The sequence below is a fragment of the Enterococcus avium genome (assembly GCF_002891025.1).
Taxonomy (GTDB): Bacteria; Bacillota; Bacilli; order Lactobacillales; family Enterococcaceae; genus Enterococcus_A; species Enterococcus_A avium.
Genome location: NZ_NBSL01000003.1, coordinates 346029 through 1268774, shown reverse-complemented (window position 1 = coordinate 1268774; position 922746 = coordinate 346029). Strand labels below are relative to the sequence as shown.

Annotated in this window: 875 protein-coding genes, 3 tRNA genes, 11 pseudogenes, 2 riboswitches and 2 other annotated features (1 of these 893 cut by a window edge); of the genes and pseudogenes, 341 read left to right on the top strand and 548 right to left on the bottom strand. The window is 39.0% G+C overall.

Annotated features, from left to right (window positions below):
• From AUF14_RS21705 to AUF14_RS21655, 11 genes are all read left to right on the top strand, one after another.
• Positions 1-741, top strand: partial view of a BglG family transcription antiterminator gene (locus tag AUF14_RS21705; RefSeq protein WP_070504754.1) — the end only. It extends 750 nt beyond the left edge of the window; the window shows 741 of its 1491 coding nt (coding positions 751-1491); its start codon lies off the left edge, out of view; the stop codon is at positions 739-741.
• Positions 723-1187: a fructose PTS transporter subunit IIA gene (locus tag AUF14_RS21700; protein WP_070504756.1), complete on the top strand. Its 465-nt coding sequence runs from the start codon at positions 723-725 to the stop codon at positions 1185-1187. The genes AUF14_RS21705 and AUF14_RS21700 overlap by 19 nt, the downstream gene beginning before the upstream one ends.
• A 26-nt stretch (positions 1188-1213) precedes the next feature.
• A complete protein-coding gene (locus AUF14_RS21695; RefSeq protein WP_070504759.1) occupies positions 1214-2080 on the top strand; it encodes a ketose-bisphosphate aldolase in 867 nt (288 codons plus the stop codon).
• Positions 2081-2101: 21 nt separating this feature from the next.
• Positions 2102-2410, top strand: a complete 309-nt coding sequence (locus tag AUF14_RS21690; protein WP_070504762.1) for a PTS fructose transporter subunit IIB — start codon at positions 2102-2104, stop codon at positions 2408-2410.
• Positions 2411-2420: 10 nt separating this feature from the next.
• Complete coding sequence (locus AUF14_RS21685; protein WP_070504766.1) at positions 2421-3518, top strand: PTS fructose transporter subunit IIC; 1098 nt, start codon at positions 2421-2423, stop codon at positions 3516-3518.
• A gap of 16 nt (positions 3519-3534) precedes the next feature.
• Positions 3535-4050 (top strand): D-lyxose/D-mannose family sugar isomerase, encoded by a 516-nt coding sequence (locus AUF14_RS21680; protein WP_070504769.1) that lies wholly within the window; start codon positions 3535-3537, stop codon positions 4048-4050.
• Positions 4051-4111: 61 nt separating this feature from the next.
• Complete coding sequence (locus AUF14_RS21675; RefSeq protein ID WP_070504772.1) at positions 4112-5074, top strand: aldose epimerase family protein; 963 nt, start codon at positions 4112-4114, stop codon at positions 5072-5074.
• A gap of 11 nt (positions 5075-5085) precedes the next feature.
• On the top strand, positions 5086-6588 hold the full coding sequence (gene xylB, locus AUF14_RS21670; protein WP_070504775.1) for a xylulokinase: 1503 nt from the start codon (positions 5086-5088) through the stop codon (positions 6586-6588).
• 30 nt (positions 6589-6618) lie between these two features.
• Positions 6619-8118, top strand: a complete 1500-nt coding sequence (gene xylB, locus AUF14_RS21665; RefSeq protein WP_070504778.1) for a xylulokinase — start codon at positions 6619-6621, stop codon at positions 8116-8118.
• 221 nt (positions 8119-8339) lie between these two features.
• A complete protein-coding gene (locus AUF14_RS21660) occupies positions 8340-8615 on the top strand; it encodes a DUF2187 domain-containing protein (protein WP_070504781.1) in 276 nt (91 codons plus the stop codon).
• On the top strand, positions 8602-8808 hold the full coding sequence (locus tag AUF14_RS21655; RefSeq protein WP_070504784.1) for a hypothetical protein: 207 nt from the start codon (positions 8602-8604) through the stop codon (positions 8806-8808). Before AUF14_RS21660 ends, AUF14_RS21655 begins: the two co-directional genes overlap by 14 nt.
• A 125-nt stretch (positions 8809-8933) precedes the next feature.
• On the opposite strand, the gene AUF14_RS21650 is transcribed toward AUF14_RS21655, so the two are convergent.
• The 3 genes from AUF14_RS21650 to AUF14_RS21640 all read right to left on the bottom strand — a co-directional run bounded on the left by AUF14_RS21650 (position 8934) and on the right by AUF14_RS21640 (position 10782).
• Positions 8934-9389 carry a pyridoxamine 5'-phosphate oxidase family protein gene (locus AUF14_RS21650; RefSeq protein ID WP_070504787.1) on the bottom strand — a complete coding sequence of 152 codons (456 nt, stop codon included), beginning with the start codon at positions 9387-9389 and terminating at the stop codon, positions 8934-8936.
• On the bottom strand, positions 9390-9989 hold the full coding sequence (locus tag AUF14_RS21645; protein ID WP_070504788.1) for an ECF transporter S component: 600 nt from the start codon (positions 9987-9989) through the stop codon (positions 9390-9392).
• 129 nt (positions 9990-10118) lie between these two features.
• Positions 10119-10233: riboswitch (FMN riboswitch) on the bottom strand.
• Between the two features lie 120 nt (positions 10234-10353).
• Positions 10354-10782: a GNAT family N-acetyltransferase gene (locus AUF14_RS21640; RefSeq protein ID WP_227656422.1), complete on the bottom strand. Its 429-nt coding sequence runs from the start codon at positions 10780-10782 to the stop codon at positions 10354-10356.
• A gap of 282 nt (positions 10783-11064) precedes the next feature.
• Between AUF14_RS21640 and AUF14_RS21635 the strand changes: the two genes are divergently transcribed.
• The 5 genes from AUF14_RS21635 (at position 11065) to AUF14_RS21615 (ending at position 16747) form a co-directional block, all read left to right on the top strand.
• The gene (locus AUF14_RS21635) at positions 11065-11346 is read left to right on the top strand and encodes a PspC domain-containing protein (RefSeq protein WP_102866641.1); all 282 of its coding nucleotides are present in this window, start codon (positions 11065-11067) and stop codon (positions 11344-11346) included.
• A 522-nt stretch (positions 11347-11868) separates the two neighbouring features.
• Positions 11869-13677: a daptomycin-sensing surface protein LiaX gene (liaX, locus tag AUF14_RS21630; RefSeq protein ID WP_070504793.1), complete on the top strand. Its 1809-nt coding sequence runs from the start codon at positions 11869-11871 to the stop codon at positions 13675-13677.
• 14 nt (positions 13678-13691) lie between these two features.
• Positions 13692-13988 (top strand): PspC domain-containing protein, encoded by a 297-nt coding sequence (locus tag AUF14_RS21625; RefSeq protein WP_070504796.1) that lies wholly within the window; start codon positions 13692-13694, stop codon positions 13986-13988.
• Positions 13989-14333: 345 nt separating this feature from the next.
• On the top strand, positions 14334-15872 hold the full coding sequence (locus AUF14_RS21620) for a helix-turn-helix domain-containing protein (protein ID WP_070504800.1): 1539 nt from the start codon (positions 14334-14336) through the stop codon (positions 15870-15872).
• Positions 15873-16315: 443 nt separating this feature from the next.
• The gene (locus AUF14_RS21615) at positions 16316-16747 is read left to right on the top strand and encodes an Hsp20/alpha crystallin family protein (protein ID WP_070504849.1); all 432 of its coding nucleotides are present in this window, start codon (positions 16316-16318) and stop codon (positions 16745-16747) included.
• Positions 16748-17166: 419 nt separating this feature from the next.
• On the opposite strand, the gene AUF14_RS21610 is transcribed toward AUF14_RS21615, so the two are convergent.
• Genes AUF14_RS21610 through AUF14_RS21600 form a run of 3 tightly spaced genes read right to left on the bottom strand, consistent with a single transcriptional unit; the run spans position 17167 to position 18889 of the window.
• Positions 17167-17688, bottom strand: a complete 522-nt coding sequence (locus tag AUF14_RS21610) for a hypothetical protein (RefSeq protein WP_102866640.1) — start codon at positions 17686-17688, stop codon at positions 17167-17169.
• Between the two features lie 48 nt (positions 17689-17736).
• Positions 17737-18555, bottom strand: a complete 819-nt coding sequence (locus AUF14_RS21605) for a DUF1129 domain-containing protein (protein ID WP_070504806.1) — start codon at positions 18553-18555, stop codon at positions 17737-17739.
• A 1-nt stretch (position 18556) separates the two neighbouring features.
• Positions 18557-18889 carry a PadR family transcriptional regulator gene (locus AUF14_RS21600; protein ID WP_070504809.1) on the bottom strand — a complete coding sequence of 111 codons (333 nt, stop codon included), beginning with the start codon at positions 18887-18889 and terminating at the stop codon, positions 18557-18559.
• Positions 18890-19143: 254 nt separating this feature from the next.
• Here AUF14_RS21600 and AUF14_RS21595 point away from each other — a divergent pair, with 254 nt between their 5' ends.
• The 9 genes and pseudogenes from AUF14_RS21595 to AUF14_RS21555 all read left to right on the top strand — a co-directional run bounded on the left by AUF14_RS21595 (position 19144) and on the right by AUF14_RS21555 (position 30056).
• Positions 19144-19524, top strand: coding sequence for a hypothetical protein (locus AUF14_RS21595; protein ID WP_227656421.1), 381 nt, complete (start codon positions 19144-19146; stop codon positions 19522-19524).
• A gap of 471 nt (positions 19525-19995) precedes the next feature.
• Positions 19996-21072, top strand: coding sequence for a GntR family transcriptional regulator (locus AUF14_RS21590; protein ID WP_070504812.1), 1077 nt, complete (start codon positions 19996-19998; stop codon positions 21070-21072).
• A 161-nt stretch (positions 21073-21233) separates the two neighbouring features.
• The gene (locus AUF14_RS21585) at positions 21234-22823 is read left to right on the top strand and encodes a xylulokinase (RefSeq protein WP_193756258.1); all 1590 of its coding nucleotides are present in this window, start codon (positions 21234-21236) and stop codon (positions 22821-22823) included.
• Between the two features lie 132 nt (positions 22824-22955).
• Positions 22956-23654, top strand: coding sequence for an L-ribulose-5-phosphate 4-epimerase (locus tag AUF14_RS21580; RefSeq protein ID WP_070504819.1), 699 nt, complete (start codon positions 22956-22958; stop codon positions 23652-23654).
• 30 nt (positions 23655-23684) lie between these two features.
• On the top strand, positions 23685-25109 hold the full coding sequence (gene araA / locus AUF14_RS21575) for an L-arabinose isomerase (RefSeq protein WP_070504821.1): 1425 nt from the start codon (positions 23685-23687) through the stop codon (positions 25107-25109).
• 164 nt (positions 25110-25273) lie between these two features.
• On the top strand, positions 25274-27658 hold the full coding sequence (locus AUF14_RS21570) for a phosphoketolase family protein (protein ID WP_070504824.1): 2385 nt from the start codon (positions 25274-25276) through the stop codon (positions 27656-27658).
• 162 nt (positions 27659-27820) lie between these two features.
• Positions 27821-28186, top strand: a pseudogene (locus tag AUF14_RS21565) (ABC transporter permease subunit); the annotation flags it as partial.
• A gap of 13 nt (positions 28187-28199) precedes the next feature.
• Positions 28200-28526 (top strand): PTS sugar transporter subunit IIB, encoded by a 327-nt coding sequence (locus AUF14_RS21560; protein ID WP_070504831.1) that lies wholly within the window; start codon positions 28200-28202, stop codon positions 28524-28526.
• 232 nt (positions 28527-28758) lie between these two features.
• A pseudogene (locus tag AUF14_RS21555) lies at positions 28759-30056 on the top strand (ISL3 family transposase).
• 81 nt (positions 30057-30137) lie between these two features.
• Here the strand turns inward: AUF14_RS21555 and AUF14_RS21550 are convergent.
• From AUF14_RS21550 to AUF14_RS21535, 4 genes are read right to left on the bottom strand one after another with little or no spacing between them, the layout of a single operon-like run.
• Positions 30138-31682, bottom strand: coding sequence for a glycoside hydrolase family 43 protein (locus AUF14_RS21550; RefSeq protein ID WP_070504326.1), 1545 nt, complete (start codon positions 31680-31682; stop codon positions 30138-30140).
• Positions 31683-31698: 16 nt separating this feature from the next.
• Positions 31699-32355 (bottom strand): beta-phosphoglucomutase, encoded by a 657-nt coding sequence (gene pgmB, locus AUF14_RS21545; RefSeq protein ID WP_070504330.1) that lies wholly within the window; start codon positions 32353-32355, stop codon positions 31699-31701.
• Positions 32348-35173, bottom strand: coding sequence for an alpha-L-rhamnosidase (locus AUF14_RS21540; protein ID WP_070504333.1), 2826 nt, complete (start codon positions 35171-35173; stop codon positions 32348-32350). The genes pgmB and AUF14_RS21540 overlap by 8 nt, the downstream gene beginning before the upstream one ends.
• 19 nt (positions 35174-35192) lie before the next feature.
• Complete coding sequence (locus AUF14_RS21535; protein WP_070558472.1) at positions 35193-36878, bottom strand: glycoside hydrolase family 3 protein; 1686 nt, start codon at positions 36876-36878, stop codon at positions 35193-35195.
• A gap of 277 nt (positions 36879-37155) precedes the next feature.
• Between AUF14_RS21535 and AUF14_RS21530 the strand changes: the two genes are divergently transcribed.
• Positions 37156-38172 carry an AraC family transcriptional regulator gene (locus tag AUF14_RS21530; protein ID WP_070504339.1) on the top strand — a complete coding sequence of 339 codons (1017 nt, stop codon included), beginning with the start codon at positions 37156-37158 and terminating at the stop codon, positions 38170-38172.
• Between the two features lie 198 nt (positions 38173-38370).
• Here AUF14_RS21530 and AUF14_RS21525 read toward each other — a convergent pair whose 3' ends face one another.
• Positions 38371-39333 carry a helix-turn-helix domain-containing protein gene (locus AUF14_RS21525; RefSeq protein ID WP_016178125.1) on the bottom strand — a complete coding sequence of 321 codons (963 nt, stop codon included), beginning with the start codon at positions 39331-39333 and terminating at the stop codon, positions 38371-38373.
• Positions 39334-39449: 116 nt separating this feature from the next.
• Here AUF14_RS21525 and AUF14_RS21520 point away from each other — a divergent pair, with 116 nt between their 5' ends.
• From AUF14_RS21520 to AUF14_RS21410, 22 genes are all read left to right on the top strand, one after another.
• A complete protein-coding gene (locus tag AUF14_RS21520) occupies positions 39450-41843 on the top strand; it encodes a sugar-binding domain-containing protein (protein ID WP_070504342.1) in 2394 nt (797 codons plus the stop codon).
• Positions 41844-41979: 136 nt separating this feature from the next.
• Positions 41980-43203, top strand: a complete 1224-nt coding sequence (locus tag AUF14_RS21515; protein ID WP_016178127.1) for an MFS transporter — start codon at positions 41980-41982, stop codon at positions 43201-43203.
• Between the two features lie 215 nt (positions 43204-43418).
• A complete protein-coding gene (locus tag AUF14_RS21510) occupies positions 43419-45728 on the top strand; it encodes a GH39 family glycosyl hydrolase (protein WP_016178128.1) in 2310 nt (769 codons plus the stop codon).
• A 163-nt stretch (positions 45729-45891) separates the two neighbouring features.
• A complete protein-coding gene (locus AUF14_RS21505; RefSeq protein WP_016178129.1) occupies positions 45892-46806 on the top strand; it encodes a sugar phosphate isomerase/epimerase family protein in 915 nt (304 codons plus the stop codon).
• A gap of 18 nt (positions 46807-46824) precedes the next feature.
• The gene (locus tag AUF14_RS21500) at positions 46825-47256 is read left to right on the top strand and encodes a C-glycoside deglycosidase beta subunit domain-containing protein (protein ID WP_016178130.1); all 432 of its coding nucleotides are present in this window, start codon (positions 46825-46827) and stop codon (positions 47254-47256) included.
• 1 nt (position 47257) lies between these two features.
• A complete protein-coding gene (locus AUF14_RS21495; RefSeq protein ID WP_070504345.1) occupies positions 47258-48244 on the top strand; it encodes a sugar phosphate isomerase/epimerase family protein in 987 nt (328 codons plus the stop codon).
• 11 nt (positions 48245-48255) lie between these two features.
• Entirely contained in the window at positions 48256-48603 is a 348-nt protein-coding gene (locus AUF14_RS21490) for a nuclear transport factor 2 family protein (RefSeq protein ID WP_016178132.1), read from the top strand.
• A complete protein-coding gene (locus AUF14_RS21485; protein WP_016178133.1) occupies positions 48600-49682 on the top strand; it encodes a Gfo/Idh/MocA family protein in 1083 nt (360 codons plus the stop codon). Before AUF14_RS21490 ends, AUF14_RS21485 begins: the two co-directional genes overlap by 4 nt.
• Positions 49683-49710: 28 nt before the next feature.
• Entirely contained in the window at positions 49711-50814 is a 1104-nt protein-coding gene (locus tag AUF14_RS21480) for a Gfo/Idh/MocA family protein (RefSeq protein ID WP_016178134.1), read from the top strand.
• Positions 50815-50871: 57 nt separating this feature from the next.
• Entirely contained in the window at positions 50872-51264 is a 393-nt protein-coding gene (locus tag AUF14_RS21475; protein WP_016178135.1) for a C-glycoside deglycosidase beta subunit domain-containing protein, read from the top strand.
• 13 nt (positions 51265-51277) lie between these two features.
• The gene (locus AUF14_RS21470) at positions 51278-52255 is read left to right on the top strand and encodes a sugar phosphate isomerase/epimerase family protein (protein WP_227131897.1); all 978 of its coding nucleotides are present in this window, start codon (positions 51278-51280) and stop codon (positions 52253-52255) included.
• Positions 52256-52266: 11 nt separating this feature from the next.
• Positions 52267-53124: a Cof-type HAD-IIB family hydrolase gene (locus tag AUF14_RS21465; RefSeq protein WP_070504350.1), complete on the top strand. Its 858-nt coding sequence runs from the start codon at positions 52267-52269 to the stop codon at positions 53122-53124.
• 29 nt (positions 53125-53153) lie between these two features.
• Complete coding sequence (locus AUF14_RS21460; RefSeq protein WP_016178138.1) at positions 53154-54500, top strand: PTS sugar transporter subunit IIC; 1347 nt, start codon at positions 53154-53156, stop codon at positions 54498-54500.
• A gap of 18 nt (positions 54501-54518) precedes the next feature.
• Positions 54519-54830 (top strand): PTS sugar transporter subunit IIB, encoded by a 312-nt coding sequence (locus AUF14_RS21455; protein ID WP_016178139.1) that lies wholly within the window; start codon positions 54519-54521, stop codon positions 54828-54830.
• A gap of 101 nt (positions 54831-54931) precedes the next feature.
• Complete coding sequence (locus AUF14_RS21450; RefSeq protein WP_016178140.1) at positions 54932-56359, top strand: DHA2 family efflux MFS transporter permease subunit; 1428 nt, start codon at positions 54932-54934, stop codon at positions 56357-56359.
• Positions 56360-56381: 22 nt separating this feature from the next.
• Positions 56382-57314, top strand: a complete 933-nt coding sequence (locus AUF14_RS21445) for an ROK family protein (protein ID WP_016178141.1) — start codon at positions 56382-56384, stop codon at positions 57312-57314.
• A 51-nt stretch (positions 57315-57365) separates the two neighbouring features.
• Positions 57366-57686, top strand: coding sequence for a PTS lactose/cellobiose transporter subunit IIA (locus AUF14_RS21440; RefSeq protein WP_016178142.1), 321 nt, complete (start codon positions 57366-57368; stop codon positions 57684-57686).
• A gap of 667 nt (positions 57687-58353) precedes the next feature.
• On the top strand, positions 58354-58761 hold the full coding sequence (locus AUF14_RS21435; RefSeq protein WP_016178143.1) for a DUF4430 domain-containing protein: 408 nt from the start codon (positions 58354-58356) through the stop codon (positions 58759-58761).
• Positions 58748-59308: an ECF transporter S component gene (locus AUF14_RS21430; RefSeq protein WP_016178144.1), complete on the top strand. Its 561-nt coding sequence runs from the start codon at positions 58748-58750 to the stop codon at positions 59306-59308. Before AUF14_RS21435 ends, AUF14_RS21430 begins: the two co-directional genes overlap by 14 nt.
• Before the next feature lie 178 nt (positions 59309-59486).
• Positions 59487-60845 carry an FAD-dependent oxidoreductase gene (locus tag AUF14_RS21420; protein WP_227131901.1) on the top strand — a complete coding sequence of 453 codons (1359 nt, stop codon included), beginning with the start codon at positions 59487-59489 and terminating at the stop codon, positions 60843-60845.
• A 504-nt stretch (positions 60846-61349) separates the two neighbouring features.
• Positions 61350-61775, top strand: a complete 426-nt coding sequence (gene spx / locus AUF14_RS21415; protein WP_016178147.1) for a transcriptional regulator Spx — start codon at positions 61350-61352, stop codon at positions 61773-61775.
• A gap of 191 nt (positions 61776-61966) precedes the next feature.
• On the top strand, positions 61967-62578 hold the full coding sequence (locus AUF14_RS21410) for a hypothetical protein (RefSeq protein WP_016178148.1): 612 nt from the start codon (positions 61967-61969) through the stop codon (positions 62576-62578).
• A gap of 43 nt (positions 62579-62621) precedes the next feature.
• Here AUF14_RS21410 and AUF14_RS21405 read toward each other — a convergent pair whose 3' ends face one another.
• Positions 62622-63254 (bottom strand): pentapeptide repeat-containing protein, encoded by a 633-nt coding sequence (locus tag AUF14_RS21405; RefSeq protein ID WP_016178149.1) that lies wholly within the window; start codon positions 63252-63254, stop codon positions 62622-62624.
• A gap of 86 nt (positions 63255-63340) precedes the next feature.
• Positions 63341-63868, bottom strand: coding sequence for a GNAT family N-acetyltransferase (locus tag AUF14_RS21400; protein ID WP_016178150.1), 528 nt, complete (start codon positions 63866-63868; stop codon positions 63341-63343).
• A 138-nt stretch (positions 63869-64006) separates the two neighbouring features.
• Between AUF14_RS21400 and AUF14_RS21395 the strand changes: the two genes are divergently transcribed.
• Together AUF14_RS21395 and AUF14_RS21390 are read left to right on the top strand one after the other, a co-directional pair.
• Complete coding sequence (locus AUF14_RS21395) at positions 64007-64435, top strand: MerR family transcriptional regulator (RefSeq protein WP_016178151.1); 429 nt, start codon at positions 64007-64009, stop codon at positions 64433-64435.
• A gap of 31 nt (positions 64436-64466) precedes the next feature.
• Positions 64467-64847, top strand: coding sequence for an FMN-binding protein (locus AUF14_RS21390; RefSeq protein ID WP_227656420.1), 381 nt, complete (start codon positions 64467-64469; stop codon positions 64845-64847).
• 89 nt (positions 64848-64936) lie between these two features.
• Here AUF14_RS21390 and AUF14_RS22665 read toward each other — a convergent pair whose 3' ends face one another.
• From AUF14_RS22665 to AUF14_RS21375, 4 genes are all read right to left on the bottom strand, one after another.
• On the bottom strand, positions 64937-65101 hold the full coding sequence (locus AUF14_RS22665; RefSeq protein WP_016178153.1) for a hypothetical protein: 165 nt from the start codon (positions 65099-65101) through the stop codon (positions 64937-64939).
• Positions 65098-65682 carry a DUF1700 domain-containing protein gene (locus tag AUF14_RS21385; RefSeq protein WP_016178154.1) on the bottom strand — a complete coding sequence of 195 codons (585 nt, stop codon included), beginning with the start codon at positions 65680-65682 and terminating at the stop codon, positions 65098-65100. Before AUF14_RS21385 ends, AUF14_RS22665 begins: the two co-directional genes overlap by 4 nt.
• The gene (locus AUF14_RS21380) at positions 65679-65993 is read right to left on the bottom strand and encodes a PadR family transcriptional regulator (RefSeq protein WP_016178155.1); all 315 of its coding nucleotides are present in this window, start codon (positions 65991-65993) and stop codon (positions 65679-65681) included. The genes AUF14_RS21385 and AUF14_RS21380 overlap by 4 nt, the downstream gene beginning before the upstream one ends.
• Before the next feature lie 137 nt (positions 65994-66130).
• Positions 66131-66499: a DUF6713 family protein gene (locus AUF14_RS21375; protein ID WP_016178156.1), complete on the bottom strand. Its 369-nt coding sequence runs from the start codon at positions 66497-66499 to the stop codon at positions 66131-66133.
• Between the two features lie 180 nt (positions 66500-66679).
• On the opposite strand from AUF14_RS21375, the gene AUF14_RS21370 reads away from it, so the two are divergent.
• From AUF14_RS21370 to AUF14_RS21350, 5 genes are all read left to right on the top strand, one after another.
• Entirely contained in the window at positions 66680-67360 is a 681-nt protein-coding gene (locus AUF14_RS21370) for a response regulator transcription factor (protein ID WP_016178157.1), read from the top strand.
• Positions 67353-68342 carry a sensor histidine kinase gene (locus tag AUF14_RS21365; protein ID WP_016178158.1) on the top strand — a complete coding sequence of 330 codons (990 nt, stop codon included), beginning with the start codon at positions 67353-67355 and terminating at the stop codon, positions 68340-68342. Before AUF14_RS21370 ends, AUF14_RS21365 begins: the two co-directional genes overlap by 8 nt.
• A gap of 82 nt (positions 68343-68424) precedes the next feature.
• On the top strand, positions 68425-69111 hold the full coding sequence (locus AUF14_RS21360) for an ABC transporter ATP-binding protein (protein WP_016178159.1): 687 nt from the start codon (positions 68425-68427) through the stop codon (positions 69109-69111).
• Positions 69108-71675: an ABC transporter permease gene (locus AUF14_RS21355; protein WP_016178160.1), complete on the top strand. Its 2568-nt coding sequence runs from the start codon at positions 69108-69110 to the stop codon at positions 71673-71675. The genes AUF14_RS21360 and AUF14_RS21355 overlap by 4 nt, the downstream gene beginning before the upstream one ends.
• A 44-nt stretch (positions 71676-71719) precedes the next feature.
• Positions 71720-72028 (top strand): carboxymuconolactone decarboxylase family protein, encoded by a 309-nt coding sequence (locus tag AUF14_RS21350; protein ID WP_016178161.1) that lies wholly within the window; start codon positions 71720-71722, stop codon positions 72026-72028.
• 33 nt (positions 72029-72061) lie between these two features.
• Here the strand turns inward: AUF14_RS21350 and AUF14_RS21345 are convergent, their stop codons facing one another.
• The gene (locus AUF14_RS21345; protein ID WP_016178162.1) at positions 72062-72433 is read right to left on the bottom strand and encodes a YxeA family protein; all 372 of its coding nucleotides are present in this window, start codon (positions 72431-72433) and stop codon (positions 72062-72064) included.
• Positions 72434-72650: 217 nt separating this feature from the next.
• Between AUF14_RS21345 and fsa the strand changes: the two genes are divergently transcribed.
• Positions 72651-73304, top strand: coding sequence for a fructose-6-phosphate aldolase (gene fsa, locus AUF14_RS21340; RefSeq protein WP_016178163.1), 654 nt, complete (start codon positions 72651-72653; stop codon positions 73302-73304).
• 50 nt (positions 73305-73354) lie between these two features.
• Here fsa and AUF14_RS21335 read toward each other — a convergent pair whose 3' ends face one another.
• From AUF14_RS21335 to AUF14_RS21325, 3 genes are all read right to left on the bottom strand, one after another.
• On the bottom strand, positions 73355-74374 hold the full coding sequence (locus tag AUF14_RS21335) for an LPXTG cell wall anchor domain-containing protein (RefSeq protein ID WP_227656419.1): 1020 nt from the start codon (positions 74372-74374) through the stop codon (positions 73355-73357).
• Between the two features lie 84 nt (positions 74375-74458).
• Entirely contained in the window at positions 74459-75382 is a 924-nt protein-coding gene (locus AUF14_RS21330) for a DNA/RNA non-specific endonuclease (RefSeq protein WP_016178165.1), read from the bottom strand.
• Positions 75383-75428: 46 nt separating this feature from the next.
• Entirely contained in the window at positions 75429-75698 is a 270-nt protein-coding gene (locus AUF14_RS21325; RefSeq protein ID WP_016178166.1) for a hypothetical protein, read from the bottom strand.
• Positions 75699-75903: 205 nt separating this feature from the next.
• Between AUF14_RS21325 and AUF14_RS21320 the strand changes: the two genes are divergently transcribed.
• The 5 genes from AUF14_RS21320 (at position 75904) to AUF14_RS21300 (ending at position 81025) form a co-directional block, all read left to right on the top strand.
• Positions 75904-77943 (top strand): BglG family transcription antiterminator, encoded by a 2040-nt coding sequence (locus tag AUF14_RS21320; RefSeq protein WP_070504357.1) that lies wholly within the window; start codon positions 75904-75906, stop codon positions 77941-77943.
• A complete protein-coding gene (locus AUF14_RS21315) occupies positions 77937-78209 on the top strand; it encodes a PTS sugar transporter subunit IIB (RefSeq protein ID WP_016178168.1) in 273 nt (90 codons plus the stop codon). Before AUF14_RS21320 ends, AUF14_RS21315 begins: the two co-directional genes overlap by 7 nt.
• 11 nt (positions 78210-78220) lie before the next feature.
• Complete coding sequence (locus AUF14_RS21310; RefSeq protein ID WP_016178169.1) at positions 78221-79501, top strand: PTS ascorbate transporter subunit IIC; 1281 nt, start codon at positions 78221-78223, stop codon at positions 79499-79501.
• Entirely contained in the window at positions 79501-80193 is a 693-nt protein-coding gene (locus tag AUF14_RS21305) for a tryptophan synthase subunit alpha (protein WP_016178170.1), read from the top strand. The genes AUF14_RS21310 and AUF14_RS21305 overlap by 1 nt, the downstream gene beginning before the upstream one ends.
• 115 nt (positions 80194-80308) lie before the next feature.
• On the top strand, positions 80309-81025 hold the full coding sequence (locus tag AUF14_RS21300; RefSeq protein WP_016178171.1) for a DUF5131 family protein: 717 nt from the start codon (positions 80309-80311) through the stop codon (positions 81023-81025).
• 35 nt (positions 81026-81060) lie between these two features.
• On the opposite strand, the gene AUF14_RS21295 is transcribed toward AUF14_RS21300, so the two are convergent.
• Positions 81061-82632: an Nramp family divalent metal transporter gene (locus AUF14_RS21295; protein ID WP_016178172.1), complete on the bottom strand. Its 1572-nt coding sequence runs from the start codon at positions 82630-82632 to the stop codon at positions 81061-81063.
• 163 nt (positions 82633-82795) lie between these two features.
• On the opposite strand from AUF14_RS21295, the gene AUF14_RS21290 reads away from it, so the two are divergent.
• On the top strand, positions 82796-83236 hold the full coding sequence (locus AUF14_RS21290; RefSeq protein WP_016178173.1) for a hypothetical protein: 441 nt from the start codon (positions 82796-82798) through the stop codon (positions 83234-83236).
• A gap of 105 nt (positions 83237-83341) precedes the next feature.
• Here the strand turns inward: AUF14_RS21290 and AUF14_RS21285 are convergent, their stop codons facing one another.
• Both AUF14_RS21285 and AUF14_RS22660 read right to left on the bottom strand, forming a co-directional pair.
• Positions 83342-84871: an ABC-F family ATP-binding cassette domain-containing protein gene (locus AUF14_RS21285; RefSeq protein ID WP_016178174.1), complete on the bottom strand. Its 1530-nt coding sequence runs from the start codon at positions 84869-84871 to the stop codon at positions 83342-83344.
• Positions 84872-85375: 504 nt separating this feature from the next.
• Entirely contained in the window at positions 85376-85522 is a 147-nt protein-coding gene (locus AUF14_RS22660) for a hypothetical protein (RefSeq protein WP_016178177.1), read from the bottom strand.
• 175 nt (positions 85523-85697) lie between these two features.
• Between AUF14_RS22660 and AUF14_RS21280 the strand changes: the two genes are divergently transcribed.
• Positions 85698-85991: a nuclear transport factor 2 family protein gene (locus AUF14_RS21280; protein WP_315984518.1), complete on the top strand. Its 294-nt coding sequence runs from the start codon at positions 85698-85700 to the stop codon at positions 85989-85991.
• A 167-nt stretch (positions 85992-86158) separates the two neighbouring features.
• Entirely contained in the window at positions 86159-86824 is a 666-nt protein-coding gene (locus tag AUF14_RS21275; protein WP_102866639.1) for a helix-turn-helix domain-containing protein, read from the top strand.
• 84 nt (positions 86825-86908) lie between these two features.
• Here the strand turns inward: AUF14_RS21275 and AUF14_RS21270 are convergent, their stop codons facing one another.
• The 3 genes from AUF14_RS21270 to AUF14_RS21260 all read right to left on the bottom strand — a co-directional run bounded on the left by AUF14_RS21270 (position 86909) and on the right by AUF14_RS21260 (position 88911).
• Positions 86909-87457, bottom strand: coding sequence for an ECF transporter S component (locus AUF14_RS21270; RefSeq protein ID WP_016178180.1), 549 nt, complete (start codon positions 87455-87457; stop codon positions 86909-86911).
• Positions 87447-88265 (bottom strand): bifunctional hydroxymethylpyrimidine kinase/phosphomethylpyrimidine kinase, encoded by an 819-nt coding sequence (thiD, locus tag AUF14_RS21265; RefSeq protein WP_070505127.1) that lies wholly within the window; start codon positions 88263-88265, stop codon positions 87447-87449. The genes AUF14_RS21270 and thiD overlap by 11 nt, the downstream gene beginning before the upstream one ends.
• Positions 88266-88374: 109 nt before the next feature.
• Complete coding sequence (locus AUF14_RS21260; RefSeq protein WP_034876033.1) at positions 88375-88911, bottom strand: PadR family transcriptional regulator; 537 nt, start codon at positions 88909-88911, stop codon at positions 88375-88377.
• 107 nt (positions 88912-89018) lie between these two features.
• On the opposite strand from AUF14_RS21260, the gene AUF14_RS21255 reads away from it, so the two are divergent.
• Both AUF14_RS21255 and tnpA (AUF14_RS21250) read left to right on the top strand, forming a co-directional pair.
• Complete coding sequence (locus AUF14_RS21255; protein WP_016178183.1) at positions 89019-89552, top strand: phenolic acid decarboxylase; 534 nt, start codon at positions 89019-89021, stop codon at positions 89550-89552.
• A gap of 203 nt (positions 89553-89755) precedes the next feature.
• Positions 89756-90223: an IS200/IS605 family transposase gene (tnpA, locus tag AUF14_RS21250; RefSeq protein WP_028020983.1), complete on the top strand. Its 468-nt coding sequence runs from the start codon at positions 89756-89758 to the stop codon at positions 90221-90223.
• Positions 90224-90341: 118 nt separating this feature from the next.
• On the opposite strand, the pseudogene aspD reads toward tnpA (AUF14_RS21250), so the two are convergent.
• Positions 90342-91928: pseudogene (aspD, locus tag AUF14_RS21245) on the bottom strand (aspartate 4-decarboxylase); the annotation flags it as partial.
• Positions 91929-92263: 335 nt separating this feature from the next.
• On the opposite strand from aspD, the gene AUF14_RS21240 reads away from it, so the two are divergent.
• The gene (locus AUF14_RS21240) at positions 92264-92518 is read left to right on the top strand and encodes a hypothetical protein (RefSeq protein ID WP_016178185.1); all 255 of its coding nucleotides are present in this window, start codon (positions 92264-92266) and stop codon (positions 92516-92518) included.
• Positions 92519-92678: 160 nt separating this feature from the next.
• On the opposite strand, the gene AUF14_RS21235 is transcribed toward AUF14_RS21240, so the two are convergent.
• The gene (locus tag AUF14_RS21235) at positions 92679-93413 is read right to left on the bottom strand and encodes a YdcF family protein (protein WP_016178186.1); all 735 of its coding nucleotides are present in this window, start codon (positions 93411-93413) and stop codon (positions 92679-92681) included.
• Between the two features lie 99 nt (positions 93414-93512).
• The gene (locus AUF14_RS21230; protein WP_070505128.1) at positions 93513-93773 is read right to left on the bottom strand and encodes a DUF6442 family protein; all 261 of its coding nucleotides are present in this window, start codon (positions 93771-93773) and stop codon (positions 93513-93515) included.
• 327 nt (positions 93774-94100) lie between these two features.
• On the opposite strand from AUF14_RS21230, the gene AUF14_RS21225 reads away from it, so the two are divergent.
• Entirely contained in the window at positions 94101-94715 is a 615-nt protein-coding gene (locus AUF14_RS21225; protein ID WP_227131908.1) for a histidine phosphatase family protein, read from the top strand.
• A 503-nt stretch (positions 94716-95218) separates the two neighbouring features.
• Here the strand turns inward: AUF14_RS21225 and AUF14_RS21220 are convergent.
• Together AUF14_RS21220 and AUF14_RS21215 are read right to left on the bottom strand one after the other, a co-directional pair.
• The gene (locus AUF14_RS21220; RefSeq protein WP_016178190.1) at positions 95219-95713 is read right to left on the bottom strand and encodes a GyrI-like domain-containing protein; all 495 of its coding nucleotides are present in this window, start codon (positions 95711-95713) and stop codon (positions 95219-95221) included.
• A gap of 76 nt (positions 95714-95789) precedes the next feature.
• Entirely contained in the window at positions 95790-96746 is a 957-nt protein-coding gene (locus AUF14_RS21215; RefSeq protein ID WP_016178191.1) for a GIY-YIG nuclease family protein, read from the bottom strand.
• A 244-nt stretch (positions 96747-96990) separates the two neighbouring features.
• Here AUF14_RS21215 and AUF14_RS21210 point away from each other — a divergent pair, with 244 nt between their 5' ends.
• The 5 genes from AUF14_RS21210 to AUF14_RS21190 all read left to right on the top strand — a co-directional run bounded on the left by AUF14_RS21210 (position 96991) and on the right by AUF14_RS21190 (position 101282).
• A complete protein-coding gene (locus AUF14_RS21210; RefSeq protein WP_016178192.1) occupies positions 96991-98580 on the top strand; it encodes an NlpC/P60 family protein in 1590 nt (529 codons plus the stop codon).
• 130 nt (positions 98581-98710) lie between these two features.
• Positions 98711-99238: a GNAT family N-acetyltransferase gene (locus tag AUF14_RS21205; RefSeq protein ID WP_070505129.1), complete on the top strand. Its 528-nt coding sequence runs from the start codon at positions 98711-98713 to the stop codon at positions 99236-99238.
• A 404-nt stretch (positions 99239-99642) separates the two neighbouring features.
• The gene (locus AUF14_RS21200) at positions 99643-100209 is read left to right on the top strand and encodes a TetR/AcrR family transcriptional regulator (protein WP_016178194.1); all 567 of its coding nucleotides are present in this window, start codon (positions 99643-99645) and stop codon (positions 100207-100209) included.
• 21 nt (positions 100210-100230) lie between these two features.
• Positions 100231-100656: a flavodoxin domain-containing protein gene (locus tag AUF14_RS21195; protein ID WP_016178195.1), complete on the top strand. Its 426-nt coding sequence runs from the start codon at positions 100231-100233 to the stop codon at positions 100654-100656.
• 20 nt (positions 100657-100676) lie between these two features.
• Complete coding sequence (locus AUF14_RS21190) at positions 100677-101282, top strand: DUF975 family protein (RefSeq protein ID WP_070505130.1); 606 nt, start codon at positions 100677-100679, stop codon at positions 101280-101282.
• Between the two features lie 352 nt (positions 101283-101634).
• On the opposite strand, the gene AUF14_RS21185 is transcribed toward AUF14_RS21190, so the two are convergent.
• The 4 genes from AUF14_RS21185 to AUF14_RS21170 are packed head-to-tail and all read right to left on the bottom strand — an operon-like array spanning position 101635 to position 105332.
• Positions 101635-103089 (bottom strand): sensor histidine kinase, encoded by a 1455-nt coding sequence (locus tag AUF14_RS21185; protein ID WP_016178197.1) that lies wholly within the window; start codon positions 103087-103089, stop codon positions 101635-101637.
• Positions 103086-103775 carry a response regulator transcription factor gene (locus AUF14_RS21180; protein WP_016178198.1) on the bottom strand — a complete coding sequence of 230 codons (690 nt, stop codon included), beginning with the start codon at positions 103773-103775 and terminating at the stop codon, positions 103086-103088. The genes AUF14_RS21185 and AUF14_RS21180 overlap by 4 nt, the downstream gene beginning before the upstream one ends.
• Positions 103776-103827: 52 nt before the next feature.
• Complete coding sequence (locus tag AUF14_RS21175) at positions 103828-104607, bottom strand: ABC transporter permease (protein ID WP_070505131.1); 780 nt, start codon at positions 104605-104607, stop codon at positions 103828-103830.
• An 11-nt stretch (positions 104608-104618) separates the two neighbouring features.
• On the bottom strand, positions 104619-105332 hold the full coding sequence (locus AUF14_RS21170; protein ID WP_016178200.1) for an ABC transporter ATP-binding protein: 714 nt from the start codon (positions 105330-105332) through the stop codon (positions 104619-104621).
• A 283-nt stretch (positions 105333-105615) separates the two neighbouring features.
• Here AUF14_RS21170 and AUF14_RS21165 point away from each other — a divergent pair, with 283 nt between their 5' ends.
• Positions 105616-105930 carry a hypothetical protein gene (locus tag AUF14_RS21165; RefSeq protein ID WP_016252558.1) on the top strand — a complete coding sequence of 105 codons (315 nt, stop codon included), beginning with the start codon at positions 105616-105618 and terminating at the stop codon, positions 105928-105930.
• A gap of 46 nt (positions 105931-105976) precedes the next feature.
• Here the strand turns inward: AUF14_RS21165 and AUF14_RS21160 are convergent, their stop codons facing one another.
• Positions 105977-106264: a hypothetical protein gene (locus tag AUF14_RS21160; protein ID WP_016178202.1), complete on the bottom strand. Its 288-nt coding sequence runs from the start codon at positions 106262-106264 to the stop codon at positions 105977-105979.
• A 247-nt stretch (positions 106265-106511) separates the two neighbouring features.
• On the opposite strand from AUF14_RS21160, the gene AUF14_RS21155 reads away from it, so the two are divergent.
• A protein-coding gene (locus AUF14_RS21155; protein ID WP_227656418.1) for an IS3 family transposase occupies positions 106512-107932 on the top strand; the annotation gives its coding sequence in 2 pieces (ribosomal slippage) (positions 106512-106989 and positions 106989-107932; 1422 coding nt in all).
• A 134-nt stretch (positions 107933-108066) separates the two neighbouring features.
• Here AUF14_RS21155 and AUF14_RS21150 read toward each other — a convergent pair.
• On the bottom strand, positions 108067-109851 hold the full coding sequence (locus AUF14_RS21150) for a sigma-54-dependent Fis family transcriptional regulator (protein WP_016178205.1): 1785 nt from the start codon (positions 109849-109851) through the stop codon (positions 108067-108069).
• 168 nt (positions 109852-110019) lie between these two features.
• Here AUF14_RS21150 and AUF14_RS21145 point away from each other — a divergent pair, with 168 nt between their 5' ends.
• The 8 genes from AUF14_RS21145 (at position 110020) to AUF14_RS21110 (ending at position 120539) form a co-directional block, all read left to right on the top strand.
• A complete protein-coding gene (locus AUF14_RS21145) occupies positions 110020-111255 on the top strand; it encodes a four-carbon acid sugar kinase family protein (RefSeq protein ID WP_016178206.1) in 1236 nt (411 codons plus the stop codon).
• Positions 111256-111278: 23 nt separating this feature from the next.
• Complete coding sequence (locus tag AUF14_RS21140; RefSeq protein WP_070503231.1) at positions 111279-112436, top strand: iron-containing alcohol dehydrogenase; 1158 nt, start codon at positions 111279-111281, stop codon at positions 112434-112436.
• Positions 112437-112457: 21 nt separating this feature from the next.
• Entirely contained in the window at positions 112458-113354 is an 897-nt protein-coding gene (gene dapA / locus AUF14_RS21135; protein ID WP_016178208.1) for a 4-hydroxy-tetrahydrodipicolinate synthase, read from the top strand.
• A 39-nt stretch (positions 113355-113393) separates the two neighbouring features.
• Entirely contained in the window at positions 113394-114395 is a 1002-nt protein-coding gene (pdxA, locus tag AUF14_RS21130; RefSeq protein WP_071879953.1) for a 4-hydroxythreonine-4-phosphate dehydrogenase PdxA, read from the top strand.
• A gap of 11 nt (positions 114396-114406) precedes the next feature.
• Entirely contained in the window at positions 114407-114853 is a 447-nt protein-coding gene (locus tag AUF14_RS21125; RefSeq protein ID WP_016178210.1) for a YhcH/YjgK/YiaL family protein, read from the top strand.
• Positions 114854-114989: 136 nt separating this feature from the next.
• Positions 114990-116153, top strand: coding sequence for a sialidase family protein (locus AUF14_RS21120; protein ID WP_016178211.1), 1164 nt, complete (start codon positions 114990-114992; stop codon positions 116151-116153).
• Between the two features lie 172 nt (positions 116154-116325).
• Positions 116326-117603, top strand: a complete 1278-nt coding sequence (locus AUF14_RS21115) for an SLC13 family permease (protein ID WP_016178212.1) — start codon at positions 116326-116328, stop codon at positions 117601-117603.
• A 203-nt stretch (positions 117604-117806) separates the two neighbouring features.
• Positions 117807-120539, top strand: coding sequence for a cation-translocating P-type ATPase (locus tag AUF14_RS21110; protein WP_070503234.1), 2733 nt, complete (start codon positions 117807-117809; stop codon positions 120537-120539).
• A gap of 55 nt (positions 120540-120594) precedes the next feature.
• On the opposite strand, the gene AUF14_RS22655 is transcribed toward AUF14_RS21110, so the two are convergent.
• Positions 120595-120732 (bottom strand): hypothetical protein, encoded by a 138-nt coding sequence (locus AUF14_RS22655; RefSeq protein WP_016178214.1) that lies wholly within the window; start codon positions 120730-120732, stop codon positions 120595-120597.
• 368 nt (positions 120733-121100) lie between these two features.
• On the opposite strand from AUF14_RS22655, the gene AUF14_RS21105 reads away from it, so the two are divergent.
• A complete protein-coding gene (locus AUF14_RS21105; protein ID WP_016178215.1) occupies positions 121101-122798 on the top strand; it encodes a metallophosphoesterase family protein in 1698 nt (565 codons plus the stop codon).
• Positions 122799-123218: 420 nt separating this feature from the next.
• Here AUF14_RS21105 and AUF14_RS21100 read toward each other — a convergent pair whose 3' ends face one another.
• Positions 123219-123686: an Rrf2 family transcriptional regulator gene (locus AUF14_RS21100; protein ID WP_070503238.1), complete on the bottom strand. Its 468-nt coding sequence runs from the start codon at positions 123684-123686 to the stop codon at positions 123219-123221.
• Positions 123687-123792: 106 nt separating this feature from the next.
• Here AUF14_RS21100 and AUF14_RS21095 point away from each other — a divergent pair, with 106 nt between their 5' ends.
• Positions 123793-124638, top strand: a complete 846-nt coding sequence (locus AUF14_RS21095) for an SDR family oxidoreductase (protein ID WP_016178217.1) — start codon at positions 123793-123795, stop codon at positions 124636-124638.
• Between the two features lie 113 nt (positions 124639-124751).
• Here the strand turns inward: AUF14_RS21095 and AUF14_RS21090 are convergent, their stop codons facing one another.
• Positions 124752-125348, bottom strand: coding sequence for a uracil-DNA glycosylase family protein (locus AUF14_RS21090; protein ID WP_016178218.1), 597 nt, complete (start codon positions 125346-125348; stop codon positions 124752-124754).
• Positions 125349-125541: 193 nt separating this feature from the next.
• On the opposite strand from AUF14_RS21090, the gene AUF14_RS21085 reads away from it, so the two are divergent.
• The 3 genes from AUF14_RS21085 to AUF14_RS21075 are packed head-to-tail and all read left to right on the top strand — an operon-like array spanning position 125542 to position 127884.
• Positions 125542-126603 carry an ABC transporter permease gene (locus AUF14_RS21085; RefSeq protein ID WP_016178219.1) on the top strand — a complete coding sequence of 354 codons (1062 nt, stop codon included), beginning with the start codon at positions 125542-125544 and terminating at the stop codon, positions 126601-126603.
• An 11-nt stretch (positions 126604-126614) separates the two neighbouring features.
• The gene (locus AUF14_RS21080) at positions 126615-127301 is read left to right on the top strand and encodes an ABC transporter ATP-binding protein (RefSeq protein WP_016178220.1); all 687 of its coding nucleotides are present in this window, start codon (positions 126615-126617) and stop codon (positions 127299-127301) included.
• A gap of 46 nt (positions 127302-127347) precedes the next feature.
• On the top strand, positions 127348-127884 hold the full coding sequence (locus AUF14_RS21075; protein WP_016178221.1) for a TetR/AcrR family transcriptional regulator: 537 nt from the start codon (positions 127348-127350) through the stop codon (positions 127882-127884).
• A 41-nt stretch (positions 127885-127925) separates the two neighbouring features.
• Here the strand turns inward: AUF14_RS21075 and AUF14_RS21070 are convergent, their stop codons facing one another.
• From AUF14_RS21070 to AUF14_RS21045, 6 genes are all read right to left on the bottom strand, one after another.
• Positions 127926-128501: a hypothetical protein gene (locus tag AUF14_RS21070; protein WP_227132234.1), complete on the bottom strand. Its 576-nt coding sequence runs from the start codon at positions 128499-128501 to the stop codon at positions 127926-127928.
• Positions 128502-128831: 330 nt separating this feature from the next.
• The gene (dapD, locus tag AUF14_RS21065) at positions 128832-129533 is read right to left on the bottom strand and encodes a 2,3,4,5-tetrahydropyridine-2,6-dicarboxylate N-acetyltransferase (RefSeq protein ID WP_016178223.1); all 702 of its coding nucleotides are present in this window, start codon (positions 129531-129533) and stop codon (positions 128832-128834) included.
• A gap of 202 nt (positions 129534-129735) precedes the next feature.
• Positions 129736-130491, bottom strand: a complete 756-nt coding sequence (gene dapB / locus AUF14_RS21060) for a 4-hydroxy-tetrahydrodipicolinate reductase (protein WP_016178224.1) — start codon at positions 130489-130491, stop codon at positions 129736-129738.
• On the bottom strand, positions 130488-131378 hold the full coding sequence (gene dapA, locus AUF14_RS21055) for a 4-hydroxy-tetrahydrodipicolinate synthase (RefSeq protein WP_016178225.1): 891 nt from the start codon (positions 131376-131378) through the stop codon (positions 130488-130490). The genes dapB and dapA (AUF14_RS21055) overlap by 4 nt, the downstream gene beginning before the upstream one ends.
• A gap of 140 nt (positions 131379-131518) precedes the next feature.
• Complete coding sequence (locus AUF14_RS21050; protein WP_102866637.1) at positions 131519-131851, bottom strand: DUF2568 domain-containing protein; 333 nt, start codon at positions 131849-131851, stop codon at positions 131519-131521.
• A gap of 87 nt (positions 131852-131938) precedes the next feature.
• Positions 131939-132574 carry a hypothetical protein gene (locus AUF14_RS21045; protein ID WP_016178227.1) on the bottom strand — a complete coding sequence of 212 codons (636 nt, stop codon included), beginning with the start codon at positions 132572-132574 and terminating at the stop codon, positions 131939-131941.
• A 295-nt stretch (positions 132575-132869) separates the two neighbouring features.
• Here AUF14_RS21045 and AUF14_RS21040 point away from each other — a divergent pair, with 295 nt between their 5' ends.
• The 5 genes from AUF14_RS21040 (at position 132870) to AUF14_RS22650 (ending at position 137622) form a co-directional block, all read left to right on the top strand.
• Positions 132870-134024 carry a M20 metallopeptidase family protein gene (locus AUF14_RS21040; protein ID WP_171030586.1) on the top strand — a complete coding sequence of 385 codons (1155 nt, stop codon included), beginning with the start codon at positions 132870-132872 and terminating at the stop codon, positions 134022-134024.
• A 15-nt stretch (positions 134025-134039) separates the two neighbouring features.
• Positions 134040-135338, top strand: coding sequence for a diaminopimelate decarboxylase (gene lysA, locus AUF14_RS21035; protein ID WP_016178230.1), 1299 nt, complete (start codon positions 134040-134042; stop codon positions 135336-135338).
• 24 nt (positions 135339-135362) lie between these two features.
• Complete coding sequence (gene dapF / locus AUF14_RS21030) at positions 135363-136190, top strand: diaminopimelate epimerase (protein WP_070503241.1); 828 nt, start codon at positions 135363-135365, stop codon at positions 136188-136190.
• 155 nt (positions 136191-136345) lie between these two features.
• Positions 136346-137245, top strand: coding sequence for an NAD(P)-dependent oxidoreductase (locus AUF14_RS21025; protein ID WP_016178232.1), 900 nt, complete (start codon positions 136346-136348; stop codon positions 137243-137245).
• 212 nt (positions 137246-137457) lie between these two features.
• The gene (locus AUF14_RS22650) at positions 137458-137622 is read left to right on the top strand and encodes a hypothetical protein (protein ID WP_016178233.1); all 165 of its coding nucleotides are present in this window, start codon (positions 137458-137460) and stop codon (positions 137620-137622) included.
• A 57-nt stretch (positions 137623-137679) separates the two neighbouring features.
• Here the strand turns inward: AUF14_RS22650 and rarD are convergent, their stop codons facing one another.
• The 7 genes from rarD to AUF14_RS20995 all read right to left on the bottom strand — a co-directional run bounded on the left by rarD (position 137680) and on the right by AUF14_RS20995 (position 142758).
• Positions 137680-138570 (bottom strand): EamA family transporter RarD, encoded by an 891-nt coding sequence (gene rarD / locus AUF14_RS21020; RefSeq protein WP_016178234.1) that lies wholly within the window; start codon positions 138568-138570, stop codon positions 137680-137682.
• 112 nt (positions 138571-138682) lie between these two features.
• Entirely contained in the window at positions 138683-138856 is a 174-nt protein-coding gene (locus tag AUF14_RS22645) for a hypothetical protein (RefSeq protein ID WP_155856972.1), read from the bottom strand.
• 251 nt (positions 138857-139107) lie between these two features.
• Positions 139108-139539, bottom strand: coding sequence for a GNAT family N-acetyltransferase (locus AUF14_RS21015; protein WP_016178235.1), 432 nt, complete (start codon positions 139537-139539; stop codon positions 139108-139110).
• Positions 139540-139577: 38 nt separating this feature from the next.
• Entirely contained in the window at positions 139578-139763 is a 186-nt protein-coding gene (locus tag AUF14_RS21010; protein WP_016178236.1) for a hypothetical protein, read from the bottom strand.
• Between the two features lie 117 nt (positions 139764-139880).
• Positions 139881-141050: a galactokinase gene (locus tag AUF14_RS21005; RefSeq protein ID WP_016178237.1), complete on the bottom strand. Its 1170-nt coding sequence runs from the start codon at positions 141048-141050 to the stop codon at positions 139881-139883.
• Positions 141040-142083, bottom strand: a complete 1044-nt coding sequence (locus tag AUF14_RS21000; protein WP_016178238.1) for an aldose epimerase family protein — start codon at positions 142081-142083, stop codon at positions 141040-141042. Before AUF14_RS21000 ends, AUF14_RS21005 begins: the two co-directional genes overlap by 11 nt.
• Positions 142084-142290: 207 nt before the next feature.
• The gene (locus tag AUF14_RS20995; RefSeq protein ID WP_070503243.1) at positions 142291-142758 is read right to left on the bottom strand and encodes a hypothetical protein; all 468 of its coding nucleotides are present in this window, start codon (positions 142756-142758) and stop codon (positions 142291-142293) included.
• Between the two features lie 294 nt (positions 142759-143052).
• Here AUF14_RS20995 and AUF14_RS20990 point away from each other — a divergent pair, with 294 nt between their 5' ends.
• From AUF14_RS20990 to AUF14_RS20980, 3 genes are all read left to right on the top strand, one after another.
• Positions 143053-143958 carry an AraC family transcriptional regulator gene (locus AUF14_RS20990; protein ID WP_016178240.1) on the top strand — a complete coding sequence of 302 codons (906 nt, stop codon included), beginning with the start codon at positions 143053-143055 and terminating at the stop codon, positions 143956-143958.
• Positions 143959-144120: 162 nt separating this feature from the next.
• Complete coding sequence (gene deoC, locus AUF14_RS20985; RefSeq protein WP_016178241.1) at positions 144121-144822, top strand: deoxyribose-phosphate aldolase; 702 nt, start codon at positions 144121-144123, stop codon at positions 144820-144822.
• 1 nt (position 144823) lies between these two features.
• A complete protein-coding gene (locus tag AUF14_RS20980) occupies positions 144824-145387 on the top strand; it encodes a YdeI/OmpD-associated family protein (protein WP_070503245.1) in 564 nt (187 codons plus the stop codon).
• A gap of 15 nt (positions 145388-145402) precedes the next feature.
• On the opposite strand, the gene AUF14_RS20975 is transcribed toward AUF14_RS20980, so the two are convergent.
• Positions 145403-146512, bottom strand: a complete 1110-nt coding sequence (locus tag AUF14_RS20975) for an NAD(P)/FAD-dependent oxidoreductase (RefSeq protein WP_070503247.1) — start codon at positions 146510-146512, stop codon at positions 145403-145405.
• 239 nt (positions 146513-146751) lie between these two features.
• On the opposite strand from AUF14_RS20975, the gene AUF14_RS20970 reads away from it, so the two are divergent.
• The 6 genes from AUF14_RS20970 to AUF14_RS20945 all read left to right on the top strand — a co-directional run bounded on the left by AUF14_RS20970 (position 146752) and on the right by AUF14_RS20945 (position 151559).
• The gene (locus AUF14_RS20970) at positions 146752-147078 is read left to right on the top strand and encodes a PadR family transcriptional regulator (protein ID WP_070503248.1); all 327 of its coding nucleotides are present in this window, start codon (positions 146752-146754) and stop codon (positions 147076-147078) included.
• Positions 147079-147081: 3 nt separating this feature from the next.
• A complete protein-coding gene (locus tag AUF14_RS20965) occupies positions 147082-148026 on the top strand; it encodes a permease prefix domain 1-containing protein (protein ID WP_070503251.1) in 945 nt (314 codons plus the stop codon).
• 193 nt (positions 148027-148219) lie between these two features.
• The gene (locus AUF14_RS20960) at positions 148220-149518 is read left to right on the top strand and encodes a Y-family DNA polymerase (RefSeq protein WP_070503253.1); all 1299 of its coding nucleotides are present in this window, start codon (positions 148220-148222) and stop codon (positions 149516-149518) included.
• Positions 149519-149520: 2 nt separating this feature from the next.
• Positions 149521-149940, top strand: a complete 420-nt coding sequence (locus AUF14_RS20955; RefSeq protein ID WP_070503255.1) for a hypothetical protein — start codon at positions 149521-149523, stop codon at positions 149938-149940.
• Between the two features lie 136 nt (positions 149941-150076).
• Positions 150077-151381, top strand: coding sequence for an IS91 family transposase (locus tag AUF14_RS20950; RefSeq protein WP_102866636.1), 1305 nt, complete (start codon positions 150077-150079; stop codon positions 151379-151381).
• On the top strand, positions 151359-151559 hold the full coding sequence (locus AUF14_RS20945; RefSeq protein ID WP_040005624.1) for a hypothetical protein: 201 nt from the start codon (positions 151359-151361) through the stop codon (positions 151557-151559). Before AUF14_RS20950 ends, AUF14_RS20945 begins: the two co-directional genes overlap by 23 nt.
• A gap of 64 nt (positions 151560-151623) precedes the next feature.
• Here the strand turns inward: AUF14_RS20945 and lepB are convergent, their stop codons facing one another.
• Positions 151624-152193: a signal peptidase I gene (gene lepB / locus AUF14_RS20940; protein ID WP_070504978.1), complete on the bottom strand. Its 570-nt coding sequence runs from the start codon at positions 152191-152193 to the stop codon at positions 151624-151626.
• 370 nt (positions 152194-152563) lie between these two features.
• Here lepB and AUF14_RS20935 point away from each other — a divergent pair, with 370 nt between their 5' ends.
• From AUF14_RS20935 to AUF14_RS20900, 8 genes are all read left to right on the top strand, one after another.
• Positions 152564-153199: a pentapeptide repeat-containing protein gene (locus AUF14_RS20935; RefSeq protein ID WP_070504977.1), complete on the top strand. Its 636-nt coding sequence runs from the start codon at positions 152564-152566 to the stop codon at positions 153197-153199.
• Positions 153200-153895 carry an alpha/beta hydrolase gene (locus AUF14_RS20930; protein ID WP_070504976.1) on the top strand — a complete coding sequence of 232 codons (696 nt, stop codon included), beginning with the start codon at positions 153200-153202 and terminating at the stop codon, positions 153893-153895.
• Positions 153896-154081: 186 nt separating this feature from the next.
• A riboswitch (M-box (ykoK) riboswitch) is annotated at positions 154082-154250 on the top strand.
• A gap of 112 nt (positions 154251-154362) precedes the next feature.
• Positions 154363-155511 carry an FtsW/RodA/SpoVE family cell cycle protein gene (locus AUF14_RS20925; protein ID WP_070504975.1) on the top strand — a complete coding sequence of 383 codons (1149 nt, stop codon included), beginning with the start codon at positions 154363-154365 and terminating at the stop codon, positions 155509-155511.
• On the top strand, positions 155483-156622 hold the full coding sequence (locus AUF14_RS20920) for an FtsW/RodA/SpoVE family cell cycle protein (RefSeq protein WP_083291852.1): 1140 nt from the start codon (positions 155483-155485) through the stop codon (positions 156620-156622). Before AUF14_RS20925 ends, AUF14_RS20920 begins: the two co-directional genes overlap by 29 nt.
• 14 nt (positions 156623-156636) lie before the next feature.
• Positions 156637-158214: a phosphatase PAP2/LCP family protein gene (locus tag AUF14_RS20915; RefSeq protein WP_070504974.1), complete on the top strand. Its 1578-nt coding sequence runs from the start codon at positions 156637-156639 to the stop codon at positions 158212-158214.
• 103 nt (positions 158215-158317) lie between these two features.
• Positions 158318-159166: a sulfite exporter TauE/SafE family protein gene (locus AUF14_RS20910; RefSeq protein ID WP_102866635.1), complete on the top strand. Its 849-nt coding sequence runs from the start codon at positions 158318-158320 to the stop codon at positions 159164-159166.
• The gene (locus tag AUF14_RS20905) at positions 159166-159522 is read left to right on the top strand and encodes a DUF1634 domain-containing protein (RefSeq protein ID WP_070504973.1); all 357 of its coding nucleotides are present in this window, start codon (positions 159166-159168) and stop codon (positions 159520-159522) included. The genes AUF14_RS20910 and AUF14_RS20905 overlap by 1 nt, the downstream gene beginning before the upstream one ends.
• Before the next feature lie 165 nt (positions 159523-159687).
• Positions 159688-161004 (top strand): ISL3 family transposase, encoded by a 1317-nt coding sequence (locus AUF14_RS20900; RefSeq protein WP_102866634.1) that lies wholly within the window; start codon positions 159688-159690, stop codon positions 161002-161004.
• 86 nt (positions 161005-161090) lie between these two features.
• Here the strand turns inward: AUF14_RS20900 and AUF14_RS20895 are convergent, their stop codons facing one another.
• The 4 genes from AUF14_RS20895 to AUF14_RS20880 form a co-directional block, all read right to left on the bottom strand.
• A complete protein-coding gene (locus AUF14_RS20895) occupies positions 161091-162077 on the bottom strand; it encodes a polyprenyl synthetase family protein (RefSeq protein ID WP_048721799.1) in 987 nt (328 codons plus the stop codon).
• A gap of 13 nt (positions 162078-162090) precedes the next feature.
• A complete protein-coding gene (locus tag AUF14_RS20890) occupies positions 162091-162639 on the bottom strand; it encodes a Gx transporter family protein (protein ID WP_016178261.1) in 549 nt (182 codons plus the stop codon).
• 11 nt (positions 162640-162650) lie between these two features.
• Entirely contained in the window at positions 162651-163064 is a 414-nt protein-coding gene (locus tag AUF14_RS20885; protein WP_034875886.1) for a NusG domain II-containing protein, read from the bottom strand.
• 139 nt (positions 163065-163203) lie between these two features.
• Positions 163204-165150 carry an FAD-dependent oxidoreductase gene (locus tag AUF14_RS20880; protein ID WP_070503384.1) on the bottom strand — a complete coding sequence of 649 codons (1947 nt, stop codon included), beginning with the start codon at positions 165148-165150 and terminating at the stop codon, positions 163204-163206.
• Between the two features lie 255 nt (positions 165151-165405).
• Between AUF14_RS20880 and pplA the strand changes: the two genes are divergently transcribed.
• From pplA to menA (AUF14_RS20860), 4 genes and pseudogenes are all read left to right on the top strand, one after another.
• A complete protein-coding gene (gene pplA, locus AUF14_RS20875; RefSeq protein WP_070503380.1) occupies positions 165406-166302 on the top strand; it encodes an extracellular electron transfer flavoprotein PplA in 897 nt (298 codons plus the stop codon).
• A gap of 543 nt (positions 166303-166845) precedes the next feature.
• Positions 166846-167871, top strand: coding sequence for an FAD:protein FMN transferase (locus tag AUF14_RS20870; protein WP_369906299.1), 1026 nt, complete (start codon positions 166846-166848; stop codon positions 167869-167871).
• A gap of 1 nt (position 167872) precedes the next feature.
• On the top strand, positions 167873-168820 hold the full coding sequence (gene menA / locus AUF14_RS20865; protein ID WP_070503375.1) for a 1,4-dihydroxy-2-naphthoate polyprenyltransferase: 948 nt from the start codon (positions 167873-167875) through the stop codon (positions 168818-168820).
• A 73-nt stretch (positions 168821-168893) separates the two neighbouring features.
• A pseudogene (gene menA, locus AUF14_RS20860) lies at positions 168894-169879 on the top strand (1,4-dihydroxy-2-naphthoate polyprenyltransferase).
• Between the two features lie 37 nt (positions 169880-169916).
• Here the strand turns inward: menA (AUF14_RS20860) and AUF14_RS20855 are convergent.
• Together AUF14_RS20855 and AUF14_RS20850 are read right to left on the bottom strand one after the other, a co-directional pair.
• A complete protein-coding gene (locus AUF14_RS20855) occupies positions 169917-171347 on the bottom strand; it encodes a basic amino acid/polyamine antiporter (protein ID WP_016178268.1) in 1431 nt (476 codons plus the stop codon).
• A 503-nt stretch (positions 171348-171850) separates the two neighbouring features.
• Entirely contained in the window at positions 171851-173038 is a 1188-nt protein-coding gene (locus AUF14_RS20850) for an IS110 family RNA-guided transposase (RefSeq protein ID WP_002297293.1), read from the bottom strand.
• Between the two features lie 364 nt (positions 173039-173402).
• On the opposite strand from AUF14_RS20850, the gene AUF14_RS20845 reads away from it, so the two are divergent.
• Positions 173403-173939, top strand: a complete 537-nt coding sequence (locus AUF14_RS20845; protein ID WP_065422889.1) for a GNAT family N-acetyltransferase — start codon at positions 173403-173405, stop codon at positions 173937-173939.
• Positions 173936-175741 (top strand): hypothetical protein, encoded by a 1806-nt coding sequence (locus AUF14_RS20840; RefSeq protein ID WP_102866633.1) that lies wholly within the window; start codon positions 173936-173938, stop codon positions 175739-175741. Before AUF14_RS20845 ends, AUF14_RS20840 begins: the two co-directional genes overlap by 4 nt.
• Before the next feature lie 346 nt (positions 175742-176087).
• Here the strand turns inward: AUF14_RS20840 and AUF14_RS20835 are convergent, their stop codons facing one another.
• On the bottom strand, positions 176088-177170 hold the full coding sequence (locus AUF14_RS20835) for an iron-containing alcohol dehydrogenase family protein (protein WP_070503371.1): 1083 nt from the start codon (positions 177168-177170) through the stop codon (positions 176088-176090).
• A 140-nt stretch (positions 177171-177310) separates the two neighbouring features.
• On the opposite strand from AUF14_RS20835, the gene AUF14_RS20830 reads away from it, so the two are divergent.
• From AUF14_RS20830 to AUF14_RS20785, 10 genes are all read left to right on the top strand, one after another.
• Positions 177311-178762 carry an ABC transporter substrate-binding protein/permease gene (locus AUF14_RS20830; RefSeq protein WP_016178272.1) on the top strand — a complete coding sequence of 484 codons (1452 nt, stop codon included), beginning with the start codon at positions 177311-177313 and terminating at the stop codon, positions 178760-178762.
• Positions 178755-179477, top strand: coding sequence for an amino acid ABC transporter ATP-binding protein (locus AUF14_RS20825; RefSeq protein WP_016178273.1), 723 nt, complete (start codon positions 178755-178757; stop codon positions 179475-179477). Before AUF14_RS20830 ends, AUF14_RS20825 begins: the two co-directional genes overlap by 8 nt.
• Before the next feature lie 20 nt (positions 179478-179497).
• Complete coding sequence (locus tag AUF14_RS20820; RefSeq protein WP_070503369.1) at positions 179498-180649, top strand: pyridoxal phosphate-dependent aminotransferase; 1152 nt, start codon at positions 179498-179500, stop codon at positions 180647-180649.
• Between the two features lie 73 nt (positions 180650-180722).
• A complete protein-coding gene (locus tag AUF14_RS20815; RefSeq protein WP_070503366.1) occupies positions 180723-181574 on the top strand; it encodes an AraC family transcriptional regulator in 852 nt (283 codons plus the stop codon).
• Positions 181575-181658: 84 nt separating this feature from the next.
• On the top strand, positions 181659-182225 hold the full coding sequence (locus tag AUF14_RS20810) for an NUDIX hydrolase (protein ID WP_070503364.1): 567 nt from the start codon (positions 181659-181661) through the stop codon (positions 182223-182225).
• A 72-nt stretch (positions 182226-182297) separates the two neighbouring features.
• Positions 182298-183182, top strand: coding sequence for a LysR family transcriptional regulator (locus AUF14_RS20805; RefSeq protein ID WP_070503362.1), 885 nt, complete (start codon positions 182298-182300; stop codon positions 183180-183182).
• An 84-nt stretch (positions 183183-183266) separates the two neighbouring features.
• Positions 183267-184739, top strand: coding sequence for a UbiD family decarboxylase (locus AUF14_RS20800; RefSeq protein ID WP_102866632.1), 1473 nt, complete (start codon positions 183267-183269; stop codon positions 184737-184739).
• Positions 184740-184748: 9 nt separating this feature from the next.
• A complete protein-coding gene (locus tag AUF14_RS20795) occupies positions 184749-185318 on the top strand; it encodes a UbiX family flavin prenyltransferase (RefSeq protein ID WP_070503358.1) in 570 nt (189 codons plus the stop codon).
• Entirely contained in the window at positions 185311-185694 is a 384-nt protein-coding gene (gene lpdD, locus AUF14_RS20790) for a prenylated flavin chaperone LpdD (RefSeq protein ID WP_102866631.1), read from the top strand. Before AUF14_RS20795 ends, lpdD begins: the two co-directional genes overlap by 8 nt.
• 248 nt (positions 185695-185942) lie before the next feature.
• A complete protein-coding gene (locus AUF14_RS20785; RefSeq protein ID WP_016178281.1) occupies positions 185943-186152 on the top strand; it encodes a hypothetical protein in 210 nt (69 codons plus the stop codon).
• A gap of 2 nt (positions 186153-186154) precedes the next feature.
• Here AUF14_RS20785 and AUF14_RS23000 read toward each other — a convergent pair whose 3' ends face one another.
• Together AUF14_RS23000 and AUF14_RS20780 are read right to left on the bottom strand one after the other, a co-directional pair.
• Positions 186155-186298 carry a hypothetical protein gene (locus AUF14_RS23000; protein ID WP_227656417.1) on the bottom strand — a complete coding sequence of 48 codons (144 nt, stop codon included), beginning with the start codon at positions 186296-186298 and terminating at the stop codon, positions 186155-186157.
• Positions 186299-186323: 25 nt separating this feature from the next.
• Positions 186324-186818, bottom strand: coding sequence for a Crp/Fnr family transcriptional regulator (locus tag AUF14_RS20780; RefSeq protein ID WP_227656416.1), 495 nt, complete (start codon positions 186816-186818; stop codon positions 186324-186326).
• Positions 186819-186973: 155 nt separating this feature from the next.
• Here AUF14_RS20780 and AUF14_RS20775 point away from each other — a divergent pair, with 155 nt between their 5' ends.
• The 5 genes from AUF14_RS20775 (at position 186974) to yjeM (ending at position 192738) form a co-directional block, all read left to right on the top strand.
• Entirely contained in the window at positions 186974-187447 is a 474-nt protein-coding gene (locus AUF14_RS20775) for a GyrI-like domain-containing protein (RefSeq protein WP_102866630.1), read from the top strand.
• A gap of 100 nt (positions 187448-187547) precedes the next feature.
• Positions 187548-188036: a prolyl-tRNA synthetase associated domain-containing protein gene (locus AUF14_RS20770; RefSeq protein WP_049218291.1), complete on the top strand. Its 489-nt coding sequence runs from the start codon at positions 187548-187550 to the stop codon at positions 188034-188036.
• A 213-nt stretch (positions 188037-188249) separates the two neighbouring features.
• On the top strand, positions 188250-189008 hold the full coding sequence (locus tag AUF14_RS20765; RefSeq protein ID WP_102866629.1) for an ABC transporter ATP-binding protein: 759 nt from the start codon (positions 188250-188252) through the stop codon (positions 189006-189008).
• Positions 189001-190599 (top strand): ABC transporter, encoded by a 1599-nt coding sequence (locus tag AUF14_RS20760; RefSeq protein WP_102866628.1) that lies wholly within the window; start codon positions 189001-189003, stop codon positions 190597-190599. The genes AUF14_RS20765 and AUF14_RS20760 overlap by 8 nt, the downstream gene beginning before the upstream one ends.
• A gap of 651 nt (positions 190600-191250) precedes the next feature.
• Positions 191251-192738 (top strand): glutamate/gamma-aminobutyrate family transporter YjeM, encoded by a 1488-nt coding sequence (yjeM, locus tag AUF14_RS20755; RefSeq protein ID WP_016178287.1) that lies wholly within the window; start codon positions 191251-191253, stop codon positions 192736-192738.
• 43 nt (positions 192739-192781) lie between these two features.
• Here yjeM and AUF14_RS20750 read toward each other — a convergent pair whose 3' ends face one another.
• Positions 192782-195034 carry an FtsX-like permease family protein gene (locus tag AUF14_RS20750; RefSeq protein WP_102866627.1) on the bottom strand — a complete coding sequence of 751 codons (2253 nt, stop codon included), beginning with the start codon at positions 195032-195034 and terminating at the stop codon, positions 192782-192784.
• Positions 195034-195735 carry an ABC transporter ATP-binding protein gene (locus AUF14_RS20745; RefSeq protein WP_102866626.1) on the bottom strand — a complete coding sequence of 234 codons (702 nt, stop codon included), beginning with the start codon at positions 195733-195735 and terminating at the stop codon, positions 195034-195036. The genes AUF14_RS20750 and AUF14_RS20745 overlap by 1 nt, the downstream gene beginning before the upstream one ends.
• A gap of 167 nt (positions 195736-195902) precedes the next feature.
• On the opposite strand from AUF14_RS20745, the gene AUF14_RS20740 reads away from it, so the two are divergent.
• The 13 genes from AUF14_RS20740 to AUF14_RS20680 all read left to right on the top strand — a co-directional run bounded on the left by AUF14_RS20740 (position 195903) and on the right by AUF14_RS20680 (position 209577).
• The gene (locus AUF14_RS20740; protein WP_016178290.1) at positions 195903-196529 is read left to right on the top strand and encodes a TetR/AcrR family transcriptional regulator; all 627 of its coding nucleotides are present in this window, start codon (positions 195903-195905) and stop codon (positions 196527-196529) included.
• A 336-nt stretch (positions 196530-196865) separates the two neighbouring features.
• Positions 196866-197156 (top strand): CPBP family intramembrane glutamic endopeptidase, encoded by a 291-nt coding sequence (locus AUF14_RS22995; RefSeq protein WP_227656415.1) that lies wholly within the window; start codon positions 196866-196868, stop codon positions 197154-197156.
• A 219-nt stretch (positions 197157-197375) separates the two neighbouring features.
• A complete protein-coding gene (locus tag AUF14_RS20730; protein ID WP_102866625.1) occupies positions 197376-197948 on the top strand; it encodes a helix-turn-helix domain-containing protein in 573 nt (190 codons plus the stop codon).
• Positions 197949-198129: 181 nt separating this feature from the next.
• Positions 198130-199260, top strand: a complete 1131-nt coding sequence (locus tag AUF14_RS20725) for a hypothetical protein (RefSeq protein WP_227656414.1) — start codon at positions 198130-198132, stop codon at positions 199258-199260.
• A 684-nt stretch (positions 199261-199944) separates the two neighbouring features.
• Positions 199945-201027 carry a 3-phosphoserine/phosphohydroxythreonine transaminase gene (gene serC, locus AUF14_RS20720; RefSeq protein ID WP_102866624.1) on the top strand — a complete coding sequence of 361 codons (1083 nt, stop codon included), beginning with the start codon at positions 199945-199947 and terminating at the stop codon, positions 201025-201027.
• Positions 201028-202215, top strand: a complete 1188-nt coding sequence (locus AUF14_RS20715) for a 3-phosphoglycerate dehydrogenase family protein (protein WP_016178294.1) — start codon at positions 201028-201030, stop codon at positions 202213-202215.
• The gene (locus AUF14_RS20710; protein ID WP_102866623.1) at positions 202215-203441 is read left to right on the top strand and encodes a DUF1015 domain-containing protein; all 1227 of its coding nucleotides are present in this window, start codon (positions 202215-202217) and stop codon (positions 203439-203441) included. Before AUF14_RS20715 ends, AUF14_RS20710 begins: the two co-directional genes overlap by 1 nt.
• Before the next feature lie 108 nt (positions 203442-203549).
• Positions 203550-203885, top strand: a complete 336-nt coding sequence (locus AUF14_RS20705; RefSeq protein WP_016178296.1) for a PadR family transcriptional regulator — start codon at positions 203550-203552, stop codon at positions 203883-203885.
• A 2-nt stretch (positions 203886-203887) separates the two neighbouring features.
• Positions 203888-204931, top strand: coding sequence for an HAAS signaling domain-containing protein (locus AUF14_RS20700; protein ID WP_102866622.1), 1044 nt, complete (start codon positions 203888-203890; stop codon positions 204929-204931).
• Positions 204932-205210: 279 nt separating this feature from the next.
• Positions 205211-206350 carry an IS200/IS605 family element RNA-guided endonuclease TnpB gene (gene tnpB / locus AUF14_RS20695; RefSeq protein ID WP_102866621.1) on the top strand — a complete coding sequence of 380 codons (1140 nt, stop codon included), beginning with the start codon at positions 205211-205213 and terminating at the stop codon, positions 206348-206350.
• A 238-nt stretch (positions 206351-206588) separates the two neighbouring features.
• On the top strand, positions 206589-207689 hold the full coding sequence (locus tag AUF14_RS20690; protein WP_102866620.1) for an SLC13 family permease: 1101 nt from the start codon (positions 206589-206591) through the stop codon (positions 207687-207689).
• A gap of 121 nt (positions 207690-207810) precedes the next feature.
• Complete coding sequence (locus tag AUF14_RS20685; protein ID WP_102866619.1) at positions 207811-208965, top strand: trans-sulfuration enzyme family protein; 1155 nt, start codon at positions 207811-207813, stop codon at positions 208963-208965.
• A gap of 153 nt (positions 208966-209118) precedes the next feature.
• Complete coding sequence (locus AUF14_RS20680; RefSeq protein ID WP_102866618.1) at positions 209119-209577, top strand: hypothetical protein; 459 nt, start codon at positions 209119-209121, stop codon at positions 209575-209577.
• A 92-nt stretch (positions 209578-209669) separates the two neighbouring features.
• Here AUF14_RS20680 and AUF14_RS20675 read toward each other — a convergent pair whose 3' ends face one another.
• On the bottom strand, positions 209670-211439 hold the full coding sequence (locus AUF14_RS20675; protein ID WP_102866617.1) for a putative polysaccharide biosynthesis protein: 1770 nt from the start codon (positions 211437-211439) through the stop codon (positions 209670-209672).
• Positions 211440-211516: 77 nt separating this feature from the next.
• Positions 211517-212212, bottom strand: coding sequence for a TIGR00266 family protein (locus tag AUF14_RS20670; protein ID WP_016178303.1), 696 nt, complete (start codon positions 212210-212212; stop codon positions 211517-211519).
• Between the two features lie 105 nt (positions 212213-212317).
• Here AUF14_RS20670 and AUF14_RS20665 point away from each other — a divergent pair, with 105 nt between their 5' ends.
• A complete protein-coding gene (locus tag AUF14_RS20665; RefSeq protein ID WP_048719733.1) occupies positions 212318-213097 on the top strand; it encodes an ABC transporter ATP-binding protein in 780 nt (259 codons plus the stop codon).
• A 313-nt stretch (positions 213098-213410) separates the two neighbouring features.
• On the opposite strand, the gene AUF14_RS20660 is transcribed toward AUF14_RS20665, so the two are convergent.
• The gene (locus tag AUF14_RS20660; protein WP_102866616.1) at positions 213411-215111 is read right to left on the bottom strand and encodes a M3 family oligoendopeptidase; all 1701 of its coding nucleotides are present in this window, start codon (positions 215109-215111) and stop codon (positions 213411-213413) included.
• Between the two features lie 80 nt (positions 215112-215191).
• Complete coding sequence (gene ald / locus AUF14_RS20655) at positions 215192-216328, bottom strand: alanine dehydrogenase (protein WP_049219394.1); 1137 nt, start codon at positions 216326-216328, stop codon at positions 215192-215194.
• A 296-nt stretch (positions 216329-216624) separates the two neighbouring features.
• On the opposite strand from ald (AUF14_RS20655), the gene AUF14_RS20650 reads away from it, so the two are divergent.
• The gene (locus AUF14_RS20650) at positions 216625-217017 is read left to right on the top strand and encodes a zinc ribbon domain-containing protein (protein ID WP_102866615.1); all 393 of its coding nucleotides are present in this window, start codon (positions 216625-216627) and stop codon (positions 217015-217017) included.
• Positions 217018-217036: 19 nt separating this feature from the next.
• Here AUF14_RS20650 and AUF14_RS20645 read toward each other — a convergent pair whose 3' ends face one another.
• Entirely contained in the window at positions 217037-218551 is a 1515-nt protein-coding gene (locus AUF14_RS20645; protein WP_102866614.1) for a helix-turn-helix domain-containing protein, read from the bottom strand.
• Positions 218520-220052 (bottom strand): helix-turn-helix domain-containing protein, encoded by a 1533-nt coding sequence (locus AUF14_RS20640; RefSeq protein ID WP_070503342.1) that lies wholly within the window; start codon positions 220050-220052, stop codon positions 218520-218522. Before AUF14_RS20640 ends, AUF14_RS20645 begins: the two co-directional genes overlap by 32 nt.
• A 327-nt stretch (positions 220053-220379) precedes the next feature.
• Here AUF14_RS20640 and AUF14_RS20635 point away from each other — a divergent pair, with 327 nt between their 5' ends.
• Entirely contained in the window at positions 220380-220655 is a 276-nt protein-coding gene (locus AUF14_RS20635) for an HU family DNA-binding protein (protein ID WP_010743624.1), read from the top strand.
• Between the two features lie 99 nt (positions 220656-220754).
• On the opposite strand, the gene AUF14_RS20630 is transcribed toward AUF14_RS20635, so the two are convergent.
• Positions 220755-221897: a tyrosine-type recombinase/integrase gene (locus AUF14_RS20630; protein ID WP_010743623.1), complete on the bottom strand. Its 1143-nt coding sequence runs from the start codon at positions 221895-221897 to the stop codon at positions 220755-220757.
• A 212-nt stretch (positions 221898-222109) separates the two neighbouring features.
• Here AUF14_RS20630 and AUF14_RS22640 point away from each other — a divergent pair, with 212 nt between their 5' ends.
• On the top strand, positions 222110-222280 hold the full coding sequence (locus AUF14_RS22640) for a hypothetical protein (RefSeq protein WP_010743622.1): 171 nt from the start codon (positions 222110-222112) through the stop codon (positions 222278-222280).
• A 3-nt stretch (positions 222281-222283) separates the two neighbouring features.
• Here AUF14_RS22640 and AUF14_RS20625 read toward each other — a convergent pair whose 3' ends face one another.
• The 3 genes from AUF14_RS20625 to AUF14_RS20615 all read right to left on the bottom strand — a co-directional run bounded on the left by AUF14_RS20625 (position 222284) and on the right by AUF14_RS20615 (position 224891).
• Entirely contained in the window at positions 222284-223477 is a 1194-nt protein-coding gene (locus AUF14_RS20625; RefSeq protein ID WP_010743621.1) for a hypothetical protein, read from the bottom strand.
• A gap of 109 nt (positions 223478-223586) precedes the next feature.
• Positions 223587-224534 carry an ImmA/IrrE family metallo-endopeptidase gene (locus tag AUF14_RS20620; RefSeq protein WP_070509089.1) on the bottom strand — a complete coding sequence of 316 codons (948 nt, stop codon included), beginning with the start codon at positions 224532-224534 and terminating at the stop codon, positions 223587-223589.
• A 15-nt stretch (positions 224535-224549) separates the two neighbouring features.
• Positions 224550-224891, bottom strand: a complete 342-nt coding sequence (locus AUF14_RS20615; protein ID WP_249024452.1) for a helix-turn-helix domain-containing protein — start codon at positions 224889-224891, stop codon at positions 224550-224552.
• A gap of 316 nt (positions 224892-225207) precedes the next feature.
• On the opposite strand from AUF14_RS20615, the gene AUF14_RS20610 reads away from it, so the two are divergent.
• From AUF14_RS20610 to AUF14_RS22630, 15 genes and pseudogenes are all read left to right on the top strand, one after another.
• Positions 225208-225399, top strand: a complete 192-nt coding sequence (locus AUF14_RS20610; RefSeq protein ID WP_060789306.1) for a hypothetical protein — start codon at positions 225208-225210, stop codon at positions 225397-225399.
• A gap of 11 nt (positions 225400-225410) precedes the next feature.
• Positions 225411-226031 carry a BRO-N domain-containing protein gene (locus tag AUF14_RS20605; RefSeq protein WP_060789307.1) on the top strand — a complete coding sequence of 207 codons (621 nt, stop codon included), beginning with the start codon at positions 225411-225413 and terminating at the stop codon, positions 226029-226031.
• 12 nt (positions 226032-226043) lie between these two features.
• The gene (locus AUF14_RS20600) at positions 226044-226343 is read left to right on the top strand and encodes a hypothetical protein (RefSeq protein WP_060789308.1); all 300 of its coding nucleotides are present in this window, start codon (positions 226044-226046) and stop codon (positions 226341-226343) included.
• Positions 226343-227269, top strand: a complete 927-nt coding sequence (locus AUF14_RS20595; RefSeq protein WP_070509087.1) for a DUF3102 domain-containing protein — start codon at positions 226343-226345, stop codon at positions 227267-227269. The genes AUF14_RS20600 and AUF14_RS20595 overlap by 1 nt, the downstream gene beginning before the upstream one ends.
• The gene (locus AUF14_RS20590; RefSeq protein ID WP_060789309.1) at positions 227262-227804 is read left to right on the top strand and encodes an ORF6C domain-containing protein; all 543 of its coding nucleotides are present in this window, start codon (positions 227262-227264) and stop codon (positions 227802-227804) included. Before AUF14_RS20595 ends, AUF14_RS20590 begins: the two co-directional genes overlap by 8 nt.
• Positions 227797-228207: a hypothetical protein gene (locus AUF14_RS20585; protein WP_060789310.1), complete on the top strand. Its 411-nt coding sequence runs from the start codon at positions 227797-227799 to the stop codon at positions 228205-228207. The genes AUF14_RS20590 and AUF14_RS20585 overlap by 8 nt, the downstream gene beginning before the upstream one ends.
• A complete protein-coding gene (locus AUF14_RS22635; RefSeq protein WP_169794376.1) occupies positions 228200-228373 on the top strand; it encodes a hypothetical protein in 174 nt (57 codons plus the stop codon). The genes AUF14_RS20585 and AUF14_RS22635 overlap by 8 nt, the downstream gene beginning before the upstream one ends.
• Entirely contained in the window at positions 228366-228800 is a 435-nt protein-coding gene (locus AUF14_RS20580; RefSeq protein ID WP_102866613.1) for a hypothetical protein, read from the top strand. Before AUF14_RS22635 ends, AUF14_RS20580 begins: the two co-directional genes overlap by 8 nt.
• A 154-nt stretch (positions 228801-228954) precedes the next feature.
• Positions 228955-229692: a conserved phage C-terminal domain-containing protein gene (locus AUF14_RS20575; RefSeq protein ID WP_060789312.1), complete on the top strand. Its 738-nt coding sequence runs from the start codon at positions 228955-228957 to the stop codon at positions 229690-229692.
• Entirely contained in the window at positions 229693-230583 is an 891-nt protein-coding gene (locus AUF14_RS20570; RefSeq protein ID WP_060789313.1) for an ATP-binding protein, read from the top strand.
• 15 nt (positions 230584-230598) lie between these two features.
• Positions 230599-230865 (top strand): hypothetical protein, encoded by a 267-nt coding sequence (locus AUF14_RS20565; RefSeq protein ID WP_060789314.1) that lies wholly within the window; start codon positions 230599-230601, stop codon positions 230863-230865.
• 65 nt (positions 230866-230930) lie between these two features.
• On the top strand, positions 230931-231350 hold the full coding sequence (locus AUF14_RS20560) for a hypothetical protein (protein WP_060789315.1): 420 nt from the start codon (positions 230931-230933) through the stop codon (positions 231348-231350).
• A 156-nt stretch (positions 231351-231506) separates the two neighbouring features.
• Complete coding sequence (locus AUF14_RS23200; protein ID WP_255212362.1) at positions 231507-231635, top strand: hypothetical protein; 129 nt, start codon at positions 231507-231509, stop codon at positions 231633-231635.
• A gap of 123 nt (positions 231636-231758) precedes the next feature.
• Positions 231759-231953 (top strand): annotated as a pseudogene (locus AUF14_RS22990) (MazG-like family protein); the annotation flags it as partial.
• A gap of 161 nt (positions 231954-232114) precedes the next feature.
• Positions 232115-232282 (top strand): hypothetical protein, encoded by a 168-nt coding sequence (locus tag AUF14_RS22630; RefSeq protein ID WP_016178315.1) that lies wholly within the window; start codon positions 232115-232117, stop codon positions 232280-232282.
• A gap of 52 nt (positions 232283-232334) precedes the next feature.
• Here AUF14_RS22630 and AUF14_RS20550 read toward each other — a convergent pair whose 3' ends face one another.
• Entirely contained in the window at positions 232335-232853 is a 519-nt protein-coding gene (locus AUF14_RS20550; protein ID WP_016178316.1) for an HdeD family acid-resistance protein, read from the bottom strand.
• A 111-nt stretch (positions 232854-232964) separates the two neighbouring features.
• On the opposite strand from AUF14_RS20550, the gene AUF14_RS20545 reads away from it, so the two are divergent.
• The 25 genes from AUF14_RS20545 to AUF14_RS23195 all read left to right on the top strand — a co-directional run bounded on the left by AUF14_RS20545 (position 232965) and on the right by AUF14_RS23195 (position 254107).
• Positions 232965-233465 (top strand): hypothetical protein, encoded by a 501-nt coding sequence (locus tag AUF14_RS20545; protein WP_227131886.1) that lies wholly within the window; start codon positions 232965-232967, stop codon positions 233463-233465.
• 2 nt (positions 233466-233467) lie between these two features.
• Positions 233468-233854, top strand: a complete 387-nt coding sequence (locus AUF14_RS20540; RefSeq protein ID WP_028020968.1) for a hypothetical protein — start codon at positions 233468-233470, stop codon at positions 233852-233854.
• Between the two features lie 1091 nt (positions 233855-234945).
• Positions 234946-235425, top strand: a complete 480-nt coding sequence (locus AUF14_RS20535; protein ID WP_010743598.1) for an RNA polymerase sigma factor sigma-70 region 4 domain-containing protein — start codon at positions 234946-234948, stop codon at positions 235423-235425.
• Between the two features lie 581 nt (positions 235426-236006).
• Entirely contained in the window at positions 236007-236090 is an 84-nt protein-coding gene (locus AUF14_RS22985) for a putative holin-like toxin (protein WP_219924597.1), read from the top strand.
• Positions 236091-236278: 188 nt separating this feature from the next.
• The gene (locus tag AUF14_RS20530) at positions 236279-236461 is read left to right on the top strand and encodes a hypothetical protein (protein WP_010743597.1); all 183 of its coding nucleotides are present in this window, start codon (positions 236279-236281) and stop codon (positions 236459-236461) included.
• A 330-nt stretch (positions 236462-236791) separates the two neighbouring features.
• Positions 236792-237016: a hypothetical protein gene (locus AUF14_RS20525; RefSeq protein ID WP_010743596.1), complete on the top strand. Its 225-nt coding sequence runs from the start codon at positions 236792-236794 to the stop codon at positions 237014-237016.
• 25 nt (positions 237017-237041) lie between these two features.
• The gene (locus AUF14_RS20520) at positions 237042-237398 is read left to right on the top strand and encodes a phBC6A51 family helix-turn-helix protein (protein ID WP_010743595.1); all 357 of its coding nucleotides are present in this window, start codon (positions 237042-237044) and stop codon (positions 237396-237398) included.
• Entirely contained in the window at positions 237391-238671 is a 1281-nt protein-coding gene (locus tag AUF14_RS20515) for a PBSX family phage terminase large subunit (protein ID WP_227131890.1), read from the top strand. The genes AUF14_RS20520 and AUF14_RS20515 overlap by 8 nt, the downstream gene beginning before the upstream one ends.
• A 17-nt stretch (positions 238672-238688) precedes the next feature.
• Complete coding sequence (locus AUF14_RS20510) at positions 238689-240107, top strand: phage portal protein (protein WP_010743593.1); 1419 nt, start codon at positions 238689-238691, stop codon at positions 240105-240107.
• The gene (locus tag AUF14_RS20505) at positions 240079-240555 is read left to right on the top strand and encodes a ribosomal-processing cysteine protease Prp (RefSeq protein ID WP_010743592.1); all 477 of its coding nucleotides are present in this window, start codon (positions 240079-240081) and stop codon (positions 240553-240555) included. Before AUF14_RS20510 ends, AUF14_RS20505 begins: the two co-directional genes overlap by 29 nt.
• Complete coding sequence (locus tag AUF14_RS20500) at positions 240536-241774, top strand: minor capsid protein (protein ID WP_010743591.1); 1239 nt, start codon at positions 240536-240538, stop codon at positions 241772-241774. The genes AUF14_RS20505 and AUF14_RS20500 overlap by 20 nt, the downstream gene beginning before the upstream one ends.
• A 143-nt stretch (positions 241775-241917) precedes the next feature.
• Complete coding sequence (locus AUF14_RS20495; protein WP_010743590.1) at positions 241918-242574, top strand: DUF4355 domain-containing protein; 657 nt, start codon at positions 241918-241920, stop codon at positions 242572-242574.
• Positions 242575-242591: 17 nt separating this feature from the next.
• Entirely contained in the window at positions 242592-243626 is a 1035-nt protein-coding gene (locus AUF14_RS20490; protein WP_010743589.1) for a major capsid protein, read from the top strand.
• Between the two features lie 15 nt (positions 243627-243641).
• Positions 243642-243989, top strand: coding sequence for a phage head-tail connector protein (locus AUF14_RS20485; RefSeq protein WP_010743588.1), 348 nt, complete (start codon positions 243642-243644; stop codon positions 243987-243989).
• Positions 243970-244323, top strand: a complete 354-nt coding sequence (locus tag AUF14_RS20480; protein ID WP_010743587.1) for a hypothetical protein — start codon at positions 243970-243972, stop codon at positions 244321-244323. Before AUF14_RS20485 ends, AUF14_RS20480 begins: the two co-directional genes overlap by 20 nt.
• Positions 244313-244852, top strand: a complete 540-nt coding sequence (locus AUF14_RS20475) for a hypothetical protein (RefSeq protein ID WP_028020433.1) — start codon at positions 244313-244315, stop codon at positions 244850-244852. The genes AUF14_RS20480 and AUF14_RS20475 overlap by 11 nt, the downstream gene beginning before the upstream one ends.
• The gene (locus AUF14_RS20470; RefSeq protein WP_010743585.1) at positions 244849-245214 is read left to right on the top strand and encodes a hypothetical protein; all 366 of its coding nucleotides are present in this window, start codon (positions 244849-244851) and stop codon (positions 245212-245214) included. Before AUF14_RS20475 ends, AUF14_RS20470 begins: the two co-directional genes overlap by 4 nt.
• 15 nt (positions 245215-245229) lie before the next feature.
• A complete protein-coding gene (locus tag AUF14_RS20465) occupies positions 245230-245667 on the top strand; it encodes a phage tail tube protein (protein ID WP_010743584.1) in 438 nt (145 codons plus the stop codon).
• Between the two features lie 71 nt (positions 245668-245738).
• Complete coding sequence (locus AUF14_RS20460) at positions 245739-246110, top strand: DUF6096 family protein (protein ID WP_028020432.1); 372 nt, start codon at positions 245739-245741, stop codon at positions 246108-246110.
• 32 nt (positions 246111-246142) lie between these two features.
• On the top strand, positions 246143-246490 hold the full coding sequence (locus AUF14_RS20455; RefSeq protein WP_010743582.1) for a hypothetical protein: 348 nt from the start codon (positions 246143-246145) through the stop codon (positions 246488-246490).
• Positions 246491-246493: 3 nt separating this feature from the next.
• A complete protein-coding gene (locus AUF14_RS20450) occupies positions 246494-251134 on the top strand; it encodes a hypothetical protein (protein ID WP_028020431.1) in 4641 nt (1546 codons plus the stop codon).
• A 12-nt stretch (positions 251135-251146) separates the two neighbouring features.
• Positions 251147-251506, top strand: a complete 360-nt coding sequence (locus AUF14_RS20445; protein ID WP_010743580.1) for a DUF6711 family protein — start codon at positions 251147-251149, stop codon at positions 251504-251506.
• Between the two features lie 8 nt (positions 251507-251514).
• A complete protein-coding gene (locus AUF14_RS20440) occupies positions 251515-253632 on the top strand; it encodes a hypothetical protein (RefSeq protein WP_127478977.1) in 2118 nt (705 codons plus the stop codon).
• A complete protein-coding gene (locus AUF14_RS20435; RefSeq protein WP_193756257.1) occupies positions 253629-253985 on the top strand; it encodes a hypothetical protein in 357 nt (118 codons plus the stop codon). Before AUF14_RS20440 ends, AUF14_RS20435 begins: the two co-directional genes overlap by 4 nt.
• Positions 253982-254107 carry a hypothetical protein gene (locus AUF14_RS23195; RefSeq protein ID WP_010743578.1) on the top strand — a complete coding sequence of 42 codons (126 nt, stop codon included), beginning with the start codon at positions 253982-253984 and terminating at the stop codon, positions 254105-254107. Before AUF14_RS20435 ends, AUF14_RS23195 begins: the two co-directional genes overlap by 4 nt.
• Before the next feature lie 131 nt (positions 254108-254238).
• Here AUF14_RS23195 and AUF14_RS20430 read toward each other — a convergent pair whose 3' ends face one another.
• On the bottom strand, positions 254239-255489 hold the full coding sequence (locus AUF14_RS20430; RefSeq protein ID WP_102866591.1) for an IS110 family RNA-guided transposase: 1251 nt from the start codon (positions 255487-255489) through the stop codon (positions 254239-254241).
• Between the two features lie 395 nt (positions 255490-255884).
• Between AUF14_RS20430 and AUF14_RS20425 the strand changes: the two genes are divergently transcribed.
• The 7 genes from AUF14_RS20425 (at position 255885) to AUF14_RS20395 (ending at position 261550) form a co-directional block, all read left to right on the top strand.
• Positions 255885-256919, top strand: a complete 1035-nt coding sequence (locus AUF14_RS20425; protein WP_010743577.1) for a hypothetical protein — start codon at positions 255885-255887, stop codon at positions 256917-256919.
• A 70-nt stretch (positions 256920-256989) separates the two neighbouring features.
• The gene (locus AUF14_RS20420) at positions 256990-257328 is read left to right on the top strand and encodes a hypothetical protein (RefSeq protein ID WP_010743576.1); all 339 of its coding nucleotides are present in this window, start codon (positions 256990-256992) and stop codon (positions 257326-257328) included.
• Positions 257329-257330: 2 nt separating this feature from the next.
• Positions 257331-257600: a phage holin family protein gene (locus tag AUF14_RS20415; RefSeq protein ID WP_010743575.1), complete on the top strand. Its 270-nt coding sequence runs from the start codon at positions 257331-257333 to the stop codon at positions 257598-257600.
• A gap of 117 nt (positions 257601-257717) precedes the next feature.
• A complete protein-coding gene (locus AUF14_RS20410; RefSeq protein ID WP_070505065.1) occupies positions 257718-258731 on the top strand; it encodes a peptidoglycan amidohydrolase family protein in 1014 nt (337 codons plus the stop codon).
• A 271-nt stretch (positions 258732-259002) separates the two neighbouring features.
• Positions 259003-259076, top strand: a tRNA-Ile gene (locus AUF14_RS20405).
• Between the two features lie 123 nt (positions 259077-259199).
• Positions 259200-260174: a choloylglycine hydrolase gene (gene bsh / locus AUF14_RS20400; RefSeq protein WP_010743572.1), complete on the top strand. Its 975-nt coding sequence runs from the start codon at positions 259200-259202 to the stop codon at positions 260172-260174.
• Between the two features lie 689 nt (positions 260175-260863).
• Positions 260864-261550 (top strand): hypothetical protein, encoded by a 687-nt coding sequence (locus tag AUF14_RS20395; protein ID WP_010743569.1) that lies wholly within the window; start codon positions 260864-260866, stop codon positions 261548-261550.
• Between the two features lie 289 nt (positions 261551-261839).
• Here the strand turns inward: AUF14_RS20395 and AUF14_RS20390 are convergent, their stop codons facing one another.
• Entirely contained in the window at positions 261840-262094 is a 255-nt protein-coding gene (locus AUF14_RS20390; RefSeq protein ID WP_010743567.1) for a hypothetical protein, read from the bottom strand.
• Positions 262095-262484: 390 nt separating this feature from the next.
• On the opposite strand from AUF14_RS20390, the gene AUF14_RS20385 reads away from it, so the two are divergent.
• The 6 genes from AUF14_RS20385 (at position 262485) to AUF14_RS20360 (ending at position 268979) form a co-directional block, all read left to right on the top strand.
• A complete protein-coding gene (locus tag AUF14_RS20385; RefSeq protein ID WP_102866612.1) occupies positions 262485-263381 on the top strand; it encodes a permease in 897 nt (298 codons plus the stop codon).
• 15 nt (positions 263382-263396) lie between these two features.
• Positions 263397-264236: a TIGR03943 family putative permease subunit gene (locus tag AUF14_RS20380; protein ID WP_049221422.1), complete on the top strand. Its 840-nt coding sequence runs from the start codon at positions 263397-263399 to the stop codon at positions 264234-264236.
• A gap of 183 nt (positions 264237-264419) precedes the next feature.
• Positions 264420-265097: a response regulator transcription factor gene (locus AUF14_RS20375; RefSeq protein ID WP_102866611.1), complete on the top strand. Its 678-nt coding sequence runs from the start codon at positions 264420-264422 to the stop codon at positions 265095-265097.
• Positions 265097-266086 carry a sensor histidine kinase gene (locus tag AUF14_RS20370; protein ID WP_102866610.1) on the top strand — a complete coding sequence of 330 codons (990 nt, stop codon included), beginning with the start codon at positions 265097-265099 and terminating at the stop codon, positions 266084-266086. The genes AUF14_RS20375 and AUF14_RS20370 overlap by 1 nt, the downstream gene beginning before the upstream one ends.
• A gap of 140 nt (positions 266087-266226) precedes the next feature.
• The gene (locus tag AUF14_RS20365; RefSeq protein ID WP_048720073.1) at positions 266227-266988 is read left to right on the top strand and encodes an ABC transporter ATP-binding protein; all 762 of its coding nucleotides are present in this window, start codon (positions 266227-266229) and stop codon (positions 266986-266988) included.
• A gap of 2 nt (positions 266989-266990) precedes the next feature.
• Positions 266991-268979: an ABC transporter permease gene (locus AUF14_RS20360; protein ID WP_102866609.1), complete on the top strand. Its 1989-nt coding sequence runs from the start codon at positions 266991-266993 to the stop codon at positions 268977-268979.
• A 224-nt stretch (positions 268980-269203) separates the two neighbouring features.
• Here AUF14_RS20360 and AUF14_RS20355 read toward each other — a convergent pair whose 3' ends face one another.
• A complete protein-coding gene (locus tag AUF14_RS20355) occupies positions 269204-270364 on the bottom strand; it encodes a cation diffusion facilitator family transporter (RefSeq protein ID WP_102866608.1) in 1161 nt (386 codons plus the stop codon).
• Positions 270365-270596: 232 nt separating this feature from the next.
• Here AUF14_RS20355 and AUF14_RS20350 point away from each other — a divergent pair, with 232 nt between their 5' ends.
• The 9 genes from AUF14_RS20350 to AUF14_RS20310 all read left to right on the top strand — a co-directional run bounded on the left by AUF14_RS20350 (position 270597) and on the right by AUF14_RS20310 (position 280547).
• On the top strand, positions 270597-270950 hold the full coding sequence (locus AUF14_RS20350) for a hypothetical protein (RefSeq protein WP_016178342.1): 354 nt from the start codon (positions 270597-270599) through the stop codon (positions 270948-270950).
• Between the two features lie 562 nt (positions 270951-271512).
• Complete coding sequence (locus AUF14_RS20345; RefSeq protein WP_102866607.1) at positions 271513-273459, top strand: glucosaminidase domain-containing protein; 1947 nt, start codon at positions 271513-271515, stop codon at positions 273457-273459.
• A gap of 226 nt (positions 273460-273685) precedes the next feature.
• On the top strand, positions 273686-274264 hold the full coding sequence (locus AUF14_RS20340; protein WP_048719097.1) for a TetR/AcrR family transcriptional regulator: 579 nt from the start codon (positions 273686-273688) through the stop codon (positions 274262-274264).
• A 142-nt stretch (positions 274265-274406) separates the two neighbouring features.
• Positions 274407-275747, top strand: a complete 1341-nt coding sequence (locus AUF14_RS20335) for an aldehyde dehydrogenase family protein (protein ID WP_102866606.1) — start codon at positions 274407-274409, stop codon at positions 275745-275747.
• A gap of 9 nt (positions 275748-275756) precedes the next feature.
• A complete protein-coding gene (locus AUF14_RS20330; protein ID WP_102866605.1) occupies positions 275757-276647 on the top strand; it encodes a phosphate acyltransferase in 891 nt (296 codons plus the stop codon).
• Between the two features lie 5 nt (positions 276648-276652).
• Positions 276653-277723 (top strand): butyrate kinase, encoded by a 1071-nt coding sequence (gene buk / locus AUF14_RS20325; RefSeq protein ID WP_102866604.1) that lies wholly within the window; start codon positions 276653-276655, stop codon positions 277721-277723.
• 42 nt (positions 277724-277765) lie between these two features.
• Positions 277766-278884: an NAD(P)-dependent alcohol dehydrogenase gene (locus tag AUF14_RS20320; protein WP_102866603.1), complete on the top strand. Its 1119-nt coding sequence runs from the start codon at positions 277766-277768 to the stop codon at positions 278882-278884.
• A 14-nt stretch (positions 278885-278898) separates the two neighbouring features.
• The gene (locus AUF14_RS20315; RefSeq protein WP_102866602.1) at positions 278899-279573 is read left to right on the top strand and encodes an Mpv17/PMP22 family protein; all 675 of its coding nucleotides are present in this window, start codon (positions 278899-278901) and stop codon (positions 279571-279573) included.
• A 137-nt stretch (positions 279574-279710) separates the two neighbouring features.
• On the top strand, positions 279711-280547 hold the full coding sequence (locus tag AUF14_RS20310; RefSeq protein ID WP_102866601.1) for a GNAT family N-acetyltransferase: 837 nt from the start codon (positions 279711-279713) through the stop codon (positions 280545-280547).
• A gap of 73 nt (positions 280548-280620) precedes the next feature.
• Here the strand turns inward: AUF14_RS20310 and AUF14_RS20305 are convergent, their stop codons facing one another.
• On the bottom strand, positions 280621-281055 hold the full coding sequence (locus tag AUF14_RS20305) for an OsmC family protein (RefSeq protein ID WP_102866600.1): 435 nt from the start codon (positions 281053-281055) through the stop codon (positions 280621-280623).
• A 171-nt stretch (positions 281056-281226) separates the two neighbouring features.
• On the opposite strand from AUF14_RS20305, the gene AUF14_RS20300 reads away from it, so the two are divergent.
• Both AUF14_RS20300 and AUF14_RS20295 read left to right on the top strand, forming a co-directional pair.
• Positions 281227-282084 (top strand): formate/nitrite transporter family protein, encoded by an 858-nt coding sequence (locus tag AUF14_RS20300; protein WP_016178352.1) that lies wholly within the window; start codon positions 281227-281229, stop codon positions 282082-282084.
• Positions 282085-282180: 96 nt separating this feature from the next.
• Positions 282181-282894: a nitroreductase family protein gene (locus AUF14_RS20295; protein WP_102866599.1), complete on the top strand. Its 714-nt coding sequence runs from the start codon at positions 282181-282183 to the stop codon at positions 282892-282894.
• A gap of 292 nt (positions 282895-283186) precedes the next feature.
• Here AUF14_RS20295 and AUF14_RS20290 read toward each other — a convergent pair whose 3' ends face one another.
• Positions 283187-284155 (bottom strand): YncE family protein, encoded by a 969-nt coding sequence (locus AUF14_RS20290; RefSeq protein WP_102866598.1) that lies wholly within the window; start codon positions 284153-284155, stop codon positions 283187-283189.
• Positions 284156-284285: 130 nt separating this feature from the next.
• Positions 284286-284516 (top strand) — a binding site (T-box leader).
• A gap of 83 nt (positions 284517-284599) precedes the next feature.
• Positions 284600-284828: a binding site (T-box leader), on the top strand.
• Positions 284829-284923: 95 nt separating this feature from the next.
• Here AUF14_RS20290 and trpE point away from each other — a divergent pair.
• From trpE to AUF14_RS20250, 8 genes are all read left to right on the top strand, one after another.
• Positions 284924-286273: an anthranilate synthase component I gene (gene trpE, locus AUF14_RS20285; RefSeq protein ID WP_102866597.1), complete on the top strand. Its 1350-nt coding sequence runs from the start codon at positions 284924-284926 to the stop codon at positions 286271-286273.
• Positions 286270-286800, top strand: coding sequence for an anthranilate synthase component II (locus AUF14_RS20280; protein WP_102866596.1), 531 nt, complete (start codon positions 286270-286272; stop codon positions 286798-286800). The genes trpE and AUF14_RS20280 overlap by 4 nt, the downstream gene beginning before the upstream one ends.
• Positions 286801-287814: an anthranilate phosphoribosyltransferase gene (trpD, locus tag AUF14_RS20275; protein ID WP_102866595.1), complete on the top strand. Its 1014-nt coding sequence runs from the start codon at positions 286801-286803 to the stop codon at positions 287812-287814.
• Positions 287815-288573, top strand: a complete 759-nt coding sequence (gene trpC, locus AUF14_RS20270) for an indole-3-glycerol phosphate synthase TrpC (protein WP_102866594.1) — start codon at positions 287815-287817, stop codon at positions 288571-288573.
• Positions 288570-289184: a phosphoribosylanthranilate isomerase gene (locus AUF14_RS20265; protein WP_049218624.1), complete on the top strand. Its 615-nt coding sequence runs from the start codon at positions 288570-288572 to the stop codon at positions 289182-289184. The genes trpC and AUF14_RS20265 overlap by 4 nt, the downstream gene beginning before the upstream one ends.
• Before the next feature lie 23 nt (positions 289185-289207).
• Positions 289208-290401: a tryptophan synthase subunit beta gene (gene trpB / locus AUF14_RS20260; RefSeq protein WP_102866593.1), complete on the top strand. Its 1194-nt coding sequence runs from the start codon at positions 289208-289210 to the stop codon at positions 290399-290401.
• The gene (gene trpA, locus AUF14_RS20255) at positions 290398-291153 is read left to right on the top strand and encodes a tryptophan synthase subunit alpha (RefSeq protein WP_102866592.1); all 756 of its coding nucleotides are present in this window, start codon (positions 290398-290400) and stop codon (positions 291151-291153) included. Before trpB ends, trpA begins: the two co-directional genes overlap by 4 nt.
• 70 nt (positions 291154-291223) lie before the next feature.
• Complete coding sequence (locus AUF14_RS20250) at positions 291224-292630, top strand: C69 family dipeptidase (protein ID WP_049218618.1); 1407 nt, start codon at positions 291224-291226, stop codon at positions 292628-292630.
• A gap of 132 nt (positions 292631-292762) precedes the next feature.
• Here AUF14_RS20250 and tnpA (AUF14_RS20245) read toward each other — a convergent pair whose 3' ends face one another.
• A complete protein-coding gene (gene tnpA / locus AUF14_RS20245) occupies positions 292763-293236 on the bottom strand; it encodes an IS200/IS605 family transposase (RefSeq protein ID WP_048720443.1) in 474 nt (157 codons plus the stop codon).
• Positions 293237-293631: 395 nt separating this feature from the next.
• Between tnpA (AUF14_RS20245) and AUF14_RS20240 the strand changes: the two genes are divergently transcribed.
• Together AUF14_RS20240 and AUF14_RS20235 are read left to right on the top strand one after the other, a co-directional pair.
• Entirely contained in the window at positions 293632-294882 is a 1251-nt protein-coding gene (locus AUF14_RS20240) for an IS110 family RNA-guided transposase (RefSeq protein WP_102866591.1), read from the top strand.
• A 430-nt stretch (positions 294883-295312) separates the two neighbouring features.
• Positions 295313-296206 carry a diacylglycerol/lipid kinase family protein gene (locus tag AUF14_RS20235; RefSeq protein WP_102866590.1) on the top strand — a complete coding sequence of 298 codons (894 nt, stop codon included), beginning with the start codon at positions 295313-295315 and terminating at the stop codon, positions 296204-296206.
• Between the two features lie 123 nt (positions 296207-296329).
• Here AUF14_RS20235 and AUF14_RS22360 read toward each other — a convergent pair whose 3' ends face one another.
• Positions 296330-298120 (bottom strand): ISL3 family transposase, encoded by a 1791-nt coding sequence (locus AUF14_RS22360; protein WP_127478976.1) that lies wholly within the window; start codon positions 298118-298120, stop codon positions 296330-296332.
• 417 nt (positions 298121-298537) lie between these two features.
• On the opposite strand from AUF14_RS22360, the gene AUF14_RS20220 reads away from it, so the two are divergent.
• The 9 genes from AUF14_RS20220 (at position 298538) to AUF14_RS20180 (ending at position 309281) form a co-directional block, all read left to right on the top strand.
• Positions 298538-299953, top strand: a complete 1416-nt coding sequence (locus AUF14_RS20220; RefSeq protein ID WP_048718661.1) for a cytochrome ubiquinol oxidase subunit I — start codon at positions 298538-298540, stop codon at positions 299951-299953.
• Positions 299946-300968 carry a cytochrome d ubiquinol oxidase subunit II gene (gene cydB, locus AUF14_RS20215; protein WP_016178365.1) on the top strand — a complete coding sequence of 341 codons (1023 nt, stop codon included), beginning with the start codon at positions 299946-299948 and terminating at the stop codon, positions 300966-300968. The genes AUF14_RS20220 and cydB overlap by 8 nt, the downstream gene beginning before the upstream one ends.
• A 44-nt stretch (positions 300969-301012) precedes the next feature.
• The gene (cydD, locus tag AUF14_RS20210) at positions 301013-302725 is read left to right on the top strand and encodes a thiol reductant ABC exporter subunit CydD (protein WP_102866589.1); all 1713 of its coding nucleotides are present in this window, start codon (positions 301013-301015) and stop codon (positions 302723-302725) included.
• A complete protein-coding gene (gene cydC, locus AUF14_RS20205; RefSeq protein ID WP_102866588.1) occupies positions 302722-304470 on the top strand; it encodes a thiol reductant ABC exporter subunit CydC in 1749 nt (582 codons plus the stop codon). Before cydD ends, cydC begins: the two co-directional genes overlap by 4 nt.
• 164 nt (positions 304471-304634) lie before the next feature.
• Positions 304635-305165, top strand: a complete 531-nt coding sequence (locus AUF14_RS20200) for a ClbS/DfsB family four-helix bundle protein (RefSeq protein ID WP_016178368.1) — start codon at positions 304635-304637, stop codon at positions 305163-305165.
• Between the two features lie 140 nt (positions 305166-305305).
• A complete protein-coding gene (locus tag AUF14_RS20195; RefSeq protein ID WP_102866587.1) occupies positions 305306-306331 on the top strand; it encodes a peptidylprolyl isomerase in 1026 nt (341 codons plus the stop codon).
• 280 nt (positions 306332-306611) lie between these two features.
• Positions 306612-307043 (top strand): DUF6323 family protein, encoded by a 432-nt coding sequence (locus AUF14_RS20190; RefSeq protein WP_102866586.1) that lies wholly within the window; start codon positions 306612-306614, stop codon positions 307041-307043.
• Positions 307040-308230 (top strand): DUF6179 domain-containing protein, encoded by a 1191-nt coding sequence (locus AUF14_RS20185; protein ID WP_102866585.1) that lies wholly within the window; start codon positions 307040-307042, stop codon positions 308228-308230. The genes AUF14_RS20190 and AUF14_RS20185 overlap by 4 nt, the downstream gene beginning before the upstream one ends.
• Before the next feature lie 226 nt (positions 308231-308456).
• Entirely contained in the window at positions 308457-309281 is an 825-nt protein-coding gene (locus AUF14_RS20180; RefSeq protein ID WP_102866584.1) for a class F sortase, read from the top strand.
• Between the two features lie 47 nt (positions 309282-309328).
• On the opposite strand, the gene AUF14_RS20175 is transcribed toward AUF14_RS20180, so the two are convergent.
• Positions 309329-310882, bottom strand: coding sequence for a helix-turn-helix domain-containing protein (locus tag AUF14_RS20175; protein WP_048718648.1), 1554 nt, complete (start codon positions 310880-310882; stop codon positions 309329-309331).
• A gap of 122 nt (positions 310883-311004) precedes the next feature.
• Between AUF14_RS20175 and AUF14_RS20170 the strand changes: the two genes are divergently transcribed.
• From AUF14_RS20170 to AUF14_RS20145, 6 genes are all read left to right on the top strand, one after another.
• Positions 311005-312378: a M24 family metallopeptidase gene (locus tag AUF14_RS20170; RefSeq protein ID WP_102866583.1), complete on the top strand. Its 1374-nt coding sequence runs from the start codon at positions 311005-311007 to the stop codon at positions 312376-312378.
• A 147-nt stretch (positions 312379-312525) separates the two neighbouring features.
• Positions 312526-313359, top strand: a complete 834-nt coding sequence (locus tag AUF14_RS20165; RefSeq protein WP_102866582.1) for a Rossmann-like and DUF2520 domain-containing protein — start codon at positions 312526-312528, stop codon at positions 313357-313359.
• Positions 313356-314198: a 3-methyl-2-oxobutanoate hydroxymethyltransferase gene (gene panB, locus AUF14_RS20160; protein WP_102866581.1), complete on the top strand. Its 843-nt coding sequence runs from the start codon at positions 313356-313358 to the stop codon at positions 314196-314198. Before AUF14_RS20165 ends, panB begins: the two co-directional genes overlap by 4 nt.
• Complete coding sequence (gene panC, locus AUF14_RS20155) at positions 314195-315040, top strand: pantoate--beta-alanine ligase (protein WP_102866580.1); 846 nt, start codon at positions 314195-314197, stop codon at positions 315038-315040. The genes panB and panC overlap by 4 nt, the downstream gene beginning before the upstream one ends.
• Positions 315041-315198: 158 nt before the next feature.
• A complete protein-coding gene (locus AUF14_RS20150; RefSeq protein WP_102866579.1) occupies positions 315199-316092 on the top strand; it encodes a helix-turn-helix transcriptional regulator in 894 nt (297 codons plus the stop codon).
• Between the two features lie 52 nt (positions 316093-316144).
• Positions 316145-316561 carry a DUF3788 family protein gene (locus AUF14_RS20145; protein WP_102866578.1) on the top strand — a complete coding sequence of 139 codons (417 nt, stop codon included), beginning with the start codon at positions 316145-316147 and terminating at the stop codon, positions 316559-316561.
• A gap of 129 nt (positions 316562-316690) precedes the next feature.
• On the opposite strand, the gene AUF14_RS20140 is transcribed toward AUF14_RS20145, so the two are convergent.
• On the bottom strand, positions 316691-317134 hold the full coding sequence (locus AUF14_RS20140; protein ID WP_102866577.1) for an Lrp/AsnC family transcriptional regulator: 444 nt from the start codon (positions 317132-317134) through the stop codon (positions 316691-316693).
• Positions 317135-317339: 205 nt separating this feature from the next.
• On the opposite strand from AUF14_RS20140, the gene AUF14_RS20135 reads away from it, so the two are divergent.
• From AUF14_RS20135 to ald (AUF14_RS20125), 3 genes are read left to right on the top strand one after another with little or no spacing between them, the layout of a single operon-like run.
• A complete protein-coding gene (locus tag AUF14_RS20135; protein ID WP_102866576.1) occupies positions 317340-318524 on the top strand; it encodes an MFS transporter in 1185 nt (394 codons plus the stop codon).
• 11 nt (positions 318525-318535) lie between these two features.
• On the top strand, positions 318536-319807 hold the full coding sequence (gene kynU / locus AUF14_RS20130) for a kynureninase (RefSeq protein WP_102866575.1): 1272 nt from the start codon (positions 318536-318538) through the stop codon (positions 319805-319807).
• Between the two features lie 19 nt (positions 319808-319826).
• Entirely contained in the window at positions 319827-320945 is a 1119-nt protein-coding gene (gene ald / locus AUF14_RS20125; protein WP_048719250.1) for an alanine dehydrogenase, read from the top strand.
• A 72-nt stretch (positions 320946-321017) separates the two neighbouring features.
• Here the strand turns inward: ald (AUF14_RS20125) and AUF14_RS20120 are convergent, their stop codons facing one another.
• Positions 321018-321956, bottom strand: coding sequence for a helix-turn-helix transcriptional regulator (locus tag AUF14_RS20120; protein ID WP_102866574.1), 939 nt, complete (start codon positions 321954-321956; stop codon positions 321018-321020).
• Positions 321957-322035: 79 nt separating this feature from the next.
• Here AUF14_RS20120 and AUF14_RS20115 point away from each other — a divergent pair, with 79 nt between their 5' ends.
• Together AUF14_RS20115 and xerS (AUF14_RS20110) are read left to right on the top strand one after the other, a co-directional pair.
• Positions 322036-322653, top strand: coding sequence for a Type 1 glutamine amidotransferase-like domain-containing protein (locus AUF14_RS20115; RefSeq protein ID WP_102866573.1), 618 nt, complete (start codon positions 322036-322038; stop codon positions 322651-322653).
• A 1206-nt stretch (positions 322654-323859) separates the two neighbouring features.
• Positions 323860-325002 carry a tyrosine recombinase XerS gene (gene xerS / locus AUF14_RS20110; RefSeq protein WP_016178386.1) on the top strand — a complete coding sequence of 381 codons (1143 nt, stop codon included), beginning with the start codon at positions 323860-323862 and terminating at the stop codon, positions 325000-325002.
• Between the two features lie 91 nt (positions 325003-325093).
• On the opposite strand, the gene AUF14_RS20105 is transcribed toward xerS (AUF14_RS20110), so the two are convergent.
• From AUF14_RS20105 to AUF14_RS20090, 4 genes are all read right to left on the bottom strand, one after another.
• Positions 325094-325273, bottom strand: coding sequence for a type II toxin-antitoxin system RelE family toxin (locus AUF14_RS20105; protein WP_081638465.1), 180 nt, complete (start codon positions 325271-325273; stop codon positions 325094-325096).
• A 115-nt stretch (positions 325274-325388) separates the two neighbouring features.
• Positions 325389-326144, bottom strand: coding sequence for an alpha/beta fold hydrolase (locus tag AUF14_RS20100; protein ID WP_070503988.1), 756 nt, complete (start codon positions 326142-326144; stop codon positions 325389-325391).
• A 140-nt stretch (positions 326145-326284) separates the two neighbouring features.
• The gene (locus AUF14_RS20095; protein WP_016178388.1) at positions 326285-327523 is read right to left on the bottom strand and encodes an MFS transporter; all 1239 of its coding nucleotides are present in this window, start codon (positions 327521-327523) and stop codon (positions 326285-326287) included.
• 103 nt (positions 327524-327626) lie between these two features.
• A complete protein-coding gene (locus AUF14_RS20090; protein ID WP_016178389.1) occupies positions 327627-328271 on the bottom strand; it encodes a TetR/AcrR family transcriptional regulator in 645 nt (214 codons plus the stop codon).
• A gap of 241 nt (positions 328272-328512) precedes the next feature.
• Here AUF14_RS20090 and AUF14_RS20085 point away from each other — a divergent pair, with 241 nt between their 5' ends.
• Entirely contained in the window at positions 328513-328911 is a 399-nt protein-coding gene (locus AUF14_RS20085; protein WP_016178390.1) for a helix-turn-helix domain-containing protein, read from the top strand.
• A gap of 12 nt (positions 328912-328923) precedes the next feature.
• Positions 328924-329250: a hypothetical protein gene (locus tag AUF14_RS20080; RefSeq protein ID WP_016178391.1), complete on the top strand. Its 327-nt coding sequence runs from the start codon at positions 328924-328926 to the stop codon at positions 329248-329250.
• 25 nt (positions 329251-329275) lie between these two features.
• Here AUF14_RS20080 and AUF14_RS20075 read toward each other — a convergent pair whose 3' ends face one another.
• Positions 329276-330322 (bottom strand): bifunctional transcriptional activator/DNA repair enzyme AdaA, encoded by a 1047-nt coding sequence (locus tag AUF14_RS20075; protein ID WP_016178392.1) that lies wholly within the window; start codon positions 330320-330322, stop codon positions 329276-329278.
• A gap of 205 nt (positions 330323-330527) precedes the next feature.
• On the opposite strand from AUF14_RS20075, the gene xerS (AUF14_RS20070) reads away from it, so the two are divergent.
• Complete coding sequence (xerS, locus tag AUF14_RS20070) at positions 330528-331637, top strand: tyrosine recombinase XerS (protein ID WP_016178393.1); 1110 nt, start codon at positions 330528-330530, stop codon at positions 331635-331637.
• Positions 331638-331928: 291 nt separating this feature from the next.
• Here xerS (AUF14_RS20070) and AUF14_RS23315 read toward each other — a convergent pair whose 3' ends face one another.
• The 10 genes from AUF14_RS23315 to AUF14_RS20030 all read right to left on the bottom strand — a co-directional run bounded on the left by AUF14_RS23315 (position 331929) and on the right by AUF14_RS20030 (position 343660).
• Positions 331929-332057, bottom strand: a complete 129-nt coding sequence (locus AUF14_RS23315; protein WP_456151924.1) for a hypothetical protein — start codon at positions 332055-332057, stop codon at positions 331929-331931.
• 12 nt (positions 332058-332069) lie between these two features.
• A complete protein-coding gene (locus AUF14_RS20065; protein ID WP_227656412.1) occupies positions 332070-336275 on the bottom strand; it encodes a zinc-ribbon domain-containing protein in 4206 nt (1401 codons plus the stop codon).
• 4 nt (positions 336276-336279) lie between these two features.
• Positions 336280-336975, bottom strand: a complete 696-nt coding sequence (locus tag AUF14_RS20060; protein ID WP_016178395.1) for a hypothetical protein — start codon at positions 336973-336975, stop codon at positions 336280-336282.
• Positions 336957-337844, bottom strand: a complete 888-nt coding sequence (locus tag AUF14_RS22980; RefSeq protein ID WP_227656411.1) for a hypothetical protein — start codon at positions 337842-337844, stop codon at positions 336957-336959. The genes AUF14_RS20060 and AUF14_RS22980 overlap by 19 nt, the downstream gene beginning before the upstream one ends.
• Positions 337845-337952: 108 nt before the next feature.
• Entirely contained in the window at positions 337953-338654 is a 702-nt protein-coding gene (locus AUF14_RS22975; protein WP_227656410.1) for a hypothetical protein, read from the bottom strand.
• Positions 338654-340528 (bottom strand): hypothetical protein, encoded by a 1875-nt coding sequence (locus AUF14_RS20050; RefSeq protein ID WP_016178397.1) that lies wholly within the window; start codon positions 340526-340528, stop codon positions 338654-338656. The genes AUF14_RS22975 and AUF14_RS20050 overlap by 1 nt, the downstream gene beginning before the upstream one ends.
• The gene (locus tag AUF14_RS20045; RefSeq protein ID WP_227132048.1) at positions 340503-341591 is read right to left on the bottom strand and encodes a site-specific integrase; all 1089 of its coding nucleotides are present in this window, start codon (positions 341589-341591) and stop codon (positions 340503-340505) included. The genes AUF14_RS20050 and AUF14_RS20045 overlap by 26 nt, the downstream gene beginning before the upstream one ends.
• An 820-nt stretch (positions 341592-342411) precedes the next feature.
• Positions 342412-342933, bottom strand: a complete 522-nt coding sequence (locus AUF14_RS20040; RefSeq protein ID WP_016178399.1) for a hypothetical protein — start codon at positions 342931-342933, stop codon at positions 342412-342414.
• Between the two features lie 35 nt (positions 342934-342968).
• On the bottom strand, positions 342969-343418 hold the full coding sequence (locus AUF14_RS20035) for a hypothetical protein (protein WP_016178400.1): 450 nt from the start codon (positions 343416-343418) through the stop codon (positions 342969-342971).
• A gap of 20 nt (positions 343419-343438) precedes the next feature.
• Positions 343439-343660 carry a helix-turn-helix transcriptional regulator gene (locus AUF14_RS20030; RefSeq protein WP_070503993.1) on the bottom strand — a complete coding sequence of 74 codons (222 nt, stop codon included), beginning with the start codon at positions 343658-343660 and terminating at the stop codon, positions 343439-343441.
• A 174-nt stretch (positions 343661-343834) separates the two neighbouring features.
• On the opposite strand from AUF14_RS20030, the gene AUF14_RS20025 reads away from it, so the two are divergent.
• Positions 343835-344083, top strand: a complete 249-nt coding sequence (locus AUF14_RS20025; protein ID WP_070503996.1) for a helix-turn-helix domain-containing protein — start codon at positions 343835-343837, stop codon at positions 344081-344083.
• A 121-nt stretch (positions 344084-344204) separates the two neighbouring features.
• On the opposite strand, the gene tnpA (AUF14_RS20020) is transcribed toward AUF14_RS20025, so the two are convergent.
• The 11 genes from tnpA (AUF14_RS20020) to AUF14_RS19970 form a co-directional block, all read right to left on the bottom strand.
• Complete coding sequence (tnpA, locus tag AUF14_RS20020) at positions 344205-344672, bottom strand: IS200/IS605 family transposase (protein ID WP_028020983.1); 468 nt, start codon at positions 344670-344672, stop codon at positions 344205-344207.
• A 385-nt stretch (positions 344673-345057) separates the two neighbouring features.
• Positions 345058-345321 (bottom strand): type II toxin-antitoxin system Phd/YefM family antitoxin, encoded by a 264-nt coding sequence (locus AUF14_RS20015; RefSeq protein WP_016178404.1) that lies wholly within the window; start codon positions 345319-345321, stop codon positions 345058-345060.
• Positions 345322-345341: 20 nt separating this feature from the next.
• Positions 345342-347015 (bottom strand): hypothetical protein, encoded by a 1674-nt coding sequence (locus tag AUF14_RS20010; RefSeq protein ID WP_227656409.1) that lies wholly within the window; start codon positions 347013-347015, stop codon positions 345342-345344.
• A 567-nt stretch (positions 347016-347582) separates the two neighbouring features.
• Complete coding sequence (locus AUF14_RS20005) at positions 347583-348089, bottom strand: GNAT family N-acetyltransferase (protein WP_016178406.1); 507 nt, start codon at positions 348087-348089, stop codon at positions 347583-347585.
• Between the two features lie 133 nt (positions 348090-348222).
• A complete protein-coding gene (gene arsC / locus AUF14_RS20000; protein ID WP_016178407.1) occupies positions 348223-348633 on the bottom strand; it encodes an arsenate reductase (thioredoxin) in 411 nt (136 codons plus the stop codon).
• A 134-nt stretch (positions 348634-348767) separates the two neighbouring features.
• Positions 348768-349538, bottom strand: coding sequence for an ABC transporter permease (locus AUF14_RS19995; RefSeq protein ID WP_016178408.1), 771 nt, complete (start codon positions 349536-349538; stop codon positions 348768-348770).
• On the bottom strand, positions 349531-350466 hold the full coding sequence (locus AUF14_RS19990; protein ID WP_102866571.1) for an ABC transporter ATP-binding protein: 936 nt from the start codon (positions 350464-350466) through the stop codon (positions 349531-349533). The genes AUF14_RS19995 and AUF14_RS19990 overlap by 8 nt, the downstream gene beginning before the upstream one ends.
• A 329-nt stretch (positions 350467-350795) precedes the next feature.
• On the bottom strand, positions 350796-351881 hold the full coding sequence (gene arsB / locus AUF14_RS19985) for an ACR3 family arsenite efflux transporter (RefSeq protein ID WP_016178411.1): 1086 nt from the start codon (positions 351879-351881) through the stop codon (positions 350796-350798).
• Between the two features lie 278 nt (positions 351882-352159).
• The gene (gene arsA / locus AUF14_RS19980; RefSeq protein WP_016178412.1) at positions 352160-353887 is read right to left on the bottom strand and encodes an arsenical pump-driving ATPase; all 1728 of its coding nucleotides are present in this window, start codon (positions 353885-353887) and stop codon (positions 352160-352162) included.
• 35 nt (positions 353888-353922) lie between these two features.
• The gene (arsD, locus tag AUF14_RS19975) at positions 353923-354300 is read right to left on the bottom strand and encodes an arsenite efflux transporter metallochaperone ArsD (protein WP_016178413.1); all 378 of its coding nucleotides are present in this window, start codon (positions 354298-354300) and stop codon (positions 353923-353925) included.
• Positions 354278-354625: an ArsR/SmtB family transcription factor gene (locus AUF14_RS19970; protein ID WP_016178414.1), complete on the bottom strand. Its 348-nt coding sequence runs from the start codon at positions 354623-354625 to the stop codon at positions 354278-354280. Before AUF14_RS19970 ends, arsD begins: the two co-directional genes overlap by 23 nt.
• Positions 354626-355118: 493 nt before the next feature.
• Here AUF14_RS19970 and AUF14_RS19965 point away from each other — a divergent pair, with 493 nt between their 5' ends.
• Entirely contained in the window at positions 355119-356048 is a 930-nt protein-coding gene (locus AUF14_RS19965) for a sulfurtransferase (protein WP_016178415.1), read from the top strand.
• On the top strand, positions 356048-356758 hold the full coding sequence (locus tag AUF14_RS19960) for a TVP38/TMEM64 family protein (RefSeq protein ID WP_016178416.1): 711 nt from the start codon (positions 356048-356050) through the stop codon (positions 356756-356758). Before AUF14_RS19965 ends, AUF14_RS19960 begins: the two co-directional genes overlap by 1 nt.
• A gap of 507 nt (positions 356759-357265) precedes the next feature.
• Here AUF14_RS19960 and AUF14_RS19950 read toward each other — a convergent pair.
• The 4 genes from AUF14_RS19950 to AUF14_RS19935 all read right to left on the bottom strand — a co-directional run bounded on the left by AUF14_RS19950 (position 357266) and on the right by AUF14_RS19935 (position 364410).
• Complete coding sequence (locus AUF14_RS19950; RefSeq protein WP_016178417.1) at positions 357266-358726, bottom strand: SMODS domain-containing nucleotidyltransferase; 1461 nt, start codon at positions 358724-358726, stop codon at positions 357266-357268.
• Between the two features lie 4 nt (positions 358727-358730).
• On the bottom strand, positions 358731-359459 hold the full coding sequence (locus AUF14_RS19945) for a DUF6602 domain-containing protein (protein WP_227132322.1): 729 nt from the start codon (positions 359457-359459) through the stop codon (positions 358731-358733).
• Between the two features lie 253 nt (positions 359460-359712).
• Entirely contained in the window at positions 359713-362616 is a 2904-nt protein-coding gene (locus AUF14_RS19940) for an SIR2 family protein (RefSeq protein ID WP_016178419.1), read from the bottom strand.
• A gap of 450 nt (positions 362617-363066) precedes the next feature.
• Positions 363067-364410 (bottom strand): MFS transporter, encoded by a 1344-nt coding sequence (locus AUF14_RS19935; protein ID WP_227656408.1) that lies wholly within the window; start codon positions 364408-364410, stop codon positions 363067-363069.
• A gap of 324 nt (positions 364411-364734) precedes the next feature.
• Here AUF14_RS19935 and AUF14_RS19930 point away from each other — a divergent pair, with 324 nt between their 5' ends.
• Positions 364735-365922, top strand: coding sequence for an IS110 family RNA-guided transposase (locus AUF14_RS19930; protein ID WP_002297293.1), 1188 nt, complete (start codon positions 364735-364737; stop codon positions 365920-365922).
• 145 nt (positions 365923-366067) lie between these two features.
• On the opposite strand, the gene AUF14_RS19925 is transcribed toward AUF14_RS19930, so the two are convergent.
• Positions 366068-368062: an alpha-L-rhamnosidase-related protein gene (locus AUF14_RS19925; protein WP_102866569.1), complete on the bottom strand. Its 1995-nt coding sequence runs from the start codon at positions 368060-368062 to the stop codon at positions 366068-366070.
• A gap of 11 nt (positions 368063-368073) precedes the next feature.
• Positions 368074-369399 (bottom strand): MFS transporter, encoded by a 1326-nt coding sequence (locus AUF14_RS19920; protein WP_102866568.1) that lies wholly within the window; start codon positions 369397-369399, stop codon positions 368074-368076.
• Positions 369400-369566: 167 nt separating this feature from the next.
• Between AUF14_RS19920 and AUF14_RS19915 the strand changes: the two genes are divergently transcribed.
• Positions 369567-370535 (top strand): AraC family transcriptional regulator, encoded by a 969-nt coding sequence (locus tag AUF14_RS19915; protein ID WP_102866567.1) that lies wholly within the window; start codon positions 369567-369569, stop codon positions 370533-370535.
• Between the two features lie 260 nt (positions 370536-370795).
• Here the strand turns inward: AUF14_RS19915 and AUF14_RS19910 are convergent, their stop codons facing one another.
• From AUF14_RS19910 to metF, 7 genes and pseudogenes are all read right to left on the bottom strand, one after another.
• Positions 370796-371476, bottom strand: a complete 681-nt coding sequence (locus AUF14_RS19910) for a DUF2922 family protein (protein WP_102866566.1) — start codon at positions 371474-371476, stop codon at positions 370796-370798.
• Positions 371477-371534: 58 nt separating this feature from the next.
• The gene (locus AUF14_RS19905) at positions 371535-371918 is read right to left on the bottom strand and encodes a hypothetical protein (protein ID WP_102866565.1); all 384 of its coding nucleotides are present in this window, start codon (positions 371916-371918) and stop codon (positions 371535-371537) included.
• Positions 371919-372418: 500 nt separating this feature from the next.
• Positions 372419-373135, bottom strand: coding sequence for an alpha/beta hydrolase (locus AUF14_RS19900; RefSeq protein ID WP_102866564.1), 717 nt, complete (start codon positions 373133-373135; stop codon positions 372419-372421).
• A gap of 188 nt (positions 373136-373323) precedes the next feature.
• A complete protein-coding gene (locus tag AUF14_RS19895; RefSeq protein WP_102866563.1) occupies positions 373324-374235 on the bottom strand; it encodes a LysR family transcriptional regulator in 912 nt (303 codons plus the stop codon).
• A gap of 22 nt (positions 374236-374257) precedes the next feature.
• Positions 374258-375355 carry an aminotransferase class I/II-fold pyridoxal phosphate-dependent enzyme gene (locus AUF14_RS19890; protein ID WP_102866562.1) on the bottom strand — a complete coding sequence of 366 codons (1098 nt, stop codon included), beginning with the start codon at positions 375353-375355 and terminating at the stop codon, positions 374258-374260.
• A complete protein-coding gene (locus AUF14_RS19885) occupies positions 375306-376559 on the bottom strand; it encodes a MalY/PatB family protein (RefSeq protein WP_016178431.1) in 1254 nt (417 codons plus the stop codon). The genes AUF14_RS19890 and AUF14_RS19885 overlap by 50 nt, the downstream gene beginning before the upstream one ends.
• Before the next feature lie 288 nt (positions 376560-376847).
• Positions 376848-377705: pseudogene (metF, locus tag AUF14_RS19880) on the bottom strand (methylenetetrahydrofolate reductase [NAD(P)H]).
• 164 nt (positions 377706-377869) lie between these two features.
• Between metF and AUF14_RS19875 the strand changes: the two are divergent.
• Entirely contained in the window at positions 377870-378793 is a 924-nt protein-coding gene (locus AUF14_RS19875; protein ID WP_102866561.1) for a LysR family transcriptional regulator, read from the top strand.
• 64 nt (positions 378794-378857) lie between these two features.
• Here AUF14_RS19875 and AUF14_RS19870 read toward each other — a convergent pair whose 3' ends face one another.
• Positions 378858-379442, bottom strand: a complete 585-nt coding sequence (locus AUF14_RS19870; protein WP_102866560.1) for a phosphatase PAP2 family protein — start codon at positions 379440-379442, stop codon at positions 378858-378860.
• 269 nt (positions 379443-379711) lie between these two features.
• Here AUF14_RS19870 and AUF14_RS19865 point away from each other — a divergent pair, with 269 nt between their 5' ends.
• Both AUF14_RS19865 and AUF14_RS19860 read left to right on the top strand, forming a co-directional pair.
• The gene (locus tag AUF14_RS19865; RefSeq protein ID WP_102866559.1) at positions 379712-381343 is read left to right on the top strand and encodes a malolactic enzyme; all 1632 of its coding nucleotides are present in this window, start codon (positions 379712-379714) and stop codon (positions 381341-381343) included.
• A gap of 133 nt (positions 381344-381476) precedes the next feature.
• Positions 381477-382799 (top strand): 2-hydroxycarboxylate transporter family protein, encoded by a 1323-nt coding sequence (locus AUF14_RS19860; protein ID WP_102866558.1) that lies wholly within the window; start codon positions 381477-381479, stop codon positions 382797-382799.
• A 92-nt stretch (positions 382800-382891) separates the two neighbouring features.
• Here AUF14_RS19860 and AUF14_RS19855 read toward each other — a convergent pair whose 3' ends face one another.
• The 8 genes from AUF14_RS19855 to AUF14_RS19820 all read right to left on the bottom strand — a co-directional run bounded on the left by AUF14_RS19855 (position 382892) and on the right by AUF14_RS19820 (position 392260).
• Positions 382892-383131 carry a hypothetical protein gene (locus tag AUF14_RS19855; protein ID WP_127478975.1) on the bottom strand — a complete coding sequence of 80 codons (240 nt, stop codon included), beginning with the start codon at positions 383129-383131 and terminating at the stop codon, positions 382892-382894.
• A gap of 267 nt (positions 383132-383398) precedes the next feature.
• Complete coding sequence (locus tag AUF14_RS19850) at positions 383399-383638, bottom strand: hypothetical protein (protein WP_070504883.1); 240 nt, start codon at positions 383636-383638, stop codon at positions 383399-383401.
• Positions 383632-385320: a hypothetical protein gene (locus tag AUF14_RS19845; RefSeq protein WP_102866557.1), complete on the bottom strand. Its 1689-nt coding sequence runs from the start codon at positions 385318-385320 to the stop codon at positions 383632-383634. The genes AUF14_RS19850 and AUF14_RS19845 overlap by 7 nt, the downstream gene beginning before the upstream one ends.
• Before the next feature lie 57 nt (positions 385321-385377).
• Complete coding sequence (locus AUF14_RS19840) at positions 385378-387453, bottom strand: adhesive domain-containing protein (RefSeq protein WP_227656407.1); 2076 nt, start codon at positions 387451-387453, stop codon at positions 385378-385380.
• A gap of 694 nt (positions 387454-388147) precedes the next feature.
• Positions 388148-389452, bottom strand: a complete 1305-nt coding sequence (locus tag AUF14_RS19835; RefSeq protein ID WP_102866667.1) for an MATE family efflux transporter — start codon at positions 389450-389452, stop codon at positions 388148-388150.
• Between the two features lie 148 nt (positions 389453-389600).
• A complete protein-coding gene (locus tag AUF14_RS19830) occupies positions 389601-390047 on the bottom strand; it encodes a GNAT family N-acetyltransferase (RefSeq protein WP_102866555.1) in 447 nt (148 codons plus the stop codon).
• Between the two features lie 92 nt (positions 390048-390139).
• Positions 390140-391675, bottom strand: a complete 1536-nt coding sequence (locus tag AUF14_RS19825) for an MFS transporter (RefSeq protein ID WP_102866554.1) — start codon at positions 391673-391675, stop codon at positions 390140-390142.
• Between the two features lie 51 nt (positions 391676-391726).
• On the bottom strand, positions 391727-392260 hold the full coding sequence (locus AUF14_RS19820; protein ID WP_102866553.1) for a PadR family transcriptional regulator: 534 nt from the start codon (positions 392258-392260) through the stop codon (positions 391727-391729).
• 310 nt (positions 392261-392570) lie between these two features.
• On the opposite strand from AUF14_RS19820, the gene AUF14_RS19815 reads away from it, so the two are divergent.
• Positions 392571-393284: a sugar isomerase domain-containing protein gene (locus AUF14_RS19815; protein ID WP_070504901.1), complete on the top strand. Its 714-nt coding sequence runs from the start codon at positions 392571-392573 to the stop codon at positions 393282-393284.
• Positions 393285-393390: 106 nt separating this feature from the next.
• On the opposite strand, the gene AUF14_RS19810 is transcribed toward AUF14_RS19815, so the two are convergent.
• Positions 393391-394305: an alpha/beta fold hydrolase gene (locus tag AUF14_RS19810; RefSeq protein ID WP_102866552.1), complete on the bottom strand. Its 915-nt coding sequence runs from the start codon at positions 394303-394305 to the stop codon at positions 393391-393393.
• A gap of 178 nt (positions 394306-394483) precedes the next feature.
• On the opposite strand from AUF14_RS19810, the gene AUF14_RS19805 reads away from it, so the two are divergent.
• Positions 394484-395395, top strand: coding sequence for a hypothetical protein (locus AUF14_RS19805; RefSeq protein WP_102866551.1), 912 nt, complete (start codon positions 394484-394486; stop codon positions 395393-395395).
• A gap of 81 nt (positions 395396-395476) precedes the next feature.
• Here AUF14_RS19805 and AUF14_RS19800 read toward each other — a convergent pair whose 3' ends face one another.
• From AUF14_RS19800 to AUF14_RS19750, 11 genes are all read right to left on the bottom strand, one after another.
• Complete coding sequence (locus AUF14_RS19800) at positions 395477-395791, bottom strand: type II toxin-antitoxin system RelE/ParE family toxin (protein ID WP_102866550.1); 315 nt, start codon at positions 395789-395791, stop codon at positions 395477-395479.
• Positions 395778-396029 carry a type II toxin-antitoxin system Phd/YefM family antitoxin gene (locus AUF14_RS19795; RefSeq protein ID WP_102866549.1) on the bottom strand — a complete coding sequence of 84 codons (252 nt, stop codon included), beginning with the start codon at positions 396027-396029 and terminating at the stop codon, positions 395778-395780. The genes AUF14_RS19800 and AUF14_RS19795 overlap by 14 nt, the downstream gene beginning before the upstream one ends.
• A 200-nt stretch (positions 396030-396229) precedes the next feature.
• A complete protein-coding gene (gene pnuC, locus AUF14_RS19790) occupies positions 396230-396973 on the bottom strand; it encodes a nicotinamide riboside transporter PnuC (RefSeq protein WP_016178450.1) in 744 nt (247 codons plus the stop codon).
• A gap of 94 nt (positions 396974-397067) precedes the next feature.
• Positions 397068-397775 (bottom strand): deoxynucleoside kinase, encoded by a 708-nt coding sequence (locus tag AUF14_RS19785; RefSeq protein ID WP_016178451.1) that lies wholly within the window; start codon positions 397773-397775, stop codon positions 397068-397070.
• 545 nt (positions 397776-398320) lie between these two features.
• Complete coding sequence (locus AUF14_RS19780) at positions 398321-399325, bottom strand: SIS domain-containing protein (RefSeq protein WP_102866548.1); 1005 nt, start codon at positions 399323-399325, stop codon at positions 398321-398323.
• 18 nt (positions 399326-399343) lie between these two features.
• Positions 399344-400399 (bottom strand): SIS domain-containing protein, encoded by a 1056-nt coding sequence (locus tag AUF14_RS19775; RefSeq protein ID WP_102866547.1) that lies wholly within the window; start codon positions 400397-400399, stop codon positions 399344-399346.
• Between the two features lie 15 nt (positions 400400-400414).
• The gene (locus AUF14_RS19770; protein ID WP_016178454.1) at positions 400415-401242 is read right to left on the bottom strand and encodes a PTS system mannose/fructose/sorbose family transporter subunit IID; all 828 of its coding nucleotides are present in this window, start codon (positions 401240-401242) and stop codon (positions 400415-400417) included.
• Positions 401226-402017, bottom strand: coding sequence for a PTS mannose/fructose/sorbose/N-acetylgalactosamine transporter subunit IIC (locus tag AUF14_RS19765; protein ID WP_016178455.1), 792 nt, complete (start codon positions 402015-402017; stop codon positions 401226-401228). Before AUF14_RS19765 ends, AUF14_RS19770 begins: the two co-directional genes overlap by 17 nt.
• 20 nt (positions 402018-402037) lie before the next feature.
• Complete coding sequence (locus tag AUF14_RS19760) at positions 402038-402508, bottom strand: PTS sugar transporter subunit IIB (protein WP_102866546.1); 471 nt, start codon at positions 402506-402508, stop codon at positions 402038-402040.
• Positions 402509-402527: 19 nt separating this feature from the next.
• Positions 402528-402947 (bottom strand): PTS sugar transporter subunit IIA, encoded by a 420-nt coding sequence (locus tag AUF14_RS19755; RefSeq protein ID WP_102866545.1) that lies wholly within the window; start codon positions 402945-402947, stop codon positions 402528-402530.
• An 80-nt stretch (positions 402948-403027) separates the two neighbouring features.
• Positions 403028-405799 (bottom strand): sigma 54-interacting transcriptional regulator, encoded by a 2772-nt coding sequence (locus AUF14_RS19750; RefSeq protein ID WP_102866544.1) that lies wholly within the window; start codon positions 405797-405799, stop codon positions 403028-403030.
• 427 nt (positions 405800-406226) lie between these two features.
• Between AUF14_RS19750 and AUF14_RS19745 the strand changes: the two genes are divergently transcribed.
• Positions 406227-407081, top strand: a complete 855-nt coding sequence (locus AUF14_RS19745) for an RNA polymerase sigma factor (RefSeq protein WP_102866543.1) — start codon at positions 406227-406229, stop codon at positions 407079-407081.
• Complete coding sequence (locus AUF14_RS19740) at positions 407071-407763, top strand: DUF2461 domain-containing protein (protein ID WP_102866542.1); 693 nt, start codon at positions 407071-407073, stop codon at positions 407761-407763. The genes AUF14_RS19745 and AUF14_RS19740 overlap by 11 nt, the downstream gene beginning before the upstream one ends.
• A 61-nt stretch (positions 407764-407824) precedes the next feature.
• Here AUF14_RS19740 and AUF14_RS19735 read toward each other — a convergent pair whose 3' ends face one another.
• The 9 genes from AUF14_RS19735 to glpO all read right to left on the bottom strand — a co-directional run bounded on the left by AUF14_RS19735 (position 407825) and on the right by glpO (position 417266).
• Complete coding sequence (locus AUF14_RS19735) at positions 407825-409039, bottom strand: MFS transporter (protein ID WP_102866541.1); 1215 nt, start codon at positions 409037-409039, stop codon at positions 407825-407827.
• Between the two features lie 3 nt (positions 409040-409042).
• Positions 409043-410218: a M20 metallopeptidase family protein gene (locus AUF14_RS19730; RefSeq protein WP_102866540.1), complete on the bottom strand. Its 1176-nt coding sequence runs from the start codon at positions 410216-410218 to the stop codon at positions 409043-409045.
• Between the two features lie 148 nt (positions 410219-410366).
• A complete protein-coding gene (dhaM, locus tag AUF14_RS19725; protein WP_016178468.1) occupies positions 410367-410735 on the bottom strand; it encodes a dihydroxyacetone kinase phosphoryl donor subunit DhaM in 369 nt (122 codons plus the stop codon).
• Positions 410728-411306 carry a dihydroxyacetone kinase subunit DhaL gene (dhaL, locus tag AUF14_RS19720; protein WP_016178469.1) on the bottom strand — a complete coding sequence of 193 codons (579 nt, stop codon included), beginning with the start codon at positions 411304-411306 and terminating at the stop codon, positions 410728-410730. Before dhaL ends, dhaM begins: the two co-directional genes overlap by 8 nt.
• A 188-nt stretch (positions 411307-411494) precedes the next feature.
• Positions 411495-412478 (bottom strand): dihydroxyacetone kinase subunit DhaK, encoded by a 984-nt coding sequence (dhaK, locus tag AUF14_RS19715; RefSeq protein WP_070504953.1) that lies wholly within the window; start codon positions 412476-412478, stop codon positions 411495-411497.
• A 40-nt stretch (positions 412479-412518) separates the two neighbouring features.
• Positions 412519-413046 (bottom strand): GNAT family N-acetyltransferase, encoded by a 528-nt coding sequence (locus AUF14_RS19710; protein WP_083291847.1) that lies wholly within the window; start codon positions 413044-413046, stop codon positions 412519-412521.
• A 61-nt stretch (positions 413047-413107) separates the two neighbouring features.
• Positions 413108-413830 (bottom strand): MIP/aquaporin family protein, encoded by a 723-nt coding sequence (locus AUF14_RS19705; protein ID WP_016178472.1) that lies wholly within the window; start codon positions 413828-413830, stop codon positions 413108-413110.
• A gap of 96 nt (positions 413831-413926) precedes the next feature.
• Positions 413927-415435, bottom strand: coding sequence for a glycerol kinase GlpK (glpK, locus tag AUF14_RS19700; protein WP_102866539.1), 1509 nt, complete (start codon positions 415433-415435; stop codon positions 413927-413929).
• Positions 415436-415460: 25 nt separating this feature from the next.
• Positions 415461-417266, bottom strand: coding sequence for a type 1 glycerol-3-phosphate oxidase (glpO, locus tag AUF14_RS19695; RefSeq protein ID WP_102866538.1), 1806 nt, complete (start codon positions 417264-417266; stop codon positions 415461-415463).
• Positions 417267-417573: 307 nt separating this feature from the next.
• On the opposite strand from glpO, the gene AUF14_RS19690 reads away from it, so the two are divergent.
• The 3 genes from AUF14_RS19690 to AUF14_RS19680 are packed head-to-tail and all read left to right on the top strand — an operon-like array spanning position 417574 to position 420404.
• Positions 417574-418257 carry a response regulator transcription factor gene (locus AUF14_RS19690; RefSeq protein ID WP_070504928.1) on the top strand — a complete coding sequence of 228 codons (684 nt, stop codon included), beginning with the start codon at positions 417574-417576 and terminating at the stop codon, positions 418255-418257.
• Positions 418254-419690, top strand: a complete 1437-nt coding sequence (locus AUF14_RS19685; protein WP_102866537.1) for a sensor histidine kinase — start codon at positions 418254-418256, stop codon at positions 419688-419690. Before AUF14_RS19690 ends, AUF14_RS19685 begins: the two co-directional genes overlap by 4 nt.
• A 57-nt stretch (positions 419691-419747) precedes the next feature.
• A complete protein-coding gene (locus tag AUF14_RS19680; protein WP_102866536.1) occupies positions 419748-420404 on the top strand; it encodes a hypothetical protein in 657 nt (218 codons plus the stop codon).
• A 284-nt stretch (positions 420405-420688) separates the two neighbouring features.
• Here the strand turns inward: AUF14_RS19680 and AUF14_RS19675 are convergent, their stop codons facing one another.
• From AUF14_RS19675 to AUF14_RS19570, 21 genes are all read right to left on the bottom strand, one after another.
• Entirely contained in the window at positions 420689-421906 is a 1218-nt protein-coding gene (locus tag AUF14_RS19675; protein ID WP_102866535.1) for an IS110 family RNA-guided transposase, read from the bottom strand.
• Positions 421907-422174: 268 nt separating this feature from the next.
• Positions 422175-423971: a heavy metal translocating P-type ATPase gene (locus tag AUF14_RS19670; RefSeq protein ID WP_016178478.1), complete on the bottom strand. Its 1797-nt coding sequence runs from the start codon at positions 423969-423971 to the stop codon at positions 422175-422177.
• Positions 423972-424237: 266 nt separating this feature from the next.
• Positions 424238-424927 carry a response regulator transcription factor gene (locus tag AUF14_RS19665; RefSeq protein ID WP_102866534.1) on the bottom strand — a complete coding sequence of 230 codons (690 nt, stop codon included), beginning with the start codon at positions 424925-424927 and terminating at the stop codon, positions 424238-424240.
• Between the two features lie 9 nt (positions 424928-424936).
• Entirely contained in the window at positions 424937-427498 is a 2562-nt protein-coding gene (locus tag AUF14_RS19660) for a sensor histidine kinase (RefSeq protein WP_102866533.1), read from the bottom strand.
• 65 nt (positions 427499-427563) lie between these two features.
• Positions 427564-428094 (bottom strand): potassium-transporting ATPase subunit C, encoded by a 531-nt coding sequence (locus tag AUF14_RS19655; protein WP_102866532.1) that lies wholly within the window; start codon positions 428092-428094, stop codon positions 427564-427566.
• A 16-nt stretch (positions 428095-428110) separates the two neighbouring features.
• Positions 428111-430141 carry a potassium-transporting ATPase subunit KdpB gene (gene kdpB, locus AUF14_RS19650; protein ID WP_102866531.1) on the bottom strand — a complete coding sequence of 677 codons (2031 nt, stop codon included), beginning with the start codon at positions 430139-430141 and terminating at the stop codon, positions 428111-428113.
• A gap of 15 nt (positions 430142-430156) precedes the next feature.
• Positions 430157-431833, bottom strand: coding sequence for a potassium-transporting ATPase subunit KdpA (gene kdpA, locus AUF14_RS19645; RefSeq protein ID WP_102866530.1), 1677 nt, complete (start codon positions 431831-431833; stop codon positions 430157-430159).
• 225 nt (positions 431834-432058) lie between these two features.
• A complete protein-coding gene (locus AUF14_RS19635) occupies positions 432059-432463 on the bottom strand; it encodes a pyridoxamine 5'-phosphate oxidase family protein (protein ID WP_102866528.1) in 405 nt (134 codons plus the stop codon).
• Between the two features lie 198 nt (positions 432464-432661).
• The gene (locus tag AUF14_RS19630) at positions 432662-433906 is read right to left on the bottom strand and encodes an MFS transporter (protein ID WP_102866527.1); all 1245 of its coding nucleotides are present in this window, start codon (positions 433904-433906) and stop codon (positions 432662-432664) included.
• A 103-nt stretch (positions 433907-434009) separates the two neighbouring features.
• Positions 434010-434780, bottom strand: a complete 771-nt coding sequence (locus AUF14_RS19625; protein WP_102866526.1) for a Cof-type HAD-IIB family hydrolase — start codon at positions 434778-434780, stop codon at positions 434010-434012.
• Between the two features lie 531 nt (positions 434781-435311).
• Positions 435312-441461, bottom strand: coding sequence for a SpaA isopeptide-forming pilin-related protein (locus AUF14_RS19620; RefSeq protein ID WP_102866525.1), 6150 nt, complete (start codon positions 441459-441461; stop codon positions 435312-435314).
• 108 nt (positions 441462-441569) lie between these two features.
• A complete protein-coding gene (locus AUF14_RS19615) occupies positions 441570-443102 on the bottom strand; it encodes a helix-turn-helix domain-containing protein (RefSeq protein ID WP_102866524.1) in 1533 nt (510 codons plus the stop codon).
• Positions 443103-443214: 112 nt separating this feature from the next.
• Positions 443215-443616, bottom strand: a complete 402-nt coding sequence (locus AUF14_RS19610) for a VOC family protein (RefSeq protein ID WP_102866523.1) — start codon at positions 443614-443616, stop codon at positions 443215-443217.
• Positions 443617-443792: 176 nt separating this feature from the next.
• Entirely contained in the window at positions 443793-445877 is a 2085-nt protein-coding gene (locus AUF14_RS19605) for a BglG family transcription antiterminator (protein WP_227656406.1), read from the bottom strand.
• 18 nt (positions 445878-445895) lie between these two features.
• Positions 445896-446519, bottom strand: coding sequence for a bifunctional 2-keto-4-hydroxyglutarate aldolase/2-keto-3-deoxy-6-phosphogluconate aldolase (locus AUF14_RS19600; RefSeq protein ID WP_016178493.1), 624 nt, complete (start codon positions 446517-446519; stop codon positions 445896-445898).
• Entirely contained in the window at positions 446507-447415 is a 909-nt protein-coding gene (gene dapA / locus AUF14_RS19595; RefSeq protein WP_016178494.1) for a 4-hydroxy-tetrahydrodipicolinate synthase, read from the bottom strand. The genes AUF14_RS19600 and dapA (AUF14_RS19595) overlap by 13 nt, the downstream gene beginning before the upstream one ends.
• On the bottom strand, positions 447415-448035 hold the full coding sequence (locus AUF14_RS19590) for an SIS domain-containing protein (RefSeq protein ID WP_102866521.1): 621 nt from the start codon (positions 448033-448035) through the stop codon (positions 447415-447417). The genes dapA (AUF14_RS19595) and AUF14_RS19590 overlap by 1 nt, the downstream gene beginning before the upstream one ends.
• Before the next feature lie 60 nt (positions 448036-448095).
• Entirely contained in the window at positions 448096-449358 is a 1263-nt protein-coding gene (locus AUF14_RS19585) for a PTS ascorbate transporter subunit IIC (protein WP_048720883.1), read from the bottom strand.
• 25 nt (positions 449359-449383) lie between these two features.
• Positions 449384-449668 (bottom strand): PTS sugar transporter subunit IIB, encoded by a 285-nt coding sequence (locus AUF14_RS19580; RefSeq protein ID WP_016178497.1) that lies wholly within the window; start codon positions 449666-449668, stop codon positions 449384-449386.
• Between the two features lie 97 nt (positions 449669-449765).
• Positions 449766-450209: a PTS sugar transporter subunit IIA gene (locus AUF14_RS19575; protein WP_102866520.1), complete on the bottom strand. Its 444-nt coding sequence runs from the start codon at positions 450207-450209 to the stop codon at positions 449766-449768.
• 317 nt (positions 450210-450526) lie between these two features.
• Positions 450527-451510 carry a helix-turn-helix domain-containing protein gene (locus AUF14_RS19570; protein ID WP_102866519.1) on the bottom strand — a complete coding sequence of 328 codons (984 nt, stop codon included), beginning with the start codon at positions 451508-451510 and terminating at the stop codon, positions 450527-450529.
• A 179-nt stretch (positions 451511-451689) separates the two neighbouring features.
• Here AUF14_RS19570 and AUF14_RS19565 point away from each other — a divergent pair, with 179 nt between their 5' ends.
• Positions 451690-452310 carry a GNAT family N-acetyltransferase gene (locus AUF14_RS19565; protein ID WP_102866518.1) on the top strand — a complete coding sequence of 207 codons (621 nt, stop codon included), beginning with the start codon at positions 451690-451692 and terminating at the stop codon, positions 452308-452310.
• A gap of 53 nt (positions 452311-452363) precedes the next feature.
• Here AUF14_RS19565 and AUF14_RS19560 read toward each other — a convergent pair whose 3' ends face one another.
• A complete protein-coding gene (locus AUF14_RS19560) occupies positions 452364-453332 on the bottom strand; it encodes a helix-turn-helix transcriptional regulator (protein WP_227656405.1) in 969 nt (322 codons plus the stop codon).
• 218 nt (positions 453333-453550) lie between these two features.
• Here AUF14_RS19560 and AUF14_RS19555 point away from each other — a divergent pair, with 218 nt between their 5' ends.
• Positions 453551-455587 carry an FAD-dependent oxidoreductase gene (locus AUF14_RS19555; protein WP_102866516.1) on the top strand — a complete coding sequence of 679 codons (2037 nt, stop codon included), beginning with the start codon at positions 453551-453553 and terminating at the stop codon, positions 455585-455587.
• A gap of 43 nt (positions 455588-455630) precedes the next feature.
• Here AUF14_RS19555 and AUF14_RS19550 read toward each other — a convergent pair whose 3' ends face one another.
• Positions 455631-456449 (bottom strand): histidine phosphatase family protein, encoded by an 819-nt coding sequence (locus AUF14_RS19550; RefSeq protein WP_102866515.1) that lies wholly within the window; start codon positions 456447-456449, stop codon positions 455631-455633.
• 391 nt (positions 456450-456840) lie between these two features.
• On the opposite strand from AUF14_RS19550, the gene AUF14_RS19545 reads away from it, so the two are divergent.
• Complete coding sequence (locus tag AUF14_RS19545; protein WP_002297293.1) at positions 456841-458028, top strand: IS110 family RNA-guided transposase; 1188 nt, start codon at positions 456841-456843, stop codon at positions 458026-458028.
• 268 nt (positions 458029-458296) lie between these two features.
• Here the strand turns inward: AUF14_RS19545 and AUF14_RS19540 are convergent, their stop codons facing one another.
• The 4 genes from AUF14_RS19540 to AUF14_RS19525 all read right to left on the bottom strand — a co-directional run bounded on the left by AUF14_RS19540 (position 458297) and on the right by AUF14_RS19525 (position 463730).
• Positions 458297-459715: a glycoside hydrolase family 1 protein gene (locus AUF14_RS19540; RefSeq protein ID WP_102866514.1), complete on the bottom strand. Its 1419-nt coding sequence runs from the start codon at positions 459713-459715 to the stop codon at positions 458297-458299.
• A gap of 196 nt (positions 459716-459911) precedes the next feature.
• The gene (locus AUF14_RS19535) at positions 459912-460658 is read right to left on the bottom strand and encodes a MerR family transcriptional regulator (protein WP_102866513.1); all 747 of its coding nucleotides are present in this window, start codon (positions 460656-460658) and stop codon (positions 459912-459914) included.
• A complete protein-coding gene (locus AUF14_RS19530; protein ID WP_102866512.1) occupies positions 460655-462640 on the bottom strand; it encodes a HelD family protein in 1986 nt (661 codons plus the stop codon). Before AUF14_RS19530 ends, AUF14_RS19535 begins: the two co-directional genes overlap by 4 nt.
• 454 nt (positions 462641-463094) lie before the next feature.
• Positions 463095-463730, bottom strand: a complete 636-nt coding sequence (locus AUF14_RS19525; RefSeq protein ID WP_102866511.1) for a DUF2922 domain-containing protein — start codon at positions 463728-463730, stop codon at positions 463095-463097.
• 527 nt (positions 463731-464257) lie between these two features.
• On the opposite strand from AUF14_RS19525, the pseudogene AUF14_RS19520 reads away from it, so the two are divergent.
• Positions 464258-464875: pseudogene (locus AUF14_RS19520) on the top strand (histidine phosphatase family protein).
• Between the two features lie 312 nt (positions 464876-465187).
• Here AUF14_RS19520 and AUF14_RS19510 read toward each other — a convergent pair.
• From AUF14_RS19510 to AUF14_RS19495, 4 genes are all read right to left on the bottom strand, one after another.
• Positions 465188-466621 carry a family 1 glycosylhydrolase gene (locus AUF14_RS19510; protein WP_102866666.1) on the bottom strand — a complete coding sequence of 478 codons (1434 nt, stop codon included), beginning with the start codon at positions 466619-466621 and terminating at the stop codon, positions 465188-465190.
• 16 nt (positions 466622-466637) lie between these two features.
• Complete coding sequence (locus tag AUF14_RS19505; protein ID WP_102866510.1) at positions 466638-468482, bottom strand: beta-glucoside-specific PTS transporter subunit IIABC; 1845 nt, start codon at positions 468480-468482, stop codon at positions 466638-466640.
• A gap of 1 nt (position 468483) precedes the next feature.
• Positions 468484-469344 carry a PRD domain-containing protein gene (locus tag AUF14_RS19500; RefSeq protein ID WP_102866509.1) on the bottom strand — a complete coding sequence of 287 codons (861 nt, stop codon included), beginning with the start codon at positions 469342-469344 and terminating at the stop codon, positions 468484-468486.
• A gap of 214 nt (positions 469345-469558) precedes the next feature.
• The gene (locus AUF14_RS19495; RefSeq protein WP_102866508.1) at positions 469559-470440 is read right to left on the bottom strand and encodes a DMT family transporter; all 882 of its coding nucleotides are present in this window, start codon (positions 470438-470440) and stop codon (positions 469559-469561) included.
• A gap of 113 nt (positions 470441-470553) precedes the next feature.
• Between AUF14_RS19495 and pdxR the strand changes: the two genes are divergently transcribed.
• The gene (pdxR, locus tag AUF14_RS19490) at positions 470554-471966 is read left to right on the top strand and encodes a MocR-like pyridoxine biosynthesis transcription factor PdxR (protein ID WP_070503583.1); all 1413 of its coding nucleotides are present in this window, start codon (positions 470554-470556) and stop codon (positions 471964-471966) included.
• 5 nt (positions 471967-471971) lie between these two features.
• On the opposite strand, the gene AUF14_RS19485 is transcribed toward pdxR, so the two are convergent.
• The 13 genes from AUF14_RS19485 to AUF14_RS19420 form a co-directional block, all read right to left on the bottom strand.
• A complete protein-coding gene (locus AUF14_RS19485) occupies positions 471972-472352 on the bottom strand; it encodes a hypothetical protein (protein WP_070503581.1) in 381 nt (126 codons plus the stop codon).
• A 199-nt stretch (positions 472353-472551) separates the two neighbouring features.
• A complete protein-coding gene (locus tag AUF14_RS19480) occupies positions 472552-473988 on the bottom strand; it encodes a PASTA domain-containing protein (protein WP_070503579.1) in 1437 nt (478 codons plus the stop codon).
• Entirely contained in the window at positions 473981-474655 is a 675-nt protein-coding gene (locus AUF14_RS19475) for an ABC transporter ATP-binding protein (protein WP_070503577.1), read from the bottom strand. The genes AUF14_RS19480 and AUF14_RS19475 overlap by 8 nt, the downstream gene beginning before the upstream one ends.
• Before the next feature lie 12 nt (positions 474656-474667).
• Positions 474668-476143 carry an FtsX-like permease family protein gene (locus tag AUF14_RS19470; protein WP_070503575.1) on the bottom strand — a complete coding sequence of 492 codons (1476 nt, stop codon included), beginning with the start codon at positions 476141-476143 and terminating at the stop codon, positions 474668-474670.
• Between the two features lie 51 nt (positions 476144-476194).
• The gene (locus AUF14_RS19465) at positions 476195-476869 is read right to left on the bottom strand and encodes an ATP-binding cassette domain-containing protein (RefSeq protein ID WP_070503573.1); all 675 of its coding nucleotides are present in this window, start codon (positions 476867-476869) and stop codon (positions 476195-476197) included.
• Positions 476866-478119 carry an ABC transporter permease family protein gene (locus AUF14_RS22970; RefSeq protein WP_227656404.1) on the bottom strand — a complete coding sequence of 418 codons (1254 nt, stop codon included), beginning with the start codon at positions 478117-478119 and terminating at the stop codon, positions 476866-476868. Before AUF14_RS22970 ends, AUF14_RS19465 begins: the two co-directional genes overlap by 4 nt.
• 54 nt (positions 478120-478173) lie before the next feature.
• A complete protein-coding gene (locus AUF14_RS19450) occupies positions 478174-479268 on the bottom strand; it encodes a sensor histidine kinase (protein ID WP_070503569.1) in 1095 nt (364 codons plus the stop codon).
• Positions 479259-479927 (bottom strand): response regulator transcription factor, encoded by a 669-nt coding sequence (locus AUF14_RS19445; RefSeq protein ID WP_016178523.1) that lies wholly within the window; start codon positions 479925-479927, stop codon positions 479259-479261. The genes AUF14_RS19450 and AUF14_RS19445 overlap by 10 nt, the downstream gene beginning before the upstream one ends.
• A gap of 453 nt (positions 479928-480380) precedes the next feature.
• On the bottom strand, positions 480381-481367 hold the full coding sequence (gene lacD / locus AUF14_RS19440; RefSeq protein WP_070503568.1) for a tagatose-bisphosphate aldolase: 987 nt from the start codon (positions 481365-481367) through the stop codon (positions 480381-480383).
• A gap of 12 nt (positions 481368-481379) precedes the next feature.
• Complete coding sequence (gene lacC, locus AUF14_RS19435) at positions 481380-482306, bottom strand: tagatose-6-phosphate kinase (RefSeq protein ID WP_070503567.1); 927 nt, start codon at positions 482304-482306, stop codon at positions 481380-481382.
• Between the two features lie 12 nt (positions 482307-482318).
• The gene (gene lacB, locus AUF14_RS19430) at positions 482319-482834 is read right to left on the bottom strand and encodes a galactose-6-phosphate isomerase subunit LacB (protein ID WP_010731482.1); all 516 of its coding nucleotides are present in this window, start codon (positions 482832-482834) and stop codon (positions 482319-482321) included.
• Positions 482835-482852: 18 nt separating this feature from the next.
• Positions 482853-483281 carry a galactose-6-phosphate isomerase subunit LacA gene (gene lacA / locus AUF14_RS19425; protein ID WP_070503563.1) on the bottom strand — a complete coding sequence of 143 codons (429 nt, stop codon included), beginning with the start codon at positions 483279-483281 and terminating at the stop codon, positions 482853-482855.
• Between the two features lie 19 nt (positions 483282-483300).
• Positions 483301-484074 carry a DeoR/GlpR family DNA-binding transcription regulator gene (locus AUF14_RS19420; RefSeq protein WP_070503561.1) on the bottom strand — a complete coding sequence of 258 codons (774 nt, stop codon included), beginning with the start codon at positions 484072-484074 and terminating at the stop codon, positions 483301-483303.
• Positions 484075-484238: 164 nt separating this feature from the next.
• On the opposite strand from AUF14_RS19420, the gene AUF14_RS19415 reads away from it, so the two are divergent.
• Genes AUF14_RS19415 through AUF14_RS19405 form a run of 3 tightly spaced genes read left to right on the top strand, consistent with a single transcriptional unit; the run spans position 484239 to position 486554 of the window.
• Complete coding sequence (locus AUF14_RS19415) at positions 484239-484730, top strand: PTS sugar transporter subunit IIA (RefSeq protein WP_070503559.1); 492 nt, start codon at positions 484239-484241, stop codon at positions 484728-484730.
• A 42-nt stretch (positions 484731-484772) separates the two neighbouring features.
• The gene (locus AUF14_RS19410; RefSeq protein ID WP_070503558.1) at positions 484773-485075 is read left to right on the top strand and encodes a PTS sugar transporter subunit IIB; all 303 of its coding nucleotides are present in this window, start codon (positions 484773-484775) and stop codon (positions 485073-485075) included.
• A 21-nt stretch (positions 485076-485096) separates the two neighbouring features.
• Positions 485097-486554 carry a PTS galactitol transporter subunit IIC gene (locus tag AUF14_RS19405; RefSeq protein ID WP_102866507.1) on the top strand — a complete coding sequence of 486 codons (1458 nt, stop codon included), beginning with the start codon at positions 485097-485099 and terminating at the stop codon, positions 486552-486554.
• Positions 486555-487146: 592 nt separating this feature from the next.
• Here the strand turns inward: AUF14_RS19405 and AUF14_RS19400 are convergent.
• The 7 genes from AUF14_RS19400 to AUF14_RS19370 all read right to left on the bottom strand — a co-directional run bounded on the left by AUF14_RS19400 (position 487147) and on the right by AUF14_RS19370 (position 492514).
• Positions 487147-487899 carry a DeoR/GlpR family DNA-binding transcription regulator gene (locus AUF14_RS19400; RefSeq protein WP_002350442.1) on the bottom strand — a complete coding sequence of 251 codons (753 nt, stop codon included), beginning with the start codon at positions 487897-487899 and terminating at the stop codon, positions 487147-487149.
• Between the two features lie 215 nt (positions 487900-488114).
• The gene (locus AUF14_RS19395) at positions 488115-488825 is read right to left on the bottom strand and encodes a GntR family transcriptional regulator (RefSeq protein ID WP_016178530.1); all 711 of its coding nucleotides are present in this window, start codon (positions 488823-488825) and stop codon (positions 488115-488117) included.
• Between the two features lie 42 nt (positions 488826-488867).
• Entirely contained in the window at positions 488868-489770 is a 903-nt protein-coding gene (locus AUF14_RS19390; protein ID WP_070503556.1) for a class I mannose-6-phosphate isomerase, read from the bottom strand.
• A gap of 70 nt (positions 489771-489840) precedes the next feature.
• Positions 489841-490650 (bottom strand): PTS system mannose/fructose/sorbose family transporter subunit IID, encoded by an 810-nt coding sequence (locus AUF14_RS19385; protein ID WP_048718883.1) that lies wholly within the window; start codon positions 490648-490650, stop codon positions 489841-489843.
• 15 nt (positions 490651-490665) lie between these two features.
• Positions 490666-491511, bottom strand: a complete 846-nt coding sequence (locus tag AUF14_RS19380) for a PTS mannose/fructose/sorbose/N-acetylgalactosamine transporter subunit IIC (RefSeq protein WP_048718882.1) — start codon at positions 491509-491511, stop codon at positions 490666-490668.
• Between the two features lie 31 nt (positions 491512-491542).
• Positions 491543-492040: a PTS system mannose/fructose/N-acetylgalactosamine-transporter subunit IIB gene (locus AUF14_RS19375; RefSeq protein ID WP_016178534.1), complete on the bottom strand. Its 498-nt coding sequence runs from the start codon at positions 492038-492040 to the stop codon at positions 491543-491545.
• 60 nt (positions 492041-492100) lie between these two features.
• Positions 492101-492514, bottom strand: coding sequence for a PTS sugar transporter subunit IIA (locus AUF14_RS19370; RefSeq protein ID WP_070503554.1), 414 nt, complete (start codon positions 492512-492514; stop codon positions 492101-492103).
• Between the two features lie 155 nt (positions 492515-492669).
• Between AUF14_RS19370 and deoC (AUF14_RS19365) the strand changes: the two genes are divergently transcribed.
• Both deoC (AUF14_RS19365) and AUF14_RS19360 read left to right on the top strand, forming a co-directional pair.
• Complete coding sequence (gene deoC, locus AUF14_RS19365; RefSeq protein ID WP_070503552.1) at positions 492670-493371, top strand: deoxyribose-phosphate aldolase; 702 nt, start codon at positions 492670-492672, stop codon at positions 493369-493371.
• Between the two features lie 8 nt (positions 493372-493379).
• A complete protein-coding gene (locus tag AUF14_RS19360) occupies positions 493380-494249 on the top strand; it encodes an SDR family oxidoreductase (protein WP_070503550.1) in 870 nt (289 codons plus the stop codon).
• 122 nt (positions 494250-494371) lie between these two features.
• Here AUF14_RS19360 and AUF14_RS19355 read toward each other — a convergent pair whose 3' ends face one another.
• The 5 genes from AUF14_RS19355 to AUF14_RS19335 are packed head-to-tail and all read right to left on the bottom strand — an operon-like array spanning position 494372 to position 497657.
• Positions 494372-495124, bottom strand: a complete 753-nt coding sequence (locus AUF14_RS19355) for a class II aldolase/adducin family protein (protein WP_016178538.1) — start codon at positions 495122-495124, stop codon at positions 494372-494374.
• Positions 495125-495142: 18 nt separating this feature from the next.
• Positions 495143-495406, bottom strand: a complete 264-nt coding sequence (locus AUF14_RS19350; protein ID WP_070503548.1) for a hypothetical protein — start codon at positions 495404-495406, stop codon at positions 495143-495145.
• A gap of 22 nt (positions 495407-495428) precedes the next feature.
• Entirely contained in the window at positions 495429-496820 is a 1392-nt protein-coding gene (locus AUF14_RS19345) for a PTS galactitol transporter subunit IIC (RefSeq protein WP_034875825.1), read from the bottom strand.
• 33 nt (positions 496821-496853) lie between these two features.
• Positions 496854-497153, bottom strand: coding sequence for a PTS sugar transporter subunit IIB (locus AUF14_RS19340; RefSeq protein WP_034875821.1), 300 nt, complete (start codon positions 497151-497153; stop codon positions 496854-496856).
• 45 nt (positions 497154-497198) lie between these two features.
• Positions 497199-497657 carry a PTS sugar transporter subunit IIA gene (locus tag AUF14_RS19335; protein ID WP_070503547.1) on the bottom strand — a complete coding sequence of 153 codons (459 nt, stop codon included), beginning with the start codon at positions 497655-497657 and terminating at the stop codon, positions 497199-497201.
• Between the two features lie 292 nt (positions 497658-497949).
• Between AUF14_RS19335 and AUF14_RS19330 the strand changes: the two genes are divergently transcribed.
• Both AUF14_RS19330 and AUF14_RS19325 read left to right on the top strand, forming a co-directional pair.
• On the top strand, positions 497950-498711 hold the full coding sequence (locus tag AUF14_RS19330; RefSeq protein ID WP_070503545.1) for a DeoR/GlpR family DNA-binding transcription regulator: 762 nt from the start codon (positions 497950-497952) through the stop codon (positions 498709-498711).
• The gene (locus AUF14_RS19325) at positions 498708-499679 is read left to right on the top strand and encodes a 1-phosphofructokinase family hexose kinase (RefSeq protein ID WP_070503543.1); all 972 of its coding nucleotides are present in this window, start codon (positions 498708-498710) and stop codon (positions 499677-499679) included. Before AUF14_RS19330 ends, AUF14_RS19325 begins: the two co-directional genes overlap by 4 nt.
• Before the next feature lie 60 nt (positions 499680-499739).
• Here the strand turns inward: AUF14_RS19325 and AUF14_RS19320 are convergent, their stop codons facing one another.
• Positions 499740-500600 carry an AraC family transcriptional regulator gene (locus AUF14_RS19320; RefSeq protein ID WP_070503541.1) on the bottom strand — a complete coding sequence of 287 codons (861 nt, stop codon included), beginning with the start codon at positions 500598-500600 and terminating at the stop codon, positions 499740-499742.
• Positions 500601-500741: 141 nt separating this feature from the next.
• Positions 500742-501107: a MoaF-related domain-containing protein gene (locus AUF14_RS19315; RefSeq protein ID WP_070503539.1), complete on the bottom strand. Its 366-nt coding sequence runs from the start codon at positions 501105-501107 to the stop codon at positions 500742-500744.
• Between the two features lie 150 nt (positions 501108-501257).
• On the opposite strand from AUF14_RS19315, the gene AUF14_RS19310 reads away from it, so the two are divergent.
• Complete coding sequence (locus AUF14_RS19310; RefSeq protein ID WP_070503537.1) at positions 501258-502133, top strand: hypothetical protein; 876 nt, start codon at positions 501258-501260, stop codon at positions 502131-502133.
• Positions 502134-502157: 24 nt separating this feature from the next.
• On the opposite strand, the gene AUF14_RS19305 is transcribed toward AUF14_RS19310, so the two are convergent.
• From AUF14_RS19305 to AUF14_RS19295, 3 genes are all read right to left on the bottom strand, one after another.
• Positions 502158-502688: a 5' nucleotidase, NT5C type gene (locus AUF14_RS19305; RefSeq protein ID WP_070503535.1), complete on the bottom strand. Its 531-nt coding sequence runs from the start codon at positions 502686-502688 to the stop codon at positions 502158-502160.
• A 243-nt stretch (positions 502689-502931) separates the two neighbouring features.
• Positions 502932-503405, bottom strand: coding sequence for a VOC family protein (locus AUF14_RS19300; RefSeq protein ID WP_070503534.1), 474 nt, complete (start codon positions 503403-503405; stop codon positions 502932-502934).
• A gap of 10 nt (positions 503406-503415) precedes the next feature.
• Complete coding sequence (locus AUF14_RS19295; RefSeq protein WP_070503532.1) at positions 503416-503832, bottom strand: GNAT family N-acetyltransferase; 417 nt, start codon at positions 503830-503832, stop codon at positions 503416-503418.
• A gap of 424 nt (positions 503833-504256) precedes the next feature.
• On the opposite strand from AUF14_RS19295, the gene AUF14_RS19290 reads away from it, so the two are divergent.
• The 3 genes from AUF14_RS19290 (at position 504257) to AUF14_RS19280 (ending at position 506155) form a co-directional block, all read left to right on the top strand.
• Entirely contained in the window at positions 504257-504682 is a 426-nt protein-coding gene (locus AUF14_RS19290) for a hypothetical protein (RefSeq protein ID WP_227656403.1), read from the top strand.
• Between the two features lie 393 nt (positions 504683-505075).
• A complete protein-coding gene (locus AUF14_RS19285; protein ID WP_070503530.1) occupies positions 505076-505732 on the top strand; it encodes a dehydroquinate synthase/iron-containing alcohol dehydrogenase family protein in 657 nt (218 codons plus the stop codon).
• 42 nt (positions 505733-505774) lie between these two features.
• Positions 505775-506155 carry a MerR family transcriptional regulator gene (locus AUF14_RS19280; RefSeq protein ID WP_102866506.1) on the top strand — a complete coding sequence of 127 codons (381 nt, stop codon included), beginning with the start codon at positions 505775-505777 and terminating at the stop codon, positions 506153-506155.
• Between the two features lie 41 nt (positions 506156-506196).
• On the opposite strand, the gene AUF14_RS19275 is transcribed toward AUF14_RS19280, so the two are convergent.
• The 15 genes from AUF14_RS19275 to AUF14_RS19205 form a co-directional block, all read right to left on the bottom strand.
• Complete coding sequence (locus tag AUF14_RS19275) at positions 506197-507657, bottom strand: sucrose-6-phosphate hydrolase (RefSeq protein WP_070503526.1); 1461 nt, start codon at positions 507655-507657, stop codon at positions 506197-506199.
• A gap of 9 nt (positions 507658-507666) precedes the next feature.
• The gene (locus AUF14_RS19270; RefSeq protein WP_070503524.1) at positions 507667-509529 is read right to left on the bottom strand and encodes a PTS beta-glucoside transporter subunit IIBCA; all 1863 of its coding nucleotides are present in this window, start codon (positions 509527-509529) and stop codon (positions 507667-507669) included.
• A complete protein-coding gene (locus AUF14_RS19265; protein WP_070503522.1) occupies positions 509522-511237 on the bottom strand; it encodes an alpha-glucosidase in 1716 nt (571 codons plus the stop codon). The genes AUF14_RS19270 and AUF14_RS19265 overlap by 8 nt, the downstream gene beginning before the upstream one ends.
• A gap of 55 nt (positions 511238-511292) precedes the next feature.
• Positions 511293-512291 (bottom strand): LacI family DNA-binding transcriptional regulator, encoded by a 999-nt coding sequence (locus AUF14_RS19260; RefSeq protein WP_016178562.1) that lies wholly within the window; start codon positions 512289-512291, stop codon positions 511293-511295.
• Positions 512292-512500: 209 nt separating this feature from the next.
• Positions 512501-513787: a 6-phospho-beta-glucosidase gene (locus tag AUF14_RS19255; RefSeq protein WP_070503520.1), complete on the bottom strand. Its 1287-nt coding sequence runs from the start codon at positions 513785-513787 to the stop codon at positions 512501-512503.
• A gap of 12 nt (positions 513788-513799) precedes the next feature.
• A complete protein-coding gene (locus AUF14_RS19250; protein ID WP_227656401.1) occupies positions 513800-514837 on the bottom strand; it encodes an SIS domain-containing protein in 1038 nt (345 codons plus the stop codon).
• Between the two features lies 1 nt (position 514838).
• Complete coding sequence (locus AUF14_RS19245; protein ID WP_070503518.1) at positions 514839-516125, bottom strand: PTS sugar transporter subunit IIC; 1287 nt, start codon at positions 516123-516125, stop codon at positions 514839-514841.
• A gap of 50 nt (positions 516126-516175) precedes the next feature.
• Entirely contained in the window at positions 516176-517999 is a 1824-nt protein-coding gene (locus tag AUF14_RS19240) for a BglG family transcription antiterminator (RefSeq protein WP_070503516.1), read from the bottom strand.
• A gap of 358 nt (positions 518000-518357) precedes the next feature.
• A complete protein-coding gene (locus AUF14_RS19235) occupies positions 518358-518975 on the bottom strand; it encodes an AAA family ATPase (protein WP_070503514.1) in 618 nt (205 codons plus the stop codon).
• Position 518976: 1 nt separating this feature from the next.
• Positions 518977-519843, bottom strand: coding sequence for a class II fructose-bisphosphate aldolase (locus AUF14_RS19230; protein WP_016178564.1), 867 nt, complete (start codon positions 519841-519843; stop codon positions 518977-518979).
• Positions 519844-519873: 30 nt separating this feature from the next.
• Positions 519874-520266 (bottom strand): hypothetical protein, encoded by a 393-nt coding sequence (locus AUF14_RS19225; RefSeq protein WP_016178565.1) that lies wholly within the window; start codon positions 520264-520266, stop codon positions 519874-519876.
• 73 nt (positions 520267-520339) lie between these two features.
• Entirely contained in the window at positions 520340-521623 is a 1284-nt protein-coding gene (locus AUF14_RS19220; RefSeq protein WP_070503512.1) for a PTS sugar transporter subunit IIC, read from the bottom strand.
• Between the two features lie 408 nt (positions 521624-522031).
• Positions 522032-522340 carry a PTS sugar transporter subunit IIB gene (locus AUF14_RS19215; RefSeq protein ID WP_016178567.1) on the bottom strand — a complete coding sequence of 103 codons (309 nt, stop codon included), beginning with the start codon at positions 522338-522340 and terminating at the stop codon, positions 522032-522034.
• Between the two features lie 47 nt (positions 522341-522387).
• Complete coding sequence (locus AUF14_RS19210) at positions 522388-524457, bottom strand: BglG family transcription antiterminator (RefSeq protein ID WP_102866505.1); 2070 nt, start codon at positions 524455-524457, stop codon at positions 522388-522390.
• A gap of 592 nt (positions 524458-525049) precedes the next feature.
• Entirely contained in the window at positions 525050-526300 is a 1251-nt protein-coding gene (locus AUF14_RS19205) for an IS110 family RNA-guided transposase (protein ID WP_102866504.1), read from the bottom strand.
• A 395-nt stretch (positions 526301-526695) separates the two neighbouring features.
• Here AUF14_RS19205 and AUF14_RS22620 point away from each other — a divergent pair, with 395 nt between their 5' ends.
• On the top strand, positions 526696-526845 hold the full coding sequence (locus AUF14_RS22620; RefSeq protein ID WP_016178569.1) for a hypothetical protein: 150 nt from the start codon (positions 526696-526698) through the stop codon (positions 526843-526845).
• A 390-nt stretch (positions 526846-527235) separates the two neighbouring features.
• Here AUF14_RS22620 and AUF14_RS19200 read toward each other — a convergent pair whose 3' ends face one another.
• From AUF14_RS19200 to AUF14_RS19155, 9 genes are all read right to left on the bottom strand, one after another.
• Entirely contained in the window at positions 527236-527547 is a 312-nt protein-coding gene (locus AUF14_RS19200; protein ID WP_070503933.1) for a carboxymuconolactone decarboxylase family protein, read from the bottom strand.
• 12 nt (positions 527548-527559) lie between these two features.
• Positions 527560-527973, bottom strand: coding sequence for a cupin domain-containing protein (locus tag AUF14_RS19195; protein ID WP_070503930.1), 414 nt, complete (start codon positions 527971-527973; stop codon positions 527560-527562).
• 20 nt (positions 527974-527993) lie between these two features.
• The gene (locus AUF14_RS19190; protein WP_070503927.1) at positions 527994-528509 is read right to left on the bottom strand and encodes a flavodoxin; all 516 of its coding nucleotides are present in this window, start codon (positions 528507-528509) and stop codon (positions 527994-527996) included.
• Positions 528510-528702: 193 nt separating this feature from the next.
• Positions 528703-529584 (bottom strand): LysR family transcriptional regulator, encoded by an 882-nt coding sequence (locus AUF14_RS19185; RefSeq protein WP_102866503.1) that lies wholly within the window; start codon positions 529582-529584, stop codon positions 528703-528705.
• Between the two features lie 105 nt (positions 529585-529689).
• Entirely contained in the window at positions 529690-531135 is a 1446-nt protein-coding gene (locus tag AUF14_RS19180) for a PTS mannitol transporter subunit IICB (RefSeq protein ID WP_102866502.1), read from the bottom strand.
• A 328-nt stretch (positions 531136-531463) separates the two neighbouring features.
• Positions 531464-531895, bottom strand: a complete 432-nt coding sequence (locus AUF14_RS19170; protein WP_016178576.1) for a PTS sugar transporter subunit IIA — start codon at positions 531893-531895, stop codon at positions 531464-531466.
• A gap of 9 nt (positions 531896-531904) precedes the next feature.
• Positions 531905-533044 (bottom strand): mannitol-1-phosphate 5-dehydrogenase, encoded by a 1140-nt coding sequence (locus tag AUF14_RS19165; protein WP_102866500.1) that lies wholly within the window; start codon positions 533042-533044, stop codon positions 531905-531907.
• A 9-nt stretch (positions 533045-533053) separates the two neighbouring features.
• Complete coding sequence (gene hxlB, locus AUF14_RS19160; protein ID WP_070503915.1) at positions 533054-533611, bottom strand: 6-phospho-3-hexuloisomerase; 558 nt, start codon at positions 533609-533611, stop codon at positions 533054-533056.
• 12 nt (positions 533612-533623) lie between these two features.
• Positions 533624-534319: a ribulose-phosphate 3-epimerase gene (locus AUF14_RS19155; protein WP_102866499.1), complete on the bottom strand. Its 696-nt coding sequence runs from the start codon at positions 534317-534319 to the stop codon at positions 533624-533626.
• 243 nt (positions 534320-534562) lie between these two features.
• Between AUF14_RS19155 and AUF14_RS19150 the strand changes: the two genes are divergently transcribed.
• Positions 534563-535312, top strand: a complete 750-nt coding sequence (locus tag AUF14_RS19150) for a DeoR/GlpR family DNA-binding transcription regulator (RefSeq protein ID WP_070503909.1) — start codon at positions 534563-534565, stop codon at positions 535310-535312.
• Between the two features lie 95 nt (positions 535313-535407).
• On the opposite strand, the gene AUF14_RS19145 is transcribed toward AUF14_RS19150, so the two are convergent.
• The 12 genes from AUF14_RS19145 to AUF14_RS19090 form a co-directional block, all read right to left on the bottom strand.
• Entirely contained in the window at positions 535408-535815 is a 408-nt protein-coding gene (locus AUF14_RS19145; protein WP_070503906.1) for a MerR family transcriptional regulator, read from the bottom strand.
• A gap of 91 nt (positions 535816-535906) precedes the next feature.
• Complete coding sequence (locus tag AUF14_RS19140; protein WP_070503903.1) at positions 535907-536524, bottom strand: flavodoxin; 618 nt, start codon at positions 536522-536524, stop codon at positions 535907-535909.
• 116 nt (positions 536525-536640) lie between these two features.
• Entirely contained in the window at positions 536641-537621 is a 981-nt protein-coding gene (locus AUF14_RS19135; protein ID WP_070503900.1) for an aldo/keto reductase, read from the bottom strand.
• 219 nt (positions 537622-537840) lie between these two features.
• Positions 537841-538509, bottom strand: a complete 669-nt coding sequence (locus tag AUF14_RS19130) for an HAD family hydrolase (protein WP_070503898.1) — start codon at positions 538507-538509, stop codon at positions 537841-537843.
• Positions 538510-538595: 86 nt separating this feature from the next.
• The gene (gene deoC, locus AUF14_RS19125) at positions 538596-539282 is read right to left on the bottom strand and encodes a deoxyribose-phosphate aldolase (RefSeq protein WP_227656400.1); all 687 of its coding nucleotides are present in this window, start codon (positions 539280-539282) and stop codon (positions 538596-538598) included.
• Between the two features lie 4 nt (positions 539283-539286).
• Positions 539287-540180 carry an aldo/keto reductase gene (locus tag AUF14_RS19120; RefSeq protein WP_070503895.1) on the bottom strand — a complete coding sequence of 298 codons (894 nt, stop codon included), beginning with the start codon at positions 540178-540180 and terminating at the stop codon, positions 539287-539289.
• A gap of 179 nt (positions 540181-540359) precedes the next feature.
• Positions 540360-541289 carry a sugar-binding transcriptional regulator gene (locus tag AUF14_RS19115; protein ID WP_070503893.1) on the bottom strand — a complete coding sequence of 310 codons (930 nt, stop codon included), beginning with the start codon at positions 541287-541289 and terminating at the stop codon, positions 540360-540362.
• A gap of 113 nt (positions 541290-541402) precedes the next feature.
• Positions 541403-541867, bottom strand: a complete 465-nt coding sequence (locus tag AUF14_RS19110; RefSeq protein WP_070503890.1) for a PTS sugar transporter subunit IIA — start codon at positions 541865-541867, stop codon at positions 541403-541405.
• Positions 541868-541885: 18 nt separating this feature from the next.
• Entirely contained in the window at positions 541886-543130 is a 1245-nt protein-coding gene (locus AUF14_RS19105; RefSeq protein WP_070503888.1) for a PTS galactitol transporter subunit IIC, read from the bottom strand.
• 9 nt (positions 543131-543139) lie between these two features.
• Positions 543140-543436, bottom strand: a complete 297-nt coding sequence (locus AUF14_RS19100; protein ID WP_070503886.1) for a PTS sugar transporter subunit IIB — start codon at positions 543434-543436, stop codon at positions 543140-543142.
• Between the two features lie 239 nt (positions 543437-543675).
• On the bottom strand, positions 543676-544653 hold the full coding sequence (locus AUF14_RS19095; RefSeq protein WP_070503883.1) for a Gfo/Idh/MocA family protein: 978 nt from the start codon (positions 544651-544653) through the stop codon (positions 543676-543678).
• 20 nt (positions 544654-544673) lie between these two features.
• Positions 544674-545693 carry a Gfo/Idh/MocA family oxidoreductase gene (locus tag AUF14_RS19090; RefSeq protein WP_070503880.1) on the bottom strand — a complete coding sequence of 340 codons (1020 nt, stop codon included), beginning with the start codon at positions 545691-545693 and terminating at the stop codon, positions 544674-544676.
• A gap of 230 nt (positions 545694-545923) precedes the next feature.
• On the opposite strand from AUF14_RS19090, the gene AUF14_RS19085 reads away from it, so the two are divergent.
• Complete coding sequence (locus tag AUF14_RS19085) at positions 545924-546790, top strand: MurR/RpiR family transcriptional regulator (protein ID WP_070503878.1); 867 nt, start codon at positions 545924-545926, stop codon at positions 546788-546790.
• Positions 546791-547003: 213 nt separating this feature from the next.
• Here AUF14_RS19085 and AUF14_RS19080 read toward each other — a convergent pair whose 3' ends face one another.
• From AUF14_RS19080 to AUF14_RS19050, 7 genes are all read right to left on the bottom strand, one after another.
• On the bottom strand, positions 547004-547603 hold the full coding sequence (locus tag AUF14_RS19080; protein ID WP_070503875.1) for an acetate and sugar kinases/Hsc70/actin family protein: 600 nt from the start codon (positions 547601-547603) through the stop codon (positions 547004-547006).
• 1 nt (position 547604) lies between these two features.
• Positions 547605-547823 carry a hypothetical protein gene (locus AUF14_RS19075; protein WP_083291815.1) on the bottom strand — a complete coding sequence of 73 codons (219 nt, stop codon included), beginning with the start codon at positions 547821-547823 and terminating at the stop codon, positions 547605-547607.
• 10 nt (positions 547824-547833) lie between these two features.
• Positions 547834-549180, bottom strand: a complete 1347-nt coding sequence (locus tag AUF14_RS19070; protein WP_070503873.1) for a TRAP transporter large permease subunit — start codon at positions 549178-549180, stop codon at positions 547834-547836.
• 96 nt (positions 549181-549276) lie between these two features.
• Positions 549277-549975, bottom strand: a complete 699-nt coding sequence (locus AUF14_RS19065; protein ID WP_070503871.1) for an RraA family protein — start codon at positions 549973-549975, stop codon at positions 549277-549279.
• A gap of 65 nt (positions 549976-550040) precedes the next feature.
• Entirely contained in the window at positions 550041-550280 is a 240-nt protein-coding gene (locus AUF14_RS19060; protein ID WP_070503868.1) for a hypothetical protein, read from the bottom strand.
• Between the two features lie 16 nt (positions 550281-550296).
• On the bottom strand, positions 550297-551646 hold the full coding sequence (locus AUF14_RS19055; RefSeq protein ID WP_070503865.1) for a TRAP transporter large permease subunit: 1350 nt from the start codon (positions 551644-551646) through the stop codon (positions 550297-550299).
• A 59-nt stretch (positions 551647-551705) separates the two neighbouring features.
• Positions 551706-552680: a hydroxyacid dehydrogenase gene (locus tag AUF14_RS19050; protein ID WP_070503862.1), complete on the bottom strand. Its 975-nt coding sequence runs from the start codon at positions 552678-552680 to the stop codon at positions 551706-551708.
• 195 nt (positions 552681-552875) lie between these two features.
• Here AUF14_RS19050 and AUF14_RS19045 point away from each other — a divergent pair, with 195 nt between their 5' ends.
• Positions 552876-554744, top strand: coding sequence for a sigma 54-interacting transcriptional regulator (locus tag AUF14_RS19045; protein ID WP_171030558.1), 1869 nt, complete (start codon positions 552876-552878; stop codon positions 554742-554744).
• A gap of 290 nt (positions 554745-555034) precedes the next feature.
• On the opposite strand, the gene AUF14_RS19040 is transcribed toward AUF14_RS19045, so the two are convergent.
• From AUF14_RS19040 to AUF14_RS18955, 18 genes and pseudogenes are all read right to left on the bottom strand, one after another.
• On the bottom strand, positions 555035-555526 hold the full coding sequence (locus AUF14_RS19040; protein ID WP_048720000.1) for an isochorismatase family cysteine hydrolase: 492 nt from the start codon (positions 555524-555526) through the stop codon (positions 555035-555037).
• 10 nt (positions 555527-555536) lie between these two features.
• Positions 555537-555785, bottom strand: coding sequence for a GlsB/YeaQ/YmgE family stress response membrane protein (locus tag AUF14_RS19035; protein WP_016178588.1), 249 nt, complete (start codon positions 555783-555785; stop codon positions 555537-555539).
• A gap of 23 nt (positions 555786-555808) precedes the next feature.
• Complete coding sequence (locus AUF14_RS19030; protein ID WP_070503857.1) at positions 555809-556402, bottom strand: Asp23/Gls24 family envelope stress response protein; 594 nt, start codon at positions 556400-556402, stop codon at positions 555809-555811.
• 511 nt (positions 556403-556913) lie between these two features.
• Positions 556914-558240: pseudogene (locus AUF14_RS19025) on the bottom strand (glycosyltransferase family 2 protein).
• Positions 558237-558746 carry a cell division protein gene (locus AUF14_RS22965; RefSeq protein WP_227656399.1) on the bottom strand — a complete coding sequence of 170 codons (510 nt, stop codon included), beginning with the start codon at positions 558744-558746 and terminating at the stop codon, positions 558237-558239. The pseudogene AUF14_RS19025 and the gene AUF14_RS22965 overlap by 4 nt, the downstream one beginning before the upstream one ends.
• A gap of 310 nt (positions 558747-559056) precedes the next feature.
• Positions 559057-559746 carry a helix-turn-helix domain-containing protein gene (locus AUF14_RS19015; RefSeq protein WP_102866498.1) on the bottom strand — a complete coding sequence of 230 codons (690 nt, stop codon included), beginning with the start codon at positions 559744-559746 and terminating at the stop codon, positions 559057-559059.
• Between the two features lie 88 nt (positions 559747-559834).
• A complete protein-coding gene (locus AUF14_RS19010; protein WP_016178595.1) occupies positions 559835-560155 on the bottom strand; it encodes a bacteriocin immunity protein in 321 nt (106 codons plus the stop codon).
• A gap of 319 nt (positions 560156-560474) precedes the next feature.
• Positions 560475-562562: a hypothetical protein gene (locus AUF14_RS19005; protein WP_070503856.1), complete on the bottom strand. Its 2088-nt coding sequence runs from the start codon at positions 562560-562562 to the stop codon at positions 560475-560477.
• Complete coding sequence (locus AUF14_RS19000; RefSeq protein WP_016178597.1) at positions 562549-562896, bottom strand: LPXTG cell wall anchor domain-containing protein; 348 nt, start codon at positions 562894-562896, stop codon at positions 562549-562551. The genes AUF14_RS19005 and AUF14_RS19000 overlap by 14 nt, the downstream gene beginning before the upstream one ends.
• Before the next feature lie 14 nt (positions 562897-562910).
• On the bottom strand, positions 562911-563960 hold the full coding sequence (locus tag AUF14_RS18995) for a DUF916 and DUF3324 domain-containing protein (RefSeq protein ID WP_070503855.1): 1050 nt from the start codon (positions 563958-563960) through the stop codon (positions 562911-562913).
• The gene (locus tag AUF14_RS18990; RefSeq protein ID WP_070503852.1) at positions 563947-564609 is read right to left on the bottom strand and encodes a WxL domain-containing protein; all 663 of its coding nucleotides are present in this window, start codon (positions 564607-564609) and stop codon (positions 563947-563949) included. The genes AUF14_RS18995 and AUF14_RS18990 overlap by 14 nt, the downstream gene beginning before the upstream one ends.
• 148 nt (positions 564610-564757) lie before the next feature.
• Positions 564758-566233 (bottom strand): helix-turn-helix domain-containing protein, encoded by a 1476-nt coding sequence (locus AUF14_RS18985; RefSeq protein ID WP_070503849.1) that lies wholly within the window; start codon positions 566231-566233, stop codon positions 564758-564760.
• Positions 566234-566338: 105 nt separating this feature from the next.
• Positions 566339-567169 (bottom strand): CPBP family intramembrane glutamic endopeptidase, encoded by an 831-nt coding sequence (locus tag AUF14_RS18980; RefSeq protein ID WP_016178601.1) that lies wholly within the window; start codon positions 567167-567169, stop codon positions 566339-566341.
• Between the two features lie 144 nt (positions 567170-567313).
• Positions 567314-568816, bottom strand: coding sequence for a helix-turn-helix domain-containing protein (locus AUF14_RS18975; protein WP_070503847.1), 1503 nt, complete (start codon positions 568814-568816; stop codon positions 567314-567316).
• A gap of 216 nt (positions 568817-569032) precedes the next feature.
• Entirely contained in the window at positions 569033-569734 is a 702-nt protein-coding gene (locus AUF14_RS18970) for a helix-turn-helix domain-containing protein (RefSeq protein ID WP_048719687.1), read from the bottom strand.
• Between the two features lie 24 nt (positions 569735-569758).
• A complete protein-coding gene (locus AUF14_RS18965) occupies positions 569759-574582 on the bottom strand; it encodes a Spy0128 family protein (RefSeq protein ID WP_102866497.1) in 4824 nt (1607 codons plus the stop codon).
• A gap of 705 nt (positions 574583-575287) precedes the next feature.
• Positions 575288-575926 (bottom strand): YczE/YyaS/YitT family protein, encoded by a 639-nt coding sequence (locus AUF14_RS18960; protein WP_016178605.1) that lies wholly within the window; start codon positions 575924-575926, stop codon positions 575288-575290.
• 14 nt (positions 575927-575940) lie between these two features.
• Entirely contained in the window at positions 575941-576489 is a 549-nt protein-coding gene (locus AUF14_RS18955; protein WP_016178606.1) for a helix-turn-helix domain-containing protein, read from the bottom strand.
• Between the two features lie 488 nt (positions 576490-576977).
• On the opposite strand from AUF14_RS18955, the gene AUF14_RS18950 reads away from it, so the two are divergent.
• Positions 576978-577805, top strand: a complete 828-nt coding sequence (locus AUF14_RS18950; protein ID WP_048719534.1) for a manganese catalase family protein — start codon at positions 576978-576980, stop codon at positions 577803-577805.
• Positions 577806-577897: 92 nt separating this feature from the next.
• Here the strand turns inward: AUF14_RS18950 and AUF14_RS18945 are convergent, their stop codons facing one another.
• The 4 genes from AUF14_RS18945 to AUF14_RS18930 all read right to left on the bottom strand — a co-directional run bounded on the left by AUF14_RS18945 (position 577898) and on the right by AUF14_RS18930 (position 584469).
• Positions 577898-578692: an SDR family NAD(P)-dependent oxidoreductase gene (locus tag AUF14_RS18945; RefSeq protein WP_016178608.1), complete on the bottom strand. Its 795-nt coding sequence runs from the start codon at positions 578690-578692 to the stop codon at positions 577898-577900.
• A 153-nt stretch (positions 578693-578845) separates the two neighbouring features.
• On the bottom strand, positions 578846-580783 hold the full coding sequence (locus AUF14_RS18940; protein ID WP_102866496.1) for a heavy metal translocating P-type ATPase: 1938 nt from the start codon (positions 580781-580783) through the stop codon (positions 578846-578848).
• Between the two features lie 179 nt (positions 580784-580962).
• The gene (locus AUF14_RS18935; RefSeq protein ID WP_016178610.1) at positions 580963-583758 is read right to left on the bottom strand and encodes an FtsX-like permease family protein; all 2796 of its coding nucleotides are present in this window, start codon (positions 583756-583758) and stop codon (positions 580963-580965) included.
• Between the two features lie 9 nt (positions 583759-583767).
• Positions 583768-584469, bottom strand: a complete 702-nt coding sequence (locus AUF14_RS18930; protein ID WP_102866495.1) for an ABC transporter ATP-binding protein — start codon at positions 584467-584469, stop codon at positions 583768-583770.
• A 116-nt stretch (positions 584470-584585) separates the two neighbouring features.
• Here AUF14_RS18930 and AUF14_RS18925 point away from each other — a divergent pair, with 116 nt between their 5' ends.
• Positions 584586-585173, top strand: coding sequence for a TetR/AcrR family transcriptional regulator (locus tag AUF14_RS18925; RefSeq protein ID WP_016178612.1), 588 nt, complete (start codon positions 584586-584588; stop codon positions 585171-585173).
• Between the two features lie 120 nt (positions 585174-585293).
• Here the strand turns inward: AUF14_RS18925 and AUF14_RS18920 are convergent, their stop codons facing one another.
• The 6 genes and pseudogenes from AUF14_RS18920 to AUF14_RS18895 form a co-directional block, all read right to left on the bottom strand.
• Complete coding sequence (locus AUF14_RS18920) at positions 585294-586133, bottom strand: NADH:flavin oxidoreductase (RefSeq protein WP_227656398.1); 840 nt, start codon at positions 586131-586133, stop codon at positions 585294-585296.
• Positions 586134-586200: 67 nt separating this feature from the next.
• A complete protein-coding gene (locus AUF14_RS18915; RefSeq protein ID WP_040005624.1) occupies positions 586201-586401 on the bottom strand; it encodes a hypothetical protein in 201 nt (66 codons plus the stop codon).
• A pseudogene (locus AUF14_RS18910) lies at positions 586379-587682 on the bottom strand (IS91 family transposase). Before AUF14_RS18910 ends, AUF14_RS18915 begins: the two are co-directional and overlap by 23 nt.
• Before the next feature lie 71 nt (positions 587683-587753).
• Positions 587754-587936 carry an oxidoreductase gene (locus AUF14_RS18905; RefSeq protein ID WP_227656395.1) on the bottom strand — a complete coding sequence of 61 codons (183 nt, stop codon included), beginning with the start codon at positions 587934-587936 and terminating at the stop codon, positions 587754-587756.
• A gap of 148 nt (positions 587937-588084) precedes the next feature.
• Positions 588085-588579, bottom strand: coding sequence for a GNAT family N-acetyltransferase (locus AUF14_RS18900; RefSeq protein ID WP_016178614.1), 495 nt, complete (start codon positions 588577-588579; stop codon positions 588085-588087).
• Between the two features lie 106 nt (positions 588580-588685).
• Complete coding sequence (locus AUF14_RS18895; RefSeq protein ID WP_016178615.1) at positions 588686-589132, bottom strand: MarR family winged helix-turn-helix transcriptional regulator; 447 nt, start codon at positions 589130-589132, stop codon at positions 588686-588688.
• Between the two features lie 316 nt (positions 589133-589448).
• Between AUF14_RS18895 and AUF14_RS18890 the strand changes: the two genes are divergently transcribed.
• Positions 589449-590096, top strand: a complete 648-nt coding sequence (locus AUF14_RS18890; RefSeq protein WP_016178616.1) for a FusB/FusC family EF-G-binding protein — start codon at positions 589449-589451, stop codon at positions 590094-590096.
• Between the two features lie 136 nt (positions 590097-590232).
• Here AUF14_RS18890 and AUF14_RS18885 read toward each other — a convergent pair whose 3' ends face one another.
• The 34 genes from AUF14_RS18885 to AUF14_RS18715 all read right to left on the bottom strand — a co-directional run bounded on the left by AUF14_RS18885 (position 590233) and on the right by AUF14_RS18715 (position 626410).
• Positions 590233-591663: a DUF2142 domain-containing protein gene (locus tag AUF14_RS18885; protein WP_016178617.1), complete on the bottom strand. Its 1431-nt coding sequence runs from the start codon at positions 591661-591663 to the stop codon at positions 590233-590235.
• A gap of 486 nt (positions 591664-592149) precedes the next feature.
• Positions 592150-593586, bottom strand: coding sequence for a cryptochrome/photolyase family protein (locus AUF14_RS18880; RefSeq protein WP_102866494.1), 1437 nt, complete (start codon positions 593584-593586; stop codon positions 592150-592152).
• Positions 593587-593855: 269 nt separating this feature from the next.
• Complete coding sequence (locus AUF14_RS18875; RefSeq protein WP_070557917.1) at positions 593856-595340, bottom strand: glycoside hydrolase family 1 protein; 1485 nt, start codon at positions 595338-595340, stop codon at positions 593856-593858.
• Positions 595330-597138: a beta-glucoside-specific PTS transporter subunit IIABC gene (locus AUF14_RS18870; protein ID WP_102866493.1), complete on the bottom strand. Its 1809-nt coding sequence runs from the start codon at positions 597136-597138 to the stop codon at positions 595330-595332. Before AUF14_RS18870 ends, AUF14_RS18875 begins: the two co-directional genes overlap by 11 nt.
• Before the next feature lie 187 nt (positions 597139-597325).
• Entirely contained in the window at positions 597326-599563 is a 2238-nt protein-coding gene (locus AUF14_RS18865; protein ID WP_070503839.1) for a helix-turn-helix domain-containing protein, read from the bottom strand.
• A 203-nt stretch (positions 599564-599766) separates the two neighbouring features.
• On the bottom strand, positions 599767-600714 hold the full coding sequence (locus tag AUF14_RS18860; protein ID WP_102866492.1) for an ROK family protein: 948 nt from the start codon (positions 600712-600714) through the stop codon (positions 599767-599769).
• An 8-nt stretch (positions 600715-600722) separates the two neighbouring features.
• On the bottom strand, positions 600723-601634 hold the full coding sequence (locus AUF14_RS18855; RefSeq protein WP_016178623.1) for a sugar phosphate isomerase/epimerase family protein: 912 nt from the start codon (positions 601632-601634) through the stop codon (positions 600723-600725).
• 15 nt (positions 601635-601649) lie between these two features.
• The gene (locus AUF14_RS18850; protein ID WP_102866491.1) at positions 601650-602705 is read right to left on the bottom strand and encodes a Gfo/Idh/MocA family protein; all 1056 of its coding nucleotides are present in this window, start codon (positions 602703-602705) and stop codon (positions 601650-601652) included.
• Positions 602706-602844: 139 nt separating this feature from the next.
• Positions 602845-603234 (bottom strand): C-glycoside deglycosidase beta subunit domain-containing protein, encoded by a 390-nt coding sequence (locus tag AUF14_RS18845; protein ID WP_102866490.1) that lies wholly within the window; start codon positions 603232-603234, stop codon positions 602845-602847.
• A gap of 12 nt (positions 603235-603246) precedes the next feature.
• A complete protein-coding gene (locus AUF14_RS18840) occupies positions 603247-604257 on the bottom strand; it encodes a sugar phosphate isomerase/epimerase family protein (RefSeq protein WP_102866489.1) in 1011 nt (336 codons plus the stop codon).
• A gap of 79 nt (positions 604258-604336) precedes the next feature.
• Entirely contained in the window at positions 604337-605431 is a 1095-nt protein-coding gene (locus tag AUF14_RS18835) for a Gfo/Idh/MocA family protein (RefSeq protein WP_102866488.1), read from the bottom strand.
• A 217-nt stretch (positions 605432-605648) separates the two neighbouring features.
• On the bottom strand, positions 605649-607043 hold the full coding sequence (locus AUF14_RS18830; RefSeq protein WP_016178628.1) for an MFS transporter: 1395 nt from the start codon (positions 607041-607043) through the stop codon (positions 605649-605651).
• A 160-nt stretch (positions 607044-607203) separates the two neighbouring features.
• Positions 607204-609633 carry a GH39 family glycosyl hydrolase gene (locus AUF14_RS18825; protein WP_102866487.1) on the bottom strand — a complete coding sequence of 810 codons (2430 nt, stop codon included), beginning with the start codon at positions 609631-609633 and terminating at the stop codon, positions 607204-607206.
• Positions 609634-609915: 282 nt separating this feature from the next.
• Positions 609916-610197, bottom strand: a complete 282-nt coding sequence (locus AUF14_RS18820; RefSeq protein WP_016178630.1) for a BMC domain-containing protein — start codon at positions 610195-610197, stop codon at positions 609916-609918.
• An 18-nt stretch (positions 610198-610215) separates the two neighbouring features.
• Positions 610216-610851, bottom strand: a complete 636-nt coding sequence (locus tag AUF14_RS18815) for a phosphate propanoyltransferase (protein ID WP_102866486.1) — start codon at positions 610849-610851, stop codon at positions 610216-610218.
• Between the two features lie 32 nt (positions 610852-610883).
• The gene (locus AUF14_RS18810) at positions 610884-612440 is read right to left on the bottom strand and encodes an acetaldehyde dehydrogenase (acetylating) (RefSeq protein WP_102866485.1); all 1557 of its coding nucleotides are present in this window, start codon (positions 612438-612440) and stop codon (positions 610884-610886) included.
• Between the two features lie 85 nt (positions 612441-612525).
• Positions 612526-613143, bottom strand: coding sequence for a BMC domain-containing protein (locus AUF14_RS23245; RefSeq protein WP_102866484.1), 618 nt, complete (start codon positions 613141-613143; stop codon positions 612526-612528).
• A 40-nt stretch (positions 613144-613183) separates the two neighbouring features.
• Positions 613184-613789 (bottom strand): cupin domain-containing protein, encoded by a 606-nt coding sequence (locus AUF14_RS18800; RefSeq protein ID WP_102866483.1) that lies wholly within the window; start codon positions 613787-613789, stop codon positions 613184-613186.
• A gap of 15 nt (positions 613790-613804) precedes the next feature.
• Positions 613805-614068 carry a EutN/CcmL family microcompartment protein gene (locus tag AUF14_RS18795; RefSeq protein ID WP_102866482.1) on the bottom strand — a complete coding sequence of 88 codons (264 nt, stop codon included), beginning with the start codon at positions 614066-614068 and terminating at the stop codon, positions 613805-613807.
• Positions 614062-614361: a BMC domain-containing protein gene (locus tag AUF14_RS18790; RefSeq protein WP_016178636.1), complete on the bottom strand. Its 300-nt coding sequence runs from the start codon at positions 614359-614361 to the stop codon at positions 614062-614064. Before AUF14_RS18790 ends, AUF14_RS18795 begins: the two co-directional genes overlap by 7 nt.
• 99 nt (positions 614362-614460) lie before the next feature.
• Complete coding sequence (eutJ, locus tag AUF14_RS18785) at positions 614461-615297, bottom strand: ethanolamine utilization protein EutJ (protein ID WP_102866481.1); 837 nt, start codon at positions 615295-615297, stop codon at positions 614461-614463.
• A gap of 29 nt (positions 615298-615326) precedes the next feature.
• On the bottom strand, positions 615327-615893 hold the full coding sequence (locus AUF14_RS18780; RefSeq protein ID WP_102866480.1) for a hypothetical protein: 567 nt from the start codon (positions 615891-615893) through the stop codon (positions 615327-615329).
• Entirely contained in the window at positions 615893-617032 is a 1140-nt protein-coding gene (locus AUF14_RS18775) for a 1-propanol dehydrogenase PduQ (RefSeq protein ID WP_102866479.1), read from the bottom strand. The genes AUF14_RS18780 and AUF14_RS18775 overlap by 1 nt, the downstream gene beginning before the upstream one ends.
• Entirely contained in the window at positions 617019-617471 is a 453-nt protein-coding gene (locus AUF14_RS18770; RefSeq protein WP_102866478.1) for a EutP/PduV family microcompartment system protein, read from the bottom strand. Before AUF14_RS18770 ends, AUF14_RS18775 begins: the two co-directional genes overlap by 14 nt.
• Positions 617468-617812, bottom strand: coding sequence for a BMC domain-containing protein (locus tag AUF14_RS18765; protein ID WP_016178641.1), 345 nt, complete (start codon positions 617810-617812; stop codon positions 617468-617470). The genes AUF14_RS18770 and AUF14_RS18765 overlap by 4 nt, the downstream gene beginning before the upstream one ends.
• 12 nt (positions 617813-617824) lie before the next feature.
• Positions 617825-618775: a choline TMA-lyase-activating enzyme gene (cutD, locus tag AUF14_RS18760; RefSeq protein ID WP_102866477.1), complete on the bottom strand. Its 951-nt coding sequence runs from the start codon at positions 618773-618775 to the stop codon at positions 617825-617827.
• A 24-nt stretch (positions 618776-618799) separates the two neighbouring features.
• Positions 618800-621340, bottom strand: coding sequence for a choline trimethylamine-lyase (gene cutC, locus AUF14_RS18755; RefSeq protein ID WP_102866476.1), 2541 nt, complete (start codon positions 621338-621340; stop codon positions 618800-618802).
• 14 nt (positions 621341-621354) lie between these two features.
• The gene (locus tag AUF14_RS18750; RefSeq protein ID WP_102866475.1) at positions 621355-622773 is read right to left on the bottom strand and encodes an aldehyde dehydrogenase family protein; all 1419 of its coding nucleotides are present in this window, start codon (positions 622771-622773) and stop codon (positions 621355-621357) included.
• Positions 622774-622786: 13 nt separating this feature from the next.
• Positions 622787-623092 (bottom strand): BMC domain-containing protein, encoded by a 306-nt coding sequence (locus AUF14_RS18745; protein WP_102866474.1) that lies wholly within the window; start codon positions 623090-623092, stop codon positions 622787-622789.
• Positions 623093-623107: 15 nt separating this feature from the next.
• Positions 623108-623404 carry a BMC domain-containing protein gene (locus AUF14_RS18740; protein ID WP_102866473.1) on the bottom strand — a complete coding sequence of 99 codons (297 nt, stop codon included), beginning with the start codon at positions 623402-623404 and terminating at the stop codon, positions 623108-623110.
• Between the two features lie 12 nt (positions 623405-623416).
• Positions 623417-623701 carry a hypothetical protein gene (locus AUF14_RS18735; RefSeq protein ID WP_102866472.1) on the bottom strand — a complete coding sequence of 95 codons (285 nt, stop codon included), beginning with the start codon at positions 623699-623701 and terminating at the stop codon, positions 623417-623419.
• Between the two features lies 1 nt (position 623702).
• Positions 623703-624713, bottom strand: a complete 1011-nt coding sequence (locus AUF14_RS18730; RefSeq protein ID WP_102866471.1) for a DMT family transporter — start codon at positions 624711-624713, stop codon at positions 623703-623705.
• 11 nt (positions 624714-624724) lie between these two features.
• Positions 624725-625009 carry an ethanolamine utilization microcompartment protein EutM gene (gene eutM / locus AUF14_RS18725; RefSeq protein WP_016178649.1) on the bottom strand — a complete coding sequence of 95 codons (285 nt, stop codon included), beginning with the start codon at positions 625007-625009 and terminating at the stop codon, positions 624725-624727.
• Between the two features lie 555 nt (positions 625010-625564).
• A complete protein-coding gene (locus AUF14_RS18715) occupies positions 625565-626410 on the bottom strand; it encodes a MerR family transcriptional regulator (protein ID WP_102866469.1) in 846 nt (281 codons plus the stop codon).
• 624 nt (positions 626411-627034) lie between these two features.
• Here AUF14_RS18715 and AUF14_RS22950 point away from each other — a divergent pair.
• Entirely contained in the window at positions 627035-627250 is a 216-nt protein-coding gene (locus AUF14_RS22950) for a hypothetical protein (protein ID WP_227656394.1), read from the top strand.
• Between the two features lie 263 nt (positions 627251-627513).
• Here AUF14_RS22950 and AUF14_RS18705 read toward each other — a convergent pair whose 3' ends face one another.
• Entirely contained in the window at positions 627514-628491 is a 978-nt protein-coding gene (locus AUF14_RS18705; protein ID WP_227656393.1) for a Gfo/Idh/MocA family protein, read from the bottom strand.
• Complete coding sequence (locus tag AUF14_RS18700) at positions 628488-629531, bottom strand: zinc-dependent alcohol dehydrogenase (protein WP_227656392.1); 1044 nt, start codon at positions 629529-629531, stop codon at positions 628488-628490. Before AUF14_RS18700 ends, AUF14_RS18705 begins: the two co-directional genes overlap by 4 nt.
• A 147-nt stretch (positions 629532-629678) precedes the next feature.
• Here AUF14_RS18700 and AUF14_RS18695 point away from each other — a divergent pair, with 147 nt between their 5' ends.
• The gene (locus tag AUF14_RS18695) at positions 629679-630437 is read left to right on the top strand and encodes a GntR family transcriptional regulator (protein WP_102866467.1); all 759 of its coding nucleotides are present in this window, start codon (positions 629679-629681) and stop codon (positions 630435-630437) included.
• A 156-nt stretch (positions 630438-630593) separates the two neighbouring features.
• Here the strand turns inward: AUF14_RS18695 and AUF14_RS18690 are convergent, their stop codons facing one another.
• From AUF14_RS18690 to cysK, 4 genes are all read right to left on the bottom strand, one after another.
• Positions 630594-631364 carry a MurR/RpiR family transcriptional regulator gene (locus tag AUF14_RS18690; protein ID WP_102866466.1) on the bottom strand — a complete coding sequence of 257 codons (771 nt, stop codon included), beginning with the start codon at positions 631362-631364 and terminating at the stop codon, positions 630594-630596.
• Between the two features lie 104 nt (positions 631365-631468).
• A complete protein-coding gene (locus tag AUF14_RS18685) occupies positions 631469-632806 on the bottom strand; it encodes a 6-phospho-alpha-glucosidase (protein WP_102866465.1) in 1338 nt (445 codons plus the stop codon).
• A 35-nt stretch (positions 632807-632841) separates the two neighbouring features.
• A complete protein-coding gene (locus AUF14_RS18680; RefSeq protein ID WP_102866464.1) occupies positions 632842-634395 on the bottom strand; it encodes a PTS transporter subunit EIIC in 1554 nt (517 codons plus the stop codon).
• Between the two features lie 292 nt (positions 634396-634687).
• Positions 634688-635617 carry a cysteine synthase A gene (cysK, locus tag AUF14_RS18675; RefSeq protein ID WP_048719562.1) on the bottom strand — a complete coding sequence of 310 codons (930 nt, stop codon included), beginning with the start codon at positions 635615-635617 and terminating at the stop codon, positions 634688-634690.
• 330 nt (positions 635618-635947) lie between these two features.
• Between cysK and AUF14_RS18670 the strand changes: the two genes are divergently transcribed.
• From AUF14_RS18670 to AUF14_RS18660, 3 genes are all read left to right on the top strand, one after another.
• Entirely contained in the window at positions 635948-636655 is a 708-nt protein-coding gene (locus tag AUF14_RS18670; RefSeq protein WP_102866463.1) for a response regulator transcription factor, read from the top strand.
• Entirely contained in the window at positions 636645-637997 is a 1353-nt protein-coding gene (locus AUF14_RS18665) for a sensor histidine kinase (protein ID WP_048719564.1), read from the top strand. The genes AUF14_RS18670 and AUF14_RS18665 overlap by 11 nt, the downstream gene beginning before the upstream one ends.
• 116 nt (positions 637998-638113) lie before the next feature.
• Positions 638114-638749, top strand: coding sequence for a PepSY domain-containing protein (locus AUF14_RS18660; RefSeq protein WP_102866462.1), 636 nt, complete (start codon positions 638114-638116; stop codon positions 638747-638749).
• A 278-nt stretch (positions 638750-639027) separates the two neighbouring features.
• On the opposite strand, the gene AUF14_RS18655 is transcribed toward AUF14_RS18660, so the two are convergent.
• Together AUF14_RS18655 and AUF14_RS18650 are read right to left on the bottom strand one after the other, a co-directional pair.
• Positions 639028-640353: a replication-associated recombination protein A gene (locus AUF14_RS18655; protein ID WP_102866461.1), complete on the bottom strand. Its 1326-nt coding sequence runs from the start codon at positions 640351-640353 to the stop codon at positions 639028-639030.
• Positions 640354-640511: 158 nt separating this feature from the next.
• Positions 640512-641231 (bottom strand): hypothetical protein, encoded by a 720-nt coding sequence (locus AUF14_RS18650; RefSeq protein ID WP_102866460.1) that lies wholly within the window; start codon positions 641229-641231, stop codon positions 640512-640514.
• A 196-nt stretch (positions 641232-641427) separates the two neighbouring features.
• Here AUF14_RS18650 and AUF14_RS18645 point away from each other — a divergent pair, with 196 nt between their 5' ends.
• Positions 641428-642375: an alpha/beta hydrolase gene (locus AUF14_RS18645; protein WP_102866459.1), complete on the top strand. Its 948-nt coding sequence runs from the start codon at positions 641428-641430 to the stop codon at positions 642373-642375.
• 401 nt (positions 642376-642776) lie between these two features.
• Here AUF14_RS18645 and AUF14_RS18640 read toward each other — a convergent pair whose 3' ends face one another.
• Positions 642777-643217 carry a PRD domain-containing protein gene (locus AUF14_RS18640; protein WP_227656391.1) on the bottom strand — a complete coding sequence of 147 codons (441 nt, stop codon included), beginning with the start codon at positions 643215-643217 and terminating at the stop codon, positions 642777-642779.
• Positions 643218-643328: 111 nt separating this feature from the next.
• Between AUF14_RS18640 and AUF14_RS18635 the strand changes: the two genes are divergently transcribed.
• Complete coding sequence (locus AUF14_RS18635; protein ID WP_048719584.1) at positions 643329-643544, top strand: DUF3955 domain-containing protein; 216 nt, start codon at positions 643329-643331, stop codon at positions 643542-643544.
• Between the two features lie 129 nt (positions 643545-643673).
• On the opposite strand, the gene AUF14_RS18630 is transcribed toward AUF14_RS18635, so the two are convergent.
• The 25 genes from AUF14_RS18630 to rhaB all read right to left on the bottom strand — a co-directional run bounded on the left by AUF14_RS18630 (position 643674) and on the right by rhaB (position 670647).
• On the bottom strand, positions 643674-643889 hold the full coding sequence (locus tag AUF14_RS18630) for a hypothetical protein (RefSeq protein ID WP_102866457.1): 216 nt from the start codon (positions 643887-643889) through the stop codon (positions 643674-643676).
• A complete protein-coding gene (locus AUF14_RS18625) occupies positions 643882-644151 on the bottom strand; it encodes a DUF2187 family protein (protein ID WP_016178668.1) in 270 nt (89 codons plus the stop codon). The genes AUF14_RS18630 and AUF14_RS18625 overlap by 8 nt, the downstream gene beginning before the upstream one ends.
• A gap of 359 nt (positions 644152-644510) precedes the next feature.
• Entirely contained in the window at positions 644511-644978 is a 468-nt protein-coding gene (tnpA, locus tag AUF14_RS18620; protein ID WP_028020983.1) for an IS200/IS605 family transposase, read from the bottom strand.
• A gap of 251 nt (positions 644979-645229) precedes the next feature.
• Complete coding sequence (locus AUF14_RS18615; RefSeq protein ID WP_102866456.1) at positions 645230-646285, bottom strand: SIS domain-containing protein; 1056 nt, start codon at positions 646283-646285, stop codon at positions 645230-645232.
• Positions 646286-646301: 16 nt separating this feature from the next.
• Positions 646302-647099 carry a PTS system mannose/fructose/sorbose family transporter subunit IID gene (locus AUF14_RS18610; RefSeq protein ID WP_102866455.1) on the bottom strand — a complete coding sequence of 266 codons (798 nt, stop codon included), beginning with the start codon at positions 647097-647099 and terminating at the stop codon, positions 646302-646304.
• A complete protein-coding gene (locus tag AUF14_RS18605) occupies positions 647092-647877 on the bottom strand; it encodes a PTS mannose/fructose/sorbose/N-acetylgalactosamine transporter subunit IIC (protein ID WP_102866454.1) in 786 nt (261 codons plus the stop codon). The genes AUF14_RS18610 and AUF14_RS18605 overlap by 8 nt, the downstream gene beginning before the upstream one ends.
• Before the next feature lie 15 nt (positions 647878-647892).
• Entirely contained in the window at positions 647893-648375 is a 483-nt protein-coding gene (locus AUF14_RS18600; RefSeq protein ID WP_102866453.1) for a PTS sugar transporter subunit IIB, read from the bottom strand.
• On the bottom strand, positions 648350-648778 hold the full coding sequence (locus tag AUF14_RS18595) for a PTS sugar transporter subunit IIA (protein WP_102866452.1): 429 nt from the start codon (positions 648776-648778) through the stop codon (positions 648350-648352). Before AUF14_RS18595 ends, AUF14_RS18600 begins: the two co-directional genes overlap by 26 nt.
• A gap of 55 nt (positions 648779-648833) precedes the next feature.
• Positions 648834-651566: a sigma 54-interacting transcriptional regulator gene (locus AUF14_RS18590; protein ID WP_102866451.1), complete on the bottom strand. Its 2733-nt coding sequence runs from the start codon at positions 651564-651566 to the stop codon at positions 648834-648836.
• A 190-nt stretch (positions 651567-651756) separates the two neighbouring features.
• Positions 651757-652545 (bottom strand): DUF4931 domain-containing protein, encoded by a 789-nt coding sequence (locus AUF14_RS18585; RefSeq protein ID WP_102866450.1) that lies wholly within the window; start codon positions 652543-652545, stop codon positions 651757-651759.
• 250 nt (positions 652546-652795) lie between these two features.
• Positions 652796-653743, bottom strand: a complete 948-nt coding sequence (locus AUF14_RS18580) for a transketolase family protein (protein ID WP_102866449.1) — start codon at positions 653741-653743, stop codon at positions 652796-652798.
• On the bottom strand, positions 653744-654595 hold the full coding sequence (locus tag AUF14_RS18575) for a transketolase (RefSeq protein WP_102866448.1): 852 nt from the start codon (positions 654593-654595) through the stop codon (positions 653744-653746).
• Between the two features lie 18 nt (positions 654596-654613).
• Entirely contained in the window at positions 654614-655978 is a 1365-nt protein-coding gene (locus AUF14_RS18570; protein WP_016178674.1) for a PTS ascorbate transporter subunit IIC, read from the bottom strand.
• Between the two features lie 43 nt (positions 655979-656021).
• Positions 656022-656303 carry a PTS sugar transporter subunit IIB gene (locus AUF14_RS18565; protein WP_016178675.1) on the bottom strand — a complete coding sequence of 94 codons (282 nt, stop codon included), beginning with the start codon at positions 656301-656303 and terminating at the stop codon, positions 656022-656024.
• Positions 656303-658354: a BglG family transcription antiterminator gene (locus AUF14_RS18560; protein ID WP_102866447.1), complete on the bottom strand. Its 2052-nt coding sequence runs from the start codon at positions 658352-658354 to the stop codon at positions 656303-656305. The genes AUF14_RS18565 and AUF14_RS18560 overlap by 1 nt, the downstream gene beginning before the upstream one ends.
• Before the next feature lie 509 nt (positions 658355-658863).
• Complete coding sequence (gene pcp, locus AUF14_RS18555; RefSeq protein WP_102866446.1) at positions 658864-659508, bottom strand: pyroglutamyl-peptidase I; 645 nt, start codon at positions 659506-659508, stop codon at positions 658864-658866.
• A gap of 23 nt (positions 659509-659531) precedes the next feature.
• Positions 659532-660476 carry a DUF979 domain-containing protein gene (locus AUF14_RS18550; RefSeq protein ID WP_016178679.1) on the bottom strand — a complete coding sequence of 315 codons (945 nt, stop codon included), beginning with the start codon at positions 660474-660476 and terminating at the stop codon, positions 659532-659534.
• Between the two features lie 12 nt (positions 660477-660488).
• The gene (locus tag AUF14_RS18545; protein WP_048719851.1) at positions 660489-661169 is read right to left on the bottom strand and encodes a 5-oxoproline transporter, DUF969 family subunit; all 681 of its coding nucleotides are present in this window, start codon (positions 661167-661169) and stop codon (positions 660489-660491) included.
• A 126-nt stretch (positions 661170-661295) separates the two neighbouring features.
• Positions 661296-664535: a M14 family metallopeptidase gene (locus AUF14_RS18540; RefSeq protein WP_102866445.1), complete on the bottom strand. Its 3240-nt coding sequence runs from the start codon at positions 664533-664535 to the stop codon at positions 661296-661298.
• Positions 664536-664547: 12 nt separating this feature from the next.
• Positions 664548-664769, bottom strand: a complete 222-nt coding sequence (locus AUF14_RS22945; protein ID WP_227656390.1) for an amino acid kinase family protein — start codon at positions 664767-664769, stop codon at positions 664548-664550.
• A 30-nt stretch (positions 664770-664799) separates the two neighbouring features.
• Positions 664800-665330 (bottom strand): amino acid kinase family protein, encoded by a 531-nt coding sequence (locus tag AUF14_RS18535; RefSeq protein WP_227656389.1) that lies wholly within the window; start codon positions 665328-665330, stop codon positions 664800-664802.
• Positions 665331-665867: 537 nt separating this feature from the next.
• A complete protein-coding gene (gene fucO / locus AUF14_RS18530) occupies positions 665868-667022 on the bottom strand; it encodes a lactaldehyde reductase (protein ID WP_102866444.1) in 1155 nt (384 codons plus the stop codon).
• Positions 667023-667096: 74 nt separating this feature from the next.
• Complete coding sequence (gene rhaD, locus AUF14_RS18525; protein WP_102866665.1) at positions 667097-667921, bottom strand: rhamnulose-1-phosphate aldolase; 825 nt, start codon at positions 667919-667921, stop codon at positions 667097-667099.
• Positions 667922-667931: 10 nt separating this feature from the next.
• A complete protein-coding gene (gene rhaA / locus AUF14_RS18520) occupies positions 667932-669185 on the bottom strand; it encodes an L-rhamnose isomerase (RefSeq protein WP_102866443.1) in 1254 nt (417 codons plus the stop codon).
• Positions 669178-670647 (bottom strand): rhamnulokinase, encoded by a 1470-nt coding sequence (gene rhaB, locus AUF14_RS18515; RefSeq protein ID WP_102866442.1) that lies wholly within the window; start codon positions 670645-670647, stop codon positions 669178-669180. The genes rhaA and rhaB overlap by 8 nt, the downstream gene beginning before the upstream one ends.
• A 161-nt stretch (positions 670648-670808) precedes the next feature.
• On the opposite strand from rhaB, the gene AUF14_RS18510 reads away from it, so the two are divergent.
• Positions 670809-671696, top strand: a complete 888-nt coding sequence (locus tag AUF14_RS18510) for an AraC family transcriptional regulator (RefSeq protein ID WP_102866441.1) — start codon at positions 670809-670811, stop codon at positions 671694-671696.
• Positions 671697-671762: 66 nt separating this feature from the next.
• Here the strand turns inward: AUF14_RS18510 and AUF14_RS18505 are convergent, their stop codons facing one another.
• Positions 671763-674402 carry a glycosyl hydrolase gene (locus AUF14_RS18505; RefSeq protein WP_127478974.1) on the bottom strand — a complete coding sequence of 880 codons (2640 nt, stop codon included), beginning with the start codon at positions 674400-674402 and terminating at the stop codon, positions 671763-671765.
• Between the two features lie 4 nt (positions 674403-674406).
• A complete protein-coding gene (locus tag AUF14_RS18500) occupies positions 674407-675594 on the bottom strand; it encodes an MFS transporter (RefSeq protein WP_102866439.1) in 1188 nt (395 codons plus the stop codon).
• A gap of 121 nt (positions 675595-675715) precedes the next feature.
• Here AUF14_RS18500 and AUF14_RS18495 point away from each other — a divergent pair, with 121 nt between their 5' ends.
• Positions 675716-676690, top strand: a complete 975-nt coding sequence (locus tag AUF14_RS18495; RefSeq protein ID WP_102866438.1) for a helix-turn-helix domain-containing protein — start codon at positions 675716-675718, stop codon at positions 676688-676690.
• 83 nt (positions 676691-676773) lie between these two features.
• On the opposite strand, the gene AUF14_RS18490 is transcribed toward AUF14_RS18495, so the two are convergent.
• From AUF14_RS18490 to AUF14_RS18475, 4 genes are all read right to left on the bottom strand, one after another.
• Positions 676774-678000, bottom strand: a complete 1227-nt coding sequence (locus AUF14_RS18490) for an L-lactate MFS transporter (protein WP_102866437.1) — start codon at positions 677998-678000, stop codon at positions 676774-676776.
• An 11-nt stretch (positions 678001-678011) separates the two neighbouring features.
• Positions 678012-679958: an oxidoreductase gene (locus AUF14_RS18485; protein ID WP_102866436.1), complete on the bottom strand. Its 1947-nt coding sequence runs from the start codon at positions 679956-679958 to the stop codon at positions 678012-678014.
• Between the two features lie 85 nt (positions 679959-680043).
• Positions 680044-680925 (bottom strand): LysR family transcriptional regulator, encoded by an 882-nt coding sequence (locus AUF14_RS18480; RefSeq protein ID WP_102866435.1) that lies wholly within the window; start codon positions 680923-680925, stop codon positions 680044-680046.
• A 331-nt stretch (positions 680926-681256) separates the two neighbouring features.
• Entirely contained in the window at positions 681257-682123 is an 867-nt protein-coding gene (locus AUF14_RS18475) for a LysR family transcriptional regulator (protein ID WP_102866434.1), read from the bottom strand.
• A 108-nt stretch (positions 682124-682231) separates the two neighbouring features.
• Between AUF14_RS18475 and AUF14_RS18470 the strand changes: the two genes are divergently transcribed.
• Complete coding sequence (locus AUF14_RS18470) at positions 682232-683098, top strand: aldo/keto reductase (RefSeq protein WP_070504166.1); 867 nt, start codon at positions 682232-682234, stop codon at positions 683096-683098.
• Positions 683099-683117: 19 nt separating this feature from the next.
• Positions 683118-683987 carry an aldo/keto reductase gene (locus tag AUF14_RS18465; RefSeq protein WP_070557995.1) on the top strand — a complete coding sequence of 290 codons (870 nt, stop codon included), beginning with the start codon at positions 683118-683120 and terminating at the stop codon, positions 683985-683987.
• A gap of 213 nt (positions 683988-684200) precedes the next feature.
• Here the strand turns inward: AUF14_RS18465 and AUF14_RS18460 are convergent, their stop codons facing one another.
• From AUF14_RS18460 to AUF14_RS18430, 8 genes are all read right to left on the bottom strand, one after another.
• Positions 684201-684686, bottom strand: a complete 486-nt coding sequence (locus AUF14_RS18460) for a flavodoxin (protein ID WP_102866433.1) — start codon at positions 684684-684686, stop codon at positions 684201-684203.
• A gap of 34 nt (positions 684687-684720) precedes the next feature.
• Complete coding sequence (locus AUF14_RS18455; protein ID WP_102866432.1) at positions 684721-685587, bottom strand: aldo/keto reductase; 867 nt, start codon at positions 685585-685587, stop codon at positions 684721-684723.
• A 331-nt stretch (positions 685588-685918) separates the two neighbouring features.
• Positions 685919-687214: an MFS transporter gene (locus AUF14_RS18450; RefSeq protein WP_102866431.1), complete on the bottom strand. Its 1296-nt coding sequence runs from the start codon at positions 687212-687214 to the stop codon at positions 685919-685921.
• Between the two features lie 351 nt (positions 687215-687565).
• Positions 687566-688780, bottom strand: coding sequence for an MFS transporter (locus tag AUF14_RS18445; RefSeq protein ID WP_016178699.1), 1215 nt, complete (start codon positions 688778-688780; stop codon positions 687566-687568).
• 147 nt (positions 688781-688927) lie between these two features.
• Positions 688928-689941: a serine hydrolase domain-containing protein gene (locus tag AUF14_RS18440; RefSeq protein WP_016178700.1), complete on the bottom strand. Its 1014-nt coding sequence runs from the start codon at positions 689939-689941 to the stop codon at positions 688928-688930.
• A gap of 303 nt (positions 689942-690244) precedes the next feature.
• A complete protein-coding gene (locus tag AUF14_RS22940; RefSeq protein ID WP_227656388.1) occupies positions 690245-690730 on the bottom strand; it encodes an RpnC/YadD family protein in 486 nt (161 codons plus the stop codon).
• Positions 690718-691167, bottom strand: coding sequence for an Rpn family recombination-promoting nuclease/putative transposase (locus AUF14_RS22935; protein ID WP_016178702.1), 450 nt, complete (start codon positions 691165-691167; stop codon positions 690718-690720). The genes AUF14_RS22940 and AUF14_RS22935 overlap by 13 nt, the downstream gene beginning before the upstream one ends.
• A 268-nt stretch (positions 691168-691435) precedes the next feature.
• Positions 691436-692482 (bottom strand): zinc-binding dehydrogenase, encoded by a 1047-nt coding sequence (locus AUF14_RS18430; RefSeq protein ID WP_102866430.1) that lies wholly within the window; start codon positions 692480-692482, stop codon positions 691436-691438.
• 629 nt (positions 692483-693111) lie between these two features.
• On the opposite strand from AUF14_RS18430, the gene AUF14_RS18425 reads away from it, so the two are divergent.
• On the top strand, positions 693112-693486 hold the full coding sequence (locus tag AUF14_RS18425; protein WP_016178704.1) for a YxeA family protein: 375 nt from the start codon (positions 693112-693114) through the stop codon (positions 693484-693486).
• A gap of 185 nt (positions 693487-693671) precedes the next feature.
• On the opposite strand, the gene AUF14_RS18420 is transcribed toward AUF14_RS18425, so the two are convergent.
• From AUF14_RS18420 to AUF14_RS18385, 8 genes are all read right to left on the bottom strand, one after another.
• Positions 693672-694112, bottom strand: a complete 441-nt coding sequence (locus tag AUF14_RS18420) for a hypothetical protein (RefSeq protein WP_227656387.1) — start codon at positions 694110-694112, stop codon at positions 693672-693674.
• 376 nt (positions 694113-694488) lie between these two features.
• The gene (locus AUF14_RS18415) at positions 694489-694731 is read right to left on the bottom strand and encodes a hypothetical protein (protein WP_016178706.1); all 243 of its coding nucleotides are present in this window, start codon (positions 694729-694731) and stop codon (positions 694489-694491) included.
• Between the two features lie 506 nt (positions 694732-695237).
• Positions 695238-696920: a PTS lactose transporter subunit IIBC gene (locus AUF14_RS18410; protein ID WP_102866429.1), complete on the bottom strand. Its 1683-nt coding sequence runs from the start codon at positions 696918-696920 to the stop codon at positions 695238-695240.
• Between the two features lie 15 nt (positions 696921-696935).
• Positions 696936-697256 (bottom strand): PTS lactose/cellobiose transporter subunit IIA, encoded by a 321-nt coding sequence (locus tag AUF14_RS18405; RefSeq protein ID WP_102866428.1) that lies wholly within the window; start codon positions 697254-697256, stop codon positions 696936-696938.
• An 84-nt stretch (positions 697257-697340) separates the two neighbouring features.
• A complete protein-coding gene (gene lacG / locus AUF14_RS18400) occupies positions 697341-698741 on the bottom strand; it encodes a 6-phospho-beta-galactosidase (RefSeq protein ID WP_102866427.1) in 1401 nt (466 codons plus the stop codon).
• A gap of 15 nt (positions 698742-698756) precedes the next feature.
• The gene (locus tag AUF14_RS18395) at positions 698757-699593 is read right to left on the bottom strand and encodes a PRD domain-containing protein (protein ID WP_102866426.1); all 837 of its coding nucleotides are present in this window, start codon (positions 699591-699593) and stop codon (positions 698757-698759) included.
• Positions 699594-699824: 231 nt separating this feature from the next.
• Positions 699825-701219: an MFS transporter gene (locus AUF14_RS18390; RefSeq protein WP_102866425.1), complete on the bottom strand. Its 1395-nt coding sequence runs from the start codon at positions 701217-701219 to the stop codon at positions 699825-699827.
• A 33-nt stretch (positions 701220-701252) separates the two neighbouring features.
• Positions 701253-704531, bottom strand: a complete 3279-nt coding sequence (locus AUF14_RS18385; RefSeq protein ID WP_102866424.1) for a DUF5107 domain-containing protein — start codon at positions 704529-704531, stop codon at positions 701253-701255.
• Between the two features lie 137 nt (positions 704532-704668).
• Here AUF14_RS18385 and AUF14_RS22930 point away from each other — a divergent pair, with 137 nt between their 5' ends.
• The 3 genes and pseudogenes from AUF14_RS22930 to AUF14_RS22920 all read left to right on the top strand — a co-directional run bounded on the left by AUF14_RS22930 (position 704669) and on the right by AUF14_RS22920 (position 705582).
• On the top strand, positions 704669-704893 hold the full coding sequence (locus AUF14_RS22930; protein ID WP_227656386.1) for a hypothetical protein: 225 nt from the start codon (positions 704669-704671) through the stop codon (positions 704891-704893).
• Positions 704878-704997: pseudogene (locus AUF14_RS23190) on the top strand (AraC family transcriptional regulator); the annotation flags it as partial. The gene AUF14_RS22930 and the pseudogene AUF14_RS23190, both read left to right, overlap by 16 nt.
• Positions 704998-705063: 66 nt before the next feature.
• Positions 705064-705582: a helix-turn-helix domain-containing protein gene (locus AUF14_RS22920; RefSeq protein ID WP_227656385.1), complete on the top strand. Its 519-nt coding sequence runs from the start codon at positions 705064-705066 to the stop codon at positions 705580-705582.
• 599 nt (positions 705583-706181) lie between these two features.
• Here AUF14_RS22920 and AUF14_RS18375 read toward each other — a convergent pair.
• Positions 706182-707369, bottom strand: coding sequence for an IS110 family RNA-guided transposase (locus AUF14_RS18375; RefSeq protein ID WP_002297293.1), 1188 nt, complete (start codon positions 707367-707369; stop codon positions 706182-706184).
• Between the two features lie 323 nt (positions 707370-707692).
• Here AUF14_RS18375 and AUF14_RS18370 point away from each other — a divergent pair, with 323 nt between their 5' ends.
• Complete coding sequence (locus AUF14_RS18370; protein WP_102866423.1) at positions 707693-708076, top strand: hypothetical protein; 384 nt, start codon at positions 707693-707695, stop codon at positions 708074-708076.
• A 58-nt stretch (positions 708077-708134) separates the two neighbouring features.
• The gene (locus AUF14_RS18365; protein WP_102866422.1) at positions 708135-708815 is read left to right on the top strand and encodes a DUF2922 family protein; all 681 of its coding nucleotides are present in this window, start codon (positions 708135-708137) and stop codon (positions 708813-708815) included.
• A 251-nt stretch (positions 708816-709066) separates the two neighbouring features.
• Here AUF14_RS18365 and AUF14_RS18360 read toward each other — a convergent pair whose 3' ends face one another.
• From AUF14_RS18360 to AUF14_RS18350, 3 genes are all read right to left on the bottom strand, one after another.
• Positions 709067-709792, bottom strand: coding sequence for a DUF1361 domain-containing protein (locus AUF14_RS18360; RefSeq protein ID WP_102866421.1), 726 nt, complete (start codon positions 709790-709792; stop codon positions 709067-709069).
• Positions 709793-710168: 376 nt separating this feature from the next.
• The gene (locus AUF14_RS18355; protein WP_102866420.1) at positions 710169-711497 is read right to left on the bottom strand and encodes an FAD-containing oxidoreductase; all 1329 of its coding nucleotides are present in this window, start codon (positions 711495-711497) and stop codon (positions 710169-710171) included.
• Positions 711498-711664: 167 nt separating this feature from the next.
• Complete coding sequence (locus tag AUF14_RS18350) at positions 711665-712015, bottom strand: MerR family transcriptional regulator (RefSeq protein ID WP_193756256.1); 351 nt, start codon at positions 712013-712015, stop codon at positions 711665-711667.
• 73 nt (positions 712016-712088) lie between these two features.
• Between AUF14_RS18350 and AUF14_RS18345 the strand changes: the two genes are divergently transcribed.
• From AUF14_RS18345 to AUF14_RS18335, 3 genes are all read left to right on the top strand, one after another.
• Positions 712089-712820, top strand: a complete 732-nt coding sequence (locus tag AUF14_RS18345) for an SDR family NAD(P)-dependent oxidoreductase (RefSeq protein WP_102866418.1) — start codon at positions 712089-712091, stop codon at positions 712818-712820.
• A 156-nt stretch (positions 712821-712976) separates the two neighbouring features.
• Positions 712977-713372, top strand: a complete 396-nt coding sequence (locus AUF14_RS18340) for a MerR family transcriptional regulator (RefSeq protein WP_102866417.1) — start codon at positions 712977-712979, stop codon at positions 713370-713372.
• Positions 713373-713440: 68 nt separating this feature from the next.
• Positions 713441-714385 carry an NADP-dependent oxidoreductase gene (locus tag AUF14_RS18335; protein ID WP_102866416.1) on the top strand — a complete coding sequence of 315 codons (945 nt, stop codon included), beginning with the start codon at positions 713441-713443 and terminating at the stop codon, positions 714383-714385.
• A 220-nt stretch (positions 714386-714605) separates the two neighbouring features.
• On the opposite strand, the gene AUF14_RS18330 is transcribed toward AUF14_RS18335, so the two are convergent.
• From AUF14_RS18330 to AUF14_RS18300, 7 genes are all read right to left on the bottom strand, one after another.
• The gene (locus AUF14_RS18330; protein ID WP_102866415.1) at positions 714606-716951 is read right to left on the bottom strand and encodes a VWA domain-containing protein; all 2346 of its coding nucleotides are present in this window, start codon (positions 716949-716951) and stop codon (positions 714606-714608) included.
• Positions 716952-717222: 271 nt separating this feature from the next.
• The gene (locus tag AUF14_RS18325) at positions 717223-718659 is read right to left on the bottom strand and encodes a glycoside hydrolase family 32 protein (protein ID WP_102866414.1); all 1437 of its coding nucleotides are present in this window, start codon (positions 718657-718659) and stop codon (positions 717223-717225) included.
• Positions 718659-720110, bottom strand: coding sequence for a PTS transporter subunit EIIC (locus AUF14_RS18320; protein WP_102866413.1), 1452 nt, complete (start codon positions 720108-720110; stop codon positions 718659-718661). Before AUF14_RS18320 ends, AUF14_RS18325 begins: the two co-directional genes overlap by 1 nt.
• Positions 720111-720214: 104 nt before the next feature.
• Entirely contained in the window at positions 720215-721204 is a 990-nt protein-coding gene (locus tag AUF14_RS18315) for a LacI family DNA-binding transcriptional regulator (RefSeq protein ID WP_102866412.1), read from the bottom strand.
• A 274-nt stretch (positions 721205-721478) separates the two neighbouring features.
• On the bottom strand, positions 721479-722462 hold the full coding sequence (locus AUF14_RS18310) for a choloylglycine hydrolase family protein (RefSeq protein ID WP_102866411.1): 984 nt from the start codon (positions 722460-722462) through the stop codon (positions 721479-721481).
• A gap of 49 nt (positions 722463-722511) precedes the next feature.
• Positions 722512-722700: a hypothetical protein gene (locus AUF14_RS18305; RefSeq protein WP_102866410.1), complete on the bottom strand. Its 189-nt coding sequence runs from the start codon at positions 722698-722700 to the stop codon at positions 722512-722514.
• Positions 722701-722711: 11 nt separating this feature from the next.
• Entirely contained in the window at positions 722712-723191 is a 480-nt protein-coding gene (locus tag AUF14_RS18300) for an Rrf2 family transcriptional regulator (RefSeq protein ID WP_193756255.1), read from the bottom strand.
• A 394-nt stretch (positions 723192-723585) separates the two neighbouring features.
• On the opposite strand from AUF14_RS18300, the gene AUF14_RS18295 reads away from it, so the two are divergent.
• Entirely contained in the window at positions 723586-724836 is a 1251-nt protein-coding gene (locus AUF14_RS18295) for an IS110 family RNA-guided transposase (RefSeq protein ID WP_002346915.1), read from the top strand.
• A 256-nt stretch (positions 724837-725092) separates the two neighbouring features.
• On the opposite strand, the gene AUF14_RS18290 is transcribed toward AUF14_RS18295, so the two are convergent.
• The 9 genes from AUF14_RS18290 to AUF14_RS18245 all read right to left on the bottom strand — a co-directional run bounded on the left by AUF14_RS18290 (position 725093) and on the right by AUF14_RS18245 (position 735667).
• Positions 725093-726043, bottom strand: coding sequence for an LCP family glycopolymer transferase (locus tag AUF14_RS18290; protein WP_102866408.1), 951 nt, complete (start codon positions 726041-726043; stop codon positions 725093-725095).
• The gene (gene wecB, locus AUF14_RS18285) at positions 726033-727190 is read right to left on the bottom strand and encodes a non-hydrolyzing UDP-N-acetylglucosamine 2-epimerase (protein WP_102866407.1); all 1158 of its coding nucleotides are present in this window, start codon (positions 727188-727190) and stop codon (positions 726033-726035) included. The genes AUF14_RS18290 and wecB overlap by 11 nt, the downstream gene beginning before the upstream one ends.
• 1795 nt (positions 727191-728985) lie before the next feature.
• Complete coding sequence (locus AUF14_RS18275) at positions 728986-729756, bottom strand: helix-turn-helix domain-containing protein (protein WP_102866405.1); 771 nt, start codon at positions 729754-729756, stop codon at positions 728986-728988.
• Between the two features lie 21 nt (positions 729757-729777).
• Positions 729778-730857 carry a glycosyltransferase family 4 protein gene (locus AUF14_RS18270; RefSeq protein ID WP_227656384.1) on the bottom strand — a complete coding sequence of 360 codons (1080 nt, stop codon included), beginning with the start codon at positions 730855-730857 and terminating at the stop codon, positions 729778-729780.
• A gap of 201 nt (positions 730858-731058) precedes the next feature.
• Entirely contained in the window at positions 731059-731421 is a 363-nt protein-coding gene (locus tag AUF14_RS18265; protein WP_227656383.1) for a WecB/TagA/CpsF family glycosyltransferase, read from the bottom strand.
• Entirely contained in the window at positions 731414-732028 is a 615-nt protein-coding gene (locus tag AUF14_RS18260) for a polysaccharide biosynthesis C-terminal domain-containing protein (protein WP_227656382.1), read from the bottom strand. Before AUF14_RS18260 ends, AUF14_RS18265 begins: the two co-directional genes overlap by 8 nt.
• A 584-nt stretch (positions 732029-732612) precedes the next feature.
• A complete protein-coding gene (locus AUF14_RS18255) occupies positions 732613-732825 on the bottom strand; it encodes a hypothetical protein (RefSeq protein WP_102866404.1) in 213 nt (70 codons plus the stop codon).
• A 1067-nt stretch (positions 732826-733892) separates the two neighbouring features.
• Positions 733893-734423: a glycosyltransferase gene (locus AUF14_RS18250; protein ID WP_227656381.1), complete on the bottom strand. Its 531-nt coding sequence runs from the start codon at positions 734421-734423 to the stop codon at positions 733893-733895.
• Complete coding sequence (locus AUF14_RS18245; RefSeq protein ID WP_102866403.1) at positions 734420-735667, bottom strand: O-antigen ligase family protein; 1248 nt, start codon at positions 735665-735667, stop codon at positions 734420-734422. The genes AUF14_RS18250 and AUF14_RS18245 overlap by 4 nt, the downstream gene beginning before the upstream one ends.
• A gap of 278 nt (positions 735668-735945) precedes the next feature.
• On the opposite strand from AUF14_RS18245, the gene AUF14_RS18240 reads away from it, so the two are divergent.
• Positions 735946-737484: a helix-turn-helix domain-containing protein gene (locus AUF14_RS18240; protein WP_102866402.1), complete on the top strand. Its 1539-nt coding sequence runs from the start codon at positions 735946-735948 to the stop codon at positions 737482-737484.
• Between the two features lie 19 nt (positions 737485-737503).
• Here AUF14_RS18240 and AUF14_RS18235 read toward each other — a convergent pair whose 3' ends face one another.
• The 7 genes from AUF14_RS18235 to AUF14_RS18205 all read right to left on the bottom strand — a co-directional run bounded on the left by AUF14_RS18235 (position 737504) and on the right by AUF14_RS18205 (position 745575).
• Positions 737504-738265 carry a tyrosine-protein phosphatase gene (locus AUF14_RS18235; protein ID WP_102866401.1) on the bottom strand — a complete coding sequence of 254 codons (762 nt, stop codon included), beginning with the start codon at positions 738263-738265 and terminating at the stop codon, positions 737504-737506.
• A gap of 239 nt (positions 738266-738504) precedes the next feature.
• Positions 738505-739872: a glycoside hydrolase family 1 protein gene (locus AUF14_RS18230; protein WP_102866400.1), complete on the bottom strand. Its 1368-nt coding sequence runs from the start codon at positions 739870-739872 to the stop codon at positions 738505-738507.
• A 58-nt stretch (positions 739873-739930) separates the two neighbouring features.
• Positions 739931-741271 carry a PTS sugar transporter subunit IIC gene (locus AUF14_RS18225; protein ID WP_102866399.1) on the bottom strand — a complete coding sequence of 447 codons (1341 nt, stop codon included), beginning with the start codon at positions 741269-741271 and terminating at the stop codon, positions 739931-739933.
• Between the two features lie 156 nt (positions 741272-741427).
• Positions 741428-742132, bottom strand: coding sequence for a GntR family transcriptional regulator (locus AUF14_RS18220; protein ID WP_102866398.1), 705 nt, complete (start codon positions 742130-742132; stop codon positions 741428-741430).
• 288 nt (positions 742133-742420) lie between these two features.
• Positions 742421-743284, bottom strand: coding sequence for an ROK family protein (locus AUF14_RS18215; RefSeq protein ID WP_102866397.1), 864 nt, complete (start codon positions 743282-743284; stop codon positions 742421-742423).
• Positions 743285-743344: 60 nt separating this feature from the next.
• Complete coding sequence (gene celB, locus AUF14_RS18210) at positions 743345-744610, bottom strand: PTS cellobiose transporter subunit IIC (RefSeq protein ID WP_102866396.1); 1266 nt, start codon at positions 744608-744610, stop codon at positions 743345-743347.
• A 254-nt stretch (positions 744611-744864) separates the two neighbouring features.
• Positions 744865-745575 carry a GntR family transcriptional regulator gene (locus tag AUF14_RS18205; RefSeq protein WP_016178743.1) on the bottom strand — a complete coding sequence of 237 codons (711 nt, stop codon included), beginning with the start codon at positions 745573-745575 and terminating at the stop codon, positions 744865-744867.
• A 267-nt stretch (positions 745576-745842) separates the two neighbouring features.
• On the opposite strand from AUF14_RS18205, the pseudogene AUF14_RS18200 reads away from it, so the two are divergent.
• A pseudogene (locus AUF14_RS18200) lies at positions 745843-746270 on the top strand (IS30 family transposase); the annotation flags it as partial.
• Positions 746271-746325: 55 nt separating this feature from the next.
• On the opposite strand, the gene AUF14_RS18195 reads toward AUF14_RS18200, so the two are convergent.
• The 7 genes from AUF14_RS18195 to AUF14_RS18165 form a co-directional block, all read right to left on the bottom strand.
• Positions 746326-746637, bottom strand: a complete 312-nt coding sequence (locus tag AUF14_RS18195) for a PTS lactose/cellobiose transporter subunit IIA (protein WP_102866394.1) — start codon at positions 746635-746637, stop codon at positions 746326-746328.
• A 12-nt stretch (positions 746638-746649) separates the two neighbouring features.
• Positions 746650-746964 carry a PTS sugar transporter subunit IIB gene (locus tag AUF14_RS18190; protein WP_102866393.1) on the bottom strand — a complete coding sequence of 105 codons (315 nt, stop codon included), beginning with the start codon at positions 746962-746964 and terminating at the stop codon, positions 746650-746652.
• A gap of 14 nt (positions 746965-746978) precedes the next feature.
• On the bottom strand, positions 746979-748406 hold the full coding sequence (locus tag AUF14_RS18185; protein ID WP_102866392.1) for a glycoside hydrolase family 1 protein: 1428 nt from the start codon (positions 748404-748406) through the stop codon (positions 746979-746981).
• A 410-nt stretch (positions 748407-748816) separates the two neighbouring features.
• Complete coding sequence (locus tag AUF14_RS18180) at positions 748817-751048, bottom strand: alpha-galactosidase (protein WP_102866391.1); 2232 nt, start codon at positions 751046-751048, stop codon at positions 748817-748819.
• Positions 751045-751503 (bottom strand): hypothetical protein, encoded by a 459-nt coding sequence (locus AUF14_RS18175; RefSeq protein ID WP_102866390.1) that lies wholly within the window; start codon positions 751501-751503, stop codon positions 751045-751047. The genes AUF14_RS18180 and AUF14_RS18175 overlap by 4 nt, the downstream gene beginning before the upstream one ends.
• Before the next feature lie 16 nt (positions 751504-751519).
• A complete protein-coding gene (locus AUF14_RS18170) occupies positions 751520-752815 on the bottom strand; it encodes a PTS sugar transporter subunit IIC (protein ID WP_102866389.1) in 1296 nt (431 codons plus the stop codon).
• A gap of 101 nt (positions 752816-752916) precedes the next feature.
• Positions 752917-753957 (bottom strand): LacI family DNA-binding transcriptional regulator, encoded by a 1041-nt coding sequence (locus AUF14_RS18165; RefSeq protein ID WP_102866388.1) that lies wholly within the window; start codon positions 753955-753957, stop codon positions 752917-752919.
• Between the two features lie 263 nt (positions 753958-754220).
• Between AUF14_RS18165 and AUF14_RS18160 the strand changes: the two genes are divergently transcribed.
• Positions 754221-754631: a YjdF family protein gene (locus AUF14_RS18160; RefSeq protein WP_102866387.1), complete on the top strand. Its 411-nt coding sequence runs from the start codon at positions 754221-754223 to the stop codon at positions 754629-754631.
• Between the two features lie 51 nt (positions 754632-754682).
• Here the strand turns inward: AUF14_RS18160 and AUF14_RS18155 are convergent, their stop codons facing one another.
• Entirely contained in the window at positions 754683-755315 is a 633-nt protein-coding gene (locus tag AUF14_RS18155; RefSeq protein ID WP_102866386.1) for a type 1 glutamine amidotransferase family protein, read from the bottom strand.
• Positions 755316-755428: 113 nt separating this feature from the next.
• Between AUF14_RS18155 and AUF14_RS18150 the strand changes: the two genes are divergently transcribed.
• The gene (locus tag AUF14_RS18150) at positions 755429-756358 is read left to right on the top strand and encodes a helix-turn-helix transcriptional regulator (RefSeq protein WP_102866385.1); all 930 of its coding nucleotides are present in this window, start codon (positions 755429-755431) and stop codon (positions 756356-756358) included.
• A 66-nt stretch (positions 756359-756424) separates the two neighbouring features.
• Here the strand turns inward: AUF14_RS18150 and AUF14_RS18145 are convergent, their stop codons facing one another.
• From AUF14_RS18145 to AUF14_RS18135, 4 genes are all read right to left on the bottom strand, one after another.
• A complete protein-coding gene (locus AUF14_RS18145; RefSeq protein WP_227656380.1) occupies positions 756425-757324 on the bottom strand; it encodes a DUF6544 family protein in 900 nt (299 codons plus the stop codon).
• Positions 757325-757773: 449 nt separating this feature from the next.
• Complete coding sequence (locus AUF14_RS22615) at positions 757774-757950, bottom strand: hypothetical protein (RefSeq protein WP_193756254.1); 177 nt, start codon at positions 757948-757950, stop codon at positions 757774-757776.
• A 44-nt stretch (positions 757951-757994) separates the two neighbouring features.
• On the bottom strand, positions 757995-758876 hold the full coding sequence (locus AUF14_RS18140) for a glycosyltransferase family 8 protein (RefSeq protein ID WP_102866383.1): 882 nt from the start codon (positions 758874-758876) through the stop codon (positions 757995-757997).
• Positions 758873-759727, bottom strand: a complete 855-nt coding sequence (locus AUF14_RS18135; RefSeq protein ID WP_049221096.1) for a glycosyltransferase family 8 protein — start codon at positions 759725-759727, stop codon at positions 758873-758875. Before AUF14_RS18135 ends, AUF14_RS18140 begins: the two co-directional genes overlap by 4 nt.
• A 295-nt stretch (positions 759728-760022) precedes the next feature.
• On the opposite strand from AUF14_RS18135, the gene AUF14_RS18130 reads away from it, so the two are divergent.
• Positions 760023-760835, top strand: a complete 813-nt coding sequence (locus tag AUF14_RS18130) for a Cof-type HAD-IIB family hydrolase (protein WP_016178757.1) — start codon at positions 760023-760025, stop codon at positions 760833-760835.
• Between the two features lie 43 nt (positions 760836-760878).
• On the opposite strand, the gene AUF14_RS18125 is transcribed toward AUF14_RS18130, so the two are convergent.
• Together AUF14_RS18125 and AUF14_RS18120 are read right to left on the bottom strand one after the other, a co-directional pair.
• A complete protein-coding gene (locus AUF14_RS18125; protein WP_016178758.1) occupies positions 760879-761523 on the bottom strand; it encodes a carbonic anhydrase family protein in 645 nt (214 codons plus the stop codon).
• A 36-nt stretch (positions 761524-761559) separates the two neighbouring features.
• Positions 761560-762489, bottom strand: a complete 930-nt coding sequence (locus AUF14_RS18120; protein WP_102866382.1) for an alpha/beta fold hydrolase — start codon at positions 762487-762489, stop codon at positions 761560-761562.
• Positions 762490-762630: 141 nt separating this feature from the next.
• Between AUF14_RS18120 and AUF14_RS18115 the strand changes: the two genes are divergently transcribed.
• The gene (locus tag AUF14_RS18115) at positions 762631-762999 is read left to right on the top strand and encodes a YccF domain-containing protein (protein WP_016178760.1); all 369 of its coding nucleotides are present in this window, start codon (positions 762631-762633) and stop codon (positions 762997-762999) included.
• A 60-nt stretch (positions 763000-763059) separates the two neighbouring features.
• On the opposite strand, the gene AUF14_RS22610 is transcribed toward AUF14_RS18115, so the two are convergent.
• Together AUF14_RS22610 and AUF14_RS18110 are read right to left on the bottom strand one after the other, a co-directional pair.
• Positions 763060-763230: a hypothetical protein gene (locus AUF14_RS22610; RefSeq protein ID WP_164872487.1), complete on the bottom strand. Its 171-nt coding sequence runs from the start codon at positions 763228-763230 to the stop codon at positions 763060-763062.
• Between the two features lie 69 nt (positions 763231-763299).
• Entirely contained in the window at positions 763300-763554 is a 255-nt protein-coding gene (locus AUF14_RS18110) for a TfoX/Sxy family DNA transformation protein (protein WP_048719243.1), read from the bottom strand.
• Positions 763555-763939: 385 nt separating this feature from the next.
• Here AUF14_RS18110 and AUF14_RS18105 point away from each other — a divergent pair, with 385 nt between their 5' ends.
• Entirely contained in the window at positions 763940-765400 is a 1461-nt protein-coding gene (locus AUF14_RS18105; RefSeq protein ID WP_102866381.1) for a helix-turn-helix domain-containing protein, read from the top strand.
• A 61-nt stretch (positions 765401-765461) separates the two neighbouring features.
• Positions 765462-765998, top strand: a complete 537-nt coding sequence (locus AUF14_RS18100) for a prolyl-tRNA synthetase associated domain-containing protein (RefSeq protein ID WP_016178763.1) — start codon at positions 765462-765464, stop codon at positions 765996-765998.
• Positions 765999-766143: 145 nt separating this feature from the next.
• Here the strand turns inward: AUF14_RS18100 and AUF14_RS18095 are convergent, their stop codons facing one another.
• Both AUF14_RS18095 and AUF14_RS18090 read right to left on the bottom strand, forming a co-directional pair.
• The gene (locus tag AUF14_RS18095; RefSeq protein WP_102866380.1) at positions 766144-768018 is read right to left on the bottom strand and encodes a fibronectin type III domain-containing protein; all 1875 of its coding nucleotides are present in this window, start codon (positions 768016-768018) and stop codon (positions 766144-766146) included.
• Between the two features lie 610 nt (positions 768019-768628).
• Positions 768629-769582, bottom strand: coding sequence for a hypothetical protein (locus tag AUF14_RS18090; protein WP_102866379.1), 954 nt, complete (start codon positions 769580-769582; stop codon positions 768629-768631).
• A gap of 324 nt (positions 769583-769906) precedes the next feature.
• Here AUF14_RS18090 and AUF14_RS18085 point away from each other — a divergent pair, with 324 nt between their 5' ends.
• Positions 769907-772483 carry a transglycosylase domain-containing protein gene (locus tag AUF14_RS18085; RefSeq protein ID WP_102866378.1) on the top strand — a complete coding sequence of 859 codons (2577 nt, stop codon included), beginning with the start codon at positions 769907-769909 and terminating at the stop codon, positions 772481-772483.
• 49 nt (positions 772484-772532) lie between these two features.
• Positions 772533-772967, top strand: a complete 435-nt coding sequence (locus AUF14_RS18080; RefSeq protein WP_102866377.1) for a hypothetical protein — start codon at positions 772533-772535, stop codon at positions 772965-772967.
• Positions 772968-773108: 141 nt separating this feature from the next.
• Here AUF14_RS18080 and arcC read toward each other — a convergent pair whose 3' ends face one another.
• From arcC to ptcA, 4 genes are all read right to left on the bottom strand, one after another.
• On the bottom strand, positions 773109-774038 hold the full coding sequence (arcC, locus tag AUF14_RS18075) for a carbamate kinase (protein WP_102866376.1): 930 nt from the start codon (positions 774036-774038) through the stop codon (positions 773109-773111).
• Positions 774039-774047: 9 nt separating this feature from the next.
• Positions 774048-775145 carry an agmatine deiminase gene (gene aguA / locus AUF14_RS18070; protein WP_102866375.1) on the bottom strand — a complete coding sequence of 366 codons (1098 nt, stop codon included), beginning with the start codon at positions 775143-775145 and terminating at the stop codon, positions 774048-774050.
• A complete protein-coding gene (locus AUF14_RS18065) occupies positions 775099-776520 on the bottom strand; it encodes an APC family permease (RefSeq protein WP_102866374.1) in 1422 nt (473 codons plus the stop codon). Before AUF14_RS18065 ends, aguA begins: the two co-directional genes overlap by 47 nt.
• 122 nt (positions 776521-776642) lie before the next feature.
• Positions 776643-777662 carry a putrescine carbamoyltransferase gene (ptcA, locus tag AUF14_RS18060; RefSeq protein ID WP_016178771.1) on the bottom strand — a complete coding sequence of 340 codons (1020 nt, stop codon included), beginning with the start codon at positions 777660-777662 and terminating at the stop codon, positions 776643-776645.
• A 271-nt stretch (positions 777663-777933) separates the two neighbouring features.
• Between ptcA and AUF14_RS23240 the strand changes: the two genes are divergently transcribed.
• A complete protein-coding gene (locus tag AUF14_RS23240; RefSeq protein ID WP_016178772.1) occupies positions 777934-778899 on the top strand; it encodes a response regulator transcription factor in 966 nt (321 codons plus the stop codon).
• A gap of 19 nt (positions 778900-778918) precedes the next feature.
• On the opposite strand, the gene AUF14_RS18050 is transcribed toward AUF14_RS23240, so the two are convergent.
• Entirely contained in the window at positions 778919-779890 is a 972-nt protein-coding gene (locus AUF14_RS18050) for a hypothetical protein (protein ID WP_102866373.1), read from the bottom strand.
• Between the two features lie 281 nt (positions 779891-780171).
• On the opposite strand from AUF14_RS18050, the gene AUF14_RS18045 reads away from it, so the two are divergent.
• Positions 780172-781572: an amino acid permease gene (locus tag AUF14_RS18045; protein WP_102866372.1), complete on the top strand. Its 1401-nt coding sequence runs from the start codon at positions 780172-780174 to the stop codon at positions 781570-781572.
• Between the two features lie 78 nt (positions 781573-781650).
• Here the strand turns inward: AUF14_RS18045 and AUF14_RS18040 are convergent, their stop codons facing one another.
• The 3 genes from AUF14_RS18040 to AUF14_RS18030 all read right to left on the bottom strand — a co-directional run bounded on the left by AUF14_RS18040 (position 781651) and on the right by AUF14_RS18030 (position 784605).
• The gene (locus AUF14_RS18040) at positions 781651-782769 is read right to left on the bottom strand and encodes an AI-2E family transporter (RefSeq protein WP_016178775.1); all 1119 of its coding nucleotides are present in this window, start codon (positions 782767-782769) and stop codon (positions 781651-781653) included.
• A gap of 181 nt (positions 782770-782950) precedes the next feature.
• The gene (locus tag AUF14_RS18035) at positions 782951-784114 is read right to left on the bottom strand and encodes an aminotransferase class I/II-fold pyridoxal phosphate-dependent enzyme (protein WP_102866371.1); all 1164 of its coding nucleotides are present in this window, start codon (positions 784112-784114) and stop codon (positions 782951-782953) included.
• Positions 784111-784605 carry an Lrp/AsnC family transcriptional regulator gene (locus tag AUF14_RS18030; protein ID WP_016178777.1) on the bottom strand — a complete coding sequence of 165 codons (495 nt, stop codon included), beginning with the start codon at positions 784603-784605 and terminating at the stop codon, positions 784111-784113. Before AUF14_RS18030 ends, AUF14_RS18035 begins: the two co-directional genes overlap by 4 nt.
• A gap of 236 nt (positions 784606-784841) precedes the next feature.
• Here AUF14_RS18030 and AUF14_RS18025 point away from each other — a divergent pair, with 236 nt between their 5' ends.
• Entirely contained in the window at positions 784842-785171 is a 330-nt protein-coding gene (locus AUF14_RS18025; protein ID WP_049222245.1) for a hypothetical protein, read from the top strand.
• A 434-nt stretch (positions 785172-785605) separates the two neighbouring features.
• Here AUF14_RS18025 and AUF14_RS18020 read toward each other — a convergent pair whose 3' ends face one another.
• Genes AUF14_RS18020 through AUF14_RS18000 form a run of 6 tightly spaced genes read right to left on the bottom strand, consistent with a single transcriptional unit; the run spans position 785606 to position 788398 of the window.
• Positions 785606-785851, bottom strand: a complete 246-nt coding sequence (locus AUF14_RS18020; RefSeq protein WP_016178779.1) for a GlsB/YeaQ/YmgE family stress response membrane protein — start codon at positions 785849-785851, stop codon at positions 785606-785608.
• A gap of 18 nt (positions 785852-785869) precedes the next feature.
• Positions 785870-786445: an Asp23/Gls24 family envelope stress response protein gene (locus AUF14_RS18015; RefSeq protein WP_016178780.1), complete on the bottom strand. Its 576-nt coding sequence runs from the start codon at positions 786443-786445 to the stop codon at positions 785870-785872.
• A gap of 44 nt (positions 786446-786489) precedes the next feature.
• Positions 786490-786690, bottom strand: coding sequence for a DUF2273 domain-containing protein (locus AUF14_RS18010; RefSeq protein ID WP_102866370.1), 201 nt, complete (start codon positions 786688-786690; stop codon positions 786490-786492).
• A 57-nt stretch (positions 786691-786747) separates the two neighbouring features.
• Positions 786748-787320, bottom strand: a complete 573-nt coding sequence (gene amaP / locus AUF14_RS18005; RefSeq protein WP_016178782.1) for an alkaline shock response membrane anchor protein AmaP — start codon at positions 787318-787320, stop codon at positions 786748-786750.
• Between the two features lie 42 nt (positions 787321-787362).
• The gene (locus AUF14_RS23185; RefSeq protein WP_016178783.1) at positions 787363-787494 is read right to left on the bottom strand and encodes a hypothetical protein; all 132 of its coding nucleotides are present in this window, start codon (positions 787492-787494) and stop codon (positions 787363-787365) included.
• 13 nt (positions 787495-787507) lie between these two features.
• Entirely contained in the window at positions 787508-788398 is an 891-nt protein-coding gene (locus tag AUF14_RS18000) for an SDR family oxidoreductase (protein ID WP_016178784.1), read from the bottom strand.
• A 230-nt stretch (positions 788399-788628) separates the two neighbouring features.
• Between AUF14_RS18000 and AUF14_RS17995 the strand changes: the two genes are divergently transcribed.
• A complete protein-coding gene (locus AUF14_RS17995; RefSeq protein ID WP_016178785.1) occupies positions 788629-789570 on the top strand; it encodes a magnesium transporter CorA family protein in 942 nt (313 codons plus the stop codon).
• Between the two features lie 258 nt (positions 789571-789828).
• Here the strand turns inward: AUF14_RS17995 and AUF14_RS17990 are convergent, their stop codons facing one another.
• From AUF14_RS17990 to AUF14_RS17980, 3 genes are all read right to left on the bottom strand, one after another.
• Positions 789829-790365 carry a hypothetical protein gene (locus AUF14_RS17990; protein ID WP_102866664.1) on the bottom strand — a complete coding sequence of 179 codons (537 nt, stop codon included), beginning with the start codon at positions 790363-790365 and terminating at the stop codon, positions 789829-789831.
• 110 nt (positions 790366-790475) lie between these two features.
• Positions 790476-791411 carry a TMEM175 family protein gene (locus tag AUF14_RS17985; protein WP_102866369.1) on the bottom strand — a complete coding sequence of 312 codons (936 nt, stop codon included), beginning with the start codon at positions 791409-791411 and terminating at the stop codon, positions 790476-790478.
• A 143-nt stretch (positions 791412-791554) separates the two neighbouring features.
• Entirely contained in the window at positions 791555-793945 is a 2391-nt protein-coding gene (locus AUF14_RS17980) for a Xaa-Pro dipeptidyl-peptidase (RefSeq protein WP_102866368.1), read from the bottom strand.
• 255 nt (positions 793946-794200) lie between these two features.
• Here AUF14_RS17980 and AUF14_RS17975 point away from each other — a divergent pair, with 255 nt between their 5' ends.
• The gene (locus AUF14_RS17975) at positions 794201-794479 is read left to right on the top strand and encodes a zinc ribbon domain-containing protein (protein ID WP_102866367.1); all 279 of its coding nucleotides are present in this window, start codon (positions 794201-794203) and stop codon (positions 794477-794479) included.
• 10 nt (positions 794480-794489) lie between these two features.
• Here the strand turns inward: AUF14_RS17975 and AUF14_RS17970 are convergent, their stop codons facing one another.
• The 10 genes from AUF14_RS17970 to AUF14_RS17925 all read right to left on the bottom strand — a co-directional run bounded on the left by AUF14_RS17970 (position 794490) and on the right by AUF14_RS17925 (position 808073).
• Positions 794490-795935 (bottom strand): IS1182 family transposase, encoded by a 1446-nt coding sequence (locus AUF14_RS17970; protein WP_456151923.1) that lies wholly within the window; start codon positions 795933-795935, stop codon positions 794490-794492.
• A 217-nt stretch (positions 795936-796152) separates the two neighbouring features.
• Positions 796153-797073: a nucleotidyl transferase AbiEii/AbiGii toxin family protein gene (locus tag AUF14_RS17965; protein WP_102866365.1), complete on the bottom strand. Its 921-nt coding sequence runs from the start codon at positions 797071-797073 to the stop codon at positions 796153-796155.
• Positions 797054-797737: a DUF6088 family protein gene (locus AUF14_RS17960; RefSeq protein WP_102866364.1), complete on the bottom strand. Its 684-nt coding sequence runs from the start codon at positions 797735-797737 to the stop codon at positions 797054-797056. Before AUF14_RS17960 ends, AUF14_RS17965 begins: the two co-directional genes overlap by 20 nt.
• A gap of 290 nt (positions 797738-798027) precedes the next feature.
• Positions 798028-798393 carry a PqqD family protein gene (locus AUF14_RS17955; RefSeq protein WP_049219628.1) on the bottom strand — a complete coding sequence of 122 codons (366 nt, stop codon included), beginning with the start codon at positions 798391-798393 and terminating at the stop codon, positions 798028-798030.
• A complete protein-coding gene (locus AUF14_RS17950; protein WP_048718185.1) occupies positions 798386-800305 on the bottom strand; it encodes an OPT/YSL family transporter in 1920 nt (639 codons plus the stop codon). Before AUF14_RS17950 ends, AUF14_RS17955 begins: the two co-directional genes overlap by 8 nt.
• Positions 800306-800390: 85 nt before the next feature.
• Positions 800391-801809 (bottom strand): dipeptidase PepV, encoded by a 1419-nt coding sequence (gene pepV / locus AUF14_RS17945; protein WP_016178794.1) that lies wholly within the window; start codon positions 801807-801809, stop codon positions 800391-800393.
• Positions 801810-802441: 632 nt separating this feature from the next.
• On the bottom strand, positions 802442-805051 hold the full coding sequence (ppdK, locus tag AUF14_RS17940) for a pyruvate, phosphate dikinase (protein ID WP_102866363.1): 2610 nt from the start codon (positions 805049-805051) through the stop codon (positions 802442-802444).
• A 159-nt stretch (positions 805052-805210) separates the two neighbouring features.
• Complete coding sequence (locus tag AUF14_RS17935; RefSeq protein WP_102866362.1) at positions 805211-805723, bottom strand: YehS family protein; 513 nt, start codon at positions 805721-805723, stop codon at positions 805211-805213.
• Between the two features lie 120 nt (positions 805724-805843).
• Positions 805844-806215, bottom strand: coding sequence for a DUF1304 family protein (locus AUF14_RS17930; RefSeq protein ID WP_102866361.1), 372 nt, complete (start codon positions 806213-806215; stop codon positions 805844-805846).
• Between the two features lie 109 nt (positions 806216-806324).
• Positions 806325-808073, bottom strand: coding sequence for a glycoside hydrolase family 13 protein (locus AUF14_RS17925; protein ID WP_102866360.1), 1749 nt, complete (start codon positions 808071-808073; stop codon positions 806325-806327).
• Between the two features lie 645 nt (positions 808074-808718).
• On the opposite strand from AUF14_RS17925, the gene abc-f reads away from it, so the two are divergent.
• Entirely contained in the window at positions 808719-810212 is a 1494-nt protein-coding gene (gene abc-f / locus AUF14_RS17920; RefSeq protein WP_102866359.1) for a ribosomal protection-like ABC-F family protein, read from the top strand.
• Between the two features lie 32 nt (positions 810213-810244).
• Here abc-f and AUF14_RS17915 read toward each other — a convergent pair whose 3' ends face one another.
• The 13 genes from AUF14_RS17915 to AUF14_RS17855 all read right to left on the bottom strand — a co-directional run bounded on the left by AUF14_RS17915 (position 810245) and on the right by AUF14_RS17855 (position 825214).
• Positions 810245-810856 carry a DUF3841 domain-containing protein gene (locus AUF14_RS17915; RefSeq protein ID WP_016178800.1) on the bottom strand — a complete coding sequence of 204 codons (612 nt, stop codon included), beginning with the start codon at positions 810854-810856 and terminating at the stop codon, positions 810245-810247.
• The gene (locus AUF14_RS17910; RefSeq protein WP_102866358.1) at positions 810814-811371 is read right to left on the bottom strand and encodes a DUF3841 domain-containing protein; all 558 of its coding nucleotides are present in this window, start codon (positions 811369-811371) and stop codon (positions 810814-810816) included. Before AUF14_RS17910 ends, AUF14_RS17915 begins: the two co-directional genes overlap by 43 nt.
• Before the next feature lie 39 nt (positions 811372-811410).
• Positions 811411-812109, bottom strand: coding sequence for a GntR family transcriptional regulator (locus AUF14_RS17905; RefSeq protein WP_016178802.1), 699 nt, complete (start codon positions 812107-812109; stop codon positions 811411-811413).
• A 165-nt stretch (positions 812110-812274) separates the two neighbouring features.
• Positions 812275-813762, bottom strand: a complete 1488-nt coding sequence (locus AUF14_RS17900) for a glycine betaine uptake BCCT transporter (RefSeq protein ID WP_102866357.1) — start codon at positions 813760-813762, stop codon at positions 812275-812277.
• A 67-nt stretch (positions 813763-813829) separates the two neighbouring features.
• Positions 813830-815149 carry a betaine reductase selenoprotein B gene (grdH, locus tag AUF14_RS17895; RefSeq protein WP_102866356.1) on the bottom strand — a complete coding sequence of 440 codons (1320 nt, stop codon included), beginning with the start codon at positions 815147-815149 and terminating at the stop codon, positions 813830-813832.
• A 92-nt stretch (positions 815150-815241) separates the two neighbouring features.
• Entirely contained in the window at positions 815242-816567 is a 1326-nt protein-coding gene (locus AUF14_RS17890; protein WP_102866355.1) for a glycine/sarcosine/betaine reductase component B subunit, read from the bottom strand.
• Positions 816568-816662: 95 nt separating this feature from the next.
• A complete protein-coding gene (grdD, locus tag AUF14_RS17885; RefSeq protein ID WP_102866354.1) occupies positions 816663-817820 on the bottom strand; it encodes a glycine/sarcosine/betaine reductase complex component C subunit alpha in 1158 nt (385 codons plus the stop codon).
• 4 nt (positions 817821-817824) lie between these two features.
• Positions 817825-819360, bottom strand: coding sequence for a glycine/sarcosine/betaine reductase complex component C subunit beta (grdC, locus tag AUF14_RS17880; RefSeq protein ID WP_102866353.1), 1536 nt, complete (start codon positions 819358-819360; stop codon positions 817825-817827).
• 83 nt (positions 819361-819443) lie between these two features.
• A complete protein-coding gene (grdA, locus tag AUF14_RS17875; RefSeq protein ID WP_102866352.1) occupies positions 819444-819908 on the bottom strand; it encodes a glycine/sarcosine/betaine reductase complex selenoprotein A in 465 nt (154 codons plus the stop codon).
• A gap of 41 nt (positions 819909-819949) precedes the next feature.
• On the bottom strand, positions 819950-820267 hold the full coding sequence (trxA, locus tag AUF14_RS17870) for a thioredoxin TrxA (RefSeq protein WP_048718598.1): 318 nt from the start codon (positions 820265-820267) through the stop codon (positions 819950-819952).
• Positions 820268-820445: 178 nt separating this feature from the next.
• Positions 820446-821375 carry a thioredoxin-disulfide reductase gene (gene trxB, locus AUF14_RS17865; RefSeq protein WP_102866351.1) on the bottom strand — a complete coding sequence of 310 codons (930 nt, stop codon included), beginning with the start codon at positions 821373-821375 and terminating at the stop codon, positions 820446-820448.
• A 615-nt stretch (positions 821376-821990) separates the two neighbouring features.
• The gene (hypD, locus tag AUF14_RS17860; RefSeq protein ID WP_102866350.1) at positions 821991-824393 is read right to left on the bottom strand and encodes a trans-4-hydroxy-L-proline dehydratase; all 2403 of its coding nucleotides are present in this window, start codon (positions 824391-824393) and stop codon (positions 821991-821993) included.
• 41 nt (positions 824394-824434) lie between these two features.
• The gene (locus tag AUF14_RS17855) at positions 824435-825214 is read right to left on the bottom strand and encodes a glycyl-radical enzyme activating protein (protein ID WP_016178813.1); all 780 of its coding nucleotides are present in this window, start codon (positions 825212-825214) and stop codon (positions 824435-824437) included.
• Positions 825215-825388: 174 nt separating this feature from the next.
• Here AUF14_RS17855 and AUF14_RS17850 point away from each other — a divergent pair, with 174 nt between their 5' ends.
• On the top strand, positions 825389-825931 hold the full coding sequence (locus AUF14_RS17850) for a helix-turn-helix domain-containing protein (RefSeq protein WP_102866349.1): 543 nt from the start codon (positions 825389-825391) through the stop codon (positions 825929-825931).
• A 58-nt stretch (positions 825932-825989) separates the two neighbouring features.
• Here the strand turns inward: AUF14_RS17850 and AUF14_RS17845 are convergent, their stop codons facing one another.
• From AUF14_RS17845 to AUF14_RS17815, 7 genes are all read right to left on the bottom strand, one after another.
• On the bottom strand, positions 825990-826784 hold the full coding sequence (locus AUF14_RS17845; protein WP_102866348.1) for an N-formylglutamate amidohydrolase: 795 nt from the start codon (positions 826782-826784) through the stop codon (positions 825990-825992).
• A 106-nt stretch (positions 826785-826890) separates the two neighbouring features.
• On the bottom strand, positions 826891-827217 hold the full coding sequence (locus AUF14_RS17840; RefSeq protein ID WP_102866347.1) for a PTS lactose/cellobiose transporter subunit IIA: 327 nt from the start codon (positions 827215-827217) through the stop codon (positions 826891-826893).
• Positions 827218-827237: 20 nt separating this feature from the next.
• On the bottom strand, positions 827238-828593 hold the full coding sequence (gene celB, locus AUF14_RS17835; RefSeq protein WP_102866346.1) for a PTS cellobiose transporter subunit IIC: 1356 nt from the start codon (positions 828591-828593) through the stop codon (positions 827238-827240).
• Positions 828594-828619: 26 nt separating this feature from the next.
• Positions 828620-828949 carry a PTS sugar transporter subunit IIB gene (locus AUF14_RS17830; protein WP_048718593.1) on the bottom strand — a complete coding sequence of 110 codons (330 nt, stop codon included), beginning with the start codon at positions 828947-828949 and terminating at the stop codon, positions 828620-828622.
• Between the two features lie 20 nt (positions 828950-828969).
• On the bottom strand, positions 828970-829923 hold the full coding sequence (locus AUF14_RS17825) for a N(4)-(beta-N-acetylglucosaminyl)-L-asparaginase (protein ID WP_193756253.1): 954 nt from the start codon (positions 829921-829923) through the stop codon (positions 828970-828972).
• Between the two features lie 180 nt (positions 829924-830103).
• Entirely contained in the window at positions 830104-831405 is a 1302-nt protein-coding gene (locus AUF14_RS17820; RefSeq protein WP_102866345.1) for a Sapep family Mn(2+)-dependent dipeptidase, read from the bottom strand.
• A 25-nt stretch (positions 831406-831430) separates the two neighbouring features.
• On the bottom strand, positions 831431-832162 hold the full coding sequence (locus AUF14_RS17815; protein ID WP_048718589.1) for a GntR family transcriptional regulator, LSA1692 subfamily: 732 nt from the start codon (positions 832160-832162) through the stop codon (positions 831431-831433).
• A 262-nt stretch (positions 832163-832424) separates the two neighbouring features.
• Here AUF14_RS17815 and AUF14_RS17810 point away from each other — a divergent pair, with 262 nt between their 5' ends.
• The gene (locus AUF14_RS17810; RefSeq protein WP_193756252.1) at positions 832425-833168 is read left to right on the top strand and encodes an epoxyqueuosine reductase QueH; all 744 of its coding nucleotides are present in this window, start codon (positions 832425-832427) and stop codon (positions 833166-833168) included.
• Between the two features lie 306 nt (positions 833169-833474).
• Here AUF14_RS17810 and AUF14_RS17805 read toward each other — a convergent pair whose 3' ends face one another.
• Complete coding sequence (locus tag AUF14_RS17805) at positions 833475-834662, bottom strand: IS110 family RNA-guided transposase (protein ID WP_002297293.1); 1188 nt, start codon at positions 834660-834662, stop codon at positions 833475-833477.
• Positions 834663-834981: 319 nt separating this feature from the next.
• Between AUF14_RS17805 and AUF14_RS17800 the strand changes: the two genes are divergently transcribed.
• Positions 834982-837075, top strand: coding sequence for an LTA synthase family protein (locus AUF14_RS17800; RefSeq protein ID WP_102866344.1), 2094 nt, complete (start codon positions 834982-834984; stop codon positions 837073-837075).
• Positions 837076-837314: 239 nt separating this feature from the next.
• On the opposite strand, the gene AUF14_RS17795 is transcribed toward AUF14_RS17800, so the two are convergent.
• From AUF14_RS17795 to AUF14_RS17770, 6 genes are all read right to left on the bottom strand, one after another.
• The gene (locus tag AUF14_RS17795; protein WP_102866343.1) at positions 837315-837914 is read right to left on the bottom strand and encodes a short chain dehydrogenase; all 600 of its coding nucleotides are present in this window, start codon (positions 837912-837914) and stop codon (positions 837315-837317) included.
• A 15-nt stretch (positions 837915-837929) separates the two neighbouring features.
• The gene (locus AUF14_RS17790) at positions 837930-838397 is read right to left on the bottom strand and encodes a cysteine hydrolase family protein (protein ID WP_102866342.1); all 468 of its coding nucleotides are present in this window, start codon (positions 838395-838397) and stop codon (positions 837930-837932) included.
• Positions 838398-838596: 199 nt separating this feature from the next.
• Positions 838597-838797: a hypothetical protein gene (locus tag AUF14_RS17785; RefSeq protein WP_040005624.1), complete on the bottom strand. Its 201-nt coding sequence runs from the start codon at positions 838795-838797 to the stop codon at positions 838597-838599.
• Positions 838775-840079, bottom strand: coding sequence for an IS91 family transposase (locus AUF14_RS17780; RefSeq protein WP_071879978.1), 1305 nt, complete (start codon positions 840077-840079; stop codon positions 838775-838777). Before AUF14_RS17780 ends, AUF14_RS17785 begins: the two co-directional genes overlap by 23 nt.
• Positions 840080-840210: 131 nt before the next feature.
• A complete protein-coding gene (locus AUF14_RS17775; RefSeq protein ID WP_102866341.1) occupies positions 840211-840399 on the bottom strand; it encodes a CsbD family protein in 189 nt (62 codons plus the stop codon).
• Between the two features lie 75 nt (positions 840400-840474).
• A complete protein-coding gene (locus AUF14_RS17770; protein WP_102866340.1) occupies positions 840475-840654 on the bottom strand; it encodes a hypothetical protein in 180 nt (59 codons plus the stop codon).
• Between the two features lie 74 nt (positions 840655-840728).
• On the opposite strand from AUF14_RS17770, the gene AUF14_RS17765 reads away from it, so the two are divergent.
• Positions 840729-840908 (top strand): basic helix-loop-helix domain-containing protein, encoded by a 180-nt coding sequence (locus tag AUF14_RS17765; RefSeq protein WP_016178828.1) that lies wholly within the window; start codon positions 840729-840731, stop codon positions 840906-840908.
• Positions 840909-840945: 37 nt separating this feature from the next.
• On the opposite strand, the gene AUF14_RS17760 is transcribed toward AUF14_RS17765, so the two are convergent.
• The 10 genes from AUF14_RS17760 to AUF14_RS17715 all read right to left on the bottom strand — a co-directional run bounded on the left by AUF14_RS17760 (position 840946) and on the right by AUF14_RS17715 (position 850945).
• Entirely contained in the window at positions 840946-841524 is a 579-nt protein-coding gene (locus AUF14_RS17760; protein ID WP_102866339.1) for a dienelactone hydrolase family protein, read from the bottom strand.
• Positions 841525-841563: 39 nt separating this feature from the next.
• Entirely contained in the window at positions 841564-842754 is a 1191-nt protein-coding gene (locus AUF14_RS17755; RefSeq protein ID WP_102866338.1) for a MalY/PatB family protein, read from the bottom strand.
• Positions 842741-843787: a M42 family metallopeptidase gene (locus AUF14_RS17750; protein ID WP_102866337.1), complete on the bottom strand. Its 1047-nt coding sequence runs from the start codon at positions 843785-843787 to the stop codon at positions 842741-842743. The genes AUF14_RS17755 and AUF14_RS17750 overlap by 14 nt, the downstream gene beginning before the upstream one ends.
• Entirely contained in the window at positions 843771-844853 is a 1083-nt protein-coding gene (locus tag AUF14_RS17745; RefSeq protein WP_102866336.1) for a M24 family metallopeptidase, read from the bottom strand. The genes AUF14_RS17750 and AUF14_RS17745 overlap by 17 nt, the downstream gene beginning before the upstream one ends.
• A gap of 49 nt (positions 844854-844902) precedes the next feature.
• On the bottom strand, positions 844903-846252 hold the full coding sequence (locus AUF14_RS17740) for a PTS sugar transporter subunit IIC (RefSeq protein WP_102866335.1): 1350 nt from the start codon (positions 846250-846252) through the stop codon (positions 844903-844905).
• Between the two features lie 15 nt (positions 846253-846267).
• Positions 846268-846606 carry a PTS sugar transporter subunit IIB gene (locus AUF14_RS17735; protein ID WP_016178834.1) on the bottom strand — a complete coding sequence of 113 codons (339 nt, stop codon included), beginning with the start codon at positions 846604-846606 and terminating at the stop codon, positions 846268-846270.
• Between the two features lie 29 nt (positions 846607-846635).
• Positions 846636-846962: a PTS lactose/cellobiose transporter subunit IIA gene (locus AUF14_RS17730; RefSeq protein ID WP_048718802.1), complete on the bottom strand. Its 327-nt coding sequence runs from the start codon at positions 846960-846962 to the stop codon at positions 846636-846638.
• Positions 846963-846966: 4 nt separating this feature from the next.
• Entirely contained in the window at positions 846967-848892 is a 1926-nt protein-coding gene (locus tag AUF14_RS17725) for a BglG family transcription antiterminator (protein WP_102866334.1), read from the bottom strand.
• Between the two features lie 311 nt (positions 848893-849203).
• Positions 849204-849521, bottom strand: a complete 318-nt coding sequence (locus tag AUF14_RS17720; RefSeq protein ID WP_016178837.1) for a DsrE family protein — start codon at positions 849519-849521, stop codon at positions 849204-849206.
• Positions 849522-849544: 23 nt separating this feature from the next.
• Positions 849545-850945, bottom strand: coding sequence for a glutamate decarboxylase (locus AUF14_RS17715; protein WP_102866333.1), 1401 nt, complete (start codon positions 850943-850945; stop codon positions 849545-849547).
• 267 nt (positions 850946-851212) lie between these two features.
• Here AUF14_RS17715 and AUF14_RS17710 point away from each other — a divergent pair, with 267 nt between their 5' ends.
• On the top strand, positions 851213-852982 hold the full coding sequence (locus AUF14_RS17710; RefSeq protein WP_048718307.1) for a Na/Pi cotransporter family protein: 1770 nt from the start codon (positions 851213-851215) through the stop codon (positions 852980-852982).
• A gap of 185 nt (positions 852983-853167) precedes the next feature.
• A complete protein-coding gene (locus AUF14_RS17705) occupies positions 853168-853425 on the top strand; it encodes a hypothetical protein (RefSeq protein WP_102866332.1) in 258 nt (85 codons plus the stop codon).
• A 43-nt stretch (positions 853426-853468) separates the two neighbouring features.
• Here the strand turns inward: AUF14_RS17705 and ade are convergent, their stop codons facing one another.
• The 6 genes from ade to AUF14_RS17675 form a co-directional block, all read right to left on the bottom strand.
• Entirely contained in the window at positions 853469-855208 is a 1740-nt protein-coding gene (ade, locus tag AUF14_RS17700; RefSeq protein ID WP_102866331.1) for an adenine deaminase, read from the bottom strand.
• Between the two features lie 242 nt (positions 855209-855450).
• On the bottom strand, positions 855451-856896 hold the full coding sequence (locus AUF14_RS17695; RefSeq protein ID WP_102866330.1) for an FGGY-family carbohydrate kinase: 1446 nt from the start codon (positions 856894-856896) through the stop codon (positions 855451-855453).
• A 40-nt stretch (positions 856897-856936) separates the two neighbouring features.
• Positions 856937-857713 carry an SDR family oxidoreductase gene (locus AUF14_RS17690; protein WP_102866329.1) on the bottom strand — a complete coding sequence of 259 codons (777 nt, stop codon included), beginning with the start codon at positions 857711-857713 and terminating at the stop codon, positions 856937-856939.
• Positions 857714-857755: 42 nt separating this feature from the next.
• The gene (locus AUF14_RS17685; protein ID WP_102866328.1) at positions 857756-858682 is read right to left on the bottom strand and encodes an electron transfer flavoprotein subunit alpha/FixB family protein; all 927 of its coding nucleotides are present in this window, start codon (positions 858680-858682) and stop codon (positions 857756-857758) included.
• On the bottom strand, positions 858682-859470 hold the full coding sequence (locus tag AUF14_RS17680) for an electron transfer flavoprotein subunit beta/FixA family protein (RefSeq protein WP_102866327.1): 789 nt from the start codon (positions 859468-859470) through the stop codon (positions 858682-858684). Before AUF14_RS17680 ends, AUF14_RS17685 begins: the two co-directional genes overlap by 1 nt.
• A 221-nt stretch (positions 859471-859691) precedes the next feature.
• A complete protein-coding gene (locus tag AUF14_RS17675) occupies positions 859692-861179 on the bottom strand; it encodes an FAD-binding oxidoreductase (protein ID WP_102866326.1) in 1488 nt (495 codons plus the stop codon).
• 213 nt (positions 861180-861392) lie between these two features.
• Here AUF14_RS17675 and AUF14_RS17670 point away from each other — a divergent pair, with 213 nt between their 5' ends.
• A complete protein-coding gene (locus AUF14_RS17670; protein ID WP_102866325.1) occupies positions 861393-862109 on the top strand; it encodes a MurR/RpiR family transcriptional regulator in 717 nt (238 codons plus the stop codon).
• Between the two features lie 19 nt (positions 862110-862128).
• On the opposite strand, the gene AUF14_RS17665 is transcribed toward AUF14_RS17670, so the two are convergent.
• The 6 genes from AUF14_RS17665 to AUF14_RS17640 form a co-directional block, all read right to left on the bottom strand.
• Positions 862129-862746, bottom strand: coding sequence for an ABC transporter permease (locus AUF14_RS17665; protein WP_016178848.1), 618 nt, complete (start codon positions 862744-862746; stop codon positions 862129-862131).
• A complete protein-coding gene (locus tag AUF14_RS17660; protein ID WP_016178849.1) occupies positions 862746-863654 on the bottom strand; it encodes an osmoprotectant ABC transporter substrate-binding protein in 909 nt (302 codons plus the stop codon). Before AUF14_RS17660 ends, AUF14_RS17665 begins: the two co-directional genes overlap by 1 nt.
• A gap of 4 nt (positions 863655-863658) precedes the next feature.
• The gene (locus AUF14_RS17655) at positions 863659-864279 is read right to left on the bottom strand and encodes an ABC transporter permease (protein ID WP_102866324.1); all 621 of its coding nucleotides are present in this window, start codon (positions 864277-864279) and stop codon (positions 863659-863661) included.
• A gap of 11 nt (positions 864280-864290) precedes the next feature.
• Complete coding sequence (locus AUF14_RS17650; RefSeq protein ID WP_102866323.1) at positions 864291-865412, bottom strand: ABC transporter ATP-binding protein; 1122 nt, start codon at positions 865410-865412, stop codon at positions 864291-864293.
• Between the two features lie 77 nt (positions 865413-865489).
• Positions 865490-866266 carry an SDR family oxidoreductase gene (locus AUF14_RS17645; RefSeq protein WP_102866322.1) on the bottom strand — a complete coding sequence of 259 codons (777 nt, stop codon included), beginning with the start codon at positions 866264-866266 and terminating at the stop codon, positions 865490-865492.
• A gap of 106 nt (positions 866267-866372) precedes the next feature.
• A complete protein-coding gene (locus AUF14_RS17640) occupies positions 866373-866945 on the bottom strand; it encodes a glycerol-3-phosphate responsive antiterminator (protein ID WP_227656379.1) in 573 nt (190 codons plus the stop codon).
• Between the two features lie 424 nt (positions 866946-867369).
• Here AUF14_RS17640 and AUF14_RS17635 point away from each other — a divergent pair, with 424 nt between their 5' ends.
• A complete protein-coding gene (locus AUF14_RS17635) occupies positions 867370-868629 on the top strand; it encodes an MFS transporter (protein WP_049220290.1) in 1260 nt (419 codons plus the stop codon).
• A gap of 44 nt (positions 868630-868673) precedes the next feature.
• Here the strand turns inward: AUF14_RS17635 and AUF14_RS17630 are convergent, their stop codons facing one another.
• The 3 genes from AUF14_RS17630 to AUF14_RS17620 all read right to left on the bottom strand — a co-directional run bounded on the left by AUF14_RS17630 (position 868674) and on the right by AUF14_RS17620 (position 871478).
• Complete coding sequence (locus AUF14_RS17630) at positions 868674-869081, bottom strand: pyridoxamine 5'-phosphate oxidase family protein (protein WP_102866321.1); 408 nt, start codon at positions 869079-869081, stop codon at positions 868674-868676.
• A gap of 20 nt (positions 869082-869101) precedes the next feature.
• Positions 869102-869989 carry a diacylglycerol/lipid kinase family protein gene (locus tag AUF14_RS17625; protein WP_102866320.1) on the bottom strand — a complete coding sequence of 296 codons (888 nt, stop codon included), beginning with the start codon at positions 869987-869989 and terminating at the stop codon, positions 869102-869104.
• A 301-nt stretch (positions 869990-870290) separates the two neighbouring features.
• The gene (locus AUF14_RS17620; protein ID WP_002297293.1) at positions 870291-871478 is read right to left on the bottom strand and encodes an IS110 family RNA-guided transposase; all 1188 of its coding nucleotides are present in this window, start codon (positions 871476-871478) and stop codon (positions 870291-870293) included.
• 322 nt (positions 871479-871800) lie between these two features.
• Between AUF14_RS17620 and AUF14_RS17615 the strand changes: the two genes are divergently transcribed.
• A complete protein-coding gene (locus AUF14_RS17615; RefSeq protein WP_016178857.1) occupies positions 871801-872124 on the top strand; it encodes a DUF960 family protein in 324 nt (107 codons plus the stop codon).
• Between the two features lie 19 nt (positions 872125-872143).
• Here AUF14_RS17615 and AUF14_RS17610 read toward each other — a convergent pair whose 3' ends face one another.
• The gene (locus AUF14_RS17610) at positions 872144-872581 is read right to left on the bottom strand and encodes a universal stress protein (RefSeq protein WP_048719820.1); all 438 of its coding nucleotides are present in this window, start codon (positions 872579-872581) and stop codon (positions 872144-872146) included.
• A 206-nt stretch (positions 872582-872787) separates the two neighbouring features.
• Here AUF14_RS17610 and AUF14_RS17605 point away from each other — a divergent pair, with 206 nt between their 5' ends.
• The 6 genes from AUF14_RS17605 (at position 872788) to AUF14_RS17585 (ending at position 877392) form a co-directional block, all read left to right on the top strand.
• Entirely contained in the window at positions 872788-873159 is a 372-nt protein-coding gene (locus AUF14_RS17605) for a hypothetical protein (protein ID WP_102866319.1), read from the top strand.
• A gap of 62 nt (positions 873160-873221) precedes the next feature.
• A tRNA-OTHER gene (locus AUF14_RS22380) sits at positions 873222-873304 on the top strand.
• A 124-nt stretch (positions 873305-873428) separates the two neighbouring features.
• Positions 873429-875141, top strand: a complete 1713-nt coding sequence (locus AUF14_RS17600; RefSeq protein WP_102866318.1) for an autotransporter outer membrane beta-barrel domain-containing protein — start codon at positions 873429-873431, stop codon at positions 875139-875141.
• Positions 875142-875329: 188 nt separating this feature from the next.
• Positions 875330-875584 carry a DUF5960 family protein gene (locus tag AUF14_RS17595; RefSeq protein ID WP_016178861.1) on the top strand — a complete coding sequence of 85 codons (255 nt, stop codon included), beginning with the start codon at positions 875330-875332 and terminating at the stop codon, positions 875582-875584.
• On the top strand, positions 875571-875831 hold the full coding sequence (locus AUF14_RS17590; protein WP_102866317.1) for a hypothetical protein: 261 nt from the start codon (positions 875571-875573) through the stop codon (positions 875829-875831). Before AUF14_RS17595 ends, AUF14_RS17590 begins: the two co-directional genes overlap by 14 nt.
• A gap of 115 nt (positions 875832-875946) precedes the next feature.
• Positions 875947-877392: an IS1182-like element ISEfa7 family transposase gene (locus AUF14_RS17585; RefSeq protein ID WP_456151922.1), complete on the top strand. Its 1446-nt coding sequence runs from the start codon at positions 875947-875949 to the stop codon at positions 877390-877392.
• Between the two features lie 28 nt (positions 877393-877420).
• Here AUF14_RS17585 and AUF14_RS17580 read toward each other — a convergent pair whose 3' ends face one another.
• Together AUF14_RS17580 and AUF14_RS17575 are read right to left on the bottom strand one after the other, a co-directional pair.
• Positions 877421-877846 (bottom strand): universal stress protein, encoded by a 426-nt coding sequence (locus tag AUF14_RS17580; protein WP_102866315.1) that lies wholly within the window; start codon positions 877844-877846, stop codon positions 877421-877423.
• Between the two features lie 626 nt (positions 877847-878472).
• Positions 878473-878733 (bottom strand): hypothetical protein, encoded by a 261-nt coding sequence (locus AUF14_RS17575; protein ID WP_048718478.1) that lies wholly within the window; start codon positions 878731-878733, stop codon positions 878473-878475.
• 59 nt (positions 878734-878792) lie between these two features.
• On the opposite strand from AUF14_RS17575, the gene AUF14_RS17570 reads away from it, so the two are divergent.
• A complete protein-coding gene (locus AUF14_RS17570) occupies positions 878793-879542 on the top strand; it encodes a hypothetical protein (protein WP_227656378.1) in 750 nt (249 codons plus the stop codon).
• Between the two features lie 60 nt (positions 879543-879602).
• Here the strand turns inward: AUF14_RS17570 and AUF14_RS17565 are convergent, their stop codons facing one another.
• On the bottom strand, positions 879603-879965 hold the full coding sequence (locus AUF14_RS17565) for a universal stress protein (protein ID WP_102866314.1): 363 nt from the start codon (positions 879963-879965) through the stop codon (positions 879603-879605).
• A 227-nt stretch (positions 879966-880192) separates the two neighbouring features.
• Positions 880193-880930 (bottom strand): C39 family peptidase, encoded by a 738-nt coding sequence (locus tag AUF14_RS17560; RefSeq protein ID WP_176675404.1) that lies wholly within the window; start codon positions 880928-880930, stop codon positions 880193-880195.
• A 183-nt stretch (positions 880931-881113) separates the two neighbouring features.
• On the opposite strand from AUF14_RS17560, the gene AUF14_RS17555 reads away from it, so the two are divergent.
• The gene (locus AUF14_RS17555) at positions 881114-881674 is read left to right on the top strand and encodes a GNAT family N-acetyltransferase (protein WP_016178868.1); all 561 of its coding nucleotides are present in this window, start codon (positions 881114-881116) and stop codon (positions 881672-881674) included.
• 21 nt (positions 881675-881695) lie between these two features.
• Here AUF14_RS17555 and AUF14_RS17550 read toward each other — a convergent pair whose 3' ends face one another.
• Positions 881696-882124, bottom strand: a complete 429-nt coding sequence (locus AUF14_RS17550; protein WP_016178869.1) for a universal stress protein — start codon at positions 882122-882124, stop codon at positions 881696-881698.
• 66 nt (positions 882125-882190) lie between these two features.
• The gene (locus AUF14_RS17545) at positions 882191-882622 is read right to left on the bottom strand and encodes a universal stress protein (RefSeq protein WP_016178870.1); all 432 of its coding nucleotides are present in this window, start codon (positions 882620-882622) and stop codon (positions 882191-882193) included.
• A gap of 616 nt (positions 882623-883238) precedes the next feature.
• Between AUF14_RS17545 and AUF14_RS17540 the strand changes: the two genes are divergently transcribed.
• Together AUF14_RS17540 and AUF14_RS17535 are read left to right on the top strand one after the other, a co-directional pair.
• Complete coding sequence (locus tag AUF14_RS17540; RefSeq protein ID WP_016178871.1) at positions 883239-883454, top strand: hypothetical protein; 216 nt, start codon at positions 883239-883241, stop codon at positions 883452-883454.
• Positions 883455-883540: 86 nt separating this feature from the next.
• Positions 883541-884269, top strand: coding sequence for a class I SAM-dependent methyltransferase (locus AUF14_RS17535; RefSeq protein WP_102866312.1), 729 nt, complete (start codon positions 883541-883543; stop codon positions 884267-884269).
• A 27-nt stretch (positions 884270-884296) separates the two neighbouring features.
• Here the strand turns inward: AUF14_RS17535 and AUF14_RS17530 are convergent, their stop codons facing one another.
• From AUF14_RS17530 to AUF14_RS17520, 3 genes are all read right to left on the bottom strand, one after another.
• Positions 884297-884572 (bottom strand): holin, encoded by a 276-nt coding sequence (locus AUF14_RS17530; RefSeq protein WP_102866311.1) that lies wholly within the window; start codon positions 884570-884572, stop codon positions 884297-884299.
• Positions 884565-884780 carry a BhlA/UviB family holin-like peptide gene (locus AUF14_RS17525; protein ID WP_016178874.1) on the bottom strand — a complete coding sequence of 72 codons (216 nt, stop codon included), beginning with the start codon at positions 884778-884780 and terminating at the stop codon, positions 884565-884567. Before AUF14_RS17525 ends, AUF14_RS17530 begins: the two co-directional genes overlap by 8 nt.
• 270 nt (positions 884781-885050) lie before the next feature.
• Entirely contained in the window at positions 885051-885440 is a 390-nt protein-coding gene (locus tag AUF14_RS17520; protein ID WP_016178875.1) for a hypothetical protein, read from the bottom strand.
• A 207-nt stretch (positions 885441-885647) separates the two neighbouring features.
• On the opposite strand from AUF14_RS17520, the gene AUF14_RS17515 reads away from it, so the two are divergent.
• Together AUF14_RS17515 and AUF14_RS17510 are read left to right on the top strand one after the other, a co-directional pair.
• On the top strand, positions 885648-885974 hold the full coding sequence (locus tag AUF14_RS17515) for a helix-turn-helix domain-containing protein (protein WP_102866310.1): 327 nt from the start codon (positions 885648-885650) through the stop codon (positions 885972-885974).
• Between the two features lie 4 nt (positions 885975-885978).
• Complete coding sequence (locus tag AUF14_RS17510) at positions 885979-886446, top strand: ImmA/IrrE family metallo-endopeptidase (protein WP_102866309.1); 468 nt, start codon at positions 885979-885981, stop codon at positions 886444-886446.
• A gap of 100 nt (positions 886447-886546) precedes the next feature.
• Here the strand turns inward: AUF14_RS17510 and AUF14_RS17505 are convergent, their stop codons facing one another.
• From AUF14_RS17505 to AUF14_RS17340, 35 genes are all read right to left on the bottom strand, one after another.
• Entirely contained in the window at positions 886547-886780 is a 234-nt protein-coding gene (locus tag AUF14_RS17505) for a hypothetical protein (protein ID WP_048721315.1), read from the bottom strand.
• Positions 886781-886854: 74 nt separating this feature from the next.
• Positions 886855-887055, bottom strand: a complete 201-nt coding sequence (locus AUF14_RS17500; protein ID WP_016178879.1) for a cold-shock protein — start codon at positions 887053-887055, stop codon at positions 886855-886857.
• Between the two features lie 437 nt (positions 887056-887492).
• Positions 887493-887774, bottom strand: coding sequence for a DUF1905 domain-containing protein (locus tag AUF14_RS17495; protein ID WP_016178880.1), 282 nt, complete (start codon positions 887772-887774; stop codon positions 887493-887495).
• Positions 887775-887897: 123 nt separating this feature from the next.
• Positions 887898-887994: transfer RNA gene (locus AUF14_RS22375), tRNA-Sec, on the bottom strand.
• A 152-nt stretch (positions 887995-888146) separates the two neighbouring features.
• Entirely contained in the window at positions 888147-888500 is a 354-nt protein-coding gene (locus tag AUF14_RS17490) for a DUF1622 domain-containing protein (protein WP_048721322.1), read from the bottom strand.
• Positions 888501-888964: 464 nt separating this feature from the next.
• Entirely contained in the window at positions 888965-891031 is a 2067-nt protein-coding gene (locus AUF14_RS17485) for an LTA synthase family protein (protein WP_102866308.1), read from the bottom strand.
• A 265-nt stretch (positions 891032-891296) separates the two neighbouring features.
• A complete protein-coding gene (locus AUF14_RS17480; RefSeq protein ID WP_102866307.1) occupies positions 891297-893099 on the bottom strand; it encodes an FtsX-like permease family protein in 1803 nt (600 codons plus the stop codon).
• An 11-nt stretch (positions 893100-893110) separates the two neighbouring features.
• Positions 893111-893863 (bottom strand): ABC transporter ATP-binding protein, encoded by a 753-nt coding sequence (locus tag AUF14_RS17475; protein ID WP_102866306.1) that lies wholly within the window; start codon positions 893861-893863, stop codon positions 893111-893113.
• Between the two features lie 80 nt (positions 893864-893943).
• Entirely contained in the window at positions 893944-894303 is a 360-nt protein-coding gene (locus AUF14_RS17470) for a YxeA family protein (protein ID WP_049220010.1), read from the bottom strand.
• A gap of 483 nt (positions 894304-894786) precedes the next feature.
• Positions 894787-895332, bottom strand: coding sequence for a CD3073 family putative ECF transporter S component (locus tag AUF14_RS17465; protein ID WP_016178886.1), 546 nt, complete (start codon positions 895330-895332; stop codon positions 894787-894789).
• On the bottom strand, positions 895325-895825 hold the full coding sequence (locus tag AUF14_RS17460; RefSeq protein WP_369420945.1) for a CD3072 family TudS-related putative desulfidase: 501 nt from the start codon (positions 895823-895825) through the stop codon (positions 895325-895327). The genes AUF14_RS17465 and AUF14_RS17460 overlap by 8 nt, the downstream gene beginning before the upstream one ends.
• Positions 895826-895844: 19 nt before the next feature.
• Entirely contained in the window at positions 895845-897221 is a 1377-nt protein-coding gene (gene selA, locus AUF14_RS17455) for an L-seryl-tRNA(Sec) selenium transferase (protein WP_102866304.1), read from the bottom strand.
• A gap of 15 nt (positions 897222-897236) precedes the next feature.
• Positions 897237-898361, bottom strand: coding sequence for an aminotransferase class V-fold PLP-dependent enzyme (locus AUF14_RS17450; protein ID WP_102866303.1), 1125 nt, complete (start codon positions 898359-898361; stop codon positions 897237-897239).
• The gene (selB, locus tag AUF14_RS17445; RefSeq protein WP_102866302.1) at positions 898362-900251 is read right to left on the bottom strand and encodes a selenocysteine-specific translation elongation factor; all 1890 of its coding nucleotides are present in this window, start codon (positions 900249-900251) and stop codon (positions 898362-898364) included.
• Positions 900252-900255: 4 nt separating this feature from the next.
• On the bottom strand, positions 900256-900522 hold the full coding sequence (locus tag AUF14_RS17440; RefSeq protein ID WP_016178891.1) for a DUF3343 domain-containing protein: 267 nt from the start codon (positions 900520-900522) through the stop codon (positions 900256-900258).
• 82 nt (positions 900523-900604) lie between these two features.
• Positions 900605-901195, bottom strand: coding sequence for a sulfurtransferase-like selenium metabolism protein YedF (gene yedF / locus AUF14_RS17435; RefSeq protein ID WP_048721347.1), 591 nt, complete (start codon positions 901193-901195; stop codon positions 900605-900607).
• A gap of 42 nt (positions 901196-901237) precedes the next feature.
• Positions 901238-902260 (bottom strand): selenide, water dikinase SelD, encoded by a 1023-nt coding sequence (gene selD / locus AUF14_RS17430; protein WP_102866301.1) that lies wholly within the window; start codon positions 902258-902260, stop codon positions 901238-901240.
• 210 nt (positions 902261-902470) lie between these two features.
• Entirely contained in the window at positions 902471-904039 is a 1569-nt protein-coding gene (locus AUF14_RS17425; RefSeq protein WP_102866300.1) for a hydantoinase/oxoprolinase family protein, read from the bottom strand.
• Positions 904027-905124, bottom strand: coding sequence for a DUF917 domain-containing protein (locus AUF14_RS17420; RefSeq protein ID WP_102866299.1), 1098 nt, complete (start codon positions 905122-905124; stop codon positions 904027-904029). Before AUF14_RS17420 ends, AUF14_RS17425 begins: the two co-directional genes overlap by 13 nt.
• A 3-nt stretch (positions 905125-905127) precedes the next feature.
• Positions 905128-906420 (bottom strand): cytosine permease, encoded by a 1293-nt coding sequence (locus AUF14_RS17415; RefSeq protein ID WP_049219983.1) that lies wholly within the window; start codon positions 906418-906420, stop codon positions 905128-905130.
• A 133-nt stretch (positions 906421-906553) separates the two neighbouring features.
• A complete protein-coding gene (locus AUF14_RS17410; protein WP_102866298.1) occupies positions 906554-908044 on the bottom strand; it encodes a PucR family transcriptional regulator in 1491 nt (496 codons plus the stop codon).
• 180 nt (positions 908045-908224) lie between these two features.
• Entirely contained in the window at positions 908225-909103 is an 879-nt protein-coding gene (locus AUF14_RS17405; RefSeq protein WP_102866297.1) for a sulfite exporter TauE/SafE family protein, read from the bottom strand.
• Between the two features lie 18 nt (positions 909104-909121).
• Complete coding sequence (locus AUF14_RS17400; protein WP_016178899.1) at positions 909122-910138, bottom strand: proline racemase family protein; 1017 nt, start codon at positions 910136-910138, stop codon at positions 909122-909124.
• Positions 910139-910210: 72 nt separating this feature from the next.
• Entirely contained in the window at positions 910211-910690 is a 480-nt protein-coding gene (locus tag AUF14_RS17395; RefSeq protein WP_102866296.1) for a glycine/sarcosine/betaine reductase component B subunit, read from the bottom strand.
• Positions 910691-910717: 27 nt separating this feature from the next.
• On the bottom strand, positions 910718-911455 hold the full coding sequence (prdD, locus tag AUF14_RS17390) for a proline reductase cluster protein PrdD (RefSeq protein ID WP_049219995.1): 738 nt from the start codon (positions 911453-911455) through the stop codon (positions 910718-910720).
• A gap of 16 nt (positions 911456-911471) precedes the next feature.
• On the bottom strand, positions 911472-912197 hold the full coding sequence (gene prdB / locus AUF14_RS23180) for a D-proline reductase (dithiol) protein PrdB (protein ID WP_081638471.1): 726 nt from the start codon (positions 912195-912197) through the stop codon (positions 911472-911474).
• 3 nt (positions 912198-912200) lie between these two features.
• Positions 912201-912506, bottom strand: a complete 306-nt coding sequence (locus AUF14_RS17380) for a CBO2463/CBO2479 domain-containing protein (protein ID WP_016178903.1) — start codon at positions 912504-912506, stop codon at positions 912201-912203.
• Positions 912507-912515: 9 nt separating this feature from the next.
• Positions 912516-914420, bottom strand: a complete 1905-nt coding sequence (gene prdA / locus AUF14_RS17375; RefSeq protein WP_102866295.1) for a D-proline reductase (dithiol) proprotein PrdA — start codon at positions 914418-914420, stop codon at positions 912516-912518.
• Between the two features lie 27 nt (positions 914421-914447).
• Positions 914448-915737 carry a proline reductase-associated electron transfer protein PrdC gene (gene prdC, locus AUF14_RS17370; protein ID WP_171030557.1) on the bottom strand — a complete coding sequence of 430 codons (1290 nt, stop codon included), beginning with the start codon at positions 915735-915737 and terminating at the stop codon, positions 914448-914450.
• Between the two features lie 544 nt (positions 915738-916281).
• Complete coding sequence (locus AUF14_RS17365; RefSeq protein WP_016178906.1) at positions 916282-917637, bottom strand: peptide MFS transporter; 1356 nt, start codon at positions 917635-917637, stop codon at positions 916282-916284.
• Positions 917638-917662: 25 nt separating this feature from the next.
• The gene (gene pepI, locus AUF14_RS17360) at positions 917663-918544 is read right to left on the bottom strand and encodes a proline iminopeptidase (RefSeq protein WP_048721253.1); all 882 of its coding nucleotides are present in this window, start codon (positions 918542-918544) and stop codon (positions 917663-917665) included.
• A gap of 15 nt (positions 918545-918559) precedes the next feature.
• Positions 918560-919636, bottom strand: coding sequence for a M24 family metallopeptidase (locus AUF14_RS17355; protein ID WP_049220006.1), 1077 nt, complete (start codon positions 919634-919636; stop codon positions 918560-918562).
• 512 nt (positions 919637-920148) lie between these two features.
• On the bottom strand, positions 920149-920625 hold the full coding sequence (locus AUF14_RS17350; RefSeq protein WP_227655729.1) for a threonine/serine exporter family protein: 477 nt from the start codon (positions 920623-920625) through the stop codon (positions 920149-920151).
• 21 nt (positions 920626-920646) lie between these two features.
• On the bottom strand, positions 920647-921399 hold the full coding sequence (locus tag AUF14_RS17345) for a threonine/serine exporter family protein (protein ID WP_016178910.1): 753 nt from the start codon (positions 921397-921399) through the stop codon (positions 920647-920649).
• Between the two features lie 134 nt (positions 921400-921533).
• The gene (locus tag AUF14_RS17340) at positions 921534-922604 is read right to left on the bottom strand and encodes a M24 family metallopeptidase (RefSeq protein ID WP_048721259.1); all 1071 of its coding nucleotides are present in this window, start codon (positions 922602-922604) and stop codon (positions 921534-921536) included.
• Positions 922605-922746: the final 142 nt, after the last annotated feature.

The following is a 922746-nucleotide window of genomic DNA, read 5'->3' as shown; positions in this document are numbered from 1 at the left end:
GAGATTATTCGCAATATTGAAAGCTACCTATCAGTGAAGATGGATAGTTTGGAAATCTATTTTGTTTTTCAAAATATTTATTCGATCAACAGCCAAAAAAGAGAAAGCAGCAATGTGGATAAAAAACTTGCCGAAGAGATTACTAAAAAATTCATCACCGATTACTTTTTGATCTCAGATGTAACCCTCTTACCAGCGAGTCGTTCTTTATATGAAGATTTGTATTTACATATCTTGCCAATGCTTAGTCGTTTACGTTTAGGGATCAAGGTCGAGAACAATCTGCTAGATAGCTTGCTGCTCGAATACCGAGCAACCTTTCTAAAAGTAAAAAAAATCGCAGAGGAAATCAATCATGAATTGATGTTCGATACCAAAATGAACGATGCCGAAATTGGTTATCTTACGTTGTACTTCGAGAAATACAAAATCCATCGTCAAGAAAATAAGAATGTCTTATTGATTTGTTCAACGGGTGTAGGGACTTCAGAGCTTTTGAAAGTTCGTATCCAGCAAAATTTTTCTAGTTTGAACATTATCGCCACAATGAGTCAGCGGCAAGTCAAAAAAAATCAGGCGTTTATCAAAGAAAATGTAGATTTGATATTTTCGACGATCCGTGTACCGCTAAAAATTGAAAAAATCCCTGTATTGCTCATAAGTCCATTATTGACGGACAAAGATATTCAAAACATCAATCATACAATGAAGGAGCTAGAAGAATGGAAAAAATTGAATTAAGTAAGGTGATCCATAAGGAGCTGCTTATGGTTGGCTCAAAAGCAACAACAAAAGCGGCGATTATCACTGAGTTAGCTAAAATGCTGGAAGAGCAAAATTTCATCAGTTCAGCCGAACACTTTATCACCGATGTTTATTTACGGGAAGAAGAAGGGGAAACAGGCATTGGTCAAGGTGTGGCAATCCCCCATGGAAAGTCAGCAGCAGTAAAAGAGACAACAGTCGCAATCGCGGTTTTAGATAAGGAAATTGAGTGGGAAACATTAGACGGAGAGGGGGTCAAAGTCGTCATTATGTTTGCAGTGAAAGATTCTGATGCAAATACCACTCACGTTTTACTCTTGCAACAGGTCGCGATCTTATTGGCAAACAACACATTTATTGAAGCAGTAAAAAATGTTGAGTCTGTCGATGCGTTGTATGATTTAATTTTGGAATTCCAATAAATGGCTATTATAAAGGAGAAGATAAGATGTTAGTAACTGGAAAAGAAATTTTGAGTGTCGCAAAAGAACAAGGATTTGCAGTCCCCGCTTTTAATGCAGGGTCAGGTCAATTATTAAACGCAGTAATGGAAGCGTGTGAAGAGGCGCAATCGCCAGTTATGATTGCGATTCATCCAGACGAATTAAGCTTTTTGACAGATAGTTTTGTTGCACAAGCCACCTATTTAGCGAATCATTCAAAAGTTCCAGTATGTATTCATTTAGATCATGGGGCAAGTTTTGAACAAGTGATTCACGCGATTAGTATTGGGTTTACCTCGGTCATGATTGATGCCTCTCATTTATCGTTTGAAGACAATGTCGCGATTTCTCAAAAAGTGGTTGAAGCAGCGCATGCAGCAGGTGTTTCGGTGGAAGCCGAACTAGGGACGATTGGCGATACTGGTAACACTGTTGAAGGCGGGGTTAGTGAAATTATTTACACCGATCCTAAAGTTGCGCAAGACTTTATTGAAAAAACAGGCGTGGATAGCTTGGCTGTCGCTATTGGAACTGCTCATGGAATTTATCCAAAAGATGTCGATCCAAAATTACGATTAGATATTTTAGAGGAGATCGAAGCATTGACGGATATTCCGCTAGTTCTTCATGGGGGCTCAAGTAATCCAGACGATGAAATCAGTAAAGCAGTCACGATGGGTGTCAATAAAATCAATATCTCTAGTGACATCAAAATTGTTTTCGCAAATAAATTGCGTGAGGTGCTGAATGCTGGAAACAACGAGATCAGAGAACCAAATGTGTTGTTCCCTGAATGTATGGAAGAAACGAAAAAAGTCGCGTTGGAGAAAATCCGTTTATTCAAATCAGATGACAAGGTTAAATACTATTAAAAATGAAAGGATGAAATCTATATGAAAATCGTTGGAATTGCAGCCTGCACGGCGGGAATCGCCCACACTTATATTGCTAAAGAAAAATTGATGCAGGCAGGTGTTGATCGTGGACATCAGATTCACATTGAAACGCAAGGCTTAGCTGGCACGCAAGATGCACTGACACAACAAGAAATCGATGAAGCAGATGTGGTGATTATTGCAGCTGATATCAAAGTCAATGGGCGAGACCGTTTCAAAAATAAAAAAGTGGTAGAAGTGCCAACAGGATTAGTTGTGAAGTCGCCAAACAAGCTAGTAGAGAAGTTGGAAGAAGTCAAAGTTTAGGGGGACAAAAATGGAAAAAATCAAGCAGATTGGATTTAAAAAACACTTAATGACAGCCATTTCGTTTTTCTTGCCAATTATTGTTGCTTCGGGTTTTTTGTTAGCGATCGGAAACATGATGGGTGGTGCATCGATTGAGAATTTCCGTGATGGCTTCAGCTTTGCGGATACTATGACAACAATGGGTGGTTACGGATTAGGATTCTTGCCGATGATCGTTTCAACTGCTATTGCTTATTCTATTGGGGATAAACCGGGGATTGCTCCTGGTTTGATTGTTGGATTCGTGGCTCATGGTATCGGAACTGGTTTCTTGGGCGGTGTTGTTGGTGGCTACGTTGCCGGGTACACGGTCGCTTTATTGATGGCGGTCATCAAGGTTCCAAAATGGATGGAAGGACTTCTACCCACATTAGTCTTACCATTTCTGAGTGCTTTCATTGCTGGCATGGTGATGTATTACGTTGTTGGCACGCCAATCATTTGGTTTACTGATCTGATCACCGCTTATCTTGGGAATCTGAATACTTCTTCACTATTCCTATACGGCGCGATCATTGGGGTGCTGGCTTCCATTGATTACGGTGGAGCAATCAATAAAGTTGTCTTTGCGTTTGTTTTCGCCTTATTCTCAGAAGGCATCTATGAACCGATCACGGTATTAATCTTAGTATCAATGACAACGCCATTTGGCTTAACGATGGCTTACTTCATTGGAAAAGTCATCAAGAAGAACATCTTCAACCGTCAGGAAATTGAAACATTAAAAACCGCTTTTCCTATGGGGATTTGTCAAATCACTGAAGGCTGTTTCCCAATCGTGCTGAATGATTTAGTTCGTAATGTGATCGCCACAGGTGTGGGCGGAGCTATTGGTGGAGGTCTAAGTATGCTTTGGGGAGCCGACAGTCATATTCCAGCTTCAGGAATGTTTGCAATTCCGACAATGACTCGTCCTTGGGCTTTCGTAGCGGCCTTATTTATCGGTTCTCTAGCGACGGCAATCACTATTTTATTGTTGAAAAAACGAGTAGATCCAAACGCAGAAGTCATCGTAGAAGAAAAAGAAGAAGAGGATATTTCTTGGGATGATTTGACGATCAATTAGGGGGAAAGAAGCATTTATGGATTATTACGAACGTATTAAAAGAATGTTTACTGATTCAGGGATTATTTTTACTAATGAAGAGTTAGCAGCCATTGATTATGCCGATTTTGGTTTAGGAAGAATTGAATCAGAAGGCTTAAACTTGATCGTTTATGAAAATAATGACCGCTATTGTGCAAAGGAAATGGTTTTGCTTCCTGGACAGACTTGCCCTGAACATCGCCATCCCCCTCGTAATGGGGAAGAAGGGAAGCGTGAAACCTTCCGTTGCCGTAAAGGAAAAGTCTATCTATATGTCGAGGGTGAAGCGGTGAAGTCAATTCAAAGTAAGATCCCTGAGGGGCAAGAAAAATACTATACTGTCAAACATGAAATTGTTTTAAACGCAGGGGAACAGTATACGATTGAACCTGACATTAAGCATTGGTTTCAAGCTGGGACAGAGGGAGCTGTAATCTCAGAATTCTCCTCTCCAAGTGATGATGCGAGTGACATTTTTACAAATCCTGAGATCCAACGAGTTGCTGAATAAAATAATAAGAATCAGACTAGGTGTTTTCCATGCCTAGTCTGTTTTTTGAAAGGATAAAGAGATGAAAAAGTATCAATTAGAAAATGAAAACGTGTTGATCGAGTTTTTGAGCTATGGTGGTATCTTAACAAAAATGGTGAATAAAAAAACAAATCAAAATTATCTGTTAGCATATGAAAAAGAAGAGGACTATTTAACCAATCCGTACTTCTTCGGTGCTACGATTGGTCGGAATGCAGGAAGAACGTATCCGCCCTTTTATATCAATCATCAGGGAGAAAAAGTGGAGTTGGATACCAATGAAGGAAAGGTGCATTTGCATGGTGGAAAAAATGGACTCCATCAAGTTGAATGGCAGGTAGAAAAAATAAATTCGACTGGCTATCTCCTTACTTTCGAAGATGATGCGTCACTTTATGAACCGATGAAATTAGAATTGGTCTACACGTTGAAAGATAATTGCTTCAAAATTGAAATGAAGGGCTCTGCAAACGACCCGACGATTTGTAATCTGACAAATCACAGCTATTTTAATTTAAGTCAAGAGGAGACGATCAACGAGCACTTTCTTAAAACAGCACCAGCGACCATTCAGTTAATTGATCAACAGTTTGTTCCGACAGAAGAATATTCAAGGATGCAAGAAGTCGAATATCGCTCGTTCGATTTTTCTCAAGAAAAAAAGCTCCAAACGGCGCTAAAGCAAAACACTGATTTGTCGAAACTATGTGCGGAGGGGATAGATTTGGCCTATTACTTTAATCAAAAAGAGTGTAACACGGCCAAAATTGAATTATCAGATGCTGAAAGAAAAAATAGGCTGACGATCTATTCCGATCAAGGGGCTTGTGTTATCTACACGTTGAATAAGCTTTCTACTGAAGAAAATACAAATAAAGGAACGAAGGTAAAAAAATTTGGTGGTATAACGTTTGAAATGCAACGTAAACCTAACTATGTGCACACGGAAAAAAATTATTTAACCAATGATTATCATAGTTGCACTGTATACGAAATAGAATAGGAGGAACTAAGATGAGATTTTTTTTAGGTGTTGATTTAGGCACAAGCTCATTAAAAATAATTTTAGGGAATGAGAAAGGAAGGATTTTAGGAAGTACTAGCAGCTCATTTTCAATTTCTTCACCTCGCGAAGGATACAGTGAAGAGAATCCACAAGAATGGGTTGCTGCGTTTGAAATCGCGTTAATGGAGTTGATTCATAGATTTCCTGAAATAAAAGACGCGCCACTAACGATGGGATTTTCCGGTCAAATGCACTCATTAGTCCTGATCGACAAAGCAGGTAATGTACTCAGACCAGCGATATTATGGAATGATGGACGAACAACTGAAGAAGTGAAAGAACTCCAGCAGCTAGTTGGCGAACATTTGTTGAAGGTAGAGAAAAACATTCCGTTAGAAGGCTTCACGCTGCCTAAAATTTTATGGGTTCAAAAGCATCAACCTGAATTGTGGGAGAAAACCTGGAAGTTCTTACTCCCCAAAGATTACTTGGTCTATTATTTGACAGGTAAAGCATTGACTGAGCCTTCAGATGCAGCAGGAACAATCATGCTAGACATTGAAAAACAAAGCTGGGACACAGAACTGCTGAAAGGGTTATCGATACCATTAGATAAATGTCCGGAAATTTGTCCTTCGACAGAAATAATTGGAGAAATGACCTCTGACTTAAAAAAGAATTTTGGATTAACAGGCACAGTATCATTAGTACTAGGTGGAGCCGATAATGCGTGTGGCGCCTTTGGTAATATTTCAAATCCTAAGATTCAAGGGCTTATTTCTGTAGGGACGTCCGGTGTAGTTTTGGTTTACGAAACTGAAAATAATACGGATAATTTAGGGAAGTATCATTATTTCACGTCCGTCCTTAACGACATAAATTATAAAATGGGTGTTACATTAGCAGCCGGGTATTCTTTGGATTGGATCAAGAGATTATTAGGATCAGAAGATTCTTTCGTGACCTTCACAAAATACGCAGAAGAAAGTCCAATTGGAAGTTTAGGTGTGACATATCTCCCTTACTTGTTTGGTGAGCGGAGCCCCTACTTCGATCCTTCATTAAGTGGGGGGCTCTTTGGATTAAAAGCTCATCATCAGCAGAGTGACATTATTCGAGCAGTTATGGAGGGAATTGCTTTTTCACTTAGGAATGTTTATGAAAGCATGGAAATCGAGAAAAATAAAATTGAAAAATTTCGCATTACTGGTGGAGTGGTAAAGAATCCATTCTGGCTCCAAATGTTTGCAGACATCTTTGAAGCAGAGATCGAGGTGTTAAGCTTTGATGAAGGTCCTGCATATGGAGCGATGCTTTGTGCAGTCGCAGGAATACAGGAAGATGATTTACTTATTAAATGGCAGCAAGCAAACAAAGTAAAAGCAATATATAAACCAACCAAACAAGCGTCTTTATATGAACAAGCCTATGAAAAATTTGTTGGACTGAGTATATCCCAAATAGAAAACACCTTTCCTTCTATAAAGAGAAAAGAGATAATAAGTAAGTAAGATGTTATCTGTTAGTAGGAGGTAGAAAAGATGTATCTACTAGGTATTGATATTGGTACTTCATCTTGTAAGGTAGCTGTATTTACTGAGAATGGAGAGGCTGTGGCTCAAGCAACCAAAACCTATCCTGTTTTTCATCTGCAAGAGGGATGGGTCGAGCAAGACCCTGATGATTGGTGGCAAGGGGTCTGTCAATCAATAAAGGAGCTATTGGACAAGTCAAAAATTCAACCAGAAAAAATCGTCGGCATCGGGGTCGACGGACAAAGCTGGTCAGCGATTCCCATTTCAAATGATGGGACGCTTTTGCGTAATACCCCAATCTGGATGGACACACGAGCGCAGGAAATATGTGAAAATTTGAAGTGTACGATCGGAGAAGAAACACTATTCAATCTCAGCGGAAATCCGCTTCAACCTTCTTATACATTGCCAAAGGTTCTATGGTATCGTGATCATTTGCCTGAGCTATACCAACAAACCGCAAAGATTTTACAATCCAACAGCTATATCGTATATAAATTGACTGGAGAAATCACCCAAGATATCTCTCAAGGTTATGGCTATCAATGTTTTGATATGAAAAAAGGAGCTTGGGATAGAGAGCTATGTAAAGAAATGAATTTACGCGAGGATATCTTGCCAGAAATCGCTGCCTGCCATGAAATCGTTGGTAGAGTCACCAAGGAAGCCGCGCAACAAAGTGGCTTGCCAGCGGGAATTCCTGTGGTTGCTGGCGGTTTGGATTCTGCTTGCGGAACGCTTGGTGTCGGTGTGATCGCTAATGGAGAAACGCAAGAGCAGGGTGGTCAAGCAGGCGGGATGAGCATCTGTACGGACAAGTATCGTGCCGACAAACGCTTGATTCTGAGCTACCATGTCACTTCTAAAAACTGGCTGCTGCAAGGCGGAACAGTCGGAGGAGGCGGTGTTCTGAAATGGGTTGAAGAACAATTTGGGCAAACAGAACGGATCAACGCTGAAAAAAATGGAACGACTAGTTTTGAAGAAATGAATCTATTAGCTGAAAACATTAAAGCTGGGTCTGAAGGACTTGTTTTTCTGCCTTACATGGCGGGAGAACGATCGCCTATTTGGAATCCCAAAGCCAAAGGCGTTTACTACGGATTAGATTACAGCAAAACAAAAGATCATATGATTCGCGCAAGTATGGAAGGTGTCGCCTTTTCATTGAAGCATAATTTGGATGTCGCTGAGCAAGCGGGTACTGAAGTGAGTCGTTTGCGGGCGATGGGCGGCTCAGCCAATAGCCAGCTTTGGACTCAGATCAAGAGCGATGTGACCAATAAACCAATTGATGTACTTAATTCCGATACAGCGACTACTCTTGGCGCGGCGATGCTAGCGGGTGTGGCGGTGGGTGTTTATAAAGATTTTGAAGATGCTGTCGCAAAAACAGTACAAGTCAGAAGAAGCCATACCCCCAATTCCAATAATTCAGAAATTTATCGGAAGAATTATGAGTTATATCTGAAGCTGTATGAGCAGTTAAAGGGTGTCATGAAGTAATCGAAAAGAAGCAAACTGTAAACGCAGTTTGCTTCTTTTTTGTGGGTAATCAGTAATGCCATTCACAGTGTTCCTTGTATAAATAAAAGATTAATTTTTCATTAAATTTCCCTGAGTACACGCTTATCTATCGGTTAGAATAATAGTTAAGTAATGAATTGAAAGAGGCATTTATAGGCTGGAATTGGCTTCTTTTGAAAAGGCGAGGAGGACAGAGGTGGATGAGTTATGGTCAAACAATGGTGCCGAATAGTTTAATGGAGATTCGCGAAAATGAGTATAATTTGCAATTTAGTATAGGAGATAGAATTGATTTTCTTTTTAATGAAGATCGCTTCTTTTTATCTGGCACGATCATCAAGAAATATACGAATAGCTGTCTCGTTGATATCAGCAAGACGGTTGTGCTGTCGGAGAAGGAATTGGAATTTTATAATGGAAAAGTCGTGATCAATTACAAGAAAATCGAAGGAGTTAAATGGAATGAAAGAGCTTAGCTTTGAGGAATTAGAGTTACAGGTCCAAACGCTCTCATTTCAGATTGAAAGCTTGAAGAAGAATAGTGGGGTAAATAAAAAAACACTAAACGTTTTAGAAGCGGACTATCGACAGTATAAGAGCTTGTATGATGAAGCCGTGGGTAATCTAGCAGAAACGGTTTATCAAAATAACAGTTTTGGGGATTGGTAATGATCAACAATTTGCTGGTAAAGTCTTTTTGAATAATACTTAACGAACGTAAAGCCAAAAGACCATTTTACTTTCAAAATTGATAGTAAATAGTCATTTGGCTTTATTTTTGGATATATCAGTAACTAATCATACTGTTCAATCTCTGCTGTTTTCTGTTCAAAATCGATAAACAACTGGAATCCACGATCATCCTCATCCTGATCCCAGATCTCAACGAGTTTTGGCACGACTTCGATCAGGATTTCACTGTCTTTATGAGGATAAGCGTTGTAGCTTTTTTCCCAATATTTTTGATACAACGCTCGAAAGGAGTCATCCTCCTGATCAGCGACTAATCCATGATTAACCGCGATGCCTTCGATCTGAACACCCCAGTAGCAAATCGCCACCTGTGGATTCTCGATGAGTTGTTTGGTTTTACGAAAATTCTGATCGGTTTTAAACAAGATTTTGCCTTCATGAATAATGACACTGACGTTTCGTACCATGACGTGATCATTCAAACTGGTTGCTAAGGCCATAATCTTTTTTCGACCAAGTTTTTGATAAAATTGTTCAACAGCTGCTTGAAATTCCATTTATAAATACTCCCGTCTAAGAAAAATCGCACGCAAACGGTCTAGTGAGAAGTAGACGATTGCGGTCGTAACTCCGTATTTGAACAAGTTGAAGGGAACGATCCCGATAATTACAAGCTTCCAAACACTATCCACCATCGGATTGACTGCTTGCGTCATCGCGATGATCGCTTCCATCGACATCCCGTAAAGTTTGGTGTAAAAAGGAATGATGAAATACACATTTGAGAGGCACGCCACAAAGGTCACTAAGGCTGTTCCGGCCAGCATCCCTTTTAGAGCTGTTTTCTTGTTGGTCGACCGTTGATAAATCAAGCTGGCAGGCAAAATAAAACTAAGACTCAAAATAAAGTTTTGAATCTCGCCGGTGAACATTGAAGCAGTTCCGACTGTCGCCAGCTTGATCAAGAGCTTGATCAGCACGATAAAGATCCCCGAAACAGGCCCTAACAAAAATGTTCCTAACAATTCTGGAATACCTGCCAAATCAAAATCCATAAAGGGCGGCATAAACGGCAGCGGGAACTTGAAGAGCATCAGTACATAAGAGAGAGCACCAAAAATTGCGATCATGACTAGTTTTCTTGCAGTAAATTTCATTTCAACACACCTTTCTTAAAACATAAAAAAGAACCTTACAACAACATTTGCAAGGCACAGTCAAAGTAGAAAAAGGTGTAGTTGATTGATTCAAATAGGGTTTGTCATCTGAAGGATCAACAAACACACGCTTTTCTTCTTCCATCCAGACTGTACTGTCGGTCCCAGAATTGCACTGAGTCAGCCAAAAGGCTCGCGGACTATCACCGCCGGTCGGGAATTAAACCCTGCCCTGAAGAACTTATTGTGTTTATTTTCACATGGTTTCAGTGGAAATGCAAGCCTTTTTTTGGAATTCAAAGTAACTAGCTGAAGCCTGCATTACATAAGTTTTAGAAAAGTATCATACAAGAACGGATCTAAATCATTGATATATCATGTTCCAATAAGCATCTGGCACATTTATTTCTCGAACTTTTTTCCAGCCTTCCTTTTCATAAAAAGCCAATGCGGAAGTGTTCCGTGACAAACATTTCAGTTTCATTGGTAACTCTAAGTGGTGCTTCGCTTCTTCCAAAAGCAGATGACCAGCTCCTTGTCCTTTGTAGTGGACATCAACAAATAGGCAATGAATGAAGTTATCTGGAACATATAAAGAAATAAAGCCAATGACTGTTTCTTCGACTTCTGCAACGAAGACAAGTTCAGCCTCCGTGTCACGATCGAAATCTTCTAAATGCATCAACTCGGGATCATCCCAATAAAAGGTTGTACGCCGACTTTCTAGATATAATTGTCTAAGTCTTGGCTTATCTTGAAGGGTCATTTCACGAATGTGAATCAAGTACATCATCCTTTCTATAAACTATCTTGAAAATAAGAAATTCCCAAACTTACTTTAGCATATTATAGTGGAAAGTTTGAATGATTTTGGTCTCTAATTGCTGATAAATAGAAGAACTAGAAAAACTCCGACCAAATAACTAGATGAAAAATACACCTTTCGCCCTATGACGAATCAAAGAAGATTGAGCATAATATAGACATAAGATAAAAACACATCGCGAGTGGGAAAAACAAAATACATTCAAATCGGGTTCCAAAAAAGTGTTTTTGGGAAAAGGAGAAAATTAAAATGGAAAAATTGACGAAATCACAAAACAATCGAGTATTAACAGGGACGTTAGCCGGAATTGCGGACTATTTTGGAATTGATCCTACGACTGTACGTGTCATCTTTGTCTTCCTAAGCTTTTTCTTAGAAGGCGCACCAATTCTACTTTATCTATTGCTTATGCTGCTTGTTCCTAAAGCAGAAACTGAGAGCCGAGCGTACCAACAACCCTATGAATCTTCAACTGGTAATCAAGCCAAACAAGCCGAAACAGTTGCAGACGATACATGGAGCGATTTCTAATTAGAAAAACAACGCTTAAATCTTAAGCTTAAAATATAAATCCGAAGAGTGAACTGACAAAAACAGTTCACTCTTTTTGTCAGTCCGACTTTTCGCAGTTTATTAGGTGTAAAAAAGGATCAAGAATTTTATTCTAAAACGTTTGAAAATGTGTAGTCGGAGGATATGCGAAGCGAAAATATCCTCATTTTTCTGGTTTTTAGAAAAATGAAGTCACTAAAATGAGCTAGCTGCGAGTCAAACTTTTGCAGTTTGTTTGGTTCAAGTGAAGAACAGACATCTCACTTGAATTATTGATTGAGTAATATAGTTTGAACGTATGCGTGACGAGAATAAAATGAATTTTTTCAATTGAAACGAATTAGCTACGAGTCAAATTTTTTGCAATTTCTACTTTTTAGAAAACGAACTAACAGCAATAATGAAAATTATTCTTTGAAATATAGTCCTTTCGACCCATGACGTGGTGACGAGGGTTGTGCATAATAGACTCATAGAACATTTCGTCGAGGAGAGATTATCATGAACGAACGACAAAAAATTTTAGAATCTATCAAAAAAGGAATATTATCGCCAGAGGAAGGCTTGGATTTATTAGAGAGTCTTGGTTTAAATGAAGAAACAACATCAGAAACAGCATCAAAGACTGAAGAAAAACCAATAGTTGAAGAGTCATCAGAAACTGAAATATTAGAAGAACCCGTAAATAAACCAGAACACGAAGAAACATTCCAGCAAGAGATTGAGCCTGAACCAGAACTCGAATCAGACGGCTTTATGGAATCTGTTGAAGATGAAAAAAACACAGAGATGGAAGAGAACTCAGAATTCGAGAACGAAGAAACAATTAATGAAGGATCTGAACGGGAGCTAACAGACGACGAATATCTGGATCAGTCAGCATTCGAAGAGCTAGCAGAGGCCGAAACGGAATTGGAGCTAGAACTAGAACCAGAAACACCAGATGTAGAAATATCAGAAAAGCCGCAGCCTTCTGACAGTGTATCCAGCATGATTGATGAATGGGAAAATAAGGAGCCAGAACCAAAAGAAAAAGATCCAGTACGATCAAAAATTGATGAGTTCGATGAAGCGTTGCAGACAAAAATAGAAGCATTGCGGGAGAAAAAAGAAGAATTTAGAGAACTGAATCTTGAAGCTGAGCTGGGGATCATTTCAGCAGAAAATGAAGTGATCTATAATCAAATGAAGATCGAGCTGAAGGAACTGGAAGAAGAAATCGAATTATTGAAGCATGAGCGTCGAGCGATTGACGCAGATATGTTTACTTCACCGGAAGGGCCTTATGTATCGGATGGATTTTTTGAAGTTCCGGATGATTTTGAAGAACAAAAATATCGTCCAATGGATCGTCCCCATGAAGAACCCACTGATTTGGCCAGCCGTATCGCCCGGATGGTAACAAGAACAACCGAGAGAGTTTCGGACAAGGTAGCAAATGATTTCGACTGGAAAAAGATGAATCCAAAATTTTATGGAACAGCAAAAACACATTTCAGTCATCAATTTACCTTTGAAGACATAGACGCCAAAACTATCGATATCAAGTTGGCGAAGGGAAAAGTAATTTTGAAAACTTGGGAAGACGAGACGATCAATGATATAAAGGTTGAGGCAACAGTCGCTCTTCTAGGTAATATGGATGAGCCAGATCCAATCGACGCCTTTCTAGAACGCAGCCATATTGATATTAATAACTATCAAATACTTTTTCATGTACCAAATAAACGGGTTGACGCCAAATTGACCTTCTATTTACCAAAACGTCAATACAATCATCTTTCTGTTCGATTACTGACAGGTGACTTGATGATTGAAGAACTTGTAGCTAAGAATGCTTCGATTAAAGCAACGAATGGAACAATGTTGATTAAAGAACTTGATGCGTCGATGTTGGAATTTGAAGGAACCAATAATGATGTAGAAATTCGCGAAGGTAAGATTACGAACGCGTTGATCGAGACAGTGACTGGCACGATCATTTCAAAAGCAGCTGTTGTGCGGTCAGAATATTCCTTGATCAATGGAGATATCAAAATAACCGCAGGCAATGAGAATTTGAAAAAAATCGAAGCCCAATCCGTCAATGGCAATGTCAAAGTATCATTGCCGCAAACTGTGGGTATCGAGGGTGTAGCGAAAACAGGAATTGGTACGATTAATTATCGTTTCGCCAATTGTGAAACTGTACAGAAAAGAAATGGAAATACCCAGAAAGTATTGCATTTTCAACGAGCTGCAGGAGAGACGGCCGAAATAGAGGTTTCTTCAAAAGCTGGTAATATCTTCCTGAAGGACTATGACAACTAGAGGAGAAAACTTATATGAGAAAAAGAATGACAAAATCACAGACAAACCGAATGCTCACTGGAACAATCGGAGGGATTGCTGAATATTTTGGGATTGATCCGACCATTGCACGGGTAATCTTTGTTTTTATCAGTGTAATCCTGGTAGGTGCACCAGTATTTCTCTATATACTACTGGCATTAATCATTCCAAGAGCTGACAGTAGCAGAGGAAATAATTACCAACAATACAATTATGAACGTCCGAAACAGTCGAAAAAGCAGCGTAAAAAAGCTGAAGTAGTCGATGAAGAAAATTGGAGTGACTTTTAGTCGCTAAAAAAAAAATTACTTGATCCAACAAGACATTTCTTGATTTTTGAGAAATGTCTTTTTTTGACGTCACAATTAGATATCCGCTGTTATTTTATCGCTGTTTTATAGGTGGCTATAGTATTAAGAGCTGAGATGTGAGAGAAAAATCCTTTTTTATTGTAATCTGATAAAAATGGTCAAAAATACTACATCCATTCGTTGAAAAAGAGTAAAATAAAAAGAGCAAAATTTTAAAATCAAAAAACGTTATTTAATTTAAAATTTTTGAATTCACGCTTTAGGATTGTTAGAAGTATGATACCGTACAAAAGTATCATTGTTAACGAAGTTGGAGGAGATAGGATGGATTTTCGACAGGTTTTAGGAACAAGCAACAGACGTCGATTAGAACTAATCGAACTGTTGTATTATAACCGACAAGGGGTGTCGAGCGATGCAATTCTCAACGAATTAGATTGTTCGTTACCGATTTTATTGAATGATATTAGTCTCATCAATGACTTGCAGGACGATTTTATTGTTGAGAAGTCTAAAGGATTGCATCGGGTGAAGCTTAAGGAAGGGATCAGCATTGGAAAACTATATGCTGAGGCATTGACCCATTCTCTTGAATTCAAGATTCTTGAACATTTGTTATACGAGAGCAGTGATAACATCGAAGGATTATCAAAACACTTATATTTGAGTTCTTCCAATACTCAACGTTACTTAAAAAAAATAGAGAACGATTTAAAACGTGTAGGTATTCAACTATGCTATCGCCCCTTGCGTATTGTGGGGAAAGAAAGTGTGATTCGGCATTTTTACTACCGTTATTTTATTGAGAAACACTATACGTTAAAGACAGTCTTGCCAGATTTGAGTGAGGGCCATCTGAAAACGATCAAAAATTTCGTTTTAGAGTTTATTAAGACAAATGATATGAAAAATCAACATATTTTTCAAAAGCGCTTGGCTTATAATTTTTTTATCAGTTTGTGGCGAATAAAAAATAAACATCATTATCCTCAAGAAGAACTCCGAACGAAACCTTTAGTATTGCCAGAAGGAAAAACAGTGGAAGAACTCAGCTTAATGATTAAGGAAGTTTTTCAGTTATCTATATCAGATGAACTGTTGCGGGATTGCTTATGGTTGTCTTTCACGGATTCACTTATTTTCAGCGAGAAGCATAGAAAGGCAGCGTTAAAGGACAATCCTAGATATAAACAGCTTTTTAAAATGCACATGGAGTTGACAGAAGAGTTTGCAAAGTTGCTGGGAGGCACATTGGACAAAGAACGAAAAATTGAGTTAACCACTGTTCTGTTGAATGCCACGTATCTTCTTGACGAAAAAGGCGACTTTCTATCCATTTTACGAAAAAATCGCACCATTTTTCTAGATATGGTCACTATTATGCATCAGCATGCGGTAGAGAAGGTAACGGACATTGTGGAAGCTTTTGTCAATAAGTACGCTATTTATCAGACGCAAGATTTTATTACAACTTACGTCTATCTTTTACTGACAGAGGAAGAAAAAAGTCTGGAGCTGCTGGCTTCTCAGGATGAGCCGCATCATCTATTATTAGTTTCCGATCTTACGCCAACAGAAGAAAAGTTTATTTCACGGGTGATTACCCAAATCGTTTACGGAAATTTTGAAATACACCATTTGGACGAATTATGGGATAGCCATGATGAGATGGTCGAGAAGGTCCTGTCTTATGACGGACTGATCACAACGGGGCCAAGAGAAGGCCTCCCCGAGGATTTTCCCTTCGTTTCAATGGACCCTTACGTAACACCGCAAGCAATTGTGGCAATTCAAAATCTCGTCAATGATTTATCCGAAAGAAAGCGACATGTTCAACTTTCTGGAAATAGTATCAATGAATAGTAAAAATCAGGTATCACTCAAAAAAAGGGGTACCTGAATTTTTTTATAGAAAGAATCTGTTTTTGAGAAGCTAGTCGCATTGAAGAAGGGCAAGCCAATATTTTTTATACGGATTCAGATTCTATTTATCAGTTCTATTGTCATCTTGGATTCGAAATTTTAGACAAAAAGCTATTTGTATGGCGATAAACAAAAGAGAAATCACATTGACCAGTTTTTGTCGTATAAGAAACTGCAATCTAGAATAGATTAGTTTTAAAATAACGATTAATTTTTTTAATCGATTCATTTTGGAAGTCTTTTACTGATTTTTATAGTTAAATGAATAACTAAAAAATTTTCACAATGAACCTTCATTTTCCGTTACTTTTCGCTTGAAAAATTAGTTATCGTGAGTAAAATTATAAGTGAAGGAAGATAAAAAAAAGAAAGGAATGGTCAAAATGGCTAACAACATGATTCCTCGTCGCTCTGATTTATTCGACATGACACCTTTCAATTTTTTTGAGGACTTTGGACGGAATTTTTTTGAAGGGTTCAAGGGCAATATGGTCAAGACGGATATCCACGAAACAGACACTGAGTATTTGTTGGAGGCAGAATTACCTGGAATTCCTAAGGAAAACATTCAAATCAATTATGAAAATGGTGTGTTGACGATTGAAGGAAAACACCAAACAGATACTCAAACAGAAGATGACAAAGGAAATTTGGTTAGAAGCGAACGAAGCTTCAGCAGTGTTCGCCGACAATTTGCGATTAGAAATGTGAGAGAAGAAGATATTAAAGCTGAGTATAAGGACGGTATTTTGAAAGTTACTTTGCCAAAATCAGCGGAAAAATTGGAGCGGAAGACCGCTATTCCAATTGAGTAGAATGATGAATAGCCTTCAGATTCCAGTTATCGGAATCTGAGGGCTATTTTACTACTTATGCTTAATCCTGTTTGAACGATATTCACATCAATCAAAAAAGTATCATCAGATTTTTTCTCAGCCGGTTGAGTAATGTGAGTCAACTGGCAGATTTAATTGCGTAAAAGGCTTCTAGTGAAGCAACTGGAACGGTTCTTAACTAAATATTGCATTGATAAAATCTGCAAAGATCTCGAATGGAATGTAGGCAAATGAAATGATCATGTCAATAAAACCGGTGATCATATCTATAAAAAATTGAAAGAAAGCATCGAGCATAGTATTCTCCTCCTTTAGAAAATCATATCAGAAAAGAAGCGAGAATATAGCGATCTGACAATACTGTTAGTCAACTGTAAGAAGCGGTAAGAAGGCCTCAATTAAAAAGTGCTCCAGCAAATTTGCTGATTTAAATATGGAAGAGCATCAGTATATGGTTGGAAAACGAGAAGCATATCACATTCATCATTGATAAGAATTTCGTTATCGACATCCTTAAATAAATAACTAGTGACAGCATAGCTGCCATTCTCAAGCTCAATTTTGAACTGAGCACAATCCTGATCAGGGATAAACTCATCTGAAAATTGAGCAGCCATCGTTAGATTTGTATAATCGATCAAATAAAGTGAGCCATCTGTAACCGTGATGTAATTCACGGTTTTCTTTAGATACTTTTTGACAGTAACAGAATCATGAGTGATAGCGATTCTCCAATCAGCTTCGATTCCTTCACCAGTCATTTGATACATCAAGATATTCCCTTTTTGCTGTTGCGTGATGACATGAGGAATTAAATCGGAAATTAAATCCCAGTCTTCATCAATAAAGCTCTCATAAGATTGAGCATTGACTAGACTGATAAAATTCGTATCTCCAATAGTAAAATCAAAATTTTGCATATTTCCGACTCCTTTTCATTAATTGTGACGGCCAGTATTGGTCATGATTTACTCATGCCTTCTATTTTTCATTCCTTTGTTTAATAAGATATAAAAACTGATAAGACTTAGAATCATACAGATTGCCACAATTATTTTCCCAAAATTACTTATCAAAAATCCCTGAGAAAAAGGGATTCTGTAGAGAATACCAATTATCGCTGCCGTAAGCAGAACAGGAATAAAAGGAATTAAGTCTTTTTTGTCTGTTTGGCGGAGAAAGAAAACACCACAGATCACAGTAATAACACTGATTATTGTGATTCCGACTAGACCTTCAGTGTTGAAGGTCAGACTGGTATCTAGAAAGATTGATAGACTGATTCCAAGAATCGCAAAAAAAATCGTTAGAAAGATTGCCAGATATTTCTTGAAGGTTCGTTTAGTCGTATACGCATCATTTCCGATTTGCCATACAATTATTATTGCAAGGATAGTCCAATAGATGCCGCCGATCACTAATTTTCCCACATCAAATAATGCATCTGGAGAAGCAAGTGTCGGAATCACAGTAATAAGAGCGTAAACAAATAAAACAGCGACAACCAAGTGAACCCCATCTTTAATACTGGTGGGGACTTCTTTTAGCAGATCATCAGCGATTTCTTTAGGCTGCTTGCCGAAATAATCTTCAGCCGTTTCTCCATTTTCCTGAGCATCGAGAATATCCTGAAGGATTTCTAATAGTGCTTCTTCTAATACGTTTTCGTCTTTGAGAAAGGATCTGCTTCTAACGTAGAGCAATAAGTTTCCATAATAGTCGTCATTGACTGGATTTAAAAATTCTTGTAATTTCGCGTTTTCTTTTATAGGCGATGACTTTTTCATTTTATTCATTCTCCTCTAATAGCTTTGCAACGTTCCCCGACAAAAATACCCACTGCTTGATAAACGATTCCTTTTCGTTGAGACCATTTTCTGTCAAATGGTAATACTTTCTTTGCGGCCCCTCGTCAGAAGCACGCATTTCACCGACAATTAATCCTTTTTTATCCATATTCATTAATAGGGGATAGATGGTTCCTTTAGGGATACTGTCAAATCCGAAGTGTTGCAGCTCTTCACTAATTTTGTAGCCATATAACTCCTTTTTGGACAGAATAATCAAAATACAGCCCATCAAAATTCCTTTAAGCATTTGAGATGAAACCTGTTGATTCATGCGTGTCCCTCTTTCTACTAGTTTGCTTAACAATATAGTAAAGTATTTTCAACTATATTGCAATGCAAACTAGCAGAATAATCTTTACGTTCAGGACAGAAAAATAACCGTTTAGGATAGTTTGAACTTATTGCATCGAAATTCCTTTATAGTGTTAGCTATAGGAGAAGGCGTATTTTAGAAAGAAGGGAAGAGATCTTTTGGTAAGGGAAACAAGTAGAATAAAGCAGCTAAATCATAAAGTATTGCGGAGTTTGCAAAATCTTACAAAGAAACGGAAACGTTTGCTATTTTGTCTGCTGATTTTATGTGTATTCTGTTTATTTGGCTTTCTCAATGCCTATGCTGTCAATAACCCGACTTGGTTAGAAGGAACTTGGTCAAATCAGTCGGTGAAATATTCAATCAAAGCAAAAAGTAATGACCACAGATGTTGGAATATCAGACAAAATGGTTACATTCTAATGAAAGATGCGAAAATCACAGCAAACTCTTCAAAGAGAAATATTATCCTAACCAGAGAAGATAGCCAAACAGAATACCATATCGTCAAGCTGGAAAAAGACCGATTAGAATTGCAAATTTTTAACAATCAAAAGAAAATTAAAGCAATCAAGCTGAAAAAAGTTAAATGATATTTTTACTTTATTAAAATTATGGGATAAAAATATTGCATTCTATCTTTTCTTTTCTTCAAATTTGTTTACAATAAAGAATGTGAGAATGAAACTGCCTCTTAACATCTAAACTCTCTTTCTAACCCGGTAGTTTTATTTTTATAGGTAGTTTTTTTGAGGTATTTGAGAAATGCTGGACTTGCAATAAGCAGTCTCCAACAAAATGACACCTTGCCCTACGAAGAGCAGTGAGGAGCCATTTACTTCTCGCTACGAAGTCGATTGATTCGTCACTCTCTAGTAAGACAAAAGTATAAGCTATTCACAGCCTTGGACTTTCAAATAAGAAAGTCCAAGGTTTTTACTATTAAGCGAAGAAATATGTCTGGCTAACAGAAAAAAATTGCAAGTTGTTCGGACATATATAGTAATCCTTGATCCTTTCTGTTAATCTGTATACAAAGACTAACGGAAAAGAAAGGAGAAACTATGAATCAATCAAAATATCAAACAATCGCCGATGAATTGAAATCAAAAATTCTTTCAGGCGAATATCCAGAAAATACAACAATCCCTCCCGAACTACAATTGCAAAAGGATTATCAGGTCAGCCGACATACGATTCGGCAAGCAATTGCCTTATTAGCGAATGAAGGCTTTCTTAGAAAGGAGAAGGGTTCAGGAACCTATGTAGACGTGAAATATAGGCGTGGGGAAAATACAAACTCCGCTCACAAGACCATCGGCGTGGTCACCACCTACTTATCAGATTACATATTTCCTTCGATCATTCGTGGTATCGAAAAAACATTACGGGAAAAAGGTTATTCGTTATTATTAGCCAGCACCAACAATGATTTTCAGCAGGAGAAGGAATGTATTGAGAAGATGATTACCCAAGGAGTGGAAGGGTTGATTGTTGAACCAACAAAAAGTAATCAATACAATCCAAATTTGGCTTTGTATGTTCGATTAAAGGAACAGGGAATTCCAATGGTGATGATCAATGCGGTCTATGAAGAAATCAGCGCGCCATATATTTGTGTCAATGATGTCGCCAGCGGGTATCTAGCAACAGAGTACCTAATTAAAAAGAATCATAAAAAACTGTTGCTAATAACGAAGATCGATGACCTACAAGGGAAATATAGGATGAAAGGATTTATCAAAGCCTGCGAAGAGTACGGCATCCAATTTTCTCCAGAGGATATTATTACCTATGAGACCGAAACGAGAAAGGACGTCTATGAGCAGGTAATAGCACGTCTAGAGTCAGAATTACTTACAGGCATTGTGTGTTATAACGACCAGATCGCTAGTGGATTAGTAGATCAGCTAACCGCAGCTAAGTTCAAGATTCCAGAGGAGCTATCGATTGTCGGGAATGATGATTCAGCTTTAAGCAAGCTCGGAAATGTTAAGCTGACTACATTGAATCATCCGAAAGACCAAATGGGACATGATGCGGCAAACTGGATCATTGAGGCGATTGAAGAAGGACACGATCCAGAGAATATTCTATATGAACCTACATTGATCGAACGTGATTCAGTGAAACAATTATAATAAGTTGGGAAAAACAGCTCATTTCGGTGAGTTGTTTTTTTGTTGACCGGAATATTTGTACGAACAAAACATAAGATTTTAATTGACGTGTACGTACACAAAATGTATGATAACGGTAACAAAAGAGAAAAAAGGAGGAGATTCCTATCGATACGAAGGAAATGATTGCAAAAACCAAGCTGGATATTATGGATGGCCGGACAGCTTTAGGGATTGAGTTTGGTTCAACTAGAATCAAAGCAGTCTTAATCGGTTCCGATTTGGTTCCGATTGCTGCTGGGGGCTTCGAATGGGAAAATACGCTGGAGAACGGAATTTGGACTTATTCACTTGAAGACATTTGGAAGGGCTTACGAGTAAGCTATCGCAAAATGGCGACCGAAGTATTTGAGAAGTACGGTGAAACCCTAACAACAATCGGTTCAATCGGCTTTAGTGCAATGATGCATGGTTACATGGCGTTTGATAAAAATGATGAGTTGCTAGTGCCTTTTAGAACGTGGCGGAATTCGATTACAGAAGAGGCAGAAAAGCAGTTAACGGAAATTTTCCAGTATAATATCCCGCAACGCTGGAGCATCGCTCATTTGTATCAAGCGATTTTGAACAAAGAGGAGCACGTAAGTGAAGTTCGATTTTTGACTACTTTGGCAGGTTATATTCATTGGCAGATGACCGGACAAAAGGTTTTGGGTGTAGGTGATGCGTCTGGAATGTTCCCAATCGAGACTGAAACAAAGAATTATGATCAAAAGATGCTGAAGCAATTTAGCGACTTGACTAAAGGTACCGCCTTCAAGCAAGAGCTGAATCAAGTGCTGCCGAAGGTCTTACTAGCTGGGGAATCAGCTGGCAACTTGACGAAAGAAGGAGCATATTTACTCGATCCGACAGGTACTTTGCAGGAGGGAATTCCTCTTTGTCCGCCAGAGGGCGATGCGGGGGCCGGCATGGTGGCAACCAACAGTGTCCGCCAAAGAACTGGGAATGTGTCGGCTGGAACCTCAGCTTTTGCCATGATCGTTCTTGAAGAAAAACTCAAACAGGTTCATCCGGAAATCGATTTGGTCACTACACCCGTAGGCGATTTAGTAGCAATGGTTCATACAAATAATTGTTCTTCAGAAATCAACGCCTGGGTCAATTTGTTCAAGGAATTTTCTGACGCACTAGGTTTAGAAATCAGTGGAGACAAACTGTATCATACGCTATTTGAAAAAGCATTGGAAGGCACATCTGATTGCGGCGGGATGCTTTCTTACGGTTACTATTCAGGCGAAAATATCACCGGAATGAATGAAGGACGTCCATTATTTGTCCGAACACTTGAAAGTAAGTTTGATTTAGCCAACTTTATGCGTCTGCATTTATCTAGTGCCTTTGGTGCAATGCGCATCGGAATGGAGATTTTGAAAAAGGAAAATATCAAGATCGATAAGCTCGTCGGGCATGGCGGAATTTTCAAGACACCTGTAGTGGGCCAAAGAATCTTGGCTTCAGCGATGGAAGCTCCGGTGACGGTAATGGAGACAGCGGGTGAGGGGGGCGCTTGGGGCATCGCTTTACTTGCTGCTTACCAATTAGAAGAAAATCTTTCTCTGTCAGATTTTCTAGAACAAAAAGTATTTGCGACGAGTGAAGGAGTGACCATCGAACCGACGACAGAAGATCTACAAGGATATAGTCAATTTATTGATCGCTACGAGAAAGGTTTATCGATCGAAGCCGAAGCGATCACTTCATTAAAATAAGGATTTCAGTTTGTCGTACATACATGACAAAAAAGAACCATTTGCCTAATCATGCAGCAACTGCATGATTAGGCAAGAGAAAAAATGAATATTTTAATACGAATTACGAAACGAATGAGGAGCGAAGTTGAAATGTTAGAGCATTTAAAGGAAGAGGTTTTTCAGGCCAATTTGGAATTACCCAAGCAAGGCTTGATTAAATATACTTGGGGAAATGTCAGTGCATTTGACAAAGAGACCGGCTATTTTGTCATCAAACCAAGCGGCGTAAGCTATGAACAAATGCAAGCATCCGATATGGTCGTTGTCGATTTAGACAACAATATAATTGAGGGGGATTTGAATCCTTCTTCAGATACACCGACACATGCGGTGTTGTACAAAGCCTTTCCTGAAATCGGCGGGATTTGCCACACCCATTCCACTTGGGCAACCATTTGGGCACAGGCCGGACTGGATTTACCGGCAATGGGGACGACCCATGCAGATACTTTCTATGGCAAAGTTCCATGTGCAAGATTTTTAACTCAAGAAGAGATTGACGTTGGCTATGAGCACGAAACAGGAAATGTCATCATTGAAACTTTTAAAGAATGCGGGATTGATGTTATGGAGATACCTGGTGTGCTATTACATGGACATGGACCATTTACTTGGGGAAAAGATGCAGATAGCGCCGTCATGAACGCGGTGGTTTTAGATGAGGTTGCCAAAATGAATCTTTTTGCACGTCAATTGAACAGTTTTGCCGAAGAATTGCCACAGCGTATTTTAGATAAGCATTATTTAAGAAAACACGGAAAAAATGCCTATTATGGGCAAGGTAAATAAAACATCAATGTTAAAAAGGAGCGAATAGCTATGTTAGAAGTGAGCAAAAAAGAATTTTGGTTTGTCGTAGGATCGCAGCATTTATATGGAGAAGAAGCGCTGAAAAGTGTAAAAGCTGATGCAGAAGCGATCGTAAAAGGACTGAATGATAGCGGAAAAATGAACTATCCCATCGTGTTAAAGGAATTAGCGGTAACTTCTGATACGATTACAAAAATTATGAAGGAAGTCAATTATCGTGATGAGGTGGCAGGTGTAATCACCTGGATGCACACCTTCTCACCAGCAAAAATGTGGATTCGTGGGACCAAATTATTACAAAAACCCTTGCTGCATTTAGCGACACAGTTCAATGAAAGTATTCCTTGGGAAACTATCGACATGGACTTTATGAATTTGAATCAATCGGCTCATGGGGACCGTGAGTATGGCTTTATTAATGCCCGCTTGAAAAAGCAAAATCAAATCGTTGTTGGCTATTGGCAAACAGAAAGCGTCCAAAAACAAATTGCTGACTGGATGGACGTTGCAGTAGCATATAATGAAAGCTTTAACATCAAGGTGGCTCGTTTTGGTGATAATATGCGCAATGTTGCCGTGACAGAAGGTGATAAGGTTGAAGCGCAGATTCAGTTCGGCTGGGTCGTTGATTACTTCGGTATTGGTGATTTGGTGCAGTATGTTGATGCAGTCAAGGATGAAGAAGTGGATGCTCTGTTTGCCGAATACAAAGAATTATATGATTTTGATTATGGCGATTATGATCGGGCGACTTGGGAAGCCCACGTTAAGGTGCAAGCGAAACAAGAAATCGGCATTCGCCGTTTCTTAGAAGCAGGTGATTACAATGCCTTTACTTCAAACTTTGAAGACCTTTATGGTATGCAGCAATTACCTGGACTAGCGGTGCAACGCTTGATGGCAGAAGGATATGGTTTTGCTGGAGAAGGCGACTGGAAAACAGCCGCTTTGGATCGTTTGATGAAAGTCATGGCGCATAATCAAAACACTGGATTTATGGAAGATTACACGTATGAATTAGCTGCTGGAAAAGAAGCCATCCTGCAATCCCATATGATGGAAGTTGATCCAACATTGGCTGTTAATAAACCTAAGATTGTTGTCTCACCATTATCAATGGGCGACCGTGAAGATCCGGCTCGTTTGGTATTTGATGGAAAAGCTGGTGACGGCGTGGTAGTCTCAATGGCAGACTTTGGAACGCATTATAAATTATTAATCAATGAGGTTGAAGCGTTTGAACCAACAGAAGAAGCACCAAAATTACCAGTGGCTCGTGTGCTTTGGAAGGTAAAACCAAACTTCCATGAAGGGGTAGGTAAATGGATCGAAGTCGGCGGCGGACACCATACGGTTGTATCTTTGAATCTTACGACTGAACAAATCATTACATGGGCGAAGTTGGTTGATTTAGAATATGTGACAATCAAGTAGAAGATAAAATATTGGCTTGGAAATGATCAAGTCAATATTTTATTAAACCAATAAAAGTAAAAAATACTATTAATTTGAGCGTAAAGGTTTACTTTTAAGCTAATTAAAGGTATATTGTACTAAAATAATAAAAGTAAAAAAAACTATAAAGGGGTTCTCATTGTATGAACAGCAATTATGATTCAAAGGAATATATTGAAAAGGTAGATGCATGGTGGCGTGCAGCAAACTATATTTCCGTTGCGCAAATGTATTTGAAGGACAATCCTTTGTTAAGAAAGCCATTGAAAAAAGAAGATGTTAAGACGCATCCGATCGGCCACTGGGGAACGATTGCAGGTCAAAACTTTCTCTATGCTCATTTAAATCGGGTAATCAATAAATATGATTTAAATATGTTTTATATTGAAGGTCCCGGTCATGGTGGTCAAGTCATGGTGTCAAATTCCTATATCGATGGCAGCTACAGTGAAATTTATCCAGAAGTCACTGAAGATGAAGCTGGATTGAAAAAATTATTTAAGATGTTCTCATTCCCAGGCGGAATCGCCTCACATGCGGCACCAGAAACACCTGGCTCTATCCACGAAGGCGGAGAGCTTGGCTACTCACTCTCGCATGCGACAGGTGCAATCTTAGACAATCCAGATGTGATTGCCGCAACTGTTGTAGGTGATGGCGAAGCGGAAACCGGTCCTTTAGCTGGCGGTTGGTTCTCAAATGTGTTTATCAATCCAGTGAATGATGGTGCAGTATTACCGATTGTTTATTTAAATGGCGGAAAAATTTCAAATCCAACAATTCTTTCTCGCAAGAGCGATGAAGATTTGCAAAAATATTTCGAAGGTCTTGGCTGGAAGCCTTATTTTGTGGAAGGGACTGATCCTGAAAAAGTTCATCCAGTAATGGCCGAAACATTGGATAAAGTAATCACAGAAATCAAAACGATTCAATCAGAGGCTCGTAAAGGTAAAGCAGAAGATGCTGCGATGCCGCAATGGCCAGTCATCTTATTCCGTACACCAAAAGGCTGGACTGGTCCGCAAACTTGGGATGGCGAACAATTAGAAGGAACCTTCCGTGCGCATCAAGTGCCAATCCCAGTAAGTTCAGAAGATATGGAACATGCTGATAAATTAGTAGATTGGTTGAAATCGTATCGTCCAGAAGAATTATTTGATGAAAACGGAAAAATCGTCGATGAATTGAAAGAAATCTCACCAAAAGGCGATCGTCGGATGTCTACCAATCCAATCACCAATGGCGGAATTGATCCAAAACCAATGACTATGCCAAATTGGAAACAATATGCGATTGATACGACAACACCAGGTGCGGTAATGGCACAAGACATGATCGTCTTTGGTCAACAAGCTCGGGATATGATCACTGAAAATCCAACCAATTTCCGCATCTTTGGACCAGATGAAACGAAATCTAACCGTTTGAACAAAGTCTTTGATGTGACGAATCGTCAATGGATGGAACCAAAAAACAGTACCGACGAATGGCAATCATCGGTTGGTCGTGTGATTGATGGTCAATTATCAGAACATCAAGCAGAAGGATTTTTAGAAGGTTATGTATTAACTGGTCGGCATGGTTTCTTTGCCAGCTACGAATCATTCTTGCGTGTGGTTGACTCGATGTTAACGCAACATTTCAAATGGATGCGTAAAGCCAGCGCGCATGCTTGGCGCAAAGAATATCCAGCGTTAAATCTGATTGCAACTTCTACGGTCTTCCAGCAAGATCATAATGGATATACCCATCAAGACCCAGGTGTATTGACCCATTTAGCTGAGAAGAAACCAGAATTTATTCGTGAATATCTGCCTGCAGACGCAAACAGCCTAATGGCAGTTATGGATAAAGCGATGCAAGACAAACAAGTGATTAACTTGATCGTTTCAAGTAAACACCCACGTCCACAATTCTATTCTGCGAAGGAAGCAGAAGAATTGGTCGAAAAAGGCTTGAAGGTCATTGATTGGGCAAGTACTGATAATGGGGATGAACCAGATGTTGTGATTGCGGCAGCCGGAACAGAACCTAACTTGGAAGCTTTAGCGGCTGTATCGATTCTGAATGAACAGTTTTCTGATTTGAAGATTCGTTTTGTCAATGTCGTGGATATCTTGAAACTACGTCATCCTGATATTGATCCTCGTGGATTGACTGACGAAGAGTTCGATGAAATCTTTACTACGGATAAACCAATCGTCTTTGCTTTCCATGGATACGAAGGTATGGTTCGTGACATCTTCTTTGATCGTCACAATCATAATCTGCATATTCATGGTTATCGTGAAAATGGTGATATTACAACGCCATTTGATATGCGTGTCTTCAGTGAGTTGGACCGCTTCCATTTAGCTCAAGAAGCAGCGAATGCAGTTTATGCAGAAGATGCAAAAGACTTCTCAGTACAAATGGATGAAACATTGGCAAAACATCATGACTTTATTCGAACAGAAGGTCGTGATCTTCCGGAAGTAGAAAACTGGAAATGGCAAGAACTGAAGAGAAAAGGGTATCATTTTAGTTAAGACTGTGTGGCGCTAAGAAACTGAATCACCTAAATAAAGACCTGTAAACAGAGCCAATTATGGCATGTTTACAGGTCTTTTTATGAATTAGCTGAGAACACTCGCGACTTTAGTCGTGAGTGTTCTCGGCTACGGTCGTGGCATGGCTTTAGCTATGTTAAACGACCAACATATCAACTTTCAGGGATCAAAACCAAGAAAATTACTTTCTGGGTCTTTGTCAATATGGGCATGATGGCCGCTTTAGCGGGCTTAATCTTGGCCGCTCGTCTGAATGCGGCGACACCACAAGCTGGAACTTCTTTAGAATTAGATGCGATGGCTTCTGTATACTTCGGTGGCGCTTCTACTTCAGGTGGTATCGGAACCATTACTGGAGCGATCGTCGGTGGCTTGGTTATGGGGGTCTTGAACAATGGGATGTCGATTCTTGGTGTCGGTGTTGACTGGCAGCAGGCAATCAAAGGTCTGATCTTACTTTTGGCAGTCGTATTAGATATCTATAATAAGAAACGTAAAATCTCGTAAGGTGGTAGACAATATGACAGAAGAAAACGAAAAACGTATTTTGCTGATTTGTACAGCTGGTATCACCTCCGGCTTATTAGTAAAAAACATCCAAACAGCAGCAGACGAGCAGAACATTCCCATTCGCGTGTATTCTGCTCCAGCAATTATCGCAGAACAGGCCATCCAAAATCAACAAATCGATGGTCTGATGATCGGTCCCCAATCAGAATACGAAGTGAACCGTTTGAAGGATTTTTTGAACTACAAAGCGGTGAGCTACAAGATGATCAAGAAAGAAGATTACGAAACGTTAGATGGAGAGGCGGTGCTTAAGGAAATACTCGCGAGCTTTATGTAATTAATACATGGAAAATACCATTTGATAGACATGTTCAAGTAACAAATGGAATAGTTTCAATAATAATTAAGATTAAGGCACTGTCTGCATATGGACAGTGCCTTAAATGGCGCTATAATTTCTAGGACTGATAGAAAATCATTCTATCGGTCCTTTTGAGTATAAAAAAACAAAACATACAGAAGCTCCGTTAGAATTGAATCACCACAACACAATCAAAGGAGCGTTCTGTATGTCTGACCTTCATCTTATCAAACTATTACTAGGAATCAAAGATGAAAACATTCAAATCACTCATGTCGAGAAGAAAAAAATACATTCAATCAACAGTATCGTTGTTTCTGCCACGCTTATTAAAACGATTCAGCGCTGTCCTCAGTGTAAACAGGTGAATCAACATGGGCTGATCGTTAAGAACGGAAAGAAAAAATCGCTGGTTCTTCTCAATAAGTGTGCGAATCAACGGACTTATCTTGCTTTGGCAAAGCAACGGTACCTCTGTCGTGGCTGTCACACCTATTTTACGGCGAATACCTACATTGTTGAAAAAAACTGTTTTATCGCCAAACAAGTACATTATAAAATATTGGAGGAATTGACTGAAAAACAAGCAATGACGACGATTTCTAAACATTGCGGCGTTTCTTGGTCAACCGTTTCGCGAACACTCGCTTCTCTGCTCCCCATGACAAACGTGAAAAGGAATTGGTTGCCTCGCTGTTTATTGGTGGATGAATTTCGTTCATTGAAAAATCAAGTCGGTCCCTATTCTTTTTCTTGTATGGATGGCGATACTGGGAAATTACTGGATATTCTTCCTTCACGTAAGAAGAAAGACTTGGTTTCTTATTTTATGCAATTTGAACGACGTGCACGTTTAAACGTAAAAATACTCGTAACGGATATGAACGCTTCTTATGCTTCGTTGATAAAAGAGTGCTTTCCTCATGCCAAACTCGTTGTGGATCGCTAGCACCTCATTCGCAGTTTTGAGGATATTCGACTACGAGTCATGAAAAGCTTCGACCGAAACGATCCAATACAAGCCAAACACTATCGACAAGTGAAGGCTTTATCTCGACTTCTGATTAAACGACAGGACATGCTTGTTTATGATAAATGGACAAAATGGCGTAATTATGGTTGGGCCTATCTAACCGAAAGTGAAGTCGTAGAACGTCTGCTTTCTACTTCTGATGAACTACGAATAGCTTATGCTTACTATCAAGAAATTCTTCAAGCTTTTCATGACAAAGAAGCGGACATCTTCTTTCAGCTTGTAAAAACAATGCCCAAGTCGGTTCCAAGAGAACTGCATCATATAAAAAAAGCGTTTATAAACTATGAATCAGGCATTCGTTTAGCCTTAGAGTTGCCTTACTCAAATGCCAAAATAGAGAATCTGCATACCCACATCAAAGCATTGAAACGAATAGCTTACGGGTTTAGAAGCTTTCGTAGGATGAGAACCAGAATTTTCTTAATCAATCATCTGATCACTTACTAAACATAAAAAAACATCTAAAGTAGAAAATCAATTCTACCTTAGATGTTCTTATATCACTCTATCAGTCCTATTTGACAAAGAGCCCCTTAAATGTATTATTTATCTTATTCAACATCAACCGCTTGACGTTGTATCTCTTTAACAACGAATGATGCATCACCCAAAGCATAGATGCCCTGCACATCTCCTGTATTTAGGGCAGCGATGGCTTCATTAGAAAAATGCAGCGAGCTAGTTTCAAAGCTTAGAACTTTTTTACCGTCAGTGACGATGAATGTCTTCGTTGCTGGTTGATTGATCAGTTCAAACTTCGTTGGCAATGACTCAAGGCTTCCCAAATCTTCCTCAACAGTTAAATCTTCTACTTTTTGAGAACGAGATACAATAAATTTTCCTTTTTCTTCTCGAACTAAAAGAGCAGCAAAATGGGTATCGTTGATCATGCTGGTGATACCGATCTTTCCATGATTGCAAGTAGTGGATTTTTCGACTGTAACAGTGAATGTTTCTGATTTTTCAGTTTGTCTGACTCCGAGAAATGAGGGGGTTGTGCCTTGTTCAATTGTTGTTGAGCAGCCTTTTAAAGTTAAGGTAGAGTTTTGCAAAAGAATATTTTCCTTAAGGCTATCCCGTAAGCTAAGCCACTCAGGATTTAAAGTGGGCTGATTAAATTCATCAACAAAAGGCACTATTTTTTGTTCATTTACAAGTACCTTTTGATGTTTCGGAAACTGCTTCATATCGACCACTTCACTAGGGATTCCCTGATTAACTTCCGGCCATTCTTTCTCCCAATTGACTGGATAGAGCAGGGTTTCTCGTCCCATATTGGTAATTTGCTTGAAATCAATTGTAGATGGGCGCGTTCCTAAACAGATCAACCACCAATTTCCTTTTGTATCTTGGAAGAGATCGGCGTGACCAATATTTTGTAAAGGTTCATTTGCGCGATCACGATTTGTAAAAATTGGATTGGCGGTCGAGTGATCCTCAAAAGGTCCCCAAAGATTGTCCGACTTGAACATCGTAATCATATGTCCCACACCCGTTCCGCCTTCAGCAGCCAGTAGGTAATAAGTGTTATCTCGCTTAATTATGTGAGGACCTTCAACATCGCGACCACCTGTTCCGAGACTGATTACTTCTGGCCCGCGTAAAATGGCTCCAGTTGTAAGCTCAATTTCCGCTTGTTGAATGGCTTTGGTTCCCTTATCATCGATATAGCCTGTGAAGGTGACATAGGTACGTCCATTTTCATGGTAAAGATCCGGATCAATTCCCATAATGTCGATTTCTAACCGTTGTTGTTCCCAAAGAATTTCTCCATTCTCATTCAATTTGCCTTTGATAATAAAGTTTTTGAACTCCGCAAAATTAGTAGTGATCACATAGAAATGATCATTGAAAAAGCGAATACAAACCGCGAAGATTCCTTCATTAGATTTCGCCTTTGATAGGTCCGCTTGTTCCGTTGTTACGACGATTCCAGGAAGTTTTGTCCAGTTTAATAAATCTGTACTTTTACTTAAGGCGATCCCCGGGTAGTACTCAAAAGTACTGTTGACCATATAATAAGTATCTTTTACCAAAACGATGCTCGGATCAGGATACATACCGCGTAGAATTGGATTTTGATAAGATTCCACCATATAATTCACTCCTTTTCTATTGATGATAGGCTGTACGAACAGCAGCAAACGTTAGTTCAGCGGTAGTTGAAAGGTGAAGATCCGCTGTCTTCAGATCACTATTTGTTCCTATTGCTACAGAGAAAGCGCCACTTTCTTTAATGGCTTTAAGTCCAGCAATCGAATCTTCAATACCGATGCATTCTAAAGGCTGAAGATTCAATGACTGAGCCGCAGCGATGAAAATATCTGGTGCCGGTTTGCCATTTTCCACTTTACTTGGATCGACGATGGTGTCAAATGTCTCTGCCAATGTTAACTTTTCTAAAATAAGCGGTCCGTTTAAGCTAGAAGAGGCTAAAGCAAGCTTCACCTTCTGCTGTTTCAGTTCAGAGATGAATGTTGCAACCCCTGGCAAGATATTGTCAGGGGATAGCTGCTTAAGCGACTCCTTATACTGTTCATTTTTTTCAAACAAAAGCTGTTGAAACATATTCTCAGAGACAGAAACCTCTAAATAGTTTAAAATCACCTTCAAAGATTCCGCTCGACTCACGCCCTTTGTCTTTTCTTCCAAGTCACTGGGAAGTTTCGCAGCAAAGTAATTGTCTGTAAGTTTTTTCCAAGCTTCAAAATGCAGGGTAGAGGTGTCGGCGATGACCCCATCTAAATCAAATAATGCACCTTTAAACAAATGAGATTTCCTCCCGTTCACTTAGAATAGGCGTTGATGCTAGTGCGTCATTGATTTTTGCCAGATTCTCTGATGTGATTTGAATAAAAGGCAATAGTGTATTCAATTTGCTCAAGGACATAGTTCCTAAACCGCCCTTAATGGCTGCTGGATCTGCTCTGAAAAAATCTAACACAGGATCAATCGCATCAATTTTTTGAACTAACAGTTCATCTGCCATAATTTCGGCTGCAGGTGTTTCGCTATTATAGTGTTCTACGTAATTTTCGCTGGGAACATAGGCGATTTCATAGGTGCCGCAGGTAAGTGAGAAGCGACCGTTATTTTTTTCCTGATTGTTGACTGTTACCGGACCATTTTCTCCTCGTGGTAAATCGACATGTACGGTCGTTCCAAAAGGCACAGTCAAGTTGAGCTTAATGGTGTGCTCGCTGTCCGCTTCGATTTGATAACTTACAGCGAAAGTTCCGTATGGTGTATCGAAATGTCCATTAACTTGTTTTAAGCGATAATCAAATAGCGGCGAAAAGTTGATTTCCTGATAGCCAGGGTGAGCTGGTTTAATTCCTAGAAGATAGCTATAGGCCCATTCCATAATTGCACCAAAGCTATAATGATTTAATGAATTCATTCCTTCTGGGTTCATGGAACCATCAGGAAGAACAGAGTTCCAGCGTTCCCAGACAGTTGTTGCGCCAAGATTTACTGCATAGAGCCAGCTTGGAAAATCTTCTAAAAGGAAAATTTTCGTGGCTAGTTTATGATAGCCATAATTAGATAAAACCTGACAGATGAAGGGAGTACCGACAAATCCGGTTTTAAGATGGTCATTGTCCTTTTTCAAGCGGGTTACTAAATCCTTAGCGACTCGCGAACGTTGTGATTGAGGAACCAATTCAAAATATAGCGCGATTGCATAAGCCGTCTGAGTATCAATTGCTAAACGGCCATTTGCAGTAATATATTCCTTAACAATAGCCTCTTTGATCCGTTGAGCTTGTTCACGATAATAAGTTGCATCGTTAGCAAAATTCAAAATTTCAGCTGTTTTAGCAATGATGTCATTAGAATAATAGTAGTAGACAGAGGCAATAAAATCTTCTTCAGTTTTTCCAGTTGGTAACGCGGGATTTTCTCCATCAAGAGCGAGCCAATCGCCAAATTGAAAGGTTCCAGTCCATAAATCACTGCTCTTACTGTTTTTTTGAATCCATGCTACCCAATCCTTCATTGCTGTGTAGTTTTGACGTAAAATCGCTGAATCACCATAAATCTGATACATGTTCCATGGGATGATCGTTGCTGCATCGCCCCAAACCGCAGCACCGCCATCAGAATTCCCCATTGCAGGAGCATACATTGGAACCATACCATCATGCAATTGTTGCTCGATAGCGATGTCTTTTCCATATTTTTTAAAGAATGGAAAAACGTTCATATTTAAAGCAGCTGTTTTAGAAAAGACTTCAGCATCGCCTGTCCAGCCAAGTCGTTCGTCCCGCTGCGGGCAATCAGTCGGAATATCTAAGAAGTTACTTTTTTGTCCCCACAGAATATTTTGAAAAAGCCGATTAACCTTTGAATTAGTGGTTTTGATTTCGCCTGTGGTTGCCATTTCAGAATAAAGGACCGCCGCTTGATAATCTTCTTTTCTCAGTGCTTGAGTGTTTCCTTCGACTTTTACATAACGATAGCCGTAGAAAGTGAAATGGGGGCGAACCCATTTTTCTTCACCGTCAGAAATATAGACAAAAGAGGCTCTTGCTTCACGTAAATTTTCGCGATAAAAGTTACCCTCCTGTAGGATTTCTCCCATTTGAAAAACAAGTTTTGTGCCTTTGGGTTCGCGGTTGTAAAATTCCATCCAACCAGTCTGATTTTGACCAAAATCAAGGACCTGTTCACCTGCCGGAGTTTCAAGGATTTCTTGAATAGGCAATCGTTCCATAATTTTTATCGGCAGACTCAATCGGTCTTGAAGTAGTGCCTTATTCTGATCTAGTAAGATCACGGACTGCCAATCGGAAGGGGTTAATGTATCATTCAAGTCTTCTCCATAATAAATCTCTGATTTAGTTACTTTTCCGCTGGTTGTTACCCATGAGCTATCAGTGGAAATGATCTCTGTTTGACCATCTTCATACGTCACGTGGAATTCTCCAATGACACATTGCTGGTCGCCGTAAATGTTTTTCATTCCGCCATCGAAGCCTAAAGTTCCTTTATACCAGCCGTCACCAGTAGTGAAGAGCAGCTCATGATCCGCTGCTTTTTGGAAGGCTGCTGTGACATCGTAGGTTTGGACTTGGATCCATTGATCGTATGCCGTAACCCCTGGCGTTAAATACTCATCACCAACTTTTTCACCATTAATATATGCTTCATAAATCCCCAATCCAGTAGCGTATAAACGCGCTTTTGCTACTTGGGACTTCACGCTGATCTTTTTTTGAAAAAGTGTATTTTGAATAGCTTTATCTGGATGAGCAATCCAATCTGCTTGGAAAGGTTCATCCATTTTACCAGTTTCAAAAAAGCTTTCTTTGGTAAGAAGTTCATGATTGGTGTCTCGAATCGCAATTTCTACGTGGTAACGAGTACGTGGAATCAGTGTCAACGGAACATCAAAATAGTTAGTTTCAAATGGTTCCTGCTTGCTTTGGTAAACGGGGGCTTCATAATTATCTGTCCAGATGGTTAATTGCTTCGTTATTTCTGTGAATTGTTCTGCTTCCACTGTAAACTCAATTCGCAGATCATCTAACTGAAAGCCAATAGGTTCTGTCATATGATTGATCAAAATTTTTGAAATTCTCATTTTTTGTACACTCCTAATTTTATAGTTTAGCGGAAAAGTCACCGCAAAATGGATCGACCGGATTAACCCCTTCAAAGGCTTCTTTACCAGTCATTTTTCTAAGTACTGCGTCAATGCTTTCCTTATTCCCAGTATACGTATTGATGTAGGTAGATACTGCTGGGATATCAAATAAATGATAGGGATTTGCTGTTGAGATAAAGATCGTCGGAATAGCCTTCATAAACCAAGGAGCGTCCGCCGCCATTAAATGAATCCAATCGAGGCGAGTGGTGGTTTGATTGCTAGCTGTTTCGATATTTGCAATATAGAGTGCTAGATCAAATTTTTCCTTCATTTCAGCTATGCCTTCTTCAAAAATCTCATGAAAATCTAGCCGCTTTCGGTCAAACAGAGTCACCTGAAAGCCCAGTATCTCCAGCTGTTTTTGGAAAAGGTCGGAAACTTGGCCGCCCTCTTTAAAACCTCCGTCATCTGAGTCACCTAAAACAACCAATCGAATTCGTGGATAACGTTCGACTGTCAAAGGCAAAAGGTGATCCCGATCCTTGACTAAAGTAACGGCCTTTTTAGCTGCCGCGGCTGCTTTTTTTGCATGTTCAGCAGTATTTAAATTCAACGTTTCTGGCATCGTCGCTTCAAATAAACCATGTACCATTTTTGTCGCGAGAATTCGTAAAACAGCTTCATTGATTCGTGCCAGCTTCAATGTGCCATTTTCAACCGCTTTTTTGATAAACATATAATCCTCATCAATGTTTTTATTAAAAAGAATCATATCGATTCCGGCATTAATTGTTGCAGGTAACAGTTCTTCTCGCGGAAGAATCGAATTGTAACCAATCATTGGTGTAGCATCGGTAATCGTCAAGCCGTTAAATCCAAGTTCGTCACGTAATAGCCCATCAATTAGCCGTTTTGAAGCCGAGGCAGGTCTCAATTCTGAATCCTTTATATCCGGCGACAGCTGTTTCTCCCAAGCCGGTAGCATGATATGTCCGATCATGATACTGCTAATTCCCTGATCAATAAAGGTTTGGTAGATTTTTCCATAAGAGTTTATCCAATCATCAACCGATAAGGAATTGACCGTGCTTAACAGGTGCTGATCTCGTTCGTCGACGCCGTCACCCGGAAAGTGCTTGATAACAGGCAAGATGCTGTTCTTTTCCAACCCCTTAATTTGAGCCGATGCCATTTGGATCACACGCTTTGGATCGCTGCCGAAGGTTCGAGTGTTGGTGATCGGATTCCGAAAATTCAGATCGATATCAACAATTGGGGAAAAGGACATGTTGCAGCCTACTTGAGCGGCTTCATTTCCAGCGACATTTCCTAATTCGTAAGCTTGTTCAGGATCATCTGTCGCAGCTATTTGCAGCGGCATTCCGAACCAGGTTCCTTCTGTAATAATCCCATTTCCGCCAGATTCCAAATTCGCCGAAAAGAATAGAGGGATATCGCTGGCTGCCTGAGCAGTTGTTAATTGTCGTTTGATCTTTTCCGCTGAGGCGGGACGATACATCATACCGCCAGGGCGATAAGTTTTGATAAACTCTTTAATGTCTACTTGATCCTCGTCCTGTCCAATAACAAAAAAGAGCTGGCCAATTTTTTCATCCAAAGTCATAGTTTGGACTTTGCTTTGCAGCTGTTGAATTTGTTCATCTGCTAAGTAATAAGGTTTTTTTGATAAATCTAACATGCTTTTTGCGCCTCCAATGATTTAAAGATACTTGTTCACGCTTTCATTTTAGTCTGGAGAAATTGTATAAACCATTGCGAAAAAACAGCTTAAGTGTGTCCATTTCATTGCTCCTTTCATTTATCTAAAATTGAGTCTTGCTTGAATGATTTATTCATGAGATAGTTTAGGCGAAGTAATGAAAGAATATCATTCAAAAAAACAACTTAAAGATTAAAATCCTATAATTACTCGACTTATTACACAGATAGTAGCTTTTTTGAGGGGAGCTGAAGGAATGGAAGAAGAAGTTTTAACCATATTACAGGAGAAAAATCATCCTCGTAATTGGAATGAGTTGGGTTCAGAAATGAGACCAAAACAAACAGGTGTGTTGAAAAACGAGCCTATTTATGAATTTTTTCATACGTTGGACGACTCATTAGAGGTAAATCCGCAATCAATCGCCATTTCGTTACAGCCAGTGAGCTCCTTCATTCCATTTCATGTCCATAATTATGTGGAGATAATCGTACCTCTGGTAGGTGAATGTACCGTTATTACGAAAAACGATGAGTTAAAGCTGAAGCAAAATGACTTGATCATCATTGGCAACCATACGATTCACCGTGTAGAACCAATTGAAACCGATGCTATCGTAGTCAATCTGACCCTAAAGGACACAGCTTTCAATTTAAACGATTATCATTTTATGTATGAGGATCGAGCAACCAAAAAAGTCTCCTCCTTGCTTTTTTCACTGCTCTCAAATGAAACGCAGGGGGAGAATATCTATCGCTTGTTTCGGACGCATCAAGATACAAAGATTCATTTTCTGTTAGAGGACATTATCCAGGAATACTATTATCCAGACACCCAATCGAATCAGATCATCCGATTAGAATTATTAACACTCTTCGGTCGGTTGATTCGTTCAGCTGCTAATGAACAAACAGTGATTGCTGGAGAAGATGATGGCTCAGTTAATTTATTATCGTTACTTTTATATATTGAAAAGAATTATGCGCACATTACGTTAGAGGAAATGGCTCAGCACTTTGGCTTCAATCCGAATTATTTATCTTCTTATTTGAAAAAACACACCGGATTAACCTTTATCAAATTGGTTCATCTGCAACGGGTGAATGTTGCAGCAGAGTACTTAACGTATACCAATGCGCCGATTGAACAGATTGCCCTAAAGGTAGGGTATGAAAATCCCTCCTATTTTTATAAAATGTTTCGAAAACATTTAAAGATTTTACCAACTGAATATCGTGAAAAGCATTCTTTCAATGCTAAAAAAACCGATTGAGTCTCAATCGGTTTTTTTAACTATGAAGAAAGTATAAAATTTTCACATGAATAAATCGTTTTACAACAGGCATATCCATGTCCGGCTTCACGAACTAGCTTTTTCGGCAATAAGCAAAAATATTTCGAAATTTGAGAAGCAATTTAGAAATATTTTGGTCTTATTGCTCAAAAGCTGAGCGAGTTCGCGAAGCCTTTCTTAGAGCTTAAATTTTTGTCGATACTGATTGGGTGAACATCCAGTTTGCTTTTTAAAGAAATGATAGAAATATGCCTCACTAGAAAAGCCTAGTCGTTCTGCAATAAGCTGAATGGTCAAATCAGTCGTATTTAATAGCTGTTGAGCTTTCTGAGTTCGAATCATTTGAGCATAATTGGCCAGAGTCATTTTTGTTTGCCGTTTTAAGAGTCGATTCAGGTATTCAGGATTGTAGTGCAGTGTGGCTTCGATTTCTTTTCGAGAAATATTACCAAAGCGGCTTTCAATCAGATGAATCACGCGATTAACAAGATAATCTTCTTTGGATAAATCCAGATCAATCCGCTGAAGTGAAAATTGGTTGGTGTTTTCCAATGCATCCAACAGGCGTAAAATCAATCCTCGTTGAAAATAAGCACGACCGATTTTGGAGGTAGCTACCTCCAGCTGCAAAGAATCAATAATGACATGAAAGCCTTCGCTTTGATAAGGCAAGCAGGGAGTAAACTCAATATAGCTGCGTTTCCACTGCGCATCAGATTGAAGATTTTGCTGTAAAAATTGAAAGATCGGACCTTCGCCAGAATCAATAGACAGTAATTCCTGAAGCAGCGCAGGCGATAAATTTAGAAAGACGACATTGCAGCCATCTGAAAGAATCTCCCGATGCAGAATCTGTGTATTCAATAGACAGCCTTCTCCTGCTTGAAAAGTGTATTCCTTCTCCTCAATATAATTTGTTAGTTCTCCCTTTAAAACATACATTAATTCAAAGTTTTGATTTTTATGCAACGCTTGATATTCTTCATTTTCAAAGGCGATGATTTTACCATCCTGCACTTTGGTATAAAGAATTTTTTCACCGATTTTTTGTTTATAGAAGATGGCGATTGGTGAATGGGTTCTGATTTGCGGAATGTCGGCATCGCCAGAATGGAGCTCAGAAAAAGGATCTTTTGCCATAAAGTACCTCCGAAAGGTCGGGAAATTGTAGTAAACGGTTTCTTGAAGTCGGTATTTTTCATTATATCACAGAGACAAACGAACTAGAATAATGGATATCAGAGGAGGAAAGGCAGATGCGAGAAAAGAAAAAAATAAATCAGCAATGGCTGTTTCATTATGGAGAAATCGGTATGCCTAAAAAAACAGCTAAAAAAGCCCACGCTTTAGGTGGATTGACCGCACCGCTAATAGAAGAGGCTGGAGAATCTGTAACATACGGTGCAGGAGGTGAGCATTTTTTAAAACTGATTGCTAGAGGAGATGAGATTCAAGGATTAAAAAATTTAGCCGGAACCGATTTTGATTCTGGATTGGATCAAGAATGGCAAACTATTACGATTCCCCACGACTGGAAAATCAGCCAACCCTATAAACAAGCTCCAGAATTACTTATGTCTGGATCAAAGGAAGATGGAGTTGGTTATTATCGGAAAACATTTTCTTTAAACGATGAGCTGATGAATCAAAAGCGCGTTATTCTACATTTCGATGGAGTGATGAGTTCAGCAGATGTTTGGCTAAATGGTGCCTATCTAGGTCAGAACACTAGTGGATACACAAGTTTTTCTTATGATATCTCTGAGATGGCTAGATATGGCAATGAAGGAACTAATGTATTGCTGGTAAGAGTGGATACAACGACAGGAGCAGAAGGCTGGTGGTATGAAGGCGCTGGAATTTATCGTGACGTTTGGTTAGAGTTTGTACCATTGATTGCTTTTGATAGAGAAAATGCTTACGTCTATACACAGGAGCTTCAAGAAACACAAGCAGTTATGGGAGCTGAGGTTTGTATCGAGAATTACTCACAGGAGATAGTCGAGGTCTCGCCAGTAATCAGAATCAGTGAACAGCTGATCACGTTAGAAAAACAAACGTTACAGCCTTTTGAAAAGCGTGTTCTTAAAGAAACATTTATTTTTCCTGCTCCAATACCCTGGTCACCTGAAAATCCTCATTTGTATGAAGCAGTTTTTCAAATGGAAACGGATGAGTGCCGTAAAAGTTTTGGCATTCGAACGTTCGCTTATGATTCACAAGGTTTTTATTTAAATGGGAATTTGTATGAACTGCGAGGTGTTTGCGAGCATCAAGATTTTGCTGGAGTAGGTGTAGCACTGAATCAGGATATCGTTGATTATAAAATTAAAACGATGAAGGAAATGGGTGTCAATGCCTGGCGCAGTGCTCATCATTATGCTTCTGAGGAACTTATGGAGGCTTGCGATCGTTTTGGCATTCTTTTAATGAATGAGAATCGGTTGTTAGAGAGCACACCTTGGCGAATTGCTGATTTGGAAAAAATGGTTCGAAAAAGCAGGATGCATGCTTCGATTGCGTTTTGGTCAGTAGCGAATGAGGAGGTCATCGGGAATACCAATCTCGGGAGCCGCATCGCTTATAAATTAGTTCGGTGTATCAAACAAAATAACTATGAATGTCTAGTTGTTTCAGCAGAACTACTAAATCCTGATGGTATAGTTAATGAAAGCTATCTAGCAAATTATGACGTGCTTGGAGTAAACTATCCAGAAGCGGATGCAATGGGACCTGGTGCGATTAAAATCAAAGAGCAGTATCCAGAGCTTGCGATCATGAGTACGGAAAGTGCCTCTTATTTTTCAACACGAGGAATTTACAAAGATAATGAAGAAAATTGTCAGTGCTCCAATTTTGGTTCGTTATTTTCAATGATTTTACCTGGAAAGCGTCAACCTGGTGATCCCGGAGCAGGAGGTACCGCAACACCTGAAAAAGTTTTAAATTATTTGACTAAGCACCAGTATATGGGGGGAGTTTTTCTTTGGACAGCGTTTGATTACTATGGCGAACCTTCTCCTTTTGGTTGGCCAGCTATTTCTTCTCAATTCGGTATCGCTGATTTGTGCGGCTTTCCTAAGGATTATTATTACTATTATCAAGCGAATTGGAAAAAAGAACCTGTACTTCATATCCTGCCTCATTGGAATGAAGAAGGCCTCGAAATCAATACGGATGGGATGATTGCTGTTCGTGTCTTCAGTAATGCCGATGAAGTTGAGATTTTTGTCAATGGAATAAGTTTTGGTAAGAAAATTATTATTGGTTGTATCGCTAATTGGGAAATTCCGTATCAAGCTGGGGAATTAAAGGCTGTAGCCTATGATGGAAACCAAATCATTACCGAAGCCAAGCATCAAACCAGTTCAACGATTCACGCGATTCGAAGTAAAAGAATTTTTGAAGGAAAAGAATACAGTCTTTTTGCCCTAGAAGCAGTCGATGATCATCAACGATTTGTTCCTACGGCAAATAATCAGGTAACAATTTCTGTCGAAAATGGAGAAATCGTTGGATTAGCAAATGGAAATCCAACGAATCAAGCTGCGTACAGTCTAGATCATGTTCGATTGTTCCAAGGAAAAGCATTGGCTATCGTTCGAACAAGTGAAGCAAGTGTTCAAATCAAAGTGATCATTCAAAAATAAAGTCAAGGCAGAAAAAGTATCTATGAAAAGACCACAAAGCGCATGAATTTTGCATATGGCTGTAGTACTTTTTCTAGCCTATACTTTAACTATCATTTGAAAGCGGAAACAAAAAATATAAAGGAGCGCAATTATTATGAATAAGAAAAAATTATCTCTAGCCTTAGGTATTTTAAGTATGAATCTTTTGTTGATGTCAGGCTCGGTTGTGGGTGCAGCAATTGCCGCAATTTCAAAATCATTCCCTCAAGAACCTATTTCTAAGGTACAAATGCTTAGTTCCATTCCTCAGCTTGGTCAGCTGATAGCCACGTTACTTTTTACTTGGTTAACCTATAAAATGACCAGAAAAAATATTGGGGTCGTTTCAGTAGCTATCGTAGCAATCAGCGGTTTACTGCCAGTTTTTTATAACAGCAGTCTGAATATTATTTTAGCATGTATGATCGCTCTAGGTTTTGGGTTAGGATTAATCAGTAATGTTGGACCAGTTTTACTGCAAGAACATTTTGATGGTGAAGAGCGTGCGGCGGTCATGGGTTGGGCGGTAGGCTTTAACAATTTAGGAATGATGGGCTTTACTGCGATCGGCGGTGTGTTAGGCAGTACGAATTGGCAAAATCTATTCTGGGTTTATGGGGCAGCGATTCTTATTTTAGTCGTTGTGTTAGTTTTAGTGCCCAAAGATCGAAAATTATCTGAAGAGGAAGTCTCTAACCAACGTTCAATCAGTTTTGGTAAAACGGTAAAAAGCTTGAATGGCTATGTTTATGTGATGCTGATCGTGACTTTTGTGACTTCGCTTTGCTTAATGATCTTTATGGCAAATCAATCAATTCTGCTAGCTTCAAAAGGGAACGGTACAGCGTATACGGCAATGGTCACAGCATTAGGAAATGTCGGAGGAATTTGTACCGCTTTTGGATTGAAATATATCCGCAAAATTACTAAAACAGATACGATGGCCTGGGGCTTTGTGGCTTTCGCTTTATCTTATATTTGTATCGTCTTTTTCAATAATCCTGCGTTGCATATTGCTGGAAATATGTTCTCAGGAATGGGGATTGTTATGGTCAATGCGACGATTCCATTTGAATTATCCATTTTAGCTAATCATCAACAATTTCCGGTCGCTATTGCGATGAATACACTGATTTCTTCTTTAGCCGGTTTCGCAGCACCGATGCTGCTTGCGGCAACCAAGATTTCAGCAGGGGCAAACTCTTATCTGGCTGGGATTGCCATCAGCGGCTTGATGGCTATCGTATTATTGATTACTCGCTTAGGAAACCGCATCGAAAAAAAGTCCGGTGAGGCAACAGTAAGCAATGTACAAAATGAAGGGGTGCAAGAAGCTTAAAAATATTTGTTCTCAAAATAAGTATAAGAATAAACAGACTTTATTCGTAAGAAGAGGTCTGTTTTTTTAGTGTCTAAAATACTGATCAAAATCCAAGAAAGAGCGCAAAACAGATTTTTTAAAAAATATAGGCTCTCTTTTTGTGGTACCATCAAAAGAAAGGGCTATCAATAAAGCTATTGTTCTTAAAAACGACTATAAGGAGGGATGTTGTTATGGGAAAAATAATCAATTATCTGGATACGCAAAGTGATATTCAGTTGGTGACTACTTTGCACTTTTTTAATAATGATTTGAGAACAATTGAACTGTTTTTCTTGCTTAAAGGAAAGGCAGAGGTTCGAATAGATGACCAATCATACATAATGAAAAGAGACGATATTCTTGTTGTTAATAAGCATGAATGCTGTTTTATCGAAACAACAGGAAATGAAGACTTGCTTTTTCATTTTTCAATTTCTGATTTTTTACTATCTCAGGCACTCGAGGCTGAATATGTTGGATTTAATTGCAATTCAGTTGCGAATCCGAATATGAATTATAGTCCACTTCGGCAAATTATTATTGAGATTATTGATTTATTTTTATTTGAAAATGCTAAAACGAACTTTTTACAGATAAGCAAAGTCTATCAACTATTAAACGAACTGAGCAGTTTTTATCTTGAGCAGAGTGCACAAATGAGGAATCAGGATGAACGAATCCGAGACATTACAAGAGAAATAAAAGAACGCTATTATGAAAATATCACATTGTCAGAAATGGCGGATTTGGTTCATATGGATACGGCTTATTTTTCCAAATTTTTTAAAAAGAATTTAGGGATGAATTTTAAAGACTATTTAAGTGAGATAAGAATGAACCACGCAATCCGTGATCTGTTGACTTCAGACAAAACGATTACAAGAATCGCGGTGGATAATGGTTTCTTTAATACGAATAGTTTCAATAAAAAATTCAAAGAGAATTATGCTATGACACCATCAGTGTATCGAAAACAAAATAGTATGGAGAAAACTGAAAGGAATAGCCAGTCGACTTCTCACGTGAAAGCTACCTTTACGAAATATAAGGAGAATCAATCGGAACAAGAGGTATCAAAAAGGACTTCTCTTCAAATAGATGTAAGTAAAAAAGAAGTGATCCCAATCAAGGAAACTTGGAATGCAATATTAAATGTCGGAGAAGCTGAGATTGTTTTGAACAATAATCTCAGGCAGCACCTTACCTATTTGCAAGAAAACCTTGATTTTAAGTATGGCAGGATTTGGGGAGTCTTTACGAAAGGAATTCTCGAGGACTCTTTGATGGAATACGAAGCAATAGATGAAATTCTTGATTTTCTGTTGGAGATAGGTGTGCTTCCATGGATTAGTGTGAATAAGCTGATTGGTAAATTTAAGGAAAGTCATTATTCCATAGAGGATTGGGAAAAAATTATTGAAGGCTTTTGTCGCCATATTTTAAATCGGTACGGAAAACAAAATGTGGAGCAGTGGAAGATCGAGCTTGTCGCAAATGATCTAAAAGATTCTGAGCTGGTTACTAGATACATCACTTTTTACAAATCTACTTATGCGATCTTGAAGCGAATGATTCCCAATATTTCAGTTGGTGGTGGGAACTTTGTGGTTACAAATGAAATGGATCTGGCATCCTTTTTTCACAACGAACTTGCTGAATGTAAGTTTGATTTCTATTCCTTTGTTCTGTTTCCTTATTCTGATCGATTAGTTCGAGAAAAGCGAAATTTTCAACGTGTGACTGACGCGCATTTTTTAATAAATCAATTAAAAAATATAAAAAAAATCGGTATTTCAAAGCCTTTATACATTTCTGAATGGAGTAATACAGTTTCGCGAAGCAATCTCCTAAATGACACGTTGTACAAAGGAGCGTTTATTATAAAAAGTTTGAAGGATCTTTTTGACCAAGTAGATGGATTAGGATATTGGTTAGGAACGGATCTTTCGCAAAAAGGCCCGAAGCATCACGCATTTTTGAGTGGGGGAAATGGGCTGATCAACAAAAACGGTTTGTCGAAGCCGGCCATGCATGCGATGAAGTTTTTTAATCAATTAAAAGGATTGGACATGCTCTTTAAAGATGAGCGGCACCTCGTTGCTTTTTCAACGAATGATGAATTTTTTATCTTGGGTCATCAGTATGTACATCCGAATAGTCTTTATTTTTTAAAAGATGAAGCACATTTAAAATTAGTAGAGGTGGATAATTTTTTTGAAGAGCATGACTCTGAAGAACAACTGATTCTTTCTGGAATTTCTAACGGTGATTACGAGTTGAGAGTATTTTCTTGTTTGGAGGGCTATGGCGATCTCTTTAACGAATGGAAAAAGTTCTTTTTCACAAAGCATCTTCGTGATTCAGATTTAGTTTATTTAAATAAACGGAATACACCGCTCCAAAATTTGGAGGAAATCCATGTCTCCAATCATCAGCTTAAGATCAAGAAGAAGCTGACAACAAACGAATTCTATGTGATAAACATTAAAAAAAGGCAGTAATAATTCTATCGGAAGACAAAAATGAACTTATCATTTTTGTCTTTTTTTGTTTGGTAATTTCTAAACAGCAAAAAGAGACAGAGAAGTTCACAAATATTTGAAGTTTTATTTTCAGAAAGCGCTTTATACTGCAAGTGTAGATAAAAGAAATAGAGGTGGAATCATGAAACTAGGAATTGTTAGTGCAATTTTGGATCAAAGCGATTTTAAAGAAATGATCGATATCGTCGCAGATAACGGGTTAGATTGCGTGGAAGTGGCATGTTGGCCAAAGGAAAAAGCGGCTCGCAGATATGCGGGAGTTTCCCATATTGATGTAAACAATCTAAACCAAGAAAGTGCGCAAGAAATTCTTTCCTATGCAGCGAGCAAACAAATTGAGATTTCCGCACTGGCGTATTATCCGAATCCATTAGATGAGGATTTGGAAAAAAGAGAAAAAGCTATTAAGCATTTGTATCGGCTGATTGATGCTGCCAAATTATTGAAGGTGAATCTAGTAACCACTTTTATTGGACGGATGCAGACAAAATCTCTTTCAGAAAATCTCGAGGAGATGGAAATTGTCTGGAAACCGATTTTAGCCTATGCGGAAGAAGCTGGTGTAAGGATTGGGATTGAAAATTGTCCCATGCTATTTACCGATGATGAATGGCCCGGCGGTCAAAATCTAATGACTACTCCTGCTGTTTGGCGAGAAGTTTTCAAACGCTTAGACAGTAAAGCGCTAGGGTTGAATTATGATCCTTCTCATTTTGTCTGGCAGCAGATTGATTACATCAGTCCACTTTACGAATTTAAAGACAAAATTTTTCATGTTCATTATAAGGACATCAAGTTGTATCCAGAAAAGCTGAAGGACGTAGGAGTAATGGCTACACCTTTGCAATATATGTCGCCTAAACTTCCAGGTCTAGGAGATGTTGATTGGAGTAAATACGTTTCTGCTTTGACCGACATTGGGTTTGGGGGATATAGCTGCATCGAAGTAGAAGATAAATCTTTTGAAGAAACATACGAAGACGTAAAAAAATCAGTGAGTTTAAGTACCAGATATTTGAGAAATTACGTTATTTAGGTGAAGGAGAAAAAGAAAATGTTTGCAATGCGAATGAAGCTCAACGACCAAATAATTAAAAAAGATTCTATTAAAGAGATCTACATCAATGGGAAAAAGAACGGTTTTAGCTTTGAGGTTCAACTGGCTTATTATCGTGGCCATTATTTGTCTGATATTGACTTGCTTGAAGTCTATGTAGATGGCGAGAAAATTTCTGATGAATCAGTGACCTTTGAGTTACATGGAAAAGAGCTGCCGATTTACAAATTGAAACATGCGATCACAGAATTTTGGAGTCAAGTTGATTTAGCAAAAGTCCATGTGTTGAAGCCAGGTGGTTTAATCGGAGAGCATGAGGTTGAGTTGAAATTATTGCTTCGCATTCCTTACATGCAGATCGGACCGGAACATGACTTTATGCCGTTGGATTCAGGTGAGAAAGTTACAATCAGCTTTGGAGGAGAGTAAGATGGGCAACTTAAAATTAGGCGCAACATTATTTTGTTACGGAACGGAATATGCACGGTATCAGTATGATTTTGAGGAGTGTGTGAAGCAGGCATACTTAGCTGGAGCTGAAGGATATGAGATTGTCGGTACTCAAATGATTCCGTCATATCCTAACGTCAGTGATGATTTTCTAGGATTGATTCAGCGATTAAAAGCCAAATATGGGATTGGACCTGTTGGGTATGGGGCTAACAACGACAAAGGGATGATGCATGATCGAAATCTATCCGACAATGAGATGCTGGCAGACGCCGTCATTGATTTAAAAGCAGCTCATAAATTGGGCTGTAAGGTTATGCGTGTTCAATATATGCTATCACCGGCTGCATTTGAAAAACTCGCATTCTATGCAGAACTTTTCGATATCAAAGTTGGCATTGAGATCCATAATCCAGAGTCACCCGCGTCACCGTTGATGCAAGATTATCTGGAAGTAATTAAAAAGACTGGTTCAAAACATCTTGGATTTATTCCCGATTTTGGCTGTTTCGCAATTGCTCCGAATAAACCCCATTGGATGAAAGCTTTAAAGGCAGGAGTAGAGGAAAGTCATTTAGAATTGGCGGCGCATTTGCGCAGACAAGGAGTTCCATTGGAAAAAGCACGTGAAGAATTATTGAGCTTAGGTGCTCATCCAGCGATCAATGCTACTTTGCAAGGAATGTATGGCTTTGTTCAATTTAAATCAAAAGATGAGTTGCCGAAAATGTTGGAAGAATTGAAAACGATTCTGCCTTATTGCTTCGAATTTCATGGGAAGTTCCATTATTTAGATGAGGATCTAGTGGAGCCTAGTATTCCATATGCGGAAATATTATCAATTATTAAAAATTCAGATTTCGATGGTTACTTAATTAGTGAATATGAAGATGAATTGTATTGCGGCGGTACAGAATTTACTCGAAGACAGCTCCAAATGACTAAGCAGCTACTAGGGAAAGAATAGAAGGGAAAACAATGGCTATTACCAAACAACAGATAGTTGATTTCTATGAGGGATTTTTTAATCAGCAGCAGTTAGAAAGAGCAAATCAATTAATCGCAGTTGATTATTGTCAACACAATCCTGGCGTTGAGCAGGGGAGAAACGGATTGGTGAAAGCCTTTTCTGCAAAATTCTCTTCGGATGAGTATTTTCGATTAGCTGTTGATCGCGTCGTTCTAGATGAAGAATACGCAGTAGTCTTTTCACGAAGCATTGATAGCAAAGAAGAAACAAAGGCTCATGTTGTTGATTTGTATCGGATAAAGGATGAACAATTTGTAGAGCATTGGGATTATTTTGATAGGAGGAAACTAGGATGAGCAAGAAATTAACTATTGGAATTCTTGGGTTCGGCTTTATGGGTCAGACCCATGCAGAAACCATCAAGAAACTTGATTATGCGCAGTTAGCAGCAGTTTGTGATGTGAATGAAGCGCAATTGAAATACGCTCCGCAAGGGGTCAGCACATACCTAATAGCCGAGGAGCTATTAGCAGATACTTCGATTGATACGGTTATTATCGCGGTTCCAAATCAACTTCATTTGGAAATGGTAACTAAAGCAGCCGAAGCAAAGAAGGATATTATCTGTGAGAAGCCTCTTGCTATGAACGCCGCTGAAGTAGAGCAGATGTTAGAAATCGTAGAAAAAGAACAGGTTCGTTTTACCGTCCATCATCAACGTCGTTGGGATCACGACTATCGTGTAGCCAAGGAAGTCTATGATCAAAAACTGATAGGAGAGATGTATACCATCAAAAGCTCTCTTTACGGCTTTAATGGAAATATGCATGATTGGCATATTTATCCGGAATTTGGCGGTGGAATGCTTTATGACTGGGGTGTTCATTTGATTGACCAGATTCTGTGGATGGTATCCTCACCATTAAAAACTGTTTATGCCAATGTGCGTAACGTCATTAACGAGCAGGTGGATGATTATTTTAACATCCAGCTGTATTTTGAAAATGGTGTAAACGCTCAGATTGAATTAGGAACGTATTTTTTAAATAGTTCAGAAAACTGGTTTGAGCGTCATTGGTTTATTGGTGGCAATCAAGGAAGTGCCAAAATAGACGGTTTCAATCCTAAAGGCGAAATCACCAGAACATCGGCCTTGTTGAGCAATGTGCCAGGGCAGATCACAATGACTCATGCCGGACCGACGCGCAGTTTTGGACCGGCTCCAGAAGGCAGAATTTTGAAGGAAGAATTACCTGAGGTTTCTGTCAACCATCAAATGTTTTTCGATAACTACTATCAATATGTTCAAGGAAAAGCGGAATTAGTGGTTCAGCCGGAGCAAATTTTCGACTTGATGAAGGTCTTAGATGCCATCCGTATTTCAGCGAGATATCACCAAAGTGTCAACTTGGATATTGATTATTCAAGTAACTAATAGAAAGAAATGGAGAGGAAGAACAGACATGAAAAAAGTAAGAATCGGAATTATCGGGTGCGGTGGGATTGCGAACAATAAACATTTTCCAGCACTAAAAAGTCAAAGTGATAAATGCGAGATTGTCGCATTTTGTGACACTAAGATAGATCGGGCAAAAAAAGCGGCGGAAGAGTTCGGCTCTGCTGATGCAAAATATTATGAAGATTACAATGAGCTGTTGAAAGACGGATCAATCGATATCGTACATGTTTGTACCCCAAATGTCAGTCACAGTCCTATTACTGTAGCAGCTTTTGAAGCTGGTAAGCACGTGCTTTGTGAAAAACCAATGGCTCATACACCAGAAGCCGCACAATTAATGATGGATGCCTGGAAAAAATCCGGCAAGAAATTTACCATCGGCTATCAAAATCGTTTTAGAAGTGAAGTTACAGCCCTTCACGAAGCCTGTGCAAATGGCGAACTAGGAGAAATCTATTTTGCCAAAGCCCATGCGATCAGACGAAAAGCAGTTCCTACTTGGGGTGTTTTCCCAGATAAGTCACAGCAGGGCGGTGGTCCATTAATTGATATCGGGACTCATGCGCTAGATATTACCTTGTGGATGATGGACAACTATGAGGTTGAATCGGTAACTGGTTCTGTCTTCAATAAATTAGGAAACCTTCCTGGCGCAGAGGCAGGGAACTTGTTTGGACCTTGGGATACTGAAAGCTTTGAAGTAGAAGATTCGGCTTTTGGGTTCATTAAGATGAAGGACGGTTCGACAATTTTCCTAGAAGCCTCTTGGGCATTAAATGTCTTGGAATCAAAGGAAGCGGCAACAACCTTATGCGGAACCAAAGCCGGTGCACAAATCGACGCGGGTATGAGTTATCCAGTTAATCAATTGACCTACAATCGTTCGAAAAATGGCTTGTTGACGGAAGAAAATATCAGTACTGCCGGCAACATCGCATTCTTTGAAGGCGGCGACTCTGATCCAGAAAAAATCGAAGCCAAACAATGGTTGGAGGCGGTCATCAATGATACTGAACCATTGGTAAAACCGGAACAAGCATTTAAAGTAACGCAGATTTTAGATGCCATCTATAAAGCTGCTGAAACAGGCAACGAAGTAAAACTATAAATCAAATGTCCTGCTGTAAGACCAATTTACGGCAGGACTTATAAAGGAGGCAAAAGAATGTTTGAAAAATATTTAGTGAATCCTGAAGGGTTTCGAAACGTGCGCGAGAATAATCAAATCACCGGGTACGAGGTTCAATTAAGAGTTCCTTATTACCGAGGGATTCCCATGAGTTGTGTGGAAGTTTTGGATCTAACAGTTGATGATGAAAAAGTCGCTAACGAAGATATGCTGATTACAGTAAAAGGTGAAACCTTTACATTTGAAGAATTGCCGACGGTCATCAATCATCGTTGGGAAATGATTGAGACGATCACTGTTTTTGTGAAAAAGCCCGGTGGTTTATCGGAGGGCGAGCACAAGGTACATGCCTTTGTAAGTTTGAGGATTTCTTACTTACCATTTAATAATACCGGCGATGATGAAAAAGTATTGGTGCTAGAAGCATAGAGGAGATGAAATGATGAGTACAATCAAACGCGGAGTATCACTTTACAGTTACCAAGATGAGTTTTATACCGGCAAAATGACCCTTGAGGATTGTATCCGGGAAGCCGCAAAAACAGGTGCTACAGGAATTGAATTTTTGCCAGAACAAATGCTGCCGACTTTCCCGAATATTTCTGATGATTTTGTCAAACAATGGCACGAATGGCTTGAAAAGTACGGAGTAGAGCCGGTCGCCTATGATGCTTTTTTAGATAATAAATTATTTGCCAATCGGATGTTGACGACTTCGGAAAATGTTGACATGATGAAGAGAGACTTAAAAATTGCGAATCGTTTAGGCTGTAAAATACTAAGAACCTTAGTATCAACTCCTTTAGAAGTGGTAAAACAAAGCTTGCCTTATGCAGAGGAAGCCAATGTCAAGATTGCCTTAGAGGTTCACGCACCCTTTACCTTTGGCACTCCTTGGTTTGAAGAACGCTTGGATTACATTAAGGAAAGCGGAACGAAATGGTTCAGCATTATGCCGGACTTTGGCATCTTCACGAAACGGATCGGATCGATTTTCCAAGATGCTTATATTCGTAAAGGCGGGACACCAGAAATTATCAAATTAGTGAGCGATAACTATGAAAAAGGTATTAATCGCGATGAAACTTTTGAAAGCGTATCAAAAATGAAAAATGCGACGGAAGCTGACAAAGCCTTCGCAGAGTTCTGCCGACACTTTGTATATACAGACCCAGAAATTCTAGTGAACAATATGCCATATATTTCTCACATTCACGGAAAATTCTACGATATTACAGAGGACCTTCAAGAAACTAGCATTCCTTACCATGACGTAATTACTACATTGAAAAATGCCGGGTATAACGGCTATATCTGCAGCGAGTATGAAGGCAATCGTCACATTCAGGATTACATGGAAGTGGACAGTATCGAACAGGTCAAAAGACATCAAGCATTATTAAAGAATGTGATCGGATAGCAGGTGAGAAGATGATTAAACTGATCGCATCTGATATGGATGGCACACTGGTCAGCAACGATCACGCTATTTCTGAAGCTAATTCTAAAGCAATCAAAATGGCTCAGAATAAAGGGATCGAGTTCATCATCACTACAGGAAGGTCCTACGAGGATGCGCATTCGCAAGTAGCAGAGGCAGGAATTGAGTGCAACTACCTGGTGATGAACGGTAGCGAGTTGCGAAATGCTCAAGGAGAAATCGTTCAGAGCTTGTATCTTGATAATTTCGTCGTAAAACAGATTGTTGAAGAATTGATGAGTAATGGATTATTTGTCGAATTATACACAACAGGCGGCTCTTTTTCCTTAAGTGATGAAGAAATATGTAAAGATGCAGTAGCGACAAAAATCATTAATTTTCATCCTGAGATTTCCTATGAAGAAGCTTATGCAAGTGCAGAGGATCATTTCCTATACAAAGAAATAAAACGTATTGAATCAGTAGATGATTTAATTGAGAAAAACTACAAGGTTGGAAAAATCATCAGTTTTTCAACGGAGAGAGAACTCATTGCAGACCTGCGGATGAAGCTGGGAAAAAAATATCCAGTGAATGCTACCGGTTCTTTTGATATTAATCTGGAGATTACTAATCCACTAGCTGACAAGGGAAAAGCAATTATGCAGTATGCCACTAGTAAGGGAATCAATTTGGATGAAGTGATGACAATCGGAGATAGCTACAATGATTTGGGAATGTTGAGTGATTCGTTTGGCTATACAGTTGCAATGGGGAACGCGATTGAAGCAGTAAAGGCACAAGCGAAATATATGACAGACACGAATGACGCAAATGGTGTTGGGAAGGCAATCGTACGCTTTGTATAGGACAAACTAAATGAAAAGGAGACTTGATTATGAGTTTTATCGACAACCTTGGGAAATTACAGTTGGCAGCTGAAAAGGTTTCTGATAATCGCTATTTGAAAGCAGTAAGTAAAGGGATGGTTATGACAATCCCTGCAAGTATCACTGGCGCAATGTGCACACTAATCGCTAATTTACCCTTTGCTGGGTATCAAAGCTTCATTGAAGGTAATGGATTGAAGACATTGTTGTTACTACCGGGAGTATTCACAAGCAATATCATGGGGTTAATCGTCGTTTACTTTATTGCTTACAATTTGGCGAAATCCTACGATATTGAGGGCATGTTTCCAGGAGTATTAGGAATCATCTCATTCCTATTGTTGACTCCGCTTTCGACAATTGAGCAGCAGGTTCATGATACTGTTCGTCCCGTTGATTTTATTAGTTTCGATTATATTGGTTCCAAGGGAATGTTTGTTGGGATTATTGTTGGGCTGCTAGTAGCGAAAATTTATAGTTGGTTTATTAAAAATAATATCACTATTCATATGCCGGACAGTGTTCCTAGCTTTGTAGAAAAATCTTTTAGTTCTATTATTCCATTTTTTGTTATTACTTTTATTATGTCATTGATTTCATGGGGCTTTACCTTCACTAGTTTTGGTAGCGTTCATAATTTAGTTTATAGTGTTCTCCAGGTACCGATCCAACAAATCGGCGGTTCTGTTGGAGGAGTCATGCTGGCATATGCCTTGATCGGTTTATTCTGGTGGTTCGGTATCCACGGCAAGGCGATCATTTTCGGAGTGTATGCACCAATCCTTCAGACAATGACGATTGAGAATATGAATGCCGCAGCAGCGGGAACAACACCGCCTAATTTGGTTGATTTTGGTTTTACTTCTGTCTTTTTAGAAATTGGTGGGGGCGGCTGCGTCTTAGGACTCGCTATCTGCTTTATCTTTTTCGCTAAGAGCGATCAGTACAAGAATATTGGTCGAATTACAAGTGTACCGACCTTTTTTGGAATCAATGAGCCAATTACTTTTGGAACGCCGATTTGTTTGAATCCAACTTTCTTGATTCCAACAGTTGTGACACCTTTGGTTACAGGATTAATAGGTTATTTAGCGATTACAACTGGATTTGTTCCACGCATGATTGGCGCGCAGCTACCAACGGGAACACCGACTTTTGTTAACGCAATTATTGCAGGTGGTTGGCGTATGATGCTGGCGCAACTTCTGTGTGTCGTTGTAGCCACAGGTATTTATTTCCCATTCTTCAAAATGGCTGACAATCTTGAATATAAACGCGAACAAGAAACGCTTCAAGCCAAAGAAGAGCATGTAGAAGAAATCGATATCGAGAACCAAACTTCGATTGTAGAATAGTGTAAAGGAGAACGAATAATGAAGAAAATCAATATTCTGTTAGTTTGTAATGCTGGAATGAGTACAAGTCTTCTAATTGAAAAAATTGAAAAGGCCGGTGCTGAGCAAGCAATCGAAGCAACCGTGGATGCGCGACCTGTAGATGATCTGAAAAATCATCTAGCAGACAAAGATGTGGTTTTATTAGGTCCTCAAGTCCGTTTCAAGGAAAAGCAGGTGAAAGAAATGGTTGAGGGGAAAATTCCTGTTTCCATTATTGATATGTCGGCTTATGGAACAATGAACGGTGTGAAAGTGCTGCAGCAGGCAATTTCATTAGTGGAAAATTAAGTAAAGCGGCGACTGGATCAGTCGTCGTTTTTATAAACGTATTTTTTAGTAAGCTATCTTTCAAATAGATGTTTTACTGATTTTTAGAAATGGAGAAAAAAATGAAACAACAGAAATTAACAGCAAAAGTCGTTGGTGCTGTCATCTCTACAGGAATTTTATCCTTTTGCGGGGTTTTGGTAGAAACTGCAATGAATGTGTCGTTTCCAACATTAAGTCGAGAGTTCAACGTAAATACTGCGACAGTTCAATGGATGATTACTATTTACTTATTAGTTCTTGCTATCGTCATTCCCTTATCTGGATTTTTGAAGCGCTCCTTCAAAAATAGAACTTTATTTTTAATGGCCCTTTGCTTTTTTACGGTTGGGATAATCATTGATGCGGCAGCACCAACTTTCTCAGTATTGCTGATCGGACGTGTGCTGCAAGGAATTGGTACAGGAATCGGCTTACCATTAATGTTCAATATTATTTTGGAGCAAGTTCCAGCTTCAAGAATGGGCACGATGATGGGCGTAGGCACGATGATTCCGGCAATTGCACCAGCGATTGGCCCTACGTTTGGCGGTTTAGTCGTTACAGGACTAGGTTGGCGATTTATTTTTATCCTGATCATTCCCGTTATGATTCTCACTCTTATTGTAGGAATAATGACAATCGAACAAAAAAGCGAAGTCAGACGATCTTCTTTTGATTTTTTCAGTTTGATCGCGATTGCAGTCTTCTTTATCGGTTCAATTCTCGGTTTTAGCAATATGGGAAATTACAGCTTCTTAACTATTCAAGTTATCGGAGCCTTCATTATGAGTATTTGCGGCTTAACTGGTTTAATTATACGCTCGAGAAAAATTACGAATCCGATTTTGGATTTTAGTTTACTTAATAATCTGTCTTATTCTATGCATGTCATCTGTTTTTTCATTATGCAATTAGTATTGATGGGCTTAGTCTTTATTTTGCCTAATTATATACAAGTGGTAAATGGAAGTAGTGCACAGGTTTCCGGCTTTGTTGTTTTTCCAGGAGCGATCCTAGGTTCATTATTCACCCCTTTAGGCGGACGCCTTTTAGACAGATTCGGGCCAAAAAAACCAATTTTATTTGGATGTATCATTATTACTTTGTCTTTGATACTCTTTACAGTTCTTTGTGACTCGCTGAGTAATTTGGCAATCGGCGGACTTTATTTTCTTTTTACGATCGGAATTGGCTTTTCATTTGGCAATCTGATGACAAATGGGCTGAGACAGTTAAGTGATGATTATCAAGCAAATGGCAATGCCATCATTATGACGTTTCAACAATTTGCCGGAGCCGCAGGAACTTCGATTATTGCTGCGATTATCTCAAAAAGTCAATCTCAATATTCTGATGATATTGTCCGAGCAGTAATAAATGGATCGAAATCCGGGTTCATTTTCTTGTTGGCTCTATTTTTAGTCGAAATGGTCTTGATCACACGGTTGTTTTTGTTCAACCGGAAGACAGAAGCTGATTACAAAATCAGTAACGAAATTGATTCATAAAAAAGATATAGGAGGATGTCCCATGCCGAATAAAATAATTGGTATTGATATTGGTGGAACAGCAATAAAATTAGCTTTATTGGATATGGCAGGAGTTCTAATTGAAAAATGGTCGATTTCCACGAATATTAGTGATAACGGTAGTCATATTCCTTATGAAATAGTGAATAGTATAAAAGGTAAGTTCAGCCAAGCAGGAGAATCACTTGAAAATCTCATGGGGATTGGTATAGGTGTTCCTGGCCCAGTAGATGATGTTCATGTAAAACGCGCGGTAAATTTAGGCTGGAGCAATTTTCCGCTAAAAAACATCATTGAACAAGCGTTACATGTACCTGTCGTTTTACTGAATGATGCGAATGCGGCCGCACTAGGAGAATTTTGGAAAGGCACAGATGTGCCATTGAATGATATCGTATTTATCACGATTGGAACAGGGGTTGGTGGCGGGATTATAGTTAATGGGCAAATCATCAATGGTCATCACTCTTCTGGAGGTGAAATCGGGCATATTCCAGTTGTTTCCACTGAAAAAAGAGTTTGCGGGTGCGGAAATGTCAACTGTCTCGAGTGCTATGGGTCAGCCAATGGTATGGTAAAAACCTTCAATCAATTAGCAAATAGAACAATTGTTAGCAACGCAAAGGAAATTTTTGAATTGCTTGAAACAGGAGATCAATTTGCTCAAGAAACACTGAAAATAACAATCAATTATTTAGCTAAAGCTATTTCAGGTATCGTAAATACGTTGGACCCAGAAGAAATAGTAATTGGAGGCGGTGTTTCTGAAGCAGATCAGCTCTTTATTGTTCCTTTAAGAGAAGCCCTTGAGAAATCTGTTTTTCCTCAGATCAGAGAGTCCATTCAGATTAGAAAGGCGAGTCTAGGAAATGATGCAGGGATATATGGTGCAGCTTATCAAGTAATCGAAGTATTAAAAATGATGACAGTTTGACAGCTCTTACCGATATTGTCTAAATGAAATAATGGATGGAGGAAAAACAAAATGAACAACCAGGAGCAATTGGAAACGGTAATGAACTTAATTATTCATAGCGGGAATGCCAAAAGTGATGCGATGGAAGCGATCCAAGCAGCAAAAGCAGGGAATATGAGTCAAGCAGAGTCAAAGATTCACGATGCCGAGCAAGCCATCGTTGAAGCGCATCATTCTCAAACAGACATGTTAACGAAAGAAGCTCAAGGAGAAAAAACAGAGATCACATTGTTGACTGTACATAGTCAGGATCATTTAATGACCTCTATTGCTTTTTGTGATTTGGCTAAAGAGGTTATTGGACTGTATGATTATTTGCAAAGAAGCTAAAAATGAGTAATTTAGTAAACGATTTTTGAAGCTAAGGAAATAGTTTAAAAAAACAGGGAACTGAGTCAGAAGTCTTTAAACTTTTGACTCAGTTCCCTTTTCATGAATAAACGACGACTCTCATAAATAGCTAAGAGTTTCTTCTAAAGGAGTAATGATACAGATTGATATAGGCACTTGTTATCTCTTTTAACTGGACGTGGAGTAAGTCACTTCCAATTATAGTTATTGTTCTAGAAAGCAATTTTGTCCTATTTAGTATTACTTATTTGTTTTGTCTTCAAATAGCAGTTATAGATTGTCCCAATAGTGTTTATTTTATAGGAGAAATCTGTTATTTTGAATATAGAAGACAATGCTTTTTTATTTGTTCAGAATGGTTTTTTAGTATTTTTTAATGCTTGGGAAATAAATTTGATAAGCAGCCATGAAGAATCAATTAAAAAGAATAATCGACTTTTAAAACTTAATATCCTTCAATCAACAACTAGGAAAAAGGTGAAATTCCTTTACAGTCCCTTTCTACTGTAATGCGCAATGCAAAGTCAGACACTAGTGTGGATTGATTCGAACAAGCAATATCAGGGTCGTTTGTTTCATTTGTTTTTTTGGACACCCATGCTTTCCGGGTGTCTTTTTATTTAATAAAGTCAAGGGGGATATGGAAATGAAGAAAAGAAATTTATTTTTTGCACTTTTTGTAAGTTTAATGCTGTTTAGCGGATGTACAACGAAACAAGCAGAGTCTACAGATAGCAGTGTGGCGGAAGAAAAAGTGTCAAGCAGCGAAAGATCAGAAGCAAAAGCAAGTATCACTTTATTAGATGGTGACAAAGAATTATCTAAAAAGGACGTTTCATTCAAGGAGGGTCAAAGCTTATTTGACGTCTTAAAAGAGAATTACTCAGTAGAAGATGATGATGGGATGATTACTTCACTTGACGGACATTCACAGGATGCTAAAAATAATAAGTATTGGGTTTTTACAATTAATGATGAACAAGTAAATTCAGGAGCAAAGGACGTTACGCTGAAAAAAGACGATCGAGTGGTGTTCAAGCTTGAACAATTCTAGTCGAACTGTTTACTCCGTATTTTCACTAGGGGTAAAGGAATTAAGCCTGCTATCTATGCTTGTCGCATTGTGTGTCGTCAGTCGTACTTTTTTTCAATTCATTGTCAATGTACAGCCAGTCACGGCGATATTATTAATTATCACTATTTATTGGGGAACCTATCAAGGATTATTAGTCAGCTTGCTTTCTATTCTCATTACAAATTTTTATATGGGGATGGGGGTATGGACAATTGCTCAAGTAGTGACCTACTTTTTAATTATTTTATTGACAGGTTTACTAAAAAAAGTTCCTCAATTTAAAAAGAGCATTTTATTACAAGCAGTTTATGCAGGAATCACAGGAATACTGTTTGGTTTTTTCATATCGGCAGTTCAAGCGCCATTTTTAGGCATTTCAGCGTTTTTACCTTATTATTTAGCTGGAATTCCGGTTGATACAATGCATGCTGTTGGAAATGTTGTTTTCTATGTACTACTAACACCTATTTTGAAAAAATTATTAACACAAACGATTCAAAAATGGCATAGAGTGAATAACAAATGAATGAGATAACTACAAAAGGATAAATCTATGATGATTCATCAGCATAGATTTATCCTTTTTGCACTTTAGAGACTTGCAAGATCCTTACTGTATAATCGTGAGCTAAATGATGTCTTTATCTATAGAGAGTGAGCTACAATGTAAGTGTATCAAATAAATTATACAGGAGGGATTTTTGATGAAGGTTATTGTTTTAGGATCTTCACACGGCGGCTATGAAGCAGTCGAAGAGTTACTGTTGACTCATCCCAAAGCGGAAGTGCAATGGTACGAAAAAGGTGACTTTATCTCATTTATGGGCTGAGGCACACAAATGTATCTCGAAGGAGTCGTGAAAGACGTAAATTCAATTCGTTACATGACAGCCGAAGAGATGGAACAACGCGGGGTTCGCGTTTTTACCAATACTGAAATTACCAAAGTAATACCTGACAAGCATGAAGTTGAAGTGTTGGATCACGTTAGCGGTCAAACACGTAAGGAAACCTATGATAAATTGATTTTAAGCCCGGGGGCAAATCCATTTATTTTGCCGGTTCCTGGTCATGAGTTGCAGAATATAGAAACCATGCGCGGTCGTCAAGATACGATTGATTTGAAGCTTCATTCTGTTGATCCCGATATTCAAAATGTCGTGGTTGTCGGTGGCGGATATATCGGAATAGAAGCGGCAGAAGCCTTTGTGAAGGCTGGAAAAAATGTAACGCTGGTGGATATTATCACTCGACCATTAGGACTCTATCTTGATCAAGAATTTACCGATATTTTAGAAAAAGAAATGACGAATAATGGTATGAATTTAGCAATGGAAGAAAAGGTCGTTGAATTTGTCGGTAAGGATGGAAAAGTCAGCAAAGTTGTGACCGATAAGGGAGAATACCCAGCTGAGTTAGTTGTAATGTCTGCAGGTGTTAGACCGAATACCGCTTGGTTACAAGGGGCTGTGGATATGCATTCAAATGGCATGATCAAAACCGATGAGTACATGCGAACAAGCGCTGAGGATGTTTTTGCGGTGGGAGATGCGACTTTGATTCAGTACAATCCAGGTCAAACAACAGTCAATATTGCTCTTGCAACCAATGCGCGTCGTCAAGGTCGCTATGCAGTGAAAAACTTAGAGGAAGCAAACTATCCATTCCCTGGTGTGCAGGGCTCATCGGCCTTGCGTGTATTTGATTACAAGTTCGCATCAACTGGATTGAATGATCAAATGGCGGATCGCCTGAAGATCGAGACGAAATCTGTCTTACTAGATCAAGACACCCTGATGGACTTTGTGCCAGCAAATATGAAAGACCGGATGCTGTTTAAATTGGTTTATGATCCAAAGACGCATGCGATTCTAGGTGCACAAATTATGTCTAAAAAAGACTTAACTGCAAACATCAATGCGATTTCGATCGCAATCCAAACAAAATTTACGATCGAGCAGTTAGCTTATGCGGATTTCTTCTTCCAACCAGAGTTTGATACGCCTTGGAACTTACTTAATATGGCGGGCTTAAAAGCTCTTCATCAGGAAAATGAATCGTAATGTACAGGTATTTTTTTAAATAGATATCCTATAAAATAGGTCACTGAAAAGATGGGAAATCATTTTTTCAGTGGCTTTTTTTCTGTACAAGAGAGAATTTCTTCAACTGTTTATAACTATTGCTCGGTAACCAAGCAAGAAAATTTATGTGCAGATGGATCAAAACAAAAAACAAATGAGAGTTCGAAAAGCATATTATCATATTTTGCTTTTAAGAAGAAATAAATGATTTAACCTTCGAGTGCGAATTACTTGTGTTTTTTAAACAGATGATTTTTTGGTTGAATAAATCAAACAAACAATGAGGATTACTAGGGTTTTATAGACGAATCCTAATAATAATTATTCTATTTTAGAGTTATTATATGTGGTTTTTTTGAATATTACAAAGTCATATTTTTAAGCACTTTTAAAAATTATATTAACAACAAATGATATGTCCTGTATCGTAATAGGTGTAGATAACAGTGGATAGAAAATATTTTTCAGAAAGGTGTTTATAATATGATTAAATTATTTAGCTCATCTAGTTGTGCTTCTTGTAGAAAAGCAAAGACTTGGTTGAAGAATCAAGGATTGGAGTTTGAAGAGAGGAATATCTTGACTGAACCATTAACGAGAGATGAAATCAAAGAAATTTTATCTCTAACAGAAACGGGTACAGAAGACATTATTTCGACACGTTCAAAAGTTTATTCAAAATTAGATATTGATTTTGATACTATCACCTTTAATGAGTTGGTAGCAATCGTTGAGAAACATCCTAGTTTATTAAGACGTCCAATTATCACGGATGGCTTGAGGCTGCAAATCGGCTTCAATGAAGATGAAATTCATCAGTTTATTCCACGCGAAGTTCGAAGAGTCGCATCGAGAAGAATGACTGAGACCTTAATTCAGATGGATTTAGAAAACAAACGTTACGCATAGACAACTGTTTTTCATAAATGAGTCAACTTAACTGGCACCTGCGACTGTAATTGTTGTGGGTGTTATCATTTCATTCTTATCTTATTTGAACTTGAGATTTCTGAATTCAGTGTAGTTTTAACTAAATGAGAATAATAAGAAGCTGATTATAAAGTGATAAAATAATTTTTCCAATGTAGGGGAGGGTAGAGATGACTACAAATTTTGAAGAAAAGGCGATTAATCGTATGTTGAAAGCTGGAATTAGTTTACAGCACATCCAATTGCAAAAGAGAAATTTCTTTCAAGATACGGAAATAGAAAATTATTACGATAAAGTAGAAAATAGTGAGAACTTAAGCAAAAATATTCCCGTACAAAAAATTGTCGCGATAAAATCAAATTGGACCATCGAAGGAACATCCGTTTATGATTTTTTTATGGGAATAGCGACTGAGGGTAGAGAAAGTGAGAAGATTGAGGAGAACTTACGATCTTTAGAAGAACATGGGCTCGAATCCCAACAAGCTTTTTATTCTGGACAAGTTAATCTTGAGGGCACTGATCGTATAAAATTTAACCATTATCAGGAAGATGATTGTTATATTCTCCAAAATGATGGGATTCATCGAGTAGTCTCTGCTAAGATGTTTAACGCTCCGATTATGTCAGGGATTGTTACCACCTATAAGTTGAATGAAGAAAAGAAAAAATTGTATGACGAGTATAATTCTTTAAAAGATATCCTGCGACTTACAGATATTAAAGGATTTACCCTCGATTTATTTCAAGAAAAAAAGAATCCTAAAAAGAAAAATGAATGAAGAAGCCGATCTTACCATTAGAACAATGGCGAGATCGGCTTTTTTACATATAACCCTCGGCTTCTTTTCGTGTCAGCCAAAAATGAATGCCGCCAGTGGAATCAGCCCAGCGATTGGGGTTGAAATTTTCAGCAACTACGTACTCTCCAACTCGATAAACAAAATTTCCATCCACATATGAGACAGCTTCATCATAATCTTCGTTCGTATACATATCCTTAATTGTCAGCACCTTAGCCTTATCGCAGCGGCAGCAGGTATTTGTCGCAGAGGTCCTGCGGGCATCAGCGGGGATCAGTAATTGAACGATCCGAAAATCAAAGCACTTTTTGTAGCCGATGAATGGTCCTTCTGCGGGACAATAAAGGTCAAAAAATTTTGTCCGTTTATCATGAATGATACCAGTCAAATCTGCGTGCTCCAACATCGCAAAGTAGAGATTCGCACCAGAAATATCCGCTTCGCATAAACGGCTGTTTTGAAAATCGGTTCCTTGTAAAGACGCATCTTTCAGAATGGCTTCTGAAAAATCACAATCAATGCATAAACAGTTGCTCAAATTTGCGCCAGTCAGATCTGCGTTTGAAAAATCTACTTGTTCAAAGGTCATGTCATGAAAATTAGCCTGTTGCAGCTTACGAAATGAGTAATCATGATTTTTCAGCGTAGCATTCATGAAAATCCCGTCCTTTCTCAGCGGTCGTGTCTATCACTATTCTAGCATCTCCTCAGATTGGAGACTATCGATTCAAACCGATTCTTTTATAAATTGATCCAATATACTTGGATTTCTTTTCCATCATCGTGAATAAATTCTCTCTCCAAAACACCGCCATTTTTTCGAATGGTTTTGGCTGAAGGGGTATTCTCTTTGTAGCAGGCGATCATCACTTTTTCAAGTCCTAATATTTTGCAGTATTTTAACCCTAGGCGCAAAATTTCTGTAGCATAGCCTTTTCCACGTTCGGTAGGTCGTACACCAAAGCCGATATGTCCGCCAAATTCGCGTAGAAATTCATTTAGTTCATGACGAATATCGATCGTTCCTATGATTTTTTGATCATTTTCTCGTATGGCAATCAAGGTAGTCGAGACAACCCAATCGGAAGTAACCGTAGCTTTGTCGGATTGCTTAGCTAAATGAGTTAACCAGGCACTATAACTTTCCATTTCTGTTAGCAATGACGAACCATGTAGTGAATCTTCGCCAACCGAAAGATGTTCTTCTACATATTTTTGAATAGCTGTTTCATGCTCTTTTTGTGGTTGGATCAACTTAATTTTTTCCATGAACTTCACCTCTTTAGCTTTGTTGCTTGTGGTTAGTGTAGCATGATTCAGCGGTCTGAAATAGTCCATTTTATAATGAAAATCACTTGACCTTCACCTGAAGTTGAATGTTAGGATGATATAAAAGGAGGGAGCGGCATGTGGACGATTAAGGAATTTTCAAAACTGACTGGAGTTTCACCAGTTGCACTGCGTTATTATGACAAAAAAGGAATTTTGTCCTCTCGACGTATGGAGAATGGGTATCGTTATTACGATCAAGAGGATTTGCTGATCGTAAAAAATTTAGTTTTACTGAAGTTTGCAGATTTTTCATTAGAGGATATCCGAATAGTCACTTCCTTATATAACGAACCTGAAGGGCAAGAGTGCAATGATAAGGCGAATGAGGTGTTGCAACGCAATTTGAAAGAAATGAAGGAACGAATCAGACTGACTCACCAAATTATCGAAATCTTGGAGGATGTTATGCCGCTTTTCGAAAATCACGAACTGTATAAACTAAATCAAGCAGTGCTCAATCAAAGAATTGAACTGATTTTTGAACAAATCCAGACTAGGAAATAAGGAGAGGGAGCCAATGTCAAAGAAGGTGAGAATGATACTGTTGATAGGTTTAGTCGTACTTGTGCTAGTAGGCGGGTTTGGTATATTCTATTACAAGCGATTTCTTGATTATAAGCAGGCTATACAAGCAATCACCATCCGTGAACCTGATCTGACTCAGCTTGAGGACGGCGAGTACGTCGGAATACACGATGTAGATTTTATTCGCGCCAAGGTTAAAGTCGAAGTGAAGGATCATCGTTTTCAAACGATAAAGATCCTGGAGCATTACAATGACCGTGGAAAAAAGGCAGATGTATTACCAGAAAAAATAGTGGAACAGCAGAGGGTCACAATCGATGCTGTTTCTGGAGCGACCAACTCGAGCAAAGTCATTCAGAAGGCAGTTGAAAAAGCATTAAACAATAACTAAAAAGATCGAATCCAGGCGGATTCGATCTTTCAGACTGTAGACAAAATCCATTTTATGGATGCTGTCTATACAGTCTTTTCTTTTATAATTTAATCAATATTGAAGCCTACGACATTGTACCAATGACGATCATCATAATCTATATGATAGCGGTCATAGGAAAATCCGGATAACGCATAGCCTAGCATCATTAATATAATACCGGCACCTATCAGATAAGTAGCAAGCTTTGGAATTAAGTGCTTAGATTTCATACTTGGACCACCTTTCTTTGGAAAATGTTGCGGCGAATGATCCGCATTAAGCTGCGATGCATGTTCATGAACACAGCACTAAATTTGTAGGTCAACCACATGCACAATAGACCAAAGCCAAATAGGAACATTCCTGCACCAAGCTGAGTAACACCCATAAAGAATGAATCGAAAAGAACAAATGGACTAGTGAAAGCCGCAGCGACACCACCAATGATCGTTCCGCCTGCTAAACAAGCTCCTGTAAAGGGAATACACCAGATAACGATATCGATACTTAAAAGTATAAGAAATGCTGCGAGTGCCAAACTGCCCCATAATGGAAATCCCAGGACTAACAAAGTGATCCATAGCCAATTAAATTTACGAGGAACGTGAACTTCTGTCGGAATACCGGCCGCTTCGTAAGCTAGTTGCTTAGGATCGCCCAATTTTTTGACAGCGGCTCGTTCAGAGTACCCATCCTCCATTAAATCCAAAATCATTTCATCGTAATATTCAATCAAGCGATGGACTTCGCTAGGTCTGACTTCATAAGCTAAATGATTGCTCAATTCCTTTATAAATTCCACTCGATTCATTCTTCAACACTCCTTTTAATATAGTTGTGAACGGCTTCTACGTCGTTCCATTCCTGTAAAAATTTCTGAATACTAGCAAAACCTAGATCTGTTAAGTGGTAATACTTTCTCAAACGTCCATTATGGACTTTTGAATAAGTCGATACTTTTTTATTCGTTTCCAGCCTTTTCAAGATTGGGTAAAGCGTCGATTCGGTAATCTCAAGCTGTGGATGGATCTCCTTAACGATTTGATAGCCGTAGGAATCAATCTCCACTAATGAGGCCAAAACACAATACTCAATCAAACCTTTTTTCAATTGACTATCCATCAACAACACCTCTCTATACGTTATACTATACATTACATAGTATAGAGGGACTATAGGACTTTAGGCGTATTTTGTAAAAAATTAATACAAAAAATTGAAATGCTAGGTTAAATGAAAGTCTCATGGGAATAGAGGTTTTAACGTTCAGCCGCCATCAAAATCAAATGAACCGCAGCGATGATTCCGGCTAAGTTAATTATTACTAATGACCAAAAGCCAGTCAGCTGATTATTCGGGTGCCTCCTAAAAATGAAATGTATAAAAAGGTGGCAAATGACGAAAATATCAACAACATACAGAATAGTTATATTATTTAATAGAAGAAAAAAGAGTACGAGTGCATACAGCAGAATGTGGGGCAAGGTAAAGACCAAATAGGCAGTATTTTCAGGAAGATCTTTTAAAAAGATAAACATTTCCCATTCTTTATGACGAATGGCATCCATTTCATGGGTTAGCAACAAACCTAGTTCAAGTGCAAAAAAACCATTTATTAAGTTTGTCATGATTTTACCTCGTTTTCATTTCTTATACTTTGTCTTTATCACTATAGCATAAAGGTGACCGGGAAAAAGAAAGAAAATAAATCCAAGTTATAGCTCTTCCAAGTATTTAAGGTAAAATAAATGAAACGAAAGAGCATTTAGCTTCACTTATTTCCGAGGCTGTTAGAAAGGGATGTTCAAATGACACATTTATTTTTAGTTGAAGATGATCAGGCAATCGCCAAAAATTTAATGATTCTGCTGCAGATGGAAGGATTTATTGTGACTCATGCTGTAAATAAAAGAGAAGCATTCACTTTGTTGAGTAAAAATAAGTTTGACGTAGCCTTAGTGGATATTTCATTACCAGATGGCAATGGGTTTACTGTTTGTACAGAAATCAAATCGAAGCAAGCAATACCCGTCATATTTTTAACGGCTTCAGACGATGAAGCTAGTGTGGTGACTGGATTGGATATGGGGGCAGACGATTACGTTATCAAACCGTTTCGTCCGAGGGAATTATTAGCACGCATAAGAAATGCGCTGAGAAAAAGCGGGCATGGGCAAACCACTTTTGAGGTTTCAGGACTTTATGTAGATATCGCAGGTGGAGTGGTACGCAAGAACGGCAAAGAAGTTTTTCTGTCGGCTTTAGAATACCGTCTTTTGCTGGTATTTGTGAACAATCCTAAAAACATTCTCACTCGAGAACGCTTGTTGGATGAACTATGGGATGCGGCAGGAGAATTTGTAAATGATAATACTCTGACCGTTTATATCAAACGTTTACGAGAAAAAATAGAGGAAGATCCGACACATCCAGAGATGATTTTAACAGTTCGAGGCATAGGTTACCGATTAGGAGGCAGTAATGTTTAGAAATCCAGAATTTCGTAGGCCTTCTTGGCTTTTTTCAGCAGTCACGGTCATTTTGACAGTTGTTGGCTTCAGCTTGAGCCAGACATCAGGTATATTAGTCTTCCTTTCTGCAATAATTTTTGCTGGAATTTTCTATTTTTCTACAAAGGTTCGTTATCAGAAAATTGCACAACTAACTGATCAAATTGACTTGGTTTTGCATAATGAGGAGCATCTGATTATTGAGGAGCTGGAGGAAGGCGAGTTGTCGATCTTGCAAAGTGAGATCGCTAAAATGACTTTACGTATTCGTGAACAAAATGTAGCTTTGAAAAAGGAAAAAGAGAATCTGGCGGATTCATTAGCGGATATTGCTCATCAGCTGCGAACTCCCTTGACTTCAGTCAATCTGCTTCTTTCACTAGCAAAAGCAACACCAGATGAAAAGGAGTGTAAGAAAAATTTACGAGAAATAGAGGAGATGCTTCAGCAGATGGACAGCCTAATTACGGCCCTATTGAAATTATCACGTCTAGATGCTGGAGTCGTAGATTTTAAAAATGTTCCGATCAGCGTTGAAGAACTGATAGCTACTTCCCTACGGCCATTCTCGATATCTTTGGAGTTACATGATATTCAGGTAGAAACAACTATTTCTCCAAGTACAACGATCCAAGGCGATAGAATTTGGCTTTCAGAAGCTCTGCAAAATATTCTAAGAAATTGTATCGAGAGCATTGGTGAAAAAGGGAAAATCGAGGTTCAAGGAGAGGACAATCCTTTGTTCACGGAAATAACTATTCATGATAGTGGGAAGGGATTTGAAGAGACAGAGCTTCCTCGGTTGTTTGAACGGTTTTATCGGGGGATAAATAGTAGTACGACGGGTTTTGGGATTGGAATGTCATTGAGTCAATCAATCATTCACCGTCAAGGGGGAACAATTGTAGCCAGAAATCATCCAAATGGGGGCGCATTATTTGTTATTCGTTTTCCAAAGTGACGAATCTCTCACTTAGAAGTCACCGAGCTGAAAGGTAAAGCTTCTATTATAGAGGTGAACCATTAGGAAGGGGGCTCATATAATGGAGCTGTTGAAAATCGAGCATCTTAGTAAGGTTTATGGAAAAGGAGAGAATAAGGTCGTTGCTCTAAATGATGTGTCGTTGACGATTGAAAAAGGCGAATTTACGGCGATTATTGGGGCGTCTGGCTCAGGAAAATCAACTCTTCTGCATATGATCGGCGGTGTGGATGTGCCTACGAGTGGAAAAGTGTATTTAGATGGGCAGGATGTGTATGCTCAAAATAATGAGAAGTTGGCAATTTTTCGCCGGCGTCAGGTCGGGCTGATTTATCAATTTCACAATTTGATTCCGACATTGAATGTAGTGGAAAACATCACACTGCCGGTTTTGATGGATAAGCGCAAGGTTAACCAAGAGTGGTTGAGTGAATTGTTAGAGCTTTTAGGACTGAACCAGCGAAAAAATCATTTACCAAATCAATTGTCCGGTGGTCAACAGCAGCGGGTCTCAGTTGGGCGAGCCTTAATGAATGCTCCAGCAGTTTTGTTGGCGGATGAGCCAACGGGTAGTTTAGATAGTAAAAATGGACATGAAATCATCAAACTGTTGAAAATGAGCAATCGCAAATATGGACAAACGTTGATTGTCGTGACCCATGATGAGGATATTGCTTTGCAAGCGGATCGGATCATTGGTATTTCTGATGGGCGTGTGACTCGTGATGAGAGGATGATTCAATCATGAACATCTTCCATAAAGTAACAATGCAAAATATGTTGAAAAATCGTACACGAACACTAGTTACAATTATTGGCGTCATTTTGTCGACTGCGATGATTATGGCGGTCGCAACCTTTGCTATTTCGTTGCAAAATTTTATGGTGAAAGGCTCTGAACAAAAATATGGGGATTGGCATGTTGCAGTTTTGGATGCCCCTTCTGGTTTTGCTGAAAAACAAAGCAAGAATAAGGATGTATCAGAAACGACTAAATTTTCCAATATTGGTTACGGAAGGTTATCTGGTGGGAAGAATCCTAATAAACCTTATCTTTTTGTTGCTGGCTTCAACCAAAAGACCTTTGAAACATTACCGGTCAAGCTGCTTTCTGGGAGATTGCCGAAAAATAGTCATGAGGTCGTCATTCCTGCACACATTGCTGCAAATGGCGGAGTAAAGTATACGATTGGCGAGACGCTTTCATTATCGCTGGGTGAACGAATGCAGGGAAGGAAGCAGCTTAATCAACATGACGGTTATGATCACACACAGAATAATCAAGAAAGTTTAACTGAGGAAAAGAAAAAAAGCTATACGATTGTTGGGATTTGTGAGCGCCCAGGTTTTGAAGAGCAAAGCTCTCCGGGCTACACCTTGATAACATGTGCTGATAACACTGAAAAAATAAATACCTTCAGTGTCTTTGTTACACTAAAAAATCCAAGAAAGGCGAGAAGCTATGCCAATGACATAGCAAAAAATCGATCATATAGCTTAAATGACGATGTCTTACGTTTTCTGGGAGCATCTGATGATAAGGTATTTAATCTGTTATTGTATTCGATAGGGACGATTTTGGTTGCCTTGATCATGTTGGGATCGATCTTCTTAATTTACAATTCCTTTACGATTTCATTGAATGAACGAATGCAACAATTTGGAATTCTTTCATCTGTGGGAGCGACACCGAAGCAGTTGAAAAATTCTGTTTTGTTTGAAGGCTTATGTATCGGGGTGTTGGGTATTCCGTTCGGGATCTTGTTGGGGATTGGAAGTATCAAACTCATCATTGCAATTGTGGCAAAAAACTTCAGCAATCTTCTTTATGGAAATACTCCGTTAGTTTTAGTGTTTTCTCTACCGGTGATGTTTGCTGCCATAATGATTAGTTTAATCACGATTTTGATCTCAGCTTCAATTCCAGCGAAAAAAGCGGCTAATACACCAGTGATGGAAAGTATTCGTCAATCGAATGAGATTAAAATTGTCTCAAAGGATGTGCGAATAACGCAATTTTCTAAACGAATTTATGGCTTGGAAGGGACATTGGCTTTAAAAAATTTTAAACGGAATAAGAAGCGTTATCGGACAATCATTTTTTCGCTGGCTTTAAGCGTGGTTTTGTTCGTCTCGGCACGTGCATTTGGCAGCTATTTGCAGGATATAGCAAAACAATCGGTGGTTGATACGGATTATGACATCGTTTTTTCTAGCTCAGAAATGGGTGAGGATGAGTTATTCCGACTTTACGAGAGGTTTCAAAAGGTTGAGGGCATTACCAGTAGCTCTTACCAAGCAATTATCCAGTATGCCACCCAAGTGAGAATAAATGATTTTTCTTCTCACTATCAGAAGCTGTTAAGTCCGAAATCCACTAAGAAACAACTATTTATGGATATCCAATTTATTGAGGATAAAGAATACTTGAAATTTATCAAAAGTCTGAATTTGCCGGTCGAGGAATATACGGGCGAAAACGGTAAACTGATCGCAGTGGCAAAACAGCGAGTTAAGAAGGTAGATGGGAAAAAAGAGCTGATTGATTTGTTTGCTAAGGATGATTTGACATTGACTGCTGCACCAGAAATTTCTGGAAAACCTGCTTGGGATCAGCAGCGAAATATTAAGGTAACTTTTGCAGATACTTATCCAATGGACACCTTGCCTAGACAATCATCCGAAACGAAATCTTACGTTTTTATGCTGGTTGCACCCTATCAAATGAAAAGCCGATTTTCTACAAAGGGGATTACTCAAGACCTCGGTTTAACTTTTCTGTCTAAAAAATCTACACGGTCAACCACTGAAATGAAAGAAATCATTGAACAGGAGGGAATTACCACCCAATATGATCTTTATAACGTCAATGAAATCTTTGAACAGAACCGTAATACTATTTTTGTAGTGAATATTTTTAGCTATGTTTTTATAGCAATGATTTCATTAATCGCAATCGCAAATGTTTTTAATACCATTTCGACAAATATTAAACTGCGAAGAAGAGAACTAGCGATGCTACGCTCAGTAGGAATGACAGATCGAGAATTTAATAAAATGATGATTTTTGAGTGTATCTTTTATGGCTCACGTTCATTGCTACTAGGAATTCCAATAGCGAGCATTCTTTCATGGCTAATCTATCAAGGTATGACGAAAGGCGGGGCGGAAATTGCTTTTTATTTTCCCTGGGGAAGCCTGTGGATCAGTATCTTGGGTGTATTTCTGATCGTTGTAATTACGATGTTTTACGCTATCGAGAAAATAAAAAAAGAAAATATAATCGAAGCATTACGAGATGACCTAACCTAAGAGCATCAGAATTTGATACACTTATAAAAAAGGAGTGTGCCTAGATGACAATAAGTAATTCTTTTGAAACATTTGCCAAAGAAGCAACAGAATATCAAAAAGCTTTTAATGAAATGATCCATTCATGGGGCGAAATCAGTGTATTAGATGATAAAACACAGCATTTATCGTATCTCGCAGTTTTAGCAGCGACAGGGAAAACTAGTGGATTGCCGTTTCATGTCATGCTTGCCAAAAAAGCAGGAGCATCACGAGAAGAAATAATCAGTGCAATTATGGTTGGCTTACCAGCAGTAGGAAATGAAGTGATCAATGCTTTGCCCGCAGCACTGGAAGCATTTGACAAAAATTAGAAAAACTGGGATGGCAAATGCCTTCCCAGTTTTTTATCGAGGATCAATTTCCTTTAATGCTTTTTCTGGAACCTGATCACGGCGCACTTCTTCATAGGTTTCAACATGAGCGCCTTTATTGGTCAATTTCAAGTAGCGATTTATTTTTAACTCGGAGATTCCATTAAATTGAATCGTTCGTGTTTTTCCGTTTTTGTCCGCTGCGAGTTGTTCATAGCTGGCTGTTCCATAATCATTGACAGAGTGAGGTTTTGTTGTTTTCACATAAAGCTCACTTTTAGGAACTAAAGGATTTAACTGGTCAAGGGTACCAGCAACTTCGCTGGAAGAATTCTTTGAGTAAAGCATCGCCCCAAATAAAAGAATGAAGATTCCTATAATAATTCCAAGTAATTTTTTTATCATAAATTGATTGATCGTCCTTTCAAACTTGATACATTTAGCTTATCAAGTTTTTCAGATACAAAAATCAGACGAGGGACCTATCTGGAACTAACAAAATTGTCACAACAGTCGAAGATTGAAGAAGTTCGATTGAGTGAGTATACTTAAGTAAAGAAGAAATGTCGGTAAAAGTTCAAGTGCTGTTGCGATGGAATACACAATTAATTAGGAGGATAAGATGAAGTTTTTTCTAGACACAGCGAATATTGAAGAGATTGAACGGATCAATCAGCTCGGCTTGGTAGACGGTGTCACAACGAATCCCACGATCATTGCAAAAGAGGGGAAAGATTTCGAAACGGTCATCAAAGAAATTTGCAAAATTGTCAGCGGACCAGTCAGCGCAGAAGTTACCTCGTTGGATAGCGAAGGAATGATTAACGAAGCATGTGAAATCCATCAATGGGCAGAAAACATTGTTGTAAAAATTCCAATGACAGAAGCTGGACTAAAGGCTGTTCACACGATTTCGCAGGAAGGGATTAAAACCAACGTTACCCTGATCTTCTCAGCGGCTCAAGGATTGATAGCTGCCAAAGCAGGCGCTACCTATGTTAGTCCTTTCATCGGTCGGTTAGATGATATTGCTTCTGACGGCATTCAGCTAGTGAGTGATTTAAGAGAAATTTTTGATAATTATGATTTTGATACGGAGATCATCGCAGCCAGCGTTCGAAATCTTGGACACGTTGAAGCGGCTGCCTTAGCAGGCTCAGACATTGCGACGATTCCTGGAAATCTGTTTCCAAAGTTATGGAGCCATCCATTAACAACGAATGGGATTGCACAGTTTGAAGCTGATTGGCAAGCGTATCAGGAAAAACAAAATTAAAAAAATCAGTGAGCGGAAGAATGTTGAATTTCTCGCTCACTGATTTTTTATTATTTTTTACGATTGCGGCGAATCATGATAAACGCGATGATTACCAAGATGATGACACCGGCTACAGTAAGCCAGGTCCTTCTTTCTTCACCAGTTTTTGGTAAGAAACCGCCCTTATCGTCTTTTTTGTCGTTATCGTTTTTTGCTGGGGCGTTGTTTTCAGCACTTTGCGTTGTTGAAGTAGTTGTTGAACTCTCTGTCGTTGATGTTTCAGTTGTACTAGAGCTGGTTGCCCCATTACGCACATCATCTTTTTCTGCATATCGACTGATCCAAGCGATGATACCTGGGAAGAAGTCGCCTTCAGTACCGATCATTTTTTCTTGGATTGGTGAAATGTATTTTAAGACATTCGTCAATTCCTGATTGCTCATTTGGCGAATCGGCATGAAAGAACTATTGCTAGGATACAATGCTGCTAAATAGGCTTGCAGACTGTCAATCTGATCGATCATTTCAAGAGCATTCGTGTAATTACTCGGATTGTAATTCATAATATTTTCGATTTTATCCCAAGACAGGCTTTTATCCTTATACAAAGCTTGCAGGATACGTGCATAGCCACCAACATCTAACCCGTAAGTATCGGTACCAATTCGATCACAAAGTGTCATGGCATTCAATAGCTGCTGATCGGTGTAACCATCTACTTCACTAGATGAGATGATGCTTTTCATTGATTCACCTTTTAACATTTCACGAATCTTATTAGTATCGTGCTCGCTGCCAATCGGATCACTGCTTTTCTTTACGCCCGTTTCTTTTTCAATTTGGTCAATCGTATCATCTTTCGCTTGCTGAATATCTTTTACCTCACTGTTTTCAGTGGCACTAGCCGAAGTTGATTCTGTAGCATTTTCAGAGTCGACCGTTGCACTATTTTCAGCGGGAGTTGTTTGCTCAGTTGCAGCTGCTGGGGTGTTGTCCGCTGCAGTAGTACTTTCAGTTTCGGTATTTGCACTAATGGGGAAGAGAATGAATAACGATAAAGCAAAAAAAAGTTTTTTCAAAGTGATCACTCCTAATAATTTGTCTATATTTCGTAATATTATTGTAACATAAGAAATATATCTGTAAAGAAAAAGTTCGGAACTTTGGCAAATTTATTTTGCAGGGCGATAACCTGCCTTTTTCGCTTCTTCGATGGTTTTAAACCAAGCTCGTGGATTGGTTGTATTGTCATAATATTTACTGCCAGGTAGGTGATAGACACCACTTTTCGAACCTTTGATCAGGCCTTTTCCATTTTTATCGACATATTCCTTAGCGGTAGAGACGCTTGTTGATGTTGAGGATTGTGATTTTCCTTCTATGGTACTGGTTCCGTCTGCGTAATTTAGAGATACACCATTTTGTACATTAAAAATATAAACATTGAAGCGCACCTCATCGCTACCGATTGATTGAGCCATCATGTGAACGCCGCGGGCTAAAAGTTCATCACCGCGAAAAACGGGAATGACGGAATAGCGGATATAATTCTTGTTGCTTTTTTCTAAATAGTATTTGATATCCATCTCGAAACGCAGCATTTCCGGGCTGTTCAATTGGCGCGTTCCGGTAATCAAATTTTTCCAGTTGGCATTTTGTCCAGTCAGTTGATAACCGATTAAATGTGACCGATTGAATAGGTATTGACCATTGATTTTTTTGTTATGCCAACCGGTGGGTGTTACACTGGAGATTTCACCGCGTTTCTCCGTTGGCATCAGTTTCTTGTTTAGTAATGCCTCAGCATCTGTTGCACGATTTAAATGATCTAAGTCGCCATATCTTTCCCATGGTCCATTTTCGATCGAGAGCTCCTCTTTAGAAAAGGTTGGATTATTTTGATTGATCTCGATTGTCTGAGTGCCTTCATAATTAAGCTGAGCCAAATCCTGCTGAGGCGGAACAACTTGAGTTTGCTTTTGTGTTGTTTGTGGGGGATTCGATGTTGGTTGTTGAAGCTGTTCTTTTGCGCTGTACACAGCGAAACTAGCTGCCGCAATCACGATCGCAGCAACTAGTTTAGTTTTCTTTGACAAGGGAATTGCTCCTATTCTTTCTGTAAATTAAGTAATGTAGCTTTGCTTATTCAGGTGCACCGATGATTTTAATGTATTCATCCGGATTCATAATCTCAAAATGTTTGGCAACAAGTTGATTCCGTTTATTGCGGCGGCCTTCAATGTGGATCATATATTTATTTTCCGGTAAACGAAAAACGTAACTGGATAGATAACGATCTTTGATTAAAACTTCCGTCTTGTTTTCACCATCGCTCATAATCAATAAGGACATCATGATCGGCTTTTCTTGCAGTAAAATCGTCTTTTCTAATAAGCCACGATATTCTTCCAAAAAATCACTTCCTTTTTATTTAATTGGATAATCTGATTTTAGCATTTTTAAGCAATTAATGCTTTGATAACGAAATGATTAAAAGTGAAGAGAGTCAAAAGCTTTTTTAGTTCACTCCAGAACAGTTTGCTTCAAAAATTCTGAAGTGAACTGTTCTTTTTCATGATGCTTGTGATACCTTATACTAAATTTAGGAGGAATACTTATGGATAATCGATTATCAAATTTATATTCTTTGCTGGCAAAACAAGGAAAAACTTTTGAAATCCCCTATTTGGCCAAAAGATTTCAAGTGAGTACCCGAACAATCTACAACGATATAAAAAAACTGAATGAAACACTCATGGCGGCCTCTGAAGAGATAATCGCCATTGAAAAGGGGCGTGTCTATTATAGCGTTGATAATCCTGTAGAGATTGAAAAATTATTGCTCAAAAATAGTGATTTTATTAGTGGTGATAAAAGCATCAGAAGAGTTCGTCTATTAGAGACAATTTTATTGTTACCTGATTATTTCAGTTCAGAAGAGCTATTACGAAAAACACTAGTTTCAAAAAATACTTTATTGAGTGATCTGCAAGAAGTGCGCAAAATTCTACAGAAAAATAAAATTACGCTAGAATCTTTACCATTTCGCGGTTATCGAGTGATCGGAGATGAAATAGATATTCGTAATTTATTAGCCGCTACACTTGAACAGGACCCATTATTATTTGAGACGGAGCATTATGAAATGGAACAGCCGTTATTAGCAGAAATCGAGTCATTCATTGAAAAAATCTGTGGGCAGTTGGGGATTCAATTGAGTGATGAATCCTTCCAAAAGGTAATATTGCACTTTTGGATCACTAAAAAAAGGAGCGCATTAGGAAAGACACTTGCTGCTTCAAATAAAGAGGATATTTTGAGCAAAGAGGAAAAAGCTCTACATGAGCGGTGTAGAGAATTGACTGAATTATTCAGACAGTCAATTAACTTGGCGGAACAATTATACTTGGCAAATAAAATATCTGAGGCGTCTATTACTAAATACCAAGAATTACTTTCAGATAAATGGGTAACTTTTAACTTAGTTATTGAAAGATTTATTTCAGCGGTGAATATGCAACTTCCAGAATTGGATTTTAAAGGGGACAAAAAGCTATATGAAGGATTAATCAATCATTTACGACCAGCATATAAACGAGCTTTAGCGAATGAGACGTTGGAAAACCCTATGTATGAGCATGTTTTAGAGCATTATCGTGAGTTGCATTTGATTGTTCAGAAACAAATTTCGGTGATTGAAAGAATGCTTGAGATTGAATTTACTGATCATGAAACAAGTTTTTTCACACTTTTCTTTGCAGCTTCAGTGGAACGAAGTAAGTTTTATGTTCCCCATAAAGCAAAAGTTGTTATTATATGCAATGCAGGAATTAGCACTTCTGAAATTTTAAAAAGTAAAATAAAAAGCATTTTTAGTGTAGATGTTATCGGAACCTTTGGAGCTAGAGAAGGTGTTCGTTGGATAGCAGAGCATAAAGTAGATTTAGTAATCACTACAATACCCTTAGATTTAAAGCGAGTACCGTTTGTTCAAGTAAATCCATATTTATCAGAAGAAGACATTCAAATTATTAGTGAATTCATTAAACCAGTTTTCCATGAAATTAATGTAGATGACTTGTTGCGAATGGTAAATAAGTATGTGAAGTTATCTACGCAGCAAATTCACAACTTAACAGAAGAATTTAAAGAGTATTTGAATATTAGATCGAGTGAAAATTTAAAAAGGGAGTATCAGCCTATGCTTAAGGAAATATTATCAGAAGATTTAATTGATCTTCACTATCATGCTGAAAATCGTGATGAAGCCGTTAAACGTAGTGGGGAACTATTAGTAAATAAAGGTCTAGCTTCAGCGAATTATATTGAGGGGATGATTAGGAATGTTGAGATTAATGGAACTTATATTGTGATTGCACCTGGAATCGCTATGCCACATGCACGCCCTGAAGAAGGTGCTTTGGCTATTGGTTTCAGCATTGTTACTTTAGAAGAACCCGTTGTATTCGGTCATCCTAAGAATGATCCGGTAAATATTGTTATCGGGTTATGTGCGGTGGATCATCAAACCCATTTAAAGGCATTAGCCGAATTAGTAGAAATACTTTCTCATGAACAAAATGTAGAAAATTTTTTGAAGGCCACAAATGCTTCGGAAATATTAGCAATGGTAAAAGGAGGAAATGAATCATGTTAAAAATTGTAACGGTTTGCGGTGCAGGGGTTGGTAGCAGCATGATGATGCGATTATTCACACAACAAATTTTGGATGATGAGCACATTGAAGCAACTGTTGATGCGGCGGATATTGGTTCTGTTGATCCAAATAGTTTTGACATTTTAATCACAACATCAGATTTTGCCGATACACTGCGTGATTCATCAGCTAAGATTATTCGGATTGACAATATGATGGATAAAGAATATTTGAAAGAACAACTATTAAAGACAATCAATGAATAGGAGGCAAAAACATGGCAATCTTTTTATATATTGTAAATAATGTACTGAGCCAGGCAGTATTTATTATTGGAATGGTAGTCGTTGTTGGGATGGTTGCTCAAAAGAAAAGCTGGGATCAAATTTTGCCTAGTACACTTAAAACAATGATTGGTTTTACTATGATCAATGTTGGTGGTCAAACATTAGGTGGAGCTTTATTGCCGCTTCAACAAATGATCTCTAAAATATTTGATATGAAGGCATTTTCTTCAGATATTGGAGCTGCTCAGGCTGAAAGCTTTGCAGATATTGGAACAGAAATGGCGTTGATTTTTGCTTTTGGTTTTTTAATTAATTTGTTGTTAGCACGTTTTACCCGCTTTAAATATGTTCATTTATCGGCGCATGTTTCATTTTTCTTCGCAGGATTGATCGCTGCATTACTAAAGTTCAATACAACATTGCCCTTTACAGGGATTGTTACGGTGGGTTCCATTATGTTAGGGCTATATATGACGCTTAGTTGTGCTTATGTAGCAGTATGCATAAAAGGAGTTAAAGGAGGCGAAGGATTTACTTTAGCACACTCCAGTTCTTCGGGATTATTGGTAGCGACACTGTTAGCAAAAGTATTTGGAAATAAAGAACATGATCTTGAGAATATGGAGATTCCTAAGAAATTGAATTTTCTTAGAGAAATGACGATCGCATTGACTTTGGTGATGACTGTTCTATTTTTACTAGTGAGTCTTTTTGCGACACCTAGTTGGACAATGGAGAATATTACTGGTGGTCAGGATATTATCGTCTTTTCACTATTACGAGGTGTTGAGTTCGGAATGTGGATCACAGTAATTATCACCGGCGTGCGCATGATGCTGTCAGAGATCATACCAGCATTTCATGGGATTGCAAATAAAATTATTCCTAATTCGAAACCTGGTTTGGATATCCCGTTACTATTTCCAAATTATCCTACTTCAGTGATCGTCGGTTTCCTATGTAGTTTAGTCGCTGGTTTAGCAGGTATGCTGATTCTTGGTGCGTTAAATTATCCAGTTGTTGTTTTTCCAGCATTAATTCCGACTTTCTTCACTGGAGCTGCTACTGCTATTTTCGGTAATGCACATGGTGGGCGTAGAGGAGCAATATTGGGATCATTGACAAATGGTTTTCTATTGATTTTTGGTCAAGCATTATTGCTTCCAATGGTTGGAAGCTATGCTCCTATTATGCGAATCCTAAGTGAAACAGATTATACCGTATACGGTCCCATTTTAGGTTGGATTTTACAATTACTTGGAGGTGCTTAATGAAAAATCTAGTTCTGTATTTGACTATCAACTATCCAACAAGAGAAAAATTTTTTGAGATCTTAGATATTGTCGAAGAATTTCAAATAGGGTACGTTGAAATTGGTATTCCAGTTTCTGATCCATATATTGATGGTTCAATAGTTAGAGAATCACAAGAAAAAGTTTTTTCAACACTGAGTATCAAGGAAATTGATTCTGTCCTGCAAGAGATACGCGAACGGTACACCTTTAAAGTGATCCTGATGACTTATAATGAGGGTGTTGAAGAATTTAAATTAGGACAGCTTTCCAAAACGCGTTATGATGCCATTTTGTGTGTTGATAAAAAATTGCCTGAAGATAACTTCTCTGGTCTTGTTCATACATTTACGAAAAATATGGATAAGGAAGCGATAAACAATCAATTAGCCAAAAGTTCTCAGTTTGTTTATTTGGTTTCTGGGGAAGGAAAAACAGGTGAGTTTATACAACTTCCTAAAGATTATGTAGATATTGTTCCTTATTTGAAAGCTAATACGCAGCTGCCAGTTTTTGTTGGTTTTGGAGTTAAAAATTCAACTGATATTGCCAGCATTTTAGCAAATGGTGCGGATGGAGCTATTATTGGTTCTGAATTTATCAAAAGATTTAATGAGGGAGGAATTTCTAGCATCAAAGAGTATTTATCAAAAATCCGTTCGGTTTACTAAAACAGGATTCGCTTCATTCATTCGTGAAGCGAATCCTGTTTTTATTTTTATAACGAAATAGCTCGCATTACCCTCAGCAAATTTGATAAGATAAAAGAAAAAAGCAGGTGAATAAATGGGGATGTGGAATCCGTGGCGTGGCTGTCGTCGTGTCAGCGAGGGTTGTAAATATTGCTTTATTCATGAGGGGGATAAAAAGCGAGCAGTAGATACAAGCAAGATTGAAAAGACAGCTCAATTTGACGCGCCTATTAAAAAAACAAAGAATGGTTATAAAATGAAGGGCGGACAGCTCGTCTTTGTTTGTTTTTCTAGTGATTTTTTAATTGAAGAGGCAGATTCTTGGCGCGCTGAGTGCTGGCAAATGATCAAAGAGCGCAGTGATTTGCATTTTATGTTCTTAACTAAGCGGATCGAGCGTTTAATGGATTGTGTGCCCGAGGATTGGGGCGACGGGTACGATAATGTTACGATTGGTGTTTCAGTTGAAAATCAGGTCCGAGCGGATCAACGATTATCGTTATTACAAGCGTTACCAATCAAGCATAAAAAAATTGCTTGTCAGCCACTAATTGAAGAAATTTCCATTGCTGAGTATCTGACGGACATCGAGTCAGTTGTTGCGGGTGGGGAATACCATAAAAATGCGCGCCCGTTAAATTATGAATGGATCTTGAAGCTGCGGGAAGAAGCAATCTCGCAAGGAGTTGCATTTGAATTTCGTCAATGTGGGACGCATTTTATTAAGGATCAGCAGGAGTATCAATTGAGTTACCGCCAATTATTTTCACAAGCAAAAAAAGCGGGGATCAATTGGTATCCAAGTAAATAAAGAAGCAGAAATCACTCGGATTTCTGCTTCTTTATTTATTCGGATAAATCTTCATTTAGTTCTTTCGCAGCAAGTGCCACACGCTTATTCCCTTGATGCAGTTCAACGATTGTCCAGACTAACAAAGCAAGAACAGCAACAATCAAAACATAAGCGATACTATCGGCTGTTGTGATTTCCCATGCAGAAGGACTGTCTCCAAAGAAGCCTTCGATTTGACTAGGCAAACCAATTAAGTTCAAATAAGTCAGACCAATAACTGAGATCCAACCCAACAGTTGAATGATTCGTTTATTTTTGAATCGTTCCCCCATTTCTGCGCTGCTATTTGTCATCATTAATAAGGGAAGCATAGAAAATGGTAAGGCAAAGGCCAAGAAAACTTGCGAATTATTCATCAAATTATTTAATGCTTCATGTTCTTCAACGACTGTATCGCCGCGCGTTAGCAGGACGCAAATCAATACTGGAACAACCGAAATCAACCGAGTGACTAGACGACGCAACCAGATCGGCATCCGCATGTGAACAAAGCCCTCCATAATTACTTGCCCAGTCAAAGTACCAGTAATTGTAGAGTTTTGACCAGAAGCTAGAAGCGCTACAGCGAATAAGGTTGATAGAGCACCAGTTTTTGCGACATTCATCAGGATTCCGTTGCTCATCGTAGCTGGATTTGATAAGGCTTCATACAGTCCAAAGAAGGATGGGTCTTTGACAGTGCCTGTTTTAAAGACGGCAACACCCATAATCAAAAGTAGTGCATTAACAAGAAAGGCTAATGACAATTGAATATTTGAATCCCAAGTTGTAAAGCGGACGGCATTTGCGACATCCTCTTCATCATCATGATCAACTTCGCGAGTTTGAGAAACCGCAGAATGAAGGTAAAGATTATGCGGCATTACCGTTGCACCAATGATTCCAAGCGCACCAGTCAGCGGTGTTTGACCACCAATGGCAGGACTATTTGCGAACGTTTCGCTAGTTGGAACAAATCCTTTTAAAACGTCACCCCAATTAGGATCGGACAAAGCAACTTGGTAAATAAAGACGAAGAGAATCACAAAAATTAAACAAACAACAATGGCTTCGATTTTACGGAATCCGACTTTGGTTAATAATAATAGTAGAAAGACATCGAATACAGTAATGAAAACAGCGATAACCAAGGGAATATTAAACAATAGATACAAAGCGATGGCTGCACCGATGACTTCCGCAATATCGGTTGCCATGATGGCTAATTCAGTCAAGATCCAAAGGACGATCCCCAAGGATTTACTTGTCCTAGCACGAATAGCTTGTGCCAAATCCATTCGAGTAACAATTCCCAGCTTTGCTGCCATATATTGTAAAAGCATAGCTACTAAGCTGGAAATTAAGATGATGGACATTAATAAATATTGGAAATTTTGTCCGCCAGTGATGGAGGTCGACCAGTTTCCTGGGTCCATATATCCGACAGCGACTAATGCTCCCGGACCTGAATAGGCGAGGAGTGTTCGCCAGAAGCTTTTTCCTTTTGGTACTTTAATCGTACCGTTGACTTCCTCTAAAGAAAGTCCATTTGTATGTTCTAAAATGGGATGTTTATTCGTACTCAAGAAGCTTCCACCTTTCTGTAAACTTTTCTACGATGCAATCATACACCTAAAATCAGGAAATGAAAAGAAAAAGATTCGGTATGCCTAAAATTTTCAAAAAGCATATTTCTTTGGCATAATTCGAATTTGTTTTACACTAAATAGAAGAAAATGAGGTGAGCGTATGGTCGATTGGTACACACAATTAGATGGTACGTGGGAAATCAAAGGAACGAATTTTCCAATGTGGTTGACAGATAAAAGAAAAAATCCCCGAATTACCTATAAGAGAACAGAGAAAAATGCTGTGGAATTACTCGATTTGGTAGAATATGAAGCAAACGGCAAAACCAAGCAAATCAGAGGAATGGACCGTTTAGTCGGTGGACAGTTTATCTGGCGAGGAATAGGAATAATGAAAATTTTGAGTAGTCGTTGGCAGGTAGTGACAATCAAAGGGGATGTATTAGTGATTCGTTTTGAAAAAACCTTCGTCACACCAGCTGGGGTAGATATTTTAATAAGAAGGGGATCTCGGAGTCCTAATTTGCGCGAACGTGTCTTAGAACATTACAAAAGTTTTGGTTTGACGGATAAAGAAAGAGATACACTTCAATGGAAGTAGAGCCATCAAGTAAAGCTAAAAATATTTTATAAAAGAAAAGCCAAATGGGCACTTGCTTTCTTGATGCAAAGCAGCTAACCAGTTGGCTTTTTTAGTGTTTTTCGTTTATTGACTAATCTCAATTACTCGATCAGTCCAGTCTTGATAAAAGCTCTCTTCGTGAGAAACGACGATGACAGTTCCAGCGAAATTAGCTAAACTTTCACGTAAGCTGTCTTTTGTTGCCTGATCGATGTGATTTGTTGGTTCATCGAGAATCAGCAAATTTCCCTTTTGCATTGTCATTTGACAAAGCTTAACTTTGGTTTGCTCACCACCACTTAAGGTACTAAGTGGTTCTTGAGCTAATTGATTCGGCAACCCTGCTTTAGCGAGATGTTTCCGCAGCTCCTTAACAGTTTCTTTCGGAAAATGTTCACTCAAATACTGTAGGGGAGTCTGATAGGGATTTTCCCATTGCAGATCTTGCTCGAAATAATTAATTTTCGTATTTGCAGGAAAGTGAAATTCACCTGCAATTTTAGGAATCGCCTCGATCAAGGTCTTCAGTAAGGTTGATTTACCGATGCCGTTGAACCCACGAATAGCGACTTTTTCGCCATATCGTAATGTGATATTGATTGGCGGAAGCAGTGGTCGTTGATAACCAATTTCCAAATCTGTTGTCTCCATTGCTAACGTTGTAACGATCGGTGCATATGGGAACTCAAAGTGAGCGACCGCATTAGAAGAAGGCGGCGTTAAGCGTTCTACTTTGTCTAGCTGCTTTTGACGGCTTTTCGCCATAGTCGAACGTGAGCCTGCTTTGTATTTACGAATGTAGGCTTCTGTTTTCTCAATCTGACGTTTTTGAGCAGCATATTGCTTCATATATGTTTCCTGGAATTGTTCCTTTTGTTTCAAGGCCTTTGTCAAATTACCAGTATACTTGGTCAATTTCCCAAACTCGATATCAGCGATGTGGGTGGTAATTTGGTTCAAGAAATCGCGATCATGAGAAATGACTACGAAAGTGCCGGAAAAATCCTGCAAAAATTGACTCAACCAGGCTACGTGTTCATCATCCAAATGATTCGTCGGTTCATCCAAAATCAGCACGTCCGGTTTTTCTAATAATAATTTTGCCAAAATTAATTTTGAACGCTGGCCACCGCTTAAATCCTCCAATGGCGTATCCATACCCAAAACATCTAATCCCAAACCACTGCTCATTTCAGCAATTAACGTATCAATCTGATAAAAATCACCTTGATCTAATTCTGTCTGTAGCTTTCCAGCCTTATCTAGCAATTTATCATCCATCGATTCACTGTATTCCATATACAGTTCGCCAATTTTCGCTTCTTTAACAAAATCTGCGGCATAGGCAGTTTTTAGAAAATCTTTGATAGATAAGGTTGGATCGACTTCGACATACTGATCCAAATAGCCCACGTGGATATTCTTCTGCCAAGCAATCGTGCCTTCATCCGGTAATTGTTCGCCGGTGATAATTTTTATTAGGGTACTTTTTCCAGCGCCATTTTGTCCGATCAGGCCTAGGTGTTCCCCTTTGTTCAAATGTAATTCTAAATCTTCATACAGGATTTTATCGCCAAATTGTTGCGCGATTCCTGTTAAATCTAAGATACTCATGTTTCTCCTACTTTCTTACTCAAATTCCCATCATCTAACAAAAGAAGCGGATAGTCAAGAAAAAAAGAGCCCTTTTTCAGGACTCTTCAATTTATTATAGTTGAGCAGAGAACAAATAAAGAACAATGTCAGCAATCACATCAATGACCTGACAGAACAAATCTGTTAGATTTTTAAAGAATTGTATGATTATTTCAAGCATATTTTACCTCCGCTTAGTTAAATAAACCGGACAACCAGTCGATTGGATAAAGAGACAGATGTAAGGTGATATGGGCTAGCAAATAACTTATTGCGAAGAATGGAAATAACACTTTTTTCATAAAACTTCTACCTCCATATTTTTCGTTTCTTCAGTATAACGTAAAATTCATAGAGGAAGACATGGATTTACCTTATCTTTAACGAACAAATATGTAAGCTGAGTATATAAAAAAGCCTCTGCTTTCTAATTCTAAGCAGAGGCTTTTAATTATAGGCTTCATTCATTGAGATACACGCTCCTTAGGCAGATTTTTTGAAGTCGTAGATCGCTTGTTCAATGGTGATTCCAGTTCCTTGTTGACCAGTGATTGTTGAGTAAACAACAAAAACATTTTGTTCTAAATCAAAAGTCACACGATAAGGTTTTTCTTGATCATAAAAAGTCATTCTATTTCCTCCTTTCATTTAATAACATCATTGTAAATAAAAGTATAACACATTAAAACAAAATAATAAAACAATTTTGCATTCATAAAGTATTCTAATTATTTAAAATTTGGAGTATGAAGATTTTCTCTTGTTATACCTAAGAAAATAAACTTCCGGGAGGAATAAAAAAAGAATCATCAAGCAATTTGTTAAAGCTATTAATCAGCAAAATTTACCAAAGATTATCCAAATGATGTCAGAGGATTTCCAGTTCATTGATACGTATGGCAACTGTGAAAATAAAGAAGCGATGAAGACTGGTTGGCAGGGGTATTTTGATTGGTTTCCTGATTATTTTGTTGAAGTTGAAGAATGGATTGGAAATGATGATTTTACGATGATTATTGGCAAAGTAAGTGGATCTTATTTAGGAAAAATGGACAAGCATTGGGAAATTCCAGCTGCTTGGAAAGTAGTTGTCGGGTAAGGTCGGCAGATAGCGATTTGGCAGGTTTTCTGCAATTCAAAAAAGCAGCTAGATTCATTGAAATAGCGATTCTACAAAATATAGACCTTAATATAGAGGGATTCTACAATGTTTAGGTAGAAAAATCATTTCTTTCATTTATGATGAAATTAAAAGGAGGACGTAAAGTGGAGATCGGAAAGCAAATCAAAGAACACCGAAAAAGAATGGAATGGACACAAAAGGGACTAGCAGCAAAGCTCAATGTTTCTGACAAAACAATATCGAGTTGGGAAACAGGCAGAACCTATCCGGAATTGTCGCTTCTGGTGGAATTAAGCGAACTGTTTAACACATCGCTGGATGAGCTTTTAAAAGGAGATGAAGAGGTTGTGAAACGGATCGATAAAGATGTCAAATTGAAAAAGGTATATAAATATGGATTGATCGCGACTTTACTAATCGTTTTCTCCGGAATCATCTTTCTTACCCAATACCAGAACCAAAATCAATGGGTGGATCGTTTCAATCCATTTATGGAAATGAAGATCGGCTACGCGACACTACCAACTTCGGTTACTTATAATGATGGAAAAAAATACAAAGAGGATGGGAAGAAAGAACAGTATCCTGATCCATATAAGAATATTTGGGTAGCAGATGATCCATTTGGAGAGGGGATGCTGCTGGATTTTCAAGGTGGACAGGCTCCAGAAGGCAAGAATTATGCGTTGGTGCAGCACAAAGGCACCTATGTAAGAAGAATCTCATTCATTTCATGGAAATCCATTCCAGGGGGTTATCGTGATATTATGAGTAAAGACTATTTTGAAGTACCATCAATGAAAGAATAAAAGAGAGATCAACAAATCAATTGATTTGTTGGTCTCTCTTTTATAAGCTTTCGCCCCTGCCAAGGACGTTTATTATAGCACAACTTAAGCGGGTTGATTATGAAAAATTATCTGCATTGCATGTCTTAGTGGAAAATAGACCAGGCTGACGATCAAAATTGTTGAAAAAATATTGATTACCGTTGCGGGCATTGTAGCTAAAGCCGCGAAGAAAGCGGGTTTCAATTGAGCACCAGCGATCATTGACATAACGGTTGCTTTGATTACAGACATAATAAACTTGGCAATGCCAGCACAGATTCCGATAATGATGATTTGACGAATCCGAGTTGGCTTGCGCTTGAAAAATGAGAAGGCGAGATAGGCAGCGGCACCCACAATAAAGCTTTCGACTAAAAAGTAGGGGGCTTCAGCAGCAAAGCCATTTAGGATGTCAAAAATAAAGAAGCCAATTCCACCAGCTAAGGCTCCTTGCCAATAACCAATCAACAGCACTGCTAGAAGAACCACCGCATTTCCAAAATGTAGAAAGGCACCGGTTGGCAAAGGGATCTTGATCATTGTTCCCATTAAGGTAAGTGCTGCAAATAAGGCAATTAATACCAGGTTTTGAATTCGTTTATTACTTTTCATCTGAATACTCCAATCGTTTTTCTCCGTGGGTGTAGGCACCGTGCCAGACATGACCAACATACGGGTTGATTTGTTCTCCCATAGAAATGGCTGCCTGAACAAAATCAATCGCTAATTTGATAGCTTGTTCCACCGGATAATTTTTTGCCACTGCCGCAGTAATGGCTGCTGCAAAGGTGCATCCGGCCCCATGATTGTAAGGAGTATCAATTACAGGATGCGGATAGCTTTGGAAGCTTTTTCCATCATAATGAAGGTCGAGTGTCTCTTTCGTATCTAACCGTGCGCCGCCTTTGATGACTACATGTTTCACACCTAGCAGAGCGATCTTTTTAGCAGCTTCCTGCATTTGCTTTTTAGAAGTCAGTTCTCCTAGTTCAGATAAAATACCCGCTTCTCGTAGATTCGGTGTTACGATCATCGCGCGAGGAATTAATTTTTCTCGCAAGTCTCGAACTTGATTGCTTTTGATGAAATCTTGGGTTCCTTTGCCACCAATCACTGGGTCAACGATCAGCGGAATCCCTTTAGGAATTAGTGTACTAACCAATTCGATCATTTCTTGAGAAGGTAACAATCCTGTTTTTAAGGCATCGATTGTTCCTGCGAAGATTGACACAAGTTGTTCCTGCAGTATTTCCAAAGGAAGTATCCGTAAATGGTGAGAGCCATTATTCGGATCTAAATTAACGATCGAAGTAATTGCGGCAAACCCAAACGTTCCGAATTCTTGAAAGGTTTTCAAATCAGCTTCTAATCCACCGCCGCCAGTCGCATCTGAACCGGCGATTGTTGCAACTTTTTTCATATAGTAATGCTCCATTTGTTTTTTATTAGCATATCTTTTTGTCTTACCTATGAAAACAGCCAATTGGATTTGTTTTCCCTCATCCAATTTTTATTTGGAGATTGAATACTCAGGCTCTTTTTGTCAAGCTTTCCAGCCAGCTTAAATATTCCTCCTCGCGATGAATCGCATGCATCAGGATAAGGTAATGGCCATAGTTTTCTTTAATCTTTTTATCAGGAAAAACGGCTATTTTTCTGTCTTCTAGATGCTCCAATTTTTTTTGATGCAAGTCGATTTGCTGTTGAATCATTTCCGGTAGGCGCTCATCATCAATACTTTTTATAAAATATAATTTCAAAACAAACTCGTCTTTATTGGTTGGTAATTCTGTTAAGGGTTCATTAATCCATTCGAGTAAGGCCATTCTTCCTGTTTTTGTCAAGGAGTAAACTTTCTTTTCAAGTTTTGTTCCCACAATCTCAGTTTGAAAATCAATCCAGCCTTTTTTTGTAAGCTTAGATAACTCAGGATAAATTTGACTGTGCTTCGCTTGCCAAAATTCACCAATTTCTGTAGTAAACGCCGTTTTTATATCGTATCCAGTTTTTTTATCGTCTTGCAGCATTCCTAGAATAATGTATTGTAATGTATTTTTTTGTGCGATGTTAAACATCTCCCTTGACAATTGAATAAAATCATTTTATCATAATCACGTAATCTAAAACATGTAAATAATTACATGTTGTCAATTGACTGTTTGGAGGGATTAATTTGAAACAATTTAAAACATTGGAAGATTTTGTCGGCACACACTTTATTTATACGTATGATAATGGTTGGGAATACGAATGGTACGCTAAAAATGACCACACTGTGGATTATCGGATTCATGGAGGAATGGTCGCAGGACGCTGGGTGAAAGATCAAGAGGTGCAAATGGATCTTTTAACTGAAGGTGTTTATAAAATTACTTGGACAGAACCAACTGGAACTGACGTAGCGCTTGATTTTGTGCCAAACGAAAAGAAACTTCATGGTACCATTTTCTTCCCAAAATGGGTAGAGGAACATCCAGAAATCACTGTTACATTCCAAAATGAACACATCGATGAAATGCTGGAAGCTAGAGAGAAATATGAAACCTATCCTAAGCTAGTTGTTCCAGAATTTGCGAACATTACTTATATTGGTGAGGCAGGGGAAGACAACGAAGATGTGATCAGTGAAACGCCTTATGAAGGAATGCCAGATGATATCCGAAATGGCAAATATTTTGATGAAAACTATCACCGAATCAATAAATAGCAAAAAAAGTTCAACATTCTAAAAGAGTGTTGAACTTTTTTGCTATTTTGTTAATGACTTTAGTCAGTTTCGTTCGCGGAGCGTACGAAACAAGAAAACCGCGCGCTTCTACGCGTGGATGGAATAGCTTTAGCGATAAAAACTCCTTTCGATATACTAATAAGTGGCTACCAACCGCTTATTTTATCGAAAGGAGTTTTTCTATGTCTAAAGACGACAAAAGTTTATCACATACTAGATGGAATTGTAAGTATCACATAGTCTTCACCCCAAAATATAGAAGAAAAGTAATCTATGGGGAATTAAGAAAAGATATTGGAAGAATTTTGAGGAAGCTTTGCGAGATGAAAGAGGTAGAAATAATCGAAGCACACGCAATGCCAGATCATATTCACATGTTGGTAAAAGTACCACCAAAAATAAGTATCTCGCAGTTCATGGGCTACTTGAAAGGAAGAAGTGCGACGCTTATCCATGAGCAGCATGGAAACTTAGTCTATAAATATGGAAATAAAAGTTTCTGGTCAAAGGGGTATTACGTGAGCACAGTCGGTCTGAACCAGAAAACAATTGAAAAATATATACGAGAGCAAGAATCAGATGATCGAATCCGAGATAGTATAAGTAAACGAGAATACGTTGATCCATTCAAAATGAAGAAAAAGAAATAAAGTAGCGAGCGAAGAGCGGTTGGTGGTCTTTTAGAAAGCTCCATTTATGGAGTAGGCGAGTAGTGACCTCTTCTAGAGGTGTTAAAAAGCCACCCGTTCTCACGGGTGGATGTGTTACTTTCATCCATTGGTCGCGAATTTCATCGGTCAAGCGGATGATTCGTTTTCCAACTTCGGGGTATTGATTCGTGGCTAGGTTAGCTAAGGAAACGCGTACCGCCCACTCGCCGCTGCCAAAGGCGTTAGCCTTCAGTAACATCAATTGTTCTTTTTCAGCTAGAGAAGTTAGAACTTTTGTGACTGTCCACTTATTTTTTAGATAATCAGCAAAGGCATTACCGTACCGCTTACGGGTCCAATCTTCGTAATTGATCTCGCAGTAATAAGCAGTGTCTAGATCTTCAAGTGGTTCCTGCAGACCTAAAGTATTGAAGAGCAGCTTTTCCCGTTGGCGGCAAATATCCATTACTTCGGCTTTATAAGCTTTTCCTTCATCTAATAAGCTGTACAAACTGAACATCACCATCATCACTTGTTGTGGAGCGGACAAACCAGCAGCATGATTTAAAGCAACGTCACGGCTGTCAGCTACAATTCGATCAATAAAGGTGATTGTTGTCGGATCAGCGGTCAGTGAAGCGTAACGTTCATTTAATTTTTCAAGCTTTTCTTGTGGCAAGTTAGCAATCAGTTCGTCAAATAAATTATGTTTAGCAACGGCGATTGTTCCTACACGCCAGCCTGTTGCGCCAAAATATTTCGAATAAGAATAAATGCAGGCTGTATTGTATGGAATCTCCGAAAACAGGGAAGTGAAGACAGGGACGAATGTGCCATACACATCATCAGTTAAAATCATTAATTCAGGATTATCGGTTGCAACAATTTCTTTCAGCAAATCAATAGTCGGTTGAGCTAGGGCATTTGCTGTCGGGTTGCTTGGATTTACTACAAAGACTGCTTTGATATCGGAATCACGCAGTTTATTGATTTCTTCATCTGGATATTGATACGTCATTTTGCCATCAATCATCGTTTGTTTGGCTTGAACTTTAACAATCTCAAACGCATATTTTGGCAATTCGGGAATTTCTAAATAAGGTGCGAAAGTTGGTAACATCAATGCGATCTTATCACCATGATTCAATAAAAAATTATTAAACAAAGTATCAAAAATATAACAGATCCCCGCAGTTCCACCTTCCACAGCGAAAATATCAAAGGGAATGGTGCTGTCAGAAAATAGCTCTTGATTTAGGTAAGCTTTGATCGGACCTTCGCAGGCACTTAAACAGCGTACTGGATTTGGGTAGTTATCTCCGATGATATGATCCAACATATCCGTTAACCAAGCTTCTTTTGGCATTCCTAAATAATTGTTGTCAGAAAACCAGATTTTTTTTAAGAAGTTGGCTCCTTTTCCCGGATGAGATTCTAAGAAATTAGTAAACCGTTGTCCACGTCCAGTATCTGATTGGATCATTCCCGCGGTTAATTCACCAGTACCATAAAGTGTTTCCTGTGTGGCAAATTGACCAAGTAAAAAGAAGGCTTCCCGCGGAGTAGGAGCGGTCCAGTTAGGATTTCCGCGTCCAGCATTCAGTAGGTTGGTAACATTTTTATTTTCATGAATCTTTTGTTCCAAAAAGAGACTTAATTCAAAGGGACTTAATTCTTCTAAGGCTTGTTCAGTAATTGTTGACACAAATACGACTCCTTCTACACTGTATTTTGATTCTATAGTAACGAGAATTGTTTTTAAAACAGCGTAAATACGCTTAGAGTTTATGAGAAAGTTTCTGTTAAAACACAAAGAAATAAAGTATGTTTTTTCTTCGAATTATCTTTTAAGGCTGGTATAATAGATAAGTTAACGCTTACGAAAATATTGGGATAATTTTCACGGTTTTCCCGATCAGATATCAGTCTTTCGCCCCATGTAAAACGGTAAAAAAAGAGGCATACTATTCCTATAAGTTAATTGTCGTGCAAATTGATGGATAATGAAGTATATATAAAGAGATTAAGGAGGGATCAGAGATGGATCAATTAATAGCTATTGCGTTCATCGCATTATTGGTTTTCTTTGTCGTAAAGGTGGGGTCAATCTTGTGGCGTATCGCTGGCGTATTGTTTTTACTATTTATCATTTACATGTATAAAGACCAAGTCATCACGCAAGTTCAGAATTTTATTGCTGACCCCAATTTTGGTGGATTATGGCAGAGTGTTTCAAGTTTCTTCGGAGATTTGTTTGATAAAGTCGCAGGATTTGTAAGTACAGTAATTGAATAGACTGAAAGAAGTTCTCAAGGTGAGGGCTTCTTTTTATTTTGGATTTAAATTTTTTAAAGATCGGATGGATCGAATCGAAAAAAATATTTGAAATTTTAAATCAGCTAAACAAGCTAGAACGAGTCTCTGCTTCCTAATGAAAGTAGAGACTCGTTCTAGCTTATTTTCTATCCACGTGAATTAAATACTTTTGACATCTTCGATAACTTGCTAAAACATTTTCGGGTACCTCGACATGAGGAATAAAATTCGTACCATTCGGACCGTAACCATGCTCATCATCATTTAATCGACGAATCTCACCAATGACTAGAGATAAGAAATAATCTGGCTTCCACCATGTGTCCATTAGCGGATTTTCGAAATGGGGGTAAGTATCAAAGTCTATCAGTTTTGGTTGCTCAAAGAAAAGCGGTTGAATCGCAGACAATTGTAGCTCCCATTCCTTACAAAAGGTAACATGGCTGCGCTTTTGTACCATAGGGTCTTGTACTAGCCAAAAGCTTTTCGGAGCATTCTGTTTAAATAGGTCACGAGAAAAGCGAGCATTTTCACCAGTATTTGTTGATTTCTTTTCTAATAGCAGCTCTAAATCACGTGAACAATAATGTAAGAAAATTTCTTGAGTGATCTCTGCTTCAGACAGATGTCGCCATTCTGGACGAACAAATTCTGGATACATTTTTTTGCAATTTTCAATCAAGGGTGCGGTACCGTGACCGATCCCGCCTACAAAAACGACACGTTGAATTGCAAGTTCCTCTTCACAAAACTTCGCAGCGGAAACAATCAAATGGGGCAAACTATTGCCGGCGATAATGAGAGTATCAGATTCAAAACGCGGATTATCTTGGATTGTTGTGAGAAAATTTACGAGTGTAGCAAAATCAGACATGGTGTCCTCCTTAATATTTCGTTGAATAATAGCTTATATAATAGTAGCAAAAAATTAGACAGAAAAAAACTGTTGGTGAATTTTACCAACAGCGAATAGCTAAAATAGATAGCGGATGAAAAAGAAAATACATAAAGCAAACAGGATGACGGATAAGGTCAACCATGATTTTTGCTTGATCCAAAGAAATTTTCCGTAACAAAATGACGCTGCAGCTCCTGTGACAAGACTGACTAGGTCCATTATTTCACTATCTTCGATAATACGGGCCATTAGTAAAATACTAAAAAGTATCATGCTAAATATCCCTGCCGTCGCTAGAGCTAAATCTGTACTCGTTTGTTTTCGATTTTTTTCCATCCGTTTCCCTCCAATCTATGGGGTTCATCTATCAAATTAATTTATTCGTTATTTTCGAGTTGAAATCATAGTTTATATAAGCTTTTTTAGGTCTAAATAAAGTGTAACTGAGGCGAAATGATGAGTATTGTTCTTTTTATTATAATTGAAGCCGATTACAATGTCACGTGTTTAAGAATTTACTATTTGATAAAAGAGCTGTTTTTTGATTTTATTGACGACGAATAAGTTTTTTGGTATCAAATACTGTATAGTAGTGTATACTTGATGGGTGAAATAGAACTAGATATATTAATGGAGAGTTATTAATGAATGGGGTGTGAACGCGTGACAACTTTTTATTTTGTAAGACATGGGAAAACTGAAAACAATGCGGAAGGACTTTTTAACGGGGGAACCGTTGATTCGCCCTTGATTCCGTCTGGAGTAGAAGCGACAAAGCGAATGGGGAAGCATTTAAAAACTGTTCAGTTTGATGTGGCGTTGTCCTCTCCGCAAAAACGTGCACAGACAACAGCGAAGCTTATTCTTGAGGAAAATCAAAATCCACCAGAGATGAAGATTATTGAGGATTTGCGAGAAATGCGTTTGGGAGATTGGGATGGCAAAAAGATTGATAAAATTACTGCTGCCTATCCTGAGGATTTGAAAAATTATCGCACCCGACCTGATTTGTTCGATGCGAAAAAATTTCATGCAGAATCTTATATTGATTTGATTGCGCGAAGTACAAGGGTAATCGAAGATGCAAAAAATGCGTTGCCTGATGGAAATGTTTTAGTAGTAAGTCATGGGATTTTATTGATGGCTTTACTAAATACGTTAAAAGGGGTACCTTTAGCAAAAATCCGCGAAAGTGGAATCGTAGATAACTCCAGCTTGACCATTCTAAATTATACGAATAACAACGTTCTTTTTGAGTTGTGGGGCCAATCATTTTAAATGAACAAATAATGAATAAGTAGCTTAGCAAAATCATTTCTAGCTTGCTATATACATTTTTTCAATATTTTGTTTATATGGAATATTTTCTGAGTAGAATTTGTTAATTGTTGATAGATGTGTTCGTTAAAAGTCTAAATGATAAAAACAGTTATTTGTGGCTTTTTTAATTGACATAAAATATGAGAAAATAACAGGGGTTTTTCAGGGATTTTCGAGATAAAACACTTAGTTTTTACTTATAAGTGATCACGTTAAGTATATTTTAGTAAAAAAATAGTTTGGACTCTCTCGTATTGAAGTATGAACATTAAAAATAACTTTTAAAAAACTCTTTAGCGTTCTATGCTAGAGTGTTTTTTTAATTTCAGTAGGAGTCATTCTTTTGTGGGTAAAAAAATGTTCTGTTAAACCTCGAGGAATTAAAAATATCAGAAAGAAAACCAAAAATCCCTTCGAAATTTTATTCGAAAGGATTCTCATTTAATTTTAATGTATAGAGTTTAATTAGTTAATAGGTCTTTTCGTTTTAGACGATAAGTCAACTCGATCATCGTTTCCTGGTCTTCCAACGGAACAGAAGCATCGGTCAAAAAGTACTCATAACTACGGAAGGTAAAGATGCCGTTTTCCTGCTTAATCGCTTCGATCAATTCTTTATAGGAATCTGTCAGATCGTCGTAGTCTCCCACATACAATGTACGAACGGCCTGATAGCTAGGTAATTCGTAGCTTTGAAATTTTTCAGTAGAGGGAATTTCCTTATTTATTGGAAAGCCGATTTCTACATCTAGCAGTTCGTCCTTCGGCTGTCCATCACTGTCGAGATTCAAATAGGAGATAAACGGTGTGCCTACCAGTTCGGCCCCATTTTTTTTGATGTATTCTAATAAATCTACAAAAGAAGTTCCGATGTAATTTGGCAAGTGCTCATGCGAAATGTGTGTAGACATCGAAACGATTGTTTTTGCTGGTTTGGTAATCTTCTCAATTTGCATTTTTATCCCCCGTTTCATAACACTTACGATGATTGTAACAAGGATTGAAATCGAATACAAATGGGAACTATCTATTTTACGCTTCAAAACCCAAAACTTGTCCGTGTTGATTTAAATAATTAAAGAAAATAGGGAACAGGTCTACATCCGCCTTTTCTAACCGTTCTTTAGAAGCAAGACGTTGCCAGGTTTTCTTTGAAATATCTTTTTCCAATCTTTTTTTCGCTTGTTGAAAGGTCGGTTTACGGTGATAGACCACTCGATTCAACAACTCTCCTTTAGCGTAGAGATAACAATAATAGACGCCATCTTCTTGTAGTATCCCAACAAACGTCTGATTTTGCATAATCTGGATCAGCTGCTTATTACGTCGCAAAAAGCGTTGTACAGTTAGATAATAATTCCACCATTGAGCAGAGGCTTCATAATCCTGTCGTTCACTCGCCGCTTGTACTCGCTGATCAATGCGGGTCAGTAAAGCAGTAGATTGACCTAAAAGAGTCTGTTTGATCTCCTGAATACGCAATTCAAATTCCGCCTCTGGTGTCATATCATCGTAGTTTTTAACGATTCCCGCTACGTATTTTAATGGGCCATCTAAACGATAGGTACTATTAATAATTTGCTTCAATTCTTGGATTTTGCTTTGTTTAAAAAAAGGACCGATGACTAAGCCATCTTCAGACCATTCACTTAAGACTTTCAGATACGGAGCTTTATCAATAAATTGAAAGTAGCCGTAACCTTCATAGTAATTCATCATTCGATTATAACGAGGGCGAATTTGATGAATTAAATGGCATTCTAATAAGAGAGCATCAAATTCTGTATCGACCGTTTTGTAATCAAAATCATCGATCCAACGAATCATTTCTAAAACTTTTCGTGAGTGCTGCCTATTTTGAATAAAGTAAGAATTGACTCGTTGTTTCAAATTTTTTGCTTTTCCCACATAGATAATATCTCCGTGCGTGTTTTTCATCTTATAAATTCCAGGTGATTTTGGTAAATTCTTAATTTTCTCTTTTAGCATCGTTTCACTCCGTTTGTTCGATTTGACAAAAAGACTTTTAATAAATCGTTTAAAAGACTATTCCAGAATCAATTTTTTAAGAAATTTGAAAATAATTGAAAAGTAGGCGTTTTTGGTCTATTCTCTGAAAAAATAATCTAAAATATCAAAAAATGCAGTTGTTAAACAATGACCATCCATTTCTATTGTGTTATAATTAATTACGTTAAGAAAGCAATGAGAGAGAGAAATGGAGAGATGTTAAATGTCAAATAAGGTTTTGACCAGACGTGAATTGCGTCAACAAAAGCGACAGAAGACCATCAATTACCGTAACATTAAAAAAGGTTCTGCTGTAGTAGGTACGGCACTAGTAGCGGTTTCAGTAGCGGCACCACTACTAAACACTAACGAAGTAGAAGCTGTTGAAGGAAAAACAACCGCCACCACGTCAAATGTTGATAAGAAGGCTTTCATTAATGAGATTTCAAATGAAATCAAACCGTTAGCCGAAAAACATGACCTGTATGCTTCAATTATGATCGCTCAAGCCATCGTTGAAAGTGATTGGGGACAAAATGAATTTGCGAAAGCCCCTTATTACAATCTCTTTGGTTTAGAAGGTCAATACAAAGGTCAATCTGCAATGTTGGATAAAACGAACCAAGAAACTGGTGCTACTGAAAAGAAAGAAATGAAGCACTACGGTTCTTATAAAGAAGCAATCCAAGATTATATTGAGATCATTAAGACAACTTCACGCGATGGCAACGAAAATTATTTCAGCGGCACATGGCGCAGTAACGCTAAAGATTATCAAACAGCTGCTGAAGCACTAAAGGGACGTTTTAATGACGATGAAAGTTATGTTCAAAAATTGGTTTCAGTGATTCAAGAAAATGATTTAACTAGCTATGACGCAACTGAACCAGTGACACCGCCAGTAGCACAGCCTGCTATGGAAACTCCGGCACAACCACAAGAGTATACAGTTCAAACTGGTGACACGATTAATTCTATCACGGATCAATTCGGAATTGGTGTTGATGAGTTTACTGAATGGAACAAGATTGATAATAACATCATTTATGAAGGACAAAGAGTGGTCGTTGGCAATGGAACAGCAAGTGAAGAAACAGCTCCGGTTGTTTCAACTACTCCTGTAGAAACAGCAACACCAGTCGAAAACACCACTCCAGTAGTTAATGAACCGATTATTGATAATACACCGGTACTAGAAAATACACAAGTACAAGAGGAAACAAATAAAGTACCAGAAGCATCAGTTGTAACACCAGATGCAGTACAGCCAACGCCAGAAACGCCAGTTCAAGAAGAACAAGCACCGGCTGAAGTACAAACACCAGAGCAACAACCTGAACAAACGCAACCTGAACAAGTACAGCCAGAACAAACAACACCTGAACAACAACCAGCACCAGAAACACCGGCAACTTCAGGTGAGCAGCAACAAACAGCTCCAGAACAAACAACTGATTCTCGGGGTCAGCAAATTGTTAATGAAGCGGAAAAATATATTGGCACACCTTACGTATGGGGTGGAAAAGATACTAGCGGCTTTGACTGCTCAGGTCTTACTCAATATGTTTATAAGCAAGTAACGGGGAAAGATATCGGTGTTTGGACTGTGGCACAAGAATCATCAGGCACAACAATTGATGTTAGCCAAGCACAACAAGGTGACCTATTATTCTGGGGTGACCAAGGATCAAGTTATCATGTGGCAATCTCAGCAGGAGGCGATCAGTACATTCATGCTCCTCAACCAGGTGAAAACGTGAAGTATGGTTCGACTCAATATTACGCACCAGATTTCGGAGTTCGCGTATACTAAAATTAACTTAAAAATAATATCCAAGCAGGCTTAATTCACATTAATCTGCTTGGATATTTTTTGATTGATTAATAGAAATAATATCCGCTAAATTAAGTGACGACATTTTTGAAAATGATAGGAGAGTAACTTGCGAGAAAAACTATTGAAAACAGAGCGTCTTTACTTTTCGTTTTGGTCAGAAATCGACATAGCTTTAGCAGAACAATTATGGGAGAACAAAAAGGTAACGCATTTTATTGCTAAGAACGGCTGCCTTACAAAAGATCAGGTGATTCAACGATTATCTTTAGAAATTCAGAGTCAAGAGGAGTTTGGTTTTCAGTATTGGCCGCTCTTTTTTAAGCAAAACGATAAGTTTGTTGGTTGTTGTGGGTTGCATCATTACGATTTAGAAAACCGAATTTCCGAACTTGGCTTTCATTTAGTTCCTGAAGCATGGGGAAAAGGCTTGGCTGCTGAAGCTGCTAGAGCAGTAATTTCTTATGCGGAGGCTCAAACAGATTTGAAGGCATTATTTGCGGGACATCATCCGGAGAATCATGCCTCTAAGAAGTTATTGCAAAAATTAGGGTTCGAATTTCAAAGGAAGGAATATTATGAACCAACTGGATTGGAGCATCCATCATATTTGTTGAAATTAACTTTGAAGGAATAGCTGATGAGATCTAGGAATCTTGTCAGCTTTTTTTTGCTTCCCCTTATTGAAAATGGTTCGAATGTAGTAAAAAAAATGATTATGTTTTCTTTTGGGATATCCCTCGATCTGGAAATCTTTAAGTACGTGGCTAGTTTGGTCAAATAATTTATCAAAATGTTGGATCGACAATATTTGGCTGATGAAATAGAGTTAGAAGAACCGGAAGCATCGGTTGGCATAGAAAAAAATCTGTAAGTGTAAAGCATAATACTTTAGTTTGCTTCTAATTAAAATGGTTGGTCATTTAGTTGACTGACCTTTTTTTGATTTTCTATTGACTGGACTAAATAGGCGTGCTATAGTTTAATCAAGGATTAATCATGATTAAACCATGGTTAATGAATCGTCAGGAGGTATAAAAAATGGAACAATCAGATGCACAGAAAAAGATCTTAGATACTGTTGTTACAGCGATGCAGGAAAATCAAAATATTGAAAAATTGACGAACCGTCAAATCGCAGAAAGAGCTGGAGTGAATAGTGCATTAATCAATTACTATTTCAAGTCAAAGGAAAATCTTTTACTGGAAGCAGTCAATATCTGTATGGGGAATCTATTTGAAGATATTATCCAAAGAACTTCTACAGAAGCAGATCCGTTACGTCGACTGAAGGAAATGATCCAAGGAATCGTCAGCTTAGGCTACCAACATTATCCCTTAGTCAAAATTTCTATTCTGAATGAAATGAATGATGGCGGAATTGGCACAAACAAAATGATTCAGCCAATTTTGAAGGAGATTTTTCAAGCAGAAAAATCAGAATACGAGCTTAAACTTATTGCGGCTCAGCTGCTACTGCCATTGCAGGTGATATTTTTAAACGCAGACAGCTATCAAAACTATTTGCAGAAGGATTTAAAATCAGTCGAAGAAGAGCAGGAAATGTTGGTGGAGACGATTTTCAAAAATTTATCACTAGTCCAGTAATTTGAGAAAGGGTGTAACAAAATGAAGAAGGTTGCAGTTGTTTATAGTTCCAAATCAGGTACGACAAAAATTTGTGCAGAGTACATCGCTGCACAGATCGTTGGTAGTCAGTTAATCAATTTAAACGAGGTAATACCGGATATTTCAGCATATGATGCGGTGCTAATCGGGTCAGGCATTCGCATGGCGAAAATGTATAAACCGGTCAAGAAATTTCTAGCAAAGAATTCACAGCTATTAAATTCTAAAAAAACGATTCTGTTCCTCAGCAACTTTTATCCGGAAACGATCGATAAAACACTTGAAAAGAATCTCCCTAAAAATCTCGTAGATCAACTAGATGTAGTAGAGTGCGGAGGGTTGGCACCGTTCACTAAAGTAACAGATTGTGCGTGGCTAAAATCTGAGGAGATCGATGCGTCACTGGCAAAGCATGGATTGATTTAAAAATGAAAGGGTGAATTAAGATGTTTTATCGAGCAGAATATAAACTGGTCGCCAAAGAACGTTTGCAGGGTAGTTGGAAATATATGGCTGGAATCTATGGGATCATCTTTGGATTGATTCTATTTTATGGACTATTCAGTCATGTTCCGATTTTAGGGATCAGTCTCAGTGTAGTTTGCGGAAGTTGTTTATTATTTAGCAGTATCCGGATGAATCGAAAACTGCACCATGATGAGAAAGTGCAGCTTGCTGATTTACTCAGTGGATTTAGTCATTGTTTTAAATGTGTCGGGTTGTCTTTATGGATTGGAATTTGGGTCACTTTATGGTCTTGCTTATTGGTTATTCCTGGGATCGTTAAATTATACAGCTATAGCATGGCCTTCTATTTTTTAGAAGAAAATCCGAGGATCAGCATTCGAGAAGCATTAAATAGAAGTAAAAAACTCACCAATGGAAGAAAGTCTCATCTATTCGTTTTACAGTTGTCTTGGTTAGGTTGGATCACACTGTCGATTTTGACCTTTGGTCTCTCTTTACTGTGGTTGATGCCATACATGGGTGTGACAGAGTACGCGGCGTTTGCAGATATGCAGAGTCAAGAATCTCATGTTTTTGAAGGATAGTTTCTCTGCTTTCCAAAAGAATAGTCACTAATTAATTCCATAAATAGAATATTCGCTGACCGAGAAAAGTCAATCCTATATGTCGATTTTTCAGCATATTTGTGAATGGTTGGGAGCCTTTCACAAGGTCGATAATGATAAAACACTAGTGAGCTTCTCATCGATTGGAAGAAGTTCGCTAGCGTTTTAGTTTGTCATAAAGCGACAGAGTAAATTTTGATTTTTGGGTCTTTCAACCATAAGGGATAATTCAAAAGCCTATTGAGTCGATTCGATAGCAGAAAATGAATTTATTTTTCTGATCTAGTCTTTATCGCAAATTATCTTTTTTGTTCAGCCTTATTCACTTATTTTACAAAATTACTCGAAACATTTTCTCGTGCTCGTTTAATTCAACAAAGGAAATTTTGCCCCCGTGCTTCTCAACGATCTTCTTGCTGATTGCTAGACCTAAGCCACTGCCATTTTTTGTGGTGCGAGAACTGTCTCCGCTGACAAAGGGTTCAAATAAATGTTCTTGTAATTCTTTTGGAATGGGATTGCCATTATCCTTAATCTCTAAAATCACTTGATGATTTAATGGATAGAGTCGAATTTGAACAGTCGTATTCGCTGAATTATGCTGGATACTATTACCAATCAGGTTGTCAAATACACGACGTAGTTCAATTGGATCGCCAAAGATTTCCAATGGATCATCTGTCAGATCAATAATCATGTCAATCTGATTTTTTTCAGCTAAATCTAGATGTTCCAATAATACTTCGCGAAGTAGCTCAGATAGATCAATTTTTTGTTGCTGAAGGTGATAGTCAGGACTTTCGAGTTTTGAGAAAACCAATAAGCGATTAACAAGTTCATTCATGTGATTTGTCTTCGTAATAATCGTTTCCATTGTTTGATTCAATTTATCTTCGCTAACTAATCCATCTGCTACAGCTTTAGCAGAACCATGAATAGTGGTGATGGGGGTTCGCAAGTCATGAGCCATGTTCGCAAATAGCAGTTGCCGTTCTTTTTCATAGAGGACTCGTTGTTGTTCAGCTTCTTCCAATTGCCTTGCCATATGATTGAAGGAATCTTCAATTTCCACGTACTCATATTCTGCGTTCATATGAATCTTTTTTGAGTAATCGCCATTTTTTATTGTACGTAATCCATTAATTAGAACAGTGTTCGGAGCGATGAGATGCTCTTTGACTGATTTAGAGTAGCGTTTCAAACAGAAGATGAAAATTAATAATAATGGAATAAGTAGAAGTACAATATTTTTTAAATTAGCTGATGCGGTTGCTGAGTAAAGTCGATTAAAGACCAACATAAAGTTTCCACGAATCGTTTTTTGTGGCATCTTAGTTATACAAACGTACTCATGACCGTCTACTCCTTTGAAGGGAGCAAAGGTAGCCATATATTTTGTTTGTTGATCGTTAAACTTAAATGAAATAATACCAATTTGATAGAGCTTTTGATTGATTATGGATTGTAGCGCGTCCATTTCTAATAATTCATTTTGTGAGTAGTGTATTTTTTTTTCTGCTACTTTTCCTTTGGTGTATATGACATTATTCTCTTCATCTAGGATTTCTAACCATCCATCCAGATCTTTTAAGGTAGAAATATCGATTTTTTTATAATCTGGACGGACGATAGTTTGAGCACATAAGTTCTTAATCATCTCATTGGTACTAGAAATAAAAAACTGAGCCATCGTACCAAATAATGAAACCAATACTAATAATAGAAGCGAAGTCGTAATATATTTTTTAGTCAAAAAACGTCCAAGTGTTTTAGGCTTCTTCTTCATGGCAGTATCTTATATCCCAATCCGCGGATTGTTTGGATATAGGATTCCTCCTCTCTGGTTCCCAATTTTTCTCTAAGACGGCTGATATAGACCATGATATTATTGTCATCAACGATATAAGTGTCTTCCCAGACAGCTTCATAAATCTGCTTTTTAGTGAAAACACGGCCAGGGGAGCTCATTAGTAACCGTAAGATTTTGAATTCAATCGAGGTTAATGCGATTTGTTCATTTCCTTTGAAAAGGAGGCATTGTTCAAGATCGAGAGTCAGATCATGTAGGTCGATTTTTTTCGGACTGTTTATCTCTTGGGCACCTAAAGAATAGAAGCGGCGAAGCTGAGCGCTGACGCGCGCTACCAATTCTAAAGGATCGAAAGGTTTCGTTACATAATCGTCTGCACCAATATCCAGTCCTAAGACTTTATCTGCACTCGCGTCTTTCGCAGTTAAGAAAATGATCGGTATATTTTTTTCTGCTCGAATTTTTTTGATCAATTGATAGCCATTCATTTTTGGCATCATGATATCTAAAATCGCCAGATCAATTTTTTCTTGCTGAATATGTGCCCATGCATCTTCCCCATCTGTTGCGGTAAAAACGGTGTAGCCGTCTTTTTCTAAATATAAAGTGACGAAATCAATGATTCCTTGCTCGTCATCTGCTACTAAAATTGAGAATCCCATTGAACAACACTCCTTTGCTCATCTATTATTCTCTATTATACCGTTCAAGAAGCTATTTTATATCTACTCTTTTAAAAAGCAGGGAGGTTGATATCAAAATACAAGCGATGATTAAGATGGAAGATAAAAGTGCAGGAATTAGATTTTCCGCTTCTCCACTAATCAAATGATTGCTGACCGACAACGCTGAATATTTCGCAAACTCAAATGCATTGCTGTTAATTAAATAATTGACCGCAAACAAACTAACTAATGAAAGGATAAAGGCGATAAAAGGAGATAGAAATAATCCCGCAAGTAAAGCAATTGCCATAAATAATGCTAGGTGTAAAAGGATAAACCCAATCATTGCTACTAAGTTAGGAAAATCAATCGTCGCAGAAGAGAAGCTCGCATTTCCGATAGAGGAATTGGCAACAAAGAGATAGTAACTACCAACCGCAGTGAGTGTAAACAGGACAAAAGCTCCAATTGCTGCAGTTGTAAGAGCAAAAAATTTCGCGATGATGATTGGACCTCGTTTACCAATTCGTAGCAAGGTCATTTTGATTTGTCCGCTAGTAATCTCGCCAGAAAACTGAAAAGCTGTGACTAAAATCAGTAAAATCCCCCAAATTCCCAGCGTACTGAAAAATCCCCACATTGCTGTAACAAAGTCAAGACAAGCAAACGTTCCATCACTAGATATCCCTTCACCAGTAAACGTTAATCCGCCTGTCGAAATACCAAATGCCATGATTACGATCAAAATTGATGGGATCAACAGAATTAAACTATTTTTTCGTTTCAATGTTTTGATTATTTCCATTTTATAAATATTCCATATTTCCATGATGATTCCTCCTATTTCATTTGCTCAATTAATTGAGCCTGCTGGTTTTCAACGTGCGTGTTCTGATCAGAATAGCTGATAACTCCGTTGCTTAATACCAAAATATTGTCAGTCAAATCGCAAACCTCCTGCATTTGATGGCTGGAGAAAAGAATCGCTGTACCATGCTCTCGACAGAGTTTTTGTAACAATTCTTTAACTTCTTCCACACCAATTGGGTCCAAACCCACAAATGGTTCATCTAAAATCAATAGCTCTGGTTTTGTAATCAATGATAGGGCCAAAGCCAAACGTTGCTTCATACCGAAAGAAAAATTTTTGACCTTTTTCTTGGATGCGTTGCTCAGTTCCACAAACTCTAAACTTTCCATAATCATCTGTTTTCTTTTTTTTCGAGGAATCGAGTCAATTAATCGAATCGAAAGCATCAAATTATCATAAGCATTCAAGTCTTCATAAAATTGAACATCCACTAATGAACCAATTTTCATTTTCGTTTGTGTATCTGTTGTGTTTAAGTATTGTCCGTTAAAAGTCATCTCCCCTTGATAGTTTGCCGTTAATCCCAAGATACATTTCATCAAGGTTGTTTTTCCAGCACCATTTCGTCCCAACAAACCAGTAATTTTCCCTGGCAGCAGTTGCAAATTAATCCCTTTTAAGATCTCGTTTTGTCCATAGCTTTTCCGTAAATTATTAATTTCTAAAATGGTTGTTGTTACCATGATTCTTTCCTCCTCATTGTTTTTAAAATAGGTTGAGCATATATTACTCAATCAAAATATTTAAGCAAATCTTCTGTTCCTCATGACTACAGTATAGAGAGGAAAACTTGCATAGAACTGGACTTAACCTTAAAGTAACCTTACAAATAAAATAAAACGAAATAGTTGGAGCTTTAGAGATAATCAGTTAGTATTTATTAATTTTTATCATATTTTGGTATAATTAATTTGATATAATCGGATGATTTTTGGTGAATGAAAAAAGGGATATGGGGTGAAGAAGATGGCAAAGTCTTTCCAATATTTGAAGTCATTTCTTAATAATTGCGGTATACCAACGAAGAAGGCAGAGGCTGACGCAATTTTATATGAACTGATTGTTTCAATAAAAGTAGATCCCGCACCGAATTTCATTCAACATGAAAAGATAAAGGACGCTGTGGATTGGGAAATTTATGGTGAGGGTGTGTATAAGGGAAGAACTCATTTAACAAAAGAAGAAATAAAAAAGCTGCTAACAAAGGAGTTGTGTTTAGTAGAAGAGAATGTGCTTGTAATTGATGTGACAAATACTATTGTAAACGCAAAAAGTAAATAGAAAGAGGAAAATCTGCAGGCAGATCTCCTCTTTTTAACTGCTTGTATTATTGAAAAAAAAGCCACGAGCCAATGGCGATAAAAGATAATGCAATGAGATAGACGAGGACACTGGTACAAAGGATGATTAATTTACCATTTTCATTAAGAATATTGACTTTGAAAACAGGTAAAAATAAATCATATTTGTGAAAAAGGAAGACGCGACCGGCAACAATCCCAGCAACAATTCCGAATAATAGCAGAAAAAGCGAAAGGCTGATGGTGGACGTAACCTTCAGAAAAATGGAAGACGTTAACATGACAGCATAGACATATTTTTCCAAATTGATCACCTGATTCCTTTAATTATTTAGTTTCTCCCTTTATTATACGAAAATGAAATGTGAAACTGCTGCGGATTCTGTATATTTTACTGTCGTTTTTTTTACTCATCATAAAAAAAACGGGAAAAAGAAACAGCAATAAGTGTAATCAGCTTGAAAGACATCAAGTAAAAACCGAACGAGCATAAGCTTCTTTAATTGAACCGACCCCCAAAAGTTAGACCAAAAATCTAACTTTTTGGAGGTCGGTATTTTTATGACTGAATATGGCTTTGAAATCAAGCTGAAAGTTGTTCAAGATTATTTAGATGGAAAAGGTGGCTATCGCTATCTAGCGAAAAAGTATGGAGTTAAGAACGCGGATCAAGTAAGAAGCTGGATTAATTCCTATCAACAATTTGGTGAGGAAGGACTCTTTCGAAAACATTATGATAATACTTACTCTGTTCAATTCAAGATGGATGCGATAGAGTTATATCAAACGAGTGAGTTGTCCTATCGTGAAGTTGCCAATAGACTCGGTATGAGGAATCATGCTCTGATTGCCAGTTGGATGCGGAGTTTTCGAGATGATGGTATCAAGGGACTCTCAAAACCGAAAGGACGTCCACCTACCGTGCCTAAGAAAAAAGAAAAGCCAAAGAAAGATTTTGTTAAAGTAACATCGGAAGAACGCGACCGTATTAAAGAATTAGAAAAACAAGTCCGTTCACTTCAGATAGAAAATGCCTTTTTAAAAGAACTGAGGAAGCTGCGAAATCAGGAAGCCCAACAAAGACGAACGAATCAATCGCACGAATCATCCACAGCCTCCGAGGATCCTTCAAATTAGTTGAGCTTCTTGAGACCTTGGACTTTCCTAAAGCAACGTTTATGTACTGGCAAAAACGATTTGACAGAGAAAACCCTGATCAAGAAATTGAAGCCGAAATGCTTCGTATTCGTAAAGAACATAAAAATTATGGCTGTTTACGAATGACGAACGAACTAAAGAATCGTGGATTCCATGTTAATAAAAAGAAAGTCCAACGTTTGATTCGAAAACTAGGAATCGAAGTGCGTTCATACACGCGGAAATCACGGCGCTACAGTTCTTACCGAGGAAAAGTCGGGAAAGTGGCGAAACACCGGATTCGTCGTCACTTTTATACGACTATTTGTCACCAAAAAATTACGACAGATACAACAGAGTTCAAATATCTTGAAGTGGACACCAAAGGCGTGATCCGTCAGAGAAAGTTATATCTGGACCCGTTTATGGATATGTATAATAGCGAGATTCTTTCGTACCGCATCTCGGAAAAGCCAAATGCCTTGGCAATCATGGAAGGCTTAGAAGAAGCCATCGCGATCACGAATGATTGCCCGTATCGTCGCACTTTCCACTCGGATCAAGGCTGGGCCTATCAGATGAAAGCCTACCGTCGAAAACTAAAGAAACAGAAAATTTTTCAAAGTATGTCTCGTAAAGGAAATTGTTTAGATAATTCCATCATGGAGAATTTCTTCAGTCTTATAAAACAAGAAATTTTTCATGGAGAAACCTATCACAGTTTTGATGAACTAAAAACGGCGATTGATGATTTTATCTATTACTACAACAATCACCGGATGAAACAGAAATTGAACTGGAAAAGCCCTGTTCAGTTTCGAGAAACAGCACAGAAGGCGGCATAATCGCTTAGCTTAAGAAACAAAAAACGGAGTAGATTTCTCTACTCCGAAAAAAGTCTAACATTTGGGGGTCACTTCAAATAGAAGGATTATGCTCGTTCGGTTTCTTTTTAGAATGGAGCGACTAATGAAGATTTTTAGTCTGTCTTCAAATATCGCCACAATGATGTTCGGCTGATCCCTAGTTGTTCCGCGGTTTTTGTTTGGTTGCCATTGTTTTGCTCTAACACGTTTAAGATGATTTCTTTTGAATAATCAAAAAGCGTCGGATTTTCAACTTTTGTTTGTAAGGTAAAGCTTCCCAGATGCGAGTCTGAGAAATGTTGAATCAACCGTTCTTTTTTTAACAACTGAATCACTTGATGCTCAGAAATGTAATGAGTGGTTGCATTGATGACTAATTCCTTAAGAGCGGATTGTAGCTGATTGAAATTTCCTGGCCATTCGAAGGCTAGAAATTCTTTTAAGGCATTTGGTTCAAAACCAAGTACATCTTTATTGCATTCGATGTTTATTTTATTCAACAATAATGTAGTGATCACACTCAATTCATGTTTTCGTTCCTTGAGAGGCGGGGCGTAGATACTGGCGCAATTTAATTCAAATAATAAACGATTATAGATTTTCTCTTCACTAGCATTATTGGTATTATAGGTGAACAACAAATTATTTCTTTGCAGGAGCTTGGTGTTTTTAACGATTGTAATCAGCTGTTCCGCGTCTCTTACTGAAAGTTGTTCGATGTTTTGAAAGAGCAGGGTATTATGCTCATCAACCAATGGACCATTGGTGGGATTTACGAGAAATTTCCACATTTTTTCATTCATCAGCTTGGCATCAATTGAGATTAGTTGATTATTATGCATTTCTTGATTCAAAAAGGTCTGATAGGCAATACTGGATTTGGCGGTTCCGGTCTCGCCGACGATAATGATAGAATTGTAGAAATTTTTGATTCGTTGCAGATTTCTTTTTGTTTCCTCTTGAATAAATTGAGTAAATAAAAGCTTTGTTGTAAAAATTTCTTCCACCTCAGAGCGCTTTTGGTAAAAAATGCCAAAGCGATTATTTATGATAGGCGGGGTCGAAATTTTTAGAATACAGCTATAGTAGGTTCGCTCATCAACTATTATTTTTTTTACATTAAGCATATAGACCCTGTTTTTAAAGGTATGATAGTATTGGTTTTCGTCTGTCATATCTTTTTTTGTGTTTAAAAATTTGGCGATCGAGCTGGATAAATCATTCGACGTATTTGCATAATACACCTGAAAGGCCTCATCAATGATGATAAAATCCTGTTTTTGCTGGTGAAGACTTTCTTCCAAGACTGATTTCTCATGAATGACTCTTTTTAATTGTTTGGCAATCGTCAAAGCCTCCTGGTAAGCATGCTTGATACTTTCAAACCCCGAAGTGATCAAAATAGTATTAATTGATTTCGTCAGTGCGAGCCGATTCGTGATGGCGTCGCACAGAATCATTTCGTATTGCTCCTCGATTAAGATATCCAAGGTCATACTCGTATCCGTTGATTCATCTAATGTGATGATTTTAATCGTGTATCCTAAAATATCACAAAGCAAATGAGCCGTTTCAGTAATACTGGCGTAGCCGACAATTGCGAAATTTTCTGTATAGTTTTTAGCTAAACGTATGGTTCCAAGAATATCGTAAATGGAAATTGAGACATCAATCACTGGAATTGAGACTACCTGACGAATTAAATCAGCAGTTCCTCCACGAGAAATGATCGCATCATAGTCATTTTCAAACAGCTCTGAGGCAATTTTTTGTCCTTCTTTCAAATCAGCTGTATAGATGTCGGATTCTACATCAGTAAATTGTTTACTGACGATACTCATGGAATTATTTAGTTCTTCATAAGGAGCAATTCCTAAAATTTTGATTTTTGCTGACATGCTTTTTCACCTCTTGTTTCATATTGGAACAATTATACATCTTTTTATTTAAGGAAAACATCAAAACAAAGAAAATGTTTCAATAATAAACGATTTTTTCTTTTTTTAAATATCCAAGGGCAAGGATGCAAGCTAAAATGAAACCATGAAATCTAAGGTGGTGAACGGATGATAAAGCTATTAGTTATCGCAGATGATTTTACCGGAGCGTTAGATACAGGTGTTCAATTTTCTAAACGAGGAATTCCAACGATGGTTTCGACTGATACAACATTTAACTTCAATGAAATGAATGAAGAAGTCGATGTATTAGTAATTGATACAGAAAGTCGTTACTTAAGATTTGAAGAGGCATACAGCTTAATTCATCGGATAATTGTAAGCGCTAAAAGTGCGGATGTGCCTTTCATTTACAAAAAAGTTGATTCTGCTTTGCGAGGGAATATCAGTGCTGAGATTAAAGCTGTGTTAGATGCTAGTCGAGCAACTGCGGTACCGTTTTTACCAGCTTATCCTGAAATGAATCGTGTATTAATAGATGGGAATTTATACATTGATCAAATATTAGTTTCTGAGAGTGTCTTTGGAAAAGATCCCTATGAGCCAGTGAATGAAAGTAACGTATTGCGACGATTAAAAAAAGAAGCGAATATTGATGGCCTCTTAATAAAAGAAACATTTCCGCAAAGCTTCAACGGTGTTTTACTATTTGATGCTAAAACGAATGAGGATATGGAGCAGCATGTCGAAAGGCTGCAACAGAAGAATTTGCTGTCAATGACGGTAGGATGTGCTGGGTTTGCGAAGATATTAGCAACAAAACTATTTCCCGAATATGAACCTAAAAATTATTCCTTAAAAAAACCTCTTGTGGTGATATGCGGAAGTGTCAACCCAATCACAAAAAAACAGGTCGATTATGTAGAGCAGAGGAACTATCCTAGAATTTCCTTGACCCATCACCAATTGTTACGCTCAAATTATTGGTTCGATTCAGAAGGAAAAAAGAAGGTGGATCATTATTTATCGTTAATGGAGAAGCATCCGCTGATTCTCTTTGAAACATTAAGTAAAGAAACTAGCATAGGAATTGAAAGCTACAAACAAGAACAAGGCTTAGATATTTCAGATTTTCGTTTTAAAATTGGTCGGTCATTAGGAGAACTAACGCAAGCTATTTGGTCGAAGGACTCTGAAAACACCTTCCTATTCACAGGCGGTGATACCTTGTTTCAGTCAATGAGTGTGTTAGGGATCAATCAGATAAAACCGCTGGTAGAAATTAGTGCCGGTGTGGTTCTTTCCTCAATTATATGGAAGAATCGAGAAATTCAGGTGATTACTAAGTCTGGTGGCTTTGGAAATGTTGAACTTTTTGAAGAAATCAGCCAATTAACAGAATAGATAAGAAAATGGAGGAAATAAAAATGCTTGCAGATTACAGCTTAAAAATGCCAAAGAATATTATTGCCGGCGAACATGCAATTGAGCAACTTTCAGATATCCTTGCAAAAGGTGTTCAAAAGATCGTGATTTTTACCGATAAAGGAATTTTAGGCGCAGGGCTATTGGATTTACCTAAATCAATGATTGAAAAGGCTGGTGTAGAATACACGATCATATCGGAGATTCCGGCAGAACCGAATTATCATGAAGCCCAAGCGATGGTGGAGGAATTTAAGAAGGAAAAAGCAGATTTTATTATTGCAATCGGCGGCGGAAGTGTGATGGATGTTGCCAAACTAGCGTCAATCTTAGCGACAGATAGTTACACGGTTAAGGATTTATTGGACAATCCATTATTGGCTAAGAAGCAAATTACTAGCTTAATGATTCCAACTACCGCTGGAACAGGTTCAGAAGCGACTCCTAACAGCATCGTTGGAGTTCCGGAAAAGGAATTAAAAATTGGAATCGTCAATCCTGAAATGATCGCCGACTACGTGATTTTAGACAGTCGAATGATCAAAAATTTACCAAAACCGATCGCAGCAGCGACTGGAGTGGACGCGTTATGTCACGCAATTGAATGCTTCACTTCTACAAAGGCAAATCCAATCAGTAATACCTTCGCGTTAGAAGCATTGGACTTGATTATGAACAACATTATTGAAGCTTGCACCAATCCAGAGGCATTAGACGCAAAAAGTAACATGCTTTTAGGCTCCTTCTATGCTGGAGTAGCGATCACCTCATCAGGAACAACTGCCGTTCATGCACTTTCATATCCATTAGGTGGGAAATACCACATTGCTCACGGTGTTTCTAATGCGATGCTATTGACACCGGTGATGAAATTTAATGAACCAGCGATCAAAGAATTACTGGCGGTGGCATACGACCGAGTAGTAAAAAATGGCGATAAAAATTTAACAGTGGATCAGAAATCTAGTTACATGATCAATCAGCTAGAAGAAATCGTCAAAGTATTGGAAATTCCTACTAGCTTGAAAACTTTTGATGTACCAGCCGAAGACTTGGACGGTTTAGTAGCTGCAGGGATGGAAGTAACACGCTTGTTAGTCAACAATAAGCGCGAAGTGACACCTGAAGATGCAAGAAGCATCTATTTAGAAATTTTATAAAAAGGAATGGGGCAGAATAATATGGTAGAAATCAAAGGAATCATTTCTCCAATTTTAACACCAATGAAAAACGATGAGAGTGTTAATTATGAAGAGCTTCGTGTGCAAATCAATCGACTAATTGATGGTGGTATCCATGGAATCTTTGTTTTTGGGACCAACGGCGAAGGCTATATTCTTTCAGAAGAAGAAAAAATTGAAATCATGAAGGTGGCAGTTGAAGAGGTAAACGGTCGCGTACCTGTTTATGCTTCAACAGGACTTGTAGGAACAAAAGATACGATTCGTTTGTCACAAAAGGCGAAGGAGGTTGGTGTGGATGTACTTTCAATCATTACCCCTTCGTTTGCGGCAGCATCACAAGAGGAGTTGTATACCCACTTTAAAACAGTGGCTGAAAACGTGGATATGCCAATCGTTCTATACAATATCCCAGCGCGAACCGGCAATGCCATTGCTCCAGCTACCGTTGGTAAATTAAGTACGATTGACAATATTATTGGTGTGAAAGACAGCAGCGGAAATTTTGATAATATTTTGCAATACATTGAACAGACTCGTGAGCAGAAGGATTTCGCTGTTCTTTCCGGTAATGATTCATTGATTTTGTGGACGCTTCTAGCAGGTGGACAAGGCGGAATTGCGGGATGTTCGAACATCTATCCATTTGTTATGGCTCAGATTTATGAACAATTTTTAGAAGGAAATATTGAAAAAGCAAGAGCTTATCAAGATTCGATTCGTTCATTTAGAGATTGCTTCAAATTTGGTAATCCGAATACAATTGTCAAGCATACAGTAGGACTGTTAGGCTACCCAGTCGGGAAATGTCGTGCACCGTTCAATCAAGTTTCCCCACAGGCAACAGAAGCGTTGAAAAAAGTAATTGCAGAAAATCAAGAAAAAGGCATGAAATAGGATGGAGGAAGCGAAGTGAAAAAAATCGTTGGAATCACCATGGGCGATCCAGCTGGAATTGGTCCTGAGATCGCGATTAAAACCTTGAACAAACAAGCGTTATATGATCGGTGTCGTCCGCTATTAATCGGTGATGAAAGTGTTTTGAAATACTACTTAGAAAAGCATCCGGAATTAGCTCTAGCTATCAATGTAGTGAAAAAGCCAAATGAAGGAAAATTCACGTTTGGAACAATTGATTTGATTGATTTAGCTGTTGTAAACATGAAAGATTTGCCAATTGGGGAGGTCTCTAAAGTTGGCGGAAATGCCGCCTTTCAATATGTAAAAAAAGTGATCGAACTAGCGATGGCTAAAGAAGTTGACGCCACTGTTACAAATCCACTGAATAAAGAAGCAATGAATGCGGCTGGTCATCATTATGCTGGACATACTGAAATTTATGCAGATTTAACTGGAACTGAAAAATATACGATGATGCTGGCAGACGGGAATTTGCGGGTTGTGCATGTTTCGACTCATGTTTCCTTAAGAGAAGCCTGCGATCGTGCCACAAAAGAACGGGTTTTAGATGTGATTCGAATTGCGAATCAAGCCTGCAAAAATTTAGGAATCGCTGAACCGCGAATCGCAGTGGCGGGCTTGAATCCTCACTGTGGTGAAAATGGTTTGTTCGGTCAAGAAGAAATCAATGAGATCAATCCAGCCGTAGAAACTGCTAAGGCAGAAGGCATCAAAGCGTATGGTTCTTTACCAGCGGATACCGTGTTTTCCAAGGCGAACGGCGGGATGTATGACATCGTTGTTGCAATGTATCACGATCAAGGGCACATTCCGTTGAAAACATTAGGCTTTGTCTATGATCAGAAAGCAGGTGCTTGGGAAGCGGTCAAAGGAGTAAACATTACTCTTGGTCTGCCGATTATTCGAACTTCTGTGGATCATGGTACCGCATTTGACCAAGCCGGGAAATGGACGGCAAGTGAATTCAGTCTTGAAAATGCTATCGACTATGCGATTCGTTTAGCCGAGAATTCTTAGGAGGTTGAGAAATGATTATTGATGCAGTAGCAAATTTGAAACATTATACGAAATTATTTCCCAATATTCCTGATGCGCTTGAAGCAATGAATAGGATTGAGCAACAGGAATTTGGCAAAAAGTATTTCTTCGAGGGTGGTTTCTTCTTCTTTCAAGAAGGAGCGACCAAACCCATTGAAGAGACACAATTCGAAGCGCATCGAAACTTCGTAGATCTTCAGATTGTCTTGGAAGGGGAAGAATATATCGCTTGGAACAAAATTGACGATTTAACCGAAGCGATCCCCTACAACGCAGAAAAAGATGTTCAAAAGTTTACGGGTAAAGATACACATAAGATGAAAATATCTGAGGGCATGGCATACCTTTGCTTTCCTTGGGATGGTCATAAAGCGGTTTTTCACGTCGATCAGCCGCTGCGCTTTAAGAAAGCAGTCATTAAGTTAGCACTTAATTAAAAAGGAAGCACTCTGGAAAAATAAGTGAGCGACTGCCGGTGAAACCTAGTTGGATGGGATGCGACATGAATCGTTTACTTAGTTTTTCTAGAAGAAAAAATAAACACATTAATAGGAAGAATAAGGAGGAAAAAGTATGACAGAGTTACCGAAAGTACGACAATCTGAACCAAATGGCGTGGTTTATCGGGATGATTTTATGAATATAGATTTTGGATTGATTCCCACTGGCGGAAAAGCAACTGCTCATGCACCCGCATTAATTGAAACGAAGGATGGTGGGATGTTGTGTGCGTGGTTTGCTGGAAGTTTTGAAGGAAGCGGAGATATTTCCATCGCTGTTTCCAAGTTAGACCCTAAAACACAGGTTTGGTCAGAGGCAAAGATTGTTTCTAAGGGTGAAGATCGCAGTGAACAGAATCCAGCCTTTTTCAGAGCACCGGATGGCGAGATTTGGTTAATTTATACGTCTCAATTGAGCCGTCAAGAAGGCAAAGATAACATGCAGTTTACTTCTATTATTATGGTTCAAAAATCTGAGGATGAGGGAGAGACTTGGAAAGAACCAGAGGTATTGTTCGATAATGAAGGGACCTTCTCTAGACAAGCAATTCAAGTTTTAAGTAACGGCCGTTGGATTTTTAGTACATGGCTATGTGAAGATTCACCAGATGGATTGACCAATGATCCAACGGAATTTCAAGTTTCAGACGACCAAGGAAAAACGTGGAAAGCGGTTCGGATGCCTGATAGTAATGGGCGAGTACATGCAAATCTAATTGAAGTAGAAGAAGGACATTTAGTTGCCTTTATGCGTAGTCGATTTGCGGATCATGTTTATAAGAGTGAATCGCATGATTTCGGTGATACTTGGTCAGTTCCAGAAGCGACCATGCTACCGAATAATAATGCGAGTGTCAGTGCAATTAAGCTGCAATCGGGTGAAATCGCTTTAGCTTATAATGTGAACGCTGCCAATCGTGCGGAATTCGGAAAAGTGGCATGGCCTGGCTTACGAAATCCAGTTGCTGTTTCAGTTACAGAAGATCATGGTAAAACTTGGCCAATCGGCAGAGTCTTTGAACCCGCTGAAGGCTATATTGGAATCGAAAATAAAACGAATAACTCGCAGCACGAATATCCGACACTTTATCAAGACAGCAATGGGGTGTTGCATTTGGTTTATGCCTACAAGAATCGTTTGTGCGTGAAGTACGTTCGTTTTACAGTGGAAGATTTATTTGGCGAAAAAAGAGAAGCAGAGGGTGTCTATAATCCAACTTCGGGTGAAGGCGTCTAACCGAAAAAAATAACTATTTGAAGTTTCCAGCATCAGTGTGTTGCGCTGCAGAGCGACCACTGCTCAGGACTTAGAATTACATTTACTGCTGATACATAGGGCGTTGATCTTCCTTATGTATCAACAGAAAGTAAAAAATTATTTCATTTTAACAAAAAAGGAGAATACAAAAATGACAATAGAAATGATTCTCGCCCTGGGTATTTTGGTTTTCATGATCGTTTTGATCATGTCTGACAAATTGGCCTTTGGCGCTCCACCTTTGTTGGCCTGCTTGTTATTGGTTGTTACTGGTTTATCAACAGTTCAAGAGGCTTTTGCAGGATTTGTAAATTCAAGTGTAATTATGGTAGCAGGATTTATGGTTGTAATGGCAGGTTTAATGAAGACCAGTTTGATTGGCAGAGTCCAATCCACGATGATTTCTTTGGTTAATCGTGGCGGCTATAAAAGTTATGTGTTACTGCTGATCGTGGTGATGCTTGGTGCAAGTCTGACAGGTTCTGGATCTACTGGGTATTATGTTCTTATTTTATCGTTAGTATCGATGATTCCTTATAATAAAAAAATGCCTACATCAAAATTAATGATGCCTTTAGGTTTTGCGACGAACCATCCGTTACTGCCCTTTAACTGCGCGTTATTTTATGGCGTAACTGTCAGTGTGTTAGAAACGGCGGGGTATAAAGAGACGATCTCAATGCCGAAATTTGCAATCGTTAACTTCATTTTAGCAATGGGTTTCCTAGTTTGGAGTTTGATTGCTTATCGTTTATTACCAGATCATCCAATTACAGAACCAGGAGAAGAGGATAAAAAAGAAGAAGCTGAAGCAGTAGTATTGCCGGCGTGGAAAGAAAATCTTACGATTGCTTTATTCATGTTAAGTGTTGCTGGCATGATGATGATGAATACATTAGGTGATGCTTCTTATGTGATTCCGGGATTAGCAGGTGCTATCCTCTTAGTAATCAATGTGTTAGATTTCAAAGAAGTGCGTGACAGTATGGGAGCACCAGTAATCTTGATGATGGCTGGTGTTATCGGAGTGGCAGATGCCTTAGCAAATACTGGATTTACAGCGATGATCGGTGATTTAGTGGCAGATACGATCGGAACGAATTTCCATCCATTCTTCTTAGTGTTGATCTTCGCTTTATTAACTAGTACTTGTGCAACATTTACGGGTTCAAACATGGGATCTGTTTATATTTTCGCTCCAATCGCGATAGCGACAACGATTAGTTTAGGTTTAAGCCCTGTTGCAGCGGCAACAGCAGTTGTGATCTCTGGTTGGAATGGAGGGTATATGCCTGTAGATGGAATGCCAGCCATGATCATGGGGATGGGAAAATACAAGCTGCCGGAGTTCTGGAAATATTCAGTGCCTATGTATCTGATTCGAATCGTTGCACTGACAATCGGATCAGTCGTAGTCTTTCCATTTTAAATGAAGTAATTGTTTTGTTTGGATTGACCGTTCTACATTAGAATTTTAATTTCCACATAAGGGAGTAACCAGCAGTGTAACAGCTGTGACAGTATCACCAATAACGAAAAAATTTTTCTGGTGCTGTCTTGAATGGTGAGACTTGTGTATGCCTTTTTAGACATACACAAGTCTCTTTTTTTAAGAAAAATTAGGAGGAAGTTATGACAGAAACGAATAAGAAACAAAGTACAACAGCATTTTATGCGGAAGCTACAGAACTTGTTTTGACTGAAATGCAGACATCAAGCGATGGATTAAGTAATAACGAGGCAAAAAAACGTTTAGCAGCATATGGAAAAAATGAACTGGCTGAAGGTAAGAAAAAGAGTCTATTGATGAAATTTGCGGAACAGTTCAAGGATTTTATGATTCTGGTTTTACTTGCTGCTGCAATCATCTCAGCAATTGTATCTCATGAAGTTGTTGATTCAATCATCATTTTACTCGTTGTGATCATTAATGCGATCATGGGTGTTTTTCAAGAAGCCAAAGCGGAGCAGGCGATTGAAGCGTTGAAGCAAATGTCGACACCAAATGCTACTGTCTTGAGGGACGGGCATACCTTATCAATCAAAAGTGATGAGCTAGTTCCTGGGGATATTGTATTACTAGAAGCGGGAGATGTTGTTCCAGCAGATATTCGATTATTAGAAGCGGCTTCATTAAAAATTGAAGAAGCGGCCTTGACGGGTGAATCGGTACCAGTGGAAAAAGAAACGGGCGTATTACCAGCTGGTGATATTGGTATTGGGGATCGTGTAAACATGGCTTTTTCAAATAGCAATGTAACCTATGGCCGGGGTAAAGGTGTTGTAGTGAACACTGGAATGAGTACCGAAGTCGGAAAAATCGCTGATATGTTGGCTCAAGCGGACGAAACAGAAACGCCGCTGAAGAATAATTTGAATGATCTGGGTAAATTCTTGACTATAGCGATAATTGCCATCGCAGTGATTATGTTTATCGTTGGAACATTGATCAATGGGACTTCTTTCGTAGACATGCTGTTGACTTCGATTTCCTTAGCCGTTGCAGCAATTCCTGAAGGATTACCAGCAATTGTGACAATCATTTTAGCTTTAGGAACCCAAGTAATGGCAAGACGTAATTCTGTTATTCGCAAATTACCAGCTGTGGAAACGTTAGGAAGCACGGACATCATTGCTTCGGATAAAACAGGAACTTTGACACTGAATCAAATGACTGTAGAAAAATTGTATGATGAGTTTCAGCAAAAATCGGCTAAATCTACTATTGGAACAGACGACTTAGCGATAAAAATCATGAATTACGCTAATGATACAAAATTTGCTCAAGATGGAACATTGATTGGTGATCCCACGGAAACGGCTTTAGTTCAATTTGGGATTGATCAGAATTTTGATATTCACCAAAGTCTGAAAAAAGAGCCTCGTGTCGGAGAGCTCCCTTTTGATTCAGATCGGAAACTCATGAGCACGGTTCATCAACTTGCTGACGGAAGATATCTAGTTGCGGTAAAGGGAGCTCCAGATGTCTTAATTCAACGAACAAAACGTGTATTTGTAGCTGGCCAAGAACATTCCATGACGGAAAAACAAAAGAATGAAATTCTGTTTAACAATGCTGATATGGCGAAGCAAGCACTACGGGTGTTGGCGATGGGCTTCAAGTATTTAGACGAACTCCCACAAGAATTGACGTCAGAAATACTTGAAAATGATTTATGCTTTGCTGGATTAGTCGGGATGATTGATCCCGAAAGAGAAGAAGCTGCCGAAGCGGTGAGAATGGCAAAAGAAGCTGGGATTCGACCTATTATGATCACAGGAGATCACAAAGATACTGCTGAAGCCATCGCGGTTCGTCTAGGAATTATTCATGATGGAAATTCCAACGCTGTCTTAACCGGTGCAGAGCTGAACGAGCTGAGTGATGAAGAGTTTGCTAAAAAAGTGTACAACTATTCTGTGTATGCGCGCGTATCGCCAGAGCATAAGGTCCGGATCGTAAAGGCCTGGCAGCAAGAAGGAAAAGTAGTAGCGATGACCGGCGATGGTGTCAATGATGCTCCCTCATTAAAACAAGCCGATATCGGAATTGGTATGGGGATTACTGGTACAGAAGTTTCTAAAGGCGCCTCCGATATGGTACTGGCTGATGATAATTTTGCTACGATCGTCGTTGCAGTCGAAGAAGGTCGGAAAGTATTTTCGAATATTCAAAAGACTGTTCAATACTTGTTAGCAGCGAATTTAGGTGAAGTATTGACTTTATTTATTGCGACCTTGTTTGCTTGGGATACTTTGTTGCCGATTCACTTATTATGGATCAATTTAGTAACTGATACATTTCCAGCAATCGCATTAGGAATGGAACCAGCTGAAAAAGATTTAATGAGTCATAAACCAAGAGGGCGCAGTTCAAATCTATTCTCTGGTGGAGTGTTCAGCAGTATTATTTATCAAGGAATTTTAGAAGGCGGGATTACGTTGTTTGTTTATTGGTTTGCGATTCAAAATCCAGCGCATACAGCGTTAAATATGCCGGAATTATCCACTCAGGCACTTTATAATTTGCAACATGCAGATGCCTTGACGATGTGCTTTGCGACACTTGGATTTATGCAGCTATTCCACGCCTTTAACGTGAAGTCTGTGAAGCAATCAATTTTCAAAGTAGGGCTGTTCCGTAACAAAACCTTCAACTGGGCGATTTTGCTTTCCTTTGCTCTGATGGGTGTAATTATTTTGGTACCGGGACTAAACGATATTTTTCGTGTAGCTTCTTTAAATGGTATCCAATGGAGTGTAGTTGCTGGAGCGTCCTTCTCAATTATTCCGATTGTTGAATTTGTAAAGTTTTTTCAGCGAAAAGTTTCTGCTGAAAAAGTTGAAGAAGCAGTAATCGAGTAAAAAAACAGGCAGTGTGTCAGAATTTAGATACGCTGCCTGCTTTTTATGCACTAAGCTATTTTTTGGGACAGACATATTTCATTGTCATAGTCCCGACAATTATCGTATTTACATAGATTTGTTCGATGATTCCTGTTACTTTTTCTCCATGGCAGTCTACGGTAGTAATTTCATTACCAATAACATATTCCATTAATCATCCATCCCTTTCACCTGACATCCTACCACTGATTAAGGAATCATTCTCTTCAATTATTTATTATGAAACGAAATTATTAATAGTGCGTATCATTTGTTATTTTACTTTTTTAGATGATTCATCCGAAACTAAAATCTAGTAAAGAAAAATACAATTACACACCTCCTTAGTCATTGACTGATTGGTATACTCAGAGTGTAACTAAATGAAAGAGTGATTTAAGAATGAGGCGCATCTGAGGATTGTTACTCATTTAGAAAGCAATGAAGCTAAAGACTTTTGAGAAATCCTTCACCCGATTTGACGATACACGCTATAATGGGTTTAATAAAAGAATGATTAACAGGATGAGAGGTGATTCCATGAAATCAGAAAAAGAGACGACAAATTCGTTGATTGAAAATCGAGCAGCTTCCCTGCAAACTACCTCAAAGGTTGTGCTGCCACCATCTCTAGCTGAACGAATAGAACGTTATCCAGAAAATAAACGGCGGCCCGTTAATAAAACGGTTTTTAAAAATGATTATTTTCAATTGACCTACAATACAAGAAATCAATCTATGGCAATTTCCTCAAAAGGCGATTTAGTCTATTCAGCGATTCCTTATGATACAGCTCGAAACTATATCCAACGTGCCGCGATCCAATACTTGCTTCATCCAGAAGAAATTCGACGCTATATCGAGCTTCATCAGACAACAATAGAGAAATATTTGATGTTGAGCATTTTTCAGGTGTCTGGAAATCGTGTGGATGATAAATCATTTGAAGTAAAGCAGGCTTATAAAGCGATCCTGCAAAATCCGTTATTAGAAATTCAGGTTGCTGGACGATTGATGCAACACGATGAAACCGGACCGTTATCAGCGAATCTGGCCGGAAAATTTCTTTTTAGTGAAAATATAAAAACCGGAATTGCAGGCTATATTTCTGAGTATTTGAATTTCGTTGTTCAGCTGGCTAATTCATTGCCATTGATGATCGATGGAAAAGATGTTCAGTTGTTAGATGCAGTGGAGCAAGATCAACTGCTGATCGACAAAGGACTGACGATATATTCGGATATTGAATCGGCACTTTCCTTATTGCCTCAAGAAGTGAAGCATGATGTTGAACAGGCTCTAGCTGTTACTGATTCAGCTCAAATGGTCAATACTCAACCGCTTCTACGCTCTCAATATGGGGAAGAACTCTCCCGAACGCGGGAAAACTATGTTGCTCACAGTGTCCATCCCGATGAAGCAGAGAAGTATTTCAAAAACGTCCATTCCACTGAAAATCGTAATCTGATCAATGTGGTTTCAGATATCCATGCGCAGGATGGAAAGTTGCCATTTGTTAATCGACATTTTAATGTGCTGGTCGGTGATGTGTCGGATTCTCATGTTCAAGATGAAGAAATTGAAGGGATCTATGTGATAGGAGGACATGAACTAATGGATGTTCTACCTGAAACGACCGATGTATCTGATGAGCAATGGGATAAGTGGCGACCGTTTTTCAACTATGAATGGTTTAAGGAACTAATGCAAGAAACGGATGAAGCGTGGTATTTATTACCGACTGGTGAGCATGATTTTTATGAAGTGGTCAAAACGGAAATCACTAGTCGCTTTCCAAAAATGAAGCTTTTGAATAATGAGTATCTTATTTATGAAGGTATTCGTTATGTCGGTTTGACAATTCCTGTTGCGTTAGTGAGACGAAAAGAAGCGCTGCAACGATTCATTTTAAACGCGCTGGAAAAAATCTTAGGCGAGGACGTGGATACACCCACTGTAATTGTTTCTCACGCACCATTGTTCAATGAACTGAGCCTACTGCCAGAAACAAGCGATGCATATAATAAAGATTATGTTTGTTCAGAACCACAGATAGAAAAGCTATTTGAAAGATACAATATTATCGGCGCTATTCATGGACATCATCATATCCCGGCATCTTCAAGACGCTTCAAAAATGTTGAATTTGCTGGAAAACGGATGTTTGTTGTGTGCTCGATTTATTCAAAAGTAAATACCGGGTTTGAATTAATGAGCTTATTAGAATGCGGAAAATAAGTGACAGAGGAGAAGAAAGATTTTCGCCTCTGTTGATTTTTACGATTATTCAAAGATAATATATTTGTTCGTATATAGCTTTATCCGAATATGAAAGAATGTATGGAGGAAATCTATCAGAGTCGTAATCTCAGGCAATATCACTTTTCAAGAGTAATATAGAAATTTATTAACAGAACTTGCTAACGCTGGATTTGACGTAATTGACTATTCACGAGAAACTCAAAACTTAGCAGAGGAGTATCCGCAAATTTTGATGGGATTTTATAAAAAGATAGAGATCACTGATATTTTTTCCTTATTTAATCAAGATAAGAGAGGATTTTCGTCGAAAGATCGCTGTACTTCAAATGAGTCGACGGATTTAGAAACAAGTAATGAGCTGTGACGAAATTTTTGTCACAGCTCTTTTTTTGATTTTTATAAAAAATCTTGAATCAGCTTCTTATTTTCCGGTCTTTTATCAATTTCCAGTTTGGCGATTTTGTGGATTAACATATCAAGCGTAATCTCATTCATTTCTTCTTCTACTTTTTTCTGCAGCGCATCGTATTTTTCGCTAAGCACTTCTTGAATATTTGCGCCAACGATACAATTCGGATTTGTTTTAGGATCTACTTGAATCAAGTTCGTATTTCCCTCAATACTTTTATAAATTTCTAATAGCGTGATATTTTCCGGTCGTTTTGCGAGAGTGGGGTTTGGTTTTCCGATTTGTGTGAGGATCAGCCTAGATTTTTTTAGTTGGCTCATGATTTTTCGAACATTTGCTGGATTCGTTTCCACACTTTTAGCAATCATTTCACTAGATAGCGCATCAGTTCCTTTGCAGATTTCAATATAAGCAAGGATGTGGATGGCATCACTGAATTGTATCGAGTATTTCATGACCTCAGCTCCTTTTGTAATTTTCTTTCTTGACATATCTTATCATACTACTTATGATTATAGATGTAAATTATAAATGTACAGCAAAAGAAAAGGAGCGGATCATATGAATTATTTAGTAACAGGTGCAACTGGAGGATTCGGAAATCATGCATTGGACTTCTTGAAAAAAAGTATTTCAACCTCGGAGATTTTTGCTTTGGTTCGAAGTGAAGCAAAAGCTGAAGCTTTAAAAAGGGCTGGTATACATGTTCGAATCGGTGATTATGGGGATAAGGAGGCTATGGAAAGAGTATTTGAAGGAATTGATCGTGTGCTGTTTGTGTCTGGTGCTCCAGGCAATCGACAGAAGGAGCACGCAAATGTGGTTGAAGCAGCAATAAAAGCAGGAGTATCTTACATTGCTTATACAAGTTTTGCTGAAGCGGACAAAGCAACTAGTCCTTTAGCTGAGGATCATCTTTTTACAGAACGATTGATTGAAAAAGCAGGCATCTCGCATACATTTTTGCGTAATAATTGGTATTTAGAGAATGAATTGCCGTTAGTCGAAGCGGCTATGAATAGTGGGAAATTTGTTTATGCGGCTGGAAATGGAAAAACAGGTTGGGCGATGAAAAGAGAATACGCAGAGGTGGCTGCAAAGGCTCTACTAGGAGCTGACTATCCAGCCATTTTAGAACTTTCTGGAAAACCAGTAAACTATAACACTTTGGCGAACGCGCTAAAAAAAGCGACAGGAAAAGAGTTTGAAGTAATAAGTTCAGATGATTCAGGTTTTATTAATCATTTGGTTGCCAACGGAATGCCTCAATCGGTCGCAGAACTATTTTTATCTTTCCAATATGATATTAAAAATAATCAACTAGATGTTACTTCTACGGATTTCGAAAAAGCATTAGGCAGACCACTAATGAGTTTGGAAGCAGGATTTAAAGAGCTTTTGCATTGATGGATACACAGACTTTTTTGTCTAAGCATTATAAAACAGCTAGATAAGCCTAAAATGACTATTCCTTCTTTGGAATAGTCATTTTTAGTAAATGAAAAACTTGTATGGAGATACTAATCAGAAATGATTTCATACATAATGGCAAGATCTTCCGCCGCCATTCGAACCTTTGATTTTTCAATCAAAATATTTTTACCAGTCATGATGTAAGAGGGCATGATTCGGATATTTTGATAGTAAAGTTCAGTGTTTCGCAATTTATAGGTGGAGATAGCTGGGACAATATTTCTTTTTGTAGACTTTTTGGTGATCCGATTAAAGCATTTTTTTGCGACATCGCCCATCAACATAATTACTTGAACATTTGGAAAAAGGTTCAATTCCTTTTCTAAATAAGGCAAACTTTTTTCGATGCTGTCATTAGAGATTGTCGTTTCTGATTTTGGAATTTTTATCGCGTTAGTTAGATAAATACCGTAAGACAATATGTCTTGAATGTTTGTAACCTCGATACCGGCTTTTTGAAATAATGGTATTGTAGTTTCCATGTAAGCAGCATCTTCTAAACCGTAGAAATCATTGTTTGGATCAGCAGGAACCACTTCGTTAATCATAATCGCCTTTATTAATTTTGGATCGATATCAATATCGTTTAAATAAATCTGGTCATTTTCATCTACGTATTTCTCAATTTCTTGTTTGATATTCATTTTGTGACCTCCTTTAGTTTAGTATACAAAAGAAATCTTGACAGTGAGTGTCCAGTTTAGATTGATTGCCAAAATAATTGAGCGATGCTGGATTTTGATGACAATGAACTTATCAGCTGCTAAGCAGATTATTTTCCTTCATAAAATAATCGTGTTAGGGTAATTTTATCAACTGATAAGTGGAGGTCTTTTTATGTTTTTAGCGATTAATGAAATCAAACATTCGAAATTGCGTTACACGTTAGTAATGGGAGTCATGTTTTTGATTGCCTATCTGGTATTTTTTTTAACGGGGTTGGCTTATGGGCTGGCGCAAGATAATCGAACAGCAGTAGATAAATGGAATGCAGATTCCATTCTTTTAACAGAGGAAGCGAATAATAATCTCAATATGTCAATGATACCGCTGAAAACTTTTGATGATGTAAAGGCAGATGAAAAAGCCTATCTTGCTCAAACAGCGGGAGTAATCAAAAGTGATGGGGGAGAAAAAATCGATGTCAGCTTTTTTGGTATCGATAAGGATCAATTTCTGGCTCCAAAGCTGACTAGCGGAAAGATGTTTTCTTCTGATAATGAAGCAGTAGCGGACCGTTCGCTAAAGGATGAATACAATCTGAAGCTCGGTGAAACTGTTAAAATGGCAGGAAACGATAAAACATTAAAAATCGTTGGGTTCACGGATAATGCAAAATTCAATGTAGCACCAGTATTGTATACAACGATTGGTGCGTATCAGGAAATTCGCTTTGAAACACAAGGAACTAGTGAAAACACTCGAATCAACGCGATCATTACTAGAGGAGATGTTCAATCTGTTCCAAATGATTTAGAGGAGACGGACATCAAGAGTTTTATCAATGATCTACCAGGTTACAGTGCACAGGTCTTGACCTTTGGATTTATGATCGGTTTCTTGATCGTAATTGCTGCAATCGTCATAGGAATTTTCATCTATGTGTTAACGATGCAAAAGGCAGAAATATTTGGTGTGATGAAGGCTCAGGGAATTTCAAGTCGCTATATTTCAAATTCTGTAATTGCGCAAACATTCCTATTAGCGACTGTTGGGGTAGTGATTGGATTAGCAGCTACGTTAGGAACAGCTCTGATATTACCAGATGCAGTGCCATTTCAGGTTAATATGCTGTTCTTTGGCGGAATCAGCATATTGATGATCTTAGTTGCTTTAATTGGTGCGTTCTTCTCAGTGCGAACCATTGTAAAAATTGATCCATTGAAGACAATCGGATAGGGGGAAGAAAAATGAGTGCAATTGAATTTAAACGAGTAGAAAAATCATTTAAAGATGGCGATTCAACGATTGAAGCGTTGAAGGAAACAAATTTTTCAGTGGAAAAAGGGGAGTTCGTTGCCATTATTGGTCCGTCTGGTTCGGGAAAGAGTACATTTCTGACGATTGCAGGCGGTTTACAGGCTCCTTCGGAAGGAGAAGTTCTGATCAACGATGATGATTTCAGCGAAAAGAAGGAAAAAGAACGGGCAAAATTACGCTTCAAGGAAATTGGTTTTATTCTGCAGGCATCAAACCTAGTCCCGTTTTTAACCGTCAAAAAGCAATTAAAGCTAGTCGACAAAGTTAGTAAAAGTGATAATTCGGAAATGGCGGAAAAATTATTCGAGCAATTGGATATCGCCAGTTTAGAAAATAAATATCCTGAAGAGCTTTCTGGCGGGGAACGTCAACGAGTCGCGATCGCTCGGGCGTTGTATCATGACCCAACGATTATTTTAGCCGATGAACCGACAGCCAGTCTGGACTCTGAGAAGGCTTATGAAGTTGTAAAAATTTTAGCCAAGGAAACCAAAGAAAAAAATAAGGCGACAATCATGGTCACTCATGATACTCGGCTGGTGAAATTCTGTGACCGAATTTTAGAGATGAAGGATGGAGAATTAACAGAAAAAGACATTTCAGAAGCGAACGAATAACCTTATCGCGTATAATGATGGTATCAAATAAAAAAGAGGCGATTGGATGTATGAAGAGATTTTAGATGTTGCTGAAGAATTATTTATGAAGCAAGGCTATAATGACACATCTACTAGGCAAATCGCGAAAATACTTGAGATTACGCAACCAAATATTTATTACCATTTCAAAAATAAAGAAGAAATCTATTTTCAAGTAATGCAGCGATTGGCAAATGAAGTTGGGAAAAACCTATCAGAGCTTTCAGCTCAAGATATTAGTTTTGAAGAAAAAATCTTGGCAATGGCTTTCTATTTACAACAAAGGCATCCTTTCAGCCTTTTTATGATGATGCATGATATTCAGCATACGCTGAGTCCTGAAACAGCTCAAAAGTTATTTGTACTTTGGCAGAGCTCTTATAAACATCCTTTTCTTAAGGTATTTAACAATGAATCTCAAATAAGGGAGACGGTTGATCCGAATTTTGCTGTGAGTCAATTGTTTATCTTGATATCCGCTTACTTGGATTCACCTGTGAATGTGCGGCAAGAAAATCTGGAGAAAGCAATTCAACTTTTTTTCCATGGTGTATTAAAATAACGAAAAAAATCCCACTGTCATCTTCGACAGTGGGATTTTGCTTAAGCTAAGACAGCTGCGATCATGTCTGGCAATTCTTTTTTCATGACACGTTTGGTATTTAGTGCATCTGTATAAGTAACAGTTTGATCTGCTGCGATAGTTGCCAATAATTGACGGTCTTTCTTCGGTGGGTTATAAAATACCTCGATCGCTTTATCAGCATCAGACCATTCAGCAGAGTAATTTGCTTTTGATTTTAAAGATTGATTCAATGCTTCTGCTTGGTCTGCGGTTACATCAGCACTAACAGGTTCCTTGACTACATCAGCCAAGATATCTTGAGCAAGCTCCGCTGCTTTGTCAGTATCCTCACTTTCAACAACAGGTTCTGATGTTTTAAAACTTTCTGACCATAAATTATAGATGCTGTTGGTCAATTGATTTAAGGTATTTGTTTGTGGTTTTTGAATATGAGCATTGACTAATTCTCTAAAGGAATGGTCATGCTCAGCACTTTGAATATGGCGAGTTTTTCCATCAGGAGTTGTCTCATCAAGGTGGATTTGATGTGTGTTCACTTTATCAAAATAGATTTTTACATCACTGTGGATGTGCTCACTCAGTGTTTTTTCCACTTGAGCAAAAGTTTTGTTGATTTGTTTGTTACGAATTTTGAGTGATTTTTTGATACTTTTTAAATTCACGAGTATAATTCAGTCGCTTTCTTTTAAGAGTTGTACTAATCCGTTAGTATTATAGCATACTTCGTGAAAAATGCAGTAGGAATACGATAAAATAGGTTATTTGATTCAAAAAAAGCGACTTTCAAATAAAATATTGAGTAATTCAATTTAAAAATGCTTAATTTTTTAGCATACGATGACTGTTAGTGTGGAAAAAGGGAAAGAACGGAGGTTAAAAAAAATCTCAGCTGCTTTTACCTGAAGACAGCTGAGATTTCTTACTTATCTTAAATCATCTAAAAATTCAGTTTTACCAGGATCGATTTCATCCTTCATCTTGATGATCTTGGCAGGGGTGCCAGCGACAACGGCTCCAGCTGGAACGTCTTTGGTAACGACAGCACCGGCTGCAACAACGGCATCTTTTCCAATATGGACTCCCTCTAAAACAACGGCATTAGCTCCGACTAAAACATTGTCTTCTACGACAACAGGTGAAGCACTAGGCGGCTCAAGTACGCCAGCCAACACCGCTCCTGCACCAATATGGGCATGTTTCCCAACAGTTGCACGTGCACCTAAAATAGCTCCCATGTCGATCATCGTGCTTTCACCGATGGAAGCACCGATATTGATAATGGCCCCCATCATGATGACTGCTTTATCACCAATCTCAACACGATCACGAATCAATGCACCAGGCTCAATGCGAGCGTTAACTGATGAGATATCCAGCATTGGAATTGCCGAATTTCTGCGATCGCTTTCTACATGTACATCACTGATCTTTCCTTGATGCTCGTTTATTACTTCTTGTACCGCTTGACTTTCACCAATCAAGATCCAGGTTTGTTCTTGACCGAAAAATTGAACTTTTTCTTTGGTGATTCCCGCTAAGTTTCCTTGAACATAGGCTTTCACAGGAGTCGTTTTTTCGGCATTTTTAATAAATTTAGCAATTTCATAAGGATCGGTTAAAGTCATTGAATCTGCTCCTATCTCATACTAAGGTAATTATTTTTCAAAAGGCGAAAAATAAGTTTGATTTTCGCCACGTATATCATCCAACTAAAGATTTAGAATTAAAATAGACAATGATTTATGTCTTAATAGCAATTCAAGTATAACTGCCAAAAGTTGGACTGACATCCTATCTCATACTAAGGTAATTATTTTGTCTCGTTTGTTATTTCTCATCAATCAATTTTTCCATATCGTACAAACCAGTCGCTTTATCACTGATATATTTTGCGGCTTTAACTGCGCCACTAGCAAAGATATTTCGGGATAAAGCCAAGTGGTTCAACTCGATCACTTCATCAGGACCGGCATAGATTACGGTGTGTTCACCAGGAATCGTACCGCCGCGAACGGCGTGAATACCTAATTCTGATAACGGATTTTCTAAATCATTGCCATGGCGGCCATAAATATAAGTTTTCTTTTCCTCTACCGCGTCATTTACCGCATCAGCTAATAATAACGCAGTTCCGCTAGGAGAATCCTTTTTCTGATTGTGGTGTTTTTCCACGATTTCAATATTGAATTCTTCCTCTAAGACGGGTGTGATTTCGCGAATCGCTTTTGCTAAGAGATTGATCCCTAGAGACATATTGGCTGAGAAGAAGACGGCCGTTTGTTCTGCCGTTTTAGCTATTTGTTCTTTTACTTCATCAGTCAGACCGGTTGTGGCTACAACAACAGGGATTTTCTTTTCTGCACAATAATCCAAAACAGCAGGGACTGCGGTATAGTGAGAAAAATCAATGACTACATCTGCATTTACCTGACAATCGTTGATTGCTTGAAAAGTAGGAAAGTCCGCTTCGAAGGCTTCACGATCAATTCCGGCAACGACTTGCATATTGGATTGATGCGCGATCATTGTCTGTAGAACCTGGCCCATGCGGCCATTGGCACCATTTAAGATAATATCGATCATTTAGCAACCTCCAATCCATAAGCAGCCATTTCCTTTTTCAATCCTTCAACGGTTTCGTCTTTCGCTGCAGAAAGTGGGAGACGGAAGTTTGGTTCGATTTTTCCTAATAAACTCACACCTGTTTTGACTGGAATAGGATTTACTTCGCAGAAGATCGCATGAATCAATGGAATTTGTGCTAACTGAAGTTCTTTGGCTTTTGAAAAGTCGCCATCTAATAAGGCTTGTGTTAATTCATGGGTTTGCCGTGGGGCAATATTGGCGATTGTTGAAATAGAGCCTTTTCCACCAAGGGCCATGATCGGTAAGACTTGATCATCATTTCCAGAATAGATCGTAAAATCGTCTGGCATGATTCGTGCAATATCAGCAATTTGTGAGATATTCCCACTGGCTTCCTTGATTGCTACCACATTAGGAATTTCGCCTAGGCGTTTCACCATTTGTGGTGTGATATTCATATTAGTACGTGAAGCAACAGAATATAAAATAATCGGTAATTTCACGCTTTCAGCAATTTTTTGATAATGTAAAAAGAGGCCTTCATCTGATGCTTTATTATAATAAGGAGTCACGATCAATAGAGCATCGGCGCCAACTTTCTCAGCACCAGTCGATAATTCGATGGCATGCTGGGTATCGTTTACACCAGTTCCGGCAATAACTGGAATTCGTCCGTTCACCTTTTTGACGACTGTCTCGATTACAGCAATATGTTCGTCATTGGCTAAAGTGGAAGCTTCGCCAGTAGTTCCGCAAGCGATGATTGCATCGGTTCCTTCACTGATCTGCCACTCGACTAGCTCCTCTAACTTCTTGTAATCAACAGCACCATCGGCTTTCATGGGCGTAACTAGAGCAACACCAGATCCTTCAAATATTCTCAAGGGAAACAACTCCTTCTTCATTTTTTTCAAAGCCTTTGTAAAAAGGTCTTTAATAGTAGAATTATATCTTAATTATGAGTGCCTGCCAACGAAAATCTCATGAAATTTTTAATCAAAGAAAGTCAAAAAAACAAGGACGTCTAATGTCCTTGTAAGTTTAGTTGATACATTAGCCATAGATCAAGACTAGCAATCACTAGATAAGACGTACCAATCTTGGTACCGAAGAGGAAAAAATAGGTAAGGCTACCAAGAAAATAAACGATCAGTTCTAAGCAAAGTTTCCCGTTGCCAGTCAGAACAGTTGGGGATTTTGGCGCACCATATCTCGCCCAAACTAGTGTGATAGTAATTGTTAAAACAGCGAAGAGAATTCGTTGTAAAATACCTTTTTTGATAAAGATACCATTAAAAAGCCCGCCAGCTGTTGCGATTTCAAGTAAAAATCGGATACCCAATACAATACTAGCCAAAAACGTGCACCTCCACAAAAATTTCTATCATTATAAGTAGTAGAAAATTCTAAAACATCAGGAAAAAACAATCAATGTATGGACGTTTTAAAGAATAAATGCGATCGCTACAAAAAGATAAGTCCAGCGAATATCTTTTTGGCAGAGAAGATAGATACATCCGGCAACTACTGAAAAAAAGATCGTATACAATCCGCCACTGAACCCTTGAAGAAGAAAATGAATTAGGCCCCAAGTGATCGCAAGTAGTAATCCTCCACTAGGAAATCGCTCAGACAATCCAAATTGAGATTCGAAAAATTTCTGACCAAACGCGATGACTAATACAATCAAACTACATTCTGCAAAATAATAGAATAGACGAAAAATAAAGGCAATAATACTTTTCTTCAGTTCCCCATTAAACTCGACGACTGGTTTGAATCCGCCAAAGCCGATTGTAGAAACTACGATCACAGAAAATACTAAGCAAATAATTAGTATAAGTTTTTTATTTTCCAGAGGCCGAGAAATGCTAAAAACATCAAAATTAAAGCGGCTCTTCGCATAATGAATTAAGAAAATAGAAACAACTGACCATAAAATTGCCGTCAATCCGGCATTTACAGCTAGACTCAAACCACTGCTAACCAACCCAAGAAGCAATTCCAAACTAAACCCTGCAAAAGCATAAAGTGCCAACCATAAAAAGTCGACAGGCATAATCTTTTTTTCTTTTTCCAATTTTGTTCCTCCAAATTTCTTTTTACTAAGTGTACCAAGTAATTAAGGGATAGGTACTAAAAAATTGAGTAAGGCTCAAGAGAACAATGAGAGGAGATCAAATGAATTGTAAATTTTTAGAATTTAAAATCACAATTACTCGTTTAAACGAAAGAGAATCATGTATTAATTTTGAAAAATTTCAAAAACAAATTAATGACCGCTGATGCAATCTGTACTATAATATGAGAAACTATCAATGATTTTCTAATCAAAAAATAGGATTATGAGAATTTTTATGGAAATGAGTGAGACGATGATCGATACGGAAGTCAAAGAGTTAGAAGAGTTAGTCACTACTATGCGCCGCGAATTGCACCAAATCCCCGAATTAGGATTGGAGGAAAAGCAAACGGCAGCGTATATTCGAAAGAAGTTGGCATCCTTTGGTGTCACAGAGACTTATGAAGTCATTGAGACAGGTACGATCGCGGTCTTACACGGCACCAAACCAGGTAAAACGTTAGCCTTTCGTTCAGACATTGATGCGTTGCCTGTAGAAGAACAAACGGGCTATGATTTTGCTTCAAAAACACCTGGAAAAATGCATGCCTGCGGTCACGACGGACATATGGCAACGCTGCTAGGTTTCATTGCCTATTTACACAAGTATCCAGAAAAAATTCAAGGAACGCTTGTCTTTGTCTTTCAGCCGGCGGAAGAAGGACCAGGTGGTGCGGAATTAATTATGAAGTCCGGTATTTTACAAAAGCTAGGTGTAGAAGAAATCGTGGGATTGCATGTCTTTCCAGATCTTCCAGCAGGAAAAATTTCTTGTCGACCAGGGCCAATGATGGCGCGTAATGCTGAGGTGACGATCACAATCAAGGGCGTCAGCACACATGGCGCACAGCCGCAGCTCGGAGAAGATGCAATTGTTGCTGCTGGCGGTGTGATTACTGGTTTGAATAGTATTTTAGCACGAAATATCGGACCATTGGATAACGTGGTGTTGACCTTTGGAACAATTCACGGTGGCGAGGCGATGAATATTGTCGCTAAGGAAGTTGTTTTACACGGAACAATGCGGGCCTTTGATGATGCCGTATATGAGGAAGTCGTTCGAAGGACGGAATTAGTAGCCGGGGAAATTGCTAAAGGCTATGGCTGTGAGGCAGTGGTTGATTTCAATCATATGTATCGAGTCGTTGATAACGATCCGGAAATGGTGAAGAAATTGGAAAAGGTTGCGGCTGATTATTACGTGGAAACTCCACCATATTTAATCGCGGAAGATTTTTCTTGGTATCAGCAGGAGATTCCTGGGATGTTTTTCTTCTTAGGGATTCGTGATGAAGAAAAGGGCTATACGTATCCGCTGCATAGTGGAAAAATGAAATTTGATGAGGTAAATCTGTTACTAGGGATTCAAACCTATGTAAACTTAATTGCTGGATTGAACGAGAATTAATTGAGGGGGCTTACGATGGAATTTGAAACTAAAAATGGTCATTTAATGTGGGATGGTTGCGATACTGTTGCTTTAGCAGAGAAATTTGGAACTCCGTTATATGTGTTTTCGCAAACCATGATTGAAGAGAAGTGCCAAGAACTGCAGCGAGATTTTGTCGAAAAATATGAGAATGTTCGTGTGGCTTTTGCCAGCAAAGCTTTCTCAACGCTTGCGATGCTAAAAATTATTGAAAAGCAAGGCTTTTCTTTAGATGTTGTTTCTGATGGTGAATTGTACACGGCGATCAAAGCTGATTTTCCCGCGGAGCATATTGAAATGAACGGCAACAATAAATCAATCGAAGAACTAGAAATGGCGATTGATTATGGCGTTGGTCGAATCATCATCGACAGTCTGCAGGAGGTTGATCTGATTGCGGCAATCGCCAAAGAAAAACAAAAAGTAGTGGATGTTTTGTTCCGTATCACACCTGAAGTCAATGTTCAAACTCATTCATTTATTTCGACAGGACAAAAGGATTCAAAATTTGGGATTCCGATCGATGAGGCGATCTTGTTCCCGCAAATCGAACATGCGATTGAAACACCAGAAGTGAATTTTTTAGGTTTTCATTTCCATGTAGGTAGTCAATTATTTGATAATCATGCCCATCTTGCAGCGGTAGAAATTGCTTTAGATTTGGTTAAAATGGTAAAAGACCGTTTTGACTATACAATCAAGGAATTGAACTTTGGCGGCGGTTTCGGTGTTCGCTACACAGATGCAGATCAGCCAAAGCCTTTTAGTTATTTTACAGATCCTATGATGGAAAAAGTATTGGCTTTTTGCGAAACAGAAAACTTTCCGCAGCCTGCAGTTGTGATTGAGCCAGGCCGGAGTATCGTTGCTGAAGCAGGGATCAGCCTACACAAAATCGGAGCAATCAAAGAGCTTCCTGGATTGCGAAAATATGTCAGTATCGATGGTGGGATGACCGATAATATTCGTCCGGGACTTTATGAAGCGGAGTATACAGGGATTTTAGCCAACAAAGCAGATGTTAAAGCAACGGAAAAAGTGACGGTTTCAGGTAAGGCCTGTGAAAGTACGGATATTTTGGTCAAAGATATTGAGCTGCCAGTGGTTGAAGCTGGCGATATTTTTGCTACTTTTTCAACGGGAGCTTATGGCTATTCTATGGCAAGCAATTACAACAAATTAGCGATTCCAGCCGTTGTGTTAACAAAAGCAGGACAAGCCGAAATTATCGTAAAAAGACAGACCTTGGATCAGATGATTCAAAATGAAGAAATTCCTGAATTTTTGAAATAAAGACTCTTGAAATGAGGTGGATGAATGAACATTCCTTTTTATAAACTACAAGGTGCAGGCAATGATTTTATTTTGATCGACAATCAAGAACTGAACTTTGCCAGTGAACAATTGACCAAATTTGCGGCTCGTGTTTCTACTCGTCGTGTCTCCGTTGGAGCAGATACTTTGATCGCGGTAGAGGCAGCCCGCGGATCCGGTGATTTTTATGCTCGCTTTTTCAATGCAGACGGTTCTGAAGCAGAAATGTGCGGAAATGGTGCTCGCTGTGTGGCGCGCTGGGCCTTTGAGACAGGGATAGCTAAAGAAAAAATGATCATTGAAACGATCGCAGGTGATGTGCCAGCAGAACGTTTGGGCAAGAGGACCTATCGCGTACAGTTGAACTCACCAACCGTTTTTGAAGCAGACAAACTTCTTCAGGTTGATGGGAAAGAGGTAACCGTGGATTATGTTGAATTGGGAAATCCAGGGATTCCTCATTTAGTTGTTCACGTACCGGATTTAGCTATGACTGAATTAGAAACGATTCTTGATTTTGCAAGAAAATTGAGAATTCATCCCGCCTTTGAAAAGGGCGCTAATGTGAATTTCTATGATATATTGTCTGATCAAACGGTGGTAGAGCGCACCTATGAACGAGGTGTGGAAGATTTCACTTTGGCCTGCGGTACCGGAACCGGCTCAACGGCATATGCATTGACTAAAAAAGGTCTGGTCAAAAGTGATCCAGTTGTGATCGAAGTCTTAGGCGGACAGCTTCAAGTGAATGTTGTCGAGAATGACCTTTATTTAATCGGTGATACGAATATGGTTGTCAAAGGAACAATTTTAGATGAAGATTTAGCGTAAAAGAAGGTGACCGAGCGTGGTCATCTTTTTTTGGTTCCTACGTATAAATAGTCTTAGACGGGGCTTTTTTGATGATAGCGGTTTAAATCTTGCTTATTGACGCAGAAATTTGTAGGACGTATCATGAGATGAATAGAGTTACTTAGGAGGCCGACATGGAGAAATTTAAAAAAATGGTGGCGATCGAGCCAACCAAATTATTACCTGAATGGGATGAAAAACTCAAGGATCTAGCAGAAGAAACTTTTTTTTATGAGGATATTCCGACGGATGCAGCGACAATTATCGATCGAATAGGTGACGCAGATTGTGTGATGTTGAGTTTTACCAGCTTTATTGATAAGGAAGTCTTAGATGCTTGCCCGAATATTCGTTATATTGGAATTTGTGCTAGCTTGTATGCGCCAGAAAATGCGAACGTAGATATTCTCCATGCAGAGAAAAAAGGGATCGTGGTAACAGGCGTTCGTGATTATGGCGATGAAGGTGTGAAGGAATATGCCATCAGTGAATTGGTTCGTTTATTACAAGGGCGCGGACCTGCGATGTGGAAGGATGAGCCAATGGAATTGACCGATGTCAAAGTCGGCATTGTGGGCATGGGAACAGTCGGCAGCTTATTGGCGAAAACGATGAAGTTCTTTGGTATGAACGTCAATTATTATAGTCGAACGCGCAAACCTGAAATTGAAAAAGAATTGAATATGACTTATTTGTCCTTAGATGAGCTGTTAGAGAAGGTAGATATCTTAATTACTTGTCTGAATAAAAATGTTGTCCTATTAGATGAAGTAGCTTTTAATCAGTTTGGCAATGGGAAAATTTTGATGAATGTTTCGATTGCGCCGTCTCATGAAGTGCCAGCGCTAAAAAAATGGTTGGCAGAACCTGGGAACTATGCGTTTAGTGATACTGAAGCAGGATTAGGCGAAGAAGTGATAGGGTTACCGAATGTTTTTGCCGGAAAAACCAACGCCGGTCTAACTTCGATGGCAAAAGTTCGTTTGGCTCAAAAAGTCATTGCAAATATTAAGGAATTTCAAGCAAATCATTAATGGAGATTTTATGAAGATTCAAGCGTAATGTCGTTTGAATCTTTTTTAATGTCCAAGCGTATGTAAAGAAATATTACGTGAAATGTTGCTTTTTTCAAATTATTTTTATCTCATGTCATATAATATTACATTGGTTATTGAAATTCCCTTGAAAACTCGCTATGATAATACAAATGATGGTTGCGTGTTTTGAAAAGAAATGGGGAAAAGATATGGAATATCAATACTTAGTTCAGGTAGAAACGATTGTCGGAGAAATGACCGAGGAAACATTCAATACTCGTCGAGAAGCGCTGTGCTATGCAACAAATTATGCAAAAGTTAAGATGAGCAAAGTATTCAGATCAGGCGAGATATTACATGAGTTCAATTATTAAGCATTGAGACCATAGGATTATTGAAGTTTGTATAGTGTTTAGAAAAAGGCTTTGTCTCTATGGACGAAGCCCTTTTTTTCGTACTTGAATCAAATTTCCGGCAACAAAAATCAGAATACCTAACCAAATAAAGGCAAAGGCAATGAATTGCGGCAAGGCATATGGTTCATGGAATAGGAAGATTGCCATCACTAGCATGATGGTCGGATTCACATACTGGAGAAAACCGAGCGTTATATAAGATAGCTTCTTCACAGCAGTTGCAAAAAGTAGCAAAGGAATTGCCGTTACCACACCGGCCCCCATTAACAATACATTCGTACTCATTGAATAATTCATGAATCCAGTCGGTGAAATAAAAAACAAATAGATTAGACCGATTGGCGCAATAATCAATGTTTCCAAGGTGATGCTTGTTGCAGAACTCAACTGCAACTGTTTTTTTGTTAATCCATACAAACAAAAACTAGTTGCTAAAAAAAGCGAATTGAAGGGGAAAACACCGGTTTGGAGCGTCAACAATATCACTCCAGTTAGTGCCGAAAGACTAGCCAGCTTGGCTTGCTTCGTTAGCGGCTCTTTTAAATAGAGAGCACCAGCCAGTACATTTAGTAATGGATTAATATAATAGCCTAAACTAGCTTGTTGAACTTGTCCAATTGACACCGTATAAATAAAGATTCCCCAGTTTAATGAGACGAAAATCGCCGCTATAATAACAGCGAGAACCTTTTTTCGATTTTTTAAAAGTACTTTGACCTCTTGAATAAAAGTCGGCATCTTTCGTAATGCAATCATGTAAAGCAACATAAAAATCAGAGACCAAATAATTCGATAAAACAAAATATCAATAGAGCTGACACCACCTAGCAGTTTCCAGTAAAGCGGCAGGATGCCCCAAAGAATATATGCACCAAAACCATAAACTAACCCAGAATCTTTTTTCATCAGAACCTCCTTGTTTGAATCGTATTTTACCATTTTAACATAAACAATTGAGAGATAATTTGAAAAAAAGGGATTTGATGATTATAAATAATATGTGATTACGAAAATTGGATTAACGATTTTGAGCTTCTTTGATTGATTTGAAGGCATTGATACCAAATGAAATTAGAAAAAAGAAGCTTGCTAGTTTTAAGACCGCACCCGATTGAAAGGCGAAGAAAAGTGAGACGAAAAAATAGGAAATAGCGATATAGGTATACATATTATTGAATTTTTTCAGGTTCAAAAGGATCACCTCTTTAAAGAAAGTATATGCTTTTGAGGAAACCGCGTCAAAATGGAGGTTTTGAAAAAATCGTATTCAGAAATTTTGTAATATAGAAGTTAAGAAATCTTTATAGCTCAGCTTAGGAATAGAATTGTAGGACTTCTATTAAGAAACCCAAAATGAAAAAAGAAGAGAAATGGTCGTTGAATGAAAGATTAGCCGAAAAATTTCACTTTTTACAAGTTACAGTGATTTTAGTCGTGAGAGGATCAAAGAATCCACTCCATCAAAAATTCTTCTTCAGTTGTTTCATAATCTGTTGTTTCCTTTAGAATCGTGAAACCTTGTTTTAAGTAAAACTGAACAGCACGTTCATTTTTTTGATAAACGCTTAATAATAATTTTGAATGCTTCTCTTTTATTCTTGCCAATAATTGCCCACCAATTCCTAATGATCTGTATTCCTGCAATACAAAGATTCCAGCAATATACTCGTCAATCAAGCCAAGAAAGCCGATGATTTTCTCGTTATGATAGTAGGCATAAAGATCAGCGGTAGTGAGGGACGCCTTAACTGTTTGATAATTTTTGAGCCAATAATTCCGGTCAATAAAAGCATGAGACTCCAAATTGCTCCTTAACCAAATAGATGCAATGGTTTCTAAATCTGCGTCAGTAATTGTTTCAATCCGTCTAATCATCATAAGCTCCAAATTTTTTAGTTTAATATAGTTAAAGTTCAGTCTTTATCTATCGATTGAAAAAATGGTTCTTCAGCGTTTGAGTAATAGTCTTTATTTAGTTTATCCTCAGATTTTACTCCTAATAAAGAAACGAGCATCGGACTGAATCCTAAAACACCGAGTAAAATTGCTAAGGGAATATAAACCCGTTTCTTTTCTAAGATGGATCGTTTGCTCGACATGGGAAAGACTCCTTTTCCATAATTGTAGACGAAAGATAGTTTGAAGGCAAAATTCTTTGATAACAAAAAACGCTCTCTACCCAAAACGATGGATAGAGGCGTTCATTACTTTAAGGTTTAACCGATCTTTGTTGTTCCACTGCCGATATGTGCGACATAGAAATCTGGCGCGTAACCAACAATTTCCATGTATTTGTCGTAGACTTTGTTTTTGAAGGTTGGAATATTTTCTTCTTTGACAACAGCAATCGCACATCCACCAAAGCCGGCACCTGTCATTCGAGCACCTAAGACACCGCTTTGAGCTTGAGCCGCATCGACTAAGGTGTCCAGCTCAATTCCTGTTACTTCATAGTCATGGCGAAGTGAATAGTGAGAGGCATTCAACAATTTTCCAAAGGCTTCCAAATTGCCTTTTTCTAATTCTGCCTTTGCTTCTAAAGTTCGTTGATTTTCGGTTACAGCATGGCGTGCGCGACGAATCAAGGTGTCGTCGCCAATCAAATCAATATTTGCTTCAAAAGTGGCTTCATCTAGATCGCCTAATGCTTGAATGTCCAGTTTCTTTTGCAGACGAGCAAGTGCTTCCTCACATTCGCTGCGACGTTCATTGTATTTGGAATCTGCCAATTCACGGCGTTTGTTGGTGTTCATGATCACCACTGCGTAACCGTCAAGCTTTACTGGAACCATTTCGTATTTTAACGTGTTGGTATCCAGCAGAATCGCTTGATCGATATCGCCAAAGCCAATGGCAAATTGATCCATAATCCCTGAATTGACACCGATAAATTCATTTTCGACTTTTTTTCCTGTTTTTACTAGCTCAAGACGATCGGTCTTCAAATCAAATAAATCTTCTAAAACAACTCCAACTAATAATTCTAAGGAAGCACTGCTGGACAGCCCAGCACCATTTGGAATCGTCCCTTCTACTAATAGCTCGAAGCCATGATCAATTTTATGACCGGCATCCTTCAGTTTTAAGACCATGCCTTTTGCATAGTTGGCCCAGTTGTCTTTTTTATCGTAGTCCAATTGATCGACGTCAAAGGTGATGACACCAATATCTTCAAAGTTAGTGGAATAAACCAAAACTTTCTTATCTTCGCGAGGAGCCGCTATACCATAGGTTCCATAAGTGATGGAAGCAGGGAAGACGTGACCACCATTATAATCGGTATGTTCACCGATCAGATTAATCCGTCCGGGTGAAAAGTATTGGGTCGTTTCTTTGGGACCAAAAATTTCAGCAAATTTTGTGTTTAATTCGCGTTTAATTTCCATGTGTATTCGCTTCTTTCAAGTTTATTTTATATTCAGTAATCGTTTCAAATGGTGTGTTCGCAGGCAGTTTAATGGAGCCGAATTCAGGAAATTGTTCTGCTCCTGGTGCGACCTGTGTTTCAAAAGTGATGCCGCCGTGATGAGCGAGTTGTTTTCCTTGCATCATCGGTCCATCTTCACCAAAGTTGGCGGTAAAGATGACAACACTAGAAGAATCTGTTGAGACAGTTAGTTCAACTGTTCCATCAGGGCTAGTCAGTTTTGCTGCGGGTTTGTTCAAATCGCTTTCCTTTAAGAAGAAAGGATGATCCAAGCCGTTACATAGATTTTTTTGTTCAAAGTCACTAGTAAACATATCAGCCAAAGCTGTTTCTGTTTGGAAATCAAAAGGTGTTCCAGTTACATTCATGATTTCGCCCGTAGGAATGGTATCTGGTCGCAGAACAGCAACAGAGTCACTATTTAGCCAGAGCTTGTGTTCATCGATTGCTTGAGTAGGATCGCCTGTCAGGTTGAAATATACATGATTGGTAGGGTTGAACAAGGTAGTCTGATCGCTGGTAGCTTTAGTGGTCACACGCCAAACATTTTCCTGTGTCAGGGTGTGTCGAACCTCCACCTTCAAGTTTCCTGGAAAACCATGCTCGCCATCAGGGCTAGTCAGTGTGAAAATAATGGATGCTTCCTGATCACCATTTTCGATTGCATAATCCCATTTTTTCGTTTCAAAGCCTGGTTTGCCGCCGTGAAGAGAATGACCAGTTTCTGGATCAATCGCTACTTGATAGTCTTTACCATCAAGTGTGAAGCGTCCATTTTCGATTCGACCAGCGGTTCGACCGATTGAAGCCCCGATAAAAGCATCCCTTTCTAGATATTCTTCGGCTGAATCAAAGTTTAGTACCAGTTCTTTGTCGTGCCCTAGACTGACGATTCGTGCTCCTAAATCAGTTACCGATAAGTGGAAACCGGATTCATTTTCAATGCTAATTAAGTGATAACCTTGACCAAAATCTTTTTCTGTAATTTGCATATAAAAAAACCTCGCTTTTTTTGTGTAATGGAAAATTTCTCGTGTCTTAATAAGTTTAGCGATTTCTTGATTAAGTGACAAGTTCTAAGAAAAGCATCATCATTCCCTGAAATCAATTTATCAAGAAATCGTTTTCTTTTAAACGTCTTTCTGTGACGACTATTTAACTTTTTGTTGCATTTTTTCTCAAAAACAGAAGAAGATCTTCTACAAATGAGCGGGTCTTCTAAAATAATGGCTAAGATAAAAAAGAAGTAAGCCAGAAAAACCAATTACAAAGGAAAAGTTGCCAATATAATCATAAACAAGTAAATCATACCTTCCCAATGGTGTTACTAGAACAATACAAATCAAAGAACACACTGCTGCTGCAATGGTTTGGATTAAAAAGTTCTTATCGCCAGAATAGGTGAGAATCCAAGCGTAACAATTTGTAAGTATTAGCCATAAGACGAGTAAAATTAATGCATGGGAACTTCTTTCGATCAGGCGACCAGATAAAATAGTCATAAATAAAATGACAAAAACCGCAAGAGCGATCAATGGCACAATTACTGTGAGTTTTGTAAGAAACATGCCGATTTTCTTTGTTCTCGCTGAGCTGGTTAAAGTGCCGGATTTTCTTGCCAAATAGAAATAATAAAAACCTAATAAAATAAAAATACCTGAAATCAATTGTTAAACCTTCCTTATTCATAAGATAGAAATATCCTTAGTATACAATACTCAATTCATACTGCAACATGCAATCAAAGCTCACCATGTGCTTCGATAAATTTTCAGCGTTCAAGTGAGTAAAAAGGGTATCGTGACAATCAAGAATAACAAAAAAGTAATCATTCTTTTGTGCTTTTCCCTTAGCAGCAAACCGGAAGTAGCTGGATGTGATTCAATAGTTGTGAATACTATCAAAAAATACACTATTTTCATGTATACTTTAGAGTGAAGATTAGGATGGAGGTACTGGTGATGGAACAGGCAATTTTTTTAAAAAAGGAACAGCGTCAGTTGAAAACCGATCTGCATTTTGATTATTGCGGAATTTCAAAAACGCTGCCCTTTCACGCTTTTGGACCTGCGATTCGGCAAAATTATACACTGCATATCGTAATGGAGGGTAAGGGAACCTATCAAGTGAAAAATCAACAGTATCATTTAAAAAAAGGTGATTTGTTTTTGATTCGTCCTGGTGACTCAACCTTCTATTTGGCGGATGGGGAAGATCCGTGGATGTATGGTTGGCTTTCTTTTGGCGGAGCCGCAGCAGACGAAATCATTCACCATTCACAGTTTAAAAAGGATCAATACACGATGGTATCTTCAGATACGCAAAAATATATCAATACTATCCTAGCTTGTTTACCATTTGTGGAGGAAACACTCACGAATGAGCTGCATTTAAATGAATTGACCTATCGTTTTTTAGCAATTCTCTTAGAAGATGGTGGCAAGAGTCATTTAGGTAATAAAAAGGTCTATTCACCTTTGGCGGTAGCGACTGTCGAATACATTGAAGCTCATTACGCAGAGCATGTGACTGTTGAGGAAATCGCCCGGCGGTTAGCGGTTAATCGCAGTCATCTATCACGAGTCTTTCGTAATCACATGGATATTAGTATCAGAGATTATTTACTGGGGGTACGAATCAATCGAGCTGCTTTTTTACTTTCTATGACAGATGAGTCCGTCGAGAATATTGCTGAGCAGGTTGGTTTCAATAGTCTTGTGGTTTTTAGCCGAATGTTTAAAAAATTGACTGGAGAAACAGCAACAGCTTATCGCAAACGAATGAAAAATGAAGATTTTAAAAATGTATCGTTAGATGATTTAAAAAATCAATTAAAAAAACAAGCGGTGGTAAATAGAGCAACATAGCTAAGTGAGCGTTTACAAAGCCTTGAGGTTATCCTATACTTATTTTATAAGTATAGTTTTTTTACATAAAATGCCTAAGCTGTCTTTTTGGGGAAGATACCTATTTTTTAATTATCCAAAAGTATGGCAGATATGGTGAAAATAAACGGGAGGGATCCAACCATGAAAAAAGCGAGTGAAATGACCGTTGAGGAACTGGGTGCGTATATTGATCAGTCCGTATTGAAGCCGGATTTTACGGAAGCAGAGATTCGACAATACATTCAAGAGGGCATTGATTATCATTGCGCAACGGTTTGTGTAAACCCATCTTCTTTGGATATCGCAGCGGAGATGACAGAAGGAACCGATACCAAGATTTGTGTCGTTTGTGATTTTCCATTTGGGACGAGTACGACTGCCTCCAAAGTGTTGCAGGCAGAGACGTATTGTCAGCGAGGGGATATTTATGAGTTAGATATTGTCGCGAATTTTGGTTGGATTCGTAGTGGAAAATATGATGAAGTAACCAAAGAGCTGAAGATTATCGTGGAGACGTGTCATGCTCATGGGACAGCAGTGAAGGTTATTTTTGAAACGGATACATTAAATGAAGAACAAATTCGTCAAGCCTGCGAATGTGCGATTGCGGCGAATGCTGATTTTGTTAAAACAAGTACCGGCTTTATCACGGGTTATGAGAGTAAAGGAGCAACTAATGAAGTGATCCAGATCATGATGGACCAGTGCAAAGGTCGAATCAAAATCAAAGGAAGCGGTGGTATTCGTACGCGGGAGCATTTCTTAGAACTAATTGATATGGGGATTGACCGAATGGGTATCGGCTTCAAATCCACACCAGTCGTTTTAGGAATGGATAATTAATATGGAGAATAACTTACTTTTTGAAAAACGAGAAGACTTTCGAACGTGGCTCACGGAAAATGCGACAACCAGCGGCGGTGTATGGCTGATTTTTGGTAAGACAAAGCAAGTCAAAAGTCTAAAAGCTGGGGAAGCATTGGAAGAAGCGCTATGCTTTGGCTGGATAGATGGGGTGATGAAAAAGGTTGATGAACACTCTTATCTGAAATATTTTGCTACACGACGTAAAAATAGTAAATGGTCTGAAAAAAATAAAAAAATCGTGGATAAGCTGGAGCAGCAAGGCTTAATGACAGATTTAGGTCGAGAAAAAATCGCAGAAGCAAAGCAAAATGGCCAGTGGGCGAATGCGACGATGCCATCAGCGATTATAGATGAACAAATTGCGGAAGTAGCAGCGTTGTTGAAGAAAAATGCCGAGGCTTCAAAGAACTTTGAAAATATGTCGCCTTCGGTTAAGAAAACCTATACCCGAGCCTACTTAGATGCTAAAACTGAGGCTGGAAGAACCAAACGACTAGCCTGGATGATTGATCGATTAGAGAAAAACTTAAGACCAATGTAACGAAACGCTGGAATCTTAGTCTGATTCCGGCGTTTCTTTGCGCTGAATATAAGTTGACAATTCTTTTTGGTAAACTTGCCAGTTCGCTTCACCTGTATTCAAATAGTGAGCCAATAAATAGCCAATATACGGACCAGTCGTCAACCCAGAGGAGCCAAGCCCGCTAGCAAGCAATAAATGATCATCCAATTGACCAAAAAAGGGGGCATAATCAGACGTATATGCGCGTGTCCCAACTCGATAATGAAAGGGTATAGTTAATAATTTCTCGGGTTCCATGAGGAAATCCCGTGCACTATTTGTGAGTTGTTCAAAAGCTTCTGGTGTTTCTGACAAATCCCAAGCCGCTTCATTTTCATGTGTTGCGCCCAGTAAAATTTTTCCATTTAAGAAGGGGATCAAATCTGCTTCGCCATCTAACATGGCTACCGGGAAATTTCCGCTAGAGTTAAAAGTCGTTTCAAATACTAAGAGCTGCCCCTTTTGTGGACGTAAATCGACTTGGTAGTTTAAAGGAGCTAATAATCCTTTTAAATGAGGGCCGACAGTTAAAATAATTTGATCAAAAGCTGCTTGGTTATCGCCATAGGTGAGGGACTGTATATTTGCTAACTGAACACGTTGAGAAATAAACTTAACGCCGCTTTCTTGCGCTAATTTACGCATTCGAATCAAATAGGCCTTTCCATCTAAGCGACCGCCACCGCTAATTTTAAGAGCTGGCAAGGGCTTTAGTAAGGGTAATTCTTGCTGTGTCTGTTCGCCAGTCAGCTGCTTGATCGTACCGATTTCTGGTGCGCTTTTTTTTCGTTCTTCTGCCAATGCTCGTAGCTCTGCTATTTGCTTTTCGGGACGTAAAAGCAATGTTCCAGATTGCTGATAGATTGTATGATCTAGCTGGAAATCTTGGATCAATTTTGGAAAGAAAGCCGCACCATCTTTGGCTAATCGATACCACTGCTTATTTCGGCGTTTGGACAGCCAAGGAGAGATAATCCCTGCACTGGCTTTTGTTGCTTGTCCAGTAGGATCATCAAAAAGCGTTACTTGATATTTTTTTGGATCTAAATAATTTGCCAGTGTCATCCCAATGATGCCGCCGCCAATGATTGCGATTTTTTGCATAAGTTTCAATTCCTTTTTTTCTTAAAATTTATATAGTCAGTAAGATCATATCACTAGATTGAAAAAAATGCTTTTTAGATCATTGCTGGAAGAATAGTGATAGTTTAACGCTTTCATTGATTAATTTTACTATTTTGAAAATATTTTTCGGAAATTCAAAAATATTTTACTTTACCTGTCGTAGTAATTAGCGTACAATGATTACAACGACAGATGAAGTAATTTCAGGAGGTGGCAAAATGATTTCTAGCGATGGGATTCGCGGATACAATGATGTCATCATTTTGTCCGTACTTAAGGATGGCGATTCCTACGGGTATGCTGTTTCCCAGAAAATTAGAGATGTAAGCGAAGAAATCTATGTCATCAAGGAGACGACACTGTATTCGGCGTTCAATCGTTTGGAGAAAAATGGCTATATCCATTCTTATCCTGGAGAAATTACCCATGGTAAAAAACGAACGTATTATCAGATTACAGATAAAGGACTGGCTTTTTTGGAAGAAAAGCGGGATGAATGGAAGCAAACCAAAAAAGTTGTGAACCGATTTATGAAAGAAGGGTAAAAAATGGATACGATCAAAAATTATGTAGAGACATTATTTCTTGAATTTCCAAAAACAAAAGAAGTCTTGCGAGCAAAACAAGAGATTTTAACAATAATGGAAGATCACTATTTAGCGTTAATAGATGAAGGAAAGAGCGAGCACGAAGCGATTGGTCAGGTAATCAGTGAGTTTGGCTCCGTTGATGAATTACGTGAAGAATTAGAATTTGCTTCTCGTGAAAAAGAACCGGAAAATGGAATCAACGAAGACGAGATGTATCAGTATTTGACCGAACGTAAGAAAGATGCAATGGGTTTAAGCTTAGGGATCAGTGGTTGCCTGCTTGCGGTTGGAGCATTGATTGGATTGGGCATCCGTGGTTCTGAGATGATGGGATTTTTATTGTTTTTTGTTATGATCGCTATCAGTGTTGGGATTATTATTTATAATGGGATGCAGTTTTCAAAAAATAATTCAGAATTAAATGATCGTTATATCCCGATTGACACGAATAAAGAGGCTCAAAAGTTGAAAAAGGGGTATCAAAAAAGCTTTCAAGTCAGCTTAGTATTTGGGATTTGTCTGTGTGTATTAAGTATCTCGCCGATTTTCTTTTTCCAAATGTTTACCTACGCGGAATACGGAATTCCCGTGATGTTCTTCTTTTTGGCAATTGGGGTGTTTCTAATTATTTACGGCAGTATCAATTACAATAGCTTTGATAAATTTATTAAGGAAAAATACTTTATCGCTGATGAAGATGAATTAGGCCCCAATGCGATGCAGGCAAAATATGGTGACTCAGCACGTACGAAGCATTTGCTTGAGAGAGTCTATTGGCCAATTGTTGTGATGATCTACTTAGGCTGGTCGTTTTTGAGCGGGGCATGGGGTATGAGCTGGATGATTTTTGTGATGGCTGGCATTTTCTACAGTGTTTTGGAGGTCATTTTTGTAAAAAAGTAGTATAAGATTTATACGTTGAAAGACGTTTTAGGCATGATTAAGATGCTTAGAACGTCTTTTTTATCTGTTTTATCAGTCAAAATCCTTTGGAAAATTTCTTATTAAATCTTCATAGGTTAACGATTGACAAAAATTCAGAATAAATTTAAACTTAAAGCGAACGTATGTTTGCTTTTTTGAGGAGGTGGTTTTGATGAATGTGTACGAAGGGGAGCCTGTCAGAGATGTTTTCTGTATGGACTCGAAAAGTTTTTATGCCAGTGTGGAGTGTATTGAGCATGACTTAGATCCGTTGAATGATCTGCTAGTTGTAATGAGTGGGGATCGCGAGAATGAGGGGTTGGTTTTAGCAGCAAGCCCGATGGCGAAAAAAGTTTTAGGCATCAGTAATGTTAGTCGGGGATTTGAAATTCCTAATCATCCCAAACTTCACATTGTACCGCCGCGGATGACACTCTATATTCAATATCACATGCGTATCCAAGAGATTTTTCGTTCGTATATGGCAGAAGAAGACATTCATACCTACAGCATTGATGAACAATTTGGGGATTTGACCCATAGCTGGAAATTATTTGGTAAAAGTTCGGCGGAAGTTGGAAAAATGATTCAAAACGAAATTATTAAAAAAGTTGGTATTTATACTTCGTTAGGGATGGGAGACAATCCTTTATTAGCGAAAATCGCGATGGATAATGAGGCCAAGCTTACTAAAGAGCGGTTTGCTCAATGGCATTATCAAGATGTGCCTGAGAAAATTTGGCCGCTTCGCTTAAGCGAATTTTGCGGAATCGGCAATCGGATGGAGCGTCGCTACCAAATGATGGGTATGTATACCATGGGTGATTTGGCTCATACCGACCCCTTTGTCTTGAAAAATCATTTTGGTGTGATGGGGATGCAGCATTATATGCATGCTTGGGGGATTGATCGTTCTGTTCTCTCGCAAAAGGATTTGTATCCTACTAAGGAAAAATCGATTGGCAACTCACAGGTTTTACCAAAAAATTATGCTCATAAAGGTGATATTCTAACTGTTATCGCTGAAATCTGCGAACAGGTCGCACAACGATTACGAAAGAACGATGTATTAGGCGGTACACTGCATCTAGGAATTGCCTATGCGTATTTTGGCAGCGGAAAACGCGGAGGGTTTCATCATCAATTAAAAATTCCACCGACCTATCAAGCGCGCGAACTAACAAAAGTAGCTTTTGCGTTGTTTGAAAAATACTGGGATCATTCTGAAGTCCGTAATATTTCTATCACAGTTTCCTCTTTGCGACCAGCAGGGAATCTACAGTTAAATTTGTTCGAAGATCCGCAGCAAACGATCAAAGAAGAAAAAATTGATGAAGTTATCGCTCAAATACGCAGTCGTTATAAATTCAGCTCGATTGTGCGGGCACATTCGTTAAATGAAGGAGCTACAGCAATCAAACGAGCCGGTTTGGTTGGCGGTCATGCCGGTGGAATGGAAGGAATGGATTAGGGATGATTTATGATGATGAAAGTGCCGAAAGGTTATTTATGGAGGCAAAGCAGGTTTATCAGGATCGCGGAATGATAAAATGGATCGGTTTTTATCTTTCTGATCATACCGCCGTACTGAATAAAGAGTCGAAAGAACGGAACCACATCAATAGTGAAAAAGAACCAATGTCTTTAGAAGAAATCGGGGAAGTTTTGCAGCAGGCATATTTGCAAAATAAACGAATTGCTATCCAGCTGGAGGCTCTAGATGATGAAGGAAACTATTTAGATGATTTGGTAGGTAGGCTTATTGGACAAAGAGAAGAACAAATTTATTTAAATGAAGAGGAACGAGGCGCAATTCATTTGACGATTGAGCAAATTCATCATGTTGAGATTTTAGGTCCGAAAAAAATTCTTAATCAGAAGATTACAAAGTAAGAAGTAAAGCCATGACGAGAAATCGTCATGGCTTTTTCGACATTAAAGGAAGTATAACATTTTAAGCGGTCAAAGGATTGATACATCAATCTTTTGACCGCTTTTCATCTGGTCTTTTTCCTATTAAACTGGAGATATGAAACCCAATATTTTACACGCCATTTTCTTTGATGAATATCAAAACTGGGAGAAATTCAATCAAAGGTACACGAGAAGGATTCGATCCGTTGTGAAAAGAGAAGTGAAGAAGTTTCGCGATTGTGGTGACCTTAAAAAAGGTTATCGTCTATTTGTCTGTGAAGGATGCCATGATGTAAAGAAAGTGGCTTTTCGTTGTAAAGGGAAATTTTGTCCAACTTGTGCAACTGGGGAAAGTCAACGGTGGGCAGAGGTTGCGGCGAATGATCTGTTTACAGTGACGCATCGACACGTCATCTTCACGATCGATGAAGGTTTACGTGAGATTTTTCTTAAGGAGAAGTATCGTAAGGAGCTTTTAAAAGGATTAATGGATGAAGCTGCACGGATACTATTAGATTTTTTTAGAAAGCATCATATACAAGCTGGGGTTGTGGCAACACTCCACACCTTCGGTTCTCAGCTAGAATACAATCCGCATGTTCATTTAGTCGTCACCATGGGTGGACTGACGAAGGATGGAAAATGGAAGGACTATGACTATTTTCCGTTCGCAATGTTGAGGAAATATTGGCAGAATGCGGTCCTAAAGCTCATTCGAAGAACCTTATCCCAATGGGATAAGGCACGAGTCCAGCCGCTTTTACAAGCGGCGTACACGAAAAATGCAGAGGGTTTTTACGTACATGCACCCAAAAGGAGCCGAACTTCTCTCAAAAAGATATTAGAATATATCAGTCGTTATATGAAACGTGGTCCCATTGCTTTAAATCGTATCCTTTTGTACGATGGGAAAATAGTGATGTTTCAGTATCATGATAAACGAACTAACACGGATAAGATAAAGACGATGTCGGCAGAGGAATTTATTGGTGCACTGATTCGTCATATTCCAGAGAACCAGTTCAAAACAATTCGTAGATACGGCATTTATAGTCGGCGGATCAAGACAATCATGAAAAAAGTATTAAGTAATTACCAGAAAGAGATTCAACGAATGCTTGTGAATGTGAAGAAAGCACTTAAACCAAAATCATGGTGTGAACGAATAGCCGAAGAATTCGGAGTAAATCCATTGGAATGTACTAGATGTGGCGAATATTATGAATTTAGTGGAGTTAGTGTGTCTAAAAATGGACGACTTTTAGTGAAATATGCGAAGAATAAAGAATCGGAACGATTCATGCGAGAGGAGAATAAAAAAATTGGGGAAGAAGCATCGAAACGTAAGTATGAAAAAGAAAAAGAAACAGCTTTTAAAAAACTTCGATTCCAATGGAGTGGTTCATTACATTTGTCTTGAATGTGGGATAAAGGAAAAAATTCCAAAGGAAGTAGTTCAATTTTTGGATGCAGGAGATGTTGCATTTGATCCTGAGAACGCTCCGCAATTTGATTGCGAAAAATGTGGTGGAGAGATGTATCCAGAATACTATAAGAACGTACTTGGATACGAATTTAGAATCAGTGATCGACAATAAAATGATTTATCTAAACAAAAAGTCCTCAGGAGCGGTTTTCTCCTGAGGTTTTCTTAGAAAATAGTTAGAATAATTTGATTTCGTTTAACGGCCAGAAACGTACAACCACTTTTCCTTGGATCAAGGATTTGTCAACGAAGCCGAAAATTCGGCTGTCTTTAGAAATCAAGCGATTGTCTCCTAAAACGAAATACTGATTCTTTGGAACAGTTACTTCAAAATCGTTGGTAAAACTCTCAGCATTAGCTGCTTGTTCCTGAAACGCAGTATTATAGGAATATTCCTCATTAAGCTTGTCCTTTTTGAACTTTTCCTTAAATTCATCAAGATACGGTTCGGCGTATTCTTTGCCGTTGATTGTAAGTACATTGTTTTTCATCTGCACATGATCTCCAGGTAAGCCGATGATTCGCTTTACTACATACATATTTTGATTGTCTGGTTCCTTCGTAGTGATGATATCCTGTCGATCTAGATTAGATATTTTTGATGTGACTAGACGCTGCTTGTCGTGAAGCGTTGGGTCCATCGAATGTCCTTCAACCTTTACCGGAGAGAAAACAAACATCCTGGCTAAAAATATCAATGCTATGATAATGACTACAGGAAGCCATTCCTTGATTATTTTATTCAATAGATTCACCTCATTGCTAAATTTTATCATTCTTCAAAACAAAAAGCTCTTATTTGCTTCTAATAAAAGAAAAAGGGCGATTGAGGGTAGAGATTTTTGTATGAATGTGGGAAACTGTAAGCAGTCCTGAATGAGGACAGATGTAGCTGTAAATTTTTAGCATTAGAAGAATGATCTATGGTGTAATTCCATTACTTTAAAATGAACAAGGATGTCAGTTCTGCTTTTTGCAGTGTCTAAGAATGCAAGAGAAAAACGTGCTTCTGAGGATGATCACAAATGAGCGGTTTAGCAGAATGATATACGGCGAGAAACTGAAATTAATTTTTGATAAAAAATTAATACTTTAAATTGAACAAGGAGCAAGGCAATGAAAAAGAATTATCCTGCACCACCGATTTTACCGAAAAATTTCTCTGAGGATTTTTACTTGGAAGATGAAGCAACCATTGAGGATGTCCATGGCACGGATTTTGATTATAGTTATTTAACCTGTGAAAATTTAGTGTTACGTCGTTCGATTTTAGAGAAAATCACGATGCAGCGGACTAAATTATATCGATTTGAAGCGAGTAATGTAATTTTTAAGAATTGTGATTTCTCAAATCTGGAATGGATCGGTGGCAGCTTTCATCAGGTTATTTTTGAAAGCTGTAAATTGACTGGTTGTAATTTCGCAGAGAGTTATTTAAGGGATTGTCAGTTCAAGGATTGTGTGATTAACTTCGGCTCATATAGTGCGACGAATTTAAAAAATGTCGCCTTTGAAAATTGTCAAATGACGGACAGCGAATTCTTTGAAGTAACTTGGAAGCATTTATTCTTGTCCAATAACGAATTGGATAATAGCAACTGGATGCGGACAAAACTATCTGGATTGGATCTTACTACGAATCAATTTAGCAAGATAGCTTTTTCGATGGAGCATCTAAAAGGATTGAAAGTGAATTCTTATCAAGCTATGACCATTGCGGCTGGATTAGGTTTACAAATTGAGGAGGCTTAAATGAAAAGAGAAAAAAAGAATATCAAAAAGATTCCTGTTATTTGTTGGGGAGAACCAAGCGATGAGATAATCTTAGCATTTCACGGCGATCAATCTCATAAGGAAGATACCGTCATTCAATTGTTGGCTGAGATTGCCACACAAAATGGATATCAAGTTTGGAGCTTTGATCTGCCAGAACACGGCGACCGAAAGGGAGTTGACTATGCGTTAAACCCGCAAAATGTTGTAGCCGATGTGAATAAAATTTTGCATGAACTGGAAGAGCAAACAAAAACATTTTCGTTATTTGGCTGCAGTATAGGGGCCTATTTTGGTATGTTAGCGTGTCAAAATAAACCGATCGAACACAGTCTCTTCCTATCACCAATCGTTGATATGCAGGAATTGATCGAAAATATGCTGCTTTGGTCGGGATTAACCAAAGCCGATCTGCAACGGGAAAAGATTATCGAAACGCCGATCAAGACACTGGAATGGGACTACTATAAGTATGTTGTTGAGCATCCGATTAATTGGACAGCTCCAACAAAAATTCTTTATGGCAGCAAAGATAATCTGACCTCAAGAGCAACGATTGAAAAGTTCTCTGAAACACCCAATAGTTCATTAACTGTTTTTAACGAAGGAGAGCATTTCTTCCATACGACAAAGCAGTTGCAGGTTTATCAGGAATGGTTGAAAAAGAGTATTTAAAAGAAGTATCCTAGTTAATTTTAGCTAGGATACTTTTTTTCGATTTGAATATCATAAAAAGAATATTTTTCCTAGTAAATTTTTAGTAAAGGATTTCATAAGCGATTTTAAAGATGACGTAAGGTATGACGATTTTTTTTGCTATTTACGTATAAAAAAAGTAGTATTCTTTGTGAAAGTAAATATAAGTAAACTTGTTAGGTGAGGCTCCTAAACAAATATAAGCTATTGCGCAGAAACGTCGAAAGACGCCAATGTGTAAAACAGGAATTGTCGGATTAAGGCTTTTCATAAAATAGCTAAGAAGGAATTCTTTACGTTGTTTAGTGCTAAAACTCAGACGATGAGATTGATTGTGTGAGACACCAGACTTGTTAGTTTTTTTGCTAACGTTTGGTGTTTTTTTTAGGTTATTTACTGTGGACTCTCTCGTCTCAAACAATTACTTGATGAAGGGAGAGCTATACATGATAAAAAAAAGAAAGATCGATTGGCTATTGTTGCTACCTTATTTGGGAGTTAGTCTAATCGGTCTTTTAATTGTCTTCAGTGCGAGCTCCTATCGCCTGATGGCTGAAGGAGAAAACCCGTTAACATTATTTAGCAAGCAAGCGATTTTTATTGGGCTGAGTTGGTTACTTATTGCGTTCATTTTTCATGTGAAAAGCAATGTTTTGACAAAGGGAATACTAGCAAAAGGATTGCTAGTGATCGGGTTGGTTAGTCTGCTGCTGGCAAAAATAGCGGGCGTCAGCATTAATGGTGCACAGAGATGGGTGTCTATATTAGGAATCCAATTCCAGCCATCGGAAGTGACAAATGTTGCATTAATTCTTTATTTAGCTTACTTTTTCCGAGTGAAACGGACACGACATGAAATGTTGGTTCCTTGTGGCCTTGTCTTACTTAGTGGATTATTGATTTTGCTCCAGCCAAAGGTAACGGGTGCAATTATTATTTGGGGGATCGCATTAATAATCATAACTACTGCGCAATTACCATATCAGTTGTCGGTGATTCTCTTTCTAACGATTTTTATGGGGATTGTTTTGACAGGCGGCATGATTCTTTTTCTGGGTAGTCATCATCTATTGCCTGAATTGTTCGCTCATACTTATGATCGTATTCGATTAGTCAGAGATCCATTTTTAGATCCTTATGGAAAAGGATTTCAAATGAGCAATTCCTATTATGCTCTTTATAATGGCGGCTTCTTTGGTCGAGGTCTAGGAAATAGTATCACCAAAAAGGGCTATCTTCCAGTTGCCGAAACGGATTTTGTGTATTCGATTTTGGTTGAAGAGTTAGGCGTGATTGTTGGGTTATTCGTATTGGCGTTGCTTTTTTTGATTGCGCTTCGTCTATTTGTATTGGCATCGAAGGAAGGCAACCAGCAAGTTAGTTTGATTTATTTCGGTGTGGGAAGTTTGTTATTGTTCCAAACAAGCATCAATATCGCAAGTATTTTAGGCTTGATACCCATGACGGGTGTGCCTCTGCCTTTTATTAGTTATGGCGGAACTAGCTATTTGATTCTTTCTGCAGCTCTTGGTATCTGCTTAAAATTATCTTCGGAGGTCCAAACACATGATGAAACGTTTGAGCAACGAATTTAATTATTCTCTATTTTTACCGCTTTTCTTGTTTTATCTAATTAGTATCGGTATTCAATCATTGGCAGCTGAGCTGGATGGTATCGATGTGAAAAGTGTAATGATGAAACAGATTCTTTTTTGCTTGCTTTCATTAGCGGCAATGGGGATAGTGAGTCGCATTACAACGTCTCATTTATTGAAATATGCCCCGCTTTTTTATGTTCTTTCATTGGGCTTGATGGCTCTTTTATATTGGTTTCATGACCCGGCTATGTTTGCGGTGACAAATACGAAACGGTGGCTGCGAATCGGTGGATTTTCTTTTCAGCCTTCAGAATTAATGAAGCTTAGTTTTATTCTTTTTATGGTTCGACTAACATTGATCGACGAAATGAACCAGCCGCAACGAAGCTTGAGAAATGATCTTGGCTATATAGGGAAAATCTTACTATATAGTTTACCGACGTTTTTACTGATGTTTATGCAGCGAGATTTTGGCACAAGTTTGGTCTTTATTGCGATCTTAGGGGCGTTATTTGTTATTTCTGGTGTTCACTGGAAAATTCTTGTTACGATCACTGGCGCAGCTGCAGCTTTAGGAAGTACGTTACTGATTTTAGTATTTAGCGAGTGGGGAAATAAACTGCTTTATTGGCTGCATTTTAAGACGTATCAATTAGACCGGGTTCGAGCGTGGGTCGATCCCTTTCAATATCGCGATTCCATCGCGTATCAACAAGTACAGAGTCTTTATGCGATTGGCTCTGGCGGATTATTTGGACGAGGGGAAGGACAAGCGTCAGTTTATGTTCCTGTTCGGGAATCGGATATGATTTTTACAGTCGTTGGAGAGAGCTTCGGCTTTATTGGAGGAACCTTGGTTATTTTTCTCTATTTCTATTTGTTTTATCAAATCCTTTACGCAGCAATCAATACGAATAATAAAGCGAACTTATATATTGCCGCCGCTTTTGTTTTTAGTTTACTGTTCCAAATTTTTGAAAATATCGGAGCGGCAATCGGCATACTGCCGTTAACGGGTATCCCATTGCCGATTTTGAGTCAAGGGGGAACATCCTTAATTGTTCTAGGTATAGGTTTTGGGATCATGATGGGGTTTAAGAAAAATTGAATGGAGAGACAAACATGAATATGCGAAAAACCTTTTTGCTAAGTAGCGTGAGTGCGTTGCTCATAGTATTTCTTTTTACCATGGCAGTTGTACTGAATGCGCAATGGCTGACTCATTTAGATCAGCTATTCATTCAATATCGATTGCCTGATATTTTGGCAGTAACAACTTTTGTGGGTGTGATTGCTAAATTCGCTACGATTGGTCCAATGCTTGTAGTTTTTAGCCTCATTAGTATTTTTTTACTGCGAAGCAATTTTAAAGCGTTGACTATTTGGTGTCTTGGAAATCTGATCCTTATAAGTGGAATAGGATACTTGCTGAAACAGCTCATCCAACGATCGCGGCCTGATCAGATACAATATATCTCACGCTCTTCGTATAGTTTTCCTAGTGGGCATTCGCTTTTGGTCATGACGTTCGTGTGTTCCGTATTACTGAATTATTTTTTTATAGAAAAGAAGCCGCCGTTAATAATAAAATCGTTATTAATCTTTTTACTGATAACTATTACAGGCGGCAGAATTTATTTAGGCGTACATTTCTTTAGCGATATTATTGCTGGACTCTTTCTTGGTGGAGGAATTACTTTTGGCACAGCCAGTCTTTTTTACCCCTATTTACGACAAAATAGTTCAGTGGATCACAAATCTAAATTTTTACCATGGCAAAAGGTGCTGTTAAGCATCTTGGCAATGTTAGTTGTACTTGCTGCGGGTGTAAGTGTTTTTGCTTTAAAAGTTTACCAGGGTTCACAAAAAATGGCGGATTCAATGTATTCTCCGATTGAACGAGAGAAAAAGCAAAAGTCACCAGCAGCTTCCGAGCCGATGAGTATTTTAATTTTAGGAATTGCCAACGATGCGAAGAGAAAGACAGATTTTCGAGCGAACACAATCATGGTAGCTACTCTGAACAATCAACTGAATAAAGCAACGCTTATAAGTATTCCGCGAGATTCCTTTGTTGAAATTGTGGGAGCGGACTATGAGGACAAAATCAATCATGCGCATTCGATTGGAGGACCAGAAATGATAATGGATACAGTAGAAAAATTTTTGGACATTCCGATTCATCATTATGTCTCGGTAAATATGGATGGTCTGCAGACATTAGTAGACGCAGTCGGAGGTGTTACTGTAGATAATGATTTTGCTTTTTCAGCTGAGGGAATTGACTATCCCAAAGGAAAACAACATTTGAACGGTTGGGAAGCCTTGCAGTATTCACGGATGCGATACGAAGACCCAACCGGAGATTATGGTCGTCAAGGAAGGCAACGCGAAGTGATGGAATTATTGATCAATAAGCTGCTTTCGGCGAAAAGTATTTTTAGTTATCAGAAAATTTTAGATGGAATTGGAGAAAACGGAAAGACGGATCTAACCTTTCATCAAATGCAGACTATTTTGACTGGTTATCATTCTTGTCTGACGGAGATTGATAGTCAGCAGATACAAGGAGAAGGCTTTATCGGTGATGGATTCACAGGTGAAGAGGGTATTTCTTATCAAAAGATTCCACAAGAAGAATCGGATCGGGTAAAGAAGCTCTTGCATAAGCAATTAGCTTTAGAAGAAAGTAAACAATGATTCATTTTAGTGATTTCATCTATTTGAATTTTAAATTTATTGATCTAAATTTTCTAATTAAAAAATAATTTGCGCTATAATAGCAACAGGAAGGCGGGAAATTATGCTTAGTCAAATAGGTTTATTACTTGTAGTTGGAATGTTGGCAGGAATATTAGGGTCAATCTTGGGAATCGGCGGAGGAATTATTTTAACGCCTTTTTTGACGTTAGTGATGGGCTTGGACATTCAGTATGCGATCGCTGCTAGCATTGTCTGTGTGATTGCAACAAGTTCTGGTGCAACGATCGCTTATCTGAAGGATGACATGCTGAATTTACGAGTCGCGATGTTTTTAGAGATTGCGACAACGATCGGAGCCATTGTTGGCGCCTTGCTTTCGGGAGTGGTTCCGACGGGGTTTCTATTTATTTTGTTTGGTGGCTTTTTATTGTTTTCCGTATTGAATATGATTCAAAAATTACGCGGTAAAACAGATAAAACGATCAATAAAACGGCAGGCGATTCGCTGGCTGAAAAGTTAAAGCTGAATGGTTCATACTATGATAAGGTGCTGGATAAACAAATTAATTATCAAGTAGAGAAGGTGCCAGGAGGCTTTGCTATGATGTTTGGAGCTGGAATTGCTTCAGGATTATTGGGTATCGGAAGCGGTGTTTTTAAGGTAACGGCAATGGATACCATCATGAAAATGCCCTTAAAGCCATCAAGTGCCACCAGTAATTTGATGATGGGTGTGACAGCGGCGGCTTCTGCGATGGTTTATTTTTTCAGTGGGGCCATCTTGCCACAAATTGCGGCGCCGTTAGCCTTGGGTGTGTTAGTTGGAGCAACGGTAGGCTCTAGGATTATGACACGACTTAAACCAATTGTGATTCGAATGATTTTTATCCCAATTCTATTGTTTATGGGACTTCAAATGGTTCTGCGAGGATTCGGGGTGATTCTGTAATGGAAAACAAAGAGGAAATGTTGAAAATCGAACGTTCTATCGGTTATATTCTGAGAATTGGAGTAATTGTTTCTGCTACGATTATTCTGATTGGCATGATTTTATTATTCTTTCAACCAGCTACCGGTCAAGTGCCACTGAATAGTTTGACACTGATTATGCATGAATTGGTTCAATTAAACGGAGAAGCGTTTGTTATGTTGGGGCTTTTTTGCTTGATTTTAACACCCGTCTTACGAGTAGTGGTATCAATCTTTGCATTTGCGAAGGAAAAGGATTATTTGTATGTTTTCATTACGATCATTGTGCTGATTGTCTTAATTATCGGTATGAGTTTTGGTTTAGTCGAAAAATAAATAGTAAAAAATCCGACGAACAATACATGTTGGTCGGATTTTGGTTCTATAATATTTAGTGTTGTTACTCTTTCTGAGTGAGAACACCAAGTATTTTTTTATACAAAAAGACATTTGGTTGTCCTATAATTAAATCGCTGAACCCAATCATAGGAGGCGAACCAAATGTCCAGTATTAAGAATATCAAATATAAAGATAATTGCCTAGACAAAACTATCAAACAAATCCTAAATATTCATGATTCCAATATTACTTTTCCTAAAGACGCCGTCTCAAAAGAAAAAGTCCATAACAGAATGGCCACCGTCTTTACTGGTCGACTGAGCTATCCGTCTCCTCGGTGTGAGTGTTGCGGATACGACTCCGTCATCCATCATGGCTACAAAGATAGCTGGATTCAATTACTCCCTTATCAAGAGGTGTCTACCTATCTTCATCTCTATAAACAACGGTTTTATTGTAAACAGTGTCACCATACCTTTTCAGCTAAAACCTATTATGTCGCAGAAAACTGTTATCTCTCCCAAGCGCTCAAGTTTGCGATCGCTGTTGATTTAAAGAAGAAAATTTCGATGAAAGATATCGCTCAACGTTACTTGGTTTCCGCTAAAACGGTCGAGCGGGTCTTGGATTCTTTTTTTGAAGAACCACGACTGAAGCCCAATTACTTACCCAAACATCTCTTGATTGATGAATTCAAAGGAACTAAGGACTGTCAGGGCGCCATGTGTTTTATTCTCAGTGACGCGGATACGGGGAAAATCTTTGATATTTTAGAGGATCGAAGAAGCTTCAAGCTGATCGCCTATTTCATGCGCTTTACTTATCACGCACGGAAAAACGTTTCTCATGTCGTGATGGATATGAATGCGGGCTATGATTCTGTGACAAAGGTCGTTTTCCCAAATGCTCGGATCTCTATTGATCGGTTCCATGTAATCCAACAACTCAATCGTGCGTTTAACAAACAACGGATAAAAACCATGAATCACTTGAAAAAGAGCGACCCGCAAGCCATGAAAAAGTATCGCAAGCTTAAGAAATATTGGCGAACCATTCTGAAGAAAAATAGAAAAATCAATTATTCTTCGCTCAAACAATACCCGCTTTTCCAACGGAAATACCTGACGGAATCGGAAGTATTGGACTATTTATTATTGATTGACGAGCACTTACGGACAAGCTATGATGTGTATCAAAATTTGTTGGATGCCTTTGATGCTAAAGATTATAAAGACTTTTACGAACGCATTGATCACTTACCTCCGATGCTTGATCCAGCATTTAAAAAAGCGATTCTTTACTTAAATAAACACAAACAAGCGATTATCAATGCGTTAAAATACCCCTATTCGAACGGAAAACTTGAAGGGAAGAATAACTTGATTAAAGTGATCAAGAGAGTGGCATTCGGTTTTAGAACCTTTCGCCACCTTCGTATGCGAATTCTGATTCAACAGAATCTTTGCGACATTATTTGAACAAAAAGAAAAAAGGAAACGCCGAAGCATTTCCTTTCAGTGATTTAATGAAAACAACACGATTTGACTTAGAGCCCGGATTTTTACTAGCTTTTCCGTGATAAAATTTGGCTGGTCAGACGTTCTAATTTTTCTTTTGTGTTGAAATAGTTGTCTGGTAGTTTTCGGATATCCTTTAGTGCTTGTTCAGTATACTCGGTTGCCAGCTGCTGTGCGTAGTCTACGCCACCTAATTCTTGAACCAAACGCTGTACCTGCAAGGTATCTTCAACAGTCATCTGCTTTTGTTTTTCTAAGTAAGGACGTAATTGACTGTTATCTTGATTGAGCGCATAAATCAACGGCAGGGAATAAACGCCTTGACGTACATCTTCTAGGACGGGTTTACCTAATGTGGCAGCGTCTGCTTGATAGTCCAATAAATCGTCCATAATTTGAAAGGCGATTCCGATGTTATGACCAATCATGCCAGCCTTTTTAGCAAAGCGTTCACTATTGCCGCTTTCAAAGGCACCAACTGAACAGCTTAAGGCAAAAAGCTCTGCTGTTTTTCCTGAAATATTCTCCAAATACTCTTCAACAGTTTGATCAAGTTTGTAGCGATCATCCATTTGTCCTAACTCGCCATCGAGAATTTTTTCCATACTGCGAGAGTTCAGCTGCAGACTCTTTAGTGAGGTTGAGTAGTCGGATAATAATTTAAAACAGCAGATAAATAAATAATCTCCAGCGTAAACGGCGGTATCGTTACCAAAGGTGGAACGAATCGTCGGTAATCCGCGGCGTAATTCAGATTCATCCACGATATCGTCATGAATCAGGGTGGCCGTATGGAGCATTTCGATGGAAGCCGCTAAAGAGGTGGCTTTCTTTTCATCTTGTTCTGGACCAAATTGAGCAAACAGCAGCTGGTAAGCAGGGCGCAAAAGCTTGCCACCAGCATGGATCATATCCAACACAGCCGATTCGACTTTTTTATTTTTTAATTTCACCACATCCTCCATTAATTGGAGGGTCGTGGTTAACTGCTTAGCAAGATCAGGATAATCTTGCCACATGGGATGAAGTTTCATTTTGGCTATCCTTCTAATCCTTTTTCAGATTTTTTTTCGATTCATAATCTAATTGGAATTTTTGCAATGCACGTACGTGAACTAACAAATAATTACCGGCGATACCAATGACGATACCGGCAAGAATGCCAAGTAGGGACATAACTGGCAAATAAAGCATAACGGTCCAAGATTGCGCGATCCAGCTGGCGACGAAGAGCTGGCCAACGTTATGGAGAAAACCGCCGGCAGCGCTGATTCCGATGATGCTAACACGTTTAGGTCCAAGACTCTTCACTAGAAGCATACCGAAGTAGCTCAACAATGATCCGCTCATGCTATATAAAAAGGTTGAGATGGTTCCGCCTAAAAGGGTTGTTAGAATCAGACGCATCCAAATCAAACGAAAACTGTCTCTTTTGGGCATCGTAAAAATCGCAACGATGGTGATTAAATTGGCGAGTCCTAGTTTTGCCCCAGGTGCGAAGGCGAAGGGGGAAGGAAACATATTTTCAATCAACCCCAAGATGACACCCTGGGCTACTAGGAGTGCTATGTAAATTAATTTTTGTGTTTTATTCATAGTAAAAGCAGCTAATAGATGACACTGCCGGGTTCCCCTCCGTCTGAGGATTTGATTTCAATTAATAATTTGTGAGGCAAACAAACAATCGTTTCACCTGATTGGTCGATCCAGCCGCGACGTACACAGATTTGGTCACCGCAGTTCGCCTCTTTAATCCGAATTCGACCTTCTTTGATTTCAATCAAATTATAGTCGCCATCCTTATCTTCGTAGCGATAAGTGTAGCTCTGTGACTTATCTGAAAGATCAAAGGTCTTGATTTCTTGTCCATCAACAGAAAGAACCGCCTCTTGCATTGGACTGGCAGTGCGATTGAGACTAAAGACCACAACGGGAGCAAAAGAGAGCACGACTAGAATGAGAACGATGATGCCATCCCAAGGCCGCAGCAAACTATTTTTTGCAAAATCCTTCAGCTTCAAATTATACACCTCATTTATCCTCACTTGAGCATTTCATACTAATGTTTGGTTCTTTTTCTTATCATAACATAAAGAAAGTTCTAAAGAGAAAATCAAGCCCTTTAGAACTTTCCTTCACTATTCGTCAAATAAATTTGACTTATTTTTTTCCGTAGATTGATCTTGGTGTTCCATACCACCATTTTCCGACAGTTCGTTGAATCCAAGGAATCACCCAGCGATCAAGACCAAGCGCTCGACCAGATCCGTTCATCAAAGCAAACGCTACGAAGATAAACCAAATGTTTACCCAGAAGAACATACCAGATAGACAGAAAACTACGGTTAAACCAATCGTTGCAGCACTTGCTAACCAAGTGAATAGTCCGAAGATTAAGGCTAATGCAATACCAATCTCAACAAAAGTCATAAATTTTTGCATAAATAATGCGACGTCTCTATTTGGCATCATGAATTCCATGATATTTGAAAACCAGTGAGGCATTTTTTCAAAAACCGGCATTGGATTTTCACCAAAAGCATAACTGAAACCAAAATGTGTCGCAGCAGTAGCAGCCGCGTCAGTCGCGCCGCCAGCCGCTCCAGTTGCTGCGGTCGTTGCTTCAGCTGCGTGTGATCCAGCTGCGGATGCGCCCGTTGTTACTTGCTCTTGCAACCAAGGGAAGGGGAAGACAACATTGTCAGTAAACCATGAGCCGCTTCCAAACCAAGAGCTTGGATTCAAATAGCTGCCGTCGCCGACAACTTTTTTTGAGGCTTCGATTAGCCACATAGAGCCATAGAAGACCCGTAATGGAACACTCCACAATACGTTTCCGTAACGAGAAGAATGTCCGCGAGTTACGTTGCGGTCGTTCTTGATGTGGAAAAATTCGTGCATCATGTATTGGAACATGTAGTAGCCTGAACGAATCGTAAAGAAGTACAGCAGATTGACTAAATGTTTAACCACGATCGCTAAGAAGCCTGATAGATGGATTTTATCCATCAAATTAGCAACGCCCCATTTAGATCCAATTGAAACCATAAATCCTTGATAATTACTCTTAAATTCGTGTTTCGGTGTGTTCTTGATTTTCGCTACAATATTAGCAGCTGCTGTATGTCCAGTTTGTTCAGCAGCTTGAACTATTTGCGGGGTTGGCTTGCCATCGTTGTTTTCTTCGTAATGAACCAAGTCACCGATGATATAGATATCTTTGTCCTCATAACCCTTTGCCTGCATGTATTCATTGGCGTACAAGCGTTGACCGCGGGCAGCTTCCAAACCGAAATCCGCCGCATCGGAGGTTCCTTTGACACCAGCAGTCCAAATCAAAGTGTTTGTTGGAATTTGCGAACCATCTTTTAGGACGATGTAATCAGCAGTTACCTCAGTAATTGGAGCACCTTTCTTCAGTTGAATACCTTTTTTCATCATGAAACGCTCTGCTTTTTCCGCGTCTTTACGGTCTAGCATATTTAGGATAGTAGGAAGGGCTTCAACAACCATTAGAGTAAACTCTTCAGGGCGTAATTTGTGTTCCTTAGCTAAAACAGTCTTCCATTCCATTAATTCGCCGATCATTTCGATTCCGGTAAAACCAGAACCACAAACCACAAAAGTGAGCATAGCACGGCGAGTAGCTTCATCGGGCTCCAAGGCAGCTTTTGCTACGGTATCTTCAATGTGTTTTCTGATCTTAATTGCATCTTCCATTGACCATAAGGTAAAGCCGTGTTCTTTAACACCAGGTGTACCAAAATCATTTGGTTCGCCGCCCATACCGATGATTAATTGATCAAAAGGGTATTTGCCTAATTTGGTTTTGACGATTTTTTTCTCTTTATCGATACCAATAACAGTATCTGTAACTAATGAAACATTTTTCTGACGAGCAAATAACCGCTGTAAATCGTATTGGACTGCGTCTGGTTCTACGCGTCCGCCAGCTACTTCATGTAATTCGGTCATCATTGTATGGTAAGAGTGACGATCGATCAAGGTGATCTCAACATCATCTTTTTTTAGCTTTTTGGCCATGAACTTCGTTGCTGAAACACCTGCATACCCTGCACCCACAACAACAATTTTCTGTTTTGCCATTGATAATCCGCTCCTTCTAAATGATAATGACTGCACAATTATAATAAATTGATAATACCTGAACAATCGACTACATTATACATATAGTTCATTTTTTTGTCTATGAGAACTATTCTAAAGTAATATTAACGGTTTTCTGATAATATGATTAAAAAACAATAGTTATATATAGTATTTGATGTACAAAAACGTAGGGATGTTTTAGAATGATTTTGTTTAAAGAATCACAAAAAAATAAAAAGGTGGAGTTTAATCATGAAAATGAAAAAAATCGTATCTGGATTTGCAGTGGTAGCTTTTTCTACACTAGCGTTAGCTGCTTGTGGCGGAAATGATGATAAAGATACAGCAGCTAGTTCTTCAACAAGCTCTTCTGAGGCAGTTAAACCAGCGGAAAAAGTAGCAGGTGGGGATTTAAAAGATGGTACCTACAAGCTTGAAGAAAAAAATTATGCAAACGGCTACCGTGTTGTTTTTGATATGACCGTTAAGGATGGAAAGATCACGAAATCTAACTACGATTATCTAAATGAAGACGGGAAATCTAAAAAAGATGACGCGGATTACGAAAAGAACATGAAAGAAAAAACAAAAACAGGTCCTAAGGAATACATTCCAGAATTGAACAAATCTTTAGAACAAACACAAAATCCAGATGCAGTTGAAGTAGTAACAGGTGCCACTCATTCAAGTGAAAACTTCAAAAACTATTCTCAACAATTAGTCCAAGCAGCTCAATCTGGCGATACGAAAACAATTGAAATCGACAATGGCGCTGATCTGAAAGATGGCACTTACAAGTTAGAAGAAAAGAATTACTCAAATGGCTACCGTACAATCTTCAGCATGACTGTAGCTGGCGGAAAAATTACTGAATCTAACTTTGATATGGTAGACAAAGACGGCAAATCTAAAAAAGATGATGCGGACTACGAAAAGAATATGAAAGCTAAAAGCGGTGTTGGTCCAAAAGAATATATCGAACAATTAAACAAAGGTTTAGTTGAAAAAGGTGCTCCTGCAGATGTTGAAGTGGTAACAGGCGCGACACATTCTTCACACGCATTCCAAACATACGCTGCACAATTAGTAAACGCAGCTGAAAAAGGCGACACAACTGCAATTCAAGTTGATAACATCGTCACTAAATAATAATTCCTTTATTTTAGGGAATCTTAGAAGAGCTGGGGTTTCCCCAGCTCTTTTTTTCAGTCCAACTTTTCGCAGTTATAAATCAATAGTAGATTGAAAAAATCTTTATTCTTTAAAGTAATAGTACAGTGTAGTTGGATGATATGTCAGCGAACTTAAAAATAAATTTTGTCAAAAATTTATTTCCTAAGATAAGAGATGACTTGCTAGTTTTGTTTTTGGCAGTTTATGTGAATCAAGGTCAGGTTAACAGAGGATAGTAAAAAAACGGTTGAACTGTTTAGCAAAATAGTATGCGTGCCGAAAATCCGACTCATTTTTCAAGGGTTTGGAAAAATGATTTCATTCAAATGAGGCAGCTTTCAGTCCAACTTTTCGCAGTTATTCATAAATAATCGATAGTAATCAGGAATTTAGCTGTTTTTAAATAAATCAACATAGAAAATTTGTCTTAAACACGCTATGATAAGGTGACAAAATTTTGAATACAAAGGAAGTAGCGAAGTGAAGAAAAGAATAGTGATCATGACTTTCGGGTTATTGATGGTTCTGCTGACAGCTTGCGGCAGCAACAAACCAAAAATAAATGAAAAGCCATATGAAGATAAGCAATTTTTAATGGGTACATATGTCCAAATGCGTATTTATGATGATGGAAAGGAAGCTGCTCTGAAACCGGCTTTCAAGCGAGTGAAGGAGCTGGCAGATAAGATTACGGTTAATCAAGAGGGGTCAGAGATTGACGCAGTCAATAAAGAGGCTGGGGTAAAGCCAGTCAAAGTGACAGATGACATGTTCTTTCTATTAAAGGAAGCTTATAAATATAGCCAAGATTCAAAAGGCGGATTCGACATGGCGATTGGTCCAATTACATCGATGTGGCGGATTGGTTTCCCCGATGCGCGTAAGCCGGCTCAAAATGAGATTGATCAAGCCTTGAAGCTGGTTAATTATCATGAGGTCGAATTCAACGATGAGAATAAGACTGTCTTTTTGAAAGAAAAAGGTATGAAATTAGACTTAGGGGCAATTGCAAAAGGCTATATCACCGATGAAGTCGTCAAGGTTTTGAAAGAAAACGACGTAACGACGGCGATTATTGATCTTGGAGGCAATGTTTATGTTATGGGTCATAGTCCGCGGGGAAATCAAAAAGAAGATTGGACAGTCGGAATTCAAGATCCGAATCAAGCACGGAATGTTGTATTAGGAAGTGTGCCAGAAAGTAATATGTCACTGGTAACATCTGGGATATATGAACGCTATCTAGAGGCGGATGGGAAAACTTATCATCATTTGTTCAATCCAAAGACTGGCTATCCTTTTGACAACGATATCGCCGGTGTAACTATTGTTTCGAAAAAATCAATCGATGGCGATGGCTTATCTACTGCGGTCTTTTCGATGGGGGTCAAAGAAGGCCTGAAATATGTAGAGGGCTTAAAGGATACAGAAGCGATCTTTGTTACGCGAGACGATAAGGTTTATGTCACAGCTGGATTGAAGGATATTTTTGAATTAAATAAAGAGGCTGGCTATAAAATGGGCAATGATAAGGATCTGAAATAATATGACAAGAAAGATTTTTTTTGATCTAGTAGAAATTCGAACGAAATTGGCAAGCTTCTTTCCTTTTTTAATTGCTGTGCTGTTTACGAATACGTATTTCCATTCGTTTCATTGGGGGAAGACGCTCTTTTTCTTCTTTGGCATGATTGCTTTTGATATGGCGACGACGGCGATTAATAACTATATGGATTTCCGCAAAGCCCATTCGGAAGAGTATAAATATCAAGAAAATATTATCGGAAAAGCTCAACTTTCGGAGCGAACGGTTGTAATGATTATTTTTGGATTGATTGGGTTTTCAGCCATTGTTGGGATCACATTAGCGATTCAAACTGGCTGGCTGTTGCTGGTGATGGGCTGTGCCTGCTGTTTTATCGGAGTCTTTTATACCTTTGGTCCGATCCCGTTGTCTCGCATGCCGCTGGGCGAAGTCTTTAGCGGTGTGACGATGGGGCTGGGAATCTTTGCTATCACGGTTTATTTGAACACGTATGATAAGAAGCTTTTTTTCATGGAGCTGGATTTGCAACATTTTGCGATTACTGGGAGTACAACGGCGGCGTTGGCGGTTGTCTGGGCGTCAATTCCATTAATAGCCACAATCGCAAACATTATGTTGGCGAACAATCTTTGTGATCTGGAACAGGATATTGAAAATCATCGCTATACATTATCTTTTTATTTAGGTAAAAAGAATGCGGTGATCTTGTTTAATCTCTTAATGTATGGTTCTTATCTGGCGATCGTGATCGGTCTAATCACAGGTATCTATCAATGGCCGATTCTGATAACGTTCTTGAGTTTGCTAAAGGTCTATCCACAAACCAAAGCGTTTACTAAAGAGCAAATTAAACACAAGACCTTTGCAATGTCGATTAAAAATTTAGTCGCCTTTAATGGCAGCTATGCATTAGGACTATTAGTCACATTGTTTTGGCAGCTTATCTGATAAATCGGATGTCCCGCCCCTATAATTATGAGGCGGGTCTGCTTGTTGAAAAATAATGAACGAGGGATTATTTATGGATAGTACGAAGAAGGTAAAAGCTACGCAGCAAAAAATGACCAAAGAACATTTCTTTGAACTTGTGCAAATTCGTACAAAGTTTGCCGGAATCTTTCCTTTTGTGATTGCTGTTTTATTTACTAACACGTATTTTCATTCCTTTCATCCGGGAAAAACCTTTTTTTCTTTTTCGAGATGTTTGCGTTTGACTTGGCAATCACTGCAATCAATAATTATATGGATTTTAAAAAGGCTCATTCGGAGATTTACAAATATGAAGAAAATCTGATTGGACGAGAAAATTTGTCGGAAAAACAGATACAGCGTTTGATTATAGGACTAGTGGGTTTCGCGGCAATTGTTGGATTGATCTTAGTCGTTCAAACTGGCTGGATGCTGTTGCCAATGGGAGCAGCGTGTTTTTTTGTCGGCGTGTTTTATACGTATGGTCCGATCCCGCTTTCGCGCATGCCTTTAGGTGAGATTTTTAGCGGAGTTACTGAAGGGTTGGGAATTTTTGCTATTACGATTTATCTAAATACCTATGATCAACGCCTTTTTTACATGGAACTGGATTTCAATCATTTTGCGATCACTGGCAATACTATGGCGGTACTGGCAGTGATTTGGGCAGCATTACCGCTAATCTTGACAATCGCCAATATCATGCTGGCAAATAATATCAGTGATCTAGCGCAGGATATCGAAAATCATCGGTATACATTGCCCTTTTATATTGGGCGAGAGTGGAGTGTGAGGCTGTTCAATATTTTGATGTACAGCTGCTACGGAGCAATCCTTGTTGGTTTGATCATTGGTATTTATCAATGGCCGATTCTGCTGACATTTATCAGTCTGTTTAAAGTAGTACCACAAACTCAAATTTTTACTAAGGAACAAATCAAGCACAAAACATTTCCGATGGCGGTGGAAAATCTGATCGTATTTAATAGCTGTTACGCGTTGGGACTATTAGTAACCATGATTTTACAATTTATATAGAAAAAAAAACCGGTGATCCGAAATCACCGGTTTATTTTTATCCTAATTGAATCAGAAAAACGATTAAACTAATCAGACCTAACCCTGTCACGATTGCAAAAAGCAGCTTATCTCGTTTGGTGGTAAAAACTGGTCGATGATAGGTATGACTGTTCCACAGCCAAAAGACCATGCCTAAGGCGTAAATGCCAATACAGTAAAGCAGGTTTAGCGCTCCTGAGGAATACAGCATATAAATTCCGTAAATGATCCCGCCAATGGCTAGAAATTGCTGCCCTTTATGTTTTTTTCCTTTGGCAATTTGCCATAAGAAAGCAGCAGATAAGACGTAAGGGACGAGTACCATCGTTGTGGCTGTGTCTGTCACAGCCTGGAAGGCATCCATTGCCCAACGAGAGATCATGAAGACGATCTGCATGATAACACCATTTAATACTAAGGCGTTAACTGGCGCATTTTGTTTGTTGGCTTTTCCAAGGAAAGCTGGGAACATTTTGTCCTGTGCTGCATCAAAGGAAATCTCTGCAGCCAAAATTGTCCAAGAAATCCATGCGCCTAAAACGGAAATAATGACACCAATATCAATCATACTAGCTGCCCAAGCACCAGAAGAGGCTCGAAGGACACCGCTTAAAGAGGGACTTGGAAGATTAGCCAATTGCTCCTGCGGTAATGATCCAAAGCTTAGCATTACGATTAATACGTAGATTGCTAAGGTTGTTGCATACCCAATCAAGGTTGCTCGTCCGACATCCCGTGCACGTTTTGCTCGCCCAGATAATACTACCGCGCCTTCGATCCCAACGAAAACCCACATAGTTTGCAGCATCGCATGTCGAACTTGGGTTGGGACAGAGCCTAATTGTTTACCGTTCAGCATCATATTTTTAGCAAAGACATCGATTGAAAAGGTTTGATACTTAAAATGAACGAACAAAAGAAAAATCGCCATTAAAATCGGAATAACTTTTGCACTGGTAGCGATCGTATTCAAAATGCTGGCAGTCCGAATTCCGCGAGCGACTAAAAAGATTACACCCCAAATCATGAAGGTTCCTAAAAGCAATCCGATTTGTCCACCAGAGCCGCCGATGGAGGGGATGAATTTGCTTAACGCATCTAAAAATAAAATGACAAAGGAAACATTTCCGATAATATTGCTTAGCCAATAGCCCCAAGCGGAGTTAAAGCCAATATAATCGCCAAATCCGTCTTTGGCGTAATAGTAGATTCCGCCGATAATTTCAGGCTCTTCCTTTGAAAGGGTCTGAAAAACCTTAGCGATGAAGAAAACACCGACACCGGTAATCAGCCATGCAAGCAAAGATGCAACAACGCCAGCGGATTGTGAAATACTGCTAGGTAGATTGAAGACGCCGCCGCCAAGCATTGAACCGATAACGATCATACTTAAGCCCAATAAACTTAATTCTTTCGTATGCTTATCAGGTGGTTGATTCTGTTCCATAAATTTACCTCTGTTTTAGATTCATGTTTTTTATCTCAATAAAAATATTTTCGCTAAATGTTTCAAGAAAGGGGAAAGCCGAAATTGAATTTTTTGAGACACACTTCTTCTATCTAAGCATACTCAGTTGAAAATAACCATTAGGAGGGAATAAAACTAACGGTTAAAAGATTAAAGAATTGACATTTATTTTTAATCTAAATCGAGGATAAACACGGCGGAAAACAGTCTGGTAGAACAAATTGCCGTTACTAGAGAAACTAGCTATGTTATTGTTAACAGTTTTTTATGATGCTCGAATGAAGTAAATGATTCATATAGGCGCAAGTTACTACAGAAACAGGAAGGATAATACCTGTCTAGCGGTAATTTTTATAGAGAGACTAACTATATAGAGTCAAGTAAAAATTAGCCAAATCAAAAAATATTTTATAACAGATAATTCCGAAAAAAGGGTACAACAAATAAGCTTCTTACCATTAGTTTTTTTGAATGTTCAATAGCTAATCAGAAACAATTATATAAGGCTCGTTTTTAGTCAAAATAGCATGAATCACGTAACAAAGCTTACGAGAAACCGCACCTAAGGCAGTTAGATGATGTTTTCCTTCGGAAACTTTTTTCTGGTAAAACGCACTAAAAACAGGATCACATTGAGAAGCTACTAAAGCCGCCGAAAACAAGGCTTTTCGCAAATATGGAGACCCTCGTTTACTCATAACATTATGCGTTGCCTCATATTGCCCTGATTGTGTCACGGAAGCGTCTATCCCAGCGTAAGCAACGAGTTTTTTCGGGTTAGAAAATTTTTGAATATCTCCGATCTCACCAAGAATAGTCGCACCGTTTATAGGACCAATTCCAGGAATTGTGAGAATAACAGAATTTAAAGTGTCCATTATGTGCTTGATTTCTCTTTCCGTTTCCTTTATTTGGCTTTCAATGAATTTTAATTGTTCAATCATTGAACGTAGTTGGAAGGTGAACGCTTCTTGAGCAAATTTTACTCCAAAGGAGTTAGAAGCTGCTTGCTTCAATTGGTCCGCTTTTTCTGCCTTGATTCGGTTCCTGCTTAACTCAGCTAAGTATTGGGCCAAAGTTTCTGAGGAAATGTTTTCTAAGTCGATCGGGGCACTAAACGCCAGCAATAACTCTTTAGAAGCTTTTCCGAAAACGCCCTGCTTGGTAAAAATCGTCGCGTATTCTGGAAAGACTTGATCCAATACGGCTATAATTTTTCTTTTGAAGTCGCTCGCTGTACCTACTAAATAAGTTCGGTAACGAGAAAGTTGTTTCAAAGAAAAAACATTTTCATCGGATAAGACCGTTTCGACAAATGAGCCATAGCGCATTAAGTCAGCAATCAAAACAGAATCAATAATATCGTTTTTTCGTTTCCGTATTTCTGTACCTTTACGCCATCCGTCTGTTTGAAGGGGATTCACAACGTGAATCAAATAATCTGATTCGTGAAGGTATGAAAAGATGGACAGCCAATAGTGCCCCGTGGCTTCCATCCCTATAACAAAGTCACTGGGTGCTCCGGAATAGTCGACCATTCGCTCAATTAATGACTCTGCTCCTTCAGTGGTGTTAGGAAATGAAAAACCTTTTAGTAATACCTTTCCTTCCTCGTTCATGATAGAAGCAACGTGAGTGCGTTTACCGATATCAATGCCTAAAAAGTACATGTATATCTGACCTTTCAAAAAAAGAATTTTGGATTGAAATCCACTCAACTGAAAAGCGTCACTACCTTGTACGAGATACGGAGTAAAGTAAGGACTTTCAACATCTAACTCATACGCAATCCACTTATCAGAGAGAGGAGCCAGTCTCTCGAGTGCGGGTTCAATGACCCAAGGGGGGAACGGCTTAGCCTCTCAATCCAATAAATATATTATCTCAAAAGAAATGAGTTAATACCAAATTAAAATAACGATGGTTCATAGGGTTATCCAATCAAAACCGGAAGGTTAAAACCCTAACTCTAATATACAAGGGTGTTTTTTTATTTATCAGAGTGATAGAATTGAACCAGCGAGGAGGTCTAGGATGATTGAAATTCGAGTAGCAACACCAGCAGACGCAACAGCAGTAGCAGCAATTTATGCGCCCTACGTGAAGGAAACAACGATCACATTTGATTATGCTGTCCCCAGTGAGGAAGATTTTGCCCAGCGAATAGCGGAAACGGTGACTACATATCCGTACTTTGTAGCCGAAGACAACGGCGTAATCTTAGGCTACGCTTATGCCCATGCGTATAAAGAACGCGCTGCCTATGATTGGGCAGTAGAGGTAAGTGTCTATGTTGATCGGCAAAAACGCGGTAACGGAGCGGGAAAGCTTTTGTACCGCTCATTAGAACAAACCTTGAAAAAGCAGAATGTCGCGATTTTAACAGCGTGTATTACTGGCGGCAATCAAGCCAGTATCGATTTTCATAAGAAGCTTGGCTACCAGCAAGTGGCTAATTTCCCTAAAATCGGGTATAAATTTGATCAATGGCTGGATGTCATTTGGCTGCAAAAATTTTTAACGGAGGTAAAAGGGGAAATGCCGCCTTTTATCCCTTTCTCTAAATTATGAGCAGAAAGAACCAATTCACACTGAATACACTAGCAAAAGGAAGACTATTTGCCTTTCTCATTATTGTTGCTATAATCGTGCGTGTTGTGTTAGCCGTGGAAATGCCAGTCAAAATTTATATGCAGGCAGGGTATGACGATGCACTTTCTATCAATCAAGCATTAACTATTTTAGCGGGAAAATGGTTAGGCCCTTATGGCACGGGGACTTTGACTAAGGGATTATCTTTTACTTTCTTCCTTATTGTGAATCATTTTTCAAAATTGTCTTATCCGCTGTTTTTGTGTTTAGTGAATATGGCAGCGTCCTTTGCGATTGTGAAGGCATTGGCGCCGTTGATCAAGAATCGATACTTAAGCGGACTGGGCTTTCTATTTTTCAGCTATTCACCGGCTACATTTACCTCAGATTTTTCATTAAGGGTTTATCGAAATAGTTTGGTTTTTGCGGTTGTGTTATTCGTATTAGCCGGAATACTTGGTCATTTCTTACGAAGAAAAGAAGCACTCAGAAAACGTCTCCCATGGGCCGTCATACTGATGGCGGCTTTTCCTTTCTTTTGGTTTTTGCGTGAGGATTCTATTTGGCTAGTGCCCTTATATGCTGTCGCGACCGTTTGTACGTTATTTGGAATTATTGTAAAGCATTCCTCGCTTGGCTCATCATTCAAAGAGGGCTTTAGAAATTTTTGGATGCTGCTTAAAGAAACGAGTAAAACGAGATTAATTGGAAATATCCTACTTTTACTAGCACCTGTGCTGTTAACCGCAGGCGAATCTTTGGTCATTTCAAAAATCAATTATGAGCATTATGGAATCTTTACCACCAATGATCGGACAAAGACCTCATTTGCCAGAATGACAGAAAATCTGATTCAAATTGACAATAGCAGCTTTGATTCTGAAGTGGTTGCTGAAGACAGCGGAATTTGGGTGTCAAAAAAGACGTTTGATAAGGCACAAAAAGTGTCCCCAACATTTGCCAAATACAAAAAGGGAATCAATTGGATCTATAGTGAATCAATTTGGCCGGATTCTTGGCCAGTAAAAAATGGTGAGCTGCCTGGTGATATGTTTGTTTGGGGCTTACGTGAAATGTTTCAGAGAGAAGGTCTCTACAAGGACGGCAAAGCAAATGAAAAAGTCTTTAAAAAAATCTCCCAGGAGCTGGAAGAGGGTTTTGAGTCAGGCAAGTTGAATAGGAAAAATATGTTCTTTGTCTCGAAACAAAGCAATGGGAAAAAGCTTGAAGATATGCGAAAGGTATGTAACTATATTGGGGCAGGTGTTATTGAAACCACATTTTATCGAAGCTATCAAACGAGCTATGGCGGATCAATCTTTGTAGAAAATCAACCAGCTGAAGTTGTTCTAGACTTAATCAATGTCAAATCTGTTTCTACTTTAAAAGAGGGAATGGAGGCAGAGGAGCGGCGAACAAAACCGTTTGTATTTGTGATAAACGGGATTATCTGGATTTATCGGATTATTTCACCAATACTATTGCTTGCGAGCTTAGGCGCTATCTTGTTGTTCACAATTGCTTACTTTAAAAAGAAAAGAAATCGGCCGGTTTTAGCGGATTATTTGATTATTTTCCTTGGTGTATTGTTGACCTATACCGTGTATCTATTTGGCGTTTCATGGTTTGCGACCTGGGCACCCGGCGGAAGAGGCTTATTTATGTTTTTCTACACAGGTGCAGGGGTACCGCTGATGCAAGTAATTGAACTACTAAGCGTAACGTTGATTTTCAGAAACGCAAAAGGAAAATTGTTCGAAAATAAAGTCGAATCGGATTAGGTTTCGTTAATGATATTCTAATGAAATTCATTATGAATTGTTACGCGCCTATACCAATGGTTTGCTATCCTTGCATTGTAAAAATAAGGAGGCCCCTAATAGCGCAATGAAACGAGAGAAGAACACTTCGAAAAACGAAGTAAAAACCACCGACTTTCTACTAGAGATGTTGGCGTTGTTCATCCTGATTTCCTTAACTATTTATGCTATACGAACGGGAAAGATATTTTAATAAGGATATTTCGGCAAGTATTGATAAAAGACATTCTAAACGACCAGATGAGTCGTTTAGAATGTCTTTTTTGTCTATGCTTTGATCGATGTTTTAACTTGCAGTAGATTTTATTTAGCTGCTGGTTAACGTCTCTAATTCTTTCATTTTGCGAATAATTCGTTCTGGTGTGATTGTTTCTTTCATTAGATGAATCATTTCGCCAGGAGTGCTGGCCCGTTCAGCTACAGCTTGATAGTCCTTCTCGGTTAATTGTAGATGCATATCGGTTAAGCTTGTCGGAAGAGCTAATTGACGATAAAAAGGAAGCAAACGTTCAATCTCCGTTAGATTATTTTCAATCATCAGCTGTACTAGAATGCCATAGGCGACTTTGTTTCCGTGAAGCTGCTGATGACTGTCCGGTAGTACCGTCAGTGCATCATGAATCGAATGGGCACCAGCTGTTCGTCCATATTCATCACCAAAACCACCCACCATTCCAGCTAATAAAATATTGGCTTCAACTACATCGACAAAAGCTTGATTGAGTCGCTTCTGATCCATCGATGCTAATGCCTCCATGCTCTTTGTTAAAAGAATTTCACGACATTTCTGCGCCGCAAACTCAGCCACTTGGACTTCAACAGGTTTGATTGTTAATTGTGAAATAATCGCGTGGGATTCATACCATTTCGCTAACGTATCCCCAATACCGGCGATCATCAATTCACGGGGAGAGTGTAAGATAATCTCTGGATCAATCAATACTAGATCGCTGGCTTTAGGAAAAATATCGTAGCGCAGCATCACACCTTCTTCATTATAGACCACACTTAACGGGGTATAGGCAGCACAGGTTGCGGCTAGGGTTGGCAAAATAATAATCGGCAGATTCACCTTATATGCCACGAATTTGCCTAGATCGGCGACCTTTCCACCACCAACAGCGATAATCCCGTCAAATTGTTCCTTTTTGCATAAAGACGCAAAATCCTCAGCAGCTGAATCAGTACATTGTCCGCCATAATATTGGAAAGTTTTTGTTATTGATAAATCTGGGAAATAGTCTTTTACAGCCTGCCAGGATACTTTGCCGTGGAGAATCAAGACATTCTCAATGTTTCTTCTATTGAGATGAGATTCAAGTGAATCCCAAGCATTTTCTTTCAGTTCATATTCTTGCGGGGCGCCTCGCACGATCAATTGTTTTGTCATAGAAAAACTTCTTTCATCATTTTTTTAGATTAATCTTTTTTTATTATAATAGTTATGGTAGTATGAGAGCAAGTTATTTTTGAATATTTATTCTCTTATTATTCATATACTTATATTATTATTCAAAAGGAGCGAAATGGATGAAAAAGAAAGTTGGAGCATTACTCACAGTGCTATTAATGCTGCTGAATTTATTACCGGCAAAAGCACAAGGAGCAGAGAAGGATGAAATCTATGAACGAATTCAACAAAGCGGGGAGTTAGTTGTTGGATTATCCGCAGATTATGCACCCTATGAGTTCCATGCGGATGTGGATGGCAAGGATAAAATTGTTGGTTTTGATGTCTCGATTGCTGAAAAAATCGCAAAGGATATGGGCGTCAAATTAAAAATTGAAGAGCTTGGTTTTGACGCACTATTAGGAGCATTGAAAACCGGCAAGATTGATTTAGTTATTTCTGGTATGTCTATTACTGAGGAACGCCTAAAAGAAGTAGATTTTTCTGATCCGTACTTTGTCGTACAACAAAAAGTACTGGTTCGTAAAGATGACAAGAATAAATTTAAAACGACTGCTGATTTTGATGGTTTAGCAGTTGGTGCACAAAAACAAACGACGCAAGAAGATCTAGTGAAAAATGAAATGACTGGTGCCGAACCGACTTCACTTCAGAAGGTTCCTGACTTGATCAATAATTTATTGAATAAAAAAGTCGAAGCGGTAGTGCTGGAGCAGCCTGTCGCGGAGGCTTATGTCCAGCAAAGCGACAATGTAGCTTTAGCTCCTGTCAAGTTTGAACAGGGTGAAAAGGTCACTGCCATTGCGATGTCGAAAAATACACCAGAATTGAAAAAGCATGTCAACGAATCCATCAAAACAATCAATGACAAGGATCTGTTGAAGGGCTATCAAAAGGAAGCCAATGAATTGATGTTCCAAGATGAGCAATCCTTCCTGCAAAAGTATGGCCCTTATTATCTAAATGGCGCCAAATATACGATCTTATTAGCTTTTGTAGGTGTCTTGTTCGGTTTGATTTTTGGTAGCTTGCTGGCGTTGATGAAGCTAAGCAAGAGCAAGCTTTTAAAGGCTCTTGCAGTGGTTTACATCGAGTACGTCCGCGGCACCCCGCTATTGGTTCAAATTTTTATCGTGTACTTCGGTACTGGTGTTTTAGGCTTAGATTTGTCGAAATTACTAGCTGGTTGTATCGCTGTATCTTTGAATAGCGCGGCTTATGTTGCTGAGATTGTCCGAGCTGGGATCAATGCGGTCAATAAAGGACAGATGGAGGCAGCACGTTCTTTAGGAATGAATCAAAAAGAAGCGATGCGCTTCATCATCTTCCCGCAGGCGATCAAGAATATTTTGCCAGCATTGGGAAATGAGTTCGTTACGATCATCAAGGAATCCTCTGTCGTTTCCGTTATCGGAGTGTCGGAGCTGATCTTCCAAACAGGTGTAGTACAAGGTGCCAGCTTCAAGCCATTCCTGCCATATGTGCTGGTTTCGCTGATTTATTTTGTATTGACCTTCTGCACTTCTCGTCTATTAGGTTTTGCTGAAAGGAGAATGGGTCTGAATGATTAATGTAAAGCAACTGTCAAAAAGCTTTGGCGATAACGAGGTATTAAAGTCGATTGATCTGACGGTCAAAGAAGGCGAAGTGGTGGTCATCATCGGGCCTTCAGGAAGCGGGAAGAGTACGATCCTGCGTTGTTTGAACTTGCTGGAGGAGCCGACTTCTGGTGAGATCTTTTTTGAGGGGCAAAATATCACGGCTCCCGACAGCAATATTGATCAGATTCGTCAGAAAATGGGGATGGTGTTCCAAAGCTTTAATCTCTTTCCCCATATGAGTGTGTTAGAAAATTTAACGATTACACCAGTAAAAATAAAAAAAGAAGACCCTGAAAAAGCCAAAGAACAAGCTTTAGCCTTGTTAGATCAAGTTGGTTTGAAGGAAAAGGCTACTAGTTATCCTGCTAGTTTATCTGGCGGGCAGCAGCAACGGGTGGCGATCGCTCGTGCATTGGCGATGAGTCCTGATGTGATGCTCTTTGATGAACCAACTTCAGCGCTTGATCCGGAAATGGTCGGCGAGGTGCTGTCAGTTATGCAGGATTTGGCTAAAAAAGGCATGACCATGGTAGTGGTAACTCACGAAATGGGCTTTGCCAAGGAAGTGGCGGATCGTGTGATCTTCATGGCAGACGGCATCATTCAAGAAGAGGGTACCCCTGAGGAGATCTTTGAGCGCCCGCAAAACAGTCGGACACAAGATTTCTTAAATAAAGTATTGTAAACAGAAGCGGAGGACACAGGATGGACAAAAGTAAACTCGCGCGACGCTTCCAGCAGCCGGCAGAAAATTTGCTGATGAAGATCGCCGTTTTAGCTAAAGAAAAGGAAAACATTATTGATTTGTCAATTGGCGATCCGGATTTGATTACTGATCCGGCAATTATCGAAGCAGCTTATGCTGACGTGAAAAAGGGGGCAACTAACTACACAGCACCAGATGGCAGCAAAGAATTTCTGATGACGGTCGTTGATTTTTATCAAAAAAAATACGGGATGCACGTTCAACTCAATCAAGTTCGGGCGACTGTTGGCGCATTGCATGCCATGTATTTAGTCATGCAGGTGCTCCTTGATCCTGGTGATGAAGTGATTATTCATGAACCCTATTTTTCACCTTATCGTGAACAGGTTGTATTATCAGGAGGTAAACCTGTTTTTGTTCCTACCTATGAAGAAAATGGCTTCCAGTTAGACGTTGAGGACTTAAAGGCGGCTATCACTGATCGGACCAAGGCGATTATTATTAATTCACCAAACAATCCAACGGGAGCGGTTTTTTCAGAGAATACCTTAAAACAAATCGCTGAAGTTGCGATTGAAAAGGAGCTCTTTATTATTTCAGATGAAATCTACGAGGATTTTGCTTTCAAAGAAAAATTCGTACCCATGGCTCGTCTGGCTCCAGAAAACACCATCACTATCAGCGGTGTATCGAAGGGCTTTGCGATGACGGGTTGGCGCTTAGGCTATATGATCGCACCAGCATACATCAATCAAATAGCTGGAATGATCAATGAGAGTATTACTTATTCTGCACCGACAGCTTCACAGCGCGGCGCGATCTACGCGTTGAATCATTATGAGGAACTCGTACCGCCAACCGTCGAAGTGTTCAAGGAACGTTTGGCTTATATTGAAAAAAGAGTTGCTGAAATTCCTTATTTATCCTTGCCTTCTGTTGCTGGAAGTATGTATGCTTTTATTAATATCAGTAAAAGCGGCCTAGATTCAGTGACGTTCGTTGAACAGGTCTTGGAAAAAAGCGGTGTGCTCTTCGTACCGGGAAGAGCCTTTGGAGAAACCGTTGGCGACAATTATATCCGATTGGCCGCAACTCAGCCGATGGAAGTTTTAGCCGAAGCCTTTGATCGCTTAGAAAAATTAAACTTTTAGCTCGCAAAAGCGGGCACGTTCTAAGAGGTATTCCTTTACTGGTCAGACTATAGTAGAAACAGGAGGAAGATGGATGGAATGGTTAGATCATTTCAATAATAGTATTGCTTATGTGGAGGAGAATTTAGCTGCTGAGATCAACTTGGACAGAGCAGCACAATTAGCTCAATGCTCCAGCTATCACTATCAGCGGATGTTTTCTTATATTGCTGGTGTAACGTTGGGAGAATACATTCGCCGCCGGAGGATGAGTCTGGCAGGAGTAGATTTGCAGCGAGGTGAAAAAGTCATTGATGTTGCTGCGAAATATGGCTACGATTCTCCAACTTCCTTTAATCGTGTGTTTAAAGGCGTGCACGGAATCACACCTAAGGAAGCCAAGCAATCAGGCGTAAAATTGACTAGCTATCCAATGTTGACCTTCAAATTGACCGTAAAGGGTGTGCAAGCGATGGAATATCAATTAATCGACAAAGAAGCATTTCATGTGATAGGGTTTGGTTTGAAAATCGAGCAGGACATGGAGGTAGCGCAAAAGCGTATTCCGGAATTTTGGAATGAAGTCAGTGCTAGCGGAGATCTGCAAAAGCTGCTACCGCTGATGGATCAAGAAACACCAGGCGTTTTAGGTGTAAGCTTGATGACCTCGGAGGTTCAGGACGCTTGGGAATATGTGATTGGCGTTGTCAGTGAAGAAGCGACCGAGAAATTCGCGCAATATGAAATTTCGGCTGCAAAATGGGCGGTTTTCTCAGGAACTGGACCAATGCCAGGAGCGATTCAAGAGTTGCAGCAGCAAGTATTTCAAGAATGGCTGCCAACTTCTGGGTTCGAATACGATGAGTTGCCGGATATTGAATTGTATTTGGATGCCAATCCAGAAAATGCGCAATTTCAGGTTTGGCTGCCGGTTCGACCAAAATAGAATGTAATAAAGGGCTGTGGCTAATTGTAGTCACAGCTTTTTACTTGTTATAATTAGTTGAATGACTATGGAAGGAAGAGGAAAATGAAAGAAATCATTGAGACAATCAAAGCATATGAACCATATACAGAGGAAGAAGCAGCGGACAAAAAGCTGTTTATGGAAAAACTGCAATTTCAAGAGCAGTTGCTGACGCGGGAAAATCCAGACTATCATTTTTCCTCTTCAGCTTGGGTAGTTAATCCGACTTATGACAAAGTATTGATGGTCTATCATAATATTTACCAATCTTATTCTTGGACAGGCGGACATGCGGATGGTTGCGCAGATCTGTTGTTGGTAGCTCAAAAGGAATTAGAAGAGGAGACTGGAATCAAGGAGTACCATTTACTGCACGATGGCTTGTTCGCCTTTAATATCTTACCAGTTCCGGCGCATTATAAAAATGGTCAGTATATTAAGGAGCATAATCATATTAATACGACCTATCTATTTATGGCGCAGGAGGATCAAACCTTCAAAAGCAAAGAAGATGAAAACAGTGATGTGAAATGGATCGCTGTTACAGATATTGACCAGAAAGTTACTGAAGAGGCGATGAAGGTTTATTATCATCAGATGATGGCAAAGGCTCTATCGCTCAAAAAATAATCCTTTTACCCAGCCATTTGGCATAGGTGATTGTCTGCGTTAAAATATTCCTGAATGGAATGGAGTGACGAAATGGATCAGCAAAAATTAACGCTCTTTTTTGATTTAACTGAGACCTTGAACTATACGGAAACAGCAGAGCGCAATTTTATGACACAGGGCAATGTCTCAAAAAAGATCAACGCATTGGAAAAGGAATTGGGAATCCAGCTTTTTGATCGCAGCAATCGCCAGATTAAGCTGACAGAAGACGGACAATTGATCTTGGAGGATGTCAAAAGAATCGTGACTGATTATCAGATTTTAGAAGCGAATTTAACTAAACATCGAGAGAAAAAGGAGCGAGTCTTAACGGTTCACACAATTCCGACGATGCCGAACTATTTGGGCTTTGATCTATTAACGAGCTTTTTGCGGCAGCATCCCGAGGTTCACTTGAACTTGCAGGAATCTGAAGCAATGGCGATGGATCGTATCCCGCTGGAAGAAAAGAATAGTGTGTATTTCTTTCGTTCATTAGATAAATTAAATGCTCAGAACTACATCACCACAGAAGAGGATCATTTTGTGGCGGTCTTACCGAAAGCACACCCTTTAGCAAAAAATTCGACAATCACTCTTTCTGATTTGCAGGCTGAAAACTTTTTGCTGCTGGGTCAAGCATCTAAAGCTTATTATTCGGTGATGGAGTTGTGTCACAGCGTCGGGTTTGAACCGCAAGTTACTTATCAGGGAACACGGATCGATTTAATTTTGAAAATGATCGAGCAAGGATTGGGCATCTCCTTAATCATGGAAAAATCATTAGGCAATTCGCTGTCAGATCAATTAGTTCTACGCGAAATCGCACCTACGCAGGAAAGTTACCTGTATTTTTACCTCTCAGAAGAAGCCGATGCTCCGGCACCTAAATTATTTTTAAGGTATTTGCAAGATAAATATTCCAATGTGGAATAATAAAACCGAAAAGCTGAATTGTATTGTGTCTTTGATGAGCCTAAACTTAGCTTATTGAATCAAACAATACAAGGAGGCTTTTTTATGTCGACACCTTATGATTTACGAAAGGTTTTAGCTGAATTACAGGAAATGCCAGGAGAGTATCACGAAACGAATGTAGAGGTCGATCCTCATGCAGAGCTTTCCGGGGTTTATCGTTATATCGGAGCGGGCGGCACGGTCAAACGCCCGACGCAAGAAGGACCAACCATGATGTTCAACAATGTCAAGGGGTTCCCAGATACCCGAGTGTTGATCGGCATTATCGCCAGCCGCGACCGTGTCGGTAAGATCCTGCATCACGATCCGAAACATCTAGGGCGTTTGTTGAAGGATTCTGTTCAAAATCCAGTTAAGCCAGTAAAAGTGACTAAAGCTGAAGCGCCGGCTCAAGAAGTTGTACATTTAGCCAGTGATGAAGGCTTTGACATTCGCAAAATTTTAGCAGCACCCACCAATACGGAATATGATGCTGGACCCTACATTACAATGGGCGTTGTTTTTGGCTCTGATCCGGATAAAAGTATGAGCGATGTCACGATTCATCGTATGGTGTTGGAGGATGAAGATACGATCGGGATGTATATCATGCCCGGCGGCCGCCACATCGGACATTTTCAAAAACAGTATGAAGCATTGAACAAACCGATGCCGATCACGATCAATATTGGGTTGGACCCGGCAATTTCCATCGGCACGACCTTCGAGCCGCCAACCACACCGCTGGGCTACAACGAATTGTGGATCGCCGGGGCTTTGCGTCAAGAGCCTGTTCAGTTAGTTGATGGCGTTGCAGTGGATGAAGTTGGGATCGCCCGTTCGGAATTTATTATCGAAGCAGAGATTTTACCTCACGAAAGGATCCAAGAGGATATCAATACGAATACTGGCAAGGCGATGCCGGAATTTCCTGGTTATAACGGCGATGCCAATCCAGCTGTCAATGTTGTAAAAGTCAAAGCGATCACGCATCGCAAAGATCGTCCGATCATGCAGACGACGATTGGACCATCCGAAGAACACGTATCAATGGCGGGGATTCCTACTGAAGCCAGCATTTTGGATTTAGTTGACAAGGCGATTCCCGGGAAAGTAACGAACGTCTATAATCCTCCAGCAGGCGGCGGAAAGCTAATGTCGATTTTACAGATCCATAAAGAAACAGAAGCTGATGAAGGAATCCAACGCCAAGCGGCGATATTGGCACTTTCCGCTTTTAAAGAATTAAAAACCGTCATTTTGGTTGATGGCGATGTCGATATTTTCGACATGAATGATGTGATGTGGACCTTGAATACCCGCTTCCAAGGTGACAAGGATATCATCGTGCTGCCGGGAATGCGTAATCATCCATTAGATCCGTCTGAACGGCCAGAGTATAATCCGGCATCGATTCGTTTCCGCGGGATGAGCAGTAAAACGATCTTGGACGGTACGGTGCCATTTGATTTGAAGAATGATTTTATTCGGGCGGAATTTAAAGAAGTTGCGGATTGGAAAAAATATTTGGAGTAGGTGAAGCAGATGAAAAAAAGAATCGTGATTGGAATTACCGGCGCATCTGGTATCATCTACGCGATTGATTTGATCAAACGTCTAAAAGCTGATCCAACGATCGAGACTCATGGGATCATTAGTGATTGGGCGAAGCAGAATTTGAAGCTGGAATCCGATGTTAGCTTGAAAGAATTAGAAGAGATGCTGGATTATCATTACAGCAATCGTGATTTAGGTGCTGCGGTCGCCAGTGGCTCCTTTTTAACGGATGGAATGGTGATCGTGCCAGCCAGTATGAAAACTGTCGCAGGTATTTCGATGGGGTTTGGCGATAATTTGATCTCGCGAGCTGCTGACGTGACGTTGAAGGAACAAAGAAAATTGGTCATAGTGCCGCGAGAAACACCGCTGAATGCGATCCATCTTGAAAACCTGACCAAATTAGCCCGATTAGGAGTTCAAATCATCCCGGCAATCCCAGCATTTTACAGCCAGCCAAAAACAATCGATGATCTCGTGGCCCATCAATCAATGAAGCTGATGGACGCTTTAGGCATTGAGAACCACGTCTCGAGGCGGTGGAAAGACAGTGAGTAAACTCTTTACTATCAAAAAAGCCGACTACGAAATCACACTTAAAGCCGAATGGATTGGGAATGATCTGCTGCTGTGTCTTTATGGCGGTGATACGCCGCATATCGGTACGGTAACGACTTTTTCAGGCGATACACAGATTCAGCGTTTTCCCAGTCATGATGGCCGATTTCACAAAGATGATGTTCTGACGAAGATATTATTGGGAAGGATTCAATCAATAATTCCGGGAAATTGTGTCATTACAGCAGGCGTACATGTGGATCATATCTCAAAAGAACAGATCGAAGCATCGTTTCCGATGACAGAAGAACTTGCGGACGAACTCGTTCTTTGGATCAGTGACCACGAGCTAACCAAAGAACCGTTATATAAATAAGCTCAAACTGCCTAGCTGTTGTTAGGCAGTTTTTTGCGTGGTCTGCTTTTCCCAGTTTATTAGGCTTGAGCTCTAATTATTGATTTTCCTGAATATAGTGAACAGACTCTTCAGCAGAATCGTATGCGTGATTTTTCTGGATTTAAAAAAAGATCTCCATCAAATTTAAAAAATCCTGCAAAATGTGACATATGTCCTAATTGGTTTCCGCCAAAAGCCATAAAATAAGGGTATAGGAGGTGCTGAAAATGATAATTCTTATACTATTGATCCTTATTGCTGCTGGGCTTATGGCTGTTAGAAAGCAACAAAAAGCCCGAGCAAAAGTAAACTATTGGGCACATATCAATGAACTTGAAGCACAACGAAAAGAACAAATCTTAGCGACTGCCATCAAAATGCAGCAACAAGAAAATACTGACTCTAAAGCTGATTGCAAATGGAAGCAGGCTAGTTAACACTACCTAGCCTGTATTCCTTCAGCCGAGCGAGCTTTCAATTGCGTCATATCAATAATCTGAAAGCCGCCATTTTCCTTTTTTAAAATGTTATCCTCAGCCAATTTTTTTAATAAACGCATTAAATGCCGATAACTGATTCCCACCGTCGCGGCAACATCTGTTAATCGATCAAAGAAAAAAATCCTTATAAGCCCCTTGAGCAATATAGGAGCATAGTCGCTGCTCGCCGCTAAATAAAACATTCGAAGTAAAGTTGTAGGAATCTCGGATCATATTCAACGCTAAATCCTCGGTCATTCTCGTCATGAAGGTCAGATTTTTAAAGAGATTGTCCTGTTTACTCTGAAAAGGGATCAGGATACATTCAAAAGGCGAGAGCGTCATGACGGAAGCGGTCGCATACTTCGTTCTAGTCATTAATTCCGCGTGTCCGATCAACCCTCTAGAAAGATAATGAGCTAAAATCAAGTCTTTGCCATTCGGAGCACTGACGCAAACTTTGGCTTTTCCTGAAACTACGATCATCAAATGCTTGTATTCCACACCTTGACTATATATTTCTTCTCCCGTATCAAAATGCCGAATTTCACAAATCGATTCATGCTCCAATAAACCATAATAATCGAGTATTTCGCGGTGCAGCTTTTCCACTTTTCCTACCATTTCCTCACCCTTTTTTTCTATAATGGTCTTCACTTAATATTTTACTATGAATCAAGTTTGAAAGGCGCTTTAAGATCTATTTTTAACTTTTCGCGATTTCATTTCTCGGATCTTTCAGTTAAACTAATTGAAAACGATTAAAGGATTGTCGTGATATGATCAAGTATAAGCTAAAAGAATTAGCGTCCTTTTCTGTTACTGGACTAGAACTGGAGCTGACAAATCAAAAAAGCAAGAATCTTGAACGCAGTCTATCATTTTGGCCGCGTTTTAATTATCAGCTTAAAAGCAATGGATTGAACCAACAAACTGGAAATTGGACTAAGTATGCGTTTATGGAACGGCGAGATGGGCAGCTTTATTATTATTGTGCGATCCCAAAAATGAAGGCGTATCCAACGAAATTCATTTTGAAGGATATTCCTGCGGGAAAATATTTGGTTGTGGAGCATCAAGGTGCGATGGACCAAATCTACGCTACATATGAAGAGATTTACCATAAGCTGATTCCCAAGCTTGGTTTGAACTTGGAACAAACGAACTTTTTACATTTTGAAAAATATGACGAAAGATTTCATTGGAATCGAAGCAGTTCTATTATTGAGCTTTGGATTCCATTAAAAGACTAAAGGGTCTAATTAAAGCTGTTTTTATAAATATTCATTTTTTATCTGTATTTGGATATGATATACTTTAACTATTCATAACTGATCGTTAGGAGGAAGCATTGTGAATAAAAATGAGATTTTGGATTATCTTAGCAAAAAGGATATTTGGTTTGAAGTGACGGAACATCAGGCTGTATACAACATGGAGGAACTTTCCGAGATTGCATTACCATATCCAGAGGCCGATGCAAAAAACCTTTTTGTCCGTGATGATAAAAAAAGAAATTTTTATCTAATTACTGTTAAGGGCGATAAAAGGGTCGATCTTAAAGAATTCAAAAAGGAAAACAACACGCGACGATTATCTTTTTCATCGGAGAATGATTTAATGGAAGTGATGGGATTAATTCCAGGCGCGGTGAGCCCTTTTGGAATTTTAAATGATTCAGAACACAAAGTACACTTCTTTATTGATGCCGATTTCTTTGAAGAACCAGGACTTATTGGTGTTCATCCGAACGATAATACAGCAACCGTATGGTTAAAAACAGAGGATTTAGTCGCGATTGTTAAAGAGCATGAAAATCAAGTAACGGTTGTTCACCTTTAGATTTCATATCCTTCATAGTAACGTGACTCAAATGAACTTGGGTGTTTTAAAATTAGCTTCTCAGATTTTTTTGCGTTAAATTACGTATAGATGTATCTATTTTTGAAAGATATTAGGTCGCAGCTTAAAGCACTCTTTTGAGTGTTTTTTTCTTTTCGTTTATTGTCATGGCGAAGCTTTTCTCGTATAGTGAATGAATAAGGGGGCGACAAAATGATTGAATTAAAAGGTGTAACAAAAATATATGATCAGAAAAAAGCGTTAGATAATTTAAGCTTAACGATTAAGGCCGGTGAGATTTTCGGCTTTTTAGGCCATAATGGGGCAGGAAAATCGACAACGATCAAAAGTTTAGTGAGTATTATTGAGCCTACGAGTGGTGAGATTTTGTTTGATGGAAAGAATTTGAAGACGGATCGATTAGCAATTAAGAAGAAGATCGCCTATGTACCGGATTCGCCAGATATGTTTTTACAATTAACAGCCAATGAGTATTGGGATTTAATCTCGGCGGCTTATGATCTGAAGGGGCAGGAGCATCGCCGACAAGAGCTGATCGATTTATTTGATTTAGTTGGTCACGAAGATGAAACATTGGAAAGCTTTTCTCACGGCATGCGGCAAAAAACGATCATTATTGGAGCCTTACTGCCAGATCCCGATATTTGGATCTTAGATGAACCGTTGCAGGGCTTAGACCCGCAGGCGGCATTTGATTTGAAGGAAATGATTAAACGCCATGCCGAAAAGGGCAACACAGTGATTTTTTCGACGCATGTCTTAGACACCGCACAGCAATTGTGCGACGAACTGGCAATTTTGAAAAAAGGTGAGCTGATCTATAACGGTTCCGTGGACAATTTATTGCAGGATTATCCAAATGAATCACTAGAAAGTGTCTACCTCAAAATGGCTGGACGCCAAGCTGATGGGGACTTGATTACTGAAATTGAGGAGCCTGCCCATGAATAGTCAAATCATCAAACGCTTGATTGCAGTCAACATGCTGTATGTCAATCCATCTTCCACCAATCAAATTCGAAAAAAAGGGCATAAGGGCAAGAAAGTCATTCGTAGTATCGTTCAACAGTATTTAATGTCTGGAGTAATCTTTCTGTTGATTTATGGAGCAACTATGGTGATGATTGATTTTTCAAAATTGCCTGGCTTTTTTACTTATTATATGATGCTGTTTGCTTTGATTGGTTTCTCCCAATCACTTTCAGCGATTTTTAATGTCTTTTTTGAAAGTAAAGATTTGCAGGATTATTTGCCTTTGCCAATCAAGCAAGGGGAGGTCTTTGTCGCCAAGTTTTTGGCAGTTGGGATGACAATTGTACCGTTTCTATTGCCGTTGTTAATTTTATTTTTCCTAACGTCCTATAAAAGCGGCTATTCCATCGTAATCGCGGTAGTGGGAGCTATTCTGCTATTCATTATTTTCTTTACATTATTATTTAGTCTATGTAGCTTAATTGTTTTTGGAATGACAAAAACCAAGCTGTTTCGGCGACATAAAAAGCTATTTACCAGCTTAATGCTGGGCTTTTCCATGATTGTTTCTGTTGGCGGGGTTTTAGCAATCAATTTCACCCAAAATTCTGTCGATCATTCCAGCACGGGTATAGCCGATAGACATGCGTTTTCGGTTTTTCTACCGTTCTACCGGGTTATGCACGAGCTGTTTTCGGTAACTGGGCTTATTACTTTGCTTGTATTGTTGGCTGTGACGGGATTACTTTTGCTGGCATTGAAATTTTTCGTAATTCCTAGCTTATACGAACAATTCAGCGATGAAGCTTCCCATACTGCGGCAACAAAACGCAAAAGAAAAACCGATCAATCATTGAAGCAACTGTTGGCAAGCTACAATCGTCAATTACTGAAAAATCCTAACTTGATTATGCAGGTCTTGACCTCATCATTAATTATGCCAATTGTGATGATTGGGACAATAGTAACTACGAGTCCGATCAATTTACAAACCTTAACGCCAAAGTTTATGGGAGTATTCTTTGTGGCGGGGATTGTTTTTGCGATGATTATGCTTAATCAAACCTCTTTTGTCAGTAATCTAATCTCATTGGATCGTGAGAATTTTTCTTTTATTCAATCTCTTCCGTTGTCGCTAGAGAAATATCTTCGTCAAAAATTCTGGGTTGGCTGTAAAATCCAGATGCTGATTGCTGGCGGAGTAGGTATATTGATAGCTGTTGTGTTGCGGTTTCCGATATTCTTATCACTGCCTTTTATAGCAGGGATATTATGGGGAACATATCTGTTATCACTTCACTTTTTTAGCCGAGATTATCGTTTGTTGAATGTGACATGGACCAATATCAGCCAACTTTTTATACGAGGGGTGGGGAACTATGGTCTGATGATTTGGATGTTTGGCTCGCTTTTTGTTGGTGCAATTCTGATCGTTTTATATGTAGTCGCTGTCATGATGAACGTTAATCCTGTGTTGCTAAATGGCGGTGTCATGATTTGGTTGGCGATCCTGTCCGTGGCATGGCTATTAATCAACCGAAATAATTTTTGGAAGAAGTTAAATGACTGATTATAAAGGTAAAGAAAGGACCTTAACGCAAGGTTCTTTTTTTATGGATAAAAGTTTACATAAATAAATTATCGAAATAGAAATGCGGATTTAAAATTAAAGTATCTTTAGGTTTAGACGGATTAACGCTGAGTATAAAATGGTAGTTAGATAAAATAATTCAAATCTAATTATCATAAAAAGACGATGGAAATAATCGTTTCAAAATTAATCCTCATTTAAATAAGGATTCAGAAGAGAGTACACAAACCTTTAGCTGTATTTTTTTAATTTTAAATAAAAATTTACAGACTAATAGGTAGCGCTTTCTAATTTTTAAATATTGATATTAAGTTTGATATAACGTGCTTTAGCAGGAAAAGTAAAATACAATAAAAAAACAAGTTGAAATCACTCATTTCAAATGTTCTTAATCTAGTTATTTTATCATTTAATTTGTTGCGTAGATTTTCAGCTTTCCTAATTGTTTTGATGCAATTTGTCAGAATATTCAATGACTTTCTCCATTCTTGCACTCTGTCTTTTTTCATTGTAAAGTATCATTTAGGGATTTCTTATATTTACAGTGTTCTTGTTCAATTAATAACTAATTTCAAGATCGAAGCACAAACGTAATAAAGACCCTAGAAAAATTGAATAGGAGTGGTTTCAATGGCCAAATCAGAGAAAGGCATGACATTGGTTGCGTTAGTCATGATGATCTTTACCTCGGTATTTGGGTTTGCTAACGGACCAGTAGCCTTTTACTTAATGGGCTATGGATCAATCGTCTTTTACGTTATCGCAGCAATTCTATTTTTTATTCCATTTGCATTGATGATGGCGGAATTCGGTTCAACGATCAAAGGCGAAAATAGTGGGATGTACAAATGGCTGGAGGTCAGCGTAGGACCACGTTTTGCATTTATCGGAACGTTTATGTGGTTTGCTTCTTACGTTGTCTGGATGGTTTCTACATCATCTAAAGTTTGGATTCCTTTTACCACAGCATTTGCTGGGAGTGACCAAACGCAAAAATTACATATGTTGGGTATGAACTCGACTCAAGTAGTTGGTTTGCTGGCATGTGTTTGGATGATCATCGTAACATTGGTCTCAATTAAAGGGGTCAAGGGAATCGTTAAAATCACTAGCTTAGGTGGGATTGCGGTAACAAGTTTAAACGTTGTTTTAATCGTAATTTCTGGTATTATTTTGGTATTAAATGGGGGGCATTTAGCGCAACCATTTAACCACATTTTACATTCACCAAATCCTAGCTATCAAAGCCCAATCGGCTTGTTAGGATTCGCGGTATTCGCAATCTTTGCTTATGGTGGTTTGGAAGCTGTTGGGGGCATGGTTGATAAAACTAAGAACCCTGAAAAAACTTTCCCTAAAGGTGTCGTACTTTCTGCATTGATCATCTCTGTTGGTTATGCATTAGGGATCTTCTTATGGGGTGTAAGTACCAATTGGCAAGATGTTTTATCTGGTGATTCAACCAACTTAGGAAATATTTCTTATGTAATGATGAACAACTTAGGTTACGTTTTAGGTGATGCGATGGGTCTAGGACACGGCGCTGCCATCAGTATGGGTAATTGGTTTGCTCGTTATACTGGTCTAGGTATGTTCTTAGCATATAGCGGTGCGTTCTTTACATTGACGTATTCACCATTGAAGACGTTGATTATGGGAACACCGAAAAAATTATGGCCTAAGAAATTTACTGAATTGAATGAAAATGGAATGCCAAGCTTTGCTATGTGGGTTCAATGTGCGATCGTTGTTGCGATTATTTTGATCGCTTCATTCGCTACACCAGATCCATCAGCATTCTACAATATTTTGACATTGATGGCGAACGTTTCAATGACATTGCCTTACTTGTTCTTGATTTATGCGTTCCCTAAATTCAAGCAAAAACAAGGTTTGGATCGTCCGTTTGAAGTGTACAAGTCTAAGAGCATGACAATGATCATCAGTGTTGTCGTCTTCTTATTAGTATTGGGTGCGAATGTCTTCACGATTTTCCAACCAATCATCGAAGGTGCTGGCGCTCGCGATACATTATGGATGATCGCAGGTCCAGTTGGATTTACTGTAGTTGGTATTATCCTTTACCAAAACTATGTACGCCGTTCAAAAGCTGAATAAAATAAAAATCTCCTAGCGTAAAATGATACGCTAGGAGATTTTTTTATTCGGCTGGTTTCAAAGCGGTAGCAAAATCGATTCGATTGATTCGGCGATTTAAATACAGTTGAACCAACAACATACAGATAAATAAGACAAGACTAGCAATCATCATACTTTGAAATGTAATATGCGGCAAGTACTGCTGCTGGTCAGTCGAAACCATTGCTACATAAGCATTGAGAAACAGCCGTCCGGCAGGGACACCTAACAACCAGCCCAATAGTGTTAATAAGGAGGTCTCTAAAAACGACAATGAAAGGATTTCCTGTTTTGTAAAGCCTAACACTTTTAGCGTAGCAAATTCAATAAAACGTTCGGAAAAAATCAGCAAATGACAGTTCATCATAATCGTAATTCCTAAGGTCAATGCTGCTAAAATCAATAAAGAAACAATCATAAGAATGCCGTCAATCAGCTTTTGAGAGTCCTTGAATTGTTGAAGCTTTTCGTTTCTGCTGGTAATCAAAGGGGATTCGATCACCGTTTTGTTCTTCGGCAGTAAAAGGCTTTGAGGTTCGAAGGGCTGCTGCAAATTTTCCCAGGTTTTTTGAGAAAAAAATAGTCCTTGTGGCGATGAAATGGGTATCAATCTTTTGATAAACACTGGAATAATCTGCTGCTGCAATTTGATATAAATTGTCGCTTTTGCTTGAATATTCAGCCTTTTTGCTAATGCTTCAGAAAGAAAAACCTGGTTGCCCGTCAAATCCTTCAAATCAACTTCAGGTAAGTACAGCTGGTTGCCGTTGGAAACAATCGTAGCTTGTACGGTCTGTTCTTTTGACTCATTCAATAGCTTTACTGACTGCTTTTCTAGCCATTGATAATCGGTTGAGAGAGACTGAACTGTCGATTTTCTTTCTTGAACAGTAAAAGGCTTTTTGAAACTGACTTTTTCCTCGTAGTGATAAGTATCATTAAAAACAGAGTCTAGAGAGAAATTAATGGAGTCCTTGATTCCAAAAGCGGCAATAAGTAAAAGCATACAGCCCAGTGCACCAAAAACCCCTAATACGGCCCGGCGAATATTTCTTTGAATATCTCGCAGCGTCCATTGCAGAGAAAAAGGCAGGTAAGACCAAACATTGGTTTGTTCCAGCCAAACCCGTTTAAATCGTTGATTTGACTGCTTTTGCATAATGAACGCCGGAAGCTGTCTTACAAGCGGCAAAACGGGAATTAAGGTAATCAGTATGCTAAGCAAAGTAATCAGTGCAATGCCTGCATAACCCAAAGTTGTTTGTACCTCTAACCAGTCAGGGACAGAGAATTGATTGCCAATTGCGGATAATAAAACAGGCGAGAGCAGCTTTGGTCCCAAACAACAGCCGATGCTTGACCCTAATAAAGTTACGATCACACCAAAGGATAAATAATGAAACAGAATTGTCCAGCGACTAAAGCCCTGAGCCTTCAAAACGGCGATTTGTAATTGCTGCTGTTTAACGAACCGTCGCATTGTCGCTTCTACAGTGATTAGCGTCAATAATAAAAACAGACTTGAAAAAAGAAAAGCTAAACGTTGAATCTGAGTCACACGGTCAAAAAAGATGGAAAGACCGGTCCCGTCATGTGTCTGGTTCAATTGCTGGTAATTATTTCCCCAAATATCTGATAGCTCATTTTCCAGCCAAGGGGTGTTGTTGTCTCCAGTTGTTTTCAATAAAAGCTGACGGGTAGGAATTATTTGCAAGTGATTAAAACTTTGTTCCGACAAATACGCATACCCACTCTTTTTATGATTTGGTAGCGGCTGGTCCTCATTCTCCGTGTGATAGATAAATTCAGGCTGCCGAATGGTTCCTAATATTTTGTACTGCTGCTTTTCAATTGAGAAATCATCACCAAGCTGGTAATTATTCGCTTGGAAAAAGTCCTCGTCCAACCAAATCCCAGTCCGCTGCGAAAGCTTTGCTCCGCGAATCACCTGTGGTTTGCTGATGGAAGAGTGATTGAAGGTTAGGATAGATAAGGAAAAATGATTGTTTTGATAGTATCCGATTGATCTGCGGGTCACTTGCGAAACATTGGTCAATTTCTTCGTTTGTTGTTCCTTTGGATTGCTGAAACTTGTAATGGTTAATGCACTGTCAGCTAAATGACTATTTTTTGAGAACTGCTTTCCAGTTGCGTCCATTTGCTGACTCAGATGGAAAATACCCGTAAAAATGAATAGACAAATAAAGCTCATTAAAAAGACGGAGAGAAAGCTGATCCAGTTTTTGCGAAGATCACGTAAGGTTTTACGAACCATTACCACTTCACCTCATCAATCTCTAGCGGATGTTCTTGACGAGTATTTTGAATGATCTTGCCATCCTTTAAATGGATGATGCGATCTGCAATTTGTGCGATCGAGGCATTATGGGTGACCACGATAATGGTGTGACCATGCTTGACGGCCATTTCCTTTAGTAAATGCAGGACTTGCTTTCCTGTTTCACTATCTAATGCACCCGTGGGCTCATCGCACAAAATCAACTGAGGATTTTTACAGACAGCACGCGCGATTGAGACACGCTGCTGCTCACCTCCAGAAAGCTCTTGCGGAAAGTTCGTTAATCGATGGGAGAGCTGAACCTTTTCCAAGATATCCTTTGCCTGAAAGGAGTCTTTGGCAAGTTTTTGAGCGATAGCGACATTCTCTAATGCCGTTAACGTGGGAATCAGATTATAAAATTGAAAAATAAATCCGACATTTTTCCGCCGGTAATTTGATAGTTCTTTTTCCATGTAACGATGAATCGGCTCCTGCTGAATGAATAATTCACCGCTGGTGGGCTGATCCATCCCGCCTAAAATATTCAATAAAGTAGTTTTACCAGAACCGCTGGGCCCCAGAATAACTGTAAAATCGCCTTTATCGAGCGAAAAGGAAAGATCTATCAATGCGGGAATTTCTGCTGTCGCTGTTTGATAGTTCTTTTTTAGCTTTACTGCTTGAATATAATTCATAAGAATCCTCCTAATTGAACACTGTGTTGATTTTTCTTGACTCATAGTTTAAGCTGAAATAAGGTGTTGGACAATGAACAATAAAGAAAGGTATGTTCAAAAGTTAATCACCTTTTGAATTAGTGTTCAAAAATTCAACAAATCAAGTCAAATTGTTGGGAGAAAACATGTCGAATAAAACGGATAGAACGAAGTTACACATCATCGAGACTTTCTTTTCAATGATGGATGAAATCGGCTTTGAAAAAATCACTGTAGCGAATCTGTCAAAACAAGCCAAAATCAATCGCGGAACGTTTTATCATCATTTTCCAGACAAGTATGCGGTTTTGGAAGAAGTGGAAGAGGAGATCTACGCCAATTTTGCACAGGTACTAAATGACCACGTTGGTTGGGCGGTGACAGAAAAAATCGATGTTTATGGACGGATGCACGTAGAGCGATTTTTCAAGGAAGCGTGTCTGGTTGTGATGAATTTCTTATACGAACGAAAAGAGACGGCTCAAACCTTGCTTGGAGAGCATGGGCGTCCACATTTTATTGAAAAATTGGAAGAAGCCTATATTTCCGCTGTTCAGAAAAAAATTCGCTTAAATCCTCATGAATTTACAGAATTGGAAAAACTACAGCAGGAGTTTATTTATCATGGAGCGATTGCGATTGTTAAACGCTGGATAAGAAATGGTGCGAAAGAATCCCCAGAGGAAATCGCTCAAGTGATCTCTAAATGCATGGTTACACCACCGATTACAATTTTTGAATCCATCGAACGTGGTGAAGATAAGTTCTCATAAGAAGGAATCTTAATTGAATGATGATTTTTAATATGAGGATGAAATAGTTGTATTCAACATGGATAAAGGTTGAATACCTCATCATAATGATTATTGATCGTTTACTGTTGTGCTGCTGCTTTAGTAAGTTTTCAATTACTAAGACTTGGTATCAAGCAGCTTTGCTTTCTGTTTGTGCCACCAACAGATTTCTCGGATCGACTAATTTCCATGAGCGCCTTGGCTCTTTTGACGGGACTCTTTCTAGTACTTTTTAGAATCAGAAAGATTGATCTGAGTATTTTTCTAACTAATTTCAGCCGATCTTATCTTGTAGGAAGTCTAGTCTTCTGTCTTTTGTTTTTAACAGCACCATCAAATTTCACGGAAGGATTTCGGGCAATTATTCTTTTAGTTTATAGCAGCATTATTACCCCGATTTTTGAAGAGTTGATCTTCCGCGGTTATGTTTGGGAACAGTTATCTGTTATTTTTAACCGAGAATCAGCGGTTTATTTAGTGTCGTCAGTATTATTTGGAATCTGGCATTTAGGCTATTTTGATTCTATTGCTTTGCGGGTGGATTCGAATTTAGTAGAGGCATTATTCTGGAAAGTCACTACCGGGTTATGCTACGGATTGATTTAGGATTGCTACGCTGGCGAACGAAAAATTGCTATTCAACCATGCTACTGCATGGTGCGATGAATATCTTTGGACGGTAAGTTTTTTAAGCCTAAATACTGTTAAATAAGGGATTATAAGAGTGATAAAGACTTTTGACAAGGGAAAAAGGGCCTATGATAAAGAGTTTTGCTAGTGGGAAACCACAATAGGTCTTATGGTGAGGATGAAGGAGCGGATGAGATGAATTTAAGCAAACAGATTAAACGATTGAGGGAAGAAGCAGGATTTTCCCAAGAAGAATTATCAGAGAAAATTTACGTTTCTCGTCAAACAATTTCAAATTGGGAAAATGAACGAAGCTATCCAGATATTCATAATCTGTTATTGCTGAGTGTTCTTTTTGACGTAACTTTAGATGAACTTGTCAAAGGAGACGTGGAAACTATGAAAAATGTGATTAAAAAAGATGAGATGAACAGGTATAGCTATATCATGTTGGGAACAATTGGGGCAGCAGCGATTTTATTCGGACCTGTTTGGAAGTTATTTGGGAATATAGGACTTTTGATCCCGTTCGTATTGTGGCTAGTTGGTATGTGGGCGGCGCTTAAAATCGAGAAAATAAAAAAAGAGAAGAATATCAAAACTTATAAAGAGATTGTCGCTTATATGGAATGTGAAGATGTAGAGGAGAAAAGAAAAGAGCGAAGCTTCGGAAAAGATTTTCTTTCTAAAACAGTGATCGTTATTGTATTTACAATAACTGTAATGGCAGTAGTATTAGCTAGTTTGTGGCTTAGTGGGATGTTTTAAGCAAATCAAAAGTAGTGTCTGAAGCTTGATTTTATCAGGTTTCGGGCACTTTTTTTATACCTTTTGCTTGATTGTATCGTTTAAAAAAAAATAAAAATTACGGATTGGGATTTTTTATCAAAAAGCGGTAAAATTTTTATGTAAACAGACAATCGGAATGGATGAAGAGGAGCGTGCAAGCATGACTGTAAAATCAACTATTAAGCCATTAGGAAAACGCCAAATTTTTACCATGAAAAGGGCAAGCCTAGAAAAAAGGGTCAATGAATACTATAACAACACCCATGATGCAACGAACATTATAGAAAGTATTGTAGCGATTTTAGTTAGGAATGCGCTGGTCTTTAGTGATTTTTCTTTTATCTGCCAGGAATTAGTGACAAATATTTATTTAACCGCCGAGCCAAATGATGTATTGCGTCGATTCAGTAGTCTGTTTAAGCCTTATTTCAAAAAAAGTGGTGATTGGGATGCCGTAGTTCATCGCTTATTTAATAATAAAAAAGAGTACCATCAATCCAGTGAGTGTTATCGTTCAGCCGTTAAATACTTATATGCCGTAACTACATCGCAAGCTGAGGATTGTCTAGACAGCTACAATCTGATCTCGATTTTTAAAGATGCAAACGGAAGAAAGCATAAATGGACATTGAAGGATGTAGATCCGCAAAGGAAAGAGGAGGAAATAGCCGTTTTGCTCAAGCTATTGACTGAACTGACTATCTTCAAAAATAAAGAAGTCCGTCAATTTTCCCAATTTATGACCTTTGACTGCTTTAAAACGACAAATATCAAACATTATGAAGAACCACAGAATGAGAAGCTAGAAGAACCAGTGGAACAAAGTACTGAAGTAGGCAGAGAAGAACTGAAAATTATGGTACCACATGGATTCGATCCGCGAACTTTAAGTGAGACAGAATTAGTGGTTTTAGTTCAAGCATACTTGCCAAAGGGTAAAACTATCGAGGATGTCCATGTCTTATTTGTTGAGCGTTCGGCTGAAGCACAAGAAATGATAGATGCTCAAGTATCTCAGCAAAATACGTCCAATGATTACTTAGAAGATTCCACTGGACCGGGACTGTTGACTAAAAATCTAGCGGTGGAAGAAAAAGCTGTTTTGCAAGAAAAAATACCCAGAAAGAAATCCTCAAACAACATTGGACACTTGAGCGGGCAGCAATTGTCAGCAATGAGTTTGATAAACCGATTCAAAAATAGACAAACTCAAACTACAAGTGTAGGTAAGAGTAGCAAAAAAACTAAATCGGCCACCGGCAATAACAAGCGAAAAAAGAAAAGAAAATAGACTTTTCGTTTCATTAGGATAGTCTTATTTGTCATGCCCTCAAGTGTTTAAAATAGAAATTTCAAACAGGGTTATCCTCGCTTTCGCTTCGATTTGATTGGGTGGCTAGTTTTTTCAGGCTGGTTTCTCTAAGAATACCGATATAAGGTGGAAAACCATATTGCAGACTTCCATTAAAATATTTTCTCCTGTGTATTATAGCCGTTCGCGTTACGCAGATTCTTCAATTTATTTCCTATTTTCAAAAAATCCCACCTTCCTTTAACCTCCTTTACGATAAAGTTAGTGTACAAGATTTTCTTTCAGGCCTCATAAAGCTACTTTTTGTAGCAACTGTCAGTTTACAGTTTGTGACAATATGTTGCACAAAGAACAAATAGAAGCTTTTGCTCTACGTAGATTCCAGAGTGAGAGCTTTTTTAATATACTATTTTTGGTGAACGTTTCATTTTCTTCAAGTCTTTCTGTAAGCAAACCTCATGTAAAGAAACGTGGGAATTTCTGAAAATCAATCAAATTACAGTGTAATTAATTTAAAATTAGGCTTTTATCATTTAGTGACATCTGTTATAATTGTCATCACATCTTAAAGCAAGTTATCATTGTGACTTTAGGCTTTAAAGGTCAATGGTAAAGGGCTGATGGATAAATATTTTTCATAATAGGAAAAAGGAGAGAATAAGTATGACGATTTACAATTTTTCTGCAGGTCCCGCGGTACTACCAAAAGCTGTGTTGGAGATCGCACAGTCCGAAATGCTTGATTACAAAAATAGCGGCATGTCGGTGATGGAGCTGAGTCATCGTTCCTCCTTATTTGAAGAGATCATCCAAGAGGCTGAAACCTTATTGAGAGAACTCGTGGCGATTCCAAAAAACTATAAAGTTCTGTTCTTACAAGGCGGTGCGAGCTTGCAATTTACTATGCTGCCGTTGAATCTGGCACAAGGAAAGAAAGCTTTATACGTAAATACAGGTTCATGGTCGAAAAAAGCTATTAGTGCTGCAAAAGCACTGGATAATGTTGAGGTAGAAGTAATTGCTTCAAGTGAAGACAAGAATTTTACCTACATTCCTGAACTGCCAGAAACGGTGGATCAAGACGCCGCTTATGTGCATATTACAACAAATAATACGATAGAAGGAACAGCGTTTGCGCAGATTCCGAATTTTGGCAAAGTCCCAGTAGTTGCGGACATGTCTTCAAATATTTTAGCCAACGATTATAAAGTCGAAGATTTCGGTGTCATTTATGCAGGTGCACAGAAAAATATTGGTCCAGCTGGGCTTACGGTCGTGATCATTCGTGAAGACCTGCTCAATCAAGAAGCAATTTTCGCACCAATGTTGGACTATGCGCTGCAAGCAAAGAATAACTCTCTTTATAATACACCGCCGACTTATGCTATCTATATCGCGAAGCTTGTTTTTGAATGGGTGAAGGAGCAAGGAGGCGTTGCTGGAATTACAGCGAAGGATCAAGCAAAAGCACAATTACTATACACCGCGATTGAACAATCAAGTTTGTTTAAAAGTCCAGTGGAAAAAGACAGCCGCTCAATCACTAATATTCCATTTGTGACAGGGGATGAAGCGTTGGACAAAGCCTTCAATAAGGCCGCTTTGGCTCAAGGTTTTGAAAACTTAAAGGGCCACCGTTCTGTTGGCGGAATGCGTGCGAGTCTTTATAACGCCTTTCCAATCGAAGGAGTGGAAGCCTTGGTTGCGTTCATGGCAGAGTTTGAGAAGGAAAATGGAGGGAAATAGATGTTTCAGATTAAAACATTCAACGCGATTGCTCCGGAAGGAATGGCGCGGTTAGATAATGAAAATTACCGTATTAATGAAAGCGAAGAACCAGATGGTATTATTTTACGCAGTCAAAAACTGCATGATTATGATTTTCCTGAATCAGTTTTAGCAGTGGCTCGTGCAGGGGCTGGTACAAATAACATTCCTGTAAAAGAATGTACGGAAAAAGGAATCGTGGTGTTTAATACACCGGGGGCGAATGCTAATGCGGTAAAAGAATTGGTGATCGCGAGCTTATTATTATCTGTCCGGCCAATGGTTCAAGGGATCAGTTGGGTACAGACACTAGAAGGAGCCAATGTTGACGAACAAGCAGAGGCTCAAAAATCGCAGTTTGCTGGAACGGAATTAGAAGGCAAGAAGCTTGGTGTTATCGGTCTTGGATCGATCGGAGCGATGGTAGCCAATGATGCTTATCGTTTGGGAATGGAAGTTACAGGTTACGATCCTTATGTATCAGTGGATACAGCGTGGAGTATTTCTCGCCGAGTAAAACGGGCAAAAGATTTGAAGGAAGTTTTGACCAATTGTGATTTCGTCACGATTCATGTTCCGTTGACTGAGCAAACACATCATTTAATCAGCACGGAAGAGTTGATGCAAATGAAACAAACCGCTCGCTTATTAAATTTCGCACGGGGAGAGATCGTCGATACGGATGCAGTTGTAAAAGCAGTCAATGAAGATCGTATCGCTGGTTTTACCACTGACTTTGCGGAAGAAAAATTACTTCATAACGATAAGATTACTGTTTTGCCGCATTTAGGCGCATCAACTGAAGAAGCAGAAGTCAACTGTGCCAAAATGGCTGCTCGCGGTTTAAAGCGTTTCTTAGAAACAGGAGTCATTAAGCGTTCGGTTAATTTTCCAAATGTTGAAATGGCCTTTGAATCACCTTATCGAATCACGATTATCAATCGTAATGTACCGAATATGCTGGGGTTGATTGCTTCTGAAATTGCCTCTTTAGATGTTAATATTGATAATATGGTGAATCGCGGAAAAGATGACCACGCGTATACTTTAGTAGATGTTTCAGAGACAAATCCTGATAAAATCGCGGCGATTGTAGAGCAATTAAGTAAAAATGAAGGCATTGTTCGTGTTCGCGCAATCAAACGGGATGAGGAGAGTGAATTTTAATGGTTCAGGTTCATCCTTTTAAAGGCGTACGTCCAGCAACAGACTTGGCTGATAAAGTAGCTGCCTTGCCCTATGATGTTGTTAATTCACAGGAAGCCAGAGACTTAGCAGCGGATAATCCCTACAGCTATTTTCATATCGATAAAGCGGAAATTGATCTGCCAACAGAGCTTTCCCCCTATGATGAAAAGGTCTATCAAAAAGCAGCAGCAAATTTGGCGGAGTTTTTGGAAAAGGGCTGGCTATACAAAGAGTCAGATGACTGTTTTTATCTCTATGAATTAGTAATGAATGGTCGCAGTCAAACTGGGATTGTTGCGTGTACTTCAATTAGTGATTACATTGATGAAAAAATTAAAAAACACGAATTTACTCGTCATGAGAAAGAAATTGACCGTATGAACCATATACGTACTTGTGATGCCAATACGAGCCCGATTTTCTTAAGTTATCGTCCACAGTCGGAAATCCAAACGATCATTAAAACCTGGCAAAAAGATCACCAGCCGGTATATGATTTTACCAGCTATCATGAGGTGACGCATCGTGTTTGGGTAATTGATCAAATTGAAACGATTGATCAATTGACGGAGCTATTTTCAGAAGTAGACGCCTTGTATATCGCTGACGGCCATCACCGGACGGAATCGGCAGTAAAAATCGGCTTAGAGAAACGTCAATCTGGCGAACAAAATCCTGAAACTGAGCAATTCCTGTCGATTATCTTTCCTGAGAACGAATTAGCCATCTGGGAATACAACCGTGTACTAAAGGTAGCCCCACCATCCGATTTCATGGATCGTTTAGCAGAAAATTATCAAGTAACTAAAACGGGGATCAAAAAGCCTGAAAGAGCCGGCGAATGCCAGTTATATGATGGAACAGCTTGGTATACCTTAAGAATCAAACCGGAAAAAGTTCCGACTGATCCAGTAGAAAAATTAGATGTGGCCTTGCTGCAGAAATTTGTGTTGGAAGAGATTTTCGGGATTATGGATATTCGTACCGATAAACGAATTGATTTTGTTGGTGGGATTCGCGGGACGGAAGAGCTTGAAAAGCTTGTGGATTCAGGCGACTGGAAATTAGCCTTTTCAATGTACCCAACACAAATGACCGATCTTTTAGCGGTGGCAGATGCGAAAAAAATTATGCCGCCGAAGTCAACATGGTTCGAACCGAAGCTGTTGAGCGGATTGTTCTTACATGAGTTAGAAACTAAATAAGCGTGAACTCTCGAAAGTGATTTTTCGAGAGTTTTTTCTGTTTTACGACATTATTTTATTGACTATAATGTGTGTGGCACAGTATAATAAATGTGAAGAGGTGATCATATGCCGGATAAGGATATTGTTCAGAACTATGTGACAGAATTAAAAAGAGGAAATCTCGTTTTGGCTGTATTAGGCAGCTTGGACACGCCTCACTATGGATATGCACTTTTGCAGACATTGCAGGAGCGAGGAATGGAGATTGAGGCCAATACGCTTTATCCATTGTTGAGAAGGCTGGAAAAGCAGGAGCTGCTGGAAAGTGATTGGGATACCACTAAAAGCAGACCGCGGAAGTATTATACGATCAGCAAAAAAGGTCAAATGGTTAAGGATAAGTTGTTTGAAGCATGGAAGGAAATGCAAAAAAGTCTAATGGACATCTACTCGGGGGAGTGACTATGGAAAATTTAATTGAGCGCTATATCGCGGCGGTTGTTCAGCAATTGCCGGAAAAGGAACGGGCAGAGGTCGCCCAAGAATTACGCAGCAATATTTATGATATGCTGTCAGATCAGCCAAATGATGCTGAGATCAAAGAGGTGCTGCAATCGATGGGTTCTCCGACAAAGTTAGCTGAACAATATCGTCAAAACTCTCGTTATCTTATTTCTCCGCAGGTGTATGATGAGTACATTCGTTTACTGAAGCTGTTGGTTCCGATTGTCGGGATTATTACAGTTATCGTTGGGGCAGTGACTGGGGTTTTTGAGACGTTGCAGCAAAATAGCAATCAGGTTAGCCGCATTCTTCAGGTGATGTTTCAATCTGGAATTCAAAGCGGTGTATCTGGAGTAATGCAGACACTTGTATGGACGACAGTGGGATTTGTGATCGCCGAGCGGACAGGTGCTTTAAATAGCAGGAAAAAGGATGATTGGAAGGTGACGGATTTGCCGCCGTTGACTACAGAAAAACTGATTCCTTTATCTGATCCAATAGCAGAAATTATTGCCGTCATTGTTTTTAGTGTCATTTTCATATTTGTATCGGTAAGTGGATTCTCTCACGTTTTCACCGAGTCAGGGAATGTTAGTTTTAATGTTCCATTATTCAGTAACAGCTTTACAATGTTTTTGATTCCGGTGTTAATTATAGGAACCCTACTGACATTAATTGTTGGTGTGGTGAAATTGATTGATCGCCGTTGGACGAATCGTGTGTGTGTTTGGTCTATTATTGACACTGCTGTTTCGGCAGTTATGTGGGTCTTTTTATTGATGCACAATAATATTTTTAGCCAGGAATTAGTTGAGCTGCTTCAGGAACAAACCTGGTCTAGAGGAGATGTCTTGCATTACATTTCTACAGGAAATACAGCTTCAATTCGTTTGATCATTAGCCTTATTATTGTTATCGTTTCTGTGATTCAAATTATTTCAGTTCTCTATAACCGAAGTAAACGAAGCCACTATTCAGGTTATGTGAATCAAGAACAAGCATGATGAAAAGATTGTTTAGACTCTCTATTTGAGGGTCTATTTTTTTTCTGGATACACTTTTTTGTTTTACTCATGAGCTCGCTGTCCTTGGTTTTGCTTTTCGTAGTTTATGAGTTAGCCGAGAACACTCGCGACTTTATTCATGCAGATGAATCGGATTCGGTCGTGGCATAGCTTTAGCTATGTTAAACGACCGACATATTCAAATTTAGTATATACCTATGTTAAAATGATGGAAACGGATTCAATGCGAAAAAATTTCGACAGATTGAGGTGAATGCTATGCTGCGACACAAAGCCTATAAATTCAGAATCTACCCCAACGCCGACCAAGAGGTTTTGATCATTAAAACGATTGGGTGTGTTCGTTTTGTCTATAACTATTTCTTGGCTCTTTGGAACGAAGAATATTCTAAAAATGGCAAAGGTTTAACCTATAATTCCTGTTCTGCCATGTTGCCTCAGATGAAAAAGAATGAAGCAACGAGTTGGCTAAAAGAAGTCGATAGTATTGCGCTTCAATCCTCGGTAAAAAATCTTTCCGATTCATTTTCTCGATTTTTTAAAAAACAAAATAGGCGACCACAGTTTAAAAGCAAAAAGAATCCCGTCCAAAGCTATACCACGAAAAACGTCAATAAGAGCATTACGATTATTGAAAACATCATCAAATTACCTAAATTAGGGCAAGTGAAATTTGCGAAAAGTCGAGAGCTCAATGGACGGATTTTAAATGCAACCATTCGGAAAAATCCAAGTGGGAAATTTTTTGTCTCAATCCTTTGTGAAGAAGAAGTCCCAGAATTGCCTAAAACGGGCTTAGAAATTGGAATTGATTTAGGCATCACTGATTTTGCGATTCTTTCTAATGGTCAAAAAATCGATAATAATCGATTCACGTCCAAAATGGAGAAAATACTCAAACGGGAACAACGTAAATTGTCTCGCCGTGCGTTACTCGCTAAAAAAGCGGGGAAAGAACTTTTTGAGGCTAGAAACTATCAAAAACAAAAGAAAAAAGTCGCCCGATTGCACGAAAAAGTAATCAATCAACGCACGGACTTTCTGAATAAGTTGAGTACAGAGATTGTCAAAAATCACGATAGTATCTGTATCGAAGACTTAAATACGAAAGGTATGTTGCGTAATCATAAGCTAGCCAAAAGTATTTCGGATGTCTCTTGGTTTAGTTTTGTGAGTAAATTACAGTACAAAGCTGAATGGTACGGTCGTGAGATCATCAAAGTAGATAAATGGTTTCCGTCTAGTCAGCTTTGTTCAAAATGTGGACACAAGGACGGCAAGAAGTCACTCGAAATTAGAGAATGGACTTGTCCTGTTTGTCATGCGCATCATGATCGCGACATCAATGCGAGTAAAAATATTTTGGCTGAGGGTCTACAAATACAAGTAATAGTCTAGATACCTTAACCGTAGGAACTACGGGGATAGCTTGGTCAATAAGAGACACCGCTGCGGGCAAAGAAATCCGTTCGCAAGTCTGCTCTATTCCCAAGAATCTCGTGACTTTAGTCATGAGAGGTTCAAAATAGTTTGAGATCTAGTTCGATGGAATATAATAGAAAGTTGCTGTGCAACGATTGAATTTTAGAGTGTTTAACTGCCAGCAGCTTTTAAAAATGAGAGAAGATGAGCAAGTATGAATCGAATAATAGGGTATTTCAAAGCGAATCTCTTAATGAGTATTTCATTAGTCTTAGCTATTATCAGCTGTTTGATCGGCCGTTTTTCAAGTACATTTATTGACTATAAAGTAATTTTTAGTTTATTTGGTTTGATGTTGCTGATTCAAGGCTTTGAAGAAGTGGGGCTTTTGCGTTATATTGCCCAAAAGCTGCTGCATTTTTCCAAGAATAGTCGTCAATTAGTCCAATTGATGATTGTACTATCTTTAATAGGATCGATGTTTCTGACAAACGATGTGGCGATTTTGACTTTACTACCGATTTATTTAAAGCTATTGTCTATACTGCCGAAATTTAAAGGACGCTTTCTAGGCAGCGTGTTGATCATTGTTGCGGCTAATCTAGGAAGTAGTTTTTTTCCGTTTGGCAATCCGCAAAATTTATTTTTGTATGATTATTATCATGTACCGCTCGTTCAATTTTTGTCTTGGATGTCGCTAGTCCTTTTGGTTAGTGTGATCTCTCTGGGATTTTTGACTCTGCTGGTAGCGAAGGATTCCTTAGACGAAATTCAGCTAAAAGAAAATCAGATTAATCGAAAAGAAAGTCTGCTGCTGACAGGATTGATGCTGCTAATGATTTTTGTAGTTCTGGATATTCTACTATATCAGTGGGTGATTCCTTTAGTAGCGCTAATCATTCTGCTTTACCGACGTGAATTGTACAAAAAGGTGGATTATGGATTATTAGTAACCTTTGTCAGTTTTTTTATCATCGTTGGTAATATTGGAGATGCTGAGTTTATCAATACTTTTTTGAAGACTTTGAACGGAAAAGAAATTTATTTGGCAGGATTAGGATTAAGCCAAGTCATTTCTAATGTACCGGCTGCCTTCTTGATTGCGCCGTTTACATCCAATCAACAGGCGGTCATTTTAGGCGTAAATATCGGCGGGTTAGGGACATTGATTGCCTCATTGGCTAATTTAATCGGCTACAATTTATTCCGAGTTTATTATCCTAGAAAGACGAAAAGGTTCCTTGGTTTGTTCTGTATGGTCAATTTTAGTTTGCTCCTGCTGTTGGGAACATTCTTCTATTTCATCATCCATTAGAAAGCGCCAAGAATTCCTGAAAATCGGCTAAGTTTCTTATGGGAATTCTTCCAAAAAACATGAAAACGCTTCGAACAGTGTTAAGCTAAACTTGTGAGAAATGAGTAGGGAGGATTTTGAGATGAACGATAAGACAAAAATGATTCATGGATACCATGCATTTGATGGAGAAACCGGCGCTTCTTCAATACCAATTTACCAATGTTCGACTTTTAAGCAAGACTCTATTAAGGAAGGACAGCCGTACACTTATTCCCGGTTTGGAAATCCTACACGTACATCTTTAGAAGAGGCAGTCGCTGCATTGGAAAACGGGAAATATGCGACAGCATTCGCATCTGGAATGGGCGCGATATCGGCGGTTTTGCTGAGCTTTAATCAAGGGGATCATTTAGTCATGTGCAAGAGTATTTATGGCGGCACCTTTCAATTAGTGAATGAAGTGATGAATCGTTTTGGGATTGAGGTGACCTTTGTCGATGAAACCAACCTAGACGAATGGGAGCATGCGATCCGTCCTAATACAAGAGGACTTTACTTAGAAACACCATCTAATCCATTATTATCAGTGACAGATATTGCTGGCGTTGTAGCGATCGCCAAGGCGCATCATCTAGTGACAATGATCGATAATACGTTTATGACACCGCAATTTCAAAAACCATTGGCTCTAGGAGTCGATATTGTGATCCACAGTGCAACTAAGTTTATCAATGGGCATAGTGATGTGGTGGCAGGTTTAGTGATTACGAATGATGAAAAATGGCACGATCAAATCAAACTGCAGCAAAAGGTTCTTGGCGGGATTTTAGGAGTCGAAGATTGCTGGTTGACGATGCGAGGATTAAAAACGATGGCTTTGCGAATGGAGCAAAGTGCTCGCAGCGCTGAAAAAATCAGTCAAATGCTGGAGAATCATCCAGCTATACAGAAGGTTCACTATCCGGGCTTATCTAATCATCCCGGATATGACATTCACAAACGCCAGGCAACCTCTGGAGGAGCGGTCCTATCCTTTGAGTTAGTTAACCAAGAAGCGGTTTACACCTTCGCAGAGGCGTTGCAGATACCGATTGCGGCTGTTAGCCTTGGTGGTGTGGAATCGATCTTATCCTATCCAGTAACGATGAGCCACGCTTGTGTTCCAAGAGTAGAAAGAGAAAAGCAAGGGATAACAGATGGCTTGCTGCGTTTGTCTGTAGGAATCGAAGACACAGAAGACTTGCTAGCAGATTTGGAACAGGCATTGGCTAAGGTTCGTGTAACAGTAAAATAGTTAGAATCAACGCGTCGGGAATTTTCCCGACGTGTATTTTTATGTTTCAATATGCAAAAAAATAGTTGTCATTTTTCTTTTTTTAAGAAAAATGATCCCTTACTATGAACTAGTTCGGTATAATGGTATCATCTCTTGGAGGAAGTGAAAGTCATGCTTGAAAATTTTTTACGTCCAGAAGTCTTGCTTTCAAACGTCATTGTTTGTCTAGCAACTTTTTTGATTACGCGATGGGCGCTAAAACGAAAGAAAAAGCCGCAGTACCAAAAAGAAACTGTTCAGATACCGAAGCAAACGGCAGACGGAGTAGCTGTCTTAGAGGCTTCATTGACAACGCTGCGATCGTATAAGAACAATCTCAACCAATACGGCTATGCGTACTTTCAAGAAACGACACCAATTGTAATCGAACAATTGAAGGCAGAGGCGAACAGCTTGATCCTTTCTGAAGGGACTCAGACAATTCACGATCTGCTGCAAAAAAATTACGAGAGGCTAATATCGTTTCAGCAACAGGAAGTCGCAGATACGAAAAAATTGGAATTAGAAGTATTGAACCATGTCAATAAAACGATCATTGATTGGCGCAATCTTCTGAAGCACAGCAAATAAATGCTAAGTATAAGCTCAAGGAAGCCTCATTTTTTAGCACATAAAAACACACCCCCGCTGCAGGATACTGATATACAGCAGGGGTGTGTTTTTTAAAGACGTAATCGGCGGCGAATACCATTTACACGTGAGCCTAACAATTTGTCGGCCATTCGTGTTTTTAAGGCTAAAACCATGTAGGTAAATCCACCAAAGGCAGCTACGATGAGAATAATGATCATTGATTGTATCTTAGAATCCGCGCTTAAGATGACTTCGCAGCCGAACTTAACGATATAAGCGACAATGCCCATAACAATGGACATTACTGTGACTTTAGCGATAGAAATCATTGTTTCTTTAAATGGAAACTGCGAAATGACATGAATGCGATCCAACAAAAACATATTTGCCACTAAGAATCCTACAAAGGATGCAATAAGCGGCCCATACGCCTCGAACATAAAGATTAAAGGGAATTGCGCGACGATTTTTACAAATATCCCAATACATAAGAACCATACGGCCTGCATATTGCCATCAAGCCCCTGCAGCATTGTTGAACAGACCATGAATAAGCCCATCATGATCCCCACCACGCAGGAGGCTGCTAATAATTCTGAGCCAAGGGCATTCGGCCAGTAGAATAGAGTATTTAACGGATAAGCAAGGACAATCATTCCGACAGTTGCCGGCATCATCACAAAGAAAAGCAATTGGATATTATTCGTCACTAATTTTGCCAAGCCCTCGTGATCCTTTTTCGTAAAGCGCTCCGTAATCAACGGCAGACCAGCTGTAGCCATAGCGGTTCCTAGTGCGATCACGACCATTGTTAATTTATCTGGATTAGCAGAGATTAATGTAAAGAGATCAGCATTTTTCGCCGCAGAGTAATCTGTTACGATCGACATGATTTTTTCAAAGGAATATTGATCAATCAGTTTAAAAATACTAATGGCGCTCCCGACAATAATAAAAGGAATCGCCTGTTGAATCATTTGAAGAACGAGTTGTCCTCCAGAGAAGGTAATCTGGTTATTACTCTCTCGAATCAGCTCACGAAAGGCTGAGCGTTCCTTAAGTAATGAAAAGAGCAGCACACCCATCGCAAAAGCCACACCAATGAAAGCCGCAAAGGTTGAGTGAACCACGGCAGTCTTATAGCTGCCATTGTTGATCTGCATGATAATGAAGGCCGAAGCCAGCATGTAGCAAACCCGCGCGATTTGTTCGATGATTTGAGACAATGCGTAGGGCTTCATGTTGTTGTTCCCTTGGAAGAAACCCCGAATCACACTCATCGCTGGAAAGATCAGCAACACAACACTTAAAGAGCGCATAACAGGAACTAAATCAGCGTTTCCTTGAGATAGGTATGGCGCACCTAGATACATGATAGCTGCACAAAGGATTCCTCCGATGGTCATCAGCCGCATCGTATAAAATAGTAATTTTTTACTTAATCCATATTCATTCATGGAATTATAGCGGGCGGTTTGTTTTGCCACTGCTGCAGGAATTCCTGCAGTAGAGATCATTAAAAACAACGCGTATACATTGTAGCCCTTCGTATATAAATAATTCGCTTCTAGACCGTGGGGTTGCATCCAGGCGATCCACGGAATTACATAGACAGCACCCAGCAGACGAGAGAAAATATTACCGATTGTCAGCCATGCTGTACTTTGAACCATTTTTTCCTGAGCGTTTGTCTGCTTGTTCGAAGCGGCAGATGGTGCTACAGTCGGTTCCTTCTCAGTAGCTTGAGGAGTCTTTTTTTTATATTCGTTCTTTTGCGGCGCAGCCGCTTCGCTATGATAACGAGCCACCCGTGAAGGCGTTTGATTCAGCCCGCCATCTTTTCTTGTATTTTCAGTCATATAAACCAGCTTTCTGCAACAGTATCCCCCATATTTTACCTGTTATTTCTCCTTGTTACAATGCTGAGAGTGAATCTTTAAGATTTAGGGATAAAGGGATCAATATGATTGGCGAAGCTTTCAAGGTTTCGTGTTTGGATATAAACAGTTCCACGGCCATGAAACTCATTCACGACGCCTTCGCCAGTCTTGAAACCAAAAGTGCCAGAAGCAACACGAATGTTGTAATCTAACGAATTTGTCCAAGCAATCACGTGCTGATTGTCGATAATGACTGGAGAGTGTCCATCTAATTCGATTTTTTCTACATCACCAAAAGCAGAAACCAAAATCTGTCCACGTCCAGTTGTTTCCATCACAAAAAGTCCTCCCGTACCGCCTAAAAGAGCACCTGAAAGCTTTTGTCTTTGCATTTGGTAGCTGACATTCTCCTCACTGGCAAGAAAAGCCCCCGTGTTCAAACGCCAATGTTCAGCTCCGACATCTAAGGCGAAGATTTTTCCAGGTACGGCAGGTGCGATAGCAATCATCGCTTCATTGGAGCGAGCAGTAGCTGTACTGATAAAGAAGCTTTCACCACTTGTTACTGAACGACCTAAAGCACTTAAGGCGCCACCAAGTCCTTTTTTTCCGTTTGTATTCATATGTCCCTCAAGCTCGATATCTCCCAGCTGGTAAACCATCGCGCCTGGTTCAATTCTTAATTTTTCTCCTCGTTGTAAATGAACCTTCGCAGTAGGAGCGAAGGTACTGGCTGATAATTCATAGTTCATAGGTAAAACTCCCTTCTAAGTCATTTGATAAATTATATCATTTTACGTATCTTTTCTGTGAGATTTTGATAAGATTGTTAAAAGGGATAAGATGGAGGAAGAAATATGGAAATTTTAGCTTTTGAACAGGTTCAGTTTATTCGTCAACAAAATGCTTTGCTGCAGGATATTGATTGGCGTATCAAAGCTGGCGAAGATTGGGCGGTTTTAGGGTTGAACGGTGCAGGAAAGAGTTTACTGCTGAATATGATTTCAGGCAGCTTATGGCCCACTTCTGGTAAATTAACCGTTTTAGGTCAGCGGTTCGGAGAAACATCTATTCCTGATCTAACGAAACGAATCGGCTGGGTAAGTCAATCACTGCAGGAACGAATTCATCGCGAGGAGCAGGCGGAGGCCATCGTATTGTCAGGAAAATTTGCCAGTATTGGGATTTATCAAAAATACTCGGAGGCTGATATGGAGGAGGCAAAGCAGCTTTTACTATCACTTGGGGCGAAAAAATTAATCGGCAAAGTCTATCAGGTTTTGTCGCAAGGGGAGAAGCAAATCGTTCTGATCGCGCGTGCACTCATGGCAAAACCAGAATTATTGATTCTCGATGAGCCATGTAATGGTCTTGATTTATTTGCTCGAGAAGATTTGCTGGCACGAATTAAGCAGATGAAACAGACTGCAGATGCACCGAGCTTGCTGTATGTCACGCACCATACGGAAGAAATCCTGCCGCTGTTTAATCAGGTTTTAATGATTCGCGAAGGTAAAATCTTCAACCAAGGACCACGGACCGAACTGTTAAAAGAAAAAGTATTGAATGATTTTTACCAACGACCGATCGCGCTTCATCAAATGAGTGGGGATCGGATGATGGTGATTCCTAAATAAATCCTAGAATTCCTCTCTATGCAGAGGGATTTTTTTTTGCGAATTCTGCTTTTCTCAGTTTGTTAGGCTTGAGCTATAATTATTAACTTTCTTGAATATAGCGAACAGACTCCTTAGCAGAATCGTATAACTGAGCTATCTGCAGTAATTAACGAAGTAAAAATATCGCATAAGAAATATATGTGCATTCCCCCCAAAAAAATCACAACAGTCAACACAATCGTCCAATTTTAGATTTTTCATTTGTCATAAAAATTGCCATGAAAGCAATAAGAAAACCTCAGGAGTAATCTGCTCCTAAGGTTTTCTTATCTCAGCGTAATTCCGTTTCCGAAATGTGTGACAAGTAATCATCGACTGCTGTTAAAAGACGGCTCATCTTTTCCTGATCAAAAGGTGAGGCAAGGTGACCTAACTGGACTGTTTCCAAAAAGGTTTTACTTCCGCCGATACGACAAATCGCAAGATAATCCTGCCAAGTAGATGGATCATTTTCAACAATCTGTCGTTGCCAAAATTGTAAGGCGCATACCTGGGCTAAAGTATAATCGATGTAATAGAAGGGAACTTCAAAAATATGACCTTGACGATACCAATAAATTCCTCGTTCTAAAGCTTCGGAGGCCTGGTAATTCCGTTCCGGACAATAACTGTGCTCCAGTTCACGCCAGCAGGCTTTTCGCTCATGCGCTGTCCATTCAGGATGCAGATACACTTCCTCTTGAAAATGATCAACTAAAGCACCATAAGGTAAAAACTGCAGTGCGCTGCTTAGATGGGCAAATTGATATTTTCTGCTATCGGTTCCGAAGAAGTTCTCCATCCAAGGCCAAGTTAGAAATTCCATACTCATAGAATGGATTTCGGCGGTGTCCGAAGTTGGAAAAACCAGCTCAGGCTCTTTGATCCAGCGAGACAGATAGCTTTGGAAGGCGTGTCCTGTCTCATGAGTCAGGACATCAACATCATCTGACGTACCATTAAAATTTGCGAAAATGAAGGGCATTTGAATAGCATCGATGAATTCACAATAGCCGCCGCTTTGTTTTCCTGAACGACTGGCTAGATCCATGAATTTTTGTTGCGCCATCAAGTCAAAAAAATCGCCAGTCTCATCGGAAAGTTCCTGATACATCGCTTGGGCTTTTTGAATTAATGCTTCTCCTTGGCTTTGCGGACGAGGATTGCCATCTGGATAAACGAGGGGCAGGTCATAATGTAAGAGTGCTTCAAGCCCCAAGCGATCAGCCTGTCGTTGATAGAGCTTTTGATTGATTGGTACGACCTTTTCCAGAATAAATTGGCGGAAATCCTGTAGCTGACTACGATCATAGCTCCAGCGATTCATTAAATGATCTCCGTACTCGACATAATTCTCAAAGCCTAGTTTTTCTGCCTGCTGATGGCGCAGCTGGACTAAGCGATCATAGATCTCATCAAATTCTTCTTCGTGGGCGACAAAAAAGCTGTCGTAAAGTTTTTGAGCAGACTCTCGGATTTCTCGGTTTGGATCAGTAAAGAAGGCAGATAACTCTGACAGTGTCCGTTTCTTACCGTTAAAGTCCAATTCAGCTGAAGCGATCAATTGAGTGTATTGGCTAATTCCTTCATTTTCCTGCTGTTTTAAAGCAATAACCGAGTCATCTAATAGACGTAGTTGATCCTGTGCATAAAGAAATAGTGTTGTCGGGAAATCCTTTTCTAATTGTTCCAGATAAGAAGAGGATAGCAGGCTTTTGTAAAAATGATTGTGGATTTGATCAACTATAGGAGCATGTTGATCCCAAAAGTCATTTTCCTCACGATAGAAGCTGTCCTTTGTATCGATTGAGTGGCGAATGTAGGCCAATTTCATGTTTTTAGCCATCTCAGCACGTAATTGATTTAGCTTTTCTAGAGCTGCCTTTGCGGCTGGGTAATTTGGAGCTTCGGAAAATTGTTGAGTAACTTGATGAAAGAGCGTTTCATATTGTGTTAAATCAGGTCGCTGATACAGAATTTCAGAAAAAAGCATGATGAACCTCCTAAAATATAAGAACCTTCTTCATTATAGCAAAAAACCTGCCAGCATCACGCTGACAGGCTCTTCCTGTTTTATGAATTCATCATTAATTCTTCGTTTAATACCTCGTCAATTGAAGTATATTCCATGTTTAAGTCTTTAGCTACTGGCTCAATTGTCAGCTTGCCATTGTAAGTGTTGACTCCACGTCGAAGGGCTAAGTTATTCTTCAAGATTTCTTCTAATGGGTTATTTGCTAACAGATTTGCATACGCCATCGTGCTGTTGCTCAAGGCATATGTCGCTGTTTGTGGAACGGCACCCGGCATGTTTGCTACTGCATAGTGAACCACACCTTCAGTCACGTAGGTTGGATCATCATGAGTCGTCACGCGGTCTTCTGTTTCGAAGATTCCACCTTGGTCGATCGCGACATCCACGATTACTCCATGATCAGGCATTTGAGCAACCATTTCTTTGGTAACCAATGTTGGTGCTTTGTGTCCTGGGATCAATACGGCACCGATAACCAAATCAGCCGTTTTCAAACATTCTTGAATGTTGTAGCTATTTGACATCATAGTTTGTACGCTGTTGCCGAAAATAATATCCAATTCCTTCAAGCGAGGAACGCTGACATCTAGCAAGGTTACATTAGCACCTAGACCTAATGCTAATTTAGCGGCGTTCAATCCAACAACACCACCGCCGATTACGACTACATTTCCGCGACGCACACCAGGAACACCAGATAGTAGAATACCTTTTCCACCGTTGACACGTTCTAAATAATTCGCGCCGATTTGTGCCGCCATACGTCCTGCGATTTCACTCATTGGAGCAAGTAACGGTAAGGTATTGTCAGCTGGCTGGACATTTTCATAAGCAATCGCATTGACACCACTATTAACTAATGCTTCAGTCAATGGTTTGTTTGCTGCTAAATGCAAATAGGTAAATAGTAGCAACCCTTTGCGGAAATATTGATATTCTTCAGGTAGAGGTTCTTTGACCTTCATCACCATTTCAGCCGCCCAAACATCTGCGGCACTGTCGATAATGGTTGCACCTGCTGCCGCATACTCTTCGTCCGTAATGGCAGAACCTTTACCAGCGTCCTTTTCAACTAATACTTGATGACCACGATTGGTTAAATCAAATACACCAGATGGGGGAAGGGCAACACGATTTTCATTGTTCTTGATTTCTTTGGGAATTCCAATAATCATTTGACACACTCCTTCTTAACGATTCGTATACGAAGTGGATTCGCTTACAAAACAATTGTACAGGAATTTCGAACAATTTCAAATAAGAATTTGCAAAGTTTTTATACAATTTGAACGATTGCGACCAAATGAAATCCTTTACACTTTTTAATCTTCCGCGTTAAATGCTTAGAATGTTCTTATTGATCAGGGCTGCCTGATAAAAATTATTATTTTTATAATTGAGAAATAAAATATTTGCGAAAATGGAAATTACTGGTAATAATAGATTAAGGAGATGAAGGAGCGAAGTTACTATGCCAGATATACAACGAATCAATCAATTAAAAGAGCAGGTCAGCTTTTTAGAAGCGCGCCTGACTCGTTATGAAGAATTATTACACGGCTCGGTACTAAAGCGGATCATCTTTGGGGGTGGGCGGCGAGCAAAGCTTAGTATTCTCGAAATCGTGATCGGTTTGATTGTTTTATTATATACACTATTTAGAATGGAATTAAGCGTTATCTCATTGGTGATTATTGCTTTAGCGTTGATTATGATTCTTTTTTCTGTGATTCAGTTGAATGTGTTTCGGAAAAAGAACGGCACTGAGAAGTATCAGCGAATGATCAACAGCTTAACAGCAGAAAAGGCATCAATGGAAAAAGAGCTGACCCGTTTAGTCGATGAAAAAAATGGACTTGAGTGAACGTACTCAAGTCCATTTTTTAGGTTCGCAGCAACTGATTGTTGGTTTTGTTGATTTCATCTACCATTATCTGAATTTTATTTAAAGAGTGCACGCTGGGACAAAGTTCAACGGCGATGATGGGTGTTTGACAGTTCGGTACATCGAATGTGGAGGTGCTGATGACAATATCGTGTTCTTCAAAAAGCTCCGAATAGCTTCGATTATGCAGTTGCGAAGCATTTATTTGATGAATCGTATAGTTTCCTCGAAGTGATAAACGCAAAAGCTCCGTCAATAAGCTTTCCTGCATAATAGAATCAGTAGACACGACCAAAAGTTTAACGGGCTTTTCTGATCGCCTCATTCCATTTAAGCAGTTTGGAACAGTAGCTATGATTTGATAGATATAATTATCAATAAATTCATCTGAATTAAAGAGATGATACTCCTCAGTAAATTCGAGTATGAGCTTACGCAGCTGATAGACGCAATGAGCATGAAAAGTCTCTAGCAACCGCAAGCAATCCTTTTTCCGATCCTGGAGAATACTGATCATTTCCTTTGTTTTTGCGTGGAAAAGATGCTGATTAATCAAGATTGTCGCTACTTGATCCTTTTGTTTTGCAGTTAGTGGAACGATCAGCATTCTACTGAGTTTTTCTGCTAACTCAAGGTGTATTTCATAATGATAGGCTAAAGAATAATTATTCTCCATGACCTTTTTCTTTTGTTTATCTCCTAATAAGAATAAATCGGAATAAAGCAGCCAAAAACTATCCTTCACGATGTCTTCGGAACAAAGAATTCCCAGCTCTCTCCGCAGGTAGGGCTCAAACCTGTTGACTGTGTATGGATTAGGTGCGCTGATCGCAGTTGATCGTAATCGTTTCGGAACAATACGATGTCCTCTTGAGATTCGTACTAGACTGATAAAAAAAGTAATTGATAGACGGTTATACTGAGCCAGCGATAATGATAGCTCATTTTCTCTAACTATCGAGCGAACAATTTTTTCGCCAAAATGAAAAAATTCCGAACTGAAACGTGTGTTTTCACGGGCTTCTTTTTTCTCAGAAAAATATAAAAAATATAAATGCCGAATAGCTGTCTCATCACCCGTTAAACGAAAAGGGCGACGCTGGATAGACATTTTCCAGCGCCCTAATGTTTCTTGCAGGTCCTTCATTGATGCTTGAACTGTACTCAGACTGCAGAATAGTTTTTTCGAAAGCTCTAATAGTGTATAAGATTCTTCATAAAAGATCGCTTCTAGCAGTTTAAAAGCAATTGAGTTTCTAATTAACGTTGAATATAAAATATCAATTGTGGCATTATCTTTGAGTTCTAAATGATATAGACTATTTTCTCGCACTATCTTGTAATACTCGCTTTGATTGTTGATGGCGCGAATATCATTTAGAAATGCAGGTATCGTACATTGAATGATTGACGATAATTCCTCACTCGAACGTGGATGTTGAGAGTAATAGAGTGTTTCAACTAACTGTAATTGTCGCTGACTATCTCGTTTCAGTAGACGGCGTAAGTTCATGATGTAGTTCCTTTCGTGATAAAAGTGGGTCAAATTGATTAATAAACTGTTGAATTCGATCAAAATCTTTTGCCGTTGGAAAAGCGTTGATCGCAATCAAAGGACAAGCAGGTACTAGATCCTTCATCGTAACATTCGTAACAATCAGATCGTATTGCTGTGTTAAGTCAGTCAGTTGATCCTGCTTGATGAAGGGCGTCTCAAAGTGTTCATACGTGACTGCACCCTTGATGAAATCAGGAAAAACAGAATGCCAAAAGCGTTCATGAGTGGTGGAAGTATCTGACAGGAGAAGAACCTTGATAGGTCTGTCAGAATTAATTAAACGCTGCAGCAGATTATCTATCGTTGTTATCAAAAAACTGATATACAGCGGAACAAATTCCTCCTGATGAAGCGGCGATAAAAAGTTGCTGACAACATTCTCAAGCTTTTTGATTTCTCGATAGTATTTTTTATCAATTAAATGCAACATAATTTTTTCTGATTCGTGCAAAATTTCGATTGAATGCTTTTCTGGATAGTAGCAAAATAATTCATTGCCGAGCAACCGAGCAGCGTCGACCATTTCATTTTGTGAAAGTGGTGTACTCAATAGATCGCTGACCGCTTCCAGCAATAAATAGTGTGTATGGTAGAAATTTGCTAGGCGTCTATTTCTTTTGTGAACCAGTGCTTGCTGTTTACGATTCAGAAGCAGTTGATGTGAAAACAACGGCCATAAGCACTCTTTTAGACAAGCATTGGTAAACTCTAAAGATGTTTCCCGCTTGATCAAACGTACTAATGATTCAAGCTGCTTCACATTAGGTATAATTAACCCGCTGTAGCGGTAAATTCGCTTCATTTTATGCCCATGCTTTTGACGTTGCAGCCCAATCAAAAAGCTATGCATTAATTGGAAATGAATGTTCATATTATTCGTAATTTGATTTTCTTCTAGAATACGACGAATTAACTCATCCACAGAATTCAATAGACGCTGAGAAAATCCGTAATCAGCAAACTCCATACGCGACTCTTTAAAGAAGAGATAAAACAAATGCCGAATTGCTCCTTCATCGCCAACCATTTGTAACGGTCGATGTGTAACCGTGATATCCCATTTGATCACTTCCTTCTTGATGCTGATTAAGTAACGCTGCATATTTGAAAAGCTGCAGTTCAATCGATCAGCAGCAGGTTGGATGCCGCGACTTTTTTCAAAAAGTAGACTGTTAATGACCTGATATTCTAAACTAGTGCGTAAAATATACGCATAAACTGCATCAATCGTTGCATATGAATCAAAGTCGATCGTATAGAGTCCTTTGATTTTCGTAATTTTAAACGGCAAATTTTCTCCATTAAGAAAACGAACATCGGTGATTAATGCTGGGAGTGAACAATTTAATGATTCCATTAATTGTTCCGATGTCAGGAGTTCCTTTGCATAATATAATTCTTCAACCAACTGCAAACGACGAGATGTCTCCTTCTTCATTAACCCTCTCATATTCATAAATAAAACCCCTTAAAATGTTTTTTTATTTAATATAATCTTAAAAACCTGATAAAACAAGCGTACCAGCCTTATTTATTTGTTATATTTGTTATTTAACTAATTATCAATATAAAATATTATAATTTAGAATACCAATTTAATAAGGAAATGTACAAATTATTTTAAAAAAATTTGAATAATTTTTTTATTTTTTAATTTCTAATAAATAAAAAAATAAAAAATCCAAAAAAAGAGAAAAAGGAGTGTTAACTGTTGCCTTTCCCCGCAAGAACGAATAGAATTGTCTTTGGAATACATTAAAAAAGATAGTGGAGGCTATACATTATGATCAATAAGCAAAGTTTAGTTGAACAAGTAGCAGAGAAAACAGGATTGACCAAAAAGGACGCAACAGCAGCCGTAGATGCTTTATTTGACGGAATTCAAACTTCATTAAAAGATGGAGAAAAGGTTCAAGTAATCGGCTTTGGAAACTTCGAAGTACGTGAACGCGCAGCTCGCAAAGGCCGTAACCCTCAAACAGGCGAAGAAATCACTATCGCAGCCAGCAAATCACCAGCTTTTAAAGCCGGAAAACAATTAAAAGATGCTGTAAAATAGTATCGTCATCAAACCTGTTGGGGCTGTAAGGCTCTAGCAGGTTTTTGTTTTGTGCTAAGGTCAAAAGGGGCAAAAAAGGGGCAAAAAGAAAAAGAATGATTATAAACCATTCTCTTCTAGTTGGCTGATTAAATCAGTCTTCATTTTGTCGGTGATGTGCGTATAGATTTTATTTGTGACGTCGGCATCTTCGTGACCTACTCGATCCATAATAGCCTTCAGAGGTGTATTTTGTTCGGCGAGTAGCGATACATGGGTATGTCTAAGAATATGAGATGTTAACCGTTTGTGGATCCCACTTTTTTTACCTGCAGCAGCAAAAGAACGATTGAATGAACTATTTTGCATCGGCGTACCTGATCGGGTCACAAAAACGAACCCATCATTACTAAAATCAGATTCGGATACCAAATCTAGTTTATTTTCTTCAAAAGTACGTTTTACGAGATCAACCGTTCGCCGAGTCAATTGGACATCTCTATTCGATTTCTGGGTCTTAGTTGGTCCTATCGCTTTTTGTTTGTAACCTTTGCTGTAGTCGATTGTACCTCTAATGTGAACGATATTATTATCCAAGTCAAAATTTCCTTCTCTTAATGCGACTGCTTCGCCAAAGCGAACTCCTGTTAAATACATAAATTCAGCTAATCGACCGACACGAAAGGTTGACCGACTTTTATAAAGTTGATCTAGGATCAATTTTACTTCATTTTTTTCAAGGTACTTATCCTCAATACGTTCTATATCTTCTAGGGTTTTCGCTTTAGGGATAATCTCTACGTTTTCAACAGGGTTTTTATCAACGTAGCCGAGTTTAATCGCATATTTGAATACTAAGTTAAGATTCGACTTGATATGGGCGATATAAGTCTGAGAATAGTCGAGAGAGGCAAAGAAGTTTTGCAACAATCTTGTATCAATATTTGAAATCAGAATGTCTTCGTTTATATTCTTGAAAATAATTTTTCGAATGGCTACATACGTGTTCTTTGAGTTAGGTCTCAAAGATTTAAAATAATTATTTTCCCATTCAGTATAAACTTGCTGGAAGGGGACTTTCTCGATTTTCTTTTTAGCCAGTTCATTTTCTATTTTATCATTCAGGATACTTAGCGCTTTATTCCATGCTTGTTTTGATTGGCTATTTAGTACCACTGATTTTTTCCGAGTCTTTTCAGTATACGGGTCTTTGTAGCGTTCAATAAACTTGAAACGCCCATCTTTCAATGGTTCTACCCACATTGTCATTTTCTCCTATCATTTGGTATAATAGGCACAACTAAAGAAGCCTATGCCTATAGGCGCTTTATTTTTGCACGATCATACTCTTGCCGGGGTGGGATGTGTTTTTTGTCTAAGCATTTTAGAAAAAAAGTATTGAAATTTATGCTAAAATGAATTTAAATAAAAGTATTCAATATTTATAAAAAAAAGAAAGATAGTAGGTGGTCGTTATGAGAAAAAGAATTACAAATTTTAGTGTTGCAATTACAATTTTTCTTGTTGCTTTGTTCCCTACTTTGCTTCTTTTTGAAAAAGTTGGAGTTAATGATTACATAGGTATTTTAGTAGCTATTCTGATAGCAGCTATTTTCAAGCATAATGTCAAATTTGAGGCATACTAGTTTTTATTCCTCGATAGAGTTATCTTCAATTTCCGAATTCTCAGATTGATTGCTAAACTCTTCTTCGAGTTGCTCATCCAGTATCTTGATGAGATCCTTGGGTAACTTTACTCCTAATTGAGAAATGGGTACTTTTAGTTCTCTAGCCAAGTTCATCGCTTGCCTAATGATTTCAAGCTGTTTTTCGTCTGCCTTAAGTTTCTTTTCTTTAGATTTACGATGCCCTGATATGATACCAGGAATATCTAAGGATTGACCAAAAAACTTTAGCTTTCCTCCATAAGGTAAGGCAAGTACTACTGATAGTACGGCAAATATTGTTAATCCGTGTTTTACTAAAGGTGTGATTATTTCAAAAATACCTTCGGACTGAATATTTACTTTAGCATCGACTCTGTCTTCTGGGTAAATGGTTGTAGACATTTGAGAATATTGATAAATCAACTGTCCTAAATAAATACTATCAATATCTTGTGGTTGAGTAACTTGAAGGGTCAGGTGAAATTTATTATCCTCAATGTAATATGGAAACATAGCACGATTAATATATGGTTTATAGTCATTGATATTAGTTAATGTGGCATGTGAATAAATCATTTTATATAATGCGCTGTCTGCATCATTCCTTCTGAAATATCCCCACCAATCAACTGGCCAACGTTTCTTGAAATCTGATTTTTTATAGTTTTTTGACAATTCCTGTTTGTTTAGATCGTCATCTGTTAATTCATAAATATCTCCCGTAATTCTTCCCACTAAAAAAAACTCTGATTTCTCAGATGGAACAACTACAACGTCATTTTTCTTTAAATTATTAACAAACCGGAGCAATTGACCGGCCCAAGTTCCAATCTGGCTTTCAGTTTTGTCATTTTGTGGAGTTTCCTTTGTTTCTGCGTCTACTGGTGCCTCATCTGTATTCTGAGAATCAGTTAAAGTTTGTGGGTTCAATTTCATTTTAAGTATTGGCTTTAACATTTCTGATGAGTTGTTTGTTGATTCTATATCAGCTAATGATATTTCATTCCAACCAATCCCTACATAGTTATTGATGTTGAAGTCCGTATAGAATTTCCCTGATTGAGCTCTAACTAACCAGTAATCAATTGATGAATCAAGTGTCGGGATATCCTTAATAGAGTTATCAATTGCATTAGAAAATTCTTCTGTCAAAAATAATTGTTCCATTTGCTCCATAATTTCACTCCTATGATGTAATAATCAAATTATTTTGCTGTCCTTTATTTGATCACGATCATACTCTTGCCGGAGTGGGATCGTGTTTTTTTTATTTATTTTAGGACTGTTAATCTTTATCTTGGTATCTTTTAGGAAAGTTACTGTAGTCATAAATTGGATCTTTTAAATAATTCATTTCTTTAAGGATGCTATCCCAGAAGGGCTTACCTTGAAGTTTATCAACATAAGCTCTTTGCATCTGTAAAAGTTTTATTGTTTTCTCTTGATTTTTTCTTTCGTGTTGTGAAAGCTTAACTTTATGTGCAATAAGATTTCGAGTATATGAATCATCTTTTCTAAATTTCCAGACATAATTTAACGCTAGGTAGTAAGGTAGTTTTAATATATGATCAAAATAATTTAGTAGTCGGTTATGCATAGCAGGCTCACTCATACCGGTATTTCGGCACATGTCTTTAAAAGTATATTTTTTGGCCAGCATGTATTCAAGACGTTCTTCAGGGCAGAAAAGAATTGATCCAATAATATTTGCTTCGTTTTCAAAAGGAATTAGTTCATCTGAGTATTGACCTTCAATTTGATCATTAGTTAGAGAAATGAAGGCTCGTTTCTTATCTTTATCTCTTATGTGAAAATAAAAATGACATAGTTCATGCAAAATTGTAAAAATGATTCTGGGATAAACACGATCCTGATTAATTAAGATAAGAGTACGGTTACCTTCAGGAATAGTGACACCTGAAATTCGATCTACAATTTCTGAATCTAAAAAGCAGAAGTCAGCACCTTGAATCGTATCTTTATATTTAATCCAAGAAGAATCAGGCTGAGTTTTCGGCCATCCTTCGTCACCATATAATTCTGTTGGATCTGCTTCAAAAAAAGCGAAGTGTACATTAAAATTGATTCGAAAATAATTGATTATATCATCGTAACGAAGCTTATCAACAGATTTGTTAAATTGCATTGATATGTCAAAAAGTAGTTGGTTTGCTTTTTCTAGGTACTCATTATATTCATCTGAAAAGACATGCTGGTATTCGAATTTGGTCATAAGCTGTCACCACGATTATTCCTTCCATTTAGAATCATCATCCAGTAATCCGCGAGCTACCTTCATCATGCCTTTTAGAGAATTGTTGAATTTCTTTTTCTGTTCTTCTGACATATCTTCACTCTCAAGACGGAAGGCTGCTAGTAAATCACTTTCATCACTATCTAAGAATGACTCCTTCATACTAGGGTTATCAGTTTTACCGAGCAGATAATCTGTGGTAGTGTTCAATTTTTCAGCGACTTTATCAAGATACTCCATTTTTGGAGATTGAGTTTTCCATTTGTAAATAGTACTTTCTCCAAATCCAATTTCTCTTGATAGCTGCTTTACGCTTTTTCCTTGTTTTTTTGCCAAAGTTTGTATTCTCTCAAACACTGTCATAAAGGCATTCTCCTTGTTATTACAAAAGAAAGTTTACTAAAAGATACTTTTTTACTTGAAAAAAGTTTCCGATAGGGTTATACTCCTCTTGTAAGTTAATTTGATATACAACAAACCAAAAACACACCTTCTTTGCATAAGTTTATCGACCGAAAGCAAAATTAAAAGGCATTGTTGTGGCTTATTTTCTGTACCTTCATAGTATACGAACGGGTCAATTAAGTCAATGGTTATTTATACTTTTCTGTTCTATTAACTTACAAATCATTTTAGAAAGGGGGAGACTAGTATGCCGGATACAGCAGTAAGTAGACAAAAAATTCGTGATTATTTTGAATCGAAGGGTATATCGTTGATCAGTGTAGCAACTTATTTTAACTTGCCAAGACAAGATTTAAACGATTACTTATCTGGGAAGAATCAAAGTAAAAAAGCTCACGAAACCCTTTTGGCTATTATCGACTTCTACAAAATCAGATAGGAGGTAATCAAATGAAAACAGAAATTTGGAACGGACATACAATCAGATTTGTCAACATTAATGGCGAATGGTGGGCGGTGGCGAAAGATGTGACTAATGCGTTAGCTATTAGAAATAATCGTGACGCAATTAAAAAGTTAGATTCTGACGAAAAGGGGGTAGCTACTATCGACACCCTTGGAGGGAAACAAGAATTTACCATTATTGCAGAAACTGGAATTTATGAATTGATTTTTAAGTCTCGCAAACAAGAGGCAAAAGCATTCAAAAAATGGATCAAATCAGTCATCAAAGAACTACGCCAATCAACAGGTTTTGAAGGCTTCCAAGTATTTCGCATGTTGGATAAGGAACATCAGAAAGTAGCTATGCAAAATCTAAAAAAGTCATTACGGAAACCTGTACGAATTGATTTCATCAAAGCGAATGTGATTGCTAACAAGGCAGTATCTAATTTACATGGCTTTCCGAAAATGGTTAAGAAAGCAGAAATGACGCCAGAAATGCTTATCGATCGGCAAGAAATACTTGATGAAACAACTGAACTGATGGGAATAAAAGATAAATTTAATCTTGATTTTTCTGTCAGCGAAAAAATCTATAACCGAAACAATCGTCAACAAGCTGTATAGGAGGTGTTGATATTGAAGAAGCCAACACTAGCAGAACTAATCGAATCCGCAGAAAAAAATGTAAAACCAGATGACTGGTATCGACAAGGTTTGATCTTAGAAATGTTTCATGGAATGTCGAAGACGACACTGGTTGAATATTGTAAAGAGATGGAAGGCATCGACGAATTCAAAGATGGAATCCTTAGACCGGGGCATTCGACAACTTTCATTCATGTCCATACATTCATTTGGTTTCTACGATGGAAAGATGAGAACAAATACAGGACTAAGAAAGTATCTCCTAATGACATTTTGAAAGAGGCCAGTTGATGAAAATGAATGAAATTGAATTATCAAATGACATTAATATAATTACGGCACAAATTAAATCCTTTGAAGAAGCTGGAAATTATCTTATTTGGGAGATTGGCAGAAGATTAGTACATGTAAAAAACAATAAATTAAATCACGGAGATTTTGGTGACTGGTTAAATGAACTGAATATGAATCATGATTTAGCGAACAGATATATGAAAATCGTAAAAGAGCTTGATGGAAAATACGACTCGAATCGGAATTTGGGACTTCAAAATTTATATGCTATTGCCACACTTCCCGAAGAAGAACGAACCAAAGAACATGTCACTACTAAAGGTGAAACCAAAACCCCAGATGAAATGACAGTTCGCGAATTGCAAGAATTAAAAAAGCAACTCAAGAAAAAGGACGCTCTGCTAAGTAAGAAGGACAAGCAGCTTAAGGAGCATGAAGAACGAATCGAGGAGTTGGAACTTATCGGTCCCGAAGTCATCGAGAAAAAAATTGAAGTGGAGAAGGTACCTGAAGATTATCAAGCCGCTAAAACTGAAAATGAAAGCCTGAAAAAACAATTATCTTCTATTCAAAGTGATTTAAGGCTATTGAAAATTGAACACGATCTACTTGAAAAAAATACTGCAGAGGCCAAGCGATTGGAAGCGAATATTCAAACTTTACGAAAACAAGAACGGTCCATTGACAAGAAAGTAAAAGCTTTATTCGATTTTAATGACCGAATAATAAACATTAATCGATTCTTTGATACCGAAATGGCAAGTTTACGATTTAAACCTCTAATTAATGAGTTGCAAGATACGTATGCAACAAATCAGCTAATCAGTGTAGTAGATATGGTTCAAGCGTGGGTAGAAGAGATGCAGGCAATCCTGCCTGACAAAAATAGAAAAATTATAGAAGGAGAGATTATTGATGATTGAGAATTTACAGCTTAGCAGTAATGGAGCTATCGACAAAGGATTAGAAGCTATTAGTTTTACAATGCAACGCCAAGATGAACAAAGTAAAGCAATCCAGCAAATGATTGGTGAAATTTACAATACACGAAATGAAGTAAAAGAAATCGAAACCAATTTGAAAAAGGACATTCAGAAAATGAACGATCGAATTTTCTTAGATGAATCTGAAGTACTTGAGGTTAAAAGTGAAGTGTATAAGAAAGCTACAATCCTCACTAAGGGTTACTTTAAAAGAGCCAACAATGGTGTTGAACTGCGAGTCAGTTCAAATCTGTTGTTAAGCAAGATGGGCCAAATACGAGGGAGAGTGTGGGATAAGCTAAAAAAGGAGTTTCATGTTCGCAAATACGTAAATATTCGACACAAGGATTTTGAGAATGCTCTTGAGTTTGTGAAAGAATTGGATCTATCAGACTTTAAATATTATGAAATGAGAATGACACCAAAACAGTTAGAAATTATCGAATTAGAGAAAGGAAATAAAAATCATGAATAAACAAGATGAGCTATGGGAGCAACAGGACAAACTTATTGGAGACATCGATTTTATTTTGAGAGCATTTCAAGAAGAAACACCTATCTATAACGTTGTGACAGACAATTATCCGGCCATTGAAAGCTTTATCGGGAACTCTGCATTGGAAACCTCAAATGGAAATGCCGGTTATATCATGCACGGAGAAAATGATGAGATCATTTTCGCACAGTTCTTTTCTGATAATAAAAAGATTCATACGTATATGAAGGACGGAAAAATCATTAGTCAACAATTTCTAGTGCTTGATCCTGAAATGAAAGGCTCTTTAAATAAGTTAGATTGCCTGGTTAAGAAAGCCGAAGAGCTTCGAGTGATCCAAAACGAATTAGATGAACTAGAAGAGGAACAGATCGATGAATAAGAAAGTAAATTTAGTCTTAGCATCCATCTTGTTTGGAGGCGTGGCCACAGTGCTGCCAACACTACTTAAAATTTGTTTGTTTGTGGCGATCGCGTTGATTCTTTTTATTCAGTATGACGAGTGGGAATATGAACAGAGAGTAAAAGGAGGTATGAAAAATGAGTAACACGGAAACACCTTATTTAACTTACGGTCTAGGTTATGCAGAAGATGAACGATTAGCAGATAAAGATCCATATCATGAAGATGTGCTTGATCTAGCGGATTATTTAATTAAGAAATATCCGAAAGAACGGTGGAGCATTATGCATAAAATGTTTTCTATTGGCTTTTACTGTGGTGAACGATCAACCATCGGTTGTGCTCTTAGCGATGCTGAATTACTCCAACATGCTGCAGAGCTAACTTCGGTCTCTAATCAGATTCGAATTATCAATCGATTATTAGAAAATGTAGAGTATTCAAGAGCTTCAGGAGACGAATTTGCAGTACATCACCAAGTCCAATCGGGATTGCTTGATGATATTGGTGATAGTCTTTCTGAGTTAATAGATGTAATCCAAAACATTTCAAATGTAATTTGTCCAGATTAGAGAGGTTAATTTATATGAAAAAGAAAATAAAACAAGAGCCTACTTCGTCCGCCAACGAAGTAAGCGAAGAAAAATAAAGCTAGTATTTCGTAAATATTACCATGACAACAGCAAGTAATGCAACAAATGAAATAGAAAGTAAGCAGGTGAAGGCATGGATAAAAATAATTTTAAACAAGAGGACTTACTCTCATTAGGATACGGGATGATTCCAAAGCTAGTGATGAAAGATCGTGGCTTAACGGTTGAGGCTAAGGCTATATACGCATATTTATGTTCTTATTGCGGAGCCGGAGATACGGCTTTTCCATCCATAAAACTAATGTGTCACGACTTAGGAATAAGTGAAAGACGGTTCCACAGACACATGAAGCAACTAAGAGATTCCAATTATGTTCTGGCAACACGTGAACGGACAGATAATGGCTTCAGCAATAATATCTATACTTTGCCAAAATTCGTTCAGGAACAAATTGTAACCGATGAGAATGTACACGTACAAAACGTACGGTTACGTGGTGTACCCACTAATATTAACAGTTCTAATATTAACAGTATTAAAAGTAACAGTAATAATAAAAACCATATGTCGAGCAAGCCCGACTCGATCCCTTATTCGGACATTATCAAGTATCTAAACAAAAAAGCTAACAGGTCCTTCAAGGTCACAAATAAGTGGAAAGATTTGATAAAAGCACGATGGAACGAGGGTCAAAGATATGATGATTTCATCAAGGTTATTGATATCAAAACATCCCAATGGCTAGATAACCCTAAAATGAGTAATTATCTTAGACCAGAAACGTTGTTCAGCAATAAGTTTGATAGTTATTTGAACGAACAATTGAAACCTAAGAGGGAATCAAATTCCAATAGCCCGGTGGTGTTTTAGATGGATTTTCCGTTGTTGGATGAATTAAAAGAGACTGATGAAACCTGTTCAATACATGGCTGCCTATTGGTTCAGTTGAGAGATATGGAACCATTTTGCATTGAGTGCCGAAAAGAACAGCTGGCTGAATCAGAACAAAAGGAAATAGACAGTGCTCTATCTGAACACCAGAAACGTCGAACAATCGAAGTGTTGAAAAAAGACTCGATCGTAGGTGATCCGAGTTTATGGAATGCATCTTTCAGTAACTATGACCCAGAAGGTGAAGAATCGAAACAAGCTTTGCTGATGGCCAGGAAATCTGCTGGAACCTATATGACAAATCTTGAAGCAGAAAAGAGATGCTTGAAAATTATTGCTGATGAAGACAAAACGGACGAAGAACGTGAGAAGGCGAGAAAAGATCTGAAAATGATACCTAGCTTCAATACTCTTTTTACAGGAGTTCCTGGGGTCGGTAAATCACATCTAGCTATGGCGATGTTACAGGCAGTCAATCAGCATTCGAAAGAAATGGTAAGTTGCCTGTTTATCTCAATGAATGACATGTTCCGATTGATTAAGGCAAGCTTTGGCAATCGCGAGAGCAAATACACCGAATTGAATATGACTGACTTGCTTTCGAAAGTCGATTTATTGGTGTTGGATGATTTGGGCTCTGAATCGTCGTTTAAGCGCGAGAACCGAGAAGCGGGAGAATATATCCAAAATGTAATTTTCGGCGTGTTAAACGCACGCCAACATACGATAATCACCACTAATTTGAATAACGAACAATTGGAAGAAATCTACAATCCCAAAATCACTAGTCGAATTTATAAAGGTGTTGATGGACACATTATTAAATTTACTAAAAAAACTCAAGATAAACGTAGTAAACCAAGGTTTTAAGAATGGAGGTATCACATGATTTCAATGGTTGATAATAAAAAGAATTTGGTTTCGAACCTAGAAACATTAGTCGGGGATATCAAAAATCAAATTGATGAGGGTGTAAAAGATCCGGAATTATTACAACAAGATTTGATTATGGTTGTTGGAAATGCCGCTCAGTTATCTGATGAATTAGCAAAAGAGTTTTGTCCAATGTGCCACGGTGAGAAAGTAGTCGTTGATGAACAATCATCCATAGCTAAGTGGATGCCGTGTCCGAAGTGCAACAAGTGTGAATAGAAATAGTGGTTATTACTGTATGGCCACTTTATAAATCAATAAAACATATATTTGGGGGAATAGAAATGATTGATATCGAAAATATTAAAAAAAGAATCGCTCTATCGATGGTAACAAGTCACTTTAAAACTTATCGCGAGACAGATAGTTTCAAGAGTCTTAAATCAAGCGATCTCCCTGCCCAGGAGAAAAAAGAGTGTATGGTCCTTGATATCTACAAGCAAATTAAACTCTCGCTATTAGAGATTGAGATAGAGACTATGACGAATATGAACAACATTAGCTTAGTAACAAAAAAAGTTATTGATTTGACACAAGATAACATCGGATTTCAGACAGAATTTTACAGCTTGCTTCAAAAAGAAATGCATCATGAAAAGAGCGATGATTCAATCATGAGTATTTATTACAGCATTATGCGTGAAAAAAACATTGTTCTTTTCGAAGTGATTGAAGAAGTAGTTGATGTTGCAATAGCACAATAAAATAACAGGGTGAAAAGAGTCCGGTTGTGAAAAAAGCCCATTTCTCGTATCAAAGTTGTAAAAAATAGAAAAAGGCTCTATATCAACATTTATGTGTCGTTGCAACCAAATTACAAGATTAGAGTGGTTTTTGCAACCGGAGGGGGCATAAAGTTTATGAATGATTACAAAAGGCAAGCATTCTTTGAATTAAAACAAGGAAACTATGAACGGTATCACTATTTCATAAAAATGAATCGAATAGCTCGAAAGAAAAAGAATGATACAACAAAATATCCTATCTGAAAAAAAGTGACAAAAAAATTTAATGTTTCGGAAAAAGTTGTAAGAGTAATTGGGAATCGCCTCGTAAGGTCAAGAAGAAACCTTCAAAAAGAAAAAAACGTGATTGATGGCTAGAACTTACCAGCTGTTGTCAGAGACGATAAAGACGCCCTCAGAGATGCGATAGGCGATTCGGTCATAACATTACTCAATCTAGCTTTGCAGAACGATATGAGCCTGTATGAGTGCGTGATGCACGCATATGGTGAGATACAAGGTCGAGACGGGAAAATGATCAACGGCATGTTTGTTAAGTCTGAGGACTTGAAGATTGGATAGTTCCGCTTAGAAGGGATTTAATACTTTTTAAATATTATATGGGGGTTACTACCCATTAGTTTTCTGTTGTTCGGCGGGAAGTGGAGTATTGGTAATTTTATTGAGCTAAACATGTCATCGTTTCTATGGAATAGTAAGAGAGCATACAAGGAGGACGGCGAATGAAAGATCAAGTCTCAATTCCAGAGGTGAGAGAGGCTATTAAAAGAGTCAAAGATATTACACCAGTGATGAATAGAACTGAATTTCTTCAATTGATTGCATTATACAAACGTGTTTTAGAACGATATGAAAAAGAGGAATATCTAAACGGGTTGCCAGAAGAATAATAGTTCCGGTAACCACGCCTATCATATAAAAATAGAGGCAGAAGCCTCTATTTTAAAACGCATATGCGATAAGAGAAATTCCAATCATCATTAAATAAAAACCAACTAAGAATGCTAATGTAAATGCTGAAACAATTGGATTAAATAAGAGCATAATTCCTACAATTATCCCAATAATATTTACTATCAGAATAAACCAATAGTAACTTGATCCATTGACCTTGTAAATATCTGCTCCTACAAGCCCCATAATTGAATCTACAATAAACCAAATAGCAAAAATATAAGGTAGGGCTAGTAAACCTGCATTAGTATTGAAGAGTAAAAATACACCAATTAGCAGGTCAAATATACCGAGAATCATTAGTAGGGTTGATTTTTGATTAGTGAATTCATGAAGTTTACGTCTAAAAAACAGTTCAAAAATTCCCTTTAAAACTGCAGCAATGGCAAAAACGTAGACAACTGCTTTTAAACTACTATCTGGATTATTAAATGATACTAAAGAAGCTATAACAAAAAGTAATCCAATTAAAAAATATTCCCAACTAAATCCAATTTTTCTTACCATGCTTATCACCTCCTTATGATAAATAATAGTATAACCTTATGAATAAAATAATGAAAATAAAACGTAAATAATACGCTAATTCAGCCTATCAAGTAAGAAAAGAGGTATGAAATGGAAATACGAGAAGTTATAGAGAAAATAAAGCAAGAAAAATATGATTTTTCAAAACCGTGGACGTCACTGGACAGATCGGATTATAAGGAAGGATACAATGATGCCTCCGATGACATTATCGGAATTGTTAATCAACTAGACGAACCGACGAAAGTGATTGCTCATTTGGCCGAAAAATGGCACGAAGACATTGGTCCTGTTCTCTGGTGGGATTTCCCAGTCGAAGAACCACCATATTGCGGCACGCCACTAGATGACGATTTTCCAAAGTATAAGACACATTTTACTGAACTTCATATTCCAGACGAGGTCGAGGAAGAGCCGAAGTGGATAGTTTGTTATAGCACTATGTATCTAAAGAGTCCATTAGAAACAGGACAAATTGAGACAGTAGAAATTACGCCCAAAAAAGAACTAGCATGTCATTTCAAAAGCTATAAAGAAGCAAAACAACAGACGTCATTAATAGGTGGCGCAGTCGAGAAAGTGGAGGAGTGAGAATGAGTGAAGTAGTGATTGATCCACAGGAGTATTACGTGTGGCTTGCATGTGAAAACGGATGGAATCGAGCAGTTGGCTTCAAAGCAAAAATAGCTGGTATAGATTGTTCCGTCGTCATGGTGCCGATTGATCCTATCGAGATAGTTTTTAGTGATCTCAACTCGGGATCAAGGATATTATCATTACCAATTTCGATACTTGATATGATCATGTGTGATACAAAAGAAAAAATGCTCGTATTGATGAAGGAGAATGCAGGTTTAGCAGCGAAAAAGATTGAGTATAGCGGAATAGACTTAGTACGTGAAGAATCAAGAAAAGCCAAAGGTTCGTTTGAAAAGAAGTTTGGTCCAATGCCGGACTTTGAGAAAACTTCTGTTTGCTAAGATTCGGTAACTGAAGCCATAGTAAAAAAGACTGCCGCGGTATGAAACGGCAGTCAATGAACTATGGGTAGCTGATTAGAATAGTTCAAAGGTATTTTACACCTAAAACAAAAATAAAAAAAGACAGCCGACCACTGGCTGCCTTGGAAAAGAACTCTCGTCTAGTTTCCGCTAGACAAAATAATTTGTAACAAAAAAAGACCGCTGGGGATTGGTCAGCGGCCATGAGCTGATTGAAATATGCTTTTAACCCGATTAAAAAGGAGGGGCCAGCTCATCACTATTGTACACCTAGTAGCGCAATAAAAAAAGACCGCTAGGCAGTCAGTTAGCGGTCAATGAGCCGATTGCGAAAGTTGTTTGTAGTCAACAAAAGAAAATATCAGCTCTTCATAATTGTATCATAAAAAGGACCGCTTTTTCATATGGCAGTCCCTAAGCTAGTGTAGTATTCTTGGATTATTTATGGATTTTTCTAGCTCAAATATATTGTACACCTATGTGAATCAAAGTGAAATAACAAAAAAATAAATTAAGAAGCCTAGGTTTTATGAATTTGAAAGGTATAATTCCTGGTTTTCGTTAGACAAAATAGTTTTATCACAAAAATAGACCACTAAAAAAGCGGTCTACGAGCTAGATGAAATAGGTTTTGACGTTAACGAAAATTAGAAAGGAAAGAACTAGCTCATTTAGATGATACCATAGAAAAAGACCACTGAACAGTTATATCAGCGGTCCCTGAGTTAGGTCGTTGTGCTTATAATAAGTGGGTTATATTTTTATTTAACCTAACTCATTGGGCTAGTGCAGTGTCAAAATTGTCGGTCTCAAACTTCAAGAAAATTACTAGCCCTAGTCTTATTTTACACGGAGATAAGTAAGAAAAAAAGACCGCTGAGTAAAAAAACAGCGGCTTGTGAACTAGAAAAATTCGGGTAATATGGAAAAATTAGAAACCAGCTCACACTAAAAGTTTATCAAATTCATTTTTCCGTTTCAAGATCGTACAAAAAAACGCTGGGAAAGTTCCCAACGCCTCTTTATGAATAAAAACTGACAAGATAATTATACCATAAGGAGTGGCGATTGTGAGATTTCAATGGTTAAAGGATTATCAAGATTTGGAAGAACAGTTACTCTACTTAAAGTGGAATCTGAATAAAAGTAAACTTGAATTGATTCGGTGGACAACTGGTGATTTATCGAAAGTACGTATAGAAAAAAACTCTCGATCGTCATTGCTCGAGGAGAATATTACTCAAATTGAAAATGAGATTGAATTGTTAGAAGAACAACAAAAGGAAATGTTGGTCATTATTCAATCTTTCAAAGGAGTCGAAAATGAAATTGTTCGTATGAAGTACATTGAGGGATTAACTTTGGAAGAAATAGTGGAAGAAACCGGATATAGCGATTCTTACATAAGAAAAAAGCATGCGGAAATCAGAAGTAAGCTTCAATTTATTGATGATTACGAGGCTCGCCATTTAGATAGAAAAGCAAAAAAAGAAGAGCTTGAATACTACGATGAAAAAAGGAGAAAAACTCAGCAACTTTCCCTTTTTTGAAAATTTCAACATTCACTAAATGTGCACTCATTTTGTGTATGGAAGTATTGAAATAGGCATGATATTTTATTAGCATAGAAAATTTTGAAAGGAGGAAGCTCCTCTTCGTTTCAATTTTTTCGATCGTTTGCAAGACGATAAATACTAGACGGCACAAAAAATAAATAATGAATGGAGTTGAAAAGTTTCATTTCCGTTGAAAGTTCGCTGTGCTGTCTATTGTTATCAAATAATTTTTATTAAAATTTATAGATTTCGAATATGTTCTTTTGTATAATATTTAACGTAGAGAAGTTAAGATGAGTAGCTCCATTTTTATGACTCTGCGCAAGTTAAAAAAAAAATGATATACCTTGAGAATGATTTTTTAAACGATTTAAAAAAAGATCTTACTCATCTTAACAACTCTACAGGGCGTGCATACAGCACGTTCTTTTTTGCTGTTAAATTAAAACATACTAGCATGATTATTAGTCTTTTTGTATAATATTTGCGTAGAAAAGTGAAAAGATGGTGGCTAATCTCTTGAATAAAGGGGTGATGCCTATGGTTCATAGCTTTATCCCTAGAAGGGAGTAGGCATGTCTGTTTATCAAGCATTGTCACTGATGATCGCATTTGCGACGTTAGTGTTGCTGATTACAGATCACAAGAACAAAAAATAACCATCTAACACTTTGGCGAGGATAGATGGTTTAACAAAAAAACTATTCATTTAAGCCACCGTCTTTTTAACGGTTCTACATGGGGCGTGTTACCAGCACGTCCTTTTTCTATGTCTATTATAGCATGGGAAAATAGAAAATCAATTGAGATCGCTTCGGCGGTCTTTTTATTTTGAGGAGGAATGAGAATGCTACAAGAAGCTATTATCAAGGGTGAAACAGCATATTTGAAAAACTTGACTCGAAGAAAAGATGTCTCAGTTGAAGAAATCGTTGAGGCTAAAGAATCATTGAACAATAAAGTTAGGGGAATGAAATTAGATCGTGCAGTTGAAATGATTGCCGACCCAGAAGGAACGTACAGAATCTAGCAGTCTCCTCGTGAGGCTGTTTTATTTTGCTCACAAAAATAGACCACTACCGGGTAATAGTGGTCAGGAATTAAATGAAAAAGATGTTAAAGGGTTGTTAGACAAGTATAACATCATAGCGTTTACATAGCAATACAAAAAAGAGCCACTGTTTCCGCAGCAGCCCTTTAGTGTAACAAGTAACTATAAATATATCATCCTTGGCCATGTATTTCAACACACAAAAATAGACCGCTGTTTCCGCAGCGATCTATCTGTGAAACGTAAACAATTTATACATAAAGCATACAATAATAACGCTTACATTGCAACGCAGAAAGGGATAGAGCAATGAAAACTTACTGGTACGTGTCATTAAACAATAAATATCCGAAGCCAATGAAAGGACAACATAAACGTGTTGTGATGTCTGTTCAAATGAAGGCGAAGTATTCAATTGTCGAAATGACCAGAGAGGCAACGCCAGTAGAGATTGATCATTGCAAGCTAGTTTATTGTGGGTATGGGCGTTGGAAAGATGCTCATATACAAGAAAACATCAGAAAATACGTTTAGTTTGTTTTAGTTTGGAGGTGATTTTATGAAACTTACTAATAGGCATAATAAGGCTATAGAATTGCTGTTCGAAGGCTCTTTAAAGCGGATTGAAATCGCTGAAGAACTAAAGATAAGCGAACAGACACTTTACAATTGGTTAAAAGACGAAGATTTCACTCATGCTTATGATGAATATGTAAAAACTATTATGGGTAAGTCATCAGGTAAAGCGTTGAATACAATGTTGAAGCTTTTAGCAGCCAGATCAGAAATGGTTCGTTTTAACGCAGCTAAAGATATTCTTGATCGTGGAGGATTCGCTCCTGTTGATAAGAAGGAGATTACTTCAATTGAGCCTCCTGTATTTAAGGATGACATCAGTGGTGAGCCAGATGGTTAAACTATCTGAGTATTTGCCAAAAGCTTTTCATAGTACGTGGAAAGCAGCGATTAATCCAGAAATTCTACACATTGTAGAAAAAGGGGGACGTGGTTCCGGCAAATCTTCTGATATAGCTCATATCATCATTCAATTGGTCATGCGTTATCCCGTGAATGCAGTGGCGATTCGTTTTATCGACAATACGATTGAATTATCTGTTTTTGAACAATTGAGGTGGGCAATCGAAGAGCAAGGCGTAACGAGCTATTTTAAGGTCAATAAAAGTCCCATGAAAATTACATATCTGCCTAGAGGTAACTACATTACTTTTCGAGGTGCTCAGAATCCAGAACGGATCAAATCTTTAAAAGATAGCAAGTTTCCTTTCACAATAGCTTGGATAGAAGAATTAGCAGAGTTTAAAACAGAAGAAGATGTAACGACCATTACAAACTCCCTTTTACGTGGAGAGCTTGCAGATGGTCTTTTTTATAAGTTTTTTTACACTTACAACCCGCCGAAGAGAAAACAAAGTTGGGTGAATAAAAAATATGAGACTAGCTTCCAGCCCAAAAATACATATGTTCACCATACAACATATAAAGACAATCCCTTTATAGCTAAAGCCTTTATAGAAGAGGCAGAAGCAACAAAAGAACGTAATTCGAGGCGTTATGATTGGGAGTATTTAGGCAAAGCCATCGGTTCAGGTGTTGTTCCGTTCGATAATCTTCAAGTAGAACCAGGAAGTATTACGGATGAGATGGTAGCGAACTTTGACAACATCAGGAATGGTCTCGATTTTGGTTATGCAACAGATCCGCTAGCATTCGTTCGTTGGCATTATGACAAAAAGAAAAATGGGATTTACGCTATAGATGAAATCTATGGTGTAAAAATGAGCAATCGAGAGTTCTCAAATCAAGCAAAAGCAAGAGGGTATCAATCGGATGAAATATTTGCTGATTCCGCTGAGCCTAAATCAATTGCTGAACTTCAAAGTGAGCATGAGATTCGGAGAATTAGAGGAGTAAAAAAAGGACCTGATTCAGTCGAATACGGGGAAGAATGGTTAGACGACTTAGATTTTATCTGTATTGACCCGCTGAGAACACCAAATATTGCAAGAGAATTTGAAAATATAGATTACCAAGTGGATAAGGATGGGAATCCAAAGCCAAGACTTGAAGATAAAGACAACCATACGATTGATGCAACTCGATATGCTTTTAGTGAAGATATGAGAAATAATACAGCAGTAATCGGCAATAGAGCGAAAATCGGACTATAAAGGAGGGATAAAGTTAAATGGCGATTGTAGTAAATAGAGAAATAGCAGGAGATTTGAAAAATCCTTCTGCAGAACTATTAAATTACTGCTTGCAAGAACATCAGAAACAATTAGAGCGGTTAGAAAGACTTTCAAATTATTATGATGGAAAGCACGATATCTTGCTTAGAAAAAAAGAGAACGAATCGGCTCCGAATAATAAAGTTCTTATCAATCATGCGAAGTATGTAGTTGATATGAATGTTGGTTTTATGGTTGGCAATCCTGTTGCTTATTCAGGAACTGGAGAAGTTGATTTGTCGCCTATTCTTGACGAGTATGATCGTATTGATATTGTTTCACATGACACGGAATTAGAAAAAGATTTATCGACCTTTGGAATAGGTTATGAATTAATTTATTTGAAAGATGAGGCAGAATTATCTATAAAATGTATTGATCCACGAGGGATTTTTTTAGTTACTGATGACACTATCGACAAAAATCCGCTATTTGCGATTCACTATCAACCAGTATTCACTTTGCAAGGTGGCATTAGCCATTATATTGTTAAGTATTACAGTGATGATCGGATACTTACGTATAGAACTGAATCGAGAGGATTTGGCTCCTATCAGTTAGTTAAAGCTTTACCACACTATTTTGGAAGAGTTCCTGTAATTGAGTACAGAAACAATGAAGAAAAGCAGGGGGACTTTGAGCAAGCAATCTCATTAATTGACGCATATAACTTATTACAATCGGATCGACTGAACGACAAAGAAGCGTTCGTTGATGCGATTCTTTTTATTCAGGGGTTTGTTCTCCAAGACGGTGATGGTGAAAAGCTTCAGAAAGAAAAAATGCTCCAAGCTCCAGGTTCAAAATCTGATACAGCTGCAAGCTATCTAACAAAAGCATTAGATGAATCAAGTGTGACTTTGTTGCGTGATGCAATCCTAGATGACATTCATAAAGTAACGTATGTTCCAAATATGAATGATGAGAAGTTCGCGGGAAACGTTTCGGGTGAGGCAATGAAATATAAATTGTTTGGTTTGTTGCAATTAATGTCTGTGAAGTCTCGATACATGATTAAGGGATTAAGGCAACGCTTAGAAATATTTTCAACAGTGTTGAGGTACACAGAGCCAGAGATAGATATTTCAGGAGTGAAAATTAAGTTAAAACCTAATCTCCCAATTAACACGAGCGACATAATCAATCAGATTGTGACTGCTTATAACGCAGGGATTTTGCCACTAAAAATTTTATTGTCGTGGTTGCCCGATATTGATGATGTCGATGAAGTAATTGAACAATTGAATCTAGAAAAGGAAGAAAAAATTGAGCTACAGAAGAAAGTGATGGGCGTTCAAGCAGAAGACAGTCATTCGGATTTAGATGAACCACCTGAGGAGGAAGACGATGATCAAAGCAACGTTCATAAAGAGTAACGGCTCGTATATTAGTTATGAGATTACTGGTCATGCTCACTACGCTGAACCGGGCAAAGATATCGTTTGCGCTGGTGTGTCTACTCTTTTTATCACGATTACTAATCAATTACTTTGTAAATCGTACGTGAAGTTGCAAGACAAGAAAGTTTCCATTCTTAATCCGGATGAGATTGATAATGCGTTAGTCGAAGCGTTATTATGCGGTTTGTATGATATTCAACAAAACTATCCTAATTATGTTTCTGTTGAAGTATCTAAAAAATGGACAGCAAACATGAAGTATGCTGTCCATGGGTATTCAAAAACTTTTCATTCTAGAGATGAAGCAATCAAGTTTGCAGAGTCTGTTTCAGTTTCTCGTAGTCGGGTTTTGATGATTTGTCCACCGGGACTGCTACAGAAAAACTTTGATAGGGGGAAGTTAGTTGCCGAAAAAACAAGATGATTCCTACTGGCTCGATCGAGGGATTAAGCAAGAGAAAAAAATTAATGACGCTGCGAAACAAGTCGAACAAAAGATAATTGTAGCTTATCGACAGGCTCAAAGTTATTTGACGAGGCAAGTTAGAAAACTATTTAGTCGAGCGAAACAACGTTCTGGAATGGATGAGGGAGAAACAAGAGCGTTACTTAATCAAACTGTTCAACCTGATGAGTTAGTAGAATTGAGAAAGCTTGCTGATGATGTTTCTCATCCTGAACTTCAAGAGTCCGCAAGAAAACGATTGAATGGATTGGCATTTAAAGAGCGAATAACACGAGCTGAAGACTTGAAAGCCAAGTCTTTTTTAGTTTCCAAACAGATTGCTTCTGTGCAACTAGATAAATCGACTGAATTTTATATTGATGTTATTCACGATTCGTATAATGAGACAACTGCCGAAACAATCATAAGGCAAGTTGAGCAAACAAAATCTGATCAGATCATCAGTGTTCGGAATGGAAAAAAGCATGGTTCAAAAATAGAAGCATCTAAACAGACGCAAAAACGTGACGTACCGATTGAGGTGTGGAATGATCCTGATATTCGATCGACTGATTACGAATTCAAGGAGCTTTCAACTAAGTACACCAAGAATATTCTTGATTCTCATTGGCATGGTTCAAATTATTCAAAACGTATCTGGAAAGATACTGAAGCATTGGCCAAACGTCTTGAAGAGTTATTTACTGTTGAGTCTATGACAGGGATGTCCGAGTTTGAAATGGCTAAAGCGATAGCGACTGAATTTGACCGCTCAATTGGTGTTGCTCAGCGTTTAATACGAACCGAGGCCAATTATATGGCAAATCAAGCAAAGCTCAAAGCATGGCGAGACAGAGGTGTAAAAGAGTATCGTTTGATTGCTGTATTAGATTTAAGAACATCTGAAATTTGCCAGAAGAAAGACGGAAAGATTTATCTTGTTTCCGAAGCTGTTGTTAATGGGGAAGCCGGAACGTATCCACCGTTTCATCCTTGGTGTCGAACTGTTGCTGTTGCTATTATTGGCAAACGATCACTAACAGGCAAACGAATAGCCCATGATCCGATCAGCGGAAAAACAATTACCATGGAACAAAGAGAAACATATGATGATTGGATGAATAAGTTAAAACAACGATATTCTAAAAAAGAAATTGAGCTTCAGAAAAAGAAGCTTCGGAATTACAGAAAAAAATAATTAACTGCCCTGAATATGGCGTTAAACTGTTCGAAAATATCAAACATACTGATTGGGTCTATCAATCAAAAATCAAGTGGACTGGTTAAACTGGGCTGCTTTTTTTGCGTGCGCTAGGACTGATTGGGATAGGAGAGATTGAATTGAAAAATTTACTAATGAAATTAGACCTGCAACTTTTTGCTGAAGAACAACCCTCAGATCAGAATTCCGAACAAATCAGGAATCCATATGAAGCTGGAAATCCTGAGTTTGATGCTGCAGTTTCTAAAGCAGTCAATACGGCTTTGGAAAATAATGACAAAAAATGGCAATCGAAACTTGATGAGAAATTGGAAAAGGTTCGGCAAGATGCGAAAACAGAAGCTGAAAAAATGGCGCAAATGAATGCTGAACAAAAAGCGGATTATGATCGCCAACAGCGTGAAGCGGCATTAGATCAGCGAGAATTGGAACTAAATATGCGTGAATTACGAGCGCAGTCAATTACGCAGTTAACAGAGGATAATTTACCTGTTGAATTAGTTGATCTTTTAGATTTGTCAGATGCAGATAAATGTCAAACTGCATATAACAAATTGAAAACAACGTGGGAAAAAGCTGTGGGAACTTGGGAAAAATCCTTACAAAAGAAAGTGAAAGAAGAACTAAAAAATAGTGTTGATAATCCTTTGGGGGATGCAACAAATCCAGAAGTTAACCCTTGGAAAAAGGAAACACTCAACCTTACAAAACAAGGTCAGATTTTGAAAGAAGATCCAGAGCGGGCAAAAGTGCTAATGGCTCAAGCCAATAAATAAGAAAGAAGGATAAAATCGTGGATAAATTAAAAATGAATTTACAGTTTTTCGCTAAAAAAACAAAAATTGAAGATGTTATTGTTCCAGAAGTTTTTAATAAGTATGTAATCGAGCGTACAGCTGAATTATCAGCTTTATACCAATCGGGTATTGTAAGCCATAATCCGGAGCTAGATGCTCTAGCTAGTGCCGGTGGTAAACTAATCAACATGCCTTTTTGGGCTGATTTAACTGGTGAAGACGAAGTCTTATCTGATACGAATCCATTAGAAACGGATAAAATCACCGCGAATCAAGATCAGGCGGTTCTATTGATGCGTGGTAAAGCTTGGAAAGCGAACGATTTAGCAAAAGCACTTTCTGGTGATGATCCTATGCGAGCAATTGGTGATTTAGTTGCCGCTTATTGGGCGCGTCGTCAACAAGTAACTTTGCTTTCTATATTGAAAGGTGTGTTCGGAGGAACATCAACTAAAATGGCTGGAAATAGTCTAGATATTTCCGCTGAAACTGGAAATGATGCAGCATTTACAGGGGAAACATTTATCAATGCTTCTTACAAACTGGGAGATGCAGAAGAAAAATTAACAGCATTAGCTGTTCATTCTTCAGTATACGCTAATTTACGAAAACAAAACTTAATTGAATTCTTGTTAGCTTCTGACAATACTAAAATTCCAACTTATATGGGGAAACGTGTCATTGTTGATGATGGTATGCCGTTAGATGGAGATGTGTTCACTTCTTATATTTTCGGAGAAGGAGCAATCGGTTTAGGAAACGGCGCGGCTCCTGTGCCAACGGAAACTGATCGTGATGCTTTAGCAGGAGATGATATTTTGATTAATCGCCAACACTTCTTGTTACATCCAAGAGGGGTGAAATTTACTAATAAATCTGTCGCAGGTTCTTCTCCTACGAATGCCGAATTGGCAACGGCAAGTAATTGGGAACGTGTATATGAGCCAAAAAATATTCGTATTGTTCAATTCAAACATAAGCTTTATGTTCCTAATGTCACGGCTTCTGGTAGAACTGGAACAGGTAAGTAAAGAAGGTAAAGGAAAATGAATGATGAGTTACTGGAAAAACACACGGATGTGTTGATGGAACGTCTCGACGATGTTGAGGAAAAGGAAAGACCTAAAATTAAAGGCATGTTAGAGGACGCGATTACTCTCATTCTTGATTATACCGCTCGAACAACCGAACAGATGAACGATAGCCTTTATTACTATGCGCGACAATTAGTTGTGATTGCTTGGAATCAGGAAGGAAATGAGGGAGATGCTGCTCGTTCTGAAGGCGGCGTCTCCCATACCTTTATTACAGATATTCCGCCTAAATTAAAATCGGGCTTAAATAATCACAGGCTGGGAAAGGTCGTGAGTTTTCATGCGCCTAAGGAAACGTGACCTTTCAACCGTTTATTTAAAAGAGCGGTTAACTGGGCAAGATGATGAAGGAAACTTTCAAGAAGGTTTTTCAGATGAATCAACAGAGATTCAAATGAATATTCAATCCGCAGGAGGACAAGTAATGGCTTCTGTCTATGGTCAAAGTCTTCCATACATCAAATCTTGCAAGTATCAAGGTGACAAAATCAAAGAAGGAAAGAATGAGAAAGATGGTATTTGTCTTTATGTGAGCAAAGATAAAGAACCAGACTATGAAATTGTTGCCATTCAAACATTTTCTGCTCATTGTAATGTGACCTTGAAGAAACTAGGTGATGAAGATGGGCGTTGAGTTCAGAGGTGCTGACCGACTGATGTCAAAAATACGAGCGATTCCTAAAGTGATGGAAGACGCTGTTTTTGAAGCGACATTCGATATTGTAGATGAAACTGTGGCAAGAGCAACAAGTCACCTGCAATCGTCAATTAAGTATGGATCAGGTGAATTAAGTGGTTCTCCAAAGCAGGAAGTCGTGATCGATGGTAAAGGTAAAATAATAGGGCGTGTGTGGTCAGACAAGATGGAAGCATTGTTTCGAGAGTTTGGTACAGGTCCAGTCGGAGCAGAGTCACCAAAAGATCTGCCGCCTGGAGTTAATCCTGTTTATTCTACTGAACGGTGGTTTATTCCTGTACACAAAACACCTGTTGACCTTGAGATGGTATACGGTATTCCAAGAGTGACTATCAAGGGACAAGATTTCTTTATGACTCGTGGGCAGCCGGCAAGACCTTGGCTATATCCGTCAATGAAAGAAGTGGTTGAAATGGCCGAAGACATTTATAAAGATCGTGTGAAGGAAGGACTGAGGAAACTATGACAGAGCGTTATAACATAAAGTCTGATATTGTTACTCAGTTGAAAAAAGTCGCTGAGCTGAAGCTCGTATCTGCGGAGTATCCTAACACATGGTCGAATATGCCCGCTGCAATTTATTCGACAAAGGCAAAGCCGCACAAGAAAGATATATCCGACAAAGAAGCACTAACTGAATGGACAGTAAAAATCGATTTATACGGAAACAAATCTCTATCTACAATACAGAGTGAAATAATTAAAGTATTGAAAGAGATTGGATTTAAGAATACAGCCAGTGATGATGGCAATCAAGATGCATTGAAGCGTTCGATTCTAACATTCCGAGGAGTGGTAGATAATCGAACGCTTTTTGTATACCAATAACAAGGAGGAAATACCATGAAGAAAACAAAAATTTTACCGATGAACTTACAATTATTTGCCGGTTTACTAACTAAGGGCACGGCGTTATCAATGAAATCAGGCTCCGAGTCTGGCTTTACTGAAATTGAAGGATTACAAGCTGTTCCTGAAATCGGTGGAGATCCAGAACAAGTTGATGTTACGACGCTAAAAGACGCAAATAAAAAATATATTTCGGGTATTCAAGATATGGATTCATTAGAGTTCACTTTCTTATATGACAAAGCTGTATTTACAAAGTTAAAGGCAGTGCAAACGTCAGGAAAAGAAGCAAAATTTGAATTGTCTTATCCTGACGGTGCGAAATGCACATTTACTGGCGGCGTGACTGTGAAAATGGGTTCTGGTGAAGTAAACGGAGCCTATCAATTTACGCTGTCTGTAACTGTTTCAGATGGACCGGATTGGGCATAAACGTTTAACGAAAACTATATGGGCTAGAGATAACCCTCTGGCCCTATTTAAATCTTAGGAGGAAAAACAATATGAAACCAATGAAAGTAGAATTTGGAACTAAAACTCTATCCCTTGTATTAGATGGAAGTGCAACGGTAGACATTGAGAAGAAATTAGGTAAATCGTTATTTGGAATTATGATGACTGGCAACGGTGGAATGAAAATGCCGCGATTAGGTGAAATGCTAACTATCTTGCATTCTGCGAACCAAACAGCAAACATCAAGTCTGCCGATATGACGAAACTTTATGATGAATATATTTCTAAAGGCGGATCGATGATGAAGCTTTTCGAAGTCATTCAAGAATTGATGGAGAAGGCAGGTTTTTTCGAGTCGGAAACGACGGACGAAGAAGACCTAGTTGGGGAAGAGAAAAACGAGGAAGAGAGTCTAGTGTAGGCTTCTCTTCCTTTTCTGATTTGCTGCAGGAGATGTATCCAAAAGCAGTAGAAGCAGGAATACCCGCAGAAAAATACTGGTCAATGACCTATGAAGAAATAGTCATACAAGCTGAAGCAAATGTTGCGATTAGAAAACAACAGCTAGAAGAAAAAGCCATGATGGATTACAAAGCTGCACAATTAAATGCTTATGGTTTTAATGATCCGAAGAAAATGCCTAAACCAGATCAACACTATCCATTCTTGAAAACGGAAGATAAGCAGGAACAATCAAATCGGCCGCAAGATTGGGAAATTATGAAGGCTCGGATGATTGAACGAACGGAATTGATTAAAGCTACACGAGAGCGGAAAAATAAACAGGAAAAGGAGGGATAGATCATGGAGCTGGATAGACTTGAAGTCGTTTTTGATGGTGACTTGAACCCCATTGAGGAAAAGGTCGCACGATTTGAACAAAAGATGGATTCTATGATGAGCCGAGTCAAGAGTTCATCTGGTCAAGGGATGGACGCTGTAGAAAAAAACTTATCTGATTCAAAAGGGTTCGATAAATTTACCAAACAATTCGAGAAAATGAATTCAAATTTTGATTCTATGCTGAAGAGAATGAATCAATCGGCGGCAAAAAATGGCGAAGAAGTTGGGAAGTCACTTTCTGCTGGAGTATCCAAAGGCGCTGTTAAAATGACAAAAGATGTTCAAACCGCAGTTGATAAAGTGAACACGCAAATGCAGCAAGCCAAAGCAGCACAACAACGAATTGCCAACTTGCAGGCTAATAAAAATGGTGCGCGGTTGTCTGGGGATACTAAAAGTGAATCGAGAATAGGCGAACAAATTTCAAAAGCTCAAATTCAGATGAACAAGTCGCAACAACAAGCACAAGCGATTGTGCGCGGATTAAAATCCGAATATGATGCTATCCCTAATTCTCTGTCTAACATTTCAGCTAAGATGGAAGGCAATGAGCGGCAGATTGAAGCTATGAGAGCTAAAGTTAAGGCTCTGAAAAATGAAATGAAGATGCAGCAAACAGAAACAGGAAGTTTCGCATCTGGAAAGTGGAAATCTACAGGGATACAAGATACACCACAATCAACCAAAACCGCTGAAGCTATTTCTAAACAATCAGCAAAAATGGAAAAATTGATTGCAGACAATGATGCTTTGCAACGTTCATATGCTCAGTTGGAAGATCGTTCTGGTGTTCTAAAGACAGCGTTGTCTAGTGTAAATACGGAACTTGGCGAGCAACCTGTAAAAGCTCGTATGGCAGCAAATGGAATGAGGAATCTGTCGGGTTCCACGAAACAATCAGAAGGACTCTTTTCACGTTTCAAAAATATGATGAGTAATTCTATTGGTAGATTTGGAAGTTTATTTGACAGACAATCGAAACAAGTCACTAGCGGAACATCTAGAATGGCTCAAGGCATGGGTGGTTTTGGACGCTCCATGAAGATGCTATGGTCGCAGTTATTCTTGTTCACGTTCTTATACCAAGGAATCATGACTCTAGCTGGCGGGCTTTTTAAAGCGTTACAGACTAACGCACAGTTTTCAGCTAGTTTAAATCAAATTAAGGTCAATTTACTAACTGCATTTTATCCAATTTACCAAGCAGCTTTGCCAGCGATAAATGCTTTGATGTCGGCCTTAGCTAAAGTTACTGGCTATATTGCTGGATTTATATCCACACTTTTCGGAATGAACATCGGTGATGCATTCAACGGTGCTCAGGGACTAATGAACAATGTCCAAGCTTTAGATGATACTGGAAGTGCTGCATCTGATGCATCAGATGGATACGATGAGATGGCTCAATCCATTAAGGATTCAAATAAGCAACTTAAAGATCAGCATGATAGAACAGAAGCAGCTCGAAAAAAAGCAAAAGAATATAAACGTCTTTTAGCTGGGTTTGATGAATTAAACATTTTGGATTTCAGTGATGACTCTGACGACGAATCAAATGAGTTCATTCCTCAGGAAATTCCAACAAGACCGAAGAATCCGAATGGATCTGGTTCTGATCCATGGGCTGACTTTGGATCAGCAGCAGTTCCAGAAACTCCGAAATGGTTAACGGATTTTGCCAAGAAATTTAAAGACATCATGTCAAAACTCTTTGATCCAATAAAGAAAGCTTGGGACGCTCAAGGAAAACGTGTTATGGATGCGTTCAAGTATTCATTATCTGAAATTGGAAAATTGATTAAGGCAATTGGTAAATCATTCTTGGAGGTATGGACTAATGGAACCGGACAAAAGTTTGTAGAAAATCTTTTAGTATTATTGGGCGATGTTCTTTATATCATTGGTGATATTGCAAGGGCTTTTAGAATTGCTTGGGAAGAAAACGGCCGAGGCACTAAATTGATTCAGCAAATATTTAATGCTTTAAATCAGTGGTTAGAAGTCTTGCATGATATCGCGGAGTCATTCCGAGAAGTTTGGAATAATGGCACTGGGGTAGAGCTTGCAAGACAATTGATAGAATTCTATACTAAGCTATTTCATTTAATAGAAACTATAGGTAAAGCATTTCAAAATGCTTGGAACGACAACGGTCGAGGGACGGCGATCATTCAAGCTATCTTTAACGCGTTATCAGAAGTTCTTAAGCTAATCAATTCAATCATGACAGCATTTGACAAGGCTTTTGCTTCGGGAATTGGCGAAAGTATTCTAGCTAATATCATGGAGATCATTACGAATATTTTCAATACTGTTGGAAATCTGGCAAAAAGCTTTCGAGAGGCATGGGATGAAAATAACCGAGGTCAAACAATCTTCGAAGGGATTATGAAGATAATTGACACAGTCCTTGGGACAATCAAACGAATGACAGGAGCGACTGCAGAGTGGGCTAAGACTCTTGACTTCCGTCCACTCCTTAATTCTATTAATGGGTTACTTAAATCAATACAATCATTGACAAAAAACATTGGAGATGGCTTGGAATGGTTTTATAAGAACGTCTTACTTCCTTTAGCTAAATACACAATTCAAGATTTAATTCCAGCATTCCTTAAAGCATTAAGTGGTGCTCTAGATGGACTAAATGGAATTATTAATGGATGTAAACCAGCATTTGATTTCTTTTGGAACTCCATTCTAAAACCTATTGCTGAATGGACCGGTGGAGTAATCGTTGATGTATTGAAAAAACTAGGTGACGCTCTTTCGGGTATTGGGAATTGGATATCTGAACATCAAGAAGGATTTTCTACATTTGTAACTGTTTTCGGAACTTTTGCAGGGGTTCTTTTAGCTATTAGTAAATTAGCTGGTTTGGCAGAAGTTCTTGTAGGAGTTTTTAACTTTATTACTTCAATAAAAAGTCTAGCCGGAGCATTGTCTTTAGTTAAATTTGGACTTGAAGCGTTCATGACTGCTCTTGGAGGACCTTGGGCCATTGCGATAGGTGCAGCCATTGCCGTTGGTGTTTTGTTATGGCAAAATTGGGATACCATCAAAGAGAAAGCTAGCCAGTTGAAAGACTGGATCGGTGAAAAATGGGAAGGTATCAAAAATGCTACTTCAACTGCTTGGGATAATGTAAAAAATTGGACCTCGGAAAAATGGAATGCTGCGAAAGACGCTGTGACCAGTAAAGCAAGTGAAATCTATAATGCTGCAAAAGATAAATTTACGAATGTCGCTAACACAGTTAAAGAAAAAGCTGGGAATGCGAAGGATTGGGCATCAGAAAAATGGAATGACTTAAAAAGTGCAACGTCTAGCAAATTTGAAGAAGTTCGGAATGCAGCAAGTTCAAAAATGTCGAGTGCAGCCGAAGCCGTCCGTTCAGGAGCCGAGTCTGCAAAAAGTAAAGCAGTCTCAGCGTTTGGTAGCTTGAAAGAGGGCGTTTCTTCTAAACTGAATGACGTGAAGAGCGTAGCCTCGGATGTTTTTAGCAATATAGGAAACTGGGCCAAAGATTTACCAGGAAAGATTGCGAACGGTCTATCAAATGGTGTTCAGGCGATTGGCAATGCCATTGGAAACATTGCGAATACGATTGCTAGACCAATTGGTGATGCGGTCAATTCCGCTATTGGCGCGATCAACTGGGTTCTAGGTGCCGTGAACGCGGGATGGTCATTGAACAAATGGTCAATCCCTACATACAAAACAGGTACGGATTACCATCCTGGAGGACCGGCGCTAGTCAATGATGCACCAGGATCTAGCTACCAAGAAATGTTCAAATTACCGGGTGGCCGCATGGGTATGTTCCCAAGACAACGGAATATGTTGGTTGATCTTCCAAGAGGTGCGCAAGTCTTGCCAGGAAGTCTGGTTCCTCACTACGCTGGGGGAATATTCGGAAGCTTTAAAGATTTCTTTACAAATGGATTTGATAAAGCGAAAGGGGTCGCAGAGGATGTATGGAATGTTATATCTAACCCTTCTGCGTTGGTCTCTGAAGCAATCAGCAAATTTGTTGATATCTCAGGTATTCAAGATCCGATGTTGTCAGTTGCTTCAGGCTTTCTGAAATATGCAAAAGACGCCGTGACAAATATGATTGTCGAAATGATCAATAATTTCACAGGTTTCGCAGATGGTGGATTGGTGGATCGTTTTGGTTGGTATCAATTGGCTGAGGGGAATAATCCGGAGATGATCGTCCCATTGAGTAATTCGGAACTAGCTTTCCAACGAATCAATGAAGCGTTAGATTTTATGGGCTATGATAGTCTCCCAGATTTGACCATGCCTGATGTGTTTAGTGATTCTTCTGAAGGCTACTCCGGTAGCGGTAAAAAGGGAACATCGACAATGGCTATTTCTGGAAATGGAATGGAAGGATTGTCCACTAATTTACTGGCAAGTCTTGGGGAATCCATCGCAACTGCGATTGTACAAGCACTGTCTAGTCTAAAACTAAAAGGCGGAGACCAACCGATAGAAGTTATTCTTGAAGTAGATTCCACGAGATTAGGTCAAGTGACTGTAAAAGGAATCAATCAGTACCATGAACAGATAGGAGCCCTAGAGCTTAACTTGTAAGGAGGATAAAACATGGATTTTTTAATAGCAGGATCAAAAGTGGCAACACCAAAAGAACTCACAGTGAGTATCCAAACCTTAGATAGCGGCTCTAGTGGACGGAATGCGAACGGAGACATGGTAAGGGATATCTTAGGTAGAAAAACAAAGTTGGATGCAAAATGGGGGCCTCTGAATACATCAGAGGTCTCTTTAATTTTACGTTTAATTGATGCGGCATTTTTCACCGTTAGATACCTCGATCCACAAGAAGGCGGGCTAATCACTAAATCGTTTTATTGTGGCGATCGCTCAACTCCCGTTTATTCGTGGAACGCTAAATTTTCAAAGATGATGTGGCAAGGGTTATCTGTGCCATTCATTGAAATGTAGGTGATGACATGTTGAGCGTGACAGAAGAATTTCATAAAGCCTTCAAAGAATCGGAACGTGAAGTTTTCGCAAAAGTAACAATCAATGGAACAACCTATCTGAAAGATAAAATCAAAACGATCAATTATTCAGCAGGGGTATTTGGTGGGGAGAACTATCAAATAGGCTCCACTCAATCGGCGACAGTAAAAATTATCTTTACTGAAATCATTGAAGGATTAAAAGAATTAGATGAAGTGAAAATTGAATTAGGAATAAAAATTCGTGGTTCTGGTCTACCTTCGGATATCAATAATGTTTCGAGAATCGGTCGAGCAAAAATAGGAAAGGCAAGAATAGTGAGCTATATTCCGGATCGGTATGAGTTTGTCCCATTGGGGACATTTTATATCAGCGATCGTGTGGATCCGAACCGAAACGAGAACACCACGACCATTGAAGCCAGAGATGGCTTTATTTTTATGGAGTCTGATTATCAATCGAAGCTGTCTTATCCAATCGAACTTCCATATGTCGCCTTAGAAATCGCAAACTTGAGCGGCTCTGAAATTGATCCCGTTTCATTTAACCATTTAAATGAATATGTCATCAATGAGCCAGTAGGATATACCTATCGACAAGCGATTGGATTGATTGGCCAATTTCAATCTGGTTTCGTGTTCTTCGATCGGTATGGACGATTAGCGATTCGAAATTTAGAAGACCCGCGCTTCCGCATTGATCCGAATGAATATTTCTTAAAAGGACTTACCAAAAGCGAACTCATGTACCAACCTAAAGGGATTTCGTGTAAAGTAGTTACGCCTAAAGGAGAGTCAAGTAACGAAACGAACGTATTACAAGCAGGATCGACTGCAGGCGCTCAAATCAGTATAGAGAATAATGTAATGACACAGCCGCTGCTGAATTTGATTTTCCAACAAGTGAAGGGAATAAATTATTATCCCATAAACTTAAAATGGCGCGGAAATCCAGCTTTAGAGGTTGGCGATTGGGTCACGATGATCGATCGTAAAGGGAAACAGTTCAAGTCTCCTGTGTTAAACTATACGATTGTTTTCGACGGTGGGCTAAACTCAACGATTAGCGCAGATACAAAAGCCTATTCATCAAATGTTTCGACCTTCAAAGGACCACTTCAACAAAAATTGGACGAACTTGATCATCGAGTGGATGCCGCAGGGAAGAATAATGTCTACGATGGCACCGAAGAACCGAAACATCCGAAAGAAGGCGATATTTGGTTCAAGAAGAATGGTCCTGATGATGAAATTTGGGTATACAAACAGATTTCTCCTGGAGTTTTTGAGTGGGTGATGACTACTTCAACGACAATGGATCAGGATATTAAGGATCAGATTGAAAATTCTACACCTAAAGATGACATCATCAAAACGATCAATTTAAGCTCCGAAATGGATGGCAAAGAATGGTTGAAAATCGAGGGAGCAAAAATCTGGCTGACAAAAGAAACTAAGATTGACAGAGCTATAATCACATCCGCAATGATTGGATCAGTCGACGCAGGTACAATAAACGCAGGAACCTTAGATGCAAGTAAAATCACGGTAACGAATTTGAATGCAAAAGCAATCTCTACTGGAATCGCTACTGGAAAGAATTTAAGTATCAATTTCGATACCGGACAAGTCAATTTTCAATCGGGGAATATTACCAACGCTTTAGGAAAAATTAATATTAATCTGGATAAAAGTCTGATGTATTTTAAAAAAAATACAACGAATTCAAGTGTGATCGGGGATAACGGATTTGTTGTATACAACGGAACGCCGACATCGTCAAATATTGATATTTATGACAATAAGATTATTGTAGCCGTTGGGAAGTTCAGCGGAACTCCTGGACTTATTGGCAACCGTGGGCTAGAAGTAGCTAGTTACAAGTATAAAAAACTTTCAAATGGTTCAGTCGAGTATCAAAGGGTTGCTGGATTCGAGGTGCTGTCAAATGGGGATGCTTATCTTTTTTCTGAAGAGAACAAAACCCTTCAAATCGGTTATGCCAACACTAAGACGTTACTTATGTCATACACCAATGATATAAGAGGAAATCTTACTGTCGGAAATCTAAACGCGACACAGGGGCAAAAAACGCTATTCATGTGACTAGAGACGGCGTGAGAGCGACACCCGCTTACGAAACGACAGAGAGCTATTTGGGAGATATCGGTAGAAACGTGACAAATGAAGAATGCGAGGTATGGGTGCCGATTGATGCGATCTTTAGTGATACGGTCAATTTGGATATACCTTACGAAGTGTTTTTACAAGTTTACGATGATGCAAGAGTCTGGGTATCTGATTTTCGATCAGATGCTTTTTTAGTTTGTTCAGATAGACCGATGATTCGGTTTGCTTGGGAAATCAAAGCCAAACGTACAGGATATGAAAAAGATCGTTTGGTTCTGCAAGAATTTACCAACCAAGAAATAGAAGAAAGATGGAGGGAAGACCTGTGAATGTAGATGCTGAAAAAGTGATTGAACAATTGTTGCAACGTATTGCAAATTTAGAGCTAGAAAACGCAAAATTGACCGTTGCATTAAATTCAACTACCGCAGAAGAAAACGATAAAGTCTAGTGGTAATAAGTCAAGATAATTTTTCAAAAGATTTTTAAAGGTAGTTAATTTTTGAAGCGCACTGAACTAAACCCGACCAAAATTAAAAATTTTTTCGGGTACTTCCAAGGATTAGCGTCAATAACATACTGTTATTTATCTATCACGCTCCTTGGTGGCATATAGAGTTGATGGTTACGTAGTAGCGTATCCACCAGACGCGTAAATTTTCTTGTGGTTAGTACGATGGCTCGTTTGTGTTTATGCTTGGGTGTTTCAGCGTATTTTTTCTTATAATACGCATGGTACTCAGGCTCGTATCTCCTTACGGAGTTGGTGGCTTCAACTAGATAATAACGGAGATAACGATTGCCTCGTTTGGCCATAGGAGTATTTTCATACTCAGAGTTACCTGATTGGTTCTGTCGCCAATATAAACCGGCATATTTAGCCAATTTGCTTTCATCTGAAAAGCGATTGATAGGGCCAATTTCAGCGAGTATACCCGCAGCATAAACAGGACCGATTCCTGGAATACTGGTTAAACATTGATATTCAGGTAGCACAACGACTAAATCGTCAATGGCTTTGTCTAAGTCTTTAATTAACTTTTCAAGACTACGAATTTCTTTGGCTAGAACACCTAAAACAATATCTACAGAGTCCTGATGGACTTTTCCTAACCGGTAGGAACTACGTATGGCTTTAGAAATTGCCTTTGCAATTCCTTCGGGATTTTTAAAACGATACTTCCCTAGTTTTTGAATTAGGTTCGCAAACTCTTCTAATGACAGTTCGGCAAGTTGGTCCATTGTGTAATCTTCCGTCATTAGAGTTACTAATGTGGCACTTAAAACGGATCCACCTTCTGCTTTTAGTTCTTTAGAAAGCGTGTTGCATTTATAATAAATGTTTTCGATAAAGTGTTGCTTTGTACGAACCAGCTGTTTAATTAGCTGATAACGCGTTCTAGTTAAGTGTTGGAGGGCAAGGTATTCTTCCTCTTTAATGATGGAGTTGACTTGCCTTTGGATGCGAAAATAGTCAGCGATATAAAAAGCATCAATTTGATCGTTTTTGTTTTCTTCAAAAATATCACGATACTTTTTAATTTTATTTGGTTGTTCAACTGAAACCATAAGGTTCAATTGATTTAACTCAAGATCTTCTTTAAAAAACATAGCTGGATGAAAGCTATATAAAGATGTGGCCTCCATTCCAATCACTAAGCTCTCTATCTCAAATTTTTGAGAAAATTCGAGAATGTATTCTTTGATCTGGCTTGCGCCAAGTTGACTATTTCCATAAGATGCTTCTTTTAAAACAGAGCAAGTTGAATCGTCTGTCATAAAGCAAGCATCTAATTTTTCAGAACTAACGTCTAAACCGACAAATAGTTTCATGTGGAAGGACCTCCTTTCATTGATTATTCGGAAATTGCTTGGGTACTGTGGGATATCCCAGAATCACGTTGTCTAACGACAGCCTCGCATAATAGAGTTTCATTCATTAAACCTCTAAGCCACCCAATCTCTACTAGGATTGGTAGAGGTCAATGGACTCAGCTAGTGTGTTGGAGGTTATACCAACGGTTCGGGTCACAGACTTTCTGTCGCAGTAAAACTGCAGAAGGTGATAGCGTCTTCCCGTAAGTCCTTTCCAAGACTTATTATTCAGGAATATCCTACAGTATCCAAGTAGTAATCGTTATTTTATTTAAACATATTAGGAATAGCCCCTAAGGGCGATTGAAGGAATGAAAGTTTCTTCAAAATATATATTACGAGAAGGTGAGTAAATGGCTTATGAAAAACAAACTTGGATTCCTTATGATGACAATAAAACAGAGGAACAAAATATTCAGGCGGGAGCAGTAGTTACTGCTGAAAGAATCAATCATTTAGAGGACGGATTGGATGAACATGATAAAGATACGACTAATCCGCACAAGGTAACAAAAGCCCAAGTTGGCTTAGGAAACGTGACCAATGTTGAACAAGCGCCTAAAACTGATCTTACCTCCCATACATCAAATAAAACCAATCCTCATGGAGTTACCAAAAGCCAAGTTGGACTAGGAAACGTATCAAATGTGGAGCAAGCCAGTAAAACGGAGTTCAATAGTCATGTTGCTGATAAAACGAATCCGCATTCCGTAACGAAGGCTCAAGTTAACCTCGGTAATGTCGACAACTACGCTACGGCTAATCAGACTGATGCGGAGCTGGGGATTGCTGGTAATAAATTTATGACGCCAATTGGTGTAAAGCAACACGTTGATTCTCGTATGGCGACGCAGGAAGAAGTAGACGAAGGGGAAGCAAGGGATAAAATTGTTAGTCCTAAGACGCTTGATAAAAAGTTAGATGATTTAAATGTATCAGGTGGTTTTGGTGCATTTAACATGAGTGTTTTCAATGGGGAGCAAGGACAAATAACTGGTAGTGGAATTCATGGGAAAGAGGTCAAATCAGGAACTCAAGTGCTACACATGCGGCCAGATGACCCAGTGGCAGAGAGAGCGTCCAATGGTCGGATTAAAATCCAAAAAGCTGGAACGTATTTATTTATCATTCACACGTGGTATCAAATAGGCACACAAACAAATGGTTACCTGTATTTCAATTTGTTAAAGAATGGCTCTCGTGCCGGCAACAATGATCGAGTGACTGGTCAAGGGGTAGATGCACTCAAGAATAGATGGGACGGCACAGGGCAGTGTGTAAACACAGCGAATGCAGGAGATGAGTTTTCTGTAGGTATTGAAACCAATATTACCGGCAGTTTCACGAGTGTTGGCACAAAAACTATTACAGTTATCAAATTAGCATAGATAAATAAGCAACGATTTAGCACACTTTCGAGTGTGCTTTTTCAATTATTGAAAGGAAGGCGGAAAGCATGTGTTAGAAAAATTTCTGGAAATTAACAGTTTCTTGATGGCAATTGGATTAGGGGGATTCTTAAAGATTTTCCACAATATTTATAAAGCGGTCAAGGGAAATAAGGATCAAACGGAAAATAGATTCAAACGTTTGGAATATGCGAATGTAGCCATTCTGCATGACAAAATTTATAAGCAATGCTCCGAATTTTTGGAGCAGGGTTGGATTTCTATAGATGATCTAGAAAATTTAGAGTACTTGTGGCGTGGATATCGGGAACTTGGCGGTAACGGAACTGGAGAAACACTGTATAAAAAAGTGTTGGATTTGCCGAATAAACTAAAGGAGGAAAAATAGTTATGGATTTATCATTTATTACAGAAAATTTTGTACCAGTTATTGTAGTTGCCTGTTTAATAGTTGGGTATGTAATCAAGGTTACGCCGCTATTTAATAAAGTAGCGAACGCTTATATCCCTTTGATTGTAGCAGCGTTAGGAGCGATTTTGGGCGGTGTTATGAACGGTATAGGCGTGGAGTCAATTGTTTATGGCGCAGTGAGTGGTTTAGCTTCTACAGGCTTGCATCAAATGTTTTCAAAATTATTGAATTTAGGAGGGAATGAGTAACATGGACATGAAAAAAGCGAAGGAACTTTACGAAAAATCGAATGATAAAAACGTAGGGTTGCAACCTCAACCAAAAGAAATCGAAAACATTAAAGAAGAAAAAGAGGAGAAAAAATAATGGCTATTAATATCGAAAAAGGATTAGCCGTCGTTCAAAAATTTGTAAATAATTGCTACTACAGCATGTATGGTTCTCGCTACTATACGGATGGTACATGCGACTGTTCAGGCTCTGTTTATCGTATTTTGCGCGAATCTGGTGGTTTTAACTATGGATATATTCCTAGCACTGAAACACTACATGACTATCTTTTAAAGCTAGGGTATGAAAAGATCGCAGAAAATACAGACTTTCCAATGCAACGCGGCGATGTAATTATTTGGGGGAAAAAGGGTTACTCTGCAGGGGCAGGCGGTCATACAGGCGTAGCACTAGATAATCAAAACTGGATTGAATGCACTGGTTGGAAAATGACTACGATCATTGCTAATCACGATCAACGATGGGTGATGGCCGGATGTCCTTATTTTTATGCGTACCGTTTAAAAACTGGAGCATCTAGCTCAACATCGTCGAATACAGCGACAACAACAACTGCAACTGGAAATAAAAACGGTATCGCGATTGACAACGTGTCGAAAGATCAAGCGGTTAAAATGGTGCAACGCATTCAAACACGATATGCATGGACTTTATTGCGCGATCAAGTAAAACGAGTGTTGCAACCAAATAAAGTTTATACTCTAGTTATTTCTTGTGACAGCAAATGGAAATATGAAAATGCAGTAAATCGCTTGAAACAAGAACTAAAGTCATACTATCCAACTTATATGCAGCAAAATATTGCGATTGTTGATGGAGATAAACCTATCATTAAAATTGAAGCTAGGAATCTTAATGATGAACAAAGCAAAAAAATAGAAGGGCATATGCGCAACTTCCTGAAAGATGTATTGTTGGATAGACAAACGTACGCAGAAGCTAATAGCTACGGAACTTACGATGTACGCGTCAAAGGTGAAGGATTTAACGATCACGACGCACCAATCGTCTTGAAAGAAATTCAGGAGATGGGTAAAGCAAATGACGTGAAGATTGACCCGAGCCATATTAAAGGATTTAAGTATTAAAAAATATTGACTCCGATGGAGTGTGTATGATAGTTTTATAGGATCGAAGGTAGCACCTCGATATACCGTAATGACTGACCGATACTAGCTTCTCGGTCAGTCTTTTCATTTTTGAAGCTAAATAGTTGCTCTAAAACTAGTATACGAATACTATCTAAATAGGGATTCCTGATACAGTATCATTGATAGTAATTTAAGAGACTGTGGGGAAGTTCAGGAATCCCTAGTTTATATTCTAACGCTTTGTATGCGTTTGCACAAATAATTCCTTGTACCTTTAGCTCAGTTGGTCAGAGCAGACGGCTCATAACCGTCCGGTCGTAGGTTCGAGTCCTATGGGGTACATAATATTGTCAATTTATAAAAAACGAAAACGTTTTTTTGTATGCGATGTGCTTTTCTTTTGATATACGAAATTATTAGGAGTAATATGGGGTTAAATGAACTATTATTTAGGGGGAATAACTTATGTGTACGTCCATCACTTATGTTACAAATGATCATTATTTTGGAAGGAATTTTGATTATGAAATATCTTACAATGAAGTAGTCACTGTTACTCCAAGAAATTATAAATTAGTTTTTCGAAAGGTAAATAATTTGGATAAGCATTATGCAATGATTGGTATTGCCGCAGGTATAAGTGACTATCCTCTTTATTATGATGGTACCAATGAAAAGGGTTTGAGTATGGCTGGATTAAATTTTTCTGGGTATGCTGATTATAAAGAAATACAAGAAGGAAAAGATAATGTATCTCCTTTTGAATTTATTCCTTGGATTTTAGGACAATGTGCAACAGTAGATGAAGCTAAAGATTTATTAATGAATATCAATTTAGCAAACATCAATTATAGTGAAGAACTTCCACTATCTCCTTTACACTGGCTATTAGCTGATAAAGAAAAGTCTATTGTGATAGAAAGTATGAAAGATGGGCTTCATATATATGATAATCCTGTAGGAGTCCTTACAAATAACCCTTCATTTGATTATCAATTATTTAATTTAAACAATTATCGTGTATTGTCGAGTGAAACACCTAATAATAATTTTTCAGATCAAATTAGTTTGAACGCTTATAGTCGTGGGATGGGAGGAATAGGTTTGCCTGGAGATTTATCTTCTGTTTCTCGTTTTGTTAAAGCGACATTTACTAAACTAAACTCATTATCAGGAGATTCAGAATCAGAAAGTATTAGCCAGTTTTTCCATATCTTAGGTTCAGTAGAACAACAAAAAGGTTTATGTGATGTTGGTGACGGAAAATACGAATATACTATTTATTCTTCTTGTTGTAATGTAGATAAAGGAATTTATTATTATCGTACGTATGAAGATAGTCAAATCACAGCCATAGATATGAATAAAGAAGATTTAAATGGTGAGGAATTAATTAGATATCCGATAATGAAAAAACAACAAATAAAATATGCTAATTAATTATTTGGGTATTTTTATTAAAAAGCCGAGAATACTTGTGACTTCAGTCTTGAGAGGTTCAATAAAATGTACTATTAACTAATTAATTGTAAAAGCTGATGAATCATTTCCTCAATATTTTTACACCCTTAAACAACGGAGCTCCTCTGGGAGCTTCTTTTTTACACTATGATTTTCCCGCGATTAACACGGTAGCTATATATTGCGATCTTTCGATTATTCCAGCAGAATTTCTGCTTATTCTTATGAAGAAGCAAAATAGAGAATAAGGTTTTAATGCTCATTGGAGCCTTTCTGTTCTGGCGAAAAAATATTAGGTTTCCTTCGTCATCAGGCTTAGCAGTAGTCAGTGGAATAAGGGTACTGCCCATTTGTGTATATATTTCCTTTGTATTCCTCATGAAAAGGATTCGCAGTTAATCGTTGCAGTAATTCGTCTGCTTTCATTTCATACCTTCTTCCGTTGGAATCTACTTGATTCAAATTCTAGCATGATACTTGTCTTGCCGACAACTGAATATCTTCTTACAATATCAGTTCCTGAATTTTAAACACGATTTAATTATAGTATGCAGGCTTATATGAAAATTTAATTATAAATAAACAATGTTATTGAGAAACAATAGATAAAACGTTAATATATAAAAGTTGCAATGTCGCTTTTATATATGAAAGGAGAAAATTGAATAATGAAAAGGAAAAAATATGTAGTCGTAACACTCATCATTGTAATAGCTTTTATTGGTTTAGCCGGTAAAAATTATGCAGACAGTATTTTAAACTGGGGTGGGGAACAGAATATTTCTACCATCAATGATAACTTAGATAAGTTGAATGATTCATTATCAGATAAAGAACAGAAAATCATACAATTATCCAATAAATCAGCAAGTACAGAGGGCCAATTAACTCAATTTCAAAAAGATATTGATAGTTACAAGCAACAGTTAGAAGCTTTGAAAAATGAAAAAAATCAATTAGCTGGAGAAAAAACTAGTTTAGAATCTCAATTAAATAGTAAAAATGGAGAACTTCAATCTAAACAGCAAGAAATCGCAGATAAATTAAAGGAAATTGAGCAGAAAAACCAAGAGATCAATCAGAAAAACCAAGAATTTAATACTAAATTGCAGGATGCACAAAATAAAGCTAATGATTTACAAAATACCATTAATTCACTAAATAACCAGATTAACACTTTAAACAGTGAAAAAAATTCTTTGCAAGCAGAACTGGATTCTACTAAACAACAATTAGCAAGTGCAAACAAAGAAAATTCTAATTTAAAAGCTTATATTGATAAATTAAACAAGGCTAAACAAGATGTAAAAGATACAGCTAACAAGTCTCAACAAATAGTTGATCAACATCAATAAAAGAGAAAAGATTTCTAGCCCACGATAAGTTATTTTCCCATTGCACATGAAACCGTTTCATTGTATACTATTCATATCCTAAAAACATTTTTTTCATTACTTCAGAACGCTCGAACGACCGGGCGTTCTATTTTTTTGAGTAAATCTATCTTGTCAAATGTAACCGCTCGCTGTATACTTTAGTCACCAACAACCCTAAAACACTTTTTCATAATCCTTGGAGCCCTGGACTAATCGGGAGCTCCTTTTTTTTGTTGTTTTATGTTGGTAAATTAAAAAGCCCGAAAAATCAGGCTTTTACCATATCAAATTCCATCATAATTTTTGTTTTTCCGATCACAGCGTACTTTTTTACAATGAATTGTTTTCTCTTATTATAATCGCCAGCCACTACAACATTCATGCCATCTTCTACGTCAGCTAGAAAATTCAAAGAGTGACCAGCAATCAAGCAACTAACATCATCTAACTTAAAGAAGACAAGGGGACATTCCGACATCTTTAAAATTTTAATTTTGATAACTGTTCCTGTTATTGACTGCATGCGATCACTCTATTCTAAATTGATAAACTTATTATACGAATGTACGTTCGTATTTTCGAGCGAACAAAAGATTAAGAATGAAAGGGGCAGAAAAGGGGCAAAAAATCCTAACTAGTTCGTTCTAGCTCGTTTTTTATCGTAATTTAATCGTTGTTAAACGTTGATTTCAATCGTTTTTTGACCAGTTTGAACAAGCGATAAAACAGCCATAATAAAAGATGCTGTAAAATAGTTTGTGCATGCCCGCTCTTTTGAGTGGGCTTTTTTTAATACCCAAAAGTAAAAAATCTATAAAAAAAGCGTAAAAAAAAGTTTGTGAATTGAAAAAATCTTGTGTCTTTTGCCGAAAAAGAGTATATCTTAGAACAGCGAAAAATTTGGAGGCGTCACATGTTTAATTTTCTACCACATTCGGTTCTGCAAATGAGCACAATTTTTTTGTCAATCGTCATTGAAGCGATTCCTTTTGTTCTATTGGGATGTCTCATTTCCGGAGCGCTGCAGGTATATTTAACCCCTGAACGAGTGCAAAAAATTCTGCCTAACAATAAGTTTCTAGCAATTCTAGTAGGTTCTTTTTTAGGCTTCTTTTTTCCATCCTGTGAATGCGGCATCGTGCCGATCGTCACACAGTTTATGCGAAAGGGAGTCCCTGAGCATACGGCATTTGCCTTTATGGTAACCGCACCGATTATTAATCCGATCGTTCTATTTTCAACCTATATTGCTTTTGGCAACAGTATGAAGTTTGCGTTTCTGCGAGCTCTTGGAAGCTTCATTGTCGCCTTGATCATAGGCTCATGGATCGCCTATTTTAATCGTTCTCCAATCTTAAAAGCCGAATTATACGGGCATTCTGATCATCACGTCGAAAATAAAATTAGAAAAAACTTAAAAAACAACATTTGGTCAGTGCTTATTCACGGAATTGATGAATTTTTCGATACTGGACGATATCTAATCATTGGTGCCTTGATTGCCAGCGGAATGCAGGTCTTTCTTCCGACACAATTCATGCTGCAGCTGACCTCTTCAAAAATCGTCGGCATTCTAGTGATGTTGGTCTTAGCCTTTACCATGTCACTTTGTTCAGAAGCGGATGCTTTTGTGGGCTCTTCTTTACTAAGCTTATTCGGTACGAATGCGATTGTTGCCTTCCTAGTCTTTGGTCCAATGGTTGATATTAAGAATTTAATGATGATGAAACGCAGTTTTCATGGGAAATTTATCCTACAGCTGATCGCATTGATCAGTGTGGTTGTAACGATTTACGCGCTAGTGATATAGAAGGAGGAAGAGGGAATGATACGTTTTTTGATTTTGTCGGGCTATTTTGAATTAATGATGTATTTGCAGGTTTCCGGCAGACTAGATCAATATATTAATGTTCACTATCGTTATCTCATCTTTCTGACGATGGCACTGTCGCTGATACTCGCTTTGGTCCAATTGAAAATCTGGGCCGCTGGAGAGAATGAGAAAAATGACGAGCATCATCATCACGGGCATGATCACGGCTTGAACAAATCCTATCAGCGAGGAATTGCTTATTTGCTGCTGGCTTTGCCGCTAGTAGTGGGGACGCTATTTCCAACGATCAGCTTGGATACGACGATTGTTGAAGCGAAGGGCTTCAGCTTTCCAGTAAGCAAAGAATCGGTGGGCGACCCTGAGATGAACACCCAATATTTGAAGCCTGATACGAGTATCTATTACAATAAAAGCGACTATAATGAACAAATGACACAGCTGATGAAGAAATACGAGACCGATCAAAAATTGGAGATCACGGATGAGAATTATTTAGAAGTGATGGAATTAATCTACAATTACCCAAATTCCTTTGTTGGAAAAACGATTTCTTTTAACGGCTTTGTTTACGAGGCGAACAAGAACAATCAGAAATACGATTTTCTTTTCCGATTCGGGATTATTCATTGCGTGGCTGATTCCGGAGTATTTGGATTGATGACCAAGCTGCCAGCTGATTTAACAGTGAAAAACAATCAATGGCTGCATGTAGAAGGGACTATAACTTTAGATTTCTTCGAACCTTTTGATCGTCAGATCCCATCTGTGACAGTCAACAATGCACAAATGGTGAGTGCTCCAAAAAATCAATATGTTTATCGTGCGTTCTAAGCATGCAATTTATCCGTAGACACCATCTTTTTTAGATGAGGTCTACGGTTTTTTGTTGGCATTTAGTCTCTAAATTTTTATTTTACGGTGTATAGGTAAATAAAATATTTCTCGAAATCAAGATAAACTCAGAAATTCTACAAATTTCTAGTATAATAAAAAGAAAAAGTAGAAGGAACTATAATGACGAATAAAATTTTTCTTGTAGAAGACGACGCGACGATTGTTTCTGTGATTCAACAGCATTTAACTCAGTGGGGGCTGGATTGTGAAATAGCAAATGACTTTCAACATGTTTTCGAAGAGTATCAAGCGATTCAGCCTGACCTAGTAATTTTGGATATTTCTTTGCCATATTTTAATGGCTTTTATTGGTGCCAGGAAATACGTAAGGTTTCAGAGGTGCCGATTATTTTTCTGTCCTCAGCCAAAGACCAGATGAATCAGGTTATGGCTTTGAATATGGGCGCTGATGAATTTATCGAAAAGCCTTTCGAACTGACGATTTTACTAGCGAAGATTCAAGCGCTGCTGCGCCGCAGTTATAAATATGGTCAGCAACTAAGCTATTCCTTTGGGGAGTATCAATTTGTTCCAGCAATCAATCAGATTCAATCAACAAATGATCATCTGCCATTGACTCCAAATGAATCACGTATTTTAAGCGTTCTATTTGCCACACAAGGGCAGATTGTACCAAGAGAACAAATCATTGAGACATTGTGGCAAAGCGATGATTTTATTGATAACAATACCCTGGCAGTTAATTTGACACGCTTACGAAAAAAATTGAAGGACTTTGGTATTGACAGTTTGATTCAAACGGTTAAAAACAAAGGCTATTTAATCGAGGAAAAATAATGAAACTACTAATCCATTTTCTATTTGAAAGACGAATGATTTACGGGATGTACTTCGCATTTTGGGGACTGATTTTTCTGACGTTTTATCTCTATGAACTCAGCTTGATACCTTTTTGGGATAGCTTCTTATTTACATTTTTTGTGCTGATTACCTATTCTTTTGTTTCTTTTTATCGATATTTCCGTAAGCAAAAGCAATTAAGGCTATTAGCAACAAAAGATCTGCAATTGAATAGTTTAATCTTTCTGCCTAAAGCTGCAACCTTGTCTGAGCAGACCTATCAGAATGCCTTGCGATTAGTCTTAGAAACGAAAAATCAGCAGCAAGAAGCTCTGCAGCAAAGACAAAAAGATATGCTAGATGACTTCGGCTTGTGGCTGCATCAAATCAAGACACCAGTGGCTGCTTTAGATCTTTTAATTCAATCAGGTCAGTTAGAGCCACGAACAATGAAAAATGAACTCTTCAAGATTAATGAATATTTGCAGATGATTTTAAACTATATGCGGCAAAATCTCGATCAAACAGATCTTGTTTTTCAGCAAATTTCAATTGATAAGGTGATTAAAACCGTTGTAAAGAAATATGCGACTTTTTTCTCTCAAAAGAATTTAAGTCTGCAGCTTGAAAATTTGACTGGAAAGGTCTACTCAGACCAAAAATGGTTAATTTTTATTCTAGAACAGATCATTTTTAACGCAATCAAATATACAGAAAATGGCACGATCAGCATAGCCTTTGAGAAGAATCGGCTGATTATTCGAGACACTGGTATGGGGATTCGAGCGGAGGATCTGCCGCGCGTTTTCGAAAAGGGATACACTGGAATGAATGGCCGCGAGCAGCAAAGAGCTAGTGGACTGGGCCTCTATCTTAGTCAACAGGCCGCCAACAAATTAGGTTGTCAATTGTATATTGAATCTCAAGTGAAAAAGGGAACAGAGGTCGTAATTGTTTTCCCAGAAGAGATTGCCGCATATGAATAAATCCAAACTTTCATAATTGTAAGTTTGGATTTATTTTCGTAAGTAGTGTTTTTACAGGCAAGGTTCTATGATGTAGTAGAGAGCTAGCCAGTGACAATCGGCTAACGAAACTACAAAAAATGAACTAGGAGGAATTCACAATGAATGAACTATTAAAAGTTGAGAATATCAAAAAGATTTATCAAACCCAGTTCAAGGGGATGCCTGTTGAAGCATTAAGAAGTATTGATCTATCTGTTGACAAGGGCGATTACGTAGCGATTATGGGCGAATCCGGGTCTGGTAAAAGCACCTTATTGAACTTAATCGCAACCTTGGATAAGCCTTCTTCTGGAACGATCTTATTGGACGGGATGGATCTGAATACCATCAAGGAAAAAAATGCGGCCGCTTTTCGCCGAGATCATTTAGGCTTTGTGTTTCAAGATTTTAATTTACTAGACACATTTTCAGTCAAAGATAACATTTTATTGCCGTTAGTTTTGTCTCGCATGCCAGTTAAGCAACTGATGGGGGAACTTAAACCAGTAGTTAAGGCCTTAGGCATCGAAAAATTATTAGAAAAGTATCCTTATGAGCTTTCAGGCGGTCAAAAGCAGCGAGTTGCAGTGGCTAGAGCGATCATTACCAATCCAGATTTATTGTTAGCGGATGAACCAACAGGGGCATTAGATTCTAAAACCTCTGAACAGCTGCTGCAAATTTTCCAACGTTTGAATTTCAATGGTCAGACGATTTTAATGGTAACTCACAGTTCGATTGCGGCCAGCCATGCCAAACGCGTCCTCTTTATCAAAGATGGACAGGTCTATCATCAACTTTATCGTGGGAACAAGGATAATTATGAGTTTTTAGAAACAATCAATGAAACGCTGACAGCCTTGTTATCGAAGGAGGCTTAAATATGTTTTATCTAAAATTAGCCTCTACAAATTTAAAGAAGAATCATCGCGGATATCTGCCTTTTCTTATTTCAATGCTGTTTCTAGTCGCTATTAATACAATGACACAGGTAATTGTAAATAATGAAGGGATGCGCGCGCTGCCTGGCGGCGGTTCTGCTAGTTCGATGTTTGGATTAGGTCATATCGTTATTATGATTTTTACTGTGATCTTTTCATTTTATACGAATAGTTTTTTACTCAAGCAGCGAAAAAAAGAACTAGGCCTCTACAATATTCTCGGCTTAGGAAAACGCGAACTGTATCAGCTAATGATTTGGGAAAGCTTCCTCAGCTTTTTCATTGTGCTGATCACTGGTTTAATTACCGGAGTTGTTTTATCAAAGCTAGCTTTTCTAGTCTTGCGTCGACTGATCAGCGTCGGGAATGAGTTTGTTTTTCAGCTGTTACCTGAGAGCCTTGGATTTGTTTTCCTGCTGTTTCTTGGAATTTTCTTCTTGCTGCTGCTAATCAATTGCTGGCAAATCAAAAAGACCAACCCTATTTCGCTTCTGCATGGAAGCAAAAAGGGAGAACAGGAACCAAAAGCACGTTGGATCATCGCTATTTTGGGTTTGGTCTTTTTAGGAAGCGGCTATGGGATCGCGGTTACAATTGATTCTCCGATAAGTGCCTTAACGCTGTTTTTTGTTGCCATTATTTTGGTAATTCTTGGAACCTACTGCTTATTTATGGCAGGAAGTATTGCTTTATTGAAGCTGCTAAAAAGGAATGAACGATTCTATTATAAGACGAATCATTTCATTTCAATCTCAAGTATGATGCATCGAATGAAGCAAAATGCAGCGGGCTTAGCCAGCATTTGTATTCTATCAACAATGGTTCTAGTAACAGCAGCGACTACTGGCAGTCTGTTCTTTGGACAAAAGGATGTTGAAAATACACGCTATCCACGTGACGTGATGATTTCAACAGTTCAGCAGCCAGAGAAAGTGAAAGCTGCAATCGAAGCAGTTAGTGCTGAAAAACAAGCGCCGATTACTAAACAGGTCTACCTGACTTCGACCAAAAGTATCATGTTTCAACCAAAAAATGGCAACTATCAGCTGACACCATTGGAGGATTTTTACAACTCAAAATCAGCAACGATCGCTTTAATTAGTTTTATGACTGCTCAAGAGTATGCAAAGCACACAGATGAAACAGTGAATTTGAAGGATGACGAAATTTATTTCTATCCAGTTAGCGGTGATGTTGACGGAAATCAGCTGAAGCTTGAGGATCAGAAGTTTAAAATCAAAAAGCGCATCAATAAATTTCCTGGAATTAATCAACAGATCGAGCTAACGGACTCCTTTGTAGTCATATTAGCCAATCAGTCAATTTTAGAGCAGTGTTTGTCTGACTGGTTTCCGAAAAAAGCAGTTGCCGCAGAAAATTATCCTGAATACAACTTTATGTTCAACACTGACCTAAAGGGAGAAAAAAATCAACTTGATTTTGCTCAAACATTGCGTAATCAACTAAATCAACAGCTGGGTGACTCTCAAGTTAGGATTGTTGACAAATATACATTTGTGTCTGAGAACAAGATATTTACCGGCGGCTTCTTCTTTTTAGGAATCATTTTCGGAGCAACCTTTATTTTAGCAACAGCCTTGATTATCTACTACAAGCAAATCTCTGAAGGAATAGATGATCGAGAACGCTTTGAAATTTTACAGAAGGTGGGAATGAGTCATCGTGAAGTTAAAAAGGTTATCCGCAGTCAAGTGATGATGGTATTTTCTTTTCCATTGGTTGTGGCTGTCATCCATCTAGGATTTGCCTTTCCTTTAATTAAGAAGCTGTTGGTTCTGTTTGGGCTGGTAAACTGGAAGCTGTTTCTGCTTGTTTGTGTTATCGTGACAGTGATCTTTGCCATCTTGTATTTTGTAGTTTATCGTTTAACCGCGCGAAGCTACTATCAACTTGTTGAACGGAAAAGCTAAAAGAAAGAGCTGATCTAAAAGTCTAAAAGACTTTTGGATCAGCTCCTTTTCACAATTAAACAGCGGCTCATAAGTAGCATCGGCGGAAAATAAGCCGAAAATTCATAAATTTTACGAAGCATTGAGTGTACCACTTACTATCAGTTCCTAAGTCACTGTGTTTCTTTTCGGGATTTTCTGCTTATTTCCTGACACTGAATAGTTATGACTCAGACTCTTCTTGCTTACAATAAATAGGTTCGATCAAAGGTAATACTTAGCTTTGCAGGTCCGCTTTGGCTGATAAAGCATTCGCTGATTTGATCCTGCAACTGTGAATTTGTGACCTTTTTTAAGTCTTCAGGCACTACTAAATCAAAATAGATGGTCTCTGGTGTGGTCGTCTTATCAACACGCAGATCGTGAAAACGCAAATGCTGATGAATATCCTTTAAAATCCTTTTTAGTTCTGGAGCAATCCGCTTAAAGTCAGGATCATCAATTGGGTAGGGATCAAGATGACAGACTAAATCAACCCCCAAGTTCTGCTTCACATCATATTCGATCGCATCAATCACTTCATGAGCATGTGGCAAACTCCAATCTTGATTGACCTCAATATGGACAGAGGCAAAAACACTATTTGGTCCATAGCTATGAATCAGCAGATCATGATAGCCGATGATGTCTGGGTAATTATCCAAATGCTTGCGGATCGCTAAAACTTCTTCTTCGCGCGGTCGAACTCCCATTAAATCATTAATGAAGCTCATAATCATTTTGACTCCTGAATAAATAATATATAAAGCGATCAGAAAGCCAATATACCCATCAATGCGCCAGCCGCTGAACCATTCGATAATTGCGGAGATCAGCACGGCGATCGTAGTGTAAACATCGTTAATACTATCTTGAGCAGTAGCCTTTAAAGTATCAGAATTAATTTCACGACCTAATCTCCGATACATAAAGGATTGCCAAAACTTCATTAAGATAGATAATATCAAAACAATATAAACGATGGGGGAGAGCAAAACACTGCTGGGATGTAGAATTTTGATAAAAGAACTATCCAAAAAACGAATCCCAACATAGGTGACCAAGATCGAAATGACAAATCCACTGATATACTCAAAACGTTCATGGCCATAAGGATGGTCTTCATCCGCTGGTTTTCCAGCAATTTTGAAACCAGCAAGGGTGATAACCGAAGAAGCAGTATCCGAGAGATTGTTCATCGCGTCCGCCATGATCGAGACACTACCTGAAAGTGAACCGATAAAGAACTTGGCGAGAAAGAGAAGCAGATTCGAAAGTAATCCTAAAATTCCACCTAAGATCCCAACACTGGTTCTTCTATTTCCCTTCCAACGACTTGTAATTTTATTTATTAAAAAATTTAGCATAACACTCATCCTTATCAATCAATTATTACTAGTATAACCGAAAAAAGTGAGAGAAAGAAACTAAATCCATCAGCAAGAATTAAAAGTAAACCTTAAATATTTGCAGTTTACTTTTAATAACGATCTATTTTCGAAGTTTTTTAATAAGATTTTTGCAAATATCTCAGCTAATTAAAATGTAAACACTTTATAATTGTTTATGTAAGAGGATTCAAAAATGGGAGGTATGAGTATGGAGAATCAAGTAGACATAACATTATGGAAGATTCAAACAAGTAATGTAGTCACAGCACTGGAAGATTTCATTGAAGACTGGAAAGCTTCAAGAAATAGTGATCTTGATGAATATTTGCGGAGCTACCCAGGTTACTTCCAAAGTGACGAACCCACCCGTGAAGCAATTCGTCTAGTCCTGAATTATGCTAAAGAGCTGATGGACGGAAAACGTGATAGTGTTGGATTTTATGAAAATAAAATTTGGCGGACCGAAAGCGGCGAAAGTGTTCGAATGACTCATTTCCACGAACGTTCAATTTCGAAGTTAATGCAGAAAATTATCAAAGATAAAGAAAAAGCCAATATTTAAGAAAAGAAGGACCTAAATAGCCTGTGCTATTAGGTTCTTTTTATGCAGTCTTGTTCAATGATCTCTGCAGCTTTGACACTGTGTTGTCAGTAATTCTATTTGTTTAGATACTGAGCGCTTATCAATTAAAAACGGTGTCTTAAGTAAGTTAACCTCATCAATAGATCTCGGATTATCATTTTTATTGATGTTTCGAGATTTATCTTTATTTTCGCGTATATTATATTAATAAAATGATTATTTACACAAATTACACAACACACTTTTTTAGAATTTTATTAAAATAAACATTTTATTCGCAATTGAATCTTCATTGAATAACCATTTATTGCATTTAGTAAAATATGCAATTTGTGAACGAATTAGACTGATTTATCAAGCTTTATAAACTAATGAACAGATAAAAAGGTAGCCATTTTATCCTGCACGTTGATAATATTGAAGATTTTATGAACTCTGGCTTAGACTTTAGACAGGTTCTTAAATTAATGATATTATAGTAAGTAATTAAGGAAATTAATTATATGTGAAAATATATTTATATTAGAAATGAGGTATAGAGATGAAGTACAATAAAATTGTAAGTCTATTAGCGCTGGGTAGTCTTTTTGGTCCAACTCTATTGGCTTCACAACAAGCTTTCGCTGAAGAAAGTAGTACTGTTGCAAGCAATTCAGCTGCGACTTCATCAAGTCAACAAACGACAGAAAGCTCGAGTACAGGAGAAACCGGGAGCTCTGAAGCGCCTGATCCGACTCCAACCGAACCAACTCCTGAACCAGCGAAACAATATAATTTATTAGCGAATGGTAGTCCAATCGCAAACAATACAGTCGCTGATGCAAACGGCAACCAAATTAGCTTCCAATATACATCGAATGAAGGCTTAGTTGCTGGTACAACCGTTCATTACGTTGTGTCATTGGTAAAAGGCTATACACTAAAAGAAGTAAAGATTATTAATACTACCACACAAGCAATTGTTTCAACGAGTGGAAATATCAATGGTCAATTCCCAATGCCTGATTCAGATGTATCTATCCAGTTTGAAGTGACTCCTGTGAAGGAGGAAGCAAAACCAACACCAACGCCAAAACCAGCAGAAAAACCGAGCGGCAATACAGGGAATTCAAACAGTGGAAATAAGGATAAACCAGCAAGCAATCCGTCAAGTACCACCAATTCCGCTGGAAATTCATCAGCAGCAAATCAAGAACAGCAAGCAGCACGTCAACCAGAGGAAGCAGCAGCGGATGTTCGTATTCCATCAAATCAAAATGCACCAACCTTCAGTAATGAGGTTCAAACGGCAATCGTTCAAGAGGCATACCGCCATCTTGGAAAGCCTTATGTTTGGGGAGCTAAAGGTCCGAATGCTTTTGACTGTTCAGGGCTTGCTTATGTTGTATATGCCAATGCGACTGGTCATAATATCGGCGGCTGGACAGGGGATCAGCAATACGCGGGAACGCAAATTCCTGTCAGTGAAGCACAGCCTGGTGATCTGCTATTTTGGGGAGCACCAACGAGTGTGACGACTCACGTTGCGATCTATATCGGTAATGGTCAATATATCCATGCACCACAACCTGGCGACGTCGTAAAAATCGGTAGTATCGCTGATTTTTCGCCAACCTTTGCTCTTCGTGTAAATGTCGCCGGTCTGCCAAAAGCAACGGGCTCTTTATCCAATGCATTTGGACAATATAGTACAAATCAACCATTTATTTTTAATAAAAATCAAACAACCGATCAGTTCATCAAGAAAATCGGAGAAACATCTCGTGAAATCGGGCAAAAGAACGGCATTTATTCATCAGTAATGATTGCCCAAGCGATTTTGGAAAGTGGTTCAGGTAATAGTTCACTAGCCAGCGAACCAAATTATAACTTGTTTGGTATTAAAGGCAAGTTCAAGGATCAAGGCGTGACATTCCAAACGTTGGAACAGGATAAAGATGGTGCAAGCTTCCAAATTACTTCTGAGTTTAGAAAATATCCTTCCTATAAAGAATCATTGGAAGATTATGCTAAGCTGATCAAAAAAGGAATTTCAGGCAATGCTGACTTCTACAAGGCAACTTGGAAAGATCAAACCGAATCTTATAAAGACGCGACGGAACATCTACAAGGACGCTATGCAACAGATAAACAATATGCAGAGAAACTAAATGCAATCATCAAAGCCTATGATTTAACGGAATTTGATCACGCTAAAGAAACCAAAGAAAAAACGCCTGGACCTGAAAGCACAGTAACGAAAGCAAAATTTGATGTGAATGATCAGATCCAATCAAAATTAATTGCTAGTATTATAAACAGTCCACGAATTCCACAAGTGATGTCAACGAAGCATTTTGTTAATCTTTTCCGCGGTGAAAGTCTAATTGCGTTAGCTGCGACAGCTTTGCCAACGAAGAAGATTCAAACGGAAACTATTCCTACCGCTTCATCGATCTATGTTACTTTAAGTAGTGGCTTATTGGCGGTTATCCCCCCAATGAAATAATTTTTTCAAACCAGAGACTGCCAAGTGAAAAACTTGGCGGTTTTTTTCTTTTAAAAATGCTCGAATTATGTGAAAATGGAATCGTATTCTTTTTCTCACGAATTAAACTAATAAAGAAAAATTTCACAAGAGAGAGGATTTCGTGAAATTTATCAATGATTTCAAAAAAATTAAAAATAGGACTGAATGAATCAATTTTTGTTTTTTTAAAGCAGGAGAGATGACAATGAAACGGAAGCAAGAGAGTTTATTAACAAAGCAGCGATTACTGGAAACCGCCTTTCAAAATTTCTATGAAGTTGGATTTGAGAATACTTCATTAGATAAAATATCCAAAGATGCACACGTTAGTCGAGGTGCTGCTTACTGGCATTTTAAGAATAAATCAGAAATTTTTGGTGAAGTCGTTTTAATGACGATTGAGAAAATCAAGACTGAAAAACGCGGGATCATGTTAGATGAAGAGATGAGTTTTCAAGAAAAAGTCGTGGAAATATTGATGGTTCCGTCGCAAAACCAGATGGGCTTCAAGTTTATGCAGCAATCTTTAAAAACGTTAGAGGTCTATCCAGAATTTGCCGAGCTGCTTGAAACTTTTCGCGAAACACGCGCGCGACTGTATAACTTCTTTTTAGCTGGTTTAGTGGAAGAGGGATTAGAGGAAAATGATGCCATGGCTGTTTCTAGTATGCTTTATAATTATTTCGAAGGAATGTATGGTTCAGGAACTCCTGATGAAGTTACAAAAAATTACACTGCCGAGGCTATTAGACGTAGTATTTCGATTATTTTTAAAAACGCTTAAAAAAAAGAAGAACTTGTTTGCATCAGCATTTTGCGAACAAGTTCTTTTTTTCACGAAATTGACAGCGCTTTCATAACTTAGGTATATTGAGGCTGTAAGAAACATACACTCATGTATGTAAAAATGAAAGGGGCTTAAGGAAATGGCAATGGAGGAAATGGTACAACGGGCACGTGTCGCAATGGAAGAAATCAGCGGATACACTCAGGCAGAAGTAGATAAGATGCTTTATGCAATTTCTAAGGCAGTTTTTGAACAAGCAGAACCATTGGCCAAGTTAGCAATTGAAGAAACAGGGTTGGGACGACTGGATCATAAAATCGGAAAAAACCAAGGTATGGCCACCAATATTTTTGCGAGTTTGAAGAATAAGGCTTCTGTTGGCGTGATTCGAGAAATACCTGAAGAAGGTCTAGTAGAAATCGCGCATCCAAGAGGCGTGATCGGTTCGGTTACGCCAACAACCAATCCGACAATTACCCCTTTAGGTAACGGCTTGATGGCCCTTAAAGGAAAAAATGCCATGATCGTATCGCCGCATCCTCGTTCGAAAAAGACAACAAAAGAAACCATTGAGCTGATGCGAGAAGCTTTAGTCAGCGTTGGAGCACCTAGAGATTTGCTACAGGTAATTGAAGAACCGAGCATCGAATTGTCGCAAGAATTGATGAAATCTGTTGATTTGATTGTTGCAACGGGAGGCCCTGGCTTAGTGAAGTCAGCTTATTCCAGCGGACATCCCGCATACGGTGTTGGCCCAGGAAATGTACAAGCGATTTTGGATCGTGATTTTGATGTAGAAGTAGCCGCGGAGCTTTCAGTTATTGGTCGCTCCTTTGATAACGGGATTGTCTGTGCGTGTCAACAAAGCCTATTTTATCCGCAAGAAAAAGAAATCGAAGTTCTTGACGCATTACGTGCAAAGCAAGCGGCGGTCTTCACTGAGGAAGCGGATTTAACGAAATTACGTGATACTTTATTCATCGATGGCAAAGCTAATCCAGCAATGATTGGGCAAGATCCGCAGGTGATCGCTGAGGCAGCCGGCGTTGAAATTCCAGAGGATAGTCAGATCATCGCAGTCAAAGTTGACGCAGTTGGCAGCGAAGAATTGTTCTGTAAGGAAAAAATGGCCCCTGTACTCGCATTGAAAAGTTACGATGACTTTGAAGAAGGAGTAGCATTTGCCCAGGAAAATCTTTTATTAGAAGGCTCCGGTCATTCAGCAGGCCTATTCAGCCATAGTAAAGAACATAAACTTTATGCAGGAGAAGTTTTGCCAGTCAGTCGCTTAGTTGTTAATCAGCCAACGATTGATGCAGGAGGCTCTCCAGCAAATGGCCTGAACCCAACTGTTTCACTTGGCTGCGGGTCATGGGGGAACAATATTATTTCTGAAAATTTGACCTATACCCACTTGATTAATATTTCGCGAATCGCGGTGCCGATCACGCCTAAACATGATGGAAACCCTTGGGATTAGGTGATCTTCATGCAAAAATTTGATGAATTACTCTCAAACTTTACTAGCGTTCAAAAAATCCGGATCGGGGTAGTCTGTGCCAATGACGAAATAACGGTTCAGTCGGTTTTTAATGAAAAAGTCAAAGAGTATCTCGAACCGATTTTAATTGGCGATGTGATCAAGATTCAAACCATTTTGGCGCAACATAATTTTTCAGCACAAGTTGTCCCAGCAGAAACAGAAGAAGAATGCGCAGCGATTGGTGTGAAGATGGCCAAAAATAATGAGCTCGATTTTCTGATGAAGGGGCATCTTCAGACACGGACATTTTTGAAGGCAGTTGTCGATCGTGAAAAGGGAATTGCCACTAGCAAGTTATTGAGTCATGTGACACTAAATGAGATCCCCGCCTATCACAAGCTGCTGCTGACAACAGATGGCGGGATGGTAACTTCGCCCAGTAAAGAAGAAAAAAAAATTTTGATTCAGCATGGGATCGAAGTGATGAATAAAATTGGTGTTGCTAAACCGAAAGTTGGTTTGTTAGCTGCGGCGGAAAAGGTCAATCCGAAAATCACTTCTAGCGTAGAGGCAGAGGAAATTATGCAGGAGTTGCAGAACGAAGCGCCAGATAGTTGTTGGATCGACGGCCCGATTTCGCTAGATCTTTCGTTAAGTAAGGAAGTTGCAAGAATCAAACACTACGAAAGTCCTGTCGCAGGTGATGCGGACATCGTAGTAGGGCCTGATATTACCACCATGAACGTTCTTGGCAAGAGCTTAACGATCCTAGCCGGTGCAAAAATGGCTGGGTTAATTATGGGCGCCAGCGTACCGATCGTGATGGTATCAAGAGGGTCAACAGAGGAAGAAAAAGCCTATTCGATTTTAGTCGCGATGTATTGCAGCAAGAGGTGAAGCAGATGAAAATTTTAGCAATTAACCCCGGATCGACATCTACCAAGGTTTCTTATTATGTGGATGGTGAGATTATCAAAGAACAGGGAATCTCGCATTCAACAGAGGAATTGCAGAAATTTCAAAATGTCGTAGATCAAATAGAATTTCGCCGAGATATTTTATTGGCGTTTATGAAAAAAGAAGGAATTGCTCCTAAGGAATTAGACGCTGTAGCTGGTCGAGGAGGAAGTCTTCCGCCTGTTTCCTCCGGTGCCTACGAAGTAAATGACGACATGATCTATTACTTGAAGAACGTCACACAAATTGAACATCCCTCAAATTTGGGGGCAATTTTAGCTCATGAAATTAAAGAACAAGGCAGTGAAAAGACCATCGCACTAATCTACGACCCCGTATCAGTGGACGAGTTTGAAGAGGTGGCTCGTATCTCTGGCTTGAAGGGGATCGAACGCAAAAGTATTGGTCACGCCTTGAACATGCGAGCAGTGGCTATGAAAGTTGCACGTGAGGAAGGGCTTGATTATCAGCATTCAACATTGATTGTCGCTCATTTAGGAGGTGGAAACACAATCAGTATTCATTACAAAGGGAAAATGATTGATTTAATCTCTGATGATGAGGGGCCATTCTCAACGGAGCGTACAGGTGGTTTACCGTTGAAATATTTAATGCCGCTGTGCTACGAGCATAGCTTAAAAGAGATGCTGCGACTTTATAAACGTGAAGGCGGTTTGAAATCGTATGCTGGAACCAGCAACGCAAAAGAAATCGAAGAACGCATTCTGGCTGGAGATGAAGAACTAAAAATTGTTTATGACGCCTACATTTACCAGATCGCTAAAGGCATAGGAAGCTTAGCCACAGTTACCAATGGTTTAGTCGATCGGATCGCTTTGACTGGTGGGGTAGCTTATTCAAAGATCGTCGTAACAGAATTAGAAAAACGGGTCGGTTTTATCGCACCAATCGTAGCAGTACCAGGGGAACACGAAATGATCGCTTTATCAAAAGGCGCAGAGCGGGTTGTACTAGGAGAAGAAGAAATGAAGGAATTTGTCAGTCCAAACGTCTAAATAAATCAATAATATGTTTTTAATAAGAAAGGGGCAGCAAGAATGAAAATCAAAGCGGCATTAGTAAAGGAAAAAGGGGCGCCATACGAAATTACAGAACTGGAATTGGCAGAAGTAGGTTCAAAGGATGTATTGGTGAAAATTGTCGCCTCTGGATTGTGTCGTTCAGATTACGGTGAAAGAAACGGGAATAGTATTAATTTTCCAAATGTTTTAGGACATGAAGGCGCCGGGATCGTTGAAAAAGTCGGCAATGCGGTGACCTCCGTAGAGCCAGGAGATCATGTGATTCTGTCTTACGCTTATTGCGGTGAATGCAAGCATTGTGTCGAAGGTCATCCGTCTTCTTGTGAGAAGTGGTTTACGGTCAACAACCTTGGAAAAAATCCGCGGGGAGAGTTCATTTTGCACACGGAGGATGGCACTGAGGTCAATAACTTCTTCAATCAATCTTCTTTCTCTACGTATAGTTTGACTGAGGAGTCAAATGTTGTGAAGGTGGATAAGGATGTCGATTTGCGTCTGCTTGGTCCTTTGGGCTGTGGACTTGGTACCGGAAGTGGCGCAGTCTTAAGTGTCTTACAGCCAAAAGTAGGTGAAGGGATTGCTGTTTTTGGTACCGGTGCAGTCGGCTTTTCAGCAGTTATGGCTGCGAAAATTGCTGGTTGTTATCCGATTGTCGCGATTGATATTAACGATCAACGTTTAGAAAACGCAAAGGAACTAGGCGCCAGTCACATCTTTAACAGCAAAGAAGACGATCCTGAACAATTTATCAAGGATTTAACAGATGGTCGCGGCTTGGATTATGTGATTGATTCGACCGGTGTTGGACCTGTCATGACGAAGGCCCTTCGTTCAGTAAGCAATTCAGGAACCTTCGTACCACTAGCGGTGACTCAGAAAAATTTTGAAGTAAATACCTTCTTTGATTTAGTTTTTGGGAACAAAAAAGTTCGCGGTGTCTTGATTGGTGATACTATCGCAAAATATCATTTGCCAAATTTAATCGAGTTTTACAAACGCGGTGAATTTCCATTTGACCAATTTGTTAAATATTATGATTTTGAAAACATCAATCAAGCCGAAGCTGATTCTATCAGCGGAGAAGTAATCAAAGCTGTTGTCGTGATGGATAAAGATTATCAGCCGCCTAAATGATTGGAGGAGATTAAATGAAAAGAGGGGACATTGTTTGGGGGCTTTTGCTGGCGAGCTTGTTAGTGCTTTTCGTTATTCCTGCGACTAGAGATTCTATCTTAGCAGCCAGCTCTGCCCACCCTTATATTGGCGGCTTCGTGCAATTTTCAATATTAGCGACGATGGGGGATCTCTTTGGAAAGCGGATTGCTTCTGGCGACTATCATTTTTCTGCTCAGGTTCTTCTACGAGCGATTGTTTGGGGGATCATTGGCTGTATGGTAACGCTGGTTTTTCCAGTATTCATGGGAGGCGCTGGTTTAGCACAGGCTGGGAAATTGCTGCCTTTTGCTGGCGTTTCGTTGGCACAAGCTTTTTGTGGAAGCAGTATTATGAATCTTACCTTTGCGCCAGCGATGAATACGTTTCATCGTATTATGGAGCTATGGATCGAAACAGCAGCTGCAAAAGAACCCGTGACTCTGAAGGGATTGATTGGCAAAATTGATTGGACAGCTTTTGTAACCTTCAATTGGCTGAAAGTTGGCATTTGTTTCTGGATTCCAGTCCACACGATCGTATTTCTGCTTCCTGAGAATATTCGAGTTGTGGTGGCTGCCTTCAGTTCGATCGCATTAGGGATCATCCTCTCATTTGCTTCTAAAAAAGGCAGCAGTCCAACAAAAATATCAGAGGAAGAAGCCATCTAATTCTATTACTAGAAAAAGCCGTCTCGATCCTGCGAGATGGCTTTTTTGTCATGCTAAGAAACTCCTCATTTTAATTTACATAAAACGGTTACATGATATGCTGAAATTAATCAAATGGTCAAGAAAGGGGTAATAGGATGTATGAAATCAAGGATTTATCAGAGGTAGAGTTTTCGATAATCGCTATCTGTATGCGGGAAGCATTTTCTGATTATTATGTAAAAATGGAGTTGAGTGATGAGGCTCTCTATCATCGTTTTAAGAGTGAAAATGTTCGTTATGATTTATCCTGTGGAGCTTTTTTTGAGGGTGAGTTAGTGGCCGTCTTACTAAATGCAGTGGGCGAATACAATGGGGAAAAGGTTGCCTTCGATGCTGCAACCGGTGTTGTGCCAGCCCATCGTCGCAAAGGACTGTATTCAAAAATGATGGATTATTGCCGACAATTATTGAAACAGTATAACTTTGCCTATTATGGTTTGGAAGTGATTCAAACCAATAAACCCGCAGTGGCAACGTATCGTAAAATGGGCTTGGAGATCATTAAAGAATATGCGTGTTTTCGAGGAAATGCAAAAGAATCAATGAAGGGGACAGAAAACTTTCAAGAACTGCCTATTACTGAGTTTCCGTTAGAATCACTAGAACCACTGAGACATGATACGCCTTCTTTTGAAAATCGAATAGAGATTCTGCAGAATTTTCCAGATGATTATCGAATTATGTATACTGGCAATGAGAAAGAGTGCAATGCTTTTATTATTTATCAAAAAGATAGTGGGCAGGTAAAGCAGTGGGGAAGACGCGAAGGGAGAATTTCAGAGTTAGGAGAATTAATGGTCAATTTGAGCGAACGCTATCAAGACGTTCGTTTGCATAATATCAATTTTACGGATCAATTGTGGATCAAAAAAATGGATGAATTGGGTTTTGATCATTTTTGCGATCAGTTTGAAATGAAAATGGACTGTTGAAAGGACAAGGGGTTGCGGCAACGTCAACTTCTTCGAGAAATAAGCTGTGACAAGAATTTCGTCACAGCTTATTTCATGGATTGATATGCAGCTCCATCTCTGGGGCATTGACGATGGTATCTTTAACAGGACAGGTCTTCTCAATAAAGGCCACTAAGTCTTTGATTTCTTCATCAGTATTGTCAGCGTCAATGTAATAATTTGTGATGATTTTTGAGAAGCCAATCTTTACATCTGGTTTTCCCTTTAGGCGATCAGAGTCGATCTCTCCTAGGATTTCCACACGCATCGATTTCAGATTGATTTGTTTTGCTTGATAAAAGAACCGAACCACCATCATTTTACAAGCACCTAAGGAACAGAGCAAAGCCTCTAGCGGATTCATCGCTTCATTGGTGCCACCAACATTTTCTGGCTCATCAATGATGAATTCAAAGCCGCGAGCCGAGCATTTCAGCTGTAGACCGCCTAAAGATTCTACCTCTGCCTTCAAAATTTGTTTAACCATTCATTTCCCCCCAATCAGTTACTTCAATCATACGATTTTTGCTGATAAAATTAAATAACTTGTGCGATTTTTCTCAATATTTCATTTTTTTGCAAGTTTTCATTGAAAATAGTATGGAAATCTTGTATGATACCTGTACATTATGGCTTTTGCCAAGAAGGAAGGAACCTTATGAAATCGGATTTATTTATGGAAATTGAAGAAACACCTGTGACTGAAAGCGAAAAGCATGTGAAAACAAAATCAGGTTTAATGTCTCAGCTGGAGTATTCGATTAGTAAAAAAATTGATTTGTTTAATTCGAGTTTGCCTCGTTATGCAGTACGTTCAATGTTCGCTTGTTTATTTTTAGCGTTAGGAACAGCTATTGCTTTTTATATTGCCATTCGTATGCAGGAAGCAATTCCAGGCTTGGAGAAAATGGCTTATGCGTTTATGTTTAGTTGGTCGTTAGTAATGATTTTATTCATGAATGCAGAATTAGGTACTTCAAACATGTTGTACACAACGATTGGTGTCTACAAGAAGAAAATGTCTGTATCATTTGCTATTAAGTTATTATTTACTTGTATTTTATTCAATCTGATTGGCGGAGTGTTATGCGGATACCTGCTTTCATTGACAGCGCCATTCGGTCACTTGGAACCAGACAACTATATGTTCACCGGAATTGCTTCGAAGCTGACAAAATCAACAAGTCAAATTCTAGTTGAGGGAATGTTTGCTAATATCGTTGTAAATACTGCTGTGCTAGTCAGCTTACGGATGAAGGATGACGCAGCAAAAGTAATGGCGATTATTTTTATCATCTTTATTTTTGCCTTCTTAGGCTTTGAGCACGTTATCGCTAACTTCCCAGCTTTTTCTTTAGCGTATTTCGCTTCCCATGGTACGATTGCTGAGATGACCGCAGGAAATGTCGTTCATAACTTATTCTTCACCTTGATTGGAAACTTCATCGGTGGCGGCTTAGTGATGGGTCTAGGTTATGCGTGGCTGAATAAAACCGATTCAAAATATGTTGACTAAAAAACGTTAGGGAGCAATCCCTGACGTTTTTTCTTGCATAGGTTGAAGGATATACCTATAGTTAAAATAAGTAATCTAATTGGGGAGGTTTATTGTATGGATTTGTATTCAAGTATGTTCACTCGAAAGTCAACGCGCAATTTTACCATGAAGCCGCTATCCGAAACGACACTCAAAGAGGTAGAGACCTTTATCGAAACCGTCCAGCCACTTTTACCAAATGCTGAAATTACCTGTAAGCTTGTGGGACCTGAAGGAGTTAAAGGTATTGGAACACCAAAAGCTCCCCATTATCTTCTGATTTATGGCAAGGAACAGCCATTACGAGATACCTGTGCCGGTTTTTTATTTCAACATGTCGATCTGTTTTTATTTTCTCAAGGCTATGCATCCCGGTGGGTGGGAATGATGAAACCTGCGAAATCAGACGCGGATTATATTATCGGTTTGGCTTTCGGTGAACCGGCTGAATCTGCCAGCAGAACCTTGAAAGAATTTGATCGGAAGGCTTTGAAAGAGATATCAGAGGGGAAGGATTCGAGAATTGAGGCTGCACGGTTAGCACCTTCTGGTCTGAATGGACAACCGTGGTATTTCATCGCAAATAATGGAGCCATTTATGTTTATCGAAAAAAGAAAATCAATGGTCTTCCTGGGATGATGTACAATCTTACGGAACTAGATGTTGGAATCGCTCTTTGTCATTTGGCAGTTGCGACTGAGCATAGCGGTCGGTCTTTCGAATTTGTAAACAGTAAGGGCGCGCCAGCTGCACCAGACGGACATCTTTACATTGGGACTGTAAAATAAAAAAAGTCGACTCATCACTGTTTAACGTCAATCAATAAGAAGAAAAGTCTGAAAATCATCATGAAACATCATGACGTGGGAGCGGATGTTGAATAGTTCCTATTCGGCATTTTTTGAATTTTCGGCTTATTTCCCAGGCGCGACATACGAGTCGACGTTTAAGCATGAAAAGTAGCTAAATCAAAAATCTAAAAGATTTTTGATTTAGCTACTTTTTTGGCATTCTGACTGAAAAAGTTGAGTAATCGTTACAGTATTTCCGAGCAAGCTTTTCGAATCTATTTAAAACAATTTAGAGCATGTTTTTTCCTAGCAGCTTCATTAGGTCAACTTGGAGGACGTCTTTCATGACATATGGAGTTTTTTGGCGATAGGCTGCTGCACCGCTTTCGAATAAGGCGAAAAGTTGTCCATTCTCGACGTGTATTTGCTCTAAATATGGCGGTGTTTCGATGATTTTCAGTGCTTCATCAAGATTAGAAAAATCAGCTGTTTCATGAATATCAAAAACAAAGATCTTTCCTGGTTGAGTTCCCCAAGATTGCGAGAGCAGCAGGAGATTTTTGTAGATAGTCAGTCCCTGAATTTTTTTCGGAATCATTAATGTGTCGTAAGGAGAGTTGACCAGGGATTCCCCAGCCATCATTTCTAAATTTCCGTATTCATCAATTGGATAACAGCAGAATTTTCCAGGTTCATTTAAGGAAAATAAAGCGACGTAAAGATAACCTTGATCATATGTCAAGGCAGACGCGCGGGGAAGCTCCTTTAAGGCAATTTTTTGTTGATAGGCGATCATTATGGGATCTTTTGTGTATTTTTCAATGTCGGAAAGATGGATTGCTGCCACAGCAGCATGGTTATCTAATGTATTACTGATCCAGATTTTTCGATGGAGTGGATCATAAGCCAGTCCTCCAGCATGAGGTAAATCTGGCAGAATAACCGTTTTGAGTCGAACACCAGTGATACGGTCCAAGACATAGATGACAGAATTGTGCTGATGATCATGACAGTAAGCAGAAATCAGTAAATAGTCTTCAGTCAAGGTCAATCCTTGAGGCGTCATGGCTGTACAGTGGTCTTTTTCATTTCTCCAATTTATCGTGTGGACTTTTTTTAACCCAGGAACAGGAAAGCTCAATTCTTTCCTAGCATTAAAAAAATCGGGAAACGCCTGCCAAACGTTTTTATGATTGGAAAATGATCCTAATAAAAAATGGCGCAACCAAATTATTGTTTTCAGAAGAATATTATTCACCGTCTTCGCCTCCAATGTCTCTATTTTAGCAATTTATCTCTGCTACGAACAGTCATTGGAATCCAGATAAATTGATTTTTTCACCAAAAAATGTTGACATGTCGAAAAAAAACGGGTAGTATTCAAAAAAATAAGAGTCATACAAAAGAGAAGTAACATAAATGAGCCTTTTCAGAGAGCTGATGGTGCTGTGAATCAGTAGGGATAAATTATGTGAATGGACTTTTGGACGAAGCTTTGAAATCTTAGTAGGAGCTTCCGGGAACTCCCGATATAGAGTAAAGTCGTTGTTGGACGACTGATAGAGAAATGCCTTGTTTGGCATACCATTGAGGTGGCACCGTGGATTACCGCCCTCAAACCAAGTTTATTTGGTTTGAGGGCTTTTTTTGTTCGAAAGGAACAAAACATGGGTTACGACAGGAATACTTTTTTAGAAAATCAAAAAAATCGTCTTTAAGAGAAGTAGCTAGGATAGAAAAAATCACAGAAAGTTTCAGCTGATGAGAAGAAACATTTTTTCCCTAGTGAATGGACTTATTGGAGCGTTCTTGAACCAGAGTAGGGAACGACGGGAGCTCCCGTTACAGAGTACGATCGTTGTTGGACGATTAGAGTTGCTGTTTGCGAATAGTAAAAAAAGAGGTGGTACCGCGCTGCTTGCGCCCTCAAACCAAAGTTTATTTTGGTTTGAGGGCTTTTTTTGTTTAGTTAGCTATGAAAGACTTAGCAATTCTTATTAAAAATTCAACTTAAAGGAGTCAGAGAATGAGAAAAACGAAAGAAATATTCGACAAACATCTAACCACAGAGACGATTTATTACAGTTTAAAGGATCGAGGAACGTCACTGTTTGAACGAAGGTCTGAAAAGCAGGATTATGCAATCATCGCTTTTGATCCAGTGAAGAATTTGATTTTTCAAAATGGAGCATTTCACGACGGTCACGTGAGCTATCCTTGCGAAGATCCGCTAAAGGAGTTAGAAAACTACGTATTAGTAGATGAAGAAGAGCAAGAAAACTTGATTTTTCAAGGCGGGGCTTTAGGATATGTCGGGTATGATGTGGCCGCCTGTTACGAAGCTATCGGAGAGATTCCAAAGGATCAACTAGGTGTTCCAGATCTGCAATTTTACTTATATGAATCCTATGTAATCTATGACAAGCAAAAACAAATAAGTACCTTAGTAATCGGAAATAGCTACAGCAAAGACTCAGAAATACAAATGAATAGGCGAATGACAGAATTAGAGCAGAAGCTTCTTCAAGTAAGTAAGCTGCCGGATTTAGAAATGCCTACTTTGGAATTTACGAGTAATCTTTCTCAAATCGAGTTTGAAGCAATTGTAAGACAGGCGAAGGAACGGATTGTAGAAGGGGATGTATTCCAAGTCGTCCCATCGCAGCGCTTGTCAGCGGAATTTACGACTGATCCTTTTAACTATTATCGCCAGCTGAGGCAAAACAATCCCTCCGCGTATCTCTATTATCTTGATTTTCCTGATGTCCAAGTAATTGGGAGTTCACCAGAAAGTTTAGTGACTGTCGAAGCTGAGCTGGTTACGACAAACCCGATTGCAGGAACTAGAAAAAGGGGAGCAAATCAAGAAGAAGACGAAGCTTTGGCTAAAGAGCTGCAAAATGATCCAAAAGAAATCGCGGAGCATCGTATGCTAGTAGATCTTGGTAGAAATGATTTAGGTAAAATAGCCGTTCATGGATCAGTAACCGTACCAACATACTTAACGATTGAGCGTTATCAATTTGTGATGCATCTTGTATCAGTAGTGACTGCCAAACTAAAACCGGGACACACAGCGATGGATGCCTTAAAAGCTACTTTACCGGCTGGAACAGTCAGCGGTGCGCCGAAGATCCGAGCGATGACTCGTATTTATCAATGGGAAACAGTCAAACGTTCGATTTATGCAGGAGCAGTTGGTTTTCTTGGTCAAAACGATCAGGCTGATTTTGCGATCGCAATCCGCACAATGGTCGTTAAAGATAATCAAGCCCATGTACAGGCAGGCGCAGGAATTGTCTATGATTCTAACCCGACTAGCGAGTATTTTGAGACATTGCAAAAAGCCAAAGCATTGATGGAGGTGGGACAATGATTTTGCTTGTCGATAACTATGATTCATTTACCTATAATTTGGTCCAGCTGTTGCCAGAGAATGTCAAAATTTTGCGAAACGATGATCCAGAGCTGTTTGCCATAGCGGAAAAAGCTTCGGCAATCGTCCTTTCTCCGGGACCAGGCAGGCCCGCAGAAGCCGGTATGATTGAAATGCTGATTCGTCGTTTTTATCGCAGAAAACCAATTTTAGGTATTTGCCTAGGTCATCAAGCGATTGGCGAAGTCTTCGGCGGAAAAATCATCAGTGCCCCGACGATCATGCATGGCAAGCAGTCGCGCCTGCAAAGACAATCTGAAAGGCAGGTCATGCGTTATCACTCGCTGATGATCGATCCTCATCAGGTGCCACAGGATCTAGAAGTTATGGATGAAGCAGAAGGCTGTATCATGGCGATTCGTCATAAACGCTATCCGGTGTTTGGCTTGCAATTCCATCCTGAATCGATTGGAACAGAAGACGGCGCTAGTTATCTTAATCAATTTTTACAGAAAGCAGGGATTTAAATGCAAGAATTATTTGAGAAAGTCTATCGTGGCAATGATTTAACTATTAGTGAGATGCAGCAGGTCGGCAAGGCGATCTTTGAGGAGCAATTAACAGACAGCCAAATCAGCGCATTATTGGTGGGCTTGAAAATCAAAGGGGTTGCGGCAGCCGAACTGACTGGACTAGCGCAGGTTATGCAGGGAAAAGGCACACCAATGTTAGCAGCACCAGTCGGTGTGATGGATAATTGCGGTACTGGCGGCGATCATTCCCACAGCTTCAATATTAGTACGACAGCCGCCTTTGTTTTAGCAGGCAGCGGCATTCCTATGGCGAAACATGGTAACCGCAGTATTTCCAGCAAATCGGGCAGTGCTGATATTTTAGAAGCTCTAGGGATTACCTTGACCGTTAGTCCTGAAAAAATTGATTATTTGCTAAAAGAAGCAGGCATCGCCTTTTTGTTCGCACCAACGTTGCATCCGGCAATGGGAGCGGTAATGCATATTCGCAAAGAATTAGCGACACCAACGATTTTCAATCTGTTAGGACCGCTGATTAATCCTTATCCGCTAGATTATCAGTTGATGGGCACCTATGCTGGTGACTCGCTCGTTGAAACTGCTAAAACATTGGGACAATTAGGACGAGAACGAGCAATCGTCATTCATGGTCATGGCGGCATGGACGAAGCCAATCTAGCTGGAACAACTCATTGCGCCGTCTATCAAAATGGTGCAGTCCAAGAATTTTCTTTTGATCCTGAAGAAGCCGGCTTCAAACGAGTGCCATTAGCAGGGATTGTTGGGGGCTCCGCTGAGAAAAATAAAGATATTTTACTTTCTGTTTTACATGGCATTCCTTCTGCTCACTATGAAACCGTACTTTTGAACGCAGGCTTAGGCTTTATGGCTAGTGGTCGGGTAAAAACATTGACTGACGGAATCGCCGAGGCAGAACAATCGATTCTTTCTGGAGCGGCTTATGATCGACTTCAGCAACTGATCGTAAAGCAACAGGAGGCGGCGTAGTTGGATTTTTTAACCAGAATTTTATTAGAAAAAGAAAAAGAGATAGAGAACCTAACAGCTGTTCAGACAGTTAAAACCAAGGTTCGCCCTTCCTTTTACCATATTGTCAAAGAGCAGCCAGAGAAAATGCATGTAATTGGCGAGATTAAACGAGCCTCTCCCTCAAAAGGAGTCATCAATGAGAACGTTGATATTTTGCAACAGGCCAGAAGTTATGAAGCAGCTGGTGTCAGTGCCATTTCGGTCTTAACTGATCCAGTCTTTTTTAAGGGTGAGATCAATGATCTTGCCGCGGTTGCCCAAGTGGTGGACGTTCCTGTTTTGTGTAAAGACTTCATCATAGATAAACGACAGCTTGATCGTGCAAAGCAGGCCGGAGCAAGTATTGTACTGCTGATCGTTGCAGCACTCTCTATGGCAAGATTATCAGAGCTTTATCAAGAAGCCAGAAAGCGGGGACTTGAAGTTTTGGTGGAGGTTCACGACAAGGATGAATTAAGGAAAGCTCAAGCGATCGGTGCTGAGATCATCGGTGTTAACAATCGTAACCTGAAGACCTTCAATGTTTCCCTACAGACCAGTCTTGATCTGGCCCAACCAGAAGGGAAGTCCATCTATATCAGCGAATCAGGCTTTAAATCGGACCAGGATGTTGAAAAGATTAAGCATTCCTATCATGGGGTATTAGTAGGAGAAACGTTGATGCGAGCGAAGATCCCGTCCGCGAAAGTGGCTGAATTGCAGGTGAGCAGAAAATGACAAAAATCAAAATTTGCGGATTGAAAAATCGCCCGACAATTGAGGCGGCAGTGTTGGCCGGAGCAACCTATCTAGGATTTGTCTTTGCGAAAAGCCCGCGTCAGATGATGCCAGATGAAGTGCGTAGGCTGACCAGAGATCTGCCAGAGAGGATAAAAACAGTCGGCGTTTTCGTTTCACCGCAACAAAACGAGATTGAAAAAACCGCAGATATCGCTGGTTTAGACCTAGTCCAAATTCACGGCAAGACAAATCTGACCAAGCTTTCACGCCCGATCATTCGCGCCTTTAGTGTCAAGGATCAGAAAACCGTTTGCTTCAATCAATATTCCCATCTTTTATTGGATGCGCCACCTGCCAAGCTGATGGGTGGTAATGGTCGAACTTTTGACTGGCAGCTAGTTGATCAAAATCACCTACCTAAGGAGAAGCTCTGGTTGGCTGGGGGATTGACCAGCGATAATGTTAGCGAAGCGATCCAGTATTTCGCGCCGAAGGTAGTAGATGTTTCCAGTGGTGTTGAAACGATGGGAGAAAAGGATAGCATCAAGATTCATGCTTTTTGTCAAGCGGTTAAGGCAACAGATAGTCAAATAGAACTTCAAAAATAAAACAAAAACAAAGGAGCGATTCTATGTATCAAGAACCTAACAAAGCAGGTTTCTACGGAGAATATGGCGGAAAATTTGTCTCTGAGACATTGATGTACGCGATTCAAGAATTAGAGGAAACCTATGAAGCGTCAAAAAAAGATCCAGCATTTCAAAAAGAACTGAACTATTATTTGAAACAGTACGTAGGACGGGAAAATCCACTTTATTATGCAGAGCGCTTAACGAAAGATTTAGGTGGAGCTAGGATTTATTTAAAGCGTGAAGATTTGAATCATACAGGGGCACACAAGATTAATAATGCTTTAGGTCAAGTGCTGCTAGCCAAGAAAATGGGCAAACGTAAGGTTGTGGCTGAGACTGGTGCCGGTCAGCATGGTGTCGCAACAGCCACGGCCGCGGCGTTGTTCGGCATGGAATGTACGATTTTCATGGGCGAAGTCGACGTGAAGCGTCAAGCGCTGAATGTCTTTCGAATGGAGCTTCTAGGAGCCAAAGTTGAAAGTGTCACTTCCGGCAGTAAGACCTTGAAGGATGCGGTGAATGAGGCATTGCGTTATTGGGTCGCAACGGTGGAGGATACTCATTATGTCATGGGATCTGTTTTAGGTCCGCATCCATTTCCTGAAATCGTCCGTGATTATCAAAGTGTGATCGGGATCGAAACGCGGCGGCAAATTTTAGAAGCTGAAGGTCGATTGCCTGACTTAGTTTTGGCTTGTGTTGGCGGAGGAAGCAACGCGATGGGGATGTTTTACCCGTTTATAGAAGATCAAACGGTTCGATTAATGGGAGTGGAGGCCGCTGGACATGGATTGGATACAAAAGAGCATGCAGCATCAATCAATAAAGGCAGCGTTGGAATTTTACATGGGGCGAAAATGCATTTGCTGCAAGATGATGATGGTCAAGTTTTAGAAGCCTTCTCGATTTCTGCTGGTTTAGACTATCCAGGAATTGGACCTGAACATTCTTTCTTACATGACATCGGCCGAGTAGAGTACGCGGCGATTAATGATGAGGAAGCAGTTGAGGCCTTCCATTATTTATCACGACTAGAAGGGATCATTCCAGCACTAGAAAGTTCTCATGCGTTGGCACAAGTCATGAAGGTGGCGCCGACGATGGATAAGGATCAAATTCTCGTGATGAATCTATCAGGACGCGGCGACAAGGATGTCCAACAAATCAAGGAACGAATGGAGGCAGCACAATGAAACCATTGACGGAAACATTAAAAAGCAGAGTAGAAACAGAAAAATTATTTGTTCCATATATTATGGCAGGAGCGCAGGGATTAGATAAGCTAGAAGAAGAAATAGCAATGCTGGTAGATCAAGGAGCAGCCGCGATCGAATTAGGTGTACCATTTTCTGATCCAATCGCTGATGGTCCGACGATTCAAGCTGCCGGATTACGGGCCTTTGCACAACAGGTGACGCTTAAGAAGCTGGTCGAAAAATTGCAGGAGATTCGTTCAGGTGCCCCGCTAATATTGATGGGCTATAGTAATTCTTTCTTTCATTATGGAATTAAGGAACTCGTAGAAGATTTAGATGGAACCGATGTCCAAGGGTTCATTATTCCTGATTTACCTTATGAACATCGTGATCTGGTCCTACCAAATTTGAGAGACATCGCTTTGTTAACGTTAGTTTCCTTAACTAGTCCAATAGAACGGATAAAAAAATTAACAGCGGATGCGGAAGGATTTATCTATGCCGTAACCGTCAATGGCATTACTGGAACAGGACAGGATTTTCGCAATGATCTAATGACGCATCTGTCAAGGATCAAATCCTTCAGTAAGATCCCCGTCTTGGCTGGCTTTGGTATCTCAACGAACGAACAGGTTAAAAAATTTCAGCAGGTCTGCGATGGAGTAGTTATCGGTTCTAAGATCGTCAGCTCTTTAGAAAGACAAGGAACCGAAAAAACTGGAGAAATATTGGCAGAAATTTTGCGATAAGGTTTCATTTGGTGTTTAAATTTTTTAGCGTTATACTTGAGTTACCATGAAAAGGGAGAGTGTTTCAAGTATGACAAAAAGAGTAAAAGGTTCATGTACCACCGTACTAGTCGGAAAGAAAGCATCAATTGATGGCTCAACTATTATTTCAAGGAACGATGATGGGCATGAAGCATTAGACCCACAGCGTTTTGTGGTAGTTCAACCAGAAGATCAACCAAAACATTATCAAGCAGTCATTAGCGGCGTGAAAGTTGAATTGCCTGATAATCCACTGCGCTATACCTCAATGCCGAATTCGATTTTAACGAATGGTATTTGGCCTGCGGCTGGGATTAACAGCGAAAACGTTGCGATGTCCGCAACGGAAACGATCACCACAAATCCACGGATTCAAGGACTTGATCCTTATGTTGAAGGCGGGATCGGTGAAGAAGATATCGTGACATTAGTTCTACCTTACATCCACAGTGCCAAAGAAGGCGTAGAACGTCTCGGTGCTTTATTGAAAGAATACGGAACCTACGAACCAAACGGTATTGCTTTTTCTGATCAAGACGAAGTATGGTGGTTAGAAACCATTGGCGGACATCATTGGGCAGCAGTTCGTATCCCAGACGATGCTTACGTAGTTGCGCCAAACCGTATGAATATTGATGATTTTGATTTTGACTCCGCTGATACGCTTTGTTCAGATGATTTAAAAGCATTGATCGATGACAACCATTTGAATCCAGACTTTGAAGGCTATAACCTGCGTCATATTTTCGGCAGCTCTTCAATCAAGGATACGGTCTATAACAATCCGCGGGCTTGGTATGGGCAAAAATACTTCACTCCTGAAGTAGAACAAGACCCAATGGATCAAGATCTTCCATTCATTTGTCGAGCAAACCGCAAGATCACAATTGAAGACGTAAAATTCGTGTTAAGCTCTCACTTTGAAAATACCAAATACGATCCTTACGGAGACGGTACAGAAGCAGAAAAAACTTTGATCCGTCCAATCGGAATCAACCGGAACCATAATGTGCATATTCTACAAATCCGCAACAATGTACCCGCTGAAATCGCAGGTGTTCATTGGTTAGCCTATGGGGCCAATACCTTTAACACGGTCGTACCATTCTATTCAAACGTTAACGACACACCTGCTTGCTACAAGGATGCCACCGGTACCTTTGATCTAAATAATATGTACTGGTTAAGCTGTGCAACTGCACTCTTAGGTGATACAGATTACAATTTCTACGTGGATTTCCGTAATACCTTCGAGTTAGAAGCAATGTCGGCTTATCGCGGTATTCAAAATGAAACGGATAAGGCAATTGCTGATCAAGCTGATGTGCAAGAATTCTTGGAAGCTGCTAATGAAAAACTGGCAGATGAATCCTTGAAACGCCAAACGAAGCTATTTGGTGATATGGTCATCTCAGGATCGGAACATATGAAATTACGTTACAATTTGAATGACTAAAATCATAACCACCCGTGAAACGGGTGGTTTGCTCTTCGGCTAGAAGCCTCTCTTACCGGCCTCGGCCTAAAAGGCCCTCTGAAAGCTTCCCCCCGCACCACTTCTACTCGCTGATTCTAAAAGAATCTCACTCTATCTCTTTTTGTTTTTAACTCCTGTAAACGGATCAACTTCTTCGAACAACGTAAGCTGATCTGCTGAATAATCTTCTTTTATTTGTTTACGAATATACTCAGCTATCTGCTCCTTATTCCGTCCAACCGTGTCCACGTAGTACCCTCGACACCAAAATTTTCGGTTCCCATAGCGATATTTCAACTCTGCATGACGGTCGAATATCATTAAACTACTTTTTCCCTTTAAATAGCCCATGAATTGCGAAACACTTAACTTTGGTGGAATACTTACAAGCAAATGAATATGATCTGCACAAGCATTTGCCTCAATGATCTCTACTCCTTTTCTTTCACAGAGCGTGCGAAGAATCTCACCTATACTTTCTCTATATTTTCCGTAAATGATCTGTCTCCGATATTTTGGCGCAAACACGATGTGATACTTACATCTCCATTTACTATGTGATAAACTTTCTTTGTCCTTTTCCATAAGGACACCTCCTCGTAATATATATTTTGAAGAAACTTTCATTCCTTCAATCGCCCTTAGGGGCTATTCCTAATATGTTTAAATAAAATAACGATTACTACTTGGATACTGTAGGATATTCCTGAATAATAAGTCTTGGAAAGGACTTACGGGAAGACGCTATCACCTTCTGCAGTTTTACTGCGACAGAAAGTCTGTGACCCGAACCGTTGGTATAACCTCCAACACACTAGCTGAGTCCATTGACCTCTACCAATCCTAGTAGAGATTGGGTGGCTTAGAGGTTTAATGAATGAAACTCTATTATGCGAGGCTGTCGTTAGACAACGTGATTCTGGGATATCCCACAGTACCCAAGCAATTTCCGAATAATCAATGAAAGGAGGTCCTTCCACATGAAACTATTTGTCGGTTTAGACGTTAGTTCTGAAAAATTAGATGCTTGCTTTATGACAGACGATTCAACTTGCTCTGTTTTAAAAGAAGCATCTTATGGAAATAGTCAACTTGGCGCAAGCCAGATCAAAGAATACATTCTCGAATTTTCTCAAAAATTTGAGATAGAGAGCTTAGTGATTGGAATGGAGGCCACATCTTTATATAGCTTTCATCCAGCTATGTTTTTTAAAGAAGATCTTGAGTTAAATCAATTGAACCTTATGGTTTCAGTTGAACAACCAAATAAAATTAAAAAGTATCGTGATATTTTTGAAGAAAACAAAAACGATCAAATTGATGCTTTTTATATCGCTGACTATTTTCGCATCCAAAGGCAAGTCAACTCCATCATTAAAGAGGAAGAATACCTTGCCCTCCAACACTTAACTAGAACGCGTTATCAGCTAATTAAACAGCTGGTTCGTACAAAGCAACACTTTATCGAAAACATTTATTATAAATGCAACACGCTTTCTAAAGAACTAAAAGCAGAAGGTGGATCCGTTTTAAGTGCCACATTAGTAACTCTAATGACGGAAGATTACACAATGGACCAACTTGCCGAACTGTCATTAGAAGAGTTTGCGAACCTAATTCAAAAACTAGGGAAGTATCGTTTTAAAAATCCCGAAGGAATTGCAAAGGCAATTTCTAAAGCCATACGTAGTTCCTACCGGTTAGGAAAAGTCCATCAGGACTCTGTAGATATTGTTTTAGGTGTTCTAGCCAAAGAAATTCGTAGTCTTGAAAAGTTAATTAAAGACTTAGACAAAGCCATTGACGATTTAGTCGTTGTGCTACCTGAATATCAATGTTTAACCAGTATTCCAGGAATCGGTCCTGTTTATGCTGCGGGTATACTCGCTGAAATTGGCCCTATCAATCGCTTTTCAGATGAAAGCAAATTGGCTAAATATGCCGGTTTATATTGGCGACAGAACCAATCAGGTAACTCTGAGTATGAAAATACTCCTATGGCCAAACGAGGCAATCGTTATCTCCGTTATTATCTAGTTGAAGCCACCAACTCCGTAAGGAGATACGAGCCTGAGTACCATGCGTATTATAAGAAAAAATACGCTGAAACACCCAAGCATAAACACAAACGAGCCATCGTACTAACCACAAGAAAATTTACGCGTCTGGTGGATACGCTACTACGTAACCATCAACTCTATATGCCACCAAGGAGCGTGATAGATAAATAACAGTATGTTATTGACGCTAATCCTTGGAAGTACCCGAAAAAATTTTTAATTTTGGTCGGGTTTAGTTCAGTGCGCTTCAAAAATTAACTACCTTTAAAAATCTTTTGAAAAATTATCTTGACTTATTACCACTAGACTATCTTTGATGGTGATGCGGTCGGGAAACCAACATCAGTTTATCAATTTTGGGAGGTCTTTTTAATACCACGCTGGAAGCTCTTTTGAACCACCAGCACAGCAGGTGGTTTTCAAACATACAAAAGAAAGAAATCCTCCAACGTCAATGGAGGATTTTTTTGTTCCAACGGCTTTTCATCACCTATCCGTAAAGCATCCTCGACAAATAATCGCTCTTTGCCTGTTATACTAAAGAAGAATAGAAAAGAAAAAGAACTATTTTCCAGATAGATGAAAAGGAGAGCGTGTAATAATGAAAAAAGCAGTCTTAATTGTCAATCCTAGTTCAGGGAATGAAGAGGCAAAGAAATACGCTGGACAAGCGCGAGAAAAATTGGAACAGTTTTTTGATGAGGTGGATGTACAAGAAACAGAAAAAGAAAGCGATGCGACAAAATTTGCCCGCAAAGCGGCTGAGGAAAAAGTCGATAGTGTTTTCGCGATGGGCGGAGATGGAACAGTTAATGAAGTAATCAGTGGATTGGCTGAACAGGAATATCGTCCGAAATTTGGTTTCTTCCCATTAGGTACAGTCAATGACCTAGGACGTTCCTTGAAAATACCAATGGACCCCAAAGAGGCGATTGATACTTTCACCATCGAACGCAAAACATCTTTAGATATTGGAAAAGTCAACGATGAGTATTTTATGAATATTGTTGCCGTTGGAAGTATTCCTGAAGCCATCAGTGATGTTGATGTAGAAGAAAAGACCAAATTCGGCAAACTAGCCTATTTTGTGAATGGGGTCAAAGAAGTCTTCAATGATGAAAATTACCATTTTACGTTAGAAATAGACGGAGAAAAAACCGCAATCGAAAGCAGCGCAGTTGTTATCGTATTGACAAGAACAATTGGCGGTTTTACACACATTGTTCCTGAAGCGAAGGTTAATGATGGGCAGCTGTATCTGCTTTACCTCAAGGATCAAAGCATCACGGATCGTCTGAAAAGTGTTCCAGATATTATCAAGGGTGTTGATCAGGCAAACGAGAATATCGGGTATACGCCATTTACAGAGGGGCGTTTGACGGTGAAGGAAACTGTAGACTTGCATCCAAGTGTCGACGGGGATGAAGGACCAGAACTGCCATTAAGCTTCAAAGTATTGCCTCAACATTTAGAAGTCTATCACGGAGCTGAATAGGCGAAGGAATGAGGCAGCAACAGAAGTGGTCGGCACATTTCCGATACTAGAAAAACATTTAATCGGAAAAAGGAGCTATGACAAAAAAGCTGGTTCTTTCTCAAGTTTGGTTATACAGGCCCTTCAAAGAAGATCGCTCAAGGAGAAATCTTCTTGGGTTGCCGAAAAAGCCAACAGACATTTTTTGGATAGATTGACTAATCCAGAACGACCATATACAATTCGTTTTATAAGCTTAAATTTGTTGTTATTACCTTCGACGAATCCAGAGCTTATACTATGGGATATCGCGTTTTTTATCGGGGCGATATCCCTTTTTATGCTCTGACAAAAAGAATCAATCGGAGAATCTTGATAGGCGTGAATAAAAATATCCAGGTCGTCTGGAGAATCCCCCATGATAATCGTATGGAACTCTCGGAAGATGGTCTCTGTCTCAGAAACAATGGGGTATTTTTCTTTGATAGCTGGTAAGTATTCTTCGATCTGATGCTCTTTTTTTGTTTTAGGATTCACGGTTAGTAGATAGTTTAAGAGCCGATTTCGTCTAATCATTCGTACATCTTCTGGATAAACTTGCCGAAATAATCGGTTACTATGCATAGATTTACGACCCGAGAAATTATTTTTACTGATGGTTTGAATATAACTCCAGACGGTCTTTTGATTCTTATCACACCCGCTGTATCGGAGATAAAAGTAAATAATGTCATCCGGGTGACCATCTTGCATCATTTTGAAAATAATATTTAAGTAATCATCCATAACTGTTTTTCGTTTTTTATAGTTTCTCGGCTGATCCATCTGACAGAGGTCTTCTTCTGTCATTTGAAGATATTTCTTTAGTGTGATTGGATGAATGTTAAATTGATGGGCTAAATGAAAAGGATCCTTTTTCTCTGTTTCTGCCCAATACGTTTGAATGGTACGAATCAACTGTTGTTTTTCTCGGCGACTTTCCGCCTGTTTTTGGTACTGCAGGCTACTTAGATCGCGTTTTTTATTATCAAAAACGATCTCTGAACCATCTGAATTTCTTGGAACAGAATTATCGTAAGACAACTTGGCTAAGTAGACTGAATCCGGTGTTCTTTCAACGTAAACCTTCTTGGGTTCTCGATCTAATAAGCGACCTTCGTGGAAGAAAAGTGTCTGGGGGAGCTGGGAGGAAAAGATTTCTTTTAGATGCGTGATCAAATTTTGAAGTAAATGAAAGCGATCAGCCACTTGTACACAATCAGGAAGGATATCAGTAATGGCTTTAGCGTAGGCGTTGGCGCGATCGCGGGCTACGAATTGAATTTTTTTATGGTGGACTAACCATTCTTTTAATGTAGCGGCTGTTCGTCCCTCAAGGAGGGCAAGCAGCTGATGGTCTTGCATATCGTAGATAGCTGTGGCATAGGTCTGCCCTTTTCTTATGGCTACATCATCGATCCCTATTGCTTCGACATTTGATCGATCTTCGAATATCAATCGATCATACAGTCGTTGAATGGTATCATTGCTCACTGAGACACCTAAGAGAGCCAATACTTTACTAGCACATTCATTGCTCAAAAAGATTGCCACACCTAAAATAAAGGTATTGAGGGCATCGGTTCGAACTTGAGAAGAACGGGCAAAAGGAAGAGCTTCAGTAAAGACCTGTCTGTAGCAGTCGGGATTTGAGCAACTATATTTGTAAAGGTTGGCGTGAAGAAATGTTTGTTTACCATGGATTGGCGTATCTTGAAGTGTTCGTTGATATGTCGCAGTTAAGGTTCGACACAACGTGCCACAAGTAGGACAGGAACATTCATGAGGTTTTGACTTAATGAACAAATGGACTGTTTCAGAATCTTCCGAGGTATCATAGATAAAATGGTCTTCATCCAACAAAAAAGAGCACTGGGTTAGTTCGGTGTAGTTCATTCTAAAGACCCTCTTTCTAACTATAGTATAAGACGAGAAATACCTAAACAGTACAAATAGCCACAAAAAAGCAGGTACGAATGTACTTGCTTTTTTGTGGCTATAACCAAACTTGAGAAAGAACCAAAAAGCTTGTCATAGCTCCTAATTTTTTTAGCCAATTTTTCTCATTAAAAATAAAGGTCAAAAATGTTACTCAAGTGAGGTTCTTATTAAGATAAATCAATTCAGTTCAATATTTTGAGCGAAAACCATCAAATTTTTACCTTTATATAGTTATTTTCCTTTTTCTTCAGATTTTACGAATAAAAAGCGCTTAAGCTGAACATTTGGCAATTTATTTCGTAAGGATTATAGTAATTATAGAATTAGATTTATTTTAGTTCTGTTATTCACAATATAGGGGAGGAAATAAAAATGGACATAGTGACGTTGGCCCGTTTTCAGTTTGCCATGACAACGGTTTTTCACTTTTTCTTCGTGCCATTCTCAATTGGAATGGTATTAGTTGTTGCCATTATGGAAACGTTATATGTTAAAACGAAAAATGAAAAATACCGTCAATTGGCGAAGTTCTGGGGAAACATTTTCCTACTAAGTTTTGCGGTGGGCGTCGTGACTGGGATCATTCAAGAGTTTCAATTTGGAATGAACTGGTCAGATTATTCACGGTTCGTCGGGGATATTTTTGGCGCGCCTTTAGCAGTGGAGGCCTTATTGGCTTTCTTTTTGGAGTCCACATTCTTAGGGCTCTGGATTTTCACATGGGATCGGGTAAAACCAGGTCTGCATGTACTATTTATTTGGCTTGTAACGATTGCCTCAATGTTATCGGCTTTTTGGATTTTAGCGGCCAATAGTTTCATGCAGCATCCTGTTGGTTATGCGCTTCGTAATGGCCGAGCAGAAATGACCGACTTTGGTGCGGTAATAGCTAATCCAAAGGTCTGGTATGAATTCGGTCATGTAATCGCTGCGGCAATCACAATGGGCGGAATGATTGCCGCTGGACTTGCGGCATTCCAACTATTAAAACGAAAAGACATAAAAATGCGGGAATTCTTTATGAAATCTATGCGCATCGGATTAGTAGTTACATTATTTGGCTCAATCATGGTTTTAGGTGCGGGAGATGCGCAAATGAAAGCCTTGATTGAAACGAATCCAATGAAGTTTGCAGCGATGGAAGGAACTTATGAGGATACTGGAGACCCGGCAGCCTGGACCTTGATTGCTTGGGATAATGAACGAGAACATAAGCAGGTGTTCGGGGTTCAAATTCCCTATATGCTAAGTATTCTTTCTTATAATAAACCTTCTGGCTCGATTAAAGGAATGGATACTGTGAACAAAGAGTTAGTTAAAAAATATGGCGATCGAAATTATTATCCACCGGTGAATGTTTTGTTCTGGAACTTCCGTATCATGGCGGGCTTTGGTATGTTGATGCTGCTAGTAGCCGTTCTTGGTTTGTTCTTTACTCGTAAGAAAAAACCAATATTATATGAGAAGCGTTGGATGCTGTGGGTGATGGGGCTTTGTACCTTTGCACCATTTTTAGCCAATACAGCCGGCTGGCTAGTGACTGAGTTAGGCCGCTATCCGTGGACGGTTTACGGCTTGTTTACGATTGAAGACAGTGTGTCGCCAAATGTTTCGGTGACCTCTTTATTAATTTCAAATATCATTTACTTCCTGCTGTTCTCAGGATTAGCAGTAACAATGATTTATTTAGTTAAGCGTGAATTAAACAAAGGACCAGGACTGGATCAAATGAATCAGGAGACTGATTCAACTGATCCTTTCGATAAGGGGGCGTTCAGTCATGAGTAGTTTACAATTATTGTGGTTTTTATTGATCGGCGTCCTGTTTTCTGGCTTTTTCTTTTTAGAAGGGTTTGATTTTGGTGTCGGTATGTCGGTTCAAACCTTGGCCCATGATGAACACGAAAAGGATCAGATCGTAGAAACAATTGGACCGGTGTGGGATGGCAATGAAGTCTGGCTGTTGACAGCTGGCGGTGCGATGTTTGCCTCATTTCCGTATTGGTATGCGTCACTGTTTAGTGGGTACTATTTAATTTTGTTTATCATTCTATTTGGCTTAATTATACGCGGCGTTTCCTTTGAATTCCGCAGTCACATGCCGAAGGAACACAAACAATTATGGAATTGGACATTGACTATCGGTAGTTTTCTTGTCCCGTTTTTCTTTGGTATTTTATTTATTAGTATGATTCAAGGAATGCCGTTGGATGCGAATCACAACATGACAGCGACCTTTACTGATTACATCAATTTGTATTCTCTTGTCGGCGGTGTGGCCTTAACGTTATTGTGTTATTTGCATGGCTTGAACTATATTGCGCTGCGTACGGAAGGCCCCGTTCGCTACCGCGCAAAAAACTATGCGCAGCTGCTGTACGGCGTTCTTTATTTTGGCTTAGTCGCATTTGCGATTTTGATGTATTTCAAAACGGATTTCTTTCAAAATAATTTTGCGGTGACATTGATTTTATTAGCGGTGATCGTGCTGCTGACAATTATCGCAAATGTATCTGTCTTTAGAAATAAAGAGATGCTGGCGTTTATCACTAGCGGGTTAACCTTGATTGCGCTAGTTGCTTTATTATTCAGCGGCTTGTTCCCGCGAGTCTTGATCAGCTCTATTCCAGGAAATGACTTGTTAATCGAACATGCTTCTTCAAGTCCGTATACGCTGAAGGTCATGTCTTATATTTCACTGACTATTTTACCCTTTGTACTAGGCTACACTGCCTGGACATATTATATTTTCCGCAAACGGATCAAACATCCTCATGAGATCGGAGTACAATCAAATTATTAGCAGTTTTATTTGAATTAACTTTACTAGGAAATAGGAGTTCAATCATGATCGACAAGAAGTTATTACAACTTCCCGGTATCAAAAAAATTCTGATGTTGCTTGCAGGATCTGCTATCCTGCAAGCAATCTTTATAATCGGACAAGCGTATGGTTTGTCTAGGACAATCACGCATTTATGGGACGGGGAAGAATTAAACAAACAACTACAGTGGATGCTGTTGTTTTTCATATCCTTTGCGTTGCGTCATTTGATGACCTATTTGCGGGAGCATGTATTAGAAGAATATGCTTATCAGCAGGCTAAAGATTTACGTGGTCAATTGTTGCGAAAAATCTTTCGTTTAGGTCCGCAGGTGGTGCAAAAACAAGGAACTGGAAGTGTGGTTACGACTGCACTAGATGGGATTGATCAGGTGGAGGAGTATTTGCATCTGATTTTACCAAAAATGCTGAATATGATGATTATCCCTTGGATTTTATTAGTAGCAATTTTTCTATTGGATTGGGAATCTGGTGTGGTATTACTGCTTGTGTTTCCGCTGATTATTATTTTCATGATCATCTTAGGCTACGCGGCTCAAAGTAAGGCCGACAAGCAATACAAGGTCTTTCAAGTGCTATCGAACCACTTTATCGATTCTTTACGAGGAATTGATACGTTGAAGTTCTTTGGCATCAGCAAGCAATACAGCAAGAGTATTTTTACGACCAGTGAACGTTTTCGCAAAGCGACGATGAGCACACTAAAAATCGCGATTCTTTCGACGTTTGCACTGGATTTCTTTACCACGCTATCTGTTGCTGTAGTAGCTGTTTTATTGGGGCTGCGTTTAATCAATGAGGGGATTTTCTTATTTCCGGCATTGACGGTGCTGATTCTTGCTCCTGAGTATTTTCTGCCCATTCGTGATTTTTCTAGTGATTATCACGCAACTTTGGATGGGAAAAATGCGATGGACGATGTTAATCAGATTTTAGAACTGCCTGAGACGCAGGATGCGAAACTTGAACTGCCAACCTGGTCAGCTGATAGTCAGTTGAGTGTGAAAATGCAGTACAATTACGCAGAAAAGCTTGGTGCAGAAGTTGATTTCAAGGTACGGGGTTATCAAAAAATTGGAATTATCGGCATGAGCGGCTCTGGAAAATCAACATTGATCAACTTGCTGAGCGGTTTTTTACGTCCTGATGCTAGTCAGATTCGTTTTAATGATCAAGCGTTAACCGCTTTTGACCAGCCTCAGTGGCAGGAGCAATTGATTTATATTCCGCAAAATCCATATATCTTCCAGCGATCAGTACGGGAAAATATCGCTTTTTATCACCCGCAGGCCAACGATGAAGAGATTTTAAAGGCAATCGAAGTGACTGGTTTGACGGAATTGGTGAATGAGCTGCCAGACGGATTGGATACGAAACTAGGCGAGGGAGCACGCACACTGAGTGGTGGACAAGCGCAGAGAATCGCGTTGGCTCGTGCCTTTTTGGATCAAGAACGAAAGATAGTATTATTCGATGAACCAACAGCGCATTTGGATATCGAAACGGAAGTCGAATTAAAGGAACGAATGTTGCCGCTGATGGAAACTCATTTAGTCTTTTTCGCGACACATCGGCTTCATTGGCTAACCGAAATGGATTATCTGTTGGTAATGGATCACGGAAAACTCGTTGAACAGGGAACCTTGAAAGAGCTGCAAAAAAGAAAGGGTGCCTTTACAAAATTAAGTCAGGCGTTGCGAGGTGAAGAGACATGAAGCAAATCGGATTATTCGACGTCCTAAAAACCGATGAATGGGTCAAGCCCTTTTTCAAGCAATATAAGAAATCTTTGATTCTAGCTTTGACATTAGGCTTTATCACTTTTTTCTGTGCGGGGGCCTTGATGTTCAATTCAGGCTATCTGATTAGTCGGGCAGCGTCATTGCCGGAAAATATTCTGATGATTTATATTCCTATCGTGTTAACACGAGCTTTTGGAATCGGTCGACCTGTCTTTCGGTATGTGGAACGGCTAGTCAGCCATAACTGGGTCTTGAAGATGACCTCGAATTTACGCGTAAAGCTTTATGATTCGTTAGAGCAGGATGCGATTTTCTTTAAACAGAACCATCGCACTGGAGACATTCTCGGACTGCTTTCTGAAGATATCAACCATATTCAAAATTTGTATTTAAGGACGATTTTTCCAACGATTATCGCATGGCTGCTCTATATTTTTGTAATTATTGGGATCGGCTATTTCTCTTTCTTCTTTGCTTTAGCGATGTTGCTTCTTTTAGGGGTCGTCGTATTTTTACTGCCTCTATGGTCAGTCATCATCAATGGTGCTCGTCAAGAACAGCAGAAGCAGATGAAGAATGAATTATACAGTGATCTGACCGATAATGTGTTGGGCGTGTCGGATTGGATTTTTAGTCAACGAGGACAGGATTATGTGAACCATCATGAAAAATCCGAAGAGGCACTGCGAGAGGTCAATCGCAAGCTTCAAAGCTTCCAACGTAAGCGTAATTTTATTTTACAGCTGATGTTTGGCGTGATTACGATCGCTCTGCTCGTGTGGACCAGTCGTCAATTCCCTGGGAATCATGGAGGAGCGGCCAATTGGATCGCAGCTTTTGTATTATCAGTTTTTCCGTTGATTGATGCCTTTGCGCCATTGCCAGCAGCGGCTCAAGAAACGAATAGCTACAAAGATTCAATCAAAAACTTGAATGATCTGCCTACGATTCAGAAGCGTCATGAAGCAACTCCAAAAATTTCAGGCGCTTTGACATTGAAAATTGACAATGTTCACTATCATTATCCTGAAGGTAAGAAAAGTGTTTTATCAGGAATTGATCTAACGCTGCGGCCTGGCGAAAAAATCGCAATCTTGGGACGGAGTGGTTCCGGCAAGAGTACATTAGCGAATCTGATTCGTGGCGATCTGCGAGCGACTGAAGGGGCAATTACGCTAAATGGAGAAGAAACCTACAAATTTGGTGACGACATCAGCAATTATCTAGGTGTTATCCATCAAACACCGTATCTTTTCCATACAACAATCGCGAATAACCTGCGGATTGGAAATGAGGCAGCAACAGATGAAGCTCTTTGGCAAGTATTAGCTCGAGTAGAATTGAAGGAATTAGTGGAGAATTTGCCAGAAGGCTTACTGACAATGGTAGATGAAGCAGGTTTACGTTTCTCTGGCGGCGAACGCCAACGTTTAGCATTGGCGCGCATCTTATTACAAGAAGTTCCGATCATATTATTGGACGAACCAACTGTTGGTCTCGATCCGGTAACCGAGCGGGCATTAATCAATACCTTTTTCAATGAGCTGCAGGATAAAACAATTATTTGGATCACCCACCATTTGCAGGGTATTGAAGCGATGGATCAAGTTATTTTCATCGAAGACGGTCATTTAACGATGCAGGGAAGTCCGCGTGAATTAGAACAATCCAATGCTCATTATCGGAAACTAAAGCAAATCGATCAGGGAATTATTTAAAACTAAAACTTCCTCAGGTAATTCTGAGGAAGTTTTTTGCTTGTCGGTCGAGTCGCAGTTTTGTAAAGTGAGTGAATGTAAAAAATTTGGAACTTCTTATAGACTCCCACGTTACGTGCTAGTCTATAATGATAGTAAGGACAGAGGTATGGGAGGAAGTTATAATGGCAAGACCAACAACTAAACACGACTTGATTCAGGTAGGAAATGACATGTACGAGAAAATGATTATGCTACTAGATTCAATTCCAAAGGAAGAATTGAACCGTACTTTTACTTTTGATACAAAAAATGAAAAACAGGCGCATTGGGAACGTGATAAAAATCTTCGTGATGTATTGATCCACCTATATGAGTGGCACCAATTATTGTTAAAATGGGTGCGAGCGAATCAGGCAGGAGAGAGTAAGCAATTCTTAAAGGAAGGCTATAATTGGAAATCTTATGGGGAAATGAACCTTGAATTTTGGGAAAAACACCAAACAACCAGCTATGAAACAGCACTTGAGCTATTAATAGAAAGCCATAAACAAGTGATGGAGCTTGCCAATGATTTTTCAAATGGAGAGTTGTTTTCAAAGGGAATCTTTCCGTGGGTTGGTGGCAGTACACTAGGAAGTTATTTCGTTTCTGCCACATCTAGTCATTATAATTGGGCGATGAAGAAAATCAGAAAGTTCAAAAAATCATTATAAATTATGAACAGCTTAGTATCCCAGTATGTTAAGCTGTTTTTTAGATAATACGATTAGAACTTAATCATTGATAACTTTTGGAAGAAGGACTGACTTTATCTTTTTCTGGTACAATTAAGAAAACGGGTTGGAGGCACGACATGAAAAAAAGGAAAATTATTTTAGCTGCTAGTGTTCTCGGTAAAAAGAAATTGATTAATGAAACCGTCACTAAGCAATTGATTCCTCGGCATTGGGATGAAGCAGAGATCAATGAACGATTGCAGGATTTTACTCAGATTTTAGCTGACGGGAATGAGGAGGAGATTGCCTCATTTGTATTAGGCAAGTCGATAAAACCATTCAAATCATTGAAGAAGCAAGAATTAACCTTTTTAACGGCACATTTTTTGAGTATGTACAAAGTAAAAGGAAACAGCAGCAATAATTTACGCGGTTTAGTCTCTTATCGTGTGGCAACACCGAAAAAGGAATATACTTATCTGATCAAAGTAGCGCGACTTGGTGTTGAAAAACTAGATTGGTATATTCAAAAAGTAGTAGAGCAAGATCACGGCATTAACTATCCGAATCAATATTTACTTCAGCTGACCTCTCCACGCCCTAATGAAGAGCTTTGTCTGATTGAAACTGATGCAGGAACCATTACGATGAGAGTCTTTCAGCAGGATGCGCCAAAAGCGGTTAAGAATTGGCGTGGGCTGGCTAAGCAAGGATTCTATGATGGGACACCCTTTGCTCGGGTAATCAAGGATTTTGTGATCCAAGGCGGAGCATTAGATGGTTCTGGAGACGAAGCAACATCGATTTTTGGCGGTTATTTCGAAGATGAGGTGGATGAAGGGCTGTATCATTTTGACGGAGCCGTTTGTCTGGGGAATCATGGACCCAATACCAACGGGAATCAGTTCTATATCGTGGAACGAAATCATATCGACAACGACCAGTTATACCGTATGAATCTCCCTCACAAAGTGCGCTCTCACTACGAAGCGGTGGGAGGAATTCCAGAGCTAGATGGACGCTACACAGTCTTTGGACAGGTTATTGAGGGGATGTCGGTGGTACGCGAGATTGCTAGTCAAGAAACAGACGATAATGATGCGCCGTTAAATCCGATCAAGATTCAAAGAATTACGTTTAAGCGAATACGAAAGATCAAATAAAGTCGTTTGGCAATTTTTAATACTAAGATTTTGAATAAGCAAACAGAACCAGTAATGGCAACTAAATTGTCCTCGCTGGTTCTGTTTGTGTGATTGATGTAAAGTTATTTTATCCAAATGGAAATAGAGAGTATAGCTAGAAAAGTAAACAAAAAAAGTTAAGGAAGGCTTAAATCCGTCTTCTTAACTGTCTTTATAATACCACATTTTCGACTCTTTTTCAAGATTGTCTTTTTTGCTAGTCTGTGTTATTAGGACTATGAAAGGGGTGAACAAATGAATGTCCAACTTTGATGTTTCGTTATTTAACCAATTCCTATCAGAGCAAAAGGAAGAACCGCGAATAACCATCAATCAAGTGCTTCAAGTCAATCACAAAAGCTTTCAATTATCGGTGGCGGATTTTAGGGAAATCGCTGAGGAACGCAAACAGCATTTTAAGAATTATCACTTACTTGATTTCAGTTGGGAGAATTCTCAGACGGTTGCATATTTCTTAGCAAAGGAGCCATTTTCATACAAAAGTGATTACTTAGAGCATTTCTCTATTTGCCAGGAACTCTTTTATTATTTGCGGGCCTACCATTCTGGATCAATAACAGATCAAGAAATACTTGAAGAGATCGAACGCCGCTATCAAAAATATCAAGGAGATATAGAAGCACTTCAAGGTTCATTTGAAGACTTTCCGGAATTGGAGGAAGAGGAATGAGGAACGAACTTTTAGATCCAGCTTTTTATCCATTTTTCATGAAGAAATTGCAGGAACGGTTAAGCGGTTCAAGCGTTATGCCAATTGATCAAGCAGAAAGAATCCAACAGTCCCTTGAGTTTGTTCTAAAAAATGGCGGAGAGGGAACTTTGCCGGAGCGCTTCGAACAAGGAAAGCAACAATTGAAGCAACGCTTAGAGAAATTACAACAGCTCTATGAGAAAATCCTTACAAGTTATCAAAGCTTTGGAATTGAATCTCTTGAGGAAAGCTTACGAGAAATTGGCAGCTTTTTTACAGATTATGATATTGATTACGGAGCAGCTGAGGTCGATCAAGCCTTTCTTGACTACCAACTTGCTGAAGCTGTTCCGGCTAACTTTGTCGGTCTTGATTTTTATGAGCGCTACCTACAAAATTTAGCAGCGGAAGTAGTCTTTATTGCAAATATTCCAGAGAATCAAATTTACGAACTGTTAGAGACATATCAGGAGAAGTTAGGATTTGATTATCGCAAAGATGTGAACAATCTGTTTGAGATTGTCTTCAGGCAGGTTATAGGTAAATTGTTAATTGGAAAAAAGGAAAATGACCGTTTACTGCTAAATCCATTCGAAGCACAATATGCTCTGAATCAGCTTCAAGAAAAAAACCATCATCAAGAACTGAATCAATTGTTTGAATTGAATGAATATTATTATCGCATTTTTGAACAATTAAGAGGAATTAGTCAACGCTTAGAAGAGCCTGAGAAGGCATTTGACTTCTTTCTCACCATTACTCCTAAGAAGAAGGAGCTAGAATTGACTCCCACCATGACATCTAGTCGTTTCAATCAATTGCTAGAAGCCTACTCTGCAGCTGACCAGCAGGAAAAAATACGACTAATTTCGAAGAATATTTCTGCTCCAGCAGATTTTGAAGAACTTCTAGATTTCACTTCAGAAAAATCCGGTTTTTACAAAAATCTTTTAAAAGAGCTAAATAAAAATTTTATAAAGGCTTTAATTTTATATGAAATGAAAAAGAATGGCTTTGAGGAATTTCATCAAATCATTTATACATCAAGGGATACAGCGATTTCAAATCTTTTAAAAGATTATTTAAAAACCTATACAAAAGAAGAACGTTTAGCGCTTTTTGCTTCTATAAAAGACTATCAACTAACCCATTATGACTTTTCATAAATCAAGAAGGAAGCTTTTAGGTCATTCTGCAAAATATGCTCGACCAGTTTTGTTTTCAGAAAAGAAAGTTATGAAACAACTATTTAAAGGGGAGTACCTCACGATCTTTTCGGAGTATAAATAATAATATTCGTTATTTCACGAGCACCATTACAGTGATAGGGGCTGTTTTTCCGTTAATTTGTAAGCAAATAGCAGAGAGCTTTTTGCTTAGGAGGAAACAGAAATGAGTACCTATTTTAAATTTATTATTATCGCTGCACTTTTTCTAACAAACGGCGCAGCATCTGTATTGGGTGAATCAGAAAATAGTTCATCCGCCACAAGGGATCAAGAAATTGTAGAACAGTCTACCAGTCAGGAAGAAACTAAATCAGCACCTTCAACAACTAAAGACAGTGGAGACTCAATTGAATCAAATGAGAATAGCAGCCAGATAACCACTCAAAGCAGTAGTGTGAATCCAGCAGCTGCGGCCAAATCTGAAACGTCTAACACAGACGCACTTCCTGCAGAATCAGAAGCTGAGACAGCAAAAACAAATACTCGACCCTCACCAACAGTGAATGAAGCTGAGCCTAATAACAGTGCGGCACCGGAGTCCACCTCACCAAACGCGGCAGTGCCGCAATCAACAACAATGCAGGCGGATCAATTGGAGATTGCTGGGCAATTGATAACTTATTTGAATGCGGGACAGGGAAACGGACAAGCCATAATTGATGCCAATCCCAATCTAGTCGCAACCTGGGGCGGTGCTTCTGTTCAGTCAGGAGACGATGGCGCGAATACACATTTTATTGGACATAATCCTGGCATTTTCAATGTGCTGTTCTCAGTAGGCGTCGGGGAAACGATCAGTGTCTCAGATGGAGCGAATAATGTATCGACATACACTGTTTCTCAAATCGTTACGGTGGATGATTCTGGAATGGCGGAGGACGGAACAGATTATTGGGAGCAAATCACAAGCTCTGGTGGCGGAGAGCGCATCAGCTTGCAGACGTGTATTAATGATGATTACAATTTAATCGTCTTTGCCAACAAATAAAAAATCGTCACCCTCTAAAGATTCGTCAATAGGAGGTGGCGATTTTTTTATTTGTTCATCAATTGCTGAGAGAAATACAGCTCTTTGGCGGTTTTCGTTTTAATATTGCCGAGGGCTTTCAAATGTTTGCGCGCTTCGCTTTTTTGATGGGCAACAATAAAGTTCAAAAGATTTTCTCGGTCAGAAGCGGAGAAGAAATTGTTAACAATCAAAACATTGTCATTTTCATATCCTTTAATTGGATTATTACTTAAAACGATATCGTAGGTGGAAAAGTCCTCAAAATCGTCTGCTCCAACCGAAATGACCGGCTCATTAAACGTATCAACGATGGTCCAATTACTATAATTAGCCACTAAGAAATCTCGCAGCATTTCTGCATGTTTGCGTCCCAAGTCACTCACTACATGAATAGTTACCTTTCGTCTCAGTTTTTCTAAATGGATTGGCAACTGTGACCATTCTTTCATCATCAAGAAAAAGATATTGTTTATCCGAATATCCGTCCATAATTCAGGTGATTTTTTTTCAATATCCTGTAGATGTATCTTCACAAGTGTCGAGAAGATTGGATAGACTAGTTGGACCTCACGAGCAAATTTTTTATATTTGTCATACAACATAATTTGACGGTAAGGATAGAAATTATATTCTACATACCAGGACATCATTTGCTGCATAATTTTCCGTTTATCCTCTTGATTCAATGGAAAATCGATTCCCTCTGACACGTTTTTCAAAAACGTATCAATTTTACTGTTGATCCGAACAATTTGCTCTGGATTGTCCCAATTGTAAAATTCATGGAAAACGGTTCGACTGACTTCTTTGTACCATTTTTGGGGCAGGGTGAAATCCTTATCCGCCAATAAATGTTCGGCAAAGGGCCGGCTGAAATCTAAAACCTTGTCAATCGTATCATCTTCTTCAGCATAAACATTCTCAGGTAAATAAAAGCCTTGCTGCATTCGATTTAAGGTCACCATAAATAAATAAGCCGCCTCCTGAATCTCTCGATCATCTAGAGAAACGTCAAAATCGGTGGAGGTGCGCATAATAAAACAAGTGGTTTCTTCATGATCCAAGGTAAAAGGCCATTGATTGGCACCATAGGCTTCAGAAAAATATTGCTGATAAAAGAAGCGAACCCAGCGTTCATCAGGTCCAACAATTCGAAAAGGGGAGCGTTCGAGCTGAAGTCCGCGTCGCTTCAAAAAATCCTCTAAAGCGTTGACCATCCGATAAAAGGAAGCCTCACTCATAAACAATTCGTTGATCCAATAATCCGCATCCTGATTTGATTCATACAGCATTTTTTCAACAAATTGAAATTCGTTTGATTCACTATATATCAATCCGTAGACATTCCCCATCTTATTAGAGGTTATATTGTTCAGGCGCACTCCTTGAAATTTCGAGTATTCAATATAGATGTAATCCCCCCAAAATTCATTGATATAATCAATATCTGATAATAATGTTTTCGCTGAACAATCAATTTTGCGTGCCGCCTCTTTGACGTCACACCAAGAAGGTAGCTGATCCAAAAATTCAACGAATTGAATTCGGCGGTAAGTAGAGGAGTTAAGTAACTGTTTCATATTGACTCCTTTCAAAAAAAATTATTTATAATTATAAGTTTACCGATTTTCTTAAAAAAAAGCGAGTATTTTCAAACTAATTGTTATGGTATGATTAAAAAAAACGAAGGAGTCAGATAATCGTGATCAAATTAGAAAAAATTAGTCCTCCAAAATTAGATAAAAATATTCAACCAGTCCAACTTACTGATACAACGATGGCGACGCGTAAAGCTGAGCTATTAACAAAAATGCAGAAAGAAAATTACGATGCAGTTGTAATCTACGCCGATTTAGAACATGGCGGCAATTTTGAATATTTTACTGGTTTTGTGCCGCGCTTTGAAGAGGCGTTGCTGGTCATACATCAATGCGGGGAAGCCTATCTGGTATTAGGAAATGAGAATCTCAACAAAGTACCCTTTGCTCGCATCAAGGCGAAGGGTATTCATATGCCGCATTTTTCATTGCCAAATCAGCCAATGGAAACGACGTTGACTGTACCGGAAATTTTGAAGCAAACAAAGCTTGAACAAGCAGACAGAATTGGACTGATTGGCTGGAAGAACTTTACTAGCCAACATGAAGACAATGCGTTGATATATGACTTACCTTATTTTTTAATTGAAGGACTAAAACAAGCTGCACCAACCGCGGCCTTTAATAATGCGACCTACCTATTGATTGGCGAAAACGGCTTACGCACTACCAACAACGCCAATGAAATCGCCCATTATGAATTTGGTGCTATGAACGCTGGAAACTGTATCTTGAGTGCGATGGATCAGTTGGAAATTGGAAAAAGCGAGATGGACATTGGTGCCTATTTAAATGACCTTGGACAAAGACCTAGTGTTGTATCCATCATGGCAACTGGGGCTCGTTTTGAAAAAGCCAATCTTTATCCGACAGCTAAGAAAATCCAGCTAGGTGATCGGATTTCTATGACAACTGGCTATAAAGGCGGCCTGCAAAGCCGCGGCGGATATGCCGTTCACTCAAGTGACGAATTGCCTGAAGCTGAGAAGGATTATCTAGATCGTATCGCAAAACCTTATTTCAATACCGTTAAGACCTGGCTTGAGACAATCGCCATAGACCTCGAGGGTGCTGTATTATATGATAAGATTGAAGAAGTTTTACCAAAAGCTCAATATGGCTGGCATTTGAATCCGGGACATCTTTGTGCCGATGAAGAATGGTTGGCATCACCTGTCTATCCAGCCTCAAAAGAAAAGCTTCAAAGCGGGATGATCCTCCAATTCGACATCATTCCTTCGGTTCCCGGATATTCCGGCGCCAGCTGTGAAGGCGGTGTTGTACTGGCAGATGAAGAATTACGAGCTGCTATTCAAAGAGAATATCCAGAAATGTGGGCACGGATGCAGGAACGACGTAAGTATTTAATAGAAGAAATCGGCATCGTATTAAGTGAAGAAGTCTTGCCAATGAGTAATGCAGCCGCGTACTATCGTCCATTCTTTTTAAATAAGGAATCAGCATTGACGGCGAAGTAAGGAAATTGAAGCAAAACACTCAAAGAATTTTTTCTTTGGGTGTTTTTTCTGCGTTTCAAAAAAAGGAATCCTATGTAAAGAAGAAAAATTTCATTTCGATTGTGCTATACTTTTTCTATTAATTTGAATAAAAAAGGAGAAATGCAGATGCGAATTGGCTTTATCGGAGCTGGAAAAGTCGGAACAACTATGGCACGCTACTTCGCTAGTAAAAAGTACACGATTTCAGGGTTTTACAGCCGCAGCTTTAAGCATGCGACTGCTAGTGCTAGTCAAATCAATAGTCAGGCCTTTAATCGTTTAGCAGAATGTATCGAAGCAAGTGATTGGCTATTCTTGACTGTACCGGATGATCAAATCGCTGTGGTATGGCAAGAAGTAGAGCCGCTAATTTCTGAGGGACAATGCGTTTTTCATTGCAGCGGTGCAAAAAGTTCGGCGGTTTTTGTAACAAAGAAAGAGATTGCTTGTTTTTCTCTACATCCGCTGATGGCTTTTGCTGACAAAGAAATACCTGCAAGTCAATTAGCTGAAGTCCCTTTTACTTTGGAGGGCTCAAAGAATTTAGCCGAAGTTCAACAGCTTTTAACAAATTTAGGAAATCCAATCGCAACCATCGCCCCAGAGGAAAAGATTCGTTATCACGCGGCATGTGTGTTTGTCAGTAATCTAGTCGTAGGCCTGACAGCGACAGCAGAGGAACTACTGTTAGATTGCGGATTATCCAAAGAATTTGCACAAACAGCTTGGCGGCAGCTATTTTTACAAAATGCACAAAATCTACTAGCCATGAGTCCCAGTGAGGCTTTGACCGGTCCAGTTGAACGAAATGATCTTTCCACTGTCACTGATCACTTGGCCGCCTTGCCTCCAGAAGCAACTGGGATTTATCGCGAGCTGACTAAGAAATTGATTCAAATCGCGACTCTGAAGCATCCGGAGCGCGAGTATCAACAAATGGAAAGGGAGTTAAACCAGTGAAAAATACCGTCTTAACGATGCAGAAGCAAAAAGAGCAGGGTGAAAAAATTAGTATGCTGACCGCCTATGATTATTCCACCGCTAAATTGATGGATCAAGCAGGTATCAATTCTCTCTTGGTGGGAGATTCATTAGGAATGGTTATGCTAGGGTATGAAGATACCTTGTCCGTAACGATGGAGGACATGATTCACCATTCTCGTGCAGTAGCCAACGGCGCACAAAATGCGTTGGTAGTAACGGATCTGCCGTTTATGTCTTATCATATATCAATCCCAGATGCCGTAGCGAATGCCGGACGCCTAATCAAAGAAGGTCACGCAGCCGCAGTCAAGCTAGAAGGCGGTGAAGCCTTTAGTGAAACGATTCAAGCCATCACTCGCGCCTCAATTCCAGTAATGGGACACATTGGTTTAACCCCGCAGTCGATTCATGCTTTCGGCGGGTTTAAGGTTCAAGGAAAAACGATTGAAGCCGCACAAAAAATCTTGCAGGATGCCTTAGCAGTAGAAAAAGCAGGTGCGTTCGCCATTGTTTTAGAAGCAATCCCCGCTGACTTGGCGGCACTGATCACCAAGAAATTGACAATTCCTACAATTGGAATTGGTGCGGGTAATCAGACAGATGGGCAAGTATTGGTCTATCAGGATATGTTAGGTATGTACGGCGAGATGCAACCAAAATTTGTGAAACGCTATGCCGATTTAGGCGCAGAAATGAATTCTGCCATTCAACACTATAAAACAGAAATTCAGCAGGAGCAATTCCCAGCCGCAGAGCATACTTTTAGTATCGCACCGGAAATCATCGCAGCATTGGAGAAAGGAATAAAACATTGAAAACCGTTGAAACGATTGAAGAAGTCAGAAATCAGGTGAAGGCCTGGCGACAGGCGGGACAATCAATTGGATTTGTGCCTACCATGGGTGCACTCCACGAAGGCCATCGCAGTCTGATGGAAAAGGCCAAACAAGACAATGATCATGTCATCGTCAGTATTTTTGTCAACCCCACTCAATTCTCGCCAAATGAAGATTTAGCCAGCTATCCTCGGAAGCTTCAAGCAGATCAAGCATTATGCAGCGCGGCGGGAGTCGCTTTGATCTTTCATCCTGAAGTGGAAGAAATGTATCCGGCTGGATTTAACACCTATGTGGAAGCCTTTGGTGTGACTGAAGTATTAGAAGGCGCAAGTCGACCAGCTCATTTTCGTGGAGTTACGACGGTCGTTTTAAAATTAATACAGATCACTCAACCCGATCGCGTATACTTTGGTCAAAAAGATGCGCAGCAAGTTGCTGTTGTCCAACAAATGACTCGTGATTTGAATATTCCCGTTGACATCATCGCCTGTCCAATCATTCGTGAAGCGGATGGTCTAGCCAAAAGCTCTCGGAACAGCTATCTGAATCCAGCAGAGCGCCAAGCAGCTTTAGTATTGAGTCGCGCGTTGAAACTGGCACAAGAGCAGCTTGCAGCAGGCGTACGAAATTCTCAAGCTTTGATTCAAGCAATGACTGCCGAAATTGCATCTGAACCTTTAGCAAAAATTGATTACATTGAGATTGTCAATCAAGAAACATTGCAGAAAGTTGATACAATTGACTCAGCAATACTAGTGCCCATCGCTGTTTACATTGGTAAAACGCGTTTGATCGACAATTTTTATTGGGAAGAATAAAAAAGAAGAAGCCACTTCTGTAACACCGTTTGTTCGGAAATAGGAGCTGTGACAGAACCTTTGTCACAGCTCCTTTGCATCCATCTGTTTTATTAAGAAACAGACTTTCCCTGTTCAACGCCTCATGATATGCTAGTTTGTGAAGGGGAGGGCAGCAAATGATCGAAAGCAGATTGTTACAGATTCTTTTTATTTTAATGGAAAAAGGCTCCGTCACCGCACCAGATTTGGCAGAAAGATTTGAAGTGTCCGCTCGAACGATTTATCGCGACATTGATGCGTTGAGTGCTGCCGGCATCCCAGTCTATGCAGTCCGAGGAAAAGGTGGCGGAATCTTTATTCAAGAGAATTATGTCCTAAATAAAGCTGTATTTTCTGATGAAGAACAACAGCAAATTCTGATCGCGCTTCAAAACTTGAATCTCGCAAATGGAACGTTGGACAATTCTCTTATTTCAAAACTCAGCACCATGTTTAAAAAAGAAACACTTGATTGGTTAGAGATTGACTTCTCTGATTGGACTGGATTACGAAATGAATTATTCGATCAATTACGACAGGCGATTTTTTCAAGAAATGTTATCCAAATAGATTATCTAAGCACTAAGGGACAATTCACCGCTCGTAAATTAGAACCCTTAAAACTAGTCTTTCGTAATAAGGCTTGGTACCTTTATGCTTTTTGCCATCTTAGAGCAGATTATCGATTATTTAAAATGGCCCGCATGCGAGATGTCGAGATTTTATCTGAATCCTTCAGCCGAGAAACACCAAAAAAAATCTTCTCAGAAAAGCCAACAATACCAGAAAAGCAGGTTGAATTGACGCTGCTGTTCGATTGTGCTGCAGCATATCGCGTGCAGGAGGAATTTAAGGATGTTCGTCAAAATAAAGATGACCGTTTGATTGCTGTTGTGACGCTTCCAGATGATGTGACAACAATTAATTACTTATTTTCTTTTGGTGATCAATTAGAAATTCTTGAACCTCCGGCTTTTCGTCAAAAGATGGCAAGGCATATTGAAAATCTCAGAAAAAAATATAAAACTTGACATCTTATTACAAGTTTTACTTGATAAACTGAGGAAAAAGGAGGCGTTTTAGATGAAACCCATTTTAAAAGACTCATCAGAATTTCCAACTATAGAAAATTTAGCAAAGCATCTTTCCCCAGAGGATCTGAAGCTTTACCAACAGCTTTTAGAAGAACTCCATAAGCAATCCTATCAAGAGGACTGGAACTACTATAAAGATGGGCACAACTGGTTAAGTAAAATACTTTTCAAAAAGAAAAATCTAGGCTGGATCTCGGTATGGGAGACTGGTCTCAAAGTGAGTGTTTTTTTCAGTGAACGAATTTGGCCGCAGCTCGTAGCCAATGAACTCTTCAGCAAACTTGAAGCTAACGGCGCAGAGATTGATAAAACAGGCAAACTAAATGCTGTTTTGATTCCAATTAAAGATGAGACGAGTTTAATGATCGCTGTAAAAACAGTGAATTTCAAGAAAAATATAAAATAGAAAATGGAAAGAGACAAGAGAGTCGTATTAATGACTATTTTTGTCTCTTTTTTTGCTAATTGCAGAATATCGAAAAGCTCCCCCTATTCATGACGGAATCGCTTATGTCATAAATAGGGAGAACTTTTTTTATAAAAGATCAATTAATTTTTTACCAGTAGTTTCTTCCAAAATAATCGATGTTGATACCTTGCCATAAGACATCAGTGCTGCCAATAATTTTTCCACTTCAGCAATGGTCTGAGCGCGTCCTTGCATGATATAGTTCTCTTCTCCCGTAACTGAATCGATCGATAAAGCAGGATTGAGCTGCCGTGCTCTTTTTATGAATTCATTGAAGTGGATCGTTAAATCACTAATTTTTATATAGAAGGGAATACTGAAACCTAATTTACTATAATCAATTTCAATTGTAAAATTCCGCAAAACCCCGATATCGACCATTTTTTCAATTCGTCGTTTGACACTTGGCTCAGACATCATCACAGTTTTTGAAAGATCTTTGATACGTATGCGGCTGTCTGCTGATAAGAGTTTCAAAATCTTTAAGTCAGTATCATCAATCGTATCCACAATCGCTTCCCCCTTTTTAGGTAAAAACAGCACTAATTTATTGAAATAATCATTTTATCAAAAAAATATATTACTATTTGTAGTTTAAACGAAAAAAAAGAGGAAATAAACTTTTTTTTATCATATTCAACGTGAAAAGCTTTTCGCTATAATAAGCACAAGGTTTGAAAGCGCTTTTAAATCCATAACTGGAAGGAGGAAACAAGTGAATAAATGGATGAAATTTTTCTTGCTTTATGCCGGAGGGACATTGATTGGAATGTCACAATTGAAGATAGCGCCTGTCATTACTCCTTTGTCTCAATACCTTCATACTTCGTTGACACAAATGTCTTTGTTGACCTCGGTTTTTACGATTTCAGGTATCTTTATAGCGATTCCAGGTGGAGCACTTGTTACTAAAATTGGTGCAAAGAATTTGTTATTGGTGATCATTGGATTGTTAGCTGTAGGAAATTTTTTAGGGACAATCGCTGGTTCATTTTCTTTACTTTTAGTAACTCGAATAATTGAAGGGGTCTCATTTTCGACGATTGTAATGACAGCTGTGGTCTTAATCAGCTATTGGTTTAAGGATAGCTCTCATTCTGGAACAGCGATTGGTATTTTTACGACCTTTCCAGCTTTGGCATCGTTAATTTCAATGAATTTGTTTTTACACTTGTCTGAAAGATTTGGGCACTTTGCAAGCTGGTATTTAATTGGCGGCTTGTCCTTGATTATGTGGATTCTATATTTCTTATTTTTGGATGCTCCAGTAGAGGATATCTCAACAATAGAAGCAAGGGAGGACTCACCGTTTAAGGCGGTGATAAAGAACAAGACGGTATGGATACTAGGAATTTTGCAAGGATGTATGTCTTTTGTTTTATATGCCTATATTGCATTATATCCAGTTTTATTTAGTGATTATTACTACCTTTCTCAAACAACAGCTAACTTTTACTCAGGATTATTTGGGTTGTTTGGGATTCCTTTTGGGATTGTGGCAGGTTTTTTACTGGATCGAGTAAAAAAATCAGGTGTCGTGATTTTGGTAGCTTTTACAACAATGATGTTGTCCTGTTTAGCCGCACCATTTTTAGAAGGAATAAGTGGATTAATAATAGCACAAGTCTTTTTCCTATCGGCAGCCGCAATGTTAGCTTCCTCTTCAATTACCATTTTAGTTCCTCGAGCCGCTGGAAAAGAACGCTTGATTGGCTATTCTATGAGTTTAGTCAATTTATTTTATTACACAGCAATCGTGATCGGAGCACCAATCATTTCTAAAATAATTGAGAACTTTTCTTGGAAAGCTGGATTATTGATTCTGACAGGCATCGCAGCTCTCGGTGTTGCTGGTTCAATTATCTATTTATTATCAACAAAAGAAACGCTTAAAAATTAGGAGGAAACAAAATGAATACAACGTTTCAAACAGGTTTAGCATATGCAAAAGAATTAGATATAAAAGATGAGCTCCACCAATATCGTGAAGATTTTTTTATTCAACCAGGAGAAATCTATATGGATGGAAACTCTTTAGGTATGGCTTCTAAAGCTGCCGTTACAAGTATTGAAAAGATGATTGAGCGCTGGAAAAAAGAAGGTGTTCAAGCTTGGAATGATTTATATATTTATGGCGAAAAAATCTCTGCTTTAATGGCACCATTGATTAATGCGAATCCGCAAGAGATCACCGTGACTGGTAGTACAACTTCTAATATTCATTCAGCATTGGCAACCTTTTATCATCCTACGAAAGATCGTTATAAAATTTTGGTCGATGATTTAAATTTCCCGACAGATCGTTATGCTGTTGATAGTATGGTCGAAATAAAAGGGTATTCAATTGAAGAAGCTGTTAAGGTTATTCGAAGTGCTGATGGTGAATTTATTGACGAAGATGCGGTAATTGAGGCAATGACAGATGATGTTGCCGTGATTTTATTGCCAACTGTTTTATATCGAAGTGCACAGATTATTGATATGAAGCGTTTGACAGAAGAAGCTCATAAACGTGGAATTATTATTGGCTTTGACTTATGTCACGCGATTGGCGCAATTGAAATTGATTTTAAAGAAATTCAACCAGATTTTGCTGTGTGGTGCACGTACAAGTATTTAAACGGAGGACTCGGGTCGACTGCCGGCTTGTATATCAATCAAAAGCATTTTGATAAAAAGCCGGGATTAGCGGGGTGGTTTGGCAATCGTAACGATACCCAATTTCAACTAAAGCATCAATTTGACCCACAACCTGATGCAAGTGGTTGGCAAATTGGTTCACCGGCAATTTTTTCAATGGCAGGTTTGGAAGGTTCTTTACAAATTTTCAATCAGCTAGGAATGAAGAAAATTAGAGCTAATTCTTTGAATAAAACTGCTTATCTAATGTTTTTAATCGATAAAGAGTTAGCTGATTACGGGTATTCATATGGAAATAGTACGGATGATAAAGTGCGTGGCGGGCATGTTTGTCTGCAACATGAAGAAGCTTATCGAATTGCGGCTGCCTTGAGAAATAATGGTGTTGTCCCAGATTTTCGTGAACCTAATGTGATTCGTCTAGCTCCAATTGCTTTATATACCTCTTATGAAGAAATCAATCTAGTTGTTCAAACATTGAAAAAAATTGTTGCTGAAAAGATCTATGAAGAGTACAGCAATACTCGTTCTTCTGTAGTATAAAAAAGAAGGAGGATAATTCATGATAATAGGTATTCCAAAAGAAATTAAAAACAATGAAAATCGAGTTGCTTTACCGCCATCTGGCGTATTTGGCTTAACAAATCTTGGACACAAAGTTTTGGTCGAAACAAAAGCGGGTCTAGGTTCTGCTATTACGGATGAAGAGTATGAAGAAGCTGGCGCTACAATCGTACCAGATGCGATGAGTGCTTGGGCTGCAGAAATGGTTTTGAAAGTTAAGGAGCCCTTGGCTGAAGAATACCGCTACTTTCGAAAAGACTTATTGTTATTTACTTATCTGCATTTAGCCGCAAATAAGCCGTTAACTAAAGCGTTATTGAAAGCAGGAGTACACTCAATTGCTTATGAGAATGTTCAGCCAGCCGATAACTCATTGCCATTACTTGCACCGATGAGTGAAATTGCTGGTCGTATGGCCGCACAAATAGGCGCAAATTTTTTGGAACGCGTTAACGGCGGACGCGGTGTATTACTTTCAGGTGTTCCAGGTGTTGCACGCGGGAATGTTGTTGTTATTGGTGGGGGAGTCGTTGGTATGAATGCTGCGAAAATCGCAGCTGGCCTTGGGGCAAATGTAACGATTATGGACGTAAGTGTTCCTCGTTTGAAGCAATTAGATCTAATTTTTGATGGAAATATCCAAACCTTAATGTCTAATAGCTACAATATTCAAGAAGTATTGAAAACAGCTGATTTAGTTATAGGTGCTGTTTTGATTCCTGGTCATAGAGCACCTACGCTAGTTTCAAAAGAAATGGTTTCAGGTATGCCATTTCATTCGGTGATTGTGGATGTAGCGATTGATCAAGGTGGGATTTTCGAAACAACGAATAAAGTAACAACCCATGACAATCCTACTTATATCAAAGAAAATGTAGTTCATTATGCTGTTGCAAACATGCCTGGTGCCGTTCCGCAAACCGCGACTTATGCATTGTCAAATGCAACAATGGAATACGTCAATTTATTAGCAAACAATGATTTGATAAGCTTACTAAAAGATAATTTGGCATTACGACGCGGCTTGAATACCTATAATGGCAAGTTGACAATTGAAGCAGTGGCAATTGATTTAGATTTACCTTATTTCCCTGTGAATACAGCATTAGAAGCTTAATCAAAATAATGCTTGGAAGAAGTATTTTAATGTAACTGAAAATCAAAGTGGTTTAAAAGCAGGTATCAAAGTCTATTCTTTGTACCTGCTTAATAGTTTTTCGATCAACATCATATATTCTTGTCTTAGTATTTTTGGTTCAAGTATTTCCACATGCTCGCCAAAACCAAGAAAATAATTGGTCAAAAAGGGTAGTTCGTTATTATTAAACTCTCCAAGAATAAAGCTATCGTTATCTGTGACTGTGAGTCTCATATTTGGAAACTTATTTTTTAAGAAATGTTCTTTTCCTTTATCAGATAGACGTACTTTAAAAGGAATGTTTCGATATTCCTTTTGTTGTGTGGCTATAATTTTAGCTATTTCTCCTTCAGAGAGAGGGCGTGGATAATCCAATTCTATTTCAATATCTTCTATGTAATCACAACGATAAGTTCTCATCTCTTTTTTTTCAATGTCTATGGCAATACAATACCAATAACCATCCATTAAAGTTAAGCGAATAGGCAAAATTCGTTTAACTTTTCGTGTATAACGAGTGTATAGAATTTTGATGGGTTCATTTTTCAAAATAGTGCTAAATAAATCTTCAAGATTTTTAGTGGGCTCAATTTGATAAATTCCCGCATATTGTACCGAATCAGTTGCTTGTGCTATTTTTTCTTGTTTCTCCACACTAAATGTATTTAATAATTTTTGCTGAATCGTAGAATAATTACTACCAAATGGCGAGCCAGATAACAAGTTTAAAAGTTGAAGAGAAAAAAACACACTAAAAATTTCTTTTTCCGTAAAATAAATTGGAGGTAATAATGAGGAGGGGAGAACTTTATACCCGCCATATCTTCCATTTTCAACATAAAATGGCACTCCTAATTGTTCTAATTCTGCTAGATCTCTTAATGCAGTACTTCTAGAAATCTGAAATTCTCGCATTAGATCAGTCAGATTAAATGCTTTATGGCTATTCACGAAAAAAAGTTCCCGTTGGATTCGTTCAGATTTATTCATAACATTGCCTCCATAGGTATCATAAAGTGACACCATTAGAATATATAATGAGTTTATCATGTTGTAAAGGAGTCTATCTATGAAAAAATTGTTTTTGTCATCGTCATTTAGTGAGGTTTCAGATGAATTATTACTACTAGAAAAAGATGTATATGGAAAAAGAGTTACTTTTATTCCCACAGCAAGTAATGTTGAAAAAATCAAATCTTATGTGACAGCTGGAAGAAAAGCCTTAGAGAAAATGGGGGCAATTGTAGATGTAGTAGACGTTTCTGTTGAGCCTCAAATCATTATTGAGCAAAAAATAAAGGAAAATGATTTTATTTATGTTACAGGGGGAAATAGTTTCTACTTAATGCAAGAACTAAAAAAATCCGGAGCAGATGCGATTATTAAAGAAGAAATAGAAAATGGCAAGCTTTATATTGGAGAATCTGCCGGTGCTATCATCTTGTCGAATTCTATTCACTATATCGAAAAAATGGATACACCGGATAAAGGACCCGACTTAAACTCTTATAATGGACTAGGTATTGTAGAGTTTTATTCTTTGCCTCATTATAATGAACCACCATTCAAAACTATTACTAAAGATATCAAAGAGAACTTTGCCAATAATTTGCTTCTTTGCTGTATAAATAATAAGCAAGCAATCTTAGTAAAAGGGACAAAAAGAAAAATAGTTACAAAAATATAAATACAATTTTGTAGTAGGAATCATTTTGACACTGTAACGTTCTTTTATTTCTTCGTAAAAAATAAAAATGTCGAACAATAATTCGTTATGGTGTAAGATACTTTATTCTTGATGGTATATTCTGATAAAAAAGATAAACTGGCTCATGATGTACTAGCCAGTTTATTTTTTATACTAACTATGACTATGGTACTGAAAGTTCCGACTGTGAAGAGAATAGGTTTTTATAGTTTGAGAATAATGTTAGTTTTTCTCAAACCATAAAAGAAGTAATAAAATAGAGCTCAATAAACCGGATATCTGGTTAAACCAAACTTAGCTGATTTTTTTTAATGTATTATCAAAATCGTTTTTCAGATTTCTATTTGAAGTAAATGCTGATAAGTTGAAGGAAGATTTTATTTGGATGTCATTGTCGATGAATTACAAGTAAGACTCAAGTGAATGATCAAAAACGAGCTGATTAAATGAGTTGTATGATCTGGTGTCTGCAAAATGATCATGATCGTCAGATGTCGAATGTGAGCAATTTTGAGATAAAAAGGTTGATAATGGTCCGCAATTGATCCTCAGAATCCTTTTTAAACGATAATGAATAGTCTAAGACACAATTAGTATGTTACGCATCTCAGTTATTAATAACTAATCGATTGCTGAAGATGCTGCAGGACAAGAAATCATGTTTTCGTAACAATATCTATTTTCCCGAAAGCATGATTTTTAAACTGTTAGAAATGGTAAAAAGCCATGTTTTCAGCGACTCAATTAATTTATTCAAGCAATTCAATTTGCAGCAAATTTATGGTTCAGACAGAAATATATCTCTATTTTTCCTGAAGTGCTATTGCATGCAAAGTTTGCTGATAGATCAATGATTGTCGAGCTTTTAACGATAATAACATCCCAATAACCAATAAATTAAATTGCATGAATGAATAATGATTTCGGTTTAATTTTTTCTTTTTTAGTATGTACTTCTCTTTCAACTTATCATAATATATCGTTATTTAAACACAGTTATAACAATCGTTATGTTTTATAGAAAGAACCATTTTTCAGTAATTCAACTATTTCATCATTCGTTCTCCCCTTTCTATTTTAGTGATATTTATGTTATTTAATAGTTGACAAATTGGTATATACCTATTATCATATAGTTAGAGAGTTCCCCTCTCCTATCAAAAAAAGAAAGGACTGAAAAATAAAATGAGTCGTGAATTACTACAGGAACGCTACGAAAAAGAATTCGAAAAATTACCGGATTTCATTCAAAAATATTTATTGTATTTGGAAGCAATCCCCCGTTCAACGAATACCTTGTACGAATACTCTAAAGAATATCGAAGATTCCTCTCCTGGCTTTCTTCTGAACAAATTATTCAGGTGGATGATATTTCAGAGATTCAATTAGAAGATTTTGAAAGACTGAATAAAGATAAAATCGTTTTATATAAGTCCTTTTTAAATCAATCACCGAAACGAACCTTTGAAGGAAAAGCTGAGAATGACATCTCTCAATCTCCTTTGAGTGAAAGAAATACACATCGCCTTAAAGTGACTGTTCAACGCAGCATCACTGCTCTTCGTTCCCTTTTCAAATACCTATCGAATGAGGAAATCGAAGAATTTGACGAGCAGCTGGGTGATTATGTGATTCGCCCGATGTTAAGACGAAATATTATGGTCAATATAGAAAATGGCGGTGTGGACGCTTCTGATGCGGTACGCAAAGATAAAATCGAAAAAATGCTCTACTTGGACTCGGACGCGATCGATTTTGTGGAATTTGTCTATGCTGGTTACGGCAATCAACTGACCTCGCGTCAAGCCAAAACAGCTTATGAAAAAAATCGTATTAGAGATACCGCAATTCTCGCCTTATTCCTAGGATCGGGCATTCGTCTATCTGAATTAGTCAACACAAATGTCAGTGATCTCAACTACGAAGGTCTGTATGTTCAGGTTCAACGCAAAGGTGACACGCTGGATCATGCGATGATCTCCCCGATTTTTATTGACTACATTCAAGAATATGTTGATCAACGAAAGACACTCTATAATGCCGATGACTCAGTACCAGCCCTTTTTTTAACCAAACATAAAAATGTTGCCAAACGAATGGAAGGCGGCTCAATCGAAAAGATGATCGACAAATACTCCACAGCCTTTGGCAAACGCACCACTCCCCATAAGCTGCGGCACAGTGTCGGCACGATGGCCTTTCGCAAGACAAAAAATTTGAAAACCGTCAGTGAGATACTAGGCCAACGCGGTACGTCTGCCACAGAAATCTATACTCATATCGTCAAAAAAGAGAAACGATCAGTGATTGATGATCTTTGGACATAAAAACAAAACGAGTTCAATCGAAAAACAGATTGAACTCGTTTTGTTTATTTTTTTGCGGGTTACAGTCGATGCGAAATTAAAGTTTTTCCTTTTAAAATTGGTAAACATCGTCGCTATGACCCACTTTTAAAATCAAAATAGTCACCGTTTCTTCATTGATATCTGAAATCAGACGATAGTTTCCAATTCGATACCGCCAATAAAACTGGGCTTTGGCGGTCAATCCTTTACCATGAATTCTGGGAGTTGATAAAGCCGTGCTTTCGCTGATTTGATCAAACGTAACATTTTTTGAAAGCTCCCTTTTTCCTCTCCACCTTTCTAAACTATCAAAAAGCGATCAACCTAGTCCTATTCCAGCAAGTTGACCGCTTTTTTGATACTTTTTAGCTATATTCATAAATGAATTGATTAATGGTTTCTGCTACTTCTTCGCAGCAGCTTTCGATCGCAGGATGACCGGGCTTGTCGAACAATTTGAACTGACCGTGGACGACTTCGCCAACAATGGCTTGATATTCTTGTTCAATATTTGGACGAATAGCTTTGTCTTTTTTAGCGGCTGTTAGCAGCAGCGGCGCCTGCAGAATTTGCAAGGAATCGAAGAACAGCTCTCTTCTGGAGATGATCAAACGCCACATGGAATCTGTATCCCGCTCAACCACGTCCTTCCAATCCTCCCCAATACACCAATGGTAGAACTGTGATGCTTCAGGGTCCGACATCGTTGAAGAGCGTTCTGCTAGTAATTCTTCATCAAAATCATCAGGAAGCGTACGCCCGTGAAAGCTGTCAGCAGTAACGGTAGCGATCAGATCTGGTCTTAAAAATGCTGCATTGATGGCTACCCAAGCGCCACCGCTAGTTCCCACTAGATTTGCGTCGCTAATATTTAAGTGCTCTAACAAGGCGATCGTTTGGCGAGCTTCATCTTTCCAAAGCTCGGTAGGAAATTTATCCAGCCGATCAGATTGACCATAGCCTAAAAAATCGATCAAGATTACTTGGAAATCTTTATAAAGGGGCAACATGGGTTTAAATAACTTGGATGACGAGGTATTTCCATGCAAAAAGACGAGTGGTTTTCCTTCTCCGATTGTTTCGTAGAAGATTTTTTTTCCTTTATAGCTAAAGAAACTCACTACAATCCCTCCTTAAAAGTTCATACGTTTGTTTTTAGTATAACAAGAAAAGCCAATAACAGCGGTTATCGGCCTAAAGAAAAATATTATGAAATATAAAATAAATGGGTTGGACTTTTTATAAAATATATGTTTTGAAACTATACTTCATTGCTTACACGCATCTGCTTAAAAATTCTGATCGAGAAAATAGCAATCAAAATGGTCACAATAGAAGTGGCAATGATTAGTACTAGCAGCATTTTTGTCGACGCTGCTGCCGCAAAGCTGCCATACATCACCTGGCCTAAAGGAATCGCCAGGGTGGTCACGATCATCACTAATGACATGATCCGACCAAGCAAAGCTTTGTCAGAAACTAACTGGATATAAACAATCAATTGAACCGAAACGACTGTAACTACACCCATTGCTGAGGCCACGATGACTGTCATCAGCCAAAATGCCAACGTTGAATTCTGAATCAGGCCAAACGGGATGACTAATAAACTAAATAAAATCGCCACGAGAATCAAATTTTTGGTAATACTGGTTTCATTCAAGCGATTCGCGATCACACCGTAAACGACTGTTCCCAAAAGACTGCCGATTGCTAGAATCGTATTCATTAACCCGAATTGTGCGTCGGTCGCACCTAATTGAATACGGGAAACATACGGAATGATCACCTGAATAAAGGAAGCGAGAAAAAAGTTTAACAAAAATGCTACTGCTGCAACTTTGACAATGACTTTTTGCGCCTTCAGATAGTTCGCTACTTCCTTCAAATCACCGACAACCACCTGGAAAAGCGTCCCATTCATTGCAGCTTGTGCTTGAACCGGAATGTTTAACAATACTTCGCAGAAAATCGCAATTAAAAATAAGGCTGCTGTGATCATAAAAATTTGATAAACGGCGTCAAATCGATAAATGATTCCCGCAAGGATCGGGCCTAAAACCGTTCCTAATGTACCGATGGAGCTGATGATCCCGTTTGCTCGTGGAATCTCCTCTTCCTTACAAATTATGGGAATCGCTGATTGAACCACGGGTGTTTCAAAAGCCGAGACCATTCCAATGATCACTGTCAAGATTCCGATCGCCGTTACTGGATTTTCCAAACGTGTGACTAGAAACAGGCCAATCGATAAAACAAGGTACAGACAATCCATCAGTAACATCAAATTTCTTTTCGGCAAGCGATCAGCCAGCACGCCGCAGAAAGGCAGACAAATCAATCGCCCTACGATCGATAACGACGCAATCACGCTAAAGGTCAACGCGGATTTTGTAATATCCAGCACATACAATGAAATCACAAATTGAACAATCGTTGTTCCTAAAACGGAGAATAATTGACTCCCGATTAACAAATTAAAATTTTTATTTCTTTTCATAATAACCATCCTTCTTTCTTCACTCTTGTGCGACAAGCTCAAAAACAACTAATATCGATTAACATACCTACCGTTGGTATCTATAACTTTAAAAAAAAATAGCTTATTCTTCGCTATCTTTTTTTAAATAGGCAAACATCTTATTCGCTTCTGTCATGATCTCCTCATTGAAGATCGGAATACCGACACCATCGAATAGCTTCTTAGTAAATAGTACCTTTCGCTTCAGCTGTTCCTCAGTAAAAACAGTCAAGTGCAACCCGATCCACGTATTTAGGTTCATCATCAACACATCCGCGACCTCTTCAGGAAACTCTGTTTCAATCGAGCCATCCGCGATCCCCTCTTCAACGATTTTTTTGATTTCGGGAATTACTTCGTTAAACATGCTGATTATTTGCTCTCCGATAAAACGCGGACTGCGCAGGGTAACTGCCGCTGAATAATTTAACTTCATCCGAGAATAATCAGTAAACGCATCTAGAATTGCGCTTTGCAATTTTTCTAATCCGTTATTTCCTGGATGCTTTCGCAAACTTTCTTCGGGTGTTTCCGCAGGTTCGATAATCGTTTCAAAAATCTCAAACTTTGATTTGAAATGCTGGTAAATCGCACCCTTCGTCATGCCATCTAAACCATTGACAATATCTTGGATCGACGTATTATCATAACCCTTTTCAAGAAATAATTGTTTCGAAACAGCTAGAATCTTGCGCCTTGTTTCTTCTGGATTTTTTCCTCTCGCCATGGCTTCACTCCTTACATACCATTGGTATCTATCTAAAATATAGAGCTTCACTGGCTAATTGTCAACAGTTTTTGATAAAAAGATTTTGATATAATTTCATTTGCGATATTTATAGTTCTATATCTTTAAGAGAAATCCCTTAACTATCGAACGTAAAAGCTTTTTTACCTGATTTTTCTCGCGAGGATTCGCTTTTTGTTTTATGCTAGAGATAAGATAAATGGTGATTGAGGGATGAAAAATGGATGTCGGACAACGGTTAAAAATACGTAGAAAAGAATTGGGATTCACACAGGATTATGTGGCAGCTGAGTTAGGAATTACCCGCCAAACAATGTCGAATTGGGAAAATGGTCGAAGCTACCCTGATATCGAGCGAATTATTCGTTTATCAGAGCTTTACAATCTTTCCCTCGATGAATTATTGAAGGGAGATCGAGAAATGGTCAAGCATTTACAGGAGAATACCGTGGTCAACCACTTCTTGAAGATTTTTATTGTTCTACTTTTAGTGAATGGACTACTGATGCTGCTTCTCTTAGCAAATCCATTAATGAATGAAGTATTTCTTTGGCTGATTTTCGCTCTGGTTGGTGCCAACAGCTTGTCGCTTTTTTATCTGATTATAAAAAAAATTTAGGAGGGACAAATTATGAACCAAACAGCGCTCATGATTCTTTTAATGGTTTTACTTTTGGTAGGGGCCTGCTGCCTATTTTATTATATCTTTTCGTTGATCATGCTAGATGCCAAAAGCCGCGGCATCAAAAATCCAAAATTTTGGTCATTGATCGCTACCGGCGGACAAAACGGTGGCGGCCTGCTGCTTTATCTTTTTGCTCGTCGAAAAACCACTAGCTTAATGAAGCCGGCTGAAGTGGAGAAATTTCTTCAACTCAAACGGAAAATCTATTGTTTGCTGGCAGTGCTGTTTGTGCTTTTTCTAGCATTCGCCGCGATAATTTTCCGCTTGAACTAAAAAAAGAACCGATCAGGGCTCTTTTTTAGCGATACTTCATTTCTAATGCCAACAAATACTGCTTGCGTTCTAATCCGCCCGCATAGCCGGTCAGATTTCCGTTGTGTCCGATCACTCGATGACAGGGAATGACGATGGCGATCTTATTCGAGCCGTTTGCTCTTCCCACTGCACGAACTTTTCGTTTATCTCCTAAACGCTCCGCAATTTCCTGATAGCTGACCGTTTCGCCACTTGGAATCGTCATCAAACTATTCCAGACCTCTTTTTGAAAAGGGGACCCGTCAAGAAACAGCGGCAACTCAAACTCTGTGCGTTCGCCTTTGAAATATTCGTTCAATTGTTGCTCCACACGCTGATTGATGGCGGTTTGACCATAAATGATCCGAAAGTTGTATTTGTCACGCAGCGCTTCGATCTCACGCTCTAGTCCACGCCGATCTTCAAATTCCAATAAATAGAGCGCGTCGTCATCGGTTAGACACAGCATTCGACCGATGGGGGTGGAAATAAATGAGGCGTTTAACGTACGTGCAGCGACTTTTTTCGCGGGATTTCCCATAATTTTCGTAAAGGCATCATTGAATCCGCTGGCTGATTCATATCCAGACTCCAGCTGCTGATCGATTACCTTGCTGCCTTGACTGATTTCCTTAAAAGCCAAACCCATCCGGCGGGCCCGAGCATATTGGACAAAAGTCATGTTATAGACCTCTTTGAATTTTCTGCGAGCTGTGACGGAGTTCAGTCCAAGCGCTGAAAAATCCGCCTCCTTCCAGCGTTTTTCCGGCTGCTCTTCCACTGCATTCACCAAAAGCTGAACTTCTTCCGGAATTGCCTGCGGAAATGACAAGGGCTGACAAATTTTGCAGGGCCGGTAGCCTGCCAGCAGCGCTTCTTCTGCTGTTGGATAAAACTCGCAGTTCTCCATTTTCGGTTTGCGTGCTCGACAGGTTGGATGACAAAAGATCCCCGTCGTTTTTATTCCTGCAAAAAAGATGCCATCGTAGCTGCGGTCTCTCTCTTTTAAAGCGTGATAATACTCTGCTTGTTTTTTCTTTGAAGTAATCATCTCGGATTCCCCCTTTGTTACCAATAGTATAAACCTTCTAACATGGACTTTCTTCCGAAAAATGAACAACTATTTTCTATTTATTAAATAACCGTCTAAGATAATAACATTTTGTTTCAATGACAGTTGGACGTTATAAAATAACTGTTGTTTGACACTACTTGCGCGCTGTCTTATACTTTTAGTTACAAAGGAGTTGGCAGCGATGAATCAACAAGAAGCCAATCGACGGATGGAGGAAGAAATCCAATATTTCCCCTGGTTCGTCCAAAATTATTTTCGTAAAAAAAGCGGTGATCAATACTCTTCCATCACCTTATATGAATACGCCAAAGAATATCGACGCTTTTTGAATTGGCTGATCCAAGAAGGCTTTTCTTCGGCCGAGAAACTCTCAGAAATTACACTGGAGGAGTTTGCGGCATTATGGCCGGAGGATTTGGAGTTCTACAAAGCCCACTTGGTCAAAGCGCCGAAGATTTTAAAAGAATCGACTAAGAAACGTTTAGAAGAAAGCGAACAAGCCCTTCCCTTGCGGCAAAATGTCACCGTTCAACGTGGCGTAACCGCCCTGCGCTCCCTCTTCAGCTATTTGAATGAGGCGATCGATCGTAAAACTGGCAAGCCTTATCTTGAACATAATATGATGGGAAAAGTCGCAAATGTCAAGGATAATAAGACCATGGCCGAGCGCGGTGCCGCGATTGAGAAGAAGCTTTTCTTAGATGATGAAGCCCTAGACTTTCTCGATTTTGTCGAACATCGCTACATCGAAACGTTGGAAAGTCGCCAGGCAATTACAGCCTTTAAGAAAAACCAAGTCCGTGATCTCGCCATTATTGGACTTTTTCTAGGAACCGGCATGCGGCTGGCTGAACTGGTCAATATGAATGTTCAGGATCTTGATTTGAATGCCGGAGAAGCTCGCGTCTATCGAAAAGGCGGAAAATGGGATATGGTGGTCATCTCTTCGATTGCGATCGAATATCTAACGAATTATCTTAACCAAAGACAACAGCTGTATCAACCAGATGAAAACGAATCCGCCCTCTTTTTAACTCGTTATCGCGGCAAAGCCAAACGCATCGCCGGCGGTGCAGTCGAAGCAATGGTGGGAAAATATTCCGAAGCCTTCAAAATCAAAATCTCACCTCATAAGCTGCGTCACTCTGTCGCCACACAGCTCTACAGTAAAACCAATTCCTTGGTACAAGTCGCTGAGCAGCTGGGACAATCGGGGACGTCTGCTACGACGGTTTATACTCATATCGCTGGGAAGAAAAAACGCGATGCTATGAATGATTTGTGGACTTGAAACAATAAAGTTAAAAAAATTTAAGTAATAAGTAAAAAAAATTTTTTTACAAAAAGATCGAAAAATGAACTTTATTCTCATGAAAAGTAAATTTTCTAAAATCTAATTTTCTATTGTAAATGAACTTTATTTTCTCATTGCCACAAAACTTTAAAAAAAAGAACACCGATCCTTACTATTTTTTTGTAAGATCAGTGTTCTTATCTATTTGTTTTGCTAAAAAATATTCTTATACTGATACCTGATGATTTGGTAATTACTCATTTCTCATTGCAAACTATAAATTAAAACCTAAATAAAATGCCTTTTTTTTCTGCGTAAACCTTTACAGAATGTACAAGGCTCCTTTTTCCTTTTTTGAAAATTAATTCTCCGTTTGGGCGACATTAGGTATTTATGATCTTTATTATGTTCGCAAATCCACCATACGTTTTAATCATATTTCGGTAAAATTATACTTGGATCTGTCAAAAGATAGTTATTAATATAATCCCAAAATGGTAATAGTTCAGGATAAACGACTTCAAAAGTATTAAAACCAATTAATGCTTTTCTATTAGCACAGTAAGGACAACTATCATCGTCACACTCTCGATCGCGAATTGAGTGCGAATATTCTCCACTACATTTTGAACAAACCCATAAAGCTGCTTGTGTTGAACTATATAAATAGTCAGTTGCAGCACCTTCATTATTTATGCTCCACTCGGATAATAACTCTGGTTTCAAATCTGCCACAGTGTTTAATCCCTTAAGTAGCTTTCTATTATTACAGTAAGGACAACTATCATCGCCACACTCCTGATCGCGAATTGAGTGCGAATATTCTCCATGACATTCTGAACACTCCCATAGAACAAAGTAGGATGAGTTATAGAGATAGTCAGTTGCAGTACCTTCATTATTTATGCTCCATTCGGATAATAACCCTGGTTTCAAATCTGCCACAGTGTTTAATCCTTTAAGTGGTTTTCTATTATTACAGTAAGGACAACTATTGTCATTATATTCACGCTTCTTTATTGACGCTGGATAGTCGTTTTCGCAACGTTGACATGTCCATAATACCCAATATACAGATTGAAAAGTGAATTCAGAAATATCTCTTTCGTTACTATCACTATATTCATTTACCAATTCTGGCTTAACTGCTTGAATAGTATTAAAACCCTCTAAAGGAATTCTATTTGAACAATATGGACATGCATCATCACCAAAATAACGTCTTCTTATTTCGTATTGAAAATCTCCTGAACAATTTTCGCAGGTCCACCATGCTCGATAGTTTGACATAAATGAAAACTCAAATATCTCTCGCGTATTATTAGCACTCCATTCTGGAACTAGCTCCGGTTTTACATCATTCAAAGTATTATAGCCATTCAGAGCAGCTCTATTTGAACAATATGGACATTTTTTATCACCGAAATCACGATCTTTAATAGGAGCAGAAAATTCGCCTTTGCAATCCGAACAAATCCAAAGAGCAGCAAATAATGATTTATAACTATATTTTTCGATTGATTGTTCATTATTGGTACTCCATTCCGAAATTAACTTGGGTTTCATATCCACAATGGTATTTAACCCTAATAGACCTTTCTTGTTAGAACAATATGGACAACTATCATCCCCAAAATCACGGTTTCTTATTACTTGTGAGTACTCTCCTTTGCAATCAGGACATTCCCACAGAACAGAATATACAGAGGTATCACTATATTCTTCCGCCGGTCTCGTATTGTTTTTACTCCATTCTTTAGACAATTCAGGTTTTGTATCACATAGAGAGTTTATGCCAGAAACTACAATGCTATTTTCACAAATGGGACACTTAAAAGTTTCATCATCTTTAAAATTATATAATTGACGTTTGAAAGAGTGCCCTTCATCACATTTCCACCAAACAATATCGTTTGATTTATTCGTATAAGAACTAAAATCTCTTTCATTTTTATCAGTGTCAAAATACTTTTTTAATTCAGGGTGCTCCTTATAAAACATCTTACCGTAGTGATAGTTTCTGCATAAATTACAATTCCCTTCCCCGATTGCCCGTCTCTGGAATGGCGCGAACCAAACATGTTCGCTATTATTACGACATATCCATTTTGCTTTTTTTGAACTGAACTCAGCAATATTATATGGATCCATTAGGTTATCCGGTGAAAACTCATCCATAAGATCAGGATGTAGTACCGCAAAGTTATTATCAATACTAACTGTTTTCCCTGAACAATATGGACATCCCTTATAAACTGAGTTTTGGGACCTTACCATAGAAGGAATTGTGCTACGAAACTCCCGCTTACATCCGTTAACACATTTCCACCAGTATTCTTTGTTAAGCTGTATCTTATCAGCAGTAAAAACACTTATCTCATTTTTTTCATATAGAAATCTTGAAATTAAATCCGGATATTCTTTTATATAGAATTCATTTCTATTTATTCTTACACACTTAGGGCATTTTTTTACCTCATATTTTTCACAGATTTTCACATACCTTGAAGAAGGATTTGATTTCCACTCATAGTCACATTCTGGACATTTCCATTCTATTCTATCGTTCATGGAAATGGACAAATCTTCGATCAATAAGTCTTTATTCTTTGAATAATCATAGTATTTCTCAAGTTCAGGTACAATTGAAAACAAGTTAGTCTTTCCTGCAACAACTTTAATTCTGGTTTCACAACAAGGACACTCACCTTTAGATAGTTTCCTTGATTTTATTTCGGATTGCCATTCATATTCACACTTTTTACAAAACCACCATACTAATTTTTTTGAGTTAGGCGAAGTTGAATTAATATTAATTTCAGCATTTTTTGTAAAATTCCACTGTTTTAGCAAAAGTGGATAATCAGATACAACTTTTTGGTTTTCAGTGATGCATATTGGACATTTAGGACACCTACTAAAGTTTACTATTTTTTTTGAGAAACTATGTCCATTTTCACATTTGAACCACGCGAGATTTGTTGAATTTCGAAAAAGAGAATATGGATCTAAATCAAAATTTTTTTCCCAATCCCACATTCTTTTTCCTTTTGAACAACAGGAAAAAAAGTCTGTTTGACCAACCACTGTTTTTACTTTTGAACAAAATGGACAGCCAAACGGCGATTGTTCTGGAATACTATAAATAGTTTTCTCAAATATATGGGACTCATCATTTGGACATCTTAAGAATACTTTTTTTCCTGATTTTCGAGTGACATTATCAGGTGTAATCCCTTGATTTTTATCATCTAGCCAAAAATTCGATGCGGCTGGATTACTACTGCGAAAATTATTCGAACATGATCCATCTGAATAACAGTTTGGGCAAAAACTTTTTTTTGCCTCTCTTCTATTACAAAAACTTTGAGTCCACTCATATCCACAGTCACTGCATCTCCAAAATCCTCTTTCCTTTGAATGTACACTGACTTCATTTGGTAAGTAGTTCATTTTCTCATAATCCCAAAATTTTATTAAATCTGGTTTCAATGATTGAATACTAGATTTTTTTTCAAATTTGCAAGTAGGACATTCCGGTGTTTTAAAAAAAGTAATTATACTTTTTCTAAAAGAATGATTATTCTTGCAATTGAACCACGCTTTTTCTCGTGAAGAATACGACAGTTTCGTTGGATCTTTAATTTCTTGATTTCTTTCATGATCCCACATTTCCTTTGCAGGTTTACAAACAGTGAATAAATCATTTACTCCAGGTGTAATTTTCGAGAAACTATTTGTACAATATGGACAAACGACAATCTTCCGACTATTATCAGAAATACTATAAACTTTTCGAGAGAAGGAATGCCCTTTGTCACATTTCAACCAAACAGATTTATTTGATCCATGTGATACTGATGAAGGAGTTAAACCTTGATTCTTCTCATAATCCCAAAAGTCCTCAATATTTTTAACAATTTGTTTCAAAGTTTTTATATTAAATTTTTGAACGATTTTTTGATTCTTTTTCTCGCTTTTGTTTTCTCCATCAAACCCACAACAAGGGCACAACGCATATTTTAGCCATGTAGAGAATTGCCATGACCATTCGTAATGGCATTTTGGACATTGAAAAATTGCTTTCTTTTCAGAAGAAACAGATTCTTCACTAAGAATAATATCTAGATTTTTTGAAGGAATAAAAAAGTGACATATGTTGGGGGTGCGAGAAATCAACTTGTATTTTTCTTTTTTGCATTCTGTGCAACTTGGAGAGGCGCTGAAATTGGCTATTATCCTTAATAAGCTGTGCCCATTTTCACATCTAAAATAGGCTTTTTTTTTCGATTTTGGCAATAGGCTTGTAGGATCAATTCCTCTGTTCTTTTCATAGTCCCACAATTTCTTTGCCTCAGGGAAAATTGTTAGTAAATCTGTTTCTCCTGCAAAGGCTTTTTTTGCATTTGGGCCACAATAGATACATCCAACATTATGACCATCTCTATAGCTACTCATTTTGGAGATTCTTTTTTTAAATACATGATTTGGATTTTTTAGACAACGGAAAAAAACTATTTTATCTGAACCTGCTCCGATTTTTTCGGGAGATAGGGATTTGTCATTCAAATCAAAAGCCCACATTTTTGCAGCTTCTGGATTTTTTTTACTTAAAGATATAAACTGCTTTTTCATTGGTCTACCTTTCAAGATCCGCGAATAATCCTTGTATTATTTTACTCTCTGATTTGATTGGAGTTTGTGCTGTTATTATCTTTTCAGAAAGAATTTCCGAATTAATTATTTTTTGAGTTTCGTTTATCAACATGTCTTCCATCAATAATTCGTTTGCAATCTCCGGATAAACATAGGTCTCAATTATTGTTTTGTAGCTCTTAATTAGCGACGTGAGGCTTTTGTTTAGACTTTTAAGTTTCTTATTATCTACAGAAATCTCTAAATTTTCTTTTTCAAGTTTAGTCAATTTTGTTTTATACTCTTCCATTTTTTCAATCGCGGTATTGCTTTCCTTATTTAAAATAGTTGCCGCTTCACATATAGATCGATGATATATGTTCAACTCTGACAGTGCCCTTTTCATAGAGGAATTACTACAATTAGTTTTAATAAATAAATCTACATCAAGAGTGCGATATGTTGATAATGTATGTCGATTCGAAATTGTCCCTCTTTCTCTTTCATCATTTAAATATTTCCTAATTGTGATATTTCTTCGAATCAAATAGTCTTGGACTTTTGGAAAACCATTTTTTCTTAAATAAGTACCAAACTCTGGAATTTTTACAGTATCACTACGTCCATCACAGAAATTTACAATATAGTTATTTAAATGTTCCAGTAATTCTTCGTCTGTTATTAGTCTTCTTCTTGCCATATTTTTTCTCCTTTAGCATGGAAACGAGCTGTCTTTTCTTCGAAATATTCTTGATAAGAAAATGAACTACTTTTCAAGTTCAATAGAGCCTCACCAATATCTTCTGTATCTCCCTTTCCAATACGAACTAAATGGATTGCATCCTCTAACTTTTTACAATCATCTTCAATTTTTCGTTTATAAAAACCATCATCGGTGGAAAAAAAAGAACTACTAGATTTTCTGTAGAATTTACAGTCAGGACAATATCCGATTTCGCCTTCTTTACTAGCTAATGCAAAGCAATCGGAATAATCACCAATATAAAATTTTTCGGAAAAGCACCTCCCACCATGGCTTAATTTTTTAAAATTATTTTCTCGGATTACGGGAAATTTTTTTAGAGAACTTAGTTGATAAGTAACTTCTCCTAGAGAGATCTGTCTATATTGACGATACGTTCTACATTCAATCAAATTTGTAATATTTGAATAATAGTGGGCAGACATTTCGATATTATCATGCCCTGCCAATAACATTGCCGTAACTGGAGTTCCTCCTTCAGCCATAATATTAATTAGTGCCAAATGCCGAGTGTCTCCCAAATGAATATAATTAATCTCATCTCGCTTAAGATGCCGTTCACTTCGACCATAAATTGTCTTTAAGCCGTACTCATTTTGGATAATTTCATAAAAGAAATAGCGCATAATTGTATTGATGTTAGTATAAGTAAGAAATCTACTATTTAAATGCTTTTTTTGACGCCATTTTTTGTAATGAGGATCAGATACAAAAAAAGTATCTATCTGCGTTTTTTCATACTGCTTAGTGAAATCATGATAATTCATTATTTCATTGGCTAGTACTTCTGGAATTTTGTATGTCACATCATAATAATCAGTTGAAATTTTATATGAAACCTCTTTATTGCCTCCTTTCAGTCTGTTACGTTTTAAAGTGAGGTAATAACCATCATCTTCTTTTTTTAAGCAATTTCATGGTGTTAAAATGAATTCCTTAGGTCGCAATGGAATAATTGCAGTAATTCTCCACCATAAATAGATCGGATAATAAAAGAGACGTGTGTCATTACTGATATCTCGCTTCCAAAAATCACTCAATATATCATTGAAGAGAAAATAGCTGTCAAATTGTGCAAGACTACGCTGTTTCTTTACTCCTCGTTTAAAATCTTCTGTAATATAAAATTCTAGTACATCAATCAATTTTTCAACGTTTTTATTATCGCTGTTATTTGGGAGTATTGAAAAGAAATCAATGCACAAACTAGGTGTCGCAATTTTTAAATTAGCCGTAGCGCCATAAAACTCTTTTCGTTCAGTCTTTATAATTCTCTTAATGTCATTCACCACTGTTTGTAAAGTTTTTAACACATTTTTCCCTAAAGTAAATGCAACGAAAACCTTTAAGTACTCCACAAACTCTTCATAAGATAAACGAAAAATATCTTGATAGCTTCTTTCATAGCAAAAACGATTCACATTATAGTTTATCCCAACATTGGAATACTCATCGGTGCCATTCCATTTATTATCATCAAAGCTGCAATCTTTAAATACGCCTTTTTCATAAAAAATAAGAAAAACTTTCCTTGCTTCATCGACGTTACTCTGACTAAGTTCTTGTATAGTTAGAAATGTGTCGAATAATTGTTCCGACTGAAAACTTGAGTTCATTAAATATACTCCTTAATTAATTTCTCATAAGAGTGAAAAACGGATGAACCATATTGATCCTTGAGACAAAGCAATACTTCATCTAAACAGGGAAGGATTATCTTCATTAAAAGCTGCCTATACTTTTCTTTCTCTATTTCTTCAGAAGATTCTTGATATAAAGAATACACACGCTTATACTCGCTGACTAATAACAACATCGTTGATTTTGTTTTTATTTCATATTTACAACCAACGCATTGAGTTCGATTATCGAAAGAACAGACTTTATTTATAGCCGTTAGCAGACAAAGACTCTCGGATTGTTTAGAAAAAGCTGCTCCTGTACCGATCTTATGTAAAATTTCGAGAATATCATCTTTATTCTTTCCTGAAAGCAAGAGTTCTTCCACTATTTCTTCTGATTGGCGTTTTGATTTTGAAACAATTTCTACGGTTTGTTCTATTTCATTGGGAGAAAGATTCAATTTTTGAATCATTTGCGTTTGCTGACTAAAGGATAAATCGTTATATGATCCCTCGGTAATAATCTTTAAAAGCATAGACGGAACAAATGAGAGTACGCCTCTTTCAAAAAGTTCTTTTGCAACAAATTCAGCTGACAGACCATTCATTTTGGCATCTTTAAGGTATTCAGCTGTTACTCCAGCAAATTTTCCGTAAGATCCCTTATGACTTCTAGCAATTGAGGCTAGTAAATAGCCCTTAATTCTTACACTTTCATTCTTACTCGACATATCATCAGCAAGGATGTAAAGAGATTGCAAATAGGACTTATTTGCTGAACGAGATCTGAAATTTGATTCTAAAAATAATGATCCAATCTCTTCTCCCATGTATCTCGAAATTCGATCATAATCTGAAATCTTTCGAATCAGAGATTTTTCAAAAGTATCTGCTAAACATGAATGAGCTTCACAGATGCTTAAGAGCGTTCCAATATGAACCTCACAACTCTCGGGAACGTTGAACTTAATTTGCGAAATATTTTTTTGTCCACTAGTTTTGCTGGGGGTTAGAGGCAATACGCATAATCTTGTGGTTATAGATAACAACACTTGCCTAGCTTCTGAATCATCGTATTGATTGTTTTCTATATGTTTTAGTACATTAACCGGAGATTTTAAAAGAGTCGGATGTGGAATTCTTTCCATATCCGTAACTCTGAGTGAACAAATGAAGTGTAAAGATAAAAAAAGCCACGTATCTGCATAATTCTTTGATTTTGTTGCTTTCTCATACATCTTTTCTTTCTTAATATATTCTTCGTTAAAAAGATAATATAAAAGTTGTAAATATTCATCAAAATCGTAGGCTTGTTTTGACTGAGCCATAGAATATCTATTCTTCATGAAATATTCTTTTTTATATGCAGTTTTGTAGTTTTCTTTTAGCCAAGACAAAAAGAATGTTAGTACTAAACCATGACTTTTTATTAAATCATTAATAGCAAGTTCCATAAGACTGGAAATTTCTTGATCATCCATAAGGAAAATATCTTTCTTTAATGAATAAAGCAAGAAATCTGAAATATAGAACATTGCTTCGTCATAAAATTCTACAGAATCAAAAAAAACAGTAAGTTGATTAGTTGTCTCGGGAAATTTGGCTCGTAACATTGTAATCATTCCTTCATAATTCACTTTTGATGATTGTGCAGCAAAAAAAATCTTTAGAGGTTCACTATACAGTTTCACCTGATCAGAAGTGAGCATCACCTTTCCATCGACCAAGACTGGTTTCGAGCCAAACCAGTTGTTGTCTTCCAAGAAAGTAATCATTTTTTGTTTTCCTTCCATACTAGAGCATTCATAACCACCTAAAACTTCTTCAGCAAATAGTTTTAAATCAATCATTTCTTTTACTTCCACCATTTTTTTTAGCTGCTGCCCAGGTCAAGTAATTAAACATCTCATCATTGACTTTTTTGTATTGCTTTTCTAGCTCGCCTTTATTTTGAAGATAAACAAATGAACTTTCGGGAGAGCTATCCCCTCTCGCATGCATTAATTCAGCTACATTTTCCATACCTGATAAAACAAGTTGAACTGTATACCAATGTCTGAAAACATGAGGTGACAGATTATTCTCAATTAGAAGCCGGCCATAAAAAACTGTTTCAGCATCGTTACTAGAAAGATATAATGGAATCATTTCTTCCTTGATAATTTTTCTGAATTTTTGATAGTAACTGTCATACGTCATAGCTCGTCCCTGCTTATTTACTGTTAATGCTCCAAACTGACATTCATATTTTTTCCCAACTAAATGATTCATATAATTTATATAACTACTATAAAATGCATCTGTAAAAATTAACGGCACCGTTTGTAAGCGTTCTCTTTTTATCCTGCCAATTGATTTTAAATCACTTCTTAGATTCAGTTCTTCCCTTATATCTATTTGAATTTTGTGTATTTCACTATCATAAATATCAAAAAATAATCCTGCACCTAAATTACTGTCTTCTCTTCTGACGTTACAAGCCTCTGAAGGTCTTAAGCCTGCAAATGCTGATAAAGTTACGAGCATAATCAACTCTTTGTGATGTTCAGCGATATGAGAAAAGAGCATCTCAAAAGCATTATTTGGTATATCTCGGAAAATTTCTCGATGTTTATTTATATACAACACATCAAATACGGGCACCTTTTTCTTTCTTAAAGTTCCTTTTTTATCGCGATAATTAACATGTTTGTACAATTCTTCAATCTTAATTGCACATTTATCTTTTCGATCATTAATAAACAGTTCAAAAAAATCAAGGACTGCAGAAATACAAGATTCAACTGTTTTTTTTGTCCGTCCAGAACCTTCCACATCCTCGGGTAAAGTACCTTTTCCATAGTGATTAAAAAAATTCTTTATTGTTTCCACAGTAATTTGATCAAGACTTTGACATTGTTCGAAGAAAAAGGCGTAATTCAGCAGCTTCACAACAAAGTAAAATCGATTATTTCCGTCATCATTAATATTCCTCACTGTTCTGTTACCCGATTTGATATACTTGTGAAAGTTAGTGAAAGCTAGCAAATGATCTTGTTTTTTTAAAACTATAAACTTTCTTGAAATTAGTTTGTTGCCTTGAATAACTAGATGATGCTTGTAAACAGAAAAACGCGGATAAAATAACGAAATGACAATCAATCCTTTCTTGGTAACATCACAATCGTTATCTTTTAGTTTACTATAGTATCGTCAAACAATATACTTTTTTTAATAGAAATTTTTTTATAAAAAAGATTATCCGTTTAATTAGTCGGATTTTTGACCTTGAAACATAAAATCTCTTTAATTTATGTTTCCTCTAGATTAGTCTTCTCGATTTTCTATTTCCCAAGATAAATAACGTATGACTATGATTTTTCGCGATGAAAAAAGTTACTTGTTTGTCGGTTATTTTTCCAGTCAATACTTCATTAATAGTGTCATTTGTATCAACACAGTTGTTATCATGAAAAGGAAACGTTGAACATAAGTTTGTTTTTAAAAGTATCATTTTATAGGTTTTTATTTGATATTAAAAAAACTATTTCAGAAAAGTATCACTTTACATCGTTTTGATGATAATAACAGCAAATCTAATATCTTTTTGCTAAGAGAATAGATATCTAAGTAAAAAAATAGAATCAAACATGAATGCAGTTGTTTGATTCTGAATTATAATCTATTAGTGTGACCAATAAATCTAATTTTAAAAATGTCGGTAATTACTTTTTTTATTGACGAGGTACGAAACTTAAGATTTCAAATTTTATTATTCATCTTTTTGATTTTCAAATTCGTCCAAAAAGTCCTCAAATGATTGCTGATGCAGCATTTGGAAATGAGCTCTTGTTCCTTTGAGTTTCGTTACCGGTTCCTTCTTTATCTTCCTATTAATATTTGGTTTAGTCAGAACATTCTTACTAGGATATTCTGATACATGAAAACCGAGTTCCTTAGCTCTTTTATTATAAATCTTTGTTAGGTCAGTTTTAATACTGAACTGAAGGTCTGAAAGGCTTTCGAACCTTGGCGTATAGAAATATAGGTAATTTTCTTTCTTTTCTTTAGGAAAGTGACTACGTAAGGATAAAATATAGATTTCAGAGATATTTTTCATTTTGACTGTAAAATAAATTGAATCAGTAGAAGCTGATCTTTTAGTTCGTATGTAATTAATGAAATTCAGGCTGTTCAAGGCCAATCGTACTTCTCTGATTAACACACTATAATATTTTTCTGGAACTTTGGCGCTCTTGATAAAGAATTCTATTTCTTTTCCGTCTATCATCATCTCCAAAACCTCCCTTAAATTTACAATCTACATAACTATTTTAATTTATCTTTCAATTTTTTGATAGTAAGAGTTTGAAGTCGATAGCCATCTATAATAACTTGATAATTCTTGAACAACACTTTTGAGAGTGGACCATTTTTTTCTATCCTTCCTTCAGGATAGAAAAGTTCCACGTTAAAATTTAGGCTATTGTCAAGTAGCAAATCTAAGAAACAGTCTATTTTTTTTGTAGATATTATCATTTTTAGCTGCAATAGATTTCTTTTTTTTTGAAGACTATCTGCTATCATGTCAGCAAATTCCTCGTATTGACATTCATCAGCCGGTAAATACTTCTCAATGATTTCCTCTACATAGATTTTGTATTGTTCAAAAAATACATCCTCTGAAAACTGACAGGAATACCCATCGTTTTTTTTATCACTCATTTTTCTTTCACGTAACAATCTTTTAATTTGGAGCTTTCTTCTTCTACTTTTCAATGGTCCTTATTCCACCTTTTTTAGATTGGTTGATCTCTACTTCTTAAATCAATGAAGATTAAATCATCTATACTGATATTAAATGCTTCAGAAAGACGTTTTAATGAGTTGATTTCTGGCTCATAGGTTCCGCTCTCCCACTTTGATATAGTTGAGCGTGTAACTAGCAAGATGTCTGATAGTTGTTCTTGTGTAAGGCTCTTCTTTTTTCTTAGATATGATATATTCTCTGCTAGATACACTTAATCATCTCCCTAATGTCCTTTTAAAGTTTAGACAATATTTCCCATAAATAAAAGTGATTCAAGAGAACAAATAAAAAATCCAAGTGGACTCATACTAGTCCCATTTTATCACATAGCTTTCTTATGATTGTTTTAAAAAGAACTAGTTCTAGTTCAAGGGATATATTGATAATGCCAGAAAAAATTATTAGTGATAAAAACAATACAATAGGAAAAAATATAAGAAGAATGCGAATTGATAGAGGAATAGGCCAATCTGAAATGGTACGCCAACTTCAACTGATGGATATAAATATTACAAGAGAAACGTTGGTAAAAATTGAACGAGGCCAGCAGCATATTAAGCTGGATCAAATACGAGGAATTAAGGAAATTCTCAATACTAGTTATAATAGTATTTTGGATAATGATCATAACTAGTAAGTAACACATCCACCCGTGAGAACGGGTGGCTTTTTAACACCTCTAGAAGAGGTCACTACTCGCCTACTCCATAAATGGAGCTTTCTAAAAGACAACCAACCGCTCTTCGCTCGCTACTTTATTTCTTTTTCTTCATTTTGAATGGATCAACGTATTCTCGTTTACTTATACTATCTCGGATTCGATCATCTGATTCTTGCTCTCGTATATATTTTTCAATTGTTTTCTGGTTCAGACCGACTGTGCTCACGTAATACCCCTTTGACCAGAAACTTTTATTTCCATATTTATAGACTAAGTTTCCATGCTGCTCATGGATAAGCGTCGCACTTCTTCCTTTCAAGTAGCCCATGAACTGCGAGATACTTATTTTTGGTGGTACTTTTACCAACATGTGAATATGATCTGGCATTGCGTGTGCTTCGATTATTTCTACCTCTTTCATCTCACAAAGCTTCCTCAAAATTCTTCCAATATCTTTTCTTAATTCCCCATAGATTACTTTTCTTCTATATTTTGGGGTGAAGACTATGTGATACTTACAATTCCATCTAGTATGTGATAAACTTTTGTCGTCTTTAGACATAGAAAAACTCCTTTCGATAAAATAAGCGGTTGGTAGCCACTTATTAGTATATCGAAAGGAGTTTTTATCGCTAAAGCTATTCCATCCACGCGTAGAAGCGCGCGGTTTTCTTGTTTCGTACGCTCCGCGAACGAAACTGACTAAAGTCATTAATCAAACAAGCAAAATCTGCGATTATCATAGTCGCAGATTTTGCTTGTTTTTTAAAGTCCAATTAGAAATAATTTTTTTCTTGTTCTTACATAAACTAAGGATAACTTCATTTAGCTTAATTATCAGTTCCTTTTGTAATATCTCAATTACTGCTTCTTCTCGTATAATTACTACAACTAATGAGAATATCAGCCTTGGCAGAAATTTGTCACTTAATTTTAATGACTATTTATTACAAGTTATCCCAGTTAATTTTTTCTATACTCGTATATCCTGTTCCATCTTTTTCTCGTTTTTTCACAATTGCTAAAGTTTCAGTTTTCATGAGCATTAGTGTTTCTTGAATAGCCCGCCAATCGGATAGTGCAATCAAAACAGCACTTTCTTCGGTGGTATCTCCAATTATTTCTACTTCTTGATGAGTAGTGTTTACTTCTTCCAATAACTTGCGTAAGCGTTTTTTAGCCTCGTATGGTGTTACTATTATATTAGGCATACAATTGATCTCCCTGTTTTTTATTTAGATAATAATTTTTCGTATAAGTTATAAATCGGGTAACTTTTATAGTCTTGCTTTTCTTTTTTACTAAATGTTGAAAAGATTCTCTCAGCACGTTTTCTTTCTTCTAATAAGACATATGCTCCAAATTTAAAAGTCTTATCAATATCATTTGAATCAGTAATATCATACAACCAATCACTTTCCGATTCAGTTAATGCACGTTTACGTTTGAAAATCTGAAGCTCATTCATCATCAGTATTTGATTATTTGTCTCTTCCATTTTGAGATTTTCTTCTTGCAACCAGTGATTAAAATTTAAAGCTGCGTCTAAGAAAGATTCTTTCCTTTCTGGGTTATCCGTACAAAAATCTGCAGCGTTAATCAAAACCAACATGTATTGACTTGCATCGAATAGAATATCATTTTTTTCACTGTGTAGCTTTTGATATTCCTTTAAAAGTACTTCGAAATCAATTGTTGAACACTCAGCAAGTTGCTCAGCTGTTAGTCCTCTAAACATTGGTAAATTAAAATGTTCTCCATCGAAAATAAGATAAAGACAGCTTTTTTTAGCTTTAAATATATCTTCAATAAGGTATTTACCACTTTTTTGTAAACTAATCATTAATGGAATACTAAAATTCTGAAGCTTTAAAATAGTTATAGTGTGGAGAGTTTCTTTTAATGCCAATTCTTGCTTCTTAATTAATCCTGCAATTAAAATATTTAAATCGCGCCATTCTACTTCAGACAGTTTACTAGAATCAATATCATCTGAAATGTTTAAATAATCTAATAGATTCACTACTTCCTTGCAGTGCAGAAGTGATTTTTCATATCTTTCAAAATCAAAATGCGGCCCCGATTTAATTGCAGAAGATAAATCAAGGAATTTTCCATTAACTGTAAATCCTTTATTCTGATAAAGTGAGATCAGAAATTCTATATCAATAAGTGCTTTCCTCGCAAAATCGCTTATTTTATAATTAAAAGTCTGCTTGCTAAATTCTTCGTTAATAGCGAACTCAAAACTATCTCCAAATTTTAAAGTGACAGTACCACGCTGCTTTTCTCTAATCTGTTCAGTATATAGAACCTTTTCTCCTATGCCAATTTCAAGATTAGTTTTTTCGATTTCAATTATTTCCTTCAGCTCTCCAGCTAGTGGTATTAAAACGGGTGATTCAGGAATTTTTGCGTAAAGATAAACATTGTTTGTATCAACGTAATTTTGCATATTGTGTTGGTGAAGAGCTAAGCCTGTTAAAGTGAATGTTAACTCCACCTTCTTATGATCCTTACTAAGACTCTCAAAAGTGTATAGATCACCATCAATAAAACTCATCTGTTTCTTCCTGTGAAACAAAAAACTCTTGAATATAATTACAATATCAATAGTATCAGAAGGAAGTTTTTTAAGCTCTATACTTTTCTTTCCTGACGAGTTCTTTCTTGACTCCAATATTGTCTTTATTTTTATTGGTTCTAATTGAGCGTAATAAAATGTTACGTCATTCTTTCCATTAATGTAAATGACAAAGTAAAGTACTCCACCATCCTGTAAATAGTTCTCTAAGTCCCTAATTTCTGCTAAAAAAGAAATTCTGCTTTGACTTAAATCGTCACTATATTTGCCTTTTACCTGAACGGGAACTTTCCCTAATTTATTTTTATTATACTTATTCATTTTTTCTAGAACATATATATAACCGTCCCAGGATGGTTCTGTGTCCCCAGAATTTAAAAATGGATTAAGATATCCAGTTTGAGTAAGAGTAATTTTTAAGAAATTAATTGACATTATCTCTAATTGCCTTTTATCCAACATAGTTTTCAATCCCCCACACTTATCTTTTTCTATAATAATAAATCAATAACCATAAAGCCATTATATCAATTTACTTGTTGTAGAGATAAATGAGTGCATAAATGCTACTTAAATTGAATGTTATAGATTAGTCGTCGCGTTTTAACTCAATAATCAAATAAAATACTATGTGGATTCATCTTCTCGTCAATCAATTATCAACAAAGTATCTGTATTCCTTTCGGTATTTATTCAGTAAATCGTGAAATATCATTTCTATTAGGATATTCATCAATGTTTGAGCTCTTTTTTTAGGCAAAAAATAACCCAATCACTTGTTAGTATGATTGGGTTTCATAATAATATACATTGACCCGTTTTATGAAGAATTTGATGACGTATTGGCATTGATTATAAGTTAGACCAAAGGCTTCACAAAGAAATCATTCAATCCTTTCCTGTAATTTTACTTCTTCGTTCTAGAAGTAAAGTATCCCGCCAGGTGCCCTCAAGTTTTCCAATTTTATCTCTTCTACCAACTATTCGAAAACCATTCCGTTCATGTAGCTTCAAACTAGCTTCGTTCTCAGGAAATATACCTGCTTGAATGGTCCAAATACCATTTTCTTCACTAGCTTTGATTGCACTACTCATGAGTGTACTGCCAATACCTTTGCCACGTTGAGCTTCTTCTGTGTAAATGCTGATTTCTACGACACCACTATAGACACATCTTGAAGATACAGGAGAAAACGAACTCCAGCCAACTACATTATCATTTTCTACAGCTACAAAATTACCAAAAGATGAATGCTCAGCTTGCCAATCAATGTAACTATTCGGTATAGATGAAATAGTTGCAAAGGTAGCTTCACCAGATTTTATCCCTTCAATATAGATTCTTCGGATATCAGGCCAATCGCTTTCTACCATTTGTCTAATCTCTACAACCATCGGTTTCCTCCTTCGCTAAAAAATACAGTTATTTCTCTCCATCTACTATCCTAAATCGGATGTCTTGCACACAATCATACTATGATACTTTCTTTTGGTAATGAAAATCCCAATCAAACAATTATAAGTTGGCTTATTTTGAAGATAGACTTTTTATATTATTCTTGATAACGTCCCTAACACTTCTGAATTCTGCTAAAATTTCATCTTCTGTCCCTTGTGCTTGAGCAGGATCTTTTAAGTTCCAATGAATATGTTCGATGCCCTTTGGAACCCTTGGGCATTTGTCCTTTGCGTCACCACAAAGAGTAATAATTAAATCAGCATGATTAAAATAATCCAAATCAATCAAATCTGACGTTTGTTTTGAGATATCTATACTGTCTTCAGACATTACTTTCACAGCTCTTGGATTCAGTCCATGTGTCTCAATACCTGCACTTCTGATCTCAAAATCTGAATCAGATAATAAGTTGTGACCATATCCTTCAGCCATTTGACTACGGCACGAATTGCCTGTACATAAAAAGTAAATTTTTTTCACTATCATTTTCCTCCAATCAATAATGGAAAGCTAATTTCTATTTTTCGTTTCGCAATCTATTTATGATAGACTTTTTTATTCAGTGCATTATTACAAGTTATAAAGAAGCAATCAAGTGATATTGATGATATGATTTAACTTCTTAATCCCCTACCCGTATTAACTAGATAGTAACAAACAGTATAAAGAACTGAAATGAACAGAACAAGTATTGTGATCGAGACGGCTATTGGAACATCGGTCGTTCCTAAAAATCCATATCTAAACGCGGATATCATATAAACAATCGGATTGATTTTCGAAACACCTTGCCAAAAAGGAGGCAGCATGGATATCGCATAAAAAACACCACCTAGATAGGTTAGAGGTTGTAAAATAAAAGTTGGTACGATTGACACATCGTCATAAGATTGTGCAAAAACGCCATTTATCAAACCTGCTAATGAAAACAGGATGGCTGTCATTAACAATGTGAGAATAACAATAATCCATGAATGCACATTTAGTGGTACAAAAAATAAAGAAACAATTGTTACAAGTGTTCCCACCAGAAGACTTCTTCCTAATCCTCCAATGACGAATCCCCAAATGATAATGTGAGTTGGTACTGGTGCAACTAATAGTTCTTCAATATTTTTTTGCAGCTTCTGAGAGAAAAACGACGAAGAAACATTTGCATAAGAGCTCGTAATGGCTGACATCATAATTAAACCTGGAACGATAAACTCCATATAGGAGAACCCACCCATATCTCCAATTCGACCACCGATCATTTTCCCAAAAATAATAAAATACAGTGATGTAGTTATGACAGGCGGTACCAGAGTTTGTACCCAAATTCGCAGATACCGGTTGGTTTCCTTGACGGCAAGACTTTTTAAAGCGGTAAAGTAAAGACTAAACATTGATTTCCTCCGGTAGACTTTTTTCTTCTGTGATTTTCAAAAATAGTTCCTCTAAACGATTAGATTTATTACGCATAGATAAGACTTTCATTCCTTGATCGCTGAGTTGCTTAAAAACATCATTTACTCCTTGATCTCGCTCTACTTCCACCGATAAAGTCAGATCATCTTCTAAATAATACTCATAACCTTCTATCTTAGGTGCTGTATTATGAGGTGCAAGGTCTAAAATAAATGTTTCAAACTGTAATTTGGATAGCAGTTCTTTCATACTGGTATTTTCGATCAGTTCTCCTGATTGAATAATCCCGATATTTCTACAAAGCATTTCAGCTTCTTCCAAATAATGAGTAGTCAAAATAATGGTGGTTCCATTTTCATTTAATTCTTTTAAGAATGACCACATTTCACGTCTCAGTTCAATATCCACCCCAGCGGTTGGTTCATCCAAAATTAACAGTCTTGGTTCGTGCATTAATGCTCGAGCGATCATAAGTCGTCTCTTCATTCCTCCAGAAAGCATTCGGGCACGTTCATTACGTTTTCCCCACAAATTTGATTGCTTCAAGTACTTCTCACTGCGCTTCAATGCTTCTTTTCTCGGAACGCCATAATACCCTGCCTGATTCACTACAATTTGTTGAACAGTCTCAAAAGGATTGAAATTGAATTCTTGCGGAACAAGACCAATCTGCTGCTTAGCCTTTTCTAAGTCAGTATCAAGATCATAGTCAAAAACTTTTACCTTCCCAGAGGTCTTATTGACCAGAGAGGTGATAATTCCAATCGTTGTCGATTTTCCAGCACCATTCGGACCTAAAAGGGCATAGAAATCGCCTTGTTTAACCTGTAGATCGATTCCTCGTAGCGCCTCAACGCCAGTTGCATATACTTTTTTTAAATTTTCTATTTCTAGTGCATTTGCCATTAAAAATTTCCTTTCATAATAAGCCTCTTTATAAACAAAATAGTTGTAATACGATTACTGTAAAAAGTCATGTGGTCAATCGACCACATGACTCTATTTTTCTTGCCTTTCTTTCCTTTTTGCTAATAAATAGAGTACCAAAATTAGCGTAATAAAGTTGATAAATATTCCGAGACTAATTGGATAGTGTAATAATTTTGCTAGAATAAAGGACACTGACATCCCTAATAATCTAGCGACTGCTCTCCTTTCTTCAGACATAAGTTTTATTACCTCAACGATTTGCTATTTAATTAATTTCCCTACACCTATCAAAGCTTTCTTCTCAATCAATTATACAGATTATCCATTTTGGTAATCTCATCTGACTTTGCAAACCATGACTTTGTATTATTGGAAATTTTTACTAGTAGCAACATTACGGGTACTTCAACTAGCACTCCTACCACTGTTGCTAAAGTCGCCCCTGACTGTAGTCCGAAAAGAGAGATTGCTACAGCCACTGCCAGTTCAAAAAAATTACTTGCTCCGATCATTCCCGCTGGTGAAGCAATTTCATGAGGTAACTTCCAAAATCTTGCCCATCCATAAGCAATAGTGAAAATCAGTAGTGTTTGAATGGTTAGTGGGACTGCAATTAATAAAATATGCGTTGGATTTGCCAGTATTTTTTCTCCTTGAAAAGAAAAAATGATAATTAAGGTTAGCAATAGACCGACAATTGTCACAGAATCAAATTTCTTTAGAAAAACATTTTCGAAATAGTCTTTGCCTTTATTTTTGATTATCAATACTCTAGTAACAAAACCTAGAAGTAATGGTACTACCACAAAAAGAATCGTTGATAGGAGTAGCGTTCCCATTGGAACAACAACATTATCCACACCAAGTAGAAAAGCGACAATTGGTGCAAATAATATAAGAATAATTAGATCATTGATCGCTACTTGCACCAAAGTATACGCTGCATCCCCTTTTGTTAAGTAGCTCCATACAAATACCATGGCCGTACAAGGCGCTGCTCCTAAAATGACTGCACCAGCAACGTACTCTTTCGCTAATTCAACAGGAATAAGATTTTTAAAAACTACATAGAAGAAAAATGCGGATATAGCATACATTGTAAATGGCTTGATCAACCAATTCGTCACGCAGGTAACAACTAATCCTTTTGGTTTTTTAGCTGCACTTACAATACTTGTAAAATCAATCTTTAACATCATTGGATAAATCATTAACCATATTAAAATTGCCGTGGGAATTGATACCTGATAATACTCAAACTTGCTTAATGTATCAGGAACACCCGGTAAGAATTTCCCAATTAGTACTCCTACAGCCATGCATAAAATTACCCATAACGTCAGATATTTTTCAAAAATACCTAAACCCTTTTTATCATTTTTAGAACTCATCTATTTCCTCCTATTGGCTTGCGCCTTCTTTTGAAAAATTTTTTTAAACTTTAAAAAAACACTCACTTAAGCAATTTGAACTTGAATCTCGGTAGTGAATGACAACGATATTTTGATCAGATAGCTTGTACTATTCTTTGAAAATGAAATAGCATTGTGATGGCTAATCGAACAATATCCATAGGCGACTTGATTGCTTTTCACTTTTTATCTAAATTTTTCGCAAATTAATAGATGAACCCCTATATAGAGATTCATCTATATTAAATTCAAAAAAATTAATGAACTAATTCTGCATCAAAATTTGGGACCCATTCAGCAACTGCAAAATGTCCATCTGAGAGATGTTTTACTTTGTTAATCCATTCGATTTCATTCGCAGCACGTGCCTTTAACACCTCGTTGGACGTATCAGTAGTGTACATGCTTTGATTGACTAACCACCATGTATGTGCAATTTTTGCACGATCCAAATCTTCATCTAAGCGCATTGATTCGTAAACCGGTGTTGTTTCAGGAAGTGTGACCATTAATACTTCCGTTTCATTTCCGTTCTGTAATCTTGGCAATAGCTTTTGAATCGACATTGGTACTTCGCCTGAGCTTCTCTCAACTTCTCTTGCATAGCTTTGAGTAGAGTCTAAAAGAAGTAAAGTATGTCCTGTAGGTGCTGTGTCAATAACCACAATCTCATTTTCTGATTTATCTACGATTTCCGCAAAAGCTCTAAATACTGCGATTTCTTGTGTACATGGTGAACGAAGATCCTCTTCAACATAAGCAACATCATCCGCGTCCATCGTCTCACGAGCTTTTGAAAGAACCTCTTCTTTGTAAGCCTCTAGTTCTTTCTCCTCGTCGATATGACTGATTGAAATTGGCAGCTCATTGGAAAGAAACAAGTTTAGGTGATCAGCAGGGTCAGTTGTCGCCAAATGAACCTTTTTACCTGATTGTGCCAGCTTCTCAGCGATTTGAATTGCAACAGTCGTCTTACCAACGCCACCCTTACCCATCGTAAAGATAATCTTTTTATTTGTGCGAATAAACTCATTTACGATCGCATCCAAATTAGGAAACTCAGCATGTTCTTGTGCCTGTTCTAAAATAGTAGGTTGTTGATCGCTCAATAAAATTTGGAGTTTATCTACACCAGTAACATTGTAAGGGCGAAGAGGAATGTAGTAGGTATCAAATTTACTCAACGGCTCTGGCATTTCTTTTAGATCATTTTGTTGTTCAGAATAAATTACTTGAGAAATCGCATCATCAGGATTAATCAATAGACCATTCACAACTAATTTTTGATTTTCGATTCCCAATTTTAGCAACTCCTCTGAAGCACGCTCTGCTTCAATCAAGGGAGAGGCTTGCGGACGGGTGACTAGAATCAAAGTCGTTTGGCTAGCATTGCTCAAAGTTTCAACCGCTTTTTCATACATAGTTTTTTTGTCGCCCAAGCCGGATAATTGTCCCAAGCAAGAAACACCAGTGGTATTTTCATCGAGGAAATTATTCCAGGCAGAAGGCAACTGTAGCATTCTTAATGTATGACCCGTAGGAGCTGTATCAAAGATGACATAGTCATATTGTTCTGCTACTTCTTTATCAGTCAAAAAGTTCGCGAACTCGTTAAAAGCAGCGATTTCCACTGTACAAGATCCTGATAATTGTTCTTCCATATTGACTAGGGCACTATCAGGAAGAATACCACGATATGGACCGACGATACTCTCTTTATACTCTTCCGCAGCAGTGATTGGATCAAAGTTCGCTACTTTCAAGTTATCAATTCCATCAATCGCAGTTGGCTTGTTGGTCAAAGTGGTTTGAAAAACATCTTGCAGGTTTGAAGCCGGATCGGTACTAACCAACATGACCTTATTGCCCTCCTGTGCCAAAGATGTTGCCGTGGCACAAGCAGTTGTTGTTTTACCAACGCCACCTTTGCCTGTGAAAAACAGATATTTTGTTAATCCCATCTTTTGGGGAATATATTGAAGCATTCCATCTCCTCCTTATTCTATTTTAAAGAAGGCTGTTAGCAACAGCCTTCGGACCCACTATTTCCGCCGCAGCAACCGCCTGAATTACCGGCTGGTTGAGTAACAAAATGGACATCACCATATTTTCCAAACTCTTCTAGTGTAGGATATGATCCTTCTTTTACGATTTCGCCGTCTAGTAAAGTCACTGGCAAAATATCATTTCCTTTTTCTTGGAGTAGTTTTAAAATTGTTGGTTGATTCACAAACGCGTCTGGATCGCTCGTTAAATTATGGCGAGAAGCATCCACTGAATCGATCCCTTCAAAAGTTTCAAAAACTGAGGTCACCATTAATAATTCTTCATCCACTGATGGACCACAGACTCCTGTTGAACAGCACATTGCTGGTTCAAATAGTTCCAATTTTTTCATCACTTTTTTCTCCTTTACAATCACAGTTTATTTTTTTACAAATGCAATCATCTTTAGCAGAGAATAATTGCATCATTGAACCCATAAATTGATCGATAAACACATCTGTTAGTTGATAGTGATGCCATGTACCTTCCTTCGTTACAAGAACAACTCCGGCTTTTTCCAATACTTTCATATGATGAGAAAGTGTTGGTTGTGTAAAATCAAAATGATCTAAGATATCACAAGCACACAGACTGCCGCATGACAAAAGATCGATGATTTTCAGCCGTTTAGGATCAGCAAGTGCTTTTAAAGTTTTGGACATATCTTCATAATTCATAATACTATTCCTCCTTACATAGAAACTCATCTATGTTTACAATATAGATGTACATCTATATGTTGTCAAGAGTTTCTGTCTTTTCTATTTCTGATAATCTATTCTTTTATAAAGATTATAATAAGTTAGTATTGTAATAAAGAAAACGTTTTTATATACTTCTACATGAAGACTGCCGTAAAAACAATTGGGGGTGAAGGCAATGTTTGCATTGCATCTATGACAATGAGTAACAAGCAAACTTAGAGTTTCTAAGAATGTAAATGAATCCTTCCCTCCAAATCTCTTCTATTGTTAAATGTGAAATCAATCACTACTAGAGGATTATTCTGGAGAACATACGAATACGTATGTTTCTTTTTTATGCATTAAATTACTGTGAGTGGATGTCTTCCGATTTGGAAGGAATAGTTTTTCATTTATTTTTTTGTTATCGTATTTTTAATTTGTAGGTTGATTTGGATGATCAAATCAATACATTAGGAGGATCATTATGAAAAAAGTTTTAACATTAGCAGTACTGGCATTTGGTTTAACTATTACGGGTTGTGGAAGCTCAAATGATGCTACAGATGATTCAACAAAAGAAGCAACTAGTCCTAAAACGACTTTTAAGGGAGAATATACTGTTGATGCAGATTACGTGAAGAATAACCTTGATGATATCATTCTGATCGACGCTCGCGGTGATGATGCTGCCAAGAAAGGGACGGTAAAAAAAGCTGTTCCAATGGCTTGGCAATATCTAGCGGATGTGGAAAGTGGTGCTTCTGGTGACGAAAATTGGGGGTTAGTCTTAGAACCTAAAAAGTTGGCTGAGCGTCTTGGTGATAAAGGGATTGATAAAGATAAAGAAGTCGTTCTATTTGCCTCTGCTCAAGATGGCTGGGGTGACGATGGACGGATTGCGTGGGAATTGCTTGCTGCTGGATATAAAGATGTAAAAATGGTTGATGGCGGTTTCTCTGCACTTAAAGATGCCGGAATAAAAACGAATAAAGGCGGAACTGAATTAAAACCTGTAGACGTTGAGATAGATTCTCTGAACCAAGATCATATGATCAAAACAGACGAACTAAAAGCGGATTACGATGAGTATAAAGTTGTCGATGTTCGTGCGGATGAAGAATACAATGGTGAAGTGTTATATGGTGAGGCAAAAGGCGGGCATCTTCCTGGAGCAATCCAAGTTCGATATACTGATATGTTCAATAAGAATGGTACTCTAAAGAGCAATGAGAAATTGACTAAACTATTTGAAGATGCAGGCTTGTCAAAAGATGATAAAATCGTGACTTACTGTACCGCGGGAATCCGTTCAGCCTACACTCAATTAGTGATGGATATGTGTGGATTCAAAAACGTTAAAAACTATGATGGTTCTTTCTATCGTTGGGCTAAAGTAGAAGATGTTGAAAAATAATGAAGAAGCTGAATAAGAAACAACTAGCCAGAATTATACTAATAATCATTGTATTAGTTAGTGTCATTTGTTTCATGTACATCCCTGCTTTCAAATCTAAACTTACTCAAGTGTTGATGCTGTTTCGCTCAATGAGTGTCGAAAGTATCATTGGATATATAAAATCATTTGGTGCTTGGGCAATTCTGATTTCGTTTCTATTAATGATGTTTCAATCAGTTATCGCTCCGTTACCTGCATTTTTGATTACTTTTGCAAATGCAGCGGTATTCGGCTGGTGGCAAGGAGCAATTCTTTCTTGGAGCAGCGCAATGGCGGGAGCGTTACTATGTTTCTATATTGCTCGAATCGCTGGCAGAGATGTTGTAGAGAAAATAAATAAGAATTTTTCCCTACAGAAATTAGATGAATATTTTGACCGATATGGGAAACACACGATTCTTATTTGTCGGTTGTTACCCTTCATTTCTTTTGATTTTATCAGTTATGCTGCTGGGTTGACAGCGATCAAACCGATTCCTTTTTTGGTCGCTACTGGATTAGGACAATTGCCAGCTACGATAGTTTATTCTTATGTAGGAAGTAACTTAACCGGTAATAGCCAAAAGATTATGTTTGGCTTGTTGAGCATGTTCGCTTTGTTTATTGGGATTTATGTAATAAAACAAATCTACAATGAACGTAGAAAAAAAGAATCAGCAAAACCATAGAATGAGAGGGGACTAACTGATTGAATCGGTCCCCCCTTTCGTCATTTCAAACTTCTCTCTATTCACCCTATCATCAAATCTAAAATGCTTAACTACCAAAAAATATCATCATTTATCATACGACACGATTTGATTACTATCATTTTCAATTATTAAATTGACTTTTCTAATTTCTCTAGCTAATATAATACTGAAAGAAGTCAGAAATTCTTTTGACCTAAGTGGAATTTCTGAAGGATTATCCTTTACCTGGAAGGGAACCAGATTATCTGGCGTGATAGTTAGGTCGACTATCAAAAAACTTACTTTCAAAGTCACGGTGCATGACTTCCAATTTCTACTTCTTATTTCATTGCTGACGGTAGTCGTAATGAAGAATTTATATCAAGTTGTTTGAGATACATTTTGTAAGATGGCTTAGAAGATGCCTAGGATATACCTAAAAGAATGCACCAAATTAGGCTGTAAATTTTCTAGATTCTTAGGAAATTTACAGCCTTTTTGTGTTCAATTGTTTTCACTCTTTTGGAAATAATTTTCTTCCAGTAGTTTTAGCGCAATTCTATATGACTCAACAGTATCAGAGTAATCACCTTTAATTATTTTTGCTCTTAATATATCAATTAACCTTTTTCTAAAGTAAGTATTATCAATAATATATTTTACGTCATAATTTGACAGATAAAACCCGTCTTCGACCATAAGACATATAGAATTATAGTATTCTTCTTTTAATTCTAGCGCTTTATACAACGAAGCAAAATAGCTATATTCATATCCTCTAAAACTACTATTTTTCTTTTTTTTAATTGATTCCAAAATCTTAATCATATCCATCCAATATTCTCTGCCCATCCCTTTTATTAACTCGTCAGAGAGATTGTATTTTGCTTCTTGTAAGAAGTCCAAATAAACATCATACTTTATTTCGTCCTCTTTTTTTTGCATACTTTTTTCTCTATTTTCAATTTCCTTTTTTTTATTTTCATAATCCTTGATTTCTACACTTAACTGTTTTGACTTTTCAATAACTTGATTTAATAGCTGATCCATTTGTCTTTTTAGAGAGAAAGAATACTCTTCTCGAACATCTTCTATACTTTTACCACCGCTATTACCTAATATTTTTTCCCAAGCCTCGACAGTGCAATGATTCTCTCTCAAAAACAATAGATCTTGTTGAAGTAATTCTATAAATTTAGAAAAATCATCAAATGTATACTTATCAAATAAATTGTTTTTTGGTAAAACTGGATCGTAAACTGATGGAACTACTTTTTTATCTATATAGACTGTTTTATAATTATCTACTATGTTCTCCATCGTCATTACTAATAAGTTTTCGATATCGTATTTTGATTCACCAAAATTATCAGCAATTATTTTTTCTAAAAGAATTCCTTTTGGTAGTTTTAAATCGCCAACGACTTTTCGTTTTCTCCACCACTTAAAAATTTTAACAATAGGTTTGTATTTTCCTTCGTTTTTCATGTTAATTTCTGTAGACCAAGAAATATGTTTCTTAGGATCAGTTAAATTCCACTCATCCTTTTCATGGTTTCCAATATAAAAATGATCAGCCTCTTTAACGATTGGCACAACATCAATATGATAATTGGCCATCTCAATTCCAATAGATTTAGATTGTAGTTTGACTTCTTTGTATTTACTGTTGTTTTTTAACACACTTTTCAATTCATTCAATACCTGAACTGGAGGCGTATCTCTTGTATAATTTGTTAGAACCACAATATCTACATCTTGATTTTCTTCATTTAAGCTTGGTCGTATCGAAGTATTTTTCGCATATGAACCAGATAAAAATGTATCAATGTGCTTAGTCTTATACTCAATGTGGTTCTTAAGATAATCTCTTAGATTAGACTGTAAACTACTGACATATGACTTTGTTGTTTTGCTTAGTTCGATGTTCGTAAGTAAATTAGTAAAATAACTGGAGTTTCCCATAAATTCAATCCTCTCTTTTCAATTGGATACTATCTAATGAAAAGTCAGCGTACTCTCTTATATCGATAGCTGGGCTGGTGCCAAGTTTATAAAGCTCATCAAGTATAATAAAAAAGAAAGATAAAATGACTTCATCAGAATTAGAATTCACTACATTAACAGTATTGTCATTTTTATCCTTAATAGTTATAAATGAAAAATTGTTAATTGCACAACCTAAATCAATTGCTGGATATTCAGCTAAATATCGGCGAAGATTTTCAAAAGAAATAGAATTTGAAGCTAAAATACCACCGAGTATTTTTGTCAAAGCTCTTGCTGGTACGGTTTTTCCGGCTACAATCATAGGTCTAGAACTTCTATATAGCTTTCTTACCGACTGTATTTTTTTTTGAGCATATTCCAAATACCCTTTATTAATTTCCTGTTTAACTTCAAATACTGCATAAACACTTTCAGAAGTAATAAATTTTTCTCCAACTTCTGTCTCGAAAATTAATGGAGTATAAAGTGAATCATATATTATTACATCTATTTGTTCACTCAAGTTTCCTTTAGAATCAAATATAAACCCTTTATCTACAGCATATTTACTGGGTAAAAAGCTTTTAAAAAAATTGATCCAAGCATTTTCACAATTATCACCTTTAGAAGTGGGATGATTAATATCAGCTTCTAGTTTTGTAATTAATGTTTTTTGCTTATTCTCTAATAAAGATTTAATTGACGTCAAAGTGGGAACCCCTCTCAAATAAATTCTTGCATAAAGTATATCATGGTTTAATCTATTCATATGTTCTGTCTTAGTAAATGTGTCCACAAAAAATCGTTACTCAAATATTAAACGTTTAGTCTTGTATTTGTGTAACGAGCAGTTATTTTAGAAAATGTTACTACTTTTTTTACTAGTTATTAATCAGATTTAAAAACTTTATCTTTTCTTTCCCAATGAAAAGGTAGCAAAGGTTACTTACTAACACTACTACTTATGAGTAGTTCCAAAATTCTTCTTCTGAGGCTATATATTTGAAGAATATTTTCTTCTGCTCTTCTTTTGCATCACCATTGTTAATGTCTTTGATCAAATTTTTTTTGATTTTTTCTTTTCCGTGAATTAAAATTTTCTCTCTGTAGAAATCATTCTTAAATAGGTTTACCCACATATATTCCTTAAAATCAATTTTTGAATAATCAAATGACTCATAATTGAAAATGAAATCAAGAAAAACAGAACTTGTGGTAAAAGGCTTTAAAAATTCAATATTATCCACTGTACCTAACAAATAGAAAACTATGGATTTCTCAATTGTTTCCTTTTCTGGATCAGGAAAACTACTGTATCCTGACTTCCTTTTTTCAATTGTTTGATCAATTAACTGTACAAATTCTCTTTTAACAGACTCATCGATGTGTATAACATCAAGGCGTATTAGATTCAAAAGAACTCCAGAATCCAGAATAATCACATTCTTATTAATCAGAACAGAATATTCTCGTTTCTGCTTCTCAGACATCATTGGGTACATTAAGCCTAAAAAATTAACTCTCTCCCGAGTATGGATCATTTCTAACTCAAGTTGTCTAATAGTGGTCTGTATTTTTTCATTTCTATAAAAAGATTCGTTTTCTTTCAGCTTAGATATCAGCTTAAGAAAATCATGTCCTTCTCGAGCCTCTTTTCCTAATCTCTCTAATAAAAGAACAAAATAGTCAACAGATATTTTCGATCCTTGAGATATAAAATAGTTGATTACCTTAATTAAACTAATTGATATTTTAGGATCAACCCCACGAAAATCATTAAATGTTGGATGGGCCAACATTTCAAAAATCGATGTAAGAATTTGTTTTTTATCGTTTTCATCTACTTCACAATGCATTAAAAGAAAGAAAAAAATAGGAAGTTGCTCAAATAACTTTTTACTCCCTTTTTCCAAACAAAAAATAGTAGATTCACAAAAATTCTTAAAAATATTCGTAACACTTGTTTCTTCATCAAAGGTAATATTTGGGATTTTATGATCTATAATATATTTTTTTATTTCTGAATAATCGGAATAAGAAATAAAAATATTAACATCATCAGCACACCACTCATATTTTTTTAATGGGGTTCCAAATCCAAATAAAATATCTTTTTTCTTTTCGATTTGCTTTTGTGATATTAACAAAGCTTTCAAATAGACAGTAAAAAAAACTTTTGTTTCAAGGTATGAGTCTATTAGAACTCCATTTTTCCGAATGAACAGAAAGTGGTGATAAGCAATTGTTTGGATTTCAGGCAAATCCCCAAACTCTTTATTAGTATGTGCGTATGGGTTTTCATAATAATTTTCTGTTTTAAGTAATAAATCTTCCATTTTCTTGAATTTCTGAATGTCATAACCACTTTGAACTATTTTATATAAGTAATCATAGGCCAGCTTTTCCTTTTTTGATAACATTTCATAGTATCTAATTACTTCATGCTTTGAATATCCTTCTCTCATCACCCTTTTTTTGAAAAGAATCTCGTTAAATTTGTAAAGTAGAGTTTCCCATCTCGTTAGTTGATTAATCTCATTTTTTTCCATTTGATAATATTTTTTTAGTTCTCCATCTGAAATATTAATAATCGAGCGATAGTAATTTTTAACTAATTCACTTTCGTCAGAATTAACTAATTGTTTTTCAAGCTCTTCATATTGAAAAGTACAGGCTAAATCATAAAGAATAGATTCATTATCATTCACCCTGTAAATTTCGATCGGTTCAGAAATCCTATCCTTAAAATAATACACAGAATAAATTCCTGCTCTGTTCCAATAATCACAAATCGTTGGGTCATTACTCAGACTCACCCAATTTCTGAACATTCTTTCATCATAAAAACCAATACTACCACTTTCATAATTATCATCCTTAATCCCACTAACTACTTTCAAGTCATCAATATTAATCCAACTCATTGAATCAAAAACAGAATATCTGCCTTTTAAGAAAGCTGCATAATCCGTAAGGCTCATATCTAGATCATCATCTTTTATAATCTGTAAACAAGTATATAATCGTTTTCCTACATCATGCTCTAAGTCAGCGTGCTCAAACCTCTCAATCAATGATTCATCTAAAAATGAGCTGTCAATTATTGAAAGATTTTTGTGTCGCCAGTATTTTAGCTCAAATTCTTCTGGTTTCTGATTTTGAATAATATAATTTTTATGTCTTAAATTTTGAACAGATTCTTTTGAAGATAAGTAATCAATCCAGCTCATAATCTGTTTCAAGTTGTAATCATTTAGAGAATAACCCACGAATAGAAAAACGTGATTTACTAATAGAGATTTAATGAACGTTTCAATCAGTATGTGCTTATTTGAATAGTTTAAGTAGTCATCTTCTCTCAAAACAATGTTTTCTAAGTCGTCTATATCTCCGTGCATTTTTATGATGTAATGTTCCCCTTGGTTTGATAATAGCATTCCATCAGAAGAAACTACTCTATATTGAGAATCGTTCATATCACCTGAGGATTCTAACAGTTTGTCATAATTAGTCGTTATAATGTGATTGGGTAGCATATTGACAATTAGTTTATGCAGTGGATTTGAGAAAAAGTTCTCGTTCTTAAGCTCATGCCCAATGATCTCAAAATACTTTTTGGTGTCCGTATCGTAAACATATTGCGGAATTTTGAGCAGTTCGTCTGAAGAGAACTTATAATTGCCTTTTTCAGAAGATCGACAATATGGACCATAATTGATTTCTTCAGCAAATACTTTAACTAATTCAGACCATGATGGTAATCCCGAGTTAGCGGATACACCAGCACCCACAAATATAACCAAATTATTATTTTCAAGAGCTTCTCGAATTTTCCTAAATTCGGGTAAATATGTTTGCTTGGACATTTCAAAACCTCTTTCTAAGGAAAATATTCTCCTCTTGATTATACCAATGTTCGAATAACTATTACTATCAATTATAAATTAGAAACCTAAAAAGAAAATGCTCGGTAAGATTTGTCAAAGAATATATCTCTTTCTTTTAGTTCACCTTGAAAAGAAAGATGTATTTTTGTCAAACAAGTTAATTTTTTTATACCGATTTTGTACTTTATTTTTTAACAAAATAGACAGCTGTCAGCCATATATTTGAATTTTATTCCGCAAAATAATAAAGTTCAAAGCGAAATAAAGTCAATTCTAAATTTAATGGACTTTATCAAATATTCTTTGGTATGCCAATGATTAGTGATGATTCCTCAAAAGTACAAAAAAATTTACTTATAACAACCAACATTCGTTCTAGCCATATCAAACGAATGTTGGTTGTTTTATGTTCATGCCTTTTCAATCTAATTATGCCATCGGAGAGTTGCTTTTTTCTTTCAAAAGTGACTTTTTCTTAGAGAAAACAAAGCCGTAGTTAAAGACTAGAATGGTCAAAATATACAAAACAAAAGGAATGGCAAAGGTTGAAACAATGATTCCAACAGACGCGCTGTTCAGCTGTTCCTTATTTGCAACATAACCTGTATAAGATAAGACAAATCCAGGGACAGCACCACCTAAAGCCATCGCAAATTTCATGATAAGTGAGTTCAGTGACGCGATTAATCCTGCTGGTTCAAAGCCCAGTTTTTTGCGAACGATATCAACATTATCAGCAGAGATGCTGTACTGCAAAGTGTTCGTAAAGCCTAATCCGAATTGCACCAAGACATAGCCTATCAAAAAGGCAAGCTTTAAATTCTTAAACGCCATTAGAAAGAGCATAGAAATGCTAATTATTACCATAGCGCCAGTATATAAGTTGATTTTTCCAATTCTTTTAGAAATGCTTGGTACAAGAATCCCAGCACCTAAAGCCCCGAACAAACCAATGAAACTCGCTAAACTTAATAAGCGCGGTTCCTTTATAATATAGCTTAAATAATACAACAGAGAGCCGTTAAAAATATTTGTAGCGGCGGTAATAAAGAGCATACTGATAAAGAGAGTCGCAACTTCTTTAATCTTCAAAATCTTTAGTGCATCTTTGATTGAGTAGTGTTTCTTTTTCGATTTTGAAGGCTCCATGTGTTCAATCACTCGTTCCTTAAGCGTTAAGGTTCCCACAATGGTAAAGAAGGCCACTACGATGACAGTTCCAACGATTAAGATCAGATAGCCGGAAATTTTACTGCTATTATTTGCCAGAATTAAAGGAGCGGCGATATTTAACAATGTTGGCCCTACGGTGTAGGAAATCCCTTTAATCGAAGACAATATATTGCGCTCAGATTCTTGAGTTGTCAATACGGGAATCAAGCTGTTTAACGGAATATCCATCAAATCGAAGGTGATGCCTAGCAGAATATAGGAAAAACTGATCGCTAAAATTTTCTGTCCTTCAAAAAGCAATGGAGAAAACCATACTAATAAGTAATTGAGACAACAGATAAGTGAACCTGCGATTAGAATTGGTTTGTACTTTCCGATTTTCGTCCGGGGAAAGCGATCAATCAGAAAACCAAGCAAGGGATCACTTACCCCATCCAACAATCTTGAAATCAAGAACAAGGTACCGACAATGGCGGGATCAATTCCCACGACATCCGTATAAAAGATTAAGAGATAGGTATTCAACAACGTCATGATTGGTATGTTTCCTAAATTCGTTAAAGCAAAACCGATTTTTTCAATTATCCCGATTTTCGTCACTTGTATTTTCCACCTTGTATATTAGAGTTAGGGTTTTAACCTTCCGGTTTTGATTGGATAACCCTATGAACCATCGTTATTTTAATTTGGTATTAACTCATTTCTTTTGAGATAATATATTTATTGGATTGAGAGGCTAAGCCGTTCCCCCCTTGGGTCATTGAACCCGCACTCGAGAGACTGGCTCCTCTCTCTGATAAGTGGATTGCGTATGAGTTAGATGTTGAAAGTCCTTACTTTACTCCGTATCTCGTACAAGGTAGTGACGCTTTTCAGTTGAGTGGATTTCAATCCAAAATTCTTTTTTTGAAAGGTCAGATATACATGTACTTTTTAGGCATTGATATCGGTAAACGCACTCACGTTGCTTCTATCATGAACGAGGAAGGAAAGGTATTACTAAAAGGTTTTTCATTTCCTAACACCACTGAAGGAGCAGAGTCATTAATTGAGCGAATGGTCGACTATTCCGGAGCACCCAGTGACTTTGTTATAGGGATGGAAGCCACGGGGCACTATTGGCTGTCCATCTTTTCATACCTTCACGAATCAGATTATTTGATTCACGTTGTGAATCCCCTTCAAACAGACGGATGGCGTAAAGGTACAGAAATACGGAAACGAAAAAACGATATTATTGATTCTGTTTTGATTGCTGACTTAATGCGCTATGGCTCATTTGTCGAAACGGTCTTATCCGATGAAAATGTTTTTTCTTTGAAACAACTTTCTCGTTACCGAACTTATTTAGTAGGTACAGCGAGCGACTTCAAAAGAAAAATTATAGCCGTATTGGATCAAGTCTTTCCAGAATACGCGACGATTTTTACCAAGCAGGGCGTTTTCGGAAAAGCTTCTAAAGAGTTATTGCTGGCGTTTAGTGCCCCGATCGACTTAGAAAACATTTCCTCAGAAACTTTGGCCCAATACTTAGCTGAGTTAAGCAGGAACCGAATCAAGGCAGAAAAAGCGGACCAATTGAAGCAAGCAGCTTCTAACTCCTTTGGAGTAAAATTTGCTCAAGAAGCGTTCACCTTCCAACTACGTTCAATGATTGAACAATTAAAATTCATTGAAAGCCAAATAAAGGAAACGGAAAGAGAAATCAAGCACATAATGGACACTTTAAATTCTGTTATTCTCACAATTCCTGGAATTGGTCCTATAAACGGTGCGACTATTCTTGGTGAGATCGGAGATATTCAAAAATTTTCTAACCCGAAAAAACTCGTTGCTTACGCTGGGATAGACGCTTCCGTGACACAATCAGGTCAATATGAGGCAACGCATAATGTTATGAGTAAACGAGGGTCTCCATATTTGCGAAAAGCCTTGTTTTCGGCGGCTTTAGTAGCTTCTCAATGTGATCCTGTTTTTAGTGCGTTTTACCAGAAAAAAGTTTCCGAAGGAAAACATCATCTAACTGCCTTAGGTGCGGTTTCTCGTAAGCTTTGTTACGTGATTCATGCTATTTTGACTAAAAACGAGCCTTATATAATTGTTTCTGATTAGCTATTGAACATTCAAAAAAACTAATGGTAAGAAGCTTATTTGTTGTACCCTTTTTTCGGAATTATCTGTTATAAAATATTTTTTGATTTGGCTAATTTTTACTTGACTCTATATAGTTAGTCTCTCTTCTTCAAAAGCAACAGTATCAATAACTATTCCCGACCAATTCTTTTGGTAAATCGAAGGCATATTCCATATTCGCTTTAAGGACGACATCCGTACCATTTAGCAACATTGTGCCCCCTTCTTTCGTCGAACAAACAACTAGCGTATTTGCTTCTTTTTTAATTCGTATCGACCCTCCTTTTATTGGAAATGTACAATCGATCGCAGAAAAACATTCAAGCTTTGGTTCGACAGAAAAGGTTTGATACCCTGGCGAGGTTGGTCGGATACCTGCAAAATATCTGCCTAACAAATAGATTGGACTAGCTCCCCAAGCGTGACACAAACTTTTGCCAAATGGATCTCCGTACATTTCGTAAACAGCATTCCCCTTTTCATCAGGGATATATTCTTCCCAAAAGGTAACGGCATCCTGCTGGACCATGCCGCCCCAGTAATCACAAATAATGTTAAAGACTCGATCGGTTTGACCTAGCTTACATAATGCGTCTTGTTCAAAAAATTTGAAATAAGGAGTGGTGATTTGAGTAATCTCCTCGTTTAACAGGACGTTTTGTAAGATTTTTTCCGCTTTTAACTTATCCACAAAATCAAATAGAACAGCAAAAATATTGGCGTGTCTTGTAACATGTCGTTTACCCGATTCATAGGAATCAATAAAGGCGCCCTTTTCCTCATCCCAAAAATAAGTCATCAGGTTTCTTTCTAGCTGCTTATACTTAGCTGAATACTCACTCGTGTCTTCACCAACAACTGATCCGCAAACGATCATTGCGTTATAAGCCTTCAGCAGCAATATCTGCTCAGCAGCTAACGTACCTTCCTTATCCATTTCTGACCAATCAATAAAGATCCAGTCTTTTTCTCTTCCATAGATAAAGCCCAACTCGTTAGTTTGAGCTAGTAGATAATCCATCATGGATTTCATTTTTGGATAAATCTGTTTCAAGAATTCTTTGTTACCGGTCATCATGTAATGGTTTTCTACTGCGATAACCCACAATATCGAGTAATCCACAATGGTATTCATATGCTGCTTAATCTCATTTTGCCCACGCAGCGCAAGCATAGTCCTAGTGTTAATGTCCTCATCAAAGAATAAGTATTGATTGATAAAGTAACTTTGATAAGCATCTCCTGACCAAATCCAACGATCTCGTTTGATTCCATCTAAGAAAAACATTCCGCTGCATAAGGTAAAGGTTTCCACTGAAATATTCCAAATACGATTCATTAACTCATTGTCGGAATCAAAGGAAGCTTGATTTTTTAAAGGAATAAACCCATGGATCGCCTCTATTTCAACTTGTTCTGGAGTAGTCTCCGGGATAAACAGGTAACGGAATGCTCGTTTCCGCGGCGTACTATTTGCGTCGGCATTTTCTTCTTTGTAGTAGCACATGTCAATGTCCAATGCTTCCGCATCGGACTCGCCATAGCAAATCGTTATCGGTTTATCTAATGCTAATTTCTTAATGTCTAATGTACCGAAAACTGCTCGTCCGTAGTCGATCAAAACACCACCATTGATTGACGAAACAGTCGCTGCTTGCACCCTTTCCGTATTGAAATAGACGTTATTTGGGTCCTGTTCTTTATCTGTATACAATGTGCTACTGCCAGCAGGCAATTCTTCAACAAAATTACTTGCTGACCAGCCACCATCACTCTTAATTATTTCACCTTCGATATAAGCAGCCGGCAGGCCAGCTGTGTTGCCGACAAACACCCGGATTTTATTTTTCCCTGGTTCACAAAGAATTTTTTTACCAAAAGGAAATTTTTCTCCATTGACTTCAACATAGCCGATCCCGATTGCATGAACCACAAAACTCGTTGCCTTTTCCAAGGTGTAATAACGTTTAAACTTTACATTCTTATGACAATCATCCATATTCCAGTAGGCAGGCCAATCATAGCTGCGCTCTTCTCTTGAAAAATTCTGCAATAATCCTTGTCGAATCTCAAAATCTCCCGGATACCATATCCATCTTGCATTTTCTGTTTTTTCCATCGTTATCCCACCTAAACATTGTCAGTATTAAGCTCGTTATCATCAATCGAATCCTCGATTGCTACGACCTTATTTTTCTTTTGAAGACGCATCATCATGATTCCAGCAAAAGTAGCGCACAAGACGATACCGGCAAATCCGTACATTGACGTTTGAATTTTTCCTGGAGTAACTAAAAAGGGTGTTATAAATGCGAATAAACCGCAGCATACTCTAGAAAAGCCATTAATAAATCCTTGGATTGTAGCTCGTACTTCTGTCGGAAATGATTCCTGTGTCCAAACTTTATAGATTGCTTCTCCGGCCATCGGATTTCCAAAGTTATAAAATCCAATGGTGACAGCCAGCATGATAAAACCTGTTCCGCCCCCAATAACCGCCATACTAAGCATCGCCATAAATTGGACAAACGCACCGACGAAAAAGGCCTTATTTCGATACTTACTACCAGAAACAGAAGCAAATAAAATCGTGGTTACCAGCGATACAATATTCAAGACGATACCCAGTCCAGTTGCCTGTGCTTGAGAAGCACCTGCATTTGTTAATGCGTAGGTTTGGAATTGTCCCCACGTATTAGCTAATAAATTCCAGCATACATAGAAAATCAAAATAGCTAAAAAGTACCCTAAGAACTTGTTTTTGTTTTCTCCAAATAGCACAGACTTTATTGAGACTTCCTGTTTTTCCTGCGAGCCGTCTTTAAGTAGTTTTTGCCGTTGGAGCCCTTCCTCATGAAATCTCTTGAATTTTTTAGAAACGCTGCGCCAAATCCAAGTGAATAAGGAGAAGGCAAATAATATTGCGAACACTATCCGAGCACCCAATACTCCGCTTACACCAGATAGTAAAAACGAACAGATATAAGAAATAAAAATCCCTACCTGCCAAAAAATCTGGGTAGAAGATACTAATTCCGCAGAGGTCTTTTCATCTGGTGCATCATGTGAAACCACCGTTAAACTAATCGGCAGATCAGCTCCTGACGCCACTCCCATCACTAAGACACCCGCAAGCAATGCAGCAAAATTTCCTGAAAAAATACAAATCATCGACCCAATCGCATAAAATAAATTAATCCAGTTAAAGGAATTGAATAATCCGAATAAACTTGTAATCTTCCCAGCAAATAATGATCCAAAGGCAATAGCGAAAGTTAAGCCTCCTGAAATAAATCCAACCTGTGAAGTCGTCAACCCCAGCCCTTGCTGCCAAACAGGAATGGTGGCGGAAAGTCCGACAATACAGCCAGAACCTAACATAGAACCAATCCCCGCAGCCGTTGCTAATGGGCTATATTCCTTAACTAAGGACTTGCTTTGTGTACTACTATTCATTTGTTTTAAATCTCCTTTCTTTTTACATCCATATATTAACCGCTTTCACTAGAGGGCTTCAATTTCAAAAAGATAGAATAGTTATAGCCAAAATACAGGTTCTGTGATATTTTGGAACTTTTTAACGGTCAATGAGTATACTTAAGACTGATAGGAGGAGTACGCCAATGGAGGAATTATTGAAGCATCTGTATGATGAGACAACTGTAGAAGATTTGCAAAAGAAGACTGGAAAAAATATTAATACAATGAATTTGAAATATCATCGTTCGATCGTCCCTGAGATACCTCAGGCTGATTTTTTTAAATACGGAAATATCGCTATAAACAAACATGCGCGGTTTTCATATACACCCGCACATACACACAGTTTTATTGAAATTAACTACGTGCTGAACGGTCAATGCACGCAACGCTTAAATGGTGAAAAATTTCTTTTAAAAAAGGATCAATTGGTTATTTTAGATCGCAAAGTAATCCAGCAAATTGATCATGTCGACTCAGAGGATATTCTGATCAATATTTTACTGGACAAAGAATCTATCCAAAATGAAATCATACCGAACCTCCCCGCTTCGAGAAATTTAGTTACGGATTTCTTCTTTCAGGCTGCCAACGCTGAAAATGAGCACAATAATTACATTCTTTTGGATGCATCCAAAAGTGAACTTTCCAAGAAGCTTTTTTTTGCCCTTTTACTGGCTGGGTATAACCGAACCAACGGAGATAAAAGGCTTCTGATCAACTTGCTTTATTGTGCTTTAATGGTTGAAATCTCGTCGATCCCGATTATCAGTACAAACAAGAAATTGACCATTAACGATCCACTGATTCAAATTTTAAAATATATTAATGATCATTACACAACTATCACGTTGAAATCTTTAGGAAAAAAATTTGGATACAACAAAAATTATCTAAGTAATCTGCTTAAGGATAAGACCGGCAGCAGCTTTCAAGAACTAATTGATCAAAAACGCGTTTCCGAAGCAAAACGACTGATGAGTGAAACTGAAGACAGCTTAAGCACGATCGCTATGAAAATTGGCTATAAAAGTGTCCCCTCGATATTCAAATTATTCAAAAAGGAAACAGGCCAAACACCCAATTTTTTCAGAAATGAACATTCAAATTGATTCAGCTTAATATCAGCTAGATGAGGGCTTCGAAGAGCTTTTCATACTTAAAAAATCTCTTCGTTTTGACTGACACGTCTGGTCTATGAAAAATACCATAATTGAGGAAAGGATTAATCCTCGCACATTGTTCAGCAAATTCTCCCACGGCAAACAGCCCGCAGCTTTTGCGGGCTTAAAATTTGCGCTCACCTTTTCAAATCGTACACACTTCCGCCTCATCCCAACGTTGGATTTTTTGATAAGGTGGAAATCGGTACTTATTCTCGCTTGCGCATACGATTGAGCAGACGTTTACGAGCTTTTTTTGGTTTTACAGGCGGCGATTCTTTATTTGCGGAGGCTATTGGTTCTTCTGATTCCTTCTCATATTTCGCCGTAATAATCAGCTTCGCTGGCGTTGCTTGCTCATCTACCGCCAGATCCTCTACGGAGACGCCTGCTGGCAGACTGGATGTAATCATCATCAGCGCCTGACTTTCACTGATATCCTGCGGTTCCACTCCCATTGACAGCTGGATGGTTTTGATCAACCAGCCTGGTTTTGGCTGCTCTTCGGTGATTGTGAAATCCTCTGGAAAGCGGATTTGTCCTGCATTTTTTACAGACTTCGGCTGCGGTTTTTCTTTTGCAACAGTCGCCTCTACAACTGGCTGTGCGCCAGCTGTCTCCATCATGACATTCATTGGATCGTTTGCTGGTTTCTCAATTTCTTCTTTATCATCAAAGATCGTGCGGACTTCTCGCACGATTACTTTGGCGTGCAAAACTTCTTTGAATAGCGCAATCCCGTCTTTTTCAAACAGGCCGATCTTGGTTAATTTGGTTAATGCTGTTTTGACTTGATCCGCAGTTTTGGTGGGATCAAAATGTTTAAATTTTAAATGATGGGGCTTGCCAAGTTCGTCGGCAAATTCCGCATCTAACGTAATCGTTTTCATTTTTTGGTTTTCTTCCTTTCGTTTTTCGTTTTTTCTACACCTGGAATGGAAATATTCGTCATGATTCCGCGAATCCTGTTAATGGTTCTTCGGTAATTTGATTTAATAATTGTTCAGCTTCTTCAGCGACATAGGTTTGCGCTGGGAATAATTTCGCGGATAATAATTGCCATTCTTTCTTTCCAAAATAATCAGTAAAATAAATATAATAGCGACGCATTGCGGCAGTTGAGCGGTTTTTTAAGAAAATGTAGTTCGCTAATCCGCGTAACACACTCTTGAATTCTGATTCGCAGAGTTCTGCTCTAACTTGCAGTGCAATCAACAGTTCGATGGTGGCCGTGCCATCTTTTGTCTCATGGTAAAACTTGCGAATGCGTTTTTCGATTGTCTGCCGTGACAACGTAAATAGTTTTTTATCGGTAATGCCATACTCGTGCATTCAATCTCCCCCTTTCGTTTAGAATAGTTCTTTGTTGAGATATCTACACCACTAACATACGCCTATTTCCACGGGATTTACACACCAAAAATTTGATTGCAACTAAAATATAAAAAACCTAAACTAAGAAATACGACAACCACGCGTCAAACTCCTCCATAAAATAACTTAATACAAAAATAAATACCCGTATTTTTATCTAAAAATATGAAAAAAGCTCACGAAATGATTGTATTTTGAATAAAATCAGCTCGTTTAAACACTGAAAGAGCTGATTGAGAGGCATCATTAAAACAGTGTAATTTTTTTTACTTTAAGATGCCTTTCACTTTTGATGTTTATTAGATTTGTCTGCCAAGACATATAGATTGTTCTACTGTTGTATCAAGTTCACAATAATTAGCCGATGAGACGCAGCTAAATAAAATCTGTCAAAATCATGCCTCTTGATTCACTAGATCACCAAAAAGACCGATCAGTTTTCCCGATCGGTCCATTGATTAAACTTCCTTATTTAGCCAAGTAATCAGCCTTTGAGCTACCTGCTCATTTTGATCGCTGATATCTGATTTTCCATCGCCCTTTTGAGCGCCATACGCACCAAAGCCGCCATGATTTCCACCGACGATCTCTTGATAATTTGTGTCTTTAGGCAAATCCTCTTTGGCTTTTTGATAAGCGTCACGATTCAATACCTCATCCTTCTCTCCAGTCAAGGAGAGTACGGGCAGCTTCTTATCAGCTAAGCTTCCCATTTCATCTGGATAACTGGCTAAGAAAAACACTCCTACTAATCTATCAGAATGCTCCTTGGCAAAACGGCTTGCCATTACACCGCCTAATGAGTGACCTCCCAACACAAAGTCTCGTTTAGGTTGCTGAGAAAGTACCTGCTCCCCACGATTTGGTGCTAAGATCGCCAAATCCAGCGGCATTTTCAATAGATAAACTGGATAGCCAGCCTTTGCCAGCGTTTGAGCCCAGGGACTATAGCTTCCTGGATCGACTAAGGCCCCGGGATAAAAAATGATTATCGGCTTCGATTTGTCCTCAGAAGGAAAATACAGCCAATCCTTGCCTTCTTCTGCCTGTTCCGTCACCTGCTGCGCGGCCTCTGTCGGAGCATAAGTTTGCGTTTTTACATACGCAATTCCGCCGATTATCACGACAACGATTCCGATAAGAACAGTCAGAAGGAGCTTTTTCCATTTCTTCACTGTGATCGTTCCTTTCCTTCGTTGTCATCATATCATTTTCCAGTATTTTGGAGCAATTTTTGTGACCCTGCTTTTCTAGTAATTAACGTTCCGACAACCGTTTACCCACGACTAAAGTCACAGGTGTGCGCGCCTCGCTCAATCAACTGTGCCGCACCAATGAGCCTTTTTTATGGAATTTGGTGTTTTTATTTAGGATCTCTAGCGCTTTTCTGTAATGTTTTCTTCAAATGCTTGAGAAAGTATTCTCCAAATTCTGTCGGTTTGCGCATTTTATTAGAGATCACCACTAAAGAATGAACCTCGGCATCCTTCAAGGGACGAAGTACGATTTTCTCCTTAGTTAAACCGTTGATGATGCCTAAGCCAGAAGCATACGCATCAGATGCAGCTAGTAAATTCATCAGAGTTCCACGGTCACTGGTGTAGAAATTGGATTGCTCTTTGGATATGTCAATCGGGTCCTCATCTAAATGGACTGAACCGCTGTCCTCTTGAAAAAAACGGACTTGAGGATAAACCAAAAGATCCTCCTTCGTTATGACTGATTTCCCACTAAGCGGATGGTCCGCGCCCAAATAAATATGCGTAGAAAAATTCCCCAGCACCTCAAATTTCAAACTTTCTTGGCTGAAATAACGCTCAAGTAATCGCTTATTTTGCGGATTCAGATACAAAATTCCTAGCTCGCTTTCAAAATCTCGAATGCTTTCAAGAATTCGTTTGGTAGTCGTCTCAATTAAATAGAAATTCCGACAATCCGCTTGAAATTTCTTCGTAACTTTCGCAAAAGGCTCATAAAGAAAGTCATAATGCTGGGAAACCACGGTGAAGCTCTTCTTTGTTCCCAACGAAAAATGGTTTTCCATCTCTTCTACCTGAGCCAAGATTCGTTTGGCATAGATCAAGAAGTCGCTACCCGCTTCTGTCAAGCAAACACCGGATTTGGAGCGATGGAACAGCTGAATGTCCAGCTCCTTTTCTACCTCCTTAATGGCGCTAGAAAGACTGGGCTGCGTGACATACAGCTCTTTAGCTGCTTGACTAAAGCTTCCGACCTTAGCGATCGTCAGTACGTAACGATATTGCTGTAAATTCATGATTTACTCCTTTCTATAGTGCTTATTCGTCAAATACCTGGAAGCCGCAAATCAGATCCTCCAATAAATCCTGACTGTCTTCAATCCCGATCGAAAGACGCAATAAATGATCCGTTAGTCCGTAAGATTCACGTAATTCTTTGGGAATATCCCCATGCGTTTGCGTTGTTGGATAGGTGATCAGCGTCTCCACCCCGCCTAAGCTTTCAGCGAAGGTAATCAAATTCAGTCGGTTTAAAAATTCTGGTATCTTGGCTGCATCACGAACACAAAAGCTAATCATCGCGCCAATTCCTGGATAAAGGACCTTCTCAATTGGTGAAATATTCTCTAAAGCTGCTGCAATTTTCTGCGCATTGCGCTCCTGCTGCTCAAAACGGACCTTTAGCGTCTTGAGACTACGAATGAACAGCCAGCTGTCAAAGCTGGATAAGGTTGGACCCGTAGTATTGCTGAGCCATGCCAATCTTTCACCAACCTCTGGTTCTTTCGCCACAACGACGCCTGCCAATAAATCATTGTGACCGCTTAAAAATTTGGTCCCTGAATGAACCACAATATCCGCCCCTTCTTTCAAAGGCTGCTGACGCAAGGGAGTTGAAAATGTATTATCTACAATTAATAGTGCACGATATTGATGCGCCAGCTTTGCTGCTTCAGTGATTGAGACCTCCTGCATTAAAGGATTCGTCGGTGTTTCTAAAAAGACGGCTGTGATTTCTTCATTGATTTGACTTTTTAAGCTGTCAAAATCCTCAAAATAATGAAAGACTGACGCATTTTGCCGCTCTAGCTCTTGAAAATAACGATAACTGCCGCCATAGAGATCTCTCGATACTAAAAATTCACTCTTAGCCGGAAAATAATTAAAGACTAGCTGAATCGCACTCATTCCTGAACTGGTAACGATTGCTTGACTGCCAGCTTCTAAATTTGCCAGTGCTTCTTCTAAAATTGTTCGCGTAGGATTTTTAGTCCGAGTATAGTCATATCCGGTGCTTTGTCCCAACGCTGGATGAGAAAAAGTCGTCGATAAATAAATCGGTGCTGAGACTGCTCCTGTCTGTAGGTCACTGTGATTGCCGATCTGCGCTAATTCTGTTGCTGTTTGATAATTCATCTGTGATACCTCCTTTAATGCTGTGATCCACTTCGATTAATCTTTTCACTGCGGCTTCAATATTTTCTGGTTTTGTTGCTAAATTTATACGGATGAATCCTTTAGTCTCCGACGAAAACCAAGCACCATAATCAATGGCTAAGCCGGCTTGATCTTGGATGTAATGCTTTATCTCGTATAATTTTGGCAGCCAATTTCTTATGTCTAGCCAAGCTAAATAAGTACCTTGCAGCTCGCTGATCTTAATCTCAGGAATATTTTCTGCTAATCGTCCCCTTAACAGTTGATAGTTTTTCTCCACCACAGCCAGTAAGTCTCGTAGCCACTCATCGCCTGTAGCATAGGCAGTCATTGCAGCTGTCTGACCTAAGGCACTAAGACCGGTATGGCGATGCTGCTTTTCCCATTGTTGATATTTTTTTCGTAGCTTCGGATCAGGCAGCCAGATATGCGCATTCAGTAGTGACGCCAAATTAAAAGTTTTCGACGGCGCGTTGCAGACAATCAGCTGCTCGAAACAATCTAATTCCTCAGCGATCGTTAGTGCAGAAACAAACGAATGACCAGACAAAATCAAATCTGAATGAATTTCATCGGAAATGACCAATACATCATATTTTTGACACAGGGAAAGAACTTCCTTTAGTTCTTCTCTGCGCCAGACGCGTCCAACTGGATTATGCGGGGAGCAAAGAAGAAACAGTTTCACCTCATTTTCCATTAGCTGCCGCTGGAAATGAACCAGATCCATTCGATAGCCGTCCTCTGTTTCTAATAAATTCGATGTGAGCAATTCCCGCTGCTGGTCTTCAATCACATTAAAGAAGGGGTAATAAACAGGCGGCTGAATGAGGATCTGATCGCCTTTTTCGGTAAAGCATTCGATCAAATCGTGAAGCCCCTGTACAACACCCGTCGTAAAATGCAGCCATTCCTTACGAAATCTAGTTTGTTCATGGCGCTCCTGCCAGCTTGCATAAGCAGAAAAATAATCTTCTGGAAGCAAGGAATAGCCAAAGATGCCATGCTCGATCCGTTCCGTTAATGCTGCTTGAACAGTTGTCGGCATAGAAAAATCCATGTCCGCTATCCAAAGCGGCAGCAAGCCTTCAGCACCGTACCGTTCCTTCAAACCATCCCACTTCAAGGAGTCTGTTTGTTTTCTGTTTTGATAAAATGTCTGGACAAAATCTGCAATTTCCATCTGCTCACTCCTTTTTTTGAAAATAAAAAAGTCCCTTTGTCAATTGACAAAGGGACGGATTATACCGTGTTACCACCCAAATTCGTATTACAAAAATACCTCGACAGCTCCATAAGAAGCTCGGCGAAATAACGGTCGCAACCGTCTAGCGAGCGTGAACCCGCAAGAACACTCAGAGCTCATCTTCATTGAGTTTGCCATGTCCTCTTTCTCACCAGCCGAGGTCTCTGTATTTAGCAGCGTCAACTACTCTTCTCTTCAACGTTAAATTATTTTATTCTTGAAAAACTAGCGTACCTCGATCTGACCCTTCAATACGTTTTTGGTGTTGTAATAGATATGCTTCGCTACCTCAGCGTTATTCATCGTGTACAGATGAATCCCCGCCACATCCTGTGTCGCCAAATCAATAATCTGATCGATAGCATACGCCAAGCCAGCTTCTTTAAGAGCGATCGGATCATGCTCATATTTTTCTAAAATGGCTAAAAACTTGCGCGGAAGCTTAGTATTGGTAGTCTTAATCAAGCGCAAGGCCTGCTTCCGATTTACAATCGGCATGATCCCCGCTAAGATCGGAACCTTGATATCCGCCAAGTCACAGGATTCTTGAAATTGATAAAAAAGCTCATTGTCGAAAAACAGCTGGGTGATCAATTGATCGCAGCCGCCAGCAACCTTCCGCCTCAGATTTTTAACATCCTCAATGCGATTTTGCGACTCTGGATGCGTCTCAGGATAACAAGCGCCGCTGATATGAAAATGCGGTGCCTGCTGCTTCACGTAGTCAATCAAATCACTGGCATAAGTAAAATCCTATTTAGGCGGGAGCTCTGGAATGATATCCCCTCGCAACGCCAATATCTGATGAATGCCGATTTGATCTAATCGCGTTACTAGTCGCTGAACCTGCGCTTGATCCAAGTAAGCCGCGGGCAAATGCGCGATCGTTGGTACCTGAAGCTCCGTATGGATATAATCGGCTACCCTCAACGTCGTCTTTTCGATGGTTTGACGATTGTTGCTGCAGGTCACACTGATAAAATCAGGCGCTAATTGCTGCAGCTCCTCCAATGTTGTTATGAGCTTCTCCGTTCCGACCTGTGTATTCGGCGGAAACACCTCAAATGATAGCGTGCTGGACATTGGCTGCACTTCCTTTCTATCAGAATTTGTCTAAATTCCTTCGTTTGTTGTGATACGTTACACAATACCACGCTTTTTTCGCCTTGAATAACTGATAAAAGTAATAACTGGTTATAGCTAATAACTATAACCTCCGTTATAATCATAGAAAAAGAGGTGAAGTGATGCGTTTACAACAATTGATCTATTTCGAAAAAATTATTGAAAAAGGCTCAATAAATGAGGCTGCAAAAGCTCTGTATCTGACTCAGCCCAGCCTTTCCAATGCGTTGAAGGAGCTCGAAAATGAAATGAAGGTACAGCTGCTAGTTCGCAACAAGCAGGGGATCATCCCTACCGCTGAAGGTCGTGAATTTCTGATCTATGTTCGGCAAATATTGGATCAGGTCAATCTGCTGGAGGAGAAATTTAAGAATGAGCCGCTGCGACGCCAGAATTTTTCAGTATCCGCTCAGCATTATGCCTTTGTGGTCCATGCTTTTGTGGAGCTACTGCGCACCGTCAATGCCGAGGAATATAATTTCACCCTGCGCGAGACCGAAACAGAAAATATTTTCGATGATCTCGCCAGCTTTAAAAGCGAACTAGGTATTCTTTATTTGAATTCCTTTAACCGTCAAGTCATGACCAAGCTGTTCAAAGAAAAAGGCTTAGAGTTCACACCGCTTTTCAATGCCAAGCCGCATGTTTTTGTCAGCCGTACCAATCCTTTAGTAGCAAAAAAAACGCTGAAATTAGCAGATCTCGAGGACTATCCCTATTTATCCTATGAGCAAGGAGAAAACAATTCCTTCTATTTTTCCGAAGAAATTCTAAGCACCTGGGATCGAAAAAAGAACATCAAAGTCAGTGACCGCGCAACAATCTTTAACCTGATGGTAGGCTTAAACGGCTATACGATCAGTTCAGGAATCATCAGCAGCGAACTAAACGATGATAAGATTGTCGCAATTCCTCTAGAGTATCAGGACGTCATCACCCTCGGCTGGATCAAACAGCAGCAGCTTGAGCTCAGTCCCTTAGCTCAGACCTATCTAGAGCTGTTAAAAGAACACATTCGCGGCTATGGGTTTGAAATTATTGAATAAAAAAGGAGTCAAAAGCTTCTCTTTGATGAGATAGCTTTGACTCTCTTGATTTAATTCAAAATAATCAACTATAAACAAGCAGTCCCCACTGCAAAATCAGCGTAATCCCTGCACCAAATAACCAGCCCCCTACTACGTCAGATAAATAATGAATCCCTAAATATACCCGAGAAAAACCAATCATTCCAGCGATCACTAGACAGATGATTACCAAAAATGGTAGGAATTGCAGATAGACTTCCCCACCACCAAGCGCGATACAGCAATATAGCGCACTGGAACAGGTCGCGTGAAAGCTAGGAAAACTGGCGTCGACTTCTTCGACTAACCGTTGACCGACTGGACGGGGACGCTTTTTCAAACGCTTGATAATATAGGCCAAGCCCCAACTAAGAGCCAAAGATAAGCCAGCCGGTTTCAGAATTGCTGAACGAAACGGCGGGACTAAAGCCAGCGCACCGATGATAATGATCACACCTGTAGCTCGACCAAGTTTTGTAAAAAAGAGCATGATCTTAGTGATAAACGGACGCCGTAAAGCAATCACTTTGAGTGTCACCAGCTCATCAAACCGCTGTAAACCTGACAATGAAAGAGCGATCAACAACATTACGAATACTAGCAAACAAATAATTCCAACGATTAACATAGCATCTCCTCCTTCCAGATATTACTCTCAATCTCTGCAACTTAAACGATCTTTATTCTTATTATATTAAGTATAACCCAATTTATTTCCGTTGTGTTAAAGAGAAAAAAAGGACCAGCTACGTTTTGCACGCCAATTTTCCTCAGCTCCCTTACTTTTTTTAATCATATCCCTCATATAAACAAAACTTATCGTTACCCAACGTTTTGACTATACTTTCCTCCACCTTTTATACTTCCGTTGCAATCAAATTTTAGGAGGATTTAATTATGCTTACAGGTTTAAATTTATTAAACAACCCCTTTTTAAATAAAGGAACAGCCTTTACCAAAGAAGAACGAGCAAAATATGGTATTACTGGGATGCTGCCTAGTACCGTTCAAACATTAGAGCAACAAGCCGTTCAAGCTTACGGACAATATTTAAGCAAACCATCAGATTTGGAAAAACGCATTTTCTTAATGAACGTGTTTAACACCAACCGAACATTATTCTACAAATTAATGGGACAACATTTAGTTGAATTCATGCCAATCGTTTATGATCCAGTTGTGGCTGATTCAATCGAACAATATAACGAAATTTTCGTTGAACCACAAGATGCGGCTTTCTTATCCATTGATGATCCAGAAAGTATTAAAGACAGCTTGAAAAACGCTGCTGACGGCCGTGACATTCGTTTGATCGTTGCGACTGACGCAGAAGGAATTCTAGGCATGGGCGACTGGGGTGTCAACGGTGTGGATATCGCCATCGGTAAATTAATGGTTTACACTGCTGCAGCTGGAATCAACCCTGCACAAGTTTTACCTGTTTCCATCGATGCTGGTACGAACAACGAAGAATTGTTGAACAATCCGCTTTACTTAGGAAACCGTCATGAACGTGTGACTGGCGACACTTACTACGATTTCATTGATCAATTCGTTGAAGCAGCGACAGATCTTTTCCCTGAATTATTATTACACTGGGAAGACTTCGGCCGTGGCAATGCCGCAAACATTTTAGAAAAATATCAAGATAAAATCACGACCTTCAATGATGATATCCAAGGAACCGGAATCGTTGTTCTTGCTGGTGTATTAGGCGGATTGAACATTTCTGGTGAAGCCTTGAAAGATCAAACCATCCTGACATTCGGTGCTGGGACTGCCGGCGTTGGTATTGCCAACATTTTATTAAAAGAAATGGTTCGTCAAGGAACACCTGAAGAAGAAGCACGCAAACACTTCTACCAAGTCGACAAACAAGGTTTGTTGTTTGAAGATACAGAAGGCTTAACACCTGGTCAAATTCCATTTGCAAGAAAACGTGCTGAATTTACTAACAGCGAAGAATTAACAAACTTAGAAGCCGTTGTAAAAGAAATTCATCCAACAATCATGATCGGCACTTCTACACAACCAGGTGCTTTCAGCGAAACCATCGTCAAGGAAATGGCGGCACACACTGCTCGTCCAATCATTATGCCGTTATCAAATCCAACAAAATTGGCAGAAGCTACAGCGAAAGATTTGATCGAATGGACTAACGGAAAAGCTTTGATCGGTACAGGTATCCCTGCTGCTGACGTGGAATATAAAGGCGTGACTTACCAAATCGGCCAAGCCAACAATGCCCTAATGTACCCAGGACTTGGTTTAGGCTTGATCGCTTCAACTTCAACTCGCGTAAATGATGAAATTATTTCTCAAGCAAGTCGCGCACTAGGCGGAATCGTGGATGTGACAAAACCAGGTGCAGCTATCTTGCCTCCTGTTGCTAAATTGACTGAATTCTCTCAAATCATCGCTGAAACGGTTGTGAAATCAGTCGTTGATCAAAAATTGAACCGCGAAGAAATCACAGATGTCAAAGCAGCCGTTGAAGCGGCTAAATGGGTACCTGAATACCAAGACTAATCCATTCCTCTCCTTTCCCCTTATCGGATTAGATTATATATAAGTAACTCTCTTAAATGAGGGAGTAGATGTAATGCTACTCCCCATTTTTATGGATTCAACAATGCTTTACTAAAGAAAGGATCTTTTAAAAATGGCACAAAAAGAATCAACAACTGCGATGCCAGTTGAAGAAAAAAAGACTAGCTTCTGGTCAACTAAAATCACTGGTGTTAGCCTTCCAATTTATTTGATCATGGTCGTTGTCCTGATCGTAGCGATGGCTTTAGGCAAATTACCAACCAACATGATCGGACCGATCGCTATTCTAGTTATTTTTGGGAACTTATTCCATTTCATCGGCAACAAAATTCCGATCGTCAAAAGCTATCTAGGCGGCGGCTCAGTCTTTGCGATCTTCGCTTCTGCAGCAATCGCGACCTTTGGTATCTTACCTGCTGAAGTCGTAAAATCAACGCAAAACTTTGTCAGCAATATGGGCTTTTTAGACTTTTATATCGCGGCTTTAATTACCGGTAGTATTCTTGGAATGAACCGTAAGTTATTAATGAAAGCCTCTGTTCGTTTTATTCCCGTAGCACTTATTTCTATGGTCGTTTCTTTCTTCGCTGTCGGATTGGTTGGCATGCTGATCGGTAACGGCTTTGCGAATTCTGTTTTATATATCTCGTTGCCTGCGATGGCTGGTGGTGTTGGAGCCGGAGCCGTTCCTTTATCAACGATTTATGCTCACGTTTTAGGAACGGATGCGTCCTCAATTATTTCTCGTTTGATCCCGGCAACTGCCATGACAAATGTTTTAGCAATTATTGGTGCTGCGTTAGTTGCTCGTGCGGGACAATCATTGCCAAAATTAAATGGTAATGGGAAGCTGATGGAAAAAGGCGATCTTGGCGATGGCAAACCTCGTGAAGTTAAACCTGATATTGCTCAACTAGGTGTTGGGCTGATGGTGGCATTGACCTTCTTCATTTTAGGTCAAATCTGTAACTTCTTTGTTCCAAAGATCCATGCCTATGCCTTCATGATCATCATCGTAGTTATTTGTAAAATTACCAATATCTTGCCAGAATATTATGAAGATGCCGCAATCATGTTTAACAACTTGATTGTTAAAAACCTGACTGCTGCTGTACTAGCTGGTATCGGTATTGCGTTATTGAACTTGAACGTTCTAGCTTCCGCATTAACGTGGCAATTTGTTGTCCTATGCTTGACAAGTGTTATTGTTATTTCTGTCGTTTCTGGTTTCGTTGGTCGTCTATTCGGATTATACCCAGTCGAATCAACGATTACTGCCGGTCTATGCAATAACTCAATGGGCGGAACCGGTAACGTAGCTGTTTTATCTGCTGCTAACCGCATGGAATTAATCGCCTTTGCCCAAATGGGAAATCGTTTAGGCGGCGCGATCGTGTTAATTATCTCAGGATTTTTAATGCAGCTGTTTTCATAATAAAAAACGAGCGAACAGCTTTCTTTGGATTGAAAGCAAATGTTCGCTCGTTTTTATTTTTGGTATATCGTGTCTGAAGTGCTGTGCTAATATTATATTTTCCCTCGTGATTTCATTGATCCTGCAATCCCTGTTACAAAGACAACGAAGAAAATAAATATCAAAACAAAGAATGGAATAATATGAATGGCGCCATTTTCAAAACACATTAATAGATAAATCAACGATGGCAGCGCAAAGAAATAATTGGCTGCTCTTCTATTCAGATTGATAAACCTATCGTAGATCAAAACACAAAATGGTGCGACAGCGCAGATCATTATTTTAAACATCCAGGCTTCGGTTACTTTGAAGGAAAAAACACTTATTAGAATAACCAACAATATCAGTAATACACCAACAATCTTCTGTTTGTTCAAAAAGACACTCTCTTTTCCATGAACCAGATTCATTTCAACCCAAACGATCTAATAAACAAATAATTATATTATGTAAACTTTTGTTTCTTACTCTTTTATTCCACTACTATAGCATTGATATTCAAACATTTGAACAAAAAAAAGGAGAATGCTTTCCAATTCTCCTCGTTTTTCTTGTTTCTACCATCTTCCTCGTTTTAATCGAGCCTTGTTTACATAGCGTTTCGCATTTGCTGGAATCCGATCTGGCGAGTCGTCCGTATCAGCTTCCCAAGGATAGAGTCCCTCTTCGTTTTTTTGGAAATTTTGCAGTTCGTCTTTTTGTGAGTCCTCGCTTCGTTCGTTCTTCTTCCGCAAACGCATAAGGAAATAAGACAGTGCGATGAGTATTAACGCGATAAATCGAATCGTCCCTACCATGATCCGTACCTCCTCATTTCATGTAGTCGATAGTTAATTAATCCCGACAGGAAATGTTCAGCATCATCGATTCTCATTCTAAAACGGTCATGTCTAGCAAAAAAGCCATAGCTGATCGTATTTGGTTGTTTGAAAAATTGGGCAAATTCTGGGAACATAACCCCAGTCGTGATTTCATGCTGAACTCTTTTTTTCATGACTGAATTGATCCTGTCCTTCACAACATTGAACTCTTTTGAGCTTTGGAATATTTGCGTTTTCAGTTCGCTACTTGATAATTTTTCAATCATTTTAGACGCTGCGACTAGCAACTCCAACATTGTGGGATAAGCCGTATCTCGTTTATCAATGAAGTTAATATTCCCAAGTGCATTGTCCAAGCCAAATTGATAATACTCTTTCTTTTCTTGATAAATCAGCAGTTCATTGGTTGCGTAACTAAGCCAATGATCATGATATTTTTGGTAGCCATCGGCGATAAATTGATTCATGAGATCCTCACAAATCTGCATGATCTTTGCTTCTTTGAAAATACCATAAGCCCGAAGCAGGGCAAAAAGGATTTCACCATCATAATAAACGATTCTAAATGTTTCCTTGATTTGTAATTGCGAATCCAACACATGGATGGTTCGATTATCCTTTGTTATAAATTTATCCTTTACAGAAACAATCAACCGCCTTAAAATCGGCTGAAATTGCGTATCTCCTGTGACTTCGCTATATTTAGAAATCGCTAAAATCGCTGTTGCTTGTGCTCCCAGCTTGTATTCTACACTGGAGCTTAACGGTTCCTTTACCAAAAGATAGCCCGAGACTTCTGAGAGTAAATGCTGGATGCCCCACTGAAGACTTTTTTCAAGTAAAGGCTTTATTTGTTGATCATTCGTGTATCCGGCAGCTTCGGCTAACGCATATAAGGAAGAAAAATGTCGGACAGAATTATAGCCTTTTATTCGTTGGTCATAACAGGGAAAATAACCATAAATAAATTGTCCTGTCTCTGTTAATTGGCGTTTTAGATAGTCACTGCCTTTTTCAATCACTAGATCAGTTATTTGATTCAAATTTAAAACCGAAACGGACCTTACCCGATTGCCATTTCCATAATCAATCAAAGGAAAAACCTGATCATTTTCAAAGTAAAAAGCTTCGGTTTTAAATAGATACAGTGGAGCAGTTGATAACTGAGCTGTCTTCGCGTTTCTTATGCCATATTTTCTCTTCATATAGCCACGATAATTTTGATCATCAATTGAAAGTTCCGGTAGATTTCGCCCGACCTTGTGCTCTTTGCTAGGCTTTAAGATCGCATTTCCCACCAGTTCTTCCATTAAAAAGCTCTGCTTCTTTCTTCCATTTACCCGAAAATTGAAATCGCCGTAGTTGTTCCTTTTGACACTGCCAATCAATTCCTGAAGTTCTTGGAAAGTAATCTTCTTTTCCTCTGTTACAACATCTAGTCGAAAATACGGGGCTTGTTCAAGGTTCTTTCTTTTATAGTATGATAAAAAATCATTCCAAATTGTTTGATAATTATCGCCGTACAGCTCAACGACCTGACTGCGTTCTGCGAATTTACCGATACTGATAATTAAGAGAGGACTCACCTGCTTTGTTCGCATCTTACTAAGCAGCTCTTCCACCACTTGGAATTTATTTTCAATTAATTGAATCGACATTTTATCACCCCATAAAAGATCAATGAAGGGAACATTCCCTTCATCAATCCCGTTTTTTTAGTCTTCTTTTTTTGTCTTTCTAAGTTTCCATATACCAATACCAGAAAAGAATGCGGCTAATGCTCCTAACGCTGTGAGCGATGTGTCAGTGTCCTCACCGGTTGCTGGATATTGTTTCGCGCTTCCAAGGTAACTAGTTCTTCCGCTTCCAACACTTCCTGACCCACTTGCACTATATCTTCCTAGAGAAGATGTCGGTGGTGTACCTTGGTTATTCGCCATTACAGGTACTCCTCTGTTGTCGTCGCTATCCGCATCGGCGTCAGAGTCTGAGTCTGAGTCAGCATCGGCGTCGGCATCAGCGTCGGCATCGGCATCAGCGTCTGCATCGGCATCAGCGTCAGCGTCAGAATCCGCATCGGCGTCTGCATCGGCATCAGCGTCGGCATCAGCGTCGGCATCAGCATCAGCGTCGGCATCAGCGTCGGCGTCTGCATCGGCATCAGCGTCGGCGTCTGCATCGGCATCGGCGTCGGCATCGGCGTCAGCGTCGGCATCAGCGTCAGCGTCGGCATCGGCATCAGCGTCAGCGTCAGAATCCGCATCGGCGTCAGAATCAGCGTCGGCGTCTGCATCGGCATCAGCGTCTGCATCAGCGTCGGCATCAGCGTCGGCATCAGCGTCGGCATCGGCATCAGCATCGGCGTCTGCATCAGCATCGGCATCAGCGTCGGCATCGGCATCAGCGTCGGCGTCTGCATCGGCATCAGCGTCAGCATCGGCATCAGCGTCGGCATCAGCATCGGCGTCTGCATCCGTTTCATCATCATCTGGAATAATTGCAGGTGTCGGTAAACTTGGCACGTTGTTTTGATCATAGGCAATTAATTCAATTTGATCCAATGCATCGACATCTTCTGCAGATAAAGGGATTGAAAATCGACCATTCTCATCCGTCTCTCCTTCAGCAATTTCTGTGCCGTCTTTATAAATTCTAACGATCGTATTAGGGTTCGCATACCCTGTAACTTTATAATCCGTTGATGAATTCCCTGTAACTACTACATCATACGGTGCAGTTACTTGTGCTACTTTATAAAAGATTGGTGTATAGCCATCGTATTCTGTAGAAATATCAATTGAAAGAAGATTCGTTTTCACAATTGTAGCTAAAAATCCAGCTTCATAAGGTTGAGTCAAGTCTATTCCCCGATCAATTAACTCTTGAGGGATCGGATCAATGATAGTTGTTGGAATCGTAACGTTCGTTTCTCCTAAAATACTCGCATCTGCAAGCTCACCAATTAATGTTGAGCCTGTATTTACTAAAGCTTGGGCAGTGGCGAAGGTTCCATTGAAAATAGGTTTTAGCGTCAGATTTAGCGTTTGATTCAAAAGTCCAGCACCGGTTCCTGTAATTGTCAGTGCCTGGACAGCACTATTCAAATCACCAAGTATTTGATTGACGTTTTCTCGAATGATCGTTTCCAATACACCGTCAAGATCCGCATAAATATATTGATCCCCTTGGGTTTGCAATTGCAATGCGACATCTGCGGCAGTCAGGCTGCTCAAGTTTTCTAATAGATTTAATTGTTCATAAACCTCATCTAAATTTATATTCAATAATGGATTAGAGTTAATCAAGGTGTTAATCGAGTTTATTAGTGTAGTCGTTGCGCCGTCAACAATCGATAGTAATGGAGCTAGACCATTTTCCGGAAGTAAAATATTCGTTGAGAGCGTTCCTGTACCATTCGGTGCTACGTGACCTCGAAGTTCTTCAGGAATTGCCAACACAGCCATTCTATTGCCTGCAACCACACTTAGATCAATACCGCTATCAGCTGAAATGGTGAAATCCACACTTCTAACAGCATTTTCAATAGTAAAAGGACTCGTATCAGTTGTTCCACTTGAATTGGAAGAGTTCAAACTACTAAATAATTGCCCATCTATCAGCGCTGCATAAGCCTGTGTAGATTGCGTTGAAAAAAACGGAGTTGCTATTGAAATCGGTGTCAATCCTAGTAACAAGCCTGTCGCTACTGAAGTTCCTACATAGATATATTTTCTTGAACGTCGTTTTGCTCGTGCTTTTTGGTCCATTAACTTTCGATAATCCCTCTTCAATCTTTTCATCCCCTAAAAATAATTTATTTGAACTATTTTTTTGGTACCAGCAAAATGGTTTGATCACTTAAGTTAATAGGAATTTAACAAGAATATAATCTCCGAACAACTAGATTGTTTTACAATAAATAACTTTGACAGGACTTCTTAGAAGCTAAATTAGGCATACCTTATAATAAAATAAAGCTCTGCTGTGTTATGAAAATACTCATCTAAAAATGGTCGTTTATGACATTTATATGAATAAATGGTGAATATTATTTTACCTCAAGCAAGAGATACATTCTTATTTTAAAAATATTCAGTTATTTTAAAATCCGCTGTTGGTGAGTATGGATAACCTACCCTTGGAATTCGAAAAGGGATTCTTATATTTCTAAAAAAATGAAAAAGATGACAGGTCTTTTTGTTTGGTTTGAAAAATGACACCCATATTTCAGAGTCGGAATATTTTTGCTTATTGCCGGTATACTAGTTCTGCTTAGCGGAGTTTAGCAGTAACTGTGTGCCTAGAAAAGTGAGCTCATGAAGTCAAACATGAATATACCTACTGTAAAGCGATTTTTCATGAGAAAAATTTCTACTTTTCTTATAGAGGCAATAAAAATAACCCATCGGTTTTCCGATGAGTCACGAATTCTTCTTCTATTATCAATCTCGACATGATCGGAAATTTTTCAACTATTTCCAATTGTTATATCGCTGAGTTCATTGTCGAATCTTTTTTACTGGCTTTTTGATATTGGCGTAAAAAGTAAGCCGCAAACAGAAGTGTCATAAGTTCAGTGATCGGCAAACTCGCCCATACTCCCGTTAATCCCCAGAAGTTCGCTAAAACAAGCACTAAAGGTATTAAGAAAAAATAGCCTCTGAACAACGCCAACGTAAAAGCCTGTTTGGCACGACCGATCGCTGAAAAGAAAATGCTAAAAACGACATTCAGTGAAGAGCCAAATAATGACAAGAAGAAAATCGGAATACCAGCAGCGGCTAACTGAATCAGCATTGGATCATTTTCACGATTAAACGCGGAAATGATTGGGTATTTCAAGAAAAATAGGACCAGATACAAGCCAACCGCCATAACAAAGCTAACCCTTAACCCAAAGACCAAGGTCTTTTGGATAGTGGTGCGGTCTTCTTTGTTTGCGGCACGACTGATTAATGGCTGAATTCCCTGTGCGACGCCAGTAAATAAAGAAAGCGCAACTACTAGAATATTTGCCAAAACTCCATAAGCAGCAATGGCAATATCTCCGCCTAAGCCGATCAATACCTGATTGAAGACTAGAATACTTACACCCGTACTCATTTCCGCAAGAAATGAAGATAACCCCAGCTGCACACTTTGAGTGACCGTCTTTAGCTTCGGAATCGCCCATCTCAATGAAAGGGAACGCTTTGAGAAATGTCGGTGAGTACTCAAAATGAGCAGACTAAGGACTGGAGACAATACCGTTGCCAACGCTGCACCAGCCATTCCCATATTCATTGGAAAAACAAAAATATAATCAAAAATGATATTGAAAACACTGGAAAAAATCATCGCCTTCATTGCCAACTGCGGATTTTGATCGTTGCGAATAAATGCTAGACATAAATTGTTCAAGATAAAAAATGGCGCCATCACCAAAATAAAGCGCATATACATTGTTGTATACGCAACAGTTGCGCCACTTGCTCCTAAAAGTAACGCCAAATCTTGACTGAAAAAGGCCCCTAGTCCAGTAAAAAAGAGTCCGATGATCCCACCAATCACCAGCAGCTGAGAAAAATAGCCACCGCTTCTTCCCTTCAGCGCAAATAACGTCGCGCCGCCCATACCCAACAATAGCCCAAGCCCCGTCAGTAGATTGAATATCGGCAGTGCAATATTTAAGGCCGCCAAGCCTAGCACTCCCACCCCATTTGCAATAAAAAACGTATCCGCTAAAATATACAGCGATAATCCTAGTGTACTTAACACGCTTCGTGTGACATAACCTTTTATCTCATTCATTTGATTCCCTCCACAAAAAAATAGCATCCTACCCTCCTATGGCCTACGGGGCAGACTGCTACTCAAAACAAAACCCGGCGATTTTGCTAAAAGTTCTTCATAATTTCCTTACATTCTAGCAATAAACAGAGCAAAAGGCAATCCAATTCTACAAGTCAAGATACATCACCCGTTCACCATTCTCCGGATCATGCCTTTGACTGTCGATAAAACCAAAGCGCTGATAATAAGGAATAATTTTTTCATTTTCCTCATGCACACTCAAATAAATCCGATCAATCTCATACTGTTCTTTCATAAAATCGATCAGTAAAGGAATAAACAAGGTCCCATAGTGTTTTCCTTGAAACTTTGCGTCGATCATTAATCGATCCAGCCACATTGACTTATCCTGCTTGGCACCAATCATGGAAAAACCGATCAACTGACGATCATCATACAATGCCAATGGCTGCCAGTTAAGAGAAACATCATAGGCTGCCTCCAGCAAAGATTGACCATTCGTCTCGATGAACGCCTCCTGATCCTTTGAAACAGAAAGAGCAACGATTTCACGCCAATTGCTTTCATCTACATCTTTAATAAATAATCCCATTGGTTGCGTTCTCCTTTAAAGGTACTATTTGTAAGCAACCATAACAAATACAGAAAAAAACAGCAATCAAAAACCGATTGCTGCTTAAAAATTTATTCAACTACTTCCTTACTTTCACGCATAAAGATCGCCGCGCCAACGGCACCAATCAGAACGATAGTTCCGGCAACATAACAGATTTGAATCAAGCCTTTATCGAAGGCATCGACAACCAGCTTCTGCAAATCTTGAGCAAATGGCGCTTTACTTAGTGCATTTGAAAAAGCAATTTCATGACCGGAAAATGGTCCGGCTTTGATTAATCCGTTCACTAATTTTTCTGGTAGATGCAGCGAAGAAGCCTGTTGACTTACAACATTCCCATAACGATTGGCTTCGACTAAGCCTAAAATTACTACTCCAAAGCTGGTACCAAATTGGCGGAAGACATTCAGTAATCCTGAAGCCATGCCCATTTCCTGCGGAGCCACACCTTCTAACCCAGCCGAGTTCAATACCGGATTAACAATTCCGTTGGCGATTCCGATCATGACTAACGTTGGCCATAATTGAGCATAGCCCATCGTTGGAGATAATTGACCGATCAAAAAAATGAATCCAGCACCGCTGACTAATAGTCCGGCAACGATCATCCATTTTTTCGAGAATTTGTTACCAAGAATTCCAACGACTGGTCCTAAAATCAATGACCAAACCGATAAGGCCAATTGACGAATCCCTGTATCAAAGGCGGACCAGCCAATATAGTTTTGCATTAGGACTGTCAAGTACGTATTAAAAGCGTAAATACCAGAACCTAAAGCAAAAGCGACTAATACTGAACCAATGAAATTGATATTTTTGAACATCGACAAATTCATCATAGGATTTTGTACTTTGGCTTCCGCAAAAATAAATAGTGCTAAGAAAACAACCGCTAAAAGCAGCCATCCACCTATGCGCAGATCAGTCCAGGCCCAGCTGAGGTGGGTTTCCTTTTGAATCAAACCATAGATTGCGCTGAACAGTGCTGCCGCGGATAAAATCATCCCGATAAAATCGATTTTTTGATCTTTCCCATAGCTTGGTGTTTCTTTGACAAAACGAACCGTCATTAAGACGGCAATAACTCCGATCGGCAAATTAATAAAGAAGATCGATTCCCAACCAAAGGCGTCTACTAGCAAACCACCGACTAACGGACCGGAAGCCGAAGACAAACCAATAACAGAACCTAAAATACCTAAAGCTAGACCGCGTTGTTTCCCATCAAAATTGGAAGCTACCAGTGCCATCGACAAGGACATCATTCCAGCCCCACCGACTGCTTGGACACCACGACCAATATCTAAAATCAATAAGGATGGCGCAAAGCCATTCACTACAGAGGCGATGACAAAAAGAATCAAACTAGCTAAAAAGATTTTTTTTCGTCCATACATATCGCCCATTTTTGACACGATCAGCAACGTGACCGCAAACACTAAGGTATAAGCATTCAGCACCCATTGCAGCTGCGTAAAGGGTTCATTGAAGGCCTTTTGCATAGTCGGTAATGCGACGTTTACTACAGTCACATCTAAAAGGCCCATAAATACGCCTAATGACATCGCGAACAACGAGAACCATTTTCTTGAAGAATTTTTCATAAACTGTTCCAACTCCTACTATTTATAACATTCAATCGCTTCAGTAGATCATTACTTTCGATCAGCGATTTGTTTTTTTATCCAGATTAATTTTGTTTTGGCAATTTGAATATCCAACTCATAGGCCTCCACTAAAATACGAAAACGTTCTGCATTTTCCGGAAAACGCCCTTGAGAATCAACCATTTCTGCCTGCGCCTGTTGATAGAACATTAGATCCTTTTCAATAAACAGTTGGAACTCATCCAAGATTCTCAGCTGCTCAGTAAGGTCCACGCTATCCAGCGAACGTAATTTGAAATGGATCATATCATTGCGCTTCGCATCAGAAGGAATTTTTTCCTTCATTAACTCAATAAAGCGGTCGACACCTTTTGTAGTAATATGCCACAGCTTCATCTTTCGCCCATCCTCATAAATCGTGGAAGTCACGAGCCCTTCCTTCTCTAATCTTTCTAATGATGGATACAATACCCCGCTAGAAACCTTCCGCATCGGCTGCAATGCAGAGCCGACGATTTTTTGAAGCTTATAGCCGGTTTTATCACTGGTAATCAATGAGCCTAAAAGCAGTAAATCGTACATTTTATCCCCCTCCCGATAAAACAGTATCAGTCTTTTAGATATATCGACTTGCTTATTATAGGTCTTTTAGACATATTGTCAAATAAAAAATATTCTTATTTTATTAGAAAAATCCGACTTAAATGAGAACAAAAAGAAACACCTGCGACGAAATAGTCGCAGGTTCCGAGCACTTAAGAATTATTCGCAAATATAATCCAAAAAACTGCTTGCTTTTTTGTCGATAAAGATAAATCATGGAGTTGAAGTACCTCTTGCCACAAGCGGTAAAGGAAACGATTTTTGCTTTTCGGAAAGGACGAATTACTCAATGAACTTAATGCAGAATTATTATCAAGAACTTCAGAAAAACATGGAATACGTCATCAGCAATGAGTCAGAGGCGATAACTAAAGCAGCGACACTCATGAGTACTTGTATTGAGACGGAAAATAAGGTTTATTTTTTTGGCACGGGGCATTCCTATATTGTCGGTCAGGAAGTCTTTGCCCGCGCAGGCGGCTATGCGGGCTTTATCCCGATCCTTGAAAATGAACTAGGCATGAATCATGCCTTCAAAAGCACGCTGATTGAACGAACTACTGAATACGCCGATGTTTTGCTAGAATTGTATCCGTTTAAAAAAGGCGATGTAATCGTCATGACCTCAAATTCTGGACGAAATGCGCTGTTAATTGAACTGGGGCTGCGACTTAAGGAGATGGGCGTTAGCATCATTGCCATTACTGCTTTGGAGGCGTCAAAAAATAGTATTAGCCGGCACAAGAGCGGATTGCGCTTGTTTGAGCTTGCGGATGTTGTCCTTGATAATCGTTCTGTTTACGGGGATGCCAGCCTTTCTCATAATGATGAAATAAAAACAGGGCCTACCTCAACCATCATGAGCTGCTTTATCGTCCAGCTTTTAGTCAGCGCGTTCGTTCAGCTTGAAGTTGAAAAAGGCGGCGATGTTCCAGTTTTCAGAAGTAGCAATATCGATGGCGGCGATGCCTATAATGAGAAATTGTTTGAACGTTATCGGTAACAACTGAACGTAAATTATTCTTTGATAAACCGTAAGCCAGAAACCCTTTTCTTCATTGAAAGAGCTTCTGGCTTTTTATCACTTCATTAAAAATTCTTTTCGTTAACTAGCTCGTTTTCTCAATAAAGCCACGAATCGCTTGATCGATCACATCCCCGTTGCCATCAATCGTATGTCCGCCGGTCTCACAAATTATAGTATCTGCCTTAACTCGTTTAAGCAACTTTTCGATAGCCTCATACTTCGCCATTGGATCATCTTTCGCGTGACAAACTAAAATCGGCACGCTGATCGTTTCTAAAGCATAGTCATCATAGTTCAAGGACATATCCGTATTTGTAACCTCGCTATCCGCTTTCACCCCTTGACGTCTAGGGGTAGCTGGCAGCATGGTTTCAAACAAATTATTGCTTTCAATAGTCGAACCCATCATTTTATTGAAGACAAAGCCAAAATGCTTCATTGAAAACCACATAATAAAGTCATTGACGATAAATGGTGGCGGTCCTTGCAGCCCCATTGCCTTTATTTCTTTTGAGGTTCTTTTCTGGTCCGGCGCTCCAGAGGATAGTAATATCAACCCCTTCAGCCTGTCAGGATAATCCAAAGCCACCCTTAATCCAGCGGCACCGCCTGCTGAAGTGGCTAGAATATAGCCTTTCTCAATATTCAACTGATCCATCATTTCAACAAAGGCCCGAGCTTGATTTTTTGGTGTGGGATCGCTCGGCAGCTCTGAGCCTAAATAGCCAAAGCGAGCAGGGGCAATTTTTCGGTAGTCCCCTCCTAATACTTGCTTCAGACTAGTTATTCCCTGATCATATCCGCCAAATATCCCATGAGAAATGATAACTGTCTCCCCAGACCCTTCATCAAGATAGTTCATTTTTCCGAAGCTGGTAATCAGGGGTTTAACGTTATACCGATTCAAACGGGCATAAGCGTTTTTCATGTCTTTCTTATAAAGATAAAATTCTATACAAATAATAATTAATACCACAAACATTATTAAGTATCCCAAAATTGTTCTCCTTTTAGAGTGATGATTAAAGTATAACAGATACCGATTAACAGTTTTAACACTTTGTGGTAAAGGTACACTTTCACTGTAAAAGCAGCTTTCAACTTTTTACTCAGAATGCTACACTTAAGATGATTTGAACTATTTTTGACTTTTAAAAAGATTCCGAGGTGTGGTTATGATTAACGAAGAGACTCAGTTAGACTCTGCTTTACAATTAAAAAAATACGTACGAGACATCGGCTGTCCAGAGTCAGCGGATATTCAGCACTGTCTGGAAAATTCAACAGTAATCGCCAAAATTCTGGCTGAAAAGATTCGCACAGATACCTTCACTGGTCTGCGAAAGCTGGAATTTCTATTAGCAGAGCTTTCGGAAATTCCCTTCTTTGAACGGTTGGAAACGGTTCAAGTCATGCTCGACACACTTTACAAGCAAACAAATGTTGACGAAGGCTTTTCACTAACTGGAAAACAAAACGGTGTTCTGGCCTGTCATAATGCACTTTGCACATCAATTTTTACTCGGGCTGGCAAAAAAGAATGGGCTGAACAAGGTGTTCGATGGATCATTTCTTACTTCCCATTTGATAGAAACGAGCCCTCCAACTGGCAGGGTAAGGACCTCTTTCATCGCTTTGGGGGCTGTGTCGGAAATTCACCTTGCTATGATGGTGTCGTGAAATCAGTCAAAGCCCTGTCAGAGTATGCAGAAAAATACGGAGAGCTTCCCGGTCTTCGTGCGAAGTTACAACAAGGGTTAGACTATATTTTGAAGCATCGGGTGATTTTCCATCAGAACAACGACGAGTATTTATACGATGATTTGATCACGCTTTTTTACCCCTATCCTTATCGCACAAATATCATTGAAGCTCTTAGTGTTTTAAAAACTGAAAAGCTTCTAGATCGGCCTGAATGTCAAGCGGCACTTGACTATTTGAAGACGAAACAACGGAGTGATGGCTTCTGGCAGGCTGAGAAGATTTTTATGAAAAGCTCGTGGGTGCCTTTTGATGCGTTGAAAAAGCCAGGAATGTGGATAACGGATGAAATTAATTGGATTTTTAGTGCAGTTTCTTCGAGATAAGCTCTTATTTCCTGAATACTAAAAAAACGACCCTCAGAAATTAGAAAAATCTAACTTTGAAGGTCGGTATTTCATTGACTGTTAAAACCCAAGAATACGAATATAATCTTTGTTTGTAGGAATTATTCGAGTGATTTCAATTATCTCGTCGACAATCTCATAAAAAATAATGTACTGTTCTACGATATAAAAACGCATGTTAGTCGGTGCATCTATTTTAGCCGCTAAAGTCTGACCAAGCAACGTTGTCACTTTTAAAAATTCAAAAGCTGTATAAATCTTATCCAAAAAATCAGCCACCGTTGTTTCGTAACTGCCGATTTCCTTCATATAGAAAACAATTTCTGACAAATCATTCTCAATTTGAGGAGAGATGTTTAAGCTATAGTTTTTCATTCATTCGAGCCTTTAATTGGTCCAAGGTCAAATGACCTTCCTCTTTCAACGCTTGCTTCCCCTTATGCAGTTCTTCAAATAAAGTAAGAGTAGCCTTCATTTTTTGATACTCTTCAAAATCACTTACGACGTATTTTGCTCGACCATTTTTTGTTAATATAACTTCTTGTCCAGCCTTCACATTAGCTAACGCTTGGTTATAGGACCGCATATCTGAAACAGGTATGATATTTTCCATAGAAAACCACTCCTTTTACACAGTTTAATACAAGTTACGCAATATTTTAAGTAACAAATATTTCCGTTTAAAACCGTGCACATATAATCCTAGAATTTTACAAAGCTAGTAACAAGTTGTCTATAGCATTAATATCGCCTGAATCATTTCAAATCATGATTGTTCTTGTTGCCAAATAATAGAACATCACTTTTTTAAAATTAGTGACTCAGATGATAATACTCTTCTTCCATCCGCTGCATTCTTGCACGTTCCTTTTTGTTGTACCAAGGAGAAACAGTGAAGGCCAACACATCGTTGATCAAATAAACCGAGCTGTTGACAAACATCGCTAAGCTGGCGGAGCCATGTCGGAATGAAATGAACCAAAGAACCATTTGGGCAAGGCCTGAAGCCAGCCACCAGAAATATTGATTGTTGTAGCGTAAGAAGCTGATAATTCCGGCACTCAGACTAATAGAAAAGGCAATCGCATCAATCCAAGGCCGGGGATCGTCGGTGAAGCGTTGGATCAAATAACCCGATACAAAATAAACGATAATGGTACTGATAATCGCAATCCCCCATGTTTTTCCGGTGAACTTGCGGATTTTTGCGGCCATGTTGTGATTCCATTCCTTACTTAATAAAACAGGAATATCAAGGGTGATCATATAGGCGATCTGTTCGCCGATGCTTAAATAATTCTTCGCTGAATAGCCAACATAAATAAAGCAGATTGCCGATATAATTCCTAAAATACCATTGACCGATTTTGCGGCATTAATGGACAGAATACATAAAACCCCTAAAGTTGTACCGATGAAGGTAATTACAGTTAGAAGGTTGATCGGTTGGTTAACTAGCGTCATCACCTGACAGCCTAGACTGAAGAAAAAGAGGTAATAATTTTGTTGCGGCCAGCCTTTTAACTGGTGAAGTAAAAATTTAAAATAATTTATCATGGTGGAGCTCCTCGTTATAAATATTTAGGGATTCATCTTTATATCTATACCCTCGAAAAAACAGACGTTCTTTAATTCTCAAATAAAGGACCTATTAAAAAATTCCTTTTTCAATATTTCCATTTGAATAATAACAAGGACTTTTCAGTTCCTGCTGATTCAACTTATTCGTTTCTTCTTTGATCAGCTTGATTACTGTTTCAGCAGCCTGCGGATCAGCGACAAAATCGTAGTGATCGCCGTCGATCTGGATTTTTGGACAAATATTAAAATTATCATACCATTGCTCATAACGCTCGTTGACCATTCGATAATAATCATACAGCTCAGGATTTGCGGCAATTTGTTCGTAATCTCGCCCACGCTTTTGAATCCGATCCAGCATCACATCAAAGGAAACCTTAATATGAACCATTAAATCAGGCCGTTTCTTTGGTGCGGCAGTCTCCAATTCCTTCAACATCGTGTCCAATAAGTTGTCATATTGCAGCACTTCCTGTTGACTTACGCGCCCAAGATCAGCATTCAAATGAAACAGTAAACTGTCTTCATAAATTGAACGATCAAGCACGTTATCCGCTTGCTTCAAGGCATCCTTCATCGCCAAAAAGCGTTTATTTAAAAAGAATATTTGCAGCAGAAATGTATATTTTTCTGGATTCGAGTAAAACAACGGCAATACTTCGTTATCATCCACGTTCTCGTAAAATGGTTTTGAATTCATTTCCTGCGACAACATATCTGTCAAACTACTCTTCCCTGCACCGATTGTGCCAGCTATTAATAGCATCGTTTCATCCATCCCTCTCTCATTAAAGTAAGAATTTATCTTTTAAATCCTTGATAATAGTACTCCTAATTTTTTTTGATGTAAAGACTAGATTTTGTGTCTAATTAGTGATATACAAAACCGACAACACAATATATAGTGTTGTCGGTTTCAAGAGGTTGTATGCACTTTCTTTGCTATGTTGACGATTTTTCTCAAAAAGTCAGACTCACCGATAACTCTTTTTTCAGTACTATTCTTCTAAAACCGTGAAAATAGGGTCTTTTCATTTCGCATACGATCCGACTATACTTCTCGTATGTTTGATCTTCTAAGTTGAAGACTTTACTAACCACTTTTAATCCTGCAAAAAGTCGGACTCGCTGCTATCTCTTTTTTTGGTACTATTTTTCTAAAAACGTGAAAAATAAGTTTATTTTCGTTTCGCATACGATCCGACTATACTCCTCGTATGTTTGATCTTCTAAATTGAAGACTTTACTAACCACTTTTAATCCTGCAAAAAGTCGGACTCGCAAAAGAGACCTCTTTACTTTATGCAAAGAGGTCTCAAAATATTAATAATCAAATTGACGGTAGTAACGACGAATGTCTAATGGATGGCAATTTAATTTTTCAACATGGGCATCGATTCGTTGGGTGACACAGTGCATTAATAAATGCGGTAGCACTCGGCCGCGATTTTTCTCGCTGATGCCTTCGATTGGGTAATCCTTGGAATCAATGAAGGTATAGTTTCCACAAATACGTGGTAACAGATTTTTCACTCGCTCGGCTAATGGACGCTGCTCATCTTCACCTAAGAACAATGTTACTGGTGTGGTTTCATCCACGATTTCTAACGTTCCATGTAAGAATTCAGCAGCGTGGATTGATTTAGAGCGTAACCAGCTTTGTTCTTCCCAATAGCACATCGCGTATGAGTAAACGGCGCCCCACTGATTACCAGCCCCGATAAAGTAATGCATAGCATCGTGACGATGTTTTTCAGCAAACGCACGGCCAAAGTCTTCTGCTTGTTTTTCTGCTTCGACTAACCCTTTGGCTAAATGATTTTCCAATTCCTCATAATACTCTTCATAATCTGGAAAATCGCCATTCTTGTTCATTAAACGATCCGCAACCATGAAAAATTTGATTTGCTCAGTTCCAGGATTCGGATAGGTAATCACGTGATCACAGCTTTCAGCCAGTTTCGTGCCTGCCGTATCAATGAAGCCTAATAATGTCGCACCGACTTCTTTAATCATATCCACTGCCTTCACGACTTCTTCCGTTGTGCCTGTTACTGAAGAAAGAATCACTAATGAATCCTTCGTCAATCTGCGATTACCCGTAGTGTAATATTCAGCAGCGTGCTGCACATACACTGGCAAATCACTACGACCGTTAATATACGTTACTGCCTGCATAGCAGAAGCATAAGTACCGCCGATTCCTAAATAAAATATATTGTCGTAGCCTTTTTCCCAAACCTCATCAACAATTTTTTCGACCTGTGGGCGTAGTTCTAAGGCTCCTTGGATATCATCAATTTGCTGCTGTTCATTAAATTTCAACATGTCATAAACTCCTCAACTTTATATTTTACTTTTTAATACTGCGTCAAAATCATCAAAAATTCGTTTGCTTAAATCAATTCCCTTCGCCGTTGCCGTGCGATACGCCAGCAGTTGGAATGGAATAATCAATACTAATGGCGAGAAAAGCTCAGAAACTTTGATATCTAAACCTAAAGTATCGTTATCAGAAGCTTTTTCTGTCGTCACCCTCAGGATTTTCCCAACAGAACTATCCATATAAGCTGCTAAAGCCTGTGATCTTTCAAGATTCACACTAGGTGTTTCGATAAAGAACAGCGTATGTTCCCAATCAGCTTCCAAATATGGACCATGCATGTAAGCTTCTAATTCAAAGCCTTGACTAGGTCGGCGTACAGTTTCAGTGAATTTCGTTTCAAACTCTTTGGCTGTTCCCCAGTTCGGTCCATAACCTAGTGCAACGAAACGTCCGCCAAGCTTCAGCAGGTTTTCGTGCTGCTCAAAAAAGTCATTGGATTTTGTGATCACACTTGGAATATGCGTAATCAACTCCGCTAATTCTTCCTTAAGGGCATGAAGCTTTTGCTCGTCAATATGTTTTTTCGAAACGCCGACTTTGATTGCCAGCAGGATCAATTGTAAAATTGTTGCTGAGAAGCCTTTTGTAACAAAGCCAACGGTTTCGATTCCCATGTTTAGGTCAATGACTTTATCAACCACTTGAGCAATTGGACTTTCTACATCGCTGGTTAACACGATCCGTTGAATCTCGGTGCCACTTAATTCCTTCATCGCATCGACTGTCGAGGCACTTTTACCGCTTTGGGAAACGCCGATAATCGTATCGGTTCCTTTGATCAAGCGCCCATAATGATTGAAATTATAGGGTTCTTCAATTGTAATCGTGACATCCGCCAATGTTTCAAACGCGAACTTTGCTGATAAACACGCATTGTAAGAGGAACCAGTCGCTAAGATCGTGACAGTATTCATTTCTGCCAATTGTGTATCCGCCGAAAAATCATACTCGGTTAAAATTTTCGTCAATGTTTCTTGTTCTTGATCAATATAATCAAGCATTGTCATTGTTGACATGTTTTCCCTCCATTCTTAAAAGATCCCGATTAACGAACCAAGGATGCCGAAAACAGCTAAGCCTAATAAAATCGTCAAGGCTTTGACTTCCTTTTTCAATAAATAGAAGACTGCGCCAAAAGCTCCCAGTGATAAGATTCGCGGCACGATATCGTCAAAAATACTTTGAACTGTTACCGCATTTTCACCTGTCCCGATTTTCAGCGGGATATTGATATCGATCATTGAAGCAGTCATTCCGCCAACAACCATCAACCCGATGATTGAAGCACCTAAGGTCAAGCTGCCCATCATGCCGTTTTCCTGAATCTTCTTCAAGAAGCCGGTTCCCAATTTATAGCCCCATGATGTCGCAAAATAGCGGAACAATAAATGTGGAATATTGAAAATCAGAATGAATAATATTGGCCCTAAGATATTGCCCTGCAATGCCAAAGAAGTACCCACGCCTGTAGCAATCAAACGCAGCGTTCCCCAGAAGAAGGAATCGCCAATCCCTGCTAATGGTCCCATTAATGACGTTTTGATATTGTCAATTGTGGATACATCAAAATTCGGATCGTTAGCATTTTCCTCTTCCATCGCCGCGTTGATCCCTAGAATCAAGGTCACGATATGCGGAGTCGTATTAAAGAACTCCAAATGACGCTTCAACGCTGTTGCCATCGCTTCTTTAGATTTATACAATTTCTTCAAAATCGGAATCATTGCATAACAGTAAGCCAGATTCATTTGTCGCTCGTAGTTCCACGAGAATTCCATTTGGAACGAACGCCAGAACACCTTACTCAAATCTTTTTTCGTAATTTTCAACTCATTGTTCTCATTAGAAGTCTTCATCATCATCCACTACCTCCCCTGTAGAAGTTTGGACACTGTTATTTTGTCCGCCGCGCACATTCATAATATTGATTACCACTACCGCTACAATCGCACCAAAAATTGCGATTCCTGTCACTGGAATTTCAAGATAAGCAGCCAAAGCAAAGCCTAAGAAGAAATAAGGCGCTACCTGTTTATTGATCAACAGTCGAGCAAGCATCGCAAACCCAAGTGCTGGGATCAAGCCTGTTGCGACAGATAATCCGTGCTGGATAAATTCAGGGATCATATCCAATAAATTTCCAACGGTTTTACTCCCTACCATAAACGAAATCATGACAACTAGTCCTAACATCAAAGATAGACCAAAGCCAGCGATTAAATGCATTCGCTCTACCCCTTTATAATTCCCATCAGCAGCATATTTATCCGCGTTTTGGTTCATGATCGGAATCAAAATGCCTAGATAAATATTTTTCAGAATTAAAGTTAATGTGGCAATCGGCAAACCTAGCAGCAACGCCGTTTCTGTTCCAGCACCAGCGGTAATCGCAAAGGCAGTTCCCAAAATGCCTCCTGTCACTACATCTGGTGGAATCGCCGCGCCAACAGAGAAGGAGCCAATAAATGCCAACTCTAGGGTTGCTCCCATAATAATTCCGGCCTTTACATCTCCTAGTACAATCCCGGTAAAAAGACCAGTAACAATCGGACGAGATAATAGCGATGTTCCTAATGCGTACTCAGATTGAGCAATAAATGCGACTAAACCAAGTAAAATTGCTTGAATAAGCATGTTTCTTCAACCTTTCTTTTTTAAAGAACTTCAGTAACAGCAACTTTTTTATCGGCTGGTACTTGTCGAATCTCCACTTCGAGTCCGTTACCAACCATTTCCTTCAACATTTCTTCTTCCTCTGGCAAAACATTAACCGCTTTTCCGATACTCCGTGTACCTTCCTTGGCTTTGATCCCGCCTAAATTAATCTTTTGAATCTCTGGATACGCTTCCGCCAATTTTTTTGCATTCGCAATCGATTCCACCACGATAAATAATTTGTACTTATCTGTTACACCGCTTTGCAGCGCGACGATAGAGTCCTCGATGTTTTTGATAACGAGTTTAACTCCTTGTGGTTTTGCCAGCTTGATCGTCGTCTTACGCAAATCGTTCGTCGGTACATCATCGTTGGCGATTAAAATACAATCTGCTCCCAACCCTTGTGTCCAAGAAAATGCGACTTGACCATGAAGCAAACGATGGTCCACTCTTGTTAATAAAATCATTTTTATCCCTCCATTTTTATTAAAATTCTTCTTCTTCCATTTGATTCGTAATCGCTTGATTGCAAAATTGAATTGTCTGCTTAGAAGTTTCTAAAGTCGCTTCAATCAACTTCGGCAATGAATCAGCTTGCTGAAGCTGCATCGTCAATTCAACTAAAAAAGGCAAATTCATCCCCGCTACTAAATAGAAATTCGGACGATCAATCTGTGTCAAAAATTCATTGTTCACACTTCCGCCAAATAAATCAGTCACTACAACTAATTCACAATCGTGATATCTATTCATGATGTTCTTTACTTCTTTTTCTAGATCAAAATCCTCTGTCAAATAGCAATTCAGCGTTTCGATGGCTATTTGCCTTCCGCAAATTAATTCCAGCGAAGATGTAATCCCTGAAGCTAATTTTCCGTGGGATGCAAGAACGAGCTTTCTTTCCAATCATATTCACCTCTCAATCTTCTCTACACCTAAATAAAAGCAAGCGGTGTGCCAACTTTAGTGGCGCACCGCTTGCTTTATCAAAATTCATCCTCATTCATTGAGGTATCCGTGTTTTTGTAAACGACATCAAAGATATAAGCCAGTTCGGAATCTGGTATCGTGACACTATAAACTCGTTCAATGACACTAAACGCCTGTTTGATCCTTTCCAGCCGTTCTTTTTGACACTGATATAAATCGGCATAACCTTCATAGGTTTCAATCGGAACATTTCGGATCAAACGCTCAATTAAGCAGCTGACATGCACGTACAACGCCAACTTCTTCGCATTAGAAAGCTGAATTCTTCCCGAAAGCTCCAAATCCCGCATAAATAAATCAATCTCACTCATGACTTTATCGGTATCTAGAATGGTGACAGAGTCAATTACCTTTTCCAATGAAAAGTTACGAATTACATTCGTGTTGAAAATGTGGTTTTCCTCTTCAGTCATCACAGGTGCCAACCATTCAGTTAAAATCTGCTGCTCATCACCAGAGATTAATTCTTCTAAAGAAAGATAGGGAACTTCAACAATTTTAGGATCATCCGTGCCAATAATCCCTAACACGTCATAAATCGAAAAGACCGTTTCATCCAATTTCTTTTCCTCTAAAACGCGATATTCGTAAGGCAAAATCTTTAGCTCGCAGGTACTTGGAAGGCTTTTTTCAAGTAAATGGCAAATTTGATTGGCCGTTCCGATCCCAGTTTGACAGGTGGTTAATAGTGCTTTGGTGCGATTTTCCTCAGGATAAATGATCTCCCAATCAAAAGCCACCTCAGCTGCCGAATTTTCTGTCAACTCATTCAATGTTCGCTGGTGCATAATACTTTCTCCAACCGCAATAGCTAATGGTGTCGTGACATTATTCATAATCACAATCGGCACATTGATCTGTTTTGGAAAAAACTGATAAATTTCCTTCAAACTGCCCATATCCACTAAAATGACCAAACCATTGGAAATATCGTTGTTCTCACTATAGTCAAGAATTTCTTCTGCGATCTGCTGAGGGGTCACATCCAGCGGCATATCAAAAGACTCAAAAATATCTTTTCCCAAAAAGCGATTCGCTACATTGGCAATACTGCTGGCAGTCGCGTACCCATGGGCGACGATCACCGCTTTGGTCATTCCCTGCTCTTTCGTCCAATCAGCTTTCTTCAAATACAAGGTCAAGACAATCCGATCCATCGCTGAGATTTCGATATCGATCTTAGGTTTGCACAATTCTAAGATTCTCTGCACATAATAATAGCTTGCAGGATACGCCTCCGATACCTGAACTTCAAGCTGACGGATCAGCTCCATGATTTCATTATCTTCTGATATCCAGCGACTCGAACCTCTTTGGAATAAATAATACCCCACCGCATACACACTATTGCCGTTAAATTTAATTTGATAAGCACTTTCCATCTGGCGGAAAGTTTCCCGCACATACTGAGTCAAATACAGTAGCATTTCATGCTTTTGCTGCCGATCCGTTTCAAACAGCAAATAATCAAACAATTGATCAACAATTTCCTTTAGCTTTAAATGACAATCGCTTAGATCTCCCTGAGCTTTTTGATACTCTAAAATTATTTTGGCAAAGCTATCTTCCACTCTTCTTTGACTTTGACTATTGGAAAACATTAAATTATCAAACGTAGAATCATCATGAATCAATACTTCTTCAGGTAATGAGGTTTGCAGATTCTGGTTGTTCAAAGAAAGCAGCGATTCTGGAAGATGATAGATTGTCAGTCTGATCTGCTGATTCTGGATCGCTTCTGAAAAAGCTTTAGCCACCATCACTTTAACAATATTCTGTAATTCGCCGATATTCCCTTTAAAGCTGCCACTAGCCAACAGCTCTAATGTTTGTCCGCTGATAACCAGCTCCCGCTTGATTTTCGTTTGTTCGCTGATTAGGAAAGAATAAATCAGCTCTAGGCGTTCATTTCGCGCTCGCTGCTGCAATGAGGGAATCGTTACCTGAATCGGAATCCGACGAATAAAAGTTGTCAAAAAATTGCTTGTCAAATCTTCCGTTGTCGCAAAAAACAATCTAGTTTGAACATTAATCGGGTGATTCGTATCCCCCATTCGATAAATCAAGCCTTGATCTAAATAAGTAAATAATTTCTCTTGTCCCTCTGCATTTAAACGGTGGACCTCATCTAAAAACAAAATACCGCCATCAGCTGCTTCAAACGCCCCTTTACGATCAGTGTCAGCGCCTGTATAAGCACCCTTGATACTGCCGAAAAGATTACTCGTCAGCAACTCAGGATTATTCGCATATTGGGCACAGTTCAGCGTAATGAAAGGCGCATCTTCAGCAATCAACTCATTTTGAATACAATAATGATAAATCAATTTAACTAAATAGCTCTTCCCCGTACCACTTTCTCCATTAATTAATACAGGCAAACCGCCATCCGGATAATTAAGCGCTGCCTTGATTTGTTCAATCACCCGATTCAAGCTTTTGTCGTGCCCAATCAAAAGTGAAAAGAAATCCTGTTCTTTTCCAAACATTGGTTGCTCGGATAAGATCGCTTGAACGCTTTCATAATAATTCGTACTCAATGCAAAAAATTGCTTTTCAAATGCGCCTTTGTGAAAATAATAAACTGGACGCGAATTTATTTTTACCAACTCGCCATTTTCTGTTAGTTGATTTAAATACTGGCTTACCGTATTCCGTTTCACTTTAAAAATCTCCGCCAATTTCGAAGCAGTAAATAGATCGCTCAATTCATTCAAATCGAGAAAAGCCGTTTGGTTCTTTAAATAATTTAACAGTTCTTCTTTCAATACACTCCCCTCCCTTCTCCTATAATAGAAAAAGCGGCACCAAAGTCAATATTTGTTTTTTGCCTTTGTCAATAAAAAATAGTTCAAAAACAGGTCTCCATACCCCAAAAATGGTTATTCATTATCTAATAGGCAATATTCATGCCAATCAATGTTGTAAATCAGCAGTCAACGTTGCTCTATGAAAATAGATTGTTATTTCCAACACTCTAATAAAATTTATGAACTGTTGAAAAAAGTGTTGAGTTTTTTCTTTCGATCATTACTTAAATTAAAAATATTCTCACTTGACGCTTCGAACTTTTATTTTTTCAAAATTCTTCTATAGTGCGAACATAAAAATTCTGTCACAATAATAAAAAAAGGACTAAAACGTGTCACATCGATTGTTTTTATTTGTCTAATGAATAAAGGAGGCAAAAAAATAATGAACATCGAACGAGAAACAGCGCTAATTCAGTCCGCCTTGAGCGGGGATAGCAATTCGTTAACGGAGCTTTTAAGCGAAGTAAAAGATAGTGTCTTCAATCTATCCTTACGAATGCTGGGAAATATCTTTGATGCGGAGGATGCCACGCAGGAGATACTATTAAAAATCGTTAAGAACCTCGGTTCCTTCAAACAGCAAAGTCGTTTCAGTACGTGGGTGTATCGTATCGCTGTCAATCATTTAATTACAGTTCAGAGGAAACGATCTTTTCAGGAGCAGCTAACCTTTGAGCTAATGCAAAAAGATTTGGATCAGTCGCTGCCTACCAAGGAATCTGCTTTTTCTGATTTAGAGGAGGATGAATTAGCTGAGGAATTAAAGCTTTCCTGTACAAATATAATGCTCCAATGTCTTAAGCCAGAAGATCGTTGTATTTTTATTCTGGGCACAATGTTCAAAATGAATAGTCAGCTGGCTAGTGGACTTCTGCAAATCACACCAGAAACATACCGCAAGAAACTTTCGCGAGCTCGAAAAAGAATGGGAAAATTTTTAGAGAACTATTGTGAACATGCGGGAGGTAAATGTGACTGTAAAAGACGTGTCCCCTTTGCCATCAAACAACATCGGCTAAACCCGAACAGACTGGATTATTCATCATTAAAGAAATTTGATTTAGCCGAAATTCAGCAGCAAAAAGAAAATATGGAGTTTATGGACAACCAAACACTTCTCTTTGAAGCTTTATCTCATTACCAATCATCGTTTGATCCACCAAAATTTTTAAGCGAGCTGCTAGAATCCAAGCAGCTTTCAGAATTAATCAAGGAGGATGCCACCTATGACCTATGAAAAAATTTTCAACTATTTGTCAGCATTAGAGAAAAACAATCAGCAAGAATGGTTTCAGCAAACCAAAGATCAACGCAAAACAGCTGTGACAGAGTTCTATCAATTAGTGGATGAACTCTCTCTTGCGCTTCATGAAAAAGACTCTGAAATCCAATTCATTCCAGCAAAAAAATTAAGTTTCAAGCTCAATCGAGATACACGCTTCAGCCATGATAAAACACCCTACAATCCAGTGTTTCGTGCTCATATTGGACCAAAGGGAAAATTACCGATCCCAGTAGGCTATTACATTTTTCTAAAACCCAACAATCAATCCTTCTTAGGCGGCGGTCTTTTCGCCGATATGTTTTCCGAAGCAACTGAAATGATTCGACAAGCAATCATCGAACACGAAGCAGAATTTCTAACGGTCATTCAGAACCCTGTGTTTACTGAACACTTTACTGTACTAGGCAAGCAATTAAAACGAATGCCGCGAGGCTACGAAAATTATATCGATTCACCGATCACCGATTATCTAAAATATAAGAGCATGTACTTGGAATACCCTTTAACGGATCAAGAAATACTTGATTCCGATGATTTTGTTTCAGAAACTGTAGAAACATTCTTATTGATGAAGGAGTTCAACCAGTTTTTGAATAACGCGTTAATAGATTTTGCTTTCCCTAAGCGAAGATAAAAAAACAGCAAATCATCAAAATACGATGATTTGCTGTTTTTTATCTTCTATAGTGTGCTCTCTATTTTTGTCCTTCTAGCTCTTCTACTGGCTGTTTACTCTCCTTTGTTTGAATAACCAGTGAAACTCCTCCTGCTAAAACAAAGACTAGCGCAATAAAAGTAAAGGCTCCGCCATATGACCCGCTGGTATTCACTAACCAACCGATAATCATTGGCGCAAAAAAGCCGCCAGAAACACCAATTGCATTGATGATTGAATACTTAGTCGAAACTTCTCGTTCAGCAAACAGCTTCACTGGTAAACTCATCAAAGTCGCAAAACCAATACTCGCAGCAGCTACTGCCACCGACAACAAAAGCATACTTACCACTAATGAGGAGCTACTTGATAATAAAAAGGCGACCACTCCGCCCAATGCCGAGACAACGAAAATTACTTGTTTTTCACGATTCTTAAAATAACGAACGATCATCGAACCTGCGAACATTGCACTGAGCATCATGACCAACCCAATCAACGCGCTCATCATCGCCATTTTATTCATCGTCAAACTGAATTCATCTACCAAATAGGAAGCAATCCAGCCTGTCATCCCATAAACCGCAGCATTAATGAAGAACGCAGCCAAAACCATGATCCAAACATTCCGATCCTTGATCATTTCAAAAAAAGAAATATTGGATTGACCAGCAGAAACGATAGGCTGTCCGCTGTTTTTCGGAATTCCTCGAAGCATCAGAAATCCAATCAAAAGCACAATCGTGCCATAAACAAAATAGGTCGTTTTCCAACCAATCATAGTTAGCAATGGTGCAACTAGCAACGGTCCTACAATTCCAGCAAAACCGGATGAGGCAATCATTGAGGATTGTATCGAACCTCGTTTTGCAGGTTCAACTTCCTTTGTAACAAACGCGCTGACCGCAGAAGGATAGCCGGCATGAGCAAATGAGCCCGCCGCAAAACGAATCAGGATCAAATAGATGAACGAAAAGCCGAAGCCCAAACAAATCATCAATACACCCATTAGTAAAATCGCAAAAGTCATGATTTTACGACTGCCTAGACGATTGCCTAAAAAGCCGAAGGGAATTTGAAACAGGGTATATCCTAAGAAAAAAGCACTTAAAATCAAGCCTTTTTGTCCTGCATCAATTCCTAAATCCTGTGCGATTGGAATGACTGATAAGCTGATGATGTTCTTGTCCAAATACACACAGGTATATCCGAGAAATATCAGGATCAATGATCGATTAATCTTGTTTTTCCCCATAAACTAGACACTTTCTAAATAGGCTAATGCGGCTTCAACATAGACATTTGCACCAAATTCCAAAATGGATTCATCCAAAACAATCTTCGGGTTGTGCAGCATTAATTCAGTATCGGCAGCCGTAATAAACATCGTCGTTGTTGGAATTCGATGACTAATTTCACCAAAATCTTCACTTCCCATCATTGGAACTGCCAATGGCGCTTCTTGAAGAACATCCGAAGGAAAAACTTTCTCTAGTCCCTCTTTGACCACTCTTGTCACTGTTTGATCAATTTCATTACTACAACAGCCATTAGTAAAATCAATGGTCACCTTCGCACCAAAGGCTTGACCGATAGATGTGGAAATTTCGATCATTCGTTTCTTAATTTGTTGGCGAACCTCTTCTTTCAAGCTGCGCATCGTGCCTTTCATATATGCGGAACTTGGAATTACATTCGATGAACCAGGTGTTCCACCGACAAACTCGCCGATTGTCAAAACAAAGCGCTCAGCTGAACTGATTTCACGTGCAGACAGGGTCTGTAATGCCTCATAAATTTTAGTCGCGACATTAATCGGATCGATTGAAACTTCTGGCATCGAACCATGACTGCCAACACCCTCAATCTTGATTTCGAACCAATCGGCGCTAGCCATAAACGTACCAGCAGGTGCGACAAATACATTTTTTAATGGTAAATTCTTGAAAGGAAAGACGTGGATCATCGCTCCTGCATCGACCTTAGGATTCTCCAGTATCCCCGCATCTAAGCAATCCTTTGCCCCCTGCAAGATCTCTTCGCCTGGTTGGAATAGAAGCTTCACTACTCCCGTCAGTTCTTTTTCATGTTCTTTCAAAAGCTTCGCTGCCCCTAATAGCATGGTCGTATGCATGTCATGGCCACAGGCGTGCATTGCGCCATTTTCAGAACGAAATTTCAAGTCGGTATCCTCTACAAGCGGAAGCGCATCCATATCGCCACGCAATAAAAAGACTCTCCCGCCTTGACCAATCGTGCAGGTAACCCCCATCTTACCGCAACTTTGAGGCTCGTAGCCATATTCTACCAATTTCTGCCAAACAAAATCTTTTGTGGCTGGCAGTTCCATTCCCACTTCTGGATTTCGATGAAGGTGTCTGCGAATATCTACTAATTCTGTTTGCAACGTTGTTTTCTTAATCATTTCTATCATGATTCCCCCTTTAAAAAAATGATAGCACAACAAAGAGGGAAGTAATTTTTTTCTTTTTTATATTCAATAAAAAAATTGTTTTTTCAGTTTCAGTGATGTTTAAAATAAAAAGAGGCGTCAACTTTTGATTGACTCCTCAATAATTCATTTATTTCACTTTTAATGTAGCTAATTGTTGTTCGATGTCCTCTTCGCCGACATCTGCCGCTAATAATGCGCAAGCAGTATAGGCACTTTCAACCATGGCTGTATCAAACAATGTCACCTTTTTATCTGTCATTTCAATAGCCATTTCTAGATTCATTTTGGCACTGCCTAAATCATAAAAAGCCAGCAATTCATCGGCTGTGTTTTCTTCGATTGCTTGTGAGATTCGCTCCATTGATGTACCTATACCGCCGTCTTCCAATCCGCCAGCAGTTGTGATGGGGACATCTTTGGCAACTTCGCCGATCAAACGTTTCAAACCTTCAGGGATTTCTTTCGTATGAGAAACTAATACCACACCTCTACTCACTGAAAACACCTGCCTCAATCATTGACTCAAAGAAATAAGCGGATGACATTGCCCCTGGATCAATATGACCAATCGAACGTTCCCCGACATATGAGGCACGCCCTTTAGTTGCCTTGATATTTTTCGTTTGTTCAACGAGGATTTCCAGCGTAGCCGTGTTTAATGTACCGTTATTTAAATTATCTACAGCCGGTCCCCACAGATCTAACATTGTTTTTTCGCCGACAGTGGAATTCCCGCGTTTCATAATTCCAGCAATCGCTGCCCTCAGTAAAATTTCTGGTTCATTTGACTCTTTGCTGGCCTTCATCATTTCCATCATAGCTGTGCCATAGAGAGGGCCTGAAGCTCCACCGACTTTGCTGATCATCGCCATCGCGGCCGCTTTAAAGATATCTGGCAAATCGCCAGACAAGTCTGCAGCCATCACCGCATCCATGCCTCGAGCCATATTGTTTCCATGGTCACCATCACCGATTGGTGTATCCAGCTCACTCAAATAGTCTTTCTTGATTTGAATTTTTTCATTGAATAATTCTAGTGTTTTTCGCAAATTTTCTGGTGTAAACATAATGGGCCTCCTTGTTCGTACAAACCTACTAATTTTCCTTTAGAAAAATTAGCAGTATTTCTATGCCAACTACCTTTTGATAAGTTTTCTCATCCTTTTAGCAGAACTGGCAGATTTGAATACTCTTTTGTTCAGCTTATGATCATTATAAATCAACCAGCTCAATTATTTAAATATAACCTCTTAAATTACCACGCAATTGTATGAACGGGTTCGTTCAATAAGCGTAACCGTTCGTCATCTAATTTGATCAGGGTGATCGATGCGCCAGCCATTTCAAGGGAAGTCATATAATTTCCTACTTTACTGAAGGTAAGTTCGATGCCTTCCTCAGCAAGGATCGCTTTTGCATCGTTAAACAAAATAAACAGCTCCATCAATGGAGTAGCGCCCATTCCGTTGACGAATAAGCCATATTTATCGCCGGATTTCCAATTGAATTCTCCCTTGATCTTTCCGATGATTTCTTCAGCAATTTCTTTTGATCCTTTGATTTTTTCACGGCGATAACCTGGTTCGCCATGAATTCCCACACCGAATTCCATTTCATCTTCAGCCAATACAAACCCAGGCTTGCCGACTTCTGGAACCGTTGCACCCGATAAGGCGATCCCAACAGTTTTAATATCTTTGACTAACTCTTTTCCGTAACTGGCCAATTCAGCAACAGATTTTCCTTCACGGGCCATACCACCGATAATTTTATGCACTAAGACTGTTCCTGCGACACCACGACGTCCTTGTGTATAGGTACTATCTTCCACAGCAATATCATCATCTACTAAAACAGAATCAACTTCGATACCATCCATTTCAGCCAAATCTTTTGCCATATCAAAATTCATCACATCGCCTGAATAGTTTTTGACGATCATTAGTGTACCTTTACCTTTATCGGTTGCCTTAATTGCTTCATGAATTTGATCTGGCGTCGGTGAAGTGAAGACCTGCCCACAAACCGCCGCACTTAACATACCATCTCCGACAAAACCTGCATGTGAAGGCTCATGACCGCTTCCTCCACCGCTGACTAGCGCCACTTGATCGTAATCGTCACTTCTTGCCACAACGAGTGTTTCGGGAACTTGCTTTACATAATCAGGATAAGCACCCACTAATCCGCTTACCATTTCTTCCACGACATTCTTTGGATCATTGATAATTTTTTTCACTTGCTCTTCCTCCTTGTAAATAACTTTATCCTTTATAATCTTATGACCGATCTTCTTTAAGTAGCCCATAAATAAGTGTATCCTGCCAAAGTGGCGTGCCGTCTTGCTGCTTACTGAAATAAATATTTTTTCTCAGATGTCCCTCTTTAATGAATCCCAACTTCTCTAATAATCTCCAGGACGCCTGATTTTCAGGATGACACTCTGCAAAAATCCGATGTGCTCCTTGTGCGAAAACTTGATCAATCATTGTGTAAGCTGCTTCATACGCATAACCTTGATGTTGATAATCATAATGAAAAACAAAGCCTAATTCCCAGCTGTCATCCACTACCTCCTCAAGATAAATGTTTCCAATCACTTTATCTTCAAGACAAACCGCCCAAAATTCGTCCGATTCGCTATGGCTTTTTGCTATCTCCTTACTCTGCTGCTGATTAATCGGCCCGTAAGGCTCATATTTCACTACGCGTTCATCCGAGAGATAGTCCCACAAATCTGGCCAATCACTAGGCATAAATTTCCTAATTACTAATCGTTTGGTTTTTATATTTTTCGTCTTTTCCATACTATACTTGTCCTAAATTAAAGCATCCTAGGGTAATAGAAAATTCTATTACCCCCAAAAACTACATTGGTAAAATCATAAATAGCAATGCTGCTAAAATTCCACCGATGATTGGTCCAGCGATAGGAACCAAGGCATAGCCCCAATCGGAGCCTCCCTTATTTGGAATCGGCAGAAACGCATGGGCGATTCGCGGACCAAGATCTCGCGCTGGATTGATCGCATAACCTGTTGTCCCTCCAAGCGAAAGCCCAATGACTAAGATCAGAATACCAACCGCGATTGGATTTAATCCATCACCAAATTTGCTCATTCCAAAAGCTAATAAAGCAAATACCAACATGAAGGTCCCGATGATCTCACTGATCAAGTTGGCACCTAAGCTGCGAATCGCAGGTCCCGTTGCGAATACCCCTAAAATCGTTGCTTGATCTTTTGTTTCCTTCCAATGCGGATAGTAGTGAATGTATACTAAAACCGCACCAATAATAGCACCGATCATTTGTCCTAAAATATATGGGACAACCATATCCCAGCCGATTTTCCCAGCAATGGCCATTCCAATTGTGACAGCAGGATTCAAATGGGCAAATGACATATAACCTGCAGCATAAGCACCGATAGTAACAGCGGCGCCCCAGCCTAAGGTAATCGCGATCCAGCCGGCTCCTTCTGCTTTTGTTTTTCGTAAACTAACACCGGCTACAACACCATCTCCCAATAATACTAAGACCATCGTTCCAATAATTTCTCCAATTACCTGCGTTGACATACTCGTGTCCATAAACTCATCCCCTTTAAATTTTTGTTGCTATATCAGCTGTACCGTAAATTTTTTCTCTCATAAAAATTTAGTTGCCAGTACAGCTGATGTATTCACTTATTTTTCTTTAGGCTGATGTTTATATTGCATCGTCGCTTGGACTGCTTCTTGCCAGCCTGCATATAGATCGTCTGTCACGTCTTGATCCATCGCTGGTTCGTAGCGTTGACCGTCAGAAGCAAATTTCTTAATGTCATCAATATCTTTCCAATAGCCGACAGCCAAACCTGCCAGATAAGCCACACCTAGAGCTGTTGTTTCCAGATATGGCGCACGCTCTACTGGGGTTTGCAGAATATCTGCTTGGAATTGCAGCAATAGATCATTTTTTGATGCGCCGCCATCCACACGCAATAATTTAATATCAGTACCAGAATCCTTGTTCATGGTTTTTACAACGTCCGCTGTTTGATAGGCTAATGATTCAAGAGTTGCACGGATGAAATGCTCTTTGGTTGTTCCGCGAGTCAATCCGAAAATCGCTCCTCTGGCCTGTTGATCCCAATAAGGAGCACCAAGTCCAGTAAAGGCTGGAACTACGTAAACATTTTCACTGCTGTCTACGCGTTTGGCATAATCTTCTGATTGCGGTGCTTTTTGGAACATTCGTAAACCATCACGCAACCATTGGATCGCAGAACCAGCAACGAACACACTTCCTTCTAAGGCGTACGTTACTTTGCCGTCAATGCCATAACCAATCGTCGTTAATAATCCGTTTTCAGAAAGAATTGGTTCTTCCCCTGTATTCATCACGATGAAAGCACCGGTTCCATAGGTATTTTTAACCATCCCTTTATCAAAGGCCAGCTGTCCAACTAAGGCAGCTTGCTGGTCCCCAGCCATACCTGCGATTGGAACCTTGTTGCCATAAAAATGATAATCAGCTGTATAACCATAAACCTCTGAATTTGATTTTACTTCCGGCAGAATTTCTTTCGGAATATCTAATAAATCTAAAATTTCTTGATCCCATTCTAGGTCATAAATGTTGTACATCATTGTCCGACTGGCATTCGTATAATCAGATACATGTGCTTCGCCGCCTGTTAATTTCCAAACTAACCAAGTATCGATTGTTCCGAATAGTAATTCACCATTTCTTGCCCGTTCGCGCGAACCTTCCACATGATCCAAGATCCATTTTACTTTGGTTGCAGAGAAATAAGAATCAATCAACAGTCCGGTTTTCTTTTGAATCATGTCAGAGTGTCCCTGTTCCTTTAGCTCATCAGCAATGTCGCTTGTTTGCTTCGATTGCCAGACTATTGCGTTATAAATAGGATGTCCTGTTTCTTTTTCCCAGATGACCGTTGTTTCACGTTGGTTGGTGATCCCGATTCCTTCGATTTGATCGGGTTTTAACCCGCCTTCAATTAATGAGCCTGCAATAACTGATTGAACCGAGTTCCAAATCTCATTCGCATCATGTTCTACCCAGCCTGGTTTTGGAAAATGCTGTGTGAACTCTTTCTGTGAAGAACTTACTTCCTTCCCTGCTTTGTCGAAAACGATTGCCCTGCTTGACGTTGTTCCTTGATCGATTGACATGATATAAGACTCCATGTTTCCACTCCTTTTTATATTATATTTAGTGCTTTTTTAAATCCGTTAATTGGGTTTCCTTGATCTGTTGATCTAGTTCTGATTGATACGCTTCTTTTGTAGCAGCGTTCCAGTCGAAGTAGTCAGCCATAGCATCAACGACAGCGTCTTTGATTTCCATTAAGCGATGGCTGATAAACAGCATATAATTGGTTCGACGTAATAAGTAATCTACCGGTGTCAGCGTCATCTCTTCTTCCATTGCGTAGCGTAGTGACATCGATTCTGCCAAGGAGAGTCCTTCAAAGGCTCCTTGCTCCTTCAATGCGAAGACTTTTTCTGCATTCGAACCATATAGTTCTGCAATAAATTTGGCCTCTTCGGAACTTAAGCCCTGATCTTCGCCTTTTTTGGCAATAGCTTCTAAGGCTTCATCGACATTTTTCGAATCGAGTTCCCCGCCGGATACAGGATAATTTTCTGAGTCAATAAGTTCGAACTGACTGTCCGATAAGAGTTCAATAATTTTCTTCATCGCCCCTGTCGCCATTAAACGGTAATCTGTTAGCTTGCCACCTGATAGAATCAATAATCCATCGTCAGCGATGGTCAGATCACTGCCGCGAGAGACTGCTGAAGGATTGTCCTTTGGCTCTTCCTTTGCCGCATCGGTGATTGTTTTTTCGACTTCTGGACGAGATTGTTTACCATTGGCATAATCCTCAGCCGCGTTAATAATTTTTTCAAAATTTTCGTCACTGATTTTTTCTTTGGTTGTACCATTATAATCACCGCCAGCTTCACTAATTAACGGCCGTAATCCCGCCCAAGCAGCCTCGATGTCTTCAATTGTCAGATTTACCTCAGGATAGCGACGATTGACGATTTTCAACAAATAATCAACATCTGCCTGTTCGACAGTCGGATGATTGTAATCTCCTTGATAATCAGTATCCGTCGTCCCAAAATATGTTTTGCTTTCTCTTGGAATGACAAAGACCATCCGTCCATCATTTTCTCCAGTGTCAAAATAAGTGGGCTGCGGAACTTTCAGCTTCTCACCATCAACGACTAGATGTACCCCTTTGGTTGGTCGCATATGGGGCTTATGATCAATTTTTTTATCCAACTTATTAACCAAATCTGACCACGGTCCAGCGGTGTTAATTACCAGCTTGCTATTAACAGTCAGCGTATTGTCTGTTAGCCTATCTTTGACTTTTACTCCTGAAACTTTTCCTTGATCATCATGGACAATTTCTTCGACCTTCATTCGGCTGACTGCAATCGCACCATCAGCTACGGCTCGTTTAATGTTCTCGATTACTAGCCGAGCGTCATTATTGCGATAATCCAAATAAACGCCTCCGCCTAATAAGCCCTCTGATGCTAACTGGGGTTCCCGTTCTAAAATTTCTTCCTTGCTCAACATGTAGTTCGCATATTTTCCGCCTGTGATCCCAGCTAAATGATCATAAAGATCCATGGCTACCTTAACGGAAAATAGATTAAAGGTAGAGCCTGGTTCATCAAAAATCGGTAAAATCATTGGGTCCGCTTTCGGAATATGCGGAGCAATTCCCTGAATAATCGCTCGTTCGCTGACTGTATCAGCGACTACTTCGACATCAAAGGTCTTGAGATAACGGAGGCCCCCATGAACCAGCTTGGTCGACCGAGAAGACGTTCCTTCAGCAAAGTCTTGCATTTCAAGTAATGCCACAGATAATCCTGAAGCAGCTGCCTGCAGTGCAACCCCAGCTCCAGTGATTCCGCCTCCAATAATTATTAAATCAAACGCCCCCTCCTTTAACTGTTGAATCATTTGGTTCCGCTCTTTAAAAGAAAACATACTTTACACCTCACTCTTATTCATGCAATATTTTTCTTAAAAATGGCGATTTATCATTACAGAATCAGTTTATCACAACGAAAAACGCTTTCAAAAGATTTGAATCGCAACAGCTTGAAACATCAAATCTGTCAGCCCTTTTCATTCTAACCGGCTATGAAAAAAGAATGTTGGAAATAACTCTTTAATCATTTATCCCTCTACTTTCTTTTATGATACCATGCGAAGAAACTACTTTCGTTCTTTATTTTTGCTCTCTTTCTAAGATATAATTGCGGTAAATGCAGAATAAAGGGGGGGAACGGTTATGAAAATTTTGATTATTGAAGATAATGAACAGATTGTTGATGTCCTGAAGCGTTATTTGAACAAGGAAGAATATGAAACTGCTGTGATACACGACGGCAAAGAAGCACTCCCCTATTTTGAAAAACATTCGGTTGATTTTGTACTATTGGATATTATGCTGCCCAATGTCGACGGCTTTACGATCTGCCAGCAGATTCGCGAAAAATCGACGGTTCCAATCATTATGATCACTGCCAAATCAGAAGATGCGGATCGTATTTTAGGATTGGAGGTGGGCGCAGATGATTATATTATCAAACCTTTTTCACCCAAGGAGGTCCTATCTAGGATCAAAGCAATCTTACGGCGCATTCATTTTGAAAAAGAACCGTCTGTCAACCAATTATCTCTTGGTTCGCTCCGTTTATTTCTAGAAAAACGCCAAGCAATCGTTAACCAACAGGAAATCAAATTGACCAAAAAAGAATTTGAATTGTTGGTTCTTTTCGCAAAATATCCGAATAAGGTATTTACCCGTGATAATTTACTGGATGCAGTCTGGGGCTATGACTATTACGGCGACAGTCGTACCGTTGACAGCCATATCAAACGTCTGCGAGCAAAATTGAAGAAAGCCGGCGTTACCGATTGTCAGATTGAAACCGTTTGGGGCGAAGGTTATCGAATTGAGGTTTGCTCATGAAAAAAATCACGACTCGTCTGATCCAGCATTTTGTCGGTCTATTATTGATTTTTGCCACTATGATTGCTCTGTTCTTTGGTGTACTGTTTGCCAAGCAGACTGAAGACTTGCATCAAGAAGAAATGACCCATCGCAGTAAACTGATCAGTGAAACCTTAACGGAGTATTTCAGCTCCAACACGAAAATGGGACAAAGCGGCGGCATGGGCGGTTATGGAGCCTTTTTGCGCTTTCTCAATCAAATCGCTGGTGAAGAAGTTTGGGTTTTAGATACAGAAATGAACCCGGTCATGACCTCTCATCATGACAATGCCAATCTACAGATTGAGCCGCCAAATGAGGCGAAAAAGCTAGTCACTGCTACCTTCGATACGAAGAAAATGCAAGTGGCAAAAAAACGAAATCTGTTTCAGCTACAAGAATTAACGATTGCAACACCTGTTATGGACAATGATTCCGTTGCGGCTGTAGTCCTGATGCGTTCAAAGGTTGATGTCATTCATCAAAACCAAATGTCCGGCTACTTGATGCTGCTGTTAAGTCTCGTAGGTGCGGTGATTATCGCAAGCTTTCTGGCTTGGCGTCTTTCCAAACGATTCGTCAAACCGATCGAAATGATGCGGAGCTACGTAAACGAGCTGGCAAATGAAAACTACGAAGAAACCTTAGCGATCCAAACAAAAGACGAACTGCAGGAATTAGGCGATCAGTTGACTTTGTTGAGCCAACGACTGGCAGAGGCTCGTTCAGCCCGTGACCGCAAAGAGCAGTCAGAAAAGGATTTTCTTTCGCAAATATCCCACGAACTTCGGACTCCGGTCATGGTGATCAAAAGCTCGCTAGAGGCGATTACTGACGGTTATTTGAGTACACAGGAAGAAAAAGAGTATCTATTGCAGCTATTAAAGGAAAGCACTAATTTGGAACGACTGATCAACGATTTACTGGAACTAAGCAGATTGCAATCAACTGAATTTCATCTACAGAAGGATCTCGTTGATCCATTGGATTGTGTCAATGATGCCCTGCGTAGCTATCGATTAGTTTTGAAGGAAAAAGGCCAAGAAATTCGCTTAGAAAATCACTTGTCTGAACCACACATGATCCATGCAGATTATTTGCGGATCACGCAAGTTATTAAAATTTTGCTGGATAATGCAACGAAATATGCGCCGGAATATTCGCTGATTACTGTTGAAATAGCGAAAAAAACGAAGATGTTGGAGATTGATATAAGTAACAAGTGGCATAATCCGATCAAGCATCCAGAACAGCTTTTTGAGTCCTTTCAACGGCAGAGCAGCACAAATGTCAATGGGACTGGTCTAGGATTAGCCATCGCTAAGCAAGTCATTCGACGCCATGAAGGTCAAATTACGGCAGAAGTAATTGGCAATCAATTCTTGGTCAAAATTTTATTACCCACTTCATAATTGCCATACTTTTGCCACATTCTCCTCCTATACTACAATTGAAGGAGGAGATCACTCATGAAGAGTCATAAAAAGAAATTGGTATCAGCTTCATTATTATTTGTTGGCATATTAAGCTTCACTACATTAAAAGCAGACGCTGTTGCAACGAATCAAGACGTTCAAAATCTGCGCTACTGTACGATTAATAACATTTATAAAACACCACGAGCAGAGTGCCCTTTGCGACAAGATCATATTCTCAATCGTTTAGATGAAGACGGGACTACTAGATCACAAAACGGCAAACAAGACGGGACCGGTTCAAGACGCGCTAATCGGCCAAGAATCGCTGATTGTCCAAATTACGCAGCAAAGCAAACTCAAGCAACTTCCGACCCAGCAACTTCCGACCCAGCAACTGAACCGACTGCAGCAGATAATAACACGCAGCCACAGGACGGCACCGGAAATCAATACGGCCAGCAAAATAATTATGATTCAGCTCAAGAAACCACTAGCATGAATCAACAAACCACCCAAGCTCAGAAAGTCCAACAGCCAGCACAGCAACAGGAAACTCAGCAACAACCCGTCCAACAACAGCAAGTGCGGCAACACCGGGAGTACACAAATCAAACGTCGCAAAACAATGTGCCCGCGCAACAGCAGAATCGTGTACATCATAACAACATACAGCCGCAAATGGGTAGTCATCACGGCCGTCACCATTAAAAAAGGAGCTGTGACAAAAGACTTGTCATAGCTTCTTTTTCCGAATAAACGGTGTTCCAGAAGTAGCTTCTTCGGAAATAAGCCGAAATTTCACAAAAATTTGAGGAACAATTTTCGGAAATTCCTTCTTATTTCTTGAAGCTGACCACTTCTGTCACAACCTCATCTTCCTACGATTAGTCAAGAGAAACGAAGAAGAGCCTCTATTTATTTTTACCCACATCAAATAGCCCTCACTTTGCTTTTTTTTAAAGGAGGGAAAATCGTGGTATAATTACCCTATATTAATGGTCCATTGAGACCGTGTACGAGTAATCGTACTTTGTCCCATTCCTAATCATGGCATGGAGACACTTTAGCAGCTTGTTCATACAAGCTACGATGGCAACCTTTTCTTTTTTCGGGAGGGGTTGCTTTTTTAATTTGTAATAGTAATCGACAATGTGATTTGGAGCAGCGTGTTGTGCTTTTATCATATTCTTGACAATAAAAAAGAGAATTTTTCGACCCTTTGGATTTCCACGTTTATTGATGTGGTCTTGTGCTAAATAGTTTCCAGATTGATAGCGCCTTATGTCAATACCAATATAAGCGTTGGCCTTTCTGGGATCAGAAAACCGTCGAAGGTCTCCTAGCTCACCAATGAACTGGGCAGCACTGAGTTCACCAATGCCAGGAAAACTAGCGATCACTGAAAATTCTTCCAACTGTTTGGCTGTTTCAATCATTTGGTTCGCTAAGCGTTCTTTCTGATTTAAAAGAGCTTGGAGCTGCTCCGCATAATAGCGTGTTTTTGCGACGGGTATCGCCGTTTCAGAAACAGCTGGATAGGAATCTTTGGCATAAGCAATCAGTTCATCTGCTTTGTTTCTTGCACGATTCTCTGAGATTTTCTTTGCGGTAGAGGCCATTAGACGATTTTTAATGATTGTCCTAGATTGTTTCAGTACGAATGATGGATGAGGGTATTGAGCGATCATCGTCAACCCATATGGCGTAAGCCTGTTAGACAAGACTTGTTCCAGTTCAGGAAAGGTTAGTTGGATGGCGTTGTGCAAATGCATGCGCATACGTCCGATTTCATCCATGATTTCTTGATAGAATCTTGAAAGGTCTCTAAGTTCTTTATAGAGAGGTTCAGCTGAAACAGACTTCGTCCTTGAATTATTCCAATGAGTTTGTGCTAATCGATGCGCATCCCGTTTATCGGTCTTCCATTTTCTCAAAGATTCCTTTTCCATCTGTTGTTTGGCTTGAAGTGGATTTAAAACATAATAAATCAACTGATTCTTTTGACAAAAAGTTTCTACTGGTCGAGAGTAAATACCTGTCGATTCAAAGACAATTTCCGGCACTTCAGGTAAATTCTTAATAAGAGCATGTAATTCTTGAAAACCGCTTTTGGTATGCGTGATTTCACCTTCATAAAGACACGTCATTTCTTGATACATCACATAAAAACTTTTTCCTTTTGAAACATCTAGTGCGACAATCGTTGCCATACAAATCCTTCTTTCTGTTTTAGAAAGTTCTTCACTACTCATTCCGATTCCAATTTCCTATACACGGGCTCGAAGCCCCAACATACTTAAACCTGATTCAAGAATGTAAGTGAAGAAGCTCGTTTTTAAATGCGGGCTTATACGCCGCCCATGAGGTTATGTCCGAGCTTTCTCTCACTTCTCACTATAATCCAAAAAGAAAAGATAGAGGGACGAATCAGCCGTCACTGATTCGTCCCTCTAATCTTAGTATGTTTCTATTATATAATCACCGATCTTTTCTTGCCCGTAATGCAGATAGGATCGAAACCGTATCAATCACTTCCTGCAGAGCCGCTCCTAGCAATGCTGGAATCACACCAGTACTTGCAATCAACATCAAAATGACACATATTACAATCCCGATCAGCACAGATTGACGAGCTATTTGCATCGTGTCCTGAGATAAGCGGACAGCGGCTGAAACACGACTAAGATCATCCTTCAAGATCACCGCATCGGCACTTTCACTAGCTGCAGTCGATCCATGAGCCCCCATGGCGATTCCAATGTCCGCCACAGCAAGCGCCGGCGCATCGTTAACGCCATCTCCTACCATGATTCCTGGACGATCTGCGTCACTCAAGGTTTTGATTACATTAATTTTTTCCTCCGGCAAGCATTCCGCATATACCTCAGAAATTCCAACTTCCTCTGCTATTTGATTAGCAATCGATTGGTGATCTCCCGTCAACATAATCGTTTTCGTAATTCCTAGTTGATTTAATTCCTTAATCGTTTCCGCCGATTCTTTGCGAACAATATCAGTAAATGTAATGTACCCCACATAGCAATCATTGATTGAGATATAAACTGCTGTCTTCTCACTACTTAGCTGAGTGGTTGTACCAACAAATGAAGCTTTTCCAACACGAATATTTTTGTCATTAACGGTTGCTTGAATTCCTTGACCAGTAACTTCCTCTAAATTTGTTACTGGCAACAGAGGAAGCTTCTTTGCCTTTGCATAAGCCACTAGAGAGCGAGCTAAAATGTGACTGGATTCTTGCTCACCACTAGCCGCGTAAGCAACAATGTCTTCCTTTGTGAAATCCTCCGAAGCCACATATATCTCTTCAACAGAAAGTCTTCCTTCTGTCAAAGTACCAGTTTTATCAAAGGCGATGCTTTTTGCTCTCGCCAGCTTTTCAATTGACGTGCCCGTTTTCACCACAATTCCATTTCGACTGGAACGACTCATTCCGGCGACTAAAGCCACCGGTGCAGCCAAAATCAAAGGACAAGGAGAAGCAACTACTAACACTTCTGCAAAACGAACAGGGTCCTTTGAGACGAACCAAGCAATCCCGCCAATAATATACGCGATGAGTGTGAAGGGAACCGCATAACGATCTGCCAATCGGACAAAATGAGCGGGCTTGGCTTCAGACTCCTTAACTAATTTTACCAATGTCTGATATTGGCTATCTTTTGCTGTCTTTGTAACCTTGAAGCGTAACGCTGCATCGCCGTTGATTGAGCCTGACATCAGCTCGTCATTTAGCTCTTTTTCGACTGGTTTGGATTCTCCTGTCAGTGAAGACTCGTCAACAAAAGATTCCCCAGCGATAACCCGCCCATCGACTGGAACCAATTCGCCAGGTTTAACTAAAATCGTGTCGCCAACTTGAACCTCCTCAACCTCTATATCGGTTACTTCTTCTTCCTTGACACGGTGAGCGACCTGCGGCGAATTATCCAAAAGAGAGCGTAACTCACGACTTGCTTGATGACTCGCATAATCCTCTAAACTATCTCCACCTGTTAACATGATCAATACCATCAGGCTTGCCCAATATTCACCCACCAACAAGGTAGCGATAATAGCTGTGATAGCTAAGATATCGACTCCGTATTTTCCAGAGCGTAGCGTTTTAACCATACCAATCAACATAGTAATCGCCATGATTCCTCCAACAATAGCAACCAGCCAAAAGGCCAATTGCTCTTGATGAAAGCCAAATTCCAGAATCAACGCGACAATTCCTATCACTACGGTTAACAAAAATTTCTTTACATTACTCATGTCTCTACGCCTCCATCTATCTTCAATATTAGATTAGCACCGCAATCAGCTAATTGAAAATAGAACCCATTAAATGATAATGATTATCATTAACAGCTCGGAAAAGACTTATTCTACTTTAGAATTACTATAAATAAAAGTTTTAAAAAATTATTCATTTCACTGCATTTCCCACCTAATAATCTTGTTTCTTGTTGGCATTTTATCATTGAAAAAGCAATGACGAGACGGCAATATAATTGCCTGATGTCATTGCTTACTATTAACTATTCGGATCGATGATCGCGTAAACGATAACCCACGCCAATTTCAGTGATCAAATACTCTGGTTTCAATGTATCCTTCTCAATTTTTTTACGAATATTAGACATATTTACTCGCAATGTTTGTGAATCATCACTATATGGTCCCCAGACCTCGGTCATTAGGGTTTGGTAAGTAACAACTTTGCCTAATTGTCGAAACATCAATGCTAGAATTCGATACTCATTTTTAGTTAAATGAATCTCTCTTCCATCCTTATAAACTAATTGTTTCTCAAAATCGATCTTTAAGGCTTTATTTTCGATAACTGAGATAGCCTCTGTCTGAACATTTTGATGGCGTAAAGCGGTTCGAATGCGGGCCAACAGTTCATTTGTGCCAAATGGCTTTGTCACATAGTCATCAGCACCTAAATCCAAGGCTTTTACTTTTTCCTCCTCGTTGCTTCGAGCAGAAATAATAATAATTGGTAAATGCAGGCGCTTGCGCAGAATTTTCAGCAGATCAATTCCATCAATATCAGGCAGACCTAAATCTAACAAAACTAAATCAATCGAAGTTGTTTGAAAGGCAGTTAATGCCTCCATTCCCGTACTAGCAATCGTTAATTGATAACGTTCTTGGTCTAAGACAACCTCCATAAAATCTGTGATGTTCGGGTCATCTTCAATCAGTAAAATACTAGCTTTCATAAAAATTCCTCACTTCAAATAAATTCTAACCAGCGTCTTGCCTTCACCAACCATCATTTCCATCTTTCCATTGTGGGCATGGATGATTGTTTTTACGATACTCAATCCAATCCCCAGCCCGTTTTTTGAATCCACTGGTACTTCGCTTGTGCTGGATAAATTTGTTTGGATTTTTTCAAATTGTTTTAAGGGGATTTCGCCATCATTTTCGATCTCGAAGACCGTCTGATCGTTTTTCTGATACACAGTTAGTTTTACAGGTTGCTTTTCTTCTCCATGTCGAAAGGCATTTTCAACGATGTTGAATAACGCTTGTTCAATCAAAATAGGATCTGCTTGGATAAAGGTTACCTCAGATGGCAAAGAAATCTCGACCTGTCCTTCTGGATAGACCTTTTTTAAATGCTGATACACCGCTTCAATAATTTCTTCTATGGGTTCAGCTGTTTTATTCACTTTCATCGTATCCATATTGATACGTGTGATGGATAAGAGGTTTTCCACCATTCGGATCAGCCACTGAGATTCATCTTGAATATCCTTTAGTAACTTTTGACGCGTAATCTCTTTTAAGTCAGCGCTATTACCTAACGTTTCAGCAATGCCAGAAATAACAGTCAATGGCGTTCGTAAATCATGGGAGACTGCTCGCAATAGGTTGCTGCGGACTTTTTCTCTTTCATTTTCCATTTCAACCCGCTCTTTTTCATTCTTCAATTCTGTTTGTTCTAAAATAACAGCAAGTTGCGTCAAAACTAACTTTAAATAATTGAGCTGATTGTTTTCTAAATCAAGTCCGGCATTACGCTCGATCCCTAAAACTGCTAATGTTCTTCCGCTTGCGATGATGGGTAAATAAAATCCTTTAGCCCCAATCAGTGTATCGGTGCCGTTGCCTGCTTCCTTTTGATTTTTAGCTGTCCAGAAAGCAACAGCGGCTTCATCCTTGGTGCTTAAAATCGAAGGTTTCCCACTAATACAATGAACACTTTCTACTTTTGCCTGAGAATCAAACAAGATTACTTCACGTTCTAGTAATCTAGATAAGTAAGTCGCTGAAATGTCGAGAATTTGATTACGATTGTCGGCCAAGACATACTGCTTATTCAGCTCGTAAAGCAATTCCATTTGATGTTCTTTTTCCATTGAACTTTCTGCTTGTTTTTTTAAACGAACCATTAAATTACTAATTAGGATCGCAACTAAACACATGATCAGCAGGGTGATTGGGTATCCTTGCTTGTAGACAGTCAAGGAATACAAAGGCTCCACGAAAAACCAGTTAAAGGACAAAACACTTAAAATAGACGCAAGTGAACTCCAAAAATAACCAGATGTAGTTCTTGCAACCAGTAAAATAAAAAAGATATAAATCAGCATCAGGTTTTGATCACCAATATGGATATACTGCATCAATTCGGTTACGATCGTCGCCAAGAAGACTCCTCCTAGCGCGATCACCAAATCTTTCCCGCCACCTTCTATGATCTTACGTGTTCTAAGAAAGAGGGATTGCTTCTCCTCCTTAAAGGGAATCAAATGAAGCTCCGTGTCATTTAAACGTTTCAACAAGCGGTCATCAAATGCCTCAATGAAAATTTTCTCATACCAAGGCTGGCGGAGATTTTTTCCCATAATGATATCTGTGACACCCGTCATTTTTGCGAACTCGACGATTGTTTCAAAGCTATTATCCTCTTCAATACTAATTACTTCAGCACCCAGCTTTTCTGCTAAGGGTATATTAGTGGGCGTATTTTCCTGAGTACGGACCTGAATGACCGTCCATTCTGCTCCTAAACCTTGAGCTAAACGCGCGGTCCAACGAATCGATTTTTCCGTCATTTTAGGAAAAGCATCATTCACCACCGTTAGCAATTTGCTTTGAATCCTAATCGTTTTAGCACTGATTCGATTGATATGATCAGAAGCACGTTGTATTGCCAGTCCTCGCAGCTGATCAAGCTTTTGAGGAATGAAAAAATTTTGCAAAGCTCGCTTCGCACTTTCACTGGCATAAATTTTTCCCTGCTCTAAACGATCAATCAACTCCTCGGGCTCCACATCAACCACCTTGATGGTTGCCTGCTGCAAAAACGTATCCGGTACAGTTTCTTTAACCTCGACGCCAGTGACCTCCTCAACGATATCATTCAAGCTCTCAATATGCTGAACATTGACAGTTGTGAATACGTCAATTCCCGCGTTTAACAACTCGTCTACATCCTGATATCGTTTACGATTTCTTGATCCTTCAGCATTTGTATGGGCCAGCTCATCGATTAAAACAATCTCTGGCTTTTGCTGGATAATTTGATCAATATCCGGTTCTGTTAAAAGCATTTGCTTATAAAGAATTTTTTTAGGGGGTATCTGCGTCAGGCCTTCCAATAAGCGATTCGTATCTGGGCGATCATGAGGTTCGATATAGCCGACGATAATATCTTTCCCCATCAGCAATAATTCATGAGCTTCCGAAAGCATACTATAGGTTTTACCGACTCCCGCCGCAAAACCAAAAAACACGCGTAAACGGCCACGGCGTCCATCACCCATTTGCTTTTTCTCCATTTTTTCCCTCCTTCCTATGCACAACAATTCTCTAACCACATAGCTGGTTAGAGAACCCATTCCAATTATACATCAAGTTTATCTAATGCTAGGTTCAACTGCAAAACATTGACATATTGTCGATCAGAAAACCAATCCTTTTGTACTTTTTCCTGAATGATCTTTTGAATCACTCGTTTAGACAGTCCGCGCTCATTAGCGATACGAGATACTTGAAATTCAGCTGCTTTCAAACTGATATCCGGATCAACGCCACTAGCAGATACTGTGACTAGATCGTTAGGAACTTTTTTCTCCGCTGGATTTTTCGCTAATTCTGCTTGGGTTCGTTTTTCAACTAATCGTTTTTGTTCATTAGAAACTGGCGACAATTGACTCACCTGCTGACTGCGTCCTGAAAAATATTTATCCTGTTCAAAGGGTTGTCCAATCAAGGTTGATCCAACTACTTGATTATCCTTCGTTAGTTGGCTGCCATTCGCTTGATTTGAAAAAAGCAATTGGCCCACGCTAGTAACCACTACCGTATAGAATCCGCCGAAAACAATTAAGCTAAAGATCAGAAATCGTATACTACCTAGAATACTTCTCCTCATTTTTTCTGCTCCTTCTTTATAAAATGATCATCGAAAGAATCAAGTCGATGATTTTGATAAAAATAAATGGGGCAATGATTCCGCCCAAACCGTAAATCAGCAAGTTATGGCGTAAAATCTGACTAGCTGGTTTTTCCTGATAGCTGACCCCTTTTAGTGCCAAAGGAATCAGTGCAACGATTACCAATGCATTATAGATAACGGCAGATAAAATCGCTGTCAACGGACTACCTAATCCCATGATATTTAGTCGATCCAGCTGGGGATAAATACTATAGAATAAAACTGGAATCACCGCAAAATATTTAGCGATATCATTGGCAATACTGAAGGTCGTTAGAGCGCCGCGAGTCATCAACAATTGCTTGCCAATCTGTACGACCTGTAATAATTTGGTCGGGCTGGAATCCAAGTCAATCATATTCCCCGCCTCTTTAGCAGCTTGAGTTCCTGTATTCATCGCCAAAGCTACATCCGCCTGCGCTAGTGCTGGTGCATCATTCGTGCCATCACCTGTCATGGCGACCAGATGGCCTTTTTCTTGATACTCACGAATCAAGTCCATTTTATTTTCTGGTGTGGCTTCAGCTAAAAAATCATCTACTCCTGCTTCTGCCGCAATTGCCGCTGCTGTCAAAGGATTATCACCAGTGATCATAATTGTTTTGATACCCATTTTACGCATATCTGCAAATTTATCTTTTACACCGTTTTTTACGATATCTTTTAAATAGACGACACCCATTACCCGATTATTTTTTACTACTACTAAAGGTGTCCCGCCTGCACGAGCAATTTTATCAACAATCTCGTCACATTCAGCTGGATACTGTTCTCCGTTTGACTGAACGTATTTTTTTATCGTATCCGCGGCGCCTTTACGAATCTCATCCCCGCGATAGTCAATACCGCTCATTCGAGTCTTCGCACTAAAATCAATAAAAGTTACTTCAGATTGTTGAAATGCTCTTTCTCGCAAATTGAAGCGTTCCTTCGCTAAAATCACGATACTGCGACCTTCTGCCGTTTCGTCGGCTAAAGAAGATAATTGTGCTGCATCAGCAAGCTGCTCTTCACTGACACCATTCACCGGTAAAAATTCGCTGGCGCGACGATTCCCAAGCGTTATGGTTCCTGTTTTGTCTAGTAGAAGAACATCCACGTCGCCAGCGGCTTCGATCGCACGACCACTCATAGCGATGACATTTTCCTTCGTTAAACGACTCATCCCAGCAATCCCGATCGAGGAAATCAACGCACCGATAGTTGTCGGAGCTAAACAGATTAATAAGGCAATGACAATAATCATGGATAAGGCTTCACCTTTACCAGATAACTGACTGCTAAAGTCTGTAAATGGCACTAAGGTAATCGAAACCGTTAAAAAAATGATTGTCAGAGTAATCAAGAAAATTTGTAGTCCGATCTCATTGGGTGTTTTTTTTCGTTGGGTCCCTTCTACCATCGCGATCATTTTATCCAAGAAAGATTGGCCGTTTTCTGAAGTTACTCGAATTACTAGATAGTCAGAAACAACAGTGGTTCCGCCTGTCACCGCACTGCGGTCACCGCCAGATTCACGGATAACGGGAGCGGATTCACCTGTGATAGCACTCTCATCGACAGAAGCTGCCCCCTCGATTACATCGCCGTCAGCCGGAATCTGTTCTCCAGCACGCACATAAATCAAATCACCACGTTTTAAATCAGAAGATCTCAACTCGGTAAAATTCTCTTCTTCAATATCTGCTAAACTTTGTATTTTATAGGTCATAACCTCCTTTTTAGCCTGCTTTAAACTATCAGCCTGTGCTTTTCCGCGACCTTCTGCCACAGCTTCAGCGAAATTGGCAAAAAGTAAGGTCAACCATAGAAAGACTGTGACAGAAATACTGAACCATAACGGCACATGCATCGGATAAAAACATAACACCGTGGTGATGATCGCGCCTAAATAGACAACGAACATCACTGGATTTTTGATTTGTTGACGAGGGTCTAGCTTCTTAAACGATTGACCCACAGCCCATTGATAAATTTTCTTCATTTTCACTCACTCCATCTATTTCATCGTAAAGTATTCTGCAATCGGACCTAATGCTAAGACTGGAAGAAAGCTCAATGCACCAATCACTAAAATAACTATAATTAACATAGATACAAACGTTGGACTAACAGTAGATAACGTACCTGAGCTTAAAGCCGCTTTCTTTTTGCTGCCCATATTTTCTGCTAAGAGCAGAATAGCTATGATTGGCAGGTATCTTGAAACAAGCATTAACAAACTACCTAAAAGATTAATAAATGGCGTATCAGCTAATAATCCGCCAAAAGCACTCCCATTATTATTTGCTAATGAAGTCGCTCCATACAGCAATTCACTAAATGCATGGGGTCCCTGATTCGCCAGCCATGTTAATACTTCCGGATGTAAAACGAATACCATTGTTCCAAACAGCGTCAGCATCAATGGTGTTAAAATAACAATACTAGCCATTTTTATATCAAAGGCTTCAATTTTCTTCCCCAAGTATTCCGGCGTCCGCCCCACTAACAATCCAGCAATAAAAACTGCCAACAGTAGAAATGCCAACATGCCATAAAGCCCGCTGCCAACGCCGCCGAAGATGATTTCTCCTAGCTGCATCAAGAACATTGGAATGGCTCCGCCCAATGGCATAAAGCTATCCAGCATTGCATTTACTGAACCATTGGAAGCAGCAGTTGTTCCCACAGACCATAAGCTTGACCACCCAACGCCGAAGCGAACTTCTTTGCCCTCCAGATTCGTTGTTCCAAGTACATGTGCAAATTCCGGACCATAAAACTCATTAAATGCCACACCAATAAAAGCCAACAATAGGAAAAATAGTGAAACAATCATGATTGTTCGACCTTGTTTCCAGTCCTTAACCCAAAAACCAAAAGCAAAGATTAATGCGGCTGGAATCAATAAAATTGCCAAATTTTCTAAAAAGTTCGAGAAAATTGTCGGATTCTCAAACGGGTAGGCTGAGTTTGCACCAAAGAAGCCACCACCGTTCGTTCCAAGCTGTTTGATCGCCACTTGACTAGCTACTGGTCCTAAATGAAGCCAGAGATTTTTCCCCTCTAATCCCTCATAAGAAATACCTGATTTGAAAGTTTGGACAGTTCCTTGAGAAATCAATAGAATCGCGAAAATGATTGATAGCGGTAATAAAATATAGATCAAACTGCGGGTCAAATCCTGCCAAAAATTTCCCAGAACCTTCTTTTTAACCTGTGAAAGTCCCCGAAGCAATGCAACTAAGACTGAAAGTCCCACACCTGCTGAAACAAAATTCTGGACGGTTAATCCAAACATCTGCGAAGTATTTGATAAGGTCGTCTCTCCAGCATATGCCTGCCAGTTAGTATTCGTTACAAAACTAACAGCCGTGTTCAATGCTAACGGCAACGATAAATTTTTCACGGATGAACCGCCAGGCATAAAGTGTTGAGTCATTAAAATGACGATCAACAATATGATTGATAAAATACTTAATAATAAAACACTTGCTCCGTAACGCTTTGCGGACATTTCTTTTTTACTAATTGGTCCGATAACCTTATAAAACAATCGCTCCAAAGGTTGAAGGAATCGAACACCCTTTGGAATCTTACCTTGCATAATTTCTTTGATATACCAGCCTAACGGTAACGCCAATGCTAATAAAATAAACAAGAAAAATAATCCTTGATAGATGACACTACTCATATTTCTTCCCCCTTAAATAAAAACCAGAAAAGATAAATCATTAATAAGAGTCCAATGATTCCCAAAATAATCGTCATTTCATTTCTCTCCTTATTAGCCCTACTTCTGTTGTAACAAGGCTTACTTTCTTTACTTTTTAAGCATAAAAAAAAAGACCTAAAGATAGTGTGAAACTTGCGTCTATTTCTTTACACTATCTTTATATGGTCTTCTAAGGTTTCTTTTTTAAAAGGTGGTTACTTGAAAATCTTGATAGAACTCTCCTTGATCAAAAGTAAATTTTAATACGGTGAAATCTGACAAGCCTTCTCCTTGTTCATAATAAATGTGGTATTGATCCTGCCAAAACTCAATTTTATCCGCTTCTTTTGTCAACACCTCCATCTTTCCAATCAGCGATATACCAGTGAAATTTTTCGCATCATAAAAATATACACAGGCTTTTGAATTAGCCAAAAATTGTTGAACCTTATTCGATGAGGTATTCGTATGCAAATACAAGCAGTTATCATCGATTTTTATCGGCTTTAGCATAGCACGAATCATCGGATATCCCTCTTCAGTAATAGAACCTAGAAAACACAGTTCTTGTTTATCAACGAATGCTTGTAATTTCTTTTGAGCGTTCATTCTTATCCACCCCTTTTAGATTAGTATTCCAAAACACTAACAAAAATGCAAGAAAATTTATATTAACCCATCATCATTTATTATTATTGTCGTTTTTAACAGAAAAGTTATAAACAAAAAAACAGAAGATTCATTTTATACCAAACTTCTTAATCATAGCAAAGCACGTCAGTTCTAAAATACCGACGTGCTGCTTAGTTATTCTTTTACCGTATAAATATCGCTTTCTTTGGTCTCTCTGAACATCATAAAGCACACAAACGAGATTAACAAAACGAACACGCTGATCATAAGCAATGGGATAAAAACATTGGTTGTCGTATTTCTAAATACTAATCCCATCACCAACTGACCTAGCGGCACCGCACATTGTGCTACCGCGATAATGGTTGCCATAACCTTGCCCAAATTTGCTTTTGGCGTAATCTTTTGAACAAGTGAGATTAGGTAGATTGAGATTGCACTCAACACCATTCCGATAATAATCTCCATAATAAGAACAACCATAAATCCTATACTTGCACTGGTCATACTCAACGAAATATTCGTAATCACCAAGATAATTCCCGAATAAGTAAATACACGATAAAAATTGTTAAACTTCAGATTTTTCGTCAACGGTCCTGCTAGAATTGCCCCGACGATACTAGAAAGACTAAAGACACCCATTCCAATACCATACATTGTGTCATTAACCTGCAGTGTCATCCGTAAAATAATTGGTAAACCAACAATAAAGAACGAGGTCAAGACAAAATTGATCGCCGCGGCAATCACGATTGATTTGAAAATCACTTGATTATTTTTGACTTCTTTAAACCCATCCTTCAGATCAGCAGTTAATATTTCCATAACAGTTCCCGTTGTTCGTTCACGTTTTTCAAAGGGAATTATCAAGAAGCTTTCAACAATCGCAGCAATCACAAAGAAGACAATACTGCTGGCAACCAGCAGCTTCGCGCCCATCAATCCGTAAAATATCCCGCCAATGATCGGTGCTACCACATTAGACAATTGTAAAATTCCATTTGATAATCCATTGATTTTCTCTAGCTCGTGTTCTTCTACCAATAACGGGATACTCGCTCCCACAACTGGTGTATCAAAGCTGCCGACAATCGCTAAAATAAAGATCAAAATTCCAATACCTAAGATAGATTCTGAGGTTCCTACTACTAAGAATAATAGCGCCGCGATAATAGCATTAGCAACATCCATTAACACCATCAAAATCTTTCGATCAAAACGATCCGCAATTGCTCCGCCAATCGGCGCAAACAAAACCGGCACACTAGAGATTGCTAAGACTGTGGCAAACACATCAGCTCTTCCTGTTACATCCAAAACAAATAACGACAATGCAAAGCGTAATATCGATCCACCAAACACAGAGATAAATTGCCCCAACATCAAATAGATAATATTTCTCTTATTCCCTTTCACACTCTCTCCTACTCTCTTTCATTGATATGCTTAGCTTAACGAATTCTTAAACTTTGAGCATCCGCCTTAAGTCTCATTGTTTTATCCTACTTTTAGTCACTTCTTATGAAATCAATCCATAATGCTTTAGCCCTTCCAACACACCATTCTCCGTTTTCGCCACATAAGAAGCCTGGGCTTTCAATTGATCTGTCCCATCTCTCATTGCTACTCCGTAATCTACCAGCTGAAACATACTTAAATCATTATTCTGATCACCAAAGGCATAGGTTTCTAGTTGTGTACCTGACATCGAGGACAAGAGCTTTTGGATGGCGGTTCCTTTTGAGACCGTTTTCGGCAGGACATCAATCGCTAATGGGGCAAAACGAACGGTATCTGCTAAGGATGCTAATTCTGTGCTTATTTTTTTCTCCAGCTCTTCATTTAAATAGAGATTCATAAAATTAACCGGGTTCTTATGGAAAAAATTAGGCGAGATTGGAATCTCCTGAATTCCCATATAGGCGATGTGCTCTTTTACAACATCCGATAATCGATTGACCGCGAACTCCCGTTGATTAAAGTAACCTGCCGCTAGACGATTTTCCTTGGCAATCGCTAAAATTTTCTCAATTTCTGATGCTGAAAATTTTGCGTTCTGGATTGTTTTGCCGGCTAAACGTACATAGCAGCCGTTAGATAATACGAAGTGCTCCGCCTTTAGTAGCGTTAATAGCTCCTTTACTTCATAATAGCTGCGACCCGTTGCAATGATTGGCAGTACCTCATTTTCTCTTAGCTGGTCAAAAGCGTCGAGCGTCTCCTGATCCACCCGCAGGCTTCCCCCTGAACACAATGTCCCGTCTAAATCAAAAAAAGCTAGTTTCTTCATGTTTGTCATCCTTTCAAATACTCTTGATTTATATGAATGCACTAACAAGCCCATCAGACAAAAAAATCCGAGAAAAAAGTCAGTGCATTACAAATACACTGAACCTTTCCCCTCGGATTTTTTATATCAATAGGTGCCTTTTACAGATTAGTAAAAGATGAAGCCCTCGGTCACAGTCCTCATTCGAATGAGCGGAACCCTAGCTCCAGTTTTCCAGTTCATAAGCAATCATACCATTTCTTGAAAGATTGACGCAATATCAACTTTAAGAAAGCTGTCTTAACCTTTCTAATACGCTATCTCAAATTTTGCTGCATAGGACGAATTCGGAGTCTATTCTTGACTATTCTAAGAGGCTGATCACGCTGTTCTCTATTTGATAAAAGTTCTGAGATCGTTAAAATCGCTGCGCTTTTTGAAGTTAAAACATTTTATAAAAAATACTAGCTGAAGCTCATTTTTTTCGCATTTGATTAACTGCTTCAACAAAAGACCTAAGCAGCAAACACTTCACTGTTTAGGTCTTTAGAATTACTCTTTTCTTCTATAATAAATGGTTCCAGCAATGATAAGAACCGCTAAGCCAACCACCAAGTACCATGAGTTGCGGGTATCATTGGTTTTCGGATAGCTTCCTGTTGTTGTTCCTGAATCATGCTTAGAATTGTTTACTTGATTTGACGATTTCGGTACATCAACTGGTGGTAATTTCTTATTCACAAACTCTCCAACATTAACGATTGCTGGTTTATTTTCTTCAGCTGATTGAATCGTAAATTCTCGTTTCTCTTTGTTGATTGTATAGCCAGCTGGAGCTTCTTTCTCCATAAAGTAATAGTCGCCAGGCGAAAGATTTTTGACTAAGAGTTGTCCGTTTTTATCAGAAGTATATTCCCCAACTTGTTTTCCATCAGCATGATACAGTCTAAAGACTGCTCCTGCCAAGCGTTTTCCTTGATCTGAGACCTTTGTCATTTTGACGCTGCCCTGATAATTGATAAAGTCTTCAAGCGTGATGGTTTCAGGTTTCCCTGAAGCTTTGTCGCTGATTTCAAATGAAACGATCTTTTTGTTCAAGATAAAATTCTTTGGTGCTTTAGTTTCAACGAGTTCATATTTCCCAGGAGCTAATCCTGTCGCAAAAACTTTCCCTGTTTTATCTGAGATAAGCTTTTCAACTGCTTTTCCTGATGCATTCATCACCGTTTGAACCTTGCCGTCTTCATCGCGAATCTCGAACTCCGCACCTTGGAGTGCCTTACCGGCTTCATCCTTCTTCAGCCATTCGATTGAGCCCTGATAATTGATAAAATCACCTAAATCAATTGGCTCTGGTTTTCCTGTTTGTTCGTGAATCTCAAATGGATGAGGTTTGGTGTCTAAGACATAACCCTCAGGTGCTTTGGTTTCAACAAGTACATATTTTTGCGAGGCTTTCCCCTCTAGGTCAATTCCTTTAAAGTAGATTTCACCGTTTTTATCAGTAACTACGGTTGTTGTAGATTGACCTTCTCGATTTGTGACAGAGACCGGATTTCCTGTTGGCTGATCCTGATCATCTGCCTTAAAGATTTGGTATTCGGCCTCAGCTAAGGCTTCTTTTCCCTCGTTGATTTTCCGACCAAATACTTCTACTTGATAATTTTCAAAATCTAGATTGTCGATTATTGGATTTTGATCATCGTTTTCCTGAACCACAAAATAGATGGGTTGATCATTGACGATATATCCCGGTGCTGCTTTGGTTTCAACAAGCTTATAATTTCCGGCTCCAAGGTCTGAAATATCAAGAATCCCATTTTCTGGAGTGATCACTTTTCGTACAGGCTGCTCTTCGCCATCAATAATCTGGTAAAGCTCAAATTCTGCGCCTGCAATCGAACCGCCCTCACCCACTTTTGTGATTTGCGCTCTTCCGCGGAAATTCTGGAAATCACCGACATCAATAATCGCTGGTTTTCCATCGGCAGCTTTAGGTACTTCTATTTTGATCAAGGATGGATTGATGACATAATCAGAGCCTTCAGTAACGGTTGGCGCTTTTGTTTCTTGATAATAGTACGTTCCCGGTGCCAAATCCTCAAAAAGAACGTTGCCGTTTTTATCACTTTTAGCTGTTTTTACCACGGTTTTCATATCATCTTTGTAAAGAGTGAACTCTGCCCCAGATAAGCCTTCCCCATCGGTATTGCGTTTCGTTAATTGGACAGATCCTTTGTAGTTAATATAGTCAGCTAATTCAATGACTGGAACCTTACCGTTATGCGACGATTTCACCGTAAACGTGACCTTCTTTTTATTTAAGAGATAGCCTTCTGGTGCTTTCGTTTCAACCAGCGTGTAATTTCCTGGCGCTAGGTGATCGACATGAACCTTTCCATCCTCACCTGATTTAATTGATTCTTTGTTTACTTTTTGATTCGCTTCATTGTATAAATCAAACTCAGCACCTGCAAGCGCCTTGCCTTCTTTATCTTTCTTCACAAATTCAACAGAACCTTGATAGTTCGCTAATTCTAAAGGAGAACCATTTGATTGCGTCGTCACTGTTTTGGGTTTTCCGTGAGCAACTTCATCTATCGTAAAAGGGACTTCCTCATTGTTAAGAATATAGCCTTGTGGTGCTTTGGTTTCGACAAATTTGTAGTCTCCTGGTGCAAGTCCTGTTATGGTGACTTTTCCATCTGCTTGTGAGACCAAAGGCTGTGAATTCACTTTCTTGCCATTACTGTCTAAAACATCAAACTCTGCGCCTTGCAGCGGGTTCCCTTCACTGTCTGTTTTGATTAGTTCAGCAGAACCCTGATAGTTTTTATACGTTACATTGATCGTCGGGATCTGATGATGACTGTTACGATAGACTACGAAAGTTACAGGATCATTGTTCAGAATATAGCCATTGGGTGACTCAATCTCGGTAATCCGGTACAGTCCTAGCGGCAAACTATCAATTTCTAAAATCCCCTCACTATTTAAACGGTCCGGATTCAATTCTACTGGTTCCCAAAGCGCGTGATTCGGCATCAAATTGCTAAAATGTTCTAGTTTAAAACGAGCACCTTCTTGAATGTCTCCGCCAAGTTTGATGGGGTTTCCGTCAGCGTCAGTCTTTTGCAGGATGACTTTGTTGCGCTCATTCGGAATCGTCATCACTCCGGCATTTTCAGTTGAAGTACTGTCATCAATGGTGATTCTCCGACCTTCCGTTAAATCGGTTGAGATCGTAAAGCCTTTCGGTGCAGCTGTTTCAATCAATAAATACTCACCATAAGGAAGATTCCCGAAAATAAGCTGGCCGTTTTCATCAACTTCACCTTTACGCAACAATTGAGTTTTTGAGGTATTCCAAAGTTCAAACTTAGCCCCTGCTAAAGGTGTTTTTCCGTCTGCTTCTGTTTTTTGGATCACCAGCTTGCCTTTTTTACCAGACGCTGAACCGCCACTATGATTCAGTTCTACCGTGACATCTTCGCCATCACCACCAGAAACTGTCTGCTCATTGTCGCCTGTTACCGTAATTTTGTTTGAAACAGTATCTTTACTTCCCTCAGAAGAGGAGGTGATATAGCTGCGGTATTCTAGCTGATAAGCGGTATCGATTTTGTCATTCAGCTTAATCATCATGGTTTGTTTGCCAGTGACATTATCTGTGGTGACTTCTACAATATAATCCTTGTTTAATTTCAACGGTTTATCATAATTTGGCGTAATGGTGCCATCTTCTGCGACGGTTGTTTCGTATAATTGGATGGAATCTTGATCAATCACCTGATTATCAGAGGGTTCATCTTTGATCACCACATGATCAAGCGTTGATTGGGAAGGATTGATCACTGCATGCCAATTGACATAATCAGGATTTTCACTATCCTGTTCGCCGGTTTTTTGTGCATACTTCCCATCATATTTCACGCTGACCTCTCCGGTGACATCACGATCATCGTCATTGTTTTCATAATGTGCAACATTGGTGTATTGATTCGATCCTTCGACGATTTTCCCTTCTACAGAGGTGTCAAATTCGATTAGATACGTTTCATCTGAACCTTCAGGAAAATCAATTTGCAGCAGCTGATCATTGGAAGTGCTAGGTTCAATAATCTTCTTCATCTCGTCATTTACGACTTCTTCAGGCTGCTTCTTCGTAACGGTGCCATCTTTCTTGACCTCAGCCTTGTAAATCTTCAACGAACCATCAACGTAATCTTGATTTTCTTTTATCTTATCCTGCAACTGTGCGTGCGTCAGGATATTATGACTGAGATTCACTGCAATCGTCCAAGTAATATGCTTCGTTTGAGCATTATAGATCCCACTTTTTTGAGCGTTTAATTGGAATGGATCATGAGGTTTGAAGTCTTTGTCGTCATCAGAAGTATGCTTCCCGCCATTTTTATCCTCCCAATCAGCCTGCATTTTATTTTTAAAATGATCTAACTCAGGATTATTAGGGTCCAATAAGCTCACATCAAAATTCGTCCGATAGTTGATTTCTAATTCGGACTCCGTTGGATTGTAATCTCCTTTAAAAACGACCTTAAAGCCCATCTCATTTTTTCCTGAGCTATCACTTAATAACTCAAGATCATAATCTTGTCCTGGTACCAATACACGATTCTTCGTTACATCACGAATTTCAAAATCCGGCTTTAAATCTTCTTTGATCGCCATTGATAGACCTGGTATTGGAGAATAGGTATCGGTTAACACTAGGTTTTCCATGTAATAGTGATTTTTATTGACATTGATCTTCCAGCCAACTTTTTTGTCCGCGTAATCGATATCTGTAATATTTTTGATCACGTTTTGTTGCTGCGCCGTTCCTTTGTCACCATCTGTTTGCCCCGTGCCTGTCGTAACATTATTTGTTACTTGAGTAGGATCGGAGACGATACCGTTCACCTTGGTTTTGTACTCGACTCGCACCGCTCCGTCGACATCATTTAAAAATTTAATGACAAATCCTTCACCATCAGGATTGGGCTCCAAAACATAATCTTTTCCTTCAACTAAAGCTTCTCCCTTAACTTCATTTCCTTTTTTATCGAAGGTGATTGGATAAAGCTTGATTGAATCATCGATAAGGTCCATATTTTTACTAATGGTATCCGTAATGATGGCATCACCTTTAGCGATATTCTTCTCGTCATAGTTGTATTTGATCGCCCAGCTGAATTCCTGATTATTGGGGTCATAATTAACCATATTTTTTTCAACTGGCTTTCCGAATGTGTTTGTCACAGTTGCTTTGGCATCGATTCCATCGTCATCATTTTTATCAGTTAACTGTGCGACGTTAGTAAAGCTGACTTTCCCGCCATTCTCTGGCTTCGCTGAATCCTTGATATCTGTTTGATAAACTAAACGATAGGCTTTGTTGGTCTCACCTAAAATCGTGACATTGCCATTTTTATCAACAGTATATTCATTCGGACTGAGTTCTCGACCTACTTCTTTGATGGTTCCATCGAGATTCATTTCTAATTCCATTACTTTTACAGATTTATAGTCAATTCCTTCAGGCCATTTTTCCGTGATCTTCGGATCTTCTAAATGGTTCATGGATTGATTAAAGTCGACTGTCCACTCGACACTGCTAGGATTAGGAGTCCGATCAAAGTGTCCCTGCTTGTCAATGGATTGCTCCGTATCAGGACGGATCTCAATATTGACAGGCGGTAAGTCATCCTCCACCGGATAATGAATAGTGATGTCACCGGGGCCATCAATATGCTCTTTTTTGAACTCCGTATCAAAATAAAAACTGCCATTAATATCACTTTGATTTTTTACCTCTTCAGTAAATTCAAAACGAATATTTCCGTCTTGATCAATGGTATATTTGGCGTAAACTTCGCCTGCTTCGTTTTTCAACTCACCGACTTGTGCCTGCTTAGGCTTCAGTTCTTCAGGTAATTTGAAATCAAAGTAATCGCCTGGTTCGATTTGCTGACGCACATCTTCTGGGATATTCCAGGTATAAAACGCCCGAACGGTTATGTTAGATGTAATCGGCGGGGTGACAACATTGCCATCCTCATCCAAATAAACTAAATTCGAGCTCGTCAAAATCGTTCCTTCACCATTCGGAAAATACTCTCGAATATCGGTAGGGCCGTCAGCCCGCGGCTTAGTTTCTGACTGAGTGGATTCTGTTGTCGCTGCTGTTGCTGATTCAGTCGCTTTCGATGAATCAGGCTCTGTGTTTTCTGTTTTGCCAGTTTCTGAAGAGCTCGTTGTTATTTCGTTTGAACTCGCTGATTCAGATGTAGTCGCTTGTTCAAACGTATAGGTCAACTGCTGTTGCTCATAAGAAATATCCAAGGAAGATAGCCCTTTTATATCCTTAAGATCTACATGAATGGTTCCTACTCCAGCAACATCTCTTGGAATAATAAGCTCTTGATCGTTCTCTATTTTTAATGCTATTGATTTTCCAGCTATTTCTATAGTCGCTTGCTGAATGACTGGTTGAGAGAGCTGAACTCTGCGATCTTCTTGCCCCTCTTCTAATGTAAGCTGAACGTCAAGTTGACTCGCATTCTGTCCTTCCGAAACATTTTCAAGCTTTATTGCAGGTTTATCCTCGGCAAACACTGTCAAAGGAGTCAGTGAGTTGATCAAAATTAACAAGGTCATTAAGCCATATATTAATTGGTCAATTATTTTTTTTCGCTTCATTTTCACACCTCTTACTTCAAATTTCTTAAACTGCCATTTCTATTTATAGCAGATTATTTTTTCAGAAATTTTCAAAAATGAAGCTTTCATAGAACACTTTTTGAGAGACTAAATTTTTTGTTTTTCCTTTGAAATCAAATCTAAAACCTGTGTTAAACGATTTAGATCATTGAGCTCCAAACGTCTGCCAATAACTACTAGCTGAGCTTGTGGATAAACCTTTTTTAAATCTTTAAAGGTACCTGTAGTCAGTAAAATATCCACTTCTTCCGTGTTAGCTGAAAAAACATCAATAAATGTCACATTGTACAAATAGTTAAAGTGTCCTTGCAGCTGTTCGATGTAATTTTTGGTCATCAGATTGGGCATATCGCTTTCGACTAAAACGGTAATGGGCACTTCATATTTACACGGGTTTTCCAAGTATAAAGCATTTTTCAGATAAGGAATCATTAAAAAAGCGACTTCTAAAAAGATTGGATTTTTTGATTCTGCATACAATTCTTCAATAAATCGGCGCATTTTTTCTGTCATTCGCGGATAGCGTTTTTGGAAAATTGCTTTGTACGTATTCCCTGTCATGTCGGTATTGAAGCCTTTAAAATATTGCGCAAAAAAATGACTGCTTAGTATATAATTTCGGAAGCGTAAAAATTCTGCTTCTTTAATAGGAAAGAACTCTTCCTGAAATCTTCTAATCATCAAATCCGTCGCTGAAAAAATTGGGGTATGCTGCTGAGCTTGCTGTTGATACAAAGCATTGATTAATGGTTCCTTAAAAACATCGATCGTTTTAGACATGGCTAACCAAACGAGGAAAAAGAAAGGAATCTCAGAATGCTTCGTGTTGATTACACCTTGAGATGGACTAAGCTGCTTTTCAAAAATAGGATACAACGTATTGGAGGTAATCCTCTTTTCTAATTCTGTAGGCATTTGGAGAATATTACCCTTACGAGTACGAATGACTGCTTCTGCAAAAATATAAGCCAGCTGCTTTTTATAGGCATAAGGAATATTGGGATAAACGGTAAATTCACTATCCAAGATTTCTTCAACATATCCCTCAAGCAATTGCTCATTGATAAAGGGAAAGGGCCAACTGCTTCCACGATAAATACTCCAGAAAAAAATCACCATGATCATGCGAATCTGGTATTCTTCTCCCTCCAACTGAAAAGTATCACGACTAATTTTAACCTTATAACGAGATAACATCCGGCGAACCTTCGCTAAATCTCTTCTCACTGTCGATTCACTGGTAAAGTGGGCAAGCGCATAATGGCGCACACTTTGAAATTCATCCATAATCAATGTTTTTAAAAGAACGACTGTGGGGCATTCCTGCACAATCTCAGTTACTAAGTTATATACATCTGCGTCTATTGCAACCGTCAGACGAACTCCTTTTCCTTTTGATAATTGCAAAGAAAATTTATCTGAATGAAGGTCAGCAATTTTTTCAGCTAAACTATTCATTATGCTTAGCGTGGTTCGTTTACTTAAACCTAAAGCATCACTTAGCCACTCTCGTGTTACCCAATAGCCATTTTTCTCATTCAATAATAAAATCATTCGCCGCTGAAGAAAGGTCTCTCGATCAAATAGCTCTTCAAAGTAATCTTTTTGTGTTGTTGGCATCTTTATCCCTCTTTTTTTAAAGAATCATCTATTTTAGAATAAGCAAAAAGTTAAAAAAAGAGTATTACAACGCTCAAAAAAAAAAATCACGGATTACTCCGCGATTTTTTTGTTAAGGTATATTCATCCATACTGGTTCAAATTGATTGCCGTCCAAATCGGTGACTTCCAAACTAAACATTTGATCCTCCGGCATGTTCATATCCACCGAGAAATAGTCTCCACCATTGGCCTTTGCTGCTTCCGCAATTTTTTTCACTACATCAGGACTCTCTACAGAAAAAGCGGTTAACGTACTGCTTTCTTTTTCAGTGTCTGCGATCCTTTTATTTTTCAAGAACAGATTATAAAAATCATATTCTAGTAGCATAATCCAAAATGTATCATCCCACATCATCGAACTGGACTGCTCATTAGAAAACTCCACATTCTTCTTAAATCCTAGTTTCTCATAAAATTCGGTCGAAGCTTGCACATCTTTCACTGGGTAATTGGTAAATACCATTGCTGCCATCTCGTTCACTCCTTTGAATTTTCGTCTATTATGCAAGAATAACGAAATTAAAGCAAAGAAAGCGCTTGTATTTCAGTGAACGAAATATATTAATTTTCTCGTCTAACAGCAAGAATCAAGATTACATAAAAAACAGTCATACTCTTTTTTGAATACAACTGTTTTCTTAAGCTTTTCTATAACAAATCTGCGATCCATTGATAGGCTGCTTCTTTTGATGACACAGAATCCAGCATATTAAAAAAATCTGGTCGATCAATCAGTGCCACCAGTTCAGCTAGTGCAGTTAAATGTCTTTTGCTGTCTACCGCCGCTAGGGTAAAAATATACTTCATTGGTGTTTTCCCTAAAATTTTTATCGGCTCCTTAAGTACCGTTATTCCTAATCCCACCTCTTTCGCTCCATCTTCAGGACGAGCATGAGGCAACGCGACATGATCAGAAATAACCATGTAAGGCCCTTCCTCGTATGTCGTTTGGATGATCTTGTCAATATAACGTCGGCTTACGATTTCTGCTTCGATCAGCGGTGTCGCGGCTACGTAAAAAGCTTCCTCCCAGCTATTTGTTGCAAGGTTTAACTGAATAAAAGCCGGAGAGAGAATATCTGTAAGACTGAGCTCATCTTTACCTGAAACACTTGGTAGAATATCTTCTGGATTATAGATTCTAGGCTGCTTCAACCGCCTTTTCAATTCTTTTCGTAATCCGAGCTCATCCTTTATAGTCGTGAACCTATCAATAATTGCAAAAAGCTCTTCAAATTGATAATCCCCCGATAAGTTTCCAGGACCGTTTTGAATCTCTTGGACCAAGTTGTATTTTTCGTCAATCGTCATAATCGGATTCACTGTATAGACCGGTTTTTTCAAAGAATAAAGCCGCATATTAGGTACAGTAGTGAAAATCATGTCATAATCCTGTTTTTTCTGATAGATCTCGTTTGTCTCTATTGGACCTATAAAAATCATATCTGGAAAAAGATTCTTTAACTCATTGTAAATAATTGCCGAGCTTCCGATACCATTCGGACAAACAATAATACCGACCTTTCGCTTCACTTGGTATTCATCATTATTATCAATTAAAGAAGCAAAATGGATGGTTAAAAAAGAGATTTCCTCATCAGGAATCATCGTTCCGAATAGATTCTCGATTGGCTTCATCGTTTCCTTAACGATTTGAAATAAATCTGGGTATTCTTGAATAATTTTTTTACTCAGAGGATTGATAATCGGAAGATGAAAAAACAATCGATAGTAAGCTGGACGAAAGTGACTGTATACTTGCTTTTTCACCGTTTTCTTATCTTTAAAACGAATACCCGACAAGCGTTCAAAACGATCAAAGATTCTTTCTACTAATTCATTAATGATAGAAGAATCTGGCGCTTCTTCGTCAGCATCCCCAATAGCCATGCCCAGCATCCAGCCACAAATATAAAGTATGGCGTATGGATTGTCGATTGAGAACTTTGCAAGCAGGCTTCGAGAAAAGCTATACTCCTTCATTTGGTAAAACTTCTGGAAATTGTACCTCTCATAAAACTCTGACCATTCTTTGGATAAATGCGGCAACAAAAAAATCAGCATGTAACTAAATTCCAGCAATCGATTTTCCACCAATACAATGGAATAATGTTCCAATTCTGCAGCAATCTGTCGAAAGACTTTCTCCTTCTGGATTGTCCCTTCGTTAAATAAAAAATAATCCCAAAGAAAGCTGCCATTATCTGAACGTAAATCCTCTAGCACCATCTTCATTAATTGATAGCGCAAGACCGATTCATTTCCAGCCAGATAGTAACCCTTTTTCCGATTATATTTGATTTGAATATCAAGAGATTCCAATTCTTTTTCGACTTTTTTCAAGTCATTGATAAAAGTAGTTTTTCCAATATCCAATACGCCTAAAAAATGATTCACCGATAAGTATTCTTCATAATGATAGAAAAGCATCAGATAAATATATTTTTTTCGTTCCTCAATATCCATCTCATAGTATCGATAAACATGATCGCTAGAGAAAAAATCAACAAAAAACAGACGACTTGCTTCTGACAGATGATAGTTATTTCCATCAAAGTAGACAGGAGGATGCCCTTCATCCGATAAGGATTCATTGATTTTAGTGATGACGTAATCGACTTGAACGCGTGACAAATTAAGCTGACCTGTTAAATTTCTTTGAGGAATAATAGGTTTTTCAATCATTTTTATCAGTACTTGCCGTGTTCGCTGATCAATTTTGTACACATCCATTCCTCCTGTCTAAGTAGATTAACCTGCTGAAACTTTCTGACGTAATTGTCTAGCATTTTCCGCGATTTCTGACTTGGTTCCTTTTGACAATAGTGTCCCGATCCCCATACAGTCGACACCTGCTTCAAGCCAATCAGACACATTGTCAATGGTGACTCCGCCTGATGAAAGCATGGGAACTTGCGGCATCGGTGTTTTAATAGTAGAAACGACTTTTGGACCAATGAAAGATGAGGTAGGAAAGGCCTTGATCATATCTGCACCCGCCTCAAGCGCCTCAACGATTTCGGTCATCGATGTACAGCCCGGCATGTAAGGGATCTGATAGCGATTACACAACTTTGCCACGTCTATGTTGAAATTAGGAGCAATGATAAACTCAGCTCCTTTTAATAGTGCTTGACGAGCCGTCTCGCTGTCAAGCACAGTTCCAGCTCCGATAACTATTTTTTCTTGGTAAATTTCTTTTAATTGTTCGATAATGTCACCCGCATTATTATTCGTATAGCTGATTTCTAAACAGGAAATCTTTCCTTCAAGACAGCCATCAACGATTTCTTGAGCCCGTTCAATTGTTTCTACTCGAATAATCGCCATTAATTTTTCCTGATACAGTCGAGATAACGTCGTTAATTTTCGCATTTTAGTTTCTCCATCCCTTCAATTTCCTTGTATTTTGATAGTGTTTCGCAAATTTCAGCGTCAAATTTTGAAGAAACTTTACGAACTGGTTTTTTTGGTGCTCCTACAGGAAATCCGATAAGCTCTAAACTATGCTTAAGAACACTGGGAACAGTCGCTAATTTTAGAATACCTCGAAAATCATTGATGCTTTCTTGAAGAACTTGAGCTCGCTCCATTTTATTCTCAAGAAAAGCCTGATAAATTCCTAAATCAGTCTTTGTTAATACATTAGATGTGGCAGCCACCGCTCCATCTACTCCCATCTGCAAAGCTGGTAAAATCAAGGAATCTGATCCTATCAAAATTGAAAAATCCTCTCGATCATTCGTCTCTAAGTACATTTGAATATTTTCTAATTTCCCGCTACTGTCCTTAATTCCGATAATTTGCGGAAGCTGGATTAATTCCTTAAAGACAGATTCATTTATTGATAGTTGAGTATTTGCAGGAATATTATAGAGAATCATTGGAAGATTGGTATTTAAGGCAATTGTTTGATAATGCTGAATCAGCTCTTCATCGCTTAGTTTGATTAGATAAGGAGTGATTACCGAAACCGCATCGACACCAAGCTCTGCAAATTGATTGGTTACTTTAATCACTTCTTCTGTAGAGATCCCGCCGGAGCCAGCAAAAACAGGGACTCGACCAGCAGCTTCATCAACTACGATTTTTACCAACGCTAATTTTTCTGCTTCGCTAAGCGCATAGAATTCTCCATTTGTTCCAAGGACAAATAGCCCGTGAACACCATCATTGATCAGCTTGTTTACTAGCTTACGTGTCGCAGCTTCGTTAATTCCGTCCTCTGATAATGGGGTCACCATCGCCGTAATAATTCCTTTGATTTTCATTAGAGTCCAACTTTCTTTCTATTTTTGATTGATTCGCCTAAGGCACCGCCTGGATGCCACTGGTAATATTTATCTAAATCTAGCTGTTCTTCTTGTTGTAATAAAATAGAAAGACATTGCAAGACAATGATTTCAGCAATAATCGAAATTCTTGGCGGCTTGTTCAAATCATCGCCCTCTTGATTCACTCCCGCTAAGAGAAAAACGGTTGATTGGTCTTTCAACCAAGAATTTTCTCCCCCACTAACACCGATAATTTTGGCGTCTAAACATTTCAAGGATTCCACTGTACGTTTTAGTTCTTCTGTTTGTCCGCTGTTTGAAATAGCGATCACGACATCGCCCGGCAGTACTTGTCCGGCTGAACCATGAATTGCCTCGGTTGTATCTAAATAGTAGGTCGGTGTTCCGACTGAAGAATTCAGTGCTGCAATATATTCCGCCACATGACTAGGCTTCCCTACGCCTGTTACGTGCACGCGCCCATGCTTTCGTTTTGATTCTGAAATGACTTCACAGGCCTCCACGATTTTGCTTTTATCCATTCGTTTGATGTATTCGTTAATTTCTGGCTGAAGAACATCAATATATGCGTCTAATTTTTTTGTAGTAATTTCCATTCGCTTACCCTCTTTTCTTTTTAAAACAGACTTAGCGGAATCCCACTAAGTCTGCTCGTTTTACATACCAAACAGTGACAACAATTTATCTAGCAAGATGCCCATCACGTTATAGTCGATATTCGGGAAGGTTGATCCTTCAATCCCCAATGTCCCATATAATGGATAGAGTACCGTTGGCAAAAAGGCCAATAATAAGCCAATAACGAATGATCCTACTACTGCGCCTCGCCAGCCACCAGTAGAATTTCCAAAGACCCCTGCTGTTCCGCCAGAGAAAAAGCAGATATGAGCAGCTGGGATGATCACTACCGGAAACTTGAGCGCGACCATTATAAAGACACCTATCAGTCCAGCGGCATATGAAGACAAGAATCCGACAATAACTGCTGTTGGTGCAAATGGAAATACAGTCGGTACATCAAGAGCGGGACGAGAATTGGGAATAAACTTCTCAGAAATCGAAACAAAAGCAGCTGTGATTTCCCCTAAGAACATCCGTACACCTGTCATCAGGATCGACATGCCGGCAGCAAACGTAAAGGCTTGAACGAATGGGAATACTAACCAGTGCTGAGAACCCGCAAGCTCTTCCACAGCTGGACGTCCGGCTTTTAACGCAGAAACATAAAATAAGATCAACATAACTGCCGAAACACCCATTAAGAAATCACGGAAAAATGATAGCCATTTAGGAAAATTAATATGCTCTGTTGTTTTTTCTTTGTGTTTGCTGAATAATTTGCCAATATATCCAGATAAGGCATAGCCGATCATATTAAAATGACCGATCGCTGTCGCATCACTATCTGTTATCTTACGCATAAAAGGCTGACACAGCTCTGGTAATGCAGCAGAGAAGAATCCTAATAGTAAGCCTCCGATAGCAATTGCCGGAATATCTGCTACATGATGCGCCTTCAAAATCAATGAAAGTACACAGGCGAAGAATAAACTATGCCCCGTAGTGAAAAAAATATTTTTAAATGGAGTGACTCGAGCAATCACTAGGTTCATGATGAAACCGACAATCAGCGTACAGCTAGTAACAAATGCATACTCGGTTTGAGCTAAGGCCGTTGCCGCTTCGGGAGAGGCTACAACCCCTTGAATATGAAATCCGCTTTGGAATAGCTGATTGAAATTTTGCAGAGCAGCAGTCATGATCGATCCGCCTGCGCTGAAGACTAGAAACCCAATAATCGTTTTGAATGTGCCTGTTAAAACCTCTGTTCCGCTTTTCTTTTGAGCAACAAGCCCAATAAATGCGACAAACCCTAACATGACCGCTGGTGTACTTAAAAAGCTGATCAAAAAATCCATTGTTTATTTCCCTCCCATAATCGTCTTATCCTAAATCGGCTAAAACAGCTTCTAATTTTGTTTTGATCTCATTTTTATCGACGATGTTTCCAATACCAATAAGCTTATAGGGTAAATTTTTCTGGGCTAATTCTTCGGCAACGTCTGGCAGCGTAATAATCATTTGTCCGCCAAATCCTTGAACACCATCTAGAGAAGAATGCTCTACCTCAATGGGGAAATTGTTGGCTTTGATTACCTCTATTACTTTGATTTTTAACATTAAACTTGACCCTACTCCTGCTCGACAGGCTACTAACGCTTTATACATAATGACGCTCTCCTTTTCTACTGTTAAGTTTTTTTATAATTAGTTTCGCGAAAACTATTTTTTGTTTCTGATTCATTTAGTAAATAGAAATCTTCTTTTATTCTTTTCTAAAATAATTGATGAACTCTTGAGTGGAGGATACCTTTTCTAAAAACTGAATAAACTCTTTTTGACTTAACAACTCCGCCAGCTTTGACAGCAATTCAACGTGTTCATTGCTTTCTTTTGCACTAAGAGGGAAAAGATATTTTACGGGATCGTTGGTCTCGTGTCCCGAAATAACAGGACGCTTCAATCGAACAAATCCTAAACCCAGCTTATTTGCACCATCTGCTACTGGTGCATGAGGCAGCGCAATGTTTTTGGTAATCACGATATAGGGCCCTGTTTTTTGATATATTTGAACAACTGACTCGACATATCCTTTTGTGACTGTTGCTCTTTTTACTAAAGGATCAAAGGATTTTCTTATCGCCTCCTCGAAGTTTTCAACTTCTAGATCAAGCTGAATATATGATTCTTCAATACTTTCATGCAGCACTTCTTTCACCTCTTTATATATATTTCCTTTACATCTCCACTATATTTGAGAGCGGATACATCCGCAATGGCGAGTCGGTTCGCTTTATTTTTTTAATGACATAAGAAGTGAACCGTCTGAATAATTTAACAGCAAAGAAATCTGAAAAACTGAATTTTCAATGGCATTCGGTCACTTTGAGCCTAGTTTGGTTCATTATTTTATTAAATGACCCAAAAAATCGGTCCAACTTTTACGATAACTGAATGATCACAAAAAAGACCAACTAATCATTCATTAGTTAGTCCTGGTTGTCTAAATTCAATTATTAAGCTTCTCTATGAAAAAACAATAAAATCTTCTTGATTTGCTTGATTGATCATGATTCCTTGAAGCATTTCCTCATACATACGCTGCATTGTTGGCTGTTTCAAAATGCGAAAAATCGAAATGGCTTGTTCACAGTTTTGTTTCCCTGATTTTAAGGAACCTGAGATAATTTTTACCCAGCCTTGGTAAAACAGTAATTTTGTACTATTTAATAAATCCCCCTGATCGTGGAGCAATTTCTCTGTTTCTACCAGTACCTCCTTTGCCCACGTCAGTTTTTGAAAGTTGATAAAGGTCGCACAGGTACCAAACAATAATTCAAATTTCATCCGTTGCATCAGCTGAACTCCAACCTCCTTCTCTATCCGCGAGACAGCCGTTCGCAATAGCTGATGGACGGTCTCAACGGGAAAGCTGAATTGGAAAAAACGAAAGAGGAGGACTTCAAAAACGCCCCAATTCTCAACATTATATAAATAGTTGACTACCGGTTCTGACAGCGTCTGTAATTCGTCAAAAAAAGCGTTAAGCTTGATTGGTTCCTCTTGCTCACGCCGATCATTCAATTGATAGCACAGACGTAATAACTGGCATAGCAGTTTTAAAAATTTTTCGCCTCGGTTTTTTTCCGTGAACGTTTGACTCAATTCCCTCATCTGATGAACGCCTTTATTAAAATCACGTGATTCATTCACTTCATTGTTGGATTTGAAGATCTGGTTTAAATAGAAGGTAAATTTTCCTGTCATAAAAAATGGCTGCTCAGACAGGTAATGATAAAGCTTAGGTTCTGCTGCTTGATCGCGCAAATAAAGGAATTCCTCTAAGGAAACATTGATTTGTTCCAATAAATGCTCTAAGCGATAGAAACTAATATTCGAATTTTCCTTTTCAAATTTACTAATAAAAGATACGCTGTTGACCTCATCGGCGACATCCTGCAAACGCAAGCCACGGTCTTTGCGTAATTGACGAAAAAGCTTCCCATCCATCCTTCTTCCTCCTTCATAAACGTCATTACTAAATTCCACTATAGTAGAATTATTAGTTAGCTAAAGTGTAAATTATCTATACTTAATCAACAAGACTATTTATTTTTTTCACACGATTCAAGCAGAACACTAAAGACTATTTCCTAAAACCATACAAACATTATTTGAGGAGTGATTTTATGAGAAGCGCAACGATGGAAGATCTACCGGAAATTGTAAATTTTATTTATGAGCGATTTTCAAACTTAGAGCATTTTAACTTTTTAACCGAGCATATGGACCATTCAGAAGAGATTTTGAAGAAATTTATTGAAACAGAAATTCTGCTTTTTTTAAAGCATGAAAAGGTTCAAATCTATGGTGAACCGATTGTCGGCATGATCAGCAGTATTCCGTCGAAAAAGCTCACTTTGTTTCGCCAGTTTCTGTACTCCTTGCCTTCTAGAAAAATCTTAAAGGAACTTCCTGTGGAGGACCGGAGACGGCTCTTAAAAAAGAACAAGCTAGTCGCTGAAATTCATCACACGCTTCCCTGGCATAAAAAGTATACTAAAAACAGCTATTATATTGCTCAGATCGCAGTCGCAAAAGAAGCCAAAGGTACTGGTGTGATGCGCAAACTGCTGACACCGATCTTTGCAGACTGTCAAAGACAGAATATGGATATTGTGCTGGAGACAATGACCGAAGCAAATGTCCCAATTTATGAACATTTCGGGTTTAAACTAGTGGAAATCCACCAAAGTCAGAATGTTCCTTACGAGGAGTATTGCTTGATTAAACGAGCTAAGAAAAATTAGAAAAAGAACTGGCTCTTTATTGATAGATTAAGAGCTAGTTCTTTTCGTTATGCTTAAATATTTGCTAACAACGGGCACTCGTTTTCCTCTGCAATGCCCGCTTTTTGCATTTTCTGAACTCTTTTACGATAAACCAAAGGAGAGATACGATATTTCTGTTTGAAGCGCTTACTAAAATAAGCAGAATCATTATAGCCGCATTGAAAAGCAATAGTTGTAATTGAAAGATTCGTTTGATACAAAAGGATCGCCGCCGTTGTTAAGCGCAAATCATTCAAATAGTGACTGTAGGACAAATCCGCAGCCTGAAAAACCTTTTGCAGCGTTCTGATCGAGATCTGGCAATAGGACGCAGTCTGCTCTAACGTTAACCCTGCATCCTGCAAATTTCTGCGCATAAAATCTGTTGCAACGATTAAAAGTTCATTATAGTTTTCACTGGCTAAAAAGGGCTCTGCTTCTGGCAGCCAATCACAAAAAAGCTGAACGAAATGCTTTAACAGCACGCGATTCTCTTCTTCAGAACAAGAAACAAATTGATCCGCAAGCTGAAAAATCATTTCCAACAACACCCGTCCCATTCCTTTTTCTGCACTAATAATTCGGCTAGACATCAAAGTGGGCAGCAGTCTTTTTGTCTGATAATCTTTTTGAATAAATAGATTAATCCCTTCAGTAGTTCTTTCTCTTTGATATCTGCTGGTTGCCTGCAAATCAAAAATTCCGATGGTGTAATCCTTTAAGATGCTGGTCTTTTCTCCATTCGAATGACGTTCAAATCCCTTTTTGATAAAACGAAAACCTATATAATCATTTTGATCTTTTGAGCGACGAGTAAAAATTCCTTGCGAACGATCGACAATACTGTGGGTCAGCACCATGTGATCCAATTGATAAATTCTAGAGACAGACAGTGTTTCTTTGGGACTATTAATCGTATATTGAAAGTTCAGTTGAGATAAACCATTCGAATAGTCCTGCGACTTAGAAAACTGAGAACAATGGACTCCTCGTTCTGTCATCGGCTCTTCCGCTCCCCTCGCGTAATAGTTATATTCCTCGGGCGCTAAAATCATAGTGAACTTCGTCAGATATTCTATACTTGAATTATACTATTTGTATAATATTTCACAACTCCATTTAAAAAAGCGCTGCCTTGCTGTTTTGTGCTTCAATAATGCAGCCAAAGGATAGAACGCTTGAAAATAGATCCATAAAAAAGAAAAGGAGGAATTATTGTATGACGTCAAAATTTGAAAGTTTGTTTTCCCCTTTGAAAATTGGTCCTGTTGAAATTCCTAATCGGATCGCCATGATGCCTATGGGTGTCTTTTCCCCGCGCTTGCTGAATATGGAAACAATTGCTTATACCAAAGAAGGAGCCGATTACTACATCGAAAGAGCCAAAGGCGGCACAGGCTTGATCATTACTGGCTTGATGCCGGTGGTAAACAATATGGGCTTTTGTATTCTAAGTAATCCTGAAGGTTATGTCAGAGATATGAAATATTTAATGGATGGTGTTCATGAAGCTGGCGGGAAAGTATTTGTCCAACTAACGGCGTTGACTGGTCGTGCCAATCATGGTTTAGTCGGTATCTGCCCTGCTCCTGCACCCATCCAAAACGTTTGGGACCCGACAAAAACCGATCGTGGCATGTCGAAAGAAGAAATCAAAGAATATATTGAAAACTTTGCCAAAGGAGCAAAATTGGTTCAAGAGGCTGGTGGTGACGGTGTTGAAATCCACGCGGTCCACGAAGGCTATCTGCTGGATCAATTCGCGATTTCCTTCTTTAACCGACGCACTGATGAATACGGCGGATCGTTAGAAAATCGGCTGCGGATCATCAGAGAAATCGTTGAAGCTATCAAGGGTGCCTGCGGGCCGGACTTCCCTGTTTCAATGCGTTACAGTGTGAAAAGCTATGTCAAAGACTTTAACCGCGGCGCGATTCCAGGAGAAGAATTTGAAGAAAGGGGCCGTGACTACGAAGAATCTTTCATTGTGGCAAAAAAATTAGAAGAATTCGGCTACGATATGCTGAACTGTGACAACGGCAGCTATGACTCCTGGTTCTGGGCTCATCCGCCAATGTATATGCCAAAAGCCTGCAATTTAGAAGATGTGATGAAGGTCAAAGAGGTCGTTTCGATTCCAGTCGCTTGTGCCGGCAGATTTGATGATCCAGCATTAGCCGATCAGGTAATTGCCGATGGAAAACTAGATATTATGGGGATGGGACGTCCATTATTGGCTGATCCATATGCGCCTGTGAAATTCTCCCAAGGTCGCTTAGACGATGTGCGCCCATGTATTTATTGTCATCAAGGCTGCTTGGGAAGGATTTTCCAATTCAAGGATATCTCCTGTGCAGTCAATCCAGCTTGTGGACGAGAAAAAAGCTATGCCTTAACTCCTGCTGCGACAAAGAAAAAAATCTTAGTCGTTGGCGGCGGACTTGGTGGGATGGAAGCGGCTCGCGTTGCGGCGATTCGCGGACATGCCGTTGATTTGTATGAAAAAACCGACCAGTTAGGCGGTGTATTTGTCGCTGCGGCAACGCCTGATTTCAAAGAGGATGATCGGCATTTACTGGATTGGTACAAGAAACAAATGAATGATCTAATGATAAATATTCATCTGAACAGCGAGGTTTCCCCTGAACAGACACAAACCTATGATGAAGTATTTGTTGCCACTGGTGCAAATGAACGCCGATTAGATACGCCAGGCTTTGACAGTGAGCACGTGACCTACGCTATTGATGCCTTACGCTACAAAGAAATCAACGGAGAAAACGTAGTAGTGGTAGGCGGCGGCTTAACCGGCTGTGAAATCGCTTATGATTTAGCTAAAAAAGGGAAAAAGGTCACTATCATCGAAGCCAGCGAAACAATCTTGAATGCCTTTGGTTTGTCTGCTGCCAACTACAATATGATGATGGAGCTGTTAGATTACTACCAAGTAACTGTTTTGAAAAATTCAGTTGTTGATAAATTTGCCGATGGTACAGCGTATGTAACAGAGACAGTCAAAAACTATCCAAATGTCGCAAATCGTGCACAGCACATGTTTGCTCTCGGTGTTCAAGGAATGCCAAAGGCTCATGAGATTCCAACCGATGACATTATTATTTCTGTCGGCTATACTCCAGATGATGCGTTATATCAAGCAATTCAGGCAGACCATGTTCATTTGATTGGTGACGCGAAGAAACCGACCAATGTAATGGACGCCATTTGGGAAGCTTATGAAGCAGCGATGAATGTGTAATTAAACGTTAAAAGGGAAGCTGCAATGACTTCCCTTTTAACATTTATTTTTCGTTTGTTCCAGCTTCTGCGTAGGCTGTATTCCCAACTTCTTTTACTTTGAACTTCCCATCTTTATAAACGATTTTGGTAACACTGGCATTCGCTAGCTGACCGCCTTCTGGAGTTTCCTCTGTCATATCCGAGATCATTGATAAAATTGACATTCCATGGGCAACAACGAGAACATTTCCGCCTCCATCTTCGGCAGTTTCCTCAGCAATTTCTGTTAGTTCCTTTTGCATCCGATGTCTAACACCGTCCCACTCTTCAGACATCCCCGATTTATCGATTTTTTTCAACGCGCTCAGCATTTCTGGAACAGTGGCTTCTCCAGAACTGATAGCTTTCATGAAGTCTTCATATGAATCATAGCCTAATTCTTTTCCAGCATCTCCCCACATCACTTCATCGTGTTCGCCTTCATAGGACCCAAAACAAACTTCTCGCAAATTTTTACTTTCTTTCACTTGAAGATCAGATTGTCCATTATTTTTAAGCGCTAGTCTTGCAGTCTCACGTGCACGGCCAGCATCGCTTGAATATGCTGATTTAAAGGTAATCTTCTTTTCCTTCAACCCTTTCCCTAGTTGTTCGGCGACCTTCACACCGTCATCAGTCAACGGTGTATCTGACCAGCCTTGCGCCCGATGGACCGTATTAAACATAGTCTTTCCATGACGTGTCACGTATAACACTACTTCGTCAGTTTTGTCTGTACTCGCATTTGAATCGCTTGTCTTAGCTCCACTGGTACTACAGCCAGTCAGCATCAATAAAATGATCGCCAACAAACTAAAAATCCCTTTGAAATTCTTACGCATTTCTTTTTTCTCTCCTTACATGGCTAATTGATTTTTATCACTAATAGTTTCCAATAGAATGAATGTCCCACTTCTTCCCCCTTGTATATTAGAGTTAGGGTTTTAACCTTCCGGTTTTGATTGGATAACCCTATGAACCATCGTTATTTTAATTTGGTATTAACTCATTTCTTTTGAGATAATATATTTATTGGATTGAGAGGCTAAGCCGTTCCCCCCTTGGGTCATTGAACCCGCACTCGAGAGACTGGCTCCTCTCTCTGATAAGTGGATTGCGTATGAGTTAGATGTTGAAAGTCCTTACTTTACTCCGTATCTCGTACAAGGTAGTGACGCTTTTCAGTTGAGTGGATTTCAATCCAAAATTCTTTTTTTGAAAGGTCAGATATACATGTACTTTTTAGGCATTGATATCGGTAAACGCACTCACGTTGCTTCTATCATGAACGAGGAAGGAAAGGTATTACTAAAAGGTTTTTCATTTCCTAACACCACTGAAGGAGCAGAGTCATTAATTGAGCGAATGGTCGACTATTCCGGAGCACCCAGTGACTTTGTTATAGGGATGGAAGCCACGGGGCACTATTGGCTGTCCATCTTTTCATACCTTCACGAATCAGATTATTTGATTCACGTTGTGAATCCCCTTCAAACAGACGGATGGCGTAAAGGTACAGAAATACGGAAACGAAAAAACGATATTATTGATTCTGTTTTGATTGCTGACTTAATGCGCTATGGCTCATTTGTCGAAACGGTCTTATCCGATGAAAATGTTTTTTCTTTGAAACAACTTTCTCGTTACCGAACTTATTTAGTAGGTACAGCGAGCGACTTCAAAAGAAAAATTATAGCCGTATTGGATCAAGTCTTTCCAGAATACGCGACGATTTTTACCAAGCAGGGCGTTTTCGGAAAAGCTTCTAAAGAGTTATTGCTGGCGTTTAGTGCCCCGATCGACTTAGAAAACATTTCCTCAGAAACTTTGGCCCAATACTTAGCTGAGTTAAGCAGGAACCGAATCAAGGCAGAAAAAGCGGACCAATTGAAGCAAGCAGCTTCTAACTCCTTTGGAGTAAAATTTGCTCAAGAAGCGTTCACCTTCCAACTACGTTCAATGATTGAACAATTAAAATTCATTGAAAGCCAAATAAAGGAAACGGAAAGAGAAATCAAGCACATAATGGACACTTTAAATTCTGTTATTCTCACAATTCCTGGAATTGGTCCTATAAACGGTGCGACTATTCTTGGTGAGATCGGAGATATTCAAAAATTTTCTAACCCGAAAAAACTCGTTGCTTACGCTGGGATAGACGCTTCCGTGACACAATCAGGGCAATATGAGGCAACGCATAATGTTATGAGTAAACGAGGGTCTCCATATTTGCGAAAAGCCTTGTTTTCGGCGGCTTTAGTAGCTTCTCAATGTGATCCTGTTTTTAGTGCGTTTTACCAGAAAAAAGTTTCCGAAGGAAAACATCATCTAACTGCCTTAGGTGCGGTTTCTCGTAAGCTTTGTTACGTGATTCATGCTATTTTGACTAAAAACGAGCCTTATATAATTGTTTCTGATTAGCTATTGAACATTCAAAAAAACTAATGGTAAGAAGCTTATTTGTTGTACCCTTTTTTCGGAATTATCTGTTATAAAATATTTTTTGATTTGGCTAATTTTTACTTGACTCTATATAGTTAGTCTCTCCAAAAAAGAAAACCCGATGACGGCACGACAAATAAGCGTACACATCATCAGGTTTAGCTTGCACATAGACAATCACTATCCATCAGAAATTATTAATTAACACGAAATTTTCAGCAGTATTGAAATAAGAGTTGGTCAAAAACTACGTTAAATCTGCTCCATTTGTCGCAATCACTTTTTTATACCAATTAAAGCTATCCTTCCGGCTACGTTCAAAGGTGCCGTTGCCTTCATCATCCTTGTCAACATAAATAAAACCATAACGTTTGGACATTTCACCCGTTCCGCCGGAAACCAAATCAATACAGCCCCACGGTGTATAGCCGATCAAATCGACACCGTCTTCCACTGCTTTGTTCATTTCTTCAATGTGACGACGAATATAATCGATCCGATAATCATCATGAATCGCTCCGTCTTCCTCCACTTTGTCCACTGCGCCTAATCCATTCTCCACGATCATCAATGGAATTTCATAACGATCATACAATTCGTTCAAGGTAAAGCGTAAACCAACTGGATCAATCTGCCAGCCCCATTCACTGGTTTCCAGATAATTATTTTTCACACCGCCAAACAGATTTCCGCCAACTCGATCATCACTTTCTTCAATGTTGGCAGTCACGCAGCTGGTCATGTAATAAGAGAAGGTGTAGTAATCCACCGTTCCCGCTTTTAAAATTGCCTCATCGTCCGCTTCAAAGGTTACATTGATGTTGTGCTTCTTGAAGTAGCTCTTCATATAATACGGATATTTTCCTTTAACCTGAACATCGCCGCAGAACCAATTCAGTTTTTTGACCAGCTCTTGATTGGCTAACGCATCTTCTGGCTTACAGGTCAGCGGATACATTGTCATATAAGCCAGCATACAGCCAATCTGAAAATCAGGATTGATTTCATGTCCTACTTTGACCGCTTTAGCACTCGCAATAAACATATGATGAAGCGCTTGGAACCGACGCTCTTCATTGTCTTCTTCGTCTAAGATCCCTAATAAATTTCTACCACCTAAAGGCAGCGTACCAAAGTTGATCTCATTGAAGGTTAGCCAATATTTGACCTTGTCTTTATAACGTTCAAACAACGTCGTCGCATACTTCACAAAAAAATCAATCGTCTGACGATTTGCAAAACCGCCATAGTTTTCAGCCAGCGCATAAGGCAGCTCAAAATGACTGATCGTGACTAATGGCTCGATCCCATACTTTTTACATTCATCAAAGACTTGGTCGTAAAAAGCTAAGCCTGCTTCATTTGGCTCCTGCTCATCTCCTTTTGGAAAAATCCGTGACCAGGCAATGCTTAAACGGAAAACTTTGAAGCCCATCTCCGCAAACAATGCGATGTCCTCTTTATAACGATGGTAAAAATCAATTCCGTCATGACTTGGATAATAACTATCTTCTTCAATTGTTGGCGTCATCACTCGATACTGTTTTCTTCCGCCTGAATGCATGTGATCCTGAATACTCGCACCCTTTCCGTCAACATCCCAGGCACCTTCACATTGATTTGCGGCCGTTGCCCCGCCCCATAAAAAATCTTTTGGAAAAGTCATTTGTGCTTCCTCGTTTCATTTAAATTTGGTGTAATTACAGCTTAAAAACGCCAAAAACCTGTCGACAAATAAGCGTTCCTCACGCTTGATTTATCAACAGGTTTAGCTTGCTAAATGCAATCACTATCCATTTGATTATTCTTCTAAAAAGAATTATAGCACTTCGCTTTTCAAAAATGCAAACGCTTTTTTGCTATTAGTTATTAAAAAAACGCTTTTGCATATCAGCCACCTGCTTTTTCAGTTCACAGGCATTGGATTTAGCCTTTTCCAATGAATCAATCAGGTTATCGCAAGCGGTAATAATGCTGTCATCTGGATCTAACGGGTTCAATAATCGCTTGATATCCTGCTTTTCTTGATCAATCGCATTCAGCATACGCAGAATCGCCGCCAAAGAATACTTCGCTGATCGTAGGGTTCGAATAATCTTCAAACGCTTGATATCCTCACCATCATAGACACGATAGTTATTTTTACTTCTTTTAATTGTCAGCAATCCGTTACGCTCCCAGTTTCGCAGAGCCTCAGAAGTAACGCCTAAATACTCGGCAGTTTCTCGACGTGTGAAACAAACAGCATCTTCTTCAGCTTTTCCAGCCAGAATATCTTCTACTACATGAATCACATCGTTTGCATTCGCGATCTCCTGATCCACCAATTTCAAATAGCGATCCAACAGCGATTGTGCTTCGGCAAAATCATAACGAGCCCCAGCCTTGACCATATCAACCATCAAAATTCGCAGCCCTGATTGCAGGACTTCAATCTGAAAGGCAACCTGGGCAATTTTGATCGTCTCAATATGATAATCGGTAAACACACGATAGCCGTTGGCGGCTCTAGGAGGAATAGGAATCAGCCCCCATTCCTCGTAGCGGCGAATCGTGTTAGGATGCAGCCCGACAATAGCGGCTACTTCGGAAGTGCGATAGGTTTTCATTGAAAATCCTTTCCATCATTTATTAAAAGCGTTAGCTCATGCAGAGCTCTCGAACAGCTGGTGTAAAGCAGTGTACTTTTTTGTGTCAGTTGACTCGAACGGATATCCGGCAAAATAACCTGATCAAATTCCAACCCTTTGGCAAATTGTGTAGTGGTTACGATAATGCCTTCCGCAATCTTTTTTGTATTTTTTTCAAAGCGAATCAGCTGTTCGTCGGGAAAATCGGCCTCAAGCCTTTCTACTTCCTGCCAGTTCTGACAAATTATACCACAAGATTTGAACGTACTTGCTTTAAAATCGGCCAGCTTTTGCGCGAGCATGTTCTTACTATACTCAAGCACTTCAACTTCCTTGCCGTGACGCTGTATCGGCTGAATCTCCTCCTCGTCAATAAAACGTTTGGCGAAATTCATGATCTCAAAACTAGAGCGATAACTAGTCTGAAACTTTAATAATCGTGATTGTGGCAGATTTTTTTGAACTTCTGCTAGAAAATCTGAATCACTCATGATCAACGATTGATGAATATCTCCACAAATCGTTTTTGGGCATGGAAACAGGTGCTCGATCATCGCTAACTGCAGCAAGGAGTAATCCTGCATCTCATCAATTACTAAATGCTGAATCTGTTTGTTCGGCTTAATCCCGGCAATCATTAATTTGAAGAATAAATAGGGAAATAGATCCGAATAATTGATTCGATTTTTTTCAGACGCATGCGCCAAATGATTCGTGGTTAGAAAGTGATAATAATCCGACAAACTTCCAATAGTATTGAGACGTTTCTTGAAAAGCTGTTCGAGCGTTTTGGCAAAGGATTCACGACTTATTTCTGAAACACGTTCGCTTAAAAGCTTCGTAATTTCTTGAATCAGTTCGACGAGACTCTTTTCTGACTGCTGATCGACGAAGCGTTTGATTTCTGCTGCTGAAATATGATAATTGTCAATCTTGATTTCTGCTGAATACAGTCGTGCCTTCAATTGTTCAAGATGCGTTTGAAGCAGCTCGTAGAATTCCCTAGACTGCTTATATTTGTAGTTTTCAGCCTGTTTGGAATTGGGATTTTCTAGTGCAGCCTTCAATTCATCGTGGCGATCGGAGACCTGATATTTTTCTTCAATAAACATGGTGCCTAATTTGACAATGTCAATTTGCGGCAGCTCTTCTTCACCTAATTCTGGCAAAACCGTTGCGATGTAATCCGCGAATACTTGATTAGGAGAGACAATCAAAATGTCGGAAGCATCTAACTCCTCTTTTTTCTGATAAAGCAGATAGGCCATCCGATGAAGCGCGATAGAAGTTTTCCCTGATCCGGCTACCCCTTGAATAATCAAATTTTTGGTTTTCGTGTCTCTGATCGCCTGATTCTGTTCCTTTTGAATCGTGTGAATGATGGTTTTCATTTCATTGGAGGTACTCTTACCCAGCTCCCGCATCAGCAGTTCATCATTGATAGCATCATTTGTATCTACCACAAAGCTGATCGCGCCATTTTTTATTTCAAATTGTCGTTTTAAACGTAATTGTCCGTAAAATTTACGTTGATGAGATTCGTAGTAGGCCTCACCAAGTGAAAAATCATAATAAAGCGAAGAAATTGGTGCCCGCCAATCATAGATCAGCTGTTCTCCATAGCGACCCGCAAAGCCATACCGACCAATGTAAAAGTCCTCTACCTCCTCTTCGTCGTCAAATTGAAACGCAATTTTACTGAAGTAAGGAGTCTCCTTTTGATAGTTCAGTTTCTTTAATACATTTGCCTCTAAAACACTTCGGCTATCAAGAAATTTTAAATTTTGCTGGTGATTATAAACCTCATATTTATCTAGCTCATTTTTGTAATCAATTGTATAATGCTTCAACTCTTTATAATTGTCTTCATTGGTGTTCAGGGCAGCCTCAACCTCTGTGATTTTTTGTTTAAGCTGGTGCGTCACTTCTGCTAAATAGTTCTTTTCAGTAGTCGTGTCCATCTAATCCTCCCCTTTCATCAGACCTCATCTTAACAAACTCCAACAGGGTTGGTGTTATAGTGGAGGGTTTGAAAATAAAAAAACACCGGAAAATATACTTATTGGTTAATGACAAGTGATTATATGATAAATAATTAATGACTGAATGAATGGTATAAATTCTAAACCATTGTTAAAACGCACCGCAGGTCAATAAAAAACAGACCTAAAATCGTCATAGATCTGCTTCGCTTCATTTTTAATTAATTGCCTATCGAGGTAAATACGGATGCAGAAAACATCGGTGGCTATAGGCATGATGAGTAGTCCTATAATTATGAATAAATAATTGATTTTAAGCTATTTGTGCTCCTCTTCTAACAGCTACAAAATTAGACACGCAAATAAGCGATCACTCAACCATGCGACTCGCCAATTTATTTTTTCTTCGACTTGGATGAACACCAACGTTGGATTATTGATTCCTATGTTTTTTGAAGCGCTCTAACAGTTTTCGTTTTGTTTTGTTGATTTTTTTCTTTTGTTCTATCTGTGTACTGTTCTTTTTAGTTGTAGCATCAGGCTTAGAGGACGTTTTATTTTCGGAAATCTCCACAGATTCGGACGATTCCTTTTTTTCACTAGTCTCTTCATAGTATAGTTCCTCCAAAAGAGCTTCTTCTGGCAAAATATTTGCAAACATTGCCTGCAATTCTTTATCAGACATAGCGGTAAGATCCAGTCCTCGTGGTAAAACGACCTCTATTTGTTTGATCCCATCATCGGCTTCTTCGGTAACTTTCATGGTTACACCTTCTTCGTTATCCGAAACATCAGCTTGATTTCCTGCTGGAATTTGGGCAGACTCCTCCGTGGCATCCATTACTCCGGCTGTTACATCGAAAATTTGCTTCTCAGTCGTTTCTACAAATTTCGCGCTAACAACCTTTTGGAATAGCTTCACTCCATCTTTTTCGAATAAGTTTAATTTAATCATTTTTTCTAATAAGGCTTTGATCTCATCGACAGATTTATTGGGATCGGTATTTTTGAATTTCCAGCGATGATTTTTTCCTTCACTATTTTCAAATACGACAATTAACATGCGCATCAATCGTGCTCCTCTCAGGCTATTCTTTTTACAGGTATTTCCGGCTAAGCAATAAAGTTACAGTTAAAGCTATTTTAAAAGATAAGAATCGTTCCTTTTCATAGCAAAACAATTTCTACAGACATATATTTTCTATTGACAAATAAAATTTAATACCAACCTGCAAACGTTGTCAACGGCATAATTTTTTTATGTCTACTAAAAAGAGTGATTCACAAGTGAACAAGAGTGAGCTAAAGATGACAATCTGAAAATAGAGAAAAAGAAAATTTTTTTTGATTATTAGAGTTAAAAAAATAAGAAAATCATTTTCAAAAAAATGCGTACTCTAAAAGCTAATTGCCTATTCTTCTGGCTTGTTCATTACAAACAGTCTAATCGTTACCGTTCATTCGCAAAAAAAAATGCCGACACGAATTCTTCCCTTCTGCTGTTACTTGGCGTTGTATGACAGCCTATTCCCTCGGTTTAGTATGAGCCCTAAAAAAGTAATGCACTGCCAGATTCAATTTGATACTATTTAGATAATGAATAATTGGAGGGCTAAAATGATAAAGAAACTATATTTGATGCGCCATGGAGAAACACTATTTAATGTCTTAAAAAAAGTCCAAGGTGCCTGTGACTCACCCTTAACTGAAAAAGGCATCCAACAAGCAAAACTAGCCCGAGACTTTTTTCAAGAAAATGGCATTAAATTTGATCATCTTTACGCCTCTACCCAAGAACGAGCGTGCGACACATTAGAGATTATTTCTGAAAGTAAAGAATACCAACGACTGAAAGGGCTTAAGGAAATGAATCATGGATTGTATGAGGGAGAACCACAATTTTTACAGCCGGATGGCGCCGAATACTTCGAAACCTTTTATTCGCAATTTGGTGGAGAATCCCTATCGGCTGTGTAAAAGCGAGTAAGTTCTACCTTGCACTACATTATGGCAATTGACGATCATCAGCAGGTCTTAGCTGTCTCACATAATGGGGCTTGTGTCAGCTTTTTGCAAACACTTCAGCAGGAAAACAAGGATGAGTTGATTCGGGCTTATCCAAATTGCGCAATCTTCATCTTCAATTATATGGATAAGCAATTCGAATTAGTGGATATCATTGATCCAGTGATGAAGGAAAGCATCTTATGCTAAAAAAGGTTAGAATAAAAGGAATCAGCTTCAAGAATAATAAGGAAACTCCGAAATTTGCCAAGAAACACAGTAACGTAGGAGCTAATGTTGAAGGGTCCGTACCCGATGTTTTTAAATTTTTTTATGAAATTTCTGCTTATTTCCCGAATAAGCTGCTTCTTAAACATCATTTGTTCAGAAAAAAGAGCTGTGACAAGAATTTTGTCACATCTCCTCCGATTTCTATTGTTTTGTTAGACAAACGAGTACTACTGCCACCAATGTTTTTAGTAATTACGATAAGCCGGATAGATCCAGCGATAATTCCTATTTTTACAACTCCTCCCCATTGGTCTCAATTAGTTTTTTATACCAATAGAATGAATCTTTCGGCGATCTAGCTAGATCACCCGTCCCGTCATCATGCTTATTAACATAAATAAAGCCATAACGTTTCCGCATTTCCCCTGTTGTGGCACTGACCAAATCAATCGGCCCCCACATTAAGTAGCCAAAGCAATCAACTTTGTCCTCTTCTACCGCTTTTTTTAGTTCGCTTAAATGTTTTTGCAAGTAGTCAATCCGATAGTCATCATGAACGGACCCATCTGCTCCAACCTCATCATAAGCACCTAAGCCATTTTCACAGATAATGATGGGTAAGCCATATCTCCGATACGTGTAATTTAATAAATATCTCAGCCCAATCGGATCAATGCCCCATCCCCATTTGCTTTTTTCGATGTAGAGATTCTGCACACCGCCAAACAGTGATTCTTCATCAAATTCTCCTTCTTCATAGCGAGTAACCTCTGTCATATAGTAGTTCATGCCGATGTAATCCAGCTTGCCTTCAGCAAAAGCCTGCTTATCTTCCTCAGTCATTCCTATATCGATATCCATGTCCGCATACTCTCTTAGCTTATACTTAGGAAATTCTCCATTACACATCGCATCAATCTGATAGAAATCACGATCCATATCCTTGAAGGCATTCATAACATTGATTGGATCACAGTTCACTGGGTATTTTGGTGTGATTCCAAATACACAGCCGACGTGACTCGCCGGATCAAGCTGATGGATCAATTTTGTTGCTCTGACACCGGCTAAAGTCATATTGTAGCCGATTACTGCCAGGGTTTCTTTTTTATTTCCTTCTAGCTCACTGTATTTTAGACCTGATAAAATATAGGTGAACATATCCGAAGCTTCTGTTTGCGGATCGATATGGTTCATTTCATTGAAGGTTACCCAATACTTGACTTTGCCCTTCAAAGCATTAACCATCGTTTCGACAAATTTCAAATAGAAATCGATGACTTGACGATTTTTCCATGAGTCATATTTAGTCACCAAATTCATCGGTAATTCAAAATGATACAGAGTGATAATCGGTTCGATGTTGTACCTCAATAATTCATCAACAACGTTTTGGTAAAAGTCGATCCCTGCTTGATTCGGCTCGGCATCATCACCATTTGGATAGATTCGCGACCAATCAATGGATATTCGCAGGCTCTTAAAGCCCATTTCCCCAAACAGCTTGATATCTTCTTTATAGCGATGATAAAAGTCGATTCCCTCGTGAGATGGATAGTGTCTGCCCGCTTCGATTGTTTTGGTATATTCTCGCGGAGTCGTCACTGATCCTGAGGTGGCAAAATCCATAATCGCCGGACCTTTACCATCTTCTTGCCACGCGCCCTCTAGTTGATGAGCAGCGATACTGCCGCCCCATAAAAAATCTTTCGCTAATTTTGTCACTTTTTTGCCTCCTTTTTTAAACAACAACTGTCAGACAGTCCTCTTTACTGTTTAGATCACTGTCACTTGATGGCAACACATCTAGATAATCAGCCGTATTTGTGATTACTGTAATAACGACCGGATCATAGCCCTCACTGCGAATCCCGGACATATCAGCCTTCAAAATCTTGTCGCCGACTGAAACCTTATCGCCTTGTTTGACGAATGTTTCGAAATATTTTCCATCGAGTTCGACAGTGTTGATTCCAATATGGATCAAGATTTCCACGCCGTATTCGGTTTTGATCCCGATCGCGTGATTGGTTGGAAACAGACTGACGACTTCACCATTTACTGGAGCAGTAATTGTGTCTTCTTCCGGTTCAATCCCTAGTCCTTTTCCTAAAGCAGAAGACGAAAAGGCTTTATCATTCACGTTACTCAATGCAACATTTTTTCCTTTAACAGGGGCTTTGATTAATAATTTTGTCACAGCTTCCGCATCGTTTTCAATCGGCTCCGTTGTTTTTGCTTCGAGCTTGTCATCAGCAGGAATTCCTAGGATAAATCCGGCCACAAGAGCACCGATAAAGCCGATAATTACAGCGATCAACATCATATAGAAGTTTCGGTAATTATTTTCGCCAATAAATGACCCTAATCCAAATAATGACACAGGTGCATACCCGACGACCTTCATCAAACCAGCAAACAATCCGCCTAATCCCCCACCAATCATAACTGCGATATATGGCCGGCGATATTTAACGAACACCCCATAAAGAGCTGGCTCAGTTACTCCCATAAATGCGCTAAAGGCGGTCGTTCCAAACAATTGTTTTTGCTTCTTGTCTTTCGAACGGAAGAAATATCCTAATACAGCACCGCAGACGGCGATATCAGAAATGATCCAGGCAGGTGTAAAGACTGGATCGTAGCCCATGGTCGCATAAGAATTCATAAAGATCGGAATAATAAAGTTTCCGGCTCCGATCGTGATCAAAAACGGCTGTAACGCTGCGTATAACATGAGTACCATCCAATTACCGAAAGTATTTCCGATAAATTCGAAAATAAAGTTTAAGCCATCACCGATGTATGTGCCTAAAGGTCCAAAAAGAATCAGCGTAACTGGCAATGTAACAATCAAAATCAATACCGGATTAAAGAAATATTGCAGCGCTTTCGGCATGATTTTCTCTAATGCTTTTGTCACGTATTTCATGAAAATGATGCTTAAAATAATCGGAAAGAACGAATTAGAATACGTCGTTTCGGGCAAATTGAAGCCCAGAAAATCCAAGCCCTTAGCACCATTGATGGTATCAGACATCAAGGTTAAGGCAACCGTAACGGCCAGATATTCATTTACTCCTAATTGACGCGCAAAAGGAATCGCAATCAAGACTGGCAGGAAGAAAAACACTGATTGACGAATCGCGTCTAAGATCAAATAGGTTGAACTTTCCGCAGATACAAACCCGGTTAACGAAATCAATGATAAGATACCAGCTAGTAGTCCGGCCGACATGATTGGTACTAAGATCGGTCCCATTGATTCAGACAGAATTCTTAGCGCCATCGTGACAAATTTTTCTTTCTCACCTGATCCGGAGTGCTTGTCCTCGCCACTTAAACCCAAAATCTGATTCATCTCAGGACGAATATCCTGTACTTGGATGCCAATGATAACTTGATACGCCACGTCATTTGATACCACATCGATCACATCCGGCAGCTCTTTGATTTTCTCAGTTTTAGCTAGGCGGCGATCCTTTAATTTAAAACGTAAACGTGTCATACAATTTGCGACGCTTTGAATATTTTCTTTACCGCCGACCAATTCGATCAGCTGGTTGCAAAATTCTTGATATTTCATATTAATCTCCCTCTTCTCGTTTTGTGACCCGTTGAATGTGAAGCATTAAATAAGCTTCCTCATCCTCGGACAATTCTTTTTCAAATGTGTCTCGGACATAGATACGGATCTTATTGACACAGCTATAAGCTTCTGGATAAAGTTTGCGAATTTGTCGATTGAGCTCAGTCTCATTTGAGGTAAATGCTTCGTTTTTAAACATTCGGACGATGAAATACTGTAAATGAGTCACTAACCGAATATAGTTGATACTGTCTTCTTCAAAACCCAAATGGTAATGATACTTAATAATAGATAGAATATCCCGAACAGCTTCCATCATCTTCATCATGTGGTCATCTTCGCTGCCTTTGGTTTGCAGGTTGATAAAATGCAGTGCAATTGATACCGCTTCTTCGTTCGGGCAGCTCATTCCTGTCACTTTTTCGATCATTTCCACTGCGTGAAGCCCAATCTTATAGTGATCTGGATAAAATTTTCGAACCTCCCAATCCAGCGGACTCTTGACGATTTGATCCTTTTTTAAACGTTTGATAGCAAAATCAATATGATCTAGCAAGGCTAAATACAGATAATCAGAGACATCCTTCTGAATGACTTTCTCCCCATATTCAATCGTTTCAGTGACGATCTGAAGGTATTCTTCTTTGGTATTAGAAAGTAAATAGCTGAAATGCTCTAATTTATCATGGGAATCTACGACGTAAGTTTTTTGAATATCCTTTTCCTCAATGGTATCCCCGACTTTTCTTTTGAAAGCGACACCCTTTGAATAGACGATCACTTCGTTCCCCCGAGTTTGGTTATTGCTCCCTTTTTTTACAATGGCTACATTATTGTTCAAAATTTGACTGATAATCATGTTTTCCCTCCTTTCAAACAAAAAAACTCAAATTACCTAAGGATAGCGTATTTATCCTAAGGTAATTTGAGTTCTGCCTGCATGATCAGTAACATACTCAAAGCAGCAACTACCACCGTTGCTTTGATTTAAGTTTTCTCATCATCATTGTAAGGGAGATTTTTTCCAATGTCAACGTTTTCTTTGGCTTTGTTTAGCTAATCACTTAAAGAATCTATCGCTTAGTCTGGTATTGCCCCTTAACAAAAAATACCCCTAGCATAACAATGATAATCCCTATAATTTCCTTTAGAGACAAGTGTTCAGAAAAAATAAAAAACGAATAGATAGAGGCGATAACCGGTTGGCAAAGGCAAACAATCGTCGACAAGTTTACATTCAGCTTTCCTTGACAATGAGCCAATAAATTATGGCCAATCACCTGCAGGCAGAGTGTTAAGCTTAACAACGGAGCTATTTCAGCAGCTCCTTTTGGAATTTGAATCCCTTCTGTTACTAAGGCTACGATACCAAGTGTGATCCCACTGCCAATTCCGCTGACCAGCATAATGACACTGCTTTGATAACGATCCCGCAAGCGATAGGAAATCAATAAAAAGCCGGCGTAGAAAATCGAAGCACAAAACGCTAACAGATCACCTACATAACTTTCCGGCGTTGGATCAAGTTTCCCTCCTAAAAGAATAAAGACCCCGATCAATGTAATACTAGCTCCGACCAGAAAAAATTTTGATGCTCTTTCCTTAAACAAAAAGTAGGAAGCAGGAATAACCGTAAAAGGTGTCAAATTAGTCAGCAAGTTAGCGTTAGCCACGGACGTATAACTAAATGACAGATTCCAAAGGGCAATATCTCCTGCTAAAAAAACACCTGCTGCACCTAAGATCAAGATGTCCTTTTTAGTCAGTGCTTTTAATTGCTTATATGTAAATGGTAATAATATGGGTAGCGAAAAAAGAATTCGATAAAACCCAGTGCTTATTGGTGGCAAACTGCTGAGCTTTACAAAAATCCCTCCGGTTGCTAAAAAAGCAATAGCAATTAGTTCGACAAAAACGTCTTTTGTATCATTGGTACGGTCTGTTACACGATCCATTTTCTTCTCCTCCATCATTATCTAAACTGTTAAGGAGTATGATATACTGATATTGGTACCATAAGAAGATCCACTAATCAAAAAAAGAAGAGGTCCACTAAAGGAGAAGCACGATGATTTATTTAGATCGCCAAAGTAAAATACCTTTGTATTCACAGATATACGATCAAATCAAACGAGATATTCTGAACGGAAATCTTAAAGAAGAAGAACTATTGATTGGTAGCAGGGCTTTTGCGGATGTGCTGGGGGTTAGTCGAAATACAGTGAATACTGCCTACAGCCAATTGATTGCAGAAGGCTATGTTGTTTCAGTAAAGGGTACCGGCTTACGTGTCAGACAAGTGCCTAGTCTTGCAACTAAAAAAGAGAGCATTAAAAAAAGCAGCCCAGCTTCTATAAATCACGAAAAAACGAACTCCAAGATTGTTTACGATCTGACTAACAGCAGTCAAACCAGCGATCTATTTCCTAAAAAGCTTTGGAAGCGTTACACAGTAGAATGTCTTGACTTTCTTACAGATGAATCAAAATTAGCCTCCTATCAGGAAAAGCAGGGAGATCTTTATTTAAGGAAAAACTTGCTTACTTATTTGAGAAAAATACGAGGAGTTCACTGTGAGGAGCGTCAAATCGTTATTACCTGTGGGCTACAGCAGTCTCTTGACTATTTGTGTAAATTGATTGCTTGTGATCAGCAAACGTTCTTAATGGAAGAACCAGGTTTTGATCGAGCCAGTGCGGTGTTTAAGATGAACAAGGTTAAGATTAAAACTGTTCCGATTGATGAAAATGGCTTGATTGTTGCCGATCTTCCTTATAACAATGATATTCGTGCGATCTATACGACGCCTTCTCATCAATTTCCAACAGGAGCAACTCTAACCATTGATCGTCGCTACAAATTGCTCGAGTGGGCAGAAAGAAATGATTCTTTTATTCTTGAGGATGATTTTGATAGCGAATTACGCTATTACTCCAAACCGATCCCTGCTTTGCAATCGATTGATGAAAATAATCGCGTCGTTTATTTGGGTACATTTTCTAAGACTTTGTCTCCTTCAATTCGGATGGGTTACATGATATTGCCGCCGCATTTATGTCAACGATATTTAGAACTATTCGAACCATATAATAGTACGGTCCCTTTACTTAATCAATATGTTGTCGCACGTCTGATTGAAACTGGTCATTATGAACGACACATTCGCCGCCTGAATCAGACCTTCCGAAAGCGTCTGGAACAATTCACAAAAGAACTGGACGATGTCAAAGATAAAATCAAAATATCTAGCAATGGGAGTGGGCAATATTTTCTTCTAACCTTCACACAGCCTGTCGAACAGAGTCAATTGATCGACTCCGCATTAAATCACGGTGTAAAAGTCTATTCAACAATGAAATTTTGGCAGGAAAAAGCAGCTTGTCCGCCTAATACCTTATTTCTAGGCTTTAGTAAAATTGACCTAGTGGATATTCCAGATTGCGTCGCTCGATTAAAGCAAGCCTGGTCAAAATGGCTGTAACTTACTTACTCATTTTCCATTGGAAAAACGCCAATTTTATCACTTACTTTGAAAATTTTTGGTGAAGCACCAGTTGAATTTATTTGAGTTAGGCGAGTGTTTCGTTTATCCGAACCTTGCAGTAGAGGATCATGAGTCAATTCCTTTGATACATTCGTCTGCATCGCATTCTTGTGGTTGACCTGCGTCTCCTTCAATCTTTGAGAAGTTTTCTTTGCGGTTCCAGTCTTTGGCAAAATTTTCCTGCTGACAAAGGTTACTTGAAGCTCTGACTGATAAAAGTGTTGGTAAAGCAGATAGCTTCCGACGCTGCTAAAAAGCAGCAGCACAGAAATTAATAGTGTCACACGACGAATCTTATCTTGTCCCTCGGTAGTTCCTTCCATTTGTAAAGCCTCCATTTTAACAAAAAACAATTAAATGACATTTTATATATTTTAATATTAATATAATCATTGTTATATTGCAAATAATCATTTTTAAACACTCACAAATAAACCCATTCGATAAATTTTCGAATAGGTTTATACATTTTGTTCACTTTATTTATTCAAAGACGAATACATTTCCTGTTAGCCTTAGAAATTACTCGCTAGGCGTTCCTTGGTTTCCGCTATTTTCTTCATTTCCGACTCCCGTGTTCTCACCGTTCGTATTATTTGGAAAACTAGTTGGCGCGGAGCCCAAATTGCCTAAACTAATATCGATGGAAACCGTAAGATTTAGCGGAATATAATCACTGAAATGACTCATTCCCACAACAGTCCCTTTCGGCTGATCGGAGTCAACCCGCCGAATGACATAATTAATGTTGGCACCTTTGGATTGAAACTCATCGTGGAAGTATTTTTGCAGTCCGCCTTCCACCATCGTGCCGCGTAAATCTTTCATGTAAGGTTGCCCTAAGGAGTACAACACCTTGATCGTTAAATTATCCTTCGCACTTAGTACCTTCCCAGCCTCTTCACTTTGGGAGACCAATTGACCATAAGGCAGATTTTCCGTGTAGATGCCTTTTGCTTGAATTTGGACTCCCTCCAACGCAGAGCTTGCATCGTCTAAACTGTATTCTGAAAAATTCGGAACGACATAGCCCTTGCCTAAAGAAACAGTAACTTTCATCTTTTCTTTTTTGGCAATTTTTTCATCCTTGGCAATACTTTGCTCCATGATACTATCGGCTGGAATATCGTTTGAGGTTTTTTCCTCATAAGTCATATCGATTTCATTATTTTTAGCCCAGGTTTCAACTTCACTACGCGGCTTACGCAGAAAATCGGGAACCTTGATGTCCTTTTGATAGGTTTGTTTGCCTTTAGAAAAATAAACCTTTGCAGCATCTTTTCGTTGATAGGTTTCTGGTGTTACCTCAGCATTGGCAATTTCAAAGCGAATCGGCCGTCCCTTTTCAATCGTATCGCTGTATTCCTCAATCAATGAAAGATTATCCGCTTTTTTCTCTTTAATCCATCTTTCCACCTGCTGCTTGTTCATCTGCATAAAATCAGGCAGTGGAATTTTTTCTTTAGGGTCTGCCCCCAGACTGTTCGTGACGTTTAAAATGCCGCCTTTTTTAATCCGTGAACCACTTTTTTGTTTCTGTGCAAGAATAGTATTCGCATCTTTAGCTAGATCATAGGATTCCTTGATTTTGGTTTTGATTTTATTTTCCGAAGCCCAAACCTGTAAATCAGACAAATTTTTTCCGATAAAATTCGGGACCTTGACGTGGGTTTGCTGATAGTAAAATACCCCTAAAGCTAGAACAGCGGCGATTGCTCCCAAAATGACCCAGCGGCGTTTCTTCCTTTTCTGTTTTTTATAGGAAGGATCAATCTCGACAGTAGCTTCATTTGTTTTATTTCTACGTCTAAGCTTTGGTTCAGGAGTCTTCTCTTGTTTTTCTGAAGAGACATCCTGCTTCCCTTTTTTAGGAGCTTCCTTTTTGGGCTCTCGCGGTTCTTTTTCCTGCTTGCGGCGATCGTAATTATCTCCGTTAAAGTTTGATAAAAAATCACTCATACGGCAGCAGCTCACCTTGATTTAAGTAAAAGATCTGATCAGACTGTTCCGCTATTTCTCTAGAATGCGTCACAACGATTACACATTTATGATGAATCGAAGCCAATTCCTTGAAAATCGTCACAATCTCCTCTTCCATCCCGACATCTAGATTTCCCGTTGGTTCATCCGCTAAAATGATGTCTACATTGGTCGCTAAGGCTCGTGCGATTGCGATCCGTTGCTGTTCACCACCTGAAAGCTGATTGACTAATCGATCCGCCTTAACCTTGTTAATTCCAATATAATCCAAAAGATTGTAGGCAATTTCAGTCGTATCTTTAGGCATTTCGTTATCCGTGATGGACATGGCTACCAATACATTTTCTAATCCTGTCAAATAAGGAACCAGATTGTAATTTTGAAAAATAATACTGACATCGTCTCTGCGAAAACGATCGTAACCAATGTGCCTGATATCTTCACCATTATATAAAATTTCACCTGCTGTCGGAGCATCTAAGGCACTGATTAAGGATAAAAAGGTCGTTTTTCCTGACCCTGATTCACCTAAAATCGTATAAAATTGCCCTTTTTCAAATTTCACTGAGGTATCTTGCAGGATCATCCGTCTTTTTTCACCATCTTGATAGAAATAGCTTAAGTCTTTTGCTTCTAAAATCGTCATTGTCCATTCCTCCTACATCATGATTTTCTTCGGATTCAACCGCATCACATACGTTAAAGGTAAAACAGCGGCTAAAAGTATCGTTCCGATACCAGCGATCAGATAGGTCACAATATATGTCATAGAAAAACGTACTTCGTAATTATTTAAGACATCTTGATTTGACAACGAGGAAGCTAAAACCGAAGCATTTCCGCCCATTGAAATCATTTGCGAACCGATATCCTGTGCAGACTGATCCATCGCATCCCCTGCAATCAATGATTCAGAGACCATTTTCCCTAAAACATTTCCTGATACTAAGGAAATCAGTAAAGCAGCTAGACTAATCACTAACAGTTCAGCAATGACCTGCTTCATGATATTCTTTCGATGCTCTCCCAGCGATAAATAAATCCCCCACTCATATCGGCGATCCTTCATAAACAACACGACTACGAGAGTGATGATCAATAAGGAGGCTAGAATCGCCAGCAGTACAACATAACCAGAGATTTTAGAAAGGCGCTTAACACTTGCCCCTACCTTGTCAAACTCATCCGTAGAAGCAACCGCTTTATAGCCATCTGGCAATAACGGCTTCATTTCCTTTTTAAAAGCAGCCACATCATCTGGTGATTTCAAAGTGAAAATCGGCGACACTTCCCCATCAGAATCTTCCTTCAATTCTTCCGGCTGGTTGTCCATCTCAATCTTATTGATTTCCCGTACTAAACCGTTGGAAACAAAAGCGGTGTTGTATTGCTCCAATTCAGTAATCTGCTGGTTCAGAGCGTCTTGCCCGTTTTGTCCTTCTTTTTTCTTTTTCTCCAGCTTGATTGGTTCAAATAAGCCCACGATCTTGATGCCATGTTCTGTGGAATCCTGAGTATCCATTGAGCCGTCCTCTTTCGGAAGCAAAGTGACGGTATCTAAAACCATTTGGTCACCAACGGATAGGCCATTTTCATCGGCCACCTTCTTAGAAATTAACGCTACTGGTTTTTTGCCCGCCAGTTCTTCTTTAGTCAGCATACGGCCATCAACCAGCTTAACTTTTTTATTTTTGAAATCCATTGGTTCGGTGCTATTACTCCCCTTTAAGGTCATTGAATTGTAGGGGGTAGCGAAATGAATGTCTCCTTGATCTTGAAGTTCATAGGTTTTGAACTTCTTCACATACAAATAAGCCATATAGCTATAATCATAATCCTTTACATAGGGTGACGCGCCCATTTTTTTAATGGTTTCTTCCTTTAGTCGTTCGTTCTGGGAGGAAGCCTGCATTTCACCGTTCTCATTTTGCTCCAGGATTTTGTTTAAATCCGGTTCGGCAGAGACCGTTGCTCCTAACTCCTGTTTCATCTTCTTTTCAACATTGGTTGTTGATTGCTGGATCGCGATTGCTCCGGCAATGACATTTCCTAATACAAAAATGACCGCAAATAGGATCAATGATTTCCCTTTTGTTCTTAAGATACTGTTTTTTGCTCGTTTCCAATAATTCATCGTAACATCCTTCCTATCAAAGAACTTAGATGGTTGGAAAGCGAGATCATGCTACAGTTCGACTTGTTCTTTGATGAAGAGTAACTTCCCTCCATTAAGTCCCCATAGCTCATCCGCAAATTTGACCGATTGCGTGGTTTGTGTTGTAAAAATGAAGCATTTCTTTTCCTGCAGACTATGACTTCTAAGCTTATTCATGGCAAAAGATACTCCGCACTCACTAAAAACCTTTTCAGGCTCATCGACTAAAATCAATTGCGCCCGCTTTTTCAGCAATAATTTTGCTAAAGCAACGAGCTGTTGATCTTTCTTACTTAATTTGGTCAAGGGAATGTTTAACTGTTTTTCCGATAGACCTATCGATAACAAGCCGCGTATTAACACGTCCTTATCGACCTTTCTACCGGATAGTAGTGTTTCCATTTCCAGATTGGTCAAGGCTGAGCCCTTCAGGAGACTGCCATCTTGAAATAAGCAAGCGACCTCTTGGCTTCGATAGTGGTTTCGATCAATCTTAGCAATTTCTTGATGATCGTAAGTTAAGGAACCGCTAGAGCAAGTGATTAAACCAGCGAATAAAGCCAAAAGCGTAGACTTGCCACTGCCAGAATCACCAGAAATTTGGTAGCTTTTTCCTGTTTGAAAGCTGCCTCGAATCTTGTCAAATGTCGGGATCTTTGAATGTTTATAACGATAGTTAACCTGATCCAAGTTCCATTTTGTCATGGTTTTGCCACCACCTGTAAGGGAGCACGAACAACCTTAGCAATTCGAAGATTGGTTATTATCAACATCATAAATAGATAGACTCCTAAAAAAAGAACCACTGAATAATTTGTCCAACAGTCCAACCTTTGCTCTAAATGGGGGATTGTCCAGTCAACAAATGGCTCTTGTTCAGTCAAACTCTTTTGCAGCTTGATTAGCCATTCGCCAGTAATCCAGCCGCTCAATTGTCGAGAACTAAAAAATGCGATGACTCCGAGCCCAATTATAAGCAAGCTGTTTTCTAATGAACTGCTCGCCGATAATACCTTGGGATTCATCCCCATCAAATGCAACGTATAAAAATCTTGTCGCTGATTAATCGCTAATGTGGAACAAACAGCAATCACTAAAAGCCCTATAATCAGTGCAACAACTACTCCGTTAAACAACAGATCAAGCGTATCCTTAAACGACTTTAAAATTTCTTGTGCCCAACTTTGATTGATTAGAGAATAATTTTTAAAAGATTTTGTTTTTTTAAAGTCTTTTACAAAATTTTTTAATTCCTTTTTATCGGTCAATTGATACATTACACAAGAAAAATTCGATACCATATTTTGTTCCACCGCTGAACCTGTTTCCCAGCTGATTAAGATGCTACTTGGAGCTGATGCCCATTCCATCGTTGAAAATTCAGCTATGCCGACAATCTTGATCTTGTGTTCTTGCCCTTTTGCTCCAAGCATAATTGTATCTCCTAGTTTCAACTTGTTAATCTTAGCCAAAGAACGACTAACCACACAGCTGTTCTTTTTTAAAGGAATATTCCCTTGGAGTTTAGCCTTTTTAGTGGACAACAACGTTTTTAACGCATCGTCCTCCAACATTGACACTGATAAGTAGTCATCTAGATTTTGCTCCGATGAAGAGCTGGAAAAACTGCCGAACATTTGATCTTCCGGTTGCTGTAAACTAGTTGAGATGATCCCCTGTCTTGTTAATTGACTCTTTTTTACATAAGGCTTTGCTTTTAATGTTTCGTAATCGGTCATATTAAATTTGTTTGCTTGTTCGTTTTTTAAATCTTGCACGCCTTTTATTATCGCTGCCGTCTGCTCTTGATAATCTGAAAAATAGGCTGAAGCGGTTAAATAAACCTGCAGCAGCAAAAATACAAACAGCAAGATCATTAAAATGAAGCTGCCATTTTTTAGATGACTGAAGCGGTTGCGTTTAAGATTTAGCCAAGCATGTCGGATGATGATCATCGCTTACTTCTCCTCCTATGAGCGTATCTTAGCAAATCCAGTGTTAACTGAATGTTAACCAATACTAGGGAAACTTAAATAGAATGACGAGCCGTTTTTTTCTTCACTTTCCAAATAGACAAACCCGCGACAAAGATCACAGACATGAGACACCACAGAAAGTCCGATACCATAGCCATCCTGCTTGAGTCCATGCACTCGGTACTGATGAGAAAAAATTGATGCCTGTTTCTTCTGAGGAATGCCGATTCCATGGTCCTTTACTTCTACGATCACACTTCCTTTTTGATTTGAAATAGTGACGGTTACCAGTTTTCCTTCGCCATATTTGATTGCATTGTCGACTAAATTCGAAACCGCCCGATAAATCCAACGATCTCGTCCATGAATCAGGGTTGGTTGATCTTCAGTAAACGCAAACAAAAGATTCGGATAATTCTTTTTGTAGGCATCACAAACTTCCGCACAGATCAGTGAAACATCTACGACTTCCGTGCTAAGATCCTCTGAGTTATTGGATAATGTCAAAATATCGTCAATACTGTCGGTCATCCGATCTAAAAGCATTAAATTTCCTTGATCGGCATCTTGCCGTTCTATTTCCAGATTTGTACGCAAAATAGCGATGGCATTTTTCTGCTCGTGGGTCAGATAACTATTTAACCGTCGATAATCCTCCAAATGACCATCGAACTTATCCTTTAGCTTATTAAAAGCCGCATTTAACGCCTCGTCCTTCACAGTATTTTTAGGAACTTGATCAATAAACGTTAAATCACGCGTAATCGCTAAGATTTGATTACTGTAAATTTTGCGTAAAACCAACCAAAGAATAAACGTTAATAACATGATGGCAGAACAAATAACCAGCACCATCGCTGGTAAATATTTAAACAGTTCGTCCTGATAAGCTTTATCTATCATCGAAATAGTCATAAATTGATTGTTAGAAGATTTCGAAGCTTTCATCTGCGTTTTTGCTTGAACCGTCTTACCCTCTTCCATAAAATAAACATCTTCACCTAAGGTAGATGCGATACTGATTCCCTCCAAATTATTTCTCAGAAAGAAGAAACTCACTAAAATCACGCCTGTCACCAACAGTGAAAAAGCCAGCATCGTTAACGTCATTTTAAAATTTAATCGCATAGCTGGTACCCCTTTGCTCGAATGGTTTTTAAGACCTCTTTTTCAGCTGCTTCGGCCAGTTTCTTTTTTAGACGAGCCAGATGCACTCGCAGAACCGACGAAAAAGGATCAAAATCTTCATCGTAGACATGTTCAGAAATTTCCTCAGACGAAACAACCGCTGGATGACGCTGCGCAATGCACAGTAAGATATCAAATTCCTTGGGTTTCAGGACCACCTCTGTCTTTTGATAGCTGACCCTTCGACCTAATGGATCAATCTTCAAAGCACCAATTGAAATCTGCGGCAGTGCACGTCCATGATAACGACGAATAACCGCGCGTATCCGTGCTTTTAATTCTAGTAACTCAAAGGGTTTGACTAAATAATCATCTGCTCCAAAATCCAAGCCTTTTGCTCGTTCTTCAATCTCATCACGTGCGGTAATAATGATAACTGGACTTTCGACTTCTTCAGCACGGAGACTTTGTAAAACAGATAATCCATCTTTTTTAGGCAGATTTAAATCTAGTAGTATCCCATCGTATGAATTGATGAAGGCCTTCTCTTCTCCTAACTCGCCATCATAAGCTACATCTACAGAAATATTCTCCTGCTCTAGCCCCTTTTTTACGGATAAAGCCAGCTCACGATTGTCCTCAACCACCAGTACACGCATGTATATTCACTCCTCGTATGGATTTAGTAATTCCTCTTATGCTTTTAAGCATAGTACACGCTCTTCTTCAAAGTCCACGCTCTTTTTGTGAAGATTTGAAGAAATTCATACATTCTGTAAAAAAAACATAATTACGAATGATTTTACTGTTTGAAAATACCTAGAATAGAAAAAGACTGGAACCTTTCCTCCAATCTCACTACTTTCTATTTGCTTAGTTTTCTTGTATATACTTTTCAAAGTTCGTTGGTTTATGACCAATAAGCCTCGTTAGAATACTGAAAATTGCCATCAAGCCATTAAGTACCCCATGCAAGAAAACCTCTCTAAAGAAAAGCCCCTTCGTTTTAACTCACTTACTATTTTAGAATTCGTCCCCCTAATAATGCAGCATGATTTTACGCTTTATGTAAAAAAAAGACTGCAAGCAATTGTGCTTCACAGTCTGATTTCTTATGATAAAGAGTTCGTTAACACTTCCACCGGTGTAGCAGTTTCTTTCAATACGGCATTTAATTCTTCAATATTTTTACGCCCTTGCGTATTCATCCACTCCATTGCTGCTTCTTTTCCGTCAACGATATAGCTTTCTACACCATCTGCCCAAGTCGCACGGCCGCAAAGTACACCATTGAAGGTTGAGCCAGCATTTTTCGCGAAGCGCAGTGTTTCTTGGAACAACTCTGCTTTTACACCGGCGCTTAGGAAAATAAATGGCAGGTTAGTGGCTTCAGCCTGTTCCTTGAAGAAGTTAGCCGCTTGTGCCTTTGTGTACACGGCTTCGCCCGTCGCATAGCCTTCTACATAATTCATATTGACGGGTACTTCCACCTTTAACACATCTACACCATAACGTGGATCAGAAAATTCCTTCATCATATCGTTGACTTTATGAGGTTTCTTAATGGCGTATTCTTTCGAAGTCGCATCAGAGATGTTCGCGTCATAAGAAACAAGCTCCAAGAAGAAGGGTAAGTTTTCAGCCTGACATTCTGAGCCGATTCGTTCAATAAAAGCATGTTTTTGATTGTTGATTTCTTCTGCTTCATCGACATCATAGTAAAGTAAGAACTTACAAGCATCGGCGCCTGCTTCTTTTAAACGTTTAACTGACCAGATCGATAATAAATCTGGTAAACGGCCGGGAGTTGACGCATCGTAACCAGTTTTTTCATAAGCTAACAGCAAGCCGGCATTTTTTGCTCTAACGTCAGCTGCTGGCAAGCCATATTCGGGATCTAATAAAATCGATGAGGCATATTTCGTTAATTGTGAAGAAACAATTTCTTTAAATTCAACGATTTCTGATTCTTCTGCTTCGCTGCCCTTGAATTTTGTGATCATCTTCTTCAAAGCCCCGCGTTGATCAATTGCTAAGGCCCCAATCACTCCATCTTCATTGCATAGTTGCTTGATATATTGACGTTTTTCTTCGTTCATTTCCATATCCTCCTACACTTTCTCCACTAAGATTTGATCATATAGTTTTTGATAATTGGCTAATTGGACATAGCCAGTCGTCGCTTCCTGAGCATTCAGCATTCCTAAAACATTGCCCTGTTTTAACACGGCTTCATCCGAAAGACCTTGTTGAATCGCAGCAGTCAATCCGGCAACCGTCGCATCACCAGAGCCAACTGGATTGACTACATCAATCTTTGGAATTGTCACGCGATAAAAAGTCTCGTGATGTTTGGCAAAGGCTCCGTCGCCCCCCATTGAAACCACTATCCATTCAATTTCATCAAACATCGAATCTGACAAGGCGGCTTTTAAATCTGATAATTCTGTTGAGATTTCTCGTCCTAGCAGACCAGCCAGCTCTTCGGTATTGGGTTTTATTAGCTTAGGCTTTACACTGCCTCGCAACACTTCCCTTAATGCTGTCCCTGAACAATCTAAAACGACAGGCTTTGGCTGACAAACTTGCAGCATTTGTCGATAAAAATCAGCAGACAATCCTTCTGGCAAGCTTCCTGAAAAAGAAATGATTTCGGCTTTAACAGCTAATTTTTCGAAATGTTGCAAGAACGCCCTTGCTTCTTGTTCAGTAATAACAGGTCCGTTTTCTAGGATTTCCGTCTGTTTTCCGTCATGTAAAACAGCGATGCAATTACGTGTCTCTCCGCTGATAGGTAAAAAGTCATGAGCAATCTCATTTTGAGTCAGGTCCTTTTTAATCTCTTCACCTAAAAAACCGCCGATTAAACCACTAGCAATCACCTCCGTATCTAATTGCTTCAAGATACGTGTCACATTTAGACCCTTACCGCCAGCTGTTTTGCGAACATTTCTTACTCGATTGACTGTGTCGAGCTTGAAGGTTTCTAATGGATAAGAAATATCAATCGAGGGATTCATCGTTATTGTTAAAATCATTTGTCCACCCGCTTAATCGTGGTATTCGCCACGATCCCATTTCTCGATAAATTCATCGAAGAAATGCGGATCAGACTGCTTGTCACTGGCTTTTTCGACGTGATCGATTTTGGCGATCAATTTTTTGTTTTCTTCAGTTTCTTGATAATCGGCATTGATGAAGGCCTCTAATATGTCACAGATCAAAAATTCTCCCGTAATCCGAGCGCCAAAGCCGATCACATTGGCATTTAGTTGTTCCTTCGCATAGATAGCAGTCGTCATATCGCGAACCAGCGCACTGCGGATACCAGGTACTTTATTGACAGCGTTGTTAATCCCAACACCTGTTCCACACAAACAAACTCCTAGATCTGCTTCTCCGCTAGTCACGGCCTCTCCGACTTTTTTTCCGTAGATCGGATAATGGGTTCTGGTAAAGTCATAGGTCCCCATATCCAACACTTCATGTCCTTTTGATTTTAAGAAATCTGATACTGCCATTTTTGTATCTGTGACGATGTGGTCACAGCCAATTGCGATTTTCATTTCATTCATCCTTCCTAATTACGCCATTTTATTTAACATGTCGACACGTACTTGATGACGACCGCCATCATAATTTGCTTGTAGAAATTCCTTAACAATATTCAATGCCAACTCATCGCCAACAATTTTTGATCCAAGTGTGATCATCCGGGAATTATTATGTTCACGGGTCATATACGCACTGCGTTCATCCGAAACTTCTGCCGCTACCATTCCTTTAACCTTTGTTGCCGTGATAAAACTGCCAGCACCGTAGCCATCAACCGCGATTCCTAAACTACCTTCGTTTTCATTCAAATCATTTGCGATCGCCAAAGTTGATTCCACAAAATCTTCTGAAGCCGTTTCACTCTTATCTACTACTGTTATACCTTTCTTGATCAATTTTTTCTTGATTAATTCCTTTAATTCCATGCCATCACTGTCTGAACCAATTACTACACGCATTTTTGTTTCCTCCTATTTTTTACTGAATGATTTTAGTGAATTGCTGATAATAACTCTTCAGCTCGGCTGAAAGAGTAGAATCCGTAAATAATTTGTCGATCTTGCGCAAATCATAGAAATTATAAAAATCGCTATGGTCGAATTTGTTTGCATCTGAAACCAAACATTTTTCTGCCGCATTATCTAAAACAATTTTTTGCAAGGTACCTTCTTCAATACTGAAATTCGAAACCTCCGAACCCTTCAATCCATTCACTCCGACAAAAGCCTTCTTAATACCGATTTTTTGAACAGCTTCATTGGCAATTGAACCGACAAAGGCGCCAGTCTTTTCCCGATAAAGCCCACCGATCAAATACAATTCAAATCTTTTTATTTCACTTAATAGATTGAAAACCGGCAGACTATTGGTAACGATTCGGAGAGATGACGGCTTGATGTATCGTGTCATTAATTCGATCGTTGTACCCGATCCAAGAAAAATCGTGTCGTCTTCTTGATTGATATGAGCCGCCGCATTTTTAGCGATGTATTCCTTCTCTTTTGTATGCAGCTTCTTTTTTTCAGTATGAGAAAGCTCATTTGCTTCTATAGAAGTCGACATTTCTAGATAATCGATTTTTTGTGCACCGCCATGAACGCGTAAAAGCTTTTTCTTCTGCGCGAGTTCCTCTAGATCTCGGCGGATCGTCATATCTGAAACATTCAGTACTTCCTGAATAAATTTGACTGTGATCGTCCCATAGCGATCACACATCGTTAAGATCGAACGCTGTCGTTCTGTTTTCAGCATATCCCGTACCTCCACGACCCTATAATAAAACATATACAAACATTTTTCAACACATATTGTTTGTTTATTTTCGTTTATGTGTTGACAATGATTTTGTAAGCGATTATACTCAACTTGTAAACAGATAAATAAACATAAACGAACTAATAAAGGAGCTGTTTTGTGTGAATGAATTCTTTTTCAAAGACACTGTCTATGTTTCTGACAAGCAATCGCAGGAAGAAGTGTTCGAGGAAGTCTATCAAGATCTGTTAAAGAAAGAATTGGTAACCGAAGATTTTTTGGAGAACCTTTTAGAACGGGAGCGTAATTATCCGACGGGATTAGATCTCTCACCTGTCTCTAAAATATTGCCAGATATCGCTATCCCTCATACCGAAAGTGAGTTTGTGCGAACCACCCGTATCATTCCAATCAAAGTAAAAAATGAAATCCCTTTCTACAACATGATCTCGCCAAGCGATCAGATTTCCGCTTCATTTCTTTTCATGATCTTGAACGAAAATGGTGAAGCACAGGCTGGCATGTTGGCTAATATCATGGATTTCATTAATTCTGTTGACAAAGAAAAACTGTGTTCGTTTTTCAAATTAGAGGACACAGAAGCGATTTATCATTTTTTAGAAGAACATTTTTATATAGAAGTCTCTGCCTAACCGCAGGATAAAAAATAAACTTATTTTAAGGGGAGAATTATTATGATCAAAATTTTAGCAGCATGTGGAGCAGGAGTTAATTCAAGCCATCAAATCAAAAGCGCTTTAGAAACTGAATTGAAAAATCGTGGCTATCAAGTCACCTGTGACGCCGTTATGATCAAAGATATCAATGAAGAAATGCTGTCTCATTATGACATTTTCGCACAAATTGCCAACACCGACTTGGGTTTTGACATTAACATCCCTGTCGTTGATGCAGGTGCTATTCTTTATCGTATTCCTGCTATGGCTGAGCCTGTTTACCAAAGTATGGAAAGCGCAATCCAATTATTAAACAAATAGGACTAAAGAAAGGAAAAGCATATGAATACAATTATTGATATTGCCAATAAAGTATTTACCCCCCTAATTAATTTAGGGGCGGCACCGTTAATGACCATCGTATTAACTGTTATTGCCTTATTTTTTAAAGTAAAACCGTCACGCGCTCTTGAAGGCGGGATCAAATTAGGGATCGCCCTGACTGGGATCGGAGCTATTATTGGAATTTTAACTACTGCTTTTTCAGACGCTATGACAGCTTTTGTTGAACGCACAGGTATTTCATTAAACATTACAGATGTCGGTTGGGCCCCACTAGCAACCATCACCTGGGGTTCGCCATACACCCTTTACTTTTTACTAATTATGGTGATCGTCAATATTATCATGTTAGCAATGAAAAAAACCAACACATTAGATGTGGATATTTTCGATATTTGGCATTTAGCAATTGTTGGTTTGTTCGCGATCTTCTGCGGTGCTAATCTGTTTATTGCTTCTGCATTAGTTATTTTCATTGGTGTATTAAAAATTTGGAACTCCGACTTAATGAAACCAACCTTCAATGACTTGTTAAATGCACCAGACAGCAACCCGATGACCACGACTCATATGAACTACATGATGAATCCGATCATTATGGTTTTCGATAAAATTTTCGACAAAGTCTTCCCTTGGTTGGATAAATATGATTTCGATGCTGCCAAATTGAATAGTAAAATTGGCTTCTGGGGATCAAAATTCGCGATTGGAATTTATTTGGGGATTTTTGTTGGATTACTAGCAGGACAAACACCAACGCAAATTTTCTCGCTAGCCTTTACTGCTGCCGTCTGTTTGGAATTGTTCTCTTTGATCGGCGCTTGGTTCATCGCAGCCGTAGAACCGTTATCACAAGGGATTACCGATTTTGCCAATAAACGACTAAAAGGACGTACCATCAACATAGGTTTAGACTGGCCTTTCTTAGCAGGCCGCGCTGAAATCTGGGCTGCCGCCAACGTGTTAGCACCAATCATGTTGCTAGAAGCCATCATCTTACCAGGAAATAAATTATTGCCACTAGGCGGAATCATCGCAATGGGTGTTACCCCAGCACTATTGGTCGTAACTCGTGGAAAATTAATCCGTATGATCGTAATCGGCGCGATCGAATTACCATTATTCTTATGGTCAGGTACCTTGATTGCACCATTCGTTACTCAAACAGCTAAAGCAGTCGGAGCCTTTCCAGCCGGCTTGAGCGGGTCCGCCATGATCTCTCATACAACGATGGAAGGCCCGATTGAAAAATTCCTAGGTTATTTAGTCGGTAATGCTTCTCAAGGACAAATCGAATTTGTGATATACGCTGCCTTAGCATTAGGTGCATACCTTTTAATCTTCATTTGGTACGCTCATCAAATGAAAAAACGCAACGCTGCATACGCAGCTGAAAAAGAAGAGAAGACCTCTCCGGCAACGGCGCATAATATGACTTATGCAGCCGAAGCTAAATAAGCTAAAAACACCCCGAATGTCTTTAGACTTCGGGGTATTATTTTACCTATAAAAAATAAATAGATGTAAAATCCATTTCAAAAAGCATAGCCCATCTCTTGCCACACCCAATAAAGAAATTATCAACGTTTATGCTTTTTTTAACTCCTTTAAGCTTGCCTTTGTTGGTATTCCTCAACGATTCTTTTTGTGTTCTTGTTTGTTTTGTGCTTTTTGACTTTTTGTTGTTTAATTGCGAATTCCTTGACTTCTTTTTTCCTGAATCGCTTCGCATCCCGCGGTTATGCGTGCGATTTCATCATTGCTTTTTCTGATCTAACTCGTTTCATGTCAAAGAGCTTCAGCTGACTTAGTGCCCATGGTTGTTTTGATATCCCTTTTCCTCCTTAATAAAGCGGTGATTGATACTGATATTTTTCCCTTCTCATAAACATAATACCCCAAAAAAATCGACTATCTTATTTCAAATGGTGTATTCAAGTATTCGGAGGAATTAGTAATGATGCACCCTAAAAATAACATAATCCGCTTAAAATCAAGGCTACAAAAAAACTACCAAGTTCTAATTATCTAGAGTTTGGCAGTTTCTCATTTACACAACATATTTTTCTTCTTTTTCGATTTTTTCATAGTGCTTTTGTTCATCATCATCCGTTATAACTACGGTTACATCATTCAGATTATAATATACTGAAAAATCTCTTTTCCCAATTTTCGAATGATCAATCAATAAAAAGCGTTCAACAGAATTATTCAGAGCGATCTGTTGAGTTTGGCCCTCTTCAAAAGTCGAAGTCATAATTTTCTGTTCATTTAAAGCATTACAGCTGAAAAATGCTTTATGAAAATTCATATCCTGTAGCGATTTATTCGTGATTTCACCAACAAAGCATTGAGTTGTTTCCCGCATCTCGCCACCTAATAGATAGATTTTTCGATTCCCTTTTCGCTTATTTAATTCTTCAAAAACAGGCAAACAGTTTGTAACAATCCGCAGTGAATCCCCTTGAATGATTTTTGACATGAGCTCGATTGTAGTTCCTGGTCCAAGAAATATCGTATCACCATCATTGATCATTTCATTCGCCTTTTCCACAATCCGCTGCTTTTCTTCTTGCAGCATAATCTGTTTTTCTCTATGAGAAAGCTCCACATGCCGATAAAAATCCTTCAATTTCGCTCCGCCATGGACGCGTTCTAATAATCCTTGTTTCTCCATTTCGTCCAAATCACGTCGGACTGTCATATCCGAAACCGAAAACTTCTCCATAATATCGCTGACTCGTACTGTACCGTTAACCTCTAATAACGACATGATCGCTTGGAATCGATCCGTTTTTAACATTTCATCGCCTCTTTTCTTTTTAAGACTATCAAATTCTTAAGAAAAGTGCTAGAACAAGTTTTCTTAAGAAGCCTTCTGCATGAAGGAAAGCAAAATTTTTCAGAATTTGCAAGCTGCTATTCTAAAAAAATAAAACCGAACGAGCATGACTATCATAGTGACAGCCTTGTTCATTCGACTTTTATCTTTAATAAATCATTTTATTTAATCTGAAGTTATTGTGCAAGTTCAAAAACAAAGTAGTTAATGTCTCCTCGATATTTCGAAATCGAATACTCAACGGGCAGACGTTCTAGCGAAAAACCCTGTGTATGGAAATAGAACATTGGATCTCCTTCTTCCACATCTAACAAATCGCTGATCGTATCATCCGCTTTGATTACTTCTAGTTTTCTGGTGACCGTTTTAATTGGATAACCCATTTCTTCAAAAACTTGATACATTTTTTCTTTTGTAAAATCAACCTTTTGAAACTTTGGAAACAATTCATAAGGAATATAGCTAGTAACTAGTACGACTGGTTTCTCTTCCGCGTACCGTAAACGCGTTAATTTATAGACCAAGTCTCCTTGCTCTAATTCTAAGTTTTCAGCTACTTCTTCACTAGCAGCAACTTGTTGAAAATTCAAAACTTTTGTTTTTGGAATGATTCCTTTTCGGCTCATTTCCGAATCAAAACTCTCGATCACATGTGTAAATTCTTGCTGAATCTTAGTTTTTTTTACAATCGTTCCTCTTTTTTTACGCTTCTCCAAATATCCTTCATTTACCAGCGCCTGAACCGCCTGACGAACTGTAGGCCGACTAACCTTGTACTGTTCCGCCAACTCCATTTCAGTAGGAATTAATTGATTTTCCACATATTCTCCATTTTGAATTTTTTCCAATAAGTCCATTCGAATTTTTTTGTGCAAAGGGATATTCATAAGCTACCTACTCCTTGATTAATTGTATCCATTATAACATAGTTATATTCTCCAATATTTTATTGGTGTAGCTAAGACAGCTTCAACCGTTTCTGGCAATTCAAACATTTCATCTTTTAATAAAACAATACTTTGTCCGACATTGCAAGTACTGCCAGCAATAACAATCGTTCCAGCAATTATTGTAAGTATACTTGCTATGGAAGAATTATTTTCTACTATTTGCTTTCCTTTCAGATGCTGAATCGTAAATTCCCTTTGACAAACTGAGTCTCCCAATGCAAACGAACACCTTTCTACCTCATTTTCTGGTTGAAGTGTTTCGATGGCCTTTTCAACATGTAGTTCCCTTTTCTGTCCTCGCATATCTGTACGATCATAATCATAAAAACGATAAGTGATATCTGTTGCTTGTTGAATTTCATAGACCAATGATCCCTTTGTTAACGCGTGAATCGTTCCAGACGGGATATAAATCACATCATGTTCTGCAACTGGATATTTTTTCAAAATTTTCGTGTATTCATTCTCCTTGGCTGCTGCTAAAATAGCTGATTTTCTAGGGTCTTGCTGTTCAGCATAAATCCAGCCTGTTTCCGGCGGATCAATAAAATACCAGGCTTCACTTTTTCCATAAGGCAGATTCTCAACGGACTGCGCGTATTCATCAGTAGGATGTACCTGAATACTAAGATTCTCATCGCAGGCTGTAAATGAGATAATCAAAGGATAAACCTCACCCGCCTCCAAACCAAATTTTTGAGGATTTTCTGCAACCATTTCTCCAAATGTTTTCTCTTCATTTACTACGTTACAATCAATATCAGCAATCCCACTTGCTGAATAAACGGACCCAATTTTCTCAATCTTATGGTCACCATGATATTCGTGCAATCTAGCTGTGCCCCAAATTCGTTCTCGTGAGGTTGGTTCTAAAATGTACATTTTTCATTCTCCTTTATTTCATTATTCTCTAATAAAGAAGACGTGCTTCATTCGAAACACGTCCACTTCCTTAAAATACTCCGATAACTACACCAATTGCTGAAATAACCGTCAAAACGAGTATGACTTTTGTAGCCGTCATTTGTTTTGAAGTCAATAAATACCAAGCCAGTAAGACCATCATCAAAGGAAGAACATTAGGAAAAATTCCATCTAATACTGTCTGTAGCTTTTGTACCTCATCTCCCATAGGAATTTTAATCGCTGTCGTTAGTGCAATATTAGAAGCAGCCAAGCCACCAACCACCATGATCCCTAAAATATTGAATGCATCAGTGATTCGTTTCGCATTTTCTCCTATTATGACGTCAATCGCATTTACACCTAGCCGATAACCGTTCATAAAGCATAAATATGAAATGAGCGGACCGATAATCCCGTAGCTTATAATATAAAATATCGGACCTAAAGCATTGCCACCTGCTGCTAACCCCATACCAATTGACAGTAAGATTGGTACAATGATTCCTTGAATAATTGAATCCCCTATTCCCGCCAATGGTCCCATTAAGGTCGTTTTAATATTTACGGGCATCTCTTCAGGCACATCTCCACCAATAGCGATTTCTTCTTCTAATGAAGCAACGATACCATTAATCAATTGACCCGTCTGAGGTTCAGTATTATAAAACATCGAATGTCTTAATAATAACCTTCTTTTAGCTTCTTCATCATTTTTATAATACTTTTCAGCAAACGGCAGATAGGAATAGGCCCATGCATGAGCCTGTAGTTTTTCATAGCTCATGGAAGATAAGTGAGTAAAGCCCCAACGTTTCCAAATCTGACGTAATTCTTTTTTCGTTAATCGATTTTCCATCCGTTTTTTCCCTCCTTAGAACAAATCGTCATCTTCATAAGCTGCTTCATTCTGCTCAATTGGCACATTATTTGCGGGAACAAGCTTACTATCTCCATTGCTTTTTCCTGTACTAAGGTAAACAACGTAGGCAACCATTGCTGCCAGAAATACTAAAGCAATCATGTTTAATTTGGCGAAAGCCATCAAAACAAAACCTGCGAAAAAGAAAACCAAATGAACCTTTTCTTTGATTACAATTCCCATCAGCATCGCAATCCCTAAAGCAGGCAAAACACCGCCTAGCACCGAAATAGTATCAGTTACAACCTGCGGAACATTGTTTAATAGCCAATCCACTAAGCCACGTCCAAAGAAAATTGCTGCAAAAATCGGAACTGCTCGAAGTAAGAACGTCGTAATTTGAGGATAAACCACATGATTCAGCAAAATGCCGCGATCATCAATATTTTCAGCCGCACTCTGTGCTCGCGTATTCCAAAATGAATATAGAGCCATTCGTGTATTGTAAAATATGAGTCCAAAGGTCTGACCTATTAAAATCGCCAGAGTAACTGCAACCGCTGGTTCCCTTGTAGTAGCTAAGGCTAAACCAATACCGCCATAGGCTGCATAAGTGATTTCACTATTGGTTGCACCACCAGTTGATAAGTTTGCAATAAACACAGCTTGAACAGCTAGTCCGCATAACACGCCTGCCTTAATATCGCCAAAAGCCATGCCCACTAAAAATCCTGCCACCAGCGGACGACCAACTACATAAAAACCACCACTCATTCCAAATAACCAAGGACTCTCAATTGCACCTAAGTAACAAAAAATTCCAGTTAATAAAGCGGGTAAAAACAAACTGCCATCCATCTTTTTTCCTCCTTTGATTCTTTCATATCTACTAACTCATCAATGAATCATACTTTGCTTTCATAACTTTCCAAGATTTTGGTTCATCATCTGGTAATAGCTGAAATTTAATTTCAATTCCTTGCTGATCCATATAATCGAATGCTTCATAATCTTTTTCGTCAATCGCAACCGTTCTTCCAAGAACTTTCGCTCCTTCGCGAGTGTTCATCGGTCCAACATTCAATAGTTTGCCAAAATCAACTCCCAATCGTACTAACTCAGCAAATGTTTGAGGAGAATTGCTGATTAGAAAGAAATCTTTTGCTGAATCTCTTCCCTTCGGCACACTTTCTATAGCTTGTTCAGTAGTATAAATACCCAATTTTAAATTCCCTGCTGCCGCTTTTAGCACTTTTTTTCGTAAATCATCTTTTGCAATGTCATCTCCTACTACCAAAATTCCTTGAACTGAGCGTGCCTTTGTCCATCGTGTTGTTGTTTGCCCGTGAATTACTCGATCATCAATTCTTGCTAAAGTAATCGTCATAATAAAATCCTCCTAATTAAATATTGAAAATAATTGCTAAATCTTTTTCTTTTGTGATAGCTAAAACTCCAACTCTTCTTCTACGTTTTCTTCCTCTAAAAGTCCCGTTATCCCTTTGCGACCTTGTTCAATCGCTAATTCTTCTAATGCTGCTAACGAACTATTTGATAAACTCAGACCCAACTCAATCACCATTGGCAAGTTCATTCCTGCCACTACTCGTACGCGCTTTTCATTTGATAGGTAATACTTGTATGCCTCGTTATAAGGTGTTCCACCTTTGATATCGGTCAAAATCAACACTTCATCCGAGGCAAACTTCGCTAACTGGTCGGTGAGACGCTCTACAAAATCTTGAATTCCCGCATCAGTCAAACTGACCGCAACCATGTTTTTATTCTCACCTGCAATCATTTGATAACTGTCTAAGATTCCATTACAAAATTCTCCGTGACTCACTATCAATAATTTCAATGATATTTCCTCCTTCGTTTTATGTAATTACCAAATATTTTATGTAATAACTATAATTCCATAAGTAAGCGTTGTCAACTATTTTTTTAACGTTGACAATTCGTTGTTTATGTTTTAACATTCGATATGTAAATACATAAAAAGGAGAGAATACCATGAAAACTTATTCTATTGATCAACTTGCACGCTTTATCGATCATACAAATCTAAAACCAAATGCTACTAAAGAGGCAATTCGTACCTTATGTAAAGAAGCTGAAGACTTTCATTTTAAAATGGTCGCTATTAATCAGGTGCAAGCTAAACTATGCAGCGAACTATTAAAAAATACTGACATTAATATTGGAGCAGCTATCAGCTTTCCATTAGGACAGACAACGATTGAAGCCAAAGTAGCCGAAACAGCAGATGCTATCAACACTGGAGCAACTGAAATTGATTACGTTGTAAATATTACTGAAGTAAAAGAAAAAAATTGGGACTATTTAAAAACTGAAATGGAAAAAATCGTCACTGTTTGCAGACAAAATAGCGTAATCTCAAAGGTTATTTTCGAAAATGCTTATCTTGAAGAGGACGAAAAAATCGCTCTGTGTAAAATTGCCAAAGAAGTAAAACCAGATTTTATCAAAACTTCTACAGGTTTCGCTCCTAGTGGTGCAACTCTCGCAGATGTTAAGTTAATGAAAAAACATGTAGGATCAGAAGTAAAAGTCAAAGCGGCTGGTGGGATTCGAGATGCCGAAACATTTAAGCAAATGATTGCTTGCGGTGCAGAACGCATTGGTACAAGTTCAGGAATTGCTATTATTAATGCGTTAAAAAAAGAAGCCGTCAATGGAACTATTTCGATATAGGAGACACTATGAAAAAAATTGCTATTACAGGAGCTAACGGATACTTAGCATCATTAATCCAAGCTAGCAATGAACACAAGGTTGAATTTGTTCCTGTCACTCGTAGGGATGTGGATTTTTCACAACCTGAAGCAGTCACTCGCTTTTTCGAGAATTTAGAATTTGATGCTGTATTTCATACGGCTGCCCTTTCTCAAACGGCAGACTGTGAAGCGCATCCATTAGTTGCCCATAAGATAAATACGGAGAGCGCCATCAATATCGCAAAAATTTGCCAACAAAAAAAGGCACAATTCATTTTTTTAAGTACTGAGCAGGTTTTCAACAATCGGTCTGACCAAGAACCTTACACAGAGAATACTCCTGTCAACAGTGCATCAGTCTATGGAAAGCAAAAAATAGAAGTTGAAACCTTTCTAATTGAAAATCAAATCAACGCGATAATTCTTCGGCTTTCTTGGATGATGGGACTTTCTTATCCCGGAATTAAAAGTAGCCCGAACCTTATTAAAAATGTAATGAACGCAATGTTGTATCAAAAACCAACAAAATTTACAGTCAATGAAATTCGTGGCATTACCTATGCCAAAAACTTAGCGGAGCAATTTGATAAAATTGTGAATTTGCCAAAAGGTGTTTATCACTTTTCAAGCAAAAATGTGTTCACAACCTATGAAGCAGCCAAACACATTGGTGCAGCATTAGGCTTTGAAAAGGCTGTGATCGAGCAATTTATTTTGCCTGATCATCAGCGTTACACAGATCGCTTCCGAAATTTACGTTTAGCAACTAATAAAATCCAAGCTCAAGGTATCGAAATTTCTACTTTTGAAGAAGATATCGACAACTGCTTAACTGATTTTGACTGGAAAAAATGAAAATCAGAAAAGATCTTTCGCGAATAGCGAGATATCTTTTCTGATTTTTAATCTTCCCAAAACAAAAAACCTCGAACAGAAAAGGATTTCTCCTTTTCCATTCAAGGAATTTCTCTAATAATTTAATCTCCTCCTGCAAATATCTCTTCACGATTGTAAATCGGATTATGATCCTTTAAATCTTCAATCGTTCCAACCTGTTTGCCTTTTGAATAATAACCATCTAATAGACCTAACGATTGGAAAATCGTTTGTTTATAAGCAATTTCTGCGTTCCACTCAGTTGTATCTAGAATCTGCAGGGCTTTATGGATCGCTTCGATGCCCGTTTCTCCTGGCGCACTGATCAAAACACCGTGGCTGTTTAGCAGCAGCATATTAGGCAGCTCAAGCTTTTCTTTTTCCATGTAGTCAGAGACTAACCCGGCTAGTTCGGGGGAACAATTCGGTTCAAAATCTAATACTGGAACGTAACCGATTTTTTGGGTCGCTTCGGTTAAATTCGGCATATCTAATCCAGCTGTTGCCCAAAACATTGAATTTGGTGCATGAGCATGTAAAACTGCTTTAATTTCTGGGTTTGTATCATACACAGCTTCATGTAAATTGATTTCACGTGTCAGTTTCCCTACACCATCAATTATCTTTCGTGTATGTGGTTCAACGACTAGAATTTGCGCTGGTGATACCTCACCTAAATAAGCTTCCGACATCATTGTCGGAGTCATAATAATGTATTCTTTTCCTGTTTGATCCGTTGTTTTGAATGAAAAATTGCCGCCTGCGACATTCGTATTCTTTCGTTCAAAAATCAATTTCACGATCCGCGCTAAATCCTCGCGCTCTCTTTCAAAAATCATTCGTCCATCTGACATATTCGAGACCACCTTTTTCTATTTTTTGAAAATTCGTCTACTCGTAATAGCTGTTTGAGCTGCATCTCTAACCTGCAAAGCTTCTTCATATCTCTTTTTCCGACGTTCGTCATATTCCTTGAAAAGAATCGGATTGCCATATTTATAAACACAGATTGCTAAACTAATAGCGATAGCGTTAAAGATCAGCTTCTGGGTCATGAAGGCTAGGATAAAACTAACGATCGCCAGAAATAATATAAGCAGCCATTTCGTCTTTTCTTTATTCTCTCTTTTAATCATACCTACCCTCCATTCATAGTCATTACCCTGTGACTTTTACACCGTTGACTTTTTTATCTGTCAATTCTTCATATCTTTGGCTCGGAACTTTTGCTTTGGACATATATTTATACAACCAAACAAACATTGCGACAAAAATAATCGTACCAACGATACCTAAAATATTTCCTTTGAAGGCTTCTGCAAATAAAATTCGAAATTCCGGTCCTTCAATGGAAGACCAGGTAATCTGCTGGCCTTTCTTAATTCCTTCAACCGCGCCAGTTTTGTCCGCTAAACCAGTTAGAATCGGTGTCAAATATGTGGCCGCGTACAGATAAATCGGCATGGAGATTACACCCATAATTAGCATTCTGACTAGGTTTCCTCCAGTTAATAGCAAACCACCCACAGCGATTGAATAATTGATAATGCCGGCCAATGGCAGTACAGCATTCCCCGGCAAGATGATTGCATAGCCAATAAAGACTGGTACTAATAAAATTGCAGTAACCCAAATTTCAGAGCGACCTGCTAGGACCGGCCAATCTAAGCCAATGTATACTTCGCGATCCTTAAAGCGCTTTTTCATCATTTCTGACATAGCATCAGCTAATGGCGAAAGCGACTGCATAAACATTTTTGAGATCATTGGGAATAGGGCCATTGCTGTGGCAATTTGAATGGCTAAGTTCAGTGAACCAGATACGCCATAGGCGGCTGCCAGTCCAAGTCCTAAACCAATGATAAAGCCCATCACAGAATTCTCAGAGAAAACACCGATTTTTTTCTTCAATGCCTTCGTATCTGCTCGTTTATTAAAGAAAGGAATCTTATCCATGATCACATTGATCGGTAACAGCAATACCGCAGAGATGTTCATTAAATGCGTAACCGTCACTAATGGAATTCCTGTCAGGTCTTCAATATGTCGTTGGAACATATCTCCCATCTTCAATTCCAAAATCACTTGAGCAATCGCCGTCGCAAATCCCGCTAACAAGCTCCCGCTGATAAAGTAAACAAGGTAGGCGGTTAATGCCTTGCCCCAAACATTCCACATATCAACGTTTAATGTTTTCGTCCAATTCAAAAGCAACATGACGAAATTCACACCAAGTACCACAGCGAAGAAAACAAACGCATAGGACCAAGACCAAGTAATACTAGCAGCACCTGTCCAGCCTAAATCTAAAGCCGGTAAATTAATCCCGGTATTTTTCGCCAACGCTTCTGAAGCCGGGCTTACCGCATTCGACATAAAGCCGATAACCATTGACATCCCAGTAAAGGCAATCCCTAAAGTGATGGCTGACATAAACGCTTTTTTGAATTTCATTCCTGCGACCAACCCTAAAATCAAGATAATCAATGGAACAAAAATGGCTGAACCCAGTCCTAAGATATAATTAATAATGTCTTGAAATATTTTCACGTTTTCCCCTTCTTTCCTTAATTAATTCTATTGCTACTCGACCAACGCTTTGATATCATCATAAATTTGATCTGCACCCATACCTGTCAAAAATGGAATACCAGGAAAAACCTTCACGCCTAATTCCTCAGCCTTTTCTAAAACCTCGTCATCCGGCTGCGCAACATAGACATAAATTCCGGTAGATGGCAGCTCATTTTGAATGGACTTATAATCTACCGCTTCAACCGGAAAATCAATCCCGTCATCTTCTAATAATCCCGCGATTTTACTAGCGATCGTTTGGCTGGTTGCCACTCCGCTTCCACATGCAACAATTAGTCTTCTTTTCATCATGAATTCCTCCAGCTTCTATAATTTAATGAATTGAAACCTTATCTAAATATTTTTGGTAAACAAATGATAGATTTTTTGTTTATCCTCTTCCTGTATAAATGCTCTGACAAACTCTTCGTTCATAAATAATTCCATAAACGCTTGCAGCAATCCGACCTGTCCTTTGGGATCTTTAATACCAAGAAAGAACAAATTTTTCACCTTCATTAACTGACTATCGCCCATTTGCTTGACCCTTACTTCATTTTTCAATCGCGCAATATAAACAAATGGTTTCTCCACATACTCTGGTTCTGAATGCGGTAAGGCAATATTTAAATGCTGTGTAATCAATCCTGTTGGAAATTTTTTCTCTCTGCTCGTAATTCCCTTTAGATACCCTTCATTAACAAAACCCAGATTCTTTAAATGCTCTGCGACCTGTTCAAATACCTGTTCTTCGTTTTCACCATCAATCTCTAGACCGATCAGCTGCTTGTCGAACATCTTTTTATAGTCCACAAATTTTACGCCCCTTTCAAATACAAAAATTGAAATCATTTGTTAATCTTTGTTAACATATGTTTTACAATGTAAATATACAATGCTTCATTCTGTTTGTCAACGCTTACTTAACATTTAATTTCATTCTAAAACATGTCTTCGCAAATTTCATTTCATATTTTTAACAAACTTTAACACAACTGAACATTTTTCTCTTGCTTTTTCCTTCTTTAAATGCTATTAATTAATGTATAAACATAACCGTATATTTCACGGTTTATTGTAAGAGCTTACTATTAGAGGTGATTTCATGTTAAAAAAAGAGCGTCAGGAAAAAATTTTGGATTTGTTAAATAGAAACGACTACTTATCCATTCCAGAAATATCTTCAAGTTTAGACGTCTCCGATATGACGATTCGAAGAGATATCAATGAGCTTGCCGACAAATCGTTGCTAGTAAAAATTTACGGTGGCGCACAAAAACTTGAAAAAATTGAACAAGAATTGTCCACTCAAGAAAAAATCGATACCAATGTACCAGAAAAGAAATTTATCGGAAAAGTTATGAACAGTATTATTTCTGATAATGACACGATCTATATTGGTGCCGGAACGACCATGCTCCATGCACTGCCAGAAATTAAAAAAGCAAACTTATTCGTGATTACAAATAGTCTGCTAGCATTTAATTATTTGATTTATAATACAGCTTATCGTGTCCTATTAACAGGAGGCGAATTTTCAAGGACAACTGAAGAATTTTATGGAGAAATCGCTGAAAAGAGCTTTGATAATCTAAATATCGATATTGCTTTTGCTGCAACGAATGGTGTCTTTGACAATAACGTCACCACCGCAAATTCTATCGAGGGTTCAATCCAACGAGTGGCCTTTGCCCACTCTCGGAAAAAATGCGTGGTGGCTGACAGCTCCAAGTTTAATCGGTCGGATGTTTATACCTTCTACTCCTTATCGGAAGTCGATTATTTAGTCACCGACAATAAATTGCCGGACACACAGTTTGACTACTACAGCTCCTATACGAAAATCATTAAGGAGGAGCAAGAATGATCCTAACAATTACGCTCAACCCCTCAATGGATTACAACTACCTTGTTTCTTCATTGAATTTGGATCAAGTAAATCGGGTCGAAAATCCCCACACGTCGATTGGCGGAAAAGGTATCAATGCTGGCCGAGTCATCGCACAATCAGGTAAAGAAGTAATTTTGACTGGCATCCTAGGTGGTCCTGTCGGAAAAATGATTTTGGATACCTTAATTGCTGAGGAGCGTTACCATCTTGAATTTTTGACTGTTGAAGGGAATTCACGAAATGCAATCACGATCATGCATGACGGAAACACTCACACTGAGCTAGTAGAAAAAGGTCTCTATCTTTCCAAAGAAAATGAGCAGCTTTTTTTCAGACATATTAGTAATCTCTTAAAAACATACGCAATCGATGTAATTTGTATTTCTGGGTCAGTCAATTCGGACGATGCCAATTTCCACTACCATTTGCTTCACTTTATCCGCTCAATCGTTGGAGAGTCTTTCCCAATCTTGATGGATATCTCTGGTGAACAGTTGGAAAATTGTTTAAAACAGAAAACAGTACGACCAAGCTTTATTAAACCCAACACCCATGAATTGGAGGAACTGATTGGCAGAAAGATTCAGTCAATCAAAGAACTAATTACAATCCTGCACGATCCTATTTTTGACAATGTCGAAACCATTATGATCTCTCAAGGTGAAGATGGAGCACTTGTTAAGCATGGGACTACTATTTATGATATTCAAATTCCCAAGGTTGCTGTCGTGAACACAACAGGCTGTGGCGACTCTACAGTTGGAGGAATGGCTTATGCTATCAGTCAAGGTTATTCCATTGAAGATTCTCTCAGATATGCAATGGCCTGTGGTATTTCTAATTCCTTGTTCGAAACAAATGGAACAATTGACAAAAATCAGGTAGATAAATTTATTGATGACATCCAATTAACGAAAATCAAGGAACTAAGTATCAATCGATAATAGCAGAAAAAGGCACACCGATGTATGATTATAGATCGGTGTGCCCTTTGATTCGTTCGATTACTTTTCCCTCACTGCAATCCAAATTTCACTATAGCAGTTCTCCAAGCCTTCATCGAAATTGGTAAAAGAGATTTCTGGCGCCTGAACTAATTCACAGTCTGAAGAGGGCAACCACTCCGAATAGATTTGTTCCCAAGTCTCCTGAAGTACTTGAGGAAATGGCCCTTTGTTAGGAAAAATCGCCCATGTTTGACTGGCAATAGACAATTGCTTTAGGTCATCAAAAGGATTTTCTTGAGTCGAAGCGAAACCAATAAAATGTGTCAGTTCCCCCTTCTCCTCCATTCGCTCTTTAGCAAAATCATAAGATGCGTTGATCACCCGCTTAGGATAAAGGTCTCCTAACTCATGCATCTCTGCCCTTTGTTTTTCTGTAATTGACTGAGCTAATTCTTGGATTGCATTATTCACTCCTGCGAACTGCAGCGGTACCTGCTTTGAAACACCAACTAAATTAAAAGCGGGTTTTTCTTCGATTTTGAAATTCATTGAAGTTCCTCCTTTAACATCAATATAAAATGAGTACCGAGGAAAAGTTTTTTGCTGGTGACTTTTAATGACTTCTGAAGGCAGGTAGCCCGACCAGTCTCGAAACGCTCGAGAAAATCCTTCAACTGATTGATAATGATACTTAAGTGCAACATCCGTTACTGTTTCACCTCGAATCAAATCTTTATTCGCTAGTGCCAGTCGACGCTTTTTAATATATTCCACTAAAGAAATACCTGCAATAAAAGAAAATGTCCGTTTCAAATGATATTCAGAAATCCCGATCGTCTTTGCGGCCTCTGCCAATGAAAGCTCGTCTGTTAACCGCTCCTCAATATAATCCATCAATCGATTCAAATCTTGAATCATTCTTATCCCCTCACTCACACATTGATCATACCTAAAAAATCAGCTTAACACTTGATACACCTCAGTCCAATAATATCGATTGAACATATCAAAATAAAATCCGATCACAAAATAATGATCGGATTTGCTAGCGTAGAGCTGTTAATAGAGCGGTTCTAAATCTGGCTCGCCGTTTTCTAGAATAAGCTGAAACGGCCCTTCATGAACAAATGGTCTGCGTCCGCCGCGATAACCATCATCAGTGAAGGTCATAAAGCTTTTTACATAACTATTCACCGTATCGACAGTATATGAGACACACAATCCGTCTTTCTCTACCCAATCAATCGAAAAAATCCCGCCTGGATACTCTTCAATATGAATTGTCTCGACATCTGTTGCTCCTGCATCTTCCTCTCGGATAGAGGTCCAGCGTAACTGATTATCCGCCAAAAAATCAATACGAAATTGCAGCCCGGAATCAAAGAATATTTTTGCTGTTCTACCCTCTAGTGGATGTTTCTTCATCAATGCACCTTCCTATCTAAACGTTATTTTCTACTATCTCTAACATACAGGTTTTAGGAACAAATTGCACTGTTTTGTCAGAAAACAGCTTTCATTTTTTTCTATTTTTGAGATAATACATGTAAATAGACAAGAAAGGCAGGAAAAGAGATGGACTCTGCTCTGGTATTACGAATGAAAGTGGATCAGAATAAAGAAATCTCTGAGCCATTCGACTATCTTGATCACTCTGACATCATTAAAAACTACGCTAAAATGACTAAGTTGAAACCTTTAGGAAAAATTTTTGCTCTAATTGGCTTAGCTGAAATCCCTTATGCAGAGAAATTACCGATTACTCAAGAATTGCTTGCTTTTGTGAACCAAAACCTGTCCACATCGGAGGGCTTTTCTTTTACTGGTAAATTAGAGGAAATCGTTCCCTGTTATAACGCTATGCTTTTCGAGGCTTACTGTCGGCTGGGCTTAGGAAAATCTAGCGAAGCACAAAACGCGCTTCAATGGATCAAACAATACCAAGTATTTGACCGTCAGCAGAAAACTACTTGGCCCCACAAAGGTATCTGCAAATTTGGCGGTTGTATGATGAAGGTTCCCTGTTACATCGGTATTGGAAAAACCATGCGAGCGCTACTGACTTACCAAGAAAAAGTTGATCCCCACGACGAAAAAGTCAACGCTTTGATCGAGCAAGGTGTCGATTATATGCTACAGCACAATCTCTATCAGCGATTGTCTACTGGTCAACCCATCAGCCCGCATATCACGGAGAGTATGTTCCCTCAAAGCTATGTTCTTTCCTTAACAGATTTGGTGTATATTATTGAAAAAAGCCAGCATACGACTGATCCGCGTGCTCATGACCTATTACAGCTAATCCACCAGAAAAAGACCAAGACTGGTGGTTGGAAAATTGATTATATCTATAAGTACGCTGGTTATTTGCCTTTCGAAAACCGCCGTAAAGATTCTGAATGGATTACCTACCTCTATTCTCCAATCGAAAAAAGCTTGAGAAGTGAATAAAATGCTTCTCAAGCTTTTAATCTGCTAATACTTACTTTCAAAATAGTTGTAGATTTCTTCCCAGCTATCCATTTTCAATTCATAAGACTCATCCACATTGTGATGTGCTGCAAAAAGAATGCCTTGTCCTTTAAATGTCTTTAAGTGCCGCGAATGATCATCAATCAAATAATCTGCAGAAATGATAGATTTGTCACCGCAAAAAACGTAGTGGGTATCTGGAATGAATGGAAAATTCACTCTTAACCACCCATACTTTGCATTAAAGGAAGTCGGAAAATCCATCGCGGCTGTGGTAATGAACAGTTCATGCTTTTCTGATAATTTTTCCAACGCTTCTTTGGCGCCTTCAATCACAGGCAAATCAGAAAAATAGTCCGCATCCAGAATCATTTCTCGAATGTTCTCCGCATGCTCAGGACGTATATCCCGCAAATTTATCCCTGCCAAATCAGATTTAGTATAACTAGCTCCGTATTTTTCATTGTACAGTTGCAAAAGCTTCGCTGTAAAATCAGCAATAACCTCATCCATATCAATTGCGATTCGAACCATTTTATATCCTCCTAGAATTATCTTTTATCAGTATATTTTCTATGCGGATCAGCCCATAATATGACTTAATAAAAGAAAATACAAAAAAATGGGATAACCACCCTCTCAATCAATATCATCTATTTTTCTTTTAGATCACACACTTCGTTTTTTTAAAAGGGTATTTTGCATGAACTATGATAAATCAAAGAAAAATGACTTCAATCGAAAAAGAGTACCCGATTAGACAATAATTCAAAGTTCCTATAGCTTATCCAAAATATCTTTAATATACTGGGGCTCCACACCCGTTCGCTCCGCCGTTTCCTCAATGGTCAAGCCAGAATCAATGAAGCGTTTGACCACCATACTAATTTTCTCAGCGACCTCAATAATATGCTTATCCAAATCATAAAAACGCACTGCTCTTTGTCCCCAGCTATGCTCAATAACAGGATGAAGATAAACGATATCATCTCTTTTTTCCAACAAATCAAGAAAAGCATCAATGTCATCGCTTTCAAAATATAACTCACTAGCATTATTCTCAAGAATAATATCTGATTCCTTCTTATAAATAAAGTCTGCCCAACTACCTGTCGTCTGTAAGGATACCCCGCCGGTCAATTGAACATGGACACCAGCATCCACCATTACTTTCAAACCAAAAACAGAAAGATAAAAATCCTTTGCCTTTTCAATATCTTTCACTGCAATCAACGTTCCTTGATAGTCCATAATCTTCCTCCTAAACCTCTTTAATAAAAAACAGTTCCATCGGCTGTTGATAATCAGGAACTGAAAGCAATAGACCGCCCGCATCTTGATAACCTAATTTGCGATAAAAGTGCTGTGCATTCTCATCCACCTGCGTCGATGTCATCAACATTTTATAACCTAACTGCTGCATTTCATTTTCCCAAAACTCCATTAAAACCTTTCCGAACCCTAGCCCCTGATACTTCTCAGCCACATGAAGCATCGTACAAAACGGATGCTCATCCCAAAATAGATTATATCTCAATAGCCCCGCCGGCACACCACCAACTAATAAAACATATCCTTGTTTATCTCGAATCTTTTGTACGAATTGGTTTTCCGGCAGATGACGATCCAATGTAAACCAAAAATCTCTGTCAATCTCTTGGACATGACGAATCTGCATGAACAACCTCCTCTCACTTTTCCTTCAGTATAACATTTTACCTAGTTGAGACAATGGTGAAAGCTGACACAGGTTTGATAGTTTACGAGAATTCTTTTTTTAGCGAGATGAAATTTCAATGGACGTGGAACCTTAGCAGAATTCACTACCACTATTGATAAGCGGATAGAGTCCTAGCTAATAATATTAGAACAGCTTTTCAAAAAAAATACGCTTCTTTTAACTATTCTTGGAACGCTGTTTTTCTTTACTTTAGAAGCATACAAAATTATTGTATCAACTGCTATGATGGTTTCAAAGAACAGGTTGGTTGAAATACAATCGAATTTTTTTGTTGACCTAAAGTTAACTCGAGGTAGTATGTTAGTTTCATACGAAAATATCTGACTCTCTTTGTCTAAATCCATCAGGAAAGAGGAATAAAATGACTAATTTAAATAAATTAACCATTATTAAAGAGAAATCTAGTAATAGTATCACCACCCAATTAGTTGCTCGCTTTAAAAAGCTTATGGAAAAAGAAACGATTTCCATCCAAATGGACGTCGTCGATTATGATGAAGAAGCGATCCAGCAGTTATCTGGAGATATTCTATTATTAAGCCTCCCGCTTATGCATGAGCTTCGCTACCTAAATCGGCTAAAGACCCGCTTTTACTTTGTTTCCTTCATTGATCCCTATGCATATGCACAAATAGACGCAAGAAGATTATTGAAGCAACTGCGAATGATTCAGCAGTTTGAGAGCGAAAAAATTAGTAAATTTCATCCAAAGAGCAGCTGGACTTATGCGGATTATTTCTTCGCCATGACACAAATGAAAAAAGAAGCAACCGCAATTAAATGCTGAGTCCATTTCCTTGATAGCTTCATCAGCGTCTAGCCTTTAAGAGCACCAGCTATTTCACAGGTTTGAAATTGATTCGATAATAAAATGTGTAAGGCAGTATTTCCTAGAATGGTTCCACCTGTCCATTCATACGCACAAATATTTTCTTTTTACTTAACGCTTTTAAGCGATTGGTCTAACCTTTTCCATCGCACCTTCTATTTGACCTTTCTTCACTTGTGCTGTCGACATCATTGTTTCTCAGCCCCACACAATCCAATTAGACATCGTGCTTTATCGAATCTAATCAAGCTTTTTTCGAATAGTTATTTTCAAGTTTGGCATATTTCTTGTTGACTTAGAGTGTACTCGAAGGCATAAGCTGAATATACAAAAAGAAAAGGGGTGTATATTGTGAAATCATCTTTATCTCAATCGCCAAAAAAAGAGGATTATCTAGGCAAGACTTTTATCATTGAGCAAAATAATACTGCGAAGGAGCGGTTCCTTTCTAATAACATTGAGTTTATTTTACACTTGGCCACCATTTATCTTGTTAAGGAGGAGCAAACTACGGTCTCTGATAGATTGACAGAAGCGCTCATTCGAGATCTTATGGACACTACTTTGAAGGTAAGTATCGATCAAATCAATCAATTAGAGCCAACATCCATATTAAATACGATCAGCCACCCAGACTATTCGTGGAATGCAATGAGCCTACAAGACTACTCCTCTCTTCAAAAGATGTCTAGTGAACTTAGCTACTCTTTTAATATCTCAAAAACAGCGGCATTGAGCATTGTTTGGCCAAATTGGGCACGTATGGTTTATTGTAAGCACGTAGAACGCTTTGTATTGTTCGCTAAAAATATCCTATCTGTCGACTCTCAAAGAGGAGATAAAGAAGCTGCTTTGATGGGGATTCATGAAGTTGAAGCTTTTTTTCAAACTCTTCATTTACCGACGACCTTAGAAGACTTGGGTATTACCTCTACTGATACTGCATTTGACGACCTGGCTAAAAAAAATACTAACTCAGATATTTATACGCTCCTGAAATGTTTGTAGGTTTCCTCAATCTGGTAAAATATAGGAAAGGGAGTGAAAAAGATGGGCTATAAAATCAGTGATATTTCAAAAAAGACTGGACTAAGTGCCTATACATTGCGCTTTTACGATCAAAAGGGACTATTGCCCTTCGTTGCTCGCGATAAACATGGAAGGCGTCATTTTAAGGATGAGGATTTAGCGTTTCTCTCAATTATCACTTGTTTGAAAAATACCGGAATGCAATTAAATGACATCAAAAAATTTGTCGAATGGTCAATGGATGGTGATCCAACCTATGAAAAACGGCTTGATTTTTTTACTAAACATAAAAAAGAAGTTGAAAAACAGTTAGCTCAGACGCAAGCCTATTTGGACAAAATTGATCGTAAAATTGATAAATACACCCGACAACATGAATCGGCAGTAAAGAAAAATTTATAATAAAACAAGTGATGATTGAGAGCACTCAACCATCGCTTTCTTTATTTTTCTAGTGAATAGTAGGTTATTGAAATATTCTTAGTACCTTTGACTACTAATTCCTTCTGATTCTCTTCTGGATAGTAGTTCGCAGTCAGAACCCTCTCCCCATGATTGATAAATATTTCGCAGGTCGACTGGTCTACAAAAATGGAGAGTCTCATCGCTTCACTTGGAGCTACTAAACTTTCTCGGATTTCACCGAACTCGGGATTCAATGGATAGTGAGTGTTTCTGCGATCCAATTGAAGCTTCCCCTCTTCAGTATCATAGCTCAAAATCAGAGCATACATATCTGTTTTATCTGAAAATAAATGAATCTCTCCATGACTATTTTTAGGAATTATTAGCTGTAACTCATAACAATTATTAGTCGTCTTTCGTAACTGCTCTGTCGGTTCTAAAATAAAGGTTTCCTTTGTTTTTCTTAGTTGCTTCGTTTCAGCTACAGGATATTGATAGAGCTTTCCCTTTTTTAGCGTTAGCTCTTTGATCAAACTCAAACTGTGTGCCCAGCCCTCGTTAAAGGTTGGATAGTCCATTTCTGGTAATCCGATCCAGCCAACACTCAAGCAACGTCCATCCGGCGCATTGAACGCTTGCGTCGCATATAAATCAAAACCTTCGTCTAGCAACTGTTGCTGAAGTGGATGTTCTAGTCGATTTTCTTCTATTATATAATCCTCAGCCAAAATATACGTATTTGGATAAACATTTTGATATTCTAATACACTCTTGCCCATGCCTTGTGGACAAAGCAGTATCACCAACTTGCCATCAATAAAAAGCAGATTAGGACATTCTACCATAAAACCTAAATCTTGATTGAGCGCTAGTGGGCCTCGGTATGTCCAATCAATTAAATTTTGACTACGGTAAATCAGAATGTTGCCTTTTTCGTCACTCGTTTGTCCACCAATCACCATCAGATACTCATCTTCGTATGGAACGATCTGAGGGTCGCGAAAATGCGCAGTGTAGCCAATAGGAGGGGCTGAAATCAATGGCATTTCTAGCTTAGTGACCGTTCCATTGTTATTCATCCAAGCACCTAATTGGTAACTATGACGTTCCCAGGTCTCATCTCTAACATTTCCGGTATAGGCTAAAAAAAGTTTTTCTTCTACCGGAATGGCACTTCCTGAATAAACACCATGAGAATCGTACACCGAATCCGGCTCTAACGCCGGACCTTCTACTTCCCAATGAACCAAATCTTTTGAGGTGATATGAAACCAAGATTTTAACCCATGGATGGCACCGAAGGGAAACGATTGATAAAACAAATGCCATTTCCCATTAGAATAACTAAATCCATTAGGGTCATTTAATAATCCTGTCTCTGGCTGAACATGATAGTTCAATCGCCATTTTGAAGCAGTGACCTTCCTTTTTAAATCCTTGACATATTCCTCAGACCATTCTTGATATGGGCGATAACGTGCCGCTTGTGTCCATTTCATCGTATTCACCTATGATCCTAAAATTGGTAACACATAATCCTGATTGTATTCCAATCCTGAAATGGCTTCTTTTGAATCGGTGATAATCACCATCACAGTTGCATCTTTTCCTTTAACTTCGATCTGGTTTAGATCAATTGTTCCGATTACTTGTCCTTGTTGCAGTGTTTCTCCTTCTTTAATAGTCAATGTGAAGGGTTCGCCATTTAAATCAACCGTATCGATTCCTAAATGAAGCAGCAGTTCCATCCCATCATCGGCAACTATTCCGATCGCATGTTTTGTTGGTGCAATCATTTTTACTACACCAGATATAGGTGCCTTGATGGTTCCATCACTTGGTAAGACCGCAAAGCCTTCCCCCATCATTTTACTGGCGAAAACCTGATCATCCACTTCAGAAATTGGAATAATTTCACCTTCGATGGGTGAATAAACTTTTCCATTCGTCTTTTTAGCTTGTGCGTTTGAAGCAACAGCGTCCTTCTCTTTTTTAATAACAAATAAGTTCGTTAACGCAAAGGCCAGAATAAAGGTACCGATGCCTACTAACACATATGTGATCACTTGGTAAGGCTCATAGATATACATCAGTGGTGACAATAGAACCGCTAATCCATAGCTATTGGCTTGAATCCCCAATAAAGATAGCACCATGCCACCGACTGCGGAGCTTCCTAACATGACTAATATCGCTTTCATCCCTGTTCGCATCACCACACCGAACAGCGCAGGTTCACTGACACCCAGCATTTGAGTAACCGTGGCCGAAATCCCAGCCGTTTTCACAGAAGTATTACGCGTTCTTAAGGCAATTGCTAAACAAACCGCCGCATTGGCAAAACCATACATCGCACAAACCGTAATCAATGGATTGAAGCCGGTTGTCGCTATTAAAGAAGTTTCGATCATGATAAACATATGGTGCATCCCCGTCATGACGGCAATCGGATATAAGAAACCAATGATCAAACCGCCGATTCCTAATGGCAGATGCAGGAACATTTCAATTACTTTTACCGCCTGTCCTTCAAACGCATGAACGATTGGACCTAGGACGAATAAAGCAACAAAGACAGATACAAGGATTACGACAAACGGTGTAAAAATCAAATCCATCGCATTGGGCATGATTTTCCGTAATTTCTTCTCAAGCGTGGCACCGATCATCCCAGTGATCAGCGCAGTCAGGATCGAGCCTTGGTATCCGACTAATGGAATTATTCCGAAGGCCATAATTGGTTCAGCGGTTCCACCTGCAACTGCATAAGCATTTGGTAAAGCCGGAGAAACCAGCATCAACCCGATCAAAAAGCCGATAATCGGTAATCCGCCTAATTTCTTAAACGCAGACCAACAGATAAAAGCGGTTAAAAAGCCGAAAGCCGTATCGGTTAGAACCGTCACTGAGGCACTCAACCATTCGGGAATACTATTCGGCGTCAGTCCCATTGCACGAAGAACGGTTTCATTGAATAACACGCCCTTTAGTCCTAAGAAGAGACCTGTCGCTCCCAGAATCGGGATGATTGGAACAAAGATATCGGCAATATTCCGAACAGCTCGCTGCAACGGCGAAGCTTCGTCTTTTGCTATTTGATCTTTCGAAACTTCATTGAAAGAGTAAGTCTTTTGCAGCGCAGCATAAACCTTATTGACAATCCCTGTACCTAAAATAATTTGATATTGTCCCGCATTATAGAAAACCCCTTTGACCTCTTCCACCTGCTCTATTTGACTGTCATCGATTGCTTTACGGTCTTTTACTTGCAGGCGCAAACGGGTCGCGCAGTGTGTAGCAGAGACGATATTATCCTCTCCTACAACTGCGACAAGTTTTTCAGCTATTTCTTGATAATTTGTTTTAGTCATGATTGCCACCCTTTCTGATTACAACGGCTTGATAAGGTTTTAAAATTTTTGCATGATTCTGTTCTGTCAATTCTGGATAATTGTTTAATAAAACTTCACCAACGGCTTCAATTATTTGTTCTTGATTGCTTAGATTGACAAAAATTTGAAGCGTCTCTTCTCCTGATCGCTCATAACCAATAACGGCATCGGCGGTTTCCAGTGGCGTAAATTGGCCATAGATCAATGCATTACGATAGACTGAACAGTTTCGCAATTGAATCATTTGTTGATAATAGGAGAAGATTGACTCTGGTCGTTGTACCTGATCCGCTGCGTTCACTTCGATCTGATCCCCTGTCAGCTTCAACCAAGTTTTGTTCGATTTACTAAAACCAGCATTTTCTGAAGCGTCCCATTGAAACGGCGTACGCGTATTATCTCTAGAACGATGATTTACAAAATTCATGGCCTCCTCTTCGGAAAAGCCTTCCATAATCGAACGATGATAATTATCAATACTAGAGACATCATTGAAGTCTTCAATTGATTCTCGTTGAAAATTCTTCATCCCGATTTCCTGCCCTTGATAGATAAACGGGGTTCCTCGTAAAAAGAAGAAAAGAGTCCCTAAGGCTTTCGCCCCAATCTCATTTTGATACGTTTCATCGGTAATGTATTTTGATAATGAACGGGGCTGGTCATGATTTTCTAAAAAGTTCGCGCCCCATCCGCTATTTTGAATCGCTGTTTGACTTTTGAACAATAATTCCTTCAAATCCTTCGGCTCCCAATTTGTGCGACGGAACCATTCGCTGCCGTTTTCTACATCAATGTCGGCATAATGGAAATCAAAGATCATATTGAAGTAGCCATCTTCACCAATATATTGATCGTATTGGTCATAAGGCACACCGGGAGCTTCCCCAACACTGACGCATTCGTACTTTTGGAAAGTCTCGCGGTTCAATTCCGCTAAGAACGTTTCAATTCCGGGACGATTTCGTGTTTTGTGCTTCACACTGCTTAAGCCATCGTTGCCGTCAATCGGCGCATTTCCGTAATCCTGATCCTTCTTAATGAACGTGATCGAATCAATTCGAAAACCGGCAATCCCCTTTCCCAACCACCAGTTGATCATTTCGTAGATTTCTTGTCTCAGCGCTGGATTTTCCCAGTTCAGATCCGGCTGCTTCTTATCAAAGGTGTGGAAATAGTACATATTCTCCTCGTTTTGCACAGGCTCCCAGACGCTGCCACCGAAGATTGAGCGCCAGTTGTTTGGCGGATTCCCCGCTTTACCTGATTTGAAAATATAGTAATCACGATAAGGACTGCTAAAATCCGTCAAAGCTGCCTTAAACCATGCATGTTCATCTGAAGAATGATTCACAACTAGATCAAGAATTAACTTGATGCCTTTTCCTTTTGCGGCTTCAATCAATTCCGTTAGATCCTCCATCGTACCAAATTCTGCTTGTATACCTTTATAATCAGCTATATCGTAGCCATTATCAACCATTGGCGAAGTAAAAATCGGACAAATCCACAGCATGGTCACCCCAAGGTTCGATAAATAGTCTAGCTTCTGCGTAATTCCTTTGATATCACCAATCCCATCGCCGTCACTATCGTAAAAACTTTTCGGGTAAATCTGATAGACCACTTCTTCTTTCCAAAAGCTTTGTTCTTCGGATAATATCTTTTCTTTGTTCAAAACGGTTTCCATCTTACGTTGCTCCTTTTGTGGTATCGATACCATATTTATTTTAAGAAAAACCTGCTTATGCAGATTTTCGTTCGATTAATTTTAATACTAATTCAGATGTATCCACTCGATAATCTTTTTCTTCCATTCGAGCAATCAACCAATTCGTTGCTTCACGCCCCAAAGCCTCAATCGGCTGTGCGATGGTTGTCAAAGGTACCGCCAGCATCCCAGTGAATGGTTGATTATCAAAACCCATGATTGCCAAATCCTCTGGTACCTGTTTTCCCTGTTCCAAATACCGCTGCAAAATACCGCTGGCTACTTCATCACTACTGGTGAATACCGCATTAGGACGGTTTTCCTCAGGCAAAGCCAACAGCTTATCCGCCACCTGCTTACCATCTTCAATCGTGTGCACTTGCTTAAAAATCCAGTCAATTTTCATCGGTAGTTGGTGCTCATTTAAAGCCCGTTCAAATCCTTCAGTCCGAGAATTCCCATGTCCCCCGCGGGTTAATGTACCTCCCGTACAATAAGCGATTTTTTTATAGCCTTTATTAATCAAATACTCAGTCGCTTCAAAACTCGCTGCTTCTTGGTTCGTGAATACCTGAGGCAGATCAGATCCTGGTATCTCCTCATTACATAAAACAATCGGACCATATTCGCGATACGCTTCAATATTTTTTGGATCGCCTTCGATCGAGCACATAATCAAACCAGCGATCACTTGCTGTTTCAGCATTTCCAGCATATTTGTTTCAGCTTTCTTATCATCATAGGTCTGCATAACCAGAACGTTATACCCGTGTGATCGCGCACTCTTTTCGATCGAATCAACCAAGTGTGAAAAGAACGGGTTAGCAATCCGTGACACAAGGATACCAATCATTGTCCCTTTTTTTGATCTCAGTTGAGTCGCTACTGAACTAGGAGTATAATCCAATTCCGCCATCGCTGCTTGAATTCGTTTGCGTTTGTCTTCAGAAATGTAGGGATGGTGATTCAAATAGCGAGAAACGGTTGAGACTGATAAGCCTGCTTTTTTTGCGACATCTTTGATAGTTGCCAATATTTCACCGCCTTGTGGTATCGATTTCATATACAGCATACGATGATTCTCATGCTTTGTCAACAATATTTTAAAAAAGAATAATTTAACTCTATTTATGACAGCAAAATTATTTTTTTAATATTAAAAGAAAACTGAGAAATAAATAAGCCAAGCGATGACAAACCTACCATCACTTGGCTTGATATTTGTGTCAACTTCACTGTCGATCAAATAATTTTTTGAGCAACTTCACTAAGCAGACCTGGATGAATATACTCTTTGTTTGCAATTAGCATTTCTTCCAGCATGGGTTTAGCAATGTCATAGTCACCAACTAAAGGATGAGCAACCATCGCCTGCAAAGCTTTTCCATAATCCCCTTCGACTGCCGCTTTCACCACAAGGCTCTCGTAGTTTTTAACGGCTGAAACCAGGCCATAAACCCCTTCAGGAACATTATTTTGGACTAGCGGGGTTATACCGTTTTTATTCAGAATACATGGTGTTTCAACGGAAGTATCATATGGCAAGAAACTGATTGCTCGCTCATTTTTCACATTGGCTACAACCCACATGTCCTCATCATTATAGATAGCAGATAAGGCTTCAAGAGCTAATTCACTGTAGCCTCCCCCGCCACGATTCTTCAATATTTCGGGTTTGTCATGCTGATCCGAATTCTTTAAAGCTGCATAGATATCTTTTTCTAAGCCTAGAACCACCTCGCCACGAGTCAACTCTGCATTCTTCAGTTCTTCAAGCTTTTTATCTCTGTGGAAGTAATACTGACAGTAAAGACTTGGTAGTGCATTGATCCGTTTGATCAGGTCGGGGGCGACCGTTTCATGAATATCAGCCACTTTGTCGAATTCTTCTTTCGATAGCTTTTTGCCATTCACACGAATATTATAGGCAAAGTTCATATGATTCAGTCCAACAAAATCATACTTCACATCTTTATATTTCACTCCAAGTGCCCAATCCACCCAAGTTCTTGGCCGCATTCCTCCAGCACACAAAGCAATAAATTTAGTTTTTGTGTAATTTCTAACGGCTTCGGCTAGAATTCCTGTTGGGTTGGCATAGTTGATTAACCATGCATTCGGGTTATACTCTTCGATCGCTCGGGCGATCTCCAAAATTGCTGGGATCGTTCGTAAGGCTTTCATGTATCCCCCTGGACCTGTGGTTTCTTGACCGATCACTCCATATTTCAAGGGAATTTTTTCGTCGTTGATCCGCGCCTGATTTCCTCCGACTCGAATCTGAGTCAAAATGAAATCCTGATCTTTGACTGCTTCTACCAAATCGGTCGTTTGCCGAATTTCAAATGATAGATGATGATAGGCCTTGTAACGATTCAAGAAATCATACATAATTTCCAATCGCTCTTCATTAATATCCATTAGTGTCAACGCTGTAACTGGTAATTTTTCTTTGTTTTGGGCTAGTCCTTCGATAATTTCCGGTGTATAAACACTTCCAGCGCCAATAATCGCAATTTTAAGTGACATTGTCTACAACTCCTAATCTTTCGTTCCTACAAATTTGAAAAAATTCTCATGAACCTTACTGTCTGGATTGAATCCAGTTTGCAACGCCCATTCATTAGCCAATACTTGGAATACTAAGGTGAATAGAAACTCTATTCCAAGCGTTTCTTCTCTTAATACTAGATCGATATCAGAATTATTTACTGAAAGATATAACGTATTTTCAGTAAAATATTTTGCATAATTAGTCACCCTGCTCGTTAATTCGGTTGCTCCACCAGTACCGATAAAAATATGATGACTATTGTCTTTGATCAATCGATGAGGTCCGTGGGTAAATTCTCCAATTTCGTATGACATCGCCGGTACCCGCAACGTTTCCAGTAATTTTAAGGCCCCTTCATCGATCAATGCTTTGAATCGACCTTCAGCAGCAACAGTTACGTAATTCAGATCTGACCAATGATCATTTTTTACGAGCCAATTTTCGATATTTTCCTTAACTCGCGGCATACACCCAATAGCTGAAAATAGCTGTTCAAAAACTTGGGCGTGTTTTTTCTCATCTACTTTTCCTAAGTGAGTCCCAATGGTCAGTCCCAGTTGAATCAAGCGCAGAAAAGTTGCTGAATAACCAACTGTCTTTGGACCGATCAATTCATTCGAGCAATAAAGATCGATAAAAATATCTGCTAATGCTCGCTTTTCACTGTTTTCCACCGCACTAATAAATATGGTGAGGTACCCTGCGGACCTTGCTTTACGAAGACAATCTAACGTCGCAAGACTGGTTCCGGTTTGAGAAACGGCTACTAATATATGACCTTCTAAATTTTCGATTCTTTCCAAATAGGCGGCTGGGGTAACGGTTAAAATCTTTTTGTCTGTGTATTCTTTTAGATATGCCTCCGCCATGGCAATGGCGTTTAATGAACTGCCTGAGCCAACAAACACCAGCGATCCTCCGTGAATAACTTGATCAACGGTAAGCTTGATTTGAGATTCAAGAAGCTTTGGAAGCAATGAAAATTGTTCTTCTATAAAGTGATTCATTTCGTTGTTCAGGGTCATTTTAAGTCGTTCCTTCTTCGATGATTTTTTGATTGTTTTCTGATGCTGCTTCTTCCATCTCGGCAATTTCTAATCGTTGCTTTTCAAGCATCTTAAAGAATGGATAGTAGATCATACCGCTGACCACTAATGCGCCTGCACCATAAACGGCGGCTCGCCAATCTCCACCAGAAGTCAAATACTGCATCAAAATCGGCGGAGTCGTCCACGGAACAGAGACAACCGGTCGGTTCATCAGATCAAAATTCATCAGTAGATAAGTAATAAGGGTCAAAATTAAATTGCACAACGTGTAAGGAATCATCAAAATCGGATTCAAGACTACTGGAGCTCCATAAACGATCGGCTCGTTGATCTCAAATAGACTAGCTGGGAACGACAATCTTCCTAATGTTCGTAAGCCTTTTTCTTTAGAAAACATCATAAAGACAACCAGCATAAAGGTAGCTCCGCCCCCGCCTAAGAACAAGAAATTAACAAAACCTGCTGCCGTAACATAAGGCAAAGGATCTCCAGCAGCAAAAGCCTCCGCATTGGCTCCCAACATCGTTAAGAAAATCGGATCTGCAACTGAAAGTACCGCCCCACCATGAATTCCGACACACCAAAGCATTGAACGCAGAAACATAAATAACATAATCCCAGGAAGGGTGTTCAAGCCTACAACTAACGGACTGAATAAAGAGTTTAAGGCCTCATTAATATCAAAATTAAATAGAATACGAATGATCCAAAATAGTGTCAATGAAATCAACAACGGCAGTAAAATCTCAAATGACTTTGAAATTGCCGGAGGTACACTTTCAGGCATTTTAATCGTCAACTTCTTTTTCATACAGAACCGATAGATTTCAACCACGACAAACGAAATTATAATTGCAGAAAAAACACCTAACGTACCAAAATTCGCAGTATTTAATGCGTACATTCCGTCTTCACCAATTGTGGTTTGAACTAACAAAAAACAAGATAATGCCATCAAAACATTACGAACCGTATCAATCTTGTAAACCTTTGCCAAGCTATAGCTGATTCCAACCACAGCGATTAAGCCAATGATACTGAACGTTACTGAGGGCGGAACCATCAAAACATTTTTATACGGTTCAATAAATTTTTGATACCCTTCTGAGGGAAATTGCGCCAAAATCATGAAAATCGAACCAATAATTGTAAAAGGTACCGTCAAGATCATCCCATTTTTAATAGCAATCATATAACGATTCTCCCCTAGTTTAATCAAGGGCGGGGAAAGCTTCTGATCTACAAAGTTCACCAATTTATTCATTTTTTTCCTCCTTTTTTGCCAGAAAAGACAGACAATACTAAAAATTTTTTCTACTCTAATAAACGATTAAATTGAATTTCTCTAAAAACCAGACTCATACCTTTCACATCTGGCTTAGCAGTCACCAACACGTAAATCTTGTCAACTCGACTCAGCTCATTATTCTCTCTCCACTTAATCTGAACTGGTAATCTGAATTTCAACAAATGATTCTTCGAACTATAGTCAATGGAACAAATAATCAAGGCTGCTTTTTTTGATCGCCAAAATATTGGGTTCACATTGTCTTCCATTAATGCTTGTTCAATAAAAGCCTCTTTTGCTAACTCTTTCGTCGATAAGAACGCTTCAATCTGTCGGAGGGCATCTTCTTTTCTCTTACTAGCAAATGGGTCGATAAAAATCGTCTCTCTCCGGAAGCACTTATTGAGTTTTATTAAGAGCTTCTGACTCCTGATCGTTCCCATTTCATGTTTTAACGCAGCGATATGTCCTGCGTTCAACACATCCATCGAGAGGATCTTGCCTTCTTGAACAGATAGATCTTCATTCTGAATAAACACGACTCGCTTATCGACTTTGGGTTCTTCTGAGCGATCCTGATCGGTAGAATAAATGGAAATTTTCGATAAAGGAAGTTCCTTTTCCAACATTTTCTGTACATATTTCTTGCTCTCACTACTGTGATTCATCTGGATACAAACCGTTAATTCTCTCTTTTCAGACATTTGACTATTTGCCAAAATGATCAGAAAGAAACAAAGCTCATCGTCACTGATTTTTGGGAGCTGATCCTTCAATACATAAGTACTCAGCTTTAGTGCGATAAAGTCGGTTCCATGTTCATTCATCAGATTGTTCAAAAAAGGATGGAAAATCCCGATTCGATACTCCGCTCGTTTGTCTAATTGCTCAATTTGCTTCGCCAGCTTTGCGATCAACTGCTGTTCCTCAAAAAAAGCAGCATTTCTAATTTGACAATAAGCAATGAGCAGCTCTTTTGCTGCAGAATACTTAGGGAGAAACCCATTTTCCTCTATTGTCATTTCTTCAAAGGCATCACAATATTCACGGAAACGCTCTGGATTGTATTGATCATTGAAATAGAAGTTCAAGCGCTGTTCTAATCTGCTTTGAAAATACAAACCAATATCCTCTCTGCTCCTGCCTTTTTTAGCTGCACCTATTTCACCAAAAAGCAAAATGTCCACCATGATGTGAATAACAAGCGTTTTAAAAAAGTCGTAATTAAAGGAATAAGCAAACTGCTCTTCCAACTCTTTGATTGAAAATTGGATTTCCTCTTCAAAATCCTCCACTAAGATCAGCGTAGCGACATATTCATCATCAGATAGTAATTTTCGATTATCAAATATGACGGACGTTCCAAACTTATGAACCGCATCAATGATCGCTACTTTGATATTTTTCCTCTCACCGATCACTTCAGTTCCTTGATAATCCTTTTTGATCTTCAGATCATATAAATACAGCTCCCGCTCGATCGATTTCAAATCAGAGATGACCGCATTTTTAGTTAGGAAAAGCATTTCGCTAAGCTTATTAATGGAGGTCTTTTTTCTAAAATTGAACAACAGAATTAGCTTCATTACCTCTCGTCGATAAGTCAAAGAAGTATCAACACTTTTGATTAGGTTCTTTTCATTCGTCAATTGAGAGACCAGCTTTACACCAAAACCATATTTTTTAACCAATTCAAGATTGTTTTGTTCAAAATAAGGCTGAAGTTTTGCCAAAAGATTTCTGATCGAACGGACAGATAATCTCAAGGACTGAGCCAGTTCTTCGTAGGTTTGATAATCCTCCTTTATTAAAAGTTGTTCTAATAAATAATGTTCATTTGATGTCAACATCTTAATCACCTTCACAAGTAAGCGCTATCTTGTGCCTTTAATATATTATAGTTAGAATGTCTTCGATACACTAAAATCTTTCCTAACTTTAGGAAAAATCTAGCACACTGTCATCATATAATAAATTCTTTGAAAGAATCACAAATAATCGTAAAACTTAATTATGTAGATGAAAGTGACTAATCTCTTTTGAAAAATTAATGACAGCTGGGAGAAAGATTTTCTTATCACCTTTATCAGAACCGCATAAAAGATATTCAGTACTATCCGTTATTTTTAACCGAGTATTTATTTTGAACTTTTCCACGCTTCGATGCTATTTCTACAATGTAAAACAGCAAAAGAACCGTTGAAATAATCAACGGTTCTCTGTCATTCGTTCAGCTAATTCAACTAAAAATGGTTCATAGTCAACTTTTGAAAAATCGGTCACATCAAACTCGATCAAGCTGCCTAATTGAAAATTGTTATAGTCTCGAGTTTTAATGATTTCATAGAAAGCATCTTTCGTAATCAAATTATCTGCCTTGCTTCGATCCACCAACTGGTCACCAAAATGATAATGCGTCATAATGTGGCTCAAATGACGATCAGGCTCAATATCACGAAGCTTTCTGCGTTCCCAAAGTACATCAAAATCAGCAACCAATCGGATAGTGATTGGTTCATAGTTGTATTGATTGGCTAAAGCACTCAGCTGATCCTTTTGCTTCTCGCTAAAGGGATATTCGGAAACAACGATCCGTTTCCCAGCACCCATATACAAGGCCAAAGCACTGTAATAAAATGCCCAAACCTTTTTTTCTAGTTCCTTCTTCTCATCCAGATTATCAAAACCGATTTGATCCGCGAAAATTTCTTTTCCTTCATCTGGTGTGATCAGAAAAAAATCTCCTAGTGCATGCCGCATTTCATTAATTAAATAAGATTTTCCAGTTGCTGGACTTCCTGCGATCAAAATCAAATACTTCTTCATGTTATTTTTGCATCGCCAAGGGACTATCAACGTTCATGAATAGTCCGATTTTATGCTTAACGATTTCTTTGACCGCTTGATTTGCAGGAATGACGTTATGGCGCAGTGATTTGTTTACTTCGGTTTCGCCAAAGGACTCTTTTGCGACTTTTGTCCAATTAACTAGCAATTCGGTTCCTACATTGAATTTTCGGATTCCGTTATTGATTAATTCTGGATAATCTTCCTCTTTTACACCTGTACCGCCATGAATCACCAACGGAATATCAACTACTGCATGGATCTCTTTTAACAATGGAATATTGACCTCTGTTTTAGATTTAAATTGTCCATGATTGGTACCGATAGCAATTGCAAGGGCGTCGATGTCTGTTTGCTTAACAAATTCCACCGCATCTGCTGGTTTCGTATAGACCTTGTCATTTTCAGCTACAGAGATTCCTTCCTCTGTTCCGCCGATGGTCCCTAACTCGCCTTCAACAGAAACGCCATTAGCATGAGCGTACTCCACAACTGCTTTTGTTTTGGCGATGTTTTCTTTAAATGGTAGATGTGAGCCATCGTACATGACACTTGAGTATCCTGCATCGATCGCTGCCTTGATCTCGTTGAAATCTCTGGCATGATCCAAGTGCAAAGCAACATCCACCATTTCAGTATTGGCAATTTCTTTTACTACTGCCACCATCACATCGTAACCAATATATTTTGCTGTATCAATGCTGGTTTGAATGATAATAGGTGAACCCATCTCCTTCGCTGCGCGGATCATTTCCGGCAGCATTTCCAAGTTATGGGTATTAAATGCCCCAATGGTCATATTTAAATCTTCTGCAATCTGTGTAACTTCTTTTAGTGTTTTGTACATTTATCGAATACCTTCTTTTCTTTTGATTGATTAGCCGCTAATCGTGACTTTTTTAGCAATTTGACGCATTTCATCCATCTTATTCATGTATTTATCGATGCCCGCATCATCCCCATTTCGCGCGGCTTCCGCCCGTTTTGCGTTATAAAGACTCATTAATTTTTTATACCCGTCACCAATGGACAGCTTATAGTCTAAACTTTTTTCTAAACTTTCGATGGCTGAATCCACCTCTTCTAATTTGGCATAATTCAAGCCGAGTTTTTCATATAGTTTAGCTAAATCATCTGTTTGTTTTGCTTCTGCGATTTTTGCCATTAATTGCTGGTTTTCCTCGGTTATACTGTCCATTTCTTGAAGTGAAAGCTCAATCTTTTGTTCCGTCTTTTCAAGTTTGTCTTTTTTCTTAAAGAAACTAAACATAAATCCACCTCCTATTTTTTATGCTTTATATTTCTGCCGCTACTGAGATAACGACTCATTACTGGTAAACTAATTAAAACATTTTCAAAATCGGGCTAAGAATCCAAGCATAAAGTAATGCTGCCGCAACGGTATCTACGTCGGTTGCAGTCGCGTTGACAAAGCCCATTTGATTGAAGATTGTTACTAAAAGTGCTGGTAGTAAGGTAATGAAGAAGCCATGGGCGATCCCGCCAATAATCGCTCCTCGACGTCCACCAGCCGCATTTCCGAAAATCCCCGCCGTGCCTCCAGCAAAGAAGTTAGTCAGCATACCTGGTAAAATCATAGCTAAACCAAATGTCGGCAAAACAAACATGGCGATAATTGTTCCGATTGTTGTCGTGATAAATCCTAAAATTACTGCATTCGGTGAATACGGGAAAAATACTGGACAATCCAGAGCCGGGATCGCATTCGGTACCAATTTCATCGCAATTCCGCGGAAGGCTGGAACAATTTCTCCTAATAGCAAACGAACACCTGATAGCAAAACATAGACTCCGACAACAAATTGAATTGCTTGTAAGAAGGCAAACATTAAATAATGTTGTGCGCCATGATCACCAATGCCCGGTCCAGCAAAGGCTGCTGTGATGATGTATAGCGGAACCATCACAACCATTACTGACAAATACGTATCTTGTAAAAACTCAAAAGATTTTGGCAAATTGATATCTTCGATTGATTTTTTATTTTCACCACGTTCACCAAAGATATACGCCACACCTGCTTCAAACATGTAACCGATCGTACAGAAATGTCCTAATGCGATATCATTTGATCCTGTGATTTTACGAATAATTGGTTGAGCGATTGCTGGCATTGCTACTGCAAAGATTGCTCCGACGATACTTCCAACAATGATCAGGACCAACCCTCTCAAACCAGCGAAGTACCCAAAAACCGTAGTCATCGTCGCCATCCATAAAATCGCTTGTCCAGTTAAGAAAATATATTTCCATTTTGTAAAGCGGGCAATCAAGATATTCACGATAAAAATACCTAGAAAGGTTAAGGCAATATCGCGGCCCAAGCCTAACTCATTCATCGCTTGCCCGTTAATAGCTTCAATAGATGGAATGATTCCCTGCATATGAAAGCCCGCAGTAAAAATTTCTCCAAAATAAGTCAAACTGCCAACAATAATACTGGAACCAGCACTCAATACTTGGAATCCAAGCAAGGTTTTTAGAGTTCCTGAAACCACTTGACCCGCAGATTTTTTCTGCAAACATAGCCCTAACATCGCGATCAAAGCAATTGTGATTGATGCCTGCGTCAAGATATTCTCGATGATAAAATTAATAACTCCCATTTGTTTCGCTCCTTATTCATATTAATGTATTCATTTTTCAAAAACCGAAAAATGAGTTTGATCTTCATGCCGTATACCATTCCACTAGCTCTCTGAACTTGAATTGTGTGTGCTATTTTTTTGTTTGTTCCACTTTATTAACTGCTAATAGGGGAACTGGCATCCTTATTCATATTAATGTATTCATTTTTCAAAAACCGAAAAATGAGTTTGATCTTCATGCCGTATACCATTCCACTAGTTCCCTGAACTTGAATTGTGTGTGCTATTTTTTATTTGTTCCACTTTATCAACTGCTAAGAGTGGAACTGGCATCCTTATTCATATTAATGTATTCATTTTTTCAAAAACTGAAAAACTGTTTTATTAACTTACGTAAATAAGCAAACCGACATCCTTAAAATTTCTTTATAACGCTCCTTTTGCTTCTAAAATCGGCAGCAGTTTTTCTTCGATTTCTGGTTTTGATACAATATTTTTCAAATAAACAATGGCGGTCTTCTCTTCATCAATTGAAAATTTTTCAAACTGTGACTTAAAATTTTGAGCGGTAATAATAATGTCTGACTGTGATGAAGCTGCTGTTGAAATATCCACATGATCTAATTTTGCGTCAACACCATGAGCATTTAATACATCCTCTGCCGCCATTTGAGCAGCAAAACTACTCCCTAAACCTGCACCGCACACGAACAAAATTGATACTTGTTTTCCCATATTTTTCTCTCCATTCTTTCTCTATTTATCGAACTATGCATAATTCCTTAACTAAATAAAATCTCCTTGAATCGTTCAATATTTGTCTCGCGACTTAAACGATTCACTTTTTCCTCATCGTTGATCAATTCAATTAGACTCTTCATAATATTTAAGTGCGAATAAGAATCAACTGCCGCTAAGCAAAAAATGATTTTTACCGGGTCATTCTCTTCATTGCCAAATTCAATCGGTTCTTTGATTGTTGCGACACTTATTCCTAACTGATTGACGCCATCCTCAGGCCGAGCATGAGCCAACGCAATGTATTTTCCGATCACGATATACGGACCGTATTCCTTCACCGAGTCGATCATAGCAGCCACATAACTTGGTTCAATCACCTGATCATGTATCAAAGGTTCAGAAACTCGACGAATCGATTCCTCCCAATTACTTACCTTCTGATTTAATAAAATATCGCTATCCTTCAACACATCTTCTAACATCGGCTGAATCTCCTTTTTATTTATCTCTAAATGATTTTGGTCAAAGAGCCTTTCCAATTCCTGATAGATGGCTCCAGACACTTCTCCCCCGCTTTTTTTAATAGTATCGATCAGGGAATAAAACAATTGCGTGGAATCTTGATTGTTAACTAAACGTTTCAATTTATGATTTTCATTTAAAAAGCTGGTAATTCTCTTTTTGCTCTCTTCTTTAATGATCGGCTCTAGCTCCAACACTGGTTTTTGTGAATATTGGATTGTTACCGTACTGAAAACCAAATCGACATCCAGCTTTTCGATCAATTCTAATTCCCGCGAGCTTAACACTGCTAACACTTCGATATTAAAGAGCTCCTTCAAATTTTCAGATAATAGCTTGCCGGTCGCGACCCCATGATTACAAATAACCACTGCCTTATAGACATAATGCAGCTCTTGATTGATCGCACTGACGGATGTTGAAAAATGAATGGTTAAAAAAGCGATTTCATCTTCACTTAATCGATTGCCAGTTACCTGTTCGATCGAGGGGGTAAATTGACGAATGGCAGAATAAATAGTGCCATAATTCTTTTTTATGTTTTCCTTCAACGGATTTACGATTTGAATATCGCTTTTCACCCGATTTATCAGACCGACCAAATGCTTGTACAGTCCTTCTTGTAAAGACTCTTCTTTTCTGGAAAACGGAATTTTGGTTTTTTTCTCGACAAATTGCATCAGTTGAATCGAAAGCAACTGCGCCTGAACCCATTCGATCGAATTATTCATGTCTCTCGAATTGAAGGTGTTCAACATAAAAACAATGTATTTGATTTCGACTTCTGGCGGTGAGAGTTGAAAGGCTTCGCAAATCGCTGTGACAAAATCACGAATGTCGCTTTGAGGTGTATCGGCAGCTTCCCACACCGAGCTTGCGATGAGATCTTCTCGTAAATAGCGACTCAACCAGACCGCTGTGAACATCAACAATTGATTGCGATAAATTGTCTCCTCCAGCGAGGTCATCGATCGAACATACAAATCATCTAATTTTTTCAACCAATGTAATGAGATATAACGATTCAGAATTGTTAAATTAACAGAAGCTTTCTGTTCCTCCTGAGGTGAAATCACTCCAACAGCATTGTTGATCACATCATAAACCATCGTTCGGATGGAGCGTTCAGCTCCTTGCAGCACAATTCCTTGCTTTGGCACACTCAACACCTCGATGCCGTATTCTGCCAAAATATTTCTGACGCGACGCATGTCTTCATCCAACGAACTTTTAGAAATTTGGTATTCCTCTTCTTTTTGATACAAAAATGTTGCTTTCTTTCCTAGTGCAAAAGAAAGAATCAGGTCAAAGATCCGGCTTTCACGATCCAGGTATTGCTCCACATCCGCTAAATCAAGCTGCTCAAGCAAGGAATCTTTTTGCTCCTGAGTTAAAATTAGTTGATACCCTTTTTTTCTAAGATTTTTGATTTCAGGAAGTGACCTCTCATTTAAAAATTGGTTGATTTCTCTTAATTCATTTCGGATCGTTCGGGCACTGGTATGAAATTCCTCTTCTAGCTTTTCAAGTGTTACAGGATAGTCAGAAGTTATAAAAATCCGTAATATTTTTACTGTGCGATCTTTCATTCCAATCTTCCTTTCGTCTAAGGTGAGTATATAACCCTTTATTTTTCTTGATAAGTAGAGATTCTTGCAATCTTTTTTGGCAACAATGTAAGCGCAACCTAAAAAATGTTTATTTCAGCACTCGATATCTCTTCGGATTATCCGTTATTTTATGTTCCATTTCAAAATTATTTCAGTCTGCCCTTACATATATTTCTAATGAGTTATCGTCACCTTTCTAGCTTGAAAAACATTATGCTTTTCTTTATTTAAACATCCTCAAAATGAAACAAAAAACTCCCACCAAAGTGGAAGTTTTTTCTATTTTTATTGCTCTGTTTATTATAACTTAATCTATTTGATCCAACGTAATTGATTTTACAATCTTTGCTGCGGAAAAATTAGGAGTAAAAAAATCTGGCTATCTATTAATCACCGATGGAAACATGTATACTAAAATTTAATAGAACAAAAAAGTCTAGTGGTAATAAGTCAAGATAATTTTTCAAAAGATTTTTAAAGGTAGTTAATTTTTGAAGCGCACTGAACTAAACCCGACCAAAATTAAAAATTTTTTCGGGTACTTCCAAGGATTAGCGTCAATAACATACTGTTATTTATCTATCACGCTCCTTGGTGGCATATAGAGTTGATGGTTACGTAGTAGCGTATCCACCAGACGCGTAAATTTTCTTGCGGTTAGTACGATGGCTCGTTTGTGTTTATGCTTGGGTGTTTCAGCGTATTTTTTCTTATAATACGCATGGTACTCAGGCTCGTATCTCCTTACGGAGTTGGTGGCTTCAACTAGATAATAACGGAGATAACGATTGCCTCGTTTGGCCATAGGAGTATTTTCATACTCAGAGTTACCTGATTGGTTCTGTCGCCAATATAAACCGGCATATTTAGCCAATTTGCTTTCATCTGAAAAGCGATTGATAGGGCCAATTTCAGCGAGTATACCCGCAGCATAAACAGGACCGATTCCTGGAATACTGGTTAAACATTGATATTCAGGTAGCACAACGACTAAATCGTCAATGGCTTTGTCTAAGTCTTTAATTAACTTTTCAAGACTACGAATTTCTTTGGCTAGAACACCCAAAACAATATCTACAGAGTCCTGATGGACTTTTCCTAACCGGTAGGAACTACGTATGGCTTTAGAAATTGCCTTTGCAATTCCTTCGGGATTTTTAAAACGATACTTCCCTAGTTTTTGAATTAGGTTCGCAAACTCTTCTAATGACAGTTCGGCAAGTTGGTCCATTGTGTAATCTTCCGTCATTAGAGTTACTAATGTGGCACTTAAAACGGATCCACCTTCTGCTTTTAGTTCTTTAGAAAGCGTGTTGCATTTATAATAAATGTTTTCGATAAAGTGTTGCTTTGTACGAACCAGCTGTTTAATTAGCTGATAACGCGTTCTAGTTAAGTGTTGGAGGGCAAGGTATTCTTCCTCTTTAATGATGGAGTTGACTTGCCTTTGGATGCAAAAATAGTCAGCGATATAAAAAGCATCAATTTGATCGTTTTTGTTTTCTTCAAAAATATCACGATACTTTTTAATTTTATTTGGTTGTTCAACTGAAACCATAAGGTTCAATTGATTTAACTCAAGATCTTCTTTAAAAAACATAGCTGGATGAAAGCTATATAAAGATGTGGCCTCCATTCCAATCACTAAGCTCTCTATCTCAAATTTTTGAGAAAATTCGAGAATGTATTCTTTGATCTGGCTTGCGCCAAGTTGACTATTTCCATAAGATGCTTCTTTTAAAACAGAGCAAGTTGAATCGTCTGTCATAAAGCAAGCATCTAATTTTTCAGAACTAACGTCTAAACCGACAAATAGTTTCATGTGGAAGGACCTCCTTTCATTGATTATTCGGAAATTGCTTGGGTACTGTGGGATATCCCAGAATCACGTTGTCTAACGACAGCCTCGCATAATAGAGTTTCATTCATTAAACCTCTAAGCCACCCAATCTCTACTAGGATTGGTAGAGGTCAATGGACTCAGCTAGTGTGTTGGAGGTTATACCAACGGTTCGGGTCACAGACTTTCTGTCGCAGTAAAACTGCAGAAGGTGATAGCGTCTTCCCGTAAGTCCTTTCCAAGACTTATTATTCAGGAATATCCTACAGTATCCAAGTAGTAATCGTTATTTTATTTAAACATATTAGGAATAGCCCCTAAGGGCGATTGAAGGAATGAAAGTTTCTTCAAAATATATATTACGAGAAGGTGTTAAAATGGAAAAGGAAGAAGGAGGATCATTAGCAGTAGGAATTGCCATGGGATTGATGTTTGGCTTGCTGTTCGATAACCTTGCTTTAGGTTTAGCAATTGGGGTTGCTTTGGGAGCGTCTGGGGCGTTCGCTGTTAAAAATAAAAAAGGATAATCAGTACTACGATCACTATTAAACGAAAAGCTTTTCCTGTCTAAATCCTTTCAATCGTTCGTTTTCCCAACTGTTCTTGGTTGCATTCAGAAGAAAATCAATATTTAATGCGTATTTTTATACATGATTTTTCTTTGCTACAAGCATTCTTTAGGGGGATTTTATGAAATCTACAATTGGATTAGGCAATATTCTTGCGTTTATTCTCTCTTATCAAAGATGGCACAGTGTTCTTTTGGCATTATTTCATGGTTTGTTTGGATGGTTATATGTTTTCTATTATGGCTTTTTCTACTGGGGCAGCTGAGCTCTTTACTTTGTGAGCTACAAAAACTATCGGTACATAAAAACAACGATCCTACTCACTGAACAGGATCGTTGTTTTCACTTTTATTCAAAAATTTCCTTTGCCATCGTAAAAGCACTCCAAGCTTTAGGCCAGCCGGCATAAAATGCTAAATGAGTAATCAATGCGCTAATTTCTTCTTTTGTCACGTCGTTTTCTTTGGCGATTTTTAGATGAGCTTCCAATTGCGGTGCTCCCATGGCTAAAAGCGCAGAGCACGTAATCATACTGCGATCATGAGCCGAAAGCTCTTCCTCTTTTGCCCAAACTTCACCAAATAGCACATCGTCATTTAATGCTGCAAACTGTGGGGCAAATTCTCCTAATTGTTCTCTTCCAGCTGTTTGTTTTTTCATGATATTCTCCCCTTATTTTTCCAATTTGTCGTACCATTCATCACTAACCGGCTCCAACCATTCTGGTGTCCCGGCAGTGATGGCGATGTGCTCGAACCAACTATCTTTTGCGGCGCCATGCCAATGCTTGACTCCATCATGGGTAACGATCACATCTCCAGCTTGTAAAAATTGCGGCGCTTTAGCTTCTTCCTGATACCAGCCTTCTCCACCTGTCACCAATAATAGTTGATAACCGTCATGATGAATGTGCCAGTTGTTACGGCAGCCAGGCTCAAAAGTTACATTCGCTACTCCCACGTTGATTGCTGGATCAGTAACCAACGATTGAAGATAGCTTTGTCCAATAAAATATTGTGCGTAAGCTTCATTCTTTTCTCCAATTGGAAAAATCACGCCTTGTTTTACTTCTTGATGTTTTGTCATTATAAATTCCCTCCGATTAATTAGTTTGAATAAGCCAGCAGCCAATTTTTTACCGCTATTTCTGAGCGATCAACTTTTGAACCGCGTACAGCTAAACCTGTTTTGATCTCAGCGCCAGAGCATGCCGCCTGTAAATCTTGGATACTTGAACCAAAGGCACTACCTTCATGAGTACAAAATGGATAGATCACCTTATTCTTCCACTCTTGATCCGCTAAAAAAGTCGCAATGATCTGCGGATAAGTGCCCCACCAATTAGGAAAACCCAGAAAAATGCTGTCCACTTGAGTTAAATCAATTGGCAGCTTCTCATAATCAATCCGTGTATAAGCTTGTTTCTCTTTTTCCGCTTGTTGAACCGCCTCGTCATAGCTTTCTGAATAAGCAATCTTTGGCAATAATTCATAACTCTCGATCGCCAACGCGTGACTGATTTTTTCTGCTAGGACGGCTGTATTTCCTTTAGTAATCCTTTGTTTTGTCCCATTAAGGTAGTTCTCACCAGCTCTTGAAAAATAGATAACTACGGCTGACATAAGCTCCCTCCTCGATTTTATTTTTCGTTGCATACGATTCCTCCAAGTAAGTTGTTCACTATTTCCTGTAAAAACACACATTTCGTGTCTCTATAAAACTATGGTGAGCGCAACTCGCAAAAAAGTCGTATCCTGAACATCTTCAGAATACGACGTATGCACTACTATGTCTAATACCTATAAAGTCATAGCACTATAGCTTAAAAGCATGTTTAAATCGATTGATCAATTCTTGTGCAGCTGGCGTCTGCACTCGTTTTTTCCAAACTAAGACACAATTTGTTTTTACAACAGGGTCCAAAGGAATAAAAACCGTATTTTCTAATTTTCGATCAGATATAGCCCCTTCAATCGCCAATGCCATCCCAACTTTATGATCAACTAACGGCAAAATATTGAAAATCAAATTGTAGTTGCCAACAATGTTTAATTGATCGTATGGTATTTTTGACCATTCTGTTAATAGCTTTTGAACTTCTGATCGTCCAGAACACAAGATTGGCAAACCTTTGATATCTTCCGGACGTAGAGCGTTTTTATTGGCAATAAATAGTTCCTTCGACGCTAAGAAACCCCAATTTTCCTCTCTTGGCAAACTCAGCACCTCAACATCATTTAAAACAATCGGTTCAATCAAAATAGCCATATCCAATATGCCCTTTTCCAAACGATCCGAGATATCATCACTCGTACCTGTGACCAAATTAAACCGAATTTGGGGATAATCACTAATTAACTCCTCCAGCATCATCGCCAAAGTATCCGAGTTATCGGCCTCAACACAACCAATCGTTATCGTCCCACTGAGTTGTTCCTTGCGTTGAGCCGAAAAAGCCTGCTCCAGCTTTTCATCCAACGTTAAAATTTCCTCTGCTCGCTCTTTCAAAAAAAGTCCATCCTGAGTCAAACGCAACCGATTTTTCTCACGATAAAAAAGTGGTGTACCAATAGTTTCCTCCAATTCTTTGATTTGACGACTCAAGGTTGGCTGAGTAATATTCAAAAATCGTGCTGCCCGCGAAATATTTCCTTCCTGTGCAACTGCCCAGAAATAACGTAAAAGTCTGATTTCCATAATTCGCCTCTGTTTTTTATTTTTCTTTTACTATAACAGAAATTTGTTTGTACGTTTACAAAGCTTTCACATAAAACACCGACGAAAGTTCCGTCGGTGTCGCAATTATTCTTTACTTTTCGCTTTAACAATCTCATTAACCAGTTCATCGATCGCCGGATCTTGCAAGTAATTTTTTAGAGTAACGATCTTCATTTGTGGATGAGCTTTTCGTGTACGCTCTTCCAAGTCTTGATGAACAACCACCATATCACTATCCTTTGGCACATCCTCAATCCGATAATTCTTTACTTCAATATCCGTGATGCCGGCTTTTTGCAGTTTCTTCTTGAAGGTCGTGGCGCCCATCGCACTGCTGCCCATTCCAGCGTCACAGGCAAAGGAAACTTTACTGATGTTTGCTAAGTGCGTACTTTCTGTTTTAGCATTTTCGCCATTCAATAATTCTTTTCCTTCTGATTTCATAGTTTTAGATTTTTGCACAGACTCTTCGAAACTTTCATCATCATCTGGAGTTTTATCTGCTTTCAAGATTACAGAGGTTACTAAAAAGGAGACAGCTGTTGCAATAACGACTCCAGCGATTACTCCAAAAAAGTTCCCTTTAGAAGTTAAGGCTAGGTAAGAAAAGATCGAACCAGGACTCGGACCAGCAACTAATCCTATGTTAAGTAATTGGAATGTCAGTGTCCCAGCCATTCCTCCAGCAATCATCGCTAAAATAGTAATCGGTTTCATCAATACGTATGGAAAATACATCTCATGAATCCCGCCTAAGAAGTGAATAATGATTGCTCCCGGAGCGGTCCGTTTTGCCACTTTTTTTCCAAAGAAGGAATACGCAAGCAATAAGCCCAATCCAGGTCCAGGATTTGATGCCACCATGAAGTAGATGGATTTTCCGGCTTCTAACGTTTGCTGCATCCCTAATGGATAGTACACCCCTTGATCAATCACATTATTTAAGAAAAGGACTTTTGCAGGTTCGTTTATCAAAGACAGCAACGGCAAGAATCCAGTTGAAACTAAAGCTTCAATCGCATTCGTTACGAATTGATTCGCTGATTGAATCGTTGGGCCAACTACTACATAAGACAAGCACATCAATACAAAGCCGATAATCCCGATCGAAAAATTGTTAACGACCATTTCAAACCCAGCTGGGATTTTGCCATCTAAAAAGTTGTCAGTCATTTTCATTACCCAACCACCAAATGGTCCCATGATCATGGCCCCCATAAACATAGGAATATCTGCACCAATGATCAAACCAATCGTTCCAATTGTTCCTAATACAGCACCGCGCTGTCCGCCAATCATGCGACCGCCGGTATATGCTAACAATAATGGCAATAAGTAACTGACTGTTGGGCCGACCAGCTCATTTAACGATTCATTTGGAAACCACCCTGTTGGAATAAATAAGGCCGTCGCGATCCCCCAAGCGATGAACGCGCCAATGTTTGGCAACACCATATTCGTCAAGAATCCGCCGAACGCCTGAACTCTGGCACGCATTGATACTTGTTTTCCTTCATTCGTTACATCCATATCTTTCACTCCTTTTTCATATTAAGGAATTGATTTTTCCCATGAAAAATCAGTTCTATTTTCAAGCCGTATACCATTTCTCTACACCCGCTAAAGCGTGAAGAGAAACTGGCATCCTTTTTCATATTAAGGAATTGATTTTTCCCATGAAAAATCAGTTCTATTTTCAAGCCGTATACCATTTCTCTACACCCGCTAAAGCGTGAAGAGAAACTGGCATCCTTTTTCATATTAAGGAATTGATTTTTCCTATGAAAAATCAATTCTCTTTTCAAGTCGTATACCATTTCTCTAATTACGCTGAAGTACCGAGAGAAATTGGTATCCTTTACTCTTTGACTAAATCCAACAGCTCTTCTTCCGTTTTAACATCAAATAATTTTTGGTACCGATCCTCATCACTCAACAGCTCACCAAGATTCGCAATTAAATCCAAATGACCATCTGGCGAATCCGAAGAAAGCGTAAAAAATATCTTGACTGGTTCTTCGCCTGGAAACATAACGGGTTCCTTCACACGGAGAAACGTCAGTCCGACACCTTTGCTTCCATATTCTGGACGAGCATGGGGCATCGCAACCTGTGGCAAAAGAATAATATAATTGCCATTTTCCAACACGTTTTGAATGATCGCCTCAACATAAGCTTTTTCCACGATACCATTGTTCACAAGAGGCTCCGCCCCCATTCGAATCGCCTCCTGCCAAGATTCGATGGTGTCGATAAACATCGTATTCCCTGTTAATTGTTCTTTTAACATATGACCCTCCTATCCCATTGAATCGTAAGCAGCAACTACTTCTTCCAGTAATTTCCCATCTAAATGAGAGATTTTTTTGATCGTTGCTTTTAAATCTTTTTCTTCAATCAATGCATGTATTTTCTCCGCCTCGGAATCATTTGAATGGTGATAATGATACCCCGCCGCAATCACTTTCACTCCTGTTTCATAGGGCAACCCCAGTGCCTCAAGCTTTACGACAGGAGCGACTAAGCGATCATTCGGTCCTAATTTTCTAATAGGCGAACCGCCTACACGGGTAATCTCATCAGACAATTTTTGATTTCCCTGCCGCTTAAGTGCCTTTTCAATAAAGCGCTGCAACTCGGCCGAATCAAATCGATATTTCTGGACAAAATAGGCGCTATTCTCAGCTAAAAATTGATTCACTACTTTCACTATCTCCGCGTCTCGGATCGCCTCTTGAATCGTTTGATATCCATGTAAGTCTCCTAAATAGGCAATGGCTGCATGAGCAGCGTTGACGATGTACAGCTTGCGTTCAATATAAGGCTGCATGTCATCAATCAAAACCACGTGCTTCATTTCAAATGGTGTTGCAGGGTCTAGCTGCTTGCGATTAATCACCCATTCATAATAAGGTTCAACGACTGCGACAGCTTTGCCCTCAACAACTTTACCAAGTGATTGCCGATCAATCGCTGTATTGGCAAAATAAGCATAGTCATCATAAACGGCTGCCTCTTGTTGAGAAAGAGTCTTATAGACCGCTTCTTTTAAGATATTACTGGCATTGATAGCATTCTCGTTCGCCAAAATATTGATACTGCGCTTTTGTTTGAAGCGTTCACTCAAACCCTTGGCAATCGTCGGTGCGATTTTTACTAAGTTATTCGCACCGACAGAGGTGGTCAAGATGTCCGCTTCTTTGATAGCTGTGATGACTTTTTCTGTCTCGGTCAGACTATTCAAAGCGCTGATTCGATCAACAAAAACAGTAGTCTCCTGTTCGTCCATGATATCAATTCTATAGCCGCCATCCTGATTTAATTGACTGATCAATTCAGCATTTGTATCAACGAAACAAATCTCAAAACCATTTTGATGTAAGAGCTGCCCAATAAATCCGCGTCCAATATTGCCCGCGCCAAAATGTACTGCTTTCATTTTCTTCACCTACTCCAGATTGGCATGATACTGCCATAGACTATGCATATCAATATTCTTTTCCTCCACCATCATCAAAGCGATACTATCACCTAATAATAGTAGAGATTGTTCAAAAAGACTCGTCATCGGCTGAACCGATGGAACTTCTCCTGGCAAAGCCAACTTCGTTTGAACAGGGATTCTAACAAAAATATCCGTATACTCCTTCATTGAACTATTGGCATTTGATCCAATGTGGGCCACTGTCGCGCCAAAACTCTTGGCCTTTTTGGCGATTGCTAATGGAAACGAGCTTTCTCCACTGCCAGATCCTACAATCAATAAATCCCTTTCTGTGATGGCAGGTTCAGTAATTTGTCCGACTACTACTGTTTGAACACCTAGATGAGCTAAACGTTTTGCAATCCCTTCTAATGAAAGAAGTACACGACCGACGCCTACAAAGAATACTCGCTCCGCTGTTTCAATTGCCTCTACAAGTTGCTCTACCTCCTCTGGGGCAATATTGTCTAAAGTCGCAGAGATTTCCTTTGTAATCTTTTGTTCTACACTTTTAAATCCCACTAGTTTTCCCTCCTACTTCACCAACACCGCTTTATTTATCGCATCTGTCAATAATTCCCGATTTTTCGTTAGTGTATTTTCTGCAATGAATAGGCTTGTACTTCCTAGCACTAAGTTTGTCGCACCTGCGGTCAATAAATCTGGGATTGTCGCTAAGGAGACACGGCCGTCCACTTGAATATCAAGCGTTAATCCTTGTTCGTCAACTAGCTTACGCAGGTCAGTAATTTTTTTCAGTGCGTAAGGAATCTGCTTCTCGGCTTTGTTGGTGGCAAATCCTGGATTGATCAGCATCAAGCATACCCGATCAATTTCTGGCAAGACATACTCTAAAACATTCAAGGGTGTCGCCGGATTCAGCGCAATCCCGACTGTTGTTCCGGCATGCTTAATTAATTGAATATACCGATCAACATGCAAGCTAGTCTCGTGATGAAAGGTAATTCCTTCAACACCGATCTTCAGCATCTCGCCAATAAAAAATTCATTGTCATTCGACATGATATGCACATCAAAATTCATCGAAGTGATTTCCCGCATCCGTTTAATCGTTTCAATTCCTAATGGCATGCTTGGACTGAACGTTCCGTCAATAACATCGATATGCAACGTATCCATTCCTATTTCTTCTAATTCATTGATACTCTTTTCCAAATTCACCAAATCTCCGCACATGATTGACGGCGACAAAATAATCCTGCTTTCCATAAGCTTCCTCCTGCTGTTAATACATCGATTTCTCCGGAAAAATCAATGTGATTCGAATGCCGTACATCCTTCGTTTACACCCTCATTGTAATCGCTTAACAAATACAAATCAATACAAACATGCACATTTTTTCTTTTTATTTGCGTGTTTATGCCTGTATATTCGATTAAACTCATCTGTAATTGACACAAAAACGCATTCATGGCATCATTAACTGGAAGAAACAAGAAGGAGTGCGCACTATGTTGAAGGAAGAACGTCATCAAAAAATCGTTGATCTGCTAAATATTGAACAAAAAGTCATCGCTAGCGACTTAAGTCATCGTTTTAATGTATCTGAAGATACGATTCGTCGAGATTTGAAGGAGTTGGATGGTCAAGGACTCTTGAAGCGAGTTCACAGCGGGGCTCTTCGAGTAGGACCGCCGATTACAGATTTTTCTTATCGAGAAAATGAGCATAATGAACGAAAAAAGGCTCTCGCTCGCAAGGCCTTGCCTTTTATCAAAGAAGATTCAGTGATTATTATCGATGGAAGCACCACAAATTTAGCACTTGTAAAGGAAATTCCAGTTGATTTTCGTGCAACGATTATTACAAATAGTCCAGCAATTTCTGTTGAACTCGCGCAACGAGCGAACATTGAGGTGATTAACATTGGAGGAATCTTTTATAAGCAATCCATGATTAACCTTGGTGTGGAAACCTACAAATCGTTGCAAAAGGTTCGAGCTGATCTTTATATCATGGGAATTTACAATATTGATATTGAAGCAGGCACCAGTGTACCAACTGTACAGGAAGCGGAAATAAAAGCACAAATGACACAAGTTTCTACAGAAGTTTTGGGTATGATCACAAATGATAAGTTCGGCACGATCAGTAACGCGATCGTTGGCCCCGTCGATGATTTGAGTTTCCTGATTTCAGAGGATATTCCTGATAAAGTACGGAAGGAATATAGTAAGAAGAAGTTGCTTTTGATTGACTAGCTTGTATACAAATTAAAACCATTGAATCAGAAAGCTGCCTGTAGCTTCTGATTCAATGGTTTTTTTACTAATAACTATTTAAGTTTTTGCGATAGCTAACCTTTTGCCGACACAGTGTCATTTGAATGGGAAAATATTTCTTGCTCACATTTCTGGATCATCTGATCGTAATTGTCCAGCTTTGTTTCTAAGCGGGCGACGGTAGCATTGATCAGCTGCTGCTTTTCTAGTAGTTTCTGGTATTCCTCGATTAAAATTTTCTTGCGTTCAACTAACGTGGCATTTCCCAGCTGATATAATTCGGAGTATTTTGCTAAGGAATCAATTGAAAGCCCAGAATCTCGCATACATTTGATAAATTCGACCCAGTTTAGGTCCTCTTCTTGAAAATCACGGATTCCAGAGACATTTCTGGTAATCGGAGGAATTAATCCCTCTTTTTCATAATAGCGGATTGTTGCTGGAGTCATTTTAAATTTTGCTGCAGCCTCTGATATGTTCATTTTCTCCACTCCTTTAGTTTGCCAACACATTTAAATCTTAACAGGCTTTGCTCCTATTTTAAACCAGAAACTTCAAATAGTTACCATCGATTTACGGAGCCAACCATTCTTTCACAAGACTGGCCGTTTGACTCCTATCCGAAGAGGTAATGCCTAATCCTTCACTAAGCGTTGATTGATCCAGTAATTCTCTGTAACGTTCCATAGATTCATTAATAGAACTGCTGCCACTGGTAAAGAAAGGATAAACTCTCTTTCCCGCTAACCCATTTTCACTGATCCATTTTTCTACTGGTAAGGCTGGTTCGCCAAACCAGATCGGTGTACCAAGAAAAATACTGTCATAATCAGATAAATCAACGTCTTGTTTTACAATGGTTGGTAATTCTCCCGCTTCCCTTTGAGCTTCCACCACATCTAAAACCTCATCATAAACCTCTGGATATGGTTCAACCGTTTCAATTCGCATTAGTTCGCCATTCACTTGTTTTTGAATTTCCTCAGCTACAGCTTTTGTGTTTTCAGTCAATGAATAATACACGATCAGTGATTTCCCTAGATCTTTGGTTTCCTGATTCTGGTTGGGTTCGATGCTTTCAGATGACTGAACAGCAGACTCACTGGTGTTCACCTCATCCGTATCCGTCGCATTCGATCCGCATGCACCAAGAAATAAGACAACTGGTAATAACCAAAACAACTTTTTCATAACGCCTACCTCCATTTGCTTTAGTTCTAGCATATCGGCTAAAGTGCACTTTAAGTCAAGAGACTTTTAAAAAAATGCATCAAAAAACGACACAGTTTCGCGCGATCTCTTAAGATTTAGTCATGACCAACCACTTTATGCGGAACATACGGCTCTTCTAGATACAAAACATCTTCTGCTGTCAATTTGAAATCGACGGCTCCTACTGCTGTTTCGATGTGGCTCATTTTTGTTGCGCCTACGACTGGGGCAACGACTGGATCTTTTTGAAGCAGCCAACCTAATGCAATATTTACACGATTCGTTTCATATCGTTGGGCTAATTTCGCCACACGATCAATAATCAGCTGATCCTTATCTGCCGTTTCATCATATTTGGCTTTTTGTGCCACATCGGTACTACTTCGCTTGGTTGCTTCAGAGCGATCACGGATCAACCGGCCAGATGCCATTGGGCTATAAGGTGTTAAGGCAATATTTTCAGATTGACAATAGGGAATCATCTCTCGTTCTTCTTCGCGATAAATCAGATTCAAATGATTTTGCATCGAGACAAATTTTGTCCAACCATTTTTTTCAGCGATCGCATTGGCTTTTTGAAATTGATAAGCATACATCGCTGAAGCACCAATATAGCGAGCTTTTCCTGATTTCACCACATCATGCAGCGCCTCCATTGTTTCTTCAATCGGTGTATCATAATCCCAACGATGAATGATATAAAGGTCCACATAATCGGTCCGCAAGCGTTTCAGACTTTGATCGATCTGCGACATAATTGCTTTTCGCGACAACCCTTGGCCGTTCGGTCCGTCAAACATTTTCTGATGAACCTTCGTTGCCAAAACGATCTCATCTCTATTTGCATAATCCTTCAGCGCTTTTCCTAAAATTTCTTCACTGCGGCCCAAGGAATAGACATTGGCTGTGTCAAAGAAATTGATCCCCAGTTCGAGCGCCTTTTTGATCAAGGGGCGACTGTCTTCTTCCTCCAAGACCCAGTTATGAATCCAATTTCTAGGATCACCAAAACTCATAGAGCCTAGACAAATTCTTGAGACATCTAATCCTGTATTTCCTAATTTTTTATATTCCATCTTTTTCACACCTTTCTTCTACTTTATTAGTTTACTTGTTAAAGTGCACTTTAAGGCAAGCTTTTTTTCTTATCATACAAAGATCTTTCAGACATTAAGAAAAAACGGCGCGGACTTTGTAAACGAAAAGTCCACGCCGTTTTTACTTTATTTTATCTAGTTTACTCCACGCCGCTTTAACAAACTTGTTAAACAAAAGACGAACCACTTACTTCTAGATTATTGAAGACAATCAAATGAATACATCCCACCCTGATAAAGTTGAGAAAACGTATCAATCACATAAGTTGGTTCCAAGGAGAACAGCTTATCCTGACAAAACCACTTCACTATCGCACAATCAACTCCCGCACGACTAGCTGATAAAATATCTCCATCCGAATCACCAAAATAGATTGCATTTGCTGGCAAAACATCCAGTTCGGCTAAAACCTTTACGATTCCTTCTGGATCAGGCTTTGGGTGATCAACATCATCGCCAGTCACCACATAATCAAACATGTTTTCCATCTGCAATGCACGAGCGGAATAGGCAAATGTATCTCGCCCTTTTCCGGTACAAATCGCCAACTTTTTTCCTTTGTCTTGTAAATGTAGTAAATAGTCTACTACTTCGAAATTTTCCTTTACTAGCCGTGGATGCTTCGCTTCATAATTTTCAAGGAAGGTTTGAATGATTTCATCAATCCTTTCATGTGTGCCGAATCTTTTTGAGATCAATTTTAGCTCATTCGGTCCAAACCAGCTTTCGATTTCCGTTTTATCTGCTTTTTCAAGATCAAATTTGGTAAAAATTGTCTCAAAACAATCAAAATAAACTGGTAATGTATCTGCTAAGGTCCCATCAAAGTCAAAAATGAACACATCGTATCGATCTGCTAGCTCCATCCTCTTCTCTCCTTAAACTACTTAATAGAAGAAAAAACAGAACGAGAAAAACGACTGATTTTCTCGTTCTGTTTTGACCTCAATATCTAAAACTCAGCAAGAATGCTCTTCGTTTTACTGATACCTACCCTAGAGGCTCCTGCCTCAATGGCATCTAGGCAATCCTGCAAGTTGTTCAACCCTCCAGCTGCCTTGACTTTAACCTGATCTGAGACTGTCGCACGCATAAGTCTTAAGTCTTCCACTGTAGAGCCAGATGGTGCGAAGCCGGTTGAAGTTTTCACATATGCCGCTCCCGCCGCTTCCACTAGTTCCGAACCTTTTTTGATTTCTTCCTTTGTTAAATAAGCATCCTCAAGTATAACCTTTACAATTGCCGGACTAGCAGCTACAACGGCTTCGATGTCTGCTTGAACTTTATCATATTCTCCATTTCGCAAGGCGCCGATATCGATCACCATATCCATTTCTACTGCTCCATTGGTATACGCATCTTTTGTCTCAGCTACTTTTTCAAACGTGGTGTGTGCTCCTGACGGGAATCCGATAACCGTACCGATCTTGACATCTGAACCAGCTAAATATTCCCGTGCATACTCTAAATTATTCGGATTGATACAAACGGAAGCACAACCAACTTCCTTCGCAAATTTCAATCCCTCAATGATTTCTTCTTTCGTCAAATGTGGTTTCAAAAGTGAGTGGTCCACGTATTTTACAAATTCCTCTTTGGTCATTTTCATCGTCATAGCTAAATTCCCTTCCTTTTTCATTTTTCTATGGAACCTTATGGCCCTTCACAGCAGTCCAGATCATGTACCATTGTTCAGGCGTTAACTTATAGTTCAATGCATTTACTGGTTTTTCAACAAACTTTATTTCACCAGAACCAGTGATCGGAATCATTCCTACTGGATGTGACAGCAGCCAAGCAAAAGCAATCTCATCAATCGAAGTTGCCCCCACTTCTTCCCGAATGATCTCAAGAACCTTACGCAATTCAATCACTGTAGCCTCATCGCTGGTAAAAATCCGTCCACCGGTCAATGGCGACCAGATCATCGGATGAATTTTGAACTCTTGGCATAGATCAATTGTGCCGTTCTCGAAGTTTTCCATGCTCAACGTTGATAGTTCAATCTGATTCGTAACTAAGGGTTGGTCGCAATAGCTTTGTAGCATTCTAAATTGATGCGGCAAATAATTGGAAACACCAAAGGCTTTCACTTTGCCTTGTTGATAGAGATCATTAAAAGCATCCGCAATCACAGCCGGATCACAAAACCAATCCGGTCTATGTAGCAGCAAGACATCAATCGCCTCGATCTGCATTTTCGCTAGTGATTTTTCAACCTGACCAATAATGTATTGCTTGGATGTATCGTAATACTTCACTCTAGCAGTTTCTGAGGGATAAACGATGCCGCATTTCGTCACGATCTTCATTTTTTTCTTAAGATCATCACGACCAGTCAGCATTTCCCCAAAAGCTTCTTCTACCGTATAGTCACCATAAATATCTGCATGATCAATCGTTGTGACCCCTAACTCTAAGACTTCCTCAATGAATCTGGTAAATTCATTCTTCGTCAACTTCCAATCAAGAAACCGCCAAAATCCTAAGGCAACCCGAGATAATTCAACTTCTTCAGTCAATTTTACGAATTCCATAATTTAGCTCCAATCGTCAATTTTGTTCATATGCACACAACTTAATCATTTGCTCAAAACCATCATATGTAGTTTTCTCATTTTTGTCAAGCGCTTTCATAAAACTTTCTCTCAAGCAAGCAAAAAAAAGTGTTTTGAGACACCAAAAAAACAGGAATCAAAATGACTCCTGCGTTTTTTTACTGCATTAAGTATTCAGCTGTCTCATGATCTGTGATCAAAGTATCCACAAAGCCTGCTTGAACCGCCACTTTAATTGATTCATGCTTATCAGTTCCGCCAGCTAGACAGATTTTTTCGGGTATAGCTTTTAAATCCTGTTCAGTGATGCCAATGCTTCGATCCGTGAGATTTTTCAGAATCAATTCTCCCTGACTATTTAAGAAGGCAATTGAAATAATATCGCAAATCGCCCCACCTTCCTTAATATCCATCAGATCTCTATCTGAAAAATAACCAGCTCGATGAATCGAACTCTCACTAAATGCAGGATTCCCTAAACTAAAGACGGCTTTATTGGCTTTCCGGCTTGCGGCTAACACCTCTTGAACATAAGAATCCTTCACTAAGCTAGTCTTATCCTCTTGTGAATCCACAAAGGCTGGCGCTAATAAAGAAAGCGAAGTCCCATTGAATCTCTTCGAAAGATCTGACGCAATCGTGTTCGCATGAAGATTCAGTTCACTTTTACCATGCCCTCCGATGATTGGCGAAAACTGGACTTTCTTTTTAAAATCTCCCTCACAGTAAGCCACCATTGAACGCATGGTGGTGCCCCAGCCGATAGCAACCTGATCCCCAGTGCGCAGAGAATTATTCAAATAAAAAGCAGCGGCACTAGCGATCTCATTTTTCGTATCATCAGTGACACCAGAAACGACAATGACATTGCGCAAGTGGTACTTCTCTTCTATTTCTCGTTCTAAATCAACAAATATATTCCCAAAATCAATGGAAATCTTCACAATTCCCCGATCCTTTGATTTTTGCAATAAGCGGGAAACCTTCATTCGAGAAATCCCCAACGTGTTGGCTATTTGCTGCTGAGTTAATTCGCGATTATAATACATATCCGCAATTTTAATAAGCTGATGCTTTTCATTATCCAAAAAAAATCACCTGTTTCTTTGATTCAATCAAGAAATTATAACATGATTATGATTACCTTGTCACGATAAGGAAAATGGGCTAAGAAGTTGACTATTCTTCGCCCATTCCTTAATTAACCATTAATTTGTGCGTTTAGTCGCAACTGAATATCCCTTTTATTCATCATTTCTAATAACGAGTCCATCAGTTCCGGATCCGCAAAGGTTGCGATCATATTACTTAAGATCACCACCTGTTTTTTCTTTTCCGCGATTCCTAGAATGAACACAAATTTTGCCAGGACTTCTTGCCCGGGAATTCCCATATGCTCAAAAGCAACCTCATTACGAAGTCTAATAAAGGCAATAAAGCTTTTTTTCACATGTTCTGCGTCTGTGTGAGGAATCGCAACAGCCACTGGTTCCGTCTGCAAGCCGGTGGAAAAAACTTTTTCCCTAGCCATAACAGCTTCTTGAAAACTTTCTTTGACCCATCCGCCTGCTAATAATTTTGGACAGATGAATGCAAAAAGCTCGTCGCTGGTTTTAAACTGTTCATCTAAAAAAATCAGTTTTTCAAAAAAGAGGGTTTTGCCCATACTGCTCCTTCCTAACTATCAAAATATTGAGAACACTTTGACCAGCACCCAAGTAATGAGGTTTGCTCGGTCTAAGTTCCCGATCTGTGATGCACCTTCTGGTATCTTTACACCAGCATCCGCCGCCATTATGGTTTCAGCAGGCGAAAGGTTCGTTGCAATCAATAAAATACAAGCCATAACGATCGTTCCGATGATAATGGAGCGAATAACATTTCCTCTGGACATCGCCGTAATCAGACAAACGATGAACGGAATAACCGCTAAGTCAGCAAAAGGCAATAACTGATTGCCGGGAATGATAAATGACAGGACGATCGTGATCGGTACTAAGATCAACCCTACTGCGATAACTGCCGGATCACCCAAGGAAACCGCCGCATCCAAACCGATAAAGATTTGACGATCACCAAAGCGTTTTGTCATGAAATCTCTTGCCGCTTCAGAAATCGGGATCAGCCCTTCCATCAAAATCGCCACCATTTTTGGCATCAAATACATGACCGAAGCCATCGTAATCGCTAAGCCTAAAATCTTGTCTAACGCTAAGCCGCCGAAAATACCTAGTAAAGCTCCGATAATCAGCCCCATCGACATCGGTTCGCCAAAAATACCAAAACGTTTACGAATCGTTTCTGGGTCGGCATATAATTTATTGATCCCCGGAATGCGATCAAATAGCCAATTCAAAGGAATCACTAGTGGCATAAAGCCCAGAGCCGTCAAATGCGGCAGAGAGATGCCAGGCATTTTAAAGAATTTTTCGATATACGGTTGCGTATAATCCGCCAAAAGAAGAGCGATGACTGATGCCACTCCCGCAGCTACCAAGCCCCAAACAATACTGCCGCTTGTTGCAGTAACAGCTGCACCAATAAAAGCAAACTGCCAATAATTCCATAAATCTACGTTCAATGTTTTTGTTAGCTTAAACGTCAGCATGATAAAATTGATGACCAGAACGATCGGGATGACCAACGCCGAGGCTACCCAAGCCCAAGAGATGGAGGACATTGCCGGCCAGCCAATGTCGATAATTTTAAGATTCAATCCTAATCGTTCAGTCATAGCTTGAGCCACTGGCCCCAATTCACCTGTAAGTAAATTGATGACCAGATTGATCCCGGTAAAACCGATCCCGATCGTAATTGCAGCACGAAATGACTTGGAGAACCCGGCTCCCATGATCAGACCAAAAACAAACATAATAATCGGCAGCATAACTGCCGCCCCTAATCCTAAAATCCAATTTAGTATTTCCATGTGCTCCTCCTATTTTGAAGCGATCGTCGACATTTTATCTAAAATCTCCTTATCTGTTGCCTCCTTATTGATTCCTGTTAAATAATTAATTGCAAACACATAAGGGGTTGTAATTGTTTGCGGAATTTGAGTACTAGCGACGATTAAGTCAAAATCTGCCGCAAGCTTTTCTACTTCAACAACCTTGACTTGTTCCACTTTCACATCATAGCCTGCATCTGAAACTAGGTCTTTAACACGATTGGCAATTACCGTACTCGTCGCGATCCCGCTACCACAAGCAATTAGTATTTTATACGTTTTCATTTAGAATCTCCTTTCGCTTCAATTTGAGCAATTGAATTATGATCATTTGAACAGTTATTAATCATATGAACAATTCTATTATAAGGTAGCGCTTACATTTTGTCAAACCTAGATTCAAAAAAGATTAGAAAAAGAAAAATAAAGGATTATGAGGTCAAATATCTTTCGAATATAAATCGTCATAAAAAAAACACAGACTTTTCAATTACAAAGTCTGCGCCGTTTTTACTATATTCCAACTATCCCAAAATAATCCCTGCATCATTAATCGCTGCTTCGACAATTTCCATAACGATCTTGCTATGATCCAGCTGCTTTTTAACAAATGTCATATCCTTGTCTTCAATCACTTGATTGAATAGCTTGAATTCATCAAACATCCGATGGGGATGATCCTTGTGATCAAAGGTTTCGATGTCGCCAGCCAATGGTTGTGTGCTGTAGCTATCCAAGGTGTTGGTTGGACCATTGACGATCACTGATCCTTCTGTCCCTTGAATCGTCGAGCGAATTGTGGCTTCTGAATCTTTGGCGCCGATACAAACTACTTTTACATTTCCATAATCCAGCAGCAGCATACCTGACGTGTCGATATCCCGTTCAATGTTAGCATAGTACTGTACTCGTTCTGGTTTTCCTAATAAACCAACAACTAAATGAATGTTGTAGATATTAATATCCATCAACGCCCCGCCGCCCATTTTTGGATTAAAAGCGGGTAAAATTGTTCCTTCCTTAAACGCATCATAGCGGGAAGAGTATTGTGAGTAGTTGCATTCAATGATTTTCAAGGTGCCAATCTTTTTAACAGCTTCTTTAATCCCTTGGAAATTTTTCAAATATTGATTCGTAATAGCTTCCACTAATACCAGATCTTTTTCTAGTGCTAGCTGTTCTAAATCCAATAATTCAGCTGCCTTCAACGTAAATGGCTTCTCGCAAATCACGTGCTTTCCAGCTTCTAGTGCCTTTTTTGCAAAGCTGTAGTGCAGGTGATTCGGTACTGCTACGTAAACCGTATCAAAGGCATCACTTTTTAGACACTCATCAATATCCGTGTAGGAGGCTTCGATTTTGTATTCTGCTTGAATTTTCTCCGTTTTTTCCTGACTTCGTTTTGTGCCCATGATAGCTTTCAATTGAATCTCCGGTAAATCCTTCGTGATTGCTAAAAACTCTTGAACAATTTTGCCAGAACCAAAAATGGCTAATTTCATTACTACTCCCTCTTTCTCTGCTATTTTGAGACTTGTTGGATGCCCTTTTCTAACATTTCGATTTGCAGCAGCGTTTCTTCATCTTTGACGGCTTTAGGTTTGCCGTTAATCAACGTTTCATAGATATCTTCGTAGACACGGCTATAATCGCCGATTTCTGAAACGACCTTCTCTTCATGAAACACGCCTTCGTCATCCATATAAGTCAGCGTACCATAATGCTCAGGCAAATCAATCCCGAAATCTTCGTTTTCAGGCATATAAAACATTTTCAGGTGCTCTTCTTGACGGTCTTTTGTTTCCTTAACAAAAACACCTTTTTTCCCGTAAACCACAAAGCTCGGACGTTCCTTCAAACGGAAATAGCTGGATTTCACCGAGACCTTCATCCGACCATAAAACAGATCCAGATCAAAGTAATCATTCATTCGATCATCGCCTAAAAGCTGGCGTACTTCATAATGCACATCATCTGGGCGGCCAAAATAAGAGATCACCTGATCCAATGTGTGGCAAGCATGTCCGTATAGATAGCTTGTTCCGATTGAAAAATGCTCAACACTTTCAGGAACCTCTGGCCGGAAATAATCATAGTGCATCTCAACTTCCAATAAATCTCCCAGCACACCACTTTCGATTACTTTTTGTACGGTTAAAAAGTCTGAATCGTAGCGACGGTTTTGGTAGCACTGAATGAACAAGCCTTTTTCATCTGCCAAACGATATAGCTCTTTCGCTTCCTCAGAGGTTTCAGTAAAAGGCTTTTCGATCAGAACATTTTTCCCGTGCTCCAAGACTTCTTTGCCTAATTTGAAATGCAATGGACTTGGCGTCGTTACGACAACTAATTGAATTTCTGGATCATTATAAATATCGTTGATGTCTGATGTATAATTGGTGCCAGGATTTTTCTCCCAGGTAATGCGGCCGCTAGGTGAATAGATCGTTTTGACCTTGATTTTGTCGGTTAATTTAGTTGAAAATGGTAAGTGATAGCGATTAGTGCTTTTGCCGTTTCCAATATATGCGATAGTTAACATGAATAGATTCCTCCAGATTTCTTTTGATAACTTTATTATATAAGAACGACTCCTCCTGAAAAGAAGATTCAGTAAAACAGGTCGTTTTATCCAAGCTTTCGTATGCATACGCATAAATTCTGAACATTTTATCCAAAAAAAGCTTCAAAATGAGGCCGTTTCTTCTGAAATCGGTGAAATTGCGTTATGATAGAATGGATGGTAGTTAACCTAAATGAAAAGGTGATGGAATGTTATTAATCGATAAATTACGAATGCAAAAGGATCTGACCAATACGGAAAAACGGATCGCTGATTATATCTTACAGAATTTAACAACAATTCCAGCAATCAACGTCGCAGATCTCGCAAAAAATACCTATACCTCCCATTCATCAGTGATTCGCTTAGCTCAAAAAATGGGGTTTGACGGCTTTCGCGATTTTCGAGTGGCGGTTTCTGAGATTGCCCATAGTGACATTTATCGGTCGAACCCTGTCGATGCCAATTTCCCGTTTTTACCACAAGACTCAACCAAAGAAATCGCTAAAAAAATTGCCGATTTAACCATCAACACGGTCCAACGCACCTATGCCCAATTAGATGATCAAGTTCTTGATGACGCAGCCGATCTATTGGCTAAGGCCGAACGAATCTTTCTATTTGCCCAAGGAGATTCCCAGATTCGGGCCCGCAGCTTTCAAAACAAACTTGTTAAGATCAATAAATTCTTGATCATTGCAGATGAATACGCAGACGAGGATTGGAATGCCGCCAGCCTAACCAGTAATGACTGCGCGATTTTCATTACCTATCGGGCACGCGTGCCGCAATACGAACGAATGATGAAGCACTTTATAAACGAAAATATTCCTGCGATCCTACTGACAGGCAACAGTCAATCGAATTTGATTCCTCTGGCGGCACGGTCACTTGTCTTCACCCAAGAGGAAATGGATTATGTAAAAGTCAGTACCTTCTCTTCTCAGGTAGCTTTTGAGTATATTTTAGATACACTCTTCTCACTATTATATGCGAAGGATTTCCAGCAAAATCTTGCCGACTTCAAACGAAAAAATGGCTGGATCGAAAATGGGATATTGTCAGATAATCCGTAAACCACAAAAAAGCGAATCTACTTTATGTTCGTTAAGTAGAATCGCTTTTGAACTTTACGATGATATCGATATTATTTATTTTCAATGATTCCTTTTGTTTGCTCTTAGATTCGCTAAACACAACTATAATAATAAAATCACTTAAAAAAAGCGTATCGAAATACTTAATAATTTCTTATCCCACACATGATTATTCGCTATTTAAGACATGCCTTAAACACGCACTTTTTCTCCAATCATCTCATAGACGTCCTCAGCAATAATTCTTCCATCTTGAAGATAATTGTTTAGCGTGTGAACGAATGGCCGTTGGTTGACCGAGCGAATGTTCCTTAATGGATAATACCATTCTTCATGTTTCTTTTTGCAAATCGAATGATCAAACACAGCTACATTAAGCTTTTGCGGCAGTAATTGCTGAAAAATATTCATGGTTTCTATTTGGATACAATTGTTTAGTAAGATATAGGTTCCTAATTTCGTTACTTTGGCTTCTTTCTTTTTTGGAACAATAGTGGATTCTCTAAAATATTCACCGCCAGCGACAACACGATGTCCGATACTATCAATCTCATCCAATGAATCAACCACCGAAAAATAAACTAATTCCGCTAAAAGGGCTTGTACAGCTTTTTCTTGATCAGTGATAGTTATTCTTTTGGTATCATTCAATGTTTTCCAGTGAAATCTCCGGAAGCTGCTTTTTTTGCCAATCGACTCAAAGATTCCAGAAGCAAGCTCTTCTCCTTGAGGAAGCTGGAATAACGCCCATTTTAAGCTATACCTGCCTGCATCAATCGTTAAAATTTTCATTTTAATGATCCTCCCCTTCTTTTAAATATGAATAAATCCAACACAATAGACCTGTTAATCCAGTCAATGGAAAGATCCAAGAAAAATAGCTTCGGGCGGCAATAACCAATGACTGATTAAAAAAAATCAACCCAGCGATTTGTGTACAGACAAGAATCAAGCCACCGAAAAAAAATAGTACGAATCCAATTATTATGAGATACTCCAAAATTTTCTTCATTATCTTCTCCTTATACAAACAACGGCAAGAAACCCATCGCGATCAACCAGCCAATCAGAGTAATCGGGAACACAAAAAACTTGATCAAGGGATAAAAGGTGGCCTCCGGTTGGCTATCGGTAAGTCCTGCGGCAATAAAAATCGAGCCTGAAGCTGGTGGAGATGCCCCTTCTGTTGAGGCAAAAACAAGGATTGCCACAACTGCCTGCAAAGCGGGAACGCCGACACTGACTAAAGCACTAAAGGCGATCAATCCGATGGAAGTCAATGTCGCAGTTGATGATAACGGTCCGGCAACCAACACAACTAACAGACCTACCAGCAGTACCATAATCGGTTTTGCAAAGTTCAATTGATTGAATACTGCTACCAGCTCAGTTGCCAAATTCAACTGCGCAAACAACTCACTAGCTGCAAAGGCAAACAGCAGAATCCCACCTATATTCTTATAGTGTGGAAAAAGGGTTTTGACCAAATAAGAAGGATTCGAAATATTTTTCCTTAGTTTTTTTCTTCCCAGAACTAAAATAATGGAAATCATTGAAATTGGAATCCAAGTTAATAAAGAAATATTAGATAAAGCCTCTTCCATTTCTCGTTGATTGAAAAATTGACGCACCGGTCCGATCGTAATCAAGATCGGAATGATCGCCCCCAGAAAAACTATCAAGGAAGACCAATAGTTTTTTAAAGCTTTCCTTAATGTCAAATGATGCTCAGAGCAATCCACAGAAATTTTCTCTTTACGCATCAAATACAATACTAAGAAAACTCGATAAACGACTTGATAGATTCCCGAAACGAACAGTCCAATATACAGCTGTCCTTCCGTGATCAAACCGCTGATCTCGGAGAACCCCAACATGATGAACATTGAGGCGCTCGGCGGAAAACCAGCACCTAGACCACCATTTCCTGCTAATAGAGTCGCGGTCGTTTCTCTTTTCCAACCGGTTTCGATCATCCATTGAGCGGTGAAAGTTCCTGAGGTTGCGGTATTCGCCGAATTGGAACCTGATAGCATTCCAAGAATGGCAGAAAGCCCAATATTGACAAAAGCCGGTCCACCCCGCAACCTTCCTAACAAAGACTGAAAAATCTCTAAAATGCCTTTTAAAAGCTCTGACTCCTTAATCAAATAACTCATTAAAACAAAGGCTAATGATGCAAACAATACCTCGTTCGATAATGCGCTAAAAAAACCTATTCTTAAATAGGTAAAAAAATCATTTCCGCCAAACATCGCTACGACAATGAATCCTAACAGCATACCCTCTGCCATATTTCTTTTAATGACTGTTGCCCAAACAATGATTAGTAAAATATATATGATTAGTGCAAGTGATGCGTTTCCCATGTTGAGTCCTCCGTCCAATTATGTACACTTAGTTGGCAGATAGGTATACTGAAAAGGATTGCTGAAACACGGAATTCATGTTTCAGCTGATCCTAATTAATCGTTAAATTCGGCGTTGATAAATTCAACCTTTTTACTTTCCAGTGTCCGATCAACCCATGAACGATCCGCAGATCCAGTTGATGCTTTTTGTACCTTCGCACTGTCTGCTTCAGCGTTGGCTTCTGCTTTTTCAATCAAATCTTCAGCATCTTTTTTAGGTATTACCAAGATACCATCCTGATCTCCTAAAATAATATCTCCCGGAAGCACTGGAACTCCACCAATCGCAATTGGTGTATTGACTTCACCTGGACCTTCTTTAAACGGTCCGCCTGGTGTTGTTCCTGTTGCGTAAATCGGACATTTCTCATTGCCTAGAACATCAATATCACGGATAGGTCCATCAATCACGATCCCAGCAACCTTCTTGAAGTCTGCCAAATATTTGTACATGATTTCTCCCATCAATGCTCGTGAGCGATCGCCCTCATTAGAAAGAATGATGATATCTCCTTCTTGTGCCATATTCAGTGATTGATGCAACATCAAGTTATCCCCGGCACGCGCTTTCACGGTTAGAGCAACGCCGCACATTCTTTTTTCTGGTGATGACATTAGCTTAATTTCGGGATTCAAGGCAAATACACGAGACATGCAATCCGCCACATTTGCGGCTGGTAATTTACTGAATCTTTCGACTAACTCTTTTTCTGGCAAACTTCTTTTAAGATAAACACGATTTCCAATAGTCATTTTTTCTTCTCCTTTATTGTAAACGATTTCTTAATAACGAATGTGACTTTTTAAAACAGTCAACTCTATTTTGCTTCAGCTTTTTCACCTTCTGTTTCTTTTGGGAAATAGCTGTAAATAAAACCCAAAAATCCGGCAATGGCCGAGCAGATAAAGGTTGGCATGCCAATATAATTCGTGGCATCAATCATTAACTGTCCATTTCTCAAGATCATTCCCAATAGCTGTGCGACAACTAAAAGAGTCCCACCGACCATAAAGATCAAAACAAACAATGTAAATAGTTTTTTCACTAATTCTCTCATTTCACACCCTCACTTTCTAAACCGGCAATGGCAGCCAACCCCAACACATCATCCAGCCGATAGCCATTACAGGAATCACATAGTATACAAATAATGGGACGAAGGATTTTGCTGGATTCGATTCGGCAATCCCGGCTGCTACATAAATTCCTCCTGATGTTGGCATTGATTCACCTTCTGTAGAAGCCCAAGCAAGGACTGCCGCAACAGCGATTACTGGATTTACACCAACTGAGGTGAGTGCAGAATAAGCGACTAAGCCGACAACAGTCAGTGTGGCAGTTGATGATAGTGGACAAGCCACTAAGACTACAATCGCTCCAACAATTATTACCATTAACCACGGAGCAATAGACAAGGAACCTAAAAATGCAGTTAACTCTTCACCCATACCTAACAGTCCTAAAACATTACTTGCCGCAAAAGCAAACAATAATACAGCGCCGATTGATGAAAACTTCGAGATTGAACTTTCAGCGATCTTGATCCAGCCCTTGCCATTCTTAGGAAAATTCTTCCAGCCAAGAACGATACAGATAAAGCTAATGACGATCGGCATCCAAGTGATCAACGAGATCGTATCCATACCTTCAGGACCAACCATATTTTCTGATCCAAGGAAAACAGCAATAGGACTCATGGTTAAAAGAATCGGAATCGCTGCACCAAGGAAGACAAAGAGCGATGGCCAGCCTTCTTTTAGTGTCTCCTTAATTGGCCGAACATTTTCAGTAACACCTTTAATTTTATTTTTCTTGATAAAGAAACCTACGATTAAGAAACGCCAAAGAATCTGATACGTTCCTGCAATCAACATCGCCAGATACAATTGACCTTCTGAGACTTGGGCTGCAATCGGTGCTAATCCTAACAAAATAAACATGGAAGCATTCGGCGGAAAACCAACGGCCATTCCAGCATTTCCCGAGGCAATCGTGGTTGCCAATTCATCACTGAATCCGGTCTTTTTCATCCAAGGAATCGTGAACACACCTCGTGCTGCCACATTACCAGTTGTAGATCCAGAAATAAGTCCAAGCGCGCCTGATGCAATGACATCCATGAAAGCCGCGCCTCCAGGAATCCTACCTAATAGCGAATTCAAAATATTTATAAGACCCTCCAGCACACCAGATAGATCAAAGATATACGCCATCACCACAAAGGCTAACGCTGCGTACAACACCTCATACGTTGCCGCATACTTCACCCCTTCATAAAATAGAACAAAAGCATCTTTTCCTCCCAGTGCACAAATCGCAATAAAACCTAAAAACATTGATTCGCCGATCGAGCGTTTGACAACTAAGAACCAGATAAGAATGACGCCGATAAACACGATCAGTGAAAGAATTCCAATACCCATAAATAACCCTCCATTTTATGGTTTTCTGCACCAGGGAAGATGCAGAAAACTCTTGATTTTTAGTTCAAGACTGCTTCTTCTTTCATCTCTGGGACAGGCCAGGTCGGTTTTTCCCCACTCAAAACTTCATGGATACTCATAGCACAGTGTAGAGACGCTCGATCAGTCGCTTCTTTCGTTGCTGCTCCAACGTGTGGTGCGACAACAACATTGTCTAGATGAAGTAATGGATTTTGAGGATCGACCGGTTCACTCTGCATTACATCTAAAGCTGCACCAGCAATTTTTTCATTCTTCATGATCTCATAAAGCTCTTCTTCCACTACGATCTTGCCGCGAGCCGTATTGATGAAATAGGCTGTCGATTTCATTAATTCCAATTGCTCTTTACCAACAAAGCCAGTCGTTTCTTGATTTGCTGGACAGTGAAGAGAAACAAAATCGCTTTCCTTAAAGATTCGATCGAAGTCGTCGGTCAACTCCACACCTTCCGGAACCTCTTCTTGTGTCTTATAAGGATCATAAGCAATGACTTTCATGTTGAATCCATGCAACGCTTTTTTAGCAACCCGCGACCCGATATTCCCAACACCAATCAAGCCTACTGTTTTTCCGTCCAATTCAACTTTTGGAAGACGAAGCTTTGCGTAATAATAGTCATCGATAAAATGCTTCTGAACCTTCTTGAAATTACGTGAACAATACAACATATAGAAAACAGCTAGTTCAGCTACCGACATACTGTTAGCGATCGGCGCATTACAGACCATCACTCCATGTTTTTTTGCTGCCTCCAAGTCAACCGTATCATAGCCAGCACCATGGCGAGCAACAACCTTTAATTTTGGGGCTGCTTCAAACACTTCCTTAGACATTTGAGATAAACGAACGATGATGCCATCCATATCCTCAATGTCACGAATAATATCCTCTTCTTCTTTACCCGAGCCATCAATCAATTCATATCCGCGAGATTCTAAATAGTCACGGCCTTCTTGCATAATTTCTTGTGGTAATAAAATTTTATATCCCATTGCTTTCATTCCTCCAAATTGTTTTTGTAAGTCTTACACTTTTCTATATGCAACCCCTGTGCCAACTTTTTTTAATTCAACAAAAGCCTTTATAAAGCGCTTTCTTAATTTTGGGATAGTGTGCTATACTGGTTTCACGAAAGAAAACGTTTCATTTGATGAAATAGTTGAAACGTTTTGAAAGGAGTTGAAATGATGGAGACAGTTATTTTTTCTGGACAAAAGAATTTTACCCGTGAAGTAACCTACCTTGTGGAAAATAATCCAAAATATGAAGGCTTTATTGTTACTGAAGCAGTTGGAAAGAAAACGGAGGAATTAGGAGAATACTATTACAACCAAGGAGCGAAGCTATTTATTGCTCGCGGTCAAAACTATGATCGTTTAAAAAATAAGTACGATATCCCGGTGATCGAGGTTCGCTGCTGTTACGAGGAAATTCTAAAAGCCTTTCAGCAAGCCAATAAGCAATCGAAGAACATTGCGATTATTGGCTACGGATCTATTTTCCGAATGATTAAAACGTTTCAGGAAACCTCTGGTGAGAGCTTTCTTCCACTTGAAATACAGCCAGACGGTGATCTTGTGGAATTAGTCAAAGAAGGATTGGATCAGGGAGTGGATACGTTTGTAGGTGGTTTGAACACTAAGAATGCCTGTGAATTTCTCGGTGCTGACCACGTTATGTTAGAAATCAGCCCGCCCTCTTTGATTGATGCTTTAGAAGAGGCCTGTCATCTGTTAGCCGTTCAAGCAGAAAGAAATCGAAATTACCAATTTATTCAAACTATTTTAAATGTGGCTGGTGAGGCTGTTTTTGCCTTCAAATGTGATCGAAGCATTTCTTATATCAATTCACGGTCAAAGAAGTTTCTAAAGCGAATCCCCCTAACTACCTTTACCGACTTAATCATGACGGACGAAAATTACTCGGTAGTCTTTGAAAATGGACAGCAAATTGAAAATAAACTGATTGAAATTAATTCAGAACAGTTTGTCTTCTCAATGATTCCCTTAACTTCTGAAGATTCCATCTATGGTACGGTGGTACATCTAAAAAGTGCGACCGATATTATTTCTTCTGAAAACTCAGTCCGCAAACAGCTCTATACAAAAGGTCATGTCGCACATAAGAATTTTGAAGATATTATCGGAAACAGCCCGCAAATGAATCAGGCTGTCGGGTGGGCCAAGCGAATCGCAAAATCAGACAATAGTATTCTGATTTTAGGTGAAACGGGAACAGGAAAAGAATTATTCGCACAAAGCATCCACACTCATAGTGCACGAAAGGATGGACCATTCATTGCTATCAACTGTGCAGCTCTATCTTCATCAGTATTAGAAAGTGAACTTTTCGGATATGATAAAGGTGCATTTACTGGTGCAAATACTGAAGGAAAAATGGGGATTTTTGAGATGGCTCATAATGGGACTGTCTTTTTAGATGAAATTGGTGAAATTAACTTCGAAGTCCAAGCAAAGCTACTGCGGGTTTTACAAGAAAAGGAAATCGTCCGTGTTGGCGGAGAAAAAGTGATTCCTGTCGACGTTCGAATTATCAGTGCAACAAATAAAGACCTTCAAAGCTTATCCTTTGAAGGCAAGTTCAGAAATGATCTCTTCTATCGATTAGCCGTTTTAGAATTAAAACTGCCTGCACTCTCTGATCGGAAAGAAGATATTCCACTGATCATCTCCAATTACCTGACCCAGCATTATCCAGAGCTAATGATCCAAACAAAAAGCTTAGATTATTTCAAGCAATTTGATTATTTTGGAAACATTCGACAGTTAATCAATTTGATTGAGCGCTGTGTAGTGATGACAGATTATTCTGAGATTACCTATAATACAGTAGTTGATATTTGTCGACAAGAATTTCAGTTTAATCAAAATAATCCATTAACCTTAAAAGCAAATATTCCCGAAACTAAAACAGAGAAAGAAATGCTAGAAGACACTCTGCGGGAAAATTTTGGAAATCGTAAAGAAACCGCTCGTAAGTTGAACATCAGTACTGCTACTTTATGGCGAAAAATGAAGAAATATGGACTTATATAGTCGAATAGATGGCATAAATAGACTGCTTATGATGATTTTATAGGTTTGCTATATTATTCAATCCTTCTAGAGTCAGAATATTTTTGAATTCTAATGGATTCGGCATGATTGATATTCAAAAAAATCTTTTCCTCCAATGGTTTAGTTTCAATTAACTTCTCATCAAATTGAGTAAAAAATTGGTGATGTATTTGACTCCTATCCAACACAAGAGCAATACATCACCAATTTCTATTTAGCAATCATACCCAAACTTAAGAAGAATTTCGGTCTTAGGTTAGAGTTTTCTATTATTTTATCTCAATATTAAATTTCTTTAGTAAACTCAACGTTGCTTCGTTTAATTGATTTCCAGCAACTAGCTCTGAATTAATATAAAAATCTGCTTCAGGAAGAGCTCCCTGCAAAGCCAAAGCATTCGCTAATACACATAAGCTAAGCTCCACACCAACAACTTCGATGTGATTTTTTTCTTGTTCATGTTTTTCCGTCAACTCTCGAACCTCGATCAGTGCTTCCGGCGGCAACGCATAGTAATTCTTTTTAATCACGTATTCTTCCGGCAAAGGAGTTAGTTTCTTAATTATTTGTAGTCCGTCCAACTCTTCTGATTCATTCTTATGCTCGATGGGAATGTCTCTAGTAAAAAGAACCATTTCCCCAGATTCACGGGCCTTTTCTAAACGATGCAGTATTTTAGGAACAATCGTATTTGCACCCTGAACATAATTTTCATCATTTGGATCCAAAATTCGATTCTGCATATCTACAATTACTAACATCGCGTTCCTCCTATTGCTTTGAGCGGCCTAAGAAAAATGAAACAATCAAAACTAAGATGACCGCACCAATAATAGATGGTACTAATGCCATCCCCGCTAATGATGGACCCCAAGAGCCTAGCAACGCTTGTCCCAGAGCGGAACCGACTAAACCGGCAACGATATTCGCTATCCAGCCCATGCTATTGCCTTTACCTGTGATTGCACCAGCGATTGCACCGATAACAGCTCCTATAATTAATGACCATAATAAACCCATAATAACTTCCTCCTATTGTCTAACTATTTTACTTGTGTATCTTGGTTGTCTGCCATTTTTTCTTGTGCTTTTTCTGCACCTTGGTTAACTGCAGCTTTAGCTTTATCTGTTTGCTTTGAGGCAAATTCGCCAGTCGTTTTCGCTGCACTTGTTACTTTGTCTTGGACCGTTTCACTATCTTGATCAAATTCTTCCTTGGTTTTGATATCTACTACATGAATATTTACTTCAATAACATCTAAATGCGTCATTTTTTCAACTTCATCGTGCGTAACTTGTCTAATTTGATCAACAACTTCTGTAATGTCCTTGCCGTACTCGACCACAACATCCATATCAACAGCTACTTGTTCTTTGCCAACTTCTGTTTCAATTCCTGCCGTAACATTCTCTGTGTTAACCAATTTCTCCGCAGCATTCGAGAAGAAACCACCATTAACTGTTAATAAGCCATCAATTTTATCAATAGCACTGCCAATAATTTTTTGGATCACTTTATCGTCATAGACTGTTTCACCTTTGACTTGTGCATCCTTGTTAGTGCTAAATTGATTCGTGTGTGTTTGTTCAGGTGTTTCTTTGCCATTAAAGTTTTTGTTTTCGTAATTTTCTACCATCTTAAATTCCTCCTGTTAATTGATATTCCTTTTACCAGATGACTCATTTGATCATCTTGACCTGTTCAGTAAGAGAATAGCTTTTCAAACTATTCATACAAATGATAAAATAACCATTTATATTTTATCGGAAAATCACGCTGTCATTTTCCTCTTCTTACTTTCACTTAATAGCTTAACGCAAATAATTTTGTATGAACAATAATCTGCTTACAAAGTCACAATATATAAAAAAATAAATCATATTTTTGATCGAAAAAACTGATTTCAGATAGCTGTCAATAAAACGGTTATATTATAGATTTATTGTCATTTTTCTTCAGTTCATCTTCAATAGAATAAAATAACAATAAATAAAAAGACGTTTCTTCATTTTAACTGAAAAAAATCTTTCTACTCATCTGACTAAGTTCATTTTTTCTTCCAAAAAATAGGTATATGACTAGGCCATTTAGCACAGTCATATACCTATTTTGCTACCTGCACTAAAACAGCGGTATCTTTTTAAAGTTTATTCTTCCGAAGCCTTTTTTGCAGGTGGCGGTCCTTTTCTTTCTGGGCTCTTCCAGGTACCGGAGCCTAATCCCATGATAGTTTTTATTGCAGGAATAAATGTTACCACGATTGTTACTGCATTCATCATCCAATAAAAAAGCATGTATAGCGGCGCAAATAATAAATATTTTATTTTCCTGCCACGATCATCCACAATCAGTGAAGCCACTAATTGAAGAATTCCTGAGATCATTTCAAAGCAGACAAAGAGAAAAGCCATCGTAAACATATGATAGATTCGTTCCGTATTTCCATCTAGTGCAAAGCGAGCCAAGCTCCATACAAACATAAATGAAGAGATCCAAAAGAAGAAGGACCAGATGATACTAAAGGTTTGGTCAATAAACATCACTGTACGACCAAGATTATTGAAAGGATGCAGCAGTACTTTTCTAAAATTGGTCAGCCAAACTTCTGTTCCACCTTTAGCCCAACGTTTTCTTTGACGGTAAAGCATCTTCAAGGATTCGGGAACTTCCATGAAAAACATGATCTGCGGCGCAAAAAGCGATAACCAGCCATCCATTTGATGATCCCACGCAATACTGATATCTTCAGTAGCTCTGTCTTGTCTGAATAAGCCGACATCGATCAATGCATCTTTTCTATACATCGTATTTGCTCCGCTGTAGGCGTAGATACTTCCTAAAACGCCAATTTGAGTTCGTTTGATAATGCCTACGATACTGGAGAATTCTACCGTTTGCGATTTTGCGATAAGTCTGGTTCTATTTTGCACGTCCATATTCGCTGTAATCGCAGAAATATTCGTTGAATCTGATCTAAGAAAGTAATTCACATACATATTCAAAGAATCAGGTTCTGGAACCGTATCCGTTGCTCAAAAGCAGTTTCCCACGAGCAAACGCAAAGCCAATATTAAAAGCATGAGCCTTGCCTTTATTCTTTTCAATTCGGATGACTCGCAGTTTTGGGTACTTTTTTTGTAACCTAGCTAATATTTCAGGCGTACTGTCTGTAGAGCCATCATCAGTCACTAATACCTCATAATGCTCATAATTTATTTTTGTCATTAAATATTCTATCGTATTTTCAATAACAATTTCTTCGTTGTGGGCTGGAACCATGATGGTAATAAAAGGTTCAATTTCTGAGGGAATCTCGTGCCAATCCTTTTGACGATACTTGAACAAAAAAGTATAGCAAAAAACACCAATAAACCAAGAAAAGCCGCCAATAATCGGATAAGTAATCAGTACCAAGAACATCAACGTAAAAATGACATCAACAATATAATTGCCAGTATGGAAAAAAGTAATCATAACTTCACACCACCTTTTTTATACAGGTTTCGTACAAAGTCCGTATCCAGATTCTGCTCTTCCTTTACCGAATAGTAGCAAACCTCCCTGCGAAACTCTTCTGGGCCAAAGCGTTTGTCATACTCGTCTTTTAGTAACTGCCGACGGGCATCTAAGCGTTCTTCGTCATACTGGACTGATTTTTGTAAAAGATTTTTAAAACGATAATTATTCCAAATCGTCAGTAAAATGAAAATCACCGCGATGACCACAAACATGATACATAAGAATATGAACAGAAATTTTAACGTTTGCATTTCTTCCTTATAAACTAGAATATGATTCTCTCGTGCATTCTCCGGAGATATGAATGGCAGTAATATCCATATAAAAGGAGCAACTACACAAAGCCAACTAAAAATGGCAACCACCGTTTGTAGGATTTTCAACAGGTAGTGTCTTTTCTCAAAATATGAATCAGAAACAAGCATTTTTTTTACTTCGTCCCGACTAATTTTTGGCTTCACAAGGTCGCCCTCCTCGTACTCAAATTTTTTTTTTACATTTACCTTAGTTTGCCGTTTTCATGCAAAATTTTCAAATAATTTAGCTTTTCTGATGAGTAAATTTTTATCAGATTAGTTTTCCATTGTCTAAACGTAAAAATAAAATGAAGAGAAACATAGATTACAAAAAATTAGTCCATAAAATGCAAGCAAAAATAAAGGAACACATTTATGAGCTGAATCAACAGATCATAAGTGTGTTCCTTATTTATACTTATACAATTACGAATAGATTACCTTTATTAGGCTCAGAAATAGCGGCTTGTTCCCCTCAAATAATCTGACATTCCGTGTTGCTTTCGGTGGAATAATCAGAATACTTTTTATCAGGTCGCCTGCAAAGATCATAAAATTCATTTTTCAAGTAATACCCCTTGCCCCATACTGTTTCCAAAACATCTTCGGAAAAGCCTTCGTTGATCAATTTGCGGCGAAGATCTTTTGATAAAACTGATAGTTGGGCCAAGTTTGAATTCGATGGCTCTTTATTCCATATATATTTGCATAACTCTTCTCTAGACACAATCGAAGCATGTGCATCGTACAATTTCTGGAAAAATTTTTGTTGATTTTTCGTGAAATCTAAAAATATTCGATCGTAATCATAATTATCGGCATGCTTCTTTTCAGATTCTTTCCTTGCAATACCAGCACAATCACTTATCAGTTCACGTAAAAGATCCATCCCGATATCTTTTGGTATCCATTTATCAATTGCTAAGTCTTTTATACTGTTTTTTTCATTGTCAATTGGCTCATTTAAATATTCTCTGAAAACAAAAACTCGTTTTTCCTTTAATTGAGGAACAATCATTTCTACTTCTTTGTTAGATAAAGATTCACTCAATATGACAAGTTGAAAAAAACGAATACTCCCTTGAACACTCATGCGTAATATGTCATCAAGCATCGTTTTTGATACGAAGACTTCATAATTGAACTTCTGTAAACTCTCCTGCATAGAGCACTCGTTTAAAATATTATGAGTTAGTATTAATATTTTGATTTTCCTCACCCTGCTTAAATCTATTTTTATTTGATGCTCAAATCTACTCGTAAAACTGTGCCTTAGATACACACCCGGCTTGGTAATTGATAGTAGCTCCCAAATTTTTTGCAATATTTTCTAATTCTAAAATACGTTTCTTTTCATACGTGTCAAAAAGTACATGATTGTCTACAGCAACTATCAAAATATAATTTACTAGCCTATTTTCAAGCAATTCTGGGTATTTCGAAGAATCTATCTCAGTATAGACTTGTAGCAGAACATCAGTGATATCCCTTAATCCTTTATTTTTATCAGCACGAGCAATCAAATGATTGTACAACTGATAAACAATCTTTTTAGTAGATACACTTATTCCCATTGTCTTCCTCCTAAAAAAGCGTTTTACTGTTATTTGATCTTTCAATTGCTAGTAAAAAAGTAAGCGCGAGTATATGCACTGCTCCATAGACGAAATAAACAAAACATTGGAGGAATCAAATCCTTCACCTCATTCTTCAAACGAATAAGACTTTTTTTCAATTGAGGCTATTAATTATCGAACCTGAAGTCGTGTGAAATGTTTTACTTCAAACTTTTTCATATTAAAACTCCCTTATCGCTGCTCTTACATCCACCCATTTTGCACAGCTTAGGAAGTGTTTCATTATGTTTTTTAGTACCTTACAGTTACTACTGATTTATTCTTCTGGTACATCCTCAAGTGACCAACACAATACGCCATTGTATGTGCCGACTGTGTCTGAGGGATGAATTGCTAATTGCAAATGCTCCGCCAAACTAACCTTCGTACTGCCGCTTCCATCCCAGATCGGTTGATTGTCCTCATTAATTGGAACATCTTGCTTCTGGCTTTTATAGCTTAATCTTTGAGCGAGTACCTGGCCTTTTTCATTTGTTAGCGGCTGTTCTTCTTTTACTTTAATTGTCCAGTGACTTTTATCCAGCTTGCTTACATCCTCAACCCCAAATTCTTCCTTCGTGGTTGCAGAGATTATCTTATCCATCGCTGGAATCTCATTTTCACCGAAACTAATCGTATTAGGAATAATAAGCTTAGGACTAGATTCTTTCTTGATAATTCTACTTTCCTTTTCAGATTCTTGATTGTTATCGTCCTTTATATAGAAGAAAATCTCTTGATCTAGCCAATTTTCAGGAAATGTGAACTTAACCTTATCTACCATATTTTCAGGAGCGTCTGCGTATTCCTTTAGTACTTTTTCTTCAGTACCGCAACGAGCCATCAGATACACCTTAGCACCAGTGTCGTGCGAAAACGTATATGAAAGTTCGCGTGAATTAGTAAAACGCGAGATGTAGAGCGGATTTTCATTATCATTCAGTTTGAATTGCAATACCTTTTTTTCACGATAACGATGAACAATCATCTGTTCATCCGGCAAGAAGATTCCCTTGTCTTGCTTATTATCCTTGATAGGTTCATATCCAGGAATTTCTGGATAATCATTAGATAAATCAAAGGGTGTAGTTAGGATTCCTTCTTTCGTTATCGACTCACGTAACGTGTTGTCTCTTTCGTCTAAAAAGGCTATAGTTATTTTTGCACCATAATTGATTACTGAAGCCGCTGATTTTTCTCCTAAATTTTTTCCATCAAAAATAGTTTGTACACTAAACGGCAAGCTTAATTTCCCATCAGAAACAGCAGAAGAATCAACAGGATTTTCTGCTCCGATCCATTTTAGATATACGTTATATTGAAGAACGGTGTCATATAGACGATTATCTGTTGGATTCTTAGCTTTAATTATCACATGGTTGTCATCTGTGACCTGATAACTAAATAAATCGGTAAGATCCTCTCCAATTATATTAGTTATTCTCATTTTTTCTGGCTCATATTGTCTTGTCTGATTCACCTGCTCCAAATTAAAATCAATTTCCATTTGATTTGTTTTTGACCATTGATCAACATTTGGCATCGTCTGTTGTGCCTTCAAATAAACATCTTTATTTGCTACTTCAAATTCTGAATCTACAGCGTAAGCAGGAGGAAATTCTGGTTTGGCTATAAAATCTGTGAAATAAACAATTGACGAAGGAGTAACATCGTTGTTGTGTACCATAAACGTGATAGTAGAAACAGCATTTGTTGTTATTTCAAAACGCTGACGCGGATCGCGCCAAGGAATTCCAGCGGTGATATTTTTTAGATATAACCAATACTTATCTCCCCCTCCGTCCCAAGTATCATAAAGAATATGTGTTGGATTTTCCGCATACAATGAATCAATTATTGTGCCTGGATTTTTATAGCCAATATATTTGTTTCGATTTAGCCCATAATAATTAAACGCGGTTTTTATCTCCATAGGCTGACCATTTTTGTCCAAAAAATCATAAGTGACGATCATTTCACCTGAAATATCAATTCCCAGAAAATAGCTCTTTGTGAAGCTGATGGTCCCGCCATCTAAATTGCTTTTATTTCTCTCCACTGTTATCAGTAAGCTTACTTCTTTTCCCTCATAGAAACCGACATTTTTCACTAACGCTTTACTTCTATTTGTCTTTCGATCAACCGACATATAATCTGAACCGACATCTCCTTCAAGCGCTTCAACAGTCGTATTTTTTCCATAATGCATGATGAAGGTATTTTCTGCCGGTGTTACTGATTGGTTTGCCCAATGGAAGTACCCTAGATCTGTCAGAGGTCTAGGTGCCGCCTCTACTCTGACTGAGTTCCAGAAAACACCTGCAAATAATATTAGCCAAAACAATAAATGACTACGCTTTTTCATCTTGCATCGCCTCATTTCTAAGTTTCGTTTTCAACGAGTAGATGAAAACAACTAAAACTAGAATCAGCAGGCCGATTCCTCCGAATAAAAGTGATTTTTCTTCATTTGTCTTTGGGTACATTTTAGAACCTGATCCTGTTGCGACTGCCCCCATTTGAGGTGCGTCATTTTTGGAATCATTCATCGATACCTTCTCCATTGGTATCGTTTGATTTTTATTACTAGGTTGATAAAATGTTATACCCACTTCACTTTTGGCTTGTTCAGCAGCTTCTGCTGGCATAGATACCCCTATCAATAACGCCAAAAGCAAGAAGCTCAAAACTTTTTTCATTTTTCTCCCCCGCTCTATCGATCTTTACTTTTTAATTTGTAAATATACACGATTAAACCAAGAATGATTCCCAAGAATACGATCCCAATTAAATAAAGCAACCAGCTATAATCCTTTGTGTCTTTTACTTCTACTGCTTGCTTATTCAATTTTTCATCCGTACCTTTGATTTCAAACTCTTTTCTAAACACCCATTTCTTTCCAGCATCATTTTTTAAATGCATTGTTAGTTCATACTTGCCTTTTTTAAGAGGCTCGTTATTCCAGCTGATTGGCAAACGGAAGTTGGTTCGCGGTGCAAAGGAGATTTTTTTATCTAAGACTTTCAGTATGTCCTTCTGACCTTTTTTTGTCACCGTCGCATGCATAGCCAATTTGCTCATCAGTATGGGCTGCGTATTTTCCATCTCAGCAAATACTGTCAAATAACCATTGTCTAATCCTGGAGTCACTTTTTTTAAAGCCAATCCTGGTTGAATCTCTTTATCCGAACAGCTGAGTTTGGCACCAATAGTATAGGCAAATTTATTTTTAAGGCTGAACCCTTCATCCTTTTTTTCTTGCCCTTTCGTATCTTCATAGCAATAAAAACCGCCTAGAATCGTTCCATCGAATCCCTCAGCAGGAATTTTTAATTGAAAGCTTACATCTCGTGCTTCTCCTGGCTTCAGTGTAACTGTCTGCGGCTCAGAGATAAGTTCTTCAAAAGAGGGTCCGCCGATTAGCTTGGCTCCATGCTTTGAATAATCAATTGAACCATTTTTATTAGTAATGGCGTTATTTCCCTCAACGATGACCTGAATCTGCTTTTCACTTGTATTTTGCAGCTTAAGTGTTAGCTCCTGCTCAGCACCAGGCTGCACCTTCAGATCATAATAGCTTGCCTCAGATTGCTGATTATCAGGTAAAACTGCTTGAGCATCAAAGCTGACCTTATTTGTCGTGTTTTTTTCTTCAGCCAAAGTATGAGTTGGTAAAAAAAGAACTGCTAAGCTAACAAAACAAAGAATAAAAAAGAGGGGGAATCTCTTCCCCCACCCTCCTAGCTTCCTACGCTGGCGCATCAGTTAACACCCATGTTAAATCTGCCGTATAGCTTTGTGCTTCCAATCCAGCACGCGGTACGTGAAGCTTCACATTTTCATTTTGACCGTCTTGGCCCTCAAAGACTGCCGCAAAACCTCCAGCACCTTGTCCTTCTTTTGCCAACATTACATCTTGATATTCATCACTCAATTCAAAGAAATCATTTGCCATTTTAGGCGCTACTGATTCATTGTCTTTTGTCACGACTTTCCCATTGGCTAACGACATTTTTGCTCCAGTTAGCTCTTTGCCATTTTCACCTACAAATGGAGAGATAGTTACACCAAGTGTCCAACCTTTTGCTCCGCCTCGAGTATCGTTTACCTGCACGTGTGGCTTTTGATTCATTGCAAAGTAATCTGTATCTCCCTGTCTGATTTCTTGTTGACCAAATGTAATATTTGATGCATACGGAATAGATAGGGCTCCGGTACCTCCTGTACCTGGATCATCATCATGAGTATCATCTGGAACAATTGGGTCCACATCTTCTCCCGATCCTGCAGTGAAGGTTACGTCTGTTGTTTTGTTCGTATTTGCTGTAAAGTCAGTAGCAAAAACAGTCGTACTTGTCGCACTTAATGCCAATAACCCTAGTGCGGCGGTCGTAACTATCGTTTTTTTCATTCTATAATTCCTCCTAAATAATAATTAGTCTAATTCAACTAAATCAATTCTCGCATGGACCTCTTACTATTTCTAGTTCGAAAATTTTCCTAAATCCGGAAAAAAATTAGAAATACTTCTTTCATCAAATTAAAAGACGCATCGACTTTTACGTCCATGCGTCTTTTTGATTGGCTATGTCATAGATAACTTTCCCTAATTGTCGCCAGTTTCTTTCAGTGGGGATGTTTTTCATTAATACCAACGGTGTATCTCCAGTATTGAAATAATAGTTAGAAACGACTAAATCTACTTCTGAGGCCTTTGTTTTATAATCATAAAATGCAAAAGTATACGTATGACCAAATTGTACATTGATTTTATTCATCAACCATAAGCGATGAGTATGGTGCAGATCATCTTGAATTAATACCTTTAAAGGCTTAAAGCTGCTTAAAAACAGTCCGTAATAATCTAAAACAAAGTAATAGTTTAAAAATAGCTGCTCCCAATTTTCTAAAATAGCCGATACTTGTTTATCTGCCATTTGATTCAGTGTTTTATGAAACATGTTAATTATATGATAATTCCTAGGTTTCTCCGCAAGAACCTCATTTTGATAGGAACGATTAAAGAAGAGATCAGTATTTCCATAAAAAAATAGGCTCCTCTCATGAAAGGCAATAAAATTAAATAATAGCTCTTGGTCCATTACAGCCAATTCAAAATTGAACTCCTGTCTCAAAGCAGCAGCTAAATTCTCCACCGCTCGATAAGAATCGGTGTTAGCCTTTTGATGTGCCGTGGCGTAACTATTCTCATAGCATTTGTTCCCATCAATAATGCCGAAGGAGTAAATGATTTGATAGAGAAAAAACAGCTCATCATTATTTAAGACCATGTCGGTTTCGTTGTGCCAATGTCTCAGTCGTTCAAAATATGGATCTAATTCGATGACCGCCTTCACGCTAGTGTGAATTGATATATTGACGATTTTACTTCTTTCCAAGGTTATTGCCAGCCAATAAGAAAATATACGTTTCTGCAATGGTTCCAACGAAATTCGATAGTTTTCTTCAAAGCTTTCTATATAGGATTCTATCTTGTTTAACTTTGTAGCAAAGGGCCAACTTCCAATATTTTCCCGCGTTGAATGCCAGTAAAAGTAATAGTAAAAGCAACGAATTCTTTGTTCCTCTGCCTGTAAATAGAGCTTATAGGGCTGAAAGTCAATGTGATAACGCTCGAAATACGGACCAAGTAACTTTGCATACCGAAAAACAGTCGATACGCTCGTAAATTGCTTTTCCGCAAAATCCTTTAACGACTTTTCAGGCTGACGATACATAAAATCGATTAGCTGATAATTGTACGAAGCTTTATAGAAATGAAGGTAGATTGCATAGATTGGAAAATCCTCTTCCTTTTTGACATAGAAGCGTTTGTTTTCATCATTTAACAGATAAATTCTACCATCATAGATCTCAAACAGTCCTGATAATTCTTCAATGTAGTGTAAGACAGATTTATTTGTAACCTTGAGCAAGCTTTTCAATTCCTTTATAGTGCACCAATCATTTTTCTCCAGCAGGTGATCAAGTAGGACCACTTTTTTTACAGATGTTTTTGTTAAAAACGTTTGCATTTCTTTTAACTCCTAACCCTTTCTTCTCAGCACGTAATGACCAGCCAAAGAATAGACTTCCCTCAGATTCGAAGGAAGTCTGTTCTGATCATCACTAATCACTTATCAGACGATGCTGTTGATTTGTTTCGTTTTATATAAATAAAGTAGAAGGACTAGAGTAAGAACAGCTAAGACAATAGTTGTTGACAGTGCTGCCTCTGCTCCGAACTGTCCTCCAGTTAGTAGCGGGTTGTCCCCATGAATGATCGTTCTAAAGTATCCAGATTCGGTAGTTCCGCTGACTGGAATCCCCAATAAGGAACCTTGCACCCAATTCCAGGTAATGTGAGCACCGATCGCTGCAAGCAAGCTTCCAGTTTTATACATCAACACTCCAAAAAAGCATCCGGCGAGAAAAACATTCACTAAAGCTAGTAAGCTTACATTCGGATTTAGAGCATGTACTAAAGCAAAAAGAAGACCTGAACCTAGTAAGGCGATAATTGGTCCAAATTTTAACAGCCGATGCTGAATAAACCCACGGAAAAATAACTCTTCACTCGTACCGACAGCCACAAAAATCACAAAATTAACAAGTAATTTATACAGATTTTGATTTCCTGTTTTCAACTGATAAAGTCCTGGTAAATAAAGTGTCCCCGTAATAAGCAAAAATACACCGATTCCTGCTAATAGTCCATAAATTAACTGACGCCCATCACCCTTGTTCCAGCTCATTCCATAATTACGAATCGTCTTTTTTTCCACCCTACTAGCAAAATAGAAAAACAATAAGCAAATAGAAATGTGGACTACTGTACTCACCAATGCACTTACTAAGAGCATACTCGCAGGAAATAGTCCTGCGACTGCATTATTACTTATCATCCCCAATACGAATCCAAATAAGGCGATAACTACTGCTAACCCTTTTAAAAAATATTCTTTTTTCATACAAATTCCCCCTTTGCATTTTGCATATTAGCATTATTTGCTATTTTCAGCCAGAATTTGTTCTTTTCAATCAAATAAAAAATGAATCAAACGCGAAAAAATCATACTGTTCGCGATCATTTTCTAGTTGCACCGACAGTCTTTTTACGATAATAACTGATTGTATTTTTGATCACGAATTTTATTGATAAAGGTAATTACTCGAACCCAATCTGAAAGATACTGCTTTTCGTCCCATTGAAAAAGATGCGGCAAATCGCGAGAAAAATACTTAGACAAATCAATCGCGTAATCGGAAATCACAACATCCGGTTTTTGACGAATACCGACAATAATAATCGGGCGCGGACTGATTCGCACCAAAGTTTGTTTCTGCAGCTGTTCTTCTAGTCCCCGCCCTTTGGACTCTATCGCCACACGGATAGGTAGATCGCGGTCCATCAGAATATGATAAAGCAGTTGTGAAACATAATATTTAAAGGAATTTGAATTGATTGTCTTGGTCCATTTTTCATTCGGCGTATCCACACTGTGAGCGATCCTTTCCAGGAGATCAAAAAGATAAAGATACTGGTCCTCAACCTCAGAAATTGTCATATAATCACCGAAGGAATCGATTTGTTTCCCTAATCCAAATGTTAATAAAAAAGAAAAAATATACGTGGTATTAATAAATAGAAATCTTTTTTCATCCTGCCCGAAACGATATTGTAAATGCTCCTCTATCTGAATGATCCATTCGTCAATTAAGCGTCGATAGTCACTTAGAAAAGTCGGCGATTGTAATTGAATCTGCTGTAGCGTTTCTTGAGAATAGCTCTGTCCTACGGTAAACATATAATAGATATACAAGAATTCATCACTAGGTAAATCCTTTTCGAAAAGTAGGTTGGCTTCAAAAAAAGGAACAAGTATTTCTTTTTCAAAAAGCTCTTTGGAAATAAAGGGATTAAAAAACTTTCTGACCGTTTCCGGTATCGTTTGAATCAAATAGCCCTGTTTAATACGCATAACAGTCACTGCCAGAAAATTGATAAAACGCTCCTTATCTGCATGTCTAAGAAAAGGAAAGTATTCAGTTAAACTTTGATAGATCACAGTCGCACTTTTTTGAACAATCGGAGGACGATTGCTGTCAATTTCATCATAAATATGCCAATAAAAACTATGAAAGAAAAAACGAATACGAAACTCATCTCCAATTAAATACCCGTTCTTTTTTAAATTCAAACCGATTTGATATTGAGCCAAAATTGGACTAAATTCTCCAATTTGTCGTTGGACCGTTCGACGACTTAGGTATTGACTTTGACTAAACGATTCCAGGGATTTGAATTTCTGATTAAAAATAGCGTCCCAAATAATAAAGGGCAGCGTTGATTTGGTTAAATCCACTCGAATTTTATTTAGCAGAAATCTTTCGGAAAACTTAATTGTGGCTTCCTTATTCTCTCGCTCTATCGAAAATTCAGGGTAACTCTGTTGAATCGTTTCTATCTGATCCAATACTTGTCTTAACATAGAATAGGAAATACTCAGTTCTTCTGTAAGTTCTTTATAACTGAAAACAGAGTTATACGATCGATAGCAGTACGTGAAAACCTTTTGTACTAGTTGATCTTGTCCCTTTATAAAAGAATCTAGCACCTGAAAACCTCCTTTGTTCTTTATTAATTTAAAAATATAACAATATTTTTATTGATCATAAATAATTCACTCACTGTTTTTTTAGACAAAAAAGCAGTAAAAAAATTTTCGAAGGATAAAATCCGAAGATTTTTTACTGCTTTCATTGAAGTCTGAAAAAATTATGACCTATATTTTGATGCTCCATCGACTAATTCATTTTTTATACACATTTCATCACACTTGATTTGTAACAGAGGCTTTTTTAGAAACAACCTTTTTCAAGCAATAGCCGTTTCCCCAAGAGGTTTGCAGCTGGGATTCATCTAATCCGTGCTCGCCCATTTTCTTCTTAAGCGACTTGATAATGCCAGACAGACGGCTTTCCTTCGCTCTTGAAGGTGCAGATTCCCACAAGTAATAGCACATCTCCGTTCGAGAAATACATTTTCCTATTGATTGCTTCAGCAAGCGAAAGACTCGATATTCTTGCTTTGTTAAGCGGTAATCGAAATTTTCCAAATCAATATCTTTTTCCTTTGTCAGCGTAGGTTTGCTTTTTTGCTCCGTTTTCTCGCGAATTGACATCTGCTCGCGTAATTCTTCAAAGCTTACTTTCTGGGAAACAATCAATTCGACTCCTTGTTGCTTCCACTGCTCACGAGTCTCCTCATCTAGCTCTGAAATTGTTTTTCGTATGAGTCTGCAGTGAAACAATTTCAATGTTTCTAGACAAGTTGCTACTTCCTGATCTGAAATGGTTTCGCTTAGAATTACTGTATCAAAATAATCAAGCTCGCTAGAAAATTCCTCTTTATCTGTACTTTGCAAATCCAAAAGTACTTGATTACTGCATAGCACCTCATACCCTAAATCATTCAGTTTTTTTACAAAATCCTGTTCGTATGAATAACTTTTTGTTAAAAGTAAGACTGTCATTAAATCCTCTCATTTCATGTTTTCTTAAATGCTCTTTTTTCTGACTTTTAATACAACTACTCCCAATACAATCAATAGGACTAAAATGCCCAAAGTGCTCCAGATGCCTCTGTTTTGACTTCCTGTACTTGGCAAACGTTTAGAAGTTGTAGATGTGCTTCTCGTTGTAGTTTGATGGGTCGTCGTATTCTTCTTCGTGACACTGTTCTTCGTCTCATCCTTTGTTTTTTCTATCTCTGGCTCTGCTATTGGCGTATTTTCTTTGGTAACCTCTTTTATATTTGGTTGATTATCTTTTACTGAAAACTCAATTGGTGTTGCATCTAATTGGTACCCTTTTGGCGCCTTGGTTTCAATCAGCTTATAGCTTCCATCAGTCAAACCTTTAATAAGAATCGTTCCATCCTTACCGGTGACGATCATTTCCTGACCCTCGACTATTTTATCTTCGCCAGTTACTAATTTAAATTCTGCATTTGCTAATCTCTTGCCAGTTTTACTATCTGTCTTTTTCAATAGCAGTTCACCCGGCGGAATTTCCTTATCTGGAGTAAAATGATTCGTGAAAATCGGCTGCTTTCCAGCTTCAACTCCTTCGTAAACAGCGGTAGTCTCAAGCTTTCCAGCTTTCTCCTCAACAGTCACGAACACCTTATAAATAGTGTCATCGTAGGTGATTCCGGCCTCTTTTTCGGCTGGGATCACTTCGGAAATCGTATACTCGTAAGTTCCTGCTTCACCATACTCAATCGTGTCAAATGTAATCGTTCCATCTGCTACATTTTTCTGGGTTTGATCCACGCCTTCACCTTTCAGATTGAAGCTAAATTCTTCGGCTTTTAGCTTTCGACCTGTTAATTCTTTTTGCGCTTCTAAACGAATACTTCCCTGTGTCACTGCATAGGTATTCTTGAGTGTTGGTACTTCTCCGACTTCCACATTTTCGTATTCGGCTGTTGCTTCCAGCTCACCAGCTTTTTCTTCTACCGTCACAATTACTTTGTACGTTGTCTCATCGTAGGTAATGCCTGCTTCTTTTTCGGCTGGGATCACTTCGGAAATCGTATACTCGTAAGTTCCGGCTTCACCATACTCGATCGCATCAAATGTAATCGTTCCATCTGCCGCATTTTTCTGGATTTGATCCACGCCTTCACCTTTCAGATTGAAGCTGAATTCTTCAGCTTTTAAAGGTCGTCCGCTTAATTCTTTCTTCGCCGTTAATTCAATTTTTGAAGAAGCTTTTCGATTTTCTAAAGAGAATGTATGATTTATTCGTTCTCTAGAAATGATAAACTCATGCTCTTGGTTGTCCTTCACATATCCTTCAGGTGCTTGACTTTCTACAATGACATAGGTTCCATAACGTAAATTAGACAGGTGATCGACTTCCGCACCATTTTCAATGATTTTATCGCCTTTTACTTCAATATTTGAAAGCATCAGTGTTAGATTGCCTTCAGTGTCCTTTCGATAAAGATCGAAAAAGGCTGAACTTGTAGTAATTAGCTGATCGTTCTCATCTAGTTTCCGGAAGGTGATCGAGCCATTTTTCCCACTTGAAGTTCCTTCACCATCTGTAGATTTCACGGTCACAGTTTTCGTTACTTCATGAAATTGGATGTCTTTACCATAAAGTGATGCCTCGTTTGCAATCACTTCATTATTTTGAATCCCCGGATCTAGCAATGTTTGATACTCAATGATGTAAGCAGAATCGATCGTCTCACCTAGATGAATGGTTAATGTTTGAGTTCCTGCTGCAGAATCCGAAGTAACCACAGGGCTGTTTTCCTCTGTAAACACAAGAGCCTCGCCATCTTTAACAAATGTTCCAGAACCATTATTTTTTGCCTTAAAGACCTTTACCACTACATTTTTATCAGCGTCATAAACAAATGTCTGCTCACTGATTTTTACAGTGTCTTTAACGACTGGATCGTGAATTGTATGCCCGTCTTTATTTAAAACAACAGACCAATTGATTGAACGGTAGTCTTCACCTGTTCCTTGTTGCCCGCTCTTAGAAATCCATGCATCCTTCGCACTTTTTTCAACGGTTCCTTCGACCTTTATTGGTTTACTATCCTTTACTGTCATCGTCGCAACATTTTTATAAGTTGGAACTTCATCTGCCGCTTCTGCCGAAACAAAAATGGCGAAGGTTGACCCTTTGTCTTTTAATAAAGTAATAGTTGGAACCCCAGCTTCATCAAGTTCATACGTATAATCAACATTGACTTCCCATTTCGTTCCTAATTGAGCAGCTTCTAGCTTACTAGCAGCCACATCGACATCGTAAATAACAAGTTCTTTAAGCGTTTGTCCCTCGCCTAATGCTTCTTTGATCGTTGTCTCTTTAGGAATGGTTGTTTTCCATGTATTAAACAACGCTGTCCAGTACACACTATTTTCTCCTGCGGTTGTTTCTAAGAATGGATTATTATGACTAAAGGCTTTGGCTACATCTGCCCCTTCTGTAAGATATTTCCCATATTTTAAACCATTAAATGCGTACTGTGTACTCACCCATGTGGCAAGTTCTGCACCATCTGTGTGATTTTTTCCATCTTCACCGGTATACGTTACCACTACGCTATTATCAAATCTCTGTGTAGTACCCGTATCATGATGTGGCTGTTTGTCCATGAAGAAGTGTGTCTCATAATTAAAGGTGATTTGATCGCTTGTTGTTGCATAAGCTCCAATTAATCGGATATTAAATCCTAACGAGTAATCTTCATCGCCATCGACTTTTTCCAGAACGTAGTCGCTATCTTTAGTTAAAACCTTATCAGTCGTTCCATCGTTAGCTTTTACTACAAGCGATGATTCAATCAATTGAAGCGCACTCTTATTTATTCCAGAAAGAGTGGTGTATCTATCTTTGATGATCGCATCTTTCATTAAAAGACGATTTTTGTTCAATACTACCTGCCAGCTGATTGTGTTCGTCGCATAATTCTTACTCGGCGCTGTTTTGGTGATGCCTAATGCTCCTTCAACATCTGGTGTTTCTCCCGCATTAATTTCTTCACTTTCTGTTCCATCAATAATCAAAGCAGTATTCTGAAGAGCACTTCGTAATGGCGTTGGCACATCAAATGTTTGGGTCGAATACTTCACTTTATAAACGCCTTTTTCTGCAAAATTTAACGTAAAGTGTACATACTCTCCGTTTTTTTCTCTATAATCAGCCGCTGCTTCTGAAAATGTCCACTTATCACTAGCGACTTCATTGCCATTTTCGTCATACACTTTGATGCTGTCTTTCAATAAATAATGTTTTGCTGTATTCGGATCACCATATCTTGAATACATCCAGTCCTTAAGAATTCCACCATCAGTCGTATACGTAGCTTTGATTTCCCAGTTGAAAATACCGGTATTTAAATCATAATCCGTACAATATTTATAATTGTCTCTATCATCGAAAGACACACTCGCCTCTGCCGAATTAGAAATAAAGTTATCTCCGCTAATCGTTGCCTTATTCAGAAATTCCTTCTTGCTTTCATCAGCCACCCGCATTTTAAGAACAATTTTTACTGGCTGATTCATCACACCAGAGGTAAATTTGTAGACATAATCTGTGCCAGCTATCCAAGAATTAATAAAGCCTGCTGGCGGTATTACCCATTCACCATTCTCATTCATCACATAATCCTGGGTATACCAAACAGATAATCCTTCAGGCATCGTATCTCTTAAAACCGCGTTTCTCAGATCACGTCTTTCTTCATTTAAGATGATCGTCCATGTCACTGAGTTATCAGCTTCAATTTTTCCGCTTTTACTAATGTCCGCTTTTACGACTGGAATGACAATCCTAATTTCTACTCCAGCCTCATCTGTGATCCCAGTTGAAATCTCAATTGTTTCATTTTCCGTAGTAATTTTCAGTTCTGTTCTTAAATCAATCGTCCCTTGACGCTCGCTTAAATTTCCGGCTTTATCATTAAAGGTGACGGTTAAAAGCCCATTTAAGTCTAAGGTGAATGACCCTAAAACATCTCCATCCTGATTTTTCAGCACATCTGTTACGGCATTATGAATAGAAAAATAGTCAGGCAGCTGATACGTATAAAAATCACCATTTTGTATAATTTCTGCATCATCCAACACCCAATCAAAATGAATCTTGATATTAGCATCTTGAACAGCCGGATTTTCCTCATTAAACTCTTGGTCATTAAAATCCGTAATTTTAATATTGGTAAATAAATTCACGCCACGAGCGTTCAGATTTGCTTCATGATCCGCCCGAGCTTGTCTTTTAGCTATTGTCTGGTCTGCCTCAGCTTGGTTGACGATATCGGGCGCTGGATCTGAAGCTTTGTTGTAATATATACTGGTCAACACATTATTCCCAAAATCGATTGTTTCTGCTTCTACATTATCTGATGTAGTTTCTGCCGTTACCTCAATCAATCCTTCATAAAATTTTGCACTAGCGAAATCTGGTACAAGTCCATCAGCTGTTTTTTGATAATTTTGTTTGAATTGAAAGATTAGTTGTTGATTTTTTACTTGATAATTCCCCATCTCGCCTAAACTACCTGATTGCTCTGGATAATGCAGGTTTGCGGGCAACTCAATAATCGTGGTGGTATTTTCCTCAATCAATGTCGGTTGTGCCAGTGCCCAACTTAAATTCAGTTTGACAGCCGTCTTTTGATCTATCCGATGATTCTCTGTGATTTCCTGATCATTGGTATCTGTGACAGTCACTTGATTAACGACTACTCCCGTTTGATCCGCGGTTTCCGCAATAGCCGACATCGGAAAAAGACTAATCATCATGCCAATTATTGCAGACAACGACCAAAGCTTTTTTAATCGTTTCATTTTTCACAACCTCCTTATACATGTAAATAATTTGCTTAAGCGTTGATTCTCCGCCTTAAACAAACTAATCCATTAAAATCGTCTTATAGCTTTTTATTATTTTTCCGCCTCCTTTATTACTTTCCCAGCATTTCCCAACCTTTTGACTAGCTTTTCTTCCATTTTCCAAGGCTATAGATCTGAGAAAAGCCGCTTCAATTTATACAATAAATAGGCTCTTTCTCATCTATTATTATTAGTCAAATTAGAGGTCTGAAAATGACAAAAATAATAAAATAAGTCTATATTAACGTCCTATTCAAAATATAAACTTTAAAAGAGCAAAAAAATAAAGACCTGCTATCATAAACAGATCTCTCATTTCGTATTTTTCTTCCCAAAATACACGCCGAACATTGCTTCTTGTTTTCTAGTCATTTAATTAACGGACTTTAGAAAAAAATTATTTTCTTGTCAACTAACCTTTATATTTAATTTACAAATAAATTTTCATTGATAACCTAAAGAAACGTTGTTATTTAAACGTTTCTTTAGAAGAGGTCATTTTCTGTTGTTATTGAATGTTTTTTTGTCACATTCGAGAGGAGTCTGACTATATGTTAAAAAATCTGGTTTTCATTCCTAAATAGGAGCTTCTGACTGCAGCTACAAAAAAACGAACCGCCTATAAAAGACAATTCGTTTTTCTTTGGATTAAATTTAGCTTTATAATGTTCTCACGGTATCCACGATGCTTTCATGCTCAATGTTCGTAACATCAAAGTGCAAAATATTGAAGGTCACCTCTAAAATGAAGCTGATTCCAAAGACCGAAATAACTGTTCCAATTCCCACCTTTGCTCCCAATAGCCAACCAATCAGCAGAACCGTGCCCTCGATTACACCGCGAACAATTCCGATGGGAACCTTCGGCAGACGTTTTCCCAACGCAACCATCAAAGCATCACGCGGCCCGCAGCCAAGCGAAGCCCCAATATAAAAATAACTCCCAATGCAAATCGACAGTTGCCCAAGTAACAGCATCAAAACGCCAGAGAAAAAATTGTTCATTTGAGGAATCAGATCCACAGCTTGAATCAGATCCACGAAAGTTCCAATCAGAATCGTGTTAAGAATTGTTCCAAAGCCAATTTTTTCCTTTAAAGCTACATCAACCAATAAAATGACAAATCCGCTAATGATCAAAATATTGCCATACGTTTGGTCTGTCAGATAAGCTAATCCCATACTGAAGGCCTCCCAGGAAGCCAAGCCGATATTTGCCTGAATCGTTAAAAACGAACCCAATGCGAATAAAAACAAACCAAATACCAACTTTACCAACCGAACACTATACCCTTTCATTCAATCCCCTCTTTCTACTCCCTAAACATCAGCATCAAAATATGTGTTTCCTCATTCGTCGGGTTGGCATACTTATGATTGCAATTTGCTAAAAATTGAATTGCTTCTCCTTCTTCTAGTTCAAAACTCTTTTCACCAACCTGAATAGCCAATACCCCTTGTGTACAAATAATATATTCTCTGATTCCGGCTTCATGATATTCAGATAAGCGCTCCGAGTGAGGCGCGATCACATGACGCATCATTTCAAATTTTTTATCCGGATCAAACTCAAACAAATTATACGTATCAAACCCTTTTGAAGTTGAATAATGCTTACTATTACTTTTTCTGATTACTGACACGTCCGGTGTTTCCATATAAGTCAGCTGGGCTAAAGGAATATGAATTCCTGTACAAATTTTCTCTAGCATCGAAATCGTCGGACTTTTGGCGCAACGCTCGATCTCACTTAGCATACTCTTACTAACGCCGGACAATCGCGCCAGATCATCTAAGGTCAGATTTCTTTCTTGGCGAATTCGTTTAATATTTCGACTGACAATTTCATTTGCTGAAATCATAATATCCTCCAATTACTATCTCGAATAAAATCCACTATAGTGTAAATTTAATAGATAACACCGTGTTTGTCAACATCATTAAAGGCTGAGCTTTATGTTTTCCTTAATTCCAAATACACAACAAGCGCTTGAAAATATGTTTATTTTCTCCTATACGCGTCCCCATTTTTACTCTTTTAAGCATATTTCTGTTCAAAAAAAAAGTTATCCTTTACACTATTTTATACAACAAGCATTACTTTATAGATAAACAGATTAAGTTTCTTATTATTTCCTTCGTATCTTTAGAAACTAATGTAAGAGCTAAACGATCGTTAGTAAAGCATTTTTTAAATTTATAAAGTTACCAAACAAATTTTTACTGGTGAATAAATAAGCTTTTATTGACGTATTTTAGCTTTTTACTATTCAATAAAATCACCATCCAAAACTAAATACAATGAACTGTTATTGGTTCATGTAAAAAATAAATAGGAGTGAATATTGATATGTTTTTACACAAAAAGGAATTACAGTTTGAAGCAAAACCGGATAGTCCGAATCCTCTAATTGCGAAGTATCTTCAAGAATTGATTGGTGGACAATACGGCGAAATGAGCGTTGCTATGCAGTACCTGTTCCAAGGCTGGAGCATGCGCGGAGAAGAAAAATACAAAGATATGCTGATGGATATCGCAACAGAAGAAATTGGCCACGTAGAAATGTTGGCAACGATGGTGGCTCGACTTTTAGAAGGCGCCCCTGTTGAAGATCAAGAATCAGCAATGAAAAATGATCCTGCTATTGGCGCTGTAATTGCTGGTATGAATCCGCAACAGGCAATTGTTGCTGGCTTAGGACCACGTCCTGCTGACAGTGTAGGAAATCCTTGGAGCGGCGGTTATATCATTGCCAGCGGTAATTTACTAGCTGATTTCCGAGCAAACCTAAATGCGGAATCCCAAGGCCGCCTGCAAGTAGCCAGAATTTACGAAATGATTGAAGATAAAGGCGTTAAAGATTTACTATCCGTACTATTAGCCCGCGACAGCTATCACCAAAACTTATGGGCAACTGCTGTCAAAGAACTAGAAGAAAAGGAAAAGAGTATTTTAGTTCCTAGTACGTTCCCAAGAGAGAATGAACGTTTAGATATCGCTTATGATTTCTACAACTTTTCTGAAGGCGAAGAAAGCAAAAAAGGCAGCTGGGCCAAAGGAAAAGCATTAGACGGTGAAGGTGAATACAACTACTTGAAAGAACCAAAAGTAGAAGGAAAAGCCCCTAAGCTTGATCCTGTTACACCTAAAATGTACGGTACACCCCCAGCTAAATAACAATATTAAAAATGAACCCTCAGCGATTTTCTCTTGAGGGTTCATTTTTTTGTGTTGTTTTTTTACAACATGCTATCCATAAATAAATCGTTCTAGAAAATTGTCGGTACCAATCCACCATCTAGACGTAATGCTGCTCCTGAGAAGGATCGCGCATAAGGGCTGGAAACAAAGGCTGCAAAGCGACCGATTTCTTCTGGACGGATCAATCGTTGAATTTGAGACAATGGTCGATGATTTTTCATAAAATCGCTTTCCCATTCACTTTCAGGGATATCCGTGTCGCTATACATATCCACCAACATCTGCTGCACGCCTTCTGTTAAAGTGGAGCCTGGCATGATGGTATTGACTGTTACATTGGTTCCCTTTGTCAGCTTGGATAAGCTTTTAGCTAAAGAAAGGTTCATCGTTTTGGTCAAGCTGTATTGCGGCATTTCACCAGAGGGCATAATCGCCTCTTCACTCGCAATGAAGATAATCCTGCCAAAATCAGTCGACAACATTTCAGGTAAATAAAACTTCGCCAGTGCATTGCCGGAATAAAAGTTCACATCAATAAAATGCTGCCAAAGCTCATCTGTAATATCAAAATAATCCTTTGGCTGAAAAATGCCCATATTGTTGATCAAAATATCAACTCTCGGATAAGCTTCAAACAGTTTTTGACGCTCGTCTTCCTTAGATAAATCATAGGCAGCTGCCTGTGGCGTTGTTTGCGGAAATTGTTTCTTTATTTCCATTACTACTTCATCCACTGCCTGACTATTGCGACCATTTATGATGACATTTGCCCCTTCTTTTGCCAGTTCCCAGGCAATTGCCTTGCCGATTCCTTTAGTTGAACCGGTGACCAATGCGGTTTTTCCTTTTAAATCTAGTTCCAATTTTATCTCCTCCAGCTATTCTTTATTCTTCGATCTTGATACACAAATTCTAATGGTTATAAAGAACAACTGTCAAATGGTTGGATTTTCCAATTTTAATTAATCCCTTGCTCCATCTTCACCATCTGCTTTTATTTCCCATAAAATCTTACTCTACAAATACGTCTTCGGTGTCTTCAACATTCTCAACGCATTTAGAATAACCAAGATCGTACTCCCTTCATGCAAGATCACACCGATGGTAATGTCCATCTTGCCAAGAAGGTTCAATGTGACTAACGTTAACACAACAACTATTGAAAAGGCGATATTTTGCCACGTAATTTTGTCCATTTTCTTACTTAATTGATGTGCATAAGCCAGTTTAGATAAATCATTTTTCATTAGCACGAGATCGGCCACATCTATCTCGACACCTGTTCCTTCGCCCATTGCGATACCAACATCCGCAGTAACAAGTGCAGGTGCATCATTGATTCCATCGCCCAGCATAGCAGTTGAACCATATTCTTCCTGTTGTTCTTTAACAATCTTCGCTTTGTCTTCCGGCATCACGTTGGCAATGACCTCATCGACACCGATTTGTTTTCCGACTGTTTCACCGGTTAGCTTTGCATCGCCTGTGATCATGGTCGTATGAAGACCCGCTTCTTTGAAATAGCTTATCGCTGCCTTTGCGTCTTGAATCAGTACATCCATCAATGCAATCAAGCCAATTACTGTCTCATTTTTCCCAAAGAATACCACCGTTTTTCCCTCTGCAGAAAATTGCTTTTCCTTTTCTTTATAAATAAAGGAAACTTTTTCAAAGGAGACAGGTTTTCCGATACGATAGCTGTTGCCTACATAATTCGTCGATAAGCCACGTCCGACTTGATTTGCTACGTCAAGCTGAAGCGCCCTCGTTTCGGGAAAACTAGTGATGATCGCTGTGGCTAATGGATGGTTCGATTGTTTTTCCATAGCCACTAGGATATCAATAAGTTCATTTTGATCCAGCCCCTGTTCAAAAACAAAATCCGTCACTACCGGCTTGCCATTTGTCAGTGTTCCAGTTTTATCAAAAGAAATGGCTTTTAGGCCTTGTAATTTTGAGAGATACGCACCGCCTTTTACCAACACACCTTTTTTAGATAAATTGGAAATCGTCGCTAAAGTCGTTGAGACAGCACTTGCAGTAAGCGCGCAGGGTGAAACAGAAATCAAATAAACCATACTGCGATACAAACTGACTTCCCAGCTCCAGCCGAAAATATACGGCCCGGCAAGTAACACGAATGGAAACAAGGCTAAGACGATCGTCACATACTTAGGTTCCAAGCGTTGAATCAGCGTGGCTGTCTTGGTTAAACTTTCTTGCGATTGCCTCACCAGTTGCAAGATTTTTGAAAAGACCGTTTCCGAACTATCTTTTGTAACTTTCATGGTGAAAGTGCCGGAACCGTTGATCGTACCCCCATAAACCTCATCCCCGAACGTCTTCTCTTTGGGAATACTTTCGCCATTGATGGAGGATTCGTCAATCGCAGTGTTTCCGCTTAAAATCACCCCATCGGTTGGCACCTGCGCTCCATTAAGAACCTGCAATGTATCACCAGTTTTTACCACATCCACTGGAACTATTTGGGTACTGCCATCAGGATAAACAATTCTGGCTTCTGTCGGATTTAGATTCAATAAGTGAGTGATTTCTCGTTTGCTTTTTCCATCTACGTAATCCTCCAAGAAATGCGCTGCCGCAAAAATCACGATCAGCATGGCCGCTTCCTCGTATTTACCAATCACGATCGCCCCAGCAGCTGCTAAGGCCATTAAAAAATGAACATTTGGCTGAAATTTTTTGGCACTGTGTGAATTTCTAATGGTATCGCCGACACCTTCAAGGATAATATGGTATCCCGCGGTAACAACAGAGAGAATAAATGCCATACTCGAATAAAAACTGCTGCTTCCCTCCAAAATAAAGCCCGCTAAAAATGCCGCAAACCCGACAAAAAACAGGATGATCGTGAGTTTCCCTCCATGATTGTGGACATGTTCATGGCTGTGGGCATTATCTAGATCATGAAGTGGTACGCTCCTTTTTTCCATAGTATTCTCCTCTTATCATCATTGTTATTCATATGAATGTCAATTCATGTGTTTGAATTAAGTATATATGAATACATATTCATATATCAAGTGACTAGCTAGTCCTTTTCACAAAAAAAAGAACACTTTATCAGAATTACTTCCAATAAAGTGTTCTCTATCATGAAGAAAAAATTCATTTAATCCACCGATTTCAAGGCCTCTAACATATCAACATTTTTCAAACGGTGATTGATGATAAATCCAAGAATGGTCGTCACGATAACAATGATTACTGTCGGTACAATAAAGCTGATACTGGACAACGCTGGATTAAACATCGCATCATTTGGTGGAACCGAGGTAAGAATAAACTGGTGCAGCCATTCACCTAACCCGAAACCAACGACGATCCCGATTGCCGTCAGCAAGATTGTTTCACGATAAATGTACAGTGTGACCTCTTTGTCATAAAATCCCAATACCTTAATAGTAGAAAGCTCACGAATTCGTTCAGATACATTGATGTTCGTTAAATTATACAGGATCACGACCGCTAGCAGCACAGCAATAAAGACAAGGACCTCCATGATTTTATTCAGCGATGTAACAATCATATCAATTTGACTAGTCATCGTCGTATTTTGAACGACACCGGCGACTCCTGCCAGATTAATAAATTTCGCCGCTTGTTTTTTGGTATTCGCTTTGGACGGGTTCTTTAGATTGACCAATGAAGCATTGGATTGGAAATCCTCCTTAAAGACAGACTGATACTCCGTTTTGTTCATAAACATAAAATGACCCATATACATTTCAGTGATTCCGTCCACCTTCATCGTTCGGTTTTGATTTTCTGCATCCTTGACCTTGATCTGATCGCCAACCTCCACATTCAACAAATTCGCCAATCGTTCAGTAATGATCACGCCATCATCATTCAGGTGCAACGTTTTTTTAGTTTTTCGTTCATTTAAATGAATGTAGTCGTCAAAATTTTGTGTTTTCTCTGGTACGATCAATTTGATTTCTTGATTGTCGTGATTCGCTCCAGCAGCTTTTGTCATGGTTTCATAATGAACAGGCGCATATTCCTGTATCGCAGGATCCGATAGCTGCTGCTTAATTTCGTCCTTTTTGTCAGGTGTCAGCGTGTCTGATTCAGCCACGATCATATCATAGCGGATCAGCTCGCCAAATTGCCGTTCATTGATTCCTTCAATCGAGTGCTGCACACTAAAACCGGCAAATAATAAAGTGACCGACCCAGCAACCCCGAAAATCGTCATCAGCATCCGTTTTTTATAACGGAAAAGATTTCGAGCCGTTACTTTATGGGTAAAGCTTAGGTGATTCCAAATAAAAGGAATTCTTTCCAATAAAATTCTTGAACCTTCTGCAGGGGCTTTAGGCAGCAGCAGATCCGCTGGTCGTTCGCGCAATTCCTTTTTCGCTGAGATCAGTGCAGGGATCACCGCGCTGATAAAGGCTAGAACACATGCCAATACTGAGATCCCCCAGTGAAACTTCAGCGTTAGTTCAGGCAGGATGAAGCCATCTTGATAGGTGCTATAGACAATCATCGGCAGCAAAGTGTGGCCTAATACAATTCCGATGATCGATCCGATCATACTGGAGCTCAACCCATAAACCACAAATTTCTTGTAAATATCTCTATCAGTATAGCCTAAAGCTTTCAGCGCTCCAGAATTTTTCCGCTCCTCATCCACAAAGCGGCCCATGGTGGTAAACGTCACGAGGGCAGCTACTAGAAATAGGAAAACCGGAAAAACATTTGCCAAAGCATCCACAATCGACGAAATACTGTTATAGATTCTGTACCCTTCGGAGCCGGGTAATTCCCGACGATTGTTGACTGAATACACTGGTTTTTTTAATTGGTCTACCGTCGTTTGTGCTTCTGAAAGCTGGCTTTCACTTGTGTTCAACTTCTTCTGCACATCATTTTTCTTTGCTTCAAACTGATTCAGCTGTGTTTGATACTCGGCTTCTTTTTGTGCCAATTCCTGTTCACTAGCAGCTAATTGTGTTTTAAGTTGTTCAGGAACATTTTCCGACCCACCCATTTGCTGCTTTTTCAGTTCTAGCTCTTGGCGGGCAGCAGTCAGCTGTTCTTTTCCCGCATCTAGTTGCTGTTGGCCATCCGATAACTGTACGCGGGCATTGTTCATTTGTCTTTTTGCATCATTCATTTTCGTTTGATAGTCCGCTTTAATCGCCGTTAACCGTTTTTCCGGTTGCTCCTCCAATTGCTCATTTAAATCGTCTTTGTGCTTTTGGACCTTCTTTGTATAGTTGTCCGAATAGGGATCTAGATTTTTCGTATCCTTAAAGGTCATGCGAGCGATCATATAATACGGCGAATCAAAGTTTGAGGCGTTCACCACACCAAAGCTTTTTAATTCACCAGTACCAGCCGTCGACTGACCGCGATTGAGGGATGATACGACCTCGGAGGTGTTGACAAAGCCGACGATTTTGAAAGAATTCTTTTTCAAGATCCTGGAATTTGTGATATCGGCTTTTTCAGTAAAGCTGATCGTGTCCCCTAGCTTGTAGTTATCTGCACATTTCGCATCCAATGCAATCTCCGTGTCTTTTTTTGGCATTCGCCCTTTCTCTATTTGATAAGTAGAAATGTCCTTCGTCTTAGAAAAAAGCCGAAAGCTCTCGGTCGTATCTTTCTTGGTGACATCCTTCAAATAGCCATACTCAATTTGACGTACGCCATCAGTTTTTTCTATTGCCTCGCGGTCAGAGTCATCGATCCCATAGCTGCCGATCACCGAGACATCCGCCATGTTCAACTCAGAAAAATAGTTTTTCCCCGTTTCCCGCATATCTGGTCCAGTTACCTTTAAACCTACTAGAGCAAAGGAACTGATCATCATCAATAGTAAAATTGAAACGAATCGGCCCTTCGAATATCTAAATGAACGGAAAATATCTTTCCATAACGTTTTCTTTTTCCTCATCGTTTCCACCTACCATTCAATCTCTGAAATTTTCTTAGGATTTTGATTTACCATAATTTCCTTTACCTGAGCATCGTGCATACGAATCACCCGGTCAGCGATGGGCGCCAGCGCTGCATTATGTGTCACGATGATTACCGTTGAGCCTTTTTCTCGGCTCATGTCCTGCAAAATTTGCAGAACCTGCTTCCCTGTTTGGTAATCTAATGCCCCTGTTGGCTCATCACATAGCAATATTTTTGGATTTTTCGCGACCGCTCGAGCAATCGCGACCCGCTGTTGTTCCCCGCCTGATAATTGGGCAGGAAAATTATTCATCCGATTCTTCAAGCCCACCTCTTCCAAAACCTGTTCAGGATCGGTAGCCTCTTCGACGATCTCAGAAGCAAGCTCAACATTTTCTTTCGCTGTCAAATTGGGAACCAAATTATAAAATTGGAAGACAAATCCGACGCTTTCTCGCCGATATTCGGTAAGCTGCTTAGCTGTATAATCCGCGATATTATTGCCATCAATGATTACTTGCCCTTTGGTATTTTTATCTATTCCTCCAAGGATATTCAAGACTGTCGATTTTCCAGCGCCAGAAGGGCCTAATACGATGGCTAGTTCCCCCTTTTCTACTTTAAAATTGACGTTTTTGTTTGCCAAGATCTCCGTTTCACCTGTTTGATAGCTTTTGTAATTGTGGACCATTTCGATGTAACTCATAAAATTTCCTCCTTAATTGAACAACGTGTTGATTAAATAATGAAATTAGTATAGAATTAATAAATAAACAATGCAATAAACACTTTGTCCAGTTCTGTTCAATTAGGAGGATAACGATGGGAAATAAAAGAAAAACTGCGAGTAAACAAGAAATTAAACGTGCCTTCACTCGATTGATACATGAAAAGGGATTTGAAGGACTGACAGTGATGGAGATTGCTCGCGAAGCTGGGATCAATCGGGGAACCTTTTACACACACTATATTGATAAGTATGATTTGATGGATAAATTAGAGATGGAAACAATCAATGATTTAAAGGCTATTTTACTGCGGCCAAATGTTGGAGATGTCAATGACCCATTGGAGCTGATTCCTTACCCTTTGATTTTGGAAGCTTTGATTTACGTCAAACAGGATTTTGATTTTATCAGTGCTCTGGCAGGACCAGGCGGCGATCCACAATTTGTCGCGATGATCAAAGGCATTTTATCCGAATTGATTGAATCGAAAATCAGTCAATCCACAGAATTAGAATTTAAAAAAGAAAATCTTCCAGAGGATTATGCCTTGGAGATTCTTCTATCAAGCATCGTAGCGATTATTTTATTATGGATCAAAAAGGGCGGGACAGAATCCCCCGAAGATATTGCCACCATGGTTTTTAAGGCCAGACAGATATCCCCATACGAATTATTGATTTAGAAAAAAGTTAAACGACCCTTTGACTATCCATTTTGATAGTAAAAAGGTCGTTTTCTTTTCATTTGTAAAGTATTTTTCAAAAAAACTTTACGAGTATCATTTTTTTCGTCACTGATCAGTCTAATTTTCCAGCGTCAACATCGCCTGCTTTGCCCACTCTGAATCCTTCAATATTGCTCGTCCAACACCAATCATATCGGCTTTTTCTTCACCTAGTAGTTCTTCAGCAACTTCTGCGTCAAGAATTCCACCTGTTAAAAGAACTGGGATCGTCACCTTTTGCTTGAGGGCCGCGGTCAAATCACTAAAATAACCTTGCTCTGAGCTATTCGGATTGATGTATGAACTGAGTCCTCCTGAAATATCCAATAAATCAATGCCCGCCTGCTCAAATGCTGCCGCTGCAACGATACTATCTTCAATCGTAGTTCCTCCAGGCGCGTGATCACTGGCACCCAGTCGAAGGGCAAGTGGATAATCTGGACCGACCGCTTGACGAACAGCTTCAATGATTTCTAAATGAAGTCGGATTCTTCCTTCGATCGAATATCCGCTATATTGATCTACGTGTTTATTGGTCAATGGAGAATAAAATTGAGTCAATAAATAGGCATGAGCAGCATGGATTTCTACTCCATCGAAACCGGCTTTTTTCGCTCTTACAGCTGCTGCCGCAAAATCAGCAATAACCTTTTGAATGTCTGCTGCGGTCATTTCAATCGGCAAGGCCTTATTTTTAGCAAATTTTGGGTGTTCAATCGCACTGGCACTTTTTGGCAATCCGCCAATAATTTCTTTTTTTCCTCGGGCACCGGCATGGTTGATTTGCGCAAAGACTTTGCTGCGATTTTGATGGATCGTCTTCACTAATTTTTCTAAACCAGCAATATCACTATCCTTCGCCATTGATAATTGTCCTTTACTGGCTTTTCCTTCTTGACTGATATAACTGTGCTCCAAAATAATTAAGCTAAGAAAACCTCAGGAGAAAACCGCTCCTGAGGACTTTTTGTTTAGATAAATCATTTTATTGTCGATCACTGATTCTAAATTCGTATCCAAGTACGTTCTTATAGTATTCTGGATACATCTCTCCACCACATTTTTCGCAATCAAATTGCGGAGCGTTCTCAGGATCAAATGCAACATCTCCTGCATCCAAAAATTGAACTACTTCCTTTGGAATTTTTTCCTTTATCCCACATTCAAGACAAATGTAATGAACCACTCCATTGGAATCGAAGTTTTTTAAAAGCTGCTTCTTTTTCTTTTTCATACTTACGTTTCGATGCTTCTTCCCCAATTTTTTTATTCTCCTCTCGCATGAATCGTTCCGATTCTTTATTCTTCGCATATTTCACTACAAGTCGTCCATTTTTAGACACACTAACTCCACTAAATTCATAATATTCGCCACATCTAGTACATTCCAATGGATTTACTCCGAATTCTTCGGCTATTCGTTCACACCATGATTTTGGTTTAAGTGCTTTCTTCACATTCACAAGCATTCGTTGAATCTCTTTCTGGTAATTACTTAATACTTTTTTCATGATTGTCTTGATCCGCCGACTATAAATGCCGTATCTACGAATTGTTTTGAACTGGTTCTCTGGAATATGACGAATCAGTGCACCAATAAATTCCTCTGCCGACATCGTCTTTATCTTATCCGTGTTAGTTCGTTTATCATGATACTGAAACATCACTATTTTCCCATCGTACAAAAGGATACGATTTAAAGCAATGGGACCACGTTTCATATAACGACTGATATATTCTAATATCTTTTTGAGAGAAGTTCGGCTCCTTTTGGGTGCATGCACGTAAAAACCCTCTGCATTTTTCGTGTACGCCGCTTGTAAAAGCGGCTGGACTCGTGCCTTATCCCATTGGGATAAGGTTCTTCGAATGAGCTTTAGGACCGCATTCTGCCAATATTTCCTCAACATTGCGAACGGAAAATAGTCATAGTCCTTCCATTTTCCATCCTTCGTCAGTCCACCCATGGTGACGACTAAATGAACATGCGGATTGTATTCTAGCTGAGAACCGAAGGTGTGGAGTGTTGCCACAACCCCAGCTTGTATATGGTGCTTTCTAAAAAATCTAATAGTATCCGTGCAGCTTCATCCATTAATCCTTTTAAAAGCTCCTTACGATACTTCTCCTTCAGAAAAATCTCACGTAAACCTTCATCGATCGTGAAGATGACGTGTCGATGCGTCACTGTAAACAGATCATTCGCCGCAACCTCTGCCCACCGTTGACTTTCCCCAGTTGCACAAGTTGGACAAAATTTCCCTTTACAACGAAAAGCCACTTTCTTTACATCATGGCATCCTTCACAGACAAATAGACGATAACCTTTTTTAAGGTCACCACAATCGCGAAACTTCTTCACTTCTCTTTTCACAACGGATCGAATCCTTCTTGTGTACCTTTGATTGAATTTCTCCCAGTTTTGATATTCATCAAAGAAAATGGCGTGTAAAATATTGGGTTTCATATCTCCAGTTTAATAGGAAAAAGACCAGATGAAAAGCGGTCAAAAGATTGATGTATCAATCCTTTGACCGCTTAAAATGTTATACTTCCTTTAATGTCAATAAAACCGCCTGCGGATTTTTCCGCGTAATAGTCGCAAAGTGCCTGAGTCACTTCTCCGTCTCCCTGCGCTTTTTCCGTTGCCATCGGCGGCATGACCAGCCGATTCGCTACATCTAAATAGCCAATTTTGATCGGTGTTCCCAATAAACTCATCTTTTACCCTCCTCTGATTCTTCGAAAATTCCGAGTGACTTATATCCTCAGTTTATCAGTTAGATTGAGGACATAATAGAGGTTGTAAAAATTTCGGTCTAAAAAAATCTCCTAACCATATCCCTAAAATTGGTTAAGAGAATTTTCTTTATTCCTTCGTCAAATCCCGCATAAAGAAGACCGTATCAACATCCATCAAATGATAATCCTTTGGCATCTCTGATTTATCAATCAACTGAAATTCATGCTTCTTGTAAAATTTCTGAGCTGCTTTCAGCACGTCAACGGTTCCCAAATACAAACGGGTATACCCTTGATGCTTACAGTAAGCGACCAGTGTATCCAACAATTTCTTTCCTACTTGCTTTTCGCCACGAAATTCCTTTGCCGCAAACATTTTTTTGATGGCTCCGCAGTGATTTTCCAGCTTTACTAGAGCAATCGTTCCAATAACGTGTTCATCAGAAAGTGCCACCCAGAAATTTCCGCCTGTATCGATATAGTCTTCTTTGATGCTCAAAAGATCCGGCTGATCTTCAATACTAATGTCAATATTGAATTCCTCTCGTTGAATTGGCAGAATCAAATCAACGACTTGCTGTGTATATTTTTCTTCAAATGGGACAATCTTTACTTCGTTCATTCCACACACTCCTTGATAAATGTTTCACTTTTTTTCTTGATACTTTTCAATCGTAAATAAATTATCGAAAAAACTTTACTTTCATAAAGAATAAACGTCTTTTACTTTACAAACTATTTTCCTGCTCGTTGGGTACGACCTGATACAAGATCTTCTCGATCGTTTGCATGGCGGTGACCAACTCTTGATAGTCCGCTGCGTCTAAGGGCTCTAACAGCTCTAGTACTTTTCGATCCGATTGTTCTTCTACATACTTGTTCAATTCCAAACCCTTTTCACTGAGAAAAAGCTGCATGCTTCGACTATCATTAGGATTTTTCTTTTTAGAAATATAGCCCTCTCGTTCCAACTTGCTCAATTTCCGACTTAAATAACTCTTTTTGATATTTAAACATTTTGTCAGTTGATTTGCGGTAATGTTGGGATGACGACCAATCTCTCCTAGAATACGCATCTCGATCATCGAATAATCCAAATCAAAGACTTTTTGATCAAAGACACCTAAAATTCTTGTATAGTATCGATTAAACTCTCTGACATCGCGGGTATCCAAGCGCTTACACTCCCTCCCTAAATTAGTTTACTTTGGCAACTAAATAAAGTATAAGCGTTTTAGTTTACTTTATCAACTATTTTAAGCGCACAAAGAATAAATCTCTTAAGTTAGCGAATAATTAGAAGAAAAGACTTGTAGAAACGCGAAGAATGATTTATTCTATCGGATGTACGTAACATGCAACATTAGGAGGAGATCATGATGACCCATTCATCTTGTATCGTACGCTCAAAGAACTATCCTACTTATTAAACGATTAGTTCTTTGACGGAAAAGCAATTTTCCTCAAAGAGAGAAATGAGGAAAATCAATTATGAATACAGAAAATAACGTTTTAGCCCCTTATGAATATTGGTATTGCAAGCAGCAGGTCAGCGAACTTGTCAGTGCCTACCATTCAGTGAACGACAAGCAAACAATCGTCACTTTACAGACATTGATCCAAGGAAGGACCGAAGAATTTTTTGGTCGCGATCCTTTACTAGCCGCATATTGGGAACAATTTCTTGATACCGGACTCACGCGGGATAAATTTGAAAAGCTATTTGAAGAAATGAAACGTTTCGTCACTCCGATGGACGTCCCTTCGACAAAGCAGATCGAGAAAAGCTTCCGCAAAGTCAAAAAAATGCAGTATCCCGAACTGGAAACAAAAGATTTTCGCGACCTAAGCTATTTGGGCTGGAACGACAGCGGTACCAATCGCAAATACTTGCTTCGTAAAATCGACGGACGTTTTGTCGGTGCCTATGGCAGCTTTAGTACCGATGTGCAAAAAGGCCATTGTGCAATTTGTAATCAAATCAGTACCGTCGCCTTCTTTTTGGCAACCACCAAATCTGCTGGAGATGGTACGTATACCAAAAAAGGCAACTATATTTGTACCGATAGCGATCAATGCAATCGCCAGCTGACACAATTAGCAACCTTAGAGCGCTTTTGGGACACAGTTACGAAGTAAAATCTGTAAAAACTTTACAAACAGAAAGCTTTTTTGAGAAATACTTTACAAAATGAAAGTCGAACGGCCATCTTTCTATCAGTTGATAGGAAGTGGCGTTCGACTTTTTTGTTCATAAACTAAACTTGATTTTAAATTAGCCAACAGGGTACCGATTTGACAATGTTATTAATGTCGCGATCAACACAGTAACCATACAAATTGAAACGACAATATTTACCCTGCTATTTTTTATGTTGAGGATTTTTTCTTTGCTGGAAAACAGTGGCACAATCAACAAGCTGGCCGGGATAAAGTAGCGTCCTTGCAATCCTTCAATCGACGCGGTACGCCCGACCTTGTTCCAAATTTGATACAGAGCAAAGAAGGTCAAGACCGTATACAGGAGCAGCATCACCGCGACAACGATTCTTTGATAAGGAATCAATGACTGATAGTCCTTTTCTTGAACAAAGCAAGCTCCAATGAAGGTCATAAAATACAAAACGAGCCAGTGTAATCCTAACGGTGCATCGAGCAAACCAAATTTTCCGGCAAAGGAATAGACGATATTGTCTCCTTTTGTGCCAAAGAGATAGTTATCTCGAAAATTTTCAAAAAAGATTCCTGGTTCCTTCAAGAACAATGCCACCTGCTTACTGGGATTGGCAAAATCACGATAAAGCAGCTGCTGATCAATCATCAGTTTATTCCATAGTACATAACATAGGATGCAGGATACAAAAATACCTACACCCCAAATCACTTTACGCTGGATGCTAAACGTTTTATTAGGTATCAAGAAAAACAACATGCCCAAGACAATCAGAGTCGGCTTCAGCAACACTAAGAAAACCATCAAGACAGCACTGAGAGCAAGCTTGCGATTACTGATCGACTCCTTACCAATCAAGCTGGTAATCCAAGCAATGAAGAAGAAGCTTATTGCAATGATCATTGCATCTCCCGAGACCGAGGTTGCTAAAAAGAGCGCCATCGGATTCAACGCGAGTATCGCGGCACCCATTTTAGAGTATGGAAATCGCTTGATAGCGAAAAAGAGGATCAATACATAAAAAATCAGATTCAAATACCTGGCGGCGTAATACTGCCAAATCACTGGTTTCCCCATCAACTTGCCAACCTTGATTCCGAATATCTGAGGAAGATAGTTCACAAAGAAGTAATTCGTGATACCACCAGTACCAATAAAGGCTTTTTCACCGGCCTTAATATGTTTCTCATCTACTTTGTATTGGTAAGGGTATTCCGTATTCTTTCCATTCTTATCAACAGCGTAAGAATTCATACTTTTCATTTCGTACGGAACCTCGAACCCATAGTTTCCCCATGTATTGTCTGTTTTCTTCAACTTTTTGTTATAGGTCATTGGTTTGACCTTGAATTCCGAAAACGCATAGGCTTTAATGAAATGCCCAATCTCATCCGGTGCCTGGATCGGCGGTACGGTATTGATCATTAATAAGCCAAAAACGATCGCTAAGACTAAAAACAAACGATTGGGAAATGTAATTTTCTTGATTGCGTGTAATAACCCAGCTCCGCCATCCTTTATTTTTTCGATCATCCTCACTCCCTCCAATAAGATCATTTATAATTATACTCTTACGTAAAATTCAAAAAAAGCTTTTTATTATCTAGCATCATTAGTCTACACAAAAACAGATAATTAACCTTTCTTTTTACATCAGATCGCTATTGTTCTTCATTATCTGAAACTCGCATTTCCATCATCAGTATCTTCACCTTAGGACAAATGTACCTTTTCTTCTGTTGCATGGTATCCGTTCAAATTGAAAATTAACAGAATTTGATAGCAAAAAGTTCTCTGAATTTGCGACTCACTAATTATAAAACCCGTAACGATAGTAGCTTCGTTACGGGTTTTATTATGAAAATAGATCGTATCCAACTATTATTTCTTGCTTCAATTTCTATAAAAAAACTTGATTTGATTTCCTTCACCAGCACTGTATTCCAGCATTATTTTTATTTACTTAAAAATAGAAGGTTGATTATGCAACTATAAAGAAAGAAAAAGCTAAACTGTGCTTTATTTCTCATCTTGATACGCCTCTACTTCTCTTGCGTATTCTTTACTGGCCTCATACACAGAAATTGCGCGTTTTCGTCGTTCCTTATGATCCACAATTGGTCTTGGATAGTCTTTATCCAAAATCACCCCATATTCTTCTTGCTCTGCCTGCGTCATTTTCTCTGGTTGATGAATCAGCTTTTCGGGAACATTTTTCAATTCCTTCACATATTTCTTGATAAATTTGCCTTCTTTATCGAATTTTTGTGATTGCGTCGCAGGGTTGAACACGCGGAAATACGGTACAGCATCGGTTCCAGTTGAAGCAGCCCACTGCCAGCCACCGATATTGCTGGCAGGATCATAATCGATCAATTGCTGCTGGAAATACTGCTCACCCCAGCGCCAATCAATCAGCAGATCCTTCGTCAAAAAAGAAGCGGTGATCATCCGCAGACAATTGTGCATCCACCCTGTTTCGTTCAGCTGACGCATTGCTGCATCAACGATCGGAAAGCCAGTTTTGCCTTCCTGCCACTTTTTGAACTTTTCTTTATCGTTTTCCCATTGAATGAAGCGAAATTGTGCTTGGATCGGTTCATTTTGTTGACGAGGATGTTTCGTAAAGATCATATTGTAGAAATCCCGCCAGCACAATTCTCTTTGAAAGGTATTACGTCCTTGAGAGACCTCTTCCTCCTGTAATGCCTGCCAAACCGTTCGAATCGAGAGTTCTCCTGTTCGCAAATACTGAGACAAATGACTGGTTTGATCTAAGCTCGGGATATCACGAGCCTTCTCATAATTTTCCACTGAATTTTTGACAAATTTCTTTAGTTGACGCTGCGCTGCCTCTTCGCCAAGATTTTTAAACTTCGGCAATTTAGCAACTAACTCCTCAAACTTTTCCTTGTCAGCAGGAAATAGCGCCTTTGAATAAACCGCTTCGGCCTGAAAATTAACCTTAAGCGGTGTTTCCTTCACGCGTTCCTTCCATTGATTGTAGTAAGGAGTAAATACTTTGTAGGCTTTCCCCTGTTGATTTTTGATCTCATTTGCTCCATGAAGGTAGTGATCTTGAAAACGAAAATAATCAATCGCGTTTTGTCGGAAAAATTTCTTTGCTTCATCATCTCGCTTAGCACCAAATCCAGTGGTATCCTCATTGAAATAGATTTTATTCCAATCCGGCAAAGCTTTTTTTAGTTGTTTAAACAATTCAATCGGTTCTCCGTATTGAACTTGTAGCTGCGCCTTCTCATCGATTTTTTCTTTAAAATAAGCCAGACTTGCAAAGAAAGCGTGATGATTGTGACTGTCTTCTAGAAATTGCGCTGGATTAACTTGAAATAATAAAATCAACTCATCTTCATCAGTTAAATCTTGAAACGCATGATAAAGCGCTTTGTTGTCCTGTATTCTCAAATCCCGACGAAACCACATAACCGTTTGCATCGAATCAACCTCCTTAATAAAATGACGATCCTTTATTCGAAATTAACATAGATTCCGCTAAAACGCATGTTATTGGTTTATCCTATACTTTTAATTCATCGTTTAGTAGTCGGATTATTCATCAAAAAAACGTGTAAGGACTCACTGCGAGAGCGTATCCTTACACGATTTTTTATAGCTTCATCTCATCTATTCCGAACTTCCATTCTTTTCTAATTCCGTTGTGCATCACGAGGAAATCAACATTTAGGAGATGTCTGTCAATATTACTAAAACGAAGTCACCCGCTCATCAGTTACAGATTTTTTCAAGATACTTTGACCATTACTTTCAATCACGTGTTTATACCAATAATAAGATGCTTTCGGGTAACGTTTGAAGCTGCCTTCTCCCTGATTGTTTGCGTCGACATAGATAAAGCCGTATCTTTTTTCAATACTTCCTGTCGATAAAGCGACCAGATCGATCGCGCTCCAAGGCATGTAGCCAATAACGTTCACTCCATCCTTGATTGCCTCCATCAGCGCTTCAACATGCGCCTGCAAATAATCAATGCGGTACTGATCATCGATTTTTCCGTTGATCAGCTCGTCCTTCGCTCCCAGACCGTTTTCAACGATCATGATCGGAATTTGATAGCGATCATAAACGGTATTCAGTAGATATCTCAAACCCGTGGCATCGATTTGCCAACCCCATTCGCTTTCCTGTAAATAAGGATTTTTCACACCAAAGCCTGAGATTAGATTTCCCGCGGCTTTATCCTTGCCTAATGCTTCCCCTTCTTCCTGACCACTTACGCAAAGGGATTGATAATAGCTGCAGGAATAAAAATCAACACATCCTTCGGCTAATATTTGTTGATCACCAGGCTCTGTGTGAAACGAAATGTGATGCTCGTCAAAATAACGCTTGGAATAACTTGGATAGTACCCTCGGATCATCACATCGCTGCAAAACATGTTTTTCATTTGTTCATATTGCAATGTACTAAAGACATCCTGAGGATCACTGGTTAAAGGATAGCCCACCATACTAGCGATCATACAGCCGACTTTTAAGGTTGGATCAATGTCATGAGCCATTTTTACGGCTTGCGCACTAGCCAAGAATTGATGATGGAGCGCTTGATATCTCGTATTGTCGTTGTTGATCTCAGAAGGAATCGAGGCATTCAGTCCCACTGCTGTCCGAATCCCAAAATTGACTAACGTACAATTGATTTCATTAAAGGTGATCCAATAGCTGACCTGTTCATGATAGCGTTCGAATAACGTCTGACAATATTTCAAATAATGATCGATCATTTCACGATTGGTCCAGCCGCCTCTTTCCGCCAGATACCAAGGAGATTCATAATGAGAAATCGTCACGATCGGTTCGATATCATATTTTGATAATTCCTCAAAGATACGATCGTAAAATTGTAATCCAGCTTCATTTGGCTCTTCTTCAATCCCGTTTGGATAAATTCTCGTCCAAGCGATCGACATGCGATACGCCTTTAAGCCCATTTCGCCCATTAATTTGATATCCTCTTGATAATGATGATAGAAATCCACTGCTTTATGAGAAGAATAGTATTCGTCTTCAAAAGCGGATGCAACTTCTACACGAACCCCTTCATCCATATCTGTAGCAATCGTATCGATGACACTGACGCCTTTTCCATCCTCATTCCACGCACCTTCAATCTGATTTGCGGCAGTCGAAGCTCCCCATAAAAAATCAGTTGGCATTTTATTATCTAACATACAATACTTCAGCTCCGTCCATGTCTCTCAAGTGAATTTCTTCAAACTCCTTCGAATTTGTCACAACAACCATCGTCGTCGTATCAAAGCCTAATTCTTTGATTTTTTTAGCGTCAAACGTCAGCAATGGTTGATCCTTTTTCACAAAATCCCCTTGCTTCACGAGCGTTTCAAAATACTCGCCCTTAAGTTCAACAGTATCAATTCCTACATGAATCAATAATTCCAAACCATCTAAACGCTTCAAGCCAATCGCGTGCTTCGTTGGGAAAACAGAAACAACTTCGCCATCAAAAGGACTGGTTACTCGCCCTTCATTCGGAATAACGGCAAAGCCTTCTCCCATCATTTTTGATGAAAACGCCTGATCATTGACTTCCTCTAATTTAACAATTTTTCCTTTTACTGGAGATTCCACGGTATTTGTTTGACTCTTATCGGCAATATCCTCAAAACCAATCACATACGTAATGATGAAGGTGATCAAGAAGGTCACCGGAATACTGGTTAAGCCTAAAATAAAGTTAGAAATCGATCCGGCATAGATCGGAATCGTTAATAGACTTGGAGTAACAAAGGTCGGTGCCGTTATCCCTAAAAATCCGATATAGCAGCCGCCTAATAATGAGCCTAATAAAACGGCGATAAATGGGCGTTTCAAGCGAAGATTGACCCCATAAAGTGCCGGCTCCGTGATGCCCAATAAAGCGGAAATCGTCGCGGAAATGGCGGTTCCCTTTAAGGCTTTATTTTTCGTTTTGACAGCAACCGCACCAGCAGCACCAGCTTCAGCAATATTCGCAGCTAATCCTGATGGCAAGAAAATTGCGTCAAACCCTTGAGTCGCAAACATTTGCACTAATAACGGAATCGTAACATTGTGAGTCCCTGTCAATACCATGATCGGGAATAATGCCGCATTCAAACCAACTGCAACCCATCCCCATTGATTCATAATATTGACTAACTTGAAGAAGCCATCTCCAATCACCGTCGTTGCAGGTCCAATAATGATTAGCATGATCGGTGCGACGATCAGTAATGAGATCATTGGTCGCAGAAAAACTTTAACAATCGAAGGACTAATCTTATCCGCGAATTTGTCCACGTATTTCAATAGCCAAACACCGAAAATTGCTGGCAAGGCTTGTGAACTGTAATTGATGATTTGCACACCGATTCCGAAAAATGTGGTACTCGTTCCTTCATCTCCTAAGGTTAATAACGTCGGATGTAAAATAATAAGGGCAATTGCCAGAGCCAGAAAGACATCCACATTCATTTTTTTAGCAGCATTGTAACTAACAATTACTGGTAAGAAATAGAAAACAGCATCTCCAATCATATTCAAGACAATATAACTTGAAGAATCAATCGCAATCAGTCCAGTAAAATTAAGTAACACAGCCAATACCTTGATCATCCCAGAACCTGCGATCACAGGAATAGCCGGAATAAAGCAGCTGATCATAGTGTCTAGTCCCTGCTTCGCGAGATTCACCAGCTTGTTTCCTTCTTGCTTACTTGTAATTGGAGACTCAAACTTAACCGAATCGCCTAAAATTTTCTGTACCTCTTTGTACACCTGATCCACTTCTGGTCCGATAATTATCTGAAATTGACCACTGGAACGCGTAAGACCGATAATCCCACTCTCATTTTCCAACGCTGCTTCGTCTACTAAAGACTCATCCCTCAGTACAAAGCGCAGTCGCGTGACACAATGAGAGACGGAGGTAATGTTCTCTTTTCCTCCAACACAACGAATAATGACTTCTGCAAGATTTTTGTGCTTCATTATAATTGCTCCCTTCGATGATATACCTTATTATCGCTAATTTTCCTGTAACCATCTTTCGTGTTCTTAACCAGAAAAAAAATAATCCTAGTCGATTTTTAACCTGTTCAGTTGATCTGCTGAAAAAAGCTAAAATTCACTATAGGATTATTAACATGTGTCAAAAGGAGCCTAGAAATGAGTTTGATCAATGAACGTAGATCAGGTGCAAATGTCTGATTTCATTTGGCTGTAGCACGATCTCTATTTCCAAACTATTGGTAGTTGTATGCATTCTTTTCCCTTTAATCATCGGTTTAGAGGCAGACAAAAGATAATCCAGCTCATCTCTGCCGAAAAAAGAGCTATTTTCAAACCCCATCTCATTAAAAATATGCAAACAACCACCCTGCTCCTCACTCAGTTCTCTTGATTTCAAAAAATACTGACCATTTTTCAGTCCAGAAATTGTCAATTTGATCGTCTTTGGCTGATTGTCTTCAAAAAGCTCCTCAAAATCACTAATGATCGTCCCTTCATTTTCCTGATTATAGAACCGATAGTTTGGGCTTTTACAATTATGGCAGACCAACTGAATATATTGTCGGTTACTATAAGAAATCAGCATACTGTCATCCTTGTACAAAAAGTATTTATCCAACTGATTCAGAAATTTCAAGCTATAATACGCCGGTTTTTTGATGCCATCCTTCGTGAGAATTCCTGGCAAACCAGATAACGGCTTATTGGATGTGATAGGAACCATCAAATCAAAGGGCTGCTCGAGTGGTAAGCTCTCTACTCTCCCGTAGGCGTCAATAATATTTTTCAAAATGCTAGCTCCGCGATAAGAAGAATCATTGATGACTGAAAACTCATTCAGAGCATCCTTCCAGCTAGTAATGACAACCTCCGTAATGTCATGTTTCAAACAGATCTCTTTCGCCAGCTCGTATTGCTGCACAATATAATTAGTATCTGGTTTGCGATTAATATAATACTTCGTCCCTAATTTCTCGATGGAATAAGGAGCAATGTTGATGGTTAGCTTGGGAAGGTGTTGATTCTTTTCTAAAAAACGCGCGAGATTTCCACCCGAAGTATCCATCAATAAGCCTGGGCCTACAAGATTTTTCGATAAACCCAACTTATTTAACACCCGAGATAATTTCTCGTAAAGCTTCGCATAGTTACTGGCCTTGCTTTCAGAAAAATACGTATTATATAACAATTCAAAGGTCATACTTTTTAAAATTTTGATGCCATAGCGATTGGCAAAATGATTTAAGAACTGTTCAAAATACGCTTGAAAACTTGGCTGATTCGATATATCCCGATAATCGAGAACCAGCATGATTTTGAAATCTAAACTGACCAAAAAATCTAACGTCTTCTCCTCAATGAAAAAGGTCGTATTTTGGGTCAGATGATTGTCCAGAATTACTCTGGCAGTTTTAAAGGGCATGCTGCTTTTCAATTCAAGCAACTGATCGTTCAGGCCGTTCTCGAAAACTCGCGAGATCGATCCGATATTCACAATATCGAACCAAAAAGGCTTGAGTGTTTCCGGCTCGTCCCCGATTTCGACATAAATTTGATGAAGCTTTTCTTTCGTCTGCTCTGGTTTACTCAGCAGTAATCTCTGAACCTCAGCATCGTTGACTTCTTCTAGAGTCTCTTTCTTCTCAAAATGGCTTTTGCGATAATCAGTCGGCGTCACACCAAAATGAGCCTTAAAGGACTTTGTAAAAGAAATTTGATTGGGAAATCCATGTGACAACGCTATTTTCAATAGGGTATCCGGCGAATTGACTACATCCTCCAACGCCTGCTCTAAACGAATGTCCGTTAAAAATTTTAGAAAGGTCACTTGAAAGGTTTCCTTGAAATATCTCGAAAAATATTGCGGCGTCACATTGAATTTTTCAGCGATTACTTGAAGGGAAAGGTCCTCTGCGTAATTCGCATGAATATACGCCAGAATACTATTTTTCCGTGCTTCATCTTCATTTTCAATAAAAAGGTTATTGGCAAAATTGGTCACTAAAAATGAGAGGAAATCGAACATTTCTTTTTGATAATGCAAATAATGCTCATCCATTTCGATATCCAGCTCGATCAGCTTATTCAAACGCAGACGCAGCTTGTCGAATAACTGCCCGTCCCCTTTGCGACTATCACAAACAAAAACGATTTTCTTGTAATCCATCATTCGCAGCAGCTCGTTGCTGGAAATAGTGAGCCGCGCAAAAGCTCCGTCATGACAATCTACCGCTACATCTTCATTTGGATTTAACAGTAGGAGATCCTTTTCATTTAGCTCAGAAATTCCATGAGCCAAATGGAGAAAAATCTGTCCCTTTAAAACATAATACAAGTAAAAATTTTTATCGCGGCTCTTATCCAATGACTGATTATAGATACTTATATCGATCGTCTTATTCATTCAGCTTCCTCTTTCCTGCATTCACTTACTTCTATCGGATAGGAAGAATCCCCATTTGTATCCGTTTTTATCAAAATAAACCTGACAAAAAGAAAACATCTTTACTCACTTTGGAAGAAAACAAGGTCCGCCAAAAGCTTTCAAGATGTCAAAAATTGATTGAGTCCTATTTTTCGTTTCAAAACCACTAATTCCAAGTACTCTCATAAGCAGTCATTGTTCGTTAAATACGCATAAACCGCCCCATAGATGCCGGCTTCATTCCCAAGCTGCGCTTTCTTTACTGAGAAATGCGCTTTAATCTGCGGAAACACATACTGCTCTAGCTTTTTCTTCAATGGCAGCAATAATTGGTCGCCAGCTTCGGATAGTCCGCCACCAATCACTATTTCTTCTACATCAATTGTGTTCATGATTCCAGCTAAGGCTTGTCCTAAGATATCAGTAAATTCCGCCAATACTGCCTGTGCGTGGACATTCTTTTGGGCCGCTTTCTCGAAAACGATTGGCGGCGTGATTTCCGGCCAATTTTCATTGACTTCTTTCAGCTTCTTTCGCATGCTTAGCGCCAATCCATTGGCAGAAGCAAAGGTTTCGAGGCAATTTCTACCACCGCAACCGCACAAGCGCTGTTCGTCAGAGCGAATCGGAATATGACCGATCTCTCCACCAGAGGAATGACAGCCATTCAAGACTTCACCATTTAAGACGATGCCGCCGCCAACGCCTGTCCCTAAGGTGACGAACAGCAGATTAGCCTTGCCCTGAGCTGCGCCCTTCCACATTTCGCCTAGTGCGGCTGCATTTGCGTCATTTAATAAGCACACGCCAATTCCTAAATCGGTTTCGATTATTTCTTTTAACGGGAGATCCTTCCAATCTAAATTGACTGCTTGAACGACCATTTTCCCATCTGGCGAGATCGGCCCCGGAACACCGATCCCGATTCCTTTTACAGTTGCTAGTCTAGCATCTTCAAGTGTCGTTCGAATGGAGTCACAAATCTCCTTGGGAATGTCTTTCCCTTTTTCTGCAATATTTGTTGGGATCGACCACTTCTTCTCGATTGTTCCTGCATCGTCCATCAAGGCAAACTTGATAGAGGTGCCACCAATGTCGATCCCGATTAGTCTATTCTTTTGTGTTTTCATCCCATCACCTAGACAAAGTTCCGTAAGTAGTGGGCACTTTGCTTGATCGAACGTTTGACATCTTCGTAATCAGACTCAAACGCCCGATCCTCTACTTCAATACAGGTATAGCCGCTATAGCCAATATCGGTTAATGCCGAAACATATTTTCCCCAATCAACATCGCCTAAGCCTGGTATTTTTGGTGACATATATTCTAACGGTGTCGCCATTACGCCGACCTCTTGAAGCTTGCTCCAATAAACCTTGATGTCCTTATAATGAACATGGAACAGCTTGTCTTTGAATTCATAGATCGGGGCTAAATAATCCATTTGCTGCCAAACAAAATGCGATGGATCAAAGTTTAAACCAAGATATTCACTATCTAAAAGGTCAAAGATTTTTCTGAATAAAGCAGGAGTCGTCATCAAATTTTGACCGCCTGGCCATTCATCTTCGGTAAAGAGCATCGGACAATTCTCAATCGCGATCTTGACTTTTTGCTTCTCCGCATATGCTAAGATCGGCTTCCAAACCTCTTCAACCTCCTTTAAATTTTCAGAGATCGTTTTTGAAGGCATCCGTCCAATAAAGGTCGTCACCAAATTAATCTCCATTAATTTCGCTGCATCAATGACTGAATAAATATGATCAATCACTAGCTGACGTTTTTCCAAATCCTCATCTAGCGGATTCGGATAGTAGGCCAAGGCCGAGATCGCAACCTTTTTCTCAGCAGCGTAGGCTTGATATTTCTCTGCTTGTTCCTTTGTCAGATTTTCTGTGTCAATGTGTGAAACGCCGGCATAACGACGCTCTGCTTTTCCAGCAGGCCAGCATGCAACCTCCACACAATCCAATCCATTTTCAGCAACGATATCGATCATTTCATAAAAATCACTTTGATCTAAAATCGCTGAAACCAATCCTAATTGCATGTTCCTTCCCTCTTTCTATTCAAAATCGACCGAACGGTGTTCCTTCGCTGAGACGCGAATCGCATCCAATAGCTTCATTAAGCGTAATATTTCTGTTGGTTTAACCACTAATTCGCCCTCGCCGTCAACGTAGTTTCTGTACTGATCAAAGAACATTTCATGATTGACTGAAACCTCAGGAAGCTCTTCGGTCACTAACCGTCCTTCTGGTGGCGGCCCGAATGAACGGGTCGGACCAGCTGCTGTCATAGTAATTTTGCCTGGAACATTCGTTAACAATTCACTTGTTCGCACGATTTTCCCTTGCGGATTAAATCCGTCCACGTAGGCACTGCCCTTATTTCCCCCGACAAACCAATGGCGTTCAAACCATGAAGCTTCGTCTTTTAGGAAATATGTCCCTAATTCTACTTGACCAGTGATTCCACTATCAAAATAAAGCTGGATATTGAAGTAATCGTCGACGTTTTTATTAATGACATTTCGCACATCCGCATAAACCGTCTTCAATTTCCCTGGAATCATCCACAGCATTTGATCTAACAAATGCACGCCCCAATCATAAAGCATCCCACCGCCAAACTCCGGATATACGTGCCAATCGTGCATGTTTCCATTAAAGCCGTAGAGACAATTTTTAATCGTATAAATATCGCCAAGCGTCTGACTGTCGACGACTTCCTTCATCAAACGATAATCCTTGTCCCAACGACGTTGATGATGAATCGTAAAGCGCACACCCGCTTTTTCAGTGATTTCCATCATTTCTTGAAATTCTGTGCCATTCATCGCCGCTGGTTTTTCCAAAATAATATCCTTTTTGGCTGCAGACGCTTTTTTCACCATCTCTAAATGCAAATGATTCGGCACCGCAATGATGACTGTGTCAATGTCCTTTTCTGCTAGTAATTGATCCGCCTTCAAAAAGGTTTTTACGCCTTCGTTTACTTCCTTTAGCTGGTCCTTATTGATATCACACACGGCGATCAAGGTTGCATAATCTAATTTTTTGATGGTTTGCGTATGAGTTTGACCCATGAAACCATGTCCAATGATTCCAAAATTTAACATCGCTTTTGCTCCTTATTTCTATTAATGACTTAATTTTCATGCCGTATATCCTTCCACTAGGTGCTTGTGTTTATCTTCATTACTTCACTAACCCTTTTTTCCTGAAATAAACTGCGCAAAATCGAACTGACATCTTCGCTTAAATCGTCACCGTTCGTTCTTTCACACCGACTAACGGCACTGGAATATACGCTGTTCTAGTGGCCACGGTCAATTTTACTTGATGATCGCCTGTTGATAGTCCGCCTGGTTTTAAGACGCGAATATATAAGGGTTCACCATATTCCCATTTATAACTGGTAACAGTTGTTGCTTCTTTTAAATAGAACCAATCTTGCTGATCGATTGAAATTTGGATGTCTTCTGTTGAGACTTCCGTATCATCCACCGCTACTTTGATAAATTCCACCATGGAAAGAGGGATACCACGATAATACGTAATCAGCGTTTGTAATTCGAATCCGATCACTTCGCCCTTTTCTTCAATATTTTTGCAAGTTGCATCCTTAAACACATTATTGTCAAACATTCTTACATCCTCCTATCCTTGGATCTCTTTTAAGCACGCCTGCAAGTATTTTTGGTTTGCGGCCACTTGTTCTTTTTCCTGCATTGGTTTGCCTGGCAGTGTGAAGCGATTGCCTTCATATTCTGTTGCCACGTAACCGTCGTAGTTTTTTTCATGCAGGTATTCTAAAAGTCCTTTGTAATCCATTGAGTATTCGGGGCCTTCCGGGGTCATTTCAAACATTTTGATATGGAAATGCTTGATGTACGGCATATACTCATCCATCACGGTAAACGGATAATTTTCATAGCCATCGCAAAGCGGCGCAAACATTTGATCTTCTTTGGTTTTGATAACTTTTTTAAAGTCTTCTGGATATGCGCCATTGTTTTCTTTTACGACACGGTGAAGGTCTGTTCCCTGTGCAAAAATCTCATCTAAGTAAGCAAACATTTCTGGGCTTGCGCCATTATTGACTTCATAGTTCACTACTACTCGCGGGAATTTTTTACAGAAAATTCCTGTGTCGATCACTAATCCGATATATGGTGAATCTAAGCGTTTCATTTCTTCGATAAAGTGAAGCGTCTCAGGTTCATCAAAGGCCATGCCAGCATGGATCTCCAAAGCAATCGTCACATCGTATTCTTCACAATAAGGCAGCAAGGGTTCGCATACCCAATAAGGCACCATCGATACCAAACGAATCAATTTGATTCCCAAACGATTAGCTTGTTTGATTTCTTCGATCAATAAATCAATACACTCGCGTTTTGTTAGACTGCGATTGTTATAAAGATTGGTGTTTAAAAAAACATCCGCGATAACTGGCTTAATTCCTGTTTCTTCTAAAAGCTGATGCCAATGGGCAACGTCCTCTTCTGTCGGATGCGGGGCTTTTTTGATCATTTGATCCGGTAAAATCTCGACTCCTTCAACCTTGTGTTCCTGCAAAAAGTGCATCAAATCATCTAGGTTCATGCGATGATTTAAGTATTCATCCTGTAAACTATATAAACTTACAGCCGTTTTGATTTTCGACATTTGTATTCCTCCTACGAATAATTAATAAAGATGATAGGACGAGCGAATGCTGTCGATTGTGCTCGTCCGCCTCATTAAATTACAGTTCCACAACTTTTCCAGTTTCTGCAGATTTGTAAATGGCTTCTAAAATTTGTGTCACCACAATTGCTTGTTCTGGTTTTACCAACGGCTCTGTATCATTCAAAATCGCTTCGACCCATTGCTTCGCTTCTGCGTCTTTTTGTTCCAAGCTGCTGCCTTCAAAGCCAAAGACGCCGCCAGCATCAGAAGGTTGTGTTTGCTCCAATTGGTTGTGGGCTGCTTTGTTAAAGACCACGTATCCTTGATCCAAGAAGGCTTTCCCAAACATTTCCGCGCCGCCTTCTGTCCCGCAAAGTGTGACCTGTGCTTCCTTCGGATTGATCATATTCAAGGCCCAAGCCGCTTCCAAGAAGATCGTTGCGCCATTTTCCATTTTGATTAAACCGAATGCGGAATCTTCTGTTTCAAAGGATTCCGGCTCCCACGGTCCAAACATATTCGCCATTGGATTATCCTTCAATTTTTGGTAGGTCGAGCCCAAAACCATTTTTGGTTTGTAATTATTCATGTACCAAAGGGTTAAATCTAACGCATGGGTACCGATATCAATCAACGGACCGCCGCCTTGTTTTTCTTTATCTGGGAATACACCCCAGGTCGGAACACCTTTTCTACGAACCGCATGGGCTTTGGCAAAGTAGATTTCGCCTAATTCGCCCTTGCTGCAGGCATCATAGGTTGCTAATGAATCCGCACGGAAACGGTTTTGATACCCGATCGTTAATTTTTTTCCTGTGCGTTCTGCGGCCTCCAGCATTTTTTTCGCTTCGGCATAATTGATCGCCATTGGCTTTTCACACATCACGTGCTTACCGCTTTCTAAGGCATCAACCGTAATAAATGAGTGAGAAATATTTGGTGTCAATACATGTATTACGTCAATATCAGCTTGCTTCACCACTTCTTTGTAGTCTTCTGTAACTAATGCATCGGCAACACCATATTCTGCCGCCGCAGCTTCTGCCCGTACAATGATCGTGTCACAAAATGCTACCAACTCTACCTGATCCGCTAATTTTGCCAAAGCGGGTAAATGTTTTTGGTTGGCGATCCCGCCGCACCCGATAATACCGAATTTTAATTTTTTCACGTTGTTTTCCTCCTTGTTCGTTTTTACGCAGACATCCATACACTATTAGCCAGCCGCAATCATTTTATTGACTGGCTAAATGGATATCGCTTACAAAATCTAGTTTACTGAATGATGCCTCTTCGTACTCTTCAAATCGTACGTTTAAAGATCAAACATTTTTGCACTATATCTTCATTCTTTTTATAATGCACAAATTTATACCATACTTTTATGCTCAATCATTGATATTCTCGCGTTTTTTATCTAGTTGGGCACGAATATCATCCGTATCCTTGTCGCTTAAGTTCCATAACAGACAAGCCAATGCAGCAGCAAAAAATAGGATTGCTGGAATCAAATTAACCACTAGATTGATGCCATTTTTAGTCGCCATTGATTGTTCCATATTGGCCCGATAGCCGAATGAATGCAGCAGCATGATTCCAACCGATGCTCCGATAGCGTTACCAATTTTTGTCGCTAAACCATAAGTCGCATAAGCAGTCCCGTCTGTTCGAACCCCTGATTTCAATTCTTGGTAATCTACAGAATCCGCCACTAATGAAAGTGAAATCGGAAAGCCCATATTGAACAATCCAAAAATTACATGACCGGCAATAATCATTGGCAAGTTGTCAAAATCAGCAAAGTATACGACGAGTAAACCAATCCCTTGAAGAATCAAGGAAACCATCAACACATTACGTTTCCCAAAACGTTTAACCAAAGGAACAATTGCTAATGAACAAAGCGCTCCGCCAATGGATGGAATCGTCATGAGTAAGGCAATCAAGGTAAACGCACCTAAACAATAAATGACATAAAAAGTTGTTACAGCGATTCTTCCCATAAAAGCAGTCATTTGCAAAATCATGATAAGAAAAACGATCATTAAGTATTTATTACCAATCACATTTTTAATCGTGGTACGAAATGGTACTTTATTTTCATTTCTCATCGGTTGAACAACTTCTCGAGATGTCGCGAATACCGCGAAAAACAACGGGATCGAAATTACCGCATAGATCAACGCTGTCATAAAATAGCCTCGACCAGTTGCTACCTGCGAACCATCTGAAAATGCCAGCATAATAAACGAAGACAATGAGTTCACAATAATCATTCCGACATTCATCCCAACCGAGCGCCATGCATTTAACTGATTTCGTTCATTGGCATCTTCACTCATCACCGCCGCCAAAGCCCCGTAAGGAATATTCACTAATGTGTAGATCATTCCAGCGATGATATAAATGACCGCTGCCCAAATGATACCTGCCGTTCCATTTCCAAACGGACCGGTGAAAGTCAAAACTGAAAACAGAGCTAAAAATGGTGAGCCAAAAGCAATATAAGGGCGGAAACGGCCTAACTTGCTTCTTGTACGTTCAGCGATCATCCCCATCATCGGATCATTGATCCCATCCCATAAACGGGCAATTAGCATGATCATCGAAACTGCAACCGGAGCCAAACCAACAATATCCGTATAAAAAACAGTCAAATAAGTGCCGACAAATGTCCAGACAAACTGGCTAGCCAAGTCACCCAATCCATAAGCAATCATAGAAAATTTCGTTAAACCCTTTTTCTCCATCTTCATTCCATTTTCAAAGACATCTTTTTCCATGTGAACCTCCTAGAATAGTTGTATTTGCAAACGTTTACAATGAATAGTTTAATCTGTCAGCCAAAACATTACTCTGCTTTTTTCATTCTTTCTATTGATACTTTCCTAGGATGATGGCTTTGAAATCCACAAAAAAACAAGATTGTATTACACAATCTTGTTAACGAGAGACTTTTTGAATCTCAATCAATTGAATGTCCTGCGGAAAAAGCTCTAGCTCGATTTTTAACTGATGGTTTCTAGACTGCCCTTCCCTTATTTCCAGCTGCGGCTCACAACGATGCTTCAAGTAAGTGATCATCTCATCATCTAACCGATCAGAGCTACTGATCTGATTAATTTCCTCCAGAATATTGCCGGTCTTTTGACCTATACGATAATACTTGATACGATAGTGACTTTCTTCTTCCTTCAAATCTTTCAACAGCACCTGTTTCGTCTGAACATTTCCAGAAGCAAACAGAGCAGCTGCATTTCTCCTAGTAAAGACACTGCTATGGTCGTAATAATAAGTAGAATTTAAATGACTATAAGAATAGCACAAAATTTGTATCTTGTTCGGATCATCCTTCGTAATCAATAGATCCTCTGATTGATACACGACCTGATTACCTAATCGATTTAAGAAACGGTAGGCATAGTAGCCAATCTTCGGTATACCGCTTTTAGAAATCAAACCAGAACCGCCAAAAATCTCTTTATTGGCCGTATCAAAAGTCGTCACCGATAAATCCGTCAGCTGCCAGTAGCCGATCAAATCACAATAAGGCATCGCCCCTAGAGCATTTTTCAAGATATAGCTGCCCTTGAAGGCCGTATCGTTGATAATATCGCGACTTAAAATGGTCACATTAAATTCCGTAATGAATGTTTTTCCCTGATAATTGATTTCCGTTACAAGCTCTTTGAAATCCTTTATGCGATGAAGCATGTAATCAGAATTCGGTGAAATCGGTTCATGATGCTGCTTTTTCTGGTTCAGCTGCTGCTTTACCGCATCCATTGGATAAATCGACAAACTAAGAAAATCCGGTGCGCCTTTCCCCGTTGTCCACTGTGTCAGAAACGTGCTTAAATCGCGCGTTTCAATATCTAAGCTTAAGCCACAGCCGCCGATTTGAATCATTGGTACGATTTGTTTTACAGCTTTTTTTATTTTCGAAAAGACATCAATATAGGTCTTTTCTTTAGCTAAATTCAGTTGTGCCCCATCCTGATCAATTCGCATCAAATCCTCACAGCCAATTGTCTTCAAAACTAAAGGATTAGGCTTCCAAATCTCGATCATCCAGGTAGAAACTTCCTCTAAACCAAATACATCCACACAATGATGGAAAAAAACTTGGAATCGTTGGATCAAGTCAGATAGCTTATAGGATTTTCGGATAAATGGATGACTTTTAACAATCTGCGTATGGGATTCATGAATCAGCTTTCCTTTGAAGCCAAGTTCTAAAAATGGTTTGATTCCCGCCTTTAGCATGATTCGTAAAATTTCATCAACTGTGGAAAAATCGTAAGCCTCGCCTACCTGCTCCAGAATTTCTTCGCTTAACAATCCCCATATACGTCCATAATTAAAAGGATTATTTTCCTGCAAATAATGAATTTGTTCCGCAAATGAAGCATGAGTCAAATCACCGGCGTAGCCAAGATTAATCATATTCTTTTGAAAGTTTTGCTTTGACGATGTCTGCATGGAAACTTGAATCGTCTCATCACTGATTTTCGCATCCTTTTCTTTAAAGTAAATTTCCAAATTTCGAAGGTCTTTTTCTTCAAGGCTATTTTGCTTCGAGGAAACCTTAGCCATCGCTTTCGTTTCCTTACGAAATTCACTCGGCGTCAAGCCTTGATACTTCTTAAATAAACGATTAAATGAGTTAATATTCGAAAAGCCCGCTGAAAAAGCTATGTCGGTAATTGATTTCTCCGTTTCCAGCAAATCCTTCCGAACCTTTTCCAACCGTTTACGAATCAGGTATTCATTCATTGGCATCCCGATCTCGTTAGAAAAACTGCGAGACAAATATTGATCGGAAACATACAGCTTATTGGCAATATCGACCAATCGAATGTCCTTATCGAAGTTATTATCAATATAAAATTTCAGTTCATAGACTTTTTGCTTCATGCTTCGCTCTTCTTCTATAGTAGAAGGTTTCGTGTATTCCTTTTCCAATATCTGAAGAATATGAAAATACTCCTCAAACACTTCTGAAACTGTATGCTTTTCTTGTAAGACGTATAGCTTTAGCAAGCGTTCAATCGACTGAATGACTTGATTATCTGCTCTTTTATTCTCTGTGACCGAGTTTCCTTCAAACACTTGGTTCTCTTGCTCTTCAAAATAATACTCTAAAACAATCTCAAATGCCCGCGCATTTTTTGTATAAACAGTATGTACCAATGATTTTGACAAAATATAAAAATCATTTTTTTGCAATGAAATGATTGTTCCTTCTTTTTCAATCGTCACTTCGCCTGCCAACACATAGATTAAATGGATATTTAAATCAAAATGCTGCATGATTCGATCTTCTGCTAATACATTTATCTCAATATTTTCCCACGGTTCAATCAAACGCATAGTGCCCCTCCTTGTATCGCTTTCTAATGAACAATAAATCATTATAGCGCCTTTACTATTTTCGAGAAAGCGTTTTTCTATCCTCATCATACATGAGAACAGTCTGAAGATTCTAGCTTACTTAAAAAATTTACGCTTGATTCCCCTTTTTTATGCACTTCAAAGCTGCTAATACACAATATTCTTCTTTCACACACTAAAAAATCTGTACTGCTCCTTTTGCCAAAATTACAAGGCCTGTCAGAAACAGTACAGATCAATTACCTATTTTTATAAAAGAATTTACGCATTTGTTGATGGTAAAATTGTTTCTACTTCTGAATGCGGACGTGGGATCACGTGAACAGATAATAGTTCACCTACACGCTGAGCCGCTGCTGCTCCTGCATCGGTTGCCGCTTTTACTGCGCCAACATCACCGCGAACCAAAACGGTCACAATCCCGCCTCCTACACGTTCTTTTCCTACTAATGTAACATTGGCTGCCTTCACCATTGCGTCGGCCGCTTCGATTGAACCGATCAATCCTTTTGTTTCGATCATTCCTAATGCATCTGATTTCATTTTTGTATTCCTCCTAAATTAATTTCTGATTTTTATTGTTGTTCCTGGCGTAACACCAAGAGCATTGGCTTCTTCCGTATCAATATGACACTCTAAGCCTGAATTCGCAGTCGCGCGAATTACTACATTGTTTAAGCTTCCGCCGCGTTCACCAGCAAAATCGATCGTCACGACTTGACCATCAGTCACGCCAAAACGTTCTGCCTCTTCCGGGAGCATATGAATATGACGTTTGGCGATAATTACCCCTTTAGCCATTTCAAATGCGCCATTGGGACCAATCAATGTTAAGCCCGGTGTACCATCCAAATCACCAGATAACCGTAACGCACCCTTTACTCCAAGTTTGAACGTATCGCTTTGTAAAATTTCTACTTGCGTTTCTGCTCTCACAGGACCTAAAATCCGGACCTTTTCAATTACTCCTTTGGGACCAGCGAGCGTGACACATTCTTTGCAAGCATATTGTCCCGGTTGCGAGAGATCCTTTAGCTTAGTTAATTGATAGTGATTGCCAAACAGCTTATCTAATGCAGCTTGACTTAAATGGATATGACGATTTGAAATCCCTACTGGAATCGAATCATCATTTGGGACATCTTCAGGATTTAAATGCGCCATAATGGCATTTAAAATCACTTCATAATCTTCCATTTCTACTCCTTCAATTCTTTATTTGCTTCATTTTAAGCATTCATTTGGGTTAAAACTTTCCGCACGACTTCTGCCAGCTCCGACAATTCTGCTGCCGAAAAATCCTTCATACTTGAATTGTCCGTTTTCCCCTCTGATGGCTGGCTCGCTTTTACTGGCTTTTCGGTCAAACAGGCATCTAGTGGCTCTTCCAGTTCTGGATGAGAAAAACTAGTATCCTCAGCCAATAAAGTCGTCACGTCCTTTAAGCCGTATGCGACTTTTTTAATGTTTAATAAATGCTTCGGACTAACATTTTCAGAAACAGAGCTGCCGCCAAAGGTTCCACAACCTAGCGTGAAGGAAATTGGCAACCCAGTACTAATTCCTGTTCCTCCTTGGCTGCCTCCTGTATTCACTAAAATACGTGAAGCCGGCTTCGCCGCAAATTTCAAAACAATGTCGCGATTATTCGTATGAATACTCATGGTATGTCCGATGCCGTTTTGTAATAATTCGATGCTCAAGTGACAGGCTTCCTCCCAATCCTTGACGGTATAAAAGGCTAAAACAGTCGTCAATTTTTCAAATGACAACGGATTTCCCGCTCCGACACCGTTTTGACGACCAATCAAAACAGTCGTTGAATGTGGAACAGTAAAACCGGCTGCTTCTGCGATCACTTGCGGCTTACGCCCGACAAATTTCGCATTCATCGCATGACCCCCGCCTTTGAAAAGCAGCCCGCAGACTTTTGCGGTCTCCTCTTCAGACATAAAGTAACCACCTTGAGCTTTCAATTCAGCAATAACCTCAGCTTCATTGATCTCTTCACAAATAATCGACTGCTCAGAGGCACAGATCGTTCCATTATCAAAGGTTTTACTTGCAATAATTTGTGAAACAGCCTTTTTGACATCAGCGCTTCTCTCAATATAAGCAGGAGAATTCCCCGCTCCTACACCGATAGCAGGTTTTCCTGAACTATAGGCAGCCTTTACCATTCCCGGCCCGCCAGTAGCGATAATCAAGCTTACTTCATCAGCATGCATTAATTCATTTGTTGACGCCATCGTTGGTGTCGAGACACAGCTAATAATGCCTTTGGGTGCTCCGGCTGCTTCTGCAGCACGACTCATCATGCCCGCAGCCTTCTTCGTACATTCTGCAGCCGCAGGATGCGGAGCAAACACGATGGCATTCCGTGATTTCAATGCCACCATTGCCTTGAAAATAACCGTTGATGTGGGGTTGGTTGAAGGGATAATTCCTAAGACTAGCCCCACTGGCTCCGCCACATCAAGGGTCCCTTTAGTCGTATCTTCAGCGATAATCCCAACGGTTTTTTCATCTTTGATTTCTTCGTATAGCAACGTTCCGGCTGCATGATTCTTGTAAGCCTTATCCGCTACTGTTCCAAAACCAGTCTCCTCCACAGCAGCTTTAGCTAAACAAACAGAAAATTTTTCTGCTGCTTCCTTCATACTTTTTAGAATTGCATCGACTTGCTCTTGACTAAAGGTCGCAAATTCTTGAGCAGCCCTTTCTCCAGCTCGGGCTAAGTCTCGCGCTTCCTGTACGGAACATAAATCTTTGTCAAACTTGTTCATTTTTATGTGACTCCTTTAGCGCTAAAATTTTTAAACAGAATTCTTCTCATCAGTTTGGCGGAAATGCAACCTCTGAAGACAGTCACTAGCCTTTTTGAAAATGTAAGCTCAATGCAGAAACAAGCTGTTCCTTATTGGCTTTATGCACATCCTTTTTACTGATAGCAAAATTAGTTTGCTTTTTCGCAAGTTTTCGCAGGTCAATAACCTTCATTTCAGTTAATGCTGCTTCCATTTCCGCTATTTTTCCAGTCTTTCCCCATTGTGAAAGGGTAGCCCCTGAAATTATTGGGCTTAATGCGGCTTCTGATTCCTGACTACCTTCAATAATTGTCTCTTCATGATTTTCATTTGAGATTAACACTTCTTCCGCGTCCTGAGGTGCCTCCTCAACAATAGATACTGATTCATCACTAGACTCCTGAGTCTCTTCCTTTCTTTCAAAAAGGCTTAAGCTTTTATCAGGACGTGGAATAACGTGAGTTGTTACGAGTAAAGTTGCCTCGAGCTTTGTCACAGCGGAAGCCGCAGCATCCACTGCCGTTTTGACTGCTCCCACATCACCTGAGACCATTATCGTCACTAGTCCACCACCGACAATTTCTTTTTGCGTTAAGCTCACTTCCGCTGTTTTCAGCATGACATCACTGGCCTCGATCGCAGCCAATAAGCCCTTTGTTTCAACTAATCCTAATGCGTTCATTGTCTACTCCTTCATCGTACACGTTGTCGGCACAATTTTTTTACAGCAAATCTGACCAGTTCGCTGGATACGTTGCATAAAACAGCCTCACTTTATCATTAGAACCCCAAGTGACTTTGCTGCCTTTTGGCACGAAAACAACATCTCCTGGACATGCTGTAAATTTTTGACCTTCGATCGTAATTTCTAAAGTTCCACTAATCACATAATCAATCTCCTCATAGCTGAGTTCCCAATCAAAGCGTGAATGATCAATTTCTAAAAAGCCTGCACTGATTTTCGCCTCTTCTTTACTGATGAGTTCTTGATAAAAAACCTGCGCTTCAGGATTACCTGTTTCAAAGGGTTTCATTTCCACAGTGCTGCCTTTTACAACTTTTAATCCACTGGCATGTTTTTCACATTGAAAGGGGCTCGTTTCACCCGCTAAAATCATTTTTAATAGCTGCAACAAGGTCTCCTGATTCAGTTCATTAGGTAAATTGAGCTCTTTTGATTGCGTTTCACAGGATTCGTTTAACGGAACATGCAGTTCTTCGATTAAATCCTGTGCAGCGGGTGTAATGATCGTGTTTTGATTAACACAAAGAGGTTCACCCGCTTCATGCGCTTTTGTTACATCCTCCAGACATATCAATTCTTTCATTGCACCTGATCCTCTCTATACAGATTCACAGCCTTCATCGATAATACCGATCACCGCCGCATCCACTGGAATCGCATCATTTTCCAGCATTCTTCTCGCAGCACTGCCGCAGGTAACAATCACTCGATCACCAATCCCTGCACCAATCACATCACAAACGATCATCTGCTCGCCATCACGCGATCCGCCGATGATTTCTGCAATCATTAGCTTCAGGCCATTCAGTTGCTCTGATTTTCGTGTTGCCCAAATATTATCGATTAATCGTGCTGTTACCATTTTCGTTCCTTCTCTTTTCGTTTGATTTCCTCGATTGCTGCTTCAACAGATGCGGTATCACCAAAAATCGCTAACAAGATCATATTTTGCGGACAACTTCCGCGAATATCCTCCACCGTAACGCCCACTGCCTTTTCTGCAACATCAGCCGCACAGACCATTTCAATCAATTTCCCTTGAACCAATCCTACTGCATCAGGTATCTCCAGTGCTGCTTTAGGACCAGAGCCTTTCCGACGATTTAAGATAGCCAGCGTTCCTTCACCGGGAGATTTAATCATTCGACAATCCATTTGCTGTCCCTCCTTTATTTCACCAAACGTTTTCTTCTTTCTGGCAATAGGTTAAACGCATAAATCGATTACTTTAAGACTTTTAACCTAATGCCAAAGCTACAAAGCTTCATCTGTACAACTCAACGCGATGCCTAACGGAGTAACAAACATCGGATTCAATGGCTTGTACGTTTTGATTTTGGTTTTTGCTTCAATGATTTTCTCAATTCCTGTTAAACAAGCCGTTCCGCCAACCAAATACAGACCATTGATCTCAAAACCAGTAATTTGTTCGGTAATGATCGTTGCGATTTTTTCTACTACTGGCTTCAAAACAGCAATCAACTCTTGGTGATTATCTTGATTTCGTTTATAAAGCTCCGCTTCTGAAAAAGAAACCTTGTATGCACCTGCCGTTACAAGTGTTAAGTGAGTACCGCCAGTCGCCTCATCCACGACTTTTACAACTTCACCATTTTTGATAATGGAGATACCTGTCGTTCCGCCACCGATATCGACGACGGCGCCGTTTTGAATCGCTAAGACCTGATTAGCCGCAGTAGGTTCATCCAGCACATTCGTCAATTCAAAACCGGCTCCTTGAACAACATTCTTGATCGCACCGCCATCTAACGCATCTGTTCCTGGAGGAATTGCCGCCGCTGCATAAATTAGTTCTGTATCCAGTTTTTCTTCTAATTCAGCCTTCAGCTCTTTCACGATGATAATCGCGCCAATGTAGTCCACGACCATCCCATCTCGCACGACATCTGCATAGCGATAAGCCCCTGCCACTGGTTGATAGTTTTCATCCATAACAGCTAAAACGATACAGGCTGTCCCAAGATCGACACCGGTATAAAGTGTACGTGTTGAATTTTTCTTTGGTTTGTTTATCACTGCTTCAAATTCTGCGACTAAGTGGTCACAGGCAGATATATCGTTCATAGTCATCACAGGCGATTCCTCCAAGTTTTAACATTTTAAAGCTTTTCTAGCTGTTCGATTTCTTTTGCAATTAAATAGATCAATTGCTCTAAAGCTGCTTGTTGTTCGAGTGTGACACAGGTTTGAATCGTTTTCGCATAGATGATTGCGCGTCTCAATTTTAAAGCGATCTTACCTCCAGGCTTAAAAATCTGAACCTCGCTGATTTCAGAAAGTTCAATCGGTTGATCTTTTTCATTTTCACTGCAAGGAAGCTCTTCAAGGTTTTGCGTTACAATTTTTTTTACAAGTTGAGTCAAAGCAGTTATTCGTTCACAGCTAGCTGAACAAACATTTCTCGCCTCTAACGCTGCTTCCCACAGTTCGACTTCTAATAACGGAAAAAAAGTCTTATGCTTGGACACTAAAGCCAGATTTTTCATCATTTCATCGGACGATCCTCCAGCAGTATCCGTTTCATCATGCGTTACAATCGGAATCTGATGATCCGTCAAAAACTGTTTCGCTCCAGGAGTTAAACGCTCATTTTTTGTTAACAAAAAACGTTCTATTGATTTCTCACGATTTTTTAACTGTAATTCCTGCTCAGTAATAAAACGCATCAGCACTCACCTCGACAAATTCTGGCGTAAATACCTGCCAGATCCGCCACCGTAACCTGCCGCGGATTGGTTAATGTACATTTGTCCTTCAATGCTGCTTCTGCCATCTCTGGAATTGCAGCGATAAACGCATCTTCATTAATTCCTAGATCTGTTACGAACTTCGGAATATCGAGTTTTCGGGTTAATTTTTGGATACCTGCAATCAAAAGATTGACCGTCGTTCTTTCTGTTGTTGAGCATATTCCCAATAGGTTCGCCGCTTCAGCATACTTACTCAAAGCAGGCAGATCTTGATTGCTTTCAATTCCCGCATTAAAGCTAATAACATGTGGCAATAATATGGCATTAGCTCGACCATGAGGAATATGAAAACGTCCCCCCAGCGCATGAGCCAAGCTGTGGCAAATTCCTAACGAGGCTTCGCTAAAGGCCATTCCCGCTAAACATGAAGCGTTATGAATTCTCTCTCGCCGTTGTGCATCTTCACCATCAGCCGCTACCTTAGCTAGATCCTGCCAAATAATCCTCATCGCTTTTTCCCCACAAGCATCCGTAAAGTCTGTGGCATTTGTTGAAACATATGCCTCTAAAGTGTGCGTCAAAACATCGATACCGGTATCCGCAGTCACACTGCTAGGAACCGTTAATGTAAAGGCTGGATCTAAAATTGCAATATCAGGAATCATCGCGTCGTCTACTAAGGCATATTTGCCATTCACAGCTGGATCGGAAATAACCGCAAAAGAAGTGACCTCACTACCAGTACCACTCGTTGTTGGTATACAGATTAATTGCACAGCTGATTCGATCCCTGCCTGTTGATAGATTTGTCGAACCGCTTTTGCCGTATCTAAGGCAGAACCACCACCTAAAGCAATAATTGTATCCGGTTGAAAATCCGCCGCATAGGCAACCCCTTTGGTTACTACTTCAATCGTAGGATCAGGAACGATTTCAGAAAAAATTTGATACGAGCTGTTCACTTCCGACAAAATGGCTGTGACCTTTTTTACCATTCCGCTTATTACCATGAAAGGGTCACAAATAACTAAGGCCCGTTGGCATCGGCAATCTTTCAGATAAGTTGTGGCGTTGCTGCCGGAATATATTTTTGTTGCCATTTTAAAACTCCCCATTCTCTCGCCCCCTTCCTAAAATTATTTGTTCTATTTGATGCAGCTCTTCTTTTTCCAAGTCAAGAACCAGATCAACCTGCTCAAGTCCACAAGCCAGAAGTTGCGCTTTGGCTTGCTGCAAGGCAGACTCTTCATAAGATTTGTGATAGGTGACGATTCCATAAATAGGAATTCGAAAAACCTTCGCAAAATTTGGCGGATAGCTGTGGCGTTTTGCAGTAACTGGTTGTAAAAAGATTCCACAAGACGCCGTTTGCTGTAAAGCAATCACATGCTTATGCATCCAAGGACTTTCCAAATAGCTGTCTGGAACAAGGATTGTCCGTCGATAATACATGATATTGGCGACTTTCTTTAATGGTTGCGAGTTTGTTTTTTCCAGATAATTCGCGATTTTCAGCTTGCCGCTTTCTCTTGGTCCAACCAAAAGGATTCTCACGTTCGAGTCACATCCACTACGCTGAAGTGCAATACCTCTTTAAAAACCCGCAGCACTTCAGTCAAGCTTGTTTCAACACTTTCGACATCTCCTGTAATAACCACCGAACCAGTAAAGCGATCTAGAAATCCAATTTCAACATCTGCTACTTTCGCTGCTGTATCTGCTGCGATCATTGCAGTTTCAAAAGGAGACAAGGTCAAGATACCAATCGCTCCTGCTGCGTCGATTCCTAATGATTGATAAACACTCGCGATAGGTGCTGCTATGACATGCGCCAACGTAATCTGTTTTCCAGGCACAGACTCTTCAATCACTCGCTGAGCTAATAATTCTGACATTGTTCCGCCTCCTTAATGCCGCACCACTCGTACTGGAAAATCATACTCAGCAATCCAAGCCTCAATCTGATCCAAATCAGCATCAGACAAGCTCGGATCGCCTTCTACCGGATATTCCATGCCTAATTGTCCGTATTTGTTGACACCCAATTTGTGGTAAGGCAGTAAATCGATCCCTTTAAAATTCGACAAATCTTTGTACGGTAGCAGGAACTCCACGATTTCTTTGATTTCTTCATGACTGTCATTGATCAGCTTCAGCATCGGCATCCTGATCTGAACCTTATAGCCCCGTACCAACAATTCCTTTAAATTAGCTAGGATTTTCTCATTGCTGATACCGGTTAATTCATTGTGGCGCACAGGGTCCATGTGCTTCATGTCGTATAGAAAGAGATCGATATAATCAGCCATTTCTAGCAGTTTATTCATGTGACTATGGCCGCAGGTTTCAATCGCAGTATTTAATCCATCCGCTTTGCATGCTTTTAAAAGCGCCAATGCTGCTTCAGGCTGTGCGGTACATTCCCCACCGCTAAAGGTTACCCCGCCACCAGACATTTCATAAAAGGCATCATCTTCATGAATCACTTCCATTAATTCTGAGATCGTCATAATGGAACCTGTGATATTGAGTGCTTTCATTGGACAGGCATTTACACATTCTTGACAGCCATTACAGGAAATATCGCGTCGCACCTGATGTTTCCCATGTTCATCAATGTAGTGGATACCTAAAGGACAGGCATCCACACATGCTCCACAATTCGTACAAACACTTTCCTTAAACATGACTTCAAACCGACGCTTGATCCCTTCTGGATTGGCGCACCACTGACAGCGCAATGGACATCCCTTGAAGAAGACGATAGTTCTGATCCCAGGACCGTCATACAGGCTGTATTTTTGTACATTGAAAATCATCGCTTGCCGTTCTATCCGTTCCTCTTTCACATTTACCATCCATTCCAAGCTCCAGCTTATTTTTTAAATTTTTGTCAGCATTGTCCGAGAGATAATCTCATCCTGAACATCCTTACATAGCTCTACGAAGAAAGCACTGTAACCAGCTACCCGAACAATCAAATCGCGGTATTGCTCTGGATGTTTTTGTGCTTCAATTAAGGTATTGTTGTCTAAATAGTTAAACTGCATTTCTCCATTACCTAAATGACAAGCCGTTTTAAGCAACGTAATCAGACTTTCTTCACCTTCTGGTGTATCCAATAAACCAGTCATGATCTTAAAGTTATGCACCATCCCGATGTTCATGCTGTCGTTGGACATTTTCGAGATTGATTTGATAATTGCAGTCGGTCCTTTGAAATCGGCGCCTTGCGTTGGGCTGATTCCATCAGATAGCGGAGTCCAAGCTTTACGTCCATTCGCAGAAGCTCCAGTCATTTGTCCAAACGGTGTATTATTGGAAATTGACAAGGTTCCGTGACTCAACACTGAATACAATGTTTTATACTTACGGTGCTCAGCTTCAGTAAAGTTGATCAGATCTGCCGCGATCAAATCGGCATAATCATCGTCATTTCCATATTTCGGCGCGTTCAAACAATCCGTTCTCATACGATCATTATTCGCAAAATCAGCTTTTAATCCTTCATTTAATTCCTGCAATGTGTATTTTTTCTCATCAAAGACCAGTTTCTTAATTGCAGCCATTGAATCAGCATAAGTTGCTAGGCCAGACCAAACAACACCCGGTCCAAAATTGTACATTGCACCACCAGAAGAAACGTCTTTTCCGTTCTCCATACAGCCCTCGTACATGATTGACATCAATGGTTTTGGCGCTAGATCACGATGAACACGTTGGGAAATAACGGTAGCTACATCTGTCCATTTCGTAATGTATTTGATTTCTTCCTTAACCGCTGCCTCAAACTCTTCGTAGGTCTTGAAGCGAGACAAATCACCCATATCTGGGCAAACCTGCTTGCCGTACCACAGAGGAACGCCATGATTCAAGACTAGTTCAATACAAATAGGCCATTGCGTATAGGCAGTAGAGGTCCATTGATACAAACGACCTGATTTTTGCGGCTCCACACAACCCATCAAACAATAATCCCTCGCATCTTCAATTGAGACACCCTTTGCCAGCATCATCTTGATGTGTGTATCATCAAAATGACAAGCAGGAAAACCCATACCGGCTCTAACAACATCCACGATTTTTTTCAGATATTCTCTTGGTGAGTGGTTGTGAATGCGGCAGGCAAGCGAAGGTTGATACACCTTGACATGACGAACAGCATCCATCAATAAATAGGTCAATTCATTGGTAGCATCGCGCCCTTGACGAGTCACCCCGCCGACACACATGTTTACAAACGGCTGATAGCCAGCGAAGAATTTCGAACCGCCTTCACTAGTGATCCACATCATTTCAGACATCTTAATCAACATACAGCCAGCTAATTCAAAGGCTTGGAATTCATTCATCCGACCTTCTTCTAGGTCAGCCTTAAAGTATGGATACATGTATTGATCCACACGTCCAATTGACATCCCTGTTTGGTTCTCTTCAACGACTAACAATGATTCAATTGTCCAAACGGCTTGAATCGCTTCCCAGAAGGTATCCGGTTTATGGGCAGGGACTTTACGGTTCACTTCAGAGATTTTCAAAAGCTCGGCTTTGCGTTTTGGATTGGTTTCCTTCGCAGCCAGCTCCGCAGCATAATCCGCCATCCGACGGGCATAAATCATGACGCCTTCGGTTGTATCAATGATTGATTTATAGAAATAGATTTTTTCAATATCCTCAGGATTTTCATAATCTAATTCTTCCAAATGTGCCTTGGCTTCATTCTGAATATCGATCATGCCTTTTTTCATCAAAATGACATCATACCCAGGATTGGAATCGCCACCGCCATTTAGTGCATGATACGAACAATCGGAAACGAAAGATTCACCAGATAATTCCCAAACACCTGCTTCACGGTATTGATCCTCACAATATTCATCGACAGATTTGCCTTTCCAGAATGGGAAAAGCTCTTCACGCATGATTTTTTTGTCTTCATCAGAAATGTAGAACGGGTCCTGTGGACGGCTGCCGATCGTATCGATCTCATCCTCCATCCAGCGCCATGCGATATCTGGAGAGAATGCGCCTGCACGCGGCTTACCGTTGGGTGCTCCAACAATCAGTTCGTGATCTTGTATCACCAGCGGCGCTGTTTCACAGCAATAACGGAAGCATTTTGCCCGCAAAACAATCTTTGGCATGCCTGGATTTTCCTTGGCAATTTTTGTAATCGCTCGGGCACGATAAGTAGTAATTGACGGTACTTGCTCTAAATAGTTGTCCTTCAATGCCTGCAAACGTTTCGTAATTCCATTAGGAATCTCTGTTCCCTCATCCGAGACCAGTAATTCTGTTACGACGTCGTCCTTTTTGACCTCGTCTGAAACAGAAGCAAACATTTTCATCAAGGCCTGTCTTTCTTCTGAGCTTAATTCTTTTGTCGCTTCAGCTAATTTTGCTGAAAATTCTTTGATGTCCATCTGTTTCCCTCACTTTACTGCTCAATTATTTTTTGTAAAAATTTCTCAATAAGTAATTGTTCATCTGAAACTCGCTTGTTAACTCCTTTACTCGGCTCCTTAACCGACGTGTAGCCAATTTCACGAACATAGGTTAAATCCTTTGCTGTAATATTCTTGGCTTTGAACCCGCGTCCTGTTGTCATTCCACCCAAAATCAGCGAGACTGGTAAACTGGAATCGATTCCAATTCCCGCTAAACTTGCTCCTGCATTTACAATCATGCGGCCAACAGGTTTCTTCAAAGCGAATTCTTTGATAATACATTGATTATTCGAATGGATCGCTAACGTATGTCCGTTACGCTTTTCCTTTAACAACTGAATACATTTATCACAGGCATGAATCCAATCAGACTCTAAATAAAAGGTTAGGATCGGACATTTTAGTGCTGTGGTAAAGGGATTCTCGTCAAAAATATACGGTTGCTCCGATACTAAGACCTTCGTCTTCTCTGACACAGTAAATCCAGCGATTCCAGCAATCGTTTGTGCATCTTTTCCGACGATGCTGGGATTTATTTCATTGCTTAAAAATAATTTAGTCAAAAGCTGTTTTTCTTCCGCAACACTCATGAAATGAGCACCAGCCTCGATCATCTGCTCTTTTACTTCCTTTGCAATCACACTTTCAGCAATAACAAATTGCTCTGCTGAGGGCAATAAGCCATTATCAAAAGCACGACTAGAAACAATCGCTTGAGCAGCCTGGCTGACATTGGCTGTTCGCTCGACAAAAACCGGTACTGAACCACAGCCGCCATAGATAATCGGTTTAGGATACGCCCGTAAATCAAAATAATCCGCCATTCCAATATTAATCACTAAATCGACAGCTTCTTGCTCTATTAATGCTTTGACTCCTTCGATTGTAGTATTTTCCATATGGCTGAAACTGGATTTTGGCAAGCCAGAATTAGCCTGATTAAGAATTTCGACTAATTTAGCCGCTGCCTCTTCCGTTTTATTCGGCGGAATAAGAATCACTGTATTTCCTGCTTTTAAGGCACTTAATGTAGCAAATAACGCATTTAAAACAATATTTTCTGCTGGTAAAATAACTGCAACAACACCAAATGGTATCCCGATTTTACTCAAGGGAGCTCCATTAGTATTCAAAACACCGATCACCTGCTCTTGAAACGAATCATTAAACTGAGCTAAAAAGCTTTGGTATAGCTGTGTCTTATCTTGTTCATTGCCTTTTCCCGTAACTGATACTTCGAAAGCAGCTAGCTCTGGCAATAGCTGGTGCACCTCAGTGATCATTCGTTGAATCATGCGATCAAGTGTTTCTTGGTCATATTCCCTTAGTAAAAAATGTGCATCGCGAGCGGATTCAACCAAGATGCGGGCTTCTTGGATCGATTTTAGATCTTTATCCACAAACTGCATGACTTCCACTCCCTTATGCTGGTAGTAATTGCTCCAACGAATACCGATCAATGATCTTTCCTAAATCAATATGCGGACTTGGAATCACAACGGAGCTGTATACCTCCGCACCCATTTCTTCAACTGCTGCAATACCTGTTTCAACAGCTGTCTTACATGCTGCAACATCTCCTCTTACGATGACGGAAATGTAACCAGAGGCCACATTTTCATAACCGACCAACTCAACGTCCGCCGCTTTACACATAGCATCAGCTGCTTCCAAAACAAAAACTAATCCAAATGTTTCGATTGCCCCGATCGCTTCGTATCTTTCCATTTTGTCCCTCCTAAACTACTGGTCAATATCATGAACAGAAACAATGTCACCTACAGCCCGAATTGGCCTGGGCATAACATTTTGTGCGGTCAGAGTACCGATTCCTTCTGCTGCCTTAGCTCCTGCAGCCACAGAAGCTTCGACAGCTGCAACATCTCCTTTGATCATGATCGTCACCAGTGTTGATCCAATATTTTCATACGAGATCAGCTCAACATTGGCCGCCTTTAGCATTTCATCACAAGCTTTTAATGCTGGAACCAGTCCGAGTGTCTCGACCAATCCTAGTGCTTCTTCACCTCTGTATCTCACTAACAGACCTCCTTAGCTTTTGCGATAAGCAGTATCTACATACTTAGAAACAGTTTGCCGCCCATCTTCCGTGATCATATAGCGCATCACTAATTCACTATTCTTATCCAAATCGTAACTCGTCATTTCACATAAGCCATTTGCTTCAAGGGCCAACAAATGATCGAGATACATTTTATCGTTGAACTGTTTTTCACTGCCATAATCCTTTTTCAAAGCGGACATGACTTCTTTTACATCTACTTCGTTATGATCAAACATGTAGTTCAAAACAGCCATTCTGGTTGGTAGCGCCATTCTATGCATCTCCTTTTCTGAATAAATCTAAAGGATTCATCGTTACAATGATGGCTCCTAATACGATTACGATTGAACCAATAACAATTGTTGATGTCAGGGTTTGACCTAAGAACAGAACGCAGAATAATACGCCCCAGAAAGCGTAGGTCACGTTTAGAGACATCCCGATTGCACAACCCACCATTGAGTTGGCTTTATACCAACAAACAAATGATGCCGCAGCACTTAATCCAGATAAAACCAGCCACAGAATCGGAATACCTGCTGTCAATGTTCCACCAAGCAGTTTCAATCCGCCAACAAGCGGTACAATCAAAATCAAGACAACTAAGCCAGAAATTAACTCGCGTAAGTTCACTGCAACATCGGTATCAATCATTGCCCCGCCGAAACTTGAAAAGACACCTTCAAGCCCCCAGCAAACTGCTGCAATCAATGCACAAATAATTCCTAGTGTAAAATTCGGTGCCCCCTCAGGTTTTGCCCAGTTGATGACGATTGCTCCTGCAACACATAGCAACATCCCAAAAACAACACGCTTTGTAGGGCGTTGCTTTAAGAAAATCCAAGCAAATAAAGAACCGAATAGACTACACGTTGCCGAGATTGGAATTGCGTAAGCTCCTGCCATTGCTAAACCGATCAGGTAGGCTCCATTGGCCACAGGACCACCTAGAAGAAAGCCAACTACCAGCATTTGTCCAGGTTTTGTCTTCAATGTCCGCGATAATTCCTTCAATCGTCCATGTTTTGCGTTATAAAATAATAACCAGATCCCAGCAAATAAATCGTTTAAGCCCGAGCTAACAAAAGGAGCTGCTAAGAACCCCGCTGCACTGACTAAAGGATCATATCCGCTAGCCACCATAACCAAAGTTGAATAAATCCCATAAGTCAACCCAGAAAACAAACCATTTCCGAGTCCAGCGATTCGAAATTTTTTCCCAACCGCTTTCATTTTCGATTCGGCAGAAACCGTTGTTTGCATGACACTCTTTTCACTATTCATACTGATTCCCCTTACTCATTCGTTGTATGTGGGAGAATAGTTTCTACTTCACCATGCGGACGCGGAATGACATGCACAGATAATAATTCACCCACTCGTTGAGCCGCTGCTGCTCCAGCATCGGTAGCTGCTTTTACTGCACCAACATCCCCACGTACCATTACAGTGACGATCCCACCGCCAACGAGCTCTTTTCCGATCAAGGAGACATTTGCGGCTTTCACCATTGCGTCGGCTGCTTCGATTGATCCTACTAGACCCTTTGTTTCTACCATTCCTAATGCATCGTACTTCACTATTGTTCCTCCTATTCGCGATTGAATCGCATACATTTTTTATGCATTTTCACTGTAGATTGTTCCCTTACGGTAGGAGTCAACCCCAAATTTTTTAAAAATTGTGAAGTATAACACAATCACATTGTTATAAAACAGTTTCAATTCTCAATTAACTGTATTAATCGAGAATCTTCAGAATAAAATCTTTTAATCGCTTGATTCTATTTAAGTAATATCTCTTTTTAAATTAAAATAATTTCATAGAAGTGCCGCTGCTATTTTCTTTTCGAGTAATACAGAATTAAAAAAAATTGAATGAAAATAAAAAGAACTATCACATTTTTTTACCTCGAAACAAGTGAAAATTGTTAGAATGACAAGGTAAGAAAATTTTTCATTTATTGGTGAAGAAAGAATAAATGCCTTTTTAACAACGAAAATCTTTCCTTTTTCAAACCTTCCCCTTAAAGACAAGGATTATTTCTCTTACACATTTTTCAGAATAATTACATTATCATTTTCACTTTTGCACAAAAAAAAGCTAAGCAACTTAAGTGGCTTAGCTCTCTCATGTTACAATTTCGTAGCTGGTATCATAATTTCGGTGACAAATTTATTTGTATCTTGGGTAGACCAATAATCTATGACATAGCGCTCATAACAATTTGGTCCAATCTCATAGTTATGTTCTTTCGCCCATTTTTCCAATAACGGATACTTATCAGCACTGTCTTTTTGATCCCCAAAATGATACATGCAAACAAACATTTGTCCGCCAAATGCTTGCCTCGGTAATAGAAACTTACTGTTTCGTACAGGCTTTTGAGTGACCGTTGCGTGCTTAATCATTCCTTGAGCTTTTGCTTTATAATCCGCAAAACCCAAGATGACAGGTCCGGTAATCTCACTTTCTGTAGTTTCCAATAAGTTTGTCCATTCAATATTGATGATGGATTTTTTGTAATCGTATTCAAAACCCTGTTCTAAAAAATAATACTGATCGCGATCGATGTACTTCAGGCTGATACTGGTGATGTTATTTTCTATCGCCATTGTGCCTTCATTTAAAAGCCCTACCCAATCAGAAACCGATTCATGACAATTCTGAATTCGCTCCTCTTCCTTTTTTAGCTCATCAAGCTTACTAAGAAAGTTCCTTTGGTGGTAGAAATAATCCGTTGTATTCGAAACTTTTGTCATTTCCTGTAAACGAAACCCTATTTGCTTGTAATACTTCAAAACTGGAATCAGCATAACTGTATCTTCGCTGTAATAGCGATAACCATTTTTAGGACTTACATGGTCAGGAACAAGCAATCCTAGCTCTTCATAAAAGCGTAATGTCTTTCTAGAAACATGACAAATCTCAGCCGCTTCACCAATACTATGCAGTTTCTTCGTATCTATTCTCGTCACCATCATTCCACCTCCCGATAATTCTCCAAAAATTATGAGGTGTTCTGTTATAGTTGTCAAGGTAATTTCTGACCTGGTATCTAACGAGATAACCACAAATTGTGAAAAAAAGTGTTAATATCAATGGAATTTGCCTTAAACTTTTTTATTTATTTCTTATAATAATTTTGAATAAAATTAGCCATTCAGCAAGATTCAACCAGCTTGTTTTGTTATTTTTTAGCAAAGAAGGATTTCTCTTCACTTTCAGATGTTATCTAAAAAAAATCTGTTATTTTATTTTCCCATCATTGATATTCTATCTTGGTTTTAATCCTCCAAAGTCAAAAATTACTGCATCTAATACTAAATATAATCTAGAATTTTTATCAAATTAGCGTACGCTATATTTGCAAATAATAATCTACGAGATACCCTCACTTTTCTGTTTATCTCCGACCAACATCCCGAATAAGCGAAAGCTTTTTCGTGTTATACTATTTAAAGTAAGCAAACCTATCTTCCCATTTTTCGCTTAAACAGCTTGGCAAACATTTTGGGGGGAAAATGAACTCTTATAAAGGTAAACTATTATTTCTTTTATCGTTATTTTTCATTTATTTTATCATCTGTTTTTCAGTGAGAGAATTGAATGATGTAATGCAAAAAAACAACATATCCGATCAGCAGATTACTGATAATCAAGCTTTTTTGAATACCTTCTCTGGCGAATGGAAAACGGCAGACGCGGCCAATAAACTAACGTTCAGTGAGCATAAGCAAATTATCACGATTTCATTTCCTACTGAGAACAGAAAGGTTAACGTAAGTGTTTCAAGTCAACAACCTGCGAGAAAACGTTGACTTCTGTCACCCATGAATAGTGAAGAAACACAATATAGTGTGATCTTACTTTCTGACGATGAACTCAGCTTTCAAATGTCAACAACTAAACCCAATGCTGAAGGTACATCAAAGCCTGAACATTTTTATCGCATAAAATAACTTAAAAAGGAAAACCGAAAGATCATGGCTAACAATATTAATAACCATGACTTTCGGATTTCTTTGTTTTTTTATTTGTAAGCAAAGTCACACATGAACGATAAGGTTTGTTTTTCTAAAATTTATCCATCGGAAAAAACAATTCCCGATTGTCTTCTCATTTCAGTCAGCGTCTCATGGATAGCCAAGCTCACATCAAAGGGAACTTTTGTTGATTCGATTTCATTCTTCTTGATTTGATTGATCATTTCAGCAATTTCGTATGAGAAATTCTCTTTTGGTGCAATACCTAGTTCTGTGCGTTTGCCGGTTTTTCTTTCAATGAAACTGATTCTTTGCGGCTGACTTGGCTGATCAATCAATAGCTGACCCAGTTCTCCGCAAATTTCACAAGTGTTGACTGTATCACTGGCTTTCGAATAGTTAAGAGTCACATTAAAATCATCGTAGCTTAGAATACTGGAGCCTGCAACATCTGCACCTGTATCCAGTAATGAAGCTGTACTGAGAATTTTATTGGGCTTGCCGAATAGTCCCACACAATCAGCGACGACATATACGCCTAAATCCATCGTGGCCCCATTCGCTAACTCATTTCTGAATGTTGTAGGGTTTTCACCGCTTAAATATGCATCGTATCTAGAGGAATACTTAGAAAAATTCAAGTTTACTTGGCGAATCCTTCCGACTAGGTTCAGATTGTCACGCAAAATTTGAAAATTAGGATTGTATAATGGGATTAATCCTTCTTGTAAATAGGTGTGATTTTTTTTCGCACAATCAATCAGCTCTTTTACTTGTTCATGGTTGGCAGCTAAAGGTTTTTCACAAAAAGTTGGAATACCTTTTTCTAAAAAATAAGTCGTGATCGGGTGATGCAAACTGTTAGGGACAGCGATATAGACTGCCTCGATCAACTGAGATTCAGACATCTCCTGATAAGAAATAAAAGCATGGGGAATTCCATATTTTTCGCCAAAACCTTTCGCTTTTTCTAACGAGGTTCCGCACACCGCGACAACTTCACATTCCGCTACTTGAGCAGCACCCGCCATAAAAAAGTCTGTCACAAAGTTCGTTCCAATTACACCAAATTTCACGCTAAATCCTCCTTTTTATTCCAATCAATAATAACCCCTGTGTACTCATTTTTCTTATTCATCAATCCGTCATATGCCTCCATCAGATTTTCTTCAGTCGGAGCAATCACATGGCTAATAAAACGATCAACATCAATGATTTTTTTGTTTAATAGGGATTCAATATATTTTAAGCTTCTGTGGATAGAGAGTCTCGAGCCTTCTTTTTCTTGATAAGGGTACCTGCGATTAAATGCTCCGATCACCGTTAACATTTTGGTATGAATCGCGTTAAAGGAATTTGTAACATTCGTTGTATAGTCGGTTCGCGGAGAGCCCATCAAGATTACTTGTCCATATTTGCCTGCAATTTTAATAGCTGTCTCAATACTCTCTGATAAACCGGTCGCATCAACAACAATATCCACACCCTTCCTCTCAGTAATCTCCATGACTGACTCATATTGATCATTTGGCGCACAATTAATTACATGGTTAACTCCAATAGATTTTGCCAATTCTGCACGATCGGTAATAGGTTCCAAAGCAATCACCTCAACACCCATTTGCTGATAATAAGTCGATAGAATCAAGCCTAAAGTTCCCATACCCAAAATCGCAACAGTATCTCCCAACTTGACATCTGCTGGTAAAATCCCGTTCATTGCGATCCAACACATCATCAGAAAAGAGCCTTCGATTGAGCTAGTTTCCTCTCGTAACTTGAAAAGAACTCCTCCATCACTTTTACTTGAATCATAGAACTGCAAACTACTATGCGGTCCATTAAAAAGGACTCTGTCACCTACATTAAAGCCTGCTAAATCGTCTCCAATCGCCAGAATTTTCCCAACTGAGCAATATCCTGGACGAACTGGATAAACTGCTCCCTTCTTCAGTCCAAAAACTCGTGACAATTCTGTTCCCGCACTAATCAACGAAACTTCACTTTCGATTAGGCATTCCTTCGCTGAAACAGCCTTCGGATCGACGGTTTCTTCAATTAAACATACATCCTCCACTCCGTTAATCACAACATTCTTAGTTAAAATGATACTCACCCTTTCAAAGTTGACATGTTGATATACCATATAAAAAGCGTAACACGTTGTTAGAAGACAGTCAATCTGCTATGATAAGCTTAACAATGATATATCAACTTAATAAGTTGACTTATATCTAATACTAAAACGGATGTAGGTGGTTAGATGGAAAAGACACAACCCTTTAAATATGCCCTGATCAAAAATGACATTGTACAAGCGATCAAGACAAAACAACTGAATACTGATGATAAGATTTTATCTGAGGCTAAATTGTGCAAAAAATACAATGTCAGCCGAATCACTGTAACTAGAGCGATCAATGAATTAGTCGCTGAAGATTATCTCTATCGTATCCAAGGTAAAGGGACCTTCGTCAAAGGAAAACAGCTATCTGAAGGTGTAGCTCAACTTTCAAGCTTTACAAAAAGAATGAAGGAAAAAAAGCTCAAGTTAGAAACTAGGGTACTAGAAACTGCAAGTGTTACTATGCCAGTGAAGATGGCGAATTTTTTCAATCTGCCTTCAGATAAAAATGTGATTCTGTTGAAGCGGTTGCGAATCGTTGATGGCGAATTATTGTGTCTGAGTATCGCCTATTTAATGCCTGAAATTTTTTATTGGACGACGCTTGAGGATATGGAACACGAATCCCTCTATGATCTATTAGAAAACAAATACGATTTCAAATTAGGTAATGCTACTCAAGAGTTTGAGGTTGGTTATTTGAATGAAAAGAATGCCAAGTTTCTAGAAATATCCAGCCAAGATCCATGTCTTAAGCTGTCATTATACAGCACATTAAGTGACGGACGTCCCGCCCAATTTGAAGAAACCTATTACGTCGGAAGTAAGTATGCCTATCAACTTCTATTACCAGCACCCCATTCATTTAATAACGTTATCAACATTGAGGAACTTTAAGTAAGAAAAAAGTGAACGCTCGTAGACTATCAAAGCGATAGGAATACAAGCGTTCACCTTTTCTCTGTTATGAAGATTTTAAAATAGTTTTGCAATCAGATAATCAAACAATATCTGGATAATCTGCCAGAAATGGTTTTCATGTTCAGTTAATTACTAATCTTCTTTACTGCGGCAATAATCAACATAACCAAAGGCGAAGGCTTCGATCAATAGGAAAAAGGAAGAAGCGGTTTGAAGCCACCAATCGGTGGGGTTCGGGCTACGGCTGCTAGAAGCATATAGCGAATAATCTGCTCTGCCAGACAAAAGATTATTTTGCATATTTGTGATGGAAACGATCGTAGAATGATAGGTGGAAAGGACATTCAGTACATTAAAAAGGTGCTGGTTTTCTCCAGATAGTGATAGGACGAAAATCAGGTCGTTTTCGGTAATGTTTTCCATGATTCGTTTGAACTCATTGGATTGTGAAGAGGCAGGAATCATTTGGGCCGGCTTGCCAATCAACAGCAAGAGTCGTTGTAGCTCAGCTGCTTGGTTTTGTTGCGTGACTCCTGTTCCCAGCAAGTAGACATTACGACTATTCTCCAAAGCCTGATAGATTTTTTCCCAGTTATTCTCTTCAAGATATCGGATTGTTCGTTGGGCATCTGAAAAAATTCTTCTTTTAAAGGCAGCATCTTTTCCAATATCATTTGGATTGTTTTGCCATTTCAAAAAATTACGCAGCTCGCTAAATCCAGTAAAGCCCAGCTTTTGGGTAAAGCGAATCACGGAGGATTTTGATGAATGACAAACCTTCGCAAAATCATTGGTTCCCATCGTTGTGACTTCCTTGGGATGCGCATGGATGTATTTAACCATTTGGATATCCACTTCATTAAGTGTTTCGTAATATTGATTGACAATATCAGAAAAAAGCATCGCTAGCCCTCCTTGTCTTTTATTTTACCTTACAAAAACTACTCAAGAGATTCAAGCTAGAAAAAAGCATTAATGATCATCTCACTAATGCTTTATTACTGAAATTATTTTAATTCAGGCCACCAATCCCCATTGGCCTCGATCATTTCATCCAGAATCTGTTTCGCAACAGAAGCGGAAGGAACGGTTTTTGAAAGTGTCATCGCCTGCCATAATTTTTGATATGATTTTTCCTCAAAGGCATCCACCACTAATTTTTCGACGGCTACCTGTTGTTCGATCATTCCTTTTTGGAAATGCGGGATTTTTCCCATACATAATGGTTCATAGCCGCGCTTGCTGACAATACATGGTACTTCGACCATTGCATCATCGTCTAAGTTAGCGATCGCCCCTTCATTTTTGACGATTAGAAGCATTCGTTCATAGGTGTTGTAGGCCAACGCTCCCGCTAATTGTACGATAAATTCCGCATGTTCTCCCGCTTCGATCGTGGTGTCCTCGGCGGTTTGAGCCGCTGCGATACGTTCACATTCTGCAAAAATATTTTTTTCCCGATTGTCCATTACTTCATTGGCTCGAGTATAATTTGGGTCGGCATGAGCCACGACATAGTCAGGATATAGATAATACTTCAAATAGGTATTCGGAACCGTGTTTGGATCGACGGCATAAACATCCTTTACCTTTTGGAAAGTATCCATCCAGCTAGTTTCTTCTAATAAAGGATTTCCTTCATCCTCAGCTGCTCCGTAGCCAAATTTTGCCACGTGCTCTTTTAATTTCGGCATTAGATCATTGCCCTGCTTATCGGTCATTTCGGTCCACCAGCCAAAATGATTCAATCCATAATAACGATCGACGATTTCACTTTCACTGTCTAGACCAACAATATCTGCGATTGATTTTTTGATCGCCACTGGCATATCACAAATGTTAATAATCTTCGCGTTTGGACGCATTCTTCGCGTTGCTTCGGCTACGATTGCCGCTGGATTTGAATAATTCAGCATCCAAGCCTCAGGCGAATATTTTTCCATATAATCAATCAATTCAACCACTCCAGGAATCGAGCGCATACCATACGCCATTCCACCTGGTCCGCAGGTTTCTTGTCCAAGAACCCCATACTTTAAAGGGATTTTTTCATCCTGCTCACGCATCTTCAAACCGCCGACTCGAATATGGGCCATCACAAAATCAATATCGGTAAAAGCTTCTTCGGGATCTGTTGTCGCTAAAAATTCAATTTCTGGCGCGCGCTCCTTAACGATCACTTCACAGGCTTTCGCAACAATATTTTGACGCTCCTCATCGTTATCGTAAAATTTTAACTTGCGTAAAGGAAATTTATCCTGATTTTCAATAAGCATCATAACGATTCCGGCGGTATATGTACTTCCTCCGCCTGCAATAACAACTGACTGTTTTTCCAACTTCATCTTTCTCTTCCTTTCAAACTAAAAACTTTTAATTTTTATCCTTCGCTCATCCCTAATTTTTCGCAAATATCATCCTTGAAGCTTTGAACACCCATTCCTATGATGACTTGGACATTCGTTCCATTTAAAACAACCCCTTTTTGCTGAGATATTTTTTCCAATTGAGCCGAATCTACTAGCTCTTCGTCTTTCACGGTCACTCGCAATCTAGTGAAGCAATTAGAAATACTTTCAATATTTTCTTTTCCACCCAATCCAGCAACAACTAAATCAAAATCGTTCGCGCTAGCAGTGACAAGCTGTTCTCCAGTTGCTGCATCTGCTACAACTATTTCTTCTGGATCGTCTTCTCTACCAGGTGTTTTAATGTTTAATTTATTGATCAAAAGCACAAAAATGAAATACCAAATGACTGACATGACAATTCCGACAATGATCACCAAATAGAATTTCGTGACAGAAGGACTGAAGACTGAGTTAGAAACGAATGTATCAATTAATCCATACAGCATGTACGTTCTAGCCCCAATCCCCCAAAGAATTGTCTCTGAAATAGCGGTCAATAAGCTATGAACTAGCCATAGCAATGGAGAAGCAAATAGGAAAGAGAAGTCCAAAGGCTCGGTAATCCCAGCAACCGCGGCAACAAACATCGAAGGTAAAATCATTCCCTTTACTTCTTCCTTACGCTGCTTTTTCGCGCAATGAATCAGTGCCAATGAAACAGCAATCGAACCGAATATTTTAACAAAGCCAAAGGTTGCAAAACGTAAAGATGGATCTAAGCTAGTAATAGATCCGACATTTGCCATTTCCGCATAGAATATATTGGCCGCACCATTGTAAACCTGTCCCCCAATTTCAGCGGTTCCACCTAACGCAGTGAAGCAAAACGGCATCCACAGCAGATGATGCAAGCCAGTCGGAATCAAGAAACGATTGCCGAACGCATAAATGAAGACTCCTAATAGCCCAGTGGTCAAAATAAATCCAGATAATGACGAAATCCAATTATTCACTACTGGCCAAATATAACTCATACCGATCGCAGTTATTAAAATGACCGGAATCAAAATCATGAAGGAAAAACGCGAACCACCATAAATACTTAAAAAATCCACAAACTCCTTATCAGAAAAACGATTATGGATAAAAGCAACAAGACAGCCGACTAGCATCCCTAAAAAGACATTCATGTCTACTACTTGAAAACCTAAAACCACCGCTTGTCCTGTTCCGAACAGCCCCATTTCACCAGCTTCAGCTAATTGATCAGTCAATGTCAGCCAAGCATTATTGGCAGCCAAAAAGAATAAAAATGCGATTAATGAAATAAGAGCGGCCTCGACCTTTTTCTTTTTCGCTAAGGATGCTGTAATTCCCACACAGAAGATCAGTGCCAAATTATTTAACATGCTGTCCATCATCGTTTTGATCAATCCGCCAAAAGTCTGGACGACGCTCGGCATGAATTCTAATTGTAAAATAACAGAAACCGCCAAGAACAAACCCATTACCGCCATAAACTTAACTGGAACAATCACTGCTCGAGAAAAGTCCTGCATTGTCTGAGAAAATTTACTTTTCATCATTTCTCTCCATTCATTTTATTGAGTATACGTATCTCTTGACCTTAGACTAACAATTTTTGAAACCCGTTACAATATTTCCTTGATTCTTTGGACCTAAGTCCACAAGTAGGAACCATGAAAAAAAATATTTTTTTAATAACACTTTTCTGAACAATTTAATAATTATTGTTTGTGACTCCCCTCCCCAGCTTTTAACAACTTAGAACCTACAATAGTCACACAAAAAAAGCACGCACCCTCTTTCATAAGAGAGCATACGTGCTTTAAAACTATTTTTTTAATGAATACATTAATCGTCAAAATCGTACAATACAGTCGATAAATAGCGTTCTCCATTATCTGGTACGATGGCTAAAACTTTTTTGTCTGCTCCTAACTCTTTAGCCACCTGAAGAGCAGAATGGATAGCCGCTCCTGCCGAAATCCCAACCAAAATCCCTTCTTTTGCGGCTACCTCTCTAGCGCTTTCCAATGCTTTTTCGCTGGAAACGGAAAGAACCTGATCATAGATTTCTGTATCTAATATCTCCGGCACAAACCCTGCTCCAATTCCTTGAATTTTATGAGGAGAATGGGCGCCACCTTTTAAGACTGAGGATTCCTCTGGCTCAACTGCATAAACCTTCAATGACGGGAATGTCCGCTTTAATTCTTGCCCTGCACCAGTAATTGTTCCCCCCGTTCCAACTCCAGAAACAAAGGCATCCAGACCGCTATCAGCAAAAGCTTCTTGGATTTCCCTAGCAGTCGTTTCACGATGAGCCGCTGAATTTGCTGCATTATTGAATTGTAATGGTAAAAAATACCCGTCCTGACTAGCTAATTCTTGCGCTTTAGCGATAGCACCTTTCATTCCTTCAGCTCCGGGAGTCAAAATCAATGTCGCACCGTAGGCTTGAATTAGCTTTCGACGCTCAATGCTCATCGTATCAGGCATTACAATTATAACGGGATAGCCTTTTGCTGCCCCAACCATTGCTAACCCAACGCCTGTATTTCCGCTAGTTGGTTCAATAATCGTATCCCCCGGCTTCAAATCCCCAGCTTTTTCTGCTGCTACAATCATATTCAATGCAATGCGATCCTTCACGCTGCCGCCCGGATTAAAAAACTCAAGCTTCAGATAGACCTCTGCGCTGTTTTCGGGTACAAGTTGATTTAATTTTACAATGGGCGTCTCACCGATCGTGTCCAAAATTGATTGGTAAATTTTTGTCATGTTGATTTCCTCCTATCAGTTTTTGTTTACTTCTGATTAATTTAAAACAACTATACCTGTTATTCGCCGCTTTTAGCCAATTGACATTTTTTATGGATGACGATTGGTTTTAGTTATAGTGACTTGATTTATCTTTTTACTGGCATAGGTTCCTTTTAAATTACTTACATAAGTGCGCTATAAAAATTCATCCATCCTCTCATCTTTATGAAAATTTCTTCATTATAAAATAATTGACCTGCGCGTAAAAGCCGTCTACTCTAAAAGAAAAAGGTATTCGTTCAATCTTCCTATTAACGAAAATTTGTTCCATTAGATAAGGAGAAAAGCATGAAAAAACCAGTAATTTTGATTGTTGAAGACGAAGAAAGTTTGGTCAGCTTTATCGCTGAAGAATTAAAATATGAAAACTATGAGGTACTAATTGCCGTAGATGGTCAAGAAGCGTTGACTCTTTTCGATGCCAATGAAGAAAGGGTCAATTTGCTGCTGCTGGATTGGATGCTGCCAAAAGTAGATGGATTGACTGTTGCACGAAAAATTCGTCGTCGTAGTCAAGTCCCTATCCTAATGATGACTGCCAGAGATCAAGTAGTGGACAAAGTGTCAGGCTTAGATGCTGGCGTAGATGATTATCTCACCAAGCCCTTTGATATCGAAGAATTGTTGGCCCGCATTCGTGTGATTCTTCGACGAGAGGAGCGGATACAGTCCTTACAAAATGAGCCAATCATCAACCAATATCAGGACTTGACCATGGATGTGGTGAAAAGAACTGTAACACGGGATGGCCAGACTATTATGCTTACACAGAAGGAGTTTGACCTTCTTTATGAACTAATGAAAAAGCCGGAGGAGGTTTTTACTAGAGATGAGTTATTAAATGAGGTCTGGGGCTATGATTATATTGGTCAAACCAATACAGTCGACGTTTTTGTTCGAGCGCTGCGTAACAAATTAGATGACGACCAACACCCTCGCTTGATCCAAACAATCCGAGGCGTTGGTTATGTCTTGAGGGCTGATGATGAAAAATAGAAAAGAACAAGGAAAAACACTGCAGTATCAACTGATTACTCGTTTTAGTATGATCATGCTGGGATTAGTCTTACTAGTCAATCTTCTAATCCTCAGTGTCACTGCACTGCAGTTGTATGAATCCAGTAAGAAAGAAACCGAAGCCATTAAGGATGCGCTGTCTCAAGTAGAGACACAGACCAATCAGGAATGGAAAAATACCCTGCAGCTTTATATCGCCGCAGATGATCCTAGGTATTTTATCCGTGTTTCGCTAGAAAAAGGCAGCACAGTATATTCCAGCGATGCCTATCAACTTTATGACAGCTTTCAACAGCTGAGACAGCTCCCCTTTTTATCAGATGTTCTATGGGATGAGGATACGCCCTATTTGTTTCAACAATTTTATGTAAAAAATACCAGCGTGGCAGTACTCACCAGTATGGAAGATAATTTTGAAATTCTAGCGACTCTCTTTCTGTGGTCTTTAGAAATATCCATGCTGATCATACTGCTAGGAATCTTTTTCGTCGCTAGATTTGCAAAAAAAATCAGTGCTCCGCTAGTAAAGATGAATCAAGAGGTCTTGAATTTGTCTAAGCATCCGCAAACAAACGAACGATTATCAATACCACTTTCACCCAAAGAAGCAGATAATCTTGCAAGCTCCTTCAACCGGCTGCTGCACCAGCAGGAACAGCTGATGCAGCGAGAGCGACAATTTATCTCAGATGCTTCCCATGAATTGAAGACACCATTGGCTGCAATTCGAGGTCACGTCAATCTTATCAAGCGGCGCGGGAAAGAGCACCCTGAAGTTTTAGAAAAATCGTTACCCTTTATTGATAAGGAATCTCAACGAATGGAATTATTAGCCAATCAACTGCTAATTCTTGACCGCGAGAGACAGCAAGGAGAAGTGCAGCAGCTATTTCTAGCAGCACTCATCCGTACTACGCTTGAAGAATACACGACACTGATGCCCCAGAAATTGAAATTAGATTTAGATGAAACAGCCAGCATAATCGGCAATTCTGAACAATTTTATCAAATTATTCGTAATTTAGTTGAAAATGCCATTAAGTATACACCAAATGAAGGAGAAATTACTATCTCTCTCACTGCAGCTGAAAAAGAAATCACTTTAAAAATTGCCAATACAGGAGAACGTATCCCTGATAGCGAAAAAGAAAAGGTTTTTGAACGCTTTTATCGCATCGATCGCTCCCGCTCTAGTAAAATTCCTGGAACTGGGATTGGTCTGGCAATCGTGAAGCAATTGACGGAGCTTTATCATGGGAGCATCATAGTCACTGATCATCAACCAAGTGGCGCGTGCTTTACTTTGAAGTTTCCTAACTAAAATGAAGATTTCTTCATGAAGATTTCATCCCATCTTGAATTTTCAGTACCCTCAGCCAGTTATACTTTAAGTATAGAAAAGATATAAAAAGATGAATTGCGAAAGGAAGAAAACAAATGAAAACAAAAGGATTACTTTTACTAATTACTGGTTCTGCTCTATTACTACTTGCTGGCTGTGGAGACAATTCTGCTCAGCTTAAAAATGGTACTCAACAGGAGGCGAGCAGTCAGAGCGTTGCCCAAGAAAGTCAATCAACACAAACGAACAGCTCCACTGCTTCTAGCTCAACAAAAAACACTGATTCAGCAACAAAGCAGATGTCTCTAGATGAGATTATCGCTCTTTACCAGAAAAATAAGCCAAATACAGATATCACCGGCATTGAAATTGAGTCACGAATGAATAAGTATGTCTATGAGGTAAAAGGAATGGATGACAGTAAGGAATACAAACTTTTCTTCACAGAAACTGGCGAGCTTCAACATCAAGAAGAAGAAATGCTAGATGAGGATGAACGGAATGGAAACGAACGAAACAATGAAAAGCTTGATCTCAAAAACCTATTGCCATTAGATCAAATCAACAGCATCGCCAAAAAGGAAGTCAACGGCGACATCACAGAATGGTCATTGGAACGAGAATTATCAAAAACCTACTGGGATGTAAAAATTGTTAATAATGGTCAACAATCTGATGTCTCAATTGATGCTCAGTCAGGAAATGTATTGGAAGTAGAAATGGACGATTAAAAACACAAAGCTGGTCTCAACTATTTGATATTGTTGGGATCAGCTTTTTAACTATAGGGAAAGGATAAAATTTTTGCATGAATAAATTGCTTTACAGCGTCCGGCTTTACTAATTAGATTTGATCTAAGTGATTTGCACTTATCTCTTTTGCGATATTTTTATTTTTTTATAAACAAAAAGTACGACAGGATTATTTAAAATCAAACCCACCACACTGCTGATTCCCTATTTCGAGAATCAAAAAGTAGCACGTTGTTTCCACTTTAAGTTTTTCTCTTTACTCATCATACTCTGCATGCCATTTTTCGATTGCTTCTTTTCGTTCCTTGAAGCGTTTTTCATTTCCCTGTGTCGTTGGTAAATAATAGTGATGCCCTTCCAATGAGGGCGGCATCGTCTTCATCGAAGTTAATTTAGCTTCAGTAGAATGGGCATATTGGTAATTCTCACCATAATGCAGTTCTTTCATCAGCTTAGTAGGCGCATTGCGAATAACTAAAGGAACAGGTTCGTTCATGGTTTCGTAGACATCCTTTTTTGCCCTTTGATAGGCTGCATCCACCGCATTTGACTTGGGCGCCAAGGATAAATAGATCACCGCTTGCGTTAAGTGGACATTGCACTCGGGCAAACCGATGAACTGGCAGGATTGAAAGACTGTATTCGCTAATTCTAATGCTCGAATATCTGCTAAACCAATGTCTTCACTAGCAAATCGAACCAGTCTTCTGGCGATGAACAATGGATCTTCACCTGATTCTACCATCCGAGCCAGCCAATAGATCGCTGCATCAACATCACTATTGCGCATTGATTTGTGCAAAGCCGAAATTGTATTGTAGTGCTCTTCGCCTTTTTTATCATAAAGAAATGATTTTCGCTCAATTAAATCTAGCAGCTTGTCTTCCTTCAATGTGACCGTATCCGCTTTTTTCTCTCCGTTTAGAACAGCCATTTCCAGTGTATTCAGCGCTACTCTAGCATCACCATTGGCGTATTTCGCGATGGAATCAAGTACCTGATCGTCCAGTTCAATTTTTAGTTTTGGAAAACCCTTTGGACTATCGATTGCCTGCTTCAACAGTTGTAAAATATCTTCACTTTCCAATTGATTTAAAACAAATACCTTACTACGCGACAGCAATGCCGAATTAATCTCAAAGGATGGATTCTCTGTAGTGGCGCCAATCAGAATGATACTGCCATTTTCAACGTAAGGTAAGAAAGCATCCTGCTGCGCCTTGTTAAAGCGATGGATTTCATCCACAAAGACGATCGTTTTCGTACCAAAAGTCCGATTATGCTCCGCATCCTTCATGACCGTTTTTATTTCTTTGATTCCGCTAGTGACCGCACTGAAATTGATAAATTCAGATTTTGTTTGATTTGCGATGATACGGGCCAATGTTGTCTTGCCAACTCCGGGAGGTCCCCAAAAAATCATTGATGAGACGCGATCATTTTCAATGATTTCCCGCAACAGCTTCCCTTTACCTAGCAAATGTGTTTGTCCCACAAACTCGTCTAGCGTTTCAGGACGAACGCGTGTCGCTAATGGTTCACTCTCTTCTCTGGACTTTTCAAAAATTGATCCTTGTCTCATTCAATCCCCTCCTAAAAACGAACGTTTGTTCTATTTTAACACTTTTGAGCTTTTTTTACAAAATTGTCTACTTACTTTGAACGACAAAAAACCGTACAAATCCTATAACAGATTGTACGGTCACGTTCTAATTAATCTTAACCAAAAACCAAAAAGAATCAATACGAATACATCAGCTCTCTAAGCTTTTCCTGCGCTGCCTGATCCTCAGAAATTTGAAAACTTTTAGTCGGTGTGTAGCTTCCTAAGCTTCCATCATCCGCGTATTCGCCAAACCCTGTGTTCGTACTAACAGGCTCACCGTTTCCTGTTTTCAATTCATAAACAACACCATTATCGCCTAATAAATACTTACTGACAGGTTTACTATAATCCATTTTTACAGAATAATTTGCCGCAAATGATCCTGCCATAAGCTCTTGCTTACCAACGCTCCCGTCTTTTGATGTATAAAAGACGCATCCGCCGATAGCATGAATAGGAAATGCATTTTCCCCTGGCACGCCATTATTCTGAACTTGCACCTGACCATCTGGGGTATTGGCATACCAATCACCACGTCCTGCCGCTCCATGATCAAAAAACCAATAACTAACCGCCATATTTCCTATTACAGCACGTCCCCCCGCCCAATCAAGAAACGCCTGATTCATTTGTCCTTTCTGAGCATCAGTAAGTTGAGCCTTACTACTAGATTCAGTCGTACTGCTGCTTTGCGACGCTGATGATACGGTTGATTCAGATATTTGACTTGACGAGGTTTCTGGTGCTAAAGAAACACTTCTCGATGGTTCTGCTTCTTCTTTCTTAGTTGAATTGCAGCCTGACAATAAAAATACGACACAAAATCCTAACATAATAAAACTAATTTTTTTCATCTTAATCCCCCGAAAAATGAACTGATTTTTTTAATTTTACCACTAAGTAAAGTAAAAAGAATGAGAAAAAAGCAAGAACCAGTTTACAATTGAGATTTTCACGGTTTTTATTAGCGAATAGTTTAACAAGCCGATTCCTTTGAAATGATAGCGGTTGCTATTATGATAAATGGGAACCAAGAAAGAAGGAAATGATATGACAGAAAGAATCTCTTTAGAAAAATCAGCCTTAGAATTTAGTATCGCTAATGAAAAAGAACCTTATATTTATCAATTACCTATAGATGAAGCACGTGCACTTTTAGAGGAAGTTCAAGATTCTCCAGTAGAAAAATTGGACGCAGATATTCAAGATGAAACATGGGAGCTAGGGAAATATGGAACGATTAACGTTCGAACCGTAAAACCAAGAGATACCACTGAGAAACTGCCAGTCATTCTTTATATTCATGGCGCTGGTTGGGTATTGGGCAGTGCGCAGACTCATGACAAATTAGTTCGCGAATTAGCCGTAAGAACCAACTCCATTGTTTTTGTTCCTGAATATGATCGTTCTCCTGAAGCAAAATATCCCGTGGCGATCGAACAAAGCTATGCCACACTGTTGAAATTAGTCGCGGATGCAGATGGAAAGTATGACACTGACCGCATCACGATTGCTGGTGACAGCGTAGGCGGAAATATGGCGACAGTCCTTACGATGTTGGCTAAGGATCGCAAAGGACCAAAAATCAATCAGCAATTATTATATTATCCTGTAACGAATCACGCATTTGATACGGACTCCTATAATCAATTTGCGACTGATTATTTCTTAGCTAAAGAAGGAATGAAATGGTTTTGGAATCATTATTTACCAGAAGGTCAAGACGCAACAATCAAAACAATCTCACCACTTCAGGCTTCTAAAGAAGAGTTGACCGGACTGCCAGCAGCTATGATTCTTAATGGCGAAGCCGATGTGTTAAGAGATGAAGGTGAAGAATATGCTCGCCATTTGCGGGATGCCGGAGTAGATGTGACACAAGTCCGCTTTCAAGGGATGATCCATGATTTCGTAATGGTCAATTCTATGGATCAAAGCCACGCGACAAGAGCCGCAATGGATGTCGCTACCGATTGGTTGAATAAACGAAATAAATAGAATATGAAAAAGGATCGGGCAAATGTTGCTGTTTGCTCGATCCTTTTTGAATATAATTATTGTTTTAGCTCGTTTTCTTCTACAGAATCATTGAAGGATTGGAATTAGCTATGTTGGCTGCATCAGTGGAAAGCTGAATATTTGAGCAAATTGAGAACATATAAAAGTCTATTTTATCTTAAACGTATGATTTTCACTCCTGAACGTACAAATTAATCAGTCTTTAGCCTCGTTTGAATCCTATGCGCACCTTATAGTTATCGTCTGAAAAAAGATAAATCCTCCTTAGAATTATCACTGTCATTTTTTATTCCAAAGATAGAACAAAAAAGCACCTATTCCAAAAAAAAGGAATGGTGCTTGTATCGTATAATTTAGGCGGTCTCAAAAAACGGCAATATTCACATCTCCACCTGACGAACTCTTTCTATGTGCATCGTCAAGTACACTTCCTCCTCTAATGGCGGTTTCACATTATAGACCTTGTTCAAATAACGTATCACTTTTTCTGCACATTGAAAGGAGGACTGATATTGATCAAGGACAATGCGAATCATTTCTTCACTCATATCCATCATTTTGATTCCCTTTACCTGGCGAATCAAAAAATATTGAAGATGGGATACCAATCGAGAAAAATTTTTCGAGTTCTGATCAATTTTGATTTGAAAATGATATTGGATAATGGAAATGATCTCCGAAATAATTTTTGTGACGTTCATCGCCTGTTGAATCGAATCATAATTGCTTCCACTACTGATGAAATGCATAGCAATTGCCATTGATTCTGTCTCGTCTAATCCCACATCCTCTGTCTCATTGATCACAATAGCATACTCCAAAAGACAAAGCTGGTTGATATCTCAATGCCTTTCACAACTAACAATTTTGTCACACTTATCTTTTCTTAAGTTCTATTCTATATAATTTAGAAAAACAACGAAGGAGACACCATGAAAAAATTCATTATTCCTTGTATATTTCTTTTCTTGAGTATTTTGTTATTTTCGACTTCCGCCCTAGTCGGTTCTTACCTCGATTCAAGTGGAATGCTGATTGAACCAGCGTTCTTTTGTGTTCCGTTAGGCTACTTAACATTAGGACTTGCTTTCTTTACTGCCTTATACAGTTTCGTCAAACAAAGAATATTGAAGAAATACTCGGCTTGATTCGCACGCAAACCCTCTGTTGAAGAAAAGTTAGTTTTTTCAGCAATGAACTTTCGAGTATTAAAAAAGATGGTGATGCAAACATCCAGCGTCTGCATCGCCATCCTTTTTTTTATTCGTTACCAACAATTAATCCCAATCGCCAAAAGAAACCTTTTTCGGAATTTTCTTCTCCATTTTTTTCACCTGCTGGTCATATTGTCTTTTGTAATACCGATAATCCTCTTCAATCATTTTCAATGAGTTCCTTTGCTTGTTAGTCGTAGCATTTTTCTTTAATCCTTCTATTTGAAAAGCTAACGTCAATACATGAAGTTCTAAATCTTCGAATGCTGCATCATCCACAATGAACCACCCCTTTGATTTGTTTGTAATTCACAACAACCTTCTGATTATATAGATCAATTTCATCCCGAGTAAGCTCAGTATCTTGGCTAATATCGACTAAACAGCTGTGAGTGTACTTTTTTATCACTATCCCCGAGAGATTAAGCTGTCCCTCATTAAATAAAAAATCAATCCTATCTCCTACCAAATACTGCAAATTATAGGCATTCTCGCGAAGCTCCATCATAGAACTTGGCATCGCATGACTTCCGTTATTCAATTATTTTCACTCTCCTTCGCTCCTTCTCAACAACATATTAGGACTATTCATTTTTTAATCCATTAAAAAAATTTCAATTATCGTGTTGAGCTTTCGTTGCTTGTAAAGAAGCTTACTTACTATTCATTTTAACGGACTAAAGCCTGTATAGAAGAATATTCTTAATGAAAAATTAATGTTCTAGTTACAGAGAATTAATACAGGAAAGTATCACTATCATCTTGTAACTAATAATTGAGCAGTAACACATCCACCCGTGAGAACGGGTGGCTTTTTAACACCTCTAGAAGAGGTCACTACTCGCCTACTCCATAAATGGAGCTTTCTAAAAGACCACCAACCGCTCTTCGCTCGCTACTTTATTTCTTTTTCTTCATTTTGAATGGATCAACGTATTCTCGTTTACTTATACTATCTCGGATTCGATCATCTGATTCTTGCTCTCGTATATATTTTTCAATTGTTTTCTGGTTCAGACCGACTGTGCTCACGTAATACCCCTTTGACCAGAAACTTTTATTTCCATATTTATAGACTAAGTTTCCATGCTGCTCATGGATAAGCGTCGCACTTCTTCCTTTCAAGTAGCCCATGAACTGCGAGATACTTATTTTTGGTGGTACTTTTACCAACATGTGAATATGATCTGGCATTGCGTGTGCTTCGATTATTTCTACCTCTTTCATCTCGCAAAGCTTCCTCAAAATTCTTCCAATATCTTTTCTTAATTCCCCATAGATTACTTTTCTTCTATATTTTGGGGTGAAGACTATGTGATACTTACAATTCCATCTAGTATGTGATAAACTTTTGTCGTCTTTAGACATAGAAAAACTCCTTTCGATAAAATAAGCGGTTGGTAGCCACTTATTAGTATATCGAAAGGAGTTTTTATCGCTAAAGCTATTCCATCCACGCGTAGAAGCGCGCGGTTTTCTTGTTTCGTACGCTCCGCGAACGAAACTGACTAAAGTCATTAAAAAAAAAGTCCCCAGACCGTCATTCTGTAACGACGGTCTGGGAACTTTTGGTTCTATTTCTTATTCATCATCGAATAAGCTGCACACTATAGCTACCCTTATTTATTAAACTTTTTACTACCTAATTTCATATGAAATTGAGGGTCTTTAGGTATAGAAGGATCAACGCCACGTAAAGCTGGGATTTTTGCACATATTAATTGTAATGGGATAATAAAATTAAATGTCAACATCTCATTATCTGCTACTGTCGGTAAAAATAAATCTGTATTCTTTGACTCGTAATTGGTAAATAAATAGATTGTTTCACTCCAATCAGATAAGACTTCTTTCATTTTATCTGAACGAGTCTCATTTCCATTATCTAAGATAAACACAGTCGATTCCTCATTAATAGCATTATAAATTCCATGAATAAACTCTTCAAATTCATATCCGGTAACTGGACATCGCATTGTTTCTAATAATTTCAATGCACTTTCCAAAATATCACCATAGATCGCAGCTGGGCCAGTAATACGAATGTCTTTTATTTCCTTTAACTCTTCTTTATGATCTTCAATCCACGCTTCTGAAGCATCAAAGACTGCGCGGAAATGATTTGCCGCTTCCTTTGCATCAGCAATTTGTTTGTGATAAGCCTCTTCTGTCACAGTACCATTTTCCAAGCCGATATTCAGTGCCAATAATAAAAGATTCAATTTTGTACAATAGAATCCTTTTGTTTTCGCACCAGCTAACTCTTCTCCACATGCTACTGTTAAAATGTAATCTGCCACCTCATCAATGAAAGCATTCTCGGTTCCCGCCATTGAAGCTGTCATACATCCATGCTTTTTCGCCAGCTTCATTGCATTATAAGTTGAATAGCTACTTCCGCCTTGTGAAATTCCTACAACGAGGGTATGCTCGTTATCATTTAGAAAAGTATCTTCTGTAAGCTCAAAAGGATACATCGAACGAACATCAATCTTTAGTAATTTTCTCATTAAGCTGCTCATTTGAAGACCTGAATGATAACTTGTTCCTGAGCCAGTAATGATAATCCTTTTAATAGGTGCTTGCTTTACTTCAGCAAACAATTTTGGTGATTTCTCAATAATCTCCTGCATTCTTTCTGGTGTTTCAAGCATGTAGCTTTCAATTGTAGCCATTTGTCACTTCTCCTTTTTATAAAATTCCAATAGCGTGCATTAAAATCCCAAAAACAATGATTCCAATGGTCAGCCAAGTAATACTAACTTTTTTAATTAAACGGTAAATTACAAAGGTAAAGATTAGCGGAAGCATGTTTGGTAAAATTTGATCCAAAATGTCTTGAACAACGATTTCTGCACCACTAATTTTAAATTCTAAAGGTGTAGAAATCGACAACATCGTTGCTACCATACCGCCTACCACCGATAGACCAATAATGGTTGCTACGGACATGATTTTATCCATCAAGCCTTCTTTTTGAATTCGCTCCAGTGAGTTAACGCCAACTTGATAGCCTAATTTCAAACCAAAAATTCTTATTAAAAAGTTCGGAATATTATAAATTAACAGGAATAGGATCGGACCAAAAATGCTACCGTCTTTTGCAATTGATACCCCAATCCCAGCAGCGATGATTCGTAATGTCCCCCAGAAAATGGAATCACCAATCCCTGCTAGTGGTCCCATCAAAGAAGCTTTAACAGCGTTGATAGACTGTTCATCAAAGTCAACATTATTGGCATTTTCCTCCTCCATCGCAGTAGTAATTCCCATGATAGTAGGAACGACCGCTGGTGTGGTGTTAAAAATTTCCAAATGACGAACCAATGATGCGGATTGTTCTTTTTTTTCACTGTATAACCGTTTGATTACCGGAATCATTGAATAGCAATATCCGATATTTTGCATCCGTTCATAATTGAAGGCGCCCTGCAAGGCAAATGAACGCCAAAAAACACTACGAAGTTCTTTAGTCGTAACCTTAGTCAAAATCAATCTCTCCTTCCGTCAGATTATCCTGTATCGAGTCAACAGCTGCTTTTTTTGGTTCGATATAAAAATGCAAAATGAATGCTAAGCAAACAGCAAATAAAGCAATTGCGGTAATGTTCAAGCCTCCATAAGCGGCTGCTAGAAAACCAATAAAGAAAAATGGCGCCATTTTCTTTGAAAAGAGCATATCCATTAATAAGGCAAACCCAATTGCCGGCAATAAAGACCCCGCCACACTCATTCCATCCAAAATAACTTTAGGAATTGAGTTAATCAAATTAGAAACCTGATCGGCACCTAAGAGAATAGCTAAAAATGTCGGTAAAAATGTACTTAAGAAAAATAGACAGACTGGAACCCACATAGAGATAGCTAATCCTCTATAATTTGCTTCTTTAGCATAGTTATCCGCTTTATGAGCAAAATAGGTGTTAGCAATTCGTACAACAACGCCTAAAGTTTGAGCCAAAACAGCGATTGGTACTGCTAAAGCCAAAGCTACTTCTACTCCGCTACCTGAAATAATTGCAAAAGCTGTTCCCAAAATCCCGCCAGTTACCACATCTGGCGGGGTTGCTGCTCCAATTCCTGCTATTCCCATCCAGATCAGCTCCAGTTGAGCACCAATAACAATTCCCTGTTTTACATCTCCTAAAACCAATCCAACAAAAAGTCCCGTAACGAGCGGTCGATCAAACATCATCTGACCAAAAATCCGTCCATCCAAGATACCTATTCCTGCAATCAATCCCAACATTAATGCTTGTGCTACCATATCAATTCTCCTTTCCTATAAATCAAATTCCTCCAGTACCTTACGTTTGTCTCTTGGCAGCATACGGAATTCAACTTCTACTCCGCTTGCCTGAATAGCTTTCAAATTTTCAATATCCTGCTCATCAACAGCGACCAAATCTGTCAATTTTCTTTTCCCTTCAGAATATCGCAGACCTCCAATATTGATTTCTGTGATTACACCGCCAGAGTTAGCAAGTAATCGACGCGCATCAGTGGTATTCTTCACTAACACCAAAACATTGCTTTTTTTTGACTGACTGAATTTTTCAACTATCTCCCCTGATTCTTCAACACTTCGAATATAGAGATTGACATTGCTTGGTTTTGCCAAATTTAAAGCCATTGCTTTCATTTGATCATTTTTGGCCTCATCATTTACAACCAAAATAGTATTTACTCCCAATGATGATGTCCAACCGAAAGCAACCTGTCCATGGATCAATCGATCATCAATCCTCAATAATGATACTGTCATCCTCCACGCCTCCTTTATTTTCAATACATGCATTCACATGTAAAATTCCCTTTTTTGCTTCTTCTAAGCTAGTATTGATGCGTTCTACTATAGGTCCTTCGGATAAAAGTAAACTCAAAAGCATCGGTAGATTCACCCCAGTTACCAATTGAAAATCAAATCCTTCGAGTAAACATTCGGTGAAAAGGTTTGCGACACTGCCGCCAAACACATCCGTTAAAACGACTAACGGTTCATTTTTTATATCTGATAAATATTGCTTTACTTCTCTACTTGCATCCTCAGAAGATTTTGACTTTGTCATGCAGAAATAATCAATTGTGCTCTCTTCTCCAATAATCAGTTGGACACTATCAATGATTCCTTTTGAAAATTCACCATGTGTCGCAATCAAGTATTTCACTAAAATCCCTCCTTCATTTTTATATAAAGCAAAAAGCGTGCCAATTAGTGGCACGCTACGTGTTATAAAGAATATTATGGATATAACCAACCTCTGTTAAAGGGACTGTCACACTATATGTCTGTTCAAGCACACTAAAGACTTCCTGAATCACTCTGATCTCATTTTGATGCTCATAAGAAAATTTTTCTAAATCAGGAAAATCCAAAATTTCTGAATGCCGAATCAAACGTTCGACCATACAGCTAACATGAACATACATAGCCACCTTTCGGGCATTGGACAGCTTTAAAGATAAACGAATTTCAAGTTGCTGGATACATTCTTCAATCAGTTCCATAATCTTCTTCGTATCTAATATAGTTAATGATTCAATTACCCGAATCAATGAAAAATTCTTTACCAAACGATTATTTATCTCTGCAATATCCTCTTCAGCTAAAATTCCTTGGAATATTTCTGCAATCTTATTAGACCCATCACCTGAAATTATCGTTTCTAGGTATACAAAATTGCCTTTGAGCACTTCAGGATCATCGGTTCCAATAATGGCTAACAAATCATATTTTGAAGTTAACGCTGGACTGATCCCCTCTTCTTTCAGCTCACGAAATTCTGTCGGGATAATCTCAATATCTACCATTCCCTCTAAACAGTCATACAAAAGTCGTTGAATCTGTACGGCTGTTCCAATCCCAGTAAAACACGTAGTGATGATTGCTTTCCTTTTGCTGCGTTGAGGCTGAAATAGTTGAACATTGGGGGCCATCACTTCATTCATCTGTTCCGCAATCTCTGTTAATTCTTTGCCTTGTTGAATCAGATTGCCAATTTCTAAAGCCATTAGCGTTCCTAGTTGATCAATAAATAGAATTGGAATCTCAATATCCTGTTTCAATTGCTCATAAATCATGTTCAAGGAGCCCATATCAATAAGTAGCACAAGTCCTCGATTCACCTGATTTTCCTCTATATATAAACGTACCTTTTCACTTATATCATCTAAAGTTGCCTCAATGGGCATGTCAATGGAAGCAAAGGTAGCATTTCCCAGCATTCGATTACAGACATTCGCAATGCTACTAGCTGTGGCATAACCGTGTGCTAGTATGATTGCATCTAAATCAGTATACTGTTCGGCATGTTCCAAAGTTGATAAAAATAGAATAAATAAACAACGATCCACCTCGTTAAAGCTTAAATCCAAGCGTTTTTCTACTTCTGGTAATAATTTGTTGATGGCACTTTTGGCTAAACGATAATTATCACTTACAAATTGTTCAAAACCATTTGACAAAATCAGCTGATCCGTTTCTCCTTTCAATACATAGCGATAAATATAGTGAGCAAAAAATAAAACAAAATTTCCATCATAACGAAACTTAGTTTGGTAGTCTAGTTCGCGAAAAATTTCCTGCATTGTAGTTAAGATAAATTTCTCTAATGTCATATGACTCGCATATTTATCTTGATAAACAAGCTCATCCATAAATTGTGTTACTTGTTGCATCCATTGCTTTTTTAGCTCATGAAGATTTTCATCTCCTACTTCATAGTGCTGATAAAGCATCTTTAATCGGGAAATAAAGTGAATCAATTCTTTGGGTTTAGTAGACACTTGTCTCTTTTCATTAGAACTTGAAAAAATCAAATTCGATCCTTCAAAGGTTGTCCATTGTTTTTGTTCATGATTAAAAGCGTAGATTTTTTGCGGCAAATCTCTCAATTGTATTTTTACCTGCTTTTGTTCATTTCGCGCGATAGCACTTCCGCAAGCATATTTAATAGTGTTCTCAACTTCACCAATATTTCCCTCATAATGCGTTTGCAGCAAGATATTCATCACTCGAGGGGTAACCTCTATCACCTGATTTAAGTTGCGACTCTCCTTGCTAAATAGATACTCGATCATTTGGCGTTTTTCCATGATACCTCGTTCGTCCATGTTGGGAATATAAATATGAATAGGTATTCGTCGTAAAAACGTTTGCAGAAACTCCTGTGGCTTCTCGGTTGTAGCAAAAGCTAAACGTACTTTTGCTTTACGAAGTGTTGTTTCACCAATTCTTGAGAAAGTGCCTTTATCCATGAAGGTAAAAAGTTTTTCCTGTCCCTCAGCATTCAAACGATGAACTTCGTCTAAAAAAAGCAACCCCTGATCAGCTTCTTCCAAAAGACCAACCCTGCTTTCATAGGCTCCTGTGAAAGCTCCTTTTGCATACCCGAACAAAAGTCCTGATAATAGTTCAGGATTATTATAGTACTGCGCACAGTTCAAAATTTTGTAAGGTGCACCACTTGAAAGAATACCCGCCTTTATCATATATTCGTGCATTATTTGAACAAAATAGCTCTTTCCCACTCCAGTGTCTCCCATTATCATGATTGGCAAGCCATTTCCAGGATAAAAAACAGCTGTTTTCAATTGTTCTAATGCCTCAGATAAGCTTTTATCATAACCAATCATCTGTTCAAAAATTCGTTCAGAAGGTATTTTCTTTACAGAGTCAATAATATCTTTAACGCGTTCATACTCTTTCCTCAGTTCTAAATTAAAATATTGTTCAGAAGTTTTTTTTGCTAGAAATAGAACTGGACGTGTATTAACCTTGATTAATTCCCCACTCTCAACTAATCGATTAGCAGCCCGACTTGCTTGTGTTCTACTTACTTGCAGTACTTCTTCAATCTCAGGCGTATCAAAAAAGGCGTGCTGTAATTGATCTATCTGTAGATTTGTACACTTTTCTTCTGCTAATGCTACAATCGCTTCCTCTAGTGTTGTCATTTCATCACCTCTATGTACATTTTAAACAAGCAGACAATGAAAGCAACAAGCTAAATATACTTAACTTCTTAATATTATATTCGGAGCTTCCCTTTGTCGTATTTTCTAACTTTTTCTATTAATCGTGTTTTTTCCACTATTTGAAGATCTATTTTATTAATACTTCTTCTTCATTTACTTTAATTCTTCCCTATCTTTCCAATATCTCTTTCCGAAATTCCTCCCTTAGTAAAAGCAAATGCTCTTCAGAAAAATTCTGGGTCAGCTTATAACCAACGAAGTATGGGGAAACGATAAAACGTGGGGTTAGCTTAACGATGTACTTTCCTTCTTTCTCAAAGAAAAATAGATTATAGCTTTCGCAGCGTCCATAGTGATACGTAGTTAAAATATAATTAACCGTCTTTTGCACGTAGTCAGCCAAACGATGAATTGCCTCTGTGATCTGAGAATCAACAATAATATTGATTTCTAAAAATCCCATAATTGGCCTACTAGAAAAATTGATAACAACGTTGTTCTCAGACAGAACAGTGACTCCCTCAAAATTCTCCGGTTCGATTTGAGCCTCTCCGTCAATTTCCTTTAATCCGACGATTTGCATGTGCGGATGCTTTAAACTACCACCAGATAATGGGCCATGATTCTTATAAAAAAGGACGGATTTAAATTGTGGGTCTTTTTTGGTTTTTTCCCAGCAATCAAAGGCGAAAGTAAATAATTTTCGATTCTCTTCGATTGTATAAGTTGAAATATCCTTGTTATGGTCTGCATGTTCTATAATGATCGTTTGAAAGGTGTCCTGCAATGTTTGATATTTATTGAGCACCCAAAGCATGTCTTCTTCTCTTCTCAAGATATTCTCTTTTTCTGCGTACTCACAGAAGGGACATCCCGTCTTTTCTGATCCCAAATGTTGCGGCTTTCCATTGGCAGCCAGCGGTAAAAAAATTAAGTCTGCTTCTTTCTTATGCTTCATAGCTCTGTAGCTCCCATCTGAAAAAAATCACGGTTTATTACACACACATAGTGCCCACTAAAGTCTGCTAAAACAGACTTGCTTCGTAGTTTTCAACCGATTAATCCAATCATAGCATGATTTGGGATAAGAAATGACAACAAATTCTTCAATCAAATAGGTCAGTAGCTCAGATGAACTGCTGAAAAAAAGTGCCCAAAAGATCCTTACAGATCCCTTGAACACCTATAAATTATTTTTTCTTTTTAGATCATCCGTCGATTTGTTCGATAATTTTTTCCGCAGTCAAGCCAAATTCTTCCTGTAGAAAGGCTGGTGTTCCCACCTGTCCAAAACGTTCATCGACACCGATGCGTTTCAGAGGAATAGCAAGGCCGTTATCTGCTAAAACTTCTGCTACCGCACTGCCTAGACCGCCAGTGATCGAGTGGTTTTCAATGGTAATGACCATTTTCTTACCAATTAATCGCTCCAATAATAATTCCTTGTCTAACGGCTTAATCGTAAACATATCGATCACATCTGCGGTAATACCTCTTTCTTCAAGATGCTCCGCCACATCCAAAGCCTCAGAAACTAATTGTCCAGCCGCAACGATTAGATAATCTGAACCTTCTTTCAACAGGTTGCCTTTACCTAATGTAAAGCTCGAGCCTTCTGCATAAACATCGCGAACGCCTTTACGATTGCCACGAACATAATGCACACCAGTCAATTGACTAAATTCTTTAATGATCCACTCCATCTGAACAGCGTCAGCTGCATCACAGATAACCACATCAGGGATAGCACGTAATAATGCCACGTCCTCCCAAGTTGTATGGGTTCCGCCGTTATGCCCAGCCGCAAATCCAGGATCTGAACCAAAAATATTGATCGTATTTTTAGAATAGGCACCTGATAGAAAAACTTGATCCAATACACGTCTTGTTGCGAATGGCCCGAAGGTATGGACGAAAGGAATGTATCCAGTAAGATTTAATCCTGCAGCGACACCTACCATATTGGCTTCAGCGATTCCGACATTGATGAAACGATCAGGATTAGTCTTGATTAGATCCGTCCATTTGCTGGCAGCGCCTAAGTCGGCATCCAGAGCAATCACCTTCTCGTTGTTTTCCATCGTTTCTTTCAGAGCATCGACCACTGCAACACGAAGTTCTTTTCCAACTTCTCTAGTATTTGCTAATGTAAACATCTAGCCACACTCCTTTACTCGTTCTCGCAAATCAGCCAGGATACTCTCTGTCTGTGCCAATGTTTTCTCATTGTCAAATTTTACTGAGTGATTAGCCGCCATTTCTTCAAAAAAAGGTACTCCTTGACCTTTGACAGAATCAAGAATGATACAAACCGCATGATCTTTAATAGCTTTACAATCAGTGATCGCCTGATCAATGGCTGGTATGTCATCTCCTTTGGCCTTCACTGTTTTAAAACCAAATGCCCGCATCTTTTCCTCAATATTAAAAGGATTCAAAATTTCTTTTGTTGTTCCATCCAACTGCTTTTTATTTTCATCAATGATTACGATGCAGTTATTCAGCTTGAAATGAGCCAAATACTGAAAGGCCTCCCAGCATTGTCCTTCATTTAATTCGCCGTCTCCAACAATTAAATAAACGTAACTGTCTTTCTTCTGCAGCTTCAATCCTGTCGCGATTCCTGCCGCGACCGAGGTTCCTTGACCTAAAGAACCTGTCGTTGCATCCACTCCAGGTGTTTTTGTCCGATCTGGATGAGAAGGCAGTCTTGTGCCGCCTTCATTCAAGGTCATCAGCCAGTTTTTCTCAAAGAAACCAACTTCTGCTAACGCACTATACCAAGCAGTTCCTGCATGTCCCTTGGATAAAACAACTCGATCACGTTCCTCCCACTGAGGATTCTTTGGATCATAGTTCAATTGTTTTCCGTAGAGCACTGCTAATAATTCCACAATGGATAGCGAGCCGCCGATATGTCCGGCACCAACCTTCCTGATCGCCTCGATTGTATCAATCCGAATGTTCGTGGCTAAAATTTCTAATTTTTTAAGCGTTACTTCTTCCACACTATCTTCTCCCTTGAATTATTCAGAAACCGCACGTGATTTTTTCCCTTTGGTAACAGCTGTCAAAACGATCAAGATTCCTAATACTGCTAAAATTCCAATAATCGCAGCGATCTGTCCACCAAAATTGGCAAGATTTCCTAAGAAAATCCCAGTTACTCCATAATCTGTGTCAGAGAAGGTTGAACCCTGGAAGCCTAGTTCACCCATAACAGGCATTAAGAGAATCGGCATAAAGCTGATAATAACACCATGAACAAAAGATCCGACTACCGCTCCTCGCAGTCCGCCAGTCGCGTTTCCGTAAACACCGGCAGTTGCTCCACAGAAGAAATGCGGCACAACCCCTGGAATAATTACCGTCGTTCCGGTTAAGACCATGATCACTAAGCTCACAATTCCACCAACAAAGCTGGTTAAAAAGCCGATCAATACGGCATTGGGTGCATAAGGGAAAACGATTGGACAATCCAATGCTGGAATCGAATTTGGAACTAATTTCTCCGAGATTCCTTTAAATGCCGGAACAATTTCTGCTAAGATCAAACGAACACCTGCCAAGATAACGAATACCCCCGCCGCAAATGAGCCAGCCTGCTGCAGCGAATAAATAATATAGTTTGTGCCACCGCTTAAGTTTTCTGCTACAAAAGTATTTCCCGCAAATAAGGCAACAATCACATAAACGACTGCCATTGTAATCGTAATACTAACTGTGGAATCGCGTAGGAAGGACAAACCTTTCGGGAAGTTGATATCTTCAGTCGATTTTTCTTTATTTCCTACAAATTTACCGATCAGACCGCTCAGCGCATACCCAAAATTCCCTGTATGTCCTAAAGCAACCGTATCGTTCTTCGTAATTTGGCGAGTAAATGGCTGTGCGATAGCTGGGAAGATCGTGTTGGCCAAGCCCAAAGCCAAACCTCCAAATAATACCAATGGAACAGTTCCCATATCCGTCACACTCAAAATCACCGCGATCATACACGCCATGTAAAGTGTGGCATGTCCAGTTAAATAAATATATTTAAACCGAGTAATCCGCGCGATCAAAATATTAAAGGCCATTCCGACTAACATAATAAGTGCTGTGTACGTACCAAATTTATTAAGTGCCAAAGCAACAATCGCTTCATTATTCGGAACAACGCCCTGCATATTGAAGGCCGCTTGGAACATTTCTCCGAAAGGTGCCAATGAGCCTTCAATTACACCTGCTCCAGCTGTTACTACTAAGAAGCCCACAAATGTCTTGATTCCGCCTTTAACGATTGAAGCCGTATCTTTCTTTTGTAAGATATTTCCTAAAATAGCAATCAGAGCCACTAATAGCGCTGGCGTACTGGCAATATCAATTAATATACTTAAAATACCGTTCATTTTTTAATCCTCCTACTTTTTCTTTCCTTCCAGACATCGCATCCTATAGCAGTCCTTGTTTCACACATTCTGCTTGAACCTTTTCTTTTAGCTCGTCCATATCAATGATGCTATTTAATACAATTACATTGCCTAAATGCTGGGCGCTATCAGCTAAATCACCGCCGACAAAAAATGTATCTGCTAATTCTGGTGCTGCACTGCCCATATCATAATGAGCAACCTCTACGCCTTCTACTCCTAAATCTTTAAGTACAGATTGAATATTCATTTCCACCATAAAGCTTGAACCCAAACCTGATCCACATACCGCCGCAAATTTCATTATTCATCTTCTCCTTCAGTCATAATTTCTAAAATTTCTTCTTTTGTTGAAGCATTTAGTAAGGTATCTAATTTCTCTTTATTCGACAAAATTCTTGTTAAGCTCGCCAGCGCCTTTAAGTGCATTTCATTATCAATGGCTGCTAGACAAATAAAAATTTGAATCGGATGCTTTTCATCATCTGAAAGCAGCACAGGCGTATCCACCTTCAGCAGTGACATTCCTAACTCATTGACCCCATCTTCTGGACGTGCGTGAGGCAGTGCCACACCTTTACCAATATGGATAAATGGTCCGTAATCCTTCACTTTGTTAATCATTGCTTCTATATAGGTTTGATTGATTTTTTCTTTCTTCTTTAACGGGTCAGCAGCTATATCAATCGCCTCTTCCCAGCCCATCTTACGGTCTGTCAATTGAATCATGTCAGCTGTTAATAATTCTGATAACATCGGTCGATCATCTTCCCTTCTTTTCATTTCCTTGTTCATTTTTTTTTGCACAATGTTGTAGAGCTTTTCTTTTGTAATACCATTCTTTAATTCAATATGAGGGATTAAAATATCTAGAATTTCATTCACCGATGGAATCAACACCTTCGGAAAGAGAAAATCTTCCTGAACTCTTCTCATTAATGCGTTCTTTTCTAGTTGTGTCATGATTGGATTGATCACATAGAGCTTCTTATCTGTCTTCACTGGAACACTAGAGAAAATAAGATCAAATGCACTATCCATACCTTGATGATTGAATTGTTCAAAGGAACTTGTTTCGGAAAAATCAATCTGCGGAAACAATTCCTGCAGCTCAGACTTCATAATCAAAGATGAACTAATACCGCTAGGACAAAGAATCAGCGCCCTTAACTGGGCATTTCTCTTCTTTTGTCGTTGATTGCTGATTTCGCCGCCAAAGAGAATCGTGAAGTAGCCGATCTCTTCGTCAGGAATGTCCTTTTGAACGAGCTTCCTTAATGGAAATAACGCTAATTTGGTCAATTCAAAAATCTCATGGTATTGCATTTTTATTTCGTCAATTAATACATTGCTCAATTTAAAATCAAATTTGATTCGAAAATAAGCCGGAACCAAATGATAAAAAAGATCCAGTAGCAGCTTGCGATAATTCTTGAATTCAATCGCAGAAAGGCGTTCTATTTCATGAATGATCTCACTGGAGCATTCCAACAAAAACTCTAGCGAAGTATCTTGAATTTCCCCTTGAAGAACCGTCATGAAAATAACTGTGAAGTAATAGGATTCCATGCTGCTGTTTTTAATTTTCGAAAAATGCGCTAAGAACTGATTGCTCGCCTTGTGTGCGATCAATGGCGCTAAAAGCGCTTGATCCTCTTGCGAAAAGTCGATCTCATAGTTTTCCGTTCGGCAAATCAAATAGGAAATGAAATACACCATTTCTTCAAAACGACTAGGGACAAACACTAGATCATATTCTTCAATCGTCATTGAAAAATTTAAGCGAACATCTGTATACAGGTTTGGGGATTTTAATGATAGACCTTCATACAACAAACGATTGCCATTGGGACTGGCGGCTAAAATACCTAGCAAATAAAAAGCGGCTCCGCGGATCGAAGCTTCAGCTCCATTAAGAAAAAAACCAATTTTTCTAGAATATTCGAGGGTTACTCCACGTTCAGCCAGTGCTGCTCGAAGCTTTTTCAAATCCTTTAAAATCGTATTTTTACTGACGAACAGGAAGTCTTGGAAGTAGTAGACAGATAGTTCCTCAAATTGTGCAAAAGTCAGCAAGAAAATCATTGCCTGCCGTTCTTCTTCAAGAAAAACAACTTCCTCCCGCTTTTGATTAAAAAAGAGATCAATCCAATTCCGCGTAATCATTTTAGGAATTTCAATTTCTGTCTCTGTTATTAAAATTTCTGTTTCAAATAAGTCAGACGCCACTTCATTGACCTTTTCGATTGCCAAAAGCAGGTCCATTTTCCTCATTTTTGTCATTTCAGCTGCTTGATCAAGCAAATATTTTTCTTTTGAATCTCCAATAAGATAACTTAACCGATAATCTATCATATCCCTACCCCCACTTATACTATATATCCAGATCAAAGAAAGCGCTATAATTCTTCGGCACAACCTGTTTTCACTTTTTCCCAAACAGTGTACCGATGTTTTTACCCTGCGAAAAAAGAACATAAAACAACGATTTGTTTTTCTAAGTCAAAAGCTTTCCAATACAGCCTCTATACTCAGTTACTAGACTTACACATTCTTAATAAAAAACTAAGCGGGCTTTTTATGTAATTGTTCCCTTCGTTATTTTTCCGCCTTTGAACGAAAAAATTATCTTGAAATAAGAGTTGATTCCGTTCGATCCTCTTACAAATCATTATAGCAACATTCCATTCTCCATTGCCGATTGTTCCTAGATATGACTAAATCAAGTCTGCAAAAAATACAAACACCTTTTTACTAATGCTCTATCAGATACAAAGAATCCTATAAACAATCGTTAATTATCGCTATTTGACGCAAAAAAAGAATCGAGCATCTAAAAATGCTCGATCCTTCCTTTTTAACTATTACATAATCGTTCCCATTGCTACGTTTTGATCTTCATCATTGATGACCGCAGCAGCAACAGCTGCTTCTAAACCTTTAGCGATTGTTTCAACAGATAAGCTCGGTGTTCCTACAGGTAAATCTATGACTTGCTCAGGCAAGTAAGGCACATGGATGAATCCGCCTTTGAGATTCTTTCCTTCTTTATCTGCTAAATACAGCAAACGATACATAATATCGTTACAAACAAATGTTCCAGCGGTGTAAGAAACGCTGGATGGAATTCCCGCTTCTTTTACTTTGCTGACCATCGCTTTGACTGGAAGTGTTGCAAAATAGGCTGTTTCACCATCTTCATAAATGACTTGGTTCAATGGCTGTTGTTCTTCATTATCTGGAATACGAGCCTCCATCAGATTGATAGCAACTTTTTCAACAGAAATATCTGAACGTCCGCCCGCTTGTCCGACGCAAATGACGATATCAGGATTTTGTTCCTCAATCGCCTTTGCCAGAACTTCGCCATCCTTTTTAAAGACTGTGGGGATTTCCAGTTTATGGATTTTTGCGCCTTCAATTGTATCAGGTAATAATTTTACTGCTTCAAACGCAGGATTAATTGCTGCGCCGCCAAAGGGATCAAAACCGGTAATTAAAACTTTCATTTACTTCACCATTCCTTTTTCTTCTATTTAAATAAAATCATATAGCAGATTTGGAAAACTAAGAAGATCACTGCTAAGACCGCTTGATTTTTGATTACGCCAAAACGATCCTTCATTTCCAGCATCGCCACAGGAACGATGTTGAAGTTTGCGGCCATTGGTGTACACAAGGTTCCACAGTAGCCACAGGTTAATGCGACCATACCGATTAAGACAGGATCAGCTCCGTAAGCAAGAACAAACGGTGCTCCAATTCCGACAGTCATTACTGTAATGGCAGCAAAAGCATTTCCCATGATCATTGTAAACAGCATCATGCCGATCGCAAAGACGATAATTCCTAAGTTGACATTTCCTTTTGGAATCACCTTTGCTACTAGATCAGAAATCACTTCGCCAACCCCAGCAGCCGTAAAGATCGCACCTAAACTTGCTAATAGCATCGGCAGCATACTCAACGGACCTACTGTTGACAACATACGTTCCGCATCATCCAAGAATACTTTTGGCTTATTTGAATGAGAATAAACCATTAATACAATAATCGCAACCAATACGCCGACTCCGACACCAACTAATGCCCCTAATTGCGTAAATACGGCAAAAATAATTGCAAAAATCCCCATTGATAACGCTGGGATAAAAATTTTCATCCCAATCTTATCAGCCATTTTCTTCGTAACAGCCTCAGTCGGTGCACTTTCCTTGCCTTTGCTGACTTTTTTGAAAATTGGCGGCAATGTCATAATAATAACGATCACGCCATTAGCCATTGGTGGAATCCAGCGACCAAACATCATGACTACACCTAGTGCACACCAGAAAACCGCAGTACCGATCGGTGTTGGATTTGCTTTATCTCGGGCATTTTTAATCCCGGTATAAACAGCAACTGCACCCATAATAATATAAATAATTTCAAGTAGCTTTTCAGATAATAAAACATCTTGACTTAGAAAAAATGACATGTATGTTCCTCCCTATTTATCGTTGCCGTAGTATTTTTTGTATAATTTTCGGTCTTTTAAGAAGTAGTATACGATTGCTACGATGACCGCAAATAACGCCACTGGAATCTCAACCTTCGCTAAATCAAGCAAGCTTGTTTCGTAACCTAAATCCTTCAATGTCGCTTGAACTAGCAAGGCTCCAGGACCACCAACAAATAATACTTGGAAGAAAAACCACGCAATATTTTCCATCCCTGAGGACATTCCCTTAAGCTCTTCGACATAATCTTCTTCTGGTTCTTTTCCTTTTGCTTCAATTGAACCAATCACCATTGGCATAATGATCGGACGGACAAAACCGGCTACCCCGCCAAAGCTAATATTGAACGCCGCAAAGATTGAACGCATGATACCGTAGGCCCCAATAACTGCGCCAGCTGATGCATTCTTGATTTTCCCAATTAATTTTGCCGCAGACTCTTTCAGACCATTTCGTTCCAAAGTTCCTGTAACCAGCATGATCAGAATAAAAATAGCCATCGAACGATTTGAAACAAAGCTTGTTCCTAACGTCGTTAATAAGCCTTCAACACCTAGACCACCAGTGATTGCTGTAACGATTGCCGCCACTAAAATGATCAGAATTGAATCTAGCTTCAATGCAAAACCAATAATAACGATCAAAATTCCTATTAATTTAACTAATTCCATGTAAAACTTTTCCTCCCTTATTCATTTCAAAATGATGTAAAAGTTTGAAACAAATTTTCTTATTATCACCATTGGCCTACGATTCTACTAATATTAACGTATGAGTAGAACGCGCAACTGACATCCTTATGATGATGCAATAATCGGACGAAGCCGAGTATAGCTAATGTTTATTTCCTCTGACGTAAACACCGCAGAGGTTTGGTAAAGCGATGTTGACTCTAGCAATAAATCAATCGTTGCCAGATCATGCACAACGTGAGCTTGAGCGCACAATCTTAAATATTCTCCTTGAGCCGTTTCATCTGCCACTTCACTTGTGTAGGCGACTGAAGTCAACCACGGAAAACGAATTGACGGATAGCGATGCGTTGTATCTGCCGCAAAGCCAATCCAATAATTGATCATTTCCTTATAATACTCTGCTGGAAATAGCTTAGGCAGCCATTTATGTGCATAGGTTTCAAACTGCTGCGCCCACTCTTCATTCCACTTTTTCATTTCTGGAACAGAGCCAATCGCCTCTGCAATCACATCTTCGATTTTTTTATTTAAGACGATGTTCGAACGATATTCTTCATTTGTAGGGACCCAAAAATAGCCATACAATAATGAACGTGGAAGCCAAAAGCCTTTATACGAAGGCGATGTATAACCAGAAAACGGCTGCTCCCATTCATGAGTAGGCACACCATGATTATCCACCATGACATCTGGTACAAATCGTTCATAAAGTCGCGTCATTCCTAGCGCTTCGGTATGCTGTGTTTCCAAATTGAAGTATTCATAATAGAATTCTTTTCCTACTCCGTTAAAACGAGCGACATGGAGCTTCCACTCAGGTGTCTTTTTTTGCAGCTCATAGTGAATGGCTGCACCATCGACGTTTTCCAAGGGAACGATGACCAAATTCAGATGCTCTGCAACATCCTGATACTTCGGATCGGTTAGTAATTCCTTCAATAACAGAAAAGCTCCGTTCGTACCTGACACTTCATTCGCGTGATGCCGCGCATTGATTATTTCTGATGGATAATTGGTCAAACGCTTGGTTCTCGACAAATAACCAGAATCGGCAGCTTTTGGTAATAATTCGATCGCATATATTTCTCGCCCTAAATAGGATGTCGCGATCTTGTAGACTGAAATCTGCGGCACGCGTTTTAACTGCTGAATAATCGACAGATATTCCTCATATCCAATGACTTGCTCAGGATATAAATCAATCTGATCAATCGTTAAATCCTGAACTGCCTCTGGCGTCTTTTGAGGGACGTCAACCATAAAACGCTGCCCCTCAGCTTGAAAGATTAATTGTTTGTACAAATGAAAATCATAATCTTGACCAACTAATCCTTTACCAAAGAGACTTGCGTATGCTTCTACTACCTCTGTCTGCACACCCTCGATCTGAATTGTTGCAGCTAATCTCTGTGATCCATAATGAATGGACTGAAGGTAACAATTGATTTTCCTACGTTCAGGTGGATAGACGGCTTGTTTGCCCTTCACCACGATTTGAGGCTCTTTCTTTACTTGTTCAAGAAGTGTGACTTTAAATTGAGGTTTTCCTGCTTTTTTCTGAACAATCGGTAAAATCAACCCTGGCTCCTCAAACATCTCACCATGAACGTCCAAGCCATAATTTTTGAAGTAATCTGCTCCTGCAAAATAGAGATCCTCATGCAGCGCATCTAAACTGGACAAAAGATCATTTCGGCTTGCCAAACGTTCATCTGGCTCACTTGCAGTAATCTCTAATTGCAGCTGCGCGAAAAATGGCTGCTGTGCCTTAGTTGGCTGGCCATTTGTCCGTTCTTCAATCCATGAACGGCAACTTGACAGCACCTCTTCCTGATAAAGTGTCCAAATTTTTTCAACGTCTGTAGCAAACGGCTCCTCTAAAACAGTCGCGTCATTAATTTTCACTCGCAGTCTTCCAGTTGGCGGATGAACCTTTCCCATACCTGGATAAGCAGTTAGATACGGTCTTTCAGAATAGCTGGCTTGATAAGTCCAGCGTTTCTCCTCCGTCTCTGTTTTCACTATTAGTTCATAGGTCAGCTCTTCTGAGCCGGAATAAGTAACAAATGCTATCTGATCCGCAGACAGATTGAAGGCCTTCATCAGATTATCTTGAATCGGATAAAGCTCTTGCAGATAACGAATCGGCAAATCATTCCATTTTTCTGGATCACGACCGTCTACATTATTATAGGTCGGTGTCGCACCAGATTCCTCTGTCCATTCCGTTACACCCTCTGGTAAAAAGGGCTTAAAAGCTATTGTAACATTCTCAATTTTCTGACTTTTCAATTTAGGTATGATGATGTCATTGATCCAGGAATACCCTTGCTTATGGGCGCAAACCAGTTCAATCTTTCCATCTGCATGACGAGCTGTCAGTTCCTTGAGAATCCTTTGTTGAAGCGTCTCACGTACTTGCCGATCCTCACTAAGCACACCTGTGATTTCTACACGATCGCCTGACTGGATTTTAGGATAAACAGAAGCTAATTTTTCTAAAAACTCATCAACCTCCCAGGTTAAATCAAGGGTCTTCTCGTAGGCTTCGATCATAGAACGATGATTGACAAATGTTAAATCAGGAAATGCCTGTTCAATTTCTTCCTGCCGTTGCGTAATTTCAGGTGATGCATACACCAGCTTCTCCTCAGCTGGCAAGCTCGCGGCATAAGCCAATTGACCATCGAGATTTTTCATTGAAAAGCTCTCTACCAACTTTTGAAGATAACTGCTCCAAGTCTCAAAAGTGGAAAGCTTTGGAAACTGTTCGCAAAGAATCGCCGAAAATTCCTCCAGCTCTGTACCAGTTCCTTCTATAATAATTAGTTCACCCTGTTTGAAAATTTGACATTCTTCTGCTTCTCGGAATAAGATTGCTGGACCGCTCTCATAGCTCTGGCTAAGCAGCCAATCCGTTATTGCTGTGGTCTCCATGCCAAAACGAAAAGCAATATTGCTGGCCGCAGCCATCATTGAAGCACTGCACTTTTCGGGTACAATCATCTTAACTGCTAGTTTATCGGGTAAAAAATCATGATTTCGATCTTGTAAAAGCGGACCCGTACTGAATAATTTCTCTAAGCCGGTCACTTTCCGCCATTCAAAATCAATAACCTTCTCAGCATATTGATTTGTCGCTTGGTAATCCTCTGGCGGTCTTTCATGCTTCTGCTTTTGTACAAGCAGCTTCATTAATTCTTGTTCAGTTGGCGTAGCCTCACCCGTACTCGTACTAGCAATTGGAAAAGTTGAATGTTCGCACATAAATCCTGAAATCAAAGCTGCTTGAATGGTCTGCCGTTGTTCAAGAAAAGCTAACTGTCCTTCTACCTTTAGCACATCATTTCCTCCCTACTGCTGTTTTTTAAACAATGTCCCAATCTCACGTCCAGCTAAAATATCATATAAGACATGTGGATCTCTGCCATTGGCTAGAACCATCGAGATATTCGCCGTTAAAGCCCCAGTCGCTGTTTTCAGCTTACTACGAATCCCGCCGCGGCTTAATTTTCCTAAGCTGGGATCAGAGGCTTCAAATAAGCGTTGATCAATTTTACTTAAGTGTCGAATCATTTGTGCTTCTTCGTTGATTGTTGGATTTTCCTAATACAGGCCATTCACATCGGTCAACATGATTAATAAATCAGCATCAACTGCCTCAGCGATCAATAGAGATAATTCATCATTGTCTTCAAATTTTGTTCTGTGTTCTCCTTCATCGACCGTCACTGCGTCATTTTCATTCACAATTGGTAAAATTCGGCGGGCCAAAAGCTCCTGAATCGTTTGATCAAAAGCCTGACGATTTTCAGGAACTGTTAAAATATCTCTACTTAATAATAGCTGTCCGATTTTCTGATCGTGCTTCTTGAATTCAGCTTCGTATAAGCCGGTTAGGATACCTTGACCAACCGCCGCAGCTGCATATTTTGATACTTCACCTAATTGGACTGTCCCAGCACCAACAGCCCCTGACGATACTAAAATAATTTTCTTCCCTGATCTCATTAATTGGGCCAAGACACTGGCTAATTTTGAGATAGCTGATTCAATTATTCCTGTTTCCGGTGACACTAATAAACTTGTTCCAACCTTTATAACTATGATATCTGCCTTTTTTATATCTTCTCTCATCAAATACACCTTAACTATAAAAAACAGACGATTAAACTATATAAAACATCAACCGACCATTACAATTCTTTTATTTTGTGCTAATCATATCACAAAGATATCTACATGAAAATATTTTATTTTTAATCGCCCACTTTTATCTCATTCATTCTGAGTTTATAAAAGCGGTTTTTCTATGCTTTTAATTGATTGGTATATCCTATTACAAAACGAACGTTATATTATAAGCTTAATATAAAATATTTTTTCATAAAAATAGAGCAATTAAATATCATCTAAATTTATAATAAATAATTTAATAAGGTAAATTGTTCAAATTTTCTATTCGAAATAATCCAACGTCCAAGATTATTTTCATTCTTCCAAAAGGTAAACACATTAAATCATTTAAAAGAAAAGATGGAATCTTCTTTTAAGGCATCTAAGAAAACGATCAAATAATGGACCAACAAAAAATTGCTAAGCAAAAATTTCGTTGGTCCATTATTAAAATCGATTCATGTATCTTCCGTAAAGAAAGCTCTACTCTAAATCGTCTTACATTAAGCTTTGATACAACTCAATAATCTCAGAAACACTAGCCTCACGAGGATTCCCAGGCGTGCAAACATCCTTGAAGGCATCTTCCGCGATTTTAGGAAGATCCTCTGATTTCACACCTAACTCAGAAATAGTCGCTGGAATCCCGACATCCTTACTCAACTGATCGATCGCCTCACAGGCAGCAGTTCTAGCTTCTTCAATACTCATTGTTTCAATCGCTTCTACCTGTAATACTTCGGCGATTTTCCGGTATTTTTCTCCAGTGAAATCCTTATTGAATTTCATTACTGTCGGTAAAAGTGCGGCACAGGCTACACCATGAGGAATATTGTACCAAGCGCTCAACGGGTGAGCCATTCCATGAACCAGTCCTAAACCAACATTTGAAAAGCCCATCCCAGCAATGTATTGTCCTAACGCCATTTCTTCGCGAGCTGACTGTTTTTCATTCACTGAATCTCTCAATGAACGTCCAATGATTTCGATTGCTTTAAGATGCAACATATCAGTTAATTCCCACGCACCTTTAGTAATGAAGCCTTCAATGGCATGAGTCATGGCATCCATCCCCGTCGAAGCAGCCAAATTTTTCGGCATGCCCATCATCATGTCACTATCAACGAAAGCGACAATTGGAATATCATTCGGGTCCACACAGACAAACTTGCGATGATTCGTTTCATCCGTAATAACATAGTTGATCGTTACCTCTGCGGCTGTTCCCGAAGTTGTAGGTACGGCTAGAATTGGCAAGGAAGGATTTTTTGTCGTTGCGGTTCCTTCTAAGCTTACTACATCGGAAAATTCTGGATTTGTCATAATGATGCCGATCGCTTTGGCCGTATCAATCGGTGAGCCACCACCGATTGCGACAATCGCATCTGCATTTGAGGCTCCAACGAAGGCTACGCCATCCTTCACATTTTGAACTGTTGGATTAGGAACGATCCCATCATAAATGTCATAAGAAACATTCGCTTGATCCAGCATTTCAGTTACTTTGGTTGCCACTTTAAAATCAATTAATCCTTTATCTGTAACCACAACGACTTTTTTAAAGCCGCGCTTTTCAATTTCAGGAACGATGTTTTCAATCGCACCTTTGCCAAAATAAGATGTTTCATTCAAGATCATTCTGTTTACTGTCATTTGTTTTCCTCCATCTAATGTGTTTATTTTCACAATATTATTTAACAAATTGGAGGGTTGCCCCTCCGATTCATTTAGCTGTTTAGATAACCTTCTCTAGGGGTTACACAAAAGCTGTCGGCTAATAAACGTAAGTTTTCATCGCTGATGGTTTGCTTGATTCCGCCTTGAGCGCACACATAAGTATAAACTTCTGCCGCCTTTTCAGCCGTTTCGATCAAACCAAATACCTCATCCATGTCTTTTCCTGCACCATAGATCCCATGCTGCGGCCATAAAACTAAGCGAGTTTCCTTCATTTTGGCAGCTGTCGCCTCGCCTATTTCGGTTGTTCCAGGAACAATCCACGGAAGAATGGAGACGCCCTCTGGAAAGACCACTAAGCATTCCGTACACATTTGCCATAATGTACGAGTAAAGGCTTTTTCATCTAAATCGTGGGTAAAGCTCATGGCCAATAAATGTGTCGCATGATTATGCATAATGATACGATTTTCAGGATCAACCTCTAGTCGTGCCATATGACTCATGAAGTGACTTGGCAGTTCGCTAGTAGGAACCGCGCCATTTTCCAATCCCCATAGCAGCTGTAAGGTTTTCCCATCCTCTTTTACACGGATGATTCCTAAATTTTCCGCTGGGTTCGCTTGAACATTTTTAAAGTACTTGCCAGAGCCGGTCACGATAAAATATTTCCCTGCTAACGAAGCAGCATCAAAGATCATCGGAATTTCCCGAATGACTTCAGTCGGATTTAAAAACGGTAATACTTCATTTTCTTCCAACAAATAGCTGATATTTCCGCCATTGCGCTCATCCCAGCCCAGTCGGTATAAATTAGTCGTTACCTCGATCATTTCTTGTACATAGTTTGCGTTCAATATGTTATTCTTTTTCAACACGTTTTCCCTACTTTCTTAAGCTTAAAACATCTTTTTCATAGTGCTTAACCTCTGTTAACCAATCCAGACCAACCGGTACATTGTTGATTTCGCAGAAGTAATTCCAAACATCCGCAAATGGGAAGTCCTTCAGCTCCTCGATCATTGCTAGGCGAGTCGTGTAATCGCCAGACAATTCGATTTCCTTAAGCGTATCAATTGGTTCAAGCATCGCCTTCAACAGTGCCTTTTGTGTATTACGAGTACCAATCACCCACGCGGCTACACGATTGATCGTCGCGTCAAAGAAGTCCAAGCCAATATGTGTTTTCTTAAGCAAATCGTTGCGAACCAATTCACGTCCAATTTCCTGTAATTCATCGTCCATGATTACCACATGATCACTATCCCAACGAACTGGGCGACTAACATGGAGTAAAATCCCATCACTGAACAAGCCCAATGAGGATAATTTGTTTGAAATGACTTCGGTTGGATGGAAATGACCTGCGTCTAAACAAATCAATTTATCGCGAGTCAATCCATAGCCCATATAAAACTCATGGGAACCAACGGTATACGCCTCGGCGCCAAGTCCAAATAATTTACTTTCCACTGCATCTAATGTGTAGCTAGGATCAAGCTTCTCGGAAAAAATCTCATCCAATGCTGTCATCAAGCGTTCTCTCGGTGTATAGCGATCGATTGGATTGTCTTTGTAACCATCTGGTACCCAGAAATTATTGACACATACCTGACCGGTTTCCTTCCCAAAATATTCTGCGATCTTTCGAGAACGCTTCCCGTGTTCGATCCAAAATTCGCGAACCTCAGAATCCGGTGAGGCCAAAGTAAAACCGTCTTTAAACATAGGATGTGAGAAGAAGGTTGGATTAAAATCTAAGCCTAAGCCTTGATTTTTAGCCCAATCAACCCATTTTTCAAAATGCTTCGGCTCAAGTTCATTTAGATCGACTTTTTCATCTGTATCCAAGTAAATCGCATGCAGATTCAATTTATGCTTACCAGGAATTAAGGAATAAGCTTTTTCTAAGTCTGAGCGTAATTCTTCCGGTGTGCGAGCGCCCCCTGGATAATTTCCTGTAACTGAGATTCCGCCAGAAAGCTCATCATCGCTCAAAAAGCCTTTCACATCGTCTCCCTGCCAAACATGCATCGAGATCTTTACCTCGGCCAATTGCTTTAATACCGCATCTGTATCAACGTTCACTTTTTCATAGGCCGCCTTAGCAGCTTGATATTTTTGAGTTACTTCACTCATTTTCCTTGCTCCTTTTTTCGATAAATTTTTTATACTTTTCTAATACCTCGTGATCACAGGCTTGTGGTAAATGCTTGCTAAATGTGAAGGAATCCAAGATACATTGGCGTCCAGCTTCAATCGACTCAAATTCTTTTGTAGCAACCATCTGCATCAGAATATTTCCGATTGCTGTCGCCTCTCCCGGTCCTGCACTGATTTCAATTTGTGCGACATCGGCGGTAAGCTGATTAAGGAACTTATTGTTGGAGCCGCCACCAACGATGTGCAGCTTACTGAGCTTGCCATTGGTTCCGGTCATTTTTTCCAGCTTCTCTAATTCACTGGCATAGCAGAGGGCTAAATTGTCATAAATACAGCGGGCGATCGCGCCTGGTGTTTCAGGTACCGTCTGTCCGGTTTTTTGACAATAATCTTGAATAGCGACGATCATGTTTTCTGGATTTAAAAAGCTCTCATGATTCACATCAATAAATTGTTGAAAAGGAGCTTCCTTTGCGGCCATTTCAGCTAGTTCGGGAAAACTATATTGATAGTCTTGCATTCGAGCGACTTCTTGGATCAACCACATTCCCATAATATTTTTTAAAAAGCGAATCGTGTTATGAGCGCCCCATTCATTCGTGTAATTTTCATTAAAGGCTTCTCGACTGACGTTCGCTACTTTCGTTTCGACTCCTAAAAGCGACCAAGTACCACTTGAAATATAGCCCCAATCACGCCCCTGTCCCGGTGTTCCGAGAATCGCCGAGGCGGTATCATGACTAGCCACGGAAACAAAGGTCGCCTCAGGTAAATCAAAATCAGGAAATTTCTCCTTCACAAGCGAGCCTAGAATGGTTCCAGCGTCCACTAACGGCGGCAGCTGCTCTTTACGAATTCCGACTAAATCTAACAGCTCTTCATCCCACGTATCATTGGCGGGATTTAGCAGTTGCATGGTCGAAGCATTCGTTTTCTCCGTTACGGCTTGATTGGTAAAGGCATAACCAAGGTAATCTGGAATCAATAGCAATTTATCGGTTTTCTCTAGCAGTTCTCTTTGTTCAACCAGCAGCTGGAAAATTGTATTAAAGGATTGGATTTGTATCCCGGTTTTCTCATACAACGTTTCTAAGCTCATTAGTTTTTGAAACTTTTCGATCGCATTTTTCGTTCGACTGTCTCGGTAAGCAATCGGATCGCCTAAAAGAGTGCCATCCTTATCCACAAGACAATAATCAACTGCCCAAGTATCAATGCCGACGTAGCAATGTTCAATGCCGTTTTTCTTTATTTTTTCTAAGCCAACGACGATCTCCTGAATCAAATAGTGGATATCCCAACGTTGAAAATCATCCAGCATTCTAAACCCGTTTTTAAAACGATGAACTTCAGTTAAGGTCAGCTGTCCATCAATCAGTTCACTTTTCATCAAGCGACCACTAGAAGCGCCAATATCAATAGCAATATATGTTTTCATCACCTGCTCCTTTCACTTTATTGATAGTATTTTAAAAACTGAGAATTGATGACTCAATCTCGTATTTTCAACTTATGATGTTATTCTACAACCACATGTAAGCTTTTACATTACACGATTTTGATGTATACTTGCATTATCTTGGTGAAAGGAAACTTACAATGACTTATTGGGAAAAAGCCAACCATTCATGGACCGCTGATTCAACTAGATTTATTCTTACTCCAAAGCAAAAGAGCCGCGATTTATTTTATTACATTCAAGAAATCGGATATTTCAAGGCAAATAAACCTTATTTTACGGAACGAGAGAACCTTCCTTCCTATTTGATGAAATTTACCTTGTCTGGTACCGGGGAGCTGCATTATCAAGACGAGGTCTATACTCTAAAAGCGGGGGATATTTTTTTCATTGATTGTAAAAACTACCAGTATTATAAAACCCTCAGCAGCGAGCCCTGGGAGATGGATTGGGTTCACTTTTCTGGTGGAAACACTGAAAACTTCTATCACGAATTCATCAAAAATGGCTCGAATGTGTTTCACACGAACTCAGAAAACGTACGAAATAACCAGATTCACTTACTCATGGAGAAATTATTACAGCTGCAAAAGGAACCAAATGCCAAAACAGACTTTGAATCCTCTGTCCTAGTCCATGAATTATTAAATGAGCTGATTCTGCAAAAATACCAAATGGACTTTGCCGACAGCGAAATTCCTGAATACATTCTAAATGTGAAAAGCTATATCGACGAGAATTATCGCCAAAGCGTTACTCTGGAGGATTTAGAAAAACACTTCCATCTAAATAAATATCAAATCGTCAAAGACTTTTCGAAATTCATGGGGCAGCCGCCAGTGGATTATCAAATAAGCTGTAAAATCTCCTATGCGAAGGATTTGCTTCGGTACTCCAATCTTTCAATTAAGGAGATCTCATTAGAAGCAGGTCTGGACAATTTTGCTTACTTTAGCCGCCTCTTCAAAAAAAAGACCGGGATTTCTCCCAGTGAATACCGCAGAACAGATCGAGTCATAAAAGAATAAGTGGGCAATCAGCTAAAAAGCCCGATCATTCATCCAATGATCGGGCTTTTAACGAATAGAACTATCTTAAAATTCTAGTTCAACATCTTCAATTCCATAGTTCTGCGGTTGATACTCTCCATAATAAGCGGCCAACGGAGACTTGTTTAGATAATTATTCAATGTACTACCAACAACGATCTCCAGCTCAATCGTTTCAGCAAGTGATTGCTTCTCCAAAGGGTATTCTCCTGTGAGAGGATTTCCTAATATTTCACGACCGTTGATCTTCACCGTTAAGCTGCCTTCCGCATTTTTAATACAAACTTTTTTAGGTGTTTTATCCTCTAATCTAAAATCAGTACGATAAATCCCCACTCCCGAGAGATGCTCAAAATCTGAAAGCTCGTTCCAATAGTTTAACTCGAGCAATTGTCTTTGCTTAGTATTCTTTTTAGTTTCTAACGATTCTGGCGTGGCCATTTCCCAGCTTTCTACAGTCAGTGCCCAGGGCTGGTTCTTAAGAGATAACCTTTGATTTGCATTTTCCTCCAACCCTTCCGTTGTTCCCTTCTCAAGAAGCTCAAACACCCGACATTCCTTCGCCAGCAGCTGGTCGTTTCTTACAGGACCGAGTTCACCCGTCCATAAAAACCATTCACGAAGTCGATAGGTTTTAAAAAGCTGTGAAAGTGAGAGACTTTCCTCGCCTTGATTGTAGCAAACCACTAATTTATGTTCTTCACCTGATCGTTGATACGTCAATAAATTACCTGATTCATTCGAGCACTCAGATATTCCAAGAACCTCCACTAGCTCTTTTAAATCTTTTGAATCTTGATAAATAACTGCAAGGCCTCGATTTTGCCAATCGGCGATTGCTTCTTTTACTTCTTTTGTTAAATTCTCTCCCTTGGGAATAAGCAAGCTACGATATTCGGCCCCTCTTGTAAACAGCTGATTGTTCTCAATTGTTACGGATTCTGAGAACAAGCCCTCAGTCATCACTTGGTACCGGTAGCCCAATCGCGTTAATTGTTTTCCAACCTTGACTTGCTTGTTTTCACTGGCGTTATGTCCTGACTGATAGACTAAAACATCCAAGCAGTTTTTTCCGTACCGCAAGAGTTCGTGCAAGCGGCCTAAATACGTTGTATAAGAGTATAGCTGATTCCAAACAGGCTGACGTGGCCCCCATGGTTCAGCGAATCCTCGTCCACCAAGCATCGGATTGAAGGCAGAAAAACCTGGCCACCGCGCTCCTGGTGCGTACTTGAAGGGAAAACCATGCCAATAGGTTTGATTGACCCCAGCCATGTAATTTTTATGAAGTGTTTCAAATAACTGTGATAAGGTCGTTGCATAGCCTTGAAAAAGATAAGCTCCCGCTTCATCGGATAGAATACTGTTACCGCCAAAATCGCGTCCGGCAGCTAATAGTCGAAAAGCATCATTGCCATCCTCACCAAAGCCCAGCGATTCTCCCTCTACGATATCTAATTTTGCAGCGGCAGCGGCAGAATCGATCGCCCAGCCATAAGGCTGCGCGCGATAGTTCAAGCCTAACGAATCTGCCCACTCCTTCAAAGGAGCTAAATGATACTCCTGATAAAGCTGATTCAGCACGTTAAAATAGTCATGCCGGAATTCTCGAATCTTCTCTTCCTTTTCCCGTTCCACCTGAAAACTAGAGCTTTCAACCCCTAAACCTTTATCCTGATTGATTCCTAAAACAAAGGGCAGGAATGGACGAATAACATACCCAGCACGTGATTTAAATTCCTGCAAAAGATTCGTAGTCCAATGCCCTACTGATTGCAACTCCAACGAATCTTCAAAAAAGCAATCACCAACATCTTTCAATAGTGCTAAAAACTCCGAATCAAAAAAGAAATTTTTCTCCCAGAGTGATTGGATCAATGCCGCCCCTTTTGGAGAAAAGTGATCCACTACGTATGCATATGGGTCCATTACATCTGGTCGATTCGCACTTCCCATCGAAAACATATTTACTCGTTGACCAGTTCCTCTTTCATAAATCGCAATAATCAGACTCTCCGGATGTAGCGAAGTGACCGCTTCTGTTAGTTTCCCATCTTTTACTTTTGAAGTGATTTCCACTAACGAATCAAATTGAATTTCATCGCTGATTACCGTGTAAGATTTCTCCCACGGCACAGCTGGTGGCATTTCTACTTCCTTATGTGCGACATGGGCAGCAAGATAAACGGCAATTAAATTATTCTTTATCTCATCACCGTTGATTTTCTTAGCCGTTGTCAGATAGTGAGGAGGACATAGCTCCTCGATCATCGCTCCTTCAGCAATACTATCTGAAAAAGAACACGTCCCATATACTAACTCCTTGGCCGTGCCAAAATCATTTGGATCAGCTTCGTTTGTTGATGCAGGCCAGTGGGGACCGACTGTCAAATCAACCGATAAACCATATTTTTTTGCAGATTTCATTGCTTGCTTCACAGAAATACGCCAATTTTCACTCGTAAAACCATATTTCTCAGGCGTTAAAACTTGTGCATCCTCTTCAGAGATCGCGTCATAGACATCAGAAATTTCAACTCCGCCAAAACCTGCTTCAGCAATCTCCTTCAGCTCTTGATCTAATTCCTCTAGATGATGCGCCACGTACCCGCCAGGCCACCAGTATCTTAATCTTGGTCGACTTTCCTTTGCCGGCTGCTTAAATTTTTCTCTCATTGATTTCATCACTTCACACCTTCTTTTCCTCTAAAAAACGCATACTTTTCTTTTGAAAATTCGAAACAATCGCTCCAACTGCAACTATTAAAGAAATGACACAACCAATCAGCATCGCTCCAGAGGCAGTTGAACCAATCAACACTTGATTTAAGAAGTTGATGATGGCCGGACTTAAAAAACCTCCGATAGAATTTGCGGTAGACAAGACCGCCATTCCCATTGGTATCAATATCGGATGAACTAAGATAGTTATTAAAAAAGGTGCTTGTGAGAAAAATAATGCCTGACCAGCACCTGACAGAAAACTACCAATGATTGCCAATGGTAATTTTCCCGCAAATGCTAAAATAAGTAATGAGACACCTTCGATTACAAAGGCAAATGCGATCATATGTGACTTCACTAGTTTAGAAATCTTGCCGACACAAAGTCCGGTAGTTAATCCACCCAATTGCGCCAACATCGTCACCATTCCTGAAATATCACTTCCGCCTAGATTATTCTCATTAATCAAAAGAGAAATATTGTTATTAAAGGCATTATTGACTACCATGAAGCAAAAACCCATCAACGCTACAATCAGAACTCGTTTATTCACACTTCCTCTCAGCGAATGCGTTTCATGTTGTTCCTGCTTTTCTTCATTGCTGGTTTTTGGCAGACAAACCCAGGCAATAACAAAAACCAGTGCTGCAAAAGCGTAAATTAAATACGACTGATACCAAACTCTAGCTCCTAAATTTCCGGAAATGAACATCAAGAACATCGTTCCTATACTGACAAAGGAAACCTGTTTTCCCATTGCTCCTTGACGCTCCTCCACGGGAAAATAATCAGCGATCAATCCCGGAATTACATTCGTGATAAAGCCGACGCTTACCCCAATCAATCCTGAGCAAATAATTAGAGTGATCAGTTGATGATGAAAGAAATACGGAATTAGTCCAAAAATACAGGTAGCGGCAGCACCGATTAAAGCAATCGTGCGTTTAGAGATCGAAAGAGCAATCCTCCCCACCGCAAATGCCGCTACGATCCCTGTTAAATTGGCGACAGATAAGATCATTTGAATTTGACTGATTCCGTTATTGGGGAACGCTCCAACAATTGCACCTAAAACTGGGGACATCAGCAACGTAGCCATTGAAAGCATACTTAAAGAAAAAATCCCTACTTTAATTCTTAAACTCGTTTGCATTTTAAACTCTCCTTTATGTGGTATTTTAACTTGTAAGGTAATCTTAAACGCTAAAGAAAACGGATACAATGCGTGAAACGAGCTATTAACTGTGATAATATGACCTAAAGGAGCGATCTATATGAAAAACGAACCGTATTTTCGTCACGTCGAACACATTCCGAGAATTGACCAAACGAAGAATTCCTTAAGTCCCTATGTTATTGTTGACCCAACATTTGATCCCTATCGTGAACTTCATGACAAAAAAGAAATAAGCCTACCGCTAAAAAAAATTCTTTCAAACCTTGAGCTAGATGATCAATTACACTTTGCCATTGTCTCTCATTACTTGGATCTCCCGTCTAATTTGCATTATCACGATTATATTGAGATTGTCTATTTACCTGAGGGCAAACTGTTGAATGTAGTTAATCACACCCCATTCATTATGGAATCCGGTAGTCTTTTTTTGATCAATCAGAAAATCCCTCATCTAGTTGCTTGTTTACCTAATGAAAAGCTGAAGCCGATGGTGGTAAATCTGTTGATTCATCCCAAAATTTTTGATGCCTTCCAAGAGACAACGCGGCAGCCAGCTACGTTGACTAGTCAACTGTTTAACTTTGGTGATTACCTTATTTATCATCGCTCAGATTTAGAGAATGTTCATTACTATTTACAACGGTTGATCACCGAATATTATCAAGCGAACTATACTTTTTCTTATACTGTGCTAGGGTATCTGATGATTTTTTTAGAAGAATTAGTTAAATTACAACATCCGTTGAATAAAACGACAGATAGACTTACTCAAGATGTTCTTGACAGAATTAAAAAGGACCCCGCAACTGTTTCGCTAGAACTTTTAACAAAAGAACTTTCTTATAGTAAAGGGTATCTTTCACGACACATAAAAAAACAAACGGGCAAAACTATTTCGCAGCTTATTACCGATGAAAAATTAATACTTGCGGAAAAATATCTCTCAGAAACCTCAAAAACCATCTCTGAGATTTCAGAGATGGTGAATTATCAAAGCGAAAGCCATTTTTACCGCCTATTTAAAAAAAGATTCCAGCTGACACCTAAACAATATCGGCTTTTGATAAAATAACTGTTCGCTTTTCTTATTCAAAAAGGGCCCAAGCTACCTGATTAAGCTTGAACCCTTTTTGGTTATTTCAATTTATTGTTTGACTAGGATTTTGCCTTCACAAACTTCTTATTAAGCGTCAAATAGACCGCCCCCATCACTAAACCTAAGATATTCGAAACACTCGCAAGGATAAAGGCCTGTTGGTAATTTCCAGTCTTTTCTAAAACAAGACGCATAACTGTCGGACCGAAGAAGCCAGCTAAAGCAAAACCAATAAACATAATCCCATAGTTAACGCTATTATTTTTAGCTCCAAACTGATCGGCCGTAAAGCCAGGGAAAATCCCCATAAAAGCACCGAAGCAAACGCCAATAATCGCGATTCCAAAATAGAAAGCAATAACAGATCTTCCGTCGAAAAAGAACAAAATGGCCAAGCCGAATACAGAACAAATACAGGAAAACATCAACGTGTAAATCCGTCCGATTTTATCCGATAAGGACCCTGCCAAAATTCTTCCTGACGAATTGAATAGAGCCAGAATCGATACAGCCGTACTAGCAGCTAATGCGTTCATACCTGCCATTCCTTGGGCAATTCCGGAAGCCTGAGAAATGATCATCATTCCTGGAAAAGCTCCGCATACTAATAAAAGAATCATCACGTAGAACGTTTTAGTCTGAAGCATTTCTCTCCAAGTCTTTTCAGAACTAGATGCTTCAACCACGACCTTTGTAGAAACCTTTGGCTCTTTTTCTGGTGTTGTCACAAAAAAAGTACAAAGAAGAATTAGAAAAATGAATACGAGACCTAAAATTTTGAATGACGTCGTTGCACTGGTTTTCTCCACTATTAAGGTAGCTAATGGCGAAATAATCACTGCGCTTAATCCGTATACGGCCGTAGCGATGCCGCCCACCAATCCTCTTTTATCTGGAAATAACTTTACAACCGTAGAAATCGTACAACCATAAGCCATTCCTAGACCCAGTCCACTAACTAATCCATAACTAACGATTAGAAAACCGACACTCGTAGCAAAACCAGATAAAAACATTCCCAATCCAAACATCGTTCCGCCGACAATCATCACTTTTTTAGGTCCGAAATGATCATTGAACCAGCCGCCAGTAATCATCGTGATTGGTCCGACAGAATTTGCCACCGTGTATACAAGTGCTAAGTCGGCCGAAGTAATCTCTGTTTGCAGCAAATTAGTCAAATACACCGACATCGAGGAAGCAAAAACACTCCATGAATAGATTGATCCTAAACACAAATTAATGATGCAGCAGGCAATCAGCGTAAATAGTCTTTTATTTTTCATCTGCCTACCCCCTAAATATCCAACGCGGCATGATAGCCTTGATAGACGGCAGTAGTGATAGTCGAGGCCCGAACAACATCCCCGATTTCTACAACATAAGGCGCTGCGTCATATAGCTTTTCTGCAACGGATCGATTTGCTCGTTGGCCGACAGCGACGATGACAGATTTCCCAGGAACATGGACAACGTTTCCGGTGGAATTCTCACAATAAACCCCATCTTCGGTTATCTCTAATCCTTTATGATTAGTCAAAATAGAAACATTTTTTTTCAGCTCCTGAAGCAGCAGCGGGCGATGCCGAACATTTGCGTCTGGTGCAACCGCATCTCGCATTTCGATCACCGATACTTTCTTCCCTTGACGAGCTAAATGAATCGCCATTTCACAGCCAGCTAATCCGCCGCCTAGAATCGCTACCTCATCGCCAATTTTTTCTGGAGCTAAATGATATTGATTGATAATCGTTACATGTTCCTTCTCAATTCCCTTAAGTTTAGGAATAATCGGCTGTGATCCCGCCGCAATGATTACCGCGTCAGGGTGTTCAGCTTCAACGGTTTCTTTACAGGCCGTCGTATTTAAACGAAGCTCCACGCCAGCATTTTTGGCTTGATGAGTAAAGGTTTGGCCTAGCTGATACATTTCATATTTGAAAGGAATCGCTTGTTCACAGTTTAAGATGCCACCAGTTGTACTGGATTTTTCCAACAAAACAACGTGGTGTCCTCTTTCAGCCGCCGTTGTTGCTGCCTTTAATCCGCCAGGTCCACCGCCGACAACCACTACTTTTTTCGGTTTAGCTGCTGGTTGAACATCAAAGCCTTCGCTTTCTCTTCCTATTAATGGATTTACTGTACATCTTCTCGTTGTGGTCGCCGCTCGTTCTGCCATACAAACGAAACAACGCAAGCAATGAACGATTTCCTCTTCTTGATTGGCCATGACTTTTCTTGGTAGATAAGGATCTGCTAATAACGCGCGGGCCATTTCAACAACATCGGCTTTGCCAGAACGTAAAATTTCTTCCATTTGCTCAGGGTCATTCAATCCGCCAATCGTTGCGACAGGCTTGTTGACATTTTTCTTGATTGCTTCAGCTAGGTGAACATTGGTGCCATGCTCTGTAAACATCGATGGATGCGTGATACCAAAGGTTCCTTGATAGGTTCCCGCAGAGACATGAATTAAGTCCACATACTCTTCAACGAGCTTAGCAATCTGAATTCCCTCTTCGATGCCATACCCTTTTTCGACAAATTCTGCTCCACTCATTCGAAATTCAATGGGAAAACCTGCACCAACTACTTGACGAACACTTTCCAATACTTCGATCGCAAAACGAGCGCGGTTAGCCAAGTTACCGCCATATTGGTCGGTTCGTTTGTTAAATAACGGCGATAAGAATTGATTAATCAACCAGCCATGTCCGCCATGCACCATGACCATTTCAAAACCTGCTCTTTTAGCTAAGCCCGCCGCATCACCATAAGCCTGAACGATTTCATCAATTACTTCTTGAGTCAGTTCCTTTACTTTTACTCCATCAGCTCGTACTGTTGCGGATACTCCCCATTGAGACAATGATTGCTTTTTGCTCTTATCTGCCAAATAGGTTCCAGCAAACTGACCCGAATGAGAAAGCTCCACACTGGCAATCGCTCCATGACGGCGGATAGCATCCGCGGCATACGTCGCACTGGACAGCGAATTTGGGACACTCAAGTCCAAGTGATAGGCATGGGAACCATCTGTTTCAGGATGAACCATGACCTCAGATACTGTAACTGCTCCTGCTCCGCCTTTTGCTCGCAATTCATAAAATGATTTTGATGCTGGACCAATACAGCAGTCTGCAGTAATATCAGTCCCACCCATTGGAGCTGAAAACATACGGTTACGAAACATGACATTACCGATTTGAATAGGTTTTGATAAATTTGGATACTTTCTTTTCATCCTCGCCACTCCTTTTGTTATATAAATCACAATTAGAGTGTAACAGACCCACATATCCCATCGGTACCAATCAAAATCACTAACCCTATACCAATTTATTTCTACGGTTAATATAGCTCTTAAATCGCTGTACATTTGGCGAATCCGTTTGATCACGATGAAAGATCGCGTAAATGTCCCAGTATAATGGTTCTTTTAGCGAGACTACCTTCAAATCCTTCATTTCAAACCCATCCAATGAAAAATCTAAAACAACCCCCAATCCTATCTTCATTCGACTCAAATTGACCAATAATGAAGTATCTTCAGTCTTTGCTACTAGCTCAATTTTAATGTTATTTTCTTCACATGAACGAGTAAATTCATGGTAAACGTGGTAATTCTCATTTAAGATAATCAACTTTTCCCCTTGCAGCTCGGCTAAGTCAATCGTATCTCGTTGATAAAATGGATGCCCTTGATACACCAGCAGTTTGACTTCCTTACGCTCAATAAAAAGTGAAGTAATTTCCTTGTCATCAACTTTCCCGATGACAATACCGACCTCTCCTTCTAGCTGTCGAATCTTGTGATTGACCTCCTGATTAGTCATCTCCTTCCAGCTAAACTCAACCTCTGGATAAGCACATTGAAAATCATGCAGAAAATCAAAAGATAGAGCCTTCAGAACACCTCTAGCCAGATAAATTTTTAAGTGATTTTGCTTTTCTTTTTCATTTTGAATCGCCGTGTGCAGCAAGGTGAAATAGTCAATTAATCGTTCACTGTAGCTGTACAGTATTTTAGCAGTCGCAGTTGGCTCAACTCCTTTACTGCTTCGAACAAATAATTGCGTATCAAGCTCATTTTCTAGACGGTTGATGATTCTTCCTACGCCTTGAGCCGTCATAAACTGCTGACTCGCCGTCTGGTTCATACTTTTTGTCTCGAATACTTTCATAACGCATTGAAGTTCTTGAACGTTCATTTGTTAAGCTCCTTCTTTATTTTTGTACCTACTAAAACCCCTTTTTCATATCCTATTCTATCGTTTATGAAGGATGGTTTCTATAGCTTTACATAGATGTGCAGTAATGAAGATTGTGTCTGCTTCTAAAAATATCGTAATAAATAGTATCCATATCCTCACCTATAATGGGATTTCTGTCAGACTTAAGCACAAAAATCACCCCTGACGATCTGCCTTGCTAATTTTTCTCGATTCAAAAAAGCTTAACCATCACAAAAGATGATTAAGCTTGATTTTACTTGAACATTCTTAATTTCTATTAAATAACAACTTACCTTTACGGTAAAACCTAATCAATCCTTATCCACCCATCTTGCCAAGCTTCAATCACAGGTTCAAGACGCGATCTGTTGCTTTTTAAAAAGCTTGCGTAAAATGTCATTTCGGCAATATCATCCTCGATTTTAATCGGCACGCGATCATTGACTAGCTCCTTATGCAGGCAGGGATCGAGTTTAGAAACATTCGTTGTAAAAAACGGAAAAACCGAATAATTCTTTATCTCCTCAAAATTTTCGTGATTGTCCTGGTAAAGAAATTTAGCATTGGGAATTTTTCCTTGAATAACATCAGTCCAAATACCGATGTCCCTTAATACTAAAAAAGTCAAATCACTCAGCTGCTCAAAGGTAACACTTCCTTGACTAGCTAGATCAGTAAATCCGCTTAAGTTTACCGTTAATCTTTCTTTTCCTAAATACACAGAGTCAATTCTCTTATCCTTAAGCGAATAATTGGTCACAACACAACTATACTGTTCCTTTAGCAACAGCTCAATCCAGTTCGGTCGTTCAGCTAGCTTTTCTTCCACACTTATGTTGGGAAGCTTTAATGAATCCAAAACGATTAATGGTCCCGGAGCAGCGGAACAAATCGTGAGCTCTCTTTGACTTTTGTCGAAACGCTGGATATCGGATACGTAGCTTCTATTTACTGAAAGAACATCCTCCGCTCTTTCTGCAGCGAATACCCCAGCTTTGGTCAACGTAATCCGATTAGCTCCACGATTAAAAAGCTGAACCTCTAGCTCAGTCTCCAATTTCTTCATCCCTCGAGTCAGGGCTGGTTGAGAAAGTCCCAGTTGATCAGCGGCCGCCGCGAGTGTTCCGTATTTTTTAAATGCCACAAGCTCCTCCAGCAAATAATTATCAATCATGATTCCCCTCCATACGTTTACCGTATACTAGCATAATTAATTATGAATTTCCAACGCTCACTTTATCTACTAAACTTTAGTTAATTAAGACAAAGGAGTGTATCTACAATGAATAATCCTTCATTTAAACTAAACGACAATAACTCAATTCCAGCCATCGGATTTGGTGTGTTTCAAATTCCAAACGATGGGTCAACCTATGCGGCCGTTTTGAAGGCCTTGGAAATTGGCTACCGCCACATTGATACCGCAGTCGCCTACTTTAATGAAACAGAAGTCGGCAAGGCCATTCAAGACAGCGGCATCTCTCGTGATGACATTTGGATCACTTCAAAAATGTGGCTGCAAGATTATGCTTACGAAGATGCAAAAAAGGCCATTGATCTTTCGCTAAAAAAACTACAAACAGGCTATATTGATCTCTATCTGATCCATCAACCCTATGGAAAAGTCGATGAAGCCTGGAAAGCAATGGAAGAAGCAAAATCAGTAGGAAAAATACGTTCGATCGGCGTTTCCAATATGACGCCAAAAATTTGGCGAAAATGGGAAAATAGCTTCACAACTATGCCTGCTGTCAATCAAGTAGAGTTCAACCCCTATTTCCAGCAAAAGGAACTGCGAAAAATAATGGCTGAAAACAACGTGACGCTTGAAGCTTGGGCACCACTAGGACAAGGAAATCAGGAACTGCTGAATGAACCGATTTTGAAAAATCTAGCAAAGAAATACGCTAAAAATGTTGGTCAAATCATTCTGCGCTTTGAATATCAGGAAGGAATCATTGTTTTTCCAAAAACAGTCCACTCCGAACGGATGATTTCTAACTTAAACATTTTCGACTTTGCACTTACGAGTGATGAAATGGATAGTATTCGCCTGCTAGATAAGAACAAAGGCATGCACGATCCAGATGCATCTGGTACGAAAGAAATGTTGCTGAATGCTTTTGATGTTCATGCAGACGATAAATAAGAAAGAAGCTGAACTGATTATGACAACCATTCCTATGCTAAAAATGAACGATGGACATACAATTCCTCAATTAGGCTTTGGTGTTTTTCAAATAACTGATCATGCAGAAGCAGTCACAGCTATCGAAAGTGCTCTGTTTAATGGTTATCGATTAATTGACACTGCCGAGGCTTATAATAATCAAAAAGCCGTGGGTGAAGCCCTTAAAAATAGTAAAATTCCACGGGATGACGTCTTTCTCACCACAAAGCTTTGGGTTTCTAACTACAGGTACGAGGAAGCAAAAAAAGCGATTGATCATGATTTAAAAGAATTAGGAACCGATTATATTGATTTATTTCTTTTGCATCAAGCCTATGGCGATATTGCTGGTGCCTGGCGAGCTATGGAAGAAGCGCAAAAAGAAGGAAAAATTAAATCCTTAGGCGTATCCAACTTTTGGCCAGATCAACTTAAAAATCTTGAATTAATGAGCAATGTTAAACCAGCAATTAACCAGATTGAAATCAATCCTTGGTACCAACGAGATTCAGAAGTTAAATGGTACCAGCGAAACGATATTTTACTCGAAGCCTGGGCGCCCTTCGCAGAGGGAAAAGGTGAAATCTTCAGCAATCCCTTAATTGCCGAGATCGGACAAAAGCATCATAAATCTGTAGGCCAGATTGTTCTGCGGTGGCTGATCCAACGAGGCATTATCGTCATTCCAAAATCAGTGCATTCTGAGCGTCAAAAAGAAAACCTGGCGATATTCGATTTTGAATTAACTGCCGCGGATATGGAGCTAATCGGTTCTTTGGACAAGAATGCCAGCCAATTTTTTGACCATCACGATCCAGACACGATTGAACAGATTTTTGGAGCAAGTCTAAAAAAGTTGCGCAACTAATTGTCACTATGAGATAGAAGGCTGAGACTAGGTAGTCCACTACACAGCGACTGACTGATGCTTCCTCAAAATTCATATTTTAATAAAAGGACTGAGATTCCGTAGTTTTTCAGCATAACTACGTGGATTTCAGTCCTTTTGTTTAGTACTACTTGCTTATCGCTGATAGCTCTAACAATTATATTAGTGTCACCAAAGACACTGCAATAATTTTTAACTTTTAATCATTTGCGACACCCAGTGCTCGATTGCCTTTGGATTAGAATTTGTTAGTTCTCTTCCTTGAACCCATTTTGCCTGTTCATTGGTAGCTTCTTTCAGAGCTTGATCACTAGATCCAAATCCGCTGCCGCCTGACGTACAAAAGGGAATGATTGTTTTCCCCTTCCAATCATACTGCCGGAAAAAAGCTTCTACGATTTTAGGAGCCTTACCCCACCAGATTGGATAACCAACAAAGATCACTTCATAATTGGCTAGATCAAGTGCATTTTCAGCAAGTTCTAGCTTATTCGAGGAACCCGTCATCTCCAGACTGCTGCGACTATTGGGGTTGTTCCAATCTAGATCAGCACTAGTGTACTGTTGCTTCGGTTCAATCTCAAGGATATCCGCACCAAGAATTCCAGCCAGCTGAGTGGCTGTCCGTCGCGTTGTTCCACTTGCCGAAAAGAAGGCAACTAACTGTTTTTGTGTCATTTTTTTCGCTCCTTTAGTTAAGTTTTTATTCCAATTACAATTTACCGCCAAATACTGGGAAAAAGCTATGTTCTCCGTAATCATCAATTTTTTCAATGGCCTTCAGCGTTTCCATGTCTGCATCGCTGATTTCAAAATCCAACTCTGCATTGTTTTTCATATGATCCGGATTGCTTGTTTTCGGAATCACGACAATTCCTAGTTGCAAAGCGTATTTCAGGCTAAGCTGTGCCACGCTGACATCGTACTTCGTCGCAATAGCTTTCACGTCCTTTCGGTTTAAAATCGCCCCATGACCGATTGGCGAATAGGCTTCAACTTTAATTTCCTTCGACTGACAAAACTCGATCAGTTCTAGCGGTGTATTTCCAATATGACACAACACTTGATTTACCATTGGCTTGATCTCTGTATTTTCCAATAGGTTCTCTAAATCTTCTCTTAAAAAGTTAGAAACACCAATTGCTCTTACTTTTCCCGCTTTATAAGCAGCTTCCAACGCTTTCCATGCTTGGATATTTCCTTCAAAGTAGCGATCATCTGACTGATTCACTTCCTTCCATGGTTGCGGGCTGTGAATAATCATTAGATCGAAATAATCCAAACCGGTTTTACGAAGAGATTCATCAATGGAGGCAGCTGCACCTTCGTAAGTCTTTTCCTCAGCCGCAACCTTGGTTGTAATAAAAAGCTCCTGACGGTCGACTCCACTTTTTCTAACCCCTTCACCAACTCCCTTTTCATTCCCATAGGCTTGCGCAGTATCTATGTGGCGATAACCTAATGAAATTGCATCAATCACTGCTTGCTCTGTCTGCTCATCATTCAGTAACCATGTTCCCAAACCCAAAGCTGGGATTTTTACCCCGTTGTTTAGTTCAAAATTATTTGTGTAAGTCATCTAAAATCCCTCCAAAATTGATTGTCATTTTCTTTGTTCAATCTCATCATAACCCTAAAGCCAACTTTAGGTTCAAGCCCTAAGGAGAAAAAAATGTTTCGAAGACAATAGAAAAATTCCATAAGTCGCAAGATAAAGCTGCCTCATACTCCTTCAAAAGCTTAACTAGACGCGCTTATAACTTTTAAAAGTTTTTTATTAGCACCTTCAAAAAAGCATTCTATTCTACATTAGATCAGACTTTAAAAAAACTATACAACAAAGGGAGCTATCACTTAAGAAAGCTCCCTTTGTTTTCTTCTATTCATAAAACCCTTATTGAAATCCCCTACTAAAAAGACTCCTCAGAAAAATTTTCTTGTCCTTTTCGTTTTACTATTTTTTTCTGCAGCTCTGCATCATAATTCCGTGCCTGAGGAATCAAAATATTTATCAAGCCGCAAACCAAGGTGCCAATCCCAGCAATCATAAACATTTTTTCAACTCCGATATTATCTGCGATAGGTCCGGCGAAAATCAATCCCACAGGACCTGTGATACTCATCAACGAGTTAATTACTCCCAACACTCTGCCTAAATATTTAGGTTCGTAGCTTTGTTGAATCATTGCCATCAATAAGGTATTAAAATAAGGTGTCGCAAAGCCTGCAATAGCATTTAGAACCACAAACACCATAAATCCTTTTTGTGTCCCTGGCAATAATCCACTTAAACCGATGGTTACCCCAATAACCAAATAAGAAAAAAGAATCGGCCGCATACGATTTTTCCATTTACCAAACAGGCCAATCACTGCGCCGCCAGCCAACATCCCAGTCGCGTAAATCACTTCAATCAATCCTGCTTGCCCCACCGTTCCCTTAAAATATTCCATCGTCATTAAAGGATATAAACTAGCTGCAGGCATAAAGATCAGCATGAACACCGAGCCGATAAGCGTAATATACCAAAGGCCCTTATTTTCAAGCAGCTTCTTCAACCCAAACTTTGAATCAGCTAAAATATGAATGCTTTCCCCTTCGGACACAACATGAGGAATCGTTACAAAAAGCAGTAGCCCAACGCCGAGAATAGCACCAAGTACGTCAAACAGAATCAGCCAATTCATCGGGATAATCGAGAAAAGGAAAGCACCCAATGCTGGGGCAATAATATAGTTCGCCGATTGGACCATTCCAAGCTGCCCGTTGACTTTAGTCAATTCCTCTTCTGGTACCATCGTAGGCAGTATCGATTGAATGATCGGCATTTGAAACGTTTGAGCGACAGCCCGAACAAATAACGATGCAAAAACCAGCCATAATGGAAACTCAGGTGAAATCGTCCCCGTAATCGAAAGAATCAGTGCAAAGAGCGCGACAACAATATCAGTAATAATTAATAGAAATTTTTTATTGCGTCGATCCACAACAGGGCCTACAAACGGACTCAACACAACCATTGGTATCATCCCTAACAATGTAGCAAAGCTTAAAACCGTTGCAGAACCCGTTATCTTAGTCAAATACCAAATGATGGAATACTGAACAATCATACTGGTTATTCCCGACAAAAACTGACCAGCTAGAAAAAAATACAAGTTCCTCCGCCACTTATCCGGCAGTGATGAATCTATTTTTTTATTCATCTATCAAACACTCCTATTAGATAAAAACAAGGAAACAATCAACAATTCTCTACTTCTAAAATCAAAGTAATGGAATATCGCTGTTCTATTGAAGAATGCCAAAACAGCTCTATCTTATGGATTATCCTTGATGATAGCTTAATATAGTAGGCGGCACAAGTAGCGAGACTGCTCTTTTTGTGACTGATTAAACGAATGTGTTTATTCAATTGTCTACCGTTAGTAAATCACGTTGAGTCAAAACTTCTCTTGCCATCAATGAGAAGCCGATTTTTCTCAACCATTATCATAAAAACACCTAGTCTGTCACTAAAGACAAACTAGGTGTTTTTTAGCATCACTAACTATTAGCTAATCTTTTCTCACTAACTGCAGCAGACCTAAGCTTACGATGAACACACCGCAAATGATCACCAGCCACTGAATTTTTACAGCATCCGCAAGCGGACCAAAGATTGCGGTGCCAAGCGGCATAAAACCACTATACATGGCACCTAAAAGCCCAAAAATTCGTCCCTGCTTATCTTCAGGCACATGCTCTTGAAGCATAGTCGTGGTTGAAGATTGAACGACTGGAATAAAAAAACTCATGAAAAACATACAAGCGGCAAAGAGCCAAAATTGATAGGTAAATCCAAGTATTAATGAGAGCAGGCCAAAGCCGAGTAGCCCATAGATAAACGTCCGCATCCTATCCTTAAAACCGCCCCAAGTCCCAAGCAAAATACCTCCCAATACCATTCCTGCAAAACCGGCCATCTCATTGACTGTCAGATATACATAGCTATCCCCAAAGGTTCGCTCGATCATCAGTACCGTTAAAAAACTAGATGGTACACTCAAAAAGATAAATGCGCCATAGGTCAGCAGCAGCCGTTTTACCTTTTGTTCTTTCACAGCGTAGGAAATACCTGCTTTCATATCGACAAGAAAAGAAGTAGCGTGCATCCGTGTCTCACGTTTTTGATTCGCGATGGTGATAAAGCAAAGAATGGTAATGCCAATAATTGCTGTTGCTACATCCAGCAAAAGAATCCAATGAAAGGACCCAATCGCTAGAATTGCTCCTGCTACCGCTGGAGAAGCAAATTGGACGATAGCCATCATACTTCCGTTGATACCGTTATAGCGTAGCAACTGCTCTTCTGGTACAATTTGCGGAATGACTGCACTCACGGCTGGCGACTGAATGCCAGAGCCAAATGATCTCAGAGCGGATATTATCAGCAGCAACGACAGGATATTTGCTATTTTGCCAACAATCAGAATAACAGCTAATAGCAAGGTCACTAAGGCAATGCCTAGATCCGCAAGTATAATTAGTCGTTTTCTCGGATAACGATCCGCCCACACCCCGCCAAAAAAGGAAATGATTGTTTGCGGAATCGTCGAGCTCAAGGTCAGTAACGTCACCCATAAGCCAGATGAGGTCTCCAATGCCACCTGCCAGATAATCGCCATCTGAACGATGGATGAGCCAAACAGCGTGATGGCTTGGCTGATAATAAATAATATCGTTTTTCGACGCCAAGTCTGTGGTTGCTCCTGTGCATTGTTTGTTTCCATATTATCCCCTCACTTTCTTGTCACCAGAAAAGTTTACTAAGAAAAAAGCAAGTGGTGACTTAGTGGAGGGTTAATTTTTCTTTTATTAAATATTGCTTTAGAAGCAGCCGTTTTCTTTAAGTCAGATCGTGTGAAGTGCTTAAGTCTTTAGTTCATTTTTTTGCAATCATTCAGCAGAGCCATGCCGATTTTCTTTAAATCAACTAATCCATAGTTCGTCATGATGGTGACGGCTAATGTATTTTTCCGATCAAGTATCAAAATACAGCTGAAACCTCCTGCGTTTCCATCATGCCAGTGAATATTCTGACTGTCCTTATCAATTCTCCAGCCCAGCCCCATATCCCATTGCTTATTCCCATTCGTGTATTTATTGTGGCACAGGTCTAGATAGCTTGGTGTATTCATTAAATGGGCCTGACTAAATTTTAAAAGATCGCTTGCCGTTGAGACTAATGATCCTGCCGATGAGACGATATCCGTTTTATCCCATTCCCAGCTTTTTGTCTTTTGCTGCTTACGGTCATGTCCAAACATTTCAGCAGAACTACTTGAATTTGTTTCCTTCAAACCAAGATCCTTTTTAATAAAGTCATCCATCGCTTCATACGCTGTTTTTTGCGTTTGCTGCCCAAGAATATATCCAAGAACACCAAATGCAAAATTATTATAAGCAAACTTATACGTTTTTGGTTCTATCGGTGTTGTCCGCAGCACCTCAAACATTTTTGTACTATCCAAAGTTCCGTGATAAGGATTTGTATGCAAAAAAACATCCTGCTGATTCATCGTCAGCATCATTTTCACCGTTTGGAACTTCGTATAGGGAATCTCTGTTGGATAGCCCGAAGAATGTGTTGCCAATTGCTGGATTGTAGGATAAAAACGCTCTGGCAATCCTAAAATATAATGATTCAACGGCGCATCCAAAACAATTTTATTTCCAAAAACATACTTAGCTAGTAAAGAAGTCGTGAAAAGCTTAGTAATTGAGCCAATATCATAGGACAAATTATGCGGAATAGACTCATTTTCAGCATTCCAAGCATCAAAAACCGCCTCACCTTGTTTTAGCATGCCAACAGTGATGTTGATTCCTTTATGTTTATTCGTGAGTTCCTGTAATAACTGTCGGGTTTCTGATGAATAATAGTTTTCCATGACGAATCAACCTTCTTTCTACTCTAATATAGTTTAAAATTCTAAGAAGTAACGATCGAGATTTTTCAAAATAATTAAAGAAAAATCTGAGTAACTTCCGCAAATAATTGTATTCGCTTTCAACTTTAGTATACCGTATCCAACTCATTCTTCGTAATCACTTGTAAAAATCTTCCCTTAGCTTTTGCTGAAAAACATCGGAATTCTATTATTCTTTCTATATAAAAAGCTCAGCCATCACTTTTGATGATTGAGCTCAAAAATATTAATCGTAGTATCACTCATTTTGAAATCTTCCCGCAGCTACTCCGATTCTGCCTTCCACTTTTTCAGTGTCTCAATATCTATGCCGCTTATCTCTGAGATTTCCTTCAATGAGAGAGAGGTTTGCATTAAGTTTAGAAGCAGCACTCGTTTTTCTTCCAGATTTCTTTTTTGTTCTTCTTGTCTCCCATTTTCCATGCCTATCTTCAGACCTTTTGCCATGCCTTCATCTCGAGCGTACTCCAACTCTGCCTCTGCTATTGCTCGGGCTTTATCGATTTTCATGATCATTTCCTTTTCCTCCTCTTCCAATGTTAAGAAGTCTGTCTTCTTTTTCGCTTCTTTGATATAGTCAGGGGCGTCAGTCTTCACTTCTCCTGTCTTGAAATAGTAATGCCAGTGATACGCTGCATGTTGCGTATTAAGTACGTCGTTCTTCAAACTAAGAAAACCAAGTACCAACAGCTCTTTTCCCTCTTTATTTAGAAAAAGGCGATTGGTTTCGGGATTCATTAAACGGAACAATTGCAGGCACTTTCTGTGTCATCAAACAAATGAAAGTCTACAATATTGATACCATACGCTGGGCGCAGACTCGAAAAATTGCTTTTCTTCACCTCATTTTTAGCGAGGTTGCCAAAAGGCGAGCGGTAAGCTTCCCCGAGATAAAAGAGGCTTCTTTCGCGAAAATATTTTTGCGCCTGAACTTGACACTCAATCGTGGTATAGCTCCCATCTTCAGCGATTGCCAGAATATCAACTTCGGTAAGCTTTACCTCCATCTTTTCCCGTTCCTCATAGGATTTCTTGTAGCTGTAAATGTGATAGTTCTGCTTTGGCATCAGTCTCTCGAATTCTAAGCCTAATAAATCTTTGACGAACGCTTTTAGAATATGCTGGGAATCCTCCGAAGTTAGTAATTTTTTGAATAATAGATCGTTGGTTGGTAAATACACTTGCATCTCTTTTCCTGCCTTTCAGACAGCAGGTTTTCTCGCCTACATTATAACATGGCAAAACAACCGCTATCAAAGTCCTTTACTCTAAAATACGCAGAAAAATGAAAAGTATTTGGATCGATTAATGATCGCCTTTTCAGCAAAACTCTTCTTTATAAGCCCAACAGAAAACGATTTCAAATCGCAATTTGACACTTCTAAATATTTCAAAATGCAAAAAAAGAAACACTCCCAAAGATTCGAAAGTGTTTCCATGGCAAGCTATCAAATATTACTCAGACACAACCACCATTGATTTAATTGTTTTACGCTCCTGCATATCTTGATAGGCTTGGTTAATATCATCTAGATTATAGGTTTCAGTAAAGACACGACCCGGATTAATGTCACCGTCTAGAACTGCCTTAAGAAGAAATTGTTTGTCATAGGTTGTGACCGAGGCAGAGCCGCCGGCAACAGAAATATTTTGAGCGAAGGTTGAACCTAATGGCCGATTATTATAATGAGGAACACCAACATAGCCAATGCGACCACCATTATGCAGAACACCTAGAGCTTGTTCAATCGCGGCTTCTGTTCCTACACACTCAAGGGCAGCATCTGCGCCACCGCCTAGAAGCTCGCGAACTTTGGCAATCCCTTCTTCTCCACGCTCAGCTACTACAGCAGTTGCGCCTGACTGAAGCGCCATCTTCTGACGATCTTCGTGTCGGCTCATAAGCACGATTTGAGAAGCCCCGCGCATTTTAGCGGCGATGACCGCACACTGACCGACAGCGCCATCACCGATTACCACCACTTTATCACCTTTTTCGACATGGGCGCAGCGTGCCGCATGGTAGCCTGTTGGCATCACGTCTGCTAGAGTCAAAAGCGACTTAATCATGCCTTCTGTATAATCTGATGGTTGTCCTGGAATCTTTACCAATGCCCAATTGCCGTAATGGAAGCGAATATATTCTGACTGGAAGCCATTAGACCAATTGGTGGCACCTTGATAACGATCACAAGTCCCGTCAAAGCCCGCACGACAAGCATCACATTCACCACAGCCGTGTGTAAACGGCACGATCACAAAATCCCCCGGCTTAACCGTTGTGATCGCAGAACCGATTTCTTCGACGATCCCTAGAGCTTCGTGCCCATCATTAACAGAATGGGCTTCTTTATTATCCCCATGAGCATAAGACCAAAGATCAGAACCACAGACACAAGCTCGAACAACTTTGATGATTACATCGTCATCGGCTTGCAGACTTGGTTTAGCCACTTCCTCTACTGTTACTAATCTCGCTTTTTCAAAAATTGCAGATTTCATAAATAAATACCAGGAACGACCGAAAAACTTTTCGGCGTTCTTTCCTTTCCTAATAGTCTTTTTTTGATTTCAATTTTATTCATTGACTTACCTTTAGCGACTTACAAAACTGGAAGAGCGATTATCTAGTTCAGCTGTTGTCTGCCGCTCAAAGTTGGAGGTGTTTTTAAAGCTTCCAAGGCGTCTTTCCTCTACCCCTTTCAATTATCCTGTCATCTTGCCATCAATTCTACCGTCAATGGAAGTCATCATGTGGCAAACAATAAATGGATTCTTCATCTGATTTTTCCCTTCATTTTTGATCTCTTTATTATTCATGAAAACAGTTGCGGACATTCCATTACGAAGGCCCTGAAATCATAATAAACCTAAAGTCAACTTTAGGAGCAAGAGAAAAGCAGAAAAATTTTTAAACTTTCTGTTCAATGACCTCACCTAGTAAAATAGAAAAGCTCTTTGAAAAATCATTTTTTTGGATCATGCAACTAATTAAAAAGAATGGGTCTTTTATTTCCTTAAATCCTTTGGTAATAAACCTACCTTACAAAATTGTTCGTTTAGGATCAGACCTTAGTCTGGTTCTTTATTGTCATCTTTTTTGTACTCTTTTGTAGAAAGGGCGGATTCGTTTGAAACGACTAAGTGGTTTTTTATTTATAATAGCATTGTTGCTGGGTGGTTATTATCTTTGGTATCACCAAAACTATTCAACGCAAGAGTATTACACAAAAATTACAACAAATGGCGAAAGAATTAACGTAGCTATTAAGAATGGCAAAGAGACTTATCCTCATTATCGCTATCACTTAAATGCCTATAACCAAAAGAACGAGAAGAAAGAAGTTGAGTTTAATTCAGTGGATAGCGTACCATTAAAAAAAAATGCGTATCTTGTTCTTCATATAAACAAAAAAAAAGGCGTTATCGGATGGGAAGAAGTAAAAGCTAGTAAGGTCCCTTCTATTATCATAAATACCTTAAATCATGAAGCTTCGCAGCAATGATTCTCTGTCTTTTTAGAAAACTTGACATTGCTTCGTATTACATGAAAAAGAACCCAATACGTTGAAATTGCACAGACAATTTCGAGTATTGGGTTCTTTTTTATTGAAGAAAAGTACAAACTTAGCTGTTAAATGAAGGTTTTCAAGCTCTTCTTCGATTTTAAAGTTATGGTAATTTTACGATATTAGTACGACAAAATAGAAATAAGAGTGAACATGACCCCGATCACACTGCAATATAGACCGATTTTCTTTTGATTTTCCACAATTTTTTCAGCCATCTCTCGCGGAGTTAGTACGACCTGCAGCTGATTATCAGGATTTTCCTCCAAATAATGATACCAAAAATCAAATTGCTGATCGATGGTTGGGCTGCAAATAACTACTAACGAAAGAGAATAATAACTGACTGCTAACAGTAGAATAGGAATAAACAAAGAGCCAGACGTTATCAATGCATAGATTGCCCCCGTGACTGCCCCAATGATACCAATGATGAATCCCAAAATAGCAAGCAGGATTACACCCTTTTTAGGATTATGCATATGGATACGCTGATAAGCCTCTAAACTGGATTGACGATATTTCAAATCCGCCTCTGATAAATCTGGATATTTCTCTTTCACAAGCTGCTTTTTGTCAATTTTAAACTGTTTGTTTTCCCTTTTTATTTTCAAGCCTTTTATGATAAAAAGAATTATAATAATAACACAAATGACGATAAGGAAAATGCGAATATTGCTCATACCTATACCTCAACAATTTGAATGGTTTCTATTATAATAACAAATTAAACACACAGTGAGAATAAAAAAATAATTTTAACTTGTTTATGGGATAATCAAGCGTGATGAAACACCATTGGATTGTGAGGCTTTCTTCAATCTATAACTAAATAGAACAACATTGTTTAGCTTTCTTTGGCTAAGTCTCCATTCCCAACTCTCTATAAACAGTCTGTCTAAACAAAAAGATCACTCGAAAATGAGTGATCTGCCCTTTTTATGATACACATCTGTTCAATACTGCTTCTCCTGCATCAGACAAGAAAAAGAATCTAAACGGATTTCTTAGTGAGCCGTTACCTTCGAAAATACTGCCTTGGATAAATCCGCTTTCCTTCAAGATTTCGATACTTTCTTCAAACTCTGCTTTAGATGCTTTAAAAAATTGATGTGTTAAATTGTTGAAATTCTTTTTAGCAATTTCGTTTAAAATATCATACTCTAGTTCATTTATTCTCATCGTACTCTTCCCCTCTTAAACCTATATTAATATTATAAACAAATTATTTGAATGTTTTTTCACAATTATTTTATTTTTAACCATATTTTAATTTTATAGTTATGCCAAATCATTTATTTTAATTAAATAAAGATAGTTTTTTTCTGATAAAAACCATAGAAACAGCTTTCATAGAATATATTTATCAAAATTCCCAATAATAATTTTTATAACTATCGTTTTTTTAAATTATCAAAAAGAACTTATAGTTTATAATTTAAACGAATATGCGCTGTTATATTAAGCATATTCTTCAAATCCTAAAAAGAACGAAACACTGCCTGAGTCCCCTCTGCTTGGCTTATCGAGATTGAGAAACAAAATCGTGAATTTGAGTTGATGATGAAACACTGTTTGAAATGCTCAATGAAAGGATGCTGACGATAGATCCTTGTATTTTTTCCCAATCTTCTGAAATATCGAGAAAAAAGAAGCTCGAAAATCACTCGAACTTCTTTTGGTCTTAATTAAATTTCTGCTAAAACAAAATCTACTGCACCTTTTGGATCGCGGGTTAGTTTGATATACTCCGCACCTTTTGTGGCTACTACCTTCACTCCAAGTTTCTCGGCATCCTTTTGGATATCCGCTAAATAGGAGTTTACTTGAGGAGCCAAAACGATCAAATCAAAGTTTTTCATAATATCGTAATGAGAGCCATAAGCGCCGGCCTGTGCTTGAATGTTGGCGCCTGTCTCTTTTGCCCCTTCTTCAAGAGCATTTGCTAACATCGCACTCGTACCAGCCCCAGCACATAGAACTAAGACCCGTTTTCCATCACTCAGCTTTTCTAACACATCTTCCGACAATGCTTCGACAGCCACTGCTTCCGCTGCATTTCCTGCTTCAACTACCTCTGCTTTTACTTCTTCTAACTGCGCATTTTTACTTTCTTCCTCTAGCAATACCGCATCATAAGCTTTGATAAATGGCAGGTAGATAACTGAGTCAACAGCAATTAGGATCAACGCAAGAATAATCGCTAGTACACTGACACCAGTTCCCAAAACTAATCCGATCGGCGCCGGCGTTGCCCAAGGCAAGACATACATGAAGCTGTTCATACTAAGAACATCCACAAAAAATTTGAATATCCAGACATTGACGATTGGCGCGACTAAAAATGGAATAAAGAAATAGGGATTCAGAATCATTGGTGCCGCGAACAATAACGGTTCATTTACTGCGAAAATAACAGGAACAAAGGACGCTTTACCGACTGCCTTTAATTGCTTAGAACGAGCAAACAGCATGAATAAAAATGGCACCACTAGGGTTGCTCCAGTTCCCCCCATTGTTCCGACAAAGTTTCCCATACCGACAGTCAACACTTTCGAAGCCTGTTCGCCATTTTGGAAAAGCATTAGATTAGTCTCGACATTCGCATAAATAATTGCGGCGATTGCCGGCTCTACAATCGATGGTCCATGCACCCCAACAAACCAGAACAAGGCCATCGCACCCCAAATGATCGCAATTCCTAAATAGCCATCTGCGGCGGTGAACAGTGGTTGCAGGGCACTAATCGCAGTATGAGCAAAGGAACCATGAAAAACATTTCTAAACAACAAATCAATCAAGACAGCCCCAAACACAGCAAAGGAAAAAGGGATCACATCACGAAACATTTGGGAGATCGTTCCGGGAACTTCCTTTGGCATCCGGATCGTAATATCGCGCTGCACACAGAATTTATAGACATTGACAGTTAAAAATGCGGCGACAAACGAAGCCAATAAGCCTTTTGTTCCCATGAAATCACTAGCGAAACCGCCATCAATCTGTTCTACGCTTAGCATCATAAAGCCCGCGATTGATGCCAGCATGACCGACACTTCATTGATTGATTTGCCGTTTTCGAGTCTACGATTCATCGAACCTGCCAGACATCGTGCAGTAGTTGCCGCTACTAGCAAACCAACAATCCCCATCGAATACCCATAGACCTTCCACAGCCAAGTCGACACAGCTTCAGGCAAAGTGATACCAAAAACTTCTGGAATCGCCGCAATCATAATAAAAATACTAGAAAACAAAATAGCTGGCATCGCAGTTAGGAAGCCATCACGTATCGCCCCTAAATAGATATTTCTCGATATTTTTTCGAAAAAGGGTTTTCCCTTTTCAATTTGCTTGATAATTGCATTCATAGCCGTTACTCTCCTTTACCCTTGAAATTTATCTTTATACAGCTCAATAAAATCCTGTACCAAATCTCGTAACAATAAGGTGGTCATCAAGTGGTCCTGCCCATGGATAAAAATAAAACCAATATCCAAATTGCTGCCCGCCGCCTCATCTGCAAGAATCTGCGTTTGTGAATTATGGGCCAGCTTTAGATTTTCATCCGCATCCTTCAAGGCTTCTTCCACGTGTTCGAAATTTCCCTGGCGAACCTCGCTCAATAGTGTCATCAATGTGCTTCTAGCATCGCCAGAATAGGCAACGATCTCAAAACCCAGCATTTGTAATTCTTCTTTATTCATAATTTTTCCTCCTACAGCAATGTATCCCTTCTCATTCCATTAGCCTGGTTAGGTAGAAATCATTCAGGATGTCTATCAAAAAAACTAAATGATAGTCTTCGTTTCACTAACAAATTTATACCAATAAGCTGATTCTTTCGGGTAACGCTCCTGCGTGTCAAAATCCACATAGAATAATCCGTAGCGTTTGTTATAGCCATTCGTCCATGAGAACATATCCATCAAGGACCATAAGAAGTAGCCCTCAACATTGACTCCAGCCTCAATCGCATCACTCAACGCGCCTAAATATTGACGTAGATAATCGATTCGCGGCGTATCCATGATAATGCCGTCTTCAAAATCATCCTTGTAGCCCATGCCATTTTCCGTAATATAGATTTTTTTATAGTGGGGATAGTCCTGTTTGATCCGCAGCAGTAAATCATACAGACCTTGAGGATAGATCAGCCAATCCCAATCCGTGCGGGGAATATCCTCGCGATAGACACGTTCCGCGATCCCGTTCACACGATAGACGGAGGTTCCCTTATCACCAGTACCGTTATGATAAATCTCATTCGGCCCATGATACGCCTTGCAGAAATGACTGTGGTAATGATTGATGCCCAAAAAGTCATTCCGCTGCGAAGCTTTTTCCATTTCCAGATAGTCTTCTTCTAAGAACTCATACGTTGCTCCTTGCGCTTCACAAATCTCATCCAAAGCAGCTAACAATTCATCTGTATAGCGGCCAAGATACGTTGCTTCTAATAAAAAGCGAATCGATAACGCATCTTCTAAAAAGGCGGCATGCTTGTCCTCTTCGGAATCCGAATTTGGGTATTTCGTTTCCAATGAATGAACCACACCAATCTCACCTGGATAGCCGTTTTCTTTAAAAATATTGACCGTTCTCGCATGGGCCACCATCATGTTGTGCAGGCACATAATGATTTTGGTAAAATCAAATTTGATCCCCGGCGGAAAAACACCTAACAAATACTGATTCGTCGCGACTGGATAGATTTCATTGAAGGTGCTCCAATACTCGACTTCGGTAAATTCTTCAAAACAGAATTGCGCGTATTTCACGAACGCATCGATGTTGTCACGATTCAGAAAATCGTTTTGATCAAATAGGGCCTTCGGTGTGTCAAAGTGATGCAAGGTTACGAACGGAATCACATGGTGCTCTTTGCATTGTTTAAATATGTCATGGTAATAAGCAATTCCCTCTGGATTCGGCTCTCCCACTCCTTCAGGAAAAATACGGCTCCACGCAATCGATAATCGCAATCCATTCACACCGAATTTTTCACATAGAGCAATATCTACTGGGTATTGATGATAAAAATCACTGGCAGGATCAGGACTGAAGCGGCCTTGCTTTTCTAAAAATTCATCCCACGCGACAGCACCCTTGCCGCCTTCTTTTGTAGCTCCCTCACACTGATACGCAGCGGTTGCCCCGCCAAAAATAAAATGTTCTGGTAATTTTTTCATGCTCTTATCCTCCATCTAAAGTAATCGTTGAATATGAATCGTAAAGTAAACCTGTTCACTGGCATTTAACTTTAAGCCGTTTGTTTCGTTTAAGATTTGATACATTCCTTCTGCCACACTGTAGGCCTCTGGATAATCCTTTTTTAAATCCGCTTCCAATTTTTCAGCAAATTCATCGACCTCTGCTTCTTCTGTCCGCTCCAGCATATAACGCAGATGAATCATTAGGCGGTCGTAAAAATTTTGGGTCTTTTCCGTTCGAACAATATTCTTTTTGCGTAAATACTCCTCAATTTTTTCCAATACCCGCTTCTGTTCATCATAAAAATCTGGCGGCGAATCCACCGGCTCCGGCGTTTTCCCCTGTGCATTGATGAAATGAATACTAATGTTTTTTAGCTCATCCTCTGGAAATGCAATATCTAACCGCTCCTTGATAATTGCTAACGCGTCTTTTGCAATTTGATATTCTGTCGGATATTGCTGGCTGATATCGGGTAACAGACTATTTTGATACTCCCCCTTTACCAATCGTTTATAATTCCAATAGATATGATCCGTCAAAGTGACATAAATATACTCTTGAACCGAATACTGATACTTCTTGATAGCGTTCTCAATTACTTCATAAGCAGTTGTGATAAAATCCAGCGGCACATCCTTTAATAGGAAAGAAAAATTTTGCTTTGACTCCTCGCTTTTCAATACAAACAAATTTTGAATCGTGTCCTCTGACAACAGATCGCCCTTTTTCTTTTGAAAAACAAGTCCTTTTCCCATCGCTATTGCCTGCTCATTGTTTTTCTTAACAATGGCGATATTGTTGTTTAACACTTGTACTACCCTGTACACTATTTCTCACCCCTTTCAATGAAAAAAAACCGCAAACAACCGACTGCTCAGCAATCAGTTACCTGCGGTTTTTGCCTAATCAAATAGTAACAATCCACTAATATCTATATTTCACTAATAGAATAGCATCTTTCTACCCATTTGTAAACACTTTCAAACAAAAAATGTTTGATTTTTTTTATTCATTCGTTTGTACGCTGAAGAATCTCTACTGAAAACGTCAATAGAATTTCAATTCTTCTTCCGTTCTTCCAGCTCCTTCATAATAGCAGCGTGCTTCTCTTCAGTCAGTTCATAGAAAAACATTGGAATCGTTCCAACAGCGATCATAATAGCCAGTAACATTGTCAGCGAAAAATGGAGAACTGACAATGTTTGGGCACTTTGAATCGCGTTAGGAACATAACGGGATAGTGATAGAATTACTCCGTAGAGTCCCGCACCTAAGGCAATCGCGATTTTCGACGTTAAGGTCTGCGTTGAAGAAATCAGTCCTTCACTTCGTTGACCAAATTTCCATTCAGCATACTCAATCGTGTTCGCAATCATTGATGAGGTCATGATCAAAATGATTCCTTGCGGTAGCGAGGTCAAAGCGAAAACAAACATAAATAGATTCAAATTACTCGTTGGATCAATGAAGAATAATCCGCCATTCACCAAGACCCCTGCCAATGACGCAAGATAATAAAAATTCTTCTGACCGATTTTTTTACTCATGATCGGTGTCAAGGCAATCCCTAAAAGCATTCCTGGAACAGTAATTGTGTTAAAAGCCGCAACTAAATTAATATTTCCAATATTATATTGTGCATAATAAACCAATAGGCTTTGACGAATCAGGTTTGACATAAAACTGATTAATAAAGAAATCAAGACGAGCAATAACGGTTTATTTTGAATGATTACTCGCAACGATTTAACAAAGCCGATTTTTTCTGCTTTCGGTTCTATAATCGGTTCCACATGTTCCTTCACCATCAGGCCACCAGCGGTTGTTAATAAACCACCCACCACACCAACGACAATAGCGGTCATTAAATAGCCCTTTTGCATATCTCCTAGACCAAAAAATTGAACCATTGGAATAGCTACGATCCCAATCACCAGTCCTGCCACTTGGCCCATACCGCGAGATAGACTCAAAATAGCTGTCCGTTTGTCAACTGCCTGAGACATTACCGATGGCAAGGACCAATAAGGAACGTCACAGCTGGTGAATGCCATGCTCATCAAAATATACGTAACTCCCGCATAAATGACCTTCATTTTCGCATCTAACCCAGGTGATGAAAAATTTAAAGTCATCGCAATCAACACGACAATTGGCATAAAGATGATGTAGAAACGATAGCGTCCCCAGCGAGTTCTTGTTCGATCAGCGATTGCCCCCATCATCGGATCATTGATACCGTCCCAGATTCGTGAAATCACCATGATAATACTAGCCGCTGCTGCCGTTATGCCAAAAACATCCGTGTAAAAGACCAACATATAAGTTGCCCAAAATCCATAAATCAAGTTCAATCCAATTCCAGCAGTCGCATGCCCCAACATCTCAACAAGAGTGACCCGATTATCTTTACTCACTTCCAATGTGACACGGCTTTCTTCACTATTTTCCACAAATTTCCCTCCTTGTTTAACAATACACGACAATTACTTAATCAGTTGTAAATGCTGGATAGCGCCTTGATGTGCCGGATTCAGTTTCAAAACTTTTTCAAAGCATTCCTTGGCCGCTCGTTCTTCTTCTTTTCCTAGATGACCTAAGCCTTGAAGATAGATACAATAAATTTCATTATCTAACTGGATATCATTTTCGTAGACAGAATGGGCTGGTGCCGAGACTGCAAAGAAATCCCATTCAACCGTATCCTTCTGATGTGTTCGACCGTATTCTAGTAATAAATCGAATTTAGCCGCCGCCTGTTCCTGCTGTCCTAATTCCTGATAAGCCAAGCCTTGATAGAACAACACATCTGCTGGTTCATCGTTGTAATACAAGACACTTCCCGGTTCTTGAATACCTTTTGTGGCTTCAATGAAGTGTACGTTCGCTTTATCTTTTTCGCCACGCTTGTTATATAGACGTCCTAGATAAAGATTTGCCACATTATCGTGATTGCTAGGTAATTTACCTTCTCCTAAATTATGCGGATAGTTAAATGTCGCCTTCAATGTTTTCTCAGCCTTTTTAGGATCTGTATCAATCAATTGACGACCTAGTTCAGTCAAAGCATAGGTATACTGCATAGATACTTTGCCTTCTCCACCTTCCCACGGATGGAAGATGCGTCCTTCAATTTCCTGTAAGACTTCATGATGACGACCCGTTACATTCAGCAAGGTCAAATACTCAATGAACAAATCATCGCGATCCTTAGTAGTCTTCAGGTATCGCTCTAATGTTTCTAAACGATCCGATACCGAAACACCTGTCATCGCTTCTAATTGTGTTTTTTCCAGTAAAACCCGCGCATCTGTCGTGTCCAACGAAAATGCTTGATCAATCATCTGTTGTGCTTGTTTAGGATCATTTCGTTTATTGTAGTAAGCAAAGGATAAATTCCGGAAAACAGTTGGAAACTCTGACCATGTCTGTGCCGCTTCCTCCCACAACTTAATGGCTTCGTCATAGCGTTTCTTATCGTAAAGCAGGTTGCCAAGATAATATTTTGCATGACTGGCTTCTGGTACTAGCTCGATTGCTTTTTCTAAAAATACCTGCTCCTCTAGGCGACTTGGAAAACAATATGTTGAATCCGCGGCTTCACCCTCAGCAATCGCTACTTTCGCTTCTTCATTCTCGCCTTGCTCTAGGTATAACCCAGCTGCATAATAGCCGAGTAGTGGCGAAGAAGCTGGACATTCTGATAGAACTGCTAATGCCTGTTCAGTGAAACCATATTGACGATAATCAAGAGCGACTGTCAAATAATTCTGAAGCTCGCCACGCATCACCTTAACATAATCTTCTAGTGTCCCGTTAAGCTCTGCCGCTTTTCGATTGATCGCTAAATCTAACGGATCGATAGCCAACGCTTCGCTTACTTTTTCTGCTACCTCAAAACCTAGCTGTTCCAAAATTAAAATTTCCAGCATTCGTGCCTTCATATGATGGCTGTTTTTAATTAACGCTCGTTGAACAAATTCCGCAGCTCTTTCCCATTCTGCTTTTTGCGCACTTAAGCAAGCCAGTTTGAAAAATGCCGCTCCTTGCGTATCATCATTCCATGTGGCTTTGTAAAAAGTATCAAAGGCGTCTTCTTTTTCACCTAACATCTCCAAAACCAATCCTAATTGGAATAAAGGCTCACCATAATAAGGATTTGGTGTCTTCCAAGTTTGTTTGGCTATGGCCTTTTCTAAATAAGTCTTCGCTTCTGTGAATTGTCCGCGTCTAAATAATAATGTCCCGTAGCCCGTGTTTAAACGAATATCGGTGGCATCTCTTTTCAAGCCTTCCAAATAATAATCCGCCGGCTCTCTCGTAGCATGACGATATTGTTCAAGATGGGTAGCCGCAAGGAACAATTCTTCGGTAGTTTTTAACTCTTCTGGTACGGGAATTGCATCAGCAGGTTCTGGAATCTCCGGTTCTGGCCAGCTCACTTCTTGAAAGCTGACAAGTTCTTTGCCAGACTGGTTTTGGACAACGACTCTCAAATGCGCCTCTGAAGAGATTGCTTCTGGTAAATCAAATGCCTTTCGGTACGTATCAGCTGGTGATAAATCTTCTTTATCTTCAAAAATCAATTGATCGTCATTGTAAACTTTTACGCGACACTGTGGTTCTTCACCAGTAACATAGACACTCACGATACCTGTTTGTTCCTCTTTTTCAATATTTACTGCACCATCGATCGTCGCGTTCTTAATATGGCCTACCCCTTTATACGGCATAAAATGCTGCGTAAAAGTTTTTTCCTCATAAGGTCTCAACCACGTGAAATCCGGTTGATTATCTGTGAAGACGCCAGTCATTAACTCGATGTATGGTCCATCTTCATCTGTTAAATTACGATCCCATGCTTGACCAAAATCACCATTTCCCCAGGTCCATTGCTTTTTCCCAGGCGAAACATGATGATCGGCCACATGTAATAGGCCCGCATTTAACTGCTCATCAAAATTCCCAATAAAATCAAAATCTGATTTTTCTGCCATATAAGAGGTTGGAACAGGCACATTCTTATATTTTGAAATATCGACACCCTCCGAATAATCGACTTTATAATACTCACCAGTCGCAATTGGAAAAGTCGAAACAGCTCGTTTACCATGATCCATAACAGCGGTTACATCCGGTGGGAAAATTGATGACGTATAATCATTTACAGGTACTGCAGGATTAGCCCACCATAAAAATGTTTGGGGAAGATCTGTCCGATTGTACAGCTGACCTTTGATTTCAATGAACGCTTTATCCGGATATAAGGTAAAGGTGGCACTGCCTTTTGTGCCATACATTTGATCAATTTCCGAGACCCATAAGGATTTTGAACCGTCTTCATTTTCCATCAGCTTGAATTCAGTTGGAGAATAGGTCGTTGGACGATGATGCTGCGGCCAATTGAACTCGATGCCCCCAGAAATCCAAGGTCCTGTCAGTCCTACCAAAGCCGGCTTGATCACATGATTATAATAGACAAAATCGTAATCGTTCGTTTTATCGATCGCTCGTTGAATACGACCACCCAGCTCAGGTAAAAGCATGACTTTAAGGTATTTGTTTTCAATAAATACCGCATGATACTCCTGATCCTTCTTTTCATCATAAATTTTTTCAGTTACCGGCAAGGGATAAACCTTCCCTGTGCTCCCTTGATAAGCCCGCTTTTCATAAAAACGGGGATTGTGATCTGGTGCAGCCACTCCATAGGTTGGAATAGTGACCGTTTCTTCCCAGATACGAACGCTGTTTACTTGATTCATTCATTGCTGCCTCCTTTTAACTTATAATGAAAGTATAAATTGGAAGCGTTTTTAATAAAATAGAGCTTTTTACAAAAGATGGACAATATCGTATAATTTCTTCATAAGACAGAATTTAATAAACCGAGGAGAATTTTATGAAGCAGAGAAAAAGAGATGGGTTTAAGAACGAACGTTATGTTAAATTCCCAACGATGAACTTCCCAAGCTATCTTGCGCATCCGCTAGTTGAGCATACTTATGCTACTGAGCTAGGCTATTATCCTAAAGCGAAGCATCATTATCGAGAGCGATTAGACGGCGCTGACGAGGCCATTATGTTTTTTGTCAAGAAGGACAAGGAACGATTTGTATTTATGTAAACAACCAATGGGAAAAAATTACAGTTCGACCTTTTAGTATTTTTTGTATTCCACCGAAAGTTCCACATTATTATTATTCAAATGATGAAGATCCGTGGTCAATTATTTGGGTACATTTTTCCACACCTTTGATTGAAAAGCTCCCCATTCAAATATTTGCCCATGTTTCTATGAGTGATGGTCAAAAGCGTGAAATTTTAGAAACAAGCCTGATCGAACTTTTTTCTATGGATAAAAAAAATTACACCTTGGAAAATGCGATCTTTATTGCTAATCTATTACGGCACATTTTAGTTACTTCTTACTACTACCTTGATACCACCCCTTCAAATCAAAAAAAGGATTATCTATTAACCGCTTGTATTCAATATATGACCCAGCATTTACAGGCGTTTATAACTCTTGAAGACTTATCGCAGAAGTTCAACGTTTCTACAAGTTATCTAAATAAGATTTTCAAAAAGGAAACTGGAAAATCCCCTATTGGTTTTTTCACCAAATTAAAAATGGACGAAGCCTGCAAATTACTTAGAATCACTAAATTGAAAATTATTGAAATCGCAAAAGAGCTTGGTTATGACGACCCCTACTATTTCTCACGACTGTTTAAAAGATACAACCATATGTCGCCAAAGGCTTATCGAGAGCGGTACATGTCAACGCTTAAAAACTTTACTGAGGATTTTTAAACTATATGTTGTCAAATATCAAAGATCAACAAAATCTGATTCTTTCTAGAAGATCATTTGCATAATCAAAATTTCTCTCTGCGAGCTCTACGTCCAAGCTTTTTTTAAATTAATTTAACCGAATCTTGGTGAAAAATATAAGAAGCACTTCATTTTCGGTGAGTAATTCCTTCAAAAAAAATGCTAACGATACTATCAAACCAAAAGCATCCCCACTAATAAAGATGGATGATTTCTAGTTTTATCAAATCAACCCCTCCTCATTTGGTGGGCTTTTTTCTTATTTTTTGAAAAAGATATGGGTACTTTTTTCTAATGAGTATTATTTTATGATAGTAGGTTGCACGTTGCTATCATGTTTAGCTGCTAAAGATTTTTATATTTTAGTTGCAATCAAATTTTTGGTGTGTAAATCTCGTGGAAATAGGCGTATGTTGTTGGTGTAGATATCTCAACAAAGAATCATTCTAAATGAAAGACTAACTATATAGAGTCAAGTAAAAATTAGCCAAATCAAAAAATATTTTATAACAGATAATTCCGAAAAAAGGGTACAACAAATAAGCTTCTTACCATTAGTTTTTTTGAATGTTCAATAGCTAATCAGAAACAATTATATAAGGCTCGTTTTTAGTCAAAATAGCATGAATCACGTAACAAAGCTTACGAGAAACCGCACCTAAGGCAGTTAGATGATGTTTTCCTTCGGAAACTTTTTTCTGGTAAAACGCACTAAAAACAGGATCACATTGAGAAGCTACTAAAGCCGCCGAAAACAAGGCTTTTCGCAAATATGGAGACCCTCGTTTACTCATAACATTATGCGTTGCCTCATATTGCCCTGATTGTGTCACGGAAGCGTCTATCCCAGCGTAAGCAACGAGTTTTTTCGGGTTAGAAAATTTTTGAATATCTCCGATCTCACCAAGAATAGTCGCACCGTTTATAGGACCAATTCCAGGAATTGTGAGAATAACAGAATTTAAAGTGTCCATTATGTGCTTGATTTCTCTTTCCGTTTCCTTTATTTGGCTTTCAATGAATTTTAATTGTTCAATCATTGAACGTAGTTGGAAGGTGAACGCTTCTTGAGCAAATTTTACTCCAAAGGAGTTAGAAGCTGCTTGCTTCAATTGGTCCGCTTTTTCTGCCTTGATTCGGTTCCTGCTTAACTCAGCTAAGTATTGGGCCAAAGTTTCTGAGGAAATGTTTTCTAAGTCGATCGGGGCACTAAACGCCAGCAATAACTCTTTAGAAGCTTTTCCGAAAACGCCCTGCTTGGTAAAAATCGTCGCGTATTCTGGAAAGACTTGATCCAATACGGCTATAATTTTTCTTTTGAAGTCGCTCGCTGTACCTACTAAATAAGTTCGGTAACGAGAAAGTTGTTTCAAAGAAAAAACATTTTCATCGGATAAGACCGTTTCGACAAATGAGCCATAGCGCATTAAGTCAGCAATCAAAACAGAATCAATAATATCGTTTTTTCGTTTCCGTATTTCTGTACCTTTACGCCATCCGTCTGTTTGAAGGGGATTCACAACGTGAATCAAATAATCTGATTCGTGAAGGTATGAAAAGATGGACAGCCAATAGTGCCCCGTGGCTTCCATCCCTATAACAAAGTCACTGGGTGCTCCGGAATAGTCGACCATTCGCTCAATTAATGACTCTGCTCCTTCAGTGGTGTTAGGAAATGAAAAACCTTTTAGTAATACCTTTCCTTCCTCGTTCATGATAGAAGCAACGTGAGTGCGTTTACCGATATCAATGCCTAAAAAGTACATGTATATCTGACCTTTCAAAAAAAGAATTTTGGATTGAAATCCACTCAACTGAAAAGCGTCACTACCTTGTACGAGATACGGAGTAAAGTAAGGACTTTCAACATCTAACTCATACGCAATCCACTTATCAGAGAGAGGAGCCAGTCTCTCGAGTGCGGGTTCAATGACCCAAGGGGGGAACGGCTTAGCCTCTCAATCCAATAAATATATTATCTCAAAAGAAATGAGTTAATACCAAATTAAAATAACGATGGTTCATAGGGTTATCCAATCAAAACCGGAAGGTTAAAACCCTAACTCTAATATACAAGGGGGAAAACCATTTGCACGAGTATGGCATCACGAATAAAAAACTGTTTACGCTGTCACGGAAAACAGTCGAAAAACGGATTCGCAAGTATTATCATGAGACAAAAGATGGCACGGCCACCATCGAAATGTTGATTGCACTGCAAGTTAGAGCAGAACTCTGCGAATCAGAATTCAAGAGTGCTCTGAGAGGATTAGCGAACTACATTTTCTTAAAAACTCGATCGACTGCCGCGATGCGTCGCTATTATATTTATTTTACTGATTATTTCGGAAAAAAAGAATGGCAATTATTATCTGCAAAATTATTCCCAGCGCAAACCTATGTCGCTGAAGAAACTGAGCAATTATTGAATCAAATCATTGAAGAGCCATTAACAGGATTCGCGGAATCATGAAGGTGATTCCCAGTCCAAATGCAGAAAAATTAGAAAACGAAAGAAAGGAAATCAAAAAATGAAAACGATTACGTTAGATGCGGAATTTGCCGACGGCATTGGCAAATCCCATCATTTCAAATTTAAACATTTTGATCCAACAAAAACCGCGGATCAAGTCAAAACAGCATTAACCAAATTAACCAAGATCGGCCTGTTTGAAAAAGACGGCGTCGCTCTATTCAAAGAAGTCTTGCGGGCAAAAATGATCGTGAAAGAAGTCCGGACGATCTTTGATGCTAAAGAAGAAATTGAGCAATCTGCCAATGATCCGATGAGTGTCATGATGGAGGTAGTTGACGTGCAACCAGTATTGGCAGCGACTCCTGTGAAGGAAGAAGCACAGCCGAAGTCTGTCAAGAAATCTGGAGAAATCCGTTTTCCAGAGGATTTCACCATTACCGAAGAGCAGCCAAAACCGGGCTGGTTGATCAAAACAATCCAGCTGCCAGTGGGTGTGAAACCGCAGGATATCAGTGAAAATCAAGCCATGATGATGATCATGTCTTGTCTACCAGCCGGTGTCACCGTGGAGGATCTTGCAGTAGACGAGCAAGCAACCCCAGCGAAGCTGATCATTACGGCGAAATATGAGGAGGAAGCAGAAGAACCAATAGCCTCCGCAAACAAGGAATCTCCGCCGGAAAAACCTAAGAAGAAACGAAAGCGACTACTCAATCGTATGCGCAAACGAGAATAAGCAGCCGAGTTTCGCCTCATCAAAAAAATCCAACGTTGGGATGAGGCGGATTAGTTCGTGATTAAAAATTGAGTCCAAATTTTAAGCCCGCAAAAGCTGCGGGCTATTTGTCCTGTCTAAAGTCAAAGTAATGACGGTAGGTATAATTATAACTAGCCAACTCTTTGAAGATTCCAGAGATAATGTCTTCCCAAATGAACGATATCATTTTCTGACGACTAGCTTTTTAAACGTTTAAAGCACTTTTTTGTTTACCTTCCCTGTCTGATCAATTGTATTAATGGATTCAAGAAAGTTAAGGCATAAAACATTGAGAGAAAGATTCCATAAAGAAGTGTAAATAGAAAGCCCTCTCGCCGATTTTTACTAATGCTAAAATGATCCACCAGCTTTTTCACAAACGTTCTTGGATGCAGCAAGTCCCATGTATTGAAGCGAATGTAACGTCCTAAATAAATTCCAAAGCTCAACAATAGGAAGATCAGCCACGTTAGTATCCAAAATAATGGCGTGTTAATCTGATTAATATTGGGCGGGTCAATATAGATGATTACTAGGAATTGAAGCAATAGAATATTCAGTGCTGTATTTAGCACGCCCGAGATGGCTAAGCTTAAGACAGAAATAATGTCATACCAAATCGGCACTTCCACTTTGTCCACTTCTCGATGGGTCAAATTCAATTCTGTGATCAAATAGCCAGAATTCGGCAGAAATAAGAACCAGGCGATCAAACCGATAACCAGTACGGCTAAAGAAATACTGGTAACCAGATTACTCTGAAGAACGGCCCCTAACCAAGAAATAAACAGTTGAATGAGAATCGTACCCACCAAAATGACCACTGGAATAAGCGAAAGCTTGAAATTATGGACCATTGGTTTAAACAGTTTTGTGTGAAACAAGCGTGGGCGAATCACGATCGTCCCAATCGCAAATAAATTGAATAAAATGGTAACTACTAGTATTACGGACAAAATATCACTCCATATTTTTCTTTTTACTTCTGTAATAATCAATTCTAAAATATGTTGGCATTGAAATACAAACAACCTCGTAAATTCAAGTACAAATATCATATCATAGAGTATCGTCGTGGTACTAATTTTTCAATTCGTATAGTTGTTCAAAAAAATCTTCTCTTCCCCTGTAAAAACACATTCATTCAAATATGTTGATAGTGTAAAACGACTAGGCAAGCTATTGGGAAACGTTTCCTTCCAATAGCTTGCCTAGTCCAAGGGCTTATTTATTGTTTCATTTTAACCACAGCGAGTTCGGTCTTTTTTGATAAATCAGGATATACTAGACTACAAACCGTACACCGCATCAAACATCCCCGTGCTTTTCCCCTTACTTCAACACATCATTCAATGCTTCACTCATCGTTGGGTGGGTATAAATTTGATCTCTCAGCAGAGTATAAGGAAGATTGCCTTTCATCGCCAAAGTGATCAAGTTAATTACCTCATGTGATTCTTCTGCATAAATGGTCGCACCAAGGATTCGGTCGGTGTTGGGATCAACCAGCACCTTGAACATTCCTTTTGGATCTTCTAAGACATTGGCCTTTGGAACTGCTGCCGACATGAATTGAAACAGCTTGTATTCGATTCCTTTAGCTTGTGCAGTTTTTTCTGTTAAACCAACATTTGATAACGGCGGAGTAATAAAAACACTGTATGGGACCAATGTTCGATCCTTCAGTGAACGATTCTTGTCACCATCTAATTGATCCAAAATAATTCGGTAATCATCCAATGAAACATAGGTAAACTGAGGGCCGCCTTTCACATCGCCAATCGCCCAAACATTTGGAGCGTCTGTGCGTAAATAGTCATCAACGACTACTTCACTGCGATCGGTGACTTTTACATCTGTATTCTCCAAACCTAAACCAGCAATATTCGGTTTACGTCCAGTTGCGGCTAAAATATTCGCAGCTTTAACTGTTTGTACTCCGCCATTTTCAGTGAAGCTTACTTCTGCATAATCCGCCTGATCCTTCACCTCATTGACTGACACACCTAAATGAAAGTCAATTCCTTGTGCAGTCAGGTCGTTAAAGATCAACTCGGAGATATCATCGTCTTCACGAGGCAAGAATTTTTCTTTCGCATCTAATACAATCACTTTTGAACCATAATTCGCAAACATCGAAGCAAATTCCAATCCGATATAGCCTGCCCCGATGATTACGAGTGTGTCTGGCAATTTTTCCAAATCCATCGCTTGCGTGGAATCAATCATATAGGCGCTGTCAGCAAGCCCCTTAATCGGTAAAATAATCGGCGTGGCCCCCGTATTAATGAAGATTCGTTCGCCTTCAACTTGTTGCGTTTCGCCATTGTTCTCCACTTCCAATACATGATTCGATACAAAACGGGCTGTTCCATCCATTACCGTTCCTGTTGGTTCATCCGCGATCATATGATAATTCTTGTTTCGTAATTTTCCGGTCAGTGTTTCCTTGATGGCGACACCTTTGGTAAACGCTGTCCCCTTTTCTCCGTTCAAAATCATGGATTTTGATGGAATACAGCCAATATTGATGCAGGTTCCGCCATACATTCGAGTAGATTTTTCGATCACTAAGACGCTCTCGCCTCGACTAGCCAAGGTTTTGGCTAATGTTTTTCCGCCTTTTCCAAAACCGACGATGATATTTTTATATTGTTCCATCTTCATTCCTCCAAAAAACTTCTGCAGTTTACAATTGAAGCATACTACGTAACATTTTTTAAGTGAAATAACTTGCATAACAATACTATCAAATGAATGATCAGTGAGGATTTCAAACGACTGATTCTCGACAACTGTTGTTAATAAAAATCCGAACTGAAAGATTTTTACAGCTTATTTACGGTCAAATAAGTAATTTTCTCTTCTAAAAATTTATCGGTATTTTCTAACCTTTTTATTTCATTTTGAATCGTTTTTCGATAGTCAATTAAATAATTTACTCGTTCCTGCATGCTCGTATTTCGAATACCAACTAAGCTTTTGACAGGAATACCAATTTCACGAATTAGAATAATCACTTTGATCCAATCCAAATCATCTTCGGTATAACGACGATAACCATGATCATCTCGCGATATCGGACCGATGATGTCATTTTTTTCATAATAGCGTAAAGCGGCTTTTGAAATACCTGTCCGTTGTGCGGCTTGTTCTGCTGAATAATCGTGCAGTTTCATGAAAATCCCCCTTGCTATAAAGTTTGCTTTATAGTTTACAATCATTTAAACCTAAAAACAAGGAGACTTTCAAATGACAAATAAAAAAATTGCATTAATCATTGGTGGAAACTCAGGTGTGGGTAAAAAAACTGCTCAAGATCTAGCTCAAGAAAACTATCGAATTATGATCGTTGCTCGTAACCGAGAAAAAGGTGAGCAAGTCGTACAGCAATTGCAGCAAACTACAAGAAATTCGGACATTTCTTTTATTCAAGCTGACTTAAGCACCAAAGAAGCCGTTACAAAATTAAGCAGGGTGCTTAGTGAAAACGTAGATCACGTAGACGTACTTGTCAGTTCAATCGGGATTATGCAGCCAACACAGCAATTAACAAAAGATGGATATGATCAAAATTTTGTCTTAAACTATTTAACGCATTTTTGGCTGATAAATGCGCTGCTGCCGCTTGTAAAAAAAGCCGATCAGGGTCGAATTCTCATGGTAGGTGCTCTACCAGTCATCGTTCGCCGGTTGAAAATAAATCCACCTCAGCCTGTTCCCGGTGCAGAAAATTACAGTGGGATGCAAGTTACTGGAGATGCTTTAGGCGGAAGAATTCTACTGACACAGAAATTAGCCCACTTATTAAAAGATACCAGTGTTACAGTAAATATTTTTCATCCAGGAAATATTCCTGATTCTAGCTATGGTACAGAAAGTAGCGGTCTTTTACTAAAAATAATCGGTCCTTTATTTGCCCGTCTATCAAAAAAAAAATCCACCGATTGGTGCTATGCTGGCAACAGATGTATCATTAACTAATACAAGCGGTCAGTTCTTTAATGAATCTGGAAAGGTTGTGCCCCTTCCTGCCCAATTTTCAGCACAAATGGCTGATCAATGGTGGACTATTAGCGATCAATTGTAGTTTGATCGTAAGAGTAACTCCGCATCTTGAAAAAAGAAAGGATAACACGAATGGCTCAATTTCAATTATTTGATATTCCCAAAAACCAAACAGAATTCTCTACAAAGGAAGTCATGGCGATTACAGGCTTTACCAAAGAAGCCTTACGCTATTATGAAAAACTGAATATTCTAGGTTCCATTAAACGCGATAACAATAATTACCGACGATACTCTGCCAATAATCTCCAACGGATGCAAATAATTAGGATCTTTCAGTACACTGGAATGGAATTAACGCTGCTGAAGGATTTTTCGGATCATGATCCAATCGATAAACATCTAAAAGTTTATCAAGACTATCAAATTTCTCTACAAGAGCATATACAACAGCTACTTGAAATTTCTGAATTCATTGATAAAAAAATTGAGTATCTCAATGAACGAAAATCTTCGAATAAAAATTAAACAAACTTGTTGCTATGTGGTTAAGCCCATAGTTTATGATGTGAGTAAATTTGAAAGAAGGTTTTTTAATGAAAACAATCGCTATTCATCAATTTGGTTCAGCCCAAGAACTACAAGAAACAGAACTAACTCAATTACCATTACAGAAAAACGAGATTTTGATCACCAACCATGCCTTTAGTATTAATCCTATGGATATCGCCGGTCGTTTAGGGATGCTGGATAAACCCTTTAACGAACTATGGTCCTTCCCGATAGTTCTCGGCTGGGATTTTGCTGGGGTGGTAGCACAAGTGGGCAGCGACGTGACTGGTTATCAAGTAGGCGATCCTGTTTTTGGTAATGCTCCCACTGTGCGACCAGGTAATAACGGGACCTACAGCGAATCAATTATTACCACACCAGAATTGATTGCTCCAATTCCTGCTGGATTATCCTTTGATAAAGCGGCCGCTTTACCAATTGCTGGGTTGACCGCTTATTGTGCCATCGTAAAGAATCTGAACCTACAGGAAAACCAAAAAATATTGATCCAAGGAGGCGCTGGCGGCGTTGGTCTGATCGCTGTACAAATTGCCAAAGCTTTAGGAGCCCATGTAGCTGCCACTGCAAGTCCATCTAATCATGCTTTGCTGAAGGAAATGGGCGTCGATGAACTGATCGACTACAATCAAGTTTCTCCAGGAGATGTTTTGCAGGATTATGATGCCGTTTTTGATACAGCGGGAGATATTGACTCTGGTTTAAAAGTTTTGAAAGCTGATGGAAAACTAGTAACAGTTGCCGCTCAGCCTACTCCTGAACAACAACAGGATCAACAAAAACAAGTTAGTTTTCAATTTACAAATGGCACATCAGAGGACTTAACAGCCCTTGCCAACCTCACACTTGAAGGAAAAATCAACTTGCAGCTAACAATCATGCCGCTCTCAGTTGAGAATGTTCAAAAGGCCCATGAAATGATCGAAGGACGCCATACTAGAGGTAAAATCATCATTCATGTGAAGGATTAGGAAAACGTATTAGCTTGAAGAGCATCTCTATCCAGTATTCTATTTAGTGATACTTCGTTTTCAAAAAATATTCCATCAGAAAATAAGAACGCACAAACGTGTACATAACCCAAAAATGTACACGTTTTTTGTGCTATCTATGATGTATACAAAAGGACAATAAAGAAAAAAAGACCCTTCTTTTTATCAAGAAAGGGCCTCTATTTACTTCAATTTTTCATTACCACATTTTCTTTAGCAAATAACCCGCTGTTCCAAACAAGCTAATACCAAAAATTACCCACAATAAACTACTTTTCGAATCATTGGTTTTTGGGTATTGCTTCTGAGCGTTGCTACTTGGGGTGGTCTTTGTTAAAACGTTACTAGTTGTGCTACTTGAATCACTTGATTGCGATTTTTTCGTCGTACTAGTCGTTCCTGACGTAGAATCTTCGGAACTTTTGACTGATGTACTTGGTTTTGTTGTACTTGATGTTGTTGTACTTGGTTCTGTTGTACTTGGCTCTGTTGTACTTGGCTCTGTTGTACTTGACTCTGTTGTACTTGGGTCTGTTGTACTTGGTTCTGTTGTACTTGGTTCTGTTGTACTTGGTTCTGTTGTACTTGGTTCTGTTGTACTTGGTTCTGTTGTACTTGGTTCTGTTGTACTTGGTTCTGTTGTACTTGGTTCTGTTGTACTTGGTTCTGTTGTACTTGGTTCTGTTGTACTTGGTTCTGTTGTACTTGGTTCTGTTGTACTTGGTTCTGTTGTACTTGGTTCTGTTGTACTTGGTTCTGTTGTACTTGGTTCTGTTGTACTTGGTTCTGTTGTACTTGGTTCTGTTGTACTTGGCGTCGTTTCTTTATACGTATTGGTCAGTGTAAACTGATTGTTTTCTTGATTTAGAGAGGTTTCAAACCCTTCTGGAATATTCACTTCTTGAATGGTATAAGCAATCGTCTCGCCTGCGTTATTGTACAAAGGAAGATCGCTCGTTTTTCCGTCAATTGAAATGTTGGAAATCTTAGTTTTAAACCCGTTCTCTTTTGTTAAAGAAAGCGTTGGTGACACGTTCCAGGCCTGTTGGTTTACCAACGGAGAGCGCTTGATTTGATAATCTATTTGGTTAGGAATCAAATCTTCAGTCGCATTTTCCCATTTTTTTTCAACACCTAATTGTACTTTTGGTGCTTTAATTGATGGAATCGGAAAATCTAGCAAGTTGCCGTCACCAGTCGGATCCAACGTTGTCCGTTGGTTGCACAAGTACCAGTATTCCCCTCGAAAATCACTGGACTCCGTGTCGATTCTGATTGAATACGTAAGCGTGATCCGTTCATTCGATCCCAATGAGATATTCGACAAGGTAATGACTTGATTGTTTTCATTTATTGCAACATTTGTTATTAAATCATCAGCTGGAACCCACTCATTCTCTGCATTTTTGCGCCAGCCCTTAAGAGTATATGCATCTGAATTGAAATTGCCACTGCCCTGTAACAGAATTCCCTGCCCCATCGGATCACTGACCGTCCCATTAGGAATTGTATTGTCCACAGCGTTCGCAATACCTTTTAAAGCCTCTCCTAATTCAGTTAGGTTTTCATCGATTGAGTGATAGTTTTTTTCACTGCTTGCGAGATTTCTAGCGATATACTCTCCTCGACTAGTTGGTGCCGTTCCAATGGAATACAATTGAACGCCCGTTTCTTTGATTGCGACAGCTGTTCCTAGCGTTGCATCAGTAACAACACTCTTTTCTACGAGCGTGCCATTGGTGTCAGAGATATTGTCGCTCGTGTTGAATTTTTCTGAAGCTGTTTGAAAATCCTTATAATAAGCAGCGGTGTGAAAGCCATTGTAATCAATAATTTCTCCAGTATTGTTATAGATTTCGGCATTCTCAGAAGGTAGATAACTACGATTGGCACTGCTATCACCAATATGAACCATCATTTTTCCAGCTTCAGGTCGGCCTTGATTTTTAAGCAGATTATCCCCTGCAATCAGACCTTTTTGCATAAACGTACCTGTATGGCTTTCGGCGGTATTTCTCAAAAAATTCTCCAAATCAGCCAAATTATTAGTAAACCCATTCGTTTCATACACATACCGATTGTAAGCAACGATTCCAATTTTCACGTTTCCATTGGATAAGGAGCTGCCTAATTCATTTCCGAATTCCTGTAATCCTTTCAGCACATTTGCTAACTTTTCTCCATTCATAGAAGAAGAATAGTCAATTACAAGTACGATATCTAGAGGATAAGTGATTTGATTTCCTTTGATGTCTAACGTCACATCGAATAGGCCTTGTTTGCTTGGATTTTCTGCAACTGTCTTTTTAAGATAAGCTTGATCTTGATAATTAATAAACCCTTCGCTATCGACAGGGATTTCGGCCGTATTTTGGTATCCATAATTATATGTGTCTCCATTGGCCACACCATCCACTATCTTATTTCCTGAACTATTGGTTTCATAGCTAAAACGAGAGCTATCAGCAGATACACTGTGCGTTCCAATTGTAAGAAAAAATATACTCACAATAAAACCAATACAAAAAAATAATTTATTTTTCATATTAAAACTCCTCATATTGATTTATTTCAATCAAATTATAGCATCGAGTCAGTTAAAATGATTGTATATCGCTCGGCCTGGTCTAAATTTGCATTCAGGGTTCCATTCTTTATGTCATAGTCGATCATAATAAAATAGCCCAACCATTCGTTAAAATGATTGGGCTTCAATTGTCTATTAAATTTTAAAAATAAAATCATATTTTAGCTAAAGCGAGCTTGCATGAAAGCCTGCTTCACCAACAAATTCTATCAACTTCGATACTAAAACATCAGTCTATAAACTTTTTATGATAGATCATTCCTATTAAGTTTTTATCCAACGAATAAATGTTTTCGGTCTTTTCTTGGAATACTCTAAAAGAAAAGACTTTTTCTCCTTCATTCAAATAGATTTCAACAAAAGAGTTATCTACAAAAACATCTATAGTTGTTAAGTCTTTGATCGTGGCTTTACGTTCATATCCAAACATTTCATCAATTTTCAAAGCCAAGCCTGCTCTTGAGATACTTGCCTCTTCTTTGTTAGCGTCATAGGAAAATGACCAATAATCCTGATCTGATCCTATTCTAAAATTGAAGCCTGCTGTCAAATGTAAATGATAGGTTGAAGTTTCAGGCTTCACTACTTTAGTATCCACTCTTTCTCCACTTGAAAATGCTTCAATAATTTCCTCTGCCGGAAAACGACAAAGCTTTCCCCGATTAAGCTTTAACTTTTGAGTAAAGGTCAGACCGTGCTTCCACTCTTCTGATATAGGATATTCTGGTTCACCACAGCCAAACCAGGCCATCACCAATGCTTCTCTTCCTTTATAAAAAGCCTGCGGGGCATAAAAATCGAAGCCTGCGTCTAATTCATCCCAATCATCGGTTTTAAATGTCAGATTCTCTACATCCAATTCGCCAACCAAATAAACCGTCGCGAACCGATTCCTAAAACGTGTCCCGTCTGAGGCCATCCCCATCGGAGATAAGAACAAGACATCTTTGCCGTCAACTTCGATCACGCTAGGACACTCGAGCATATAGCCTGTATCGATCGGTAGATCAATTAATCCTTGGTAGCCCCAATCCAGTAAGTTCTCACTATGATAGAGTACTAGCACTCCTTCTTCACCAAAACCCGCATGTTCCCTATCGGTAAATTTACTGCCACCAAGAAGCATGTAGAAGATACCATTTTTAGAAAAGACGTAAGGGTCTCTCAGTTCGCCAGATAATCCTGGAATCTCCGAATCAATGATTGGCTGCTTAACTTTTGTGATCTGCTCATTCTTGTCCATGATCGCTACTGCCTGTTTAGGTATTTTCCCCTCAGGTGTTTTGAAATTTGCCGTATAAAATAGGTAGAGCTTGTCTTGATATTCAATGGCATTTCCAGAGTAACAACCGTTTTTTTCATAGGATTGATCAGGAATCAATGCTGGCTCCTGCTCTGACCAGTTAACCAGATCTGTTGATGTCGTTTTTCCCCAATGCTTCAAACCATGTATAGGACCAAAAGGGTACCACTGGAAAAAAACATAATATTTTTGATTAAAATAGGCCAATCCATTCGGGTCATTCATTAACCCTGCTTTAGGATAAATGTGCAATTGTGGCAAATAATCACTTTTCGCGACTGCTTCAGTTAGCTCTGCCAGCTGCGCTTGTTTTTCTTCAGTATAAATATTTGTTTTATGAGCGTCGATTGTTACTGTATCCACTATGCCTCCACTTCCTTTATCCCTTTGTTGGTATGAACTTCTGCGCCGGCAACACCTTTTAACTTGTTGTAAACCAACAAGAAGACGATCGGCAAAGTAAAGGACAATAAACAGCCGATAATATAATGAATCACCACAGGTGGATTCACGATAGTTATCCCCGGAATACCAGTCAAGCCAAATCCTAATGCTTTCACATCAAAGATTTTCATGTAGACGCCACCAAGACCTGCGCCTAATACCCCCGTAATAAAAGGAATCAACGAATCCTTCAAGTTTACAGCGAAGATCGCCGGTTCACTAACTCCGACAAGTGTAGGAATAAAACTTGAAAAAGAAATTTCACGGCGTTTAGATCCTTTTTTTGCTAAAAAGAACATCCCCATTGCCGCCCCTCCTTGTGCGATAATCGAAACTGCCCATAAAGGTTGAATGTAATTAAAGCCTGTTTGCGCTAACAATTGCGCTTCGATCGATCCGATCATATGGTGCGTTCCTGTAATAACTAATGGCTGTAGCAATGCCGCAAAAATCCCTGCACCAACTACCCCAGCTTTTACATATAAAAAATCTGCAGCAGTTCCAATGCCTGATGCAACAAGGTCACCTAAAGGTCCAAATACCAAGAACAATGACAAAGCAGAAACTAAGATCGTTACCGCTGGAACAACGATAAAGGTTAGCATTTTAGGGGTATACTTGGTGACAAATTTCTCGAATTTTGCCATAAAGAAAGAAGTCAAGATTGCTGGAAAGATTCCTCCCTGAAAAGCAACTTGAGGGATGCTTAATCCAAACAGACTCCAATATTGCGTATCCTGCAAAGTTCCTTGCATATATTCAAAACGATTCCCTAAATCAGGGTGAACAAGGATCAATCCTAAAATAATCCCGAATACTGGATTTCCCCCGAAGCGTTTAGTTGCTGAGTAAGCAACAAACACAGGCAGAAAATTCAGTCCCGTCGCAATGATGTTCAAGAAACTGGCCGTATCAGCAGCCCATTTGTAATTATCTGCCAAACTGCCTTCCAATCCGAATAATCCAGTAGTAATAAATAATGACCGTAAACCAAGCAACATGGCACAACCAACAATTGCAGGAATCAGTGCGACGAAAATATCCGAGAATGCTTTGAAGAACTCTGTCAGCTTGTCCTTCCAGTTCTTTTCCTTGCTCGAAACCATGATTGCTTGGTTGTTATCAATCTCTGTTTCAGCAGTAAAGGCCTCATAGACCCGCTCGACAACGCCCGTACCAAACACAATCTGCAGTTGCCCCTTATTGAAGAACACTCCTTTTGCGCCTTCAACATTCTCTAATCTTTCTAAATCGTATATATCCTCCTTTAAGGTCAAACGTAAACGAGTCACACAATGTGTCGCTTGAGCAATATTCCCTTTTCCTCCAACAGCAGCAACAATTTCTTTCACTACATTTTGATAATTCATCTTTACTCCTCCTTTTTTTGGAACGTTCCAACTATAACTCTATTATAATTGGAACGTTCCAAAAATCAAGCGTTTTCACGAAAAAAGTTAAAAAAAAGTTGAATTTAATCATTCAACTTTTTAGTAGTCTGCAACTCTAGCAGCTTTACAGGCAAAATATTCTTATTTTGGATAGTTCTTTCTTTATCGAAATTCAACAATTCTTCTACACATATTTCCGCAATTTTTCTGATATCTTGCGCAATCGTAGTGATCTTCAGCTGTTCGGTCTCAAAGCTGCGGGCACCATCAAACCCGATTAATTGAACATCTTCCGGAATTTGCCAGTTTAGTGTCCGAAAGGTATCCAGCACATATTCCGCATAGCGATCAGTAACAGTAAAAATACCATCATAAGGGCAATCCTCTGTGTAAAGGTCAGTCAAATACTGCTCTACTCGTTTTGAAAAACCTTTGGAATCACCTTTATCCAAATAAACATCATAATCAACCGAAGCATGTTTGCAGTAATCAATAAACCCATTCATCCGTTCATAAATCCCTAAGTTATTTGGCAATTCTCGCAGAATCATCAGCAATTTGATGGCCCCCCGCTTGTGAAGAGCTTCTGCCGCCATTCGTGCTCCTTGAAAATTATCACTGGTAACAAATGGGACCTGTTGATTGAAATATCGCTCAATCGAAACAATAGGTAAATTTGAAGTGATGTATGGATCAATGTCACTGTATGAGATCGTGATAATCCCTCGGACTTTTTCTTCCTTTGCCATTTTTACATAGTCCAGCTCTAAGTTAAAATCATTTTGAGAATTACATAGCAGCATTTTCAAATTTCTGCGCTGTAATTCCAGTTGGATATAATGAGTAAGCTCAGCAAAAAAGGGCGTCCATATCGTTGGTAAAATGAAAGCAATCGTATCACTAGTTTGCTTTTTTAACGCTCGAGCAGCCTGATTCGGAACATAGTTCAGCTCTTGGATTGCTTGTTCAATTCTTTTTGCTGGTTCGGCTTTTACTCTCGCTCCATTAATATAGTTGGACACCGTTCCTCTAGAAACTTTTGCCAGTCGCGCTACGTCGTTCATGTTTGCCATCTCGCACTTCTCCTAACAACTTTAATCCCTTTCATTATAGCATGGATAAGAAGGCTGACAATTGAGATTAATTCTTCCCTTTAATAATGAAACGAGAAAATTTATCATTATTTATCTTTTACAGTTTGGAAGAAGTTCATTCAAAATAGATCGTTTTCCTTGCTATATAAGCAATAAATCTTTCTTTTCCTTCATCTTGTAGATCTAAGCTACCTCACACAAAAGAAACAAGCTATTGAAAGGATTTATTTCAACTAGCTTGTCTTATTAGCGATTAATTTAATTTTGTCGTTTTGAAATCTGTTGGATATTTAAATTCAACTGGCTCGTCTTTCGTTAACAGTTCTTCAGTCAATGTCAGTTCAAAAACCTCTTGTGTTTCATACGGATTGAAGTAATAACTACCGTTCGATACATCAAACACAGCTCGGTATTGCGTATAGTCGATCGAGCCATCGTTTTTAATGTTCACACCCTTTGGAATCGTGACATTATCCAAGATTTTAAACATCGCATTCAAAGAATCATCGACAGTTTCTCCCGATTCAATTAACGCGCGCAGGTAAACCGTTCGCACAAATCGTTCTGGTGAAGTATACCCGCCAGGCAGCCCGTACGTGCCGGAACCTTGACCAAAAGGCTTGATTTCATACCCATTGATTTTTTTATTTGAGAAATTGTTGGGTTGAATACTCAAATAATTATTCAAATTTTTCAAATGCCAGCCAAACTCTGGACTATTTGTCATGACGCCAACTGGATTATCTTTTATTACCATTTCGCCGCTATCTGATTCAAGCACCACAGTTTCGCCAGTTCTATCAATTACGATGTAATGAAGCGGCGGTACAAAGTCTAAAACGGGTACTTCTTTTTCAACAATCTGGACTTCGGCGATTCGCTCCCGCAATTCAGAAATGCTTTCGATCTCACCTAGTAGCCAGATAATAAATTCATGAGGAGCCAAATTGACAGACGCCTCTTTTTCTTCAGAGCTGTATTTGGCTTCATTTAAAAAGTAAAGCTCTGCAATTGCAAGCCCCTTTTCATTGATCCCATCTGCTAGAAAATACTCTCCTAGATTTCGACCCGTCCCAAGAAAGCCGTATTTTGTTTGTTGCGAGCCATTAAATTGCTTTTTCCATACATAATTTCTGGGAATCACGACTGGTCTTCCCTCTAATTGAAAGCCGAAATCCATGGTTCTTGCCAAAAAATGCTGCTGCGCTTGATTTGTCAACGTTAAACTAGTACACATAATCAATTACTCCCTCAAAAATAAGTGACGTACCCTCTTTTATAACAGGTTATTTAAACCGGTCCTTGACTGAAGAGGACATATCCTTAAACTGTTTTCCTACAGCCTTGCCTTTTTCTACGTACTCTTCTCCGATACTTTTTCCTTCTTCACTGTATTTTTCGCCTAATTTGGCTCCTTGTTCTTTCGTTTGCTCAAAGCTTTCTTTTAATTTGTTAATTTCATCTTTAAATGACATACTACTCTCTCCTATTCTTCGTTAATTAATTTTTTCCAATCAATGATCAAATACTGACCGTCCACATCTTTTGGTAAAATCTCTGTTAATAAGTGAGCTTCTAATTGTTTCAGATATGCTTTCTGAGCATCTCTATGGATTTCCTTCACGACTTCTGCTTTTTCGGCGACTAAATCTTGGTCAATAAACATCGCATCGATGGGCTCCAGATTGATATGGGAAAGAAAAGGCGTTTCCCCTTCAACAGCTAAGAAAATATCGAGAAAATTGATCTCTTCTTTAGGTTTTTTCAATTTGTATCCGCCCTGCTTCGACGCATAAGATTCAATTAAATCCGCGTGCTTCAATTTCGTCGCGATCTTCTGTAAGTACGTATGTGAGACATTCATTCGCTTACTGATTTCACTCGATTTTAGCGAGTCATTTTCCGGTAATTCTGCTAACATAACTAAAATTCCAATAGCTTGGACGTAGGACGATGATAATTTCAAGTACTCACCTCTCGTAATATATATTTTGAAGAAACTTTCATTCCTTCAATCGCCCTTAGGGGCTATTCCTAATATGTTTAAATAAAATAACGATTACTACTTGGATACTGTAGGATATTCCTGAATAATAAGTCTTGGAAAGGACTTACGGGAAGACGCTATCACCTTCTGCAGTTTTACTGCGACAGAAAGTCTGTGACCCGAACCGTTGGTATAACCTCCAACACACTAGCTGAGTCCATTGACCTCTACCAATCCTAGTAGAGATTGGGTGGCTTAGAGGTTTAATGAATGAAACTCTATTATGCGAGGCTGTCGTTAGACAACGTGATTCTGGGATATCCCACAGTACCCAAGCAATTTCCGAATAATCAATGAAAGGAGGTCCTTCCACATGAAACTATTTGTCGGTTTAGACGTTAGTTCTGAAAAATTAGATGCTTGCTTTATGACAGACGATTCAACTTGCTCTGTTTTAAAAGAAGCATCTTATGGAAATAGTCAACTTGGCGCAAGCCAGATCAAAGAATACATTCTCGAATTTTCTCAAAAATTTGAGATAGAGAGCTTAGTGATTGGAATGGAGGCCACATCTTTATATAGCTTTCATCCAGCTATGTTTTTTAAAGAAGATCTTGAGTTAAATCAATTGAACCTTATGGTTTCAGTTGAACAACCAAATAAAATTAAAAAGTATCGTGATATTTTTGAAGAAAACAAAAACGATCAAATTGATGCTTTTTATATCGCTGACTATTTTCGCATCCAAAGGCAAGTCAACTCCATCATTAAAGAGGAAGAATACCTTGCCCTCCAACACTTAACTAGAACGCGTTATCAGCTAATTAAACAGCTGGTTCGTACAAAGCAACACTTTATCGAAAACATTTATTATAAATGCAACACGCTTTCTAAAGAACTAAAAGCAGAAGGTGGATCCGTTTTAAGTGCCACATTAGTAACTCTAATGACGGAAGATTACACAATGGACCAACTTGCCGAACTGTCATTAGAAGAGTTTGCGAACCTAATTCAAAAACTAGGGAAGTATCGTTTTAAAAATCCCGAAGGAATTGCAAAGGCAATTTCTAAAGCCATACGTAGTTCCTACCGGTTAGGAAAAGTCCATCAGGACTCTGTAGATATTGTTTTAGGTGTTCTAGCCAAAGAAATTCGTAGTCTTGAAAAGTTAATTAAAGACTTAGACAAAGCCATTGACGATTTAGTCGTTGTGCTACCTGAATATCAATGTTTAACCAGTATTCCAGGAATCGGTCCTGTTTATGCTGCGGGTATACTCGCTGAAATTGGCCCTATCAATCGCTTTTCAGATGAAAGCAAATTGGCTAAATATGCCGGTTTATATTGGCGACAGAACCAATCAGGTAACTCTGAGTATGAAAATACTCCTATGGCCAAACGAGGCAATCGTTATCTCCGTTATTATCTAGTTGAAGCCACCAACTCCGTAAGGAGATACGAGCCTGAGTACCATGCGTATTATAAGAAAAAATACGCTGAAACACCCAAGCATAAACACAAACGAGCCATCGTACTAACCGCAAGAAAATTTACGCGTCTGGTGGATACGCTACTACGTAACCATCAACTCTATATGCCACCAAGGAGCGTGATAGATAAATAACAGTATGTTATTGACGCTAATCCTTGGAAGTACCCGAAAAAATTTTTAATTTTGGTCGGGTTTAGTTCAGTGCGCTTCAAAAATTAACTACCTTTAAAAATCTTTTGAAAAATTATCTTGACTTATTACCACTAGACTTTCTACAGACATTATATATCCATGGATATTTTTTGTCTACAGTTAAGCTGGAGATTTTTCAACACCTGAAAACAACGGTGACTTGGAAAACGAAGTGTTTAATAAGAGGGATTTCGTATTATGTTCCCGTAGTTAGCTCTGTTTTTAACAACTGCTGAACTCTGGCTAATTCTTCTGGAGATAAACGCTGATAAGAGATTTCATCTTGCATGAATCCTTCTCCTTTTGCTTGATCTGATTCAATCGTGCTAAAGGCGCTGCGGTATTTTCTCGCTACTATCTCTAGATCACTAAAAGGGATATCCGTTTTGATCGTACTGCCAAGACTCGTTAATATTTCTTGATAACGGCTGATCCCTTTGATACTGAGTGCTTGCTTCATAATTCCAGCGATGACTTGACGTTGTCTTGCCTGTCGACCATAGTCTCCTTCAGGATCATCATAGCGCATGCGAACATATTTTAACGCATTGCTTCCGTCTAATCGCTGAGAGCCCTTTGGAAATTCTGTTTCTTCATAGCTAAAGGCAAAAGGATTAGAAACCTCAATATCTCCAACTGCATCAACAAGAGATTCAATCCCCTTCATATTGATCGACACGTAGTAATTAATTGGAATATCCAGTAATTTTTCTACCGTAGCGATCGTCATCGCTGTACCTCCGAACGCATACGCATGATTGATTTTATCCATTGTATTATGTCCAACGATTTCAGCGTAAGTATCACGGGGCAAACTGACCAATACAGTTTTTTCTTTTTCAGGGTTGACTGTAGCCACCATGATCGTATCAGAACGCCCTTGTTCTGAGCGCCCCAAGCTGCCGGTATCCACTCCGAGTAATAATACACTGAAAGGTTCCTGCTGTTTTAAGTCTACGGTCTTTAATTTTTGTGTTCTAGTCAGGGGCTCATAGGCTTCTTCAGTAGTTTTTTTTACATCGTAGAAACCTTTTGCCGCAATTGCAGTGAGCAACAGAATCAACACTAGTAACGTAGACACTAGAATCGTTAGGACTTTTTTTCGGAGTACTTTATGTGGCTCATTTTTTTTTCGCTTATTTCCCATTCTTGCGCTCCATTACTTTTTCAGATTCTTCAGCCTTCATCGCTTTATCACTAAAAGTCTGTGCGAGGATAGTCACAATACGTTTACTTGCCTGACCATCGCCGTAAGGATTCGCCGCTTGAGCCATCGCTTGATAGGCTCCTTGATCCTCCAGCAATCTTTTGACCTCTTGATAAACAGTCTCTTTCCTAGTCCCCACTAGTTTTAACGTTCCCGCTTTTATTCCTTCAGGTCGTTCTGTCGTATCACGCAGCACCAGCACAGGCACCCCAAGCGAAGGTGCCTCTTCTTGCACACCTCCAGAATCGCTTAAAATCAATGTACTGCGTTGCGCAAAATTATGAAAATCAAAAATATCTAACGGCTCAATCAACTGAATATTTTTACTTTTACCCAACTCATGTTCAGCAAGCTGACGAACTGTCGGATTTTTGTGCATTGGAAAAATAATCTCGATATCCTTTTTCTCTTCTGCCAATTGGGCCAATGCTTGAAAAACTTCCGTCATCGGCTTGCCTAAATTTTCTCTACGATGCATTGTGACTAATAAACGGCGTTTGCCATTATCAATAAGATTAGGATGAGAATAGTCTTTACGAACGGTGTACCTCATCGCATCGATGGCGGTATTTCCTGTAATAAAAATCTGTTCCTTAGGACAATTTTCTTTCATTAAATTGGCTGCGCTATCCGCAGTTGGCGCAAAACAAAAATCAGATAATGAATCAACAAGCTGACGATTGATTTCTTCTGGAAATGGGGAATACTTTTTCCAGGTTCGCAACCCCGCCTCGACATGGCCTATAGTGATCTGCTGGTAATAAGCGGATAACGCCGCTGCCAATGTGGTTGTGGTATCTCCGTGAACTAAGACCACGTCTGGAGCTTCCGCCTCCAAGATAGGGGTCAAGCCTTCAATAATTCTCACCGTCACATCGCTCAAACTCTGTTTTTCCTTCATGATTTTCAAATCATAATCTGGCATAATTTGAAAGAAGTCCAAGACCTGATCCAACATATCTCTATGCTGCCCCGATACAACAACACTAGATTGAAAACGCGAATCTTTTTCTAAGCGCTTAATGACAGGCGCCATCTTTATAGCCTCCGGTCGAGTACCAAAGATCGACATTACTTTTATTGGCATATGTATCTCCCTTTATTTAATAGTTTGTCTCATACAACAAAGAATCTTGAAGGAGATTGTCATCAGCTCCTTCAAGATTCTCTAGATTTTAAACATAAAACAAGCGAATTGAAGATCTAAATAATAAAAAGATTGATTGTTCTCGCCAAATATTGATCAATGAAAAAATCTATTAGTGTTTTAAAATCATATTTTAATCAAATAAAACAAAAGACTCCTCCAAAAGAGGAATTTCTCAATTTTCAGTACCGATAATTCACATGGGCATCGACAGACGGGTGATTTTCATCCAAATCCTCTTTCAAAGTTTCTTTATATAACCCCGTTAAGATACTTAATAATATCAAAAACTATCTAACACGCAATAGTTGGCCATCAAAATTTACATAAAAGCATTATTTCAACTGCACCAACAGTATACGCATTTTTATGAAGAGCCACATTTTCCTTTCGTTTTAGGCATTGTTCTTTTTATTATCTTTTATAACAAGATGGGTATGTTACCAACTAAGCAAATTGCTTGCATTGATCCGTTGATTTGTTCCACCTAATGAAACGATTCACATCTCTACCAGTGATGGTATCGGCGTTGCCGATCAATAACTTGAACAAGCCTTTCAGTACCCACCATGATTTTCAAGTTTCTGGCATTTTGTATCGCCTTCCTTTCCTGAACATTAGGTGCTGCTCATACTTCGTAAGCAGAAAGTGTTGTTAGATAATCAATTTAGATTAGAAAATGGAATCTTTCCTTCAAGACCATTGTCCATCATAAGCCTTCGGTTACTTGATATCGGTCCATTATATCGACACCTTTCATAGAACTCGCCCTATCAGCCCTTTTACTTTTCACTTTTGTCATCCTACTGTATAATCTTGCAAAGGACAATTTTGTCATAGCTGTTAGATTGTCACATTTTTTGTCTGAAACACGAATTTCTGTAATTATCTTACAGCTCTTTAACTTACTTTTTGTCTCGCCTAAGATGGATTGATCTTGATATGTTTTGACCACATTAAGGGTTTATCGCTGGGCCTCCTTGTGATTGCTTTTCAGTTCACATCAATTTCACAATTTTCCATTTTGTGTTTACTTGGTAGACTCCCTAAAAACAAAGTTGTCTGGTTGTCCTCTTTTTAGAATTTAACAGCTCTTGCAAGGCTTCACTTTATACTTACTATGAAAAATTTATTTTCAAGTTCGACTAATTTTTCTCTTTTCACTGGATCCCGAAATTAAACAAACTTAATCATCGATTCTTTTCAAAATGGCATTTCATGCTTGATTTAATCGCATTCTTCTGGAAAGACCCTTAGAGGTTTTCCCTTTTCCGCGACGGGCTGTGGCTTTCCGTAATCACGTAATTTCGCTCGGCTACTAACTTACTAAGTCAGTTTCCTAGAAATAGAAATAATAAGAAAAACAAAATCAAAATCTTAATCCTGTCAGCTCGCCGACTTCTGAAAGCGAATCAAAGAGTAGCTGATTAGGTCCTTAAATGTTCGCCTGTAACACCACATCTTGGAAATATGCGACTCGGATTTACTTCAAGGTGTCGGCACTTGGAGTAAAAGGATAAAGGGCGCGCGGCGAATCATCAGTAATACTGTACTTGTTTTAGAATAATTACAACTAACAAACTAATAATAGAACAGAAGAGACGCCTTGAACCATCAAACATGTGACGGTTTTTTTAGTTTTTTACCATAAATTCACATTATTTTTAATGAAAAAAGATTAAAAACGCTCAGTTTCCTTCTATTTTTGTCTGTTTTCTGAATTTTTTTGCTACTTTTAAAGAAAAATATTCTCAGGCACGTTAAGAATTTGGTGAGCATCACTCTTTTTGAGTTTTGCTTCTGTTTGTATCAGGTGATAGAACTCATCTGACATCTGATACCCTCTTCCCCATGCGGTATCGATCGGATTGAAATCTATACCGCTTTTTTCGACTTTTTCTTTGATATTACGAACACAGCTAGACAATGCGGACATTTTCGAGTCTGAAGCATGCTCTTCGTTCCAAATTTTTTGGCACATTTCTTGGCGTGAAAGATACTGCCCTCTATTTTCGTATAGACACATCAGCATCCGGCTCTCCCGTTTAGAAAAGCCGAAATTATAAAAATGATAATTAATTTCAGGTGTTTTCTTTTTACTATAGATAAAGCTGCTTTCCTTCCGTATTTCTGTACTTTTCGGACTCATCGTCTGACAAAGCTCGCGAATTTCCTCTAACGATGCATCCCCTTTTATCCGCTGATCAATGACATAATCAGTCTGCTCTTCTTCAAAGCTTTTGCTAAATTCGCTTTCATATTTTCTAACGATAGCAGGGACATGCTCACGAATATTAGAGAGTAAATCAACAATCTCCTGATAGGAAATTGTTTCGCTTAATATGACCGCATCAAAGCAGGACAGCAGATAACTCATCTTTTGATCCATCGAATAGCAGGCATCTAATAAGCACGTACTGCAAAATACTTCGTTATTCATTTGCTGCAGCTTGCTTTGAAAACTGGTTTCAGCCAAAATATTTTTTGTTAAAATTAATAGTTTCATTTTCAGTCTCCTTTTCTCCGTTCATTCATCAACAAAATGGTTGATACAGTTTACAAATTCATCATAATAGCGTTCCTGTGAGTGCCTCATCCTCTCCTTTAGCGCTTCTTTCCTCATTTGTTGTCGAAGGGTCTGATCATGGATCAAGCGATCTAGTCCAGTCGCAAAATTTTCTACAAATTGTGCGTCATAATCGATCAGAAACGCACTTGCTTCGCTGATATATTCAGGAATCCCGCCGATTCTAGTCGCAATCACAGGGATTCCCATTGCCTGAGCTTCAACTGCCGAAAGACAACAGGTCTCATGAAATATGGATGGGACGGCACAAATATCTGCCGCCTTCAAGTAATTAGGAATCTGCTGTTTTTCAATATATCCTGTGAATGTCACTTCAATCGGCAAGTGTTCCGCTTGTGCCAGCACTTTTTTGAAATAGCCATCCTTTTCAGCGGAGCTGTAGGTAGTGCCGCCTAATACCAAAACCTTTACATTCTCCAGTGAATCAAGCTGACTCAATGCTTCAAACAAAAGATGAATACCCTTGGTTTCCGTTATTCGGCCTGAAAAGACAATGACACAATCAGTTTGGCTGTAGTTCAGTTTTAAGCGAATGTTCTGTTTTTCTTCTTTTGTTGCTGGTTGATATTCCTTTAGCGCAATTCCGTTGTTTATTCGATAAAGAAACGGCCAGTCCTTCGTATAGTTGATTTGACGCACCTGATCATTAAGAAAATCACAGACCGATAAGACACCATCCAGCTCTTGAAGAATTTCGGCTCCTTTAAACGATTGGGGATTTAAGTAATCATTGTGTAAATAAACGGCAAGCTTGCCTAAGTAAAAGGAACGAATAGCAGGAATGCGTTCAGGACAATTCAGATCAATCACGCAGTCCACTGTATTTTTTTGTAGATACCGCTTAGCTGCTTCGATTAATTCTGGATAGAGAATAAGATTTTTTCTTTTTCCCGTGAAAAGTTGTTTCCCCTTGTTCCAACATTTTTGAAGCAGCCACCAAAAAGGACGCTCTTTTGTTTTGACGGAAATTACTTGTGTATATTGATTCGAAAGCATAGAGATCTCAATCTTCTGCTTCATTTTCTTGAAAAAGAATCTAGTCAATTCGACTGCAGTATCGGCAACCAGGACATTTCTTCATTACAATGGATACTTCCATCGCTCCTTAAACCGATAGCCACATTTCGATCCCGGGAAACGCTCTGACTTCCGCCGCTTAGTTCACGCGAAAACATTTGCGGTTGACAGGCAGCAATGTTCATCATCTGCCAGTTTGAATCTTTAGTTTCGGATATTTAAATGAAGATAATTTTCCTTCGTACCTAGGAAATAAACGGTCAGACCCCTTTCTTCAGCCTGTTTGAGAAGCTCCAGCATTGTATCAATCCCGGTAACACGCTCGATATTTTTCTTTTTTAGCCAACGACAGGCTCGAACAACCGAGTAGCCGTCCGCGCTTACCATATCGGCTTGTTGAATGATTTTCTTTATTTGAGCATTTCGATGACTCAAGACCACCTTGTTGGAATTGACGCCTACATGCTCGATTACTTCATCGCGCTGAATGCGTGCGAGCATTTCATCCACCGTTTCCTTCAAGTTTCCCTCATCAATCAACAGATCAAACAGTTCAATTTTATTCATTGCGCCCCCTCCTTCTTATTAGTTTGTTTTGAAATAAATCAATGAAAATAATGCCTGCGATCATTAACATTTGACTGATAAAGCCGAGTGTTTTAGAAAAAAGCCACCCCTCATTAAGAAATATTTGTAAAACCAACAGCCCAAACTGAAGCAGCATTTGTCTTGTTGCTAACGTACTTGCCATCAGCCGATTCGTTTCCTTTTTTCGTAAATAAAAGATGATGAAAAAGCCCAGTCCGGAAGCGATCGAAGCCCCGTTGATTCCTATCAGCGGTATAAGAAGAATACTTCCAACAAAACTGACTGCTGCTCCTGCTAAAGAAGTCGTTAAGACACCTTTTGTTCTCTTCACCACGATATAGGTTGTGCCTAGAAAACCAGAAATACAGGAGAAAAAATTACTTACTAGCAATAATGGAATGTAGGCTTTAGCAAAATAAAATTCCTTTGATAGCAGCAAAGAGGATAATGGATCTAAAAATAATAAAATCAAACTGGAAAAAATCAGCAGCAGCGTACAATAATGATTGAAGACTTTTTGATGAAAGACCCCTGCATCCTTTTGGCGATAATTTTCAACACCGAAAAAGAAAATAAATCCAGACACCAATCATGAAATTTACTGGGAAGGATAATAAACCGCTAATTGTTAATCCACCACAGATAGGGAATCTCCTATCAGCGTTTTCATCCATTTGCTTCCAAGGAAACAAAAATCCGATATATTCTCCGCTTTGGTTAAACGCCGAAATAAAACATAACCTAATAATAAAACAAACCGTTCGAGGCATCCAGCTTCGTTTAAATGAAAAATTTTGAATCAAAAAATCAGTAAAAGGAAACTTACCACCCATGGGAAGTTCATTAACAGCTCGTTCCGCATTAACGAATATACCTCTTTTACAAATTAATTCTGATTATCTTAGCACCAAAAAAGATTAAGTTTTTTGAAATAGCTTGTACTGCACTCCAAAACGACTACCAAATATAAAGAAAAACAATTGACTATCGAATCTGCAAATAATTTTAAAATATTGATGGCTCTCATCAATCACGCAAGCTCAATCAAACTGAAGGAGCGAAAATTTCGATCGGTTTGACAGTTGACGTTCTTTCGTCGCGGTCTTCTGCTTCGTGCTCATACTCGCTTTTGCTCAATCTTTTTGACTTATTTATAGGTGTCAAGTTTTTTCAATCCCAAACCAAAGCTGAAAGACAGCGTTGGATAAATGAGATCTTGCTGCCAAAACTACCAATAGCAAAAACAATGGAAGCAGTTGGAATAGTCATATTGATTGATATCATCATGTCTTTTAAATAGCTGAGAGTATCCACAATAAGTTCTCGCAATCGCCGCAATTGGATCGCAAACGCTCGCCGCATTTCTTCTTTGTGGCGTCTCAACTCTATTAGCTCCTGATCGGTATTTTCCAGTTTTTCATCCGAGAACCTTGTCTTTTTTTAGTCAAGCCAGCAATCGCGATGATCTTTTTTTTTTTCAAAATTTCTTCTGGAGACAACCGTTCTTTGATTTTTGATGTTCAAATCAGGGTATGACCAAGTCAACGCTACTAAAGCAATAATTCCTTCACTTAATCAAAAGGATTTCTGTTTTAAGCCGATTTTATCGAACTAATCCTGCACTCAGCGATGATCCTTCTTTTAAGGTTTGCATTGTTCCATCTTTTTTTAGTTAGTATGAGAAGTCTTTTTCAACGAATTGCTAAAAATCCGTCGCTCACCAGGCATTGTCATTCTACTCCTGCAAAAGAGGAAGAGAACTCGGATCCTTTTAGAATTTACAGGCTTACTAATCACATTTTTTATGTAGCAAAAGAAATCTCCTGTTTCTTTTAAAATCCGTGAAACAAGTCAATGCTTCTTAAAGATCATCGTCTAGAGACCGTACCCTGTGTATTAGAAATTGATTCTGACCGAGGATATCTTCCTTTTATGACAGCTTCTTCAGATACGTTCCTTATGTTACTTACGATTGAATGGAGTGACTTAAAATATTTGTAAACATAAAGAGATCCGCTCGTCGAAACGATTTTCCCCACTTGGATTCTTTGTAATTTATAGCTTTTTATTTATGCTTCCGTTAGATAACTGTCCATAAGGTCGAAAACTCCCTTATTTTTGAGCTTCTACAAACCTCTTACTTGCTTTATTAAGGAAATATTAAGAAAAACGAGCAATCAATAGGTTTTTTTAACTTTTTTCGTAAGGTTTTTCAGGTATAAAAGCTGACATATCAGTATTCCTACTCCATTCATAAAACCCAAAATGTGTCAAAGTGGGCAAAATTGCATAAGGCTATGAAAATTGCAGGCTTCTTTCATTTTTCACAAAGTAAAAGCCCGTTCTTATAGGATTTGTGTAAAAAAGAGATTGAAAACTCCTGCAATTTTGACCCTCAAATGTAATTTTACCGGTTTTGACCGAGTTTGCATTTCACCTTTATCGTTAAGTCACCGGCCAAAGGTGAGTACATTTGTGGAACTAGCTTGATAGCTATTTTCCTGAGGAACAAAAACAGCGTTATTTACGACGATTACTTTCGTTTTCGTCAGCGTCTGGTAGTATTCCTTCCAGTCATCACCTAAGGCGACTACAAGATCGACACGATCTAGTACCTTACAAATGTAACGTTGCTCAAATTTAGCCGCGTCGTTATAGAACGCTTCAAAATTTGGTGCATGCATATGAAAAATGATTTTTGTTCCTTTTTTTATTGCTTTTATTAATAAAGCTTTTCGATAAAAGCTTGCATCTTGAGACACATGGAAATGAACAATCGCTACTTCACGAGTATGAGTAGCCTTAAAGAGTTGGCAAAAGGCGCGAAAAGCATAGAAAAGCTTGCCCTTTTCATTCCACGAAAAAAAATAACGAATCTGATATTTCTGATTATTGGGAAAATAATCAATAAAGTTTTTGATTACTGTTGAAATTCCACCCTTTCCAGTACTCTTCGGTCCCACCATAATGATTCTTTTCATAGCTGTTCCTCTTTAATTACTTGGATGAACATGCAAGTAAATCCAAACACCGTCGCTGACAATGCTGAAAAAAGGACATGTCCAACCAAGAAACTGTATACAATCGTAAATATAAGTAAGAAAATACAAAATTTATTAAATCCTTGATAAGCCGCTACCCTCAGAAAATAAGCCATCACAGCTATCAAGACGATCGTTCCGACAATCCCATAAGAAAAAAACATATCGAAAAAATCCATTTCAATTAATCCGCCCTTTCGGCCATACCAATTCCACCGATTCTCAAAACCAGAACCAAACCAGAAAACATATTGATTCTTAGGTAATTTAGAAAAATTCGCGACGGCATCCTTCAAATAGACGTTTCTGGAGCTCAGCAGCAGCCTCGGCCAATCGTCTTGATAAAGCGTGCGGAAGTAGGTAAAGCGTGCAATTACACTAGACAAGGAATTTAGTAGAAATTCCTTCCCCTTCATCACAAGAAAGAAGAGCAAAGCAAGTAAAAATTCAAAAATAATAAATTGCTCATACAACGACTGACTGCGATGACGAAATAAAAAATGCCCAATCAAAAAAAGCGAATAGAGAATGCCTGTCATCAATCCAGATTTTGTTCCTAAAATTAATAGACAGTACATATTAAGAAAATAAAGTCCTATTAAGAAGCCTGCCGGAATGATTCGCCGCTTCTGTTGAATAAGAAACCAGCCAACAAAAAAAAGCATGATTAAAAAAGCATAAGCAATGTCATTCGTAGCGAAGTAGAAACCTTTAAAGCCTGCCGCATCATCGTAGGTACTATTTCCTAATCCAAGTACGTAAGGAATCAGTAATCCGCCAATCAAAAAAACATCCAAAAGAATTGTTAATCTAGCTAACTTGTTTACAGATAAATAATTTCCAAACTGCTTAGCAAAAAAAGGAATCAGCAAGCATAAATAAAACCGAATAACGTATGACAGTTCTTCTACCAACAAAGTGAAGCCTGTATTGAAAAAGAAGGCCTGAATGATACAGATGATCGTTAATGAAAAAAGAGTTATCAGAAGCAATACATAATCATCTGTTTGCTTTATTCCTTTTGTTAATACACCGTAGAAAATGTATGCGATGAAAAAGATTCGATAGGCGGTCCCTAAAGGCATCGGATTTCCATAAGATATGAAGACTCCATTGAAAATATCCACTAAAGGAAAAATCAAGATTAGTAACAAAAAAAAATGAATCTTCATGCGATCACTCAACAAATCACTCCTCAATTAAAATTTAAATAATGTTTTAGCATAAAAATTAAATATAACTAATATTAATCTAAGGCACATTTATCGAAACGTCTTTTTTTGTTAATTTTAATTCAAATTTTGGTTGGTAGATTTTTGAACGAGAGTATAAAATAATAATTATGAATTAATAAAACGAAATATTAACATTACAAAAGTCTATTTATTTGGCAATCACGATATTTCTTTCTGATTGATTAACTATTTTTTATAAATTATTAGAAGAAGGTGCCTACACAAAGATGTTTCTAAACCATCAATTCGCTGATCTATTTGACAAGGAAACGTTCATAAAGATAGAGATTATTTGCTTATTAAAGGAAAGCAAAACATGGCTATCCATCGATGAATTGTCCTCACAATTAGAAATCAATCAACGTACCATGTTGAAATACCTTACATTTATCGAAGAGGACATTGATTCCTTTGCTTCAAAAAAAGAAATCGCTTTAAAAAATCACAATAAGAAAGGCTATTTTTTATATTATGATTTTGAACCAGCCTTGGAGGATTTGATTTTTCGAATGATTGAACGAACGATCAACTATCAGTTGATTATGAAAATCTTTTTTTCAAAAATGCCTTCAATCATCCAGTTTTCGCATCAGTATTATGTAAGTGAGTCCTCCTTGTGGCGCATGATCAATAAATTCCGAAAAAAATTAGTCCCAAGAGGAATTTCTATTGAACGTCGTTCGTTGGAATTGATTGGAAATGAAATTCATATTCGTAATCTAAGTCTCTCCTTGTTATTGTCTTCATACAGCAGAGGCAGTTGGCACTACGGAAGTACAACCAAGCTAGTTACTGAAAAAATTATCGATTACGTAATTAACTTTTTTCATTTATGTCTATCGGATTTTGAGTATAAGAAGCTGTTTTGCATGATTGCGGTGTGTATTGAACGAGCTAAGAAGGAAAATCATGTTCACTTAACGAGGGAGCTGTGGGAAAATATTGAGAAAAATGAATTATTTGATCGTTTTTTCGATGAGTTGAGAGATGTTTTGCCTAAAGAACTCCATCGTCAGGATGAAATAGGCTTTCTATTTTTATACGTTTTTACAATTGATGAGGTACTTAACAATACATACATTAGAAAAGAATTCATCGAATTCCACTATGAACGCAATACGCAATTATTTCAGTCTGTTGAAGCCTTCAAGAATCTTTGGTTTGACCAGCAAAAATTCTTTATTTCTAAAGACGATCTAAAAACGGTCGAAAAAAGTCTCTATAGCGCACATTTGTATTGCCAATTATTTCAAAATAAGGAGTCCTCCGATTGCTATTCGCAGGATTCTTATTTGCACAACAACGAAACCATTTCTCCTCATTTAAAAGAACGGGCACGCGAATTGATTGCTTTATTACAAAAAAAGACAAATTTCCCGCTGTTTAGAGAAACAGATTATCTATTGTCCATTTATCCATTATTATTTGAAACGATTACTCCTATTCAAAAGGTAGAGGAGCCTTTACAAATTTTTTTAGCAACGGATTTAACAAATTTAGAAGAACAACATCTGATAAAGATGATCAAGAATGAATATCTCGGAAGATTTAAAATGGAAATTTACACCCATCATGACTGTCTTCGTAAAAGAAATTCCCTTGATCTGTTACTTTCAACAAGAAAAACAATTTTAGTAGATCAGCCTACCATTCCAAATATCGTCATTCCAAGAAAACCGACAAAACTTGATTTTTATACTCTGGATACAAAATTAAACGAGCTATTCACCGTCAAAAATCAGCAGAAAAGGCTTGTATCTTTTTGAAAGATACAAGCCTTTTCAGCTATTTAAAAAAAGAAAAATGCTTCACCTTTTGATAATCCGGACGCACGACAGGATCTCCATTTAGTAAATCCTTAGTCATTTGCTCCATCTCTTTTACCCGATCTATTCCAAAAGTTTTCTCAATCTCTTGATAGGCCTCCTTCAAATAAAACCCACGCTGCTGTATGCTATGAGCATCCGAGGCGACCATAAAGGCTAACCGATTAGTCAGCATTGTCTTGGCTGCCTTTTGAACCTTTGGACCAAAGAAACCGACAATACTTGGTGCGGTCACTTGGGTCAAGGCCCCCATTTCCAAATAGGGCAATAACCGGTTCGGATCTTTGGAAAAAACAGCATTACGCTCAGGATGTACAATTACAGGAGTATAGCCTCGATCAATTAACTGAAAAAAAAGTGCATCTGTATACGCAGGAACCTCAATAGTAGGAAACTCGATTAATAGGTATTGGTCATCTAAATCGGTAAATAGTAGCTGCTGCTGTTGAATCTCTTTTAGTAAATTTCCAGTCAAGCGAATCTCTTGGCCTTCAAAAAGCGTCAATTCAATCCCTCTTTGATTCAATTCTCGCTGCAAACTCTTAACCGCTGAAATTACCTTAGGCGCCGGATTGGTGTAACGGCCATTGTTGTGATGAGGCGTACACAAAATGTGCGTGATCCCCTGTTTAACGGCAGCATGCGCCATAGCGATGCTCTCCTCAAGATTTTCAGGCCCATCATCTACTCCTGGAAGAATATGACAGTGTAAATCAATCATGCCAACCACTCCAAACTGCTTTTGTTCGATTTTACCAAAAGCCCTAAACTATGACCCATCAAAAATCGTTCATTTTTTGACAATCAGTGATTTCGATAGTCACAAAAGATTGCTCATCCTTCCATTTGAATGAATTTCATCTATTGAAACTAGTAGCACGCTAATATCAAATCTGGTTAAACATAAAAAGGCTCCAGGTAGTCAATCTACCCAGAGTCTTTTGATATTTTTCTCTCTCTTTAACTATTTATCTTACTATTTTCTTTTTCTAAAAAGTCTTTAAACCAGTAAAAGCTCTTCTTAGGGACGCGCTTCATATCGCGAAGCTCATGATTTCCACGATTCACATACACCATACCATACCGCTTCTCCATATCGCCCTTCGAACTTGGTAAATCAATCAACCCCCAGCCAAGATATCCCAATACTTCACATCCATCAATGGTCATGGCGTCTTTCATGGCTTTAATATGTTGCTTATGATAAAAAATCCGATAATCATCCTCGATCTGATTTTTTCCATCCCACTCTTCTTTTGTACCAATCCCATTTTCGACTGGGAAAATCGGGATATTGTATTTTTGATACATTTTATTGATAATATCTCTAAATCCCAGAGGATCAATTCCAAGTCCCCATTGATTTTTTGAAACAAATGGATTGTCAACCTCACCGAATGTTAAATAGTAATTTGGCGCGATATCTGATGGAATATTTTTATGACTGATCGATCCGGTACAATAATAGCTAAATGCCAGATAATCACTTGCAACTTTTTCAATCTCCAAAAGCTCTTCTTCTGTTATATCTAGATTTAGCCATTTCTCTTGAAAGCGTCGAACTTGTTTAGAATAACCGCGTCCGCAAAATGCATTCAATAGATTTTGATTAATGAACTCATCCCATTCTCTTGCTACTTGGATATCTTTGGGATCATTTGTTGCAGGATACATGTCAGAATAGGCCAGCATTCCGCCAATTTTACCATCCGTCGTGGTATGAATATAATTAGCGATCTTCGCATGAGCTACCATGATATTATGTGCAATTTGATGAATATTTTCTGCTGTGTCTGCTGTTTTGAGCGTTCCGCCATAAAGTAGTGCTAACGGTGTCGAATACAAGTTTTGCTCATTAAACGTGACCCAGTACTTTACTTTATCCTTATACCTGTCTACTACCATCTTCCCATACTCCACGAAAGCGTCGACTACATGTTTACTCATGAATCCTTCATAATTTTCAGCTAAATTTAGCGGCATATCGAAATGATATAAACACAGCATAGGCTCTATATTTCGTGCCATCATTGCATCAATGTAGCGATCATAAAACTGTAAGCCCTCTTCATTGAACGCACCATCTCCCATCGGATTGATTCTCGACCAAGAGGTTTGAAAACGATAAAAATTCATTCCCATCTCTTGCAACAAATCAAGGTCCTCTTCATATCTATGATAGCGATCAATTCCGTGTTTCCAGTCTGAAGTATGTTCAGTCGCTTCACGAACATCGTAAACAGAAGGTCCTTTTCCGCCTTCATTCCACGCACCTTCTGTTTGCATGCTTGATGAAGAATCGCCCCAAAAAAATTTTTTCTTTCCCATTCTCTCATTCCAATCATTTTTTCTTGTTCATCCTTGTTCCTTTTCCAAATCGCAATGATTAACCTGCTAGTGACTCAGCACTTGCTCGGGCAACTCGTTCACTGATTTTCAAGAATGGCAAGTAGAAAAAGACTAGGGCAACAATGATAATTGCCTGAACAATGATTGCTCGCCAGTCACCTGCAGTAGCCAAAAAACCACTTAAAAATGGTGGAGTGGTCCATGGAATCGTTACAACACACGGATTTACCAATCCCATGGACGTCGCTAAGTAACCAATGACTGTACCAACAATAGGAGATAAAACAAATGGAATAATCATTGGCAGATTGAACACAATCGGTAGACCAAAGATCACAGGTTCATTAATGTTAAAGATATTTGGTCCCAAAGCCAATTTGGACAAATCCCTGTATGCACGATAGCGACTAAAAAGTAGGATCGCAATCACCAAAGCAATGGTTGAACCAGTTCCACCCATTAGAGCACCATAAACTTGATGAAAGGCTGAATTAATAATGTGAGGAGCATGCTGCCCTGCTGCTGCAGCGTCCATATTCTCGTTCATATTTACCATCAATAGTGGATCTAAGATCGGTCCGGTAACTACCGATTGATGAATTCCAAAAGAAAAGAGCAAGTTTCCAAGACAAACTAAAAGTAAATAACCAAATAGGGAGGTTCCTACACCACGCAATGGTTCTTGAATGAATCGCTCAATAATCGCCATAAAATCATTTCCAGTTAATTGAATCAGAAATGAGGCAAAACCAAATAATGAAACAACAATAACTAAAGGAATCATTGTATTAAATGATTTTCCTACTGCAGGTGGAACACTATCTCCCAAATTAATTTTCAACCTTTTTGATCGCGTTAATCGAATATACAGCTCTGTTGCGAGAAGGCCGGTAATGATTGCCGCAAAGACACCCTTTGAACCAATATTTCCATAGCTGATTACGCCGTTGATTTTTACAGCCTGCTCTGCATCAATTGGTGTCGTTTCAATGATCATCGGAAGCAGCGTCAGAAACGCTGGGACTACCGCAATGACTACACCGATTGGATTATCGTATTCTCTATTTTTAGCTAAGAAATAACCAATTGCGATGACAAGAATGATACCCGTAATATTCAATGTTGAGTTAGTAATAATATTTCCCCAATTTTGCCAAGTTGCCATTGTTTCTGCGCTAATAAAATTTTTGAACCAACCTGTAGAATCCAACACAACTGAATTAATTAGAATAGCAATTCCCGCTAAAATGAACAGCGGCATGATTGTTGCAAATGAATCACGCAATGTTCTCAAATAAATCTGATCTCCGATTTTCTGAGCTGTCAAAACAAATTTCCCCATCAAAGCTTCTCTTTTTTGCTTTTTATCCTCATTCATTATTTGTGCCTCCAATTTTTTACAGCCACGCGTTAGCTTTAAAAATATAATACCATTTAAAAGCGCTTTTGTAAATACTTATTTATATTTGTATACACTAATTTTCTATCGATAAAAAAAGCCTTTACTTGAAGATTCAAGAAAAAGCTTTAATACTTAATTAATATCAGCAACGATTTTTCCAGATGTGTATGGATACCTTGTCTTGGATAAATCAAACGGGGTGCCATCATCAAAAAATACTACTTGATTCGTCTCTAAAATAGGATCGCCTACTTCAATGCCGAACTCTTCACTATCCAGTTCATTCGCCTTAGAAGCAATGATCACTCGTTGCGCAGCACTGATTACATACCCTAATTCTTCTCTTATATAGTTATAGATAGAGCCCATCAAAATGTCTTCATCCAAATCTTTTATATATTTCAAAGGCATAATCGATGTTTCAATACTTCTTGCTTCTTCCTTTACATATCTGACACGCTTAATATCATAGACCGGATCAGTGCGCTTAATTTTCAAGGTCTCAAACTCATAATCAGTCGGGAATCGTACTTCGAAACGGAGGATTTTGCTTGTTACCTCTACCCCTTCTTGAATAGATGTACCGAATACACTATTCATTTGTGTGACATCCTTGTTGTTCTTTTTGATATTGGTTCTAACATAAGTACCAGAACCACGTCTTGTATACAACAAGCCTTCATCAATTAGCAATTGAATAGCTTTTCTCACTGTTACTCGACTCGTATTGTAGGTTCTTGCGAGAGTTTCTTGATCTGGTAACAGTTCTCCTTCCTTGAACTCGCCTTCTATAATTTTTTTCTTTAAAGCAATCGCGATTTCTTTATACTTAGGCATGTCTATCGTCTCCTATAATTTGTATATACTTATATCCTAATAGATTACACTAGATTTGTAAACACTATATACTAATATATGCTAATTAATCGGTGATTTTTTTTAATTGAAGACAAAAAAAGTCTCAGCATCACTTTTTGAATGCTAAGACTTTCTCGTACAAGTATTCAATTCATTGACTATTGTTCGCAAATTTCTCTGTCTTGCAAAGTACATCGCAATGAGAAAATCCATGAAAGACGAACCATTTCATCTAATCAGATTTTTTTCCTTTTACTTTCTCAACCTTCAGCTAAATTCTGTCATAAATTGATACACCGCACCGATGAGATTAGCATCCGCTAAATATTTGCAGCTCATTATTTCTGCAGTCTGATCTTGCGCTCTTTTAGTATCCAGCAATGCATCAATTTCATTACGAAGACGCTCAACAACCCCTGGTCTTCTTGAAATGCCACCGCCGATCAATAACCGATCGACATCCAAACTGACCAGTACATTATAAGCTCCGATCGCTAGGTTCGCATAAAACTGATCGACATATTTTTTAGCTAATTCCTCTTGAACTGCATCAAACACATGGACCGCATCGTAGTGCTTCCCATCTGCTTTTTCGATCGAATAATTTTTTGCCAAATTAACAGGACTGACTAACTCGCTGAATGTTTGGCGTTTTTCGTTTAAGATCATATACCCAAATTCACCGCCAAATAAATGCGGTCCTGCATATAGTTTTCTATCTAAAACAATGGCTCCACCTACGCCTGAACCAATGATAAGAAAAGCACTGTTGGCTACCTCGGCTGCATTACCCTTCCACACTTCGGCCAGTGCCGCACAATTAGCATCATTTTGAATCGAGACGGGCAAGCCGAAAAACTGCTCCAGCTCTTTTTTGATTTCAAAACGATGAATATAATCAATCGCACTCAATCCATAAATGATTCCCGCTTGTGTATCAACTGAACCAGGGGAACTAATTGCCACTCCTGAAAATTCAAGTGTTGAGCTTTTTATCTCCGCAATGAACTGCTCCTTCATCGCTTTCCAAGAATTCGGTGTAGGCAAACTTTTTTTCGCGTCTAACTGCTCGCCATCCCAGGTGGCGTACTTGATTGTCGATCCGCCAATATCAATAACAAAAAGATTCATTCTCATCTGCTCCTTCAGAAAAAAAGCATGAGCACTTGGCTCATACTTTTCAAAAATTGATTAAATCATATCCGGTTGTTTATCTAATGCTCGCAGGAACGGCAACCAGATCATTCCCACAATCAGGAAGTCGATCACCTGCAGCAAGCCGCCTAACCAAGAGTTCGTCGCTAAGACACCGCTGGCAATAATCGGAACAGTCCACGGCACAGAGACACCTGTTGGCGCAGGAACGATTCCAGCTGCCATCACTAAATAGTTTAAAGTAGTCACAACGATTGGAGCAAGGACCCATGGAATGAGGATCGTCGCATTCAAAACAATCGGTAAACCAAAGATAACCGGTTCATTTACATTAAAGATTCCCGGACCTAAAGCCAAACGCCCAATGTCTGTATATTGCTTTTTCTTCATTAGAAAAGCTAAGATAATCACTACTGCTAACGTCATTCCCGATCCACCCAGACCAACAGTGAACGTTTCCATAAATGGTTTCGTAACAATATGGGGTAACGTATCTCCTGCCTTGTATGCTTCTAGGTTATCAAGCATTAAGGTGTTCCAAATCGGGTCCATTACTGAATTGACAATAATTTGTCCATGTAAACCAAAGAACCATAAAAATTGAATGAAGAAAATGGATACAAGCGTTGCTGGCAGACTGCTGCCTAATCCAGTCAACGGCTTTTGAATCACATCGTAAATGACATCATGCAGATTGGCATTAAATGCTCCGACCATGACAGCATTGATCACTAAAAAGACCGTTAATGTCAGAATTGCAGGAATCATAGCCGCGAAGGATTTTGTTACTGCAGGGGGAACGCCATCCGGCATTCTGATCTGCCAACCACGTTTTGTTACACGGCAATAAATTTCAGCCGCTACAAAAGCCGCGATCATTCCTAAAAACATCCCTTTTGCCCCAAGTCTGTCGAGACTCAACACACCACTAACAGTTTCACCAGATTCCGTACTCATAAAGAAAGGAGTCAGGATCAAGAAGCTTGAAAAGGCCACCGCTCCGCCAAAGATACCTTCCACATCATAGGATTGAGATAAATAATAGCCGATACCGAATGTAACAAAAACCGTCATGATACTCATTGTCGCATTCTGTCCATTTCCTAATAAATTAGACAGCATTCCTTTTGTATCATCATTGAAAAAGGGTAAATTATTAATAACTACAATAATGGAACCAAACATCGTCAATGGAAACGCCAACATAAAAGAGTCGCGCAAAACCATTAAGTACCGATTGTCGCCTAACCAGTTTGCTAAAGGCATGATTTTTTCACTTAGTTTATCCATAAAACCATTCATTCTTCGTCACCTCTTATTTTTTAGTAATCGATTACATCCTTATAATATCACGCTTACCTGTATAAGTCTACATATTTATATCCAAAAGTATATATTAAATAAAATAGTAGATAGTACTATTTGAACAAGTTAGGGAATCCATATTATTGAAAGATTTTTTCCGCCGCAATAGCTTCAAAAAAGCGAAATATCAGCACAAAAAAACGCTACAAACACGCGTAATAACCGGTTTGTAACGCTTTATATTCTGTTTCCTACTTTGTTAAAACCATTTCTGCTTTAAAGTGATCATAATGATGAGTGGTGGTAGAATACTCAAAAGCAGCCCCGTTCGATAAATACCCAACTTGTTCTGCCACACCCACAGGCTCGTTGGCCTGCATATGTAATTCCTCGGCCTCTTCTTTTGTTGCCCCTCTGACGGTGATGATTCGATGAGCGCTTTGAATAACCAACCCCAACCCATTTTCAATATAATCATAAATCGAGTGCTTAACATGTGTAGGCTTTAGATTCATGATCAGATTAATCGGCATGTAGGTGACTTCGATAGCATAGGGAACACCATCAACATAGCGCACTCGATGAATGAAATAAACGAAATCATCCTCTGAAATATTCAGCTTTTCTTGAATCTTTTCATCTGGTTGAACGACTGAAAAATTTAGGACCTTACTGGTTACTTCATTTTGCGGATACTCTGCCGTTTTTCCGCGGAACTGATTGGTGATTGAGATTCGTTTTAATTCTGTGTCTGATAAATCTTTAATGAAGGTTCCAGAACCTCGTCTTTTAATGATTAACCCTTCTGATACCAGAATATCCAGCGCCTGCTTAACGGTCATCTTACTTGCATCGTATTCAAGCCCCAGCTCTTTTTCTGAAGGCAGCTTCTCATTCGCTTTAAAGGTGCCATCGATGATTTTATTTTTTAGATCATTTGATATATGAATATATTTTTTCACTGAAATGACCTCCTTTTGTTGTCTCTATCATTATAGCCCAGCCCCTTCGACTTGGTCTATACTAATTATTAAGAATAGTATGAAACTTACTTTATATAGATTCATACTTTTATACCTTGAATTTACACTTTAAGTTCAACACATAAAAAAATGACTCATAATCAATATCCAACTAGAATAGGTTTGTCGAGAACACTACTAGGAGGAAGACAATTATGAGCCAGTACCATCATCTTACCATAATCGAACGAGAAAGAATCTTTTGGTGCTTGTTTAGTGACGTTGACAGATCGAAAATCGCGATTCCTTTTAGCAGGAAAAGCGCCAAGAAAGAAAGCTGCTTATTGAGCGAGAAAATGATTGAACTTTTAAGCAGTATCCCCATCCCCAATAAGGTGGTTAAAACGATCACTCCAGATAGAGGAAAAGAATTCTCCAATCACTTCGCAGTTACAGAAGCTTTGAATAATGTGCCCTTTTATTTTCCAGATCCTCATGCCCCTTGGCAACGAGGAACAAATGAAAATACGAATGGACTCATTCGAGAATACTTGCCGAAATCAAAAGAGATGGATACGGTAGATGATTCAGTGATTTATCGGATGGTTGAAAAATTAAATAGCAGACCTAGAAAGTGTTTAGGTTGGAAAACACCTTATGAAGTCTTCTTTAATAAAGTGTTGCACTTGATTTGACAATTCAAGACGAAAAAAAAGGTACAAATCTTAGTGATTCGTACCTCTTCCTGTTTTAATCAATTCGTTTGTAGAGATCAACGATTTCCTTAGCCAAATCAGTAAATGCAATTGAGGTCATTAAATGGTCTTGACTGTGAACAGCTAAGAGTGAAATTTCCATATTGTTCCCTTGCGCTTCCTGCGTTAGCAATCCTGTTTGTGCGTGATGAGCTTCTACCAAAGCATTTTCTGCCGCCGAAATTTTCGCTTCAGACTCAACGAAATCCGCTCGCTTAGCCGCTTGAATCGCTTCAACCGCATCGCTTTTCGCATTACCAGAATGAATGATCAATCCCATAATCGCCTCTAAATTTTGTTGTTCCATTGTATAGCCTCCCTATTGATTCATCAATCTTTTGGCTTCCTGCAAGACCTTTTGACCATTCATCATCCCATAATCAGCCATATTAATGACTGCTACCGGAATACCTTTATCAGCAAGCTTATCCTCATATTGTTTTTGCATAAATCGAACTTGCGGGCCCAATAATAAAACGTCTACGTTCTTTTCTGCTAAAACATTCGTTGCCTCTGTCGATGAAACCGCGAAGATCTCCGCATCAAAATTCTCCTCTTTCGCAGCGGCCTCCATCTTCGTCACTAACAAACTCGTACTCATCCCTGCTGAACAAACTAGCATAATTGTTTTCATCTGTCTTGATCCTCCTATTTATTTAATTTAGCAATTAATTGATCTACTATTTCTACTTTATTTACGGCGGCAACTTCTTTTATCCAAAAGCCCGATTTTTTGATGGTTTTCTTTTGTGTGCGAATATCCGTAGAGATAAACCCATACCGATTACGATACGCATTTTTCCAAGACCAGCAATCAATCGGTGTCCATAAATGATACCCGAAGCAATTAGAACCTTCTTCCATTCCCTTATGCAGCCAATACAGGTGTTCTTGAATGAACTGAATGCGGTAATCATCCTCGATCATTCCTTGTTCGTTCAGGTAACGTTCCTCCCGTGAAACGCCCATTCCATTTTCTGACACAAACCATTCGATATTATTGTAATTGTCGCGAATATTAATGGCAATATCATAGATCGCTTTCGGATAAATTTCCCAGCCTTTGTCTACATTCATCCGTCTGCCCGGCATTTGATACTCTTCAAAATATTTTTCAGGCAGCCAATCTACCGCCAAACTATCTGGTGAAACCTCGGGTGCTTTTACACGATGTGGATGATAAAAATTCACACCTAAATAGTCGATCGTGTTGTCCTTAATCAGTTGGAGCTCCTCATCGCTAGTCTCCCAAAGGACGCCATCCTCTGTTAATCTTTCTGTCAAGCCTGTTGGAAATTCGCCTAAGGCTGAGGCATTCATATACAATTGATTCAACCATAAATCAGCAAATTCAGCAGCTGCCAAATCTGATTCCTTCTGACTGGCAGGATAAGCAGGGGTTAAATTCAAGATGATTCCGATTCGACCTGCTGGATTTGGATTGACTTTTTTAAAGCAAGCAATCGCCTTGGCTGAAGCCAATTGAATGTTATAAGCAACCTGAACCGCCTTCTTCCCATCCACAAGATTCGGATAATGGAATTGATGTAGGTATTCTCCTTCAACCACCACCATCGGCTCGTTAAACGTAAACCAATCCGTGACACGATCTCCAAACAGCTTGAAGCACTGTTCGGCGAACTTAACGAATAATTCTACAACATGCTTAGATTCCCACCCGCCATATTTGTGATAAAGCGCCACTGGCAAATCAAAGTGATGCAAATTGATGACTGGTTTGATGCCATTTTTGATGAATTCATCAATCACGTCATTATAGAAGCGAACATTATCTTCATTCAACGTAGCGGTTTCAAAATCATCAATCAGCCGCGTCCATTGAATCGATGTACGTACCGAGTTCAATCCGATCTCCTTCATTAAACGAATGTCTTTCTTGAAATCATTGTAGAAATTTGACGCCACATTTGGTCCTACTTGATCATAAAAGGCTTCTGGCTCAATATCGTACCAATAATCAAACATGTTGGCGTGCTCCTTATTGAACCGTCCCTCTGATTGGGGGCCTGATGTTGCAGCCCCCCACCAAAAATTGCTTGGAAATTTAATCTGCATCGCTTATTCTCCTCCTGAAATTTTCTTTGCTAATGCCAATCCGCCAATAATACCTGCGCGATTATTCAGTTTACTAAAAACAATGAAATACTCGATAGATTTAACAGACAGCTACCATTTTCACCATTGATTTCGGTTACATTCTATTCGTCAGCAATTCTACTAACTTTTTGTTCCGCCTGATTCAATCACCACCGGCATCTCGACTCCTTCAAATCATTTATATTATATATACTATATTTTTAAATGTCTATACTTTTATATAAAAAAGTCAGATTTTTAACAAAGTCGGCTTTAGCGAATAAAATATATGCAATAGAATCGTCTATTAACGAACACGAATCATTTGACCTTCATGACTAGTCTCATGAAGATCAAATGATTCGATAATATTATTAAATTCATTTTGTTCACTGTCTTTTTAGCTTATAGACAAATGACTGATAGTCTCCTTTTACTTGTGCTTTGTCTCCGTTCACACTATTAAATTGATAAGGTTTCCGAATACCTAGTCGATTCATTACATTTCCAGACAGTTTTTCACCATTTACAAGATAGCTCTCATTTTCTTTTACAAATGGAAGCTTAATAAACTCTCGATTGCTGCTATTCGCCTCTGTTAAGATTCGATAAAAACAAATAATTCCTTGTCCTTGGACTTCATCATACACCGCCCAGCCATACTCATTTGGTTGATTGAGAATGTCCGTCAATTGATAAAACCTGCCAAAAGTCAGCAACGCTTGATGCTTCTTATAGAAAAGAATGTCTTTTTTTATTTGTTCCTGCTCTTGTTCAGAAAGCTCGAAAAGATTTAACTCATATCCTAATGGACCGAACATCGCAACGTTTGTCCGCATTTCTAAAGAAGTCTGACGCTGCACCTGATGATTCGGTGCAGCCGAAACGTGGTTGCTAAAAGAAGAAAGGGGATAACCCAGAAGTGTCCCAGACTGAATCGCTAAGCGTTCTATTGGATCACTGTCATCACTCGGCCAAATTTGTGGACTATAAAACAGGATGCCCAGATCATAACGTCCTCCACCCCCTGCACAGCCTTCGATCAAAACATCAGGAAATTCCGATAAAATCCTTTCATATAAACGATAAACACCTAAAATATAACGATGAAAAAATTCGGCTTGATCAATTTTTTGTTGTTTTAAATAGCTGGAATAGGCCTGCGTAATATTTCGATTCATGTCCCATTTGATATAGTCCAGCTTCGTGGTAGAGATAATATTTTTCATTTGCTGATAGATCGTTTCTACCACTTCTGGATTAGAAAAATCGAGAACATATTGACCGCGGCCAATCGCTATTCGCTGAGAATTGGTATGTCTGACCACCCATTCAGGATGCTTTTTATACAATTCACTTTCTGGTGAGACCATCTCCGGCTCAAACCAAAGACCGAACTGCAAGTCTAGATCATGTATATCCTTCGCAAACGTGGCTATTCCTTTGGGAAACTTCCTAGAGTCTTCGAACCAATCCCCCAAAGAAACCCGGTCACTATCTCGCTGCCCAAACCAACCATCGTCTACAACAAAGCAGTCGATTCCCAGCTTCTTACCCTCAGCAGCTAAACGAAGCAGTTTGTCGTGATCGAAATCAAAATACGTCGCTTCCCAGTTATTCAGGACAACTGGACGCTCCTTTTGATTCCAAATTGGATTAACCACGTGTTTTTCAATAAAGCAGCTCGTTTCCTGCATTAATCCGTTTAATCCCTCATCGGTATAATGTAACAGCATTTCAGGCGTTTCAAATGCTTCATTTTGCTTTAGCTCCCAAGAAAACGCCTCGGGATGAATTCCCAATAACAAACGTAAATTGTCCCATTCATCAAGTTCTGTTTGAGCCAAAAAATTTCCAGAATAAATCAGGTTTGCTCCGTAAATGTCTCCTTGATGATTGGATGAGTCTTTCGGAAGCAATGCGATAAATGGGTTGTGTTGATGGCTAGAGGCTCCCTTCAACGATCCCACACTGACCGTTCCCTGCTCTAAAGAATGACGTTTTATGTGTCTTTCCTTCAGCCATGCACCAGAAAGATGAAGAAAATCAAACTGTTGATTTTTCATATCCAATGCGCCGCTTAAAAAGCGTTGAATTTTTCTTTTGCGTTCACAAAGATTAGTCAGCTTTTGTCCACGTGCAATCGTCCCTAAATTTTCGAATATCGAAAAAGTCACTTCTAATCTCAAGTAATTAAAGCTATCCTCCAAACAAAAGGTAATGCTTTCAACCTGACCATCCTTCGCAAAAGAAGCAGGAAATGCTAGGTTTCTAGGCTTTTCTTTTGTAATTCTATGGGAGATGTATTGAAAATCTAAGTATAGAGCGTCATCTCCATCGGAAACCTTGATTAAACCTTCTTTGAAATCTGAAGTCCCATAAACAGGGATTTCTTGATGTTGATCCTGCAAACTGAAATTAGGAATCGCTGGACTGAACTTAACCGTTCCTGCTGATTTGCTTTCCGTTGAAGTCATGTATTGGATATCTTCAATTGTAATCTTGCCAAGCTTCTTTCCATAATAGGCATGCCCGAGGTGCCCGTTGGGTAAAATATTGATAACATAGCTAACTTTTTCATTATGCAGGTGAAACATATTGTTATTTAAAATGTCGATCAATTAGCACCCTCCTCATTTATACGACATCGCTTTTCTAAATAGATCATTCGTTTTTTCATTCCTCTGTTATAAAAAAATTTGTACAGTAAGGCTAGAAAGATGAAACTATATTGATTTCTAGATTGATGGAAGGTATTTCTTTCAGAATAAGTGACCTGTGTTTTAGAAGCAGATCGCTCATTCAAAATATAATGTTGAATAATATTGCCTTTGTTATAGGAAGTTATCAACTCGATCTCATTTTCGTTGAGCTTTGAAAGCCGCATTATTGCAGAGATTTTCGTTGTTCCAAGTTTTGAGGGCATAGTTAGGGATATCTCTGCCCCTTCCTGAAACTTCCCATTGGAAAAACCATTTGATTGGAAGTAGCGTTGCTGCTCCTCATGAATGACTTCATAAATTTGTCTCTTTCGGACGTTCATTTGATAGTTATAGCTCAATGTATCCACTCTCATTGGTTCTACCCCTTCTTTACTCAGCCTCAGCTGACACCTGCTCATTCTCTTCCTTCAAATATTCTCTATCCATAACAACCAAGAATGGCACCCAAATCAGAACCATCACAGCTAAAGTGACTATTTGTAAAATAGCGCCTGCAACCGATCCTGTACCTATCCAGCCAGAAAGAAACACCGGTGTTGTCCATACAACTGTTGCACCAATCGGTCGTGGAACGAGTCCCATATAAATTGCTAGATAAGAAATCGTTGTAGAGGCTAAAGGCGCCAATATCCATGGAATAAAAGCGATCGGGTTCATGACGATCGGTAAGCCAAACGTCATTGGCTCAGAGACATTAAAAATTGAAGGAGCAATAATTGTTTTCATTAACTTCTTCATGCGAATCGATCGAGCAATGAAGAAAGCCGCGGTAATCGAAATCCCCAATTGCAGTCCTTGGTTAACAAACACACCCATAAAGGTCGTATTAATAATATGAGGAAGCTCCTCCACACCAGCTTTATAGGCTTCATAGTTTTCAATCGCTAACGCATTCATGATTGGATCGATCACGGCATTAACTACCAAAGTTCCATGAATCCCAAACCACCAGAAAAATTGCATGCAGAAAACAGCAATTAATACTGCAGGTAATGTTCCCCCAAGTCCCATTAATGGTTTTTGAAGAATCTGATAAACAAAATCAACGGCATTCCCCCACTCTGTAAATGTGAACAGATAACGAATAATGTTAAAGATGAACAAGGGCGCTGCTCCTGGAATAATCGCAACAAAGGACTGTGCAATCATTGGAGGCACAGAATCTGGCATCTTAATGGTAATTCCAGCTGCGCTGATTTTTGAGTAAATAATCGTGGCGATCATCGCTGTAACGATCCCAACAAACATTCCCTCTGCACCTAGTTTTGATATGGGAATAATCGTTCCTAGCTCATCGTTACTGCTAAAGGGCAGTAGCATCAAGAAAGAAGAAAGCGAAATCGCTCCTGCAAATAATTTGGGTTGCCCAAATTTATCCGCAAGCTGGTAGCCAATCCCGAAAACGATGAATAGTGTTCCAACGCTCATTGTAGCGTTCCCTACAGGACCAAAGAAATCATTTAGAAACGTATTTACACCTTCTGGTAACTTATCAGCAAAGCCAAAGGTAGTCGGAAAGTTTTGAATAATAATCATGATCGAAGCAAACATTGTGGCAGGAAACGCAACCATAAAACCGTCTCGAAGACTCAATAAAAATTTATTGTCAGCGATAAGTTGAGCCAACGGAACAATCTTTGCGGCCATTTTGTCTAAAAATTTCATTTAAAACACTCCTTAATTTTTTTGCAAACGTTTACTGTTTTAAGTATAAGTGTTTAGTTAACGTTTACACAAGTCGTAAAATAAAAAAGTTTGAAAGATTCTCAAACTTCTTTATTTAGACATTCATCAACTGAATCACGAAGTACTAGTTCACTGGAACAAACAACTCGAACAGGCATTCCACGTACATTCAATAATTTTCCTCTAACCAACTCGACCCCAATCTTGCCTACCTCTTCTGCATTTAAGCGAACAGTTGACAAGGATGGCGTCATGTATTTCGCCATTTCGATGTCATCAAAGCTGATGATCGAAATATCCTTAGGAATAGACAGACCTGCGTTAATGACTGCCTTGTAGACGCCCACTGCCATTGGGTCACTCGCTACCACGATAGCAGTCGGTCTTGGGTTCATGTTCACGATTTTGTTCCCTAGTTCTAAGCCGGCACCAGGGGACCACTCGTCCTGCAAAACATTTATATATTTCTCTAGATGATTCAAAATCATCCATTGACGGTAGTTTTCGGAACGAATCTCTTCTTGATAATAAACGACCTCTCCATCGAGATTTACTCTACTTCCACGTCCGCCAATGAAAGCAATATTTTGATGCCCTTTACTTTTTAACAAATCTAATATCTCGTGGGTCTTTTGGGCAAAATCAGTTTGTACACAATCAAAGCCGGCATACTCTGAGTAAGAATCAATTAACACAATATTTGAGTTTATCTTACGAATTTTCTCTAAGGCCTCCAGTGTCATCTCTCCAATAATTACCACGGCGCCATATTTTCTCAGTTGATAAATATCCTTGCTTTGATCACGCATTGAAAATGCACGGAATGTTTTTAAGCGCCACTTTTTTGCCTCCGCTTCAACACCCTTTCGGATATACATAAAATAGGGATCACTTTTTTCATTATCAATTTGATGTCGGGTGATCAGCGCAATCGTATTTTTATCACCCACATCGCGATTTTTCCTATTTTGATCCTTCGAATAATTCAGGCTGTTGGCGATTTCAATTACTCGTTTGCGAGTGTTTTCGTTAATACTAAAGGTTTCGTCATTATTTAATATTCGGGAAACACTTGCGGCTGAGACTCCTGCTAGTTTCGCAATATCTCTAATACTGGCCATCTTGATTACACCTATCCTTTTACTGTTTACTAAACTATACATCCCTAGAGTAAAGATAGGCGAATGAAATGTCAAATCGCTGGGAATTCTGATTAGAATTCCCAACGATTTTCTAGAGCTTATTGCTTTTCTTCCCAAACCTAGTACACTTAAATTAAGCATAAAAACACATGGCGGTTGGTAGTCCGCCGCATGAAAATGTCAGTAACCTGCCCTCCCGGGTTGTCCATTGCTTGAAATCATTTCAAGAGGGAGGTGTCATCATGAAGTTGACGATTTACTTCGATGGCAGTTTTTGGTGCGGCTTAGTAGAAGTTGAAGACGATGGCCATTACCAAGCAATCCGGCATGTTTTTGGTCCCGAACCAAAGGATGCGGATGTGTGGGAATTTGTGACCAAATGTTTGCCACATCTATTAAAGCAAACAGGCGCTGTTGCTACTCAGAAAAAAACAGCTGAAAAGAAACTCAGTCCCAAGCGGATGCAACGTTTGATCAATCGCGAAAAGCGGCAGCCGGTTGTTTCGACTAAGGCCCAGATGGCTATGAGTGAAATTCGTGAGCAGTCAAAAGCGGCGAATAAATCGCAAAAGCGACGTAAAAAAGCCGAGTATGCCGACAAGCGATTTCAACAAAAGCAAGCCAAAAAACGCGAGAAGCACAAAGGACATTAACAAGAAGCAGCCCAAATCTGACTAGATTTGGGCTGCTTCTTGTTAAGCGATTTATTGATTTGCTGGCAATGATTGCATCAAAGCAAAGAACTGTTCCGTCTCACCAGTATTGAAATAGTTATACCAAGCGTCTAATGTCGTTGTCTCAAAGACTTCTAAATGCTCGATGATTTGTCTTGCCCACAGTAATCCGCCAGTTGAACTAGCAGTAATCAGATTGTCCCCTACCACAGAAGGCTCATCTAGATAGTGGCTTTGTCCTTTATAACTAGGAGCGACCATTTCCAGAAAGCCTGGTCCATTACTTGTATGAGGACGCTCATCCAATAACCCAAAATTTGCAAGTGCAGCTGTTGCTCCGCAGATGGCTCCCACCATAGCACCGATTGATAGAAACTCACTAGCTTTTTCGATGATTGCATAATGCTTCTGATCGTTCCATGTATTTGAACCAGGTAATAATAAGACATTTGCTTTGGCTACCTCGATGTCAGCAATCACACAATCAGGTACGATCCTCATTCCGCCCATCGTCGTGACTGGTTCTTTAGAATAACTGACTGTTTTTAACGTTACCTTTGGTGCTCCTTCTTTGAAAAATCGACCCGAATTCAGCTCTGCTGTCACGTATCCTAATTCCCAGTCAGCTAACGTATCCATCACATAAACATAAATTGTACTCATAAATTTCCGCCTCCAATAACTTTCTATAGCTTTAGTATACAAGGCAATTGTTGACAACTATATGGCAACAATCTAAACTAACAATAAGAAAATTTTGAAAAGAGGTAAAATCCTTGAAGGTGGATAGATTACTAAGCATTACGATGCTCTTGCTAGATAAAAAGCGAATCAGCGCTAAAGAGCTGGCGGAAAAATTCGAAGTTTCTTCGCGAACGATCTACCGCGACATTGATACTCTTAACATGGCAGGAATTCCCATCCGTTCAACATCCGGAGTAGGCGGCGGCTTTGAGATTATGGAAAATTACAAAATGGATAAAAAAGTCTTCTCCTCTACCGATCTCTCCACCATTTTGACAAGCCTTTCGGGATTCTCCAACATGTTGCAGGGAAAAGAACTAGCAAGCGCTCTTGCAAAGGTCAAAAGTTTTATTCCTGCTGATCGAGCGAAGGATATTGAATCAAAGATCGATCAGTTCAACGTTGATTTAAGTCCATGGATAGGAAATCGGAACATTCAGCACTACGTCGAAACGATTAAAGCCGCATTACAGGAAAACCGGCTGCTCGCTTTTAATTATTCAAATCAACATGGCAGAAGCTCTGAGAGAACGATTGAGCCTTATCAGCTTGTTCTAAAAAATAGTCAATGGTATGTGCAGGGATATTGTTTGGCTAGAAATGATTTTCGTCTGTTCAAAGTTAATCGTATGACCAAGTTGCAAATGAAAGAGGAACACTTTGTCCCACGGGAGTATCAAAAACCGCAGCTAGATTTTGCAGATTATTTAGATACGGTACAAACCACGATCAAAATTCGCATTCACCGCTCGGTTATGGATATGGTGCTGGATTATTGCACGTTCGAAAATTTTAAACCTGATGGGGATAGTCACTACATCGTAGATTTCCCTTTTGTTGAAAATGATTACTACTATAATATTCTTTTTAGTTTTGGAAATAACTGCGAATGCCTCGAGCCGCCGCAAGTCCGCGCTGAAATGAAGCGCAGAATCAAAGAGATTGCTGCTTTATATAATTAAAAATAGGAGTGCTCTGATATTTACGAAAAATATCGGAGCACTCCTATTTGTTTCCTCTTAATCTAATCAAGAGATTCTGCTTGGCAAAACCTTTGACGCCCTTTCTTTATAAATCTCTGATGCCTCAATCGCATACTGTACTTTAATGCGATCACTAACAAAATAGTTGTCTATACCTTGAGATAGCTGCCAGTTTACACTGACACAGCCTGGCCGGCGATACTTTTCATCGCTCTGATAGTTTTCGTATAGAACAAACCAAGGAACTAAGGAGGTTCCCTTGCCATTTTCGTCCATATACCGCTCATCCGTGTCAAAACGAACAATATCTCCCGAATCATCAAAGGTAAATCGCCCTGTAGCGCTAACGCCATTCCAGCTGATTGTTCCTTCAATCGTCTGATAATCAATCGTTCTCCAGCTTATGTACTCCTGTAAAAATAAACTTGGCATGAAAACCGCATCAGCCAGTGCCGTAATCAATTGGCTTTGATCCCTTTCTGGACCAGTGGAATGAAACAATTGAAAATGTTTCGCCAGCACACCGATCATTGATCCCTTGCCATCCTGAACACTGTCTCTCACATGAACCGGCAAGCCAAACATGCGTGCCGTTAAAAAAGCATAGCGGTCTGGTCGATCAACAAAGTTCACCTGACAAAAATCGATCGGAATCGTTTTTTTCCCCGCCTCCATCCGAAACTTCGTATTTTCAAATTGAATATACATATTACGCATCATTGGTTGATTAACATAGCCATTCTTTTTTAAATATTTCCTTAGCAGCTGTGGCAACTCAGCGATAGCTTCTTCGGTAATAACCGATGGCTGCGAAGAAATATCGTTTTCCTGTTGAAAAGAAGACGCGACATCCGCAAGATACTTCTTCCAAGCAGGACCACCTGGGATAATCAGATAGATAATAACTATCGCTAAAACGATCATTAATCCCCATACAAGTATCATGGTCATTCTTCCTTTCATAAATAGTTCGTTCCTACTTCTCACTATACACGAAATCACAATGCATACCATCCGCCCAAAGGCTTAAAAAGTCAAATTTTCTCCACACTCATATTGTTATCAAACGTTTTTGAATGTCCGATAAAGAACGTTTAACTCAATTTAGACAGAAGTTACCCACATTCTATAGGTAGAGATGAATGTTTTGGTTTCCTTCATATCCTCTTTTGATATATTGAATCAACCACAAACTGTCGTCCTTTAAGGGGTAACTATTACTATCTTTTGCGATTCTTTCTAATGATAGTAAGTTGATACAAACAAAGCACTGCAAAAGTGGGAGATAAACGAGCAAGGATCAGTTACTTAACGACCCGCAAAATCACGGGAATAAACAAAAAAGCCTTAAGAGAAATGAAAATCTCTTATGGCCTTCAGGTTATACTTATTGGTTATTTTTTTCGTTCCTTGATTTTCTTAGTAAGAAAACCAATGACGAACACGGATAGGATTTTAAAGAGCAAGGATCGAACCGCGCTGTCTTTTTTTGCTTCATTCTTTTTGTTTGATTTATGGTATCGAGAATGATTTTTGGGACGATCCCAAGTATTTTTAAATACGTTTACCATCGTGATTTTCCCTCCTTTTGATTTCGTTTGTGCAGTTCACCGCATTAGCCAAGCTTCCTAGTTGAAGATGCTCTTGCTGCAGAAACTTCTTCTTCGTCAGTGAAGGCAGTCAACTCTTCGTATTCTTCGTAGTATTTCTTCAATGATGAGGTAAACTCTGGGCTCCAAGGTTTCACATGTCCTGAATAATGAATAATTTTAGGATCTCTGCGGGTCTCGAAATATTCCTTTTCACCTTCAGGATCTGGATGCTCCACCTCACGCTTCATGATATAGCTCTGGGCATTCCATTTTGGATGAAGCTGCAGCCATTGGTCATGTAAGATTGCATTTAAGGCGTCTTGGTCATGAAATTTTAGTTTTTCAGGATTATCATGGATAAACTGCATTACTCGCTTCGTCACATTGCTAGTAAGCCATTTTTCCATATTGATCAGCATAAAGCCTGAATTAAAATACTTCGTTGAACTACAAGCAATGTCCATTTTTTCTAAGCGATGATGAAATCCTGCATCTTCCACCGCAGCCAATGTATAATCAGACAAATCAATCTCCCAAAGTTCTGAGATATCACCTAAAGCGATCATATCGCAATCTAAGTAGAGAATTCGCTCAAGGTCTTGGTCGCTGAATAATTCTGGAATAGCAATTCGATAATAGGCGGTTTCTGGAATTCGTTCACTTTCCACCGCATCTGAAAAGTATTTTTTATCGATGGTCAAAAAGTGCAGCTTTGCATCATATTCTTTGAGTGTTTCACGCATCAAGCGTTTATTAGCAATACTAATCTCATCGTCGATCACATAAAAATCAAAAAGCTTCGTTGAACGATCTGTATTTTCTAAAACTGAAACGAAAAGTGCCGATACATGCTCCGCAAAGGCATCGTTGCAGCTTGATACGATTGTTATTTTTTTATTTTTCATTTTACATTCACCGTCTTCATAAAAATACTTTTGTTCAAGTAATCCATATACTCGTCTTGATAAGGATGACCCTCCAAGGTGTTCCAAGGTTTATCATGCCCAGTAAAATGAACGACCGCTGGATTTTTTCGTCCTGCTTCATAAGCTTGCTTATATTCCAGCGTTGGTGCTGGATGCTTATCAAAAATCAGCGAGCTTTGCATATTCCAGCGAGGATGGAATGGATGCCAATTTTCATATAAAACAGCATTCAAAGCATCTTGGTCATGGTAAATGATTTTATCTCCATGATTTTTTAAATAGTCAATGGTCTTTTCAGTAATCTGCTGTTGGTTCCATTGATCAACATCAATCACCATTACACCAGAATTGAAGTAATAATCGTCTGAGTCAATCCCTAAACGTTCTAATGCTTCCGTTTGGCCAGGATCAATAATCGCGCCGATTGTTTTTCCTTCTAAACTTTGTTCATAAAGCTTTTGTACATCATCAAGGACGAAGGTATCTGAATCAATATATAGAATTTTTCGATAATTTTTTTTCGCCAAAAGCTTTGGCATGGAGATTCTAAAATAAGCGGTAGTTGTAATATGGTCACTTACCAAGAAATCTTCGTAGACTTTTTCATCCACCTTCACAAATTGAATAACAGCTATATCAGAAAACTTGTGTACTGTTTGAATCAATTTTTCTTTACTAGAAACGGATAAGTCATCATCAATAACAAAGAAACGAATGGGTGTTTTTCTTGAAGTATTTTCGAGTAAGGTTGAAATCATTACACTCAGATAAGGAGCATAATTTTCATCAGCAGCTGTGACCACGGGAATTTCCTCGATTTTCGAGAACATAAAATCTTCACTCCTATCTAATATTTTGTTCTATTAATAACATTGTTTACAAAATTCAGATTAGACCTATTAGATGGATTAAGCAAAATTTATGCTTTGATACCCCTATCATTTATTCAAAAAGTCACTTAAAACCCTAGTATTTAGCCTAATTTTCTAATTATTAATTTTTTCTAAAGTTTTTATTATAATTATTGTTTTTATTAATCAATTGAGAACTCTTGAGCGTTTAATTGTTCATTTTCAGAAAATTAGTCTACTCTTAAGTTAAATGATTAAAAAAGGACGGATATAGATGAAATTGGTAGCAGTAGATCTTGATGGCACCTTACTAAACAAAGAAGGACATGTCCCTGAAGAAAATGCCTGGGCATTAAAAAAATTCGATCAGCAAGGGGGAACAGTCGCCTTGGCTACAGGCCGATCGATTCAGTCTGCCAAGGAAGTATTTGCACAATTAAATTTGAGCGGCTACACTTTAGCTTCTAATGGTGCGTATGTAGCACGAATTGAACAGGGAGAAATTAAAGAGGTATTGAAAAATTATACAATTATTCCAGAAACTGTAAAAACAGCCCTCTCTCTTGCCATGAAATCTGGTGTGACCGTCGTCGCTAGTCGTGCGACGCAAGATGATCGCATTTCATTTGCACAGGATAAAAATGAAGTCAACAGTCCCTATTACGCACAATTTAACTTAAAGGAATCAAAAGCAGAAGATTTGTGGGAACAAATCGATAAAGAGGCGATCAGCTATTTCAAATTGGCCTTTACAGATAGTGACACGAGTAAATTGGTCAAACTACGCTCGCAATTAGAAATGAAACAGATCAATAGTTCTTACTCTGATAAGTATTGGTTAGAAGTGATGGCTGATGGGGTTAATAAAGGTGCGGCTCTGAAATTTTTAACGAATTATTTATCCATGGAGCTCTCAGAGGTTATTGCCTTTGGTGATCAAGAAAATGATCTAGAAATGTTGGAAATCAGCGGAAATAGTATCGCGATGGAAAATGCGGCTCCTGCCGTAAAAAAAGTCGCAGATAAGCTGACCAAGTCAAATCAAGATTCCGGCGTTGCCTTTGTTTTAAAGGAGTATCTAGCTTAAAAATATGCATACGAAAGAAGTCGTTACCAATTTGGTAGCGACTTTATTCGTTATAGCTGAATACTTTACGTTCATTGATCAGCTGACATTCTCGATTATTTCGTCCGTGAATATCGATGAAGCGCTGAAGCTGTTCAGCGGATACTTCTAATACATTCTTCATGACGTACCATTCTACGCCTTCAGTCAACGGCGGAGTCGTTAAAGAGCCAATGTAATGATAATAGCTTTTATTTTCGGGAATCAATTCGTCAACAGAAAAAGTTCCCTCTCCTTTTTGCTGGTCATACTGGTTCAAGATGCTTTCAAAATCAGAATTGTATTCTCCAGCCTGATAGAAGACTCCGATAACTGCCACCTCTCCACTAGGAGACTGGAAAAGAAAGTGGCCTTCCAACGGAAAACTTTTTCCATTTATACGGTGCTCGGAATCAGCATGAAAGTGCATTTGGACAAAATGAAATAAGCGCTTATTGAATGTCGCTTCACCCACTCCCAATAGTTGCAGATTTTGTCCATTATTAAAAAATGTTGCAGTCTTATCTGAAAAATTTACTTGTATAGTTGCAAGGGTCTCATCATTGTCTTGGACCAAAGATGTTTGGATGTCGATCGGTGATTGCCGCAAACCACCCTGCGGCTGCCAGTCACCTTGATGGCAATAATCAATCAAAAATTCTGCTTTCATAGAATCCCTCAATTACCTAAAATTTTTACAATAATATCATTTTCCAGAATTTTTTTCCATCCATTTGCAAATATCATGAAAAACTGTAAGTTTTTGAGCTTCATTTAGCAGTTCGTGGCGGGCATTTTCATAAAGCTTGACCGTCACCTGCTTCACACCAGCTGCTTGATAAGTCTTTGCTGCTTTCATCACGCCTTTACCGTATTCTCCGACAGGATCTTCTTTTCCAGATAAGAACAATAATGGAAGATTTTTCGGCACACGTTGCAGCAACTCAGGCTCCTGCGAACGAATAATCAATGAAAATAATTCGTGATAAGCGCTCAAGGTAAATAAGAATCCGCACTTCGGATCAGCTAAGTAAGCATCTACCTCTTCCGAAAGGCTGGACAGCCAATCCTTATCCGTCCGCTTATTGACAATCTTTCGATTCATATTGCCGAAAGCTAATTGATCAATTAGTTTGCTTGGGTGCTTTTCTCCTTGAATTTTACTTAATAGTTTTGCTGAACGTTGGCCAAAACGGGCCAGCCAAGCTGGCTGCTGACCCGTTCCTACGAGAATTGCCCCATTGATCGCCTCACCGTATTCATATAGATAATTTCTTACAACGAATGAACCCATACTATGTCCTAGAAGAAAAAAAGGAATACCCGAATACTGCTTTTTCCCCCACTGAGTTACCTGATACAAGTCCTGAACCAATCCATGTTTGATCTTTTCATCATGAAAATAGCCCTGAAGTCCTTTTGGAGCAGAAACAGATGCCCCGTGACCAAGATGATCATGTCCAATCACCGCGATGTTTCGCTCATTTAAGTATTTTGCTAAGACTTCATAACGCATTAAATGCTCTGCCATTCCGTGTGTCAGCTGAAGTACCGCCCACGGCTTCTCACAGGTCCAATGGTAGCCTTGCACTGCTGTTTTCTGATCAACAGAAAGTATTTCAAATTTTTCTAACATGTTCATTTCCTTTCTAAAAATCGACTAATGACTTTTCTAGTGCCATTTGATTTTATCTTCTATTTCTCTCGAATTTCCATCCTAAGTTGGAGGTAGATTTTTGAAATCATGATACACTATTGGTAAATGGAGGGAAAAAATATGTCTTGCTTAGGAAATATTATCTGGTTCATCTTTGGTGGACTGATCGGCGGTTTGACTTGGTGTCTCGCCGGCATCTTATGGTGCATCACGATCATCGGTATCCCAATTGGTTTACAATGCTTCAAATTTGCTAGTTTAAGCTTTGCTCCGTTTGGTAAAGACATCGTTTACCACACGACTGGAGTAAACTTTATCGTCAATATTATTTGGTTGATCGTTTCAGGCGTTCCTTTGGCTTTGGGACATTTAGTCAGCGCCCTATTTTTATGTATTACGATTGTCGGTATTCCTTTTGCCGCTCAATCATTGAAACTTGCTCAACTAGCTTTGATGCCATTTGGCGCACAAATCGTTTCTGCTCGTTAAATAATATGTCCCTGACAAACACCATAAAAAAGAGGAATGACAGCCGTCTTCCTCTTTTTCTTATCCAAAAATCAAGTAGATTAAGCCTGCTACTACTAATACGATATTTAACGTTACCTGGATATTCACCATTAATGGCGTTATCGTCTTTTTTCTTCGTCGTGAAAGACTAAGAAAAACATTATATACGCCAACTAAAATGATGAAGACGACTAATGCAATCAGATACAAAAGGTCACTTCCTTTTTTGTCTGTAGTGTAACGTGAAAAAGAATATTCAGCAAGCCTGCTCAATCAAATCTAATTTAGCTGTTTAAAAAAATCACGTAACTCAGCTTTTCTTCGCTCACTTAACTCTCTTTTAGGAATATCTTGGATCGCTCCTTCCAATCCATACAAGAGATGCAGACAAGCGCCATCATCTACTAGATGTCGGATCTTTAAAAAAGCTGCCTCTGTACCCAATTTTCGCAGCTGGTCTGGTTCAACAATCCCTACCTGAGCTAACTTCTCTTCATTTACAACACCAATATTTTTCATTTCTGAGATTCTCATTGCCGACTCCTTTTAGATTTATTATACCTTAGAATGAAAGCGGAAACGACAGCTTTCATAAAAAATTACTAACAAAACTCATTTATTTACAAGAAATGATCGTCTTATGGCTGCTATTTTTGCATGTTTTCACAAGTTTCGGAGAGTACTTTGCTAAAGCCTGATTCTCAGCTTTCTAAACATTTACATAAAAACTCCATTCATGATTTCTATCGTTAAAAAATAATCAAGGTTATTTTAAATGGAGGATTTTAAAAAAAAAATTTAGAGAAAAAGCTTTATTTTTCACCGTTTATTAATTTATTATTTGTATTAAGTGATATTTTAATTTATCATATAAAACAACGAGGTTAATTTTTATCAAATAAGAATAGGAGGATAGTTCATGCTTGGAATGGATAGAAATACATTGTTGAAAATTCAGATCATTGAAACGTTGGATGCTTTGCAAACGCCGATCTCTATGAAAGAATTACAAGAAATAATCGGTCATGCTAGTCTCGGCACGATCCGAGTAAATTGCAAAGAATTGCAATCGATAATCGAAGATCTCTATATCGATAAAGACTATTCATTAAGACTTCGCATGGATAATGGTCGCGGTATCCAATTGGATCGGACCTCAACCAACCTCCAATCATTGATAAGCTATTTGTACCAGCATGATCTCGCCTGTGAAATTATCCGGGCAGTCCTAGCAAGACGGAAAATATCCGCTATTCAGTTCTGTATGGAGAAAAACATCAGCGAATCAAAATTGCGACGAAAAATTAAGGAGATCAATCAAGAGCTTACTGATTATGATCTCTATATCTCCTGCTCGACTAAAATCAGCTTAAAAGGACGTGAAGTTGATATCCGTCGCTTCTACTACATTTTTGTCAGAGGTCTTTATTATCAATTCACTCAAATTGAATGGCTCAATACTAAAAGCTATCTTCAATTAGCAAGACAAATTGAAGAATACTTAAAGCTCACAAATAATCCAGCCAATTCAGAAATGATCTGTTTTTGGTTGTTAATCACGAATCAATCCTTAAGTAAAAAAGGAACACTTTCGTTTAATGAAATCGAAAATGACTGGCTTAATCAATTCAAATACCCAAAAAAGCCGTCTTTCTTAAAAACTTGGAATACGCATGAATGGAAGTTTTTCCTTTATGCGATTTATAGCTCTCAATTGAATAATTTTGAACTACAACCCAAAAACACTGTCGATGATCCCTTTTTCACTCAAGTGATTACTCATTGGACTACCTATTTTTCACGTCATTTTCGTCCATTAAGCACTCGCGAACAAAAAGTAATTGCGCGCAAGCTAAAACAGCATTACGCTTCGTTGGTTTTTTTCCGCTTAAACGATCAAATGCTCGAACACTTGAAAAACAATTTTGCCTTAGACAATTTGCAAACACAGTGTCCTTATTATTATCGTCGATTTGATGCCTTCTGGGAGGATTTCACTGAAGCCGCACCCGGATTTGCACATCGTCAATTACGGATATTTTCATTTTTAACTTGTGTGACGCTCTATTCATTTGAAAATTGTTTACCTGAAATTTCGGTTTATGCATTTTCTGAACATAATGAACTTTTCAGTGTTTTTATCCAAGAAAAAATCAATTTGCATTTCAAAAATCGTTACCATCTGAAATTCGTTGAAGATCCAAACGAGGCTCAGCTGATTATTGGTACATCTCCAGGTTGTAAGGACCTTCAATTAGAGAATAAGAAATATGTGATTATCCGAGCAAATCTTTGCGGAACTGATTTTAATGCTATTGAAAATGTCTTGGAAGTACTTGTAAAAAAAGAGTTAGAAAATACAGCAAAAGAATCATTATAGCTTGAGTATTCACTAAAAAAAGGGTATTGTAACATTTATCACAAGCAAAAAGGAGGCCGTTATGGTTTACGTTAGTGAAATGTCTACTACCCCGCCGAAAGAATTTGGTTCTGAATTAGAAGAAAAAACGTACGAAATACTGACAAAGTTAGAGATGCCTTTTTATCAGGTAGCTACTGGAGAGGCACTTACCATGGAAGATTGTATCGATATTGATAAACGTCTGGGTGTCGAAGTTGTCAAAACAATTTTCTTATGCAATCAAAAGAAGACGAAATTTTATTTGTACATCACGCCAGCCAATTTCAAATTTGTCACCAAAGAGTTTGGTAAAAAATTGGAGATTCCCCGTGTTTCCTTTGCTTCAGCCGAACTACTAAAAGAACGCTTAGGCGTTATTCCGGGTGCTGCGACAATTTTTGGCTTATTGAAGGACCCTGAACATGAAATCCAATTGGTCTTTGATAAATCTGTTTCTGAACGTGAATGGTATGCCTGCAGCTCTGGGTCGATCACAAATTATATGAAGCTGAAAACCGCGGATTTGTTTGAAAAATTCTTACCCTATACAGGACATGAAGCGATCCTTATCGATTAAAATACATTAAAAAGTGTTAGGAGACCCCTCTCCTAACACTTTTTTGGACGATCTTGCTATTTAGAAAACGAATCAAAAACGGGTTTCTTTCTTTTTTAAAACACTTTTTAACCCCCAACCCTAATTTGACTAACGTCTCGTTAGCTTACCATCTTACAGTCACACAACCAATTTCTTTCATTGGTCCGGGGATATCTTTCCCGCAATCAGAACCAACTGCTCGAATTGCGAAGTAGTAAGTGCCTCGTGATAGGCAAACTTGACTCAACGAGTAGTCGAGATAGTATCCTTTTCCAAAAGCGCCATTCATATATTTCGCATAGCGAACATCAATTATCTTGTACGCTGAGCTGTATCCGCAGCCGGCTGTTCTACGATAAACAAGAACTTTCGTATAGTCTAATGAATTTGGATTTTGTGTACCTAAGAAAATTTGCGCACCGTAGTAGCGAGTTGGAATACAGCCGCATTTCAAAACATTCTTGATACAGCCGTTTAATCCGATGCCAATTTCTTTTTTCTTAAGTGTTGTCGCACAGCTTGGTCCCCATTGTGGGCTAACCCAGCTACTCCATTGACCGTAATTTGCTTTTACCCAGTAATAGTACGTCGTGCATTGGTTCAATCCATTGTCTGTATAAGTCATTTCAGAACCATCTTGTTTGCCAGCAACATTGATCGCGATCGCATTGTTAATATTGTTCGTTGTGCTGCGATACAATGTATAGCCTGTTGCGTAACGTGTTGAAGCATTATCACTCTTGGTATTTGTCCAGGTTACTTTGATCGCTTTGTCAGAAACAGCGGCTGCTTTAATGTTTGGATTCAATGTAGTCGCGCAAACAGTAAATTTGCCGATGTTTGAGCTGTTAACAGTTTCGATCGTGTATGGACAAGCTTTCGGACGTTTCACCATTACTTTGTAGCAATATGTTTGGTTATGGTTCAACTTGATATCGTTATACGTAGTTTTTCCTGTTACTGTAGCAATTTCTTTAAAATCACCGGATTGATAATCGTTGCATTTCTTGGTTGCACGGAAGATTTTGTATTCAGCATTGCTGCCCATTGACTCCCAGCTAAGCTTCAACCAGTGATGTTGTGTTTCAGTCACACAAACATTTTTAACTGCATCCCATTTTTCTTTGTAGTTGTTTTGATTACAATCTTTTCCGCTATGTTTCTTATCGCAATATTCATGGTGTTTCCAATTGTTATTGCAGTTATGCCCACTGTGCTTTTCATCGCAGGTTGGTTTATGGCACCATTTATTGTCATTGCAACTTCCGCCGTTGTGATTTTTATCGCAATATTCGTCATGCTTGCAATTATTTTTATTGCAGTTTTTTCCGCTGTGCTTTTTATCACAGTCCTCGTCATGCTTCCAATTGTTGGAATTACACTTACGATATTTACTATGGTTTTTGTCACAATACTCATCATGTTTCCCCGCATTGTTGTTGCACGTGCGCCCACTATGCTTACCGTCACAACCTGTGTTATGTTTTGCTACTCCATAAGCTTGGACATCAGAAGATTCTTGTGCTGTCTCTTCAGTAGTAGCCGCTGTTGGTGCCTCTTCTTCCATTTTCGATTCACTTGTTTGTGTTACAACCTCTTGATTGGCGATCGGAGCAGTCGCAACTTGTTCCTTACCATCCACAACAGCTGAAACTTTATAGTAATAAAGATAATCAGCCTTAAGTGTGCCGCTAGTCTTTAAATCCATATAATTAACAGCTGTAAATGTTTTGTCGCTCTTTAATGTTTGGACACGTTTAAATTCCCCATCTTGTGATTCTGAACGATAAATATTGTAGCTTTCGGCATTATCTACTTTGTCAAATTGAATCACTGTCCATTTTTGCGTATCATCATGTTTAGCTGTTAAATTTGCAGGAACCTTACTATCTGCCGCAAACACTTGAGCCGGTACCCCTAACGAAGATACCGTCATGATCAAAAGCGTCACCAACGATATGATCCCTTTTAACTTTTTCATCAATCCTTTTCTTTTCATTTCCCTCTCCTTTTCTGCTCTTACCCAAGCGCAAAAAATGCACAACAAATAACCTTACCCTAACGATTTAGACTACTACCTTGAAAGATAGTAGTCTATTTATTTTTCGGAGATTGTTTTTGGCCAAAAACAGAAGTAAAATCCCATGTACCACCCCCCATCAAGTTCTCACACCAAAATGGTATGCTCGATAACAGGATTTGCTCTCTCAATTTTCTCCGCCTCTAAGATTGTGAATCTTTGGGTTATTCCTGTTGGTTAGAATATAACAATATTTGTGATAAATATCTATATTCCGTCAAAATTCAAAAATAATCTTTGAATTATGATAAAAAATTTTCGCTATATACCATATATTTTATAATATTTTCAATAATTCAATTGTAAAGCAGATCTCTTAAAACCTGAAATCTTGTTGATACTCAAGGAGTTTATCCACTAAAAAATGGTTCCTACTCGTTGTTTTTCAAATTTTTGTGAAATTTCGGCTTATTTTTTAAAAAGCTATTTTTGAACAGAATTTATGCGGAAAAAAGAAGCTGTGACAAGACGTTTGTCACAGCTCCCTTACGATTATTATTTTGTAAAAAATGAATTTGTGATAACTTTTCTACTGACGGTTAATCGAGACAATTTTTTGCTGCAAACGATCATAAACCACGACAAATTCTGCAACCTCTTTTTCAGATGTCGGTACGCGGAAATAGTAATCAGATTGCCCATCCGTCGGTGTATTTGTATGATAGAAACCAGATAGGTACGCATGTGCAAGATCCCCTCTAGTGTCCTTGAATAGTTCGAAAAATCCACTTGGGTCCGTCAATTCGATACTTTTTTCTAGTGCTTTAAATTCTGTTTGGTTGCTGTCCATTCCAGCTTTTTTCATTTCTCGATACAATTGTGTATCCGTTCCACGACGAACAACTTCCGTCCAAGCTGTCTCGAAATCAGCAGATTTATCAAGATAGGTATCATCTTTAGTAATAACTGATTTCACCTCACCGCCGTCCTCGGCTGAAAGTTCTGCTAACTCGTTTCCATTAAAGCGCAGACTTACGGTATAATCATGGCGCGTTCCATTTGTATCGGTAAAGCTCCAAATTTGTCTCTGGGTCGACATTGGCTCATCGTCAATCAGACGCTGCCCAAAACCAATCAGACTGATACTTACAAAACCATTTTCTTGCGAACTCACCATCGGATAGATTTTTCGATAGAGATTAAAAATATTCTTTCCATCCTTCGCGGGTCCATAGATTTTTTTAATTGTGTCAGCCATCGTTTGAGAGCTGGAAAAGCTATTATTGTCCTGTGCAAATGCTTTATTTAGCGCATCAACTTTTTCAATTTGTTCATCTAATAATGTTTGATCATTGACATCCCTTAATGCCAATACCTTTAATTTCGGCAACTCCTCCTTCTTCTTGCCCTTATCGTCACTAGCAAAAACACTGAAAGGAATCGTAAATTGCGGAAAATTCCCGCTTAATATGACGCCGAAGGTACCGACAAACAGCGCAGCCAGTACGCCCCAAAAAATCAACCATTTTTTTGATGTATTCATAGGTCACCTCATCTCCTCCTTATTGTGGCGACAAATTAAGCAAGCGTCAAGTATTTCCAGTGAATATCAGCCTATTTTTATGAAATAATCTAAATTTTTCTTGGAAAAATATGATTATCATAGTTATTCTCGTCATTTTCTATTACACTAGAAGAAATGATTTTATCAGGATGCCAGCTCTGCTTTTACTGATTCGTAAATTCGATTATGAATTAACTAAATAACGCTAAGTATAACTAGCAGAATGGTATTTGGCATGAACGTAAAACTTATTTTTTCCGAGAGAAGAAATAAATACAATAACTGAAATAAGGATAGGCAAATATGGCAAACAGACAAGAACGACATCAACGAAAAAAAGAAATGAAAACACCACGAGTGCGAAAAAAGTCCCCTCGAGGAAAACTAGCGAAATCCACTAAGATTTCACTTAGTATTCTGGCCGTCATGCTGCTTATGGTGGTGGCAGGCACCATCTTCTTCTTTCAAAAATACGGCAAAGAAGTAACTGCCGCCATTGATGCGGGTGAAGAGCATGCAGCCTCTATTCAAGAGAGCGACTTTAAGCAGTACCATCCAACAACCGTCTTAGATAAGAATGGTCAAGTTATCAAGGAACTAAAAACGCAAGAACGGGATTACCTGACGTATGACAAGATGGACCCATTAGTCTCTCAGGCGTTGATCGCTATTGAAGATAAGCGATTTTATGAGCATCACGGAGTAGACACGCAAGGGCTATTGACCATTGCGATAAATGCTGCGACAGGGCGCGGAATCCGCGGAGCATCTACTATCACTCAGCAATTGGTGAAAAATATTTATCTAACGCCCGAAGTCTCAATCTCTCGTAAAATTGAAGAAATGGTGATGGCACAATCATTAGAAAAGAAATTTACCAAACATCAGATTTTAGAATATTATTTGAATAACGTTTATTTCGGACATGGCGCTTATGGAATCAATGCGGCAGCAAAGGTTTATTTTGGTAAATCAATCAATGACACCAGTCTGTTGGAAAAAGCTGTATTAGTAGGAATTACAAATAATCCAGGTATATTTGATCCTACTGACAATAAGAAAAATGCATTGAAAAGAGCCAAATTGATCTTAAAAGAAATGAATCAGCAGGGCTACATCACAAAGGACCAATATGATAAAGCTGTTGCAGATGATTTTGAAGCTAAAATTCACAGTAATGCACTTAACAATCAATTAGACAATAACGAAGTTGCCTTAGCAGTTGATTCTGCAACTAAAATTTTGATGGGTCAGCAGGATTTCCGTTTCCAATACCAGTTTGACTCCAAAGAAGAAGAAGATCGTTATAACGAGGAATACAGCTCTGCTTATAATAAGGTATATCAACGGATTCTCTCAGGCGGCTATCAAATCAGTACCAATATCGATACTGGCTTACACGATCAGCTGCAAGGGATTGTCAGCAATGTGATGAATGCTTGGCAGGATCGTAGCGGCGACAATAATTTCTATACCAAGCAGGCTGCCATGACTGTCATCGATAATCAAACAGGCGATGTTGTTGCTAGTATCGGTGGCCGCGGTGAGGAAGGAAATCATTATAATCGTGCCTTTCTTTCCTATCGTCAGCCTGGCTCGGCGATCAAACCCCTAGTTTCCTACGCCCCTGCGTATGAGCGTGGCTTGCTAGAAACCAGTGTCGTTTCAGATGATCGGCCAAATAATACGTACCCAAATAATGTTTATAATAGTTCTAAAGGGAATCTGACACTGAGAAATGCCTTAGCGATTTCCTCAAACGTTGTCGCGTATAAACTAGCAGACGAAAATCGCAATGAACTGAAGGAAGCCGTCTATCAGCCTTTGGCACAAATGCAATTTACCGGTCTTGATGTGGCAGATGACAATCCGATTATTGCGGTCGGCGGGATGACCTACGGAGCAACTACTCAAGAAATGGCTAGTGGGATCGCAACATTAGTAAATCAAGGAAATTATCGTGCCCCATTAAATATTCAAACCATTAAACGGAAAGACAATGGTCAGGAGATTTTCTCCCAAAATGATATTGCGCAGCAAAAGATTTACAGCGATGACGCAGCTTATTTAACGATTGATACGATGAAAGCCGTTCATGAAAATGCGGATGGAACAGCGGCAGGCTTGACCCTAGCACATAATCAATTTTGGGCAGTCAAAACCGGTACGACTGACGAAGCAAAAGATTTATGGACTGTCGGAGCGACTCCGCACTATACCGTTGCGGTCTGGGCCGGCGACGACACACCGCAACCGCAAGACAATGCCAGTGTCGGACAGGCGACCAAAGAAATCTTCAAGCAAACGATGGATCTCTTAAATAACGGCAAAGAAGATGTTGATTTTCAGATGCCTTCTTCCGTACAAAAAGTCGGCAACCAATTAGTTACACGCTCCAGTCAAACAAAACAAGTACTGGCAGCCCGTCAAAATGCCTTGCAGGCGGCAACAGCCAATATAGACACCTTGGCAAAACAAAAAGCCAATGAATTGACAACAGCGAAATTGAATACACCGATGGTAGAAGAAGCTTCCACCTTCAGTAATCAATTGATCTCTGAACGGATTAATACCTTAAGTCAGTTCGAGCTTATTGTGACAGATACACAAGACAACTGGCAAACCTTCGACCAATACGCACAGCAGGTATACGCTTTGGTTCAACAAGTCGAACCCTCCGGCGGAACGCTGTCTGATCAATATACAAATGTTTATCGCAATAAGGAAGTCGAATACGCCCGTGAAAAAGAAGCCCGGAATTCAGCAGTAAATTCGGTAAAAGATCAAATCGATGATACGAAAAATCAAAGCAAAGACCTCGATAAACAAATCAATGATCTGAAAAAACAGTTGCAGGAAAAAGAAAAAGATGAGGATTAAAAAACAGTCGTCGCATTGACGACTGTTTTACTCTAGAAAGGATTTTTTTATGGAAACGATATTAGCGCTTTTGACTGCTAAAGACACCAAAGAAGCCTTGAACAAATTTAAAGAATTGGAAGAACAGTGTCTATCTGAACCGCTTTACGCAGAACATTTGGAATTGTTCCTTCCTGCTTTGACCGCTGAAAGAGCCTGTGGACGTGGACGAACCTTTAAGTTTTTTATGATTAATGCGCGTTGGGATTCACAAAAAGTCATTGAGACACATCTCGCAGAAATTTTGGCTGTGCTAGACGATCCCAAAGCACCGATTGTTCGTCAATGTATTCCTTATTTGATTTATTTAGCAGAGGCCAAGCCAGAATTAATCCCGATGATTCGGGAAAAGCTGACAGCTTTGGATTTAAGTCAGTATAAAGAAAGTATGCAAAGTTTGATAAAAAGAGATGCGGATAGTTTATTAGCTAAGATTACAGAATAACCATAGAATGAATACTTTTATTTAAGTTTGTAAGTCTTATGACAATTTCTCTTTTAACTACAATCTACTAAAAAATATCGTAAAACTGTATATCCAAAAAGCCCATCTCTCTTTTTTCATAAGGAGAGATGGGCTTTTATTTTACATCTGCACGGTTGTTCCGCTATTTCCATCCAGTGTTTCTGAAGCTTTTTCTAATGAAGCGATGATCGCACGTCGACCGGCTTTTGATTCGGCGAAGTCAATCGCAGCTTCTACTTTTGGCAACATACTTCCTGGAGCGAATTGATCTTCGCTAATATATTGTTTCATATCAGCCACGGAAGTTGTTTCCAAAGCTTTTTGATCCGGTTTGCCGAAGTTGACAAAGACATGATCAACAGCTGTCAAAATAATGAAGACATCAGCATCGATCAATGCAGCCATTTTCGCTGCGGCAAAATCCTTATCGATTACGGCATCGACGCCTTTATAGCGCGTACCTTCGTAAATGACTGGAATGCCTCCTCCACCACAAGCGATCACGACTTGCCCCGCGTCGACTAAGGTTTGTAGGCTGATTTTTTCGTAGATATCTACTGGTTTTGGTGATGGTACTACCCGACGCCAGCCACGGCCCGCATCTTCAACGTAGACATCGCCCGTTTCAGCCATCAATTTTTTGGCTTCTTCTTCGCTGTAATAGCCGCCGATTGGTTTGGTCGGATTCGAAAATGCCGGATCTTTCGGGTCAACCACCACCTGCGTCAGCATAGATACAACTGGGATATCTCCTAAGCCGCGAGAAACCAGTTCTTCATCAATTGCTTGTTGCAAATGATAGCCGATATAGCCTTGACTCATGGCCGTACATTCTGGAAACGGCATCGTGTCCTCTGGCTTTTGACTGGTTTTTTCAAAGGCTAAACGGATTTTCCCAACCTGGGGACCATTGCCGTGAGCGATCACGACATGGTGCCCCGCAGTGATCAGATCAGCGATGGATTTCGCTGCTAATTCAGCTTTGGTTAATTGCTCATTCGCGGAATTACCTAATGCGTTTCCGCCTAATGCGATAACGATTTTTGACATGACAGGCTCCTATCTTTGTGGTTGTTGCTGTGTAATACAATGAATATTTCCGCCGCCGTAGACGATTTCTACTGTATTTACACCCACAACTTCTTTATCTGGGAAAATCATTTCTAATTGTTCTAAAACTAATGCATCATTCTTGTCACCATATTGCGGCACGATGACACCATTATTGGTAATCAAGAAGTTCATGTAAGAAGCGATACAGATGTCGCCATCCTCACGCGGCATCGTTCCTTCAACATAATCAATCTTGAAGTTGCCGTCGATTGTGACGTTCTCGATTGGACAGCAGATTTTATGGACCTTCAATTTGCGTCCTTTTGCGTCCGTCATTTCTGTTAAACGTTTGTATGCATCTTGAGCAGCTTCATAAAATGGACTATTTTTATCTTCTGTATAAATACATGCCACTTCACCAGGGCGAACGAAGCAAGCTACGTCATCCACGTGTCCATTCGTTTCTTCTGGATCAATACCATCCCCTAACCAAAGTACTTTTTCACAGTTCAAGTAATCGCACAATTTTTGTTCGATCTCTTCTTTGCTCATATGCGGATTGCGTCCTTCACTTAATAAGCACATTTCAGTTACTAGAACCGTTCCTTCACCGTCAACGTGGAAAGAACCGCCTTCTAAAATGAAATCATCTGTCCGATAAGAATCGACATGCTCGATTTCACAGATTTTTTGAGCGACTAAATCATCTTGATCCCAAGGAAAATACAATCCGTCAACCAGTCCGCCCCAAGCGTTGAAGCCCCAGTCATTTGCCCGCAATTCACCTTTATCGTTGATCACAAAGCTTGGGCCACAGTCGCGAATCCACGCGTCATTATTGGACATTTCATAAACCGTGATATCTTCTGGTAATTGACGACGACAGTTTTGGAACTGTTGCTGCGAAACCACCACATTCATCGGTGTAAATCTGCTGATGGCTTTGGCTACTTCAGTGAAAGCTTCTTGTGCTGGCTTCCCACCGTCACGCCAGTTATCTGGACGCTCAGGCCAAATCATCCAAACCTTTTCTTGTGGTTCGTACTCGCCGGGCATTCTAAACCCGTCTTGTTTCGGTGTTGTCTTTTCGATTCTCTTCGCCATGATAAATTACTCCCTCTTTTTTGATTTTTTTCACCCATATAATCGCTTCACCAAATAGTGTGAAGACGACAGCTCCGATCGTGATCGGTAGTTGTTGGCTCAATGTTTCCGCATCAAATTGCAACGGTAACGCTGTAAAGATCAATGAAATGACAATCATGATCATTGGTAACGCAACCAAAACTTTCAAGACTGCGTCGCTTCCGCCAACCTTGAATGGTCGCGGTGTATCTGGATCGATTTTACGTAATTTGTAAAATGCAGGAAATACAGGTACGTAAGACATCAAGAACATTACTAGGTTCAATGAGAAGAAGGCCCAGAATAGATCTTGATTTGGCAAAATTGGCGCAATCACTACGACTACTGAAGCCACGATCCCATTCATAATCGCTGCACCAATCGGCATTTCGTCTTTTCCGCCACGTTTAGCAAAAATTTTCGGCATATCGCCGTTTTCAGCTGCGTAACAAGCCGTATTGTTTACTCCTAATGACCAAGAAATCATGTTGCCAAACAGAGTCAGCAGGAACAGAAAGGCCATCGCGATGATGAACCAACCCCCGGTAGAACCTGTTAATAGCTTGAAGCTATCCATTAAGCCGCTGCCAGTACTGATTTGATCCGTTGGAATTGCGACACCAATTCCGAATGCAGAGAAAATATAAATTGCAGCGATCACCAAACCACCAGCGATGATTGATTGTGGAATTTGTTTCTTCGGATCTTCCATGTCATCGGCAAAGGTACAAATAACTTCGAAACCTAATAGGTTGAAAATGATAACCGAGATAAACGACAAACTGTTCAGGTCAAAACTTGGCAGCATTGACGATAATGTAAACTCATTAGCTGCGCCTTTTGTCGCAAACGTATAAAGTCCTAATGCGCCAATCAAGATTGCCAACAGCATCTTAATTACAGCTGCGCCATTCAAAATCCATACACTGTCAGCGACTGGATAGAAGCTGATCCAAACAATAACCCAAATAAAGACCAATTCAATTAAAATTGCTGGAATTGTTGAAAATTCAATTCCTGTGATCGTCGTTAATAAATCTGGACATACAACTGCCAGCGAAGCCAGCCACAATGGATAATTGATCCAATAATACCAAGATACCCGCGAACCCCAGCGATGTCCGAAGGCTTGGGTCACCCAGTCATAAATCCCGCCATCACCAATATACGTCGTGCCTAACTCCGAAGAAATCAAACCGTACGGTAAAAGGAACGCGGCTAACAGGAATATCCACCAAACAAATTGTGAATTTCCGATCGCCGCAACCGGCGCCGCTGCCTCTGCCACGAACACGACACAGATAACGGATAAGATTGCACTCATCAAACTAAATTTTTTCTTCTTTTCTCCCATTGTTTTCTTCCTTTCCGGTACAAGGGAAACAGGGATTGAGGATTGCCTCAATCCCCGAATGGAAATAATCTTGATGAATTTTACTTAAAGCTGCAGATCATTTCCGTCCTCACCTCTTGGGCCTATAGTGCTTTTCCTAAAAAGACTTCCAAATCTGCTTTTGCTGCTGCTTTTTTCTTTTCATCAATTGGATTCTTATCAGCATAATCGTGCATCAAGTACACCAACAAGCCGCGAATCGAAGTTAAACGATTTTCTGCTTCATCGAAACAGATCGAGTTTGGTCCGTCCATCACTTCATCAGTTACTTCTTCTCCGCGTGTTGCAGGCAAGCAGTGCATAAATTTCGCATTTTCACCCGCACGCTTCATTAACTCATCGTTTACTTGGTATTTAGGATAGAAAGTGCTCATGCGTTCTTCTTCTGACAATTCTGCTTCATACAAGCCATACCAAACATCTGTATAGACAAAATCAGAGCCTTCAATCACATCGATTTGATCAGAAACAGTATATGAACCGCCAGACTCTTTACAAATCTTATCCAATCTTGCGCGATGGTCGTCATTCAATTGGAATCCTTCTGGACCGAATTGGACAAAATCCATTCCCATTTTTGTTGCGACTAAACCTAATGAGAAACATACTTGTGTAGCATCTCCAATGAAGGAAATTTTGCAGTCTTCGATTTTCTTGCCTTCAGGTAGGTGTTCAATCATCGTACAAAGGTCGCCTAACTCTTGTGTTGGGTGGTTAAAATCAGACATACCATTGATAACTGGAATCGTTGCATTGTTGGCTAGGTCATACACACTGTGATGGCGTTCAACCCGTGCCATCAAGATATCGACTAAACGAGATAATACACGACTGGTATCTTCGATTGTTTCATGTCCGCCTAGTTGAATTTGTCCTGGCGCCAAATATTCTGCGTGTCCGCCTAACTGTGTCATCGCTGTTTCAAATGAAACGCGAGTTCTAGTAGAAGATTGTTGGAAGATCATGCCTAACACTTTATCTTTCAATAATGGCGGATAAAAACCGTTTTTAATAGAAGCTTTGATTTTCAATGATAAATCAACGATGTATTGAATCTCCTCCTTTGTGTAATTTTCTGTTGTAATGAAATCTCTTTTTGCCATGTTGACGCCTCCTAAGTAATTTGTTTGCTTTTGCATCCTTACTGTAGGAGAAAAAGTACGAGTTTACGATAAGCTAAAGGATGTAAACGCTAACATTTTCCGTTATGAGCGTCAACCAGCGGTTTATTTTTAGATGTAAACCTTTTATTTTTCAAGGGTTTAGAAAAGTTTAGGGAAAAGTTTAGCGTATTTTGGAACGAAGGAGAAAAAAATAGTGTTATACTTAGGTTGAAAAACAGTTTTTTGATCCTGAAATGAAAGGGGATTCAATATGATAGCCATCTTTGTTTACAATATCCTTTTGATCATTCTTTATTCCATCACCATGGCTTTTGCGATAAATTCCTTTTTAAAGGAAAAGAACAAAGTGTTCCTGTTGATCAGTCTCTATCTAGCTTTTTTTATTTTCGATAATATCATTATTTATATGACAGAGTTCATCAATAGCTTTGCGCAAAGCTATGACCAAGCATTTATGAGCGCGCCGGCAGTCAAGACTATTATTTTTATGGGGAACGCCTTCTTCTCCGTTTCCATTATTGCCGAATTAAGGAAAGAAAAACTCACTCCGCTGCACTACACCCTATTGATCGCTTTGGCCGTCTGGATGATTTCGATCCCATTACTGCCAAATTCTGCCTTTAAGGTTTGGCTCTACTATTTAGGAAACCAAATTTTCCTCTTTTATTTAGGCTTTTATTGTTGGCGAGGCACGAAAAAAGAGCTGCCAGCGCTAAATAAAGGCTACCTAAAAAAATTATCAATCATCAGCATTCTATTCAGTATTCTGATCGTTATTGAAGACAGCTTCGTCATTTTTAATGTCGATCAATACAGCTCCTTAACGACTAAAATATACAATCGAAGCATTTCCGAAGACATTTTCTCCATTGTCGTCTGTCTGTTGATGATCCACTTCTTCTTAAAGGATCGGCATGTACAAGAGGAAGTGAACTCTGAAGAGCAAGAGGAAGCCATGTTGATCCAGAAGTTTTGTCATGCTCACCAATTCACGCAAAGAGAAACCGAAGTGTTTGAATTGCTTTTATTCCATCGAACCAATCAAGAAATTGCAGACCAGCTCTTTCTCTCATTAGGAACCGTTAAAACCCATGTTCACAACATTTTCATTAAGCTGGATATTAAGAAACGAACACAGATTTTCCCATTATTTGAAGAGTATCGCTCAGCTTCACACGAAAAAATGAACCTAAAAAAGAGCAACGATTTTTCCTAGAAAAATCGTTGCTCTTTTTTTAATCCTCATCTGGCTGTTCTGATGAACTAGAGCTTGAACTAGAGGAGCTTGATGAGCGGGAAGAATCAGATTCTCGTGATCGCGATTCCTCTTCGGATTTTTTTCGCGAGGATTCATCGTTCTTACTGTCATCAATGGAATCAAGGATGTCTTTATAAGAATCATAGGTCGCTTGCTTTTCTGCTAACTCTTTTTTCAGTTCTGTCAGTTCCTTGTTGCGAGCAGCCAACTCTTTCGCCTGCCGCTCTTGATAGCTCTTTTCTGCCGCTGCCATCGAGGTATCGCTTTGCTGAATTTTAGCCGCAAAACCAGCGTTCTCATTGGTAAGCTGATCCTTGACCGGTGATAGCTTCTCTAGTAGTTTCTCCTTGAACTTGCCATCTGGCAGAATCGCCAAGGTTTTTACGCCTTCTAAATAATCAGTCAGTGTTAAACTAGTGCCTTTATTGACTAGATTCGTCACATCCGCATCTGCATTGGTAAAATCCTTTGATTGTGTTTCTGCGATGCCTAGGATCATGCTGATGTCTTGACCCCACTCCTTGTCTTTCGCGCTACTTTCCTCTAGCTCAGCTTTTAAAGCTTTAATATCTTCTTCGCTAGGCGCCTTTAGAACGGGGTGGGCAGATAGATCCAGCCCATTTAGAACATCCTTTTCAAAAAGCTTATTCATTTCAGCCTGGAGTTTAAAATTTTTCTTCGCTTGGTCAATATCTTCTAAGGTTTGACTTTCCCCGCTTTGACTTTTCACTTCATCTGCTAACTCATCAAAAGCTTCAGCTGAGATATCCGCTTTGAAATAGCCCGATGTTTGATCCTCATAAAGATCAGTCAAGCGTGCATTTAGTTCCTTCTTATTTTCTTTTTCTGACTGGATAACATTCTCTTGATAAATATGATAGCCGGCAAACCCAACAGCACCTAACACAACCAGTCCTAAAATCAGCCAACCGATTGTCTTTTTGTTCAAACCGGTTCTCCCCCTCATTCGTTTCTATATGTTCAATTTTTCTTACCCAGCTATCGTGTTGAAGTCCTAAGCTGGTGTTGATACACAATTTTCTTAATATTATAGCATTTTAGCTATTCCAAACACAGCTTAACGCAAAATCTTTAACAAGTCTTTTTCTTTTTTGTTATTTTTGAATTATTAGAGTCTTCTCGCCGCTTTGTTACTTCAAAGGATATTCTTTAACCTATTTCACAATTTTTGATAAACTCAGACTATTCTTAAAAAAAGGACTGATTTTATTGGAAACACATGAGGAATTGAACAGAGGACTGAAAAATCGGCATGTTCAATTGATTTCAATTGGAGGAGCAATCGGTACTGGGCTCTTTCTTGGCTCGGGGAAAACCATTCAATTAACTGGTCCTTCGATTCTTCTTTCCTACACAATCACCGGCTGCATTATTTTCTTAATCATGCGCGCTTTAGGTGAATTGATGCTATCGAACGTAAATTATCATTCATTTTTAGATTTTATCGCTGACTACTTAGGGAAAAAGGCTGCCTTTGTCACAGGATGGACTTACTGGTTTTGCTGGATCGCAATCGCGATGGCTGATCTAACAGCAACGGGGCTATACGTGAGCTACTGGTTGCCCCATATCCCTCAATGGCTGCCGGAGGTCATTGCCCTAGTCCTGCTATTAGGCTTGAACTTAGTTGCTGTTGGTCTTTTTGGTGAACTGGAATTTTGGTTTGCTCTGATCAAAGTCGTCGCCATCATTGCATTGATTATCGCCGGTGCTTTTATGATCTTTACTGGCTTCAAAACAAGTGCTGGTCCCGTTGATATTGGAAATTTATGGCATCACGGCGGCTTCTTTCCAAAAGGTGCAAGCGGCTTTATTCTCTCCTTTCAAATGGCGACTTTTGCCTTTTGCGGGGTTGAACTGGTCGGTTTGATCGGTGGCGAAACCGCTGATCCCAAATCGGTGCTGCCAAAAGCGATTAATACCATTCCGCTGCGAATCATTTTGTTCTATCTAGGCTCATTATTTATGATTATGTCGATTTACCCTTGGTCAAGCTTATCAGCAGACCAAAGTCCCTTCGTTCAGGTCTTTTCTGAGATTGGAATCGCTGCGGCAGCGTCTATTGTTAATTTAGTTGTATTAAGCTCCGCCATGTCTGCTTGTAATAGCGCCATTTACAGTACCAGTCGGATGGTCCGTTCATTAGCTCAAGAAGGTAGCGCGCCTAGTCGCTTTACCAAGCTGACACGTAATCGTGTTCCCGGTAGTGCATTAGTATTCTCAACGCTCATCATTTTTATCGCGGTTCTCTTAAATTTTTTCGTACCTAGTCATATTTTCACCATGATCAGTTCGATTGCTACGATTTGCTTTATTTTTATTTGGGGAATGATCGTCTTTACTCACATGCACTATCGTAAAACAAAGCCCGAATTGGCAGCCAAAAGTACCTTTAAATTACCGTTCTTTCCTTATTCAAGCTATTTGATTTTTGCTTTCTTAGCCTTTGTCCTGTTCGTTTTGGCACTTGCCTCGGATACACGGGAAGCGTTGCTTTTCTCTCCATTTTGGTTTATCGGTCTTCTAGTGATTTACCATTTCAAATTCGAACGAAATAAACCGATATTTGGTAAAATTTTGCATCATTCTGACGATCTAGATCAGAATTAGTTATTTTTCTATTGCTATCTTATAAAAATCAAAAAAAGAACCGTCATCCAGCATTTTGGATGATGGTTCTCTTTGCTACTAACCCTCTCCACCGTCTTTAAACAAGTTACTTTCGCGGCGTAGCTGGTAAATTTTGTGAAGATTGATGATCAAGGTTTTGATCACCGCATACACTGGGATACAAATCAGCATGCCGACGATTCCTGCAACACTGCCGGCACCGATTAAAACTAATATAATCGTCAATGGGTGAATATTCAACGACTTACCGAACAATAGCGGTTTGATCAAATTCCCATCTAACTGCTGAATAACCAGAACGGATATGCCCATGTACAGTGCTTGAAGCGGTGAAATGAATAGCCCAACGATCACTGCCGGAACAGCCCCGATGAATGGACCAACATAAGGAATGATGTTGGTGATCCCACAAAAAAGCGCCAACAGTAAACTATATGGCTGTTTAAAAATAGTCATCGCGATAAAGCTTAAGATTCCGATAATAAAGGCATCTAAAACCGTGCTGCTGATATAAGCAGAAAGTGTTTCATTCAGCTCGCGCACTGTTTGACGTAATTCTTTACGAATGGTGATAGGAAAAAATTGTGACACAGCATCCAAAAATTTATGCCCGTCTTTAAACATGAAAATCAAAATAAATGGAACGGTGAACAAGAGAACAAAGAATTTCATCGCCAAACCAACGATTCGTGACAAACTTGAGGTCACACTGACAATCGCAAGGTTGATCAGTTTAGTAATCGTCAGGTTTGCTGAAGCCAATTGTTCTTCCAAATTGAAATTTTTAAATTCATCTCGACTAGCTAAATCATTAATCCAACGACCCGATTCCTCTGCATAAACAGGTAGATTTTGCGTAAGCTGAACGGTTTGTTCGATCATTTTCGGAACAGCGTTCATCATAATCAGCGCGATAATCGCCGCGATCACAATAAAGGATACAAGAAAACCAACCACACGTGGCAGCCCCCCTCTTTCCTCCAGAAAAACCACGATCGGATCAAACATATAGTAAAGAAAACCCGCGATCAATAGCGGCATCAAAATCGCAGAAGCCATTCCCACGACTGGTTTAAAAATATTCGGCATTTGTAATAAAAAATAAATCCCGATAATCGTTAAGACAATCTCGGCAGTCCAAAAGAACAGCTTTGATTGTTTGAAACGTGACAGCATAAAAACCTCCTTAAAACATTCTTATCCCCCAGGATATGGCTTCATCTTATCATTTATGAGGAATCGCAAGAACGCTTTTGTTAAAAATAAATAGAAATTTTAGATAAACCGACGTTTTAATCACTTTTAGCTAACATTCACATTAGAAAAGGAGCGAAATTCTTCGCTCCTAGTCTTACTCTTATTTTAACCGCATCACAAAACGCTCTAGACGCTGAATTGCTTCTTTTAATTCGTAAATCGAATAAGCATACGATAGCCGCAGGAATCCTTCACCGCTTTTTCCAAAGGCCGATCCGGGAACCACTGCCAGCTTTTCTTCATCTAATAGGCGCAGAGCGAATTCTTCACTGCTCAAGCCAAATTGACTAACCTGCGGAAAGAGATAAAACGCCCCTTTGGCTTTATAGCAAGGCAGCCCCATCTTTTCCAACGCATGATGCAGATAATTTCGACGTTCCTCATAAGACAAGCGCATCGGTTCAACGGTTTCCTGCCAATTGTTTTTCAAACCGGCCAATGCCGCATATTGGCTCGCTGTCGGCGCTGCCATGATTGTATACTGATGCAGCTTCAACAGCTGCTCCATAAATACTTCTGGACCAGCCATAAAGCCCAGACGCCAGCCAGTCATCGCAAAGCCTTTTGAAAAACCGTTAATAATAATCGTCCGTTCGCGCATTCCCGGAAGCTCCGCGATACTAGTAAAAGGCTCGTCGTAAACCAATTCCGCATAAATTTCATCCGTAATGACTAATAAATCATGCTTCTTCACAACATCGGCGATCTTGATCAACGCTTCGCGATCCATCGTTGCTCCCGTTGGATTATTAGGATACGACAAAATCAAAATCTTGCTTTTCTCAGTAATAACGTTCTCTAACTCTTCTGGCGTCAGCATAAACTGATTCACAGCCTGTAAGTCAATCGTCACTGGTTTTCCGCCTGCAATCTGGGTAATCGGTTCGTAGCAAACAAAGCTTGGCTGAGGAATGATGACCTCATCTCCTGGATCAACAAAAATCCGCAATGCCATATCAATCGCCTCACTGCCGCCGACTGTGACCACAACCTCCGTTTTCGGATCATATTGAACCTTGTTGCGATAAAGCAAATACTCGCTGATTTTTTTCCGCAACTCGATCAGTCCCGCGTTAGCCGTGTAAAATGTCCGACCTTCCTGAATCGAACGAACCCCTTCTTGAGCCATATGAGAAGGCGTATCAAAATCCGGCTCGCCGACACCAAGGGAAATCGCATCCGGCTGATCAGAAACAATGTCAAAGAATTTTCGAATACCAGAGGGTTGAATATCCGTGATTTTTTTCGTTAAAAAATTTCTCATGGGCTCACCTGAATTCTAGGATCGGAGTCATCCTGATACATGTCGACGCCCCACTCCTTGTATTTGTCTAGCAAGAAATGCGTCTGTGTTCCTGAAACATCAGGAATCGACGCTAAATTAGTAGAAATGAATTTTGAGATTTCTTTGATGTTGCGTCCTTGCAGTAGTAAGATAAAGTCAAAGCCGCCGCTGACGAAAAAGAACGATTTGACTTCAGGAAACTTCCGAACACGCTCCGCAATCTCGCGATAGCCTTCTTCACCTTTAGGAATTGTTTGGACCTCAACCAAAGCTTCGATCCAATCATCCTCCACCTTATCCCAGTCAATCAGAGCCCGATAGCCGCAAATAATTTTTTCTTGTTCCATTCGTTTGATTTCAGCAGAAACGATCACTTCATCTTCGCCTAGCATCACCGCATATTCTTCAATACTTAATCGACAATCGGATTCGATCAGCTTCAATAGTTGCTTGCGTTTATTTTGTTCCATATGAACGTCTCCTTCAATTTAACAATTTATTAGCTATTTTTAATCTTTTGTTTATTATTCCCAAAAAAAGAAAAACTGTCAAACTATTTCGAAAATTCCCTTTGATAATTTAAAATCTATTATCTTTTCAATTCACTCAAAAAAATTCTATTTTTTTATAACACAAGTGAGCCTTTTCATAGTACAATAAACTGGATGAGCAACAAGTAAAATGCGTTAAGACAGGAGGATTGGGAATGGAACAAGTAGTTGAGATGTTTATTGAAAAACAGAGGCAGCGTTTGGCTGACGGCAAGATTCGCCAAGAGGAGTACGAGGCATTTTTAGATGGGATCAATGATGCCCTCTCATTTTTAGGGATGCATTATGTAAATAGCTCGGAAACGGTCGAGCATGACGCCCGTAAAGCCGCGACCTTTAATGAAATCGAAGAAAAATATAAGAAATTCCGGGAAGTGGCAATGTATAAAAACAGCTTCCTGCGCGTATCAGATATCATCAAACATTCTGGTCAAATGACCGATGAACTGCAAAAAATCACCAAGACAGTCAAGGAAGAATTATAACTAACTCTCTAAAGAAGCGATGATTCGCTTCTTTTTTTACACCTTTGATGCTTTTTCACCAAACTAGATGTCTTTTATACAATGCTTATAATCAGTTCGCTTTTCTTAACTACCTTATATGTTCAGTTCGTTTTCCGTACTATGACTCCCGCTTCATCAAAAAAGGACTTCCCATCGTTCATAAGTTAACGACAGGAAGTCCTTTTATCATTCAAATCATTCGATTCGCTTTCGACAGCACTCTCTGTTGAATTAAAAAATCCATACTCCTTAGCTTGCTGCTGATACTGAATCTGTGTTGATATAAGAAAACTTCTTCGGGGGAAACACTCTTTTGATATTTATCCTTATTTCTTTTGTTCTATCACGTCTCTTTTTGATGCCTGCGTTACTTGTTCGTAACGTTGTCTGAGACTTTGTGGACCATCACTGATCTATTTTGATCTGCCTAAGAAAAATGACACAATCAAGACCAGAATGACTGCTCCAATAATCGACGGTACCAGTGCCATGCCAGCCAATGAAGGTCCCCATGATCCTAGTAACGCTTGACCTAATGCTGATCCGACTAAGCCGGCTACGATGTTAGCGATCCAGCCCATGCTGTTTCCTCTACCTGTGATCGCTCCAGCGATTGCTCCGATTACTGCTCCAATAATTAATGACCATAATAAACCCATGTTAATTCACTCCTTTGATTATTTTACTCGTGGTTCACGATTTTCTTCAATTTTTTGTTGTGCTTTGTTTGTTCCGCGATTGACGGCACTTTTAGCTTTGTCTGTTTGTTTTGAAGCAAATTGTCCAGTTGTTTTTGCGGCGCTTGTTACTTTGTCCTGCACCGTTTCGCTGTCTTCTTGATATTCAGATTCTGATTTGATATCGACAACGTTAATATTTACTTCAATCACGTCAAGATGCGTCATCTTCTCCACTTCATCATGGATAACTTCCTTGATTCGATCTGCGATTTTAGGAATGTCACGACCATATTCAATGACAACATCCATATCAACAGCGACTTGTTTTTTGCCGACTTCTGTTTCGATTCCGGCAGTCACATTGTCTGTATTGACTAATTTCTCAGCAATATTAGAGAAAAATCCACCGTCGACTGTTAATAGACCATCGATTTGTTCTACTGCTGTACCGACGATTTTTTGAATCACTTTGTCGTCATAGGTTAATTCGCCTTTAACGTTTACGGTGTTATTTGTTTTTGCTGCATCTGTATGAACGCCTGCGGCCATTCCGTTTTTGTTGTAATTTTCCATTATAAATTCCTCCTATAGAGTTGGTTTGTATGATGATTGAATCATTAATTGTTCTTTCGTTGACTGAAAAAGCTGTCCATCATGCCGGTTTGCTCTAAATAGCTTCCCAGCCAAATGCCAAGCGCTGTTAATAAAACGATCAAGAGTGTCTTGAAAAATCCCAGCGTGACAAACAATATGGCCAGAACCAAGCCTAATCCGCCGAAGATCATTGGGAGCTTGTATTGAGTGATAAGTTTTTCCATCTGTCTCCCTCCTAACTGTCGTCCTGTATTCCTAAAAATTAAATGAATCGTTCTTTGTTATTGTACGCGTGATTGATTTGCGGTGTTTTTTTCTTCTTCATCAAATGTCTTGTAGGCAACATTCACTTTGATTTTTTCCTGACTGCCAAGAATTTCTTGTAAGTCATTCTGAATTTCTGTCATTAGCGCATTGGTTTTCCCAATTAACGATGATGTTCGAGTCAGCTGACCCTTCACTTTCACTTTAATCTTGTTCTTGGTTGCTCGAACCTTAACGTCAGGAGATGAAACAAAGCCTACACCTCGTAGTTTCGAACGAACAAAACCTTCAATTGCCTTTTTGTCTAAAGATAAACGTCCCTTGTCTTCTTTTAATACAAATGTTTGTTTAACTCTTGGATAAAAGATCAGAACTAAAATCACAATAAGCAAGATAACTGTAACAGCTAGAGCGATCCAAAATAGGTATTGGCGGAAGTAATAATTTGCCAATGAATTTCTTAAAAACTCTCCACGTCCAATGCCAAATGGAAGATTCAAATAGGGTGAACTGATGGCAATAACCATCAGCATCACGGACATCAAAATCAATGAAAGAATGATCCCAATTGCTTTTATTCCACGATTCATAGTGCACCTCCTTAAAAACTTTTTAACGACTTGTTTAATTGCTTAACGGTAACGATCCGTTCCTGTCTGTTTTTTCACACGTGCCAATGCAAAAGCCGGTTGTCTGCGTTTAAACAATAAAGAAATCAAATTTAGAATTAACGAAATCCCGATTGCCTCGATTAAATGTAGCATCGCGTATCCCTCCTTACAGATTGATCGCTTCTCCTCCAGTGACACCATAAATCTGAGCAGTAACATAGCTTGCATCATTTGAAGCTAGGAAAACATACACTGGCGCCAATTCTGCTGGCTGCCCTGCCCGTCCTAGCAATGAATCTTGACCAAATTCCGGTAGTGCATCTTTAGGTTGGCCTTGATCTAATTGAAGTGGAGTCCAGATTGGACCTGGCGCAACACCATTTACTCGAATTCCTTTTTTAGCTAATTGTTGTGCTAAGCCAACTGTGAAGTTTGCAATAGCAGCTTTCGTTGCTGCGTAATCCATCAAGTGATCACTAGGATTGAAAGCTTGGACAGAAGTTGTTGTAATAATACTGCTGCCTGCAGGTAAATGCGGTAAAGCTTCCTGAACGAGTGCAAACATCGAAATAATATTTACCTTGAACGTATCTTCTACTTGCTGAATTGGTAATTCTTCAATCGATTCTTGAGAAATTTGTTGAGCAGAATTTAGCACAAGTGTGTCTAATCCATCTAATTCTGCGACTGTTTTTCTGATGATCTCACTAGGCGCTTCGTCATCTCGTAAATCATAAGGAAGCAATACTGCTTTTCTTCCAGCTTCTTCAATGTACTTAGCGACCTCTTGGGCGTCCTCTTCTTCACCAGGAAAGAATTGAATGGCTACATCTGCACCTTCTCGAGCATAAGCAATCGCTGCCGCCCGACCAATTCCTGAGTCGCCTCCGGTAATCAATACTCTGCGATTTTCTAATTTTCCATTACCAACATAGCTTTCTTCTCCGCAATCTGGTTGTGGCTTCATGTTGGTTTGTAGTGCGGGAGTGTTCTGATCCTGTTTCTCAAACGAGCCCCCATAAAATAATTCTCTAGGGTCTTTCAAAATTGGTTTCATAATTTTTCTTCCTCACTTTCTAATAATATCGTAACGTGTTTTATTCTATTTTTGAAATATTTCGCTCAAAATATTCAAATTCACATTATTTAAGCTTATTAATTGACAATATATTAAGGATAAGTTATAGAAAATTAACAGGGGTAATTATTAGAAATAACCTCTGCTTTATTCCAACTATTTATTAGTAAAAAATAAATGTATATCATTTTTTTGAAAGGATGAATGACGTGATTCAACATTTTGAGATCAGTAACCAACATATCCAGGAAGTCTCTCCAGGTAAAGGTAACTGGCTTGTTTTAAAGGATACGACGAAGGAAGAACAAGAAGAAATTATTAAAAATTATCGGTTGCCACAAAATATTTTTGTCGGAGGCAACCATGCAGAAGAGGTTTCTCGATTGGAGCCATTAGAAAATACTGCGCTGAATAACAGCTATGCTTTGGGAGTGACTAATTTATCCGCTGAAAAGAAAGAGCAAATTGAAGAACGACTTGAACCGCTTATTTTTATCATTTCTGATTCGCTACTCATCACCCACGTAGGGAAAGAATCGACCTTTATTGATCGTCTACTTGAAAAATATCATGAGAAAATTCATACATTTGCCGAACTCATTTCGTATGGCATTTATATGCTTTATACTCACTATATTGAAGAATTGTTAGAGATAAAGAAGGATATTGATGAATTGGACGTTGCAGCAAGAAAAACGACCGAAAATGACGCTTTGTTTAAATTAGCAGATACCGAGCGAAAAATCGTGTACCTCGATCACACTCTTGCTGATCAAAAAAGTACGTTAAACGGACTGTGGGAAAATGAATCCTTCATTCAGGACTTGAATGATTCAAAATTGGTTTATGATATTCAGCTTCATCAAAAGCATGCTGAAAAACTGATCCATATTTATCGTGATTTGTTAGAGACAGTCGGCGGATTATTCACTGACATGATGGACAATAATCTAAACCACTTGATGAAATATTTAGACTCTGCCGCTTTGATTATCTCCATCCCCGCACTAATTTCTGGAATTTGGGGAATGAATACAGGCGGCTTGCCGGGAAAAGGCTCCAGCATTGGTTTCTTTATGGTGGTAGGTGTCGCGGTGCTTTTAGCAATCATCGTTGCGGTTCATCTAAATAGAAAGGATTTTTCAAAATAACACTTGCTTCCCTAAAAAAGAGCAATTTCGGAGGAATAGCTGTTATTTTTCCTGTTGTTTTTACTTTCAAAATCCTATATTCGCCTTTTAAACTGGAGAGAAGCACTTGCTTTGGGGTATCGTTCGAGTAACTAAAAAGAAACAATCAGTATAGCCGTAATGAAATGCATAAAAAGAGTGCGACAAAAGTAATTGTCACACTCTTTTTTTCGAGTATTCGTCATTCCAAAAGAAGCAACTTTGGAAATAAACCGAAGTCTAACCCTTTATTAATAATTCATTATAAAACGCCTGACCGATTTCCTTCAGTTCACTTTTATTAAAGGATTTTACGATCCAGGTCGGCATCGGTACCTCGACCGTTCCGTAAATCTCGATCATGACTTGAATAAATGCTTGCGCATTCAGCTGATCGATGGCTTTTCTTAGACGTCTAGCCGGTTCTAGCAATTGGCTCTCCATTTGATTGGTGCGATAGATTCGATAAATCGTCCGCCCCTCTTTTGCGGCTAAAGAGAATAAGGGCTGTTCCTCTGCGATTGCCTGCAGACTCTCTTGTTTGTAACGATCGTAGCGTTGCTGCCATTCTAATAATTCGCCGTATACGGTTTCAATTTTCTGTTTGCGAACGGTAGCTAAAGCGCTGTAGAAGTCGATGGGCAATTTTTCGACTCGCCGTTCGCGCTTGATCCATGTTGCTAAGGTTGATTGCGGAATACCTGCGAGCTTGCCGAATTGTTCGACAGTGATTCCCAGATCCCGACGAATATACATTTTGATTGGGTGTTCGATCATGGTTAAGGACATCCTTCTCACCTAGCTCTCCTGCGATATTTATACCTCATTATAGCTCGGAGTGAAAAAAATACCAAGACGAAAAGCTCTTCTGCTCTTCGCCTTGGCACTTAATTTCTTTTTTTGGGAAGATTTAATTCCTGTTCTTTCTGCTGACTGAAACGCCGTTCGGTCATAGCTTTCTGCGTGGCTATCCGTTGTTTTTGTTTTTCTAAACGATTGATTTCTGCTTCGGCGCGGCGTTTGTCATGTTCATTCATTGACGAAAGATTCTGCTTGCGTCGATTGATTTCTTTTGTCACATGCTCTTCCCAGTCTGCCATGACCTGCCGCCAGCGATCAGGATTTTGAGCATCATCGCCCTTCATAGAATCCCGCAGTAAACTTGAATAACGACGCATCGAGTTGCCCCAGACCTGATTCCGATCCTGAAAATAATCAACCTGCTGTTCCTCGTCCAATGTCGCAATTAAGCTATCCTCTTCGCGATCGATGATATTTTGCAAAAAAGCCAAGATTGGTAGAACCAAATAGATAATCAACGCTGGTCTAACGTAAAACATCCCAAAAATCAAAACGATGATCCGAAATCCGATCGAAAGCATATCTTGTTTGTTCAACTCACTGATACGTCGTTTGCGTTGCTCCTGATCTTTTATCGCTTGTCCTGTTAGGGCTACGATTAAACGCCGCATTACTAGCGTGACGATCAGCGTCAATACGCCATAAATCAAAAGTGTCTGCTTCGTCGTATCTTCAATCAGCAAACGTGTCGCAGATGGTACCAATGATAAGAAAAATAGTAGCAGTAAGTAAATAACTAAATCCTTATTCTTTACCTGATTGATTTTATTAAAAGCATAACCCGTTTGAAACCATAGATTTGCCACAAAGCAGAAGCTGATAAAATAAATTCCCACTGCTCTAAATAATGAATATAGATCCACAGCACCATTCTCCGCTGTTTGAATCGGTAATTCTAAAACGATGATCGTCAGAATAATCGCGATAATCGCATCGCCAAAGACGACAACACGCTCCTTCATTATTCCACCCCTTTTTGTATCTGTGACCTATCATATACCAAATGACTTTAAAAGAATAATAATAAGGAGAGCTAAGATTTTGCTCTAGTGATACTTAGTAAAAGAAAAAACCAACCACAAAAGCTGTGATTGGTTTAAAGGATTTATTCACCCATCGGCAGAATCAATTGTGATTCGGCTAAATCAATGGTGTAATCAATGTCTTGATTGCCGCGAACGGTCATTCCAAAGTCGGTTCCATAAATAGCTAGGCCAATTTGACGACCTGCTGGTAGATGATACATCGTCGGATGCAAGACCACTTCGATCTCTACGAATTCATTGGCCTTCAGATCGTCGTTCTTCCAAGCATTCTCACGATTTTGCAGATTGATATGTCCACGGGAGATCAGCTTGTAATCGTCTTCCGCACCTAGTTTGAACTCTACCAGATTATCTTCCCGCCAATTTCTACCTAATGGCAATCCGTGTAAAGCGACCACGTCTGGTGTTGGTTTCAAGCGTTTTGCGGTGCCAAAGTCGATCAACTCAAAGCTCAGCATTCCTAAATCAACACTTGAAGCTACTTTGACCCTTACCTTAGGACGACCATTTAAGAAGACCGCTTCCTCCAACGCTTCCGTTTTCGCTAAATAGCGGTGCCCATCCATTGGTCCTTCTTCTTTAAGCTCTTTTTCCCAAAGTTCAATATTTTTCGTATATCTGTCATATTGTTCTTTTGGTAATTGATCACTGAAGGTGTAATGTTCTGTTTCAACGTTATTTGTCAGACTCTTCTCGCCTAAATGATAGACTTTTTCGCTGGCAGGCGCCCAGTCCTGCAACGTAGCCCACGTTTCTGGAGCTGTATTTTTCTGATAAACGATGTCCGGTAAAATATCTTTAGCATTGTTTTCAACACCGTAAAGCTTATGACTCAACCACAGATTCATCATATCTTGGAAATCAAACGACGGCATATTGTTGATGTAGATGTGCTGCCCTTGATGAAGGATCAATTTCTTGGCAACAGGAACCTCCTTCAACGCATCCCATAAATCAGCGACTTGACGTGGTTTCACATTCCAGTCGTTTAGCCCATGGACCATTACCACATCACACTTGATATCTTTAATGAATGGCAAGTAATTCCGTTCATCCCAAAAAGTATTGTAATTGCCGAATTTCCGGTCCTGCCATTCTGCCATATCTTTTAAATAGTCCAAGAAGAATTTCTTGCTGTGAAGGTAATCACCAGCGTTGCGCATTTTACTGAAGGTCTCAATGGCTAGAACATCTGCGTCTTCGCCTGGGAATCCGCCAGGCGCAATAACTAAGCCATTATCTCGATAATACTGATACCAGTCAGAGATCGCCGCTTCGGAAATGATTGTTTCCAACCCTTCCACCTGCCGTGTCGCGCAGGCTGTCGCTAACGTTCCTAAATAAGATTTCCCAGTCATCGCGACTTTTTTATTGCTCCACCAAGCCTTGATGCGAATATTATCGGTTCGATTTGTGAAGGCGCGACGGTTGCCAGCCAACCATTCAATGTAAGCCACCATTGCGGTTGTCTGCTCGACCGATCCGCAGGTTTGAATGCCATCAGAATCTCGTGTTCCGATTCCTGAACCATAAACTACCGCGAAGCCGCGTGCTAGGAAAAAGTCGTTCAGGCTATGATTATTTTCACGAGTGAAGGTTTCGGTCGCATGTGTCGCCTTGCCCTTCACTTCCCGTTCTGCTGGGAGTTCAACTGGCTCCGGTTTGTACCGAATATCCTCATAAGTCGTTTCGGTTGGTTCCTTCCGCTCTAATGGAACATTCACATCATAAGTCAGCTCTTCTCCCGCCGGTCCATTGACACCTTGACTATAAGGGCTCGCCGTAAATAGAGTCGGTACCTGTAGCCCATCTTCCGTTTCAGCAGGACGTAAAATCTCTAGTTTTAGTAAATCTCGTTTCCCGTCTTTATCCGTATCTAGCGGAGCTTCCACGTAAACTACTTCCCGAATCAAACGCGCAGTATCAAAAACTGCCTGCGCTTTCCCATTGAAGAAGAAAGGCTTGCTGACCTCCTTATTTTCGTAGTAGCCTTCAGAAGCTAATTTATCTAAATAATTCAAGCCATTCTTAGTATGACTCGTTAACAATAAATACCAGGCTTCGATAAGTGTCTCTCTGGTAGAAAAATCACCGTCAATCATTGGAACACCAATCTTTTCAGCTTCTGCTAAAACATTCTTTGGCTCAAAATCGATCGTTGGTTCAAAATCCAACTGCTGCAGAGCCATCGTATAAAAAACTTCCTTCGTTACCGAAGAATTCGCTTGATAAAACATGCTAAGATCAGTCTGTTCATCCGCCAAGAAATTACCCAGCTTATTGATAAAGCCGCTATCATCGCGGACAGTTAAGAAGCTTTTCCGTAAAAATTCAAACCATAACTTCGCCGCATCCTTTGCAGAATGAATAGTCAAAAAACCGGCCTGCTCCAGTTCTTTCTTTGCTTCTTCAAGTGAGACACGTTTTAAACCAAATTGATTGATCTTCATTGACTTCTCTCCTTAATGTTCGTAGTATCTTTTGTTTGCCATTCGAAAAATAGGACTGCTTTTTATTCGATGAATCAAACTTTCCTTCAACAATCAAGAGCTCGTTATTCTACCTATCACCGATTCTTAATAAATTTAGAAAAGTTGGACGAGCATCCTTTTTTTCTGATAGAATAATTATAACAAATACTACCGATGAGTTCGGTTAAAGTTCAATGAAAACGATTACCGGATTTTATTAAGAGGAGGATTTTAATGAGTAAAATGACCTATTGCCAAAGTTGCGGAATGCCATTGACTAAAGGAGTCTATGGAACCGAACACGATGGCTCAGAAAGCAGTGAGTACTGCTTATATTGCTACAAGCACGGAGCTTTTGTCGATGATTGCACGATGGAGGATATGATCGCCGTCAGCCTGCAGCATATGAAGGAAGCTAATATATTGAAAAAACAAGGGAAAACAGAAGAAGAAGCATTGGATTTCATGAACAGCTTCTTTCCTGAGTTGAAGCGTTGGAAAAAATCGTCGTAATTACGACGACTCAGACTGTAGACAAAAGACGTCTCGAACTCGTAATTTGAGTTTGAGACGTCTTTTTATCTGATTTCTTTCGAAATTTTGAACAAAAAAATAAAGGCTCCTTGCCTTTCCATAGCCAGGTGGCTAATTTCTTTAAATTCATTGCAGCAAACACTAGCATCGTATGCGTCGCGACTTTTTCCAAGCCTCGATACTTGGTCCAACGCATCCCATGCTTTTCTTTTGCATCCGCAAATATTCGTTCAATCGTTTGTTTCCGTTTTTTGTAAATTGATTTATTCAGATCCGTTAGGCGAAGATGTTCCACTTCATCCATCAGATCTCCCCAAACATGTCTCGTGATGACTCGTTGATGATTTTTACTTTTGGTACATTGGTTTAGCAGAGGACAGTTCACACATTCTTTTGGATTGGATTTGTATTCTCGGTACCCTTCTCGATTAACCGTTGAAAAAGCGAGCATTTGATCTTGCGGACAAATGTAACAATCATAATACTCGTCATAGAGAAACTCGTTTTTTGATAATAACCCCTTTTTCCCTTTGGGCCTTGAATAAGACAAACAAGGTCGAAGGTTCAAATGAGTCAAAAAGTGAACAAACTTAGGTGTCTTATACCCAGCATCAGCGACAACACAGTTGATTTCAGGAAAAAGTCTCTTCGATTGTTTGACGAGCTGAAAGGCGACTTGACTGTCATGAATATTTCCAGGAGTGATGATTGTGCTAAGAATAAATCCGTTGTCGTCGCATGAAGTATGGGCAGAATAAGCAAATTGTTTTTCTCGTTCGCCTTTGACGTAGTAGCCGCTTTCCGGATCAGCCTTACTTATTTTTCTTTCTTTCAGCTTCACTTCCTTTTCTAAGTCCAAAGTAAAAGGGCGTTTTCCGGCCTCTATTCGTTGACGATTGATCTCATCTTCTAATTCATCCTGATAGGCTTTCGCTTCATCATGGGTCATTTCTTTCGTAAACTTATGTTTATTGGCGTTAGCTTTGATGTGGGTAGAATCAAGATACAAATGATCCTCTGTTACAAAACCTGCTTTAACTGCTTGTTCTAAAATATAGGCAAAAATATCCTCAAACACCGTCGTTTCTCTAAATCGGCGGACATAATTCTTTCCAAAAGTTGAGAAATGGGGGATTTTCTCCTCGAAGGAATAGCCTAAAAACCAGCGGTAAGCGACATTGGTATCGACTTCCTTAATGGTTTGTCGCATGGAACGGATACCGAATAAATACTGAATAAACACCAATTTGATCAGAATCACTGGATCGATACTTGGGCGACCTAAATCGGAGTAAGTGGCTTCGACGATTGGATAAATAAATTCAAAATCAAGCGCGGCATCAATCTTTCGAACGAGATGATCTTGAGGAACTAGATCATCAATCGTAAGCATCGCAAATTGATTTCTACCATTCGTATTGTTTTTAGACATCATAACTATCACTCCTTGCATTCGTTTTCATAAATCTATTATAAAAGAAAAGACTGTAGACATCATCCATAAAATGGACTTTGTCTACAGTCTGAATCGTCGTAATTACGACGACTTTTTAGATTGAGGTTAATTCTTCAGATCGTCATTCCACTTATCGCTTATTACTATTTTTAAAGCCCAAAAAGTCCTTCAAGCGAATAACTTGAAGGACTCGAATTTAAATCAATCTATTATTGAACGATAAAAGAACTCTTTTCACTTCTTCATATTTTGGTGCGTTGGTTGCCAAATACATTGTACTCAATTCATAGTCCGCTTTGTAAAAATCTTCCTTCATTATCTGAGATATTATATTATTGATATTTATCGTTTGATTACTTGATGGATTTCGTTTCAAATCTTTTTGAAGAATCAATCGCACTTCCTCAAATGTCTCTGAAAAACTGTCCCAATCTATACTCTCTTTTTGAAAAAGATAATATAGATCATACAGATGTCTTGAATAATGTTTCGGTTCACGGATCATATAGTGATCACAGAGTGCAAAAATTTTGTCCGCAAATGTTCTTTCCAATGTTTGCACATTCATTTTAAATGGAAAAAGCTCAGGAAAATCCTTCGCCAACTCCGATATTCCCACTGAAGAACTCATCTGAAAAATGTAGTTCGAAACGTCCTTTTTATTGACAGGAAATGAACTGTTTTGGGCATACGTTTCGATAATAAGAGCCGATTTTAACTGGTCTCCTCGATTGAATAATGAGGAATAATCGACATTGTAGCGATTATAAACATTTCTACTTCTGATTTCATCCTCATTCAGAATCTTCAAAGACATCTCACTGGCAACATTTCTAATGGTATTCGTTAATTCTTTACGTTTGCTTTGAGAAGGGGCACCATGATCCTTAATAAAATAAGACAAATCAATATCCTCAGAAAAACGCTCGATGAGTTGATAAGCCTTTGAGAGTGAAGTCCCGCCTTTAAAGACAATATTGGGATTAGCTTCAGCAATTCTCTTAAGAAATAAAGAAACGAAATAGTCTTTCTCAATAATTTCTTCAGAAAGACTAAAATATTCAGCTGTTCTAATGATCAAATCTTCAAAAAGTTTTCTATTCTGATATAGATACATTATCATTTTCCTTCTTTAAGCTGTATACAATTTCATCAAAACCAGCTGTAAAAATACTTTTTGATGTTTTAGCAGGATAAGCGATCAATATTTTTTTTATTTCAGTATCGGTAAGTTTTATCCCCTTTAGATAATTGAAAACTTTGTCTTTAACGACTCTAATGTCCACCTCAATCAAAGGCATGTAATCAGTCAAAAGATCCAGTACTTGTAGAAATTTATAATTATCCTTTGTGATAGTAACTCTGGTTTTCTTTAGTTTATAACTGGTACTAAAATTTTCCGTCATCGACTTTGAAATTTTCCCTGTAACAATTTCAATCACTTGTGGTACTTGGGTTGTGAGACCTAAATAGTTCACAAAACTGTATCCCGTTATATAACCATAGACAACATTGTCGTTGCGAATGTACTTCTTTTCAATGACTTTGTTCTCACTCAATTTTGATTTTTCATTAAAGTATTGATTCAAGGTGGCAAAATAGTAAATTCCATTATCAAAGCGTTCAATTTTGTCCTCTTCATGAAGTCTAGATAAGTATTTTCTAAATGAATCTTTATCAATATCATACCTATTCTCTGAATCAATCTCTTTGATAATGATCGGCTCATTGTTTCCAAAATCGTCATATAGATTCTTTTCTAAGTTCGCCATTTTAGACATACCTATCACCTCAGATTCATTATAAACAGGATTAGAAATAATTTCAAATTAATTTAGAAATTTCGAGACAAAATGAGATTATTCTGTTTAAAAGCGACAGCTAGATCATTTTGGAGAAATTATTTTTAAGCATGAACAATACCCTGGTTTTCTTGTCTATATCAATCAGTTAGACTATTTCAGAAAAATACTTCTGTTTGCTTCTCAAAAGACCTTTTTGATTCCTCAAACTGCAGAAAGTATAACTCGCAAAAAAATTCCTTCAAGCAATCGCCTGAAGGAATTCTTTCTTAAACTAATTCAATATATTTTTCATTCTTCTCTAAATGATGCAAATAAATCAATAAACGATCGTACAGTTGATTATTGGCTTCTTCTATGGCTGAACCAAGGTTTTCGCCAATCTCCTTAACCGTCCGTTTCCCATCAATTTGTTGAAGAATAAAGCTGCCGTATTTATCCAATTCCATCTCTGAGGTTTCTGGAATCTTATAGTGAATTTTGCGTAATACTCGTTGAATCCAAGCATTTTGTTCCGTGATGACAAATACGATACCGTCACGAACTTCGTAATGCAGATCCTCTTTGAGGCGATAAACGCGTTTTAGCAGCTCCTGTGTTTCAGGGTTCACAGCTTGTGGCTGTTCTTTAGTCATTGTGTTTCACTTTCTTCACACTTAATAACGGAACGATGATCGCAACAACTAAGATTACTAATAGCAAGATTGCTGAACCGTTAGAGCCTAGGAAGCCTGAAGGAGTTCCTGGAGTGATGATGCCAGTTACTTGTAAGATGATTCCGATCAAGCCGATGATTGAACCACCAGCGATCAAACCTGAAGACAAGCTGACACCTAAAGTGATACGTTCTTCAGCAACTTCTTCTGTTTCTTTTTTGTTTAATTCATCGATTAAGCGACGGATCAACGCACCAACTAAGATGATTGACGTTGTTGAGATTGGCAGATAGAACCCAATCGCAAATGTCATAATTGGAACCTTCATGAAGTGTAATACAACACCCATTGCGATACCAGCGATGATCATATGCCATGGAAGTGAACCTGACGTAATCCCTGAAGTCAATGTCGCCATCAGGTTCGCTTGCGGCAAACCAAATGGAGGATTTGATCCAGTAATTGCTAATTGTGGAGATAAGATTACCATCATACCAGTAACAATAACCACACCGACAATGTTAGAAATCAAGAAGTAACGACGACCTTCGTTGAAGTTTCCGCCCATTACAAAAGTAACCTTTTGTGATTGAGAATAACCACCAGCTACTGAGATCGCTAATACGATAAATGTACCAAACATCAATAATTGTTGTGTATTTTCAGCTGAAGTCCAGCCCATCATTACAAAGACTAATGTTAAGATAACCATTGACGCAATCGTCATACCAGATACTGGTAAGTTTGAGGTACCGATCGTACCAGTCAAACGACCTGCAACGATAACGAATAGGAAGCTTAAGATAATTGACAACAAACCACCAACAAGTGCCATTGCAACACTTCCAGTGATAACGAAGCCCATTACGATACCTACAACAGCACCAACGATCAACGGCAACATACCGCCGCCTTCTTGTTCGACACCGTCTTTACGACCTTTCATCGTTGCAGAAATTGATGAAATGATTGTTGGGATCAATTTGATCGCGCCGATCAATCCACCAGAGATCATCATACCAGCACCGATGTATTTAACATAAGAACCGGAAATCACTGCAAAGTTTGAAGCACTCAATAATTGAGACGCGTTATCCCAAACATGGGCATTGCTGTTAGCCATTTCCATGAAGTAGCCTAATAATGGCGCGATCGCGAAGTTTGCTAAGATCGAACCAGCAAACATCAAGACTGATACGTCCATTCCGACGATAAATCCGATACCTGCTAATAATGGGTTTACTTCTGTTTCAAATTTCCATTTGTAGAAGCTTTCATTTACATAACTGATAACATTATTCATAATGCCAAATACAGAGCCAGTTAATGCAGTTAAGATACCGCCGATTCCAAAACCGATTCCCATGTATTTTAATGAATCGCCACCAGTATCTGAAGCGACTAATGTTTCAGAGATCGCCATTGCTTCTGGATAAACTAATTTACCGTGTTCGCTGACTAGCATGTAATCTTGAACGATTGAGAATACACCGACACCTAATAAAACAGCACCGATTCCTAAGCCGACACCTTCGATGAAGTTCACTTTACCACCGACTAAAATAACGGCTGGCAATACGAAAATCATCCCTGATGCTACAGATTCCCCACCACTTGACATCAATTGCAATAAGTTCTTACCTAAAATTGTTTTAGGTTTTACAAATAGAGCGACTAGCCCTGATCCAATAATTGCGCCTGGAATACCTGCGGCTACAGTTAAACCAGCCTTCATACCTGAATAAGCAGTTGACGCAGCGAACAACGCAGCAAGCAAAATACCTAAAATCATGATGATTGGTGAACCTGCTTTTTTAGGCTTATCAGCTACATACGGGACATAATCTTTCCCCGCTACTCCACCAAAAGCGTCTTTTGAGAGTTTTTTCATTATCTTTGAAATTCCTTCCTTACTATCATTTCCCCATCGAGATGAGGAATCCTGTAAAGACAGGATTCCTGTCTCTCAATACCGACTATTTAACTAAGCGATAAATAGCATCAGCATAAATAGCTGTTGCTTTGAACAAGCTATCAATAGGCATAAATTCATTTGGTTGGTGCATTACGTTTTCTTCACCTGGGAACATTGCGCCATATGCGACACCACGTTCTAAGATTCGACCGTAAGTACCCCCGCCGATTGATTCTTCGTGGCCTTCAAGACCAGTATGTTCTTCGTAAACGTCCAATAATGTTTTCACTAATGGATCAGTCGCTGGAACATAATGAGGAGTTTTCACATCACCGATGATTGCGATTGAAACATCTGCAGCTTTAAGAACTTCTTCCATGTTGGCTAAGATTGTATCTTTGTCGATGCCTTCTGGATGACGAACATTTAAGGTAACTTTTTTGTCGCCATCTGCACTGTAATCGAACAAGTTCGCTGATGAAGTTGTTTCACCCATTACATCGTGTTTTGTGTAAGCATTTAATTTCTTACCGTTGTAATCTAAATGCATATATTCAGCGATTGTTTGAATATAGTTAGCGCCATTGCCGTCTAAGTTGTAGTCAGCTAAGAATGCTGCTAAGAATGTTGCAGAGTTGACGCCGAATTTTGGTTCCTGTGCGTGAGCACCTTTACCAATTACAGTAATCGTGATTTCGCCGTTGTTTTCAGCAAATTCACCCTTCACTTCTGATTTTTCGATAAATGCGTCAAATGCAGCCTTCATATCAGCAACTTTTGCTTCATCATTTACTTTAAGAACAGCTGTTGCATCCCCTGGTACCATGTTCGTACGTAAGCCTGATTTGAAGCTTACTAGATCAAAGTCGCCAGCTTCAGCATTCGTTTTAGGCGCGAAAGTTACTTCATAAGACAAGATTCCTTTTTCACCATTAATAATTGGGAATTGTGCATCTGGAGAAAAACCTACTTTAGGCATTTCTTCTACTTCCATATAACGGTGAATCCCTACCCATTCACTTTCTTCGTCGGTACCGAAGATGAAGCGAATTTTTTTAGAGATTGGTAATTCTAAATCTTTGATAATACGCATTGCATAATAAGCAGCGATTGAAGGTCCCTTATCATCAGCTGAACCACGCGCATACAATTTTCCATCTTTGATCACTGGTTCAAATGGATCTGTATCCCAGTTGTCATCGACAGGAACTACGTCAACATGTCCTAATAGTCCGAACATTTCTTCTCCATCACCGTATTCGATATGGCCGGCTACGTTTTCGATATTTTTCGTCACGAAACCATCGCGATCGCCAAATTCTAATACTTTACGTAAAGCGGCAGCTGGTCCAGGTCCAAGAGGTTCTTCTTTTGTTCCATGTTCCACATCGCGAATACTATTGATCCGGATAAGATCGCCTAAGTCTTTCAGTAAGTCGTCTTTGCGTGCTTCTACTTCTTTTTGCCAATCAATTGTCATTGTTTAATCCCTGCTTTCTTTTTTTTATAACAAGTTAAAACCTGTTAGATTCATTAGAAAGATCATGTCTAAATATCGTTCTCAAATTTTGACAGCTTAGAATAACTTTTTTTCAAAAAGACGAATTAACGGTCCCTTTTAGAGGATGCAATACGTCAAAACAATCAACGGAAAAGATCGCTCATGAATGTCAAAATGTTATTCTATGATTCCTAATTCCGCAGTTTGTTTCACCTCCCAAATCAGCATTATACCGTATTTTTATTCATAAGTCATTGTGAAAAAACTATCATTTAATTTAAATAAGATAAATTTCATCAAAAATAAAGTTTTTTCTAAAAAAAATATGTTATCTAAGCAATTCAAAAAGAAAGAACTTTTTCTATGACATGACACATTTAAATCCTACAAGAAGTATAACGAAGGTTGTATCCGTTTACAAATTATATTTCATTCATTTAACTCTTGCGTTTCTCATTTATTTGTTATCTTTCATTAATATTAAGTTTTCGAATAATTCAGTCAATAACAAAAAAGAGATAGTCTCTTAAAAGACTATCTCTTTTTGAAATCATATTATATTTTAATCAAAAACTCATATAACTGTTTTTTTATTCTTGTTTTATCTACTTTTACAACGCCGCTTGAGCCAAGGTCATTTTTGCCTGCGGTATTCTAAATGGCGAACAAGAAATATAATCGATAGACAAGTTATTTAAGAAGGCGATTGACTTTGGATGAGCCGCAGCTTCACCGCAAATTCCAATTTTCAGCTTCGGATTCACCTGTCTTCCTCGCTCAATAGCTAATTTCATCAAGGCACCGACTCCCGCTTCATCTAAGACTTGGAATGGGTCGTCCGCAAAAATTCCTGTCTCCATGTATTGATTAATAATTCGTGGTGAATCATCTCTAGACAAGCCCAGCGCCATCTGCGTCAGGTCATTCGTCCCAAAGCTAAAGAAATCAGCATGTTTGGCAATTTCATCGGCCACAAAGCAGGCTCTTGGAATTTCGATCATTGTTCCAATTTGATAATCCACAGCGAGCTTTTGCTCTTCTAAACCTTTTTGGATTGCCTCTTCAATCGATGCCCGCACACGAGCGAACTCTTGCGCATCAATCGTAAATGGAATCATGATCTCTGGTTGGATGGCAAAATCATTTTCTTTTGTCACTTCGCAAGCAGCTTCAATGATCGCTTCGGCTTGCATCTGATAGATTTCTGGATACGCTACACCTAAACGCAGACCACGGAAGCCCAGCATTGGATTGACTTCAGCCAAATTATCGGTTTTCCGTTTCACCTCATTATAGGTCTTGCCAAGCTCCTTCGCCACTTCCCGACACTCATCCGCACCTTTTGGCAAGAACTCGTGCAACGGCGGGTCAAGCAAACGAATCGTCGTTGCTTTGCCTTTAGCTGCTTCATACATATATTTGAAATCTTGTTTTTGGACCTTTTTCAAATCCTTTAATACTTCCAAACGTTCTTCTAGACTATCAGCCAAAATCAATTGACGGAACTGCAACAATCGACTCTTTTCAAAAAACATATGCTCTGTCCGTGCCAAGCCGATTCCAACTGCCCCTAAAGCCATACCAGTTTCGATATCATTTGGCGTTTCGGCATTGGCACGAACCTTAATTTTCGCATGACGTTCCCAAATCTCATGAAGATCGTCTAAAGCGACGGTATTGGTCACTTCTTCCATTGGAATCTCACCAAAGTAGATATTTCCGCTGCTTCCGTCTACAGAAAGGATCGTGCCCTCCTCGATAACCTTGTCACCGACAGTCGCTTTATTTTCTTCTAAAACCGTCAGTCGTTCACAACCCACTACAGAACAGATTCCCATTCCTCGAGCAACCACTGCCGCATGAGATGTCATTCCGCCGCGGCTGGTAATAACCGCTTCGCTGACGGCGATTCCTTCAATATCCTCTGGCGAAGTTTCTTCCCTTACTAAAACGACTCTTTCTCCTCGTGCTTTAGCCTCGGTCGCTGCTTCGGCAGTAAAGTATGCCGCTCCTGTTGCAGCGCCCGGGCTAGCAGCTAATCCAGATAAGAAGGATTCATGACTCTTCAATTCTTTTTCATCGAAGTTTGGATGCAAGGCTGCTTCCAAATCCTTCGCTTCGATCCGACTGATTAATTCCTTTTCATCGATAATTCCTTCTTTGTAGAAGTCTAGCAGGATTGTCAACGCCGCCTTCGATGTTCGCTTGCCGCTGCGGGTTTGTAGGATAAATAATTTCTCCCGTTCAATCGTAAATTCAACATCCTGCATATCATGGTAGTGTTTTTCCAAATCTTCGCAGATGCCTTTTAACTGCTGGTATTGCTCAGGCATGTCATCCGCTAAGACTTGAATCGGTTTTGGTGTCCGCACACCGGCTACCACATCTTCGCCTTGCGCATTGATTAAATATTCACCGAATAATCCTGGATCGCCTAACGATGGATTGCGTGAGAAGACGACCCCAGTTCCTGAAGTATCACCGAAATTACCAAAAACCATTTCTTGAATATTTACGGCCGTACCTAAATCATCACTGATGTCATGAAGGCGACGATAGGTCTTGGCTCTTTGGTTATTCCAACTGCCAAATACTGCTTCGATCGCCAGATATAATTGTTCGATCGGGTCCTGTGGAAATTCTCGTTGCAGTTTTTTTCGATAAATTTCTTTGTACTCGCTTACAATTTGTTTCCAGTGATCCGCAGTCAACTCATTATCAAAGGTTAAACCATTTACCTTTTTTAGTGCTGTGATGCGATGTTCAAAATCATTATTGTCCAAGCCCATCACGACATTTCCGAACATCTGTAATAGACGACGGTAACAATCATAGGCAAAGCGTTCATTCTGGCTGTTTTCAGCTAAAGCCGCGACTGTTTTGTCATTCAAACCTAGATTTAGAACCGTGTCCATCATTCCCGGCATCGAAAATTTTGAACCGCTTCGCACGGAAACCAGCAATGGGTTTTCCAAATCACTGAATTTTTTCCCTGTTTTAGTCGATAATTTTTCAACAGCTTCCATCACTTGATTCTTCATTTCATCAATCAGCTGGTTGCCGTGGTTTAAATAATGTAAGCAGGCTTCTGTTGTAACCGTGAAACCTGTTGGAACTGGCAGTCCTAATTTGGTCATCTCAGCGAGATTAGCACCTTTCCCACCTAATAAATCCTTTTGTTCTTTAGATCCTTCTGAAAATAAATAAACCCAACGATTCATGCGCTTCTCCTCTTAAAAAAGTTTTATTTAATCTACTAACAGTTTAATACGCGACTTATATAAAGTCAATAAGATGATTATATAATTTCATTCTGCACATATATGCGCAGAAAAAGTCCTGTCTTATTATGAAAGACAGGTCTTAATTATTTTATTCAATTACTCGCGGTAGCATAGTGCTAATCCCTTCAGAAAATTTCGCGCATATTTATCACCGCAGGGCTTGAAATTACGATGTCCTTCTTTTCTTAGAATAGCCCCAAGCTCTCCTTTTGAAGGATAAACACCTGCCTCAGCCAAGATATCCAGCATATCATCATTGATCAGTGCTAACGCAATCTTCACTTTTTTCAATAAAACATTATTCATATGCCTAATTTCCGTGTTTTTAGGCTGTGGTGCCTGCGCCATTTTATTTTTCGGTTCACCACGTTTTAAGGTAATAAAGCCATTCAAAAAGCTATCCAAGGTTTTATTATTGATCATTTTTACATAAACGTTCTTTTCAAAGCCTTCATTTTCTTCAAACTCATGATCACGTACTTTCGTCAGCATGGCTCTTTCCTCTTCTCTGGAAATATCCAAGCCACCTAATTCAAAAGCTTTTATAATATCCACATCCTTGATATCCAACGCATATCTTAAGCGCAACAATAAATCGTTATTATTCATGTTCTTCCTCCATTGCTCTCGACTGATCCTCCTACTATAACACAATGCTGCCTGCTTCTTCTAAAGTGGCTGAAGACAGTCAAAAAAGTTCGGCTAGGACTTGCTCCTTAGCCGAACCCTTTAAATTAATTGAAGCAGGATGAATAAAACTGTAATGATCGCAGGCAGCGCTTGGATCAGATAGATCGATTTTGTCACGGTCTTACCACCATAGATTCCCACAATCACGACAAACAGATTGAGTAATAGCAAAACCTTCAATCTTATATCTCCCTGAAATAGCAGCAGACTTGTCAACAGTGCCAATCCTAAGCTGCCATTATAAATGCCCATATTTTTCAAGGCAATTTGCGCATTTTTTTGAATGACAAATTTCATTGGCATTGCAAATGTTTTTGCCTGTTTTTCCGCTGGTGCAAACATTTCCAGCCCCATAATTACCAAATGCAGCAAACCGATGATCCCGGATAATAAAAGAATGATGAATTCCATAGATACTTCTCCTTACTCCTATTAATGTAATTATTTTTTCTTCCAAAAAAATAAATCTGATCAGATATCTACTATATTCATCTTTTCCCTTTTTTCCAATCAAAACGTCTTACAACTTCTCAATCACAAATCCATGACGCGATAACTGATAAGCATCATCCTCATGGTAATTCTGCCCAAACAATCGCGTTCCTGCGCTTTCAACCTCAAAGGCTTCTCCTTCATTAAAGATAGCTCTTAAAGTCTTTTCCTTATACTGTCGAGTCAGCGAAAACGCCTTTTTGTCATCATCATAGTGCCAAGTCATAGTTCCATAGCAGAACACTTCCGAAAACTGCTTTCGCAAAGCAATCAATTGCTTCACAAATGCTAAAAGCTCTTCGTCCTGCTCCTCCCAAATCATGCATCGGCGACAATCCGGGTCCATTTCGCCCTCCATGCCAATTTCAGTGCCATAATAAATACACGGAGTTCCTTTTTGGATAAACATAAAGGTTAAGACTGCTTTCATCAACTCCTTATTGCCTTGACACAAAGTCAGAATACGAGGTGTATCATGAGAGTCTAGTAAATTAAAGGCTACTTCATTGGTTTGATCGCGATAAAGCATCTGCTGGCGATTCATCCCAAAAATCATTTGCGAAATTGAGAGCGACTGCTCGACAAAGAAAGCTTTGATATTATCTGTAAAGGCATAATTCATCACTGCATGAAATTCATCGCCCTGTAACCAGCGTTGAGAAGAATGCCAAATTTCGCCTAAAATATATAAATCTTCCTTTTGCTTCAAAACAGCTTGGTGAAACTCTTTCCAAAAATGATGATCCACTTCATTTGCCACGTCCAGCCGCCAACCATCGATATCAAATTCACGAATCCAATAGGTCGCGATTTCCAGCAAATACTTCTGAACTTCCGGGTTCGCTGTATTCAGCTTCGGCATATGCGGATTAAAATTGAAAGTATCATAGTTCAAATTTTTCGCGTTTTCGGAATTAGGAATTGCGGTATAGCTTGGTGGAAAAGATGCAATGTGGAACCAATCAGCATAGGCTGACTCTTGCCCATGTAAAATCACATCCTGCCACTGGTGAGAGCTTGCCCCAAGATGATTGAATACTGCATCCAGCATGACACGCATTCCACGTTCATGCGCCTTTTCGACTAACTCACGGAAAAGCTGCTTGTCCCCAAAGTGCGGGTCAATCTCATAATAATCGATAGTATCATACTTGTGATTCGACGGTGAGGTAAAAATCGGACAAAGATATAAACCATTCACACCCAGCTCTTCCAAATAGTCCAGCTTATCAATGATTCCTTGTAAATCACCGCCGAAAAAATTCTCTCGGGACGGTTTTTCACTGCCCCACGCAAGCGTACCTTCCGGATCATTCGTGGGATCGCCATTATAAAAGCGCTCGGGAAAAATTTGATACCAAACCGTTTTAGCTACCCAATCCGGTACCTTAAAGCGATCGATTTCCTGAAAATATGGCATTCGGAAATAGAGATTATCATGCATTAAACGTTTTTCTTCATAGTCAAAAATCCCTTGATCTGTATAAAAAACCTGCTTACCTGAAAAATCTGTAATACAAAAAGCATAGGCCAAACGGTGATGGGAAGCGGTAACTTCAATCTCCCAATAATCGTGATTATCAGTCGTGTAGGCTTTGTTCATAGGTTGCTGTTTCTGATACCATTTTTCTTCAGCAAAGGTATAAAAATCTCCGCTGATCAGCCCCACGGTTTTTACGTCATCACGAGCTGTCTGCAAACGAATCCGCATCCGATCTTTAGTATAAAGAAACGCAAACTCACTCTCGGGACGATGATAAATTCCTGCATTGTTCATCCCGCCACCTCCTTCTTTGCCTTCATTGTAACAAAAATATTAACAACGTCTCCACTTCAAACTATTTCAAGTGTTCAAACACATTTTTTTCACAAAATTATGCTACTATAATTATAGAAGAATAATTTTCTTCGCCTCGTTTTACGAGGATCACTCCAGGGCGTAGCATGTTTGGGGAAGCGGCTGCGTCCGTATTTTTTTGACAAAGCCAAAGAATTTTGTTTTAATAAATTCATCAAAGACAGAAACGAGGGATCATGCCGTTGAAAAACTAAGCGAATGTTGGAAGTTGCAAACCGATCATAAATTGACAGTTGTTGATAGGATCAGTGGGCAGATTTTCAGGATTGGCTTAGGATTTCAAGGGATGGTCTTTTTTTGTTGCCAGTTGTGCTTGTTGCAGTTTGCTAAGCATGAATAGGTAATATAAAAATTTCGCGAATATAGTGAACAAGCAGTTTAGCAGAATGGTAGGCGTACGAGAATAAAATTATTTTTCACGAACTTTGAAAAATAATTTCCTCTCTAATGAGCTAGCCGTTCTACCTGCTTGTTACTATTGAGCCAAGAATCGCCCTAATCCTTTCCTGAAAATTGGTCAGGATTTTTTTGTTTCTCTAATGAAACAAAAGGGGGAATTTTTTTATGTCTACAATTAAAATTACACATTTAACCTTTGGTTTTGATAAACAGGTCGATTTATTGTTTAATGACGCCAATTTAGCAATTGATAGCAATTGGAAATTAGGTTTAGTTGGTCGTAATGGTCGCGGAAAGACCACCCTTCTGCAATTACTTTTAGGAAAACACACCTATCAAGGAGATATTCAGTTTCCATTACGTCCGGTTTATTTTCCAGCAAGCGTTAGCGAAGCTGAACAATTAACCTATTACGCATTGCTGGAGGTCGCTGATTTTGAGCTATGGGAATTAGAACGAGAGATGAATCTGATTCAGTTAGACCCGCAAATTTTGTGGCAACCCTATCAAACTCTTTCTGGAGGCGAGCAAACAAAGGTTCTATTGGCGCTGCTCTTTACACAGGAAGACTTTTTTCCACTAATTGATGAACCGACCAATCATTTAGACCTACAAGGTCGTCAACATGTTGCGAATTATTTGCAACACAAAGATGGCTTTATCGTTGTCAGTCATGATCGACAATTTTTGAATCAGGTCACCGATCATACCTTAGCCATCGAAAAAAGCCAATTAGTGCTTTATCAAGGAAACTTTTCTACCTATGAGGAGCAAAAAAAGCTGCGAGATGAATTCGAGCTCGCTCAAAACCGCAAAATAAAAAAAGAAGTCGGTCGTTTGAAAAAAACAGCTGCCGAAAAAGCCGAATGGTCGCGCTCTCGAGAAACAGATAAATACGGCAAACCCTCGGAAAAGGGCAGTGGCGGAATCTTCGATACAGGTTTTATCGGTGCGCGAGCTGCTCGGACAATGAAACGCTCAAAAACTATCGAGCAGCGAATGTATGATCAAATCGAAGCAAAAGAAGGTCTCTTAAAGGATTTAGAAGACGTCGATCGTCTAACGATGAACTATCAACCGAGCCGACATGCTCAGCTTTTGAAAGTCGAGGAGCTATCACTACGTTATCCCGACCAAGAACCTCTTTTTGCATCCTTGTCCTTTGAACTGAAACGAGGAGAAATCACAGCATTGACCGGCCCTAACGGAATCGGAAAATCCAGCGTATTACATTATTTATTAGGAACCTTTGCGGGCGAAGGAAACGGAGAACTCCTGCGGCCAAACGTTAAAATTAGTTATGTTCGCCAAAACTACGAAAGCAATCGCGGCGATCTGCAGGATTTCGCTGAAGCTAACCAGCTAGATTATTCTATGTTTCTCAATAATTTGCGAAAGCTGGGAATGGAACGAAATGTCTTTCAAAATAAAATTGAAGAAATGAGTATGGGACAACGGAAAAAAGTTGAATTAGCAAAATCCCTTGCCCAAAAAGCCGAACTCTATATTTGGGACGAACCTCTAAATTATCTAGATGTATTTAATCAAAAACAATTAGAAGACCTTTTACTTCAGCTCAAACCAACAATGCTGATTGTAGAGCACGATCAAACCTTTTTAAAAAATATCCACGCCAAACAAATTGCGTTGCATAAGTAAAATGAACCGTCCAAAAAAATTGGACGGTTCATTTACATTTTCCATTCTAAAAAAGATTCTACCCAGGCCTGCTTAACTTCCCATATTCCCCCTTGAATATCTTCAAAGGGCAGCCGTTTAGTTTTCTTTATCTCTGCATCATAGTGAAAAAGCTTTTGCCAGCTGCGGATCAGCTCAGTTTTCAAATGCGGATAGAACGCTGTCGTATAAACATCGCCTTCATAGGTTATATTATATTTTTTCAGCTTGTTATCATACGTTGCTTGTTCCTCTTCCGTACCTAGAAAACGCAGATTCAAAATCCTATTCCAATCAGACATACGGAAAAAGACAACCTGCTCGATCGGCACACGCAGCTTGATTAGTTGAGAATCCATTGAATAATCGAGGTATTTTACATCTAAAAAAGTCCAGATCGCAGAATCAGCATCTGCAGGACGCTCAACGATTTTTTCGGCATTTTGACAATACCAGCTGTACGCCTGCAAAAATACTTGAGCCGTTTCTCCGTACTTTTCCTTTATAAAGGTGTTGTCGACAACATGCCTTCCCGATTTAATCAGCTTATCAACTACCAGTCGACTTTGAGAAGTATACAATGTTACCTGGTTATTTGAGTAATCCATTCCTTGCGAATTTCCCATATCGTTCCCACTTTCATCTCTCCCAATACACTCGAATCATCGAAAAGCCGCTCATGACTTTGCTCGATTTTTCGTTTGATATTAGGATAAAAAGGCGTCATAAAAGCAGTAATATCATCAATCCCGTATTTCTCCAACAGCCTTGTATGTTCCCTTTGGTCCTCTAGATCTTTGGGAATGTACAAATGATTGACAATATTTCCCCATTTCAATAAATCAACCACAATCAGCTGATCCTCGTCAAGTTCAATTTCTAAAATCGTATTGCCTTCACTATTTTGAATACTGTTTTCTTCTGAAAGCGATACCCAAATTGGATATTTCACGTCAGCAGGCGGCTGAACAAAACGCGCAGCCGCCTGCATATACCATTCATATACACCTAGATACAGACTGCTGTGGTCCTCCATCTTTTGCTGGATGTATTCCTTTTTCGCAATATACCGCCCCGTTTGTTCTAACACCTGTAAAATATTTTCATGCTGCTTCGTCCAAACCTTTACTTTGTTTGTCATATTTCCTCCAAAAGTTAGAAACAAGCAAAAACATGTTTCCTAGCAATCCAAACAAAAATTCTGTTCTTCCTCCGGCAAAGTAGCTTTAACATAATTTTGGATGTGATTATGAAACGAACGAACAACTAATGGAAGTTCATTCTTACGTAAAACCTCAACAAAAGCCAGATGCTCTTCTGATTTCTTCTCAAGAATCCCCAAAGAAGAAAGATCTTCGTTCATGGCGATAAGTAACTGATAGAACAAGCTCTCTAAAATCTGCGCTCTGCGCACACTGCCTGACAGCTGCCAAAGATACTTATGGAATGAAATATCTAATGTATTCAGCAAAAAGACCTTATCCTCTTCATTACGACAACGATTCTCGCCATCCTTCATCTCCAAAGCAATCTCTGTCAGCTGTTGAAAATCTTCTTCCTTAATCATTTGATTTCGCAAAATTTTTCGTAAAATTTGCGTTTCTAGTGAGGTTCGAATTTCAAACACTTCCATTATTTCTGCTGGGTCCATTTCAATCACATGATTGCCTTTGCGAGGTGAAAACGTGATTAACCCCTGTTCGTTCAAAATCCGCATGGCTTCTCTTACTGGAGCTCGGCTAATATTAAAATGATTCGAGATATCTGTCTCGATTAAACGATCGCCGCCTTTTAACGTGCCAGACAAGATTCTATTTTTAACATACGATACGACCATGTCACTTAAGCTTTGTTTTTCGTATCTAGGCATAATATCCATAAATAATTCAGCATCCTTTCAGATATACGTCACTAATTATATCAGAAAGCCTTTGCTAAGTCTCTTGTCGTTCGGTATTTGACCGCTTCAATCGTTTCAATATCTCTGATTTTTCAGAAAAAACCGATTGTACTTTTATTCACATGAATAGTCAGCCTAGTCGCGTTATTCTAGCTTAGAAGACTCGGATAATTTGTCTGGTGTTTTCTTTTCCTGCATCAAAGCCTTAAATAAACAAACGGCACATAATAGCATGATCACTGTTAATGGTAATGCCGCTACGATTGAGCATGTCTGCAAAGCATCCAAACCGCCGGTCATCAATAAAACCAAAGCTAATAAAGCTTGAATGACTCCCCATAAGATTTTTTTATCATTGCCGGGATTCAAATCACCCTCTGACGAAAACATCGACAAAACAAAAATCCCCGAATTGGCAGATGTGATGAAAAAAGTACACAAAAGACAGATAGCAATGATTGAAAAAATCATTCCTAATGGATATTCAGCAAGAACCACAAACAGTGCTGTTTCCGTCACTTCCTTTGCCTTATTGATAATTCCGATATCAAGATTCAATCCTAAACTGCCAAAGATCGAGAACCAAATAAAGGAAACCATCGATGGGGCAATGATTACTCCTAAGACAAACTCCTTAATCGTTCTTCCTTTGGAGATTCTAGCGATAAAGGTTCCTACAAATGGCCCCCAAGCGATCCACCACGACCAATAAAAAATTGTCCATGAACCGAGCCACGAGTTGTCTCCAAATGGATTGATTGAAAAACTTTCTGATACGATGTTATTGATATATCCCCCAAATGAATTAGTGAAAATGTTCAATGACATGATTTTCGGACCCACCAGAAAAGCTCCTAGAAGCAGCGCGATTGCCAAATAAAGATTAATATCTGATAATAGTTTGATCCCTTTATCAATTCCGCTGACTGCAGTCCATGTATAAATAATGGTTAAGCCCACAATAATAATAATCTGAACCAGACGTGTTGTTGGAATATCAAACAAATAATTCAGACCTGAATTAATCTGTAAGGTTCCTTGACCAAGTGAGGTGGCGATTCCGGCAACTGTTGCGAAAACCGCACAAATATCAATTAGTTTTCCAATCGGTCCTCGTACACCTTCCTCGCCTAAAATCGGTAAGAAAATACTGCTGATCAATCCAGGTGTTTTTTTCCTGAATTGGAAGTAAGCCAGCGCCATTCCAATAATCGAATAAGCCGCCCATGGATGAAAGCCCCAATGTAAAAAAGATTTCTGCATAGCTATATCCGCTGCTTTTTCTGTTCCGCCAAACGTAGCAAAATGATTCAGCGGCTCTGCCACTCCCCAAAAAACCAACCCAATCCCCATTCCAGCTCCAAACAACATTGCAAACCAAGATTTATTACTATATTCAGGAACAGAATCGTCTGGGCCCAATTTTATTTTACCAAAACGACTGAAAGCAATAAGTAACGAGAAAACGACAAATACAAACATAGCAATTAAATAAAACCAACCAAATGTATCTACTAAAAAAGCTTTCGTGCTATTCATCGCCTGTGCGAATGGACCTGGCGCAATTAACCCAATCACTACAATAATAGCCGTAATTAAAAGAGAAACATAAAATACTATATTTTTTTTCATCTGAACGTCTCCTCTTCAAAGTTTTTTGTTGGACGAGCCGTCGTTAAACAGCTCGTCAATTCTGCAATTAAACTTTTACTTCAAAGAGTCGAGGTTCTTCAATATCAGTGGTTAACGCATCTAGCGCAACTCCCACACGATGGTAACGGAGTTTGTGTTGAACTTCCTTCGGTGTGGCAGGATCGCCTAATGGATATGGAATCGAAATCGTTGGTACAATTCGGTTTACACCTACTGTACGAGCCACTGGAATCAGGTTCGCCATTTGAACAATCGTAATTCCTGCTTTTTCAATTTCTCTGGTCATCGTTGCCCCGCAACGAGTACAGGTGCCTCAGGTGGATGTCAGTATAACGGCCTTAACCCCATCATCGACCAATTCCTGCGCAATTTCTTGTCCCATCCGAGTCGCTTCTGCTTGCGTCGTTCCGGTACCTACAGTTGCATAGAAGTACGGATACACTCCGCCGATTTTTCCTTCTTTCGCATATTCTTTCATTACATCTAACGGCAGAACAACGTTCGGATCATCGTTGGCGGCAGCTGGGTCAAACCCCGCGTGAATTGTCATAAACTCACCTTTTTTCAGCTCATCCATTTCTTCAATATTATATTTGCCCCATTTGGTTGCTGAAGCAGATTGAATTCTATCTGGATTGCCAACTGGAACGATTCCGCCAGATGTCACTAAGGCAACTTTTATTTTAGCTAACTCTTCTGGTGGAATAGCTGGCGCGATCGGTGCTCGTTCTGATTTAGGAATGATCAATTCAGATTGATACTCTTCTCCATTGACTTTTTTCAATAGCATATCAATAACACGGTCGGTTGCTGGTACTGGTGGGTCCAACCAAATTTGATCACGTATTCCCCGACCGAAATAGCACTCTTCAACTGCTGAGTTCAATTTTTCTCCATATAATAAACGCAAGGCAAAAGCGGACATTTTCGCAACATCTTTACGCATCGCTGCTGCACTTGCTCCACCTTCAAAAATGTACATTTCCTTACGGTACATCTCCACACCTGGATTTTCTTCATTCATCGAGGTGATTGCTGGAACACCAAATTTCTTCTGAACAGCCGAACAGATATGGCCACAAGCTGCACCGTATCGCCCTGCTCGAAATGCTGGTCCGGCAAAGAAAATATCAAATTCTTTATCATCTAAAAAGCCAAGAATTCTTTTAATTGCTTCGTCGGTTTTTGATCCCATAAAATTGTCGCCACAGATGATCGTATGCGTGATTTCAACTTCATCTTTTAAAGCTTTGGCATAAGCCATGCCTGGGCCAACAATTCCCTCTCTAATTTCCGGCTCATGACCAGCGAATTCTTCGCCGCCAATCTGTCCGAAAAACTGATTGATATATAAAATCGCTTTCATAATTTCCCTCCTAATTCTGTCTATCTTGAATTCTTTTGGAAAAACGCTTCAATTTAATTCTTCAGTTCATTTCAAAGTACCAAATGACAAATTTAGAATTCAACCATAGTCTTCGTTGACCAGCCAACCACCTGATCTCCGCAGAACATTGCGTTGTTCTCCATAATAATCGACCCATCTGGTTTTACCGAAGCACCCAAAATTTCATCATTTGACCAGCCGCCAGAAAGGCCATCTCTAGCTAACGCTTCTAATTCTCCTAATACAGTCTTCATTGGTGGAAGTTCAATCAACGTTGACACGTTTCCTGCTGAAACGATCGCATCACATTTTTCGTCCATTGATACAAGTGGCTGGCTGGCGCCATCGCGCCCTGTGCATTCATTAGTCAAACCAACCGTTTTAATCCCTGCATCCTCTAAAGCTACATAACAAGCGGTAAAGTCAGCATCCGGATTACCATACCCTTCTTCTGCTACCACAGCACTATCAGCACCTAAGCTTTTTGCCATTTGCGCAACAAATAGGGCCGCACGTTCTTTTTGCTCCAAGGCGACGTTTAGATTCGACATAATGATTCCTAGGAAATTGATTGTTTTTCCATGTTCTTCATATAACCGTTTTATCATTGGGAAGTTTTGAAAATCATAGGTCGACCATTTTGATGAACACGGCATAAAGGAGCCCGAAATCATCGCACCATCCAGCACTTCATTCGGATGCATAAAAGTCGGAAGCATCAAATTGCAGTCCCAACCGTAATTTAAGTCATTATAGCCTGAGTCTTCCATTTGTGATTGCGGCTGTAAGACAAAGACCACACTTGGTAATTTGTTGACAGCTTCACTGCGTTTGGTAATCGGTTCTAGTTCATAGGTTTCCACCTCATCTGATTTTAAGCCTTTGGTGACTGCTCCGATATACTCAGCTAAACGCATGCCTGCCCAGCGTAGTGCATGATTTTTCTTTTGCTGTTCATGCCATTCGAATTCTTCATCCGTGTCAGCCACTAATACAACATTTTTAAGTTGAGAATAATAGGTATATTTCGCCCCTTCTCCACTCATGTCAATCAGTCCATCTTGGAACCCTCCCCAGTGTTGTCCGACAACTAAGACACTCATGTCCTTTAACGCATGAGTCACCCCGTCACCAGCTTGCATCAATTTCCCAGTAACGCCAGGAAAAACTGGTCCGTCTCCAACACGATAACGAGGCTCAATCGCTTCTTTTACCGGGACCAATCGAACTTCATCCCCGGGTTTAACGATGTGTAGTTCTGCTTTTGTGATGTGTTCGTCTTCAAAAACGACATCTAATGCTTCTTTTTTATTGATCGTCAAGATCCCATCGGCATATGCTGTCTTTTCACCGAATTGAATATCCACGACATGAAAATTTGCGATATCTAATTTCATTTACTTGCTCCTTTCTAAAATCAATGCATCTCATCTAAATGCTCTTTATAGAGTAAAACTTGATATTTTTACGTTAAACATATACAAGCGACAACTTAGCTTCCTATATAGCCGCCATCAGCCAAACAAGCCTTCGCTTCAGACAAGCGTTTGTCCGCAATCATTACAACTGGACCGGTACACCCCATACCACTCTCAGCGTATATTCCTTGTTTCCATAAATGATGAACAGCATTCTCTAAATCTAAGATTTCTACTCCATGAATCTCTTCAGTTACAATTTCTTTATCTGGTTGAGTAACTTCTTCTTGTACTACTTCTTTTTGCGGTTGAATTTCTTTTAGCAAAGTATCTAAAGACGCCTGCCTCAATTTGGCAAATTCCGCTTCTTGAACTTGCTGGAAGTTTCCACGAACAAGTTCATCTGCGAATTCTATCGCCCCGCTCACAACTGGCGCACCGGAAGCACGAGAGACGATCATAATCAGCTTGTCCATTCCTTCTCCCACACCGGGGCCATAACCAAACCCTAATGACTCATAATTTCCGCCTGTACTATAGGAAGAAAAGATTTTCTGCAAAATATTCCCCGTTAAAGAATCCATCACCATGACATCACAAGTCCCTGCAAGGACATCATTCCCCCGCATCACCGCTCCGCCATCACTGCGATTCGAAGTTGCAAAATGGATCGGATAGCCATTTTCCGCCAATCTTTTTAATGTAATCTCTGCTTGACGCGCGCCATCAATGTTCAATAACCCAATGGTCGGTTCTGCGATTCCACAAGCTTTTGCTGTGATGATGCCATATAAGGCATTCCGTACCAATGCCTCTACTCGTGTCAGTGCAGAGGTACCCGTTGTTGTTGCTAGATACATGTGCTTTCCTTTGGCGGGAGTGAGCACTCGACCAACAGTAGAAACACCGATCGGAAACGGATAGTGCATCGTCACACCAGCATCCGCAACACCTTCGTTCAATAGCTCCTCTAATTTCTTATGGCCTTCCTCCGCATCTGAAACTAAGAAACTTTCAATCCCAGAATAGTCGATTTTCTGTGTGCCAATAACTTTTACCGAAATTCCTTTGTTAGCAGCCATTTTTGCCGCTTCGATCAGCTCTGCTTCGTCATGCTCGCTTCCTAAGGCAGTTAAGGCCACTGTTGAGGAAACCCCTCGGCCAGTTTCCAACGTGTTCGCAAGTCCTTGAAATACATCCGCGATTATTTGTTTGGTTTCTTTTTCAGCCATAGGATCACTCCTCTAGCTTTCCAGCAAGATGACTTGCGAAGTCACGAAGAGCTTCCGCAATTAATTGCTTGATTTGATCTTCAGAAACAGTTTCCTCCTGTTTGCCGCTATTTTTTTGCAACACAAATGAAATGCCATCAAATAAGTTCGTCATTCGTCCTAAGAATAGACTGCCTTTTCCGACAAACATTGCTCGATTGACCTTACCAGCCATAATATCGTTTCGCCCGAAGCCAAGATAGGGGATACCAGATGGAATATGTCCTTGAGTCGGCGTCCATCCCACCATTCCATGCTGCTTCACGAAATTAGCTAATTCGGATTTTTCGATCTGCTTTTTCATTACTGCTAGAGCACCAATCATTTTATAATTTGCTTCAGGCACATTTCCTGCTCCCGCTGGTTTAGTGATATCAGAATTTTGCATCTCAACAGAATATTTATCGATATCTGTCAGCTTCAATCCAGCTTTTTCCAACGGGATGCTGGTCAGTGAAGAGATCACCTTTTGCGGTGATGCCCCTGTGCCGACCGTATGCCGCCCAACAATATCGATATTCAATTCTGGACTGACACCATCATTTTCAGAGATTAAGACTGCAAAGCTTGCAACACAATCCTCTAAAATTGGTAGCCCTTTATTTAAATGATCTTTTCCGTTCATGCCTAGCTTCGCTGTTGAACCGCCTGCGGTAACGATTACATTTTTGAAGACGCCCGATTTCACTAATGAAGCGGCTTGAATCAATGCGTGGGTCGGGCCAGCACAAAAACCGCGAACATCGCTGCCAGTTGCATTCTCCAACCCAGCCATTTCCGCTGCTGCCTTCGCAAAGTTCCCACCGCCGCGTTGATTCATATCTCCGCAGGCTTCTTCTGAACATTCGAGCACATATTCAATTTCATTTTTGGCGATGCCTGTTTGCTGAAGCAAATGTAAGATCGCAATCGTACAGGATGCTTTCGAAACCAGGTTTTCAAAAATGACATGAGCAAACAAGGTATCATCTAAATTATGAGCGGCTTTTACACAGCCTACGACATCGCCTTTAAAATAAATTGGTTCTGCCTGTTCATTTTCGATGAAACCTGAAATCTCTTCCGAGGATACTTCCTCTGAAAGCTTTGCTAAAATTTTCTCATCCAATAATGGATGTTGATCTAATTTTTCTTTTACTGTTTTACTAAAATCATCCTTCAATTTGACCAAGTCAAACACATCGACATATTTCATCATACCGATGAACTCATCTTCAGGCATGATCTCACCAAAAGTACCCTGGCGTTTGTTCTCAGCTTTTTTATCGTACCAAGGGGTCTCGATAGCTTCGAGTTCTTCTGGTGTCATGTTTCCAATATAGACTTGGTTCGGTGGATAAGCGACACAAGTTTCGTAATCGCGTAGATGGTTACTTATTTCTTTCAAGTATTCTGAATCAGGATCAATTTTTCTTTGAAGTGTTTGAGTAGTGCCGTTGTAGACTACCATATCTGGGGTATGTGCAAGAAAATAGCTCGACCCTTTCAATACGCTATACATAGAAACATCCTTTCTTTTCAAAATTGTGGGATGATGCTGAACAAGTTCCAGTCCAGCATCATCAAAAAAACTGCACTTTGAACTTATTCACTTACTTGACTTCGAATTGAAGTCATTTCGTCGACGATATCGTCAATGTCTAGTACCATTTCCATCATGCCAACTTGTTCCTCATACAGCTCAGAGTCGATCGCTTCTTTCATTTCTGGTTCCACGATATGATATACGTCAAGTCCTAACTGGACTCCCGCTAATGGACCGGCATACGTAGGGTCGCCTAAAGTTACAGTTTCGGCAGCTAAACCAGCAGCTTCACCTTCCGCCGCGCCAAGAACAACAACAATATTCTCAGCACCGAATTCCTCTGTAAATTCTTTTACCCTCTTTTGATTTTCCAGATCCATTGCGCCCGCGGCCGTTCAGACAAAGCATTCTGTAGATGAGAATACTACATCTGCGCCTAGTGGTTTCACACATTCTTCAATGGCTTGACCAGGAACGCCGTCTCTGTCGCCGAGGATAATAACTTTTTTGTCTTTCAGCAACATAATGATTCCTCCTTATTTTTTTATTTAAACGGCTTTACCCGTTAAATATATTTTTTGATCATTGCTTCAACATTTTCTGGCGTTGCGTCATCTTTCACTAATTCCTCGACTTTTTCACCGTCTTGATAAATTGCAATGACTGGTATTCCAAGGATTTTTTGTCCGATTGCTACTCTTCTAGCTTTTGCAGTATCTAATTTTGCAAAAGGAATCTTTCCGCTATATTTATCTGCAAACTCTTCGATACTTGGCATCAGAGCTTGACAGGGTTCGCAGGTTTCTGAAAAGAAATCAACTAGCATTGTTCCTTCACTTTGTAAAACTTCCTCTTCAAAGTTTTTCTTATTTAAAACTTTCATCGTTTCACTACTCCTTATTCAGATTAATGTATTCATTTTTCTCAAAGAAAAATGAATTTGTTTTTCATACCGTATGTCATTCTGTTAATCTTGCTAAAGCAAGAAACAGAACTGAAATCCTTATTCAGTTTAATGTACTTATTTTTTTCTACCTTGAATTTACACTTCAAGTAAAATGCTAATGATGCAGATACTTTTCGACTGCGACAGCTGCTGTACAGCCATCACCGCTGGCGGTAACAACTTGACGCACATTTTTCACTCGAACATCTCCTGCTGCGTATACACCAGGAATACTCGTCGCCATTTTCTCATCGGTTTTAATGTATCCGCTTTCCATTTCTAAGACATTTTCAAAAATTTTCGACTGCGGTAAGTAGCCGATAAAACTGAAAACACCAATCAATCCGTCTTCTTCGTCAGCTTCGAAACGTGTTGCTTCATTTGTTTCGGTATTACGGATCGTTATCGCTTCAACAATGCCATCACCCTCAAGTCTTTCTACTACAGAATTGTAGATAAAATGGACCTTTTCATTTGCCATTATTTGCTCGATTGCGATAGCATCTGCCGTCAACTCTGGTAAATTCTGGATGATTGTCACTTTTCGAGCAAAGGTCGATAAGAACATTGCTTCCTCAACAGCTGAATTTCCGCCGCCAATCACAAAAACCTCCATGTCTTCAAAAAAGGCCGCATCGCACGTCGCGCAATAGGATAGTCCCTTCCCCATGAATTCTTTTTCGTTCTCGCAACCAATTGGGCGCGGAAAGGCTCCAGAAGCAATAATAACCGAACGACTTTGATACTCTTCTTTTTTCCCTTTAATGACCTTTACATCGTTGGATAAATCAACTTCTGTGATCGTATCTGCGGCCCGTTCGACACCGAATGAGGCTACTTGTTCAGTCATTCGCTGAATCAACGAACGTCCCGATTCCTTCTCAAGACTTCCTGGATAATTTTCAATCTCGGAAGTCAGTATAATTTGCCCCCCATCCTTCCCTTTTTCAATTAGTAATGTTTTTAGTCTCGCACGTCCGGCATAAATGGCTGCTGACAAGCCAGCTGGTCCTGCACCGATGATGATTACGTCATACACTTGCATATCTATCCTTCATCCCTTTCTTTATAAAATACGATGATTAACCACCGTGATTTTCTTAAATAAATTTTTTATGCTTTCTTTTTACTTTTTGTAAACAAGATGCTAAAAGTAGATGAACCAACAAAATTGTGATTTATTGAACATTTATATCTTAGATGCTCTTTTATAGTTAAAAGGATATAGATAAATTCGCTTTTAGTCGATTGTCGACAAACGACTAACTTTCTCAACCACATTCTACCAACATTTACAAGATGATGCAATCCATTTTCAACTCATTTTTTTCGTTATTTATTTTATAAAATAATATTACAGTTGTTCTTTTATGAATCTTAAGATTTCTGTTTTTATCATTTTGTTATCCTTTATAAAACCATTTAGTTATCTATTTCACTTTATAAATATTCCATTCCAAAATTTTTCAATTTGCTATTACAGGTTTAAGACTATGGAATAGTCCATCTGCTTTTTACTATTTATTATTTTCCTGTTCTCTTATATGCAATCAAACGTTTTTTATTAATTGCCCGCAATTTTAAGCTTTAGAAAATTATAAGCAACAAAAAACCAGAGAAATATTTTCTCTGGCATAAAAGTAGTCTTTATTAAGCTTGCCTATCCGAAGGCTTGCTCCGTCCGTGAGATGATCTCATCCTGCAGGGCTTTTTCTAAATTATTGAAGTAATCACTATACCCCGCTACTCGAACAATTAGATTTTCATAATCTTTCGGATGTTTTTGCGCTTTTATCAATGTTTCACGATCAATAACGTTGAACTGAATATGATGGCCGTCTAATGCAAAATAACTGCGAACTAACGAAGCCATATTAGTGATCCCCGCTTCTCCTGCTACCACACTAGGTGTAAATTTCTGATTAAGCAGAGCCCCACCAGTTTTCGTTTGATCAATTTTCGATGCGGACTTAATAACCGCAGTTGGACCGTTGCGATCAGCGCCTTTTTCTGGAGAAATTCCATCTGGTAATGGAATTCCTTTATGCCGTCCGTTTGGCGATGCCTCCATGACTTGACCAAAGTAAACGTGGCACGTTGTCGGTAAAAATTCCACGACCGTTTTTGAGCCTTTCGGAGTTGGACGACCTGCAATTACCTCTTGTAGAGAATCAGCAACATCACGTAATAAAGTATCCGCGTATTCGTCATCATTTCCATATTTAGGCGTTTCATTATAGACACGATCAAAGATTTCGTCATAGTTTTCAAAGTCTGCTTCACAAGCATCTAATAAATCCTGCATCGACATCGTTTTTTCTTCAAAGACGTTATGCTTAATTGCGGCTAATGAATCAGTAATCGTTGCGATACCAACACATTGGATATAGCTAGTATTATAACGAGCGCCACCCGCATTGTAATCTTTACCAACTTTGATACAATCATCAGACATCACAGAAAGCAGCGGTACCGGCATAAATTCCATATACATCCGTTCAATCATGTTATTACCCGCAACTTTCACATCAACTACGTATTGCAGCTCTTTATGGAAAGCGTCAAAAACTTCTTCATAGGTTTTCATTTTAGTGAAGTCGCCTACATCGATTCCCACCTGTTTATCGGTGTAATGATCGTAGCCCCGGTTCATAGCAAGTTCAAATACTTTCGGGATATTCAGATAACCAGTTAGCACATAGGCTTCTTTTCCGGCTACACCAACTTCAACACAGCCAGAACAAATGCCGCTTTCTCTAGCATCGTCGACAGATTTTCCTAGATAGCTTAATTCGGCTAAAATCGCTTCAGAATTATACATTGCTGGTTGTCCCCAGCCTTTACGGGAAACTTTCAAAGCTTCACGCAGGAATTTTTCAGGGGATTTACGAGAAATTTGTACGTTTGAGCTTGGCTGCAGCAGCTTCATTTCATCCATAACTTCCAGAATCAAATAGCTAACATCACTGACCCCGCTTGTTCCATCTAGACGTAATGCTCCCGTATTTAAATTACAGAAATCCGTATAGGTTGCACTTTCTTTTAAAGTAATCCCAACCTTTGGCGGTGCAGGCTGGTTATTGAATTGAATCCAAAGATTTTCCAAAAGCTCCCGCGCTTTTTCACGTGTTAAGCGGCCTTCCTCGATATCCTTTTCATAGAAAGGCTCTAAATGCTGATCTAATTTACCTGGAGAATAGGCATCCCAGTTATTCATTTCTACCGTTACACCAATATGAGTGAACCAATACATTTGAATCGCTTGGCGGAAGGTTTGCGGCGCATGCTCTGGAACCACATCACAGACTTCAGCTAGATCCAATAGTTCTTGTTTCCACTGAGGATCTGTTTCCGTTTCAGCCAAATCACGACATTGCTGTGCATAGCGTTTCCCGAAAATAATCATGCCTTCGCAAACTAGCTTCATGCCTTCTAGTTCTTCCCGTTTATTTAAAGCCTCCATGTCATTGTTGTAATCCAAGTTGTCGATTTCTTGTTGGATATCTGCCTTGAAATCGGCAAAACCTTTTTGGTACATTTTTCCATCAGCTACTGTATGACCAGGACCGCGCTGCATTAAAAATTCGGTATACAACCCTGCGTCAAATAATAAATGCCATTCCTCTGGCAGCAATCGATTCATTCGTGTCATCATGGCACGGTCATGCCAGTAAGGAATAATAACCTCTTCCTGGATACGACGATCTTCCTCACTCACACGGAAGAAAACTTTCTCACGATTGTTCATATTGTCAAAATCTTCTAAAGTATGACAGCACAATTCAGGAAATGTCGGTGCAGCCCACGGTTTATCCCCTTTTTCGCCTAAAACTAGAGAACCTTTTTCAATATAATTGGTGCGATTTTCCATAATGTACTTGAACGCCTTTCCTCGTAAAACAGGCGCAGAAACCTTGCCCTCCCATTTTTTGTAGGCTTCCGTCAAAAGGACTGCTCGTTCCATTGAAATACTTGGTGTACATTCCTTATCACTGATTTCCCTTAATCGTTTGATTCGTTCTGTACTACCTCTTCTTGTTGGTTCTAGTGTTAATTCCGCCATTGATCTTCCTCCTATTTTGTATATTCATCTTTCTTGATCACTTACCCGCCAATCGTTACTTGATAACCTGCGTCTTGGTAAATTTTTTGCAAGCGCGCTACTTTTTCATCTGCTGGTTTAATGAAGTTCTGCGTACACACTCTTTTCAACCGTTCGTATTTATCTCGTCCGAAATCATGATACGGCAGCAACGATATTTCACTCACATGAATCTTCTCTTTAGCTAGCCAGGCAATAACTTCCTCTGCATCCAGTTCTTCTGCATTAATTTCATCTAATAAAATTAGACGAAGATTGATTTCTGCTTGCTGTTCAGATAGAAATCGCAAATTCTCCAGCACTAATTGATTGCCAGCACCTGTATAAAGCTGATGATTATGTGAATCAATGAACTTTAAATCGTACAAAAATAAATCTGCATATGGAAGAATTCGTCGATAATTTTCAGTTGGGGCGACTCCACAGGTATCAATAGCGACAGTTATGCCTAATCTCTGGCATTCCTTCGCTAGTTCAACCACATAATCCATATTTTGAGCCATCACTTCACCGCCAGAAAATGTGACACCGCCACCTGATTGATCGTAAAAGATTTGATCTGCTTGGATTTTCTTAACTAACTCATGAACAGAATAATCTTTGCCAATCAGTTCTTCCTTGCCATATTTGTTTAACATGATTTCTGGTGAAAATACTTGACTTTCAGGATTGTGACACCATTCACATCTAATGGGGCACCCTTTGAAAAAAATCGTCGTACGAATTCCCGGCCCATCATGGGTCGAAAACTTTTGAATATTAAAAATCGTCGGCTTTTTCACGTACTTCCCTCCCGCCCTTAATTATAAAACGCAAACGAGAAAGTTGCAAGCGCTTAATTCATTTTGATGAATTCTTCATTTTATTTTTCGCTTTTTTTTCATTTTAATGACGGTTAGGAATTTATCTGTTTTTCAGGTATACTAAAAATAATTAATCATGTGAGGGGCTAACAGATGAATATTGGAGAAAAAGTGAAAAATTTGCGTAATGAACAAGGGATGACTCTCAAACAGCTATCTGAAGCCACCGGTTTGTCAACCGGCTTCTTATCGCAGTTCGAGCGGGGGATTACAACGATTGCGGTTGAACATTTATCAAGTATCGCAGATTTATTTAAAGTAAGAATTAATTATTTTTTTGAAGAAGAACCTGAAATTGAACCAATTGTTCGCGGGTACGACCAGCCGGTGATCCACAAATTAAACAACATGATCTATAAACAATTAAGCCGCACACCACAGGATAAGAAGATTGCGCCAAAAACGATCGAAATCATGCCACATGAAAAGCGTGAATTGCCGACTACCTATCCACATCAAGGAGAAGAATTCGTGTATGTTTTAGAGGGAATCTTAACACTGGTGATCGAAGAAAAGACGTACCAACTTTATCCAGGCGACTCCGCTCATTATTTTTCGACGATTGATCACAATTGGGACAACCAAACTAGCAATGTCGTAAAATTTATCGTGGTGCACTATCCAAATGACTATTAAAAGCGCTCGATCAAAAATGATCGAACGCTTTTTTACTTAATAGTACAGACTTCTAAAATCATTTCTCTATGGATAGTTCCGTGAATAATTTTCTAAAAACCATTGCTAAATGCTCTTGTGCTTTTGAAAATAATTCTGAATCATATTTGGTTAGTACCTCTTCACCGAAAGAACGTTTCTCAATGTACTGATTATAGCGAATCTCTAGCTGTAATGCTTCAATTCCGGATAGTTCACTAAAGTGACGGGTAATAAATCCACCACGAAATGGGTGATTGTCGGAAACGCTGTAGCCAGCTTCCTTTAAAAAAACTGTTAACAGCTTTCGCAATTCCGCACTAGAAGTTTGATCCATTTGGTTTCCGATCACAAAATCAGCCGGGGTAGTTCTGGCATCATTTGGATATTCCGCAAAGCTATGCAGATCAATTAAATAGACTTTTCCAAATCGGCTCTTTTTGGCATCGATTAATCTCTGCAATGCTTGGTGATAGGGCCAATAATAGTTTTCTAAGCGTTCAGTAATAATATCTGATGTTAGCTTTTTTGTATACAAGGCTTTTCCAAAGGTATTTTGCTGATAAATCACTGACTCTTGATAATTCATTCCTTTTATTTGACTTTCTCGGTTCGGATCAGCCACATAACGATTCACTCGATTTTCGATCATCGTACAGCCCATTGCTACTAAAAAATTGTATAGCTCAGGTAAAAACCAATCTGTGTTCGCCAAGACCATATCTTTTCGTAAGCTTGAGCGCATTTCCTCTGGTATCCATGTTCCGCTATGGGGCAAACTGATAACTACTGGATAGATGTGTTTTTCTTTATTATATGTGATAAATGTTTTCATTGAGTCCCTGCCCTTCGATAATTTTTCTCTTTGATTATACCTCTCCAATCTCTTGTCTAGATACAAAAAAACTGACAAAGAGCATTCTCCTTGTCAGACTTGGATTTTAATTTGCTTCTAATACCTTCAGTCGTTTATAAACATCAATCAATTCTTGAGTTAAGCCTAAATAGGAAATAGCGTTCATTAAATGATCCTGACTATGCACCATCAATAATGTCACTTCTGAATTATTTCCACTAGCTTCCACGGTCAGCAGACTCGTTTGCGTATTATGGGCCTCAACTAATGCATCATTAGCTGCTTTCATTCGTGACTCAGCCTCCGAAAAATTATTTTCCTTCGCCGCCGCCAACGCTGCAATTGCTTCGCCCTTTGCATTACCAGCATTCATAATTAGTCCCATAACTACCTGTAACTGTTCATCATTCATTTCCCCAAAATCCCTTCTGCCTAAATTTCATCAAAATCAAAGGTATCAAAGTCGATCTCTTCTGCTTCAAGCTCTTCTGCTTCTTTTTCTTCTCGTAAATACTGATCATCTAGCACTTTGATGAATGGATAATAGATCGCCATTCCTAATACAATCAGCAACGCCTGTAAAACTGAGGCCTGCCAGCCGCTTACTAAAAAGCCGGAGATAATCGGCGGTGTCGTCCAAGGCAGTTGAATACCATTTGTATAAGGAACAAGTCCCCAATCCATCGCAAAGTAAGAAATAATAATATTAATAGTAGGAACTAGCGCAAAAGGAATCAAAATAATCGGGTTCAGAACAATTGGTAAGCCAAAAATGATTGGCTCATTAATACCGAAAATACTTGGAACGAGTGATAGCTGTGATAACTTTTTGACTCGCTGGCTCTTACAAAAGAGTACCATCACGATAATTAATGACAGTGTTGAGCCACCACCGCCAAATGTCGCAAACATGTCTTGAAATTGACCTGTGATGATATTGGGAATTTCATGCCCGTCTTTAAAGGCTTGCATATTTTCGACTGACAATGCACGTAAAACTGGATTAAATACTGCACCAACAACACTGCTTCCATTAATACCGAAAAACCAAAAGAAATGCAGGAATAAATAAGCAATAATCATCGCGCCTAACGTGTTGCCTAAACTCAATAGTGGCGTTTGTAAGAATGTAAAGATTACATCTTGCAAGTTCCCCATTGATGTCAAAGAAACTAACCAATTGAGAACGAACATAATTGTTACTACCACAAAACTTGGAATCAATGCTTCAAAAGACTTCACTACGGTAGGTGGAACACCATCTGGCATCTTGATTGTCCAGCCGCGGTGAATCACGGCCGCAAAAATCCGGGTAGAAACTAGCGCAATAATCATTCCTAAAAACAAACCGCTTGAACCCATCCATTTTAAGGGCAAGCTCGTTACTTCATAAACCTGAGTACTATTTTCTGGTGTGAAGAGTGTAGTATAGGGCGTCAATATAAAGAACGAAACCAATGCCAGAGCAGCCGACTGAATCGCATCAATTTCCAATTGCCGTCCTAAGCTATAAGCAATTCCCACAACCGCTAAAATTGTCATCACATCGAAGCTGGCTGAAGCAGGTACCGACATCAAGGATTCCCAATTATTGCCTAAAATTGGAGAAATCATGTTGCTCCAATTCGGAATCGGAAAATTCGCCAAAAGTAGGAAGAACGATCCAACAATCAATAAGGGCGTAGAAATCAAAAAACCGTCACGGATCGCGATCAAATACTTATTTTCCCCGATGACTTTGGCTAATGGTGTCAAAACTTTTTCCAACCAGTTTAAAAACTTCTGCATCTTTTTATCCTCCAATCAGTTCAATATTATTTTTTATTTTTTTTAAGCAATTTTAGAACGTCCTTCATCGCTTTTTCCCCGTCCATCATGCCGTAAATCTCGGGTGCGATCACTGCTACTGGAATCCCCTGCGGAGCAAATTGTTCCTGTGTTTTTTCCAATAAGAATTTTACTTGTGGGCCTAAAAGAATCGCTACTGGTTTTTCCTTTTCAACTACTTCCTGTGCACGTGCTACTGGAAAAGCTGTAATTTGCAGCGGCATATTATGTTTTTCAACGATCTCCATCATTTTGTTAACCATAATACTTGTGGACATCCCTGCATCGCAAAATAGATAAATTTGTTTTTTACTCATTTTCTTCACTCTCCTATTTTTTATTCAATCGGTGCTTTAATCCGTTTTTCATAGGCATCTAGCCAATGCTGTGTGATCGGTTGGATATCTGTAGTGTGACCGCTTCCCATATTGGCAATGAAAATCTGTGGGTTTTCCTTATCGTTACCTACACTGAACGTAAATTCAACGTTTGTCGCTACGCCCCACTCGCCTTTAGGGTTCATCGCGATCAATGAGAAAGCACCTGCTTTGCCATAGCGTGCAGTCAATTTATCATGAAATTCATAGACAGCTTTATCGCAGGCGTCTTGCGGCTTCACCCCTTCTCCCATCAAACGAACGATTTCATAGGATAAGCAGCCCTTCATCAAGTCTTCGCCTAATCCTGTCGCTGCTGCTCCTCCGATCTCACTATCCACGTAAAAGCCCGAGCCAGATAATGGGGAATCACCGACCCGTCCCGGCTTTTTCATGAACAGTCCAGAGCTAGATGTGCCAGCCGTCATCGTTCCCATCTGATCCAAAGTAATCGCGCCAACGGTATCATGACCATCGTAGGGATTCAGATTATTTTCCTGAATTTCCTTCAAACGCTTCTCCCAAATTTTATGGGCACGTTCTGTCAGCATACTCTTTCGTTCGAAGCCTTCCAGCATTGAATATTTGGTTGCCCCTTCACCGACCCGAAAACTATTGAATTTATCTTTACTAAGTTTTCGTGCAACAGAGATTGGATTTTTTACATCGGTGATTCCTGCCACTGCACCAATTTCAAAGGTATCCCCGTGCATGAAGGCAGCGTCCATCTCTAAGATTCCCTCGGCATTTGGCAATCCGCCAAAACCAACAGATTTATAATAAGGATAATCCTCTACTGTCTTTATTAAGGTCTCTACTGCGTCACCAGCATCCCCTTTCTTCTCTAGCAAATGCATTGCTTCTATTACACCATCATGTGCCATGCGCCATGTCGCAATTGCTCCCCACGCCATCGTCGTGCTCCTCCCGTTACCGTTTACATTTTCAAAATCTGAATTCATTATAGATAGTATATACTGTTTTGTATATACTAAATTTGAAATTTTTTTATCTTTTTTTACCGTTTTCTAAGCTAAAGTTATGAAATAACAAAAAAAAGACCCGCAATCCCTTGCTGGGTCTCAAAAAATCAATTATTCTATTAGTTTTAACATGCCCCGCATATAGATTTCCATGTTTTTCAACAGATCCTTTTCATCCATATATTCGTCCTGATTATGGGCAATCCCCTTTTGACCAGGAAACGAAGGACCAAAGGCAACGATATTCGGAATAAAGCGGGCATAAGTTGCTCCGGTCGTCGTTACCGGAGTCCCATCCAATCCTGTAGCCTCTTCATAAACAGCTGATAAGAGTTGAATATTGGGATTATCCTTAGGAAAATGGCTGCTTTTGATGCGACGGACTACTGTTAGCTGACTCTCCGGCGGCAAATGTTTTTTCAAGGTATCGGTAACTTCTGCTTCTGTGACTGAAACAGGATAGCGAATCGCTATCGAAAGAGCTAGTTGTTGGTCTTTTTTGATCAATTCATAGGGCGTGATCATTAATTTACCACTATCCGCGTCTGAAAAAGCAAGGCCTAAGCCTTCCCCATGATGCTGATTGGTTAGACTCTTTATTAGCCAAGAAAAATACTCCGCCAGTGTTCCAGTAACGGCTTGTTCCTGTAAAATTTTTTCCGCCAATAGTGTAATTGCGTTTTCTCCTAGTTCAGGTGCATTCGAAGGGGCTCTTTTCCCCTGCACACTGATATTCTTGCCGTGAATAGTTACTGATAACGCATCTGGAACATGATCGCGGGCTTGATCACCGATGAAATCACCTAAATCTTTTAGTTCTTCTTGAGGAAACGTTGTCAAAATTTCATAGTTAACAATCCCACGTTCGCCATAAACTACCGGATACTTGCAATCAGGCGTAAAACCAAACTGTGGTGGCTGTTCTTCGCTCAAATAAAGCGGAATATCTGAGCTGCCGTTTTCCTCATCGGTACCAAAAATGATTCGGATCGTTTTCTTTACGGGCAGATCCATCTCCTTCAACAGCTTCAAGCCAAATAAGCAAGCTAAAATTGGCCCCTTGTTGTCTAAAATGCCGCGACCATAAAAGCGCTGATCCTTTTTGCTCAATTTAAACGGTGGGAACGACCAGCCATCCCCCGCTGGAACAACATCCAAATGACCCACAACACCAATATAGTCTTCTGCGTCACCCCATTGCGCATACCCCACTACATCATTGATGATCGCCGTTTTGAATCCGTATTTTTCCGCTAAAGACATCACTGTGAGTAAGGCTTCTTTGGGGCCTTTCCCAAAAGGTGCTTGTTTTGCTGGTGTACCTTTAACACTTTCTATTTGCATTACCTGATCCAGATCCTGATAGAATTGTTCCTTGTTTTCTTCAATTACTTTTCGAAAATCAATCGTCATAAGAGCCTCCCTAGTTGTACTTGCTTTATTTACCATAGCGAGTAAGTGTTGTTTTAAAGACATAACGATCCGAGCGATAGTAAGAGATATCGTAAAAAATCGGTGTCGCGTCTAATGCATAGGTCACAGAATAGACTTGCAGCAAGGGGTCTCCCATCGGTACATCCAGTAATTTTGAAAGCTCCGGTTTGACCAAAATTGCCTCCACCTCCTGATGAGAATAGGCAATCTCGGTTTTTTCCTCTAGCAATTTAAATAGCGAGCCGCTGAAATCCTCTGCTTTTAACCCTTTTACATAAAACTCGGACAAATAAATTTTTTCCACTGTCATTGGTTCATCATCTAATATCCGCCGCCGAACCAACTCATAGATTGGTTGATCTTCTTCTAGTTGCAGTGCGTTCAGAATTTCCTCTGAAGGCTCACTAACCTTTTTAAACGAAATAACTTCTGTACTACTGGTTTTTCCATAGGCCTTCGCGGCTTCAGTAAAGCCTTGCAGCCCAGAGCGCCCACTTTGAATTTTTGGCTGTGACATTACATAGCTTCCCTTACCGCGCCGTTTCACCAAAATATTCTTGCCGATTAAATCATCGATGGCTTTACGAATCGTTAAGCGGCTACAATCAAACTCCTTCGCCAAGTCATATTCAGAAGGTAATTTTTGTGAGCTTACATAGATTCCTTCATGGATACGTTTTTCGATCTCAGCGGATACCTGATTAAATTTCGCCTTTGTCGTTTTCTTATCCTCCATAATTTCTCCCTTTTTCGATTATTTCTTTCTATCTACTATCCAATCTTCATTTTCACTATACTGATTCTTCCACAGCTTGGCTAGATTAATTTTTTCGACCCATTCGGTATATACCTTACAGTATATACTATATTCAGTTTTAAATATATTTCAATCATTCTCAGCTTTTTTTTACTTTTAAACCATTTTTTTAATCTTAAAGTGCTTTTCAATCGTCTTTTTTTCTAACTTCATTTCCCTTATAATACCTTCAGGTGATTTGATGAATATAATAGATGCAACGGAAATCGTTGAGAAAATGAATAACCAAAAAATAAATTATGACCGTGTTTTGCATAAGATGATTCAATCGTGGGAAAAAGAAAAAGTCCGCCCACGAATTTTGATTCATTCTTGTTGCGCACCCTGCAGTACCTGTACCTTGGAATTTTTGACCCAGCACGCAGATGTGACGATCTTCTTCTCGAACTCCAATATTCATCCTGAAAGTGAATATCAACGTCGAGTTTTAGTTCAAGAAAAATTTATCCATGACTTTAATACAGCGACTGGCAATCAAGTTGATTTGATTATTGACGACTATAAACCGAATGAATTCATTCAGTTAATGCAGCAAAAGGAATTGATCGCAGAACCTGAAGGCGGGAAACGTTGTACCGCTCGCTTTAATATGCGCTTAGACTTAGCAGCAAAAGAAGCGTTGGAACGCGGTTTCGACTATTTTGGTAGTGCCTTAACGATTTCCCCGAAAAAAAATAGCCAATTGATCAATCAAATCGGTATGGATATCCAAAAAATCTACAATACGCATTACTTGCCAAGTGATTTTAAAAAAAATTCCGGCTACCAACGTTCGATTGAGATGTGTAAAGAGTACGATGTGTATCGCCAATGCTACTGCGGCTGTGTATTTGCAGCAAAGCAACAGGGATGCGATTTGAAAATAATTAACAAAGAGGCAAAAGCCTTCGTGAAGGAATACCAGAAACAACCAACCGAAGCATAGAAAATGGACCGATAGAAAAAACTATCGGTTCATTTTTTGAAAAAAATCAAATCTCATATAAAATTTATACTATATTCGCGGATCATTGCTTTTTCTCTAAATTTTGTTATATCTCGTATTGATAGCCTTTACATACCAACCGTTTTTTCGATACAATTAACTAATTAGAACAAAGACTAAGAGAGACTAACTATATAGAGTCAAGTAAAAATTAGCCAAATCAAAAAATATTTTATAACAGATAATTCCGAAAAAAGGGTACAACAAATAAGCTTCTTACCATTAGTTTTTTTGAATGTTCAATAGCTAATCAGAAACAATTATATAAGGCTCGTTTTTAGTCAAAATAGCATGAATCACGTAACAAAGCTTACGAGAAACCGCACCTAAGGCAGTTAGATGATGTTTTCCTTCGGAAACTTTTTTCTGGTAAAACGCACTAAAAACAGGATCACATTGAGAAGCTACTAAAGCCGCCGAAAACAAGGCTTTTCGCAAATATGGAGACCCTCGTTTACTCATAACATTATGCGTTGCCTCATATTGCCCTGATTGTGTCACGGAAGCGTCTATCCCAGCGTAAGCAACGAGTTTTTTCGGGTTAGAAAATTTTTGAATATCTCCGATCTCACCAAGAATAGTCGCACCGTTTATAGGACCAATTCCAGGAATTGTGAGAATAACAGAATTTAAAGTGTCCATTATGTGCTTGATTTCTCTTTCCGTTTCCTTTATTTGGCTTTCAATGAATTTTAATTGTTCAATCATTGAACGTAGTTGGAAGGTGAACGCTTCTTGAGCAAATTTTACTCCAAAGGAGTTAGAAGCTGCTTGCTTCAATTGGTCCGCTTTTTCTGCCTTGATTCGGTTCCTGCTTAACTCAGCTAAGTATTGGGCCAAAGTTTCTGAGGAAATGTTTTCTAAGTCGATCGGGGCACTAAACGCCAGCAATAACTCTTTAGAAGCTTTTCCGAAAACGCCCTGCTTGGTAAAAATCGTCGCGTATTCTGGAAAGACTTGATCCAATACGGCTATAATTTTTCTTTTGAAGTCGCTCGCTGTACCTACTAAATAAGTTCGGTAACGAGAAAGTTGTTTCAAAGAAAAAACATTTTCATCGGATAAGACCGTTTCGACAAATGAGCCATAGCGCATTAAGTCAGCAATCAAAACAGAATCAATAATATCGTTTTTTCGTTTCCGTATTTCTGTACCTTTACGCCATCCGTCTGTTTGAAGGGGATTCACAACGTGAATCAAATAATCTGATTCGTGAAGGTATGAAAAGATGGACAGCCAATAGTGCCCCGTGGCTTCCATCCCTATAACAAAGTCACTGGGTGCTCCGGAATAGTCGACCATTCGCTCAATTAATGACTCTGCTCCTTCAGTGGTGTTAGGAAATGAAAAACCTTTTAGTAATACCTTTCCTTCCTCGTTCATGATAGAAGCAACGTGAGTGCGTTTACCGATATCAATGCCTAAAAAGTACATGTATATCTGACCTTTCAAAAAAAGAATTTTGGATTGAAATCCACTCAACTGAAAAGCGTCACTACCTTGTACGAGATACGGAGTAAAGTAAGGACTTTCAACATCTAACTCATACGCAATCCACTTATCAGAGAGAGGAGCCAGTCTCTCGAGTGCGGGTTCAATGACCCAAGGGGGGAACGGCTTAGCCTCTCAATCCAATAAATATATTATCTCAAAAGAAATGAGTTAATACCAAATTAAAATAACGATGGTTCATAGGGTTATCCAATCAAAACCGGAAGGTTAAAACCCTAACTCTAATATACAAGGTTATGACATGATCAAAGAAAAACTGAACTCGAGATTCGGCTTCTTTCTCATATTAACGCTATTATTATGGGCCAAAAATCTATTTGCCTATCTGGTCGATTTCGACTTGCGTTTAGATAATGCGCTTCAGGTTTTTATTCTGCTAATCAATCCGATAGCGTCCACGATGCTCTTTTTGTCGATCTTTTTGTTTATCCGGAGAACGAAAGCTGCCTATATTACAGGATATCTCATTTACTTGTTACTTAGCATCTTACTTTTTGCTAACGTGGTTTATTATCAAGAATTCACCGATTTTCTTACCATTGATACAATATTAGGTGCGGGAAAAGTCGCCAGCGGACTTGGAGAAAGTGCTATACGACTATTTAAGCCTCATGATGTTCTGTATTTTCTGGACTGTATTGCTGTACTAGCCGCTTTACTACTAAAGAAACTCCCAGTAGATACTCGTCCCGTTCGAGCAAAGCTGGCTTTTACAGTCACGATGGCTTCGTTATTGTTTCTTGCTGGAAATATTGCACTGGCGGAAACAAGTCGTCCAGGCTTATTGACTAGAACGTTTTCTAGAGATTATCTAGTGAAATATTTAGGAATCAACGCCTATACCGTTTACGACGGCGTCAAAACCTACCAAGTCTCACAAATTCGTGCACAGGCCAGCCCTAATGATATGGAAGTTTTAGCGGAAAAACTCAAGCAGCAGCCAAAAGAAATGAATAAGGAAACATTTGGTATAGCTAAAGATAAGAATATTATCTATGTCCATCTAGAAAGTGCCCATCAATTTTTGATTGATTACAAGCTGAAAGACGAAAACGGTGTCGAGCATGAAGTCATGCCTTTTGTAAATAGTCTGTATCACAGTCAAAGCTCTTTCAGCTTTGACAATGTTTACCATCAGGTCAGTGCTGGAAAAACCAGTGACGCAGAAACATTATTGGAAAATTCCTTGTTTGGGCTGAATCAAGGCTCTCTATTTTCACAGTTAGGTGGCAAGAATACCTTTAATGCCGCACCCGCCATTTTTGAACAAAAATTAGGTTATACAACTGCCGCCTTTCATGGTAATGCTGGAAATTTTTGGAATCGCAACGAAACATATAAACGATTTGGTTACCAGCACTTCTTTGACTCTAGTTATTATAGCTTAAATGATAAGAATTCTTTCCAATACGGGTTGCATGACAAGCCTTTTTTCCAGCAATCAGTGAAATATTTGGAGCACCTGCAGCAGCCTTTTTACGCGAAATTTTTAGCGGTCTCTAACCATTATCCGTTTTCTGAATTACCTGAAGCGGAGAATGGTTTCCCAAAAGTAGATACCGGCGACTCAACGATCGACGGTTATTTTGCAACAGCGAATTACACTGATACAGCCATCAGAGAATTTTTTGATTACCTAAAAGCCAGCGGACTTTACGAAAATTCTATGATCGTTTTGTATGGCGATCACTACGGTATTTCTGATTCACGTATTGAGGCCACTAAAGAATTATTTGGCAAAGAGGATTGGACAACCTTTGATACGATCCAAGCCCAAAAGGTGCCCTTGATCATTCATCTTCCGGGACAAGAAAAGGGAACGATCAATCATACTTATGGTGGACAAATCGATGTATTGCCTACGTTGTTGCATTTAGTTGGTTATGATTCTAATGATTTAATGCTGCTGGGACACGACTTGCTTTCTCCTAATCGAGAACAGTTAGTCGCCTTTCGTAATGGAGATTTTGTTACGGAGGACTATTCTTACCATAAGGGCGATGTTTACGATAATCAAACAGGGGCTCTATTGAACTTTAGTCAGCCTGAAATACTGGAAGAAGCCAAAGAAGTTAAAAAGAAAGTCGAGGAACAGCTAAATATCTCCGATCAGATCAATAATGGGGATCTGTTGCGGTTTTATTACGACAGTGGCTTGAGCCCGGTTAAAGTAGAGGAAATCAATTATAAAAATTCCATCAAAAACTTAAACGGGATTGAGAAAAAGCTAGGTGATCAATCAACCAGCGTCTTTTCGAAGAATAATCAGCAATCAACAGAAGATTTGTACAAAACAAAATCCTTTAAAGAATACACCACTGAAAAAAATGACTAACAAAAACGCGAAAACAGTTTAAACACACTGTTTTCGCGTTTTGTTACTTTAAATTCCAATATGTGTAGAATAACGGATTTATCCTAGGAAAAAATCTGATAATTCGTTTTAGTAAAAATGGCTATCTGCTTTTTTTCGGCGCGCAGCTCGGCTCAGTCAAAGTTAATATTTCTAAAACAATACTGGCTTCAAGTGAAAAATAACCATCTATTATTGTATTCTATATCATTTCTCGCCCTTTAATACACCTGATATTCCTGCCCTGTTTGTTTTCCTTCGACACTTTTTACAAATGCCATTGCCACGCGCTCTGCTGGTACAGGTACAAACCCTCTAAAGGAATCTTGGAATTTATCATAGGACTCTACTAAAACATTGGGACTGACACAGTTGATGCGAATACCCTGAGTAAAATCAATGGCTGCTGATTTTACAAAAGCTGCCACACCACCGTTAGCCATTGCTGCTGAAGCCCCGCCTGGAATCGGATCGTCCTTCATGATGCCTGTCGTTAGTGTAATACTGCCATCGCGTCGTAAATATTTTTGTCCAATTAATGTCAGATTGATCTGCCCTAACAGCTTGCTTTGTACCGCCACTAGATTATCTTCAGGGGTCATTTCTTCTATTGGTTGAAATTTAGCTGTTCCTGAAGCATTTACGATCGCGTCTACATGTCCAACTTTCTTGAACATTGTTTCGATACTCTCTACAGATTTTAGGTCCACCTGTACATCGCCACTTGTTCTTCCAGCTATAATCAGTTCGTGATGTTCCTTCAATTTTTCAACAATTGCTCGACCGATCGTTCCCTTACCACCAACTATTAAAATACGCACAACTAGCCACTCCTTTTACTTTTCTATATACTCTTTAGTAGTCATAATCGTTACACCTAGATCCTGTAACCTCCTATTCCAAATATTTCGCATTGGTTTAATAACAGAATCATGAGCATCTTCAATTAATGTCACAGGATAATTTTCTGCCAAAGCCCCTTTACACGTACTTTGGACGCACGCGTTACTCATTAAGCCAACTACCACAAACTTCTGAAAATCATGTTTAGAAATAATCGATCGGAATTCTGGTGCTTTAAATGTATTCATTTGAATCTTTGAAATCACTAGATCCTCCGGTTTACGGCGTAATTTCTGCGAAAGTTCACCATACCCAACCTTTTTTATAAAAACGATCGGAAGATTCTCTTTATGAAAATAATCGATCAATCCATTCACATTTTCTAAAAAATTTTCTTTGCCAATAAATGGTGCTAATGTTCCTTTTTGTATATCCACGACCAATAATGCAGTTTGCGACACGTCAACCTCAACCTTTCATTTTTCTTCTTAATAGTATTATATAGCAAACAAAGAAGGCTTTCATCCAATAGTCCCAGCTGATTGATCGCTTTAAACTGTTAACTTCATGAATTGCTTTGTTGATCATAAGAAATATTTGACCCTAAGAAAACCTCAGGAGAAAACCGCTCCTGAGGACTTTTTGTTTAGATAAATCATTTTATTGTCGATCACTGATTCTAAATTCGTATCCAAGTACGTTCTTATAGTATTCTGGATACATCTCTCCACCACATTTTTCGCAATCAAATTGCGGAGCGTTCTCAGGATCAAATGCAACATCTCCTGCATCCAAAAATTGAACTACTTCCTTTGGAATTTTTTCCTTTATCCCACATTCAAGACAAATGTAATGAACCACTCCATTGGAATCGAAGTTTTTTAAAAGCTGCTTCTTTTTCTTTTTCATACTTACGTTTCGATGCTTCTTCCCCAATTTTTTTATTCTCCTCTCGCATGAATCGTTCCGATTCTTTATTCTTCGCATATTTCACTACAAGTCGTCCATTTTTAGACACACTAACTCCACTAAATTCATAATATTCGCCACATCTAGTACATTCCAATGGATTTACTCCGAATTCTTCGGCTATTCGTTCACACCATGATTTTGGTTTAAGTGCTTTCTTCACATTCACAAGCATTCGTTGAATCTCTTTCTGGTAATTACTTAATACTTTTTTCATGATTGTCTTGATCCGCCGACTATAAATGCCGTATCTACGAATTGTTTTGAACTGGTTCTCTGGAATATGACGAATCAGTGCACCAATAAATTCCTCTGCCGACATCGTCTTTATCTTATCCGTGTTAGTTCGTTTATCATGATACTGAAACATCACTATTTTCCCATCGTACAAAAGGATACGATTTAAAGCAATGGGACCACGTTTCATATAACGACTGATATATTCTAATATCTTTTTGAGAGAAGTTCGGCTCCTTTTGGGTGCATGCACGTAAAAACCCTCTGCATTTTTCGTGTACGCCGCTTGTAAAAGCGGCTGGACTCGTGCCTTATCCCATTGGGATAAGGTTCTTCGAATGAGCTTTAGGACCGCATTCTGCCAATATTTCCTCAACATTGCGAACGGAAAATAGTCATAGTCCTTCCATTTTCCATCCTTCGTCAGTCCACCCATGGTGACGACTAAATGAACATGCGGATTGTATTCTAGCTGAGAACCGAAGGTGTGGAGTGTTGCCACAACCCCAGCTTGTATATGGTGCTTTCTAAAAAAATCTAATAGTATCCGTGCAGCTTCATCCATTAATCCTTTTAAAAGCTCCTTACGATACTTCTCCTTCAGAAAAATCTCACGTAAACCTTCATCGATCGTGAAGATGACGTGTCGATGCGTCACTGTAAACAGATCATTCGCCGCAACCTCTGCCCACCGTTGACTTTCCCCAGTTGCACAAGTTGGACAAAATTTCCCTTTACAACGAAAAGCCACTTTCTTTACATCATGGCATCCTTCACAGACAAATAGACGATAACCTTTTTTAAGGTCACCACAATCGCGAAACTTCTTCACTTCTCTTTTCACAACGGATCGAATCCTTCTTGTGTACCTTTGATTGAATTTCTCCCAGTTTTGATATTCATCAAAGAAAATGGCGTGTAAAATATTGGGTTTCATATCTCCAGTTTAATAGGAAAAAGACCAGATGAAAAGCGGTCAAAAGATTGATGTATCAATCCTTTGACCGCTTAAAATGTTATACTTCCTTTAATGTCAAAAAAAGACCCGCCGCAGCAGGTCTTAAAAAATTAATCTTCTTTTTCTTCATCGAGCTTTTTGTTAATTTTACCAGCAACATCATCTGCTGTTTCTTTTGCTTTGTCTTTTGCCTTACCGAATCCTTGTTGAAATTTGCCTTTTAATTCGGTCGTTTCATCATCTGTTACTTTCCCTTTTGCCTCGTTCACTTTACCTTTTAGTTCGTCGTTATTTGCCATAACAAATCCTCCTCTATTGATAAAATAGGCACCAAATATCTCTAAAATTATTCTACCATCGAAGAAATGAGAAGGCTAAATATCTGCTTGCGTATTCATCAAACGCTCTGCCTGTTGAATTTCCTGTTTTAGTGATTTAATCCGTTCTTCTTTCAACTCGCTGGAAAAGGCTAAACGCTCTAATCGTTCCAGTTCGATTTTTGCTGCAGCTAATTCTGCCTTTGCTTCAATAAGAACGCTTTCATTTATCTTCATTGTATATTCCCTCCCAAGCATCCCACACGAGATATCGACTAATTCTATGCTACACTGCTTTTGAGGTGAAGTAAATGCGAAATACATGGTTACAGGAACAATTGACTGCAATTTCTGATGAGAAGTACCAATTTATCATCGATGAGGCAGTTAAATATATCGAACAATTAGAAGATGACAATGAAAGTTTACAAGTCGCATTAGAGGGAAATATTTGGAGTCCAAAAAAATGGAACGAAAAAGCAGAGAAGTAAGCCAAGGAGTATTGGCTGCTTCTCTGCTTTTATTTAGCTACTCAAATGTTTCATTCAAAAAGCAAATAATTTCCTGCTGTGCCGCTTTTGCAGTCTCAGGATGATAATTTGCAGAATAGGAATCTAGAAAACCGTGCTTAGCTGTAAAAAGACGAACAGTTGTGTTCTGTTTTCCTTCTAAACTTCTCACTGTTTTCTCTATTGAAAAAGCAGGTTCTTGAGAAAAAAGCAGCAATGTCCGGCACTTTGGCATAATTTGTAGATGGTCTCTGATTCGCGAACCATAGCAGGCAATCACATCCGTACACTCCAGCTCATCACTACAAAGCCAAGCAAGTGTGCCGCCAACGCTGAAGCCTAAAAGATAGACCGTTTCATGGAGCAGAGATATTTTTTCAATATAATTGAAAGTGAAATTTTTGATCTCCGAGAAATGAGCATAATAATGCTCGTATGCCTGTTCCGCCTCCTGATAAGAAAAAGAGGCCCGCTTCAAAAGATTAGGGCAATAAACAGTGAAGCCCCTCTGTTCATAATACTTGATTTGATCCAGCATGAAATCGTTAATGCCATAGATTTCATGGAGAATTACAATGGCTGTGCTAATTGGAATCACCCTCACTTTTACTCCATTTTAACAAATGAAGGGAAGAAATTAAGAGAATTTTTGATCTAAACTTTGAATTGCTCGCATCAAACGTACAGCGCCATCAATAATTTTTTCTTTTGGAGCACCTAAATTAAACCGAAGATACCTCTCACCCTCTGGGCCGTAAGTCTCTCCTTTCATAATCGCTACCTTTTCCTGTTTGACTAAAACTGTTTGTAGTTCTTCCATTGTATAAGGTAATTGATCAATATTGATCCAACCAAGATAAGTAGCTTCGGGAATCTCAAACTGAATTCGTGAATCGCTAGTGAGAATTCTTTTCAATTCCCAGAAATTGACATCGATAGTCTGATTCAACTCTTCCACCCATTTTTTCTGATTGTTATAGCAATCCATCGTCGCAAGCAATGCGGGATACGGGATTGAAGACAAACCATCACGCCCCTTCAAAATACTCAAGAATTCTTCTCGTAATGCAGCTTCAAAAAAGATTCCATAAGACCCGCCTAGCCCAGGAGAATTGAAGGTTTTAGACGCTGAAGATAATAAAACCACTGGAGTCTCTATTTTCTCTATAAATGCTAAGATTGGTAAATGTTTTTTTCCCGGACGACGCACATCCATATGAATCTCATCGCTGATGATGGCAATTTGATACTGATTACACAAGGAAATCAAGCGGGTAAGTTCACCTTGAGTAAATACTCGACCAGTTGGATTATGGGGATTGCACAATAAAAAAATCGTTGGTTTTTCAGTTGCAAAAACTTTTTCCAGTGCCGCAAAATCAATCGTAAACTGTTCGTTGGCGTTTGTTAGTGAAAAAGTGATTAATTCACGATCATTACCGCCGATACAGTTAAAAAAAGCATCATAGCAGGGAGTTAAGGTGATAATTTTATCATTTTTTTGACTCAATAATTGGATACATACCGACAGACTATAGATCACACTGGGAGAATAGACACACCATTCGGGGTCGATCCAGCAATCAAATTCCTGTTGGAACCAATGACTGATGCTTTGTTTATAATCCAAATGATTCCAACGGGTATAACCGAAGAAGCCACGAGTAACCGCTTGATTTAAAATCTCGATCGTCCCATCAGGAAGCATAAAATCTGTGTCCGAAATAGAAAATGGCAATAGATCTTTTTCGCCAAAGCGATCTTGAACATAATCCCATTGGGTAGAATACGTACCGTAACGCGAACGCTGCTGATTAAAATTGCTCAAGCTCAATTCCTCCTTCGTCTAATGAACGGATAACTGCTGAAAGTAAATCAATCGTTGCTTCCACATCAGAAATTTCAACTATCGAGTTCCATGAATGACAATAACGAACAGGTACGCAGAAGACCAACGTTGGCTTGCCAGCAAATAATTGAACGGAACCAGCGTCCGTGCCACCACCGCCAAGTAGGTCATATTGCCATGGAAGTTGATTTTTTCCAGCAATTTCTTTACAGTAATCCAATAATTTGATATTTCCTAGCGCTGTTTTATCTGCTAAAACCAAGCCTGGACCATTTCCTTGGATACGATTTGGAAAATCTGCAGCATGTGGTGTATCCTTCCCATTGGCAACATCAATGACGATATTAATGTCTGCATCCACTTGAGCGGCAGCGACTTTGGACCCTCTAGTCCCGGCTTCTTCTTGAACCGTCCCTACGCCAATCACTTCGATCTTCTTTGTTTCTGCCTGATTTTTGACTTGCGCCATGATCGTACATGCCACTCGATCATCCAACGCTTTACCCATAATCTTCTTCTGATTAAAGCTTTTTCTTGCTTTTGTATTCGGTAAAATCATGTCACCGATCTGCAGACCTGCTTCTTCTAATTCTGATTTTGAATGAACACCAAAATCAATATACATTTGATTGATCGGCACAACCTCTGTCAGTCTTTGGCTAGTTTTGGGTAACGTCCCCACGATACCTTCCAAAATTGCACCATTTTTACGACATGTTGCCCTGACCTGCTGTCCTAAAACCACATGCCCCCACCAACCGCCAATTGGGTAAAAATAGACGAACCCATCTTCCGTGATATGGTGAACGAAAAATCCTACCTCATCCATATGTGCATAGAGCGCGATTTTTTTCTTTTTGGTCTCTAAATCGCCAAAATACAGATTGCCAAATGAGTCCTTTGTTACCGGACCTTGAATCGTTTCCTGCAATGCTTGCTGGACTTGCGCTTCTTGTCCTGGCAATGCATCTAAGTCAGATAATTGCATCAATAATTTATCGGTTGCAATCAATTGTCATCCACTCCTTGTTAAAATGCGTTAGGATTTCAGCGTGTCCCGATTCGTTTACCGCGACGTCATCTTCAATCCGAATACCAAAAGCCTTCTCTGGTAAATACACTCCTGGTTCAATGGTAAAGCTCATATTTTTTTCGATTAATAGCGTTTCAATTGGAGCTAAGGCTGGATATTCATGACAAGATAGTCCGATTCCGTGACCAAGATTGTGGCTGAAATACTGAACCAGATTTTCTTGTTCTAAGCCAAGGCGCGCAACCTGATCAATTTCTCCTAATGGCTTCCTTAAAGCGACTGTCTCAATCGCTTGTTTTTGAGCGCTTAGAACTTTTTGATACGTTTCTATGATTTCTTTGTCCACTTCACCAAACGCAAAAGTTCGTGTAATATCTGAATAATAACCTTGATGGATCGATCCAAAATCGATCATAATTAACTCATTGGCTTCAATTTTTTTGTTGCTTGCATGTGCATGAGGCAAAGCTGTTCGTGGGCCAGAAGCGACGATTGTCTCAAAGGCGGGGCCTTCGCTGCCTAATTTTTTGCTGAGATAGTCAATCTCGTTGGCTAATTCTAACTCTGTCATACCTGTGCGAATCAACGGTAAAATCATTTCTAGTGTTTGATCAGCAATTTTGGCCGCTTGTCTGATTGCAGATAGCTCCTCTGGTGTTTTGAGCATGCGTAATTCTTCGATCATATTCTTTGTTGCAACTAATCGTCCGCCGACTGCTCCCATTAAAGCTTGAAAATTAATAAAGCTTTGATAAGTAATCGTCCCTGCTTCAAAACCGAATACAGCCCCCTTAACAAAAGGTCGTAGTACTTCAATTTGGCTGGCGCCAACAGGAATTTCACAAATTTCGACCCCTTGCGTTTGCTGCTGAGCCTGTTGCGTATACCGTCCATCAATAAATAAGTGCAGTGCATTTTCAGTAACTAACAAAAGACCGTTCGATCCAGTAAAGCCACATAAATAGCGGCGATTAATTTTATCCGTTACCAGTAATCCATCTATTTTTTCTTCAGCTAATTTTTTTCGTAATTTTTCTACTTTCATTCGTTGTGCTCCTTAAAGCAAAAAGGACAGTCCAAGCTGTCCTTTTTGGCTAGAAATCAATATCGGTTAAATATTGTTCATCGTCATCTGAAATGACAGAATTGGCTTTTTCAGCTTCTAATAATGCTTCACGTTCTAATTCTTGCTTCTCTAAAACTTTAAAGAATGGCAGATATAAACCAAAAGACATCGCAACTTGGATCACCTGAATAATGATCGCACGCCAGTCAAAACCAGTCAGAAATCCCTCCATAAATACTGGAACATACGGCGGATCAAAGATTGGAAAGTTCAATAAACCAAGCTTCATACAGATCATCGGAAACATTCCCACTAAGGCACCGCCGAAAATAAATGGAATCATCAACACAGGATTCAGGATAATCGGCACACCGAAGAGCACCGGCTCATTGATTCCAAACAGTGAAGGTAGCAAAGCAACTGCTCCGACTTTTTTATAGCGTAAAGATTTACTGATCAGCATTGCTAAAACTAACCCGATCGTAACGCCTGATCCTGAGAAGTTTGCAAAAGCTGACAATGTTCCATTTGTAATTACGTGCTGTAGTGGTTCCCCCGCTTCATGAGCCGCAATGTTTTCTGACAAATACTGTACCGCAATTGGTGATAAGATCGGCGATAATACGGCTGAGTGAATTCCAAAGAACCAGAAAACCAAACGCAAAACTAATACAAAGTAAATGATCCACAATGAATCCAAGCTGCCAATAGCAGGTGCTAAAACATCCATGATTACTTGTGGGAGTAAAACCCCACCAGATAGACTGTCTGTCACCGCACGAATCACAATAAACAGGACACCGATCGCAGCGGTTGGTGTGATCAATTCAAATGAACTAGAGACAAAATCTGGCACCCCTTCCGGCATCTTAATCACCAATTTATGCTTCGTAAAGAACTGATAGAGTTTAACGGAAATAATAGCTACGAATATGGCGGTAAAGAGCCCTTTTGAATCTAGATAACTAGCAACGATATTGCCGTTGTCGTCAACATCCATTGCAACAATTAGAAAAGCTATGGCTGATAGCATCATAGAACCAACTGTATACAGCTTGTAATGTTCACTTAAAAAATAAGAGATCGCCAATACCGCATACAACCCAACAAGACCTAATGAAACTTTTGAAATAATGCCAAAGATATACCCATAATTTTCAAACCAACTCGCAACGCCTGGTGTTTTGATAAACTCTGGAATCGACGGAAAAATCGCCGCGATCGAACCCAATAGCAGCACTGGCGTCATAACGACCATTCCTTTTTTAATCGCCGTTAAGTAAGGATTGCTGTCAACCTTGTTCGCAATTGGAACCAGTGTCTTACGAATGAATCCTTCAACTTTTTCGAAGGCACCCTGTTTCTTTGGATTTTCCATTTTTTACACTCCTAACTATTTTGTTTTTAATGCTTGATTTTTTCTGTATGCGACTAATGCCTGCTTCATAACCGTGGCACCATCCATTGATCCGTAGATGTCTGACGTTAACAACACTGTTGGTTTATTACTTTTGTCAGCTTCTCCTTTAATGAAATCATATTTATGGCTCAACTGTGGACCGACTAAAATCACGTCGTAATCATCGATGTATCGTTCTAACTTATCGACACCGATCGCTTCCATCGGATAATCCTTTTCATCTAAACTTTTTGATTCCTTGACTACTTTTTTCATTGACTCCATCATCATGGTCGTTGAAAAGCCACCTGCACAAACGAGTAATGTTTTCATGTGTTAAATCCTCCTAATAAATTTTTATCTTATTGCAAAGCCTTGGCTTCGCTTTGTTCCTTTAGCATACCGATCATTTCCTCAATCAAATCTCGAGCCAGAATGCTGGTCATTAAGTGATCCTGTGCATGTACCATCAGTAAGCTCGTCTCCGTTTTATCTCCATTGATCTCACCGGTGATCAACTTGGTCTGCACATCATGTGCATCGATACTTTTTTCCTTGGCTTCCTGCATTTTCGCTTCGGCTTCCTCGAATTTTCCTTTGCGGGCGAGACGTAACGCTTCAAAAGCAGAACCTCGTGAATCTCCTGCTGCGGAAATAATTTTAAAAATATCCATTTCTTGATCGGTCATTGTTTTATCCTTCTTTCATTAAACTTTTCATATAAGACTTGAAGTCTTGAAAATTCGTCATTCTTCTTAGTTGCGTATCTAAAAGTGGATCATCCATCATCTTGATCATTAAACGACTGATTTCCTTATGCAGGCTCAAGTGATCCTTTTTGATATTGATTAGAAAGATGATCCTTACTTGTTTCTCCCGATAAATCAGCGGTTTTTTCAGTAAAATCACATCAATGACTTCCTTGATGGCTGCCTGCTCCATCGGATGGGGGCCTGCAACACCGTGCTGATAAATCGTATCAATCATCTTTTCTCTACATAAAACACTTTCTTTAAAGCCACGTTCAACCCAGCCGCACTTTTCAAGATGAGCACCTTCATTTTCCAAAAGCTCCAGATAATCATTAGATTCTTCATTAATCTGAAACCATTCCTCATCAAATAAACTGAGAATGAACTGGTGTACATCAAAGACTTTATTTTTCGATTCTCTTAACAGGTACAAATCTTTTTCGATCTTTGTGATCTCTGTCTGACTTAAAATCGTTTTGGTGTAAATGATCGGTATCTCAAAATCGGTTTGCTCCAGCGGTACAGTCGAGATTAAAAGATCAAAGCTGGCATCAATTTGCTCAATTTCATTGAGGGCAAATGTTTCAACCTTCGCATTACTGAACAATCGCTCCAAATTGACTTTTAGTAAATAAGCCGCCCCGCCACCTGTCGAACAGATCACTGCTATTTTCTGATAGTCATCAATCACTTGATTAGATTGTTTTTCCAAGCTCGCCGCGAAATAAATCGCTACATAACCAATCTCATCTTTGCTGATATCCGCATCTAAGTCTTTATTCAGTTCATTGATAAAGACCATTGCTACATTAAATACATTGGCATATTGCGTGTAAATATCCTCAATAATCGGATTTTCCAGCTGATGACCGGTGTAAAGACGTTGCAGTAATGGCGCTACATGCATCATTAACGCATTGGCTAAATCTTGATCCTGCCGAAAACACGTATGATAACGTCGATCCACCAATTCCAAGGATTTATCGATTGCCTGTCTCAATTGCTGATTACTAGCAGGATCATCTAAAACAGCAAATTTCCCACGCAGTTGTTCTTCTAAATAATTTTTTTCCACACACGAGAAATTCAACTGATAGGTCTCTTCTAAATAGCCGACTAATTTTTCCGTTAAACGATCATAGTCATCGCTAATTGTACGCTCCTCCAACTCTTCGCTGTTCAAGGTATTGTTTTGCAGGATGCGAAAGCTTAACAAGCGAATATGTTGAACGATGTTTTCAAAAACGATATCACTAATCTTCAATTGATTTTCTAACAATTGCTCCTTTAAAAGCTGCCGAAGCTCTTCTTCATTGAAGACAAAATTGAACTCCTTGTACTTTTCCGTCAAAACCGGCGTATGAATCGTATTACGAATTAAGTATAAGATCGCTCGTCTTTTTTTACTTTCTGTACCCATGATCTTCAAGCCGTAATGGGCTTTACTAAAGAGTGTCAGATCATAATTGTCACAAAACTGTTCGACCTGTTTGATATCCGCTTTGATCGTCGACAAACTGACATCCAGCCATTCCGCAATCTGCTGCATCGTAATGTACTCTTCATGGAACAGTAGCAATAGCTCGATATTTTTAATTCGCTCCTGCGGACTTGAATTATCTACCTGCTCTTGCTTTTTGGATTTCGACAGATAACTACTAAATCGAACGTTGTCGAAAACCTTCAACTGATAACCCGCTGAACGAACCCGTTCGACCGTAAATCCTTCGTTTGAACCGATTTCCTTCAACCATTTAATATCATTCGCCAAAGTTCGTTCTGATATTTGAAATTTAGCGGCTAATGCCCTGGGAGCAATCGCTTGCTTCTTTGCATATAAGTATTCAACAATTTTTTCTTGTCTCATAACTACCTCCCGCTTACAAATAAACTATACAATGTAAGCCCTTTACTTAAAATGGCAACTTTTACAAATTAAACATGCAAAATTAGACTGAATGAATAATTCTCTTACCATTAATCTGTATTAAATAATAAAGTTACAGTTTGCATACTACTTAATAAAATAACTTATTTCAATATTAAGGTTAATCTATTTCAGTTAATTTGTATTTTAGAATAACAAACACGGGATCTTTAACTTTGAAGCAACTCTTTACTAATGAAAGTAAAAAAATAAGCCCCTCTTTTGGAAGGACTTACGTTTTGATTGATAATTTAACACTTAATATAAGAATACCCACGCTCCTGTAACTCTACTAAACCGATCACTCCAGATTCAATGATCTCCACTTGCTCGTGCATTTGTTTTGAACGGACATGGAATGTGCGCATCGAATGATGACAGGCTTGATAAGTGATATTCGGATACTCCTTCATAAACTTGATCACTCGCGGCAGTAAATATCCTTGAATCGCTTCACCATTCATCAATAGTACGATATCCGCATCTGGCTCTGACAACAGGATATGCTCGATATCATGACGGGCCTCTCTAATCATTCCCAACTCATCAACATGAAAAACGACTTTCATTTGTAACGCCTCCTCTGATTCAATTAATGGGTAAATCCATAATTTTTTATTTCAGTCTCTTCATGAAAGACTAAGTGACTATTTTCTAATTCTTTGATTGCTTCCTTCAGATCTTCAATAAAATCATAGGCCATATTCATCCCAAAATCACTGCGCACCACAATTCGTTGAATAACTTGATACTCCAAATTTTTAGGCAGCGGATAAGAAGGAACCTGCCAACCCTTCATTAATAACCGATCGGATAAATCATAAAGCGTCCACCTGCGTGCCTCATCTTTTGCCAATTTATAACAAACTAACGGTAATTGACTACCATCATTGATGATCTCAAAATGTCGTGAACGTTCGATTTCTTTCGCTAAGTAAACTGCTACATCATGCGTTCGTTGATGAATGCTCTGATAACCATCAAAACCAAAACGTACGAAATTGTAATACTGACCGATCATTTGAGCTGCACTGTGAGAAAAATTGATAGCCATCGTTGGCATTTCTCCCCCTAGATAACTAACTTTAAAAACCAACTCCTCCGGCAAATATTTTTCATCTCGCCAAACGATCCAACCAACACCAGGATAGACCAGGCCGTATTTGTGTCCGGAAGTGTTGATAGAAATCACGTTTTTTAACTGAAAATCCCATTCTAGCTCTGGTTCGACAAATGGCGCATATAGCCCACCTGAAGCTGCATCCACATGGATATAAACTTTGTGTTGCGTTTGCTGATTATATTCTTCAACTAATTGATCTAATTTTTTGATATCATCATATTGTCCTGTGTAGGTAATTCCTAAAATACCCACAATTCCAATCGTATATTCATCTACAGCTTCCAACGTCTTTTCAACGTCCAATGACAAGTGGTCTTCTGACATTGGAATCTCTCGCAGCTCAATATCCCAATAGACGCAAAATTTTTCCCAACAAACTTGGTAGCCTGAAGAAATAATCAGATTGGGTTTCTTCGCTTGGATATTCACCCCAAGTTTCTCTGCTCGCTTGCGCCAAGCAAATTTCATCGCCATACCGCCTAACATACAGGCTTCTGATGAGCCAATCGTAGAAGTACCGATGTATTTTTCTGGTCCTCGCGCATGCCACAAATCAGCAATAATGTTTACACAACGATTTTCCATTTCTGCGGTCCGAGGATACTCCGATTTATCAATCATATTTTTATCCAGTGTCTCACTCATTAATTTGACTGCTTCTGGCTCCATAAAGGTTTGACAGAAGGTTGCTAGGTTCAAACGAGAATTTCCTTCATCTAATAGATCATCCTTGATCATTTGGTATGCAATTCGCGGCTCAATTGATTTTTCACCTAACTGATAAGAAGGCAATAATTCATCTTCATTCACTGAACCAAAAATCGGTTCCAAGTAACTTGCCTCGCGTCGATCTTTCTTTCCATAAAGCATTCGACTACATCTCCTCTATTTATAAAAAATGCGCGTTCCATTCCGATTGAAAAAACTTCTTACTACTTTAAGAGTAGCTGAAAGCGCTAAAAATTTCAAAAGAATTCCATCCATTTAACTGCTTCATCTAGTATTTATTTCAATTCCGACAAAATAAATCGGTTTTTTCAAAAAAAATAGCGCTTTTTTAAATAAAAGACTTTCTTTTTACTTGTGAATCTATTATTTTGGTAGTAGCATGCAAAAAAAATTAGCGGAGGACGCATTATGTCTTATCAAGAAATGCTTTTCACCTTCTTAGGTGGACTAGGAATTTTCCTTTTCGGGATCAAATATTTAGGAGATGGTTTACAAAAAGCTGCCGGAAACCGACTAAGAGAAATTCTAAATCGCTTCACTTCAACCCCTTTTCGCGCTGTATTGGCCGGAATCATTGTGACTGGCTTAATCCAAAGCAGCTCGGGTACCACTGTCTTAGCCGTTGGACTGGTTAGCGCTGGCTTTATGACCTTACGACAGGCTATCGGAGTTATCATGGGGGCGAACGTAGGGACGACTGTCACCGCTTTTATTATTGGATTTAATTTAAGTGCATATGCGCTGCCGATCATTGGCGCAGGGGCGATTTTGCTCTTTTTCTCGAAACGAACCTCTTTACAATCAATTGGGCAGATCTTATTCGGATTTGGTGCTCTTTTTTATGGTTTAAAATTAATGGGAACTGCTATGGACCCACTAAAAGATTTGCCGCAATTTAATCAATTAATGCTTAGTGTTGCTGATTATCCTGTCTTGGGTGTTGGTATCGGTACGCTCTTAACGATGGTTCTACAAAGCTCAAGTGCCACGATTGGTATTTTACAACAATTGTACATGCAAGGCAGCGTCACGCTAACTGCTGCACTTCCAATCCTCTTTGGTGACAATATTGGAACGACTATTACAGCAATCATCGCCTGTCTTGGTGCCAGTGTTTCCGCAAAGAGAACCGCTGCCTCTCACGTGATTTTTAACCTTGTAGGTGCGATTATTTTCACCTTGCTACTGTCACCATTTACAAAACTGGTTATGTTATTCGCAAATTCATTGGGATTGAATCCTGCCATGCAGATAGCCTTCGCTCATGGGCTTTTTAATGTGTCAAATTTAGCAATCCAATTCTGGTTCATCCCTCAAATTGAAATGCTGGTGAAGAAGATTGTCCCTGGTAGTGAGAAGAATTTAAATATTCGTTCTGTCACTTTGAGTGAACCAATCATTCATACATCTTCAGTTATGGCGATTGAGCAAGCCAAAGGAGAAGTCATTCAAATGGGGCGCTACGTTCTTTCCTCTGTAAAGTCTGCGCGCAAATATTATAACGATACAAAAGAAGAATGGCGCGATGATGTTTTACAATACGAAGATGCAATCAACCAATGTGATATTGAACTAACCGAATATTTAGTCAAAATCTCTGCGACTGTTCTTACACCCTTGGAAAGTCAAGAACAAGCAATGCTGCTGGAGTTCACTAAGGATTTCGAACGCATCGGGGATCATTCAATGAATATTATACGCTATGTTGAGGAATCGATCGCTCTTGAGGAGAAACAACGAGCAAAAGATAAGCGGAATCGAACCAAATCCAATAGCAACCGTGAGACCTTCTTGCTTCACGATGAACATCTTGAATTGCTTTTTGATAAAGTGTTAAAAAATATACGCGATGCCCTGCAAGTCTTAGAAAATGACGATATCGAACTTGCACAAAAAATGTTAGACCGTGAAGAAAATATCAATGAACTCGTAGAATTACTGCGTAAAAAATACATTCGCCTAATGACCAAGGGCGAAGGTCGTGCCGCAGATGGTGTTTTACTGATCGATATCAGCTCTAACCTTGAACGTTCCAGCGATCGCACATTACACATCGCGAAGTACTTCTTAGGAAATAAATACAACTTCAAATACGATACATCAAACTTCCATTATGAAAAACCGGAAGGGGAAACTTCAGACGATTCCATTGGCGATAATGGTGAAGTATTAGATTAAAAAACGCTTCCTGCTTTTCTTTAAAAGAGAAGTAGGCAGCGTTTTTACTTATCGCATTGGCTCTAGTTTTTTTTCACCATTTATTTCAACCTTTCACAATCGTAAGTCCATCACTGCTTTTGTAAGTATTTTAGCCTCGACTTCCTTGATATGATGAATACATCAAAGAAAGGGAGTTGGAATTTATGGATACATTTACGATTGTTTTGTTGGGCTGGGGACTTTATTCAGTGATTAGCTACTTTGAAAAACGCGGTGAACGAGGTAAAGCGATCCTTTCAACTATGCTAATCAGTTTCGTCATTGTTTTAGGAAACTCGTTTGGTAATTTTTCTGGTATATCGCAACTAGGGTTACCAAAACTAATAGTAACAGTTGGAGCAAGCGTACTAATTCTTTCATTCTTCATTTTTTTACCCGTACTTTTTAAAGCAAAAAAATAAAACTAGGACAAAGATTCGCGAATGAATCTTTGTCCTAGTTTTTTTATGCTTCTACCGAGACCGGTACAATTTCGAACTTCGTTACATCTACTAACCCAATGTCTGTAATTTTTAAATTAGGAATGACTGCTAGAGACATAAATCCTAATGTCATGATGGGATCAACGTTATTTGAAACTCCTAATACTTCATGAGCTAGTCGATTAATTTTCGCTTCTTGCTGGGCTACTTCCTCACCAGTGAGATCGCTCATTAGTCCTGCGATCGGTAACGCCATATTACCAATGATTTTTCCTGATTCAATCAGAACTACGCCGCCCTCTTGCTCTTTGAGGGCTTGAACGGCTACCGCCATATCTTCGTCGTTTGTTCCAGTTACAATCAAATTATGAGAATCATGGGCAATTGATAGCCCAATCGCACCTTTTTTCACACCATACCCCTTCAATAATCCCACAAAAACATTGCCTGTATTATGATGGCGCTCAATAACCGCGATTTTTGTAACGTCTTGCTTTGGATCAAAAACAAACTGACCCTGGTCATCTCTTTTCACAGAAACAATGGCTTCATTAGTTAAAGCTTCTTGCGGAATCACTTCAATCGCCCGTGCTTTATCGCTAGTTAGGTTCAACTTCAACTGTTCCTTTTGAAACTTGTCGATATGAACACTTGATTGCACCTTTTCCGTTGAAATTCGTTTCACAGTTGGTAGATAGGTACCTTTTTCAGCAACTAACTCCCCTTCAATATAAGTCGCTTCAATTTCTGGCTGAGCCAAATCAGAAAAGATAACTAAATCCGCCCTTAAGCCTGGTGCGATGGCTCCACGATCTGTTAATTGGCAGCATTGAGCCGCGTTGATGGTCGCCATTTGGATTGCTCTCAAAGGTGAAACACCTTCTTCAATACAAATTCTAATGCTATTGTCCAAGTGTCCTTTTTCTAGTATCGTTTTCGCTTGCAGATCATCTGCTGATAAGACACAACGCTGATAATTATTATCCGTTACTCCGTTTAATAGCGTCCGTAAATTTTGCGTAACTGATCCTTCTCGTAAGAAGACGTACATTCCACGAGCAATCCGATCCTTAAGTTCCTCCACTGTAGAGCATTCATGATCATTGGCGATACCCGCTGCAGCATAGGCATTTAATTCTTCATTAAAAACCATCGGCGAGTGTCCATCTATTCGCAATCCTCGTTCTTTTGCGGCTAATAGTTTATCCAGAACCTCATCTTGAGCGTGGATCACTCCGGGAAAATTCATGAACTCCGCTAATCCATCTACCTGTTTTTTTTCAAAGGAAGAGATCATATCTGCCGCTTCTATTACAGCACCAGCATTTTCCATATTCGTAGCCGGTACACATGAAGGCATCATGTAGCGTATATCCAGCGCCGTTTCCTTTGCGGCCTCTATCATATAATCCAATCCTGACAGGCCAAGAACATTAACAATCTCATGTGGATCCGCTAGCACCGTTGTCGTTCCGTGAGGGACCAGCAAGCGACTAAATTCCTCAGGTGTCACGTAAGAGGACTCCACGTGGATATGGGGATCAATAAACCCAGGCGCTACAATTTTTCCTTTAAGATCGATGGTTTCTTTACCCTGATACTCCCCATTGATCCCTGCGATCTTGCCATCAACGATCGCTAAATCGCCAGAAATCATCTCTGCTTGATAGACATCGATCACGTTTGCATTTTTTAAAACTAAATCAGCCGGTTCACGACCTGCTGCTACATCGATCAATCGTTTTAACGCCTTTTTATCCACTTGCTTCTCTCCCTTTTGTAAATATTTTTTCTATTATATCAGGGTTGAGGATACGAATCACTAGCAAATGTGTTATTTTAAAAATAATTCTTAATTGAGAAATTTCGTTTCTTTTATTTCTCTGTTTTTCACAAATATATCCATATTTCAGATATGTTTGCATCCCTACTTATAATAAAAAGAAGCAATTCCCTTTTGAACGGAACCGCTTCTTCGTAAATTACACACTATATATCAAAAAATTAGCCTTCTGGATGCAATACATGATAGGTTTTCTTCAACACTTCATCGGTGTAATCCGTCAAACTCTGATAAACCTCTTCATTTAACTGTTTATAGACCACCACATTGTCTGGGTTTGGAGTGAACACATCTTTTACTTTTACCATTTTTTCAACAGCTTCTTCATAGGTTTCATAGATTCCCAAGCCAACTGCGGCATTGATCGCAGCCCCAACGCTGGCGCTACCGTTCACCACATTTCGTTTGACCGGTAAATTGAAAACATCCGCAAAAATCTGCATCAGTAAATCACTATTTGAACCACCGCCAGTTACGATAACTTCGTCGATTGGATGGCCCATTTCGTCCGTCATGTTAGTCACATTATTTTTCATTGTGTAGGCAATACCTTCCAAGAACGAACGGTATAAATAACGATAGTCATGATGAGCGTTGAAGCCGATCATCACACCGCGTTTGAATGGCTCCCAAGGATTCGCCAACCAATCCAATTTCGTCATCAATCCATCACTGCCCGCCGGGATATTGGCAGCCTGTTCATTCAAGTATTCCTCTTCACTGATCCCTTGATAATTCGAACGAATACTGATTTTCTCGCCTAAAAGATCTTTGAACCAAGAGACGGTCCACATCCCACGCCGAATACCATAGCCTTCATAAATATAGCGATTCGGCATTGAGGATAGGATGCCCCAATAATTGACCGCATCACTCGGAGGCATTTCTTTGCCCATCATCATGCTGCAAATATATGTCCCTAGAGATACCACCGCGCTTGAATCCTGAATCAATCCAGCACCTAATGCCTCAACAGCCTTGTCACTGGTTGTCGCAAAAACAGGCACTCCTTCAGGCAAGCCTGTTTTCTCACTGGCTTCTTTTGTAATTGTTCCTAATTGATCTCCTGGCTTCACTGCTTCAAATAACATGTCTTCGGGAAGATTGTATTGTTTCAATACCTCTTCATCTGTCGACCAGTCCCATGTCTGATAATCAACGGGCCATTGCCCAAAGTTATTGCCGATATTATCTTTAAACTCACCCGTCAAACGATGCGTGATGTATCCGCTCGTTGACGTCACGTATTGAACCTCAGGATTGTCATGGACATAAGGTGTAGACGTACGTTTGTCCATCCAGCTGATGACTGGCTGAGCTAATGTACCATCCTTTTTCAAAAGCACGCGGCAGCAGCGGATAAAACCTAAGCCGATTCCCACAATATTTTCTTTCCGAATACCAAATTCATCCATCGCTTTCATTGATGCACTGCATAACGCATCCCATAAATCATCACCAGGATGCTCCACAACCACATCATCACCTAAGTGCATCGGACGCAATGCTTCTTTTCCTTCACCCACAATATTGCCTTCTAAATCAAAAATGACGATCTTGGCACTCTGGCTTCCACCATCAATACCGACGATATATTTCTTTTCCATAGTTTCTCCTTTTGATTTTTTCTTCTATTATATAGATGAACTATCGTACTAAGAATCCACCATCGACAGCCAAGATATGTCCGTTAACGAAATGTGAGGCTTCCGAAGCCAAGAAGGCCGTGGCACCCATCAGATCTGCAACATCTCCCCAACGTCCTTCTGGTGTGTGATCCACGATCCATTTGCTGCGTTCTGGGTCTTCGATCGACGCTTTTGCCGCATGGGTCTTGAAATACCCCGGTGCGATACCGTTTACTTGAATATTGTATTGAGCCAATTCATCACAGTAAGCTTTGGTCAAACCAGCTAAACCATGTTTAGAAGCTGCATATGCTGGCGCCCACTGTCCTCCTAAAAACGAGAACATAGAACAGATATTGATGATTTTTCCGCTCTTTTGAGGAATCATTACTTTCGCGACTTCATGACTCATGTCAAAAGCGGCTGTCAAATTGATATTAATGGTTGGGTCCCATTTGTCACGGCCATAGCTCACTACATCATCACAGGGGCAAATGCCGGCACAGTTTACTAAAATATCCACCGAACCAAATTCAGCTACACATTTTTCGACGACTTCTTGGCATACGCCGTCTTTGGTAATATCCGCTTCCATATATGCCGTTTTCGCACCACGTTCAGCTAAGATCGCATTGAATTCTGGATCATCTGGCATGATTGACGGCATAAAGATATTTGCGCCTGCTTCTGCCAATGCCAATGAGAATGCTTGCCCTAGTCCAGTATTCCCTCCAGTTACGATTGCATTTTTCCCCTTGATATGAAACATGTCCATCTTAAAGTCTTTGATTTCCATTTGTTTACCTTCTTTTCCTTTTATTTTTTTACCCGATTGGGATTATTCCTTAAGTTTGGTACTTAGTTTCCTTGCAAATTCCGCCGCATCGCCATGAACGACGAGGCTGGCTAAATAATTCATTGGTGCCCCAAGATCCGTATTCACCGAAATAATCTCTTTTACATTTTTTAACCCTTCAATATGCTGAGTTGATCCATAAATCCCTAAAGCGATATAGAGTTCCGGACTGACAGTCTTGCCCGATTGTCCCACTTGGATTTCCCGCGGGGCTTTTTTACGATCCACAAGCTGTTTCGATACTGCGACAACGCCGGTCAATTCCTTCGCTAAATCCTGCAATTGTTCGATCGGCTGGGTAAAACCGCCGCCCGCTGAAACAATCACGTCAGCCTCGCGAATATCTGTTGCCGTCTGTTCACTCTCTATAATTTCAAGCACTTCGATTGATGACGCTTTCAAATCTGTCGGTATAAATTTGACGATCTCTGGTTCTGTACTCAAGTCTTCTGTGTGAAAAACATTCGGATGGACACTAGCCATGATCGGTGAGGATTCACAGACGATACTTGCCATGATATTGCCTGAAAAAGCTGGCCGGATCAATTTCTTCCCACGTTTGTCGACATCGATATCGGTAATATCAGCCACTAATCCTACCTCAATCCGCATCGCCAAACGTGGTGCTACCATTCGTCCAAAATCCGTTGCGAGAATAATAATGCTGTCAAATTGATATTCTTCATGGACTTGCTGAATAATATCCGTCAATACGCGACTATCCTTCATTTGGATAGCTGGTGCCTCAACGCTGATCACCGCATCAAGTCCCTTTACTTTTTCAGGCAAATTAATTCCTAATCCATAAATACAGGCTTCTTCATTGCCGGCCAAACGTCTCACCACATCAATCAAGTCCAATGAGTAGTTTATATTTTCATTATCAATCAAAATGAGTCCTTTAAACATTATAAGTACCCCTTTTCTTTGAGAAAACAAACCACTTCATCGATACCTTCGTCGTCGACCTTCACTACCTTATGTTCTACCTGCTCACGTTTTACCACGATATTTTTTCTTACCTTCGTTGGCGAGCCCTTACCGCCAATCTGCTCTGCCGGCAACTGCAAAACTTCATTATCTACCAATGCAAATTGGTCATCCACGTTTCTACCGATATTTTCATAACGTACAAAACCTAAACGCAAGTTCATTTGATGTGTCACACTTAATACACTGGGATTTTGAATTTTCAAACGGTAAGTCATTTCTTCCTGCAAAGCCTCCACAATCGAAAATTCCTGATTCACTTCTTTGATGGCGATGATATTAGAAAACTGATTCAATCCCAACATTTCTGCGATTTGCGGACCCATATGTCCGGTTCCCCCATCTAAAGTATGTGTACCAGTAAGCAATACATTATACTCTTGTGAAGCCAAATAACTGGAAATGATCCGACTAGTCGCCAGCGAATCGCTCCCAGCAAACCGTCGATCACTTATCAAAACAGCTTTATCAGCACCTAAGCGAACAAAATCCTTCATTTCCTCTTCCAATTTCAACGGTCCCATCGAAACGACTTCTACAAATGTGGAGGGATCTTGTTTTTTCTGCTTCATGGCCCATGCCAAGGCATTTTTATCATCTGGATTTAGAATCATACGAGAAGTCTCACGATTGATCTTATCCGTTTCATAATCGTATTCAAACTTCTCTGTATCTGGCACAAATTTGACTAAACAAATGATTTTCATTCAAGCCCTCCTTGTTCACTTGTTCATTTTAATGGATTAATTTTTTTTCAAAAAATTAGTTTGCTTTTCACGCCGTATATCATTCTGCTACACTGTTCGATTCGTGCATTTGCCTTACCATATATTTTTAACGCGCTTTGTGCGTTATATACTGCTAAAAGCAGAACTGATATTTTTTATCCCTTCATTCAAGGGCAAAGATTCGCCCTTGAACAAATCATTTATTTCTGATACTTATAGCCTTCTTGAACTGGGTAGATATTTCCGAAACTCATAACACCTTTTGGATCAAATGCTTCCTTCAAGGTTTCTAGCATGTAGTACGCCGATTGATGTTCTTCTTTTGTCCATTCATTTCGGTATTTCCCAATCCCGTGATGGTGACACATCGAACCGCCTAATTTCAGTGTTTCTTCCACAATGATTGCTTGAATCGGATGATGGTAGATTTTCATTTCATCTTCTGGTTCACAGTTGATCTCGTAGTTGTAAACAAAGTACATATTCGTTCCGTTCAAATAACTATGAGAAGAGTGCCCGCCCAACATCGTTAAATCATCCGCACGAGGAAAATCGTTGCGAATTCTGTTTATGACGTTGTTGTAAATTTTTGTGATTGTTTCCCAATCTGCGGAAACTTCGGTGGTGTAGCCGTCGTGCTTGTCGTTGTCAATCATACCTTGGATTTCATCGTCAATCGTTTGTTGTGTCCAATTTAATTGATTAAACCAGTTTTCGATCAATTGAGAATCGACCTGCTTGACGATGCCGTCTTTGAATTTTTCAACCGCTTCTTCGATTCCTTTACCCGTTGCCTCGACAATTCCTGCAGGTCCTTCTGCCATAAAAATCAAGACGCATTTTCCTTCATAAAAATGATAGAAATGCTGACGCGCATCTTCTGGCGAATAGGTCCGAGCAACCGATGGACGATAACCGTTGACCATTACTTCACGCAGGACTTTTACACCATCTTCTACATCGTTTACTAGATAGCCATAAAATTTATTATTATCTGGATAATATTTAAAGATCTTCACCGTAACTTCTGTGATATAGCAAAGCGTTCCTTCATTTCCAATCACGATGTGCCGAATATCTGGACCGCCTGCACGACGAGAAATATTTTTGATGCGAGAAATGTGACCATTCGGGAAGACACATTCAAGTCCCACCACCATATCTTCGATCCCGCCGTATAACGTTGAAAATTGTCCAATTGAACGTGTTGCGACTAATCCGCCATATTGTGCGATTGGTTTTGATTGTGGCGAATGACCTGTCGTGTAGCCGATTTTTCTTAACTCATCTTCCAACGCCTGCAGCGGCACACCTGCTTGAACAGTCGCCTGCATGTTATAAGGATCGATTTTCAATATCTTATTCATGTGAGAACCGTCGATCACTAATGCCAAGTCCTTCCAGTTTTCCAAGCCACCCTCAGTCGCAGTCTGACCACTTCGCGGAATCACATTGATATCGTTCTCGTTGCAATACATCAATAAATCTTTGACTTCTTCGACATTGTTTGGATAAACGACTGCAGTCGGCAGCGGATTATCTAAAACACCTTTTGCTTTCATGTATTTACGATAACGGTCAGAGGCCGCGTCGTATAAAGTCTCGTGATCTGTGACGACTTGTTTGTCAGAAACAATATTTTTTATATCTTTGATAATTGCTTCTTTCACCAATGTTTCAGAATTCATTCAATTAACTCCATTCATCTTTTTTAGAAAGCGCTTTTCTTGAATTCAGTATAAAGGGCTAAAAACCATTTTACATTAAAATTTAATTAGATTTTCTACGTTTTTGCGATTTTATTTATATATTTGGAAAATTTTCCATAAGATGATTGCTTTTTTTAAATAGACTATGCTATTCTATTGTCAAGACATAGAATGTAAAGGAGCCCATTCAGAATGAAAATTCAATTGGATCGTTTAAACGATTTGGAAATAAAAATCCATAACCGTCTGATAAAAGAAAGTCAGTCTCAGCCAAACTTGACAATTACCGAAGCAGCGAAACTAACGGAGGTTTCCCCTTCAAAGATTTCTAAGCTGGTTAAGAAAATGGGCTTTTCCGGCTATAAAGAATATTTTCGTTTTCTGACCGGCAAAGAATTAATCAAACAGAAGAAATTAAATAGCGAGTTTGCACGTATTCAAAATTTCATGGAGAATTTCGACGAATCCTCGGTCGACTATCTAGCCGATCTCATCCAGCAATCAGAGAAAATCCTGCTTTTTGGCTATGGCCCGACCAATTTCTGTATGGAATACTTTGAATACAAGCTCAATTTCACCTTGAACAAAAATGTCATCCGCGTCAGCCAACCTTCACTAATTCCAGATTTATTGACGGAGAATTCCTTGCTGCTAACCTTTTCAGTTGCTGGGAAATTCGCCAGCTTTGATCCCTTGTTTGAGGAAGCCAAAAAGCACCATGCAAAATCCTTACTGGTGATGGAAGAAATGAACACGAATTTATCTTTAGATGCCAGTGAGATTATCTTTTTAACCAAGTCGCATCAAGACGAACAACTAAAATCTCATGAAAAAACGCGGACAATCCTGCTGATGTATATCGAGGAAGTTGTTCGAAAGTTAAGTATAAATAAAGAAGACGATCGCTAATAATCGCGACCGTCTTCTTTTATTTCATCATCCAATCAAACAGCCAATCCATCATCATGGCGATAAAGGCGCATAAAACAGCGCCGACAATAATGATCGGTCCGCCATCCGTGATCGCGATCCCCCGCAAGATCACGTCACCGACGCCACCTGCACCGACAAATGAACCAATTGTCGTGATCCCGACTGAGATTACCAACGCATTGCGCACACCAGCAAAAATTACCGGCATGGCCAAAGGAATTTTGATCATATACAAGATTTGATAGCGATTCATCCCAATACCCTTGGCACTATCAATATACATCGGGTCGACATTGACTAATCCAACATAAGTATTTTTCACAATCGGTAATAACGAATACAAAACAACTGTTGCCACCACTGTATTTTGTCCCAGCCCCATCAAGATCAATAACATAGTCAGCATCGCGATTGAAGGAATCGTCTGAATTACGTTGATAATTCCGATTACGATATCCGAAATTTTTGGCCGTTCAGACAATACTATTCCTAAAGGAAACCCAATCAAGAAGGTCAACACAACACCAATTACTGAGATATAAACGTGAACACCGAATTGTGTGATTAGGTACGAGGAGTTCTCACTTAAATATGTCACTAAATTGTCAAACATTAGCTTCCCTCCTCAAAAAAGTTATGTTTCTCCAAAAAACGACGTGCGATAATCTTCGGCTCCAACAATTCATTATCCGATTCGTAATTCAGCTGTTGCATTGTTTTGGTATCAATCGTGTCCTGTAATTTCAACAAGATCGGTTTGAGTTCTGGATATTCTTTCAGTGTCTCTCCCGAAACAACGACACTCGCAGTATAAGGCGGGAAAAATTTCAGATCGTCTTCTAGCATTACAAGGTCATAGCTACCGACCCTTCCATCGGTCGAATAGCCTAAAATCACATCCAGTTCATTAGCAACTAAAGCATCATAAAGCAAGCCCACCTGCATTGGATAAACTCGTTGGAATTTCGTGTCATAGGCTTCCGTGTATCCCTTATATCCATCACCTTCTCGTTTATACCAGGTTTGGTCGGAGCCTAACCGCATTTTACTTGCACATTTTTTTAAATCACTAACTTTTTTTAAGCCATACTTCTTCGCCGTTTCTTGCGTTACCATAAACGTAAATTGATTGGAAAACCCGTAACTTGGAAACCAGTCAAAACCAAAGCGTCGATCGAACTCTCGTTGAACAATTTCCAGGGCTTTATCCGGCTCCTTTTCCGTAGGTAATCCAAGGGTTCCAATCAGGTCTGTTCCAGTATAACGAGTCGGCGCTATATCTAAATCGCCTCGCAACATTGCTTCATGCATTAAGTTGGCTGAACCTAAATTATTTAGATAAACAACATTGTGGTCGGTCGAATGTTGCAGCAGTTCCACCACAATATTGCCTAAAATTTGCGACTCTGAAGTTACTCCGCCAGCCACCGTAAGTGTGTCATCTTTGGCGGAATAATTACTCACAATAAAGCTTCCAAAAAGCAGAAGTATTGCTGCTAAAAGTACTATTCGCTTTTTCATCGACTCACCCTCGATCCATCGTCAGTTTTTGTTCAGAGTGTTTCAATAATGCGTCAGAAAGCAAGGCCAATAGCGTGATCGGAATTGTCCCCATCAACACTAGATCCATTCGATAAAGATTCAAACCATTAAAAATATAATCACCCAATCCCCCTGCGCCTATATATGCAGCTAAAGTCGTCCAAGAGATCACATAAACTGTCGACACGCGAATCCCCGCCATGATGACACCCATCGCTAAGGGCAATTCAATTTGTAAAAGGCGTTGCATTTGCGACATACCCATTCCTTTAGCAGCATCTAAATAAGTCGCATCAACAGATCTTATTCCGACATAAGTATTTCGCAGGATTGGCAAGAGGGAATACAAAAACAAAGCGATCACTGCTGGAATTTTGCCAATTCCAAAAAAAGGAATCATAATTGACAGCAATGCTAATGACGGGATTGTTTGAAATACCCCCACCACTTTTATGACGGTTTCAGAGCCTTTTTTTAAACGAGTTAGCGCTGCTCCTAGAGGAACGGCAACAAGAATACCCAAGAAAATTGCCAAAAAAGACAAATAAAAGTGCTCCCAGAGTTTCATTAAGATTTCACTGCCGTATTCAGACCAAAAATTCACATAACCACCTCCTATTGCAATTGTTCCTGTACGAGCGAGACCAACGACGAACGAGTAACGATTCCCACAAGATGATCCTCATCATTCACTACTGGCAAATACTTATACGTGTGATTAATTAATGGGCCGATCACATCAGCTACTCGTTCCTTTTGATTTACACTAGCCGTGTCTGTCTCCATTACCTCGAAAACAGAGGTATTTGGTTTCAGCTTGGAGATATTCCGCTCAATAAAATTGATATCGACAAAACCTTTCAAACAGTACTGATCATCCACTACCAGCAGTGTATCAACTTTATTTTCTGACATCTGCCGAATCGCATCAGTGATTGATTTACTAATAGAAATTGCTTGCACGCGATCCACCATCAAGTCTGAAACCGTCATTTCATTGTTGTAATAACTATTACGTTTTCGTTTCCCAATCAATTCTTCCACAAAATCGTTGGCTGGATGCTCTAGGATTGTTTCAACCGTGTCGTACTGAACAATTTCTCCATGATCCATAATAATGATCTTGTCCGCCAACTTGATCGCCTCATCCATATCATGCGTCACAAAAACAATTGTCTTCTTCATCTCCTGCTGCAAGCCCTTGATCATCTCCTGAAGTGCATCACGAGTGATGGGATCTAACGCACCAAAAGGCTCGTCCATCAAAATAATATCTTGACTAGCTGCTAACGCCCGAATGACACCGATCCGTTGCTGCTGGCCTCCTGAAAGATTTTTCGGCTTGCGTTCCAAATAATCCAACGGTAGATCAACCCGTTGAATCAATCGTTCAGCAATTCCCGATTTTTTTTCATCACTCCATTTCAGCAGCTTCGGTACAATCATGATATTCTCTCGAATTGTCATGTGGGGAAATAGTCCGATATTTTGAATCACATACCCAATTTGTCGCCGTAGTTCGTCTTCGTTTAGTTTTGTGACATCCTGTCCGTTAATCCTGATACTGCCCTTTGACGGTTCGATCATCCGATTGATCATTCGTACCAACGTTGTTTTCCCACTCCCGCTAGTGCCAATAACACAAATAAATTGATTATCTTCGATCGTCAAATCAAAAGGATGGACAGCGATCGCATCTTCTCCATACCTTTTTTCTACTTGTTCGAACTCGATCATAGTAATGATTCCTCCATCCATTATGTAATTCATTGCAACGAAGATAATTCGTCGCAATGTTTGAAGTTAACGTACAACTAACGTACTAAGTAGCCGCCATCAACAGGCAAAATATGTCCATTAACAAAATTTGAGGCAGAACTTGCTAAATAGACTAATGCTCCCATCAAATCTGCTGGGCTCCCCCAGTAATTGGCCGGAACGTGAGCCAAAATCTGTTGAGTTATTTCTGGATCTTCACGGTCATTTTTCATCATATCCGTTGTCAAGTACCCTGGAGCGATACCATTGACTTGGATATTATAGCCAGCAAGTTCATCACAATAAGCTTTGGTCAAACCAACTAATCCGTGTTTGGCTGCAACATTCGCTGGGGATTGCTGTCCGCCTAAAAATGAAAACAATGAACAGATATTAATAATTTTGCCGCTTTTTTGTAAAATCATTACCTTAGCTGCTTCATGAGACATCTCAAAGGCCGCCGTTAAATTCAATTGAATCATCGGATCCCATTTTGAGCGGTCAAACCTGAGTACATCGTCTGAGAAATAGAGTCCTGCGCAATTTACTAGCACGTCTACTGTACCGAAGACTTCGACACAATGCTCTATAACCTGTTGAGGCACCCCTTCTTCTGTCAAATCTACTTCCATAAAAACATAACAGGAACCCGTCTCTTCAATAATTTTTTGTGTCGTTCCATCATCATCGATCAAACTTGGAACAAGAATATTTGCTCCGCATTTTGCCAGAGCCAGTGAAAACGCTCGGCCGATCCCAGTATTTCCACCTGTTACAATAGCTACTTTTCCTGCTAATGAGAAAAAATCCATGTTGAATTCTGTGATTTCCATTTGTATCCCTCCGTTAGTAATAATCCAAAACAAAAAAGCGAACACCAAATAAGCTGGTGTCCGCTTTTCTCTGTCCTCTTAGCATCAACTACCGTTTTTTATTTTTTTATATTTCCCAAACATCCATATTGGTTGTTGAAATCGCCACTGCTCCTGCTTGTAAGGCGGTCATTACTAGCTCCTTATCACATACTAACCCGCTAGCAATAATCGGCACATCCACGACGTCTTGCACCCAAGATAAAACTTTTGGCATCGCTCCTGGTAAAACCTCCACTACATCCGCCTTTGAGGTTCCCAGTTGTTTCGGCAGATTATGATAGGATTTCGAATCAATCAAAAAGAATCGATGAATGGTAAATAGCCCTCGCGCATTCGCCGCTCTTAGTAAGATTGATTTTGAGCTGATAATCCCATCGGTTTTGGTGGCTCGTTTCAAATAATCGACAGCCGTCTCCTTCGTGGCTAAGCCATCAATCAAATCAACATCTACCATAACGATCTTACCTGCCTCTTTCAAGCGATCAACAATGTCAACAATACTGCAAACATCTCCATACAAGACAAAGATAATATCACTATCACAGGTTAAGGCCTTTTCAAAACTACGTTTATTATTGATGGCAGCAATCAATGGATTGTCCTCCATCATCTGAATAATTTTTCTTTTCATTTCCATCCTTATCCCCATCAAGTAATTTAATACGCTTTCATTAAAGATGATATCACAAACTCGTTCATAATAATTTACAATACAAGCTATGAATATTGTAAAGTATATTTTTTCATTTTTTCGATTTTATTTCTTTTTGAATCTCTGTATTTTCACAGTCTAATGGATAACGCTAGTTTCGTCAATCCTATAATAAAAAAAGAAACCTGGAAAACACATTGAAACATCAGCATTTTCTAGACTTTCTTCTAAAAAAATTTAATAGAATCTAGCACATCGATTCTTTTTTATTTCAAAAATCATTGACATCGCTTTCATAAAATTCTATACTTTGGGTGTTACTGGAGAGCAGAGAGAAGTAACGCTTATTTAAGCGTTGCTTCTTTTTTGCGTTTTTTTACAGAACAATTCACAAGCAGGAGGGTGTTATATGAACAAGCAAGCAGTAAAAAAATGGGGAACGTTGTTACTACTTTCAGCCGGTGCTGGGATTATTTTTCAGCTTCCTTACATTCGGGAAACCTTTTATGTGCCAATCCAAAAAGCAATGGATCTGACCAATGCACAAATGGGGATGCTCTCGTCAGGTTATGCTACAATGGCAACATTTTCTTACTTTGTCGGTGGGGTCGTTGCAGACAAGTTCTCTGCTCGAAAATTACTGACGGTTTCATTCCTAGCAACTGGTGTTTTGGGGTGGTGGTTTTCGACATTTCCAGGTTTTCAGATCAGCCGGATTATTTTCATTTTGATGGGAATTTCTACAATCATCACCTATTGGTCAGCCGCAATCAAGGCTACACGAATGTTGGGTGACAGTTCCGAACAAGGACGTTTGTTTGGTTGGCAGGAAGGTTTACGTGGACTTTTAAATGCCTTATTGGTATTTGGAATGACCGCTGTTTACAGTCGTTTTTCAAATGAGATTCTAGGGACAACTTGGGCAATTAGAGTATGTGCGATCACAGTTTTTATTATTGGTATTTTAAATTGGTTTGTTATTGAAGACACAGCAGCAGAAACACATACAGAACCACTCTCTAAAATCGTCATCGGTATGTTCAAAACATTGAAAATGCCTCGAACTTGGGTATTAGTGGCTATTGTTTTCTTTGCTTACAGTATTTACGGAATTTTAGGCTATATTAATACGTATGCAATCAATGTGTACGGCTTGTCTGTAGCAGGTGGAACGACACTTGGTGGAATACGTTATTTAGTTCAAGCTGCCGGCGGGATCATTGGTGGGATTATCGCCGATAAAATGGGCTCTCGAATCCGTGTAATTATTGGTGGTGCAGGTCTGCTGACGCTTTGCTTCGCTGGTTTTCTCATATTGCCAGATAGCGCTGGTCTTTTGACCGCTATCATTGCGAACTTCATCTTCGGATTATTCCTAATCTATGTAGTACGTAGTCAATATTTTGCGATCATTGATGACGCTGGTTTCCCAGTTGAACTGACTGGTAGAGTTTCTGGAATTGTTTCTTGTTTAGGTTATCTGCCAGATGTATTCATGTATACCATGATTGGTGGCTGGCTAGATGCAAATCCTGGTAAAGCAGGTTTCAACATGATGTTCATGTATGCGATCGCCATGGGGATTGGCTGTATTATCTTCTCTGTCATCCTCACGACAATCATTAAAAAAGCAAAAGCTTCAGGTACAATTGCAGCTAAGGTCGATTAAGCAAAAAAGTCTCTCCCACAACCTAGTTGACGGGAGAGACTTTTTTACTGCTCAGGTACATCTAGAAATTCTCCATGCATGTTTTCATAGTGTTTGACACTCAAGGTCTCAAAAACGGCAATAACTGGATGTTCATAATTCAAATCTTTTTGAAATTCGTTCAGCTGGGCGGCCAATTTTTTATACTCAACTAACTCCTCAACAAACAAATAGCCCTTTAATGCAATGCTCTCATGCTTGTCTTTGTCAAAACAGAAGAGACTGCCAGTACGATTGTGTCGAATGTTTTCAGCAGTTCGACCATCCCCATTAATATAGAACTTGAAATAGTAAAAGTCATTCCGCTCAAGCGGCGGTGAAACAGCAATTGCATTGGGAAAACCGCGATTATCAATCGTGATCAGTGTAAATGTATCGGCATTAGCTAATAATGTTTCCATATTTTTATCCATTTCCAAAAGCCTCCTATCTTTTACTTTTTATTTTCTGGTACATAAAGCGGCACAAAATCTGCCAAAAATTCCACTGTTAACGGTAAAGCTGGGCCTTTATCGCCATCGATTCGAGAATAGATCTTTTTATCTGTTAAAGGCGTTAATTCCAACGTGTTGGTTTCTAAATACGTCAGCGTATCTGAATCTTTTAAACGTCCCGTAAAGATAAGTCGAATAAGCTGGAATAATTTACGAAAACGCATGTTGTGCAAAATGCTGACATGAAGTTCATCATAATCTGAATCCACATAAGTCCTTCCGCCAATTGAATGAGTAGTCGTCGCCAAGGAGAACCAGACCTCCAATTTTTCATGAAAATTATCCGTCTTAATCTCTACCGGATAAGACTTATCTTTGCCAAGCTGCTTCAAGGCCTTTAAAGGATAGACGATTAAACCGAATTTCTTTTTTTCGCTCTGTCGAACCTCATTAGAAATATCCGCAAACGATCCGAAAGTAAAAGAGCTGATAACAGCTTTTTGCCGATCTTGACAGGCTGCGATCCCAACCTTACGTTGATACCCTGCAATGATTATATCCATCGCTTCCTCTTCATCCATTGGCAAATGCCAGCGTTTGGCAAAATTATTAATGGTTCCGCCTGGGATAATTCCTAGAGGTATTGCCTTTCCTGCTTGAACAAATGCTGTCCCCACGATGTTCAACGAACCATCTCCGCCAATCGCCACGATTCCGTCATACTCTTCAATGGCCTCTTTCACTGTTTCAACTGCCTTTTCAGGATCAGGGGCAGTCAAAAATTCACCTTCGTGTCCAGCCTGTTTAAATTTTTCTTGCATTTTTTTTGCTAATTTTTCAGCATTCCCATTTCCTGCATTCGGATTAAAAAAAATTCCATAACGCATCTTTTTCACCCTCGTTCATTTGTTAAGTAAGAATTTTTTTATCAGTTAAAAATCTTTATCTGTTCCCTTTCACCTTATCATTTTTAACCTAAAAAAACTGTTTCAACGAACTAATTTGTAAGAATTTGATTGCTTTGACTTTTTTTCTTCGTAAAACCTGATATGATAAAGCTAAGAGAGACTAACTATATAGAGTCAAGTAAAAATTAGCCAAATCAAAAAATATTTTATAACAGATAATTCCGAAAAAAGGGTACAACAAATAAGCTTCTTACCATTAGTTTTTTTGAATGTTCAATAGCTAATCAGAAACAATTATATAAGGCTCGTTTTTAGTCAAAATAGCATGAATCACGTAACAAAGCTTACGAGAAACCGCACCTAAGGCAGTTAGATGATGTTTTCCTTCGGAAACTTTTTTCTGGTAAAACGCACTAAAAACAGGATCACATTGAGAAGCTACTAAAGCCGCCGAAAACAAGGCTTTTCGCAAATATGGAGACCCTCGTTTACTCATAACATTATGCGTTGCCTCATATTGCCCTGATTGTGTCACGGAAGCGTCTATCCCAGCGTAAGCAACGAGTTTTTTCGGGTTAGAAAATTTTTGAATATCTCCGATCTCACCAAGAATAGTCGCACCGTTTATAGGACCAATTCCAGGAATTGTGAGAATAACAGAATTTAAAGTGTCCATTATGTGCTTGATTTCTCTTTCCGTTTCCTTTATTTGGCTTTCAATGAATTTTAATTGTTCAATCATTGAACGTAGTTGGAAGGTGAACGCTTCTTGAGCAAATTTTACTCCAAAGGAGTTAGAAGCTGCTTGCTTCAATTGGTCCGCTTTTTCTGCCTTGATTCGGTTCCTGCTTAACTCAGCTAAGTATTGGGCCAAAGTTTCTGAGGAAATGTTTTCTAAGTCGATCGGGGCACTAAACGCCAGCAATAACTCTTTAGAAGCTTTTCCGAAAACGCCCTGCTTGGTAAAAATCGTCGCGTATTCTGGAAAGACTTGATCCAATACGGCTATAATTTTTCTTTTGAAGTCGCTCGCTGTACCTACTAAATAAGTTCGGTAACGAGAAAGTTGTTTCAAAGAAAAAACATTTTCATCGGATAAGACCGTTTCGACAAATGAGCCATAGCGCATTAAGTCAGCAATCAAAACAGAATCAATAATATCGTTTTTTCGTTTCCGTATTTCTGTACCTTTACGCCATCCGTCTGTTTGAAGGGGATTCACAACGTGAATCAAATAATCTGATTCGTGAAGGTATGAAAAGATGGACAGCCAATAGTGCCCCGTGGCTTCCATCCCTATAACAAAGTCACTGGGTGCTCCGGAATAGTCGACCATTCGCTCAATTAATGACTCTGCTCCTTCAGTGGTGTTAGGAAATGAAAAACCTTTTAGTAATACCTTTCCTTCCTCGTTCATGATAGAAGCAACGTGAGTGCGTTTACCGATATCAATGCCTAAAAAGTACATGTATATCTGACCTTTCAAAAAAAGAATTTTGGATTGAAATCCACTCAACTGAAAAGCGTCACTACCTTGTACGAGATACGGAGTAAAGTAAGGACTTTCAACATCTAACTCATACGCAATCCACTTATCAGAGAGAGGAGCCAGTCTCTCGAGTGCGGGTTCAATGACCCAAGGGGGGAACGGCTTAGCCTCTCAATCCAATAAATATATTATCTCAAAAGAAATGAGTTAATACCAAATTAAAATAACGATGGTTCATAGGGTTATCCAATCAAAACCGGAAGGTTAAAACCCTAACTCTAATATACAAGGGTTGAGAAAAATGTTTGAACCGACAAAACCACGAAGAAGTGAGGTTCCTTTTAATACTGTTCCTGAACATATGCAGCAGGAAATATGGCATATGATTTTTATGCGTCCGATGAAGGGGTTGCCGCTTACCTCACCACAACGTTTTCACTTTTTTAAAAACAAAATTGCTCGTACTTTAAGTGTCGTTTACTCCCAAAGTGAACCTTACTTTTCAGACGGGATCACTGCACCTTATGTTGAAGCATACGAAGAGATCGAATTTCCTAAAATCATGTATGTCTATGATGATGGAAATGAATTGATTATGACACTAGATGAAAAAACGTCCGACTAGTCAGGCGTTTTTTTTGTGCTTATTTTACGACCATTACATTACAAGGTGCTTGATTAACGACATAAGCAGTTGTAGAACCGACCAGCAACAAGGAAAGCGCGCCCAATCCGGTTGCCCCCATCACAATCAGATCCGTATCCAGTTTTTTCGCCAATTCAACAATCTCTCGTTTAGGATTACCAGCGATGATCTGAGAAGTTAGGTGAACTTCCTGCTCCTCTGCCATCCGATGATGCTCTAGTTCTGTGATAATCCCTTTCGCTCTTTCATGGACTTCCTGCATCAATGGAATTGAATTTCCGCCGGTTGTTCCACTGAAACTAGCCGTATCAATCACAGTTGCCAGAGTTAACTTGCCCCTATTTCTCTTCGCGATATTGATCGCTTCATCAAACGCCTTTTTTGACTGCTTTGAACCATCTACAGCAACTAAAATATTTTTATATTCATCAACCATTTTTGCCGCCCCTTTCACCTTTATTTTATCATTCTACTGATTCTTCGAAAAATGAAAATGACCATTTCTCTTTATTTTTTCACTGTCTAATCATTAAAACTGCTTAAAAAACCAGCTGAAAAATTGTACTTTTTGTGATGAAATGCTAGACTTGCCTCAATCCAATTTTTTACATGAATTATCCAGAGAAGTAAGGAGAATCAGAGATGAATAAAACCCAAAGAAGAAAAGCCCATTTCATTATTCATAGCGCATCCACTGCCGCAGCAGGTGTTGGGGCAGGAATGGCACAATTGCCTTTTCCTGATGCCACCGTTTTATTACCAATCCAAACCGCTATGGTGATTGCTTTGGGAAAAATTTTTCATATTAAACTCGAACAAGGTGCCGCAAAAGCTCTTGCCACCCAATTTCTAGCTCAAAAAGCTGGACAAATGACCGCACGTTTCCTTGCCGGAAAACTTCCTGTTGCAGGTAATATTGTTAATGGCTCCACCGCTGCCGCCATCACTGAAAGCTACGGCTGGCTCATTGTAAAGGAATTTTCAGAGGAATACGAGAAAAAACTCAAAGTATAATATTTTTTAAATTGCTGAGAGACCTCTTTCAAATCCACACAAGAATCGCTATACTTGTAATCGTGGATGAACTTGGTGTTTTACTCGTTCAATGATGTAGTCCGCATTTAAGATAGAGGTGCAGGTTCGATTCCTGTCATCCACATAATTCAAAAGAAGCTGAGAAGCTTCTTTTTTTTCGGAAAAAATCAATGATTCAACCTTTTTAGGCTCATTTAAGGTTATCCTTCTACAATTGACACAAGAAGAAATTAGTAGGAGGCGTTTTTTTGAAAAAAAAGCAGTCAGTAATCATTACACTAATAAGCACTTTAGTGTTAAGTACAACCACATTCCCTATTATCGGATTCACTAATGAACAAAGCAGTGTTCCCGCCGCTCCACCAGATGGCGGTGGAATGGGTGGCGTAGATACTATGACTTATGATTATACAGGAGAGATGAAGGGCAGCTTAATCGCTGATAATCAGGAAATAGAAGCTAATTCCGAAAAGCAACGCTCTGACGGCAATGACGAAAATGCTGCCTTAGTAAAAAATGGCGGAACCTTGTCGCTTGAGAAAAGTACATTAGAAAAAGCCGGCGCAAGTGCTAACGATGACAATAGCAATTTCTATGGATTGAATTCAATCCTGTTGGCAGTAAACGAGAATTCCTTTGCGTATCTTTCTAACAGTCAATTAACTGCTAACGATAAAGGAAGTAATGGGCTTTTCGCAACAGATAGCGGAACGATTTATGCAAATGACAATACCATCGCGACAGAATCGGACAATTCCCGCGGGATGGATGCAACCTACGGCGGCACCATCATTGCCAACAAAACCTCCGTCAACACCAAAGGCGATCATAGCGCTGCGTTAGCAACAGATCGCGGCGGCGGAAATGTTTCAGTCACTGATAGCCAGCTTGCAACACAAGGCTCAGGCTCTCCTCTACTATATTCCACGGGTGACATTGAAGTGAGTAATGTCAAAGGTACGGCTACGGGCAGCCAGATTGCTGGTATGGAAGGCTATAACTCCATTCAAATCTACAATTCTGAATTAATCAGCAAGTTAACCGGAACAACAGGCAGTGATCCTGTCGCAAACGGTGTAATTATCTATCAATCCACGTCAGGTGATGCCGAAGCATCCACTGGTGAAACAGCAAATTTTGAAGCCGTTAATTCCACTTTGAAAAGTGCCACTGAAGGTACGATGTTTTATGTAACAAATACTGAAGCCAACATTATCTTGGAGGATAATACGTTAGATTTTGATAGCGAAAAGGCAGCGCTATTAACGATTCAGGGAAATAATGCCAATAATTGGGGGACAGCCGGCAGTAATGGCGGCAAAGTGAACTTTATTGGAATCAATCAAGAATTGTCCGGTAAGATCAGTGTGGACTCTATTAGCGGTCTCAATCTCGTTTTAACCGAAGAAACGACTTACAACGGCGAGACCGAAATCACTGCAAACGAAGTGAATACCGCAGCCAGTGAACCCCCGATCACTGTAACAATTGATAAAACGTCTAAATGGGTAATGACCGCCGATTCACAGATAACCAACTTAAATTTGGAGACAGGCGGCGAAATTGTTGACGAGGATGGAAAATCCGCGACGATCATAGCAGATGGCGAAACCGTCGTAGAAGGAACTGGTTCAACAACATTAACAGTCACTGGAACATACTCGACTCAAACCAATTTAAATGAGAACAACCAATTAAGCGAACCATCTATTGACCGAACAGACTTTGACCAGCATTATCATTTATCAACCTCCTTTACCAACGAAAGCAACACAACCAAAACAAGCAACACAAAGAATACCGTAGCTGAAGTTACATCTAGCGTGAAAAAACCTACTACAGCTGTCAAATCTAATAAACAAGAAAACTATCCTCTATGGATTGCTTTCGGTGGGGTAATCATTATAGCAGGGGCATTAGTCCTGAAAAAAATGGGAAAAAGAACCAAACGTAGACACTAAATACTTTTAAAAATACGTAGCACGCTTGTCCTTTGCAAGCGTGCTTCTCTTATCTTTCAGCCTTAACTTTCATATGACATTCTCGAAGCAGAATTTCTCATTTCTTCGCGTATTTTATTTTAAAAGACTTCAACTTAACACTTTACTTATCGAACAAATGTTCGTATAATAATCTTGAGGTGATGACCATGTCTATGATTAGTCCAGATTCTGTTGAAATATTTTACCGAACGTATGATTCTTTAGTAAAAGACTCCCTGCCACTAGCTTTATTTTTAAGCCAAATTACCGCCAAGATGGATGCCGAAAATCGTGATTATTTTGTCATCCCTGCTAAAAAGACCGGTCGCAAAAAGGATATCTATTTTCAGTTTGAACGTAGAAATGACGAGCTCGTTTTCAAAGGCATTCATACAAGGAGGAAAAAGGATGGAGTCAATTAAAGGCACTGTCACGAAACTAAAAATCATTCAATTCTCGCAACAGCCTTTAGTTTATTTTCAACTCACAAACATCAACTGTCTGATTGCCACCCATTCATTAAATTTTTTGGCAGATGTCGAAGCTGGTATGAAAATTGTTGTATTAGGAAAACGAAATACCCGAGGACAATTTATTGTCGCAAAATACGCGGTCTTAGGCAGAACCAAATTAATGAATGATATTCAAAACTATCAAACAGCAAGCTAAAAGCCAGCACAAAATGTGCTGGCTCAGACTGTAGACAAAGTCCGTTTTATGGATGATGTCTACAGTCTTTTCTTTTATAATAGATTTATGAAAACGAATGCAAGGAGTGATAGTTATGATGTCTAAAAACAATACGAACGGTAGAAATCAATTTGCGATGCTCACGATTGATGATCTAGTTCCTCAAGATCATCTCGTTCGAAAGATTGATGCCGCGCTTGATTTTGAATTTATTTATCCAATCGTCGAAGCCACTTACTCCGATTTAGGTCGCCCAAGTATCAATCCAGTGATTCTGATCAAATTGGTGTTTATTCAGTATTTATTCGGTATCCGTTCCATGCGGCAAACCATTAAGGAAGTCGATACCAATGTCGCTTACCGCTGGTTTTTAGGCTATTCCTTCGAGGAGAAAATCCCCCATTTCTCAACTTTTGGAAAGAATTATGTCCGCCGATTTAGAGAAACGACGGTGTTTGAGGATATTTTTGCCTATATTTTAGAACAAGCAGTTAAAGCAGGTTTTGTAACAGAGGATCATTTGTATCTTGATTCTACCCACATCAAAGCTAACGCCAATAAACATAAGTTTACGAAAGAAATGACCCACGATGAAGCGAAAGCCTATCAGGATGAATTAGAAGATGAGATCAATCGTCAACGAATAGAGGCCGGAAAACGCCCTTTTACTTTGGACTTAGAAAAGGAAGTGAAGCTGAAAGAAAGAAGAATAAGTAAGGCTGATCCGGAAAGCGGCTACTACGTCAAAGGCGAACGAGAAAAACAATTTGCTTATTCTGCCCATACTTCATGCGACGACAACGGATTTATTCTTAGCACAATCATCACTCCTGGAAATATTCATGACAGTCAAGTCGCCTTTCAGCTCGTCAAACAATCGAAGAGACTTTTTCCTGAAATCAATTGTGTTGTCGCTGATGCTGGGTATAAGACACCTAAGTTTGTTCACTTTTTGACTCATTTGAACCTTCGACCTTGTTTGCCTTATTCAAGGCCCAAAGGGAAAAAGGGGCTATTATCAAAAAATGAGTTTCTCTACGACGAGTATTTTGATTGTTATATTTGTCCGCAAGATCAAATGCTCGCTTTTTCAACGGTTACTCGAGAAGGGTACCGAGAATACAAATCCAATCCAAAAGAATGTGTGAACTGTCCTCTGCTAAACCAATGTACCAAAAGTAAAAATCATCAACGAGTCATCACGAGACATGTTTGGGGAGATCTGATGGATGAAGTGGAACATCTTCGCCTAACGGATCTGAATAAATCAATTTACAAAAAACGGAAACAAACGATTGAACGAATATTTGCGGATGCAAAAGAAAAGCATGGGATGCGTTGGACCAAGTATCGAGGCTTGGAAAAAGTCGCGACGCATACGATGCTAGTGTTTGCTGCAATGAATTTAAAGAAATTAGCCACCTGGCTATGGAAAGGCAAGGAGCCTTTATTTTTTTGTTCAAAAATTCGAAACGAAGTAGATAAAAAGCTGTTCCAAGCTCGAGTTACGAGTTTGGAACAGCTTTTGTCTACAGTCTGAGCCAGCACAAAATGTGCTGGCTTCTTTTTTATCGAACGACCATTACGTTACATGGTGCGTTATTGACAACATATGCTGTTGTAGAACCTAATAATAACCGAGAGAAAGTTCCCGTTCCGGTAGCGCCCATCAAAATCAAATCAATCTTTTTCTCTTCTGCAAAAGCAACAATTTTAGCTTTTGGATTTCCATCATCAACGACAGTGTTATAGGAGATATCCTCTGGGATCGCTTTTTCTAATGCTTCCACAACAGTACTTGCAGCTTTTTGTGCTTCCTTTACGATATGATCTACAGCGTAAGGTTCAGCTCCTAAATGATTGGTGTCAGATACGATTAAAATATACAAATGTGCATCATTTCTGCGGGTGACTTCGATAGCTTCCTGGAAGGCTCGACGTGCCTGTTCGGATGAATCAACTGCGACAAGTATTTTTTTGTATGATTCCTTCATAATAAGACCCCCTTTTTTCTATTGTAACGAATTCAGACTATATTTGTACAGCAAATAGTAAACGCTTTCTTTATTAATATCTTTTAGGACACGACGACTTTACTAGATATCCTTTTTTAATAAGAAAACCTACAGATCAATTATCGTTAATAATTACTTCAGCATAAAATCATTGGTTCATTTCCTCATATACCACCCACAAAAGCCGAACATGCATATACTTGTTGTAAAGCGATTTAATCATGTGAAAATTTAATACTTTTCCTATAACCACAAAAAGCACCTTGATCACAAGGTGCTTAAAGGGGATGCTAGTCAAATAAAACTAGCTAAGAAAGATTGAGAGAGGTCTTCCTCATATTCATATTTTAACAGATTTCTTTGCAATTTTGGTGATTTTACGAATTGTTTTTTTAACATTTTTAAATTTATTCTGAATGTTACTAAATATTTTTATTCCATAAAAGTATTCCCTTTTTTTAATTACATTAGAAACAAATTATAAAAATTACTTTTATCAATATATTTAGCCGATTTAGTTCTTATAAAAATATCCTTGAAGCATATTACTACAAGGATATTACTATTCTAGTTTGATATTATTTTCACAAGAAAGATGAAAAAAATTAGATTTTTACGTATTCTAGTTCAACACCAGCATTTCCATTTTTGGTAGCAACTCGATAAGCAGTAGATAAGGTCTCCATGGTGGTAGGATCCAAAGCTAACTTAACAAAAGTCGGTAAATCTAGTTTTTCAACGTCCACTTCTTTCTCCGTTGCTAATGGCTGCATCATCTTAGCAAAGCCGCCCGTGATTGAAATATTTCTTTTCTCGCAACGAATAGCATCTCGCAACTCCATTGGATTCGCGACTACTTTTTTCATACCCATCACTCCTTCTTTTTTCGATAATATCATAGAGAGTATCAGAAATCAACGATTTTGTGAATAAAAACACAAAATTACATAACGAGAATTTCTGTTATACTCTTAAAAAGGAAGTGAATCACTTGGATAATTATATGCAGCGTAAACGACGTGGATGGGCTGAAAATAATGAACTATTTCCATATAAAGAGAAACAACTTGCAGAATTAATAGAGTTACTTTCTTCAAAAGAAGCCCACGAACGGACTATCTCTGCAAAGCTTTTGCCAATAAATTGTGATACAGTAAACATTTTATTGCATTCTTTGATGAAGGAACCAGCCCTCTACACTCGATTAGCCATTACGGAAAAACTAGAAAGCGGCGATTCAATGACTGCTCAGCAAATGATTTCTTTTCTTGCCGAAATTGGAACAAATCAGCACCGTTTCCCAGTGGCTCCTTCAAAAAAGAAATCTTTTCCCTTGCCGCGAGATTTGATTGCTCGATCACTGGGACGTATGAAACCAGAGATTTTTCCAGTTCTTTTAAAAGCTGCAACACAGCTTCCAAATTCTAAGCTGTGGGAGTTGATTGATGCGATCGGTTATATGGCTTTTTATAATCCCAGTTTGGCAACTGTACAAAATTATCAATCTCTACTTGAAATTAGAAATTCATACAAATCAGACTTATTGATTCAGTGGAAATTTTTGATCTGCTTTTCAGCTTTTCCCCAAAGTAAAGCACTTTTAGTGGAGGAAGAACAATTTATTCCTGAGGCACAACGATCACTAATAATACTTAACACAAAAAGGGTTGAATAATCTATCAGCCCTTTTTAGATGTTTTAATTTAGTTGTTTAATTTGGATTATAAATCTATTTTTATCTCACGACCATGACATCGCAAGGAGCATTATTGACAACATAATCGGTGGTTGATCCGACAAGCATTCGTTCAAGTCTTCCCTTACCAGTAGCGCCAATATAGATCAGATCAATCTTATATACCTCAGGTAGTTCAAAACAAAGAGCCTTTTTAGGACTTCCCACACAAGTGATCATTTGTTTATTGTAATATTCAATTCCTGAAAACTCTTTTTCTAACAATTTGAGTGCGGCTTTCTTCGCTTCTTCGATTATTTGGGCGATTGGCGTTGCACTATTTAGTAGTAAGCCGCTGCTATTAATCACCTGTGCGATATACAAACGTGCGTTATTTCGACGTGCGGCTTCAACAGCTTCCATTTATGCTTGATGAGCCTGTGGCGATCCATCTACTGCAGCCAAAATATTGTAATAGCGTTCATTCATAAGCCTTTCCCCTTTTTATTCTAGTATTACAAGCGGGCAAGCATTTGTAAGCTCTTTTTAACCGTGATAAGCCTATAATACCAATGTTCCTCACAACGAAAAATTTTACTCACAGAACATTAAAAAACCACCTCAAAATGACTTGACGTGGTAAAAAATGACTAATTTTTTTCTAAATACAATGACTGCTGATCAGATTCCTCATAGACTTGCTTCATATCAGACCAATCAATTTCACGATTTTGATACCCATAAGGATCATTAACGTAAACAATTTTTTCCTTACGATCAAAGCCAGTAATAACGGCTGAATGGACTAATGGCGTGACATACATACTTCCTTGATCTGTCTCCCACAACAACCAGTCATTGTCCTTTGGCACTTGGAAGTCCACCGTCGCGACGATCCAGACTGGTGTGCCGCCGGCTACGATAGCCATGATTTTATTGAATGATTTTTTGTTACTCGCGACTACACGATAATCATCCGCCACATATTCTTTAGCTAATTTTGCAATCGGCTCTACAGCTACACCCATCGCTTCATCTCCACCGGTAATGTCCCCTACGAATCCTAGATGGGGATTTCCATGATTACCAGATTCTGTATACAACGGCTGATAATCAAGTTCGTCTGCCAATTCATTTTTGTCTGTATCGTAACCGTAATACTGCAATAGCATCGAAAGAGCCGTAACCTCACAACCATTTTCCAAGGCAACATCATCAAACTGGCTCTCTAAGGGAACATCTAACACGATTTTATTTTTTTGTTGAGGTGTCACAATCCGTTCCGTCAGTTCATTCTTCCCTTGGGCAAAATAAATTCCTCCACTAACCACTGCTAGGAAAATTAGCAGAATCACGATTCTTTTTTTCTTCATTTCATCACCTAACATTAATAGTCCATCCGAAATTATACGGTTTATAATGAAAAGCAACAAAGAAAAGCCCTCGAAACAGCTAAATTTTAAGTTGTTTTAACCTTTCAATTAATAAAAATAAGGATTTGCTAGATACTTTTTTGACATTCATTTCTAAGACTGATATGTTGGATAAAATAATCTTTGGAGGATCTGACTATGAATGCCTTTACTTATCAAATTGATGATCATTTAGCTTTTGCCTTTCCTCAGCTAGAAGCTGCTGAAGAACTTTTAGCTTTGATTGAGTCTGATCGATCGCACATTGAAGCCTTTATTGATGTCATGGCGGAAACGAAAACGATTGAGGATGAAAAGGACTTTATCAAAATGAAATTGCATGGATATGCGGATGGTACCGATTATCTTTTTTTCATTCTACAGGGCCAAAAGATTTGCGGCTGTATCGATATTCATAATATTGACCCCAAAATTGGGAAAGGCGAAATCGGTTACTGGCTGCACTCATCTTTTACCAAACGCGGAATCATTTCAAAAAGCGTTAAAGCCCTTTGTCATTTGGCCTTTAATGATTTCGGAATGAATAAACTGTTAATTTGTGTCGATGTCGACAATGCTCCTAGCAATCGTATAGCCCAACGCTGCGGTTTTACCCTAACTAGTACTGAACCTCAAGATGCACTGCTTCATGGAAAATTGAGAGATATGAATCACTATACTTTATTGAAAAAACAATTTAAAAAAGGTTTTGACGAATAACTCCTTCGTCAAAACCTTTTTTTATCGTACGACCATCACATTACATGGAGCATGATTAACAATATATCCGCTAGTTGAACCAACTAGTAGACGTTGAAAGCGCCCCTTACCTGTTGCACCCACATAAATCAAATCAATACCATATTGCTTCGGCAATTCTTCTGTTAATGCTTTTTTGGGATTACCAATGTATTGAATAAGTTCCATGTTTTGATAGCGACCACGTTCCTTTAGTTTCTCTAGGTATTGTTTAGCTCGTTGAGATTCCTCTGCTAGGATATCCTCCATCGGCTGCGCGCTGCTCATTAAAATACTAGAATCATCAATCACCTGAACGACGTACAATTTAGCTTCATTTCTTCTTGCTGCACCGATCGCTTCAAAAAAAGCGCCCTCCGATTGATCAGATCCATCCACAGCAACCATAATATTCTTATATCTACTGATCATATTATCCGCTCCTTCAAACTAATGAATTTATTTTTTCCCTATACCATTCTTTTATTATCAAGGCAACTAACGAATGACAGTCACGCTACATGGGGCATGGTTAACAACATAAGCTGCGGTGGAGCCAATTCGAGACAGGCGAATTTCGCCTTTTCCGGTAGCACCAAGATAAATCATATCAATGTCATTGTCTTTTGCAAACTCAATAATTTTTTCTTTTGGACTGCCCAATTCAACAAATGGTTCCACATTCTCAAGTTCTTTACGCGCTGCGTCATGAACTTTTTTCAACATTTCTTTTTCAATTTGCTCTTTTTCCGCCGCATAGATTTTGCTAAAAGAAAAAGCGCTGGTGGAGAGTTCACTGTCATTAATGATTGAAATAACATTCAGTTTGGCATCGTGACGTTTGGCTGCTTCAACGGCTTCATCAAAAGCATGCTCTGAATGTTCAGATCCGTCGATCGCTACTAAAATATTTTTGTATTTACTCATCATTGTAACCGCCTCCTTTATTAAATTATAAAGGAAAATAAACGATCTGTGAAACGAAATCAACTTTTTACTTAGTATCTCCTTCGTTGAACTGCGTACAAAATTATCACTATTAGAAAGCTATCGACATAACTAACCATTTTACCCTCTTCAATCTTATCTACTTAAATAAATCATTTGTTTATACTATTCTGCTATTCTCTGAGCATTTTTCTTGTATCTTTTTCGACAATCCATTAAGGTTACAGTAGTTCATTTGTTTATCCGAGTTCCTTCCCAGGACTCCAGCCGTCGTTGCCCTGCGACGGCTCTTTTTGAGCAAAAAAATTGCCAAGAAAGCCTTTTCCTATTATAGTAAAAACTGGGTATTACCCATCCTTTATAGAATTTGTTTTTTTCACTTGTGGACCGTTGCCATCTTTGGCCGGTCTTTTTTTCGGTCCTCATTTTCTCAGTTTGACTACTTACGAGATACTATCTAGCTAGATCCTGAGCACGGTGAAGTTCAACTTCTTTCTTTACCGAAAAGGATTTTTTAAATGAAAATCACTTCTTTTTCTCCGGTCTTTGTGTGTTAAACTATGTACTGTGATACACAAGTACAAATGGAGGAACAGACATGTATAAAGCTAGTTTAAAAAATATCCTCACTCGAAAAGAAGAACGAACCATTGATCTTACACTACTTCCTAATGTAGGTGACACGCTGCAGCTAAGACAGCCTGACAAATTTTTGCTGGTTCATGGAATTACTCATATTATTGAAAACGAATCCATAGCATTCGAGATTTTCGTCGAACCGATTGATCGCACCTATTGGATGAATGAAATCTAACGAAAGCGAGGACTAACAATGATCGCACATAAGAGAGAGTTTCTCCATGTAGTTTAACCAAATACAAATTACATGGAGGAATTACAATGAAAAACATTTATGATAATGAGAAATTTTTTGAAAGCTACAGTCAGATGAACCGCAGTCAACAAGGCTTGGATGGGGCTGGCGAATGGCAGACGTTAAAAAGATTGCTGCCTGATTTTAAGAAAAAGCGTGTATTGGACCTGGGTTGCGGTTATGGCTGGCATTGTCTTTACGCAGCAGAACACGGCGCAGCTTCAGTCATTGGTGTTGATATCTCCGAAAAAATGCTAGAGGTCGCACGCAAAAAAAATACCTTTGACAATATTTGCTATCTTCACGACAGCATTGATAAAATCACTTTTGAGCCGAATAGCTTTGATGTCATCATTAGTTCCCTAGCAATTCATTATATTGAAGATTTCGAGAAATTGGCGAAAAATGTGGCGAATTGGTTGGTTTCCGGCGGACAATTCATTTTTTCCGTTGAGCATCCGATTTTTACGGCAGAAGGTTCTCAAGACTGGATTTATGATGAAAATGGTATGATTGTACACTTTCCTGTCGATAATTACTTTTATGAAGGAAAGCGCAACGCGCATTTTCTCGGTAGTAATGTCACGAAATATCATCGCACTTTAACCACCTATTTAGATGATTTGATGACGAATAACTTTCAAATTAAACGCATTGTCGAACCAATACCGCCTGGGAATATGTTGGATATCCCTGGAATGAAGGATGAAATGCGCCGACCCATGATGCTGATTGTGAAGGCGGAGAAAAACTAAAAACAAATCCCTGAAGATAATAGGTCTTCAGGGATTTTCTCTGTTGTGTCCATATTTATTCGTAGCATCATACAACCCACAAGCCATACCACCAGCAACAAGACCTCCGAGCGCCAATTCCCCTAGTGATTGATTGAAAAGAAGCCCCATCGTTACTCCTAACCCTGTGCCAAGAATTAATGACACTATTGGTAAATACCGTGTAGCTATTAATCTCGTCTGCTTCACACCCTCTGTTATGATCATCATGATCGGTGCAAAGCTCAACCCTGTCGCCAAAATATGTGTCAAAATCTCATCCATTTTCACCTATCCTTTCACGTATTCGATTGACAATTGTCTCGATTCTCTCAATTTGTTTAAGTGACTCTGTTAAATCGTCGATCGTGTTCAAGTAGCGCTCTTCACGTGCATTATTTTGCTTCATCACCCAAACTAATAGAAATACAAAAAGCACTGGAAATCCGATGCTTTCCGGGTTGTTAAGAACTGTTGAAATAAAGTTATCCATGCTTCATCGCTCCTTTAAAAATTAATCATCTATCTCCATCTAGACTTCAATTTCATTCAGAAGGGTTAAACTCTACAGAAATTTCTTTATTTCCTTATACGAACAACTTATAGCCGTCAAAGAGTAGGAAATCCACCTGTCAAAAAACCTCCAAACAATCAAAGCCCACGCTGTTAAATTCATCAAATATATTGCCTGTTCATCCCCCTCCATTTGATCTACTTACACTATATACGAACGTATGTTTGTTTTAGTGCCAAAAAAAAGACATCATATCCCTAGATGTTCGGCTAGTTCTTCAAAAAAAGCATCCCGTAAACGAATGACTTGCCGTTTACTTAAAAAAACTTGATCAGCTACCAAATCGAGATTAACCTTTCGATGATTCGTCATATAAAGCAATTTGATAATTTTTCTTGTCTCTTCCGTCGAATTTTCTAAACACAAAGAAATGATTCGCTGATTTCGCTCCAAGTTAATCAGTTGCCGATCAAGGGAAATTGAGATTAATAACTTCTTATCCTTGGTATCTGTATTGGCTCGTTGATGTGTCTTCTGATTATGCAAAAGCAGCTTTTCTTTTCTTTCCAAGTAATAGTCTTCCATCTTAGGATAATCTTGTAGGATGCCCTTCAAGTAATCTTTCTTCCATTTCTCCATCGTCTCTCCTCCTTAAAATAACTAACGATCCCCACTGGTTACAGGGAACTTCGGATTAATTTTAATGATACATAGCTTAAAAACGTAGTTAACTATTTTTTCTAAATTAATGGTAATACATTTCGCGTACTTTGTAAATTTATTTATTCTATTTTGTAGAAAAATTAATACGAATCGTGTTATTATAGAGTGAAAGGGAGTGTGTCTATGTTTGCCCAACAATTGAAGGATTTAAGAAAAAAAACACCTGGTTTGACTCAGACTGATATGGCAAAAAAATTGGGAATTGCGAAAACGACCTACGCTTCTTATGAACAAGGAAAACGAACACCTGATATTGAAACACAAAATAAAATTGCGGACTTCTTTAACGTTTCGCTGGACTACTTGCATGGCCGAGAATCGAAGAACTCTTTTTCAGCAAAACAAATGACTGTCGCAGCTCATATTGACGATGAAGTGACCGAGGAACAGATGGAAGATATTTTGAATTACATCGATTTTATTAAGCAAAAGCACGTGAAGAAGGATTGAGCAGATGGATAAAGCAGAAAAACTTATGGCCAGTTTTCAGGGAATCAACTATATTTTCGATTCTTCCATGCCAGATGGACAAAAAGGATTGTATATTGACAAGCATGTCTACTTAAATCCTCGTCAAACCTCCGAAGAGCTGACAGATACGGTTGCCGAAGAAATTGCCCATTATTTAACTAGCTCAGGCGATCTAATAAGTCAGGATACGGCTGAGCAGCGAAAACAAGAACAACGAGCAAGGGATGTTGGCGCTACCTTGGTCGTCACTCCAGAAGATATTATTGCTTGCTACAAAGAGCGTTTTTCAAACGTATGGGAATGCGCGGAGTTTTTAGGAATAAATAAGGAGTCCTTTGAGCATGCGGTCAAAGTCTATGCAAGAATGTATGAAAAGGGGTTATCCTATCAAAATTACCGCATCCTTTTTCGAGCAAATGGTACGATTGGAGTATTTGAATTTTTTGAATAAAAAATAAACGATCCTAGGCTAGGGTCGTTTATTTGAGCGATTTCAATTAACTATCTTCATGTCAGTAATCGTAATTAGTTCAAGGAAAAATCATTCATTTTTAAAAATCTGTTTTCGGATCAACTAAGCTATCGTAACTAATTACTGTTGTGAAATCATTCAGATCCTCTGTTTCGCTTTTTATGATTTGAACAATTGCCGAGTTATTCAACTTATTCTTTACAATGCCTCGTTGTGTTTCTTTTTTATATTCGAAAAATACCTCTTGGCCTACCGAGAAGCGCTCCCCTAAAAAAGAGGGCTTTGGAGATTTAAATCCATAAGTGCTTGCCATGTGACATCCTCCTTCAAATATTAAAAAAAGAAGATCGTTTCCGATCTTCTTAGTCATCCGTAATTAAACAAATTTTAGTCTTTTACAATGTTTGAAGCTTGTAAGCCGCGTTGGCCTTCTTCAACATCAAAAGTCACTGCTTGGCCTTCATCCAAAGATTTAAAACCTTCGCCTTGAATAGCTGAGAAATGAGCAAATACATCGTTGCCATCTTCACCAGTGATAAAACCAAAACCTTTTTCTGCATTAAACCATTTTACTGTACCTTTATTCATGTAAAGTACCTCCAATTACACATCAAATGTGTTTATTTGTAATAAAAAATGACGTGTAATAAAAAAGTATCTTAATAAATATAGATAACCAACTAGTCACATATCAAAGTATTACTTAGTTACCTTACCACGTATAGAGAGTAAAAGCAAACTTAATATGAACATTTACCAACTATAACATCTAAAATATTAAGTTTTCAGTTTTTTTCTTAATAGATCTGGACATGAGGTTATTTATCTTGACTTATTAAGATAAGCCTAACGCATTCAATTTCTATTTAAATAAATTTAGAAATAGCAGAAAACACGAACAATAACTTTTGAAGCTAAACAGTCATTTAAAATAAAAAATATTAAACGTATTTCGTTCTACATTCTTTCTTATTGTCTTATTTTTCCAATATTGTGCATTACACGAGAAAATATACTAAGTTAATCTATAGCGCCTGAACCACAATTTCTACCACATCTCCAATATCCTTTCCTATCTCCTTGCGAATATCTTTTCGAATTCCTAAAATATAGCAAATACTGCCATCCTCATTTTTTACCCCCATATTCACAATACTTCCATCATAGTCAACACCATCAAACGTCGCACGTACCTTGACACGGCCTTTACCAAATTCTTCCCGAACATCATAGGGAAAGATTACGTAAGCACCGCCTTTTCCTACTTCTGATGCATAGATTTTAGAATCAAACTTGTATTCCTTCATTTCTAAACTCCTCTTTCTTAGGTTTTGAAAATTTCTATTATAAACTTCTAAAATATAAAAAAGTCCGGCAAACACTGTAGAGATTGGCGTCAAATCAGTGTTTGTCAGACATAATAGTTTAATTGGCGGGAATGTGTAGGAATCGAACCTACCCAAGAAGCTCCTAACTCCTCATACTGGTTTTGAAGACCAGAGGGAACACCAGAACCCATCCACTCCCGAAACAAAATAATCATACCACTCCTTCAAGTTGGAATCAATAACAAAATGAAAAGAAAAAAAGAAAGAATTCACCTTATCTTAAATGCTTCTTTCTTTTTAAAAATTACTAAATTATTGGATTCAAAGTAGGATGATCTTTTCCTCAAAATCCTATTGTTCATCGGAAAATTCACTTATTTCTTTATTTAAGAAATAAGAAATCATCGTTCGGATCAGCACGATCATCGCTAACTTGATAATATCCTGAAAGGTGGGATTGATGATTGATTCAATAATGTCTGCAACAATCAAAAATTCCAGGCTCAACAAAATATAACTGCCTAAATAGGCTTTAATACACTTGTTTTTGTGCAGCACAGAAGAATAATCCTGCTCACTTCTTGATTGGATTAATTTGATAAAGGAAAAAATTGCCCCGTATAAAATGATAAAAATCGAAATGGCATCCAGTGCCAAAACGATGGGATGAAAAATAAGCTGAAGTATCTGTTCAAAATTTTCCATAATCATCCTACCCTCTAGACTTTATATCTTTATTTTAATCTGAAATAGATCGTGAAGCAATCGGATTTTCTATTGAATAATTTAGATTTTCTTAGCTCTATTTAAGTAGCGCGTAAGTTTCGCTGCTTATGGTAAGGACATTATTGATTCGAAAAGATGATTTTTTATGATGAACTCGTTAAAGGAAAATACGGCAAGCCTTTTGAAAGATACGTTTTATGACTTAACGGTGTTGCTTATTTCCCATTTGCTTTATCAAGTTATCACTCAGTTAATGAACTAAATGGCGGGAATGTGTAGGAATTGAACCACCTAATATAATCTTTCTTTTTCCGAATAAACGGTGTTCCAGAAGTAGCTTCTTCGGAAATAAGCCGAAATTTCACAAAAATTTGAGAAACAATTTTCGGAAATTCCTTCTTATTTCTTGAAGCTGACCACTTCTGTCACAACCTCTACGTGTACTATTGAATTGGCGGATACAATGCAGCTGTTGTCTTATTGCCATTTTTTGAATAAAGACTGGTTGATTGATTGTCTTTTTCCTTTTCGATTGCCGTATTTTTCTTATCAAGATCATGATAATCGTATTTCTGCGGATCAATCGGTGTAAAGCCTTCTGGCGTGTAGAAACGTAAGAGATTTTCTTGGTTCAGCTTATCAGATAGACTCAATGCTTGTTTGACTTGTTTTTGTTCCTTATCAATTTCTGACGCGATGCCTAAAGCTTTCGCATCAACCTTTTCACCGGTTTTATTCTCGTAGGTCTCGCCACCTAATTCGGTATAATTTGGTGTAATAAAGTCGCCGTTACGGAAGGCAACCGTTTGATCATGTTTTGGTGAAAATAGGTCTGTACCGAATTGAATATATTTCTGACTATCGATGCCCATTAAGTGTAACAATGTAGGCAAGACATCAATCTCACCACCATATTGATGTTGAAGCCCACCATTTGTATAGCCAGGAATATGGAACATCAATGGTACACGCTGCATTTGAGCGTCATCGAATTTGTCCCAAGTCGTTGGATCTTTTCCTAATGCTTTGGCCAAATCTTTGTTGTTGCTGTCGGAGATACCGAAATGGTCCCCATAAATCATAAAGATCGAGTTTTGATAAACACCGGAAGCTTTAAGATAATCAAAAAATTGACGCAGCGATTCATCCAAATAATGCGCGGTTCGAACATAATCATCCACCGTACTATTCCCAGTTTTTAAGGCGGGGAAATTAAAGTTCTTATCATCAGTCAAATATGGGGTATGATTGGTTACCGTCAAGAATTTCGTATAGAACGGTTGCTGTAAATGCTCTAAATGTCCAACTGTTTCCTTTAGCATATCCTTATCTAAAATCCCGTAGCCTAAGTTTTCATCAGCTTGGTTAAAGTAAGAGCGATCAAAGAAGTTTTGATAGCCGAGATTCTTGTATACGTGATCGCGATTCCAGAAGCTGCCGACATTTCCGTGGAAAACAGCGCTTGTATAGCCCGCTTCCTGATTCAAAATTGCCGGAGCGGCCTGAAAGGTATTATCTGAACCTAATTGGGTGAATAGAGAACCTTGAGACAATCCGAAGGTGCCTGTTTCCAGCATATTTTCTGCATCGCTGGTTTTCCCTTGACCGACCTCATGGAAGAAATTGTCGAAGGCTAATGTTTGCTTATTGTCATTTTCTAAACTATTCAAAAATGGTGTTACCTCTTGTCCATCCACCTTCATATTGATCAAAAATTGCTGAAAGCTTTCCAAGTGGATCACGATAATATTTTTGCCTTTTGCGATACCGTATTTACTTGGATCGGGCGCTGCATAATGACTCTTCGTATATTTTAGAATGTCTGTTAACCCATTACTTGAAGCGTGAGCTCGCACGCTGTTGGTCTGCTCAGTCTTGATCCCATCATAAACTGTAAAGGCATCCAGCCCTAAATATTTAACGATATAAGAACGGTCAAAGGTCCGCTGCAGTAATTGGGGGCGGTTGGCCTCGCTTAAGGATAAGTTGATTGAGAAGGTCAATGCTGCTAGACAGCTAACGGCCACTGCAAATGTTTTTTTGATCGGCTTGCTGGCTATTTCTTTGTGTGTAGCGAAGAGATAGATCAGAATGCCTAAAAATATAATTAAGTCCAGCCAATAAAAAATATCATGCACTTTCATTAAGGCAAAAGAACTGCCTGAAATTCCTTGTGAAACTTTAGAAAAACCAAGAATTGATTTGATCGTAACAAAATCAGTAAATTCACGATAAAAAATCACATTCAAGTATAAAATCAAGGTATTTAACAGATCCATTAAAAACAATACGATCAAGGCTGGCTTAAATTTCTTTACGTAAAGGAACACGCCAAACAACAGCAAGGTTGTAGCAATTGGATTGATCCACAAAATGAAGGTCTGAATGGACCCTTCCACCCCTAATGAAAAATCTACATAATAGGCTAAAATTGTTTTTGCCCAAAATAGCAGACTAACTGTCAGTAGGATCAGCCAACGATTGCTAAACGCTTTTTTTACCCGGTTCATCCGGATCACTTCTTTCTCTATTAAATTGTCCGTTTCTACTATAGAGCAGAATATAAAAAAATGCATATTTATTTGTATTGAAGGCTCAATCTTATTTTTTGGCTTAAATAGCGGTTTTTCCTTTAAAATTTAAGGAAAGACCCGCGAATTTTATCGCTTTTTCAGGTCAAGTGAAAATTTCCTAAGACATAAAATTTTCACATTCTTAATAATTATCCATAAAATAACAAAAAACACCTTCCAGCGACTAACTGGAAGGTGTTTTTTAGGCCTCGCGTTTCATGACAATCCCTGTATATATCCATATAGTTAATACATAATAGATAAAGTATAAAACAAAGAAGATCAAAAATGGCAGCCAAATGTTGCTGTAAGGTTCAGACAAAAGTGTAGTGAATAACTGCAGTCCAAACAAGACATGCGTGACTCCTAACAAGCCTGGGACCAAAAATAAGATACCGATCTCTTTGCGAATTGATTGCTTCAACAACTGACGGCGTGCACCGATTTTTTCCAGCATGCTGTAGCGTTGGATATCACTTTTTGCACCAGATAAAATTTTAAACATCAAACAGCTGGCTAACATGGTTAGAAAGGCAATTCCCAAGAAGAAGCCCATAAATTCAAAGCCTGAGAACAGCGCATTGTACAGCTCATAAACCAGAGCCTTTTGATTCATGCCTGCTGAATTTTTATCCAACGTCGGATTTTTATGGAAATTTTCTTCGGCTAAATTTTTCAAACCATCCTTATCTTTGGCAAAATCAGCCACCGTAATCAACCGTATCTCCGTTGTGTTACCAGGTAATGCTGAGAATGCTTCACTAGATAAAAATTGATGCTTCTTCGCACTTTGCTCTGGTAATTCCAACGATCTTAATTGATCCGAAGCTGTTAGATCATTTGCTAGTTGTTCCCCCGTATAGCGCACTTCTTTCGTTTGACGGCTAGCCGTAAACTCCTTGACCTTCAAAGGGGTTTGATCAAATTGTGAACGATCGTAATAAACGGTCTCATTATCCTCTTTTTGTTGATAAACAGCATCAGAAGTTGGAGTGATTTTATCAAGCTCAGTTTCACTAAAGCTTTGTCCATTGTTTAATACTAAGTCATAAGCAGAAGTTGCTTCAGTCATTTTCATGATTTCATTATGGAAGCCTAATCCAACAGTAATGGCGCCGAGAGCTAGAGCAAAAAGCATCGCCACCATCGATAGAATTCGCGTATAATCTTGAATCCGGAAGCTTAATTGCGACAACGTAAAATTATTCAGCTTCTTCAAAGCGATGCTATCACGTCGTTTCAGTAAATCCAGTACGAAAATCAAAATTGAATGAAAAACAAAATACGTACCTAAAATAATGGTAACCAAGGCAATAATCAAGGCTAGAAAAGCCAGCTTCATTAATTGCGTCATCATGAAGTAGCCGATTCCTAGGAAAATGATTCCTGCCAGAACCTCCAATACTAACGTAAAAAGCTTACGATTAGCAGGTAGAGGCGTTTCACTAGCTTTTAGCAAATTCAAGATTGGCTTTTTCACAATCGTCATGGCATTTACGAATGCTGCCAATAAGAAAATCACGGTGAAAAAAATCAATGTAAATAGCACGGCTGAAGAATTTACAGCGGTGAAATGAGTAATTTTAATGTCTAATTGTTTGACCAACAATTGCTGCACAACGCCGCTTAATCCAATACCAAGCAAAGTGCCGACAATAGTCGCGCCAACACCTACCACAAAAGTTTCAATAAAAATCAACTGTGCGATTTTACGGCCTTTTGCTCCTAACATCATAAACATCGCGTAATCTTTTTGACGCATCGTCATCAGAAAGGAGTTGGCGTATAAAATGTAGACGAAGGTAATAATTGAAAGTAGGACGGTTCCTAAATGAAAGATCATTACTACCGATGAGATCATTGAATTACTTTCCAAAAAGGTCTTATTCGTTGCTAGACCCTCAAACATATAAAAGATTCCTGAGGCTACTACAAGTCCTGAAAATAAGACTACATAGTCACGCAAGCGTCCTTTGATTCCAGCAAGTGATAATTTTAAAAGCATCGAATGACCTCCTACTGTTCCAAATTACCGAGAATGCTTAAAATTTGACGATAAAAAGCTTCCCGAGTTTGGTTTTCTCTTTTTACTTCTTGATAGATCACGCCGTCTTTAATGAACAAGATCCGTTGACAATAACTAGCAGAAAACGGATCATGTGTTACCAATAAAATCGATACTCGATCCCTTTGATTCAATTCCTCCATCGTGTCTAACAGATCCCTTGCACTGTTAGAATCCAACGCACCTGTTGGTTCATCTCCAAAAAGAATAGTTGGCTGGGTAATCAAGGCGCGCGCTGCAGCAACCCGTTGCTTTTGACCACCAGAGATTTGGGCCGGGTAGCTATTTAAAATACCATCGATTGATAAACGTTTTGCCACTTCAGCAACTCGCCGATGGATGACTTTGCTCTTAGCCCCTTGTAAGGATAATGGAACTGCGATATTTTCTGCTGCTGTTAAATTTTCCAACAAATTGAAATCTTGGAAAATAAAACCAATCTCGCGACTACGGAAATCGGCTAATTGATTGCCCGATAATTTGGTTACATCCGCCTGATTAATCTGAATTTTGCCGTCAGTTGGTTTATCCAATGTTGCTAATAAATTTAATAAGGTTGATTTACCAGAGCCAGATGCTCCCATGATTCCGACGAATTCACCCTTTTCTACTTCAAATGAAATACCTTTCAAGGCCTGAGTTTTTTTCTGATTGCCTTTTCCGTAGGTTTTCTTTACCTCATTTACTGATACGATTTTTTCCATACTTCCACTCCTCGTAATTAAACTAAGAGGGTCATTTTTGATGACCCGTCTTCTTCATCAATGCAACAGTCAAGGTTAAATTAAACACCTAATTTATCCGCTGCTTTTTTAGGTAGATCTTTTTGTTGGACTTCTTCATAGGAAGTCACCCCTTTTTTCTTGTTCCAGGTAACTTTAAGAAACGCTTCCCGACGCAGCGGACGGTCTTTATTTGCATTAAAATCTAACTCTTTTTTGTTTCCATCCTTGTCATAGCCTGGCAACGAGTATTTGTAATCAACGTAATTATTGCCGCTGTCATCTTTTTCTTCCACTCGTTGACCATCTGTTGTGATCTGAACGAAATACTCATCTCCACCTTTGACGACTTTATCTGCTATTTGTAAGCCTACAAAGGCGATAACAATTAAACTAACTAAACCGATTAAAAATTTTTTCATAACTGATCGCTCCTTTTTGATTTCTAGAGCAACTATACAAAAATTCTGAAAATCCAACCATTGAAACCTACTAAAAACACCTAACATTTTTGTCATTTTGAAGATTTTTCGCCGACAAAAAGCTGCCCTCAACTTTTTTGATACCAGCGTTTCATCCCAACTAACCAAATTTTGTTCCCCTTATTGATGGTCAGCGTCAAATCTTTAAAAACAGGTATTATACTAAACTTTTTCGTAATATTATTTACTTGAATCAGCATTTTATTATTTTGAAATTCCAAAAAAAGAATTTTACCGCATGATCATGCTTTTTCTTTAAATTCAGATACCTTAGACAGACTTCTCCCTTAAACACTAATTTAAAGTTACATGTATGACAAAAATGAACATAAAAAATAAGCTAGCCTCAACACTGTTCCCGTTGATTCTAGCTCACTTTAAGATTTCCAGACTAAGCACCTTAGTCTTAGAAGCTGTTCATGCTCATTTTACGGCGAAGCGTTTCATCTGCGGCAGCTTAATAAACCAAGCTACTAACAGACAAGAAACAATTTTATCCACTAGATTACCCGTCACTGCGCCCCAATAGGTTGCAGAAATCATTTCCTTACCAGACGCTCGCAATGCCATGATGACGACATCCGTTCCTGATCCGGTAAAACCGCCAAACAGGGCCAATCGAATTGGTGCGCCAATCATTGGACAAATAAAGGCTAACAAAAGACCTGCGATTACTGCTTTTCCAAAACCAAAACCATTTTTCGCTAATAAGGCGACGATAATCGCGACAGCCACATTCACTAATGCGAAAGGAATCGCCGTCACTCCGCCGATCAGCCCCATCAATAAGTTGGTGGTCACACCGGTTAAGATTCCATAGCCCATTCCAAAATTGGCCGCGATAAAAATCGTCCCCATCGTATCTAAGAACAATAACGGAATCCGCAGCATCGACACTGCTTCTCCTAACACCACATTTAATCCTACCGCGATGGCACACATCGCGATCACTTTTGCTTTACTATTCATTATCTAATCCTTTCTCTAAAAAATGTTGCAACTGTTCATCAAAATCCCCTTGATCCTCTTCACTGTAAGACGTAGGCACCTCCAAATAATTCGTACCGATTTTGGCCTGCTGACATTCTGCGAAAAACTCTTCCATTAAGACACCTCGTTGCCCACTGATGGAACAATTCGGGCTTTCATGGATGCCGATTATTCCTAGATACTGATAGCCTTCTGCTTGATACGCTTGAATCTGCTGAATGATCGGCTGCAGCATTGTCTGGCATTGATGACGATAATCAGGCAAATCATGGTATTCTTCATAAGTCATCGGCGGACGATCTCCGCCTAAGACGATAAACTCAGGACACGGCAGCTGTATCAGCGCAATCCCACTGCGCAACAACTCGACCGCAAAGGGGAAGGCTCCTCGTGCTCTTTCCCACCCGTGAATCACAGCATTTTGATTCAAAACACAATGAGACACAGCTACTAATTGCTTCTGTGGTTCTATAATCCTATCTCCTTTCTTTTTAGTTAAAAATCTCCTGCAAGCTCTCCTGAATTGTCGCGAATTCTTCTATCGCAATCGTTCGCACATCCAAGTAGTTGCAATCATCCTTGATCCGGCTAATGATCGGTGTAGCAGCTAATCGTAGTTTTTCTTGCAGCGTATCCGCAGAGAATTTACTACTGCTTAAAGCAACAGCATAGGTCGGCAATAAGTGCTCTGGGTAAGAACCGCCGCCGATTTTGCTACTGTCCTTTTCGATCTTTACACTTAGCTCAGTGATTGATTGCAACATCGCTGCTAGTTCAGCTGCTTTACCTAAGCAATCCTCTTCACTTTGTCCGATCATTTGTAAGGTCGGCACGGATTTTAAAGCTTCTTTTTCATCAAGGTATAAAGACAGCGTTGCTTCCAGTGCACTTAAAGTCATTTTATCGATACGCAAAGCTCGCAATAATTGATTTTTCTTCATCTTGTCAATGTATTCTTTTTTCCCAACGATGATGCCAGCCTGTGGACCACCTAACAGCTTGTCTCCGCTGAAGGTTACAATGTCACAGCCCTGATCTAGAACTTCTTTCACTGTAGGTTCGTAAGGTAATCCGAACGGTCGCATATCCATCAGTAACCCGCTGCCTAGATCATTAATCAATGGTAAGTTCTTGGCATGGGCTAACTCTGCTAGATCATTTAACACCGGTGTTTCGGTAAATCCAACGATGCGATAATTACTGGTGTGTACCTTCAAGATCGCACCTGTTTCTTCCGTCAACGCTTTTTCATAGTCGGCTAAATGCGTCTTATTGGTCGTACCCACCTCCACGATCGTACCACCGCTTGAAGTAATTACGTCAGGAATGCGAAATGCTCCACCAATCTCCACCAACTCGCCTCGCGAAACTAACACTTCTTTTTCTTGTGTCAAAGTACTTAAAACGAGTAATACGGCTGCAGCATTATTATTTACTACCAGAACATCTTCAGCCCCTGTGAGCTTCTTCACGATTGATACTAAGTGACTATAACGCGACCCGCGCTTGCCACTTTCTAAGTCAAATTCTAGATTTGAGTAGTGAAAGCTGGTTGCTAGGAGCTGTTCTTTTGTTTTTTCGCTTAATGAAGAACGCCCTAAATTCGTATGGATTACAGTTCCGGTAGCATTGATTACGCGTCGTAGTGAAAATTGCTTTTCTTCTAGCTGCTTGTGAATCAGTTCTACGACCTCTTTTTGGTCAATCACGGTTTTTCTAGTCCCGTCAACGACTGCTTCTCGAAAACTTGCTAAAACCTGCTGCGTAGCTTCTTTGGCTTTTCCATGAGGATAACTTGGATCAATCTGCCTCAATAGCACATCTACGGAAGGCAAACTTGCTAAAATATTCTGAATCTCTTTTGACATAGGCCACCTGCTTTCTTAGCGTAACGCCAGATTTTGTAATGCGGCTAAGACTGTGTCAACCTCAGCCTTAGTGGTAAAACTCGAAAACGACAAACGCACCGTCCCGCGATCCGCGGTACCCAATGCTTCGTGCATTAAGGGCGCACAATGATACCCCGGTCTGGTCGCAATTTCAAACTCTTCCCATAATAAATCACTGACGATTGCCGATTCCGCAGCTTTGATATTAATCGAAAAAACATCCACTCGCGGACCGCTGAAATCACCGTAAATTGTTAGACCATCAATTTTTTTGAGCTCTTGATAAAAATAATCACCCAATGTTGCTTTTTCTGCTTTTTCTTTTACCCATTGAACACTAGCGGCCAAACCCGCTAAGCCAGGAATATTCAGCGTTCCAGCTTCTAATAGGGTAGGAAGTTCTTTCGGCTGAACCTTTGAAAAAGACTGCATCCCATCGCCGCCCGTGAGCACTGGCTCCAAAGGCAGATCCTTTAGCAGGCAAACGCCGCCAGTCCCCTGTGGACCATAAAGTGATTTATGTCCCGTAAAACAAGCGGCGGCGATTTTCCCATCACTAAGATCAATTGGAACTACTCCGGCAGTTTGCGAAACATCAATAATCAAATAAAGCTTGTGCTCTGCGCAAAACGTCTTGACCCATTCTAGATCCAGTAGATTCCCTGTAACATTACTTGCATGATTGCAAATCACAGCCTTCGTTTCTGGACGAAGTTTTTCGGCAAATTCTTGATAGTTAAGACGACCAGTTAATGCTTCGCTAGAAACCACATCAAAGCTGGCACCTGCGGCTTCTAGCTGATACAGCGGTCGTAAAACAGAATTATGCTCCCAAGCAGTCGTGATTACATGATCTCCCGTCTGAATCAAGCCCTTCAAAACTTCATTCAGAGCGACCGTCGCATTATTTGTAAAAGCGACCTCATACCGTTTATCTGCTTTGAACAGCTCCTTTAGCTGATTACGGGCTTTTTCCGCCACACGATAACCCGCTAGAGAATACCCGTGAGCACCGCGAGAGGGATTGCCATATTCGCCTGTTAAAATCGTCGTCATCGCTTCTGCCACGACAGCCGGTTTTTGAGCAGTCGTAGCGGCATTATCCAAATAAATGCTCATTTATTTTCCCTTCTCTCCTAGCACACGATAGTTCTCTACACGTTTTGTAATTCCCTGCTTATCCATATATTCAAGAATCAGCATGGAAGACTTACGACTGGAATCTGTCAAATCGCGAAAATCTCCTAGCGTCATTTGCCCGTGTTCTGCGATATATTTTTGAATCAATCCCACTGATTGATCAAAAACCTTCCCTAACAATACAAACTCATGGGTTAAGAAGACCACCGTATCGCCGTTTAAGGCTTCCAAGACTTCCTCTGCATTTTTATCTAAGTCGAATAATTCTTCTTTTTTAACAGGTGTATAGCCATTTTTAGCAAGTGTCTGTTCGATTTTTTCTTTCACGGCCTGCTGATATTTGTTGAAGCTTACTTCGAAATCGGCTAAAGCAATTTTATCATTGGCTTCCTTGACAAGATCCACTTTCATCAACAGGATCAGCGCGGAGATTTCCTTCTCCGCTAAAACACCCCGCATCCGCGAACGAAATTCTTCTAACGGCATCCCATAGCGCAACCGATATTGCTTATGATAGGCTGACAGGATTTCGGTTGCCTGCTCCACCAATTTTTGATAGCTAGTCTGAGCTAGATAGCCGACCTTGGTTTCAATTACACGACCTGCTGTTAACATCTCCGTTAAAATCGGCTGCAGCTCTTCTTTACCCACACCTAAGTATTCTAATAATTCTTTTTCTTTCGTAAACGGCTGCTTTTTATTAATCATGAAATCTGCGATTAGTTCATCTAAGCTGCCCTCTTCTTTAGCCTTTAAGCTTTCCAGAATTTCAACTTTGAAACGGCGATGCTTATGTGGTGCCGCATCTAAAACCTCACCCCCAGCAATTGTATGCATTGGAGAATAGGTTCGTAAAATGAAGCGATCCCGCTCTTTTACTGCTACCTGCTCTTCCAGCCGCAGTTGCAGGAATCCGTCTTCTCCCGGACCAATCCAGTCAACACCTAATGGGACTGTTCGTGCCATTACTTCCCGCGTACCAACTAGCAAGCGGACCCGATCCCATAAGCCGATCCCGCCCTCTACTTCAGGCAGGCAGGTAACTTTTACATCCAGCATCCAGGTGTCCTCCAGCTTCTCTGAAACAGACAAGACATCGCCTCGTTGGATTTCATCAGTTGCGATATTCGCTAAATTCAAAGCTGTTCGTTGCCCCGGCTGAGCGCTTTTCACATCTGTCTCATGAACCTGAATGTTTCTTACTCGCGTTTTTTTCTGGCTTGGATAAAGGTACAAATCATCCCCAGCATTGATGGAGCCATCTAGTAAGGTCCCTGTAACAACCGTCCCAAAACCTTTTACGCTAAAGACCCGATCCACATTCAATCGCGCGGAGCCGCTAGCTGTACGTTCTTGTGCTTCTTCTGAGTGCTCTTGAATTTTGGCCAGCAGTTCTTTGATTCCTGTACCAGTCACCGCATCTGTCTCGATTAAATCCGCTTCAGCTAACGGCGTATCTGCTAATTGTTCACGGATATCGTCCACGACCAACTCCTTCAAATCAGGATCAACAGTATCCACTTTGGTCAACACGATCAAGTAATCACGAATCCCTAATAACGTTAAAATATCAATGTGTTCCTTCGTTTGCGGCATGATTCCTTCCGCCGCATCAATCACCAGCAGAACCAGATTAATACCCGGCAAACCAGCGACCATGTTTTTAATGAATTTTTCGTGTCCCGGCACATCTACAATTCCGACTCGCTTCTTATTCGGCAAATCCAAATAAGCAAATCCCAAGTTGATCGACATCCCGCGCTTTTTTTCTTCACTGGTGGTATCCGTTTCGATACCCGTCAGCGCTTTAATCAACGTGGTTTTTCCATGGTCGATATGCCCAGCCGTTCCTATCACAATATTTGCCATCTGCTTATCCTTTCTGAACCAATATATAGTTTGTCTTCAAGCCTTCTTGGGCTGCATGATAAAAGCCCTCTGAGGCAATCTCTGCCGCTGTAAGCAAAGACATTAATGCCTCCTCTTCTTTCAACGGATATTTCAAAGAAAAGCCGCAACTAGCATGAATCTTTTCCGGTGTGGGAATGATTCGAACGGCAAGTTGGGCTTCCTTCGCGATTTCCTCAGCTTTCATGGCCTCCCGGGTTGAATAAAACAACGCAACACCGTACGTCTGCATAAAAACTGCTCCTCTTTTCATAATACTGTAATCAATAAGCTACAGCTTCAAGCCATATTCCTCTAATGATGCTCTGCACCCTCTATGGTTTAACGATTCTCGGTGCTTGGCGCATCATTTCCACGATGCGATACATATTGGTCACTTCGCCAACTGCTGCGGTCAACTCGTAAAAATTCAAACAAGCTCCGCAGGCGTAAATTTCCACACCTTGTTCTGCTAAGCCTTTCAAATCCTCCAGCGAATCAGAACCTTCTATCACAGAATGCACACCGCCATTATAAAAAATGACTTTTCCCGGCAATACATCTTGTTCGGTCAATGAATAGATAAAGCCCTTCAACAGATTTTTACCTAATTCATCTGAGCCGCGTCCCATGACATTCGTATCTACGACCACGATATAATCGTCCGTTGTAACCATTGATTCAGCTGCTTGAGGTGCTTCTTCAGTCAGAGCCGCATTTCCTTTTGAAATAACCACAGTATAATGATTCGGCGCATCCTGATCCATTTGATAGATATAGCCAAGTTGCTCCGCCATTTTTTTCAAATTTTGCGTAGCGATCTCATTATCCACCAGTGTTTGCACAACTTCATGCTCCCGCAGTGCTTTTTTTGTTTCGATGACTGGTAACGGGCAAGCTTTGCCTAACGCATCAATTTTAAACATTTCTTCCACTCCGATCCTCAATTGACTTTCGTCTTCTTGCGATTAATAAACGATCAATTCCTTCTCTTGCTTCTCGATGACAACACCAAAATCTTGTGCCGGAATATCGGCAGCTTGTAATTCCTGTACTAGCGTGTCCGCTTGATCTGCAGGAACGCTGACTAATAATCCCCCAGAAGTTTGTGGATCAAACAACAATTCTTCAATCCCAAAATCATCAAGCTGAAAATCCATCTTCTGTTCCATGTAATTTCGATTACGTTGACCGCCAGCAGTTAAAATAAATTCTTTCGCGCCTTGATACGCCTCTTCAAAATACGGCAAATCTTTCGAATGAATTTTCGCGCTAAAACGTTCGTTCATCATTTCATGTAGATGTCCAGCCAAGCCAAAGCCCGTCACATCAGTACAGCTGTTGATCGTGTATTTGCGAATAATATCCATCGCATACTTGTTCAATGTCTCCATGCTCGTGGTAGCTTTCACAAACGCTTCTTCGCTGATTTCTTCAGCACTGTAGCCCACCGTGATGATGCTGACGCCCAATGGCTTCGTCAAAATCAGGTGATCGCCTAGCTGACAGGTATTGTTTTGATAAATTTTATTCGGATCAATCGTCCCTGTTACAGACAAGCCATATTTCACCGACTGGTCATGAATCGAGTGGCCGCCAGCCAAGATTGCTCCAGCTTCTTGCACCTTTTCAGCGCCGCCTCGTAAGATTTCTTTTAATATATTCAAGTCCTTTTCTTCTGGGAAAGCGACAATATTAAGAGCGGACAAAACCTCGCCACCCATTGCATACACATCGCTTAGTGCATTTGCTGCAGCGATTTTACCAAAAAGATAAGGATCAGTCACCATCGTTGGGAAAAAATCTAACGTTTGAATAATTGCTAAGTCATCACGCAGTTTAATAACAGCGGCATCATCTGTCGAATCAAATCCTACCAGTAAATTTTCATTGGTCGCTTTTGGTAAATCCGCCAGCAACTCTCCTAAATTCCCCGGTCCGATTTTCGCATTGCAGCCACCGCAGACAATCAATTGTTGAGCTGTCTCCATGCTTTCCACCATCCTTCACGTTCTCTATTATAACAGTTTACTTTTTGTTTCTCCACGTATATTTCCATCCAATTTATAACGATTTTAATCTCTCATAAAAACGCTTTTAATTTCTGTGATGATTTCTTATTTGAGGATGAGAACAGCATTAAAAAATGCGTTTCCTAAACAAAATAGGAAACGCATTTATGCTCATTTAGCCGGATGATTTTAGCTCTTTACTGATACAAACACCTCAGAGAAGCTCAATTTACCAGCAACTTTAACTTTAATATTAACAGCCTGTTTAGGCAAATACGCCAAAGGAATGACTTCGACAAAAATTGTTTTCAAAGTATCAACGGACGCGCCTGAATCAATCGCTTCTTTTCGAGCAGTGTCGATCGCCAGATTCACTGCCTCCTCTTGCGTTTGATTTTCTAATGAATAGACCGAACTTACTTCACCTGAGACTTCCCCTAAAGCGGCTCCGATCGCATTAGCGGCATCATAATTTTCTGGAACAATTACTTCTGACACCCCGTTCATTTCTTTGGGCAGAATGATGCTGCCTCCACCAACTAAAATAACAGGAACCTCTTTGCGATCTGTCTTCATTTGATCAATCGCATCTTCAATCAGTTCTCGTATTTTTTCCTTTGTTTGATTCACTAGATTCACCTCTAAATCAGGTGAAATAGCTCCATCTACCGGATGATTCTTTTGATTAGCGATCGCGATATCTGTCGTAGATAAGACCTTGCCGCCAAAAGATAAACTTTCTTCCAAAATTCGATAGCCTAAGCTTTCTGGTCCGACTCTAAGTTCGTTTTCCACATGTACAATCGTTCCTCCACCTAATCCAATCGATAGAACATCTGGCATCCGGAAATTTGTTCTGATTCCACCAATCACAGTTGCTAGTGACGATTCGCGGGGAAACCCTTTTTTCAAAACCCCAATATCCGTTGTCGTTCCGCCGACATCGACAACTAACGCATTCTCCAAGTTGCTTAAATGCGCGGCTCCACGAATGGAATTGGTTGGACCGCAGCCAATCGTTAATACAGGATAACGCAAAGCTTTTTCTAAATTCATTAATGTACCATCATTTTGGCAAATAAAAACCTCTGAAGTCAGGTTATTATTACTTAACGCTTGCTTCAATCCACGAATCATTTGCTGAATCGTTTGTGTTAAGGCAGCATTTAAAATACTAGCATTTTCTCTTTCCAACAGTCCAATTGATCCAATCTCGCTAGATAGCGTTACAGGAACTGCTAACTCTTCTTCTACGATCGCGGCAACCCGTTTTTCCTGCTCTCTGTTGACTGGAGAAAACACGCCAACGACTGCTATGGCTTCTACTTTTCCCCTCATTTGTTGACAAACTTCTCGAATCTCTGTTTCATCGACTTCAGCTATTTTATTTCCATTGTATTCATAGCCACCCGAAACAATCGCTGTCTGCGCGTTCATTTTTTCGGCAAGATCCTCTGGCCAGCCAACCATGGGAGCAACCGCAGTGGTGGCTGGTTTGGCTAAACGAATGATTCCCACCTTGCTCATTTCTTTTCTCTGAACAATCGCATTCGTACAATGAGTAGTCCCTAACATGACCACACTGATTTTATCCGTTGGGATACGCGTTTCTGCTAAAATTTTTTGAATCGCCGCATCAATTCCTAGACTAACATTCTCCATCGTAGGGCTTTTGATTTTTCCGATACAGTTTAATTTCTCATCTAAAATCGCGCAATCCGTATTCGTTCCGCCAACATCAATCCCTAATCTATACATATCGCTTCTTCTCCCATCAGTTCTTCCACCGGTCTGTACTCTATTTCGTATCCAAAATAGTTCGGTCCGGCTACTTCTATGCCTTTTTTTGTTCGCCATTTAGCGTCACAAGGCAAGGCGATCACATGAATACGCGCGCCGTAACGCAAGGTCTCTGTAGTGATCGGACGGCCGGTCTCATAATCCAATGCACAAATCAAATCAGGGGTCGAAGCAAGAACTTTTCCGTCTTTTTTAGCTAACAACAATTCATTTTGAAAAAGAACCTCTAACTCCTCACCTTTATTCTTACCGATACCGGCAAACGTCGCACTGCCGCGTGTAAAGCCGCCTTCCACATTCCGCTCAATATTCTTGATCTTCCCTTCAAACAAGGAATACCCCTTCAACGTAGATAATAGACGCTTAACTGGAGCTGTAGTCTCTTTCGAATCGATTAATTCTTCACCAATTTTTTTAGCTAAGCTCAAAGTTCCGCGAATCCCACATTCTTTCACGACTTTTCCAGGAAAAACATTATCCACCATATTGGCGCTGCCACCCATCACATCGGTAATCGCACGAGCAATTTTTTCAGACCATTCTCCATCTTTTGGATAATAGATGATTCGATTTCCCTGGCTATCAGCCATCGCCACAATCTCAGGCTGATAACCCTTTAAGAAAAAGGTAACCATTTGTGATTCTGGAAAAGCCCGACCCATGGCATCAGCATCCACGATAGGCAAGCCCATTTTTGCAGCGCAGGCAATCGGCAGCAAGGAGTTTCCGCCGCCAATTTCAATCGGCATAATCGCTTGTGTTCTTTCAGGAAAAGTTTCCTTTAATACCTCGGCAGGAGCATAGAGTTCTTCTTCTGAAGCAATTTTCTCGTTCGAAACAGAAGGTGCACCAATCGATCCAACAGGCATGACTAGAGCATCATCGTCCAAGTCTTCTACTTTTAAAACCCTCACTGGACCATATTTTTGAAGCGCCTGCAGCGCCATCAATCGACCGACAAACGGATCGCCGCCACCGCCCGTTCCCAGCAACGTTGCACCGATTGAAATATTTTCTAAATCTTCTACCGTAATCCATTCCATGAGTTATTTCCGTCCTTTAGTCAATTTTGTCACAATAAAATAGCAAAGCCCCGCCACTAAAATACCGTCTAAAGCTGAAACATTTGTTAGCGTAAACAAGCCAAAGCCGGCTGGCGGCTGACTAGTCATAAAGGCAACTGTACTGCCGACTACCCAAGAAAAAATAGAAATCGGATAATAGTCCTGCAGCTTTTCTTCGTAAGAGAAATCATACTTCTCTTTGTATAAGAAATAGTCAATCATGTATATCCCAGCAATTGGTGAGACTAAAACCGTCACGATCGATAGAAAGTTTTCAAACATGCCATAAATCCCAAACATCGCCATTAAAATACCCAATGTACCGCAAACAATGGTAATTAGTTTAGGGTTAATATTTTTAAACACTATCGAAAAGTCCAAAGAAGCGGAATAAAGATTGTTTGTATTCGTCGTCCATTGTGCAAGTGTTAAAACTAAAATAGATGGAATACCTAGACCTAAAGTAAAGAAAACTGCCGTAAGATCAGCCGTATTCATCACCTTGACTAAAATCAAGGAAATGATAATCATAAAACTATTCCCAATGGTAAAGCCAACAAAGCCAGCAATCATTGCCTGCTTTGGATTTTGCGCCCAACGTGCAACATCCGGTGCCATAACAACTCCCACCATATACACACCAATAACAAGAGAAACCGCTAAGCCAAAAGAGAGGCTGGAGCCTTGAGGTGCACTAGCTAAGCCAGATGTCCCATTCCGATTTAAGGACATGAGGGTTGCAACGATGATTAATACAGCTAATAATGGAACAGAATAAGTACATAACTTCTCAATCGCCTGATAGCCCCAGAAGGCCGAGAGCATCATTAAACTCCCGCCAATCAATGACAACAGCCATGAAGGTGTGTTAGCACCCGTCAATTGATTAATCGCCGCGCCAATATTTTCAGCAAAGAACCCAATCTGCACACCAAACCAGCCCAAAGAAGAAATCCCCATGATTGCCCCCATCAATGAAGCACCCTTCTTTCCAAAAGAGATTCTGGAAATCATTCCCGTTGATAGTCCAGCCTTCGCGCCAATGTAGGTCGCACCAATTGCCAATATTCCTAGAATAACCGATCCAATAATCACTGCATAGATAGCCGTCCAAAACGCCATCCCCTGCGATAATGCAACCCCCATAAACATTCCAGACAAGTCAATCCCGATAGCAATCCACACCATACTAATGGATAACCAGCGCTTTCTGTCTTTTTCTGGTACACGTTCTCTTTCATAATTTCCCGAATTTGTTTCCACTGTTTCTTCCATTTAACACCCTCATTTCTGAATATTCTGACAAATAAATATTTTATCATTATAGCTAAATGAGAATTCTCTGACTATGTTAATCTGACAAAATAGAAGAAGCCGTCTTGTCAATATTGACAAAAGCAGCTTTCCATCAGTCTTTATACGAATATTTTCGGTAATAAATTAGATTTTTAATCAACAAATAACGCGAAGCTGTATGTGAAAAGGACATTCCTAAGCGTTCTTGTGCTCGTTTCAATCGATACTTAATCGTATTATTATGCAAAAAAAGTTGTCTCGCTGTATCATTAATATTCTCATCGCAATCTAAAAAGAAAACTGCTAACGACTCGATGAAATCCTCCTCTAAATACGACTCTAAAAAAATCGATTCCGTCTCCTGCGTCACATCTTTCAACAGATATAGCTCTTCTGGATAAAAACATCTTTTCTTCGGAAAAACCTTTTTACTGTCTTCGATCTGATCCAGAATAAATGACATCTGTTTAAAAACAGATGGTAAACCTAAAAACTCTCTACCAATATAAAAATAGTCTGTCTTAACATCATATAACGGAAAAATTGCCGTAGCTGTCAGGTCCAAAGAATTACTAATCAACCACTCCAGATCCTTTTCCTGATAATAAATCCCTTTCATTTTATAAGCAGTTCTGCCTCTTTTAGGTGTTCCATTTTGTATACAATACAATTTTAAAGGCTGATTCACGTCAATTCCTTCTTTTTGAGCTAAGAGCATAGCCGTATGAAAATCCTCTGTTTGACAGGCAGAGAAAAACTGTTGGCCAGTATTCAGCAGCTGTCCCTCGCCAAAATACTTAATCATTTTTTCGACGACTGTCTTTATTCCATCTATTTGCTTGTCTGCCAAGGGTTCTCTTCTAAAAATTGCTAAATAATAATGGTGCTCCAAGGAAGACAGCGATAACTGAATATCCGTTTGAAAATAGTAATTTTGATTTACCTCTACAGGAGTATTTTTTTTAGCTTCCTTCTCCCTTTTATTAGCAATGACCTCTCTTAAATTATGATCCAGACTTCGCGGCCACGCCTTTGATAACAAAACCTCGTCTTCCTGACTTTTAATGAACAAGCTACACTTGAACTTGTCCGATAAAATACTTAATCCTGTTTCAATCTGATTCGGTGCAGGCAACTGTCGAATCGTCTCAAGCAAAACCTCTTGTTGAGGATCTAAATCCGCTTCTTCTTTGCTGATATAAGACAAAGCTTCAGAAATTACCTCGCTATATCTCAGATCCATTCGATTGATCGGCATTAAAATCAAAACCATTTCCAATTCGTTCATCTTAGCAATTACTTTTTCTGAAACTTCGGGCATGATCAGACCAACATAGTATAAGATAATCCCTAACTGGCTGTGTTGATGAAGGATCGAGATAATCTCAAGCTGCTTTTCTACATCATAAGCGATTTGAGCAAAAGAAGTAAGAACCAGTTCGTTTCCGGAGTATTCCCCTTTTATCGGCATTCCGCCATACAGTTTTGGTTCAGAAACCTCCAAAACAGAAATCGTAGTGACCAAACGCTGTCTTTGAGATGCACCAGCGATTATCTTTGCTCCCTTCATGGAAGACAATCTCAATATATCCTGAACGTTCAACGATATTCCCCCTTCACGAAAGCGTTTGAATCATTCTATCAAAAAATGAAAATAATATCATTTAGTTCTTAATTTTTTATTAGAATAAACCGATTAAGATTTTCTTCCGCGTCTAAAACTCCTTTATATACAAAAAACTACCTACTCAAATCGAGCAGGTAGTTTTGACGATGAACTTTACTATGCAGTCTGAGCTGCGTTCATACTCTTGCGAATATACATTACACCAGTAATAATGATAACTACGATAATAATATAAGTAAGCACATTTAAATCTAGTCCAGTTACGAATTTAGCAGCAACAATTACCCCAATAATCCCACCGACTGTAATCGCTAAACTTACTTTTCGTGCATAATCGCCTGTCTTAACGAAGTTCAAACTTGCAACCGGCATCAAGCCAGCACAAGAACCCATCATTACAGGGAAAGCAACTAGCGGGCTTAGACCTAACATATAAACCATCGCCATACATGGTGCATACAACCCAACACCGATCGTCATCAACGCGCCTAGGATAAAGTTGATTACCACACCAATCACTAATTTGATACCAGTCAAAGCAGTTGCCGTATTATCTGCTCCTAAAACATCAATCCAGCCTTGCTGACGAGCGAACATCAAAACAGCTGTGATGATCAATGCCCAGCCCATCCAAAGCTGAACTTTCTTTTCTGGTAAGCCTGTAACAAATTTTGATCCAATAAACGCACCAACTGTTGCTGAACCAACCAAAGCGAATAAAGTCACTGGTGATACGTCGACAACCGTTGTAAAGATAAATGCTTCTACCAACACGGGAATTCCGTGACCTACATTTAATGTACCTGGTAATAAACGGTCAGAACTCAACTGTTTGGTCATATTCAAAAGCAATGTCGTCGGCGCAAAACTTCCGATTCCCAATGTATCCAAAAAGTCAGTAACAAAACCAATAATCCCTGAGACGATCCAGTTTCCTTTTCCAAGATCATCTTTGTGTTTTATACAGTCACGTCCCATGTTGACCGTGTGCAGCAACATCAAACCAACATATACAGCTAATAATACTGTTACCATATTACCCCTCCTTCATCTTTATCCTAAAAGGAAACCATCCTTCAAGGAATCTTTCGGATCAACTAAAAATGAGTTGTATCCAGTGACATAAGCAGAACCTGTTACTCGAGGAATGATGGCTTTGTATCCTCCAACTTCTGCTTCTTCAACAATTTCACCTTTAAATTTCGTGCATAAAATACTTTCATACACAAAAGTATCGCCAACTTTCATTTCGCCCTTGCCGTACAACGTCGCAAGCTTCGCACTTGTACCTGTTCCACAAGGAGAACGGTCAACTTGTCCATCACCGAAAACAACTACATTTTGATATGTTGCATCCGGGCTGGTTGGTGGTCCATAAAATTCAACAAGATCGACTGTTTTGATATGATCCAGTGTCGGGTGTTGAATCTCAATTTGTTCGTTTACAGCATCACGAATGATCATGCCTAAATCATTAAATTTAGAAGCATTTTCTGGCTTGATTTCTAAACCAACAGATGCTGCCGGTAAGATTGCAAAGAAACTTCCGCCAAAAGAAATATCCATGGCCAATTCACCAATTTCAGGAACATTGACCGTTACATTTTCTTTATAAAGGAATGATTCCACGTTTTCGAATGAAACTGATTCTGCTGAATAGTCTTCATCCAAATGAACTGTTCCGCGTACGATTCCTGCTGGTGTATCTTGAACAACTTTAACTTCACGTTCGCCTTCTTTAGCCTCTACCCAGCCTTGTTCAACTGCTGATGTCATTGCTGCAATCGTGTTGTGTCCGCACATGTTCAAATAGCCGCCAGAATCCATAAAGATAATTCCGTAGTCCGCTTCTTCATGAACGGGCTCAGTAATAAAGGCACCAAACATATCACGGTGTCCACGTGGTTCCAGCATCAACATTCTACGCAAGTCGTCTGCTTCCGTTTCTAAATAAGCTCTCTTGTCAGCCATTGTTTCACCTGGGAATTTTGGAATTCCGCCGATGATCAAACGTGCAGCTTCACCTGCTGTATGTGTATCGATCGCTGAAATCATTTTTGATACTTTCATGATTATCCTCCCTTGTTACCTAATTTTAAAAATAAATAGGACTTTGATGATTCATACTCATAAAATTTTTCGCTAATGTATTTGTTGATTATCTTTTCGCATTTTTAATTTAATTGACGCAAGCGCTTTAACTGCATCTCGATGATTGATGGTATTTTCACCAACAACCTCCGTCTCGATTCCGGCTTCTGATTTATTAAAATCCAATACGTGATCCGTAAAGTCATTTTCCACCACAAATTTCGCTTGTGTACCAATGAACTTGAGTCCAATCACGCTAATATCTCGGCGACCGATTTCCTCTAAGGTATTCGCAAAATCCACATCTGAGTTTCCCCAGCCATCTGTTGAAGCAATCACACCATTGGTGCGCATCCCTTCTAACCACGCAGCCGTTCGCTGCCCGACTAGATATTTCATTGCATTACTTTGCGGTGTTCCCACGACAACGACTCCTTGAAAGTCAATGTCTGGATCTTTACCAAGAAGATCGACGAGCGGATCTTGAAAATGATGCAGTGATGTTTCTTTGGTTGATGGGCCAATTCCCATAACGCCACCACCTATCCATTATTTACGTTAAACCATGGAACGAATCGCCCCATCGCGGTATTCATTTGCTGTTAGAAAGACCGGCATGTTGTTCATATCAATGATCGAACAACCACCTTTAAAGCCACTAGGTTCATTCGGATAGAGCAACATATCATACATTGCTCCCTGACCAGCCACTTGCTTGACTAAAGCAACTTTCGGCTTACCAGGATTACTACGCTCTTCATAAACATGTACTTCACAGGCGTCTTTACCCTCCAGCATTTTCATTCTTTCGCGAATTTCTTGAACAAAATCGTCCACGATCGCAAACATTTTCAGACAAAGCTCACGATTAAAAGGGGTCCCCTTTTTCGCTAAGAGATCTACATGAATAATGTAGTCCTCCGCTTTAGGCGTCCCTGCTCGATCCAATACTAAATGATCACGCAAAACACCTTCAGAGGAGCCAAATTCATGCATTTGTTCTCCATCTTCAATAGCCCCAGTCATGACGACTGAAACTCCCGTAAGTGTATGCGTGATCCCTGTACCCAACGCACCCAACACCTTTGTGGAGATCGGAATGATATCCATAATGGTGTTGGTCTCAACTTCATGTTGGTGCGGTGGGAGCAATCGAATCGTCAGCTTCTGAATAGTGGCGTCCTCGCAGTCAAAGTCTTGCTTAATTTGTAAACGAGTTGGTTCAATACGGAAGTCGTTACCTGTAGTGACTTCTTCCATATGAAAAACTTTGATCTTTAAAGTTTCGCCTCGCATCATTCACACCTACTTTTTAGACGTGGGCAATGTATTCATAAGGTAATGGAACAATTTTCCCTGGCGTTTCGATTGATACTAGTGCTTCTAAAGTATCCTTCATGATACCTGTTTGCATTTCAATGTTGTGTGGTTCACCGGCATTGGCACCCATTGGTACACGCGGCGCAACGGCACGTGGAGTTCCGTTTTGGCGTACAACTGGTGGTAATGCGGCGATTAAAATAGTAGGAATTCCCGCTTCCTCAATAGCTCTCTGCACGATCACGGCAGTTCTATGACAGGTTCCTCAGCCAGCGGTTAAGACGACAGCGTCGACTTCTTCTTCTACTAATTTTTGAGCGATTTCTGGTCCAGTCACATCGTGGAATGCGTCTTGGTCTCCACCGCCGCCCATGAATGCGTAGTGAACAGGTGCAGATTCTTTGATAAAGCCTTCTGCAGCTAATTCATGTAAACGATCTAACGGGAACATCGAATTGATGTCGCGGTTCGCATCGGCATTATCATAACCACCGTGAGAAACCATCAAATCCTCTACTTTTGAAGTATCTGGTACTTCGCGGTATGTTGTATCACCCGCTAAATTGAAACGTTTATCTGATTTTAAGTGTACGCCAGCTGCTGTTGCTAACGCCACGCGCATTTCTTTAAGCTCTTTTTTCACAGGGGTAAAGACAGATTTTGGCGTAATCGGCACAAAAATTTCTGACTGTAACCCTTCAAAGACTGTTAAGCCCATGTGTTAATTCTCCTCTCCTGCTTCTTCACGTTTTCTTCTGGCTTCGGCCCGACGACGTTCATGCTCATAAATAGCAGTTTTATAATGTTCGTCTGGCTCTTCCGCCAAAACTTCTGGATAGCTCATTAGAAACCCAACTTCTTGACCGATCTCTAAATTATACTCAGAAATGATCATTCGACGGGGGATTTTAAGTTGACCTAAACGACCTTTTAAGTCGATTGTCACACTGGCATCGTGAAGTTCAACGATGATGCCTTCAAACATCTGTTCCGTCGAAATATATTTGAGTTTATTCATTCCATCCATTACTTCACCTTATTCTACTTCGTAAATTTCTTGGCGTTTTTTACTCTTAGGTAAGACTTGTTCGTTATCTACTAGGTCAATTTTCTTGCCTGTTGTTTTTTCGATGATCTCGATGTTGTTGGCTTTCACGTTTGGATTCCATTTACGTTCAGCAGCTTTGATCGTGCCGCCGCCCATCAAGGTCTTCAACATTGCTAGATCACGAATTGCATCTTCTTTACATAGGGTATTGTTCGACAAGATCTCATTTTCGATCCCTTGCATTGATTTGTTGTTGTCAACCATAGCGATCATCTCTGGGTTACCGACAACTAACGCACCCTGTACAGCTGAATAAGAGTCTCCGACAACTTTAATGCCGCGTTTACCAATTTCTTCGATATGTGAAGCAAAGTCGATATGGTTATTACCAAATCCTTCAGTTGTAACGATTGCGCCATCAACATCCATCGCTTCAATTGTCATACCTAAACGTTTAGAAACATAGTATTTTTCAGTGTTCGCTTGCGGAGAACCTACAAACATAACACCGACTAAATCGATTTCTTCGTCTTCCATTGCTTCACGTACTAATGGTTCTCTCCAGTAGTGACGAGAAGTCTCTTTTGATGCTGGTCCAATACATGTTAATGCATGGATTCCGCCGTCTAATACTTCAGTTGGCGCCAAAATGACTGGTAAGTTTCCAAGGTCAACGTTAGGTTTTGCACCTAATGTTCCAACTGGTTCGATTGGCATGATTAAATTATCGTGCATCGCACCTTGTCCCATGATTTCTTTAACGATGATCACGCGTTTGTTACCAATCCGGCGTTTTTGTACGATTTCATCATGTTCTACAACTAGAGATTCGTCTGCTTTTTTCACTGCTTCGCGAATTTCTTGTGTAATGTAGTCAGATGCTTTATGAGCGGCTAATGGTCCAGGACGTTCCATATTCGCGCCTTCTTTAATTGTTACTTGTGTTTTGATGAAGATTTCGCCTTTGTCTGGTGCACCAGGACGTCCCCACATGATGTTGCGGTCTAATTCACCTTCAGATGAACCGAATTCACCGATTTGAACACCATTTGCATCTGTTCCTGTAAGAACCATCACGACGCCATCTAACACACGTGTAACACCATGGCCGATATCCGCGCCATCCATTTTAGCAGCGATAGGTTGTACGTCCATGATCGTTTCACTATATTCGTTGTATTTATCTGGTGTAATGATTTCAAAAGTAACACTTTCAACTAGTTCTTCTAGTTCTGCCGCTTCCGCACACATATCTTCCATTTTACGTAAAACTAATGTCGTACCTTCGATTTTCGTTTCATCGCCAAACACAACTTTTTCAATCCTCATGTGATCGCGACGAACAGAACGAACGACTTTTTCTTCTACTTTTGCTTCTGGAGCTGTTGAAGCTTCTGCAACTGGCGCTTCTGGCGCTTGAGCCGCTGCTGCAACTGGAGGCACTGGGGCTGATGGAGCTACACCCATTTGACCTGCAATAGCCATCGGTACTTCTAAATCAATACCGCGTCCTTCAGCAATATGGATTTTAATTGTTTGTCCGCCCACTGGCGAAACTGGTGCCACGGGAGCAATAGGAGCAACTGGAGTAGGTGCTTCTTCGACAGGAGCTTCCTCTTCTTCTGCTGCTTCAGTGTCCTCAGAAACACCATCTAATAATTCTTTTGTTAATGGAACCAACGCATCCGTTGTTTCTTTCAATGTCGTGCCAAGTACTTGTTCGATTGTTAGAGTATTTTCAGGCATTTCTAATAAACCTGAATCCTCTAAATCAGGGAAGATCGCTGGATCTTCTAAATCATCTGGTGCGATTACTTTACCTGCTTCTGCACGGCAACATAATACTGCAGGGTCTTTGGCATGTTCTTTAGCAGTTTCTGCTGTAATAGACATTCGTTAAATCCTCCTAAATTTTTAAAATTAATTTGTAGGTAATCGACGATATAGTCTATGCCCATCTGCCCGCAGTACATGATCTGTATGATGATAAACCGGAACTCCTAACCTAGGAGCTACACCCATAACGGTGTTCGTTCAATCGGAACAGGATCCAGTCAATACTACTTCTGCTCCTTGCTTCTTCAAGGACATCACAGTTGCAGCTTGGCCTGGACAAATACCTGGCAGGGCACATCTATATCTTCCATTTACTTCTACCATTCGCTTGCAGCGTTCTGCAGCGACAACTTCAGCGCCCATGTTATTAGCGATCTCGGTCATGCGTTCGGCAGAGCCGCCGCATTCGCAAATCAAAAGACCGACTTTCCGACTTTCTTGAGGGAAAGGCATAGCGACTAACACACCACCACTTGTCTTAGTGATCGGTGTCATCTCGTCACCGCTTCTTCCTGTCATTGGTCCGCCAATTACGATCTCGCCATGAGGCTCGACATATCCGCCAACATTGTTAATCAATGTTTTAACTGGTGTGCCAATAGGTACATCTACGAAAACTGTTTCTTTTTGTTTTACACGACCCGAAACGGTCACGTCTTTGTCAATGAACGGTTTGCGATCTTCAATTGCTTCTGCGATACGTTTAATCGTTTCCACATTGTCGATCACAGCACCAACCTCTGTAGGAAGTTGCCCTGGTTCCAAAACAATGTCCATTACTTCACGAACGATCATACGCTCGTCCCCTGCTGGATAGATGTCTGGCAATTGATAAACATCCAGTGTTGGTTCATTATCCACTGCCTTCAGCAAGCGTGTGACCAGCATCCGGTGTTTACCTTTTACAGCAATTACACCTTTTGGCGCCTTCGTCATTTCCATGCAGTATTTCATTCCGCGGATCAGTTGCTCGATATGTTCACTCATTTGTTTGACATTATGAGCTAATAACGCCTCACATTCTGCACCGTTCGCAATAAAAAGACCTTCTGGAATCTCGCAAGCCAGTTTCAAGAATGTTGGAAAACCCGCGCCTCCTGCACCGACGATTCCCGCAGCTTCCACTGCCTTTGCATGAGAATCCGTTTCAGGAATGGGAACAAATGTTGAAAAATCTTGTTCCTCGTCAATCGTCAGAACGATATTTTCACCATCTACATCCACTACTTTCCCAGAAAAGCTGGCATGAATATTGGCACCTAAACCATTAGGCTCAGCGATTAATTGTCCTCGTTGGACCTGATCACCAGCCTGTACGATCCCTTTACAAGGAGCGCCGACATGTTGTTTTAATGGTATAAGAATTTGTGTCAAATTATTTCACCTCCTTGCTTCTTTGTTTGTTCGAACTTGAGCAAATCAGCCACCCGTAGTTCAAGTAAATCATAGCACACTCATCTCCCTTGTAAAAGGTCGTTTCTCGATTATTTTGATATTTTCTGACAAACAACTTGACAAATTGTAGATTTTTTTGGATTCTCTAATTAAATTTTCATCAAAAATATCAATTCCTCAAAAATCGTTTACAAAGACTGATTCAATAATATTTTTAACGATTGTGGATTGTCGACAACACAAGTTATGTATTTGAATATTAAGAAACCTCAATCGTTATTTCACATTTACACTAATTAATTATATTCGTTATTTTATTTAGCCTTGTCAGCAACTTAAATGAAGTTTTAGGACTATTTTTATCCCTTCCAACAAAATAAATCTTCTCCATTCATATGTATATAGGTTCACATTAAAGAATCTTGATTATTCTCTTTAACAATCTCATAATTAGCAAGATTCAAACTATTTTATTAAAGACAAAAAAAGCACTTGCCAGATTGAGGCAAGTGCTAAAAATTGATTAATCATCTTGTTCTAATCGATCAAGAGTTTTACTTCCAAACCATAACGCTAAACCTAACACGATAACAACTGCGGCTAAAATACCATAGCCCATCTGGAATCGAGAAGGATCACTTGTTTCTAAAATTGCATAAATTTTAGGGTAAATCATAGTCGCAAAGAATACCGCGATTGGCCATAGTCCTAATAATAGGCCCATTACTTTAGCTGGTGCTAACTTCGCGATAAATGAGTTGCCTAGTGGAGAGAAGATCATTTCACCCACAGACATCAACAGACTTACTAATACCAACCATAAAATTGATGTTTGTCCTTTACCGATGATATCTGCTAAAACCATCGCAACATAAGAGACACCTACTAGAATCATACCCAATGCTGTCTTTTTAAACATACTCATATCACCTTTAGGACGGGCAGCCATTTTAGTCCACAAACGACCTAATAGTGGGCCTAAAATGATACAAGTTAATGCATTCATTGAGTCAAAATAAGAAGTTGGAACTTTAAAGCTACCTACTAGCCAGTTTGCTCGTTCTAAGAAGCCTGCGCCATCACCATATCCAAAGTAATAGTAAGCTGGCATATAAGCTAAATACCAAACTGTCCAGAATACAATAGAAAAAATTGTAACTAAGATAATCGCTAGGATACGTTTTTTATCCCCCGAAGTTAATTTTGCATCCGCGCCTTCTTCCTTTTTACCGGCAGATTCAAATTTACGTTGGTCAATTTTAAATGGTTTTTTTCCTGCATCACCTAATGAACGGCTATTGAAAATAAACCATAGTGCATCAACCAATAGTAAAATACCACAAATTAAGAAAACAAAATTATAGCCAAATGTGGGAATTAACAATACTAAGAAAGTCGTTCCAATGAATGAACCAATGTTTACGAATGAGTATTGAACAGAGAAAGCTTCATTCAGTGCTTTTTCATCATCAAAGAGCAACCCGTTTACCCCGGATAAATTACCTTTGAATAATCCAGTACCAATCGATACTAAGATAATCATTATCCAAACCATAGTCAGGGAATCTGCCTGCCAAGTAAATAGATAACCTACACCCATCAAAATCATTCCGGCAGCCACACAAAGGCGTGGACTTAACCAATAATCGGCTAACCAACCACCAAAAATTGGAGTAATGTAAGTCATTGCAACGAAAGCAGCTGATACTGATGCAGCTTTTGCAGTTGAAAGTCCAAGACCTCCAGAGCCCACATTAACCGCAATCCAGATCGCCAACATATATTTTACCGTATAAAATGCGCATCGTTCAAACGAGAACCCTAATGCACAGACATAAAACCCAAAAGGTTTCTTTGTTTTTACTGGAGTTGTTTCCACTATCATTCCTTCTCTCTTTAAAAAATTAATCGTTCGCTGCGAGCCATTCTTCCAACAACTTCATATATTTTTCACGTTCTTCTACAAATGGCATGTGTCTGCTATTAGCGAACAGCTCCCATTTTGCGCCTGGAATCGCATCATACATAGTTTTTGCTACTAAAGGTGTACACAAATCATTTGTGCCACTTGTAACAAGTGTCGGGATAGTGACATCACGCAGCTTTTCGGTATAATCATACCCTTGTAAAGTACCTTCCGGCGAGTATTCATTTGGACCCCAAGCCGTGACATAGCTTTCAGTACCAGCTACTTTTTCACGCCACAATGGTTCAGGATCATCCTTAGTAAATACTGGAGCCGCATGGCGTACCATGAAGCGATCATTTGCCGCCAGATAAGCTGGTTCGTCGTAAACGCCGGTTTCTTCTGCTTTTGCAATGGCTGCTTGATCTTCTTCTGACATAAATTTGATCATCCGATGTTGTTCTTGCGCCCAAAGTTTGGCAGAAGGCAATGTACTAGAAAGTACCATACTCTTGATGCCTTTTGGTGCATAATCACAAACATAAATGATTTCTAACATTCCGCCCCAAGATTGGCCTAGTAAATGAACTTCGTCCAAACCTAGATGCTCTCTTAAAGCAATCAACTCATTGACCCATGTTTCCGCCGTCCAAAGTTCCGGCTGTGAAGGTACCGCAGATTTCCCGCAACCTAGTTGATCATACATGATGATCTGGCGGCCATCGACCGCCATTTCATCAAGAACTTCAAAATAGTTATGGGTTGATCCAGGTCCGCCGTGCATGACAATCAATGGTTTCTTATTACCGCTTTGTTCTCCAACAATCCGATAATAGGTTTGATGCCCTAAATAAGGCATATATCCTTCTTCGATTTTCATACGTTGCGCGGCCTCCTAACCGATTACTTCTAAGTCTTTCGGATAATGGTTCAAGTTTTCGCAGCCATCTTCTGTCACGATTACTAAATCTTCAATCCGTACACCGACTTCGCCTGGAATGTAAATTCCTGGTTCAATCGAGAAGACATTGCCTACTTCTGCGACAGCATCATTTGCTCCTGAAACGTCCCCTGTTTCATGACAATCGATCCCGATAAAATGGCCGAGACGGTGAGTAAAGTATTCGCCGTAACCTTTTTCCGTGATGTAATCACGAGCAGCAGCATCAAGTTCAGAAAATTTAACCCCTGGCTTCACAAGATCAATCGCACGTTGGGCAGCTTCTTTAACGATTTCATACACTTCACGACCTTTATCTGATACTTCTTTATAGAAGAATGTCCGTGTCATGTCGGAAGCATAAGAGTTTTTGATTCCGCCGATGTCTAAGATGACTGAATCACCCGGTTTAACTTTTGAATCATCCGTTTCATGGTGAGGATCTGCCGCATTTGCGCCATAACCTACGATTGGATCAAATGAGAAGCCGGTATTGCCTAACTCTTTGTAGATCTCGCCTAATTTTTCAGCCATTTCAGCTTCTGTTAGTTCTTGTGGCAATAATTTTTTCAAACGATCAATCGCGATCTCATTATCTGCTTGCGCATCACGCATTAATTGTTTTTCTTCTTCGTCCTTGATCGCACGGACCGCGTCAGTGACTTCCGAACCATTGCCTAATTTAGCATTAGGTACAAGCTCTAATAAGTGTAATAAGAAATGCGCAGGCCAATTCTTATCTACACCAATTTTTTTGTCAGTATCAACATACTCAAGTACTTTTTTCACAGCGTCGTCGGTATCATCAATAAATACTTTTTCCACGCCCAAGTCTTCTTCGACTGGGAATAATTTGTTAACGATCAATGTGTTTTTATTTTCTGGAGTAATTACTAATACTAACAACCGTTCACCAGGATGAATCCAGCGACCAGTTAGATAGAAAATAGTTGTTGGATCTGAAACTAGCAGTTGGCCATAACCTTGTTCTTTCATTTTCTCAATTACTCTTTCAACGCGACGTTCTTTCAAAATGTTTCACTCCTTCTATTGATATTCTTAGCCTGGCGGCATTATTAAAAACAGCTCTGTTTTCACGTAGCTGTTAATAATCCTTTTCGCGGAAACTAACTGCTATGCAACAGTTCGAAAACAACACAAAAAAATTGTGCAGCTATTCACCTATCACTAGTTTTAAAATAACCATAAAATCATTTGAATTTCAAGTCTTTCACAGAATAAAATCAACTAAAATTATAGGTATCCGCTTCCACTAGTTTACTATATCTTTCGGCTTATTTAAACAATTCTTTAAAGTTTTTTTCTAAATCGCCATTTGATTGGAATAATTATCAAAAAAATTGTCCCAAAATCTATTATTTCTCCAGTTATTTCTGCTCCTTATCTTTCTCTCATGGTTTTGTTTTTCTATTAAAATAATGGGATTTTCAATAACACTTTCTAAAACAATTAGTTTGTTTTTCCGAATGGAAATAAAATAAAAAACAATTCTGTTATACAACAAAATTGTTTCTACATTTTATTCACGAGAGTGAATTTTTATTCTTTTGCATTTTATGATAGGAATAGAAAAATTTAGGTGATAACTCATAACCCACTGTGATCCCTACAGCAATTGCGATAGCGATCTTCAAAACTTGAACACCAATTTGTGCGGCTTTGATGGAATCACCGATGAAAAAATTATAAGTAAAATTGTAAATTCCCATTCCGGGAACAAGGCAAAAAATACCACAAATCAAAAAAATTGTCACCGGTGCTTTTAAAGCAAAGGACGCTTCTCGTGAAAGATAAATCAATGCCATTGAAGCAATAAATGTCGCAGCAACTGGTGCAACCCAAAAATGCATGATCAGCAAATAGATGGCCCAACCGCAAGCGCCGATTACTCCGCAGTGAACATAATAGCAACGGGGAACCTCAAAAAGTATCGCAAATGAGATTGTTCCTAAAAACCCAGCTAGGATTTGAAGCAAAGTAGTGATCATGATTGCTTTCACTCCTTTCAATTTTCAAATAAATTAACTAAATAATTGCAAGACAAGTCCAACTCCTACAGAAACACAAAGAGCGGTAATCAGAGCATTGATCATCTGCCCCCAGCCAGAGCTGTAGTCGCCATCAAATAAATAACGTATACCATTAACAACCGCCACACCAGGTAGCAATGAAATGATTCCACCAGTAACTAGACTAGTCAGCTGCAGTACTGGAAAAAAATGAACAAACAAGCAAGCTAAAATACTGACAAAGCCGCTACTGGTAATTGTTGAAATAATATCCGACATATTAAATTTCGGTAATAAGTACATAGAAAAACAGGCTAATAGCACACCTAAAATGAATGCACCGATGGTATCCCAAAGACTTCCTCCAAAAATAAAACAGAAGCTGGCACTGCCAAAAGCATAGGCAAAAATTTTTAATGGATTTGAAGCAAAGGACTCATTTTTAATCTCCTGCAGCCACTCATTGGCATCCTCTGGGCTCAAACGTTTTTCTGTTAAGCGACGCGATAAGGTGTTGATCTGTTCAATCCGCCCCAAATTAATTGGAGAAATCGGAATATCCCGTACACGAGCCTGGACTGTTTGATCCTTCAGCCGAGCTGTCATAAAAATCCCATTGATTAAAACAAAACTATCAAATTCCTTCAAATCCAGAGCTTCCGCAATATGGCGTATGGTCGTCTCAATCCGCTTGATCTCCGCACCATTCTTTAATAGTGTTTCCCCAATATCATAGACGAAATCAAAAGCTTCCTGTTCATTCATCGGTTTCACTCCCTTTTTTACGTAATTAATCTGCCAAATCATACGTTTTTTTCATCAATAGTTTAAAGTGATTACTTGTTTAAAAAACGACGACAGCCTCTGCCGTCGTCGTCTTAGTATAGCCTATCTCAATCTTATAATTCAATCAAATCATGAGAAATACTGATCATATTTTCATAGCCGTCATCCGTGATCAAGACTTGGTCCTCAATCCGGACACCGCCCCAATCCGGAATATAGATTCCAGGTTCAATAGTCATAACCATACCCGTTTCCAATACATCATCATATTGTTCGTCAATGTATGGTAATTCGTGAACAAACAACCCGATACTATGACCAATATTCCGATACGTATATTGCGGATATTCTGTTCCCGCCAATGGTTTCAATGATGCTTGATAGATGTCTTTCACTGCGGCGCCATTTTTCATAACTGCTTCTGCTGCTTCTAGACTTTGTTTTTCAAGCTCATACACTTCTCGTTGTTTTTCTGACGCCTTTCCGACAACGACCGTACGTGTCATATCAGACATATAACCTTCGTATTGACAGCCAAAATCCATTAAGACAAAATCACCATATTCAATTGATTTTTTCGATGGAATACCATGTAACAAAGAGGTATTTGCGCCAGAAATTAAAATATTTCCATATGGCTGCGTATCTGCACCCTCTTGTACCATGTATAAAGAAAGCTTAGCTGCTAATTCTTTTTCTGTTACCCCGATGCGAATTTCCGGTAATAGCCGATTAAGTGCACGACATGAAATTTCGCAAGCGTTGCGCATGTATTGAATTTCTTTTGGTGATTTAATGGCACGCATGCGGTCAATTACACCGCCCGCTTGAACAAATTCCGCTTTGGTCTTCGAGGTGAAATCAGAATACATATCATAGGTCAGATAATCTGCTTCAAAAGCGATCGTCTTTATGTTTTTCTCACTTGCTAAGCGTGCCACTGTGTCCCCAACAGTCCGTCCGGGCAAACGCCAATTAATGATTTCATAATCTGGTACTTCAATATCCGCTTGTTCGGTATAACGCGGATCAGTCAAAAAGTATTGTCCCTCTTGTGTGAGCAAAATAAATGAATCGTCTCCTGTCCAGCCACTAGTAAAACGAACATTCACTCTTTTAGCAATAAAAAAAGCGTCCAATTTCTCTTTTTCCAAATACGCGCGAATCTTTGCTTCGTTTAACATTGTCACACGTTCCTTTCTGTTTTGAAGTTCTAGCCTTCTAAAGAATAGAGTAGCAGTCGCAGGAACTTTGGTCAACGCTTTCAAAAAATATACTCTCGGCAACAACCATAAATAACCATTCTAGCGGTTCATTCCTCTAAGT

Coding starts and splice junctions, on each gene's coding strand:
- AUF14_RS21700 (WP_070504756.1), top strand. CDS start 723: ATGGAAAAAATTGAATTAAGTAAGGTGATCCATAAGGAGCTGCTTATG.
- AUF14_RS21695 (WP_070504759.1), top strand. CDS start 1,214: ATGTTAGTAACTGGAAAAGAAATTTTGAGTGTCGCAAAAGAACAAGGA.
- AUF14_RS21690 (WP_070504762.1), top strand. CDS start 2,102: ATGAAAATCGTTGGAATTGCAGCCTGCACGGCGGGAATCGCCCACACT.
- AUF14_RS21685 (WP_070504766.1), top strand. CDS start 2,421: ATGGAAAAAATCAAGCAGATTGGATTTAAAAAACACTTAATGACAGCC.
- AUF14_RS21680 (WP_070504769.1), top strand. CDS start 3,535: ATGGATTATTACGAACGTATTAAAAGAATGTTTACTGATTCAGGGATT.
- AUF14_RS21675 (WP_070504772.1), top strand. CDS start 4,112: ATGAAAAAGTATCAATTAGAAAATGAAAACGTGTTGATCGAGTTTTTG.
- xylB (WP_070504775.1), top strand. CDS start 5,086: ATGAGATTTTTTTTAGGTGTTGATTTAGGCACAAGCTCATTAAAAATA.
- xylB (WP_070504778.1), top strand. CDS start 6,619: ATGTATCTACTAGGTATTGATATTGGTACTTCATCTTGTAAGGTAGCT.
- AUF14_RS21660 (WP_070504781.1), top strand. CDS start 8,340: ATGAGTTATGGTCAAACAATGGTGCCGAATAGTTTAATGGAGATTCGC.
- AUF14_RS21655 (WP_070504784.1), top strand. CDS start 8,602: ATGAAAGAGCTTAGCTTTGAGGAATTAGAGTTACAGGTCCAAACGCTC.
- AUF14_RS21650 (WP_070504787.1), bottom strand. CDS start 9,389: ATGGAATTTCAAGCAGCTGTTGAACAATTTTATCAAAAACTTGGTCGA.
- AUF14_RS21645 (WP_070504788.1), bottom strand. CDS start 9,989: ATGAAATTTACTGCAAGAAAACTAGTCATGATCGCAATTTTTGGTGCT.
- AUF14_RS21640 (WP_227656422.1), bottom strand. CDS start 10,782: ATGATGTACTTGATTCACATTCGTGAAATGACCCTTCAAGATAAGCCA.
- AUF14_RS21635 (WP_102866641.1), top strand. CDS start 11,065: ATGGAAAAATTGACGAAATCACAAAACAATCGAGTATTAACAGGGACG.
- liaX (WP_070504793.1), top strand. CDS start 11,869: ATGAACGAACGACAAAAAATTTTAGAATCTATCAAAAAAGGAATATTA.
- AUF14_RS21625 (WP_070504796.1), top strand. CDS start 13,692: ATGAGAAAAAGAATGACAAAATCACAGACAAACCGAATGCTCACTGGA.
- AUF14_RS21620 (WP_070504800.1), top strand. CDS start 14,334: ATGGATTTTCGACAGGTTTTAGGAACAAGCAACAGACGTCGATTAGAA.
- AUF14_RS21615 (WP_070504849.1), top strand. CDS start 16,316: ATGGCTAACAACATGATTCCTCGTCGCTCTGATTTATTCGACATGACA.
- AUF14_RS21610 (WP_102866640.1), bottom strand. CDS start 17,688: ATGCAAAATTTTGATTTTACTATTGGAGATACGAATTTTATCAGTCTA.
- AUF14_RS21605 (WP_070504806.1), bottom strand. CDS start 18,555: ATGAAAAAGTCATCGCCTATAAAAGAAAACGCGAAATTACAAGAATTT.
- AUF14_RS21600 (WP_070504809.1), bottom strand. CDS start 18,889: ATGAATCAACAGGTTTCATCTCAAATGCTTAAAGGAATTTTGATGGGC.
- AUF14_RS21590 (WP_070504812.1), top strand. CDS start 19,996: ATGAATCAATCAAAATATCAAACAATCGCCGATGAATTGAAATCAAAA.
- AUF14_RS21585 (WP_193756258.1), top strand. CDS start 21,234: ATGATTGCAAAAACCAAGCTGGATATTATGGATGGCCGGACAGCTTTA.
- AUF14_RS21580 (WP_070504819.1), top strand. CDS start 22,956: ATGTTAGAGCATTTAAAGGAAGAGGTTTTTCAGGCCAATTTGGAATTA.
- araA (WP_070504821.1), top strand. CDS start 23,685: ATGTTAGAAGTGAGCAAAAAAGAATTTTGGTTTGTCGTAGGATCGCAG.
- AUF14_RS21570 (WP_070504824.1), top strand. CDS start 25,274: ATGAACAGCAATTATGATTCAAAGGAATATATTGAAAAGGTAGATGCA.
- AUF14_RS21560 (WP_070504831.1), top strand. CDS start 28,200: ATGACAGAAGAAAACGAAAAACGTATTTTGCTGATTTGTACAGCTGGT.
- AUF14_RS21550 (WP_070504326.1), bottom strand. CDS start 31,682: ATGGTGGAATCTTATCAAAATCCAATTCTACGCGGTATGTATCCTGAT.
- AUF14_RS21540 (WP_070504333.1), bottom strand. CDS start 35,173: ATGAGAATTTCAAAAATTTTGATCAATCATATGACAGAACCTATTGGC.
- AUF14_RS21535 (WP_070558472.1), bottom strand. CDS start 36,878: ATGTTAGATTTATCAAAAAAACCTTATTACTTAGCAGATGAACAAATT.
- AUF14_RS21530 (WP_070504339.1), top strand. CDS start 37,156: ATGGAAGAAGAAGTTTTAACCATATTACAGGAGAAAAATCATCCTCGT.
- AUF14_RS21525 (WP_016178125.1), bottom strand. CDS start 39,333: ATGGCAAAAGATCCTTTTTCTGAGCTCCATTCTGGCGATGCCGACATT.
- AUF14_RS21520 (WP_070504342.1), top strand. CDS start 39,450: ATGCGAGAAAAGAAAAAAATAAATCAGCAATGGCTGTTTCATTATGGA.
- AUF14_RS21515 (WP_016178127.1), top strand. CDS start 41,980: ATGAATAAGAAAAAATTATCTCTAGCCTTAGGTATTTTAAGTATGAAT.
- AUF14_RS21510 (WP_016178128.1), top strand. CDS start 43,419: ATGGGAAAAATAATCAATTATCTGGATACGCAAAGTGATATTCAGTTG.
- AUF14_RS21505 (WP_016178129.1), top strand. CDS start 45,892: ATGAAACTAGGAATTGTTAGTGCAATTTTGGATCAAAGCGATTTTAAA.
- AUF14_RS21500 (WP_016178130.1), top strand. CDS start 46,825: ATGTTTGCAATGCGAATGAAGCTCAACGACCAAATAATTAAAAAAGAT.
- AUF14_RS21495 (WP_070504345.1), top strand. CDS start 47,258: ATGGGCAACTTAAAATTAGGCGCAACATTATTTTGTTACGGAACGGAA.
- AUF14_RS21490 (WP_016178132.1), top strand. CDS start 48,256: ATGGCTATTACCAAACAACAGATAGTTGATTTCTATGAGGGATTTTTT.
- AUF14_RS21485 (WP_016178133.1), top strand. CDS start 48,600: ATGAGCAAGAAATTAACTATTGGAATTCTTGGGTTCGGCTTTATGGGT.
- AUF14_RS21480 (WP_016178134.1), top strand. CDS start 49,711: ATGAAAAAAGTAAGAATCGGAATTATCGGGTGCGGTGGGATTGCGAAC.
- AUF14_RS21475 (WP_016178135.1), top strand. CDS start 50,872: ATGTTTGAAAAATATTTAGTGAATCCTGAAGGGTTTCGAAACGTGCGC.
- AUF14_RS21470 (WP_227131897.1), top strand. CDS start 51,278: ATGAGTACAATCAAACGCGGAGTATCACTTTACAGTTACCAAGATGAG.
- AUF14_RS21465 (WP_070504350.1), top strand. CDS start 52,267: ATGATTAAACTGATCGCATCTGATATGGATGGCACACTGGTCAGCAAC.
- AUF14_RS21460 (WP_016178138.1), top strand. CDS start 53,154: ATGAGTTTTATCGACAACCTTGGGAAATTACAGTTGGCAGCTGAAAAG.
- AUF14_RS21455 (WP_016178139.1), top strand. CDS start 54,519: ATGAAGAAAATCAATATTCTGTTAGTTTGTAATGCTGGAATGAGTACA.
- AUF14_RS21450 (WP_016178140.1), top strand. CDS start 54,932: ATGAAACAACAGAAATTAACAGCAAAAGTCGTTGGTGCTGTCATCTCT.
- AUF14_RS21445 (WP_016178141.1), top strand. CDS start 56,382: ATGCCGAATAAAATAATTGGTATTGATATTGGTGGAACAGCAATAAAA.
- AUF14_RS21440 (WP_016178142.1), top strand. CDS start 57,366: ATGAACAACCAGGAGCAATTGGAAACGGTAATGAACTTAATTATTCAT.
- AUF14_RS21435 (WP_016178143.1), top strand. CDS start 58,354: ATGAAGAAAAGAAATTTATTTTTTGCACTTTTTGTAAGTTTAATGCTG.
- spx (WP_016178147.1), top strand. CDS start 61,350: ATGATTAAATTATTTAGCTCATCTAGTTGTGCTTCTTGTAGAAAAGCA.
- AUF14_RS21410 (WP_016178148.1), top strand. CDS start 61,967: ATGACTACAAATTTTGAAGAAAAGGCGATTAATCGTATGTTGAAAGCT.
- AUF14_RS21405 (WP_016178149.1), bottom strand. CDS start 63,254: ATGAATGCTACGCTGAAAAATCATGATTACTCATTTCGTAAGCTGCAA.
- AUF14_RS21400 (WP_016178150.1), bottom strand. CDS start 63,868: ATGGAAAAAATTAAGTTGATCCAACCACAAAAAGAGCATGAAACAGCT.
- AUF14_RS21395 (WP_016178151.1), top strand. CDS start 64,007: ATGTGGACGATTAAGGAATTTTCAAAACTGACTGGAGTTTCACCAGTT.
- AUF14_RS21390 (WP_227656420.1), top strand. CDS start 64,467: ATGATACTGTTGATAGGTTTAGTCGTACTTGTGCTAGTAGGCGGGTTT.
- AUF14_RS22665 (WP_016178153.1), bottom strand. CDS start 65,101: ATGAAATCTAAGCACTTAATTCCAAAGCTTGCTACTTATCTGATAGGT.
- AUF14_RS21385 (WP_016178154.1), bottom strand. CDS start 65,682: ATGAATCGAGTGGAATTTATAAAGGAATTGAGCAATCATTTAGCTTAT.
- AUF14_RS21380 (WP_016178155.1), bottom strand. CDS start 65,993: ATGGATAGTCAATTGAAAAAAGGTTTGATTGAGTATTGTGTTTTGGCC.
- AUF14_RS21375 (WP_016178156.1), bottom strand. CDS start 66,499: ATGACAAACTTAATAAATGGTTTTTTTGCACTTGAACTAGGTTTGTTG.
- AUF14_RS21370 (WP_016178157.1), top strand. CDS start 66,680: ATGACACATTTATTTTTAGTTGAAGATGATCAGGCAATCGCCAAAAAT.
- AUF14_RS21365 (WP_016178158.1), top strand. CDS start 67,353: ATGTTTAGAAATCCAGAATTTCGTAGGCCTTCTTGGCTTTTTTCAGCA.
- AUF14_RS21360 (WP_016178159.1), top strand. CDS start 68,425: ATGGAGCTGTTGAAAATCGAGCATCTTAGTAAGGTTTATGGAAAAGGA.
- AUF14_RS21355 (WP_016178160.1), top strand. CDS start 69,108: ATGAACATCTTCCATAAAGTAACAATGCAAAATATGTTGAAAAATCGT.
- AUF14_RS21350 (WP_016178161.1), top strand. CDS start 71,720: ATGACAATAAGTAATTCTTTTGAAACATTTGCCAAAGAAGCAACAGAA.
- AUF14_RS21345 (WP_016178162.1), bottom strand. CDS start 72,433: ATGATAAAAAAATTACTTGGAATTATTATAGGAATCTTCATTCTTTTA.
- fsa (WP_016178163.1), top strand. CDS start 72,651: ATGAAGTTTTTTCTAGACACAGCGAATATTGAAGAGATTGAACGGATC.
- AUF14_RS21320 (WP_070504357.1), top strand. CDS start 75,904: ATGGATAATCGATTATCAAATTTATATTCTTTGCTGGCAAAACAAGGA.
- AUF14_RS21315 (WP_016178168.1), top strand. CDS start 77,937: ATGTTAAAAATTGTAACGGTTTGCGGTGCAGGGGTTGGTAGCAGCATG.
- AUF14_RS21310 (WP_016178169.1), top strand. CDS start 78,221: ATGGCAATCTTTTTATATATTGTAAATAATGTACTGAGCCAGGCAGTA.
- AUF14_RS21305 (WP_016178170.1), top strand. CDS start 79,501: ATGAAAAATCTAGTTCTGTATTTGACTATCAACTATCCAACAAGAGAA.
- AUF14_RS21300 (WP_016178171.1), top strand. CDS start 80,309: ATGGGGATGTGGAATCCGTGGCGTGGCTGTCGTCGTGTCAGCGAGGGT.
- AUF14_RS21290 (WP_016178173.1), top strand. CDS start 82,796: ATGGTCGATTGGTACACACAATTAGATGGTACGTGGGAAATCAAAGGA.
- AUF14_RS21285 (WP_016178174.1), bottom strand. CDS start 84,871: ATGAGTATCTTAGATTTAACAGGAATCGCGCAACAATTTGGCGATAAA.
- AUF14_RS22660 (WP_016178177.1), bottom strand. CDS start 85,522: ATGACTTTTTATGATCAAGAAAAACCTTATCGTGTGACTTTTGATTTA.
- AUF14_RS21270 (WP_016178180.1), bottom strand. CDS start 87,457: ATGAAAAGTAATAAACGAATTCAAAACCTGGTATTAATTGCCTTATTT.
- thiD (WP_070505127.1), bottom strand. CDS start 88,265: ATGAAAAAAGTTGCAACAATCGCCGGTTCAGATGCGACTGGCGGCGGT.
- tnpA (WP_028020983.1), top strand. CDS start 89,756: ATGTCTAAAGACGACAAAAGTTTATCACATACTAGATGGAATTGTAAG.
- AUF14_RS21240 (WP_016178185.1), top strand. CDS start 92,264: ATGGATCAATTAATAGCTATTGCGTTCATCGCATTATTGGTTTTCTTT.
- AUF14_RS21235 (WP_016178186.1), bottom strand. CDS start 93,413: ATGTCTGATTTTGCTACACTCGTAAATTTTCTCACAACAATCCAAGAT.
- AUF14_RS21230 (WP_070505128.1), bottom strand. CDS start 93,773: ATGGAAAAAAATCGAAAACAAACGAGTACAGATTTAGCTCTAGCGACG.
- AUF14_RS21220 (WP_016178190.1), bottom strand. CDS start 95,713: ATGCAAATTGAGAAGATTACCAAACCAGCAAAAACAATCGTTTCGATG.
- AUF14_RS21215 (WP_016178191.1), bottom strand. CDS start 96,746: ATGCTAAAAGAGAAAATTAAGAATTTACCAAAATCACCTGGAATTTAT.
- AUF14_RS21210 (WP_016178192.1), top strand. CDS start 96,991: ATGTCAAATAAGGTTTTGACCAGACGTGAATTGCGTCAACAAAAGCGA.
- AUF14_RS21200 (WP_016178194.1), top strand. CDS start 99,643: ATGGAACAATCAGATGCACAGAAAAAGATCTTAGATACTGTTGTTACA.
- AUF14_RS21195 (WP_016178195.1), top strand. CDS start 100,231: ATGAAGAAGGTTGCAGTTGTTTATAGTTCCAAATCAGGTACGACAAAA.
- AUF14_RS21190 (WP_070505130.1), top strand. CDS start 100,677: ATGTTTTATCGAGCAGAATATAAACTGGTCGCCAAAGAACGTTTGCAG.
- AUF14_RS21185 (WP_016178197.1), bottom strand. CDS start 103,089: ATGAAGAAGAAGCCTAAAACACTTGGACGTTTTTTGACTAAAAAATAT.
- AUF14_RS21180 (WP_016178198.1), bottom strand. CDS start 103,775: ATGGGATTCTCAATTTTAGTAGCAGATGACGAGCAAGGAATCATTGAT.
- AUF14_RS21175 (WP_070505131.1), bottom strand. CDS start 104,607: ATGGAAATATGGAATATTTATAAAATGGAAATAATCAAAACATTGAAA.
- AUF14_RS21170 (WP_016178200.1), bottom strand. CDS start 105,332: ATGGTAACAACAACCATTTTAGAAATTAATAATTTACGGAAAAGCTAT.
- AUF14_RS21165 (WP_016252558.1), top strand. CDS start 105,616: ATGGCAAAGTCTTTCCAATATTTGAAGTCATTTCTTAATAATTGCGGT.
- AUF14_RS21150 (WP_016178205.1), bottom strand. CDS start 109,851: ATGTCAGCAAAAATCAAAATTTTAGGAATTGCTCCTTATGAAGAACTA.
- AUF14_RS21145 (WP_016178206.1), top strand. CDS start 110,020: ATGATAAAGCTATTAGTTATCGCAGATGATTTTACCGGAGCGTTAGAT.
- AUF14_RS21140 (WP_070503231.1), top strand. CDS start 111,279: ATGCTTGCAGATTACAGCTTAAAAATGCCAAAGAATATTATTGCCGGC.
- dapA (WP_016178208.1), top strand. CDS start 112,458: ATGGTAGAAATCAAAGGAATCATTTCTCCAATTTTAACACCAATGAAA.
- pdxA (WP_071879953.1), top strand. CDS start 113,394: ATGGGCGATCCAGCTGGAATTGGTCCTGAGATCGCGATTAAAACCTTG.
- AUF14_RS21125 (WP_016178210.1), top strand. CDS start 114,407: ATGATTATTGATGCAGTAGCAAATTTGAAACATTATACGAAATTATTT.
- AUF14_RS21120 (WP_016178211.1), top strand. CDS start 114,990: ATGACAGAGTTACCGAAAGTACGACAATCTGAACCAAATGGCGTGGTT.
- AUF14_RS21115 (WP_016178212.1), top strand. CDS start 116,326: ATGACAATAGAAATGATTCTCGCCCTGGGTATTTTGGTTTTCATGATC.
- AUF14_RS21110 (WP_070503234.1), top strand. CDS start 117,807: ATGACAGAAACGAATAAGAAACAAAGTACAACAGCATTTTATGCGGAA.
- AUF14_RS22655 (WP_016178214.1), bottom strand. CDS start 120,732: ATGGAATATGTTATTGGTAATGAAATTACTACCGTAGACTGCCATGGA.
- AUF14_RS21105 (WP_016178215.1), top strand. CDS start 121,101: ATGAAATCAGAAAAAGAGACGACAAATTCGTTGATTGAAAATCGAGCA.
- AUF14_RS21100 (WP_070503238.1), bottom strand. CDS start 123,686: ATGAAATACTCGATACAATTCAGTGATGCCATCCACATCCTTGCTTAT.
- AUF14_RS21095 (WP_016178217.1), top strand. CDS start 123,793: ATGAATTATTTAGTAACAGGTGCAACTGGAGGATTCGGAAATCATGCA.
- AUF14_RS21090 (WP_016178218.1), bottom strand. CDS start 125,348: ATGAATATCAAACAAGAAATTGAGAAATACGTAGATGAAAATGACCAG.
- AUF14_RS21085 (WP_016178219.1), top strand. CDS start 125,542: ATGTTTTTAGCGATTAATGAAATCAAACATTCGAAATTGCGTTACACG.
- AUF14_RS21080 (WP_016178220.1), top strand. CDS start 126,615: ATGAGTGCAATTGAATTTAAACGAGTAGAAAAATCATTTAAAGATGGC.
- AUF14_RS21075 (WP_016178221.1), top strand. CDS start 127,348: ATGTATGAAGAGATTTTAGATGTTGCTGAAGAATTATTTATGAAGCAA.
- dapD (WP_016178223.1), bottom strand. CDS start 129,533: ATGACTTTAACCGATCCTTATGAAATTGCTAAATTTATTAAAAATGCC.
- dapB (WP_016178224.1), bottom strand. CDS start 130,491: ATGATCGATATTATCTTAAATGGTGCCAATGGCCGCATGGGCCAGGTT.
- AUF14_RS21040 (WP_171030586.1), top strand. CDS start 132,870: ATGATCGATACGGAAGTCAAAGAGTTAGAAGAGTTAGTCACTACTATG.
- lysA (WP_016178230.1), top strand. CDS start 134,040: ATGGAATTTGAAACTAAAAATGGTCATTTAATGTGGGATGGTTGCGAT.
- dapF (WP_070503241.1), top strand. CDS start 135,363: ATGAACATTCCTTTTTATAAACTACAAGGTGCAGGCAATGATTTTATT.
- AUF14_RS21025 (WP_016178232.1), top strand. CDS start 136,346: ATGGAGAAATTTAAAAAAATGGTGGCGATCGAGCCAACCAAATTATTA.
- AUF14_RS22650 (WP_016178233.1), top strand. CDS start 137,458: ATGGAATATCAATACTTAGTTCAGGTAGAAACGATTGTCGGAGAAATG.
- rarD (WP_016178234.1), bottom strand. CDS start 138,570: ATGAAAAAAGATTCTGGGTTAGTTTATGGTTTTGGTGCATATATTCTT.
- AUF14_RS21015 (WP_016178235.1), bottom strand. CDS start 139,539: ATGATTAGACGGATTGAAACAATTACTGACGCAGATTTAGAAACCATT.
- AUF14_RS21010 (WP_016178236.1), bottom strand. CDS start 139,763: ATGTCGAGCAAACGATCCATCTTAGAAAAGAAACGGGTTTATATTCCC.
- AUF14_RS21005 (WP_016178237.1), bottom strand. CDS start 141,050: ATGGAAATTAAACGCGAATTAAACACAAAATTTGCTGAAATTTTTGGT.
- AUF14_RS21000 (WP_016178238.1), bottom strand. CDS start 142,083: ATGCAAATTACAGAAAAAGATTTTGGTCAAGGTTATCACTTAATTAGC.
- AUF14_RS20990 (WP_016178240.1), top strand. CDS start 143,053: ATGGAACAGGCAATTTTTTTAAAAAAGGAACAGCGTCAGTTGAAAACC.
- deoC (WP_016178241.1), top strand. CDS start 144,121: ATGAAAAAAGCGAGTGAAATGACCGTTGAGGAACTGGGTGCGTATATT.
- AUF14_RS20980 (WP_070503245.1), top strand. CDS start 144,824: ATGGAGAATAACTTACTTTTTGAAAAACGAGAAGACTTTCGAACGTGG.
- AUF14_RS20975 (WP_070503247.1), bottom strand. CDS start 146,512: ATGCAAAAAATCGCAATCATTGGCGGCGGCATCATTGGGATGACACTG.
- AUF14_RS20970 (WP_070503248.1), top strand. CDS start 146,752: ATGATTTCTAGCGATGGGATTCGCGGATACAATGATGTCATCATTTTG.
- AUF14_RS20965 (WP_070503251.1), top strand. CDS start 147,082: ATGGATACGATCAAAAATTATGTAGAGACATTATTTCTTGAATTTCCA.
- AUF14_RS20960 (WP_070503253.1), top strand. CDS start 148,220: ATGAATGTGTACGAAGGGGAGCCTGTCAGAGATGTTTTCTGTATGGAC.
- AUF14_RS20955 (WP_070503255.1), top strand. CDS start 149,521: ATGATTTATGATGATGAAAGTGCCGAAAGGTTATTTATGGAGGCAAAG.
- AUF14_RS20950 (WP_102866636.1), top strand. CDS start 150,077: ATGAAACCCAATATTTTACACGCCATTTTCTTTGATGAATATCAAAAC.
- AUF14_RS20935 (WP_070504977.1), top strand. CDS start 152,564: ATGAAAAAGAATTATCCTGCACCACCGATTTTACCGAAAAATTTCTCT.
- AUF14_RS20930 (WP_070504976.1), top strand. CDS start 153,200: ATGAAAAGAGAAAAAAAGAATATCAAAAAGATTCCTGTTATTTGTTGG.
- AUF14_RS20925 (WP_070504975.1), top strand. CDS start 154,363: ATGATAAAAAAAAGAAAGATCGATTGGCTATTGTTGCTACCTTATTTG.
- AUF14_RS20920 (WP_083291852.1), top strand. CDS start 155,483: ATGATGAAACGTTTGAGCAACGAATTTAATTATTCTCTATTTTTACCG.
- AUF14_RS20915 (WP_070504974.1), top strand. CDS start 156,637: ATGAATATGCGAAAAACCTTTTTGCTAAGTAGCGTGAGTGCGTTGCTC.
- AUF14_RS20910 (WP_102866635.1), top strand. CDS start 158,318: ATGCTTAGTCAAATAGGTTTATTACTTGTAGTTGGAATGTTGGCAGGA.
- AUF14_RS20905 (WP_070504973.1), top strand. CDS start 159,166: ATGGAAAACAAAGAGGAAATGTTGAAAATCGAACGTTCTATCGGTTAT.
- AUF14_RS20900 (WP_102866634.1), top strand. CDS start 159,688: ATGTCCAGTATTAAGAATATCAAATATAAAGATAATTGCCTAGACAAA.
- AUF14_RS20895 (WP_048721799.1), bottom strand. CDS start 162,077: ATGAAACTTCATCCCATGTGGCAAGATTATCCTGATCTTGCTAAGCAG.
- AUF14_RS20890 (WP_016178261.1), bottom strand. CDS start 162,639: ATGAATAAAACACAAAAATTAATTTACATAGCACTCCTAGTAGCCCAG.
- AUF14_RS20880 (WP_070503384.1), bottom strand. CDS start 165,150: ATGGCAAAACAGAAAATTGTTGTTGTGGGTGCAGGGTATGCAGGTGTT.
- pplA (WP_070503380.1), top strand. CDS start 165,406: ATGAAAATGAAAAAAATCGTATCTGGATTTGCAGTGGTAGCTTTTTCT.
- AUF14_RS20870 (WP_369906299.1), top strand. CDS start 166,846: ATGGTTCTGCTGACAGCTTGCGGCAGCAACAAACCAAAAATAAATGAA.
- menA (WP_070503375.1), top strand. CDS start 167,873: ATGACAAGAAAGATTTTTTTTGATCTAGTAGAAATTCGAACGAAATTG.
- AUF14_RS20855 (WP_016178268.1), bottom strand. CDS start 171,347: ATGGAACAGAATCAACCACCTGATAAGCATACGAAAGAATTAAGTTTA.
- AUF14_RS20850 (WP_002297293.1), bottom strand. CDS start 173,038: ATGTACTTTTTAGGCATTGATATCGGTAAACGCACTCACGTTGCTTCT.
- AUF14_RS20845 (WP_065422889.1), top strand. CDS start 173,403: ATGATTGAAATTCGAGTAGCAACACCAGCAGACGCAACAGCAGTAGCA.
- AUF14_RS20840 (WP_102866633.1), top strand. CDS start 173,936: ATGAGCAGAAAGAACCAATTCACACTGAATACACTAGCAAAAGGAAGA.
- AUF14_RS20835 (WP_070503371.1), bottom strand. CDS start 177,170: ATGACAAAACAATTGATCGTGCGAGGCGCCCCGCAAGAATATGAACTG.
- AUF14_RS20830 (WP_016178272.1), top strand. CDS start 177,311: ATGAAAAAGAAAGTTGGAGCATTACTCACAGTGCTATTAATGCTGCTG.
- AUF14_RS20825 (WP_016178273.1), top strand. CDS start 178,755: ATGATTAATGTAAAGCAACTGTCAAAAAGCTTTGGCGATAACGAGGTA.
- AUF14_RS20820 (WP_070503369.1), top strand. CDS start 179,498: ATGGACAAAAGTAAACTCGCGCGACGCTTCCAGCAGCCGGCAGAAAAT.
- AUF14_RS20815 (WP_070503366.1), top strand. CDS start 180,723: ATGGAATGGTTAGATCATTTCAATAATAGTATTGCTTATGTGGAGGAG.
- AUF14_RS20810 (WP_070503364.1), top strand. CDS start 181,659: ATGAAAGAAATCATTGAGACAATCAAAGCATATGAACCATATACAGAG.
- AUF14_RS20805 (WP_070503362.1), top strand. CDS start 182,298: ATGGATCAGCAAAAATTAACGCTCTTTTTTGATTTAACTGAGACCTTG.
- AUF14_RS20800 (WP_102866632.1), top strand. CDS start 183,267: ATGTCGACACCTTATGATTTACGAAAGGTTTTAGCTGAATTACAGGAA.
- AUF14_RS20795 (WP_070503358.1), top strand. CDS start 184,749: ATGAAAAAAAGAATCGTGATTGGAATTACCGGCGCATCTGGTATCATC.
- AUF14_RS20785 (WP_016178281.1), top strand. CDS start 185,943: ATGATAATTCTTATACTATTGATCCTTATTGCTGCTGGGCTTATGGCT.
- AUF14_RS20780 (WP_227656416.1), bottom strand. CDS start 186,818: ATGGTAGGAAAAGTGGAAAAGCTGCACCGCGAAATACTCGATTATTAT.
- AUF14_RS20775 (WP_102866630.1), top strand. CDS start 186,974: ATGATCAAGTATAAGCTAAAAGAATTAGCGTCCTTTTCTGTTACTGGA.
- AUF14_RS20765 (WP_102866629.1), top strand. CDS start 188,250: ATGATTGAATTAAAAGGTGTAACAAAAATATATGATCAGAAAAAAGCG.
- AUF14_RS20760 (WP_102866628.1), top strand. CDS start 189,001: ATGAATAGTCAAATCATCAAACGCTTGATTGCAGTCAACATGCTGTAT.
- yjeM (WP_016178287.1), top strand. CDS start 191,251: ATGGCCAAATCAGAGAAAGGCATGACATTGGTTGCGTTAGTCATGATG.
- AUF14_RS20750 (WP_102866627.1), bottom strand. CDS start 195,034: ATGGTTCGTAAAACCTTACGTGATCTTCGCAAAAACTGGATCAGCTTT.
- AUF14_RS20745 (WP_102866626.1), bottom strand. CDS start 195,735: ATGAATTATATTCAAGCAGTAAAGCTAAAAAAGAACTATCAAACAGCG.
- AUF14_RS20740 (WP_016178290.1), top strand. CDS start 195,903: ATGTCGAATAAAACGGATAGAACGAAGTTACACATCATCGAGACTTTC.
- AUF14_RS20730 (WP_102866625.1), top strand. CDS start 197,376: ATGAATTTAAGCAAACAGATTAAACGATTGAGGGAAGAAGCAGGATTT.
- AUF14_RS20725 (WP_227656414.1), top strand. CDS start 198,130: ATGACTGTAAAATCAACTATTAAGCCATTAGGAAAACGCCAAATTTTT.
- serC (WP_102866624.1), top strand. CDS start 199,945: ATGACGATTTACAATTTTTCTGCAGGTCCCGCGGTACTACCAAAAGCT.
- AUF14_RS20715 (WP_016178294.1), top strand. CDS start 201,028: ATGTTTCAGATTAAAACATTCAACGCGATTGCTCCGGAAGGAATGGCG.
- AUF14_RS20710 (WP_102866623.1), top strand. CDS start 202,215: ATGGTTCAGGTTCATCCTTTTAAAGGCGTACGTCCAGCAACAGACTTG.
- AUF14_RS20705 (WP_016178296.1), top strand. CDS start 203,550: ATGCCGGATAAGGATATTGTTCAGAACTATGTGACAGAATTAAAAAGA.
- AUF14_RS20700 (WP_102866622.1), top strand. CDS start 203,888: ATGGAAAATTTAATTGAGCGCTATATCGCGGCGGTTGTTCAGCAATTG.
- tnpB (WP_102866621.1), top strand. CDS start 205,211: ATGCTGCGACACAAAGCCTATAAATTCAGAATCTACCCCAACGCCGAC.
- AUF14_RS20690 (WP_102866620.1), top strand. CDS start 206,589: ATGAATCGAATAATAGGGTATTTCAAAGCGAATCTCTTAATGAGTATT.
- AUF14_RS20685 (WP_102866619.1), top strand. CDS start 207,811: ATGAACGATAAGACAAAAATGATTCATGGATACCATGCATTTGATGGA.
- AUF14_RS20680 (WP_102866618.1), top strand. CDS start 209,119: ATGCTTGAAAATTTTTTACGTCCAGAAGTCTTGCTTTCAAACGTCATT.
- AUF14_RS20675 (WP_102866617.1), bottom strand. CDS start 211,439: ATGACTGAAAATACAAGAAAAGATGGCGGGCTGAATCAAACGCCTTCA.
- AUF14_RS20670 (WP_016178303.1), bottom strand. CDS start 212,212: ATGAACTATGAATTATCAGCCAGTACCTTCGCTCCTACTGCGAAGGTT.
- AUF14_RS20665 (WP_048719733.1), top strand. CDS start 212,318: ATGGAAATTTTAGCTTTTGAACAGGTTCAGTTTATTCGTCAACAAAAT.
- AUF14_RS20660 (WP_102866616.1), bottom strand. CDS start 215,111: ATGCTTTTTTCTGAAATTCTGTATCAGCGACCTGATTTAACACAATAT.
- ald (WP_049219394.1), bottom strand. CDS start 216,328: ATGATTATTGGAATTCCCAAAGAAATCAAGAACAATGAAAATCGTGTT.
- AUF14_RS20650 (WP_102866615.1), top strand. CDS start 216,625: ATGCCAGATATACAACGAATCAATCAATTAAAAGAGCAGGTCAGCTTT.
- AUF14_RS20645 (WP_102866614.1), bottom strand. CDS start 218,551: ATGAACTTACGCCGTCTACTGAAACGAGATAGTCAGCGACAATTACAG.
- AUF14_RS20640 (WP_070503342.1), bottom strand. CDS start 220,052: ATGAATATGAGAGGGTTAATGAAGAAGGAGACATCTCGTCGTTTGCAG.
- AUF14_RS20635 (WP_010743624.1), top strand. CDS start 220,380: ATGATCAATAAGCAAAGTTTAGTTGAACAAGTAGCAGAGAAAACAGGA.
- AUF14_RS20630 (WP_010743623.1), bottom strand. CDS start 221,897: ATGTGGGTAGAACCATTGAAAGATGGGCGTTTCAAGTTTATTGAACGC.
- AUF14_RS22640 (WP_010743622.1), top strand. CDS start 222,110: ATGAGAAAAAGAATTACAAATTTTAGTGTTGCAATTACAATTTTTCTT.
- AUF14_RS20625 (WP_010743621.1), bottom strand. CDS start 223,477: ATGGAGCAAATGGAACAATTATTTTTGACAGAAGAATTTTCTAATGCA.
- AUF14_RS20620 (WP_070509089.1), bottom strand. CDS start 224,534: ATGACCAAATTCGAATACCAGCATGTCTTTTCAGATGAATATAATGAG.
- AUF14_RS20610 (WP_060789306.1), top strand. CDS start 225,208: ATGCCGGATACAGCAGTAAGTAGACAAAAAATTCGTGATTATTTTGAA.
- AUF14_RS20605 (WP_060789307.1), top strand. CDS start 225,411: ATGAAAACAGAAATTTGGAACGGACATACAATCAGATTTGTCAACATT.
- AUF14_RS20595 (WP_070509087.1), top strand. CDS start 226,343: ATGAAAATGAATGAAATTGAATTATCAAATGACATTAATATAATTACG.
- AUF14_RS20590 (WP_060789309.1), top strand. CDS start 227,262: ATGATTGAGAATTTACAGCTTAGCAGTAATGGAGCTATCGACAAAGGA.
- AUF14_RS20585 (WP_060789310.1), top strand. CDS start 227,797: ATGAATAAACAAGATGAGCTATGGGAGCAACAGGACAAACTTATTGGA.
- AUF14_RS22635 (WP_169794376.1), top strand. CDS start 228,200: ATGAATAAGAAAGTAAATTTAGTCTTAGCATCCATCTTGTTTGGAGGC.
- AUF14_RS20580 (WP_102866613.1), top strand. CDS start 228,366: ATGAGTAACACGGAAACACCTTATTTAACTTACGGTCTAGGTTATGCA.
- AUF14_RS20575 (WP_060789312.1), top strand. CDS start 228,955: ATGGATAAAAATAATTTTAAACAAGAGGACTTACTCTCATTAGGATAC.
- AUF14_RS20570 (WP_060789313.1), top strand. CDS start 229,693: ATGGATTTTCCGTTGTTGGATGAATTAAAAGAGACTGATGAAACCTGT.
- AUF14_RS20565 (WP_060789314.1), top strand. CDS start 230,599: ATGATTTCAATGGTTGATAATAAAAAGAATTTGGTTTCGAACCTAGAA.
- AUF14_RS20560 (WP_060789315.1), top strand. CDS start 230,931: ATGATTGATATCGAAAATATTAAAAAAAGAATCGCTCTATCGATGGTA.
- AUF14_RS23200 (WP_255212362.1), top strand. CDS start 231,507: ATGAATGATTACAAAAGGCAAGCATTCTTTGAATTAAAACAAGGAAAC.
- AUF14_RS22630 (WP_016178315.1), top strand. CDS start 232,115: ATGAAAGATCAAGTCTCAATTCCAGAGGTGAGAGAGGCTATTAAAAGA.
- AUF14_RS20550 (WP_016178316.1), bottom strand. CDS start 232,853: ATGGTAAGAAAAATTGGATTTAGTTGGGAATATTTTTTAATTGGATTA.
- AUF14_RS20545 (WP_227131886.1), top strand. CDS start 232,965: ATGGAAATACGAGAAGTTATAGAGAAAATAAAGCAAGAAAAATATGAT.
- AUF14_RS20540 (WP_028020968.1), top strand. CDS start 233,468: ATGAGTGAAGTAGTGATTGATCCACAGGAGTATTACGTGTGGCTTGCA.
- AUF14_RS22985 (WP_219924597.1), top strand. CDS start 236,007: ATGTCTGTTTATCAAGCATTGTCACTGATGATCGCATTTGCGACGTTA.
- AUF14_RS20530 (WP_010743597.1), top strand. CDS start 236,279: ATGCTACAAGAAGCTATTATCAAGGGTGAAACAGCATATTTGAAAAAC.
- AUF14_RS20525 (WP_010743596.1), top strand. CDS start 236,792: ATGAAAACTTACTGGTACGTGTCATTAAACAATAAATATCCGAAGCCA.
- AUF14_RS20520 (WP_010743595.1), top strand. CDS start 237,042: ATGAAACTTACTAATAGGCATAATAAGGCTATAGAATTGCTGTTCGAA.
- AUF14_RS20515 (WP_227131890.1), top strand. CDS start 237,391: ATGGTTAAACTATCTGAGTATTTGCCAAAAGCTTTTCATAGTACGTGG.
- AUF14_RS20510 (WP_010743593.1), top strand. CDS start 238,689: ATGGCGATTGTAGTAAATAGAGAAATAGCAGGAGATTTGAAAAATCCT.
- AUF14_RS20505 (WP_010743592.1), top strand. CDS start 240,079: ATGATCAAAGCAACGTTCATAAAGAGTAACGGCTCGTATATTAGTTAT.
- AUF14_RS20485 (WP_010743588.1), top strand. CDS start 243,642: ATGAATGATGAGTTACTGGAAAAACACACGGATGTGTTGATGGAACGT.
- AUF14_RS20480 (WP_010743587.1), top strand. CDS start 243,970: ATGCGCCTAAGGAAACGTGACCTTTCAACCGTTTATTTAAAAGAGCGG.
- AUF14_RS20475 (WP_028020433.1), top strand. CDS start 244,313: ATGGGCGTTGAGTTCAGAGGTGCTGACCGACTGATGTCAAAAATACGA.
- AUF14_RS20470 (WP_010743585.1), top strand. CDS start 244,849: ATGACAGAGCGTTATAACATAAAGTCTGATATTGTTACTCAGTTGAAA.
- AUF14_RS20465 (WP_010743584.1), top strand. CDS start 245,230: ATGAAGAAAACAAAAATTTTACCGATGAACTTACAATTATTTGCCGGT.
- AUF14_RS20460 (WP_028020432.1), top strand. CDS start 245,739: ATGAAACCAATGAAAGTAGAATTTGGAACTAAAACTCTATCCCTTGTA.
- AUF14_RS20455 (WP_010743582.1), top strand. CDS start 246,143: ATGTATCCAAAAGCAGTAGAAGCAGGAATACCCGCAGAAAAATACTGG.
- AUF14_RS20450 (WP_028020431.1), top strand. CDS start 246,494: ATGGAGCTGGATAGACTTGAAGTCGTTTTTGATGGTGACTTGAACCCC.
- AUF14_RS20445 (WP_010743580.1), top strand. CDS start 251,147: ATGGATTTTTTAATAGCAGGATCAAAAGTGGCAACACCAAAAGAACTC.
- AUF14_RS20440 (WP_127478977.1), top strand. CDS start 251,515: ATGTTGAGCGTGACAGAAGAATTTCATAAAGCCTTCAAAGAATCGGAA.
- AUF14_RS20430 (WP_102866591.1), bottom strand. CDS start 255,489: ATGAAACTATTTGTCGGTTTAGACGTTAGTTCTGAAAAATTAGATGCT.
- AUF14_RS20425 (WP_010743577.1), top strand. CDS start 255,885: ATGGCTTATGAAAAACAAACTTGGATTCCTTATGATGACAATAAAACA.
- AUF14_RS20415 (WP_010743575.1), top strand. CDS start 257,331: ATGGATTTATCATTTATTACAGAAAATTTTGTACCAGTTATTGTAGTT.
- AUF14_RS20410 (WP_070505065.1), top strand. CDS start 257,718: ATGGCTATTAATATCGAAAAAGGATTAGCCGTCGTTCAAAAATTTGTA.
- bsh (WP_010743572.1), top strand. CDS start 259,200: ATGTGTACGTCCATCACTTATGTTACAAATGATCATTATTTTGGAAGG.
- AUF14_RS20395 (WP_010743569.1), top strand. CDS start 260,864: ATGAAAAGGAAAAAATATGTAGTCGTAACACTCATCATTGTAATAGCT.
- AUF14_RS20390 (WP_010743567.1), bottom strand. CDS start 262,094: ATGCAGTCAATAACAGGAACAGTTATCAAAATTAAAATTTTAAAGATG.
- AUF14_RS20385 (WP_102866612.1), top strand. CDS start 262,485: ATGTTTAATTTTCTACCACATTCGGTTCTGCAAATGAGCACAATTTTT.
- AUF14_RS20380 (WP_049221422.1), top strand. CDS start 263,397: ATGATACGTTTTTTGATTTTGTCGGGCTATTTTGAATTAATGATGTAT.
- AUF14_RS20375 (WP_102866611.1), top strand. CDS start 264,420: ATGACGAATAAAATTTTTCTTGTAGAAGACGACGCGACGATTGTTTCT.
- AUF14_RS20370 (WP_102866610.1), top strand. CDS start 265,097: ATGAAACTACTAATCCATTTTCTATTTGAAAGACGAATGATTTACGGG.
- AUF14_RS20365 (WP_048720073.1), top strand. CDS start 266,227: ATGAATGAACTATTAAAAGTTGAGAATATCAAAAAGATTTATCAAACC.
- AUF14_RS20360 (WP_102866609.1), top strand. CDS start 266,991: ATGTTTTATCTAAAATTAGCCTCTACAAATTTAAAGAAGAATCATCGC.
- AUF14_RS20355 (WP_102866608.1), bottom strand. CDS start 270,364: ATGCTAAATTTTTTAATAAATAAAATTACAAGTCGTTGGAAGGGAAAT.
- AUF14_RS20350 (WP_016178342.1), top strand. CDS start 270,597: ATGGAGAATCAAGTAGACATAACATTATGGAAGATTCAAACAAGTAAT.
- AUF14_RS20345 (WP_102866607.1), top strand. CDS start 271,513: ATGAAGTACAATAAAATTGTAAGTCTATTAGCGCTGGGTAGTCTTTTT.
- AUF14_RS20340 (WP_048719097.1), top strand. CDS start 273,686: ATGAAACGGAAGCAAGAGAGTTTATTAACAAAGCAGCGATTACTGGAA.
- AUF14_RS20335 (WP_102866606.1), top strand. CDS start 274,407: ATGGCAATGGAGGAAATGGTACAACGGGCACGTGTCGCAATGGAAGAA.
- AUF14_RS20330 (WP_102866605.1), top strand. CDS start 275,757: ATGCAAAAATTTGATGAATTACTCTCAAACTTTACTAGCGTTCAAAAA.
- buk (WP_102866604.1), top strand. CDS start 276,653: ATGAAAATTTTAGCAATTAACCCCGGATCGACATCTACCAAGGTTTCT.
- AUF14_RS20320 (WP_102866603.1), top strand. CDS start 277,766: ATGAAAATCAAAGCGGCATTAGTAAAGGAAAAAGGGGCGCCATACGAA.
- AUF14_RS20315 (WP_102866602.1), top strand. CDS start 278,899: ATGAAAAGAGGGGACATTGTTTGGGGGCTTTTGCTGGCGAGCTTGTTA.
- AUF14_RS20310 (WP_102866601.1), top strand. CDS start 279,711: ATGTATGAAATCAAGGATTTATCAGAGGTAGAGTTTTCGATAATCGCT.
- AUF14_RS20305 (WP_102866600.1), bottom strand. CDS start 281,055: ATGGTTAAACAAATTTTGAAGGCAGAGGTAGAATCTTTAGGCGGTCTA.
- AUF14_RS20300 (WP_016178352.1), top strand. CDS start 281,227: ATGAAATCGGATTTATTTATGGAAATTGAAGAAACACCTGTGACTGAA.
- AUF14_RS20295 (WP_102866599.1), top strand. CDS start 282,181: ATGGATTTGTATTCAAGTATGTTCACTCGAAAGTCAACGCGCAATTTT.
- trpE (WP_102866597.1), top strand. CDS start 284,924: ATGAGAAAAACGAAAGAAATATTCGACAAACATCTAACCACAGAGACG.
- AUF14_RS20280 (WP_102866596.1), top strand. CDS start 286,270: ATGATTTTGCTTGTCGATAACTATGATTCATTTACCTATAATTTGGTC.
- trpD (WP_102866595.1), top strand. CDS start 286,801: ATGCAAGAATTATTTGAGAAAGTCTATCGTGGCAATGATTTAACTATT.
- AUF14_RS20265 (WP_049218624.1), top strand. CDS start 288,570: ATGACAAAAATCAAAATTTGCGGATTGAAAAATCGCCCGACAATTGAG.
- trpB (WP_102866593.1), top strand. CDS start 289,208: ATGTATCAAGAACCTAACAAAGCAGGTTTCTACGGAGAATATGGCGGA.
- trpA (WP_102866592.1), top strand. CDS start 290,398: ATGAAACCATTGACGGAAACATTAAAAAGCAGAGTAGAAACAGAAAAA.
- AUF14_RS20250 (WP_049218618.1), top strand. CDS start 291,224: ATGACAAAAAGAGTAAAAGGTTCATGTACCACCGTACTAGTCGGAAAG.
- tnpA (WP_048720443.1), bottom strand. CDS start 293,236: ATGGAAAAGGACAAAGAAAGTTTATCACATAGTAAATGGAGATGTAAG.
- AUF14_RS20240 (WP_102866591.1), top strand. CDS start 293,632: ATGAAACTATTTGTCGGTTTAGACGTTAGTTCTGAAAAATTAGATGCT.
- AUF14_RS20235 (WP_102866590.1), top strand. CDS start 295,313: ATGAAAAAAGCAGTCTTAATTGTCAATCCTAGTTCAGGGAATGAAGAG.
- AUF14_RS22360 (WP_127478976.1), bottom strand. CDS start 298,120: ATGAACTACACCGAACTAACCCAGTGCTCTTTTTTGTTGGATGAAGAC.
- AUF14_RS20220 (WP_048718661.1), top strand. CDS start 298,538: ATGGACATAGTGACGTTGGCCCGTTTTCAGTTTGCCATGACAACGGTT.
- cydB (WP_016178365.1), top strand. CDS start 299,946: ATGAGTAGTTTACAATTATTGTGGTTTTTATTGATCGGCGTCCTGTTT.
- cydD (WP_102866589.1), top strand. CDS start 301,013: ATGATCGACAAGAAGTTATTACAACTTCCCGGTATCAAAAAAATTCTG.
- cydC (WP_102866588.1), top strand. CDS start 302,722: ATGAAGCAAATCGGATTATTCGACGTCCTAAAAACCGATGAATGGGTC.
- AUF14_RS20200 (WP_016178368.1), top strand. CDS start 304,635: ATGGCAAGACCAACAACTAAACACGACTTGATTCAGGTAGGAAATGAC.
- AUF14_RS20195 (WP_102866587.1), top strand. CDS start 305,306: ATGAAAAAAAGGAAAATTATTTTAGCTGCTAGTGTTCTCGGTAAAAAG.
- AUF14_RS20190 (WP_102866586.1), top strand. CDS start 306,612: ATGTCCAACTTTGATGTTTCGTTATTTAACCAATTCCTATCAGAGCAA.
- AUF14_RS20185 (WP_102866585.1), top strand. CDS start 307,040: ATGAGGAACGAACTTTTAGATCCAGCTTTTTATCCATTTTTCATGAAG.
- AUF14_RS20180 (WP_102866584.1), top strand. CDS start 308,457: ATGAGTACCTATTTTAAATTTATTATTATCGCTGCACTTTTTCTAACA.
- AUF14_RS20175 (WP_048718648.1), bottom strand. CDS start 310,882: ATGAAACAGTTACTTAACTCCTCTACTTACCGCCGAATTCAATTCGTT.
- AUF14_RS20165 (WP_102866582.1), top strand. CDS start 312,526: ATGCGAATTGGCTTTATCGGAGCTGGAAAAGTCGGAACAACTATGGCA.
- AUF14_RS20150 (WP_102866579.1), top strand. CDS start 315,199: ATGATCGAAAGCAGATTGTTACAGATTCTTTTTATTTTAATGGAAAAA.
- AUF14_RS20145 (WP_102866578.1), top strand. CDS start 316,145: ATGAAACCCATTTTAAAAGACTCATCAGAATTTCCAACTATAGAAAAT.
- kynU (WP_102866575.1), top strand. CDS start 318,536: ATGAATACAACGTTTCAAACAGGTTTAGCATATGCAAAAGAATTAGAT.
- ald (WP_048719250.1), top strand. CDS start 319,827: ATGATAATAGGTATTCCAAAAGAAATTAAAAACAATGAAAATCGAGTT.
- AUF14_RS20120 (WP_102866574.1), bottom strand. CDS start 321,956: ATGAATAAATCTGAACGAATCCAACGGGAACTTTTTTTCGTGAATAGC.
- AUF14_RS20115 (WP_102866573.1), top strand. CDS start 322,036: ATGAAAAAATTGTTTTTGTCATCGTCATTTAGTGAGGTTTCAGATGAA.
- xerS (WP_016178386.1), top strand. CDS start 323,860: ATGAGTCGTGAATTACTACAGGAACGCTACGAAAAAGAATTCGAAAAA.
- AUF14_RS20095 (WP_016178388.1), bottom strand. CDS start 327,523: ATGAAAAGAAATAAAAATTTTAATTTGTTAATCGGGAGTCAATTATTC.
- AUF14_RS20090 (WP_016178389.1), bottom strand. CDS start 328,271: ATGGCGAGAGGAAAAAATCCAGAAGAAACAAGGCGCAAGATTCTAGCT.
- AUF14_RS20085 (WP_016178390.1), top strand. CDS start 328,513: ATGGATGTCGGACAACGGTTAAAAATACGTAGAAAAGAATTGGGATTC.
- AUF14_RS20080 (WP_016178391.1), top strand. CDS start 328,924: ATGAACCAAACAGCGCTCATGATTCTTTTAATGGTTTTACTTTTGGTA.
- AUF14_RS20075 (WP_016178392.1), bottom strand. CDS start 330,322: ATGATTACTTCAAAGAAAAAACAAGCAGAGTATTATCACGCTTTAAAA.
- xerS (WP_016178393.1), top strand. CDS start 330,528: ATGAATCAACAAGAAGCCAATCGACGGATGGAGGAAGAAATCCAATAT.
- AUF14_RS20065 (WP_227656412.1), bottom strand. CDS start 336,275: ATGAAAAAGCAGTTTATATCTTTAAGTAAAAAAAATCCAGAAGCTGCA.
- AUF14_RS20060 (WP_016178395.1), bottom strand. CDS start 336,975: ATGGCAAGAAGAAGACTAATAACAGACGAAGAATTACTGGAACATTTA.
- AUF14_RS22975 (WP_227656410.1), bottom strand. CDS start 338,654: ATGAACTCAAGTTTTCAGTCGGAACAATTATTCGACACATTTCTAACT.
- AUF14_RS20050 (WP_016178397.1), bottom strand. CDS start 340,528: ATGGTGGAAGTAAAAGAAATGATTGATTTAAAACTATTTGCTGAAGAA.
- AUF14_RS20040 (WP_016178399.1), bottom strand. CDS start 342,933: ATGATGATAGACGGAAAAGAAATAGAATTCTTTATCAAGAGCGCCAAA.
- AUF14_RS20025 (WP_070503996.1), top strand. CDS start 343,835: ATGCCAGAAAAAATTATTAGTGATAAAAACAATACAATAGGAAAAAAT.
- tnpA (WP_028020983.1), bottom strand. CDS start 344,672: ATGTCTAAAGACGACAAAAGTTTATCACATACTAGATGGAATTGTAAG.
- AUF14_RS20015 (WP_016178404.1), bottom strand. CDS start 345,321: ATGCCTAATATAATAGTAACACCATACGAGGCTAAAAAACGCTTACGC.
- AUF14_RS20010 (WP_227656409.1), bottom strand. CDS start 347,015: ATGAATAAGTATAATAAAAATAAATTAGGGAAAGTTCCCGTTCAGGTA.
- AUF14_RS20005 (WP_016178406.1), bottom strand. CDS start 348,089: ATGGTTGTAGAGATTAGACAAATGGTAGAAAGCGATTGGCCTGATATC.
- AUF14_RS19995 (WP_016178408.1), bottom strand. CDS start 349,538: ATGTTTAGTCTTTACTTTACCGCTTTAAAAAGTCTTGCCGTCAAGGAA.
- AUF14_RS19990 (WP_102866571.1), bottom strand. CDS start 350,466: ATGGCAAATGCACTAGAAATAGAAAATTTAAAAAAAGTATATGCAACT.
- arsB (WP_016178411.1), bottom strand. CDS start 351,881: ATGAGTTCTAAAAATGATAAAAAGGGTTTAGGTATTTTTGAAAAATAT.
- arsA (WP_016178412.1), bottom strand. CDS start 353,887: ATGCTTCAATATATTCCCCAAAAGATGGGATTAACAAAATATCTGTTT.
- arsD (WP_016178413.1), bottom strand. CDS start 354,300: ATGAAAAAATTGGAACTATTTGAACCAGCAATGTGCTGTTCAACAGGA.
- AUF14_RS19970 (WP_016178414.1), bottom strand. CDS start 354,625: ATGAATTATGAAGATATGTCCAAAACTTTAAAAGCACTTGCTGATCCT.
- AUF14_RS19965 (WP_016178415.1), top strand. CDS start 355,119: ATGAAAAAAGTTTTAACATTAGCAGTACTGGCATTTGGTTTAACTATT.
- AUF14_RS19960 (WP_016178416.1), top strand. CDS start 356,048: ATGAAGAAGCTGAATAAGAAACAACTAGCCAGAATTATACTAATAATC.
- AUF14_RS19950 (WP_016178417.1), bottom strand. CDS start 358,726: ATGGGAAACTCCAGTTATTTTACTAATTTACTTACGAACATCGAACTA.
- AUF14_RS19940 (WP_016178419.1), bottom strand. CDS start 362,616: ATGTCCAAGCAAACATATTTACCCGAATTTAGGAAAATTCGAGAAGCT.
- AUF14_RS19930 (WP_002297293.1), top strand. CDS start 364,735: ATGTACTTTTTAGGCATTGATATCGGTAAACGCACTCACGTTGCTTCT.
- AUF14_RS19925 (WP_102866569.1), bottom strand. CDS start 368,062: ATGGAAAAAACAGAAAATGCAAGATGGATATGGTATCCGGGAGATTTT.
- AUF14_RS19920 (WP_102866568.1), bottom strand. CDS start 369,399: ATGAATAGTAGTACACAAAGCAAGTCCTTAGTTAAGGAATATAGCCCA.
- AUF14_RS19915 (WP_102866567.1), top strand. CDS start 369,567: ATGGAGGAATTATTGAAGCATCTGTATGATGAGACAACTGTAGAAGAT.
- AUF14_RS19910 (WP_102866566.1), bottom strand. CDS start 371,476: ATGAAAACGATTACGTTAGATGCGGAATTTGCCGACGAACTTGGCAAG.
- AUF14_RS19905 (WP_102866565.1), bottom strand. CDS start 371,918: ATGCACGAGTATGGCATTACCGATAAAAAACTATTTACGTTGTCACGG.
- AUF14_RS19895 (WP_102866563.1), bottom strand. CDS start 374,235: ATGAATTTACAGCAATATCGTTACGTACTGACGATCGCTAAGGTCGGA.
- AUF14_RS19890 (WP_102866562.1), bottom strand. CDS start 375,355: ATGAATTATCAAACAGCAACAGAATTAGCGCAGATCGGCAATCACAGT.
- AUF14_RS19885 (WP_016178431.1), bottom strand. CDS start 376,559: ATGGAAATTGCAGATTTTGTCCAGACATTTTATCAAAACAGAAAACAA.
- AUF14_RS19875 (WP_102866561.1), top strand. CDS start 377,870: ATGCGTTTACAACAATTGATCTATTTCGAAAAAATTATTGAAAAAGGC.
- AUF14_RS19870 (WP_102866560.1), bottom strand. CDS start 379,442: ATGTTAATCGTTGGAATTATTTGTTTGCTAGTATTCGTAATGTTGTTG.
- AUF14_RS19865 (WP_102866559.1), top strand. CDS start 379,712: ATGCTTACAGGTTTAAATTTATTAAACAACCCCTTTTTAAATAAAGGA.
- AUF14_RS19860 (WP_102866558.1), top strand. CDS start 381,477: ATGGCACAAAAAGAATCAACAACTGCGATGCCAGTTGAAGAAAAAAAG.
- AUF14_RS19855 (WP_127478975.1), bottom strand. CDS start 383,131: ATGTTTAAAATAATGATCTGCGCTGTCGCACCATTTTGTGTTTTGATC.
- AUF14_RS19850 (WP_070504883.1), bottom strand. CDS start 383,638: ATGGTAGGGACGATTCGATTTATCGCGTTAATACTCATCGCACTGTCT.
- AUF14_RS19845 (WP_102866557.1), bottom strand. CDS start 385,320: ATGTCGATTCAATTAATTGAAAATAAATTCCAAGTGGTGGAAGAGCTG.
- AUF14_RS19835 (WP_102866667.1), bottom strand. CDS start 389,452: ATGAATGAGATAAAAGGTTATGTCACACGAAGCGTGTTAAGTACACTA.
- AUF14_RS19830 (WP_102866555.1), bottom strand. CDS start 390,047: ATGGGATTATTTATTAAAGATGTAGATGAAAGCAATTGGCGTGAAATC.
- AUF14_RS19825 (WP_102866554.1), bottom strand. CDS start 391,675: ATGAAAAATTCTTCAAGAAAATGGTTCTCGTTGTTCGCGATGTCATTA.
- AUF14_RS19820 (WP_102866553.1), bottom strand. CDS start 392,260: ATGTACGATTTACTGCTTTTAGGCTCATTGATTACCAGTGATAAAACC.
- AUF14_RS19815 (WP_070504901.1), top strand. CDS start 392,571: ATGAACTTAATGCAGAATTATTATCAAGAACTTCAGAAAAACATGGAA.
- AUF14_RS19805 (WP_102866551.1), top strand. CDS start 394,484: ATGATTAACGAAGAGACTCAGTTAGACTCTGCTTTACAATTAAAAAAA.
- AUF14_RS19800 (WP_102866550.1), bottom strand. CDS start 395,791: ATGAAAAACTATAGCTTAAACATCTCTCCTCAAATTGAGAATGATTTG.
- AUF14_RS19795 (WP_102866549.1), bottom strand. CDS start 396,029: ATGGAAAATATCATACCTGTTTCAGATATGCGGTCCTATAACCAAGCG.
- pnuC (WP_016178450.1), bottom strand. CDS start 396,973: ATGATAAATTATTTTAAATTTTTACTTCACCAGTTAAAAGGCTGGCCG.
- AUF14_RS19785 (WP_016178451.1), bottom strand. CDS start 397,775: ATGGATGAAACGATGCTATTAATAGCTGGCACAATCGGTGCAGGGAAG.
- AUF14_RS19780 (WP_102866548.1), bottom strand. CDS start 399,325: ATGTTGAAATTTAATGAACAGCAGCAAATTGATGATATCCAAGGAGCC.
- AUF14_RS19775 (WP_102866547.1), bottom strand. CDS start 400,399: ATGTCAACAATGACAATGCTTGATTATATTGATCAAGAACAAGAAACA.
- AUF14_RS19770 (WP_016178454.1), bottom strand. CDS start 401,242: ATGATGAAGACTTCTAATGAGAACAATGAGTTGAAAATTACGAAAAAA.
- AUF14_RS19765 (WP_016178455.1), bottom strand. CDS start 402,017: ATGCTTATTCAAGCAATTTTACTTGGTTTAGTCGCATTTATTGCTCAA.
- AUF14_RS19760 (WP_102866546.1), bottom strand. CDS start 402,508: ATGATTTTATTAACAAGAGTGGACCATCGTTTGCTTCATGGTCAAGTC.
- AUF14_RS19745 (WP_102866543.1), top strand. CDS start 406,227: ATGAACATCGAACGAGAAACAGCGCTAATTCAGTCCGCCTTGAGCGGG.
- AUF14_RS19740 (WP_102866542.1), top strand. CDS start 407,071: ATGACCTATGAAAAAATTTTCAACTATTTGTCAGCATTAGAGAAAAAC.
- AUF14_RS19735 (WP_102866541.1), bottom strand. CDS start 409,039: ATGGGGAAAAACAAGATTAATCGATCATTGATCCTGATATTTCTCGGA.
- AUF14_RS19730 (WP_102866540.1), bottom strand. CDS start 410,218: ATGATAGAAATGATTAAGAAAACAACGTTGCAAACAGAATTAGTAGAT.
- dhaL (WP_016178469.1), bottom strand. CDS start 411,306: ATGTTTACACCAGAAAATTTGCGAAAAACACTAGAATTATTCAATGAA.
- AUF14_RS19710 (WP_083291847.1), bottom strand. CDS start 413,046: ATGGAAAAGACGAAAAATATAAAAACCAAACGATTAGTAATTAGGAAA.
- AUF14_RS19705 (WP_016178472.1), bottom strand. CDS start 413,830: ATGGACACGAGTATGTCAACGCAGGTAATTGGAGAAATTATTGGAACG.
- glpK (WP_102866539.1), bottom strand. CDS start 415,435: ATGGAGTCTTATATCATGTCAATCGATCAAGGAACAACGTCAAGCAGG.
- glpO (WP_102866538.1), bottom strand. CDS start 417,266: ATGTTTTCTTTTAAAGAGCGGAACCAAATGATTCAACAGTTAAAGGAG.
- AUF14_RS19690 (WP_070504928.1), top strand. CDS start 417,574: ATGAAAATTTTGATTATTGAAGATAATGAACAGATTGTTGATGTCCTG.
- AUF14_RS19685 (WP_102866537.1), top strand. CDS start 418,254: ATGAAAAAAATCACGACTCGTCTGATCCAGCATTTTGTCGGTCTATTA.
- AUF14_RS19680 (WP_102866536.1), top strand. CDS start 419,748: ATGAAGAGTCATAAAAAGAAATTGGTATCAGCTTCATTATTATTTGTT.
- AUF14_RS19675 (WP_102866535.1), bottom strand. CDS start 421,906: ATGGCAACGATTGTCGCACTAGATGTTTCAAAAGGAAAAAGTTTTTAT.
- AUF14_RS19670 (WP_016178478.1), bottom strand. CDS start 423,971: ATGAGTAATGTAAAGAAATTTTTGTTAACCGTAGTGATAGGAATTGTC.
- AUF14_RS19665 (WP_102866534.1), bottom strand. CDS start 424,927: ATGAAAGCTAGTATTTTACTGATTGAAGATGACCCGAACATCACAGAT.
- AUF14_RS19660 (WP_102866533.1), bottom strand. CDS start 427,498: ATGGAGAAAAAGCAAATGGGTGATGGACGCCGTGGCCGTTTACGCGTG.
- AUF14_RS19655 (WP_102866532.1), bottom strand. CDS start 428,094: ATGAGGAGAAGTATTCTAGGTAGTATACGATTTCTGATCTTTAGCTTA.
- kdpB (WP_102866531.1), bottom strand. CDS start 430,141: ATGAAGAAAATTTATCAATGGGCTGTGGGTCAATCGTTTAAGAAGCTA.
- kdpA (WP_102866530.1), bottom strand. CDS start 431,833: ATGAGTAGTGTCATCTATCAAGGATTATTTTTCTTGTTTATTTTATTA.
- AUF14_RS19635 (WP_102866528.1), bottom strand. CDS start 432,463: ATGAACGCTCAAAAGAAATTACAAGCATTCGTTGATAAACAAGAACTG.
- AUF14_RS19625 (WP_102866526.1), bottom strand. CDS start 434,780: ATGAAGAAACTAGCTTTTTTTGATTTAGACGGGACATTGTGTTCAGGG.
- AUF14_RS19620 (WP_102866525.1), bottom strand. CDS start 441,461: ATGAAGCGAAAAAAAATAATTGACCAATTAATATATGGCTTAATGACC.
- AUF14_RS19615 (WP_102866524.1), bottom strand. CDS start 443,102: ATGCCAACAACACAAAAAGATTACTTTGAAGAGCTATTTGATCGAGAG.
- AUF14_RS19610 (WP_102866523.1), bottom strand. CDS start 443,616: ATGGCAGCAATGGTATTTACCAATTACCCAGTGAAAGATGTGCAAGCT.
- AUF14_RS19605 (WP_227656406.1), bottom strand. CDS start 445,877: ATGGATGTGTACAAAATTGATCAGCGAACACGGCAAGTACTGATAAAA.
- AUF14_RS19600 (WP_016178493.1), bottom strand. CDS start 446,519: ATGCGAAAATTAACGACGTTATCTCGACTGTATCAGGAAAAATTAATG.
- dapA (WP_016178494.1), bottom strand. CDS start 447,415: ATGAAAATCAAAGGAATTATTACGGCGATGGTGACCCCATTATCAGAG.
- AUF14_RS19590 (WP_102866521.1), bottom strand. CDS start 448,035: ATGGAAATTACTACAAAAAAATTAGACGCATATATTGATGTTCTTCAG.
- AUF14_RS19585 (WP_048720883.1), bottom strand. CDS start 449,358: ATGGATTTTTTGATCAGCTTTTTAAGTACACCAGCGGTCATGTTAGGG.
- AUF14_RS19580 (WP_016178497.1), bottom strand. CDS start 449,668: ATGTATAAAGCGTTAGTAGCCTGTCGAGCAGGAGTAGGGTCAAGTTTA.
- AUF14_RS19570 (WP_102866519.1), bottom strand. CDS start 451,510: ATGGATGGGAAGCTTTTTCGTCAATTACGCAAAGACCGTGGCTTGCGT.
- AUF14_RS19565 (WP_102866518.1), top strand. CDS start 451,690: ATGAGAAGCGCAACGATGGAAGATCTACCGGAAATTGTAAATTTTATT.
- AUF14_RS19560 (WP_227656405.1), bottom strand. CDS start 453,332: ATGACAGAACGAGGAGTCCATTGTTCTCAGTTTTCTAAGTCGCAGGAC.
- AUF14_RS19555 (WP_102866516.1), top strand. CDS start 453,551: ATGACGTCAAAATTTGAAAGTTTGTTTTCCCCTTTGAAAATTGGTCCT.
- AUF14_RS19550 (WP_102866515.1), bottom strand. CDS start 456,449: ATGCGTAAGAATTTCAAAGGGATTTTTAGTTTGTTGGCGATCATTTTA.
- AUF14_RS19545 (WP_002297293.1), top strand. CDS start 456,841: ATGTACTTTTTAGGCATTGATATCGGTAAACGCACTCACGTTGCTTCT.
- AUF14_RS19540 (WP_102866514.1), bottom strand. CDS start 459,715: ATGACTTTTCCAAAAGATTTTTTATGGGGCGGGGCAACGGCCGCAAAT.
- AUF14_RS19535 (WP_102866513.1), bottom strand. CDS start 460,658: ATGAAAACCTATCGCACTTCCGAAGTAGCCGCTATTGTCGGGCTGCAT.
- AUF14_RS19530 (WP_102866512.1), bottom strand. CDS start 462,640: ATGGACACGACTACTGAAAAGAACTATTTAGCAGAAGTGACGCACCAG.
- AUF14_RS19525 (WP_102866511.1), bottom strand. CDS start 463,730: ATGCGCATGTTAATTGTCGTATTTGAAAATAGTGAAGGAAAAAATCAT.
- AUF14_RS19505 (WP_102866510.1), bottom strand. CDS start 468,482: ATGAAATATCAAGAATTTTGCAACCAGCTGATCGAATTGGTCGGCGGT.
- AUF14_RS19500 (WP_102866509.1), bottom strand. CDS start 469,344: ATGATTATCAGTCAAATTTTGAACAATAATGTAGCCATTGTAAAAAAA.
- AUF14_RS19495 (WP_102866508.1), bottom strand. CDS start 470,440: ATGGATCGTGTAACAGACCGTACCAATGATACAAAAGACGTTTTTGTC.
- pdxR (WP_070503583.1), top strand. CDS start 470,554: ATGATTTATTTAGATCGCCAAAGTAAAATACCTTTGTATTCACAGATA.
- AUF14_RS19485 (WP_070503581.1), bottom strand. CDS start 472,352: ATGGAAGGAACTACCGAGGGACAAGATAAGATTCGTCGTGTGACACTA.
- AUF14_RS19480 (WP_070503579.1), bottom strand. CDS start 473,988: ATGAGTGATTTTTTATCAAACTTTAACGGAGATAATTACGATCGCCGC.
- AUF14_RS19475 (WP_070503577.1), bottom strand. CDS start 474,655: ATGACGATTTTAGAAGCAAAAGACTTAAGCTATTTCTATCAAGATGGT.
- AUF14_RS19470 (WP_070503575.1), bottom strand. CDS start 476,143: ATGAATTATTGGAAACGAGCAAAAAACAGTATCTTAAGAACAAAAGGG.
- AUF14_RS19465 (WP_070503573.1), bottom strand. CDS start 476,869: ATGACAAAATGGAACTTGGATCAGGTTAACTATCGTTATAAACATTCA.
- AUF14_RS22970 (WP_227656404.1), bottom strand. CDS start 478,119: ATGATCATCATCCGACATGCTTGGCTAAATCTTAAACGCAACCGCTTC.
- AUF14_RS19450 (WP_070503569.1), bottom strand. CDS start 479,268: ATGCGATTAAATTTTAAAATGACGTTAACGATGCTGGCTTTTTCACTG.
- AUF14_RS19445 (WP_016178523.1), bottom strand. CDS start 479,927: ATGCGTGTACTGGTGGTTGAGGACAATCGTGAGCTGGCTTTATCCGTA.
- lacD (WP_070503568.1), bottom strand. CDS start 481,367: ATGAACGAAGAAAAACGTCAATATATCAAGCAACTATGCAATGAAGAT.
- lacC (WP_070503567.1), bottom strand. CDS start 482,306: ATGATTTTAACAATAACGATGAATCCCTCGATTGATATTTCTTATCCA.
- lacB (WP_010731482.1), bottom strand. CDS start 482,834: ATGAAAATCGCAATTGGCTGTGACCACATCGTCACAGATACAAAAATG.
- lacA (WP_070503563.1), bottom strand. CDS start 483,281: ATGCGTGTAGTAATTGGTTCAGACAGTGATGGCATGGAATTAAAGGAA.
- AUF14_RS19420 (WP_070503561.1), bottom strand. CDS start 484,074: ATGCTGAAAACAGAACGACAGCGTTCGATCTTAACGATGTGTGATCGC.
- AUF14_RS19410 (WP_070503558.1), top strand. CDS start 484,773: ATGATCAAAATTTTAGCAGCATGTGGAGCAGGAGTTAATTCAAGCCAT.
- AUF14_RS19405 (WP_102866507.1), top strand. CDS start 485,097: ATGAATACAATTATTGATATTGCCAATAAAGTATTTACCCCCCTAATT.
- AUF14_RS19400 (WP_002350442.1), bottom strand. CDS start 487,899: ATGTTAAAAACGGATCGATTCCAAGCGATCATGTCGTTATTAGAGGTT.
- AUF14_RS19395 (WP_016178530.1), bottom strand. CDS start 488,825: ATGAATATCCCTTTGCACAAAAAAATTCGAATGGACTTATTGGAAAAA.
- AUF14_RS19390 (WP_070503556.1), bottom strand. CDS start 489,770: ATGTACATTTTAGAACCAACCTCACGAGAACGAATTTGGGGCACAGCT.
- AUF14_RS19385 (WP_048718883.1), bottom strand. CDS start 490,650: ATGGAAAATCGATTAACGAAAAAAGAATTACGTCAGATTTGGAAACGT.
- AUF14_RS19380 (WP_048718882.1), bottom strand. CDS start 491,511: ATGGATGGCAGTTTGTTTTTACCCGCTTTATTAACTGGAATTTTTTGT.
- AUF14_RS19375 (WP_016178534.1), bottom strand. CDS start 492,040: ATGACGATTACTTTAGCAAGAATTGATGATCGAGTAATTCACGGGCAA.
- deoC (WP_070503552.1), top strand. CDS start 492,670: ATGAAAACTTATTCTATTGATCAACTTGCACGCTTTATCGATCATACA.
- AUF14_RS19360 (WP_070503550.1), top strand. CDS start 493,380: ATGAAAAAAATTGCTATTACAGGAGCTAACGGATACTTAGCATCATTA.
- AUF14_RS19355 (WP_016178538.1), bottom strand. CDS start 495,124: ATGTCAGATGGACGAATGATTTTTGAAAGAGAGCGCGAGGATTTAGCG.
- AUF14_RS19350 (WP_070503548.1), bottom strand. CDS start 495,406: ATGATTAAAAGAGAGAATAAAGAAAAGACGAAATGGCTGCTTATATTA.
- AUF14_RS19340 (WP_034875821.1), bottom strand. CDS start 497,153: ATGAAAAGAAGACTAATTGTTGCATGTGGAAGCGGAGTGGCAACCAGC.
- AUF14_RS19330 (WP_070503545.1), top strand. CDS start 497,950: ATGTTAAAAAAAGAGCGTCAGGAAAAAATTTTGGATTTGTTAAATAGA.
- AUF14_RS19325 (WP_070503543.1), top strand. CDS start 498,708: ATGATCCTAACAATTACGCTCAACCCCTCAATGGATTACAACTACCTT.
- AUF14_RS19320 (WP_070503541.1), bottom strand. CDS start 500,600: ATGATTCAAGATTTGAATCGATTGATGGATTATATTGAGGAGCGGTTA.
- AUF14_RS19315 (WP_070503539.1), bottom strand. CDS start 501,107: ATGAAGAAACATCCACTAGAGGGTAGAACAGCAAAAATATTCTTTGAT.
- AUF14_RS19310 (WP_070503537.1), top strand. CDS start 501,258: ATGGACTCTGCTCTGGTATTACGAATGAAAGTGGATCAGAATAAAGAA.
- AUF14_RS19305 (WP_070503535.1), bottom strand. CDS start 502,688: ATGGTTCGAATCGCAATTGATATGGATGAGGTTATTGCTGATTTTACA.
- AUF14_RS19300 (WP_070503534.1), bottom strand. CDS start 503,405: ATGGACTATCAAGGAACGTTGATTGCAGTGAAAGATATTGAAAAGGCA.
- AUF14_RS19295 (WP_070503532.1), bottom strand. CDS start 503,832: ATGCAGATTCGTCATGTCCAAGAGATTGACAGAGATTTTTGGTTTACA.
- AUF14_RS19290 (WP_227656403.1), top strand. CDS start 504,257: ATGACTAATTTAAATAAATTAACCATTATTAAAGAGAAATCTAGTAAT.
- AUF14_RS19280 (WP_102866506.1), top strand. CDS start 505,775: ATGGGCTATAAAATCAGTGATATTTCAAAAAAGACTGGACTAAGTGCC.
- AUF14_RS19275 (WP_070503526.1), bottom strand. CDS start 507,657: ATGAAATGGACACAAGCGGCACGTTATCGCCCATATCAAGAATGGTCT.
- AUF14_RS19270 (WP_070503524.1), bottom strand. CDS start 509,529: ATGACTAAAACAAATTATCAAGAAATAGCTGAAAAACTTGTCGCAGTT.
- AUF14_RS19265 (WP_070503522.1), bottom strand. CDS start 511,237: ATGGAAACCGTTTTGAACAAAGAAAAGATATTATCCGAAGAACAAAGC.
- AUF14_RS19255 (WP_070503520.1), bottom strand. CDS start 513,787: ATGTCACTTAAAATTGCGATTATTGGCGCTGGAAGTGTTTATACACCG.
- AUF14_RS19250 (WP_227656401.1), bottom strand. CDS start 514,837: ATGACCCTGAACAACGAAATGAATCACTTTATAGAAGAACAATTTTCA.
- AUF14_RS19245 (WP_070503518.1), bottom strand. CDS start 516,125: ATGAATAAATTGGTGAACTTTGTAGATCAGAAGCTTTCCCCGCCCTTG.
- AUF14_RS19240 (WP_070503516.1), bottom strand. CDS start 517,999: ATGTTGACATCAAATGAACATTATTTATTAGAACAACTTTTAATAAAG.
- AUF14_RS19235 (WP_070503514.1), bottom strand. CDS start 518,975: ATGAAGAAGTATTTGATTTTGATCGCAGGAAGTCCAGCAACTGGAAAA.
- AUF14_RS19230 (WP_016178564.1), bottom strand. CDS start 519,843: ATGTACAAAACACTAAAAGAAGTTACACAGATTGCAGAAGATTTAAAT.
- AUF14_RS19225 (WP_016178565.1), bottom strand. CDS start 520,266: ATGTTTAGTTTCTTTAAGAAAAAAGACAAACTTGAAAAGACGGAACAA.
- AUF14_RS19220 (WP_070503512.1), bottom strand. CDS start 521,623: ATGGGAGTTATTAATTTTATCATCGAGAATATCTTGACGCAGGCATCA.
- AUF14_RS19215 (WP_016178567.1), bottom strand. CDS start 522,340: ATGGGAAAACAAGTATCAATTTTGTTCGTGTGCGGTGCAGGTTTAGGG.
- AUF14_RS19210 (WP_102866505.1), bottom strand. CDS start 524,457: ATGAAAGATCGCACAGTAAAAATATTACGGATTTTTATAACTTCTGAC.
- AUF14_RS19205 (WP_102866504.1), bottom strand. CDS start 526,300: ATGAAACTATTTGTCGGTTTAGACGTTAGTTCTGAAAAATTAGATGCT.
- AUF14_RS22620 (WP_016178569.1), top strand. CDS start 526,696: ATGGAAAAGGAAGAAGGAGGATCATTAGCAGTAGGAATTGCCATGGGA.
- AUF14_RS19200 (WP_070503933.1), bottom strand. CDS start 527,547: ATGAAAAAACAAACAGCTGGAAGAGAACAATTAGGAGAATTTGCCCCA.
- AUF14_RS19195 (WP_070503930.1), bottom strand. CDS start 527,973: ATGACAAAACATCAAGAAGTAAAACAAGGCGTGATTTTTCCAATTGGA.
- AUF14_RS19190 (WP_070503927.1), bottom strand. CDS start 528,509: ATGTCAGCCGTAGTTATCTATTTTTCAAGAGCTGGTGAGAACTACCTT.
- AUF14_RS19185 (WP_102866503.1), bottom strand. CDS start 529,584: ATGGAAATCAGACTTTTACGTTATTTCTGGGCAGTTGCACAGGAAGGA.
- AUF14_RS19180 (WP_102866502.1), bottom strand. CDS start 531,135: ATGGATGTAACGAATGAAGGAAAACAAGTATCAATGCGTGCCAGAGTT.
- AUF14_RS19170 (WP_016178576.1), bottom strand. CDS start 531,895: ATGTTAAAAGAACAATTAACAGGGAATACGATGTTTATCGACACCATC.
- AUF14_RS19165 (WP_102866500.1), bottom strand. CDS start 533,044: ATGAAAGCAGTACATTTTGGCGCGGGCAATATTGGACGCGGATTTATT.
- AUF14_RS19155 (WP_102866499.1), bottom strand. CDS start 534,319: ATGGAAAGCAGGATTATTTTGTCGCCGTCAATCATGTGCGGAGATTTG.
- AUF14_RS19150 (WP_070503909.1), top strand. CDS start 534,563: ATGTTGAAGGAAGAACGTCATCAAAAAATCGTTGATCTGCTAAATATT.
- AUF14_RS19145 (WP_070503906.1), bottom strand. CDS start 535,815: ATGAACATATCAGAGGCTGCAGCAAAATTTAAAATGACTCCAGCAACA.
- AUF14_RS19140 (WP_070503903.1), bottom strand. CDS start 536,524: ATGAAAAAGTTGTTTTGGTTATTACCAGTTGTCTTATTTCTTGGTGCA.
- AUF14_RS19135 (WP_070503900.1), bottom strand. CDS start 537,621: ATGGAATATAAAAAATTAGGAAATACAGGATTAGATGTCTCAAGAATT.
- AUF14_RS19130 (WP_070503898.1), bottom strand. CDS start 538,509: ATGGAGCTAGCAGATCGATACGATGTGTTCATTTTTGACTTTGATGGG.
- deoC (WP_227656400.1), bottom strand. CDS start 539,282: ATGAAAAAGGAAGGGAATTTAGCTATGACGATGAAAATGACCAAAGAG.
- AUF14_RS19120 (WP_070503895.1), bottom strand. CDS start 540,180: ATGGAATTCGTAAAATTGACTGAAGAAGTTGAATTATCTCGGGTTGCC.
- AUF14_RS19110 (WP_070503890.1), bottom strand. CDS start 541,867: ATGGGCAAAACCCTCTTTTTTGAAAAACTGATTTTTTTAGATGAACAG.
- AUF14_RS19105 (WP_070503888.1), bottom strand. CDS start 543,130: ATGGAAATACTAAATTGGATTTTAGGATTAGGGGCGGCAGTTATGCTG.
- AUF14_RS19100 (WP_070503886.1), bottom strand. CDS start 543,436: ATGAAAACGTATAAAATACTAATTGCTTGTGGTAGCGGGATCGCGACG.
- AUF14_RS19095 (WP_070503883.1), bottom strand. CDS start 544,653: ATGAAATTAGCCATTTTTGGTTCTGGCAAAATTGTTCAAGAGTTTTTA.
- AUF14_RS19090 (WP_070503880.1), bottom strand. CDS start 545,693: ATGTTAACTATCGCATATATTGGAAACGGCAAAAGCACTAATCGCTAT.
- AUF14_RS19085 (WP_070503878.1), top strand. CDS start 545,924: ATGTTATTAATCGATAAATTACGAATGCAAAAGGATCTGACCAATACG.
- AUF14_RS19080 (WP_070503875.1), bottom strand. CDS start 547,603: ATGAAAATTTTAACGATTGATGCAGGCAGGTATAGCTTAAAATGGGCG.
- AUF14_RS19075 (WP_083291815.1), bottom strand. CDS start 547,823: ATGAAGAAAATTTTGGAGTATCTCATAATAATTGGATTCGTACTATTT.
- AUF14_RS19070 (WP_070503873.1), bottom strand. CDS start 549,180: ATGGGAAACGCATCACTTGCACTAATCATATATATTTTACTAATCATT.
- AUF14_RS19065 (WP_070503871.1), bottom strand. CDS start 549,975: ATGACTATTGGAAATCGTGTTTATCTTAAAAGAAGTTTGCCAGAAAAA.
- AUF14_RS19060 (WP_070503868.1), bottom strand. CDS start 550,280: ATGAGAGAATTAGTGAAAAAACTATTTACATTGTTTGTTTTGATCTTT.
- AUF14_RS19055 (WP_070503865.1), bottom strand. CDS start 551,646: ATGGGTATTGGAATTCTTTCACTGATCGTGTTTATCGGCGTCATTCTT.
- AUF14_RS19050 (WP_070503862.1), bottom strand. CDS start 552,680: ATGGGATATAAAATTTTATTACCACAAGAAATTATGCAAGAAGGCCGT.
- AUF14_RS19045 (WP_171030558.1), top strand. CDS start 552,876: ATGGAGACAGTTATTTTTTCTGGACAAAAGAATTTTACCCGTGAAGTA.
- AUF14_RS19040 (WP_048720000.1), bottom strand. CDS start 555,526: ATGTTAGTAATTGTAGATATGCAGAATCGAATTTTGGATCCAAATGAT.
- AUF14_RS19035 (WP_016178588.1), bottom strand. CDS start 555,785: ATGGGTTTATTATGGTCATTAATTATAGGAGCTGTTATCGGTGCAATC.
- AUF14_RS19030 (WP_070503857.1), bottom strand. CDS start 556,402: ATGGTAGAAAATTACGAAAACAAAAACTTTAATGGCAAAGAAACACCT.
- AUF14_RS19015 (WP_102866498.1), bottom strand. CDS start 559,746: ATGCAGGAGAGTTTACAGAAGTTCAATTATGAAGTCTTCGTATCAAAA.
- AUF14_RS19010 (WP_016178595.1), bottom strand. CDS start 560,155: ATGGGAATAAGTGTATCTACTAAAAAGATTGTTTATCAGTTGTACAAT.
- AUF14_RS19005 (WP_070503856.1), bottom strand. CDS start 562,562: ATGAAAAAGCGTAGTCATTTATTGTTTTGGCTAATATTATTTGCAGGT.
- AUF14_RS19000 (WP_016178597.1), bottom strand. CDS start 562,896: ATGAAAAAAGTTTTGAGCTTCTTGCTTTTGGCGTTATTGATAGGGGTA.
- AUF14_RS18995 (WP_070503855.1), bottom strand. CDS start 563,960: ATGCGCCAGCGTAGGAAGCTAGGAGGGTGGGGGAAGAGATTCCCCCTC.
- AUF14_RS18990 (WP_070503852.1), bottom strand. CDS start 564,609: ATGAAAAAAACGATAGTTACGACCGCCGCACTAGGGTTATTGGCATTA.
- AUF14_RS18985 (WP_070503849.1), bottom strand. CDS start 566,233: ATGCAAACGTTTTTAACAAAAACATCTGTAAAAAAAGTGGTCCTACTT.
- AUF14_RS18980 (WP_016178601.1), bottom strand. CDS start 567,169: ATGAAAAAAGAATATTTTTTAAAAGGGTTAGCAGTAGTTATCGCCTTA.
- AUF14_RS18970 (WP_048719687.1), bottom strand. CDS start 569,734: ATGACAGTCTTACTTTTAACAAAAAGTTATTCATACGAACAGGATTTT.
- AUF14_RS18965 (WP_102866497.1), bottom strand. CDS start 574,582: ATGAAACGATTAAAAAAGCTTTGGTCGTTGTCTGCAATAATTGGCATG.
- AUF14_RS18960 (WP_016178605.1), bottom strand. CDS start 575,926: ATGAAAGGGTATAGTGTTCGGTTGGTAAAGTTGGTATTTGGTTTGTTT.
- AUF14_RS18955 (WP_016178606.1), bottom strand. CDS start 576,489: ATGATTTCAGCAAATGAAATTGTCAGTCGAAATATTAAACGAATTCGC.
- AUF14_RS18950 (WP_048719534.1), top strand. CDS start 576,978: ATGTTTTTACACAAAAAGGAATTACAGTTTGAAGCAAAACCGGATAGT.
- AUF14_RS18940 (WP_102866496.1), bottom strand. CDS start 580,783: ATGGAAAAAAGGAGCGTACCACTTCATGATCTAGATAATGCCCACAGC.
- AUF14_RS18935 (WP_016178610.1), bottom strand. CDS start 583,758: ATGAGGAAAAAGAAAACGTTATGGAAAGATATTTTCCGTTCATTTAGA.
- AUF14_RS18930 (WP_102866495.1), bottom strand. CDS start 584,469: ATGAGTTACATCGAAATGGTCCACAATTACAAAAGCTATCAAACAGGT.
- AUF14_RS18925 (WP_016178612.1), top strand. CDS start 584,586: ATGGGAAATAAAAGAAAAACTGCGAGTAAACAAGAAATTAAACGTGCC.
- AUF14_RS18905 (WP_227656395.1), bottom strand. CDS start 587,936: ATGAGTTTATTGGGAACACCGATCAAAATTGGCTATTTAGATGTAGCG.
- AUF14_RS18900 (WP_016178614.1), bottom strand. CDS start 588,579: ATGAACGAAGTAAAGATTGTCCCATTTGAAGAAAAATATACACAGCAA.
- AUF14_RS18890 (WP_016178616.1), top strand. CDS start 589,449: ATGAATACAGAAAATAACGTTTTAGCCCCTTATGAATATTGGTATTGC.
- AUF14_RS18885 (WP_016178617.1), bottom strand. CDS start 591,663: ATGATCGAAAAAATAAAGGATGGCGGAGCTGGGTTATTACACGCAATC.
- AUF14_RS18880 (WP_102866494.1), bottom strand. CDS start 593,586: ATGCAAACGGTTATGTGGTTTCGTCGGGATTTGAGAATACAGGACAAC.
- AUF14_RS18875 (WP_070557917.1), bottom strand. CDS start 595,340: ATGTTAGATAATAAAATGCCAACTGATTTTTTATGGGGAGCTTCGACT.
- AUF14_RS18870 (WP_102866493.1), bottom strand. CDS start 597,138: ATGAAGCACAAAAATCTTGCAGAAGTCATTATTCGTTGTGTTGGAGGA.
- AUF14_RS18865 (WP_070503839.1), bottom strand. CDS start 599,563: ATGAATAAGACGATCGATATAAGTATCTATAATCAGTCATTGGATAAG.
- AUF14_RS18860 (WP_102866492.1), bottom strand. CDS start 600,714: ATGAAAACACAAAAGAATAGACTAATCGGGATCGACATTGGTGGCACC.
- AUF14_RS18855 (WP_016178623.1), bottom strand. CDS start 601,634: ATGCAATTAGGATTGGTTTCAGCGATTTTAGATCAAAGTGATTTTTAT.
- AUF14_RS18850 (WP_102866491.1), bottom strand. CDS start 602,705: ATGTTAAATTTTGGAATCATTGGACATGGTTTCATGGGTCAAACTCAT.
- AUF14_RS18845 (WP_102866490.1), bottom strand. CDS start 603,234: ATGTTTGACAATAATGTGTTTAAGGATGCAACTTGCAAAAATATTGAA.
- AUF14_RS18840 (WP_102866489.1), bottom strand. CDS start 604,257: ATGTCGAAAATCAAAACGGCTGTAAGTTTATATAGTTTACAGGATGAA.
- AUF14_RS18830 (WP_016178628.1), bottom strand. CDS start 607,043: ATGGAAAAAGATGTCTTTGAAAATGGAATGAAGATGGAGAAAAAGGGT.
- AUF14_RS18825 (WP_102866487.1), bottom strand. CDS start 609,633: ATGCGTTTGATTGAACCGTGGGAAAATATTGAGATAAATGTATTAGCA.
- AUF14_RS18820 (WP_016178630.1), bottom strand. CDS start 610,197: ATGAAATCAGATGCATTAGGAATGATCGAAACAAAAGGATTGATCGGT.
- AUF14_RS18815 (WP_102866486.1), bottom strand. CDS start 610,851: ATGGAAGATTATGAAGTGATTTTAAATGCCATTATGGCGCATTTAAAT.
- AUF14_RS18810 (WP_102866485.1), bottom strand. CDS start 612,440: ATGAACAAGTTTGACAAAGATTTATGTTCCGTACAGGAAGCGCGAGAC.
- AUF14_RS23245 (WP_102866484.1), bottom strand. CDS start 613,143: ATGAACGCATTAGGATTAGTTGAAACAAAGGGCTTATTGGCTGCGATC.
- AUF14_RS18800 (WP_102866483.1), bottom strand. CDS start 613,789: ATGAAAGAATTGATATGTCTGGAGGATGTAACAAAAGCGCATGAAGCG.
- AUF14_RS18795 (WP_102866482.1), bottom strand. CDS start 614,068: ATGGTAACAGCACGATTAATCGATAATATTTGGGCAACACGAAAATCA.
- AUF14_RS18790 (WP_016178636.1), bottom strand. CDS start 614,361: ATGGATTGTCGAATGATTAAATCTCCCGGTGAAGGAACGCTGGCTATC.
- eutJ (WP_102866481.1), bottom strand. CDS start 615,297: ATGACTATGAACGATATATCTGCCTGTGACCACTTAGTCGCAGAATTT.
- AUF14_RS18780 (WP_102866480.1), bottom strand. CDS start 615,893: ATGCGTTTTATTACTGAGCAGGAATTACAGTTAAAAAATCGTGAGAAA.
- AUF14_RS18775 (WP_102866479.1), bottom strand. CDS start 617,032: ATGGGGAGTTTTAAAATGGCAACAAAAATATATTCCGGCAGCAACGCC.
- AUF14_RS18765 (WP_016178641.1), bottom strand. CDS start 617,812: ATGTCAGAATTATTAGCTCAGCGAGTGATTGAAGAGTCTGTGCCTGGA.
- cutD (WP_102866477.1), bottom strand. CDS start 618,775: ATGGTAAATGTGAAAGAGGAACGGATAGAACGGCAAGCGATGATTTTC.
- cutC (WP_102866476.1), bottom strand. CDS start 621,340: ATGGACATCAAAGAATTTTCAGCAAAATTAGCTGAAGCGACAAAAGAA.
- AUF14_RS18750 (WP_102866475.1), bottom strand. CDS start 622,773: ATGCAGTTTGTGGATAAAGATCTAAAATCGATCCAAGAAGCCCGCATC.
- AUF14_RS18745 (WP_102866474.1), bottom strand. CDS start 623,092: ATGGAAAGATACGAAGCGATCGGGGCAATCGAAACATTTGGATTAGTT.
- AUF14_RS18735 (WP_102866472.1), bottom strand. CDS start 623,701: ATGGCGCTACCAACCAGAATGGCTGTTTTGAACTACATGTTTGATCAT.
- AUF14_RS18730 (WP_102866471.1), bottom strand. CDS start 624,713: ATGAATAGTGAAAAGAGTGTCATGCAAACAACGGTTTCTGCCGAATCG.
- AUF14_RS18715 (WP_102866469.1), bottom strand. CDS start 626,410: ATGGTGACGAGAATAGATACGAAGAAACTGCATAGTATTGGTGAAGCG.
- AUF14_RS18695 (WP_102866467.1), top strand. CDS start 629,679: ATGGAAAAGACACAACCCTTTAAATATGCCCTGATCAAAAATGACATT.
- AUF14_RS18690 (WP_102866466.1), bottom strand. CDS start 631,364: ATGCTTTTTTCTGATATTGTCAATCAATATTACGAAACACTTAATGAA.
- AUF14_RS18685 (WP_102866465.1), bottom strand. CDS start 632,806: ATGAAGTTGGAAAAACAGTCAGTTGTTATTGCAGGCGGAGGAAGTACA.
- AUF14_RS18680 (WP_102866464.1), bottom strand. CDS start 634,395: ATGAAAAGTAAATTTTCTCAGACAATGCAGGACTTTTCTCGAGCAGTG.
- cysK (WP_048719562.1), bottom strand. CDS start 635,617: ATGACAAAAATTTACCAATCAATTTTGGACACGATCGGTGAGACGCCC.
- AUF14_RS18670 (WP_102866463.1), top strand. CDS start 635,948: ATGAAAAAACCAGTAATTTTGATTGTTGAAGACGAAGAAAGTTTGGTC.
- AUF14_RS18665 (WP_048719564.1), top strand. CDS start 636,645: ATGAAAAATAGAAAAGAACAAGGAAAAACACTGCAGTATCAACTGATT.
- AUF14_RS18660 (WP_102866462.1), top strand. CDS start 638,114: ATGAAAACAAAAGGATTACTTTTACTAATTACTGGTTCTGCTCTATTA.
- AUF14_RS18655 (WP_102866461.1), bottom strand. CDS start 640,353: ATGAGACAAGGATCAATTTTTGAAAAGTCCAGAGAAGAGAGTGAACCA.
- AUF14_RS18650 (WP_102866460.1), bottom strand. CDS start 641,231: ATGAAAAAAATTAGTTTTATTATGTTAGGATTTTGTGTCGTATTTTTA.
- AUF14_RS18645 (WP_102866459.1), top strand. CDS start 641,428: ATGACAGAAAGAATCTCTTTAGAAAAATCAGCCTTAGAATTTAGTATC.
- AUF14_RS18635 (WP_048719584.1), top strand. CDS start 643,329: ATGAAAAAATTCATTATTCCTTGTATATTTCTTTTCTTGAGTATTTTG.
- tnpA (WP_028020983.1), bottom strand. CDS start 644,978: ATGTCTAAAGACGACAAAAGTTTATCACATACTAGATGGAATTGTAAG.
- AUF14_RS18615 (WP_102866456.1), bottom strand. CDS start 646,285: ATGGCTACAATTGAAAGCTACATGCTTGAAACACCAGAAAGAATGCAG.
- AUF14_RS18605 (WP_102866454.1), bottom strand. CDS start 647,877: ATGGTAGCACAAGCATTAATGTTGGGATTGATTGCAGGAATAGGTATC.
- AUF14_RS18600 (WP_102866453.1), bottom strand. CDS start 648,375: ATGACAGTATCATTATTGAGGATTGATGATCGATTGATCCATGGACAG.
- AUF14_RS18590 (WP_102866451.1), bottom strand. CDS start 651,566: ATGACAACACTAGAGGAAGCGATTGTAGCATTAGCAGAAGAAAAGTGT.
- AUF14_RS18585 (WP_102866450.1), bottom strand. CDS start 652,545: ATGAAGCATAAGAAAGAAGCAGACTTAATTTTTTTACCGCTGGCTGCC.
- AUF14_RS18580 (WP_102866449.1), bottom strand. CDS start 653,743: ATGTTTACATTAGCAAATACTAGAGAAGTTGGAAAAGAACTTCGTGTT.
- AUF14_RS18570 (WP_016178674.1), bottom strand. CDS start 655,978: ATGAACGGTATTTTAAGTATATTAATTGATATTGCCAGTACGCCAGCG.
- AUF14_RS18565 (WP_016178675.1), bottom strand. CDS start 656,303: ATGAAATTTGCGGCGGTATGTGGATCAGGTTTGGGTTCAAGCTTTATG.
- AUF14_RS18560 (WP_102866447.1), bottom strand. CDS start 658,354: ATGATAGATTATCGGTTAAGTTATCTTATTGGAGATTCAAAAGAAAAA.
- pcp (WP_102866446.1), bottom strand. CDS start 659,508: ATGAAAGTTTTAATTACCGGTTTTGATCCCTTTGGCGGCGCAGCAATT.
- AUF14_RS18550 (WP_016178679.1), bottom strand. CDS start 660,476: ATGTCATTTTTTCTAAGTCAAGATGTTTTATTATCTGAAAAGCTACTT.
- AUF14_RS18545 (WP_048719851.1), bottom strand. CDS start 661,169: ATGGAATTAGTTAAATTAATAGGAATTTTGATCGTTATTATTGGTTTT.
- AUF14_RS22945 (WP_227656390.1), bottom strand. CDS start 664,769: ATGATTCGACACTTAAGTAAAATTGATCAACGCTTATTTGAAGCCTCT.
- AUF14_RS18535 (WP_227656389.1), bottom strand. CDS start 665,330: ATGAGAGAAGATATAAAAAAGGCAGATATCATAGTTATAAAGGTTGGA.
- fucO (WP_102866444.1), bottom strand. CDS start 667,022: ATGACAGTAAACAGAATGATCTTGAATGAAACATCTTATTTTGGCAAA.
- rhaA (WP_102866443.1), bottom strand. CDS start 669,185: ATGAGTGAAGTAACTCAAAAATATCAAGCTGCTAAGGCGGCCTATGAA.
- rhaB (WP_102866442.1), bottom strand. CDS start 670,647: ATGAAAACATATATTGCTATTGATATTGGCGCTTCTAGTGGTCGCTTG.
- AUF14_RS18510 (WP_102866441.1), top strand. CDS start 670,809: ATGACTTATTGGGAAAAAGCCAACCATTCATGGACCGCTGATTCAACT.
- AUF14_RS18505 (WP_127478974.1), bottom strand. CDS start 674,402: ATGAAATCAATGAGAGAAAAATTTAAGCAGCCGGCAAAGGAAAGTCGA.
- AUF14_RS18500 (WP_102866439.1), bottom strand. CDS start 675,594: ATGCAAACGAGTTTAAGAATTAAAGTAGGGATTTTTTCTTTAAGTATG.
- AUF14_RS18495 (WP_102866438.1), top strand. CDS start 675,716: ATGAAAAACGAACCGTATTTTCGTCACGTCGAACACATTCCGAGAATT.
- AUF14_RS18490 (WP_102866437.1), bottom strand. CDS start 678,000: ATGAAAAATAAAAGACTATTTACGCTGATTGCCTGCTGCATCATTAAT.
- AUF14_RS18485 (WP_102866436.1), bottom strand. CDS start 679,958: ATGAAAAGAAAGTATCCAAATTTATCAAAACCTATTCAAATCGGTAAT.
- AUF14_RS18480 (WP_102866435.1), bottom strand. CDS start 680,925: ATGAACGTTCAAGAACTTCAATGCGTTATGAAAGTATTCGAGACAAAA.
- AUF14_RS18475 (WP_102866434.1), bottom strand. CDS start 682,123: ATGATTGATAATTATTTGCTGGAGGAGCTTGTGGCATTTAAAAAATAC.
- AUF14_RS18470 (WP_070504166.1), top strand. CDS start 682,232: ATGAATAATCCTTCATTTAAACTAAACGACAATAACTCAATTCCAGCC.
- AUF14_RS18465 (WP_070557995.1), top strand. CDS start 683,118: ATGACAACCATTCCTATGCTAAAAATGAACGATGGACATACAATTCCT.
- AUF14_RS18460 (WP_102866433.1), bottom strand. CDS start 684,686: ATGACACAAAAACAGTTAGTTGCCTTCTTTTCGGCAAGTGGAACAACG.
- AUF14_RS18455 (WP_102866432.1), bottom strand. CDS start 685,587: ATGACTTACACAAATAATTTTGAACTAAACAACGGGGTAAAAATCCCA.
- AUF14_RS18450 (WP_102866431.1), bottom strand. CDS start 687,214: ATGAATAAAAAAATAGATTCATCACTGCCGGATAAGTGGCGGAGGAAC.
- AUF14_RS18445 (WP_016178699.1), bottom strand. CDS start 688,780: ATGGAAACAAACAATGCACAGGAGCAACCACAGACTTGGCGTCGAAAA.
- AUF14_RS18440 (WP_016178700.1), bottom strand. CDS start 689,941: ATGGAAAACTATTATTCATCAGAAACCCGACAGTTATTACAGGAACTC.
- AUF14_RS22935 (WP_016178702.1), bottom strand. CDS start 691,167: ATGCAAGTGTATTTACCAACCAACGATCTATTATTCAAAAAATTACTA.
- AUF14_RS18430 (WP_102866430.1), bottom strand. CDS start 692,482: ATGAAATCTGCAATTTTTGAAAAAGCGAGATTAGTAACAGTAGAGGAA.
- AUF14_RS18415 (WP_016178706.1), bottom strand. CDS start 694,731: ATGAGAATAAATGAACTAGAGTATGATATTTTAAACGAAATTGCTAAA.
- AUF14_RS18410 (WP_102866429.1), bottom strand. CDS start 696,920: ATGAATGCAATTATCAAGCAAATTGAAAAGGGAAAACCCTTTTTCGAA.
- AUF14_RS18405 (WP_102866428.1), bottom strand. CDS start 697,256: ATGAATAAAGAAGAATTACAAATGCTGGGTTTTGAGATCGTTGCCTAT.
- lacG (WP_102866427.1), bottom strand. CDS start 698,741: ATGAAAAAATTACCAGAACATTTTATTTTTGGCGGGGCAACCGCTGCG.
- AUF14_RS18385 (WP_102866424.1), bottom strand. CDS start 704,531: ATGAATCAAGTAAACAGCGTTCGTATCTGGGAAGAAACGGTCACTATT.
- AUF14_RS22930 (WP_227656386.1), top strand. CDS start 704,669: ATGAAGCAGAGAAAAAGAGATGGGTTTAAGAACGAACGTTATGTTAAA.
- AUF14_RS22920 (WP_227656385.1), top strand. CDS start 705,064: ATGAGTGATGGTCAAAAGCGTGAAATTTTAGAAACAAGCCTGATCGAA.
- AUF14_RS18375 (WP_002297293.1), bottom strand. CDS start 707,369: ATGTACTTTTTAGGCATTGATATCGGTAAACGCACTCACGTTGCTTCT.
- AUF14_RS18365 (WP_102866422.1), top strand. CDS start 708,135: ATGAAAACGATTACGTTAGATGCGGAATTTGCCGACGGCATTGGCAAA.
- AUF14_RS18355 (WP_102866420.1), bottom strand. CDS start 711,497: ATGGAACAATATAAAAATATCATCGTCGGTTTTGGAAAAGGCGGAAAA.
- AUF14_RS18350 (WP_193756256.1), bottom strand. CDS start 712,015: ATGAAACTGCACGATTATTCAGCAGAACAAGCCGCACAACGGACAGGT.
- AUF14_RS18345 (WP_102866418.1), top strand. CDS start 712,089: ATGACAAATAAAAAAATTGCATTAATCATTGGTGGAAACTCAGGTGTG.
- AUF14_RS18340 (WP_102866417.1), top strand. CDS start 712,977: ATGGCTCAATTTCAATTATTTGATATTCCCAAAAACCAAACAGAATTC.
- AUF14_RS18335 (WP_102866416.1), top strand. CDS start 713,441: ATGAAAACAATCGCTATTCATCAATTTGGTTCAGCCCAAGAACTACAA.
- AUF14_RS18330 (WP_102866415.1), bottom strand. CDS start 716,951: ATGAAAAATAAATTATTTTTTTGTATTGGTTTTATTGTGAGTATATTT.
- AUF14_RS18320 (WP_102866413.1), bottom strand. CDS start 720,110: ATGAATTATCAAAATGTAGTGAAAGAAATTGTTGCTGCTGTTGGAGGA.
- AUF14_RS18315 (WP_102866412.1), bottom strand. CDS start 721,204: ATGGCAAACATGAACGACGTAGCGCGACTGGCAAAAGTTTCTAGAGGA.
- AUF14_RS18310 (WP_102866411.1), bottom strand. CDS start 722,462: ATGTGTACTAGTTTAACGTTGACAAATCAAGCGCAGCAGCATTTTTTG.
- AUF14_RS18305 (WP_102866410.1), bottom strand. CDS start 722,700: ATGTCATTTAAAGATGAAATTAACAAATTAAAAGAAAGCTTTGAGCAA.
- AUF14_RS18295 (WP_002346915.1), top strand. CDS start 723,586: ATGAAACTATTTGTCGGTTTAGACGTTAGTTCTGAAAAATTAGATGCT.
- AUF14_RS18290 (WP_102866408.1), bottom strand. CDS start 726,043: ATGGGAAATAAGCGAAAAAAAAATGAGCCACATAAAGTACTCCGAAAA.
- wecB (WP_102866407.1), bottom strand. CDS start 727,190: ATGCCAATAAAAGTAATGTCGATCTTTGGTACTCGACCGGAGGCTATA.
- AUF14_RS18275 (WP_102866405.1), bottom strand. CDS start 729,756: ATGAAACTATTAATTTTAACAAAAAATATTTTGGCTGAAACCAGTTTT.
- AUF14_RS18270 (WP_227656384.1), bottom strand. CDS start 730,857: ATGAAGCAGAAGATTGAGATCTCTATGCTTTCGAATCAATATACACAA.
- AUF14_RS18265 (WP_227656383.1), bottom strand. CDS start 731,421: ATGAATAAAATTGAACTGTTTGATCTGTTGATTGATGAGGGAAACTTG.
- AUF14_RS18250 (WP_227656381.1), bottom strand. CDS start 734,423: ATGAAAAGAATCATTATGGTGGGACCGAAGAGTACTGGAAAGGGTGGA.
- AUF14_RS18240 (WP_102866402.1), top strand. CDS start 735,946: ATGTTTCTAAACCATCAATTCGCTGATCTATTTGACAAGGAAACGTTC.
- AUF14_RS18235 (WP_102866401.1), bottom strand. CDS start 738,265: ATGATTGATTTACACTGTCATATTCTTCCAGGAGTAGATGATGGGCCT.
- AUF14_RS18230 (WP_102866400.1), bottom strand. CDS start 739,872: ATGGGAAAGAAAAAATTTTTTTGGGGCGATTCTTCATCAAGCATGCAA.
- AUF14_RS18225 (WP_102866399.1), bottom strand. CDS start 741,271: ATGAATGAGGATAAAAAGCAAAAAAGAGAAGCTTTGATGGGGAAATTT.
- AUF14_RS18220 (WP_102866398.1), bottom strand. CDS start 742,132: ATGCCTAAGTATAAAGAAATCGCGATTGCTTTAAAGAAAAAAATTATA.
- AUF14_RS18215 (WP_102866397.1), bottom strand. CDS start 743,284: ATGAATCTTTTTGTTATTGATATTGGCGGATCGACAATCAAGTACGCC.
- celB (WP_102866396.1), bottom strand. CDS start 744,610: ATGAATGGTTTTATGGATAAACTAAGTGAAAAAATCATGCCTTTAGCA.
- AUF14_RS18195 (WP_102866394.1), bottom strand. CDS start 746,637: ATGGAACAACAAAATTTAGAGGCGATTATGGGATTGATCATTCATTCT.
- AUF14_RS18190 (WP_102866393.1), bottom strand. CDS start 746,964: ATGAAAACAATTATGCTAGTTTGTTCAGCAGGGATGAGTACGAGTTTG.
- AUF14_RS18185 (WP_102866392.1), bottom strand. CDS start 748,406: ATGCAGATTAAATTTCCAAGCAATTTTTGGTGGGGGGCTGCAACATCA.
- AUF14_RS18175 (WP_102866390.1), bottom strand. CDS start 751,503: ATGAGAGTGGATACATTGAGCTATAACTATCAAATGAACGTCCGAAAG.
- AUF14_RS18170 (WP_102866389.1), bottom strand. CDS start 752,815: ATGAAATTTTTAGACAAAATGGCCGCAAAGATTGTTCCGTTGGCTCAA.
- AUF14_RS18165 (WP_102866388.1), bottom strand. CDS start 753,957: ATGGCCAGTATTAGAGATATTGCGAAACTAGCAGGAGTCTCAGCCGCA.
- AUF14_RS18160 (WP_102866387.1), top strand. CDS start 754,221: ATGAAGTTGACGATTTACTTCGATGGCAGTTTTTGGTGCGGCTTAGTA.
- AUF14_RS18155 (WP_102866386.1), bottom strand. CDS start 755,315: ATGAGTACAATTTATGTTTATGTGATGGATACGTTAGCTGACTGGGAA.
- AUF14_RS18145 (WP_227656380.1), bottom strand. CDS start 757,324: ATGATACTTGTATGGGGATTAATGATCGTTTTAGCGATAGTTATTATC.
- AUF14_RS22615 (WP_193756254.1), bottom strand. CDS start 757,950: ATGGTAAACGTATTTAAAAATACTTGGGATCGTCCCAAAAATCATTCT.
- AUF14_RS18140 (WP_102866383.1), bottom strand. CDS start 758,876: ATGAAAAATAAAAAAATAACAATCGTATCAAGCTGCAACGATGCCTTT.
- AUF14_RS18135 (WP_049221096.1), bottom strand. CDS start 759,727: ATGTTCTCGAAAATCGAGGAAATTCCCGTGGTCACAGCTGCTGATGAA.
- AUF14_RS18130 (WP_016178757.1), top strand. CDS start 760,023: ATGAAATTGGTAGCAGTAGATCTTGATGGCACCTTACTAAACAAAGAA.
- AUF14_RS18125 (WP_016178758.1), bottom strand. CDS start 761,523: ATGAAAGCAGAATTTTTGATTGATTATTGCCATCAAGGTGACTGGCAG.
- AUF14_RS18120 (WP_102866382.1), bottom strand. CDS start 762,489: ATGTTAGAAAAATTTGAAATACTTTCTGTTGATCAGAAAACAGCAGTG.
- AUF14_RS18115 (WP_016178760.1), top strand. CDS start 762,631: ATGTCTTGCTTAGGAAATATTATCTGGTTCATCTTTGGTGGACTGATC.
- AUF14_RS18110 (WP_048719243.1), bottom strand. CDS start 763,554: ATGAGAATCTCAGAAATGAAAAATATTGGTGTTGTAAATGAAGAGAAG.
- AUF14_RS18105 (WP_102866381.1), top strand. CDS start 763,940: ATGCTTGGAATGGATAGAAATACATTGTTGAAAATTCAGATCATTGAA.
- AUF14_RS18100 (WP_016178763.1), top strand. CDS start 765,462: ATGGTTTACGTTAGTGAAATGTCTACTACCCCGCCGAAAGAATTTGGT.
- AUF14_RS18095 (WP_102866380.1), bottom strand. CDS start 768,018: ATGAAAAGAAAAGGATTGATGAAAAAGTTAAAAGGGATCATATCGTTG.
- AUF14_RS18090 (WP_102866379.1), bottom strand. CDS start 769,582: ATGAATACATCAAAAAAATGGTTGATTTTTTGGGGCGTACTGGCTGCG.
- AUF14_RS18085 (WP_102866378.1), top strand. CDS start 769,907: ATGGCAAACAGACAAGAACGACATCAACGAAAAAAAGAAATGAAAACA.
- AUF14_RS18080 (WP_102866377.1), top strand. CDS start 772,533: ATGGAAACGATATTAGCGCTTTTGACTGCTAAAGACACCAAAGAAGCC.
- arcC (WP_102866376.1), bottom strand. CDS start 774,038: ATGTCAAAAATCGTTATCGCATTAGGCGGAAACGCATTAGGTAATTCC.
- aguA (WP_102866375.1), bottom strand. CDS start 775,145: ATGGCGAAGAGAATCGAAAAGACAACACCGAAACAAGACGGGTTTAGA.
- AUF14_RS18065 (WP_102866374.1), bottom strand. CDS start 776,520: ATGGGAGAAAAGAAGAAAAAATTTAGTTTGATGAGTGCAATCTTATCC.
- ptcA (WP_016178771.1), bottom strand. CDS start 777,662: ATGGCAAAAAGAGATTTCATTACAACAGAAAATTACACAAAGGAGGAG.
- AUF14_RS23240 (WP_016178772.1), top strand. CDS start 777,934: ATGATAGCCATCTTTGTTTACAATATCCTTTTGATCATTCTTTATTCC.
- AUF14_RS18040 (WP_016178775.1), bottom strand. CDS start 782,769: ATGCTGTCACGTTTCAAACAATCAAAGCTGTTCTTTTGGACTGCCGAG.
- AUF14_RS18035 (WP_102866371.1), bottom strand. CDS start 784,114: ATGAGAAATTTTTTAACGAAAAAAATCACGGATATTCAACCCTCTGGT.
- AUF14_RS18030 (WP_016178777.1), bottom strand. CDS start 784,605: ATGGAACAAAATAAACGCAAGCAACTATTGAAGCTGATCGAATCCGAT.
- AUF14_RS18025 (WP_049222245.1), top strand. CDS start 784,842: ATGGAACAAGTAGTTGAGATGTTTATTGAAAAACAGAGGCAGCGTTTG.
- AUF14_RS18020 (WP_016178779.1), bottom strand. CDS start 785,851: ATGGGTTTATTATGGTCATTAATTATTGGAGCAGTAATCGGAGCAATC.
- AUF14_RS18015 (WP_016178780.1), bottom strand. CDS start 786,445: ATGGAAAATTACAACAAAAACGGAATGGCCGCAGGCGTTCATACAGAT.
- AUF14_RS18010 (WP_102866370.1), bottom strand. CDS start 786,690: ATGGAAAAACTTATCACTCAATACAAGCTCCCAATGATCTTCGGCGGA.
- amaP (WP_016178782.1), bottom strand. CDS start 787,320: ATGAATCGTGGAATAAAAGCAATTGGGATCATTCTTTCATTGATTTTG.
- AUF14_RS23185 (WP_016178783.1), bottom strand. CDS start 787,494: ATGCTACATTTAATCGAGGCAATCGGGATTTCGTTAATTCTAAATTTG.
- AUF14_RS18000 (WP_016178784.1), bottom strand. CDS start 788,398: ATGAAACCAATTTTGAAAGACCCTAGAGAATTATTTTATGGGGGCTCG.
- AUF14_RS17990 (WP_102866664.1), bottom strand. CDS start 790,365: ATGATCGAACACCCAATCAAAATGTATATTCGTCGGGATCTGGGAATC.
- AUF14_RS17985 (WP_102866369.1), bottom strand. CDS start 791,411: ATGAAGGAGCGTGTTGTCGTCTTTGGCGATGCGATTATCGCGATTATT.
- AUF14_RS17980 (WP_102866368.1), bottom strand. CDS start 793,945: ATGAAGATCAATCAATTTGGTTTAAAACGTGTCTCACTTGAAGAAGCA.
- AUF14_RS17975 (WP_102866367.1), top strand. CDS start 794,201: ATGAGTAAAATGACCTATTGCCAAAGTTGCGGAATGCCATTGACTAAA.
- AUF14_RS17970 (WP_456151923.1), bottom strand. CDS start 795,935: ATGATGTCTAAAAACAATACGAATGGTAGAAATCAATTTGCGATGCTT.
- AUF14_RS17965 (WP_102866365.1), bottom strand. CDS start 797,073: ATGTATCTATATCAGAATAGAAAACTTTTTGAAGATTTGATCATTAGA.
- AUF14_RS17960 (WP_102866364.1), bottom strand. CDS start 797,737: ATGTCTAAAATGGCGAACTTAGAAAAGAATCTATATGACGATTTTGGA.
- AUF14_RS17955 (WP_049219628.1), bottom strand. CDS start 798,393: ATGACTAAAGAACAGCCACAAGCTGTGAACCCTGAAACACAGGAGCTG.
- AUF14_RS17950 (WP_048718185.1), bottom strand. CDS start 800,305: ATGAAAAAACTCTCAAAAGACGCTTTTGGTGGAGTAGCGGGGAAAGAT.
- pepV (WP_016178794.1), bottom strand. CDS start 801,809: ATGACAATTGATTGGCAAAAAGAAGTAGAAGCACGCAAAGACGACTTA.
- ppdK (WP_102866363.1), bottom strand. CDS start 805,051: ATGAATCGTTGGGTTTATTTATTTTCAGAAGGATCTAAAGAACAAAAG.
- AUF14_RS17935 (WP_102866362.1), bottom strand. CDS start 805,723: ATGAATAATAACGATTTATTGTTGCGCTTAAGATATGCGTTGGATATC.
- AUF14_RS17930 (WP_102866361.1), bottom strand. CDS start 806,215: ATGGAATTCATCATTCTTTTATTATCCGGGATCATCGGTTTGCTGCAT.
- AUF14_RS17925 (WP_102866360.1), bottom strand. CDS start 808,073: ATGAACAATGCAGGAATTTATCATCGTCCCGAGAGTGAGTTTGCGTTT.
- abc-f (WP_102866359.1), top strand. CDS start 808,719: ATGTCTACAATTAAAATTACACATTTAACCTTTGGTTTTGATAAACAG.
- AUF14_RS17915 (WP_016178800.1), bottom strand. CDS start 810,856: ATGGGAAATTCGCAAGGAATGGATTACTCAAATAACCAGGTAACATTG.
- AUF14_RS17910 (WP_102866358.1), bottom strand. CDS start 811,371: ATGACAAACAAAGTAAAGGTTTGGACGAAGCAGCATGAAAATATTTTA.
- AUF14_RS17905 (WP_016178802.1), bottom strand. CDS start 812,109: ATGGATATTATGCCTAGATACGAAAAACAAAGCTTAAGTGACATGGTC.
- AUF14_RS17900 (WP_102866357.1), bottom strand. CDS start 813,762: ATGAAAAAAAATATAGTATTTTATGTTTCTCTTTTAATTACGGCTATT.
- AUF14_RS17890 (WP_102866355.1), bottom strand. CDS start 816,567: ATGAAATTAGATATCGCAAATTTTCATGTCGTGGATATTCAATTCGGT.
- grdD (WP_102866354.1), bottom strand. CDS start 817,820: ATGGCTGAAAAAGAAACCAAACAAATAATCGCGGATGTATTTCAAGGA.
- grdC (WP_102866353.1), bottom strand. CDS start 819,360: ATGTATAGCGTATTGAAAGGGTCGAGCTATTTTCTTGCACATACCCCA.
- trxA (WP_048718598.1), bottom strand. CDS start 820,267: ATGAAAGTTTTAAATAAGAAAAACTTTGAAGAGGAAGTTTTACAAAGT.
- trxB (WP_102866351.1), bottom strand. CDS start 821,375: ATGCAAGTGTATGACGTAATCATCATCGGTGCAGGACCAGCTGGCTTG.
- hypD (WP_102866350.1), bottom strand. CDS start 824,393: ATGGCGGAATTAACACTAGAACCAACAAGAAGAGGTAGTACAGAACGA.
- AUF14_RS17850 (WP_102866349.1), top strand. CDS start 825,389: ATGAATATTGGAGAAAAAGTGAAAAATTTGCGTAATGAACAAGGGATG.
- AUF14_RS17845 (WP_102866348.1), bottom strand. CDS start 826,784: ATGAAAACATTTATCACATATAATAAAGAAAAACACATCTATCCAGTA.
- AUF14_RS17840 (WP_102866347.1), bottom strand. CDS start 827,217: ATGAATGATGAACAGTTACAGGTAGTTATGGGACTAATTATGAATGCT.
- celB (WP_102866346.1), bottom strand. CDS start 828,593: ATGCAGAAGTTTTTAAACTGGTTGGAAAAAGTTTTGACACCATTAGCC.
- AUF14_RS17830 (WP_048718593.1), bottom strand. CDS start 828,949: ATGAGTAAAAAACAAATTTATCTATTTTGCGATGCAGGGATGTCCACA.
- AUF14_RS17825 (WP_193756253.1), bottom strand. CDS start 829,923: ATGGCGTGGGGAGCAATTGCGACATGGCGCATGGCACATGATGGTGTA.
- AUF14_RS17820 (WP_102866345.1), bottom strand. CDS start 831,405: ATGACGATTGATTTTCGAAAAGTAATTGAAGAAAACAAGGAACAATTC.
- AUF14_RS17815 (WP_048718589.1), bottom strand. CDS start 832,162: ATGGAGGATAAGAAAACGACAAAGGCGAAATTTAATCAGGTATCCGCT.
- AUF14_RS17810 (WP_193756252.1), top strand. CDS start 832,425: ATGAATATAATAGATGCAACGGAAATCGTTGAGAAAATGAATAACCAA.
- AUF14_RS17805 (WP_002297293.1), bottom strand. CDS start 834,662: ATGTACTTTTTAGGCATTGATATCGGTAAACGCACTCACGTTGCTTCT.
- AUF14_RS17800 (WP_102866344.1), top strand. CDS start 834,982: ATGATCAAAGAAAAACTGAACTCGAGATTCGGCTTCTTTCTCATATTA.
- AUF14_RS17780 (WP_071879978.1), bottom strand. CDS start 840,079: ATGAAACCCAATATTTTACACGCCATTTTCTTTGATGAATATCAAAAC.
- AUF14_RS17775 (WP_102866341.1), bottom strand. CDS start 840,399: ATGGCAAATAACGACGAACTAAAAGGTAAAGTGAACGAGGCAAAAGGG.
- AUF14_RS17770 (WP_102866340.1), bottom strand. CDS start 840,654: ATGAAGATAAATGAAAGCGTTCTTATTGAAGCAAAGGCAGAATTAGCT.
- AUF14_RS17765 (WP_016178828.1), top strand. CDS start 840,729: ATGCGAAATACATGGTTACAGGAACAATTGACTGCAATTTCTGATGAG.
- AUF14_RS17745 (WP_102866336.1), bottom strand. CDS start 844,853: ATGAAAGTAGAAAAATTACGAAAAAAATTAGCTGAAGAAAAAATAGAT.
- AUF14_RS17740 (WP_102866335.1), bottom strand. CDS start 846,252: ATGGAAAATCCAAAGAAACAGGGTGCCTTCGAAAAAGTTGAAGGATTC.
- AUF14_RS17735 (WP_016178834.1), bottom strand. CDS start 846,606: ATGAAAACATTACTCGTTTGTGCAGGTGGCTTTTCAACGACCATGATG.
- AUF14_RS17730 (WP_048718802.1), bottom strand. CDS start 846,962: ATGACCGATCAAGAAATGGATATTTTTAAAATTATTTCCGCAGCAGGA.
- AUF14_RS17725 (WP_102866334.1), bottom strand. CDS start 848,892: ATGAGACAAGAAAAAATTGTTGAATACTTATATGCAAAGAAGCAAGCG.
- AUF14_RS17720 (WP_016178837.1), bottom strand. CDS start 849,521: ATGAAAGTCGTTTTTCATGTTGATGAGTTGGGAATGATTAGAGAGGCC.
- AUF14_RS17715 (WP_102866333.1), bottom strand. CDS start 850,945: ATGCTTTATGGAAAGAAAGATCGACGCGAGGCAAGTTACTTGGAACCG.
- AUF14_RS17710 (WP_048718307.1), top strand. CDS start 851,213: ATGTCTTATCAAGAAATGCTTTTCACCTTCTTAGGTGGACTAGGAATT.
- AUF14_RS17705 (WP_102866332.1), top strand. CDS start 853,168: ATGGATACATTTACGATTGTTTTGTTGGGCTGGGGACTTTATTCAGTG.
- AUF14_RS17695 (WP_102866330.1), bottom strand. CDS start 856,896: ATGGAAAAGAAATATATCGTCGGTATTGATGGTGGAAGCCAGAGTGCC.
- AUF14_RS17690 (WP_102866329.1), bottom strand. CDS start 857,713: ATGGAAATCAAAGACTTTAAGATGGACATGTTTCATATCAAGGGGAAA.
- AUF14_RS17685 (WP_102866328.1), bottom strand. CDS start 858,682: ATGTTTAAAGGACTCATTTTGATTGATAATGAAAATATAAACTACTCA.
- AUF14_RS17680 (WP_102866327.1), bottom strand. CDS start 859,470: ATGAAAATCATTTGTTTAGTCAAATTTGTGCCAGATACAGAGAAGTTT.
- AUF14_RS17675 (WP_102866326.1), bottom strand. CDS start 861,179: ATGAATTCTGAAACATTGGTGAAAGAAGCAATTATCAAAGATATAAAA.
- AUF14_RS17670 (WP_102866325.1), top strand. CDS start 861,393: ATGAAAATTCAATTGGATCGTTTAAACGATTTGGAAATAAAAATCCAT.
- AUF14_RS17665 (WP_016178848.1), bottom strand. CDS start 862,746: ATGTTTGACAATTTAGTGACATATTTAAGTGAGAACTCCTCGTACCTA.
- AUF14_RS17660 (WP_016178849.1), bottom strand. CDS start 863,654: ATGAAAAAGCGAATAGTACTTTTAGCAGCAATACTTCTGCTTTTTGGA.
- AUF14_RS17650 (WP_102866323.1), bottom strand. CDS start 865,412: ATGATCGAGTTCGAACAAGTAGAAAAAAGGTATGGAGAAGATGCGATC.
- AUF14_RS17645 (WP_102866322.1), bottom strand. CDS start 866,266: ATGGAAATCACAGAATTCAACATGGATTTTTTCTCATTAGCAGGAAAA.
- AUF14_RS17640 (WP_227656379.1), bottom strand. CDS start 866,945: ATGGAAATGAAAAGAAAAATTATTCAGATGATGGAGGACAATCCATTG.
- AUF14_RS17635 (WP_049220290.1), top strand. CDS start 867,370: ATGAACAAGCAAGCAGTAAAAAAATGGGGAACGTTGTTACTACTTTCA.
- AUF14_RS17630 (WP_102866321.1), bottom strand. CDS start 869,081: ATGGATAAAAATATGGAAACATTATTAGCTAATGCCGATACATTTACA.
- AUF14_RS17625 (WP_102866320.1), bottom strand. CDS start 869,989: ATGCGTTATGGAATTTTTTTTAATCCGAATGCAGGAAATGGGAATGCT.
- AUF14_RS17620 (WP_002297293.1), bottom strand. CDS start 871,478: ATGTACTTTTTAGGCATTGATATCGGTAAACGCACTCACGTTGCTTCT.
- AUF14_RS17615 (WP_016178857.1), top strand. CDS start 871,801: ATGTTTGAACCGACAAAACCACGAAGAAGTGAGGTTCCTTTTAATACT.
- AUF14_RS17610 (WP_048719820.1), bottom strand. CDS start 872,581: ATGGTTGATGAATATAAAAATATTTTAGTTGCTGTAGATGGTTCAAAG.
- AUF14_RS17605 (WP_102866319.1), top strand. CDS start 872,788: ATGAATAAAACCCAAAGAAGAAAAGCCCATTTCATTATTCATAGCGCA.
- AUF14_RS17595 (WP_016178861.1), top strand. CDS start 875,330: ATGTCTATGATTAGTCCAGATTCTGTTGAAATATTTTACCGAACGTAT.
- AUF14_RS17590 (WP_102866317.1), top strand. CDS start 875,571: ATGGAGTCAATTAAAGGCACTGTCACGAAACTAAAAATCATTCAATTC.
- AUF14_RS17585 (WP_456151922.1), top strand. CDS start 875,947: ATGATGTCTAAAAACAATACGAACGGTAGAAATCAATTTGCGATGCTC.
- AUF14_RS17580 (WP_102866315.1), bottom strand. CDS start 877,846: ATGAAGGAATCATACAAAAAAATACTTGTCGCAGTTGATTCATCCGAA.
- AUF14_RS17575 (WP_048718478.1), bottom strand. CDS start 878,733: ATGAAAAAAGTAGTCGCGAATCCAATGGAGTTGCGAGATGCTATTCGT.
- AUF14_RS17565 (WP_102866314.1), bottom strand. CDS start 879,965: ATGGAAGCTGTTGAAGCCGCACGTCGAAATAACGCACGTTTGTATATC.
- AUF14_RS17560 (WP_176675404.1), bottom strand. CDS start 880,930: ATGTTAGGTGATGAAATGAAGAAAAAAAGAATCGTGATTCTGCTAATT.
- AUF14_RS17555 (WP_016178868.1), top strand. CDS start 881,114: ATGAATGCCTTTACTTATCAAATTGATGATCATTTAGCTTTTGCCTTT.
- AUF14_RS17550 (WP_016178869.1), bottom strand. CDS start 882,124: ATGATCAGTAGATATAAGAATATTATGGTTGCTGTGGATGGATCTGAT.
- AUF14_RS17545 (WP_016178870.1), bottom strand. CDS start 882,622: ATGATGAGTAAATACAAAAATATTTTAGTAGCGATCGACGGATCTGAA.
- AUF14_RS17540 (WP_016178871.1), top strand. CDS start 883,239: ATGTATAAAGCTAGTTTAAAAAATATCCTCACTCGAAAAGAAGAACGA.
- AUF14_RS17535 (WP_102866312.1), top strand. CDS start 883,541: ATGAAAAACATTTATGATAATGAGAAATTTTTTGAAAGCTACAGTCAG.
- AUF14_RS17530 (WP_102866311.1), bottom strand. CDS start 884,572: ATGGATGAGATTTTGACACATATTTTGGCGACAGGGTTGAGCTTTGCA.
- AUF14_RS17525 (WP_016178874.1), bottom strand. CDS start 884,780: ATGGATAACTTTATTTCAACAGTTCTTAACAACCCGGAAAGCATCGGA.
- AUF14_RS17520 (WP_016178875.1), bottom strand. CDS start 885,440: ATGGAGAAATGGAAGAAAGATTACTTGAAGGGCATCCTACAAGATTAT.
- AUF14_RS17515 (WP_102866310.1), top strand. CDS start 885,648: ATGTTTGCCCAACAATTGAAGGATTTAAGAAAAAAAACACCTGGTTTG.
- AUF14_RS17510 (WP_102866309.1), top strand. CDS start 885,979: ATGGATAAAGCAGAAAAACTTATGGCCAGTTTTCAGGGAATCAACTAT.
- AUF14_RS17505 (WP_048721315.1), bottom strand. CDS start 886,780: ATGGCAAGCACTTATGGATTTAAATCTCCAAAGCCCTCTTTTTTAGGG.
- AUF14_RS17500 (WP_016178879.1), bottom strand. CDS start 887,055: ATGAATAAAGGTACAGTAAAATGGTTTAATGCAGAAAAAGGTTTTGGT.
- AUF14_RS17495 (WP_016178880.1), bottom strand. CDS start 887,774: ATGAAGGAATACAAGTTTGATTCTAAAATCTATGCATCAGAAGTAGGA.
- AUF14_RS17490 (WP_048721322.1), bottom strand. CDS start 888,500: ATGGAAAATTTTGAACAGATACTTCAGCTTATTTTTCATCCCATCGTT.
- AUF14_RS17485 (WP_102866308.1), bottom strand. CDS start 891,031: ATGAACCGGGTAAAAAAAGCGTTTAGCAATCGTTGGCTGATCCTACTG.
- AUF14_RS17480 (WP_102866307.1), bottom strand. CDS start 893,099: ATGCTTTTAAAATTATCACTTGCTGGAATCAAAGGACGCTTGCGTGAC.
- AUF14_RS17475 (WP_102866306.1), bottom strand. CDS start 893,863: ATGGAAAAAATCGTATCAGTAAATGAGGTAAAGAAAACCTACGGAAAA.
- AUF14_RS17470 (WP_049220010.1), bottom strand. CDS start 894,303: ATGAAAAAATTTTTAATCGGTTTAGTTAGTTTAATTGTTATCGCCTTT.
- AUF14_RS17465 (WP_016178886.1), bottom strand. CDS start 895,332: ATGAATAGTAAAGCAAAAGTGATCGCGATGTGTGCCATCGCGGTAGGA.
- selA (WP_102866304.1), bottom strand. CDS start 897,221: ATGTCAAAAGAGATTCAGAATATTTTAGCAAGTTTGCCTTCCGTAGAT.
- AUF14_RS17450 (WP_102866303.1), bottom strand. CDS start 898,361: ATGAGCATTTATTTGGATAATGCCGCTACGACTGCTCAAAAACCGGCT.
- selB (WP_102866302.1), bottom strand. CDS start 900,251: ATGGCAAATATTGTGATAGGAACGGCTGGGCATATCGACCATGGAAAA.
- AUF14_RS17440 (WP_016178891.1), bottom strand. CDS start 900,522: ATGCAGACGTACGGTGTTGCGTTGTTTTATTCAACCCGGGAGGCCATG.
- yedF (WP_048721347.1), bottom strand. CDS start 901,195: ATGTTTAAAATTGATGCGTTAGGCAAAGCTTGCCCGTTACCAGTCATC.
- selD (WP_102866301.1), bottom strand. CDS start 902,260: ATGGAGACAGCTCAACAATTGATTGTCTGCGGTGGCTGCAATGCGAAA.
- AUF14_RS17425 (WP_102866300.1), bottom strand. CDS start 904,039: ATGTATAGATTAGGGATTGATGTTGGCGGAACGAATACGGATTGCGCG.
- AUF14_RS17420 (WP_102866299.1), bottom strand. CDS start 905,124: ATGGAATGGATTACGGTAGAAGATTTAGAAAATATTTCAATCGGTGCA.
- AUF14_RS17415 (WP_049219983.1), bottom strand. CDS start 906,420: ATGGAAGAAACAGTGGAAACAAATTCGGGAAATTATGAAAGAGAACGT.
- AUF14_RS17405 (WP_102866297.1), bottom strand. CDS start 909,103: ATGGTAACAGTATTATTAGCTGTATATGTTGGTTTGATGTTGCTGCAC.
- AUF14_RS17400 (WP_016178899.1), bottom strand. CDS start 910,138: ATGAAAGTATCAAAAATGATTTCAGCGATCGATACACATACAGCAGGT.
- AUF14_RS17395 (WP_102866296.1), bottom strand. CDS start 910,690: ATGGGAATTGGCCCATCAACCAAAGAAACATCACTGCATCATTTTCAA.
- prdD (WP_049219995.1), bottom strand. CDS start 911,455: ATGCGAGGCGAAACTTTAAAGATCAAAGTTTTTCATATGGAAGAAGTC.
- AUF14_RS17380 (WP_016178903.1), bottom strand. CDS start 912,506: ATGGATGGAATGAATAAACTCAAATATATTTCGACGGAACAGATGTTT.
- prdA (WP_102866295.1), bottom strand. CDS start 914,420: ATGTCTATTACAGCAGAAACTGCTAAAGAACATGCCAAAGACCCTGCA.
- pepI (WP_048721253.1), bottom strand. CDS start 918,544: ATGAAAATCGAAGAAGGATATATGCCTTATTTAGGGCATCAAACCTAT.
- AUF14_RS17345 (WP_016178910.1), bottom strand. CDS start 921,399: ATGAATGAACAGGAAGCTTTTGATTTCGTCTATGATATTGGGGAAACA.
- AUF14_RS17340 (WP_048721259.1), bottom strand. CDS start 922,604: ATGTTAAACGAAGCAAAGATTCGCGCGTATTTGGAAAAAGAGAAATTG.